At 71.0% G+C, this 910,741-nt stretch carries 811 protein-coding genes, 5 tRNA genes, 6 rRNA genes, 13 pseudogenes and 2 riboswitches (2 of these 837 cut by a window edge); of the genes and pseudogenes, 501 read left to right on the top strand and 334 right to left on the bottom strand.

The annotated features are described in order from the left end of the window. Both DWB77_RS18380 and DWB77_RS18375 read left to right on the top strand, forming a co-directional pair. On the top strand, positions 1-341 hold the 3' portion of the coding sequence (locus tag DWB77_RS18380; protein WP_120722282.1) for an FAD-dependent oxidoreductase. It extends 1,030 nt beyond the left edge of the window; the window shows 341 of its 1,371 coding nt (coding positions 1,031-1,371); the start codon falls outside the window, past its left edge; the stop codon is at positions 339-341. A 136-nt stretch (positions 342-477) separates the two neighbouring features. Then, entirely contained in the window at positions 478-2,121 is a 1,644-nt protein-coding gene (locus DWB77_RS18375) for an ATP-binding SpoIIE family protein phosphatase (protein ID WP_120722281.1), read from the top strand. 11 nt (positions 2,122-2,132) lie between these two features. Here DWB77_RS18375 and DWB77_RS18370 read toward each other — a convergent pair whose 3' ends face one another. Then, positions 2,133-3,413, bottom strand: coding sequence for an MFS transporter (locus DWB77_RS18370; RefSeq protein ID WP_174248709.1), 1,281 nt, complete (start codon positions 3,411-3,413; stop codon positions 2,133-2,135). A gap of 182 nt (positions 3,414-3,595) precedes the next feature. On the opposite strand from DWB77_RS18370, the gene DWB77_RS18365 reads away from it, so the two are divergent. The 5 genes from DWB77_RS18365 to DWB77_RS18340 all read left to right on the top strand — a co-directional run bounded on the left by DWB77_RS18365 (position 3,596) and on the right by DWB77_RS18340 (position 10,647). Beyond that, entirely contained in the window at positions 3,596-4,162 is a 567-nt protein-coding gene (locus DWB77_RS18365) for a MarR family winged helix-turn-helix transcriptional regulator (protein WP_120722279.1), read from the top strand. 713 nt (positions 4,163-4,875) lie between these two features. Continuing rightward, positions 4,876-6,401, top strand: a 16S ribosomal RNA gene (locus DWB77_RS18355). 282 nt (positions 6,402-6,683) lie between these two features. Next, a 23S ribosomal RNA gene (locus DWB77_RS18350) occupies positions 6,684-9,807 on the top strand. Between the two features lie 91 nt (positions 9,808-9,898). Beyond that, positions 9,899-10,015 (top strand): 5S ribosomal RNA (gene rrf, locus DWB77_RS18345). The 16S, 23S and 5S rRNA genes sit together here, the layout of an rRNA operon. Positions 10,016-10,098: 83 nt before the next feature. Continuing rightward, positions 10,099-10,647: a GNAT family N-acetyltransferase gene (locus DWB77_RS18340; RefSeq protein WP_120727946.1), complete on the top strand. Its 549-nt coding sequence runs from the start codon at positions 10,099-10,101 to the stop codon at positions 10,645-10,647. Between the two features lie 49 nt (positions 10,648-10,696). Here the strand turns inward: DWB77_RS18340 and DWB77_RS18335 are convergent, their stop codons facing one another. The 7 genes from DWB77_RS18335 to DWB77_RS18305 form a co-directional block, all read right to left on the bottom strand. Then, the gene (locus DWB77_RS18335; protein WP_120722278.1) at positions 10,697-11,413 is read right to left on the bottom strand and encodes a response regulator; all 717 of its coding nucleotides are present in this window, start codon (positions 11,411-11,413) and stop codon (positions 10,697-10,699) included. 57 nt (positions 11,414-11,470) lie between these two features. Next, a complete protein-coding gene (locus tag DWB77_RS38930; RefSeq protein WP_162952551.1) occupies positions 11,471-13,219 on the bottom strand; it encodes a type IV secretory system conjugative DNA transfer family protein in 1,749 nt (582 codons plus the stop codon). Next, positions 13,220-14,644, bottom strand: a complete 1,425-nt coding sequence (locus DWB77_RS18325; protein ID WP_120722277.1) for an ATP-binding protein — start codon at positions 14,642-14,644, stop codon at positions 13,220-13,222. 19 nt (positions 14,645-14,663) lie between these two features. Then, complete coding sequence (locus DWB77_RS18320; RefSeq protein WP_120722276.1) at positions 14,664-16,211, bottom strand: SCO6880 family protein; 1,548 nt, start codon at positions 16,209-16,211, stop codon at positions 14,664-14,666. Beyond that, a complete protein-coding gene (locus tag DWB77_RS18315) occupies positions 16,208-17,572 on the bottom strand; it encodes a hypothetical protein (protein ID WP_174248572.1) in 1,365 nt (454 codons plus the stop codon). Before DWB77_RS18315 ends, DWB77_RS18320 begins: the two co-directional genes overlap by 4 nt. Beyond that, positions 17,562-18,425 carry a hypothetical protein gene (locus DWB77_RS18310; RefSeq protein WP_120722275.1) on the bottom strand — a complete coding sequence of 288 codons (864 nt, stop codon included), beginning with the start codon at positions 18,423-18,425 and terminating at the stop codon, positions 17,562-17,564. Before DWB77_RS18310 ends, DWB77_RS18315 begins: the two co-directional genes overlap by 11 nt. A 173-nt stretch (positions 18,426-18,598) precedes the next feature. After that, positions 18,599-18,907 carry a hypothetical protein gene (locus DWB77_RS18305; protein ID WP_053729027.1) on the bottom strand — a complete coding sequence of 103 codons (309 nt, stop codon included), beginning with the start codon at positions 18,905-18,907 and terminating at the stop codon, positions 18,599-18,601. A 403-nt stretch (positions 18,908-19,310) separates the two neighbouring features. On the opposite strand from DWB77_RS18305, the gene DWB77_RS18300 reads away from it, so the two are divergent. The 4 genes from DWB77_RS18300 to DWB77_RS18285 all read left to right on the top strand — a co-directional run bounded on the left by DWB77_RS18300 (position 19,311) and on the right by DWB77_RS18285 (position 24,070). Then, complete coding sequence (locus DWB77_RS18300) at positions 19,311-20,240, top strand: trypsin-like serine peptidase (RefSeq protein WP_120722274.1); 930 nt, start codon at positions 19,311-19,313, stop codon at positions 20,238-20,240. A gap of 153 nt (positions 20,241-20,393) precedes the next feature. Continuing rightward, positions 20,394-22,088, top strand: coding sequence for a serine/threonine-protein kinase (locus tag DWB77_RS18295; RefSeq protein ID WP_120722273.1), 1,695 nt, complete (start codon positions 20,394-20,396; stop codon positions 22,086-22,088). Positions 22,089-22,155: 67 nt separating this feature from the next. Further along, entirely contained in the window at positions 22,156-23,163 is a 1,008-nt protein-coding gene (locus tag DWB77_RS18290) for a bifunctional lytic transglycosylase/C40 family peptidase (protein ID WP_174248571.1), read from the top strand. Positions 23,164-23,365: 202 nt separating this feature from the next. After that, the gene (locus DWB77_RS18285; protein ID WP_120722271.1) at positions 23,366-24,070 is read left to right on the top strand and encodes a phosphatase PAP2 family protein; all 705 of its coding nucleotides are present in this window, start codon (positions 23,366-23,368) and stop codon (positions 24,068-24,070) included. Between the two features lie 14 nt (positions 24,071-24,084). Here DWB77_RS18285 and DWB77_RS18280 read toward each other — a convergent pair whose 3' ends face one another. Together DWB77_RS18280 and DWB77_RS37830 are read right to left on the bottom strand one after the other, a co-directional pair. Next, the gene (locus DWB77_RS18280) at positions 24,085-25,641 is read right to left on the bottom strand and encodes an FAD-binding oxidoreductase (protein ID WP_120722270.1); all 1,557 of its coding nucleotides are present in this window, start codon (positions 25,639-25,641) and stop codon (positions 24,085-24,087) included. A 258-nt stretch (positions 25,642-25,899) separates the two neighbouring features. After that, positions 25,900-26,070 (bottom strand): hypothetical protein, encoded by a 171-nt coding sequence (locus DWB77_RS37830; RefSeq protein ID WP_162952550.1) that lies wholly within the window; start codon positions 26,068-26,070, stop codon positions 25,900-25,902. Positions 26,071-26,159: 89 nt separating this feature from the next. Here DWB77_RS37830 and DWB77_RS18270 point away from each other — a divergent pair, with 89 nt between their 5' ends. Further along, positions 26,160-26,951: a hypothetical protein gene (locus tag DWB77_RS18270; protein WP_120722269.1), complete on the top strand. Its 792-nt coding sequence runs from the start codon at positions 26,160-26,162 to the stop codon at positions 26,949-26,951. 190 nt (positions 26,952-27,141) lie between these two features. After that, on the top strand, positions 27,142-27,360 hold the full coding sequence (locus DWB77_RS18265) for a hypothetical protein (protein WP_120722268.1): 219 nt from the start codon (positions 27,142-27,144) through the stop codon (positions 27,358-27,360). Between the two features lie 159 nt (positions 27,361-27,519). Here the strand turns inward: DWB77_RS18265 and DWB77_RS18255 are convergent, their stop codons facing one another. Further along, the gene (locus tag DWB77_RS18255) at positions 27,520-27,864 is read right to left on the bottom strand and encodes a metal-sensitive transcriptional regulator (protein ID WP_120722267.1); all 345 of its coding nucleotides are present in this window, start codon (positions 27,862-27,864) and stop codon (positions 27,520-27,522) included. A 220-nt stretch (positions 27,865-28,084) separates the two neighbouring features. Here DWB77_RS18255 and DWB77_RS18250 point away from each other — a divergent pair, with 220 nt between their 5' ends. Further along, positions 28,085-28,705, top strand: coding sequence for a DUF47 domain-containing protein (locus DWB77_RS18250; RefSeq protein ID WP_053729022.1), 621 nt, complete (start codon positions 28,085-28,087; stop codon positions 28,703-28,705). A gap of 7 nt (positions 28,706-28,712) precedes the next feature. After that, positions 28,713-29,710, top strand: a pseudogene (locus DWB77_RS18245) (anion permease). A gap of 145 nt (positions 29,711-29,855) precedes the next feature. On the opposite strand, the gene pstB reads toward DWB77_RS18245, so the two are convergent. The 8 genes from pstB to mshD all read right to left on the bottom strand — a co-directional run bounded on the left by pstB (position 29,856) and on the right by mshD (position 39,271). Further along, positions 29,856-30,632 carry a phosphate ABC transporter ATP-binding protein PstB gene (gene pstB, locus DWB77_RS18240; RefSeq protein ID WP_120722266.1) on the bottom strand — a complete coding sequence of 259 codons (777 nt, stop codon included), beginning with the start codon at positions 30,630-30,632 and terminating at the stop codon, positions 29,856-29,858. 47 nt (positions 30,633-30,679) lie between these two features. Next, positions 30,680-31,756: a phosphate ABC transporter permease PstA gene (pstA, locus tag DWB77_RS18235; protein ID WP_120722265.1), complete on the bottom strand. Its 1,077-nt coding sequence runs from the start codon at positions 31,754-31,756 to the stop codon at positions 30,680-30,682. 82 nt (positions 31,757-31,838) lie between these two features. Beyond that, on the bottom strand, positions 31,839-32,837 hold the full coding sequence (gene pstC / locus DWB77_RS18230) for a phosphate ABC transporter permease subunit PstC (RefSeq protein WP_120722264.1): 999 nt from the start codon (positions 32,835-32,837) through the stop codon (positions 31,839-31,841). Between the two features lie 137 nt (positions 32,838-32,974). Beyond that, on the bottom strand, positions 32,975-34,117 hold the full coding sequence (gene pstS / locus DWB77_RS18225) for a phosphate ABC transporter substrate-binding protein PstS (RefSeq protein WP_120722263.1): 1,143 nt from the start codon (positions 34,115-34,117) through the stop codon (positions 32,975-32,977). A 303-nt stretch (positions 34,118-34,420) separates the two neighbouring features. Further along, the gene (locus DWB77_RS18220) at positions 34,421-34,849 is read right to left on the bottom strand and encodes an NUDIX hydrolase (RefSeq protein ID WP_120722262.1); all 429 of its coding nucleotides are present in this window, start codon (positions 34,847-34,849) and stop codon (positions 34,421-34,423) included. Beyond that, positions 34,846-35,943: a CHAD domain-containing protein gene (locus DWB77_RS18215; protein WP_120722261.1), complete on the bottom strand. Its 1,098-nt coding sequence runs from the start codon at positions 35,941-35,943 to the stop codon at positions 34,846-34,848. The genes DWB77_RS18220 and DWB77_RS18215 overlap by 4 nt, the downstream gene beginning before the upstream one ends. Then, positions 35,930-38,155 (bottom strand): RNA degradosome polyphosphate kinase, encoded by a 2,226-nt coding sequence (locus DWB77_RS18210; RefSeq protein WP_120722260.1) that lies wholly within the window; start codon positions 38,153-38,155, stop codon positions 35,930-35,932. The genes DWB77_RS18215 and DWB77_RS18210 overlap by 14 nt, the downstream gene beginning before the upstream one ends. A 192-nt stretch (positions 38,156-38,347) precedes the next feature. Beyond that, complete coding sequence (gene mshD, locus DWB77_RS18205; RefSeq protein ID WP_120722259.1) at positions 38,348-39,271, bottom strand: mycothiol synthase; 924 nt, start codon at positions 39,269-39,271, stop codon at positions 38,348-38,350. 346 nt (positions 39,272-39,617) lie between these two features. On the opposite strand from mshD, the gene DWB77_RS18200 reads away from it, so the two are divergent. After that, entirely contained in the window at positions 39,618-41,432 is a 1,815-nt protein-coding gene (locus tag DWB77_RS18200; protein ID WP_120722258.1) for a bifunctional metallophosphatase/5'-nucleotidase, read from the top strand. A 677-nt stretch (positions 41,433-42,109) separates the two neighbouring features. Here DWB77_RS18200 and DWB77_RS18195 read toward each other — a convergent pair. From DWB77_RS18195 to DWB77_RS18175, 5 genes are all read right to left on the bottom strand, one after another. Next, entirely contained in the window at positions 42,110-43,513 is a 1,404-nt protein-coding gene (locus DWB77_RS18195; RefSeq protein WP_428985129.1) for a sensor histidine kinase, read from the bottom strand. Continuing rightward, positions 43,510-44,241, bottom strand: coding sequence for a response regulator transcription factor (locus tag DWB77_RS18190; protein WP_120722257.1), 732 nt, complete (start codon positions 44,239-44,241; stop codon positions 43,510-43,512). The genes DWB77_RS18195 and DWB77_RS18190 overlap by 4 nt, the downstream gene beginning before the upstream one ends. Positions 44,242-44,342: 101 nt before the next feature. Then, on the bottom strand, positions 44,343-45,491 hold the full coding sequence (locus tag DWB77_RS18185; protein ID WP_120722256.1) for a S1C family serine protease: 1,149 nt from the start codon (positions 45,489-45,491) through the stop codon (positions 44,343-44,345). Between the two features lie 122 nt (positions 45,492-45,613). Then, positions 45,614-46,636 (bottom strand): LacI family DNA-binding transcriptional regulator, encoded by a 1,023-nt coding sequence (locus tag DWB77_RS18180; protein WP_120722255.1) that lies wholly within the window; start codon positions 46,634-46,636, stop codon positions 45,614-45,616. Positions 46,637-46,736: 100 nt separating this feature from the next. Then, a complete protein-coding gene (locus DWB77_RS18175; RefSeq protein WP_120722254.1) occupies positions 46,737-47,504 on the bottom strand; it encodes a response regulator transcription factor in 768 nt (255 codons plus the stop codon). Positions 47,505-47,828: 324 nt separating this feature from the next. On the opposite strand from DWB77_RS18175, the gene DWB77_RS18170 reads away from it, so the two are divergent. The 8 genes from DWB77_RS18170 (at position 47,829) to DWB77_RS18140 (ending at position 53,625) form a co-directional block, all read left to right on the top strand. Further along, the gene (locus DWB77_RS18170; protein ID WP_120722253.1) at positions 47,829-48,647 is read left to right on the top strand and encodes an alpha/beta hydrolase; all 819 of its coding nucleotides are present in this window, start codon (positions 47,829-47,831) and stop codon (positions 48,645-48,647) included. A gap of 33 nt (positions 48,648-48,680) precedes the next feature. Then, positions 48,681-48,935 carry a MoaD/ThiS family protein gene (locus tag DWB77_RS18165; protein ID WP_120722252.1) on the top strand — a complete coding sequence of 85 codons (255 nt, stop codon included), beginning with the start codon at positions 48,681-48,683 and terminating at the stop codon, positions 48,933-48,935. Between the two features lie 10 nt (positions 48,936-48,945). After that, entirely contained in the window at positions 48,946-50,343 is a 1,398-nt protein-coding gene (locus DWB77_RS18160; RefSeq protein WP_120722251.1) for a hypothetical protein, read from the top strand. 136 nt (positions 50,344-50,479) lie between these two features. After that, positions 50,480-51,229 (top strand): LmeA family phospholipid-binding protein, encoded by a 750-nt coding sequence (locus DWB77_RS18155; protein ID WP_174248570.1) that lies wholly within the window; start codon positions 50,480-50,482, stop codon positions 51,227-51,229. Positions 51,230-51,785: 556 nt separating this feature from the next. Then, positions 51,786-51,866 (top strand): Ms5788A family Cys-rich leader peptide, encoded by an 81-nt coding sequence (locus tag DWB77_RS39625; protein WP_350751515.1) that lies wholly within the window; start codon positions 51,786-51,788, stop codon positions 51,864-51,866. A gap of 193 nt (positions 51,867-52,059) precedes the next feature. Beyond that, positions 52,060-52,905 carry a sulfurtransferase gene (locus tag DWB77_RS18150; protein WP_120727938.1) on the top strand — a complete coding sequence of 282 codons (846 nt, stop codon included), beginning with the start codon at positions 52,060-52,062 and terminating at the stop codon, positions 52,903-52,905. A gap of 52 nt (positions 52,906-52,957) precedes the next feature. Next, complete coding sequence (locus DWB77_RS18145) at positions 52,958-53,245, top strand: DUF1416 domain-containing protein (RefSeq protein ID WP_030362227.1); 288 nt, start codon at positions 52,958-52,960, stop codon at positions 53,243-53,245. A gap of 119 nt (positions 53,246-53,364) precedes the next feature. Further along, positions 53,365-53,625, top strand: coding sequence for a DUF3099 domain-containing protein (locus DWB77_RS18140; RefSeq protein ID WP_120722250.1), 261 nt, complete (start codon positions 53,365-53,367; stop codon positions 53,623-53,625). A 27-nt stretch (positions 53,626-53,652) separates the two neighbouring features. Here DWB77_RS18140 and DWB77_RS18135 read toward each other — a convergent pair whose 3' ends face one another. Then, positions 53,653-54,018 (bottom strand): DsrE family protein, encoded by a 366-nt coding sequence (locus DWB77_RS18135; RefSeq protein WP_120722249.1) that lies wholly within the window; start codon positions 54,016-54,018, stop codon positions 53,653-53,655. A gap of 127 nt (positions 54,019-54,145) precedes the next feature. Here DWB77_RS18135 and DWB77_RS18130 point away from each other — a divergent pair, with 127 nt between their 5' ends. The 6 genes from DWB77_RS18130 to DWB77_RS18095 all read left to right on the top strand — a co-directional run bounded on the left by DWB77_RS18130 (position 54,146) and on the right by DWB77_RS18095 (position 59,256). Continuing rightward, on the top strand, positions 54,146-55,045 hold the full coding sequence (locus DWB77_RS18130) for a hypothetical protein (protein ID WP_162952549.1): 900 nt from the start codon (positions 54,146-54,148) through the stop codon (positions 55,043-55,045). Further along, positions 55,042-55,848, top strand: a complete 807-nt coding sequence (locus tag DWB77_RS18125; protein WP_246033563.1) for a hypothetical protein — start codon at positions 55,042-55,044, stop codon at positions 55,846-55,848. The genes DWB77_RS18130 and DWB77_RS18125 overlap by 4 nt, the downstream gene beginning before the upstream one ends. Beyond that, positions 55,845-56,753 (top strand): hypothetical protein, encoded by a 909-nt coding sequence (locus DWB77_RS18120; protein ID WP_246033562.1) that lies wholly within the window; start codon positions 55,845-55,847, stop codon positions 56,751-56,753. Before DWB77_RS18125 ends, DWB77_RS18120 begins: the two co-directional genes overlap by 4 nt. A 438-nt stretch (positions 56,754-57,191) precedes the next feature. Beyond that, positions 57,192-57,764, top strand: coding sequence for an FABP family protein (locus tag DWB77_RS18105; protein ID WP_120722247.1), 573 nt, complete (start codon positions 57,192-57,194; stop codon positions 57,762-57,764). Positions 57,765-57,842: 78 nt separating this feature from the next. After that, positions 57,843-58,280 (top strand): Fur family transcriptional regulator, encoded by a 438-nt coding sequence (locus tag DWB77_RS18100; RefSeq protein ID WP_120722246.1) that lies wholly within the window; start codon positions 57,843-57,845, stop codon positions 58,278-58,280. Positions 58,281-58,290: 10 nt separating this feature from the next. Then, positions 58,291-59,256, top strand: a complete 966-nt coding sequence (locus DWB77_RS18095) for a YgfZ/GcvT domain-containing protein (protein ID WP_120722245.1) — start codon at positions 58,291-58,293, stop codon at positions 59,254-59,256. Between the two features lie 90 nt (positions 59,257-59,346). Here DWB77_RS18095 and dtd read toward each other — a convergent pair. Beyond that, positions 59,347-59,771, bottom strand: a pseudogene (gene dtd, locus DWB77_RS18090) (D-aminoacyl-tRNA deacylase). A gap of 168 nt (positions 59,772-59,939) precedes the next feature. On the opposite strand from dtd, the gene DWB77_RS18085 reads away from it, so the two are divergent. From DWB77_RS18085 to DWB77_RS18075, 3 genes are read left to right on the top strand one after another with little or no spacing between them, the layout of a single operon-like run. Further along, positions 59,940-60,539, top strand: a complete 600-nt coding sequence (locus tag DWB77_RS18085) for an ABC transporter substrate-binding protein (RefSeq protein ID WP_120722244.1) — start codon at positions 59,940-59,942, stop codon at positions 60,537-60,539. A gap of 57 nt (positions 60,540-60,596) precedes the next feature. After that, entirely contained in the window at positions 60,597-61,562 is a 966-nt protein-coding gene (locus tag DWB77_RS18080; RefSeq protein WP_120722243.1) for an asparaginase, read from the top strand. A gap of 25 nt (positions 61,563-61,587) precedes the next feature. Next, complete coding sequence (locus DWB77_RS18075) at positions 61,588-62,847, top strand: GNAT family N-acetyltransferase (RefSeq protein WP_120727932.1); 1,260 nt, start codon at positions 61,588-61,590, stop codon at positions 62,845-62,847. 87 nt (positions 62,848-62,934) lie between these two features. Here DWB77_RS18075 and DWB77_RS18070 read toward each other — a convergent pair whose 3' ends face one another. Then, entirely contained in the window at positions 62,935-63,906 is a 972-nt protein-coding gene (locus tag DWB77_RS18070; protein WP_120727930.1) for a zinc-binding dehydrogenase, read from the bottom strand. A 163-nt stretch (positions 63,907-64,069) separates the two neighbouring features. On the opposite strand from DWB77_RS18070, the gene DWB77_RS18065 reads away from it, so the two are divergent. The 4 genes from DWB77_RS18065 to DWB77_RS18050 all read left to right on the top strand — a co-directional run bounded on the left by DWB77_RS18065 (position 64,070) and on the right by DWB77_RS18050 (position 66,075). Further along, positions 64,070-64,456 (top strand): hypothetical protein, encoded by a 387-nt coding sequence (locus tag DWB77_RS18065; protein ID WP_120722242.1) that lies wholly within the window; start codon positions 64,070-64,072, stop codon positions 64,454-64,456. A gap of 90 nt (positions 64,457-64,546) precedes the next feature. Continuing rightward, on the top strand, positions 64,547-64,954 hold the full coding sequence (locus DWB77_RS18060; protein ID WP_120722241.1) for a helix-turn-helix domain-containing protein: 408 nt from the start codon (positions 64,547-64,549) through the stop codon (positions 64,952-64,954). Between the two features lie 22 nt (positions 64,955-64,976). Beyond that, positions 64,977-65,594, top strand: a complete 618-nt coding sequence (locus tag DWB77_RS18055; protein ID WP_120722240.1) for a hypothetical protein — start codon at positions 64,977-64,979, stop codon at positions 65,592-65,594. Between the two features lie 136 nt (positions 65,595-65,730). Beyond that, the gene (locus DWB77_RS18050; protein WP_120727929.1) at positions 65,731-66,075 is read left to right on the top strand and encodes a DUF2516 family protein; all 345 of its coding nucleotides are present in this window, start codon (positions 65,731-65,733) and stop codon (positions 66,073-66,075) included. Between the two features lie 80 nt (positions 66,076-66,155). On the opposite strand, the gene DWB77_RS18045 is transcribed toward DWB77_RS18050, so the two are convergent. The 3 genes from DWB77_RS18045 to DWB77_RS18035 form a co-directional block, all read right to left on the bottom strand. Then, complete coding sequence (locus DWB77_RS18045; RefSeq protein WP_120722239.1) at positions 66,156-67,421, bottom strand: PP2C family protein-serine/threonine phosphatase; 1,266 nt, start codon at positions 67,419-67,421, stop codon at positions 66,156-66,158. Positions 67,422-67,726: 305 nt separating this feature from the next. Next, the gene (locus tag DWB77_RS18040) at positions 67,727-68,785 is read right to left on the bottom strand and encodes a C40 family peptidase (RefSeq protein WP_120722238.1); all 1,059 of its coding nucleotides are present in this window, start codon (positions 68,783-68,785) and stop codon (positions 67,727-67,729) included. Positions 68,786-69,170: 385 nt separating this feature from the next. Next, a complete protein-coding gene (locus DWB77_RS18035; protein WP_120722237.1) occupies positions 69,171-69,983 on the bottom strand; it encodes a class I SAM-dependent methyltransferase in 813 nt (270 codons plus the stop codon). Positions 69,984-70,340: 357 nt separating this feature from the next. On the opposite strand from DWB77_RS18035, the gene mshA reads away from it, so the two are divergent. Together mshA and DWB77_RS18025 are read left to right on the top strand one after the other, a co-directional pair. After that, on the top strand, positions 70,341-71,684 hold the full coding sequence (mshA, locus tag DWB77_RS18030; protein ID WP_120722236.1) for a D-inositol-3-phosphate glycosyltransferase: 1,344 nt from the start codon (positions 70,341-70,343) through the stop codon (positions 71,682-71,684). 113 nt (positions 71,685-71,797) lie between these two features. Beyond that, positions 71,798-72,289 carry a YbjN domain-containing protein gene (locus tag DWB77_RS18025; protein WP_120722235.1) on the top strand — a complete coding sequence of 164 codons (492 nt, stop codon included), beginning with the start codon at positions 71,798-71,800 and terminating at the stop codon, positions 72,287-72,289. A gap of 361 nt (positions 72,290-72,650) precedes the next feature. On the opposite strand, the gene DWB77_RS18020 is transcribed toward DWB77_RS18025, so the two are convergent. Further along, positions 72,651-73,931 carry an MDR family MFS transporter gene (locus DWB77_RS18020; protein ID WP_120722234.1) on the bottom strand — a complete coding sequence of 427 codons (1,281 nt, stop codon included), beginning with the start codon at positions 73,929-73,931 and terminating at the stop codon, positions 72,651-72,653. A 199-nt stretch (positions 73,932-74,130) separates the two neighbouring features. Between DWB77_RS18020 and DWB77_RS18015 the strand changes: the two genes are divergently transcribed. Then, positions 74,131-74,892 (top strand): phosphoglyceromutase, encoded by a 762-nt coding sequence (locus DWB77_RS18015; RefSeq protein WP_120722233.1) that lies wholly within the window; start codon positions 74,131-74,133, stop codon positions 74,890-74,892. A 54-nt stretch (positions 74,893-74,946) separates the two neighbouring features. On the opposite strand, the gene DWB77_RS18010 is transcribed toward DWB77_RS18015, so the two are convergent. From DWB77_RS18010 to DWB77_RS17950, 13 genes are all read right to left on the bottom strand, one after another. Continuing rightward, positions 74,947-76,206 (bottom strand): tyrosine-type recombinase/integrase, encoded by a 1,260-nt coding sequence (locus tag DWB77_RS18010; protein WP_120722232.1) that lies wholly within the window; start codon positions 76,204-76,206, stop codon positions 74,947-74,949. 76 nt (positions 76,207-76,282) lie between these two features. After that, a complete protein-coding gene (locus DWB77_RS18005) occupies positions 76,283-76,516 on the bottom strand; it encodes a helix-turn-helix transcriptional regulator (RefSeq protein ID WP_120722231.1) in 234 nt (77 codons plus the stop codon). A 180-nt stretch (positions 76,517-76,696) separates the two neighbouring features. Continuing rightward, positions 76,697-77,860, bottom strand: a complete 1,164-nt coding sequence (locus tag DWB77_RS18000; protein WP_120722230.1) for a DUF3631 domain-containing protein — start codon at positions 77,858-77,860, stop codon at positions 76,697-76,699. Further along, a complete protein-coding gene (locus DWB77_RS17995) occupies positions 77,857-78,039 on the bottom strand; it encodes a hypothetical protein (RefSeq protein ID WP_120722229.1) in 183 nt (60 codons plus the stop codon). Before DWB77_RS17995 ends, DWB77_RS18000 begins: the two co-directional genes overlap by 4 nt. 170 nt (positions 78,040-78,209) lie before the next feature. After that, complete coding sequence (locus DWB77_RS17990; RefSeq protein ID WP_120722228.1) at positions 78,210-79,127, bottom strand: bifunctional DNA primase/polymerase; 918 nt, start codon at positions 79,125-79,127, stop codon at positions 78,210-78,212. Between the two features lie 85 nt (positions 79,128-79,212). After that, positions 79,213-79,668 carry a hypothetical protein gene (locus DWB77_RS17985; protein WP_120722227.1) on the bottom strand — a complete coding sequence of 152 codons (456 nt, stop codon included), beginning with the start codon at positions 79,666-79,668 and terminating at the stop codon, positions 79,213-79,215. 204 nt (positions 79,669-79,872) lie between these two features. Continuing rightward, positions 79,873-81,990: an FtsK/SpoIIIE domain-containing protein gene (locus DWB77_RS17980; RefSeq protein WP_120722226.1), complete on the bottom strand. Its 2,118-nt coding sequence runs from the start codon at positions 81,988-81,990 to the stop codon at positions 79,873-79,875. A gap of 58 nt (positions 81,991-82,048) precedes the next feature. After that, positions 82,049-82,600 carry a hypothetical protein gene (locus tag DWB77_RS17975; protein ID WP_120722225.1) on the bottom strand — a complete coding sequence of 184 codons (552 nt, stop codon included), beginning with the start codon at positions 82,598-82,600 and terminating at the stop codon, positions 82,049-82,051. A 17-nt stretch (positions 82,601-82,617) separates the two neighbouring features. Continuing rightward, complete coding sequence (locus DWB77_RS17970) at positions 82,618-83,661, bottom strand: DNA cytosine methyltransferase (RefSeq protein ID WP_120722224.1); 1,044 nt, start codon at positions 83,659-83,661, stop codon at positions 82,618-82,620. Next, positions 83,658-84,524: a DUF2637 domain-containing protein gene (locus tag DWB77_RS17965; protein WP_120722223.1), complete on the bottom strand. Its 867-nt coding sequence runs from the start codon at positions 84,522-84,524 to the stop codon at positions 83,658-83,660. The genes DWB77_RS17970 and DWB77_RS17965 overlap by 4 nt, the downstream gene beginning before the upstream one ends. Next, positions 84,521-84,964, bottom strand: coding sequence for a Pycsar system effector family protein (locus tag DWB77_RS17960; RefSeq protein ID WP_120722222.1), 444 nt, complete (start codon positions 84,962-84,964; stop codon positions 84,521-84,523). The genes DWB77_RS17965 and DWB77_RS17960 overlap by 4 nt, the downstream gene beginning before the upstream one ends. Then, a complete protein-coding gene (locus DWB77_RS17955; protein ID WP_120722221.1) occupies positions 84,961-85,230 on the bottom strand; it encodes a DUF6284 family protein in 270 nt (89 codons plus the stop codon). The genes DWB77_RS17960 and DWB77_RS17955 overlap by 4 nt, the downstream gene beginning before the upstream one ends. Before the next feature lie 555 nt (positions 85,231-85,785). Then, positions 85,786-86,565: a GntR family transcriptional regulator gene (locus tag DWB77_RS17950; RefSeq protein WP_120722220.1), complete on the bottom strand. Its 780-nt coding sequence runs from the start codon at positions 86,563-86,565 to the stop codon at positions 85,786-85,788. Between the two features lie 17 nt (positions 86,566-86,582). On the opposite strand from DWB77_RS17950, the gene DWB77_RS17945 reads away from it, so the two are divergent. Beyond that, positions 86,583-87,077, top strand: a complete 495-nt coding sequence (locus DWB77_RS17945) for an NUDIX hydrolase (RefSeq protein ID WP_120722219.1) — start codon at positions 86,583-86,585, stop codon at positions 87,075-87,077. 430 nt (positions 87,078-87,507) lie between these two features. Further along, the gene (locus DWB77_RS17940; protein ID WP_120722218.1) at positions 87,508-87,942 is read left to right on the top strand and encodes a hypothetical protein; all 435 of its coding nucleotides are present in this window, start codon (positions 87,508-87,510) and stop codon (positions 87,940-87,942) included. A gap of 382 nt (positions 87,943-88,324) precedes the next feature. Here the strand turns inward: DWB77_RS17940 and phoU are convergent, their stop codons facing one another. Further along, the gene (phoU, locus tag DWB77_RS17935) at positions 88,325-89,002 is read right to left on the bottom strand and encodes a phosphate signaling complex protein PhoU (protein ID WP_120722217.1); all 678 of its coding nucleotides are present in this window, start codon (positions 89,000-89,002) and stop codon (positions 88,325-88,327) included. Between the two features lie 200 nt (positions 89,003-89,202). Here phoU and DWB77_RS17930 point away from each other — a divergent pair, with 200 nt between their 5' ends. Continuing rightward, positions 89,203-90,513, top strand: a complete 1,311-nt coding sequence (locus DWB77_RS17930; protein WP_120722216.1) for a sensor histidine kinase — start codon at positions 89,203-89,205, stop codon at positions 90,511-90,513. Further along, on the top strand, positions 90,510-91,190 hold the full coding sequence (locus DWB77_RS17925) for a response regulator transcription factor (protein WP_073720438.1): 681 nt from the start codon (positions 90,510-90,512) through the stop codon (positions 91,188-91,190). The genes DWB77_RS17930 and DWB77_RS17925 overlap by 4 nt, the downstream gene beginning before the upstream one ends. A 165-nt stretch (positions 91,191-91,355) precedes the next feature. Here DWB77_RS17925 and DWB77_RS17920 read toward each other — a convergent pair whose 3' ends face one another. Beyond that, positions 91,356-92,024, bottom strand: coding sequence for a DUF461 domain-containing protein (locus DWB77_RS17920; RefSeq protein ID WP_120722215.1), 669 nt, complete (start codon positions 92,022-92,024; stop codon positions 91,356-91,358). Positions 92,025-92,638: 614 nt separating this feature from the next. Between DWB77_RS17920 and DWB77_RS17910 the strand changes: the two genes are divergently transcribed. From DWB77_RS17910 to DWB77_RS17880, 7 genes are all read left to right on the top strand, one after another. After that, entirely contained in the window at positions 92,639-93,121 is a 483-nt protein-coding gene (locus DWB77_RS17910; RefSeq protein ID WP_120722213.1) for a CarD family transcriptional regulator, read from the top strand. 264 nt (positions 93,122-93,385) lie between these two features. Continuing rightward, positions 93,386-94,147: a 2-C-methyl-D-erythritol 4-phosphate cytidylyltransferase gene (gene ispD, locus DWB77_RS17905; protein ID WP_120722212.1), complete on the top strand. Its 762-nt coding sequence runs from the start codon at positions 93,386-93,388 to the stop codon at positions 94,145-94,147. A gap of 73 nt (positions 94,148-94,220) precedes the next feature. Further along, a complete protein-coding gene (gene ispF / locus DWB77_RS17900) occupies positions 94,221-94,712 on the top strand; it encodes a 2-C-methyl-D-erythritol 2,4-cyclodiphosphate synthase (protein WP_120727927.1) in 492 nt (163 codons plus the stop codon). Between the two features lie 64 nt (positions 94,713-94,776). Further along, a complete protein-coding gene (locus DWB77_RS17895) occupies positions 94,777-95,181 on the top strand; it encodes a PPOX class F420-dependent oxidoreductase (protein ID WP_120722211.1) in 405 nt (134 codons plus the stop codon). A gap of 80 nt (positions 95,182-95,261) precedes the next feature. After that, positions 95,262-96,662, top strand: a complete 1,401-nt coding sequence (gene cysS / locus DWB77_RS17890) for a cysteine--tRNA ligase (RefSeq protein WP_120727925.1) — start codon at positions 95,262-95,264, stop codon at positions 96,660-96,662. Between the two features lie 107 nt (positions 96,663-96,769). Further along, positions 96,770-97,726 (top strand): 23S rRNA (guanosine(2251)-2'-O)-methyltransferase RlmB, encoded by a 957-nt coding sequence (gene rlmB / locus DWB77_RS17885; protein ID WP_120722210.1) that lies wholly within the window; start codon positions 96,770-96,772, stop codon positions 97,724-97,726. Between the two features lie 75 nt (positions 97,727-97,801). Next, complete coding sequence (locus DWB77_RS17880; RefSeq protein WP_120722209.1) at positions 97,802-99,286, top strand: DoxX family protein; 1,485 nt, start codon at positions 97,802-97,804, stop codon at positions 99,284-99,286. Between the two features lie 404 nt (positions 99,287-99,690). Here the strand turns inward: DWB77_RS17880 and DWB77_RS17875 are convergent, their stop codons facing one another. From DWB77_RS17875 to DWB77_RS17865, 3 genes are all read right to left on the bottom strand, one after another. Then, positions 99,691-100,422, bottom strand: a complete 732-nt coding sequence (locus DWB77_RS17875) for a nucleotidyltransferase family protein (RefSeq protein WP_120722208.1) — start codon at positions 100,420-100,422, stop codon at positions 99,691-99,693. Between the two features lie 33 nt (positions 100,423-100,455). Next, positions 100,456-100,863, bottom strand: a complete 408-nt coding sequence (locus DWB77_RS17870) for a hypothetical protein (RefSeq protein WP_053728175.1) — start codon at positions 100,861-100,863, stop codon at positions 100,456-100,458. A gap of 211 nt (positions 100,864-101,074) precedes the next feature. Further along, positions 101,075-102,211 (bottom strand): ABC transporter ATP-binding protein, encoded by a 1,137-nt coding sequence (locus DWB77_RS17865; protein ID WP_120722207.1) that lies wholly within the window; start codon positions 102,209-102,211, stop codon positions 101,075-101,077. Positions 102,212-102,439: 228 nt separating this feature from the next. Between DWB77_RS17865 and DWB77_RS17860 the strand changes: the two genes are divergently transcribed. The 3 genes and pseudogenes from DWB77_RS17860 to DWB77_RS17850 all read left to right on the top strand — a co-directional run bounded on the left by DWB77_RS17860 (position 102,440) and on the right by DWB77_RS17850 (position 105,333). Beyond that, positions 102,440-102,513 (top strand) — tRNA-Thr (locus tag DWB77_RS17860). 62 nt (positions 102,514-102,575) lie between these two features. Then, positions 102,576-103,073, top strand: a complete 498-nt coding sequence (locus tag DWB77_RS37825; RefSeq protein WP_246033561.1) for a hypothetical protein — start codon at positions 102,576-102,578, stop codon at positions 103,071-103,073. A 143-nt stretch (positions 103,074-103,216) separates the two neighbouring features. Beyond that, positions 103,217-105,333 (top strand): annotated as a pseudogene (locus DWB77_RS17850) (restriction endonuclease). Between the two features lie 767 nt (positions 105,334-106,100). On the opposite strand, the gene DWB77_RS17845 reads toward DWB77_RS17850, so the two are convergent. Then, the gene (locus DWB77_RS17845; protein WP_120722206.1) at positions 106,101-107,492 is read right to left on the bottom strand and encodes an NAD(P)/FAD-dependent oxidoreductase; all 1,392 of its coding nucleotides are present in this window, start codon (positions 107,490-107,492) and stop codon (positions 106,101-106,103) included. 220 nt (positions 107,493-107,712) lie between these two features. On the opposite strand from DWB77_RS17845, the gene DWB77_RS17840 reads away from it, so the two are divergent. Next, entirely contained in the window at positions 107,713-108,495 is a 783-nt protein-coding gene (locus DWB77_RS17840; protein ID WP_120722205.1) for a DsbA family protein, read from the top strand. Between the two features lie 53 nt (positions 108,496-108,548). Here DWB77_RS17840 and DWB77_RS38925 read toward each other — a convergent pair. After that, positions 108,549-109,190, bottom strand: a pseudogene (locus DWB77_RS38925) (rhomboid-like protein); the annotation flags it as partial. 125 nt (positions 109,191-109,315) lie between these two features. Between DWB77_RS38925 and DWB77_RS17830 the strand changes: the two are divergent. Together DWB77_RS17830 and DWB77_RS17825 are read left to right on the top strand one after the other, a co-directional pair. Beyond that, positions 109,316-109,828, top strand: a complete 513-nt coding sequence (locus DWB77_RS17830) for a GNAT family N-acetyltransferase (RefSeq protein WP_120722204.1) — start codon at positions 109,316-109,318, stop codon at positions 109,826-109,828. A gap of 153 nt (positions 109,829-109,981) precedes the next feature. Beyond that, positions 109,982-110,665 carry a pentapeptide repeat-containing protein gene (locus DWB77_RS17825; RefSeq protein ID WP_120722203.1) on the top strand — a complete coding sequence of 228 codons (684 nt, stop codon included), beginning with the start codon at positions 109,982-109,984 and terminating at the stop codon, positions 110,663-110,665. Between the two features lie 10 nt (positions 110,666-110,675). On the opposite strand, the gene DWB77_RS17820 is transcribed toward DWB77_RS17825, so the two are convergent. Together DWB77_RS17820 and DWB77_RS17815 are read right to left on the bottom strand one after the other, a co-directional pair. Further along, a complete protein-coding gene (locus tag DWB77_RS17820) occupies positions 110,676-111,176 on the bottom strand; it encodes a hypothetical protein (RefSeq protein WP_120722202.1) in 501 nt (166 codons plus the stop codon). Between the two features lie 256 nt (positions 111,177-111,432). After that, positions 111,433-112,935, bottom strand: a complete 1,503-nt coding sequence (locus DWB77_RS17815; RefSeq protein ID WP_120722201.1) for a sensor histidine kinase — start codon at positions 112,933-112,935, stop codon at positions 111,433-111,435. A 188-nt stretch (positions 112,936-113,123) separates the two neighbouring features. Between DWB77_RS17815 and DWB77_RS17810 the strand changes: the two genes are divergently transcribed. Further along, the gene (locus DWB77_RS17810) at positions 113,124-113,729 is read left to right on the top strand and encodes a GlcG/HbpS family heme-binding protein (protein WP_120722200.1); all 606 of its coding nucleotides are present in this window, start codon (positions 113,124-113,126) and stop codon (positions 113,727-113,729) included. A gap of 72 nt (positions 113,730-113,801) precedes the next feature. Further along, positions 113,802-115,229 carry a M1 family metallopeptidase gene (locus DWB77_RS17805; protein WP_428985128.1) on the top strand — a complete coding sequence of 476 codons (1,428 nt, stop codon included), beginning with the start codon at positions 113,802-113,804 and terminating at the stop codon, positions 115,227-115,229. 45 nt (positions 115,230-115,274) lie between these two features. Here the strand turns inward: DWB77_RS17805 and DWB77_RS17800 are convergent, their stop codons facing one another. Both DWB77_RS17800 and DWB77_RS17795 read right to left on the bottom strand, forming a co-directional pair. Next, the gene (locus DWB77_RS17800; RefSeq protein ID WP_120727921.1) at positions 115,275-116,777 is read right to left on the bottom strand and encodes a M4 family metallopeptidase; all 1,503 of its coding nucleotides are present in this window, start codon (positions 116,775-116,777) and stop codon (positions 115,275-115,277) included. A gap of 438 nt (positions 116,778-117,215) precedes the next feature. Beyond that, positions 117,216-117,791, bottom strand: coding sequence for a TerD family protein (locus tag DWB77_RS17795; RefSeq protein ID WP_120722199.1), 576 nt, complete (start codon positions 117,789-117,791; stop codon positions 117,216-117,218). Between the two features lie 168 nt (positions 117,792-117,959). On the opposite strand from DWB77_RS17795, the gene arfB reads away from it, so the two are divergent. Next, on the top strand, positions 117,960-118,394 hold the full coding sequence (gene arfB, locus DWB77_RS17790) for an alternative ribosome rescue aminoacyl-tRNA hydrolase ArfB (protein ID WP_120722198.1): 435 nt from the start codon (positions 117,960-117,962) through the stop codon (positions 118,392-118,394). 74 nt (positions 118,395-118,468) lie between these two features. On the opposite strand, the gene DWB77_RS17785 is transcribed toward arfB, so the two are convergent. Then, complete coding sequence (locus DWB77_RS17785) at positions 118,469-119,035, bottom strand: flavin reductase family protein (protein ID WP_246033560.1); 567 nt, start codon at positions 119,033-119,035, stop codon at positions 118,469-118,471. Between the two features lie 330 nt (positions 119,036-119,365). On the opposite strand from DWB77_RS17785, the gene cdgB reads away from it, so the two are divergent. Then, a complete protein-coding gene (cdgB, locus tag DWB77_RS17780) occupies positions 119,366-121,039 on the top strand; it encodes a diguanylate cyclase CdgB (protein ID WP_120722197.1) in 1,674 nt (557 codons plus the stop codon). A 110-nt stretch (positions 121,040-121,149) separates the two neighbouring features. Further along, complete coding sequence (locus tag DWB77_RS17775; protein ID WP_120722196.1) at positions 121,150-122,154, top strand: CBM35 domain-containing protein; 1,005 nt, start codon at positions 121,150-121,152, stop codon at positions 122,152-122,154. A gap of 27 nt (positions 122,155-122,181) precedes the next feature. Here the strand turns inward: DWB77_RS17775 and DWB77_RS17770 are convergent, their stop codons facing one another. The 3 genes from DWB77_RS17770 to DWB77_RS17760 form a co-directional block, all read right to left on the bottom strand. Next, positions 122,182-123,102 (bottom strand): 1-phosphofructokinase family hexose kinase, encoded by a 921-nt coding sequence (locus DWB77_RS17770; RefSeq protein ID WP_120722195.1) that lies wholly within the window; start codon positions 123,100-123,102, stop codon positions 122,182-122,184. A gap of 77 nt (positions 123,103-123,179) precedes the next feature. Further along, positions 123,180-124,325, bottom strand: a complete 1,146-nt coding sequence (gene nagA / locus DWB77_RS17765; RefSeq protein WP_120722194.1) for an N-acetylglucosamine-6-phosphate deacetylase — start codon at positions 124,323-124,325, stop codon at positions 123,180-123,182. Beyond that, positions 124,325-125,353 (bottom strand): ROK family protein, encoded by a 1,029-nt coding sequence (locus DWB77_RS17760; protein WP_120722193.1) that lies wholly within the window; start codon positions 125,351-125,353, stop codon positions 124,325-124,327. Before DWB77_RS17760 ends, nagA begins: the two co-directional genes overlap by 1 nt. 283 nt (positions 125,354-125,636) lie before the next feature. On the opposite strand from DWB77_RS17760, the gene DWB77_RS17755 reads away from it, so the two are divergent. From DWB77_RS17755 to DWB77_RS17740, 4 genes are all read left to right on the top strand, one after another. After that, positions 125,637-126,854 (top strand): extracellular solute-binding protein, encoded by a 1,218-nt coding sequence (locus tag DWB77_RS17755; RefSeq protein ID WP_120727918.1) that lies wholly within the window; start codon positions 125,637-125,639, stop codon positions 126,852-126,854. Positions 126,855-127,323: 469 nt separating this feature from the next. Next, on the top strand, positions 127,324-127,557 hold the full coding sequence (locus tag DWB77_RS17750) for a DUF3263 domain-containing protein (protein WP_120722192.1): 234 nt from the start codon (positions 127,324-127,326) through the stop codon (positions 127,555-127,557). A 66-nt stretch (positions 127,558-127,623) separates the two neighbouring features. Next, a complete protein-coding gene (otsB, locus tag DWB77_RS17745) occupies positions 127,624-128,463 on the top strand; it encodes a trehalose-phosphatase (RefSeq protein ID WP_120722191.1) in 840 nt (279 codons plus the stop codon). Between the two features lie 546 nt (positions 128,464-129,009). Then, positions 129,010-130,515, top strand: a complete 1,506-nt coding sequence (locus tag DWB77_RS17740) for an alpha/beta fold hydrolase (RefSeq protein ID WP_120727916.1) — start codon at positions 129,010-129,012, stop codon at positions 130,513-130,515. A gap of 177 nt (positions 130,516-130,692) precedes the next feature. On the opposite strand, the gene DWB77_RS17735 is transcribed toward DWB77_RS17740, so the two are convergent. Together DWB77_RS17735 and DWB77_RS17730 are read right to left on the bottom strand one after the other, a co-directional pair. After that, positions 130,693-132,168, bottom strand: a complete 1,476-nt coding sequence (locus DWB77_RS17735; RefSeq protein ID WP_120722190.1) for an alpha,alpha-trehalose-phosphate synthase (UDP-forming) — start codon at positions 132,166-132,168, stop codon at positions 130,693-130,695. A 133-nt stretch (positions 132,169-132,301) separates the two neighbouring features. After that, complete coding sequence (locus DWB77_RS17730) at positions 132,302-133,249, bottom strand: glucosyl-3-phosphoglycerate synthase (protein WP_120722189.1); 948 nt, start codon at positions 133,247-133,249, stop codon at positions 132,302-132,304. 133 nt (positions 133,250-133,382) lie between these two features. Then, a riboswitch (SAM riboswitch) is annotated at positions 133,383-133,545 on the top strand. Positions 133,546-133,562: 17 nt separating this feature from the next. On the opposite strand from DWB77_RS17730, the gene thrC reads away from it, so the two are divergent. From thrC to mycP, 7 genes are all read left to right on the top strand, one after another. Next, entirely contained in the window at positions 133,563-134,882 is a 1,320-nt protein-coding gene (thrC, locus tag DWB77_RS17725; protein WP_120722188.1) for a threonine synthase, read from the top strand. 121 nt (positions 134,883-135,003) lie between these two features. Beyond that, positions 135,004-135,279: a MoaD/ThiS family protein gene (locus tag DWB77_RS17720; RefSeq protein ID WP_120722187.1), complete on the top strand. Its 276-nt coding sequence runs from the start codon at positions 135,004-135,006 to the stop codon at positions 135,277-135,279. 401 nt (positions 135,280-135,680) lie between these two features. Then, positions 135,681-135,884 (top strand): cold-shock protein, encoded by a 204-nt coding sequence (locus tag DWB77_RS17715; protein WP_005315736.1) that lies wholly within the window; start codon positions 135,681-135,683, stop codon positions 135,882-135,884. 818 nt (positions 135,885-136,702) lie between these two features. Further along, the gene (gene groL / locus DWB77_RS17710; RefSeq protein ID WP_120722186.1) at positions 136,703-138,325 is read left to right on the top strand and encodes a chaperonin GroEL; all 1,623 of its coding nucleotides are present in this window, start codon (positions 136,703-136,705) and stop codon (positions 138,323-138,325) included. Positions 138,326-138,569: 244 nt separating this feature from the next. After that, the gene (locus DWB77_RS17705) at positions 138,570-139,343 is read left to right on the top strand and encodes a DUF4097 family beta strand repeat-containing protein (RefSeq protein ID WP_120722185.1); all 774 of its coding nucleotides are present in this window, start codon (positions 138,570-138,572) and stop codon (positions 139,341-139,343) included. A 136-nt stretch (positions 139,344-139,479) separates the two neighbouring features. Next, positions 139,480-139,983, top strand: a complete 504-nt coding sequence (locus tag DWB77_RS17700) for a hypothetical protein (protein WP_246033559.1) — start codon at positions 139,480-139,482, stop codon at positions 139,981-139,983. 1,500 nt (positions 139,984-141,483) lie between these two features. Further along, positions 141,484-142,713, top strand: coding sequence for a type VII secretion-associated serine protease mycosin (mycP, locus tag DWB77_RS17695; protein ID WP_342777973.1), 1,230 nt, complete (start codon positions 141,484-141,486; stop codon positions 142,711-142,713). Here the strand turns inward: mycP and DWB77_RS17690 are convergent. From DWB77_RS17690 to DWB77_RS17670, 4 genes are all read right to left on the bottom strand, one after another. Then, positions 142,663-143,667: a hypothetical protein gene (locus DWB77_RS17690; protein WP_246033558.1), complete on the bottom strand. Its 1,005-nt coding sequence runs from the start codon at positions 143,665-143,667 to the stop codon at positions 142,663-142,665. The genes mycP and DWB77_RS17690 overlap by 51 nt on opposite strands. Positions 143,668-144,156: 489 nt before the next feature. Next, positions 144,157-144,624, bottom strand: coding sequence for a hypothetical protein (locus DWB77_RS17685; protein ID WP_342777972.1), 468 nt, complete (start codon positions 144,622-144,624; stop codon positions 144,157-144,159). Between the two features lie 774 nt (positions 144,625-145,398). Next, positions 145,399-145,734: a DUF397 domain-containing protein gene (locus DWB77_RS17675; RefSeq protein ID WP_120722181.1), complete on the bottom strand. Its 336-nt coding sequence runs from the start codon at positions 145,732-145,734 to the stop codon at positions 145,399-145,401. Continuing rightward, positions 145,718-146,557, bottom strand: coding sequence for a helix-turn-helix domain-containing protein (locus DWB77_RS17670; RefSeq protein ID WP_120722180.1), 840 nt, complete (start codon positions 146,555-146,557; stop codon positions 145,718-145,720). Before DWB77_RS17670 ends, DWB77_RS17675 begins: the two co-directional genes overlap by 17 nt. Positions 146,558-146,672: 115 nt before the next feature. On the opposite strand from DWB77_RS17670, the gene DWB77_RS17665 reads away from it, so the two are divergent. Beyond that, positions 146,673-146,945 carry a hypothetical protein gene (locus DWB77_RS17665; RefSeq protein WP_120722179.1) on the top strand — a complete coding sequence of 91 codons (273 nt, stop codon included), beginning with the start codon at positions 146,673-146,675 and terminating at the stop codon, positions 146,943-146,945. Here DWB77_RS17665 and DWB77_RS39620 read toward each other — a convergent pair. The 7 genes from DWB77_RS39620 to DWB77_RS17625 all read right to left on the bottom strand — a co-directional run bounded on the left by DWB77_RS39620 (position 146,942) and on the right by DWB77_RS17625 (position 153,215). Further along, on the bottom strand, positions 146,942-147,052 hold the full coding sequence (locus DWB77_RS39620; protein ID WP_120727912.1) for an LPXTG cell wall anchor domain-containing protein: 111 nt from the start codon (positions 147,050-147,052) through the stop codon (positions 146,942-146,944). The two genes, DWB77_RS17665 and DWB77_RS39620, sit on opposite strands and share 4 nt — an antisense overlap. Positions 147,053-147,239: 187 nt before the next feature. Continuing rightward, positions 147,240-147,998, bottom strand: a complete 759-nt coding sequence (locus DWB77_RS17650; protein ID WP_120722178.1) for a S1 family peptidase — start codon at positions 147,996-147,998, stop codon at positions 147,240-147,242. Between the two features lie 169 nt (positions 147,999-148,167). Beyond that, on the bottom strand, positions 148,168-148,689 hold the full coding sequence (locus DWB77_RS17645) for a hypothetical protein (RefSeq protein WP_246033557.1): 522 nt from the start codon (positions 148,687-148,689) through the stop codon (positions 148,168-148,170). Between the two features lie 104 nt (positions 148,690-148,793). Then, positions 148,794-150,656, bottom strand: coding sequence for an alpha/beta hydrolase (locus DWB77_RS17640; protein ID WP_120722177.1), 1,863 nt, complete (start codon positions 150,654-150,656; stop codon positions 148,794-148,796). A gap of 4 nt (positions 150,657-150,660) precedes the next feature. Next, entirely contained in the window at positions 150,661-151,089 is a 429-nt protein-coding gene (locus DWB77_RS17635; RefSeq protein ID WP_246033556.1) for a hypothetical protein, read from the bottom strand. Positions 151,090-151,302: 213 nt separating this feature from the next. Then, positions 151,303-152,232 (bottom strand): N-acetylmuramic acid 6-phosphate etherase, encoded by a 930-nt coding sequence (murQ, locus tag DWB77_RS17630; RefSeq protein ID WP_120722176.1) that lies wholly within the window; start codon positions 152,230-152,232, stop codon positions 151,303-151,305. A 65-nt stretch (positions 152,233-152,297) separates the two neighbouring features. Beyond that, the gene (locus DWB77_RS17625) at positions 152,298-153,215 is read right to left on the bottom strand and encodes a MurR/RpiR family transcriptional regulator (protein WP_120722175.1); all 918 of its coding nucleotides are present in this window, start codon (positions 153,213-153,215) and stop codon (positions 152,298-152,300) included. A gap of 153 nt (positions 153,216-153,368) precedes the next feature. Here DWB77_RS17625 and DWB77_RS17620 point away from each other — a divergent pair, with 153 nt between their 5' ends. From DWB77_RS17620 to DWB77_RS17610, 3 genes are all read left to right on the top strand, one after another. Next, positions 153,369-153,746: a hypothetical protein gene (locus tag DWB77_RS17620; RefSeq protein ID WP_120722174.1), complete on the top strand. Its 378-nt coding sequence runs from the start codon at positions 153,369-153,371 to the stop codon at positions 153,744-153,746. Beyond that, on the top strand, positions 153,743-154,009 hold the full coding sequence (locus DWB77_RS17615; protein ID WP_120722173.1) for a DUF4031 domain-containing protein: 267 nt from the start codon (positions 153,743-153,745) through the stop codon (positions 154,007-154,009). The genes DWB77_RS17620 and DWB77_RS17615 overlap by 4 nt, the downstream gene beginning before the upstream one ends. A 357-nt stretch (positions 154,010-154,366) precedes the next feature. After that, positions 154,367-154,570, top strand: a complete 204-nt coding sequence (locus DWB77_RS17610; protein WP_120722172.1) for a cold-shock protein — start codon at positions 154,367-154,369, stop codon at positions 154,568-154,570. A gap of 246 nt (positions 154,571-154,816) precedes the next feature. Here DWB77_RS17610 and DWB77_RS17605 read toward each other — a convergent pair whose 3' ends face one another. From DWB77_RS17605 to DWB77_RS17595, 3 genes are all read right to left on the bottom strand, one after another. Next, positions 154,817-156,022, bottom strand: coding sequence for a Cmx/CmrA family chloramphenicol efflux MFS transporter (locus DWB77_RS17605; RefSeq protein WP_120722171.1), 1,206 nt, complete (start codon positions 156,020-156,022; stop codon positions 154,817-154,819). 660 nt (positions 156,023-156,682) lie between these two features. Then, positions 156,683-157,198, bottom strand: a complete 516-nt coding sequence (locus tag DWB77_RS17600) for a GNAT family N-acetyltransferase (protein WP_246033555.1) — start codon at positions 157,196-157,198, stop codon at positions 156,683-156,685. Positions 157,199-157,244: 46 nt separating this feature from the next. Continuing rightward, positions 157,245-157,892, bottom strand: a complete 648-nt coding sequence (locus DWB77_RS17595) for an HD domain-containing protein (RefSeq protein ID WP_120722169.1) — start codon at positions 157,890-157,892, stop codon at positions 157,245-157,247. A 547-nt stretch (positions 157,893-158,439) separates the two neighbouring features. On the opposite strand from DWB77_RS17595, the gene DWB77_RS17590 reads away from it, so the two are divergent. Beyond that, positions 158,440-159,318 carry a sigma-70 family RNA polymerase sigma factor gene (locus DWB77_RS17590; protein ID WP_120722168.1) on the top strand — a complete coding sequence of 293 codons (879 nt, stop codon included), beginning with the start codon at positions 158,440-158,442 and terminating at the stop codon, positions 159,316-159,318. A 116-nt stretch (positions 159,319-159,434) separates the two neighbouring features. On the opposite strand, the gene DWB77_RS17585 is transcribed toward DWB77_RS17590, so the two are convergent. Continuing rightward, positions 159,435-161,696: a heavy metal translocating P-type ATPase gene (locus DWB77_RS17585; protein WP_120722167.1), complete on the bottom strand. Its 2,262-nt coding sequence runs from the start codon at positions 161,694-161,696 to the stop codon at positions 159,435-159,437. A gap of 221 nt (positions 161,697-161,917) precedes the next feature. Here DWB77_RS17585 and DWB77_RS17580 point away from each other — a divergent pair, with 221 nt between their 5' ends. After that, the gene (locus DWB77_RS17580) at positions 161,918-162,820 is read left to right on the top strand and encodes a hypothetical protein (protein WP_120727906.1); all 903 of its coding nucleotides are present in this window, start codon (positions 161,918-161,920) and stop codon (positions 162,818-162,820) included. A gap of 65 nt (positions 162,821-162,885) precedes the next feature. Continuing rightward, the gene (locus DWB77_RS17575; protein ID WP_120722166.1) at positions 162,886-163,575 is read left to right on the top strand and encodes a copper homeostasis protein CutC; all 690 of its coding nucleotides are present in this window, start codon (positions 162,886-162,888) and stop codon (positions 163,573-163,575) included. A 61-nt stretch (positions 163,576-163,636) separates the two neighbouring features. Here the strand turns inward: DWB77_RS17575 and DWB77_RS17570 are convergent, their stop codons facing one another. Beyond that, positions 163,637-164,116 carry an ATP-binding protein gene (locus DWB77_RS17570; RefSeq protein WP_120722165.1) on the bottom strand — a complete coding sequence of 160 codons (480 nt, stop codon included), beginning with the start codon at positions 164,114-164,116 and terminating at the stop codon, positions 163,637-163,639. 158 nt (positions 164,117-164,274) lie between these two features. Between DWB77_RS17570 and DWB77_RS17565 the strand changes: the two genes are divergently transcribed. Next, complete coding sequence (locus DWB77_RS17565; RefSeq protein WP_120722164.1) at positions 164,275-165,156, top strand: helix-turn-helix domain-containing protein; 882 nt, start codon at positions 164,275-164,277, stop codon at positions 165,154-165,156. Next, positions 165,153-165,524 carry a DUF397 domain-containing protein gene (locus tag DWB77_RS17560; protein WP_120722163.1) on the top strand — a complete coding sequence of 124 codons (372 nt, stop codon included), beginning with the start codon at positions 165,153-165,155 and terminating at the stop codon, positions 165,522-165,524. Before DWB77_RS17565 ends, DWB77_RS17560 begins: the two co-directional genes overlap by 4 nt. Here the strand turns inward: DWB77_RS17560 and DWB77_RS17555 are convergent. Continuing rightward, entirely contained in the window at positions 165,519-167,504 is a 1,986-nt protein-coding gene (locus DWB77_RS17555) for a HelD family protein (protein WP_174248706.1), read from the bottom strand. The genes DWB77_RS17560 and DWB77_RS17555 overlap by 6 nt on opposite strands. A gap of 487 nt (positions 167,505-167,991) precedes the next feature. Beyond that, positions 167,992-168,891, bottom strand: a complete 900-nt coding sequence (locus DWB77_RS17550; RefSeq protein ID WP_120722161.1) for a sigma-70 family RNA polymerase sigma factor — start codon at positions 168,889-168,891, stop codon at positions 167,992-167,994. A 282-nt stretch (positions 168,892-169,173) separates the two neighbouring features. On the opposite strand from DWB77_RS17550, the gene DWB77_RS17545 reads away from it, so the two are divergent. Then, a complete protein-coding gene (locus DWB77_RS17545; RefSeq protein WP_120722160.1) occupies positions 169,174-169,380 on the top strand; it encodes a hypothetical protein in 207 nt (68 codons plus the stop codon). 64 nt (positions 169,381-169,444) lie between these two features. Beyond that, a complete protein-coding gene (locus DWB77_RS17540) occupies positions 169,445-170,635 on the top strand; it encodes a glycosyltransferase 87 family protein (RefSeq protein ID WP_428985127.1) in 1,191 nt (396 codons plus the stop codon). On the opposite strand, the gene DWB77_RS17535 is transcribed toward DWB77_RS17540, so the two are convergent. Next, entirely contained in the window at positions 170,593-172,236 is a 1,644-nt protein-coding gene (locus DWB77_RS17535) for a DNA repair helicase XPB (protein WP_120727902.1), read from the bottom strand. The two genes, DWB77_RS17540 and DWB77_RS17535, sit on opposite strands and share 43 nt — an antisense overlap. Before the next feature lie 210 nt (positions 172,237-172,446). Between DWB77_RS17535 and DWB77_RS17530 the strand changes: the two genes are divergently transcribed. Then, positions 172,447-172,698: a hypothetical protein gene (locus DWB77_RS17530; RefSeq protein ID WP_120722159.1), complete on the top strand. Its 252-nt coding sequence runs from the start codon at positions 172,447-172,449 to the stop codon at positions 172,696-172,698. Between the two features lie 41 nt (positions 172,699-172,739). Continuing rightward, positions 172,740-173,924: an SPFH domain-containing protein gene (locus DWB77_RS17525; RefSeq protein ID WP_246033554.1), complete on the top strand. Its 1,185-nt coding sequence runs from the start codon at positions 172,740-172,742 to the stop codon at positions 173,922-173,924. Between the two features lie 256 nt (positions 173,925-174,180). Here DWB77_RS17525 and DWB77_RS17520 read toward each other — a convergent pair whose 3' ends face one another. Continuing rightward, on the bottom strand, positions 174,181-176,730 hold the full coding sequence (locus tag DWB77_RS17520) for a helicase C-terminal domain-containing protein (RefSeq protein ID WP_120722158.1): 2,550 nt from the start codon (positions 176,728-176,730) through the stop codon (positions 174,181-174,183). Between the two features lie 184 nt (positions 176,731-176,914). On the opposite strand from DWB77_RS17520, the gene DWB77_RS17515 reads away from it, so the two are divergent. After that, complete coding sequence (locus DWB77_RS17515) at positions 176,915-178,018, top strand: hypothetical protein (RefSeq protein ID WP_120722157.1); 1,104 nt, start codon at positions 176,915-176,917, stop codon at positions 178,016-178,018. A gap of 331 nt (positions 178,019-178,349) precedes the next feature. After that, positions 178,350-178,973 (top strand): HAD family hydrolase, encoded by a 624-nt coding sequence (locus DWB77_RS17510; RefSeq protein WP_120722156.1) that lies wholly within the window; start codon positions 178,350-178,352, stop codon positions 178,971-178,973. A gap of 82 nt (positions 178,974-179,055) precedes the next feature. On the opposite strand, the gene DWB77_RS17505 is transcribed toward DWB77_RS17510, so the two are convergent. Beyond that, positions 179,056-179,343 carry a hypothetical protein gene (locus DWB77_RS17505; RefSeq protein ID WP_162952754.1) on the bottom strand — a complete coding sequence of 96 codons (288 nt, stop codon included), beginning with the start codon at positions 179,341-179,343 and terminating at the stop codon, positions 179,056-179,058. Positions 179,344-179,478: 135 nt separating this feature from the next. On the opposite strand from DWB77_RS17505, the gene DWB77_RS39295 reads away from it, so the two are divergent. Then, on the top strand, positions 179,479-179,862 hold the full coding sequence (locus DWB77_RS39295; RefSeq protein WP_120722154.1) for a cold-shock protein: 384 nt from the start codon (positions 179,479-179,481) through the stop codon (positions 179,860-179,862). 30 nt (positions 179,863-179,892) lie between these two features. On the opposite strand, the gene DWB77_RS17495 is transcribed toward DWB77_RS39295, so the two are convergent. The 4 genes from DWB77_RS17495 to DWB77_RS17480 all read right to left on the bottom strand — a co-directional run bounded on the left by DWB77_RS17495 (position 179,893) and on the right by DWB77_RS17480 (position 183,529). Continuing rightward, positions 179,893-180,813, bottom strand: coding sequence for a 1,4-dihydroxy-6-naphthoate synthase (locus DWB77_RS17495; protein ID WP_120722153.1), 921 nt, complete (start codon positions 180,811-180,813; stop codon positions 179,893-179,895). Next, complete coding sequence (locus tag DWB77_RS17490) at positions 180,803-181,534, bottom strand: futalosine hydrolase (RefSeq protein WP_120722152.1); 732 nt, start codon at positions 181,532-181,534, stop codon at positions 180,803-180,805. The genes DWB77_RS17495 and DWB77_RS17490 overlap by 11 nt, the downstream gene beginning before the upstream one ends. Positions 181,535-181,551: 17 nt before the next feature. Further along, positions 181,552-182,046, bottom strand: a complete 495-nt coding sequence (locus tag DWB77_RS17485; RefSeq protein WP_120722151.1) for a DUF2771 domain-containing protein — start codon at positions 182,044-182,046, stop codon at positions 181,552-181,554. Between the two features lie 127 nt (positions 182,047-182,173). After that, positions 182,174-183,529, bottom strand: a complete 1,356-nt coding sequence (locus DWB77_RS17480; RefSeq protein WP_120722150.1) for an MFS transporter — start codon at positions 183,527-183,529, stop codon at positions 182,174-182,176. 337 nt (positions 183,530-183,866) lie between these two features. Between DWB77_RS17480 and DWB77_RS17475 the strand changes: the two genes are divergently transcribed. Both DWB77_RS17475 and DWB77_RS17470 read left to right on the top strand, forming a co-directional pair. Continuing rightward, on the top strand, positions 183,867-184,778 hold the full coding sequence (locus tag DWB77_RS17475) for a DUF3027 domain-containing protein (protein ID WP_120722149.1): 912 nt from the start codon (positions 183,867-183,869) through the stop codon (positions 184,776-184,778). Between the two features lie 426 nt (positions 184,779-185,204). Further along, positions 185,205-188,300 (top strand): sacsin N-terminal ATP-binding-like domain-containing protein, encoded by a 3,096-nt coding sequence (locus tag DWB77_RS17470; RefSeq protein WP_120727900.1) that lies wholly within the window; start codon positions 185,205-185,207, stop codon positions 188,298-188,300. 404 nt (positions 188,301-188,704) lie between these two features. Here the strand turns inward: DWB77_RS17470 and DWB77_RS17465 are convergent, their stop codons facing one another. Both DWB77_RS17465 and DWB77_RS17460 read right to left on the bottom strand, forming a co-directional pair. After that, positions 188,705-191,122, bottom strand: a complete 2,418-nt coding sequence (locus DWB77_RS17465) for a cation-translocating P-type ATPase (RefSeq protein WP_120722148.1) — start codon at positions 191,120-191,122, stop codon at positions 188,705-188,707. Between the two features lie 129 nt (positions 191,123-191,251). Further along, a complete protein-coding gene (locus tag DWB77_RS17460) occupies positions 191,252-191,527 on the bottom strand; it encodes a DUF2530 domain-containing protein (RefSeq protein ID WP_120722147.1) in 276 nt (91 codons plus the stop codon). A gap of 205 nt (positions 191,528-191,732) precedes the next feature. Here DWB77_RS17460 and DWB77_RS17455 point away from each other — a divergent pair, with 205 nt between their 5' ends. Then, complete coding sequence (locus DWB77_RS17455; RefSeq protein ID WP_174248568.1) at positions 191,733-193,124, top strand: NCS2 family permease; 1,392 nt, start codon at positions 191,733-191,735, stop codon at positions 193,122-193,124. Positions 193,125-193,631: 507 nt separating this feature from the next. On the opposite strand, the gene DWB77_RS17450 is transcribed toward DWB77_RS17455, so the two are convergent. Then, a complete protein-coding gene (locus DWB77_RS17450; RefSeq protein ID WP_120722145.1) occupies positions 193,632-193,814 on the bottom strand; it encodes a ribbon-helix-helix protein, CopG family in 183 nt (60 codons plus the stop codon). Positions 193,815-194,052: 238 nt separating this feature from the next. On the opposite strand from DWB77_RS17450, the gene DWB77_RS17445 reads away from it, so the two are divergent. From DWB77_RS17445 to thpR, 3 genes are all read left to right on the top strand, one after another. After that, positions 194,053-194,496 carry a MarR family winged helix-turn-helix transcriptional regulator gene (locus DWB77_RS17445; RefSeq protein ID WP_120722144.1) on the top strand — a complete coding sequence of 148 codons (444 nt, stop codon included), beginning with the start codon at positions 194,053-194,055 and terminating at the stop codon, positions 194,494-194,496. A 27-nt stretch (positions 194,497-194,523) separates the two neighbouring features. Continuing rightward, positions 194,524-195,861, top strand: a complete 1,338-nt coding sequence (locus tag DWB77_RS17440) for an MFS transporter (protein WP_120722143.1) — start codon at positions 194,524-194,526, stop codon at positions 195,859-195,861. Between the two features lie 184 nt (positions 195,862-196,045). Then, positions 196,046-196,546: an RNA 2',3'-cyclic phosphodiesterase gene (gene thpR / locus DWB77_RS17435; RefSeq protein ID WP_342777971.1), complete on the top strand. Its 501-nt coding sequence runs from the start codon at positions 196,046-196,048 to the stop codon at positions 196,544-196,546. A gap of 196 nt (positions 196,547-196,742) precedes the next feature. Here the strand turns inward: thpR and DWB77_RS17430 are convergent, their stop codons facing one another. Beyond that, on the bottom strand, positions 196,743-197,753 hold the full coding sequence (locus DWB77_RS17430) for an aldo/keto reductase (RefSeq protein ID WP_120722141.1): 1,011 nt from the start codon (positions 197,751-197,753) through the stop codon (positions 196,743-196,745). A 63-nt stretch (positions 197,754-197,816) separates the two neighbouring features. After that, positions 197,817-198,506 carry a DUF4232 domain-containing protein gene (locus DWB77_RS17425; RefSeq protein WP_120722140.1) on the bottom strand — a complete coding sequence of 230 codons (690 nt, stop codon included), beginning with the start codon at positions 198,504-198,506 and terminating at the stop codon, positions 197,817-197,819. 382 nt (positions 198,507-198,888) lie between these two features. Between DWB77_RS17425 and DWB77_RS17420 the strand changes: the two genes are divergently transcribed. Both DWB77_RS17420 and DWB77_RS17415 read left to right on the top strand, forming a co-directional pair. After that, complete coding sequence (locus DWB77_RS17420) at positions 198,889-200,028, top strand: DUF2786 domain-containing protein (RefSeq protein ID WP_120722139.1); 1,140 nt, start codon at positions 198,889-198,891, stop codon at positions 200,026-200,028. Positions 200,029-200,515: 487 nt separating this feature from the next. Next, positions 200,516-202,576, top strand: a complete 2,061-nt coding sequence (locus tag DWB77_RS17415; RefSeq protein WP_120722138.1) for an FUSC family protein — start codon at positions 200,516-200,518, stop codon at positions 202,574-202,576. A 32-nt stretch (positions 202,577-202,608) separates the two neighbouring features. Here the strand turns inward: DWB77_RS17415 and DWB77_RS17410 are convergent, their stop codons facing one another. Next, positions 202,609-203,079, bottom strand: coding sequence for a hypothetical protein (locus DWB77_RS17410; protein WP_120722137.1), 471 nt, complete (start codon positions 203,077-203,079; stop codon positions 202,609-202,611). 298 nt (positions 203,080-203,377) lie between these two features. Between DWB77_RS17410 and DWB77_RS17405 the strand changes: the two genes are divergently transcribed. Beyond that, positions 203,378-203,617, top strand: coding sequence for a DUF397 domain-containing protein (locus DWB77_RS17405; protein ID WP_053724624.1), 240 nt, complete (start codon positions 203,378-203,380; stop codon positions 203,615-203,617). Between the two features lie 48 nt (positions 203,618-203,665). Here DWB77_RS17405 and DWB77_RS17400 read toward each other — a convergent pair whose 3' ends face one another. After that, entirely contained in the window at positions 203,666-204,166 is a 501-nt protein-coding gene (locus DWB77_RS17400; protein ID WP_174248567.1) for an ATP-binding protein, read from the bottom strand. A gap of 291 nt (positions 204,167-204,457) precedes the next feature. On the opposite strand from DWB77_RS17400, the gene DWB77_RS17395 reads away from it, so the two are divergent. The 4 genes from DWB77_RS17395 (at position 204,458) to DWB77_RS17380 (ending at position 208,388) form a co-directional block, all read left to right on the top strand. Continuing rightward, entirely contained in the window at positions 204,458-205,357 is a 900-nt protein-coding gene (locus tag DWB77_RS17395; protein WP_120722135.1) for a helix-turn-helix domain-containing protein, read from the top strand. A gap of 81 nt (positions 205,358-205,438) precedes the next feature. Further along, on the top strand, positions 205,439-206,896 hold the full coding sequence (locus DWB77_RS17390; RefSeq protein ID WP_120722134.1) for an aldehyde dehydrogenase family protein: 1,458 nt from the start codon (positions 205,439-205,441) through the stop codon (positions 206,894-206,896). A gap of 314 nt (positions 206,897-207,210) precedes the next feature. Next, a complete protein-coding gene (locus DWB77_RS17385; RefSeq protein ID WP_120727899.1) occupies positions 207,211-207,747 on the top strand; it encodes a DinB family protein in 537 nt (178 codons plus the stop codon). Between the two features lie 38 nt (positions 207,748-207,785). Next, positions 207,786-208,388, top strand: coding sequence for a PadR family transcriptional regulator (locus DWB77_RS17380; RefSeq protein WP_120722133.1), 603 nt, complete (start codon positions 207,786-207,788; stop codon positions 208,386-208,388). Between the two features lie 478 nt (positions 208,389-208,866). Here DWB77_RS17380 and DWB77_RS17375 read toward each other — a convergent pair whose 3' ends face one another. Then, a complete protein-coding gene (locus DWB77_RS17375; RefSeq protein WP_120722132.1) occupies positions 208,867-210,300 on the bottom strand; it encodes a glutamate decarboxylase in 1,434 nt (477 codons plus the stop codon). Positions 210,301-210,356: 56 nt separating this feature from the next. After that, positions 210,357-210,722: a YbjQ family protein gene (locus DWB77_RS17370; RefSeq protein ID WP_120722131.1), complete on the bottom strand. Its 366-nt coding sequence runs from the start codon at positions 210,720-210,722 to the stop codon at positions 210,357-210,359. Positions 210,723-210,859: 137 nt separating this feature from the next. Here DWB77_RS17370 and DWB77_RS17365 point away from each other — a divergent pair, with 137 nt between their 5' ends. Beyond that, on the top strand, positions 210,860-211,552 hold the full coding sequence (locus DWB77_RS17365) for a DedA family protein (RefSeq protein WP_120722130.1): 693 nt from the start codon (positions 210,860-210,862) through the stop codon (positions 211,550-211,552). 11 nt (positions 211,553-211,563) lie between these two features. Here DWB77_RS17365 and DWB77_RS17360 read toward each other — a convergent pair whose 3' ends face one another. Then, positions 211,564-213,213, bottom strand: coding sequence for a threonine/serine ThrE exporter family protein (locus DWB77_RS17360; protein WP_120722129.1), 1,650 nt, complete (start codon positions 213,211-213,213; stop codon positions 211,564-211,566). A gap of 127 nt (positions 213,214-213,340) precedes the next feature. Further along, positions 213,341-213,835: an inorganic diphosphatase gene (locus tag DWB77_RS17355; RefSeq protein WP_100577700.1), complete on the bottom strand. Its 495-nt coding sequence runs from the start codon at positions 213,833-213,835 to the stop codon at positions 213,341-213,343. 133 nt (positions 213,836-213,968) lie between these two features. Here DWB77_RS17355 and dacB point away from each other — a divergent pair, with 133 nt between their 5' ends. From dacB to folE, 6 genes are all read left to right on the top strand, one after another. Then, the gene (gene dacB, locus DWB77_RS17350) at positions 213,969-215,369 is read left to right on the top strand and encodes a D-alanyl-D-alanine carboxypeptidase/D-alanyl-D-alanine endopeptidase (RefSeq protein WP_120727897.1); all 1,401 of its coding nucleotides are present in this window, start codon (positions 213,969-213,971) and stop codon (positions 215,367-215,369) included. 49 nt (positions 215,370-215,418) lie between these two features. Continuing rightward, on the top strand, positions 215,419-216,558 hold the full coding sequence (locus DWB77_RS17345; RefSeq protein WP_120722128.1) for a zinc-dependent metalloprotease: 1,140 nt from the start codon (positions 215,419-215,421) through the stop codon (positions 216,556-216,558). 199 nt (positions 216,559-216,757) lie between these two features. Further along, entirely contained in the window at positions 216,758-217,819 is a 1,062-nt protein-coding gene (gene tilS, locus DWB77_RS17340; RefSeq protein WP_120722127.1) for a tRNA lysidine(34) synthetase TilS, read from the top strand. A 75-nt stretch (positions 217,820-217,894) separates the two neighbouring features. Then, positions 217,895-218,434 carry a hypoxanthine phosphoribosyltransferase gene (gene hpt / locus DWB77_RS17335; RefSeq protein WP_120727895.1) on the top strand — a complete coding sequence of 180 codons (540 nt, stop codon included), beginning with the start codon at positions 217,895-217,897 and terminating at the stop codon, positions 218,432-218,434. A gap of 203 nt (positions 218,435-218,637) precedes the next feature. Further along, entirely contained in the window at positions 218,638-220,665 is a 2,028-nt protein-coding gene (ftsH, locus tag DWB77_RS17330) for an ATP-dependent zinc metalloprotease FtsH (RefSeq protein ID WP_120722126.1), read from the top strand. 115 nt (positions 220,666-220,780) lie between these two features. Continuing rightward, on the top strand, positions 220,781-221,386 hold the full coding sequence (folE, locus tag DWB77_RS17325; protein WP_120722125.1) for a GTP cyclohydrolase I FolE: 606 nt from the start codon (positions 220,781-220,783) through the stop codon (positions 221,384-221,386). A 166-nt stretch (positions 221,387-221,552) separates the two neighbouring features. Here folE and DWB77_RS17320 read toward each other — a convergent pair whose 3' ends face one another. The 6 genes from DWB77_RS17320 to DWB77_RS17295 form a co-directional block, all read right to left on the bottom strand. Continuing rightward, on the bottom strand, positions 221,553-222,032 hold the full coding sequence (locus DWB77_RS17320; protein WP_120722124.1) for a DUF3180 domain-containing protein: 480 nt from the start codon (positions 222,030-222,032) through the stop codon (positions 221,553-221,555). 158 nt (positions 222,033-222,190) lie between these two features. Then, on the bottom strand, positions 222,191-222,805 hold the full coding sequence (gene folK / locus DWB77_RS17315; protein ID WP_120722123.1) for a 2-amino-4-hydroxy-6-hydroxymethyldihydropteridine diphosphokinase: 615 nt from the start codon (positions 222,803-222,805) through the stop codon (positions 222,191-222,193). After that, positions 222,802-223,161 (bottom strand): dihydroneopterin aldolase, encoded by a 360-nt coding sequence (folB, locus tag DWB77_RS17310; RefSeq protein ID WP_120722122.1) that lies wholly within the window; start codon positions 223,159-223,161, stop codon positions 222,802-222,804. Before folB ends, folK begins: the two co-directional genes overlap by 4 nt. Before the next feature lie 219 nt (positions 223,162-223,380). Then, positions 223,381-223,842 carry a nuclear transport factor 2 family protein gene (locus tag DWB77_RS17305; RefSeq protein WP_120722121.1) on the bottom strand — a complete coding sequence of 154 codons (462 nt, stop codon included), beginning with the start codon at positions 223,840-223,842 and terminating at the stop codon, positions 223,381-223,383. After that, positions 223,839-224,702, bottom strand: a complete 864-nt coding sequence (gene folP, locus DWB77_RS17300) for a dihydropteroate synthase (protein WP_120722120.1) — start codon at positions 224,700-224,702, stop codon at positions 223,839-223,841. Before folP ends, DWB77_RS17305 begins: the two co-directional genes overlap by 4 nt. A 16-nt stretch (positions 224,703-224,718) precedes the next feature. Continuing rightward, positions 224,719-225,177: a MarR family winged helix-turn-helix transcriptional regulator gene (locus DWB77_RS17295; RefSeq protein WP_246033553.1), complete on the bottom strand. Its 459-nt coding sequence runs from the start codon at positions 225,175-225,177 to the stop codon at positions 224,719-224,721. A 130-nt stretch (positions 225,178-225,307) separates the two neighbouring features. On the opposite strand from DWB77_RS17295, the gene DWB77_RS17290 reads away from it, so the two are divergent. Beyond that, on the top strand, positions 225,308-226,801 hold the full coding sequence (locus tag DWB77_RS17290; RefSeq protein WP_246033552.1) for an MFS transporter: 1,494 nt from the start codon (positions 225,308-225,310) through the stop codon (positions 226,799-226,801). Positions 226,802-227,468: 667 nt separating this feature from the next. Here the strand turns inward: DWB77_RS17290 and DWB77_RS17285 are convergent. Beyond that, a complete protein-coding gene (locus tag DWB77_RS17285; RefSeq protein ID WP_120722119.1) occupies positions 227,469-229,310 on the bottom strand; it encodes a phosphatidylglycerol lysyltransferase domain-containing protein in 1,842 nt (613 codons plus the stop codon). Positions 229,311-229,460: 150 nt separating this feature from the next. Here DWB77_RS17285 and DWB77_RS17280 point away from each other — a divergent pair, with 150 nt between their 5' ends. Then, positions 229,461-230,573, top strand: coding sequence for an alpha/beta hydrolase (locus tag DWB77_RS17280; RefSeq protein ID WP_120722118.1), 1,113 nt, complete (start codon positions 229,461-229,463; stop codon positions 230,571-230,573). 25 nt (positions 230,574-230,598) lie between these two features. On the opposite strand, the gene DWB77_RS17275 is transcribed toward DWB77_RS17280, so the two are convergent. Next, complete coding sequence (locus DWB77_RS17275) at positions 230,599-231,744, bottom strand: ABC transporter ATP-binding protein (protein ID WP_120722117.1); 1,146 nt, start codon at positions 231,742-231,744, stop codon at positions 230,599-230,601. A gap of 150 nt (positions 231,745-231,894) precedes the next feature. Between DWB77_RS17275 and DWB77_RS17270 the strand changes: the two genes are divergently transcribed. The 6 genes from DWB77_RS17270 (at position 231,895) to DWB77_RS17245 (ending at position 238,066) form a co-directional block, all read left to right on the top strand. After that, positions 231,895-232,575 carry an ABC transporter permease gene (locus tag DWB77_RS17270; RefSeq protein WP_246033551.1) on the top strand — a complete coding sequence of 227 codons (681 nt, stop codon included), beginning with the start codon at positions 231,895-231,897 and terminating at the stop codon, positions 232,573-232,575. A gap of 3 nt (positions 232,576-232,578) precedes the next feature. Next, positions 232,579-233,247, top strand: coding sequence for an ABC transporter permease (locus DWB77_RS17265; RefSeq protein ID WP_120722115.1), 669 nt, complete (start codon positions 232,579-232,581; stop codon positions 233,245-233,247). A 125-nt stretch (positions 233,248-233,372) separates the two neighbouring features. Continuing rightward, the gene (locus DWB77_RS17260; protein ID WP_120722114.1) at positions 233,373-234,368 is read left to right on the top strand and encodes an ABC transporter substrate-binding protein; all 996 of its coding nucleotides are present in this window, start codon (positions 233,373-233,375) and stop codon (positions 234,366-234,368) included. A gap of 86 nt (positions 234,369-234,454) precedes the next feature. Beyond that, positions 234,455-235,576 carry a hypothetical protein gene (locus tag DWB77_RS17255; RefSeq protein WP_120722113.1) on the top strand — a complete coding sequence of 374 codons (1,122 nt, stop codon included), beginning with the start codon at positions 234,455-234,457 and terminating at the stop codon, positions 235,574-235,576. Between the two features lie 491 nt (positions 235,577-236,067). Then, positions 236,068-236,925: a helix-turn-helix domain-containing protein gene (locus DWB77_RS17250; protein WP_246033550.1), complete on the top strand. Its 858-nt coding sequence runs from the start codon at positions 236,068-236,070 to the stop codon at positions 236,923-236,925. A gap of 136 nt (positions 236,926-237,061) precedes the next feature. Next, positions 237,062-238,066: a PhlD gene (locus DWB77_RS17245; protein ID WP_342777969.1), complete on the top strand. Its 1,005-nt coding sequence runs from the start codon at positions 237,062-237,064 to the stop codon at positions 238,064-238,066. Positions 238,067-238,142: 76 nt separating this feature from the next. Here the strand turns inward: DWB77_RS17245 and DWB77_RS17240 are convergent, their stop codons facing one another. After that, complete coding sequence (locus tag DWB77_RS17240) at positions 238,143-239,285, bottom strand: NADH-quinone oxidoreductase subunit D (protein ID WP_120722110.1); 1,143 nt, start codon at positions 239,283-239,285, stop codon at positions 238,143-238,145. Between the two features lie 436 nt (positions 239,286-239,721). Further along, positions 239,722-240,783: an SAM-dependent methyltransferase gene (locus DWB77_RS17235; RefSeq protein WP_174248565.1), complete on the bottom strand. Its 1,062-nt coding sequence runs from the start codon at positions 240,781-240,783 to the stop codon at positions 239,722-239,724. A 150-nt stretch (positions 240,784-240,933) separates the two neighbouring features. Between DWB77_RS17235 and DWB77_RS17230 the strand changes: the two genes are divergently transcribed. The 3 genes from DWB77_RS17230 to DWB77_RS17220 all read left to right on the top strand — a co-directional run bounded on the left by DWB77_RS17230 (position 240,934) and on the right by DWB77_RS17220 (position 244,059). After that, positions 240,934-242,145, top strand: a complete 1,212-nt coding sequence (locus DWB77_RS17230) for a sensor histidine kinase (protein ID WP_120722108.1) — start codon at positions 240,934-240,936, stop codon at positions 242,143-242,145. 135 nt (positions 242,146-242,280) lie between these two features. After that, complete coding sequence (locus DWB77_RS17225) at positions 242,281-242,955, top strand: response regulator (protein ID WP_120722107.1); 675 nt, start codon at positions 242,281-242,283, stop codon at positions 242,953-242,955. Between the two features lie 129 nt (positions 242,956-243,084). Continuing rightward, on the top strand, positions 243,085-244,059 hold the full coding sequence (locus DWB77_RS17220; protein ID WP_120722106.1) for a quinone oxidoreductase family protein: 975 nt from the start codon (positions 243,085-243,087) through the stop codon (positions 244,057-244,059). Between the two features lie 40 nt (positions 244,060-244,099). Here DWB77_RS17220 and DWB77_RS17215 read toward each other — a convergent pair whose 3' ends face one another. Beyond that, complete coding sequence (locus DWB77_RS17215; RefSeq protein WP_120727889.1) at positions 244,100-245,209, bottom strand: DUF5937 family protein; 1,110 nt, start codon at positions 245,207-245,209, stop codon at positions 244,100-244,102. A 161-nt stretch (positions 245,210-245,370) separates the two neighbouring features. Here DWB77_RS17215 and DWB77_RS17210 point away from each other — a divergent pair, with 161 nt between their 5' ends. Continuing rightward, positions 245,371-245,598, top strand: coding sequence for a hypothetical protein (locus DWB77_RS17210; protein ID WP_120722105.1), 228 nt, complete (start codon positions 245,371-245,373; stop codon positions 245,596-245,598). Between the two features lie 65 nt (positions 245,599-245,663). Here DWB77_RS17210 and DWB77_RS17205 read toward each other — a convergent pair whose 3' ends face one another. Beyond that, entirely contained in the window at positions 245,664-246,866 is a 1,203-nt protein-coding gene (locus DWB77_RS17205) for a threonine aldolase family protein (RefSeq protein WP_120722104.1), read from the bottom strand. 130 nt (positions 246,867-246,996) lie between these two features. Here DWB77_RS17205 and DWB77_RS17200 point away from each other — a divergent pair, with 130 nt between their 5' ends. The 10 genes from DWB77_RS17200 to DWB77_RS17160 all read left to right on the top strand — a co-directional run bounded on the left by DWB77_RS17200 (position 246,997) and on the right by DWB77_RS17160 (position 255,008). Further along, positions 246,997-247,920, top strand: a complete 924-nt coding sequence (locus tag DWB77_RS17200; protein WP_120722103.1) for a Rossmann-like and DUF2520 domain-containing protein — start codon at positions 246,997-246,999, stop codon at positions 247,918-247,920. Beyond that, positions 247,917-248,930 (top strand): pantoate--beta-alanine ligase, encoded by a 1,014-nt coding sequence (gene panC / locus DWB77_RS17195; RefSeq protein ID WP_120722102.1) that lies wholly within the window; start codon positions 247,917-247,919, stop codon positions 248,928-248,930. Before DWB77_RS17200 ends, panC begins: the two co-directional genes overlap by 4 nt. Continuing rightward, positions 248,927-250,639 (top strand): L-aspartate oxidase, encoded by a 1,713-nt coding sequence (locus DWB77_RS17190; protein ID WP_120722101.1) that lies wholly within the window; start codon positions 248,927-248,929, stop codon positions 250,637-250,639. Before panC ends, DWB77_RS17190 begins: the two co-directional genes overlap by 4 nt. Positions 250,640-250,641: 2 nt before the next feature. Further along, the gene (nadC, locus tag DWB77_RS17185) at positions 250,642-251,670 is read left to right on the top strand and encodes a carboxylating nicotinate-nucleotide diphosphorylase (RefSeq protein WP_120722100.1); all 1,029 of its coding nucleotides are present in this window, start codon (positions 250,642-250,644) and stop codon (positions 251,668-251,670) included. Further along, positions 251,670-252,476 (top strand): type III pantothenate kinase, encoded by an 807-nt coding sequence (locus DWB77_RS17180; RefSeq protein ID WP_120722099.1) that lies wholly within the window; start codon positions 251,670-251,672, stop codon positions 252,474-252,476. The genes nadC and DWB77_RS17180 overlap by 1 nt, the downstream gene beginning before the upstream one ends. 124 nt (positions 252,477-252,600) lie before the next feature. Then, positions 252,601-253,176: a hypothetical protein gene (locus tag DWB77_RS17175; protein ID WP_120722098.1), complete on the top strand. Its 576-nt coding sequence runs from the start codon at positions 252,601-252,603 to the stop codon at positions 253,174-253,176. Positions 253,177-253,225: 49 nt separating this feature from the next. Further along, entirely contained in the window at positions 253,226-253,399 is a 174-nt protein-coding gene (locus DWB77_RS37820) for a hypothetical protein (RefSeq protein ID WP_162952548.1), read from the top strand. 139 nt (positions 253,400-253,538) lie between these two features. Continuing rightward, complete coding sequence (locus DWB77_RS17170; RefSeq protein ID WP_120722097.1) at positions 253,539-253,973, top strand: BlaI/MecI/CopY family transcriptional regulator; 435 nt, start codon at positions 253,539-253,541, stop codon at positions 253,971-253,973. A gap of 9 nt (positions 253,974-253,982) precedes the next feature. Then, positions 253,983-254,513, top strand: coding sequence for an amino-acid N-acetyltransferase (locus tag DWB77_RS17165; RefSeq protein ID WP_120722096.1), 531 nt, complete (start codon positions 253,983-253,985; stop codon positions 254,511-254,513). A gap of 153 nt (positions 254,514-254,666) precedes the next feature. Next, positions 254,667-255,008 (top strand): histone-like nucleoid-structuring protein Lsr2, encoded by a 342-nt coding sequence (locus tag DWB77_RS17160; protein ID WP_053729112.1) that lies wholly within the window; start codon positions 254,667-254,669, stop codon positions 255,006-255,008. Here the strand turns inward: DWB77_RS17160 and DWB77_RS17155 are convergent. Beyond that, positions 254,987-255,619 (bottom strand): SCO3374 family protein, encoded by a 633-nt coding sequence (locus DWB77_RS17155; protein ID WP_120722095.1) that lies wholly within the window; start codon positions 255,617-255,619, stop codon positions 254,987-254,989. The two genes, DWB77_RS17160 and DWB77_RS17155, sit on opposite strands and share 22 nt — an antisense overlap. A 430-nt stretch (positions 255,620-256,049) precedes the next feature. Here DWB77_RS17155 and DWB77_RS17145 point away from each other — a divergent pair, with 430 nt between their 5' ends. Next, positions 256,050-258,575 carry an ATP-dependent Clp protease ATP-binding subunit gene (locus tag DWB77_RS17145; RefSeq protein ID WP_120722094.1) on the top strand — a complete coding sequence of 842 codons (2,526 nt, stop codon included), beginning with the start codon at positions 256,050-256,052 and terminating at the stop codon, positions 258,573-258,575. A gap of 81 nt (positions 258,576-258,656) precedes the next feature. Here DWB77_RS17145 and DWB77_RS17140 read toward each other — a convergent pair whose 3' ends face one another. Both DWB77_RS17140 and DWB77_RS17135 read right to left on the bottom strand, forming a co-directional pair. Then, the gene (locus DWB77_RS17140) at positions 258,657-261,881 is read right to left on the bottom strand and encodes an NACHT domain-containing protein (protein WP_120722093.1); all 3,225 of its coding nucleotides are present in this window, start codon (positions 261,879-261,881) and stop codon (positions 258,657-258,659) included. After that, a complete protein-coding gene (locus DWB77_RS17135; protein ID WP_120722092.1) occupies positions 261,878-262,219 on the bottom strand; it encodes a trypco2 family protein in 342 nt (113 codons plus the stop codon). The genes DWB77_RS17140 and DWB77_RS17135 overlap by 4 nt, the downstream gene beginning before the upstream one ends. Before the next feature lie 444 nt (positions 262,220-262,663). On the opposite strand from DWB77_RS17135, the gene DWB77_RS17130 reads away from it, so the two are divergent. Further along, positions 262,664-263,329: a M23 family metallopeptidase gene (locus tag DWB77_RS17130; RefSeq protein ID WP_120722091.1), complete on the top strand. Its 666-nt coding sequence runs from the start codon at positions 262,664-262,666 to the stop codon at positions 263,327-263,329. A 31-nt stretch (positions 263,330-263,360) separates the two neighbouring features. Here DWB77_RS17130 and DWB77_RS17125 read toward each other — a convergent pair whose 3' ends face one another. Beyond that, on the bottom strand, positions 263,361-263,924 hold the full coding sequence (locus DWB77_RS17125) for a TetR/AcrR family transcriptional regulator (protein WP_120722090.1): 564 nt from the start codon (positions 263,922-263,924) through the stop codon (positions 263,361-263,363). 172 nt (positions 263,925-264,096) lie between these two features. On the opposite strand from DWB77_RS17125, the gene DWB77_RS17120 reads away from it, so the two are divergent. After that, entirely contained in the window at positions 264,097-265,689 is a 1,593-nt protein-coding gene (locus tag DWB77_RS17120) for an MDR family MFS transporter (protein WP_120722089.1), read from the top strand. A gap of 113 nt (positions 265,690-265,802) precedes the next feature. Here the strand turns inward: DWB77_RS17120 and cseC are convergent, their stop codons facing one another. The 6 genes from cseC to DWB77_RS17090 form a co-directional block, all read right to left on the bottom strand. Next, positions 265,803-267,140, bottom strand: coding sequence for a two-component system sensor histidine kinase CseC (gene cseC / locus DWB77_RS17115; protein ID WP_120722088.1), 1,338 nt, complete (start codon positions 267,138-267,140; stop codon positions 265,803-265,805). 7 nt (positions 267,141-267,147) lie between these two features. Beyond that, positions 267,148-267,852, bottom strand: coding sequence for a two-component system response regulator CseB (gene cseB / locus DWB77_RS17110; protein ID WP_120722087.1), 705 nt, complete (start codon positions 267,850-267,852; stop codon positions 267,148-267,150). Between the two features lie 125 nt (positions 267,853-267,977). Next, entirely contained in the window at positions 267,978-268,607 is a 630-nt protein-coding gene (locus tag DWB77_RS17105) for a hypothetical protein (RefSeq protein ID WP_246033549.1), read from the bottom strand. Positions 268,608-268,627: 20 nt separating this feature from the next. After that, positions 268,628-269,185 carry a SigE family RNA polymerase sigma factor gene (locus DWB77_RS17100; protein ID WP_120722085.1) on the bottom strand — a complete coding sequence of 186 codons (558 nt, stop codon included), beginning with the start codon at positions 269,183-269,185 and terminating at the stop codon, positions 268,628-268,630. A gap of 241 nt (positions 269,186-269,426) precedes the next feature. Next, positions 269,427-270,341 (bottom strand): A/G-specific adenine glycosylase, encoded by a 915-nt coding sequence (locus DWB77_RS17095; protein ID WP_120727887.1) that lies wholly within the window; start codon positions 270,339-270,341, stop codon positions 269,427-269,429. A gap of 70 nt (positions 270,342-270,411) precedes the next feature. Next, the gene (locus DWB77_RS17090) at positions 270,412-271,038 is read right to left on the bottom strand and encodes a phosphatase PAP2 family protein (protein WP_120722084.1); all 627 of its coding nucleotides are present in this window, start codon (positions 271,036-271,038) and stop codon (positions 270,412-270,414) included. A gap of 165 nt (positions 271,039-271,203) precedes the next feature. On the opposite strand from DWB77_RS17090, the gene DWB77_RS37815 reads away from it, so the two are divergent. Further along, the gene (locus DWB77_RS37815; RefSeq protein ID WP_162952547.1) at positions 271,204-272,049 is read left to right on the top strand and encodes a hypothetical protein; all 846 of its coding nucleotides are present in this window, start codon (positions 271,204-271,206) and stop codon (positions 272,047-272,049) included. 538 nt (positions 272,050-272,587) lie between these two features. On the opposite strand, the gene disA is transcribed toward DWB77_RS37815, so the two are convergent. Further along, entirely contained in the window at positions 272,588-273,712 is a 1,125-nt protein-coding gene (gene disA / locus DWB77_RS17075) for a DNA integrity scanning diadenylate cyclase DisA (RefSeq protein WP_120722082.1), read from the bottom strand. A 101-nt stretch (positions 273,713-273,813) separates the two neighbouring features. Then, on the bottom strand, positions 273,814-275,211 hold the full coding sequence (gene radA / locus DWB77_RS17070) for a DNA repair protein RadA (protein ID WP_120722081.1): 1,398 nt from the start codon (positions 275,209-275,211) through the stop codon (positions 273,814-273,816). 325 nt (positions 275,212-275,536) lie between these two features. Between radA and DWB77_RS17065 the strand changes: the two genes are divergently transcribed. Next, on the top strand, positions 275,537-277,195 hold the full coding sequence (locus tag DWB77_RS17065; RefSeq protein ID WP_120722080.1) for a BACON domain-containing protein: 1,659 nt from the start codon (positions 275,537-275,539) through the stop codon (positions 277,193-277,195). A gap of 35 nt (positions 277,196-277,230) precedes the next feature. Here the strand turns inward: DWB77_RS17065 and DWB77_RS17060 are convergent, their stop codons facing one another. Continuing rightward, on the bottom strand, positions 277,231-278,046 hold the full coding sequence (locus DWB77_RS17060; protein WP_174248564.1) for a hypothetical protein: 816 nt from the start codon (positions 278,044-278,046) through the stop codon (positions 277,231-277,233). Positions 278,047-278,098: 52 nt separating this feature from the next. Here DWB77_RS17060 and DWB77_RS17055 point away from each other — a divergent pair, with 52 nt between their 5' ends. The 4 genes from DWB77_RS17055 (at position 278,099) to ilvD (ending at position 283,183) form a co-directional block, all read left to right on the top strand. Further along, positions 278,099-279,031, top strand: coding sequence for a Ppx/GppA phosphatase family protein (locus tag DWB77_RS17055; RefSeq protein WP_120722079.1), 933 nt, complete (start codon positions 278,099-278,101; stop codon positions 279,029-279,031). 165 nt (positions 279,032-279,196) lie between these two features. After that, the gene (locus tag DWB77_RS17050) at positions 279,197-280,018 is read left to right on the top strand and encodes a sugar phosphate isomerase/epimerase family protein (protein WP_120722078.1); all 822 of its coding nucleotides are present in this window, start codon (positions 279,197-279,199) and stop codon (positions 280,016-280,018) included. Next, positions 280,015-280,734 (top strand): TetR family transcriptional regulator, encoded by a 720-nt coding sequence (locus tag DWB77_RS17045; protein ID WP_120722077.1) that lies wholly within the window; start codon positions 280,015-280,017, stop codon positions 280,732-280,734. Before DWB77_RS17050 ends, DWB77_RS17045 begins: the two co-directional genes overlap by 4 nt. Before the next feature lie 598 nt (positions 280,735-281,332). Continuing rightward, positions 281,333-283,183: a dihydroxy-acid dehydratase gene (gene ilvD, locus DWB77_RS17040; protein WP_120722076.1), complete on the top strand. Its 1,851-nt coding sequence runs from the start codon at positions 281,333-281,335 to the stop codon at positions 283,181-283,183. A 31-nt stretch (positions 283,184-283,214) separates the two neighbouring features. On the opposite strand, the gene DWB77_RS17035 is transcribed toward ilvD, so the two are convergent. Then, positions 283,215-285,383: a protein kinase domain-containing protein gene (locus DWB77_RS17035; protein WP_120722075.1), complete on the bottom strand. Its 2,169-nt coding sequence runs from the start codon at positions 285,381-285,383 to the stop codon at positions 283,215-283,217. 268 nt (positions 285,384-285,651) lie between these two features. Between DWB77_RS17035 and DWB77_RS17030 the strand changes: the two genes are divergently transcribed. The 6 genes from DWB77_RS17030 to proC all read left to right on the top strand — a co-directional run bounded on the left by DWB77_RS17030 (position 285,652) and on the right by proC (position 290,939). After that, entirely contained in the window at positions 285,652-285,939 is a 288-nt protein-coding gene (locus tag DWB77_RS17030; protein ID WP_246033547.1) for a peptidase, read from the top strand. A gap of 45 nt (positions 285,940-285,984) precedes the next feature. Beyond that, on the top strand, positions 285,985-286,530 hold the full coding sequence (locus DWB77_RS17025) for a hypothetical protein (protein WP_120722074.1): 546 nt from the start codon (positions 285,985-285,987) through the stop codon (positions 286,528-286,530). A 511-nt stretch (positions 286,531-287,041) separates the two neighbouring features. After that, a complete protein-coding gene (locus tag DWB77_RS17020; protein WP_120722073.1) occupies positions 287,042-287,794 on the top strand; it encodes a class I SAM-dependent methyltransferase in 753 nt (250 codons plus the stop codon). Positions 287,795-288,420: 626 nt separating this feature from the next. Then, entirely contained in the window at positions 288,421-289,146 is a 726-nt protein-coding gene (locus tag DWB77_RS17015) for an ABC transporter ATP-binding protein (protein ID WP_120722072.1), read from the top strand. A 113-nt stretch (positions 289,147-289,259) separates the two neighbouring features. Next, positions 289,260-289,997, top strand: a complete 738-nt coding sequence (locus DWB77_RS17010) for an ABC transporter permease (protein ID WP_246033546.1) — start codon at positions 289,260-289,262, stop codon at positions 289,995-289,997. 132 nt (positions 289,998-290,129) lie between these two features. Next, positions 290,130-290,939, top strand: a complete 810-nt coding sequence (gene proC / locus DWB77_RS17005; protein ID WP_120722070.1) for a pyrroline-5-carboxylate reductase — start codon at positions 290,130-290,132, stop codon at positions 290,937-290,939. 257 nt (positions 290,940-291,196) lie between these two features. Here the strand turns inward: proC and DWB77_RS38440 are convergent, their stop codons facing one another. Continuing rightward, the gene (locus tag DWB77_RS38440; RefSeq protein WP_216826855.1) at positions 291,197-291,784 is read right to left on the bottom strand and encodes a hypothetical protein; all 588 of its coding nucleotides are present in this window, start codon (positions 291,782-291,784) and stop codon (positions 291,197-291,199) included. Positions 291,785-292,573: 789 nt separating this feature from the next. Here DWB77_RS38440 and DWB77_RS16990 point away from each other — a divergent pair. From DWB77_RS16990 to DWB77_RS16940, 11 genes are all read left to right on the top strand, one after another. Next, positions 292,574-294,099 (top strand): 16S ribosomal RNA (locus DWB77_RS16990). 289 nt (positions 294,100-294,388) lie between these two features. Further along, positions 294,389-297,513: ribosomal RNA gene (locus tag DWB77_RS16985) — 23S ribosomal RNA — on the top strand. Between the two features lie 91 nt (positions 297,514-297,604). Beyond that, a 5S ribosomal RNA gene (gene rrf, locus DWB77_RS16980) occupies positions 297,605-297,721 on the top strand. A gap of 74 nt (positions 297,722-297,795) precedes the next feature. Further along, positions 297,796-298,440: an HAD family hydrolase gene (locus tag DWB77_RS16975; RefSeq protein WP_120722069.1), complete on the top strand. Its 645-nt coding sequence runs from the start codon at positions 297,796-297,798 to the stop codon at positions 298,438-298,440. Positions 298,441-298,483: 43 nt separating this feature from the next. Beyond that, positions 298,484-299,689: an MFS transporter gene (locus tag DWB77_RS16970; protein ID WP_120722068.1), complete on the top strand. Its 1,206-nt coding sequence runs from the start codon at positions 298,484-298,486 to the stop codon at positions 299,687-299,689. Next, on the top strand, positions 299,658-300,833 hold the full coding sequence (locus DWB77_RS16965) for an acetoin utilization protein AcuC (RefSeq protein WP_174248563.1): 1,176 nt from the start codon (positions 299,658-299,660) through the stop codon (positions 300,831-300,833). Before DWB77_RS16970 ends, DWB77_RS16965 begins: the two co-directional genes overlap by 32 nt. A gap of 297 nt (positions 300,834-301,130) precedes the next feature. After that, the gene (locus DWB77_RS16960) at positions 301,131-301,946 is read left to right on the top strand and encodes a phosphatase (protein WP_120727879.1); all 816 of its coding nucleotides are present in this window, start codon (positions 301,131-301,133) and stop codon (positions 301,944-301,946) included. Between the two features lie 128 nt (positions 301,947-302,074). Then, on the top strand, positions 302,075-302,287 hold the full coding sequence (locus DWB77_RS16955; RefSeq protein WP_162952545.1) for a helix-turn-helix domain-containing protein: 213 nt from the start codon (positions 302,075-302,077) through the stop codon (positions 302,285-302,287). A gap of 120 nt (positions 302,288-302,407) precedes the next feature. After that, the gene (locus DWB77_RS16950) at positions 302,408-302,506 is read left to right on the top strand and encodes a 30S ribosomal protein bS22 (RefSeq protein ID WP_003948845.1); all 99 of its coding nucleotides are present in this window, start codon (positions 302,408-302,410) and stop codon (positions 302,504-302,506) included. A 200-nt stretch (positions 302,507-302,706) separates the two neighbouring features. Next, positions 302,707-303,801, top strand: a complete 1,095-nt coding sequence (locus DWB77_RS16945) for an NAD-dependent epimerase/dehydratase family protein (RefSeq protein WP_120722065.1) — start codon at positions 302,707-302,709, stop codon at positions 303,799-303,801. 14 nt (positions 303,802-303,815) lie between these two features. Beyond that, positions 303,816-304,871 (top strand): lysophospholipid acyltransferase family protein, encoded by a 1,056-nt coding sequence (locus DWB77_RS16940; protein ID WP_120722064.1) that lies wholly within the window; start codon positions 303,816-303,818, stop codon positions 304,869-304,871. A gap of 69 nt (positions 304,872-304,940) precedes the next feature. Here the strand turns inward: DWB77_RS16940 and DWB77_RS16935 are convergent, their stop codons facing one another. The 3 genes from DWB77_RS16935 to DWB77_RS16925 form a co-directional block, all read right to left on the bottom strand. Continuing rightward, positions 304,941-306,125, bottom strand: a complete 1,185-nt coding sequence (locus DWB77_RS16935; RefSeq protein ID WP_120722063.1) for a DUF5667 domain-containing protein — start codon at positions 306,123-306,125, stop codon at positions 304,941-304,943. 261 nt (positions 306,126-306,386) lie between these two features. Continuing rightward, positions 306,387-307,175, bottom strand: coding sequence for an ECF subfamily RNA polymerase sigma factor, BldN family (locus DWB77_RS16930; protein ID WP_053724590.1), 789 nt, complete (start codon positions 307,173-307,175; stop codon positions 306,387-306,389). Positions 307,176-307,552: 377 nt separating this feature from the next. After that, positions 307,553-308,503, bottom strand: a complete 951-nt coding sequence (locus DWB77_RS16925; protein WP_120722062.1) for an HAD family hydrolase — start codon at positions 308,501-308,503, stop codon at positions 307,553-307,555. Positions 308,504-308,643: 140 nt separating this feature from the next. On the opposite strand from DWB77_RS16925, the gene DWB77_RS16920 reads away from it, so the two are divergent. The 7 genes from DWB77_RS16920 to hemB all read left to right on the top strand — a co-directional run bounded on the left by DWB77_RS16920 (position 308,644) and on the right by hemB (position 316,717). Beyond that, the gene (locus DWB77_RS16920) at positions 308,644-308,928 is read left to right on the top strand and encodes a glutaredoxin family protein (RefSeq protein ID WP_120722061.1); all 285 of its coding nucleotides are present in this window, start codon (positions 308,644-308,646) and stop codon (positions 308,926-308,928) included. A 324-nt stretch (positions 308,929-309,252) separates the two neighbouring features. Next, positions 309,253-310,023, top strand: a complete 771-nt coding sequence (locus tag DWB77_RS16915; RefSeq protein ID WP_120722060.1) for a redox-sensing transcriptional repressor Rex — start codon at positions 309,253-309,255, stop codon at positions 310,021-310,023. Beyond that, complete coding sequence (locus DWB77_RS16910) at positions 310,020-311,621, top strand: glutamyl-tRNA reductase (protein ID WP_120722059.1); 1,602 nt, start codon at positions 310,020-310,022, stop codon at positions 311,619-311,621. Before DWB77_RS16915 ends, DWB77_RS16910 begins: the two co-directional genes overlap by 4 nt. After that, a complete protein-coding gene (hemC, locus tag DWB77_RS16905) occupies positions 311,618-312,577 on the top strand; it encodes a hydroxymethylbilane synthase (protein WP_120722058.1) in 960 nt (319 codons plus the stop codon). The genes DWB77_RS16910 and hemC overlap by 4 nt, the downstream gene beginning before the upstream one ends. Next, complete coding sequence (locus tag DWB77_RS16900; protein ID WP_120722057.1) at positions 312,574-314,220, top strand: uroporphyrinogen-III synthase; 1,647 nt, start codon at positions 312,574-312,576, stop codon at positions 314,218-314,220. The genes hemC and DWB77_RS16900 overlap by 4 nt, the downstream gene beginning before the upstream one ends. A 185-nt stretch (positions 314,221-314,405) precedes the next feature. Beyond that, a complete protein-coding gene (locus DWB77_RS16895; RefSeq protein WP_120722056.1) occupies positions 314,406-315,656 on the top strand; it encodes a serine hydrolase domain-containing protein in 1,251 nt (416 codons plus the stop codon). 71 nt (positions 315,657-315,727) lie between these two features. Beyond that, positions 315,728-316,717: a porphobilinogen synthase gene (gene hemB / locus DWB77_RS16890; RefSeq protein ID WP_120722055.1), complete on the top strand. Its 990-nt coding sequence runs from the start codon at positions 315,728-315,730 to the stop codon at positions 316,715-316,717. A gap of 87 nt (positions 316,718-316,804) precedes the next feature. Here hemB and DWB77_RS16885 read toward each other — a convergent pair whose 3' ends face one another. From DWB77_RS16885 to DWB77_RS16870, 4 genes are all read right to left on the bottom strand, one after another. Then, positions 316,805-317,563: a hypothetical protein gene (locus tag DWB77_RS16885; protein WP_120722054.1), complete on the bottom strand. Its 759-nt coding sequence runs from the start codon at positions 317,561-317,563 to the stop codon at positions 316,805-316,807. A 63-nt stretch (positions 317,564-317,626) separates the two neighbouring features. After that, a complete protein-coding gene (locus DWB77_RS16880) occupies positions 317,627-318,388 on the bottom strand; it encodes a DUF4253 domain-containing protein (protein WP_120722053.1) in 762 nt (253 codons plus the stop codon). Between the two features lie 57 nt (positions 318,389-318,445). Continuing rightward, positions 318,446-318,682, bottom strand: coding sequence for a DUF397 domain-containing protein (locus tag DWB77_RS16875; protein ID WP_120722052.1), 237 nt, complete (start codon positions 318,680-318,682; stop codon positions 318,446-318,448). Then, the gene (locus tag DWB77_RS16870; RefSeq protein WP_120722051.1) at positions 318,679-319,464 is read right to left on the bottom strand and encodes a helix-turn-helix domain-containing protein; all 786 of its coding nucleotides are present in this window, start codon (positions 319,462-319,464) and stop codon (positions 318,679-318,681) included. Before DWB77_RS16870 ends, DWB77_RS16875 begins: the two co-directional genes overlap by 4 nt. 155 nt (positions 319,465-319,619) lie before the next feature. On the opposite strand from DWB77_RS16870, the gene DWB77_RS16865 reads away from it, so the two are divergent. After that, the gene (locus tag DWB77_RS16865) at positions 319,620-320,015 is read left to right on the top strand and encodes an ATP-binding protein (protein WP_120722050.1); all 396 of its coding nucleotides are present in this window, start codon (positions 319,620-319,622) and stop codon (positions 320,013-320,015) included. A 134-nt stretch (positions 320,016-320,149) separates the two neighbouring features. Continuing rightward, a complete protein-coding gene (locus DWB77_RS16860; RefSeq protein ID WP_120722049.1) occupies positions 320,150-321,352 on the top strand; it encodes a PLP-dependent aminotransferase family protein in 1,203 nt (400 codons plus the stop codon). A 65-nt stretch (positions 321,353-321,417) separates the two neighbouring features. Here DWB77_RS16860 and DWB77_RS16855 read toward each other — a convergent pair whose 3' ends face one another. After that, on the bottom strand, positions 321,418-322,059 hold the full coding sequence (locus DWB77_RS16855) for a helix-turn-helix domain-containing protein (RefSeq protein ID WP_120722048.1): 642 nt from the start codon (positions 322,057-322,059) through the stop codon (positions 321,418-321,420). A 117-nt stretch (positions 322,060-322,176) separates the two neighbouring features. Between DWB77_RS16855 and DWB77_RS16850 the strand changes: the two genes are divergently transcribed. After that, positions 322,177-323,625: an MFS transporter gene (locus DWB77_RS16850; RefSeq protein ID WP_120722047.1), complete on the top strand. Its 1,449-nt coding sequence runs from the start codon at positions 322,177-322,179 to the stop codon at positions 323,623-323,625. Positions 323,626-324,713: 1,088 nt separating this feature from the next. Here the strand turns inward: DWB77_RS16850 and DWB77_RS37810 are convergent. Then, a complete protein-coding gene (locus DWB77_RS37810; protein ID WP_162952544.1) occupies positions 324,714-325,442 on the bottom strand; it encodes a DUF4232 domain-containing protein in 729 nt (242 codons plus the stop codon). Between the two features lie 320 nt (positions 325,443-325,762). On the opposite strand from DWB77_RS37810, the gene DWB77_RS16835 reads away from it, so the two are divergent. Next, the gene (locus tag DWB77_RS16835; protein ID WP_120722044.1) at positions 325,763-327,130 is read left to right on the top strand and encodes a helix-turn-helix domain-containing protein; all 1,368 of its coding nucleotides are present in this window, start codon (positions 325,763-325,765) and stop codon (positions 327,128-327,130) included. Positions 327,131-327,162: 32 nt separating this feature from the next. Here DWB77_RS16835 and argS read toward each other — a convergent pair whose 3' ends face one another. Further along, a complete protein-coding gene (gene argS, locus DWB77_RS16830; protein ID WP_120722043.1) occupies positions 327,163-328,926 on the bottom strand; it encodes an arginine--tRNA ligase in 1,764 nt (587 codons plus the stop codon). Between the two features lie 167 nt (positions 328,927-329,093). Here argS and lysS point away from each other — a divergent pair, with 167 nt between their 5' ends. Next, on the top strand, positions 329,094-330,845 hold the full coding sequence (gene lysS, locus DWB77_RS16825; RefSeq protein WP_120722042.1) for a lysine--tRNA ligase: 1,752 nt from the start codon (positions 329,094-329,096) through the stop codon (positions 330,843-330,845). Positions 330,846-330,946: 101 nt separating this feature from the next. Here lysS and DWB77_RS16820 read toward each other — a convergent pair whose 3' ends face one another. The 3 genes from DWB77_RS16820 to DWB77_RS16810 form a co-directional block, all read right to left on the bottom strand. After that, a complete protein-coding gene (locus DWB77_RS16820) occupies positions 330,947-332,260 on the bottom strand; it encodes a DUF2637 domain-containing protein (protein WP_120722041.1) in 1,314 nt (437 codons plus the stop codon). Positions 332,261-332,364: 104 nt separating this feature from the next. Continuing rightward, positions 332,365-333,132, bottom strand: coding sequence for a DUF3558 domain-containing protein (locus DWB77_RS16815; RefSeq protein ID WP_120722040.1), 768 nt, complete (start codon positions 333,130-333,132; stop codon positions 332,365-332,367). Between the two features lie 35 nt (positions 333,133-333,167). Further along, positions 333,168-334,028 (bottom strand): DUF3558 domain-containing protein, encoded by an 861-nt coding sequence (locus DWB77_RS16810; RefSeq protein ID WP_120722039.1) that lies wholly within the window; start codon positions 334,026-334,028, stop codon positions 333,168-333,170. A gap of 200 nt (positions 334,029-334,228) precedes the next feature. On the opposite strand from DWB77_RS16810, the gene DWB77_RS16805 reads away from it, so the two are divergent. After that, positions 334,229-335,422: an RtcB family protein gene (locus tag DWB77_RS16805; protein ID WP_120722038.1), complete on the top strand. Its 1,194-nt coding sequence runs from the start codon at positions 334,229-334,231 to the stop codon at positions 335,420-335,422. A gap of 477 nt (positions 335,423-335,899) precedes the next feature. On the opposite strand, the gene DWB77_RS16800 is transcribed toward DWB77_RS16805, so the two are convergent. Next, on the bottom strand, positions 335,900-336,976 hold the full coding sequence (locus tag DWB77_RS16800; RefSeq protein WP_120722037.1) for a hypothetical protein: 1,077 nt from the start codon (positions 336,974-336,976) through the stop codon (positions 335,900-335,902). 589 nt (positions 336,977-337,565) lie between these two features. On the opposite strand from DWB77_RS16800, the gene DWB77_RS16795 reads away from it, so the two are divergent. Beyond that, on the top strand, positions 337,566-338,393 hold the full coding sequence (locus DWB77_RS16795; protein ID WP_120722036.1) for a helix-turn-helix domain-containing protein: 828 nt from the start codon (positions 337,566-337,568) through the stop codon (positions 338,391-338,393). 108 nt (positions 338,394-338,501) lie between these two features. Here the strand turns inward: DWB77_RS16795 and DWB77_RS16790 are convergent, their stop codons facing one another. Further along, positions 338,502-339,266: an SDR family NAD(P)-dependent oxidoreductase gene (locus DWB77_RS16790; RefSeq protein ID WP_120722035.1), complete on the bottom strand. Its 765-nt coding sequence runs from the start codon at positions 339,264-339,266 to the stop codon at positions 338,502-338,504. 113 nt (positions 339,267-339,379) lie between these two features. After that, complete coding sequence (locus tag DWB77_RS16785; RefSeq protein ID WP_120727877.1) at positions 339,380-339,715, bottom strand: YnfA family protein; 336 nt, start codon at positions 339,713-339,715, stop codon at positions 339,380-339,382. Positions 339,716-339,872: 157 nt separating this feature from the next. Here DWB77_RS16785 and DWB77_RS37805 point away from each other — a divergent pair, with 157 nt between their 5' ends. Continuing rightward, positions 339,873-340,523 (top strand): hypothetical protein, encoded by a 651-nt coding sequence (locus tag DWB77_RS37805; RefSeq protein ID WP_162952543.1) that lies wholly within the window; start codon positions 339,873-339,875, stop codon positions 340,521-340,523. 81 nt (positions 340,524-340,604) lie between these two features. Here DWB77_RS37805 and DWB77_RS16775 read toward each other — a convergent pair whose 3' ends face one another. Next, positions 340,605-342,173, bottom strand: a complete 1,569-nt coding sequence (locus DWB77_RS16775; protein ID WP_120722033.1) for an FAD-dependent monooxygenase — start codon at positions 342,171-342,173, stop codon at positions 340,605-340,607. Between the two features lie 143 nt (positions 342,174-342,316). Between DWB77_RS16775 and DWB77_RS16770 the strand changes: the two genes are divergently transcribed. Together DWB77_RS16770 and DWB77_RS16765 are read left to right on the top strand one after the other, a co-directional pair. Continuing rightward, the gene (locus tag DWB77_RS16770; protein ID WP_120722032.1) at positions 342,317-342,898 is read left to right on the top strand and encodes a TetR family transcriptional regulator; all 582 of its coding nucleotides are present in this window, start codon (positions 342,317-342,319) and stop codon (positions 342,896-342,898) included. Positions 342,899-342,975: 77 nt separating this feature from the next. Then, the gene (locus tag DWB77_RS16765) at positions 342,976-343,485 is read left to right on the top strand and encodes a MarR family winged helix-turn-helix transcriptional regulator (RefSeq protein WP_120722031.1); all 510 of its coding nucleotides are present in this window, start codon (positions 342,976-342,978) and stop codon (positions 343,483-343,485) included. 136 nt (positions 343,486-343,621) lie between these two features. On the opposite strand, the gene DWB77_RS16760 is transcribed toward DWB77_RS16765, so the two are convergent. After that, on the bottom strand, positions 343,622-344,380 hold the full coding sequence (locus DWB77_RS16760) for a Mut7-C RNAse domain-containing protein (RefSeq protein WP_120722030.1): 759 nt from the start codon (positions 344,378-344,380) through the stop codon (positions 343,622-343,624). 129 nt (positions 344,381-344,509) lie between these two features. Continuing rightward, positions 344,510-345,349: an NAD(P)H-binding protein gene (locus DWB77_RS16755; protein WP_120722029.1), complete on the bottom strand. Its 840-nt coding sequence runs from the start codon at positions 345,347-345,349 to the stop codon at positions 344,510-344,512. Positions 345,350-345,816: 467 nt separating this feature from the next. Between DWB77_RS16755 and DWB77_RS16750 the strand changes: the two genes are divergently transcribed. Continuing rightward, positions 345,817-346,248, top strand: coding sequence for a GNAT family N-acetyltransferase (locus tag DWB77_RS16750; protein ID WP_120722028.1), 432 nt, complete (start codon positions 345,817-345,819; stop codon positions 346,246-346,248). Here the strand turns inward: DWB77_RS16750 and DWB77_RS16745 are convergent. From DWB77_RS16745 to DWB77_RS16710, 8 genes and pseudogenes are all read right to left on the bottom strand, one after another. Continuing rightward, on the bottom strand, positions 346,223-346,783 hold the full coding sequence (locus tag DWB77_RS16745; protein ID WP_120722027.1) for a GNAT family N-acetyltransferase: 561 nt from the start codon (positions 346,781-346,783) through the stop codon (positions 346,223-346,225). The two genes, DWB77_RS16750 and DWB77_RS16745, sit on opposite strands and share 26 nt — an antisense overlap. A 104-nt stretch (positions 346,784-346,887) precedes the next feature. Further along, positions 346,888-347,712: a helix-turn-helix domain-containing protein gene (locus DWB77_RS16740; protein ID WP_120722026.1), complete on the bottom strand. Its 825-nt coding sequence runs from the start codon at positions 347,710-347,712 to the stop codon at positions 346,888-346,890. Positions 347,713-347,739: 27 nt separating this feature from the next. Further along, on the bottom strand, positions 347,740-350,427 hold the full coding sequence (mgtA, locus tag DWB77_RS16735) for a magnesium-translocating P-type ATPase (RefSeq protein WP_120722025.1): 2,688 nt from the start codon (positions 350,425-350,427) through the stop codon (positions 347,740-347,742). Beyond that, positions 350,411-350,764, bottom strand: a complete 354-nt coding sequence (locus DWB77_RS16730) for an ArsR/SmtB family transcription factor (protein ID WP_053728831.1) — start codon at positions 350,762-350,764, stop codon at positions 350,411-350,413. The genes mgtA and DWB77_RS16730 overlap by 17 nt, the downstream gene beginning before the upstream one ends. 190 nt (positions 350,765-350,954) lie before the next feature. Next, positions 350,955-353,002 (bottom strand): annotated as a pseudogene (locus DWB77_RS16725) (ABC transporter permease). Positions 353,003-353,106: 104 nt separating this feature from the next. Beyond that, complete coding sequence (modA, locus tag DWB77_RS16720; protein ID WP_120722024.1) at positions 353,107-353,931, bottom strand: molybdate ABC transporter substrate-binding protein; 825 nt, start codon at positions 353,929-353,931, stop codon at positions 353,107-353,109. Positions 353,932-354,077: 146 nt separating this feature from the next. Then, on the bottom strand, positions 354,078-354,473 hold the full coding sequence (locus tag DWB77_RS16715; protein WP_120727875.1) for a TOBE domain-containing protein: 396 nt from the start codon (positions 354,471-354,473) through the stop codon (positions 354,078-354,080). A gap of 292 nt (positions 354,474-354,765) precedes the next feature. Then, the gene (locus tag DWB77_RS16710; RefSeq protein WP_053728827.1) at positions 354,766-355,203 is read right to left on the bottom strand and encodes a hypothetical protein; all 438 of its coding nucleotides are present in this window, start codon (positions 355,201-355,203) and stop codon (positions 354,766-354,768) included. A 334-nt stretch (positions 355,204-355,537) separates the two neighbouring features. Between DWB77_RS16710 and hemL the strand changes: the two genes are divergently transcribed. The 7 genes from hemL to ccsB all read left to right on the top strand — a co-directional run bounded on the left by hemL (position 355,538) and on the right by ccsB (position 363,362). After that, entirely contained in the window at positions 355,538-356,851 is a 1,314-nt protein-coding gene (gene hemL, locus DWB77_RS16705; protein WP_120722023.1) for a glutamate-1-semialdehyde 2,1-aminomutase, read from the top strand. Between the two features lie 89 nt (positions 356,852-356,940). Then, a complete protein-coding gene (locus tag DWB77_RS16700) occupies positions 356,941-357,588 on the top strand; it encodes a histidine phosphatase family protein (RefSeq protein WP_120727873.1) in 648 nt (215 codons plus the stop codon). A 288-nt stretch (positions 357,589-357,876) separates the two neighbouring features. Further along, positions 357,877-359,103 (top strand): hypothetical protein, encoded by a 1,227-nt coding sequence (locus DWB77_RS16695; RefSeq protein WP_428985126.1) that lies wholly within the window; start codon positions 357,877-357,879, stop codon positions 359,101-359,103. A 77-nt stretch (positions 359,104-359,180) separates the two neighbouring features. Beyond that, positions 359,181-359,789: a TlpA family protein disulfide reductase gene (locus DWB77_RS16690; protein WP_120722021.1), complete on the top strand. Its 609-nt coding sequence runs from the start codon at positions 359,181-359,183 to the stop codon at positions 359,787-359,789. 7 nt (positions 359,790-359,796) lie between these two features. Further along, positions 359,797-360,558, top strand: a complete 762-nt coding sequence (locus tag DWB77_RS16685) for a cytochrome c biogenesis CcdA family protein (protein WP_120722020.1) — start codon at positions 359,797-359,799, stop codon at positions 360,556-360,558. A gap of 3 nt (positions 360,559-360,561) precedes the next feature. Then, positions 360,562-362,274, top strand: coding sequence for a cytochrome c biogenesis protein ResB (gene resB, locus DWB77_RS16680; protein WP_120722019.1), 1,713 nt, complete (start codon positions 360,562-360,564; stop codon positions 362,272-362,274). After that, the gene (gene ccsB, locus DWB77_RS16675) at positions 362,271-363,362 is read left to right on the top strand and encodes a c-type cytochrome biogenesis protein CcsB (RefSeq protein ID WP_120722018.1); all 1,092 of its coding nucleotides are present in this window, start codon (positions 362,271-362,273) and stop codon (positions 363,360-363,362) included. The genes resB and ccsB overlap by 4 nt, the downstream gene beginning before the upstream one ends. 481 nt (positions 363,363-363,843) lie before the next feature. Here ccsB and DWB77_RS16670 read toward each other — a convergent pair whose 3' ends face one another. Continuing rightward, on the bottom strand, positions 363,844-364,281 hold the full coding sequence (locus DWB77_RS16670) for a PLD nuclease N-terminal domain-containing protein (RefSeq protein WP_120722017.1): 438 nt from the start codon (positions 364,279-364,281) through the stop codon (positions 363,844-363,846). An 88-nt stretch (positions 364,282-364,369) separates the two neighbouring features. Between DWB77_RS16670 and DWB77_RS16665 the strand changes: the two genes are divergently transcribed. From DWB77_RS16665 to DWB77_RS16655, 3 genes are all read left to right on the top strand, one after another. Further along, entirely contained in the window at positions 364,370-365,827 is a 1,458-nt protein-coding gene (locus tag DWB77_RS16665) for a menaquinone biosynthesis decarboxylase (RefSeq protein WP_120722016.1), read from the top strand. 76 nt (positions 365,828-365,903) lie between these two features. Beyond that, entirely contained in the window at positions 365,904-366,806 is a 903-nt protein-coding gene (gene mqnP / locus DWB77_RS16660) for a menaquinone biosynthesis prenyltransferase MqnP (protein ID WP_120722015.1), read from the top strand. Between the two features lie 47 nt (positions 366,807-366,853). After that, entirely contained in the window at positions 366,854-367,576 is a 723-nt protein-coding gene (locus tag DWB77_RS16655) for a UbiX family flavin prenyltransferase (RefSeq protein WP_246033545.1), read from the top strand. Here DWB77_RS16655 and DWB77_RS39290 read toward each other — a convergent pair. Further along, on the bottom strand, positions 367,573-367,695 hold the full coding sequence (locus tag DWB77_RS39290; protein WP_281280102.1) for a hypothetical protein: 123 nt from the start codon (positions 367,693-367,695) through the stop codon (positions 367,573-367,575). The genes DWB77_RS16655 and DWB77_RS39290 overlap by 4 nt on opposite strands. 142 nt (positions 367,696-367,837) lie before the next feature. On the opposite strand from DWB77_RS39290, the gene DWB77_RS16650 reads away from it, so the two are divergent. The 8 genes from DWB77_RS16650 (at position 367,838) to DWB77_RS16615 (ending at position 375,780) form a co-directional block, all read left to right on the top strand. Further along, a complete protein-coding gene (locus tag DWB77_RS16650; RefSeq protein WP_053728817.1) occupies positions 367,838-368,287 on the top strand; it encodes an Lrp/AsnC family transcriptional regulator in 450 nt (149 codons plus the stop codon). Between the two features lie 55 nt (positions 368,288-368,342). Next, on the top strand, positions 368,343-369,506 hold the full coding sequence (gene mqnE, locus DWB77_RS16645) for an aminofutalosine synthase MqnE (RefSeq protein WP_120722014.1): 1,164 nt from the start codon (positions 368,343-368,345) through the stop codon (positions 369,504-369,506). A gap of 9 nt (positions 369,507-369,515) precedes the next feature. After that, complete coding sequence (locus DWB77_RS16640; RefSeq protein WP_120722013.1) at positions 369,516-370,058, top strand: GNAT family N-acetyltransferase; 543 nt, start codon at positions 369,516-369,518, stop codon at positions 370,056-370,058. A gap of 59 nt (positions 370,059-370,117) precedes the next feature. Then, positions 370,118-370,414, top strand: a complete 297-nt coding sequence (locus tag DWB77_RS16635) for a DUF4229 domain-containing protein (RefSeq protein WP_120722012.1) — start codon at positions 370,118-370,120, stop codon at positions 370,412-370,414. 386 nt (positions 370,415-370,800) lie between these two features. Beyond that, positions 370,801-372,174, top strand: a complete 1,374-nt coding sequence (locus tag DWB77_RS16630) for a dicarboxylate/amino acid:cation symporter (RefSeq protein WP_120722011.1) — start codon at positions 370,801-370,803, stop codon at positions 372,172-372,174. Between the two features lie 370 nt (positions 372,175-372,544). Further along, positions 372,545-373,117, top strand: coding sequence for a dihydrofolate reductase family protein (locus DWB77_RS16625; protein ID WP_120722010.1), 573 nt, complete (start codon positions 372,545-372,547; stop codon positions 373,115-373,117). 458 nt (positions 373,118-373,575) lie between these two features. Next, on the top strand, positions 373,576-374,205 hold the full coding sequence (locus tag DWB77_RS16620; protein ID WP_120727868.1) for a TetR/AcrR family transcriptional regulator: 630 nt from the start codon (positions 373,576-373,578) through the stop codon (positions 374,203-374,205). 384 nt (positions 374,206-374,589) lie between these two features. Then, positions 374,590-375,780, top strand: coding sequence for an acyltransferase family protein (locus DWB77_RS16615; RefSeq protein WP_120722009.1), 1,191 nt, complete (start codon positions 374,590-374,592; stop codon positions 375,778-375,780). A gap of 318 nt (positions 375,781-376,098) precedes the next feature. Here DWB77_RS16615 and DWB77_RS16610 read toward each other — a convergent pair whose 3' ends face one another. Then, a complete protein-coding gene (locus DWB77_RS16610; RefSeq protein ID WP_120722008.1) occupies positions 376,099-376,596 on the bottom strand; it encodes a DUF4188 domain-containing protein in 498 nt (165 codons plus the stop codon). Between the two features lie 139 nt (positions 376,597-376,735). Between DWB77_RS16610 and DWB77_RS16605 the strand changes: the two genes are divergently transcribed. Beyond that, positions 376,736-377,377, top strand: coding sequence for a MerR family transcriptional regulator (locus DWB77_RS16605; RefSeq protein ID WP_120722007.1), 642 nt, complete (start codon positions 376,736-376,738; stop codon positions 377,375-377,377). Positions 377,378-377,399: 22 nt separating this feature from the next. On the opposite strand, the gene DWB77_RS16600 is transcribed toward DWB77_RS16605, so the two are convergent. After that, a complete protein-coding gene (locus tag DWB77_RS16600) occupies positions 377,400-378,551 on the bottom strand; it encodes a lipase family protein (protein WP_120722006.1) in 1,152 nt (383 codons plus the stop codon). A gap of 198 nt (positions 378,552-378,749) precedes the next feature. Beyond that, positions 378,750-379,757, bottom strand: coding sequence for an AraC family transcriptional regulator (locus DWB77_RS16595; protein WP_120722005.1), 1,008 nt, complete (start codon positions 379,755-379,757; stop codon positions 378,750-378,752). 94 nt (positions 379,758-379,851) lie between these two features. On the opposite strand from DWB77_RS16595, the gene DWB77_RS16590 reads away from it, so the two are divergent. After that, complete coding sequence (locus tag DWB77_RS16590) at positions 379,852-381,654, top strand: AMP-dependent synthetase/ligase (RefSeq protein ID WP_120722004.1); 1,803 nt, start codon at positions 379,852-379,854, stop codon at positions 381,652-381,654. A 113-nt stretch (positions 381,655-381,767) separates the two neighbouring features. Here the strand turns inward: DWB77_RS16590 and DWB77_RS16585 are convergent, their stop codons facing one another. Then, positions 381,768-381,971, bottom strand: coding sequence for a cold-shock protein (locus DWB77_RS16585; protein ID WP_003967102.1), 204 nt, complete (start codon positions 381,969-381,971; stop codon positions 381,768-381,770). A gap of 307 nt (positions 381,972-382,278) precedes the next feature. On the opposite strand from DWB77_RS16585, the gene DWB77_RS16580 reads away from it, so the two are divergent. Next, positions 382,279-383,145, top strand: coding sequence for a menaquinone biosynthetic enzyme MqnA/MqnD family protein (locus DWB77_RS16580; RefSeq protein WP_120722003.1), 867 nt, complete (start codon positions 382,279-382,281; stop codon positions 383,143-383,145). A gap of 65 nt (positions 383,146-383,210) precedes the next feature. On the opposite strand, the gene DWB77_RS16575 is transcribed toward DWB77_RS16580, so the two are convergent. Then, positions 383,211-384,323 carry an alpha/beta hydrolase gene (locus DWB77_RS16575; protein ID WP_120722002.1) on the bottom strand — a complete coding sequence of 371 codons (1,113 nt, stop codon included), beginning with the start codon at positions 384,321-384,323 and terminating at the stop codon, positions 383,211-383,213. Positions 384,324-384,553: 230 nt separating this feature from the next. Here DWB77_RS16575 and DWB77_RS16570 point away from each other — a divergent pair, with 230 nt between their 5' ends. From DWB77_RS16570 to DWB77_RS16545, 6 genes are all read left to right on the top strand, one after another. Then, positions 384,554-386,752: a protein kinase domain-containing protein gene (locus DWB77_RS16570; RefSeq protein WP_428985125.1), complete on the top strand. Its 2,199-nt coding sequence runs from the start codon at positions 384,554-384,556 to the stop codon at positions 386,750-386,752. 548 nt (positions 386,753-387,300) lie between these two features. After that, the gene (locus DWB77_RS16565; RefSeq protein WP_246033544.1) at positions 387,301-388,359 is read left to right on the top strand and encodes a hypothetical protein; all 1,059 of its coding nucleotides are present in this window, start codon (positions 387,301-387,303) and stop codon (positions 388,357-388,359) included. Between the two features lie 58 nt (positions 388,360-388,417). Further along, positions 388,418-389,257 (top strand): hypothetical protein, encoded by an 840-nt coding sequence (locus tag DWB77_RS16560; RefSeq protein WP_120722000.1) that lies wholly within the window; start codon positions 388,418-388,420, stop codon positions 389,255-389,257. Positions 389,258-389,282: 25 nt separating this feature from the next. Then, positions 389,283-389,549: a hypothetical protein gene (locus DWB77_RS16555; RefSeq protein ID WP_120721999.1), complete on the top strand. Its 267-nt coding sequence runs from the start codon at positions 389,283-389,285 to the stop codon at positions 389,547-389,549. A 48-nt stretch (positions 389,550-389,597) separates the two neighbouring features. Further along, a complete protein-coding gene (locus DWB77_RS16550) occupies positions 389,598-390,053 on the top strand; it encodes a hypothetical protein (protein WP_120721998.1) in 456 nt (151 codons plus the stop codon). Positions 390,054-390,206: 153 nt separating this feature from the next. Further along, positions 390,207-394,664, top strand: coding sequence for an FtsK/SpoIIIE domain-containing protein (locus DWB77_RS16545; protein ID WP_120721997.1), 4,458 nt, complete (start codon positions 390,207-390,209; stop codon positions 394,662-394,664). 100 nt (positions 394,665-394,764) lie between these two features. On the opposite strand, the gene DWB77_RS16540 is transcribed toward DWB77_RS16545, so the two are convergent. The 6 genes from DWB77_RS16540 to DWB77_RS16515 form a co-directional block, all read right to left on the bottom strand. Next, positions 394,765-395,025: a WXG100 family type VII secretion target gene (locus tag DWB77_RS16540; protein ID WP_120721996.1), complete on the bottom strand. Its 261-nt coding sequence runs from the start codon at positions 395,023-395,025 to the stop codon at positions 394,765-394,767. 140 nt (positions 395,026-395,165) lie between these two features. Further along, positions 395,166-396,200, bottom strand: a complete 1,035-nt coding sequence (locus DWB77_RS16535) for a hypothetical protein (protein WP_120721995.1) — start codon at positions 396,198-396,200, stop codon at positions 395,166-395,168. Beyond that, positions 396,188-396,844 (bottom strand): hypothetical protein, encoded by a 657-nt coding sequence (locus DWB77_RS16530; RefSeq protein WP_120727864.1) that lies wholly within the window; start codon positions 396,842-396,844, stop codon positions 396,188-396,190. Before DWB77_RS16530 ends, DWB77_RS16535 begins: the two co-directional genes overlap by 13 nt. Positions 396,845-397,032: 188 nt before the next feature. Next, the gene (locus DWB77_RS16525) at positions 397,033-397,317 is read right to left on the bottom strand and encodes a hypothetical protein (protein WP_120721994.1); all 285 of its coding nucleotides are present in this window, start codon (positions 397,315-397,317) and stop codon (positions 397,033-397,035) included. A gap of 94 nt (positions 397,318-397,411) precedes the next feature. Next, a complete protein-coding gene (locus DWB77_RS16520) occupies positions 397,412-398,287 on the bottom strand; it encodes a hypothetical protein (RefSeq protein WP_120721993.1) in 876 nt (291 codons plus the stop codon). A gap of 145 nt (positions 398,288-398,432) precedes the next feature. Further along, positions 398,433-400,427, bottom strand: a complete 1,995-nt coding sequence (locus DWB77_RS16515; RefSeq protein WP_216826854.1) for a hypothetical protein — start codon at positions 400,425-400,427, stop codon at positions 398,433-398,435. A gap of 841 nt (positions 400,428-401,268) precedes the next feature. Between DWB77_RS16515 and DWB77_RS16510 the strand changes: the two genes are divergently transcribed. The 17 genes from DWB77_RS16510 to DWB77_RS16430 all read left to right on the top strand — a co-directional run bounded on the left by DWB77_RS16510 (position 401,269) and on the right by DWB77_RS16430 (position 416,813). Further along, positions 401,269-401,544 carry a hypothetical protein gene (locus DWB77_RS16510; RefSeq protein ID WP_120721991.1) on the top strand — a complete coding sequence of 92 codons (276 nt, stop codon included), beginning with the start codon at positions 401,269-401,271 and terminating at the stop codon, positions 401,542-401,544. A 306-nt stretch (positions 401,545-401,850) separates the two neighbouring features. Continuing rightward, the gene (locus DWB77_RS16505; RefSeq protein WP_120721990.1) at positions 401,851-402,573 is read left to right on the top strand and encodes an SAF domain-containing protein; all 723 of its coding nucleotides are present in this window, start codon (positions 401,851-401,853) and stop codon (positions 402,571-402,573) included. Between the two features lie 48 nt (positions 402,574-402,621). Further along, positions 402,622-403,440, top strand: coding sequence for a hypothetical protein (locus DWB77_RS16500; RefSeq protein WP_120721989.1), 819 nt, complete (start codon positions 402,622-402,624; stop codon positions 403,438-403,440). After that, positions 403,437-404,744 (top strand): CpaF family protein, encoded by a 1,308-nt coding sequence (locus DWB77_RS16495; protein WP_120721988.1) that lies wholly within the window; start codon positions 403,437-403,439, stop codon positions 404,742-404,744. Before DWB77_RS16500 ends, DWB77_RS16495 begins: the two co-directional genes overlap by 4 nt. 10 nt (positions 404,745-404,754) lie before the next feature. Then, the gene (locus tag DWB77_RS16490) at positions 404,755-405,735 is read left to right on the top strand and encodes a type II secretion system F family protein (protein ID WP_120721987.1); all 981 of its coding nucleotides are present in this window, start codon (positions 404,755-404,757) and stop codon (positions 405,733-405,735) included. Then, entirely contained in the window at positions 405,732-406,658 is a 927-nt protein-coding gene (locus tag DWB77_RS16485; RefSeq protein ID WP_120721986.1) for a type II secretion system F family protein, read from the top strand. Before DWB77_RS16490 ends, DWB77_RS16485 begins: the two co-directional genes overlap by 4 nt. A gap of 50 nt (positions 406,659-406,708) precedes the next feature. Further along, the gene (locus DWB77_RS16480) at positions 406,709-406,963 is read left to right on the top strand and encodes a hypothetical protein (protein WP_120721985.1); all 255 of its coding nucleotides are present in this window, start codon (positions 406,709-406,711) and stop codon (positions 406,961-406,963) included. A gap of 84 nt (positions 406,964-407,047) precedes the next feature. Beyond that, a complete protein-coding gene (locus DWB77_RS16475; RefSeq protein WP_120727862.1) occupies positions 407,048-407,428 on the top strand; it encodes a TadE family protein in 381 nt (126 codons plus the stop codon). 206 nt (positions 407,429-407,634) lie between these two features. Continuing rightward, on the top strand, positions 407,635-408,051 hold the full coding sequence (locus DWB77_RS16470; RefSeq protein ID WP_246033874.1) for a TadE/TadG family type IV pilus assembly protein: 417 nt from the start codon (positions 407,635-407,637) through the stop codon (positions 408,049-408,051). After that, on the top strand, positions 408,048-408,548 hold the full coding sequence (locus DWB77_RS16465; protein WP_120721984.1) for a Tad domain-containing protein: 501 nt from the start codon (positions 408,048-408,050) through the stop codon (positions 408,546-408,548). The genes DWB77_RS16470 and DWB77_RS16465 overlap by 4 nt, the downstream gene beginning before the upstream one ends. Before the next feature lies 1 nt (position 408,549). Continuing rightward, a complete protein-coding gene (locus DWB77_RS16460) occupies positions 408,550-409,281 on the top strand; it encodes a hypothetical protein (protein WP_120721983.1) in 732 nt (243 codons plus the stop codon). Between the two features lie 90 nt (positions 409,282-409,371). Then, positions 409,372-410,037: a hypothetical protein gene (locus DWB77_RS16455; protein WP_120721982.1), complete on the top strand. Its 666-nt coding sequence runs from the start codon at positions 409,372-409,374 to the stop codon at positions 410,035-410,037. A 17-nt stretch (positions 410,038-410,054) separates the two neighbouring features. After that, positions 410,055-411,068, top strand: a complete 1,014-nt coding sequence (locus tag DWB77_RS16450; RefSeq protein WP_246033543.1) for a hypothetical protein — start codon at positions 410,055-410,057, stop codon at positions 411,066-411,068. Positions 411,069-411,153: 85 nt separating this feature from the next. Then, entirely contained in the window at positions 411,154-414,123 is a 2,970-nt protein-coding gene (locus DWB77_RS16445; protein WP_120721981.1) for a BTAD domain-containing putative transcriptional regulator, read from the top strand. 17 nt (positions 414,124-414,140) lie between these two features. After that, positions 414,141-414,866, top strand: coding sequence for a prepilin peptidase (locus tag DWB77_RS16440; RefSeq protein ID WP_120721980.1), 726 nt, complete (start codon positions 414,141-414,143; stop codon positions 414,864-414,866). Positions 414,867-414,962: 96 nt separating this feature from the next. After that, a complete protein-coding gene (mqnC, locus tag DWB77_RS16435; RefSeq protein WP_120721979.1) occupies positions 414,963-416,162 on the top strand; it encodes a cyclic dehypoxanthinyl futalosine synthase in 1,200 nt (399 codons plus the stop codon). A 15-nt stretch (positions 416,163-416,177) separates the two neighbouring features. After that, positions 416,178-416,813, top strand: a complete 636-nt coding sequence (locus DWB77_RS16430) for an imidazolonepropionase-like domain-containing protein (RefSeq protein WP_120721978.1) — start codon at positions 416,178-416,180, stop codon at positions 416,811-416,813. 548 nt (positions 416,814-417,361) lie between these two features. Here DWB77_RS16430 and DWB77_RS16425 read toward each other — a convergent pair. Continuing rightward, positions 417,362-418,399 (bottom strand): chitinase, encoded by a 1,038-nt coding sequence (locus DWB77_RS16425; protein WP_120721977.1) that lies wholly within the window; start codon positions 418,397-418,399, stop codon positions 417,362-417,364. 123 nt (positions 418,400-418,522) lie between these two features. On the opposite strand from DWB77_RS16425, the gene DWB77_RS16420 reads away from it, so the two are divergent. Further along, entirely contained in the window at positions 418,523-419,215 is a 693-nt protein-coding gene (locus DWB77_RS16420) for a demethylmenaquinone methyltransferase (protein WP_120721976.1), read from the top strand. Positions 419,216-419,256: 41 nt separating this feature from the next. On the opposite strand, the gene DWB77_RS16415 is transcribed toward DWB77_RS16420, so the two are convergent. Then, positions 419,257-419,799: a GNAT family N-acetyltransferase gene (locus DWB77_RS16415; RefSeq protein WP_120721975.1), complete on the bottom strand. Its 543-nt coding sequence runs from the start codon at positions 419,797-419,799 to the stop codon at positions 419,257-419,259. A 101-nt stretch (positions 419,800-419,900) separates the two neighbouring features. Between DWB77_RS16415 and DWB77_RS16410 the strand changes: the two genes are divergently transcribed. Next, the gene (locus DWB77_RS16410; protein WP_120721974.1) at positions 419,901-421,184 is read left to right on the top strand and encodes a geranylgeranyl reductase family protein; all 1,284 of its coding nucleotides are present in this window, start codon (positions 419,901-419,903) and stop codon (positions 421,182-421,184) included. A gap of 24 nt (positions 421,185-421,208) precedes the next feature. On the opposite strand, the gene DWB77_RS16405 is transcribed toward DWB77_RS16410, so the two are convergent. Next, positions 421,209-421,751 (bottom strand): hypothetical protein, encoded by a 543-nt coding sequence (locus DWB77_RS16405; RefSeq protein WP_120721973.1) that lies wholly within the window; start codon positions 421,749-421,751, stop codon positions 421,209-421,211. A gap of 146 nt (positions 421,752-421,897) precedes the next feature. Further along, complete coding sequence (locus DWB77_RS16400) at positions 421,898-422,725, bottom strand: C40 family peptidase (RefSeq protein WP_120721972.1); 828 nt, start codon at positions 422,723-422,725, stop codon at positions 421,898-421,900. Positions 422,726-423,447: 722 nt separating this feature from the next. On the opposite strand from DWB77_RS16400, the gene DWB77_RS16395 reads away from it, so the two are divergent. From DWB77_RS16395 to recQ, 15 genes are all read left to right on the top strand, one after another. Then, positions 423,448-423,807 carry an NADH-quinone oxidoreductase subunit A gene (locus DWB77_RS16395; RefSeq protein WP_030494815.1) on the top strand — a complete coding sequence of 120 codons (360 nt, stop codon included), beginning with the start codon at positions 423,448-423,450 and terminating at the stop codon, positions 423,805-423,807. A 17-nt stretch (positions 423,808-423,824) separates the two neighbouring features. After that, complete coding sequence (locus tag DWB77_RS16390; protein WP_120721971.1) at positions 423,825-424,379, top strand: NuoB/complex I 20 kDa subunit family protein; 555 nt, start codon at positions 423,825-423,827, stop codon at positions 424,377-424,379. After that, entirely contained in the window at positions 424,376-425,101 is a 726-nt protein-coding gene (locus DWB77_RS16385) for an NADH-quinone oxidoreductase subunit C (protein ID WP_120721970.1), read from the top strand. The genes DWB77_RS16390 and DWB77_RS16385 overlap by 4 nt, the downstream gene beginning before the upstream one ends. Then, on the top strand, positions 425,101-426,423 hold the full coding sequence (locus DWB77_RS16380; protein ID WP_120721969.1) for an NADH-quinone oxidoreductase subunit D: 1,323 nt from the start codon (positions 425,101-425,103) through the stop codon (positions 426,421-426,423). The genes DWB77_RS16385 and DWB77_RS16380 overlap by 1 nt, the downstream gene beginning before the upstream one ends. Positions 426,424-426,440: 17 nt before the next feature. After that, complete coding sequence (gene nuoE / locus DWB77_RS16375) at positions 426,441-427,253, top strand: NADH-quinone oxidoreductase subunit NuoE (RefSeq protein WP_120721968.1); 813 nt, start codon at positions 426,441-426,443, stop codon at positions 427,251-427,253. Next, positions 427,253-428,614 carry an NADH-quinone oxidoreductase subunit NuoF gene (gene nuoF, locus DWB77_RS16370; protein WP_120721967.1) on the top strand — a complete coding sequence of 454 codons (1,362 nt, stop codon included), beginning with the start codon at positions 427,253-427,255 and terminating at the stop codon, positions 428,612-428,614. The genes nuoE and nuoF overlap by 1 nt, the downstream gene beginning before the upstream one ends. Further along, the gene (locus tag DWB77_RS16365) at positions 428,611-431,112 is read left to right on the top strand and encodes an NADH-quinone oxidoreductase subunit G (protein WP_120721966.1); all 2,502 of its coding nucleotides are present in this window, start codon (positions 428,611-428,613) and stop codon (positions 431,110-431,112) included. Before nuoF ends, DWB77_RS16365 begins: the two co-directional genes overlap by 4 nt. Continuing rightward, a complete protein-coding gene (gene nuoH / locus DWB77_RS16360) occupies positions 431,109-432,461 on the top strand; it encodes an NADH-quinone oxidoreductase subunit NuoH (RefSeq protein ID WP_428985124.1) in 1,353 nt (450 codons plus the stop codon). The genes DWB77_RS16365 and nuoH overlap by 4 nt, the downstream gene beginning before the upstream one ends. 85 nt (positions 432,462-432,546) lie before the next feature. Continuing rightward, the gene (gene nuoI, locus DWB77_RS16355) at positions 432,547-433,128 is read left to right on the top strand and encodes an NADH-quinone oxidoreductase subunit NuoI (protein ID WP_399035119.1); all 582 of its coding nucleotides are present in this window, start codon (positions 432,547-432,549) and stop codon (positions 433,126-433,128) included. After that, entirely contained in the window at positions 433,125-433,949 is an 825-nt protein-coding gene (locus tag DWB77_RS16350; protein ID WP_120721964.1) for an NADH-quinone oxidoreductase subunit J, read from the top strand. The genes nuoI and DWB77_RS16350 overlap by 4 nt, the downstream gene beginning before the upstream one ends. Next, positions 433,946-434,245, top strand: coding sequence for an NADH-quinone oxidoreductase subunit NuoK (nuoK, locus tag DWB77_RS16345; protein ID WP_053728780.1), 300 nt, complete (start codon positions 433,946-433,948; stop codon positions 434,243-434,245). Before DWB77_RS16350 ends, nuoK (DWB77_RS16345) begins: the two co-directional genes overlap by 4 nt. 14 nt (positions 434,246-434,259) lie before the next feature. After that, positions 434,260-436,206, top strand: coding sequence for an NADH-quinone oxidoreductase subunit L (gene nuoL / locus DWB77_RS16340; RefSeq protein ID WP_120721963.1), 1,947 nt, complete (start codon positions 434,260-434,262; stop codon positions 436,204-436,206). Positions 436,207-436,209: 3 nt separating this feature from the next. Continuing rightward, positions 436,210-437,781, top strand: a complete 1,572-nt coding sequence (locus DWB77_RS16335) for an NADH-quinone oxidoreductase subunit M (RefSeq protein WP_120721962.1) — start codon at positions 436,210-436,212, stop codon at positions 437,779-437,781. Then, a complete protein-coding gene (gene nuoN, locus DWB77_RS16330) occupies positions 437,778-439,430 on the top strand; it encodes an NADH-quinone oxidoreductase subunit NuoN (protein ID WP_120721961.1) in 1,653 nt (550 codons plus the stop codon). Before DWB77_RS16335 ends, nuoN begins: the two co-directional genes overlap by 4 nt. A gap of 695 nt (positions 439,431-440,125) precedes the next feature. After that, a complete protein-coding gene (gene recQ, locus DWB77_RS16325; protein ID WP_120721960.1) occupies positions 440,126-441,988 on the top strand; it encodes a DNA helicase RecQ in 1,863 nt (620 codons plus the stop codon). 360 nt (positions 441,989-442,348) lie between these two features. Here the strand turns inward: recQ and fahA are convergent, their stop codons facing one another. From fahA to DWB77_RS16310, 3 genes are all read right to left on the bottom strand, one after another. Continuing rightward, the gene (fahA, locus tag DWB77_RS16320) at positions 442,349-443,575 is read right to left on the bottom strand and encodes a fumarylacetoacetase (protein WP_120721959.1); all 1,227 of its coding nucleotides are present in this window, start codon (positions 443,573-443,575) and stop codon (positions 442,349-442,351) included. Positions 443,576-444,230: 655 nt separating this feature from the next. Continuing rightward, on the bottom strand, positions 444,231-446,231 hold the full coding sequence (locus DWB77_RS16315; RefSeq protein ID WP_120721958.1) for a CocE/NonD family hydrolase: 2,001 nt from the start codon (positions 446,229-446,231) through the stop codon (positions 444,231-444,233). 10 nt (positions 446,232-446,241) lie between these two features. After that, positions 446,242-447,141 carry a hypothetical protein gene (locus tag DWB77_RS16310; protein ID WP_120721957.1) on the bottom strand — a complete coding sequence of 300 codons (900 nt, stop codon included), beginning with the start codon at positions 447,139-447,141 and terminating at the stop codon, positions 446,242-446,244. Between the two features lie 190 nt (positions 447,142-447,331). On the opposite strand from DWB77_RS16310, the gene DWB77_RS16305 reads away from it, so the two are divergent. The 5 genes from DWB77_RS16305 (at position 447,332) to DWB77_RS16285 (ending at position 452,525) form a co-directional block, all read left to right on the top strand. Beyond that, positions 447,332-448,342, top strand: coding sequence for a polyprenyl synthetase family protein (locus tag DWB77_RS16305; RefSeq protein WP_120721956.1), 1,011 nt, complete (start codon positions 447,332-447,334; stop codon positions 448,340-448,342). Positions 448,343-448,582: 240 nt separating this feature from the next. After that, positions 448,583-449,809, top strand: coding sequence for a LolA family protein (locus DWB77_RS16300; RefSeq protein ID WP_120721955.1), 1,227 nt, complete (start codon positions 448,583-448,585; stop codon positions 449,807-449,809). Between the two features lie 108 nt (positions 449,810-449,917). Continuing rightward, complete coding sequence (locus tag DWB77_RS16295; protein WP_120721954.1) at positions 449,918-450,868, top strand: ABC transporter ATP-binding protein; 951 nt, start codon at positions 449,918-449,920, stop codon at positions 450,866-450,868. After that, positions 450,855-451,760 carry an ABC transporter permease gene (locus tag DWB77_RS16290; RefSeq protein ID WP_120721953.1) on the top strand — a complete coding sequence of 302 codons (906 nt, stop codon included), beginning with the start codon at positions 450,855-450,857 and terminating at the stop codon, positions 451,758-451,760. The genes DWB77_RS16295 and DWB77_RS16290 overlap by 14 nt, the downstream gene beginning before the upstream one ends. Positions 451,761-451,919: 159 nt before the next feature. Continuing rightward, positions 451,920-452,525: a TetR/AcrR family transcriptional regulator gene (locus DWB77_RS16285; protein WP_120721952.1), complete on the top strand. Its 606-nt coding sequence runs from the start codon at positions 451,920-451,922 to the stop codon at positions 452,523-452,525. Here DWB77_RS16285 and DWB77_RS16280 read toward each other — a convergent pair. The 6 genes from DWB77_RS16280 to DWB77_RS16255 all read right to left on the bottom strand — a co-directional run bounded on the left by DWB77_RS16280 (position 452,491) and on the right by DWB77_RS16255 (position 459,501). Further along, positions 452,491-453,066: a flavodoxin family protein gene (locus DWB77_RS16280; protein WP_120721951.1), complete on the bottom strand. Its 576-nt coding sequence runs from the start codon at positions 453,064-453,066 to the stop codon at positions 452,491-452,493. The genes DWB77_RS16285 and DWB77_RS16280 overlap by 35 nt on opposite strands. Before the next feature lie 153 nt (positions 453,067-453,219). Beyond that, positions 453,220-454,572: a M28 family metallopeptidase gene (locus DWB77_RS16275; protein ID WP_120721950.1), complete on the bottom strand. Its 1,353-nt coding sequence runs from the start codon at positions 454,570-454,572 to the stop codon at positions 453,220-453,222. Positions 454,573-454,726: 154 nt separating this feature from the next. Next, positions 454,727-455,176, bottom strand: a complete 450-nt coding sequence (locus DWB77_RS16270; RefSeq protein ID WP_120721949.1) for a VOC family protein — start codon at positions 455,174-455,176, stop codon at positions 454,727-454,729. A 72-nt stretch (positions 455,177-455,248) separates the two neighbouring features. Then, the gene (abc-f, locus tag DWB77_RS16265) at positions 455,249-456,931 is read right to left on the bottom strand and encodes a ribosomal protection-like ABC-F family protein (RefSeq protein ID WP_120721948.1); all 1,683 of its coding nucleotides are present in this window, start codon (positions 456,929-456,931) and stop codon (positions 455,249-455,251) included. A 561-nt stretch (positions 456,932-457,492) separates the two neighbouring features. Then, positions 457,493-458,452 carry an EamA family transporter RarD gene (gene rarD / locus DWB77_RS16260; protein WP_246033873.1) on the bottom strand — a complete coding sequence of 320 codons (960 nt, stop codon included), beginning with the start codon at positions 458,450-458,452 and terminating at the stop codon, positions 457,493-457,495. Between the two features lie 185 nt (positions 458,453-458,637). Continuing rightward, positions 458,638-459,501, bottom strand: a complete 864-nt coding sequence (locus tag DWB77_RS16255; RefSeq protein WP_120721946.1) for an SDR family oxidoreductase — start codon at positions 459,499-459,501, stop codon at positions 458,638-458,640. 142 nt (positions 459,502-459,643) lie between these two features. Between DWB77_RS16255 and DWB77_RS16250 the strand changes: the two genes are divergently transcribed. Then, positions 459,644-460,057: a winged helix-turn-helix transcriptional regulator gene (locus tag DWB77_RS16250; RefSeq protein WP_120721945.1), complete on the top strand. Its 414-nt coding sequence runs from the start codon at positions 459,644-459,646 to the stop codon at positions 460,055-460,057. Between the two features lie 97 nt (positions 460,058-460,154). On the opposite strand, the gene DWB77_RS16245 is transcribed toward DWB77_RS16250, so the two are convergent. The 5 genes from DWB77_RS16245 to DWB77_RS16225 form a co-directional block, all read right to left on the bottom strand. After that, entirely contained in the window at positions 460,155-461,213 is a 1,059-nt protein-coding gene (locus DWB77_RS16245; RefSeq protein WP_120721944.1) for a 2-oxoacid:ferredoxin oxidoreductase subunit beta, read from the bottom strand. Then, positions 461,206-463,143 carry a 2-oxoacid:acceptor oxidoreductase subunit alpha gene (locus tag DWB77_RS16240; protein WP_120721943.1) on the bottom strand — a complete coding sequence of 646 codons (1,938 nt, stop codon included), beginning with the start codon at positions 463,141-463,143 and terminating at the stop codon, positions 461,206-461,208. The genes DWB77_RS16245 and DWB77_RS16240 overlap by 8 nt, the downstream gene beginning before the upstream one ends. A gap of 318 nt (positions 463,144-463,461) precedes the next feature. Further along, positions 463,462-464,121, bottom strand: coding sequence for a response regulator transcription factor (locus tag DWB77_RS16235; RefSeq protein ID WP_162952752.1), 660 nt, complete (start codon positions 464,119-464,121; stop codon positions 463,462-463,464). Positions 464,122-464,404: 283 nt separating this feature from the next. Then, positions 464,405-465,730 (bottom strand): sensor histidine kinase, encoded by a 1,326-nt coding sequence (locus tag DWB77_RS16230; RefSeq protein ID WP_120727854.1) that lies wholly within the window; start codon positions 465,728-465,730, stop codon positions 464,405-464,407. Positions 465,731-465,883: 153 nt separating this feature from the next. Continuing rightward, positions 465,884-467,107: a sensor histidine kinase gene (locus DWB77_RS16225; protein ID WP_120721941.1), complete on the bottom strand. Its 1,224-nt coding sequence runs from the start codon at positions 467,105-467,107 to the stop codon at positions 465,884-465,886. A 210-nt stretch (positions 467,108-467,317) separates the two neighbouring features. On the opposite strand from DWB77_RS16225, the gene DWB77_RS16220 reads away from it, so the two are divergent. From DWB77_RS16220 to DWB77_RS16155, 14 genes are all read left to right on the top strand, one after another. Continuing rightward, complete coding sequence (locus DWB77_RS16220) at positions 467,318-467,701, top strand: NADH-quinone oxidoreductase subunit A (RefSeq protein WP_120727851.1); 384 nt, start codon at positions 467,318-467,320, stop codon at positions 467,699-467,701. Continuing rightward, on the top strand, positions 467,692-468,297 hold the full coding sequence (locus DWB77_RS16215; protein WP_120721940.1) for an NADH-quinone oxidoreductase subunit B: 606 nt from the start codon (positions 467,692-467,694) through the stop codon (positions 468,295-468,297). The genes DWB77_RS16220 and DWB77_RS16215 overlap by 10 nt, the downstream gene beginning before the upstream one ends. Then, positions 468,294-469,640 carry an NADH-quinone oxidoreductase subunit C gene (locus DWB77_RS16210; protein WP_120721939.1) on the top strand — a complete coding sequence of 449 codons (1,347 nt, stop codon included), beginning with the start codon at positions 468,294-468,296 and terminating at the stop codon, positions 469,638-469,640. The genes DWB77_RS16215 and DWB77_RS16210 overlap by 4 nt, the downstream gene beginning before the upstream one ends. Further along, positions 469,633-470,601 carry a complex I subunit 1/NuoH family protein gene (locus tag DWB77_RS16205; RefSeq protein ID WP_120727850.1) on the top strand — a complete coding sequence of 323 codons (969 nt, stop codon included), beginning with the start codon at positions 469,633-469,635 and terminating at the stop codon, positions 470,599-470,601. The genes DWB77_RS16210 and DWB77_RS16205 overlap by 8 nt, the downstream gene beginning before the upstream one ends. Then, complete coding sequence (locus DWB77_RS16200) at positions 470,601-471,251, top strand: NuoI/complex I 23 kDa subunit family protein (RefSeq protein ID WP_120721938.1); 651 nt, start codon at positions 470,601-470,603, stop codon at positions 471,249-471,251. The genes DWB77_RS16205 and DWB77_RS16200 overlap by 1 nt, the downstream gene beginning before the upstream one ends. Continuing rightward, positions 471,248-471,889, top strand: coding sequence for an NADH-quinone oxidoreductase subunit J family protein (locus tag DWB77_RS16195; RefSeq protein ID WP_174248562.1), 642 nt, complete (start codon positions 471,248-471,250; stop codon positions 471,887-471,889). Before DWB77_RS16200 ends, DWB77_RS16195 begins: the two co-directional genes overlap by 4 nt. Further along, complete coding sequence (gene nuoK, locus DWB77_RS16190) at positions 471,889-472,263, top strand: NADH-quinone oxidoreductase subunit NuoK (RefSeq protein ID WP_120721937.1); 375 nt, start codon at positions 471,889-471,891, stop codon at positions 472,261-472,263. Before DWB77_RS16195 ends, nuoK (DWB77_RS16190) begins: the two co-directional genes overlap by 1 nt. Further along, positions 472,260-474,260 carry an NADH-quinone oxidoreductase subunit 5 family protein gene (locus DWB77_RS16185; protein WP_120721936.1) on the top strand — a complete coding sequence of 667 codons (2,001 nt, stop codon included), beginning with the start codon at positions 472,260-472,262 and terminating at the stop codon, positions 474,258-474,260. The genes nuoK (DWB77_RS16190) and DWB77_RS16185 overlap by 4 nt, the downstream gene beginning before the upstream one ends. Before the next feature lie 3 nt (positions 474,261-474,263). Further along, positions 474,264-475,838 (top strand): complex I subunit 4 family protein, encoded by a 1,575-nt coding sequence (locus DWB77_RS16180; protein WP_120721935.1) that lies wholly within the window; start codon positions 474,264-474,266, stop codon positions 475,836-475,838. Further along, positions 475,835-477,376, top strand: a complete 1,542-nt coding sequence (locus tag DWB77_RS16175) for an NADH-quinone oxidoreductase subunit N (protein ID WP_120721934.1) — start codon at positions 475,835-475,837, stop codon at positions 477,374-477,376. Before DWB77_RS16180 ends, DWB77_RS16175 begins: the two co-directional genes overlap by 4 nt. 102 nt (positions 477,377-477,478) lie before the next feature. After that, on the top strand, positions 477,479-477,943 hold the full coding sequence (locus DWB77_RS16170) for an MscL family protein (protein ID WP_120721933.1): 465 nt from the start codon (positions 477,479-477,481) through the stop codon (positions 477,941-477,943). Between the two features lie 148 nt (positions 477,944-478,091). Next, complete coding sequence (gene htpX, locus DWB77_RS16165; RefSeq protein ID WP_120721932.1) at positions 478,092-478,955, top strand: zinc metalloprotease HtpX; 864 nt, start codon at positions 478,092-478,094, stop codon at positions 478,953-478,955. Further along, on the top strand, positions 478,952-479,344 hold the full coding sequence (locus DWB77_RS16160) for a YccF domain-containing protein (RefSeq protein ID WP_120721931.1): 393 nt from the start codon (positions 478,952-478,954) through the stop codon (positions 479,342-479,344). The genes htpX and DWB77_RS16160 overlap by 4 nt, the downstream gene beginning before the upstream one ends. A gap of 147 nt (positions 479,345-479,491) precedes the next feature. Next, positions 479,492-479,761 carry a GlsB/YeaQ/YmgE family stress response membrane protein gene (locus DWB77_RS16155; protein WP_120721930.1) on the top strand — a complete coding sequence of 90 codons (270 nt, stop codon included), beginning with the start codon at positions 479,492-479,494 and terminating at the stop codon, positions 479,759-479,761. A gap of 34 nt (positions 479,762-479,795) precedes the next feature. Here the strand turns inward: DWB77_RS16155 and DWB77_RS16150 are convergent, their stop codons facing one another. The 3 genes from DWB77_RS16150 to DWB77_RS16140 all read right to left on the bottom strand — a co-directional run bounded on the left by DWB77_RS16150 (position 479,796) and on the right by DWB77_RS16140 (position 481,567). Further along, positions 479,796-480,473 carry an alpha-ketoglutarate-dependent dioxygenase AlkB family protein gene (locus DWB77_RS16150; RefSeq protein WP_246033542.1) on the bottom strand — a complete coding sequence of 226 codons (678 nt, stop codon included), beginning with the start codon at positions 480,471-480,473 and terminating at the stop codon, positions 479,796-479,798. Beyond that, on the bottom strand, positions 480,470-480,979 hold the full coding sequence (locus tag DWB77_RS16145) for a methylated-DNA--[protein]-cysteine S-methyltransferase (RefSeq protein WP_120721929.1): 510 nt from the start codon (positions 480,977-480,979) through the stop codon (positions 480,470-480,472). The genes DWB77_RS16150 and DWB77_RS16145 overlap by 4 nt, the downstream gene beginning before the upstream one ends. A 99-nt stretch (positions 480,980-481,078) precedes the next feature. Continuing rightward, on the bottom strand, positions 481,079-481,567 hold the full coding sequence (locus DWB77_RS16140) for a YajQ family cyclic di-GMP-binding protein (RefSeq protein ID WP_120721928.1): 489 nt from the start codon (positions 481,565-481,567) through the stop codon (positions 481,079-481,081). 227 nt (positions 481,568-481,794) lie between these two features. On the opposite strand from DWB77_RS16140, the gene DWB77_RS16135 reads away from it, so the two are divergent. Further along, positions 481,795-481,876, top strand: a tRNA-Tyr gene (locus tag DWB77_RS16135). Between the two features lie 92 nt (positions 481,877-481,968). Here DWB77_RS16135 and DWB77_RS16130 read toward each other — a convergent pair. Both DWB77_RS16130 and DWB77_RS16125 read right to left on the bottom strand, forming a co-directional pair. Then, the gene (locus DWB77_RS16130) at positions 481,969-482,625 is read right to left on the bottom strand and encodes an SDR family oxidoreductase (RefSeq protein ID WP_120727844.1); all 657 of its coding nucleotides are present in this window, start codon (positions 482,623-482,625) and stop codon (positions 481,969-481,971) included. 56 nt (positions 482,626-482,681) lie between these two features. Next, complete coding sequence (locus DWB77_RS16125; protein WP_120721927.1) at positions 482,682-483,953, bottom strand: amidohydrolase family protein; 1,272 nt, start codon at positions 483,951-483,953, stop codon at positions 482,682-482,684. Between the two features lie 231 nt (positions 483,954-484,184). On the opposite strand from DWB77_RS16125, the gene DWB77_RS16120 reads away from it, so the two are divergent. The 8 genes from DWB77_RS16120 to DWB77_RS16085 all read left to right on the top strand — a co-directional run bounded on the left by DWB77_RS16120 (position 484,185) and on the right by DWB77_RS16085 (position 489,366). Then, positions 484,185-484,257 (top strand) — tRNA-Thr (locus DWB77_RS16120). 44 nt (positions 484,258-484,301) lie between these two features. Continuing rightward, positions 484,302-484,374, top strand: a tRNA-Met gene (locus tag DWB77_RS16115). Positions 484,375-484,462: 88 nt separating this feature from the next. After that, on the top strand, positions 484,463-484,627 hold the full coding sequence (rpmG, locus tag DWB77_RS16110) for a 50S ribosomal protein L33 (RefSeq protein ID WP_003956487.1): 165 nt from the start codon (positions 484,463-484,465) through the stop codon (positions 484,625-484,627). 157 nt (positions 484,628-484,784) lie between these two features. Then, positions 484,785-485,237, top strand: a complete 453-nt coding sequence (locus DWB77_RS16105) for a MaoC family dehydratase N-terminal domain-containing protein (protein WP_120721926.1) — start codon at positions 484,785-484,787, stop codon at positions 485,235-485,237. Between the two features lies 1 nt (position 485,238). Beyond that, complete coding sequence (locus DWB77_RS16100; protein ID WP_120721925.1) at positions 485,239-485,673, top strand: MaoC family dehydratase; 435 nt, start codon at positions 485,239-485,241, stop codon at positions 485,671-485,673. An 80-nt stretch (positions 485,674-485,753) separates the two neighbouring features. Further along, the gene (locus tag DWB77_RS16095; protein WP_120721924.1) at positions 485,754-486,305 is read left to right on the top strand and encodes a TetR/AcrR family transcriptional regulator; all 552 of its coding nucleotides are present in this window, start codon (positions 485,754-485,756) and stop codon (positions 486,303-486,305) included. Between the two features lie 66 nt (positions 486,306-486,371). Beyond that, positions 486,372-487,808, top strand: a complete 1,437-nt coding sequence (locus DWB77_RS16090; protein ID WP_120721923.1) for a DHA2 family efflux MFS transporter permease subunit — start codon at positions 486,372-486,374, stop codon at positions 487,806-487,808. 502 nt (positions 487,809-488,310) lie between these two features. Further along, on the top strand, positions 488,311-489,366 hold the full coding sequence (locus DWB77_RS16085; RefSeq protein ID WP_428985123.1) for a UDP-N-acetylmuramate dehydrogenase: 1,056 nt from the start codon (positions 488,311-488,313) through the stop codon (positions 489,364-489,366). Positions 489,367-489,486: 120 nt separating this feature from the next. On the opposite strand, the gene DWB77_RS16080 is transcribed toward DWB77_RS16085, so the two are convergent. Next, positions 489,487-490,119 carry an NAD(P)-dependent oxidoreductase gene (locus DWB77_RS16080; protein WP_120721921.1) on the bottom strand — a complete coding sequence of 211 codons (633 nt, stop codon included), beginning with the start codon at positions 490,117-490,119 and terminating at the stop codon, positions 489,487-489,489. Between the two features lie 88 nt (positions 490,120-490,207). On the opposite strand from DWB77_RS16080, the gene DWB77_RS16075 reads away from it, so the two are divergent. Then, on the top strand, positions 490,208-490,804 hold the full coding sequence (locus tag DWB77_RS16075) for a TetR/AcrR family transcriptional regulator (RefSeq protein ID WP_120721920.1): 597 nt from the start codon (positions 490,208-490,210) through the stop codon (positions 490,802-490,804). Positions 490,805-491,241: 437 nt separating this feature from the next. On the opposite strand, the gene DWB77_RS16070 is transcribed toward DWB77_RS16075, so the two are convergent. Together DWB77_RS16070 and DWB77_RS16065 are read right to left on the bottom strand one after the other, a co-directional pair. Continuing rightward, positions 491,242-492,261, bottom strand: a complete 1,020-nt coding sequence (locus DWB77_RS16070; protein WP_120721919.1) for an adenosine deaminase — start codon at positions 492,259-492,261, stop codon at positions 491,242-491,244. A gap of 144 nt (positions 492,262-492,405) precedes the next feature. Next, the gene (locus DWB77_RS16065) at positions 492,406-493,644 is read right to left on the bottom strand and encodes a pyridoxal phosphate-dependent aminotransferase (protein WP_120727842.1); all 1,239 of its coding nucleotides are present in this window, start codon (positions 493,642-493,644) and stop codon (positions 492,406-492,408) included. A 259-nt stretch (positions 493,645-493,903) separates the two neighbouring features. Between DWB77_RS16065 and DWB77_RS16060 the strand changes: the two genes are divergently transcribed. The 14 genes from DWB77_RS16060 (at position 493,904) to tuf (ending at position 512,243) form a co-directional block, all read left to right on the top strand. After that, positions 493,904-493,976, top strand: a tRNA-Trp gene (locus DWB77_RS16060). Positions 493,977-494,082: 106 nt separating this feature from the next. Beyond that, on the top strand, positions 494,083-494,379 hold the full coding sequence (gene secE / locus DWB77_RS16055) for a preprotein translocase subunit SecE (RefSeq protein WP_120721918.1): 297 nt from the start codon (positions 494,083-494,085) through the stop codon (positions 494,377-494,379). A 74-nt stretch (positions 494,380-494,453) separates the two neighbouring features. Next, positions 494,454-495,401, top strand: a complete 948-nt coding sequence (gene nusG / locus DWB77_RS16050) for a transcription termination/antitermination protein NusG (protein WP_120721917.1) — start codon at positions 494,454-494,456, stop codon at positions 495,399-495,401. A gap of 179 nt (positions 495,402-495,580) precedes the next feature. Further along, the gene (rplK, locus tag DWB77_RS16045) at positions 495,581-496,015 is read left to right on the top strand and encodes a 50S ribosomal protein L11 (protein ID WP_120721916.1); all 435 of its coding nucleotides are present in this window, start codon (positions 495,581-495,583) and stop codon (positions 496,013-496,015) included. Positions 496,016-496,130: 115 nt separating this feature from the next. After that, positions 496,131-496,853, top strand: a complete 723-nt coding sequence (rplA, locus tag DWB77_RS16040) for a 50S ribosomal protein L1 (RefSeq protein WP_162952540.1) — start codon at positions 496,131-496,133, stop codon at positions 496,851-496,853. Between the two features lie 189 nt (positions 496,854-497,042). Then, positions 497,043-497,990, top strand: coding sequence for a hypothetical protein (locus DWB77_RS16035; protein ID WP_120721914.1), 948 nt, complete (start codon positions 497,043-497,045; stop codon positions 497,988-497,990). 333 nt (positions 497,991-498,323) lie between these two features. Beyond that, on the top strand, positions 498,324-498,854 hold the full coding sequence (gene rplJ, locus DWB77_RS16030; RefSeq protein ID WP_120721913.1) for a 50S ribosomal protein L10: 531 nt from the start codon (positions 498,324-498,326) through the stop codon (positions 498,852-498,854). A gap of 113 nt (positions 498,855-498,967) precedes the next feature. Continuing rightward, complete coding sequence (gene rplL / locus DWB77_RS16025) at positions 498,968-499,351, top strand: 50S ribosomal protein L7/L12 (protein WP_120721912.1); 384 nt, start codon at positions 498,968-498,970, stop codon at positions 499,349-499,351. Between the two features lie 614 nt (positions 499,352-499,965). Further along, positions 499,966-503,451: a DNA-directed RNA polymerase subunit beta gene (gene rpoB, locus DWB77_RS16015; RefSeq protein WP_120721911.1), complete on the top strand. Its 3,486-nt coding sequence runs from the start codon at positions 499,966-499,968 to the stop codon at positions 503,449-503,451. A 96-nt stretch (positions 503,452-503,547) separates the two neighbouring features. Beyond that, positions 503,548-507,447, top strand: coding sequence for a DNA-directed RNA polymerase subunit beta' (locus DWB77_RS16010; RefSeq protein ID WP_120721910.1), 3,900 nt, complete (start codon positions 503,548-503,550; stop codon positions 507,445-507,447). Between the two features lie 431 nt (positions 507,448-507,878). Next, positions 507,879-508,250: a 30S ribosomal protein S12 gene (gene rpsL, locus DWB77_RS16005; protein ID WP_003948652.1), complete on the top strand. Its 372-nt coding sequence runs from the start codon at positions 507,879-507,881 to the stop codon at positions 508,248-508,250. Positions 508,251-508,252: 2 nt separating this feature from the next. Beyond that, positions 508,253-508,723 (top strand): 30S ribosomal protein S7, encoded by a 471-nt coding sequence (gene rpsG, locus DWB77_RS16000; RefSeq protein WP_014154599.1) that lies wholly within the window; start codon positions 508,253-508,255, stop codon positions 508,721-508,723. Positions 508,724-508,762: 39 nt separating this feature from the next. After that, positions 508,763-510,889, top strand: coding sequence for an elongation factor G (fusA, locus tag DWB77_RS15995; protein WP_120721909.1), 2,127 nt, complete (start codon positions 508,763-508,765; stop codon positions 510,887-510,889). Positions 510,890-511,049: 160 nt separating this feature from the next. Continuing rightward, positions 511,050-512,243: an elongation factor Tu gene (tuf, locus tag DWB77_RS15990; protein ID WP_120721908.1), complete on the top strand. Its 1,194-nt coding sequence runs from the start codon at positions 511,050-511,052 to the stop codon at positions 512,241-512,243. Between the two features lie 108 nt (positions 512,244-512,351). Here tuf and DWB77_RS15985 read toward each other — a convergent pair whose 3' ends face one another. Next, entirely contained in the window at positions 512,352-514,364 is a 2,013-nt protein-coding gene (locus DWB77_RS15985; protein WP_120721907.1) for a PIG-L family deacetylase, read from the bottom strand. Positions 514,365-514,585: 221 nt separating this feature from the next. Between DWB77_RS15985 and DWB77_RS15980 the strand changes: the two genes are divergently transcribed. The 36 genes from DWB77_RS15980 (at position 514,586) to truA (ending at position 539,632) form a co-directional block, all read left to right on the top strand. Beyond that, positions 514,586-515,020 carry an SseB family protein gene (locus DWB77_RS15980; protein ID WP_246033541.1) on the top strand — a complete coding sequence of 145 codons (435 nt, stop codon included), beginning with the start codon at positions 514,586-514,588 and terminating at the stop codon, positions 515,018-515,020. Further along, positions 515,017-515,676 (top strand): hypothetical protein, encoded by a 660-nt coding sequence (locus tag DWB77_RS15975; protein WP_120721906.1) that lies wholly within the window; start codon positions 515,017-515,019, stop codon positions 515,674-515,676. The genes DWB77_RS15980 and DWB77_RS15975 overlap by 4 nt, the downstream gene beginning before the upstream one ends. Next, positions 515,676-520,424 (top strand): putative T7SS-secreted protein, encoded by a 4,749-nt coding sequence (locus DWB77_RS15970; protein WP_120721905.1) that lies wholly within the window; start codon positions 515,676-515,678, stop codon positions 520,422-520,424. The genes DWB77_RS15975 and DWB77_RS15970 overlap by 1 nt, the downstream gene beginning before the upstream one ends. Positions 520,425-520,430: 6 nt before the next feature. After that, positions 520,431-520,865 (top strand): hypothetical protein, encoded by a 435-nt coding sequence (locus tag DWB77_RS15965; RefSeq protein WP_120721904.1) that lies wholly within the window; start codon positions 520,431-520,433, stop codon positions 520,863-520,865. 90 nt (positions 520,866-520,955) lie between these two features. Next, positions 520,956-521,240 carry a hypothetical protein gene (locus DWB77_RS15960; protein ID WP_120721903.1) on the top strand — a complete coding sequence of 95 codons (285 nt, stop codon included), beginning with the start codon at positions 520,956-520,958 and terminating at the stop codon, positions 521,238-521,240. A 490-nt stretch (positions 521,241-521,730) separates the two neighbouring features. After that, the gene (gene rpsJ / locus DWB77_RS15955; protein WP_003948644.1) at positions 521,731-522,039 is read left to right on the top strand and encodes a 30S ribosomal protein S10; all 309 of its coding nucleotides are present in this window, start codon (positions 521,731-521,733) and stop codon (positions 522,037-522,039) included. A gap of 14 nt (positions 522,040-522,053) precedes the next feature. After that, positions 522,054-522,698, top strand: a complete 645-nt coding sequence (gene rplC, locus DWB77_RS15950) for a 50S ribosomal protein L3 (protein ID WP_120721902.1) — start codon at positions 522,054-522,056, stop codon at positions 522,696-522,698. 4 nt (positions 522,699-522,702) lie between these two features. Then, positions 522,703-523,353, top strand: coding sequence for a 50S ribosomal protein L4 (gene rplD, locus DWB77_RS15945; RefSeq protein ID WP_100578119.1), 651 nt, complete (start codon positions 522,703-522,705; stop codon positions 523,351-523,353). Beyond that, positions 523,353-523,667 (top strand): 50S ribosomal protein L23, encoded by a 315-nt coding sequence (gene rplW / locus DWB77_RS15940; protein WP_053727606.1) that lies wholly within the window; start codon positions 523,353-523,355, stop codon positions 523,665-523,667. Before rplD ends, rplW begins: the two co-directional genes overlap by 1 nt. 39 nt (positions 523,668-523,706) lie before the next feature. Continuing rightward, the gene (gene rplB / locus DWB77_RS15935) at positions 523,707-524,543 is read left to right on the top strand and encodes a 50S ribosomal protein L2 (protein ID WP_120721901.1); all 837 of its coding nucleotides are present in this window, start codon (positions 523,707-523,709) and stop codon (positions 524,541-524,543) included. A gap of 12 nt (positions 524,544-524,555) precedes the next feature. After that, positions 524,556-524,837: a 30S ribosomal protein S19 gene (gene rpsS / locus DWB77_RS15930; protein WP_100578122.1), complete on the top strand. Its 282-nt coding sequence runs from the start codon at positions 524,556-524,558 to the stop codon at positions 524,835-524,837. Between the two features lie 43 nt (positions 524,838-524,880). Further along, positions 524,881-525,228: a 50S ribosomal protein L22 gene (gene rplV / locus DWB77_RS15925; protein ID WP_004571827.1), complete on the top strand. Its 348-nt coding sequence runs from the start codon at positions 524,881-524,883 to the stop codon at positions 525,226-525,228. Continuing rightward, complete coding sequence (gene rpsC / locus DWB77_RS15920) at positions 525,228-526,070, top strand: 30S ribosomal protein S3 (protein ID WP_053727609.1); 843 nt, start codon at positions 525,228-525,230, stop codon at positions 526,068-526,070. The genes rplV and rpsC overlap by 1 nt, the downstream gene beginning before the upstream one ends. 5 nt (positions 526,071-526,075) lie before the next feature. Next, positions 526,076-526,495, top strand: a complete 420-nt coding sequence (gene rplP / locus DWB77_RS15915) for a 50S ribosomal protein L16 (RefSeq protein ID WP_053727610.1) — start codon at positions 526,076-526,078, stop codon at positions 526,493-526,495. Beyond that, on the top strand, positions 526,495-526,719 hold the full coding sequence (rpmC, locus tag DWB77_RS15910; protein WP_003966952.1) for a 50S ribosomal protein L29: 225 nt from the start codon (positions 526,495-526,497) through the stop codon (positions 526,717-526,719). Before rplP ends, rpmC begins: the two co-directional genes overlap by 1 nt. Further along, positions 526,719-527,003, top strand: coding sequence for a 30S ribosomal protein S17 (gene rpsQ / locus DWB77_RS15905; protein WP_100578124.1), 285 nt, complete (start codon positions 526,719-526,721; stop codon positions 527,001-527,003). Before rpmC ends, rpsQ begins: the two co-directional genes overlap by 1 nt. A 113-nt stretch (positions 527,004-527,116) precedes the next feature. Beyond that, on the top strand, positions 527,117-527,485 hold the full coding sequence (gene rplN, locus DWB77_RS15900; RefSeq protein WP_053727611.1) for a 50S ribosomal protein L14: 369 nt from the start codon (positions 527,117-527,119) through the stop codon (positions 527,483-527,485). Between the two features lie 2 nt (positions 527,486-527,487). Then, a complete protein-coding gene (gene rplX / locus DWB77_RS15895; protein ID WP_053727612.1) occupies positions 527,488-527,811 on the top strand; it encodes a 50S ribosomal protein L24 in 324 nt (107 codons plus the stop codon). Beyond that, positions 527,811-528,368: a 50S ribosomal protein L5 gene (gene rplE / locus DWB77_RS15890; RefSeq protein WP_053727613.1), complete on the top strand. Its 558-nt coding sequence runs from the start codon at positions 527,811-527,813 to the stop codon at positions 528,366-528,368. The genes rplX and rplE overlap by 1 nt, the downstream gene beginning before the upstream one ends. A 5-nt stretch (positions 528,369-528,373) precedes the next feature. After that, positions 528,374-528,559, top strand: a complete 186-nt coding sequence (locus DWB77_RS15885) for a type Z 30S ribosomal protein S14 (RefSeq protein ID WP_003948630.1) — start codon at positions 528,374-528,376, stop codon at positions 528,557-528,559. Positions 528,560-528,782: 223 nt separating this feature from the next. Further along, positions 528,783-529,181 (top strand): 30S ribosomal protein S8, encoded by a 399-nt coding sequence (gene rpsH, locus DWB77_RS15875; RefSeq protein ID WP_003966947.1) that lies wholly within the window; start codon positions 528,783-528,785, stop codon positions 529,179-529,181. A gap of 21 nt (positions 529,182-529,202) precedes the next feature. Continuing rightward, complete coding sequence (gene rplF / locus DWB77_RS15870; RefSeq protein ID WP_120721899.1) at positions 529,203-529,742, top strand: 50S ribosomal protein L6; 540 nt, start codon at positions 529,203-529,205, stop codon at positions 529,740-529,742. A gap of 3 nt (positions 529,743-529,745) precedes the next feature. Further along, positions 529,746-530,129 (top strand): 50S ribosomal protein L18, encoded by a 384-nt coding sequence (rplR, locus tag DWB77_RS15865; RefSeq protein WP_120721898.1) that lies wholly within the window; start codon positions 529,746-529,748, stop codon positions 530,127-530,129. A gap of 46 nt (positions 530,130-530,175) precedes the next feature. Continuing rightward, the gene (gene rpsE / locus DWB77_RS15860; protein WP_120721897.1) at positions 530,176-530,778 is read left to right on the top strand and encodes a 30S ribosomal protein S5; all 603 of its coding nucleotides are present in this window, start codon (positions 530,176-530,178) and stop codon (positions 530,776-530,778) included. Beyond that, positions 530,778-530,960: a 50S ribosomal protein L30 gene (gene rpmD / locus DWB77_RS15855; protein ID WP_053682614.1), complete on the top strand. Its 183-nt coding sequence runs from the start codon at positions 530,778-530,780 to the stop codon at positions 530,958-530,960. Before rpsE ends, rpmD begins: the two co-directional genes overlap by 1 nt. Position 530,961: 1 nt before the next feature. Continuing rightward, the gene (gene rplO, locus DWB77_RS15850) at positions 530,962-531,417 is read left to right on the top strand and encodes a 50S ribosomal protein L15 (RefSeq protein WP_120721896.1); all 456 of its coding nucleotides are present in this window, start codon (positions 530,962-530,964) and stop codon (positions 531,415-531,417) included. A 236-nt stretch (positions 531,418-531,653) separates the two neighbouring features. Further along, complete coding sequence (gene secY / locus DWB77_RS15845; RefSeq protein WP_120721895.1) at positions 531,654-532,967, top strand: preprotein translocase subunit SecY; 1,314 nt, start codon at positions 531,654-531,656, stop codon at positions 532,965-532,967. Then, entirely contained in the window at positions 532,967-533,623 is a 657-nt protein-coding gene (locus tag DWB77_RS15840; RefSeq protein ID WP_120721894.1) for an adenylate kinase, read from the top strand. The genes secY and DWB77_RS15840 overlap by 1 nt, the downstream gene beginning before the upstream one ends. A gap of 545 nt (positions 533,624-534,168) precedes the next feature. Next, a complete protein-coding gene (map, locus tag DWB77_RS15835; RefSeq protein WP_120721893.1) occupies positions 534,169-535,014 on the top strand; it encodes a type I methionyl aminopeptidase in 846 nt (281 codons plus the stop codon). Between the two features lie 359 nt (positions 535,015-535,373). Continuing rightward, positions 535,374-535,595 (top strand): translation initiation factor IF-1, encoded by a 222-nt coding sequence (gene infA, locus DWB77_RS15830; RefSeq protein ID WP_003956442.1) that lies wholly within the window; start codon positions 535,374-535,376, stop codon positions 535,593-535,595. A gap of 61 nt (positions 535,596-535,656) precedes the next feature. Next, entirely contained in the window at positions 535,657-535,770 is a 114-nt protein-coding gene (gene rpmJ / locus DWB77_RS15825) for a 50S ribosomal protein L36 (RefSeq protein WP_003956441.1), read from the top strand. 189 nt (positions 535,771-535,959) lie between these two features. Beyond that, on the top strand, positions 535,960-536,340 hold the full coding sequence (gene rpsM / locus DWB77_RS15820) for a 30S ribosomal protein S13 (RefSeq protein ID WP_053727621.1): 381 nt from the start codon (positions 535,960-535,962) through the stop codon (positions 536,338-536,340). Positions 536,341-536,411: 71 nt separating this feature from the next. Beyond that, positions 536,412-536,816: a 30S ribosomal protein S11 gene (gene rpsK, locus DWB77_RS15815; protein ID WP_003956432.1), complete on the top strand. Its 405-nt coding sequence runs from the start codon at positions 536,412-536,414 to the stop codon at positions 536,814-536,816. 165 nt (positions 536,817-536,981) lie between these two features. Beyond that, complete coding sequence (locus DWB77_RS15810) at positions 536,982-538,004, top strand: DNA-directed RNA polymerase subunit alpha (protein ID WP_010473911.1); 1,023 nt, start codon at positions 536,982-536,984, stop codon at positions 538,002-538,004. A gap of 181 nt (positions 538,005-538,185) precedes the next feature. Beyond that, entirely contained in the window at positions 538,186-538,674 is a 489-nt protein-coding gene (rplQ, locus tag DWB77_RS15805) for a 50S ribosomal protein L17 (protein WP_120721892.1), read from the top strand. 85 nt (positions 538,675-538,759) lie between these two features. After that, on the top strand, positions 538,760-539,632 hold the full coding sequence (truA, locus tag DWB77_RS15800; RefSeq protein WP_120721891.1) for a tRNA pseudouridine(38-40) synthase TruA: 873 nt from the start codon (positions 538,760-538,762) through the stop codon (positions 539,630-539,632). Here the strand turns inward: truA and DWB77_RS15795 are convergent. Next, the gene (locus tag DWB77_RS15795) at positions 539,603-540,445 is read right to left on the bottom strand and encodes a hypothetical protein (protein ID WP_120721890.1); all 843 of its coding nucleotides are present in this window, start codon (positions 540,443-540,445) and stop codon (positions 539,603-539,605) included. The genes truA and DWB77_RS15795 overlap by 30 nt on opposite strands. A gap of 56 nt (positions 540,446-540,501) precedes the next feature. Here DWB77_RS15795 and DWB77_RS15790 point away from each other — a divergent pair, with 56 nt between their 5' ends. The 4 genes from DWB77_RS15790 to glmM all read left to right on the top strand — a co-directional run bounded on the left by DWB77_RS15790 (position 540,502) and on the right by glmM (position 544,868). Beyond that, positions 540,502-542,124, top strand: a complete 1,623-nt coding sequence (locus tag DWB77_RS15790; RefSeq protein ID WP_120721889.1) for an ABC-F family ATP-binding cassette domain-containing protein — start codon at positions 540,502-540,504, stop codon at positions 542,122-542,124. A gap of 274 nt (positions 542,125-542,398) precedes the next feature. Then, complete coding sequence (gene rplM, locus DWB77_RS15785) at positions 542,399-542,842, top strand: 50S ribosomal protein L13 (RefSeq protein ID WP_120721888.1); 444 nt, start codon at positions 542,399-542,401, stop codon at positions 542,840-542,842. A gap of 44 nt (positions 542,843-542,886) precedes the next feature. Then, positions 542,887-543,405 (top strand): 30S ribosomal protein S9, encoded by a 519-nt coding sequence (gene rpsI, locus DWB77_RS15780; protein WP_120721887.1) that lies wholly within the window; start codon positions 542,887-542,889, stop codon positions 543,403-543,405. Positions 543,406-543,509: 104 nt separating this feature from the next. Next, the gene (gene glmM / locus DWB77_RS15775; protein ID WP_120721886.1) at positions 543,510-544,868 is read left to right on the top strand and encodes a phosphoglucosamine mutase; all 1,359 of its coding nucleotides are present in this window, start codon (positions 543,510-543,512) and stop codon (positions 544,866-544,868) included. Here the strand turns inward: glmM and DWB77_RS15770 are convergent. Both DWB77_RS15770 and coaA read right to left on the bottom strand, forming a co-directional pair. Beyond that, positions 544,865-545,800, bottom strand: a complete 936-nt coding sequence (locus tag DWB77_RS15770; RefSeq protein WP_120721885.1) for a DUF389 domain-containing protein — start codon at positions 545,798-545,800, stop codon at positions 544,865-544,867. The genes glmM and DWB77_RS15770 overlap by 4 nt on opposite strands. 76 nt (positions 545,801-545,876) lie before the next feature. After that, a complete protein-coding gene (coaA, locus tag DWB77_RS15765) occupies positions 545,877-546,866 on the bottom strand; it encodes a type I pantothenate kinase (RefSeq protein ID WP_120721884.1) in 990 nt (329 codons plus the stop codon). A 136-nt stretch (positions 546,867-547,002) separates the two neighbouring features. On the opposite strand from coaA, the gene glmS reads away from it, so the two are divergent. The 8 genes from glmS (at position 547,003) to DWB77_RS37800 (ending at position 556,559) form a co-directional block, all read left to right on the top strand. Beyond that, a complete protein-coding gene (gene glmS / locus DWB77_RS15760) occupies positions 547,003-548,850 on the top strand; it encodes a glutamine--fructose-6-phosphate transaminase (isomerizing) (RefSeq protein ID WP_120721883.1) in 1,848 nt (615 codons plus the stop codon). Between the two features lie 3 nt (positions 548,851-548,853). Continuing rightward, positions 548,854-549,222: a holo-ACP synthase gene (locus tag DWB77_RS15755; protein ID WP_120721882.1), complete on the top strand. Its 369-nt coding sequence runs from the start codon at positions 548,854-548,856 to the stop codon at positions 549,220-549,222. Between the two features lie 533 nt (positions 549,223-549,755). Continuing rightward, positions 549,756-551,186, top strand: a complete 1,431-nt coding sequence (locus tag DWB77_RS15750) for an NAD(P)H-hydrate dehydratase (protein ID WP_120721881.1) — start codon at positions 549,756-549,758, stop codon at positions 551,184-551,186. A gap of 961 nt (positions 551,187-552,147) precedes the next feature. After that, entirely contained in the window at positions 552,148-553,101 is a 954-nt protein-coding gene (locus tag DWB77_RS15745) for a L,D-transpeptidase family protein (RefSeq protein ID WP_120721880.1), read from the top strand. A 122-nt stretch (positions 553,102-553,223) separates the two neighbouring features. After that, on the top strand, positions 553,224-554,369 hold the full coding sequence (gene alr / locus DWB77_RS15740) for an alanine racemase (RefSeq protein ID WP_120727838.1): 1,146 nt from the start codon (positions 553,224-553,226) through the stop codon (positions 554,367-554,369). Between the two features lie 136 nt (positions 554,370-554,505). Further along, positions 554,506-555,741 (top strand): alpha/beta fold hydrolase, encoded by a 1,236-nt coding sequence (locus DWB77_RS15735; RefSeq protein WP_120721879.1) that lies wholly within the window; start codon positions 554,506-554,508, stop codon positions 555,739-555,741. Beyond that, positions 555,710-556,219, top strand: coding sequence for a tRNA (adenosine(37)-N6)-threonylcarbamoyltransferase complex ATPase subunit type 1 TsaE (tsaE, locus tag DWB77_RS15730; RefSeq protein WP_120721878.1), 510 nt, complete (start codon positions 555,710-555,712; stop codon positions 556,217-556,219). Before DWB77_RS15735 ends, tsaE begins: the two co-directional genes overlap by 32 nt. Before the next feature lie 163 nt (positions 556,220-556,382). Next, positions 556,383-556,559, top strand: coding sequence for a hypothetical protein (locus DWB77_RS37800; protein ID WP_162952539.1), 177 nt, complete (start codon positions 556,383-556,385; stop codon positions 556,557-556,559). A gap of 48 nt (positions 556,560-556,607) precedes the next feature. Here the strand turns inward: DWB77_RS37800 and DWB77_RS15725 are convergent, their stop codons facing one another. Then, positions 556,608-557,156 (bottom strand): hypothetical protein, encoded by a 549-nt coding sequence (locus DWB77_RS15725; RefSeq protein WP_120721877.1) that lies wholly within the window; start codon positions 557,154-557,156, stop codon positions 556,608-556,610. A gap of 145 nt (positions 557,157-557,301) precedes the next feature. On the opposite strand from DWB77_RS15725, the gene tsaB reads away from it, so the two are divergent. The 8 genes from tsaB (at position 557,302) to DWB77_RS15685 (ending at position 565,214) form a co-directional block, all read left to right on the top strand. Continuing rightward, positions 557,302-557,955, top strand: coding sequence for a tRNA (adenosine(37)-N6)-threonylcarbamoyltransferase complex dimerization subunit type 1 TsaB (gene tsaB / locus DWB77_RS15720; RefSeq protein ID WP_120721876.1), 654 nt, complete (start codon positions 557,302-557,304; stop codon positions 557,953-557,955). 140 nt (positions 557,956-558,095) lie between these two features. Further along, positions 558,096-558,578, top strand: coding sequence for a ribosomal protein S18-alanine N-acetyltransferase (gene rimI, locus DWB77_RS15715; protein ID WP_120727836.1), 483 nt, complete (start codon positions 558,096-558,098; stop codon positions 558,576-558,578). Then, positions 558,575-559,717 (top strand): tRNA (adenosine(37)-N6)-threonylcarbamoyltransferase complex transferase subunit TsaD, encoded by a 1,143-nt coding sequence (gene tsaD, locus DWB77_RS15710; RefSeq protein ID WP_120721875.1) that lies wholly within the window; start codon positions 558,575-558,577, stop codon positions 559,715-559,717. Before rimI ends, tsaD begins: the two co-directional genes overlap by 4 nt. Continuing rightward, a complete protein-coding gene (locus tag DWB77_RS15705) occupies positions 559,714-559,977 on the top strand; it encodes a hypothetical protein (protein WP_120721874.1) in 264 nt (87 codons plus the stop codon). The genes tsaD and DWB77_RS15705 overlap by 4 nt, the downstream gene beginning before the upstream one ends. 86 nt (positions 559,978-560,063) lie before the next feature. Next, positions 560,064-560,912 (top strand): polysaccharide deacetylase family protein, encoded by an 849-nt coding sequence (locus DWB77_RS15700; RefSeq protein WP_120721873.1) that lies wholly within the window; start codon positions 560,064-560,066, stop codon positions 560,910-560,912. A gap of 550 nt (positions 560,913-561,462) precedes the next feature. After that, the gene (helR, locus tag DWB77_RS15695) at positions 561,463-563,640 is read left to right on the top strand and encodes an RNA polymerase recycling motor ATPase HelR (protein WP_120727835.1); all 2,178 of its coding nucleotides are present in this window, start codon (positions 561,463-561,465) and stop codon (positions 563,638-563,640) included. A 294-nt stretch (positions 563,641-563,934) separates the two neighbouring features. Then, positions 563,935-564,411, top strand: coding sequence for a VOC family protein (locus DWB77_RS15690; RefSeq protein WP_120721872.1), 477 nt, complete (start codon positions 563,935-563,937; stop codon positions 564,409-564,411). Positions 564,412-564,593: 182 nt separating this feature from the next. Further along, complete coding sequence (locus tag DWB77_RS15685) at positions 564,594-565,214, top strand: hypothetical protein (RefSeq protein WP_120721871.1); 621 nt, start codon at positions 564,594-564,596, stop codon at positions 565,212-565,214. A gap of 347 nt (positions 565,215-565,561) precedes the next feature. Here DWB77_RS15685 and DWB77_RS15680 read toward each other — a convergent pair whose 3' ends face one another. Further along, positions 565,562-566,833: a class I SAM-dependent methyltransferase gene (locus tag DWB77_RS15680; protein WP_120721870.1), complete on the bottom strand. Its 1,272-nt coding sequence runs from the start codon at positions 566,831-566,833 to the stop codon at positions 565,562-565,564. 112 nt (positions 566,834-566,945) lie between these two features. Between DWB77_RS15680 and DWB77_RS15675 the strand changes: the two genes are divergently transcribed. The 5 genes from DWB77_RS15675 (at position 566,946) to groL (DWB77_RS15655) (ending at position 573,432) form a co-directional block, all read left to right on the top strand. Beyond that, positions 566,946-567,851: a polysaccharide deacetylase family protein gene (locus DWB77_RS15675; protein ID WP_120721869.1), complete on the top strand. Its 906-nt coding sequence runs from the start codon at positions 566,946-566,948 to the stop codon at positions 567,849-567,851. A gap of 19 nt (positions 567,852-567,870) precedes the next feature. Further along, on the top strand, positions 567,871-568,743 hold the full coding sequence (locus DWB77_RS15670; protein ID WP_246033540.1) for a polysaccharide deacetylase family protein: 873 nt from the start codon (positions 567,871-567,873) through the stop codon (positions 568,741-568,743). Positions 568,744-569,873: 1,130 nt separating this feature from the next. Beyond that, positions 569,874-571,088 (top strand): IS110 family transposase, encoded by a 1,215-nt coding sequence (locus DWB77_RS15665; protein ID WP_120719316.1) that lies wholly within the window; start codon positions 569,874-569,876, stop codon positions 571,086-571,088. A 269-nt stretch (positions 571,089-571,357) separates the two neighbouring features. Beyond that, positions 571,358-571,666 (top strand): co-chaperone GroES, encoded by a 309-nt coding sequence (gene groES, locus DWB77_RS15660; RefSeq protein ID WP_120721868.1) that lies wholly within the window; start codon positions 571,358-571,360, stop codon positions 571,664-571,666. A gap of 137 nt (positions 571,667-571,803) precedes the next feature. After that, positions 571,804-573,432 (top strand): chaperonin GroEL, encoded by a 1,629-nt coding sequence (gene groL / locus DWB77_RS15655; RefSeq protein ID WP_120721867.1) that lies wholly within the window; start codon positions 571,804-571,806, stop codon positions 573,430-573,432. 175 nt (positions 573,433-573,607) lie between these two features. On the opposite strand, the gene DWB77_RS15650 is transcribed toward groL (DWB77_RS15655), so the two are convergent. The 5 genes from DWB77_RS15650 to DWB77_RS15630 all read right to left on the bottom strand — a co-directional run bounded on the left by DWB77_RS15650 (position 573,608) and on the right by DWB77_RS15630 (position 579,304). Next, positions 573,608-574,636 (bottom strand): hydroxyacid dehydrogenase, encoded by a 1,029-nt coding sequence (locus DWB77_RS15650; RefSeq protein WP_120721866.1) that lies wholly within the window; start codon positions 574,634-574,636, stop codon positions 573,608-573,610. Between the two features lie 58 nt (positions 574,637-574,694). Continuing rightward, a complete protein-coding gene (locus DWB77_RS15645; RefSeq protein WP_120721865.1) occupies positions 574,695-575,567 on the bottom strand; it encodes a carbohydrate ABC transporter permease in 873 nt (290 codons plus the stop codon). Continuing rightward, positions 575,564-576,565: a carbohydrate ABC transporter permease gene (locus DWB77_RS15640; protein WP_162952751.1), complete on the bottom strand. Its 1,002-nt coding sequence runs from the start codon at positions 576,563-576,565 to the stop codon at positions 575,564-575,566. Before DWB77_RS15640 ends, DWB77_RS15645 begins: the two co-directional genes overlap by 4 nt. A 133-nt stretch (positions 576,566-576,698) precedes the next feature. After that, positions 576,699-578,027, bottom strand: coding sequence for an ABC transporter substrate-binding protein (locus DWB77_RS15635; protein ID WP_120721863.1), 1,329 nt, complete (start codon positions 578,025-578,027; stop codon positions 576,699-576,701). 125 nt (positions 578,028-578,152) lie between these two features. Beyond that, on the bottom strand, positions 578,153-579,304 hold the full coding sequence (locus DWB77_RS15630; protein WP_120721862.1) for a substrate-binding domain-containing protein: 1,152 nt from the start codon (positions 579,302-579,304) through the stop codon (positions 578,153-578,155). A gap of 196 nt (positions 579,305-579,500) precedes the next feature. On the opposite strand from DWB77_RS15630, the gene DWB77_RS15625 reads away from it, so the two are divergent. Beyond that, the gene (locus tag DWB77_RS15625; protein WP_120721861.1) at positions 579,501-581,375 is read left to right on the top strand and encodes a DUF2264 domain-containing protein; all 1,875 of its coding nucleotides are present in this window, start codon (positions 579,501-579,503) and stop codon (positions 581,373-581,375) included. Between the two features lie 343 nt (positions 581,376-581,718). Here the strand turns inward: DWB77_RS15625 and DWB77_RS15620 are convergent, their stop codons facing one another. Both DWB77_RS15620 and DWB77_RS15615 read right to left on the bottom strand, forming a co-directional pair. Beyond that, positions 581,719-582,492, bottom strand: coding sequence for an SDR family NAD(P)-dependent oxidoreductase (locus tag DWB77_RS15620; protein ID WP_120721860.1), 774 nt, complete (start codon positions 582,490-582,492; stop codon positions 581,719-581,721). 160 nt (positions 582,493-582,652) lie between these two features. Beyond that, entirely contained in the window at positions 582,653-583,321 is a 669-nt protein-coding gene (locus DWB77_RS15615; protein WP_120721859.1) for an MOSC domain-containing protein, read from the bottom strand. Positions 583,322-583,401: 80 nt separating this feature from the next. Between DWB77_RS15615 and DWB77_RS15610 the strand changes: the two genes are divergently transcribed. Beyond that, positions 583,402-584,295 carry a LysR family transcriptional regulator gene (locus DWB77_RS15610; protein ID WP_120721858.1) on the top strand — a complete coding sequence of 298 codons (894 nt, stop codon included), beginning with the start codon at positions 583,402-583,404 and terminating at the stop codon, positions 584,293-584,295. Positions 584,296-584,407: 112 nt separating this feature from the next. On the opposite strand, the gene DWB77_RS15605 is transcribed toward DWB77_RS15610, so the two are convergent. Then, positions 584,408-584,737 carry a WhiB family transcriptional regulator gene (locus DWB77_RS15605; RefSeq protein ID WP_120721857.1) on the bottom strand — a complete coding sequence of 110 codons (330 nt, stop codon included), beginning with the start codon at positions 584,735-584,737 and terminating at the stop codon, positions 584,408-584,410. Positions 584,738-585,163: 426 nt separating this feature from the next. Between DWB77_RS15605 and DWB77_RS15600 the strand changes: the two genes are divergently transcribed. The 4 genes from DWB77_RS15600 to DWB77_RS15585 all read left to right on the top strand — a co-directional run bounded on the left by DWB77_RS15600 (position 585,164) and on the right by DWB77_RS15585 (position 589,517). After that, entirely contained in the window at positions 585,164-585,775 is a 612-nt protein-coding gene (locus DWB77_RS15600; protein ID WP_003948568.1) for a response regulator transcription factor, read from the top strand. 254 nt (positions 585,776-586,029) lie between these two features. Beyond that, on the top strand, positions 586,030-586,614 hold the full coding sequence (locus tag DWB77_RS15595; RefSeq protein ID WP_120721856.1) for a sigma-70 family RNA polymerase sigma factor: 585 nt from the start codon (positions 586,030-586,032) through the stop codon (positions 586,612-586,614). A gap of 165 nt (positions 586,615-586,779) precedes the next feature. Then, positions 586,780-588,285, top strand: a complete 1,506-nt coding sequence (guaB, locus tag DWB77_RS15590; RefSeq protein ID WP_120721855.1) for an IMP dehydrogenase — start codon at positions 586,780-586,782, stop codon at positions 588,283-588,285. Positions 588,286-588,392: 107 nt separating this feature from the next. Continuing rightward, positions 588,393-589,517, top strand: coding sequence for a GuaB3 family IMP dehydrogenase-related protein (locus DWB77_RS15585; RefSeq protein WP_120721854.1), 1,125 nt, complete (start codon positions 588,393-588,395; stop codon positions 589,515-589,517). Positions 589,518-589,682: 165 nt separating this feature from the next. On the opposite strand, the gene DWB77_RS15580 is transcribed toward DWB77_RS15585, so the two are convergent. Then, complete coding sequence (locus tag DWB77_RS15580; RefSeq protein ID WP_120721853.1) at positions 589,683-590,180, bottom strand: hypothetical protein; 498 nt, start codon at positions 590,178-590,180, stop codon at positions 589,683-589,685. A 90-nt stretch (positions 590,181-590,270) separates the two neighbouring features. Then, complete coding sequence (locus DWB77_RS15575; RefSeq protein WP_120721852.1) at positions 590,271-591,515, bottom strand: nucleotide sugar dehydrogenase; 1,245 nt, start codon at positions 591,513-591,515, stop codon at positions 590,271-590,273. A gap of 233 nt (positions 591,516-591,748) precedes the next feature. Here DWB77_RS15575 and DWB77_RS15570 point away from each other — a divergent pair, with 233 nt between their 5' ends. After that, a complete protein-coding gene (locus DWB77_RS15570) occupies positions 591,749-593,455 on the top strand; it encodes a glycerol-3-phosphate dehydrogenase/oxidase (protein ID WP_120721851.1) in 1,707 nt (568 codons plus the stop codon). Here DWB77_RS15570 and DWB77_RS15565 read toward each other — a convergent pair. Further along, positions 593,452-594,585, bottom strand: coding sequence for a serine hydrolase domain-containing protein (locus tag DWB77_RS15565; protein WP_120727831.1), 1,134 nt, complete (start codon positions 594,583-594,585; stop codon positions 593,452-593,454). The two genes, DWB77_RS15570 and DWB77_RS15565, sit on opposite strands and share 4 nt — an antisense overlap. 269 nt (positions 594,586-594,854) lie before the next feature. On the opposite strand from DWB77_RS15565, the gene DWB77_RS15560 reads away from it, so the two are divergent. The 10 genes and pseudogenes from DWB77_RS15560 (at position 594,855) to DWB77_RS15520 (ending at position 612,605) form a co-directional block, all read left to right on the top strand. Beyond that, on the top strand, positions 594,855-597,620 hold the full coding sequence (locus DWB77_RS15560) for a serine/threonine protein kinase (protein ID WP_216826853.1): 2,766 nt from the start codon (positions 594,855-594,857) through the stop codon (positions 597,618-597,620). A gap of 215 nt (positions 597,621-597,835) precedes the next feature. Continuing rightward, positions 597,836-600,661: a protein kinase gene (locus DWB77_RS15555; protein WP_120721850.1), complete on the top strand. Its 2,826-nt coding sequence runs from the start codon at positions 597,836-597,838 to the stop codon at positions 600,659-600,661. Positions 600,662-600,952: 291 nt separating this feature from the next. After that, positions 600,953-601,714 (top strand): annotated as a pseudogene (locus tag DWB77_RS38910) (serine/threonine-protein kinase); the annotation flags it as partial. 335 nt (positions 601,715-602,049) lie between these two features. Then, positions 602,050-602,670, top strand: a complete 621-nt coding sequence (locus DWB77_RS38905) for a hypothetical protein (protein WP_246033539.1) — start codon at positions 602,050-602,052, stop codon at positions 602,668-602,670. 201 nt (positions 602,671-602,871) lie between these two features. Beyond that, positions 602,872-604,419: a serine/threonine-protein kinase gene (locus DWB77_RS15545; RefSeq protein WP_246033869.1), complete on the top strand. Its 1,548-nt coding sequence runs from the start codon at positions 602,872-602,874 to the stop codon at positions 604,417-604,419. A gap of 78 nt (positions 604,420-604,497) precedes the next feature. Next, positions 604,498-606,141: a serine/threonine-protein kinase gene (locus DWB77_RS15540; protein WP_120721848.1), complete on the top strand. Its 1,644-nt coding sequence runs from the start codon at positions 604,498-604,500 to the stop codon at positions 606,139-606,141. 167 nt (positions 606,142-606,308) lie between these two features. Next, positions 606,309-607,937: a succinic semialdehyde dehydrogenase gene (locus tag DWB77_RS15535; protein ID WP_120721847.1), complete on the top strand. Its 1,629-nt coding sequence runs from the start codon at positions 606,309-606,311 to the stop codon at positions 607,935-607,937. 47 nt (positions 607,938-607,984) lie between these two features. Further along, complete coding sequence (locus DWB77_RS15530; RefSeq protein WP_120721846.1) at positions 607,985-609,790, top strand: GMC family oxidoreductase; 1,806 nt, start codon at positions 607,985-607,987, stop codon at positions 609,788-609,790. Between the two features lie 319 nt (positions 609,791-610,109). Then, positions 610,110-611,300, top strand: coding sequence for a hypothetical protein (locus DWB77_RS15525; protein WP_120721845.1), 1,191 nt, complete (start codon positions 610,110-610,112; stop codon positions 611,298-611,300). Between the two features lie 72 nt (positions 611,301-611,372). Then, positions 611,373-612,605 carry a hypothetical protein gene (locus tag DWB77_RS15520; protein ID WP_120721844.1) on the top strand — a complete coding sequence of 411 codons (1,233 nt, stop codon included), beginning with the start codon at positions 611,373-611,375 and terminating at the stop codon, positions 612,603-612,605. Between the two features lie 357 nt (positions 612,606-612,962). On the opposite strand, the gene DWB77_RS15515 is transcribed toward DWB77_RS15520, so the two are convergent. Continuing rightward, the gene (locus DWB77_RS15515; protein WP_120721843.1) at positions 612,963-613,250 is read right to left on the bottom strand and encodes a chorismate mutase; all 288 of its coding nucleotides are present in this window, start codon (positions 613,248-613,250) and stop codon (positions 612,963-612,965) included. 320 nt (positions 613,251-613,570) lie between these two features. Between DWB77_RS15515 and guaA the strand changes: the two genes are divergently transcribed. The 4 genes from guaA to DWB77_RS15495 all read left to right on the top strand — a co-directional run bounded on the left by guaA (position 613,571) and on the right by DWB77_RS15495 (position 618,049). Further along, entirely contained in the window at positions 613,571-615,160 is a 1,590-nt protein-coding gene (gene guaA / locus DWB77_RS15510; RefSeq protein WP_120721842.1) for a glutamine-hydrolyzing GMP synthase, read from the top strand. Between the two features lie 122 nt (positions 615,161-615,282). After that, positions 615,283-616,071 (top strand): class II aldolase/adducin family protein, encoded by a 789-nt coding sequence (locus tag DWB77_RS15505; RefSeq protein ID WP_120721841.1) that lies wholly within the window; start codon positions 615,283-615,285, stop codon positions 616,069-616,071. A gap of 120 nt (positions 616,072-616,191) precedes the next feature. Next, positions 616,192-617,436, top strand: coding sequence for a hypothetical protein (locus tag DWB77_RS15500; RefSeq protein ID WP_120721840.1), 1,245 nt, complete (start codon positions 616,192-616,194; stop codon positions 617,434-617,436). Between the two features lie 94 nt (positions 617,437-617,530). Then, entirely contained in the window at positions 617,531-618,049 is a 519-nt protein-coding gene (locus tag DWB77_RS15495; RefSeq protein WP_120721839.1) for a DoxX family protein, read from the top strand. Between the two features lie 156 nt (positions 618,050-618,205). On the opposite strand, the gene DWB77_RS15485 is transcribed toward DWB77_RS15495, so the two are convergent. Continuing rightward, complete coding sequence (locus DWB77_RS15485; protein ID WP_120721837.1) at positions 618,206-619,510, bottom strand: PspC domain-containing protein; 1,305 nt, start codon at positions 619,508-619,510, stop codon at positions 618,206-618,208. Positions 619,511-619,788: 278 nt separating this feature from the next. On the opposite strand from DWB77_RS15485, the gene DWB77_RS15480 reads away from it, so the two are divergent. The 3 genes from DWB77_RS15480 to DWB77_RS15470 all read left to right on the top strand — a co-directional run bounded on the left by DWB77_RS15480 (position 619,789) and on the right by DWB77_RS15470 (position 623,004). Next, positions 619,789-621,060, top strand: a complete 1,272-nt coding sequence (locus tag DWB77_RS15480; protein WP_120721836.1) for an ATP-binding protein — start codon at positions 619,789-619,791, stop codon at positions 621,058-621,060. Continuing rightward, a complete protein-coding gene (locus DWB77_RS15475; protein ID WP_120721835.1) occupies positions 621,057-621,737 on the top strand; it encodes a LuxR C-terminal-related transcriptional regulator in 681 nt (226 codons plus the stop codon). Before DWB77_RS15480 ends, DWB77_RS15475 begins: the two co-directional genes overlap by 4 nt. 130 nt (positions 621,738-621,867) lie before the next feature. After that, complete coding sequence (locus DWB77_RS15470) at positions 621,868-623,004, top strand: alpha/beta hydrolase (protein WP_120721834.1); 1,137 nt, start codon at positions 621,868-621,870, stop codon at positions 623,002-623,004. Positions 623,005-623,099: 95 nt separating this feature from the next. On the opposite strand, the gene DWB77_RS15465 is transcribed toward DWB77_RS15470, so the two are convergent. Beyond that, positions 623,100-624,167 (bottom strand): C40 family peptidase, encoded by a 1,068-nt coding sequence (locus DWB77_RS15465; protein WP_120727827.1) that lies wholly within the window; start codon positions 624,165-624,167, stop codon positions 623,100-623,102. A 361-nt stretch (positions 624,168-624,528) separates the two neighbouring features. Here DWB77_RS15465 and DWB77_RS15460 point away from each other — a divergent pair, with 361 nt between their 5' ends. Continuing rightward, positions 624,529-624,882 carry a hypothetical protein gene (locus DWB77_RS15460; protein WP_120721833.1) on the top strand — a complete coding sequence of 118 codons (354 nt, stop codon included), beginning with the start codon at positions 624,529-624,531 and terminating at the stop codon, positions 624,880-624,882. 15 nt (positions 624,883-624,897) lie between these two features. Here DWB77_RS15460 and DWB77_RS15455 read toward each other — a convergent pair whose 3' ends face one another. Further along, entirely contained in the window at positions 624,898-626,055 is a 1,158-nt protein-coding gene (locus tag DWB77_RS15455; protein ID WP_120721832.1) for an NlpC/P60 family protein, read from the bottom strand. Between the two features lie 201 nt (positions 626,056-626,256). Here DWB77_RS15455 and pcrA point away from each other — a divergent pair, with 201 nt between their 5' ends. Continuing rightward, positions 626,257-628,752, top strand: a complete 2,496-nt coding sequence (gene pcrA / locus DWB77_RS15450) for a DNA helicase PcrA (RefSeq protein WP_120721831.1) — start codon at positions 626,257-626,259, stop codon at positions 628,750-628,752. A gap of 76 nt (positions 628,753-628,828) precedes the next feature. On the opposite strand, the gene DWB77_RS15445 is transcribed toward pcrA, so the two are convergent. Beyond that, positions 628,829-630,496 carry a M23 family metallopeptidase gene (locus DWB77_RS15445; protein ID WP_120721830.1) on the bottom strand — a complete coding sequence of 556 codons (1,668 nt, stop codon included), beginning with the start codon at positions 630,494-630,496 and terminating at the stop codon, positions 628,829-628,831. Positions 630,497-630,816: 320 nt separating this feature from the next. Then, positions 630,817-631,638, bottom strand: a complete 822-nt coding sequence (locus DWB77_RS15440; protein ID WP_246033538.1) for an esterase/lipase family protein — start codon at positions 631,636-631,638, stop codon at positions 630,817-630,819. Positions 631,639-632,042: 404 nt separating this feature from the next. On the opposite strand from DWB77_RS15440, the gene DWB77_RS15435 reads away from it, so the two are divergent. Continuing rightward, complete coding sequence (locus DWB77_RS15435) at positions 632,043-632,456, top strand: cobalamin B12-binding domain-containing protein (RefSeq protein WP_120727824.1); 414 nt, start codon at positions 632,043-632,045, stop codon at positions 632,454-632,456. A gap of 259 nt (positions 632,457-632,715) precedes the next feature. Here DWB77_RS15435 and DWB77_RS15430 read toward each other — a convergent pair whose 3' ends face one another. Together DWB77_RS15430 and DWB77_RS15425 are read right to left on the bottom strand one after the other, a co-directional pair. Next, on the bottom strand, positions 632,716-634,317 hold the full coding sequence (locus DWB77_RS15430; protein WP_120721829.1) for a DUF5691 domain-containing protein: 1,602 nt from the start codon (positions 634,315-634,317) through the stop codon (positions 632,716-632,718). A gap of 114 nt (positions 634,318-634,431) precedes the next feature. Further along, on the bottom strand, positions 634,432-635,784 hold the full coding sequence (locus tag DWB77_RS15425) for an SWIM zinc finger family protein (protein ID WP_120727822.1): 1,353 nt from the start codon (positions 635,782-635,784) through the stop codon (positions 634,432-634,434). A gap of 49 nt (positions 635,785-635,833) precedes the next feature. Here DWB77_RS15425 and DWB77_RS15420 point away from each other — a divergent pair, with 49 nt between their 5' ends. The 5 genes from DWB77_RS15420 (at position 635,834) to sucD (ending at position 642,959) form a co-directional block, all read left to right on the top strand. Continuing rightward, positions 635,834-637,060, top strand: a complete 1,227-nt coding sequence (locus DWB77_RS15420; RefSeq protein WP_428985122.1) for an ATP-binding protein — start codon at positions 635,834-635,836, stop codon at positions 637,058-637,060. Beyond that, positions 637,057-639,489 (top strand): DUF5682 family protein, encoded by a 2,433-nt coding sequence (locus DWB77_RS15415; protein ID WP_246033537.1) that lies wholly within the window; start codon positions 637,057-637,059, stop codon positions 639,487-639,489. The genes DWB77_RS15420 and DWB77_RS15415 overlap by 4 nt, the downstream gene beginning before the upstream one ends. Further along, positions 639,489-640,643 carry a VWA domain-containing protein gene (locus DWB77_RS15410; RefSeq protein ID WP_120721828.1) on the top strand — a complete coding sequence of 385 codons (1,155 nt, stop codon included), beginning with the start codon at positions 639,489-639,491 and terminating at the stop codon, positions 640,641-640,643. The genes DWB77_RS15415 and DWB77_RS15410 overlap by 1 nt, the downstream gene beginning before the upstream one ends. A gap of 230 nt (positions 640,644-640,873) precedes the next feature. Beyond that, entirely contained in the window at positions 640,874-642,052 is a 1,179-nt protein-coding gene (gene sucC / locus DWB77_RS15405) for an ADP-forming succinate--CoA ligase subunit beta (protein ID WP_120721827.1), read from the top strand. A 22-nt stretch (positions 642,053-642,074) separates the two neighbouring features. Then, positions 642,075-642,959, top strand: coding sequence for a succinate--CoA ligase subunit alpha (sucD, locus tag DWB77_RS15400; RefSeq protein WP_120721826.1), 885 nt, complete (start codon positions 642,075-642,077; stop codon positions 642,957-642,959). 100 nt (positions 642,960-643,059) lie between these two features. On the opposite strand, the gene DWB77_RS15395 is transcribed toward sucD, so the two are convergent. Continuing rightward, positions 643,060-644,532 (bottom strand): helix-turn-helix domain-containing protein, encoded by a 1,473-nt coding sequence (locus tag DWB77_RS15395; RefSeq protein ID WP_120721825.1) that lies wholly within the window; start codon positions 644,530-644,532, stop codon positions 643,060-643,062. Between the two features lie 173 nt (positions 644,533-644,705). Here DWB77_RS15395 and DWB77_RS39285 point away from each other — a divergent pair, with 173 nt between their 5' ends. Beyond that, positions 644,706-646,589: a cell division protein PerM gene (locus DWB77_RS39285; RefSeq protein WP_281280002.1), complete on the top strand. Its 1,884-nt coding sequence runs from the start codon at positions 644,706-644,708 to the stop codon at positions 646,587-646,589. Positions 646,590-646,607: 18 nt separating this feature from the next. Here DWB77_RS39285 and DWB77_RS15385 read toward each other — a convergent pair whose 3' ends face one another. Beyond that, positions 646,608-647,423 (bottom strand): hypothetical protein, encoded by an 816-nt coding sequence (locus DWB77_RS15385; protein ID WP_120721823.1) that lies wholly within the window; start codon positions 647,421-647,423, stop codon positions 646,608-646,610. A gap of 338 nt (positions 647,424-647,761) precedes the next feature. On the opposite strand from DWB77_RS15385, the gene purN reads away from it, so the two are divergent. Together purN and purH are read left to right on the top strand one after the other, a co-directional pair. Beyond that, the gene (gene purN / locus DWB77_RS15380) at positions 647,762-648,367 is read left to right on the top strand and encodes a phosphoribosylglycinamide formyltransferase (RefSeq protein ID WP_120727818.1); all 606 of its coding nucleotides are present in this window, start codon (positions 647,762-647,764) and stop codon (positions 648,365-648,367) included. Beyond that, the gene (purH, locus tag DWB77_RS15375; RefSeq protein WP_120721822.1) at positions 648,294-649,928 is read left to right on the top strand and encodes a bifunctional phosphoribosylaminoimidazolecarboxamide formyltransferase/IMP cyclohydrolase; all 1,635 of its coding nucleotides are present in this window, start codon (positions 648,294-648,296) and stop codon (positions 649,926-649,928) included. The genes purN and purH overlap by 74 nt, the downstream gene beginning before the upstream one ends. 62 nt (positions 649,929-649,990) lie before the next feature. Here purH and DWB77_RS15370 read toward each other — a convergent pair whose 3' ends face one another. Further along, a complete protein-coding gene (locus DWB77_RS15370) occupies positions 649,991-650,746 on the bottom strand; it encodes an RDD family protein (RefSeq protein WP_120721821.1) in 756 nt (251 codons plus the stop codon). 205 nt (positions 650,747-650,951) lie between these two features. On the opposite strand from DWB77_RS15370, the gene DWB77_RS15365 reads away from it, so the two are divergent. From DWB77_RS15365 to DWB77_RS15355, 3 genes are all read left to right on the top strand, one after another. Beyond that, positions 650,952-651,812: a bifunctional methylenetetrahydrofolate dehydrogenase/methenyltetrahydrofolate cyclohydrolase gene (locus DWB77_RS15365; RefSeq protein WP_120721820.1), complete on the top strand. Its 861-nt coding sequence runs from the start codon at positions 650,952-650,954 to the stop codon at positions 651,810-651,812. A gap of 18 nt (positions 651,813-651,830) precedes the next feature. Next, a complete protein-coding gene (locus DWB77_RS15360) occupies positions 651,831-652,328 on the top strand; it encodes a DUF3017 domain-containing protein (RefSeq protein WP_120721819.1) in 498 nt (165 codons plus the stop codon). A 580-nt stretch (positions 652,329-652,908) separates the two neighbouring features. Next, the gene (locus DWB77_RS15355) at positions 652,909-653,898 is read left to right on the top strand and encodes a malate dehydrogenase (RefSeq protein ID WP_120721818.1); all 990 of its coding nucleotides are present in this window, start codon (positions 652,909-652,911) and stop codon (positions 653,896-653,898) included. 159 nt (positions 653,899-654,057) lie between these two features. Here DWB77_RS15355 and DWB77_RS15350 read toward each other — a convergent pair whose 3' ends face one another. Continuing rightward, on the bottom strand, positions 654,058-654,375 hold the full coding sequence (locus DWB77_RS15350) for a hypothetical protein (RefSeq protein ID WP_120721817.1): 318 nt from the start codon (positions 654,373-654,375) through the stop codon (positions 654,058-654,060). A gap of 51 nt (positions 654,376-654,426) precedes the next feature. Between DWB77_RS15350 and DWB77_RS15345 the strand changes: the two genes are divergently transcribed. Together DWB77_RS15345 and DWB77_RS15340 are read left to right on the top strand one after the other, a co-directional pair. Continuing rightward, entirely contained in the window at positions 654,427-654,672 is a 246-nt protein-coding gene (locus tag DWB77_RS15345; RefSeq protein ID WP_120721816.1) for a helix-turn-helix transcriptional regulator, read from the top strand. 44 nt (positions 654,673-654,716) lie between these two features. Beyond that, positions 654,717-655,151 carry a hypothetical protein gene (locus DWB77_RS15340; RefSeq protein ID WP_428985192.1) on the top strand — a complete coding sequence of 145 codons (435 nt, stop codon included), beginning with the start codon at positions 654,717-654,719 and terminating at the stop codon, positions 655,149-655,151. 66 nt (positions 655,152-655,217) lie between these two features. Here DWB77_RS15340 and DWB77_RS15335 read toward each other — a convergent pair whose 3' ends face one another. Beyond that, the gene (locus tag DWB77_RS15335) at positions 655,218-655,946 is read right to left on the bottom strand and encodes an isocitrate lyase/PEP mutase family protein (RefSeq protein WP_120721814.1); all 729 of its coding nucleotides are present in this window, start codon (positions 655,944-655,946) and stop codon (positions 655,218-655,220) included. 80 nt (positions 655,947-656,026) lie between these two features. After that, a complete protein-coding gene (locus DWB77_RS15330) occupies positions 656,027-656,524 on the bottom strand; it encodes a carboxymuconolactone decarboxylase family protein (RefSeq protein ID WP_120721813.1) in 498 nt (165 codons plus the stop codon). A gap of 46 nt (positions 656,525-656,570) precedes the next feature. Here DWB77_RS15330 and DWB77_RS15325 point away from each other — a divergent pair, with 46 nt between their 5' ends. Next, on the top strand, positions 656,571-657,995 hold the full coding sequence (locus tag DWB77_RS15325) for a PLP-dependent aminotransferase family protein (RefSeq protein WP_120721812.1): 1,425 nt from the start codon (positions 656,571-656,573) through the stop codon (positions 657,993-657,995). A 117-nt stretch (positions 657,996-658,112) separates the two neighbouring features. Here DWB77_RS15325 and DWB77_RS15320 read toward each other — a convergent pair whose 3' ends face one another. From DWB77_RS15320 to DWB77_RS15315, 3 genes are read right to left on the bottom strand one after another with little or no spacing between them, the layout of a single operon-like run. Continuing rightward, entirely contained in the window at positions 658,113-659,291 is a 1,179-nt protein-coding gene (locus tag DWB77_RS15320; protein WP_174248560.1) for a methyltransferase domain-containing protein, read from the bottom strand. 10 nt (positions 659,292-659,301) lie between these two features. Beyond that, on the bottom strand, positions 659,302-659,436 hold the full coding sequence (locus tag DWB77_RS39280) for a hypothetical protein (RefSeq protein WP_281280001.1): 135 nt from the start codon (positions 659,434-659,436) through the stop codon (positions 659,302-659,304). 50 nt (positions 659,437-659,486) lie between these two features. Beyond that, the gene (locus DWB77_RS15315; protein ID WP_120721810.1) at positions 659,487-659,804 is read right to left on the bottom strand and encodes a hypothetical protein; all 318 of its coding nucleotides are present in this window, start codon (positions 659,802-659,804) and stop codon (positions 659,487-659,489) included. 309 nt (positions 659,805-660,113) lie between these two features. Here DWB77_RS15315 and DWB77_RS38890 point away from each other — a divergent pair. Further along, positions 660,114-660,347: pseudogene (locus tag DWB77_RS38890) on the top strand (PLP-dependent aminotransferase family protein); the annotation flags it as partial. A 103-nt stretch (positions 660,348-660,450) separates the two neighbouring features. On the opposite strand, the gene DWB77_RS15305 reads toward DWB77_RS38890, so the two are convergent. Then, entirely contained in the window at positions 660,451-661,230 is a 780-nt protein-coding gene (locus DWB77_RS15305; RefSeq protein ID WP_120727816.1) for a helix-turn-helix domain-containing protein, read from the bottom strand. Positions 661,231-661,624: 394 nt separating this feature from the next. On the opposite strand from DWB77_RS15305, the gene DWB77_RS15300 reads away from it, so the two are divergent. After that, positions 661,625-662,086 (top strand): hypothetical protein, encoded by a 462-nt coding sequence (locus tag DWB77_RS15300; protein WP_120721809.1) that lies wholly within the window; start codon positions 661,625-661,627, stop codon positions 662,084-662,086. Positions 662,087-662,157: 71 nt separating this feature from the next. Then, positions 662,158-662,841 (top strand): class I SAM-dependent methyltransferase, encoded by a 684-nt coding sequence (locus DWB77_RS15295; protein ID WP_120721808.1) that lies wholly within the window; start codon positions 662,158-662,160, stop codon positions 662,839-662,841. A gap of 450 nt (positions 662,842-663,291) precedes the next feature. Here DWB77_RS15295 and DWB77_RS15285 read toward each other — a convergent pair whose 3' ends face one another. Further along, complete coding sequence (locus DWB77_RS15285; protein WP_120721806.1) at positions 663,292-663,540, bottom strand: hypothetical protein; 249 nt, start codon at positions 663,538-663,540, stop codon at positions 663,292-663,294. Between the two features lie 430 nt (positions 663,541-663,970). On the opposite strand from DWB77_RS15285, the gene DWB77_RS15280 reads away from it, so the two are divergent. Beyond that, the gene (locus DWB77_RS15280; RefSeq protein ID WP_120721805.1) at positions 663,971-665,317 is read left to right on the top strand and encodes a tetratricopeptide repeat protein; all 1,347 of its coding nucleotides are present in this window, start codon (positions 663,971-663,973) and stop codon (positions 665,315-665,317) included. Between the two features lie 267 nt (positions 665,318-665,584). Beyond that, positions 665,585-665,944, top strand: coding sequence for a hypothetical protein (locus tag DWB77_RS15275; protein WP_120721804.1), 360 nt, complete (start codon positions 665,585-665,587; stop codon positions 665,942-665,944). Positions 665,945-665,999: 55 nt separating this feature from the next. On the opposite strand, the gene DWB77_RS39275 is transcribed toward DWB77_RS15275, so the two are convergent. Both DWB77_RS39275 and DWB77_RS15270 read right to left on the bottom strand, forming a co-directional pair. Continuing rightward, complete coding sequence (locus tag DWB77_RS39275) at positions 666,000-666,131, bottom strand: hypothetical protein (RefSeq protein WP_281280000.1); 132 nt, start codon at positions 666,129-666,131, stop codon at positions 666,000-666,002. Between the two features lie 71 nt (positions 666,132-666,202). Continuing rightward, on the bottom strand, positions 666,203-667,066 hold the full coding sequence (locus tag DWB77_RS15270; RefSeq protein ID WP_120721803.1) for a hypothetical protein: 864 nt from the start codon (positions 667,064-667,066) through the stop codon (positions 666,203-666,205). Positions 667,067-667,207: 141 nt separating this feature from the next. Here DWB77_RS15270 and DWB77_RS15265 point away from each other — a divergent pair, with 141 nt between their 5' ends. From DWB77_RS15265 to DWB77_RS15245, 5 genes are all read left to right on the top strand, one after another. Beyond that, the gene (locus tag DWB77_RS15265) at positions 667,208-667,474 is read left to right on the top strand and encodes a hypothetical protein (protein ID WP_120721802.1); all 267 of its coding nucleotides are present in this window, start codon (positions 667,208-667,210) and stop codon (positions 667,472-667,474) included. A gap of 54 nt (positions 667,475-667,528) precedes the next feature. Next, on the top strand, positions 667,529-668,713 hold the full coding sequence (locus DWB77_RS15260) for a glutathionylspermidine synthase family protein (RefSeq protein WP_120721801.1): 1,185 nt from the start codon (positions 667,529-667,531) through the stop codon (positions 668,711-668,713). Positions 668,714-668,933: 220 nt separating this feature from the next. Beyond that, positions 668,934-670,709 (top strand): hypothetical protein, encoded by a 1,776-nt coding sequence (locus DWB77_RS15255; RefSeq protein ID WP_120721800.1) that lies wholly within the window; start codon positions 668,934-668,936, stop codon positions 670,707-670,709. Between the two features lies 1 nt (position 670,710). Then, positions 670,711-671,115 carry a hypothetical protein gene (locus DWB77_RS15250; protein ID WP_246033536.1) on the top strand — a complete coding sequence of 135 codons (405 nt, stop codon included), beginning with the start codon at positions 670,711-670,713 and terminating at the stop codon, positions 671,113-671,115. A 7-nt stretch (positions 671,116-671,122) separates the two neighbouring features. Next, a complete protein-coding gene (locus tag DWB77_RS15245) occupies positions 671,123-672,262 on the top strand; it encodes a hypothetical protein (RefSeq protein ID WP_162952537.1) in 1,140 nt (379 codons plus the stop codon). Positions 672,263-672,268: 6 nt separating this feature from the next. Here DWB77_RS15245 and rocD read toward each other — a convergent pair whose 3' ends face one another. After that, a complete protein-coding gene (gene rocD / locus DWB77_RS15240) occupies positions 672,269-673,507 on the bottom strand; it encodes an ornithine--oxo-acid transaminase (protein WP_120721798.1) in 1,239 nt (412 codons plus the stop codon). Between the two features lie 91 nt (positions 673,508-673,598). Beyond that, a riboswitch (ZMP/ZTP riboswitch) is annotated at positions 673,599-673,689 on the top strand. A gap of 28 nt (positions 673,690-673,717) precedes the next feature. Here rocD and glyA point away from each other — a divergent pair. From glyA to DWB77_RS15225, 3 genes are all read left to right on the top strand, one after another. Beyond that, on the top strand, positions 673,718-674,989 hold the full coding sequence (glyA, locus tag DWB77_RS15235; protein ID WP_120721797.1) for a serine hydroxymethyltransferase: 1,272 nt from the start codon (positions 673,718-673,720) through the stop codon (positions 674,987-674,989). Between the two features lie 369 nt (positions 674,990-675,358). Then, complete coding sequence (trpS, locus tag DWB77_RS15230; protein ID WP_342778034.1) at positions 675,359-676,369, top strand: tryptophan--tRNA ligase; 1,011 nt, start codon at positions 675,359-675,361, stop codon at positions 676,367-676,369. 137 nt (positions 676,370-676,506) lie between these two features. Further along, the gene (locus DWB77_RS15225) at positions 676,507-677,085 is read left to right on the top strand and encodes a 2'-5' RNA ligase family protein (protein WP_120721796.1); all 579 of its coding nucleotides are present in this window, start codon (positions 676,507-676,509) and stop codon (positions 677,083-677,085) included. 29 nt (positions 677,086-677,114) lie between these two features. Here the strand turns inward: DWB77_RS15225 and DWB77_RS15220 are convergent, their stop codons facing one another. Both DWB77_RS15220 and DWB77_RS15215 read right to left on the bottom strand, forming a co-directional pair. After that, complete coding sequence (locus DWB77_RS15220) at positions 677,115-677,870, bottom strand: decaprenylphospho-beta-D-erythro-pentofuranosid-2-ulose 2-reductase (protein WP_120721795.1); 756 nt, start codon at positions 677,868-677,870, stop codon at positions 677,115-677,117. Between the two features lie 116 nt (positions 677,871-677,986). Next, on the bottom strand, positions 677,987-679,372 hold the full coding sequence (locus DWB77_RS15215) for an FAD-binding protein (protein WP_120721794.1): 1,386 nt from the start codon (positions 679,370-679,372) through the stop codon (positions 677,987-677,989). Between the two features lie 187 nt (positions 679,373-679,559). On the opposite strand from DWB77_RS15215, the gene DWB77_RS15210 reads away from it, so the two are divergent. The 4 genes from DWB77_RS15210 to DWB77_RS15195 are packed head-to-tail and all read left to right on the top strand — an operon-like array spanning position 679,560 to position 682,385. Next, complete coding sequence (locus DWB77_RS15210) at positions 679,560-680,099, top strand: phosphatase PAP2 family protein (protein WP_120721793.1); 540 nt, start codon at positions 679,560-679,562, stop codon at positions 680,097-680,099. After that, positions 680,096-681,037 carry a decaprenyl-phosphate phosphoribosyltransferase gene (locus DWB77_RS15205; RefSeq protein ID WP_120721792.1) on the top strand — a complete coding sequence of 314 codons (942 nt, stop codon included), beginning with the start codon at positions 680,096-680,098 and terminating at the stop codon, positions 681,035-681,037. The genes DWB77_RS15210 and DWB77_RS15205 overlap by 4 nt, the downstream gene beginning before the upstream one ends. Then, positions 681,034-681,498, top strand: coding sequence for a GtrA family protein (locus tag DWB77_RS15200; RefSeq protein WP_120721791.1), 465 nt, complete (start codon positions 681,034-681,036; stop codon positions 681,496-681,498). Before DWB77_RS15205 ends, DWB77_RS15200 begins: the two co-directional genes overlap by 4 nt. Next, positions 681,486-682,385 carry a YihY/virulence factor BrkB family protein gene (locus tag DWB77_RS15195; protein ID WP_120721790.1) on the top strand — a complete coding sequence of 300 codons (900 nt, stop codon included), beginning with the start codon at positions 681,486-681,488 and terminating at the stop codon, positions 682,383-682,385. The genes DWB77_RS15200 and DWB77_RS15195 overlap by 13 nt, the downstream gene beginning before the upstream one ends. On the opposite strand, the gene DWB77_RS15190 is transcribed toward DWB77_RS15195, so the two are convergent. Then, positions 682,354-683,826, bottom strand: a complete 1,473-nt coding sequence (locus DWB77_RS15190; RefSeq protein ID WP_120721789.1) for a D-alanyl-D-alanine carboxypeptidase — start codon at positions 683,824-683,826, stop codon at positions 682,354-682,356. The genes DWB77_RS15195 and DWB77_RS15190 overlap by 32 nt on opposite strands. On the opposite strand from DWB77_RS15190, the gene DWB77_RS15185 reads away from it, so the two are divergent. The 3 genes from DWB77_RS15185 (at position 683,765) to DWB77_RS15175 (ending at position 688,070) form a co-directional block, all read left to right on the top strand. Continuing rightward, complete coding sequence (locus DWB77_RS15185; protein ID WP_120727810.1) at positions 683,765-684,037, top strand: SCO4848 family membrane protein; 273 nt, start codon at positions 683,765-683,767, stop codon at positions 684,035-684,037. The genes DWB77_RS15190 and DWB77_RS15185 overlap by 62 nt on opposite strands. A 132-nt stretch (positions 684,038-684,169) precedes the next feature. Continuing rightward, on the top strand, positions 684,170-685,738 hold the full coding sequence (locus tag DWB77_RS15180) for an ABC transporter substrate-binding protein (RefSeq protein WP_120721788.1): 1,569 nt from the start codon (positions 684,170-684,172) through the stop codon (positions 685,736-685,738). A 121-nt stretch (positions 685,739-685,859) separates the two neighbouring features. Further along, positions 685,860-688,070 (top strand): alpha-N-acetylglucosaminidase, encoded by a 2,211-nt coding sequence (locus DWB77_RS15175; RefSeq protein WP_120721787.1) that lies wholly within the window; start codon positions 685,860-685,862, stop codon positions 688,068-688,070. Between the two features lies 1 nt (position 688,071). On the opposite strand, the gene DWB77_RS15170 is transcribed toward DWB77_RS15175, so the two are convergent. The 7 genes from DWB77_RS15170 to DWB77_RS15140 form a co-directional block, all read right to left on the bottom strand. Next, the gene (locus DWB77_RS15170) at positions 688,072-688,827 is read right to left on the bottom strand and encodes a TetR/AcrR family transcriptional regulator (RefSeq protein WP_246033535.1); all 756 of its coding nucleotides are present in this window, start codon (positions 688,825-688,827) and stop codon (positions 688,072-688,074) included. Between the two features lie 65 nt (positions 688,828-688,892). Beyond that, complete coding sequence (locus tag DWB77_RS15165) at positions 688,893-689,528, bottom strand: Uma2 family endonuclease (protein WP_120721785.1); 636 nt, start codon at positions 689,526-689,528, stop codon at positions 688,893-688,895. A 153-nt stretch (positions 689,529-689,681) separates the two neighbouring features. Continuing rightward, positions 689,682-690,458 carry a succinate dehydrogenase iron-sulfur subunit gene (locus DWB77_RS15160; protein WP_120721784.1) on the bottom strand — a complete coding sequence of 259 codons (777 nt, stop codon included), beginning with the start codon at positions 690,456-690,458 and terminating at the stop codon, positions 689,682-689,684. After that, complete coding sequence (gene sdhA, locus DWB77_RS15155) at positions 690,458-692,212, bottom strand: succinate dehydrogenase flavoprotein subunit (protein WP_120721783.1); 1,755 nt, start codon at positions 692,210-692,212, stop codon at positions 690,458-690,460. The genes DWB77_RS15160 and sdhA overlap by 1 nt, the downstream gene beginning before the upstream one ends. A 31-nt stretch (positions 692,213-692,243) precedes the next feature. After that, positions 692,244-692,726 carry a succinate dehydrogenase hydrophobic membrane anchor subunit gene (locus DWB77_RS15150; protein WP_120721782.1) on the bottom strand — a complete coding sequence of 161 codons (483 nt, stop codon included), beginning with the start codon at positions 692,724-692,726 and terminating at the stop codon, positions 692,244-692,246. A gap of 8 nt (positions 692,727-692,734) precedes the next feature. Next, complete coding sequence (gene sdhC / locus DWB77_RS15145; protein WP_100574740.1) at positions 692,735-693,115, bottom strand: succinate dehydrogenase, cytochrome b556 subunit; 381 nt, start codon at positions 693,113-693,115, stop codon at positions 692,735-692,737. Positions 693,116-693,281: 166 nt separating this feature from the next. Beyond that, entirely contained in the window at positions 693,282-693,929 is a 648-nt protein-coding gene (locus tag DWB77_RS15140) for a 2-oxo-4-hydroxy-4-carboxy-5-ureidoimidazoline decarboxylase (RefSeq protein WP_246033534.1), read from the bottom strand. A 416-nt stretch (positions 693,930-694,345) separates the two neighbouring features. On the opposite strand from DWB77_RS15140, the gene DWB77_RS15135 reads away from it, so the two are divergent. From DWB77_RS15135 to DWB77_RS15125, 3 genes are all read left to right on the top strand, one after another. Next, positions 694,346-695,941 carry a beta-N-acetylhexosaminidase gene (locus tag DWB77_RS15135; RefSeq protein ID WP_120721780.1) on the top strand — a complete coding sequence of 532 codons (1,596 nt, stop codon included), beginning with the start codon at positions 694,346-694,348 and terminating at the stop codon, positions 695,939-695,941. 331 nt (positions 695,942-696,272) lie between these two features. Beyond that, the gene (locus tag DWB77_RS15130) at positions 696,273-696,935 is read left to right on the top strand and encodes an RNA polymerase sigma factor (RefSeq protein ID WP_120721779.1); all 663 of its coding nucleotides are present in this window, start codon (positions 696,273-696,275) and stop codon (positions 696,933-696,935) included. Further along, entirely contained in the window at positions 696,935-697,927 is a 993-nt protein-coding gene (locus tag DWB77_RS15125) for a hypothetical protein (protein WP_120721778.1), read from the top strand. Before DWB77_RS15130 ends, DWB77_RS15125 begins: the two co-directional genes overlap by 1 nt. A gap of 276 nt (positions 697,928-698,203) precedes the next feature. Here DWB77_RS15125 and DWB77_RS15120 read toward each other — a convergent pair whose 3' ends face one another. After that, the gene (locus tag DWB77_RS15120; protein ID WP_120721777.1) at positions 698,204-699,112 is read right to left on the bottom strand and encodes a L,D-transpeptidase family protein; all 909 of its coding nucleotides are present in this window, start codon (positions 699,110-699,112) and stop codon (positions 698,204-698,206) included. 200 nt (positions 699,113-699,312) lie between these two features. Between DWB77_RS15120 and DWB77_RS15115 the strand changes: the two genes are divergently transcribed. Both DWB77_RS15115 and DWB77_RS15110 read left to right on the top strand, forming a co-directional pair. Beyond that, positions 699,313-700,893: an acyl-CoA mutase large subunit family protein gene (locus tag DWB77_RS15115; protein ID WP_120721776.1), complete on the top strand. Its 1,581-nt coding sequence runs from the start codon at positions 699,313-699,315 to the stop codon at positions 700,891-700,893. 102 nt (positions 700,894-700,995) lie between these two features. Beyond that, positions 700,996-701,580 (top strand): Uma2 family endonuclease, encoded by a 585-nt coding sequence (locus tag DWB77_RS15110; protein WP_246033533.1) that lies wholly within the window; start codon positions 700,996-700,998, stop codon positions 701,578-701,580. Positions 701,581-701,584: 4 nt separating this feature from the next. On the opposite strand, the gene DWB77_RS15105 is transcribed toward DWB77_RS15110, so the two are convergent. Both DWB77_RS15105 and DWB77_RS15100 read right to left on the bottom strand, forming a co-directional pair. Continuing rightward, positions 701,585-702,667 carry an acyltransferase family protein gene (locus DWB77_RS15105; protein ID WP_246033868.1) on the bottom strand — a complete coding sequence of 361 codons (1,083 nt, stop codon included), beginning with the start codon at positions 702,665-702,667 and terminating at the stop codon, positions 701,585-701,587. Positions 702,668-702,960: 293 nt separating this feature from the next. After that, positions 702,961-704,451, bottom strand: a complete 1,491-nt coding sequence (locus DWB77_RS15100) for an FAD-dependent monooxygenase (RefSeq protein WP_120721774.1) — start codon at positions 704,449-704,451, stop codon at positions 702,961-702,963. A gap of 38 nt (positions 704,452-704,489) precedes the next feature. On the opposite strand from DWB77_RS15100, the gene DWB77_RS15095 reads away from it, so the two are divergent. Then, the gene (locus DWB77_RS15095; RefSeq protein WP_120721773.1) at positions 704,490-705,137 is read left to right on the top strand and encodes a TetR/AcrR family transcriptional regulator C-terminal domain-containing protein; all 648 of its coding nucleotides are present in this window, start codon (positions 704,490-704,492) and stop codon (positions 705,135-705,137) included. Positions 705,138-705,204: 67 nt separating this feature from the next. Here the strand turns inward: DWB77_RS15095 and DWB77_RS15090 are convergent, their stop codons facing one another. Then, the gene (locus DWB77_RS15090; protein ID WP_120721772.1) at positions 705,205-706,554 is read right to left on the bottom strand and encodes a polysialyltransferase family glycosyltransferase; all 1,350 of its coding nucleotides are present in this window, start codon (positions 706,552-706,554) and stop codon (positions 705,205-705,207) included. After that, the gene (locus DWB77_RS15085) at positions 706,554-707,537 is read right to left on the bottom strand and encodes a glycosyltransferase family 2 protein (RefSeq protein ID WP_120721771.1); all 984 of its coding nucleotides are present in this window, start codon (positions 707,535-707,537) and stop codon (positions 706,554-706,556) included. The genes DWB77_RS15090 and DWB77_RS15085 overlap by 1 nt, the downstream gene beginning before the upstream one ends. Positions 707,538-707,724: 187 nt before the next feature. On the opposite strand from DWB77_RS15085, the gene DWB77_RS15080 reads away from it, so the two are divergent. The 14 genes and pseudogenes from DWB77_RS15080 to DWB77_RS15015 all read left to right on the top strand — a co-directional run bounded on the left by DWB77_RS15080 (position 707,725) and on the right by DWB77_RS15015 (position 722,550). Beyond that, positions 707,725-709,110 carry a DUF6716 putative glycosyltransferase gene (locus DWB77_RS15080; RefSeq protein ID WP_120721770.1) on the top strand — a complete coding sequence of 462 codons (1,386 nt, stop codon included), beginning with the start codon at positions 707,725-707,727 and terminating at the stop codon, positions 709,108-709,110. Continuing rightward, positions 709,107-710,300: a cytidylyltransferase domain-containing protein gene (locus tag DWB77_RS15075; RefSeq protein WP_428985121.1), complete on the top strand. Its 1,194-nt coding sequence runs from the start codon at positions 709,107-709,109 to the stop codon at positions 710,298-710,300. Before DWB77_RS15080 ends, DWB77_RS15075 begins: the two co-directional genes overlap by 4 nt. Before the next feature lie 50 nt (positions 710,301-710,350). Further along, positions 710,351-711,280, top strand: coding sequence for an N-acetylneuraminate synthase family protein (locus tag DWB77_RS15070; RefSeq protein WP_120721769.1), 930 nt, complete (start codon positions 710,351-710,353; stop codon positions 711,278-711,280). Positions 711,281-711,295: 15 nt separating this feature from the next. Beyond that, positions 711,296-712,552: a hypothetical protein gene (locus tag DWB77_RS15065; protein WP_246033532.1), complete on the top strand. Its 1,257-nt coding sequence runs from the start codon at positions 711,296-711,298 to the stop codon at positions 712,550-712,552. A 91-nt stretch (positions 712,553-712,643) separates the two neighbouring features. Then, positions 712,644-713,905: pseudogene (locus DWB77_RS15060) on the top strand (amidohydrolase). 140 nt (positions 713,906-714,045) lie between these two features. Then, the gene (locus tag DWB77_RS15055; RefSeq protein ID WP_120721768.1) at positions 714,046-715,110 is read left to right on the top strand and encodes a BMP family lipoprotein; all 1,065 of its coding nucleotides are present in this window, start codon (positions 714,046-714,048) and stop codon (positions 715,108-715,110) included. Positions 715,111-715,338: 228 nt separating this feature from the next. Beyond that, positions 715,339-716,904 (top strand): ABC transporter ATP-binding protein, encoded by a 1,566-nt coding sequence (locus DWB77_RS15050; RefSeq protein ID WP_246033867.1) that lies wholly within the window; start codon positions 715,339-715,341, stop codon positions 716,902-716,904. Continuing rightward, the gene (locus DWB77_RS15045; RefSeq protein WP_120721767.1) at positions 716,901-718,025 is read left to right on the top strand and encodes an ABC transporter permease; all 1,125 of its coding nucleotides are present in this window, start codon (positions 716,901-716,903) and stop codon (positions 718,023-718,025) included. Before DWB77_RS15050 ends, DWB77_RS15045 begins: the two co-directional genes overlap by 4 nt. After that, on the top strand, positions 718,022-719,311 hold the full coding sequence (locus tag DWB77_RS15040; protein ID WP_120721766.1) for an ABC transporter permease: 1,290 nt from the start codon (positions 718,022-718,024) through the stop codon (positions 719,309-719,311). The genes DWB77_RS15045 and DWB77_RS15040 overlap by 4 nt, the downstream gene beginning before the upstream one ends. Beyond that, a complete protein-coding gene (locus tag DWB77_RS15035) occupies positions 719,308-719,700 on the top strand; it encodes a cytidine deaminase (protein WP_120721765.1) in 393 nt (130 codons plus the stop codon). Before DWB77_RS15040 ends, DWB77_RS15035 begins: the two co-directional genes overlap by 4 nt. A 104-nt stretch (positions 719,701-719,804) precedes the next feature. After that, complete coding sequence (locus DWB77_RS15030) at positions 719,805-721,082, top strand: thymidine phosphorylase (RefSeq protein WP_120721764.1); 1,278 nt, start codon at positions 719,805-719,807, stop codon at positions 721,080-721,082. Between the two features lie 110 nt (positions 721,083-721,192). Beyond that, a complete protein-coding gene (locus DWB77_RS15025; RefSeq protein WP_120727802.1) occupies positions 721,193-721,780 on the top strand; it encodes a Uma2 family endonuclease in 588 nt (195 codons plus the stop codon). 154 nt (positions 721,781-721,934) lie between these two features. Then, positions 721,935-722,117, top strand: a pseudogene (locus DWB77_RS15020) (Uma2 family endonuclease); the annotation flags it as partial. 106 nt (positions 722,118-722,223) lie between these two features. Beyond that, on the top strand, positions 722,224-722,550 hold the full coding sequence (locus DWB77_RS15015) for an STAS domain-containing protein (RefSeq protein WP_120727798.1): 327 nt from the start codon (positions 722,224-722,226) through the stop codon (positions 722,548-722,550). An 18-nt stretch (positions 722,551-722,568) separates the two neighbouring features. On the opposite strand, the gene DWB77_RS15010 is transcribed toward DWB77_RS15015, so the two are convergent. Further along, the gene (locus DWB77_RS15010; protein WP_120721763.1) at positions 722,569-723,774 is read right to left on the bottom strand and encodes a methyltransferase domain-containing protein; all 1,206 of its coding nucleotides are present in this window, start codon (positions 723,772-723,774) and stop codon (positions 722,569-722,571) included. Between the two features lie 318 nt (positions 723,775-724,092). Here DWB77_RS15010 and DWB77_RS15005 point away from each other — a divergent pair. After that, positions 724,093-725,195: pseudogene (locus DWB77_RS15005) on the top strand (helix-turn-helix domain-containing protein). A gap of 82 nt (positions 725,196-725,277) precedes the next feature. Here the strand turns inward: DWB77_RS15005 and DWB77_RS15000 are convergent. Together DWB77_RS15000 and DWB77_RS14995 are read right to left on the bottom strand one after the other, a co-directional pair. Continuing rightward, positions 725,278-726,279 carry a sigma-70 family RNA polymerase sigma factor gene (locus DWB77_RS15000; RefSeq protein WP_120721762.1) on the bottom strand — a complete coding sequence of 334 codons (1,002 nt, stop codon included), beginning with the start codon at positions 726,277-726,279 and terminating at the stop codon, positions 725,278-725,280. A gap of 119 nt (positions 726,280-726,398) precedes the next feature. Next, positions 726,399-727,676, bottom strand: coding sequence for an MFS transporter (locus DWB77_RS14995; RefSeq protein ID WP_120721761.1), 1,278 nt, complete (start codon positions 727,674-727,676; stop codon positions 726,399-726,401). Positions 727,677-727,796: 120 nt separating this feature from the next. On the opposite strand from DWB77_RS14995, the gene DWB77_RS14990 reads away from it, so the two are divergent. Further along, on the top strand, positions 727,797-728,702 hold the full coding sequence (locus DWB77_RS14990) for a LysR family transcriptional regulator (RefSeq protein WP_120721760.1): 906 nt from the start codon (positions 727,797-727,799) through the stop codon (positions 728,700-728,702). 5 nt (positions 728,703-728,707) lie between these two features. On the opposite strand, the gene DWB77_RS14985 is transcribed toward DWB77_RS14990, so the two are convergent. Further along, positions 728,708-729,472, bottom strand: a complete 765-nt coding sequence (locus DWB77_RS14985; protein ID WP_120721759.1) for an alpha/beta hydrolase — start codon at positions 729,470-729,472, stop codon at positions 728,708-728,710. 114 nt (positions 729,473-729,586) lie between these two features. On the opposite strand from DWB77_RS14985, the gene DWB77_RS14980 reads away from it, so the two are divergent. From DWB77_RS14980 to DWB77_RS14970, 3 genes are all read left to right on the top strand, one after another. Continuing rightward, positions 729,587-730,741 carry an adenosine deaminase gene (locus DWB77_RS14980; protein WP_120721758.1) on the top strand — a complete coding sequence of 385 codons (1,155 nt, stop codon included), beginning with the start codon at positions 729,587-729,589 and terminating at the stop codon, positions 730,739-730,741. Positions 730,742-730,866: 125 nt separating this feature from the next. Beyond that, positions 730,867-731,178, top strand: coding sequence for a hypothetical protein (locus DWB77_RS14975; RefSeq protein WP_120721757.1), 312 nt, complete (start codon positions 730,867-730,869; stop codon positions 731,176-731,178). Positions 731,179-731,255: 77 nt separating this feature from the next. Continuing rightward, entirely contained in the window at positions 731,256-732,062 is an 807-nt protein-coding gene (locus DWB77_RS14970) for a hypothetical protein (protein ID WP_162952536.1), read from the top strand. 53 nt (positions 732,063-732,115) lie between these two features. On the opposite strand, the gene DWB77_RS14965 is transcribed toward DWB77_RS14970, so the two are convergent. From DWB77_RS14965 to afsQ1, 5 genes and pseudogenes are all read right to left on the bottom strand, one after another. Continuing rightward, on the bottom strand, positions 732,116-732,319 hold the full coding sequence (locus tag DWB77_RS14965; protein ID WP_120721755.1) for a PspC domain-containing protein: 204 nt from the start codon (positions 732,317-732,319) through the stop codon (positions 732,116-732,118). Positions 732,320-732,417: 98 nt separating this feature from the next. Continuing rightward, a pseudogene (locus DWB77_RS14960) lies at positions 732,418-732,975 on the bottom strand (VanZ family protein); the annotation flags it as partial. Positions 732,976-733,035: 60 nt separating this feature from the next. After that, complete coding sequence (locus DWB77_RS14955; protein ID WP_120721753.1) at positions 733,036-733,659, bottom strand: hypothetical protein; 624 nt, start codon at positions 733,657-733,659, stop codon at positions 733,036-733,038. Next, positions 733,656-735,161: a sensor histidine kinase gene (locus DWB77_RS14950; RefSeq protein ID WP_120721752.1), complete on the bottom strand. Its 1,506-nt coding sequence runs from the start codon at positions 735,159-735,161 to the stop codon at positions 733,656-733,658. Before DWB77_RS14950 ends, DWB77_RS14955 begins: the two co-directional genes overlap by 4 nt. A 40-nt stretch (positions 735,162-735,201) precedes the next feature. Next, positions 735,202-735,879: a two-component system response regulator AfsQ1 gene (afsQ1, locus tag DWB77_RS14945; protein ID WP_174248559.1), complete on the bottom strand. Its 678-nt coding sequence runs from the start codon at positions 735,877-735,879 to the stop codon at positions 735,202-735,204. 476 nt (positions 735,880-736,355) lie between these two features. Between afsQ1 and DWB77_RS14940 the strand changes: the two genes are divergently transcribed. Continuing rightward, on the top strand, positions 736,356-737,138 hold the full coding sequence (locus DWB77_RS14940; protein WP_120721751.1) for a SigE family RNA polymerase sigma factor: 783 nt from the start codon (positions 736,356-736,358) through the stop codon (positions 737,136-737,138). A gap of 343 nt (positions 737,139-737,481) precedes the next feature. On the opposite strand, the gene DWB77_RS14935 is transcribed toward DWB77_RS14940, so the two are convergent. Further along, positions 737,482-738,111, bottom strand: coding sequence for an ATP-binding protein (locus tag DWB77_RS14935; RefSeq protein ID WP_246033531.1), 630 nt, complete (start codon positions 738,109-738,111; stop codon positions 737,482-737,484). Between the two features lie 157 nt (positions 738,112-738,268). On the opposite strand from DWB77_RS14935, the gene DWB77_RS14930 reads away from it, so the two are divergent. After that, positions 738,269-738,673, top strand: a complete 405-nt coding sequence (locus DWB77_RS14930) for a hypothetical protein (protein WP_120721749.1) — start codon at positions 738,269-738,271, stop codon at positions 738,671-738,673. Positions 738,674-738,761: 88 nt separating this feature from the next. On the opposite strand, the gene DWB77_RS14925 is transcribed toward DWB77_RS14930, so the two are convergent. Genes DWB77_RS14925 through deoC form a run of 3 tightly spaced genes read right to left on the bottom strand, consistent with a single transcriptional unit; the run spans position 738,762 to position 742,099 of the window. Continuing rightward, positions 738,762-739,655: an aldehyde dehydrogenase family protein gene (locus DWB77_RS14925; protein WP_120721748.1), complete on the bottom strand. Its 894-nt coding sequence runs from the start codon at positions 739,653-739,655 to the stop codon at positions 738,762-738,764. Continuing rightward, on the bottom strand, positions 739,648-741,093 hold the full coding sequence (locus tag DWB77_RS14920) for an aldehyde dehydrogenase family protein (protein ID WP_120721747.1): 1,446 nt from the start codon (positions 741,091-741,093) through the stop codon (positions 739,648-739,650). Before DWB77_RS14920 ends, DWB77_RS14925 begins: the two co-directional genes overlap by 8 nt. 10 nt (positions 741,094-741,103) lie before the next feature. Beyond that, the gene (gene deoC / locus DWB77_RS14915) at positions 741,104-742,099 is read right to left on the bottom strand and encodes a deoxyribose-phosphate aldolase (RefSeq protein ID WP_246033866.1); all 996 of its coding nucleotides are present in this window, start codon (positions 742,097-742,099) and stop codon (positions 741,104-741,106) included. A gap of 245 nt (positions 742,100-742,344) precedes the next feature. On the opposite strand from deoC, the gene DWB77_RS14910 reads away from it, so the two are divergent. The 3 genes from DWB77_RS14910 (at position 742,345) to DWB77_RS14900 (ending at position 744,895) form a co-directional block, all read left to right on the top strand. Further along, positions 742,345-743,457, top strand: a complete 1,113-nt coding sequence (locus DWB77_RS14910; RefSeq protein WP_120721746.1) for a hypothetical protein — start codon at positions 742,345-742,347, stop codon at positions 743,455-743,457. Positions 743,458-743,603: 146 nt separating this feature from the next. Further along, the gene (locus tag DWB77_RS14905; protein ID WP_120721745.1) at positions 743,604-744,221 is read left to right on the top strand and encodes a class F sortase; all 618 of its coding nucleotides are present in this window, start codon (positions 743,604-743,606) and stop codon (positions 744,219-744,221) included. Positions 744,222-744,259: 38 nt separating this feature from the next. Beyond that, entirely contained in the window at positions 744,260-744,895 is a 636-nt protein-coding gene (locus DWB77_RS14900; protein ID WP_120721744.1) for a PH domain-containing protein, read from the top strand. 37 nt (positions 744,896-744,932) lie between these two features. Here DWB77_RS14900 and DWB77_RS14895 read toward each other — a convergent pair whose 3' ends face one another. From DWB77_RS14895 to DWB77_RS14880, 4 genes are all read right to left on the bottom strand, one after another. Next, complete coding sequence (locus DWB77_RS14895; protein ID WP_120721743.1) at positions 744,933-746,159, bottom strand: glycosyltransferase family 39 protein; 1,227 nt, start codon at positions 746,157-746,159, stop codon at positions 744,933-744,935. 230 nt (positions 746,160-746,389) lie between these two features. Continuing rightward, positions 746,390-748,036: a phospho-sugar mutase gene (locus DWB77_RS14890; RefSeq protein WP_120721742.1), complete on the bottom strand. Its 1,647-nt coding sequence runs from the start codon at positions 748,034-748,036 to the stop codon at positions 746,390-746,392. A gap of 58 nt (positions 748,037-748,094) precedes the next feature. After that, the gene (locus DWB77_RS14885; protein WP_120721741.1) at positions 748,095-748,919 is read right to left on the bottom strand and encodes a purine-nucleoside phosphorylase; all 825 of its coding nucleotides are present in this window, start codon (positions 748,917-748,919) and stop codon (positions 748,095-748,097) included. A 410-nt stretch (positions 748,920-749,329) separates the two neighbouring features. Then, on the bottom strand, positions 749,330-749,767 hold the full coding sequence (locus DWB77_RS14880) for a gamma-glutamylcyclotransferase (protein WP_053728283.1): 438 nt from the start codon (positions 749,765-749,767) through the stop codon (positions 749,330-749,332). 234 nt (positions 749,768-750,001) lie between these two features. Between DWB77_RS14880 and DWB77_RS14875 the strand changes: the two genes are divergently transcribed. Further along, positions 750,002-751,441: an NAD(P)H-quinone dehydrogenase gene (locus DWB77_RS14875; RefSeq protein WP_120721740.1), complete on the top strand. Its 1,440-nt coding sequence runs from the start codon at positions 750,002-750,004 to the stop codon at positions 751,439-751,441. A gap of 155 nt (positions 751,442-751,596) precedes the next feature. Then, positions 751,597-752,556 carry a DeoR/GlpR family DNA-binding transcription regulator gene (locus DWB77_RS14870; RefSeq protein ID WP_120721739.1) on the top strand — a complete coding sequence of 320 codons (960 nt, stop codon included), beginning with the start codon at positions 751,597-751,599 and terminating at the stop codon, positions 752,554-752,556. Here the strand turns inward: DWB77_RS14870 and DWB77_RS14865 are convergent. Both DWB77_RS14865 and DWB77_RS14860 read right to left on the bottom strand, forming a co-directional pair. After that, complete coding sequence (locus DWB77_RS14865) at positions 752,553-753,155, bottom strand: TetR/AcrR family transcriptional regulator (RefSeq protein WP_120721738.1); 603 nt, start codon at positions 753,153-753,155, stop codon at positions 752,553-752,555. The genes DWB77_RS14870 and DWB77_RS14865 overlap by 4 nt on opposite strands. A 536-nt stretch (positions 753,156-753,691) precedes the next feature. Further along, positions 753,692-755,446 carry an acetyl/propionyl/methylcrotonyl-CoA carboxylase subunit alpha gene (locus DWB77_RS14860; RefSeq protein ID WP_120721737.1) on the bottom strand — a complete coding sequence of 585 codons (1,755 nt, stop codon included), beginning with the start codon at positions 755,444-755,446 and terminating at the stop codon, positions 753,692-753,694. 404 nt (positions 755,447-755,850) lie between these two features. Between DWB77_RS14860 and DWB77_RS14855 the strand changes: the two genes are divergently transcribed. Continuing rightward, positions 755,851-756,315 carry a hypothetical protein gene (locus DWB77_RS14855; protein ID WP_246033863.1) on the top strand — a complete coding sequence of 155 codons (465 nt, stop codon included), beginning with the start codon at positions 755,851-755,853 and terminating at the stop codon, positions 756,313-756,315. Positions 756,316-756,322: 7 nt separating this feature from the next. On the opposite strand, the gene DWB77_RS14850 is transcribed toward DWB77_RS14855, so the two are convergent. The 4 genes from DWB77_RS14850 to DWB77_RS14840 form a co-directional block, all read right to left on the bottom strand. Further along, positions 756,323-756,934 carry a Maf family protein gene (locus DWB77_RS14850; RefSeq protein ID WP_120721735.1) on the bottom strand — a complete coding sequence of 204 codons (612 nt, stop codon included), beginning with the start codon at positions 756,932-756,934 and terminating at the stop codon, positions 756,323-756,325. A 40-nt stretch (positions 756,935-756,974) separates the two neighbouring features. Continuing rightward, entirely contained in the window at positions 756,975-757,103 is a 129-nt protein-coding gene (gene mmpB, locus DWB77_RS39270) for a morphogenic membrane protein MmpB (RefSeq protein ID WP_281279999.1), read from the bottom strand. 542 nt (positions 757,104-757,645) lie between these two features. After that, the gene (locus DWB77_RS14845) at positions 757,646-757,852 is read right to left on the bottom strand and encodes an acyl-CoA carboxylase epsilon subunit (RefSeq protein ID WP_120721734.1); all 207 of its coding nucleotides are present in this window, start codon (positions 757,850-757,852) and stop codon (positions 757,646-757,648) included. 30 nt (positions 757,853-757,882) lie between these two features. Next, the gene (locus tag DWB77_RS14840) at positions 757,883-759,490 is read right to left on the bottom strand and encodes an acyl-CoA carboxylase subunit beta (protein WP_120721733.1); all 1,608 of its coding nucleotides are present in this window, start codon (positions 759,488-759,490) and stop codon (positions 757,883-757,885) included. 151 nt (positions 759,491-759,641) lie between these two features. Between DWB77_RS14840 and DWB77_RS14835 the strand changes: the two genes are divergently transcribed. The 5 genes from DWB77_RS14835 to hutH all read left to right on the top strand — a co-directional run bounded on the left by DWB77_RS14835 (position 759,642) and on the right by hutH (position 765,940). Further along, positions 759,642-760,502 (top strand): biotin--[acetyl-CoA-carboxylase] ligase, encoded by an 861-nt coding sequence (locus tag DWB77_RS14835; protein WP_120721732.1) that lies wholly within the window; start codon positions 759,642-759,644, stop codon positions 760,500-760,502. A gap of 115 nt (positions 760,503-760,617) precedes the next feature. Next, positions 760,618-761,829 (top strand): adenylate/guanylate cyclase domain-containing protein, encoded by a 1,212-nt coding sequence (locus tag DWB77_RS14830; RefSeq protein ID WP_120721731.1) that lies wholly within the window; start codon positions 760,618-760,620, stop codon positions 761,827-761,829. Between the two features lie 65 nt (positions 761,830-761,894). Continuing rightward, a complete protein-coding gene (locus tag DWB77_RS14825; protein ID WP_120721730.1) occupies positions 761,895-762,683 on the top strand; it encodes an enoyl-CoA hydratase/isomerase family protein in 789 nt (262 codons plus the stop codon). A gap of 93 nt (positions 762,684-762,776) precedes the next feature. Continuing rightward, positions 762,777-763,910: a GGDEF domain-containing protein gene (locus DWB77_RS14820; RefSeq protein ID WP_120721729.1), complete on the top strand. Its 1,134-nt coding sequence runs from the start codon at positions 762,777-762,779 to the stop codon at positions 763,908-763,910. Between the two features lie 488 nt (positions 763,911-764,398). Beyond that, on the top strand, positions 764,399-765,940 hold the full coding sequence (hutH, locus tag DWB77_RS14815; protein WP_120721728.1) for a histidine ammonia-lyase: 1,542 nt from the start codon (positions 764,399-764,401) through the stop codon (positions 765,938-765,940). A gap of 106 nt (positions 765,941-766,046) precedes the next feature. On the opposite strand, the gene DWB77_RS14810 is transcribed toward hutH, so the two are convergent. Next, positions 766,047-766,328, bottom strand: coding sequence for a hypothetical protein (locus DWB77_RS14810; RefSeq protein WP_120721727.1), 282 nt, complete (start codon positions 766,326-766,328; stop codon positions 766,047-766,049). Positions 766,329-766,436: 108 nt separating this feature from the next. On the opposite strand from DWB77_RS14810, the gene DWB77_RS14805 reads away from it, so the two are divergent. After that, positions 766,437-766,757, top strand: a complete 321-nt coding sequence (locus tag DWB77_RS14805; RefSeq protein ID WP_120721726.1) for a hypothetical protein — start codon at positions 766,437-766,439, stop codon at positions 766,755-766,757. Between the two features lie 312 nt (positions 766,758-767,069). Next, positions 767,070-768,338, top strand: a complete 1,269-nt coding sequence (locus DWB77_RS14800; RefSeq protein WP_120721725.1) for a L,D-transpeptidase — start codon at positions 767,070-767,072, stop codon at positions 768,336-768,338. A 13-nt stretch (positions 768,339-768,351) separates the two neighbouring features. Here DWB77_RS14800 and DWB77_RS14795 read toward each other — a convergent pair whose 3' ends face one another. Beyond that, positions 768,352-769,206, bottom strand: a complete 855-nt coding sequence (locus DWB77_RS14795) for a helix-turn-helix transcriptional regulator (RefSeq protein ID WP_120721724.1) — start codon at positions 769,204-769,206, stop codon at positions 768,352-768,354. A gap of 159 nt (positions 769,207-769,365) precedes the next feature. On the opposite strand from DWB77_RS14795, the gene DWB77_RS14790 reads away from it, so the two are divergent. Beyond that, positions 769,366-770,403 (top strand): NAD(P)-dependent alcohol dehydrogenase, encoded by a 1,038-nt coding sequence (locus DWB77_RS14790; RefSeq protein ID WP_120721723.1) that lies wholly within the window; start codon positions 769,366-769,368, stop codon positions 770,401-770,403. 187 nt (positions 770,404-770,590) lie between these two features. After that, the gene (locus DWB77_RS14785) at positions 770,591-770,938 is read left to right on the top strand and encodes a DUF1330 domain-containing protein (RefSeq protein WP_120721722.1); all 348 of its coding nucleotides are present in this window, start codon (positions 770,591-770,593) and stop codon (positions 770,936-770,938) included. A 36-nt stretch (positions 770,939-770,974) separates the two neighbouring features. Here DWB77_RS14785 and DWB77_RS14780 read toward each other — a convergent pair whose 3' ends face one another. The 3 genes from DWB77_RS14780 to DWB77_RS14770 all read right to left on the bottom strand — a co-directional run bounded on the left by DWB77_RS14780 (position 770,975) and on the right by DWB77_RS14770 (position 772,682). Further along, positions 770,975-771,562, bottom strand: a complete 588-nt coding sequence (locus DWB77_RS14780; protein ID WP_120721721.1) for a DUF4291 domain-containing protein — start codon at positions 771,560-771,562, stop codon at positions 770,975-770,977. A gap of 119 nt (positions 771,563-771,681) precedes the next feature. Next, positions 771,682-771,888, bottom strand: coding sequence for a hypothetical protein (locus DWB77_RS14775; protein WP_174248558.1), 207 nt, complete (start codon positions 771,886-771,888; stop codon positions 771,682-771,684). Positions 771,889-772,118: 230 nt separating this feature from the next. Then, positions 772,119-772,682: an ATP-binding protein gene (locus DWB77_RS14770; protein ID WP_120721720.1), complete on the bottom strand. Its 564-nt coding sequence runs from the start codon at positions 772,680-772,682 to the stop codon at positions 772,119-772,121. 177 nt (positions 772,683-772,859) lie between these two features. Here DWB77_RS14770 and DWB77_RS14765 point away from each other — a divergent pair, with 177 nt between their 5' ends. After that, complete coding sequence (locus DWB77_RS14765) at positions 772,860-774,212, top strand: tetratricopeptide repeat protein (RefSeq protein ID WP_120721719.1); 1,353 nt, start codon at positions 772,860-772,862, stop codon at positions 774,210-774,212. A 994-nt stretch (positions 774,213-775,206) separates the two neighbouring features. On the opposite strand, the gene msrA is transcribed toward DWB77_RS14765, so the two are convergent. Next, positions 775,207-775,908 (bottom strand): peptide-methionine (S)-S-oxide reductase MsrA, encoded by a 702-nt coding sequence (gene msrA, locus DWB77_RS14760; RefSeq protein ID WP_120721718.1) that lies wholly within the window; start codon positions 775,906-775,908, stop codon positions 775,207-775,209. A 475-nt stretch (positions 775,909-776,383) separates the two neighbouring features. Beyond that, positions 776,384-777,493 carry a hypothetical protein gene (locus DWB77_RS14755; RefSeq protein ID WP_120721717.1) on the bottom strand — a complete coding sequence of 370 codons (1,110 nt, stop codon included), beginning with the start codon at positions 777,491-777,493 and terminating at the stop codon, positions 776,384-776,386. 70 nt (positions 777,494-777,563) lie between these two features. Between DWB77_RS14755 and DWB77_RS14750 the strand changes: the two genes are divergently transcribed. Then, positions 777,564-778,718 carry a cystathionine gamma-synthase gene (locus DWB77_RS14750; protein WP_120721716.1) on the top strand — a complete coding sequence of 385 codons (1,155 nt, stop codon included), beginning with the start codon at positions 777,564-777,566 and terminating at the stop codon, positions 778,716-778,718. A 20-nt stretch (positions 778,719-778,738) separates the two neighbouring features. Here the strand turns inward: DWB77_RS14750 and DWB77_RS14745 are convergent, their stop codons facing one another. The 3 genes from DWB77_RS14745 to DWB77_RS14735 all read right to left on the bottom strand — a co-directional run bounded on the left by DWB77_RS14745 (position 778,739) and on the right by DWB77_RS14735 (position 780,113). Further along, the gene (locus DWB77_RS14745; protein ID WP_120721715.1) at positions 778,739-778,993 is read right to left on the bottom strand and encodes a hypothetical protein; all 255 of its coding nucleotides are present in this window, start codon (positions 778,991-778,993) and stop codon (positions 778,739-778,741) included. 82 nt (positions 778,994-779,075) lie between these two features. Beyond that, positions 779,076-779,576 carry a sigma factor-like helix-turn-helix DNA-binding protein gene (locus DWB77_RS14740; protein ID WP_162952535.1) on the bottom strand — a complete coding sequence of 167 codons (501 nt, stop codon included), beginning with the start codon at positions 779,574-779,576 and terminating at the stop codon, positions 779,076-779,078. Between the two features lie 33 nt (positions 779,577-779,609). After that, positions 779,610-780,113 (bottom strand): MarR family winged helix-turn-helix transcriptional regulator, encoded by a 504-nt coding sequence (locus DWB77_RS14735; RefSeq protein WP_162952534.1) that lies wholly within the window; start codon positions 780,111-780,113, stop codon positions 779,610-779,612. Positions 780,114-780,267: 154 nt separating this feature from the next. Between DWB77_RS14735 and ilvA the strand changes: the two genes are divergently transcribed. The 3 genes from ilvA (at position 780,268) to DWB77_RS14720 (ending at position 783,531) form a co-directional block, all read left to right on the top strand. Beyond that, positions 780,268-781,497, top strand: coding sequence for a threonine ammonia-lyase (ilvA, locus tag DWB77_RS14730; protein WP_120721713.1), 1,230 nt, complete (start codon positions 780,268-780,270; stop codon positions 781,495-781,497). 178 nt (positions 781,498-781,675) lie between these two features. After that, entirely contained in the window at positions 781,676-782,689 is a 1,014-nt protein-coding gene (locus DWB77_RS14725; RefSeq protein ID WP_120721712.1) for an ATP-binding cassette domain-containing protein, read from the top strand. Continuing rightward, a complete protein-coding gene (locus DWB77_RS14720; RefSeq protein WP_120721711.1) occupies positions 782,686-783,531 on the top strand; it encodes an ABC transporter permease in 846 nt (281 codons plus the stop codon). Before DWB77_RS14725 ends, DWB77_RS14720 begins: the two co-directional genes overlap by 4 nt. 66 nt (positions 783,532-783,597) lie before the next feature. On the opposite strand, the gene greA is transcribed toward DWB77_RS14720, so the two are convergent. Both greA and DWB77_RS14710 read right to left on the bottom strand, forming a co-directional pair. Beyond that, on the bottom strand, positions 783,598-784,095 hold the full coding sequence (gene greA, locus DWB77_RS14715) for a transcription elongation factor GreA (protein WP_120721710.1): 498 nt from the start codon (positions 784,093-784,095) through the stop codon (positions 783,598-783,600). 223 nt (positions 784,096-784,318) lie between these two features. Further along, entirely contained in the window at positions 784,319-784,720 is a 402-nt protein-coding gene (locus tag DWB77_RS14710; RefSeq protein ID WP_120721709.1) for a DUF4307 domain-containing protein, read from the bottom strand. Positions 784,721-784,848: 128 nt separating this feature from the next. Between DWB77_RS14710 and mca the strand changes: the two genes are divergently transcribed. Both mca and DWB77_RS14700 read left to right on the top strand, forming a co-directional pair. Next, complete coding sequence (gene mca / locus DWB77_RS14705) at positions 784,849-785,730, top strand: mycothiol conjugate amidase Mca (protein ID WP_120721708.1); 882 nt, start codon at positions 784,849-784,851, stop codon at positions 785,728-785,730. After that, positions 785,723-785,971 carry a hypothetical protein gene (locus DWB77_RS14700; protein WP_174248557.1) on the top strand — a complete coding sequence of 83 codons (249 nt, stop codon included), beginning with the start codon at positions 785,723-785,725 and terminating at the stop codon, positions 785,969-785,971. The genes mca and DWB77_RS14700 overlap by 8 nt, the downstream gene beginning before the upstream one ends. Positions 785,972-786,191: 220 nt before the next feature. Here the strand turns inward: DWB77_RS14700 and DWB77_RS14695 are convergent, their stop codons facing one another. Then, entirely contained in the window at positions 786,192-789,437 is a 3,246-nt protein-coding gene (locus DWB77_RS14695) for a tetratricopeptide repeat protein (RefSeq protein WP_120721706.1), read from the bottom strand. 115 nt (positions 789,438-789,552) lie between these two features. Between DWB77_RS14695 and DWB77_RS14690 the strand changes: the two genes are divergently transcribed. Further along, a complete protein-coding gene (locus DWB77_RS14690) occupies positions 789,553-791,577 on the top strand; it encodes a thioredoxin domain-containing protein (protein WP_120721705.1) in 2,025 nt (674 codons plus the stop codon). A 433-nt stretch (positions 791,578-792,010) separates the two neighbouring features. On the opposite strand, the gene trhA is transcribed toward DWB77_RS14690, so the two are convergent. Then, positions 792,011-792,691: a PAQR family membrane homeostasis protein TrhA gene (gene trhA / locus DWB77_RS14685; protein ID WP_120721704.1), complete on the bottom strand. Its 681-nt coding sequence runs from the start codon at positions 792,689-792,691 to the stop codon at positions 792,011-792,013. Positions 792,692-792,998: 307 nt separating this feature from the next. On the opposite strand from trhA, the gene DWB77_RS14680 reads away from it, so the two are divergent. After that, positions 792,999-794,822, top strand: a complete 1,824-nt coding sequence (locus tag DWB77_RS14680) for a phosphoenolpyruvate carboxykinase (GTP) (protein WP_120721703.1) — start codon at positions 792,999-793,001, stop codon at positions 794,820-794,822. Between the two features lie 284 nt (positions 794,823-795,106). On the opposite strand, the gene DWB77_RS14675 is transcribed toward DWB77_RS14680, so the two are convergent. From DWB77_RS14675 to DWB77_RS14665, 3 genes are all read right to left on the bottom strand, one after another. Next, positions 795,107-795,493 carry a hypothetical protein gene (locus tag DWB77_RS14675; RefSeq protein WP_120727791.1) on the bottom strand — a complete coding sequence of 129 codons (387 nt, stop codon included), beginning with the start codon at positions 795,491-795,493 and terminating at the stop codon, positions 795,107-795,109. 110 nt (positions 795,494-795,603) lie between these two features. Next, positions 795,604-796,815 carry a pyridoxal phosphate-dependent aminotransferase gene (locus tag DWB77_RS14670; RefSeq protein WP_120721702.1) on the bottom strand — a complete coding sequence of 404 codons (1,212 nt, stop codon included), beginning with the start codon at positions 796,813-796,815 and terminating at the stop codon, positions 795,604-795,606. Between the two features lie 67 nt (positions 796,816-796,882). Further along, entirely contained in the window at positions 796,883-797,527 is a 645-nt protein-coding gene (locus DWB77_RS14665; protein WP_162952533.1) for a hypothetical protein, read from the bottom strand. A gap of 108 nt (positions 797,528-797,635) precedes the next feature. Between DWB77_RS14665 and DWB77_RS14660 the strand changes: the two genes are divergently transcribed. Beyond that, positions 797,636-799,072 carry a cellulase family glycosylhydrolase gene (locus DWB77_RS14660; protein WP_120721700.1) on the top strand — a complete coding sequence of 479 codons (1,437 nt, stop codon included), beginning with the start codon at positions 797,636-797,638 and terminating at the stop codon, positions 799,070-799,072. 131 nt (positions 799,073-799,203) lie between these two features. Continuing rightward, positions 799,204-799,542 carry an alkyl sulfatase dimerization domain-containing protein gene (locus DWB77_RS14655; RefSeq protein WP_120721699.1) on the top strand — a complete coding sequence of 113 codons (339 nt, stop codon included), beginning with the start codon at positions 799,204-799,206 and terminating at the stop codon, positions 799,540-799,542. Here DWB77_RS14655 and DWB77_RS14650 read toward each other — a convergent pair. Continuing rightward, a complete protein-coding gene (locus DWB77_RS14650; protein ID WP_120721698.1) occupies positions 799,472-801,217 on the bottom strand; it encodes an N-acyl-D-amino-acid deacylase family protein in 1,746 nt (581 codons plus the stop codon). The two genes, DWB77_RS14655 and DWB77_RS14650, sit on opposite strands and share 71 nt — an antisense overlap. 220 nt (positions 801,218-801,437) lie before the next feature. Further along, positions 801,438-802,727 (bottom strand): alanine racemase, encoded by a 1,290-nt coding sequence (locus DWB77_RS14645; protein WP_120721697.1) that lies wholly within the window; start codon positions 802,725-802,727, stop codon positions 801,438-801,440. Between the two features lie 204 nt (positions 802,728-802,931). Here DWB77_RS14645 and DWB77_RS14640 point away from each other — a divergent pair, with 204 nt between their 5' ends. The 5 genes from DWB77_RS14640 to DWB77_RS14620 all read left to right on the top strand — a co-directional run bounded on the left by DWB77_RS14640 (position 802,932) and on the right by DWB77_RS14620 (position 807,797). Next, positions 802,932-803,978, top strand: a complete 1,047-nt coding sequence (locus DWB77_RS14640) for a sugar kinase (RefSeq protein WP_120727790.1) — start codon at positions 802,932-802,934, stop codon at positions 803,976-803,978. Next, positions 803,975-804,754, top strand: a complete 780-nt coding sequence (locus DWB77_RS14635; RefSeq protein ID WP_120721696.1) for an IclR family transcriptional regulator — start codon at positions 803,975-803,977, stop codon at positions 804,752-804,754. The genes DWB77_RS14640 and DWB77_RS14635 overlap by 4 nt, the downstream gene beginning before the upstream one ends. Beyond that, positions 804,747-805,160 (top strand): RidA family protein, encoded by a 414-nt coding sequence (locus DWB77_RS14630; protein ID WP_120721695.1) that lies wholly within the window; start codon positions 804,747-804,749, stop codon positions 805,158-805,160. Before DWB77_RS14635 ends, DWB77_RS14630 begins: the two co-directional genes overlap by 8 nt. Positions 805,161-805,283: 123 nt before the next feature. Next, positions 805,284-806,762 carry a GntP family permease gene (locus DWB77_RS14625; RefSeq protein WP_120721694.1) on the top strand — a complete coding sequence of 493 codons (1,479 nt, stop codon included), beginning with the start codon at positions 805,284-805,286 and terminating at the stop codon, positions 806,760-806,762. 168 nt (positions 806,763-806,930) lie between these two features. Continuing rightward, positions 806,931-807,797: a S1 family peptidase gene (locus DWB77_RS14620; protein ID WP_120721693.1), complete on the top strand. Its 867-nt coding sequence runs from the start codon at positions 806,931-806,933 to the stop codon at positions 807,795-807,797. Between the two features lie 71 nt (positions 807,798-807,868). On the opposite strand, the gene DWB77_RS14615 is transcribed toward DWB77_RS14620, so the two are convergent. Continuing rightward, the gene (locus tag DWB77_RS14615; protein ID WP_120721692.1) at positions 807,869-809,563 is read right to left on the bottom strand and encodes a chitinase; all 1,695 of its coding nucleotides are present in this window, start codon (positions 809,561-809,563) and stop codon (positions 807,869-807,871) included. Between the two features lie 473 nt (positions 809,564-810,036). Between DWB77_RS14615 and DWB77_RS14610 the strand changes: the two genes are divergently transcribed. From DWB77_RS14610 to DWB77_RS14545, 14 genes are all read left to right on the top strand, one after another. Further along, complete coding sequence (locus tag DWB77_RS14610; RefSeq protein WP_216826852.1) at positions 810,037-810,972, top strand: hypothetical protein; 936 nt, start codon at positions 810,037-810,039, stop codon at positions 810,970-810,972. Positions 810,973-811,129: 157 nt separating this feature from the next. Continuing rightward, positions 811,130-811,837: a Flp pilus assembly protein CpaB gene (gene cpaB, locus DWB77_RS14605; RefSeq protein WP_120721691.1), complete on the top strand. Its 708-nt coding sequence runs from the start codon at positions 811,130-811,132 to the stop codon at positions 811,835-811,837. 7 nt (positions 811,838-811,844) lie between these two features. Beyond that, positions 811,845-813,083, top strand: a complete 1,239-nt coding sequence (locus DWB77_RS14600; RefSeq protein ID WP_120727788.1) for an AAA family ATPase — start codon at positions 811,845-811,847, stop codon at positions 813,081-813,083. After that, positions 813,083-813,493 carry a TadE/TadG family type IV pilus assembly protein gene (locus DWB77_RS14595; RefSeq protein WP_120721690.1) on the top strand — a complete coding sequence of 137 codons (411 nt, stop codon included), beginning with the start codon at positions 813,083-813,085 and terminating at the stop codon, positions 813,491-813,493. The genes DWB77_RS14600 and DWB77_RS14595 overlap by 1 nt, the downstream gene beginning before the upstream one ends. Positions 813,494-813,496: 3 nt before the next feature. Continuing rightward, entirely contained in the window at positions 813,497-813,895 is a 399-nt protein-coding gene (locus DWB77_RS14590; RefSeq protein WP_120721689.1) for a hypothetical protein, read from the top strand. Positions 813,896-813,917: 22 nt separating this feature from the next. Further along, complete coding sequence (locus DWB77_RS14585) at positions 813,918-815,255, top strand: CpaF family protein (RefSeq protein WP_120721688.1); 1,338 nt, start codon at positions 813,918-813,920, stop codon at positions 815,253-815,255. Positions 815,256-815,338: 83 nt separating this feature from the next. Then, on the top strand, positions 815,339-816,274 hold the full coding sequence (locus DWB77_RS14580; protein ID WP_120721687.1) for a type II secretion system F family protein: 936 nt from the start codon (positions 815,339-815,341) through the stop codon (positions 816,272-816,274). 84 nt (positions 816,275-816,358) lie between these two features. After that, positions 816,359-817,252, top strand: coding sequence for a DUF5936 domain-containing protein (locus tag DWB77_RS14575; protein ID WP_120727786.1), 894 nt, complete (start codon positions 816,359-816,361; stop codon positions 817,250-817,252). A gap of 31 nt (positions 817,253-817,283) precedes the next feature. Then, positions 817,284-818,561 carry a sensor histidine kinase gene (locus DWB77_RS14570; RefSeq protein WP_120721686.1) on the top strand — a complete coding sequence of 426 codons (1,278 nt, stop codon included), beginning with the start codon at positions 817,284-817,286 and terminating at the stop codon, positions 818,559-818,561. Between the two features lie 43 nt (positions 818,562-818,604). Continuing rightward, the gene (locus DWB77_RS14565) at positions 818,605-819,492 is read left to right on the top strand and encodes a response regulator transcription factor (protein WP_174248555.1); all 888 of its coding nucleotides are present in this window, start codon (positions 818,605-818,607) and stop codon (positions 819,490-819,492) included. A gap of 110 nt (positions 819,493-819,602) precedes the next feature. Further along, positions 819,603-819,869 (top strand): hypothetical protein, encoded by a 267-nt coding sequence (locus DWB77_RS14560; protein ID WP_120727784.1) that lies wholly within the window; start codon positions 819,603-819,605, stop codon positions 819,867-819,869. Beyond that, on the top strand, positions 819,866-820,519 hold the full coding sequence (locus tag DWB77_RS14555) for a pilus assembly protein TadG-related protein (protein WP_342778032.1): 654 nt from the start codon (positions 819,866-819,868) through the stop codon (positions 820,517-820,519). Before DWB77_RS14560 ends, DWB77_RS14555 begins: the two co-directional genes overlap by 4 nt. A 30-nt stretch (positions 820,520-820,549) precedes the next feature. Next, positions 820,550-821,149, top strand: coding sequence for a hypothetical protein (locus tag DWB77_RS14550; RefSeq protein ID WP_120721684.1), 600 nt, complete (start codon positions 820,550-820,552; stop codon positions 821,147-821,149). Between the two features lie 7 nt (positions 821,150-821,156). Continuing rightward, on the top strand, positions 821,157-821,780 hold the full coding sequence (locus DWB77_RS14545; RefSeq protein ID WP_120721683.1) for an OmpA family protein: 624 nt from the start codon (positions 821,157-821,159) through the stop codon (positions 821,778-821,780). Between the two features lie 184 nt (positions 821,781-821,964). On the opposite strand, the gene DWB77_RS14540 is transcribed toward DWB77_RS14545, so the two are convergent. Together DWB77_RS14540 and DWB77_RS37795 are read right to left on the bottom strand one after the other, a co-directional pair. Further along, entirely contained in the window at positions 821,965-823,497 is a 1,533-nt protein-coding gene (locus DWB77_RS14540; protein ID WP_246033529.1) for a S1 RNA-binding domain-containing protein, read from the bottom strand. A 113-nt stretch (positions 823,498-823,610) separates the two neighbouring features. Then, positions 823,611-823,784: a hypothetical protein gene (locus DWB77_RS37795; RefSeq protein WP_162952281.1), complete on the bottom strand. Its 174-nt coding sequence runs from the start codon at positions 823,782-823,784 to the stop codon at positions 823,611-823,613. Between the two features lie 162 nt (positions 823,785-823,946). On the opposite strand from DWB77_RS37795, the gene DWB77_RS14530 reads away from it, so the two are divergent. After that, the gene (locus tag DWB77_RS14530) at positions 823,947-824,702 is read left to right on the top strand and encodes a hypothetical protein (RefSeq protein WP_162952532.1); all 756 of its coding nucleotides are present in this window, start codon (positions 823,947-823,949) and stop codon (positions 824,700-824,702) included. Here DWB77_RS14530 and DWB77_RS14525 read toward each other — a convergent pair. After that, a complete protein-coding gene (locus DWB77_RS14525; protein WP_120727780.1) occupies positions 824,692-825,066 on the bottom strand; it encodes a DUF192 domain-containing protein in 375 nt (124 codons plus the stop codon). The two genes, DWB77_RS14530 and DWB77_RS14525, sit on opposite strands and share 11 nt — an antisense overlap. Positions 825,067-825,112: 46 nt before the next feature. Between DWB77_RS14525 and DWB77_RS14520 the strand changes: the two genes are divergently transcribed. Together DWB77_RS14520 and DWB77_RS14515 are read left to right on the top strand one after the other, a co-directional pair. Next, on the top strand, positions 825,113-825,916 hold the full coding sequence (locus tag DWB77_RS14520; RefSeq protein ID WP_120721680.1) for a class I SAM-dependent methyltransferase: 804 nt from the start codon (positions 825,113-825,115) through the stop codon (positions 825,914-825,916). 140 nt (positions 825,917-826,056) lie between these two features. Next, positions 826,057-827,586, top strand: a complete 1,530-nt coding sequence (locus DWB77_RS14515) for a DUF2079 domain-containing protein (RefSeq protein WP_120721679.1) — start codon at positions 826,057-826,059, stop codon at positions 827,584-827,586. A gap of 435 nt (positions 827,587-828,021) precedes the next feature. Here DWB77_RS14515 and mgrA read toward each other — a convergent pair whose 3' ends face one another. Then, on the bottom strand, positions 828,022-829,098 hold the full coding sequence (gene mgrA, locus DWB77_RS14510; protein ID WP_120721678.1) for an L-glyceraldehyde 3-phosphate reductase: 1,077 nt from the start codon (positions 829,096-829,098) through the stop codon (positions 828,022-828,024). A 137-nt stretch (positions 829,099-829,235) separates the two neighbouring features. Here mgrA and DWB77_RS14505 point away from each other — a divergent pair, with 137 nt between their 5' ends. From DWB77_RS14505 to DWB77_RS14490, 4 genes are all read left to right on the top strand, one after another. After that, positions 829,236-829,997 carry an isoprenyl transferase gene (locus DWB77_RS14505; RefSeq protein ID WP_053726342.1) on the top strand — a complete coding sequence of 254 codons (762 nt, stop codon included), beginning with the start codon at positions 829,236-829,238 and terminating at the stop codon, positions 829,995-829,997. A 986-nt stretch (positions 829,998-830,983) separates the two neighbouring features. Beyond that, positions 830,984-832,306, top strand: coding sequence for a PhoH family protein (locus DWB77_RS14500; protein WP_120721677.1), 1,323 nt, complete (start codon positions 830,984-830,986; stop codon positions 832,304-832,306). Between the two features lie 384 nt (positions 832,307-832,690). Continuing rightward, positions 832,691-833,392 carry a transglycosylase SLT domain-containing protein gene (locus DWB77_RS14495; RefSeq protein ID WP_120721676.1) on the top strand — a complete coding sequence of 234 codons (702 nt, stop codon included), beginning with the start codon at positions 832,691-832,693 and terminating at the stop codon, positions 833,390-833,392. Positions 833,393-833,563: 171 nt separating this feature from the next. After that, complete coding sequence (locus tag DWB77_RS14490) at positions 833,564-834,961, top strand: AI-2E family transporter (protein ID WP_120721675.1); 1,398 nt, start codon at positions 833,564-833,566, stop codon at positions 834,959-834,961. 73 nt (positions 834,962-835,034) lie between these two features. Here DWB77_RS14490 and DWB77_RS14485 read toward each other — a convergent pair whose 3' ends face one another. Continuing rightward, positions 835,035-835,568, bottom strand: coding sequence for an alkyl hydroperoxide reductase (locus DWB77_RS14485; RefSeq protein ID WP_120721674.1), 534 nt, complete (start codon positions 835,566-835,568; stop codon positions 835,035-835,037). Positions 835,569-835,571: 3 nt separating this feature from the next. After that, complete coding sequence (locus tag DWB77_RS14480) at positions 835,572-836,126, bottom strand: peroxiredoxin (protein ID WP_120721673.1); 555 nt, start codon at positions 836,124-836,126, stop codon at positions 835,572-835,574. Between the two features lie 149 nt (positions 836,127-836,275). Between DWB77_RS14480 and DWB77_RS14475 the strand changes: the two genes are divergently transcribed. Further along, positions 836,276-837,229 (top strand): LysR substrate-binding domain-containing protein, encoded by a 954-nt coding sequence (locus tag DWB77_RS14475; protein ID WP_120727778.1) that lies wholly within the window; start codon positions 836,276-836,278, stop codon positions 837,227-837,229. Positions 837,230-837,758: 529 nt separating this feature from the next. On the opposite strand, the gene DWB77_RS14470 is transcribed toward DWB77_RS14475, so the two are convergent. From DWB77_RS14470 to DWB77_RS14455, 4 genes are read right to left on the bottom strand one after another with little or no spacing between them, the layout of a single operon-like run. Then, positions 837,759-840,089: an ABC transporter permease gene (locus DWB77_RS14470; protein WP_120721672.1), complete on the bottom strand. Its 2,331-nt coding sequence runs from the start codon at positions 840,087-840,089 to the stop codon at positions 837,759-837,761. Next, positions 840,086-840,778 (bottom strand): ABC transporter ATP-binding protein, encoded by a 693-nt coding sequence (locus DWB77_RS14465; protein WP_120721671.1) that lies wholly within the window; start codon positions 840,776-840,778, stop codon positions 840,086-840,088. The genes DWB77_RS14470 and DWB77_RS14465 overlap by 4 nt, the downstream gene beginning before the upstream one ends. Further along, positions 840,775-841,299: a PadR family transcriptional regulator gene (locus DWB77_RS14460; RefSeq protein ID WP_120721670.1), complete on the bottom strand. Its 525-nt coding sequence runs from the start codon at positions 841,297-841,299 to the stop codon at positions 840,775-840,777. The genes DWB77_RS14465 and DWB77_RS14460 overlap by 4 nt, the downstream gene beginning before the upstream one ends. 51 nt (positions 841,300-841,350) lie before the next feature. After that, a complete protein-coding gene (locus tag DWB77_RS14455; RefSeq protein WP_120721669.1) occupies positions 841,351-843,732 on the bottom strand; it encodes an FtsX-like permease family protein in 2,382 nt (793 codons plus the stop codon). A gap of 270 nt (positions 843,733-844,002) precedes the next feature. On the opposite strand from DWB77_RS14455, the gene DWB77_RS14450 reads away from it, so the two are divergent. Then, a complete protein-coding gene (locus DWB77_RS14450; RefSeq protein WP_120721668.1) occupies positions 844,003-846,294 on the top strand; it encodes a transglycosylase domain-containing protein in 2,292 nt (763 codons plus the stop codon). A gap of 104 nt (positions 846,295-846,398) precedes the next feature. Here DWB77_RS14450 and DWB77_RS14445 read toward each other — a convergent pair whose 3' ends face one another. The 3 genes from DWB77_RS14445 to DWB77_RS14435 all read right to left on the bottom strand — a co-directional run bounded on the left by DWB77_RS14445 (position 846,399) and on the right by DWB77_RS14435 (position 850,866). Then, complete coding sequence (locus DWB77_RS14445) at positions 846,399-848,438, bottom strand: ATP-binding SpoIIE family protein phosphatase (protein ID WP_120721667.1); 2,040 nt, start codon at positions 848,436-848,438, stop codon at positions 846,399-846,401. A 289-nt stretch (positions 848,439-848,727) separates the two neighbouring features. Next, positions 848,728-849,417: a cytidylyl-2-hydroxypropylphosphonate hydrolase gene (gene fomD / locus DWB77_RS14440; protein ID WP_120721666.1), complete on the bottom strand. Its 690-nt coding sequence runs from the start codon at positions 849,415-849,417 to the stop codon at positions 848,728-848,730. A 57-nt stretch (positions 849,418-849,474) separates the two neighbouring features. Continuing rightward, entirely contained in the window at positions 849,475-850,866 is a 1,392-nt protein-coding gene (locus DWB77_RS14435; protein ID WP_120721665.1) for a class II fumarate hydratase, read from the bottom strand. A 141-nt stretch (positions 850,867-851,007) separates the two neighbouring features. On the opposite strand from DWB77_RS14435, the gene DWB77_RS14430 reads away from it, so the two are divergent. Further along, entirely contained in the window at positions 851,008-852,531 is a 1,524-nt protein-coding gene (locus DWB77_RS14430; protein WP_120721664.1) for a ricin-type beta-trefoil lectin domain protein, read from the top strand. Between the two features lie 19 nt (positions 852,532-852,550). On the opposite strand, the gene DWB77_RS14425 is transcribed toward DWB77_RS14430, so the two are convergent. Both DWB77_RS14425 and DWB77_RS14420 read right to left on the bottom strand, forming a co-directional pair. Further along, entirely contained in the window at positions 852,551-852,802 is a 252-nt protein-coding gene (locus tag DWB77_RS14425) for a hypothetical protein (protein ID WP_162952531.1), read from the bottom strand. Between the two features lie 226 nt (positions 852,803-853,028). After that, a complete protein-coding gene (locus tag DWB77_RS14420; RefSeq protein ID WP_120721662.1) occupies positions 853,029-854,720 on the bottom strand; it encodes a fumarate hydratase in 1,692 nt (563 codons plus the stop codon). Positions 854,721-854,910: 190 nt separating this feature from the next. On the opposite strand from DWB77_RS14420, the gene DWB77_RS14415 reads away from it, so the two are divergent. Together DWB77_RS14415 and DWB77_RS14410 are read left to right on the top strand one after the other, a co-directional pair. Continuing rightward, positions 854,911-855,609: a DUF1707 SHOCT-like domain-containing protein gene (locus DWB77_RS14415; protein ID WP_120721661.1), complete on the top strand. Its 699-nt coding sequence runs from the start codon at positions 854,911-854,913 to the stop codon at positions 855,607-855,609. A 150-nt stretch (positions 855,610-855,759) separates the two neighbouring features. Beyond that, positions 855,760-856,113, top strand: a complete 354-nt coding sequence (locus tag DWB77_RS14410; RefSeq protein ID WP_120721660.1) for a WhiB family transcriptional regulator — start codon at positions 855,760-855,762, stop codon at positions 856,111-856,113. A gap of 80 nt (positions 856,114-856,193) precedes the next feature. Here the strand turns inward: DWB77_RS14410 and glpX are convergent, their stop codons facing one another. Continuing rightward, positions 856,194-857,225, bottom strand: coding sequence for a class II fructose-bisphosphatase (gene glpX / locus DWB77_RS14405; protein ID WP_120721659.1), 1,032 nt, complete (start codon positions 857,223-857,225; stop codon positions 856,194-856,196). Positions 857,226-857,352: 127 nt separating this feature from the next. Here glpX and DWB77_RS14400 point away from each other — a divergent pair, with 127 nt between their 5' ends. Then, the gene (locus DWB77_RS14400; RefSeq protein WP_120721658.1) at positions 857,353-857,907 is read left to right on the top strand and encodes a DUF4245 domain-containing protein; all 555 of its coding nucleotides are present in this window, start codon (positions 857,353-857,355) and stop codon (positions 857,905-857,907) included. 219 nt (positions 857,908-858,126) lie between these two features. Here the strand turns inward: DWB77_RS14400 and DWB77_RS14395 are convergent, their stop codons facing one another. The 4 genes from DWB77_RS14395 to DWB77_RS14380 form a co-directional block, all read right to left on the bottom strand. Then, positions 858,127-858,717 carry a malonic semialdehyde reductase gene (locus DWB77_RS14395; protein ID WP_120721657.1) on the bottom strand — a complete coding sequence of 197 codons (591 nt, stop codon included), beginning with the start codon at positions 858,715-858,717 and terminating at the stop codon, positions 858,127-858,129. 165 nt (positions 858,718-858,882) lie between these two features. After that, positions 858,883-859,113: an exodeoxyribonuclease VII small subunit gene (locus tag DWB77_RS14390; protein ID WP_120721656.1), complete on the bottom strand. Its 231-nt coding sequence runs from the start codon at positions 859,111-859,113 to the stop codon at positions 858,883-858,885. A 10-nt stretch (positions 859,114-859,123) separates the two neighbouring features. Beyond that, complete coding sequence (gene xseA, locus DWB77_RS14385; protein WP_120721655.1) at positions 859,124-860,338, bottom strand: exodeoxyribonuclease VII large subunit; 1,215 nt, start codon at positions 860,336-860,338, stop codon at positions 859,124-859,126. Between the two features lie 9 nt (positions 860,339-860,347). Continuing rightward, positions 860,348-861,796 (bottom strand): APC family permease, encoded by a 1,449-nt coding sequence (locus tag DWB77_RS14380; RefSeq protein WP_120721654.1) that lies wholly within the window; start codon positions 861,794-861,796, stop codon positions 860,348-860,350. Between the two features lie 176 nt (positions 861,797-861,972). Here DWB77_RS14380 and DWB77_RS14375 point away from each other — a divergent pair, with 176 nt between their 5' ends. Both DWB77_RS14375 and ppgK read left to right on the top strand, forming a co-directional pair. Beyond that, complete coding sequence (locus DWB77_RS14375) at positions 861,973-862,953, top strand: 4-hydroxy-3-methylbut-2-enyl diphosphate reductase (RefSeq protein WP_120721653.1); 981 nt, start codon at positions 861,973-861,975, stop codon at positions 862,951-862,953. Positions 862,954-863,006: 53 nt separating this feature from the next. Then, a pseudogene (ppgK, locus tag DWB77_RS14370) lies at positions 863,007-863,747 on the top strand (polyphosphate--glucose phosphotransferase); the annotation flags it as partial. Positions 863,748-863,910: 163 nt separating this feature from the next. Here ppgK and DWB77_RS14365 read toward each other — a convergent pair. Together DWB77_RS14365 and DWB77_RS14360 are read right to left on the bottom strand one after the other, a co-directional pair. Then, positions 863,911-865,128 (bottom strand): IS110 family transposase, encoded by a 1,218-nt coding sequence (locus DWB77_RS14365; RefSeq protein WP_120721652.1) that lies wholly within the window; start codon positions 865,126-865,128, stop codon positions 863,911-863,913. A 324-nt stretch (positions 865,129-865,452) separates the two neighbouring features. Beyond that, positions 865,453-866,052, bottom strand: coding sequence for a DUF6542 domain-containing protein (locus DWB77_RS14360; protein ID WP_120727776.1), 600 nt, complete (start codon positions 866,050-866,052; stop codon positions 865,453-865,455). Between the two features lie 223 nt (positions 866,053-866,275). Between DWB77_RS14360 and ychF the strand changes: the two genes are divergently transcribed. Continuing rightward, positions 866,276-867,364, top strand: coding sequence for a redox-regulated ATPase YchF (gene ychF / locus DWB77_RS14355; RefSeq protein ID WP_120721651.1), 1,089 nt, complete (start codon positions 866,276-866,278; stop codon positions 867,362-867,364). 133 nt (positions 867,365-867,497) lie between these two features. On the opposite strand, the gene DWB77_RS14350 is transcribed toward ychF, so the two are convergent. Together DWB77_RS14350 and DWB77_RS14345 are read right to left on the bottom strand one after the other, a co-directional pair. Further along, positions 867,498-867,761, bottom strand: a complete 264-nt coding sequence (locus DWB77_RS14350; protein ID WP_120721650.1) for a type II toxin-antitoxin system RelE family toxin — start codon at positions 867,759-867,761, stop codon at positions 867,498-867,500. Then, positions 867,754-868,023, bottom strand: coding sequence for a type II toxin-antitoxin system Phd/YefM family antitoxin (locus tag DWB77_RS14345; protein WP_120721649.1), 270 nt, complete (start codon positions 868,021-868,023; stop codon positions 867,754-867,756). Before DWB77_RS14345 ends, DWB77_RS14350 begins: the two co-directional genes overlap by 8 nt. A 482-nt stretch (positions 868,024-868,505) precedes the next feature. Between DWB77_RS14345 and DWB77_RS14340 the strand changes: the two are divergent. The 3 genes and pseudogenes from DWB77_RS14340 to DWB77_RS14330 all read left to right on the top strand — a co-directional run bounded on the left by DWB77_RS14340 (position 868,506) and on the right by DWB77_RS14330 (position 874,547). Next, positions 868,506-870,250, top strand: a pseudogene (locus DWB77_RS14340) (type I restriction-modification system subunit M). Positions 870,251-870,267: 17 nt separating this feature from the next. Then, complete coding sequence (locus tag DWB77_RS38435) at positions 870,268-871,413, top strand: hypothetical protein (RefSeq protein WP_216826851.1); 1,146 nt, start codon at positions 870,268-870,270, stop codon at positions 871,411-871,413. Beyond that, on the top strand, positions 871,413-874,547 hold the full coding sequence (locus tag DWB77_RS14330) for a type I restriction endonuclease subunit R (protein ID WP_120721648.1): 3,135 nt from the start codon (positions 871,413-871,415) through the stop codon (positions 874,545-874,547). The genes DWB77_RS38435 and DWB77_RS14330 overlap by 1 nt, the downstream gene beginning before the upstream one ends. A 30-nt stretch (positions 874,548-874,577) precedes the next feature. Here DWB77_RS14330 and DWB77_RS14325 read toward each other — a convergent pair whose 3' ends face one another. The 3 genes from DWB77_RS14325 to DWB77_RS14315 form a co-directional block, all read right to left on the bottom strand. Continuing rightward, positions 874,578-874,985, bottom strand: coding sequence for a PIN domain-containing protein (locus tag DWB77_RS14325; RefSeq protein WP_120721647.1), 408 nt, complete (start codon positions 874,983-874,985; stop codon positions 874,578-874,580). Beyond that, complete coding sequence (locus DWB77_RS14320) at positions 874,982-875,257, bottom strand: hypothetical protein (RefSeq protein WP_120721646.1); 276 nt, start codon at positions 875,255-875,257, stop codon at positions 874,982-874,984. The genes DWB77_RS14325 and DWB77_RS14320 overlap by 4 nt, the downstream gene beginning before the upstream one ends. Before the next feature lie 301 nt (positions 875,258-875,558). Continuing rightward, positions 875,559-876,140, bottom strand: coding sequence for a Uma2 family endonuclease (locus DWB77_RS14315; RefSeq protein ID WP_120721645.1), 582 nt, complete (start codon positions 876,138-876,140; stop codon positions 875,559-875,561). Between the two features lie 191 nt (positions 876,141-876,331). Between DWB77_RS14315 and nshR the strand changes: the two genes are divergently transcribed. Further along, positions 876,332-877,138 carry an NshR/TsnR family 23S rRNA methyltransferase gene (nshR, locus tag DWB77_RS14310; protein ID WP_120721644.1) on the top strand — a complete coding sequence of 269 codons (807 nt, stop codon included), beginning with the start codon at positions 876,332-876,334 and terminating at the stop codon, positions 877,136-877,138. Positions 877,139-877,198: 60 nt separating this feature from the next. On the opposite strand, the gene DWB77_RS14305 is transcribed toward nshR, so the two are convergent. The 12 genes from DWB77_RS14305 to DWB77_RS14250 form a co-directional block, all read right to left on the bottom strand. Continuing rightward, complete coding sequence (locus DWB77_RS14305) at positions 877,199-877,873, bottom strand: DUF5825 family protein (protein WP_120721643.1); 675 nt, start codon at positions 877,871-877,873, stop codon at positions 877,199-877,201. Between the two features lie 13 nt (positions 877,874-877,886). Continuing rightward, on the bottom strand, positions 877,887-879,815 hold the full coding sequence (locus DWB77_RS14300) for a RiPP maturation radical SAM C-methyltransferase (RefSeq protein ID WP_120721642.1): 1,929 nt from the start codon (positions 879,813-879,815) through the stop codon (positions 877,887-877,889). A 54-nt stretch (positions 879,816-879,869) separates the two neighbouring features. Beyond that, positions 879,870-880,928 carry a hypothetical protein gene (locus DWB77_RS14295; protein WP_120721641.1) on the bottom strand — a complete coding sequence of 353 codons (1,059 nt, stop codon included), beginning with the start codon at positions 880,926-880,928 and terminating at the stop codon, positions 879,870-879,872. Between the two features lie 122 nt (positions 880,929-881,050). Further along, entirely contained in the window at positions 881,051-881,206 is a 156-nt protein-coding gene (locus tag DWB77_RS14290; protein ID WP_120721640.1) for a thiocillin/thiostrepton family thiazolyl peptide, read from the bottom strand. A 308-nt stretch (positions 881,207-881,514) separates the two neighbouring features. Continuing rightward, entirely contained in the window at positions 881,515-882,450 is a 936-nt protein-coding gene (locus tag DWB77_RS14285; protein ID WP_120721639.1) for a lantibiotic dehydratase C-terminal domain-containing protein, read from the bottom strand. After that, the gene (locus DWB77_RS14280) at positions 882,431-885,109 is read right to left on the bottom strand and encodes a lantibiotic dehydratase (protein WP_216826850.1); all 2,679 of its coding nucleotides are present in this window, start codon (positions 885,107-885,109) and stop codon (positions 882,431-882,433) included. Before DWB77_RS14280 ends, DWB77_RS14285 begins: the two co-directional genes overlap by 20 nt. A gap of 75 nt (positions 885,110-885,184) precedes the next feature. Next, positions 885,185-887,068, bottom strand: coding sequence for a YcaO-like family protein (locus DWB77_RS14275; RefSeq protein ID WP_120721637.1), 1,884 nt, complete (start codon positions 887,066-887,068; stop codon positions 885,185-885,187). Continuing rightward, positions 887,065-888,765 (bottom strand): hypothetical protein, encoded by a 1,701-nt coding sequence (locus DWB77_RS14270; protein WP_120721636.1) that lies wholly within the window; start codon positions 888,763-888,765, stop codon positions 887,065-887,067. The genes DWB77_RS14275 and DWB77_RS14270 overlap by 4 nt, the downstream gene beginning before the upstream one ends. A gap of 1 nt (position 888,766) precedes the next feature. Beyond that, positions 888,767-889,465: a tpaF gene (locus DWB77_RS14265; protein ID WP_120721635.1), complete on the bottom strand. Its 699-nt coding sequence runs from the start codon at positions 889,463-889,465 to the stop codon at positions 888,767-888,769. Positions 889,466-889,467: 2 nt separating this feature from the next. Further along, positions 889,468-891,081 (bottom strand): tpaE, encoded by a 1,614-nt coding sequence (locus DWB77_RS14260; RefSeq protein ID WP_120721634.1) that lies wholly within the window; start codon positions 891,079-891,081, stop codon positions 889,468-889,470. 64 nt (positions 891,082-891,145) lie between these two features. After that, entirely contained in the window at positions 891,146-891,754 is a 609-nt protein-coding gene (locus tag DWB77_RS14255; RefSeq protein WP_120721633.1) for a TOMM precursor leader peptide-binding protein, read from the bottom strand. A 15-nt stretch (positions 891,755-891,769) separates the two neighbouring features. Then, on the bottom strand, positions 891,770-893,077 hold the full coding sequence (locus DWB77_RS14250; RefSeq protein WP_246033526.1) for a YcaO-like family protein: 1,308 nt from the start codon (positions 893,075-893,077) through the stop codon (positions 891,770-891,772). A gap of 397 nt (positions 893,078-893,474) precedes the next feature. Between DWB77_RS14250 and DWB77_RS14245 the strand changes: the two genes are divergently transcribed. Continuing rightward, a complete protein-coding gene (locus DWB77_RS14245; RefSeq protein ID WP_216826849.1) occupies positions 893,475-893,786 on the top strand; it encodes a trypco2 family protein in 312 nt (103 codons plus the stop codon). Beyond that, positions 893,776-896,742, top strand: coding sequence for a trypsin-like peptidase domain-containing protein (locus tag DWB77_RS14240; RefSeq protein ID WP_120721632.1), 2,967 nt, complete (start codon positions 893,776-893,778; stop codon positions 896,740-896,742). Before DWB77_RS14245 ends, DWB77_RS14240 begins: the two co-directional genes overlap by 11 nt. A gap of 3 nt (positions 896,743-896,745) precedes the next feature. On the opposite strand, the gene DWB77_RS14235 is transcribed toward DWB77_RS14240, so the two are convergent. From DWB77_RS14235 to sbnB, 5 genes are all read right to left on the bottom strand, one after another. After that, positions 896,746-897,420: a 4'-phosphopantetheinyl transferase family protein gene (locus DWB77_RS14235; protein WP_120721631.1), complete on the bottom strand. Its 675-nt coding sequence runs from the start codon at positions 897,418-897,420 to the stop codon at positions 896,746-896,748. Further along, complete coding sequence (locus DWB77_RS37790; RefSeq protein ID WP_162952530.1) at positions 897,417-897,788, bottom strand: acyl carrier protein; 372 nt, start codon at positions 897,786-897,788, stop codon at positions 897,417-897,419. Before DWB77_RS37790 ends, DWB77_RS14235 begins: the two co-directional genes overlap by 4 nt. Then, on the bottom strand, positions 897,785-899,599 hold the full coding sequence (locus DWB77_RS14225) for a fatty acyl-AMP ligase (RefSeq protein ID WP_162952529.1): 1,815 nt from the start codon (positions 899,597-899,599) through the stop codon (positions 897,785-897,787). Before DWB77_RS14225 ends, DWB77_RS37790 begins: the two co-directional genes overlap by 4 nt. A 275-nt stretch (positions 899,600-899,874) precedes the next feature. Further along, the gene (gene sbnA, locus DWB77_RS14220) at positions 899,875-900,852 is read right to left on the bottom strand and encodes a 2,3-diaminopropionate biosynthesis protein SbnA (RefSeq protein ID WP_120721629.1); all 978 of its coding nucleotides are present in this window, start codon (positions 900,850-900,852) and stop codon (positions 899,875-899,877) included. A 15-nt stretch (positions 900,853-900,867) separates the two neighbouring features. Beyond that, positions 900,868-901,926, bottom strand: coding sequence for a 2,3-diaminopropionate biosynthesis protein SbnB (gene sbnB / locus DWB77_RS14215; RefSeq protein WP_120721628.1), 1,059 nt, complete (start codon positions 901,924-901,926; stop codon positions 900,868-900,870). Between the two features lie 293 nt (positions 901,927-902,219). Here sbnB and DWB77_RS14210 point away from each other — a divergent pair, with 293 nt between their 5' ends. From DWB77_RS14210 to DWB77_RS14200, 3 genes are read left to right on the top strand one after another with little or no spacing between them, the layout of a single operon-like run. After that, the gene (locus DWB77_RS14210) at positions 902,220-903,770 is read left to right on the top strand and encodes a tryptophan halogenase family protein (RefSeq protein ID WP_120721627.1); all 1,551 of its coding nucleotides are present in this window, start codon (positions 902,220-902,222) and stop codon (positions 903,768-903,770) included. Between the two features lie 22 nt (positions 903,771-903,792). Further along, positions 903,793-905,088 (top strand): cation:proton antiporter, encoded by a 1,296-nt coding sequence (locus DWB77_RS14205; RefSeq protein WP_120721626.1) that lies wholly within the window; start codon positions 903,793-903,795, stop codon positions 905,086-905,088. After that, positions 905,085-905,609, top strand: a complete 525-nt coding sequence (locus DWB77_RS14200) for a flavin reductase family protein (protein WP_120721625.1) — start codon at positions 905,085-905,087, stop codon at positions 905,607-905,609. Before DWB77_RS14205 ends, DWB77_RS14200 begins: the two co-directional genes overlap by 4 nt. A gap of 124 nt (positions 905,610-905,733) precedes the next feature. Here DWB77_RS14200 and DWB77_RS14195 read toward each other — a convergent pair whose 3' ends face one another. After that, a complete protein-coding gene (locus DWB77_RS14195; protein WP_120721624.1) occupies positions 905,734-906,747 on the bottom strand; it encodes an ArsR/SmtB family transcription factor in 1,014 nt (337 codons plus the stop codon). Positions 906,748-906,888: 141 nt separating this feature from the next. After that, on the bottom strand, positions 906,889-907,047 hold the full coding sequence (locus DWB77_RS14190; RefSeq protein WP_120721623.1) for an MbtH family protein: 159 nt from the start codon (positions 907,045-907,047) through the stop codon (positions 906,889-906,891). Positions 907,048-907,640: 593 nt separating this feature from the next. Here DWB77_RS14190 and DWB77_RS14185 point away from each other — a divergent pair. Further along, the gene (locus DWB77_RS14185; protein WP_246033525.1) at positions 907,641-908,435 is read left to right on the top strand and encodes an AfsR/SARP family transcriptional regulator; all 795 of its coding nucleotides are present in this window, start codon (positions 907,641-907,643) and stop codon (positions 908,433-908,435) included. Between the two features lie 154 nt (positions 908,436-908,589). Next, entirely contained in the window at positions 908,590-909,585 is a 996-nt protein-coding gene (locus tag DWB77_RS14180) for a LysR family transcriptional regulator (RefSeq protein WP_120721621.1), read from the top strand. Positions 909,586-909,601: 16 nt separating this feature from the next. Here DWB77_RS14180 and DWB77_RS14175 read toward each other — a convergent pair whose 3' ends face one another. Continuing rightward, positions 909,602-910,741 carry the 3' portion of an FtsX-like permease family protein gene (locus tag DWB77_RS14175; RefSeq protein WP_120721620.1) on the bottom strand. It continues 798 nt past the right edge of the window, so only the last 1,140 of its 1,938 coding nucleotides appear in the window; the start codon falls outside the window, past its right edge; its stop codon occupies positions 909,602-909,604.

Raw genomic sequence — 910,741 nt, 5'->3', positions numbered from 1 at the left:
TCGCCGAGAACGTCGCCGCCGCCGTACGGGGCGGAGAGCCGGTGGAGTACCGGCACAGTTACGCCGGCTCGGTCGCCTCCCTCGGACTGCACAAGGGCGTCGCCCACGTCTACGGTCGCAAACTCAAGGGCTACCCGGCCTGGTTCATGCACCGCGCCTACCATCTGAGCCGCGTCCCGACCTTCAACCGCAAGGCCCGGGTGCTCGCCGAATGGACCCTGGCCGGACTGTTCAAACGCGAGATCGTCTCGCTCGGCTCGCTGGAACATCCGCGCGCCGAGTTCGAGATCGCCGCGGGCGGCGGCCCGCCCGGCAAGGGCCCCGCCCCCCAGGACACCTGACGCTGTCAGTGCGGTCCGTCACACTGGGCGTGTGACCATAGGTGGACCCACACCTGCACAGAGTGATCCAGCGGCCCAGCACCGCACCAGCACCGGCAGCACAGCACCCGCAGCAACACACGAGGCTTGGAACACCGTGAACTTCACGCGTTGGAGCGCCCGGCTCCCCGGTACGCAACGCCGCGCCGCAGCACGGACCGACCGGGGCTCCGTGCCCGCGGCCCGCGGCGAATCCGGGTCGCAGCCGGAGCCCTGGACCGACGACACCGACGAAGCGGCCGAGCCCCCGGTCCTCGACGACCTCTCGGTGCGCGACGTCCTCGGCCAGCTCCCCGCCCTGGTCGCGCTCGTGCACGGCCCCGAACACCGCGTGGCGTACGTGAACGACGCGTACGCCGCGGCCTTCGGTGTCCGCCCGCTCGGCGCTCCGGCCGCCAAGACGCTGCCCGAGCTCGACGAGCTCGGCCTGCTCCCGCTGATGGACCAGGTGCTGCGCAGCGGAACGTCCCGCACGGTGAAGTCCCGCAAGACCCAGAGCGCCGGTTCGTACACGGTGACGTGCACCCCGGTGACCATCCCCAACCACGCCGAAGGCGGTGTGCTGGTCTACGCCGCCGACGTCACCGACCACGCCGAGGCCGCCGAGCGGCTGCGCGCCAGCGAACGCCGGCACCGCGAGACCGCCGTCACCCTCCAGCGCTCCCTGCTCCCGCAGGAGCTGGAACAACCCGACGACCTGCGGGTGGCCGCCACCTACCAGCCCGGCGGCACCGACGCGGCGGTCGGCGGCGACTGGTACGACGTGATCACCCTCGGCGCCGGACGCACCGCGCTGGTCATCGGCGACGTGATGGGCCGGGGCGTCCGCGCGGCCGCCGTCATGGGTCAACTCCGCACCGCGGTAAGGGCGTACGCGCGCCTGGACCTGCCCCCGCACGAGGTGCTCCAGCTCCTGGACGGGCTGGCCGCCGAGATCGACGCCAGCCAGATCGCCACCTGTGTCTACGCCGTGCACGACCCCAACGAGGGCCGCCTGGTGTACGCGTCGGCGGGCCATCTGCCCGTGCTCGTACGCCATGAGGACGGCACCGTCCACCGCGCCGAGGACCCGACGGGCCCCCCGCTCGGCACCGGCGGCTGGCTGCACACCTCCGGCTCGATCGCCCTGCCCCCCGGCGCCACCGCCGTCCTGTACACGGACGGCCTGGTCGAGCGCCGCAGGGAGGACATCGACGAGGGCGTGGCCGCGCTGGAACGCGCCTTGTCCGGCGCGGTCGGCACCCCGCAGGTGGTGTGCGACCGGCTGCTGCGCGCCCTCGGAGTCACCGCCGAACACGACGACGACGTGGCGGTCCTGGTCTGCCAGCACCCCGCCCGCACCGGCCATGCCGCGGAGTTGTTCCACAACGCGGCCCTCGACCTGCTGGGCGGCATCGAGGCCGCGCCCCGCGCCCGGGCGTTCGCCTCGGGGGTCCTGTCCTCCTGGCGCTTCCCGGTGGAGCTGCGTGACCTGGGCGTCCTCGCCGTGAGCGAGCTGGTCGCCAACTCGCTCCAGCACGGCACCCCGCCGATGCGCCTGAGACTGCGCCGCACCGACCGCCGGCTGATCATCGAGGTGACGGACGGCGACGACCATCTGCCGCGCCGCCGCCGCGCCGACCCCGCGGACGAAGCAGGACGAGGCATCTCGATCGTCGCGACGATCGCCTCGTCCTGGGGTTCGCGCCGCACACCGGGCGGCGGCAAAGCGGTGTGGTGCGAGTTCGCGCTGCCCGGTTAGGGGCGTGTGCTTTACGCGTTGGCGGGCGTCGGCTCGGGCTTGTGCACCGAGACCACGCGCGAGGCGGCCGCGAGCACCGGCTGGTCCTGCGCCGGCGTCAGCCCCTTGCCGAGCCGCAGCGCGAGCACGGTGATCCCGAGCGAGAACAGCACGAACGTCACGATGTACGGCCCGTGCAGCGCGGCCCCCATGGGCCCGCCCACAGCCGGACCGACGGCCAGCGCGAGCTGCTTGACCAGCGCGAACGCCGAGTTGTACTGCCCGACCATCGACTCGGGCGCGAGATCGGCGACCAGCGGCGCCACGGTCGGCGACAGCATGGCCTCGCCCAGACCGAACAGCGCGTACGTCGACACGAAGGCGGCGGTCGCCATGGCCTGGCTGCCGTGGCCGAGCCCGGCGTACCCGGCGACGATCCACGCGAACGCCCAGATGAGACCCACGGCCGCGATGACCCGGCTGCGGCGCCGGCGCTCCACGAACTTCAGCACCAGGAACTGCGCGACCACGATGACGGCCGTGTTGGCGGCCAGTGCGATCCCCAGCGTCGAGGGCTGGATCCCGGCGGCCTCGGTGCCGTACGCCGCGAGACCGGACTCGAACTGCCCGTAGCAGGCGAAGAACACCACGAAGCCGAGCACACACAGCTGGACCATCGCCCGGTGCCCGAGGATCGCCCGGATCCCAACGCCCGCGCCCTGCTCACCCGTGGGACGCGCGTCCGAAAGGGGCATCGAGCGCGGCATCTTCGCGGAACCCGCGACGCCCGCGAGCACCAGGAACATCACCGCTTCGATGGAGAAGAGGAGGGTGAAGCTGGCGGGGCGGCTCTGGTCGACGAGCTGCCCGCCGATGAGACCGCCGATGCCGAGGCCCAGGTTCTGAAGGAAGAACTGGAGGGCGAAGGCGCGGGTGCGGGTCGCGGGCCCGGAGCACCAGACGATCATCGTCGCGAGCGCCGGCTGCATCACGGCGGTCCCGGCGCCGAGCAGCGCGGCCGACGCCACGGCGGCAGGCACGCTGGAGGCGAAGCCCATGCTGAGCGCACCGGCGGAGGCGAGCACCGCGGCGCCGACCAGGACCGGCAGCGGCCCACGCCGGTCGATGACCCGACCGGTGAACGGCAGCACCACGAGCGCGGCCATCGCGAAGACGGCGAGCACGACACCGGCCGTGGTCGCACCCAGGTCACGCACCTGGGCCACATAGACATAGAGGTACGGAACGGTGAACCCGAGTCCAAACGCGCTCAGCGCGTTGCCTGCCTGGATCCGGCGCATCGCTGCACCCATCGCCTTGGTCACACTCACCACCTTGGGTATCCGGAAGCTTGGAGAACCCGACGCCCTCGGACGTGAGCGAAGGGCTCGAACGTGTAGGGCTCAGATCTGAAGACTTCAACACTAAAATTAGATCCTTAACAATACACACTCAAGGACTTAGACGCCAACGGCCCCCGTGCCATACTCGCGACATGGCTGAGACCACCGAGCCCACCGAGCCCGACGGCCCCCAGGAGCCGACCCTCGACGAGCAGATCGCCGCGTACCAGCGGGAGTACCGCGACCTCGACCCCCAGGTGGAGAAGGTGGTCTCGGCGCTCGGCCGCCTGAACCGCCGGATGAACGTGGCGTACGGCCGACAGGTCGCCGCCCTCGGCATCAGCAACGCCGAGTGGGAAGTCCTCAAGACCCTGCTGCTCGCGGGCGAGCCCTACCGCCTGGGCCCCGGCGAACTCGCCAAGCGCCTCGGCCTCACCCCCGCCGCCATGACCCACCGCATCGACCGCATGGCCGGCGAGGGCCTGGTGACGCGCGACCGCGACGAGAACAACCGGGTCCGCGTCATCGTCGAGCTCACCGACGAGGGCCGCACGAAGTGGCTGGAGGCCATGCGCATGGCCAGCGACTTCGAGGAGGACCTCCTCCAGGACCTCTCCCCGCAGGAGCGCGGCGTCCTCGGCGAGATGCTGATCCGCCTCCTGCGCAGGGTGGAGCACGCCCAGCCGGACGCGGGCGGCCGCCTCACCGACCTCGACTGAGGCAACCGACCGGCAAAAACCGCTGGACAGAAAAACCACTGGACAGGAGCCCGGGACCCGGGGTTGACACAGCCCGTCCCGATCCGTAAGGTTCTTCGAGTTGTCGCGGAGCCGATACGGTTCTGCAACGACCGTCCGCCGCAGACTCTGCGGCCACCCAACTCAGCACGATCTCCCGACCGGGATTGTTTTCGGCATGCCGAATTCATTTCGATCGGGCCCGACAGCCCCGATTACGGGTTACCGGGAAAAGTCCGCTAGGGTTGGGGAGTCCGAACGGCCCAACAGCCGTGAAGACAAGCCGACTTGGCCCCGGGAGACCGGGAATCAGGCCCGAAAGGATCTGATAGAGTCGGAACCGCCGGAAAGGGAAACCCGAGAGGGAGAACCGGAAAGGCGCCGAGGAAATCGGACACGAAAGCGTCTGATAGAGTCGGGAACACGAAATACCGAAGGGAAGCGCCCGGAGGAAAGCCCGAGAGGGTGAGTACAAAGGAAGCGTCCGTTCCTTGAGAACTCAACAGCGTGCCAAAAGTCAACGCCAGATTGACAACCCCGTATCCACTCCGGTGGATCGAGGTTCCTTTGAAAAGTCCTGTCGACCTTCACGGTCGGCAGGCGATTACACAGCGAGGACGCTGTGGACGGGCCACCTTATTCCGGTGGTTCCGTCCCGCTCTTACGTGATGTGTGCACCCGATTACGGGTAAACATTCATGGAGAGTTTGATCCTGGCTCAGGACGAACGCTGGCGGCGTGCTTAACACATGCAAGTCGAACGATGAAGCCCTTCGGGGTGGATTAGTGGCGAACGGGTGAGTAACACGTGGGCAATCTGCCCTTCACTCTGGGACAAGCCCTGGAAACGGGGTCTAATACCGGATAACACTCCTCAGGGCATCTTGAGGGGTTAAAAGCTCCGGCGGTGAAGGATGAGCCCGCGGCCTATCAGCTTGTTGGTGGGGTAATGGCCTACCAAGGCGACGACGGGTAGCCGGCCTGAGAGGGCGACCGGCCACACTGGGACTGAGACACGGCCCAGACTCCTACGGGAGGCAGCAGTGGGGAATATTGCACAATGGGCGAAAGCCTGATGCAGCGACGCCGCGTGAGGGATGACGGCCTTCGGGTTGTAAACCTCTTTCAGCAGGGAAGAAGCGAAAGTGACGGTACCTGCAGAAGAAGCGCCGGCTAACTACGTGCCAGCAGCCGCGGTAATACGTAGGGCGCAAGCGTTGTCCGGAATTATTGGGCGTAAAGAGCTCGTAGGCGGCTTGTCACGTCGGATGTGAAAGCCCGGGGCTTAACCCCGGGTCTGCATTCGATACGGGCTAGCTAGAGTGTGGTAGGGGAGATCGGAATTCCTGGTGTAGCGGTGAAATGCGCAGATATCAGGAGGAACACCGGTGGCGAAGGCGGATCTCTGGGCCATTACTGACGCTGAGGAGCGAAAGCGTGGGGAGCGAACAGGATTAGATACCCTGGTAGTCCACGCCGTAAACGTTGGGAACTAGGTGTTGGCGACATTCCACGTCGTCGGTGCCGCAGCTAACGCATTAAGTTCCCCGCCTGGGGAGTACGGCCGCAAGGCTAAAACTCAAAGGAATTGACGGGGGCCCGCACAAGCAGCGGAGCATGTGGCTTAATTCGACGCAACGCGAAGAACCTTACCAAGGCTTGACATATACCGGAAACGGCTAGAGATAGTCGCCCCCTTGTGGTCGGTATACAGGTGGTGCATGGCTGTCGTCAGCTCGTGTCGTGAGATGTTGGGTTAAGTCCCGCAACGAGCGCAACCCTTGTTCTGTGTTGCCAGCATGCCCTTCGGGGTGATGGGGACTCACAGGAGACTGCCGGGGTCAACTCGGAGGAAGGTGGGGACGACGTCAAGTCATCATGCCCCTTATGTCTTGGGCTGCACACGTGCTACAATGGCCGGTACAAAGAGCTGCGATGCCGCGAGGCGGAGCGAATCTCAAAAAGCCGGTCTCAGTTCGGATTGGGGTCTGCAACTCGACCCCATGAAGTCGGAGTTGCTAGTAATCGCAGATCAGCATTGCTGCGGTGAATACGTTCCCGGGCCTTGTACACACCGCCCGTCACGTCACGAAAGTCGGTAACACCCGAAGCCGGTGGCCCAACCCCTTGTGGGAGGGAGCTGTCGAAGGTGGGACTGGCGATTGGGACGAAGTCGTAACAAGGTAGCCGTACCGGAAGGTGCGGCTGGATCACCTCCTTTCTAAGGAGCACAGCACCGTCTGTAGACAAATGTTCTACACGGTCAGCTCATGGGTGGAACGTTGACTATTCGGCACCAGTTGGTTCGGTGGGTTTGCGAGTACTGCTTCGGCGTGGAAAGCGAACACATCAACTGGCTGGGCCGGGCACGCTGTTGGGTGTCTGAAGGTACGGCCGATAAGGCTGCCTTCAGTGCCGGCCCCAGTGAACTCGAACCGGTTGGTTCGGGGTGGTGGGTGGCTGGTCGTTGTTTGAGAACTGCACAGTGGACGCGAGCATCTGTGGCCAAGTTTTTAAGGGCGCACGGTGGATGCCTTGGCACCAGGAACCGATGAAGGACGTGGGAGGCCACGATAGTCCCCGGGGAGCCGTCAACCAGGCTTTGATCCGGGGGTTTCCGAATGGGGAAACCCGGCAGTCGTCATGGGCTGTCACCCATACCTGAACACATAGGGTATGTGGAGGGAACGAGGGGAAGTGAAACATCTCAGTACCCTCAGGAAGAGAAAACAACCGTGATTCCGGGAGTAGTGGCGAGCGAAACCGGATGAGGCCAAACCGTATGCGTGTGATACCCGGCAGGGGTTGCGCATGCGGGGTTGTGGGATCTCTCTTTCACAGTCTGCCGGCTGTGAGGCGAGTCAGAAACCGTTGGTGTAGGCGAAGGACATGCGAAAGGTCCGGCGTAGAGGGTAAGACCCCCGTAGCTGAAACATCAACGGCTCGTTTGAGAGACACCCAAGTAGCACGGGGCCCGAGAAATCCCGTGTGAATCTGGCGGGACCACCCGCTAAGCCTAAATATTCCCTGGTGACCGATAGCGGATAGTACCGTGAGGGAATGGTGAAAAGTACCGCGGGAGCGGAGTGAAATAGTACCTGAAACCGTGTGCCTACAAGCCGTGGGAGCGTCGCTGTATGTGCTTGCACATGCAGTCGTGACTGCGTGCCTTTTGAAGAATGAGCCTGCGAGTTAGCGGTGTGTAGCGAGGTTAACCCGTGTGGGGAAGCCGTAGCGAAAGCGAGTCCGAACAGGGCGATTGAGTTGCACGCTCTAGACCCGAAGCGGAGTGATCTAGCCATGGGCAGGTTGAAGCGGCTGTAAGAGGTCGTGGAGGACCGAACCCACCAGGGTTGAAAACCTGGGGGATGACCTGTGGTTAGGGGTGAAAGGCCAATCAAACTCCGTGATAGCTGGTTCTCCCCGAAATGCATTTAGGTGCAGCGTCGTGTGTTTCTTGCCGGAGGTAGAGCACTGGATAGGCGATGGGCCCTACCGGGTTACTGACCTTAGCCAAACTCCGAATGCCGGTAAGTGAGAGCGCGGCAGTGAGACTGTGGGGGATAAGCTCCATGGTCGAGAGGGAAACAGCCCAGAGCATCGACTAAGGCCCCTAAGCGTACGCTAAGTGGGAAAGGATGTGGAGTCGCAGAGACAACCAGGAGGTTGGCTTAGAAGCAGCCACCCTTGAAAGAGTGCGTAATAGCTCACTGGTCAAGTGATTCCGCGCCGACAATGTAGCGGGGCTCAAGCGTACCGCCGAAGTCGTGTCATTCCAGCACATACCCCCAACGGGGGCTGGGATGGGTAGGGGAGCGTCGTGTGCCGGGTGAAGCCGCAGCGGAAGCTAGTGGTGGACGGTTCACGAGTGAGAATGCAGGCATGAGTAGCGATACACACGTGAGAAACGTGTGCGCCGATTGACTAAGGGTTCCTGGGTCAAGCTGATCTGCCCAGGGTAAGTCGGGACCTAAGGCGAGGCCGACAGGCGTAGTCGATGGACAACCGGTTGATATTCCGGTACCCGCTTTGAAACGCCCAGTATCGAATCAGGCGATGCTAAGCCCGTGAAGCCGTTCCGGACCCTTCGGGGAAAGGAAAGTGGTGGAGCCGGTGACCCAGACTTGTAGTAGGTAAGCGATGGGGTGACGCAGGAAGGTAGTCCAGCCCGGGCGGTGGTTGTCCCGGGGTAAGGGTGTAGGACGTTGTCTAGGCAAATCCGGACAACACATAGTCTGAGACCTGATGCCGAGCCGATTGTGGTGAAGTGGATGATCCTATGCTGTCGAGAAAAGCCTCTAGCGAGTTTCATGGCGGCCCGTACCCTAAACCGACTCAGGTGGTCAGGTAGAGAATACCGAGGCGTTCGGGTGAACTATGGTTAAGGAACTCGGCAAAATGCCCCCGTAACTTCGGGAGAAGGGGGGCCATCACCGGTGATAGCACTTGCTGCTTGAGCTGGGGGTGGCCGCAGAGACCAGCGAGAAGCGACTGTTTACTAAAAACACAGGTCCGTGCGAAGCCGTAAGGCGATGTATACGGACTGACGCCTGCCCGGTGCTGGAACGTTAAGGGGACCGGTTAGTCACATTTCGGTGTGGCGAAGCTGAGAACTTAAGCGCCAGTAAACGGCGGTGGTAACTATAACCATCCTAAGGTAGCGAAATTCCTTGTCGGGTAAGTTCCGACCTGCACGAATGGCGTAACGACTTCTCGACTGTCTCAACCATAGGCCCGGTGAAATTGCACTACGAGTAAAGATGCTCGTTTCGCGCAGCAGGACGGAAAGACCCCGGGACCTTTACTACAGTTTGATATTGGTGTTCGGTTCGGCTTGTGTAGGATAGGTGGGAGACTTTGAAGCGGCCACGCCAGTGGTTGTGGAGTCGTCGTTGAAATACCACTCTGGTCGTGCTGGATGTCTAACCTCGGTCCGTGATCCGGATCAGGGACAGTGTCTGATGGGTAGTTTAACTGGGGCGGTTGCCTCCTAAAGAGTAACGGAGGCGCCCAAAGGTTCCCTCAGCCTGGTTGGCAATCAGGTGTTGAGTGTAAGTGCACAAGGGAGCTTGACTGTGAGACCGACGGGTCGAGCAGGGACGAAAGTCGGGACTAGTGATCCGGCGGTGGCTTGTGGAAGCGCCGTCGCTCAACGGATAAAAGGTACCCCGGGGATAACAGGCTGATCTTCCCCAAGAGTCCATATCGACGGGATGGTTTGGCACCTCGATGTCGGCTCGTCGCATCCTGGGGCTGGAGTCGGTCCCAAGGGTTGGGCTGTTCGCCCATTAAAGCGGTACGCGAGCTGGGTTTAGAACGTCGTGAGACAGTTCGGTCCCTATCCGCTGCGCGCGCAGGAACATTGAGAAGGGCTGTCCCTAGTACGAGAGGACCGGGACGGACGAACCTCTGGTGTGCCAGTTGTCCTGCCAAGGGCATGGCTGGTTGGCTACGTTCGGAAAGGATAACCGCTGAAAGCATCTAAGCGGGAAGCCTGCTTCGAGATGAGTGTTCCCACCTCCTTGAGAGGGTAAGGCTCCCAGTAGACGACTGGGTTGATAGGCCAGATGTGGAAGCCCGGTAACGGGTGGAGCTGACTGGTACTAATAGGCCGAGGGCTTGTCCTCAGTTGCTCGCGTCCACTGTGTTTGTTCTGAAGCAATGAACTCCCGCATGCCCTGATGGGGTGTGTGCCGGTCGAGTTCAACTTCATAGTGTTTCGGTGGTCATAGCGTTAGGGAAACGCCCGGTTACATTCCGAACCCGGAAGCTAAGCCTTTCAGCGCCGATGGTACTTCAGGGGGGACCCTGTGGGAGAGTAGGACGCCGCCGAACAAATTTTAGGGGAAAGCCCCGCACCAGACCGTAGAAATACGGTCATGGTGCGGGGCTTTTTCGCGTTGTGGCAGGATCTCCCCATGCAGCACGTCATACGCCCCGTACGCGCCGATGAGTGGCGGAAGCTCAAAGAGCTGAGATTGGCCGCGCTTGCCGATCCCGCGGCTCCCGTGGCCTTCATGGATACCTGGCAGAACGCGTCCGCGCAGCCCGACTCGTTCTGGCAGGAGCGGGCGGAGAGGGCTTCGCAGGGGAACTCCGTACGGCAGTTCGTCGCTGAGGGGCCCGACGGGGAGTGGGCCGGCACCGTTGCCGTGCTCGTCGAGGCCGAGGGTGCGGACGACATTTTCGGGGCCCGGGTCGACACGGCACAGGCGCATCTCGTGGGCGTGTTCGTGCGGCAGGAGTTCCGGGGGACCGGGCTGACCGAGCTGCTGTTCGCGGGCGCGCTGGAGTGGGCCTGGTCGCTGGAGGAGCCGCGTCTGCACCGGGCTCGTCTCTTCGTGCACGAGGACAATCCGCGAGCCCAGGCCTTCTACCGCAAGGCCGGCTTCGTGGCGACCGGCGTCACCGCATTGCTGTCCGAGGACGGCCGGCACGATCTGGAGATGGAGATCGGGCGGCCGTAGCACCGGTCATCGGCTGATGCTTCCTGTCTGTGGCCGCCCGGGGGCGTACTCAGCTGGGCAGGGTGACGAGACCCATCTCGTAGGCGGTGATCACGAGTTGAACGCGGTCGCGGGCGTCCAGTTTGGTGAGCAGGCGGGACACATGGGACTTCGCGGTGGCCACGGAGATGAAGAGGTCCTGCGCGATCTCGGTGTTGGAGCGGCCGCGTCCGATCAGGGCCAAGACCTCGCGTTCCCGCTCGGTGATGCCTTCCACCGGCCGCTGCGGGCGCGCCGGGGGCGCTTCGGGGCGCCCGGCGAACTCGGCGATCAGACGGCGCGTGACACCGGGTGCGATCAGCGCGTCGCCTGCCGCGACCACCCGGACCGCCGCGAGGATGTCGTCGAGTGCCATGTCCTTCACCACGAAGCCGCTCGCACCTGCGCGCAGCGCACCGTAGACGTAGTCGTCCTCGTCGAAGGTGGTCAGGACGAGCACCCGCGTCGCGGTCGGTCCTGCGGTGATGAGGCGCGTGGCTTCGATGCCGTCCATGACGGGCATCCGGATGTCCATCACCACGACGTCGGGGGCGATCTCCGTGGCCAGGCGGACCGCCTCGGCTCCGGTGGAAGCCTCGCCGACGACTTCGAGGTCGGGGTGGTCGGCCATGATCACGCGCAGGCCGGACCGTACCAGCGGCTGGTCGTCGGCGAGCAGGACGCGTACGGAGCCGGGACGTGTGAGCGCGGCGGCCGGGGGATGCGTCTGCCGGGGGTGGCCGGCCATACGGGTGCGGGCCCGGCCCGGTGAGCGCCGCCCCTGCGGCAGGGCAGGCCCAACGGGTCACGTCAGGGCTTCGGTCCAGCGGGCTCGGGCCTGTTCGGGGGAGCGGAGCAGGGCCAGAGGGTGCAGGCCGCGGGGGCGGCCGGTGGACAGGAGCTCCGGCAGCTGGGGCAGCGGGGCCACCGCCGCGACGTCGTCCAGGACGAGCGTCATTGGTGGGTCGAGGCGACCGTCAGATGACCGTTCGGCCATGCGGCGGCCGCGCTCGACCACGTCTGAGGCGAGTGCCGTGAGCAGGGGCATCGCGGCGGGATGGGACCGGGGATCCTCGATCGCTTCGCCCACCACATAAAGAGTGCCCCCCTCGTTCACAAATGATTCCAGAGCGAGCGAATCCGCTCGGTTCGGTGTGCACGCCTCGCGGATGTGGATCGAGGAGAGGCAGTCGAGGGCGCGAGCCGTCAACTGCTGGGCGATTTCCCGGCGTTCGGGATACGCGGTGAGGGCGGACTCCAGGAGCCCCGCGCTGCCGCTCTGCGCCTTGGGGTGGGTGCGCAGGATGCGGACGGCCTCATGGGCGGCCGTCCCCTGGGCCCAGCGGTGCAGTTGCTTGATCGCCTTGCCGTCCCGGCTCTCCAGGGCAGCCGCGTGCAGCCAGCACCGCAGGAGGGTCTCCGCGGTGTCGGCCATCGCCGCGTCCATCCGGGCCTGGGGGCGTACGGGGGCGAGCAGGGCGGCGGCCCGCGCGGCGGCGGTGTCCTGGTCCTCGCAGCCGGCGGCGGGGGACCAGTGGAGGCGGGCGGGGGTGTCACAGCGGTGGGTGGGGTCGTAGACGTGGACGGGGCCGAGCTTGGCCCGGGCGTCCTTGGTCTCGGCCCACAAGGTGGCGTCCGAGGTGACCACCAGGGCCGGCCCCTCGGCGTCCCGGATCGCCTGGAGGGCGGCGGGCCTTCGGGATTCGGGGGCGCCGAAGAGCAGCCGCGGGGTGGGCTGTTCGGCGCGGGGGAGCGGGATGGGCTCCGTCGGCAGCGCGGTGAACTCGGCGGTGGGGGAGGGCAGTTGAGCCGGGCCGGGGGTCATGGAGCTGAGGGCGGGGGCGGGGGTGACGGGGTGGGCGGCGCCGGGGTGGGCGGCGTCGGTGGGCCGCCCGGTGTCCAGGGGCCGCATGCTGTCCAGGGGCTGTGCAGTGTCCAGCGGCCGCCCGGTGTCCAGCGGCCGCCCGGTGTTCAGCGGCTGGGCGGCGTCCATGGGCTGCGCGGGGCCGATGGGCTGCGCGGGGTACGGGAGCGGGGGCTCGGCGGCCGGGGTTGGCGGAGCCTGGTGGGCGGCGGCGTACGGGAGCGGGACTGCGGTGGCGGGGCCCGGGCCGGGGCCGGGGATGGGCGCGGTGGCGGGACCTGGGCCGGTGGCGGTGGCGGGGTCGGTGGCGGGGTCGGAGGTGAGCTTCGCTCTCGCTCGTACCGCGCGCCACCGTGTGAACGTTCCCAGAGCGAAAATCGTCAGAACGATCACGATGAGCAGTTCGCCGATCAACAGGCCCCAGAACAGTCCGTAGCCCGAGAGGGCCGAGGGCGGGGTGTCGGGCCAGGCCGCGGGCAGGTCGTGGGGAGCGGTGACCAGGGCGCGCAGGGCCATCGGGCTGTGCGTGAACGATACGCCTGGGGGCCAGGCCCCCTGGGTGAAGAGGCCGCCGAGGCCGGTGGCCGTCCACACCAGGACCGTCAGGCCGAGCAGAAAGGCCAGCAGTCCGACCAGGAGGGAGTCCGGGATGCCTCGCTGGTCGCCTCTCGGGGTGCCCGCCGCGCTCATTCAGGCCACCGTGGACTCGGGGGAGTCGGATGCCAGCCGTTGCCGTTCCATCAGTGCCGCTCGCCGTTCCGTCTCGGATTCGAGTTGGGAGTCCAGCTCCGAGGCCAGGATGTCGTCGGTGGCCGCGGATTCCGTCATGGCGCGGTCGGTGAAGACCAGGGGGCGTTCCCGCTCGGTGATCAGGTGCTTCACCACCTGGACGTTGCCGTTCACGTCCCACACCGCGATGCCGGGGGTCAGAGTCGGGATGATCTCCACCGCCCAGCGGGGCAGCCCGAGGACGCGGCCGGTGGCGCGCGCCTCGTCGGCCTTCTGGGCGTAGATCGTCCTGGTGGAGGCCATCTTCAGGATCGCGGCGGCCTCCCGCGCCGCCGCGCCGTCCACGACGTCGCTGAGGTGGTGGACCACCGCCACGAAGGACAGGCCGAGGCGGCGGCCGAACTTCAGGAGGCGCTGGAAGAGCTGGGCCACGAAGGGGCTGTTGATGATGTGCCAGGCCTCCTCGACCAGGAAGATGCGCTTCTTCCGGTCGGGGCGGATCCAGGTGTGCTCCAGCCAGACGCCCACGATCGCCATCAGGATCGGCATCGCGATCGAATTTCGATCGATGTGCGAGAGGTCGAAGACGATCAGGGGCGCGTCCAGGTCGATGCCGATCGTCGTCGGGCCGTCGAACATGCCGCGGAGGTCGCCGTCGACCAGACGGTCGAGGACGAGGGCGACGTCCAGGCCCCAGGCGCGTACGTCTTCTATGTCGACGTTCATCGCCTCGGCCGACTCGGCCTCGGGGTGGCGCAGTTGCTCGACGATGTCGGTCAGGACCGGCTGGCGGTCGGTGATCGTGGCGTTGACATACGCGTGCGCCACCTTGAGAGCGAAACCCGATCGTTCGTCCAGACCGTGACCCATCGCAACTTCGATGATCGTTCGAAGCAGGGCGAGCTGGCCGGTCGTGGTGATCGCCGGGTCCAGGGGGTTGAGCCGGATGCCGCCGTCCATCGCGGTCATCGGGTCGAGCCGGATGGGGGTTATCCCCAGCTCGCGCGCGATGAGGTTCCACTCGCCGACGCCGTCCTCACCCTGGGCGTCGAGCACCACGACCTGCCGGTCGCGGAACCTCAACTGCCGCAGCACGTACGTCTTCTCCAGCGCCGACTTGCCGTTGCCGGACTCGCCGAGCACCAGCCAGTGCGGCGCCGGGAGCTGCTGCCCGTACAGCTGGAACGGGTCGTAGATGTACCCCTTGCCGCTGTACACCTCGCGACCGATGATCACGCCGGAGTCGCCGAGGCCGGGGGCGGCGGTCGGCAGATAGACGGCCTGGGCCTGGCCCGTGGAGGTGCGGACGGGCAGCCGGGTGGTCTCCACCTTGCCGAAGAGCAGGGCGGTGAAGGCGTCGGTGATGAGAGACAGCGGATCTCGCATGGCGGGGACAGCCTCTCAACTAGCGGCGGATGCCGGTCGCGAACGGCAAGGTGTTGACGAAGGCCCGGTGGTGCTCGCGGTCGCACCACTCCAGCTTCAGATACGACTTGCCCGCGGAGGCCCTGATGGTCCGCTTGTCGCGGGCCAGCGCCTCCGGCGAACGCGAGGACACCGTGATGTAGCCGACCAGGTTGACGCCGGCCGCGCCGCTCGCGAGGTCCTCGCCGCGCTGGTCGAGACGGCCGTGGGCGGCGATGTCACGGGGGTCGACGGTGCGGTTCATCTTGGCCGCGCGGGACGCCTCGGCCTCGTCGTTGGTCTTCTCCGTGAGCATGCGCTCAATGGCGACCTCGGTCGGTTCGAGGTCCATGCAGACGGCGACCGTACGGATCACATCCGGGGTGTGGACGAGCAGCGGGGCGAGGAAGTTGACGCCGACCGGCGTCATCGGCCACTCCTTCACCCAGGCGGTGGCGTGGCACCAGGGCGCCCGCGTCGAGGACTCCCGGGTCTTGGCCTGGAGGTAGGTCGGCTCGACGGCGTCGAGCTCGGCCGGCCAGGCGTTGCGCTTGGTCATGGCCTGAATGTGGTCGATGGGGTGGTCCGGGTCGTACATGGAGTGCACGAGCGAGGCGAGCCGGCTCTGGCCGAGCGGCTGGCGCACCCGGATGTCGGCCTCGGCCAACCGGGCGCAGATGTCGGTCAGTTCGCGGGCCATGACGACGGCGAGGCCCGCGTCCCGGTCGAGCTTGCGGCCGTGGGGGTTGGCCGCGCGGGCCATCGCGTTGGCCTCGGCGGCGAGTTCGCGGCTGTACTGCATGCAGGCGACGAGGTAGGCGCGGTGCTGCTCGCTGGAGGTGGACACCATCGACTGGAGCTGCTCGTAGGACTCCTGGAGCCACTCGGGGGCCTTGGTGTCGCCGCGCTGGGAGACGTCCTTGGCGTGGGCGTCGGGGTCGGCGGGCAGGGTGCGGGCCAGCATCTGGAGCCGCGTCACGAAGCCGTCGCCGTTGGCGACGTGCTTGAGCAGGGTGCCGAACCGGTCGACGAGGGCCTCCTGGTCCTCGCTGTCGCGCAGGCCGACGCCCGGACCCTCGATCTCGATCGCGGCGGTGACGGTACGGCGGTCCGCGTGCAGCAGGACCGCGATCTCGTCGGGGCCGAAGGGGGCCGCGAGCCAGTTGACGTGGCCGATGCCGGGCGGCGGCCCGACCTCGATCTCGCGCCCGTCGAGCCGTACGCCGGCCTCGGCGACGCCCGAACGGTAGGCGGTGCCGCGGCGCAGCGAGCGCTTGTAACTGCGGTTGATCTCGAACCACTTGTAGAACGTGCGGTGCTTGTACGGGAGGTAGACCGCGGCGAGCGCCAGGAACGGGAAGCCCATCAGGAGCACGATCCGCAGGGACAGGACGGGGACGAGGAGTCCGCACATCATGCCGAGGAACGCGCCGCCGATGATCAGGACGATCTCGCCGGTCTCGCGGTTCTTGCCGACGACGGCCGACGGCCGGGCACGGCCGATCAGATACGTACGGCGGGGCGCGACCGGTTGGGACTGGGTCGTCAACGCCCTCCACCTCCCGTGTTCTTGTTACCTGTGGTGCCGCCGGAGTTGCGGCGGTGGGTGTGCGGGGTGCCGGACGTGGGTCCGGAGCCGCTGCGGGGCGGGGGTGCGGCGGAGGGGACGGTTCCGCCGCCGGCCCCGCCGCCGGAGCCGCGGCTGCTGTGGGCGGCCACGCCACCGGAGAGGGGGTTGGCGGGGCGGGCCTGGGCGGCGCCGCCGCCCCCCTGGTTGCCCCGGCCGCTGTGGGTCTTGATGCCCTGGGAGACCAGGGCGGCGGGCGAGGAGATGAGGGCCGCGGCCTGGGAGCCGTCGGTGGCCTGCTTGCGGTTGGTGCGGGCGGAGGCGATCTCGTCGCCGAAGCCGGGCACGAAGCGGTAGATCATCGCCGAGGCGAAGATCGCGAGCAGGATGATCGCGAGGCCGGAGACGACGGCCGAGAACGAGTCGGGGCCCTTGCCGGAGGAGAGCGCTCCGGCGAGCCCGAGCACGATCACGATGACGGGTTTCACCATGATCACGGCGATCATGATGCCGGCCCAGCGGCGGACGTGACCCCACATGTTCTTGTCGACCAGGCCCGCGTACACCACGGTGCCGAGCAGCGCGCCGACGTACAACAGGGCGGCGCGGACGACCAGTTCGAGGAAGAGGATGCCCGAGGCGAGGATCGAGACGAGGGCGACGACGATCAGCATGATCGGGCCGCCGCCGATGTCGGTGCCCTTCTTGAGCGCGGCCGAGAACGAGCCGAAGAACACGTCCGACTGGTTGCCGGTCGCGTTGGAGATCGCCTCGGTCACGGCGTCCGTCGCCGATACGACGGTGTAGAGGATCAGCGGGGTGAACGCGGAGGCGAGCACGGTCAGCCACAGGAAGCCGACGGCTTCCGAGATCGCCGTCGACAGCGGCACCCCCCGGATGGCCCGCTTGGCGACGGCCAGGAGCCACAGGACGAGGGTGAGGAAGGTGGCGGCGGCGAAGACGACGGCGTACTGGGTGCGGAAGCTGTCGTTGGTGAAGTCCACGGTGGCCGTGGACTTCACGGCGTCGGAGAGCTTGCCGACGATCCAGGCGGCGGCGTCGGCGCAGCCCTTGGCGAGGGAGGTGAGGGGGTCGGCGGTCCCGGCCGGGTCGGGGGCGGTGGTTTTGGAGCCGCCCTTGGCGCTGCCGTTCTCGCAGTACTCCTTGGCGAGGCCGACGATGAGGTCGCAGGGGTTGTTGCTGCCACTCGGACTGGGGCTCGGGCTGCCGCTCGGCGACGGAGTCGGGCTGGGCGCCGCCCACGCGCCGGAGGCGAGCATCACCACCGAGGGCGGAAGGGCCGCGAGCAGGGAGTACGAGAGCGCACGCCGGCTACCGGGCATAGGTGAAGCCTCCGTATCCCTGAACGGCCTTGGCGATCTCGTCGGCGGTCGAGGCGCGGTTGTCGCCGCTGACGGGGGTGGGGCCCTCCGCCTGCGACGAGGACGCGATCTTCCAGTCCCCGTCGATCCACTTGAGCTTCTCGGTGAGGGTGAACCAGGTCTGGGTCACGGGCTTGGTCGACCCCGTACCGGCCAGGCCGACGAGACCGGTGCACCAGACCTCGACCGTCGCGGTCGCGCCGTCCTGCTGGGTCGCCTTCGTGCCCACCGGCACGGTGCGCGACACGAAGGTGAGCCCTGAGGGCGTGGAGCCGTCGTCGTTGAGGCCCACGTTCTTGAAGAAGCTCGGGGTGTACGCCTGGTCCAGCCTGCCGAGCAGCCCGTCCACGATGGAGGGGTCGTGGGTGGCCCGCACGATGTCGCTGCGGGTGCTGGACTTGAACATGCCGTCCGACCCCAACGCCACCGCGTAATTCGCCGCAGCCGACTGCGCCCCCTGCTCGGTCTGGGGGAAGCCCGAGGCGATTCCGGAGTGCTTGCCCGGGACCGGCTTCGTGCCGGTGGCCGCCGTTGACTCGGCGGTGCCGGGCTTCGCGGCGTTGTCGCCGGACGTGCCCGCGTCGTCGCCGCTGCGGTTGGCGAAGGCGATCGCCGCGATCAGGAGGACGACGACGCCGACCACCATGACCAGGGAGCGGGAGGTGCGCGGGGGCCGGCGGGTGGTGCCGTAGCCGTCGGTGGGGTTCTCGGGCATGCGGGTGCGGGTCTGGCGGGTGCCGCCGAGCGTGCTGAAGCGGTCGTCGGCGTGGCCGGAGTCGCCCCCGCCGTGGCCCGGCTCGTCGTCGAAACTCATGCCTGCGCCCCCTCGACCGTGTGCGGTTCCGCGTAGTACGACGGTAGCCGTGCTGGTTGCCGCGCGGGCGCGGTGTGGTGACTCGACATCAGGGGGACGCAACCTCTGCCGGTGGGCGCGACGGACGGATGGTGTGAGGGGGACAGGAGGGGCGAGGTTCGACTGACGATAAGTCAGACAGCCATCCCGTACACGATGGTGAAGAGCGTGCCGAGCGAGCCGATGATGAAGACTCCGGTCAGGCCGGCCACGATCAGGCCCTTGCCCTGTTCGGCGCTGAAGGTGTCGCGCAGCGCCGTCGCTCCGATCCGCTGTTTGGCCGCACCCCATACCGCGATGCCGAGGCAGAGGAGGATGGCGACCGCCATCACCACCTCCACCATGATGCGGGCCTCGTTGCCGAGCGTCCCGAACGGCCCCCAGTTGGGGGCGATTCCGCCGATGATGGTGGTGATGTCGCCTTTTCCGGCTGCCAGGTACATGTAACTCACCGCCCCTGTCGGGTAGTTCGATGCCCCTGCCCCACGGCATGGGTCAGGTTCTATCTTCGCTGATGAAACCGCCGGAGGAGGACGCCTTCGCGCCTCTCTTTACCCGCTTTCGCACACCAGTGCCGGTCCGACCGCCCTGACCTGCGGTGAACCGGCTGTTGACGAAAGCGCGTATGGTCACTCTGTGTATCACGCAGGGTGACTCCGGGCAATGACTGTCGTTGTTACACCCTTGGGCCGCTTGTCGTGTCGGGGGTCGACGGAGCAGGTGGGGACCGGGGACGGTTCATAGAAAGTTCTCAGAAAAGGTTCATGGTCGCTCTCAGTCGGGGCAGCGAGAGTCACAGTGTTCGCAGTCAGCAGCACGCCCGCCGACCCCCAGGAGACGCACCGTATGAAGCGCACTGGCATCTTCGGGAAGAAGTTCGCGACCGGGCGCGGAAGATTCGGCGCGCTGGCGGCCGCCGTCGCGCTCCTCGTCATACCGGCGTACGGGGGCCAGGCCGCGCAGGCGAGCGGCCGGACCGCACCGGCGCCGGCCACGGCCGAGAACGCCCGGGTGGGCGCGCTGTTCAAGGGGGGCCTGGACGACGGGCACTACTGCACGGCGTCGGTGGTGCGCAGCTCGGGCCATGACCTCATCGTCACCGCCGCGCACTGTCTGCCCGCGGACGAGTCGGAGGGCGGCAAGGCGGTGTTCGCGCCGGCCTACCGGGACGGTTCGGCGCCGTACGGGACCTGGCCGGTGGAGTCCGTGTACGAGGACGACCGCTGGAACGAGGACGGGGACCAGGACAGCGACGTCGCCTTCGCCGTGCTCGGGCCCGGCTCGGACGGCGGCAAGAAGGTCGAGGACGTGGTCGGCGGCGCCCCGCTGTTCGCGGGCCGCGCGACCGGGACGGCCGCGACCCTCACCGGCTATCCGTCCGACACCGAAGTGCCCCAGGTCTGCACGAACACCGCCGTCGCGTACGGGGACACCCAGCAGCGGATCGACTGCCCCGACTTCCCCGGCGGCACCAGCGGCAGCCCGTGGGTGGTCGAGGGCGGGGCGGTCGCGGGGGTGATCGGTGGGTACCAGTTCGGCGGGGACGACCCAGACGTCTCGTACAGCGTCGTCTTCGGGCCGCGCACCAAGTCCCTTTTCCGGCTGGCGGAGTCGGCGGGCGATCCGAAGCCGGCGGCGGCGGCGAAGGCGGCCGCGTCCCAACCGGCCGCGGACGGCGGCTCGCTGAGCGCCCCTCAGTCCGCGGCGCCGGGTGGCGATCCTGCCGGGTCGGCTCCGTCGGAGCGGCCGATGGTGTGTGCGTGTCTGATGCCGTGAGGGTGCTCTGAGGTCGTACGGGCTCTCCCGGGCCGGGAGGGGGCCCTCGGGCCGGGAGCGGGCTCTCGGGCCGGGAGCCGGGCTCTGGGCGGGCCTGGATCCCGTCCGCTGCCCCGCAGTTGACCGCACACCGTCACATGGCAGGGTTGAGCGGTGGACACGCTCAGGCCTTCGCAGGATCCGGAACGGATCGGTACGTACGCATTGCTCGCCCGGCTCGGGGCGGGTGGCATGGGGATGGTGTACCTCGGGCGGTCGCCGGGCGGGCGGCTCGTGGCGATCAAGGTGATCAAGGACGAGATCACCGACCACCCCGAGGCCCTGACGCGTTTTCGTCGCGAGGCGGAGACCGTGCGGGCGGTGCGCGGCGCGTACACCGCCAACCTCATCGACGCCTCACTGTCCGCGCCGCCGTACTGGCTGGCCACGGAGTACGTCGCCGGGCCGACGCTGTCGCACGCCGTGCGCGAGCGGGGCGCGTTCCCCGCGGACACCTGTCTGCGCCTGTTCGCGGCGCTCGCGGAGGGGCTGGCGAGCGTGCACGGGTACGGGGTGACCCATCGCGACCTGAAGCCCCAGAACGTCATCCTGTCGCCCCAGGGGCCTCAGCTCATCGACTTCGGCATCGCCAAGGGCGCGGAGGACACGGCCCTCACCCGCACGGGCCTCGCCCCCGGAACGCCGGGGTTCACGGCGCCCGAGGTGCTGATGCGTAATCAGGTGGGGGCGGCGGCGGATGTGTTCGCGCTGGGGGCGACGATCGCGTTCGCGGCGACGGGGCGGGCGCCGTTCGGTTCGGGGCCGATGGACGCCGTGTCGTACCGGGCGGTGCACGAGGAGATCGACCTCGTCGGGGTCGAGCCCCGGCTCGCGGCGCTGATCCGGGCGTGCGCCGCCAAGGACCCGGCCGAACGGCCGAGGCCGGCCGAGATCATCGCCCTGTGCGCGGTGGGCTCCGCGCTGTCGGAGGACCCTCACTACCTGGCACTCGGCAGCCTTGGCGAAGAGGTGCCGGAGACCGCGATGCGGGGGCCGCACGATATGCCCACGGCGGGCCCGGGCTACGTCCCGACCCGGTCGCCCTCGCAGGCCGGCTATGTGCCGACGCTGGCTCCGCAGGGGATGACGGCGCCGCACTCCCGCTCCCGCCGCAGACCGTGGCTCATTGCGCTCGCGGTGACAGCGGTCCTGGGCGTGACGGCAGCTGTCGCGGTGCGGCTGTTGCCGGACGGGAAGGACGGGGCGCAGGCGCAGGGCAGTGGCAAAGGGCCTTCGGCGGGTGATGTGTCGCCGGGGCTCACGGGCAGCCCGCAGCCCGTGGGGGACCAGACCCCGAAGGGTCCGCCGCAGTTCATCGAGCAGACCGCTCCGTCCGGGGATTCCTGGTCGGGCAAGGATCACGCGTGCGTTGTTCCCTCCGAGGAGGCCGCAGACCTGCACTTCCAGTATTCCGTCACGGCTGGGGACGATTCCCTCACGGACGGCGTCCCTTCCGGCAAGGCACGCATCGGCTACCGGCTCAAGTACGAGGACCCCGGTCTGGACCCGTACTACCTGTCCGTGGCGGTCAAACCGCCCCACGAGCTCGATGCCCAGGGGCATGCCACGACCAAGGGCCCCAACCGGCAGCTCGGGATGATGAACAAGGTCACCAACATGTATGCCCCCGTGCAGACGGACTGGAAGTACTTCACCTATCCCGACGACTTCGTCTATCGGTCCGGCGGCAAGGAGTTTCCGGCCATCGCCCTCAGCGCGGACCCCGGAGAGTGGACGGTGACGTTGCGTCATGTCAAATCCGTCAAGGACTACAAGAGCGTCGTGTGCGACGGTTTCATGGCCGAATGAGCGACGGTCCGACACGAGTGCGGACGAAGTGGCGGTGAACCGCGCCTCGATGGGGGAGGGTTGAGGGGTGCGCAGAGTCTGGGTGATCGGTGGGATCGGGTTCGGGGTGTGCCTGAGCTTCATCGCGCTGCTCGTCGTCGGTACGTATTCGGCCGCCGCCGGGCTCGCCTCGGCGGCAGGCAACGCGGTCGGGCTGGCCAAGGGGGCTGTACCGGCTGTCTACCAGCCGCTCGTGCAGAAGTGGGGCAACCTCTGTCCCAGCCTCAACGCGGCGATGCTCGCGGCCCAGCTCTACTCCGAGAGCGGTTGGAAGACCAGTGCGGTCAGCCCGGTCAACGCACAGGGCATCGCCCAGTTCATGCCCGACACCTGGGCGAGCCATGGCATCGACGGCAATGGCGATGGCAAACGTGACATCTGGGACCCCGCGGACGCCATCCCGTCAGCGGCCTCGTACGACTGTGAATTGGCCAAATATGTCAAGGACGTGCCGGGCGACGCGAGCGACAACATGCTGGCCGCCTACAACGCGGGTGCGTACGCGGTCATCAAGTACAGGGGTGTTCCTCCGTACCCGGAAACCCAGGGCTACGTGAAAACCATCCGCTCCCTGGAGAAGAGCTTCGCCGCCCCCGTAGGCCGGGTGCAGCCCTCGCAGCAGGCGGCCGGGGCCATTTACTACGCGCAGCAGAAGCTCGGGACTCCCTACCTCTGGGGTGGGGAGGGGACGCCCGAGCAAGGGGGGCGGTTCGACTGTTCGGGGCTTACGCAGGCCGCTTACCAGAGCGTGGGGATCACGCTGCCCCGGGTCGCCAACGACCAGTACAACGCCGGCCCGCACCCCGCCCGCAACGAACTGCTACCGGGGGACCTCGTGTTCTTCTCGACCGACCTCGGCAACTCGCGCGCCATCCACCACGTGGGGCTCTACGTGGGCGGCGGGTACATGATCAACGCCCCCTTCACCGGCGCCGTCATCCGGTTCGACAAGATCGACGCGCCGGACTACTTCGGCGCGACCCGGGTCACCAAGGACGGTGCCGCCGCGCTGCCCGGCTCCAAAGCGGGGGCCTGAACACGGCCCCCCGATGGCTGGAACTCTCCGTGAAGCCAAGGCCCTGAGCTGGGACGACGAGTCACTCTTCGATAACGTCGGCGTGATCATTCAGTGGAGAGTGGAACGCGGCGGGCGTCGAGGGCGTTCCCTGGACAGTGACTGATGTACGTACTGACCACGGGGGTTGGTAGCAGGACGGAACAAGGCAAGGGGCCGCAGCATGGCTGGACTCGCATTCGACGGAGCGAATCCCGATGTCAGCCTGCTCTACGACATCAACGGGCTCGCCCAGGACGCCCCTTCCTGGCTCGACCGGGCGATGGCCTTCGTCGGGGAGTACGGGATCCTGCTGGGCCTCGTGCTCGTCGTGCTGTGGTGCTGGTGGAGCGTGCGGCGCGCGGAGGACCGGCAGTCGGCGGTCGCCACCGTCGCCGGGATCGTGTGGGCGCCGCTGGCCGCGGGGATCGCCGTCCTGGTCAACATCCCCATCCGCGGCTTCGTTCAGCGGCCCAGGCCCTTCCTTGACCACCGGGGTCTCGACGTCCTGGTCGGCGGCAAGAGCGACTTCTCGTTCGTCAGCGACCACGCCACCCTCGCCATGGCCATCGGCGCCGGACTCTTCGTCGCCCACCGCAAGTTCGGCCTGATCGCGCTGGGCCTCGCCCTCCTCGAAGGGTTCTGCCGGGTCTACCTGGGGGTGCACTACCCGACCGACGTCGTGGGCGGTTTCGCGCTCGGCACCGCCGTCACGCTGCTCCTCGCGCCGCTCGCCCAGCTCCTTTTGACCCCGGTCGTCGCGGCCGTCGCCCGCTCCCCGCGGCTCGGCCTCCTGGTGCATTCGCGCCGGGCCCTGACGGTGGTTCCGGCCGCGCCTGGCGGTGCCGTCGACCGGCCGGGTACCGAGGAGCGCGACCTCGCGGCCTGACCGGAGCCTTCAGGTCACAGGGCCTGCGGGAAGTCGAAGAGCCTGCCCGGGTCGTACTGCCGCTTGAGCCGTGCCAGCCGCCCGGCGCCCGCGCCGTAGTAGGCGGTACGCCAGTCGGTGAGCGCGGGGTCGGGGTAGTTCTGGTAGGCCGCGCCCGAGGCGTAGGGGCGCATCGCGTCATGGGTGCGGGCCAGCCAGGACTGCTGGGTGGCGCCGGCGGTGCCGGGCACCCAGGAGGCGATGTACTGGGCGAGCACCCGTGAGGTGCGGTGCGCGAAGGCGGTCGCGTCCGGGGCGACCCGGTTGATCGCGCCGCCCAGCGCGGTGAGCACGAGGGTGCCGCCGCCCCCGTTGTCACCCGGCGGGATGCGGGTGAACTCCTCGGCGCGGGCGAGGAGTTGGCGTACGCCGGGCTCGGGGAGGGGCTTCGTGTAGAAGTCGGACTTCGCGGCGTACGTCTCGCGCTGGAGGACTCCCTGCGGGGTGCGGCCCGGGGTGGTGCCGGGCAGGTGGCACTGGGCCTGGCTGAAGGTGGAGCACCCCGCGTACAGCAGCATCGCCTCCTGGAAGCCGGTGCGGTGCAGGGCCACCGTGGCGGCGGGGGCGCCCGCCCGGTCGGCCAGGCGGTCGAGGGCGTTCTGGAGATCGCCGTAGGAACCGAGCGAGAACGCGGCGATGGTGACGGTCGGGTCGGCCCCGCCGACCGCGCCCGCCAGATGGGCCGCGGACCAGATCTCGTCGGCCTGGTCCGGGCCCCACTCCTGCCAGGCCTCGATCACCCCGCGGGCCTGCCGCCAGGGCCAGGTGAGGAAGGCGGTCACCCCGCGCGGCGCAGGGTGCGTACGGAAGGTGAAGCCGGTGACCACGCCGAAGTTTCCGTTGCCCGCGCCGCGCAGCGCCCAGAACAGGTCCGGGTTCTGTTTCTGACTGGCCGTCAGTGTCCGGCCGTCGGCGGTGACGAGGTCGATGGAGGTCACGCTGTCGCAAGTGAGGCCGTAGGCGCGGGCGGTGACGCCGTGTCCGCCGCCCAGGGCCAGGCCCGAGACGGCGACGGTGGGGCAGGAGCCGCCCGGGATGGTGCGTCCGCTGCGGGCGAGGCCGGTGTAGACGTCCAGGAGGCGGGCGCCCGCGCCGATCGTGCCGTCGGCCGCGACGGAGTTCAGGCGCGATACGTCGATCACCAGGCGCCCGGTCCCCGAGGACCACCCCGCGTAGTCATGGCCCCCACTGCGGACGGCGACCGGGGTGTGGTGGGCGCGGGCGTACGCCAGGCACTCCTGGACGTCCGCCGCGTGGGCCACATAGGCGACGGCGTCCGGACGCAGGCCGTCGAAGCGGGTGTTGTAGAGCTGGCGGGCGGTGGCGTAGTCGGCGTCGCCGGGGCGGACGAGCCGGCCGTCCAGGGAGCGGGCCAGGGCGTTGTAGTCGGCGGGCGCGGGGGAGCTCGGGGACGGGGAGCGGGTCGCGGTGCGGGTCGGGGCGGGCTCGGGGTGCCCGGAGGCGCCGCAGGCGGTGGCGGTGAGCGCGGCCGCGGCGCCGGTGGCTGCGGTCAGGAGGGTGCGGCGGCGCATGGGGGCTCCCGGGGGCGTGGGACGGGCGCTGTGCCCGCTTCTTCCCCGCCGCGCCCCTTGCCGAACCGGCCCCGCCCCTTGCCGAACCGGCCGCGCCCCTTGCCGAACCGGCCGCGCCCCTTGCCGAACCGGCCGCGCCCCTTGCCGAACCGGCCGCGCCCCTTGCCGAACCGGCCGCGCCCCTTGCCGAACCCGCCGCGCCCGTTCCCGAACCGGCCGCGCCCGTTCCCGGACCCGCCGCCCCCGCGGGGCGCCGTCTCAGGCGTCGACGGGGTCCGGGGGAGGGGAGGGCGAGGGGAGGGTGAGGGCGTGGGTCTCGGCGTCCGCGCGGGCCCGGTCGCGGCTGCGGCGGGCCGGGCCCGCCCAGCCGCAGGAGCAACGGGCCACGGCGAAGCTGCCGCGCTCCGTGAGGGAGGTCTGGTGGGACACCTCACCACCGTACTGCGGGCGTGACGGGGGCCGTACCGCGGTCGTTAGGAGAGGTGGGCTAGGCCAAGGGCGTTGGGGGTTCGGCGGCGATGGTGGTGCAACGGCACGGAGCCGGGCGAGCGGGTGCGATCGTGGCCGCCGCGCTGGTGGGCTGCGTGATCGCGGGAGCCGCCGGGTGCGGCGGGAGCAGTGCGGAGATCGCGAGCGGGTCCGCGCCCGACCCGGCGGCGCTGGTGCGGGCGGCGGCCGATCGTCTGGTGGCGGCGGGGAGTTCGCGGGCCACCACCTCCATGGAGATGGCCACCGGGGGCACCCGGGTCACGATCCGGGGCATGGGCACCTACGACTTCGGGCGCAGGACCGGGGAGTTGACGGTGCTGCTGCCCCAGGACGCCAAGGGCGCGCAGGAGCGGCGGCCGATCACCGAGCTCTTCGCGCCGGGTGCGCTCTACATGAAGAACCGGGGCGCCGGAGTGCCCGCCGACAAATGGGTGCGGGTCGACACCACCACGCTCCTGGACGGCAACCTGGTCACCGGCGGCGCCACCGACCCGTACACGGCCGCCGCTCTGCTGCGCGGCGCCCAGGACGTGGCGTACGTCGGCGAGGAGGACCTCGCGGGGGTGTCGGTGCGGCACTACCGGGGGAGCGCGGCGCTGCCCGCCCCGGTGGCGAAAGGGTTCTCCAGAGCGGTGGTGCCGTTCGACGCGTACTTCGACGCGGCGGGACGGCTGTGCAAGGTGCGCCAGCAGTTCAGCTACGTCAACCGGGGCCGGCCCGTCGCGGTCGCCTCGACGACGCTGCTGTACGGGTTCGGGGCGGACGTGAACGTACGGCTGCCCGACGCGCGGGACATCTTCGACGGGAAGATCCAGCCGTAATCAGCCAGACATGGCCCCCTCAGGGGGGCCGGTGGTGGCGGAAATGGTCCGTCCGTGCCATGCGCGGCCCGTGCCCCTCTCCTTACGCTGGGAAGCCGACGAGGCAGCAGACCGAGCGAACAGATCGAGCGGATCGACCGAGCGAACGGCAGCTAGCGACGACCGGTGGGAAGAGGTCGAGGAAGAGGTGATGTGCGTGGCTTCGCTTCGCGGTGCGACCGTCCAGGACCACGTGGCCCTCGTCGAGATCGAGCTGTGCGGTGAGTTGATGATCGCGGCGTCCGCCGCCGAGGGGGACCGGCTCAGCCCGGACCTCATCGACGAGGTCCTGAACGTGGGGCACCCCGGCGCCGGGCCGTCGGCGGAACGGTCCTGCAAGGTGGCAGGGCGCGGAAGCGCCCGGGCGTAGGCCCGGCGGCCCGCCGGTGGCGCGGTCGGGCCGGGTCCCGCCGGGTCGGGTCCCGCCGGGTCGGGTCCCGCCGGGTCGGGTCCCGCCGGGTCGGGTCCGCCCCCTCCGGGTCCCGCCGCGCCCCGGCGTGGGGCAGCCGTGCCGGGTGGGGCGGGGGAGTCAGGTGCGCATCATCCGGGCGATGGCCTTCGTGGCCTCCTCGACCTTGGCGTCGATCTCGTCGCCGCCCTTGACCGCCGCGTCCGCCACGCAGTGGCGCAGGTGCTCCTCCAGGAGCTGGAGGGCGAAGGACTGGAGGGCCTTGGTGGACGCGGAGACCTGGGTGAGTATGTCGATGCAGTAGACGTCCTCGTCGACCATCCGCTGGAGGCCGCGGATCTGGCCCTCGATCCGGCGCAGGCGCTTGAGGTGCTCGTCCTTCTGCTTGTGGTAGCCGTGCACGCCGTGGTCGTGATCGGTCAGGGGGGTCTCGACCGGGGGGCCGGCTGCCTCGGTGGTCGTCATCGCGTCCTCCCGTTGTCTGCCATGTGCCAAGTGGCTGCCGTCTGCGGCAAGGGGCTTGATACCCCTCGTGGGTATATGGTAACGAACTTCCGGCCCCCGGGCGGGGGTCCGTGCTGATCACTGTGCCCGATGGGCGACACTGAAGAACGCCGGTTAGCCGTGGCCGGATGATGCGCCTAGCATCAGCCTGACCGAATCCCAAGCACTCCGAGGACCCCACGTGCGCTTTCGTCTGACCCCCAGGGAGACGAGCTTCTACGACATGTTCTCCGCATCAGCGGACAACATCGTCACGGGCTCGAAGCTCCTCATGGAACTGCTCGGAGCGGATTCCGCGTCCCGGGCCGAGATCGCGGAGCGTATGCGGGCGGCGGAGCACGCGGGCGACGACGCCACTCACGCGATCTTCCACCAGCTCAACTCCTCCTTCATCACGCCGTTCGACCGCGAGGACATCTACAACCTCGCCTCGTGCCTCGACGACATCATGGACTTCATGGAGGAGGCCGTCGACCTGGTCGTCCTCTACAACGTGGAGGAGCTGCCCAAGGGCGTCGAGCAGCAGATCGAGGTGCTCAACCGGGCGGCCGTGCTGACCGCCGAGGCGATGCCCAACCTGCGGACGATGTCCAACCTGACCGAGTACTGGATCGAGGTCAACCGCCTGGAGAACCAGGCCGACCAGATCCACCGCAAGCTGCTCGCCCACCTCTTCAACGGCAAGTACGACGCCATCGAGGTGCTGAAGCTCAAGCAGATCGTGGACGTACTCGAAGAGGCGGCGGACGCGTTCGAGCACGTGGCGAACACGGTGGAGACCATCGCCGTCAAGGAGTCCTGACCCAGTCATGGACACCTTTGCGTTGATCGTGACCATTGGCGTCGCGCTCGGATTCACGTACACGAACGGCTTTCACGACTCGGCGAACGCCATCGCCACCTCGGTGTCGACCCGGGCGCTCACCCCCGGGCCGCGCTCGCGATGGCCGCCGTCATGAACCTCGCCGGTGCCTTCCTCGGCAGCGGCGTCGCCAAGACGGTGAGCAAGGGCCTGATCTCCACGCCCGAGGGCAACAAGGGCATGGGGATCCTCTTCGCGGCGCTGGTCGGCGCGATCATCTGGAACCTGGTCACCTGGTACTTCGGGCTGCCGTCCTCGTCCTCGCACGCCCTGTTCGGCGGCATGGTCGGCGCGGCCCTCGCGGGCGGGACCACCGTGTACTGGTCCGGTGTGCTCGACAAGGTCGTCATCCCGATGTTCATCTCGCCGGTGATCGGTCTGGTCGTCGGTTACCTGGTGATGTGCGCGATCCTGTGGCTGTTCCGCAAGTCCAACCCGCACAAGGCCAAGCGCGGGTTCCGCATCGCGCAGACCGTCTCGGCGGCCGGCATGGCGCTCGGGCACGGCCTCCAGGACGCGCAGAAGACCATGGGCATCGTGGTGATGGCGCTGACCATCGCCGATGTGCAGTCCGCCGGGGACGAGATCCCGATCTGGGTCAAGTTCGCGTGTGCGGCGATGCTGTCGCTCGGTACGTACGCGGGCGGCTGGCGCATCATGCGCACCCTGGGCCGCAAGATCATCGAGCTGGATCCCCCGCAGGGCTTCGCGGCGGAGGCCACCGGTGCCTCGATCATGTTCGGCTCGTCGTTCCTGTTTCAGGCGCCGATCTCCACCACGCACGTGATCACCTCGGCGATCATGGGTGTGGGCGCCACCAAGCGGGTCAACGCGGTGCGCTGGGGCGTGGCCAAGAACATCATCCTGGGCTGGTTCATCACGATGCCGGCGGCGGCGCTGGTCGCCGCGGTGAGCTACTTCTTGGTGCGGCTCTTCTTCGGCTAGCCGCCGCGCTCGCGGGCCCTGCCCCGGCACCCGTGCAGAGCGGCACCCGTACAAGGCAAGGGGCCCGCCTCCCGTGAGGGGAGGCGGGCCCTTCGTCGTGCGGTGGCACCGCCATGCAGCACCGCAGACGGTCTTGGGGGCGGGCCTAGCCGAAGCGGCCCGAGATGTAGTCCTCGGTGGCCTGCACGGAGGGGTTGGAGAAGATCCGCGCGGTCTCGTCGAGCTCGACCAGCTTGCCGGGCTGCCCGACGGCCGCCAGGTTGAAGAAGGCCGTACGGTCCGAGACGCGGGCCGCCTGCTGCATGTTGTGGGTCACGATGACGATCGTGAAGCGCTCCTTCAGCTCCCCGATCAGATCCTCGATCGCCAGGGTGGAGATCGGGTCGAGGGCCGAGCAGGGCTCGTCCATCAGCAGGACGTCCGGCTCCACCGCGATCGCCCTGGCGATGCACAGGCGCTGCTGCTGGCCGCCGGAGAGGCCCGAACCGGGCTTGTTGAGGCGGTCCTTGACCTCGTTCCAGAGGTTGGCGCCCTTGAGGGACTTCTCCACCACGTCGGCCAGCTCGTTCTTCTTGAACTTGCCGTTGAGACGCAGGCCCGCAGCCACGTTGTCGAAGATCGACATCGTGGGGAACGGGTTGGGGCGCTGGAAGACCATGCCGACCGTGCGGCGCACCGCCACCGGGTCGACCGCCGAGCCGTACAGGTTCTCGTCGTCCAGGAGCACCTTGCCCTCGACGCGGCCGCCGGGGGTCACCTCGTGCATACGGTTCAGGGTGCGCAGGAACGTCGACTTGCCGCAGCCGGACGGGCCGATGAAGGCGGTCACCGAGCGCGGCTCGACGGTCATCGATATGTCGTCGATCGCCTTGTGGGCGCCGTAGTAGGCGGAGAGGCCGGATACGTCGATTCGCTTGGCCATGGCTGACTCACTGTCTTTCGAAAGGACTGGTCGCTGAGGGGGTCGCGTCAGCGACCGGTCTTGGGGGCCTTCCAGCGGGCGATGCCGCGAGCCACCAGATTGAGGATCATGACGAAGGCGATCAGGACCAGGGCGCCGGCCCACGCGCGGTCGTACGCCGCGTCGCTGCCCACCCGGTACTGCTCCCAGATGTAGAAGGGCAGCGAGGACTGGGCGCCTTCGAACGGGTTGGTGTTGATCAGCTGGCTGCCGAAGACGAGCAGCATGATCGGGGCGGTCTCACCGGCGATACGGGCGATCGCGAGCATGACGCCCGTGGTGATGCCGCCGATCGCGGTCGGCAGGACCACCTTCACGATGGTGCGCCACTTGGGCACGCCCAGGGCGAGGGAGGCCTCGCGCAGCTCGTTCGGGACGAGCTTGAGCATCTCCTCGGTGGAGCGCACCACGACCGGCATCATCAGGATCGCGAGCGCCAGCGAGCCCATGAAGCCCGAGGGCTGGAGCTCGAACATCAGCATCAGGGTCAGGATGAACAGGCCGGCCACGATGGACGGGATGCCCGTCATGACGTCGACGAAGAAGGTGACGCTCTTGGCGAGCGCGCCCTTGCCGTACTCCACCAGGTAGACCGCGGTCAGCAGGCCGAGCGGCGCGGAGATCAAGGTGGCGAGGCCGACCTGTTCCAGGGTGCCGATCAGGGCGTGGTAGACACCGCCACCGGTCTCGAAGCCGGGGACGCCGGCCATCGAGTGGGACAGGAAGTACCCGTTGAGGACCTTGGTGCCGCGGCTGATCGTCGTCCACAGCAGGGAGGCCAGCGGGATGACGGCGAGGATGAAGCAGACCCAGACCAGGGAGGTCGCCACCCGGTCCTTGGCCTGCCGCTTGTTCTCGACGGCCGTGGTGACCGCGTACGAGACGGCGATGAACAGCAGCGCCGCGATCAGGCCCCACTGGACCTTGCTGTGGAGGTCGAAGGCGAGGCCGATGCCGACGGCGAGCGCGATCGAGACGGCCGCGAAGCCGACCCCCGCCCAGCGCGGCAGGGCGCGGTGGCTGAGGCTGCCCTTGCGGGGGGCCGGGGTGGCCGGCCGCGCGTCCTGGACGACTGCGTGACTCATGCGGGGCTCCCTTCGGGGCGGAGGTTCGGGCGGGGTCGGCGCCGGTGGGCTGCGGCCGGGATGTCCCGGGTGTGGGCGGCGCTCATGCGGCGGCCCCCGAGTACTCCTTGCGGCGCGCGATGATCATGCGGGCGGCGCCGTTGACCAGCAGGGTGAGGACGAACAGGACCAGACCGGAGGCGATCAGGGCGTCCCGGCCGAGCTGGTTGGACTCGTCGAACTTCGCCGCGATGTTCTGCGCGAAGGTGCCGCCGCCCGGGTCGAGGACGTGCAGCGACAGGACGTAGCTCGGGGAGAGGACCGTGGCGACGGCCATCGTCTCGCCGAGCGCGCGGCCCAGGCCCAGCATCGAGGCGGAGATGACGCCGGAGCGGCCGAAGGGCAGCACGGACAGGCGGATGACTTCCCAGCGGGTCGCGCCGAGGGCCAGGGCGGCCTCCTCGTTCATGCGCGGGACCTGGAGGAAGACCTCGCGGCTGACGCTGGTCACGATCGGCAGGATCATGATCGCGAGCAGGATGCCGACGGTGAACATCGAGCGGGCGACGCCGACTTCGGTCTTCTCGAAGACGAACGTCCAGCCCAGGTAGGTGTCGAGCCACTCGTTGAGGCCGCCGAGGTAGGGCACCAGGAACAGGGCGCCCCAGACGCCGTAGACGATCGAGGGCACGGCGGCGAGCAGGTCGACGACGTAGGCGAGCGGCGCGGCCAGCTTGCGCGGCGCGTAGTGCGAGATGAACAGGGCGATGCCGACGGCGACCGGGACCGCGATGGCCATCGCGATGACCGAGCTGACGACGGTGCCGAAGAGCAGGACCGCGATGCCGAACGCCGGCGGCGAGCCGGCCGGGTTCCAGTCGAAGGTGGTCAGGAAGTTGCCCTGGTCCTGCGAGATCGCGATGCCGGCCCGGACGCTGAGGAAGGCGGCGATCGCCGCCATGACGACGAGCAGCAGGATGCCCGAGCCCCGGGAGAGCCCGAGGAAGATCTTGTCGCCCGCGCGGCCGGTGGACGCCGTGCGGCGGGTCGTCGAGGGGCCGGGAGCGGGTGGTGGTGTGTCGGTAGCTATGGAAGAAGCCATGGTCTTTCCGGTCTGTGGGCGGGAACCGGTTGGGTTCCCTGGCGGCGGTGCACCGGATGGTGTGCGGCGGGGGCCGGATCGGGGCCCCCGCCCCACGCGAACCGCCGGGTCTTCGGCCCGGCGGCCCAACTGTGGCCTTACGAGAGGGAGTTGACCGTCTCGATGACCTTGGCGTTGATCTCGGCCGGGATCGGCGCGTAGCTGGCCTCGGTGAGCAGCTTCTGCCCGTCGGCGCCGGCGGTGTAGGAGAGGAAGGACTTGACCGCGGCGAGCGTCGCCGGCTTGTTGCCCTTGTCGCAGGCGATCTCGTACGTGACGAGGACCAGCGGGTAGGCGCCGTCGGCCTTGGTGGTGTAGTCGAGCTTCAGCGCCAGGTCCTTGCCGGTGCCGGCGATCTTCGCGGCGGCGATGGCCTTGGAGGCGTTCTCGGCGGTCGCCTTGACCGGGGCGGAGGCGCCGGTGTTGATGTCGACGGTCTTGATGGACTGCGACGCGGCGTAGGAGAGCTCGAAGTAGCCGATCGCGCCGTTGACCTGCTTGACCTGGGCGGCGACGTCACCCGAACCGGAGGCGGCCTGGCCACCGGAGGCGGCCCACTTCTTCGCCGGCGGGTAGGGCCAGTCGGCCTTGGCGGCGGCGGAGAGGTACTTGGTGAGGTTGTCCGTGGTGCCGGAGTCCGTGGAGCGGTGGAAGGCCTGGATGGCCAGGTCCGGGAGCTTGGCGTTCGGGTTCAGCTTGGCGATCGCCTCGTCGTTCCACTTGCTGATCTTGCCGTTGAAGATCTTGGCGATCGTGGAGGCGTCCAGGACCAGGCTGTCGACGCCCTCGACGTGGAAGCCGATCGCGATCGGGCCGCCGACCATCGGCAGGTTGATGCCCTGGCCGCCGCCGGTGCAGACCTTCTTGGAGTCCTCGACCTGCTGGGCGTTGAGCGGCGAGTCCGAGCCCGCGAAGCCCACCGTCCCCTGGGTGAACGCGACGATGCCGTCACCGGAGGAGGAGGCCTTGTAGTTGATCTGCGCGTCCTTGCAGCCCGCCATGTAGTTCTTGACCCACAGGTCCATGGCGTTCTTCTGGGCGGAGGAGCCGGAGGCCAGGAGCTGGCCCTTGGCGCCGTCGCACTTCACGCTGGAGGCCGCGCCGGTGGTCGCGCCGCCGCCGCCCGTGCTCCCGCCGCCGCTGTTGTTGTCGCTGCCGCACGCCGTGAGGGCCAGGGCGCTGGACACGGCGATGACGCCGAGGGCGGTGGCGCGGAGCCGGTTCTTGCGCTGAAGCTTCACTGTCGGGTGTTCCTTCCGGGAGCCGCCGGGGTCCGTTCGTTGTACGGCGGCGTGCGCTGGATGGGCGGTGAGGCGGGATGCCGTGCACCGTGTAAGGCCGAAATTAGGCAGAACAGGTGAAGCCGTCGGCGGGGGAGAGTTAACGGAAGGTGAACCGTGGCGGGCAGTGCGGTGCCGACCGTTATCGGTCCGTGTTCCGCGGCCCGGACCCGCCCGGCGCGGCACCGGGCGGGTCCGCTTTCCGGCGCGTCCCGTCTGGCCCGCCGGGCCCCGCGCCCGGCCCGCGCCCCGCGCGGCCCGGCCTCAGGTGCGGTGCAGCGCGTCGAGCAGTGCGAGGACCAGCTGGCGGTCGCGTGGCTGGGTGAGGCGGTGGTGGGCGGCGGCCGGGGGCAGCCAGAGCAGCCGGTCGACCTCCTCGTTGGCGGTGAACCGGCCCTCGCCCGCCTCGGCGGCCCAGTACTCGACGCGCTTGGGGCGGCCCTGGCCGTCCGTGTAGTGGACGGTGGGCAGGGCCGCGCCGGGCACGCAGGTGAAGCCGGTCTCTTCGAGGACCTCGCGCAGCGCGCCCGTGAGCGGCTCCTCGTCCCGCTTCAACTTGCCCTTGGGATGCGACCAGTCGTCGTACTTCGGCCGGTGGACGAGACAGATCTCCAGGGCTTGGTCGCCCCACGGGGCGCGGCGCCACAGGACGCATCCCGCGGCCAGGACGGTTCCGTCGGGTGCGGTGCTCATGATGCGGCCGGGGTCGCCGCCGGTGCTGTGGTCACCGCCCCAGGCTGCCAGACCCGCTGGAAGGTGAAGCGGGCCGCCTCCACCTCGTGCCGCTGGTCGGCGTGGAGCACGCCAAGGGCGTACGCGGTCGCCGGGGCGATCTTGGGGGTGCGGGCGGCGGCGGCCGCGGCGGACGCGGCCCCGGCGGCGTCCCGGTGCCGGTCCAGGGCCACCCCGGCGGCGGCCGTCCGCTCGGGACGCTCCGGCTCGCCGGGCCGGTGGTCCAGGACCTCTCGCGCGTACCGGTGCAGCCGCAGCAGCAGCCGCACCTGATGCCAGGGGCCGTCCTGGCCCTCGCTCTCCTGGCCGAGCGCCTCGGCGTTGTACGGATGGGCCGCGCGGGCCAACGGCAGGGCGGCGACGGCCCGTTGGAGCCGGTCCTCGGCGTCGAGGGCGGCCGGCACCAGCACCTCGGCGGCACGGGCCGAGGCGGCGGCCCCCAGCGGAACCTCACCGGCGAGCAGCGCGACCGCGTCCGCCACCGCGTGGAAGCGGGCGGAGCCGAGCGCCTGGAGGGCCGCCGAGTGGGCCCGGGTGCGGGTCAGGGTGAGCTGCCGGTCGAGCAGGGCTCCGGCGCGGGCGGCTCCCACCGCGAGGGTGCCGGTGTCCCCGCGCGGCGGCGGCACCCGGGTGCCGGAGAGCCGGTGCAGGGCGTCCAGGAGCCGGGTGAGCCGGGCGGCGCAGGAGTGCTCGGCCGCCAACGTGGCGGACAGCCAGCCCAGTTCGCCGCGCACCTGGTCGGCCCAGGCGGCGTCGAGCAGCGGGCGGAAGGTGTAGAGGGTGGCGCTGACGCGGCGGGCGGCGGACCGCAGCGCGCGGGCCGCCTCCTCGGCCGAGCGGCCGTCGGACCCCGCCTCCTGGTGGCGCCGCAGCCCCCGCAGGAAGTCCCCGGCCCGCGCGTGCAGGTAAGGGGCCAGCACCTCGCCGGCCGAGGCGTCGAGCGCAACCGCCGGCGTACGGGGGTCGGGGGCCAGGGCGTGGGCCGCGGGTGCCTGCGGGGCGGGGGTCGGGGCGGCGGGGGTCGGCCGGGCCGCGGTGTTCTCAGGGCGTTGCACGCCGGCGCCTCCGGGCGTCTATCAGCATCTCCTGGACGTTCCGCAGCGGCTGTCCCTCGGCGTCGACCGAGTGCCGGGTCCAGTTCCCGTCGGCGCTCAGGTGCCAGGACGCGGTGGTGTCCGACATCCCGGTCTCCAGGAGCCGGCTCAGGACCGCGCGGTGGGCCGGGTCGGCGACCCGGACCAGGGCCTCGATGCGTCGGTCGAGGTTGCGGTGCATCATGTCGGCGCTGCCGAACCAGACTTCGGGTTCGCCGCCGTTGCCGAAGATGAACACCCGCGAGTGTTCCAGGAAGCGGCCGAGGACCGACCGTACCCGGATGTTCTCCGACAGGCCGGTGACACCGGGACGCAGGGCGCAGATGCCGCGCACCCAGACGTCGACCGGCACGCCGGCCTGGGAGGCCCGGTAGCAGGCGTCGATGACGGCCTCGTCGACCATCGAGTTGACCTTGATGCGGACGTGCGCGGGGCGCCCGGCGTGCTGGTGGGCGATCTCCTTGTTGATCCGGGCGACCAGGCCGTCCCGCAGGGACTTGGGCGCCACGAGCAGCCGCCGGTAGGTCTCCCGGCGGGAGTACCCGGAGAGCCGGTTGAAGAGGTCCGAGAGGTCGGCGCCGACCTGCGGATCGGCGGTCAGCAGCCCCAGGTCCTCGTAGAGCCGGGCCGTCTTGGGGTGGTAGTTGCCGGTGCCGACGTGGCTGTAGCGGCGCAGCGCCTCGCCCTCCTGGCGCACCACGAGGGAGAGCTTGCAGTGCGTCTTGAGGCCGACGAGCCCGTACACGACGTGGCAGCCGGCTTCCTCCAGCTTCCGCGCCCACTTGATGTTGGCCTGCTCGTCGAAGCGGGCCTTGATCTCGACGAGGACGAGCACCTGCTTGCCGGACTCGGCCGCGTCTATCAGCGCGTCCACGATGGGCGAGTCGCCCGACGTCCGGTACAGGGTCTGCTTGATGGCGAGCACGTCCGGGTCGGAGGCGGCCTGTTCGAGGAAGGCCTGCACCGAGGTGGAGAACGAGTCGTAGGGGTGGTGGAGCAGGACGTCGCGCTCGCGGACCGCGGCGAAGATGTCGGGCGCGGACGCCGACTCGACCTCGGCGAGGTCGCGGTGGGTGCCCGCGATGAACTTGGGGAACTTCAGCTCCGGCCGGTCGAGCGCGGCGATCCCGAAGAGTCCGGTCAGGTCGAGGGAGCCGGGCAGCGGATAGACCTCGGCGTCCGAGACCTTCAACTCCCGTACCAGCAGGTCGAGTACGTAGGGGTCGATGGACTCCTCGACCTCCAGGCGCACCGGCGGCCCGAAACGGCGCCGCATGAGTTCCTTCTCCAGCGCCTGGAGCAGGTTCTCGGTGTCGTCCTCCTCGACTTCGAGGTCCTCGTTGCGGGTCACCCGGAACATGTGGTGCGCGAGCACCTCCATGCCGGGGAAGAGCTCCTCCAGGTGGGCCGCGATGACGTCCTCCAGGGGGACGTAGCGCTGCGGCGAGGCCTCCAGGAAGCGGGAGAGCAGCGGCGGGACCTTCACGCGCGCGAAGTGGCGGTGGCCCGAGACGGGGTTGCGCACCACCACGGCGAGGTTGAGCGAGAGTCCCGAGATGTACGGGAAGGGGTGTGCGGGGTCCACGGCCAGCGGGGTCAGGACCGGGAAGATCCGCTGGCGGAACAGCGTGAAGAGGCGGGCCTGCTCCTTCTCGGTCAGCTCCGGCCAGCGGATCAGGTCGATGCCCTCGTCGGCCAGGGCCGGGGCGACGTCCTGCTGGTAGCAGGCGGCGTGGCGGGCCATGAGCTCGCGCGAGCGGGTCCAGATCAGGTCGAGGACCTCGCGGGGCTGGAGGCCGGAGGCGGAGCGGGTGGCGACGCCGGTGGCGATGCGGCGCTTGAGGCCGGCCACCCGGACCATGAAGAACTCGTCCAGGTTCGAGGCAAAGATCGCCAGGAAGTTCGCCCGTTCGAGGAGCGGGGTCGCGGGGTCCTCGGCGAGCTCCAGTACGCGCTCGTTGAACGCGAGCCAGCTGCGTTCCCGGTCCAGGAAGCGGCCCGAGGGCAGCTCGTCGCCCTCGCTCTCGTCCTCGTAGGCGTCCAGGCCCGCGTCGATGTCCGGCTCCAGGTCGGAGACGACGGCCGCCAGGGTGTGCGGCCGGTGCCCGGCTATGGAGCCGACGGACGGCTGGGCCGGCTGGGGCGGGACGTCGGCGCTGGGCTGCTGGCTCATGTCCCCATTGTTCCGCGCGCGGGGCCTGTCCAGCGCGTCGGAGAGGGCGGGAGCGAGAGCCCGGCTGGTGCCAGGTGGGGGAACTGGTCCGTTCCGGGAGGCGAGCGCCGGCGGCTTCATTACGCGAGCGTCGCAAGCGTGTCTGAATAAATGGTTACGGGGACATGGCGTGTGGGCAAGCGAACCCGGGCCTCAGGACTCGGCGCGGTACATCAGGTCCACCTCGTGCGTGGCGAAGCCGAGGCGCTCGTAGACGCTGAGAGCCGCGACGTTGTCGGCGTCGACGTACAGCATGGCCGTGGGCAGCCCCTCGGCCGCCAGGTGGCGCAGGCCCGCCGCGGTCAGGGCCTTGCCGAGGCCGCCGCCCTGGGCGTCCGGCCGGATCCCGAGGACGTACACCTCACCGAGCCGCTCCTCGGCGTGCACCTTGGTCCAGTGGAAGCCGATCAGCTCGCCGTCCTTCTCCGCGAGGAGGAAGCCCTTGGGGTCGAACCACGGCTCGGCCTTGCGGTCGTCGAGGTCGCGCTGGGTGAGCGAGCCCTGCTCGGGGTGGTGCGCGAAGGCGGCCGCGTTCACCGCGAGCCACGCCGCGTCGTCCTCGCCCGGCGCGAAGGTGCGCACGGTGACGCCCTCGGGCCAGACCGGCTCGGCGATGTCCAGCGGGCTCAACGGCCGCCGCAGCTGGCGCAGTTCACGGAAGAGGGTCAGGCCGAGCACCTGGGCGAGGTGACGCGCGGCCGGGTGTCCGCCGTGCGCCCACACCCGAAGCCGCTTGCCGGTCGACCCGAGCAGCGCGCTGCCGAGCGCCCGGCCGTGCCCCTGACCGCGGTGCGCGGGACGCACCACCAGCTCGGCGGCGGGCGCCTCCACGGGATCGGTGTCCTCCAGCTGGGCGTACCCGGCGAGCACATCGCCCAGGGTCAGCAGAAAATGCCGCACGCCCTCGCGCCGGCCGCCGCGCAACTGGAGCCGCCCCTGCTCGGAGACCGCCTGCTGCCCGTCGGCGCGGCCGGCTTCGGCGAGGAGGTCCAGGACGTCCCGCGCCTGGGAGTGACTGAGCTCGTCGAGCGTCTGGATCTCGCGGGAGGACGGGGCGGGGGCGGCTGCGTCTGTCATGGGTACGAGGGTACGGCGCGGGCGGGCGCGAACGGGGGCGGGTGCGAACGGAGGTGGGTGCGAACGGAGGTGGGTGCGGGGCGGGTTCGCGGTGCGGGCTCGCGTGGCGGTTCGCGGTGCGGGCTCGCGTGGCGGTTCGCGGTGCGGGCTCGCGTGGCGGTTTGCGGGGTGGCTCGCGGTGCGGGCTCGTCTTCGCGATGCGGGGCACCTGGGGAGGTCGCCCCACCCCCGGCGCTCACCCAATGGCAATCAGCTCGTGACCCGCCACCCCCTGTTGCGCTACGCGCGTTGACCTTAGGCTGCGCCGGGACTTCACCCGGACACTCACAGGGGACACCCAGAACACATGCCAGCCAAACCCCACATGAAGCGTGCGGCCACACGACTGTGGGCGGGGGCCGCCGGACTCGCCACCGTCGGAGCGCTCGTCGCCGCGATGCCCGCGGACGCGCACGACCGCGGCCACGGGCACCACCCGAAGCCGGACCGCACCGTCGACGTACAGCTGCTGTCCTTCAACGACCTGCACGGCAACCTGGAGCCCCCGGCCGGCTCCGCGGGCGCGGTGACGGAGCGTCAGGCGGACGGCACCACCAAGTCCGTGCCGGCCGGTGGCATGGAGTACCTCGCCACCTCCCTGCGCACCGCCCGCCAGGGCCACCCGTACTCGATCACCGCGGCCGGCGGCGACATGATCGGCGCGAGCCCGCTGCTCTCCGGGATGTTCCACGACGAGCCGACCATCGAGGCGCTCAACAAGCTGAAGCTGGACGTCACGGCCGTGGGCAACCACGAGTTCGACGAGGGCGCCACCGAGCTCGCCCGGATGCAGAACGGCGGCTGCCACCCCACCGACGGCTGCTACGAGAAGGGCAAGACGTTCCCCGGCGCGGACTTCCCCTACCTCGCGGCCAATGTGACGAGCGAGAAGACCGGCAAGCCGATCCTCAAGCCGTACACGGTGTGGAAGAAGAACGGCGTCAAGATCGGCTTCATCGGCGTGACGCTGAAGGGCACCCCGAACGTCGTCACCGCGTCCGGCGTCAAGGGCCTCAACTTCGCCGACGAGATCGAGACGATCAACAAGTACGCCAAGGAACTGGACCGCCAGGGCGTCAAGTCCATCGTCGCGCTGATCCACGAGGGCGGGATGCCCGTCAGCAACGCGTACAACGACAGCTGCGACACCAACGGGCCCGGCAGCGGCATCTCGGGCCCCATCGTCGACATCGCCAAGGGGATATCGCCCAAGGTGGACGCGCTGGTCACCGGCCACACCCACCAGGCGTACGTCTGCACCGTCCCCGACCCGGCGGGCAACCCGCGCATGGTCACCTCGGCGGCCTCCTTCGGCAAGCTGTACACGGACACGACGCTCACCTACGACCGCCGCACCAACGACATCGTGCGCACGGCGGTACGGTCCCCGAAGTCCGCGAACCACATCGTGCGCCGGGACCAGCCCAAGGCCGCCGACATGACTGAACTGATCGCCCGCTGGGGCAAGTTGGCCGCGCCGGTGGCCAACCGGCCGCAGGGCTTCATCTCGGCCGACATCAACGGCCGCGGCTCGGACGCCCCCGAGAAGCCGCTCGGCGACCTCATCGCCGACGCCCAGCTCGCCGGCCTGTCCGCCCCCGACAAGGGTGGCGCGCAGCTCGCCCTGATGAACCCCGGCGGCATCCGCTCGGACCTCGTCTACAAGGCGAGCGGCGCCGAGGGCGACGGGGTCGTGACCTATGGCGAGGCGTTCACGGTCCAGCCGTTCACCAACATGATGAACGTGGTCGACCTGACCGGGGCGCAGCTCATCACCGCGCTCCAGCAGCAGGTCAGCGGCGCCAACGCGGCCGACCCCAAGATCCTCCAGATCTCGAAGGGCCTGACGTACACGCTGGACCTGACGAAGTCCGGCGCGGCCCGGGTCGTCGTCGACACGATCAAGCTGAACGGGGTGGCGATCGACCCCACCAAGACGTACCGGGTCGCGATGAACGAGTTCCTCGCGGGCGGGGGTGACGGGTTCCCCGCGCTGGTCGGCACGAACAAGCTGGTCGGGGCGTCGGACCTGGACGTCTTCGACGCGTACCTGGCGGCGAACTCGTCGGCGTCCACGCCGATGGCTCCGCCGGTTCCGGGTCGCATCACAGTACGCAAGTAACCACCCCCTCCGGGCCCCGGGGCCCGGGGCCACTCCGCCCCGGGCCCCCTTGCCCCTGCGGACCGTGCCCGCTTCTCGCGCAGTTCCCCGCGCCCCTAAAGGCCCTTCGATCTGCGGGCCGTTGTCGCGCCCCTGAAAACCCGCCTTCGTCTGCGGACCGTGCGTGGCTGGTCGCGCAGTTCCCCGCGCCCCTAAAGGCCCTTCGATCTGCGGGCCGTTGTCGCGCCCCTGAAAACCCGCCTTCGTCTGCGGACCGTGCGTGGCTGGTCGCGCAGTTCCCCGCGCCCCTAACTACTTGGTGCTGGCCAGCACCTCAGCCTGTCCGGCGATTGAGGACGAGCGCCGTTCAGGCGCGATTGGGGGTGCAGGGGGCGGAGCCCCCGCGGGGGTCTGGGGCGTAGCCCCAGGGGCCGAACCCTTCAACCCCCGTCACGGGCGGGTGGGCGGGCAAACCCGCGGGGTCTGGGGCGGAGCCCCAGGCAGGGGCCGAACCTTTCAACCTGCTGCACGGGCGGGTGGGTGGGCAGACGCCCGGGGTCTGGGGCGGAGCCCCAGGGGGCGAACCTTTCCACCCGTTGTACGGGTGGGTGGGTGGGCGAACCCGCTGGGGGCTGGGGCGGAGCCCCAGGGGCCGAACCATTCAACCCGCTGCACGGGCGGGTGGGTGGGCAAGGGGGCTAGGGGGTGGGCGGGGGAGGGGAGGGGGCGCCTGGCAGGGTGAGCGTGGCCAGCGTGCCACCCCCGGCCGCAGCGGCCAGAACGACCTCACCCCCCGCCCCCCGAACCGTACGGGCCACGATGGAAAGCCCCAGCCCCGACCCGGGCAACGCCCGAGCCGACGGCGACCGCCAGAACCGCTCGAAGACGTGCGGCAGATCCTCCGCGGGAATCCCCGGCCCGTGGTCGCGTACGGAAAGCACCCCCCGGTCCAGGGTGACCGTGACCGCCCCGTGCGGCGGGCTGAACTTCACCGCGTTGTCCAGCACGTTCACCACCGCCCGCTGCAACGCCGCCGGCTCGGCCCGTACGTACCAGGGCGCCAGCTCCGCCGTGATCGTCAGCTCGGGCCCCCGCAGCCGCGCCCGGTCGAGGGCGACCCGGGTGATGTCGTGCAGCCCGACCACCTCCAGGGGGCCTTCGCGGACCGCGTCGGGGCGGGAGAGTTCCTGCAAGTCCCCGATGAGGGAGGCGAGTTCGGTCATCTGGGCCTTGACGGAGGCCATCAGCGCCTTGCGGTCGGCGGGCGGAATGGCCCGCCCGGTCTCCTCGCTCCGCGCGAGCAGCTCGATGTTGGTGCGCAGCGAGGTGAGCGGCGTACGCAACTCGTGCCCCGCGTCCGCGATGAGCTGTGCCTGCCGGTCACGGGAGGAGGCGAGCGCGGCGGTCATCGCGTTGAACGAGCGGGAGAGCCGCGCGATCTCGTCCTCGCCCTCGACGGGGATGCGCACGGTGAGGTCCTCGGTGCGGGCCACGTGCTCGACGGCCCCGGTCAGCTTGTCCACGGGCCGAAGACCGGTCCGCGCTACCCACAGCCCCGCCGCGCCGGCCGCGATGACGCCGATGCCCGCCAGACCCGCCAGGAGCAGGGCGAGCCGGTTGAGCGCGGAGTCGATCTCGGTGAGCGGGCGGGACAGCGAGACGGTGGCCCAGCGTCCGGCGAACTCCTGGCGCTGGGTGTGCACCCGTACGTCCATCCCGCCGTCGGTGGTGCCGCTGTGCAGGGTCTCGGCCTTGACGTTGCGGGCCACCGCGACGTCCTGGGACGTGACGCGGACCGGCGGCGAGTCCGGGGCCACACAGCGGGTGCCGTCCGGCAGCACCACCTGGATGTAGGCGAACGGCCGCTGCCCCGGCGGCAGGCTGCCGTCCGAGAGGCAGGACTGGAGTGCGGCCTGCACCAGGCTGGTGGGGGCGCTGGTGTTGCGCAGCGTCGTGTCGAGCTCGTCGCGCAGCTGGGCCCGGGTCAGCAGCCAGCAGGTGACCGCGACCGCGGCCACCGCGACCGCGACCGCCGTCGCCACCAGCATGGCGAGCCGGGAGCGCAGCGGCATCGCACGGTAGCGCCGGACCAGAGGGTTCACTCGGCGCCGCCCGGCCGCAGGGCGTACCCCACGCCCCGCACGGTGTGCACCACCCGCGGTTCGCCCCCCGCCTCCGTCTTGCGGCGCAGGTACATGACGTACACGTCGAGGGAGTTGGAGGAGGGCTCGAAGTCGAAGCCCCACACGGCCTTGAGGATCTGCTCGCGGGTCAGGACCTGACGGGGGTGGGCGAGGAACATCTCCAGGAGGGTGAACTCGGTACGGGTCAGCTCCACCACCCGGTCGCCGCGGGTGACCTCACGGGTGGACAGGTCCATCCGCAGGTCCCCGAAGGTCAGCACGTTCCCCGCGTCCTGACCGGCCGCGCCGGCGTCGACCACGTACGAGCTGCGGCGCAGCAACGCCCGGATGCGGGCGAAGAGTTCGTCCAGTTCGAACGGCTTGACCAGGTAGTCGTCGGCGCCCGCGTCGAGTCCGGTGACGCGGTCGCCGACCGTGTCGCGCGCGGTCAGCATCAGGATGGGCGTGGTGGAGCCGCCCGCGCGCAGCCGGCGGGCCGCGGTGAGCCCGTCCATCCTCGGCATCTGGATGTCCAGGACGATCAGTTCGGGCCGGTACGCCTCCGCCTTAGTGAGGGCGTCGAGGCCGTCGACGGCGACCTCGGTGCCGTATCCCTCGAAGGCGAGACTGCGTTGCAGCGCCTCGCGGACGGCGGGTTCGTCGTCGACGATCAGGATGCGCTGCGGGTCGTCCTCGGCGGGGCTCATGAGCGGGTTCCTTCTTCTGTCTCTCTGCCGGCTCGGAGCATCAGCCTCGCACGGGGACGGTGTGGCGCGCGGTTCGTGTCACCGCCCCGCGCCGCCGGGTGTCAGTAGCTGCCGCTGAAGGGGCCGCCGGAGCTGTCGCCGCCCTGATTGGTGGAGCCGCCGGTGTCGCCGCCGCTGCCGCCGCCGCGCAGACTGGCCAGGTCGGACTTGACGGTGTTGATCGGGATGGCGAAGCCGAGCCCGACACTGCCCGCCGACGAACCGCTCTGGCTGCTCGAACTCGGCGAGTACATCGCGGAGTTGATGCCGATGATGTTGCCGTTCATGTCGATGAGGGCGCCCCCGGAGTTGCCCGGGTTCAGCGAGGCGTCGGTCTGGAGCGCCTTGTACGTGGTCTTGGAGGAGCCGGTGTCGCCGTTGAACTGCTGCCCGCCGAACTCGAACGGCCAGCCGCCCTGCCCGCGTCCCTGTCCTTGGCCCTGCCCCTGGTTGCCCTGCTCCTTGGCGACGGTGACGTCGCGGTCGAGGGCGGAGACGATGCCGCTGGTGACGGTGCCGGTGAGACCCTCGGGGGAGCCGATCGCCACGACCTGGTCGCCGACCGCGATCTTCGACGAGTCGCCGAGTGAGGCGGGCTTGAGGCCGCTCGCCCCGTTCAGCTTGATCAGCGCGAGGTCCTTGTCGGGGTCGGTGCCGACGACCTTGGCGGTGTAGCTCTTGCCGTCGCTGAGCTTCACCTTGACGGAGGTCGCGCCCGAGATGACGTGGTTGTTGGTGATGATCTCGCCGCCCGCCGTGATGATCACGCCGGCGCCGGTCGACTCGCCCGAGCCGGACGTCGCGTTGATCTCGACGATGCTCGGCATCACGGCCTTGGCGACGCCGGAGACGGTGCCGTTGGTGCTGTTGGAGGCGTTGGTGCCGCTGACTCCGGAGCTGACGGACGCACGGTCGTTGCCGACGTAGTGCTCGACGAGGCTCGCGGTGCCACCGCCCATGGCCGCCGCGACGATGGCGACGGCGGCGATCAGGCCGACGGAGCGCTTGGCCCGGCGGGGCCGGGGGGCGCCGGGCTCGCCCGCGGTGGCGGGCATCGCGGTGGCCGGCTGGTACGGGGGTGGCGGCGGATAGGCGGCCGCGTAGGCCTCGGCCTCTCGCCGGGCGTCGTCCTTGGCTCGCTGCCAGGACTCGTCAGAGTGGGTCGGCTGCTGCTCGGGGTACTCGCCGCTGTGGCGGGGGCTCTCGGTCATGCCTATGACCTTCGCCACGGATGATGAGAGCAGTCTGAGGACCGGGTAAGAAGCCCGGCAGAACCGCGTTTGCCCGAAATAAAGACGCCTCGCGGCGTCCGGTGAGCGGCTCGTGCGGCTGGCTAGCCGCAGCCGCAGGACCGGCGTACGACGAGCCGCGAGGGGAACTGCTTGAGACGTTCGCGGCGCGAGCCCGCGACCCGCAGCGCGTCGTCCAGGACCAGGTCCACCGCGGCCCGCGCCATCGCGGGCCGGTCGGAGGCGATCGTGGTCAGCGGGGGGTCGGTCAGCGCCGCTTCCTTGACGTCGTCGAAGCCCGCCACGGCCAGCTCGCCCGGCACGTCGATGCGCAGCTCGCGGGCGGCCCGCAGCACGCCGATCGCCTGGTCGTCGGTGGCGCAGAAGATCGCCGGCGGCCGCTGGGGCCCGGCGAGGATCTCCAGGGCCACCTGGTAGGCGTCGTAACGGTTGTACGGGGCCTGGAAGAGGCGGCCCTCCAGGGAGCGGCCGGACTCCAGCATCGCCCGGCGCCAGCCCTCGACGTGGTCGGCCACCGGGTCGCCGACGGCCGGGGTCGACTCGATCCCGCCGAGACAGGCGACGTACTCATGACCGTGTTCGAGCAGGTGGCGGGTGGCGAGCTGGGCGCCGCCGATGTCGTCGGTCACCACCGCCACGTCGTCGATGGCCTCGGGCCGCTCGTGCAACAGCACCACACGGGCGTCCCAGGCGTCGATCTCGGCCGCGGCCCGCTCGCTGGGCCCCTGGCTGACCAGGATCAGACCGGCGACCCGCATCCCGAGGAAGGCCCGCAGATAGTGGACCTCGCGGTCGTCGACGTAGTCGGAGTTGCCGACCAGGACCATTTTTCCGCGCTCGGAGGCGGCCTGTTCGACGGCGTGCGCCATCTCCGCGAAGAACGGCTGGCGCGCGTCCGGGACGATCATTCCTATGAGGTCGGTGCGCCGCGACGCCATCGCCTGGGCGACCCGGTCGGGCCGGTACCCCAGCTCCTTGATCGCGGCGAGGACACGCTCGCGCGTGGCCGGGGCGACCGGCCGGGGTCCGTTGTTGATGACGTAACTGACGACGGCGGTCGAAGTACCCGCAAGTCGTGCCACGTCGTCCCGCGTCACCTTGGCCACGCGCGGCAGTCTACGCGGGGTGACCCCCCGCTGGGCAGGCCGTATCGCAGGTCGTACCCCATGCGTGATCTACCGCCGCGTCACCCGAACGGGGGCCGCGTCACCGGTTGGAGGACCGGGCCGCCGCTTCCTTGGCCTCGGCGGTGGCCGCGTCCACGACCGCCTTCGCCTTGGCACCCTCGGTCGAACGCTCGGGCTTCTCGGGCGTCACGAAGCGGTAGCCGACGTTGCGGACGGTGCCGATCAGCGACTCGTGCTCGGGACCGAGCTTGGCCCGCAGCCGCCGTACGTGGACGTCGACCGTGCGGGTGCCGCCGAAGTAGTCGTAACCCCAGACCTCCTGGAGGAGCTGGGCACGCGTGAACACCCGGCCCGGGTGCTGAGCGAGGTACTTCAGCAGCTCGAACTCCTTGAAGGTCAGGTCCAGGACCCGCCCCTTCAGCTTCGCGCTGTACGTCGCCTCGTCGACCGAGAGGTCGCCGTTGCGGATCTCCATCGGGGAGTCGTCCGACGTGGCCTGCGCGCGCCCGGTCGCGAGCCGCAGCCGGGCCTCGACCTCGGCGGGACCCGCGGTGTCGAGCAGGACGTCGTCGATGCCCCAGTCGGCGGTGACGGCGGCGAGACCGCCCTCGGTCACCACCAGGATCAGCGGACAGCCGGGGCCCGTCGAGCGGAGCAGTTGGCACAGCGAGCGCACATGCGGCAGATCGCGGCGGCCGTCGATCAGGATGACGTCGGCGCCAGGGGTGTCGACGAGGGCCGGCCCCTCGGCGGGCGCCACCCGCACACTGTGCAGAAGCAGGCCGAGGGCGGGGAGCACCTCCGCCGACGGCTGGAGGGCGTTGGTCAGGAGCAACAAGGAGCTCATCGCGCTCCTCCTACCCCGGTTGTCCGCTTCGTATCGTGCACGGTTCGCTTGCCCATAACGTCGTTTCCTCCTCGGTCCCTGCGGAGGGGGGTCCCCTCCGCTCTTTCGGAGCCGGGGGGCGTTGCGGCACTGCTTCGTACTTGTCCTGCTGGTCCTGCTGGTCCTGCCGGTCTGCTGGTCCTGCCGGTTCTGCTGGTCCTGCTCGTCCTGCCGGTCGCAGGCCGTTTGTGAGCCTTTGTTCACCCGGCTGTTACAACGACCGGGAAACACAAAAGGACCCGGGGGCTACGTTGCCCGGATCCTCTGCCAAGGAGAATAGCCCACATGAATGGCGAGGCAGAGGGCCGATTTCACAGTCCAGCTGTTTCCTCGATCACTCCCGGCCCGCTGCGCGCCACCCTGCGTACGTCCGACGGTGTCCGGATCGAGGCGGTTTACGCACCCTGGGTGAAGGGCCCCTGCGACACCGCGATCGTGGTCGCCCACGGCTTCACCGGCTCGGCCGACCGGCCCGCCGTACGAAGGGCCGCGGGCGTCTTCGCCCAGTACGCGGCCGTGATCACCTTCTCCTTCCGCGGGCACGGGAGGTCCGGCGGCCGCTCGACGGTCGGCGACCGCGAGGTGCTCGACCTCGCGGCGGCCGTCGAGTGGGCGAGATCACTCGGGTACGCCCGCGTGGTGACCGTCGGCTTCTCGATGGGGGGCTCCGTGGTGCTGCGGCACGCGGCGACCCACCGGGGGAGCGCCGCGGGGCGCACGGAAGCAGTGGCGGCGGTCAGCGCGCCCGCGCGCTGGTACTACCGGGGGACGGCCCCCATGCGCCGGGTGCACTGGCTGATCACCCGGCGGTCCGGCCGGCTTGTGGGCCGGCTCGGCTTCGCCACCCGGATCCACTCCGAGGACTGGGACCCGGTGCCGCTCTCGCCCGTCGAGGCGGTCCCGCTGATCGCGCCGACCCCGCTGCTGATCGTGCACGGCGACCGCGACCCGTACTTCCCGGTGGACCACCCCCACCTGCTGGCGGCGGCCGGACCTGCGCAGTTGTGGCTGGAGGAGGGCATGGGGCACGCCGAGAACGCGGCCGGCGACGAGCTCCTGGAGCGGATCGCCACCTGGCTGATCGCCGCGCGGCCCGCCGGGTAGCCCATCATGGAGGGCGACGAAAGGAGCCTGACCATGGCAGCGGGAACCATCCGCTTCTGGGCCGCGGCCAAGTCCGCCGCCGGTGTCGCCGACGAGCCGTACACGGCGGAAACGCTGGCCGAAGCCCTCGACGCGGTGCGCGAACGGCACCCCGGAGAGCTCACGCGCGTCCTGCGCCGGTGCTCCTTCCTGGTCGACGGTGACCCCGTCGGCAAGCGGAAGCATGAGACCGTACGCCTTGCCGAGGGCGGCACGGTCGAGGTGCTCCCGCCGTTCGCAGGAGGGTGACCCCCACGTCATGAGCGAGCAGTACCCGTATCAACAGCAGCCCCAGTACGACCAGTACGGCCGCCCCGTGCAGCCGCAGACGCCGTACGGGGAGCCCGTGCCGCACCCGCATCCGCAAGCGCAACCGCCGTTCCCGTACGAGGCGTACCAGGGCCAGCAGGGCCTGGCGGACCACCACCAGGTCCAGCCGGACCAGCACCAGAGTCAGCCGGACCAGCACCAGGGCCAGCAGGACCACCAGCAGTACACGCAGACCTGGGAAGGGCAGACCTGGGACACCCAGTACCAGCCCACCGTCCCGCCGGTCCCGCAGCCGGCCGAGCCCGCGCCGCGCCGGGGCCGCCATGCCCAGCCCGCGCAGCCCTGGCAGGACGACGCGTCGGCGAGCTCGGCGCAGCCCTGGCAGGGAGGAGGCGGCGCGACGGGTGCGGCCGCACAGCCCTGGCAGGAAGGCGGCTCGGCGAGCGCCGGGTATCTGCCGCCGCAGAACGGTGGGGGAACGACGTCCGTGCCGCTGCCGCCCGAGATGCCGATGGCGTCCGGGCCGGCCCCCGAGCCGGTGTACGAGCCCGCCGCGACCCCGACGCCGGCCCCGACCGGTGCCGCCGGTGGGCCTGCCTACGGCTCGCCCACCACGGTCGGCAACGCGCGGGTCACCGACGCCCAGCGGGCCCGCGCGGAGGGCCGTTCGCCGATCATCGCGCCCGGTATGCAGCCGGCCGCGCTGACCGCCGCGCTCGGCCTGCTCCTCGCGGTGGCGGCCCCGATCGGCCCGTACGCCCTCGCGGTGCCGCTCGTCGCCCTCCAGGCCGTGACGGCGGCCGGATGGTTCCGCCTGAACGGGATGTGGCCGGCCCGCCAGGGCATCGCGCTCGCCTTCGCGGGGGGACTCGTCGCCGACGTCGCCCTGCTCGCGCTCGGCCGTGAAAACGCGCCCGGCGCGATCCTGGGCACCCTCGGGGTCTGGGTGCTGCTCACCCTCGTCCTCCAGCTCCGCTCGCACGCGGACCCCGACGAGCGGATGTACGGGCTGATGGCGACGGTCGCCTCGGCGGCGCTCGCGATCCTGGCCGGCGGATACCTCGCGGCGCCGCCGCACGCGGTGTCGGTCGGCGCGGCCGCGGTGGCCGTCGCGGCCCTCGCCCGGGCGCTGCCGCTGCCCTCGGTGGCCCGCGTGGCGGTCGCGCTGCTCGCGGCCGCAGGGGCGGGCGTCGCGGTGGGCGGCCTGACCGGGATCGGCGCGTCCGGCGCGCTGCTGGGTCTCGCGGCCGGCGCCTGCGCGCTGATCGGGCTGCGGGTCGCCTCGTACGACTACCCCTCCCGTTTCGTCCATCTGACGGCGGGCGTGGCGCTGCCGCTCACCGCGGCCGTCCCTGTGCTGTATCTCATCGGGCGCGCCGTGGTGTAGGGAACCGGGGTTAGGCTCGCGATCGTCATCCGGGGTGGATCACGAACAGGATCACGAACACGCGCATCGATCAGCCCCGGGACGGTCAAGGGGTCGAGGGCCGACTGGCGGCCGACTGGTGGGGGACACGTAGGCAATGCGAGCACTGCGAATACTTCTGATCATCGCGATCGTTCTCGGCGGCATCTTCGTCGCCGTGGACCGCGTCGCGGTGAACATCGCCGAGTCGAAGACGGCCGACAAGATCAAGAGCAGTCAGCGGCTGGCTTCGACCCCTGACGTCGACATCAAGGGCTTTCCCTTCCTGACCCAGGTGGTCGGCAAGGAACTCGACGAGGTCGACGTCTCGCTCTCCGGGGTCACCGCGACGGCCGGGGGCCACTCGGTCAACGTCACCGAGGTGACGGCCGAGCTGCACGCCGTGAAGATCGACGGCTCCTTCTCCTCGGCGGTGGCCGGGCGGGCGCAGGGCGCGGCGCGGATCTCGTACGCGGACCTGTCCAAGGCCGCGCCCAAGGGGGCGACGGTGGGTTACGCCGGCCCCGAGCGGGCGGCGAAGGGCCAGGTCAAGGTGACCGGCCCCCTCGCGGACCTCCTGGAGGGCCAGGGCGTGGTGCTGCCGGCGGCCATCAAGGCGCTGCTTCAGGGGCGGACGGTTTCGGCCTACAGCACGGTGAGCCTGAACGGTTCGGGGGCGGTGCAGTTGCGGGCCGAGTCCTTGCCGGCGCTGCCCGTGCCGGGGTTCGACCAGCGGTTGCGCAAGGCGGTCGACTACGACCTGAAGATCGACGGGATGCCGTCGAGCATCAAGCTCAACAAGGTGACGGCGTCGGAGGAGGGGTTGCGGTTCTCGGGGGAGGGCACGGAAGTCCGCCTGGCGGGCTGATCTTTCCCCCACCCCGCCCCTTCCCGAAACCCTCCGGGGGAGCCGTCCCGGCGCCGCGCCGAGGGTGGCAGACCGCGCAGTTCCCCGCGCCCCCAACCCCCCGGTCGTGTGCGGACCGTGCTCGCGTCTTGCGCAGTTCCCCGCGCCCCCAAAACCCTCGGTCGTGTGCGGACCGTGCGTGGCTGGGCGCGCAGTTCCCCGCGCCCCTTAAATGCTCGGTGCTGGCCCGCATCGGCCACCTCAGCCCGTCCGGCGATTGAGGACAAGCGCCGTTCAGGCGCGAACGGGGTCTGGGGCGGAGCCCCAGGGGCTGAACCCTTCAATGCCCGTCACGGGCGGGTGGGTGGGAAAACGCGTTGGGGTCTGGGGCGGAGCCCCCCCGCAACCGGATGGTGAGACGTTCTGGTCCGTAGGGCAGGAGCCCACCCCCGCCACCCGCCCGGGGAAGGGCTTTCGGGGCCCCGGGCGACGGCCACGTATCAGTATGCGGATGATCGAGTCTCAACATGCGACACACCGGTGACACGCCCCGGTATGCGTCCCTACGATCGGACGCATGAAGCGACAGGCGGACCTCACGAAGCGGCGGGCAGTAGACCTGTGCCGCGTCGCCGCCATGCTCTGTCGCCCCTTCTGAGCGGGACGCTCAACTCCCGCATTCCCCGGGCCCGTTGGCCGCGAACGACCGTATTCGAAGGTCGACCGGACCACAGGGCCACCCGTGCCACCCCGTGCCGCCGCAGGCGAACCGCACCCACACCGCACCCCGCGCCGCCGCGTCCCCGCACACCCGCACCGCCCCCCCGCAGACTGCCCCGGAGGAGAAGAACATGAGCCGCAGTGACGTCCTGGTAGACGCCGACTGGGTCGAGGCCCACATCGACGACCCGAAGGTCGCCATCGTCGAGGTCGACGAGGACACCTCGGCCTACGAGAAGAACCACATCAAGAACGCGATCCGGATCGACTGGACGAAGGACCTCCAGGACCCGGTCCGCCGTGACTTCGTCGACCAGGAGGGCTTCGAGAAGCTCCTCTCCGCGAAGGGCATCGCGAACGACACCACCGTCGTCCTGTACGGCGGCAACAACAACTGGTTCGCCAGCTACGCCTTCTGGTACTTCAAGCTCTACGGCCACCAGGACGTGAAGCTCCTCGACGGCGGCCGCAAGAAGTGGGAGCTCGACTCCCGCGACCTCGTGGACGGCGACCAGATCCCCAGCCGCCCGGCCACCCAGTACAAGGCCAAGCCGCAGGACGCCTCGATCCGCGCCTTCCGCGACGACGTCGTGAACGCGATCGGCAACCAGAACCTCGTCGACGTGCGCTCGCCCGACGAGTTCTCCGGCAAGCTGCTCGCCCCGGCCCACCTCCCGCAGGAGCAGTCGCAGCGCCCGGGCCACGTCCCGTCCGCCCGCAACATCCCGTGGTCGAAGAACGCCAACGACGACGGCACGTTCAAGTCGGACGACGAGCTCAAGGCCCTCTACGAGGCCGAGCAGGTCGACCTCGCGAAGGACACCATCGCGTACTGCCGCATCGGTGAGCGCTCGGCCCTGACGTGGTTCGTGCTGCACGAGCTGCTCGGCCAGGAGAACGTCAAGAACTACGACGGCTCGTGGACCGAGTACGGCTCCCTCGTCGGCGTGCCGATCGAGCTCGGCGCCAACAAGTAACTCCGCACAGCCCCGCTCGACCCCCCAGACCGTAGACCGTAAGGAAGAACCCATGTGTGGAGCGAAGGCCGGCGGCCCCGACGCCTCGACGATCAAGCCCGGTGAGACCACGATCCAGGGCCAGGTGACCCGCGACGGCGAGCCCGTCACCGGTTACGTGCGCCTGCTCGACTCGACCGGCGAGTTCACCGCCGAGGTCCCGACCTCGGCCACCGGACAGTTCCGCTTCTACGCGGCCGAGGGCACGTGGACCGTGCGCGCCCTGGTGCCGGGCGGCAGCGCGGACCGTACGGTCGTCGCCCAGACCGGAGGCCTCGCCGAGGTCGCCATCGCCGTCTGACCGACGGCACGGATCGCAGGACCGGCCGGAGGGCCGCACCCCGGGGGTTGGACGCCTTGGAATGGGGTGCGGTCCTTCGCGCCGTATCGGGCCCGGCGTTCCGGTCGTACGCTGGAGTCATGTTGGCCCGGCGCCGGCGAGGCTATTTCTGGATGATGGGCGGCTGCATCCTGCTCTTCGTGTCCGCCTGGGGTTTCGTGCGCCTGTGGTCGATTCCGGTGGCGGTCGGGATGTGCGTCGTCGCCATGGTGATCCCGCCGGTCGCCGCGATGGTCGCCAATCGGCGCGGCCCCGACGACCGCTGGTGGGACGACCCCTCGGGCGACCCCAAGTCGGACGAGTGGTGGGACGAACTGGACGGCAAGCGGCGCCGCCCCTGACCCCGTCCGCCGGGCCCGCGTGACCGCTCAGTACACGAGCGCCTGGACGTCGTCCGCCATGATCTCCTGCACGAAGACCTGCGCCCCCGCGATCCGTACGCCCTCCAGGACGTCCTGCTCCGTGATCTCCCGCCGGGTCGCGCACTGCGTGCACAGCGTGATCCGGCCGCCCGCCTGAACCGACGCGATCAGGTCCGGCAGCGGCGCGGCGTGCGGGAGGGAGAATTCCGCGGCGCGGCCCGGCAGGGCGAACCAGGACGACTCGCCGGTCAGCCAGAGCGAGACCTCCACCCCGCTGGCCACGGCCACCGCCGCGACGGTGAAGGCCTGCGAACACCGCTCGGGCGCGTCGGCGCCGGCGGTCACCTTGATCACGAGCTTCTGCTTGGGCATATGCCGAACTGTAATCCGCCGCGCCACAACCTCCCCCCGTCCCTGTGAGTCTGTTGTGTGCCGCGGGTGGAAGGCAGGCAGCCCTGCCGCCCCGCGCCCCAGTTCGCCAAGTCCTGTGGGGGGACCCATGAGTTCGACGCAAGACCCGTCCGGCATGCCCGGACCCGACCCCGAAACGCCGCCCGATCCCGTAACGCGGCCCGATCCCGAGACGCGGCCCGATCCCGAGACGCCGCCCGACCCCGAAACGCCGCCCGCGCCGGATGCGTCCGGCGCCGAGGCCCCGGACGGGCTGCCCGCGCGTCCGCGCCGCCGCCGGGGCCGCACCACCCTGATCATCGCGGGTGCCGCCGTGCTGGGGGTGCTGGCGGGCACCGTCACCGGGTACGCCGTGCAGTACCAGCGGCAGCCCACGCCCTCGGCGCCCCTCGCGCAGCGGGACCTGGCCGACTCGAAGACCGCGCCGGCCGGCACCGGGACGACGGCCCGCACCGTCTCGGCCAACCGCTGGGACGAGAAGACGGACGGCGATCTGCGCCGTCTCCTCCTGCCGAAGCCGGACGGCGCGAAGACCGAGGAGCAGCCCGGCTGGCGGGACCTGCTGATCACCGCCGCGGACTACGAGCACCCCGACGCGGCGTTCGCGCACCTCCTCGGCAACGGCTTCCGGCGCAGCGCGATGACGTCCTGGTCCCAGGACGGCCGGGTGTACGTCAGCGTCATGCTGACCCAGTTCGGCGACGCCACCGCCGTCAACTCCAAGGAGTTCGCCCGCAAACAGCAGGACCTCATGGCACAGGACGAGCACGCCGGCAACTTCGGCAAGACGATCCCGGGCAGCGTCGACGGACGCACCTATGTGTACGACAAGCCGCACACCAAACCCGGCTACGAGCCCGTCTACGAGGGCCGCGCCCTCGCCTGGCGCGACGGCACCTTCATGGAGTTGCTCTACGAGAACAACTCCGGTCCCGTCTCGGAATCCGCCCTACAGGCGCTGGCCAAGCAGCAGTTGGAGCGATTGTGAACGACCACGACGAGCCCACGACCGGCCGGCCGCCGACCGTGGAGCCCGCTCCCGTAGAACCCGGGTCCGTCGAGCCCGCCCCCCGTCGGCGCCGCCGTCTCGTCCCGCTCGTGGCGGGTGCCGTCGCGCTGCTGCTCGTGGCCGGAGGCACCGTCTGGGCGCTGGCCGAGCTGAGCGACGCGGACCGCACTGCCCCGACCGTGCTCCAGGCGTCGCCGGGCGCAGCGGCGACGCCCCCGCCCCGCGCCGCGGCCCCCGTCCGCACCGGGCTCGGCGGCAGACTGCTTCCGCTGCCCCCGGGCTATGAACTCGGCCCCGACATAGGCGAGTTCGGCAATGACTCGACGTTCGGCGCCCAGCAGGCCATCGCCATGCTGAAGGACGGCGGGCGCCATCTCCCGGCCGATGAGCGGGAGAAGAACGACAAGGCCATCGACGGTCTGAAGGTCCAGGGTGTCGCCCTGCGCAGCTATGCCAAGGACGGCGTCGTCACCGAGATGCGGCTGTCCCAAATGGAGAACACGAAGGCGATCAGGGAGTTGAACTCCTTCCAGGGCGAGTTCGCGCACGCCCTCAAGGCGCTCCGCGCGGGCCCGAAGGTCACGGGCCACGCCAACGCCGTGTGCTTCCTGCTGCCCAAGGACGACGAGCTGAGGCTCGACGCGATGTTCTGCAACGCCTTCGAGGGCAACGTCATGGTCGGTACGTACACCTACGGGCCGGCTCCGCTGGACACCGAGGTCGCGGCCCAGCTGCTGGGCAAGCAGCTCGACCTCATCAAGTCCCCCGGGGAGTCCGTGTGAACGACCTCAATGACGTGAACGAGAAGCCCGAGCCGGCCGAGCTCAACGGTGAGCCCGCCGACAAGGCCGTCCAGAGTCCGGTCCCGCTCCAGCCGTCCGCGCCCCCGCTCCCCGAAGCGCCCCCGCCGGTCGCCCCCAAGGACCGCCGGGTGCTGCGGGCCGTGCTGCGCTGGACCGCCGCCGTGGTCGTCTTCGGGGTGCTCGGCAGCGGGGTCGCGTACGGGATCACCGAGCGCGAGCGCACCGACGTACCGGGGCTCTCCACCCGGAGTGACGGCCGCTGGGACTACCCCGAGCTGGTGAAGCCCGCGCTCCCGGCCGGGGCCGCGCTGCCGTTCGCCGCCGACAACCCCGGGATGATCCACTACGCCGGTCTGGAGCAGCTCCTGCTGCCCGCCCCGGCGGGATCCGTGCCCGACGCCACGCTCAAGGGGGACCGGAGCCGGATCTCCGCCGACCGCTTCCTTGAGGAGTTCGGCGGTGACGACCACGTCGCCTCCATGCGTCAGGACCTCGCCCAGAGCGGGCCGGTCCAGATCGCGGCGCGGGGCTGGACCATGCCGGACGGCACCGCCACCCGGATCTATCTGGTGCGCTTCCACAGCGCCGGCTACCAGAACGCGTTCAGCACGCTGCACTTCTCCAACACGGGCATGGCTCCGCGGCGCCTGAAGGAAGTCGAGGGTGAGTCCGCCCTCGACGAGGACTACAACCTCGGCAACGGCATCCCGCACGTACGCCACGACGTGTACGCCGAGTCCGCGCCGATCGGCCCCGTCCAGGTGTGGCACGCCTACCTCACGGCCGGGGACGTCGTCGCCCTGGTCGTCCAGTCGAGGAAGGGCTCGGCCGCCGCGGTCCCCTTCCACCAGACCACCGTGTTGCAGGAACAGCTCTTGGGCTAGGAGCCGTGCGGCCGCTCGACGGCGGGTCCGGGGGCCGGGCCCGCCACCTCGCCGGCCCCGGAGCGCGACTCACCGCTGAACGACACCGGCACCCTGCGCGGCGACCTCCTCGCCTGGGCCGAAGCCGGCGTTTCGACAGACTGCTCGGCGACACCGGTGGTCCCCGCCCGGATGCGGCAGCCCAACGGCGTGCCACCGGCGGCGTACCTCACAGAGAGGGCCGGCCCCCCACCCATTAGGCTGGGGGCCGGCCCTGACCGCCCCTACACCCGCTCATGCGAGGAGCCCCCCGTGCTTGAGGCTGTTTTCTCCACCCTCCTTGTCCTGGTCTGCGTCGGCGTCCTCGCCTTCGCCGGGCTGACCGTCAAGAAGCTGTACCAGGGTCAGCGCTAACCACCCCGACGCTCACCTCGACCGCAACGAAGAGATCGCAGCCTCATGATCGAGATTCCGTCCGACCTCCACCCCGACCTGGTTCCCCTGGTCTTCCTCCTCGGCACGTGGGAGGGCGCCGGCGTCACCGACTTCCCCGGCGCCGAGAAGGCGAACTTCGGGCAGTCCGTGACCTTCTCCCACGACGGCCGTGACTTCCTGGAGTACGTCTCGCACTCCTGGATCCTGGACGCCGAGGGCAACAAGGTGAAGCCGCTGGAGTCCGAGTCGGGCTTCTGGCGCATCGACAAGGACCGCAAGGTCGAGGTCGTCATGGTCCGCGACCAGGGCATCGTGGAGATCTGGTACGGCGAGCTCGCCCACCAGAAGCCGCAGATCGACCTGGTCACCGACGCCGTCGCCCGCACCGCCGCCTCCGGCCCGTACACCGGCGGCAAGCGTCTGTACGGCTACGTCAAGAGCGACCTGATGTGGGTCGGCGAGAAGGCGACCCCCGAGGTCGAGCTGCGCCCCTACATGTCGGCGCACCTGAAGAAGGTCGTCACGCCCGAGGAGGTCGCCGACATGGCGCGGGGCCTCGGTGACCTTCCCGACGACGGCATCGCCTTCTTCAAGTAGGCCGACTCCCTCCCCGTTCGCGTCGAGCGGGCCGCCTTCTCCCCGGGCGGCCGCCGCGATGGCTCCTACACTGGGGGCGTGGTGACCACCGACTGGCAGAGCGACCTCCGCAGGCGCGGATACCGCCTGACGCCCCAGCGACAGCTCGTCCTCGAGGCCGTGGACGTACTGGAGCACGCGACGCCCGACGACATCCTCACCCAGGTGCGGAAGACGGCGGGCGGCGTGAACATCTCCACCGTGTACCGGACCCTGGAGCTCCTGGAGGAGCTGGGTCTGGTCTCGCACGCCCATCTGGGCCACGGCGCCCCGACGTACCACCTGGCCGACCGCCACCACCACATCCACCTGGTGTGCCGGGACTGCACCGAGGTGATCGAGGCCGACGTCTCCGTGGCCGCCGACTTCACCGCGAAGCTCAGGGACACCTTCGGCTTCGAGACGGACATGAAGCACTTCGCCATCTTCGGGCGGTGCAAGGACTGCGCCAAGAAGGCCGCGGCCGCCGAGTCGTAGGCTTGCGTACATGAAGAGCCCCCTGCTGTCCCTGCCCGGCGCCGTCCCCGCCGAAGGGCGCGACGAAGGAGTCGCGGCGCACTACGGCGACCTGTTCCGCGAGCAGCGCGCGCTGGCCGGCGGCACCGGCCTCGTGGACCTCTCGCACCGCGGGGTCGTCACCGTCACCGGCGACGACCGGCTGAGCTGGCTGCACCTGCTGCTCACCCAGCACGTGAGCGAACTGCCCGCCGGACAGGCGACCGAGGCGCTCGTCCTGTCCGCCCACGGACATGTCGAGCACGCCCTGTACCTCGTCGACGACGGCACCACGGTGTGGATCCACGTCGAGCCCGACACCCAGGCCGAGTTGATCGCGTACCTGGAGTCGATGAAGTTCTTCTACCGGGTCGAAGTGGCCGACCGCACAGGGGAGTTCGCGGTCGTCCACCTGCCGGCCGGCTCCATCGCCGAGGTGCCGGACGGGGTGGCGGTGCGCGAGACGGCGTACGGCCGCGACCTGTTCCTGCCCCGCGCCGACCTGGAGAAGTACGCCGCCGAGGCCGGCCCCCTCGTGGGGATCCTGGCCTACGAGGCGCTGCGGGTGGAGGCCCACCGGCCCCGGCTCGGCTTCGAGACCGACCACCGGACGATCCCGCACGAGGTCGGCTGGATCGGCTCGGCCGTCCACCTCCAGAAGGGCTGCTACCGGGGCCAGGAGACGGTCGCCCGCGTCCACAACCTGGGGAAGCCCCCGCGCCGCCTGGTCTTTCTGCACCTGGACGGCAGCGAGGTGCTGCTGCCCGGCTCGGGCACGCCGGTACGGCTCGCGGCCGACGGCGCCGAGGGCCGTCAGCTCGGCTTCATCACCACCTCGGCCCGCCATCACGAGCTGGGCCCGATCGCGCTGGCCCTGGTCAAGCGGAACGTGCCGGTCGACGCGGAGCTGCTCGCCGGGAACACGGCGGCGGCCCAGGAGGTCGTGGTCGAGCCGTAGGGCCGGATCGAGCTCGTGGTCCGGCCCTGGGCCGGGCCCGGCGCCGAGCCGTGCGGCTCGGACATCCGGCCCGGCGCCGGGCCGTGCGGCTCAGACGTCGACGACGATCGTGAACGGGCCGTGGTTGGTGAGCGACACCCGCATGTCCGCGCCGAACCGGCCCGTCTCCACCTGGGCGCCCAGCGCCCGGAGTTGGGCCACCACCTCGTCGACCAGGGGCTCCGCCACCTCGCCGGGGCGGCCGCGTTCCAGGTGGGGCGGCGGCCCTTGCGGGCGTCCCCGTAGAGGGTGAACTGCGAAATCACCAGCAAGGGCGCATTCACGTCCGAGCAGGACTTCTCGCCCTCAAGGATGCGAACCGACCACAGCTTGCGGGCGAGCTGCGCCGCCTTGTCCGGAGTGTCCTCATGGGTGACGCCGACCAGGACGCACAGACCCTCGCCCGTGATCTCGCCGACCGTCTCGCCCGCCACGACGACCCTCGCGCCGTCCACTCTCTGCACCACCGCTCGCATGCGCCCCAACCTATGCCACGGGCGCGTCCGAATTCCGAGCGGCTGAACGGGTGCAGTGCACCTGCACGTGCCGTACCGGGAGTGGCACGATGCGTACACGCGGTGCTTCCCCCTGGCCCTCAGGGCCCGGGGAGACCCCATGCACCGGTCGAGGGGACGGAACAACGCATGACCACACCAGGCGCCGGGCAGTCGCCCGGTCCCGTATCGCTGACCCGGACCAGCCCGCGTACGACGACCGCCGTGCGACCGCCCGTGCGGCGGGCCGGTGGCACCCTGCCGCCCCAGCGCGACCACGACCTGGCCGCGCTCCGCCTCGCCGAGCTGCGCACCCTGCGCCGTCAGTCGCAGCGCGACGAGGCCGACCTCAGCTATGTGCGGCGGCTGCTGCACGGCCGCATCGACATCCTGCGCGCGGAGCTGGCCCGGCGCACCGGGCCGCAGGCGCCGGTCGTGGAGCGGCTCGCCGAGATCCTCACCGACGCGCCGTCCTCGCACCGGGCCTCGGCCCGCCACGTCACGCTGTCCGCGCCGCGCAGCGAGGAGTACCGCACGCTCGCCGCCGCGATGGACGCCGAGGTCGAGCTGTCCGACCTGGACGCCCGTACGGACGACGAGCTGCACACCGCCACCGGGCGCCTGATCCGCTACGAACAGCACGTGTCGCGGCGCCGCAAGGAGGTCCAGCGCACCGCCGACGATTGCAGTGCGGAGATCGCCCGCAGGTACCGTGATGGGGAAGCACAAGTAGACGATTTGCTCATCTGACCCGCCCGTCCGGAAGAGACCTCCGGGGCAGGTCACCCCGTCCGGAAGGCCGCACCCATGACCGCCGTGTCCTCGACGTCCCCGATACCCCCGGTCCTCGCCGAAGTCGTACGTTCCGGATTCGTCGAGGGCCACCATCGGGGCTCGCTGGTGGTGCTGGCGGCCGACGGCAGCGTCGAGTTCTCGCTCGGCGACCCGGCGGCGCCCGTCTTCCCCCGCTCCTCCAACAAGCCGATGCAGGCCGCCGCCGTGCTGCGGGCGGGCCTCGACCTCTCCGGCGAGCGCCTGGCCATCGCGGCCGCCAGCCACTCGGGCGAGGGCTTCCACCTCGATCTCGTACGCAAGATGCTGGCCGAGCACGGGCTCACCCCGGACGACCTCCAGACGCCGCCCGACCTGCCGCTGGACGCCGTCGAGGCCGAGACGTACCTGGCCGCCGGGCACGTCCGCGAGCGGCTCACCATGAACTGCTCGGGCAAGCACGCGGCGATGCTCGCGGCCTGCAAGCAGAACGGCTGGGACCTCGCCACCTACCTCGACCCCGCCCACCCGCTCCAGCGCCTGGTCCTGGAGTCCGTGGAGTCGGCCGCGGGCGAGCGGGTCGCCTCGGTCGGCACGGACGGCTGCGGGGCGCCGCTGATGGCGATCGGCCTGACCGGTCTCGCCCGGGCCTTCCGCACCTTCGCGACGGCCGGTGCGGGCTCGCCCGAGGGCCGGGTCGCCGAGGCGATGCGCGCCCACCCCGAGTACGTGGCCGGCACCCGGCGCCCCGACACCTGGCTGATGCGCGAGGTGCCGGGCACGCTGTCGAAGATGGGCGCCGAGGCCGTGCAGGCGGTGGCGTTCGCCGACGGCCGCGCGCTCGCCTTCAAGGTCGACGACGGCGCGATCCGCGCGCTCGGCCCGGTCCTGGCCCGCGCGCTGCGCCTGATGGGCGTGGACGCGCCCGTCGTGGACCGGATCGGCCGGGCCCCGCTGCTGGGCGGGGCCGCCGAGGTCGGTGAAATTCGGGCGACATTCTGAGCGAGGCGCGCCTAGCGTGGCCGCCATGAGCAGCCCGGGCACGTCCGACATCGAGGTCCGTACCGTCACCGACGACGAGTTCACCCACTGGATGAAGGCGGTCGCCGTGGGGTTCCTGCGCTCGCCGGTGGTGGGCGAGGAGTACGCGCGTGACCTGCGGGCCAACAGCGATCTGAGCCGGGTGCGGGGCGCCTTCGACGACGGCCGGTGCGTGGCCACGTTCCGGTCCTTCGCGCAGGAGCTGACCGTGCCCGGCGGCGCCGCGCTGCCCGTGAGCGCCGTCAGCGGCGTCACCGTCACGCCCACCCATCGCAGGCGCGGTCTGCTGACGCGGATGATGGCGGTCGATCTCGCGGAGGCCCGCGAGCGCGGTGACGTGGCGTCCACGCTGATCGCCGCCGAGTACCCGATCTACGGCCGGTACGGCTACGGGCCGGCCACCCATCTCGCCGAGTGGGAGATCGACACCGCCCGCACCGGTCTCGACCCGCACTGGTCGCGGCCGGCCGACGGTGGTCGCGTGGACCTGGTGGATCCGGCGGAGGCCGCCAAGATCGGCACCGAGGTGTTCGAACGTTTTCGGCCGTCCCGAGCCGGTGTGATCAGCCGGGACCGCCGCTGGTGGGACCTGACCACGGGCGTGGTCCGCCGCGAGGGCCCCTGGACCGAGCCGTTCTTCGCGGTGTACCGCACGGCCGACGGCGAACCCGCCGGGATCGCCGCCTACACCGCCGACGAGCGGTGGAGCGACGCCAAGCTGCCCGAGAACACGGCGACGGTGAAGAGCCTGATCGGCCTCACCCCCGCAGCCGACCGCGCCCTGTGGCACTTCCTGTGCTCCATCGACTGGATCCGCACGGTACGCACCGGTTACCGGGCCCCCGACGACCTGCTCCCGCTCTTCTTCGCCAACCCGCGCGCGGCGAGGATCGTGACCCACGGCGACTTCCTGTGGCTGCGGCTGCTCGATGTCGTACGGGCCCTGGAGGCGCGTGCGTACGCCGGTGAGGGCGCCCTCGTCCTGGAGGTCGAGGACGCCGCGGGCCCGGCGGCGGGACGCTTCCTGCTGGAGGCGGACGAGACGGGCGCGCGCTGCACGCCCACCACGCGCAGCGCCGAACTGACCCTGGACGCAAGGGAGTTGGCCTCCCTCTACCTCGGCGACGAGTCGGCGTCGAGGCTGCTCGCGCTCGGCCGGGTCGCGGAGGAGCGACCGGGGGCGGCGGCGCGCGCGGACGCGCTGTTCCGCACGGCGCGCCGCCCCTGGTGCCCCGACATGTTCTGACCCCCACCCCCGTGGGGGATCGTCACATGCCGGTTCGTGGGCCCGTCGCGGCTCGATGCCGCAGACGGGCGGGCCAGGGCTTGACGGTCAGGGCGTGAGCAGCACCTTTCCGACCAGGCCGCGCCCCTCGATGGCCCGGTGGGCGTCGGCGGCACGGGCCAGCGGGAAGACCTCGCCGATCACCGGGCGCAGCCGGCCGGCCGCCACCTCGTGCAGCGCCCGGGCGAGGAACGCGGTGCGGCGCTCGTCCGTCACCTGGACGTCGCCGATGCCGAGCAGGGTGATGTCGCGGCGCCGCGCCTCGTCGGGGTCGACGGCGGCGAATCCGGTGCCGGAGGGGGCGCCGTGCGCGGAGAAGCGTCCGCCGTCGGCCGTCAACGCGAAGGCGTCCCGCCCGAGTTGGCCGCCGACGCCGTCCAGGATCAGGTCGGCGCCGCCCTCTCCCAGCGCGGCCCGCGCGCGCAGTCCCCACTCCGGGTCGCCCGCGTCGATGACGAGATCGGCCCCCAACTCCCTTACCAGAGCGGTCTTTTCAGGCCCGCGCGCCACGCCCACCACCCGGGCGCCGAGCCCGTGCGCGAGCTGGACGAGCAGGGTGCCCATGCCGCCGGAGGCGCCGGTGATCAGTACGGTCTCGCCCGGTTTCAGGGCGGTGTTCTCCAGGAGCGCGAGGGCGGTCACCGCGTCGTGGACGAGGGAGGCCGCCTCGCGCAGGCCGACCCCGTCGGGGACCGGGCAGAGCTGCGCGGCGGGCGCCGTCACGAGCTCGGCGTAGGTGTTGTCGATTCCGGACACGGCCACGCGGCGGCCGGCCAGGGCCTCGTCGACGCCGGGTCCGATGGCGGTGACCGTGCCGGAGACGCCGCCGGCGGGCACATAGGGCGGCTCGACGCCGAAGAACTCGCTGAAGCCCCCGGCGCGGATCTGGGTCTGCACGAAGAGGGTGTCGATGTGGTCGACGGCGACGACGACCTCGCCGGGCCCGGCGACCGGGTCCGCCACCTCGACGTGGACCAGCATTTCGGGCCCGCCGAACCCCTGCACCTGTGCGACACGCATGACGACCACCGTTTCCACCCGTTGTCCGCGCCGGTGCGCGGCTCATGGCCAGAGTCTTCAACCCGAAGCGCAGTTGAGGTCAAGGTGCGTAACTCGTGATCGTGCCCGGCGTTGGTTCGCGGGGGCCGACCGGCTTCCGCGGGCCATCTGCGAGGGAACCGCCATGCACGAGATCACCAGGAAACTCGCCTCCGGGGCGGCGGTGGCCGCGGCGGCACTGAGCTGCCTCGTCGTCACGGGTCCGCCCGTGGCGGCGTCGGGCAAGTGGTGCAACAACGCGGTCTGCATCGAGACGTACGACAACGGCGACTACCTGGGCCGGGTGGAGGTCTCCGTCATCAACACCAACCAGCCGCACCGCATCCACGCCCGCGTGTGGACCACCAACGGCTGGAGCGCCCATACGAAGGTGGAGGACGTGTCGAAGTTCCGCACCTACCGCGACCAGGCCTACCCCCAACGCCACTTCCCCCCGGGCACCCGCCTGTGCGCGGAGGGCTTCCGCGGCGGGGAGAGCGTGGGGTTGCCCTGCGTGACGATCACGGCGTAGGGGGCGAGTCGAGGCGCGATTCGGGTGGCGTGGCACACTTTTGCAAGCGGGCGCTTGCAAAAGTTAGCAAGGGGGGTGCACCATCGGGGCATGGCATCGCTCAACGTCGGCAATCTCGGGGAGTACCTGCGCGAGCAGCGGCGCACCGCGCAGCTGTCGCTTCGGCAGCTCGCCGATGCCGCCGGGGTGTCCAATCCGTATCTGAGCCAGATCGAGCGCGGGCTGCGCAAGCCGAGCGCGGACATCCTGCAACAGCTCGCGAAGGCGCTGCGGATCTCCGCCGAGACGCTGTACGTACAGGCCGGGATTCTCGACGAGCGGTCTCCCGAGGCCGCCGGGACGCGCAGCGTGATTCTTGCCGACCCCTCGCTCAGCGAGCGTCAGAAGCAGGTTCTGCTCCAGATCTACGAGTCCTTCCGCAAGGAGAACGGGCTCGACACGGACACCGACAGCGCCGCCGACGGCAGTGATGCCGACCACCCTCAAGCGAGCAACTGAGTACTGATCCGGGAGGACAGACATGGCCATCACCGATGACCTGCGCAAGACCCTCACCGACCCCACCCCCCTCTACTTCCTCGCCGGCACGGCGGACCTCGCAGGGCAGCAGGCCAAGAAGGTTCCGGCGCTGATCGAGAAGATCCAGGCCGAGGCGCCCGAGCGCATCGAGGCCGTGCGCCGTACCGACCCGAAGGTCGTGCAGGAGAAGGCCGCCGCTCGCGTCAAGGAGGTCCAGGCCGCCGTCACGACCCGCGCCAACGATCTTCTGGGCGCCATCGACGGCGACTTCAAGAAGCTGGGTGAGAACGCCCAGGACCTGGCGCTGCGCGGGGTCGGCGTCCTCGCCGAGTACGCCGTCAAGGCGCGCGAGGGCTACGACTCCGTCGCCGAGCACGGCCAGGAGGTCGTCAGGCAGTGGCGCGGTGAGGCCGCCGACGAGATCGTCGAGATCGCCGGCGCCGTCGAGGGCGGCGCCCCGGCCAAGGAGGCTCCGGCCAAGGACGTTCCTGCCCAGGCCGAGCCCGTCGAGCCCGTCGAGCCCGTCGTGGGCGCGGACGCGGCCGACCAGCCCGTCGCCAAGAAGGCCGCCCCGCGCAAGGCCCCGGCGAAGAAGCCGATCGTCAAGTCCGCGGAGTAACGTCCGGGAGTCGTCCCTTCGACGCGCTGCGCCATCTCGCGGTGCGGGCACTTTCGAGGTGCCCGCACCGTTGGACCAGTACCTTGGCGGCGAGCGTTCTCCATCCTCATCAGGACTTATCTAGGCGGTGCACGGCATGTTGCTCACGGGATTCAGCCTCTTCACCTCGCTGCTCAATCTCGCGATGCTCGTCATCGCCGTCGTGGCGTTCGTCTTCGCCGTCATCGCCCGCGAGGACGCGTACCGCGCCGCGGACAAAAAGACCAAGCCGTTCTGGCTGATCATCCTCGGCATCACGGTCGTGGTGAATCTGGTCGTGCCGGTCCTGTTCCTCCAGCTCGCCGGGCTCGTCGCCTCGATCGTGTTCATGGTGGACGTACGGCCCGCGCTGCGTCAGGTCTCCGGCGGGGGCCGGGGCGGCCGCCGCGGGGGCGGCTCCAGCAGTGACGGTCCTTACGGGCCGTACAACGGCGGGCGCTAGCCCTTCGAGGCGGGTCGGCGTCCCCTGGGCGGGTCGGCGGCACCGGACGGGTCGGCGTCCCCTGGGCGGGGCGGGGGGCTTCAGGCGGCTCGGCTCTCCGGGCGCTTGCGCTCCAGGAGGACCACCGCCACGTCGTCCGTCAGCTCGCCCCCGTTGAGTTCGCGGGCCCGGGTCACGGCCGCCTCCAGGAGGGCCTCGCCCCGCAGCCCCGACGCCAGCTGACCATTGATCATGTCCAGCATGCCGTCCTGGCCCAGGCGTTGGCTGCCCTCACCGGTGCGGCCCTCGATCAGGCCGTCGGTGTACATCAACAGGCCCCATTCCCGGCCGAGTTCGACCTGACGGCGCGGCCAGCGGGCCCGGGGCAGCAGGCCGAGGGCCGGGCCGCTGTTCTCGTACGGGAGTAACTGGGCCCGGCCGTTGAGGGCGATCAGCGGTGAGGGGTGGCCCGCCAGGCAGAGGCCGGCCCGGCGGCCGTCGGGCGCGATGTCCACGGTGCACAGGGTCGCGAATATCTCCTCGCTGTCGCGCTCGTGCTCCAGGACCTGCTGAAGGGTGGAGAGCAGCTCGTCCCCGCACAGGCCCGCGAGCGTCAACGCCCGCCAGGCGATGCGGAGTTCGACCCCGAGGGCCGCCTCGTCGGGGCCGTGGCCGCAGACGTCGCCGATCATCGCGTGGACGGTGCCGTCGGGGGTGCGCACCGTGTCGTAGAAGTCGCCGCCGAGCAGCGCGCGCGAGCGGCCGGGCCGGTAGCGGGCCGCGAAACGCAGGTCCGAGCCCTCCAGGAGTGGCGTCGGAAGCAGCCCGCGCTCCAGGCGGGCGTTCTCCTGCGCGCGCAGCCGCGACTCCGCCAGCTTGTACTGGGCGGTGTCCGCGCGTTTGCGCTCCACCGCGTACCGGATGGCGCGGCTCAGCAGCCTGCCGTCGAGCTCGTCGCGGAACAGATAGTCCTGCGCGCCGACCCGGACCGCCTCCGCCGCCCGCTCCGCGTGCGTGGACGGGGTGAGGGCCAGCACGGCGTGGCGCGGGGCCAGGCGGAGCAGGTGGCGCAGCGCCGCGAGCTCGTCGTCGGGGTCCCGGCCGGGCAGCGCCAGGTCCAGGAGGATGCAGTGGATGTCGTCGGTGAGCAGCCGCTCGGCCTCGGTGAGGTTGCGGGCGGTCCGGATGCGGACCCGGGTGCCGGCCTCGTCGAGCAGCTCGTGCACGGTGAAGGTGCCCGCCGGGTCGTCCTCGATGACCAGCAGGTTGAGCGGGCCGTCGACGGCGCTGCCCGTCTGGGCGCTGCCCGTCCGGGCCTCCGGGGCGGCTCGCTGATGCGGTACGGGTGCGTGCTGGGATGCGGGCATCGTCGGTTCCGGAATCCTTCCCTCCCCCCGAGGGCGCGGAGGAGCGCCGGTCGGCGCCCCACCAGCCGGGACCCTAGCGTCATCCACCGGCGCGGCGGAATGGCGATGGGTCGTTCATCACTCAACCCCGGTTGGCATATGCCTCATGCCCGATTTGTCGGGGCCTCAGGAAGTTGCGGAGTGCCCGTACCGGCGGTCCGGGGGTGCCCGTGGCGCCCGTCCGGGGGTGCCCGTACCGCCGGCGCGGGGTGCCCGTACCGGCGGTGCGGGGGTGCCCTGCCGCCCGTCCGGAGTGCCCGTACGGGCTACTTGTCCGGCCGTACGACCCCGAGGATCGGCATGGAACCCGCCCCGGTGATCGTCACGTTCCGGCCGGGCCGGGGGGCGTGCACGATCGCTCCGTCGCCGATGTACATCCCGACATGGGTGGCGTCGGCGAAGTAGATGACCAGGTCACCGGGGCGCATGTCTTTGATCGCCACGTGCGGCAGTTGCGCCCACTGCTCCTGCGAGGTGCGCGGGACGGGGTGCCCGGCGGCGAGCCAGGCCTGGGAGGTGAGCCCCGAGCAGTCGAAGGTGTCGGGGCCCGCGGCGCCCCAGACGTACTTCTTGCCGATCTGGTCGGTGGCGAACTTCACGGCCTTCTTGCCCTGCTCGCTCGCGCTGCCGTTGACCTCCTTCAGGACGCCCGTGCTCAGCCAGGCCGTCTGCGAGTCGAACTCCTTCTTGCGCTCCAGCTCGGCCAGGCGCTCGCGCTCTTCCTCCTTGAGCTGGGACTGGAGCTTCTCGGCCGCCGCGATCTTCTCGGTGATGTCCTTCTTCGCGGCTTCCTTCTTGGCCCGGTTGGCCTCCAGGTTCTGCCACTGGGCGGTGGCGTCCTTGCTGTACGCCGCCAACTCGGCCTGGGTTCTGTCGAGTTCGCCGAGCAGGCCCTGGGCCGCCTGCTGGCCCTGGCGCAGCGCGTCGGCACCGGTCAGGAAGGAGTCGGGGTCGCCGCTGAGCATCATCTGCGCGCCGGGCGGGAGGCCGCCGTTGCGGTACTGCATCCGCGCGGTGGCGCCCGCCTGGTCCTTCAGGCGCTTGATCTTCTCCTGGCCCTTCACGATGTCCTGGGCCAGCCGCACGATCATCGCGGACTGTTCTTTGGTCTGTTCCTCGGCGAGGTTGTACGCGTCGGTCGCCGCGGCCGCCTGGCGGTACAGGTCGTCGATCTGCTTGCTCACCTCGTCCAGCGTCCTCGGCTGGGCCGGCGCCGTGGTCGACGGCGTCGGCGCGGGGTCGGCGAACGCCGTGCCCGGCGCGGCCACCGCGGTCAGGGCGCACACCAAGGCGATGGCGATCGCCAAACGTCGCGTCTTCGGCACTGAGAACTCCCCCTCCAGTCAACTCCGGCCCCACACCGGAACACCGGACCCTCCGCCCGGACCTCCCGGACACCCGCCCGGACCTCCGGACACCCGCCCGGACCTCCGGACACCGCATGTGATTTACCGTCAGTAACATCACACCGATGTCCGCGATGCTGCCACGCCCTTCGCCAAAACGACAGGGGCGCCGGGGCATCGGACGGGGCACGTCCCCTTGCGCGTGCCGCCCTCCGTCCCCTCCCGTCTGACGAATCGCGCACTCCACGCGTTCCAGCGGCCACGGGAGTTCACTCGTTGGACGACGCGCGCAAGCCCGCGCGGGCCGGGTCGGAACCTCTCGTTCCGGCCGGGTGCGGACCCCGATTCCTTTAGGCCCGGGGCCTCAACAGGGCGCGAGCGCCGACCAGTTGACCGTGACCTCGCCCTGCCGCCAGCGTCGTACGCCGTCCACGACGGGCCAGTCCGCCGACAGTTCCCGTACGGACCTGATCCACCGCTGGCGGGCGCCGAGCGAGGCGTACGGCGCGGCCGCCGCCCAGGCCCGGTCGAAGTCGCGCAGGAAGGAGTGCACCGGCTCGCCCGGGACATTGCGGTGGATCAGCGCCTTCGGCAGCCGTTCGGCGAGGTCGGAGGGGCGCTCCAGGGAGCCGAGCCGGGTCGCGAAGGTCACCGTGCGGGGGCCCTCGGAGTCGAGCGCGACCCAGACGTGGCGGCGGCCGATCTCGTCACAGGTGCCCTCGACGAGCAGCCCGCCGGGCGCGAGCCGTGCGCACAGCCGGGCCCAGACGGCGGCCACCTCGTCCTCGTCGTACTGGCGCAGTACGTTCGCCGCGCGGATCAGCAGCGGCGGTTCGGCCAGTGGCACCTCGAAGCCGCCGTGCCGGAAGGTCAGGCCCTCACGTTCGTACGGCTTGGCCGCGGCCACCCGGGCCGGCTCGATCTCGATGCCGACCACCGAGACGGCGGGGGCGGCGGTGCGCAGGCGCTGGAGCAGTTCCACCGCGGTCCAGGGAGAGGCTCCGTACCCGAGGTCGACGGCGACCGGAGCCTCGGCACGGCGCAGCGCGGGCCCGTGCGCGTCCGCGATCCAGCGGTCCATGCGGCGCAGCCGGTTCGGGTTGGTGGTGCCGCGGGTGACGGTGCCGACGGGGCGCCCGGCGGGGGCGCGCTTCGCGGGTGGGGCGGGTGGAGCCATAGGACGAGGGTAGGCGGCGGGGCGGCCGGGGCCGGGGGCCGGGGACACGGCCGGCGGTGTGGTGGCGAGCGGGAGCCCGGGGCCGGGGGCCGGGGACACGGTCGGGATCGTGGTGGCGAGCGGAGCCCGGGGCTGGGGACACGGTCGAAAGCGTGGTGGCAACCGGGAACCCGGGGGCCGGGGGCACGGCGGCGGCGTGGTGGCAACCGGGAACCGGGGGGCCGGGGACGCGGTCGGCAACATTTTGGCAAAGTGGAAATGAAAAGACCGATTCCGGTGTTCGGGGCTTTGGAGAGGCGTGCCCGTATGCCCGCTCCGCGTCCGTAGGCAGTGCCCCGAGCCGAGGAGGGCCCCGACGTGAGCCAGTACGTGTCCCGGTTCGCCGGCACCCTGGCGGGGCCGCCCCGGCTCCGGCTGCCCGGCGGCCACCGCAAGCCGCGCCGGGTCGCCATGCTCAGCGTCCACACCTCCCCGCTGCACCAGCCGGGGACGGGCGACGCAGGCGGCATGAACGTGTACATCGTCGAGCTGGCCAAGCGCCTCGCCGCGATCAACATCGAGGTCGAGATCTTCACGCGGGCCACCACGGGCGGCCTCGCGCCGACCGTCGAGATGTCGCCCGGGGTGCTGGTGCGCCACGTCGACGCGGGACCGTACGAAGGGCTCGCCAAGGAGGAGCTGCCCGCTCAGCTCTGCGCCTTCACCCACGGGGTGATGCAGGCCTGGGCCCACCAGCGGCCCGGCTACTACGACCTGGTCCACTCCCACTACTGGCTCTCCGGGCACGTCGGCTGGCTCGCCGCCCAGCGCTGGGGGGTGCCCCTGGTCCACGCCATGCACACCATGGCCAAGGTCAAGAACGCCGCGCTCGCCGAGGGCGACACCCCCGAGCCGGCCGCGCGGGTCATCGGCGAGACGCAGATCGTGAACGCGGCGGACCGGCTGATCGCCAACACCGCCGAGGAGGCCGACGAACTCGTCCGCTTCTACGACGCGGACCCCGGCAACGTCGCCGTCGTCCACCCCGGCGTGAACCTCGACCGCTTCCGCCCGGCCGACGGCAGGACCGCGGCACGGGACCGGCTCGGGCTGCCCCAGGACGCCTTCATCCCGCTCTTCGCGGGCCGCATACAGCCGCTCAAGGCGCCCGACGTCCTGCTGCGCGCGGCGGCCGAACTCCTCGACCGGGACCCGTCGTTGCGCTCGCGCATGATCGTGCCGGTCGTGGGCGGTCCGTCCGGGAGCGGCCTGGCGAAGCCGGAGGGATTGCAGAAGCTGGCGGCCAAGCTCGGCATCAGTGACGTCGTACGGTTCAGGCCGCCCGTCGGCCAGGACCGGCTCGCGGACTGGTTCCGCGCGGCGTCCGTCCTGGTCATGCCCTCGTACAGCGAATCGTTCGGCCTGGTCGCCGTCGAGGCGCAGGCGGCCGGGACGCCGGTGGTCGCGGCGTCCGTCGGCGGGCTTCCGGTGGCGGTACGGGACGGCTCGACGGGCTTCCTCGTCCAGGGCCACGACCCCAAGGACTACGCGACCGCCCTGCACCGCTTCGTCGCGGACCCCGCGCTGGTACGTCGCATGGGCGACGCGGCCGCCCGGCACGCGCAGTCCTTCGGCTGGGGGACGGCGGCGTCGGCGACGGCGGACGTGTACACGGCGGCGATGTACGAGCACCGGCGGCGGGTGCGGTCGCACCACGGATGAGGCGTCCTGCCGCGGCGGCTCGGGTGAGGCGTCCCATGCCGGCCGGGCCCGGGTGGCTTCGGGTGTGCCCGGCGCCCTCGGCCGGGCGGGGCCGCTTCGCGTAGGCTCGCGGCATGGCTGACGTGCGGCAGGTCATCGAAGCGGCCCTCAAGGACGCGGAGCTCTCGTGGGAGTCCCCGGAGCCCGGCGCGTACGTGGTGACGCTGCCCGGCACGCGCAAACTCTCCACCACCTGCTCGCTGCGGGTCGGGCGGCACTCCCTCTCCGTGAACGCGTTCGTGGTGCGCCACCCCGACGAGAACGAGCCGGCCGTCCACCGCTGGCTCCTGGAGCGCAACCTCCGTCTGTACGGGGTGAGTTACGCGGTCGACCGGCTCGGGGACGTGTACCTGGCGGGCAGGCTTCCGCTCTCCTCGGTGACGGCGGAGGAGGTCGACCGGCTCCTCGGGGTCGTCCTTGAGGAGGCGGACGGGTCGTTCAACACCCTGCTGGAAATGGGGTTCGCGGAGGCGATCCGGCGGGAGTACGCGTGGAGGGTGTCGCGGGGTGAGTCCACGGTGAACCTTGCGGCGTTTGAGCGGGTGACGGGTGGGGGTGGGGGGTAGGGCGCTCTCCCACCCGCCCGCCCGTGCGGGGGGTGCGAGGGTGCGGCCCCCGGGGCTCCGCCCCGGACCCCGGCGGGGCTTTCCCACCCGCCCGCCCGTGCGGGGGTGCGAGGGTGCGGCCCCCGGGGCTCCGCCCCGGACCCCCCGCGGGGACTCCGTCCCCTGCACCCCTGGGGGCGCTTTCCCACCCGCCCGCCCGTGCGGGGGGTGCGAGGGTGCAGCCCCGGGGCTCCGCCCCGGACCCCCCGCGGGGACTTCGTCCCCTGCACCCCTGGGGGCTCCGCCCCCGACCCCGGCGGGGACTTCGTCCCCTGCGCCCCGGACCCCGGCGGGGACTTCGTCCCCACCGCGCCCCCCCGCCTCACACCCCCGAATCCGTTCGAACCTCCACCCGGACCCGAGCCGCATCGGCGGGGTTGGCGGGGTTGGCGGGGGCAGGGGTGGCCGTCAGGCTCCGCATCAGTGCCCAGTACCCCACCGCCGTCCCCGTTCCCAGGACCGCGCACGTGCCCCACAGCCAGCCCGCGCCGAAGTGGTCGATGACGTAGCCGGACAGCAGGGGGGCCAGCAGGGCCGCCACCGACCAGGACATCGTGTAGACGCCCTGGTAGCGGCCGCGGCCGTGGAGGGGGGAGAGGCGGACGACCAGGCCGGTCTGGGTGGGGGCGTTGATGATCTCCGCCAGGGTCCAGACGCAGATCGTCAGGGCGTACATCGCGACCGAACCGGCGAACGCCGTCAGGCCGAAGCCGTAGCCCGCCAGCAGCGCCGAGACGATCAGCAACTGGCGCGGGTCGCGCTGCTGGGTGTAGCGGGTGATGGGGAGTTGGACCGCCACGATGAGGATGCCGTTGACGGCGATGGCCAGGCCGAAGTCCGCGCTGGAGAAGCCGTCCGTGCCCATGGCGATGGGCAGGCCCACGTAACCCTGCTGGAAGATCAGGGAGATGAGGAAGGACAGGCCGACCACGCCCATGAAACGGCCGTCCCGCAGCACCGTACCGATGCCGACGCTCGGTTCCGCCACCTTCTCCTCGGCCGTGCGCACCGGGCGCGACTCCGGGAGCTTGAGGAACACCACGACCGCGCAGATCAGCGTGAGCGTCGCCTCGCCGAGGAAGCCGGCCAGATAGCTGTACTGCGCGATGAAGCCGGCCGCCATCGAGGAGACGGCGAAACCCAGGTTGATCGCCCAGTAGTTGAGGGAGAACGCGCGCACCCGGTCCTCGGGCTTGACGATGTCCGCCATCATCGCCTGGACGGCGGGCCGCGAGGCGTTGCTCGCCATGCCGACGAGGAAGGCGACGCCCACGATCGCCGCCGGATCCGTCATGAAGCCCAGCAGTGCGACCGAAAGGGCCGTCGAGGTCTGGGCGATGACCAGGGTGGGCCGGCGTCCGAGGCGGTCGGTCATGACGCCGCCGGCGATCGCCGAGATGACCCCGCCGAGCCCGTGCACCGACGCCACGAGCCCCGCGTACGAGGCCGAATAGCCCCGGTCGAGGGTCAGGTAGAGCGCCATGAAGGTGGCGACGAAGGCGCCGAGCCGGTTGATCAGGGTGCTGGTCCACAGCCACCAGAACTCCCGGGGCAGACCCGAGACGGTTTCTCGCGCGGCGCGTCTCAACGTGGCGATGGACATGACGATTTCCCCCGGAAGCTCTGACACTGGTGTGAGGCACGGCGATACGTACCTGTAAGTGGTGCAGCCAACACCCGGACGTTACAAGTGGTTCGCTTCCGCAAGCCAGCGAATTGACGGCGTCCGTCAATCGAGACGCCCCCGGCGCCTTGGTCCCCGGGCGCGCGAGGGCTCCGGAACGTCGATTAGGCTCGGTGGCATGGCCGACGCACCGTACAAGCTGATCCTGCTCCGCCACGGCGAGAGCGAGTGGAACGAGAAGAACCTGTTCACCGGGTGGGTGGACGTCAACCTCACGCCGAAGGGCGAGAAGGAGGCGGCGCGCGGCGGTGAGCTGCTCAAGGACGCCGGCCTGCTCCCCGACGTGCTGCACACCTCCCTCCAGAAGCGCGCGATTCGCACCGCCCAGCTCGCGCTGGAGTCCGCGGACCGTCACTGGATCCCCGTGCACCGCAGCTGGCGCCTGAACGAGCGCCACTACGGCGCGCTCCAGGGCAAGGACAAGGCGCAGACCCTGGCCGAGTTCGGCGAGGAGCAGTTCATGCTGTGGCGCCGCTCGTACGACACCCCGCCGCCCGCCCTCGAGGACGGCACGGAGTTCTCGCAGAGCGACGACGCCCGTTACGCCACGATCCCGCCGGAGCTGCGCCCGCGGACCGAGTGCCTCAAGGACGTCGTGACGCGCATGCTGCCGTACTGGTACGACGGCATCGTCCCGGACCTCCTCGACGGCAAGACCGTCCTGGTCGCCGCCCACGGCAACTCGCTGCGCGCGCTGGTCAAGCATCTCGACGGCATCTCCGACGCCGACATCGCGGGCCTCAACATCCCGACCGGCATCCCGCTGGTGTACGAACTCGACACCGACTTCAAGCCGGTCAACCCGGGCGGCACCTACCTGGACCCGGACGCGGCGGCCGCCGCGATCGAGGCCGTGAAGAACCAGGGCAAGAAGAAGTAGCTATCGTGATCATGCCCCTGACCTGCGCTCTAGGCGCAGGTCAGGGGCTTTCACTTATTCGGGGCCGTCTGTGGGCCGTGAGGCCGGGGGATCTTGTGGCCTGAGCGCCCTACCGAGAGCCTTCCGAGCGCGGTCCCGACTGCTCGGCATGAGGTGGGCGTAGACCTTCAGAGTCAGCCCCGGATCGGAGTGCCCCAGGTACTCGCTCACGGCCTTGATGCTCTCTCCGGCGTCCAACAGGACGGACGCGTAGAAGTGCCTGAGCGCGTGCATGCCGTGCTCGCGAGCGGCGGTGTGCTCCCGGCTCTTCGCCTTGGGGATGACGCCGACCTTGGCGAGCGCGGGCTTCCAGTGGTCCTCATTCAGCGACGTACGCCAGACGTGGCTGCCAAGAGGGCCGGTGAAGATCAGGCGCTTGGTGACGGGCTGACCTCCCGCACGCATCCAGGGCAACGTGATCTCAACCGGGGGAAAGAGCTTCATGTGCTCCCGGAGCGCGTCTGCGACGGGCTCCGGAAGTGGCACGTCACGCAGCTTTCCCCCCTTCGGAGGAGCGAATACGGGCTGGCTCAGGCTCAGTTTGAGCTGCTGAACGACGTGCAGCGTGCCGTTGCCGAAGTCCAGCTCTTCGACTGAGAGACCGAGGATTTCCCCCTGCCGCATGCCGCAGCCAGCGCCCACGTCCACCATGGGGCGGAACCGGTCGACCATGGCGCTGCGCACGGCGAAGACCCGTTCCGGCAGCCATGGGACCACACGCCGTGCTCCCATCTCCGGCAGCGTCACTGTGCGGGAGGTGCAGGGATTCCGGGGCATGTATCCGTCTTCGACGGCCGCGCTCAGGATGGCGCGCACGTTGGAGAAGATGACGCGGGCGTACGAGCCGGACATGCCGGACCCTTCGAGCTGCGTCACGAACTCACGGATGTGGCTGGGCTGGAACGCTCCCAGCGATCGGGCCCCGATACGCGGGAACGCGTGCAGCCGAAGCTGCGAAGTCATCGAAGCCTTCGTGTTCGGGTCGCCGCTCTGGCTCGCGAGCCACTTTTCCCCGAACTCCTGAAAGGTCATGCGGGTGGCTTTGGGATCGATGTACTGGCCGCGCGACATGTCGGCCTCGATCCGGGCCAGCCACTCCTCAGCGAGGCGCTTCTTACCGTCGGGGAAGGACTTCGACTTCTCGGTGCCGTCTGGGGCGATGTAGCGAGCCCGGTAGCGCATGCCGGTGCCGTAGCGGTCGGACTTGACTCGGGTGGTCTTGCCGTTGGCGTCGGTTTCGGTTTTGTACCAGCGGTCTTGGATGTGGCCTGCCATGAACGCGGTTCCCTTCGGGGATGGCGAAGGGAGGGCCACGATGTGGCCCTCCCTGGGGTCCTGGCGGTGTGCTGGGTCAGGCTGCGGCGCGGTCCGCGCCTTTGCGCTCGGCTACGTAGGCGAGCACTTCGGCGGGGTCATAGCGGACGTGCTTGCCGATGCGGAATCCGGGCGGGCCGACGCGCTTCTTGCGCCACTGGTAGACGGTTTCCTTGGGCACCTCGAAGATCGCGGCGATGTCATCGGGCGTGAGGTAGCGGTCCGGAATGCCGTTGCGGAGGGTGTCGGCGACGGCCGGTGGCGGGCGCATGCTGGGCGCCTCCTCGTGGGGGCAGGGGAAGGGGGCGGCCCCCTTCTCTGGGGTCCGCTACATCCGCTACGCCGCTACATCGCAGGTCAGCGGCATGATTTTTGTAGCGGAGGGGTGGGATGTAGCGGCTACGGCCGTTTCGGGGGGTGGGGGCCGTAGCCGCTACATTTCGGATTGCCGCTACAGAGTCAGGGGCTCTGAGCTGGGATGTAGCGGCGTAGCGCTTGTAGCGGACGCGGGAGAGGGGCAGTAGCGGGCCCACGCGTCGGTGAGGTCTTCAGCGAAGAATCCCTTGAGGATTCCGCCGCTCGTACGGATGTTGCGGGAGGCGATGGGGCCGCCGTCGGCGGTCACGTAGTCGCTGAGCATCTTGGACAGGCGCCGGTTGTCGAGCGGCCGTCCGTTGAGGTCGGCCCACGGGGCATCGTCCAGGGCGTTGAGCCGGTCGAGGATGGCGACGGTGGGCAGGCGGTCGATGCCGATCAGGACGTGGTCGCGCAGGTCGGTCAGCAGCCGGATGCCGAGACTGCCTTTGTCGTTGGCGCGGGAGGCTTCCACGAGCGTCAGGCAGGCTTGGCGGGCCCGCTTGGGCCAGTCGCCCCCGGCCGCGTCCGCGATGGACAGCAGTCCTTCCCACACGTCGGCGGGCCGGTCGCTGACCCCGTCGGGCATCTCGGGCCACGCGCCCATGACCCAGCCGCGTGCCTGCTCAGCCCACTCGGCAAGGCGGTCCCGCAGGGCATGGCCCTCCTGCTCGTGCAGGCGGGCACGGAAGGGTTCCACCTTCTCGTTGCGGGCCCGGCGTCGCATGCGGATGATGACGGCGCGGGTCAGGATCGTGTCCGGCAACGAGCCCAGTCCTGCGACCGCGACGGCGGCGTAGGACGGGAACGGGGTGACGGTCTGGCTGTCGCCCACGCACCGGTAGGTGACCCCGGTCCGGCGGTGTCCGGCGTTGAGGAACCCGCGCAGTTCCTCGTTGTCCCCGGCCTTGGGGCCAAAGACCGTGTCGATCTCGTCGAACAGGATCGTGGGCCGACCCTCGGCACCGGACACTGCCCGGAAGAGCGCGGCGGCGGACGCGTTCACCGCGACCATGGGGCGCGGTACGAGGGTTTCCACGATTTCCAGCGCACGCGACTTGCCTGATCCCGGCTCCGGGGACAGGAACGCCAGACGCGGGGTGGAGTCGAAGCAGTCGAGCAGGTGCGCGTGCGCGTCCCACAATGCGACGGCGACGTAGGCGGCTTCACTGGGGAAGATGTTGAAGCGGCGGTGGAACGCTTCGACCTCATCGAGCAGGGCCGCGCCGTCGATGGACGGCGCGGGCGGAGTGGTGGTCATGCGGCATTCCTGCCTTCCCGGGAAGCACAGAGCGGGCAGCGGTCAAGGTGGGCGGTGTGGTCGTCGATGAGCGCGAGCACCCGGCGGTAGCCGACGGCGCTGCGGTCCCGGCCGCACAGGCACTTCGAGGTGGCCGTGGGCACGGCGCCGCGCGGGGCGCAGATGTGGAGCCAGGCCACGGGGCGGCGCCCGTCGTCGTAGTTGTGCCGGCTAAAGCGAACCGATGAAGCGGACGCCCTGCGGGCGACGCCTTTCGGGGCGCCCACGACCGGCCGAGCAGGGGCCGGTTCGGCGGCGTGCGGGCCGGTAGCGGCCGGTTGGCCTTCCAAGGGGGGATGCAGGCGTGGGCTCATGCCGCATCCCGGGAACGGGCCTTGCGCAGCGAGCTGTTGAGGGCGCTCTGGACGGTGGAGCGGCACTCCGCAGCGGTGAGTCCCCGCGCCTCCCCAGCCGCTTGGAAGGCTTCCTCCACCACGTGCCGGGGGATGTCGCCCCACGCGACGAACCGCCCCACCTTGAAGGCGCACCGGTTGAGCGTGATGTTGCGCTGCTTGTCCGGCGATGCGGTAACCACGGCGCACTCCGCAGCCAGGGCGGCCCGCGCCGCGCGGCTCCCGCTCACCACGGGCAGCCGCAACGGCTCGGCCGGACGCGCGGGCGCGGGTTGGAGCAACCGCACCAGCCATGCGGGCAGTGGAGCTACCGGAGCGTCGCCCACCGCCTCGTACGGGCCGATCGGCGTGATGCTGTCCGGGCCGACGACGTAGCCGCCCCACGCCCGGGTGTCGACCAATGGGGCCAGCGAACCGGCTGTGTTGGTGAGCCGGACACCTACCGGGGCGGTGAAGTAGAGGTGCTGTCCGCCGCTCGCAGTCCGCACCCGGCAGGTGGCGGGGACGGCGTGGCCGGTGCGCTCGCAGAGCGCCTTAAAGGCCGTCGCGCCGCAAGGCGTGTCCGCACTGCTGTTGTCGTTCTGCTTGGGCACGTCCAGGTCGACGACGACCAGCCCGGACGGGCCGGTGGCGATACCGACGTTGAACGGCGCCCGCTCCCACGTCGCCCGGATACGGCCGACGTCGGTGGTCGCGCGCTGCTCCCACTTGCGGTGCCCACCCGCGCACGGGCCCGTGCCGGGGCAGGAAGCTTCACCGTGCAGGGCCGGGCGCTTGGTGCCGGGACGCAAGGGGAAGACGTGCCAGCCGCTTTCGGTAGCCCGGAGAGCCGCATCGAGTAAGGCTCGCTTCACGTCGGGGTCGTGTTGGGTCATGCTGGGTGTCTCCAGTTCTGTGATGAGTGCTGGCAGGCAAGGGCGGCCCCGGACTTTGGCGAGACGGGGGCCGCCCTTGGCGTAGCTAGCTGCGGAAGTGGTTGCGCTTGAAGATCGCTTTGCGGATGTTGACGACCGTGCCGCCCTCCCCATGCCGGGGCCCGAGGACCTGTACGGCGATGACGCCGCCGAAGATGACGGCCGCCAGGATGATGAGCTGCTGGATCAGGGCGGCGAGTGCGGCGATGAACGTGGTGAGCAGGAGCAGCCCGCCGCACACGGCGGCGAAGCCGATCCCGCCGAGCGCGACGTTCACGGCGGTGCGGGACACGGCCGGTTTGGCGGCGACCCGGTCGGGCTTGGCGGGCTCGATGGCGTAGCCGGTCACGACCCGCCCGTCCGGCAAGACGATGCTCGCCACCGCCGGGACAGTGCCCGGCTGGACCGGTACGAGTGGCGCCGCAACCGGCTGGATCGGGGTGGGGTGGTGGACTTCCACGCCCCGCTCAACAGGCGCGTGCCGGGGGTGTTCGGGGAACATGCGGAATCCCTTCCGGGGATGGGCAGGGAGGCAGGGGGACCCCCTGCCGGGTGCGTGGTGGAGGGGTTTTGGGGGTGCTGACCTGCGGGCCTCCCTGACTCCCTGGCAGATCATTTGTGCAGGTGAGAGAGAGGGAGGCGGGTCAGGGAGGGGGTCAGGGAGTTCTCCCTGCATCCCTGACCCGCCAGGGGTTCGCTCCCTGATCTATGCGGCGGAAGCGGAACCATCCGCGTCGCGGTTGGCGAGCGCCCGGGCGACCCGGTCACGGCCGACGACCATGACCCCGTCGGACTTGTACGGCTCGGCTCCGGTGCCGTCGAGAACGCGCTTGAGGTCGAGGAAGGACCACTTGCCGTAGGCGCCCGCGTTCAGGGTGGCGAGCCGGGCGAGGACGTCCTTGGTCCGCACCCTGTCGGCCGTGCCGACCACGGAAGCGATGTCGGCGAGCGGGTCACGCTCCTCACCCCGCTCGATCACGGTCACCGTGGTGACGCCATCGCGCAGGGCCTTGGCCCGGTCGGTGATGGCCACGGCCGCGTCGTCGTCGATGTAGTGCGTGCGCACCGTGATCGAGGCCTGCCCCGCGGGAATGGCGATGCCGTCGGACGCGACGACCAGCGTTCCCCGGTCCAGGCCCGGACGGAGCAGGTTCGGGGCGGCGCCACCGTCAACCGCCTTGTCCCCGAGGGCCATGCGCGCCTGAGACTCGGTGCCGAGCGCGAGCGATGCCCGGGTGTGGGCGCCCTCGCGGACCAACTTCGGAAGGTTCTGGTCGGTGGGATCCTGGGTGCCCTGCCACATCAGCACGTTGACCGCACGCCCCTGGTTGTGGATCTTGCGGACCGCCATGAAATAGCGGGAGTTCGCCTTGGACCCGCCGTAGGGGCGCTTCTCGTCGTCCTTGACCGGGCACATGAACGCCACCTGCGCCTCATCAACCAGGACGATCAGGGCGGGGAACACGGTGCCGGGCGGGGCCTGAAGGCGGCGGTTCATCTCATCCACCGCACTCTCGACCATCTCCGTGACCTGGATGACGTGGTCGTCGGTCGGGCCCTGGATCAGGACCTTGGCCAGTCCCTCGAACATGGCCCAGTCACCGACGCCCTTGAGGTCGCCCATAAGGAACTGCACCGACCGGTCCAGCGCGACCCACAGGGCGAGCGAGCGCAGCGCGACAGTCTTGCCCTGGTTGGAGAGGCCCGTGATCAGCAGGTGGCGCTGATACAGGCTGATGGCCGCCGCATCCCCGCGCAGGTCCTGTCCCCAGGGGGCGCGGCCCTTGGCGTAGTCGGCGGTCATCGTCTCGTCGGTGACGAGCGGGGACGGGCCGATCGGCTCATCCAGCGCGCCACTGTCGGCGACCCACAGGCGGACGGTGCGGGCGGCTTGGGGGATGGTGATGAACACTTCGTGCTCGTGCCGGGACAGGTTTTCGGCAAGCTTGCGCCGACGGTTCTGCACCTCGTTCGTCGACACCCCGGACGGGAGGGTGACGTCGACTTCGACGCCGCATCCGGCGATGCGGATCGGGCCGAGCATCGACGCCCCTGCGTCGCCCATCTCCTTGATGGCCCGGCCGAGTGCGGGCACGCCGAGGTCGCGCAGGGCCTTGACGACGATGGACGGGGTGATCGGGTCGCCTTCCCCGTTGCGCACGGCCGCCGGGAGTGCCCAGTTCGGGGCGGCCTGTTGGTGGCGGCCGACGGCCCACAGGGCGAGCAGTGCGAGGAACGGGCCGATGGTGATGGCCGGACCCCACACGATGGTGACGATCGTGACCAGGAGCTGAACGAACTCGACCACGGCCATCAGCGGAGTCACGACGTCGGCCGGGTTCTTGTTGGCGATGGCCAGCACGACCCCGAGCGCGACCAGCGAACCGATGCCCATGCTGGTGCCCACGAGCACGCTCTTGGCGGCGTCGACGGGAGCGGTGAGCAGGTCCATGCGGCGGCGGTGTCGGGCCTCGCGGAAGCGCTGTCCGCGTTCCTCCCACTCGGCCGCCACCTCGTAGTTTCCGGCGGCTTCGGCGGCGCGGAGCATGCGTTCGTAGCGGGTGGCGGTGCGGCCCTCCCAGGTGCGGCGGGCCACGATCCGGGACCCGCCGAACACGTACATGCTGTGGCGGACCGTGAGGCGTGCGGCGGTGCGGGTGTGTTCGTGGGTGACGATGCCGCGCACGGCCCGCCCGGAGCGCACCCACAGGGGCACAGGCGGCGTTTCGGTGCCCGGCGCTGCTACAGCAACGCTCGGCGTACCGGACGGCTCCACAGGGGCGCTGGTGACGTCCTTGGTGAGGCGAACGACGTTGGTACTCACGGGAGTTGACTCCTGACTGCCCCGGACCGGGGCGGCAACGGGAGGGATGCTGCCCCGGTCAGGCGGCGGCGGCGATGAGCTGCCGGGCGAGGAATTCGCGGCCGTAGGCCTCGTTCTCTTCCTCGCGCATCAGGCGTTCGTGTTCGCGGGCCTGGCGGCGGGTCTGGCGCTCGACGCCGAAGCAGTGGCGGCGGTCGCGGATGATGCGTCCGCTCACCCCCTTGCGGCTGAACTGCATGGCGTGCACCAGCTCGTGAACGAGGGTTACGGCGAAGTCGTCCGGGGTGCGGTGCTGGTCGACGTTGACCAGCACCAGCACCGAACCGTCCACGAGCGGGACGGCCCGCCCGGCCACGTCACGGGCTTCACGCACGGCATGCCGCATTTCGCGGCTCAGGGCGCGCTTGTCGACCCCGCCGGCCAACTCGGCTTCGGCGGCCGTGGCCAGCTCAGCCAAGCCCCGGGCAGTGGTCAGGACGATCTGCACGTCGGGCATGCGGCCCGACACCGACCGGGCCACCAAACGCCCGGCCTGGTCGGCCAGGTACTGGGCGGTGCGCTGGGTCTGGCGGTAGCCGGACACCTTGTGGGTGGTGACGGTGAGCTTCACAGCGTCTCCGTTCGCGTTCAGGCAGCGGCGGGCTGGGTCGCGGGGGCGGTGCTGGTGGCACGGCGATGCAATGCCCTCAGGGCGAGCGCGGCCTGAGCGGGCAGCACGCCGTTGCCGAGCGCCTTGAGCTGTGCGGTGCGCGACAGGCCGGGGACGTCGGTGACGTGGCCTGCGGGCAGGCCCATGAGCCATTCGACGAACGGCGGGTTCAGTCGTCCCAGAGCGTCAGTTGGCCAGGGAGCGGGGCGTCCGAGGGTGCTTTCCCACCGCGCGACCGCCGGCCCGTACTCGCCCCAGGCAGGCTCGCCGGACTTGGCAGGCTGGCCACTTCGGCGGCCAGGCACCTGCCGTGTGTCCCGGCTTCCTGCGACGGGGTGCGCTTGGTCTGCCGGTTCTCGTTCGCCGACGCACGCGGGGTCGGCAGAAGGGAGACGACGTGTCGTAGGTTCATCCCGCCCTGCGCCGCGTGTCCCGCTCCGGTCGCCTCTGAGGTCGATGGAGTCGGCAGCAGAGAGACCACGGTGGGCAGTTGACCGTTCTGCCCGCCCCCGCGCCAGTCCCTCGCGGCCGGGGTTGGCAGGCCAGGCGAGCAGGAAGAGCCGTTTGCGCTGGTGGGCGGCGCCGATGTCGGATGCGCGTACACAGCACCAGTCCGCATCGAACCCGAGGCGGGCAAGGTCAGCGAGGACGGTGTCGAATCCGAGAGAAAGGTGCCCTGCGACGTTTTCAAAGACCGCGAGGCGGGGTCGTAGAACGCCAAGGGCACGGGCGATGTGGGGCCAGATGTGCCGGGCATCTTTGGTTCCCTTCCGGTGGCCGGCGGAACTGAAGGGCTGGCAGGGGTAGCCGCCCGTGAGGATGTCGACCGCCTCCAGGTCCTCCCAGCGCACGGCGGTGATGTCGCCGATGTTGGGAACGCCGGGGAAGCGGTGGGCGAGGATGCGAGCCGCTCCCGGGTCGCTGTCCGCGACCCATGCCAGAGAGCCGCCGAACACCTGGTGCACGGCCATGTCCAGGCCGCCGTAACCGGTGCAGAGCGACCCGACGCGCAGGCCGCTCACGCCGCCGCTCCGTGCTCGGCCCGCTCGGCACGCAGCGCGTCACGCAGGGTGCGGGCATTCGCCGGGGAAGTGTGGACGGCCTTGCGGATGCCCTCGGCAGTCAGCTTCTCCATAGCCCAGTCGGCCGTGACCGACCGTGCTTCGGTGAGGAGTTCGTCCGGGGTCCGCTTGGGACGACTCGATCGCGCGACGTCCGGCACCCGGCCGGTCGCCCGGCGCGGGCGGGCCGATTCGGCAGGCACGGAACGCCCGATCGGCACGAGCGCGGTCGACGGCACCGGCTTGTCCGGGATGGTCGGCTTGAGGAAGCCGACCTGAACGGCGGCCGGGATCGGCGTCGCGTTCACGATCACGGGCTCAGGGGTCGATTCTGCGAGGTCACCCGTAGACCGATTACTCACGATCTCAGGCGATTCCTCCGTATTCGCGATCGGGTTCGGTTGGTGGTGGAGGACCTTGGCGACCAGATCGGACCCGAAGTAGATCGAGCCGACCGGAAGCGACGTCGCCAGCAGCACGAGCGCCCAGTTCGCCGGGTTCCAGTCGGCCAACCGCCCCCAGTCGACTGACGCGCCGTGCAGCGCCGGAACCAGACCATGCACGTAGTTGAGGACCAGAGAAGCGGCGGTGTAGGTGCCCAGCACCCGCAGCGCGAACCGCCGGGCGTCGGCGGTCAGCACGAGCGTGGCGACCAGCGCCAGCGCCATCAGCCCATCGACCACGAACGGGTACAGCGTCGCGGCGGTGTGGTCCGCACCGATCGCACGGGCCACATCCCTGAGCGCGTTCCACGACACCCGGAACGCCATACCGACCACGGCGACCAGAGCGATCACAAGCAGCGTCTTGGGAGTGCGATTCACGCCGCACCCCCGACATGAAGCAGGAGCGCGACGGCCAGCAGGACGCCGCCGGTCATCGTGAGGTCGACCGCGCGGCGCAGGGCGGTGAACTTGGCGACCGCGATCCGGGACAGGCCCGCGATGTCGGCCGCCCGGTCCGTCGCAACGGCCGTGGTGATCTCCTCAGCGGTCAGGGTCGCCCACAGCGGGAACCCGTGACGACCACGCAGGTTAGGGCGGGCCGACCGCAACAGCAGCCCGGCCGCCACCACCAGCACGGCCATGCCGAGCCCGCCCACGACACAGACGCTCACGCTCGGCTGCATGTCCTTGGCGACGGACCCCGCACCGGCCACCAGCGCGCCGACGAACGCCAGCAGCAGACTGACCTTGGAGTCGGTCCGGGCAATCTCCGCCTTCACCTCAGCGTGCGCGGTGTTGAGCGAGTCGTTGCCATTCACGCGCCCACCCCCGACGTGCCCCCGACGGTGGCCTGGGTGGTGAGCGCCCGGCGCGCCTTGAGGACCTTGCGGTGGGCCCGGCGGATGCGGCGGGCGTCGAGCTCGTTCGGGGTGCGGTCGAGCGTGATGATCTGTGCGTCCAGCAACTCGACTTCCGCCAGGATCAGCGGCATCTCGATGTCGAGCGCGTCGAGTTCGACCGGCGTCGGCTCGGTGTCCGGCAGGGTGCCGGTAACGGCCTTCTGAAGTGCAGCGATGTTCTTCATGAGTCGTGGTCTCCCTAGCAGGTGAAACGGCTCGAACAGCGGCCCCGGTGTTCCCGCACCGGGGCCGCGCGCCGTTGAAGTCGGTCAATCCGGCTCCCCTCAACCCCGCCCGTACGACCGCCCCGCAGGGCGCCCGGACGGGCAGAGGAGGCAACCGGCCGCCGTGTAACCCGGCGATGGTTGAGATCAAGTGCGGCAGGCGCCGCGAAGGTTCTGCGGATGTCAGATCACGCAATGCCGTCACCACCCCGTAAGGCGGATCAGGGCAGGCCACCCGGCCCGACATGGTCGGTCGGGATGGTGACCCGCACCCATCGACCGCACCTGTTCATGCGGCTGGGTCGGCACGCTGTTGAGTTCTCAAGCCAGCGAACGCTCACTTCGTACTCACCCCTGCGGGCTTTCCTCCGGGCGCACAATGCACGGAGTCCGAGGACTCCTGTACTCCTGCACTCATGTGCAGGAGTTACGTTCATTAGAGTGCCCAACTCCTGTACATGAGTCAACCCGCCGCGTGAAGAATCTTCGCGACGGGTTGGGAAGACGTTCGGGCCGTTAGTCCCCGGCGGGGATGCGGTAGTCGAGAACGAACTGGTCAGCGGCCATGATCGTGTCGCAGACCTCGACGATCCGGCCTGCTTCTGTCTCGGCACTTCGAGTCAGGTGGATGACGGGGGACCCTGGGCTGAGGCTGAGCGCCCCGGTCTCCTGCTTCGTGGCGAGTCGAGCCCGTACCGTTTCGACGAACTCCTTCAGGACGTGGCCGTTCTCTTCGAGCCGTGCATAGATGCCGCCACCGCCCGGGTTCTCCTCGAAGAGTTCGGGAATGTCCTTTGCAATGTCCCAGGGCAGGTAGGAAGTCGCTTCCTCCGTGGGAGTTCCGTCGCTGAAGTACAGGCGTCGCCTGGCGAGCACCTTGGTGCCAGCCGGTACGTCCAGCCGCTCGGCGATCTCGTCTGCGGCCTCGACGGGACCGATGTACAAGACGGTGACGCCCGGCTTCTTACCTGCCTGCTCTGTCTCGGCGATGTAAGCCGCCTTGCCTGCTCGGCGGTGAGAGCGCCGGAACCGGTCGGACGACTTGCGTCGCACTGGGGGCTGGCTCTTAACGAACGACCCCTTGCCGTGAAGGGTGTCGATCAGTCCTGTGGGGCGCAGCTCGGCGACTGCCTTGCGCGCCGTGCCCTGGGAGACCGAATACCGGGTCATGAGTTCCGACTCGCTGGGTACCTTCTCCCCCGGCTTGAGGACACCCGCCCTGATCTGCTGGGCAAGGTCGTCCGCGATCTGTAGGTACCGTGGCTGACCCGAGTCCCTAGAGGCTGTAGTGCCCATGTCCTTCAGTTCCTCCTATGCTCCTATACATGAGTAACGCTACCCAGGAAGGTGCGTCAATGTCGCTTCACTCGGTTTCGGTCGCGGGCGTGGTCGTTCGCGAAGACGGCCGCGTGCTGGTCATTCGGCGTGCCGACAACGGCGCCTGGGAGGCGCCGGGCGGTGTCCTGGAACTCGACGAGCAGCCCGAGGCCGGCGCGTGCCGCGAAGTCCTGGAAGAGACAGGTCTCCAGGTTGAAGCTGTGCGGCTGACTGGCGTCTACAAGAACATGGCGCGTGGTGTCGTTGCGCTCGTGTTCCTGTGTCGCCCTGTAGGGGGTGAGGAGAGGACGTCCAGCGAGTCGGTTGAGGTCCGCTGGTTCACCCGGAGTGAGATCGAGAGCCACATGACCGAGGCCTACGCGGTGCGAGTCCTCGACGCGTTGGACTTGGAGGCGCCGCCCGTGCGAACGCATGACGGTCGTCGATTGCTCCGGGAGCCGACCGCCTCCGGGTCCGGTATCGCGTCCTGACCAGGGAAGCGGCTCGATGTGTGGGGCCGTCTGTGGGCCGTCCGGCGACCGCCAGTGACAACCAACAACGACCAATGACGACAGGTCGACCGCAGGTCAGATGAGGTGTGCGGGTTCCTGACCAGGCCCAGAAAACGGGCGGTCCAGACCCAGGGCAAGAAGAAGTAGCTCACCTGGGCGCGGGAAGGGGCCTCGGCTCCGCACTGCCCGTCGAGCAACATCGCCCGTCGAGCCCCCCCGGCGCCGTACTTCCGGCGCCGGGGGGCTCGCGTGTTTCTGGCCATGGACCGGCGTCCTTACGTTCTGTCACGGTCCCGGCACGCTCCGGTCGCCGACTCCCGGCTCCCTGGATAGCCTCGAAAGGCGCATTTCGCCCGGAGTGGTGAGCTGCGCACCCCCGGGGGAATCCGCCACGACGGGAGTCCAGAACGTGAACACCACCCTGCGCAGCCGCTGTATCCGCACCCTTGCCGCCGGCGCGCTGTCCGCCGCCCTGCTGTCCGCCGGGGCCGCCGGCACCTCTGCCTCGGCGGCCGCGGCGTCCAAGCCCAGTCCGTCCGCGTCCAAGCCGAGCCCCTCCGCGTCCAAGACGGCCGGCTCGATCACCGTGAAGGCGTCGTCGACGTCGGTGAAGGCTGGCGACAAGGTGACCTTCACGGGCCGCACCAAGGGCTTGCCCATAGGCACCAAGCTGGTGCTCCAGCACAAGAAGGGCAACAAGTGGACCACGCTCCAGGCCAGCACCCTGGTCAAGCAGGGCAGTAGCTACTCCCTGGACGCCAAGCTCAACGACAAGGGCAAGCAGGACCTGCGGGTCAAGTACGACGAGGTCGTCTCGCCGACGGTCAGCGTCACCGTGAAGTGACCCCGGCCTGCGGTGAGACGACGTGAAAGGCCCCGCCCGACAACCGGGCGGGGCCCTTCACATACCGGTCTCGTGGGTCAGCCGCCGCACTGGCACGGCGCGCCCGACTGGCAGCCGCAGCCGCAGCTCGATCCGCAGCCGCACGCGCCGATCAGCGGCAGTCGGACCACTTCTACAGGTGTCACGGGTGCTTCCTGGCGTGGTTCGGTCGTGGGCGAATCGGCCATGGGTCCCTCCCGGGGGTAGGCAGACGCGTGGAGCCTTCCCCCAGTGCATGCCCACGGGGACGGGCGCGTCAACGGCGCATGCGCGAAAGCTTCAACCCGCCGGGTGCGCACAGCAGTTGGGACCCGCCCCCGAAGGGCTGGTCCGCTGCGAACGCTCAGGCCCCCTCGGGCTGCGTCGGCGGCTGGAGTTCGTCGGCGTGCTCGCCCGTGACCAGGTAGACGACGCGCTTGGCGACCGAGACCGCGTGGTCGGCGAAGCGCTCGTAGTAGCGGCCGAGCAGCGTCACGTCGACGGCCGTCTCGATGCCGTGCTTCCAGCGGTCGTCCATCAGGTGCTGGAACAGCGTGCGGTGCAGCAGGTCCATGTCGTCGTCGTCCTGCTCCAGTTGGAGGGCCAGGTCGACGTCCTTGGTGATGATGACCTCGGCCGCCTTCGCCATCAGGCGCTGGGCGAGCTGGCCCATCTCCAGGATGGTGGCGTGCAGGTCGTGCGGTACGGCGCGCTCCGGGTAACGCAGCCGGGTCAGCTTAGCCACGTGTTGGGCCAGGTCGCCCGAGCGCTCCAGGTCCGCGCTCATGCGCAGCGACGTCACGACGATCCGCAGATCGGTGGCGACCGGCTGCTGGCGGGCCAGCAGTGCTATCGCGCGGGCCTCCAGGTCGTGCTGGAGATCGTCGACCTTCTGGTCGGCCGCGATCACGCTCTCGGCGAGCTTGAGGTCGGCGTCGAGCATGGCCGTGGTGGCGCGCCCGACCGCCGACCCGACGAGCCGGGCCATCTCGACCAGGCCCTCGCCGATCGAGTCGAGTTCCTCGTGGTACGCGTCCCGCATGGGTTGTCCCTCTCTCAACGGTCTCCGGGGGGCCGGGGGTGCCTGCGGCCCCCACGCTGCCACGTTCCGTCCGTTACGCGTCCGGTTCGGCCATAGGAAGTGAACCGTCCCTATCACCTCGGTGAACTCTGAGCGACGAACGTTCGAGCTGCCACCCATTTGGCTGGGAGAGTGTCGGCCACCCCGCATAACCTGGGTGCATGGACGTGAACGCGGCGGTCGCCGCATTGGCAGCGATCGCCGGGGTGTGCACCGGCGTCATCGCCATGCTGGCGTTCCGCTGGAGCGAGCGCGACCAGGCGCGGCCCACCCGGTCGTCCCTGCACACCGACGCGGTCCTGCCCCCGGGCGTGGACACGGTCCTGTCCGTACTGCGCTCCTCCGCGGTCGTGCTCGACGAGAGCGACTCGGTGGTCAAGGCCAGCTCGGCGGCGTACGCACTCGGCCTGGTCAGGGGCGGCAAGCTGGCCGTCGAGCCCATGCTGCACATGGCCCGCGACACCCGGCGCGACGGCGAGATACGCCAGGTCGAGCTCGACCTGCCCCGGCGCGGCACCGGCCGGGGCGAGGCCCTCGCGGTCTCGGCCCGGGTGGCCCCGCTCGGCTCCCGGCTGGTGCTGCTCCTGGTGGAGGACCTCACCGAGGCCCGCCGCATCGAAGCGGTGCGGCGCGACTTCGTGGCCAACGTCAGCCATGAGCTCAAGACCCCGACCGGGGCGCTCTCCCTGCTCTCCGAGGCCGTCATGGACGCCTCGGACGACCCGGAGGCGGTCACCCGCTTCGCGGGCCGGATGCAGATCGAGGCCACCCGGCTCACCAATCTGGTCCAGGAGCTCATCGACCTCTCGCGCGTCCAGAACGACGACCCGCTGGAGGACGCCGAGCCGGTCCGCGTCGACGAACTCGTCGCCGAGGCCATGGACCGCTCCCGCCACCCCGCCTCGACCAAGCAGATCACCATGGCCGCGGGCGGCACCGCGGACCTGTACGTCTGGGGCAACCGCGGCCAGCTCGCCGCCGCCCTCGGCAACCTGGTCGAGAACGCGGTCAACTACTCGCCGGCCAGGACCCGGGTCGGCATCGCCGGGCGGCGCATCGCGGCGCCCGGCGGTGGGGGCACCTCCCAGGCTTTCGGCACTGGGGGACTCATCGAGATCGCGGTGACCGACCAGGGCATCGGCATCTCCGAGAAGGACCGCGAGCGCGTCTTCGAGCGCTTCTACCGGGTGGACCCCGCCCGCTCCCGTGCCACCGGCGGCACGGGCCTCGGCCTCGCCATCGTCAAGCACGTGGCCGCCTCGCACGGCGGGGAGGTCACGGTGTGGAGCTCCGAGGGACAGGGCTCCACCTTCACCCTGCGGCTGCCGGAAGCCGGCGCCGTCCGCGACCGCGCCTCGGCCCGGCGGGGGCCCGCCCCCGTCGACGAGGACGACGACGTCCCGTACGAGACCTTCAGTTCCGCTGTGCCTCACTCACCAGCCATAGTTCCTGCCCCGGAGGTCCTTCCGTGACCCGAGTGCTCGTCGTCGAGGATGAGGAATCCTTCAGCGACGCCCTGTCCTACATGCTCCGCAAGGAAGGCTTCGAGGTCGCGGTGGCGGCCACCGGGCCCGACGGCCTGGACGAGTTCGAGCGCAACGGCGCCGACCTGGTGCTGCTCGACCTGATGCTGCCCGGCCTGCCGGGCACCGAGGTCTGCCGTCAGCTGCGCGGCCGTTCCAATGTGCCGGTCATCATGGTGACCGCCAAGGACAGCGAGATCGACAAGGTCGTGGGCCTGGAGATAGGGGCCGACGACTACGTCACCAAGCCCTTCTCCTCCCGCGAGCTGGTGGCCCGCATCCGCGCGGTGCTGCGCCGCCGCGGCGAGCCGGAGGAGGTCGCCCCGGCCGCCCTGGAGGCGGGCCCGGTCCGCATGGACGTCGACCGGCACGTGGTCACCGTCTCGGGCGGCAAGGTGGACCTTCCGCTCAAGGAGTTCGACCTCCTGGAGATGCTGCTGCGCAACGCGGGCCGCGTCCTGACCCGTATGCAGCTCATCGACCGGGTGTGGGGCGCGGACTACGTCGGCGACACCAAGACCCTCGACGTCCACGTCAAGCGGCTGCGCGCCAAGATCGAGCCGGACCCGGGCGCGCCGCGCTATCTGGTGACGGTCCGGGGCCTGGGCTACAAGTTCGAGCCGTAGGCCGGCCCGGCCGGGGGTCAACGGCGTGACCCGCCGGATGGAGACATGCCATGCCGTGCCATGACGTGACCCGCCGGATGGAGACATGAAAGGAGGGCGGGCCCGGATCCGGGCCCGCCCTCCTTCGTCTGTCTGTCTGTCTGTCCGCCGCTCGCTCGCGCCGGGTCAGTGGCCCGTCGTCGCGGTGTGCGAGGGCGAGCCGGAGCCGGCGGGCTTGCCGCTGACGGTGCCCGTGTTCGGGGTGGCGGAGGTGGAGGCGCCGCCCGAGGGGGAGCCGCTCGCCTTGCCGGTGGGGCCGGCCTCGGGGCTCTCCTTCGGCTTCGGCAGCTTGCTGGGGCCGACGCCCTCGAAGTAGCTGGTGGCCGGGACGACGAAGGCCTGGAGGCTCACGGCGCCGGCCTTGCTGAACTGGAAGGTGACCTTCTGCGCGTCGCCGTTCTTGGCGGCCTCACGGCCGTTGTCGACGACCGCGGAGGCGTTGTCCTTGCCGCCGAGCACCACCGAGCCGTGGGCCGGGACGGTGATCGCGCCGGCGCCCTTGGCGGGGGAGAGCTTGACGGTGGCGCTGCCGACCTGGACGGCGTCCAGGGTCTGCGGGTCCCCGCCGTTGTTGAACAGGGTCGCCGCGACGACGGCCGGGCCTTCGGCGTCGGCCTTCGGCTGGGTGACGACCGTCGCGTTCTGGACCTTGATGTCGCCCACGGTGACGTAGGCGTTGTCCGCCTTGACCTCGAGCGTCTGGGCTCCGTTGCCCGCCGCGCAGGCGGAGAGGGAGGCGAGCGAGAACGCGATGGCAGAAGCGGCGAGGGCGCCGCGTCGAAGGCTGCGGCTCACGGCGGCGGCAACTCCTTGGACGTACGGGACGGACTGGCTTCGGACGGTCTACGAGTCGGCCGGCCGCATGCCTGAGGGCCGGCTAAGGGTGTGTCAGCGGGCCTAGATTACCGAGCCGCCCCTCGCCCCCCGCACCCGACCCGCCCCTACGGACGACGGGCCCGGCCCACTCGGGTGGATCACCCGCCGATCTTGGTCTTTCGCGTGTCGTTCCCATATCGGCGGATGATCAATTCCCGGGGCCGCCACACATTCCTTACGGAAAATCCTCCGGACTGGTCCGACCGGGTCGATCGTTGATCAATTCCGGAAAGAATCCCGCGGGTCCGAACGGGTGAACGGGCGCCGAACGGAGTAGATGAAGTTCACCGTCCGGAAGGCGACAAACCGGGACGTTCGGCCGTCCGGGGCCCCGATCGAGGGGGCGTAACGTAGTGGTTTTGCAGCCCCTTCGCAGCTGCTCCGACCTGCGAATACCGCCTTCCACAAGCCCTCCGCAGCACGTTCCTGGCGCTGTTGTCAAGCCCCGAGATATGCCCTGACCTGCGAAAACGCCATTCAGAAGAAGCCGTATCCGTGTTACCCTGGATAGCCACGGAAGGGGTACCTGTCACATGACGTTCAAGGTTGGCGACACCGTGGTCTATCCCCATCACGGGGCCGCGCTGATCGAGGCTATCGAAACTCGCCAGATCAAAGGCGTGGACAAGACCTACTTGGTGCTCAAGGTCGCCCAGGGCGACTTGACTGTGCGCGTGCCCGCGGACAACGCGGAGTTCGTCGGCGTTCGCGATGTAGTTGGGCAGGATGGGCTGGACCGGGTCTTCGAGGTGCTGCGCGCGCCGTTCGCGGAGGAGCCCACGAACTGGTCCCGTCGCTACAAGGCAAATCTCGAGAAGCTCGCCTCCGGCGATGTCATCAAGGTCGCGGAAGTCGTGCGTGACCTGTGGCGTCGTGAGCGCGAGCGCGGACTGTCCGCAGGTGAGAAGCGCATGCTCGCCAAGGCGCGCCAGATCCTGGTGAGCGAGCTGGCCCTCGCGGAGAACACCAACGAAGACAAGGCCGAGGCCCTCCTCGACGAGGTTCTCGCGTCCTGACGCCGCTGGTTCCGGGGCCCGCCCCGGAACATTCGGCATTGCCGCGGTGCCCGCTGACCAGCAGTGAAAATTGCTGTGTCGCCGGGCGCTGCGGCATGTTCGTATCCCCTGCCCCAACACCCGCACCGTATGCGTGCCGGGCCCGGGCGGCTGCCTGACCGGTCGTCACGGAAGGGCCGGTCAGGGCGGAGCGCCCGGCACTCCCCGGCTCCAGGAGCCAGGGGTACCCCCAGGCCATACCCATGTCGTTTGAGGACACAAACCTTGTCTGACGAATCGCGCACTTTCCGCACCGCCGCGGTGATTCCTGCGGCCGGACGCGGTGTGCGTCTCGGCCCGGGTGCCCCCAAGGCGCTCCGCGCCCTGAACGGCACCCCCATGCTGATCCACGCCGTCCGGGCGATGGCCGCCTCCCGCGCCGTGTCGCTGGTCGTCGTGGTGGCCCCGCCGGACGGGGAGGCCGAGGTGAAGAACCTCCTCGCCGAGCACGCGCTGCCCGGCGGCCCGCCCGGGAGCAGCTGGGGCAGGACCGAGTACCTGGTCGTGCCCGGCGGGGAGAGCCGCCAGGAGTCGGTGCGGCTCGGCCTGGACGCGCTGCCGCCCGGCTTCGACGCCGTACTGGTCCATGACGCGGCCCGCCCGCTGGTCCCCGTCGACACGGTCGACGCGGTCATCGAGGCGGTCCGCGACGGCGCTCCCGCCGTGGTGCCCGCGCTGCCGCTCGCCGACACCGTGAAGCAGGTCGAGCCGCGCGCCGACGGCTCGCCCGAGCCCGTCCTCGCCACCCCGGACCGGGCCACGCTGCGCGCGGTGCAGACCCCGCAGGGCTTCGATCACGACACGCTCGTACGCGCCCACGCGACGGTCACCGGAAGCGTCACGGACGACGCCGGCATGATCGAGCGGCTCGGCCTGCCCGTCGTGGTGGTGCCCGGGCACGAAGAGGCGTTCAAGGTGACCCGCCCCCTCGACCTCGTCCTCGCCGAGGCCGTACTCGCACGACGGAGGGCCAACGATGGCTTCTGAGGCCTTGGACACCGGAGACGCCTTGGACAGCGGAGACGTCTTGGACACCGGAGACGCCTTGGACACCCGGTCGGTGGCGCCTCGCCCGGTGATCCCGCAGGTGGGGATCGGCACCGATGTGCACGCCTTCGAGCGCGGGCGCGAGCTGTGGTGCGCCGGGCTCCTGTGGGAGGGCGAGGAGTACGGGCTCGCCGGTCACTCCGACGGCGATGTCGCCGCCCACGCCGCCTGCGACGCGCTGTTCTCCGCGGCCGGCGTCGGAGACCTCGGCGCCCACTTCGGCACCGACCGCCCCGAGTGGTCCGGCGCCTCGGGCGTGACCCTGCTCGCCGAGGCCGCCAGGATCGTGCGTGCCGAGGGCTTCGAGATCGGCAACGTCGCGGTGCAGGTCATCGGCGTACGGCCGAAGATCGGCAAGCGGCGCGAGGCGGCACAGAAGGCGCTGTCGGCCGCGGCCGGGGCGCCCGTCGCCGTGTCCGGCACCACCACGGACGGGCTCGGTCTGACCGGCCGGGCGGAGGGACTCGCGGCGATCGCCACGGCGATGGTGTACCGGATGCCATGAAAAAGGTCCGGATTGGGGTAGTAGAGGAGGCACCCGTTCTCCTCTCCTCCGGAAGGACCGCCCCGTGTCTGCTGAGCTCAGCGACAAGCTCAAGGAACTGCTCGACAGCCCCGTCTTCGTCAACATCGCCACCATCCAGCCCGACGGAAGCCCCCAGGTCTCCCCGGTCTGGGTGAAGCGGGACGGCAACGACGTACTGATCTCGACGACCGTGGACCGGCGCAAGGAGAAGAACCTGCGCCGCGACCCGCGGGTCAGCGTGCTCCTCCAGCGCTTCGACTCGCCTTATGAGTACGCCGAGATCAGGGGCACCGCCGAGCTCACCACGGAGGGTGGCCAGGAACTGATCGACGAGCTGTCGATGAAGTACTCCGGCAAGACGTACCGGGAGTTCAACCCGGCCTCGGTCGACGACGCCCCCCGAGTGGTGGTCCGGATCACGCCGCGCAAGATCGTCGGAATGCTCTGACACCCAACAGTCGCCAAATTGTGTGCCCCGAGGCCCGGAAGGGTCGCGGGGCACTGGTATTGGGCCACTACCCTGGTGTGGTGACCATTCGCCTGTACGACACCAGCGCCCGGCAGATTCGCGACTTCGTCCCGCTCACGCGGGGTTGTGTCTCGATCTACCTGTGTGGCGCCACCGTCCAGGCGGCCCCGCACATCGGGCACATCCGGTCGGGGCTCAACTTCGACATCATGCGCCGCTGGTTCGAGTACCGCGGCTACGACGTCACGTTCATCCGCAACGTCACCGACATCGACGACAAGATCATCAAGAAGTCGGCCGAGCAGGGCCGCCCCTGGTGGTCGATCGGGTACGCCAACGAGCGGGCCTTCAACGACGGCTACACCGCGCTCGGCTGCCTGCCGCCCACCTACGAGCCGCGGGCGACCGGCCACATCACCGAGATGGTCGAGATGATGCGCGGCCTGATCGAGCGCGGCCACGCCTACGAGGCGGACGGCAGCGTCTACTTCGACGTGCGGTCCTTCCCCGAGTACCTGGCGCTCTCCAACCAGGACATCGACGATCTGCGCCAGCCCGCCGAGGAGGGCATCACCGGCAAGCGCGACCCGCGTGACTTCGCGATGTGGAAGGCATCCAAGCCGGGCGAGCCCGACTGGGAGACGCCGTGGGGGCGCGGCCGTCCCGGCTGGCACCTGGAGTGCTCGGCGATGGCCCACAAGTACCTGGGCAGCGCCTTCGACATCCACGGCGGCGGCCTCGACCTGATCTTCCCCCACCACGAGAACGAGATCGCCCAGGCCAAGGCCTTCGGCGACGACTTCGCCTCGTACTGGGTGCACAACGCCTGGGTGACGATGTCCGGCGAGAAGATGTCGAAGTCGCTCGGCAACAGCGTGCTGGTCTCCGAGATGGTCAAGCAGTGGCGCCCGATCGTGCTGCGCTACTACCTGGGCACCCCGCACTACCGCTCCATGATCGAGTACAGCGAGGACGCCCTGCGCGAGGCCGAGTCGGCGTTCGCGCGCATCGAGGGCTTCATCCAGCGCGTGGTGGAGAAGGCGGGGGGCGTCGTCGAGCCCGCCGCCGAGGTGCCGCCCGCGTTCGCCGAGGCCATGGACGACGACCTGGGCGTGCCGGGGGCCCTCGCGATCGTCCACACCACGGTCCGCCAGGGCAACAGCGCCCTCGCGGCCGACGACAAGGAAGCCGCCATCGGGCGCCTGGCCGAGGTGCGCGCCATGCTGGGCGTGCTGGGCCTGGACCCGCTGGACCCGCAATGGGCCCAGGAGGGCGAACGGGGCGAGGACCTCCACGGCGCCGTCGACACCCTCGTACGGTTGGTCCTGGAGCAGCGCGAGGCCGCCAGGGCCCGCAAGGACTGGGCGACCGCGGACGCGATCCGCGACCAGCTGACCCAGTCCGGCCTGGTCGTCGAGGACAGCCCCAGCGGCCCCCGCTGGACCCTCGGCCCGCGCTGAGCGGCCTGATGTGCCGCCCGGGCGATCGGGCGGCACACTTCATATACGTACGTACACGATCTGCATCCGTAAGTGGATCGCGGATTCACTGAGGAAATAGGTAGGTCATGGCCGGGAACAGCCAGCGCAGGAACCGCCGCACGTCCAACAAGAAGGGCGCGACGGTCGGCAGCGGTGGCCAGCGGCGCCGGGGTCTGGAAGGCAGGGGCCCCACGCCGCCCGCCGAGGCCCGCAAGAAGCACAAGAAGAACCGCATCGCGACCGCCAAGGCCAAGCAGGCCGCGACCCGTCGCCCCGCGCCCCGGCGCGGTGGCGCGAAGGGCGCGTCCGAGATGGTCGTGGGCCGCAACCCCGTCTTCGAGGCGCTGCGCGACGGCGTCCCGGCGACCACGCTCTACGTCCAGCAGTACATCGACAACGACGAGCGGGTCCGCGAGGCCCTCCAGCTCGCCGGCGAGCGCGGCAACATCAACCTGATGGAGGCCCCGCGCGCCGAGCTCGACCGGATGACCAACGGCCTCAACCACCAGGGTCTGGTCCTTCAGGTCCCGCCGTACGAGTACGCGGAGCCGCAGGACCTCACCACGTTCGCGTACGACAACGGCGAGGACCCGCTGATCGTCGCGCTCGACGGTGTGACCGACCCGCGCAACCTCGGCGCGATCGTCCGCTCCACGTCCGCCTTCGGCGGCCACGGCGTGGTCGTGCCCGAGCGGCGCGCGGCCGGCATGACGGCGGGCGCCTGGAAGTCGTCGGCGGGCACCGCGGCCCGTACGCCGGTCTCCCGCGTCACCAACCTGACGCGCGCTCTGGAGGCCTACAAGAAGGAAGGCCTCACGATCGTGGGTCTCGCCGCCGATGGCGAGCACACGGTCGAGGAGCTGGAGCAGATCGGCGGCCCCGTCGTCATCGTGATCGGCAGCGAGGGCAAGGGACTTGGCCGACTCGTCGGCGAGACCTGCGACTACCGGGTGCGGATCTCGATGCCGGGCGGCGCCGAGTCCCTCAACGCCGGTGTGGCGGCGGGCATCGTGCTCTACGAGGCGGCCCGCCGACGCGCCTGAGCTGGGTGATCTTGACGGGTCTCGGACAGATTCGGACCCGTCAAGCAGTGTCCTAAGCACCCATCACTCGGTTAGATGAGTGTGGACACCAGAACGCCCCGGCCCGGGTTCGACGACCAGCCTGCCTTGAGCATGGCCAAGGTGGACTGCGACCCCGCGCAGGTCATCGTCAACCACGCGAGTTTCCGGGTGCAGCTTGCACCCAAGCCGCTGCCGAAGCCCGTCATTTCGGGCACCTCGGTGCGCCGCAGGGCGCCCGTGGTGTGGAGCGGGAAGTCGGCGCCGGGGGCGAGCGGCCTCTTGCAGGCCGTCCGCGCCACCTCGGCCGTCGGCGCCGGCTACGACACCGGTGCGACGCAGACCATCCCGCGCGTCGCCGTCGACGACACGAGGCCGACGCCGCTGATCCCCGGATCCGGATCGGGTCCGGAGACCGCGCTGCTCCCGCAGATGCGCACGCCGTACGGTGAACAGCCGTACGCCCAGGACGAGTTCGAGGAGTTCGACGACCTCGACGGCGACGACGTGGACGACGGCTCGCCCGCCAAGCGGCGCGGGGCCGACCCGGTCCGGCACGCCTACTACCCCGGCCGCCGGATGAACCTCGGCGTCGTGCTGCTCCCGCTGCGCGTCTTCCTCGGCTTCATCTCGGTCTACGCGGGGCTCGGCAAGCTCTGCGACCCCGTCTACTTCGACGGCGGCGAACGCGGCTCGATGGTCAAGTGGCTGAACTCGCTGCACCCTTGGGCGCTCGCCGAGCCCCTGCGCGACTTCGCCCTCCAGCACCCCGTGGGGGCCGGCCTCACCGTCGCCTTCCTCCAGGTCGTCGTCGGCGTCCTGACGATGCTCGGCCTGTGGCAGCGGGTGGCGGCCGTGTTCGGGGCGCTGCTCTCCGGGGCGCTGCTGGTGACCGTGAGCTGGCAGACCGTACGCGCCTATGACGCGCCCGACATCATCTACCTCGCCGCCTGGTCCCCGCTGATCATCGCGGGCGCCCCGGTGTACTCGCTCGACGCCCGGCTCGCGGGCGAGGCCTGGCGCAAGCTCGGCCCGCGCTCCGAACTGTGGGAGCTGCGGCGGCGGGTGCTGCGGCGCGGTCTGGTCATGACGACCGTCGTCGTCGGCCTCACCCTGACGACCGGCGCGCTGCTGGGCGGCGCGGTGCGCTCCACCACGGTGGTGACCGTGCCGGGGCCCGACGACGACCCGACCAACTACCTGCCCGGCACCCCGCTGCCGAGCGAGACCGGTCCGGCGCTCGCGCCGCGCACCACCCCCACGGCCGTCAAGCCGTCGGCCAAGCCGAAGAGTTCGGTGAGCCCGTCCGCGAAGGCGTCCAAGAAGCCGAAGGCGCACCAGAGTGCCACGGCGGGCACCACCGGCCGCCCGAGCCACTCGGCCGGCACCGGTGGCCAGCCCCCCTCCCGCCACCACACGGCCCCGCAGGCGCCCCCGTCCACCAGCGCGGGACCGACGTCCTCGGGCGGCACGGGCTCCAGCGGGGGCTCCGGCGGGGGCGGCGGCGGCAACCGCAACCCCATCGGAGGGCTGCTGGGGTAGCGCGACCGCTTGCGCGGCGCAGCGGATGAAGGGGGCCGGAACATTCCGGCCCCCTTCGCCATGGCGCGGCCCCGCTGTCGCCCGCGGACCGTGCCCGCTTCTCGCGCAGTTCCCCGCGCCCCTAACCCCTCTCGAACCTGCGGACCGTGCCCGCTTCTCGCGCAGTTCCTCGCGCCCCTAAAACCCGTTTTCGGCTGCGGGCCGCGGGTGGCTTCTCGCGCAGTTCCCCGCGCCCCTGAAAACCCGCTTTCGTCTGCGGGTCGTGCGTGGCTGGTCGCGCAGGTCCTCGCGCCCCTTAACTGCTCGGTGCGGGGGCACCTACAGCCTGTCCGGCGATTGAGGACGAGCGCCCTTCAGGCGCGATACGGGGTCCGGGGCGGAGCCCCGGGCATGCCGGGTGAGCCTCAACCCCCGTGCTGCGCAAGCTCCTTGGCCGCCTCCGTGAGGTCCTTCGCCGTGTCGATGGCCCGCCAGTACGCGCCGTGCGGCAGCGGAAACCCGGCCAGCCGGCGCTCGCGGGCGAGGCGGGGGAAGGTGGTGCGTTCGTGGTCGCCGACGTCCGGCAGCATCGCGGTGAAGGCCGCGGAGAAGACGTACACGCCCGCGTTGATGAGGTACGGCGAGGGCGGCGACTCGATGAAGTCGGTGATGTGGCCGAAGGCGTCGGTCTCGACGGCGCCCCACGGGATGCGGGGGCGGGCCAGGGCGAGGGTGGCGGTCGCGTCGCGCTCGCCGTGGAAGGAGGCCATCTCGCGGAGCGAGAAGCGCGTCCAGATGTCGCCGTTGGTGGCGTACCAGGGCCGGTCGGGGTGGGGCAGCGAGGCCGCCGCGTACTTGAGGCCGCCGCCCCGGCCCAGCGGTTCGTCCTCGACGACCGTGGTGACGCGCAGCGGAAGGTCGGCCGTCGCCAGCCAGTCCTTCAGGACGTCGGCGAGGTGGCCGCAGGAGACCACGGCGTCAGTGACGCCCTCGGCGGCCAGCCAGGAGAGCTGATGGCCGATGATCGGGACCCCGGTGCCCGGGATCTCGACCATCGGCTTGGGGCGGTCGTCGGTGTACGGGCGGAGTCGTGAGCCCTGGCCGCCCGCCAGGACCACGGCCTGGGTCGGGAATGTCGCAGTCGTGCTCGCAGTCATGCGGTGAACGATAGGCGTCCCCGCAGCGGGGCGTCACCGCTCCTGGGCCACGCCGGAGGCGAAGGAGGTGTCACAGACGGGGCGGGAGTACGACTGCGCCTTGACGGGGCCGTAGTGCTCCACGGCGGCCCTGCCGAGCGCACGGGCGATGGACATGCAGTGTTGGGCGAGCGAGGGGCGGTGCTCGACCTCGCGCTGGAGATGGGTCAGCGCGGTGCCGGGGTCCTTCTCCTGGAGCTCGGTCAGCAGCGCGTCGCGCAGAACGTCCTGCGGGGCGCGGGACTTGGCGCGTACGGAGACGTTCTCCGAGGAGGCGGTCAGGATCTGCGATTCGTTCCCGGCCCAGTTGACCCGGGTGACCGCGAGTGTCCCGGAGAGGACGAGGACGACGGGCAGGACGAGGGCGAGGGTTCGGCCGATTCGGCGGGCTGTGTGCGTCACGGAGGCGAGCGTAGCGGGGAGTGATGATTTGGCGACATTTCGTCACCCTCCCGGGGGATGGTTCGACGTCGTTTTTCGAATGACGTGTTGACGAACACGATTCGAATTGCCCGGGATGCCGGGGTATTTGTCGACAACGGCCGACGGCCCCGCACGCATGTGCGAGGCCGCCCGAGCCGTAGACCCCCTGGTTGGGGGCCGCGCACCGGTATCAGTCTGTAAGACGCTCGCCCGTTGAGGTGGAGAACACGTGGGTCTCACCCGGACGCGGGACGACGTGGAGCTGTGTGCCCTTGTCCGGCACCGCGCGGCCGTTCACACGCACCACGAGGTCCTTGGTCTCGCCGCCGACCTCGGCGGAGCCGTACACATAGCCGTCGGCGCCGAGCTCCTCGACGACGTTGACCGTGACGGCGAGGCCGGCCGGGGCGTCCGCGGACTCCTTGGTGAGGGTCTGCGCGGCGGCACCGCCCTGCTCGACGATGTCGAAGTGCTCGGGACGGACGCCGACGGTGACCGTACGGTCGCCGCGGTCGGCGGCGGCGGTCAGCGCCTCACGGCTGACCGGCACCACGCTGTTGCCGAACTTCACGCCGCCGTCGGTGATCGGGACCTCGACCAGGTTCATGGCGGGCGAACCGATGAAGCCCGCGACGAAGAGGTTGGCCGGGCGGTCGTACATGTTGCGCGGCGAGTCGATCTGCTGGAGCAGACCGTCCTTGAGGACCGCGACGCGGTCGCCCATCGTCATGGCCTCGACCTGGTCGTGGGTGACGTACACGGTGGTGATGCCGAGCCGGCGCTGGAGCGAGGCGATCTGCGTACGCGTCGAGACGCGGAGCTTGGCGTCGAGGTTGGAGAGCGGCTCGTCCATGAGGAAGACCTGCGGCTCGCGCACGATGGCCCGGCCCATCGCGACGCGCTGGCGCTGACCGCCGGAGAGCGCCTTGGGCTTGCGGTCCAGGTACTCGGAGAGGTCGAGGATCTTGGCCGCCTCCTCCACCTTCTTGCGGATCTCCGTCTTGTTCACGCCCGCGATCTTCAGGGCGAAGCCCATGTTGTCGGCGACCGTCATGTGCGGGTAGAGCGCGTAGTTCTGGAACACCATCGCGATGTCCCGGTCCTTGGGCGGCAGATGCGTGACGTCCCGCTCGCCGATGCGGATCGCTCCGCCGTTGACGTCCTCCAGGCCCGCGAGCATGCGCAGGGAGGTGGACTTTCCGCAGCCCGAGGGGCCGACGAGCACGAGGAACTCGCCGTCCTCGATCTCGATCTCCAGCCCGTCGACCGCGGGCTTGGTGGAGCCCGGGTAGATCCGGGTCGCCTTGTCGAACGTGACAGTGGCCATGACTGATGTGTCCCTTCACCGGCAGGAACGTGCCGGACGATCCGAGTAGAGGGAGAAGTGGTGTAGTCCACCTGGGTGGACTGGGTCAGGACGCTACCCCGGGGATGTCCGGGTTGTCAGCAGTCCGGGAGCGGGAAGTTGGCGGGGGCCCGCTCCGGCCACCCCGCCCGCCCACCCCACCCCATATCCGGCCGCGCCCGCGCGCGGGTTGGTTACACTTCACGGGTTGCCTCCTTAGCTCAGTTGGCCAGAGCACCGCTCTTGTAAAGCGGGGGTCGTCGGTTCGAACCCGACAGGGGGCTCTTGGATGGAGGGCCTCAGCCGATCGTGGCTGGGGCCCTCCGGCTTTCGGGGGTGGACGACTGTGGGGGACCGGGTGGCGGGCGGGTTCGAGTTCCAGTGGGCCCTGACGGGGTCCGGGTGGGCGACGTACCGGATCACCGACGGGGTGTCGGAGCACTCGGACGTTCCGAGTTACTGCACCGACGCCCTCGCCGATCTGCTCGCCGGGGTGGCGGGGCTGTACGGCTCCGAAGCGCCGCAGCGGGTCTCCTTCGACATGGAGCCGGCCGAAGTGAGGTGGGTGCTGCGGGCCGCGGGGAAGACCGTCACGATCGACATCCACCGCTTCCCCGACCTGCACCACAGCTCCCGGCTGCCGGACGGCGACGGCGAATGCGTGTGGAGCTCGGTCCAGCCGCGCCGCGTCGTCGCCCACGCCGTACTGGAAGCGGCGCAGGGCCTCCTCGACCGGCACGGTGCGAAGGGGTACCTGAAGAAGTGGGCGGAGCACCCCTTCCCGGCCGCGGAACTGGGCGAGCTCCGTCGTCTCCACCGCGAGCGGGACGACTGCGCCCACTGAGGGCCGCGCCCACGCGGAGCCGCGCTTGCCCAGGGGGCGCCGGCGAGCCGGGGGGCGCTGGGTAGGTGCGGGGCCGGCCGCCCGTCGGCGCCGGGTCCGGAAGACTTGGGTTTCCGGGGTGTGGGGAGAGAGGCGGACATCGTATGAGCCGGCGTTCCAGTGGGGTGGCTGGGGTTTGGGCCGAGGCGCAGCGGCAGCAGCAGCGGCAGCGGGAGGCGCAGCGGCGGGCGGTGGTGCAGGGGGAGCGGCAGCAGCGGGCCCACGAGCGTGACCTCGCCCGGATGCAGCGCGAACAGCAGGCGGCGTACCGGCAGGGGCGGGAGGCGGACGCCCGGCTGCGTACGGAGGAGCTGGAGGGCCAAGTCGCCGCGCTGGGCGCGCTGTTGGCCCAGGGGTGCCGGGCCGCGCCGTTCCGGGTGGCGGCGTTGACCCGGCCGGAACAGGTCGCGCCGTTCGAGCCCGGACCGCTCGGCCGGCCCGTGGCGATGCCCGACCCCGCGCACTATCAGGCGCAGGGCGGCTGGACGGCCGGGCGGCGGGCGCAGGCGCAGCAGGAGGCGCAGGCCAGGTACCAGCACGACTGGCACGCCGCGCAGGCCGCCGAGGCGCACCGGGTACGCCAACTCGCCGAGTACCGGGCGCAGTACGACGCGTGGGCGGCGCAGCAACTCGCCGAGGTGCGCGCGCACAACGCGGGCCTCGCCCAGCTGGTGGACGCGCTGCGCGGCGGCGACCCGGGTGCGGCGGTCGACTACTTCACGGCTGCGCTGTACGCGTCGGGCGCCTGGCCCGAGGGGTTCCCCCGGCAGGTGACGGCGGCCTTCGACCGGGGCGCGCGTCAGCTCGTACTCGACTGGGAGCTGCCCGGCATCGAGGTGGTGCCGGAGGTCAAGTCCGTTCGGTACGTGGCCAGTTCGGACCAGGAGAAGGAGACCGCGCGGCCCGTCACCCAGCGGCGCGCCCTGTACCGGGACGCGCTCGCGCAGTGCCTGCTGCTCGTGCTCCGCGATCTGTTCGCGGCCGATGAGTACGGGGTGCTCGAATCGGTCGTCCTCAACGGCTTCGTCGATGACGTGGACCCTGCCACCGGGCGGCGCGCGGAGATCTTCCTCGCGACGGTGAGCGTGGCGCGCGCCACCTTCGCGCAGCTCAACCTCGGCCAGGTCAGCGCGGTGGAGTGCCTGGTGGAGGCGCTGCGCGGGCAGCTCTCCGCCCGGCCGGACCAGCGGGCGGCGATACGTCCCGGGCGCCGGCCCGCCGACGTCGGCACCGGGGTCGTGTCGCACGGGGGCGGCGGTGAGCCCGACCTGTTCACGATGGACCCCATCGAGTTCGAGGGGCTGGTCGCCGAGCTGTTCCGGGCCCGGGGGATGCAGGCGCTCACCACGCAGCGCTCCAACGACGGCGGCGTCGACGTCGAGGCGCTCGACCCGGACCCGATCAGCGGCGGCCGGATCATCGTCCAGGTCAAGCGCTACCGCAATACGGTCCCGCCGACGGCAGTGCGCGATCTGTACGGCACGGTGCAGGCGGCCGGGGCCAACAAGGGGGTCCTGGTGACGACTTCGGGCTTCGGGCCCGGGTCGTACGGGTTCGCCGAGGGCAAGCCGCTGACGTTGGTGTCGGGGGGCGAGCTGGTCGAGCTGCTGCATCAGCACGGGTTGCGGGGGCGGCTCGGGGAGGGGGGCGCCCCGGGCCCGGCCCCGGCCTCGGTCCCGTCCTCGGGCCCGGCCCCGACTTCGGCCCCAGGCCCGGGTCCGGCTGCGGGGGGCTCCGAGGACTTCAATCTGCTCGGGATGACCTGGGCCGGGTCGGTGGCGCTCGACGTGTGCGCGTTGGTGTGCCGGGGCGGGCGGGTCCTTGGTGAGGAGCACTTCGTGTTCTTCAACAACCCCGAGAATCCCGGTGGTTCGGTACGGATGGTGCCGGGGGTGGGGGGTGACCGGGCGGCGGTGCGGGTCGTCTTCGACGCGTTGCCCGAGGAGGCGGACCGGCTGGTGCTGGTGGCGGCGGTCGACCCCGAGGTGGACCCCGGGCGGGATCTGGCCGGGTTCACGGATGCGGCGATCTGTCTGCGGGACCGGGCGGGGCGGGAGCTCGATCGGTTGCCCGTTTCCGACGGGCGGGTCGGGGAGACGGCGTTGGTGCTGGGGGCGTTTCGGCGGCGGGGGGTGGGGACTGGGACTTTGTGGCGGGGGGTGCGGGGTATCGGGGCGGCCTGGCTGACCTGCTCGCCCCCTTCGGCCTCACAACCACCTGACCCCCAACCCCCTGGGCCTCCGCCCCAGCCCCCTTCGCCCACCCACCCACCCACCCGCGCAGCGGGTTGGCTGGTCCCGGCCCTTCCTGGGGCTCCGCCCCAGACCCCAAGCGATTGCCCACCCACCCGCCCGTGCAGCGGGTTGAAAGGTTTGGCCCCTGGGGCTCCGCCCCAGACCCCGTTCGCGCCTAAAGGGCGCTCGTCCTCAATCTCCCCCAAGGCCTTAAGGGCCAGGGGGGACCCCCATGACAGGCTGAAGGTGCCCCGCACCGAGTAGTTAGGGGCGCGGGGAACTGCGCGCCCAGCCACGCACGGCGCGAGGACGAAAACGGGTTTTGGGGGCGCGAGGAACTGCGCGACCAGCCACCCGCGGTCCGCGGGATCGAGAGGGGTTCAGGGGCGCGGGGAACTGCGCGAGAAGCGAGCACGGTCCGCACGTGACCGGGGGTTGGGGGCGCGGGGAACTGCGCGACCAGCCACCCACGGTCCGCGGGATTGAGAGGGTTTTGGGGCGCGGGGAACTGCGCGAGAAGCGAGCACGGTCCGCACGTGACCGAGGGTTTTGGGGCGCGAGGAACTGCGCGCCCAGCCACCCACGGTCCGCGGGATCGAGAGGGGTTCAGGGGCGCGGGGAACTGCGCGAGACGCGAGCACGGTCCGCACGTGACCGGGGGTTGGGGGCGCGGGGAACTGCGCGAGACGCGGGCACGGTCCGCGCATGACCAGGGGGTTGGGGGCGCAGGGGGCTGGTGACGTGGTCCCGGGTCCTACCGTCTGCCCGCCACCCGGTCCGCCACCCGCGCCACCCGATCCGTCGCCACCCGCGGACTCCGAAGCTCTCGAAGGTCCGCCGCGCGGTACGCCGCGTACATCCCCCGCACCCCCAGCCACCGCAACGGCTCCGGCTCCCACGCGCGGACCTTGTGGTCGACCCACGGCAGGGCCGTCAGGTCGGTGGGGCCGGACTGGCCGGAGTCGCGCTGGATCAGGTCGCGCAGCGTACGCGCCGCGAGGTTGGCCGTGGCTACGCCGGAGCCGACGTAACCGCCCGCCCAGCCGAGGCCCGTCGTGCGGTCCAGGGTGACCGAGGCGCACCAGTCGCGCGGGACGCCGAGCACGCCCGACCAGGCGTGGCTGATCCCCACCCCGGCGAGCTGGGGGAAGAAGCGGACCAGGATCTCCCGCAGCGCCTCGATCGTCGCGGGCTGGGTGCGGCCGTCGTTGTCGGTGCGCGAACCGAAGCGGTACGGCACGCCCCGCCCGCCGAGCGCGATCCGGTCGTCCGCGGTGCGCTGCGCGTACATGTACGCGTGTGCCATGTCGCCGAGCGTCTCGCGGCCCGCCCAGCCGATCGCGTCCCACACCTCGGGCCCGAGCGGCTCCGTGGCGATCATGGAGGAGTTCATGGGGAGCCAGGCCCTGCGCTGCCCCTTGAGCGAGGCCGTGAACCCCTCGGTGCAGCGCAGGACATAGGGCGCGCGGACCGTTCCGTACGGGGTGACGGCGTGCTGGGGGCGGATCTCGGTGACCGGGGTTGACTCGTACACCGTCACCCCGAGCGCCTCGACCGCGGCGGCCAGCCCCTTGAGGAGCTTCACCGGGTGGATGCGCGCGCCGTGCGGCGTCCAGGTGGAGCCCACCGCGCCGCTGACCCGTATGCGCTCGGCGGTCTCGCGCGCGCCGAGCAGGACCCGGTCCTTCTCGCCGAAGGTGACCTCGGCGTGGTGGAAGGCCTTCAGGCGGGCCAACTGGGCCGGTCCGTAAGCGACTTCGAGGACACCGCCCTGGTGGATGTCGGCGTCGATGGACTCCTCGGCGGCGACCCGCACCACCTCCGCCACCGTGTCGTTCATGGCCCGCTGGAGGCGCACCGCGCTGTCCTGGCCGTGCAGCTTGGCGTACCGGTCGCGGCCCGCGATGCCGTTGTACAGCCAGCCGCCGTTGCGCCCGGAGGCGCCGTAGCCGCAGAAGCGGGACTCCAGGACGGTGATGTCGAGGAAGGGGGCCGCCTTCTTCAGGTAGTACGCCGTCCACAGGCCGGTGTAGCCGCCGCCGACGATCACCACGTCGGCGGTCCTGTCGCCGGGCAGCGGCTCACGGGGTGCGGGGATGCCGTCGGTTGCGTACCAGAAGGAGATTCCGCCGTTGATCGCGCTCATGAGGCTTGTTCGTACACCCGCCTCCCTCGCCTGTCCACCCTTGGAATCCACTGGAATCCGATGGAATCCGCAGGTGGCGGGCGCGGTGCGGAATTCGTGGGACCAAGGGCGGCGTGGGGCGGGACCTTTGCCGGGCGGGGTCGTGGGGGCGGGTGTCTAGGGTCGAAGGGCAGGCGGTTTCGCAAGGTTTGTGGGATTTGTACCGAAGGGTTGGGTCGTCATGGGTGTCCGCAGATTCCGTCGTGCCGTCGTCGCGGCGGTGGCGGCCACCGCCCTCGGCCTGTCGGCGGCCGCCTGCTCGTCCGGCCCCGACGGCCCCGCCAGCAACGGCTCCGGCAGCTCCGGCCCCGACGGCCCCGGCGGCTCCGGTTCGGGCGCGTCCGCGCGGGCGGAGCCGAGCGCCGAGGCCTCCCCGGGCGCCGCCGCGCTCGCGAAGCTGCCCGCGAAGGTGGAGGGTGCGGAAATCGTCGTCGGCGATCCGAGGGCGCCCCACACCGTGTCGGTGTACGAGGACCCGCGCTGCCCCTACTGCAAGCACTTCGAGGAGGGCGGCGCCAGGGCCGTCGCCCGGCTCGCCGCCGAGGGCAAGGTCAAGATCCGCTACACGATCGCCTCGTTCCTCGACGCCGACCCCGACGAGGGTGGCTCGAAGCGGGCCGTGAACGCGATGCGGGCCGCGGTCGAACGCGGCACGTTCCCCGAGTTCCACGCGGCCGTCTTCGCCGGCCAGCCGGAGAAGGAGACGGACGACGCCTTCACCGCCGACGATCTCCTGAAGATCGCCGACAAGGTGCCGGGCCTGCGCGGGCCCACCTTCGACCGGGCGGTCCGCGAGAACACGTACCAGGACTTCGTGAAGGCGGCGCAGGCGGCGTTCGAGGACTCGGGCGTCAACCGCAGCCCCGTGGTCCTGATCGACGGCAAGGAGCCGTCCGGTGACGGCCGGGCCATGTTCGACGCGGACGCGTTCCAGAAGGTGCTCGCGGAGTCGGGCGTCTCCTGACGGCGCCGCCGGCCCCGCCGTCGCCTCCACCCCCGCCCGGCCGCGCGCAGACCGTCCGCCGGATTCCACGGCGCGCCCCGCCCCCGGGTGAGCGGCCAACAGGCCAGCCCGATGAGCACGGACGCGAAGTGCCCGAGGTCGGTGAAGGTGCGGTCACTGAGCAGCGGGGCGCCGTAGAGGACGAGGACGCCGAGCAGATACAGGTGGCGGTACGGCGCGGCGATCCGGTACGTGAGTACGGCCACCACTCCCGCGAGCGCGTAACTCACGCCCACATCAAGGGTGTTGACTGCGGAGTGCGGTGCGTAGTCGTGCCGGATCGCCCACAGCAGGGCGCCTTCGCTGATGAAGGTGGCGGTCACGTGCGTACCGAAGGCGACGATCAGCCAGCGCGGGGTGCCGAGCCACCGTTCGGCCTGGGCGTGGAAGAGGCTGTAGAGCGCCGCGTACGGAAGCCAGCCGCCGCCGTCGATCCAGAACGCGCTCGCGATCAGCACCCGGCGGGGGTTGGTCGACAGCTCGTGGATGTTGGTGGACCGCTGCCGCAGGAAGTCCGCCTCGAACTCCGGTGACATGTGGTGCATGGCGATGGTGGTGACGAACAGCGCCGCCAGCCAGAGGTAGGTGCCGGGTGCGCTACGGACATAACGCACCACGGCGCGAACCGGCCGCGCGCCGGGAGGAAAGGGCCTCATGCCCCGATTCACCCACGGGCGCGGCGCGGGCGCGGGGACCGACATCCGGGACGCGGGGAGTCCCGGACGTTCCGTACGGCGGACCGCGTCCCGGGTGCGGGCCGGGCTCGGCCTACCCTTCGGCCATGATTCGCGACGCGTCACCCACCGACATCCCCGCCCTCCACCGGATGGTTCGCGAGCTCGCCGACTACGAGAAGTGCCTCGCCGAAGCGCGCGCCACCGAGGAGCGGCTCCACGAGGCGCTGTTCGGCGCGCACCCCGCCGCCTTCGCGCACATCGCCGAGGACGCGTCGGGCGAACCCGTGGGCTTCTCGATCTGGTTCCTGAACTTCTCGACGTGGCGCGGGGTGCACGGCATCTACCTGGAGGACCTGTACGTACGCCCCGGCGCCCGGGGAGGCGGCCACGGCAAGGCACTCCTGGGGGAACTGGCCCGGATCTGCGTGGCGCGGGGCTACGAGCGCCTGGAGTGGTCGGTCCTGAACTGGAACACCCCGTCGATCGCGTTCTACGAGTCGCTGGGCGCGCGCCCGCAGGACGAGTGGACGGTGTACCGGTTGACGGATGCGGCGCTGACGGCGCTGGGCCAGTCGCCGGAGCGCGGGGAGCGGAGTGGGCCGGGCGGGGTGGCTTAGCGCCGCCGGGTGGGGGCTCGGGGTCGGCCGGCGCGTCGTGACTTACCGGCGGGCGGCCGGAATGTGGTGGGCCCGTGGCGCGAAAGTACGGAGTGGGGGATTCCCCCGTCGCGAGCAGGGGTGATTGTCAGTGCGATGGTCCAGCATGGGGGCATGGCAGCGGCTCGGAGTGCGAAGAAGACGGCGGCTACGGCGGGTGCCCGCAGGGTGGAGGTGCGACTGCCGCCACTGGCGCCGTTCGGCGCGGGTGAGTTGGAACCGGAGGGTGATTACGACGGCCTGGAGTTCCGGGACCTCGACCTGGCGCGCCAGCAGGCACCCAGCGCCCGCTTCCTCGACTGCGGCCTCTACGGCTGCGTCCTGGACGACACACGCCTGACCGGAGCCCGCTTCATCGACTCGGTGCTGTCCGGGATCCGAGGGGTGGGTACGGATCTGGCGCGGGCGAGCCTGCGCGACGTGGAGGTCCGGGACGTGCGCATGGGCGGGGTCCAGCTGCACGGCGCGGTGCTCGAACGGGTGCTGGTCAAGGGCGGGAAGATCGACTACCTGAACCTGCGCGAGGCCGAGCTGCGCGATGTCGTCTTCGACGGCTGTGTGCTCTCCGAGCCCGACTTCGGCGGCGCCAGGCTGACCCGGGTCGAGTTCCGGGGCTGCGAGCTGCGCGGGGCCGACTTCACGGGCGTGCGCATGGCCGACGTCGACCTGCGCGGGGTGACGCTGCTCGACATCGCACGCGGCGTGGAACGACTGGCGGGCGCCGTCATCAGCCCCTCCCAACTCCTCGACCTGGCACCGGCGTTCGCGGCGCAGGTGGGGGTGCGGGTGGAGGCGTGAGGGGGCCGCTTCAGGGGATTCTGGGGAAGCGGGCCTGGAGGTCCCAGATGATCGGGTTCTCGCCGAGGTCCTCGTGCATGTCGGTCAGATCGGCGATCAGGTCGTGCAGGAAGTCCCTTGTCTCGCGCCGGAGTTCGGTGTGCGAGAAGGTGAGGGGTTCCTCGTCGCCGGGCATCCAGTCCGCCTCCACGTCCACCCAGCCGAAGCGGCGCTCGAAGAGCATGCGGTCGGAGGACTCGGTGAAGTCGATCTCGGCGTACTGGGGTCGCGCGGCGCGGGAGCCCAGCGGGTCCCGGTCGAGCAGCTCGACGGTGTCGCAGAGCGCCCACGCGAAGTCGAGCACCGGCACCCATCCCCAGGCCGTGGACACCTCGCGGTCCGCCTTGGTGTCGGCGAGGTAGACGTCTCCGCAGAACAGGTCGTGGCGGAGGGTGTAGACGTCTGCGCGGCGGTAGTCGATGCGGGTGGGGTCGGGGAAGTGGCGGGATAGGGAGTAGCCGATGTCAAGCACGCCCCGATGGTGCCACGCCCCACCCCCACCCCCATCCCCGGCCCGGCTGCTCACGCAGTTCCCCGCGCCCCTGGATACCCGCTTTCGCCCGCGGGCCGTGGGCGGCTGGTCGCGCAGTTCCCCGCGCCCCCAAGAAAACCCGTTTTCGTCTGCGGGCCGCAGGTGGCTGGTCGCGCAGTTCCCCGCGCCCCTTAAGTGCTCGGTGCTGGACAGTGCAGGCCACCTCAGCCTGTCCGGCGATTGAGGACGAGCGCCCTTAAGGCGCGAACGGGGTCTGGGGCGGAGCCCCAGGGGCCGAACCTTTCCACCCGTTGCACGGGCGGGTGGGTGGGCAAACGCCCGGGGTCTGGGGCGGAGCCCCAGGGGGCCGGGACCAACCAACCCCCGTCACGGGTGGGTGGGCGAAGGGGGCTGGGGCGGAGGCCCAGGGGGTTGGGGCGGACAGGACGGTGCCTTCGCCGGGCGCCGACTCGACGGTCAGGGTGCCGCCGAGCTGCCGTACCCGCGCGTGCATCGCGGGCAGGCCGTGACCCCGTACACCGGAGGCGGAGTCCCGTACGCCGAGGGGGCCCGGGGTGAACCCCCGGCCGTCGTCGGCGATGTCCAGGACCACCTGGTCGCCCAGGTAGGTGAGGGTGAGCGCGGCCGTCGTCGCACCGGCGTGCTCGCGAACGTTGGCCAGCGCGCCCTGGGCGATGCGCAGCAGGGCCGGGCCGACCCGTTCGGGCAGGGGTGCGTTCGGCGCCCCGTCGACATGGCAGCGCACCCGCAACGCCCCCGGGCCGGGGAGACCCACGGCACCCGCATCCCCCGCGGCACCCGCATCCCCCACAGCACCTCCAGGCCCCGCCGACCCCACTGCCCCCGCCGACCCCACCCACTCCACCGACTCCCGCGCCGCAAGCGCCCGCAGTGCCTCGTCCAGGCCGCCGCCCTCCGCGAGGTCGGCGGGACCCAGGTCGTGGACGAAGCGGCGTGCCTCGGCGAGGTTGCGTTCGGCGATCGACTCCGCCGTACGGACATGACGGCGTGCCGCGCCGGGGTCGGCGGCCCACACCCGGTCGGCCGCCTGGAGCAGCATCCGCTGGCTGGACAGGCCCTGCGCGAGGGTGTCGTGGATCTCCATGGAGAGCCGCTGCCGCTCGGCCAGCGTGCCTTCGCGGCGCTCCGTCGCGGCGAGCTCGCGCCGGGTGCGCAACAGATCGTCGATCAACTGCCGCTGCCGGTCGGCCAGTTCGCGCTGCCGCTCGGCCTGCCGCTGCATCTGGACGAACACGGCCGTCGCGATCGCCGCGACGGCGGGCGGTGCGAGGACGAGGTTGGGGTCGAAGCCGGTGGGGGACAGTTCGACCTGGGCGGTGACGACGAACGCCGTCAGCACCCCGACCAGGACCAGCGCGGCCCGGGGCCGCAACGTACGCAGGCCCGTGTAGAACAGCGGCACCGCGCACCACGCGAAGCTCGGCGCGAGCAGCACCAGGACCATCCAGGTGGCCACGACCCCGCCGAGCCAGCCGAGCCGGCGCGGCGTCGGCCGTGAGCCCAGGGCAGGGCCGAGCACGTACAGCAGGGCCAGCGTCGTCGACAGGGCGATGATCCACGGCGTACGCGGCTCGCCGGGGTGCCGGATCAGGAACCGTGCGAGCGAGGCGCCGAGGAGCAGGAAGAACGCCGCGTGCATGACCACGGGCAACCACGGCTCGGCGTCGGCCGGGGGACTCGCCCCCGCCGCTCCCCGCCCACCGTCGTGGTCCCTCATCCGCCCTCTCCCTCGGCCTCGCCTCGCCCGCCTCACCTGCCCGTACGCAGGTGTCGCGTACCCATCGTGACCCGGCCGGGCCACCCCCGCATCAACCGATCGGCTGACGGGCGGGTCCGCCGTACCGCGTCGCGAGGGCAGCCGGTACGCCGAGGGGGGAGGGCCGGTTCCGCCGGGAGGATCGAAGCATGAACCCCACCGCGAAGAACGTCACGCACACCGCCGGCACCCGGAACAAGAAGCTCGCGCTCACCGCCGCCGCCCTCGCCATCGCCGCCGCCGGAACCTTCGGCGTCGTCACCGCCAACGCGGCCACCGGAACCGCGGCCACCGGCGCCCCCGCCGCGAGCACCGCTCCCGCCACCGCGACCGCCGCTTCCACCGGCAACCTCACCACCACCACCCACCTCACCGTGGCCGCCGCCACCCACGCCGCTCAGGCCGCGCTGGACGCCGCCGTGAAGGAGAACCAGAAGGTGTCCGTCGCCGTCGTGGACCGCGACGGCAACACCCTGGTCACCCTGCGCGGCGACGGCGCGGGCCCGCAGTCCCCCGAGTCGGCCGTGCGCAAGGCGTACACCGCGGTCTCCTGGAACGCGCCCACCTCCGAGCTCGCCAAGCGGCTCGCCCAGGCCCCGAACCTCAAGGACATCCCGGGCACGCTGTTCCTGGCGGGCGGCGCCCCCGTCCAGGCGAAGGGCGCGCCGGTCGCGGGCGTCGGCGTCGCCGGGGCCCCGAGCGGCGACCTCGACGAGAAGTTCGCCCGGGCGGGCGTCGCCGTGCTGAACAAGTAGCCCGCCGATAAGGGAAGTCGGGATTCCGGAAGCGGTCCGCCCCGCCGCCCTGCCGCCCGTAGGATCACAGACGTGGACAAACGACCGGCCCTGCGGACGGCACCGAAAGGGCGCGGTGGCCGCCGAACCCGCCTCGCCGCCGCCCTGTTGGCCGCCCTCGCCGCCGCCTCCTGCACCGGCGGTGTGACCGGCGGCCCCGGCTCGGCCGGGGTGCGCGACCCGCTCTTCCCCCGGCTCGGCAACGACGGCTACGACGTCCAGCACTACACGCTGGACCTCGATTACGACCCGTCGTCCGGGCGTCTCAAGGGGGGCGTCACCATCGTGGCGAAGGCCGTCGAAGACCTCAGCGCCTTCGACCTCGACTTCGCCGGCATGGACGTGGAGTCGGCCACCGTGGACGACGAGCCCGCCGCCGTCAACCGGGCCGGTGACGAACTCACTCTGCGCCCCGAGGAAGATCTCACGCGGGGCGAGACGTTCACGGCGTACGTGCGCTACTCGGGGCGCCCGCGGACCATCACCGACGTCGACGGCTCGGAGGAGGGCTGGCTGCGCTCGCCCGGCGGCCGCGTGCTGGCGCTCGGCGAACCGACCGGTTCGATGACCTGGTTCCCGTCCAACAACCACCCGAGCGACAAGGCCACGTACGACATCAGGATCACCGTGCCCGACGGCCTCCAGGCCGTCTCCAACGGTGAGTTGGTGTCGCGGACGGTCAACAAGGGCCGGGCTACGTTCAGTTGGCGGACCCGGGAGCCGATGGCTACCTATCTCGCGACCGTGGCGATCGGCCCCTACGAGATCGACCGGGGCAGGACCGGGTCCGGCGTCCCGATCTACAGCGCCATCGACCCGGAGGTGCGTCGGCAGACCGCCGATGTTGTCGCGCGGCTGCCGGAGATGCTCGCCTGGGAGGAGAAGGAGTTCGGGCCCTACCCGTTCTCGTCCGCCGGGCTGATCGTGGCGCCCGCGAAGGCCTCGGGTTACGCACTGGAGACGCAGAACCGTCCGGTGCTGCCGCTGGACCACTTCGACGCCACCACCGTGGTGCACGAGCTGGCCCACCAGTGGTTCGGCGACTCCGTCACCCCCGCCACCTGGCGCGACATGTGGCTGAACGAGGGCTTCGCGCAGTACGCGGAGTGGCTGTGGAGCGAGGACCACTCAGGTCCCAGCGCTCAGCAGATCTTCGAGGGGGAGTACGCCAAGGGCGGCGGCGACGACATCTGGGCCTTCCCGCCGGCCGAACCGCCGACCGCCGCCGATGTGTCGGGCCGGCCGGTGTACGTGCGCGGCGCCATGGTCGTCCACAAGATCCGCGAGGCCCTGGGTGACGAGGCCTTCCACGCGCTCGTCCGGGACTGGGTACGCGTACACCGCCACGGCAACGCCTCCACCAAGGACTTCGTCCGTTTCGTGGACGATGCGGCGGGGCGCCGGCTCACGGCGGTGTGGGACACCTGGCTCTACGGGGACGGGAAGCCCGAGGCCTCCTGAACTCCCCGTAGAACCAGGTGAGTTGATGCTGCTATCGCACGTCGGTCACTTCACGTTGATGGCGGTCCAGGCGGCCGCCACCGTCTTGTACTCGGTGCTGGTCGTGCCGTACAGGTCGCCCGCCGCCTTCAGGGTCGCGGCGCGCGCGGCCTTGTAGTTGGTGGTCGAGGTCATGTACGTGGAGAGCGCCTTGTACCAGATCTTGTACGCCTTGACCCGGCCGATCCCGGTGACCTTGGAGCCGTCGTACGTCGGCGAGTTGTAGCTCACGCCGTTGATCGTCTTCGCGCCGCTGCCCTCGGACAGCAGGTAGAAGAAGTGGTTGGCAGGGCCGGACGAGTAGTGCACGTCCTTGTTGCCGACGCCGCTCGACCAGTAGTCGGCCGAGCCGCCGTCCTTGCTGGGCTTGTCCATGTAGCGCAGCGGCGTGCCGTCGCCGTTGATGTCGATCTTCTCGCCGATGAGGTAGTCGCCCTTGTCGGAGGCATTGTTGGCGAAGAACTCGACCGACGTGCCGAAGATGTCGCTGGTGGCCTCGTTGAGGCCGCCGGACTCCCCGCTGTAGTTCAGCTTGGCGGTGGCGGCGGTGAGACCGTGGCTCATCTCGTGACCGGCCACGTCGAGCGCGGTGAGCGGCTTCTGATTGCCCTCGCCGTCGCCGTACGTCATGCAGAAGCAGCTGTCGTCCCAGAACGCGTTGACGTACGCGTTGCCGTAGTGGACGCGGCTGTAGGCGGCCTTGCCGTTGCCCGCGATGCCGTTGCGGCCGAGCTCGGTCTTGTAGAAGTCCCAGGTCTCGGCGGCGCCGTAGTGGGCGTCGACGGCGGCCGTCTCGCGGTTGGACGGCGAGCCGTTGCCCCACGTGTCGGTGGACTTGGTGAAGAGCGTGCCCTTGCCGGAGCTGCCGCCCTTCAGGTCGTACGTCGAGTGTCCGCCGCGCGAGGCGTCGGTGAGGCTGTAGGTCGAGCCGCTCTTGGTGGTGCCGAGCGTGACCGTGCCGGAGTACTCGCTGGTTCCGGTGCCGGTCTCGATCTCCTCGTGGGAGAAGAGCTCGGCGCCGGTGGCGGCGTCCGTGACGATGTCGCGGCGGCTCGGCGTGCCGTCCGGCTGGGTGCCGGTGACGGTGCGCTCGTAGGCGACGACCGGCTTGCCGGAAGCGGCCCAGACGACCTTGCGGGAGCCGGTGGGGGCGGCCTTGAGCGACGTCGTGGTGGCGACGGATATCTTCGCGTCCGTCGCCTTGTTGACGCCCTTGAGGGCGCCGTCCTTCGAGGAGTGCACGACGAGGTCGCCACCGAGGACGGGCATGCCGTCGAAGGTGCGCTCGTAGCGGGTGTGGACCGTGCCGTCGGCGTCCTTGATCACGTCGCGGACGACGAGCTTCTCCTTGGCGCCGAGCCCGATCTTCCGGGCGGTGGCGGGCGCCGTGTCCTGCGCCGCGGCCAGGGCGTCGGAGCGCTGGGCGCTGGTGAGGTCGAGCGCGGTGGCGCCGGCGGCGCGGTCGGTTGCGCCGGCCGTCGAGCCGGCCTGTACGCCGACGACGACCATGGCGGCGGATGCTGCAAGAGCGGCGGCACGCAGAGTGGTTCGCACTCGGTGTTCTCCTTCACTCGTTCCGTGGGGGCGAGTTGGAGACTGCCAGGAGATGACCACTGGTTGACAGAGACGCGACAAGTATTTGACCTGATCGTGTCCGAAAGAAGGGCGCGCATGTCCGCTGACCGATCAAATCAGGCCGCGCACAGCGGAGTTGACGGTTCCTGTTCGCTGTCCGATGCATGGGGGCGCCCCGTTGTTCCGGTGGCCCGACGGTTCGGTGAGCCGGTGTTCCGGTGGTCGCGCGGGCCCCTGACCTGGCGGTGGCCGCGCGAGAGGGCGACGGCGCCCCCGGCTGAAACGCGAAGGTGCCCTCGGCGTTCCCGCCGGGGGCACCTTCGCGTCAGTCGTCGACCAAGGTCGCCGAACTTCTCCGAACGTCGCCGAACGTCAGACGCTGACGCCGAAGTCCTGCGCGATGCCGGCCAGGCCCGAGGCGTAACCCTGGCCCACGGCACGGAACTTCCACTCCGCGCCGTTGCGGTACAGCTCGCCGAAGACCATCGCGGTCTCCGTCGCGGCGTCCTCGCTCAGGTCGTAGCGGGCGATCTCGGCGCCGCCGGCCTGGTTCACGATGCGGATGTAGGCGTTGCGCACCTGGCCGAAGTTCTGCGAGCGCGCCTCGGCGTCGTAGATGGAGACCGGGAAGACGATCTTGTCGACATCGGCGGGCAGACCGGCCAGGTTGACGTTGATCGCCTCGTCGTCGCCCTCGCCCTGGCCGGTGGTGTTGTCACCGGTGTGGACGATGGTCTGGTCCGGCGTCGACTTGTTGTTGAAGAAGACGAAGTGCTTGTCGGAGTAGACCTTGCCCGTCGGGTTCACGGCGATGGCCGAGGCGTCGAGGTCGAAGTCGGTTCCGGTGGTGGTGCGGACGTCCCAGCCGAGGCCGACCGTGACGGCGGTCAGGCCCGGGGCCTCCTTGGTGAGCGAGACGTTGCCGCCCTTGGACAGGCTTACAGCCATGGGATGTGTCCCCTTCGTCTTGGTGTGCGGGCTTCGAGCCGTCCCGAAGCTACCGTCATCCCCCATAACGTCGGCAGGGGACCGAGAGGTTCCATCCCGCTTTGCTTTCTTTGCCAAACGGCCGCGGGGGAGTAAAAGCGGGAGACGCGGTGCCGCGCACCCGGCACCATGGATGTCATGTCCGGGCCCTATGTCATCCGTGGCTCCGTCTCCCTCCCGGAGGCCGAGCTGATCTGGCGTTTCTCCAGGTCGTCAGGGCCCGGTGGCCAGCACGTCAACACCAGCGACTCCCAGGTGGAGCTCCGCTTCGACCTCGCGAGGACCGAGGCACTGCCCGAGGTCTGGAAGGCCCGGGCCCTCGAACGGCTCGCCGGCCGCCTGGTGGGCGGTGTCGTCTCCGTACGCGCCTCCGAGCACCGCTCGCAGTGGCGCAACCGCGAGACCGCCGCGGTCCGGCTCGCCTCGCTCCTCGCGGAGGCGACCGCCCCGCCGCCCAAGCCGCGCCGCGCCACGAAGATCCCGCGCGGCATCAACGAGCGGCGGCTGCGCGAGAAGAAGCAGCGCGCCCAGACGAAGAACGGCCGCTCCGGCCGCGACTGGTAGCTCCCGGCCGCGGGCTCGGTCGCCGCATCGCATCCCCCGGGGCCTCGCCCGCATCCCCCAACGCCCCGCCCGTATTACCCCAACTGCCGGTACCGGCCCTGGAAATAGGTGAGCGGGCCGCCCTCGGCGCTCGGCAGGTTCGCCGTCAGGACGCGGCCGATGGCCAGGGTGTGGTCGCCCGCCGTCACGCGCTGCTCGGTGCGGCACTCCAGCGTCGCGAGCGCCCCGGCGACCAGGGGCGCGCCGCTCGCCTCGCCCCTGCTGTACGGGATGTCCTCGAAGAGCAGACGGTCGCTGATCCGGCCCTTCATCGCGAACCGGCCCGCGATGTGCCGCTGGCTCTCGGAGAGGATCGACACCGCCCACAGCGGCTGTTCCGCGAGGAGGTCGTCCATCCGTGAGCCCTCCCGCAGCGAGACCAGGACGAGCGGCGGGTCGAGGGAGACCGAGAGGAAGGCCGTCGCGGTCATGCCGACGTCCTCGCCGCGCGGCCCGTCGTCGGTGTCGTGCGCGGTCACCAGGACCACGCCCGCGGCCAGCCGGGACATCGCGGCGCGGAACTCGTCATTGCTCACCCCCTCAGGATGAGGGGTCGCCGCGGCAAGCGCGGAAAGGGCGTCGGTAAGGGGTGTCTGCAACACAACCGGAACGCTAGTCTCCTGCCACCGCGGACCGCATCGGACGCTGGGACCAGTCGGGACCTAGGTCTTCCGGCCCACGCGTCCCTCTGCGCCCAAGGGATTCCGCGCCTTTCGGCCCGTTCTCAGTTTGCGTTCAGGAAAGGTAGGGGGCAAAGACGGAAAGAACGGCCAACCCCCCACTATCTGTTGTGACTTGAGTCACAGAAGGCACTATTTGTTGACCCTGTGTACCGGCTAGACAGCTCGCTGTGATTCAGTGGCGGGACAGTACGAAAAGGTATGCCGATCTAAAGCCAGGAGTTGCTGTCGAGGTCTCGGGGAGAGCGAGCAATGGAGACCGAGTCGGAGCCCTACGTCCGTCTTGCGACCCTGCGGCAGCTGCACCAGGTGGTCGGAGAGCTCAACACGGCCCGCAGCCTCGCGGACACGTTGCAGACCGTCGCGGACGGCGTCATCGCGGGACTGGGCTACGAGCTGGCCTGCGTCAATCTCGTACGCCCCGACGGTGACCTGGTCGTCGCCGCCTTCGCGGGCAACGCCGCCGCGGAAGCCCTGATCACGGGCCGGGTCGGCTCGCGCACCTCCTGGGAGCGCCGCCTGTCGATGGGCGAGGACTGGGACGGCCTGCGCTTCATCCCGCACACCGAGGGCTGGGTGCTCCTGGAGGACGACGTCCCCCAGTGGTACACCGAGGGCCCCGACCCGCGGTTCGCGGACGAGTGGCACCCGCAGGACCGCCTGTACGCCCCGATGTACTCGGCGGGCGGCACCCAGGAGCTCCTGGGCGTCATCTCCGTCGACAAACCCCGCAACGGCCGCAAGCCCGGCGCCTGGGGGAGGGAAGCCCTCCAGATGTATGCATCGCAGTCCGCCATTGCGATCAGCAACGCCCGGCTCCGCGCAAACATGCAGCGCGCCCTGGTCCGCCTGGAGCGCGAGCAGCAGGCGCTGCGCGCCAGCGAGGAAAGCTTCCGGCAGGCCTTCGAGTACGCGCCCTCGGGCATGGCCATCGCCGAGATGGGCGGCGACCAGCACGGCCGGCTCCTGCGCACCAACGACGCGCTGTGCCGGCTGCTCGGCCGGCCCGCCTCCGTCATGCGGCGCTACTCCTTCGCCGACCTCGTCCACCCCGAGGACATAGGAACCCTGCTGCGCACCTCCGCCGAGGGCGGCCGGGCCGAACTCAGGCTCGGGCGGCGCGACGGCACCTACGTGTGGGTGTCGCTGCGCAACTCCGTGGTCGCCGACACCGCCGACGGCCCCCGTTTCCTGCTCACCCACGTCGAGGACATCGAGGACCGCAAGCGGCACGAGCTCCAGCTCGCCCACCGCGCCTCGCACGACGCCCTCACCGGCCTGCCCAACAGTGCCGAGCTGCGCGCGAGACTCTCGTCCCGGCTCTGTCCCCGGCCGCACTCGGTGGGGCCGGTCGGCGCGGCCGAATCCCTCGACGCGGCCTACGAGCGGGGGCCCGCGCACGCGGAGTCCGAGGCCCACGGGCACGCCTTCCGCGCCGACGGCTTCGACTTCGAGGCGCTGCCGGGCGGCGGACCGTACGACCACCACGTCCACACCGTGGCCCCCGACAGTGAGATCGACGACGGTACGAAGGGGCTCGCGGTGCTCTTCTGCGACCTCGACGGGTTCAAGTCGATCAACGACAGGTTCGGCCACCACACCGGCGACGCCGTGCTGATCGAGGTCGCCCGGCGCCTGACCACCGGCGTCCGCGACGGCGACACGGTGGCCCGGCTCGGCGGTGACGAATTCGTCGTCCTCGCCGACGGGCTCGGCGCCGCCGACGCCGCCGACCTGGCGGTTCGGCTGCGCAACGCGATCATCCCGCCCATCCGGGTGGACGGCCGGGCGGTCCGCGTCGGGGCCAGTTTCGGCATCGGCTGGGCCAGCTGCGGGATGTCCGTGGAAGAGGTCCTGCGCTCCGCCGACCAACGGATGTACATCGAGAAGCGCTCCCGCGCCAAGGTCCACCGCCGGGCGGGGTGAGCGCGGCCGGGCCCGGCGGGTGTGTGGTCGGGGCCAGATCGGGCAGTGGTCCGTTCGGGGTAGGCTCGGCCGGTCGGCGACGGCTGGCGGACAGTGAGGAGTGACCCCGGATGACGACGCCCGGCAACAACGGCGCGAACACCCCCGAGGACGACGATCCGTTCGGCTACCTGTACGCGGACGGGCAGGCCACAGGCAACCCGGCCCGCAGCGGTGGCGGTTACGGCTACCCGGGTCCGGCGGCGGGGCAGCAGCAGCCCGGAGTCCCCAGGACGTCGTACAACCAGGTGCGCACGGTCGGTGAGCGCCAGTACGGCCAGATCCCGCAGCAGCAGTACCAGGGGCCCCCGCAGCAGTACCAGGGGCCTCCCCAGCAGCACCAAGGCCCTCCCCAGCAGCAGTACGGGCAGCCGACCGCCCAGTACGCGGCGCCCGAGACCTACCCCGGCGCCACCCCGCCCCGGCAGGGGCCGCCGCCGCAGCAGACCGGCTCCGGCGGCCGCGGGCCCAACACCAAGGGCCTGCTGATCGGCGCGGTCGCGGTGGTCGCGGCCGTCGTCATCGGCATCGCCGTGGCGCTGGCCAGCAACAGCGACAACAAGGACAAGAAGGACGACGCGGCCAAGCCGAACACGTCCGCCTCCAGCCAGCCCCCGTCGCCCAGCACCGACCCGACGTCCTCGCCGTCCGCCCCGGCGGACCTGCCCAAGGGTGACGCGGCGACGCTGACGCTCGGCGGCCCCGCGCAGGTCGGCACGAACGTGCCGGGCGCCAAGGGCACCGGCGGCGCCTTCGTCACCAACTTCAACAACGTGGGCTCGTCGGTCACCTGGAAGGTGAAGGTGCCCAAGGCCGGCTCGTACAAGCTGAACCTGCGCTTCGGCGTCCCCGGCGCGGACGCGAACGCGACGATAACGCTCAACGGCAAGGCCGAGTCGCGCCCGATGAACATGAAGAACTTCGCTCACTCGCCGGCCGGTGACTGGGCCAAGGGCTGGCAGACCACGTTCGCCAACGTGACGCTGGACAAGGGCGACAACGAGATCAAGCTGTCCTGCGAGCAGGGCAACCAGTGCAACGCCAATCTCGACCAGCTCTGGCTGACCACCGCCTGACGTACCGTCACGGTCGCGATGCTCGGTTCAGTGCGCGTGCTCGCTCACGCGCACCGAGCCGAGCATCTTCGCGTACGCCTCCCGGTCGAACTCGCCCGCCGCGGGCGCCAGTACGGTCGCGGCGGACAGGGCCACCGCCCGCGTCAGGCGACCGGGCCAGTCCAGGCCCTCCACCAGACCCGACAGCAGTCCGGCCACCGCCGAATCGCCCGCGCCCGTCGGATTGCCGCGGACCGCGGCCGGCGGGGCCGCCTGCCACAGGCCGTCGGGGGAGGCCGCGAGCAGCCCCTCCGCGCCGAGCGAAGCCACCACCGTGTGCGCGCCGCGCCTGCGCGCGTCCCGCGCCGCCCGCAGCGGCTCGCGCGAACCCGTCAGCTGGGCCAGCTCGTCGGCGTTGGGCTTGACCAGGTCCGGCCGGGCCGCGATGCCGCGCCGCAGGGCCTCGCCGCTGGTGTCCAGGAGCACCGGCACCTTCGCGGTACGGGCCTGGCGCACCAGTTGCGCGTACGCCCCGACCGGCAGGCCCGGCGGCAGACTCCCGCACAGGGCCACCGCCTCGGCGCCGTCGAGCAGCCGCCCGTACGCGGTGAGAAAGGCGTCCCACTCGGTGGACGACACCACCGGGCCCGGCTCGTTGAGCTGGGTGGTGTCACCGGTCGCCGCGTCCGCCACGGCGATGGTGCGGCGGGTGGCGCCCCGGATGGGGACGAGCTCGTCGACGGGCGCGAGCCCCGCGAGCAGGGCGCGCAGCACCTCACCGCTCGGGCCGCCCACGAACCCGGTGACCACCGTCTCGTGGCCGAGCGCGGCGAGCACCCGGGCGACGTTGAGGCCCTTGCCGCCGGGGCGCTCCGTGACCTCCTCGACGCGATGGCTCGCGTGCGGCACGAGGGCGGGGACGCGGTAGGTGATGTCCAGTGCGGTGTTCAGCGTGACGGTCAGAATCACGGGGTGATCATGCCAAACGGACGGCGGCAGGCCCAGACCCCGGAACCGGCCGCCGTACGGATGTCGCGCGTGAGCGTTCAGCCCAGCTCGGGCTCGACGACCCAACTCCCCTTGCGCAGAACGCCCTTGACGGCGAAGTCGGCGTCCAGGACCACCAGGTCGGCGTCCTTGCCCGGTTCGAGGGAGCCCACCGTGTCGTCGAGGCCGAGCAGCCGGGCCGGATTGGCCGAAAGGGCGCGCACGGTGTCCTCGACCGAGAGGCCGTCGACCGTCACTGAGCGCTTGAACGCGCGGTCCAGGGTCAGCGTGGAGCCCGCGATGGAGCCGCCCTCGACGAGCCGCGCCACGCCCTCCTTCACCTCGACCTCCAACGGGCCCAGGTGGTAGAGCCCGTCACCGAAGCCGGCCGCGTCCATGGCGTCCGTGATGAACGCGACGCGGTCCGCGCCCTTGTGGTGGAAGGCGAGTTCGAGGGCGGCCGGGTGCAGATGCGTACCGTCGTTGATGAGCTCGACGGTGATCCGCTCGTCCTCCAGGAGGGCCGCGATGGGCCCCGGCTCGCGGTGGCCGAGCGCGGGCATCGCGTTGAAGAGATGGGTGGCGACGGTGGCGCCCGCGTCGATCGCCTCGACGGTCTGCTCGTACGAGGCGTCGGTGTGGCCGATCGCCGCGATGACGCCGTGCTCGGCGAGCAGCCGTACGGAGTCGAGGCCGCCGGGCAGTTCGGTGGCGAGCGTGACCATCTTCGCGGTGCCGCGCGCGGCGTCAAGGAGCTTGCGGACCTCGGCCGGGTCCGGGTGGCGCAGCAGGCCCTCGCTGTGCGCGCCCTTGCGGCAGGGCGAGATGAACGGGCCCTCGAAGTGGATGCCGGCCAGATCGCCCTGCTCGACCAGCTCGGACAGCAGCCCGGCGCGCTGCGCGAGCACGTCCATCTCGCCGGTCACCGTGGACGCGACCAGCGTGGTGGTGCCGTGCAGCCGGTGGGTGTGCACGCCCTTGAGAACGTCTTCGACCGTGCCGTTGCTGAAGGAGGCGCCGCCACCGCCGTGGTTGTGCATGTCGACGAAGCCGGGCACGACCCAGTGGCCCGACAGATCGAGGGCGACGGCGTCGGCCGGGGCCGACCCGGCGATAGAGGTGCCGTCGACGATCACGCGTCCGTTCTCGACGACCCCGGTCGGGAGGACGACACGGGCGCCGGAGAGAACTTTCGATGCGGCCATCAGACGGTTACCTCACTGGAGTCGGGGTCGGAGCCGGGGTGCGGGTGGGGGTCGGGGCGGGAGCCGGTCCCGGCGGTCGCGGCGACGAGGTCCCAGGCGAGCAGGCCCGCGCCCAGGCACCCGGCGGTGTCCCCGAGGGCCGCCGGAATGATCTCGGGCAGCTTCTGGAACGTCACCCGCTCCTCGACGGCGGCCCGGAGCGGTACGAACAAGGTTTCCCCGGCTTCGGCGAGTCCGCCACCGATGATCAGTACGCGGGGATCCAGCAGGGTGAGCGCGGTGACCAGACCGTCGGCCAGCGCCTCGATCGCGTTGCGCCACACGGCGAGCGCACGGGGGTCGCCGGACTCGACGGCCTTGGCGCAGTCGGCCGCGTCGGCGTCCGGGTCGCCGCTCGCCTCGGCCCAGGCCAGCGTCACCGCGGAGGCCGAGGCGAGCCGTTCGAGACAGCCCCGCTGACCGCACGGGCAGGCGATGCCGCCGGGGCGTACGACGATGTGGCCGATCTCGCCGGCGAAGCCGTGCGCGCCCGGCTCGACCCGGCCGTCGATGCCGATGGCGCCCGCGATGCCGGTGCCCAGCGGCACGAACAGGAACCGGTCGGTGCCGTTGCCCGCGCCGATACGGCCCTCCGCGAGCCCGCCGGTGCGCACGTCGTGGCCGAGGGCGACCGGTACGCCGTGCAGGCGCTCGCTGAGCAGCCGGCGCATCGGCACGTCGCGCCAGCCGAGGTTGGCCGCGTAGGTGGCGATCCCGTTCTCGGCGTCGACGATGCCCGGCACGGCGACGCCCGCCGCGACGGCGCTCTCGCCGAAGTGTTCCTCCCCGTACGCCCGCAGATCCGCGGCGAACGCGAGGATCGACTCGACGACGGCGTCGGGCCCGCGCTCTCGGCCGGTGGGCCGGCGCGCCTCGTGGAGCAGCTGCGGGGGTCCGGGGGGATTCCCTGCGGACAGCGCGGTTTCCGCCCCGACCAAGGCGGCTTTCATCCCGGTGCCGCCCACATCCAGGGCGATGACGTGTCTCACGGGAGACAGTCTCGCGCCAACACCCACTAAAGGTCTAGTCCACTCGCCGGATGGAATGGAAAGCGCTTTCTTTCCAGAAACTTCCCCAATGTACTCTTGCACCGGGCGTTGCGGAAGCGATATGCGACTGGTGTAGACCTCATACCCCCGAATGAGGGAACATCGCAGCTCAATACAGGACGTCACGGGGGACCGACTGGATCCGCCAGGATCGACGACGAGGGTGGGATAGCGCGTGCGCAGGCGCTTCTTGGGCTTGACCGCGGCGGTTGCCGCATTCGGCATGACGGCAGTGCTCTCGGGATGCGGCGGGGAGAGCGGGTCCGGCGACGTCACGCTCAAGCTGGTCGCCGCCGACTACGACATAGCCGGCGGCAGCAGCACGAAGACCTACTGGCACAACGTTGTCGAGGACTTCGAGAAGAAGAACCCGAACATCAAGGTCGACGTCCAGATCTTCTCCTGGGACGTCGTCGACGCCAAGGTCGCCGAGATGGTGAAGGCGGGCAACGCCCCCGACATCGCACAGATCGGCGCGTACTCCGACTACGCGTCCAGCGGCAAGCTCTACAGCGTCGACCAGCTGCTCTCCATCCCCGTCGAGGCCAACTTCCTGTCGCCGCTCGCCGACGCGGGCAACGTCAAGCGCGTCCAGTACGGCATGCCGTTCGTGGCCTCCACACGGCTGCTGTTCTACAACCAGACGCTGTTCGAGCAGGCCCACATCAAGCCGCCCACCACCTGGGCCGAGATCGCCTCCGACGCCAAGGCGCTCAAGGCCAAGGGGGTGAAGACCCCCTTCGCGCTGCCGCTCGGCAGCGAGGAGGCGCAGGCCGAGACCATGATGTGGATGCTCAGCGACAACGGCGGCTACACCAACACCGTCGACGGCTACGACATCGACTCGCCCGAGAACATCCAGGCCTTCGACTGGCTGAAGGCCAACCTGGTGGAGCCCGAGCTGACCGGCCCGGTCGCGCCCGGCAAGCTCAATCGGCAGGACGCGTTCGACGCGTTCGCGAAGGGGGAGGTCGGCATGTTGAACGGCCACCCCTCGCTGATGGAGGCGGCCAAGAAGAAGGGCATCAAGTTCGGCATGGTGCCGCTGCCCGGCCAGAACGGCCAGGCCAAGGCGGCGATGGGTGTCGCCGACTGGATCATGGGCTTCAAGCAGGGCGGGCACCGGGCGCAGATCGGCAAGTTCCTGGACTTCACCTTCTCCGACGCGAACGTGTTGAAGTTCGCCGACCAGTACGACCTGCTGCCGTCCACGGTGTCGGCGTCCTCGGCGATGGCGGCGGACCCCAAGCACAAGGAACTCAAGCCGTTCCTGGCGGCGCTTCCGACGTCCGAGCTGCCTCCGGTGGGCAAGACGTCGTGGCCGAAGGTGAGTGAGACGGTGAAGAAGAAGATTGGCTCCGCTGTGGCGCCGGGGGGGTCGCCGAAGTCGGTCCTTCAGGACATCGCGAAGGTGGCGATGGACGCGGAGAACGCCGAATAACCCGGGTCCCTGGGGGCTCCGCCCCCAACCCCGGGGGGTTCGCCCACCCACCCGCCCGTGCAGCGGGTTGGTCGGTCCCGGGCCTCCTGGGGCTCTGCCCCGGACCCCGTTCGCGCCTTAAGGGCGCTCGTCCTCAATCTCCCCCAAGGCCTTAAGGGCCAGGGGGGACCCCCATGACAGGCTGAGGTGCTGGCCAGCACCGAGTAGTTAGGGGCGCGGGGAACTGCGCGCCCAGCCACGCACGGTCGGCAGACGAGAACGGGTTTTCAGGGGCGCGAGGAACTGCGCAAGAAGCGACCACGGCCCGCAGGTGCGAGAGGGTTTAGGGGCGCGGGGAACTGCGCGCCCAGCCACCTGCGGCCCGCAGACGAAAGCGGGTTTTTGGGGGCGCGGGGAACTGCGCGATCCGGGGCCGGGGGCGCGGAGAGGGGGCCGGGGGCGAGGGGAGCGGGAGGCTACCGTAAGGCGTATGGCAGACGACGACCTGGACGCCCGCGCCCGCGCCGTGCTCCACCTGGAGACCCGCCCCTGGCCCACCCCCGGCGCCAAGGAACGAGCCATCCGAGAGGAGCTCGGAGTCTCCCCGACCCGCTACTACCAGCTACTGAACGCCCTCCTCGACGACACCCGCGCCCTCGCCCACGACCCCGTCACGGTCAACCGCCTGCGCCGCCTCCGCGAGGAACAGCGAGCCCGACGATGACGTACGCGCCCTTGCGCCATACGTGCACCCACCCCGCCCCGGCCGGGGCCCGATAGGGTCGGTGTCATGGGAAGCCAACCGGAACCCCTGCCGACCCCCGTCACCCAGTACGGCCGTGACGGCCTCGCCGCGATCCTCGCGCGACCGGAGCGAGCCGTGATCGCCGTCGACTTCGACGGCACGCTCGCCGAGATCGTCGCCGATCCCGAACAGGCCCGGGCCCACCCCGACGCCGTCCCCGCGCTGGCCGCGCTCGCCCCGCACGTGGCGTCCGTAGCCGTGGTCACCGGCCGTCCGGCCGGCGTCGCGGTCCGCTACGGAGGCTTCGCGGGCGTACCGGGCCTGGAGCACCTCGTGGTCCTGGGCCACTACGGTGCGGAGCGCTGGGACGCCGTCACCGGCACCGTCCACACCCCCGACCCCCACCCCGGCGTGGCCGCCGCCCGCGCCGAACTCCCCGGATTCCTGGAGGCCCACGGGGCCTGGCGGGGCACCTGGGTGGAGGAGAAGGGGCAGGCCGTCGCGGTCCACACCCGCCGGGCCCAAGACCCCCAAGCCGCCTTCGAGGCCCTGCGCGCACCCCTCACCGACCTGGCGGCCCAGCACGGCCTGGTCATCGAACCCGGCCGGATGGTCCTGGAGTTGCGGCCCCCCGGCATGGACAAGGGGGTGGCGCTCACGGCGTATCTGCGCGAGGTGGGGGCGGAGTCGGTGCTCTACGCGGGCGACGACCTGGGGGACCTGCCCGCGTTCGGCGCGGTGGAGAAGCTGCGTTCGGACGGCATGCCGGGGCTGCTGGTGGCCGCGGACACCGTCATCGACGAACTCGCCGAAAAGGGCGACCTGTTGCTGGACGGCCCCGCGTCCGTGGCCACGTTCCTGAAGGCGCTCGCCACGCACATGTGACCTGCCACGCACATGTGGCCTGCCATGCACATGTGACCTGCGACGCCCGCGGGTCCACGCGCGTCCGCGGGTTCGCCCGTGCCCGCGGGTTCGCCCGTGCTCGCAGGTTCACGCGCGTCCGCGGGTTCACCCGTGCCCGCAGGCGCGCCTGTGCTGCCCGCGGGTGCCGCCCCCGCTCGGGCCCTCCGGGCCTCCGGCCCCTCCGGGACGTCCTCCTCCAGGAGGAGGACGCCCCGGGACACCGGTCCCGGTGGGGCCGCCGAGAGCGGGCCCGTGGCCCTCGTGCCGCCGCCCGATGTGGCACCCGGGGCCGGATCCCTAGCCTCGGACCATGCGATCACACGAAGCGGACAGGGCGACGCCGCACCCGGGCGACACCCGGTGACGCGCCCTCGCCCCCACACCTCCGCCCGCCCGACCTCTCGCCTCCCCCGCCACGTGCGCCCCGTGCTCCACGTGACGGCCCTCGCCCTGGTCACCTCCCTGGTCACCTCCCTGGCCACGATCCCCGCGACGGCCGCGCCCACCGCGCCCACCGCGCCGACCATGCCCACCTCCACCTCCACCATCACCACCTCCACCACCCCCACCACCTCCACCACCTCCACCCTCGATCGCTACTACAACCAGCGTCTGCGCTGGGGGAGTTGTGCCCGCGACGCGGATGACGCGACGGGCCGGGAGCTGGACGGAACGGGCCTCCAGTGCGCCACGGCGACGGTCCCGCTGAACTACTCCGACCCCCGGGGCCGGACGATCACCATCGCGATGTCCCGGCTCAAGGCCACCGACACCCGTCACCGCATCGGCTCGCTCCTGATCAACACGGGCGGTCCCGGGGGCCCCGGGGTGGGCGCGCCGCCGGCGATCCGGAAGGCGATGAAGGACGTCGGAGCGCGCTACGACATCATCGGCTTCGACCCGCGCTTCGTGGGCCGCAGCACCCCGCTGGACTGCGGCTGGCCCGTCGGTATGCCATGGCTCTCGGCCGGCGCCACCAGGGCTTCCTTCGACCGTCAGGTCACCCTGCACAAGAGCCTGGCCGACAAGTGCCGGGCCGCCGACGCCTCCGTGCTGCCGTACGTCACTACCCGCAACACCGCCCGCGACATGGACGTCATGCGGCGTGCCCTCGGCGAGCGGCGGATCTCCTACCTGGGCTACTCCTACGGCACCTACCTCGGCACGGTGTACACCCAGATGTTCCCCGGCCGCACCGACCGGGTGGTGCTCGACGGGGCGTTCGCGCCGGACGACTACCGTGCGCGGCTGCTGAAGGGAACCGAGCGGGAGAACGAGGAGGCGCTCGCGGACTGGGCGGGCTGGGCGGCGGAGCGGCACGGCGTGTACGGGCTGGGGCGCAGCCGTGCCGAGGTGCTGGCGACCGTCGAACACGTCCGGGCGGTGTCCGCCCGCGCGCCGCTGACCATCGGGACCGGCGCCGACGCCTTCCGCATCGACGATACGCAGGTGCCGCTTCTGCTCTACACGGGCACGGCGGACGACACCGCCGCGGCGCGGGCGTCCTTCGCCGATCAGTTGTCGCTCCTCGCGGCGGCGGCCGACGGGCGGCCGCCCAGGCCGTTGTCCCCGGAGTTCGAGGCGGGGCTCAGATACGCGCTGCGCGGCGAGGGGGGTGGTGCGACGGGCATGCAGACCGCGATCATCTGCGGCGATGTGTCGGACTCGCACGACCCCGAGTCGTACTGGCGGGACGTCCGCCGCAGCCGCGCGACGCATCCGCTGTTCGGCCCGCTGGCCAACAACATCACGCCCTGCGCGTTCTGGGACCGTCCGCGTGAGGCGCCCACGCGGGTGAGCCACGACGCGAAGGCCCTGATCGTGGCGGCGACGGGCGATCCCCGCACGACGTACCGGAGCAGCCTGGAACTGCACCGCCTGCTCCCGAGCTCCGGGCTCCTCACGGTTGAGGGTGCGAACAGGCATGGTCTGTACGGGCGTTATGGAAGTGCGTGTGTGGACGACAGGGTGAACACATACCTATCCACCGGAACCCCACCCCCCGACACCCCCACGTGCCCCACCCCCTAGCGGGTCGGTGCTGGCCCGCATGGGAGCATTTTTAGCCCGTCCGGCGATTGAGGACGAGCGCCCTTGAGGCGCGAAGGGGGTCTGGGGCGCAGCCCCAGGGGCCGGGGCTGTCCAACCCCCGTCACGGGCGGGCGGGTGGGCAAAGGCGTCCGGGGTCTGGGGCGGAGCCCCAGGGGGCTAGGGGGCCAGGGCCTCCAGCTGGCCCAGGAACCAGGCTCGCGGCGGCAACGCCGTCCCCGCCGCCGCCAACCGCTTCGTCCGCTCCCCCCGCTCCCCCTCCCCCATACTCAGCGCCGCGTACAACGCGGAAGCCGTCCCCGTCACGTCGTACGGGTTCACGACCAACGCATCCTCCCCGAGCTCCTCGTACGCCCCCGCCTCCCGCGAAAGCACCAGCACGCACCCCGCGTCCGACACGACCGGCACCTCCTTCGCGACGAGGTTCATCCCGTCCCGTACGGGGTTCACGAGGGCGACGTCCGCCAGCCGGTACGCGGCGAGGGAACGGGCGAAGTCGTCCTGGACATGCAGCACGACCGGCGTCCAACTCTCCGTACCGTACGAGGAGTTGATGTCCGCGGCGACCCGCGCCACCTCCTCCGTGTACTCCCGGTACACCGCCAGGTCCTGCCGGGAGGGGTACGCGAAGGCGACGTGCACGACCCGCTCGCGCCACTCGGGGTGCTCCTCCAGGAGGTGCCGGTAGGCGAGCAGACCCCGCACGATGTTCTTGGACAGCTCGGTGCGGTCGACCCGCACGATCGTCTTGCGGCCGGCCCCGATCTGCTCGCGCAGCGCGGCCATCCGCTCCTCGACGTCGGGCTCGTGCGAGCGCCGCCGCAGGAAGTCCCCGTCCGCGCCGAGCGAGTGGACGGCGATGTCCGTGTCCCGCGCGGGAAGCGAGCCGGCCGGCGCGTGCCGGAAGAAGCACCGGCCCGATTCGCCCTCCGCCGCCCCGAACAGCTCGCCCTCGCCCGCCGGCAGCACCCCCGCCACCGACGCCATGAACGCCGACGCCCAGCGCCGCGTCAGGAAGCCGAGCCGGTCGGCGCCCAGCATGCCCCGCAGGAGCTGGCGCGCGATGTCGTCCGGCAGCATCCGGAAGTAGTCCACCGGCGCCCACGGCGTGTGCGAGAAGTGGCCGATGCGCAGGTCGGGGCGGAGCTCGCGGAGCATGCCGGGCACCAGCGCGAGATGGTAGTCCTGCACCAGGACCCGCGCCCCGTCCCCCGCCTCGGCCGCCAGCGCCTGGGCGAAGGCCCGGTTGTACGCCTCGTACGACGCCCACTGCCGCCGGAACTCCGCGTCGAAGACCGGCTCCAGCGGCGTCTGGTACAGCATGTGCTGGACGAACCACAGCACCGAATTGGCGATGCCGTTGTACGCGTCGGAGAACACCTCCGCATCGATGTCCAGCATGCGGACGCCGTGTTCACCGACGCCCCGCCGCACCGCCTCGCGGTCCCCCTCGCCGAGCGCCGCGCACACCCACACCGACTCCACGTCCGAGCCGATCGCGCTGAGCCCGGAGACGAGCCCGCCCCCGCCCCGCTTGGGCTCCAGGGAGCCGTCGTCCTTCAGAGCGTACGAAACGGGGCCTCGATTGGAGGCGAGGAGTACCTGGGCCCGGGGGGCTGCGTGCGTGGTGACCATATTGCGGAACCTAGCCCGCCCCGCGATCCCTCAAACACCCGTGCGCCCGCCCCCGTGGACGGGATCCGGCCACCCGACGGCCCCCGCCGCACCGCCGCCCCCTGGTGCCTGCCCCCCGTCGCCCCCTATGCCGCTATGCCGCCCGGTGGACCGCGTACTCCTCGATGTCCCGCATCGGCGGCCGCTCCTCGGTGTCCACCGCGTAAGTACGCGGTACGAAGCCGTGCTCGCCGCGCACGAACTGGGTCAGCTCGGGCCGTACGAGATGGCCGCGCGAGAGCCGTAGCTGCGCGGTGCGGTAGATCGCGGCGGCCATCCGGCCGAGCGCCTGCCCGTCCTGGTGGCGGTGCTTGCGTACGCCCACGTCGACCTGGGCCAGCGCGTCGAGGCCCACCGTGTGCAGCGCGTCGACGAGCAGCGCCAGCTCCACCCCGTACCCGACGGGGAAGGGCAGCCGTTCCAGGAGGGAGCGCCTGGCCGCGTACTCCCCGCCCAACGGCTGGACCACTCCGGCCAGTCGGGGCCAGTGCAGGTTGAGCAGCGGGCGCGCCACGAGCTCGGTGACCCGGCCGCCCTGCCCGACCGTGGTCCCGAAGGGGCGGTCGTACATCGCCTTGACGAAGGCCACGTCCGGGTCGGTCAGGAGCGGCCCGACGATGCCGGAGACGAACCCCGCGTCGAAGTCCCTCAGGTCGGCGTCGACGAAGCACACGACGTCGCCGCTGGTCACCAGGAGCGAACGCCACAGGACCTCGCCCTTGCCGGGCAGCGCGGGAACGCGGGGCAGGATCGCGTCGCGGTGCACGACCCGGGCCCCGGCCGCGGCCGCGACCTCGGCCGTGCGGTCGCGGGAGCCGGAGTCGACGACCACGAGTTCGTCGACGAGCGGCACCGCGTCGGTCATCAGCTCGCGGCGGATCGTGGCCACGATGGCGCCGACCGTGGCCTCCTCGTCGAGCGCCGGCAACACGACACTGACCGTCGTCCCCGTGCGGTGTTTCGCGGCCAGCATCCGGTCCAGCGGACGCTCGGCCGCGGACCAGGAACGCCTGCTCAGCCAGCGTTCCACCTCTTCCAGCACGGCTCCTGGCCTCCTCGTGTGATCCATCTCGCGGTTCGGACGGCTATCTCAACCGTCCAGGGCTTCGGTTACAGTCTTGAACAACGCGAAGGACCGTCGCATGCCGGGGGTCCTCCCGCCGACAATCAAATACCGCTCATCCAGAGGGGCAGAGGGAAACGGCCCGTTGAAGCCCCGGCAACCCTCCAGTCGGTTCTCGTCGATCACGTACTCACGTTGTTCAGGACACGAGGCCACCGGCTAGGGAAGGTGCCAAATCCGTCTCATGGCGAAGTTCGCCCTGAGGAAGATGAGGAGAAAGGGCCTCCCCTCCATGTCTGCACAGACCGTTGAAAGCCGTACCTCCACCGAGAACCCGTCCGACTCCGCCGGCACTTCCGTGGATCTCGGTCCGGCGTCCGGGCTTTCCTGCCGCGAATGCGGCCAGCGTTTCGAACTTGGCCCGATCTTCGCCTGCGAACTGTGTTTCGGACCGCTCGAAGTGGCTTATGACCTGCCGCTCGGCGACCCCGAGGCGCTGCGCAAGCAGATCGAGGCGGGCCCGGAGAACATCTGGCGTTACGCGCCGCTGCTGCCCGTCCCCGCCGACGTGGCCGACAAGCCGAACCTGAACCCGGGCTTCACCAAGCTGGTCAAGGCCGAGAACCTGGCGCGCGAGCTGGGCGTCGAGTCCGGCAAGCTGTTCGTCAAGGACGACTCCGGCAACCCGACGCACTCCTTCAAGGACCGCGTCGTCGCCCAGGCCCTGGAGGCCGCCCGCGCCTTCGGCTTCACCACGCTCTCCTGCTCCTCCACCGGCAACCTCGCCGGCGCGGTCGGCGCCGCCGCGGCGCGGGCCGGATTCCGCTCCTGCGTGTTCATCCCGCACGACCTGGAGCAGGGCAAGGTCGTCATGGCCGCGGTGTACGGCGGCGAGCTCGTCGGCATCGAGGGCAACTACGACGACGTGAACCGCTTCTGCTCCGAGCTCATCGGCGACCCGCTGGGCGAGGGCTGGGGCTTCGTCAACGTCAACCTGCGGCCGTACTACGGCGAGGGTTCCAAGACGCTGGCGTACGAGATCTGCGAGCAGCTCGGCTGGCGGCTGCCGGACCAGCTGGTCATCCCGATCGCCTCGGGCTCCCAGCTCACCAAGATCGACAAGGGTCTCCAGGAGCTGATCAAGCTCGGCCTCGTCGAGGACAAGCCGTACAAGATCTTCGGCGCCCAGGCCGAGGGCTGCTCCCCGGTGTCGACCGCCTTCAAGGCCGGACACGACGTCGTACGCCCGCAGAAGCCGGACACCATCGCCAAGTCGCTCGCCATCGGCAACCCGGCGGACGGCCCGTACGTCCTGGACATCGCGCGCCGTACGGGCGGGGCGGTGGAGGACGTCAACGACGAGCAGATCGTGGACGCCATCAAGCTGCTGGCCCGCACCGAGGGCATCTTCGCGGAGACCGCGGGCGGTGTGACGGTCGGCGTCACCAAGAAGCTCATCGAGGCCGGTCTCCTCGACCCCACGCTCACCACGGTGGTGCTCAACACCGGTGACGGACTCAAGACCCTGGACGCGGTGGCCGCCACGTCCCAGGCGACCGCCACCATCCGCCCGAGCCTGGACGCCTTCCGCGACGCGGGCCTCGCCCACTGAGCCATGTGCGAGGGGCTCGTTGAGCGCTGAGCCATGTGCGAGGGGCTCGTTGAGCATTGAGCCATTGAAGTGGCGCCTGCTGAGCACTGAGCCACTGCCGAACGACTAGGAGCACCGAACCATGAGCGTGAACGTCCGCATCCCCACGATCCTGCGCACTTACACCGGCGGCAAGGCCGAGGTCGCCGCCGAGGGCGCGACGCTGGCCGAGGTCATCGCCGACCTGGAGAAGAACCACACCGGGATCGCCGCGCGCGTCCTGGACGACCAGGGCAAGCTGCGCCGCTTCGTCAACGTGTACGTCAACGACGACGACGTGCGCTTCGAGCAGGGCCTGGAGACGGCCACGCCCGACGGTGCCGGTGTTTCGATCATTCCGGCGGTCGCGGGCGGCTGAACAACCCCGCGTTTGTTTTCGGAATTGCCCCCTCCGCAAGAGAAGCGGAGGGGGCAATTCAACATGGTTGAGCGGGGTACAGTTGGGGAAGCCCCCTCGCTTCCGGCGCCGAGCGCATATGAGAACGCGACAACGTGGTGCCAAAGTATGCGAGCCCTTTGCGCCTTAAGTGCGCTTTGCCCGGCCCGACTTGCCCCGGAATGTTGAATTGATGGCATTCCGCTCCCCTCGTGCGCCCGGAATTCTCGTCCGATTGACCTGTTGCAGAGGGCAGTTGGGCAGATACATTCAGCCGCGGTCGACGCGTTCCGGCGCACACCCTCTCCTGTCGGAGGGTGCAGGTCTGACCCGGGTCCGCGAAGTGTGGTCCCGTGCAAGGGCCAGTAATAGGGGAGTTAGGCATGGCTCAGGGCACCGTCAAGTGGTTCAACGCGGAGAAGGGGTACGGCTTCATCGCGGTCGACGGTGGTGCGGATGTTTTCGTCCACTACAGCGCGATCCAGATGGACGGTTACCGCACCCTTGAAGAAGGTCAGCGAGTCGAGTTCGAGATCTCGCAAGGCCAGAAGGGTCCGCAGGCGGACATGGTCAAGCTCGCCGTCTGATCTCGGCGCGATCGACCACCGACGCACGCAAGCATGAAGGGGGCCGCCCCAAGGGGCGACCCCCTTCAAGCATCCCCGTTCGCCCACCCACCCACCCGTAGGCGCGGGGTTGGATGGCTCCGGCCCTTCCTGGGGCTCCGCCCCAGACCCCGTATCGCGCCTGAAGGGCGCTCGTCCTCAATCGCCGGACAGGCTGAGGTGGCCGACGCTGGCCAGCACCGAGCAGTTAGGGGCGCGGGGAACTGCGCGACCAGCCACGCACGGTCCGCAGGATCGGGAGGGTTTAGGGGCGCGGGGAACTGCGCGAGACGCGGGCACGGTCCGCGGACGAAGACGGGTTTTGGGGGCGCGAGGAACTGCGCGAGAAGCGACCACGGCCCGCAGGATCGAGGGGGTTCAGGGGCGCGGGGAACTGCGCAAAGAACCCCCGACCGCACGGCCCGCCCCCGGCACCCAGCGGCCAGGACCCCCGGACCCCAAGGGGCGGAGCCCAGGGGCGAGAGCCCGGGGAGCGAAGCCCCGGGACGGCGGCACCCCGCCAAGCAAAGGCGCACCCCGCCAAGCAAAGGCGCACCCCGCCAAACAAGGCGCACCCCCAACCAAAGGCCCCCGGTTCAAGAGACTCGCTTGCACTCGCAGGGGCCGAGTGCTAATCATTGGCGTTAGCACTCTCCGAGTGAGAGTGACAGAACTTGGATCGGGTCAGTGAGGCCCGCAGCCCATGTGGGGCAAGGAACCACAAGGGATGCAGGCCGTCCGTCGCGGGCACCGACGCGGTCCACGAAGAACGCCACCCCTGTCCGGGAGGACCACTTCACATGGCCAAGATCATCGCGTTCGACGAGGAGGCACGGCGCGGTCTCGAGCGCGGGATGAACCAGCTCGCCGACGCCGTCAAGGTCACCCTCGGCCCCAAGGGCCGCAACGTCGTCCTCGAGAAGAAGTGGGGCGCCCCCACGATCACCAACGATGGTGTTTCCATCGCCAAGGAGATCGAGCTCGAGGACCCGTACGAGAAGATCGGCGCCGAGCTGGTCAAGGAAGTCGCCAAGAAGACGGACGACGTCGCCGGTGACGGAACGACCACCGCGACCGTCCTCGCCCAGGCCCTGGTGCGCGAGGGTCTGCGCAACGTGGCCGCCGGCGCCAACCCGATGGCCCTGAAGCGCGGCATCGAGAAGGCCGTCGAGGCCGTCTCCGCCGCCCTCCTGGAGCAGGCGAAGGATGTTGAGACCAAGGAGCAGATCGCTTCGACGGCCTCCATCTCCGCCGCCGACACCCAGATCGGCGAGCTCATCGCCGAGGCCATGGACAAGGTCGGCAAGGAAGGCGTCATCACGGTCGAGGAGTCGCAGACCTTCGGTCTCGAGCTCGAGCTCACCGAGGGCATGCGCTTCGACAAGGGCTACATCTCGGCGTACTTCGCGACCGACATGGAGCGTATGGAGGCGTCGCTCGACGACCCGTACATCCTGATCGTCAACTCGAAGATCAGCTCGGTCAAGGACCTGCTGCCGCTCCTCGAGAAGGTCATGCAGTCCGGCAAGCCGCTGCTGATCATCGCCGAGGACGTCGAGGGCGAGGCCCTGTCGACCCTGGTCGTCAACAAGATCCGTGGCACCTTCAAGTCCGTCGCCGTCAAGGCTCCGGGCTTCGGCGACCGCCGCAAGGCCATGCTCGGTGACATCGCCATCCTCACGGGCGGCACCGTCATCTCCGAGGAGGTCGGCCTCAAGCTGGAGAACGCCGGTCTCGACCTGCTCGGCCGCGCCCGCAAGGTCGTCATCACCAAGGACGAGACGACGATCGTCGACGGCTCCGGTGACAGCGACCAGGTCCAGGGTCGTGTCAACCAGATCCGCGCCGAGATCGAGAACAGCGACTCGGACTACGACCGCGAGAAGCTCCAGGAGCGCCTCGCCAAGCTCGCCGGCGGCGTGGCCGTCATCAAGGCGGGCGCGGCCACCGAGGTCGAGCTCAAGGAGCGCAAGCACCGCATCGAGGACGCCGTTCGCAACGCGAAGGCGGCCGTCGAGGAGGGCATCGTCGCCGGTGGTGGCGTGGCCCTGCTCCAGGCCTCCGCGGTGTTCGACAAGCTCGAGCTCGAGGGCGACGAGGCGACCGGCGCCAAGGCCGTGAAGCTGGCCCTGGAGGCCCCGCTCAAGCAGATCGCCGTCAACGGTGGTCTCGAGGGTGGCGTCATCGTCGAGAAGGTCCGCAACCTGCCCGTCGGCCACGGCCTGAACGCCGCGACCGGTGAGTACGTCGACATGATCGCCGAGGGCATCATCGACCCGGCGAAGGTCACGCGTTCCGCGCTCCAGAACGCCGCCTCCATCGCGGCGCTCTTCCTCACCACCGAGGCCGTCATCGCCGACAAGCCGGAGAAGGCCGCCGCGGCCGCTCCGGGCGGCATGCCGGGCGGTGACATGGACTTCTGATCCCAACGGATCGGTGGTTCACGGCAGTTCGCTGCCACAGCTGTACGCCGAGGGCGGCATCCCCATCGCGGGGGTGCCGCCCTCGGCCGTTCGTCCTGCGTGCCAACCGAACCGGGCGGACTACGGAAAACCGAAGGTCGATACGGGTGCTGGCGCCATGGTGCGAGGGGGCCGGGCCGGGCAAGCTTGAGGCACAGAGAGGGGCGATGGGACGCCCCGACTGGCACCAATCCGGGGGACCTTCATGACCACCACACGACTGCGTACCCGCTCCGTCGCGGCCGTGCCACGCACCGCTCTCACCGCTCTCACCGCCCTCACCGTCCTCGCGGTCGGCGCACTCGGCGGATGCGGCCCGATGGACGACACGACGTTCAAGGACGACACGACGGTGAAGTCCACGATCACGGCGGTACGCATAGACGGGACGTCGGACGGCTTCCGGGTCCGCGGAAAGCAGGGCCTCACCACCTCCTCCGTGCACCGCGAGGTCACCTACCGGGGCAAGAAGAAGCCGACGGGATCGACGTATCGCGTCGAGAACGGCGTCCTGGTCCTCGGCGGCTGCGCGGGCCGCTGCTCGGTGGACTACGTGGTGGACGTCCCGGCCGGGATCCCCGTCACGGGCTCGACCAAGGCGGGCGGCCTGAGCCTGTCCGCCGTCGGTCAGGTGCAGGTGTCGACGGGCGACGGCGCCGTCAAGGTCCGGGGCGCGACGGGCCCGGTCGACATCCGCACGAGCAACGGCTCGATCGACGCGAACGGCCTGAAGGGCACGGCCACCACCGCCCGCACCTCCAACGGCGCGATCACCCTCACCCCCGCCACCGTCCAGGACGTCACGGCCCAGACCAGCAACGGCAGCATCACGGTGACGGCCCCCCGCGCCCCCTACCGGGTCTCGGCCCAGTCCACCCACGGCCACAAGGCCCTCGGCATAACCGACGCCCCCTCCGCCCCCCACCACCTCACCCTGACGACCACCAACGGCGCCATAACCCTGAACCCGGCCAAGTAACCCGAGTAACCCCCGCGAACCTGCCATCCCCCGCCCCACATTGGCCAGTTCCGGTCACCGTTCGCACGGGTACGACTGTGAACTGCAATGACCGCTGACTAGAGTTGTGGGGCAAGGGCTTTACGGGGGAGGGGTTTTGGCAACCAGCGAGGACAAGGCCGCGCCGCAGTCGCCGCCATGGACGTTCGGCATGCTCGGCCTGGGGGCGGCGGCCGCGGGCGACGTGGTCACCGAACTGTCGTCCTTCACCAACTTCCAGCAACGCGTCGACGAACTGATCCGCACCCTCAAGGGCTCACCGGCCGGCCCCGGCGAGGTGGGCCAGGAACGCCTGCCGCGCGAGCACTTCGGAGGAGGCGCCGGCGCCTTCACCGAAGCCTCCGGCCTCTACACCTCGTACGAGACGGTGATCACCGAACTGGAGCGCCTGTCGGCCCTGTTGTCGGACTCCATGGAGGGCATGGGCATCGCGGTCCTCGCCTCGCACAAGGGCTACGAGAACATCGACGCGGACGTACGCAAACGCATGATCGCGATCAGCGCGGAAGCGAAGAAGCACTACGGGGGCGACTACACCCCCGAGCAGACACACCCCGGTCCGAAATCCCCGTCGGGCGGCGACGCCGGAGGAACGATCTGATGGGCGCGAGCACCCCCTTCGAGGGAATGAGCCACGAGGCGATGCTGGCGTGGCTGGACCAGGCGAACAGCGGCACGGTCCAGGGCGCGGCCGACCGGCTGGCGGCCGCGGCCAAGGAGATCCGCAAGATCGCGGAAGACCTGAAGGTCCGCCCCCAGTGGGTGGAGTGGAAGGGCGCGGGCGCGGACGCGTTCCGCACCTGGAGCGCCGACCTGGCCAACGCGACCCTGCGCCTGGGCGACTTCAGCGAAGGCTCCTCAAAATGGCTGGGCCACGCCTCGAACGCCATCGCCTCCGCCCAAGCCTCCATCCCCCGCGACCAGCCAGCCGCCCAGGCAAACCTGACCGCAGCCAAAGCCGCCCACAACGACCCGGACGCGGCGCAGATCGCACGCAAATCAGCATCCGAACTGGCCGCCCTGGAAGCCGACAAGGAGAAGGTCCGGCAGGAGGCCGTAGCCCAGATGCGAAAACTGGGCCAGGCGTACGAGCAGTCTGCGACGCAGATGAACGTCTTGGAACGGCCGAAGTTTCCCCCGCCGCCGACTGCGATCGCGCCGGAGTACGACCGCTCGCGTGATCGTAACGGCATGGACGTTGGCTCAGGTCGTGCAGGCCAGGACACCGCGTCTCCTGCCCACGTCACACCAGCACGCGCAGCGCGCGAACAAATGCCGGATTCTGACGCCTCTAGGCAGGCGCGCCAACCAGGTCTCGGCGTGCCTGAGCCCCAAGCGCTGATTGACGCTCAACGGCCTGTGCGGACGGATATCGACTCGGTCACCTCGTTCCCAGGTGCCGTACAAACACCAGGGCCCGGTGGGAATGCAACCGGGCCGGCGACCAGCGGTGAGAAACCGGCCGTGAGCCTGTATCCGCCAGCTTTCCGCGGAGGGCTAAGCGCGTCTCCAGTACCGGTCGACCCAGAACCCCCTACGGCTGGGCAGCGATCTCCATGGATGTCTGGGGAGAGTCCGTCTGGTCGTACTTCCGTACGCATGCCCGCTAACAGTCCCGGTATCACCGGTGGTCGGCCGATGCCGGCTCCGCAGAGTCGGTCAGGTGGGCAGATTCCCAAGGGAACAGTTGTAGGCGCCGGGGATACACAAACCCACGGTGCGACGAGGCCTATTACAGGAGCCGGCCCTGTCGGGCAGGTAGCGGGACGGCCGGGCGCAATGCCTAAGCAGGGACCGATGCCCTTGCGCAGCGGGGTGAGTGGCGGAAGCGCACAGCAAGCGGGGCGAGCTGCCGGTCCCCGTTCCGTATCGGCAGGCGCGAATGGGGAACGAGGAGGCATCTCTGGCGGGAGGCCAATCGCTGGCAATGCCGTTGGCGGAGCCGCTGGTGTGGGGCGACCGCCCCGAGACTCACAAAAAGGACGGTCGCAGCGTGAGGCGGGCGGCAGTGCCCGTGGCAACCTCGTCGAAGACGATGAGACATGGCTGCGGGATGACCCCCGAGTTGTACCTCCGGTCATCGACTGACATGTCTAGAAAGGTGCGAGAGAAGCTCATGCCAAAGAGCGGTCGTCGGTGTAAACGCGGGTCTGCTGCGGTATCGGCTTTGTGTGGCCTGTTGTTGCTGGACGCCGCAGTCACACCGGCCTGGGCGGATTCGATGCGCGAAAAGCAGTGGTTCCTCGACGCCATGAAGGCCGACGACATGTGGCACACCAGTAGGGGAACAGGCATCACCGTCGCTGTGATTGATTCAGGCGTCGACTCAAGTAATCCCGATTTGGCCGGACGAATTCTGCCAGGAAGGGACTTTGCGCAGGGGCAGCCCGGCGACGAACACACTGACTTGGAAGGTCACGGCACCGGCATGGCCGGGCTGATCGCTGGAACGGGGGCACGAGATGGCGGATTCGGCGCCTTCGGTCTTGCTCCGGGCGCAAAGATCCTGCCAGTCCGCATGCCTAAATCAGGTGACGTTAATCAAGCCGAAGGCGATAAGCGGTTCAATGTCACGGCTTCCCAGGCTATTCGCTACGCAGCCGACCATGACGCGAGAGTCATCAACATTTCTCTGGCGAGCGCCGAAGGTTCGCCCCAGCTAAGTGCAGCAGTGAAATACGCTTTGGATAAAGGTTCGTTGGTATTCGCTGCCGTTGGGAACAGTGGCGACAGCGGCAACGAAGTCGAGTACCCCGCTGCTACGCCGGGTGTTGTGGGCGTGGGCGCCGTCGGCAAGGACCTTCACAGGACCGCATGGTCGCAATACGGCCCCCAGGTGGACATGGCCGCCCCGGGCGCCGAGATGGTCCACGCCTGCGGAGGCAAGACCGGCCTCTGCAAGACCGACGGCACCAGCGACGCATCGGCCCTCGCCTCCGCCTCCGCCGCCCTGATCTGGTCCAAGCACCCGACCTGGACCAACAACCAAGTACTCCGAGTCATGCTGAACACCATCGGCGCCCCCACCGACGGGTCGAAGCGGAACGACTCGATCGGCTACGGGATCGTCCGCCCCCGCGTCGCCCTGGAGAACCCCGGCGACCCGGGCCCGGCGGACGTATACCCTCTGCCCGACCTCACGCCGTCACCGACACCCTCCGCACCGAGCCCGGCCGCCGCCCCGGCCAGGGCGGACGCGCCCCAGGCAAGCAAGCCTGAAGACGGGTCAACTAGCGCGCCCTACTGGGTGGTTGGTGCGACAGGCATCCTGGTCGTAGGTCTAGGACTCTGGGCTCTGCGCAAGCGTCGCCAAGGAGTCGGCGCCCTCTGAGCCGACGGAGGTAGACGGGGAGGCCGACCGCTTGGTCACGCGGGAGGGAGCCCCCTGGGGCCCCCGGCCCGCCGCCGCGCGCGCCTCGGCGGCGTGGGCGCGGACCCGTTCGGAGGGGAGGGCGCCGACGGGCAGCCGGGGATCCGGTTCGCCTCGGCAGGGCCCGCATTCGCCGCCCGGCAGAGCCTCCGGGCGACCCGGGGCGCCGCACTTCGCGCACTCCAGGATGCGCAGTACCGGGGGCGGGGGCGGCGGTGCCGGGGGCAGCTTGGAGATGAGACGGGTCCGGGTCAGGGCGGCCGGGCTGTGGACCGGGGTGGGGAGACCGGCGGTCAGGGCGCGCAGGACGTCCTGTTCGGCCGCGCCCCGCTCGAACCACGCGGCAGCCAGCGGTGCCAGTTCCGCGCAGTCCCTCGCCGAGAGGGAGAGCGCGGGCGCGGTGCGGCCCAGCGCGGCGAGCAGGATCAACGCACGACTGCGCGAGGCCAGTTGGGCAACCGCCGCAGCGCCCTGCGGAGGCGGTGACGGTGCCGGTGCCGGTGCCGGTGAACTGTCGTCGCCACCCCCACGGGTGAATTCCGCCCACCACGCGTCGTCCCGCGCCGCCCTCGAGAACCAAGTACGGGTCACCCAGCGCGGACTGTCCGAGCCGCGCAAATGTTCCCGCCCCCGACGCAGATGGCCCGCGTGAACGAGGCGCTGAAGCGCGGTTCGCAGGGCGCACTGGCCGTACGGGAGCACTGTGGCCAGCGTCTTCGCGGACATGTCCGCGCCTTCCGGAAGCCGGTCGATGTACCCGGCGACCGCAGCCTCACGGGGCGGAAGGTGCAGGAAGTCGTGGTTGGTGCGCGGCTGTTGGCCCGGTACGCACCGTTTCCCGTAACCAGGATTGGCCATCGGGTGCTGGTCCGGATGCGCGGAGAACGGGTCGGCACTAAAGTGGCTGTCAGCCATCGGATCGCTCATTTCGATCGTGGTGGTCGCGCCGCCGGATCGCTCGTTACGATCTTGCGGCCAGCCCCCGCAGGTGTTTGCGCGCCTGTCGGGGGCCGTTTGCTGTCTGGACGCTAGAGGGTTGTCACCCTCCGTGGCAAGTCGAACGCGGAAAGTGCCCAGCGTGACAGCGCGTGCCCAACTGCCGGGGAGGGTGGGCGGGTTGAGGCCCTCCGCCCATTCGATTTACAGCACGGCTCGGCACACAGCGCTTGAGCTTCGGACCCTACGCAAACGAGCCGGCCACCCCCGTGAAGGTGACCGGCTCGCGGCTCGGCTGGGTAAAGGGCGGCGCCGCTCGCGGCCCTGTCCATCGTCACGACGGCGAGCGGCGCGCGTCGCGGAACCCCCATGGTCATGTGCGGGTTCCTGGCGAGGTCACCGTGCTCGGCCTCAGTGACTCCGTTGATCAGGATGGAGGGGGCGTGGCGTTCTCGCCCGCGACAAGCTCTAGTTGGAGGCGGGCGGAGCGCCGGCGGACCAGAAGTCGGAGTGGACGTTGGGGAGGGGGAGCGGCCACGTGTCAACGTTGGAGGTGCCGTTGGGTTGGCTGGTCGGCTCGGCTACGGAGGATTCCTTGACGCAAGGGGTGTCGACCTCGAAGTCGACGTTGCCCTTGGCGCCGACCGACACGGAAATGGCGAAGCCGTCCCGACTCTGCGCGAAGATCGCAGGCATCTGGGGGTCCGGGTTGACGGACTTGATTGCGTAGCCGCTCTGCTTCCAGAACCGCTCGACCAGACCGAGGAAGTTCCCGCGGCGCTGTTCGGAGACGATCGTCATCACCATGCGCCGACGCGTCACGTCGCAGCTTCCCGTGGTGGTCGCGGTAGAGGACCACCGCACTTCCGGCTTGATGGCCGCGAATGTGGCGTCCAGCATGGCGTCGGCCCGATCCGCTGCCTCCTGCATGTTCATGTCCAACCCCTTCTTTCTGGAAGCAGCACCATCAGCACCATCGATTGCGCCGCACCCTGTGAGCAGCAGGCCTGTCAGAGCCAATGTCGCGGTTTGAGTGAATCGCCGATTCATCGGTACGGCTCCGTTGTGATCCTGTCCGAGTGCCCGGAGACGATGCGAGCGATGTTCTTCGCCGACACCGGGTCCCGCTCGGGGCTGAAATAATTGGAGTGCGCGGGCGTGGGACTGCCGTCGGAGAAGGGGAGTGGGCCGTCACTCACAGCGAAGCGCGTGGCTCCGAAGGCCTCGCTGGCAGGGTCCCTGCCGAACCAGTTCTGCGTCGGGTCGGCGAGACTCTCCCCGACGAAAGTACCGACTGGTCCCAACACCGACCCGAGCGCGCCACCGATGACCTGCTTCCCTGACGGGGCCCAGCTGATGAGATCGTGGTTTGCCGCTCCCACGAACACACAGATCGTGAGCGACGCTCGCGGCGTGTGTCCACGGCTTGTCGCCGTTTCCACTCTGGGGCTGTGCGGAGTGCCTTTCCGCGGCCGCGGTCTTCAGCTGCTCCCACTCGTCCCACCCCATACCCGTCCTCACCCGTGCCCTTTCGCCACGCAACCGGATCAGTCATCGCGCCAACCCAGCCGAGACTAGGGGCTGCTGAGGAACCAGTACTGAGTACCCGTACCTATTTGGCTAGGAGCGCAGTGCTTGAGCTTCGAGGCGTACGCGAACGAGCCGGCCACCCTGCGAGGGTGACCGGCTCGGTCTCGGCGAACTTCCTTGTCAGGCCGCCGTGTTGGATGCCTTCACGTCGGCGATGAAGGCCGACCATGCGCCTGCCCGGAACACGAGCGTCGGGCCGTGCGGTGCGGTCTTCGAGTCTCGGACGGGGACGATGTGGGCGTGGTCGTCGCACACCTCGAGGCAGTCGCCGCCATCTCCTGCGCTGTAGGTCGACTTGCGCCAGCGGCCCACCTCAAGGCAGTTGCCGCCGTCTCCGCCGCTGTAGCTGGACTTCTGCCAGCGGGCTATTTCGAGGCAGTTGCCGCCTTCACCCCCGCTGTAGCTGGACTTGTGCCAAGTGGCCTTGTTCAGGTCGTACTCAGGGCTGATCCTCATGGGCGTAATCCTCCGCCACTGACTCGATCAGGGCCAGGGATTCGGACGGTGACAGTGCGCTGGCCCCCACAAGATCGTAGGTAAGTTCGTGGCGCGCGACGGTGGCGGGATCGTCTTCCAGCCGCCCGGTCCCGAGCCCGTCGACGAATGCCAGCGGGGGAGCGTCCGCGAACGCCATCAGCTTGAGCGCGCCGCTCATCGCGGCGTGAGCTCCGGCGTTGAACCGCAGCACTTGGACGATGATGCGGTGGCGGAAGCCGAGGGCGGCGACATGCGCCAAGGCTTCGGCCATCACCGCGTTGCCGCCTACACCGCGACGCAGCACCGACTCGTCAAGTACGGCCCACATCAGCGGGGTTGTTGGATCGTCGAGAAGCTGGGTGCGTTCCAGTCGGGCCGCGACCAGCTCATCGATCGCGGGCTCCGGCGCGGTCGGGCGGTGGGCGCGAAAGACGGCACGCGCGTACGCCTCGGTCTGAAGGAGGCCCGGAATCAGAGAGGGCGCGTACTCGCGGATCGTCGTCGCGACAGCCTCCGCTTCCGCTGCCTCCGCGAAGTGATCCGGGTATTTCGACTTCGCCGCCGCGACGCAGTTGCGGGTGAAGAAGCCGTCCGTGCCCAGGATCTCGTCGATCTGGCGGGCGTATTCGAGGTGCATGCGGCGGGTGCCCGCTTCGAGTTGGCCGATGAAGGAGCCGGAGACGAAGAGGGGCTGGCCGAGTTCGTCCTGGGTGAGGCCGGCTTTTTCGCGGGCGAAGCGGAGTTCGGCGCCGAGGAAGGCGCGGGGGGAGGAGGAGGGGTCGAGGTCCTTGGATCCTGGCATGGGCAACTCCCTGGACATGCGGGGTTGTTGGGTTGCCGTCGGTAGTCAGGCTAGCCGGAGTCGGCCACGCTGGGTGAGGAAAGCAGAACACTCGGTGTGCAGGAGGGCAAGGCAGATGGCGCTGACCGCAATGGAGCGGATTCGGGCGGCGGAGGAGGCGGTGGAGCAGCTCCGTACGGAATTGGACCGGGCCGGGGTGGTGCTCCCGTCGCTGCGGATCGACCCGCTGACGTGCGGGGGTCACGTCCTGTTCCCGCTGGTGGACCTGGGGCGCTGCAACATGGACATGGCGCTGCGTCTGGTGGCCGTACTGGCCGGGACGTACAGCGGGGAAGGGGCGCCGCCGGTGGGCGACACCCCTTCCTCTGCTCCTGCTGAGCGTTCCTAGCCGAGGCCGTTGCGTCGGCGCCGCAGCCAGACCAAGCCGGCGCCCACGCCGACCAGGAGCACCGCCGCGCCCGCAAGCGCAGCGATCTGGGTGCCCGTGTTGGCCAGGCCGCGGTTCGCGTGCGGGGTGTGGGTGGGGGTGGGGGTGGGGGCGGGCTTGTGGCCGCCCTGGCCGGAGGGGGCGGGGGCCGGGGGCGACGGGGCGAGCGAGGCTCGCGCCTGACGAGCCCCGCCCCCGCGCGGCCTGCCGGTGTGAACCGGGCGGCCTTCACCTCAGCCATGTGAACTGGGCCGCCTACAACCCGAGTTCGGGCGCCACCGTGCTCGCCTTGGTGAAGACGGAGACCGGGTACTGGGTGTCGCAGTACTTGTTCCCGGTCGAGACGATGCCGATGAGGACGCCGTTCGCCACGAGCGGGCCGCCGGAGTCGCCGGCGCAGATGCTGTCGGTGGTTCCCTTGGTGGGGACGCCGCAGACGCGCAGGGACGGGTCGGAGCCCGGCTCTGTGAACGGCTCGCAGGTGGAGAGCGGGGCGAGCTTGAGGGTGGCCTGCTTGAGCTTCTGGCCGGGGGTGTTGGTGGCGGTCATGCCCCAGCCGTAGACGGATGCGGTACGCCCGTTCTCGTACAGCGCGGCGTCCTTCTTGGTGGCTATGCGGAGCGGCTTGTACGGGAGCGGCTTGGTCAGGGTGAGGACGGCGGCGTCGTGGTCGAGGGTGCCGATGTCGAACTTCGGGTCCACCGTGATCGCCTTGACGCGGCGGACGCGTCCGGCGTCGGTGGCGAGGTCGGTGCGGCCGCCCGTGACGGTGAGGGCCATCGGGTCCGGCGAGTTCCGCACGCAGTGGCCGGCCGTCAGCACCTTGTCCGGCGCGATGAGCGCCCCGCCGCACCACTGCGAGCCGTCGGGGTTCTCCAGTACGACCATGAACGGGTGCGCGGAGGTGCTGGTGACCGTCCCGCCGTGCACGGCTACGGCGGGTGAGGCGGCGAGGGCGACGAGGCCGGCGGCGGCGAGGAGGGTGGCGGTGAGGCGGGGGGTCGGCTTGGGCATCGGTTGCTCCCGGGGCGTTCGGCGGTTGGTCGGTGACCGAACAGTGCGCCGCCGTCCGTCCCACCCGCCAGGGCCGCCGCCCCATCCGGGACGCTGGAATGGTTGCGGCCCCTTTGAGCTGGGCGGATGTGAGGGGGTGGAACGGGGTTCCGGGATGCGGGGAGGGGTGTCAGGGGGTGGGCGGGGTGGTGGGCGAAGTGGTGGCGGACCAGAAGTCGTCGTGGATGTACGGGCGCGGCAGGGGCTTGCCGCCCTCGTAGGCAGGGGCATTGGTGTCCACGTTGGACGGCGCGGTGGGCTTTGCCACCGGGGACGTTGCGGCGCAGGGGCTGGTGATGCCGAAGCGGAACTGTCCCTCACCGCCCACGGCCACCTCCAGACGGAAGCCGTCGGGGGTTGACGCGAAGATCGCGGGGAACTGGGCGTCCGACCGCACATTGGTCACGGTGAAGCCGCGGGCCTTCCAGTCGCGCTCGACGACCCCGAGGAGCCCGCCTCGACGTTGGGGAGACACGATCGTCATCACCATGAGCCCGCGGTTGACGTAGCCGCCCCCGGTGTCGGTGTTCTTCCAGTCCGTGCAACTGTTCTGGCCCGGTGCCTCGTGGACCCAGCGCAGCCCTGGGTTGATCCTCGTGACGGTCTCCTGGAGAACGGCGTCGGCCCTGTCGGCGGCCTGCTGCATGTTCATGTTCGGTGACTTCCCTGTGCGGTTGCCCGTGGAGGCGTGTGAGGTTGGGCCACACCCGGTCATGGTCAGCAACAGGAGCAGACCGCAGGCGCGGCGGAGGTGTGTCATCGGGGCTCCTGGGAGGTGACCAGTTGGGGCTGTCCCGCGACGATCGCGGCGATGTTGGCCGCGGAGACCGGGTCGTCGTCGAAGTAGTTCGAATGGGCCGGTACGGGCCCCTGCCCGTCGATGAAGGGGCGCGGGCCGTCACCGACCTGGAATCGATGGGCTCCGAAAGCGTGGTTCGCGGGATCGGTACCGAAGTAGATCTGGGAGGGGTCGCTCGCCGCGTCTCCGATTATGTAGCCCTCCAGGGCGCCTTCCGCGGCACCCAGGATCGTCCCCCCGGGCATCGGCACGACGAACCCTCCGAGCGCCCCGACGGCCGCTCCGCCCAGGACACCCGTCGCTTCCTTCTTGTTCGGCAGCATGGTCACGGGATCATTCTCGGCTGCGCCCACATAGACGTGGTCGCGTCCCACCCCGAGGTCGTCGGCGGTTTTCGCCTCCGTGCCCGGGCTCCCGACGAGGATGATGTCGTCGGCGCCGGGAATGCCGCCGGCCTGCTGCGCGGCCAGGCCGACGGTGAGCGAACCGTAGGAGTGGCCGATGGCGGTGATGTGCGGATCGGCGTTCTGGTTCGTCGTGCGGATGCCGTCCATGAAGTGGTTGTACGCCGTCGCGCCCACCTCGGCGTCGTGTGTTCCCATGACGGCCAGGTCATCGACGACTTGCTCGGCCGGTAGCTGTGGAGCGTCGTAGCCGAGCCAGACGATGGATGCACTGGAGTGGTCCAGGAAGGCGGCGGACTTGGCGGTCGCGCGGGCACGCTCGATGTCGTTCGTCGCGAAGTGCTCACTCAACTTGGTGGAGAGCCCCGGGACGTATGCGGAGACATTGCGAGCGGCATCGGGATCACCGAAGGAGACGATCGCACGGCCGTTGTCGTGGTCTCCGATCCCGAGCAGGTACATGGGCGGCACACCAGGTTCCGGAACGGCGTTCAGCTGCTTGTCGATGGACAGCAGTCCGGCCAACTTCGTCTTCGACGCCTCGTCGCCCGCTCCCGCCAACTTACCGATCAGCACCTGCAAGTTGTCCCGGTTCGCCGTGTCCCTGACCGCGCTCGGGATGCCTTCCAGGTTGCCGATGATGTCCGGGTAGGCGGCGAGGTACTCCTCGCGTTCCTTCTCCGTGAGGTAGGTCCACCAGGCCTTGCGTTCGGCGGGGGACTTGGCCGTGGGGATGTCGTTCTTCAGGTACTGGTCGGCGACCGCGCGCACCGCCGCCGCGTCGGCGGCCATGTCCTGCCAGGTCGCCGTGGCCACGCCGAGGCCGGGCTCGGCCTTGAGCTTGGCGAGGGTCGTGCTGAAGCGCTCGTCGACGCGGCGGGCTTCCTGGAGTGCGGCGAGGATCTGGTCCGCTATGGCCTGGGCCTTGGCGTGGTTCGGGTTGGTGTCGGTGAAGCCGGGCGGGGTCTGGGTGAGGGCCGGCGGGCGGGACAGCAAGGGCGATCCGCCCGTCGCGCTGCCGCCGGGGAGGGGCTGTTTCGAGATCAGGTTCTCCCCGCCGGGCGGATAGCTCACGGAGCCGTCCGTGCCGACGGTGAACTTCAACGCCGCCGCTTCGTCCAGGGCGTCCAGCAACTTCCGCTGGGGGCCCGCCAGTTCGTAGGCGAGTGAGTCCAGGGCCGTGCGGATCAGACCGCACTCGATGTGGATGTAGTCGTAGTTGCGGTCCAGGCCGCGCAGACGGCCGGCCGCGCTGTCCGCCGCGTTGCCGGTCTGGGACTTCTCGATCGCGCCGAGCATCTCGTTGCTGAGCCGGTCGCGGGCCGCGTCGGCATGGCGGCTGACGTCGCCCCAGCCGTCGGCCGCGCTCTGAAGACCGGCCGGCCGCAGGTCGCGGAGGTGCTGCCAGGTGAGCACGCCGTCAGCGCCCCTTCTCGTCGGCCGGGACAGGGTCGGCGTAACCGGCTATGGAGGACCGGACCGCGTGGTCGGTGCCGCCCATGGTGCGGGCCACTTCGCGCAACTTCGGTTCCAGGTCGGCGCACTCGTCGCGTACGGCGCCGAGCCGTTGCTCCCAGGACGTCAGGACGGTCTTGAGCGCCGTCACGCTCAGCAGCCCGGCACCGCTCGTGTCGAGACCGGCATGGGCCGTGATCAGTCCGGACCTGGCCGTGTCGGTGTCGGTGCGCAGCGAGTGGGCGGCACCGGCGGCGTCGTTCCAGGGTTTGGGGGTGTGATGGAGGTCGCCCCCGCCCGGTGCGGCCGAGGCCAGGTGCAGGGACGGGGCGGGCGGCGGTCCCGCCTGGTCGAGCAGGCGCTGCCAGCTTTCCGGATATGCCGCGGTACTCATGTCCCCCCGCGCCCTCGTTCCCCGTGCGGCCTCCGCGCCGCCCGTACAAAGTTAGGCATGTAGATCTTGAGCCGGGCAAGCGCCCGCAGCACGTCGGCCGAAAATGGTGGCGCTTCGCGTAGCAGGGGGCGTACGGCCCGCGCAAGAGTGATTCGCCTCAGGGGCGGGCGGTAAAGGGGGCGGGCAGCCGGGGCATGAGGGGGCTTCGGACGGTCAGAGGGCCGCGTGCAGGGCCGCTCGTAGGTGGCCCTGGGAGTCGGACAGGAGGCGGGCGGCGGTGGCGCCCTCCACCCCGCCGAGGATGACCAGGATCGCGTTCTTCACCTCGCCGTCCGTGGCGGCCAGCGCGGCCTCGATCTCGGCGTCGCCCGCCCCCGTGGCCAGTGCCACGATGCGGCGCGAGCGGGCGCGGAGCTTCTCGTTGGAGGCCCGTACGTCGACCATCAGGTTCCCGTAGGTCTTGCCGAGCCGGATCATCGTGATCGTCGAGATCATGTTGAGGACCAGCTTCTGGGCCGTGCCGGACTTCAGCCGCGTCGAGCCCGTCAGGAGCTCCGGGCCCACCACGACCTCGATGCCGTGCTCGGCCGCCGCCGCAAGCGCGCTGTCCGCGTTGCAGGAGAGGCCGATCGTGAGGGCGCCGAGCCGCCGCGCGTGCTCGACCGCGCCGACCGCGTACGGGGTGCGGCCCGAGGCCGAGACGCCGACGACGGTGTCCAGGGAGGTCAGGCCGAGCGCCGTCAGGTCCTCGGCCGCCAACTGCCGGGAGTCCTCCGCGCCTTCGACCGCCCGGACCATCGCGGAGGGACCGCCCGCGATGAGGCCGACGACCTCGGAGGGGTCCGTGTTGAAGGTGGGCGGGCACTCGCTGGCGTCCAGGACGCCGAGCCGCCCGGCCGTGCCGGCGCCCGCGTAGACCAGCCGGCCGCCGCTCGCCATCCGCGCGGCCGTGGCGTCGATGGCCGCCGCGATGTCCGGGAGCCGCTCGGCGACGGCCGCCGGGACCGTGGCGTCCTCGCCGTTCATGATCCGCGCGATCTCGGCGGTCGGCAGCTGGTCGATCTCCGCGAGCTCGGGCCGGAACGCCTCGGTGGTGAGGGTGGCCAGTTGGGCGCGGAGCTCGGCGTAGTCCTGGGTGGTCATGGTGACGCTGCTCTTTCTCTGCGGACGGCTCTGGCGGGTGCGAAGGGGTGGGGCCGGTGGTGGTCTCAGCGGGTGCGGGGGTTGTGGCGGTGGGCCAGCGCCTCGTACGAGGCGGAGAGGGCCGGGGCCGCGGTTTCGTAGGTGCGCTGGGCGATGCCGATGAACAGGCAGTCCACGACGAGGAGTTGGCTCGTACGGGACGACATCGCGGCCGGGCGCAGCTCGCTCTCGCGCGCCGTGGACGTGGTCAGGACGTGATCGGCGTACTGCGAGATCGGGCCGTCCGGGCGGCCGGTGATCGCGATCGTGGTGGCGCCGCGGTCGAAGGCGACCCGCAGGGGCTCGATGACGTCGCCCGTCGAGCCGGAGTGGGTGATGGCGACCGCAGCGTCCCCCGAGCGCAGTTGCACGGCGTTGGTGACGGCCAGGTGCGGGTCGGTGTGGGCGTGGGCGATGAGGCCTATGCGCAGTAGCTTCTGCGCCAGGTCCTGGCCGACCAGGGACGAGGCGCCGACGCCGTAGATGTCGATGCGCCGGGCACCCGCCAACGCGCCCACCGCGGCGCCCAGTTGGACGGTGTCGAGGGCGGCCGCGGTGTCGGCGAGGGTCTGCTGCTCGTCGTAGGCGAGCTTGGCGACGACGTCCGCGATCGGGTCGTCCACCGCTATGTCCGCGGTGACGGCGGGGGCCCGGCCCGACTGCTGCTGGGCGGCGAGGCCCGCGAGCGCGAGGCGCAGGTCGCGGTAGCCGGGGTAACCCAGGAGGCGGGCGGTGCGCACGACGGTGGCCTCGCTGGTGCCGGTGAGCTCGGCGAGGCCGGTGACCGTGAGGGCCGCGCAGCCGGCCGGGTCGCCGGCGACGGCTTCGGCGACCCGCTGCATGGAGCGGGTCATGGACGGGGCGAGCGTGCGCACCTTGGCCGCGAGGGCGGCCGGCGCGGGCGGGGCACCCCCGCTGAAACTTTCCTTCACGTAATGGGTCACCTCTGAAAGATATTTTCGGGACGGGGTGAGGTCAACCCCCTCGGGCCACCCCTCGGGCCCCGCATCGGTCCCACCTCGGTCCCACCTTCGGCCCACCCTCGGTCCACCCCTCGGCCCGGTGGCGCTGGTGCGGCTGGGGTGACAATGGAGGGCATGGACGACGTACAACCTCTGGAACAAGCCCTGCACGCCGCCCGCGCCCTGGTCCTCGCCGACCTCGCGGCGCGCGACGTGGCGCACGCGGACGTCGTCTCGATGGTCGAGGACGCGGTGACCCACCGACGCTGGTGGGTGGAGCAGTGGCCCGAGGGCACGGAGTACGTCGCGGGTCTGGTCGCCCAGGACGTACAGGACGCGCTCCTTGAGCGGTACGGACGCTGGCCGCTGTGCCCGGTGTGCGACGGCGGCGACCCGCACGCCCTCGACGTGGAGCCGGAGCTCGGGCCCGACCCGCACTGGGTGTGCGGCAAGGCGGGCGTCGTGGTGTCCCGCGTCGGCGGTCTCGGTGGGCTCGGTGGTCCCGTCGGATGACGCTCTACATCGACCCGCCGACCTGGCCGGGACACGGCCGCATGTGGTCGCACCTGGTCAGCGACGTCTCGTACGAGGAACTGCATACGTTCGCGGCGTCCATCGGCTGCCCTTCGCGCGCCTTCGACGGCGATCACTACGACGTGCCGTCCCACCGGTACGCGGACGCGGTGCGGGCGGGCGCGGTGGAGATCGGCTCGAAGGAGCTGGTACGCCGGCTGACCGGGGCGGGGCTCAGACGCCCGAAGGGGCGGCCGGCCTGAGGCCGGGCGCGGCCGGTTGCCGGGGGCGGACCCGGGGGTGGCCCGGGGGCAACCCGGGGGCGGACCCGGGCGACGCGGCACCTGGAGCGGCCGGTCCCGGAGCCGCCACGCGCCGCCGCTTCTGCCCCGGACGGAGGACTCCGGGGGCCGGAACTTGTCGCCGGTTCGGCTGCGGCCCGTAGCCAGACGATCGCGGATCGGCTAACTTCCTTGCCAGTAGTCGTGGTTCCGAAGTCTCAGCGCCCGCGGTTTACGCCGTGGGCGTTTGCTGTGCAGCAATGTCCGAGGACCAGGGCGATCACCTCACCCAGGGGTACTGACAAGCCAGTACCCCGCGATCCTCGACAGGGGAAACACATGGCAACCGGCACCGTGAAGTGGTTCAACGCCGAAAAGGGCTTCGGCTTCATCGCGCAGGACGGCGGCGGCCCGGACGTTTTCGTCCACTACTCCGCGATCAACTCCACCGGCTTCCGCGAGCTCCAGGAGAACCAGGCCGTGGTCTTCGACGTCACCCAGGGCCCGAAGGGCCCGCAGGCGGAGAACGTCTCCCCCGCCTAGTCAGTGACTCGCTGAATCAGTGATGCGGTGACCCCGGCTTCGGCCCGGGGGAACGCGGAGGCGCCCCGCACCCGAGGGATGGGTGCGGGGCGCCTTTGTACGTTCGACACCCGAGGGATGGGTGCGGGGCGCTTTTGTGCGTTCGGCACCCGGGGAATGGGTGCGGGGCGCCTTTGCCGGTGCGGCCGGGCGACCGGGCGGCCGGGTCTGGTCGGGCCCGGGGCCCGGAGTCCGGTCGCGTGCGGGTCAGGCCTCCACGCAGGCCGCCGCGGGCGCCCGCTCCGCCGAGCGGGCCACCACGCGGAACTGCGAGCGGTGCAGCCGCAGGGAGGCGGCGACCAGCACGAGCGCGAGCACCGTCATCGCGGCGCCCGCCCAGGCCGTGGCGGCGAAACCCAGGTTCGCGCTGATCACGAGACCGCCGAGCCAGGGCCCCGCGGTGTTGCCCAGGTTGAACGAGGACGTCGTGGTCGCGCCGGCCAGCGTCGGGGCGGCGCCGCCCACGTTGAACATCCGGGCGTTGAGCGCCGGGGCCGTGTAGAACGCCGACAGGCCGATCAGGAACGACAGGGCGACCGCGACTGCGGGCGTCGAGGCGAACAGGGCCAGCGCGACCAGGAACACCGTCGAGGCGGTGATGCCGCTGAGCAGCACGCCGAACAGGTGCGCGTCGGCGACCCGGCCGCCGATCGTCGTACCGATCAGCGCACCCACCCCGAAGAGGCCGAGCACGGCCGGGACCCAGCCCGCGTCGACGTGCGCCACGTCCGTCAGGAGCGGCTTGAGGTAGCTGAACGCGCAGAACACGCCACCCGCGGCGAGCGCCGTGACGGCGACCGAGAACAGCACCTGCGGGTCGCGGTAGATACGCAGCTCCTGCCTGAGCCGGGGCTTCTCGGCGGGCAGCGGGATGCGCGGGATACGGGTCAGGATGCCGACCAGGGCGATCGCGGAGGCCGCGCCGACCGCCCAGAACGCCGAACGCCAGCCCAGGCCGTCACCGAGCAGTGCGCCCAGCGGCACGCCCAGGACGTTCGCGATCGACAGGCCGCCGATCATGACGGCCATCGCGCGGGCCCGCGCGTTCACCGGCACCATCGCGATGGCGACCGCGGCGCCGACCGCCCAGAACCCGGCGCAGGCCAGTGCGGACACGATCCGGGAGGCGAAGAGCAGGGCGTAGTTCGGGGCGAGCGCGCCCGCGACCTGACCCAGGCCGAACACCGTGATCAGCGCGATGAGGGTGGTACGGCGGGGCAGTCGCAGGGTGGCCACGGCGAGCAGGGGGGCGCCCACCACCATGCCGATCGCGAAGGCCGAGATCAGCAGGCCCGCCTGGGGGATCGAGACGTTCATGTCGTCCGCGATGGCCGGGAGCAGGCCGGTCAGCATGAACTCGCTCGTGCCGAGTGCGAAGACGGAGAGGCCGAGGATGTAGACGGCCAGGGGCATGCGGGCCCCTTGGGCGGGGGGCGGTGGGGGGGTGGGGGTGGGTGCGGGCACGGGCGTGGGTATGGGCTCGGCGGGCATACCAAGTGCCAACGCCCCTCCCCGCATCCCCATTCCCTGTGGCTCCGCCCTAGCCCCCAGCGGGTTCGCCCACCCACCCGCCCGTGCAGCGGGTTGGTAGGTCCGGCCCCCTGGGGCTCCGCCCCAGACCCCGGGCGTTTGCCCACCCGCCCACCCGTGCGGCGGGTTGAATCGGCTGAGCCCTGGGGCTGCGCCCCAGACCCCTGCGGGGGCTCCGCCCCCTGCACCCCCGTTCGCGCCTGAACGGCGCTCGTCCTCTAACGCCGGACGGGCTGGGGTGCTGGCCAGCGCAGAGCACTTAAGGGGCGCGGGGAACTGCGCGAGACGCGGGCACGGTCGGCAGGCGAAGGCCCTGGGGCTCCGCCCCAGACCCCGTTCGCGCCTTAAGGGCGCTCGTCCTCAATCTCCCCCAAGGCCTTAAGGGCCAGGGGGGACCCCCATGACGGGCTGGGGTGCTGGCCAGCGGCGAGTGGTTAGGGGCGCGGGGAACTGCGCGAGACGTGGGCATGCTCCGCACGGGATGTGGGGTAGGGGGCCCGGGGCTGGCTCCGGGGGGTGCGGGGTGGCTGCGGAGGGCCCCGGTCAGGCGCCGGTGTGTTCGAAGACGTGTTGACGCCGGCGGCCGCCAATCGTGCGCGGCGTGTCGCCCACCCGCCGGAACCCCGCTCGTTCCAGGACGCGCTGCGAAGCCGTGTTGTCCTCGTCCGTCGTCGCGTACACCGTCTCGACGTCGGGCTGGGCCAGCGCCCAGGCGGTGAGGACGGCGAGGGACTCGGTCGCGTACCCCTGGCCGCGCGCGGACTCCGCGAGGTCGTAGCCGATCTCCACGCGGCCGTCCTCGGGCGGGCCGTGGAAGCCGATGCCGCCGATCGCCCGGCCGTCCTCGGCGCGGACGATGACATACGCGCCCCAGCCCGTGCGGTGCCGCCCGGTCTCGATGCCCGCGAGCATCTTCGCGGCGGCGAAACGGCTGCCCTCGTGGGGGCCGCCGGGCGCCCACCGCCAGCCGCCGGAGCCGCCGTCCTGGAGCGCCGCGGCCGACGCGCGGGTCAGCTCGTGCAGGGCGATGCGATCGGCCTGGACTGTCACCGGGAGCACGCGGGACACCTGCCTTGGGTCGGGGCGAGCGGTGGTCTCGGCCCGATTATGCGGTCAGCAGGGTCAGTTCCGCCTCGAGATTCTCCCGAGCCGGTCCCTCCCACGCGCGTACGCCGTGCGGGGTGCGGAACAGGGCGGGCAGCGCGAGCAGTTGGGCCAGCACCTCGCCGCGGCCGGAGCGGAACGCCTCGTCCGGCACGAAGGCGTACTCCTCGCGCACGGCGGCGGCGTACGCGGCGTAAGCGTCCGGGGCGGCGGCGAGGATCGCGAGGTCCGCGTCGCACAGCACGGCGCCGTTCGCGTCGCCCTCCTCGGGCGCGTGGGTGACGGTGAGGCGCACCAGACGGGCGACCTCGGCGGTGTCCTCGCGGCTCAACCCGGCCTCGGGCAGCGCCCGTTCGGCGAGCCGTGCCGAACGCTCCTCGTTCTCGGAGCGGTCCGGCAGGTACACGGCGTCGTGGAACCACGCGGCGAGGCGTACGAGGTCGGGCTGGTCGGCGTAGCGCTCCAGCACGTCGATGTGGTCCAGGACCGCGGTGAGGTGGGTGGTGTCGTGGTAGTGGCGCTGCGGTTCCGCCCAGCGGGCGAGCAGGTTCTCCCCGTACGGGGTGGGGTCCACGGGGCTGTTCGCGGGGGAGCGGGTCGCGAGGATCGCCTGGTGCCAGCGGAGGAGGAGGTCGTTGGGGTGGGGCATGCGGCCGAGGGTAGCGGGGCGCGCCCCTAACCACTCGGTGCTGGCCCGCACCTTCAGCCTGTCCGGCGATTGAGGGCGAGCGCCCTTAAGGCGCGAACAGGGTCTGGGGCGGAGCCCCAGGAAACCCCGGTTTCGGCTGCGGACCGTGCGTGGCTGGTCGCGCAGTTCCTCGCGCCCCTGAAACCCGACGTCGTGTGCGGACCGTGCCCGCGTCTCGCGCAGTTCCCCGCGCCCCTAGCTACTCGGTGCTGGCCAGCACCTCAGCCTGTCATGGGGGTCCCCCCTGGCCCTTAAGGCCTTGGGGGAGATTGAGGACGAGCGCCCTTAAGGCGCGAACGGGGGTGCAGGGGGCGGAGCCCCCGCAGGGGTCTGGGGCGGAGCCCCAGGGGCCGAACCCTCCAGCCCCCTGCACGGGCGGGTGGGTGGGCAAACCCGTGGGGTCTGGGGCGGAGCCCCAGGGGGCCCCGGAGGGGGCCTGTCACATCCGCGCCCTCCCGGGCGTCAGCCCGGTGAAGGAGCTGGTGCAACCGGTGTGAGGAGACGTGGGATGCACGCGGACGAGTACCTGGCCGAGCGGTTCGAGGGGCATCGCGGACATCTGCGGGCGGTGGCCTACCGGATGCTCGGGTCGCTGCACGAGGCCGACGACGCCGTGCAGGAGGCCTGGCTGAGGCTCAGCCGGTCCGACACCGGCACGGTGGCCAGTCTGGGGGGCTGGCTGACCACGGTCGTCGGGCGGGTCTGCCTCGACATGCTGCGCGCCCGCGCCTCGCGCCGCGAGGACCCGCTCGGGCTGCACGTGCCCGACCCGATCGTCACGGGCGCCGACGGCGCGGGCCCGCAGGACGAGGTGCTGCTCGCCGACTCGGTGGGGCTCGCACTGCTCGTCGTCCTGGAGACGCTGAGCCCCGCCGAGCGGCTCTCCTTCGTACTGCACGACCTGTTCGCCGTACCGTTCGACGAGATCGCCCCCATCGTCGGCCGCACGCCCGCCGCCGCCCGCCAGCTCGCCTCCCGGGCCAGGCGGCGGGTCCGGGGTGGCGCCCCGGCCTCCGACATGGATCCGGCGGGCCGCCGCGAGGTGGTGGAGGCGTTCATGGCGGCGGCCCGCGAAGGCGACTTCGACGCGCTGGTCGCGGTGCTCGACCCGGACGTGGTGGCCCGCTCCGACGGCGGTGAGCTGCGGCCCGGCGGTGTGCTGCGCGGTGCGCGGGCGGTGGCGGGCGGGGCCGTGTTCGGGGCGCGGCTCGCCGAGTTCACCATCCTGGTACTGGTCAACGGCAGCCCCGGGCTCGTCTCACTGACCGAGGGGCGGCCGCTGTCGGTGATGGCGTTCACCATCGCCGCGGGGCGGATCACCACCATCGACATCCTGGCCGACCCGGAGCGGCTCGGCACGCTCGACCTGACCGTCCTGACGACCTGAACCCCCGCCGCGGGCACGCGGGTTCTGACCGTCCTGACGACCTGACCCCCAGAGGACCTCCTGACGACCTGAACCCCCGCATCACGCACGGGGGTTCAGAGGGCGGCCGGGCTCGGTCAGACCGTGGCCTGGAACCCCCGCAGACGCAGCGAGTTGCCGACCACGAAGACCGAGGAGAAGGCCATCGCGGCCCCCGCGATCATCGGGTTGAGGAGGCCGGCCGCCGCCAGGGGCAGCGCGGCGACGTTGTACGCGAAGGCCCAGAACAGGTTGGACTTGATCGTGCCGAGCGTCTTGCGGGAGAGCCGGATCGCGTCGGCCGCCGCCCGCAGGTCGCCGCGGACCAGGGTGAGGTCGCCGGCCTCGATCGCGGCGTCCGTGCCCGTGCCCATGGCGAGGCCCAGGTCGGCCTGGGCGAGGGCGGCCGCGTCGTTGACGCCGTCGCCGACCATGGCGACCGAACGACCTTCCGCCTGAAGGGACTTGACCACATCGACCTTGTCCTGCGGCATGACCTCCGCGTACACCGTGTCGATGCCGACCTCGGCCGCGACCGCCTCGGCGACGGCCCGGTTGTCGCCGGTGAGCAGGATCGGGGTGAGGCCCAGCGCGCGCAGTCGCCGGATCGCCTCGGGGCTGGTCTCCTTGATGGCGTCGGCGACCTCCAGGACCGCGCGGGCCTCGCCGTCCCAGGCGACCGCGATGGCGGTACGCCCCGCCGCCTCGGCCTCCTCCTTCGCGCGCTTCAGCGCCGGGGTGAGCTCCATGGCCCAGTCCCCGAGCAGGTTCTCGCGCCCGACCAGGACCGCGTGACCGTCCACGACGCCCTGGACGCCGAGACCGGCGATGTTGGCGAAGTCCTCGGGGGTGGGCAGCGGGCCGACCTTGGCGGCGGCGCCGTCGGCGACGGCCCGGGCGATGGGGTGTTCCGAGGAGTGCTCCAACGCCCCTGCCAGGCGCAGGACTTCGGCCTCGTCGGTGGTGTCGGTGGTGTGGACGGCGAGCAGGGTCATGCGGCCGGTCGTCACCGTGCCCGTCTTGTCCAGGACGATCGTGTCGACCTTGCGGGTCGTCTCCAGGACCTCGGGGCCCTTGATCAGGATGCCGAGCTGGGCGCCGCGGCCGGTGCCGACCATGAGGGCGGTCGGGGTGGCCAGGCCCAGGGCGCAGGGGCAGGCGATGATTAGTACGGAGACGGCGGCGGTGAACGCGGCGGTGAGGCCGGAGCCGTTGCCGAGCCAGAATCCGAGGGTGGCCAGGGCGAGGCCGATGACGACCGGCACGAAGACGGCGGAGATCTTGTCCGCGAGCCGCTGGGCGGCGGCCTTGCCGTTCTGGGCGTCCTCGACGAGCTTGGCCATGCGGGCGAGCTGGGTGTCCGCGCCGACCCGGGACGCCTCGACGACGAGCCGGCCGCCCGCGTTGAGCGTGGCGCCTGTGACGGCGTCGCCGGGGGCCACCTCCACGGGGACGGACTCGCCGGTGAGCATGGAGGCGTCGACCGCGGAGGAGCCCTCGACGACCGTGCCGTCGGTGGCGATCTTCTCGCCGGGCCGCACCAGGAACCGGTCGCCGACCTTCAACTCATCGGTGGGTACGGTCAGTTCGCGCCCGTCGGCCCGCAGTACGGTGACGTCCTTGGCGCCGAGTTCGAGCAGCGCCCTCAGGGCCGCGCCCGCCTTGCGCTTGGAGCGGGCCTCGAAGTAGCGCCCGGCGAGGATGAAGGCGGTGACCCCGGCCGCGGCCTCCAGATAGATGTTGCCCGCGCCGTCCGAGCGTCCGATGGTCAGCTCGAAGGGGTGGGTCATGCCGGGGGTGCCGGCGGTGCCGAAGAACAGCGCCCACAGCGACCACAGGAACGCGGCCGAGGTGCCGACCGAGATCAGCGTGTCCATGGTGGCCGCGCCGTGCCGGGCATTGGTCCAGGCGGCCCGGTGGAAGGGCCACGCGGCGTAGGTGACGACGGGCGCGGTCAGGGTCAGCGAGAGCCACTGCCAGTACTCGAACTGGAGGGCGGGGACCATCGACATCGCGATGACCGGGATGGCCAGCACCGCCGCGGTCAGCAGCCGCTGGCGCAGGGGCCGCAGCTCGTCGGCGGCCTCCTCCCGTTCACCCTCGGCGGGGCCGGACTCGGTCCGTACCGGCGCGGGCTCCTTGGCGGTGTAGCCGGTGGCCTCGACGGTGGCGATCAGGTCGGCGACCGAGACGTCCTCGCGGAAGGTGACCTTCGCCTTCTCGGTGGCGTAGTTGACGGTCGCCTCGACCCCGTCCATGCGGTTGAGCTTCTTCTCGATCCGCGCCGCGCACGAGGCGCAGGTCATGCCGCCGATGACGAGTTCGACGTCGGCGGCGCCGGGTGTGGTGGTCGTGGTCATGACTGCGGCTCCTCGTACGAATGCTACGTGCGGTGAGGCGGTGGGCGGGACCCACGGGGAAACTTTGATACCCCCTGGGGGTACAGCGACAAGGTCATGTATACCCCCGGGGCGTACGCGGCGCAAGGCGGATCCCCTCTTGACTTAATACCCCCTGGGGGTATGTTGACGTGGTCGTCCCACCGGAGAGCGTTCCTAGGGAGTTCGTCATGAAATTCGTCATGGGCACAGGACTGAAGATCACCGCCTTCGCCGCCGCGCTCGCCGCGACCTTCGGCACCGCCTACGGGGTCGGCAAGGGCGTCGACCCGATCGTGGCGCAGCCCGCCGGGCATGCCGCGCACGGGGAGCCCACCGCGAAGGCCGGGCACGGCGGGCACGAGGAACAGGACGGCGCGGCCGAACTGCCCGGCGGCCTCCAGATCGCCGAAGGCGGGTACGCCCTCGACCTCAGGACGCCCCGCCTCGAAGCGGGCCGGGCCGCCGAGATCAGGTTCGCGGTGACAGGGCATGACGGGCGCCCGGTGACCGCGTTCAAGAGCGAGCACGGCAAGGAGCTGCACCTCGTCGTCGCCTCCGACGACCTCGCCGTGTACCGCCACCTGCATCCGGTACGCGCCGCAGACGGCACCTGGTCGGTCCCGGCCGAGCTGCCCGAGGCCGGGGGCTACCGGGTCTTCGCCGACTTCACGCCCGGCGACACGAAGGACGCCAAGAACCTGGTGCTCGGCGCCGACCTCGCGGTCTCGGGCGCGTACGCGCCCAAGGAGCTGCCCGCGCCGACGGCGACGGCCCCGGTCGAGGACGGCTACACGGTGAGCCTCGCGGGCGACCTGACGCCGGGCAGGACCGCCGAGCTGAAGCTGTCCGTCACCAAGGAGGGCAGGCCGGTGACCGATCTGGAGCCCTACCTCGGAGCGTACGGACACCTCGTGGCGCTGCGCGCCGGTGACCTCGCCTATCTCCATGTACACCCCAATGAGGGCGGCCCCGGGCCGGTCGTCTCCTTCGGCGCGACTGTGCCCAGTGCCGGTACGTACCGTCTCTTCCTGGACTTCCAGCATGGCGGAAAGGTCAGGACCGCCGGTTTTACCGTCGCCGCGGGTGGGCATCTCGCCGCGTAGGCTGGTCAATGGACTAGACCTATTGGGGTCCGAGTGGGGCCCGGGTTACGGAGGAATGGGGTCAGATGAGCAACCGCGCACTGCTTGAGGTGATCGCGCTCGACGCGCAGGACGCCGTCGCGGCCCAGGCCGGCGGGGCGGACCGCCTGGAGCTGGTGACCGACATGGCGGCCGACGGCCTGACCCCGTCCCGGGAGACCTTCGCGGCGATCCGCGCCGCCGTCGACATCCCGCTGCGCGTGATGCTGCGTGCGCACGACGGTTTCGCGGCCGGCGACGTCGACGCGCTCCTGCGGGACGCCGAGGCGCTGCGGGCCGAAGGCGCGGATGAGTTCGTCCTGGGCTTCCTCGACGAGACCGGCGGCCCCGACATGGCGGCCCTGCGCGCCCTGGCGCCGGTGCTCGACGGTTGCCGCTGGACCTTCCACCGGGCCGTCGACCGGGCCGCGTCCCGCGATGCCCTGCGCAAGGAGCTCTCCGGTCTCGCGGGCCTCGACACCTACCTCACGGCCGGCTCCCCGCTCGGCGTCGACGACGGCCTGCCCGTGCTCCTCGCGGAGGCGGCGCGCCACGGCGAACCCGGCTACGAGCCGCGCATCCTGGTGGGCGGCGGCCTCCAGCTCACCCACCTGCCGGTGCTGCGGGACGCCGGGATCGACGCGGTCCACATCGGCGGCGCGTCCCGCCCCGGCGGATGGAGTGAGCCGGTGTCCCCGGCCGCCGTCGCCGAGTGGCGCGCGGCGCTCGACGCGTAGCGGGTCCCTCGGCGCTGGGGGGGGGTGCGCGGCCGCCCCACCCGTCACCCGGCGCGACCCGTCAGGGACGAAGCACCCGGATGAACTCCCCCTCGGGCAAGGCCAGTTGAGCCCATACGGTCTTGAGCGGGGTCGGCCCCTCCACCGTCCCCCAGTGGTCCGCGAACGCCTGCACCAGGAGCAGCCCGCGCCCCGATTCGCAGTCGGCCGCCGGGGCCGAGGCCACCACCGGCAGCGCCTTGTCCGCCCGGGTGTCCGTCACCTCGATGCGCAGGACGCCGTCCTCGCGCAGCGCCACCCCCACCTCGAAGCCCCGCCCGGACACATAGGCGTGCAGCACCGCGTTCGCGGCGAGCTCCGCCACGAGCAGCGCCGCCGTCCGTGACGCCTCGCTCTCCGGCGCGATGCCCCAGGCCGCCAACTGCCCCTGCGCCAGCCTGCGCGCCAGCCCCGCCGCGCGTCGCGTGGACGCGAACCGCTTCCTGAACGCACAGACGGTAGCCGGGAGTTGCTCGGCTCGGGGTTCCATGTCGAGATGCATAACCCCAAGGTGAGGGGCCCGCAGAGGTCGCCACCAGATCTGAGCCGCGTACGCTGCGCGAGCGTACGCGCACAGGGTGTAGACGGTACGGGCCTTCTGCCGTAACTCTGGGTGAGTTGCGAACGCGGGGCGATCCGTTCACCTGGAGGTGGCCGCCGATGCCATGGGACCACGAGGACCACGACGATCACGAGGATCAAGCGGGCCTGGACGATCACGAGGGCCGAGACGGGGAGCCCGAGGCCTCCGACAGCCTGCGGACATTCGGCGCGGTCGTCCAGGCCCTGCGCGAACACGCCGGCCTGAGCCGCGCGCAGCTCGGGGCGCTGGTCGGCTACTCCAAACACACGGTCGCCTCAGTGGAGTTGGGCCGCCGCATGCCCGACCCGGCCTTCATCGAGCGCGCGGAGCGAGCGCTGGGCAACACGGGCGCGCTGACCGCTGCGGCCCGCCACCTCAGCCGCCAGCCGGGCCTGGCGTCCTGGTTCCGCCGGTGGGCCCGCCTGGAGCGCACCGCGATCAGCCTGTACACGTACGAGTCCCGGCTGATCCCGGGGCTGCTCCAGACGGAGGCGTATGCGCTGGCGCTGTTCCGGGCCCAACTGCCGCCGCTGGCCGACGCGCAGATCGACGCGAACATGGTGGCTCGACTGAAGAGGCAGCGGCTGCTCACGGAGCGCCCCAACACGGCGTACAGCTTCATCGTCGACGAGCACGTCTTCGCGCGGCGTACGGGAGGGCCGGACGTGACCCGTGAGCTGATCGATTACGTCCTGGAGCGGACGGCCGCTCGCAACGTCGAGCTTCAAATCCTCCCGGCGGGCTTGGGAGTTCACGCGGGATTGGCCGGTCCCATTCGGCTCGCTGAAACGCCGGCTCATCGGTGGTTCGGGTACTGCGAGGGGCAGGAGAGCGGCATCTTCGTCTCCGACCCCAAACTGATCAGCACGCTTCACATGCGGTATGCGAAACTGCGGTCACAGGCCCTTACGCCTGAGCAATCGGTGGGCCGACTGGAGCTACTGCGAGGAGCGCCATGAGCACAACCGAACTGGGCTGGTTCAAGAGCAGTTACAGCAGCGGCTCCGGCGACGATTGCGTCGAAGTCGCCCTCGACTGGCGGAAGTCGACGTACAGCAGCGGGTCTGGCGACTCCTGCGTCGAAGTCGCCGAATGCTGGAGCAAGTCCAGCTACAGCAGCGCCGAGGGCGACTCCTGCGTCGAGGTTTCCGCGTGCTGGAGCAAGTCCAGCTACAGCAGCGGCGACGGTGACTCCTGCGTCGAGGTCGCCGCCACCCCCGCCGTCATCCACGTCCGGGACTCCAAGGACAAGGCCGGTCCTCAGCTCACGCTTTCGCCCGGCGCCTGGGGCGAGTTCGTGGCGTACGCCGGAGTCGGGCCCCTATAGGGCGAGTTGGGGCGGCAGCGGGCTCGCGTGGACGATCGTCAGGCCTGAGACCGCTCGGGTCAGGGCGACGTACAGGCGGCGCAGGCCCGTGCGTTCGTCGGGCTCGCCGTCGACCACGGCGGTCGGTTCGTCCAGGACCACGTAGTCGTACTCCAGGCCCTTCGCCAGGGACGCCGGGACCAGGGTGAGGCGGGAGGTCGCCGTGGTCTCCTCGCCGGGGTCGAGATGGGCGAGGCCCGCTGCCTCAAGTGCCTTGGCCAGTACGGGAATGCGGGCGTCGGCGGCGATCAGGCCGATCGAGCCCTCGTGGGCGAGGGACTCCTCGCAGGCCGCCACCACGGCCGCGTCCAGCTCGGCCGGTGTGCTCGCCGCGCGTACGTCCAGGGAGCCCGGCGTCTCACGGACCGACTCCACGGGGGCCAGGCCGGGCGAGATGGAGGGCAGCAGTTTCGAGGCGTACGCGATGACCTCGCGCGGCACGCGGAAGCCGGCCGTCAGCTCCTCCACCACCGCGTCCCCCTTGCCGAGATGACGCAGCGCCTCGGCCCAACTCGCCGTCGCCCAGGGCGTGGTGCCCTGTGCCAGGTCGCCGAGGACGGTCGCCGAACCGGTCGTGCAGCGGCGGCCGACCGCGCGGTACTGCATGGGGGAGAGGTCCTGGGCCTCGTCGAGCACCACATGGCCCAGTGAGGGGGTGCGGGCGACCAGGTCGTTCGTCTCGTCGATGAGGACCGCGTCCGCCGCCGACCACTTGGCCGCCTTCACGCTGCGGGCGGGCTTGGGGGCGAGGATCGCCTTCTGCTCGTCGTCGGTGAGGATGCCCTCGGCGTGCGTGGCGAGGAAGGCGGGCTCGTTCAGCAGGCGCAGCACCAGCTTCGCCGGGTCCACCGGCGGCCAGATCGCCTTCACGGCCGCCTTGACCGCCGTGTTGCGGGCCACCGCGTCCTGCACGCGGTCGTCGGGTGCCTCGCCCGCCTGCTCCATCCGGACGAGCACCGTGTGCGCGATCCGCTGCGGCAGGGCCTCGCGCGCGGCACCGTAACGGATGTCGCGGTCCCTCAACTCCTCGACGATCGTGGCGAGTTCGTACGCCGGTACGCGCCAGCGGCGCGAGCCGCGCACCACGACCAGGGGCTCGGAGGGGGTGGTCACGTGCGACCAGACCGCGCGGCGCAGCACCTCGGCCATGCGGGCGTCACCCTTGATCACGGCCGCCTCGGCGGGATCGGTACCCCGCACCTCGACGCCCGTCGAGGCCACCAGGTCGTCCACGGTCGCCTGCTTGACCTCCAACTCGCCCAGCGCGGGCAGGACTTGCTCGATGTAGTGCAGGAAGGACTTGTTCGGGCCGATGACGAGGGTGCCGGTGCGGGCCAGCCGGTCCCGGTGCGCGTACAGCAGATACGCGACCCGGTGCAGGCCCACGGCGGTCTTGCCGGTGCCCGGCCCTCCCTGCACGCACACGCTGCCGCTCAGACCCGACCGTACGATCTCGTCCTGCTCGGGCTGGATGGTGGCCACGATGTCCCGCATCGGGCCCACGCGCGGGCGCTCGATCTCCGCCTGGAGCAGCTTGCTGGTCCGGGCGGTCTCCGTGGCGTCCATCAGGTGCTCGTCCTCGTACGCCGTCAACTCGCCCCCGGTGTAACCGAAACGGCGGCGCAGCGAGACGTCCAGCGGGTCCTTCTTCGACGCGCGGTAGAACGGCTGCGAGACGGGGGCGCGCCAGTCGATGACCATCGGGTCGCCGTCGGCGTCGTGGACGTGGCGGCGCCCGATGTAGAACCTCTCGCCCCCGGCGCCCTCGGCGAGGTCCGCGCCGGGGGCGTGCAGGTAGTCCAGGCGGCCGAAGAAGAGGGGGGTGTGGGAGAGGTCGGCGAGGGCCTTGATGCGGTCGTCGATCTGGCGCTGGAGGACGGCGGCGTTCACCCAGTTCGCGGTGACGTCCTTGATGTCCAGGGCCTGGACGTCCTCGCGCATCGCGCGCAGGGCGGCGCGGGAGTGGGCGAGGTGGGTGCGTTCGTGGTCGAGGGGGTTGGGGGTGGGGGCGTGCGCGGGCACGGGTTGCCTCCGGCGGGGGTGGGTACGGGCCGTGCCGTGTTTGGTGGCGGTACGGCGGCCTCCCGGTTTCCGGACGGGGGGCGGCGCCTCCGGGGAGGGCGGGGGGTGGGGATTTTAGCGAGGGGGGTGGGGGTGGGGCGAATGGTTTTCCCCCACCCCGCCCCTTCCCGAAACCCTCCGGGGGTGAGCTCGTCTGCGGACCGTGGGTGGCTGGGCGCGCAGTTCCCCGCGCCCCTAGCCGTGCCGGTGCTGGGGCACCTACAGCCTGTCCGGCGATTGAGGACGAGCGCCCTTTAGGCGCGAACGGGGTCTGGGGCGGAGCCCCAGGGGACCGGAACCAACCAACCCGCTGCACGGGCGGGTGGGTGGGCAAGCGCGCCGGGGTCTGGGGCGGAGCCCCGGGGGGTTATGGCGTCAGCCCCAGGGGGTTCAGGGGGTGGAGGCGGGTGGGGTCGGCGAGGATGTTCAGCTCGGTGATTCGGGCGTCCTCGCCCAGCGTGAAGGCCAGCACCGAGACCACCCGTCCCCCCACCACCGCCAGAATGCCCGGCGCGCCATTGACCAGGACCAGGCGGTTGAACGCCGCCAACTTGCGGAAGCTGTTGGCCTGTTCGGCCACCGCCCGAGCCCCCCGCACCAGCTTCGTCGTCGGCAACGCCCCCGCATCGGCCCGCAGCACCACGTCCGGGTCGAGCAGCGCGAGCAGCGCCTCGAAGTCGCCGCCGCGCGCCGCCGAGATGAACGCCTCGACCACCTCGCGCTGGCGGGCGCGGTCGGGCGAGGGCGAGGGCACCCGGCCCTGCACCCGCCGTCGCGCCCGGCTGGCGAGCTGACGGGTCGCCGCAGGCGTCTTGTCGACGATCGGCGCGATGTCCTCGAACGGCACCGCGAACATGTCGTGCAGCACGAAGGCCAGCCGCTCGGCGGGGGCCAGCGTCTCCAGGACCACCATCAGGGCCAGGCCCACCGAGTCGGCGAGCAGCACCTCCTGCTCGGGGTCGGCCCCGTCCACCGGGCCGAGCACCGGGTCCGGCACGTGCACGTACTCGTACTCCCCGACGTCGAGGGCCGCCTCCCGCCGGGTGCCGCGCGCCCGCAGCATGTTGAGGCAGATCCGCGCGACGATCGTGGTCAGCCAGCCGCCCAGGTTGTCCACCGCCCCGCTGTCCGCGCGGCTGGCCCGCAGCCAGCCCTCCTGGACGGCGTCCTCGGCCTCACTGAGGGAGCCCAGCATCCGGTACGCCACCGCGCGCAGATGACCGCGGTGCTCCTCGAAGCGCTGCGCGAGGTACTCGTCGTCGACCATGTCTGCTGTTCCTCCGTCGCGTTGCGTGGTGGCGCTGGTGGCAGTGGTGGTGCTGCTCTGACACCGGAAGGGGGCGTGGTGTGACAGGCGCGGGGGCAGGTCTTTCGCCGGACTGGGCCGGGGACGGTGGTCCCGGGCGAGGGGGAGGCCTTGGTCCCGCCCTCAGGGGGTCCCGGCTCATACCCGTAGGGGACGGCGTCGGACCAGAGGACTACGCGGGGGGCGGGGAGGTTCAACCCGGGGGTCGATGTGCCGGGGTTGTCCGAAATCCATCATGGATACATGAGTACAACGACCTGCACCCCAGCCCCCTCCGCCCGTCCCGGCACCCCGCGCGGCGCCACCGCCTCGGGCGCCGCCCCTCACCGTACCCACAAGATCGGCAACGCGGTCCGGGCCGCGAAGGTGCTCGCCGGCGCCGCGTTCAGCGTGGTGGTGATGGGCGAGTTCGCGGAGGAGGCGGGCGTCCGCCGGCGCCACCAGGGCTGACTCGGCGCGGCCCCCTGGCGACCGTCCTCGGCGCTGACCGACCGTACCGCTAGGGTCACTTCGTGTGACTGTGACCGTCCGTACGCCGCGTGCAGCCGCCACCACCCGGGCCATCGTCCTGCTCGGGCTTTCGCTGGCCGCGCTCACCGTGCTCTGTGCCGCCCTGCGGATCCCCATGGCGGACGCCCAGGTCTACCGGGCGGAGGGCGCAGCCGTCGCGCACGGCGGACCGCTCTACGGGTTCACCGTCACGCCATGGCACCTGCCCGCCACCTACCCGCCGTTCGCCGCCCTGCTGTTCCTGCCCACTGCCTTCGTGCCGCTGTCCGCGCTCAAGGCGGCCTTCTGCGGGGCCAATGTCGCGCTGCTCGCGCTCCTCGTGGTGCTGTCCTGCCGCTTCGCGCGCATCGAGGTCCGCGCCGCGCACGTGCTCGCCGCCACCGCGCTCGCGCTGTGGCTCGAACCCGTCTTCCAGACCCTGATCTTCGGGCAGGTCAACCTCGCACTCGTCTGCCTCGTGCTCTGGGACCTGTCCCGGCCGGCGGGTGCCTTCGCGAAGGGGTTCGCGGTCGGGCTCGCCGCCGGGATCAAGATCACGCCGCTCTTCTTCGTGCTCCATCTGCTGGTACGGGGACGCGTCCGCGAGGCCCTCACCGCGCTGGCCGGATTCATCACGACCGTGCTGGTCGCAGCGCTCGTACTCCCTTACGCCAGCGTCGAGTTCTTCACCCGCCGCCTCTTCGAGACCGGCCGCGTCGGCAAGGCGTGGATCGTCGACAATCAGTCCTTGCAAGGGCTGCTCGCGCGGCTGTTGCACACCCCCGCGCCGGGGATGGTGTGGGCGGCGGGCGCGCTCGTCGTCGGCGCCGCAGGGCTGTGGATCGCCCGCCGGGCCGAGGAGCGCCACGCCCTGCTGGTGAGCTCCTTCACCGCCCTGCTGATCTCGCCCATCAGCTGGTCGCACCACTGGGTGTGGTGCGTCCCGCTGATCGCCCTGGCGGCCGGGGAGGGGCGGGCACGTGCGGCCGTCGTGCTCGCGGTCGTCTTCACCGCCCGCACCCTCTGGCTCGTACCGCACGCGGGCGAACTCGACCTCCAACTACCGCTCTGGCAGCAGCCGTTGGCCTCGCCCTACGCGCTGGTCGGGCTCGCGGTGCTGGGGTGGGCGACCCGGCGCTCCGGTCGAAGGGCCGCCCCGGTGGAGCCGGATGCTCAGTTGCCCGCGAGGAGTTCGTCCGCGTCCATGATCCGGTAGGCGTAGCCCTGCTCGGCCAGGAAGCGCTGGCGGTGCGCCGCGAAGTCCTGATCGATGGTGTCGCGGGCCACCACCGAGTAGAAGTGCGCCTGGTGACCGTCGGCCTTCGGGCGCAGCACACGGCCGAGGCGCTGGGCCTCCTCCTGGCGGGAGCCGAACGTACCCGACACCTGGATGGCGACCGTCGCCTCCGGCAGGTCGATCGAGAAGTTCGCCACCTTCGACACCACGAGGACGCTGATCTCGCCCTCGCGGAACGCCCCGAACAGCTTCTCGCGCTGCGCGTTGGTGGTCTCGCCCTTGATGACGGGAGCGTTCAAGTGCTCGCCCAGCTCGTCGAGTTGGTCGATGTACTGGCCGATGACGAGGATCTGCTGACCCGCGAACTTCCGTACCAGCGCCTCGGTGACCTTCCGCTTGGTCGCCGTCGTCGCACAGAAGCGGTACTTCTCCTCGGTCTCGGCGGTCGCGTACGCGAGCCGCTCGCTGTCCGTGAGGTTGACCCGCACCTCGACGCAGTCGGCGGGCGCGATGTAACCCTGCGCCTCGATCTCCTTCCACGGCGCGTCGAACCGCTTGGGACCGATCAGCGAGAACACGTCCGACTCGCGGCCGTCCTCGCGCACAAGCGTCGCCGTCAGACCGAGCCGGCGGCGGGCCTGGAGGTCGGCGGTGAACTTGAAGACCGGCGCGGGCAGCAGATGCACCTCGTCGTAGACGATCAGGCCCCAGTCCCGGGAGTCGAACAGCTCCAGATGCGCGTAGACGCCCTTACGGCGGGTGGTGAGCACCTGGTACGTGGCGATCGTGATGGGACGGATCTCCTTCTTCGTCCCGCTGTACTCGCCGATCTCGTCCTCGGTCAGGCTGGTCCGCTTCACCAGCTCGTGCTTCCACTGGCGGGCCGAGACGGTGTTGGTGACCAGGATGAGCGTGGTCGCCTTCGCCTCGGCCATCGCCCCGGCGCCGACCAGCGTCTTGCCCGCGCCGCAGGGCAGCACCACCACACCGCTGCCGCCGTGCCAGAACCCCTCGACGGCCTGCCGCTGGTACGGGCGCAGCGCCCAGCCGTCCTCGGCGAGCTCGATCGGGTGCGCCTCGCCATCCACGTACCCCGCGAGGTCCTCGGCCGGCCAGCCCAGCTTCAGCAGCGTCTGCTTGATCTGGCCGCGCTCGGAGGGGTGCACGGCGACCGTGTCCGCGTCGATGCGGGCGCCGACCAGCGGGGCGACCTTCTTGGACCGCAGGATCTCTTCGAGTACGGGACGGTCGGTGGAGGTCAGCACCAGGCCGTGGGTGGGGTGCTTGCTCAGGGTGAGCCGGCCGTAGCGGTCCATCGTCTCGGCGATGTCGACGAGCAGGGCGTGCGGGACGGGGTAGCGCGAGTACTCGACGAGGGCGTCGACGACCTGCTCCGCGTCATGCCCGGCGGCCCGCGCGTTCCACAGGCCCAACGGCGTCAGCCGGTAGGTGTGGATGTGCTCGGGGGCCCGCTCCAGCTCCGCGAAGGGCGCGATGGCGCGACGGCAGGCGTCGGCCTGCTCGTGGTCGACCTCCAGGAGCAGGGTCTTGTCGCTCTGGACGATGAGTGGTCCGGTCACCTGGGGCATGTCCTTCCGGCGGATCGCCACCCGGGCAGGGCGGGCAAACTTCCAGTCTGCCGCATCGGGGCCCCGGGTGGGGCGCCCCGGCCGTGAACGGGGGGTGCGGGCCGGGGGTGGCGCAACACAGGGCGGCCCGAGGATAGGCGGCTGATCCCCTCAGGTCTAAGGTCTGGAATCCAGGACCACAACGATGGGGGGCGCCAGGGCGTGGAACAGGACGAAGCCGTCATCGGCTGCCCCGGAGTGCTGCACGTCGCCACCCGCGGAACCGCCGGGCCCGGCGAGGTCGTGGTGAGTGTCAGAGGCGGCACGGAGGCCTTCCTCGCCTGGTCGCAGGAGCCCCTGCCCAAGGGGGCGACCGTGCTCGTGATCGGATCCCGTGGCACCCGCCAGGTGGACGTCATCGAGTGGGCCGATCCGCTGGACGCGTCGGGCGGCCTTTCCGCCGACGCCGGCTAGACGTCGTTTCCAGGGAGACGTCGTTTCAAAGGAGACAAAGGATGTTCGGTTACCGGGTGCCCGCCCCCGACGAGGCGATGCTGATCTCGGGTGGCAGGCGTGGTCTCGGGGGTGCCCCGTTCCGCGTAGTGACCGGCCACGGCAAGTTCGTCCTGCCGGTTTTCCGCAAGACCCGCTTCCTCACGCTCTCGATGTGTGAGGCCGAGGTCACCGAGACGTGTGTGACCAAGCAGGGCATCGCGCTGCACGTCCGCGCGGTGATCGCGTTCAAGGTCGGCAACGACACCGAGTCCATCGTGAACGCGGGCCAGCGCTTCCTGTCCGACCAGGACCAGATGTCCGTCCTGACCGGCCGGATCTTCGCCGGTCACCTGCGGTCCATCATCGGCTCGATGACCGTCGAGGAGATCGTCACCGAGCGGCAGAAGCTCGCCGCGGAGGTCCTTGAGACCTCCAAGACGGAGATGGCGAAGATCGGGCTGATCGTCGACTCGTTGCAGATCCAGTCGATCGACGACGGCGACGTCGGCTACATCGACGCGATGTCCGCGCCGCACAAGGCCGCCATCCACCGGGCCGCCCAGATCGCCCAGGCGCAGGCCACCCAGGCCGCCGTCGAGGCGGAGCAGGTCGCGGCGCGCAACCAGGCCGAATACGCGCGGCAGACCGCGGTCGTCAAGGCCGAGTACTCCGCCGAGGTCGACCGCGCGCAGGCGCAGGCCGCCCAGGCGGGCCCGCTCGCCCAGGCCCACGCCCAGCAGGAGGTGCTCGCGGCCCAGACCGAACTCGCCGAGCGGGCGGCCGAGTTGCGCCAGCAGCAGCTCGTCGCCGAGATCGTCAAGCCGGCCGAGGCCGAAGCCGAACGCATCAAGGTGCTCGCGATCGCCGAGGCCGAACGCATGAAGATCCAGGCCGAGGCGGCGGCGTCGTACGACCGGGTGGCGCTCGACCGGATGCTCATCGACCAGCTTCCGCAGATCGTCAAGGAGGCGGCGGGGGGTCTCGCGGGGGCGAACGTCAATGTGCTCAACGGGGCGGATGGGTTGGGGGAGATTGCGGCGGGGTTGGTCGGGCAGGGGCTGACCATTCTCGACTCGGTCCGTCAGAACCTGGGTGGTTCGGATCGGTCCGAGGGGAAGGGCGGTCAGCTGTCGCTGCCGGGGTTGTCCTCGCGCTCCGGGTCGGGAGGCGCGGCAAAGGGGGACGGGCCGGTGGGCCTCGACTAGCGGGGGCCTTTTATGCGCAGTTCCTCGCGCCCCTGGGACCCCGTTTTCGTCTGCGGGCCGCGGGTGGCTGGTCGCGCAGTTCCCCGCGCCCCTTAAGTGCTCGGTGCTGGCCAGTGCAGGCCACCTCAGCCTGTCCGGCGATTGAGGACGAGCGCCCTTTAGGCGCGATCGGGGTCTGGGGCGGAGCCCCAGGGGGCCGGGGCCATCCAACCCCCTGCACGGGCGGGTGGGTGGGCAAACGCCCCAGGGGTGGGGGTTACGCGGGGTCGGGGAGTTCGGCTACGCCGGTGATGCGGTGGAGGGGGTACGTGCGTACCTCGTCCGCCGTATGGTCGTACCCCGTCACAAACCCCCCTTCCACCCGCACCGGCGCAATGACCCGCTGACTCGCCGCGCCCTCCGCGTTGACGTACCCGATCCACACCGCTGACCCCGTCATCGCCGCCGCCTGCACCGTGGCCAGCGTCTCCGCCGAGGAGGTGCGGGGCAGCGCGCCGGGCGCGCCGGCGGCGGCCGACGGCTGGTCCTTGCGGACGACCGTCGCCGCCGTGTCCCCCGCCCGAATCGCCCGCACCGCCGCGTCCAGCAGCGTCTCGTCGGGCCGCGGCGGCCCGTCCGGTACCGGCGCGGGCGCCGCACGGCGCGGCGTGCGGCGCGCGTCGGCGCGGGTGATCAGGACATCGCCCTCGGCGGACTCGGCGGCCGGGGCGTATCCCATCGACCGCAGCCCGTCGAGGAGGGCGGCCGGTTCGGCCGTGGTGGCGAGGACCGTGGGCGCCAGGCGGCGCAGCCGCAACGGCTGGCTGCGCTTGTCGGCGAGGATCTCGCCCAGCATCGCCTCGTCGTCGCAGCGTACGTACGCCGAGGCCGCGCCCACCCGCAGGTGCCCGTGCCTGCGGGCCACGTCGTCGATCAGATAGCTGAGCGGCTGCGGCACCGGCGTACGGCTGTGCTCGGTCAGGAACGCCTGGAGGTCGGCGGCGGTCTGCCCGGCGTCGAGAGCGCGGCGCACCGAGCCGGCCGTGAAGCGGTAGACGGTGGCGCCGCCCTTGGACTCGATGTCGGCGAGCACCCCGAGCATCGCCGCGAGCGGCCGCCGCAGCGGCCCCGGCGCGACGGCCGTCAGATCCGCCTGGAGCAGTACGTGGTCGACGGGCTCGGGCAGATGCGGGGCGAGCGCCTTCGCGGCGAGCAGACCGAGAGCCTCGCGTTCGGCGGCGCCGGTGGCCGGGGCGAGCAGGGTGCGGCCGTGCGTGGTGAGGGCGCCCCGGCCGGTCACCCCCAGCAACTCGGCCTCGGACAGCGTCCATTGGGCCAGCCGCGGGCGCAGGTCGTCGGGGCCGCTGCGGGCCGGGTGCTCCCAGCGCAGCCGGGCGAGCAGCGAGCCGGGCTCCGCCGAGGTGGCCTCCGGCAAGGTGGTGAGCAGGGTCAGCACCCGGTGGCGGACCTCGGGCGCGGGGGAGCGGTCGAGGTCGGGGCCGAGCGCGGACAGGGTGCGGCCCTTGGCGTCCTGCTCGCCGACGAGACCGGCGGTCCGGGTGGCCGCCAGCCATGCCATGGCGAGCCGCGCCCAGCGTTCGGCGGGCGGCAGCTCCAGCCATGCGTCGTACTCGGGGGTCGGCGCGTACCGCTCGTCCGCCTCGCCGTCGGACGCCAACAGGCCTGCCGCATAAGCGAGTTCGAGCCAGAACGCGGCGGTCTGCTCCGAGGTGTCGAGGGCGGTCGCGGTGCGCTTGAGGTCGCGTACGGACAGACCACCGGCGCGCAGCACGGCGGGGCCGCCCTCGTTCCACTCGGCGAGCAGGTCCTCGACGGTGGTGAGCGCGGTGAACGCCTGGCCCGCGGCGGCCGCGTCCACAACCTGTGGACGGTACTCGCGCAGCGGCGCGACGGCGGGCGGCACCGGCTCGGTGGTGCGGTGCGCGCGCCCGGCGCGCAGATGCAGGGCGACCTCGCGCGGCAACACCACGGTGCGGGCGGACGCCGGGAGCAGCAGACCGTGGTCGCGCAGCCAGCGCACCGGCGGCGGCGGATCGGCCGACACCTCCCCGTACGGCGGGCCCCACACCAGGCGGTCCAGGACCGTCAGCGCCTCGGACGGGGCGCTGTCGAGCAGTTCGGCCATGCGGGCGCGGTCGGTGAAGAGCGAGGTCAGGGCGGTGACCGCGGACACCGGGTCGTGGGTCGCGGGCAGGCCGGCGGCCTGGAGGATCTCCTGGACCCGGCCCGGCGACATCCCCGCCGTCGCCTCGGCGACCGTCGGGCCGAGACCGGTCGGCGAGGGGTGGTGCGGCGAGGGCGCGAGCAGTTCGCGGGCGGTACGCACCAGGCGCAGCCGGTCGTCCCCGCCCCATACCAGCGCCTGCTCGCGCAGCGCCGCGAGCGCGCCGGGCAGCGCGGCCTCGACCGCCGCGTCACCGTCGTCCCCGACCAGCAGAGCGCGTACCGCCTCGTAGGGAGCCGGCTCCGGGGCCACCGCCAGGACCTGCGCGGTCTGCAACGCGAACGTGTCGAGCCGCTCCAGGGCCCGCACCACCGAGGCGCGGGTTCCGGCGCGGGTGGCGAGCTGGGTGAGGTCGCTCGGGACCGGGTTGAGCAGATCGGGCCGGATCCGCAGCAGCGCGGCGAGCGACGCGTCGGAACGGGCACGCAGGGACTCGGCGAGGGTACGGGGTGCCGCGGCCGCGGCACCCCTGCTCGTCGCGCCGGAGGCACCCCTGCTCGTCGCGCCGGCGGCAGCCGTGCTCGTCGCGCCGGTCGATCCTTCGGACACGTGCGCCTCCTGATTGCGCTCGCCGGTCCCCATCCGCCCCACGGTAGCCCGTGCGCGCTACCGTCAGGACCCGGAGCCGGTGTCCGAAACGCGACCGGACCGCCGGACGGCGGCTCCCGGGGAGGCCGACGGTCCTTCCCGGGCCTCGGGAGCCCGTACGGGGGTACCCCTGGCTGGAGGGTTCGGGGCGGGCGGGGCCCGTGGAGGGGAAACACGCGTGGGGATCGAGAGCGACCAGCTGGTCTACGACTATCTGAGCCGGGTCGGCGACCTGGCCCAGCAGCGGCAGGTGCCGTCCGGGGACCGGATGCGCCTGGTGTCGTCGCTGCGCAACGAGATCGACAAACAACGGGCGAAGTACGCGACGGAGACCCCGGCGACGGTACGGCGCGTGCTCGGGCGGTTCGGAACGCCCGAGGAGGTGGTGGACGCGCTGGCCTCCGGCACGGCGCCGGGCTTCGGATCCGGCGCGCCCGCTCCACGGCCCGCGCCGGACCCTGCCGTACCGGTGCAGCGCGACCGGCCGTTCCCCGGGCGGGGCAAGCGTGTTCCGCGCCCCCGCCCGCGCAGGTCGGCCGAGACGCCACCGCCCGCCGCCTCGTCGCTGCCGTCGCCGCCGCATCTGGCGGGCATGGACGAGCTGGGCCGCCAGGGCGACGAACCCGACTGGTGGCGGATCGGCCCCGGCGGCTCCCCCGGCGCGCCCGGACTGCTCGGGGGTGACTCCATCGCGGGGTTCGTGGGCGGGGTCGAGATCCCCGAGATACTGCGGCCGCCGGTGGACGAGGACGAGGACGAGCTCGGGGAGGGCAAGGACGCGGGCGGTCGCCGGAGAGGGGAGGCCGATGCGGAGGGCGGGGACGAGGACGGCGTCGGCGGCGTCGCGGAGGACGAGGACCTGGTCGAGGTCGTCCCCTCGGGGCGTCGGCTGCCGCGTCTGCGCCGACGTCGTCGTGGCTCGGCCGAGGCGGGGGCCCGTCCCGCTGTCGCGAACCCGTTCCTCCTGCTCGCGGCGGCGCTGCTCGCGACGGGCGCGCTGTTCGGCCTGTGGGTGGCGCTGGGGGCCGGCTGGCTCCTCGCGTACGCGTCCCGCCGGCTGACCCGGGCGGAGTCGAAGTGGGCCGTCCTCGGCATGCCCGGCCTGACCCTGCTCGGGGGACTCGTGTGGCTCTGGGGCCGCCAGGACGGGCGGTGGGGCGAGCCGATCGCGCAGGGGGAGATGGGGGCGGCGATGACGGATATGTGGCCGTGGCTGGTGAGGGTGGCGGCGGTGGCGTCGGCGGGGTTTTTGGTGTGGCGAGCGCGGCGGGTAGGGCAGTGAGGGTGCCTTTCCCCCACCCCGCCCCTTCCCGAAACCCTCCGGGGGATCCCGGCCCCCTGCGGACCATGCCCGCTTCTCGCGCAGTTCCCCGCGCCCCTGAAACCCGTTCTCGGCCGCGGGCCGTGCGTGGCTGGTCGCGCAGTTCCTCGCGCCCCTAAACCCTCGGCCGTGTGCGGGTCGTGGTCGCTACTCGCGCAGTTCCCCGCGCCCCTGGCGGGTCGGTGCTGGCCCGCATCGGGGCATTTCAGCCTGTCCGGCGATTGAGGACGAGCGCCGTTCAGGCGCGATCGGGGTCTGGGGCGGAGCCCCAGGGGGTGGGGAGAATGGGGGGATGCCCTACGACGCGCCTACGGTCGGCTTCGACCTGGACATGACCCTGATCGACTCCCGCCCCGGCATCCGCGCCGTCTACCAGGAACTTTCCGCCACCACCGGTACGTACATCGACGCCGACCAGGCCGTCGGCCGGCTCGGCCCGCCGCTCGACTGGGAGCTGCGGCACTGGTTCGCCGAGGAGCACATTCCCGCGATGGTCCTCAAATACCGTGAGATCTACCCCACACGCGCCATCCTGCCCACCCCCGCGCTGCCCGGCGCGGCCGCCGCCGTGCGCGCGGTCCAGGAGCTGGGCGGACGGGCCGTCGTCGTCACCGCCAAGAACGCGCCGCAGGCCCAACTGCACCTGGACCACCTCGGCATCACCCCGGACGCGGTCATCGGCGGGCTGTGGGCCGAAGCCAAGGCGACCGCGCTGCGCGAGCACGGCGCCGCGGTGTACGTCGGCGACCACCTCGGGGACGTGCTCGGTGCCCGCGCCGCCGGCGCCCTCTCGGTCGCGGTCCCGACCGGGCCGATCGGCGCCGTCGAACTGCGCGAGGCCGGCGCCGATGTCGTCCTCGACGATCTGACGTCATTTCCGGCCTGGTTGAAGGGCTACGCCGCGCAACGCGCTTGACGTCGGCCCTGGCTCGTATGCCGGTACGGGGCCCGCCGGTCGGCGCGTCGGCCCGGCCGGCCGGGGCAGGGGTCCGGCCGGTTCAGGCGCGGGCCCCGCGCCGCTCCTCGGCGATGGTCAGCAACACACCCGCCCCCGCGATCAGGAACCCCGCCCCCATCAGCATGCAGACCAGATAGGCGAAGGACGGGAACGGGTCGATGTGCAGGAACAGCGGCGCCACGGTGACCAGTGTGGCGAGCGCGCCGACGAAGAACACGACGACGCCGATACGAACCAGCCGATCACCGGTGGTGGGGGCGGAGCGGTCGGCCTTGGCCTGGGTTTCGGTACTCACCCCGCCAGGGTAGTTCCCTGCTCGTAAGGACAGCCCGGGCCGTCTTGTCAGCAGCCCCAGGACCATTAGCCTTGATGTCGGCGGGTCGGCAGGCGACCCGCTGTAGTGCTATCCAGAGCCGTTTTCGGCGCCCCGCACCCAACGACGAGTACGAGGACGAGGACAGACGTGCCTACCGGCAAGGTCAAGTGGTTCAACAGCGAGAAGGGCTTCGGCTTTCTCTCCCGCGACGACGGCGGCGACGTCTTCGTCCACTCCTCCGTGCTCCCCGCAGGGGTCGACGCACTGAAGCCCGGACAGCGCGTCGAGTTCGGCGTCGTCGCCGGGCAGCGCGGTGACCAGGCCCTCTCCGTCACGGTCCTCGACCCCGCCCCCTCGGTGGCCGCGGCCCAGCGCCGCAAACCCGACGAACTGGCCTCGATCGTGCAGGACTTGACGACGCTCCTGGAGAACATCACGCCGATGCTGGAGAAGGGGCGCTACCCCGACAAGGCCTCCGGAGGGAAGATCGCGGGCCTGCTGCGCGCGGTCGCCGACCAGCTCGACGTCTAGGGGTAGGCAGGTCCAGCCGGTTCAGTCGGCTCAGTGGAGGAATTCCAGGGCGTCGCGGCCCAGGGGCGGGACGAGCCCCTCGGCCGCGGCGCGGGTCAGCAGTCCGCGTACCGCCGCATAGCCGTCCTCGCCGAGGTCGGCGGTGAACTCGTTGACGTAGAGCCCGATGTGCCGGTCGGCCACCGTCGGGTCCATCTCCTGGGCGTGCTCCCTTACGTACGGACGGGACGCCTCGGGGTCCTCCCAGGCGGCCCGCACCGAGGCGCGGGCCGAGTCGGCGAGCAGCCGCAGGGTGTCCTCGCCCAGGGAGCGCTTGGCGATGATCGCGCCGAGCGGGATGGGCAGGCCGGTGGTCTCCTCCCAGTGCCGGCCCATGTCGGCGAGGCAGTGCAGCCCGTAGTTCTGGTAGGTGAACCGGGCTTCGTGGATGACGAGTCCGGCGTCCACCTTGCCGTCGCGCACCGCGGGCATGATCTCGTGGAACGGCATGACGACGATCTCGCCGACCCCGTCCGGCACGACGTCCGCGGCCCACAGCCGGAACAGCAGGTACGCCGTCGACTTCTCGCTCGGCACGGCGACCGTCGCGCCCGTCAGTCCCCCGAGCTCTCGGCTTCGCTCGGGCAGGGAGGCGCCCCCGTCCCCGGGCCGCCGGGTCAGGACCAGCGGGCCGCAGCCCCGGCCGAGCGCGCCGCCGCAGGGCAGCAGCGCGTACTCGTCCAGCACCCACGGCAGCACCGCGTACGACACCTTGAGCACGTCGAACTCCCCGCGCTCCGCCATGCCGTTGGTGATGTCGATGTCCGCGAACGTCACATCGAGGGCGGGCGCGCCCGGCACCCGGCCGTGCGCCCAGGCGTCGAAGACGAAGGTGTCGTTCGGGCAGGGAGAGTAGGCGATCTTCAGCGCCGCTTCGGTGCGCGTGGTCTTCGGAGCCGGTTCAGTGCTCATGGGGCGTCCAACTCTCCAGTACGGGCGGGAGTTTGCCGAATGCGTCGGTGAGGGCGGCGAGCGCGTCGCCGATCCGCCAGGCCGAACGGTCGCGCGGGCCAACCGAGTTGGAGACCGCGCGGATCTCCAGGGCCTCCACGCCGTACTGGGCGGCGGCCTCGGCGACGCCGAAGCCCTCCATCGCCTCGGCCACCGCCGAGGGATGCCGGTCGAGCAGTTCGGCGGTGCGCCGCGCCGTGCCGGTCGCGGTGCTGACGGTGAGGACCGGGCCGCTCCGGGCGCCCAGGGCCTCGGCGACGGCGCGGCACAGCTCGGCCGGCGGGGTCAGGGTGTCGCGCCCGAAGCCGAGCGCGGTGACGGGCAGGAAGCCCTCGGGGGATTCGGCGCCCAGGTCGGCGGCGACGATGTTCGAGGCCACCACCAGCGTGCCGAGCGGCGCGACCGGGGCGAAGCCGCCGCCGATGCCGGCCGAGACGACCAGGTCGTACCGGGCCCGGCCGAGCGCGAGGGCGGTGCCGGCCGCGGCGGCCGCCGGGCCGACCCCGGCGGGCAGTACGTGCATCTCGTGCCCGCCCGCACACAGGCGTACCGGCGGCTCCAGCGGCTGCGCGGTGCCGGGGCGTACCGGAGCGGGGCCCGGCGAGACGTAACCGGCACGGGCCAGGCCGGCGGCGACGGAGTCCGCCTCCGCCGCCACCGCGGTCACCACCAGCACACGCATCAGGCGGGGCCCGCTCGTCAGGAGGTGCGCTTGAGGGTGAAGCTCCAGACCGACACGGGCTTGCTGTCCTTGTTGACCTGGACGATGCTCACCTTCTTCTCCTTCGGCGCGGCACCCTGCCCGCCGGTCGAGAAGACGTCGGCGCCGGGGAAGCTGCGGTAGGTCTGGGCGGAGGCCTCGGTGATCGGGCTGCCGTCGAGGAGCGCGATCCACTTGTGGCCGTCCTCGACGACGTCGGGGTCGACGCCGAGACGCAGCGTCGAGCCGGGCGCGTAGTCGATGGACTTGGCGTCCTTGACGCCGCTGAGGCAGCCGGTCAGCTTGTCGTCGGCGAGCGCCTTGCCGTTCTCGCCGCGACAGGACGCCTCGGCGTTGACGGAGTTCGTGCCGACCGTCACGGTCGCGAGAGGCGTCGGCTTGTCGCAGGCGGAGAGGACGAGGAGTCCTGCGGAGGCGGCGGCGAGTGCGAAGCCGGCCCGGCGGGTCCTACCGGAAATGAACGCAACGGTCATGAAGCGAAGGCTATCGGTCGTCCCGAGCCACGCCGCGCGGGGGTGCGGCGTGCCGGTGTGGCGCGCCCCGCAGGACCCGGGCCCGGGCGACGCCCGTGCCTGTGTGGCGCGCCCCTCCGGCCGCGGCTCAGGCGACGCGCGGCCGGGGGGAACCCCGGCGGGCCGCACCGAGCAGGCCCCGTACCGAGACGGCCGCGCCGAGCGCGAGCAGGGACGCGGCCACCGACATGCCGAGGGCGCCGTTGAGCGGCAGCGCGATGCCGATCGCGCCGCCGAGCACCCACGCCACCTGGAGCAGGGTCTCCGACCGGGCGAACGCGGACGTACGGACCTCCTCCGGTACGTCGCGCTGGATCATCGCGTCCAGGGACAGCTTGGCCAGGGCCTGGGTGAGTCCGGCGGTCGCGCCCAGCACCGCCACCATCACCCCGCTGAAGAACGCGGCGGACAGGGCCGCGACGCCGAGCGCGATCGTCAGCATCGTCACGATCAGCACCTCGGGCCCGCGCGCCCGCAGCAGCGAGCCGACCGCCGTGCCCAGCGCGTTGCCGACGCCCGCCGAGACGCCCACGATGCCGAGCGAGACGGCCGCGCTCTGCCCGGACAGGGGGTGCTCGCGCAGCAGGAACGCCAGGAAGAAGATCAGGAACCCGGAGAGCGCGCGCAGCGCGGCATTGGCGTACAGACCGTTCTGCACGGACACCCCGACCGTACGCAGACTGGGCTTCGGCTCACCCCGGTCGGAGAGCCGCGCCTTGGTCTCGCCCTTCGCCGAGTCGACCTTCGGGTCGAGCGAGAAGGCCAGGAACATGCCCGCAACGAAGACACAGAACGCCCCGTAGAGCGGCCATTCGGGCCCGATGCGGGAGAGCCCCGCGCCGATCGGGGCGGCGGCCCCCGTGGCGAGCAGGCCGGCCAGGGTGACCCGCGAATTCGCCTTCACCAGCGAGAAGCGCGGTGGCAGCAGCCGCGGCACGACGGCGCTTCTGACCACGCCGTACGCCTTCGAGGCCACCAGGACGCCCAGTGCCGCCGGGTACAGCTCAAGGCCGCCGGTGGCGACCGCGCCGGACATGGTCAGCGCGAGCAGCGCGCGGGCCACCATCGCACCGGCCATCGCGGCGCGGCGGCCGTGCGGCATCCGGTCGAGCAGCGGGCCGATCACCGGCGCCAGGAGAGTGAAGGGGGCCATCGTGATCGCCAGATAGAGCGCGACGCGGCCGCGGGCCTGATCGGTCGGCACGGAGAAGAACACGGTCGACGCGAGCGCCACGGTGATCATGACGTCGCCGGCGCCGTTCACAGCGTGCAGCTCGATCAGTTTGCCGAGCCCCGACTCACCCGCGCCGTGCGCATGGGTGGCTTTTCTGATCGAACGCGCCGTCCCCGTGAACGGCAGATGCAGGGCGCGACCGACCGTCCGGCCTGCCCTGCGCAGGCGGCCGGACTCGTCCGAAGAACCTGACGACCTTGCGGTTGCCACCCCGCCATAGTGCCCCAACCCCGTCCGACCCGAACCAGGATTCGGACGCGCAGGTGGGCCGGGGGCCACGAAGGGGGTAGCGTGACAGGCGCGCCGCCCGCGGCTGCCCAAGGCCGCGCGCCTCTCCGCGATCCCGCAGAATGGATCGTAGAAGGTGCGCCTCCACGCTCATACGGAGCAGGGGGGACCCCCTTGGTCAGTGAACTGGACAGTCGCTGGGCAGTTGATCGCCCGGGCGCGGACGTTGACGCGGCCCCCTGGTCCGCTCCGCCCGCCGCCCGTTCGCAGTCGACTCCCCGGCGTACCCGTGAGACGGCGTAGGAGAGAAGCGAGACCTGTGAGTGCTGCGACGACGCGAAGCCGTACCCCTGACCGCCTGTGCGCCGAGGCGGTCGACCTAGCCCGCGAGGCGGCGGAGGAAGCCGCCGCGCCGGGTGTGGTCGGCGAGCATGTGACCCTCGTGCCGGAGGGCGACCGGGTCGTCACGCACTTCTTCGAGTGCAAGGAACCCGGCTACCGGGGCTGGCGCTGGGCGGTGACGGTGGCGCGCGCCTCGCGCGCCAAGCTGGTCACCCTCGACGAGACGGTCCTGCTGCCCGGCCCCGACGCCCTCCAGGCCCCCGAGTGGGTGCCGTGGAGCGAGCGGCTGCGGCCCGGCGACATGGGACCCGGCGACCTGCTGCCCACCGAGGCCGACGACCCGCGCCTGGAACCCGGCTACACCGGCGAGGACGCGCCGCCGCCCAACTCGGTGCTCTCGCAGGAGCTGGCCGAGCGGATCGAGGCGGAGGACGCCGAGCTGTCCGAGCGCGAGGCCCCTGCGGGCAGCGCGCGCGGCTCCGTCGCGTCCGTCGCCGACGAACTCGGCATGCGCCGGGCGCGGGTCCTTTCGCGGTACGGGCTGCACGCGGCGGCCGACCGGTGGGAGGAGTCCTTCGGCGGCAAGACCGCGATGGCTCAGGCGGCGCCGGCCTCCTGCGTCTCCTGTGCCTTCCTCGTGCCGATCGCGGGATCGCTCTCCCAGGCGTTCGGCATCTGCGCCAATGAATTCGGTCCTGCGGACGGGCGTGTCGTGGCGTTCGACTACGGCTGTGGGGGGCACTCGGAGGCGGCCGTCATGCCTACGCCGCCGCGGCCGGCTTCGCCGGTGCTGGACACGGTGGGGGCGGATCCGTTCCGGTTCCGGCCGGATCGGGGTGGGTCCGTGCCGGATGTGGCGGACGCCACGGAAGACCTGGGCCACTCCTAACCCCGCCGCCCCTCTCCTGGGGCTCCGCCCCAGACCCCGTTCGCGCCTTAAGGGCGCTCGTCCTCAATCGCCGGACGGGCTGAGGTGGCCGATGCGGGCCCGCACCGAGCACTTAAGGGGCGCGGGGAACTGCGCGAGACGCGGGCACGGTCCGCACGCCGAGAGCGGGTTTAGGGGCGCGGGGAACTGCGCGACCAGCCACGCACGGTCGGCAGACGAAAGCGGGTTTTCAAGCGGGTTTTCAGGGGCGCGAGGAACTGCGCGAGACGCGGGCTTGGTTCGCGGGGGTGGCGCGTCGCCCGGAGGGTTTCGGGAAGGGGCGGGGTGGGGGGAATTCAAGGCCACCCCCCGACGCGCGGTACCTTCGGGCCGCGGTCCCGGCACGCGGGGCAGGACAGAGCGGAGTACGGCGTGATCGTCAAGGCGATGGCGGCCGAAGGGGCCGACCCCTTCGGGACGGCGCGGCTACGGCGAGGCGTCCTGAACGCCTGGGGCGCGGGCCCCGCCAGATTCCGCGAGGACGCCAACGCCGAGGAGGACCTCGCGCTCGGCGGCTACCGTGACCGCCTCGTCGTGGAACTCGCCCAGAACGCCGCCGACGCCGCCGCCCGCACCGGCACCGAGGGCCGCCTCCGGCTCACCCTGCACCCGGGCGGCCCCGACGGCCCCGCCGTACTGGCCGCCGCCAACACCGGCGCCCCCCTGGACGCCGTGGGCGTCGAGTCGCTCTCGACCCTGCGCGCCAGCGCCAAGCGCGCTGACACCGAAGTCGCCGTCGGCCGGTTCGGCGTCGGGTTCGCCGCGGTGCTCGCCGTCAGCGACGAGCCCGCCGTGGTGGGCCGCACCGGCGGTGTGCGCTGGTCGCTCGCCGAGGCCCGCGAACTGGCCGCGCAGACCGCCCTCGCCAGCCCCGGACTCGGCGACGAGCTGCGCCGCCGCGACGGACACGTACCGCTGCTGAGGCTGCCGCTGCCCGCCGAGGGCGCCGCCCCCGAGGGCTATGACACCGTCGTGGTGCTGCCGCTGCGCGACGCCGCCGCCGAGGACCTCGTACGCCGTCTCCTCGACGGCATCGACGACGCCCTGCTCCTCACGCTGCCCGGCCTCACCGAGATCGTCGTCGAAACCCCGGACGCCACACGGGTGTTGAAACGTTCGGTGCACGACGCGTACGTCCACATCGACGACAGTCGCGACGAGACGATCCACCGCTGGCGGACCGTCAGCCGGCACGGCCCGCTCGGCAAGGAGCTGCTCGCCGACCGCCCCGTGGAGGAGCGGCTGCGCCCGCACTGGACCCTCACCTGGGCCGTCCCGGTGGACGAGGACGGCGCGCCCGAGCGGCCCCGTACCGCCGCCGTGGTGCACGCGCCCACCCCCACCGACGAGCCGCTCGGCGTCCCCGCGCTGCTCATCGCCTCGTTCCCGCTCGACACCGCCCGCCGCCACCCGGCGCCCGGCCCGCTCACCGACTTCCTGGTGGATCGCGCCGCCGACGCCTACGCCGAACTCCTCGCCGCCTGGCGCCCGGTGACGACCGGCACCGTCGACCTGGTGCCCGGCCCGCTGGGGCGGGGCGAGCTGGACGGCGCTCTGCGCGCGGCGATCCTGGAGCGGCTGCCCCGTGTCGCGTTCCTGGCGCCCGCCGCGCCCACCGAGGAACTCCCCGCGCTGCGCCCCTTCGAGGCGGAGGTCGTCGAGGGCGCCGGCGCCGACACGGTGCGCGTGCTCGCCGAAGTGCTGCCCACGCTGCTGCCCGCAGGTCTCGAACGCCGCCCCGAATTGCGGGCGTTGGAGGTGGGACGGCTCTCGCTCGGCGACGCCGTCGAGCGGATCGCGGGCGCCGAGCGGCCCCCCGAGTGGTGGTACCGCCTCTACGACACGCTCGCCGGAGTGGACCCCGACCGGCTCTCCGGGCTCCCCGTGCCGCTGGTCGGCGGCCGCACCGCCACCGGCCCCCGGCAGATCCTGCTGCCGCTCGCCGACACCCCGTCCGACCTGGGACGCCTGGGCCTGAAGGTCGCCCACCCCGACGCCGCGCATCCGCTGCTGGAAAAGCTCGGCGCGCTGCCCGCCACCCCGCGCGCCGTTCTGACGACCCCTCAGGTGCGGGCCGCCGTCGCCGCCTCGCTGGACAGCGGGGAGATCTGGGACGAGGACGCGCTCGACGCCGACGAACTCGCCGACACCGTACTGGCGTTGGTGCGCGAGGCCAATCTCGCGCCCGGTGACGAGCCCTGGCTCGGCGCGCTCGCCCTGCCCGACGAGGACGGCGAACTCGCCCCCGCAGGCGAGCTCCTGCTGCCCGGATCCCCCCTCGCCGCCGTCGTCCGCGAGGGTGAACTCGCCGAAGTGGACCGGGAGTTGGCCGATCGCTGGGGCGAGCAGCCGCTCACCGCATGCGGGGTGCTCGCCACGTTCGCCCTCGTACGGGCCGCCGATGTCGTCCTGGACCCGGACGAACTGGAGCCGCGCGAGGGCGACTTCGCCGAGCCCGACGACGCGGGGCTGCTCGACGCGGTGGACGTGTGGTGCGAGGACGTCCTGGACCGGCTGCCCGAGACGCCGGTCCCGCCGGTGGCCACCGAGATCGTCGCCGTCCGCGACCTCGACCTGGTCGACGACGACGCCTGGCCACAGGCCCTCGCCCTGCTCGCCCGGCCGCCGCTGCGGGACGCCCTGGTCCAGCCGGTGCGGGTCCTGCTGCCCGACGGCACCACCGAGTCCGTACGCCCCTACACCGCCTGGTGGCTGCGCGACCATCCGGTCCTGGACGGCCGGCGCCCCGCCGGGCTGCGCGCGGCCGGCTCCGACCCCCTCCTGTCCGGTCTTTACGAGCCCGTGGACGCGACCGGCTTCGATGACGCGCAGGTCCTGCGGGCGCTGGGGGTGCGCACCTCGGTGGCCGCGCTCCTGGACGAGCCGGGCGGCGCGGCGGAACTCCTCGGCCGCCTCGCCGACCCCGACCGATCGGTCTCGGCGTCCCAACTCCACGCCCTGTACACGGCGTTGGCGGAGCTCGACCCCGAGCAGGTCACCCTGCCCGACGAACTGCGGGCGGTCGTCGACGGCGAGGTCCGGGTGGTCGACGCCTCCGACGCGGTCGTGGCGGACGCCCCCGACCTGCTGCCCCTCGCCTCCGGGCTGGCCCTGCTGCCCGTCGCCCCGGCGCGCGCCGCCGAACTCGCGGAGCTCCTCCAGGTGGGGCGGCTCAGCGAGGCGGCGTCGGGCGAGGTGACGTCCTTCGGGGTCGAGCGGGAGGTGCCCGAGGCGGTACGGGTCCTGCTCGGGCCGCTCGCGCCGGCGAGCTATGTCGAGCACGAGTCGCTGGTGGCGGGCGGGGTGGAGCTCGACTGGCGTCGGGCGGGGGGTGACGGGGTGGTGCATGCGGCGACGCTTGAGGGGGTTGCGGCGGGGTTGGCCTGGGCGGCCGGGCAGTGGCCTCGACGGTTCGAAGTGGCGGCGCTCCTGGAGGACCCGTCCCGCACGGCCGAACTCTCGCGAGACCGCTGGTTCGACTGACCCCGGGGTGTCTTTGCGGGGGCTCCGCCCCACACCCCGGTCGGCCCGGCCTCTCGCTCGGCCGACCGGGGGGAGCCGCCGGGGCTCCGCCCCGACCCGGGTTGGCCCGGCCTCCCGCGTGGCTCGACCGGGGGGTGCGCTGGGGCTCTGCCCCAGACCCCTTTTTGGCCCCTCCCCGCCCCTTCCCTAGACCCTCCGGGGGACATCACAGCCCTGCGGACCGTGCCCGCTTCTCGCGCAGTTCCCCGCGCCCCTAGCTACTTGGTGCTGGCCAGCACCTCAGCCCGTCCGGCGATTGAGGACGAGCGCCCTTAAGGCGCGAACGGGGTCTGGGGCGGAGCCCCAGGAGGCCGGAACCAACCAACCCGCTGTACGGGTGGGTGGGTGGGCGAAGGTGCCCAGGGCTAGTCCGGCCAGCGGTGGGTTACGTGGCGCCAGGTCAGCTCGAGCACCGCCGAGGCCACCACAGCGACCCCCACCGCCGTCCACGGCAACACCACCCCCACCAGCTTCAACGCGAAGAAGTGCTGGAGCCACGGCACCGCAAGGACGAGGAGGAACGCCACGGCCATGGAGACGACCAGGGCGATCCGCCACCACGTGTAGGGGCGGGCGATGATGGCCAGGACCCACATGGAGACCAGGAACAGGGTCAGCGTGGTGGCGCTGGTCTCCGCGTCGAGCGCGCCCGAGCCGGTGTAGTACGCCCGCGCGATCATGTACGTCACGAACGTGGCCACCGCCGCGATGACCCCGCTGGGAATCGCGTACCGCATCACCCGCCGCACGAAGTGCGGTTTGGCGCGCTCCTTGTTGGGGGCGAGGGCGAGGAAGAACGCCGGGATGCCGATGGTGAAGGTGGAAAGCAGCGTCAAGTGCCGTGGCAGGAAGGGGTATTCGACCTGGAAGCAGACCACCAGGACGGCGAGCAGCACCGAGTACACCGTCTTGGTGAGGAAGAGCGTGGCCACCCGCGTGATGTTGCCGATCACGCGGCGCCCCTCCGCCACCACCGACGGCAGCGTCGAGAAGCTGTTGTTCAGGAGCACGATCTGGGCGACCGCACGCGTGGCCTCCGAGCCCGAGCCCATGCTCACGCCGATGTCGGCGTCCTTGAGGGCGAGCACGTCGTTCACACCGTCGCCGGTCATCGCCACCGTGTGGCCGCGTGACTGGAGCGCGGCCACCATGTCGCGCTTCTGCTGGGGGGTGACCCGGCCGAAGACCGAGTTGGAGTCGAGGACGTCGGCCATCTCGCCCTGTTCGGCGGGGAGTTGGCGGGCGTCGACGGTGTCGGCCGCGCCGGGCAGACCGAGCTTTCCGGCGACCGCGCCGACCGAGACCGCGTTGTCGCCGGAGATCACCTTGGCCCGGACGTTCTGCTCGTCGAAGTAGCGCAGGGTGTCGGAGGCGTCGGGCCGCAGCCGCTGTTCGAGGACGACCAGGGCGGTGGGCTCGGCGTCGGAGGCGATGGCGGGGTCGTCGAGTTCGCGCGAGGAGCGGGCGAGCAGCAGCACGCGCAGGCCCTGTTCGTTGAGGGCGTCGATCTCGGAGAGCGCCGGGTCACCGGCCTTGAGCAGCACGTCCGGCGCGCCGAGCAGCCAGGTGCTGTTCTCGCCGTCGCCCTCGCTGAACGCGGCGCCGCTGTACTTGCGGGCCGAGGAGAACGGCAGCGACTCGGTACAGCGCCACGCCTCGCTGTCCGGGTAGGCGTCGATGATCGCCTGGAGGGAGGCGTTGGGCCGGGGGTCGGACTCGCCGAGCGCGCCGAGGACGGTGCGTACGTACGCCTCGTCCGCGCCGTTGAGGGGGCGCAGCTCGGTGACGTCCATGCCGCCCTCGGTGAGCGTGCCCGTCTTGTCGAGGCACACCACGTCGACGCGGGCCAGGCCCTCGATCGCGGGGAGCTCCTGGACCAGGCACTGTTTGCGGCCGAGCCGGATGACGCCGATGGCGAAGGCGACCGACGTCAGCAGGACGAGCCCTTCGGGGATCATCGGGACGATGCCGCCGACGGTGCGGGCGATGGAGTCCTTGACGTCGTTGTCCTTGACCACGAGCTGGCTCAGGACCAGGCCGAGCGCCGTGGGGATCATCATCCACGTGACGTACTTGAGGATGGTGGAGATGCCGCTGCGCAGTTCGGAGTGGACGAGCGTGAACCGGCTCGCCTCCTCGGCCAGTTGAGCCGCGTACGCCTCGCGCCCGACCTTGGTGGCGGTGAACGCGCCGCCGCCCGCGACGACGAAGGCACCCGACATCATCGTGTCGCCGGGCTTCTTCAGGACCGGGTCGGCCTCGCCGGTCAGCAGGGATTCGTCGACCTCCAGGCCGTCCGCCTCGACCGCCTCGCCGTCCACCACGACCTTGTCGCCGGGCCCGAGTTCGATGACGTCGCCGAGCACGATCTCGGAGGTGGAGATCTCCACCGCCCGGCCGTCGCGCCGTACCGTCGGCTTGGCCTCGCCGATGACCGCGAGCCCGTCCAGGGTCTTCTTGGCACGCATCTCCTGGATGATGCCGATGCCGGTGTTGGCGATGATCACGAAGCCGAAGAGGCTGTCCTGGATCGGCGCCACGACGAGCATGATCGCCCAGAGCACGCCGATGATCGCGTTGAACCGGGTGAAGACGTTGCCCCGGACGATCTCGGCGGTGGAGCGACTGCTGCGGACGGGAACGTCGTTGACCTCGCCGCGCGCCACCCGTTCGGCGACCTCGGCCGCCGTCAGACCGCCGGCCCGCCGCGCCGGTTCGGGCGGGCTCATGGGATGGACGGGGTCGAGTTCCGCCCCGGCGTCGATGTTGGCGCGCTGCGTCATGTTTTCGACGGTACGGGGGGAACGGGCGCTTCACCTGCCGGGACGGCCGAACATCCGACCCGGGGAGGAGGCGAATGGTCCTGTGGCGGTACGCGCGTCCCGGGTGTTGGTGACTTTGGGCCCTTGCGCCTATTCGGCGCCGGCCTCCTGTTGCGCGGCGTGCCGCTTGAGGGCGGCGTCACGGCCGCGCACGTACCAGATGCCGATGAGGCCGAGGCCGCCGCCGGCCAGACAGGTCCACACCCACCACAGATGACCGTGCGCGTCGAACCAGCCGTAGAAGGGGAGCTGGACGAGGAAGAGGACGAACCAGAGGATCGTGCCGCCGGTGATGGTGGCGACCACGGGACCCTCAAGGGGCTCCGGCGCCTCGTGCTTCGGTGATCCCGTGGAAAACGCAGCCATGCGGTCAGTGTAGGGCGCGGGTCGGCGGGCCCCGGCGGGGACGGCTGAGCGCTTGGGGCTGCTGGGTCTACGCGCGGAGATGGTGATCTTCGTCTGATGTATTCATACTGAAACGGCTTACGGCTGACTCATTCTGTTCGTTAAAACGTCCAAAGTAGTTCGGGTACGTGCCGTTTCCCCTTCCCCGTCACCACCGAGGTTCCGCATGAACGGCCTGGACCGCTACTTCAAGATCTCCGAGCGGGGTTCCACCCTGGCCCGGGAGGTGCGGGGCGGCTTCGCGACCTTCTTCGCGATGGCGTACATCATCGTGCTGAACCCGATCATCCTCGGCAGCGCCAAGGACATGTACGGGCACCAGCTCGACAGCGGACAGCTGGTGACCGCGACCGTGCTCACCGCCGCCTTCACCACGCTGCTCATGGGCGTCATCGGCAACGTACCGATCGCGCTCGCGGCGGGCCTCGGCGTGAACACCGTGGTCGCGCTCCAGCTCGCGCCCCGGATGAGCTGGCCCGACGCCATGGGCATGGTCGTGCTCGCCGGCTTCGTGGTGATGCTCCTGGTCGCCACCGGGCTGCGCGAGCGCGTCATGAACGCGGTACCGCTCGGCCTGCGCAAGGGCATCGCGATCGGCATCGGCCTGTTCATCATGCTGATCGGCCTGGTCGACTCCGGCTTCGTCTCGCGCATGCCGGACGCCGCGCACACCACCGTCCCCCTCCAGCTCGGCGGCAACGGACATCTGCTCGGCTGGCCGGTCCTCATCTTCGTCCTCGGTGTGCTGCTCACGCTCGCGCTGATGGTCCGCAAGGTCCCGGGCGCGATCCTGATCTCCATCGTGGCCATGACCGTCCTCGCGATGATCATCAACGCGGTGGCCACCGTGCCGTCGTGGGGCCTGACCACCCCGAAGTGGCCCGGCAACCCCGTCGACGCCCCGGACTTCGGGCTCGTCGGCCAGGTCAGCCTGTTCGGCGGGTTCTCGAAGGTCGGTTTCCTGACCGGCGTCCTGTTCGTCTTCACCGTGCTGCTTTCGTGCTTCTTCGACGCCATGGGCACGATCATGGGCATCAGCGACGAGGCCGGCCTGACCGACGAGAAGGGCTACATGCCCGGCATGAACCGGGTCCTGTTCGTCGACGGCATCGCGGTCGCGGCGGGCGGTGCCTCGTCCTCGTCCGCCACCACCTGTTTCGTGGAGTCCACGGCGGGGGTCGGCGAGGGGGCGCGCACGGGTCTCGCGAACGTCGTCACCGGCGGGCTTTTCACCGTCGCCCTCTTCCTCACCCCGCTCGCCACGATGGTGCCCTCCCAGGCGGCCACCCCGGCGCTGCTCGCCGTCGGCTTCCTGATCCTGTCCGGCTCGATCCGCGAGATCGACTGGGCGGACTGGACGATCGCCATCCCGGCGTTCGTGACGATGCTGATGATGCCGTTCACGTACTCCATCACCAATGGCATCGGGATGGGGTTCGTCAGCTTTACGGTGCTGCGGGTGGTGGCGGGGCGGGGGCGTGAGGTTCCCATCGCGATGTACGTCGTTTCGGCGGTGTTCGCGTTCTACTACGTGATGCCGGCGCTGGGCCTGACCTGACGCCGGCCGGGCTTGCCCGGCTGCCCCTGGGGCTCCGCCCCAGCCCCCAGCGGGTCCACCCACCCACCCGCCCGTGCAGCGGGTTGGATGGTTCCGGCCCCTGGGGCTCCGCCCCAGACCCCGCCGCGTTTGCCCACCCACCCGCCCGTGACGGGGGTTGAATGGGCTGAGCCCTGGGGCTCCGCCCCAGACCCCGCGGGTTTGCCCGCCCACCCGCCCGTGACGGGGGTTGGATGGTTCGGCCCCTGGGGCTGCGCCCCAGACCCCTGCGGGGGCTCTGCCCCCTGCACCCCCGTTCGCGCCTGAACGGCGCTCGTCCTCAATCGCCGGACAGGCTGAGGTGCGGGCCAGCACCGAGTAGTTAGGGGCGCGGGGAACTGCGCGACCAGCCCCGCACGGCCCGCAGACGAAAACGGGTTTTGGGGGCGCGAGGAACTGTGCAAGAAGCGTCCACGGCCCGCGGTCGACGTCGGGTTTCAGGGGCGCGGGGAACTGCGCAAGAAGGGGCTACGCCGCGCCGTAGAAGCGTTCCGTCTCGTCCACCGCCGCCTTGAACCTCTCATCGAAGTCGTCCCGCATAAGCGTCCGCACCACATAGTCCTGCACGCTCATGCCGCGCCGCGCCGCATGGTGCTTGAGCCGTTCGAGCAGCTCACCGTCTATTCGTAGGCTGAGCACACTGGTCCCCATGGAGCGAGGGTGACCGCCCGCCCGGCCCTCACGGGTCACTTTTGGGCGGAGTCTCACTCGTTCGGGTGATGTGTCGGGCGAGCCGGCTCCGTGACGGACGCCCCCCCCGCATGAGCCCCGGCACGGCCCCGGTACCGGCCGCCCCCGCCCCCTGTGGCCCGAGCACGCCCGTGTGGCGCTGGACACCTCCCCTGATTCCGGTGGTATTTAGCCAGAGTAATGAGTTATGCTAAAGAACATGTCTGACCTGTCCCACGGCACTGGCGACAACGCCGCCGCCGTGAACTCCCTGCGCTCGGCCGTCATGCGGCTGGGCCGGCGCCTCAAGCACCAGCGCGTCGACGAATCGCTCAGCCCGACGGAGATGTCGGTGCTCGGCACTCTTGCCCGTTGCGGCTCGGCCACCCCCGGTGAGCTGGCCCGCAAGGAGCACGTACAGCCGCCGTCGATGACCCGAATCGTCGCACTGCTGGAGGCGAAGGGCCTGGTCAGGCTGGAGCCGCATCCCGACGACCGTCGGCAGAAGGTGGTCAGCCAGACCGCGGAGGCCGAGGCGATGCTCGAAGAGAGCCGCCGCAAGCGCAACGCCTGGCTCGCCGCCCTCGCGGAAGGTCTGGACGAGGACGAATGGGCGAAGCTGCGCGCGGCCGCCCCGGTCCTGGAGAAGCTCGCACATCTGTAAACGCGCATCGCTAGGAGGCGAGCCCTTTTGAGTACGGGATCCGGAGCACACTCCGCCCCCGCACCGAACCCCACCTACAACAAGCGTGGCGGGGGGACGTTCTCCTCGCTTGCGGTACGCAATTACCGACTCTTCTTCTCCGGCGCCATCGTGTCCAACATCGGCACCTGGATGGCCCGGATCACCCAGGACTGGCTGGTCCTGACGATCACCGGATCCTCGGTGGCGGTGGGCATCACCACGGCCATGCAGTTCCTGCCGATGCTCCTGTTCGGCCTGTACGGCGGCGTCATAGCCGACCGGTTCGCCAAGCGGAACATCCTGTTCGTGACGCAGGCGGCGATGGGTCTGGGCGGTCTGTTCCTCGCCGTGATGACCCTGTCCGGGCACGTCCAGGTGTGGCACGTGTATCTGACGGCGTTCTTCACCGGCCTGGTCACCGTCGTCGACAACCCGACCCGGCAGTCCTTCGTCTCCGAGATGGTGGGGCCGGACCGGGTGCGCAACGCGGTCAGCCTCAACTCGGCGAACTTCCAGTCCGCCCGGCTCGTCGGCCCCGCCGTCGCGGGTGTCGTGATGGCGGCCGTCGGACCCGGCTGGGCGTTCCTCGCCAACGGCCTGTCGTTCACCGCCCCGCTGATCATGCTCTCCCTGATGCGCACCAAGGAACTCCAGCCGACCCGGCTCACCCCGCGCGGCAAGGGTCAGCTGAGGGAGGGCCTCGCGTACGTCTCCGAGCGGCCGGAGCTGATCTGGCCGATCGTGCTCGTCGGCTTCGTCGGCACCTTCGGGTTCAACTTCCCGATCTGGCTGAGCGCGTTCGCCTCCGACGTCTTCCACGGCGACTCGGGCCTGTACGGCCTGTTCAACAGTCTGATGGCGATCGGTTCGCTGGTCGGCGCGCTCCTCGCGGCCCGCCGCGCCACCACGCGCCTGCGGATGCTGGTGCTCGCGGCCGGACTGTTCGCGGTGCTCGAACTCGTGGCGGCCACCTCGCCCGACCTCGGCGTGTTCATGGCGCTGCTCATCCCCGTCGGCATCCTGGGGCTCACGGTCAACGTGACCGCCAACGCCTCCGTGCAGATGGCGACCGACCCCGAGATGCGGGGCCGTGTGATGAGCCTGTTCATGATGGTCTTCACCGGCGGCACCCCGCTCGGCGGCCCGCTCTTCGGCTGGCTCGCCGATGTCTACGGTGTCCGCGTCAGCCTCGCGCTCGGCGGCGTGATCTGCGGTGTGGCGGCGATCGGTGTGGGCCTGATGCTGGCCCGCGCGGCCAACCTGCGCCTCAAGGTCGACGTCCGCCCCGGCCACCGCCACCTCGCCTTCGTCCCGAGGAACCCCGCGCTCGTCGCAGCCGCCTGAGGGCACGTACGCGATACCTCGTCTCATGGCCCGGCCCTCCCCGCACAGGGGGAGGCCGGGCCGTTTCGCGTCTCCACGCGCGCGACACCCGATGCCGATCTTGCTTAACTGTTCCCATGCGCCTCTTCGCCGCCGTCCTTCCCCCGAGCGGGCCGTCGATGAACTGGGGCGCGCGGTAAGGGAGTTGGCGGCTCTGCCCGGGGCGGACGGGCTGCGCTGGACCGGGCGGGAGGGCTGGCACCTCACGCTCGCGTTCCTGGGCGAGGTCGACGAGGCGCTCCTGGACGAGCTGCGCGAACGGCTGCGCAGGGCGGCCCACCGCACCGACCCCTTCACGCTGCGGCTGCACGGCGGCGGGCGGTTCGACGGGCGCGCGCTGTGGGCCGGCGTCGCGGGCGGCCTCGACGAGCTGCGGCTGCTGGCCGAACGCGCGGACGCCGCCGCCCGCCGCTCCGGCGTCCCGATGGACCAGCACCGCCGCTATGTGCCGCACCTCACCCTGGCGCGTTCGCGTACGCCGATGGATCTTCGGCCGTACGTCACGGAGCTCGCCGCGTTCGAGGGCAGCCCCTGGCCGGTCGCGGAGTTGGCGCTGATCCGCAGCAGCCTCCCGCGTGACGGAGTCCCGGGCGAGCGCCCCCGGTACGAGGCGGTCGCCCGCTGGCCGCTCGGCGCGGGCGGTTAGGCTCAAGGGGTGGACCCGAAGACCAGGAACCGGATCATGGCCGGTGTGCTCGTGTTGATGTTCGTCGTGGTGGCGGTGGCGGCCGCCGTCGGCTGACCGCCGCCGCGCCGCGGCCCGCGGCTTATGAGGCGTAGGCCTCCGGTGGCCTGCCCGTCGTGGGTCTCCAGACGCCTACCCGGCGTAGGTCTCCAGACGCCTACCAGGCGAAGGCCTCCGGGGCGGAGCCCGGGCCGGGGAAGATCTCGTCGAGGGCGCCGAGCAGCTCCTCGCTCAGCTCCAACTCCAGGGCGCGCAGCGCCGATTCGAGGTGGGCGGGGGTGCGCGGGCCGACGATCGGGCCCGTCACGCCGGGCCGGGTGAGCAGCCAGGCCAGCGCCACCTCCCCCGGGTCGAGGTCGTGCTTGGCGAGCAGGTCCTCGTACGCCTGGACCTTGGCCCGTACGGCGGGGTCGGCCAGGCCCGCGGCGGAGCGGCCGGACTTGGTGGTGCGCGAGCCCGTGCCCTCGCGTTCCTTGCGCAGTGCGCCGCCGAGCAGGCCCTGGTGCAGCGGGGACCAGGGGATGACGCCGAGCCCGTACTCCTGCGCGGCCGGGATGACCTCCATCTCGGCGCGGCGTTCGGCGAGGTTGTAGAGGCACTGCTCGCTGACCAGACCGAGCCGTCCGGTGCGGTCCGCCACTTCGTTGGCCTGCGCGATCTTGTAGCCGGGGAAGTTGGACGAACCGGCGTAGAGGATCTTGCCCTGGGTGATCAGGACGTCGATCGCCTGCCAGATCTCCTCGAACGGGGTGGCCCGGTCGACGTGGTGGAACTGGTAGACGTCGATGTAGTCGGTGTTCAGCCGCTGGAGGGAGGCCTCGACGGAGCGGCGGATGTTGAGTGCCGACAGCCGGTCGTGGTTGGGCCAGGCCGCGCTGCTCCAGGGCTTGCCCGGGGTCATGTCGCCGTACATCTTGGTGGCGAGGACGACCTTGTCGCGCCGGTCGCCGCCCCGCCCGAACCAGGAGCCGAGGATCTTCTCGGTGAGTCCCTTGTCCTCCGCGACGCCGTAGATGTTCGCGGTGTCGAAGAAGTTGATGCCCGCGTCGAGAGCGGCGTCCATGAGGACGTGGCTGCCGGCCTCGTCGGTCTCGCTGCCGAAGTTCATCGTGCCGAGGACGAGTCGGCTGACCTGGAGTCCGGTGCGTCCGAGCTGTGTGTACTTCATGGCGCCATCAAAGCCGGTTCGTGTGCACTCCAGGCAAGGCTTTCAACCAACCTTGGGCGTCGGCTATTTGGAGCCGACCGGGCCGATGTAGGTGCCCGGGCGGGTCGCGCCGTCCTGGAGCAGGACCGAGGAGAACTCCCAGGGCAGGGTGTGCGGGTGGGTCTCGTTCGGCGGGGTGATCACGAGGCTCCTCGGCTTGAACTCCTTCCCGTCGCCCTGGTGGAAGGGCAGGTAGAAGAGGGTGAAGGTGGTGGTGGCGCCGGGGCGTACGGTCACCGTCTTCGGGGTCTCGGAAGTCCCGCGCGGCAGTGACCACTTGGTGGAGCCGCCGACCAGGTCGACGCCCGGATAGCCCTTCATCGCGCAGGACTTGGCGCCCTTGTTGGTGAGCTCGATGGTGATCACGCCCTGGGAGCCCCGCGTCTGGGCGCCGCTGCCGGGGGCGACGGCGAAGCCGAGCTGGGAGGTCGGGCAGCGCGCGCCGGCGGCGCCGCTGTCGGTTCCGGGTCCGGCGTCCGTGCCGCCCGTACTGCCGCCGGAGGGAGCCATGGTGCGGCCGCCGCTCGTGCCGGGGGTGCCGGGTCCGGGTCCGGTGCCGGTGGTTTCGGGCGGGGTGATGCCGGTGGGGGAGTCGGTGGCGACCCGGCTCGACCCGCCGTCGCCGCCGCAGGCGGTCAGGGTCAGGGCCAGGGTCATGGTGAGGCCGGCGGTGAGTGCGACGGTCGCGGCCAGGGGGGCGGTGCGCAGGCGCAACACGGCGATCCTTTCGGTTCGATGGCCGTCCGGGTGCCCCGCGGGGGCCGTCCCAAGCGGACATCATGGGGGCCGGACGCCGTGTGGACGTCCCGCACCGCCCGACGGTTCCACCGCCCGGCCGCCGCCACCCCGTCGGCGCGCCGGGCCTCCGTCCACAGGCTGTGGGCGGTCTGACGGCACCGCGTTTCGTGGTTCCGTTCGATTGCTGGGACGATCGGGGTACGGCGGTGGCGGTCGGGGTATGGGGTTCGATCAGGTTTGATCGGGTTCGATCGGGTGGGACGGGAAGCGGACGGAAGGGATGGAGACGCCTTATGGCGCAGGTCGGTGAGGGGGCGCGGCGCGGGGACGCCGTCGCGCGCGGACGGGTGGTGCGGTGATGGAAGCCGTCGACCGCGCCTTCGCCGCGGCGCTGTACATCGAGGGCGACGCCGCCCTGGACACCGGCGCCTCGCTGCTCGCCGCCGCACCCCGGGCGGATGCCGAACTCGCCCTGCGGGGGCGGGAGTTCGTACGCCGCGCCTGGGACCGGGGCTGGCAGCCCGCCGATGTCGTACGGATCGTACGGCGTGACCTGGACGAGCCTCAGGTACGCATCCTGAGCGGACTGATCCGCGACGAGCTCGCCCAGTACGAGCGGCTGCCCGCGCGGTGGCAGGGGCAGCTCGACGAGCTGCCGAGCGAGCCGTGGCGGGCCGACCGTTTCTCGTACGCCACCGCCGTGCTGGAGCTCTACCGGGCGTTGCTCGCGCTGCCCTCGATCGAGCCGGCGGGGCCCGCGCCGGGGGCGTCGGGGGCGTCCGGGCTCGGGCCGCCCGTGCACGGCGAACCGAAGACGCTGGCCCGGATCCGGGCGCTGCTCGCCAAGGCCGAGGCGACCGGGTTCCCCGAGGAGGCGGAGGCGCTCACCACCAAGGCGCAGGAGCTGATGGCGCGGCACAGCGTGGACGACGCGCTGCTCGCCGGGCGCGGGCCGGGCGGGGAGGTGCCGGGGGCGTGCCGGATCGGGGTGGACGCGCCGTACGAGACGGCGAAGGCGATCCTCCTCGACGCGGTCGCGTCCGCCAACCACTGCCGGGCGGTGTGGAACTCCGCACTCGGCTTCACGACGGTCGTCGGGTTCGAGGCGGATCTGGAGGCGGTGGAGCTCCTGTACACCTCCCTCCTCGTGCAGGGCACCACCGCGATGGCCAAGGCCGAGGCGGTGCAGCGGGCGGGTGGGCGGCGCCGCACCAAGACGTTCCGCCAGTCCTTCCTGCTGGCGTACGCCGCCCGGCTCGGCGATCTGCTCCCCTCGGCGGCGCGGGGGGTGGAGGAGTCCTTCGGGGGTGAGGTGCTTCCGGTGCTGGCGACGCGGGCGGTGGCTGTCGCGGGGCGGGCGGAGGAGATGTTTCCGCGGACGGTGGCTACGCGGGTGCGGGGGGTTTCTGACGAGTCGGGGTGGCGGGATGGGCGGGCGGCGGCGGACCGAGCCCACCACTCCCGGGCCCGGGGCGTTTGCCCACCCACCCGCCCGTAGGCGCGGGGTTGGATGGCCCGGCCCCCCTGGGGCTCCGCCCCAGACCCCGAGGCACCTTCCCCACCCACCCGCCCGTGGCGCGTTGAAGGGTGCGGCCCCTGGGGCTCCGCCCCAGACCCCGTATCGCGCCTGAACGGCGCTCGTCCTCAATCGCCGGACAGGCTGAGGTGGCCGATGCGGCCCAGCACCGAGCACTTAAGGGGCGCGAGGAACTGCGCGAGAAGCGACCACGGTCCGCAGACCGAAGGGCTTTTAGGGGCGCGGGGAACTGCGCGACCAGCCACGCACGGTCCGCAGTCGAAGACGGGTTTTCAGGGGCGCGAGGAACTGCGCGAGAAGCGGGCACGGTCCGCAGGGTCGAGAGGGTTTAGGGGCGCGGGGAACTGCGCGACCGGCCACGCACGGTCCGCGGGCGAAGACGGGTTTTTAGGGGCGCGGGGAACTGTGACGGGCGGGGTTGGGGGGGAGGGGGCGTTAGGGTCGGGGGATGAGCTGGCTTCGGGCCCTTCGAGAGACCGCCCGCTCGGGGCTGACCGTCGAGCGGCGCCGCCTGGAACCCCTCGTCGCCCTGCGCGGAGCCACCGGCCTAGCCATCGTCGTCGGCGTGAGCCTCACCCTCTTCGGCCCCTCCGTCGCCGCCAGCTCCGCGTTCGGCGCGTTCCAGGGCGCCATCGCCACGTACCAGCGCAGTTGGCGCCCGAGGCCCGTGCTCGCCCTCGCCTCCGGGCTCTCGCTCGCGATCAGCACGTTCCTCGGCTATCTCGTCGGCACCCACTCCCCGTTCTTCCTGCTGCTGCTCGCCGCGTGGACGTTCCTGGCGGGCCTGGCGTGGGCGGTGGGGCCGACCGTCGGCGTCATCGCCTCGTCGAACGTGGCGATCATGCTGGTCACCGTCACCCTGCCCAGTTCCCTCGCCGAGGCCGCGGGCCACGCCGCGATGATCGCGTTCGGCGGGGTCGTCCAGGCCGCTCTCGTCGTCCTGTTCCCGATCCGGCGCTGGGGCGCCCAGCGCGACGCGCTCGCCGACGCGCTCGCCGCCGAGGCCGACTACGCGCGCCGGTTGCGGCACGACCCGGTCGCCCCCTTCGATCCCCAGCCCCTCATGACCGCCCGGCTCGCCGCCGCCGTCACGCCCCGCGAAGCCCGCCGCCGCCCGGCCGAACTGCACGGCGCCCGGGGCGTCGCCGAGCGGATCCGGCCGGTGCTCGCCTCGCTCGCGGACCCGGCCCTTGGCGTACCGGAGGAGGGCGTCGAACGCGACCGCGCCCGGGAGTTGCTCGCCGCGGCGGCCACCGTCCTGGATGCCGCGGCCCGGGCCGTCCGGCACGGCGAGGCACCCGTCATCCCGCCCGCCGCCGAGGCCGCGCTCGCCACCCCCGACACCGGCGCCATCCTCACCGGGCCGGCCCGCCGCGCCGCCGCCCGGCTCATCGCGCTGCTCGCGGACGTCGTCGAGACGGCGCAGGGAAGCGGTACCGGCGGGGGAGCGGAGCCCCTGCTCAGGCCCACCCTGCCGCGTCTGGTGCCGCTCGCCCTGCGCACCATGCGCGACGAGGCGGGCCGGCGGAACTCGCCGGTGTTCCGGCACGCGGTACGCGTCTGCGCGGTGGCCACGGCGGGCTATCTTCTCGGCCACGTCCTGCCGTTCGGCCACGGCTACTGGGCCCCGATGGCCTCCGTGATGGTGATGCGCCCGGACTTCACGCTCACCTACGCCCGCGCGGTCGCCCGCTTCGGAGGCACCCTCGTCGGCGTCGCCCTGGCCACCGGCATCGTCCAGCTCACCCACCCCGACACCGGGCTCTCCGCCGCCATCGCGGTGGCCTGCGCGTTCCTGGCGTACCTGCTGATGCGTACGGGGTACGCGGTGCTCAGCGGCTGCGTCTCCGCTTACGTCGTCTTCCTGCTCGGCATGGGCGGACTCCAGTGGACGCAGACCGTGCCCGACCGGGTGTTCCTGACGCTGATCGGCGGCGCGCTCGCCATGGCCTCGTACGCGCTCTACCCGGCGTGGGAGACCCCGCGGCTGCGCACCCGGCTCGCCGACTGGCTTGCCGCGAACGGCCGTTACGCCTCCGCCGTCGTCGCGCACTACGCCGACCCCGACCGTGGCGCCGGCGCGGTCCGCCAGGCCCTGCTCGACACGCGTGCGGCCCGTATCGCCTGGCAGGAGGCGCTCGACAAGGCCACGCACGAACCGGTGCGCCACCGCGGCCTGTCGCGTTCGGCGGCCGAGGAAGCCGACCACGCGCTCAGCCAGTTGGGGCGTACGGCCATGCTGATGGAGGCGCATCTGCCGGAACGGGACGCGGTGCCGGTACCGGCGGCCGCCAAGCTCGCCGAGGCGTTGAGCGAGGCCACCGAGCAGGGGGCGAAGGCGGTGCGCGAGCGGCGGGTCCCGCACTGGGAGGGGGTGGAGCAGGCTCTGGCCGCCTGGGACGGCGAGGGCGTGCCCGACCGCGTGGTGCGCAGAGGGGCCGGTCTCGTCCTGCACTGCCTGGATGATTTGACCGATGCCCTCACCCCTCCCAACCCGCCCAAGCCATAGGTGAGTTGGGTTCGCGCGGCGGGGGTGTGCTGTTACGGGGTCGGCAGGCCGGCCGTCGGCAGAGCGGTCGGGAGCGAGCCCGTCTTGCCGCGGGTGAAGGAGTCCGTGCCGCCGGACTCCCACCTGACCTCCAGCTTGTCGCCCTTGACCGTGGCCATGCCCTGGGTGCGCTCGGTGTTCCCGTCCGCACACTTGAGGGTGAGCATGGTCATGCCCGCGTTCTCCGCGACCTGTCCGGAGCAGACGTGCGGGGAGAGCAGCGCCGCGCCCTTGCCCGCGACGGCCATGGTGACGGTCTTGCCGCCGGTCGTGGCGGTCCAACTCCCTTGCAGGTCCGCGCTCTTGGCGGGCGTGCCGCCACTGGTCGGCGTCGCGGAGGCCTCGGCGGACGGCGACTTGGCGGCCGGCTTGTCGTCGCTCTTGCTGCTGCCGCAACCGGTCAGGACCAGAGCGGCCGAGAGCCCGGCCGCGGCGAATGCGGCGGTGCGTATGTGCTTGTGCATGGCGTGCGTCTTCCCCCTGTGAACGGCGTTCGGGACCGCGACAAGTTACCAGCCGCACCCCGCCGGACAGGTCTGAACCAGAGTGCCCTCCGCTGCGTCTTCATGGAGGGGGTGCTTGACCATGCCATGGAGGTTACGCATCGGTAGCCCCCGTGCGCGCTCCGGCGCGGAAGCGGCTGTAACCGCCCGGGCACCCCGCGTGCACGTGCATCTTCACATGCAGGCGCACATGAACACAGCTATGATCCGGGGCAGTTGACCATTCACAGTTGCACGTCTGCACATCCCGGGAGCGACCTTGCACCACGCGTACAACGGCATGGCGGCAGCGGAGCTTCAGGGTGCCGCGTGGCAGAAGAGCAGGCACAGCAACTCGCAGGGTTCCTGCGTCGAATTCGCCAAGCTGCCCGGCGGGGGTGTGGCGGTACGCAACTCACGCCACCCGGACGGGCCGGCCCTCGTCTACACCAGGGCGGAGATAGAGGCGATGCTGCTCGGGATCAAGGACGGCGAGTTCGACCACCTGATAGCCGACTGAGCAGGCCGGGCGCCGGGGCCCAGCCTGCTCGGCCGTGGTGGAGGCCGGTCAGTCCGCGTGCTGGAGCCGGAACAGCGCCCAGACGACCTTGCCGTGGATCGCGCCGGACAGCGGGTGCCAGCCCCAGCTGTCGGCGAAGGACTCGACCAGGAACAGACCGCGGCCCGACTCGGCGCCGAAGTCGTCGCCCTCACGGGCCACCGGGCTCTCGTCGCTGGGGTCACGCACCGCGCACACCAGTCGGCCGGTCCACCGCATCAGGTGCAGCCGCACCGGCACCTCGGTCTCGCGCGGGGTGTCGGCGGGCAGGGCGTGCCGCAGCGCGTTGGTGACGAGTTCCGAGACGACCAGCGCGACGTCGTCGAAGCACTCGGCGAGGCCCCACTGGGTGAGGGTGGATCTGGTGAACTTCCGTGCCCCGCCCACGGCTTCATAGCGCGCGGGCAGCGCGCAGGAAGCAGAACCCGCCACGGTCGAGGGGTCGATGGGGGGCAGCGCCTGCCTTAAGGGCTCGTGAGGCTCCAGCATGGTCGATCCATTCGTCCCCATGCGAGGCACTCCCGGGTTCGCGGCCGTGGCGGTACAGGACGCAAGCGACTAGACGCAGTTGAGCACGCAGGTGCGCGAGTGCCATGGTTCCGAATGCTTCGGCCCGATGCAAGGGCAGATGCACGTGCACGCGACCGACCTGTCCCCGACCGTGCCGTTTCTTGCTCATTTCTTCCTGAGAAGTTCCTCAGGCCGATTTCACTCCTTGACCATTTCCGTAATCACGCGGGTACGGGGTGAAGCGTTTTGATGGCAGACTGCCCAGCACCATTGGATGGGGAGGACGGCGAAGTGACCGCAGGGGAGGCATGGGGATCCCCCCGGCCGAGTGCAGTCGAGGCCGGCGGGGGTTCGGTGGTCCGGCGCATTCTGCTGGGCTCTCAACTCAGGCGCCTGCGCGAGTCGCGCGGCATCACGCGGGAAGCAGCCGGCTATTCGATCCGGGCGTCCGAGTCCAAGATCAGTCGTATGGAGTTGGGGCGCGTGAGCTTCAAGGCCAGGGATGTTGAGGACCTGCTCACGCTCTACGGCGTCGGCGACGAGTCGGAGCGCATGTCGCTGCTCGGCCTCGCCAAGGAAGCCAACATCGCGGGCTGGTGGCACAGCTTCGGCGATGTGCTGCCGGGCTGGTTCCAGACGTACATCGGTCTGGAGGGCGCCGCTTCGCTGATCCGCATCTATGAAGTCCAGTTCGTGCACGGCCTGTTGCAGACCGAAGCGTACGCGCACGCCGTCGTCTCGCGCGGAATGCAGGGAGCGCCGCGCGCCGAGGTCGAGAAGCGCGTCGCGCTGCGCCTGGAGCGGCAGAAGGCGTTGGTGTCGGAGCGTGCGCCCCAGTTCCACGCGGTGCTCGACGAAGCGGCGCTGCGTCGTCCCTACGGCGAACGGGACGTCATGCGGGGCCAGTTGAAGCATCTCATCGAGATGTCGGAGCAGCCCAACATCACCCTTCAGGTCATGCCGTTCAGCTTCGGCGGGCACGCGGGCGAGAGCGGTGCCTTCACCATGCTGCGGTTCCCCGAGTCGGACCTGTCGGACATCGTGTATCTCGAACAGCTCACCTCCGCACTGTATTTGGACAAGGCCGAAGAGGTCGCCCAGTACGAGAAGGCGATGGTGCGCCTCCAGCAGGACAGCCCGGGTCCGGAGGAAAGCCGTGATCTTCTGCGCGGACTCCTCCAACTCAGCTGACCCGCCAGTAGAATGACGTCACATCAGGCCAGTGACGCGATTGACCGCGCGAAGCCGGCGGACACAGCAGTAGGGGATGGCATGTCCTTCTTCACCGACCTCGCCCACCAGTTCATAGACGGCCAGTGGCGCACCGGCAGTGGGTCGTGGGACATCATCGACTTCGATCCGTACAACGGGGAGAAGCTCGCCTCCATCACCGTGGCCACCGTCGAGGAGGTCGACGAGGCCTATCGCGCCGCCGAGCGCGCGCAGCGCGAGTGGGCCCGGACCAATCCGTACACCCGCAGACTCGTCTTCGAGCGCGCCCTGCGCATCACCGAGGAGCGCGAGGCCGAGATCATCGAGGCCATCGTCAGCGAGCTGGGCGGCACCCGGCTCAAGGCGGTGTACGAGGTCCACCTCGCCAAGGAGTTCCTGCGCGAGGCGATCCAGCTCGCGCTGCGCCCCGAGGGCCGCATCCTGCCGTCGCCGGTCGACGGCAAGGAGAACCGGGTCTACCGCCTGCCGGTCGGCGTGATCGGGGTGATCAGCCCGTTCAACTTCCCCTTCCTGGTCACCCTCAAGTCCGTCGCCCCCGCGCTGGCGTTGGGCAACGCGGTCGTGATCAAGCCGAACCAGAACGCACCGGTCGTCGGCGGCGGGCTCATCGCCAAGATCTTCAAGGATGCGGGGCTGCCGGCCGGCCTGTTGAACGTCCTGGTCACCGACATCGCCGAGATCGGTGACGCGCTGATAGAGCACCCCGTCCCCAAGGTGATCTCGTTCGCGGGCTCCGACCGCACCGGCCGCCATGTCGCCTCGGTGGCCGGCAGCCACTTCAAGCGCGTCATCCTGGAGCTGAGCGGCAACAGCGCCCTGGTCGTCCTCGACGACGCGGACCTCGACTACGCGGTGGACGCGGCGGTCTTCAGCCGCTTCGTCTACCAGGGCCAGGTCTGCATGGCCGCCAACCGGATCCTGGTCGACCGGTCGGTGGAGGAGGAGTTCACGGGCAAGTTCCTCGCGAAGATCGCCTCGCTCAGGACCGGCGACCCGGCCGACCCCGCCACCGACATCGGCCCCGTCATCAACAACTTCCAGGCGGAGTCGCTGACGTCACTGGTCGAGCAGGCGCTCGCGGAGGGCGCCACCGCGCTGGTACGGGGCCGCACGCGCGGCAACCTGGTGGAGCCCACCGTGCTGACGGGCCTGCCCGCCGATTCGACCGTACTGCGCCAGGAGATCTTCGGTCCGGTCGCCCTGCTCATCTCCTTCGACGGCGAGGAGGAGGCCGTGCGCATGGCGAACGACAGCCCCTACGGGCTCAGCGGGGCCGTGCACACCGCCAACGTGGAGCGCGGGGTGCGGTTCGCCAAGCGGATCGAGACGGGGATGATGCACGTCAACGACTCGACCATCCAGGACGAGCCGCTGGTCGCCTTCGGCGGCGAGAAGTACTCGGGGCTCGGGCGGCTGAACGGCGACTCGACGGTCGAGGCGTTCACGACCCAGAAGTGGATCTCGGTCCAGCACGAACGCAGCCCGTTCCCGTTCTAGGGCCTGTCCGGCGGATCTGGTCGCCGTCAAGGTGCCTTGGCCTTGTCGCGCTGGTGAGCGGGGGGCTGGTGCGTCCAGCTGCAAGGCGGAGGAGGGCGGCGACGCGGAGCGTCGGCAACCGACGACAACGCCGCAGATGGGCGTGCCGGCCCCCCGCGTCCCAGACAAGATCCGCCGGACAGGCCCTAGTTCCGCCGGGGCGTTCTCGTTCGGCCGTCCCAAGCGGACAGGATCTGACCTCTATCCCGCCTACCGTGGTTCTTGTCAGCGGCCAGTACCCGGGCCGGACGGACTTGAACGAAGGCGGTTGGATCATGGTCACGCACGTTCCCTCAGAGGCCCGCGGCGACGAGCGCGGCGCGCTCCTCCTCTTCGTGGAAGCCCAGCGCGGCGGGGTGCGGCGCGCTCTCATCGGCCTCACCGAGGAGCAGGCCGCGAGCCGGCCGAGCGCCGGTGAGCTGTCCCTGTCCGGGCTGCTCAAGCACGTGGCCGAGTGCGAGCTGAACTGGCTGCGGATGGCGCAGCAGATCCCCAACGAGAAGCAGCGCTCCGAGGCGAACTGGCACGAGAGCTTCCTGCTGGTCGGCGACGAGACCGTCGAGGGCATGTTGGCCTTCTGGGCCGAAGTGGCCGCCCAGACCGAGGAGTTCATCCGCACGGTGCCCTCCCTCGACGACACCTTCCCGCTTCCCGACGCGCCCTGGTTCCCCAAGGACGGGCAGGTGTCGATGCGGTGGCTGATGCTCCACCTCATCGAGGAGTTCGCGCGGCACGCCGGGCACGCGGACATCATCCGTGAATCCATCGACGGCAAGACGGCGTTCGAGTTGGTGGCGCTCGCAAACGGTTGAGGCCATGGGCCGGTGGCCGAGGCCATAGGCTTGCGGCCATGTCAACCATCCGTCTCCTCGTCCTCGGTGCGGTACGCGGGCACGGCCGGGCGCACGGCTATCAGGTGCGCAGCGACCTGGAGTACTGGGGAGCCCACGAGTGGTCCAACGCCAAGCCCGGGTCGATCTACCACGCCCTCAAACACATGGCCAAGCAGGGCGTGCTGCTGGCCCACGAGGTGGCGCCCAGTACGGCGGGCGGGCCGCCGCGCACCGAGTACGAGCTGACGGAGGCGGGGCGCGAGGAGTACTTCCGGCTGCTGCGCGAGGCGCTCTCCTCCTACGACCAGAAGCTGGACGCGCTCTCCGCGGCGCTCGGCTTCATGGTGGACCTGCCGCGTGCGGAGGTCCTCTCGCTGCTGCGTGACCGGTTGGAGCGGTTGGCGCGGTGGCGGGGGGCGGTGACGGAGTACTACCTGGCGGGGGCTTCGCCCCAGCGGTACGGGCACATTGGGGAGATCATGAACATGTGGGTTCACTCGGCGGAGGCGGGGGCGGAGTGGACGCGGGGGTTGATCGGGCGGATCGAGGGTGGGGCGTACGTCTTCGCAGGCGAGGGTGACTCCCCCACCCCGCCCCTCCCCGAAACCCTCCGGGGGTAACGTCCCCGGCCGCGGGCCGGGGCGCCGTTTGCGCAGTTCCCCGCGCCCCTAACCCGTCTTCGCCTGCGGGCGGAGTGTGGCTGGTCGCGCAGTTCCTCGCGCCCCTGAAAACCCGCCGTCGGCTGCGGGCCGTGGGTGGCTGGTCGCGCAGTTCCTCGCGCCCCTGAAAACCCGCCGTCGGCTGCGGGCCGTGGGTGGCTGGTCGCGCAGTTCCTCGCGCCCCTTAAGTGCTCGGTGCTGGCCAGTGCAGGCAACCTCAGCCTGTCCGGCGATTGAGGACGAGCGCCGTTCAGGCGCGAATGGGGTCTGGGGCGGAGCCCCAGGGGCTTTTGGCTGCGGACCGTGCCCGCTTCTCGCGCAGTTCCCCGCGCCCCTAGCGGCACTGGTGCGGGCCCGCATCGGCAACCTCAGCCCGTCCGGCGATTGAGGACGAGCGCCCTTTAGGCGCGATCGGGGTCTGGGGCGAGCCCCAGGGGCGTCAGTGGTGGAAGGCCGTGGACTTCGATTCGTCGCGGCCCAGTGGGGCGGCCTGCTGCCGCAGTTCGGGGAGGAGTCGGCCGAGGTCCTCCATGAGCAGACCCGCCAGGTCGGAGGAGAAGCCGTTGCGGCAGACCACCCTCAGCACCGACAGGTCCTCCCGGTTCGCCGGGAAGGTGTACGCGGGCACCAACCACCCCCGCTCCCGCAGCCGGCGCGAGACGTCGAACACGTCGTACCGCCGCACCTCCGGCGTCGTGGTGAAGGCGAACACCGGCAAGTCGTCCCCCCGGGTGAGGAGTTGGAAGTCCCCGAACGCCTCGATCCGCTCCGCGAGCCCCCGCGCGACGTCCCGGGCGGTCTGCTGCACCGCCCGGTAGCCCTCCCGCCCGAGCCGCAGGAACGTGTAGTACTGCGCCACCACCTGCGCCCCCGGCCGCGAGAAGTTGAGCGCGAAGGTCGGCATGTCGCCGCCGAGGTAGTTGACCCGGAAGACCAGCTCCTCGGGGAGGTCGGCCGCCGTGCGCCACAGCGCCCAGCCGACCCCGGGGTAGACGAGCCCGTACTTGTGCCCGGAGGTGTTGATGGAGGACACCCGGGGCAGCCGGAAGTCCCACACCAGGTCCTCGTCGAGGAAGGGCGCGACCATCGCCCCGGAGGCCCCGTCGACATGGACGGGCACGTCCAGCCCCGTACGCTCCTGCAAATCGTCGAGCGCCGAGCAGAGCGCGGCGACCGGCTCGTACGACCCGTCGAAGGTCGAGCCGAGCACCCCGACGACCCCGATCGTGTTCTCGTCGCAGAGCGCGGCCGCGGCCTCGGGGTCGAGGTGGAAGCGGTCGCCCTCCATGGGCACCTGGCGCGCCTCGACCTCCCAGAAGGCGCAGAACTTCTCCCAGCAGACCTGCACATTGACGCCCATGACGAGGTTGGGGCGGGCCTCGCGGGAGGGGTAGCGGTCCGCGTTGCGCTGCATCCAGCGCCGTTTGAGCGCCATCCCGGCGAGCATGCAGGCCTCGCTGGAGCCCGTGGTCGAGCAGCCGACGGCGGCGCTGGGGTCGGGCGCGTGCCACAGGTCGGCGAGCATGGCCACGCAGCGCCGCTCCAGTTCGGCGGTGCGCGGGTACTCGTCCTTGTCGATCATGTTCTTGTCCCGGCACTCCGCCATGAGGACCCCGGCCTGCGGTTCCATCCAGGTGGTGACGAAGGTGGCCAGGTTGAGCCGGGAATTGCCGTCGAGCATCAGCTCGTCGTGGACCAGCTGGTACGCGGTCGCCGGGGCCAGCGGCCGGTCGGGCAGCCGGTGCCGCGGGGGCGCGGAGGTCATGGAGCCGACCGGGTCGGCCTCCCCGAAGAAGGGGTTCAGGGCGAGCCGCGCGTACTCCTTCTCGTCGAGGTGCCGCTCCTTCTCGTTGCCGCCGCGGTGCAGTGCCATGATCGTCAACTCCCTTTCGGGGGAGGGTGGTTGAGGGGGGTGGGGCAGGGGTGCCGTCAGGTGCGGGCGAGGATCACCGCGGTTCCGTACGCGCAGACCTCCGTCCCCACGTCCGCCGCCTCCGTCACGTCGAACCGCATCATCAGGACCGCGTTCGCGCCCCGCGCCTTCGCCTGGGCCACCAGGCGCTCCATCGCCTGGTTGCGGGTCTCGACCAGCGTCTTGGTGAGGCCCTTCAGCTCGCCGCCGATCATCGACTTGAGCCCGGCGCCGATCTGGCTGCCCAGATGGCGCGAGCGTACGGTCAGCCCGAAGACCTCGCCGATGACCTGCTGCACGGTGTAGCCGGGTACGTCGTTGGTGGTGACGACCAGCACGTCCGACTGCGGAGTCTGTCCGCCGCCGTACTCCTCGATGCCCATGGGGTTCGCCTTCCGTCGGGCCTTGTCGGCTGTACCCAGCCTGCCCCTGGAACCACGCCCGCGCCCGTTACGTTGATAACTTTGGCTGCCGACGGCGGACAGCCCGTCCCACACCCACACCCAGGAGCCCGGTACCCGTGACTTCCCTCGCCCTCGGACCGAGCTGGCTGGACCCCGACTATCTGCTGGGCACCTTCGGCCTCGCCGGCCTGTTGATCATCGTCTTCGCCGAGTCGGGGCTGCTCATCGGCTTCTTCCTGCCGGGTGACTCGCTCCTGTTCACCACCGGCCTCCTGGTCACCACCGGCAAGCTGGACACCCCGCTGTGGCTGGTGTGCGTCCTGGTGGTGCTCGCCGCGGTCCTCGGCGACCAGGTGGGCTATCTGTTCGGCAAGAAGGTGGGCCCCTCCCTCTTCACCCGGCCCGACTCCCGCCTCTTCAAGCAGGAGAACGTGGAGAAGGCCCACGAGTTCTTCGAGAAGTACGGGCCGAAGTCGCTGGTGCTGGCGCGCTTCGTGCCGATCGTGCGGACGTTCACGCCGATCATCGCGGGCGTCAGCGGCATGAACTACCGCTCGTTCGTCACCTTCAACGTCATCGGCGGCACCCTGTGGGGCGCGGGCGTCACCCTGCTCGGCGCGGCGCTCGGCAATGTGGAGTTCGTGCACCAGCACATCGAGCTGATGCTGGTGGCGATCGTGCTCATCTCGGTCGTGCCGATCGCCATCGAGTTCCTGCGGGCCCGCTCCAAGGCGAAGAAGAACCCGCCGGTGTCCGAGGGCCCCGGCGGCCAGGCCACCCAGCGCGGCGGCCGCCACGCCAAGCGCTGAGCCCGGCCGGGTCAGAAGCCGCGGGTCCGCTTCGCGGCGGCGCGGCTCGCGCCGGGCGTCCGCAGGAACAGGCGGGCGATCTCGTTGCCGAGGTTCACGCCGATCGCGATGGCCAGGGCGAGGGCCGCCGCCTTGGCCAGCGAGGTGACGCCCTGGTTGAGGTGGTTCTGGGCGATCGCCAGGACACCGAAGTACGTGGCGCTACCGGGCAGCAGCGGGCCGATGGCCGCGGTCACGTAGAGCAGCGCGGAGGTGTGCCAGTACCGCGAGAGCAACTGGCCGAACAGGCCGACCAGGCCGGCCGCGACGGCCGTCGCCATGATCGGGGAGCCTCCCGCGGTGACCGCGATCGAGGCGTACACCACCCAGGCGACACCGCCGTTCGCGGCCACGATCAGGACGGTGGAACGGTCCTGCTGGAGCAGGACCGCGAAGGTCAGGCAGAGCAGGATCGACGCGAGGGTCTGAAGAATCGGCCGGTCGATGGGCTGGAAGGTGCCCTCGGGGTTGAGCTGGGCGTCGATTTGCAGCCCGCCGTACAGGACGGTCAGGACGCCGACGACGATCGCGACGAAGAAGTACCCGACTTCGAGCAGCCGGGCCGCCGCCGTGACGTAGAAGCCGGTCAGGCCGTCCTGGACGGCCGCCACCAGGGCCCGTCCGGGGATCAGGGCGAACAGGCCACCGGTGATGACCGCGGGCGCGCTGAGGTCCCACTGGAGCAGGCTGAGGGCCACGCCCATCGCGGCGGGCGGCATGGCGGCCACGGCGAACTGGTAGAACTCCGGCAGCCCGCGGGACGCGCACAGCCAGGCGAGCCGGTCGCCGAGGACCGCGCCGACCGCCGCCACCAGGAACACCGTGATGCCGCCGCCGAGCAGGACGGAGGCCGCACCGGCGAGGAGTCCGCAGGCGGTGGTGAGGGCCCAGCCCGGGTAGGGGTGGCGGTTGCGTCGGATCTCCGCGAGGCGCCGGTAGGCCTCTTCGAGCGAGACCTCGTGGTCCTCGCTGGTCATGTCCGTGACGAGCCGGTGCACGGCCGCCAGGCGGGTGTAGTCGGTGCCGCGGCGGCGCACGGTGCGGTTGGCCGTCACCGGGTCGTCCACGAGCGAGGGCTGGTGGGTGATGGCCAGCATGGTGAAGGTGACCGTCGGCTCGCAGCGGTCCAGGCCGTAGCTGCGGCAGATCGCGAACATCGCGGCCTCGACGTCCTCGGCGCCCTCGCCGCCCGCCAGCAGCAGCTCGCCGATGCGCAGCACCAGGTCGAGGACGCGGGGCACCGCTGGGCCCGCGTCGTCGTGCTTCTGGATCGGCTCGGCCACCGGCCGGTCACCGACCGGCATGCGCAGCATGGTGCGCATCCGGTCCTGCCAGGGCGCGTCCTTGGACAGCCGCACGAGCGGCATGGACCCGGTGGTGGACATCGGGTTCGGTTCGCGTGCGGTGTAGGCGCTGGGCGGGGTGAACGCGGAGGCCGGCTGTTCGGCGGGGGCCTCGATCACCGGGGTGGCGAGACCCGCGGGGAGGGCGAACTCGGAGGTCGGGGACTCTTCCTCGGCCACCTGCGGCTGTTCCACGCCCTCGGGTGGCGTGAAGGCGCTGCGCGCCTCGTCGGACTGCGGCTTGCGGTCCTCGATCACATCGTGCTGCTCGGCCACCACTGGCCCCTCGCCTCCCTCCGGCCGCTTGCGTGCGTCTGCCCAGTATGTGGGTGGTCATGAGCTGGTACGACTGCGGGCGGCGCACCCCGGAGGTGCACCGCCCGCAGTCGTACCGGAAGGTCGCGCGTCAGTGCGCGCCGCCCTGCGCCTCGAGGCGCTTGTAGGAGGCCTCGACCTCGGCCTCGGCCTCGACGCGGCCGACCCAGTCGGCGCCCTCGACGGACTTGCCGGGCTCCAGGTCCTTGTAGACCTCGAAGAAGTGCTGGATCTCCAGGCGGTCGAACTCGGAGACGTGGTGGATGTCGCGCAGGTGCTCCACGCGCGGGTCGGACGCCGGGACGCACAGCAGCTTGTCGTCGCCGCCGGCCTCGTCGGTCATCCGGAACATGCCGATCGCACGGCACTTGATGACGCAGCCCGGGAAGGTCGGCTCGTCGAGCAGGACCAGGGCGTCCAGCGGGTCGCCGTCCTCGCCGAGGGTGTTCTCGACGAAGCCGTAGTCGGCCGGGTAGCTGGTCGAGGTGAAGAGTCGACGGTCCAGGCGGATCCGGCCGGTCTCGTGGTCGACCTCGTACTTGTTCCGCGATCCCTTCGGGATCTCGATGGTGACGTCGAACTCCACGGGTGGCTCTCCTCCATGATCAGCACATGCATCGGACGGGGCTGCGTCGGCTGCCGTGTTCACGGCAGGAAGCAGTTCTGGTGATTAAGTGTCCCTCACGCAGGTGTGTGATCGCGAAAGGGGCTGGTCCTCGGTGCCGAGGCCCAAGACATGGCAGCTCACAGCGGGTGCGGCCGCGGTCGGCCTGGCACTGTCGGCCGGGAGCGTGGCCCTGGCCGGACCGTGGGACTCAGGCCAGCGTACGGCCGAGCGGGAGCGGGCCGCATCGTGGGGCACCAGGGGTGGCGCACATCACCAGAGCCCCATGGATCCGGAGGCTCCGGCTCCGGCTCCGAGCGCGCCCGGCGTCCTCGCGGCCCTCGGCACTCCCGGCGGCGCCCCCGTCCCGGCGGCCCTCCCCGCGGCCCTCGCCCCGCTGCTCGCCGACCCCGCGCTCGGCCCGCACCCGGCGGCCTCGGTCCTCGACACCGCCACCGGCCAGGAGGTGTACGCGGTCGGCGCGGACGCGCCCATGACACCGGCCTCCACCGTCAAGATCGCCACCGCGGCCGCGGCCCTCACCGCGCTCCCGCCCGACCACCGCTTCACCACCACCGTGGTGGCCCCGGCCGACGGTGGGGCGCTCACGCTCGTCGGCGGCGGCGACCCCACCCTGGACAAGGCGCGGCTGGCCGCCCTCGCCGACGACACCGCCCGCGCCCTGCGCGCGCGCTCGGTCGCCTCCGTACAACTGGCGTACGACGCCTCGCTGTTCAGCGGGTCGGCCGTCCATCCGATCGGGCCGAACGAGAACCTCGCGCCGGTCGTCGCCCTGATGACCGACGAGGGCCGCCTGGACGGCTCCGACAGCGGGCCCGCGAGCCGCACCACCGACCCCGCGGGCGACACCGCGCGTGCCTTCGCCCGCCTCCTGCGCGCCCGGGGGCTGACGGTGGCGGACCCGGCGCCGGGGGGCGGACCCGCGGACGCCAAGGCGCTGGCGAGCACCGTGTCCGCGCCGCTGCCCGCGATCGTGGAGCGGATGCTGACCAACAGCGACAACGACATCGCCGAGGCCCTCGCCCGCCACACCGCGCTCGCCCTCCACAAGGCCGGGAGCTTCGACGGGGTGGCCGAGGCCGTGCCCGCCCAGCTCGCCAAGCTCCAACTCCCTTGGAACGGGAGCGTGTTCGCGGACGGCAGCGGGCTCGACCGGACCGACAGGGTCACCGCGGGTCTGCTCACCCGGCTGCTCGCCAAGGCCGGCGACCCCGGGCGCCCCGAACTGCGCCCGATCCTCACCGGTCTGCCCGTCGCCGGATTCACCGGCACCCTCGGCACCCGCTACGGCGCCGCCTCCGCCGCGACCGGCCTGGTCCGGGCGAAGACCGGGACGCTGGCGGGGGCCGGGGTCAACACCCTGGCCGGCACCGTCGTGGGCGCCGACGGCCGCCTCCTGGCGTTCGCGTTCCTGTCCACCGGCACGCCCGGCGCCGACCCGGCCCCCGCCCAGCGCGCCCTGGACCGGCTCGCCACCCGCCTCCTGGAGCACTGACCGCCGCCGACCGGGTTCCGTTGTGGGGACGACAACGTACGGTTGACGCATGACTGGCATCGGCGGTGCAGGTACCTCTGGGATGGTCGACTGGAACCTCGCGGTCGCGACCGCGACCCGACTGGTGCGGCCGGGCCCCGACGTGAGCCGCGACGAGGCACGCGAGATCGTCGCCGAGCTCCGCCGGCACGCCAAGGCCGCCGAGGAACACGTACGGGCGTTCACCCGGATGATCCCGGAGGGCGTCGAACCCGAGGACACTCCGGTCCTGGTCGTCGACCGGGCCGGCTGGGTGAAGGCCAATGTGGCGGGCTTCCGCGAGGTGCTGCGGCCGCTCCTCGACAAGATGCAGGAGCGGCGCGGCGGCGGGCCCGGCGGCGCGGTGCTGGGCGCGGTCGGCGGCAAGGTGACCGGCGTCGAGCTGGGCATGCTGCTGAGCTTCCTGTCGTCCCGGGTCCTCGGGCAGTACGAGACCTTCGCGCCCGCGACCCGGGAGCTTCCGGCCGCCCCGGGCGGCGGCGGACGGCTGCTCCTGGTGGCGCCCAACATCGTGCACGTGGAGCGCGAACTCGAGGTCGACCCGCACGACTTCAGGCTCTGGGTGTGCCTGCACGAGGAGACCCACCGCACCCAGTTCACGGCCGTGCCCTGGCTGCGCGACCACCTGGAGGGTGAGATCCAGTCGTTCCTCGACGCGACCGAGGTCGACCCGATGACCATCCTGGAGCGGCTGCGCGAGGCGGCGCAGTCCCTGGCCGGGGGCCGGCCCGAGGGCGAGCAGGACGAGGGCGGGCGCTCCCTGGTGGAGCTGGTCCAGACCCCGGAGCAGCGCGAGATCCTCGGCCGGCTCACCGCCGTGATGTCCCTCCTGGAGGGGCACGCGGACTTCGTGATGGACGGGGTCGGCCCGCAGGTCGTGCCGTCGGTGCGCGAGATCCGCGAGAAGTTCAAGGAGCGCAGGGCCAAGGGCGCCTCCCGGCTCGACCAGGCGCTGCGCAAGCTGCTCGGCCTCGACGCCAAGATGCGCCAGTACCGCGACGGCGAGCACTTCGTGCGGGCCGTGGTCGACGAGGTCGGCATGGACGGCTTCAACCGGGTGTGGACCTCGCCGAACACGCTTCCGACCAAGGCCGAGATCGCCAAGCCCGCGGAGTGGGTCGCCCGGGTCCACCACCCCGCGGAGTCCTGACCCGAAGCCGCCGGTGGGCGGGTGTCAACGCGGGAATCACCCATCCGAGGGACCGTGGCGCATGGGTAGGCGTGCAATGCTCGGGTAACGGCTCTGTTCTGTCACCATCTACGCACTCTGTGTGACTGAACGGCCCTCCTGCTCCCCCCGCTTCCTCTCCGCGCCAGAGGCACCCCAACTTCACCGAAGGGCACCGGACATGGGTCCCCATCCTGCGGTCGCAGCGATACGCCTGGCGGTTCGCCGCGTACTCCACGACCTACTGAACGAACACTCCCGCGACCACGAGGCCGTGGCCACCGCCGTGACCGCGGGGGCCCCCGCCGGCACCGGCGCGCGCACCGCGCCCGAGCCCCTCGTGCTGGTGGCCTGCTCCGGCGGCGCCGACTCCATGGCGCTCGCCTCGGCCCTCGCCTTCGAATCCCGCAAGCTCTCGCTGCGCGCCGGCGGCATCACCGTCGACCACGGCCTCCAGCACGGCTCCGACCTGCGGGCCGCCGAGGTCGTCTCCCGGATGACCGGCCTCGGCCTGGAGCCCGCCGAGTCCATCGCCGTGCGGGTGGGCCGCGAGGGAGGCCCCGAGGCCGCCGCCCGGGACGCCCGCTACGCCGCGCTCGACGCCGCGGCCGAGCGCCACGGCGCCGCCGCGATCCTGCTCGGCCACACCCGTGACGACCAGGCCGAGACCGTGCTCCTCGGCCTCGCCCGGGGCTCCGGTACGCGCTCCCTGTCCGGCATGGCCGCTGTCTCGGGGGCGGCGGGCCGCTACCGGCGCCCCTTCCTGGAGCTCGACCGCCAGACCGCACGCAAGGCCTGCATGGTCCAGTCGCTGCCCGTCTGGGACGACCCGCACAACGCCGACCCCGCCTACACCCGCTCCCGGCTCCGCCAGGAGGGGCTGCCCGCCCTGGAGAAGGCGCTCGGCAAGGGCGTCGTCGAAGCCCTCGCCCGCACCGCCCAGCTCTCCCGTGACGACGCCGACGCCCTGGACGCCTGGGCCCTCCAGGCGGACGCGACGGTACGGGACGACGCCGGGCTCCTGGAGTGCGCGAAGCTCTTCGCGCTGCCGCCCGCCGTGCGCCGCCGCATCGTGCGCCGGGAGGTCATCGGGGCGGGCGCGCCCGCCGGTTCGCTCTTCGCCCGCCATGTCGAGGAGGTCGACAAGCTGATCACCAGCTGGCGCGGGCAGCGGGCCATCAATCTCCCCGGCCGCGTCGTCGCGCGTCGGCAGGGTGGCAGACTGGTCATTCGGCAGAGCTGAGCTCACGCACGTACTCGGCTCCCGCACGGACAACAGAAACCCCCCAAGAAAGCGGCCCGGGTGAACGAGAAGGACATGGGCACCGACCTCCAGTCGGTGCTCATCACCAAGGAAGAGATCGACGCGAAGCTGGCGGAGCTGGCCGGGAAGATCGACGCGGAGTACGCGGGCAAGGACCTGCTCCTCGTCGGAGTCCTCAAGGGCGCCGTCATGGTCATGGCGGATCTGGCCCGCGCGCTGTCCACCCCGGTCACCATGGACTGGATGGCCGTCTCCTCGTACGGTGCGGGCACCCAGTCCTCCGGCGTCGTGCGGATCCTCAAGGACCTCGACACCGACATCAAGGGCAAGCACGTCCTGATCGTCGAGGACATCATCGACTCGGGTCTGACCCTGTCGTGGCTCCTCTCCAACCTCGGATCGCGCGAGCCCGCCTCCCTGGAGGTCTGCACGCTGCTCCGTAAGCCGGATGCCGCAAAGGTCGCGATCGACGTCAAGTGGATCGGTTTCGACATTCCCAATGAATTCGTCGTGGGCTACGGCCTCGACTATGCCGAGAAGTACCGGAACCTCCCCTTTGTCGGCACGCTCGCGCCGCACGTCTACGGCGGCTGACGCAAGCCCGGGCCGTTTGGGGAACCACAGCGCCGCTCCCGCCGTTGGAGCAGGGGAAGGTGCCTTTGTCAGCCGTACCGTGCGACCACGGGTGACAATGCTGGGGTACCGTCCGAAGAACAGCCTTTACACACAGCCTTAGTCACACTCACAGCAGCATTTACCTACGGGCAGGAGGGACGGGGCGTTCTCGCTCCGTATGGATGGACGTGAAGCGATACTTCCGTGGGCCGGTCATGTGGATCGTGCTGGCCGTCCTCGCCGTGGTCGTGCTGATGCAGGTCGTCGGCTCGGGTGGCGGCTACAAGACGGTCGACACATCCGAGGTCGTTCAGGCGATCAGCAACAAGCAGGTCGAACAGGCCAAGATCACCACTGGCGACAGTCAGGTCATCAAGATCGACCTGAAGAAGGGCCAGAAGGTCAAGGGCAGCAGCAAGGTTCAGGCCAACTACATCGGTGACGCCCAGGCGACCGACATGGCCAACCAGCTCCAGTCCGGAGTGAAGGCCGGTGACATCCCCAGCGGATACACCGTCTCGCCCGACAAGCAGAACCCGTTCCTGGGGATCCTGCTGTCCCTGCTCCCCTTCGTCCTCATCGTCGTGGTCTTCCTGTTCCTGATGAACCAGATGCAGGGCGGCGGCTCCCGAGTCATGAACTTCGGGAAGTCCAAGGCCAAGCTCATCACCAAGGACACCCCGAAGACGACCTTCGCCGACGTGGCGGGGTCCGACGAGGCCGTCGAGGAACTCCACGAGATCAAGGAGTTCCTCCAGGAGCCGGCGAAGTTCCAGGCCGTCGGCGCCAAGATCCCCAAGGGCGTGCTGCTGTACGGCCCGCCCGGTACGGGCAAGACGCTGCTCGCCCGCGCCGTCGCGGGTGAGGCCGGTGTCCCCTTCTACTCGATCTCCGGCTCCGACTTCGTCGAGATGTTCGTGGGTGTCGGCGCCTCGCGTGTCCGCGACCTCTTCGAGCAGGCCAAGGCGAACGCCCCGGCGATCGTCTTCGTCGACGAGATCGACGCCGTCGGCCGGCACCGCGGTGCGGGCCTCGGCGGCGGTCACGACGAGCGCGAGCAGACCCTCAACCAGCTCCTCGTCGAGATGGACGGCTTCGACGTGAAGGGCGGCGTCATCCTGATCGCCGCCACCAACCGGCCCGACATCCTCGACCCGGCGCTGCTGCGCCCGGGCCGCTTCGACCGCCAGATCGCGGTCGACCGCCCGGACATGCAGGGCCGTCTGGAGATCCTCAAGGTCCACCAGAAGGGCAAGCCGGTCGCCCCGGACGTCGACCTGTCGGCCGTCGCCCGTCGCACCCCCGGCTTCACCGGCGCCGACCTGGCGAACGTGCTGAACGAAGCGGCGCTCCTGACGGCGCGCAGCGACAAGAAGTTGATCGACAACTCGATGCTGGACGAGGCGATCGACCGCGTCGTGGCGGGTCCGCAGAAGCGGACGCGGATCATGTCCGAGAAGGAAAAGAAGATCACCGCGTACCACGAGGGCGGACACGCCCTGGTCGCGGCGGCCTCCCCCAACTCGGACCCGGTCCACAAGATCACCATCCTGTCGCGCGGCCGGGCCCTGGGTTACACCATGGTCCTGCCGGACGAGGACAAGTACTCGACCACCCGCAACGAGATGCTCGACCAGCTGGCGTACATGCTGGGCGGGCGCGCGGCCGAGGAGCTCGTCTTCCACGACCCGACGACGGGCGCGGCCAACGACATCGAGAAGGCCACGGCCACCGCTCGCGCGATGGTCACGCAGTACGGCATGACCGAGCGGCTCGGCGCGATCAAGTTCGGTGGCGACAACACCGAGCCGTTCCTCGGCCGCGAGATGGGCCACCAGCGCGACTACTCGGAAGAGGTCGCGGCGCTCGTCGACGAAGAGGTCAAGAAGCTCATCGAGACGGCGCACAACGAGGCCTGGGAGATCCTGGTCGAGAACCGCGACATCCTCGACAAGCTGGTCCTGGAGCTCCTGGAGAAGGAGACCCTCAACAAGGAGCAGATCGCCGAGGTGTTCTCGGGCATCGTCAAGCGCCCGGCCCGCCCGGCCTGGACCGGTTCCTCGCGGCGTACGCCGTCCACGAGGCCGCCGGTGCTCTCGCCCAAGGAGCTGGCGCTCACCAACGGCGCCACCACCAGTGCCAACGGCTCCATCCCGCTGGACACCGCCACGGAGGCCCTCCCGGCCCCCGAGGACCGTCCCGAGAGCTGAGCCGCGGGGCCTCGAAGGCCCCGGAATGCATGCCGCGCCCCCCGGGTTCTAGCCTGTGGGGGCGCGGGTGTTTTTCGGCCACGCGCATGGATGACGTTCGAGGAACGAGGCACAGATGACCGACCCGGTGACGCTGGACGGCGAGGCCAAGATCGGCGAATTCGACGAGAAGCGGGCCGAGAACGCCGTACGCGAGCTCCTCATAGCCGTCGGCGAGAACCCGGACCGCGAAGGCCTCCAGGAGACGCCGGCGCGAGTCGCCCGGGCCTACCGGGAGATCCTGGCGGGTCTGCGTCAGACGCCCGAGGAGGTGCTGACGACCACCTTCGACCTGGGCCACGACGAGATGGTCCTGGTGAAGGACATCGAGATCGTCTCGCTCTGCGAACACCACCTGCTGCCCTTCCACGGCGTGGCCCATGTCGGCTACATCCCGGCCGAGTCCGGCAAGATCACCGGCCTGTCGAAGCTGGCCCGCCTGGTGGATGTGTTCGCCCGCAGGCCCCAGGTGCAGGAGCGCCTCACCACGCAGGTGGCGGACTCGCTGATGCGCATCCTGGACGCCCGGGGAGCCATCGTGGTGATCGAGGCGGAGCACATGTGCATGTCGGTGCGCGGCATCCGCAAGCCCGGCGCCAAGACCACGACGTCGGCGGTGCGCGGCCAGCTCCGTGACCCGGCGACGCGCAGTGAGGCGATGAGCCTGATCATGGCTCGCTGAGCCGCCACGGCGAAGCCCGGCCCGTGGGTTGCGTGCTCAACTCTCGTACGTGCTCAATTCCCGTACGCCGCAGCATGGTTGGCGGTGGACGGCCGCATCGGAACGGCCCCGGCCCCCGCATGAGCGGGGGAGCCGGGGCCGTTCGGCGTTTCGGCGGCGCGGCGGGTCAGGTGACCGGGGCCGTGGTGTCGTCCTCGTCGTCGGGGAGCTTGCAGACGCGTTCCAGGAACAGGGCGGCGGCCACGACGGCGATGCCGGCCAGGACCGAGAAGCCGGCGTAGATCGCCTGGTCGCGGCGGGGCGGCACATCGAGATAGCTCAGCAGATAGACGCCGGTGCCGCCGTACATCCCGCAGACCAGGGCCGCGACCAGGGCGCTCGCCTGGCCGAAGACCACCGCGCGGGCGGCCATCAGGGGCTCCACGCCCTTGGCGCCCGGCCGGCGCTCGCGCTGGGCGCGCAGCCGGGCCCGGATGGACAGGCCGGTCGCGAGCAGGACGACGGCGATCACCCCGAGCACGATGGGCGCCGCCAGCGGCACGCTCGGCAGGGTGGAGACCGAGTCCCACAGCCGGGCGACCGCCCAGGAGAGCACCCCGGCGACGACGAACAGCCCGGCCAGCACACCCAGGCGCAGTTGCTTCACGAAAGTAGTGCCCTTCGCGTCTTTGCGGTCGTGTGGAGTCCGGTGCGCCACCGGTGCCCCTTTGGGACGCCGGAAGCCGTGACCGGCCACGGACGGCCCACGCCCACGCCCTCCGCGTACGCGAAGCGCCCGGGGGCCGACCCTCAGAAGCGTAACGACTACTCGGGCAGGCGGAGTTCCAGGTCGGCGCGGGGTTCCACACCGCCGCGGCCGACGGCGCTCAGCAGGTCGGCGATCGCGCCGTGTCCGGCGAGCTGCGCCTCGGGGTCCACGTCGAACCACGGGGCGAGCACGAAGGCCCGCTGGTGGGCGCGGGGGTGGGGGAGGGTGAGGACCGGGTCGTCGGAGACGACGTCCGCGTAGGCAACGATGTCGACGTCGATGGTGCGCGGGCCCCAGCGCTCGTCGCGGACCCGGGCGAAGGCCTCTTCGATGGCGTGGCCGCGCTCCAGGAGCGAGGCCGGCGGCAGGGTGGTCTTCACGACGACGACCGCGTTGAAGTACGAGGGCTGGGAGCCGGGGTCGACGCCCCAGGGCTCCGTCTCGTACACCGGGGAGACGGCTTTGACGCGCAGCCCGGGCGTGTCCTCCAGGGCGTCGATGGCGCCCTGGAGCGTCTCCAGACGGTTGCCGAGGTTCGAGCCGAGCGCGATGACGGCGCGGCGCGGGTTGGAGAGCGTGACGTCGGCCGCGTCGACCTGCTCGACCACGGAGGCGGGCACCGGCTGCACGGTCGGGTCGCTCTGGGCGGCCCCTTGCGAATACACGCTCATACTCGGCTCCGGGTGATGGTGATGGTCACGTCGTCGAACGGGACGGTGATCGGCGCGTCCGGCTTGTGGACGACCACTTCCACCTCCTGGACGCCTTCGTGCTTGAGGCACTGCTGGGCGATCCGCTCGGCGAGCGTCTCGATCAGGTCGACGGGCTCGCCCTGGACGACGTCCACGACCTCCTCGGCCACCACGCCGTAGTGCACGGTCTTCGCCAGGTCGTCGTCGACCGCCGCGGGGCGGGTGTCGAGGCCGAGCACCAGGTCCACGATGAAGGTCTGGCCCTCCTCGCGCTCCCGGGGGAAGACGCCATGGTGCCCACGGGCCTTGAGGCCGCGCAGCGCGACACGATCCACGCGAATCACTCCTGCTGTCGTTGGTCAGACGGGCATGCGGCCGCGTGCGGGCGGCACGGTGCCCACGATCGAATCTACCTGCGGGCACTGACAGTGCTCGCCCACGGGGGCTATGGACAGATCCGGACAGGCCTGATAGCCGCCCCTACCCGATGGCTGCGGCTTCAATCCTCCGGGACCCCGGCTTCAACCTTCCGAACTCCCCAAACGTGCCCGGATTCAGTCCTCTTCCTGCTCTTCGTCGCCCGATTCGGCCAGTACCGGCGAGCCGTGGTGGGACCAGAGCCGCCAGCCCTCGGATGTGCGGCGGAACACATTGGTGGCGACCACGAGCTGGCCGACGAGTGGCCCCAGCTCGCCGCTCTCCTCGGCGGGGCCGCCGCTGAGGATGTTCTCGGTGCAGGTCACCAGCGCGGTGTCGCCCAGGATGACGACCTTCACATCGGTCAGGAAGAACTGGATGTACTCCGTGTTCGCCATGATCAGGGCGTACGAGCGGAGCACCTCGCCGCGCCCGGACAGCACCGGCCAGCCCGGGTGGACGCAGGAGATCCCGGTGTCGCCGGCCTCGGTGGCGTCCAGCCAGAGGGCGGACAGCTCGTCGAAGTCCCCCCGCTCCAAGGTCTCGTAGAACGCGGTGTTGGCACGCTCGACCGCCTCGCTCTCGGTGCGCGGGCTCACCGGGCTCCCTCTACGGCGCGCGCCACGCGGACGGCGTCGGCGGTGGCCCGCACCTCGTGGACCCGCACGGCCCAGGCGCCCTCGTGGGCGGCTATGGCGGAGACGGCGGCGGTGGCCGCGTCGCGTTCGCGGGCGGGCGGCGGGGCGGCGCCCTCGGGGCCGGCGAGGACGTGGCCGAGGAAGCGTTTGCGGGAGGCGGCGACCAGGACGGGGCGGCCGAGCGCGCGCAGTTCGGCGAGGTGCGCGACGAGGGCGAGGTCGTGCTGGGCCTGCTTGGCGAAGCCGAGGCCGGGGTCGATGACGAGGCGCTCGGGGGCGATGCCGCCCTCGATGACGGCCTCCATGCGGGCGCGGAGTTCGGCGACGACCTCGCCCACCACGTCGGCGTAGACCGCGCGGCTGTTCATGTCCTGGCTGAAACCGCGCCAGTGCATGACGACGAAGGGGGCGCCGGTGGCGGCGACCGCGGGGATCATCGCGGGGTCGGCGAGACCGCCGCTGACGTCGTTGACCAGGACGGCGCCGGCGGCGACGGCCTGTTCGGCGACGCGGGCGCGCATGGTGTCGACGGAGACGGTGACGCCCTCGGCGGCCAGGCCCCGCACGACGGGGACGACGCGGCGCAGCTCCTCGGCCTCGTCCACGCGGGAGGCGCCGGGGCGGGTGGACTCACCGCCGACGTCGACGAGGTCGGCGCCCTCGGCGACGAGGTCGAGCCCGTGCTTGACGGCGGTGGAGGTGTCGAACCACCGGCCGCCGTCGGAGAAGGAGTCGGGCGTCACATTGACCACGCCCATGACCGCGCAGCGGTCCCATTCGGGCAGGCCTTCGACGGACCCCCGTCCGTGCAACGTACTCATACGTCCAGCGTAGGCGTCAGCCGCTGGTTCCCGGACCACGCTCGGGGGTGGCGAAAAGGCGCTGGAGGAGATCGTGCAGGGCGACCCGGTCGGCGTCGGGGAGGCCGTCGAGGGCGGTGTGGGTGGCGAGCATGCCGGTGCGGACGGTCTCCACCGTGCGCATGCCGTCCTCGGTGAGCACGACGTTCTTGACGCGGCGGTCGGTGGGGCTCGGCTCGCGGCGCACCAGGGAGCGGGCTTCGAGGCGGTCGATGATCCCCGTCACGTTCGAGGCGTCGCAGTGCAGCGTGGTGGCGAGCGAGCGCATGGACGCGGGGCCCCGGCGCAGCACGGTCAGGGTCTTGGCCTGGCTGGAGGTGAGCCCCTCGCCGGCGGCGGCCGACGTGAAGTCACCGTAGAAGCCGGCCAGGGAGTCCCAGATGGCATCCATGAGCGCGGCGTTGCTGACGGCGGGGGGCGGGCTGGTTCCAGACATGCCGTCCACTGTACCCGCGATTCGAGCGAAACTTGACTACCTCAACCTTTGATGTTTACCTTCATTAAGTTGCTTGAGGTAATCAAGCTTCCCTTTGCACCCGTTCCTCCTCAGCCGTACGGAAGAAACAGTGACCACAAACCAACGCCCCCGCGGCGGTACCGGGCTCGTCCTGGTCCTCGGCCTCGCGGCCATGGTCGTCTCGATGATGCAGACCCTGGTCGTGCCGATCCTCGGGATCATCCAGAACGACCTCGGCACCACCACATCGGGCGTCAGCTGGGTCACCACCGCGACCCTGCTCTCGGCGGCCGTCTTCACCCCGCTGCTCGGCCGCTTCGGCGACATGCACGGCAAGAAGCCCACCCTGATCGGGGTGCTCGTGGTCATGGTCGCGGGCTCCGTGCTCGCCGCCACCACCAGCTCGCTCGTCCTGCTCATCGTCGGCCGGGTGCTCCAGGGCGCGGCCACCGCGATCTTCCCGCTGGCGCTGTCCGTCCTGCGCGAGGAGATCCCGCCGCAGAAGCTGCACGGCGCGATGGCGCTGGTCAGCGGCACCCTCGCCTTCGGCAGCGGACTCGCGCTCGTCGGCGCGGGCCTGCTCACGCAGGGCTCGCACCCCGACTACCACCGAGTCTTCTGGCTCGCCGTGATCCTCGCGGTCCTGGCGCTCGTCGCCGTCATCGTGGTCGTGCCCGCCTCCCGTACGAAGACGGGCGGACGCACCGACTGGTTCGGCGCCGCCACCCTGGCCGCCTTCCTCGTCCTGCTCCTGCTGCCCATCTCGCAGGGCCACGAGTGGGGCTGGTCCTCCGGCCGTACGATCGGGCTCTTCGTCGCCGCCGTCCTGATGGCCGGGGTCTGGGTGCTCGTCGAGCGCAAGGTCGCCGCGCCCATGGTCGACATGCGGATGTTCGCGCACCGGCCGGTGCTCTTCACCAACCTCGCCGGGCTGCTCCTCGGCTTCGCGATGTTCTCCCAGTTCATCGGCGTCTCGTACCTGGTGCAGATGCCGGACGAGCTGACCGGCTACGGCTTCTCGGCGTCCGTGCTGCGCGCCTCAGTCGAATACCTGCTGCCGACCACGCTCGTCTCGCTCGTCGCCGCCCCCCTCGGCGGGCTCCTGGTGGGCCGCATCGGAGCGCGCTTCACCCTCGCGGCGGGCGCGGCCTTCGGTGTCCTCGGCTTCGCCTGGCTGACCGGGGCGCACGACTCGACGTCGTCCGTGATCCTCGCGGGCATGTTGATCGGTGCCGCGATCAGTTTCGGGTACGCGGCGATGCCGGCGCTCATCGTGGCGAGCGTCCCGCACCACCAGACGGGGATCGCGAACGGGATCAACTCCATCTCGCGCTCGGTGGGTTCCGCGATCGCCAGTGCCGTGATCACCTCGCTGCTCGCCTCCAAGGTTCTGTCCGGGCTGCCCAAGGGTGTGCCGCCGCTGCCGGCGGAGAGCCAGTTCACGCTGTCGTTCGCGCTGGCGGGGATTGCGTTCGTGCTGGTGGTGGGGGTGGCTCTGGTGGGCCTGTCCTCCGACCGGGTGCGGTCGCGGGTCACGTCTTCCGCCCCGGCGGAGTCGGCGGAGTCGGCGGAGTCGGCGGAGTCGGCCTTGGAGCGGGCCTAGCCGTTTGCCTGCCGGCCTGTCCGTGCGGGGGGTGGTTGGCGCGGGCCCCCTGGGGGGTTCGCCCACCACCCACCCACCCGCGCGGGGGGTTGGTTGGTCCCGGCCCCCTGGGGCTCCGCCCCAGACCCCGGCGCGTTTGCCCACCCACCCGCCCGTGACGGGGGTCGGATGGTTCGGCCCCTGGGGCTGCGCCCCAGACCCCTGCGGGTTCGCCCACCCACCCGCCCGTGCAGCGGGTTGAATGGCTCAGCCCCTGGGGCTCCGCCCCAGACCCCTGCGGGGGCTCCGCCCCCGCACCCCCGTTCGCGCCTGAACGGCGCTCGTCCTCAATCGCCGGACGGGCTGAAGGTGCCCCAGCACCGAGCAGTTAAGGGGCGCGGGGAACTGCGCGACCAGCCACGCACGGCCCGCAGACGTAAACGGGTTTCAGGGGCGCGAGGAACTGCGCGAGAAGCGAGCACGGTCCGCAGGGTCGAGAGGGGTTAGGGGCGCGGGGAACTGCGCAACCCCCCGGCCCCCGGCCCCCGGCTCGGCTCGGCTCGCCGAACTCGCCCCGCCCCCCCACCCCCCGGAGGGTCTCGGGAAGGGGCGGGGTGGGGAGAAAAGAACCCCGGCGCCAAGCCCCCCGCAGGGGACCCGGCACCGGGGTGCGCAAGGGGCGAGCGGCCTACGCCGCTCGCATCTCGCGTTCCTTCGGCGGCACGTGCGCACACGCCCGGTCCCGTCGGGCCGCCCGCGTCAGACGGGCCAGCGGGCCGGGCAGGCCCAGGTTCACGAAGCCCTCCGCCTGCATCACGGCGAAGCCGATGCGGGGGAGGTCGGCGTGGGCCCGGTAGACCATGAAGCGCGGCTCCCAGCGCGGCTGGAACTTCGCGTTGAACTTGTACAGGGATTCGATCTGGAACCAGCGGGAGAGGAAGACGAGCAGGCCTCGCCACAGGCGAAGGACCGGGCCCGCGCCGATTTTCTCGCCGCGTGCCAGCGCCGAGCGGAACATCGCGAAGTTCAGCGAGACCTGGCGTACGCCGATCTTCTCGCAGGCCTGGAGCGAGGCCACGATGAGCAGCTCGTTCATGCCGGGGTCGGCCGAGCGGTCGCGGCGCATCATCTCCAGGGACATTCCGTCCTTGCCCCAGGGCACGAAGTGCAGGATGGCCTTGAGGTCGCCGAAGGGGCCGGGGGCGGCGCCCTCCTCGTCGGCCTTGTGGGCGGTGGCGATCACGCAGTCGCCGTCGTTGGGGTCGCCGATGCGGCCGAGCGCCATCGAGAAGCCGCGCTCGGTGTCGGTGCCGCGCCAGTCCTCGGCGGCCCGGCGGATGCGTTCGAGCTCTCCGTCGGAGAGGTCACGAACGCGCCGTACGCGGGTTTCGTAGCCATTGCGCTCGATGCGCTTGACCATCTGGCGTACGTTCCGCATGGCGCGTCCGGACAGGGAGAAATCCGCGACGTCCACCACCGCCTCGTCACCCAGCTCCAGGGCGTCGAGTCCGGTCTCGCGGGTCCAGACCTCGCCGCCGGTCTCGGAGCAGCCGACCACCGCCGGGGTCCAGGAGTGCGCCTTGGCCTCGTCCATGAAGCGTTCGATGGCGCCGGGCCAGGCCTCGACGTCGCCGATGGGGTCGCCGGAGGCGAGCATGACGCCGGAGACCACGCGGTAGGTGACGGCCGCCTTGCCGCTGGGCGAGAAGACGACGGCCTTGTCGCGGCGGAGCGCGAAGTGGCCGAGCGAGTCGCGGGCGCCGTGCTTGGCGAGGAGGTCGCGGAGCTTGTGCTCGTCGTCCTCGGTGAGGCGGGCGGCCGGGTGCTCGGGGCGGAACGCCAGGTAGATGGTGGTGACGGCGGTGAGCAGGCCGAGCGCGCCGAGCGAGTAGCCGACGGTCCAGCTGGTCTTGCCCTGGTACTCGACCGGCCCCTCGAAGCCGAACAGGCCGTACATCACGTGCTGGATGCGGTCCACGATGCTCGGGTTGCCGACGGTGCGGTGCGGGTGGACGCTCACGATGACGAGGCCCAGGCCCAGCGAGCTCGCCCCCATGAGGAAGAAGTTCGCGACCGCCTTCCAGCGGCTGCGCGGGTCGGGCAGCGCGTTGAACTCGCTCCGGTGGCGGACGAGCAGCGTCAGAAGTACCAATGAGATCAGTACGCCGACGACGGAGTGCCGGTACCAGAACTGGGCCACCGCCCCGATGGGCAGCAGCACCACGGCGGCCCGCCAGGCGCGCCGCTTGCGGCGCTTCAGACCGTGGGCGAGGAGCAGCAGGAGGATGCCGGCGCTGAGCGCCACGGCCGCCGCGAAGGGGCCGAAGGTGCCCGGCAGCACCTCGCTGACCGTGTGGAACCGACTGTGCCGGACGCGATCGAAGACTCCGGCCGCGACGTCCAGGAGGCCCACGATCGTGCAGGCCGTACCGACCAGCTTGGGAACCGACTCCGCGCGCGGTCCGCCTAGGACCTTTCGTACACGAGTCGGAACCGATCCGTTTTTGTCCCCATCTATCCTGACAGACATCGCTTCCCGTGACTCCGCGAGAGATTCAGTTGGCCGGGGGACGGCGTCCGTACCGTCCAGCCGGACAATGTGCGCCCTCTAGGACGGGACTTGTGGGGGGCGGGTTCCCTCGGTCCCAGGAAAATCTCAGCCAGAAAGTTTCATCGACTCATGGGTCTCACGAGCAACAAGGTTCTGGCACTCGCCGCGTTCCTGGCGGTGGTGCTGTTCGCGGTCACCATCTGGTTGTGGCCGCGTCTGGCCCGTCGCAGCTGGAAGGCAGTGACGGGCCGGATCGGGCTGCTGCTCGCGACCCAGCTGGCGATCTTCGCCTCGGTCGGTCTCGCCGCCAACAACTCGTTCCTCTTCTACGGCTCCTGGGCGGATCTGTTCGGACAGGAACAGGATCTGGGCACGGTCGTGGACCACTCGGCGGGCGGCAAGAACATCAAGGTCGTCGGCGTGCAGAAGCCGGACACCCCGGGCGCGGGAAAACCGCAGCTGGGGGGCGAGATCCAGAAGATCGTGCTGGGCGGTGAGAAATCGAAGATAACCAGCCCCGCCTATGTCTATCTGCCGCCCGAGTACTTCCAGAAGGCGTACGAGCACAAGACGTTTCCCGCCTCGATCGTGCTGACCGGATACCCGGGCACGGCCGAGAACCTGCTCAAGGGCCTGCGGTATCCGAAGACGGCCTGGGCGCAGGCCAAGCAGAAGAAGATGCAGCCGATGATCCTGGTGATGATGCGCCCCACGGTGGCGGGCCAGCGGGACACCGAGTGCGTCGACATACCCGGCGGTCCGCAGACCGAGACGTTCTTCGCCAAGGACGTGCCGGACGCGATATCGGCGAACTACCGCGTCGGCACCAAGCCCGCGAACTGGGGCTTCATCGGCAATTCGACCGGCGGCTACTGCGCCCTGAAGATCGGCATGCACCACCCCGAGAGGTTCGCGGCGAGCGCGGGCCTCTCGGCGTACTACGACGCGGCGGACGACCCGACGACCGGTGACCTCTTCCACGGCGACAAGCACGAGCGCAACCGCGCCAACCTGCTGTGGAGCCTGGACCACATCAAGCCCGCCCCGTCGTCCTTCCTGGTCACCAGCTCGCTGTCGGGCGAGGAGAACTACAAGCCGACCCAGTCCTTCATCAAGAAGGTCAAGGCGCCCGGACGCGTCTCCTCGATCACCCTGGACAGCGGCGGCCACAACTTCAACACCTGGCGCCGCGAGATCCCGCCGACCCTGGAGTGGATCAGCGGGCGGCTCAGCGCGAACTGACCGGCCGGGCGCGGGCCCGCGCGCTTCAGCGCGAGCTGACCGATTCGACCGTCACCTCGGTACGGGGCACGGCCTGGGCGTCCGCGTCGATGGACCGGCGCAGCGCCTCGTGCAGCCGGGCCGGGGTGAGGACGCCGAGGAAGCGGCCCCGCTCCTCGCGGTCGATCACCGCGATCCAGCCCGCGTCGTGCTGGAGCATCGTGGCGAAGGCCTGCTTGAGGGAGGCGCCGACCGGCAGCCAGGCCTCCATGCGCCGGGCGTGCTCGCGGACCGTGCCCTTGCCGAGGCGGGCCTGCTCGCCCGAGATCCAGCCGTGCAGATTGTCCTCGCCGTCCAGGACGACCGCCCAGCGCGCGATGTCGGCGGGGAGGGGGTCGTCGAGGTGGACCACCGGCGGCTGGTCCAGGTCGCCCTCCTCGATGGGCGTCACCGAGAGGCGCTTGAGACCCCGGTCGGCGCCGACGAAGTCCGCGACATAGGGCGTGGCGGGGGCGCCGAGCACGGCGGCGGGGGCGTCGAACTGCTCGATGGCGCCCTGCCCGTAGACCGCGATGCGGTCGCCGAGCCGGACCGCCTCCTCGATGTCGTGGGTGACGAAGAGAACCGTCTTGCGCACCTGCGACTGGAGGCGCAGGAACTCGTTCTGGAGCCGCTCGCGCACCACCGGGTCGACCGCGCCGAACGGCTCGTCCATCAACAGCACCGGCGGGTCGGCCGCCAACGCCCTTGCCACGCCCACCCGTTGGCGCTGCCCGCCGGAGAGCTGCTCGGGGTAGCGGGAGCCGTACGTCTTGGGGTCGAGCCCGACCAGGTCGAGCAGCTCGGCCGCGCGCGCGTGGGCCTTGGCCTTCTTGACGCCGAGCAGATGCGGGACGGTCGCGGTGTTCTCCAGGACCGTCTTGTGCGGGAAGAGCCCGACCTGCTGGATCACATAGCCGATGCGGCGCCGCAGTTGGACGGGGTCGACGGTCGATATGTCCTCGCCGTCCACGAATATCCGGCCCTCGGTCGGCTCGATGAGCCGGTTGACCATCTTCATGGTGGTGGTCTTGCCGCACCCCGACGGGCCGACCAGGGTGACCAGTTCACCCCCGGCCACCTCGAAGGAGAGATCGCCCACGGCGATGGTGCCGTCGGCGTACCGCTTGGTGACGTGCTCGAACCGGATCATGGGTCCCCATTGTGAAGGCTGACGTGCGCGCTTGTGTGAAGCCCATGTTGCTGTACCGCAATGGCCCACGGCGATTGTCAGTGGGCGGGGATAGGGTTTGGTACGTACGTTCGGGGCAGAGGTATCGGGAAGTTCGGGGGAGGTGGGGGAGTGGCGCGGAACTGCCTGGCGGCCAACGACTGGATCTGTTGGGAGTACGTCAGCTCCCGCAGTCAGGAGCTCACCGACGCGACGGTCCAGCACATCTGGATCACCGCGGTCTCGGTCCTGATAGGCCTGCTCGTCGCCTTCCCCCTCGCGCTGCTCGCGCGTGGCCGCAAGGGCGTCGCCGCCACCGTCCTCGGCATCACCACCGTGCTCTACACGGTGCCGTCGCTCGCCATGTTCGCCCTGCTGCTCCCGCTGTTCGGCCTCTCGGCCGGCCTGGTGATCACGGGCCTCGTGCTGTACTCCCTGACGATCCTGGTACGGAACATCCTGGCCGGGCTCGAATCGGTGCCGCCCGACGCCCTGGAAGCGGCCCGCGGCATGGGGTACGGGCGGATACGACTGCTTTTCGAGGTCGAGCTGCCGCTCGCGCTGCCCGCGCTGATGGCCGGGCTCCGGATCGCCACGGTGGCCACCGTCGCGCTGACCACGATCGGCTCGCTCGTCGACCACGGCGGCCTCGGCAACCTCATCGAGCAGGGCCTGCCCACCTTCTTCAAGGCGCAGATCCTCACCGCGTCCGTGCTGTGCGTGGTGCTGGCGATCGCCGCCGACCTGCTCCTCCTCGGCCTCCAGCGGCTGCTGACGCCGTGGACGCGGATCCGTACGGCGAAGGCGGGCTGAGCGATGGGAGTCTTCACACAGGCCTGGACCTGGCTGGCCACCGGCTCCCACTGGTCGGGGGAGGACGGCGCCTGGCACCGGCTCGGCGAGCACGTCTACGTCAGCGCGCTGGCCCTGCTGGTGTCCTGTCTGATCGCCCTGCCGCTCGCGCTGTGGCTCGGGCACATCGGCAAGGGCGGCGCGCTCGCCGTGAACCTCTCCAATGTGGGCCGGGCCATCCCCGTCTTCGCGGTGCTGGCCCTGTTCATGGTGACGCCGCTGCGCAACGCCGGCTATCTGCCCACCGTGATCGCTCTGGTGCTCTTCGCGGTGCCGCCGCTGCTGACCAACGCCTATGTCGGTATGCGCGAGGTGGACCCGGCGGCGGTCGAGGCGGCCCGGGGCATGGGGATGTCGGGGCGTCAGCTCTTCCTCCAGGTGGAACTGCCGCTCGCCTACCCGCTGATCATGACCGGGCTGCGCTCGGCGGCGGTCCAGATCATCGCCACGGCGACGATCGCGGCGATGGCGGGTCTCGGCGGGCTCGGCCGCATCGTCACCGAGGGATTCGCGGTGTACGACACCCCGCAGGTGGTGGCCGGCGCGATGCTGGTGGCGGCGCTCGCCCTGCTGGTGGAGGGCGTCCTGGTGGCGGTGGACCGGATCTTCAGCCCCGTGCGGGGGCGCTCGTGACGCGGTGACTCCACCCCACCGCGCACACCCGACACCCTGCGCCACCCGACACCCTGCGCCGCCCCGGCACCCCCGATCCCGCAACACCCGTCATTACGCGATGCCTCCTGGATGGTGAACACCGAATGAGCAAGATCCTGCGCACGACCGGTGCGGTGCTCGGCACGCTGGCCCTGGCCGGCACGCTCGCCGCGTGCGGCGGCGACAGCCTGGAAAAGAGCCAGGACAAGAGCAGTTCGAGCACGTCGGGCGGCTCCAGCAGTACGAGTGGCGGAAAGAAGGGCTCGCTGGTGGTCGGCGCGGCCGGCTTCACCGAGTCCGCGGTCCTGGCGGAGCTGTACTCGCAGGTCCTGGCCGACGCCGGATACGCGACCTCCATCACCACCGTGAAGAACCGCGAACTGTACGAACCCGCCCTGGAGAAGGGCGAGATCGACGTCGTGCCGGAATACGCGGCGACGCTCACCGAATTCCTCAATGCCAAGGTGAACGGCGACAAGGCGAAGGACAAGCCGCTCGCGTCCAGCGATGTCACCGCCACCCTTGCCGAACTGACCAAGCTCGCCGGGCCCCGCGGTCTGAAGGTTCTCCCCGCCGGTGAGGCCGTCGACCAGAACGCGTTCGCGGTGACCAAGGAATTCGCCACCAAGAACAACCTCAAGTCCCTTTCGGATCTGGGCGCTTCCAAGGTGAAGGTGAAGGTCGCCGCCGGTGACGAGTGCAAGATCCGGCCGTTCTGCGCGCCCGGTCTGACGTCCAAGTACGGGATCGACGTCACCGGCATCGACCCCAAGGGCGTCGGCACGCCCGGCGCCAAGCAGGCCGTCAAGGACGGGGTGGACCAGCTGGTCCTCACCACCACGACGGACGCGAGCCTGGACACCTACGGCCTCGTCCTGCTCCAGGACGACAAGAAGCTCCAGAACGCGGACAACGTGCTGCCGGTGGTCAACGCGAAGGACGCGGCCGCCCCGGAGATATCCGATGCGCTCGGCAAGCTCACCAAGGCGCTGACCACGGCCGATCTGGTCGATCTCAACCGCAAGGTCGACGCCGAGCGGGCCAAGCCGGCCGATGTCGCGAAGGCGTATCTCCAGTCGAAGGGGCTGATCAAGAAGTAGCCGAATTCGGCGATCGGAGTAACTACCGGGGAACAGATTGGCGGGCGGGGGTCCATAGGGGCGCTACGCACGGTAAATTTCAGGCCATGCCACGTGGACGCCACCGTCATTCCCCTCCGCTGCACCGGCTCCTCCAGCCGTCGGCCGTCGCCGGCGTCTCCGTCATCTGCGCCGGGGGCGCCTGGCTCGTCGATCAGCCCGCGATGCTGCGGGCGTTGGCCGCTGCGGCCGCGGCCGCCTGCGTCACCGGCTCGGTGCTCATGCGCGCCTGGGACCGGGCGGCGGGCCGCCGGGTCGCGGAGCTGACCCGCTCGCGCGCCGCCGACCAGTGGCGCACCGAGGAGCGCATCGCCGAGCTGGAGACGGAGTTGGAGGAGTCGCGCGAGCTGCGCGGCCGCCTCGACGCCAAGCTCCGCACCAAGCGCATGGAGCTGGCCGGGCTGCGCGGCGAACACGCGGCCCTGCTGCGCCGCTACGCCACCGCCGAGACCGAACGGGCCAGCGCCCTGGAAGGCCGGCGGCAACTCGCCCTGGAGTCCACCGGACCCAAGGCGCTCATGCCGTCCGGCAGCACGCCCACCCCGGCCTCCTATCTCGCGGCGGCCCGCGCCCTGGAGAGCCTCTCGCTCAGCGCCGAACGGCAGGCGAAGGCGCGTGCCGAGGCCGAGGCGTCCCGGACCCGCGAGCCCGGCCGGCCCCAGCCGTCCGGAGAGCCGCGGCCGTCCGGGGAGTCCCGGTCGTCCGGAGAGCGCCCGTCGTCCGGCCGGTCCCGGCCGTCTCCTGAGTCCCGGCCGTCCCGGGAGGATGAGGAGCCGCAGGGGAAGCACGCGGCGGTCCTCGGCAACGGGGAGCACTCCCGTCCGTCGGCCGCCCTCACTACCGGACCCCGCCGGGCCGAACTGCCCGCGCCCCCGGCCCCGGTGGCCGCCGCCGTGGTTCCCCACCCCGCGCGCCGCGCGGTGCGCCCCGAGGGCAGCTTCGACTTCTTCGGTACGGGGGGCGCCCAGCCGGGGGAGTCCGCCGAGCGGAAGGCCGCCGCTATCGAGGCCGTCCAGGACGAGGACCTCGCCGACGTGGTGGGCGCCGAAGTGCTGGCGAACCGGGCCCAGCAGGGCCCCGACAAGGTGGTCGGCGAGGTCATCGACCTGACCGTCCACGACGAGACGGAACAACTGGACGTGGCGGTTCTGAGGACCGCGATCTCGTAGCGTCCGCCCGCTCCCGCGGTGCGGGCGGTGGCCCCGGGCGGCCGTGCCGCGCGGGCGTGAGCGGCCGCGCGCGCCGGGCGGTCGACCGACGGCATCCGGGAGGGCACGTGACGACGACTCACGAGCACAGGCGCCCCGACGGAGAGCGCCCAGGCCGGCCCGTCGCGTACGGAACGATGCGCGGGACCGGGGCCGAGGTCGAGGACGGGACCGGGACCGGCGCCGAGGACGGGGCCGGAACACGGGGCAAAGGTCTGCGGCCGGTACCGAGGCCGCTGCATCGTGGCGAGTGTCGGTACCTGCCGCAGAGCCCGGACGCACGGGACAGACGGCATCCGGTGGGCCGCTCCCCCCGGGCGGCCACGGCACCCATTGTGATCGGGAACCCCGCCGTCTTTCCAGGGGGCACGGATGCAGATAATTGCCCGGCGGTCCGCTTCGCGCGCCACGACCGCCCCCACCGTCCGCCCCCGCCACGGAAGGCGCTCCCCTTGCACCTCGCCGCCGCCGACCGTGCCGCCCTGCGGGCGCTGCTGCGTGAGCGACGCGCCGCCGTCAGCCCCGCTTCCCTGGGCTTCCCGCCGCGGCAGCCCGGCCCCGGCCGTCGCGCCGCCGGGCTCAGCCAGGAGCAGCTCGACCTCCTTCTGGAGCGCACCCCGGGCACGTACAACCGGTTCGAGAACGGTCAACTGGCCTCCCCCTCCGCCGAGTTGTTGTCCGCGGTGGCCACCGTGCTGCGCTTCGACGAGCAGGAGTGGGTGTTCCTGTGGCGGCTCACCCGGCGCGAGAACCCGCCGAGCCCGCTGCACCGCGCATCGGGTCTGTCCGTGCCCGGTGAGTGGCAGCGGGTGGTCGACGGCATCAGCGGGGCGCTCGCGTACATCAATGACGCGGAGTGGAACCTGCTGGCCCACAACAAGGAGTTCGCCGCGCTCTTCCCCGGCGGCGAGCCCCCGGCCAACCCCATGCGCTGGATGCTCCTCGACCCGCAGGCGCGCGAGGTGGTGCTCGCCGACTGGGCGAGGTCCTGGGCGCCGGTGGTGATGCCCCAGCTGCGGCACGCCGTGGAGCTGCGTCCGGAGAACGCGGCGCTGGCCCGCCTTGAGGACGACGTACGCCGGGATCCGGTGGCCGGTCCCCTGTACGAGGCGGCGGCGTCCGCGCCCATCGCCTATCCCGACGGGTCGGAGCGGCCGCTCAACCATGCGCTGTACGGCCCCGGTTGGGTCACGACCTGTGTCGCCCAGCCGGTCACGTCGCCGGGGGCGCGGGTGATGCTGCTGCTCTACACGCCGGGCGATTCGCTCGCGAGCCGTAGCTCGTTCCCTGAAGCGCCACAGATGAGTTGACCAAGTTTTTGGATTCTCAGGATTGTTTCCGGCCACCTGCCGTACGGTGATGTTCCACCCTTTTTCGATTCGTTGAGGGAGATCGTCCGTGCCCGCTCACATAGCACCTCCCTGTGTGGTTCTGCCAGGGAACGTGGTGACGACCGACGAGATCTGCGCAGACATCCGCCGGGCCCACCCCGATCTGCCGCGTCTGGAGGCGATGCTGCGGGTCGCCCGGGCGACCACCGTGCGGACCCGTAACTTCACCCGGCCCCTGAACGCGCCAACAGTGGCCGGAAACGCCATGGTCGAGGAGCGCAACAGGACTGCTTACGAAGACGCGTTGGAGCTGGCCACCGAGGCGGGACGCCGGGCGCTGGCCGCGACGGGGCTGCGGCCCTCGGACATCGACGCGATCGTAACCAGCCACACCACGTCCTGGACCGTGCCCTCCCTCGACGTCCACCTGGTCGGCGCGCTCGGGCTGCCGCCCGCCGTGCGGCGCCATCCGCTGGCCACGCTCGGCTGTGCGGGCGGCGCCCAGGGACTGGTCCGCGCCCACCAGGACATCGCCGCGCACCCCGGCGCGAACGTCCTGGTCGTCACCGCGGAGTGCCTGTCGGCGGCGACGTACAACCACGAGGACACCAGCCTCGAATCGATGGTCTACAAGGTGCTGTTCGGGGACGGCGCCGCCGCCACGGTGGTCTCCGGGCGCCCGGCCTGGGACGGCCCGAGCTTCGTCGTCGAGGACGTCATGGAGTATGTGCTGCCGGACAGCTCCGACCGCTACCGCGGCCGGCTCAGCGGCGCGGGCCTGCACTTCGACTCGACCCGCGCGGCGACCGCCGCCTTCAACGACTGCCTGCCCGAACTCGCCAAGTGGCTCGACGGCCGCCCGCTCGACTTCGCGGTGGTGCACCCCGGCGGCCCGCGCATCCTGGACGACACCGCGGCGGGCCTCGCCCTGGACGCCACCGACCTGCGGCACGCCTGGGAGAGCCTCGCCCACAACGGCAACCTGGGCGGCTCGGCGGTCCTGGACGTCCTGGCCCGCACGGCGGCCACCACACCGCCGGCGGACGGCGCGCCAGGCCTGGTCATCGCGTTCGGCCCCGGCTTCGTCCTCGCGGCGGCCCGCGGCCACTGGGCCAACTGACCGCAGGCGGCGGCCAGTTGGGGGGACCCGTGCCGACGGGGGTGGCGCGCCCCGTGCCCCGGGGTGCTGCGGGCCCCTACTTGTCGATGTCACCCACGACGAAGAACAGCGACCCCAGGATCGCCACCATGTCCGCGACCAGGGTCCCGGGCAGCAGGACCGCGAGCGCCTGAATGTTGTTGTACGAGGCCGAGCGCAGCTTCAGCCGGTACGGGGTCTTCTCGCCCTTGCTGACCAGGTAGTAGCCGTTGACACCGAGGGGGTTCTCGGTCCAGGCGTACGTGTGGCCCTCGGGCGCCTTGAGGACCTTGGGCAGGCGCTGGTTGATCGGCCCCGGGGGGAGCCCCGCCATCCTGTCCAGGCAGGCGTCGGCGAGGTCGAGCGCGTTGTGGGTCTGCTCCAGGAGGCACTCGAACCGGGCCAGACAGTCGCCCTCGGTGCGGGTGACGACCTTCAGGGTGTCTTGCAGCTCGCCGTACGCGAGGTACGGCTCGTCGCGCCGCAGGTCGAAGTCGACGCCGGAGGCGCGGGCGATGGGGCCGCTCACGCCGTACGCGTGCACGGCCTCGGCGGGCAGCACGCCGACGTTCCTGGTCCTGGCCCGGAAGATCTCGTTGCCGAGCACGAGCCCGTCGTACACGTCCATGCGCGAACGCACCGAGGCGACGGCGTGCCGCACCCGGCCGAGCCAGCCCAGCGGGAGGTCCTCCTTGAGGCCGCCGACCCGGTTGAACATGTAGTGCATGCGGCCGCCGGAGATCTCCTCCATGACCGCCTGGAGCTCCTCGCGCTCGCGGAAGGCGTGGAAGACGGGGGTGATGCCGCCGAGCTCCAGCGGATACGAGCCGAGGAACATCAGGTGGTTCAGGACGCGGTTCAGCTCGGCGAGCAGGGTGCGGGTCCACACGGCACGCTCGGGGACCTCCATGCCGAGCATCCGCTCCACGGCCATCACGACGCCGAGCTCGTTGGAGAACGCGGAGAGCCAGTCGTGGCGGTTGGCCAGCATCACGATCTGGCGGTAGTCGCGGGCCTCGAAGAGTTTCTCCGCGCCGCGGTGCATGTAGCCGATGACCGGCTCGGCCTGCTGAATGCGTTCGCCGTCCAGCACGAGCTTCAGGCGTAGCACTCCGTGGGTGGAGGGGTGCTGGGGGCCGATGTTGAGCACCATGTCGGTGCTCTCCGCTCCGCCGCCGATGCCGACCGTCGTCTCCGTCATGGGGCCAGTATCCCCTGCGGGGGGCTGGCGCCTGCGCCGGGTCGGGGCGGGGGCGGCTCCCTCCTCTGCGCAGTTCCCCGCGCCCCTGAACCCCCTTTCGTCCGCGGGCCGTGCGTGGCTGGTCGCGCAGTTCCTCGCGCCCCTTAAGTGCTCGGTGCTGGCCAGTGCAGGCATCTTCAGCCTGTCATGGGGGTCCCCCCTGGCCCTTAAGGCCTTGGGGGAGATTGAGGACGAGCGCCCTTTAGGCGCGAACGGGGTCTGGGGCGGAGCCCCAGGGGCTTTTGGCTGCGGACCGTGCCCGCTTCTCGCGCAGTTCCCCGCGCCCCTAGCGGCACTGGTGCGGGCCCGCATCGGCCGCCTCAGCCCGTCCGGCGATTGAGGACGAGCGCCGTTCAGGCGCGATATGGGGTCTGGGGCGGAGCCCCAGGGGTCCGGGCTATCCAACCCCCGTCACGGGCGGGTGGGTGGGTGAACGCGTCGGGGTCTGGGGCGGAGCCCCAGGGGTGGCGGGCTGGAGTAGCCAGGTGAAGGTGCCCAGGCCGGAGCGGGAGGTCAGCTCTGCTGCTTCGCCCGCCCGGGCGAGAGCCCGTACGTACGCCGCGGGGTCGGAGGACGCCAGCGACAGAGGGGGCCGGCCGCCGGAGACCCCCAGGCGGCCCAGCGCCTCGCGCTGGGACACCAGCTCCGCCCCCGGCAACGCGCACGCGTCGAGCGCGACATGCGCAGTGATGTCGCAGGACCCGTCCGGCACGGGCGCGACCTCCCGCCCGTCGCGAAACCCGCTCAGCGTCCCGAACGGCGGCCGCGCCCCCCGCACGTGCGCGTAGTCGACCGCCACCGCGAGCCCCGCCTCCAGTGAGGACACCGCCGCCGCCCACGCCGCGTCCCGCGGGCGCCCGATCTCCGCCCGGGTGCCCGGCTCGGTCAGCGGCCACCAGCGCGCGAGCCACGCCGCGTCCGCGCCCGACACCGGCTCGCCCAGCGTCTCCGTACCGTCGGGACGTACCCGTACGAGCCTGACCACCCCGTCGGGATCGACCTCGGCCACCTCCACCGGCACGTTGTCGAGCCACTCGTTCGCGAAGAGCAGCCCGCGCACGCCCCGGGGCATCGAGGCGCGCCAGTCGATCCGCTCGTCGAGCCCGGCGGGCCGGGCCGCACGCTCGACGGCGTACGCCCGGACGGGGAAGTCGGCCGGCAGCGCGGCGAGCACCCCGGTGAGCAGCTCCCCGCGCCCGGCCCCCATGTCGACGAAGTCGACCGGCCCGGGTCCGAGCCCGGCCGCGACCTCCGTCAGGAGGCGGGCGACAGCGCCCGCGAAGAGGGGCGAGGCGTGCACCGACGTACGGAAGTGTCCGGCGGGCCCCTCGGGGCGCAGATAGAAGCCGCCGTCGCCGTAGAGCGCTTCCTCCGCCGCCGCGCGCCACCCCCGGGGCTCGTCACCCGAGCCGGGCGCCCCACACCCCGCACGGGACGCCTCCGCTCCCGCTCCTCCCACGCCGCTCCCCGAACCGCTCCCACCAGCGGGCTGCTGACACGTCTCATCCGTCACGTGCCCAAGTCTCCACCTTGGGGAGTACGCCGCCGGGGTCAGGATCGCCCCGGCGGTTGACCCCTGCACCTATCCGGCTTCCCTACGCTGGGTTACGTGCAGCGCCTCTATGACTTCATCCGCAGACACCCGACCGGGGTCGACACCTTCTGGGCGGTCATCCTGGTCGGGTTCTCCTGCCTGCAAATCGTGGAGACGCCGGCGCATCCGAGGCAGGCGGCCTGGGGCATCCAGGCTCTGGTGGCGCTCGGCATGGGCGCGGTCGTGGCGCTGCGGCGCAGGGTGCCCGAGAAGATGCTGCTGCTCGTGATCGGGCTCGGCCTGGTCCAGGTGGCCCTGAACGTCCATCCCCAGACCGCGGACTTCGCGATGCTGGTCATCGTCTACACCGTGGCCTCGGCGGGCGAGCGGTGGGCCTCACGGCTCGCGCTCGTCGGCGGGCTCTTCGCGGCGCCCGTGGCCCAGATGCGATGGATGGAGATGGCCGGCGGCACCACCGGCACACCGGAGAGGATCTTCTTCGTCGTCATCATGACGGTCCCCTTCGTGCTGGCCTGGGTGCTCGGCGACTCGATGCGCACCCGCAAGGCGTACTTCGCGCAGCTGGAGGAGCGCGCCTCGCGTCTGGAGCGGGAGCGCGAGGCGCAGGCCAAGGTGGCGGTCGCCGCCGAGCGGGCCCGCATCGCGCGCGAGCTCCACGACGTGGTCGCGCACAACGTGTCGGTGATGGTCGTGCAGGCCGACGGCGCGGCGTATGTGATGGACACCTCGCCCGACCAGGCCAGGACCGCCCTGGAGACGATCTCGATGACCGGGCGCCAGGCCCTCGCCGAGATGCGCCGGCTGCTCGGCGTGCTGCGCACGGGCGAGCACCAGGAGGCGGGTGAGTACGTGCCGCAGCCCGACGTCCAGCAGATCGAGGACCTGGTCGAGACGGTCCGCGGGGCCGGCCTCACCGTCGACTTCAAGATCGAGGGCACCCCGCGCCCGCTGCCCAGCGGCGTCGAGCTCACGGCGTACCGGATCGTGCAGGAGGCGCTCACCAACACCCGCAAGCACGGCGGCCCGGACGTGGGGGCCAGCGTGCGCCTCGTGTACTTCGACGACGGCCTTGGGCTCCTCGTCGAGGACGACGGCCGGGGCGCCGCCCACGAGATGTACGAGGACGGCGGCGCGGACGGCCAGGGCCACGGCCTGATCGGCATGCGTGAGCGCATCGGCATGGTCGGCGGCACCCTCGACGCGGGCCCGCGCCCCGGCGGCGGCTTCCGCATCAGCGCCCTGCTGCCCCTCAAACCGGCCCATTGAAACCGGGCGCCTGATTTCCTGTACGTGCCCGCACAGGCGCCCGGGCACGTGTTCGTACGCGTACGGGCGCCGCTGTGTGCACCGAGTGCTCGACCCTTGTACGGCTTGCTTGTACGGCTTGATGGAGAGGCAACGATGACGATCCGCGTGATGCTCGTCGACGATCAGGTGCTGCTGCGCACCGGATTCCGGATGGTGCTCGCCGCCCAGCCGGACATGGAGGTCGTCGCGGAGGCGGGCGACGGTGCGGAGGCGATCGAGATCCTGCGGGCGACCGCCGTCGACGTGGTCCTGATGGATGTGCGTATGCCGCGCCTGGACGGCGTGGAGGCCACCCGGCGCATCTGCGAGGCGCCCGAGCCGCCGAAGGTGCTGATCCTGACCACCTTCGACCTCGACGAGTACGCCTTCTCCGGGCTGAAGGCGGGTGCCAGCGGCTTCATGCTGAAGGACGTGCCGCCCGCCGAACTGCTGGCCGCGATCCGCTCGGTGCACAGCGGGGACGCGGTGGTCGCGCCCTCGACGACCCGGCGCCTGCTCGACCGGTTCGCGCCGATGCTGCCGAGCGGCAACAAGGAGCCGGAGCACCGCCAGCTGGAGCGGCTGACCGAGCGCGAGCGCGAGGTCATGCTGCTGGTCGCGCAGGGCCTGTCCAACGGCGAGATCGCCGCCCGACTCGTCCTGTCGGAGGCCACCGTCAAGACCCATGTGGGCCGCATCCTGACCAAGCTCGAACTGCGCGACCGCGTCCAGGTCGTGGTCCTGGCCTACGAGACCGGCCTGGTGCGCGCGGGCGGCGGCGCCAACTGACCTGTCCTCACGGTCACTTGGGGCCATAGCCCCTTGCCTGCGGCGGCGCTGGCCTTAGTTCGATGAGCGTCGTACTATCGAAGGCGTCCGGTGCTTCGGCTGGTGATTCGGCTACGGGGAAGTGGCGTCATGCGTGCGATCAGGTTCGACGAGTTCGGTGGTCCCGAGGTGCTCCGGCTGGTGGAGACGGAGGTTCCGGCGCCGGGGCCGGGCGAGGTGGGCATCGACGTCGCGTACGTCGGCGTCAACTTCGCCGATCTCAAGGCGCGTTCGGTGGGATACCGGGTCGAGGCCCTGCCCTTCGTGCCCGGGCTCGAACTGTCCGGCCGGATCCGCGCGCTCGGTGCCGGGGTCGAGGGGCTCGTGGTCGGCCAGGAGGTCGCCGCGATGACCGAGGGCGGCGCCTACGCGGAGGTGGCCCTCGCCCCGGCCGTCACCGTCTTTCCGCTGCCCGCCGGGGTGAGCCCGCGCACCGCCGCGACCCTGCCCACCGTGCTGCCGACCGCGCACGCCCTGATCCACGAGGTGGGCCGGCTCCGGGCCGGTGAGAGCGTTCTGGTGCAGGGCGCGGCGGGTGGCGTCGGCACCGTCTCCGGGCGGCTCGCCAAGCTGGCAGGGGCGGGTGCGGTGTACGGCGTGGTCTCCAGCGAGGCCAAGGCCGACTACGCCCGCAAGCACGGCTACGACGACGCCTTCCTGACCGACACCTTCGACACGGAGGTGCTGCGCGCCACGGGGGGCCGGGGCGTGGACCTGGTCCTCGACCCGGTCGGCGGCGCGACCCTGCGCCGGGGCCTTGAGTCGCTCGCCCTGTTCGGCCGGCTCGTCTCGTACGGCAACGCGAGCGGCGAGGAGCCCTGGCAGGTGGGGCAGGGCGAGCTGTACGCGCGGGGCCGGAGCGTCTCCGGGTTCTCCATCCTGGGCCTCGCGGCGGGCGACCCCGAGGCGTTGCGCGTGATCGCGGACCGTGCGCTGCGGCTCGTCACCAGCGGGGAGGTGGAGCTTCCGGTCACCGCCGAGTTCAGCCTCGAACAGGCCGTCTCCGCCCACGAGTTGATGGAGAGCCGGAGCTCCACGGGCAAGCTCCTGCTGCGGGTCGACTAGCCCGCCCCACCGCCCCACCGCCCCTCTCCGCGAGCCGCCGCTACCTCAGCACCCCCTCCAGGAAGTCGCTGCCCAGACGGGCCACCACCGTCAGGTCGAGCTGGTGCAGCACATAGCGGCCGCGCCGCCGGGTGGTGAGCAGGCCCGCCCGCTTCAGGACGGCCAGATGGCGCGAGACCTCGGGTGCGCTGATGCCGTGCTGCTCGGCGAGCTCGCCCGTCGTGTTGGGGGAGCGCGCCAGATTGCGGCACAGGCGCATCCGCATCGGGTGGGCGAGTGCCTCCATCCGCCGCTTGAGCAGCTCGACGGAGGCGGGGGAGGGCAGTTCGGGCCCGTGCACCGGGTAGTGGATCACCGGCCGCCAGCCCGGCGCGTGCAGCACCATCAGATGCGGCCAGCCGAACGAGGTCGGCATGAAGGTGAGTCCGGCGCCGGGCTCGGGGTCCAGGGCGGTCGTGTGGCCCTCGCTCAGCTTGTCGACGCCGATCCGGTTCCCACCGTCGTCCACGCTGAGCGCGGCCGACACCGCCTGGACGGCCTCGGTGAGGCCCTTGTGGCGCAACAGCTCCGCCTTGTGCCGTGCGTCCGCGGCCAGTTGGACCCGCATCCGCCGCCAGGTGTCCGCGAAGAACGCCTGGTCGCAGTCTTCCAGGAGGCGCCGCAGCCAGGCCCGTACCGAAGCCGGGTCGTCCAGGAGGCGCCGGGTGAAGTCGACCACTCGGGGCCCCCGGTTCGCGGCCAGCTCCAGGGCGCGCGCCCGCATCGCCGGATCGTGCAGCGGGGAAGGCGTCTTGACCGTGTACAGGTTGCAGGTGAATTCGAGGGCGGCGGAGGCGAACCGCTCGTTGGAGAGCCGGTCGAGCAGGTCGAGGTCCTCCGCGAGCGTGGCGCCGGTGCCGCCGTCCCGCCCGGGTATGCCCGCGAAGGGCATGAACACATCGGAGAAGGTGTGCCGCCACAGGAATTCCGCCTCGTGCAGCCGGTCCGCGAGGTCGGGCTTCAGGGCGGCCGCCGTCGCCGTGACCCAGCCGTGCAGACCCGGGTGGTGCCCGGGCTCGGAGAGCGCGTGCAGGGCCAGGCCCAGCTCGGCCAGCGGCGAGATCGCGAAGCCGATGCGCTCGGGCGGCAGGCCCGTGATGTCGATGGTCACGCTCATGCGCCCATGGTGCACCGGGGCACTGACAACCCGGCCGCCGATTGACGGTCCCGGTCAATCGGCGGACCGCGCGGGAGATCGGCCTGGGACGGGGTCGTTTGACGCCGCTCGTCAATCGGCGCGACGCGCGGCCCGAACGGGACCACTGTGGACCCATGGACGCGATGCAGCAGCACATGATCGACAGCTACCGCGCGGCACGCCTCGGCGCCCCCGCGCCACCGGTGCCGGGCACCCATGACGTGGCGACCCTGCGCGGGATACGGGACCGGCGCCGCTTCGAGGCGGTCCTGGCGGGCCGCCTCGCCACCGGACGGCTACGGGCCGCCCTGGCCCATCTGCTCACCCCGCACCACCACCGCCACCCGCCCGCCTGCCACTGAGCCCGCCGCGCGCAGCCCCGCCGCCACCCGCCCGTCTGCCGCTGGGCGCGGGCACCCGGAGCCGGTCACCGCAGCCGGCGTACGAAGTCGGCCACCGCCGTCCGGACGTCCTCGGCGGTCCAGGCGAGCCCCGGGGCGGTGACCGTGACCTCCGTGAAGGAGAGGCCTTGCGGGCCCGAGGGGCTCGGCAGCCAGCGCCGGAACAGGCAGACACCGCTCTCCTCGGCCTGCCGCAGCGCCGCGGCGCTCAGGACCTCGGCGTCGTACGGCAGCCACACCTGGAACTCGTGGGTGTGCGGCGGCTCGGGGTGCACCCGGAACCAGGCCACGCCCGCCTGCGCGAACCCCTCCCCGATCGCCTGCGCCACGACCTTGGCGTGGGTTACGTACGAAGGGATCTCGGGCAACACCTTGCGCAGGCCGAGCAGCCCGGCGAGGGCGGCGGGAAACTGCTGGAAGAGCTGGCCGCCGTAGCGGTGACGCCAGGTGCGGGCCTCGGCGATCAGTGACTCGGGGCCCGCCAGGACGGCGCCCGAGAGGCCGCCCAGGGTCTTGTAGAAGGACACGTACACGCTGTCGGCGAGGCCCGCGATCTCCCGCAGGGGGCGGCCGAAGTGGGGGGTGGTCTCCCAGAGCCTGGCGCCGTCGAAGTGCACCACCGCGTCCCGTTCGCGGGCCGCCTCGACCACGGCCACCAGCTCCTCCCAGCTCGGCAGGACATGGCCCGCGTCGCGCAGCGGCAGCTCCAGCATCAGCGTGCCGAACGGCTCCTCGAAGTCGAGCACCTCCGCCGCGTTCGGCAGCCGCGGCTCGTCCGTCAGGTGGACCGTACGCAAGCCGCTGACCTGGCTGAACGCCTGACGCTCATGGACTTCGGGGTGGGCCAGCGGATGCAGGGCGACCGTCGGGTTCCCGGTGCGCGCCGCCCAGCAGCGCAGCGCGACCTGCTGGGCCATGGTGCCGCTGGGGAAGAAGGCGGCGGCCGGGAAGCCGAGCTCCTCGGCGGTGCGGCGCTCCAGCTCGGCCACCACCCCGTCGCCGTAGATGTCGGGGGATTCGGCCAGGTCGTAGACCTCACCGGCGTCCGCCACCAGGGCCGCCAGACGCTCCGCCAGGCTGTGGTCGACCGACTGGTCCGCGAGTTTGCGCTCCGCGCCCCCGAACACGGCCATACGGTGTCGGCGGGCCCGCTCCGGGTCCTCCTCCGGAGCCCCGCCGGGAGTGGTGATGGTGGTTTCGGGACGGGAAGCGCGCTCGGTGTCTGCCATGCGGCGATGATCACCCACACCCTGTGGACAACCAAAGGGGTTTCCGTGCCCGGGGCGTAGCATGAGGGGCCGTTTGATTTTGGTTTGGCGTCCGGTACCCACCGCGGACTGGAACGGAAGGCCCCACCGCGTGAACGCACCACCAGAGCACCGCAAAGAACACTCCCCGGCGGACCGCCCCGCCCGCCTCGCCGTGGGCGTCGTCGGCGCGGGCCGGGTCGGCCCCGCGCTCGCCGCGGCGCTCCAGCTCGCCGGGCACCGGCCCGTCGCGGTCTCCGGGGTCTCCGACGCCTCGGTGCGCCGGGCCGCCGCCCTCCTGCCGGACGTGCCGCTGCTGCCGCCCGCCGAGGTCCTCGCGCGCGCCGAGCTGGTCCTGCTGACCGTCCCCGACGACGCCCTGCCGGGCCTGGTCGAGGGCCTCGCCGAGACCGGCGCGATCCGGCCCGGCCAGCTCCTCGTGCACACCTCCGGGCGGTACGGCACGGCCGTCCTCGACCCCGCGCGGCGGGCCGGGGCGCTGCCGCTCGCCCTGCACCCGGCGATGACGTTCACCGGCACCGCCGTCGACGTCCAGCGCCTCGCGGGGTGCTCCTTCGGCGTGACGGCCCCCGACGAGCTGCGCCTGGCCGCCGAGGCCCTGGTCATCGAGATGGGCGGCGAGCCCGAGTGGATCGACGAGGAGGCCCGCCCGCTCTACCACGCGGCCCTCGCGCTCGGCGCGAACCACCTGGTCACCCTGGTCGCCCAGTCCCTCGAACTGCTCTCCCAGGCCGGGGTCGCGCACCCCGACCGGATGCTCGGCCCGCTGCTCGGCGCGGCCCTGGACAACGCCCTGCGCTCCGGGGACGCGGCCCTGACCGGACCGGTCGCGCGCGGTGACGCGGGCACGGTCGCCGCCCATGTGGCCGAGTTGCGCAAGCACGCCCCGGGCACGGTCGCCGGTTACCTCGCGATGGCCCGTACGACCGCGGACCGGGCGCTCGCCCACGGCCTGCTCAAGCCCGAGCTCGCCCAGGACCTGCTCGGTGTGCTCGCCGAAGGAGAGTCCCGATGACGACACAGCCGGCATCGACGGGCCGCACCGCCCTGGTCCGTACGGCCGCGGAGCTCGCGGCCCTGGAGCGGACCGGGCGCCGCGCCGTGGTGATGACCATGGGCGCGCTCCACGAGGGCCACGCCACCTTGATCCGCACCGCCCGCACCCTGGCCGGACCCGCCGGGCAGGTCGTGGTCACCGTGTTCGTCAACCCGCTCCAGTTCGGTGCGGGCGAGGACCTCGACCGCTATCCGCGCACCCTGGACGCGGACCGCGCCATCGCCGAACGGGAGGGCGCCGACGCGGTGTTCGCGCCGTCCGTGGACGAGGTCTACCCCGGCGGCGAGCCCCAGGTGCGGGTCACCGCGGGCCCCATGGGCGAGCTCCTCGAAGGCGCCTCGCGGCCCGGCCACTTCGACGGCATGCTGACCGTCGTCGCCAAGCTGCTCCACCTGACCGCGCCCGACGTCGCCCTGTACGGACAGAAGGACGCCCAGCAGCTCGCCCTGATCCGGCGCATGGTGCGCGATCTGAACTTCCCCGTGGAGATCGTCGGCGTGCCGACCGTGCGCGAGGACGACGGGCTCGCCCTGTCCAGCCGCAACCGCTACCTCTCCCCGGCCGAGCGGTCCGCGGCCCGCGCCCTGTCGCGCGCGCTGTTCGCCGCCCGCGACCGGCTCGCCGCCGAACACGCCCTGCACGCGCGGGCCACCGCCGGCGGCGCCGCCCCGGGCCGGGCCGACGCGCTCACCGCGATCGGCGAGGCCCGCGCCGCAGCCGACGCCCACGCGGTCGCCGTGGCCGCGCCGTCGCCCGCGGCCATCAGGGCCGTCGCCCAGGGCGTCCTCGACGACGCGGCGAAGGCCGAACCCCCGGTCGTGGCCGACTACTTGGCGCTGGTCGACCCCGCCACCTTCCGCGAGGCGCCCGAGGGGTTCGCGGGCGAGGCGATCCTCGCGGTCGCCGCCCGCGTCGGCACCACACGTCTCATCGACAACATCCCGCTCACGTTCGGAGCACCGGAATGACAAGCACCGGAATACGCCTTGACGCCCCCGCCCCCGGCTGGGCCATCGACGCGGACGTCGTGGTCGTGGGCTCCGGCGTCGCGGGGCTGACCGCCGCGCTGCGCTGCACCGCGGCCGGCCTGGCCACGGTCGTCGTCACCAAGGCCCGCCTGGACGACGGTTCCACGCGCTGGGCGCAGGGCGGCATAGCGGCGGCCCTCGGCGAGGGCGACACCCCCGAACAGCACCTGGACGACACCCTGGTCGCGGGCGCCGGCCTGTGCGACGAGAACGCGGTACGCCTCCTGGTCACCGAAGGCCCCGGCGCCGTACGGCGGTTGATCGACACCGGCGCCCACTTCGACACCGACGACTCGGGCACCATCTCGCTCACCCGCGAGGGCGGCCACCACCGCCGCCGCATCGCGCACGCGGGCGGCGACGCCACGGGCGCCGAGATCTCGCGCGCCCTCGTCGAGGCCGTCCGCACCCAGGCGGTGCGCACCATCGAGAACGCCCTCGTCCTGGACCTCCTCAAGGACGCCGAAGGACGCACCGCGGGCATCACCCTGCACGTCATGGGCGAGGGCCAGCACGACGGCGTCGGCGCGGTCCGCGCGCCCGCCGTGGTGCTCGCGACCGGCGGCATGGGCCAGGTGTTCTCGGCGACCACCAACCCGTCGGTGTCCACGGGCGACGGGGTGGCGCTCGCGCTGCGCGCCGGAGCCGAGATCTCCGACCTCGAATTCGTCCAGTTCCACCCCACGGTCCTCTTCCTCGGCGCGGACTCCGAGGGCCAGCAGCCGCTGGTCTCGGAGGCCGTACGGGGCGAGGGCGCCCACCTCGTCGACGCCTACGGCACCCGCTTCATGCTGGGACAGCACCAGCTGGCCGAGCTCGCCCCGCGCGACATCGTCGCCAAGGCCATCACCCGCCAGATGCAGGCGCAGGGCGCCGAGAACATGTACCTGGACGGCCGGCACTTCGGCGCCGACATGTGGGAGCACCGCTTCCCCACCATCCTGGCCGCCTGCCGCTCGCACGGCATCGACCCGGTGACCGAGCCGATTCCGGTCGCCCCCGCCGCCCACTACGCGTCCGGCGGCATCCGCACCGACCTGCGCGGCCGCACCACGGTGCCCGGCCTGTACGCGTGCGGCGAGGTCGCCTGCACCGGCGTCCACGGCGCCAACCGGCTCGCCTCCAACTCCCTGCTCGAAGGCCTGGTCTTCGCGGAGAACATCGCGGCCGACATCGCCGCGAACGGAGCCGACGGCTCCGCGCCGGATGCCCCAACTCCCGTACCGCACACGGCTGTTGACGCCGAACGGGACGGCGGGCCCGTGCCGCTGCTCGACCCGGCGGCCCGCATCCAGATCCAGCGGATCATGACCAACGGCGCCGGGGTGCTGCGCTCCGCCGAGAGCCTCGCCGGGGCCGCCGAGCGCCTGGAGGCGATCCGCGCCGACGAGCGCAAGGCCGCCGTGCCGGGCGTCGAGGCGTGGGAGACCACCAACCTCCTGCTCGTCGCCCGTGTCCTGGTCGCGGCGGCCGCCGCCCGCGAGGAGACCCGCGGCTGCCACTGGCGCGAGGACCGCCCCGACCGCGACGACGCGGCCTGGCGGCGCCACCTCGTCGTCCGTCTCACCCCCGGGCGAACCCTGGACATCCGCCCCACCCCCAGCGCCACCTTCCCCCCGACCGTCACAGCCACCCCCCTGGAGCCGTAACCGTGAGCACGCCCGAGGAACTCCGTCCCCAGCCGGTGGACGTCCCCCTGATCCAGATCGGTGCGCCCGCGCAGGGCGGCGGCTGCGGCGACGACTGCGGCTGCGGCGGCGGCGAGGAGGTGTACGAGTGCGGGCTCGACCCCGCGCTCGCCGCGCTGCTCGCCGAGTCGGGTCTGGACCCCGTCCAGGTCGAGGACATCGCCCACCTCGCCATCGAGGAGGACCTGGACGGCGGCTTCGACGTCACGTCGGCGGCCACCGTGCCCCAGGACGCCGTCGCCACCGGTGACTTCACCGCCCGCGAGGCGGGCACCGTGGCCGGCCTGCGGGTCGCCGAGGCGATCCTCTCCATCGTGTGTACCGAGGAGTTCGAGGTCGAGCGGCACGTCGCCGACGGCGACCGCGTCGAGGCCGGGCAGAAGCTGCTCAGCGTCACCACCCGCACCCGCGACCTGCTGACCGGCGAGCGCAGCGCGCTCAACCTGCTGTGTCGTCTGTCCGGCATCGCGACCGCCACCCGCGCCTGGGCGGACGCCGTGGAAGGCACCGGCGCCAAGGTCCGCGACACCCGCAAGACCACCCCGGGCCTGCGCGCCCTGGAGAAGTACGCGGTGCGCTGCGGCGGCGGCGTCAACCACCGCATGTCCCTGTCGGACGCGGCGCTGGTCAAGGACAACCACGTGGTCGCGGCCGGCGGCGTCGCCGAGGCCTTCAAGGCCGTACGCGACCGCTTCCCGGAGCTGGCCATCGAGGTCGAGGTCGACACCCTGGCCCAGGTCACCGAAGTCCTGGACGCCGGCGCCGACTTGATCCTGCTCGACAACTTCACCCCGGCGCAGACCGCCGAGGCGGTCGCCCTGGTCGCGGGCCGCGCCATGCTGGAGTCCTCGGGCCGCCTCACCCTGGCGAACGCCGCCGCGTACGCCGCGACGGGCGTCGACTACCTGGCCGTGGGCGCCCTCACGCACTCCTCGCCGATCCTGGACATCGGTCTCGACCTGCGCGAGGCCGGCCGGGAGGGCTCGGCCTGATGCTGCTCACCATCGACGTCGGCAACACCCACACCGTCCTCGGTCTCTTCGACGGCGAGGAGGTCGTCGAGCACTGGCGGATCTCCACCGACGCCCGCCGCACCGCGGACGAACTGGCCGTGCTGCTCAACGGCCTGATGGGCACCCACCCCATGCTGGGGGCTGAGCTCGGCGACGGCATCGAGGGCATCGCGATCTGCGCGACCGTCCCCTCGGTCCTGCACGAGCTGCGCGAGGTGACCCGCCGCTACTACGGCGACGTGCCCGCGATCCTGGTGGAGCCCGGCATCAAGACCGGCGTGCCGGTCCTGACCGACAACCCCAAGGAGGTCGGCGCCGACCGCATCGTCAACTCGATCGCCGCCGTCGAGCTCTACGGCGGCCCCGCGATCGTCGTGGACTTCGGCACGGGCACGACGTTCGACGCGGTGAGCGCGCGCGGCGAGTACGTGGGCGGCGTGATCGCCCCCGGCATCGAGATCTCCGTCGACGCGCTGGGCATCAAGGGCGCCCAGCTCCGCAAGATCGAGGTGGCCCGCCCCCGCTCGGTGATCGGCAAGAACACCGTCGAGGCGATGCAGTCCGGCATCGTGTACGGCTTCGCGGGCCAGGTCGACGGCGTGGTGCGGCGCATGAAGCGCGAGCTGGTCGGCCCCGACGGCGACCCGGACGACGTGACGGTCATCGCCACCGGCGGCCTCGCCCCGATGGTGCTCGGCGAGGCCGAGGAGATCGACGAGCACGAGCCGTGGCTGACCCTGATCGGCCTGCGCCTGGTGTACGAGCGCAACGTGGCGCGCTCCTGACACCGACGGCCGGGCGTGCGGGAACCCACCCGGCAACGCGCCCGGCATCGGCGCATTAACCCGATTTTGTCCAAGTAGGACGTATCGTCGCCGCATGCCCACGCCCTACGGATCCCGCGGTGGCATGGCGTTCGGTGCGGACGAGCTGCGTGTGCTCCGACGCGCCCTCGCCATCGCCCTCCACCCCAGCGCCGTCCAGGATCAGGACATCAAGGACTGTCTGCGCCTGGCCGACTCCGTGGACGAGGCCGTGCGCGAGGGGGAGCGGCTGCGCGCCTTCCTCCTCGCCGACCTCGCCCGCTACCGCGACGCGCTCCCCGGCTCCCTGCCCGGCTACACCGAGCTGCTCCAGGACGCCCTGGCCGCCGGCTACGACCCCGGCCCCGACGACCTGTCCGCGCTGCGCGCCCTGCGCTCGGACCCGGTCTGCGCGGCCCTCCTGGAGCGGTGCCGCCGGATCGCCGAACGCTCCGTGCGCGACCGCCTCGCCGGGCGCGCCGCGGCCCCTCCCGCACCGCGCACCCGGCTGCTCACCCTGGTCGGCGGCGGCGACCAGGACAAGAAGCCCGAGCCCAGGCCGGCCCCGGCCCGCCCGGCTCCCGCGCACCCCGCGCCCGAGCGCCCCGTACCGAAGCCCTCCGAGGCCTTCCCGCCGCGTCGACGCCCGGTGCCCCCGCCCGAGGAACGACGCGCGGGCTGAGGGGGTGCCCGGCGGCCCATGGCCGGGTACTCCTGGCTACCCTGTCGGTATGGACTACGTTTCCGCGCTTCTGCCCCCCGTGGTGATGGCCATCTTCTTCATCGCGCTCGTCGTGACGATCGTGAAGAGCCAGGGTGGCTCCAACAAGGGCAAGGAGGACGCGGCCGTCGACGGCGCGCTCGCCCGCGCCGAGGCCGCACGGCAGAAGCCCGCCTCGTCCTGACCTGTCGGGCCGGGGCCGAGCACGTACAACGCACATACACCGGGGGCGCACGGGGGTCATTTCCCGCCGTGCGCCCTTTTTGCTGCGCGCTAACCGCAAATGACCGGCCATTCGCGACATCTCCCACTATGGTGCAGATGTGCCCCGTCAATTGGGAGAGCTGGAAGACGCCGTCATGACCCGGGTCTGGCAGTGGAACCGTCCGGTGACCGTCCGGGAAGTCCTCGAAGACCTTCAGCAGGAACGGTCCATCGCGTACACCACCGTCATGACCGTAATGGACAATCTCCATCAGAAGGGCTGGGTCCGCCGGGAAGTCGACGGCCGGGCCTATCGATATACGGCGGTCTCCACCCGGGCCGCGTACGCCGCCGCCCTGATGAACGAAGCCTGGGCCCAGAGCGACAACCGGGCGGCCGCACTCGTCGCGTTCTTCGGCATGATGTCGCCCGAGGAGCGCGAAGCGCTGCGCGATGCCGTACGCATGGTGCAGGAGCCGGAACCCGAACGGGATCGCGAAGCCGAACAGGGATCCGAAGAGGGCGATGCGCCCGGCGACAGCGGGGGGCGATAGCGTCCAGGCATGTCTTATCCCGCCGCGAATGCGGTCACCGTCCGCCGGGCCAGGACCGGCGATGTGCGAGCCGTACGAAGCCTTCTCGACGCGTACGTCGGTGACGGGATCCTGCTCGACAAAGCGACGGTCACCCTTTACGAGTCCATCCAGGAGTTCTGGGTGGCGGAACGCGAGTCGGACGCCCGTGTGGTGGGCTGCGGGGCTCTGCACGTGATGTGGGAAGACCTCGCCGAAGTGCGCACTCTCGCCGTCGACCCCGAGTTCCACGGCAAGGGCATCGGACATATGGTGCTCGGCAAGCTCCTCGACACCGCCCGCCGGCTCGGAGTGCGCCGGGTTTTCTGCCTCACGTTCGAAGTCGCCTTCTTCGCGAAGCACGGGTTCACCGAGATCGGCGAGACTCCCGTCGATACCGTCGACACAGATGTCTACAGCGAGCTGCTGCGCTCCTATGACGAGGGCGTCGCCGAGTTCCTCGGTCTCGAACGAGTGAAGCCGAACACCTTGGGCAACAGCCGGATGCTTCTGCACCTGTGATCGGGCAAGCGGCAGGAAGCTGTGGGAACCCTATGTCCGAATCGCGTACGTTTCCCGCGGAGCAAGGATCCTGAACCTCTCCAGGGGGTTTGTGTTTTCCAGGCAAAAGCGGTTTCCTTTCCGCGTACTGCATTTTCGATGAAAGGAAATCCGGTGGCACAGAAGGTTCAGGTCCTTCTTGTCGATGACCTCGACGGTGGCGAGGCTGACGAGACCGTGACGTTCGCTCTTGACGGGAAGAGCTTCGAGATCGACCTCACCACCGCCAACGCGGACAAGCTCCGCGGTCTTCTTGAGCCCTACGTCAAGAGCGGCCGGCGTACCGGTGGTCGCGCGGCGGGCGGTCGCGGGAAGGCGCGTGGCGCGCTGCTCGGCACCGGCAACCAGAACACGGCCGAGATCCGCAAGTGGGCCAAGGAGCAGGGTTACAACGTGAACGACCGCGGACGCGTCCCGGCCGAAATCCGTGAAGCCTACGAGAAGCAGAACGGCTGAGTTTCCGCGTTCCCCGCACCACCTGGGGATTGAGCGTGAAACAACCGGGCCCGGTGGCATTCCGTCGCCGCCGCGGCCACCAGCCTCACCAGGCTGAGGCCCGCGGCGCGGCCGTCCCGCGCGGTCCCCGAGGCGCCGGAAGCGCCCTTTTCGCCGTCCCCACCGCACTGGGTGAGCCCGGTGAACGAGGGCAGCCGCGCCTCGACCTCGCAGCCGGGCTCGGGGGGCCGCAGCCATACGGCGGCCCCCGGTGAGCCGGGCCGGCCGGGCGGCACCGGGGCGGTCATCCGCCCTCCGGCGCCGATCGCCCGCAGGTCCAGGGCGACCCCGCCCCACTCCAGCCAGTCGAGCAGCCCCGGCAGCTCGTCCGCGCTTCCCGCCGCCACCAGCCAGCGCATCCGGCGCCCCACCAGGGCGACCGGCCCGCTCTGCTCGTAGCGCCGAAGGAGCGCGAAGCCGGCGGTCGCCGGGAGTTCCAGGACGTCGAAGCGGACTCCGGTGAGCAACTGCACCGGGGGGCCCGCCGAGACGGCCCAGCCGAGCCCGCGTTCGTACCACTGCGCGAGCGAGCCGTTCAGGGGGGTGCGGGGCTGCGGAACGGTGAAGGCCATGCCCGGAGCAACTTCCGAAACGGCCCGGAGTTACGCTGGGTTTCCATGCGACCGCACTCCGCTGTGGATTTCGGTGCGCTCGGGGGTGTGGGCGGACGCAAGGTTGTTCGCCCGTAGCTTACGGAACCGGGGAACGTCGCATGGAGTGTCAGTCCGGGCGGGTAAGACATTCCTAGTGGGGAGGGGCGACACGCTCGTCAGACGGTCTCACGTTCGCCATCGGCGTACTGGAGACAGGGGTATCTGTCTGGCCTGCGGGAACATCGTCTCGCACCATCGGGTTGGAGCAGTTGTCGGCTGTTCGGGCCGGGAGGCAATGAACGGGTGTCGGCAGTTGGAATGAGCTGTCCCGCCCTGCGGGACTAGCATGCGGAAGGACAGGGAGGGGATCGCCCCCTAACTGCCCGACCGCTCTGAGGAGCGATTAACGATGTTCGAGAGGTTCACCGACCGCGCGCGGCGGGTTGTCGTCCTGGCTCAGGAAGAAGCCCGGATGCTCAACCACAACTACATCGGCACCGAGCACATCCTCCTGGGCCTGATCCACGAGGGTGAGGGTGTCGCCGCTAAGGCCCTGGAGAGCCTCGGGATTTCGCTCGAGGCGGTCCGCCAGCAGGTGGAGGAGATCATCGGTCAGGGCCAGCAGGCCCCGTCCGGTCACATTCCCTTCACCCCTCGCGCCAAGAAGGTCCTGGAGCTTTCGCTCCGCGAGGCCCTCCAGCTCGGCCACAACTACATCGGCACCGAGCACATCCTGCTCGGCCTGATCCGCGAGGGCGAGGGCGTCGCCGCCCAGGTCCTGGTGAAGCTGGGCGCCGATCTCAACCGGGTGCGGCAGCAGGTCATCCAGCTGCTCTCCGGATACCAGGGCAAGGAAGCCGCCACCGCCGGCGGCCCTGCGGAGGGCACGCCCTCCACGTCCCTGGTGCTCGACCAGTTCGGCCGCAACCTGACGCAGGCCGCTCGCGAATCCAAGCTCGACCCGGTCATCGGGCGCGAGAAGGAGATCGAGCGCGTCATGCAGGTCCTGTCGCGCCGCACCAAGAACAACCCCGTCCTCATCGGCGAGCCCGGCGTCGGCAAGACCGCCGTCGTCGAGGGTCTGGCCCAGGCGATCGTCAAGGGCGAGGTGCCCGAGACGCTCAAGGACAAGCACCTCTACACGCTGGACCTCGGCGCCCTGGTCGCCGGTTCCCGCTACCGCGGTGACTTCGAGGAGCGCCTGAAGAAGGTCCTCAAGGAGATCCGCACCCGCGGCGACATCATCCTGTTCATCGACGAGCTCCACACCCTGGTGGGTGCGGGTGCCGCCGAGGGCGCGATCGACGCGGCGAGCATCCTCAAGCCGATGCTGGCCCGTGGTGAGCTCCAGACCATCGGTGCCACCACCCTCGACGAGTACCGCAAGCACCTGGAGAAGGACGCGGCCCTTGAGCGCCGCTTCCAGCCCATCCAGGTCGCCGAGCCGTCGCTGCCGCACACCATCGAGATCCTCAAGGGTCTGCGCGACCGCTACGAGGCCCACCACCGCGTCTCCATCACCGACGAGGCGCTGGTCCAGGCCGCGACGCTGGCCGACCGGTACATCTCGGACCGCTTCCTGCCGGACAAGGCGATCGACCTGATCGACGAGGCCGGCTCCCGTATGCGCATCCGCCGGATGACCGCGCCGCCGGACCTCCGCGAGTTCGACGAGAAGATCGCGGGCGTGCGCCGCGACAAGGAGTCGGCCATCGACTCCCAGGACTTCGAGAAGGCGGCCTCTCTCCGCGACAAGGAGAAGCAGCTGCTCGCCGCGAAGGCCAAGCGCGAGAAGGAGTGGAAGGCCGGCGACATGGACGTCGTCGCCGAGGTCGACGGTGAGCTGATCGCCGAGGTGCTTGCCACCGCCACGGGCATCCCGGTCTTCAAGCTGACCGAGGAGGAGTCCTCGCGGCTGCTGCGCATGGAGGACGAGCTCCACAAGCGCGTCATCGGCCAGAAGGACGCCATCAAGGCGCTCTCGCAGGCCATCCGTCGTACGCGTGCCGGTCTGAAGGACCCGAAGCGTCCCGGTGGTTCGTTCATCTTCGCCGGCCCGTCCGGTGTCGGTAAGACCGAGCTGTCCAAGACGCTGGCGGAATTCCTCTTCGGCGACGAGGACGCGCTGATCTCCCTCGACATGTCGGAGTTCAGCGAGAAGCACACGGTTTCCCGCCTCTTCGGTTCGCCCCCCGGTTACGTGGGTTACGAAGAGGGCGGCCAGCTCACCGAGAAGGTGCGCCGCAAGCCGTTCTCCGTCGTCCTGTTCGACGAGGTCGAGAAGGCCCACCCCGATATCTTCAATTCCCTGCTCCAGATTCTGGAAGACGGTCGTCTGACCGACTCCCAGGGCCGGGTCGTGGACTTCAAGAACACGGTCATCATCATGACGACCAACCTCGGGACCCGGGACATCTCCAAGGGCTTCAACCTGGGCTTCGCCGCCCAGGGTGACGTCAAGACCGGGTACGACCGGATGAAGGCCAAGGTCAACGAGGAGCTGAAGCAGCACTTCCGCCCCGAGTTCCTCAACCGTGTCGACGACACGGTGGTCTTCCACCAGCTGACCGAGGAAGACATCATCCAGATCGTCGACCTCATGATCGACAAGGTGGACGAGCGCCTCAAGGACCGCGACATGGGCATCGAGCTCAATGCCGAGGCCAAGTCGCTGCTCGCCAAGAAGGGCTACGACCCGATCATGGGCGCCCGGCCGCTGCGCCGGACGATCCAGCGGGAGATCGAGGACATCCTCTCCGAGAAGATCCTCTTCGGTGAGCTGCGCCCCGGTCACATCGTGGTCATCGGCACCGAGGGCGAGGGTGAGGAGAAGAAGTTCACCTTCCGCGGCGAGGAGAAGTCGGCGCTGCCCGACGTCCCGCCGATCGAGGACGCGGCCGCCGGTGGCGGTCCGAACCTGAGCAAGGAGGCGTAGTCCTCTTCGGAGGCCACGCCTGAAGGGGCTGCCCCGGCCCGTACGTCACGTACGGACCGGGGCAGCCCCTTTTCCGTGCGCTCACGGGGCCAGCGGGCCGCCGTTGACGGTGACCGTCAGGCCGGGGCGGCGCAGCAGGGCGCCCGGGTTCCAGGAGCCGGCCTGGACGGTGCCGACCGCGAGGTCCACCGTCGTCAGCGCGGGGAACGCGGCGAGGACCGCCCCCAGATCGCCGTCGGAGTTGGCGAGCCACAGGTCGAGGTGGCGGACGCCGGGCAGCGGGGCCACCCCGGCGAGCGCCGCCACCGAGCTCAGCGCGACGCCGAGCCGGGTGATGCCGGGCCGCCCCCGCACATACGCCAGCAACCGCCGGGTGGTGGCCGTGGAGGAAGGGGCGAGCTCCAGATGGCGAAGGGCGGGCCAGCGGCTCAGCGCGTCGAACCCGGAGACCTGGTCGGCCTCCAGATGCAGGGTGGTGACGCCGCTCAGCACCGGAAGCTGCGCCAGATGCAGATCGGTGCTGCTGCCGAAGAGCAGGGTGCGCAGCGCCGGGGCCTCGCCGAGCGGGGACAGGTCGACCTCCTGCGCCGCCACGTCGAGCAGCCCGAGCGAGGTCAGCCGGGGCAGCCGGGCGAGCTGGGCGAGGTCGCGCAGGCCCGAGCCGCGCAGCACCTCCAGATCCGTCAGGCGCTCCGCGCTGTCCCGCAGGAAGGCGAGCCCCGTCAGGCGCTCGGTGCCGTTCAGCCGCAGCGCCACCACCTCGCGGCCGCGCAGCGCGGTGTGCAGTTCGTCGGCGGTGAGGTCGGGCGGCACGGTGATCCACAGCCGGCGGGCGCCGGGCACGTGCGGGAGCTGGGCGAGTTGCCAGCGCGTCTCGACATGGAGGCGCGCCTCCCGCAGATCGAGGTGGGCGAGCACTTCGCGGGCGTACCGCTCGGCGGGGTAGCGCGACCACTCGGCGGCGAAGAGGTCGGCGGCGTCCGGGTGGGCGGCGGACCAGGCGCGGGCGTGGTCGATGGCCTCCGCGTTGCCGACCCGGTTGATGAGTCCCACCACGTGCGCCAGCGCTTGGGGGGAGGTGGCGTTCGGGTCGGGGAGGTGGTCGAGGACGGGCGGGCCCAGACGGGCCAGCAGGGTCACGGTCTCCAGGTCCCGGGGTGGAAGCAGCGCCGTGATGTGCTCGCGGACCCGGCGGGCGGTGGTCTCGTCGAGGTAGGCGGCGTGCTGGGCGCAGCGTGCCGCCAGCACATGGATCTTGGCCTTGTCCTGGGGGCCGGGCTGCCGGGAGCCCGCGTCGAGCAGCCCGTTGATGAGCACCGGCCGGTCGCGGCGGCCGCAGTGTCCGGCGGCGAGCAGGATCACGTCCTGCCACTGCTGTTCCTCCGAGGCGTGCCGAAGGAGTTCGCCCAGGTGCCCGTCCTCGACGAACTCCTTGGCGGCGAGGAAGTCCTGGAAGGTGCGGTGGGTGAACTGGAAGACGTCGTCGGCGCGTTCCTGGAGCAGTCCGCTGCGGTTGAGGAGATGGCGCAGCACGTCCTCGGGGGTGCCCTGGCCGCGTACGTTCTCCATGCCCGAAAGCGCCCGCTTGAGCTGGCGCAGCGCCTGATCGCGGGAGAACTCCGACTGGCCCTCGCGCACCAGCCATACCGCGATCCGCTGGAGCAGCTCGGTGCACTCCTCGGCGCTGATCCGGATGCCCTCGGGCGAGTCGACCTTGCGCTGCTGGTCCCGGTTGCCGAGCAGCATCCTCAGGGCCGCCTCGTACAGTTTCCAGCGGGTGTCGGGCAGAAAGCCCTGGCGCAGGCGGTGCAGGGCGCAGATCACGGCGCACAGCAGTGGGGTGCGGGCCAGGCCCCGAAGGGTGCTGTTCTGCTTGAACTGCTCGGACAGATCGCGTTCCAGCTCGTCGAGGTCCTCGTGCGGGCCGCTGTCGAGGCGGGCCGCGCGGTGCCAGGCGGAGACGAAGGCGGTGATGTCCTCGTCGTTCATCGGGAGCAGCCGCAGCTCCTCGAAGCCCGCGTACTTCAGCCAGTCCGGCTCGACCGCCATCGGCCGTACCGTCACCACGCAGCGGGTGCGCGGATAGCGGTCCAGGAGGGCGGCGAGCCAGCGGTGCGCCTCCTCGCGGTCCTCCTGGGGCACCTCGTCGAGGCCGTCCACGAGGAGGAGCGCCTGCCCGGTCTTCAGGACTCGGCCGGCCCAGCCCTCGGGCGCCTCGTCGACCACCAGCCGTGCAGCGGTGGGGAGTTGGGCAGGCAGCGGGAAGGTGGCGCCCTGGGCGCGCAGGGTGCGCAGCGGCACCACGAACGGGACGAGCGCGTTGAGGTCGGCGAGGCCGGGCCCGAGCCGCCCGGCCGCCGCGTGCGCGGCGAGCCACCACACCAGGGTGGTCTTGCCGGCGCCCGCCTCGCCCCGGATGAGGACCCGGGGGCGGGAGGCGAGCAGAGCGTCGATGCGTTGCGGGGCGCTGTCCATCAGCGCCCGGCCGGGCTGGGGCGGCTCGGTCGCCTTGGGTCTCGCCTCCAGGCTGAGGTAGGCGGTGTCCAGGTCCCACTCGGAGTCCCGTTTGTTCAGCTCGTCCAGGCCGAAGATCCTCGTCTTGCGGTACGAGGCGCCGATGGCCTCGGCGTACTCGTGCTCGTAGCGCTGGTCCTGCGGGGGTACGCCGGTGACGAGTTCGAGCCCGGGCAGCGCGGCGAGCGTGGCGAACGCGGCCCGAAAGCCCTCCGAGGCGAAGATGCCGCGCAGCGGCACGCACACCACCCGGCGGTGGCCGCGCCCGCGCGGGATCTCCTTGACCAGGCCGAGCAGGGTGGCCGCCGCGAACAGCGGGGCGCCCGACAGGCCCATGAGCGGCGAGCTGCCGTCCGCGCGCTCGGCGGCCGGCGGCCGGTGCAGTTCGCAGACCAGATCGTCGCGCAGGCTCCCGGCGACCGGCAGGACGGTGCCCACGAACTGGTCGTAGTCCAGGTGGTGGTCGGGGCCGTAGCGCTGGATGTCGGGGAAGCCGATGATCTCGCAGCCGGGCAGTGACTGCGCGGTGTCGACGGTGCCGAGCCGCAGCAGCCCCGGCAGCAGCTCCTCGTCGCTGTAGATCAGTGCCGCGTCCAACGCGTCGTCGCGCCACAGGGCTTGGCCGGTCACCACGCCGATCGCCGGGTGGGCGAGGCGGACCGGCGGGGCGCCCACCAGGTTGTGCGCGCAGGTCAGCACCAGCCACGGCGAGACGATGACGCCGCTGCCCTGACAGCCGTCGGACAGGACGGCCACGACCCGGTCGGCGGTGGTGGGCAGGGCGGTGGTCATCGGGGGCCGGCCGCGAAGCCTCCGCCCGGCCGGGGGTTGTGCACCTTCCAGGCGGCGCCGTCGCCGGCGGCGTGCGGCTTCAAGGTGAAGGACACCTTGTGCGTACGCCCCGTGACGCGCGCCGCGTCGGCGCCCGCGTCCACCACCCAGGCCCGGACCTTGAGGCCGCCCTTGAGCTCCTTGCGGAGTTCGAGCGTGAACTCCATCTGGATGTCGCCGAGTTCGAAGACCAGCGGCTCCCCGCAGGCGCGGGCGGCGGCTTCGATGAGCTGTTCGCGTACGGAGTCGATGGCTTCGGCGAGTTCGATCCCGTCCACGTCGTGCCTGTCGTCGGTCATGGCTTTCCCCCTCGCTCACCTCAAGTGTCCCTCCCTGTAAGGGAGTTGGGACAGAGGTGGGAGGGGGGTGGGGGCGGCGACGCGAACCGTCCGGGCGCCGGGACCGTCCGTACGGGGTCGAGGGCGGGTCGGCCCGATGAGGTTGCGTGCCATTGGTCCCGAAAAGGAAGGACTTAGGTCCCGGTTGCGGTGACAAGGCGCACAGGGAATCGGGGGCCTACTAGGCGCCCTAGGGGCCGATGTCCGGGATTTAGGCGTATATGGCCTATTCCCCTTGTGATCGTTACGGCTTTCCTTCGTAGATGGGCGTTTTGAGCGGAGATGGGGTTGCGCGCTACCAAGGTGAGGCCGACCCGGTGTGCCGCTGCGCGTGCCGGGTCCGCCCATGCCGCCGGATCGCACTCGGCGGCGATCCCTGTCGCCGTACGAAAGAGCCCTCCCCGCATGTTCCAGCGCACCCCGTCCCAGACCGTCCGCCCCTCCGCCGCCCGGCTGCGCGCCCTGGCGGTCGCCGCCGTCGCGGCCGGAACGGGCGCCGCCACGCTGCTCGGCGCGGGCGTCGCGGCCGCCGACGAGGCGCGGGTGGCGCCGCTCGCCGCTACCAGTGCCACCACGACCGCCGTCGCCGGCCAGGCCAAGGCGCAGAGCAAGGCCGCCGCCACGGCCCGGCAGGCCGCCGCGGCCAAGGCCGCCTCCTGGGTGCAGCCGGTCGCGCGCTACACGCTGAGCGCCGGCTTCGGTCTGGGCGGCTCGATGTGGTCGCACAAGCACTCCGGCCAGGACTTCGCCGTGCCCAGCGGCACGCCCGTCTCCGCCGCGCACGGCGGCACCGTCGTGAAGGCCGGCCCGGTCGGCGCCGGCGACGGCCCCGCGTACGGCAACGCCATCGTGATCCGGCACGCCAACAACACGTACTCGCAGTACGCCCACCTGTCGAAGATCAACGTACGGATCGGCCAGAGCGTGGCCACCGGCGAGCGGATCGCGCTCTCGGGCAACACCGGCAACTCCAGCGGCCCGCACCTGCACTTCGAGATCCGTACGACGCCGAACTACGGCTCGGCCGTCAACCCGGTGGCCTTCCTGCGGACGGTGGGCGTCCGGGTCTGACCGGGACCCGGGGGGGCCTCATCGGCGCGTCCTAGCCGCGCGAGTTGTGGTGGGCCTGGGTCACCAGGTCACCGGCGACCTCCAGGACGCTCAGGCGCTTCTCCTCGGGGTCGCCCTCCATGTCCTTGAGGACGAACATCCCGGCGTGCATCGAGAACAGCGCCGTGAAGCAGCGGATCTGGTCGGCCATGGTGGCCTCCGGGTCCTTCAGCAGGTCGACCATGGCGTGCATCCGCTCCTTGAACATCTCGCCGATGCTCAGCTCGCGCATGGTCGCCTGGTTCTCCTGCATGAACCGGAACAGCGGCTCGGCCCCGAAGAGGGCCTTGCTGTAGCGGCGCATGATCTCCAGTTTGACGTCGAGGGTGTGCGGCTGGGTGCGCCCCCACTCGATGACCTCGTCCATGGGCCTGGTGAGGTCCTGGAAGAGGCTGATGATGATGTCTTCCTTGGTCTTGAAGTGGTAGTAGAGCGCGGCCTTGGTGACGTCCAGGCGCTCGGCGATCTCGCGCAGCGAGGTCTTCTCGTACCCCTGCTCGCCGAAGAGCTCCAGGGCGACGTCCTGGATCCGCTGGCGGGTGTTTCCTCTTGCCATGCCTGCTCTCCCGAATGCGTACGGGCGCCGTCCCCCGGCGCCCGTGCCGTTTGTCATTTACTTACTTGACGCCCGGCAAGTTGGGGTCTACCTTCCCCAGTGTAGTGGTAACTAGCCGGGCGACAAGTAAGTAGCTCTCCCGGCGGACAGCAGCTTCAGGGAGTTGGGGACGATGGCTACGGGGATACCGGCCGAGAAGGCAGCAGGGGCGGAGGTGACCGACGCGCCGCAGCCGCGCAGCGTACGGGTCGTCCTGCTCGCGCTCATGATCGCGATGCTGCTCGCCATGCTCGACAACATGATCGTGAACACGGCGATGCCGACGATCGTGGGCGAGCTCGGCGGACTCGAGCACCTGTCATGGGTGGTCACCGCCTACACCCTGGCCACCGCCGCCTCCACCCCGATCTGGGGCAAGCTCGGCGACATGTACGGGCGCAAGGGCGCCTTCCTCACCTCCATCGCGATCTTCCTGCTCGGCTCCGCGCTCAGCGGCATGGCGCAGGACATGAGCCAGCTCATCGGTTTCCGCGCGATCCAGGGCCTGGGCGCGGGCGGCCTCATGGTCGGCGTCATGGCCATCATCGGTGACCTCATTCCGCCCCGCGAGCGCGGCAAGTACCAGGGCATGATGGCCGGTGTCATGGCGCTCGCCATGATCGGCGGACCGCTCGTCGGCGGCGCCATCACCGACCACCTCGGCTGGCGCTGGACGTTCTACATCAACATCCCGCTCGGCGCGGTCGCGCTCGCCATGGTCACCGCCGTACTGCACCTGCCCAAGAAGCGGGCCCGCGGCCGGATCGACTACCTCGGCACCATCCTGCTGACCGTCGGCATCACCTCGATCGTCCTGGTCACCACGTGGGGCGGCTCGCAGTACGCCTGGGGCTCCGCCATCATCATGGAGCTCATCGCGCTCGGCGTGGTCTCGGTCGTCGGCTTCCTCTTCGTCGAGACGAAGGCCGCCGAGCCGATCCTGCCGCTGCACATCTTCCGCAACCGCAACTTCACGCTCATGTCCGGGATCGGCTTCCTCACCGGCTTCGTGATGTTCGGCGCGATGCTGTTCCTGCCGCTGTACCAGCAGTCCGTGCAGGGCGCCTCCGCCACCAACTCGGGTCTGCTGCTCCTGCCGATGCTGCTCTCGATGATGGCCGTCTCGCTCATCGCGGGCCGGGTCACCACCAGCAGCGGCAAGTACAAGATCTTCCCGATCCTGGGCGGCGCGCTCGTCGTGGTCGGCCTGTTCCTCCTCTCCACGATGGACGTCACCACGACGCGGTTCATGTCCGGCGTCTACATGGCGGTGCTCGGCGCCGGCATGGGCTTCCTGATGCAGATCACGATGCTGGTCGCGCAGAACAGCGTCGAGATGAAGGACATGGGCGTCGCCTCGTCCTCCACGACCCTCTTCCGTACGCTCGGCTCGTCGTTCGGCGTCTCGATCATGGGCGCGATCTTCACCAACCGGGTCGGCGACGAGATGGTGCGCCGGCTCGGCGCGGGCGCGGGCAAGCTGGGCTCGGCCCAGCTCGACCACGCGAGCCTGCTGAAGCTGCCCGCGGCCGTGCGGGAGGCGTACCAGTACGCCGTCTCCTCCGGTACGCACGGAACGTTCCTGGTCGGCTCGATCATCGCGGTGGCCATGTTCGTCGCGGCCTTCTTCGTGAAGGAAGTCCCGCTGCGGGGAGCCGCGCCGGCGCCGGAGGGCGAGCGGGACGGCGCGCCGGTGGCCCCGCCGGTGACCGAGTCGGTGTCCTAGGCGGCGCGGCCGGGCTGACGGGGACTTCCCGCCCGCCCGGCCCTGTCAACTGCCGTGCCATTGTTGGCCGTTGGCGCCCCCTCGTATGCGTACGGGGGGGCGTCGGCCATTTCCTACACCCTCCCCGCGCCCGCCCCCGCCCCCGGCGGCTGGGCCGGGAAGCTGCCCGTGTTGGTCGGGGCGTGTTCGGGGAGCCAGAGCACGGCGATCGCCCCGCCGGTGCCCGCCGCGTTGGGCGAGCCCTCGGGGGCCGCGTTGCGGAAGGTGAGGCGGGCGCCCAGCACCCTGGCCTGGCCCGCGGCGATCGTGAGCCCCAGGCCGTGCCCGTTGCCCGACCGGTCGCTCGACCCGGTACGGAACCGGCTCGGCCCGTCGCGCAGCAGCGCCTCCGGGAACCCGGCGCCATGGTCGCGGACCCTGACGACCCGGCCCTCGACGGTGACCTCCACAGGACCCCCGCCGTGCTTGGCGGCGTTGCCCAGCAAATTGCCCAGGATGCGTTCCAGGCGGCGCGGGTCGGTGCTGACCCACGACTCGTGGACGACCCGCACCCGCACCGCCGGGTCGAACGCGGTGACCCGGCGGCTCACGAACTCGCCGAGCGCGATGTCCTGGAGCTCGGCGCGCTCGGACGCGCTGTCGAGCCGGGCGACCTCAAGCACGTCCTCCACCAGCGTGCGCATGGCCTGCGCCCGGTTGCGCACCAGTTCGGTGGGGCGGCCCGGCGGCAGGAGTTCGGCGGCGGTGAGCAGCCCGGTGACCGGGGTGCGCAGCTCGTGCGCGATGTCCGCGGTGACCCGGCGCTCGGCCTCGATGCGCTCCTGGAGGGCGTCGGTGAGCGCGTCCACGGCGCGGGCGAGCTCGTCGGTCTCGTCGCGTACGACACCGCCGATGGCGTCCCGCACCCGTACGTCCGTGTTGCCCTCGGCGACCTTGCCCGCCGCGTCGGCCGCCTTGCGGAGCCTGCGGGAGATCTGGCCGCCGATGAGGATGCCGAGCGCGCAGCCGCCGAAGACGACCGCGACCGAGCCGATGACCAGGGCGCGGTCGAGGTCCGCCATCACATTGGAACTGCGGTCGGTGAAGGTGGAGTGCAGCGACAGGACGTCGCCGTTGCCGACGGGGACCGCGGCCCAGATGTCCGGCGGCCCGCTGCCGCGCTCCTGCACCGAGGAGACCTTGCGCCCTTGCAGCGCCTTGGACTTGAGGGCGGCCGGCAGCGCGGGATCGTTCAGCTTGGTGCCGAAGCGGACCCGCTTGTTGCTGGTCTCGTAGTAGTTCTGCGCGAAGTTGAGCCGCTCCATCTGCACTTCGCGGGCGTTGTCGAGCATCGAAACGCGGGCCGCGTTGTGCACCACGAGGCTCAGCGCCATCACGGTGAGCGCGCCCACCGCCGTGATCGCGATACTGATCTTCCAGCGGACGCCGGTCCGCAGCACGGGGCGCCTCACTGGCCCATCACGCCTTCAGTTTGTAGCCGAAGCCACGGACGGTCTCGATCCGGTCCTGCCCGATCTTGGTGCGCAGCCGCTGCACATGCACGTCCACCACCCGGGTGTCGCCGCCCCAGCCGTAGTCCCAGACCCGCTCAAGCAGTTTGTCGCGGGACAGCACCGTGCCGGGGGCCGAGGAGAACTCCAGGAGCAGCCGCATCTCGGTGGGGGTCAGCGCGACGGTCTCGCCGCCCTTGGTGACCTCCATGCCCTCGGTGTCGATCTCGATGTCGCCGAACGCCAGGACCCCGCTCCCGGAGGCCTCCTCGGGCGCCTTGGCGGCCGCGCCCGGCCCGCCCGCATGTCCGAAGCGCCGCAGCACGGCACGGATCCGGGCGACCAGGACGGCACCGTCGAACGGTTTGGTGACGTAGTCGTCCGCGCCGGCCTCCAGGCCGAGGACGACGTCGATGGAGTCGGCGCGCGCGGACAGCATGATGACCGGCACGGTCGACTCGTCGCGGATGCGGCGGCACAGGCTCACGCCGTCCAGGCCCGGCAGCATCACGTCGAGCAGGGCGATGTCGGGCCGGTCGGCGCGGAACGCTTCCAGGCCGGAAAGCCCGTCGGGCATGGCGGTCACGGTGAAGCCGTCCCGCTCCAGGGCGAGCTGGGTGGCTTCACGGATGACGTCGTCGTCCTCGACGAACAGAACATGGGTCTCGGCCATCGCACTGCTCTCTCAGTTCTCCGGCGGTCTCCGGCGGTCTCCGGCGGTCTCCGGCGGTCTCCGGCGGTTTTCGGTACCAGTCTGCGCCATCCCCACCGCCCGGTTCGCCGACGCCGACGGCGCGGTCAGCCGGTAGTGGGCGCTGGGGCGCTGGTCCCACTGCCGTCGACGGCCTTGCTGTAGTCGTTCTCCACCTGGTCCTGCTGCGCGAACTTGCCGCTCACGCCGCCCGACCAGCGGTATGTCGTCACGACCTCGCTCGACGCGAACGCGGGCTTGTCGCCCGGCGCGTACATCTGCCGCGTCACCACCAGATCGCCCCGGTCGATCTCGGCGTACACGGGCGTCTCCTCGGCGGTGAAGACGTTGTCGTACGCGGCGCCGGAGGCGCGGTACACATAGGCGCCGAGGCCCACGGCATCCGCGCAGTTCATCACGTTCACGACGACGTCCTGGCCGGTCGTGCCGGTCAGGTGCCCGTACGTCACGTCGATGGGGTACTCGTCCTTGGTGCAGGGCTTGAGCTGGGCCTTGACCCGGGCGCTGACCTTCGGGTCGCCCTTGAGCAGCCGCACCGGATCGACCTTCGTGAACGGTGCCTGGGTGGACGTGCTCGGCGACGGCGTGGCGTGGGCGACCTTGTCGGCGGGCGGTGCCACGCCTTCGTCGCGGGTGCCGGTGCCGCCCGTGGAGCAACCGGTCATGAACAGCCCGAGGGCGGAGATCCCGGCCAGTGCCGTGGTCCCCGCCGTCACCGCGCTCCCCCTGTGCCTGTTCAGGCCGCGCACCGCTCCCGCCCCTTTACGTCGCCCGCGTTGCCGTGCTCCAGCGCCCGGAAGTCCAGCTCGCGGCTCTCCAGCTCCTGGCGGAGCCGGGCCAGCGCCCGGTGCAGCGTGCTCTTGACGGTGCCGGCCGACATGCCCAGGGCCGCGGCCGTCTCCTCGGTGCTCATCTGCTCCCAGTGTCGCAGCACCACCACGCTGCGCTGCTTCGGGGCGAGGACCTTGAGGACGTCCATCAGCAGGGCGCGGTCGGCGCGCTGCTCGGAGCCGTCCTCGACGCGGGCGTCGGGGAGCTGCTCGGTCGGCACCTCTTCGAGCTTGCGCGCCCGCCACCACTCGGTCCGCGTGTTGATCATGACGCGGCGCAGATAGGCGTCGGCGAGGGTCTTGTCGGCGATGCCGTCCCAGCGGCCGTAGGTGCGGGCCAGCGCGGTCTGGAGCAGGTCCTGCGCGTCCACCGGGTCCGGAACGAGCCGCCGGGCACTGCGCAGCAGCGCGTCCTGCCGGGTGCGTACGTACTCCTCGAACTCAAGCACCTCGCCCTGCGCCATACCCAACCGCCTCCGTCATCCCCGTGAGCTGGTCCCGCTCGTCCTGCTGGTCGCTTACGTGAGAGAACCTACGGAGCGCTTGTCACGGGGCTGTGCGGAGGAGCCGTCGGGGGGCGCACGGTGAGCCATCGGTTGTGTAACAGCCGAGGTTTACCGCCGTTTTCCAGGGGTAACGGCGGCCTTTCGGGCGTTACGGACACAGTCGGACGCCCCTCGGCTACCGGGGGCCGCCGGGCCGCGGTCAGGACTGGGGGAGTCGGTAACGGCCACCGTCGAGCGGCTCCACGAGACCGTCGGCCACCAGGCCGTCGAGCGCCCTGGCCCGCTGCACCGGCTCGTGCCACGCCGCGTCGAGCGCCGACTGCGGCACGGACCCGGTGGCGTCCCGCAGCACCGCGAGGAGCCGGCCGCGCACCTGCCGGTCGGTGCCCGCATAGGTCTGTCCGCGCCGCGCCGGGCCCTGGTGCGCGGGCTTGCCGGCCAGCCGCCAGGCGCACCGCGCGGCGATCGGGCAGCGCCCGCACGTCTCGTTCTTGGCCGTGCAGACCAGCGCGCCCAGTTCCATCGACGCCGCCGCCCAGCGCGCGGCGGTGACCTCGTCCTCGGGCAGCAGCGCCCGGGCCAGGCGCCGCTCGGCCGCGGTGGTGGCGGTCGGCGGGTACTGGACCCCGGACACGGCCCGCGCGAAGACCCGGCGGACATTGGTGTCGAGGACCGCGTGCCGCTGCCCGTACGCGAACGAGGCGACGGCGGCGGCCGTGTACTCGCCGATGCCGGGCAGCGCGAGGAGCTGTCCGTGGTCGGCCGGCACGTCGCCGCCGTGGCGTTCCGTTATGGCGAGCGCGGCGCCGTGCAGCCGCAGCGCGCGGCGCGGGTAGCCGAGGCGGCCCCAGGCGCGGACCGCCTCGCCGGGCGCGTCGGCGGCCAGGTCGGCCGGGCGCGGCCAGCGCGCCAGCCACTGCTCGTACACCGGGAGCACCCGGCTGACCGGGGTCTGCTGGAGCATGAACTCGCTGACCATCACGCCCCAGGCACCCGCTTCGGGGCGCCGCCAGGGCAGGTCGCGGGCGTGCTCGCCGAACCATCCGATGACGGATTCGTGGAGGACGGCGGCCTCGGTCGGCTCGGTCGTCTCGTTCGTGGACACGGTGGGCATCGTCGGCAGAGTGTTCATCGCAGAGCCGATCCTGGCATGTTCGGGTCCGAAGGGGGGCGCGTGGCGGGTCTCAGCGGCGTGCGTGCTGCCTGGCGTGCACGCGTGCGCCGGGTCCGGTGAACCAGGCGACGGGCGTGATGTCGCTGGTACGCATCGACTCGGCCAGGGCCCGCACCGGGCGCGTGCCCACCTTGACGACGATCAGCGCGATCACGGTGCCGAGCACCAGGCCGGCCGCCACGTCGTGCGGGTAGTGCACGCCGACGAAGACCCGGGAGAAGGCCATCGCCAGGGCCATCGGCACGGTGATCATCCAGATCCGCGACCAGGCGAGCGCGAGCGCGACGGCCGCGGCGCCCGCGATCGTGGCGTGGTTGGAGGGGAACGACCAGTCGCCGTTGACCGGGCAGGCGATCAGCGAGGTCGCCGCGCCCGCCACGGCCCGGCAGGGCCGCTCCTCGTCGATCAGCGACTTCATCACCTCGCTGCACAGGTAGGCGGCCGCGGTCGCGAGGGGCGCGAGCAGGGCGAGGGCGAACGACGTCGTGTCCCGGCGGCGCGCCCGCCACCAGGCGCAGGCGAACAGCACGCCGAACAGCAGGAGTCCGAGCTCCGTCCAGACCTCGACGAAGCTCTGCACCCAGGACGGCATGTCGTGGGCGAAGTCGGTGATGTTGCGGTAGAGCTCACTATCCATGGTGACGGACAGTATGAATGATGACGGGCCGGTGACCACGAGCCGCCCGGAAGGCGGCGCCCAGGTTGCGGAACGACCCGCTCCGGAATGATGATCCGCAAAACTTGGCCGGAGTGGCGGCGGGTGGGGCGGGAGTTGGCGCCGATCTCTCGTAAGGTTCGGTGCGTGGGATCTCTGCGCAATCCGGTCGGGCCGCTTCCCTCCTCCATCTACTGGCGACGGAGGGCGGTCGCGCTGTCCTTGATCGCGTTGCTGGCCATCCTCGTTCTGTGGTTCGCCACTTCGGGCGGCGGCGACAACAAGGGCGGCTCCAGCAAGGGCCCCAACCCCACACAGTCCATCACGCCGGGCCCCACGGGCTCCGGCCCCGCCATCAGCACGGCACCGGGCGGACGGGACACATCGAGCGGCTCCGGCGGTTCCGGCGGCTCGGGCGGCTCCGGCGGCTCGGCCGGCTCCGGCGGACCCGGTGGCTCCGGCGGCGCCAACTCCGCCGACGGCGGTACGAGTACGGGATCGGGCGGCTCCGACGGCGCCAACTCCGGTTCGGGCGGCGGCAGTTCAGGCGGTGGCGGCGAAGGAACCAACCGGGTGCCGGCCGGGTCCCCCCTGCCGATCTGCGCCCCGGGTTCGCTGTCCCTGACCCTGCGCAGCACCAAGACGACGTTCGGGCCGGGGGAGAAGCCGCGCATCGAGGTCGTCGTCAAGAACAACTCGGCGTCGACGTGCAAGGCGGACCTCGGGCCCAAGGGGGCGGTGGTGACGGTCACCTCCGCCGGCAACGACCGCGTGTGGTCCACGGACGACTGCCCGTCCGGTGACCCGGCCCTCTTCTTCCAGGTGCCGGGTGGCGCGACGATCACCCACGCCGTGGAGTGGGACCGGTCGAAGTCGGCGCCGGGGTGTGCGACGCCGCCCGCGGGTTCGGTGGGCCCAGGCACGTATCTCCTGGAGGCCCATTTCCCCGGCCTCCCGGTGGCCCGAGCGTCCTTCGCCCTGTCGAAGGATTAGCCCCCACCCCACCCCTCCCCGAAACCCTCCGGGGGATCCCGCCCACGCCCGGGCCGCGCGTGGCCGGCCGCGCAGTTCCCCGCGCCCCTAAACCCGCTCTCGGCCTGCGGGCCGTGGCCGCTTTTGAAAAACGCGTTTTCGTCTGCGGGCCGCAGGTGGCTGGTCGCGCAGTTCCCCGCGCCCCTTAACTGCTCGGTGCTGGCCCGCATCGGCCACCTCAGCCCGTCATGGGGGTCCCCCCTGGCCCTTAAGGCATTGGGGGAGTTTGAGGACGAGCGCCCTTTAGGCGCGAACGGGGTCTGGGGCAGAGCCCCGGGGGCCGAACCCTTCCACCCGCTGCACGGGCGGGTGGGTGGGCAAACGCACCGGGGTCTGGGGCGGAGCCCCAGGGACCCGGGTTGGCCAACCCCCGTCACGGGCGGGTGGGTGGGCGAGGTGCCTGGGGTCTGGGGCGGAGCCCCAGGGGCCGAACCCTTCAGCCCGCTGCACGGGCGGGTGGGTGGGCGGAGCCCCAGGGGGCGGGAAAACGGGCCGCCGCCTATACGTACCGCTCCAGGATGGACGACTCCGCCAACCGCGAGAGCCCCTCCCGCACGCTCCGCGCCCGCGCCTCCCCCACCCCGTCGACCGTCTGGAGGTCGTCCACCGAAGCGGCCAGCAGCTTCTGCAACCCCCCGAAGTGCTCGACGAGCCGCTCGATGATCGCCCCCGGCAGCCGCGGCACCTTCGCGAGGAGCCGGTAACCCCGCGGGGAGACCGCCGAGTCCAGCGTCTCGGGCGAGCCGCTGTAGCCCAACGCCCTTGCCACTATGGGCAGTTCGAGCAGTTCCGCATGCGTGAGGTCGTTGAGTTCACGCAGCGCCTCGTCCACGGTGCGGGACCGCTTCGCGGTGGGCTCGGGCACGTAGTCCCGTACGACCAGCTCCCGCTCGGGCTCGACCCCGGCGATCAGCTCGTCGAGCTGGAGGGAGAGCAGCCGCCCGTCCGTACCCAACTCCACCACGTACTCGGCGATTTCCGTCGCGATGCGCCGCACCATCTCCAGGCGCTGGGCGACCGCCGTGACGTCCCGTACCGTCACCAGGTCCTCGATCTCCAGGGCGGAGAGCGTGCCCGCGACCTCGTCGAGGCGGAGCTTGTAGCGCTCAAGCGTCGCGAGGGCCTGGTTGGCGCGGGACAGGATCGCCGCCGACTCCTCCAGGACCCGGCGCTCGCCGTTCACGTACAGCGCGATCAGGCGCATGGACTGGCTGACCGACACCACCGGGTAGTTGCACTGCTTGGAGACGCGGTCCGCCGTGCGGTGGCGGGTGCCGGTCTCGTCGGTGGGGATGCCCGCGTCGGGCACCAGCTGCACACCGGCCCGGTGGATCTTGGTGATGTCCTTGTCGAGGACGAGCGCGCCGTCGAGCTTGCACAGCTCGCGCAGGCGCGTCGCCGCGAACTCGACGTCCAGGACGAAGCCGCCCGTGCACATCGAGTCGACGGTCTTGTCGAGGCCCAGCACGATCAGACCGCCGGTGTTGCCGCGCAGGATGCGCTCCAGGCCGTCGCGGAGCGCGGTGCCGGGCGCGACGGCGCTCAGCGCGGCCCGCATCAGTGCTTCGTTACCGGAGCCTGTGCCGGACTTTCCGGGTGCTGATGCCCGGTCGTTGGCTGCCACTGCACTCCTCCGGTGTTGCTCATACGGCGCGTACTGCTCGCACGGTGCTTGCGTACCGCTCGTACGGACGGGCGAGACCAGGGCAAAGTCTACCGGCGCGGCTACTCCTCCCGTGGGGCCTGTGCACGACGGCCGCGCGGCAGCACCCGCAGCGCGTCCCCCATGTCGGCGACTTCCGTGACCTTCATACCGGCCGGGACCTTGCCGGGGTCGGTCGGCACCAGGGCGTGTGTGAAGCCGAGGCGGTGCGCCTCGGCCAGCCGGCGCTGGACTCCGGTGACCCTTCTGACCTCGCCCGCGAGGCCCACCTCGCCGATCGCGACGAGGTTCTTGGGCAGCGGAGTGTCGCTGGCCGCCGAGGCGAGCGCCAGGGCGATCGCGAGGTCGGCCGCGGGCTCGGAGAGCTTCACCCCGCCCACCGTCGCGCTGTAGATGTCGCGCTTGCCGAGCGCGGTGATGCGGCCCCGCTGTTCAAGGACCGCGAGCATCATCGAGACGCGGGAGGTCTCCAGGCCCGAGGTGGTGCGGCGCGGGGAGGGGATCTGTGAGTCGACGGTGAGGGCCTGCACCTCGGCGACGAGGGGGCGGCGGCCCTCCAGGGTGACGGTGAGACAGGTGCCCGGCACCGCCACGTCGCGCCGGGTGAGGAAGAGGCCGCTGGGGTCGGCGAGTCCGGTGATGCCCTCGTCGTGCAGCTCGAAGCAGCCCACCTCGTCGGTGGCCCCGTAACGGTTCTTGACGCCGCGTACGAGACGCAGCCGCGCGTGCCGGTCGCCCTCGAAGGAGAGCACCACGTCGACCAGGTGCTCCAGGAGGCGGGGGCCCGCGATCGCGCCGTCCTTGGTGACGTGGCCGACCAGGAGCGTGGACATTCCGCGCTCCTTGGAGGCCCGGATCAGCGCGCCCGCGACCTCGCGGACCTGGGCCATGCCGCCGGGAGCGCCGTCGATCTCGGGCGAGGCGACGGTCTGCACGGAGTCCAGGACGAGCAGCGAGGGCTTCACCGCGTCGAGGTGGCCGAGCACCGCCGACAGGTCCGTCTCGGCGGCGAGGTAGAGGTGGTCGTTGAGCGCCTTGATGCGGTCGGCGCGCATCCTGACCTGGCTCGCCGACTCCTCACCCGTGATGTAGAGCGTGCGGTGGTCGTCGCTGGCCGCCTTGGCCGCCACGTCCAGGAGCAGCGTGGACTTGCCGACGCCGGGCTCGCCCGCGAGCAGCACGACCGCGCCCGGCACGAGACCGCCGCCGAGGACGCGGTCGAGCTCGCTGACGCCGGTGGTGCGGGCGGTCGCCTGGCGGCCGTCCACCTCGCCGATGGGCAGCGCGGCCGTGGAGACCCGGCCCGCCGCCGTGGTGCGCACCGCGGGCGCGCCGTACTCCTCGACCGTCCCCCAGGCCTGGCACTCGGGGCAGCGGCCGAGCCACTTGGCGGTGGTCCAGCCGCATTCGGTGCAGCGGTAGGACGGCCGGTCCTTCGCGGATTTCGTACGGGCAGCCATGGCGTCACCGTATAGGGGCCCACTGACAATCCCGCCCGGGCGGCCGATCGGGGCCGGGAGTGGCACCGGGTCGGGACCCCGGGCGGGACCCCGGGCGGGCCCGGCGCGGGGCTCGGGTTTCCGCGCCCCGCCGTTCGGGTGGACGTGGTCCACCCCGCGTCGCCCCGATCGTTCGCGTCCGTTTGCACAGTGCGTGATGGGTCTGCCATGGAATGCCATGGAATTCCCGATTCCTGTCCCCTTTTGAGGGATACGTTCACCCGTAAGGATTAAATGTGCTCAACCGGTACGAAGAAGCCCCGATGCTGCCCCTACGGTCGCACGCGTGACAAGCAGCAGACTGGATCAACCAGCGCACAACACCGGCGCACACCGGGCGCAGCGCCGTGCGCCCCGCACGTTGGCCCAGCGCCCGCCCGCCCGGTACGAGGCGTACCTGGACGGCCTGTTCACCTACTGCCTGTCCGTCCTGTGCGACCACGACGAGGCGACCGCGGCCCTCGGCGACATACTCGCCGTCTCCGAGCGCCAGTACGCCCGCTGTCCCGCGGCCGAGGCCGAACGCAGGGCGTGGCTGTACGCGCTCGCCCGCTGGGCCTGTCTGCGCAAGCTGGCCGAGCGCAGACGCGACCGGCAGGGCGCCCACACCGGACGTGCCCCCGAGGCGGCCCCCGCCGTGGAGGTCTCCGAGGACGAGCGCGAGCGGCGCCGCCGCGAACTGGCCCTGCTCGCCTGGCCCGAGGCGGCCGGCACCACCCCCGAACAGCGCGAGGCGCTCGAACTCGCGGTCCGGCACCAACTCGGCGCCCGCGAGGTCGCCTCGGTGCTCGGCATGAACTACCCGGCCGCGCGTGAACTGCTCGCCGCGGGCGCCTGCGAGGTCGAGCGGACCCGCGCCGCGCTCGCCGTCGTCGAGATGGGCGGCTGCCCCACGGTGGCCCAACTGACCGGCGACCACCAGGTGTTGCTCTCCGCGGCGCTCCGCCGCGAACTGGTCCGGCACGTCGACGACTGCCCCCGCTGCCGCCGCGCCGCCGAAAGCGCGGGCGCGGCCGGACCCTGGCCCGGCTCGACGGTCACCCCGGCCGCGCTGCCGCTGGCGAAGGCGCCGCGGGCCGCCGCGCAGGCCGCGATGATGCATGTGCCGCGTACCCGCGGTGGCGCTCCGCGCTTCGACCGCACGGGCTTCCCGATGGACCCCAAGGACCGGGCCGCCCGGCGCGATCGGCTGCGGGCCAGGGCGGTGACCACCACCGTCGTCGCGACCGTCGTCGCGGCCCCCGTCTTCGCGCTGTGGGCCGCCTACCGCAGCGCCCCCGCCACCGGTGAGCCGCAGGCCGGCGCCGCCAAGGTCACCGCGAGCGAGGCCGACGGCCCCGGCGGGCGGCCGTACGACCGCTACGAGAACGCCGGCAACGCCCGCGCCCAGCCCGACACCCGCTTCACCTCCGGCAGCCGCGCCCCCGACGTGTCGGTCGAGGTCATCAGCCCCACCACCGCCCCGGCGGGCCCCGGCCGGCTCGCGGTCGCGGCGAGTTCCGCTGGCGACACGACCGTGCTGACCCTCACCTCGACCGGCGGCGCCCCCGTCGACTGGTCGCTGCGCAGCCGCGCCCGCTGGCTCACCATCAGCCAGAGCGCGGGCCGGCTCGCGCCCGGGCAGAGCGTCACCGTGTACATCCGGGTCGATCACGCCGAGGAGCCGCACCGCGCCTGGTCGGTACGGGTGGATGTGGAGCCGTCGGGCGCGGCGGTACGGATCAGCGGCGACGGCACACCCGTCGCGCCCCCGTCCTCGCCCGACCCCGGCGGCTCGGGCCACCCCGGCCCGCCCGGATCGAGCGCGACGCCGACCACCGGGCCGACGCAGACGCCGGGCAGCCCGACGCCCACGCCCTCGCCCAGCTCGCCGAGCCAGAGCCCGACCCCGACGGACACCCCTTCGCCCACCGGGACGCCGCCCTCGCCGAGCCAGAGCGGCTGACCACCGCCGGTCAACTCACCGGCCCAGTAAGGGAGTTACCGCGCCGGGTCCGCCGGATGCGGGGCGACGAGCGGCAGCAGCGAGGCGAGCCGCGCCTCGCACTGCTCGACCAGGACGGCGTACGCCTCCTCGCCCATCAGCTCGGTCAGCTCCGGCCGGTACGTCACATACACCGGCTCGCCCGCGCCGTGGGCGGAGGTCGCCGAGGTGCACCACCAGTGCAGGTCGTGGCCGCCCGGACCCCAGCCGCGGCGGTCGTACTCGCCGATCGAGATCTGGAGCACCTTGGTGTCGTCGGGCCGCTCGATCCAGTCGTACGTCCGGCGCACCGGCAGCTGCCAGCAGACGTCCGGCTTGGTCTCCAGCGGCTCCTTGCCCTCCTTGAGGGCGAGGATGTGCAGCGAGCAGCCCATGCCGCCGGGGAAGCCCGGCCGGTTCTGGAAGATGCACGAGCCGTTCCAGCGGCGGGTCTGGCGGTCGCCGTCGTCGTCGGTCTGGATCCAGCCCGTCTCCGTGCCGACGTCGTGGAACTGCCACAGCTCCGGGGTGAGCCGCGCCACGTGCCCGGCCACCCGCTTCTCGTCGTCCTCGTCGGAGAAGTGGGCGCCGAGCGTGCAGCAGCCGTCGTCGGCCCGGCCCGCCTCGATGCCCTGGCAGCCGCTGCCGAAGATGCAGGTCCACCGCGAGGTGAGCCAGGTCAGGTCGCAGCGGAAGACCTGCTCGTCGTCGGCGGGGTCGGGGAACTCGACCCAGGCCCGCGGGAAGTCGATCCCCTGCTCGTCCTGGACCACGGGGGCGGCGTTCTTCAGGGCCTTGGCTTTGCCCGGCTTCGCCTTTTTCGTCTTTGGCACACCTCCAGCGTATGTCCGAGGCCGCCTCCGGACGCGCAGTAGCGTTCGGTCCATGAGACTCGGAGTCCTCGATGTGGGGTCGAACACGGTTCATCTGCTGGTGGTGGACGCGCACGCCGGTGCCGCGCCGCTGCCCGCGCACTCGCACAAGGCCGAACTGCGGCTCGCCGAACTCCTCGACGAGGACGGCGCGATCGGCGCGGAGGGCATCGACCGGCTGGTCGCCACCATCAGCGAGGCACTGCTCTCCGCCGAGGACAAGGGCGTCCAGGAACTGCTCCCCTTCGCGACCTCGGCGGTGCGCGAGGCCAGCAACGTCGACCAGGTCACCGCCCGGGTCCGCGACGAGACCGGCGTCGATCTGAGCGTGCTCTCCGGCGAGGAGGAGGCCCGCCTCACCTTCCTCGCGGCCCGCCGCTGGTACGGCTGGTCGGCCGGGAAGCTGCTCCTGCTCGACATCGGCGGGGGCTCCCTCGAAGTGGCGTACGGCATCGACGAGGAGCCGGACGCGGCGGTCTCGCTGCCGCTGGGTGCAGGGCGGCTGACCGCCGGATGGCTGCCGGGCGACCCCCCGGACCCGGCCGACGTACGGGCCCTGCGCCGCCATGTGCGGGCCCAAATCGCGGGCACCGTAGGGGAGTTCGCGCGTTCGGGGCGGCCGGACCACGTGGTCGCCACGTCCAAGACGTTCAAGCAGCTCGCCCGGATAGCGGGGGCCGCGAGGTCGAGCGAGGGCGCCTATGTGCAGCGCACGCTGAGTCGTACGTCACTGGAGGAGTGGGTGCCCAAGCTCGCCGCGATGACGACCGAGCAGCGCACCACCCTGCCCGGCGTCTCACCGGGCCGGGCGCCGCAACTGCTCGCCGGTGCGCTCGTCGCGGAAGGCGCGATGGACCTGTTCGCCGTCGACGAACTGGAGGTCTGCCCCTGGGCCCTGCGCGAGGGCGTGATCCTGCGCCACCTCGACCACCTGCCGGCGGTGTGACACCGAACACGGCGCCGCGTGTGGGGTGCGCGTCGTCGTGCGTGGTCGTGTCGCGCGCGTCCCCGAACGTGGCGGCCCGGGTAACCCGTTGCCGGCGGGTGTGACGTTCGTCGGTCTCCCGGGACCGCCTCCCCGCCCGGCGGTGACGGCCCGTACCCTGTCTGCGTGGCAGAACCAGTGGTGCGCATCCCGGATGCGAAGGTCGCCCTGTCCACGGCCTCGGTCTACCCGGAGTCGACGGCGACGGCCTTCGAGATCGCCGCGCGCCTGGGCTACGACGGCGTCGAGGTCATGGTCTGGACCGACCCCGTCAGCCAGGACATCGAAGCCCTGCGGCGGCTCTCCGACCATCACCAGGTACCGATCCTGGCCGTCCACGCGCCCTGTCTGCTGATCACCCAGCGGGTCTGGTCCACCGATCCCTGGGTGAAGCTCCAGCGGGCACGGGCGGCGGCGGAGAAGCTCGGCGCGTCGGCGGTGGTGGTCCATCCCCCCTTCCGCTGGCAGCGCCAGTACTCCCGCGACTTCGTGAGCGGAATCTGGCGGATGGCGGACGAGACGGATGTCAGATTCGCCGTCGAGAACATGTACCCGTGGCGCTACCGGGACCGCGAGATGCTGGCGTACGCACCCGACTGGGACGTGACGAAGGACGACTACCGTCACTTCACCGTCGACCTGTCGCACGCCGCGACCTCCCGTACGGACGCGATGGCCATGGTCGACCGGATGGGCGACCGGCTGGCCCACGTCCACCTCGCGGACGGGCGCGGCTCGGCCAAGGACGAGCACCTGGTGCCCGGCCGGGGCACGCAGCCGTGCGCGGAGCTCCTGGAGCGCCTCGCCCTGACGGGCTTCGACGGCCATGTCGTCATCGAGGTCAACACCCGCCGGGCCATGTCCGCCGCCGAACGCGAGGCCGACCTCGCGGAGGCGCTCGCCTTCACCCGCCTCCACCTGGCGTCCGCGCCGGCCCGCCGCGCATGACGGAGGCGGCGGGCGGTACGGGTCCGGGCTCGGGTCCGGATTCGGGCTCGGCTCCGGGTCCGGGCCCGGGTCCCGATTCGGCTCCGGGTACGGGTCCCGATTCGGGTGCCGGGCCTGCCGCTCCCCGCCGGCGCGGGCGTCCGCCGCGGGCCGTCGCGGAGGCGGGCCCCGGCACCCGCGAACGCATCCTGTCCGCGGCGCGTACGGAGTTCTCCGGGCGGGGGTACGACAAGACGTCGATGCGGGGCATCGCCAAGACGGCGGGGGTGGACGCGTCGCTGGTCCACCACTACTTCGGCACGAAGGAGGCGGTGTTCGCGGCGGCCATCGAGGTCGACTTCGAGCCCGCGCTCACCGCGGACGCGATCCTCGGCGACTCCCTGGACGGCGTCGGCGAACGCCTCGCCCGCCACTTCCTGGGCATCTGGGAGAACCCGGTGACCCGCACCCCCCTGATCGCGGTGATCCGCTCGGCCCTCACCCACGAGGCGGCGGCGAAGGTACTGCGCGGCGTGGTCCTGCGGCGCCTCCTGGAGCGGGTCGCGGCCGACCTCGCCGTGCCGGACCCCCGCTTTCGGGCGGAGCTGGCGGCGTCGCAGATGATGGGGATCGTGATCATGCGGTACGTGTTGGAGGTCGAGCCACTGGCGTCCGTTCCGGCGGAACGCATCGTGGCGGAGGTGGGGCCGACGCTCCAGCGCTACCTGACGGAATAACCCCCTGGGGGTTTGCCCACCCACCCGCCCGTGCACCCGGGTTGGTAGGTTCCGCCCCCCTGGGGCTCCGCCCCAGACCCCGGGCGTTTTCCCACCCACCCGCCCGTGCAGCGGGTTGGATGGTTCCGGGCCTCCTGGGGCTCCGCCCCAGACCCCGTTCGCGCCTGAACGGCGCTCGTCCTCAATCGCCGGACGGGCTGTAGGTGCCCCCGCACCGAGCACTTAAGGGGCGCGAGGAACTGCGCGACCAGCCACGCACGGTCCGCAGACGTGAGCGGGTTTAGGGGCGCGGGGAACTGCGCGACCAGCCACGCACGGCCCGCAGACGAAAACGGGTTTTGGGGGAGAAGCGAGCACGGTCCGCACATGACCGGGGGTTTTGGGGGCGCGAGGAACTGCGCGAGAAGCGACCGCAGCCCGCAGTCGAGTCACTTCCCCCGGAGGGTTTGGGGAAGGGGCGGGGAGGGGCCAAGGCACCCCCGACCCGGAGGGTCACATGGCGAACCCCGAGTCCCGCCATTCGGACACGCTGTCCAGATCCTGGAGACCCGGCGTAGGCTCACACCAGAGCACCCGCATACCTAGGAGACGAGCGACGATGCCCGAGCTGAGGTCCCGCACAGTCACCCACGGCCGCAACATGGCGGGCGCCCGCGCCCTGATGCGGGCCTCCGGTGTAGCGAGCGAGGACATCGGCAAGCCGATCATCGCCGTGGCGAACAGCTTCACCGAGTTCGTGCCGGGCCACACCCACCTCGCCCCGGTGGGAAGGATCGTCAGCGAGGCGATCCTGGCGGCCGGCGCCGTCCCCCGCGAGTTCAACACCATCGCCGTGGACGACGGCATCGCGATGGGCCACGGCGGCATGTTGTACAGCCTGCCCTCCCGCGACCTCATCGCGGACAGCGTGGAGTACATGGTCGAGGCGCACTGCGCGGACGCCCTGATCTGCATCTCCAACTGCGACAAGATCACCCCCGGCATGCTGATGGCGGCCCTGCGCCTCAACATCCCCACGGTGTTCGTCTCCGGCGGCCCGATGGAGTCCGGCAAGGCGACCCTGGTCGACGGCACGGTCCGTACGCTCGACCTCGTCGACGCGATCTCGGACGCCGTCAACGACAAGATCTCCGACGCGGACATCCTCCGCATCGAGGAGAACGCCTGCCCCACCTGCGGCTCCTGTTCCGGAATGTTCACGGCCAACTCGATGAACTGTCTGACCGAGGCGATCGGCCTGAGCCTCCCCGGCAACGGCTCGGTCCTCGCGACCCACACCGCCCGCCGCGCGCTCTACGAGAACGCGGCCCGCACGGTCGTCGAGATCACCAAGCGGCACTACGAGGACGACGACCACTCCGTCCTGCCGCGCTCCATCGCGACCCGCGCCGCGTTCGAGAACGCCATGGCGCTCGACATCGCGATGGGCGGCTCCACCAACACGATCCTGCACCTGCTGGCCGCCGCCCAGGAGGCCGAACTGGACTACGGCCTCAGCGACATGGACGCCGTCAGCCGCCGCGTGCCGTGCCTGGCCAAGGTCGCCCCGAACGTCGCCAAGGACCGTACGTACTACATGGAGGACGTGCACCGCGCCGGCGGCATCCCCGCGATCCTCGGCGAGCTGTACCGCGCGGGCCTGCTGAACGAGGACGTCCACACCGTCCACTCCCGCTCCATCAAGGAGTGGCTGGACGCCTGGGACGTGCGTGGCGGCTCCCCGTCCCCCGAGGCCGTCGAGCTGTGGCACGCGGCCCCCGGCTGCGTCCGCTCGGCGACCGCGTTCTCGCAGTCCGAGCGCTGGGACACCCTGGACACCGACGCCGCCGAGGGCTGCATCCGGGACGCGGCGCACGCGTACAGCAAGGACGGCGGCCTCGCCGTTCTGCGCGGCAACCTCGCCGAGGACGGCTGTGTCGTGAAGACGGCCGGCGTCGACGAGTCGATCTGGACCTTCGAGGGCCCGGTCGTCGTCTGCGAGTCGCAGGAGGACGCCGTCGACAAGATCCTGCGCAAGGAGATCACGCACGGCGACGTCGTCGTGATCCGCTACGAGGGCCCCAAGGGTGGCCCCGGCATGCAGGAGATGCTGTACCCGACGTCGTTCCTCAAGGGCCGCGGCCTCGGCAAGACGTGCGCGCTGATCACCGACGGCCGCTTCTCCGGTGGCACCTCGGGCCTGTCCATCGGCCACGCCTCGCCCGAGGCGGCGTCCGGCGGCACCATCGCGCTGGTCGAGGACGGCGACCGCATCCGCATCGACATCCCCAACCGCTCGATCGAACTCCTGGTCCCGGAGGCCGAGTTGGCCTCCCGTCGCGAGGCCCTGGGCGGGGTGTACGCCCCGAAGAACCGCGAGCGCAAGGTGTCCGCCGCGCTGCGCGCCTACGCGGCCATGGCCACCAGCGCGGACCGCGGCGCGGTGCGGGACGTGTCGAAGCTGGGCTGAGGGCGCCGGGCCGCCTTCGCCTGACGGAGCGTCACCAACTCGCGATATCGGCCGGGTTGACCGCGAACACCGACCCGTCGGGCGAGGCGGCGTACACCCGCCCCCCGGCCGTGAGCGGCGCTGGAAGGGCGGGTGTGAACGTGTAACGCCCGTCGTGCATACGGGGGTTGGTCTGTCCGGCCAGTACGCCCTTGCCCGCGTCGAAGGCGAGCAGTCTGCCGTCGGCGCCGGTGAGGAACACCTGGCCGCCCGCGGCGACCGGCTGCGAGGCGCGGGCCACCCCCGTGTCGAGCCGCCACTTCTCGGTGCCGTGCGCGGAGTCGACCGCGACCAGTGCGCCGCCCGCCCCGAAGAGGTAGACGGCGTCCCCGTCGATCCCGGCCTGCGCCTGGTCGAGCGGGGCGGAGAGCGTGGTGCGGCGCGTGGTGTGGGTGGCCGTGTCCAGGCGTACGACCGCCGAGGTGAACCCGGCGGCGTCGGTCGCCAGCAGGACCACGGCTCCGGCGTCGGCCGCGACCGGCCGCAGCCGCCCCTCCACCCGGGCTCGCCACCGCACGGAACCGTCGGCAGGATCGACGGCCGACACGGAGGTCGAGCCGCCGTCGGCGGAGGGCGTGACCGCATAGGCCATCGCGCCGCCGCCTCCCTCGGAGGTGACCCACTGGGAGCGCGGCCCGCCCGCCGCCTTGCGCCATCTCTCCTTGCCCGTAAGGGAGTTGAGCGCCGTGACGTGCCCGTCGGCCGTGACGAGCAGCACGGTGGCGCCCACCGGGCGGACCGCCGAGTACGCCGATACGTCGGCGGACCACGTCGGCTGCCCGGTCGCGGGATCGTACGCCCGCAGGGGGCCGCCCGGGGCCCGCGCCAGCACGCGGTCGCCCGCCACGACGGGGGCGTAGTCGTCGGAGAGGAGCTGTCCGCCCGCCCCCGGCACCGACCACATGACCTTCCCGCCGACGGCGTCGAGCCGGGTCAGCGCGATGCCCGGCGCGGAACAGTACAGCGCGCCGCCGCCGGACCCGGCCGAGCAGAAGGCCGTACGGTTTGCGCCGTCCTGCTGGGCCGCAGCCCCCAACCGCGCTTCCCAGGGCCGGAATCTGGGGGAGTCGTGACGTTCCGAGGCCTCGGCCTGGGTCCCGGTGCCGTCGGGCATCGCCCGTACGGCGACCACGGCCGCGCCGACGACGGCGACGAGGGCGAGCGCGGCGATCCCCCAGCGGAGCCGGCGCGGCCGACCGGGGCCGGAGCCCGCGCGCGCGTCGGACCCAGGGGCGGCCCCGGAGCGGGAACCGGACCCGGATGACGACGGCGGGGGCGTCACTGCAACCGGATTGCGGAACCGCTGCGTCGGGATCTGCGCCTCGGAACCGTACGCGGCGGACCGCAGCGCCGACATCAGCTCGTCCGGGGTGGGCCGCTCACCGGGGTCCTTGGCGAGGCAGCCCCGGAGCACCGGCACGAGATCGTCGGGCACCCCGGCCAAGTCCGGCTCGTTGTGGACGACTTGGTAGGCGACGACGTACGGCGACTCGGAGTCGAAGGGCCCGCGCCCGGTCGCGGCGTGCACGAGGACGGCCCCCATGGCGAACACGTCCGCGGCGGGCCCGACCTCGCGGGGCCGCTGGAACTGTTCGGGCGCCATGAAGGGAGGGGTGCCGATCAACTTGCCGGTCTCGGTCCGCAGATCGCTGTCGTACGGACGGGAGATCCCGAAGTCGATGACCTTGGGCCCGTCGGCGGCGAGCAGGACGTTGCTCGGCTTGAGGTCACGGTGCACCACCCCGGCCCGATGGATGTCGCGCAGCGCCTCGGCCAGCCCCGCGCCGAGCCGGCGTACCTCGTCGGCGGGGAGCGGCCCCGTTTGCTTGACGCGTTCGGCGAGGGTGGGCCCGGGGATGTGGAGGGTGGCCATCCAGGGCCGTTCGGCGTCCGGGTCGGCGTCGACGACCGAGGCGGTGAAGGCACCGCTGACCCGTCGGGCCGCCGACACCTCCTGCCGGAACCGCGCCCGGAATTCCGGATCGGCGGCGTGCTGGACGTGCACGACCTTGACGGCGAGCCGCATGCCGGAGGGGGAGGTGGCCAGGTGCACCACCCCCATGCCGCCCGAGCCGATGACGGATTCGAGCCGGTAGCTGCCGACGGATTCCGGATCCTCGGCGCCGGGCGCCCCGAACCCGATCCTGCGCGGCGACGCCATGGCCCACCCCCGTGTGTCCGTTGTACGCGCGCCCTCGACGGAGCCTAGTCGATGGCCCGTACGGGCCCGAGGGGCCTTGCTAGCCTGCGTGTTGCACACAGAGTGAAGCCAATGGGCGAGCGCATGGGCGCGCGCCTGAGCGCGCGTGGGGGATCACATGGGGGAGTACATGGGGGAGATGGGCATGACAGCGGAATCGGCCGAGACGGCCACGGGGGCGTCCGAGACAGCGGCGCCGAAAACGGTAATGGCAGCGCCGGAAACAGCGATGGCGGCGTCCGAAATGGCGATGACGGCGTCGCTCGGGACGCATCGCTATCCGGTGGCCCCGGGCTGCGAACTGAACGTCCGCAGCGGTCCCGGCACCGGATACTCGATCGTGGACGTCCTGCCGCTCGGCGCGAGCGTCCCGGTCAACTGCCAGACGCCGGGCACGACGGTCTCGGGCCCGTACGGCACCTCCAACATCTGGGACAACATCGGCAACGGCCGGTTCGTCGCGGACGCCTACGTCAAGACGGGCAGCGACGGTTACGTCGCACCGCGCTGCGGATAGCGCGGGGAAGCGGCCGGGCCCGGTGATACGGGGATAATCGACCCCATGAGCGAGAACAAGGGCGAGAGCGAGAGCGACGCGGCCGGCCGGGGTGACGGCGGCGGCGCCACGGCGACGCCCGCCGGGCCCCGCCCCGAGCCCATCCGTTTCTTCGGCACGACGTGGGTGGACCACGACCACGGGTACGGCCTGCGCCGGGCCGGCGCCGCGATCGGCTCGCTGGCGGCGGCGGTGGCGGCCTGCTTCGTCCTGCGCTTCGCGTACGAGGGCCTGCGGCTCGCGAACACCGGGACGTTCGTGAACGTGCTGGTGGTCGTGATGTTCGCGATCTGTAGCGCGCTTGCGTTCCGCAAGACGTGGGAGGGCTTCTCGACCCGCCCGTCCGACCCCGACGCGGACCGCTCCCTCCAGGGCCTGAAGGCCATCGGCTTCATCGGCTCCCTGCTGGCGTACTTCTTCCGCACGTTCACGGAGGCCCCCGGGGAGTCCCTGCACCGCACGGAATACGAAACGGCCCGCACCCAGTACGAACGCCGCCGAGGCAACCGCACGGGCAACCCTTCGGGGAAGAAGCGGCCGAAGCGGAGGTAGGCGGGGTCGGGGTCCGGCCCCTGCGGGTGGCGGCCCGGGGTTCGCGCCGCCGGGCATTTGCGCCGCCGCGCCAGGGGCTGCGCCCCAGACCCCTGCGGGGGCTCCGCCCCCTGCACCCCCGTTCGCGCCTGAACGGCGCTCGTCCTCAATTGCCGGACGGGCTGAGGTGCTGGTCAGCACCGAGTGGTTAAGGGGCGCGGGGAACTGCGCGAGACGCGGGCACGGTCCGCAGGCGAAGGCCCTGGGGCTCCGCCCCAGACCCCGTTCGCGCCTTAAGGTGGGCCGCGAGAGCGGGGGGTGGGCGAGCCCCCCATGCAACCCCGCTCCCCATGCACCTGCCCGGCGCTTCGCGCCTCCGCGCCCTCCGCGCCAGGTGGGGCCGCATTGATTGGGAGTGGGCGACACCACCCCCGGCCAATCCGGCCCAGCCCCCATGCATCCCTTGCCGGCCGACGGCGAGAGCAGTGCGAAACCACCCTCCAAGGCGCCGCCCGCACGGCAGACTCGCCCCATGGCCATGGACCAGACCCGAGCCCACTCCTTCAACGCCGCCGCCGCGCAGTACGCGGCCAACCGCCCCTCCTACCCCGAGCTCCTCCTCGACGCCCTGGAGGAGTTGGCCGGGCGCCCCCTGCACGACGCTCGGGTCGCCGACATCGGCGCGGGCACCGGTATCGCCAGCGCCCTGCTGCACGAACGCGGCGCGCGGGTCATCGCGGTGGAGCCCGGTGAGGGCATGGCCGCACAGTTCCGCAGGACCAACCCCGGGATCCCCCTGGTGAGGGGCGACGGCAACCGCCTGCCGCTGGCCACCGCGTCCGCGGATTTCCTCACGTACGCGCAGGCCTGGCACTGGATCGACCCGGCCGTGGCCGGCCCGGAGGCGCGCCGCGTGCTGCGTCCGGGCGGGGCGCTCGCGCTGTGGTGGAACCTGACGGACCACTCGACGCAGTGGCAGTCCGCGCAGGAGGCCCGCCTGCGCGACTTCTTCCGTACGGACCCGACGGAGCGTGCCGCACGGGGCGGCCACTACGGGGCCGAGATCCCCGGTCTCGACTTCACCGAACGCCGCATCCCGCACACCCGCCGAGTCCCCCTCGCCACCCACTTGGCGAACCTGGGCAGCCACTCGGCGTTCCTGGTGCTGGGCGAGGAACGGACGAAGGAGTTCATGGAGAGGGAGCACGACCTACTGAGCGCCGCCTTCCCGGACGGCATGGTGGAGGAGACCTACGTGGTCCACCTGAGCCTGGCCCTCACCTAACAAACACCCCGCTCTGCTCGCGCCCCCTCCAACCACAACCCGGGCCCCTCGCGCGCGACGTCCAACTGCCGTGCAACTTGGGGGCCCGGAGTCCCGGAGTCCCGGAGCCCCGAGGCCCCGAGGCCGGGAGTTCCGGAGTCCCGGAGGCACCCAGTCCCGGAGTCCCGAGGCCCCGAGGCACCCAGTCCCGGAGTCCCGGAGTCCCGGAGTCCCGGACTCCCGAGACCCAAAAAACCCTGAGACGCCGAGCCTCCAACGCCCGAGGCCCGGCGAACCGGCTACTGGCCAGGCTTCCCCCTCGCCCTCCGCCCCATCGCTCATTGCCGGCCAGGGCCAACCTCGCGACCCGGCCGTCGGCCTCGCGACCAGGGCCCCCCGCCAGGGCCTCGCGACCCGGCCGCCCCGTCACGGCCTCGCGAGCGCCCCGCGCACCCCCGCCCGCCCCCAAATCCTTGACGCCCGAACCCCACCAGGAGCACTATTCATCACATGGTGAATTATGACCCCGCCCCGCGCGCGGCACCACCTCCACCCCGCCCGACGGCCCCGCCGACCCCGACGGCCCCGCCGCCCAGGCCGCCACCCCCAGCGGAGGCGCAGCCGCCCCCGGCACCCCACCCCACGCCGTGACGGCGACCGCCCTCGCCGCCGTGCGGGCCGGCCGCACCGTCCTGCGCGACCTGGACTTCACCGTCCCGCGCGGCCGCATCACCGGACTCCTCGGCCCCTCCGGCTGCGGAAAGTCGACCCTGATGCGGGCCATCGTGGGTACGCAGGCGAACGTCACCGGCACCCTCACGGTCCTGGGAGCCCCCGCAGGCACCCCCACCCTGCGCGAACGCATCGGCTACGTGACCCAAGCCCCCTCCATCTACCAGGACTTGACGGTACGTCAGAACCTGAACTACTTCGCCGCCGTACTGCACCCCGGCCGACCCCACCGCGAGGCCCGCGCCGAAGCGGTCACCCGGGCCATCACGGACGTCGACCTCACCAGCCACGCCGACCACCTGGCGGGCAGACTCTCCGGCGGTCAACGAAGCCGCGTCTCGCTCGCCGTCGCCCTGCTCGGCACCCCCGAACTGCTCGTCCTTGACGAACCGACCGTCGGCCTCGACCCCGTACTCCGCCGCGACCTCTGGGACCTCTTCCACACCATCGCCGACACCCGCGGCACCACGATCCTGATCTCGTCACACGTCATGGACGAGGCAGAACGCTGCCGACACCTGCTCCTCCTGCGCGAAGGCACCCTCCTCGCCGAGGACACCCCGGACGCCCTCCGCGCCCGTACCCACACCGAAACGGTGGAAGAGGCCTTCCTCCACCTGGTCGCCAGAGCCACCCCATGACGGCCCCCCACACACACCCAGCCCCAACACCCCCAAACACACCCAGCCCCAACACCCCCACACCCAGCCCCAACACCCCCTCACCCAGCCCCAACCCACCCCAAGGCAGCGCCATGACCGCATCCCGCACCCTCGCGACCGCCGCCCGCGTCCTGCGTCAGCTGCGCCACGACCCGCGCACCATCGCGCTGCTCCTGGTCATCCCGTCGCTCATGATCATCCTGCTGCGGTACGTGTTCGACGCCGACCCCGCCGTCTTCAACAGCATCGGCGCCTCCCTGCTCGGCATCTTCCCGCTGATCACGATGTTCCTGGTCTCCTCCATCGCCACCCTGCGCGAACGCACCTCGGGCACCCTGGAACGCCTCCTCGCCATGCCCCTCGGCAAAGGCGACCTGATCGCCGGCTACGCCCTCGCCTTCGGCGCGCTCGCGGTGCTCCAGTCGCTCATCGCGACCGGCATCTCGCTCTGGCTCCTGGACCTGAACGTCGTCGGCTCCCCCTGGCTGCTGCTCCTGGTCGCCCTGCTCGACGCCCTGCTCGGCACGGCCCTCGGCCTGTTCGTCTCGGCCTTCGCCGCCTCGGAGTTCCAGGCCGTCCAGTTCATGCCGGCGGTGATCTTCCCCCAGCTCCTGCTCTGCGGCCTGTTCACCCCGCGCGACACGATGCAGCCGGTCCTGCGCGCCCTCTCGGACGTCCTGCCCATGTCGTACGCGGTCGACGCGATGACCCAGGTCCTCCACCACCCCGAGGCGACCGCCACCTTTGCGCGGGACACCGGCATCGTGGCGACGGTGGCGCTCGTGGTCCTGGCCCTGGGGGCAGCGACCCTGCGCCGCCGAACCCCGTAACCCGGCCCGCCGCACCCAGCGCCCCCACCGGCCCACGCCCCCGTACCGCCCATCGGACGCCCCCTCCGACCGCCCCCGCCCGGTGCGAGGATGACGTCAGCAAGCGCGCCGCACCACCTGGAGGGTGACCTCATGACCCAGACCGTCGCAGTCCTCGGCACCGGCAAGATCGGCGAGGCCCTCCTCAGCGGAATGATCCGGGCCGGCTGGCACCCGGCCAACCTCCTCGTGACGGCCCGCCGCCCGGAACGCGCCGAAGAACTCCGTACCCGATACGGCGTGGACGCGGTCACCAACGCCGAAGCCGCCAAGCGCGCCGACACCCTGATCCTCGCGGTCAAGCCGCAGGACATGGGTGCCCTCCTGGACGAGCTCGCCCCGCACCTCACCGACGACCGCCTGGTGATCAGCGCCGCGGCGGGCATCCCGAGCACCTTCCTCGAAGCCCGCCTCGCGGCCGGCACCCCGGTCGTCCGCGTCATGCCGAACACGCCCGTCCTGGTCGACGAGGGCATGTCCGTCATCAGTGCCGGCAGCCACGCGACCCCGGACCACCTCGCCCACGCGGAGGAGATCTTCGGCGGCGTCGGCAAGACCCTGCGCGTGCCGGAATCGCAGCAGGACGCGGCGACCGCCCTCTCCGGCTCGGGCCCGGCGTACTTCTACTACCTCGTCGAGGCGATGACGGATGCCGGCATCCTGCTCGGCCTGCCGCGCGCCCAGGCGTACGACCTGATCGTGCAGTCCGCGATCGGCGCCGCCGTGATGCTCCGCGACAGCGGCGAGCACCCGGTGAAGCTCCGCGAGGCGGTGATGTCCCCGGCGGGTACGACCATCAGCGCGATCCGCGAGCTGGAGAACCACGGCGTACGGGCCGCCCTCATCGCAGCCCTGGAAGCGGCCCGCGACCGAAGCCGAGAACTGGCCTCCGGCACCAACTGACCCCGACCCCCTGGCCACCCACCCCTACACGTCCGCCCGCCCTGGGCCACCGCGCCTCTCCCCGCACGGCTGCCCAGGCCCGGGCCCATGGACGTGGAGCAACCCGCCGCCACGTACGGCTGCTCGGCTGCCCGCCCGTTCCAGTACGCCCGCGGATTACGTCCTCCCCCCCATATGGCCGTCACCCGGTCCCGGCCTCCTCCCCCCATACGGCCGTCACCTGGTCCCGGCCTCCTCCTCATACGACAGCCGACGGGCTACCGCCGGGGCAGCCACCCCACGGCGACCGCCGCCATCCCGCCGCCGACCAGCGCCAACGCGCCCCCGCCCACCAGGCTCAACACTCCGACGGGGAGCCGCGGCAGCTCGGCGCGGGCGGCCTGGAAGACGCTGCCTTGAACATCGGCGTCGGCGCCCCCGCCGCCGGACCCACCCGGCCCGCCCCGCGAACCACTCGGCCCGTCGGCCAAAGCTCCCGGGCCACCCGGCGCACCTGGCCCATCACCCGGCGCCCCCGGCCCGTCACCCGACCCACCCCCGACGGCGTGCACCGCCCGACCCCGCCCATGGGCCGCCCGAACGTGCCGCAAGTCCTGCGCGAGCCGACACCCATCTCGCAGCTTCGCCTCCAACCGGTCCACCTCGTCCGCCGAGTGGCTGCCCGGACACGCGTGGGCCCGCTGGATCTCGTCCCGGGTCTTCTCATTGACCGCCTCGACGACCCGCAGCCGTATCCGGGCGATCCGTTCGTCCCCATCCATGGCGTACGCGGTCCCAGGGGCAACGGCCATCCCCAGTACGAGGAGCGTCGCGGGGGCCACGGCAATCCGAAGAAGAGACCTCATGGCCGCCACGCTAGGGCGAACCACGCCCCCGCCAGATCGGCCGTTCCGCCAGCCCCGCCTCGGCCGAAAGCACGAGGCCAGGGGCGTACGGCGCCCCTCGGACCGGCCCGCTCCGGGCCGTCGGCCGAGGGTTGACACGCTCTTCCCCGGTACGTAATGTTCTCCGAGTTGTCCGACGTGAGCGCCGACCCCGGTCGGTCCCCGGACAGCCATTCCGCACCAACCACTTCTCATGAACGACACCTCGTCGTCTCATTTTTCGTGCGCTTTTGCGAAATGAGGAATCCGCGTTCGAGGACGCGCCCCGATTGGCGTCGGGGCCCAGGATTCCGCTAATGTCTCACTTGTCGAAACGGCCCAACAGCCGTGAAGACAAGCCGACTTGGCCCCGGGAGACCGGGAATCGGGCCCGAAAGGATCTGATAGAGTCGGAGCCGCCGGAAAGGGGAACCCGATAGGGAGAACCGGAAAGGCGCCGAGGAAATCGGACACGAAAGCGTCTGATAGAGTCGGGAACACGAAATACCGAAGGGAAGCGCCCGGAGGAAAGCCCGAGAGGGTGAGTACGAAGGAAGCGTCCGTTCCTTGAGAACTCAACAGCGTGCCAAAAGTCAACGCCAGATTGACAACCCCGTATCCACTCCGGTGGATCGAGGTTCCTTTGAAAAGTCCTGTCGGTCTTCGTGGTCGGCAGGCGATTACACAGCGAGGACGCTGTGGACGGGCCGCCTTATTCCGGTGGTTCCGTCCCGCTCTTACGTGATGTGTGCACCCGATTACGGGTAAACATTCATGGAGAGTTTGATCCTGGCTCAGGACGAACGCTGGCGGCGTGCTTAACACATGCAAGTCGAACGATGAAGCCCTTCGGGGTGGATTAGTGGCGAACGGGTGAGTAACACGTGGGCAATCTGCCCTTCACTCTGGGACAAGCCCTGGAAACGGGGTCTAATACCGGATAACACTCCTCAGGGCATCTTGAGGGGTTAAAAGCTCCGGCGGTGAAGGATGAGCCCGCGGCCTATCAGCTTGTTGGTGGGGTAATGGCCTACCAAGGCGACGACGGGTAGCCGGCCTGAGAGGGCGACCGGCCACACTGGGACTGAGACACGGCCCAGACTCCTACGGGAGGCAGCAGTGGGGAATATTGCACAATGGGCGAAAGCCTGATGCAGCGACGCCGCGTGAGGGATGACGGCCTTCGGGTTGTAAACCTCTTTCAGCAGGGAAGAAGCGAAAGTGACGGTACCTGCAGAAGAAGCGCCGGCTAACTACGTGCCAGCAGCCGCGGTAATACGTAGGGCGCAAGCGTTGTCCGGAATTATTGGGCGTAAAGAGCTCGTAGGCGGCTTGTCACGTCGGATGTGAAAGCCCGGGGCTTAACCCCGGGTCTGCATTCGATACGGGCTAGCTAGAGTGTGGTAGGGGAGATCGGAATTCCTGGTGTAGCGGTGAAATGCGCAGATATCAGGAGGAACACCGGTGGCGAAGGCGGATCTCTGGGCCATTACTGACGCTGAGGAGCGAAAGCGTGGGGAGCGAACAGGATTAGATACCCTGGTAGTCCACGCCGTAAACGTTGGGAACTAGGTGTTGGCGACATTCCACGTCGTCGGTGCCGCAGCTAACGCATTAAGTTCCCCGCCTGGGGAGTACGGCCGCAAGGCTAAAACTCAAAGGAATTGACGGGGGCCCGCACAAGCAGCGGAGCATGTGGCTTAATTCGACGCAACGCGAAGAACCTTACCAAGGCTTGACATATACCGGAAACGGCTAGAGATAGTCGCCCCCTTGTGGTCGGTATACAGGTGGTGCATGGCTGTCGTCAGCTCGTGTCGTGAGATGTTGGGTTAAGTCCCGCAACGAGCGCAACCCTTGTTCTGTGTTGCCAGCATGCCCTTCGGGGTGATGGGGACTCACAGGAGACTGCCGGGGTCAACTCGGAGGAAGGTGGGGACGACGTCAAGTCATCATGCCCCTTATGTCTTGGGCTGCACACGTGCTACAATGGCCGGTACAAAGAGCTGCGATGCCGCGAGGCGGAGCGAATCTCAAAAAGCCGGTCTCAGTTCGGATTGGGGTCTGCAACTCGACCCCATGAAGTCGGAGTTGCTAGTAATCGCAGATCAGCATTGCTGCGGTGAATACGTTCCCGGGCCTTGTACACACCGCCCGTCACGTCACGAAAGTCGGTAACACCCGAAGCCGGTGGCCCAACCCCTTGTGGGAGGGAGCTGTCGAAGGTGGGACTGGCGATTGGGACGAAGTCGTAACAAGGTAGCCGTACCGGAAGGTGCGGCTGGATCACCTCCTTTCTAAGGAGCACAGCACCGTCTGTAGACACATGTTCTACACGGTCAGCTCATGGGTGGAACGTTGACTATTCGGCACTCCCGGTCAACTCGGGCCGTAAGTACTGCTCTTCGGAGCGTGGAACACGGAACGAGACGATGGGGAGAGCCGGGCACGCTGTTGGGTATCTGAAGGTACGGCCGAAAGGCTTGAGTCCTTCAGTGCCGGCCCCAGTGAACTCGAACCGGTTGGTTCGGGGTGGTGGGTGGCTGGTCGTTGTTTGAGAACTGCACAGTGGACGCGAGCATCTGTGGCCAAGTTTTTAAGGGCGCACGGTGGATGCCTTGGCACCAGGAACCGATGAAGGACGTGGGAGGCCACGATAGTCCCCGGGGAGCCGTCAACCAGGCTTTGATCCGGGGGTTTCCGAATGGGGAAACCCGGCAGTCGTCATGGGCTGTCACCCATACCTGAACACATAGGGTATGTGGAGGGAACGAGGGGAAGTGAAACATCTCAGTACCCTCAGGAAGAGAAAACAACCGTGATTCCGGGAGTAGTGGCGAGCGAAACCGGATGAGGCCAAACCGTATGCGTGTGATACCCGGCAGGGGTTGCGCATGCGGGGTTGTGGGATCTCTCTTTCACAGTCTGCCGGCTGTGAGGCGAGTCAGAAACCGTTGGTGTAGGCGAAGGACATGCGAAAGGTCCGGCGTAGAGGGTAAGACCCCCGTAGCTGAAACATCAACGGCTCGTTTGAGAGACACCCAAGTAGCACGGGGCCCGAGAAATCCCGTGTGAATCTGGCGGGACCACCCGCTAAGCCTAAATATTCCCTGGTGACCGATAGCGGATAGTACCGTGAGGGAATGGTGAAAAGTACCGCGGGAGCGGAGTGAAATAGTACCTGAAACCGTGTGCCTACAAGCCGTGGGAGCGTCGCTGTATGTGCTTGCACATATAGTCGTGACTGCGTGCCTTTTGAAGAATGAGCCTGCGAGTTAGCGGTGTGTAGCGAGGTTAACCCGTGTGGGGAAGCCGTAGCGAAAGCGAGTCCGAACAGGGCGATTGAGTTGCACGCTCTAGACCCGAAGCGGAGTGATCTAGCCATGGGCAGGTTGAAGCGGCTGTAAGAGGTCGTGGAGGACCGAACCCACCAGGGTTGAAAACCTGGGGGATGACCTGTGGTTAGGGGTGAAAGGCCAATCAAACTCCGTGATAGCTGGTTCTCCCCGAAATGCATTTAGGTGCAGCGTCGTGTGTTTCTTGCCGGAGGTAGAGCACTGGATAGGCGATGGGCCCTACCGGGTTACTGACCTTAGCCAAACTCCGAATGCCGGTAAGTGAGAGCGCGGCAGTGAGACTGTGGGGGATAAGCTCCATGGTCGAGAGGGAAACAGCCCAGAGCATCGACTAAGGCCCCTAAGCGTACGCTAAGTGGGAAAGGATGTGGAGTCGCAGAGACAACCAGGAGGTTGGCTTAGAAGCAGCCACCCTTGAAAGAGTGCGTAATAGCTCACTGGTCAAGTGATTCCGCGCCGACAATGTAGCGGGGCTCAAGCGTACCGCCGAAGTCGTGTCATTCCAGCACATACCCCCAACGGGGGCTGGGATGGGTAGGGGAGCGTCGTGTGCCGGGTGAAGCCGCAGCGGAAGCTAGTGGTGGACGGTTCACGAGTGAGAATGCAGGCATGAGTAGCGATACACACGTGAGAAACGTGTGCGCCGATTGACTAAGGGTTCCTGGGTCAAGCTGATCTGCCCAGGGTAAGTCGGGACCTAAGGCGAGGCCGACAGGCGTAGTCGATGGACAACCGGTTGATATTCCGGTACCCGCTTTGAAACGCCCAATATCGAGCCCATTAATGCTAAGGCCGTGAAGCCGCCCTGATCTCTTCGGAGTTGAGGGGAGTGGTGGAGCCGCTGACCCAAGGTGGTAGTAGGTAAGCGATGGGGTGACGCAGGAAGGTAGTCCAGCCCGGGCGGTGGTTGTCCCGGGGTAAGGGTGTAGGACGTTGTCTAGGCAAATCCGGACAACACATAGTCTGAGACCTGATGCCGAGCCGATTGTGGTGAAGTGGATGATCCTATGCTGTCGAGAAAAGCCTCTAGCGAGTTTCATGGCGGCCCGTACCCTAAACCGACTCAGGTGGTCAGGTAGAGAATACCGAGGCGTTCGGGTGAACTATGGTTAAGGAACTCGGCAAAATGCCCCCGTAACTTCGGGAGAAGGGGGGCCATCACCGGTGATAGCACTTGCTGCTTGAGCTGGGGGTGGCCGCAGAGACCAGCGAGAAGCGACTGTTTACTAAAAACACAGGTCCGTGCGAAGCCGTAAGGCGATGTATACGGACTGACGCCTGCCCGGTGCTGGAACGTTAAGGGGACCGGTTAGTCACATTTCGGTGTGGCGAAGCTGAGAACTTAAGCGCCAGTAAACGGCGGTGGTAACTATAACCATCCTAAGGTAGCGAAATTCCTTGTCGGGTAAGTTCCGACCTGCACGAATGGCGTAACGACTTCTCGACTGTCTCAACCATAGGCCCGGTGAAATTGCACTACGAGTAAAGATGCTCGTTTCGCGCAGCAGGACGGAAAGACCCCGGGACCTTTACTACAGTTTGATATTGGTGTTCGGTTCGGCTTGTGTAGGATAGGTGGGAGACTTTGAAGCGGCCACGCCAGTGGTTGTGGAGTCGTCGTTGAAATACCACTCTGGTCGTGCTGGATGTCTAACCTCGGTCCGTGATCCGGATCAGGGACAGTGTCTGATGGGTAGTTTAACTGGGGCGGTTGCCTCCTAAAGAGTAACGGAGGCGCCCAAAGGTTCCCTCAGCCTGGTTGGCAATCAGGTGTTGAGTGTAAGTGCACAAGGGAGCTTGACTGTGAGACCGACGGGTCGAGCAGGGACGAAAGTCGGGACTAGTGATCCGGCGGTGGCTTGTGGAAGCGCCGTCGCTCAACGGATAAAAGGTACCCCGGGGATAACAGGCTGATCTTCCCCAAGAGTCCATATCGACGGGATGGTTTGGCACCTCGATGTCGGCTCGTCGCATCCTGGGGCTGGAGTCGGTCCCAAGGGTTGGGCTGTTCGCCCATTAAAGCGGTACGCGAGCTGGGTTTAGAACGTCGTGAGACAGTTCGGTCCCTATCCGCTGCGCGCGCAGGAACATTGAGAAGGGCTGTCCCTAGTACGAGAGGACCGGGACGGACGAACCTCTGGTGTGCCAGTTGTCCTGCCAAGGGCATGGCTGGTTGGCTACGTTCGGAAAGGATAACCGCTGAAAGCATCTAAGCGGGAAGCCTGCTTCGAGATGAGTGTTCCCACCTCCTTGAGAGGGTAAGGCTCCCAGTAGACGACTGGGTTGATAGGCCAGATGTGGAAGCCCGGTAACGGGTGGAGCTGACTGGTACTAATAGGCCGAGGGCTTGTCCTCAGTTGCTCGCGTCCACTGTGTTTGTTCTGAAGCAATGAACTCCCGCATGCCCTGATGGGGTGTGTGCCGGTTGAGTTCAACTTCATAGTGTTTCGGTGGTCATAGCGTTAGGGAAACGCCCGGTTACATTCCGAACCCGGAAGCTAAGCCTTTCAGCGCCGATGGTACTTCAGGGGGGACCCTGTGGGAGAGTAGGACGCCGCCGAACAAATTTTGGGGAAAGCCCCGCACCAGACCCTCCAGGGTCCCGGTGCGGGGCTTTTCTGCGTTTAAGGTCGAGTCATGCGCTATGACCTCATCATCTTCGACAACGACGGCGTGCTCGTCGACAGCGAGCCCATCTCGAACACCATCCTGTCCGGGTACCTCACGGAGCTCGGCCACGCCACCTCGTACGAGGATTCCCTGCGTGACTACATGGGGGCCGCCGTCCACCGCGTACACGACCTCATCGAGGAGCGGACCGGGCGGAAGCTGCCGGCGGACTTCGACGAGACGCTGCACGCGCGGATCTTCGCCGCGTTCGAGCGGGAGCTCCAGCCCGTCCCGGGAGTCACCGACGTCCTGGGCAAGCTCGTCGCCGAAGGGGTGCCGTACTGCGTGGCGTCGTCGGGGACGCACGAGCGGATCAGAGTGGGGCACCGGCGCACCGGGCTCGACGAGTGGTTCGAGGAGGAGTGGGTGTTCTCCGCGGAGGACGTCGGGCGGGGCAAGCCGGCGCCGGACCTGTTCCTGCGTGCGGCCGAACGCATGGGGGTCGCGCCCGAACGGTGTGTCGTCATCGAGGACAGCCGGCTCGGGATCGAGGCCGCGCGGGCCGCGGGCATGGACGTGTACGCCTTCACGGCGATGACGCCCGCCGACCGCCTCGAGGGCGCCAACGGGCACTTCGGGGACATGGGACAGCTGCTCGGATTGCTCGCGTGATCTCTCTACCCAGGAGTAAGTAACGGCCCTAGGCTGTGCCGCCATGACAGACCCACGCCTGCGGCACGGCAAGGCGTCCCTGGCGGTGAGCTTCTTCGCGCAGGGCATGGCCTTCGCCCTCCTGGTGACCCGGATCCCCGCGATCCAGGACCGGTACGGGATATCCGACGGTCTGCTCCCCGCCTTCCTCGCGGCCGTGCCGATCCTCGCGGGGGTCGGCAGCGTCTGCACCGAGCACCTGGTCAAGCGGGTCCGGCCCAGCGCGGTGCTGCGGTTCGCGCAGCCCGCCGTGCTGCTCGCGCTGCTCGGAGCCGGGGCCGGTGACCGGATGTGGCAGGCCGCGCTGTCGCTCGGCGCGTTCGGGCTCGCGGTGGGCGCGCTCGACGCCTCCATGAACATGCTGGGGGTCAGCCTCCAGCGGACGTACGGGCGCAGCATCATGCTCGGGTTCCACGCCTCGTACAGTCTCGGCGGGATCGGTGGCGCCTCGCTGGCCTGGGCGGGGGCGCACTGGCAGCTTTCGCTGCTGGTGTCGTATCTGCCGGTCGTGGGCGTGCTGCTGCCGGTGTGTCTGATCGCGAGCCGTTGGTACGCGGACGGGGAGCCGGGCGTCGTCGAGGTCGTGGACGGGGGCGACGCGACGGTCAAGCCGCTCGTCTTCCGGCTGCTGCTGCCGCTCTGTCTCGTGATGAGCTTCGCGTACATCGGGGACTCGACCGTCTCCAACTGGAGTGCCAAGTACCTCCAGGACACGCTGGGCAGTTCCGAGCAGCTGTCGACCGTTCCGTACAACGTCTACATGGTGACGACGCTGCTCGGGCGGGCGGCGGGGGACTTCGGGGTGCGGCGGTTCGGGGCGGTGGCGGTGGTGCGGGTGGGGACGGTGCTGGCGGCGCTCGGGTTCGCCGTGGTCGCGGTCGCGCCGGGGCCCTGGGTGGGGATGGCCGGATTCACGCTGCTCGGGTTCGGGCTGTGTGTGATCGTGCCGCAGACGTTCGCGGCGGCGGGGCGGCTGTTCCCGGGGGCCAGCGACGCGGCGGTGGCCCGGCTCAACATCTTCAATTACGTGGGTTTCCTCGTCGGCTCGCCGCTCGTCGGGGCGCTCGGGGACGCCTGGAGCTACCGGGGCGCGATGCTGGTGCCGATGGTCCTGGTGCTGTTGACGCTGGTGTACGCCCGCTCGTTCGGCTCCGAGGGCGCCCGATACGGTGGCGGGCATGAACGGCCGCGCACTGTTGATGTGGGATGAAGCTGTCACGCGCTACGACTTCGGGTCGAGCCATCCGATGGACCCGGTGCGCCTCGCGCTGACCATGGGTCTGGTGCGGGCGTACGGGCTCGATCGGCAGGTGGACGTCGTCGCCGCGCCGCCGGCCGGGGATTCGACGCTGCGGCTGGTGCACCGGCAGGACTATGTGGACGCGGTACGGGCCGCGTCGGCGGACCCGCGTGCGGCCGACGCCTCGTACGGGCTCGGGACGATGGACGATCCCGCTTTTGCCGGGATGCACGAGGCCTCCGCGCTGATCGCGGGCCAGTCGGTCGCGGCGGCCGAGGCGGTGTGGGCGGGGGAGGCCGCGCACGCGGTGAACTTCGCGGGCGGGCTGCACCACGCGATGCCGGGCGGGGCGGCCGGGTTCTGCGTCTACAACGACGCCGCCCTCGCGATCGCGCGGCTGTTGGAGCTGGGGGTCGAGCGGGTCGCGTACGTGGACGTCGACGTGCACCACGGGGACGGGGTGCAGGCGGCGTTCTGGGAGGATCCCCGGGTCCTGACGATCTCGCTGCACGAGCATCCCCGGACGCTGTTCCCCGGGACGGGGTGGCCCGAGGAGACCGGGGCGGACGGGCCCGGCGAGGGCTGTGCGGTCAATCTCGCGCTGCCGGCGGGGACGGGGGACGAGGGGTGGGTGCGGGCGTTCCACGCGGTGGTGCCGGAGCTCATCGCCGATTTTCGGCCACAGGTGCTGGTCACCCAGCATGGGGCCGATACGCACTTCGAGGATCCGCTGGCCCATCTGGCCGTGTCGCTCGACGCGCAGCGGGCGGTGCAGGAGGCCTGTCACTCGTTGGCGCACGAGTACGTGCCGGGGGCGAAGTGGGTCGCGCTCGGGGGTGGGGGGTATGCGGTGGTGGATGTCGTGCCGCGGTCCTGGACGCATCTGGTGGGGATCGCGGGGCATGCGCCCGTCGCTCCCGAGTCGGTGATTCCTTCGTCCTGGCGGGATGAAGTGTTCGCGCGTACGCGGGAGTTGGGGCCGGGGCGGATGACGGATGGGCGGGGGGTTTCCTGGCGGGCGTGGGATGCGGGGTATGACCCTGCGGATCGGCTTGATCAGGCGGTGTTGGCTACGCGGCGGGCGGTGTTTCCGTTGCGGGGGTTGTTGGCCTAGCGGGTTTTCCCCACCCCGCCGCCCGCCCCCTGGGGCTCCGCCCCAGACCCCGTATCGCGCCTGAAGGGCGCTCGTCCTCAATCGCCGGACGGGCTGAGATGCTGGCCAGCACCGACCCGCTAGGGGCGCGGGGAACTGCGCGACCAGCCACGCACGGTCCGCAGACGAAAACGGGTTTTCAGGGGCGCGGGGAACTGCGCAAAAAAGGGGGGCGGGGGCCGCGCCCCCGTTACGCCAACTGTGGGGTTGGGGGAGGAAATTGGGGTGGGGGCGGGGTGGTTGCGGGAGCATCGTCGGGTGTTGAGCATCGCGGCGCTCCGGGCGCACCTTCTGGCGGCCAGGCTGGCCGGGCCGGTGGCCACGTCGCGGGAGGAGAGTCTGCGCAGCTACCGGCTGTTCGCCGCCCGCGACCCCCGCGTCATGATCGGGCTCGACCCCGAACACGGCTGGGGCGAACGGGACTTGCTGCGCCTGATGGCGGACAAGTGCGGGGTGAGCGACGACCCGGGCCATGTGAGCGGGCCCGATGTCATCGACCCCGAGCGGACGTTGGCGGGGCTCGACGCCTTCGCGGTGCGGCTCGGCGAGGTGGCCGCGCGCCGTGGCGCGGTGCTGCTCGGGACCGGGCATCCGCACCGTCTGCTCGGCTTCTACGCCGCTCTGGCGGACGCTTTGTCGGCAGCGGGATGCCCTGTTATCACCCCCGCGCAGGGCAGCTCTGTCGACATAACGACCCGGTTCGGGGTACGTACGTACAACCTTGACTACGTACGGGGAGTCGCGTTGGTGCGGGAACCCGGCGCGCGGGGTGCCGGGAGCGAGACCGGCGCGCACTCCCATTCCCCGCTGCCGGTTCGGGTCGCCCTGGGGGCCGCGGCGGGGGCCTCTGGGCAGGTTCCCGAGTTGGTGATCGGGGACCACGGATGGGTCTGCGGAGCAGGTCAGCTGGGTATCGAGGCGGTTGGTCTGGCCGATACGGACGACCCCGCGCTGTTCGTCGGTGAGGCCGAGGGGCGGGTGGCCGTGGCCGTTCCGCTTGATGACGCCGTGCGGTCCGATTACTACCGGCCGCTTACTCGCTATGTACTCAATCGGGCGTGTCTGTCACAGTAGGCGGCCGATGGGGGCTCCTCTTCCCCACTCGCACCACCCGCCCCTACTCTGGGGAGTGAGCGCACAGCGACGTTGAGTCACCGGAGGGGAAGCCGGTGCGCGTTGGGTGCGGAAGGTACAGGTGGGTCATGACTGCTGGGAGTGACAGGCCTCTCAATGAGGTCAAGTTCCTGACCGTGGCGGAAGTCGCCTCGGTGATGCGAGTGTCCAAGATGACCGTGTACCGCTTGGTGCACAGCGGCCATCTGCCGGCGATCCGGGTGGGCAGGTCCTTCCGGGTCCCGGAGCAAGCAGTTCACGAGTATCTCCGCGAGTCCTTCGTGGGGGTGGAGACGGCCTGAGGGAGCACCACGCTCCCCTCGGATTACGTCCCTCACTCGGCGGCAGGTAGGCTAGGCCGACGTAGGTCGTGTGGGCCCAGACGCCCCGCACCGAGTGAGAAGAAGTGAGCGAGGGTAGTCGTGGGCTCTGTTATCAAGAAGCGGCGCAAGCGGATGGCCAAGAAGAAGCACCGCAAGCTGCTCAAGCGCACGCGCGTTCAGCGTCGCAACAAGAAGTAAGCGAGCGCTGTTCGTGAGATCGCAGCCCTCCCACCGCATCGTCGGTGGGAGGGCTGTGGCGTACCCGGACGCGGTTTCTCGTACCCGGACACGGTTTCTCGGCCATGCGGGCGCCGGGGGCCGTCACCGCGTGACATCCAGCCGCTACGGTGGCGCAGAGGGCGTAGGGACGTACCGAAGGCCGAAGGAAGGCGCTGATCTTGGGGAAGGTCGTGCTCGTCACCGGAGTGGCCCGGCAGCTCGGAGGCCGTCTCGTACGGCGGATCCAGTGTGATCCCGAGGTCGACCGGGTGATCGGGGTCGATGTCGTCGCTCCGGGCCATCAGCTCGGTGGCGCCGATTTCGTACAGGCGGACATCCGCCAGCCGGCGATCGCGAAGGTGCTCGCGGAACACGGTGTGGACACCGTGGTGCACATGGACGTGACGGGGACACCGCTGGGCTCGGGCGGTGGGCGCACCTCGGTCAAGGAGACCAACGTCATCGGCACGATGCAGCTGCTCGGCGCCTGTCAGAAGTCGCCGACGGTCAAGAGGCTCGTCGTGAAGTCGAGTACGAGCGTGTACGGGTCCGCGCCGCGCGACCCCGCGGTGTTCACCGAGACGACCCCGCCCAAGTCGCTGCCCAGCGGCGGCTTCGCGAAGGACGCCGTCGAGGTCGAGGGGTATGTGCGCGGCTTCGCCCGGCGCCGGCCGGACGTCGCGGTCTGTGTGCTCCGGTTCGCCAACATCCTGGGGCCGAGCGCCGACTCGCCGCTCGCCGAGTACTTCTCGCTGCCGGTCCTCCCGACGGTGCTCGGCTACGACCCGCGGCTCCAGTTCGTCCACGAGGACGATGTGATCGACGTGCTGCGGATCGCCTCGGGCGAGCCCCGGCGCTCCACGCTCAACAGCGGGACCTTCAACGTGGCGGGGGAGGGCGTGCTGCTCCTGTCGCAGTGTTCACGGCGGCTCGGGCGGCCCACGGTGCCGGTGTTGCTGCCGGCCGTGCGCTGGGTGGGCAGCGCGCTCAGGACGGTGGGGGTGACCGACTTCTCGCCCGAGCAGATTCGTTTGCTCACCCACGGCAGGGTGGTCAGCACCGTCCAGATGCGCGAGACACTGGGCTTTGAACCCAAGTACACGACGGCCGAGACGTTCGCGGACTTCGCCCGCAGCCGGGGGCCGGGGCTGCTGCCGCCGGACACGCTGGCCAGGGCCGTGGACCGGGTGGCGGGGCTGCCGTTCGCGTCCTTCCCCGGCGGGGCACCCGCCGGGGCCGCCGCCCCCACGCCCACCCCCTCGAACGCGGAATGAGGAGCGCACCAACGATGGCGGACGCCAAGGTCATCCCGTTCGACGACGACCGCTCGCGCCAGAGCGCGCAGCGCACCGGTCGCAGGCGCTCGGTTCCGGGCCGCCGCAAGGCCGAGCCCGGGCCGCCGCCGCTGCCGGCGCCCTCCTCCCCGGTCAGTGCCCTCCCGGGCGCGCAGGGGGCCGCGGAGCGGGCTTCCGGGGCCGACGCCGCGCCCGGCCAGGAGCAGCGCGGCAGTTGGGACCGCCGGATCGCGGGCGGCCTGTCGTTCCTGCGGCGGCGGATCACCGGCGAGTACGACGTCGACGAGTTCGGCTACGACAAGGAGCTCACCGACCAGGTCCTGATGTCGGTGCTGCGGCCGGTCTTCGACAAGTACTTCCGGGTGGAGGTGAAGGGCGTCGAGAACATTCCCGCCGAGGGCGGGGCGCTGGTCGTCGCCAACCACTCAGGGACGCTGCCGCTGGACGGGCTGATGATGCAGGTCGCCGTCCACGACCACCACCCGGCGGGGCGCCATCTGCGGCTGCTCGCGGCCGACCTGGTGTTCATGCTGCCGGTCGTCAACGAGCTGGCCCGCAAGGCCGGGCACACGCTGGCCTGTTCCGAGGACGCCCAGGCGCTCCTGGAGCGGGGCGAGGTCGTGGGGGTGATGCCCGAGGGGTTCAAGGGCATCGGCAAGCCGTTCGGCGAGCGGTACAAGTTGCAGCGCTTCGGGCGGGGCGGCTTCGTGTCGACCGCGCTGAGGGCGGGCACGCCCATCGTGCCGTGCTCGATCGTGGGGGCCGAGGAGATCTACCCGATGATCGGGAACGCCAAGACGCTGGCCCGGCTGCTCGGCTTTCCGTACTTCCCGATCACGCCGACGTTCCCCTGGCTGGGGCCGGCCGGTCTGGTGCCGCTGCCGACGAAGTGGACGATCCAGTTCGGCGAGCCGATCCCGACGGACGGCTATCCGCCGGAGGCGGCCGAGGACCCGATGCTGATGTTCAACCTCACCGACCAGGTGCGGGAGCAGATCCAGCACACGCTGTACAAGCTGCTGGTGCAGCGGCGGTCCGTGTTCTTCTGAGGTGTCCGCACGCGCACGGGAGGGGCCGGGGATCTTCTTCCCGGCCCCTCCCGCGTTCGCGTATGTCTCCTACTCCGGGTTCTCCGGATGGATGTTCAGGTCCGGCAGCAGACCCGGCAGGAGCGGGGGCAGCGTGACGTCCGGGACGGGCGGTTTGGGGGGCTTGGCGGGCGGGGCCGGGGTGGCGCTGCCCGTGCCCGGCTCGAACAGGCCGCCGGTGTTGCCGCCCAACAGGCCCTCGCCGGAAGGGGAGCCGGAGCCGGACGGCTGTTGCGGCTTTCCGCTCTGGCCGGGGGTGGTGTGGCCGGAGCCGGTGGACGAGGACGGCGCGGACGGGCGGGTCGCGCCCGAGGTGCCGCCGGGGTGCGAGGTGCCTTGACGGGTGTGCGTCTTGGACGACGTCTTGGGCAGCAGCGACTGGAGCGGCTTGACCTCTTGGTCTATGGCGGCGAAGACCGAGCTCACCTGGTTGCCGACGTCGGTCAGCTGGGGAGGCAGCTTGCCGCGGAGTTTGCTCCAGCTCTCGCGGTGGGCCTCGGAGAAGGAGTTCAGGGCCGCGATCGGTTCGAGTGAGCCGTCCCGGGCGTAGGCCTGGTGCAGGAGACGGTGGGCCTCGGAGGCGTCGTGCTCCATGCCGCTGAGGGCGCGGCGGACCTCGCCGAGCTGCTCGTGGTCGAGGTCGCCCGCGCGGCCTCTTTCCATCAGACGTCTCGCCTCCGAGAGCCGGGTCGAGGCCTGATCGAGGTAGAGCACTCCTCGGCTGGCGTCGTCGTCGGCCATGGTGAGCTTGAGGTCCTCCATGCCCCGCTTCAGCCCGTACAGGGAATCACCGGGCAGGGCGTCGGAACTGGCAGCGGCCACGCCGCTGAACGCTCCCGCGGCCACACCGATGCTCAGTCCGCCCGCCGCGATGCCCTTGGACCAGCGGGAGCGGGGTCGCAATTTCCGGAGCGACGTCGCCCGATGGGCGCCGCGGCCGGTCCGCTGCTCGGGCACCTGAGGGTCGGCGGCAGCGCCGCCGGCGAACATCCGCTCCATCTCGGCCATGAGCAGCGTGCGCTGCTCGACCTTGACCTGCGGGTCCATTTCCGGTTTCGGCAGTTCGCCGAGCCCACCCGCCAGGGTCAACAGCCTGCCGGTCTCGGCCTGTTCGGCCGGCCCGGTCTCGGGTGTCTCCTGGTCGGCCGCCGAGGCTTCTTCCAGGGCCTGGGCGAAGGCGTTCGCCCGCCGGTGCGCCGATACGTTCGCGATCACTGGCGGCACCTCCTCTCATCATCACGGTCGACTCCCCAAGGGGCCTGGAAGGTTGCACGCCTTGAGCACATCCACACGATCGAGTGAGCGGCCATGGACATGGCGTGACCACAGGGAGCCTTCATCCCGCACAACGACGGACGCGGCACTTGGGTTACGGACGGAGGATGATCGGACCACAGCGTCATCGAGGGCTCACGGACGGTGAGTTGGACCCGCCGGGCGGGCGGGTCGGCGGGTGGGGTCCAAACGGGCCGTTGATCAGCGGGCGTCGTCCGGCAGGAGCCGGGCCAGCGTGCGTACCGCTCGGTACTGGAGGGTCTTGATGGCGCCCTCGTTCTTGCCCATGACACGGGCGGTCTCGGCGACCGAGAGGCCCTGGAGGAAGCGCAGGGTGACGCACTCCTGCTGCTGTGGATTGAGCTTGCGTACGGCTTCGAGCAGGGCGGCGTTGGAGAGGGACTCCAGGACGGAGTCCTCGGGGGAGCGCTCGACCTCGTTGGCGTCGAGCATTTCGCCGGTGGTCACTTCGAGCCGGAAACGGCTCGACTTGAAGTGGTCGGCGACCAGGTTGCGCGCGATCGTGACCAGCCAGGCGCCGAAGTCACGGCCCTGCCAGGTGAAGGTGGAGATCCGGCGCAGGGCGCGCAGGAACGTCTCGCTGGTGAGGTCCTCGGCCGTCGCCTTGCCGCCGACGCGGTAGTAGATGTAGCGGTAGACCGTGTCGCTGTACTGGTCGTACAGCCGGCCGAAGGCGTCGGCCTCGCCGGCCTGTGCGCGCTCGACGAGATCCATCATGCGGGCGCTGTCGCTGTCGGCGGTGGGCCGGCGGGCGGTGGGCGTCGCGGACGTGCCCGTGCTGCGGCCGCCGCTCCGTCTACCGACTGCGGCACCACCGTCGGCCAGGGCATAACAGGGCCCGACGGGTGTTGCGGTGGCGAAGGCAGGGGCGCCGGCGTACGCGGTGGGGACGAAGACGCGCAGGCGGTCGACGACCGCCCCGCGCAGCGTAGCCAGGCCCGAGGCGTCAACCCCGACGTGTGGGTACACGGGACTCCCAGAGGCAGAGCTTCCATCACGTGCAGTGCGGAACCGTTCACCCATCGTGGCGATGTGCGGGGTTCCGGATTGCGTCTGAGGAGAATAACGCTTCGTGCAGGGAGCGCTACACCCAGTTGCTCAAATCGTCGATTCCGTCGCTTCTGTTACGTCTATGCGGCTATTCAAGTCGCACATAGTGAGCAGAACTTGATCGGATTACTTTCGGATCTGTCCGCGCCGGAGATCTGTTGTGCGCGCGTGCGGGCAACGGGGCAGGCGGGCCAAGGGGGCAGGGGCGAAACCCCCACAATCGAATATTCCGGCGGCCGACGACGGCCGGCGATCGCGAATGGCTGCGGACAGTGGCGAACGGGCGCCCGTCGGCGTCAGCGGCGGCGGCGGTGCAGGGCGATCGCGGCGACCGTGCCGCCCGCCAGTGCGCCGACCCCGGCGGCGGCCGGGATGCCGACCTTCGCGGCCTTGCGGCCGGTGCGGTAGTCCCGCAGCCGCCACTCGCGCTCGCGGGCGTGCTTGCGGAGTTTGGCGTCGGGGTTGACGGCGTAGGGGTGGCCGACGAGCGAGAGCATCGGGATGTCGTTGTGCGAATCGCTGTACGCGGCGCACCGGCTGAGGTCGAGGCCCTCGGCGGCGGCCAGGGCCCGTACGGCCTCGGCCTTGGCGGGCCCGTGCAGGGGCTCGCCCACCAGGCGTCCCGTATAGACGCCGTCCACCGACTCGGCGACCGTGCCGAGCGCGCCGGTCAGGCCGAGGCGGCGGGCGATGATCGTGGCGGTCTCGACCGGGGCGGCCGTCACCAGCCAGACCTTCTGGCCCGCGTCGAGGTGGGCCTGGGCCAGCGCGCGGGTGCCGGGCCAGATGCGGTCGGCCATGTACTCGTCGTAGATCTCCTCGCCGATCGACATGAGCTCGGAGACGCGGTGGCCCTTGACGATGGACAGCGCGCTGTCGCGGGCGTCCTGCATGTGCTCGGGGTCCTCGACGCCGGCCAGCCGGAACCAGGCCTGCTGCCAGGCGAAGCGGGCGAGTTCGCGGCGCTGGAAGAACTGCCTCTTGTAGAGGCCCCGGCCGAAGTGGAAGAGGGCGGCGCCCTGCATGACGGTGTTGTCGAGGTCGAAGAAGGCGGCGGCCAGGGCGTCCCCGACGACGGGGAACGTGGGCTCCGGCGGGAGCTCGTCGGCCCTGTCGCGGGCCGGTTCCACCAGCTCCGCGAGTTCCTGCGAGGACTTGCGGGCTGCCTCGGCTGCGGCCTCGCCGGCCAGCACGCTGCGCGCTGTCGCCGAGGGCCTACGACGGGTGAGCCATCCCAGTGCGGCCATGCCGTGAGCATAGCCAGTCTGTTCGGGCCCGCCCGACGCGCTGGGGATGCGATGGCGTGAACTCTGCCGGGCCATCGCGTTAAACGGACGATTCGGGCGTTATGGGTCCCGGGCCCGGCCGGGGTTGGACAATGGATGGCATGAGTCCCTTGCTGCGACGTACGAAGAAGCCGGGCGGGAACCCTGCCGACCGGGTGGTCACGCTGATCGGGAAGCCCGGTTGTCATCTGTGCGACGACGCCCAGGAGGTGATCGAGGCCGTGTGTGCCGAGACGGGCGCGTCCTGGGAGAAGAAGGACATCACTCAGGACGAGGCGCTGTACGAGGAGTACTGGGAGCAGATCCCGGTCGTGCTGGTCGACGGCGAGCGGCACACCTTCTGGCGCGTGGACCCGGCGCGTCTCAAAGGGGCACTGGCCGGCTGAACCGGGAGTGGTCGCGGGCCGCGGGCTGAACTGGCAAATGGTGGGGATCGCGATGGTTGCGGTTACCATCAAGGGTCGTTTTGCCATGGTTCGGGGGTATCGCTGTGAGGAGAGTGTGCGGCTTTGCCCTCTTCGGGTCCTGAACGGACTGAACCCGTCTGTGGTTCCGCGATCACGGCATCGACTCGCGTGAGCCCGGTCACTTTGCTCGGACAAAGCGGACACCATCTTTGTGCACGCGTTCACAAAGACATAGCCTGCATCCGACGGGGCGGCCCTGCGCCATGTGGCCGCCTACAGCCCCGCTCATCCCGCAGGAGCACCGTGGCAACTGGCCGAACTCACCGACCGGCGACCCGAAGCCGAGGAATCCCCGAGGCCACCGTCGCCAGGCTTCCGCTGTATCTGCGTGCGCTCACCGGACTCTCGGAGCGCTCCGTGCCGACGGTCTCCTCCGAGGAACTCGCGGCTGCCGCGGGGGTCAACTCCGCGAAGCTGCGCAAGGACTTCTCCTACCTCGGCTCGTACGGCACCCGTGGCGTGGGCTACGACGTCGAGTATCTCGTCTACCAGATCTCCCGTGAACTGGGTCTGACCCAGGACTGGCCGGTTGTGATCGTCGGTATCGGTAACCTCGGCGCCGCGCTCGCCAACTACGGCGGCTTCGCCTCGCGTGGTTTCCGGGTCGCGGCCCTGATAGACGCCGATCCGGCGATGGCCGGAAAGCCGGTGGCCGGGATGCCGGTGCAGCACACCGACGACCTGGAGAAGATCATCAGCGAGAACGGTGTCTCGATCGGGGTCATCGCGACCCCCGCGGGCGCCGCCCAGCAGGTCTGCGAGCGTCTGGTCGCGGCCGGGGTGACCTCCATCCTCAACTTCGCGCCGACCGTTCTGTCGGTGCCCGAGGGCGTCGACGTGCGCAAGGTCGACCTCTCCATCGAGCTCCAGATCCTCGCCTTCCACGAGCAGCGCAAGGCCGGCGAGGAAGCCGCCGTGGCCGAGGCCGCCGCCGCCGTGGTGCCGCCGGTGCGCGCCGCGGGCCATGGCCGGAAGGGACCGGACGGGGATCTGCCCGCCGTGATGCCGGCATGAGCCTTCTGGTCGTCGGCCTCAGCCACCGCAGCGCCCCGGTCAGCGTCCTGGAGCGGGCCTCCCTCTCCCCGGACGCGCAGGCCAAGCTGCTCCATGACACCCTCGCCGCCGAGCCCGCGGCCGAGGCGGCCGTGCTCGCCACCTGCAACCGCATCGAGCTGTACGCGGACGTGGACAAGTTCCACGCCGGTGTCGCCGAGCTCTCCACGCTGCTCGCCCAGCACAGCGGCGTCGGCCTGGAGGAGCTCACCCCTTATCTGTACGTGCACTACGAGGACCGGGCCGTCCACCACGTCTTCTCGGTGGCCTGCGGCCTCGACTCGATGGTCGTCGGCGAGGGGCAGATCCTCGGCCAGATCAAGGACACCCTGGCGCTCGGGCAGGAACTGCACACCGCCGGGCGGCTGTTGAACGACCTGTTCCAGCAGGCGCTGCGGGTCGGCAAGCGGGCGCACAGCGAGACCGGCATCGACCGGGCCGGGCAGTCGCTCGTCACCTTCGGTCTTGAGCAGCTCGCCGCGGGCGCGCCCGTCGAGGGCTGGGCCAAGGGCAAGCGGGCGCTGGTCATCGGCGCCGGCTCCATGTCCTCGCTCGCCGCCGCGACGCTGAGCCGGATCGGTGTCGAGGAGGTCGTGGTCGCCAACCGGACGCACGCCCGCGCCGAGCGGCTCGTGGAGATCCTCGGCGAGTCGGGCACGGCCGCGCGCGCCGTGGCGATGGCCGACGTCGCACGCGAACTGACACGAGTCGACATCGCGGTCTCCTGTACGGGGGCCACGGGTCTGGTGCTGACCGGCGAGGCGGTGGCCGAGGCCGTGGGCGAGAGCCTCACCGAGCCGGCGCCGGTCGCCGCGGTTGACGCCGCCGCGCACCTGGGGTGTCCCGTGGGCCTGACCGGAACGGCGGCCGCGGGTGCCGCGGTGGCCGGGTTCGGGGTGGTCGACGAGGCGCTCAGGGCCGATGGCGCGGCCGCCGCGGCGCCGACCACCGACGCCGACTCCCTTGAGCTGCACGGCAGTTGGGCCGAGAACACCCAGCGGCGCATCACGTATCCCCGTCGCGACATCCCCGTACAGGCAGGGCCCGTGAAGCTGGCGCTGCTCGACCTCGCCATGCCGCGGGACATCGACGCCGCCGCCCACCGGGTGCCCGGGGTGCGGCTCGTCGACATCGAGTCGCTCGCCGACGCCTCCGCCGACGCCCCGATGGCCGCCGACGTGGACCAGGTGCGCGCCATCGTCTCCGACGAGGTGGCCGCGTTCGGCGCCGCCCAGCGGGCCGCGCACATCACGCCCACCGTCGTGGCGCTGCGCGCCATGGCCGCCGAGGTGGTGGCCGGCGAGGTCGCGCGCCTGGAGGGCCGGCTGCCGGACCTCGACGCCAAGCAGCGCTCCGAGGTCACCCAGACCGTGCGCCGCGTCGTCGACAAGCTCCTGCACGCGCCGACCGTGCGGATCAAGCAGCTCGCCGCCGAGCCCGGCGGCGCCGGGTACGCGGACGCGCTGCGCACTCTCTTCGACCTCGACCCCGAGACGGTGGCCGCCGTCTCCCGGGCCGATCTGAACGACGCCGATGTCAAGAACCGAGGGCGGTCATGACCGAGAAAGCACTGAGACTCGGGACCAGGCGCAGCAAGCTCGCCATGGCCCAGTCCGGCCATGTGGCCGACGCCGTACGGCAGTTGACCGGCCGCCGGGTCGAGCTCGTGGAGATCACCACGTACGGCGACACCTCGCGTGAGCACTTGGCGCAGATCGGCGGCACCGGTGTGTTCGTCGTGGCGCTGCGCGACGCGCTGCTGCGCGGCGAGGTCGACTTCGCGGTGCACTCGCTCAAGGACCTGCCGACCGCCCACCACCCCGACCTGGTGCTCGCCGCGGTGCCGGTCCGCGAGGACCCGCGCGACGTGCTGGTCGCCCGGGACGGGCTGACCTTCGCCGAACTCCCGGACGGCGCCCGGGTGGGCACCGGTTCGCCGCGGCGGATGGCGCAGCTCAACGCGTACGCCCGCAGCCACGGGATGACGATCGAGACCGTGCCGATCCGCGGCAACATCGACACCCGCGTCGGATACGTCACCAAGGGCGAGCTCGACGCGGTGGTCCTGGCCGCCGCGGGGCTCAACCGCATCGGCCGCTCCGACGTCGTGACCGAGTCCCTGTCGGTCGACACCGTTTTGCCCGCCCCCGGCCAGGGGGCCCTGGCGATCGAGTGCACGGCAGCCAATGCCGACCTCGCCGCCGTGCTCGCCGAGCTCGACGACCCCTTCACCCGGGTCGCCGTGACCGCCGAGCGATCCCTGCTCGCCGCCCTGGAGGCCGGTTGCAGCGCACCTGTGGGCGCGCTGGCCGACGTTCTGGCCGACGGGCAGATTGTTCATGAGATGCGCCTGCGCGGAGTCGTCGGCAACCCCGACGGTTCCTCGCTGGTGCAGCTGTCCACCACCGGTCCCGTACCAACGTCGCACGACGAAGCGATGGCCCTCGGACGCGAACTCGCGGACGAGATGCTCGCCAAGGGTGCGGCCGGTCTTATGGGGGAGCGAGCACTTTGAGCCCCACCAACCACCCCACCGCAGCCGGAAACGTCACCTTCCTCGGTGCCGGTCCCGGTGACCCCGGTCTCCTGACGCTGCGCGCCGTGGAGGCGCTGGCGTCGGCCGATGTCCTGATCGCCGAGCCGGCCGTGCTCGACGTTGTTCGCGCGCACGCGCGGGCAGGTGTGGACACACCTCAGCTGACGATCATTGACGAGGCGTCAACAACCGCCGGGATCCCGGTGTTGCGGGACGCCGCCAATCTTGTCATGGAGGCCGCGCGCTCCGGCAGGCGGGTCGTCCGTGCGGTCGCCGGCGACCCGGGCCTCGACGGCGACGCCGCCGGCGAGATGCTGGCCTGCGCCTCCGAGGGCATCCCCTTCGAGGTGGTGCCGGGCGTCGCCGCCGCGGTCGGTGTGCCGGCGTACGCCGGTGTCCCGCTGCGCGGTTCCGGTGGCGCCGACGTCCGCTTCGTCGACGCCCGTACCGCCTCCGAGCGGTGCTGGGCCGAGGTCGGCGCGAGCGACGGCACGGTGGTGGTCTCCACGACCCTGGAGACCGTCGCGTCCGCCGCGGGCGAGCTGGTCTCGGCGGGCCGCAAGCCCGACACCCCGATGACGGTGACGATCGCGGGCACCACCACCCGCCAGCGGACCTGGTCCGCGACGCTGGGTTCGGTCGCCCAGGTGCTCAAGCAGGCGAAGGTGCTGCCTTCGCCGGACGGGCACCAGGCCGTCATAGCCGTGGTCGGCGAGCGCAGTGCCCCTGCCCAGCGCGACCCGCTCTCGTGGTTCGAGTCCAAGCCGCTCTTCGGCTGGCGGGTGCTCGTACCGCGTACCAAGGAGCAGTCGGCTTCGCTCTCCGACCAGCTGAGGTCGTACGGTGCCGTGCCGCACGAGGTGCCCACGATCGCCGTCGAACCGCCGCGCACGCCCCAGCAGATGGAGCGCGCGGTCAAGGGCCTGGTGACCGGACGGTACGAGTGGATCGCGTTCACCAGCGTCAACGCGGTGAAGGCGGTGCGCGAGAAGTTCGAGGAGTACGGGCTCGACGCGCGCGCGTTCGCGGGGATCAAGGTCGCCGCGGTCGGCGAGCAGACCGCGGCCTCGCTCGTGGAGTTCGGCGTGAAGCCGGACCTGGTGCCCAGCGGTGAGCAGTCGGCCGCCGGTCTCCTGGAGGACTGGCCGCCCTACGACCCGGTCTTCGACCCGATCGACCGCGTCTTCCTGCCCCGCGCCGACATCGCCACCGAGACGCTGGTGGCGGGTCTGATCGAGCTCGGCTGGGAGGTCGACGACGTCACCGCCTACCGGACGGTGCGGGCCTCGCCGCCGCCGGCCGACACCCGTGAGGCGATCAAGGGCGGCGGCTTCGACGCGGTCCTGTTCACCTCGTCCTCCACGGTGCGCAACCTGGTGGGCATCGCGGGCAAGCCGCACAACGTGACCGTCATCGCGTGCATCGGTCCCGCCACGGCGAAGACCGCGGAGGAGCACGGGCTGCGGGTGGACGTCATGGCTCCGGAACCGTCCGTGCACAAGCTGGCCCAGGCGCTCGCCGACTTCGGCGCGGCCCGCCGTGACGCGGCGGTCTCCGCGGGTGAGCACGTGACCCGGCCCAGCGAGCGCCGGCCCGGTGCGAGGCGCCGCCGCACGACGTGATCCCGGATGCCGGGCCCCTGGTCGGGGCCCGGCGCCGGGTTCCCCGTCCCGCCGGGCAGCGACGCCGCGGGGTGGCCGCCGGCTTCGGGCCGGCCGGCCCGTCCAGTGGGCCTGACGGGTGATGTTGGCGCGGATCGACGTACAGGGGCCGGGCGTATCCGGGCCCCCGCTCGATACTCGCGGCCATGACCCCCGCTCACAGAACATCGCGGCCGTGCCGCGCCGCCGTGACCGCGCTCACCGCGGTCACCGCGCTCCTCGCCCTCAGCGCCCCGGCCCCCGCCGCCGCGAGGGCCCGCACCACCGGCGAGGGCGACAACTGGCCCGCCCACTGCGCGAGTTCACACCCGTCCGGCCACGGCCCGGTGCGTGACGTCCTGCGCATCGCCGAGCAGGCCAAGCGGGAACTGAAGCTGAAGTCGGTGATCCTGCGCGTCACCGAAGACGGCCACGACGTGGTCACCTCCGCGCTCGGCGAGTCGATGACGGGGGTGCCGGCCGACCCCGCGATGCACTTCCGCAACGGCAACATCGCCATCAGCTACATGGGCACCGCCCTGATGCGCCTGGTCGACCAGGGCAGGGTGCGGCTCGACGACCCGGTCTCGCGATGGCTGCCGCACATCCCGCACGGCCGGGGCATCACCCTGCGGATGCTCGCCAACTCCACCACCGGCCTGCGCGACTACGTCCCCGACCCGGGCTTCCAGCAGGCCGTCACCGCCAACCCGTTCCGCCAGTGGACGCCCGACGAGCTCGTCTCCATCTCGACGAGCCAGGAGCCGTGGTACGCGCCGGGCACCAACTGGAGCTATTCGCACGCCAACTTCGTGCTCCTCGGCGAGGCCCTGGAAAAGATCACCCACACCCGCCTCGACCGGCTCCTCGAACGGGAGGTCCTGGGACCGCTCGGGCTGCGCGAGACCCGCAACAGCTTCACCCCCGAGATCCCCGAGCCGGCCCTGCACGCCTTCACCGCCGACCGCGGGGCCTACGAGGAATCCACGTACTGGAACCCGTCCTGGACCACCGCCCCCGGCGCGGTGGAGACCACCGACATCTGTGACCTGGCCCGCTCGGCGAGCGGCATCGGCTCGGGCGAACTGCTCTCCCGGCCCGCGTACGAGGAGCTCCTGAACCCGGGCACGGTCGGCCTCGGGCACGCGACCGCCACCTGCCCCGCCACGGTCTGTCTGGCCCAGACCGAGGAGACCCACTACGGCATGGGCGTGGTGGTCCTCAACGACTGGGTCTCCCAGCACCCCCTGTTCTTCGGGTACTCGGCCTCGATGGCGTACCTGCCGTCCGAGCGGCTCGCCATCGCGGTGTCGACCACGCAGGATCCCGGTTCCGTCGACGGCCACACCGCCCACACCATCGTGCAGCGCATCGCCGCCGCCCTGACCCCCGACCATCCGATCCCCGACTTCGGCTGAGGGGCCCGCGGCCGCCGGGGAGGGGCGGGGGGTGGGGAAAGGGGCCCTCCCGGGCGGCGTAGCGTAGAGGCATGACTGAGTACGGATCCTTCCCCGGGGCCCGGCCCCGTCGGCTGCGCACCACCCCCGCCATGCGCCGCATGGTCGCGGAGACCCGGCTGCACCCCGCCGACCTCATCCTCCCCGCCTTCGTACGGGAAGGGATCACCGAGCCCATCCCCATCCAGGCCATGCCGGGCGTGGTGCAGCACAGCCTCGACACGCTGCGGAAGGCCGCCGTCGAGGCGGTGGACGCGGGCGTCGCCGGGATCATGCTCTTCGGGGTGCCCGAGGACGCCAAGAAGGACGGCGCCGGGACGGCCGGGACGGACCCCGACGGGATCCTCCAGGTCGCCATCCGCGCGGTGAAGGAGGAGGTCGGCGACGAGCTCGTCATCATGTCCGACCTGTGTCTCGACGAGTACACCGACCACGGGCACTGCGGGGTCCTCGACGCGGACGGGCGCGTCGACAACGACGCCACCCTGGAGCGCTACGCCGAGATGGCCCAGGTGCAGGCCGACGCGGGCGTCCACGTGGTGGGCCCCTCGGGGATGATGGACGGCCAAGTCGGCGTCATCCGCGACGCGTTGGACCAGACCGGCCACGAGGACGTGTCCATCCTGGCCTACACCGCCAAGTACTCCTCCGCCTTCTACGGCCCCTTCCGCGAGGCCGTCGGCTCCTCCCTGCGCGGCGACCGCAAGACGTACCAGCAGGACCCGGCCAACTCCCGTGAATCGTTGCGGGAGTTGGCGCTCGACCTGGCCGAGGGCGCGGACATGGTCATGGTCAAGCCGGCCGGTCCCTACCTCGACATTCTGGCCAAGGTCGCCGAGTCGGTGGACGTGCCCGTCGCGGCGTACCAGATCAGCGGCGAGTACGCGATGATCGAGGCCGCCGCCGAGAAGGGCTGGATCGAGCGCGACCGGGCGATCCTGGAGACCCTGACCGGCATCAAGCGGGCCGGCGCGCACATGATCCTCACGTACTGGGCGACCGAGGTCGCCAAGGGCCTGTAGGCCCGGCCCCGGGGCGCCGCCTGCCCGTCAACTTCCGCCGCCTGGAGGGCAGTTGACGGGAAGCGGTGTGCCGGTGCCCCGCACCCCTCAGGCGGCAGCGTCCCTGGCCTTGCGTGCCTCCGCCCGCCCGACCAGCAGTGTCGTCAGCGCGTACGCCGCCGCCGCGATCACCGCCGCCACGCCGTACGCGGACAGGGCGGCCCGCCACCCGGGGACGATCCACGCGATCCCGATGCCCAGGCCTGCCAGAGCGACCGTGGTCATCGTGATCGCTCCGGGCTGCCACGGAGGCCGGTCGGGCAGGCACGCAGGACTCCGCACCGACCACAGGCCGACCGCGAGCAGTCCGAGCCCGCCCGATCCGAGGGCCAACCCCCAGGCCAGAAAGGCCCGGTAGTCGCCGCGCGGATCCTCGGTCGTGTACCAGCGCGCGTTCGCCCAGTCGATGTACCGGACCGACCCCTCCCAGTAGGTCAGGCCGATGTGCTTCCCCACCAGTTCCCCGTGCGACTCCTGGCCCTTGCCCGCGAATGAGAGGGCGGGTGTGCTGCCGTCGGCGTCTTTGACGTGGAGCCACAGGGTGTGTCTCTTGGGGCCGCGCACGGTGGTGCGCTCGATCACCGCCGGCACCGGGCGCAGGCAGTCCGGGGCGGACACCCCCGGCGGACAGGCGCGGGCCGCCCGGAAATCCCGCTCGGTCGCCAGCGCCTTCGGCATCGACACGAGCAGCAGCCACGCCGTCACCAGCAGCAGGACCGAGCCGAGCGCTGTCGTCGTGATCAGTATCCGTCTCCTGGACTGCCCGGCCACCGGCCGGACGGCGCCCCCCGCCCCCGCTTCGTTCATGTGTTCATGATGCTCCCCGGATGATCGATCATCGCGTTAGGGATGCGCTAAGGAAACCAGTCCCTAGTCCCACCGGAAGGTCCAACTCCCCTTGCCTAGAAGGGATGCCGCGTGCTCCGGCAGGTCGGTCACTATCGCCTCGGGGCAGAACGCGAAGTGCTCCGCCGCAAGGACCAAGGCCTCTTCTTCGTCGGTGGGTGGCGCCGCCACCGACATCGTGAGGTGGTCCGGTGTCAGCCCCACCACCCGCACCCCGAACCGGTCCTCCCACGAGCGCAGCACCGCGCACAGCGGCGCCACGTCCTGCTCGTGGTGCAGGGAGCCGCCCCAGCCGATCGCCGCCGGTATGTCCGCGCTGCGGCGGGCCGGGACCAGGGCCGCGCGGGCCCCCTTCAACGCGCCCTCGACCACCGCCGCGCGCGCCACCTCGGCCGCCCTGCGGTCCGGGTCCTCCTGAAGCGCGGGGGCCTCCGCGAGGCCCGGCCAGTCCTGGGCCCCGAAGCCCAGCTCGTCCCCCGCGTACGCCGCCCAGGACTCCGCCAGCACGTCCTCCGGGTGGTGGTCGCCCGGATACGACATCTCCTGCGGAGCCAGCTCCCACTCCGTCAACTCCCTTGCACCGCCGAGCAGTACGGGATGCAGGCCCGCCGCCCTGCGCGCCCCGGCGAGCCGCGCCCAGTCCTCCGGCCCGGCCGGTTCGTCCGCGTACCAGAACCAGGGCTCGGCCACCGGCCCCATCAGCCTGCCCGGCGGCAGGGCGAGGCCCAGCGCCCTACCGGTCGGATCGTGCGTCAACTGCGGGAGTGGATTCGCGAGCATCGCCATGCCCTCGAATGTAGATCCCACCACTGACAACGCGGGTCCGCTCGGAGAGCGGGTGGTTCAGAGGGTGGTCAGGAAGCCGTGCCAGGCGGCGGGGTTCAGGGTGAGGGTGGGGCCGTCGGGGTTCTTGGAGTCGCGGATGTGGATGGCGGAGGGGTGGGCCGCCACCTCGACGCACTCGCCGCCTTCGTCACTGCTGTAGCTCGACTTGCGCCAGTCGCAGGCCATTTCGAGGCACTGCCCGCCATCGCTGCCGCTGTAGCTGGACTTGAACCACTTCGGTGCGCCGATGCTCATTGCTCTCCTAGCAAACGGTCCAACAGGCCCCTGGAATCCTCGGTGTTGAGGGCCTGAGTCCGCAGCATCGCATACCTCTGTGCCAGGATGCTCACCTCGTCGGGGTCGGAGATGATTTGGCTGCCTCGCTGGGTCTCGGTGTAGCCGAGGTGCTGATGATCCGGCGTCTCCAGGAGCGTGAACGGGCCGTCGAGAGCGGCATGCCGATTCAGCCCGAACGGCATGATCTGGAGCGAGATTCCCGGTAGCTCCCCGCACCGGCGGAGATGGCGCAAGACCTCCCGACGCACCTGGCCGCCCCCGAGGCGGTCCATCAGCACGGTCTGTGCGATGACGAAGCTGATCGTCGGCGGCTCCTTCCGGTGGAGTATTTCCTGCCGCTCCAGCCGCGCCGCGACCTGCGCGACGATCTCGTCCTCGCTCATCGCGGGCACCTTGCTCAGGAACACCGCCTGCGCGTAGTTCTCCGTCTGGAGCAGGCCCGGCAGTACCTGGTTCTCGAACCAGGACAGCGCGATGGCCTCCCGCTCCAGGTCCATGTACTCCTCCGCCCACGCGGGGATCAGGTCGATCTCCGGCATGTTGGCCACCGCTGTCTCCAGCGCGCCCTTCGTGTCGAGGATGCCGTCCAGGGCGCGGGCGAGGTCGGGTTTCAGGAGGCGGCGGCCCTGCTCGATCGACGCGACCATATCCAGGTGGAGGAGGGCGCGCTGGGCGAGTTCGCGCTGGGTCATGCCGGCGGCTTCGCGGAAGTTCGCCACGAGGGCGCCGACCAGCTTCATCGCTGACGTGTTCTTCCGGGACCGCTTCCTAGGGCGTCGCATGTCCTGCCAACTCCCCATGGGCGCGCGTACGTTACGCATTTCCGACCCGTACAAAAAATGTGTACGGGTCGGCGCACTGCACCCCGCGTCGCCCCCTCCGCAACTCTCCCCCCATGACCCAGAACGAAATCCGCGAACGCTTCTACCTCCGGCGGCGCCAATCCGTACCCGCCGCAAGGGAGTTCGCCGAGGTGGCCCTCTCCGACTGGGGGTTCTTCCACCGGATTGACGACATCCTGCTCTGCGTCAGCGAGCTCGCCACCAATGCACTGCTGCACGGGGTACCGCCGGGCCGGGGGTTTCTGCTGCGGATGGCGCTGTGCGGCGGGGCCGTGCTGCGGGTCGAGGTGCAGGACAGCGGGGGCGGGGTGCCCCGGATCGCGGACGCGGCGGACGAGGGTGGGCGGGGGCTGCTGCTCGTCGAGGCGGTGGCCGACAAGTGGGGGGTGGGGGAGCGGGAGCCCGGCAAGGCGGTGTGGTGCGAGTTCGTGTGTCCGGGGCCGGGTTGAGACGTGCGGCCGTGGGCACAGGGTCAAGCCTTGAGATGGGTGACCGGATGGTGGGATGGCCGGATGGGGGTGGCGGGCCGCTGCGTAGGGTGCCGGGTAGTAGGACGTCCGAGCAACCGACAGGAGCCGCCCCCATGCCTGCCCCCTCATCGGCCGCCGCCGCCGTCCCCGCGCTCGCCGCACGTGCCGCTTCCGTCGGTGCCTCGCCCGTACGGGAGATCCTCGCGCTGACCGCCCGGCCCGAGGTGATCTCGTTCGCGGGAGGGCTCCCCGCGCCCGAGCTGTTCGACGGCGCGGGCATGGCCGCCGCGTTCCGCGCGGTGATGGAGGAGCAGGCGAGCGTGGCGCTCCAGTACTCCACCACCGAGGGCAGCCCGGCGCTGCGGGGCGCGACCGCCGCCCGGGTCGCCCGGCGGGGGCTGCCGACCGGCGCCGACGACCTGCTGATAACCACCGGGTCCCAGCAGGGCCTCACCCTCCTCGCGGCGGCCCTGCTGGAACCGGGCGACGTGGTCCTGGTCGAAGACCCCTGCTACCTCGCCGCGTTGCAGGTCTTCGGCTTCGCGGGGGCCCAGATCATCGCCGTGCCCTGCGACGAGGACGGCCCCGACCCGGCCGCCCTCGACGAGCTCGTCGCCCGCGAACGCCCCAAGCTCTTCTACTGCGTCCCCACCTTCCAGAACCCGACCGGCCGCACCATGACCGCCGAGCGGCGCCGCGCGGTGGCCGACGTGGCGGTGCGGCGCGGGCTGTGGATCGTCGAGGACGACCCGTACGGCGAGCTGCGCTACGAGGGCGAGCACGTGCCCTGGATCTCCTCGTACGAGGACGCCGCCGACCGCACCGTGCTGCTCAGCAGCTACTCGAAGATCATGGCGCCGGGCCTGCGCATCGGCTGGCTGCGGGCGCCCCGCGCGCTGCTGCGGGCCTGTGTGATCGCCAAGCAGGCCTCCGATCTGCACACCCCGACCGTCAACCAGCTCGCCGCCGCCCGCTATCTGGCCGACCGGGACCTGGACGCGCACATCGCCATCGTGCGGGCCGCCTACGGCGAACGCCGCGACGCCATGCTCGCGGGCCTGCCCGACGCGCTGCCCGAGGGCTCGACCTGGAACCGGCCCGAGGGCGGCATGTTCCTGTGGGCCCGCCTGCCGGAGGGGAGTGACGCAACTGCCTTGCTCAGCAAGGTCATTGAGTACGACGTGGCGTACGTTCCCGGCGCGCCCTTCTTCGCCGGAGCGGCGGACCCGGCCGCGCTGCGGCTGTGCTTCGTCACGTCCGCCCCGGACGAGATCGCGGAGGGGCTGGCGCGGTTGGGGCGCGCGCTCAAGGGGTGAGGTGCGCCTAGGGGTGCGGGGCGCTCAAGGGGCGCGGTGCTGCCTCAACCCCCTTGCCTTCGCGGTCAGTTGACGGGGCCACCGTCCCCCTTCGGCTTGGCGCGTACGTGCATGCGCTCGCCCTGGCGGCCGAAGAGGCTCAGCACCTCCACGGGGCGGCCGTCGGCGCTGCTGAACCAGTGCGGGACCTTGGTGTCCCACTCGGCGACCTCGCCGGGGCCCAGCACCAGGTCGTGCTGTCCCAGGACGAGACGCAGCCGGCCGTCCAGGACGTACAACCACTCGTAACCCTCGTGCGAGCGGAGCTCCGGCTCGGCGCCCCGGTCCGGGATGACCAGCTTGTACGCCTGGAGGGGGCCGGGCGAGCGGGTCAGCGGGACGAAAGTGCCGCCGTTCGCGTGGGGGCGCGGGCTCAGCCGTACCCGGGGGTCGCCGACCTCGGGCGCGCCCACCAGATCGTCCAGCGGCACGCCGTACGCGTGGGCCAGCGGAAGCAAAAGCTCCAGGCTGGGGCGGCGCTGGCCCGATTCGAGGCGGGACAGGGTGCTCTTGGAGATGCCGGTCGTCTCGGCGAGCGCGGCCAGGGTCAGTCCGCGCCGGGCACGCAGCCGCTTGAGCCGGGGGCCGACCTCGTCGAGCACGGCCTGGTGGGGGGAGGGGGTCGGCTGTGTGGTCGTGTGCCGCTCGGGCGGCTGCTTGCTGGCCATACGGGCATTTCACCCCACGATCCCGGGATCGGCAACGAATGTTGCCGTTCTCGGCACGCGGGAGCACCTTCTGCGGCATGAGCCCGTACGGCGGGCTCCGGTCGGAGAGCGGGGTTCATGGTGAGATCCATCGACGCGAGGGTGCCCGGGACGGCGACGGGACGCGAGGGGCAGAGGTCGGGTTCGGGGCGGTGGGCGCTCGCCGGGCTTTCGCTGTCGATGCTGCTCTCCTCGCTGGGCACGAGCATCGCCAATGTGGGCCTGCCGACCCTGGCGCACGCCTTCGACGCCTCGTTCCAACAGGTCCAATGGGTCGTGTTGGCCTACCTGTTGGCGGTCACGACGCTGATCGTCGGCGCCGGAAAGCTGGGCGATCTTCTCGGACGCCGACGGCTGCTCCTGTCCGGCATCCTGCTGTTCACCGTGGCCTCGGCGGCGTGCGGGGCCGCGCCCACGCTGTGGCTGCTCGTCGCGGGGCGCGCGGCGCAGGGGCTCGGGGCGGCGGTGATGATGGCCCTGACCATGGCGTTCGTGGGGGAGACGGTCCCCAAGGAGCGGACCGGCCGGGCGATGGGGCTGCTCGGCACGATGTCCGCGGTCGGCACCGCGCTCGGCCCGTCGCTGGGAGGCGTCCTGCTCTCCGGCTTCGGCTGGCGGGCGATCTTCTACGTCACGGTGCCGCTGGGGGTGGCGACGCTGCTGCTGGCGCGCCGCCAACTGCCCCCGGGTCGGCTTGAGTTGGGCTCGTCCCGGCCCGCCTTCGACCACGTGGGTACGGTGCTGCTCGCCGTCGCACTCGGCGCGTACGCGCTGGCCATGACCCTGGGCCACGGGCGCGTCGGCCCGCTCATGGGGGTGCTGCTCGTGGCGGCGGTGCTGGCGGGCGTTCTGTTCGTACGGGTCGAGAAGCGGACGGCTTCCCCGCTGGTGCGGCCGGCCATGTTCCGGGACCGGGCCCTGAGCGCGAGCCTCGTCATGAGCACGCTCGTCTCGACGGTGATGATGGCGACGCTGGTGGTCGGCCCGTTCTACCTCACGCGTGCGCTCGGTCTGCGCGACGCGCTGGTGGGGCTGGTCCTGTCCACGGGGCCGCTCGTCGCGGCGGTGACGGGGGTGCCGGCGGGGCGGGTCGTGGACCGCTGGGGCACGTACCGCACGACGGTGGCGGGGCTCGGGGCGTCGGCGCTCGGCTGCGTGCTGCTGGCCGTGTCGCCTCTGTCCCTTGGCGTAGTGGGTTACGTCGTGCCGCTGGCGGTGGTGACGGCCGGGTACGCGGTGTTCCAGACGGCGAACAACACGGCGGTGATGAGGGGCGTCGGGGTGTCGCGGCGCGGGCTGGTGTCTGGGGTGCTCCAGTTGTCCCGGAACCTGGGGCTGGTTACGGGGTCGTCCGTGATGGGAGCGGTATTTGCTCTCGCGGCGGGGGTTCGGGATGTCGCGGTGGCGGGGGAGGGGGCGGTGGGCTTCGGGATGCGGGTCACGTTCGGGGTGGCGGCGGGGTTGCTGCTGCTCGCCTTGGCGGCGGCGCCGGCGGCCAGGCCTCCGCGCAGTTCCCCGCGCCCCTGAACCCGCTTGCGCCTGCGGGGCGTTGCTTTTTGCGCAGTTCCCCGCGCCCCTGAGCCCGCTGTCGGCGTGCGGGCCGTGGTGGCTTTTGCGCAGTTCCCCGCGCCCCCAAAACCCGTCTTCGCCCGCAGACCGTGGGTGGCTGGTCGCGCAGTTCCCCGCGCCCCCAAGAAAACCCGTTTTCGTCTGCGGGCCGTGGGTGGCTGGTCGCGCAGTTCCCCGCGCCCCCAAGAAAACCCGTTTTCGTCTGCGGGCCGTGGGTGGCTGGTCGCGCAGTTCCCCGCGCCCCCAAGAAAACCCGTTTTCGTCTGCGGGCCGTGGGTGGCTGGTCGCGCAGTTCCCCGCGCCCCCAAGAAAACCCGTTTTCGTCTGCGGGCCGTGGGTGGCTGGTCGCGCAGTTCCCCGCGCCCCCAAGAAAACCCGTTTTCGTCTGCGGGCCGTGGGTGGCTGGTCGCGCAGTTCCCCGCGCCCCCAAGAAAACCCGTTTTCGTCTGCGGGCCGTGGGTGGCTGGTCGCGCAGTTCCCCGCGCCCCCAAGAAAACCCGTTTTCGTCTGCGGGCCGTGGGTGGCTGGTCGCGCAGTTCCCCGCGCCCCCAAGAAAACCCGTTTTCGTCTGCGGGCCGTGGGTGGCTGGTCGCGCAGTTCCCCGCGCCCCCAAGAAAACCCGTTTTCGTCTGCGGGCCGTGAGTGGCTGGTCGCGCAGTTCCCCGCGCCCCCAAGAAAACCCGTTTTCGTCTGCCGGTCGTGCGTGGCTGGTCGCGCAGTTCCCCGCGCCCCTTAGCCACTCGATGCTGGCCGGCACCTCAGCCTGTCCGGCGATTGAGGACGAGCGCCCTTCAGGCGCGAACGGGGTCTGGGGCGGAGCCCCAGGGGCCGAACCTTTCAGTCCGCTGCACGGGCGGGTGGGTGGGCAAAGGTGCTCGGGGTCTGGGGCGGAGCCCCCGGGGCCGGACCCTTCAATCCCCGTCACGGGCGGGTGGGTGGGCAAACGCGTTGGGGGCTGGGGCGGAGCCCCAGGGGGCCGGGACCGACCAGCCCGCTGCACGGGCGGGTGGGTGGGCAAAGGGGCCCGGGGGCGGAGGCCCACGGGGTTACCAGGAGGCGAGGGTGGACAGGTCGGGCTGCCAGTACGTGGAGGTCGCCTGGGCATCCACCACAGCCACCCCCTTCGACAACGCCGCATACGCCGACCGCCCCGTCGACTCCATCCCGACCTTCCCCCGGAAGAACACGACGACCTGCCCCGCCTGGTAGGACGGAGTCCCGTCGGGTTCCCCCATCGTCCGCACCATGGCGTACGCCGACGCCCCCGGCGCCAACGACACCACCGCCTGCGGAATCGTGTCCTTGTCGACCGCGATCGGGGACTGCGCGTTGGAGAAGGCGACCGCAGGCGCGTCGTAGGCGTTGCACGGCGTCTTGCCGGTGTTGGTGGCCGTCAGCAGGATGTGGTTGATCGGGCGCGACACCGGCGTCGCGGTCAGCTTCACATTGGCGCCGGTGCACGGCGCGTCGGTGCCACCCCCACCACCCGTACCCCCGGACGCCGGCTTCTTCGTGGACTTGCCGGTCGCCTTAGCCGGCGTACCGGGGCTGTGCTTCCCGGCGCCCGGGCCCGAGCCCGAGCCCGAGCCCGAGCCGGACGAGCCAGACCCCGCACCCGCAGGGTCACCCGTCGCCGGGGCGGACGCGGACCCGGACGCCGAGGCGGACGGCTTGTCGCCCGCCTCGGAGCCCGACCCGCTGCCGCAGGCCGTCAGGGCGAGGGCGGCGACGAGCGTGGTGGTCGCGGCGGCGGCGATGCGGAAGTTGGTGCGCATGGTGGTGGGTGCTCCCCGTGTGAGTGACGTACGCGTCAGCGGTGGTAGTGGTGGATCAGCGTGACGAGGGTGGCGATGGCGACGGCCAGAACGACCACGGCCAGGGAATCCGCCACGTTGAACCGGATGCGGAATCGCATGGACTGCTCCCGGAGCGGGCTGTTCGGCTGCTTGCTGCACCTACCTTGCGGGCCGGTCCGACGGCCCGGCAACGAGCAAGGGACAATGGGGGAAGCTGGAACGCTGAAACACCCTTTGACCTGGGGAAACGACCTGTCCCTGGAATGCGTTCCTGGGATGGATGGGGAGGGAACCGGGGCATGGCGACAACCGAGTCCGAGCAGTTCGCGGCGCTCTTGCGGGAGTTGAAGGACCGCTCCGGACGCAGTTACGGAGTGCTCGCGGGCCGCCTCCACATGAGTACGTCCACGCTCCACCGGTACTGCAACGGCGACGCGGTCCCGAACGAGTACGCCCCAGTGGAGCGGCTCGCCCGGCTGTGCGGGGCGAGCCCCGAGGAGTCCGTCGAGCTGCACCGGCGCTGGATCCTGGCGGACGAGGCGCGGCGCCGCGCACGCGGGACGACCCCGCCCCAGCCCCCCGCCGCTACCGCTGCCGCTGCCGAAAGCACCCCCGAGAACCCGCCCGGGGCCGCGCCCACCGAACCCACCGAACCCACCCCGCCCGTCGACGCCGAGCTGCCCGCCGTCGGGCCGGCCGTGGCCGGGAAGCGGGTGCGCCGGCCAGGGCTGCCCGGAAGGCGGCTCAGCAAGAGGACGCGGCTCGCGCTCATCGGCGCCGCCGTCGTCGCGGTCGCGGTGCCGGTGACAGCGCTCGCCACCCTGTCGGACCGGCCGAGCGGCAGCGGCAGCAGCAGCGACACCGTCGCCGACGCCGGAACGAGTACGCCGCTCGGCACGCGCAGCGCGGCGCGGCCGTCGGCCAGTGCCAGTCCGAGCCCCGGCGCGAGTGGAAGCCCGAGCCCGTCCGGCTCGTCTGCCGCTCCGTCCGTCCCGGGCACCCCGGTGTCCAAGGGGCAGAAGAAGCAGGCGCCCGTGGAGGGCGTTCCGCTGAGCGTCGGCATCGGCTCGTACGACTGGGACGGGCCGTGCGGGAAGTTCTTCCTGCTGGACCAGAAGCCCGGCGCGGTGCCGCCGCCGCCGACCAACGAGCAGGACCGGCGCGCCTGGGCGCGGGCGCTGGGCGGGGTCGACGGCGGGGAGCTGAAACTGGAGCTGGCCGCGACCGGCAAGACCCAGGACGCGGTGGTGATCACCGGGATCGACGTGCGGGTGGTGGGCCGTCAGGCGCCGCTCGACTGGACGGCGTACTCGATGGGTTCGGGATGCGGCGGCGTTGTCGAACCGCAGAGTTTCGACATCGACCTCGACGCGGCCCAGCCGGTCACCAAGCCGGTCGCGGGCCGGCAGGCCGACGGCAAGGTCCCGGCCCGCGACTTCCCCTTCAAGGTGTCCACCAGCGACCCCGAGGTCTTCGACCTGAACGTGCACACCGAGGCGCACGACGTGAGCTGGTACCTGGAGGTCTCCTGGAGCAGCGGCGACCGCTCGGACAAGATCCGCGTGGACGACCACGGCAAGCCGTTCCACACCAGCGCCATCAAGGGCCGCCCGGCGTACGAGTACCGCCTGGACACCAATGTGTGGGACCACCTGGACATCGGGTGAACCAGGCGGCCCCACACGGGAGTTGAGGCGGACTAGAGGCGCTCGGGGGTCCGGATGCCGAGCAGCGCCATGCCCTGGTGCAGCGTCCGGGCGGTCAGCTCGCACAGGAGCAGACGGTTCTCGACGACGTCCTGCTCCGGGCGCGGCTTGATCACCGGGCACTGGTCGTAGAACGTCGTGAACAGCGAGGCGAGCTGGTACAGGTACGCCGCCAGCTTGTGCGGCGCGTACTCGGCCGTGGCCTCCGTGAGCAGCTCGCCGAACGCGTCGAGGTGCAGGCCCAACGCCCGCTCCGCCGGGGCGAGTTCGAGCTCGGGGTGGGCGGCCGGGGTCGCGTCGTCGGCCTTGCGCAGGATCGACTTGATCCGGGCGTAGGCGTACTGGAGGTAGACGGAGGTGTCGCCGTTGAGCGACACCATCTGGTCCAGGTCGAACTTGTAGTCCCGGTTGGCCGAGGTGGAGAGGTCCGCGTACTTGACTGCGCCGATGCCGACGTACCGGCCGTTCTCGACGATCTCCTCCTCGGTCAGGCCGATCTTCTCGGCCTTCTCGCGCACGACGGCGGTGGCCCGCTCGACGGCCTCGTCGAGGAGGTCCTCCAGCTTGACCGTCTCGCCCTCACGGGTCTTGAACGGCTTGCCGTCCGCGCCGAGCACCGTGCCGTAGCCCATGTTGTGCGCGGTGACGTCGTCGCCGAGCCAGCCCGCCCGGCGGGCCGTCTCGAAGACCATCTTGAAGTGCAGCGACTGGCGTACGTCCACGACGTAGATCAGCGTCGTGGCGTCCAGCTCGGTGACCCGGTTGCGGATCGCCGAGAGGTCGGAGGCCGCGTAGCCGAAGCCGCCGTCGGCCTTCTGCACGATCAGCGGCACCGGCTGGTCGTCCTTGCCCCGGATCTCGTCGAAGAAGACCACGAGCGCGCCGTTGGAGCGCACGGCGACGCCGGACTCCTCAAGGAGCCGCGCCGTCTCCGGCATGAGGTCGTTGTAGGCGGACTCGCCGACGATCTCGTCGTCGCGGATCTCCATGTCCAGCTTCTCGAAGACCGAGTAGAAGTAGACCTTCGACTCGTCCACGAACTGCTGCCACAGTTCCAGGGTCTCCTTGTCGCCGGACTGGAGGGCGACGACCCGCTTGCGGGCCCGCTCCTTGAACTCCTCGTCGGAGTCGAAGACGGCCCGCGAGGCCTTGTAGACCCGGTTCAGGTTGCTCATGGCCTGCTCGCCGTCGACGGCGTCGGCCGGGGCCAGCTCGCCGGGGTTCTCGATCAGGTACTGGATGAGCATGCCGAACTGGGTGCCCCAGTCGCCGATGTGGTGGCGGCCGACGGTCTTCTCGCCGGTGAAGTCGAGCATGCCCCGCAGCGCGTCGCCGATGACCGCCGAGCGCAGGTGGCCGACGTGCATCTCCTTGGCCACGTTGGGCTGGGCGTAGTCGATGACGGTGACGCCCGGGTTCGCCTTCAGCGGCACGCCGAGCCGGTCGTCGGCGGCGCGCGCGGCGAGCGTCTCGATGATCGCCCGGTCGGTGAGCGTGATGTTGAGGAAGCCGGGGCCGGACACCTCGACGTCCTTGAGGAGGTCGGGCGCGGCCAGCGCGTCGGTGACCTTCGTCGCGAGCTCGCGCGGGTTGCCCTTCAGCTTCTTGGCGAGGGCCAGGATGCCGTTGGCCTGGAAGTCGGCCCGGTCGCTTCGGCGCAGCAGCGGGTCGGTGGAGCCGGCCTCCGGCAGGGCAGCCGAAAGGGCGTCCGCCAGGCGCTGCTGGACAGTGGAAGCGAGGGAATGGACCGAGGCCATGAGGTGCCGTTCCTGTCGGGAGTGAGGACGATTGCGCTCCGATTCTCCCACGCTGCCCCCTTGCCTTTCTCCTGAGATACGGGCAACCCCGGAGGAGCTCGTTCCGTCTGGGAGAATGGGCGTGCCGGCCTCCCCGGGCAGACGAGGGCATTACGAGAAAGAAGGACGTGCCGACCGTGGCTCAGAGCAGCACCGAGACCGACTGGGTCTCCCGTTTCGCGGACGATGTCATCGCCGAGTCGGAGCGACGTGCGCCTGGCGCTGCGAAATCTCCCGCCGAGGCCCCGGTGGTCGTCGTCGCGTCCGGCCTGTCCCCCTCCGGCCCGATCCACCTGGGCAATCTGCGCGAGGTCATGACCCCGCACCTGGTCGCCGACGAGATCCGCCGCCGCGGCTACACCGTCCGCCACCTGATCTCCTGGGACGACTACGACCGGTACCGCAAGGTCCCGAACGGCGTCCCCGGCGTGGACGAGTCGTGGAACGAGCACATCGGCCGCCCGCTGACCTCGGTCCCCGCGCCCGTCGGTTCCTCGTACCCGAACTGGGCCGAGCACTTCAAGGCCGCCATGATCGAGGCCCTGGCCGAGCTGGGCGTCGAGTACGACGGCATCAGCCAGACCGAGCAGTACACCTCGGGCGTCTACCGCGAGCAGGTGCTGCACGCGATGAAGCACCGGGGCGACATCGACGCGATCCTGGCGCAGTACCGGACCAAGAAGGCCCCGGGCAAGAAGGCGCAGAAGCCGCTGGACGAGGCCGAGGTGGAGGCCGCCGAGGGCTCCGGCGCCGCGGCCGAGGACGACGGCACCGGCTCGACGGGCTACTTCCCGTACAAGCCGTACTGCGGCGGCTGCGGCAAGGACTTCACGGTGGTGACGGCCTATGACGACGACACCACCGAGCTGACCTACACCTGCTCCGCGTGCGCCTTCTCGGAGACCGTCCGGCTCAGCGAGTTCAACCGCGGCAAGCTGGTCTGGAAGGTCGACTGGCCGATGCGCTGGGCGTACGAGGGCGTGGTCTTCGAGCCGTCCGGCGTCGACCACTCCTCGCCGGGCTCCTCGTTCCAGGTCGGCGGCCAGATCGTGTCGATCTTCGACGGCGTGCAGCCGATCGGCCCGATGTACGCCTTCGTCGGCATCAGCGGCATGGCCAAGATGTCGTCGTCGAAGGGCGGGGTGCCGACCGCGGCCGACGCGTTGCAGATCATGGAGCCGCAGCTCCTGCGCTGGCTGTACGCGCGCCGCCGGCCCAACCAGTCCTTCAAGATCGCCTTCGACCAGGAGATCCAGCGGCTCTACGACGAGTGGGACAAGCTGGAGGCCAAGGTCGCCGACGGCTCGGCGCTGCCCGCCGACGCGGCCGCCCACTCCCGCGCCGCCCGCACCGCCTCCGGTGAACTCCCGCGCACGGCACGCCCGTTGCCGTACCGCACGCTGGCCTCGGTGGTGGACGTCACCGCGGGTCACGAGGACCAGACGCTGCGCATCCTCAGCGAGCTGGACCCGGCCAACCCGGTCACCTCGCTCGACGAGGTGCGCCCGCGCCTGGACCGCGCCGAGAACTGGATCACCACCCAGGTCCCGGCCGACCAGCGCACCCTGGTCCGCGAGGAGCCCGACACCGAGCTGCTCGCCTCGCTGGACGCCGAGGCCCGCGAATCGCTGCGCCTGCTCGTCGAGGGCCTGGACTCGCACTGGTCGCTCGACGGGCTCACCACGCTCGTCTACGGCGTGCCGAAGGTGATGGCGGGCCTGGCGCCGGACGCCAAGCCGACGCCCGAGCTGAAGGTGGCCCAGCGCTCGTTCTTCGCGCTGCTCTACAAGCTCCTGGTGAGCCGTGAGACGGGCCCGCGCCTGCCCACCCTGCTGCTCGCTGTGGGCGCGGAGCGGGTGCGCAAGCTGCTCGCCGCCTGACGCACCGAAGGGCCGAGGGCCGCCACCCGTTCTCCGGGTGGCGGCCCTCGCCGCGTTCCGGGGGCCCAAGAGCGGCCGCCCGCACGGTTCTTGACGTATCGTCAGGCGATGTGGTCCTCGACGGCCTCGGCCTCGAAGCGCCGCTTGAACTGGGGGTGCAGCTTGCGCAGGACGGCGGCGCTGTCGGGGTAGCGCACGCCGTGTCCGTCCGCGAGGTGTATGTCGAGCTCCTCGACGGTGGGGTAGCCGGTCTCCCGGTTCGCGTACTGGCGGAAGACCTCATAGGCGACGCCCGCGAACTCGGCGAACTCGGCGTCCGTGGGGACCGGTTCGGCGGCCTGCGGGGCGGGCTCGGGCGCCGGGCGAGGGGCGGTCGCGCGCGGTCCCGGGACCCCGAGACGGCGCTCACGGCCGGGGCCCGAGGGGACCATCACCGGCTCCTGCTCCGGGCCCGGCTCGGGCTCCTCCTGCCCGAAATCCGGGTCGTAGGTGCCCGCGTACTCCTCGGGCGAGATGTGCTGCGCCGCGAACCAGGGGCTCTCGTGCGTGGTGGGATGCTCAGGCTCGACGAAACCGGGCTCCTGCTCGGGCCACGGCTCCTGCGCCTGCCGCGCCTGCTGCCGAGCCTGGAGCGGGGGCTCCTCGGGTCCGGCGTGCGCGTGGACGGGGGGCAGCTCCGGCTGCGGCTCGGGGCGGGCCGCCACCGGCGGGGGCGGCAGGAGCACCGGCTCGATGCCGGCGGCGGCCAGGCCCGCCGGGGCGGTCTCGGCGAGCGGCACACCGAACTTGGCGAGGCGCAGCGGCATCAGGGACTCGACGGGAGCCTTGCGCCGCCAGGCGCGGCCGTAGACCGCCTGGAGGCGGGCCCGGTAGACGAGCCGGTCCTGCTCCAACTTGATGACCTGCTCGTAGCTGCGCAGCTCCCACAGCTTCATCCGGCGCCACAGCCGGAAGGTGGGGATGGGGGAGAGCAGCCAGCGGGTGAGGCGGACGCCCTCCATGTGCTTGTCGGCGGTGATGTCGGCGATCCGCCCGACCGCGTGCCGGGCCGCCTCGACGGAGACCACGAACAGCACCGGGATCACCGCGTGCATGCCCACGCCCAGCGGGTCCGGCCAGGCCGCGGCGCCGTTGAAGGCGATCGTGGCGGCCGTGAGCAGCCAGGCGGTCTGGCGCAGCAGCGGGAACGGGATGCGCATCCAGGTCAGCAGCAGATCGAGCGCGAGCAGCACACAGATGCCCGCGTCGACGCCGACCGGGAAGACGTAGGAGAAGTTCCCGAAGCCCTTGTGCAGCGCGAGCTCGCGGACCGCGGCGTACGAACCCGCGAACCCGATCCCGGCGATCACCACGGCTCCCGCGACCACCACCCCGATCAGGATGCGGTGCGTCCGTGTCAGCTGAGTCGCGGCCACCCGCGTCCCCTCCCCTCGTCAAGCAACTGGCGGGCACAGCCTGGCACATACGTACGGAGTCCGGCCCACAGGGGAGGGCCGGACTCCGGACGGTGGTGCGAGGGCTACTTGTTGTTCGCGGTGGCCACGGCCGCCACGGCCTCCTTGGCGGTGGTGGTCGCGCCGTCCTGCACATCGCCCGCCGAGGGGGCGTCCGCGCCCTGGTAGCCGGTGCCGTTGTAGTCGACGGCGACCACGGTGTTGGCGGTGCGCACCACGACGACGCCGTACCGGAAGTCCGCGTCGGTCTTCTTCAGGTCGAAGGTGATGGCGGTCGCCTGGTCGCCGAGGCCGGAGACGGGCGAGGTCTTCACGTTCTTGGCGTCGGCCGTGCCCTGGGCCCCCGAGACGGCCCGCTCGAACTGCTTCTGGGCCAGCGCGTCACCGCTGCCGAGGCCCGCGGTGGAGTCGTAGCGCTTGAAGTCGACGTCGAGCCAGCGGTAGTTCGAGCCGTCGACGCCCTTGTCGTCGAGGCCGTTCCAGGTGCAGCTCGCCTGGGACTGCGGGTCGGAGGTCTTGCCGACCTCGCCCGCCTTCGTCTTCGCCTTCGGGACGTACTTGTCGATCGACTTCTCGCCGATCGACTGGCAGGCCTCGGGAAGCTTCTTGAACTTGGCGGGCGCGAGCGACGGCGAGGCCGAGGCCTGCTTGCCGCCGGAGGACGACGCCGAGGCCGAGGCGGAGTCCTTCTTCTTGTCTCCGCCCGAGTCGGAGGAGCAGCCCGCTGCGACGAGCATCACAGGGACGGCGGCACAGGCGAGGACGCGGGCGAGCCGGATGCGCGGGGCCGGGGCGTGGGCCTTTTCGGGGGTGGCCGGGGCTGATCGGTGCATGATTCCTTCGCTCTTCGTTCTTCGCGCTGGGCGCGTTATTCGCTGAACTGCTCGACGAGCTTGCCGGCCAGGGCCTGGGCCTGCTCTTGCAGCTCCTTGCTGTCGGGGACCGCGGCGGATCCCGTGGCCTGGGCGGTGTACTCGATGGACACCAGGACGTTGGACGTACGGAAGACCACTGTGACGGTACGTTGTCCGGCCGCCGAACCGCCGTCGGTGCCGGACGGGGACGATACGTCGTCGAGGAACGCGGCGTCGCCGAGCCCGCTGAGCCGGCGCGGCTGGAGGCCCTCCTTCCCGTCCTTTCCGGCGCTGTTCGAGGGGCTCGCCGAGGACGGGGCGCCGGTGGGCGGCCCGGCCGGGACGGAAGGTGTGGCGCCCGAAGGTGTGGCGCCCGGGGGCGCGCCGGTCGGGCTCGGGGTTCTGGTGGCGGCCGGCGAGGGTGAGGCGCTCTGGGGGGCGGGCAGGTGCGCCGCGCTCTCCTTCTTCGCGTACAGCTCCTTGGTCCGGTCGTCGTCGCTGACCGTGGGGTCGTAGGAGACGACCCGCTCGAAGTCGACCGTGAGCCTGCGCACCGCCTCGGACGCCTCGTCCTTCCAGCGGCAGCCGACCCGGCGGTCGGTGTCGTAGGTGAGGTCGGCGGAGCCGGCGAGCTCCTTCGCGGCGTCGGCGTCGGTCAGGGAGGCGGCCCCCGGCAGCATGTCCTCCAGGACGCCCTTGTTCACGGCCCGGCAGGGCTCGGGCAGGGTGCGGTACTTGCCGGGCGGCGCGACCGCCGTCTTCGGCACGCCCGCTTTGGAGTCGGTGGTCGAGCCGTCGCTCCCGGAGGCGGCTGAGCAGCCGGAAGCGAGCGCCACCAGGAGCGCGAGACCAGGCACGTACGCCTTTCGCTGCACGGTTTCCGGGCTCCTTTCAGCGGGACGACGGAGGGAAAAGCGGTTGCCGCCCGGGGGCGGTGGCCGGACACAATGTCTATCGCACGTGCAGCTGTGAACGCCGGTCCCTTGTCCTGGTTGTGGGTTTCGGCGCCAGTTTTTGCCCTACGTGCTGTTTCTGGCTTTGTTGCCGTTTTCTGCTTTCGGGGGATCGAGGAATTATGTCGTACGTGGAGATGCCGGGCGCACGGGTGCCCATCAGGATGTGGACCGACCCGGGGTCGATCGACGAGGGCGCGATGCAGCAGCTGCGCAACGTCGCGACGCTGCCGTGGATCAAGGGCCTCGCCGTGATGCCGGACGTCCACTACGGCAAGGGCGCCACCGTCGGCTCGGTCATCGCCCTGCACGGCGCGGTGTGTCCGGCCGCGGTCGGCGTCGACATCGGCTGCGGGATGTCCGCGGTGAAGACCTCGCTGACCGCCAACGACCTCCCGGGTGACCTCTCCCGGCTCCGCTCGAAGATCGAACAGGCCATCCCGGTGGGCCGCGGCATGCACCGCGACCCGGTGGACCCGACCCGGCTGCACGGCTTTCCCACCTCGGGGTGGGAGGGGTTCTGGGAGCGGTTCGGGGGCATCGCGGAGTCGGTGAGGTTCCGCGAGGAGCGGGCCGCGAAGCAGATGGGGACGCTCGGTTCGGGCAACCACTTCGTCGAGTTCTGCCTGGACGAGGAGGGCACGGTCTGGCTGATGCTGCACTCCGGTTCGCGCAACATCGGCAAGGAGCTCGCGGACTTCCACATCGGGCAGGCGCAGAAGCTCCCGCACAACCAGAACCTGGTCGACCGCGACCTGGCGGTCTTCGTCGCGGACACCCCGCAGATGGCGGCCTACCGGGGCGATCTGTTCTGGGCGCAGGAGTACGCGAAGTACAACCGGGCCATCATGATGGCGCTCTTCCAGGACGTGGTCCGCAAGGAGTTCAAGAAGGCCAGGGTCACCTTCGAGCCGGTCATCTCCTGCCACCACAACTACGTGGCCGAGGAGCGGTACGACGGCATGGACCTGCTGGTCACCCGCAAGGGCGCGATCCGGGCGGGCGCCGGCGAGTTCGGGATCATCCCGGGCTCGATGGGCACGGGCTCCTACATCGTCAAGGGCCTCGGCAACGCCGCGTCCTTCAACTCGGCCTCGCACGGCGCGGGCCGCAGGATGAGCCGGAGCGCTGCGAAGCGGGCGTTCTCGACGCGGGACCTCGTCGAGCAGACGCGGGGCGTGGAGTGCCGCAAGGACGCGGGCGTGGTGGACGAGATCCCCGGCGCCTACAAGCCGATCGAGAAGGTCATGGACCAGCAGCGCGACCTGGTGGAGGTCGTCGCGAAGCTCAAGCAGGTGGTGTGCGTCAAGGGTTGAGGCCCGGCGGGGGGAGCGCGGCCGGGCCGGGGGCGTGAGCCCCCGGCCGCCGCCTCTTCCCGGCCCGCATGCCGGGAAAGCGCCGCATGTGGCGCACGGCTGTGCCGTCGGCGGGCCGAAGCCGCGCCGGGCACTGCCCGTATCACGAGGATGTACCGGGGAGGGGTCCGGTTTTGTCCGGGCGGCACTGGCAGAAGCCACCCGGTGTCCGCGGGACGCCCGGCAGGGCATCGTCTGCCCATGCCCTGCACTGCCGGTTCTGGCGTACGCGGACAACGTCCTCGTGACAGCGGACGTCAGGCGATCAGGATCCGCCCTTCACAGGGCAGTTGATCGTCCTCATTCAGCATGCAGGAAGCGCCGATAGTTTTCCGCTGAAGATTTATCCGCTGAAAAGCGGGATGGGAAAAGATTCGGCCCCACCCGGGCGGGAAGCGGCGTCCGGATGGCTGGATGAGGGCGTTTGACCGCGGTGCGTCAGGCCGTGGCCTGGCCCGGGTGGGGCGGGCGGTCGTCGATGAGGCGCTCGTCCGACAGGGCCCACTGATAGGTGAGTTCCTGGAGCGTGGACGCCCCGAACAACTGCCGCAGGGTGTGCACCTCCTTCGACAGGCTGCGCAGCCCGATGCCCAGGCGCTGCGCGGTGAGCCGCTGCTCGATGCCCCGCGCCATGTCGCGCAGGATCTCGCGCTGGAGCAGCGTGGTGCGGGTGCCGCCGGGCCCGGCGGACGCGGGCGCGCCGCTGTCCGGGTCGCCGTTCCAGGGGTCGGCGCGCCGCCAGCACTCCTCGAAGACCTCGGCGATGAACGCCACCACCGCCCGGTCCCGCACGTGCCAGGAGGCGTCACCGGGCGCGGAGTTCACGACGTGGTCGGAGATGAACGCCTGGCGCCGGTCGATGACGACACAGCGCTGGAACTGGGTGACCTGGGTACGGAACTGGGCGCCCAGGCCGGTCATGGCACTCACATAGGCCCCGGTCACCGCGGAGTCGCGGCCGGCGTCGAGATACAGGGTGCGGATGTGGACCCCCCGGGCGAGCGCCGCGCCGTCCCGCTCCTCGACCGCCTCGCGCTGGGCCGCGGTGCGCGGGCCGCAGGGCTGGGCGGTGAGCAGCTCGGCGCGGGCCCGGCCGACGGCCTGCTCGATGCGGGCGTTGACCAGTTCGGGCTCGCCGAGGAACTCCGAGCCGCGCCCCGAGCGCCACTTGGCCCGTTCGAAGTGCAGGCTCAGCTCATCGGTGACCTGGGGGATGCGGGCCGCGAGGGCGGCCCTGGCCGCCATCCGCCGCAGCTCGTCGTCGAGGCGGCGCCGGCCGGCCTCCTGGGGGTCGAGCGCGATCGGCAGATGGGGCAGGCGCGGGTCGGTGGTGACCAGGCCCCAGTCGGCGAGCTCGGCGAGGGCTCGGGCGTCGCGGACCGGGTCGATGTGCTCGTGGCGGGTGACCCGGCCGTAGACGTCGACGGCCCGGGCCGACAGCTCCTCGCCGTTCTCGGGGCCGCCGGACGCGGCGGTGTTCTCGGCGTCGGCCGCCCCGCCGTCCGGTTCGCCCATCTCTGCCCCCGTTGTGCCCCTGCGTGTGTGCGCCCTGCGTACGTGCGCATCGCGCTACCGCTTGATCCGTGCATACCCCATCGGTCACCGTACTGGTGGGGTCTCTCCTGGCGGGTGCCTCGGTGGCCACCCCGAAAGGGGCGGCGCCAGAGCTGTGCCCGGAGGGGCCGACCGTACCCGACCCGTCCACGAAAGGGCACACCTCGCCAATCGCCTCCCGGCCCGCGCTCCGGCCGTGATGTCCGGCGCCCTCCCGGCCACCGCACACAGTGACTGTTGTCTCAGCCCCGACGACTCCGTCCGGGGCCGCAGCGCTGTCGGTGACCCGTGTCCCCACTGGCCCGCACCGGCCCGGCGGCGTTCCCCGCTCACCCCGTGGAGAGCGGGGAATCGATTCGCTCGGACAATGGGACGTACGCGGACCATGGACCGTACGCCGACCATGGGATGCGCACCGGCCATCCGGTGCACGCCGAGCGCCCGGCCCGGAGCCGATCGCAGAGTCGGGACCGAGAGTCGGGAGCGGCTGTTCCAACCGCGCGGCCGGCGCCGAAATCGCCGGCCGCCCGTTACCGGGGGAGAACCACAGATGGACAAGCCCGCTCTGCGCTCCCTGCTGCGCGAGCGCCGCGCACTGATCAAGCCCGAGAGCCACGGGCTGAGCAGACCCACCCGGCAGGGACGGCGGGCGCCCGGCCTGTCGCAGGCCCAGATCGACCAGATCCTGCACCGCGCCCCCGACACCTACGGCCGCCTGGAGTCCGGGCGCTATCCCAACCCGCCCGCGGACCTGCTCCAGGACGTGGCCCGGCTGCTCGGCATGAACGAGCAGGAGTGGATCGCGCTGTGGCGGTACTGCCTGGGCCAGGATCCGCCGTTCCCCCTGAACTCGCAGTCCGGAGAGGAGATCCCCGGCGTGTGGCAAGAGGCCGTCGACGGCATCGGGCACATGGCGTACGTGAACGACCGCTCGTGGAACCTGCTGGCCTACAACGACCGCTGGTCCGAGATGTTCCCCGGCGGACAGGTGCCGCAGAACACGATGCGGTGGATGGCGCTCGACCCGGGCGCCCGCGAGACGCTGACCGACTGGGAGCACTCCTGGGCGCCGCTGGTGCTGCCCCAGTTGCGGGCGGCGCTGGCCGCCGACCCCACCGACGAGACGCTGGCGCAGATCGAGAAGGAGGTCCTGGCCGACCCGCTCGCCGCCGGGATCTACAACCGGGCCAGCGCCTACCTCCACCTCGACGGCGACGAGCGGCCGCTCAACCACGGGGCCCTGGGGCCCGGCTGGGTGACGATGTGCGCCGCCCAGCCGATGGCCGCGCCGGGCGCCCGCATGATCATCCTGGTCTTCCACGCGGGCGAGAAGCGCCGGCACACGAGGACGCCGATGCTGCGGGCGAAGGTGCAGTAGTCGCTCTCGGGGCGAGGGCGAGGGCGAGGGCGGGGGCGGGGGCTGGGGCGCGGCTCGTGGGGACGCCGGGCCCGCCGCGCCTGCCCCGCCCCGCCTGCCCCGGCTCGGTTACGGCTCGCGGTGGATCTTGGTGTTGGAGGCCTGGGCGCGGGGACGCACCACGAGCAGGTCGATGTTGACGTGGCTCGGGCGGGTGACGGCCCAGGTGATGGTCTCGGCGACGTCGTCCGCGCTCAGCGGCTCGGCCACCCCCGCGTACACCTTCGCCGCCTTCTCCGCGTCGCCGCGGAAGCGGGTCGTGGCGAACTCCTCCGTCTTCACCATGCCGGGCGCGATCTCGACGACCCGTACCGGACGGCCGACGATCTCCAGACGCAGCGTCTCGGCGAGCACCCGCGCACCGTTCTTCGCGGCGACATAGCCGCCCCCGCCCTCGTAGGTGGCGTGGCCCGCCGTGGAGGAGAGGATCACGACCGTGCCGTCGCCCGAGGCCTCCAGGGCGGGCAGCAGGGCCTGGGTGACGTTCAGCGTGCCGATGACGTTGGTCTCGTACATCTGCCGCCAGTCCTCGGGGTCGCCGGTCGCCACCGGGTCCGCGCCGAGCGCGCCGCCCGCGTTGTTGACGAGCACCCCGATGGTGCGGAAGGCGGTCGCGAACTCGTCGACGGCGGCCCGGTCCGTGACGTCCAGCGGGTACGCCGTCGCCTGGTGGCCCGCCTCGTTGATCTCGGCCGCCAGCGCCTCGATGCGGTCCTTGCGGCGCGCGGTCAGCACCACGCGGTAACCGGCGGCGGCGAGCGCGCGGGCGGTGGCGGCACCGATCCCGCTGCTCGCTCCGGTGACGACGGCGATCGGGGTCCCGGCGGCAGTCATGTCGTGCTCCTCGCGCGTGTGGTGAGTACGCCGCCAGGATAGGCGGGCCCCGGCGCGTCCGGCCGGGGCGGGGCGGCCTCAGCGGCCGCGCGGGGGGCTGATCGGAGGCGTGCTCAGCGGCCGCGCGGGGCGTACATGATCACGGCCATCCCGGCCAGGCAGATCAGCGCGCCGGTGACGTCCCAGCGGTCGGGGCGGTAGCCGTCCGCGACCATCCCCCAGGCGATCGACCCCGCCACGAAGACACCGCCGTACGCGGCGAGGATCCGGCCGAACTCGGCGTCGGGCTGGAGCGTGGCCACGAAGCCGTAGACGCCGAGCGCGAGGACGCCGGCGCCGATCCAGACCCAGCCGCGATGCTCCCTGACGCCCTGCCAGACGAGCCAGGCGCCTCCGATCTCGAACAGGGCGGCCAGGACGAAGAGGAGGGCGGAGCGGGCGACGAGCATGGGGCCAGGGTGGCACGGGCCGGCCGGGTGCCGGGCGCTGTGCGCTGTGCGCTGTGCGGCGTGCGTCGGGCGGCGTGCGTCGGCGGAGGCGGTGTCGTGGGCGCGCTGTTCGGGGTGGCGTCCTGGTGAAAACAGGGGTGAAAGGTACCTTTCGCCCATGGTCGTTCGTGTGATGAACAGATGGAGCAGGTCTGGTCGCTCGGGCAGCGCCGCCGTGGCCGCCACCGCAGCCGCCACCGTGGCCGTCGCCGTACTGGTCGCGGCGATGCTGATCGCCACGGGGGCGTCCAGCGGGGCGGCCGGTACGTCTCCCGGGGTGGACGGGGTGCGCGGGGCGGTCGGAGCGGGCCGAGGTGGGGCGGTAACTCCCTTTGCCCTAGCGCCTGTTGGGCACGTGAGCCAGGGCGCGTCCTACCGTGCCGGGGTCGATGCGGACGTCTCGTACCACGGGCATGTCTCCCTGTGGGACGGCCGGCTCGGCGTCTGGCTCACGACGGCCAACCACGGCCCCGCCCCGGTCACCGGAGCCACCCTGCGGCTGCGCTTCTCCGTGCCGCTCGCCCCGGGGGCGGACCTTCCGGCGAACTGTCTGCGTACCGGCGCCGCGACGGTGCACTGCGGCACCGGGTCGATGCGGGCGGCGGGAAGCGGAGTGCGGATCGCCCTGGACGTGGCGGTCGTCGGCACCCCGAGCGAGGTGGCCCTCGACATCGACACCGTCTGGAACGGTGGCGCGAACGACCGCAACACGGCGAACAACACCCACCGGGTCCTGGCCCTGGCCACGGGGGACGCGTACACCTTCTGAGACGCCCTGGCGGCTACAAAGGGGTTGTGCAGGAAGGGAGTTGGGGACGGTGCGGGCGGTGCGGTGCGGCTCGCCCCGTCGTTACGCGCGTCCCGTCCAGCGGGCGAGCGCCGTCCGCAGCGCGGCCGGGTCCTTGCCCGCCCAGGCCACATACCCGTCGGGCCGTACGAGCAGGCTGTCGCCGCGCCCGCTCCGCCAGTGCGCGCCCACCACGCCCCGCGCCGCCTCGACCTCGCCCGCCGGGGGCGTCACCAGGACGAACTCGCCGCGCCGCAGCAGCTCGTAGAGGCGGCCCCGGGTGAGGTCCAGGTCGGGGGCGCGCTTTCCGGTGAGCGGGTGGGCTCCGCGCTCCGCCCGGTAGGAGATCCCGATGCCGCTGATCGTCCCCAGGGCCTTGTCGGCGGCGGGCCGTACGGCGCCGAGGACCCCGACGGCCAGCGAACGCAGCGCGCGCTGAAGGGGGTTGTGCGCCATGGCGAGCCGCACGAGCGCGCCGCTGCTGCGCAGCACCGTGGCGCCGACCGGGTGGCGCTCCGCCTCGTAACTGTCGAGCAGCGCCTCGGGCTCGGCGGTACGTCCGCGCAGAACGGCGGCGAGCTTCCAGGAGAGGTTCGCCGCGTCCTGGAGGCCGGTGTTCATGCCCTGGCCGCCGGCGGGGGAGTGGACGTGTGCGGCGTCCCCGGCCAGGAAGACCCGGCCGACCCGGTAGGAGGGGGCCTGGCGTTCGTCGCTGTGGAAACGGGAGATCCAACGGGCGTCGTGCAGGCCGTAGTCGGCGCCGAAGGCCTCGCGGGCGATGGCGCGGAGTTCGTCGAGTTCGACGGGTGTGGTGTCGGGGACCTGGCGCTCGCGGTTCCAGCCCATGACGCGGTAGTAGCCGTCGCCGAACGGGGCGATGAAGGCGAACGAGTCGCCGGAGCCGTTGACGGTGAGCATCGCGTCCGGCTCCCGGTCGAGCCGCACGTCCGCGAGGACGATCGAGCGGATCACGGCCGCGCCGGGGAACGGCAGCCCCAGCGCCTCGCGTACGCCGCTGCGTACACCGTCGGTGCCGACGAGATAGCGGGCCCGCAGGGTGACGGCCCCCTCGCGGTCGGCACCACCGGCACCGGCGTCGCCACCGGCACCGGCATCGGCGTCGGAAGCGGAACCGGCTTCGCCACCGGCACCGGCACCCGCGCCGGGTCCGCCACCGGCGCCTTCGCGCAGCTCCGCGGCCACGCCGTCCTTGTCCTGACGGAGCGTCAAAAGCTCGGCGTCGTAACGGAAGTGGACGCCCGCGGCCACGGCGCGCCGCTCAAGCAGGCGCTCCACCTGGTACTGCGGGGTGACCAGCAGGAACGGAAAGCGGGAGCGCAGCCGGGTCAGGTCGAGGGCGACCCGGCCGAACATGTCCATGTGGTCGATCGTCGTTCCGCCCTTCACCAACTCCTCCGCCAGGTCCCGCGCGTCGAGCATTTCCAGGGTGCGGGCGTGGACGGCGAAGGCGCGCGTCATGTTGCTGATCCCGCGCGCCCGGCGCTCGACGACGGTGACGCTCAGCCCCGCGGCGGCCAGATCGCCCGCCAGGAGCAACCCGGTCGGCCCGGCGCCGACGACCAGGACGTCGATGGTCGTGGCGTCGTCGTGCGTGGGGGTGCTGCCGTTCATGGCTGCCTCCTGGGTGCCAACGCGCAGTGGTCAACGCGTGGTGGTCAACGCTCGGTGGTCAACGGTTGTTGGTCAACGCTCGTTGGCAACGGTAGAGCCGCGGCGACTGGCGTGTCAACAGGTGTTGGCCTACAGTCGTTGGCATGACGACCGAAGCACCTGCCGGAGGCCCTCGCCGCACCTCCCTGGCCACCAAGGACGCGATCCTGGTCGCCGCTCGCGAACGCTTCGCCGCCGACGGTTACGAGCGCGCGACCATCCGGGCCATCGCCCGGGACGCGGGGATTGACCCGTCGATGGTGATGCGGTACTTCGGGAACAAGGAGGGCCTCTTCGCCGCCGCCTCCGCGATCGACCTGCGCATTCCGAAGGCGGACGAGCTGCCGGTCGAGGGGCTGGGCGCCGCGCTGGTCGCGCACTTCCTGGACCGCTGGGAGAGCGACGACGTCCTGACCGCCCTGCTGCGGGTCGGCGTCACCAACGCGGTGGGCGCCGAACGGGTCCAGGCGATCTTCGCCGAGCAGTTGGTCGCGGTCGCCACTGGAGTCTGCCCGGATCCCTCGGACGCCCCGCGCCGCGCGGCGCTGGTCGCCTCGCAGATCCTGGGCATGGCGATGGCGCGCTATGTGCTGCGCTTTCCGCCGGCGGTCGCGATGCCCCACAGCGAAGTGATCGCCTGGCTCGCCCCCACCGTGCAGCGGTACCTGACGGCCGAGGGGCCGTAGCGGGGCGGGGGCGGTAGGCATCCCGTCCGCGTCCCGGCGGGGCGCCCCGCGGGTCCTCTGCGTCCTACACTCTCTGCATGGCACAGAAGAAAAGCGCCGACGGCCGACGGCGGCCCGACTGCGGTGACCGGGACGATCTGCTGCGTGACCTGGGCGGCGTCTCCCGCCGCTACATGGCCTCGTACGCCCTGTTCAACCAGGCGCTGGCCGACCAGATGGGGCTGCACCCCACCGATCTCCAGTGCCTCAACCTCCTCGGCCTCGAACCCGGGCCGGTCACCACGGGCCGGATCGCCGCCCTCACCGGCCTCACCACGGGCTCGGCGACCCGGCTCGTCGACCGCCTGGAGAAGGCCGGCTATGTGACGCGGCGCCGGGACACCGAGGACCGCAGGAAGGTGCTCGTCGAGCTGGTGCCCTGCCGGATGGAGGAGCTCGGCTCGGTCTGGAGCAAGCTCAACGGCGCCTGGTGGGAGATGTTCGAGGCGTACGAGGACCACGAGATCGCCCTCATCGCCACGCATATGCGCCGCACTGCCGAACTCAGCGCCGCCCAGATCGAACGCCTCAGGAGCGGACAGCTCTGAGCGGGCGGACCTGAGGAGCTGGATCTGAGCGGGCGGATATGAGGGGCTGGATCTCAGGGGGCCGGATCTGAAGGGGTGGATCTCAGGGGCCGGATCTGAGGGGGCGAGGGGGCCCGCCCGAGGTCGTCAGCGGTCGTCAGTGGTCGGCCCGGTCCGCCGGGCGGTCCCCGGGCGCGCCGAACTCGCGCACGGCCTCGTCGACGATCGCCTCCAGGCTGGCGTGGTGCGCGCCGCGCCAGTAGACCCGCTCACAGGACCCGCACTCCGCGAAGACGTCGTACGTGCTGCGGGTGCCGTGCTCCAGACGGTCGCCCACCGACTCCTTGTCGGCCTCCCGCAACGGCGCGTTGCAGGCGGTGCAGCGCGTCCAGGGTGCGAGGGCGGGGGTGAACCGGCCGAGCACGTCCCGGAGTTGTTCGTCGGTGCGGTGGCTGTAGACGTACGCCCCGGCCCACAGCTCCCTGCGGTGCAGCAGACCGCGGTCCCGGGAGAGCATGACGCGCTGCTCCCGGGCGGAGAGCGCGGCGAGCGCGGGGTCCCCGATGTCCTCGCTCTCGTACGCGGCGTCGACACCGAGCAGCCTCAACCGCCGTGCCAGCGTGCCGAGATGGACATCGAGCAGGAAGCGCAGCGGGGCGCCCGGCACCTTCTGGGGGCGCTCCACGGCGCGTACCTCGACGATCTCGCCCGCCGTCGGGATGTGGGAGACCGGCACCTCGCGGCCGTCGGCGAACAGCCGGCCGGCCTCGGTGAGCGGGACGCCCAGCGATTCGACGACATGGCCGAGCGTGGACACTCCGTCGGTCACGACGGCGCTGCGGCCCTGGCGGCGCTTGGCCGGGACGAAGAGGTGCAGCTCAGGGGCGAAGTCGACGTGGATCTCCGGTCCGTTCACGCGGCCAGGATCGCATCCGGGCCGCGCCCCGGGCCACGCATTTGGTGAGACTGCCCGCTCAGGGCCAGGAGCGGGCTGCGATTGGGGGGTGTGGGTTGTGGTTCTGGGCTGGGGGTTGGGGGTTGGGGGCTACGGGCGGAAGGCATCCGCGTTTTCCCGGGCCCAGCTCTCGAAGGTGCGGGCCGGGTGGCCGGTCAGCTCCTCGACGACGGTGGTGACGGTGTCGGGGTGGCCGTCGTAGGCGGCGAAGTAACCGAGCAGCGCGTCGGCGACCTCGGACGGCAGGAACTCTGCCATCGACTCCTTCCACGCGGCGGCGCTCACCGCGTTGACGGTGAGCGGGCGCCCGGACGCCTCGGCGAGGATCGCGACCTGCTCGGCGATGCTGAGCGAGACGGGCCCGGTGAGGTGGTGGGCGCGTCCGCGCGGTTCGGGCCGGGTCAGGGCGGCGAGCGCGGCATCGGCGATGTCGGCCTCGTGGATGGTGGCCGCCTGGGCCCCGGGGAAGGGGTGGTCGACGGTGCCGGTCGACTTGGCGCCCCAGGACCAGCCCAGCGCGTTGCCCGCGAAGCCGCCGGGCCGCAGGAACGTCGACAGGATCCCGGAACGCTCAAGGGCCTGCTCCACGGCGCGGTGCATGGCGGCGATCGCGTTGGTGTCGGCGTCGGGTTCCAGGACGGAGCTGGAGGAGAGCAGCACTATGTGCTGCACCCCGGCGGCCTTCGCCTCGGCGAGGAACGCGTCGATGTGCTGCGGATTGGCGTACAGGAAGACCGACTCGACTCCGGCCAGCGCGGCCGGGAACGTCGCCGGGTCGTCGAGGTCGCAGACGACGCGGTCCACGCCGTCCGGAAGGCTCAGCTTGTCCGGACTGGCGGACGCGGCCCGAACGCCGAGACCGCGCTCCCGAAGCAGCGCGATGAGTGTGGTGGCGACCTTGCCGCGGCTGCCGGTGATCAGGACCGTCATGGTGGAAATACCTTTCGTACAAAGGTAGTTGAGGAACTACGGCAGTACCGGGCGCGGCGCCGTGCGGCGAGCGAGCGGGCGGGCGTAGGTCGCGCCGGGGGCCACCCCCGGCTATGGAATTGCATGACACAGAATCTGCGCCACGCAGACAAATATCCTCGCCCCGACCGGTTGCGTCAAGCGCGTTGCGGGGGGATGGGGTTGGGGGTGGCGCGGGGCCCGGCCGGTTGCCCGGGGAGGGCCCGGGCCCGAGCTCAGCTCCGGCTCCTACCCCGGGCGCCGGGGGACCCGGTCCCGAAGTCAGCGCCTCACCCGGAGGCCGCCAGGGGGATCCGGGCCCCAGCTCAGCCCCGCCCCCCACCCCGGAGGCGGCCGGGGGCCCGGGGTCAGCCCCACCCCGGAGGCAACCGGGGCGTGCCCACGCTCGACAGTCGCGGGCCGAGCCCGCGACCTCTACGCTTCGGCGCATGAAGATCATCGACCTCGAGCCGGGCGACCCGCGTCTGACGGACGACCTGCTGCCGGTACTCACCGAACTCCGCCCGCACCTCACCGAAGAGCTCTTCGCCGAGATCTACGGGGAGGGGCACGCCCAGGGGCTGCGGTTCACCGCCGCGTACGGCGACGACGGGACCTGTGTGGGCGCCGCCGGGTGGCGGGTCGTCGTCAACACCAGCGCGGTCCGCAAGCTGTACGTCGACGACCTGGTCACCGCCGCCACCGCCCGCTCCACCGGCGTGGGCCACGCCCTCCTCGCGCACCTGGAGGGCCACGCAAGGGCGGCCGGCTGCACCTCCCTCAATCTCGACTCCGGCACCCACCGCACCGACGCGCACCGCTTCTACTTCCGCGAGCGCATGGCCGTGACCGCCTTCAACTTCGACAAGCGGCTGGACTGACCCCGTCGCCCAGGTCGACGCACCAGTCGTGGGAGCGCAGCCACGTGCCCGGCGGGTACTCGAACGCGACCTCGCCGACCCGCGTGAACCCGGCGTTTCGGCAGGTGTTGTTGGAGGCGATGTGGTCCACGGACGGGTAGGCGTGCAGCTCCCGTGGGCCGCCCGCCGCAGCGGCCTCGACCACGACCGCCCGGAGCGCCGCGACGGCCAGACCGCGCCCCCGGAACGCCGGCAGGATGCCGTACCCCGTCTCGTACACCGCCTCGCCCTGCCATATTCGCGGCCAGTACCCGACCGATCCCACGTCCTCGCCCGTCTCGTCGAGGACGACCCGGAACATGCGGCCCTCGTCGGCGGGGCGCGTGCTCATCGCCGTGTACGTGGCGTGCCGGGAGAGCACCTTGGCCTCGGGCTCCGGGCCGCCGAGGTGCTCGGTCATCTCCGGCGCGTTGGTCTTGCGCAGCAGGCCCAGATCGTCGTCCGACCAGGCCACCAGGCGGATACGCGGGGGAACTTCACGGGCTGCGTCGTTCATGTCCAGAACTGTAGGCGCCAGGTCTGACAATCCCCTCTGAGCAGGGAAAACGGGGCCGAGGGGCGGCGCTCGGGGATCGGGCGCCGAGGATCCGGGATCGTGGGTCAGGCGCGGGAGGCTCCGGCGCGCAGGGCCGAGGGCGGGACGCCCAGCGTCGCCGTGAAGTCCCGTACGAGATGGGCCTGATCGGCGTAGCCAAGGTCGGCGGCGAGCAGGGCCCAGTCGACGGATTCGGCGGACTCGGCGTGTTCCAGGGCCTCGTGGATCCGGTAGCGCAGCACGACCCACTTCGGGCCGACGCCCACCCAGGCCGCGAAGAGGCGTTGCAGGGAGCGCGCCGACAGGCCCGCTTCGCGGGCGAGCACGTCGACCCGGCGCAGCGTGCGGTCATGACGTACCCGGTCGACCAACTCCATCGCCAGCTCCGCCTGAGGATCGGGCCGGGGATCGAGGGCGAGCAGGAACGCGTCGAGGGCGGCGACCCGGTCCTCGTCCCGTTCCGGCGAGAGCACCGCCGCCGGGTCGGCGTGCGGGAACACCGGATCCGCCGCGACCACCCGGTCCGTCCACGTCGACACGGCGTAGCCCGGCGCGAAGGGCCGGAACCCGCCCGGCCGGAACTGGATCCCGCACACCCGCCCACGCCCCGACAGCTTCCGGGTGGCGAGAGCCAGGCCCACTCCCGACAGCTCAAGGAAGTCCGGCCGGCTGTCGTCATAGCGCTGGAAGACCAGATTGACGGACGGATGCGGCACCACGTGCGACGCGTACGGCTCGGCCAGATCCCAGTCGATCAGCCAGTAGTGCTCCAAATAGGGCCGCAGCGCGGGCGCCGGTTCGTGCCGGCGGAACCGTACGTGGGCGAAGAGATCGGCGGCGTCGACGATGCCCCGGGTGTCGCGCCGGGGGCCGGGGTTCTGCGCTGACATGGGCCGATCCTAGGGAGCGAGCGCCTCCTACGGAGTGCCCGTTCGGCGCGCGAGTCGGGCGCCCCGGCGCAGCGCTGCCGCGTACAGGGCGAGCACGAGGGCGAGCAGCGGGTAGTACGCCAGGGGCAGTGCGGCCATGCCGATGAGGGGGCCGAGGGGGGTGAGCGGGAGCAGCAGGCCGGTCAGCGCGAGCACGCCGGCGGTGGTGGGAATGCCGCCGCCGCGCCCGGTGCGCAGCAGGACCATCACCAGGGCCTGGGTCAGCAGGTTCTCGGTGAACCAGCCCGCGTGGAACGCCGGTTGGGCCCGGGTGTCGCTCACCGCCCAGACCAGTACCGCGAAGGTCGCGAGGTCGGCGGCGGCGTTGAGCACGCCGAACCCGGTGACGGAGGCGAGCACCTCGCGCGGGCGCAGCGCGAGCGGGAGGCGCAGCGCCGCGGCCCGTGGGCGCTCGTACGCGAACGCCAACTGGGCGGCGTCGAAGCACAGGTTCTGGACCAGGACCTGGGAGGGCAGCATCGGCAGGAACGGCAGAAGCAGTCCCGCGGTCAGCATCGCGATGACGTTGCCGAGGTTTGAGGACAGAGTGATCCGTAGATAGCCCGCGATACCGGCCGCGCTCGCGCGTCCCGCCACGACGGCGTGGTCGAGCGAGGTCAGATCCCGCGCGGCGAGCACGACATCGGCGGTCTCTCGAGCCACGTCGACGGCCTCCGGCGGGCAGATGGCCACGTCCGACGCGCGCAGCGCGGGCAGGTCGTTGACGCCGTCCCCGACGAAGCCGGTGACGTGTCCGCGCTCGCGCAGGACGCGCACGAGCCGGGCCTTGTGGGCGGGGGAGCAGCGGGCGAAGACAGTACTACTGTCGGCGAGTTCGGCCAGTTCGGTGTCGTCGAGGGCGTCGAAGGAGGCGGCGGTGACGACGTGTCCGGGCGCCAGGCCGAGGTCGCGGCAGGCGCGGGCGGCCGTGCCGGGGTGGTCGCCGGTCAGCACCTTCACCTCGATGCCCCGGTCGGCCAGCGCGGCGAGCGCGGCCGCCGCCGTGTCCGCCGTCGCGTCACGCAGCGCGACCAGCCCCTTGAGGGTGAGCCCGCGCTCGTCCTGGGCGGTGAACGGGCGCCCGGTGGCGGGCCGTTCGGCGAGGGCCACCGCGAGGACGCGCAGCCCGTCCGCGGCGAGACGGTCGGCGAGCTCGGTGGTGCGGGCCCGTTCGTCGTCGGTGAGCAGACACCGTTCCAGTACGTCCTCGACGGCGCCCTTGACCACCAGGGTGTGGTGGCCGAGGCGGTGCGGGGTGGCGAGGACGGCCGTGGAGAGGCGCCGCACGGGATCGAAGGGGAGCGCGGCGACGGCGTCGTACTCCAGCGCGTCGAGGCCCTCGGCGAACCGTTCCTCGGCGGCGTCGAGCAGGGCCTCGTCCAGGGCGTCCGCGCTGGGCAGTTCGGCGAGCCGTACCGTCCACAGGCTGTTGACGGCGGCCCAGTGCAGCACGGAGTCGTCGGGTGTGCCGGACGCGTCGAGCGCGCGGTCCAGGACCGGCCGGTCCTGGGTGAGCGTCCCGGTCTTGTCCAGACAGACGACGTCGACGGCGCCCAGGTCGTGCAGTGCGGGCAGCCTCTTGACGATCACCCGGCGCTCGCGTGCGAGGGCGGAAGCGCCCCGCGCGAGGGTGGTCGTCACGATGACCGGCAGCATCTCGGGGGTCAGGCCGACCGCGACGGCCACCGCGAACGGCAGCGTCTCCAGACCGCGGCCGCGCAACGCCGCGTTGGCCATCAGGACCAGCGGCGGGGTGAGCAGCATGAAGCGGATCAGGATCCAGGAGACGCCGTGCACGGACCGGTCGAAGGCGGTCGTGCGCCGGTCGTGCTCCGGCAGCCGGTCGGCCCGCGCGAACCGGGTGTCCGCACCGGTCGCGATCACCACACCGGTACCGCTGCCGGAGGCGACGCTGCTGCCCTGGAAACAGACCTCGGGCCGGTCGAAGTCCTGGTCACAGCCCTCGGGTCGGTCGAGGTCCTGGTCGTCTAGGGCGTACGCCGACTCCACCGGGCACTCCTGTGCGCCGCGGTCGTACGCCCGCGCTTCGGCGGGGGAAGCGCGCGCCACCGGAGGCGCCGACCGGGCCGAAGGCTCGTCCACCGGATACTTGGCGACCGGCGCCGACTCCCCGGTCAGCGCCGCCTGATGCATCGTCAGGCCGGTGGCGCGCAGCAGCCGCAGGTCCGCCGGTACGAGGTCGCCGGGCGCGAGCCGCACCACATCGCCGGGCACCACCTCTCCCACCGGGATCTCGCGTGACGCCGGCGCGGCCTCGGCGGTGGCCCTGCGCAGCACCGTGGCGGTGCTCGCCACCAACTCCCGCAGCCCTGCCGCCGACCGGTCGGCGCGGTGCTCACCGGCCGCCCGCAGCGCACAGCTCACCACCACCAGCACCGCGATGACCGAGGCCGTCGCCCAGGCCGCGACCAGTGTGGAGACCAGCGCGAGCGCGGCGAGCACGGCGGTGAACGGGTCGCGCAGACTGCGCAGGAAAACAATCGGCAGGGAGGGAACTCGACGCGCGGGAAGGACGTTTTCCCCATATCGCACGAGTCGTGTCTCGGCGTCCGACTCGACAAGCCCCCGGGGTCCGGAGCCGAGTGAACGAAGCAGCTGTAGCGGAGTGCTCCTTGACAACTGTAGAGACGAAATCCGCTCAGGCGCCCAGGTCACGAACGAGTCCCGACGGTCCCGGCAGTTTCACGCCCCCGCCGAGCCGGGCCACCAGCCAGCGCACCATCTGAGCCACATCGGGGTCGTCGACGAGATAGACGACCCGCCGTCCCTCCCGCCGGGACCGGACGAGCCCCGCGAGTTTCAGCTTCGCCAGGTGCTGACTGACGGCCGGCAGCGCACCGCCGACCCTCTCGGCAAGCCCCGACACATCGGACTCGCCGTGGCTCAACGTCCACATGATGTGCAGCCGCGCGGGCGAGGCAAGGAGTCCGAAGACGCCCGCTGCCTCGCCGAGCACCTCGGCCGACGGGTCGGTGCTGCTCGTCGTGGTCACCGTCGCCTCCGCCTCCTCGGTGTCGTGGCCCTGTCTGCCGCCCGGGCAGCCAGTCTAGGGGCGCCGCCCCACAGCGAGCCGACGCACGAGGAGCAGGCGCACAATGAGCCGCCCCCCAGCGAGTCCGCTCATAGCGAGCCCTCCCCATAGCGAGTCCGCTCACAGCGAGCCCGCCCCACAGCGAGCCCGCTCACAGGGATACGAGCGTCACCTCGGTCGCCTTCACGCTCGACCACACCGCCGCGCCCTCCGCCAGGCCCAGCTCGGCGGCCGCGTCCGGGGTGATCTCCGCGATCAGGTCGGGCGTCTCGGCCGACCCGATGAGCACCCGCAGTCTGCTTCCGCTCGCCGTGATCTCGCGCACGGTGCCGGGCCAGACGTTACGGGGGCTGCCGTCGGGTCGCCTGCGGTGCACGGACACCGACTCCGGCGCGATGATCGCCAGTGCCCGGCTGCCCTCGCGCAGTCGCTCGGCCGCGACGATCCGCCCGCCGCCGGCCAGCGCGAGCCCGTCGTCCCTCGCCTCCCCGGCCCACGCGTTGCGGCCCAGCATCCGGGCCACCCAGGGGGAGCGCGGATGGCGGGTGACCTCGGCCGGCGGCGCGTCCTGGAGGGTGCGCCCGGCTTCGAGGACGAGGACCCGGTCGGCCAGCGAGACCGCCTCGACCGGATCGTGGGTCACGATCAGACAGACTCCGGCGAACCCGGCCAGGTGGGTGCGCAGGGTGTGGCGGACACGGGCCCGGGTCGTCTGGTCGAGGGCGGCGAGGGGCTCGTCAAGCAGCAACAGCCGGGGTCGGGCCGCCAACGCCCGCGCCAGGGCGACTCGTTGAGCCTGGCCGCCGGAGAGCTGGGCGGGCTTGCGGTGGGCGAGGTGGCCGACGCCGAGACGGTCCAGCCACCGCCCGGCCTCGACACGCGCCTCGCCACGGGCAACACCCTGGGCGCGCAGCCCGTACGCCGTGTTGGCGAGCGCGCTCAGATGCGGGAACAGCGCGCCGTCCTGCGGGACCCACGCGACCCCCCGCTTGTGCGGCGCGAGCGAGGTGACGTCGAGGTCGCCCAGGCGCAGCTCGGCATGGGCGCGGGGGGTGAGGCCGAGCAGGGCCCGCAGCAGAGTGGTCTTGCCCGCGCCGTTCTCGCCGACCACCGCGATCGTGGTGCCGGGCTCGGCGTCCAGGGTCACCTCGTTGAACCCGGACACCTCGGCGTGCAGTGACCAACTCGGCCCGGATTCGGCCGTGTTGGGCTCCTGGTCGGGCCATGGTGCGTCCGGCCGCGCGGAGTCCCGCGGCTCGCCCTTGGGGGCGGCTCCCGTGCGGGGGTCGTGGCGGGGGTCGTAGGTGTGCGGGGCGGCGCGCGTCGGATCGGGATCCAGGGGCGAGGGGTCCGCGAGTGCGGCTTCGGGCGCGGTGGTGGGCGCCCCGCTCCGTACCGACGCGGAACCGGTCCAGCGGCCGCGCAGCGCCACCAGGACCGCCATGGCGATGGCGAGCAGCAGCAGGGACACGGAGGTCGCGGCGCCCGGGGAGTCCTGGAGGAGGAGGTAGACCTGGAGCGGCAGGGTCTGGGTGGTGCCGGGCAGGTTGCCGGCGAAGGTGATGGTGGCGCCGAACTCGCCGAGCGCGCGGGCCCAGGTGAGGGCCGCCCCGCGGCCAGGCCGGGCGCGACCATGGGCAGCGTCACGGTGAAGAGGACGCGTGAGGGAGAGGCGCCGAGCGAGGCGGCGGTCTCCTCGTAGCGGGGCCGCAGCCCGCCGAGCGCTCCCTCCAGGCTGATCACCAGGAACGGCATCGCGACGAAGGTGGCCGCCACCACGGCGCCCGAGGTGTGGAAGGGCAGGGTGATCCCGAATGTGTGCTCCAGCCACGGCCCGAGCAGCCCGCGCCGTCCGAAGCCGAGCAGCAGGGCGACACCGCCCACCGTGGGCGGCAGCACCATCGGCAGCAGCACCAGCGAACGCACGAGGGCCTTGCCCGGGAAGTCGACCCGGGCGAGCAGCCAGGCCAGGGGCACCCCGAGAAGAAGGGAGAGACCGAGTGCCCAGAACGAGACGACCAGCGAGAGCCGCAGGGCCTCGGTGACCTCGGGGCCGGACAGGTGCGTGCCGAGCTCGCCCCAGGAGGTGCGGGCCAGGATGCCGAGCAACGGCATCAGCAGGAACGCGATGGCGAGCGACGCGGGCAGAGCCAGCGCCAGGGGCGGGCGCCGACGGGCGTGGGAGCGGCTGCGGAGCATGGGGGTTCCCCCGGGTGTCCTGAGGGCGCCGGACCCGCCCGGGGTGGGGAACGGGCAGGCCCAGCTGGGGAGTTGATGCGGTCGGTGCGGAGGAGGTCGTCGGGTTACGGCTGCTGGAAGCCCGCGTCCGTAAGGATCTTCTGTGCCTCGGGGGAGGACAGCCACTTCACGAAGGCCGCGGCGGCGTCGGAGTTCTTGGAGGTCTTCAGGGTGGCGGCAGGGTACTTGGCGACGGCGTTCTGCGCGTCGGGGATGTCGATCGTGTCGACCTTGCCCTTGGCGGCGGCGGCATCCGTCTTGTAGATGATGCCCGCGTCGGCCTCGCCGAGCTCGACCTTGGACAGGACGGCCCGGACGTTCGGCTCCTGGGAGACCGGCTTCACCGTGATCTTCTGGGCGTCCAGGACCTGCTTGCTGTAGCGGCCCACCGGCACCTGGGGCGCCGCGAGGACGACCTTCAGGGTGTCGGCGGACAGGCTCTTGAGGCCCTCGATCTTCTTCGGGTTGCCCTTGCCGGCCGCGATGACCAGACGGTTCCTGGCGATGATCGACGAGTCGTTCACATCGGCCTTCAGGCCGTCCATGGTCTTGGTGTCGGCGGTGACCAGGGCGTCGGCGGGTGCGCCCTGCTTCACCTGGGCGGCGAGCTCCTGCGACCCGGCGAAGGAGAACGTCACACGGGTGCCCGGGTTCTCCTTCTCGTAGGCGGCACCGGCCGCCTTGAAGACATCGGTGAGCGAGGACGCGGCCAGGACGGTCAGCTGTGCGGACTTCGGGGCGGTGCCGGAACTGCCGGACGGGGAGGACGCCTTGGAGCCCTGGCTGTCCTTGTCGTTGCCGCAGGCCGCGGCCAGCGGGACGAGCAGGGCGGCAGTGACGACGGCCGCGGCGGCGCGGCGACGCCGGGTGGTGGGAGTCGTGAGGGACATGGGTGGAGCTCCTTCGGATGCGTGTCGAGCCGCGCCGGGAGATGAGGGCCCACCGAGTCCTTCGCGGAGGTCCATGGCCGGACGTCCTGGCAGGAAACGGGGAGGGGCGACGCCGCGGGGACGTTGGTGAGAGGCCGGTTCTCGACCTAGGTGCGGTCGACGTGCACGCTGGTGGACTTCACCCGCGCGGTGGCCTGCATGCCCACCTCGAGGCCCAACTCCTCGACGGCCTCCCGGGTCAGGAGGGAGACCAGGCGGTGCGGTCCGGCCTGGATCTCGACCTGGGCCGCGACATCGCCGAGCTTGACGGCGGTGACGATGCCGGGGAAGGCGTTGCGGGCGGAGGTGTAGGAAGCCTCCTCCTCGCCGTTGGGGGACTGGCCGACCTCGATGGAGAAGGCGGCCAGATCCCGCCCGTCGATGAGCCGGCGGCCGCCTTCGTCACGATGGGTCGTGAGACGACCGCCGTCGGCCCAGCGCCGCAGAGTGTCCGGGCTGACGCCGAGCAGACGCGCTGCCTGACCGATGGTGTAGGACTGCATGTGCGACAAGATAGGCGGCATCACGCCGCACATACAAAGGTTCCGTCGAAACATACGCCGCACCTGCGGGTCCGAATGGATGAAGGTCCAAGACGGTCGCGGCGCGCCTTTCGAAGGCGTCGTCGCCGCGCCGGGTAGGCCGCCGAGCGGGCTCGACGAGAGCTCCACGCGGGCTCTACGGGGTGCCGGCGGAGATGCCGGCGGCTAGGCGGTGTGCCGGGCCTAACACCTGGACCGCCGGCCGTACCGCCGCGGCCTCAAGACCTCGGCCGCCGGCCGTACCGCCGCTGCCTCAGGGCCAGACCAAGCAGTACGGCTGGTGGCCCGCCTCGTGCAGGCGGTGCGAGAAGTCCTGCCATTCGTGCAGGAGTTGGTAGACGTTGAACGCGTCGCGCGGGCCGCCGCGGTCCGGGACCGTGGACCAGATGAAGGCGGCCGCACCCACCGATTCCTCCCCGACGCCGCGCAGCGGGTCGACGACCGTCATGGGGAGCTTGACCACCGCGTAGTCGGGGTGCAGGACGACCAGTTCCAGGGGCGGGACCTTGTGCAGAGGTATGCCCTGGATGCCGGTGAGGACCATCGCGGCCATCGTCTCCGGCTTGATCTTGGTGAACATGCCGCCCATGCCCAGCTCGTCGCCGCCGAGCTCCTCGGGGCGCATGGTGACCGGCACCCGAGCGGCGGTCGCGCCGTCCGGGGCACCGAAATACTTGTAGGTCACCCCCATGCCCATACGGCCACTTCCGTTCCCCGCCCCGACGCCGTCCCCGACCCGATCGATCCGGTCCTGCGCGTCGCGTCGCCGGTGCCGTCCCCGACGGTGGGCGCGCTCGGGACCCCGGTCATCGGTCCCTTCGCCCAGTCCGCCACCGCGATGCATATCCTTCACCCGACTGCTTGTAGCCCGACTGTTTGTAGATGGCGCGACCCCCACCGCGCAACCCGATCATCCGCCGATGCAACTCGATCATCTGCGGATCATCGTGTCATTGACCTCCCCCACGCGGGTGCGGTGAAACACCAGTCCGCAAGAACGTCCGGGCCTCTGCCACCATGGCGGTGTGAGCTATCCGTACGAATACGACGCCCCAGTTTCGCAGAACCTCTTCGACCGTGCGTCCGCCGTGACGCCCGGCGGCGTGAACTCCCCCGTCCGTGCCTTCCGGGCCGTGGGCGGTACGCCCCGGTTCATGGTGTCCGGTACGGGTCCCTACCTGACCGACGCCGACGGCCGCGAGTACGTCGACCTGGTCTGCTCGTGGGGCCCGATGATCCTCGGACACGCGCACCCCGAGGTCATCGCCGCCGTGCAGGAGGCCGTCGCCCGCGGCACCTCCTTCGGCACGCCCGGCGAGGGCGAGGTCGCGCTCGCCGAGGAGATCGTGGCCCGGGTGGAACCGGTCGAGCAGGTCCGCCTGGTGTCCTCCGGCACCGAGGCGACCATGTCGGCGATCCGCCTGGCCCGTGGCTTCACGGGTCGCGCCAAGGTGATCAAGTTCGCCGGCTGCTACCACGGCCATGTGGACGCGCTGCTCGCCGCCGCCGGTTCCGGGGTCGCCACCTTCGGCCTGCCGGACACCCCCGGCGTCACCGGCGCCCAGGCCGGCGACACGATCGTGCTGCCGTACAACGATCTGGACGCGGTGCACGCGGCGTTCCACGCCAACCCGGGCGAGATCGCCTGTGTGATCACCGAGGCCTCGCCCGGCAACATGGGCGTGGTCCCGCCGGCCGACGGCTTCAACGCCGGTCTCAAGGCGGCCTGCGCCAAGAACGGCGCGCTCTACATCTCCGACGAGGTGATGACCGGGTTCCGTACGTCGAAGGCGGGTTGGTTCGGCGTCGACGGCGTCGTGCCGGACCTCATGACGTTCGGCAAGGTCATGGGCGGCGGCTTCCCGGCCGCGGCGTTCGGCGGCCGCGCCGACGTCATGGGCCACCTCGCCCCGGCGGGCCCCGTCTACCAGGCGGGCACCCTGTCCGGGAACCCGATCGCCACCGCCGCCGGTCTCGCCCAGCTCCGGCTGCTCGACGACGCGGCGTACGCGAAGGTCGACGCCGTGTCCCGGGAGATCCAGGGGCTGGTCACCGCGGCGCTCAGCAAGGAGGGCGTGGCCCACCGGCTCCAGACGGCGAGCAACATGTTCTCCGTCTTCTTCACGCCCGACGAGGTCCGCGACTACGAGGACGCGAAGAAGCAGGAAGCCTTCCGCTTCAACGGGTTCTTCCACTCGATGCTGGCCCAGGGCGTCTATCTGCCGCCCTCGGCGTTCGAGTCCTGGTTCGTGTCGACCGCCCACGACGAGCGCGCCATCGAGCGCATCGCGGCCGCGCTGCCCGCCGCCGCCCGCGCCGCAGCGGAGGCCACCGCATGAGCGAGAACAGCAAGAGCCAGAGCAGCGAAAGCCAGAGCAGCAAGAGCCAGTCCGGCAAGAGCGATGGCGACCTCACCGTCGTGCACGTGATGCGGCACGGCGAGGTGCACAACCCCGACGGCGTGCTCTACGGGCGGCGTTCGGGCTTCCACCTCTCCGAGCTCGGCCGGCAGATGGCCGACCGGGTCGCCGAGCACCTGGCGGGCCGTGACATCACCCATGTCGTGGCCTCCCCCCTGGAGCGCGCCCAGGAGACGGCGACCCCGATCGCCAAGGCGCACGGCCTGGACCTGGCGACCGATCCCCGCCTGATCGAGGCGGGCAACGTCTTCGAGGGCAAGACGTTCGGCGTCGGCGACGGCGCCCTGCGCAAGCCGGCCAACTGGAAGCACCTGACGAACCCGTTCCGCCCGTCCTGGGGCGAGCCCTACGTCGAGCAGGTCGTACGGATGATGGGCGCCCTGGACGCGGCGCGCGACGCGGCCCGGGGCCACGAGGCGGTGTGCGTCAGTCACCAGCTGCCGATCTGGATCGTGCGCAGCTTCGTCGAGAAGCGGCGGCTCTGGCACGACCCGCGCAAGCGGCAGTGCACGCTGGCCTCGCTGACCAGCTTCACCTATCAGGGCGACCGGATCGTGTCGGTGGGCTACAGCGAGCCCGCCCGCGATCTCGTACCGGCGCATCTGCTGGCCGGTGCCAAGCCGGTCAAGGGCAAGTCGAAGGCCTTCGGCGCCTGACGCGGTGGGCCGGCCGGTTCACCCCGGCCGGCCCGTGGGACAGTCGAGGGACCCCCCGCACCGTTCACCGGACCTCCACCCCCCGCCCCTTCGCCCCGCACCCGCATCTCGTACGGTTTACGAAGATTTGTGCGAGCTGTGGGGAACCATCCCTGTTTCACCCGGCATCTCACACATCGCCCAACTGCGGTGACGCGCTTGGGTTCGAGGACGACGAGACGACGGTGCGACGCGATGGGAACGGACGGACTTATGCGGGAGAGCAGCCGGAATTTCAGCCGTAGGGGCATGCTGGGCCTGGGTCTGGGAGCCGCCGCGGCGGCCGGCCTGACCGGCTGCGGCACTTCGGGCGGTAGCGGATCAAGTGGCAAGGGCCAGGGCAAGGGCGGCGACGGCGGTGACGCGGCCGGCAAGAAGGCCGACGCGAAGCTGATAGGCGACGGTTCCACCGCCGACACCGGCAAGCAGCCGCACCAGCCCGAGAAGCCCGTCCCCCTCGAACCCGGCCAGACCCCGCCCCAGTTCGTCATCTTCTCCTGGGACGGCGCCGGCGAGGTCGGCAACGGCCTCTTCCCGCGCTTCCTCCAGCTCGCCAAGGACCACGGCGCGGGCATGACGTTCTTCCTCTCCGGTCTGTATCTGCTGCCCGAGGCCAAGAAGCGCCTCTACCGGCCGCCGAACAACGCGGTGGGCGCCTCCGACATCGGCTACCTCTCGGACCCGCACATCAAGGAGACGCTGAAGTACGTCCGCCAGGCCTGGAACGACGGCCATGAGATAGGCACCCACTTCAACGGCCACTTCTGCTCCGGGCACGGCACCGTCGAGCACTGGACCGCCGCCCAGTGGCAGAGCGAGATAGACCAGGCGATCGACTTCGTCACGAAGTGGAAGACCAACACCGGCTGGACGGACGAGGACCCGCTGCCGTTCGACTACAAGCGCGAGCTCGCCGGCGGCCGCACCCCCTGCCTGCTCGGCCAGGACAACCTGCTGCCCACCGCGCAGAAGCTGGGCTGGCGCTACGACGCCTCCTCGCCCGGCGGCACCCAGATGTGGCCGGTCAAGCGGCACGGCCTGTGGGACCTGCCGCTCCAGCAAATACCCTTCCCCGGGCGCTCCTTCGAGGTCCTCTCGATGGACTACAACATCCTCGCCAACCAGTCGAAGAATTCGACCAAGGCGCCGCCGGCCAACTATCCCGGCTGGCGCAAGCAGGCCACCGAGGCGTATCTCGCCGGATTCAAGCGCGCCTACGAAACCAATCGCGCGCCCTTCTACATCGGAAACCACTTCGAGCAGTGGAACGGCGGGATCTATATGGACGCCGTCGAAGAGGCCTTCAAGGGCATCGTGGCCAAGCGGGACGAGAAGAAGGATGTGAGGCTCGTCTCCTTCAAGCAGTACGTCGACTGGCTCGACGTACAGGACCCGAAGGTGCTCGCCAAGCTGCGCGGACTCCAGGTGGGACAGGCCCCCACCGGTGGCTGGAACACGTTCCTCAAGGCCGTTTAGCCGCCCTTGACAAGGGGCTTTACGGGCAGCCAGGGGGGCGCGGAAGATCCCCGGAACCGTCATGCGAAACTTTTCACATGTCCGTGAGTCCTGCCTTTCGACGCCGTCGCACCCTGACGCTGGCCGCGGCTGCCGCGGCCGCCGGTGCGCTGACCCTGACGGCCTGCGGTTCCGGTGGTACGTCCGGCGGTTCCGGTGACACCAAGTTCGTCACCGGCACCGGCGGAGTCGCCACCGTCGCCAAGGGCGACCGTCAGGACGCCCCGGCGCTGTCCGGGGAGACCGTCGACGGCAAGCAGCTCGACGTCGCCTACCTCAAGGGAAAGATCGTCGTGCTGAACGTCTGGGGCTCCTGGTGCGCGCCCTGCCGGGCCGAGGCGCCGTATCTGGCCAAGGTCTCCAAGGAGACGAAGGCCAAGGGCGTCGAGTTCGTCGGGATCAATACCCGCGACACCGACAAGGGCCCGGCCCAGCAGTTCGAAAAGGAATTCGGCGTCGACTATCCGAGCCTGTACGACCCGATCGGCAAGCTCATTCTGCGTTTCCCCAAGGGAAGTCTGAATCCGCAGGCCATTCCGTCGACGATCGTCCTCGACCGGAACGGCAAAATCGCCGCCCGCGCCCTGATGGCGCTCGACGACGCCAAACTGCACCAGATGATCGACCCGCTGATCGCGGAGAAGTGATCGCGTGATGGCACTGGCCGCCGTCGGCTCGATGAACGAGACGGTCTTCAGCGGGGCCCTTCTCGTGGCCCTGCCGGTCGCCGTGCTCGGCGGCCTCGTCTCGTTCTTCTCCCCCTGCGTACTGCCCCTGGTCCCCGGCTATCTCAGTTACGTCACCGGAGTGACCGGCACCGACCTGGCCGAGGCCCGGCGCGGCCGGATGGTCGCGGGCGCCGGTCTGTTCGTCCTCGGCTTCACCGCCGTCTTCGTCTCCGGCGGCGCGCTCTTCGGCTACTTCGGCCAGAACCTCCAGACCCACAGCACCGCGCTCTCCAAGATCCTCGGCGTGCTGATGATCCTCATGGGCGTCTTCTTCCTGGGCCTCATGCCGTGGATGACCCAGCGCGAATTCCGCTTCCACAAGCGGCCGGTGACCGGTCTCGCGGGCGCGCCGCTGCTCGGCGCCCTGTTCGGCATCGGCTGGACGCCGTGCCTGGGACCGACGCTCACCTCGGTGAACGCGCTGGCCATGGACCAGGCGAGCGCCGGGCGCGGGGCGATACTGACGGTCGCGTACTGTCTCGGCCTCGGACTGCCCTTCGTGCTCGCGGCGGTCGCCTTCCGCAAGGCGCTCGGAGCCTTCGGCTGGGTCAAGAAGCACTACGCATGGGTGATGCGGATCGGCGGCGGCATGATGATCGTGACCGGGGTGCTGCTGCTCACCGGCGCTTGGGCGGAGCTCGTCCAGCAGGTACAGGGCTGGTCCCAAGGCTTTCAGGTGGGTGTCTGACGCATGAGCAAGATCGACCGAACCGAACCGACTCCGGAGCCCGACCTCGGCGAGGCCGGGGCACAGCTCTCGACCGCGCCCACCGAGGAACGGTCCAACGGCCCAGTCGGCATCGGGGCCTTCGGCTGGGTCCGCTGGTTCTGGCGGCAGCTCACCTCGATGCGGGTCGCGCTGATCCTGCTCTTCCTGCTGTCGCTCGGCGCCATCCCCGGCTCGCTGATCCCGCAGACCAGCGTGGACGAGATGAAGGTCGCCGACTTCCAGAAGCGGCACGACACCCTCTCGCCGATCTACGACAAGCTCGGCCTGTTCCACGTCTACAGCTCGGTGTGGTTCTCCGCGATCTACATCCTGCTGTTCGTCTCGCTCATCGGCTGCATCGTGCCGCGCACCTGGCAGTTCGTCGGCCAGCTCCGCGGTCTCCCGCCGGCCGCGCCCGGCCGCCTGACCCGGCTGCCCGCGTACACGACGTGGCGTACCGAGGCCGAGCCCGAGCAGGTGCGCGAGGCCGCGCTCGCGATGCTCAAGCAGCGCCGCTTCCGCTCCCGGATCAGCGGGGACGCCGTCGCCGCCGAGAAGGGGTATCTGCGCGAGGCCGGCAACCTGATCTTCCACGTCTCGCTGATCGTGATCCTCGTCGCGTTCGCCACCGGCCAGCTCTTCAAGTCCGAGGGCGGCAAGCTGATCGTCCAGGGCGACGGGTTCTCCAACACCCTCACCCAGTACGACGACTTCAAGTCCGGCTCGATGTTCAGCACCGAGGACCTCACGCCGTTCAGCTTCACCCTGGACCGCTTCGACGCGACGTACGAGCGCAACGGGCCGGAGCTGGGCACCGCCCGCGAGTTCAAGGCCCACCTCACCTACTCCGAGGGCGCCGACGGCAAGCCCCAGCACAAGGCCGTCGAGGTCAACAAGCCGCTCGTCGTCGACGGCTCCAAGGTCTATCTGCTCTCCCACGGCTACGCGCCGTCGGTCACCGTCAAGGACGGCAGGGGCAACGTCGTCTTCCACGGCGCGGTGCCGCTGCTGCCGATGGACAACAACCTCACCTCCAGCGGCGCCATCAAGGTGCTCGACGGCTACCGCGACGCCAAGGGCAACAAGGACCAGCTGGGCTTCGCCGCGTTCTTCGTGCCGACGTTCGGCGGCAAGGGCACCGGCGCGACCCAGATGTTCTCGAAGTTCCCCGCGCCCGACTTCCCGGTCCTCAACATCGGCGCCTACCACGGCGACCTCGGCCTCAACTCGGGCCTGCCCAAGAACGTGTACCAGCTGGACACGAGCAGCCGCTCGATCACGCCCTTCAAGGACGACCAGGGCAAGATCCTCAAGAAGCTGCTGCTGCCCGGCGAAAGCCTTCAACTCCCCGACGGCGCCGGGTCGATCACCTTCGACAAGGGCCCCATCAAGCAGTGGGCGAGCTTCCAGATCACCCACCAGCCGGGCAGCGGCCTCGCCCTCACGGGCGCGATCGGTGCCATCGCCGGACTCGCCGGCTCGCTGTTCATCCAGCGGCGCCGGGTCTGGGTCCGGGCCGTCCGGGGCGACGACGGAGTGACCGTCGTCGAGATGGCCGGGCTCGGCCGCAGCGAGTCCGCGAAGCTTCCCGAGGAGCTGGCCGACCTCGCGGTCACGCTCATCCCCGAGGCGCCCACCGCGCCGGATCCCGAACCCGAATCCGCAGCCGTTCCTGCCGAAGGGGCTGAGAAGTGAATCTCGCCGCCGCCACCAATGAGAGCCTGGCGCACACCAGCAACTACTTGATCTACTCGTCGATGGCCGTCTATCTGCTGGCCTTCTTCGCCAACATGGCCGAGTGGCTGTTCGGCAGCCGCAGCAAGGTCGCCCGTACGGCGGCCGCGCTGACCGGCGCCGGGCAGGAGCCGCAGGACGCCGGGACCGTGAAGGTCGAGGTCGCCACCAAGAACGGCGGCACCGCCGTCCTGGAACGCCCCAAGGTCGTGACCCGCTCCGCCGGCGGCGCCCGGAACGTACCGGACGGGCCCGGCGCGTCGGGCGGGGACGAGAAGGGCGACCTCTACGGCCGCATCGCCGTCTCCCTGACGGTGCTCGCCTTCCTCATCGAGTTCACCGGTGTCCTCACCCGCGCGCTGTCCGTGCAGCGGGCGCCGTGGGGCAACATGTACGAGTTCAACCTGACCTTCTCCACGGTCGCGGTCGGCGTGTACCTGGCGCTGCTCGCCCTGAAGAAGAACGTCGGCTGGCTCGGCCTTCCGCTGGTCACCACGGTCCTGCTCGACCTCGGCCTCGCCGTCACCGTGCTCTACACCGCCAGCGACCAGCTGGTGCCCGCGCTGCACTCGTACTGGCTGTGGATCCACGTCTCCACCGCGATCTTCTGCGGCGCGGTGTTCTACGTGGGCGCGGTCGCCACGATCCTGTACCTCTTCCGCGACCGGTACGAGGCGAAGCTCGCCGAGGGCGGCAAGCCGGGCGGCTTCGCGACCTCCGTCATGGAGCGGCTGCCGGCCGCGGCCTCGCTCGACAAGTTCGCCTACCGGGTCAACGCGGCGGTCTTCCCGCTCTGGACCTTCACGATCATCGCGGGGGCGATCTGGGCGGGGGACGCGTGGGGGCGGTACTGGGGCTGGGACCCCAAGGAGGTCTGGTCCTTCATCACCTGGGTCGCCTACGCGTGCTACCTGCATGCGCGGGCCACGGCGGGGTGGAAGGGGCGGAAGGCGGCGACGCTGGCGTTGATCGCGTTCGGGTGCTGGCTGTTCAACTACTACGGCGTGAACATCTTCGTGACCGGCAAGCACTCATACGCAGGCGTCTGAGCCGGCCCCCGTACGAGGCCGAGCCCTCCTGGGGGCTCGCCCCCAGCCCCCGTCCCTCTTTTGCCCACCCGCCCACCCGTGCCGGGGGTCGGCTGGTCCCGGCCCCCTGGGGCACCTTCCCCACCCGCCCGCCCGTAGGCGCAGGGTTGGATGGCCCGGGCCTTCCTGGGGCTCCGCCCCAGACCCCGTTCGCGCCTTAAGGCCGCTCGTCCTCAATCGCCGGACAGGCTGAGGTGGCCGATGCTGGCCAGCACCGAGTAGTTAAGGGGCGCGGGGAACTGCGCGCCCAGCCACCTGCGGCCCGCAGACGAAGACGGGTTTTCAGGGGCGCGAGGGACTGCGCGACCAGCCACCCACGGTCCGCAGGATCGAGAGGGTTTTAGGGGCGCGGGGAACTGCGCGAAGAGTGGGCACCGTTCGCGGTCGCGGCGCGCACCCCCGGAGGGTTTCGGGAAGGGGTGGGGTGGGGTCCAAAAAGGCCCTACTCCTCCCCCCGCTCCCGCCGCTTCAACTCCTCCTCCCGCCGCCGCAAATCCGCCTCCCACTCCTTCAGCACCGCCTCATCGCCCTTCGGCACCGCCTCGTCCCCCTTAAGCCCCGCCTCATCGCCCTTCGGCACGGCCTCGTCGTCCTTCAGCCCCGCCTCATCCCGCTGGCCGCCCTCCCCGAGGGACGCAAGGAAGGCGGGGTTGTCGTCGGGGGCGGTCCAGCGTGACGGGCCCGCGCCGGGCCCCCGGCGGACCTTGCCCGCCACGAGCCACGCGACCGGTCCGACCAGAACCTCGCCGAAGAGCAGCACGATGATGATCCACACCACCTTGGGGAGGCCCTTGACCTCCTCCTCGGGGGTGTTCAGGCAGTCGATGAACGCATAGATCCACACCGCCAGGACCAGCAGAAACGGCAGATACCTGAGCATGGTTGGACGGTCCCCCCGGGAACGGTTGCGGGCCGTGCCTCGGCCCCGGTGACGGGCCCAGGGTATCGGGTGCCCGATACTTGACCCCATGGCTTACGACGATCTCCGATCGCTGCTCAGGGCGCTGGAGCGCGAGGGCGACCTCAAGCGCATCAAGGCCGAGGTCGACCCGTATCTGGAAGTCGGCGAGATCGTCGACCGGGTCAACAAGGCCGGCGGCCCCGCCCTCCTGTTCGAGAACGTCAAGGGCGCCTCCATGCCCCTGGCCATGAACGTGTACGGCACCGACCGCCGCCTGCTCAAGGCGCTCGGCCTCACGGCGTACGAGGAGATCAGCGAGAAGATCGGCGGGCTGCTCAAGCCGGAGCTGCCGCAGGGCTTCGTCGGCATCCGCGAGGCCTTCGGCAAGCTCGGCTCGATGGTGCACGTACCGCCGAAGAAGGTGAAGCAGGAGGCCGCGCCCGTCCAGGAGGTGGTCCTCACGGGCGACGACGTCGACCTGGACATGCTGCCCGCGCTGTTCACCTGGCCCGAGGACGGCGGCTCGTTCTTCAATCTGGGCCTCACCCACACCAAGCACCCCGAGACAGGCGTACGCAACCTCGGGCTCTACCGCCTCCAGCGCCACGACAAGCGCACCATCGGCATGCACTGGCAGATCCACAAGGACAGCCGCAACCACTACGCGGTCGCCGCCAAGCGCGGTGAGCGGCTCCCCGTCGCGATCGCCTTCGGCTGCCCTCCCGCCGTCACGTACGCCTCGACCGCGCCGCTGCCCGGCGACATCGACGAGTACCTCTTCGCCGGGTTCATCCAGGGCAAGCGGATCGAGATGGTCGACTGCAAGACGGTGCCGCTCCAGGTCCCGGCCAACGCCGAGGTCGTCATCGAGGGCTGGCTGGAGCCGGGCGAGATGCTGCCCGAGGGCCCGTTCGGCGACCACACCGGGTTCTACACCCCGCAGGAACCGTTCCCCGCCCTGACGATCGACTGCGTCACGATGCGCAAGCGTCCGCTGCTCCAGTCGATCGTGGTGGGCCGGCCGCCGACCGAGGACGGGCCGCTCGGTCGCGCCACCGAGCGCTTCTTCCTGCCGCTCCTCAAGATCATCGTGCCGGACATCGTGGACTACCACCTGCCGGAGTCGGGCGGCTTCCACAACTGCGCGATCGTCTCGATCGACAAGAAGTACCCCAAGCACGCCCAGAAGGTGATGCACGCGATCTGGGGCGCGCACATGATGTCGCTGACCAAACTGATCGTGATCGTCGACGCCGACTGCGACGTCCACAATCTGCACGAAGTGTCCTGGCGGGCCTTCGGGAACACCGACTACGCCCGCGACCTGACCGTCGTGGAAGGCCCGGTCGACCATCTCGACCACGCCTCCTACCAGCAGTTCTGGGGCGGCAAGGCGGGCATCGACGCGACCGCGAAGTGGCCCGAGGAGGGCTACACCCGCGACGGCGGCTGGCCCGCCATGGTCGAGTCGGACCCGGATACGGCCGAACGGGTGACGAAGCGTTGGAAGGAATACGGACTGTGAGGTGCTGGCAGATGATGGAGAACGGCAGCGCGGAGAGCGGGTTTCCCCGCCTTCGCGGGGATGGACCGGGGCTCTAGTGAGTGCCTCAGCCGCAGCGATGCCCCAGCCGGGCCGCACCAAGGCGTTTCTGCGCCTGGTCATGATCGAGCACTCGGTCTTCGCGCTGCCCTTCGCCTACACCGCGGCCCTGACCGCGATGTACCAGCTCGACAAGAACATCCACTGGGGCCGGCTGCTCCTGGTCACCGTCGCCATGGTGGGCCTGCGCACCTTCGCGATGGCCTGCAACCGGATCATCGACCGCGAGATCGACGCCCGTAACCCGCGCACCGCGGGCCGCGAGCTCGTCACCGGCGCGGTGTCGGTGCGCTCCGCGTGGACGGGTGCGCTCATCGCCCTGGTCGTCTTCCTCGGCGCGGCCGCCGCCCTCAACCCGCTGTGCCTGGCGCTCGCGCCGGTCGCGGTGATCCCGATGGTGGTCTATCCGTACGGGAAGCGGTTCACCAACTTCCCGCAGGCCATCCTCGGTCTCGCGCAGGCGATGGGCCCGGTCGGCGCGTGGATCGCGATCACCGGCTCCTGGTCGTGGGACGCGGTGATCCTCGGGCTCGCGATCGGCATCTGGATCGGCGGCTTCGACCTGATCTACGCCTGCCAGGACGTGGAGGCGGACCGCGGCCACGGCGTGAAGTCGGTGCCGGCCCGCTTCGGCATCCCGGCCGCGATATACGGGGCGCGCGGCTGCCACAGCGTGACGATGGCGCTGCTCGTCTGGTACGCGCTCGCGACCGGCGCCGGGTTCTTCTTCTGGCTGGGCCTGCTGATCGTGCTCGGGGCCTTCCTCTATGAGCACACCCTGGTCAAGCCGCACGACCTGTCCCGCCTCAACCGGGCGTTCTTCCAGGTCAACGGCTTCATCGGAATCGCCCTCTTCGTCTGTGCGCTGATCGATCTGCTGGTGCGGGGCCTGACCGTCTGAGCACCTGACCCGGCCCCGCGCACGGGCCGCCGGATAGGCTCGGACACGTGGAGCACGTGAACGTACACAGTCAGCAGCGCACGCCCTGGATCGTCGGCGTGTCGGGTGCTTCGGGGACGCCGTACGCGGCGGCGGTGCTGCGCGCGCTGCTGGCCGCGGGGGAGAGCGTCGACCTGGTGGTGTCGCGGGCCTCGCGCCTCACGCTGCTCGACGAGACGGGCATCGCGTTCCGGGACGCGCACTGGCAGGACGATCTGCGGGCGTGGCTGGCGCGCGGGGCGGACGGAAAGCCGGACTCCTTCGGCGCGTGCGACGTCTCGGACGTACGCCACTGGGCGCCGGGGGATCTCGCGGCGGGGCCCTCGTCGGGCTCGTACCCGGTGAAGGGGATGCTGATCGTGCCCGCGTCGACGGCCTGTGTGGCCGGGGTCGCGCTGGGGCTTTCGAAGGACCTGTTGCAGCGGGCCGCGAGCGTGACGCTCAAGGAGCGGCGGAAGCTGGTGGTCGCGGTGCGCGAGACGCCGTTGAACGGACAGACGCTGGGGCACCTGGTGACGCTGGACGAGGCGGGCGCCGTGGTGCTGCCCGCCTCACCGGCGTTCTATGCGGGTGCGACGCACATCCAGGATCTGGTGGACTTCGTCGCGGGGCGCGTTCTGGACGCGGCGGGGGTGCCGCACGGCCTGTACCGCCGTTGGGAGGGAGAGCTCGGATCGGGGCGGCCCCGCCGGGCGGAGCCGGGACCTCGGGGAGGCTCTGGAGGGGATTAGCGCTTCTTGGCGGCGCGCTTGGGAGCGCGGAGCTTCGCCGAGGGCTGCTGGGCACGGGACCGGTTGGCCAGATCCTGAAGCTCGCGCATCCGGGCGTAGGCCATCTCGATCGTGTACACGGTGACAACTCCTGAAAGATCGTCTTTGATCTGCTGGAAATTTATCCATACAGCTGCATGATTCGCAGGGTGTCACCCCTGCATGCCTTAGATTCTACACGTAAACTCGCGGTATCGCTGAACAATGGAAGGCTTCAGGCATATGGACGCCGTCGATAGGCAGCTCATCCAGGCACTGCGCGAGAACGGCAGGGCCTCGTACGCGGAACTGGGCCGGCTCGTCGGGCTCTCCGGCCCCAGCGTCACCGACCGCATCAACCGCCTGGAGGCGGCCGGTGTCATCACCGGATACCGCGCTACCGTCGACGCCGCCTCGCTCGGCCTCGGCGTCACCGCGCTGATCGGCATCTCGCTCTCGGACGCCGCCGACCACGAGGACGTGGCCCGCCGTCTGCGCGACCTCGCCGAGATCGAGGACTGCTGGTTCATCGCGGGCGACGACTCGTACATGCTCAAGATCCGCGCCGGTGACGTGGACGGCCTGGAGAAGACGATCCGCCGGCTCGGCTCGACCAAGGGCGTCTCGCGCACCCGCACCACGATCGTGCTCTCCACGAAGTGGGAGAACCGGGTCGGGGAACTTCCCGAGTAGGCCGGGGCGTACCTTTGGTGGAGCCTGAAAGACACACGTATGGGAGGCGGTCTTGATGGACGCGGGACTCAAGCGCGAGTTGGAGCAGAAGGTCCGGGCCGGTGAGCGGCTCAGCCGCGAGGACGGCGTCGCGCTGTACGCGTCGGACGATCTGGCCTGGCTCGGCGGGCTCGCCCACGAGGTGCGCACGCGCAAGAACGGCGACGTCGTGCACTTCAACGTGAACCGTCACCTCAACATGACCAACGTGTGCACGGCGTCGTGCGCGTACTGCTCGTTCCAGCGCAAGCCGGGCGAGAAGGACGCGTACACGATGCGCATCGAGGAGGCCGTCCGCCTCGCCAAGGCGATGGAGAACGAGAGCCTCACCGAGCTGCACATCGTCAACGGGCTTCACCCGACGCTCCCTTGGCGCTACTACCCGCGCTCCCTCAAGGCCCTCAAGGAGGCGCTGCCGAACGTCGGGCTCAAGGCGTTCACGGCGACCGAGATCCACCACTTCGAGACCATCTCGGGCCTGACCGCCTCCGAGATCCTCGACGAGCTGATCGAGGCCGGCCTGGAGTCGCTGACCGGCGGCGGCGCCGAGATCTTCGACTGGGAGGTCCGCCAGCACATCGTGGACCACCGCACGCACTGGGAAGACTGGTCGCGCATCCACCGCCTCGCCCACGAGAAGGGGCTCAAGACCCCGGCGACGATGCTGTACGGGCACATCGAGGAGCCGCGTCACCGCGTCGACCACGTGCTGCGCCTTCGCGAGCTCCAGGACGAGACCGGCGGCTTCCAGGTCTTCATCCCGCTGCGCTACCAGCACGACTTCGTGGACGTCCAGGACGGCAAGGTCCGCAACAAGCTCCAGGCGCGCACCACGATGGCCACCGGCGCCGAGGCGCTCAAGACCTTCGCGGTCTCCCGTCTGCTCTTCGACAACGTGCCGCACGTGAAGTGCTTCTGGGTCATGCACGGCCTCCAGACCACCCAGCTCGCGCTCCAGCACGGCGCCGACGACATGGACGGCTCGGTCGTCGAGTACAAGATCACGCACGACGCCGACAACTACGGCACGCCCAACAAGCTCACCCGGGACGACCTGCTCGACCTCATCCGCGAGGCCGGCTTCCGCCCCGTGGAGCGCAACACCCGGTACGAGATCATCCGTGAGTACCCCGGCCCGGACGCCTCGCTGCGCGAAGCGCCCCAGCCGATGCGTTTCTGAAGCGGTCCGATGGCATTGACGTTCCGGCTCGACCCGCCGGTCACCCCCGCCCTGCGTGACGGACTCCTCGCCCTGTGGGCCGGGGTGTCCAACGCGGGCGGGGCCGTCGGTTTCGTGCCGCCGGTCTCCGTCGAGGACGTACGGCCCGAACTGGTCAAGCACCTCGCGGCCATGGCCGAGGGCCGGATGCGCCTGCTCGTCGGGTTCGACGAGCGGGGCGCGGTCGCCGCCAGCGCGTTCATCGCGTTCAACACGCACCGCCTCATGACCCACTGGGTGTGGCTGTACACGGTCATGGTGGATCCGGTCCACCAGGGCAAGGGGTACGGCCGCGACCTGATGACGGCGGTGGCGGACGCGGTACGGGGCCTCGACGGGCCCGGCGGCTCCGGCCGCATCGAGGCGATCCGGCTCACCTGCCGGGGCGGCACCGGCGTCGACCGCTTCTACGCCTCGTGCGGCTACAAGGAGGTCGGGCGGGTGCCCGGCGCGATCCGGGTGGCCGAAGGCGACGACCGGGACGACATCATCATGCTGCTCCCCCTGAACTGATCCAATTGTGGGCGTGCTTCACTAGTCGGGCAGGGGCCACCGTAGAGAGAAGGTCAGTCGTGAACGCCGCCAAGCCGAGCGCCACCATCTGGTACACCATGCTGCGCGTGGGGATCTTCATCGGCAGCCTGGTCTTCGTCGGCCTGCTGGTCCAGTTCGGCATCGTGCCCAAGGGCAACGGGAACTCGAACCTCATCTGGGTCGTCCTGCTCGCGCTGGTCATCTCCGCGCCGCTCAGCTACGTCCTGCTGCGCAAGCAGCGCGACGCGATGTCCGCCCAGATCGTCACCAAGGTGGAGCGCGCCAAGGCGAAGCTCGAAGCGAACCGCACCCAGGAGGACGGCGTCACCCAGTAGGCGGGCGCGACGCGTCAGCCAACTCACACCCCGGCCGGCCCGGGTCCCGAGCACATCACTCGGGACCCGGGCCGCTGCTGTTCCCGCCCACCCGGGGTAAAAGAACTGCTTTGAGGTTCTCAAAGTTCAAGTGTTAACGTATTCGACGTGACGACAGCAGCAGTGCACCAGCACCCCACCGGCGGAGCCGTTCCGCTCGTGGCGCGTCTGCATGTCGACCTCTGCCGCTGCATGTCCGCGGTCTGTTGCCGCGACGTCTGACCCCGGCATCATGCGGCGGTGTCCCCAGCGTTACGTGACCGGTCCACGCCGACCAGTCCCCTGTGAACGGGCGCCGCGCTCATCCCCCTGAACGTCCCCGAATCCGCTCACCCGGGAGTGTTTCCGTGTCCTCCGCGTCCTCCGCGACCTCCGCGTCCTCCGCGACCGATCAGGAGAAGCAGCCCAAGTCCGGCTTCTCCATATCCTCGAAGTTCCCGTTCTGGGCCCAGATCATCGCGGGCCTCGTCCTCGGCGGCCTGCTCGGCTGGCTCGCCCGGAGCCAGGACATCGGCTGGCTCAAGGAGACCCTCGGGCAGATCGGCGACATCTTCGTCCAGCTCCTGAAGCTGGCCGTGGCGCCCCTCGTCTTCTTCGCGATCCTGGTGTCGATCACCAACCTGCGCAAGGTCAACAACGCGGCCAGGCTCGCCACCCGCACCCTGCTCTGGTTCATGATCACCTCGCTGATCGCGGTGGCCATCGGCCTCGCCATCGGCCTGCTCACCGACCCGGGTTCGGGCACCGGCCTGACCCCGAAGGACGGCAAGCTGCCCAAGCACACGGGCTCCTGGCTGGACTTCCTCACCGGCATCATCCCGACGGACGTGGTGACGCCGTTCACCGAACTGAACGTCCTCCAGATCGTCTTCATGGCCGCCGTCGCCGGCATCGCGCTGCTCCAGCTCGGCGAGAAGGCCAAGCCGATCCTCACGCTCAGCGAAGCCGTCCTGGAACTCCTCCAGAAGGCCCTGTGGTGGGTCATCCGGCTCGCCCCGCTCGGCACGCTCGGCCTCATCGGGTTCGCCATCGCCGACTACGGCTGGGACCTCATCGGCAAGTACGCCACCTTCACCGCCGACGTCTACATCGGCTGCGCCCTGGTGATGTTCGGGGTCTACCCGGTGCTGCTCGCCACCGTCGCCAAGGTCAACCCGCTCCAGTTCTTCAAGGGTGCCTGGCCCGCGATCCAGCTCGCCTTCGTCTCCCGCTCCTCGGTGGGCACGATGCCGCTGACCCAGAAGGTCACCGAGCGCCTCGGCGTCCCCAAGGAGTACGCCTCCTTCGCGGTGCCGTTCGGCTCGACCACCAAGATGGACGGCTGCGCCGCGATCTACCCCGCGCTGGCGGCGATCTTCATCGCCCAGATCTTCGACGTGCACCTCGGCTTCGACGACTACGTCCTGATCGCCTTCGTGTCGGTCATCGGCTCGGCCGCGACGGCGGGCCTGACGGGCGCCACGGTCATGCTCACCCTGACCCTTTCCACGCTCGGCCTGCCCCTGGAGGGCGTCGGCCTGCTCATGGCGATCGACCCGGTCCTGGACATGATGCGTACGGCCACGAACGTGGCGGGCCAGGCGCTGGTGCCGGTCATCGTGTCGGCCCGCGAGAAGATCCTCGACCGGGACGCGTTCGACTCGGTCCACCTCTCGCCGGTGGACGACACGTACGAGTCCCGCACGCGCGAGGACCAGTCCCCGGTCCCGGCCGCGGCCTGACCCCGCCGCACTCCACGCCCCGACGCCCGCGCCCCGCTCAGCCGGGGGCGCGGGCGTCCGCGCGTCCGGGCGCGCCAACTTGCCGCGCGGGGGCGGGACTTGGCGGCGGCGGCGAAATGAGCCGCCCGCGACCGATGAGTTCTGCCATGATCGCCAGTCGAAATCGTGGTTGGTGCGGACGCGAGGCGCGAGGCGTGACGCGTTGGCGCGAGCACCGACCGTTGCTCGCGCACCGACCGTTGCTCGCGCACCGACCGTTGCTCGCGCACCGACCGTTGCTCGCGCACCGACCGTTGCTCGCGCACCGACCGCTGCGCGACCGAGCCTTGACCGTGCCGAAAACCAACCCCGAGATCCCGAGGAACCCCAGATGCGCACCCTGATCAGCACCGCGTTCATCTCGCTCGACGGCGTCGTGGAGGCGCCCGGCGGCGAGGCCGGTTACCGGAACGCCGGCTGGACCTTCAAGGACATCGAGTTCCTCCCCGAGGCGTTCGCCCTCAAGGGCGCGGAACAGAAGGAAGCCACCGCCATGCTGCTGGGCCGGACCAGCTACGAGGCGTTCAGCCCCGTCTGGCCCGACATGGCGGACTTCGCCGACTACAAGGCCATGCCGAAGTACGTGGTCTCCACCACCCTCACCGAGGACGCGCTGGTGTCGAACTGGGGCGAGACGACGATCCTGCGCTCGGTCGAGGACGTCGCCGCGCTGAAGGAGACCGAGGGCGGCCCGATCATCGTCCACGGCAGCGCCACGCTGAACCACGCCCTGTCGGACGCCGGCCTGATCGACCGGTACCACCTGCTGGTCTTCCCCCTCCTCCTCGGCGCGGGCAAGCGCCTGTTCAGCACGACGGACAAGGACAAGCAGCGCCTGAAGCTCGTGGCCCACGAGACGTACGCGAACGGCCTCCAGAAGAACGTCTTCGACGTGGTCCACTGAGGCCGCACGGGCCGCCCCTTCAGGGGCGCGGGGAACTGCGCGCCCAGCCACGCACGGCCCGCGGACGAAGGCGGGTTTTCAGGGGCGCGGGGACTGCGCGAGAAGCGGCCAGGGACCGCACGGTCGACGGGGTTAAGGGGCGCGGGGAACTGCGCGCCCGGCCCCGCACGGTCCGCGGACGAAGGCGGGTTTCCAGGGGCGCGAGGAACTGCGCGACCAGCCCGCACGGCCCGCAGACGAACGCGAACTCGGGGGCCCCGCACGCCCCGCCCGGGCCCACGCACCCACACCCACACCCCCGGAGGGTTTCGGGAAGGGGCGGGGTGGGGGAGAAACCGCTCGGCCCAGCCCCCGCATACCCTTGCCCACGGCAAGCAACGCACAGCAACCAGGAGGGGGCAGGATCCAACGTGGGCGAGGGCGTGGACGACGGCGTGGGCGATGGCAAGGCCAGGCGGATGCCGCGAGCCGTGCGAGAACGGCAGATGCTCGACGCCGCCGTCGTGACCTTCGGCCGACGCGGCTACCGCGCCGCCTCAATGGACGAGATAGCCGAACTTGCAGGCGTATCGAAGCCGTTGGTGTACCTGTACCTCAACTCCAAGGAAGACCTCTTCACCGCCTGCATCCGCCGAGAGGCCCAGGCCCTCGTGACAGCCGTACGAAGCGGCGTGGACCCCGACCTCACGGCGGACGGCCAACTCTGGTCCGGCCTGCGGGCGTTCTTCACGCACACCGCCGAGCACCCCGACGCCTGGTCCGTCCTGCACCACCAGGCCCGTACGCACGGTGAACCGTTCGCGCGGGAGGTCTCCCAGATGCGCGAGGAGATCGTGGCGTTCGTGACGGCGCTGATCCACGAGGCCGCCCAAGAGGCGCACGGCGCAACGGAGTTGGCCGAGCGCGACGTGGCCGGCCTGGCCCAGGCACTCGTGGGCGCGGCGGAGTCGCTGGCCGGCTGGGCCAATGCATCGGACTCCGTCACCGCGAAGGAGGCCGCCGCCACCCTGATGAACTTCGCCTGGGCGGGCCTGGGCAACTTGATGCGCGGCGAGCGCTGGTCCCCGCGCCATCAGCCCGCGCACTGAGCCCGCCTCTTCGGCCCGCGCACTGAGTCGGCGCCCTCACCCCACGCACCAACCCCCACGCACCAAGCCCCGCGCCCCGCGTGCCGAGGTCGCCGCCCCCGCCGCCCCCGGGATGTCCGGTTCACCCACCTTCGCCGCCTTCGCGCGCAACGCACCGAAGTCTCCCGCCCCCGAGGGGCGGCCCGTTCGGCGTAGAGGGCCAGGGGCAGAAGTGGCGGACCTCGCCGAACTCCCACCGTAGGCGCGTTTCTGACCAGCACTACTGGACTTCATGTGGTAAAGCCATGAGAACATGTCCCGCACACAATCTACCCACAAGTAATTCCCGGCTGCCGGGAACACCCGATCCGTAGCGTCCTCGACCAGGGCGCTGGAGGTTCCGAGATGTCCCAGCGCCGGCCGGCGGCCAGACTCGCAGCGTTGGACGGGCTCCGGCTCGTCGCCGCCCTGATGGTGGTGGGCTACCACTACCTCGCGCTGAGCAGCGCCTGGGGCCACAGCACAGCGACGATCTTCCCGACCCTGCACCCGTTCGCCCAGTTCGGCTGGCTGGGTGTCGAGGTCTTCTTCCTGGTCAGCGGATTCGTCATCTGCATGAGCGTCTGGGGGCGCACGATCGGCGACTTCGCCGTCTCGCGGGTCTCCCGGCTCTTCCCCGCCTACTGGGTCGCCATACCGCTCACGGCGCTGGTCGTGAAGAAGTGGCCGGAGATCAGCTCCATACGCCACTGGGACGACGTCATCGTCAACTTCACGATGCTCCAGGCCGGAAACGGCACCAAGGACGTCGACGGCGCCTACTGGACGCTCTTCGTCGAGATCAAGTTCTACATCCTGATGGCGATCGTCGTCCTGTGCGGCGTCACGTACCGCAACGTGCTCGTCTTCTGCGGGGTGTGGACGGTGGCGGCGGCCCTCGCGCCCGGCCTCGGCACTCCCATGCTCGTGGCCTTCGCGATGCCGCAGTACGCGCCGTTCTTCATCGCCGGCATCGCCTTCTACCTGATGCGCCGTTACGGAGCGAACCCCGTGCTGTGGGGCCTGGTGCTGTTCCAGTTCCTGCTGGCCCAGCGCTACATCCGCTACCGCATGGCCAGCAACCTCGGCCGGGCGGCGGCGGAGAACCTCCCCACCTGGCCGGTGCGGCTGATCATCCTGGCCGGGTTCCTGATGGTCGGCGCGATCGCGCTGGGAGTGTTCAACAAGGTGCAGTGGAAGTGGCTTTCCACGGCCGGAGCGCTCACCTATCCGCTGTACCTGATCCACATGTTCATCGGCCTGACCCTCATCCACCACTTCCGCGGGCGGGTGGCCGCACCCGTGCTCGTGGTCTCGGTCGTCGCCCTGATGATGGCCATCGCCTGGCTCATCCACCGCTTCGTGGAACGTCCCGCCAGCCGGTGGATCCGCGACTCGCTGAAGCGGGGGATCGCGGACGTACGCGACAACACGCCGGTCGCCCGGCGCCGCCGCGTCGTCCCGGGCGCCCAGCCGTCTGCGCCGGCGGTGGCGCCGGCGGAGTTCGAGCCGGGGGTGCCGGTGTATTTGGGGAGTGAGCAGAGGCGAGTGCACTGAGGGTGGCGACGGTCGGCGGCCGTCGGCCACCTTCGCCCGCGCCCCCAACCCCCCGGTCATGTGCGGGCCGTGCCCGCTTCTCGCGCAGTTCCCCGCGCCCCTCAAAACCCGCTTTCGGCTGCGGGCCGTGCGTGGCTGGTCGCGCAGTTCCCCGCGCCCCTTAAATGCTCGGTGCTGGGGCACCTACAGCCCGTCCGGCGATTGAGGACGAGCGCCCTTTAGGCGCGAACGGGGTCTGGGGCGGAGCCCCAGGGGCCGAACCCTTCAGTCCCCGTCACTCACGGGTGGGTGGGTGGGCGAACGCCCCAGGGGGCCGGGCTACGCGGGCCGGTGGGCGAGGCGGTCGGCTGCGGTGCGGCCCCGCCGGGCCAGAGGCAGGACCCCCGTCGCCGCGGCCAGGCCGAACGGCGGCATGTCCGCGTAGATCGACTCGTAGGACCCCTCGGGCACGACATACGTCTCGTGCCACAACCCGACATGCCCCCGCACCTTCCCCTGCCGCTCCTTGCGGTTGAGGATCGCCCACGCCCGGTGGTGGAACATCTGCGGCGAGTGCGCGTAGGCGTACAGCTTCTCCTTGGACTCCCAGTACTGGACCACGTAGTACGTACGCGGCGACGCGGTCAGCAGCACATGGCCGAGCAGCCCCCGGCTCCGGTCCCGCTTCAGCTCGGCCAGCATGCGGAGCATCGCGAACCCCACCGGGACCCACTGGTGCACCGCCCAGAAGTGGTTGACGCGCATCCCGATCAGCAGCACCACCACCTCGCCCTCGGCGGCGGCGGTCGTACGGTTGGGGGCCTGCTTGGCGGACATCGTCCCTCCAGCTGCTCGACGTCGGCGGGCCGGGGATGGGGGCAGGCAGGGCGCGTACCCCCAACTCCCTTGTTGGATAACGGAGTTAGCCCGTGCCGATACATTGGATAATGACGTTATCCGAGGGAAGGCGCAAGGGATGCGGCTGGCCGAGTTGAGCGAGCGGAGCGGGGTCTCCGCGGCAATGATCAAGTACTACCTGCGACAGGGGATGCTCGCGCCGGGGCGCAAGGTCGGCGCGACCACCGCCGACTACGACGAGAGCCATCTGCGCCGGCTCCGCCTGGTGCGCGCCCTCATCGAGGTCGGCGGCCTCACCGTCGCCAGGGCGAAGGAGGTCATCGGGTACGTCGACGACGACTCGCTCGACCGCACCATCCGTCTCGGCGCCGCCCTGTGGGCCCTGCCGCACGGGCCCGACCCCGACGACGGCGACGCGTCCGTGGCCGTCGCCCGCGTCGAGGTGGACCGGCTCCTCGACGCCCTGGGCTGGACGACCGCCCGCGAACTCGGTGAACTCTCCCCGGACCACCGCGCGTTGATCGTCGCCGTGGCCACGCTGCACCGGCTCGGCTACTCCTGGGACGCCGAATTCATGGCCCCGTACGCCGAACTCATGCACCGGGCGGCCGTCCGCGACCTGGACTTCGTCGAGACCCACCCCTCAGAGGAGGAGAAGGTCGAGGTCGCCGTCGCCGCCACCGTTCTCTTCGACCCCGTCCTGCGGGCCCTCCACCGCCTTGCCCAGCAGGAGGAGTCCGCCCGCCGGTATGGGCTGTAGAGGGCCCGAACACGTGCCGGTGCTAGCAGTTGGGGTGTGGCGCGGCGCCCGCGAAGCGTTCGGCCAGCCAGTTCGCGGCCGGGACTCCGCCCGCCGTCACCCCGCCGATGTGGCCGAGCAGCGGCAGCGCGTGCCACTCCACGTTCGCGTCCCGGGCGCACCAGTCCGAGCGGAGCTGCTGGCCCACGGAGTACGGGATCAGCTCGTCGATCGTGCCGTGGTAGAGGTACACCGGCGCGTCGGGACGGTGCGTGCCGAGCTTCGACTCGGCGAGCCTGGCCTGCCAGTCGGGCTGTCGCAGCGGGTCCTTCACCGTCAGGTCGGTGATGTGCTTGAACGAGCCCACCGTCGTGTCGATCGCCACGCAGTTGGTCCGGAAGTAGCCCACCAGCGCCTTGCCCGCCGTGTTCAGGTACGAGTCCAGCTTCAGCTCGGGGAAGGCCGCGTTCTGGCCCGCCGCCGCCATGAAGATGAGGCCCGACCCCAGGCCGCCGTCGTTGGAGGAGGCGACCTTCATCAGGTCGGCCGGGACGCCGCCGGTCGCGGTGCCCTTCACCAACAGGTCGGGGGCGTAGGAGTCGTGCAGCTCCGCCGCCCAACTGGCGGCCTGGCCGCCCTGCGAGTAACCCATGATCCCCACGGGCGAGTTGGCGTCGACGCCGGGGATGCCGAGCCGCTCGGCGGCGCGGGCCGCGTCGAGCACGGCGGTGCCCTCGGCCCGGCCCACCGTGTAGGTGTGCTCGCCCGGTGTGCCGAGCCCCTCGTAGTCGGTGACCGCGACCGCCCAGCCCTTCTGCACGACCTGGTTGATCAGGGTCGCCTCGACGGCCGTCCCGTACGGGAAGTTGGCGCTCGGCGCGCACGAGTCGTCGAGCCCGACCGTGCCGACCGCGTACGTCACGACCGGGCGGGGGCCGGTGCGGCCGTCGTTGGGGACGATGACCGTGCCGGAGACGACGTTCGGGCCGCCCTTGGCGGTGGTGGAGCGGTAGGTGATGTGCCAGGCCTTGGTGTTGGTCCACTGGCCGGGCAGCGGATGGAACTCGGTGGGGGACTGGGTGACGAGGTCACCGGGCGCGGTGGTCGCCGGAGCGTCGGCGAATGCGGTGGGGGTGGCTGCCGACAGGAGGAGTGCGGCGGCGATGGCACCGGCGACTCTGGTACGGACGTGCATGCGGCTCTCCCAACGGTCCTATGGGCGCGGGCAGTTGAGGAGAAGGTAGTGACTCGCCGGTAGGTACGGAGCTGACCGTACCGCTCACCTTCGCTGACCCGGGCCGACAGCGGGGGCGCGGCCGCCCGAGCCCTCGTGCCCACCGGCCGGCGGGCGGCACGTCCGCCCGAGCCACGAGCCCCCCCGGTCAGGGGGCCCTCACCGGCCCAGCCGGTACGCCCCCGGGGTCGTGCCCGTCCAGCGGCGGAACGCCCGGTGGAAGCTGGTGTCCTCCGAGAAGCCCAGGCGGGCCGCGATCTCCGCGATCGGCTCGCGGCCCTCGGCGAGCCCCGCGATCGCCGCGTCCCGCCGTACCGCGTCCTTGAGCTGCTGGAACGAGGTGCCCTCGTGGGCGAGGCGGCGGCGCAACGTGGCCGGGGACATGGCCAGGCGCGCCGCAGTCTCCTCCAGGGAGGGCAGCCGGGGCGAGGCGCGCAGGGCGCCCGCGAGGGCCCGGCCCACCTGCTCGCCGACCGTCGTCCCGTACGCGTGTCGGCTGAGCAGTTCGAAGGGGGAGCGGCGCAGCATCTGCCCGAGCGCGGCCTCGTCGCGTACGAGCGGGGCGGTCAGCCAGCGCGCGTCGAACACCGCCTCCGTGCGGGGGCCCCCGAACCGGACCGGGCAGCCGAACAGCGACTCGTACTCCTCCTGGTGCGGGGGCGGTGGATAGCCGAAGGCGGCGCGGGTCAGCGGGATGCGGCGCCCCACCAGCCAACTGCACAGCCGGTGCCAGATGATGACGAGGCACTCGGTCAGGAACCGGTCCTCGTCGTGGCCCCCGAGGTCACCCCGCACCGCGAACACCGCCTCGGTGCCGGTCACTTCGAGACCGAGGTCGGGGCCGTCGGCGAACAGGCCGTAGAAGGCGGTGCCGCGCCGCATCGCCCCGCCGAGGTCGCGGCAGCCGAGGACGGCGTAACACATCATCGCGAAGGTGCCCGGGCGGCTGGGGGCGCCGCCGAGGCCGAGGAACTCGTCCCCGGTCGCCCGGTACAGGGCGCGGAAGAGGTGGGCGAACTGGGCCGGGGTGACCCGCGCCCGGTCGTCGCCGAGCAGCAGCGGGGGGATGCCGGACGCCTGGAGCAGCGGCACGGTGTCGATGCCGCGCCGCCCGGCGCCGCGCAGCACGGCCCGCACATGGTGCACCGTGATCGTCGGCTTCGCCATGGTCAACGACCGTAGCCGGGTTGAGCGTTGAGGTCAGCCGGGGTGACGTTTCCGGTCATCCCGTGGGACGCACGACCGTACCTACCGTCGGGTCATGACCCCCCAGAGCCCGCACCAGGATCCGTCCCGGAGCCCGCACCAGGATCCGTCCCGGAGCCCGCACCAGGATCCGTCCCGGAGCCCGCACCCGGATCCGTCCCCGCGCCCCCGGACGCTCGCCGTGTTCACCGAATGGGCGGCCGGGCGCCACCCGGACCGGCCCGCGCTGCGGTTCCGGGACGCGCGCGGGGAGTGGGTGTCGGTCACCTACGCCGAACTGCGCGACACCGTACGGCGCACCGCGCGCGGCCTCCTCGCGCTCGGCGTCGAGGCCGGCGACCGGGTGGTGATCCTCGCCGAGACCCGCCCCGAGTGGATGTACGCGCACTTCGCCTGTCTGGCGGTGGGCGCGGTGGTCGTGCCGGTGTATCCGACGGCGGGGGACGAGGAGGCCCTGTGGGTGCTGTCCGACTCCGCCGCCAGGACGGTGATCTGCGAGGGTCCCGAGGAGGCGGCACGAGTGGAGGGGCTGCGCGGGAAGCTGCCCGCCCTCGCTCACGTCCTCGTGATGGTGGGACCCGCGGGACCGACGATGCCGGACGGGTCCGCCGTCCCGCTCGACGACCTGCTCGCCCGGGCCGATGCGGTGCGGCCCGACGACGACGCCGAGCTCGTCTACACCTCCGGGACCACCGGCCCGCCCAAGGGCTGTCGGCTCACCCACGGGAACATGGGCGCCGTCCAGGACGCCACGCTGCACCTCGTCGAGGGCGGCCCGGGCGACCGCACCTATCTCTATCTGCCGCTCGCGCATCTGCTCGCCCAGCTCATCCAGTTCTCGACGCTGCTCTACGGGGGCGAGCTCTGCTACTTCGGCGGGCGGATCGAGGACGTCGTGGGCGAGCTCGCCGAGGCCCGGCCGACCCATCTGCCGTCCGTACCGCGGCTGTTCGAGAAGGTCTACTCCGTGGTGCGCTCGCTCGCCGAGGCCCAGGAGGGCGGGGGCGAGCGCTTCGACGCGGCGGTCGCGGACGGTGTCCTCGCGGCGGACGGCGCCCTCCCGCCGGAGCGCCAGGAGGCGTACGAGGCCGCCGACGCGGCACTGTTCGGCCCGGTCAGGGCGGCCCTCGGCGGTCGGCTGCGATGGGCCCTGACCGGCGGCGCCCCGATCGACCCGGCCGTCCTGGACTTCCTGCGGGCCTGCGGGATCCAGGTCTTCGAGGGGTACGGGATGACCGAGTCCGCGGGGGTGATCTCGCTCAACCACCCGGGCGCGGTGCGGTACGGCACGGTGGGGCGGCCGGTCGCCGGGTGCGAGGTGCGGATCGCGGACGACGGGGAAGTGCTCGCCCGGGGGCCGATGATCTTCCCGGGCTATCACGCCAACGCGCTCGGCACGGCGGAAGCGCTGGACGCGGACGGCTGGCTCCACACCGGCGACCTGGGGTCGCTGGACGCGGACGGCTATCTCACGATCACGGGCCGCAAGAAGGACCTGATCATCACGTCGGCCGGCAAGAATCTGACGCCCTCGCATGTGGAGCTGGCCATCGAGCGCTCCCGCTTCGTCTCGCACGCGGTGATGGTGGGCGACCGGCGCCCGTACCCGGTGGCGCTGATCACCGTCGACGCGGAGGAGACCGCCGGGCGGGACCCGGCGGAGGTCCGCGCGCTGGTCCAGGAGGCGGTCGAGACGGCCAACGCCCAGGTGTCCCGGCCCGCCAGGATCCGGGACTTCGCGATCCTGCCGGGGGACTTCACCGTGGAGGGCGGCGAACTGACCCCCACCCTCAAGGTGCGCCGCACGGCGGTGGTGGAGCGGTACGCGGCCGAGATCGAGGCGCTGTACCACCGCTGAATGACGACGGTGGAAGGCGACGGCAAAAGGCACAAAAGGCAGGAGCCCCGTTCCGGCAGGACGGGGCTCCTTGGGTACTGCTAAGTCAGCGATCGATCGGCCAACCCGGGCACTTAGGCCGGGGTGACGTTCTCCGCCTGCGGGCCCTTCGGGCCCTGAGTGACGTCGAAGTTCACGACCTGGTTCTCCTCCAGGGAGCGGAAACCAGACGCGTTGATCGCGGAGTAGTGGACGAAGACATCCGGGCCGCCGCCGTCCTGGGCGATGAAGCCGAAGCCCTTTTCAGCGTTGAACCACTTAACGGTTCCGGTAGCCATAAGCCCTCCTTGGGCCAAAGGGTTGCCCTGCTCCAGAACCTGCAAACAAGTCTGAAAACTACAAAAGCCTGCGGGTTACATGCTCCGCAGGCTCTGTACTGCAAGGGAAACCAAACTGCAACTTGCGCTGAGCGTAGCACGCAGCTCAGGTGCCGCGGTAGAGGGAAAGATCACTGCGTCCGTACGTTTGACCGGGGGCTGAGCAGGTGATCACGCACCCTCCCCAGGGGTCCCGCGAGGCACTCCCGCGAGGTCCTCGGCCGGGCCCGGCGCGGTCCACGGGGTGGGACGGGTCTAGCCTCGGCATGTGGACAATTCAACCAGCCCCCAGCACCGAGGCGGCCGGCCGCGCGTCGGGCACATCCAGTTCCTCAACTGCCTGCCCCTGTACTGGGGCCTGGCCCGGACGGGGACACTGCTCGACCTGGAGCTGACCAAGGACAGCCCGGAGAAGCTCAGCGAGCAGCTCGTCAACGGCGACCTGGACATCGCGCCGATAACTCTCGTGGAGTTCCTGCGCAACGCGGACGACCTGGTCGCCTTCCCCGACATCGCGGTGGGCTGCGACGGGCCCGTCATGTCCTGCGTGATCGTCTCGCAGCGTCCCCTGGAGGAGCTGGACGGGGCCCGGGTCGCGCTCGGGTCCACCTCGCGGACCTCGGTGCGCCTGGCGCAGCTCCTGCTCGCCGAGCGGTACCGGGTGACCCCCGACTACTACACCTGCCCGCCCGACCTCGGCCTGATGATGCGCGAGGCGGACGCGGCCGTGCTGATCGGCGACGCGGCCCTGCGCGCCTCGCTGCACGACGCGCCCCGGCTCGGGCTCCAGGTCCACGACCTGGGCGCCATGTGGAAGGAGTGGACGGGGCTGCCGTTCGTCTTCGCCGTGTGGGCGGCCCGCAAGGACTATCTGGCCCGCGAGCCCGACCTCGTCCAGCAGGTGCACGAGGCCTTCCTCGCCTCGCGCGACCTCTCCCTCGAAGAGGTCACCAAGGTCGCCGAGCAGGCCGCCCGCTGGGAGGTCTTCGACGCGGAGCTCCTGGAGCGCTACTTCACGACCCTCGACTTCCGCTTCGGGCCCCAACAGCTCGAAGGCGTAAGGGAGTTCGCCCGTAGGACCGGCCCGACGACCGGGTTCGCCACGGATGTGAACGTGGAGCTGCTCGCCCCTTAGTGGATTCCCGTTCAGCAGCAGCGGACCGCTCAGGATGAGGGGACCGAGCAGGATGAGGGGACCGATCAGGACGAGGGGATCGGCGCCAGCATCTGCTTGCTGATCCACTCCATGGTGCCCTCGCCCATGCCCTTCACGTAGGTGTGGGCGTTGTGGGTGCCGCCCTGGATCAGCTGGAGGCGGGTCTTCACCGGGCCCTTGCCGTAGGTGTCGATGAAGCTCCGCACCTTTGGCACGACCGTGCCTTCCTTGGTGCCCACCTGGAAGGCGAGGGCGACCTCGGGGCCCTTGCGGTCGATCAGGTCCTGGGCGAGCTTCTCCGGGTTGTTCGCCTGCTTCTCGGCGTCGTGGCCGGCCCACAGGGGGGAGTCCGGCACGATGTCCGGGCCCGACGCGATCGCGGCCTTGAACAGGTCGGGCCGCTTGAGCACCGACTTCAGGCCGACGAAGCCGCCCGACGAGGAGCCCATGAAGGCCCATCCGTCGCGGGACGAGAAGGTGCGGAAGTTGGCCCGCACCAGATCCGGCACGTCCTCCGTCATCCAGGTGCCCATCTTCGGCCGGCCCGGGATGTCACTGCCGTCGTAGTAGTACTTGGCGTCCGGGTTCAGGACCGGCATGACGACGATGAACGGCAGGCTCTTCCCGGTCCTGGACCACTCGGCGATGCTGCTCTGCAACTTGAGGTCGGTGCCCATCCAGTAGTTCTTGGGGTAACCGTTTCCGCCGGGCAGCGCGATGAGCACCGGGAAGCCGCTGTTCTTGTACTTGTCCTCGAAGTACTGCTTGGGCGCCCACACCCACACCTTGCCGGTGAACCCGGACTTCGCGCCCTTGAGCGTGGTCACGCCGATCTTCGTGCCGTCGCCGAGGGAGCTCTGCGTGGTGAACTCGGCCTTGGGGCCGGTGGGCAGCAACGTCTGGGGTGAGGCGCCGTTCTGCGCTGAGGCGTCGTCGTCCTTACCGTCCTTGGCGTCCTTGCCGTCCTTGCCGTCCTTGGCGTCCTTGCCCGAGGCGCCGCCGTCGCCCGCGCCGCCCTGGGCCGACGCCTGCGCCGACGGGCTGCTCGGCCCGGAGTCGAAGCTGACCGGCTTGCCCTCGTCGGAACAGCCGGTGACCAGCACGACCGAACCGATGACGGCGGCTGCTATCCAGGCGGCGGGGCGACGACGGTTCATATGCGGAAACTCCGGGGATCTGGTGGCGGGAACATGGCGCTCCGAGCGGTGGCCGGGCGGGGTTTTGGGTGATTGCGCACGAACTACGCCATCGAAGAGGGCGGAGGACGGTGTTCGGTTCTCCCACCCAAGCATCGGATCCGTCTCGATCGAGGGTGATCCTGGGCACGTACGGCTCTACGCTGCTGTGCGACCGGCTTGACCAGGTTGGGCGTTGGGGGAGCACCGCGATGCAGTCGTTGCAGCCGCTGGAAGCGGGCGAACCGCGGACGATCGGCGCCTATCGGCTGCTCGGCCGGCTCGGGGCGGGCGGCATGGGCCGGGTGTACCTGGGGCGCAGCGCGGGCGGCCGCACGGTCGCGGTCAAGGTGGTGCACCCGCACTTCGCCCTGGACGAGCAGTTCCGGGCGCGCTTTCGCCACGAGGTCGAGGCGGCCCGGCGGGTGGGCGGCCGATGGACCGCGCCGGTGCTCGACGCGGACCCGGACGCGCCGGTGCCGTGGGTGGCGACCGGCTATGTCGCGGGACCCTCGCTGACCCAGGCGGTCCTGGACCGGGGCCCCCTTCCCGAGCGTTCGGTACGGGTCCTGGGCGCGGGGCTCGCCGAGGCGCTGGCCGCCGTGCACGCCCTCGGCCTCGTCCACCGGGACGTGAAGCCGTCGAACGTGTTGCTCACCCTCGACGGCCCCCGCCTGATCGACTTCGGCATCGCCCGCGCCACCGAAGGCACCGCCTCCCTCACCGCGACCGGCGTCTCCATCGGCTCGCCGGGCTATATGGCGCCCGAGCAGATCCTGAGCAGGCAGGTGACGGGCGCCGCCGACGTCTTCTCGCTCGGCGCGGTCCTCGCGTACGCGGCGACCGGCCGGCCGCCCTTCCCCGGCGACTCCTCGGCCGCGCTCCTCTACAAGGTGGTGCACGAGTCGGCCGAGCTGGGCGCGGGCCTGACCGGCGAGCTGCGCGACGTGGTCGCCGGCTGCCTCGCCAAGGACCCGGCCGCCCGCCCGTCCCCCACCGCCCTCGCGGCCCGACTGGCTCCGGCCGGGGCGGCCGCGCTGGTGGGCGAGGGCTGGCTGCCGGGCCCACTCGTCGAGGAGGTCAGCCGCTCCGCGGTACGGCTGCTCGACCTGGAGCCCGAGGAGCCGGCGACCGGCTCGGGCCCGATCCCGTTCACCAGCCCGGCGATCGGGGGGAGTGCGGAGCGCGCGGGCCCGGGGGGCCCGGCCGTGGGCGGCTCGCCGACCGCCGGGGTCTTCGGCCCGCCGGGCGCCTCGTGCGACCGGGATCCGGACCCGCCCGGGAATCTCCGGGATCCGGACCCGATCCCCCCGTACGGCCGGGAGCCGGGCCCGTCCGAGAACCGCCACGCGTCGGACCCGTTCCCGTACGGCCGCGAGCCGGACCGGCCCGAGAACGGCCGCGAGCCGGGCCCGTCCGGGGTTCTCCGCGAGCCGGGTCCGTTCTCGTACGGCCGGGATCCGGGCTCGCCCGGGGATCTCCGCGAGCCGGGCTCGTTCTCGTACGGCCACGCGTCGGACCCGCCCGGGAATCTCCACGAGCCGGGCCCGATCCCGTACGGCCGGGAGCCGGGCCCGTCCGAGAACCGCCACGCGTCGGACCCGCTCCCGTACGGCCGCGAGCCGGACCGGCCAGAGAACGGCCGCGAGCCGGGCCCGTTCCCCGGCCCGCGTGCACCCACCGGCCCGCGCACACCCCCCGACCCGCGCACACGCCCAGGCGGGGCGGGCCTCCAGGCACCCTCTACGCCCCCGAGGCCCACCGCCCCGCCGAGCAACGCCGAGCGGCACTCGCGCGTGGCCCTGTCGGTGGCGACCGCCGCCGAGCCCGGCGAGCGCGGCCGTGGCCGCCGGGTCAGCTGCACGGTGGTCCTCGCGGTCGCGGGGGCGCTGGCCGGGGTCACGGTCGGCGGCGCGTTCCTCGCCGGCCTGCTGCCGAACGGGGGCGGCGACGCCGACCACACGAGCGCCCGCCCGCCCGCGTCATCGGGCACGGCGTCGACCCCACCCGGCACGCCCGGCTCGGGACAGCCCGGCACGGGACCGCAACTGGGCTCCGTACCAAGCGAGTTGGTCGGCACCTGGAAGGGCGTACTCACCCAGGACAACGGCACCTCGGGGTACGCCTACACCGCGGTGATCACCAAGGGCGCGAAGGGCACGGACGTGGTGCGCACCACGACCACCCTCGGCCCGCTCGTCTGCCACGGCATCGGCACGCTGGACTCGGCGACGGCCCGCGTCCTGCACATCACCGAACGCACGGACCCCGCGAACCCGGGAACCATCGGCTGCACCGGGGGCACCGCGACGATGACGTACACCCTCCAGCCCGACGGCACACTCCGCTTCGAGTCCCAGGAGGCGGAGGCGGGGCGGCCCACGGGGGTGTTGGGGAAGCAGGGCGGCTGATGACAGGCTGGTGTCCCACGGGGCGGGATCGGGTGCTCTCCCGATCGGTTCGCAAAGTTACGGCGCCCCGCACCGCGGCCGTTCATCGTGGGGCGTCGTCGAGTGCCCCTGAGGGAACGACTGCGATACGCGGAACGCTGTCCAGCCCGGGACGGATCTTGTGAAGTACCCGGAATTCGTTGTGCGGGGCGCCCGGGCGAGCGTCAACGAGGCTTGTTGGCAACTGAGGTGGCGAGGGGTGTTCCGGTAGATCTACGGCGGCCACTCGACGTCAAGATCCCGCCTGGCGAAACGGTACGCATCCCGGTTAACGTCAATACCCTTGGCTGCGCCTCTGCCTTGGTGGAGGTGCACGAGTGCCTCTTCGGGGTGTGGAGTTTGCTGTCGCGCCCGCGGAACCGCGATTCCGTGGGGCGGGCGGCAGGATCAGGTCGCGTCAAGACCGGTCGACGCGCTTCGGGGGGCACGCCGACAGCGGGGCGGCGACGCGGCTCCGCGCAGAGGGACCGCAGACATCGTCAACGGGGGTTCGCATGACGTTCAGAGGCATGACCACGGAGAAGGCGCGTCGGCTGGCCGCCGCGCTGGATGTGGCGGACGGTGCACTCTCCATTCAGGGGCCACTGGTTTCCGGGATCCTCGCCAAGTGGGAAGGCGACCAGGGAAACCTGAAGCGCATTACCCAGGATGCCTCGTGGTCCCGGGATCAGGCCAAGGACGTACGCAACCGGCTCGGGATCCTCGAGGCGGATCCGGCCGTCGAGCTGATGTTCATGGGCATGACCGGCGTGTTGCAGACCTGGAAGGAGTTTCAGGAGCACAAGGGTGAAGTCGGTCAATATGTCGATGAGTTCAAGGAAATAAAGAGGAACGTTACGACCCCGTTGCGGCTAACGAAGATAGCCTCCGGCATAGAGGCATCTCTCCAGCTCTACCAACGTTGGGCGCAGGGGCAGAATGTGGCCGGCGCCAAAGCCGTCCTCGAATTGAATAAATACTTCGGCATCACGGGTGACCGGCTGAAGCTGAAGAACATCGACTACATGCGGGAGCTCCTGAAGCTCCAGAAGATCGAGGGGCTCTACCAGGAACCCTGGAAGTGGCAGCAGGGGCTGCGAGCCTTCCTGACTACGAAGCTGAAGATCCCGCTTCCGCCCACGCTCCTGGCCCAGGGGCCCGGCCTCAGCCTCCTCGACCGAGTCGGTCTGCCCCTCGCCATCGTGCACGGCGTCAAGGAGATGGTCGTTCCCGACCACAAAGGCGTCCTGGGTGGATTCGACCGCGGGATGGGCGTCGTGGAAGCAGGAGGAGCGGCGGCCGTACTGGGCGGCAGTGCGGCGGCCGGAGCCCTTGGTGCGAGTGCCGCGGTGGCGGCCGCGGTGCCCGTGGTCGGCTGGGCGGCGCTCGGCGTGGCGGGCGCCTACTTCATCGGGACCTGGGCGTGGGACAACCGTGAGTCGATCAAGAACGGAGCCAAGAAGGCCTGGAACGCCACCTCCAAGTGGGCCGGCAGCGTGGCGGACAAGGGGAGAGAGATCGCAGACGGCGCCAAGAGCGCGGTCACGAACCTGGTGCCCAACGCCGTCAAGAAGTTCAAATTCTGGTAGGCGTGCCCCGAACGCGGCAAGCCCCCTTCACACCGACCGAACAACTCTAGGAATCGGCATGCCAACTCCTGAACTCGACATCGAGCTGGATAAATTTCGCGAGCTCGTCGGTGCCGCTCTCGCAGAGGGCGGCACCCAGTCACTCATTAAATTGACCGACGAAGAACTTGCCGTGCTCGACCCGGACGCGCTCGAAGACGTCGTCGTACCGACACCCCATCTGGCGACTCTTTCGGACGAGCAGCGCCAGTGGGTCCTGGGGACAGCGTTGCGCTCCCTCGTCTCGCGAGGGGCGGTGGAGGTGACGAACATCGCCGAGCTCGACGCCGTCCTGAAGTCCGAGGGCACCGACTCGGGACTCACCGCGGACGTGGACATGAAGGTCACCCCCGAGGTCAGCATGGCCCTGACCCTGCGACGAACGGCTTCCCGCGCCTTGGCGGTGGAACAGCAGACCTCCAACGGCACTGTGACGGCCTTCGTCTTCGTGCACTCGCCGGAACTTCTGCTGATCGAGCAGGTCACCGGAGGTGGCATGCACATCTTCACCCTGGCAAGCAAGGCACAGGACGCCGCGAAGATGGTTCAGGCGCTGGTCGATCCATTCGGCGTGGCCGACCGGGACGGCAAGACGATCCGGCTGGACGCCTCGGCGCTCACGACGGGCGCTGTGGACAAGTCGCTCGCGCGCGTGATCGACAACGCCCTGGTGGTCAGCCAGTTGATGGTGCTCGACGCCCGGCCCGGTCCGCTCCTCACGACCTACGCCAGCGACCGCGAGGTCTGGGCCGTGCATGTCGAGTCTCCGCAGGACCCTACGGGCATAACCGCGCAGGAGGTCAGCGAGCGGACCCTTGAGGAGCGGATCGTCAAACTCATCAAGCAACCGGCCGCCTGACACAGCACTCACGGGGAGGAAACCCATGACTGACCGCGTCGAAGAATGCAGGAAAGACCTCAACAACCTGAAGCGGTTCGCGGACGAGATCGACAAAACGCTGGACGCGGTTGACGCGACGTCGGGAACGGATGCCTGGCAGGGGCCGGCGGGCGACCGGTTCCGCAAGGAGTGGAATGGCCGACGCAAGGCCATTCACGACGCCTTGGACGCGGCCAGGGGCCAGTACAACAAAATACTTCAGCGCGTGCAGGATGAGGAGAGCAAGAAGAAGTCCGGTGCCGCGAAGTAGGTGCGTCGCCCGAGCCGTCCCACCACCCGTGCTGCCCGCGAGGATCTGATGACCGACGTGAACCCGCTCGTGTACGAAGCCCATTTCCGTCGTACGCCCTTCCAACTGCTCGGCGGCATGAAGTGGGAGAAACTGGTCGCCTTCCGGGTCGACGACACAGGCGTCCTGTTGGGGGGAGCACCTGCGCGGTACAGGAGTCAGCTCGCCTTCGTACCGTGGAAGGACATCACCTCCGTGGTGGTGTGGTCCCAGATCACCGCTGCCAACCCGATCCAGTACGTCGGGTTGCAGCGCAAGCCGGGGGCGCCGCGCTTGCCCGGAATGAACGCAGACCTCAGTCGCGCGAAGACCTCCAAACTGGCGCCCCACGTGGATCACGAACTGTTCCTGGCCAGCCGCCCCATCAACTTCTGGCGGCTCGATCCCGAACGTCTCCAGGCCGCGGTGGACGCGTTCGCACCGCACGTTCCCGTCCTCGTGTATTCCCAGCCCCACCTCTCGTAGGGGGCGGGAACGGCGGTTGCCGAACCCGCGAGCGGGAGGCCGACGCCGGTCACCGCATACCCTCGGTCCTGCCGCGACGGCGGTAGCCATTAGCCTCGGGTGGGCCGAAGCAGGGCGAGGGGCCGGGCGGGCCGGCGGGGGAGGAAGACGACCATGCGAGTCCTGGTGACCGTCGTGCAGCAGGGGGCACCCCCGTACGACGTCATGGTCAACGCCGATGACGACGCGACCGCGCGCGATGTCGCGCATGCTCTGGCCGCCGCCGAGGGGGCCGGGCCGGGGCGGCCGTCGCCGGTGGTCGTGGCGCTTCCGGGCACCGTTCTCGCCCCGAGCTACGGTGACCGCGGTGCCGAGCCCGCTCTGTGGGCGGATGGTCACCTGTGCGATCCCGCTACTCCCGTGGGCCAGATCCTTCGGGACGGCATGCGCATATCCATCGACAACTCCCTGGGTCCGCTGCTGCGCAAGGGCGAGCCCATGGGGCGCTACGAGCTGCGGGTCGCCGGAGGGCCCGGTGCGGGGCGGGTCGTTCGACTCGCTGTCGGCACCGCAACCCTCGGATCGGCCGCGACCTGTACCCTCGCGGCGCCCGACCCGCTGCTGGCACCCGTCGCCGCCCAGATCACCGTCGACATGCGAGGCCGGGCCACTCTCACCCCCCAGCCCGGCTCCACGGTGTTGCTCGACGACGATGAAATAGCGGACGCGCAGGACTGGCCGCTCGGCGGCGTCGTCAGGGCGGGGGACTCGCTGTTCGTCCTGGAGGAGGTCAGCGAACCCGACGCCCACCTTTCCGCGACCGGAGAGGGCGGGCTCGCCTACAACCGGCCGCCCCGCCTCTCGCCGGTCCGGCCCCGCCCTCGGCTTTCCGTGCCCGTTCTGCCGTCCAAGTCCGAGCGCGCCCGCTTCCACATGATCGCCGCGATCACGCCGATGGTCTTCGGCCTGGCCATGTACTTCATGACCAAACAGGTCTACATGCTCCTGTTCTGCGCGATGACCCCCGTGATGATGCTGGGCCAGTGGTTCAGCGACAACCGTGACGGCAAGCAGCGGCACAAGAAGTCCCTCAAGCAGTACAAGCTGGAACTCGCCGAGTACGAGGCCGAGTTGGTGCGGCTCGGCAAAGAGGATCAGCGAAACCGCCGGGTCGACAATCCCGACCCGGCGGAAGTGTTGCTCTTCGCCACCGGCCCCCGGCGCCGGCTGTGGGAGCGTCGTCGCACCGACGTCGACGTGATGCGGATCCGGGTCGGCGTCGGCAGTTTGCCCGCCGACATCGCTCTCGTCCACGGTCAGGGCGCGGGCTACGGTGAGGAGCCGCCCGCCCCACCGCTCCTGTCCCACCTGCCCGTGACCTTGTCCTTCCCCGAGCTGGGCGTCGTCGGTGTCTCCGGCGACCGGCCGCGAGCACTCGCCACCGCGCACTGGCTCGCGGTCCAGGCCGCCGTGCTGCACAGCCCCCGCGAACTCTCGATCGTCTTTCTGGCGGCCTCGTCCCAGGCGGGGGCGGACTGGCACTGGGCACACTGGCTCCCGCACACCGCCCCGCAGCAGGGCCAGGACTGTGTCGCCCTGGTCGGTTCCGACAGCGAGACGATCGCCCGACGCGTGAACGAGCTCGTCAACGAGCTGGCCCGGCGCAAGGCCGTCCGGGAGAGCTCGACCATGATGAGTGGCGCCCCGGGGGACGAGCCGCACGTCCTGCTCGTCCTCGACGGCGCGCGACTGCTGCGTCGCATGCCCGGCGTGCCCCAACTCCTCCAGGAAGGGCCCCAGTACGGCCTTTTCGCGCTCTGCCTCGACGAGGACGACCGGCTCCTCCCCGAGGAGTGCAAAGCCGTGGTGAGTTGGACTCCGCAGTCGCCGACTCATGTACTCCTGCGCGGTTCGGGCCTGGAATCGGTCGGCGAGGTGCTCGCCGATCAGGTCGGCCCCGACTGGTGCGATCTCATCGCCCGCTCCCTCGCCCCGGTCCGCGACGTCAGCCGGGACGACGCGGGCGGCGCGTTGCCCACCGCGGCCCGGTTGCTCAGCCTGCTCGGCCTGCCCGACCCGACCGGCGCCGACATCGAGCGGATCTGGCGGGCCGGCGGCTCGACCACGGCGGCCCCCATCGGCGTCGCCGCCGACGGCACCTTCACCCTGGACATCCGCCGGGACGGCCCGCACGCGCTGGTCGCCGGCACCACCGGCGCCGGTAAGTCAGAACTGCTCCAGACGATCATCGCCTCGCTGGCCATAGCCAACCGGCCGGACGCCCTCAACTACGTGCTCATCGACTACAAGGGCGGCAGCGCCTTCATGGACTGCGCCCGCCTCCCGCACACCGTCGGCATGGTCAGCGACCTCGACGCCCACCTCACCGAACGTGCCCTCGCCTCGCTCGCCGCCGAACTGCACCGGCGCGAGACGATCCTCTTCGACACCGGCACCAAGGACATCGAGGACTACAACGACACCCGCAAGCTGCGGCCCGAGCTGGAGCCGATGCCGCGGCTCGTCCTGGTCATCGACGAGTTCGCCTCGCTCGTCGCCGAACTCCCCGACTTCATCGCGGGACTCGTCGACATCGCCCGCCGAGGCCGCTCGCTCGGCGTCCACCTGGTGCTCGCGACCCAGCGCCCGGCCGGTGTGGTCAGCGCCGACATCCGGGCCAACACCAACCTGCGCATCGCCCTGCGGGTGACGGACGGCAGCGAGTCCATGGACGTCATCGACGCCGCGGACGCCGGGGCCATCGCCAAGTCCACGCCCGGCCGCGCCTATGTCCGCTCCGGAGCGCAGTCGCTGGTCGGTGTCCAGTCGGCGCGCATCGGTGGCCGGCGGCCGGCCACGGGCAAGAGCGGCCCCAAGGCGGTCCTCGCCCCGCTGCCCTGGACCTCGTTCAGCCGTCCGCTGCCCAGGACCGCGGAGTCCGAGGACGACGGCACGATGGTCACCGACCTCGCCGTGCTCGTCGACGCGATCCGTGACGGCGCCGACAAGATGGGCTTCCCGCCGCCCCGCAGTCCCTGGCTGCCCCCGCTGCCCGAGCACGTCACGCTCGATTCGCTGACCGCCCTGGCGGGCCCCGCGCCCGCGCACGGTGACGTCCCGCCCATCGGTTACGCCCTCACCGACCTGCCCGCCCAGCAGGCCCGCAAGCCCTTCGCTCTCGACCTCGTCGACGGCGAACACACGATGCTGGCCGGCGGCGCCCGCTCGGGCCGGTCGACGGCGTTGCGCACCCTGGCCGGCTCGCTCGCCAGGACCGCCTCACCGCGTGATGTTCACGTCTACGCGATCGACTGCGGCTCCAACGCACTGTTGCCCCTGGTACGCCTTCCGCATGTCGGCGCGGTGGTCAACCGCGACGAACCCGACCGTGTTCGCCGACTGCTCGACCGGCTGCTCGCCGAGATCAGCCGACGCCAGCAACTGCTCGCCATGGAAGGTGCGTCCAGCGCGGCCGAGCAGCGCGCCTCGGCCGCGCCCGAGGACCGGTTGCCCTGGATGGTGCTGCTCCTCGACAACTGGGAGGGTTACTTCTCCACATTCGAGAACTACAACTACGGCCAGCTCATCGAGCAGGCCCAGCGGATCTTCCGGGAGGGTTCGGCGGTCGGCCTGAAGGTCGTCATGACGGCCGACCGCAGCGGTCTGAGCGGCATGGTGGCATCCGCGTTCCAAGACCGCCTGATCCTGCGGTTCGCCGACCCCAACGACTACTCCATGGCGGGGTTGCAACCGCGCGAGGTGCCCAAGAACATGCCCCCCGGGCGCGCCCTGCGGATCACCGACACCGGTACGGAAGAGACGCAGATCGCCCTCCTCGACGAGGACCCGAACGGCCAGGCGCAGGTGCGGATGCTCCGTGAGATCGCCGAACAGGCGCGCGCGACGCACGGCCGTACACCGGCACGCCTGCGCCCCATGCGTGTGGACGCGCTTCCGGCGCACATTACCGCCGGCGAGGCGATGGCACTGGATCCCGACTTCGTGGTGCCGTCCAAGTTGTGGGCCCTTTTGGCCGTCGGCGGCGACGAACTGGCCCCCGTGGGAATCGACTTGGAGGAGTCCGGACCCGGCTTCGTCATTGGCGGCCCGCCCAAGTCCGGGCGCTCCACGGCTCTGATGTGCGCGGCGGATTCCCTGCTGGCCCAGGGCACACCGCTGGTCCTGGTCGCTCCCCGGCGGTCGCCCCTGCGCGATCTGGAAGGGCGCGAAGGCGTCCTGGGCGTGCTCGACGGTGAGGCCAGGGAGGACGACCTGGAGGAGTTGGTGGAGAAGGCGGAGGGCCGCCCCTACGTGATCCTGGCGGACGACGCCGAGCTGCTCTACGACACCCGGCTCGACGAGGCGCTGGAAGCCGTCCTGCGCAAGGGGGTAGACGGGGGGCTCGGCCTGATCGCGGCCGGCACGACGGACAGTCTGGCCTCCCAGTACCGGGGCTTCGTCACGGCTGCCCGCAAGTCCCGCAACGGCCTGCTCCTCAACCCCCAGAACTCCCAGGAGGGCGAGCTGTTCAGCATCCGCCTGCCGTCCAACACCGGCGGCGGACGGCCGGGCGGCGGACTGCTGGTTTCGGGCGGTGCGTTCCGTCCGGTCCAGGGAGTGATGAGGGGGTGAGGACCTCGCGGTCCTCACGCCCCGCCGGGTAAGCCGCTGGGGCGCCCACCCGTGGTGGACGCCCCAGCGATGTTGCTCGATCCGACTGTGTCGGTGCGGATCAGGTGGCGCGCTCGATGTTGTCGGCGTTGGTGGACGCGGACTTCTGAGCGTCGTGCAGGGTGTCGACCCACTTGGAGAAGGTCCCGCGGGCGTCCTCCCAGTCCTTGCGGAACTGGTCGGCCTTGGGGCCCTTCCAGTAGCCGGTGCTGCCGGACGTCGCCGAGTTCAGGTTGGTGATGAGCGTCTGTAGGTCGCCCGCGCTGCGACCGAACAGCTTCGCCAGGTCCCTGAGTTCCTTGAGACTTGCACCGCGTTCCATCGGGTTCCTCCCCGTGATTTCTTACTGGGTAATCAGTAAATCTATCTGGTACCACTCGACGCTATCGCACCTCCCGCCCCGCCTGTACAGGCCGGGTAGGAGTGTTCACAAGACCCGTCGCCCGAGGGCTCGTTGCGGTCTCAGCGGTTGACCGCCTGGATCTCCTGCACGGTCACCTGCTGGTCATGGCCGAAGGTGCCGTCCGGCAGATCACCGCCTGGCGTGCCGGTCCCGACCCAGTGGATCTTCCAGGTGACGGTGGCCTTCAGGTTGTAGGGGGCACCGCTGGTAGCTCGGCGGTATGTCACGCCGCAGGGCGGGGCCTTGTCGGCGCTGCCCGCCTCGTACGGCGTGCCGATGGAGCCGTCCGCGTTGATGGGGCACTCGCCGGAAGCGGGGTAGAGGCTGGCGTCGGCGGTACCGGGCTCCAGTTTGAGGGAGACCGGGGAGGCGGTCGTGGTCGCCGAGATGCCGAGCGCGGGGACGGACGCGGTGACCGAGACGGGGCGGAAGTCGGTCTTGTCCAGCCACGCCCAGGTCGGCAGGTTCACCTTGCTGGTGCCGTCGGGCTTCAGGGTCACCTGGGTGGCCGGTACGCGAATCTCCGCGTACGCCAGCTTGGCGAGGATCTCGGGAGTGATGGCTTCGGGCACGTCGGCGGGCGGCGGTGCGCCCTTGTCGACCCAGAAGTAGGGCTTGTTGCAGGCGTCCCAGCCCGGTGGATAGCTCGTGTCGACGTACGAGTCCCACCAGTAGCCCTTGCCCGCCTTGTCCAGGTTGAAGTTGGTGTAGGGCTTTCCATTGACGTAGCGATCGCGCTGCGAGGCGTCCCAGGCGGCGCCGGTGGAGTCGACGCTCCAGATCGGCTCGACGTACGCCTTGAACTCCGCAGGGCTGTACTTGGGGGCGTACCAGCAGGGTGGAGGCGTCCAGTTGCCGACGGGGGCGAGGGGGCCCACGGCGCTGCCGGAGCCGTTCCTCGACCGGTCGTAGACCACGCCGCCGGCCGTGGCGCTGAGGGTGCCGTCCGGCTTCGCGTCGCCCTTGGGCGTATCGGTCTCCCGGGTGCCGTCCCCAGGGGTGACCCCGGCCCACGCGGTGGGCGCACCCGCGACGGCGAAGAGCGCGGCAGTCGCTATGGTCGCGCCCAGTCGTCCCCTGCTTATTTCACGCATTTCTCGGCCCCCGCGGTCGAAACGATTCGAGTGGTCTGCCACACCCCGGCGGAGTTCTTTTCGAGCCTGGTGCTGTAGAGGATGAAGTCGTTCTTCGACGGGGTGGTGACCTTGGCCTTGCCGGTCTTGATGTCCTTGCTGTAGCCCTTGCTCTCGTCGGCACAGAAGTTCAGCGAAGCCGACTTGTCCTGGTTCAGGGTGACTTGGCGATCGTAGTAGCGCAGCGACCCGGTCATCGACAGGCCGGCCTTCTTGAACTTCTCCACCCAGGCCGAGGCGGCTTCCAGCGCCTTGCCGGAGTTGTAGTAGTTCAGCGCGGCGTACTTCGGGTCCCCGCCGGTGATGGCGACGTTCACCGCACGCATGCGCTCCGCGCCGTCCGAGAGGACCGCTTCCTTCACCGGGTCGCCGGTGTTCGCGGGCTCGAACGTCATCGTGAGGTCGGCGGGCAGCTCGATCTTCGGGCGCTCGACTCCCGCAGGGGCCGACGCGCTCGGTGAAGCCGACGCCGAGGGCTTGGCACTCTGGTCGGCCCCGGCGATCTTGTCCGAGTCCTTGGGCTTGTCGTTGCTGCCGCAGGCAGTCAGCAGCAGAGCAACCGTTGCGGTGAGTGCGGCGACGGCCGGCAGGGCGCGACGGTTCACTGGAGCTCCCGATGAGGCTGGTGTGGTTGAGAGACCGACGCTAACGAGACGGCGCCCGCTTCGCCAGAGCGAACTCGGGTGTGAAGCAGGGCATTTGGGATGCGCCGGTATGGAATTGTGAGGTGATCCATCCCTCGGGACGCCGATCCGGCCGGTTGAACACATCGCCCGGCCGGCGCCACCGGGACTCAGCCTCCGCCGTGCATCTTCTGGTTCATCTTCGCCTGGTCCTGACGCGCCTTCTCCACCAGCCGGTTCTCCTCGGCCGGGAACGAGTCGAACAGGGTCTTCAGCCGCTTCATGCGCCCGTCATGATCGGTGCGCCAGTTGTCGGCCTTCTTCCCGATCCAGGTCTTCGGCATCATGGACTCGACATTCCTGATGGCCGTGCGGATCTCGTTCGCGGCGGACTCGATAGCGTTCATGTCCTGGCGGCACGCGTAATCCAGACGGTCTTCCTGGGGTATGCCCATCGTCATCTCCTTTGCTGGGTGTCGGCATGGTGGGGGAGGGCCGTAACGGGAGCGCGCTTCGGCTCTGATCTTCCGGTGCCGGGCAGTTGTGTCCTCACCCGCGGGGAGCGTGGATTGCGAGGGCGGGCGACGGCTTGCGCTCCGGGTCATAGATGTCGCCCAGGGCGAGTACCTGGTCGCCGCTCCGTGCGAGGAACCACGGCATGACACAGGGATTGTCCAGCGCGGCGTACTGCTCTCCGGCCGCGCACGACTTTCCTTGTTCGGACGCCCTCGCCATGGCGGTGAGGGTGCCCGAAGGAGCGATGTGCACGATGTAGACGAAGCCACCGCCGCCCTTCTGGGGATCCCACTGCACCTTCGCGTACACACCCCCGTCGGTGGCCGGAGTCATCTGCATGATCGCCATCTCGGAGAGCGGTTTGCCGGCTCCTGGCAGGTCGCCCTGGATCGTCAGGGTCCTGGGTGGGCTGCCGGGAGCCAGCACGCGGAGATTGTCGAGGCGGCTGTTGGAGAGGTAGATGGTTCCGTCCGGTGCGACGGCTCCGCGGACCCGGCCCTGGTTCGCCGGGAACGTCAGGAGCTCGGCCGCCTGGCCGTCCTTCAGGGACCACACGCTCTCGCCGTCGATGACGACGACCGTGCCGTCCGGCCGGATACCGATCGGGTTCGGGAGCTTGAATCGGCGCTGTGACTCCAAAGAAGTGACGGTGCCCTTCGAGCTCACCCGCCACAGACCGTCTCCTCCGCCGGTCACCAAAGAACCGTCCGGAGCGGCGGTGAATCCGGAGTCGGAGTGGCTCTCCTTGATTTTCGTGAACTGGCTGACCTTGCCCTCAGGAGTCATGCGCAGGATGGGCATGAGAGGGCTGTTGGAATCGCTGGCCAGATAAATGTTCCCGGCCTTGTCCGAGGTGATGTGGCCACTCTCGTTCACAGCGGTGTGGTCGAGGTCGTATGTCGTGCTCAACTCGCCCAGCGCGAAGGCGGCGACCTTTCCCGGCTCCGCTACGGGAATCCGCGCGCTGTCTTCGTTCTGGTCATCCGAACATGACCCGAGAGACAGTACGAGTACAGCGGCGGTCGCGGCCAGGACGGCGCTTCGGGCCCGGTTCCTATTTACCATCGGGCGACACCTCTGCATTGTCGAAGCCGTCCTTGAAGGCCTTCTGGTAGTTGTCGCCGTGAGCCATGTTCCACCAGCTCTGGAACGTGGGGTCGTGGCTGGCGTCGGAGGAGATGGTTCCCGTCTGGGGGTCGTACCAGGAGCTGCCCGTGGGCGGCGGGACTGCGCCCGATCTGACCATCCCCTGTGCTATCGACGGGATGAAGGACCTGTACTGCTCTTTTGCCGCGGTCACGCTCAGAGCCTCCTGCTTCGAGGCGTTGTCCGTGGAGAAGGGGTCCGTTTGGGGAGCGACGATCGTCCGGCCGATGACCGCGAGGTTCTGGGGATACTTGAGGCTCTTCTCGGCAATCTTCTCGGCGAGTTTCGACGCGCCTTCGCCCAATTTGGGAGCGGGTATGAAACCGAACAGGGTACCGGCGCTGTCGAGAATGATCTTGTTGGTCTTGTGCTCCTCGTCGATCTGCTGTGCCGCGCTGTAATTTTCCGCAACTTTGGCCTTCGTGAGCATTCCCGCCGTATTGCCCATGTCGGTCAGGCTCTTCGTCGGATCCTTGCTCCCCGCTGCCGTCGAGACCTTCTCGTGCAGTACGACGTCGAACATCGCCGTAGCGCCTGGATTGTCCTTGGCGAACAGCCGCATGACCTTGACCGTGTCCGCATTGTTGCCGACCAGGACGTGGTTCGAGGGGTCGTAGCCCGCCACTCCGTCAGGCGCTGACATCCCGGTACCACCCAGGTCATCGGCCCAGGTTGCCGTGATGCCGGCCAGCGCGACCGCGGTGCCGTTGGGGAACGTCGGGTACTCGTCCTTCTCGTGGCCGTTGCGCCCGTCGAAGTGGTCCTTCTCCTTGGCCGCGGCGGCAAGGATGTTGGCGGCGGCCGTGCCGGACTCGTCGATATGCGCCGGGGTACGGTCGGTGGCCGCCAGGGTGAGCACCTGGCGCGGCCCGTCCGAATCGTCAACCGCTATCGCCCCGGGCGTCTGCCAGTGGAAGTCGACCAGATCCGCGGCGAAGCGCTTGCCGGAGTCGTTGTTCCCCAGCAGGTGTCGCGATGCGTCAGCGTTCTCGCCCAGGCGGTTGATCACGGCCAGCGACGGATCGTTGGCATCGATGGCCATCGCCCGCTTCTGGGCGTCGTCGATGCCCTCGCGGTTATAGCTGTGCGTGAGTCCGAGCGACGCGTACCAAGCGTTGTCGGGATCCACGTACGCGGGTGCCGTGTAGGCCATGCCCACGACCCCACCCTTGGTGTACGAGGGCCGCATCTGCTGGTTCCTGCGCCAGTCCAGCATCGCGCCGCTGACCTGGGTCAGGGCCTGGGTGTCCCACTCGTTGCCCTTCGGCCCGTACTTGAACAACATGCCGACGGACCACATGTCACCGCCCGGCGGGTTGGTGAGGGCCTTCACGTACTCCGGGTTCGGTGGGATCTTGCCCGCCGACTGGAGCGTGAAGACGCGGTTGATGCCCGTGGCGTACTGGGCGACCACGTTCTGCGAGTCCTTGCTCAGCACCTCTGCGCCGTGGGTCCCGTCCTCCACGTGCAGGGCGCGGCTCACGCGGGCCGCGTCGACAACGCCGCCCGCGGCGGCGAAGGCGGCCAGATAAGTGGGGTCGTCCTGGTGGTCGGCGAGGGACCGGCCGATGGCCTCGATGTCCGCACGGGAACTCGCGCCCTTGGGGTCGTCGAGTGCCTTCTTGAGCCTGGCCGCCTCCTGGGTGGCCTCCTTGGCACTCTGTGCGTTGACGTCCGCCATGTCCCAGGGGATGTTGACGATGTCCCCGTCCGGGGTGCACATGCCGGACGCGTCGCCTTCCAGCAGGAGGTTGCGGGCCAGATCGGCGCGCTTCGACATGCTGCGGGCGTCGTCGCCCACCGCCTGCGTCTGCTGTCCCAGCAAGGACAGATCGAGGCCGCTTTCCCAAGACGTGAAATTCTTACGGATCAGAGCCCCGTGTTTGGCCAGGGCGCCCTCCAAGTCCTGGAGACGGTCCGCGAGTTTGCGCACCCGTATCGGGTCGACGCCGACGTAATCCCCCATGGACGCAATGCCTTTCACTTCGCTGTTGTCCACGTCGGCACCATGTTCCGGAGAACGACCTCTGAACGAGTCCAGCGGTGTCGGTCCCCCGGAAGGTCCGTACGCGATCCGCTGTTGCCTCTCGGGCCTCCGACCTGCATCACACCATGCGCTGTGACTCGGCGTCCGGGCCGGACGGGCAACAGCGTGCCATCGTACGGTGTGAGTGGAATTGCTCCGCTTCCTTGGGGAAACACGGGCTCATCCTTGACCGTGCTCCGTCGGGGATGCCCGTGAAATCCATACATTCACTGCCGCGACTAGTTCACGACTCCTGTACCCCTTTGCCCAAAGACGGGTCTCATGTATGGCGGCGCAAGAGGAGGCAATCCCAGGGTGGCCCCTTACATGGCGCTCCGTTCGGCCGGCATCGACAGCGGCGTGAGGTCGTCTCCGCCCCTCGTTCCCCTGCGGCACCCCGGCCTCACTGACGGTCTGCGTGCCCGCGGAGTCAGTGTCCTGTGCGGCGGTGCGTACCGAATGAGTACCCGTACTCACGACGCGCCCCTGGACGCTGGTGAGGATGGAGGCGTTCGATTGGGCCGCGGCGGAGGGGAGTTGCTCGATGAGTCGGATGCATCAGGGGAGTCCGGGGTCGGCGGCCGTGTCCCAAGGGCCGTACCTCACACAGGGACCGGCTGCCCAGGGACCGCTTGCCCAGGGACCGCCTCCCGGCGCCCTGCCCACGTGGGCCCCGCCCCACCCCTCTCCTCGGCTGCGGCCGCATGGGGCTTGGTACGTGCTGCCGGCCATGCTGCTTGTCGGGGCGGCGGTCGTGTCGGGGTGCGGTGTCGCCGCCGGGCTCCTGCGCAAAGGCGGGAAGCACGTCGTCTGCGACGTGACCACCACCTGTGCCAAGACGCCTTACCAGGACGGCTACCACAGCCCCGACTGGCCGTGGGGATTCTTCGTTGCCGGTGGTGTGTTCGCGGGCCTCGCGGTGATCGGGTTCGTCCTGTTGCCCGTGTTGCGCGGGCGCAGCCGAAGCCGGTTCGCACGGGTTGCACAGTGGTAACGAGTGCGCGCGGTGACAGGGAGAAACAAGCCATTTCGGAGCCTTTGTGGCGGCTGCGCCGGGATGGGTAACGTTCGCGATCTTTAACGCGCCTTGAGGGTGCTGAGGGGCGGCTGCTACGGTGCGATCACATGATCTGACAGCGTGCTGGTGGCCTCGCGGAGGTCTTCGGCGGGCCCGAAGTGACCGGTCGAGTCCCAGTTCTCGCGGCGTGAGATGGCTTGATTCAGGTCCAGGCATGCGTCTTGGTGCGTCCTGGTTCGCCCGCGACGCTGTCGCAAAAGAGTTACCACGGGGAGAAGCGACGTGAAGGTCCAGGAGCGCGGTGGGGCGGGGACCCACCGGGGGGCGGCGCCCGGGCAGCCGGTCGGTGAGCGGCTTCCTGCGCCGCCACGGGAACGCAAGCCCGCCCTCGCGGCCCTCGCCGTCCTGCTCATCCTCATCGGCGCCCTCGGGGCGACCGTTCTGGTGCTGCGCGCGGGCGACCGGGTCGAGGTCTACCAGCTCACGCACGATGTCCCGGCCGGGCATGCCGTGTCCAAGGGCGATCTCACCACCGTGATGGTGGCCGCCGACAACCACATCGACTACATCCGCCCCGAGCAGTACGACGCCCTCACCAAGCTGCGGGCGAAGTCCAACCTCTACGAGGGCTCGGTCCTGGTGGGCCAGATGTTCGCCGCGGGCGGCGGCACCGAGGTCGGCAAGGCCGCCGTCGGTGTCTCGCTCAAGGAAGGCCAGTACCCCACCAACCTCAAGGACGGCGAGACGGTCGCCGTCTACCGGGTCGGCACCTCCGCCGGATCGGGCAAGACCGGCACCGGGGGCGCCAACTCCGGCTCCGCGGGCGGGAGTTCGCCGCTCGTCCAGCGCGCCGTCGTCAGCGACGTCGGCACCCAGGACAAGTCCTTCGGCAGCGGCAACCTCGCCGTCACGCTCACCGTGAACACCTCCGAGGCGGCCGCCGTCGCCCAGGCCGCGTCCGCCGGTGAAGTCGCCGTGGTGCGGGTCGCGCCGGACAACGGCTGAGTCGCGCGGCGACGCAGCGACCCAGCAGAGACAGAAGACGCGGAAGACATGGCGCTCATCGCACTCGCATCCGACAAGGGCTCTCCCGGTGTCACCACCGCCGCCCTGGCCCTGGCCGCCGTTTGGCCCCGTCGCGCACTGCTCGCCGAGACGGACCCGGCGGGCGGGGACCTGGTGTACCGCTGCACGGCCACCAACGGCGGCCCCCTCAACCCCAACACCGGACTCCTCTCGCTGGCCGCGGCCGCCCGCCGCGGGCTCGCCGCCGACCAGCTCTGGGACCACGCCCAGCCGATGGCCGGCGGGCTCGAACTGCTCGTGGGGCTCGGCGCCGCCGAACAGGCCGCCGGTCTCGCCGGGAGCTGGCCCACACTCGGCCGGGCCTTCGCCTCGCTCGGCGAGTCACCGCACGCCCCCGCCGACGTCATCGCCGACATCGGCCGCATCAGCGGCGGTTCGCCCGCGCTCGACCTGCTCCCGCACGCCGCCCTTGCGCTGCTCGTCTCGCGCACCGAGCCCGAGCACCTCGCCCGGGTACGCGACCGGGCCGCGGCGCTCTCCACCCATCTCCACGGCAGCCCGCGCGGCAACGCGCTGGCCACGCCGTTCATCGGCGTGATCCTGATCGCCGAGGCCGGGGCGTCCGTCAAGCTCTCCCACCAGGTCAACGACATGCTGGTGGCCGGGCAGACCGGCGCCCGCGTCATCGGCACCCTCGCGCACGACCCCTCCGGCGCCGCCCTGCTGGCCGGCCGCGGCCGTGGCCGGCTCGACAAGTCGCTGCTCATCCGCAGCGCCCGCAAGGTCTCGGCCGACCTGTACCAGCAGTTCGGCGCGGCCTGGGCCGGGGCCGGGGTCGGCCGATGAGTGCGGTCGATCACGCGCTGGTCAAGCGGTTCCGCCAGGAGGCCGGTGACCGGATCGCCGAGCAGCGGCGCCTGGACCAGGTGCGCGGGGTGGCCGCGATGTCGAGCGAGGACGAGCGCCAGTACGCGCGCGCCGTCATCGCCCAGATACTGGAGGAGTACGCCCGCACGGAGATCAACGCCGGGCGCACCCCCCTCGACGCGGAGACCGAGGAGCAGTACGCGGCCGCCGTGCACGCGGCTCTCTTCGGCGTCGGCCGGCTCCAGCCGCTGCTCGACGACCCCGAGGTCGAGAACATCGACATCAACGGGTGCGACCAGGTCTTCGTCGGCTACTCCGACGGCCGCGAGGTCCGGGGCGACCCGGTCGCCGAGACCGACGAGGAGCTCATCGAGCTCATCCAGGTCCTCGGCGCCTACTCCGGCCTCTCCTCGCGCCCCTTCGACTCCGCCAACCCCCAGCTCGACCTGCGGCTGCCGGACGGCTCGCGTCTGTCGGCCGTGATGGAGGTCGCCCGGCGGCCCTCGCTGTCCATCCGTAGGGCCCGCATGGGCAAGGTCTTCATGGCGGACCTGGTCGGAAACGGCACCGTCACACCGGAGTTGGCGCACTTCCTGGCCTGCGCGGTCCGGGCCCGTAAGAACATCATGATCGCGGGCGCGACCAACGCCGGAAAGACCACGCTGCTGCGGGCGCTCGCCAACGAGATCCCGCAGCAGGAACGCCTGATCACGGTCGAGCGCGCCCTTGAGCTCGGTCTCGATCAGTTCCCCGAACTGCATCCGAACGTGGTCGCGTTCGAGGAGCGGCTGCCCAACTCCGAGGGCCTGGGCATGATCCCGATGGCGGAGCTGGTGCGGCGTTCGCTGCGTATGAACCCTTCCCGGGTCATCGTCGGTGAGGTCCTCGGCGACGAGATCGTCACCATGCTGAACGCGATGTCGCAGGGCAACGACGGCTCGCTCTCCACGATCCACGCCAACAGCTCCGCCGAGGTCTTCAACCGCATCTCGACGTACGCTCTCCAGGCGGCCGAGCGGCTGCCCATCGAGGCCAGCCAGATGCTGATCGCGGGCGCGGTCAACTTCGTCGTCTTCGTCGAGCGGCGCAACAACTACGAGAGCGGCGGCCGGTTGCAGCGCGTGGTCACCTCGGTCCGCGAGGTGAACGGCTGCGACGGGCGCGTTCTGTCCAGTGAGGTCTTCGCCGAGACGCCGGACGGACGGGTCGTCCCGCACGCCCCGGTGTCCTGCATCGAGGAACTCGCCGTGCACGGCTACCGGCCCTCCGGGGCCTGGGGGTGAGTGGAGCCGTATGAACAACCTTCCCTCCATGGGCGGTCTCTTCGAGGCCCAGACCCTCTACGCGCTCGCGGCCGGCCTCGCCGTCGGCGGCGGCCTCGCGCTGCTCGTCGTCGCGATCCGGGGCTTCGAGGTCAAACCGGGCGGCGGCGCCCGGAACCAACGCGCGGGCGAGATGCTCCAGTTCATCGGCAAGCGCGGCTCGATCGCGGCCGGCGTCGGCCTGCTCGTGCTGCTGCTCACCCGGTGGACGGTGGCCGGCGTCGCCACCGGTCTGCTCGTCTTCTTCTGGAACAAGCTGTTCGGCGGCGCCGCGCAGGAGAAGGTTGCCATGAAGCGGGTCGAGGCGCTCGCCGCCTGGACCGAGTCGCTGCGCGACACCATCGCCGGCGCGGTCGGCCTGGAACAGGCCATCCCCGCATCGGCCCGCGCGGCCGCCCCCGCGCTGCGGCCCCATCTCGACGCGCTCGTCGACCGGTTGCGGGCCCGTACGCCGCTGCCCGACGCGCTCCAGCTGCTCGCCGACGAGATCGACGACGCCTCCGCCGACATCATCGTCGCCGCGCTCATCCTCAACGCCCGGCTGCGCGGCCCCGGTCTGCGCCAGGTGCTCGGGGCGCTCGCCAAGTCGGCCCGCGAGGAGATCGACATGCGCCACCGCGTGATGGCCCAGCGCTCCTCCACCCGGCGCAGTGTGCAGATCGTGGTCGGCGTCTCGATCGCGTTCGTGCTCGGGCTCTCCGTCTTCAACCGCGACTTCGTGCAGCCGTACAACTCGACGGTCGGCCAGCTCGTACTCGCCTGTGTCTGCGGCCTGTTCGCGCTCGGCTTCTGGTGGCTGCGCAAGCTGTCGGTGATCGAGACCCCGGACCGCTTCCTGGTCCGGCACGAGCCGGAGACCCGCTTCGTACGCCCCGACGCCTCCACGGGCGTACCCGGGAACCGGGACGCGGACGGACAGCGTCCTGTAACCGCTGGGGAGGGAGTGCGGTGAGCGACATCATCACGGGACCGGTGCTGATCGGCGCGGTCCTCGGCCTCGGCATCTACGTCCTGATCAGGGCGCTGACCCGGACGAAGCGTTCGGCGGTCTCGCAGATCGCGCGGATCGACGCGATGCGCTCGTCCGGCAGCGTCTACACCCCGCGGCCCGAGGACCACGGCACCGGCCGGCTCTCGGGACTGCGCTCCGGGGTCGGGGCGCGGGTCGCCGAGCTGTACCTGAGGCAGGGCTGGGAGCAGCGCTCCATCCGCGCCGACCTCGCCGTGCTCGAACGCGGCTGGGAACGCTTCCTGGCGACCAAGGTGCTGCTCGGTGTCGCGGGCCTCGTCTTCGGCCCGCTGCTCTTCGTCATCGTCGCGACGCTCGGCTTCGGCAGCAGCCCGATCATCCCCGTCTGGCTGGCGCTGATGTGCGGGGCGATCTTCTTCTTCCTGCCCGACCTGGAAGTGCGCAGGGACGCCGCCGACAAGCGGCGTGACCTGCGCCGCGTCATCGGGGCCTACCTCGACCTGGTGGCCATGAACCTGGCCGGCGGGCGCGGACTGCCCGAGGCGCTGATGGCCGCCGCCGAGGTCAGCGACGGCTGGGCGCTGCGCCGGCTGCGCAACACCCTCGCGGACGCCCGGATCACCGGCACCAGCCAGTGGCTCGCGCTCGGCCGGCTCGGCGAGGAACTCGGCGTCGAGGAGCTGAAGGACCTGTCCTCCTCGCTCGCCCTGGTCGCGGACGACGGCGCGAAGGTACGCGAGTCCCTGGCGTCCCGCGCCGAAACGATGCGGCACCGGGAGATGGCCGAGATCGAGGGAGCGGCCGGTGAGAAGTCCCAGTCGATGCTCGTCGCCCAACTGCTGCTCTGTGCGGGCTTCCTGGTCTTCCTGATCTTTCCCGCCGCGATGCGCGTCTTCCAGGTCTGAGCCAGGCCGGAACGCGCCCCCCCACTTCTGTCGAGAGGAAACCAACCACCATGAACCGCCCCCAGTTCCCCAAGGTCAGCCACCCGGCCGTCGACTTCCTCGTCACCTTCCTGCGCGGCCGCGTCCAGCGCGCCCGCTCCGGCGAGCTCGACCGGGGCGCGTCCGCGGTCGAGTGGGTCATCATCTCCGCCGTCGTCGTGGCGATCGTCGGCGTGGTCGCCGCGGTCATCAACTCGGCCCTCAAGGGCGGCGCCGACAAGGTCGGCAAGTGCATCGAGGGCGCGAGCGCCGACAAGACCTGCTGAGGCGGGACCACTACCTTGCGCGACGGACTCCGGGCTCTTGTACGCCGCCGGGTGGAGGCAGCCTCCGCCCGCGGCGACTCCGGCATGACCGCGATCGAGTTCGTACTGCTGACCCCGGTGCTGTTCTTCATGATCTTCGCGACCGTGCAGTTCGGTCTGTACTTCTTCGCGGACCACGTCGCGCAGGCCGCGGCCCAGGCCGGGGCCCGCAAGGCGCGGGCCATGGCCGACGAACAGCCCGGCGCCTGGCGCGGCGAGGCCCGCGACCAGGCCTCCAGCTACATCGCGCAGCTCGGCCCGAAGCTCGTGCTCGCCCCCGACGTCCAGACCGTGGAGCCCAAGGCGAACACGGTGGGCGTGGAGATCACGGCCAAGGTGCCGACGGTCTTCCCCGGCCTGCACCTGACGGTGCACGCGCGCTCGCAGGGGCCGGTCGAACGATTCGTACGCGAGGGGGGGAACTGATGCGCGCGCGGGCAGTACGCGCCCTCCGCTCGGGCGGCGCTGTCGCGGGCGGCCTCGCGGAGGCGGTGCGCAGCCGCTCGGCCGCCGCCGTACGCCGACGCTCGGCGGCCGCGGTACGCCTCCGCTCGGGCGGCGCTGTATGCCTCCGCTCGGCCGCCGTGCTGCGCGGCCGGTCGGTCGCTGCGGTTCGCCGCCGGTCGGCCGCCCTGTCGCACCGCCGCTCGGCCGTCGCCGACCGGGGTCTTTCCACCATCGAGGTGGTCATCCTCGCCCCGGTGATGATCCTGTTCATCCTGGTCCTGGTGGCGTTCGGCCAACTCGTCGACGGGCGCGGCGCGGTGGACTCCGCGGCGCGGGACGCGGCACGGGCCGGCTCCATCCAGAAGGACCTCGGCACCGCGCTCTCCGAAGCCAAGACGGCGGCGGAGGCCGACCTCGCGGACGTCTGCTCCGGCCCGGTCAGCGTGCGTCAGACCAGCGCGGGCTGGACCGACGCGGAGTTCTTCACGGTGGAGGTCAGCTGCCGCATCCGGGGCCTGTCGATGCTCGGCCTCGACATCCCCACGACCCTGACCGGCACCTCGACCTCCCCGCTCGACCCGTTCAAGAGGAAGACCGCATGAGCGCGCCGCGGAACACCGCCGGGCCCAGGGCGGCCGGACCTCGGACCCCGTACGCCTGGATCCGGGACCGGCGCGCGCGTCTCGACGACCGGGGGTCGGGGGCGGCCGCGGTCATCGTCTTCGCCTTCCTCTTCCTCGGCCTCGCCGCGTTCGTCATCGACGGCGGCCTCTCCATCTCCAAGCGGGAGCGCGCCGCGGACATCGCCGAACAGGCCGCGCGCTACGCGGCGCAGGACATCGACAAGGAAGCCCTGTACGACGGCTCCGGCGCGGGCGCCCCCATCCGCTACGAGAACTGCGGCACCCGCGTGAAGGCCTTCGCCCGCGCGTCCGGCCTCTCCGGCCCGGACATCGCGGCGTCCCACTGCGTGGGCGGCAGCGCCCAACAGGTGGAAGTCGAGATCCAGTTGACGTACAAGCCCGTGTTCACCGGGTTCTTCTACGGCGGCGAGGTCGTGGTGCACGGCCGGTCCGTGGCGAAGAACGAGGTGGGCTGAGGTGACCTCCTCGCGCCGGGCCCGCGCCCTGCTTCCCGACAACGAAGAGTCGCAGATGCTGCACCCCACCCGCCGCCTCACGAAGGCCACCACCGCTTCGACCGCCCTGGCGCTCGCGGGTGCGCTGCTGCTCACCGGGTGCGGTGGAGGTTCGAAGGGGGACGTCTCCGACAAGAGCGCCGCCTCGCCCAGCGCGTCCCCTTCCCCCGCCGCGCCGTCCGCGACCGCGTCGGCGCCCGCCGTCGCCGAGAACCGGCCGAAGGTGACGCTGCCCGAGGGGGAGACGCTGGCCTTCGACCCGGAGACGACCGGCGACCCCGTTAAGGACGCGGTACTGAGGGACAACGCGGAGTACGTACGCGCTGTCGACGAGGCGATTGCCGGCCAGGACGCCAAGGCGCCGAAGGTTGCGTTCTACGCCAAGGACGATGCCTTGGTGGGAGCCATGCAGTGGATTGCCGCGGTCACCAAACAGGGCGTCTCCATCACCGGGACGATCCGCTACCTCGATCGGCAGGTCTCCATCCGGCAGGACGGCGCGGCGACGCTCATGTACTGCGGGGACGAGACGAAGGGGTTCACCAAGGACCGGAAGACGGGCAAGGTCAACGTCACACCTGCCAACGGCGATTCGTACATCTCGTACGCCCTGGTGCTGCGCAAGAACGACAAGGGCGTATGGCAGGCCACAAAGCTCTCTTCGGTACGGGGGGACAAGAAGTGTCAGCGATGAAGAATCGTGCGGGCACGTGTCCGCTCGGCACGCTCAGACCGGGGTGGCGCGAGACAGATCACCTTTTCTCTCACGGAGGTAGGACCCCCGATGCGTAACCACAAGGCCACGACGGCCGCGGCTGCCCTGGCGGCCGCGGGCGCGCTTCTGCTCACCGGGTGCGGTGGGGGTTCGAAGGGGGGCGACGACTCCAAGAAGATCGCGGGCGCGGACACGGGGGCGTCGGCCTCCGCCTCGCCGTCGGCTTCGGCGTCCAGCACCCCCGACGCGGCGAACCGGCCGAAGGTGGTCCTCCCCGCGGGGGACGTGCTGACCTTTGACCCGGAGAAGACCGGGGACCCGGTCAAGGACGCGATCCTCGCCGACAACGCGGAGTACCAGAAGGCCATCGAGGAAGCGATCGACAAGCAGGACCCGAAGTCCAAGAGCGTGGCGTTCTATTCGGTGGGCAAGGCCCTCATCATCGACACCCAGTGGATCGCCGGTTTCGTGAAGGACGGCACCACGGTGACAGGGACGACACGCCTCTTCAACCGCGAGGTCACCGTCGACAAGGACGGGTCCGCTCAACTTACCTACTGCGGTGACGAAACCAAGGGCTTCACCAAGGACCGGAAGACGGGCAAAGTCAACGTCACTCCGCCCGACAAGAACTCGTACGTCTCGTACGTGTCCCGGTTGCGCAAGAACGCTCAGGGCGTGTGGCAGACCACCATGGTGAGTTCGGTGCGAGGAGACCAGAAGTGCCAGCCGTGATACGTGGAAACAGGGCGGTGGCAGCGACGCTGCTCGCCGCGGCCATCGTCGCTTCTCAGGCCGCACCGGCTTGGGCGAGCAAAGACAACGGGTCTTCACACAGCCGGGGTGACGCCAGCGCCCAGAACTCCGCGGGCAACGTGACCGTCGGTGTCTCCAAGGCCCAGGTGTCCGGGGACACGAAGTCGGGGAGCGCGAAGACGGCGGGTGAGCTGACGTCGAGCGACAGCTCCTGGACCCCGCCCGCCTGCTGGTACGAGCCGACCTACTCGCCGAAGGAGATGGAGGCCATGATCGGAAAGTGGCGCACCATCAAGTTCTTCGGCATCGGTGACTTCATCGGGGACGTCTTCGACTCGCAGTACAAGACGGGCGACCCCGCCAAGGGCGGCTACAAGGACTACAACCTCGACCAAGAAGGCAAGGGGATGTTCTGGGCCGCGGTGGTGAATCCCAACCGCAAGGACGACCCCGAGGCCTCGAAGTGCGACAAGTTCCCGTTCTGGGTGGAGAACGGCAAGACGCCGGACGTTCCGATGGCCGTCAACGCCAGGATCCTCGGTGAGTACGCGTCGGACTCCATCGCGCTGCCGTCGACCCAGGTGTCGATGGCCCCGAGCGGCACGTCCACGGTGAACCTGCCGACGTGGATCTGGGCGCCTGGGAAGCAGTTCACCGAGAAGAAGGTGAGCGCTTCGCTGGCGGGCATCACCTCGACCGCCGTCGCCACGCCGGTCGCGCTGCACATCGAGTCCGGCTCGCCCGACGCCACCGTCTTCCCGGCGTCCGGCAACTGCCCGATCAACGCCGACGGCAGCATCGGCGAGCCCTACGCGGCAGGCAAGGCCGGACAGACCCCGCCCTGCGGTGTGACGTACGGACGTGCCGGGTCGTACTCGTTCAAGGCGAGCATCACGTGGCACGTCAGCTGGTCTGCGACGAACGGTGAGCACGGGCCGCTCCCGGACAGCATCTTCACCACGCCGCCCCAGAACGTAACCGTCCAAGAAATCCAGTCCATCAACCGCTAGCCGGAAAAGGGGAGTTGGGGGCCGCCCGCCCCCACCCCCAGCCCCCGGCCCCGGCCCCGCCGCATCGACCCCAGGAACCCACCCCATGGCACGCACCCCCTCCCGCCCGGCGGGTCCGGCGAATCGGACGCCGCAGCCGTTGCCGCGTCGTCGTACGGCCGGCGACTTCGCCAAGGCGTTCTTCGCGTTCGTCGCGCTGCTCGGGCTCGTCGTGGGGGTGCCCGCGGCGCTCGCGATGAGCGTGGGGTGGCCGCTGCCGCACCGAATGCCCTCGCTCGACATGGTGCAGCAGCAGATATCCGCGCAGGCCTTCGTGCGGATCCTCACGCTGGTGGTGTGGCTGGCGTGGGCGCAGTTCACCGCGTGTGTGCTGGTCGAGGTCAAGGCCGCGGTGTCCGGTGTCGGGCTGCCCTCGCGGGTGCCGGGCGCGGGGCCGAGTCAGTTGCTGGCGCGGCAGCTGATCGCGGCGGTGCTGCTCGTCACCGCCACCGCCGCGAGCTTCACCCCGGGTCTGACCGGCGGGCAGCACGTCGAGAACACCGCGCGGCCGACCGTCGCCGCGGCCCAGCAACTGCCGGGCCAACAGCAGGCCGAGACCGTCGCCGAGGCGATGCAGAAGCAGGCGGCGGCGCAGGCGCACCACGCCCTTGAGGAGCAGGGCGGTACGGAGGCGGGGGCCACCAAGTTCTACCGGATCCAGCCGCCCGAGGGCCGTCACCACGACTCGCTGTGGGAGGTCGCCGAACGCCACCTCGGGGACGGGCGCCGCTACCACGAGATCTACCAGCTCAACAAGGACCGGGTGCAGCCCGACGGCTCCAAGCTGTCCGAGGCCAGCCTGATCCGGCCCGGCTGGATCATGGAGATGCCGGCCGACGCCCACGGCGGGGACCTCGTCGAGATGCCCGCACCGGTGGTCGAGGCCCCGAAGGGGCTCAAGCGGCAGATCGCCGAGTACGCCAAGTCCGGCGACCACGCCCAGCCGGCCCAGCAGGGCGTGGGGGCGCGGCCCGGCGCGGACGCCGCCGGCGGCTCCGGGCCGCAGCAGCAGGCTCCGCCCGTCCAGACGCCGGCCCCGCAGCAGACACCGCGGGGCGCCGCGTCCGGGACCGCCACCTCGTCGTCGTCCGAGAGCGGGTTCGGGCTCTCCGAGGCGCTCATCGGGGCGCCGCTGCTCGCCGCGGGCGTGCTCGGCGCGCTCGGCCGCCGCCGCAGGATGGCGCTGTGGCAGTCCGCGATGACCGCGGTCGCCGGGCGTCGCGGCATGGAGCCGCCGGTGCCCAGCGGCGCCGACGCCGACGTCCACGACGCGCTCCTGGTCGGCGCCGACCCCGAGGCCGTGCGCTTCCTCGACAAGGCGCTGCGCGGTCTGTCCGCCGAGCTCGACGCCGCGAACCGGCCGCTGCCCGTCGTGTACGCGGCCTGGTTCACCGCCACCGACCTGCACCTCCAACTGGCCCAGCCCTCCGGGCAACCGCCCGCCCCCTGGCAGCAGGGCAGCGACCCGACGCTGTGGCGTCTGGAGCGCACGGCCGCGCCCGCACAGGTACGGGACCTCGCCGAGATCGCGGCCCCCTACCCGGGCCTGGTCAGCCTCGGCACCCTGGACGGCGCCCGGCTGCTGCTCAACCTCGAAGCCGCGCCCGGTCTGGTCTCGCTCAGCGGCCCCGGCGAGGCGCGCGCCGCGGTGCTCTCCTCGGTGGCCGCCGAACTCGCCACCAACGGCTGGTCCGACCGCATGACCGTCACCGTCGTCGGCTTCGGCGCCGAACTGGGCGCGCTCGCCCCGACCCGGCTGCGCCACCTCGACTCCGTCGGGGTGCTCCTCGAAGACCTCGGCGCGGAGATCCAGCGGCGCCGGGCCGCACTCGGCGCGGCCGGCCACGACTCGGTCCTCACCGGTCGCACCGGACCCGCGTCGCAGCACACCCGCTGGGCCCCGCACCTGGTGATGATCGCCGACACCCCCACCGAGGCGGAGGCCGCCGCGCTCGCCGAACTGACCGCGGGCGCGGGCAAGTTGGGCATCGGCTGCCTGGTCGGCGTCGACGGCACGGCCCAACAGCTGGGCGCCGCCTGGGACTTGGAGATCAGCGCGGAAGGCCGCCTGGCCGCTCCGCTGCTCGGCCTCGAACTCACCGCCCAGCTGCTGCCCGCCGCCGTGCACCAGGCGGTCGTACGCCTCTTCGCCTCCGCCGACACGATGTCCGGCCCCGACGGCGACGACCCGGCCCCGGCCCCGCACGCCTTCCTGGTGGACATCACCGAGCAGGGCCGTCCCGCGGTCTACGCCCGACTGGTCGGACCGTACGAGATCATCGGTCTCGAAGCACCCGACGACGAGCGCAGCGCGCTGCTCCACGAGGCGCTCGCCCTGCTGCTCCTGCACCGCGAGGGCGTCCACCCGCTGGTCCTCGCCTCCGCGATGTGGCCGCGCGGAGTGACCGACGAAGTCCGCGAGGCACTGATCGGCCGGCTGCGGGAGTGGCTCGGCACCGACGAGGACGGCTCGCCCCGGCTGCGTACCGACGCCAACGGGCGGCTCACCCTCGCCCGGTCCGTCGTCTCCGACCTCGACGTGCTGCGTTCGCTGCACTACGAGGCGACCGAGGGCCGCGGCACCCGCCGCGCCTCGGTGCGCGAGCGGCTGCTCACCGACGCCCTCAACCTGGTGCGCGGCCCGCTCCTCGCCGACCGCGCCGAGGGCCGCTACGGCTGGCTCGGCCACGAGATCATCGACACCCAACTGCCGCTCCTGGTGGCCGATGTGGCGCTCGCGCTCTGCGGCCACCACCGCGAGCAGGGGCGCCCGCGCAAGGCCATCGAGGCGCTCCGCACCGCGCTCGCCAGCTCCCCCGCGGACGAGCGGCTGTGGAACGAGCTGCTGCGCGCGACCCACGACACCGAGGACGAGGACGCCCTGCGCGCGCTGGTCGCGGAGCTCACCGCCCGCAGCGGCCCCCGCGGTCTGCCGCCGCGGACCGTCGCCCTGCTCGACGAGTTGTTCCCGTCCTGGCGCGGTGACGGCGGCCCGGCCGCGGCGTCGGCGGGCTGACGGGGCACCCTGGTCCGGTGAACGCAACGCTGACCCTCGCGGCGGCCGCCTGGGGCGCGGGCGCGGGATACCTGCTGCCGCGCCCCCGTTACCGGCTCTCCGTCGAACCCGGGGAGCCCTGGCGTACCGCCTGCCCGGCCGGGCACGAGCTGACCGGGCGGCCGGGCCCCGCCCGGTGCCGGGCCTGCGGGCCGGGCACGCGCTACGGCCGGGCGCTGCCCGCCGTCCTGGTCACCGCCCTGGTCTGCGCCGCGCTCGCCGCCACCACCGGGCCCCGGCCCGAGCTGGCGGTCTGGCTGCTGCTGACTCCGTTCGCGGTGCTGCTGTGCCTGGTCGACCTGGCCGTCCGCAGGCTGCCCGATCCGCTCACCCTGCCGCTGGTCGGCGCCGCCGCCCTGCTGCTCGGGCTCGCGGCCCTGCTGCCCGGGCACGCCGGATCCTGGCCGACCGCCCTGCTCGGCGGGCTCGCCCTGGGCGCCGGGTACTTCGTCCTGTTCCTGATCAACCCGGCGGGCATGGGCTTCGGCGATGTGAAACTCGCGCTCGGGCTCGGGGTGCTGCTCGGCTGGTACGGCTGGCCCTGTCTGATGGCGGGCGCCCTCCTCGGTCTCGTCCTGGGCGCGCTGTACGGCATGGGGCTCGTCGTGTTCCGCGGCGCGGGCCGCAAGACGGCGTTCCCGCTCGGCCCGTTCCTGGTCGCCGGCGCCCTCGGCGGCCTGCTGCTCGGCGGCCTCACCCGCTGACACCGGCCGTCGGCCCCGGGCCCCGCCGAACCGGCCGCCGCCCCTGGCGTACGCTGGATCAGTCCGTCCGCAACCCCTGAGAAAGGGACACCTCCGGTGACTGAGAAGGCCGATCTCCAGTCCGTTCTCGACCGTGCCGCCGAGGGTGGGCGGATCACCCCGGAGGAGGCGCTCGACCTGTACCGGTCGGCGCCGCTGCACGCGCTCGGCGCCGCCGCCGACGCCGTGCGCCGCCGCCGCTACGCGGGTACCGAGCACATCGCGACGTACATCATCGAGCGGAACATCAACTACACCAACGTCTGTGTGACGGCGTGCAAGTTCTGCGCGTTCTACGCCGCGCCCAAGGACACCGCCAAGGGCTGGACCCGCGACCTCGACGACATCCTGCGCCGCTGCGCGGAGACCGTCGAGCTCGGCGGCACCCAGATCATGTTCCAGGGCGGCCACCACCCGGACTACGGCGTCGAGTACTACGAAGAGCACTTCTCGGCGATCAAGAAGGCCTACCCCCAGCTGGTCATCCACTCCCTCGGCGCCTCCGAGGTCGAGCACATGGCCCGCATCTCCAAGGTGTCGGTGGAAGAGGCTATCTCGCGCATCCACGCCGCCGGGCTCGACTCGTTCGCCGGGGCCGGCGCCGAGATCCTGCCGGAGCGCCCGCGCAAGGCGATCGCCCCGCTCAAGGAGTCCGGCGAGCGCTGGCTGGAGATCATGGAGACCGCGCACGGGCTCGGCGTCGAGTCGACGTCCACCATGCTGATGGGCACCGGCGAGACCAACGCCGAGCGCATCGAGCACCTGCGCATGATCCGTGACGTGCAGGACCGTACGGGCGGCTTCCGCGCCTTCATCCCGTACACCTACCAGCCCGAGAACAACCACCTCAAGGGCCGCACCCAGGCGACGATCTTCGAGTACATCCGCATGATCGCGATCGCCCGGATCTTCCTCGACAACGTCGCCCACATCCAGGGCTCGTGGCTGACCACGGGCAAGGAGGCCGGGCAGCTCACCCTGCACTACGGCGCGGACGACCTCGGCTCGATCATGCTGGAGGAGAACGTCGTCTCCTCCGCCGGCGCCAAGCACCGCTCGAACCTGCGCGAGATGATCGACATGATCCGCACGGCCGACCGGGTGCCCGCCCAGCGCTCCACCACCTACGAGCACCTCGTGGTGCACGACGACCCGGCGAACGACCCGGTCGACGTCCGCGTCCAGTCGCACATCTCCTCGACGGCGATCGCGGGCGGCACCGCCCACCCGGAGCTCAAGCTCCTCGCCTCCAACTGACGCGGTTCACCTGAGGTGTTGACGCTCCACGCCGCCGACCTGGTGCTGCCCGGGGACCGCTCGCCGGTACCGGGCGGCGCGGTCCTGGCCGACGGCGACCGGATCGCCATGATCGGGCCGTACGAGGACGTCGCGGCGGCCCACCCCGGCGCCCGCGTCCGCCGCTGGGCCGGGGTGCTCACGCCCGGCCTGGTCAACCGCCACGGCACGGCGCTCCTTGAGCACACCTACTTCCCCGACGACCCCTTCGAGGCCGACGAACTCGGCACCGAACCGCTCACCGGGGCCGCGCTCGCCGCCCTCGCGCCGAGTGAGTCCCGCCGGGGCAACAGTGCGCGCCGCTGCACGCAGAAGCTGCTCGCGCGGGGGGTGGTGGCGGTGACGGGGTCCCTGACCACCCCGGCCGTACGAACCGCCGTGCGGCGGGCGGGACTTGAGGTGCTGCCGGGCGCCGAGGCGGAGGGCCCTGCGACCCTCGACCCGCTGGCCGGCGCGGAACGCCCCACCGACGCGTTCCGGTCCCCGCTGGAGGTGGGCGCGCCGGCGCGGTTCGCGGTGTTCGCGGTGCGGGATGAGGCGGGGTTGGTGGGGTCGGGGGTGGCTTGTATCGCCACGGTGATTGGGGGGCGGTTGCGGCATCGGCGGGCGTAGCGTGCCGTAGGTGGTGCGGGGTGCGGGGTGCGGGGTGCGTCCGCGGCCCGGGCCACGATTCGCGCCGTTCCTCGCGCCCCTAAACCCGCTTTCACCTGCGGGCCGCCGGTGGCTGGTCGCGCAGTTCCCCGCGCCCCTGGCAGAACCGGGGCGGGGCCGGACGGGGCAGGTTGCGCAGTTCCCCGCGCCCCTGAACCCTCTTGATCCTGCGGACCGTGCTCGCTTCTCGCGCAGTTCCCCGCGCCCCTAACTGCTCGGTGCTGGCCCGTATTGGCCACCTCAGCCGGTCCGGCGATTGAGGACGAGCGTTCTTTAGGTGCGAACGGGGTCTGGGGCGGAGCCCCAGGGGCTTTAGGGCGCGGACCGTGCTCGCTTCTCGCGCAGTTCCTCGCGCCCCTAACTGCTCGGTGCTGGCCCGTATCGGCCACCTCAGCCTGTCCGGCGATTGAGGACGAGCGCCGTTCAGGCGCGAACGGGGTCTGGGGCGGAGCCCCAGGGGCCCGGGCCATCCAACCCTGCGCCTACGGGTGGGTGGGTGGGCAGACGCCTCAGGGGCGGGACAGGGCCTTTGCGAAGGCGCCCGGGGTCTGGGGCACGCCGCTGCAACTGGGCTGAGCCACCCCCGAGTTGACCCCGGAAGCGCAGGCCTGGTCACGGTAGGTGACCCACATCGACACCCGCCCCACCCCCTTGCCCCGGGCAAACGCCCGCACCACCGCCGCATCCTCCAGCGTGAACGTCTCGCCCTTCACATCGTTGACGCCCACCATCGAGGTGACCCCGAGCGCCTGCCAGGCCGCGCGGTCGGAGAGGCCGAGCAGCGCCTGGAGCTGGGCGTGCGCCGCGGTCGCCGCCCGTACCGCGTAGTCGCCCATGTTCCCCCCGAAGGACGTCCCGTAGTTCATCGTCATGATGTTGACGGTGGAGATCTTCACCCCGTGCTCCTCGGCGGACTTGAGCAGAGCCAGAGCCTGCGGCGTCAACCCCGTCGGCATCACCGCGAGCGTGAACGTCACCTTCAGGGCACGCTCCTTCTGGAGCAGCGCGATCGCCTCGGCGCGCCGGGTGAGCGCGGCCGGGTCGGTCAGCGCCGCGCCCTCGATGTCGAAGTCCGCCTCGGCGGAGCCCACCGCGTCGAGCGCCGAGCGGTAGGCGGCGGCCAGTTGCGCCGGGGTGCGGCAGGTGAGCGCGAGCTCCTTGCCGGCCTGCCCGCCGAAGGACACCCGTACCGCCGCGCCCGACTTCTTCAGGGCGGCCGCCCGGTCCTTGACGTCGCGGTCCGCGATGGCCGTCTCGTCGTCCCACACCGCCCGGCAGGTGGAGCCGTGGGCGACGGCGAAGGCCAGGTTGTAGACGGCGGGGGAGCCGACGGCGTCGGTCGGCGCGGCCGTGGTGGCGCTCACGTAAGGGGAGTACGCGCTCGTCAGCGCGGCAGGCGCGGGCTCCTTGGCGGCCCCAGCGGCCCCGGCGGTCCCGTCCGGGTCGCCCGGGGCATCCGGGGTCGAGGAGCACCCCGCGCACAGCAGCGCGGCCAGCACACCAGCCCCGACGACCGGCACCCTCAGAAAACTCAGAAAACCCCGCATGTCCTGCGCACCCGCTCTCCTGGTCCGCGCCCCCGTGGCACCGAAGGGAGAATGTACGCGGCCCGCCCGGACCGGTGAGGGCCGGGCGCCGGGCCGTGGCGCGGCTCCTGCTTGAATGGGAGCGTGACCCGCGCATCCCTGGACAAGCAGCCGCACGAAGTCGCCTCGATGTTCGACGACGTCGCGGCGCACTACGACCTCACCAACGACGTGCTCTCCCTCGGCCAGGCCCGGCTGTGGCGCAAGGAGGTCGCGAAAGCGGTCGACGCGCGTCCCGCGCAGAAGGTCCTCGACCTCGCGGCCGGCACGGCCACCTCCTCGCGGCCCTTCGCCGCGGCCGGCGCGTACACCGTGCCGTGCGACTTCTCGCTCGGCATGCTCAAGGTCGGCAAGGAGCGCCAGCCCCACATGCCGTTCACGGCGGGCGACGCGACGAAGCTGCCCTTCCGCGACGACACCTTCGACGCGGTGACCATCTCCTTCGGGCTGCGCAACGTCCAGGACACGGACGCCGCGCTGCGCGAGATGTACCGGGTCACCAAGCCCGGCGGCCGGGTCGTGATCTGCGAGTTCTCGCAGCCCACATGGAAGCCGTTCCGTACGGTGTACACGGAGTACCTGATGCGGGCGCTGCCCCCCGTCGCGACGGCCGTGTCCTCCAACCCGGAGGCGTACGTCTACCTCGCCGAGTCCATCCGCGCCTGGCCCGCCCAGCCGGAGCTCGCCGAGAAGCTCCAGAAGGCGGGCTGGTCCAAGGTGGCCTGGCGCAACCTGACGGGCGGGATCGTCGCCCTGCACCGCGGTTTCAAGGCCTGAGGACCACCCGGCGCCCCGACCCCAGGCTCAACTCCTCCGCCTCAACTGCCCAGCTCCAGACGGAAACAGAGCGCCTCCACCCCCGACATCGGATTCGGGTACGTTCTGGACAGCGTCATCCCGAGGCGCTCCGCCACCGCCACCGAACGGGTGTTGTGGGGATGGACCATCGCCACCACGTGGTCGAGGCCCGCGGCACGTACGCGGGCCACGGCCGCCCGCGCCGCCGCCGACGCGTAACCGCGGCCCCAGTGGGTGCGGGCCAGGCGCCAGCCGATCTCGATCTCACCCGTGGGGCCCCAGTCGCGGGGCCAGGGCTGGGCGCCGGTGAAGCCGACGACCTCGTCGTCCTCGTCCAGCATCGTCCAGAGGCAGAAGCCGAGTTCGGCGTCGTGCTTGCGCTGGCGGGCGGTCAGCTCCTCGTACACCGAGACCTCGGCCGAGCGGCCCCCGAGGAACTCCATCACCTCCGGGTCGTCGAACGCCCGGTGCCAGGCGTAGGCGTCCTCCTCGGTGGGCACGCGCAGCCGGACGGCCGGCGGGGACTTGCGCGGTACGGAGGACTCGGGGGAGAGAGAGCTCATGGCGTGGGCAACCCTTCGCGATGTCGATCAACAGCCACCCATAGACTGCACATGTCCTGTGCTTCTCGGCACGCAAATTCGAGTCTTCGGGAGATCCCGCTGTGACCGAGCCGCTCTCCGAACACACCGCGGACGTGATCGTCGTCGGGGCCGGCCCGGCCGGTTCGACGACCGCGTACTACCTGGCCAAGGCCGGACTCGACGTGCTGCTCCTGGAGAAGACCGCCTTCCCGCGCGAGAAGGTGTGCGGCGACGGTCTGACCCCGCGCGCCACCAAGCAGCTCGTCTCGATGGGGATCGACATCTCCGAAGAGGCCGGCTGGCTGCGCAACAAGGGCCTGCGGATCATCGGCGGCGGCGTCCGCCTCCAGCTCGACTGGCCGGACCTCGCCTCGTACCCGGACTACGGACTGGTGCGCAAGCGCGACGACTTCGACGAGCAGCTCGCCCGGCAGGCGCAGAAGGCCGGGGCGCGCCTGTACGAGCGCTGCAACGTCGGCGCTCCCATCGTCGACGAGCGCACCGGGCACATCACCGGTGTCAACGCCAAGCTCGGCGAGGAGAAGACCCCGGTCACCTTCCACGCCCCGCTCGTGGTGGCCGCCGACGGCAACTCCACCCGCCTCTCGCTCGCCATGGGCCTGCACCGGCGCGAGGACCGCCCGATGGGCGTCGCCGTGCGCACGTACTTCACCTCGCCGCGGCACGACGACGACTACCTGGAGTCCTGGCTCGAACTGTGGGACCGGCGCGGCCCGCAGGAGCGGCTCCTGCCCGGCTACGGTTGGATCTTCGGCATGGGCGACGGCACGTCCAACGTCGGCCTCGGCATCCTCAACTCGTCGTCCGCCTTCAAGGAGCTCGACTGGCGCGAGATCCTCAAGGCGTGGTGCGCGTCGATGCCCGAGGACTGGGGCTATACCCCCGAGAACATGACGGGCCCGATCCGCGGCGCCGCCCTGCCGATGGCCTTCAACCGCCAGCCGCACTACACCAAGGGCCTGCTGCTCGTCGGTGACGCGGGCGGCCTGGTCAACCCGTTCAACGGCGAGGGCATCGCGTACGCCATGGAGTCGGGGCAGATCGCCGCGGACGTCATCGTCCAGGCGCACGCCCGCGCCACCCCCTCCCAGCGCGAACTCGCCCTGCACGCATACCCGAAGATCCTCAAGGACACCTACGGCGGCTACTACACGCTGGGCCGCGCCTTCGTGAAGCTGATCGGCAACCCGAAGGTCATGAAGATCGCCACCCAGCGCGGCCTGACCCACCCGATGCTGATGAAGTTCACGCTGAAGATGCTGGCCAACCTGACCGACCCGACGGGCGGCGACGCGATGGACCGCATCATCAACGGCCTTTCCAAGGTGGCCCCGAAGGCCTGACCCCGGGCCGCCCGGCCGCCGTTGTCAGCAGCGGCGCTCCACCTCGTCCGTCCAGCGGACGGGGACCTCTCCGGCGAACCGGGACAGACCGGTGCGCACTTCCTCGGCGGACAGGTCCCCGCCCTGGCGGCGGGCTATGTACTCGTGGCGCCTGCCGTCGTGCAGGGTCACCCACACCGCGCGGTGGTGCTCGTAGCCGCCCTCGGCGCTCTGGTCGCCGAGCTCCCAGATCGCCACCGTGCCGACCTCGATCTCGCGCACCTGCGACCAGGGCGCGTCGAAGCGCGTGGCGAGATGTATCCCGGTCTCGTCCGCGCGGATGACCGGGCGCAGCGCCCCGTACACGCACGCCAGGACGAGGAACGCGCCGGCGCCGACGACGAACAGCGCGAAGCCCCAGCCGAAGGCGAGTTTGGACCAGTCGACGGGGCCGTGCCAGGGGCGGATGCCGGTGAGCATCCACAGGCCCAGCGCCATGAACACGATCCCGATGGCGGCGAACATGCCGAGCCCGTCGGCGTAGACCTCGTACGGCTGCGGTTGCGCGTCCCGTGCCTGCTCGTCCATGCGGCCACCCCCTGATAGGTGAACTCTGCCCGGAAGCAGGCAGAGTTCAACACATTCCGGGCATGCCGAAGGGCCGCTGCTCCCGAGCGGGGGAGCAACGGCCCTCACAGGCGGTGCTGGTGCGGCTCAGAAGGCCGCTGGACGCCTCAGAGAATGCGGACGGCGCCCGAGGGGGCGTCGTAGTCCAGGCTGCGCTCGACGACGCCGCTGGAGGGGTTCTGCGCGCCGACGAAGTTGCCGCCGCCCACGTAGATCGCCACGTGGTACGCGGAGCCCTTGCCGCCCCAGTAAAGGACGTCGCCCGGCTGGAGGTTGGACAGCGACACATCGGTGCCGGTGGCCGACTGGTCCTGCGAGACGCGCGGCAGGTCCACACCGATCTGGCGGTAGGCGGCCTGCACGAGACCGGAGCAGTCGTACGCGCTGGAGCCGGTGGCGCCCGAGACGTACGCCTTGCCGACCTGGGCCAGGGCGAAGTTCACGATGGCGGCGGCGGAGCCGGTGGCGTTGGACGCCTTGAAGGAGGTGGCACCGGTGCTCGCGGAGGCGGCCTTGAGCGTGGTGCGCTCGGCGGAGCGGGAGGCGCGCTCGGCGGCGGCGGCCTTCTCCTTCGCCTGAGCCTCGGCCTCGGCCTTCGCCTTGGCCTCGGCGGCCTTCTGCTCGGCGTCGTCCTTGGCCTTCTTGGCGTCCTTGGCGGCGGTGGACGCGGCGGCGTCCTGGGCGGCCTGGAGCTGGAGGTCGGCGGCAACCGCCTTGGTGGCCTGCACGGTGGCGGCCGCGGTGGTCGCGAGGTCGCCCGACAGCGTGGGCATCTCGATGGTCTCGTTGACCGGCTGAGCGGCGATGGCCGGGGCGGCCGCACCTGCCAGCGCGATGGTGCTGAGTACGCCACCGGCAACTCCGGCCCGGAGCGAGACCTTCGAGGCGCTGCGGCGGGGCTTCCGGTGGCTGGGTATGTGAGCGGTGTGGGACATGGGACAACCGCTATCAGGGGTACGGGGTTCCCTTCAAGAAACGTGTGCTGCGCCACAGTTGATGACGGAGGAGCCGAATCCGCTTCTTGCCGACACTTATTGACGCCGTAACGGACAAAACTGGCGGCCCTTATCAGGGCTGTGATCATGTGTTTTCCATGAAACGCCCGAATTGCCCGGCGCTTACCATCCCCTCACGTCGATGGCCAAGCCCCGTTGATTCCACGACTGTTGTGACGTGACGCAGGTCACAGTGTGGAGAGATCGAGTCGCCCCTCGGCGGTGCGGCGGCTCTCGTGAACGGGTGCACGCGTCCACCCCCGGGCTTCGAAGTCCCTCCCGCGGGTGAGGAGCGGGCGCTTATCACCGGATGTGCCCCGGCCGCCAATTTGCCTGTAGCGCACATCTCTTGATAACGCCAGACCGTCGCCGACCAGCGGTAACACCTCGGGATGTCACGTCTCGTGATCACTCGGGCGCTTCACGTATGAAGATCACCGCTCATCCGGCTTCATGATCCTTCGTCAGGTGGTGGAGATCACAAAGGCGTTGTCGCACCCCGTGTCGCAGATCACAGACCGACGGGCATAGGATGCGGGGCAGTCGGGCTTGTGAACTGCCTCACATGTACGCGATCTTCATGCCGAAAGGCGAGGTGGCGAGGTGTTCGCGAGACCCGTGTGCGGTCCAACGGTCAAGGACGACTGGAAGGAGCGAGGAGCGTGAATGCCTACGCGCCCATCCTCGTGCTCGGCGCCCTCGGGGCAGGGTTTGCGATCTTTTCCGTGGTCATGGCCACGCTAATCGGCCCAAAAAGGTACAACCGGGCGAAACTTGAGGCGTACGAGTGCGGTATCGAACCCACTCCCACGCCGGCCGGCGGCGGCCGCTTCCCCATCAAGTACTACCTGACGGCGATGCTCTTCATCGTCTTCGACATCGAGATCGTCTTCCTCTACCCCTGGGCGGTCACCTTCGACGCCCTGGGGCTTTTCGGGCTCGTGGAGATGCTGCTCTTCGTGCTCACCGTCTTCGTCGCCTACGCGTATGTGTGGCGGCGCGGCGGCCTGGAATGGGACTGAGGGGCTGAGGGGCACCTATGGGACTCGAAGAGAAACTGCCTAGCGGCTTCGTGCTGACCACTGTTGAACAGGCCGCGGGCTGGGTGCGCAAGGCGTCCGTCTTCCCCGCCACCTTCGGCCTCGCCTGCTGCGCCATCGAGATGATGACGACCGGCGCGGGCCGCTACGACCTGGCCCGGTTCGGCATGGAGGTCTTCCGCGGCTCCCCGCGCCAGGCCGACCTGATGATCGTGGCCGGCCGGGTCAGCCAGAAGATGGCGCCGGTGCTGCGGCAGGTCTATGACCAGATGCCCAACCCCAAGTGGGTCATTTCCATGGGGGTTTGCGCCTCATCGGGCGGGATGTTCAACAATTACGCGATTGTTCAGGGTGTTGACCACATTGTCCCGGTTGATATCTACCTGCCCGGCTGCCCACCCCGGCCCGAGATGCTGATCGACGCGATTCTCAAGCTCCACCAGAAGATCCAGGGCACCAAGCTCGGGGTCAACCAGGAGGAGGCGGCCCGCGAGGCGGAGGAGGCGGCCCTCAAGGCGCTCCCCACCATCGAGATGAAGGGGCTGCTGCGGTGAGCTCTCCCGATACCCCCGACACCCCCGAACAGAGCGGCGTACCCGCCCCGCGCCAGGACACCGGCGAGGTCATCGGAGTACGCAAGGGCATGTTCGGCGTCAACAACGGCGGTGACACCACCGGTTACGGCGGCCTGGTGCGGACCATCACGCTGCCCGGCGCCACCTCGCGCCCCTACGGCGGCTGGTTCGACGAAGTGGCCGACGAACTCGAAGGCGCCCTGGAGGAGCAGGACCTGCTCCCCGAGAACGCCATCGAGAAGACGGTCGTCGACCGCGGCGAACTCACCTTCCACATCGCGCGCGAGCACCTCCTGCGCGTCGCCCGCACCCTGCGCGACGACCCCGCCCTGCGCTTCGAGCTCTGTACGGGCGTGAGCGGCGTCCACTTCCTCGGCGACAAGGGCCGCGAGCTGCACGCCGTCTACCACCTGCGCTCCCTGACCCACGGCCGGCTCATCCGCCTTGAGGTGAGCGCCCCCGACGCCGACCCGCACATCCCCTCGCTCGTCGAGGTCTATCCGACCAACGACTGGCACGAGCGCGAGGCGTACGACTTCTTCGGCATCGTCTTCGACGGCCACCCCGCCCTCACCCGGATCATGATGCCGGACGACTGGCAGGGCTTCCCGCAGCGCAAGGACTACCCCCTCGGCGGCATCGCGGTCGAGTACAAGGGCGCCCAGATCCCGGCTCCGGACCAGCGGAGGTCGTACAGCTGATGAGCACTTCTCACGCGTCCGCTCGGGAAACCACCGAGGGGACTGTATATACGGTCACCGGCGGCGACTGGGACGAGGTCGTCGAGTCGGCGGCCAAGGCCGACGACGAGCGCATCGTCGTCAACATGGGTCCCCAGCACCCCTCCACCCACGGCGTGCTCCGGCTGATCCTGGAGATCGAGGGCGAGACGGTCACCGAGGCCCGCTGCGGAATCGGTTATCTGCACACCGGCATCGAGAAGAACCTCGAATTCCGCACCTGGACCCAGGGCACCACCTTCGTCACGCGCATGGACTATCTGACGCCGTTCTTCAACGAGACGGCGTACTGCCTCGGCGTCGAGAAGCTCCTCGGCATCACCGAGCAGATCCCCGACCGGGCCTCGGTCATCCGCGTGCTGCTCATGGAGCTCAACCGGCTCTCCTCGCACCTGGTGTGCATCGCCACCGGCGGCATGGAGCTGGGCGCGACCACGATCATGATCTACGGATTCCGGGATCGTGAACTCATTCTCGACCTCTATGAGTTGATCACCGGCCTGCGCATGAACCACGCGTTCATCCGCCCCGGCGGGCTCGCCCAGGACCTGCCGCCGGGCGCGGTGGACCAGCTCCGCGAGTTCGTGAAGACCATGAAGAAGAACCTGCCGGAGTACGACAAGCTCGCCACCGGCAACCCCATCTTCAAGGCCCGCATGCAGGACGTCGGCTACCTCGACCTGACCGGCTGCATGGCGCTCGGCGCCACCGGGCCCATCCTGCGCTCGGCCGGCCTCCCGCACGACCTGCGCAAGACCGACCCGTACTGCGGCTACGAGACGTACGACTTCGACGTCCCGACCGCCGACAGCTGCGACTCCTACGGCCGCTTCCTGGTCCGCCTGGAGGAGATGCGCCAGTCGCTCAGGATCGTCGAGCAGTGCCTGGACCGGCTGGCGCCCGGGCCGGTCATGGTCCAGGACAAGAAGATCGCCTGGCCCGCGCAGCTCGCGCTCGGGCCGGACGGGCTCGGCAACTCCCTCGACCACATCAAGAAGATCATGGGCACCTCCATGGAGTCCCTCATCCACCACTTCAAGCTGGTGACCGAGGGCTTCCGGGTCCCCGCCGGACAGGCCTACGTGGCCGTCGAGTCACCCAAGGGCGAACTCGGCGTACACGTCGTCTCCGACGGCGGCACCCGCCCCTACCGGGTCCACTTCCGCGACCCGTCCTTCACCAACCTTCAGGCCATGGCGGCCATGTGCGAGGGCGGCCAGGTCGCCGACGTCATCGTCGCCGTCGCGTCCATCGACCCCGTGATGGGAGGCGTCGACCGGTGACTGACATCCAATTGGGCATGCCGCAACTGCCCGCGCCCGACTACCCGGCCGATGTGCGCGCCCGTCTGGAGGCGGACGGCCGCGAGATCGTCGCCCGCTACCCCGACAGCCGCTCCGCGCTGCTGCCGCTGCTCCACCTCGTCCAGGCCGAGGAGGGCTACGTCTCGCGCACCGGCATGGCCTTCTGCGCGGACCTCCTGGAGCTGACGACGGCCGAGGTCACGGCCGTCGCCACCTTCTACTCCATGTACCGCCGCAAGCCCTCGGGCGACTACCAGGTCGGCGTCTGCACCAACACGCTGTGCGCGGTGATGGGCGGCGACGCCATCTTCGACGAGCTGAAGCGGCACCTGGGCGTCGGCAACAACGAGACCACCGATGACGGCAAGGTGACGCTCGAACACATCGAGTGCAACGCCGCCTGCGACTTCGCGCCCGTCGTGATGGTCAACTGGGAGTTCTTCGACAACCAGACGCCCGAGAGCGCCAAACGCCTCGTCGACGACCTGCGGGCCGGCCGCGAGGTGGAGCCCACCCGGGGCGCCCCGCTCTGCACCTACCAGGAGACCGCGCGCATCCTGGCCGGCTTCCCCGACCAGCGCCCCGGTGCGGTCGCCGCGACCGGCGGCGCCGGACCCGCCTCGCTCGCCGGACTGCGCCTGGCCAAGGGCGAGACCCCGGGCGCGCGTGTGGTGCACCCCCGAGGCGAGGGCCCCAAGGACCGACCCCAGCCCGGCTCCGAGCACTTGAGCTCGCACGACGCACCACAGCAGACCTCGGCGTCCGACCCGGCCCACCCCGCCGGTCCCGCCGCCGAGGAGGGGGAGTGATGACGTTGGCCACCGAGATCGCCGGAAACGGCAACGGAAGCAGCCCGGAGAAACTGCTCGCACCGGTGCTCTCCGCCTTCTGGGACCAGCCCGAGTCCTGGACCCTGGAGACCTACCGGCGCCACGACGGCTACGAAGGCCTGCGCAAGGCGCTCGCCATGACGCCGGACGACCTCATCGCGTACGTCAAGGACTCCGGTCTGCGCGGCCGCGGCGGCGCCGGCTTCCCCACCGGGATGAAGTGGCAGTTCATCCCGCAGGGCGACGGCAAGCCGCACTACCTGGTCGTCAACGCCGACGAGTCGGAGCCCGGGACCTGCAAGGACATCCCGCTCCTGTTCGCCAACCCGCACTCCCTCATCGAGGGCATCGTGATCGCCTGCTACGCGATCCGCTCCTCGCACGCCTTCATCTATCTGCGCGGCGAGGTCGTCCCCGTCCTGCGGCGGCTGCACGAGGCCGTGCGCGAGGCGTACGAGGCGGGCTTCCTCGGCGAGGACATCCTCGGCAGCGGCCTGAACCTCGAACTCACCGTGCACGCGGGCGCGGGCGCGTACATCTGTGGCGAGGAGACCGCGCTCCTGGACTCCCTCGAAGGCCGCCGCGGCCAGCCCCGGCTGCGACCCCCCTTCCCCGCGGTCGCCGGTCTGTACGCGTGCCCCACTGTGGTGAACAACGTCGAGTCCATCGCCTCGGTTCCCGCGATCCTGAACCGCGGCAAGGACTGGTTCAAGTCCATGGGGAGCGAGAAGTCCCCCGGCTTCACGCTGTATTCGCTCAGCGGGCACGTCACGGGCCCCGGCCAGTACGAGGCCCCGCTGGGCATCACCCTGCGCCAGCTCCTCGACATGAGCGGCGGGATGCGCAAGGGCCACCGGCTCAAGTTCTGGACGCCGGGCGGCTCCTCGACCCCGATGTTCACCGACGAGCACCTCGACGTGCCGCTGGACTACGAGGGCGTCGGCGCCGCCGGATCCATGCTCGGCACCAAGGCGCTCCAGTGCTTCGACGAGACCACCTGCGTGGTGCGGGCGGTCACCCGCTGGACCGAGTTCTACGCCCATGAGTCCTGCGGCAAGTGCACCCCGTGCCGCGAAGGGACGTACTGGCTGGTCCAGTTGCTCCGCGACATCGAGGCAGGCAAGGGCTCGATGGGCGACCTCGACAAGCTCAACGACATCGCCGACAACATCAACGGCAAGTCGTTCTGCGCGCTCGGCGACGGCGCCGCCTCGCCGATCTTCTCCTCGCTCAAGTACTTCCGCGACGAGTACGAGCAGCACATCACGGGCAAGGGCTGCCCCTTCGACCCCGCCAGGTCCACCGCCTGGGCGGACGACAACACGGAGGTGAACGCATGACTGTGACGACGAGTAGCGCTTCCTCCGGGGGCGGCGAGGCGGCCGTGCCGCCGGAAGATCTCGTCTCGCTGACCATCGACGGCATCGACATCAGCGTCCCCAAGGGCACCCTGGTGATCCGCGCCGCCGAACAGCTCGGCATCGAGATCCCGCGCTTTTGCGACCACCCCCTGCTCGACCCGGCCGGCGCCTGCCGCCAGTGCATCGTCGAGGTCGAGGGCCAGCGCAAGCCGATGGCGTCCTGCACCATCACCTGCACCGACGGCATGGTGGTCAAGTCCCAGCTCTCCTCGCCGGTCGCCGAGAAGGCCCAGCGCGGGGTCATGGAACTCCTGCTGATCAACCACCCGTTGGACTGCCCCGTCTGCGACAAGGGCGGTGAGTGCCCGCTCCAGAACCAGGCGATGCAGGTCGGTGACACCGACTCGCGTTTCGAGGGCAAGAAGCGCACCTATGAGAAGCCGGTCCCCATCTCCACCCAGGTGCTCCTGGACCGCGAGCGCTGTGTGCTGTGCGCGCGCTGCACCCGCTTCTCCAACCAGATCGCCGGCGACCCGATGATCGAACTGATCGAGCGGGGCGCGCTCCAGCAGGTCGGCACCGGTGAAGGCGACCCGTTCGAGTCGTACTTCTCCGGCAACACCATCCAGATCTGCCCGGTCGGCGCGCTGACGTCGGCGGCCTACCGCTTCCGCTCCCGGCCCTTCGACCTCGTGTCGTCGCCTTCGGTGTGCGAGCACTGCGCGGGCGGCTGCGCGACCCGCACCGACCACCGGCGCGGCAAGGTCATGCGGCGTCTGGCGGCCGAGGACCCCGAGGTCAACGAGGAGTGGGTCTGCGACAAGGGCAGGTTCGCGTTCCGCTACGCCCAGCAGCGCGACCGCCTGACCACGCCGCTGGTGCGCAACGCCGACGGCGTCCTGGAGACGGCGAGCTGGCCCGAGGCGCTGGAGGCGGCCGCCGCCGGACTCGCCGCCGCGCGCGGGCGGGCCGGGGTGCTCGCCGGTGGCCGCCTCACCGTCGAGGACGCGTACGCCTACGCCAAGTTCGCCCGGATCGCCCTGGACACCAACGACATCGACTTCCGGGCCCGGGTGCACTCCGCCGAGGAGGCCGACTTCCTGGCGGCCCGGGTCGCGGGACACGGCCGGGACCTCGACGGGCAGGGGGCCACCTACACCTCCGTCGAGCGGGCGCCCGCCGTCCTGCTCGTCGGCTTCGAGTCCGAGGAGGAGGCGCCCGGCGTCTTCCTGCGGCTGCGCAAGGCCTGGCGCAAGCACGGCCAGCGCACCTTCTCGCTCGCCACCCACATGACCCGCGGCCTCGCGAAGGCGGGCGGCACCCTGCTGCCCGCCGCGCCCGGCACCGAGACCGAGTGGCTGGACGCGCTCGCGGGCGGCGTCGGCCTGGACGCCGACGGCGCGAAGGCGGCCGAGGCGCTGCGTGCCCCGGGCGCCGTCCTCATCGTCGGCGAGCGGCTCGCGGGCGTGCCCGGCGCGCTGACCGCCGCGGTGCGCGCGGCCTCGGCGACCGGCGCCGAACTGGTGTGGATCCCGCGCCGGGCCGGCGAGCGCGGCGCGGTGGAGGCGGGCGCACTCCCGTCGCTGCTGCCCGGCGGCCGCCCGGCCACCGACCCGCGGGCCCGCGAAGAGGTCGCCTCGGCCTGGGGCGTACGCGAACTCCCGCACCGCTACGGACGCGACACCGGCCAGATCGTCGAGGCCGCCGTCACCGGCGAACTGGGCGCGCTGCTCGTGGCGGGCGTCGACCCGGCGGACCTGCCGGACCCGGCGCGCGCCCGCCAGGCCCTCGCGGGGTCCTTCGTGGTCAGCCTGGAGCTGCGGCCCACCGAGGTCACCGCCCACGCCGACGTGGTCCTTCCGGTCGCCGCCGTCGCCGAGAAGCCCGGCACCTTCCTCAACTGGGAAGGCAGGGCGCGCCTGTTCGAGGCCGCGCTCAAGCCGGAGCAGATGACCCGCAGCCTGGCGCCGACCGACGCGCGGGTGCTGCACATGCTGGCCGACGCCCTGGACGTGCGGCTCGCGCTGCCCGATGTGCGCGCCGTACGCACCGAGATGACGCGCCTCGGCACCTGGGACGGGCCGCGCGCGAGCCAGCCCCTGGAGTCGGCGCAGCCGCTGCCCCGGCCCGCCGCCGGCGAGGCGGTCCTCGCCGGTCACCGGATGCTGCTCGACCAGGGCAGCCTCCAGGACGGCGACGAGGCGCTCGCGGGCACCCGGCACGCGGCCGTGGCCCGGCTCTCCGCGGCCACCGCGGCCGAGTCCGGGGTCAAGGACGGCGACCTCCTCCAGGTCACCGGACCGGCCGGCGCCGTCCAACTCCCGCTCCGGGTCAGCGAGATGCCCGACCGGGTGGTGTGGCTGCCGCTGAATTCCGTCGGCGGCGGCGTCGCCTCGGACACCGGCGCGGTTCCCGGCGGGGTCGTCCGCGTCGGCCCCGCCGTTACGGAAGCTCCCACGGAGGTGGTGGAGGCGTGATCACGCTCGCTGCGGAGGACCTCTCCCTGTTCGGCCGCGACCCCTGGTGGCTCGTCTTCGTCAAGGCCGTCTTCTGCTTCGCGTTCCTGATGGTGACCGTGCTGTTCTCCATCGTGTGGGAGCGCAAGGTCGTCGCCTGGATGCAGTTGCGCATCGGTCCCAACCGGCACGGCCCCTGGGGGATGCTCCAGTCGCTCGCCGACGGCATCAAGCTGATGCTGAAGGAAGACGTCATCGTCAAGCGGGCCGACAAGGTCGTCTACGTCCTGGCCCCGATCATCGCCGCCATCCCGGCGTTCATGGCGATCGCCGTGATCCCCTTCGGGCCGTCCGGCAACGAGGTGTCGATCTTCGGTCACCGCACCACGATGCAGCTCACCGACCTGCCGATCGCCATGCTGTACGTCCTGGCCGTCGCCTCGGTCGGCATCTACGGCATCGTGCTCGCGGGCTGGTCCTCCGGCTCGACGTACCCGCTGCTCGGCGGCTTGCGCTCGTGCGCCCAGATGATCTCGTACGAGATCGCGATGGGCGCGGCCTTCGCCTCGGTCTTCCTCTACTCCGGGTCGATGTCGACCTCGAAGATCGTCGAGGCGCAGGGCGACCGCTGGTACATCGTGCTGCTGCCGGTCTCGTTCATCATCTACATCATCACGATGGTCGGCGAGACCAACCGGGCCCCGTTCGACATGCCGGAGTCCGAGGGCGACCTGGTGGGCGGCTTCAACACCGAGTACTCGTCCATCAAGTTCGCGATGTTCATGCTCGCCGAGTACGTCAACATGGTCACCGTCTCGGCCGTCGCGACCACCCTCTTCCTCGGCGGCTGGCGGGCCCCCTGGCCCATCAGCACCTTCTGGGCGGGCGCGAACCACGGCTGGTGGCCGATGCTCTGGTTCGTCATCAAGGTCCAGTTGCTGCTCTTCTTCTTCATCTGGCTGCGCGGCACGCTGCCCCGGGTCCGCTACGACCAGCTGATGAAGCTGGGGTGGAAGGTCCTCATCCCGGTCTCCGTGGTCTGGCTGATGCTGGTCGCGACCGTACGGGCGCTGCGCAACGAGGGCTACGACTTCTCCAGGATCGTGCTGTACGTCGGCGGCGCGGTCGTCGCCCTGCTGCTGCTCTCCTTCGTCGCGGACATGTTCCGCGGCAAGAAGCAGGACGCGGACGCGAAGGCGCCGCCCGCGGCCTTCGACCCGATGGCCGGTGGATTCCCGGTGCCGCCGCTGCCCGGACAGACCCTTCCGCCCGTACCCCGTCGACGGCCGCGCACGGAGCGCGAGTTGATTGTCAGTGGTGGGGCGGATACTCAGAGTGAGCGAGAGGGAAGGGAGGACGACGGTGTCTGACAAGTCATCGGCCGGGGCATCGGGGAAGCCGGGCAAGCCGGGGGAGTCGGAGGACACGTTCCTCAACCCCGTCGCCGGCTTCGGCGTGACCTTCAAGGCCATGTTCAAGAAGCGGCTGACCGAGCAGTACCCGGAACAGCCGAAGGTCACCGCGCCGCGCTTCCACGGCCGCCACCAGCTCAACCGGCACCCGGACGGCCTGGAGAAGTGCGTCGGCTGCGAGCTGTGCGCCTGGGCCTGCCCCGCCGACGCCATCTATGTGGAGGGCGCCGACAACACGGACGAGGAGCGTTACTCGCCGGGCGAGCGCTACGGCCGCGTCTACCAGATCAACTACGCCCGCTGCATCCTGTGCGGCCTGTGCATCGAGGCCTGCCCCACCCGGGCGCTGACGATGACCAACGAGTTCGAACTGGCCGACTCCTCGCGCGAGAACCTGATCTACACCAAGGAGCAGCTGCTCGCCGGGCTCGACGACACCATGGTCGACAGCCCGCACGCGATCTACCCGGGCATGAACGAGCAGGACTACTACCGCGGCCTGGTCACCGAGGCCGCGCCCGGCACCGTGCGCCAGGTGGCGCTCAGCAAGGGGGAGCAGCCCCAGGAGGCCGCCTCCACCTTCGGTCCGGAGGAGCCCGCGTCCGGCAAGGTGGTGGGGGCATGAGCGCGTCCACCGTCGCGCTGGCCGCCGCGGCCTCGCACACCTCCACCGGGGAGGCCTTCCAGTTCTGGGTGCTCGGCACGGTCGCCGTGATCGGCGCCCTGTGCACCATCCTCATGAAGAAGGCCGTGCACAGCGCGCTCTGCCTGGCCGCCACCATGATCATTCTGGCGGTCTTCTACCTCGCCAACGGGGCGTACTTCCTGGGCGTCGTCCAGATCGTCGTCTACACCGGCGCGATCATGATGCTGTTCCTCTTCGTCGTCATGCTGGTCGGCGTCACGGCGGCGGACTCGCTGAAGGAGACCATCAAGGGGCAGCGCTGGTGGGCCGCGGCCTGCGGGCTCGGCTTCGGGGTGCTCCTGATCGCGGGCATCGCCAACGCCTCCCTGAAGAACTTCAACGGGCTCGGCCAGGCCAACGCCAACGGCAATGTGGAAGGGCTCGCCGCCCTCATCTTCACCAAGTACGTCTTCGCCTTCGAGATCACCGGCGCGCTGCTGATCACCTCGGCGGTCGGCGCGATGGTGCTCACCCACCGGGAGCGCACCGAACGCGCCAAGACCCAGCGCGAGATGTCCGAGGAGCGCGTACGCGGCAAGCACCTGCCCCCGCTGCCTGCCCCCGGCGTCTACGCCCGGCACAACGCGGTGGACATCGCGGGCCTGCTCCCCGACGGCACCCCCTCGGAGCTCACCGTCAACCAGACGCTCCGCGGCCGCGGCCAGATCCGCGACGTGTCCCAGCAGGCGCTCGACGACCTCAAGGCCCTGGAGCAGCGCTCCGAGGAACGGCTCGGCCGGGACGAGGAGGCGGTCAAGTGAATCCGGTCAACTACCTCTATCTGGCAGCCCTGTTGTTCACCATCGGCGCCGCCGGGGTGCTCATCAGGCGGAACGCGATCGTGGTCTTCATGTGCGTCGAGCTGATGCTCAACGCCTGCAACCTCGCCTTCGTGTGCTTCTCCCGGCTGCACGGCAACCTCGACGGTCAGGTCATCGCGTTCTTCACGATGGTCGTCGCCGCCGCGGAGGTCGTGGTCGGGCTCGCGATCATCGTGTCGCTCTTCCGTTCCCGCCACTCGGCCTCGGTCGACGACGCCAGCCTGATGAAGCTGTAAGGGGACGCTGAATCGTGGACAACCTCATTGCGCTGCTCATCGCGGCGCCTCTGCTCGGAGCGGCCGTACTGCTGTGCGGCGGACGGAGACTGGACGGGATCGGCCACTGGCTGGGCACGCTGCTCGCGGGCGCGTCCTTCGTCCTCGGCGCGGTGCTCTTCGTCGACATGCTGGGCCGCTCGGCCGACCACCGGACCGTGGCCAAGCACCTGTTCACCTGGGTCCCGGTCGAGGGCTTCCAGGCGAACGTCGGCTTCCACCTCGACCAGCTGTCGATGACCTTCGTCCTGCTGATCACCGGTGTGGGCACGCTGATCCACATCTACTCGATCGGCTACATGGAGCACGACGAGAACCGCCGGCGCTTCTTCGGCTACCTCAACCTGTTCCTCGCGGCGATGCTGCTCCTGGTCCTCGCCGACAACTACCTTCTGCTGTACGTCGGTTGGGAGGGCGTGGGTCTCGCGTCCTATCTGCTCATCGGCTTCTGGCAGCACAAGCCCAGCGCGGCGACCGCCGCCAAGAAGGCCTTCCTGGTCAACCGGGTCGGTGACATGGGCCTCTCCATCGCGATCATGGTGATGTTCACGACGTTCGGCTCCTTCGCCTTCACCACCGTCCTCGGCGAGGCCGGCGGGGCGAGCTCGGGCCGGGACACCGCGATCGGCCTGATGCTCCTGCTGGCCGCCTGCGGCAAGTCGGCCCAGGTGCCGCTCCAGTCCTGGCTCGGTGACGCGATGGAGGGCCCGACCCCGGTCTCGGCCCTGATCCACGCGGCGACCATGGTCACCGCCGGCGTCTATCTGATCACCCGCTCCGGCGCGATCTTCAACGCGGTGCCCGACGTCCAGACGGCCGTCGTGGTCGTCGGCGCGGTCACGCTCCTGTTCGGTGCGATCGTCGGTTGCGCCAAGGACGACATCAAGAAGGCGCTGGCCGGCTCCACGATGTCGCAGATCGGCTACATGATCCTGGCCACCGGCCTCGGCCCGATCGGCTACGCGTTCGCGATCATGCACCTGGTGACGCACGGCTTCTTCAAGGCCGGTCTCTTCCTCGGCGCCGGCTCGGTCATGCACGGCATGAACGACGAGGTGGACATGCGGAAGTACGGAGGCCTGCGCACGTACATGCCGGTCACCTTCGTCACCTTCGGCCTCGGCTACCTCGCGATCATCGGCTTCCCGGGCCTGTCCGGCTTCTTCTCCAAGGACAAGATCATCGAGGCGGCGTTCGCGAAGGGCGGCACCGAGGGCTGGATCCTCGGCGCGGTCACCCTGCTCGGCGCCGCGATCACCGCGTACTACATGACACGCGTGATGGTCCTGACCTTCTTCGGTGAGGAGCGCTGGCGGAACGCGAAGACCCCCTCGCCGGCCGAGCCGAGCGTGGAGCCCGCCGCCGAGACGCGCGGCGCCCACGACGAGCCGCACCCGCACGAGTCCCCGAAGTCCATGACGATCCCCATGATCGTCCTCGCCTTCGGCTCGGTCTTCGCGGGCGGAGTCTTCGGCATCGGCGACCGGTTCGTGAAGTGGCTGGAGCCGGTCACCTCCTTCGACCACGGCGACTCGCCGCTCGGCGAGTGGACCGTCACCGGCGCCACCGTCGTCTGTCTGCTGATCGGCGTCGGCCTCGCGGTCGCGCAGTACGGGCGAAAGCCCGTCCCGGTCGTCGCCCCGCGCGGCTCGCTGCTCACCCGGGCCGCCCGCCGCGACCTGCTCCAGGACGACTTCAACCACGTGGTCCTGGTCCGCGGCGGCGAACACCTCACCCGCTCGCTCGTCTACCTCGACCACAGCCTGGTCGATGGAGTCGTCAATGGAACCGCCGCCTCGGTCGGCGGGCTCTCCGGCCGGCTGCGCAAGCTACAGAACGGCTTCGCCCGCAGCTACGCGGTCTCGATGTTCGGAGGTGCTGTGGTGATCATCGCCGCGACTCTGCTGATGAGGGCGGTGTAAACCATGTCCTTCCCCCTCCTCACCGCGACGGCGGCCCTCCCGGCCCTCGGCGCGATCGCCACCGCGGCGGTCCCCGCGGCCCGGCGCACCGCCGCCAAGTGGCTGGCCCTGCTGGTCTCGGTGGGCACCCTGGCGCTCGCCGCGATCCAGCTCGGCCGCTTCGAACCGGGCGGCGCCCGCTACCAGTTGACCGAGTCCCATGCCTGGATCAAGGACTTCGGTGTCCGCTACGAACTGGGCGTGGACGGCATCGGGGTGGCCCTCATCGGGCTCACCGCGCTGCTCATCCCGTTCATCATCGCGGCCGGCTGGCACGACGCCGACCCCCTGGAAACCCACAGCAGTCGCTGGCGGCCCACCCAGGGCTTCTTCGCCCTGATCCTCGCCGTCGAGGCAATGGTGGTCCTCTCCTTCGAAGCCACCGACGTCTTCCTCTTCTACATCCTGTTCGAAGCCATGCTCATCCCGATGTACTTCCTCATCGGCGGCTTCGGCGACCGGGCCCACGCCGGGGGCGACGAGGCGGCGGCGACCCAACGCTCGTACGCGGCCGTCAAGTTCCTGCTCTACAACCTGGTCGGCGGGCTCATCATGCTGGCCGCCGTCATCGGCCTGTACGTGGTGGCGGGCTCGTTCTCGCTGAACGAGATCGCCGCGGCCCGCGCGAGCGGCTCGCTCCACATGGCGACCAACACCGAGCGGCTCCTGTTCCTCGGCTTCTTCTTCGCCTTCGCGGTGAAGGCCCCGCTGTGGCCGCTGCACACCTGGCTGCCCAACGCCATGGGCGAGGCGACCGCGCCGGTCGCCGTGCTGATCACCGCGGTCGTCGACAAGGTCGGCACCTTCGCGATGCTCCGCTTCTGCCTCCAGCTCTTCCCGGAGGCCAGCAAGTGGGCGACGCCGGTGATCGTGGTCCTCGCCGTGATCAGCATCATCTACGGAGCGCTGCTCGCGGTCGGCCAGCGGGACATCAAGCGCCTGGTGGCGTACGCGTCGATCTCGCACTTCGGCTTCATCATCATGGGCATCTTCGCGATGACCAGCCAGGGCCAGTCCGGCGCCACGCTCTACATGGTCAACCACGGGATCTCGACGGCCGCGCTGATGCTGGTGGCCGGCTTCCTGATCTCGCGGCGCGGCTCCCGGCTCATCGCGGACTACGGCGGCGTCCAGAAAGTCGCCCCGGTGCTGGCCGGCACGTTCCTGATCGGCGGCCTCGCCACCCTCTCGCTGCCGGGCCTCGCGCCCTTCGTGAGTGAATTCCTGGTCCTGGTCGGCACGTTCAGCCGCTACCCGGTGGCGGGCGTGGTCGCCACCCTCGGCATCGTCCTCGCCGCGCTCTACGTCCTCGTCCTCTACCAGCGGACGATGACGGGCCCGGTCAAGGCCGAGGTCCAGGGCATGCCCGACCTCAAGGTCCGCGAACTGCTCGTGGTGGCCCCGCTGATCGGGCTGCTGATCTTCCTCGGGGTCTACCCGAAGCCGCTGACGGACATCGTCAACCCGGCGGTCCGCCAGACCATGTCGGACGTACAGAAGAAGGACCCCAACCCGGTGGTGGAGGCGGCCAAGTGAGCTCATCAGCTGTCCACAGCCTGTGGACCACGGCGGCCGAGGGGAAGCTGGACAAGATCCCCGCGCCGCACATCGAGTACGCCCAGCTCGCGCCCACGCTGATCGTGGTCGGCGCGGCGATCGTCGGCGTCCTCGTGGAGGCCTTCGTCCCGCGCCGCGCCCGCTACTACACGCAGCTCTTCCTGTCGGTGGTCGCGCTCGCCGCCGCCTTCGCGGCGGTGGTCGGCCTCGCGGCCGGCGGCTACGGCACGACCAAGGCCCACATCGCGGCCATGGGCGCGGTCGCCGTCGACGGCCCGGCGCTCTTCCTCCAGGGCACGATCCTGCTCGCCTCCATCGTGGCGGTCTTCACCTTCGCCGAGCGGCGCCTGGACCCGGTGGCGCACGGCAACAAGGTGGACTCCTTCGCCGCGCAGGCGGCCTCGGTGCCCGGCAGCGACAGCGAGAAGGCCGCCGTCAAAGCCGGGTTCACCACCACCGAGGTCTTCCCGCTGGCCCTGTTCGCGGTCTCCGGGATGCTGGTCTTCCCGGCCGCGAACGACCTGTTGACCCTGTTCGTGGCCCTGGAGGTCTTCTCCCTCCCGCTCTACCTGCTGTGCGCCCTCGCCCGCCGCAAGCGGCTCATGTCGCAGGAGGCGGCGGTCAAGTACTTCCTGCTCGGCGCGTTCTCCTCGGCCTTCCTGCTCTTCGGCATCGCGCTCCTGTACGGCTACGCGGGCTCGGTCACGTACTCCAGGATCGCCGACGTCATCAGCGGCTCCGTCCAGAACGTGGACCCGGCGCTCGCCGGCACCATGGGCAACGACGCGCTGCTGCTCATCGGCGGCGCGATGCTGCTGATGGGCCTGCTGTTCAAGGTCGGCGCGGTCCCGTTCCACATGTGGACGCCGGACGTCTACCAGGGCGCCCCGACCCCGGTCACCGGCTTCATGGCGGCGGCCACCAAGGTCGCGGCCTTCGGCGCGCTGCTCCGCCTGCTGTACGTGGTGCTGCCCGGCATGAGCTGGGACTGGCGGCCGGTCATGTGGGGCGTCGCGATCATCACGATGCTGGGCGGCGCGGTCGTCGCCATCACCCAGACCGACATCAAACGGCTCCTCGCGTACTCCTCGATCGCGCACGCAGGGTTCATCCTGGCCGGTGTCATCGCCACCAACGCGGACGGCATCTCCTCGGTCCTTTTCTACCTGGCGGCGTACTCCTTCGTGACGATCGGCGCGTTCGCCGTGGTCACGCTCGTGCGGGACGCGGGCGGCGAGGCGACGCACCTGTCGAAGTGGGCCGGGCTCGGCCGCCGCTCGCCACTGGTCGCGGCGGTCTTCGCCGTCTTCCTGCTCGCCTTCGCGGGCATCCCGCTGACCTCCGGCTTCTCCGGGAAGTTCGCCGTGTTCAAGGCGGCGGCGGAGGGGGGTGCGGGGGCGCTGGTCGTGATCGGTGTGATCTCCTCCGCCGTGGCGGCGTTCTTCTACATCCGGGTGATCGTGCTGATGTTCTTCAGCGAGCCGAAGGCGGACGGGCCGACGGTGGCGGTGGCTTCGCCGCTCACGATGACGGCGATCGGGGTGGGGGTGGTGGTGACGCTGGTGTTGGGCGTGGCGCCGCAGTACTTCCTTGAGCTTGCGCGGCATGCGGGGGTGTTTGTGCGGTAGGTCTTTTGGGTGGTGCGGGGTCCCGGCGCGGGTGGGTGGCGCCGGGGCCTCCGTGTTTCCCCAGGGCGGCGCGGGCTGCCTTTTCCCTGGGGCTCGGCCCCAGGCCCTTTGCCCACCCACCCGCCCGTGACGGGGGTTGGCTGGGTCCGGCCCCTGGGGCTCCGCCCCAGACCCCGACGCGTTCGCCCACCCACCCGCCCGTGCAGCGGGTAGGAAGGTTCGGCCCCTGGGGCTCCGCCCCAGACCCCCTGAGGGGCTCCGCCCCTCGCACCCCGGCGGGGGCTCCGCCCCCTGCACCCCCGTTCGCGCCTTAAGGGCGCTCGTCCTCAATCGCCGGACGGGCTGAGGTGGCCGGTGCTGGCCAGCACCGATCCTGCTAGGGGCGCGAGGAACTGCGCGAGAAGCGGGCACGGTCCGCAGGGTCGAGAGGGTTAAGGGCGCGGGGAACTGCGCGATCAGCCCCGTACGGTCTGCGGGCGAAGACGGGTTTTTGGGGGCGCGGGGAACTGCGCGAGGGGGCCGGGGGGAAGTGGGTGGAGAGGTGGCGGGGTGGGGGTGGGGGCTCGGGGGGTTTGGGGTGGGGCGGGCCTCGGTAGGGGGGCGGGGTTGTGGATAACTCGGGGGGTGTCCGCGCGGGAGCCTATCGTTGCGAGGGTGAACGGTGAGGCAGACGGACCAGTACGGGGGACAGAGCGATGAGCGCAGTGGGTGGAACGCAGACCAGGACCGCGGAGACCGAAGCCCTGCGGACCCTGCACCGCGTCTTCGGATACGACGCATTCCGAGGCGCCCAGGGCGAGGTCATCGAGCACGTCGTGGCGGGCGGCGACGCCGTCGTCCTCATGCCCACCGGCGGTGGAAAGTCGCTCTGCTACCAGATCCCCGCGCTGGTCAGGCCAGGTACGGGCGTCGTGGTCTCCCCCCTCATCGCCCTGATGCAGGACCAGGTCGACGCGCTGCGCGCCCTCGGCGTACGCGCCGGGTTCATCAACTCCACGCAGGACTTCGACGAGCGCCGCACGGTCGAGGCCGAGCTTCTCGCCGGCGAGCTCGACCTGCTCTATCTGGCCCCCGAGCGGCTCCGCGTGGAAGCCACCCTCGACCTCCTCTCCCGCGCCAAGATCTCCGTCTTCGCCATCGACGAGGCGCACTGCGTCGCCCAGTGGGGCCACGACTTCCGCCCCGACTACCTCGCCCTGTCCCTGCTCGGCGAGCGCTGGGCCGACGTGCCCCGTATCGCGCTCACCGCCACCGCCACGGACGCCACCCACCGCGAGATCACCCAGCGCCTCGGCATGCCGGACGCCCGGCACTTCGTGGCGAGCTTCGACCGGCCGAACATCCAGTACCGGATCGTGCCGAAGAACGACCCGAAGAAGCAGCTCCTCGCCTTCCTCAAGGAGGAGCACGACGGGGACGCGGGCATCGTCTACTGCCTCTCGCGGGCCTCGGTGGACAAGACCGCGCAGTACCTGAGCGACAACGGCGTCCAGGCCGTCCCGTACCACGCCGGGCTCGACGGCGGCACGCGCGCGCTCCACCAGTCCCGCTTCCTGCGGGAGGAGGGCCTGGTGGTGGTGGCGACCATCGCCTTCGGGATGGGCATCGACAAGCCGGACGTGCGGTTCGTGGCCCACCTCGACCTGCCCAAGTCGGTCGAGGGCTACTACCAGGAGACCGGCCGCGCGGGACGTGACGGCATGCCCTCCACGGCCTGGATGGCGTACGGGCTCCAGGACGTCGTGCAGCAGCGGAAGATGATCCAGGGCGGCGAGGGCGACGAGGCGTTCCGGCGCCGGGCCGCCGCCCACCTCGACGCGATGCTGGCACTCTGCGAGACCGCCTCGTGCCGGCGTGCTCAACTGCTCGGCTACTTCGGGCAGGAGGCCCCGGCCGCGAACTGCGGCAACTGCGACACCTGCCTGACCCCGCCGCAGACGTGGGACGGCACGGTGGCCGCGCAGAAGGCGCTCTCCACGGTCGTACGCCTCCAGCGCGAGCGGAACCAGAAGTTCGGCGCGGGCCAGATCATCGACATCCTGCTCGGCCGCAGGACCGCGAAGGTCATCCAGTTCGACCATGACGCGCTGTCCGTCTTCGGCATCGGCGAAGACCTCTCCGAGCCGCAATGGCGGGGCGTGGTACGGCAGTTGCTCGCCCAGGGGCTGCTCGCGGTGGAGGGCGAGTACGGCACGCTGGTGCTGACCGAGGCGAGCGGGGAGGTGCTCGGCGGCCGACGGGAGGTCCGGATGCGGACGGAGCCCGAGAAGGCGGTGCGGGCGGCTTCGCGGAGCGCGTCGAAGAAGTCCGCCGCGGCGGCGGCCGACCTGCCGCCCGAGGTGGTTCCGGTCTTCGAGGCGCTGCGGGCGTGGCGGGGGGCGCAGGCGAAGGAGGCGGGGGTTCCGGCGTATGTCATCTTCCACGATGCGACGTTGCGGGAGATCGCGACGGTTCGGCCGGGGTCGTTGGAGGAGTTGTCCGCGGTGGGTGGGGTGGGGGAGGCGAAGCGGGCGAAGTACGGCGAAGCGGTGCTGACCGTACTGTCCGAAGCCCCCTAGCCCCGACGGCCCCCGCTCGCTGGGGCTCCGCCCCAGACCCCGTATCGCGCCTGAAGGCCGCTCGTCCTCAATCGCCGGACAGGCTGAAGGTGCCCCAGCACCGCGTAGTTAAGGGGCGCGGGGAACGGCGCGAGAAGCGACCACGGTCCGCAGACCGAAGGGTCTTTAGGGGCGCGGGGAACTGCGCGACCAGCCCCGTACGGCCCGCAGACGAAAACGGGTTATTTGGGGGCGCGGGGAACTGCGCGAGGAGTGACCACGGCTCGCAGGCGAACGGGGGTTGGGGGCGCGGGGAACTGTGTCGCCGGGCGTGCTGGGAGGGACCCGGGCGCCCCGCTCGGAGCGCCCGGGGGGGCGGGGTCAGGGGGACGGGGTGATGACGCCCCGGACTTCGCCCAGGCCCACGGGGACCCCGTGCGGACCGGGGGCCCACGCCGTGAGGGTCACCTCGTCGCCGTCCTCCAGGAACGCCCGCTTGCCCGACGGCAGTTCCACCGGCTCCGTACCGTTCCAGGTGAGTTCGAGGAGCGAGCCGCGCTGCCCGCGCTCGGGGCCGCTGACCGTGCCCGAGCCGTACACGTCCCCGGTGCGCAGGGACGCGCCGTTCACCGTCATGTGGGCCAGTTGCTGCGCGGCCGTCCAGTACATGGAGGCGAACGGCGGCTCGGCGACGGGCGTGCCGTTGATCGAGACCGTGATGCGCAGGTCGAACCCGCCGGGGACCTCGTCGGCGGAATCGTCGAGGTAGGGCAGGAGGGGGAAGTCGCGGGCCGGAGGCGCCACGCGGGCCGCCGTGAGGGCCTCCAGCGGGGTGACCCACGCCGAGACCGACGTCGCGAAGGACTTGCCGAGGAACGGGCCGAGCGGCACGTACTCCCAGGCCTGGATGTCCCGCGCGGACCAGTCGTTGAGGAGGAACAGGCCGAAGACGTGGTCGTCGAAGGAGGCCAGGTCGACCGGCGTGCCCAGCTCGGACGGCGTGCCCACCACGAAGCCGACCTCGGCCTCGATGTCCAGTTTGACGGACGGGCCGAACACGGGGGCCGGGTCGGTGGGGGCCTTGCGCTGGCCCTGGGGGCGGCGCACCTCCGTGCCCGAGACGACGATCGTGCCGGAACGGCCGTGGTAACCGATCGGCAGATGCTTCCAGTTGGGGGTGAGCGCGGCGCCGTCGGGGCGGAAGATCTGGCCGACGTTGGTGGCGTGGTGCTCGCTCGCGTAGAAGTCGACGTAGTCGGCGACCTCGTACGGCAGGTGCAGTTCGACGTCGGAGAGCGGGTGGAGCAGGGGCTCTATCACCGGGCGGTGCGCGGGCACCGTCACCCAGGCGGTGAGCGCCCGGCGTACATCGCGCCAGGCCGTGCGCCCGGCCGCGAGCAGCGGGTTGAGGCTCGGCTTGGCGAGCAGCGCGGCGTACGGGGAGCCCAGCGCGTGCGCCGCCGCGCCCGCGTCCAGGACGTGGTCGCCGATGCGGACGCCGACCCTGCGGTCCTCGGGGTGGCCCGGCGTGGAGAAGACGCCGTAGGGGAGATTGTGCGGGCCGAAGGGGTCGCCCTCGGCCAGTTCGAGCGGGCTCTGCTCGGACATCGGTGCCTGCCTCGCTTTCCACGGGTGTGGGTCACACGTTACGTCGGCGCTGCTCCGGGCGGGAGTGTCGGAAAGGGTGGGCGATGTCCGGTTGATCCGGGTGCGGGGTGGGGGGTGGACCTCTGGCGTCTCCGCCGGGCCCGCCGCGCGGGGGCCCCACGCCCTGCGACCCGTGCCCACGTCCCGCGCAGTTCCCCGCGCCCCCAACCCCCGTTCGCCTGCGAGCCGTGGTCACTCCTCGCGCAGTTCCCCGCGCCCCCAAAAAACCCGCTTTCGTCTGCGGGCCGTACGGGGCTGGTCGCGCAGTTCCCCGCGCCCCTAAAGACCCTTCGGTCTGCGGGCCGTGGTCGCTTCTTGCGCAGTTCCCCGCGCCCCCAAGAAACCCGTTTTCGTCTGCGGGCCGTACGGGGCTGGTCGCGCAGTTCCCCGCGCCCCTAACTGCTCGGTGCGGGCCAGCACTTCAGCCTGTCATGGGGGTCCCCCCTGGCCCTTAAGGCCTTGGGGAGATTGAGGACGAGCGCCCTTAAGGCGCGAACGGGGTCTGGGGCGGAGCCCCAGGGGCCGGGACCGACCAACCCGCTGTACGGGCGGGTGGGTGGGCGAGGTGCCCCAGGGGGCCGGGGTCAGCCAACCCGTCACGGGCGGGCAGCCGGCGCTAGCCCGCTTCGCGGGGGATCTGTCGCGTCCACGTGCGGTGGAAGAGCACCTCACCCCCCTCCCGGCACACCACCTCGTCAGAGGTGAAGAAATCCGCCGCGTCGCACGTGATGGACGAGCGCGTGTCCACCGTCACGTCCCACCCCAACTCCGGCCGGTGCAGCCGCAAATGCCACTGCGAGCAGGTGCGGGCCGACAGCGGATCGTCGGACTGGATCGTGTACGTCTCGCGCGCGTCCTCGGTGAATTCGAGGCCGTCGGGATACACCCGCGTACCGCCGTAGCGGGGGTCGACCTCGAGGCGCCACTCGCCCTTCGCCACGTCGCGTACGACCAGCCGCTCGGGCGGGGGCTCGTCCAGCGGGGCCGGGTGGGAGACGCCGAGCGGCTCGGACTGCTCGGGGTCCGCGAAGGCGATGACGTCGTCCGACGTCCGCTCGCGGAGCGGGAGTCGCAGGGAGGAGCCGGCCGGGTCGAGGGTGAAGCCGACCGAGTCGGCCTGCGGCCAGATCCACGGCCAGTACGCGGAGGACACCGCGAGCCGCACGCGGTGCCCCGGCGCGAAGGCGTGACCGATGCCGTTCAGGTCGAAGCTCACGTCCTCGGTCGCGCCCAGCGGCCAGGCGTCGGCCCGGTCCCTGCCGTGCCGGGCCGACAGGTTGAGGACGCCCCGGGTGACCAGCGTGGAGGAGCCGTCCGGGGCCACGTCGCAGAGCCGCGCGATCGCCTGGCCGAACGGCACGTCCATGCGCAGCCGCAGGGTGACCCGGGGGCGGCCCAGGATCTCCAGGGGCCCGGAGCCGGCCGGCACCGGGAAGTCGAAGGAGGCCGAGTGGGCGTCCTCGGCGCGCTGGTCCGGGGGCAGGTCGGCGTCGTTGCCGAAGGGGAAGAAGCGGCCCGCGTCCAGGCCGGTGTGGTGCGGCGAGCGCACCTGGACGGGCGCGCCCTGGAGTGCGTACGAGAGGGGCGTGATGTGGGGCGAGGGCCAGGCGGGCTCGCCCACCCAGCGCCCGGGGAGCTCGGCGTAGACCGTGGCCGGCGGGTGCGATTCGCTGATCCAGGAGCGCAGCAGCGGCTCCTTCATCACACCCGTCTCCTCGCCCTTGAGATGGTGGTCCCACCAGCGCAGGGTCTCCTGGAGGAAGCCGATCGCGGGGCCGGGCGGAAGCCCCCGGTCCGGATACTGGTGGGACCAGGGGCCGATCAGGCCGCGTACCCGGTCGGCCGGCAGATGCTCGACCAGCCTGAGGACCGTGTCCCGGTAGGGGTCGTGCCAGCCGCCGACCGCGAGGACGGCCGCGTCGATCGCCGGGTAGTTTTCGCAGACGCTGCCGTGCTTCCAGTAGGCGTCGCGGGTCTGGTGGGCGAGCCAGGTGTGGATGAACGGCCGCACCGATTCGAGCCGTTCCAGCCACATTTCGCGCCATTTTTCCCCGACGAAGGCGGGGTCCGGCGGGCGGGAGACGAAGGCGAGCATCGTCGCCGCCCAGGCGTGCATGTCCACCGCGAGCACCGAACCGCCCATGTAGTGGACGTCGTTGTCGTAGCGGTCGTCGGTTGAGCAGACCGTCACGATCGCCTTGAGCGGTTCGGGGGCGAGCGCCGCGACCTGGAGGCTGTTGAAGCCGCCCCACGAGATGCCGAACATGCCGACCTTGCCGGTGCACCAGGCCTGCCCGGCCAGCCAGTTGACGACCGCGACCCCGTCGGCCAGCTCCGTGGCGTCGTACTCGTCGCCGGGCAGCCCCTCCGAGCAGCCGTGCCCGCGCACGTCGACGCGTACCGAGGCATAGCCGTGCCCCGCGTACCAGGGATGGCGTTGCCAGTCGCGCGGCGCCGTCCAGTCGGTGAGCCGGTAGGGGAGGTATTCGAGCAGCGCGGGGACGGGCTCCTCGGTGACCGGGCGCCAGACGCGCGCGTACAGCAAGGTGCCGTCCGGCAGCGGGATCCGGACATCCTCGCGCCGGGTCTCGTAGGGAAATGCGGTGCGGATGTGCATGGCGGCAACCTCAGTGGACGGGGTGCATGGTGCGCTTGAGCCAGGGGGCGGCGAGGATCACGGCGACGCCGACGGCCACGGCGAGGGCGCCGTTCACGCCGAAGTACGCGGGGTTGGAGACCTTTCCGTACACCTTCACGGTCTGCGCCTGGATGCCGTTGGCCAGGGCCAGGGAGAGGAACCAGAGCGACATCGTCTGGCTGGCGAAGGCGCGGGGGGCGAGTTTGGTGGTGGCCGACATGCCGGAGGTTTCGAGCAGGACGTCACCGAGGCCGAGCAGCAGATACGAGCCGACGATCCACCAGACCGCCATCCGGTACGTGTCGGTGGGATGGCCCGACGTGGCCGGGACCATCAGCAGGAACGAGAGCCCGCCCAGGACCACGCCGAAGGCGATCTTGTTGGAGGCGTGCGGCTGGCGCGGCCCCGTGCGGGCCCACACGGCGGCCACCACCGGCGCGAGCGCCACCTCGAACGCGCCCAGCGCGGAGGCGTACCAGCCGGCCGGGAAGTGGAAGCCGAGGATGCTCGTCTCGGCGTTGGCGGAGGCGAGCAGCACGGCGAGCGCCGCGATCACCAGGGCGCCCAGCACCATCAGGCGGACCGCGCGGCGCATGCCCTCGGGCGGCAGGGCGAAGCCGGCGTCACGGCGCTCGTCGTCGGTGCGGTAGAGCTTGCCGACCATGGAGGCGACGTTGGGCTTGAGCAGTCCGGTGCCGGCGCTGATCAGACCGAGCCCGGCCCAGGTCGCCGCTGGCGCGGGCAGGATCGCCTGCATGCCGAGGAACGAGAAGCGCTCCCAGACCTCCAGGCCGGAGAGGGTGAGCAGCCCGCGGGGCTGGCCGAAAATGGCGTGATCGTCCTGCGGAGGCGGTTGGTCCGCGGCCGATTCTTCAGGGGCGTCAGCCATTGTTCCGGACAAAGGGTTCACTCCTGACCGTATGAGCTGATCAAGAACATACCGGGGTCCATGGGGCCGCGCGCGAGCGGTGACGGGAAGGCGCCCATGGTGATCGAACAGCGACCCGATACGCTGACTTGAGTGAAGGCAGCGACACATCGACAATCCGTGTGATCGTCAGCAGACAGGAGTACCCCTCGTGACCGTCGTCGGGCCGTTCGGGCTGAGCGTGCGGGACCAGGCACTTGAAGCCGATGTCCAGACCGGATTGGCAGCTGTCGAGGCGGGACTGCTCGATGCCACCAAGAGTGAGGTCCCGTTCATCACGGAGGCCGCACAGCACCTCATCCGTGCAGGTGGCAAACGATTCCGCCCGCTGATCGTGATGCTGGCCGCCCAGTTCGGCGATCCCTACGCGCCGGGCGTGGTGCCCTCCGCCGTGGTCGTCGAGCTCACCCACCTCGCGACGCTGTACCACGACGACGTGATGGACGAGGCCGATGTGCGGCGCGGCGTGGACAGCGCCAACGCCCGCTGGGGCAACTCCGTCGCGGTCCTCACGGGTGATTTCCTCTTCGCACGCGCCTCGCACATACTGGCGGATCTCGGTCCCGAGGCCGTCCGTATTCAGGCCGAGGCGTTCGAACGGCTCGTCACCGGCCAGATCCTGGAGACCGCGGGCCCCCGCGACGGGCGCGACCCGGTCGACCACTACCTCGACGTGCTCTCCGGCAAGACCGGTTCGCTGGTCGCCGTCTCCGGCCGGTTCGGCGCGATGATGTCCGGCGCCGAGGAGTCGGTCGTCGACATCCTCACGCAGTACGGCGAGCGCCTGGGCACCGCCTTCCAGCTCGCCGACGACGTCCTGGACATCGCCAGCGACTCGCACGAGTCCGGCAAGACCCCCGGCACCGACCTGCGCGAGGGCATCCCCACGCTGCCGGTCCTGCATCTGCGGGCGCAGGCCGCCAGGGAGGGCCGCCCGGAGGACCTGGAGCTCGTGGCGCTGCTCGACGGCGACCTCAGCGACGACGCGCGGCACGCGGAGGTGCTGCGCAGGCTGCGCGTCCACCCCGCCCTTGAGCAGGCGCGCCGGGACACCGTCCGGTACGCCGAGGAGGCGCGGGCCACGCTGGCGCCGCTGCCCTCGGGATACGCGAAGTCCGCGCTCGAAGAGCTCTGCGACGCGGTCGTGCACCGCGCCGGCTGAGGCCGGGCCGCCGCCTCGGGACGAGGTGCGCTCCGTCGTCCCCTACTGGTTGGGGGAGCCGGCTCGGGGTTTCGTCATCCCAGAGAGGTACGTGAGGTTGCTCCCGGGGGCTGACGCGCCGAGCCGGTCATTTTGGTCAGATGGGGAGCACCACTCCTGACCAATTCGGGTGAGAATGGCGGCGCGGGGTGGAACTGAGCACGACGGACGGACGCCGCCGACCACGGAGGTAGGGCACACATGGCACCGAACGACAGCGCACAGGCCACCGGCGAGGCCAAGGAGCCCGGCGCGGGCCGACGGAAGGCGACGCGCTATCTGGTCCCGATCGGGGTGGCGGGAGTCGCGGCGGCGACCATCGGGCTCGTCCCGGCGCTCGCCGCGTCCGGTGACCCCAGTCTGCCGAAGATCAGCGCACAGCAGCTCATCGAGAAGATGGCCGCGTCGGACACGCAGCAGCTCTCCGGCACGATGAAGATCAGCACCGACCTGGGCCTGCCCGGGCTCGGCAGCCTCGGCGCGTTCGCCCCCAAGGGCGGCGGCTCGGACAAGTCGGCCGCCCCGGAGGCGAAGCTCACCGAGCTGGCCTCGGGCACCCACACCCTGCGCATCGCGGCCGACGGCCCCGACCGCCAGAAGGTGTCGATCCTGGAGGGCGCGGCCGAGTACAGCCTGATCCATAACGGCGACGACGTCTGGGCGTACGACAGCGCGTCCAACCAGGCGTACCACTCGCAGCGGGGCGCGGCCGGCGCGGGCAAGGAGCACGGTCGCAAGGCGCCGGGCGAGGGGGTGCCGACCACGCCGAAGGCGCTGGCCGACGAGTTCCTTAAGAACGTCGACCCCACCACCGCGGTGTCGGTCGACGGCACGGCGCAGATCGCCGGGCGCGACGCGTACCAGCTCCTGATCAAGCCCAAGCAGTCCGGTTCGACGATCGGCTCGGTCCGCATAGCGGTGGACGCCAAGACGGGTGTGCCGCTCAAGTTCACGCTCTCGCCGAGCGCGGGCGGCAAGGCGGTGGTCGACGCGGGCTTCACCAAGGTCGACTTCTCGAAGCCGTCCGCGAGCACCTTCACGTTCAGCCCGCCCAAGGGCGCCAAGGTCACCGAGGACGACGGCAAGCAGGAGCGGTCGCACAAGGCCGAACAGGGCCTGCCCGGTGGCCTCGGGAGCTTCGGTGACGCCAAGAACGCGAAGAACAGCAAGGTGATCGGCGAGGGCTGGACCGCCATCGCCGCGTTCGACACCGGCGGCAAGGGCATCCCGAAGGCGGATGAGTCCAAGGGCGGCGGCGACGCCCAGAAGTTCCTGGACTCCCTCGGCACCAAGGTCTCCGGGAAGTTCGGCAACGGCACGGTCTTCACGACGCGCCTGGTCAACGCCCTGATCACGGACAACGGCACGGTGTACGTGGGCGCGGTGACCAAGGACGCGCTGGTCGCGGCGGCCAACTCGGGCCGGTAGCAAGGCAGTTGGACCCGGGCGCGCGATAGGCGCCCGGGTCCGTATGCAAGGGGGCGGGGGCGCCGGGAACGGAGCACGGCCTCGGGCAGCACGGCGGGAAGGGGCGGGGTGGGGAACAGTTCAGCGGCCATCGAGACGCGAGGCCTCAGCAAGCGGTACCGCGGCGGGCAGTTGGCCGTGAACGGGCTGGACCTCACGGTCCCCCGCGGCAGCGTCTTCGGCTTCCTCGGCCCCAACGGCTCGGGCAAGACGACCACCATCCGGATGCTGATGGGCCTCATCGAGCCGACCTCCGGCAGCGCACGGCTCCTGGGCAGCCCCATGCCGGCGGCCGCCCGAACCGTCCTGCCCAGGGTGGGCGCCCTGATCGAGGGCCCCGCCCTGTACGGCTTTCTGTCCGGCCGGGACAACCTGCTGCGGTACGACGCGGCCGACCCCACCGCCGACCCGCGCACCCGCGCCGCGCGGGTGACGACCGCCCTGGACCGGGTGGGCCTCACCTCGGCCGCGGGCAAGAAGGCCCGGGCGTACTCGCTGGGCATGAAGCAGCGCCTGGGCCTGGCGGCGGCCCTGCTCCAGCGCCGGGAGCTGCTCGTCCTGGACGAGCCGACGAACGGGCTCGACCCGCAGGGCATGAGGGAAATCCGCTCCCTGATCAGGGAGTTGGCCAAGGACGGGACGACCGTGTTCCTCTCCTCGCACCTCCTCGACGAGATCGAGCAGGTCTGCTCGCACGCCGCCGTGATGAACCAGGGCCGGCTCGTCGTCCAGGGCGAGGTGGCCGAGCTCGCCGCGAACGCGCGCGGCCGGCTCGCGGTGACCACCCCCGACCCGCAGGCCGCGGCCCGCCTCCTCAAGGAGCGGGGGATCGCCGATGTGACGGTCGTCGGCGAGGACCGCGTAACGGCCGAACTGCCGCCCGACGACGTGGAGTTGGCGGACCTCAACGCCGAGCTGGTACGGGCCGGGGTGCGGGTGCGCGGCTTCGTGGCCGAGCGGGCCTCCCTGGAGGACGCCTTCGTCGCACTGACCGGGGAGGGTTTCGATGTCGCGGGCTGAAGCCATGGACGAGACGCGGCGCGGCCCGGAGCCCGCGCCCGCGCGGGAGCCGAGCCTCCTGTGGTCGCTGGGCCTCTTCCGCTCCGAGCTGGTCACGGTGGTGCGCCGCTGGCGCACGCTCGCCCTGCTCGGGGTGCTGGCCGCGGTGCCGGTCCTGATCGGCATCGCGGTGAAGATCGACACGCGTGGCGGCGGGGGAGGCGGCGACGGCGGGGGCGGCGGCCCCGCGTTCATCACGCAGATCACCAACAACGGCCTCTTCCTCGTCTTCGCGGCCCTCGCGGCCACCCTGCCGGTGTTCCTGCCGATGGCGGTCGGGGTGGTGGCCGGTGACGCGATGGCGGGCGAGGCGGCCTCGGGCACCCTGCGCTATCTGCTGGTCGCTCCGGCGGGCCGCACCCGGTTGCTGCTCGCCAAGTACGCCTCGGTGCTCGCCTTCTGTCTGGTGGCCACGCTCGTGGTGGCGGCCTCGGCGCTCGCGGTCGGCGCGCTGCTCTTCCCGCTCGGCGACGTCACCACGATCTCCGGTACGCGGATCTCGTTCGGCGACGGGTTGCTGCGGGCCGTGATGATCGCGGGCGTGGTGGCGGTCTCGCTGTCCGGGATGGCCGCGCTCGGGCTCTTCGTCTCGACCCTGACCAACAGCGGGATCGCGGCGATGGCCTCGACCGTCGGACTGCTGATCACGGTCCAGATCCTGGGCCAGATACCGCAGTTGCACGCGATCGCGCCGTATCTCTTCCCGCACTACTGGCTGTCCTTCGCGGACGTCCTGCGCGAGCCGGTCTACTGGGACCAGCTGGTGAAGAACTTCGAGCTCCAGGCCCTGTATGTGGCGGTCTTCGGCTCCGCGGCCTGGGCCCGCTTCACGACGAAGGACATCACGGCGTGAGGACGAGCGGCGGGGAGCTCGGCGACAATCGGAACGGAGCGGTCGTGCGAGCCCACCCCCGTGACAGCTCGACACGACACGTTCCGTTTCCTGTGCCATTGTTGGAGCCACAGCCCCAGGCTGTCAATCCGGTTCCGGGTGTACTCGTAGAGTGAGGACATGATCACCTCGTCCGAATCCGCGCCGGACCCCAGGCGCCGCAGCGAGAAATCGCGTCGAGCGACGCTCGTGGCCGCGCTCGAACTGTGTGCGGAGAACGGATACAGCAAGGTCACCATCGAGGCCATCGCGGCCCGGGCGGGCGTGAGCAAGAAGACGATCTACCGCTGGTGGCCGACGAAGGGCGCGGTCCTGCTCGACGCGGTGACCGAACAGGTGGTCAGTGACACGACGTTCCCCGACACCGGAGACATCGACGTCGATCTGTGCACCCATATCGGCAGCCTGGTGAAGGTGTTCACCGCGCCGGTGGCGGGGGCCGCGTACACCGGGATCCTCGCCGAGCTGTTGCACGACGAGCAGTTGGCGAAGGCGGTCAACGAAGAACTCGTCATCCCGCGCGTCGCGTTGGTCTACGAGCGGATGCGGCGCGCCCAGGAGCAGGGCCAACTGCCCCTGGACATCGACCTTCCGCTGGCCGTGGAGATGCTCTACGGCCCGCTGTACTACCGTCACGCGCTGGGCCGGCCGCTGCACGAGCCGCAGCGCATCGAAGAGCTGGTGGCCTACGTCATGCGAGGGCTGCGGGCTTCGGCGTCGAGCTGAAGAACGTCTTGGCGCGGGCGGCGGCCTCGGTGTCCTGCGCGATCTCGCCGGGCCGGACGCCGCTGCCGAGCAGCACCCCGCCCCAGTTCATCTTCATGTACCGGGCCGAGTGGCGCAGGGTTCCCACCAGCGGGTCGGCCGCCGAGTGGTCGGGGTCGGCGAGCGCGGTCACGCCCCACAGGGTGCGGCCCGCCATGCGCTGCGCGAAGTCGAGCCCGGGGGTGTAGAGCCAGTTCACCCAGTGGTCGAGGTAGTGCTTGACCGGGGTGCTGACGCTGTACCAGTACAGCGGCGAGGCGATCACCAGATCGGTGGCGGCCAGCGTCGCGTCGAGCAGGGTCGCCGCGTCCCCGGTGGGGGCGGGCCGGTCGCGCTCCTCGGTGTGGCGCCCGTCGCGGAACCCGGGGAGTTCGAGGTCGACGAGGCGCAGCCAGCGCGCGCTGTCACCCTCGGGAAGCTGCTCCGCGGCCTGCCGGGCGAGCGTCTCGGTGTTGCCGCCGCTGCGCGTACTGCCCAGCAGGAAAAGGAAGTTGCGGGCCATGGTCCCCTCCGTACGTAACCCAAAGGCGTATGCGTGTGCAGTATATGCACACGCATACGGATGGCGGCAGGGGTTGTTCGGCGATCCGGGGGGCTTCTCCGGGCGGGTGCCCGCGCCGTGGTGACGCGGGCACCTCGTCTCCTCGGGCCGCCGTCAGAAGGTGAGCTTCCAGCTGTTGAGGTAGCCGGTGTCCTGCGGGCCCTTGTCCTGGATCCGCAGCTTCCAGGTGCCGTTGGCCGTCTCCGACGAGGCGTTCACGGTGTACGTGGTGTCGATGTTGGGCGTGGAGTCGGACGACGAGTTGTGCAGCCGGTAGGCCCGCCCGCTCGGCCCGAGCAGGTCGATCACCAGGTCACCGCTGTAGGTGTGGACGATGTTCACGGCCACCTTGAGCGCGGAGGGCGCGTTGCCGGTGCGGTCCGCGACGGTGATCGAGGACGTCACCGCCGGGGCCGGCGAGTCCGGGATGGCGAGGTCCGTGGTGTTCTCGTACGAGCCGCCCGGGTCGGGCGGGGTGGTGCCCCCGGCGGCCAGTTGCCACAGGGCGTACGCGATGGCGTCGCTGTTGTGGTCGAGCGCGGTGGTGTCGATGTTGGCGCTCGTGTCGCAGGAGGCGTGGTAGCAGGCGTCGAACTCCTGGCCCGCCGAACCGCCCCACTTCTGCGCCTGGGCGGACGTCTTGGTGTAGTCGGCGCCGGAGAAGAGCCCGCCGACGGGGATGCCCGCGTTCTTGAACGGAGCGTGGTCGGACCGGCCGTCACCCTCGGTCTCGATCTCGGTCGGGATGGAGAGGGTGGCGAAGTAGTCCTTGAAGACCTTCTCCAGGGTGGAGTCGTCGTCGTAGACGAAGTAGCCCGGGTTCGGCGAGCCGATCATGTCGAAGTTCAGATACCCGGAGATCTTCGAACGGTCCGCCGACGCAAGGGAGTTGACGTAGTACTTGGACCCGACCATGCCCAGCTCCTCGGCGCCCCACCAGGCGAACCGCAGATGCTTGTCGGGCTTGAGCTGGGCCCGCGACACGGCGAGCGCGGTCTCCAGGATGCCGGCCGACCCGGATCCGTTGTCGTTGATGCCGGGCCCCGCCGTGACCGAGTCGAGGTGCGCGCCCGCCATCACCGTGCGCGAGGTGTCGCCGCCCGGCCAGTCGGCGATCAGGTTGTAGCCGGTGGCGCCGGAGGAGCTGAACTGCTGGACGGAGGTGGTGAATCCGGCGGAGTCCAGCTTGCCCTTGACGTAGTCGAGCGAGGCCTTGTAGCCGGAGCGGCCGTGGGCGCGGTTGCCGCCGTTGGCGTTGGCTATCTGCTGGAGCTGGGCGAGGTGCGCCTTGACGTTGGCGACGGGTATGTCGGGGGCGGCTGCGATGGTGGTGGCGGCCGGGGTTGTGGTCGCGGCTGCCGGTGCGGGCGCCGCGTGGACGGCCGGGGCGAGCAGGCCGAGCGTCAGTGCGGCCGTGGCCAGCGCGGCGCCGGCGGCGAGCGGACGTGGGGGGATCGAGCGGTGCATGGGGGGCTCCGGGTTCCGTTCGGGGATGGGACGGAAACGCGAGCCCGATGGTCAAGGAGAGGTCGAGGGGGCGTCAAGAACGTAAATCGGCCACGGGTGTTCGGATGTCGAACGTGCTGGGCGGATTACGGGGCGGACAACTGCCGCCAAACGCCTAGTGCACGCAGAACTCGTTGCCCTCGGGGTCGGCCATGACGGTGAACTCCCCACCCGCTTCCCTCACATGACGCAGTACGGACGCCCCCAGGCCGGTGAGGCGGGTGACCTCCGCCTCTCGTTCGCCCGGGGCGGCGTGGACGTCGATGTGCAGCCGGTTCTTGACCGTCTTGGCCTCCGGAACCCGCTGGAACAGGATGCGCCGGCCGAGCCCCGTGCCGCTCTCGGGGTCGTAGGAGTCGTCCGGATGCCGGACGGCGACCAGATCTCGAAAGGCGGTCCGGCCGCCGTGTTCGAGGGTGAGTTCCTCCCCGATCGCGCCCGCGGCGCGCAGCCGGCCGATCAGGAGGCTGTTGTCCTCGGTCTCGTAACCGAGGGCGGCGGCCCAGAAGTCGGCCTGGGTGTGCGGGTCGGCGGCGTCGACGACGAGTTTCCAGTGCAGGGTCATGTGTTCGTTTATAGCGGGACGGGGGCGAGGGGGCGCCCTGGACGGCCCCCTCGCCCCCACGGGCGGGTGCGGTCAGCTCACTGGCGTACCGCGGCGCAGCTCCAGCCGGTCACCCGCGAAGGAGGACCGGAAGCGGCGGTCGTGCGAGACCACGACGACCGCGCCCGGAAAGTCGGCCAGCGCCTGCTCGACCTCCTCGACCAGGGCGAGCGACACGTGGTTCGTCGGCTCGTCCAGTACGAGGAGATCGGCGGGGCGGGTCACCAGGCGGGCCAGTTCGAGCCGCCGTCGCTGGCCGACCGAGAGCTCCGCGACCGGCACCGCCAGGTCCTCCTCGCGGAACAGACCGAGCGCGAGCAGCTCGTCGGCGCACTCCTCCGGAAGCCCGGTACGCCCCGACGCGTACGCGTCGAGCAGGGAGAGGCGCGGGGCCGTGTCGGGGCTCAACTCCTGGGCCAGATAGCCGATATGAGGGCTGGTGCGCTGGACCCGGCCCGCGTCCGGGGCGAGGTCGCCGGCGAGGACGCGGAGCAACGTGGTCTTGCCCGCGCCGTTGGGGCCCGACACGAGGAGGCGCCGGCCGGGCTCGATGGCGAGGGCGGGCACGTGGAGACGATCGCCGACCTTCACCCCGGTCAGCTCCACGAGGGGGACGGCGGCGGCCGGGGTGGGGGCGGGCGTCGCCGTGGTCAGACGGGCGCGGAACCTCAGGGGCGGCGCGGGGGCCGCCACCGGCTCGCGCTCCAACTGCTCCACGCGCCTCCTCGCCGCCCGCACGCGGCCGGACAGCTTGGCCTCCGAGGACCGGCGGTGCTTGCCGAAGCCCTGGCCGGGGTCCCCGCCGGTGGCGACGAGGCGCTGCCCGGCGGCCGCGACCAGCTCCCGGGTACGGGCCAGCTCCGCGCGCCACTCCTGGTGCGCGAGCTCCCTACGGCGCCGTGCGGCCGCCCGCGCGGTGCGGTAACCGGCCCAGCCGTCGCCGTACCGGACGACCGTGCGCAGCTCCCGGTCCACCTCCAGGATCGTCGTCGAGACACGTTCGAGGAACGCGCGGTCGTGGGTGACCACCACCAATGTGCCCCGGTGGGCGCGGAGTTGGTCCGCCAGCCAGTCGGTGGCCTGCCGGTCCAGATGGTTCGTCGGCTCGTCGAGCAGCAGCAGCTCGGGGGCGGCGGCCAGGACGCAGGCCAGTGCGAGGCGGGACCGCTCGCCGCCGGAGAGCGAGCCGAGTGTGCGGTCGTGGGTCACGTGGGCGAGGCCGAGGGTGTGCAGGGCGGCGGTGGTGCGGGCTTCCGCGCGGTAGCCGTCGCGGTTCTCGTACGCGGTCAACAGGGCGCCGTAGGTGGCCAGCTCGGAGGGGGTGCCGGTGCTGGTGTCGGTGTCGGCCAGCTGGGACTCGGCGGCGCGGATGGCCGCCTCCAGGGCGCGCAGGTCGGCCAGTGCCAGGTCCACGGCGTCCTGGACCGTACGGTCCGGGGCGAGGCCGAGCGTCTGGGTGAGGTGGCCGATGCCGCCGGGGAAGACGGCGGTGACCTCCCCGGTGTCGGGCCGCTCCACGCCGGCCATCAGACGCAGCAGGGTCGACTTGCCGGAGCCGTTCTCGCCGATGACGGCGGCCTTTTCGCCCGGGCGGACGGTGAGGGTGACCTGGTCCAGTACGGGGTGGCCGCGGTATGCCTTGGCGGCGGCGGTGAGGGTCAGCTGGGACGGGGTCCGGGTGTGGTCTCGGGCGTCGGTTCGGGTGTGCGAGGGCATGGTTGGTCCCTGGGGGTGCTCGGTATGGGGTCCTCCTGGTGGGGGTGCGGGGCGGCCGGGGCCGCGGTGGGGTGGGTCAGCGGAAGAAGTAGTACGAGTACGAGTACGGGGGCATGGGGGCAGGCTAGCGGGGCGTGGGTGCGGGCTGCCTCCCCTTTCCGGGGGCCTTGCCCACCCACCCACCCGTGACGGGGGTTGAACGGTCCCGGCCCCCTGGGGCTCCGCCCCAGCCCCACGGGTTTGCCCACCCACCCACCCGTGCAGGGGGTTGAACGGTCCAGCCCCTGGGGCTCCGCCCCAGACCCCGCCGCGTTTGCCCACCCACCCGCCCGTGACGGGGGTTGGACAGCCCGGGCCCCTGGGGCTCCGCCCCAGACCCCGTATCGCGCCTTAAGGGCGCTCGTCCTCAATCGCCGGACAGGCTGTAGGTGCCCCCGCACCGAGCAGTTAAGGGGCGCGGGGAACTGCGCGACCAGCCACCTGCGGCCCGCAGACGAAAACGGGTTTCCAGGGGCGCGGGGAACTGCGCAAAAGCCACACGGCCCGCACGCCGACAGCGGGTCAGTCCGGGAGGCCCGTTGGTGGGTGGCTGGGTGCCAGCGGGGCCGGCCCCGGCGCGGTGAGGCCCGGGAGGGGCGGCGGCGGGGTCGCACCCTGGACCACCCCCGGCGCGGGCGCCCGTACCGAAGCCGAGGCCCGCCGGCCACCCCGTAGCGCGTCCCACGTCAGGAGCGTCAGGGCCAGCCACACCAGCGCGAAGCCCGCCCACCGCTCCGGCGGCATCGCCTCGTGGAAGTACACGATGCCCAGCAGGAACTGGAAGACCGGGGCCAGGTACTGGAGCAGCCCCAGGGTGGACAGCGGCACCCGGATCGCCGCGCCGCCGAAGCAGATCAGCGGGATCGCGGTCACCACCCCCGTCGCGGCGAGCAGCGCCGCGTGTCCGGCGCCCTCGTTGCCGAAGGTGGCCCGGCCCTGGCCGCCCAGCCACAGCAGATAGCCCAGCGCCGGCAGGAACTGCACGGCGGTCTCGGCGGCCAGGGATTCCAGGCCGCCCAGGTTGACCTTCTTCTTCACCAGGCCGTACGTCGCGAACGAGAACGCCAGCGTCAGCGAGATCCACGGCGGCTGCCCGTACCCCACCGTCAGGACAGTCACGGACGCGGCGCCGATCCCCACCGCGATCCACTGGGCCCGCCGAAGCCGCTCCTTGAGGATCAGCACGCCCATCGCGATGGTGACGAGCGGGTTGATGAAGTAGCCCAGGGACGCCTCCACCACATGGCCGGAGTTGACCGACCAGATGTACACGCCCCAGTTCACCGTGATCACCACGGCCGCCAGGGCTATCAGGCCGAGTTTGCGCGGCTGGCGGACCAGTGCGCCGATCCACGCCCAGCGGCCCATCACAAGGAGCACGATCGCCACCAGGCCGAGCGACCACACCATGCGGTGGGCCAGGATCTCGATCGCGTCGGCCGGCTTGAGCAGGGGCCAGAACAGGGGGACGAGCCCCCACATCCCGTACGCGCCGATCCCGTACAGCAGTCCGGCCCGCTGTTGTCCCGCCGAGTCCTTGGCCACTGGCCCTCCCTGTGCGCGCGCTCCACCAGAAGGTAGCGCCGGAGGGGCCGACGTGTCATGTCCGTATCGGGATACGGTACTGACGCCTCAAGCGCTCAAGCGCTCAACGGCGGGCGCGGCGCTTAGGCCGACGCGGACACCGCCTCCCGCACCGAGAGCGACAGCGGGGTCGTCGGGCGGCCGATCAGGCGGGACAGGTCGCCCGACGTGCCGGCCAGACGGCCCCGCGCTATGGCGAGGTCCACGTCCACCAGGATCTCCGCGAAGGGGGCGGGCACGCCCGCGTCGGTCAGGACCGCGAGGTGCGCCTCCGGGGTGAGCGGGCGGTAGGCGATGGGCTTGCCCGAGGCCGCCGCGACCTCAGCCGCGTACTCCGTGAAGGACCAAGCCACGTCCCCGCTCAGCTCGTATGCGCGGCCCAGGTGGCCCTCGCCGGTCAGCACCTCGGCCGCGGCCGCCGCGTAGTCGGCCCGGGCCGCCGAGGCCACCCGGCCCTCACCCGCGTTGGACAGGACCGCGCCGTGCGCCAGGACCGGCGCGAGGTTGGCGGTGTAGTTCTCCGTGTACCAGCCGTTGCGCAGGAACGTGTACGGCAGCCCCGACTCCAGGACGATCCGCTCGGTCTCCCGGTGTTCGTCCGCCAGCGCGAAGTCGGCGTCCGGGCCGCCCAGAACGCCGGTGTAGGCGAGCTGCGCCACGCCCGCGGCCTTCGCCGCCTCGATCACCGCGGTGTGCTGCGGCACCCGCTGCCCGACCTCGCTCCCCGAGATCAGCAGCACCCGGTCGCCCGCCCGGAAGGCCCCGGCGAGGGTGGCGGGCTCGCTGTAGTCGGCGATGCGGAGCTCCACGCCCCGGGCGGCGAGCCCGGCGGCCTTCTCCTTGTCCCGTACGAGCGCGACGATCTCGCTCGCGGGCACCCGCGCGAGCAGCTCCTCGACGACGAGACGGCCGAGGGATCCGGTGGCTCCGGTGACGACGATGCTCATGGGGAGGCTCCTTCTGGTTGGTGTCTGCCAGGTTGTCCGCTGGTTGTTCTGCCGGTCTTCGGCTGGTTGTCCTGGCTACTCCTGCCACCCTACGGATAGCGCTAACTCGGCGAAAGTACCCACTTTGAAGTAAGGTACTTGCATGGGAGTAAGTGAGCGGGACGGCCGGGGTGCGCGTGAGGAGCGGCGGGAGGCCATGTGCCCGCACCGGCTCGTGCTGGAGCACGTCACCAGCCGCTGGGGCGTCCTGGTTCTGGACGCGCTGCTCGACCGGCCGTACCGGTTCAGCGAGCTGCGGCGCGAGGTCGGCAAGGTCGGCACGGTCAGCGAGAAGATGCTCGCCCAGACCCTGCGGACGCTGGAGCGCGACGGCTTCGTACACCGCGACGCCAAGCCGGTGATCCCGCCGCGCGTCGACTACTCGATCACCGAGCTCGGGCGCGAGGCCGCCGAGCAGGTGCGGGCCCTTGCCCGCTGGACCGGGGCGCGGATGGCCGATGTGCAGCGCGCCCGGGCCGCCTATGACGCGGCGCGCGAGACGTCAACTGCCGTGTAGCGCCGCCGAGTTGGTGTGATGGGTGAAACGCGCAGGCCCGGCCGGGGTCCTTGGAGGACCTCCCGGCCGGGCATGCGGCGCGTGGGGTGGACCGGGGTCAGCCGACGACCGTCCAGGTGTCCTTGCCCGCCAGCAGCGCGGCCAGGTCGCCCTTTCCGTTCTGCTCGATCGCGGTGTCCAGCTGGTCGGCCATCAAGGTGTCGTACACCGGGCGGTCGACGGAGCGGAACACACCGATCGGGGTGTGGTGCAGGGTGTCGGGGTCGGCGAGGCGGGAGAGCGCGAACGCCGTGGTGGGCGAGGCGTTGTGCGCGTCGTGGACCAGGATGTCCGCCTCGTTCTCCGCGGTGACCGGGACGACCACGAGGTCGCCGGTGGCCGGGTCGCGGACCACGCCCTTGGCGGCGTCCGCGCCGAAACGGATCGGCTGCCCGTGCTCCAGGCGGATCACGGCCTCCTCCGCCTGGTCCTTGTCCTTGAGGGCCTCGAAGGCGCCGTCGTTGAAGATGTTGCAGTTCTGGTAGATCTCCACCAGGGCGGTACCGGGGTGCTCGGCCGCCTGGCGCAGCACCTCGGTGAGGTGCTTGCGGTCGGAGTCCACGGTCCGCGCCACGAACGAGGCCTCGGCGCCGATGGCGAGGGAGACCGGGTTGAAGGGCGCGTCCAGGGAGCCCATCGGCGTCGACTTGGTGATCTTGCCGACCTCGGAGGTGGGCGAGTACTGGCCCTTGGTCAGGCCGTAGATACGGTTGTTGAACAGCAGGATCTTCAAGTTGACGTTGCGGCGCAGGGCGTGGATGAGGTGGTTGCCGCCGATCGACAGCGCGTCGCCGTCACCGGTCACCACCCACACGCTCAAGTCCCGCCGCGAGGAGGCGAGCCCGGTCGCGATGGCCGGGGCCCGGCCGTGGATGGAGTGCATCCCGTACGTGTTCATGTAGTACGGGAAGCGGGAGGAGCAGCCGATGCCGGAGACGAAGACGATGTTCTCCTTGGCCAGGCCGAGCTCGGGCATGAAGCCCTGCACGGCGGCCAGGATCGCGTAGTCACCGCACCCCGGGCACCAGCGCACTTCCTGGTCGGACTTGAAGTCCTTCATGGACTGCTTGCCCTCGGCCTTGGGGACCAGCTGCAAGAGCTCGTTCGCATTAGGCATGGATGGCCTCCTTGAGAACCGTGGCGAGCTGCTCGGCCTTGAACGGCATGCCGTTGACCTGGTTGTAGGAGTGGGCGTCGACCAGGTACTTGGCGCGGATCAGGGTGGCGAGCTGGCCGAGGTTCATCTCCGGCACGACGACCTTGTCGTAGCGCGCCAGGATCTCGCCGAGGTTCTTCGGGAAGGGGTTGATGTGGCGCAGATGCGCCTGGGCGATGGGTTCGCCCTGGGCGCGGAGGCGGCGTACCGCGGCGGTGATGGGGCCATACGTCGAGCCCCAGCCGAGCACGAGGGTGCGGGCGCCGTCGGGGTCGTCCACGCTCACATCGGGGACCTCGACGCCGTCGATCTTGGCCTGGCGGATGCGGACCATGAAGTCGTGGTTGGCCGGGTCGTAGGAGATGTTGCCCGTGCCGTCCTGCTTCTCGATGCCGCCGATCCGGTGCTCGAGCCCCGGCGTGCCGGGCACCGCCCAGGGGCGTGCCAGGGTGTGCGGGTCCCGCTTGTAGGGCCAGAACACCTCGGTGCCGTCGGCCAGCGTGTGGTTGGGCCCGGTGGTGAACTGCACGCGCAGATCGGGGAGTTCGTCGATCTCCGGCACCCGCCATGGCTCGGAGCCGTTGGCGAGGTAGCCGTCGGAGAGCAGGAAGACCGGGGTGCGGTAGGCCAGCGCGATCCGGGCCGCGTCCATCGCCGCGTCGAAGCAGTCCGCGGGTGTCCTCGGCGCGACCACCGGGACCGGTGCCTCGCCGTTGCGCCCGTACATCGCCTGGAGCAGGTCGGCCTGCTCGGTCTTGGTCGGCAGGCCCGTCGAGGGGCCGCCGCGCTGGATGTCCACGATCAGGAGCGGCAGCTCCAGGGAGACCGCGAGCCCGATCGCCTCGGACTTCAGCGCCACGCCCGGGCCCGAGGTGGTGGTGACGGCGAGCGAGCCGCCGAACGCCGCGCCCAGGGCCGCGCCGATCCCGGCGATCTCGTCCTCCGCCTGGAAGGTGCGCACCCCGAAGTTCTTGTGCCGCGACAGCTCGTGCAGGATGTCCGAGGCCGGCGTGATCGGGTACGAGCCCAAGTACAGCGGCAGGTCCGCCTGTTGGGCCGCCGCGATCAGTCCGTACGACAGCGCCAGGTTCCCGGAGATGTTGCGGTACGTGCCCGCGGGGAACGCCTTGGTGGCGGGGGCGACCTCGTAGGAGACCGCGAAGTCCTCGGTGGTCTCGCCGAAGTTCCACCCCGCGCGGAACGCCGCGACGTTGGCCTCGGCGATCTCGGGCTTCTTCGCGAACTTGGCCCGCAGGAACTTCTCCGTGCCCTCGGTGGGCCGGTGGTACATCCAGGAGAGCAGGCCAAGGGCGAACATGTTCTTCGAGCGCTCGGCCTCCTTGCGGGAGAGACCGAACTCCTTGAGCGCCTCGATCGTCAGCGTCGTCAACGGCACCGGGTGCACGTTGTACGCCGACAGCGAGCCGTCCTCCAGGGGAGAGGTGTCGTAGCCGACCTTGGCCATCGCGCGCTTGGCGAACTCGTCCGTGTTCACGATGATCTCGGCGCCGCGCGGCACGTCCGCCAGGTTCGCCTTCAGTGCCGCCGGGTTCATCGCCACCAGGACGTTCGGCGCGTCGCCCGGCGTCAGGATGTCGTGATCGGCGAAGTGGAGCTGGAAGCTCGACACGCCCGGCAGTGTTCCGGCAGGCGCCCGGATCTCGGCCGGGAAGTTCGGCAGCGTCGACAAGTCGTTTCCGAACGTCGCCGTCTCCGACGTGAACCGGTCACCGGTGAGCTGCATGCCGTCGCCCGAGTCACCCGCGAAACGGATGATGACCCGGTCGAGGCGCCTGACTTCCTTCTCGCCGGCGGGCCTGCGCTGCTCCCCGACGACGGCCTCATCGGCTCCGTCGGTCTGCTCGGCTGGGCTACTGACCTGGCTGGTCACTGAACTGGACCTCCCTCGGGCGGGCTGCTCGGGCGCGTCCGGCCGACCGGTAGCGCCAAGGCCCACCCTACGTCGGTAAGGGTCGCCTTCCCTGGACCGCTCATATGGTGGACGCTCTTTTGAGACGCCCTACTGCCCTGTAATGCCACGATGCCTTCGCCCCCCGGCCTCATCTGTCAACACGCCCAGCGATCCTTCTCCGGTTCTGGGTCGCACGTGCCGAAAAAGCCCCGTGAGCGGTGGCTCGATCCGGCCCGGCGACCGAGTTTCGGCCCCGTCGGCTGGGTTCCGCTCGATCCTCGACAGGGTCGCAGATCGTCATGAATTGATGTAGGTCAACACCGCGAGTACGCGACGGTGATCCCCGTCACTCGGCGAGAGTCCCAGCTTCAGGAAGATGTTGCTCACGTGCTTCTCGACGGCGCCGTCGCTGACGACGAGCTGCTTGGCGATCGCCGAGTTCGTCCGCCCCTCCGCCATCAGCCCCAGCACCTCCCGCTCACGCGGGGTCAGATTGGCCAGGACGTCCTGCTTGCGGCTGCGTCCCAGGAGCTGGGCCACGACCTCGGGGTCCAGGGCGGTGCCGCCCTGGGCGACCCGCACCACGGCCTCGACGAACTCCCGCACCTCCGCGACCCGGTCCTTGAGCAGATAGCCCACGCCCCGGCTCGACCCGGCCAGCAGCTCGGTCGCGTACTGCTCCTCGACGTACTGGCTGAGCACCAGGACGCCGATCCCCGGATACAGGGCGCGCAAGTGCACCGCCGCGCGCACGCCCTCGTCGGTGTGGGTCGGCGGCATCCGCACGTCCGCCACCACGACATCGGGCAGCGCGCCCTGGTCGGCGAGCTCCCCCACGGTCTTGACGAGCGCCACCCCGTCGCCGACTCCCGCGACGACGTCGTGGCCCCGGTCGGTCAGCAGCCGGGTCAGGCCCTCCCGAAGCAGTACCGAATCCTCGGCGATGACCACCCGCACCCTGTCCTCCACGACTCTGTAGCCCCCTGGGCCTCGTTGCTCCTCAGGCGCGCACCCGTCGGGCGCGTGCCCCACAGCTCTGCGCAAGCCATGGCGTTGTGCCGATCCAGCATCTCAGCATCCGGCCGGGAATCCGCGTCCGCCAGGCAAAATCCCCCCGACCCCGGGGGTACGGGGGCGAGGGGTGAAGGGGTCGGCGCGAGCACCGCGTGGTGGGGGCGCGACGCACCCGGGCGGGGGGGCCGTCAGGAAGGGGAGGGGCTTCGCCGTGCGGCCGTAAGGGCTAGGCGCGCCACGGCAGTTCGGCCGTGATCGTGGTGGGGCCGCCGGGCGGGGAGTCGACGGCGAGGATTCCGTCCACCGCGTCCAGACGCTCGGCGAGCCCCGCGAGACCCGACCCCGCCGCCGCGTCCGCGCCGCCGCGCCCGTTGTCGGCGACCTGGAGCATCAGCCGGTCGCCGGACCGCCACACATCCACGGTGGCCCGGCTCGCGCCGCTGTGCTTGCTGACGTTCTGGAGGAGTTCGGAGACGGTGAAGTACGCGATGCCCTCGATGGCCGGGACCGGGCGGGCCGGCAGGTCCACCTCCACCTGCACCGGGACCGTGCAGCGCGATGCGACGGAGGACAGGGCCGCGTCCAGGCCGCGGTCGGTGAGGACCGCCGGGTGGATGCCGCGGGCCAGATCGCGCAGCTCCTGGAGGGCGACCTTCACCTCGCCGTGCGCCTCGCCCACCATCCGCGCCGCCGCCTGCGGATCCTCGGTCAGCTTCTCCTTCGCCAGACCCAGGTCCATGGCGAGGGCCACCAGACGGGCCTGCGCGCCGTCGTGCAGATCGCGCTCGATGCGCCGCAGGTCGGCCGCCGAGGTGTCCACCACGACCCCCCGGTCCGACTCCAGCTCGGTGACCCGCTCCTCAAGACGCGACGGGCTGAGCAGCCCCACCACCATCAGCCGGTCCACCGCGGCGAAACCGCGGATCAGCCACGGCGTGACCAGCGTGATGAGCAGGCCCGCCGCAGAGGTCAGGGCGATCTCGCCCGGCGCGTCCAGATAGACCCGGTGGTGGTCGTCCCCGTAGAGCTGGAGGCCGGCCTGGCCCGCGTACATGGGGAAGACCCACCGCCACAGCGGATACGTGAAGAGCGCCCAGCCCGTCGTCCAGAGCGTCAGCGTCGTGCAGAAGGCGGCGATCGCCCACGGGAAGTGGATCACCGAGTACAGCAGGTGGCGCCAGGAGACGCCGCTCTTGAGGACCCCGCCGATCCACGGCATCAGACCGCCGCGCGAGCGCACCGGCCGCGGCTCGGCGATGTCGACCCCGAGCAGCGCCCGCGCCCGGGCCCGCTCCATCACGCCGAACGCCCGGCAGCCCATCAGGGTCACCGCCATCAGCGGGATGCCGATGAAGGTGACAAGGAGACCGGCGCTCAGCGACACCGCGGTCACCGCCCAGCAGAACAGCACGATGCTGATCGGCAGGCTGAGCAGCAGATACCCGAACTCGCGGAAGGTGCGGCCCTCCAACGGCGCGCGCAGCACCGGCGGAACCAGGTGTCGCCGCGGCCCCGCCGACCGCGCCACGCCGTACCCGTGATCGGTGTCCATGCTCATCGCCCTGTCCGTCCCTCGCGTCGATGCGCGGCCCTCGTGGTTGCGAGCCGCCCCCTGTGAACACCAGCTTGGCCTGTGCGGCCGCCCCCGACCATGCGGCCGGTCACCCTCTTCGACCGGGGGTTTTCCCTACCCCCCGGCGCCCTGTCACTCCTGGGGACCCCGGTCGCGCCACGGCAGTTCGGCCGTGACGACGGTCGGGCCGCCGACCGGCGAATCGAGCACGAGCAGCCCGTCCACCGCGCCGAGGCGCTCGGCCAGACCCGCCATGCCGGTCCCGCGGTCGAGGCGCGCGCCGCCCGCGCCGTCGTCCTCGACCTGGATCAGCAGCCGGTCCGCACTGCGCCACACCTCGACCGAGGCGGCCCGCGCCCGGCTGTGCTTGCTGACGTTCTGGAGGAGCTCCGAGACGGTGAAGTACGCGATGCCCTCGATGGCCGGGGCGGGCCGCCCCGGCAGGTCGACCGCGACCTTCACCGGGACGGTGCAACGGGAGGCGACCGAGGACAGGGCCGCGTCCAGGCCCCGGTCGGTGAGGACCGCCGGGTGGATGCCGCGGGCCAGGTCGCGCAGCTCCTGGAGGGCCAGCTTCACCTCGCCGTGCGCCTCGTCGACCATCGCGGCCGCCGTGTCCGGGTCCTCCAGGAGCTTCTCCTTGGCGAGGCCGAGGCCCATGGCGAGGGCCACCAGACGGGCCTGCGCACCGTCGTGCAGATCGCGCTCGATGCGCCGCAGATCGGCGGCGGCGGTGTCGACGACCACACCCCGGTCGGACTCCAGCTCCGCGATCCGCCGCTCCAAGCTGTCGGAGGGCGACAGCAGCGCACGGACCATCACGCGGTCGGCGTTGGTGAGACCCCGCGCGATGAAGCCGAGCACCGGCCACGCCAGGAAGAGGGAGAGCAGGGTGACCGTGAAGGTGAGGATCCCCCAGGGCAGCCGTACGAACTCGTACAGCACATTGCGCCAGGCCACCGGGTCCCGCAGGCTCGTCCACAGCCAGGGGAAGAAACCGCCGTGCTTGCTCGGGCTCGCGGGGATCGGGGTGGGCTCCTCGATCCGCACCCCCAACAGGACCCGGGCGCGGGCGCGTTCGGCCTTGCCGAGCTGGCGCGCGCCGAGCAGGCCGGTGGCGAGCAGGGGCAGACCGACCACGGTCACCGACAGGCCGACGCCGAGCACCACCATCACCACGACGTAGATGAAGCCGATCAACCCCATCGGGAAGTTGCCGAGGAGGTGCGCGACCTCCTTCCAGGTGTCCCGCTCATAGGCGAACCGCACGGCGGGCGGGTCGGCCCGCTCGTCACCGGCGGGGCCGCCCGGCTGTTCTGCTGCGTACCGCTGATGTTCGCGGAGAGTCCTGGTCATGGCGCCAAGCCTGCCGGGCCACGATCGGCGGCGCCATGGGGTGCCGCACCCTCTTGTACGGGGGAAAACCCCACCCCCGTGGCCCACACCGTGAGACACCCCCCAGCAGGGCCTAGACTCCCGTCCGTACACAGCGTCGAACAGGGCGCGACGAGATCATCGAGGCCAGGGAGCGAGGGGCGCGACGTGCCGGAACCGACCGGGCGCCAGATGCCGGTGTTGGCTGCCGACTACTTCCACAGCTATGCGGTCGTCGGCCTGCTCGCCGTGGTCGGCGTGGTGTTCGTCGCCGTGGCCTTCGGGGCCGGGCGGCTGCTGCGACCGGTCGTGCCGACGCCGGAGAAGCTCCTGACGTACGAGTGCGGCGTCGACCCGGTCGGCGAGGGCTGGGCCCACACCCAGGTCCGCTACTACGTCTACGCCTTCCTGTACGTCATCTTCGCCGTCGACTCGATCTTCCTCTTCCCCTGGGCGACCGTCTTCGCGGCGCCGGGTTACGGCGCGGCCACCCTCGTCGAGATGTTCATCTTCCTCGGCTTCCTGGCCGTGGGACTGCTCTACGCATGGAAGAAGGGCGTCCTGGAATGGACGTGACGAGCCCCGGATCCGCGTCGCAGCCCGTGCTGCTGCCCGAGCCGAAGAAGCTGGGCGTGCTCTCGCGCCTGGCCCCCGAGCCGATGAAGGTGGTCCTCAACTGGGGCCGCCGCTACAGCCTGTGGGTCTTCAACTTCGGCCTCGCCTGCTGTGCCATCGAGTTCATCGCGGCCTCCATGGCCCGCCACGACTTCATCCGGCTCGGCGTGATCCCCTTCGCGCCGGGACCGCGCCAGGCCGACCTCATGATCGTCTCCGGCACGGTGACGGACAAGATGGCGCCCGCGGTCAAGCGGCTCTACGAGCAGATGCCCGAGCCCAAGTACGTCATCTCCTTCGGCGCCTGCTCCAACTGCGGCGGCCCGTACTGGGATTCGTACTCGGTGACCAAGGGCGTGGACCAGATCATCCCGGTCGACGTGTACGTGCCCGGCTGCCCGCCCCGGCCCGAGGCGCTGCTCCAGGGCATCCTCAAGCTCCAGGAGAAGATCGCCCGCGAGTCGCTCGGCGAGCGGTACGCGAACGCGGCCACCCCGGCCCAGCTCACCAGCGGGCTGGTCGCCGCCCCGCCCACTCCCGGGGAGGGCCGGGCGTGAGTGCGTACGACAGCCTGCCCGACGGCGTCGCCGAAATCTTCGGCCCGGACGCCACGGCGGAGGAGGCCTACGGGCTGCTCACCGTCGACGTGCCCGCCGACTCCTGGATCGCCGCGCTCCTCACCGCCCGCGACTCGGTGGGCTGCACCTACTTCGACTGGCTGAGCGCGGTCGACGAACCCGGCACAGGCTTCCGGGTCTGCGCCCATGTCGTCGCGCTGGGCGAGGGCCGGGTCCGCCGTCTGCTGGTGCGCACGACCGTCCCGCACGCGGCCCCCGTGCTGCCGTCCGCCATCGACGTGTACGCGGGCGCGGCCTGGCACGAGCGCGAGACCCACGAGATGTTCGGCGTCGACTTCACCGACCACCCGCACCTGGTGCCGCTGCTCCTGCCGGAGAACTTCGAGGGCCACCCCCTGCGCAAGGACTTCGTGCTCGCCGCCCGCGTCGCCAAGGCGTGGCCCGGCGCGAAGGAGCCGGGGGAGTCGGAGCACGGCGGCCCCAAGCGCCGCCAGATGCTCCCGCCCGGCGTCCCCGACCCGAACGAATGGGGCCCCCTCAAGGGCCAGCTCCCCCCCGCCCCGGCCCGCCCGACCCGCACCCCGCGCGCGGCGGGTGCGGGTGCCGGGACCGGTGCCGCCGAACGCCCGGCGCGGCCCGCGGGCGACCGCCCGGTCCGGCGCGCCAGGAGCGTCTCGGAGGGCTCGGCTTCCCAGGCGACCCCGGGGGTCGGTACGGAGAGCGCGCCGAGCCTGGCGACCCCGGCTCCGGCGACCCCGGCTCCGGCGACCCCGGCTCCGGTGGCCCCGGTCACCCCGGAATCCCCGGTGACCCCGGCCACCCCGGCGGTCCAGGCCAGCCCAGAGGTCCCGGAAGCCCCGGTGACCCCGGCCGGCCTGGAAGGGGCGACGGCTCCGGCCGGCGCCGCGGCTCCGGAGCCCACGCCTTCGGAAGCCTCTGCCGTACGCCCCCGGCGCACCCGCACGGCAAGCGAGGGCTCGGCTTCCCAGGCGACGACCCCGGAACCCCCCGAGGGCACGGTCGCCCCTGAGGCACCTGAGGTACCCGGGGCCTCCGAGGCGTCGAACGCCCCGGCCCCTCGTCCCCGGCGGAGCCGAAGTGTGAGCGAGGGGTCCGCCTCGCAGCAGGGTGAGGGCGCGAAAGCGCAGCCCGCCGCGCCGCCCCGGACGCGTAGTTCGGACGCCCCCTGGCACAACCCCCAACCTGCCTTCGCCGACGAGGAGTCCGAGGCCGAAGACGCCCCGGATACCGGAACCGGTGCAGCCGAACCAACCGACCCCGCCGAACCAACTGACCCCGCCGGAGGCGAGCCGCGTGAATGACGCACTCGACGTCGCCCTCAGGCTGGTCGTCGTCTTCGTCGTGTTCCTGGTCCTCCCGCTCGTCGTGGGGCAGACCGAGCACAAGGTGATGGCGCACATGCAGGGCCGGCTCGGCCCGATGTACGCCGGTGGCTTTCACGGCTGGGCCCAACTCGTCGCGGACGGCGTGAAGTTCGCCCAGAAGGAGGACGTCGTACCGGCCGCCGCCGACCGCCGCATCTTCCAACTCGCGCCCGCCGTCGCCCTGTTGCCCTACCTCCTCGTCCTGGTGGCCATCCCCATCGGCCCGAGCGAGGGCGCGGTCGGCCAGGTCGTCGACGCCGGCATCTTCTTCGTGCTCGCCGTGATGGGCGTGGGCGTGCTCGGCTCGCTCATGGCGGGCTGGGCGTCGGCCAACAAGTTCTCCCTGCTCGGCGGCTTGCGCACCGCCGCCCAGCTCCTCGCGTACGAGCTGCCGATGCTGCTCGCCGCCGCCTCCGTGGCGATGGCGGCCGGCACGGTCTCGCTGCCCGGCATCCTCAACGCCTTCCACTGGTGGTGGCTGCCGTGGCAGATCGTCGGCGCGCTGGTCTTCTTCGTCGCCGGCCTCGCCGAACTCCAGCGGCCCCCCTTCGACATGCCCGTCGCCGACTCCGAGATCATCTTCGGCGCGTACACCGAGTACACGGGTCTGCGCTTCGCGCTGTTCCTGCTCGCCGAGTACGCCGGAATCGTCGTCCTGTGCGGTCTGACCACCGTCCTGTTCCTGGGCGGCTGGCACGGCCCGTGGGGCGCGGACGGTCTGGGCTGGGTGTGGACCCTGCTCAAGACGGCCGTGCTCGCCTTCGTCGTGATCTGGCTCCGGGTCAGCTACCCCCGGCTCCGCGAGGACCAGTTGCAGAAGCTCGCCTGGACCACGCTCATCCCGCTCGCCCTCGCGCAGATCGCGCTCACCGGCATCGTGAAGGTGGCGATCAGCTAATGCCCATCCCCGGTTCCGGCCTCGCCAAGGGCCTCGCCGTGACGCTCCGCACGATGACGAAGAAGACCGTCACCGCGCAGTACCCCGACGTCCAGCCCGAACTCCCGCCCCGCAGCCGGGGCGTGATCGGCCTGTTCGAGGAGAACTGCACGGTCTGCATGTTGTGCGCCCGCGAGTGCCCCGACTGGTGCATCTACATCGACTCCCACAAGGAGACGGTCCCGGCCGCCGTCGAGGGCGGCCGCGAACGCAGCCGCAACGTCCTCGACCGTTTCGCCATCGACTTCTCGCTCTGCATGTACTGCGGTATCTGCATCGAGGTGTGTCCCTTCGACGCGCTGTTCTGGTCCCCGGAGTTCGAGTACGCGGAGACGGACATCCACGAACTCACCCACGAGCGCGACAAGCTGCGCGACTGGATGTGGACGGTCCCGGCCCCGCCCGCGCTCGACCCCGGCGCCGAGGAGCCGAAGGAGTTCGCCGCCGCCCGCAAGAGCGCCGACAAACTGGCCGCCGCGCAGGCCGCCGAAGCGGCACAGGCCGCCGAAGCCGCGCAGGCCGCGCAGGCCGAGGAGGGCGCCGGGCCCACCCGCCCCGGGCAGGACCCCGGCCCTGTGCAGAACCCCGGCCCCGAGGGAGGGCAGGCGTGAGCGCGATCCTGGCCCAGGCGGCCCTCACCGCGCCCCAGGGCTTCCTGTCGCCGACCGGTGTGGAGATCGCCTTCCTGCTCGTCGGCATCGCCACCCTCGGCGCGGCCGTCATGACCGTCACGACGCAGCAGCTGGTGCACGCCGCCCTGTGGCTGGTCGTGGCGCTCGGTGGCCTCGCCGTGGAATACCTGCTGCTCACCGCCGAGTTCATCGCCTGGGTGCAGGTCCTCATCTACGTCGGTTCGATCGTGGTGCTCCTCCTGTTCGGTCTGATGCTCACCAGGGCCCCCATCGGCCGCTCCCCGGACGCCGACTCCGGCAACCGCTGGGTGGCCCTCGCGGTGGCCGTCGCCGCCGCCGGGACCCTGGTCTGGGTCGTGGTGGACGCCTTCCGCACGAGCTGGATCGAGTTCGACGGGCCCGCCCAGGGCTCCACCAAGGTGTCCGGAGAGATCCTCTTCCGGCACTGGGTGCTGCCCTTCGAGGCGCTGTCCGTGCTTCTGCTGGCCGCCCTGGTGGGTGCGATCGTGCTGTCCCGCAAGAGCGCCCCGGGCGACACCCCGGCCCTGGGCGACACCCCGGCCGCCGGCGCGCCCGGCACCGGCGCCGCCGCCCCTCGTGAGACGGAGTCGCGCTGATGCACCTCGCCTATCCCGCCGTGCTCGCCGTCCTCCTGTTCTGCGTCGGCCTCTACGGTGTGCTCGCGCGGCGCAACGCGATCCTGGTCCTGATGTCCGTCGAGCTGATGCTCAACGCGGTCAACCTCAACCTCGTCGCCTTCGACGTCTGGCTGCGTGACAGCCTCCACGCCGGCCAGGCGCTCACCCTGTTCACCATCGCCATCGCCGCCGCCGAGATCGGCATCGGCCTGGCGATCGTGCTCGCGGTGTACCGCAACCGCGGCACGGCCGACATCGACAAGCTCCGCGACACCGCCGAGGGCTCCGGCCCCGACCCGGCGGACCCCGAAGACCCCGCAGCCCCGGCACAGAAGGCTGAGGCCGCCGCGTGACCACCACGACCCTCGCCGTCCTCGTTCCCCTCCTCCCGTTCCTGGGCGCCGCGGCCGGCCTGCTGCTCGGACGCCGAGCCCCGGGCTTCGTGCGCCCCCTCGCGGTGCTGCCGACCTTCGCCGCGTTCGTGCTCGCCGTGGTCGTCGCCGTCGACCAGGGCGGCGGCAAGGCGATCGACGCGGCCACCCGGCTCACCCCGACCGGCTCCGTACCGATCGAACTCGCCCTCCACCTGGACGGGTTCGCGGCCCTGGTCGCCGTCCTGGTCGGCCTGGTCGCCACCTGCGTACAGCTCTACTCGACCGGCTATCTGCGCGACGACCCGCGCTACACCTCGTACGCCGCGCTCGTCTCCCTGTTCACCTCCGCGATGCTGCTCGTCGTCTACTCCGGCGACCTGATGGTGCTGCTGGTCGGCTGGGAGATCATGGGCATCTGCTCGTACTTCCTGGTCGGCCACTACTGGGAGACGCCCGAGGCGCGCGCCGCCTCGCTCAAGGCCTTCCTGGTCACCAAGCTCGGCGACGTCCCCTTCCTGATCGGTCTGTTCGCGCTCGCCACCGACGCCGGTACGTTCCGGATCACCGGCGTCGTCCAGGCCGCCCTCACCGGCTCCATCGCCCACCCCACCCTCATCGCGCTGCTGCTGCTCGCCGGGGTGGCCGGCAAGTCCGCCCAGTTCCCGCTGCACACCTGGCTGCCCGACGCGATGGCCGGCCCGACCCCGGTCTCCGCGTTGATCCACGCCGCGACGATGGTCGCCGCCGGCATCTACTTCGTGGCCCGGCTGCTGCCCGTCTTCGCCGCCAGCGCCGCCGCGATGACCGTGCTCGCCGTGATGGCCGCGCTGACCATGGTCGGCTCGGGCCTCGCGGCCCTTGCCCAGGACGACATCAAGCGCGTCCTCGCGTACTCCACCATCGGCCAACTCGGTTATCTGTCAGGCGCGTTGGCCGTCGGCGACCGCGGGGCCGCCGTCTTCCACCTCCTGTCGCACGGCGCCTTCAAGGCGCTGCTCTTCCTCGCCGCGGGCGTGGTCATCCACGCCGCCGGCACCAACTCGCTGACCGCCATGTCCCGCATGGGCGGCCTCGCCAAGAGGATCCCCGACGCGTACTGGACGATGACCGTCGCCCTGCTCGCGCTCGCCGCGATCCCTCCCTTCGCCGGCTTCTTCTCCAAGGAGGCCGTGCTGTCCGCCGCCGAGCACACCGCGCTCGGCGAGAGCCGGATCGCGCCGTCCGGCGCCGGCTGGATCGTGCTGATCGCCGGACTGCTCACCGCCCTCCTCACCGCCGCGTACGCGATGCGCCTGTGGCTGCTGACCTTCCGCGGCCGGGGAGCCGACGCCCCCGACCACGGCAAGCAGCCCCTCGTCATGAACGCCGTCCTGTGGGTGCTCGCCATCCCCTCCATCGGTTTCGGACTCACCACCGGCCGCCTGGGCGACTGGTTCGACGGTCAGGACCTCACCCCCTCCGTCACCACCGCCGTGCTGTCCACGGGCGTCGCCCTGGTCGGCGGGCTCGTCACCTACGCGGCCTGGCGCCACACCTCTGCGCTGGCCGCCGCCACCCCGATGGGCGCCGTCGCCGCCCACCCCGAGGGCGACGGCGGGCTCGTCGAAGAAGAGGCCATCGCCAGCCACACCCAGGTCTACGGGAGCATCGCGTCCGCCCCCGACCCGGCCGACCCGGGCCGTCTCCTGCTCGGCCCGCTGCACCGCCACGCGGCCACCGGGTTCCATCTGGACGCCGTCTACCACACCCTGTTCGTCCGCCCGGTGCTCGCGGCGGCCACCCTGGTCCGCTTCCTGGACCGCGAGGTCGTCGAGACGTACGTCAGCGGTGCGAGCGCGGTGCCGCGGCTGCTCGGGCGGGCCGTGCGCCGCGCCCAGACCGGCAATGTGCAGAGCTACCTCGGCGCGCTGCTCGCCGGCTCACTCGTCCTGGCGGCCGCCGTGGTCGTCCTTGCCAACGTCACCGCGGGGTCCTGAGCCGTGATCGATATCAGCGAGTCCGTGATGCAGTTCCTTCTGGCGTTCATCGTCGTCGGGCCTCTCGTCGGCGCGGTGGCGGCGCTGCTGCCCGCCCCGCCCGGGCTCAGGGGCAGGAGCCCCGAACAGGCCGTGCTGCGCCACGGCGTGACCGTGACCGGGGTGATCCTGCTCGCCGCGATCGTCCTCGCGCTCGGCTTCGACCACGGCCACCCGTCCACGATGCAGGCCACCACGGACATCCAGTGGATCCCGGCGCTCAACGTCCACATCCACCTCGGCACCGACGGCATCTCACTCCCCCTCCTCGTCCTGACCGCGCTGCTGACCTTCCTCTGCGCGCTGTACAGCTACTTCAAGATGCCCGCGGGCCCGTCCCCGAAGGCGTTCGTCGCGCTCCTGCTCGTCCTGGAAGCCGGCACCCTCGCCACCTTCGCCGTCCTCGATCTCGTGCTGTTCTTCCTCGCGTTCGAGACGGTGCTCATCCCGATGTACTTCCTGATCGCCCGCTGGGGCGGGGCCCAAAGGCAGGCCGCCGCCTGGAAGTTCATCCTCTACACCCTGCTCGGTTCCGTCGTCATGCTGCTCGGCCTGCTCCTCATCGGCCTGAAGGCGGGCACGTTCGACATGGTGGCACTCGCCACTGACAACGGCCGTGGGCTGACCACATCCGTGCAGGTCGTCGCCGTTCTGGCGATCGGGATCGGGCTCGCGGTCAAGACCCCGATGTTCCCGCTGCACAGCTGGCTCCCGGACGCCCACACCGCAGCCCCGACCGTCGGCTCGGTGCTGCTCGCCGGTGTGCTCCTGAAGATGGGCACCTACGGGTTCGTCCGCATCGCGCTGCCGATCGCGCCGCACGGCATGCACACCTTCGCGCCCTATCTGGCGGCCTTCGCCGTCGCCGGGATCATCTACGGTTCGCTGGCCTGTCTCGCCCTCGCCAAGCAGGGCAACAAGGGCGACCTGAAGCGGCTCATCGCGTACTCCTCCGTCGGCCACATGGGCTTCGTGCTGCTCGGCATCGCGTCGATGACCCCCACCGGCGTGAACGGCGCGCTGTTCGCCAACATCGCCCACGGCCTCATCACCGGCCTGCTGTTCTTCCTGGTCGGCGCCCTCAAGGACCGCTACGGCACCGCCGACCTCGACACCCTGGCCGGCGTGACCGGAGCCGCCCTCTACGGCCGGGCCCCGCGCCTGGGCGGCCTGCTCGCCTTCGCCGCCGTCGCCTCCCTCGGACTGCCCGGACTCGGCGGGTTCTGGGGCGAGATGCTCGCCATGTTCGGCGCCTTCCACCCGGCGGCCGGACTCAGCCGCCCCGCCTTCCTCACCTTCGTGGCGATCGCCGCCCTCGGCACCCTGCTCACCGCGGCCTATCTGCTGGTCGTGGTGCGCAGGGTCTGCATGGGCGACAAGCCGGCCGAGGGCCCCCCGCTCGCCGACGTCCAGGGGTACGAGTTCGCCGCCTGGAGCCCGCTCGTCGCGCTCACCGTCCTCGCCGGGCTCTGGCCCGCGGTCCTCCTCGGCCTCACCGACCCGGCCGTCCAGAAGCTCCTCGCAGGAGGCAAGTCGTGACCCCCGACGTCACCACCGCGGCGGCCGGCACCGCAAGCCTGGTCCAGTCCGTCGACTGGGTCGCGATCGCGCCGCCCCTGATCGCCGCGGCCGTCGCGCTCGTCGTGCTGCTCGCCGATCTGTTCCTGCCGCCCGCCCGCAAGCCGCTGCTCGGCTGGATCACCCTCGCGGGCCTGGTGGCGGCCCTTGCCGCACTCGTGCCGCTGCGCGGCGGCGGCCGCTCGACGTTCTGCCTCACCGCCAACCCCGACGCGTGCAGCTACACCGTCGACCAGTTCGCCTTCGTCATCCAGGCGCTGGTCCTGGGCGGCGCCCTGCTGACCGCACTGCTGTCGATGAGGGACACCGAGGAGAAGCTGCCGGCCGGCGAGTTCTGGTTCCTGCTGTTGTCGTCCGCGGCCGGCGCGGCCCTGCTGCCCGCCGCACGCGATCTGGCCACCCTCGTCGTCGCCCTGGAAGTCGCCTCGCTGCCCGCCTTCGCCCTGGTCGGCCTCAAGCGCGGCGACCGGCTGTCCTCCGAGGCGGCCCTGAAGTTCTTCCTGTCGTCGGTGACCGCTACCGCCGTGATGCTGCTCGGCGTCAGCTTCGTGTACGCGGCGACCGGCACCCTGCACCTCACGGAGATCGCCACCAAGCTCGCCGACGTCCCCGGCCCCCTGGACACCGTCGCCAAGACCGGCGTGGTCCTCACCCTCGTGGGCTTCGCCTTCAAGACGGCCGCGGCGCCCTTCCACTTCTGGGTGCCCGACACCTATGTGGGCGCGCCCCTGCCGGTCGCCGCCTACCTCTCCGTCGTCGGCAAGGCGGTCGGCTTCTCCGGGCTCATCCTGGTGACGGTCGTCGCCTTCCCCGCGTACGCCGACGTGTGGGGCCCGGCCCTGGCCGTGCTCGCCGCGCTCACCATGACCCTCGGCAACGCGGCGGCCCTGCGCCAGTCCCTCACGCGTGCCCACAGCGCGGTCCGGCTGCTGGCCTGGTCGTCGGTGGGACAGGCGGGCTACCTCCTGGTGCCGATCGCCGCCGCCGCGTACTCCAGCGACCACCAGGTCGGCGCGACCGTGGCGTACGCCCTGATGTACGCCGTGGTGAACCTGGGCGCGTTCGCCGTCGCCGCCCTGGTCGCGCGCGGCAAGCCGCTGAACCGCCTCGCCGACTACCGGGGCCTGTACGCCGAGCGCCCCCTGGCCGCCCTGGCGCTCGCCTTCTTCCTGCTGTGTCTGGCCGGTCTTCCGCCGGGCATCATCGGCCTGTTCGCCAAGGTCACCGTCTTCTCGGCGGCCGTCGACGCGGGGCTCGGCTGGCTCGCGGTCGTCATGGCGATCAACGTCGTCGTCGCCCTGTACTACTACCTGCGCTGGACCGCGATCCTGTTCCGGGCGCCCGAGGGGGCGCAGGAGCACTCCGGGGTGGCGCGGCCCGCGGGCGTCAGGGCCCCGGCGCCCCTCACGCTCGCCATCGCGCTCACCGCGCTCGTCGGCGTCGTCCTGTCCGGAGTGCCGCAACTGGCCCTGCACTTCGCCTCGGTGACCCTGTTCTGAGCGGCACGGTTTGATGGGGACGGTCCCGAGAGGGCAGGGTCGTAGGCGCGCGCCCGGCGGGGTGCGCGCTCACGAGGACGACACACATCAGGGAGCAGAGCGGTGCTGAGCGGGTTCAAGGACTTCATCCTGCGCGGGAACATAGTGACGATGGCCGTCGGTCTGGCCGTCGGATCGGCCTTCACCGCGGTCGTCACGGGCTTCAGCACCGCGTTCATCACCCCGCTCATCGGCCTGGCCACCCGCTCGACCGGCGACTTCAGCGCGGCGACCTTCTCTGTCGACGGCGTGACCTTCCCCTACGGAAAGTTCGTCGGCGCGGCCATCGCCTTCGTGATCACCGCGGCGGTGCTCTACTTCGTGGTCGTCGTGCCCATGATGAAGGTCCAGGCCCGCTTCGACCGGCGGGACAAGGACAAGCCGATCGACATCAAGGCCGCGCTGCGCGACTGCCCGCGCTGCTACTCCCAGATCCCCGGCATCGCGACCCGCTGCTCGCACTGCACCAGCGAGCTGGAGCCCGATCCCAAGGCGCTGGAGCTGGCCGGGCTGCCCGCCCCGCGCTGACCTGGACCCGTACGGCCCAACGCGCCCTCCAGCGCGCACAAGGGAACCAGCGTCCCCCGCCTGGCGTTGACCAGTACGGGAGAGTCCACTGGAAAGCGGAAGGACCACCCGCGAAGGGCTCCCCGCCGCACCACTTGGAGGGCGTACCGTGCACCGCCGGCACAACGGGCTGAGGACCGCGGTCCTCCTCGGAGGACTGTCCGCGCTCATCATCGTCATCGGAGGCTTCTTCGGCCGTACCGGGCTGATCGTCGCCGTTCTCGTGGCGCTGGGCACCAATGCCTACGCGTACTGGAACAGCGACAAGCTCGCCCTGCGGGCCATGCGGGCGCGCCCGGTCAGCGAGTTCGAGGCCCCGGAGCTGTACCGGATGGTCCGCGAGCTCTCCACCCAGGCCCGCCAGCCCATGCCCCGGCTCTACATCTCGCCCACGCAGGCGCCCAACGCCTTCGCGACCGGCCGCAACCCGCGCAACGCGGCGGTGTGCTGCACGGACGGGATCCTGCGCATCCTCGACGAGCGGGAGCTGAGGGGCGTGATCGGCCATGAGCTGAGCCACGTCTACAACCGGGACATCCTGATCTCCTCGGTCGCCGGCGCCCTCGCCTCGGTGATCATGTTCCTGGTCCAGTTCGCCTGGCTGATCCCGGTCGGCCGCTCCAGCGACGACGAAGGCCCGGGCCTCGTCGGCATGCTGCTGATCATGATCCTGGGCCCGGTCGCGGCCTCGGTGATCCAGCTCGCGATCAGCCGTTCCCGCGAGTACGAGGCCGACGCGTCCGGCGCCCAGCTCACCGGCGACCCGCTCGCCCTGGCCAGCGCGCTGCGCAAGCTCGACGCGGGCACCCAGCAGCTCCCGCTGCCGCCCGAGCCCCGCATCGAGACGGCCAGCCACATGATGATCGCCAATCCCTTCCGCCCCGGTCAGGGAGTCTCCAAACTGTTCTCGACCCACCCGCCCATGGGTGAACGCATCGCTCGACTCGAACGCATGGCAGGTGGCCGCCCGTGAAGACCGTCCTGAACGTCATCTGGCTGATCCTGTGCGGCTTCTGGATGTTCCTCGGCTATCTGCTCGCGGGCGTGCTGCTGTGCATCACGATCATCGGGATCCCGTTCGGCATAGCCGCGTTCCGGATCGGTGTGTACGCCCTCTGGCCGTTCGGCTACACCGTGGTCGACCGGTCCGGCGCGGGCGCGCCCTCCTGCGTCGGCAACGTCCTCTGGCTGGTCCTGGCCGGCTGGTGGCTGGCGCTCGGCCACATCGTCACGGGCATCGCCCTGTGCGTCACGATCATCGGCATTCCGCTCGGCATCGCCAACTTCAAGCTGATCCCGGTGTCGCTGCTGCCGCTCGGCAAGGAGATCGTCCGCACGGACCAGCCGTTCGCCGCGCGCTGAGCCGCCCGCGTCCCGGAGCCCACCTGACCAGGTGCGCAACCGCCCGCGCCGCCGTGGCGTCTTCCCGTACGAACCGAACGGTTGCGGGGTTACGCAATACGGCAGATGCCCCGCCGAGTGCGCACGTACGAAAGGCGGGTCCCCGGCATGGGCATCCTCAGCTGGATCATCCTCGGCCTGCTCGCCGGAGCCATCGCCAAGATCCTGCTCCCCGGTCGCGACCCGGGCGGCCTGATCGGCACCACTCTCATCGGCGTCGCGGGGGCGTTCGTCGGCGGCTGGATATCGGCCCGCTGGCTGGACCGCCCGATCGCCAACCACTTCTACGACGGGGCCACTTGGGGCGCGGCGATCGGCGGCTCGCTCGTCCTGCTGATCATCTACCGCATCCTGTTCGGCCATTCCCGCAGCCGCTGACCAACAGGCCGTACCGGCAAGGCGGTTGACGGCCCTAGGTGTCGGTACCGAGTCCGGTCTCACGCAGGGTGATGTTCAGCCGGCCACGGGCCAGCCCGGCCTCCGGATCGCCCGTCCCCGGCACCACCTTGGGGACGCCGTGGTAGGCGAACCGGGAGGGCCCGCCGAAGACGAACAGGTCGCCCGAGACCAACTCGACGTCCGTGTAGGGCCGTCCGCGGTGCTCGGCGTTGCCGAAGCGGAACACACAGCTGTCACCGATGCTGAACGAGACCACGGGCGCCGGCGAGCGCTCGTCCTTGTCCTGGTGCAGGCCCATCTTGGCGGCGCCGTCATAGAAGTTGATGAGGGCGGTGTCGGGGGAGTAGCTGGCGGCCGCGTCCGCGTCGCCGTACGCGGCGGCCAGCGCGGCGCGCCCCAACGCGCCGAGCCACTCCGGGAACGGGGCCACGGGAAGCCCGTTCACGTCCGAGGCGACGCGGGTGTAGCGATAGGGCTGCCAGTGCCAACCGACGCACACCGACCGCACGGACATCACGCCGCCGCCCGGCAGCACCGTGTGGCGGATCGGCACGGGCCCGCGCGCCCACTCCCGGCAGGCGGTGACGAGCTCGCGCCGACGCTCCGGCGAGAGCCAGCCCGGCAGGTGCACCGCGCCCGGCGCGACCTCGACCCGCGCGGGCCGGGGCAGCCGGAACAGGCCCTCACTCACGGCGCGAGGGCGCCTTCGAGTCCGAGCAGCACCTGCTTGCGCTCCAGACCGCCGGCATAGCCCTTCAGGGAACCGTCGGAGCCGATCACGCGGTGGCAGGGCCGCACCACGAGCAGCGGATTGCGCCCGATCGCGGTGCCTACGGCCCGCACCTTCACTGAGGTGGCGCCGATCCGCCGGGCGATCTCACCGTACGAGACGGTTGTCCCGTACCCGATGGCGTCGATCTCGGCCCAGACCTGGCGCTGAAAAGCGGTGCCGGGGGTGTCGGGCGCGTACGCGATGTCGAAACGGTTCAGCTCACCGGCGAAGTACGCCCCGAGCTGCGCCGCGATCCCGGCGAACGCCCCGGGCGCCCGCCGCCAGCCGTCCTGGACGACCGCACCGCCCTTCTGCCCCGGCACCGAGAGCGAGACCAACGCGGTCCCGCCCGGCACGCCGGGCGCCTCCTCCCCGACGAGCAGCAACTCACCCAGGGGACTGTCGAGGGTCGCGTAGAGCGTCATCGCACCTTTCCTTCCTTGCGTACGACACCGAGTCTGCGACCCTCGCTCCCACGACGCTGGCGGAAATCGGACAGGACGTCCGGGGGGCTCGCGAGGGGGTCAGCGGTAGTTCACGAACTGGATCGCGAAGTCGAAGTCCTTGCCCTTGAGCAGGGCCTGGACGGCCTGGAGGTCATCGCGGCTCTTGGAGGAGACGCGGAGCTCGTCGCCCTGCACCTGCGCCTTGACGCCCTTGGGGCCCTCGTCGCGGATGACCTTGGCGACCTTCTTGGCGTTCTCCTGGGAGATGCCCTCCTCGATGGAGGCGAAGATCTTGTACTCCTTGCCGGAGAGCTGCGGCTCGCCCGCGTCCAGCGACTTCAGCGAGATGCCCCGCTTGACCAGCTTGGTCTCGAAGGCGTCGAGGATCGCCTTGACCCGCTCCTCGCCGTTCGCCTGCATCAGGATCTTCTCGCCGGACCACGAGATCGAGGCGTCCGTGCCCTTGAAGTCGTAGCGCTGCGAGATCTCCTTCGCGGCCTGGTTGAGGGCGTTGTCGACCTCCTGCCGCTCGACCTTCGAGACGATGTCGAAACTGGAGTCGGCCATGTCCTGTGGCTCCTTGGTTCGGGGTGTGTGTCGGGGTGCGCCGGGCCTGCGGCCGAGCGCGCGGCGACCCGGCCCCACTGCCGAACCACCGCCCCAAAGCCTAGTCACCCGCCGCCCGGCACAGCGCTGATCAATGGGGTGGCGAACCACCCCTGGGCATCGGGTATCGTTTACGTCGTTGCCACGGAGCACCGCCGAAAAGCGGGAATCCACCGGCGACATCCCATGGCGGTGTGCCCGAGTGGCCAATGGGAACGGACTGTAAATCCGTCGGCTCTGCCTACCCAGGTTCGAATCCTGGCGCCGCCACACTGGGTGAAACCCCCGGTGACCTGAGAAGGTCACCGGGGGTTTCTGCGTTGGGCCGAGCCTTTCGGCGGAGCCGCGCGCGCGGCGGCGGCTCAGTTGCCCGCCACGCCCTTGACCGCGACCGTCACCGGCGTCGAGCCGCTGATCAGTTCCAGGGTCAGGCCCGCTGTGGCGGGGGTGTCGACGAGTTCGGCCAGGACCGCGGCCACGTCGTCGCGCGGGATGGTGCCGCGGCCGGTCGAGGCGGCCAGGGTGACCAGGCCCTTGCCCGCGTCGTCGGTCAGCATTCCGGGACGCAGGACCGTCCAGTCCAGGCCCGTGCGGGAGCGTACGGCGTCGTCGGCGGCGCCCTTGGCGCGCAGATAGTCGTCGAAGACCTCGTCGCCCCGGTGGGCGCTGTCCGCGCCCATGGACGACACGATGACGTACCGGCGCACCCCCGCCCGTTCCGCCGCGTCCGCGAGCAGGACGGCCGCCGCCCGGTCCACGGTCTCCTTGCGGGAGGCGTCGCTGCCCGGGCCCGCGCCCGCCGCGAACACCACCGCGTCGGCGGCCCGGAGCACCTCGGCGACGGCGTCCACCGTCGCGGACTCCAGGTCCAGGACCACCGGCTCCGCGCCGGCCCTTCTCAGATCGTCCGCCTGTTCCGGCTTGCGGATGATGCCCGCGACCTCGTCGCCCCGCGCCGCCAGCAGGCGTTCGAGGCGCAGCGCGATCTGACCATGACCTCCAGCGATGACAATGCGCATGGTCACGACGGTACGCGGAGATGGAGCCGCGCGCCGGTGCAGCGGCGGCGCACCGGTCAGCCGGGCTCGCCGCGGCCGTGCTCGGAGCGGCCCTGGCGCGGCAGGTCGAGGGCGACCGCCGCGGCCGAGTCGCAGTACTCGCGCACCGCGCTCGTGCGGGCCACCACCCGGCCCCGGTGGACGACGATGCGGCTGTAGGCGAGCGAGAGGACACCCGCGATGCGCTCGCCGCGCACCGCGAGGAGTTCGGCCGGGAAGCCCGCCTCGACGCGTACCTCGGGAAGGCCCATGGACTGCCGTGCCACCGTGCTGATCGCGGCGTACGCGTCCTCGGGGCGCAGGCCGGCCTGGGAGGCGAGCAGGTAGGCGGCCTCCAGGGGGTCGCCCCGGCCGACCGGATTGGCGACGTCGCGCAACGCGCCGCTCCCGGCGGCCAGTCGCACCCCGGCGGCCCTCAACAGGCGTACCGGGGCGGCCCCTTGACGATCCGTCATGCCGCAGCCACCCTGGGGCAGACAGGTCACCGTGACCCCGGCGGAGGCGAGTTGGTCGGCGGCGCGGGCCGCGGTGTCGCGCGGAAGGCGGGACAGGCCGCCGCACGGGCCGATCGTGACGCCGGGTCGCAGGCCCCCGGACATCGCCGCGAGCCGGGCCACGCGGGCCGGGTCGGCGCCGTCGGTGTGCAGGTCGACCGCGCAGCCGTGCTCGGCGGCGAGTTCCAGGACGGCCTCCGCGTAGCCCGCCGGATCGGCGTCCAGATCGGGGCAGCCGCCCACCACGGAGGCGCCCATCTTGACCGCGTCGCGCAGCATGGCGAGCCCGTCCGCGCCGGCCACCCCGGTCAGCAGCCGCGGCACGGCGACCACGGCGAGCTCGGTGAGGCCGCGCAGGGAGCGCCGGGTCTGGAGCACGGCCTCCAGCGGATCGAGCCCGCCGACCTCATCGATGCGTACGTGCGAACGCAGCGCCGTGGCGCCGTGGCCGAGCTGGAGCAGGGCGGCCTCGGTGGCCCGGCGCTGGACCTCCTCGACGGCGTACGAGACCGGGCCCTCCGCGCTGAAGGCGGTCAGGGCGGTGTCGCTGTGGGCGTGCGGCTCGACCGGGGCAGGCAGCAGCAGGAAGCCGTTCAGGTCGACGCGGGAGGCGCCCTGCGCGGCGAGGCTGCCCACGGTGCCCACCGCCTCGATGCGGCCGCCGCCGAGCCGCACGTCCACGGTGCGCCCGTCGGCGAGCCTGGCTCCACACAGCAACAGTGACGATCCGGAGGTGGGGTCTGGGCCTTCGCCGGTGCCGGGGGAGTGGGCCGGCTGCTGGTGGCTGTCGGACATCGCGCTCCTGATCGGGCTCGGGTGATCGGGCTCGGGCGGGCATGATCACGCAGCGTGAGGCGAGCCTAGGGGCGGCCCCCGCGCGCATCGAGGAGGAGCGAAATAGTCATACCGGTGTGGCCCTGAGTGGCCTACGGGACCGTTGTGACGGCCCCTGGGGAGACCGCTGGTGGGGCGGCACGAAACGGATTTGGGCGATCGGCGAGAGAGCGTGTAATGTCTTCCTCGCTCGCCCCAATAGCTCAGTCGGTAGAGCGTCTCCATGGTAAGGAGAAGGTCTACGGTTCGATTCCGTATTGGGGCTCTGGTGCGGAAGCCCTCACCTTCGGGTGAGGGACTCCGTGTCAAAGCGGTGTAGCTCAGTCGGTAGAGCAAGCGGCTCATAATCGCTGTGTCACCGGTTCAAGTCCGGTCACCGCTACACACGGTAGCCGATTGTGGGGTCGGTCCTTCGATCGGCTACTCTTTTATGCGTTCATCCGTCAACCCGTCCGTCAAGGAGCACTCACGTGGCTGCCACCGACGTCCGCCCGAAGATCACGCTGGCCTGCGTGGAGTGCAAGGAGCGGAACTACATCACCAAGAAGAACCGGCGTAACAACCCGGACCGACTGGAGATGAAGAAGCACTGCCCGCGCTGCAACTCGCACACCGCGCACCGCGAGACCCGCTAATCACGGTTCTGGCATTCAGGCTCGTTCGAGAGGCCGTTCCCCATACCGGGGGGCGGCCTCTCGGCGTTGCCCACCGGTATGGGAACGGTGTGGCGGCCAACGACTAGATTCACGGTGTTCGCACCGATCACCCTCATCCGCAGGAGGTAGCCGGCCGATGGCGCTCGACCAGTCTTTCGTGGGGCGGACCTATCCGCCCACCGCCCCGTACGAGGTCGGCCGCGAGAAGATCCGCGAGTTCGCGGTGGCGGTCGGTGACGACAACCCCGCCTACACCGACCCGGAGGCCGCCAAGGCGCTGGGCCACACCGATGTGATCGCCCCGCCTACCTTCGTGTTCGCCATCACATTCAGCGCGGCCGGCCAGGTCATCCAGGATCCGCAGCTGGGCCTGGACTACAGCCGGGTGGTTCACGGCGACCAGAAGTTCGCGTACAGCCGCCCGGTCCGCGCGGGGGACCGGCTGACCGTCACCTCGACCATCGAGGCGATCAAGTCCCTTGCGGGCAACGACATCCTGGACATCCGGGGCGAGGTCCACGACGAGGCCGGCGAGCACGTCGTGACCGCGTGGACGAAGCTGGTGTCCCGAGCGGCCGAGGGGGCCTGAGATGACCGCGAAGATCCGTTACGAGGACGTCGAGCCCGGCACCGAGTTGCCGGCCGCGTCCTTCCCCGTGACCCGCGCCACGCTGGTCCAGTACGCGGGCGCGTCCGGCGACTTCAACCCGATCCACTGGAACGAGAGGTTCGCGAAGGAGGTCGGGCTGCCCGACGTCATCGCGCACGGCATGTTCACGATGGCCGAGGCGGTCCGGGTGGTCACGGACTGGGTCGGCGACCCGGGCGCGGTGAGCGAGTACGGGGTCCGCTTCACCAAGCCGGTGATCGTGCCCAACGACGACACGGGCGCCCTGATCGAGGTCACGGCCAAGGTGGCGGCGAAGCTGGACGACGAGGCGCGCACGGTGCGCGTCGACATCACGGCGATGAGCGCGGGCCAGAAGGTGCTGGGCATGTCCCGCGCCGTAGTGCGACTGGCCTGATCGCAAGGTGGGGGGCTCCCAGGGAGCCCCCCACACACCCCTCCTTGACGAACTAAGTAATCAACCACTAACTTTCTCTCATGGTCAGGATGAGCGCAGAAGAGCGGCGCGAGAGCGTCATTCGCGCGGCGATGGTCGAATTCGCCCGCAGCGGCTATCACGGCACCTCCACCGAGGCGATCGCCAAGCGCGTGGGCGTCTCGCAGCCGTACCTCTTCCGCCTCTTCGCCAACAAGCAGGCCATCTTCCAGGCGGCGGCCGGCCGGTGCGTCGCGGAGACCGCCGAGGTCTTCCGGGACGCGGCCGAGGGCCTGACGGGCGAGGAGGCCCTGCACGCCATGGGCGCCGCCTACCGCAAGCTCATCGCCGAGGACCGGGACAAGCTGCTGCTCCAGATGCAGACCTATGTGGCGGTGGCCGCCGCGGAGGCGGCCGGCGACCACGAGTTCGGCAGGGCGATGCGGGCCGCCTGGACGGAGCTGTACGACACGGTCCACCTGGCGCTGGGCGCGGACACCGCCGAGACGACGACGTTCCTGGCGTACGGGATGCTCATCAACACCCTGGTGGCGCTCGGCTTCCCGCCCGAGGACCGGGTGTGGAAGGGCTTCCAGGAGTCGCAGCCGAACTGAGCCGCGAGCACCCGTGCACGCGGCTGCCCGCAAAAGTTAGTAATCAATAACTAATAAGGGGGACCCATGTCCGATCAGCAGAATCCGAAAGGCACCAAGGGAAGAGCAGGCTGGGCGCTGCTGGTGACCAGCGTCGCGGGGTTCATGGCGGCGCTCGACAACCTGGTGGTCACCACCGCGCTCCCGTCGATCCGCGAGGACCTCGGCGGGGGTCTCGACGACCTCGAATGGACGGTGAGCGCGTACACCCTCACCTTCGCGGTGCTGCTGATGTTCGGCGCGACCCTCGGCGACCGGTTCGGGCGCCGCCGACTCTTCATCACCGGGCTGACGATCTTCACCGGCGCGTCGGCGGGCGCGGCGCTCGCGCCCGGGATCGACGGGCTGATCGCGGCCCGCGCGATACAGGGAGTGGGCGCCGCGATCATGATGCCGCTCACCCTCACGCTGCTGACCGCGGCCGTACCCGCCGCCAAGCGCGGAATGGTGTACGGGATCTGGAGCGCGGTGAACGGCCTCGCGGTGGCTTCGGGCCCGCTCATCGGCGGCACCCTGACCGAGCACGCCTCCTGGCAGTGGATCTTCTGGCTGAACGTTCCGCTCGGCCTGCTGACGATCCCGCTGGCCCGGCTGCGCCTGAACGAGTCGTACGGCACCGGCGCCCGGCTCGACATCACGGGAACAGTGCTGGCGAGCACCGGCCTCTTCGGCATCGTGTACGCGCTGATCCGCGGCAACCCGGACGGCTGGACCAGCGCGACCGTCCTCACCGGACTGATCGCCGGGGGCGCCCTCGTGGCGGCCTTCGTCGTCCACGGCACCCGCAGCGCGAACCCGATGCTGCCGATGCGGCTGTTCCGCAGCCGGGCGTTCTCCGCGATCAACGCGGCGAGCCTGTTGATGTTCGTCGGGATGTTCGGCTCGATCTTCCTGCTCAGCCAGTTCCTCCAGAACGTCATCGGCTACTCGCCGACCGAGGCGGGCCTGCGGATGCTGCCCTGGACCGGCATGCCCATGATCGCCGCGCCCATCGCGGGCTACCTGTCCGACCGGATCGGCGGCCGACCGGTCGTAGCGACGGGCCTCGCGCTCCAGGCGACCGGCCTCGCCTGGTTCGCCCTGATCATGGCGCCGGACGTCTCGTACACGGCGCAGCTCCCGGCGCTGATCATCAGCGGCATCGGCATGGGCATGTATTTCGCCCCCGCCGCGAACCTGGCCATGTGCAGCGTGCGCCCCTCCGAACAGGGCATCGCCTCCGGCGCGAACAACGCGCTGCGCGAGATCGGCGGCGCGCTCGGCATCGCGGTACTGGCCTCGGTCTTCTCCGCGCAGGGCGGCTACGGCTCGGCGCAGGCCTTCACCGACGGACTCGCCCCGGCGCTGTGGGTGGGCGCGGCCGCGGTCGCCCTGGCGGCAGCCGCCGCGGTACTGATCCCCCGACGACCGACGCGGGCCCCCGTCCAGGAAGCCGCAGAGGTACGCGACCTGGCGGCCCCGTAGGTCCCACGTGCACGTGCCGCATCCGAGTCCCAGGGAGGGACGTGATGCGACCGGGCGGGGAGGTGCCGGGGTCGAAGCACGTGCGGTATCCGAATCCCAAGGACGGACGTGATGCGACCGAGGGGGGACGTGCCGGGGTTGAAATACGTGCCGTATCCGAGTCACAGGGACGGACGTGATGCGACCGGGCGGGGACCTGCCGGGGTCGAAGTACGTGCCGTATCCGAGTCCTAGGGACGGTCGTGATGCGACCGGGCGGGGACGTGCCGGGGTGCCCCCGCAAGGAGGAGCGCCGGCGCTGGGGGCCCTTGCGGGGGGCGGAACCGCGCGACGTATGAGGAGGTACCCCGGCGCGTTCACGCCCCCCACCACCCACGGCGCGCTCCGTACCGCGGAAGCCACGACCCCGGCCCGCCGGGTTTGCCCGCACTGTCGACCGCAGGTCGGCGCCCCACAACGACCCGCACCACACACCACCACCCACCCCCGTACGCTGGTCCCCGTGCAGGAACTTCATGACGCCCCCCTCGCCCCCCTGACCACCCTCCGCCTCGGCGGCCCCGCGGACCGGCTCGTCACCGCCACCACCGACGCCGAGGTCGTCGCCGCCGTACGCGAGGCCGACGACAGCGGCACCCCGCTCCTGATCATCGGCGGCGGCAGCAACCTGCTCATCGGGGACAAGGGCTTCGCCGGCACCGCCCTGCGCATCGCCACCCGCGGCTTCGAGCTCGACGGCACCCGCCTCGAACTCGCCGCCGGCGAGGTGTGGAGCGACGCCGTGGCCCGGAGCGTGGAGGCCGGGCTCGCCGGCATCGAGTGCCTCGCCGGCATCCCCGGCTCCGCGGGCGCGACCCCGATCCAGAACGTCGGCGCGTACGGCCAGGAAGTGTCCAGCACCATCACGCACGTCGTCACCTACGACCGCCGCGAGCGCACCACCGTCACCCTCACCAACGCCGAGTGCGACTTCTCGTACCGGCACAGCCGCTTCAAGCAGCACCCCGACCGCTATGTCGTCCTGCGCGTCGTCTTCGAGCTGGAGGACGCCGGCGGGCTCTCCGCGCCGGTCAAGTACGCCGAGACGGCCCGCACCCTCGGCGTGGCCCCCGGCGAGCGCGTCCCGGCCGCCACCGCCCGCGAGACCGTCCTCAAGCTGCGCGCCGGCAAGGGCATGGTGCTCGACCCGGAGGACCACGACACCTGGTCGGCGGGCTCGTTCTTCACCAACCCGATCCTGCCCAACGAGGCGTACGAGACCTTCCTGGCCCGCGCCCAGGAGCGCCTCGGCGCGGATGTGACGCCCCCCGCGTGGCCCGTCGGCGCCGACCGGACGAAGACCTCGGCCGCCTGGCTGATCGACAAGGCCGGGTTCACCAAGGGGTACGGGACCGGCCCCGCCCGCATCTCCACCAAGCACACCCTCGCGCTGACGAACCGCGGGAGCGCCACGACCGAGGACCTGCTGGCGCTCGCCCGTGAGGTGGTCGCGGGGGTGGAGCTGGCGTTCGGCGTGACACTGGTCAACGAGCCGGTGGCGGTGGGGGTCGAAATCTGAGGGACCCGGGGCCGCGCGATTTTAGGCAACCGAGCACCTCAGCACCCCAGCGCCCCAGCACCTCAGCACCCCAGCACCCCAGCGCCAGCAACCCAGCCCCCCGCGCCCGAGCCCTCCGCCTCAGTACGCCACCCCCACCCCCCGCTTCACCGTCGCCGGATCGTCCACGCAGGCCAGCATCGCGTGGGCCACGTCCGCGCGGGCGATGGTGCGGGCCGCCTTGGGGGTGCCGCCGACGACCCGGCGGTACGTCCCCGTGAGGGGCTTGTCGGTGAGCTTGGGCGGGCGCACGGACGTCCAGTCCGTCGCGCTCGCCGCCAACTCGGCCTCCATCGCGGCGAGATCGACGTACACGTCCTTCAGGACCGCGCTGATCATGGACCGCATCGCCCGGTCGAGGAGCCCGTCGCCCGGCGCCTCGGGACCGACCGGCGCCGCGCTGACCACGACGAGCCGCCGCGTCCCCTCGGCCTCCATCGCGGCCAGTACCGACCGGGTGAGCCGGGTCGTGATCCCCGCGTCCGAGCGCTTGCGGGCGCCGAGCCCGGACAGCACCGCGTGCCGCCCGGCGACCGCCTCGCGGAGCGACTCGGGGTCGGTCAGATCGGCTTGGAAGACCTCAAGTCCCTTGCCCTGTACGGAGAATCGGGCGGGGTCGCGCACCACCGCCGTGACCTCGTGGCCCGACGCCAGTGCCTGTTGGACGACGTGCCGACCGATGCCTCCCGTGGCACCGAAAACCGTGAGCCTCATGGCTCCGCCCTCCTGGGGTGGGTAAGTATTCACTCACCCCTAGAGTGAGTAAGTACTCACCCTCTCGTCAAGCCCCGTTGGAGCCCCTATGCAGTCGCCCCCGGCGCGCGTCCGCATCGTCGACGCCGCGCATGAACTCATGCTCACCATCGGCCTCGCCCGCGCCACGACGAAGGAGATCGCGAAGGCGGCGGGGTGCTCGGAGGCGGCGCTGTACAAGCACTTCGCGAGCAAGGAGGACCTCTTCGTAACGGTCCTCAAGGAGCGGCTTCCCCAGCTCGGCCCGCTGGTGGCGCGGCTGACCGAGGAGCCGGGGGAGCGCTCGGTGGAGGCGAACCTGACCGAGATCGCCCGGCAGGCGGCGCTGTTCTACGCGGAGAGCTTCCCGATCGCGGCCTCCCTGTACGCGGACCCGCAGCTCAAGCGCCGCCACGACGAGGCGCTGCGGGAGCTCGGTACGGGGCCCCATGTGCCGATCGACGGGGTCGACGCGTATCTCCGTGCGGAGCGGAGGGCGGGGCGGATCGGGGCGGACACGGATACGTACGCCGCGGCGTCGCTGCTGCTGGGGGCGTGTGCGCAGCGGGCGTTCGCGTACGACATGACGCCGGGGGGGCGGGGGCCGCGGTCGTTGGAGGAGTTTGCGCGGGGGGTTGCGGGGGTGCTTCTGCGGGGGTTGGCGTAGGGGGTTGACAGTTCGGCTCTGTCGGGGCGGGGGTGCTTCCGCGGGGGTTGACAGCTCGGCTCTGTCGGGGCGGGGGTGCTTCCGCCTGTCGCTCCTCGGGTGCGCGCCGTGTGTGGCTGGTCGCGCAGTTCCCCGCGCCCCTGAAACCCTCTCGATCCTGCGGACCGTGCGTGGCTGGTCGCGCAGTTCCCCGCGCCCCTAGCCGGATCGGTGCTGGCCCGCATGAGGTATTTCAGCCTGTCCGGCGATTGAGGACGAGCGCCCTTTAGGCGCGAACGGGGTCTGGGGCGGAGCCCCAGGAGGGCCGGGCCGTCCAAACCCCGCGCTTACGGGCGGGTGGGTGGGCGAAGGGGCTCGGGGTCTGGGGCGGAGCCCCAGGGGGCCGGAACCCTCCAACCCGCTGCACGGGCGGGTGGGTGGGCAAAGGTGCCTCGGGGTCAGGAGGCCAGCCAGGCGTCGACCCCCGACAAGAGCTTCTCCTGGGTGTCCGGCGGCGCCGTGCACGCGCGAATGGACTGCCGGGCCAACTCCGCGAGTTCGGGATCGTCGAAACCGTGGTGGCGCCGCGCCAGCTCGTACTGGGCGGCCAGGCGGGACCCGAAGAGCAGGGGGTCGTCGGCGCCCAGGGCCATCGGTACCCCGGCGTCGTACAGGACGCGCAGCGGTACGTCCTCGGGCTTCTCGTAGACGCCGAGGGCCACGTTGGACGCGGGGCAGACCTCGCAGGTGACGCCCCTCTCGGCGAGGCGGCGCAGGAGGCGGGGGTCCTCGGCGGCCCGCACCCCGTGACCGATCCGCCGCGCGTGGAGGTCGTCGAGGCAGTCGCGTACGGAGGCCGGCCCGGAGAGCTCGCCGCCGTGCGGGGCCGCGAGCAGCCCGCCCTCACGGGCGATCGCGAAGGCCCGGTCGAAGTCCCTCGCCATGCCCCGGCGTTCGTCGTTGGAGAGGCCGAAGCCGACGACACCGCGATCGGCGTAGCGCACCGCCAGCCGGGCCAGGGTGCGCGCGTCGAGGGGGTGCTTCATCCGGTTCGCGGCGACCACGACGCGCATCCCGAGCCCCGTCTCGCGGGACGCCGAGTCGACCGCGTCCAGGATGATCTCCAGGGCCGGGATGAGCCCGCCGAGCAGCGGGGCGTACGAGGTCGGGTCGACCTGGATCTCCAGCCAGCCGGAACCGTCCTTGACGTCCTCCTCCGCCGCCTCGCGCACCAGGCGCTGGATGTCCTCGGGGGACCGCAGGCACGAGCGGGCCGCGTCGTAGAGGCGCTGGAAGCGGAACCAGCCGCGTTCGTCGGTGGCCCGCAGCTTGGGCGGCTCGGCCCCGGTCAGCGCGTCGGGCAGCCGTACGCCGTACTTGTCGGCGAGCTCCAGCAGGGTCGCGGGCCGCATCGACCCGGTGAAGTGCAGATGCAGATGGGCCTTCGGCAGTGCAGAGACATCACGTACGTGCTCCATCCCAAGATCCTGCCGCACGCCCCCACCGCACCGGTAGGGCTTTCCCTGAACGTGGTCTTGCTCGTACACAGGAACGGAAGAGGGCCACCCACCTACCAGAAAGTGTGGGTGACCCCTGCTGCGAGACCCTGCGAGGGGCGGAACTCAGTCCCGCGCCTCCGCCAGCAACTTCTGGATCCGCGAGACGCCCTCCACGAGGTCCTCGTCGCCCAGCGCGTACGAGAGCCGCAGATAGCCCGGCGTGCCGAAGGCCTCGCCGGGGACGACCGCGACCTCGGTCTCGTCCAGGATCAGCGCGGCGAGCTCCGCCGAGGTCGCCGGACGCTTGCCGCGGATCTCCTTGCCGAGCAGGCCCTTCACCGAGGGATAGGCGTAGAACGCGCCCTCGGGGGTGGGGCAGATCACGCCGTCGATCTCGCTCAGCATCCGCACCATCGTCCGGCGGCGCCGGTCGAAGGCCTCCCGCATCGCGGCGACCGCGTCCAGGTTGCCGGAGACGGCGGCCAGCGCGGCGACCTGCGCCACGTTGGACACGTTGGAGGTGGCGTGCGACTGGAGGTTGGTCGCCGCCTTGACGACGTCCTTCGGGCCGATGATCCACCCGACCCGCCAACCGGTCATCGCGAAGGTCTTGGCGACGCCGTTGACGACGACGCACTTGTCCCGAAGCTCGGGCACGATCGCGGGCAGCGACGTGAAGGTGGCGCTGCCGTACACGAGGTGCTCGTAGATCTCGTCGGTCATGACCCACAGGCCGTGCTCGACGGCCCAGCGCCCGATCGCCTCGGCCTCCGCCTCGCTGTAGACGGCGCCGGTCGGGTTGGACGGGGAGACGAACAGGACGACCTTCGTACGCTCCGTACGGGCCGCTTCCAGCTGCTCCACCGAGACCCGGTAGCCGGTCGTCTCGTCGGCCACGACGTCCACCGGGACACCGCCCGCGAGCCGGATCGACTCGGGGTAGGTGGTCCAGTACGGGGCCGGGACGATGACCTCGTCACCCGGGTCCAGGATCGCCGCGAAGGCCTCGTAGATCGCCTGCTTGCCGCCGTTGGTCACCAGGACCTGCGAGGCGTCGACCTCGTAACCGGAGTCCCGCAGCGTCTTCGCGGCGATGGCGGCCTTGAGCTCGGGCAGGCCCCCCGCCGGCGTGTAGCGGTGGTACTTCGGGTTGCGGCAGGCCTCGACCGCCGCCTCGACGATGTAGTCGGGCGTCGGGAAGTCGGGCTCGCCCGCGCCGAAGCCGATGACCGGACGCCCGGCGGCCTTGAGGGCCTTGGCCTTGGCGTCGACGGCGAGGGTCGCGGACTCGGAGATGGCGCCGATGCGCGCGGAGACCCGGCGCTCGGTGGGGGAGGAAGGCGGGGGAGTTGCAGCGCTCATGCGGGCCATGCTCCCAGACCTCCCACGGCCGCAGCACCCGCGTTCCACGGACCGGTCAGCATGTGGACAGGCGTCCGAGCGGCCCCTCGCACGGGCCCGTGGGACGGCGGTCCGACGGCGCCGGCGGCCACCGCACGGCGACGGACCGGAGGCGTCCGGGAGCAAGCTGTTCGACGCCGGGCCCCTGACCACGTACACTCACTGCCTGTTGGCCCTCACCAACCACACCACCACATGCGGTAGGTTGGGGGAACCACAAAGGGTCGTAGCTCAATTGGTAGAGCACTGGTCTCCAAAACCAGCGGTTGGGGGTTCAAGTCCCTCCGGCCCTGCTACACACACCTTCGCCAGGATGTGTGCGCATGTACGTACTTCAATGCACCGCCGTGCGGCTCCACCGGGCGCGGCACGGCCATGACCCGGAATCAGGTGAGAAGCGTGACGGACGCCGTGGGCTCCATCGACATGCCTGATGCCCAGGACGAGGCAGCGGAGTCCAAGGATTCGAAGAAGAAGGCCCGCAAGGGCGGTAAGCGCGGCAAGAAGGGCCCTCTGGGCCGGCTCGCGCTCTTCTACCGGCAGGTTGTTGCCGAACTCCGTAAAGTTGTCTGGCCGACACGCAGCCAGCTGACGACGTACACCACCGTGGTGATCGTGTTCGTCGTCATCATGATCGGCATCGTGACGTTGATTGACTCCGGCTTCTCGCAGGTCGTCAAGTACGTCTTCGGCTGATCGCGAAGGGCGCCCCTCATCGGCGCCCCTTTCGCATGTTCCACCCCATCTGTAGCCAGGAAGAAGCAGCCACCGTGTCTGACCCGAACCTGAACGACGCCTCCGAGTCGGTCGAGTCCGTCGAGGACGAGCTCGAGATCATCGAGGCGGCCGACGAGGACGAGGCCGAGGCTGCCGACGCCGCTGCGGGCGAAGCGGCCGAAGAGGCCGCCCTGAACGTCGAGTCCGATGACGCCGAGTCCGACGAGGACGAGGCCGCCGAGGCTTCCGACGTGACCGACGAGGTCGCCTCCGACGAGGACGAGACCGAAGGCACCGCGTCGGACGACGAGTCCGCGGAGCCCACCGACTCCGTCGAGACCGACTCCGCCGAGGACGAGGAGCCGGCGGAGCCCGCCGCCCCCGTCGACCCGGTCGAGGCCCTGCGCCAGGAGCTCCGCTTCCTGCCCGGCGAGTGGTACGTCATCCACACGTACGCCGGTTACGAGAAGCGGGTGAAGGCCAACCTCGAACAGCGTGCCGTCTCGCTGAACGTCGAGGAGTTCATCTACCAGGCCGAGGTCCCCGAAGAGGAGATCGTCCAGATCAAGAACGGCGAGCGCAAGAACGTCCGGCAGAACAAGCTGCCCGGTTACGTTCTCGTCCGCATGGATCTGACGAACGAGTCCTGGGGCGTCGTCCGCAACACCCCGGGTGTCACCGGCTTCGTCGGCAACGCCTACGACCCGTACCCGCTGACCCTGGACGAGATCGTCAAGATGCTCGCCCCGGAGGCCGAGGAGAAGGCCGCCCGCGAGGCCGCCGAGGCCGAGGGCAAGCCGGCTCCGCAGCGCAAGGTCGAGGTCCAGGTCCTGGACTTCGAGGTGGGCGACTCGGTCACCGTCACCGACGGCCCGTTCGCGACGCTCCAGGCGACCATCAACGAGATCAACGCCGACTCGAAGAAGGTCAAGGGCCTCGTCGAGATCTTCGGTCGCGAGACCCCGGTCGAGCTCAGCTTCGACCAGATCCAGAAGAACTGACGCCCTCCGGGCACCGCTTCTGGAACCAGCACTTCCGAGCAGGTCAGAGGGGCTCTCACAGCCCCTCTGACCTGCTCGGTTTTTAGCCGCACAGCTATACCCGCTATCGTTGTGCGGTATGCCTCCATCCGGTTGATCGGATGAAGGCGGTTCACTCTCACTAGGACCCGGAGAGAGCAATGCCTCCCAAGAAGAAGAAGGTCACGGGGCTTATCAAGCTCCAGATCAACGCCGGTGCGGCGAACCCGGCTCCGCCGGTCGGTCCCGCACTGGGCCAGCACGGCGTCAACATCATGGAATTCTGCAAGGCCTACAACGCCGCGACCGAGTCGCAGCGTGGCTGGGTGATCCCGGTGGAGATCACGGTCTACGAAGACCGCTCCTTCACCTTCATCACCAAGACGCCGCCGGCCGCGAAGATGATCCTGAAGGCCGCTGGCGTCCAGAAGGGCTCCGGCGAGCCCCACAAGACCAAGGTCGCCAAGATCACGCAGGCCCAGGTTCGCGAGATCGCCACGACGAAGCTCCCCGACCTGAACGCCAACGACCTCGACGCCGCGTCGAAGATCATCGCTGGTACCGCCCGTTCCATGGGCATCACGGTCGAGGGCTGATCTCAGCTCACCCCCGTCTGACCCCCAGTGGTAGGGCCAAGCGCTGGCCCGCACCACGACTCCATGCCTGCCACGCGGCGTGAGCCGCATGGTGTTACTCCCTACAGGAGCTGAAGTGAAGCGCAGCAAGACTCTCCGCGCTGCGGACGCGAAGATCGACGCGGACAAGCTGTACGCGCCGCTCGAGGCCGTCCGTCTCGCCAAGGAGACCTCCACGACCAAGTTCGACGGCACCGTCGAGGTCGCCTTCCGCCTGGGTGTCGACCCGCGCAAGGCCGACCAGATGGTCCGTGGCACCGTGAACCTCCCGCACGGCACCGGTAAGACCGCCCGGGTCCTGGTCTTCGCGACCGGCGACCGTGCCGAGGCCGCGCTTGCCGCGGGCGCCGACATCGTCGGCTCCGACGAGCTCATCGACGAGGTCGCGAAGGGCCGTCTGGACTTCGACGCCGTCGTCGCCACCCCGGACCTCATGGGCAAGGTCGGCCGCCTCGGCCGCGTGCTCGGTCCCCGTGGTCTGATGCCGAACCCGAAGACCGGCACGGTCACCCCCGACGTCGCCAAGGCGGTCGAGGAGATCAAGGGCGGCAAGATCGAGTTCCGCGTCGACAAGCACTCGAACCTGCACTTCATCATCGGCAAGGTGTCCTTCGACGACACCAAGCTGGTGGAGAACTACGGTGCGGCTCTGGAGGAGATCCTCCGTCTGAAGCCGTCCGCCGCCAAGGGCCGGTACATCAAGAAGGCGACCATCACCACCACGATGGGCCCCGGTATCTCCCTCGACTCGAACCGCACCCGCAACCTCCTCGTCGAGGAGGACCCGGCCGCCGTCTGATCCCCCCGGATCACGGCAGTCACGGGCTTCGGGGTCTCAGGAGCACTGAGACAGACCGAGACGTACTGAAGACCGGCCCCCGCACCTCGTCAGAGGCGCGGGGGCCGGTCTTTCTGCCGGGGCCGTCGCCGGTGCGCTGCGTTACCGTGGGGACGGTTCGGCCGGTTTGATCAATGGGGTGGGGACGACATGAGCGGATCTTTCAAGCGCGCCGGAATATCCTTCGCGGCGGTCGCGGTGCTGGTGGCCGGCGCCGCCGCGTGCCAGGGCGGGGACGGGAAGAAGGCCGCGGGCGCGCCGGAGAAGGCCGCCGGGCAGTCGAGCTCCGCCGATGCCCGCACGGCGCTCCAGGCGGCGTACAAGAAGACCGCGGCGGCCAAGTCCGCGAAGGTCACCATGAAGATGTCGGTGCCGTCCATCGTGGGCGCCGGCGTCGGCGACATGGAGATGACCGGCATCCAGGCCTGGAACCCGTCCGCGATGGACTTCACCATGACCACCCCGGCCCTGAAGGGCATGCCGGACGCGCCGGACAAGATCCGTACGGTCATGCTGAACAACGTCATGTACATGGACATGGGTGCCGAGGCGGCCAAGGACAACGGCGGCAAGCGCTGGATGAAGATGGACCTCGGCGCGCTCGCCAAGGACGGCGGCGGCGGTCTTGCCCAGCAGATGACGGGTGGCGCCCAGAACCAGGACCCGGCCCAGCAGCTCGCGCTCCTGACGGACTCGCCGCATGTGCGACACCTCGGCAGCGAGCAGATCGACGGCGCCCCGGCCGAGCACTACAAGGGCACGCTGACGCTGGAGGAGGCGCTCGCCACCAACAAGAGCCTGGACGGCCTGTCGGGCCAGGAGCGCCAGAAGTTCATCGACGCCATGAAGGGCGCCGGGATCAAGGCGTACGACACCGAGCTCTGGATCGCCAAGTCCGGCTACCCGGTGCGGATGGACGTCGGGATCGACAGCCCCCAGGGCAAGCTCACGATGAGCGCGCACTACTCGGACTACGGCACCACGAGCGCGGTACGCGCACCCGCGGCCGCCGAGACCTACGACTTCGCGGACTCGCTGAAGGACCTCGGCAAGGGAGACCTGGGCAAGGGAGACCTCGGCAAGGGCGGCGCCGCCTGAGCCGGATCCCGGCCCGCGGCCCGCGGCCGGCCGGGGCCCCGCGCCCCGGTCGCCACCCCGTATGAGCGGATTTGCTTGACACGGACCCCGTACCGTACGCTTCTCCAGAAGCCAAAGACCGCTGGTCGTTGCCGTGCCTTCATCCGAGGGGGCGGTGGCCGAAGGTTCCGTTGAATACGGACGACCCGCGCAGGTGACCGTGGAAAGTTCCCGGACGTATCTCTTCTCGAGTGCTGCTGGTTGAGCTACGCCCCGTGCGCCTGCGCCGGGGCGTTTCGTTTTGTTCGGCCCCTTTTGAGCGGTCCTCATCACCCGGAAGGAGGCCGACGCTCTATGGCAAGGCCCGACAAGGCTGCCGCGGTAGCCGAGCTCACGGACCAGTTCCGCAGCTCGAACGCCGCTGTGCTGACCGAGTACCGGGGTCTCACCGTGACGCAGCTCGAGAAGCTTCGTCGTTCGCTCGGTGAGAACGCCCAGTACGCCGTGGTGAAGAACACGCTGACCAAGATTGCGGCCAACGAGGCCGGGATCACTTCGCTGGACGACCACTTCGCTGGTCCGACGGCGGTTGCCTTCATCACCGGTGACCCGGTGGAGTCGGCGAAGGGTCTTCGTGACTTCGCCAAGGAGAACCCGAACCTGATCATCAAGGGCGGTGTCCTTGATGGCAAGGCGCTGTCCGCCGATGAGATCAAGCAGCTCGCGGACCTCGAGTCCCGCGAGGTTCTGCTCAGCAAGCTGGCCGGCGCGTTCAAGGGCAAGCAGTCTCAGGCTGCCTCGCTCTTCCAGGCGCTGCCGTCGAAGTTCGTCCGCACCGCGGAAGCGCTTCGCGTCAAGCTCGCCGAGCAGGGCGGTGCCGAGTAACTCGGCTCGCGCAATGATCGCCGCCCGCTAGGGCGACGGTCGCAGCGGGCCGAACGTACGCCCGCCTACATGTACATCCGGCACCCGCCGAATTAGTGGAAGGATCGCCCATCATGGCGAAGCTCAGCCAGGAAGACCTGCTCGCCCAGTTCGAGGAGATGACCCTCATCGAGCTCTCCGAGTTCGTGAAGGCCTTCGAGGAGAAGTTCGACGTCACCGCCGCCGCGGCCGTCGCCGTTGCCGGCCCGGCCGGTCCGGCCGCCCCGGCCGACGCCGTCGAGGAGCAGGACGAGTTCGACGTCATCCTCGAGGGTGCGGGCGACAAGAAGATCCAGGTCATCAAGGTCGTGCGTGAGCTGACCTCGCTGGGTCTGAAGGAGGCCAAGGACCTCGTCGACGGCGCCCCGAAGCCCGTCCTCGAGAAGGTCGCCAAGGAGGCCGCCGACAAGGCTGCCGAGTCCCTCAAGGCCGCCGGCGCCTCCGTCACGGTCAAGTAATTCCCCGCGGGTCCCCACGGGGCCCGCGACCGTCTCGCAGGCGCGCTCGCGCGCCGCTGGACACCTCCAAGGGCGATCACCCATCCGGGTGGTCGCCCTTCGGCGTACCCGCGCCGCCTGCCTTGCACGCGGCCCGTCGGGGAGTATGGTGATCTTCGCCGTCTGCTCGGCGAGGACGCAGGCGTAACCCCGCAACGGCTCCCGCGGCGATTTCCGGGGAGCGGAGGGGTCTTGACGAACCGCACGCAGCGCGCAATTCTCAGGACGCGTCGTCACAACGATCCGGATCCGAGGCATGGATCGACGGCGAAGAGGGCAGTACTAATCTGCGTCTGCGCGGCGCACGGCCGACCGAGGTACCGAGGTACTTGAGAAGAGCAACGCGGGTGTCGCAAAATCCGCCCTGGACATCAGTGTGCCGAGTGGCTACACTGTCCCTTTGCGCTGCCTGTTAGCTGTCCCCTGCCCGTCACCAGGGGCATGCCCTCGCTTGAGCATCTTTGATGGAACGGCCCCGACCTGGTCTCTTCGGCCTCTTCGGGAAACGTCTCTCTCTGTGCCCACGTGGGACCGGTACGCGCGTAGTGAGTCCGAGCCCTCGGAAGGACCCCCTCTTGGCCGCCTCGCGCAACGCCTCGACCTCCAATACGAACAACGGCGCCAGCACCGCCCCGCTGCGCATCTCCTTTGCAAAGATCAAGGAGCCCCTCGAGGTTCCGAACCTTCTTGCGCTGCAAACCGAGAGCTTTGACTGGCTGCTCGGCAATGCCGCTTGGAAGTCTCGGGTCGAGGCCGCTCTCGAGAGCGGACAGGACGTCCCCACCAAGTCCGGTCTGGAGGAGATCTTCGAAGAGATCTCCCCGATCGAGGACTTCTCCGGGTCGATGTCGCTGACCTTCCGCGACCACCGCTTCGAGCCGCCTAAGAACTCGATCGACGAGTGCAAGGAGCGCGACTTCACGTTCGCGGCCCCGCTCTTCGTCACCGCCGAGTTCACCAACAACGAGACCGGCGAGATCAAGTCCCAGACGGTCTTCATGGGCGACTTCCCGCTCATGACCAACAAGGGCACCTTCGTCATCAACGGCACCGAGCGTGTCGTCGTGTCGCAGCTGGTCCGCTCGCCGGGTGTCTACTTCGACTCCAACATCGACAAGACGTCCGACAAGGACATCTTCACGGCCAAGATCATCCCGTCCCGGGGTGCCTGGCTCGAGATGGAGATCGACAAGCGCGACATGGTCGGTGTCCGCATCGACCGCAAGCGCAAGCAGTCCGTCACCGTCCTCCTGAAGGCTCTCGGCTGGACCACCGAGCAGATCCTCGAGGAGTTCGGCGAGTACGAGTCGATGCGCGCCACCCTGGAGAAGGACCACACCCAGGGCCAGGACGACGCGCTGCTCGACATCTACCGCAAGCTGCGTCCGGGCGAGCCGCCGACGCGCGAGGCCGCTCAGACGCTGCTCGAGAACCTCTACTTCAACCCGAAGCGCTACGACCTCGCGAAGGTCGGCCGCTACAAGGTGAACAAGAAGCTCGGCGCCGACGAGCCGCTAGACGCCGGCGTGCTCACCACCGACGACGTCATCGCGACCATCAAGTACCTGGTCAAGCTGCACGCCGGCGAGACCGAGACGGTCGGCGAGTCGGGTCGGAACATCGTCGTCGAGACCGACGACATCGACCACTTCGGCAACCGTCGTCTGCGCAACGTCGGCGAGCTCATCCAGAACCAGGTCCGTACGGGTCTGGCTCGTATGGAGCGCGTCGTGCGTGAGCGCATGACGACCCAGGACGTCGAGGCGATCACGCCGCAGACCCTGATCAACATCCGCCCGGTCGTGGCGTCGATCAAGGAATTCTTCGGCACCTCGCAGCTGTCGCAGTTCATGGACCAGAACAACCCGCTGTCGGGTCTCACCCACAAGCGCCGTCTGTCGGCGCTTGGCCCGGGTGGTCTCTCCCGTGAGCGGGCCGGCTTCGAGGTCCGTGACGTGCACCCGTCGCACTACGGCCGCATGTGCCCGATCGAGACGCCTGAAGGCCCGAACATCGGTCTGATCGGTTCGCTCGCCTCGTACGGCCGCGTCAACGCGTTCGGCTTCATCGAGACGCCGTACCGCAAGGTCGTCGACGGCCAGGTCACCGACGAGGTCGACTACGTCACCGCCGACGAGGAGGACCGCTTCGTCATCGCGCAGGCCAACGCCGCGCTCAGCGACGACATGCGGTTCACCGAGCCGCGCGTGCTGGTCCGCCGCCGTGGTGGCGAGGTCGACTACGTGCCCGGCACCGAGGTCGACTACATGGACGTCTCGCCGCGCCAGATGGTGTCGGTCGCGACCGCCATGATCCCGTTCCTCGAGCACGACGACGCCAACCGTGCCCTCATGGGCGCGAACATGATGCGTCAGGCCGTGCCGCTGATCACGTCCGAGGCGCCGCTCGTCGGCACCGGCATGGAGTACCGCTGCGCGGTCGACGCCGGTGACGTCATCAAGGCGGAGAAGGCGGGTGTCGTCCAGGAGGTCTCCGCGGACTACATCACCGTCGCCAACGACGACGGCACGTACACCACGTACCGGATCGCCAAGTTCGCCCGCTCCAACCAGGGCACCTCGGTCAACCAGAAGGTTGTCGTGGACGAGGGCGCCCGTGTGATCGAGGGCCAGGTCCTGGCCGACGGTCCCGCCACCCGCGAGGGTGAGATGGCGCTGGGCAAGAACCTGCTCGTGGCGTTCATGCCGTGGGAGGGTCACAACTACGAGGACGCGATCATCCTGTCGCAGCGCCTCGTGCAGGACGACGTCCTCTCCTCGATCCACATCGAGGAGCACGAGGTCGACGCCCGTGACACCAAGCTCGGCCCGGAGGAGATCACCCGGGACATCCCGAACGTCTCCGAGGAGGTCCTCGCCGACCTCGACGAGCGCGGCATCATCCGTATCGGTGCCGAGGTCGTCGCCGGCGACATCCTCGTCGGCAAGGTCACGCCCAAGGGTGAGACCGAGCTGACGCCGGAGGAGCGCCTGCTGCGCGCGATCTTCGGTGAGAAGGCCCGCGAGGTGCGTGACACCTCGCTGAAGGTGCCGCACGGCGAGATCGGCAAGGTCATCGGCGTCCGCGTCTTCGACCGTGAAGAGGGCGACGAGCTGCCGCCGGGTGTGAACCAGCTGGTTCGCGTCTACGTGGCGCAGAAGCGCAAGATCACGGACGGTGACAAGCTCGCCGGCCGTCACGGCAACAAGGGTGTCATTTCGAAGATCCTTCCGATCGAGGACATGCCGTTCCTCGAGGACGGAACTCCGGTCGACATCATCCTCAACCCGCTTGGTGTCCCGTCCCGAATGAACCCGGGACAGGTCCTGGAGATCCACCTCGGCTGGCTCGCCAGCCGCGGCTGGGACGTCTCCGGTCTCGCCGACGACTGGGCGCAGCGACTCCAGGCCATCGGCGCCGACCAGGTAGCCGCCGGCACCAACGTCGCCACCCCGGTCTTCGACGGCGCCCGCGAGGACGAGATCACCGGTCTCTTCGAGGCCACGATCCCCAACCGCGACGGTGACCGACTGGTCCAGCCCTCGGGCAAGGCCAACCTGTTCGACGGCCGCTCCGGTGAGCCGTTCCCGGACCCGATCTCGGTCGGGTACATGTACATCCTCAAGCTGCACCACCTGGTCGACGACAAGCTCCACGCCCGTTCGACCGGTCCGTACTCGATGATCACCCAGCAGCCGCTGGGTGGTAAGGCCCAGTTCGGTGGCCAGCGCTTCGGTGAGATGGAGGTGTGGGCGCTGGAGGCATACGGCGCCGCGTACGCACTCCAGGAGCTGCTGACCATCAAGTCCGACGACGTGACCGGCCGTGTGAAGGTCTACGAGGCCATCGTCAAGGGCGAGAACATCCCCGAGCCCGGCATTCCCGAGTCCTTCAAGGTGCTCATCAAGGAAATGCAGTCGCTCTGCCTCAACGTGGAGGTGCTGTCCTCGGACGGCATGTCCATCGAGATGCGCGACACGGACGAGGACGTCTTCCGCGCTGCGGAGGAGCTCGGTATCGACCTGTCCCGGCGCGAGCCGAGCAGCGTCGAAGAGGTCTGACGGGTCTGACGGGGGCTCGCTAAGAGCCCCCGTCTTCCCCGGGACCCCCCTCAGACCATCTTGAAGAATCGACCCCGAAAGAGGGATTGACGACAAGTGCTCGACGTCAACTTCTTCGACGAGCTGCGGATCGGCCTCGCCACCGCTGACGACATTCGTCAGTGGTCCCACGGTGAGGTCAAGAAGCCGGAGACCATCAACTACCGCACCCTCAAGCCCGAAAAGGACGGACTCTTCTGCGAGAAGATCTTCGGTCCGACCCGGGACTGGGAGTGCTACTGCGGCAAGTACAAGCGCGTCCGCTTCAAGGGCATCATCTGTGAGCGCTGTGGCGTGGAAGTCACGCGCGCCAAGGTGCGCCGCGAGCGGATGGGCCACATCGAGCTTGCCGCTCCCGTGACCCACATCTGGTACTTCAAGGGCGTTCCGTCGCGTCTTGGTTACCTGCTCGACCTCGCGCCGAAGGACCTCGAGAAGGTCATCTACTTCGCCGCGTACATGATCACGTTCGTGGACGAGGAGCGCCGTACGCGCGACCTGCCGTCGCTGGAGGCGCACGTCTCCGTCGAGCGTCAGCAGATCGAGAACCGTCGCGACTCGGACCTCGAAGCCCGCGCCAAGAAGCTCGAGACGGACCTCGCCGAGCTTGAGGCCGAGGGTGCCAAGGCCGATGTGCGCCGCAAGGTGCGCGAGGGTGCCGAGCGCGAGATGAAGCAGCTGCGTGACCGTTCGCAGCGCGAGATCGACCGTCTCGACGAGGTGTGGAGCCGCTTCAAGAACCTCAAGGTCCAGGACCTCGAGGGCGACGAGCTGCTCTACCGCGAGCTGCGTGACCGTTTCGGCACGTACTTCGACGGCTCGATGGGCGCCGCTGCTCTTCAGAAGCGCCTGGAGACCTTCGACCTCGACGAGGAGGCCGAGCGCCTCCGCGAGATCATCCGCACCGGCAAGGGCCAGAAGAAGACCCGTGCGCTCAAGCGCCTCAAGGTCGTCTCCGCGTTCTTGCAGACCAGCAACAGCCCCAAGGGCATGGTGCTGGACTGCGTGCCGGTCATCCCGCCGGACCTGCGTCCGATGGTGCAGCTGGACGGTGGCCGCTTCGCGACCTCCGACCTGAACGACCTGTACCGCCGCGTGATCAACCGCAACAACCGCCTGAAGCGACTCCTTGACCTCGGCGCCCCCGAGATCATCGTGAACAACGAGAAGCGCATGCTTCAGGAGGCCGTCGACGCGCTCTTCGACAACGGCCGTCGTGGTCGCCCGGTCACGGGCCCCGGCAACCGTCCGCTGAAGTCGCTCTCCGACATGCTCAAGGGCAAGCAGGGTCGATTCCGTCAGAACCTGCTCGGCAAGCGTGTGGACTACTCCGCGCGTTCCGTCATCGTCGTCGGCCCCCAGCTGAAGCTGCACCAGTGCGGTCTGCCGAAGGCCATGGCGCTCGAGCTCTTCAAGCCGTTCGTGATGAAGCGCCTGGTCGACCTGAACCACGCGCAGAACATCAAGAGCGCCAAGCGGATGGTCGAGCGCGGCCGCACGGTCGTGTACGACGTCCTCGAAGAGGTCATCGCCGAGCACCCGGTTCTGCTGAACCGTGCGCCCACGCTGCACCGCCTCGGCATCCAGGCCTTCGAGCCCCAGCTGGTCGAGGGCAAGGCCATCCAGATCCACCCGCTCGTCTGCACCGCGTTCAACGCGGACTTCGACGGTGACCAGATGGCCGTCCACCTGCCGCTCTCCGCGGAGGCGCAGGCCGAGGCCCGCATCCTGATGCTGTCCTCGAACAACATCCTGAAGCCGGCCGACGGTCGCCCCGTCACCATGCCGACCCAGGACATGGTGCTCGGCCTCTTCTTCCTCACCACGGACGAAGAGGAGCGCGAGGTGAAGGGCGCCGGCCGCGCCTTCAACTCGACCGCCGAGGCGATCATGGCGTTCGACGCCCGGGAGCTCTCGCTCCAGGCGAAGGTCGACATCCGCTTCCCGATCGGCACCGTCCCGCCGCGTGGCTGGACCCCGCCGCTCGACGAGGACGGCGAGACGACCTGGCAGCAGGGCGACTCGTTCCGTCTGCGGACGTCCCTCGGCCGCGCGCTCTTCAACGAGCTGCTGCCCGAGGACTACCCGTTCGTCGACTACTCGGTCGGCAAGAAGCAGCTCTCCGAGATCGTCAACGACCTCGCCGAGCGCTACCCCAAGGTCATCGTGGCGGCGACGCTCGACAACCTGAAGGCGGCGGGCTTCTTCTGGGCGACCCGTTCCGGCGTCACCGTCGCCGTCTCGGACATCGTCGTCCCGGAGGCCAAGAAGGCCATCGTCCAGGGCTACGAGGCCCAGGACGAGAAGGTGCAGAAGCAGTACGAGCGCGGTCTGATCACCAAGGACGAGCGCACGCAGGAGCTCATCGCGATCTGGACCAAGGCGACCAACGAGGTTGCCGAGGCGATGAACGCGAACTTCCCCAAGACGAACCCCATCTTCATGATGGTTGACTCGGGTGCCCGAGGAAACATGATGCAGATGCGTCAGATCGCCGGTATGCGTGGTCTGGTGTCGAACGCGAAGAACGAGACCATCCCGCGTCCGATCAAGGCGTCCTTCCGTGAGGGCCTCACCGTTCTGGAGTACTTCATCTCCACGCACGGTGCCCGTAAGGGTCTGGCGGACACCGCCCTGCGTACCGCCGACTCGGGTTACCTGACCCGTCGTCTGGTGGACGTCTCGCAGGACGTCATCATCCGCGAGGAGGACTGCGGCACCGACCGCGGCCTCAAGCTCAAGATCGCGGAGCGGGGCGCCGACGGCGTGCTGCGCAAGACCGAGGACGTCGAGACCTCCGTCTACGCCCGCATGCTCGCCGAGGACGTCGTCGTCGACGGCAAGGTCATCGCGCCGGCCAACGTGGACCTCGGTGACGTGCTCATCGACGCCCTCGTGGGCGCGGGCGTCGAGGAGGTCAAGACCCGCTCGGTCCTGACCTGTGAGTCCGCGGTCGGCACCTGTGCCTTCTGCTACGGACGCTCCCTCGCCACCGGCAAGCTGGTCGACATCGGTGAGGCGGTCGGCATCATCGCCGCCCAGTCCATCGGTGAGCCCGGTACCCAGCTGACGATGCGTACCTTCCACACCGGTGGTGTGGCCGGTGACGACATCACGCAGGGTCTGCCGCGTGTCGTCGAGCTCTTCGAGGCCCGTACGCCCAAGGGTGTCGCGCCGATCTCGGAGGCCAAGGGCCGGATCCGCATCGAGGAGACCGAGAAGACCAAGAAGATCGTCGTCACCCCGGACGACGGCAGCGAGGAGACGGCGTTCCCGATCTCCAAGCGTGCCCGTCTCCTGGTCGGCGAGGGCGACGCGGTCGAGGTGGGCCAGAAGCTCACCGTCGGTGCCACCAACCCGCACGACGTGCTGCGGATCCTCGGTCAGCGCGCGGTCCAGGTCCACCTGGTCGGCGAAGTCCAGAAGGTCTACAACAGCCAGGGCGTGTCGATCCACGACAAGCACATCGAGATCATCATCCGGCAGATGCTGCGCCGCGTGACGATCATCGAGTCCGGCGACGCGGAGCTGCTGCCGGGCGAGCTCGTCGAGCGCTCGAAGTTCGAGACCGAGAACCGTCGTGTGGTCACGGAAGGCGGCCACCCGGCCTCCGGCCGTCCGCAGCTGATGGGTATCACCAAGGCCTCGCTGGCGACGGAATCCTGGCTGTCGGCCGCCTCCTTCCAGGAGACGACCCGAGTCCTGACGGATGCGGCGATCAACGCCAAGTCCGACAGCCTCATCGGCCTCAAGGAGAACGTCATCATCGGTAAGCTCATCCCGGCCGGTACGGGTCTGTCCCGCTACCGCAACATCCGGGTCGAGCCCACCGAAGAGGCCAAGGCCGCGATGTACTCGGCCGTCGGCTACGACGACATCGACTACTCGCCGTTCGGCACCGGCTCCGGCCAGGCCGTTCCGCTGGAGGACTACGACTACGGTCCGTACAACCAGTAAGGCGTACGTCATCCGAAGGGCGCCCACCCCGCAGCACGCGGGGTGGGCGCCCTTCGGGGTTTTCGGGGGCCGGCCGGGGCGCCGATCCGGGCCCCGGAGCACCGCCCAAGGGCCACCTGTTGAGACGGTTCGTCTCATGGCGGGCGCCGGACGGGTATGGGGTGACATGTCCCACGGGGTGTCGGGGCCCGTGCGTGGGCATTTGTTTTGACCCAAGTCGATGAGGTAGGTACGCTCAGACCTTGTGCCTGGGGTGTGCCTGGGCTCCGCTGCGTGCCTACGTCCGCAGTACGAGCTTCTGGACCGGCCACCGCAATCTGCGCCTTCCTCGCCTTCGGGCGGGGGTGCGCAGTATTCGACACACCCGACCGCGTGGGTCGGAGACGTGTTTCAGGTTAGTTTTACTACGGCACACAGAAACCGGAGAAGTAGTGCCTACGATCCAGCAGCTGGTCCGGAAGGGCCGGCAGGACAAGGTCGAGAAGAACAAGACGCCCGCGCTCGAGGGTTCGCCCCAGCGTCGTGGCGTCTGCACGCGTGTGTTCACGACCACCCCGAAGAAGCCGAACTCGGCGCTCCGTAAGGTCGCGCGTGTGCGTCTGACCTCCGGCATCGAGGTCACGGCCTACATCCCGGGTGAGGGACACAACTTGCAGGAGCACTCGATCGTGCTCGTGCGTGGTGGCCGTGTGAAGGACCTGCCGGGTGTTCGCTACAAGATCATCCGCGGTTCGCTCGACACCCAGGGTGTCAAGAACCGCAAGCAGGCTCGCAGCCGCTACGGCGCCAAGAAGGAGAAGTAAGAATGCCTCGTAAGGGCCCCGCCCCGAAGCGCCCGGTCATCATCGACCCGGTCTACAGCTCTCCTCTTGTCACGTCGCTGATCAACAAGATCCTGCTGGACGGCAAGCGCTCCACCGCCGAGCGCATCGTCTACGGCGCCATGGAGGGCCTGCGCGAGAAGACCGGTGCTGACCCGGTCATCACGCTGAAGCGCGCTCTCGAGAACGTCAAGCCGTCTCTTGAGGTCAAGTCCCGCCGTGTCGGTGGCGCCACCTACCAGGTGCCGATCGAGGTCAAGCCCGGTCGCGCCGCCACCCTCTCGCTTCGCTGGATCGTGGGTTACTCCCGCGCCCGCCGTGAGAAGACCATGACCGAACGCCTCATGAACGAGCTGCTCGACGCCTCCAACGGCCTCGGCGCTGCGGTCAAGAAGCGTGAGGACACCCACAAGATGGCCGAGTCCAACAAGGCCTTCGCGCACTACCGCTGGTAGTCGCTACCCACATCGAGACCGAGAGAAGACTGAGCCGATATGGCTACCACTTCACTTGACCTGGCCAAGGTCCGCAACATCGGGATCATGGCTCACATCGACGCGGGCAAGACGACCACCACCGAGCGGATCCTGTTCTACACCGGCGTCTCGTACAAGATCGGTGAGGTCCACGACGGCGCTGCCACGATGGACTGGATGGAGCAGGAGCAGGAGCGCGGCATCACGATCACGTCCGCCGCGACGACCTGCCACTGGCCGCTCGAGGACGTCGACCACACCATCAACATCATCGACACCCCGGGCCACGTGGACTTCACGGTCGAGGTGGAGCGTTCGCTCCGCGTCCTCGACGGTGCGGTCACCGTGTTCGACGGTGTCGCCGGTGTGGAGCCGCAGTCCGAGACGGTCTGGCGTCAGGCCGACCGTTACGGCGTTCCGCGCATCTGCTTCGTCAACAAGCTCGACCGTACCGGCGCCGAGTTCCACCGCTGCGTGGACATGATCGTGGACCGCCTCGGCGCGACCCCGATCGTCATGCAGCTGCCGATCGGTTCCGAGGCCAACTTCGAGGGCGTTGTGGACCTGGTCCGCATGAAGGCCCTCGTGTGGTCCGCGGAAGCGACCAAGGGCGAGATGTACGACGTCGTCGACATCCCGGCCACGCACACCGAGGCTGCTGAAGAGTGGCGCGGCAAGCTGGTCGAGACCGTCGCCGAGAACGACGAAGAGATGATGGAGCTCTTCCTCGAGGGCGTCGAGCCCACCGAGGAGCAGCTGTACGCCGCCGTGCGTCGCATCACCATCGCGTCCGGCAAGGGCGGCGACACCACCGTCACCCCCGTGTTCTGCGGCACCGCGTTCAAGAACAAGGGCGTCCAGCCCCTGCTCGACGCCGTCGTTCGCTACCTGCCTTCCCCCCTGGACGTCGAGGCCATCGAGGGCCACGACGTCAAGGACCCGGAGGCCGTGGTCAAGCGCAAGCCGTCCGACGAGGAGCCCCTCTCGGCGCTGGCGTTCAAGATCGCGAGCGACCCGCACCTGGGCAAGCTCACCTTCGTCCGGATCTACTCCGGTCGCCTGGAGGCCGGCACCGCGGTGCTGAACTCCGTCAAGGGCAAGAAGGAGCGCATCGGCAAGATCTACCGCATGCACGCGAACAAGCGTGAGGAGATCGACTCGGTGGGCGCCGGCGACATCATCGCCGTGATGGGCCTGAAGCAGACCACCACCGGTGAGACGCTGTGCGACGAGAAGAACCCGGTCATCCTGGAGTCCATGGACTTCCCGGCGCCGGTCATTCAGGTCGCCATCGAGCCCAAGTCCAAGGGTGACCAGGAGAAGCTGGGTGTCGCCATCCAGCGTCTCGCGGAGGAGGACCCCTCCTTCCAGGTGCACTCGGACGAGGAGACCGGCCAGACCATCATCGGTGGTATGGGCGAGCTCCACCTCGACATCCTCGTCGACCGCATGCGTCGCGAGTTCAAGGTCGAGGCGAACGTCGGCAAGCCGCAGGTCGCGTACCGCGAGACGATCCGCAAGACCGTCGAGCGCGTGGACTACACCCACAAGAAGCAGACCGGTGGTACCGGTCAGTTCGCGAAGGTGCAGATCGCGATCGAGCCCATCGAGGGCGGCGAGGCGTCGTACGAGTTCGTGAACAAGGTCACCGGTGGCCGCATCCCCCGGGAGTACATCCCGTCGGTGGACGCGGGTGCGCAGGAGGCCATGCAGTTCGGCATCCTGGCCGGCTACGAGATGACTGGCGTCCGCGTCATCCTTCTCGACGGTGGCTACCACGAGGTCGACTCCTCCGAGCTCGCGTTCAAGATCGCCGGTTCGCAGGCCTTCAAGGAGGCCGCGCGCAAGGCTTCTCCCGTGCTCCTCGAGCCGATGATGGCCGTCGAGGTCGTCACGCCCGAGGACTACATGGGTGAGGTCATCGGCGACATCAACTCCCGCCGTGGCCAGATCGAGGCCATGGAGGAGCGCAGCGGCGCCCGCGTCGTGAGGGGCCTCGTGCCCCTCTCGGAGATGTTCGGCTACGTCGGCGACCTCCGCAGCAAGACCTCGGGTCGCGCAAGCTACTCGATGCAGTTCGACTCCTACGCCGAGGTTCCGAGGAACGTCGCCGAGGAGATCATCGCGAAGGCCAAGGGCGAGTAACTCTTCCGAGTTCACGCTTTAGGCTTGTCACCGGAGCCACTGGGGCATTCGGCGTAAACCATCAGGTTTACGGTGAGTGCCCCGGGCCCCGGCATCCCAGCAAAGATCACCTGGCGCCGATGAGTAAGGCGTACCAGAACCACTCCGCAGGAGGACCCCAGTGGCGAAGGCAAAGTTCGAGCGGACTAAGCCGCACGTCAACATCGGCACCATCGGTCACATTGACCACGGTAAGACGACCCTCACGGCCGCCATTACCAAGGTGCTGCACGACGCGTACCCGGACCTGAACGAGGCCTCGGCCTTCGACCAGATCGACAAGGCTCCTGAGGAGCGCCAGCGCGGTATCACGATCTCGATCGCGCACGTCGAGTACCAGACCGAGTCGCGTCACTACGCCCACGTCGACTGCCCCGGTCACGCGGACTACATCAAGAACATGATCACGGGTGCCGCGCAGATGGACGGCGCGATCCTCGTGGTTGCCGCCACCGACGGCCCGATGCCGCAGACCAAGGAGCACGTGCTCCTGGCCCGCCAGGTCGGCGTTCCGTACATCGTGGTCGCGCTGAACAAGGCCGACATGGTGGACGACGAGGAGATCCTGGAGCTCGTCGAGCTCGAGGTTCGTGAGCTCCTCTCCGAGTACGAGTTCCCGGGCGACGACCTGCCGGTCGTCAAGGTCTCGGCGCTCAAGGCGCTCGAGGGCGACAAGGAGTGGGGCCAGTCGGTCCTGAACCTGATGGCCGCCGTCGACGAGGCGATCCCGCAGCCCGAGCGTGACGTCGACAAGCCGTTCCTGATGCCGATCGAGGACGTCTTCACGATCACCGGTCGTGGCACCGTCGTCACCGGTCGTATCGAGCGTGGTGTCCTGAAGGTCAACGAGACCGTCGACATCGTCGGTATCAAGACCGAGAAGACCACCACCACGGTCACCGGCATCGAGATGTTCCGCAAGCTGCTCGACGAGGGCCAGGCCGGTGAGAACGTCGGTCTGCTGCTTCGTGGCATCAAGCGCGAGGACGTCGAGCGCGGCCAGGTCATCATCAAGCCGGGTTCGGTCACGCCGCACACCGAGTTCGAGGCCCAGTCGTACATCCTGTCCAAGGACGAGGGTGGCCGTCACACGCCGTTCTTCAACAACTACCGTCCCCAGTTCTACTTCCGTACGACTGACGTGACCGGTGTTGTGACCCTCCCCGAGGGCACCGAGATGGTCATGCCGGGTGACAACACCCAGATGACCGTTTCGCTGATCCAGCCCGTCGCCATGGAGGAGGGCCTGAAGTTCGCCATCCGTGAGGGTGGCCGGACCGTGGGCGCCGGCCAGGTCGTCAAGATCCTCAAGTAAGTACTTGAGGTTGACCTGGTAGCTCGCTGAGCTGTCAGAAGAGCCCCGCACCTTTCGAGGTGCGGGGCTCTTCGCGTTGTCCGCCACGGGTGCGGGGCGGTTCGGGTCCTACGGGCGCCAGGTCCAAGGCGTGGCATCGACGCCGAGCCCCAGTGCGAGGGGCCGCCCGTCGCGGACGTACAGCGTGGGCGGGCCGACCGGGACGGCGCCGCCGGTCCGCTTCAACACCCCTGCCGCGCCCGCGAGTTGGACCCGCCCCCGCTCGTCCGTCCCCACCACGTGGCCGCCCGCCGCGCCGACCGGTCCGTACCCGTCGAGCGCGACCGGCCGCGCCGGGGTGCCGTCCAGGCGTACGGAGGTGAGGTGCGAAGACGCGGGGGAGCCGGGGTCCTTGCGGGCCTTCGCCGGGTCGGCGCAGGTGCGGTAGAGGAGCTGTACGCCGTCGCCGATCGGGAGCGGGGTCACCGCGTCGACGGCGAGCGGCAGCCGGGACGGTACGGGGGCGAGGGGCGCGCCCGGGGCGTTCTGCGTCCAGTGGTGGACGGTGTCGGCGCCGGCCGCGAAGACATGGACGCGCCCGCGCCCGTCGACGATCGCGCTCAGCCCCTCCTGCACGGACTCGCCGCCCAGATCGCGCCAGGGCGACCAGGCGCCGTCCGTCTCGCGGACGCGGGTGCTGATGCCGCGGTCCGCGTTGCGCACGAAGAGGTGGACGCGGCCGTCCGGCGCCGCGAGGGCCAGCGGCGACCCGATCCGGCGCCCGCGGTCGTCGCCGCGCTCGGGGTTGCCGAGCCCCCTCCACGCGCCGAACTCCCCGCCCGGCGCGCCCTGTTCGAGCGCGACGATCTCCCGCGTGTTGGCGCCGGCCCGCCCCTGGAGCGAGGAGAACCGGAGCGCGAAGAGGAGCTGGCGGCCGTCGGGCAGGGTGGCGCCGCCGAGGACGGGGGCGAGCGGGCCGCCGCCGAGGTCGCGCGGGGCGCCCCAGCTGTCATCGGGGTTCTGGTCCCAGCGCACGGCCCGGAGCCCGAGCACGCCATACGCGTGGGCGCCGTCGTCGGACAGGAGCAGCCGGGCGCCGGGGTGGCGGTGGTGGGTGGAGCGCACCCACCCCTTCCCGTTGGCCAGCGGCCGGTTCCCGCCGACGTTGTAGTCGCCGCACCCGCCGGGGTTATGGCACTGCCAGTCCTTGTCGCCGCCGTACGGCACGAGGTGCGCCGCCTTCTCGGCGAGGACGCCGGCGGGGAGGTTCTTGGGCCAGTGCCGGTTGTAGTAGCCGCGGTAGGCGGTGGCGAGGAAGGCGTTGCCGCGCTCGGCGTGCCGGATCAGCGCGGCCCAGGCGAACGACGCGGCGGCGGTGTGGTCGGCGTGGTCGGAGTAGCCCGCCTGCTCCGAGTCGTGCTGACGGACGGCGGGGGAGCTGTGCTGGATGTCCGGGTCCGGGTCGAGGGTCTGGACGTGGGTGGGCGCGTAGTCGGCGAGGAGCCCGGCCAGCACCTCCACCAGGTCGTCGTAGGTGTAGCTCTTGGCCTGGCGCAGGGGGGAGCCGGTGGCGATGACGACGGGCAGCTGGAGGTGGTGGTCCGCCCAGAGGGCGGGCAGCCCCATCCGACCCCCCAGCGGGGTGTGCATGGCGGTGTTGAGGAACACCAACTCCACTCTGCGGCCCCGGTGTTGGAGCCGGTTGACCTCGGCGCGGTGACCGCCGCGCAGCTCGGCGACGGACTTCTCCCAGGGCGCGTACTTGTCAAGGCCGAGCAGGGTGGCGTACGCCTGCCGCAGTCCCTGGTGGCGGGCGGAGGAGTAGGCGGCCTTGTCGGGGACGTGCGGCCCGGTGTCACCGACCACCCGGTTGTCCCCGTTGGCCTCCCCGCCGGTGACGTACACGCTGACCAGCGGCACCCCGGAGTCCAGGGTGTGCTGGGTGTCCGGGTTCATGAAGTACAGGTCGTCGTCGGGGTGGGCGAGGATCTGGAGGAGCAGGGGGGCGCGGGGGGTGGTGAGGGGGGCGACGGTGGTGGTCGTCCTGGTCCGCCCCGGCGCGGGCGCCGCGCACCCCGCGACGGTGGCGGCGAGCCCGGTGGCTACGGCGCCCCCGAGAACGGTCCGCCGGCCCGGCCCCATGGCCCTTGCTGTGTCGTTCACGTACGTCCCGTCCGCCGCTCGTCCTCGTTCCCCGTGACCCCGCGGGGCCGCGCGCCCTGTGAGACGGGGGAGTGGGGGGCGGGGTTGCGTGCCGCGGGCGGCGGGGTCGGCCGAGGGGTGGCGGCCCACCGGCCAAGTCCCACCCGGGGCGCCCCGATTCGGATTGCTTTGCGAATCGAGCCTGTGTGATTCTGCCGGGCGTGGAGATACCGGGGGGTCCGCGGGAGCGGCAGAGGCGGCGTGAGTTCGCGGCGGGGCTGGGCGAGTTCCGGCGTACGGCGGTGCTGGTGCCCGAGGTCGGGGGCGGGTGGTGGACCGCCGAGTGGGGTGGGATCCGATGGATCCACGCGTTCTCGGACGAGGCGGCGCTCGCCCGGTTCGCGATCGCACGCGGTGAAGGCGACCGCGAGTGGAGCTTCCAACGGGTGCTCGGCGCACGGCTGTTGGACGTCGCCGTGCCCGCCCTGGGCGTCCCGGCCGGGGTCGCGCTCGACGCCGGGAGCCCCCGGGGCATGATCTTTCCGCCGGTCGCCGGGATCGTGCCGGAGGCCGTGGCGCTGGACGCCGGGATCGTGCCGGAGGCGGCGGCGCTGGACGCCGGGGCGTACGCGACCGAAGGGAGGGCCGGGGCATGAGTGGCGAGGGCAGTGAGGACCTGCGCATACCGCCGGAGGCCCTGACCCTGATCACCCAGGGCATCAACGGCGCCCTGAGCGAGCTGGAGGAGCTCGGGCTCGTCGGGCAGGCCGGAATGGGGCGCGGGTTCGGCTCGCTGGCCATGAGCGGCCTGGAGCTGGGCGACGACGGCCTGACGGAGACGTTCACGTCGTTCTGCGAGCGCTGGGAGTGGGGCGTACGGGCGCTCGTGCAGGAGGGCAACGACTTCGCGCTGAAGGCGGGGCTCTCGGCCGGGATCGTGTACCGGGAGGACCAGTACGTCCAGGGCGGCTTCAAGGTCCTGGCGAACTCGGCGATGGGCAATCCCCACGCGACCGAGGAGCAGGTCACCGGCATGTCCTGGGGAGACCTCGCCGACCACAACATGTACGCCCACGCCGACTTCAGCGCCGAGTCCTTCCGGAAGGCCGACGCGGAGATCGAGCAGAGCGCCAAGGACGCCGGCCGGGACTACAGCGACAGCAAGCTGAACCCGTTCGGCCTCGCCCTGTCGGTCACGGGGTCCGCGACGGGCCAGGACCCGGCCGTCGATCAGTGGCGCGAGAAGGAATTCGGCCCGTCGCCCGAGGAGCGCGCGGCACAGCAGGGCGGGAACGGCGGGGGCAAGGGCTGATGGTGGACTTCGGGGGACTGGTCGACGGCGGGAAGAACCTGCTGAACAAGGGCCTGGACAAGGCCGAGGAGGGGTTCGACGCCGGCAAGAAGGCGGTCGGCGGCGCCGTCGACAAGGGCGCGCACGTCGCGAGCGGCCTTCTGGACCGGGTCGGCGCCCATCAACTGGCCGACCAGGTCGACGACTTCGGCGATGGCGTCGCCTCGGCCCTCGGCGCCCATGTCGACGAGAAACAGCTCGGACAGACCGAGCTGTTCAACGACCTCGTCCACGGCAATCCGAAGACGATCCGGGCCAACGCCCAGCACCTCGCCGACTTCGCGACGGCGTTCGGCAAGGTCGGCCAGGGCATGCGCCGGCTGGACTCCGGGAGCTGGAAGGGGCAGGCCGTCGAGGCGTTCCGCGCCCGGTTCGCCCTGCACCCGGCCAAGTGGGACGAGGCCTCCTCGGCCTGCCACGACGCGTCCGGGGCCCTGGTCCACTACGCCGGGACCGTCGAGTGGGCGCAGAGCAAGGCGCGGGAGGCCATCGCGCTGTACGCGGAGGGCCGGAACGAATCCCGGCAGGCGGTGGAGGCGTACAACAAGCGGGTCGACGCCTACAACGACAAGGTGCGCGCGCAGCAGGACCCCGGGCCGCGGCCCGGTCCGTTCGCCGACCCCGGCGTGGCCATACAGGAGCGGGCCCAAGAGGCGCTGGCCGAGGCGCGCCGCCAGCGCGGGGAGGCCGCGGCCGCGGCGCGCGCAGTGGTCCGGGCGGCCCTCGCCTCGGCCCCGGCGGAGCCGCCGCCCCTGTCCCGGCTCGGCAGCGACTACACGGACTTCATGACCGGCGGCGCGATCGAGCTCGACCACGCAGCGGTGGGCGTGGTCAAGGGCACCGCCGACATCCTGAACTTCGCCCGCTCCCTCAACCCCGAGGACCCGTACAACCTCCTGCACCCGGCCGAGTACGAGAAGAGCGTCGCCACCACCCTCACCGGCCTGATCTCCATGACCTCCCACCCGGAGCGGGCGATCAAGGGCACGGTCGACGACTTCAAGCGGGACCCGTTCGAGTTCGGCGGGCGGCTGCTGCCCAACGCGGTCCAGCCGGAGACGTTCGCCGCCTCGGGGGTGCGGACCGCGGCCGGGCTGGCGCTCAGGGAGGGCGTGGAGGAGGGCGTCGAAGGCGGGCTGCGGGGCGCCGCCCGCACCGCGACCGACGCCGAACCGCATGCGACGGGCCGCGCCGCCGAGGAGAAGGTCTGCCGGGAGGACCCGGTGGACATGGCCACCGGTCGCATGGTCCTGCCGCAGACGGACGTGGTCCTGCCGGGCGCGCTCGCGCTGGTCCTGCGGCGCACCTTCGAATCGGCGTACCGCGCGGGCCGCTGGTTCGGGCCGAGCTGGGCCGGCACCCTCGACATGCGTCTGGAGATCGACGCGACCGGCGTGATCTTCGTCCGCGAGGACGGCAGTCTGCTCTCCTACCCGCACCCCGCGCCCGGCGTGCCCACCTGGCCCACGCACGGCGGCTCGCGCTGGCCGCTGGACCGGGACGGCGACACGTACACCGTCTCGGACCCCGGCACCGGGCGGAGCTGGCACTTCGTGCTCCACACCGACGAGCTCGCCCTGCCGCACCAGCTCGACGACCGCAACGGCAACTGGATCACCTTCGCGTACGACGCCGACGGCACCCCGACCGGGATCGCCCACCACGGCGGCTACCGCCTGAAGCTCACCACGCACGACGGCCGGATCACCGCCCTGCATCTGGCGGGCGCGGCGCCGGACGGCGGTGACCAGCGGATCCTCGGCTACGGCTACACCGACGGCCATCTGACGCAGGTCGTCAACTCCACGGGCCGTCCGCTGCGCTTCGGCTACGACGAACACGGCCGCATCACGTCGTGGACCGACACCAACGGCAGCCACTTCCACTACGTCTACGACGACCGGCACCGCTGTGTCGCCCAGGCGGGCGCGAACGGGCACATGAGTTCGCGGTTCACCTACAGCGAGCCGGACCCGGCGACCGGGCTGAGCACGACCACCGTCACCCACGCCGCCGGTCACGACGAGCACTTCCTGATCAACGACCGTGCGCAGGTCGTCGGGCAGATCGACGCGACCGGCGCCGTCACCCGTTTCGAGCTGGACCGCTTCAACCGTCCCCTGGCCCGGACCGACCCGCTGGGGCACACCGTCCGGACCGCGTACGACGACGCGGGCCGGCCCGTGGAGGTCGTCCGCCCCGACGGCCGCCGGACGACGGTCACCTACGACGACGCGGGCTTCCCGATCCGTGTGACCGGCGCCGACGGCCTGACCGTGCGCCAGACCTTCGACGAGCGCGGCAACCGCACCTCGGTCACCGACATGGCCGGGGTGCGCACCGCGTTCACATACGACGAAGCGGGCCACCTCACCGCCGTGACGGACGGCCTCGGGCACGTCACCCGCGTCCACTGCGACCGGGCCGGGCTACCGCTCTCCCTCACCGACCCGCTGGGCGCGGTCACCCGCTACGAGCGGGACGCCTTCGGCCGCCCGGTCACCCTCACCGATCCCCTGGGCGCGACCACGCGTCTCGCCTGGACGGTCGAGGGCAAGCTCGCGCGCCGCACCGCCCCCGACGGCACCGAGGAGTCCTGGACGTACGACGGCGAGGGCAACTGCACCAGCCACACCGACCCGCTCGGCGCCGTCTCCCGCTTCGAGTACACGGACTTCGACCTCCTTGCGGCCCGCACCGGCCCGGACGGTGTGCGCTACGCCTTCGAACACGACGCGGAGCTGCGCCTCACCAAGGTCGTCAACCCCCAGGGCCTGGAGTGGAGTTACGCCTACGACCCGGCCGGCCGCCTGATCGCGGAGACCGACTTCGACGGCCGCACGCTGGGCTACGCCTATGACGCGGCCGGCCGCCTCGCCTCCCACACCAACGGCCTCGGCGAGACGATCCGGTACGAGCGCAACGAGCTGGGCCAGACGGTCCGCAAGGACGTCGAGGGGACGGTGACGACGTTCGCGTACGACGTCTTCGACCAGCTCGCCCGGGCGGCGGGCCCCGACGCGACGCTGACGCTGCTCCGCGACCGGCACGGCCGGCTCCGGTCGGAGACGGTGAACGACCGCGAACTGCTCTACTCCTACGACGAGTTGGGGCGCCGGAACGGGCGAACGACGCCGGGCGGATCGGTGAGCGCCTGGACGTACGACCCGGCGGGCAACCGCACCGAGCTGACCACCTCCGGGCGGAGGGTGTCGTTCGCCCACGACGCGGCGGGCCGGGAGCTGACCCGCCGGTTCGGCGAGACGATCACCCTGGCCCACGCCTTCGACCCGCTGGGCCGGCTCACGGAGCTGGCGGTGACGGGCGCGGACGGCGCGGCCATCCAGCGCCGCGCCTACCATTACCGCGCCGACGGCGCTCTGACCGGCGTGGACGATCAGCTGTCGGGTCCGCGCCGCTTCGACCTGGACGCGGCGGGCCGGGTGACGGCGGTGCACGCGGCGAACTGGTCCGAGCGGTACGCCTACGACGCGGCGGGCAACCAGACCGAGGCGTCCTGGCCCGCCGCCCACCCGGGGCAGGAGGCGCTGGGTGCCCGCGTGTACGACGGCACCCGAATAACCGGGGCGGGCTCGGTCCGCTACGAACACGACGCCCAGGGCCGCGTCACCCTGCGCCAGAAGCAACGCCTCTCCCGCAAGCCGGACACCTGGCGCTACACCTGGGACCCGGAAGACCGCCTCACCTCGGTCACCACCCCCGACGGCACGGTCTGGCGCTACCGCTACGACCCGCTGGGCCGCCGCATCGCGAAGGAGCGGATGGCGGGGGAGGCGGTGGTGGAGCGGGTGTCGTTCACGTGGGACGGCACGACGCTCTGCGAACAGACCACCACGTCATCGGCGTCCCCCGCGGCGGTCACCCTGACCTGGGACCACGCGGGCCTGCGGCCGATCGCCCAGACGGAACGCGTAGCGATGGCGGACGCGCCCCAGGACCGCATCGACGAACGCTTCTTCGCCATGGTCACCGACCTGATCGGCACGCCGAGCGAGCTGGTGGACGAAGAGGGCGCCATAGCCTGGCGCACCCGCGCCACCCTGTGGGGCACCACCACCTGGCCCACAAACGCCCCCGCCTACACCCCGCTCCGCTTCCCGGGCCAGTACTTCGACCCTGAGACGGGGCTGCACTACAACTACTTCCGGCATTACGACCCGGCAGGCGCCCGCTACGTCTCGGCGGATCCCCTGGGACTGGCGCCGGGGCCCAACCCTGTCGCCTACGTGAACAACCCACTCGGCTGGGCGGACCCGCTGGGTCTGGCGCCGTGTCCGCTGGGGGAGCGGAGCAACCCGTTCGGTTCGCGTGAGGCCGCAGAAAGAGCGGCGTTCGATCTTGCCGGGGTGCCCTATGGTGCGGAACCGGATGCCGCGTGGACTGTAGTCGGCGACAAGAATTTCAAGCACATGCCTGGTTATGCCTATGCCGAGGACCCCACGCATTGGGGGAACTTCAGGCAATTCGAGACAGAGAACGGGTCAAGAGTTATCGTAGAGCACACCGATGACCCTGCGGGCCTGCATTTTCACGCGGGTGGTCCCAAGGGGTTCACCGTCGAAGACCGTATGCGGAACGGCGTGAACTTCGGCTGGGGAAACAACTTGGACGAAATGGGCACGTTCGAACGCTATCGGGCATTTGACAAGCCCGGCGGTGACCATCATTTTTACTACGTCGAAAGGTGAGGGCCAGTGGGCGGCACAGAGACGGAGGACCTCTATCGGAAGGCCGGGCTGGAGGTTCACGGCCGTTACGGCGGCGCCGAGGGACCCACGGTCGAGGAAGCCTTCCGTGTGGTCGTGAACATCGAGACCGAGCCGAGTATGAAGATTTCACGACGGACAGGGGATGCCGCCGAGGCAGTGGGGCGCATGTGGCTGCACCGCGCGCTAGAGCGGGGACTCTTTGGTTCGGAGGGTGAATTCCTCGTGGCCGGTGGCCTCACGGACGGTTGGATTCGAGTCCGGATCACCCCGGCGACCGATATTTCCAGGCTCATCCAGAATGATGGCAACATTCAACTACTCGCGCGTTCGGTCGGAGGGGACAAGATTTCCGCCATCGACGTCGAGGGCGATTATTTTTGGCTCGTGGACGAGCCGTACCCGAATCAGGCCATCGGGTGACCAGTCGGGTTGGCATTCATGAGCTGGAGATGGGGTGGCGCAGTGACGGATCGCCGGATCTCCCCGGTGCCGGAGGGGAGGCGTACAGGTATGGCATCGGACAAGGTGCAGATCTATTCGGTAGAAAAGTTGAGCGGGAATTCCGCCGTCTGTATCGTGCGGTGCGTGGGTGGAGTCGTGCGCGTCGGACAGGCTTTAACCGTCGAGGTGGAATCGCATACTGCTGATTCCGCGCGTGACGTCACGCTCACCGCTCTTGTGCGGTACGGCCGGAATGTGGACTTCTTCGATCCGCCTCACGCCGCAAAGGTCCATCTCTCCGGCCCGGGCGCTCCGATGTTGGAGCCCGGCATGATCATCACGGGGCGTGGCTGAGCTGTCACGGGACGGGGCGAGGAATGCGGCTTCCGCCGACTAGGAGGCCCCCGTACCACCCAGTCGCGCGCCGAATGCGTGGCCCGATGTGACGTGGGGTACGCTTCCCGGCTGCGATTGGCCAGGGCCTGGGCGGGTGTGGCAGACTGTCGGGGTTGCTCGGTTGAGTGCCGATGCTGCGCGCCTCCCGCCGGGAGGACCGGAAGCGAGTCCCACAGTACTCGTCGTCCCACGCTTCTCCAGATGAGAGGGGCAGGGGCGGACGTACGGGAATCTTCCGGGAAGTGTCAGCGGGGCTCCGGCCAGGCGTCCGGTGGGTGTTCTGCCCCCGTCTGCGAGGTCCTGTGGCCCGCATCCCCTTGGTTGGGAAATCCCGTATGGGATTTCTGCGTAGAGGGAGTGCGACACGCCCGACCGCGTGGGTCGGAGACAGAGTCGACAGAACCCCCGGGTACCAGAGCGTTACGAGACAAAGGACTACTAGGTAGCCATGGCGGGACAGAAGATCCGCATCCGGCTCAAGGCCTACGACCACGAGGTCATCGACTCCTCGGCGAAGAAGATCGTCGAGACGGTGACGCGCACTGGTGCGTCGGTCGCGGGCCCGGTGCCGCTGCCCACTGAGAAGAACGTGTACTGCGTCATCAAGTCGCCGCACAAGTACAAGGACTCTCGCGAGCACTTCGAGATGCGCACGCACAAGCGCCTCATCGACATCCTCGACCCCACGCCGAAGACGGTTGACTCGCTGATGCGCCTCGACCTTCCGGCCGGTGTCGACATCGAGATCAAGCTCTGAAGGGACGGGCCGAGATGAGCAAGAACATCAAGGGCGTCCTGGGCGAGAAGCTCGGCATGACCCAGGTCTGGGACGAGAACAACCGGGTTGTCCCGGTCACCGTCATCAAGGCCGGGCCGTGTGTCGTGACGCAGGTCCGCACGAACGACGTGGACGGTTACGAGTCGGTCCAGATCGCCTTCGGCGAGATTGACCCGCGCAAGGTGAACAAGCCCCTCAAGGGTCACTTCGCCAAGGCCGACGTGACTCCGCGCCGCCACCTGGTGGAGCTCCGCACCCCTGACGCCAGCGAGTACACGCTGGGCCAGGAGATCACTGCCGAGGTGTTCGAGTCCGGCGTCAAGGTCGACGTCACGGGCAAGAGCAAGGGCAAGGGCTTCGCCGGTGTCATGAAGCGTCACAACTTCAAGGGCCTCGGCGCCGGACACGGCGTCCAGCGCAAGCACCGCTCGCCCGGTTCCATCGGTGGCTGCGCCACCCCTGGCCGCGTGTTCAAGGGCGTCCGCATGGCGGGCCGCATGGGCAACGAGCGTGTCACCACCCAGAACCTGACCATCCACGCGGTTGACGCGGAGAAGGGTCTGCTGCTCATCAAGGGCGCGGTCCCCGGTCCGAACGGCGGCCTCGTCCTGGTCCGTACCGCGGCCAAGGGGGCTTGAGGTAATGAGCACCATTGACATCCTTTCGCCGGCAGGCGACAAGGCCGGTACCGTCGAGCTCCCCGCGGAGATCTTCGACGCGAAGACCAGCGTTCCGCTGATCCACCAGGTCGTCGTCGCACAGCTGGCAGCTGCCCGTCAGGGCACGCACAAGACCAAGACCCGCGGCGAAGTCCGTGGTGGTGGCCGCAAGCCGTACCGCCAGAAGGGCACCGGCCGCGCGCGCCAGGGTTCGACCCGTGCGCCGCAGTTCGCAGGCGGTGGCGTCGTCCACGGCCCGCAGCCGCGTGACTACTCGCAGCGCACCCCGAAGAAGATGAAGGCCGCCGCCCTGCGCGGTGCCCTCTCCGACCGGGCGCGCCACTCCCGCATCCACGTCGTCACCGGCGTGGTCGAGGGCACGGCTTCCACCAAGGCCGCCAAGACGCTGTTCGGCAAGATCTCGGAGCGCGCCAACCTGCTCCTGGTCGTCGAGCGCGCCGACGAGGCCGCGTGGCTGTCCGCCCGCAACCTGCCCCAGGTCCACATCCTGGAGCCGGGCCAGCTGAACACGTACGACGTGATCGTCTCCGACGACGTGGTCTTCACCCAGGCCGCTTTCGAGTCCTTCGTGTCTGGCCCCAAGGCCGATGACAACGAGGGGAGCGAGGCCTGATGGCCGAGATCACCAGCAAGACCTTCACGGACCCGCGCGACATTCTTGTCAAGCCGGTTGTGTCCGAGAAGAGCTACGCGCTGCTCGACGAGAACAAGTACACGTTCATCGTGAAGCCGGGCTCCAACAAGACCCAGATCAAGCAGGCCGTGGAAGCGGTCTTCTCGGTCAAGGTCACCGGGGTCAACACGATCAACCGCCAGGGCAAGCGCAAGCGCACGAAGACCGGTTTCGGCAAGCGTGCCGACACCAAGCGCGCCATCGTGACCCTTGCTGAGGGCGACCGTATCGACATCTTCGGCCAGGCCTCCTAACGGAGCGCCCTGGTCCGAATATCGGACGAGGACTGAGAAATGGGTATCCGCAAGTACAAGCCGACGACTCCGGGCCGTCGTGGCTCCAGCGTCGCCGACTTCGTCGAGATCACGCGGTCCACGCCGGAGAAGTCGCTGGTCCGCCCCCTGCACAGCAAGGGCGGCCGTAACAACACCGGTCGTGTGACCGTCCGTCACCAGGGCGGTGGCCACAAGCGTGCCTACCGCGTGATCGACTTCCGTCGTCACGACAAGGACGGCGTGCCGGCCAAGGTCGCTCACATCGAGTACGACCCGAACCGCACCGCGCGCATCGCGCTCCTGCACTACGCAGACGGCGAGAAGCGCTACATCATCGCGCCCCGTGGCCTCGGCCAGGGTGACCGCGTTGAGAACGGCCCCGGGGCCGACATCAAGCCGGGCAACAACCTGGCGCTGCGCAACATCCCGGTCGGTACGACCATCCACGCCATCGAGCTGCGTCCCGGCGGCGGTGCGAAGTTCGCCCGCTCCGCGGGTGCTTCGGTGCAGCTGCTGGCGAAGGAGGGCACGATGGCCCACCTTCGTATGCCGTCCGGTGAAATTCGCCTGGTCGACGCCCGCTGCCGCGCCACCATCGGCGAGGTCGGCAACGCCGAACAGTCGAACATCAACTGGGGCAAGGCCGGCCGCATGCGCTGGAAGGGCGTTCGCCCCTCCGTCCGCGGTGTCGCCATGAACCCGGTCGACCACCCGCACGGTGGTGGTGAGGGCAAGACCAGTGGTGGTCGCCACCCGGTCAGCCCGTGGGGTCAGAAGGAGGGTCGTACTCGCTCGCCGAAGAAGGCATCGAGCAAGTACATCGTCCGCCGCCGCAAGACGAACAAGAAGCGCTAGGAGCGGGTTTAGATGCCGCGCAGTCTCAAGAAGGGACCCTTCGTCGACGGACACCTCGTAAAGAAGGTGGACGCTCAGAACGAAGCTGGTACCAAGAACGTCATCAAGACCTGGTCCCGTCGCTCGATGATCATCCCGGCCATGCTCGGCCACACGATCGCGGTGCACAACGGCAAGACCCACGTCCCGGTGTTTGTCTCCGAGTCGATGGTCGGCCACAAGCTCGGCGAGTTCTCGCCGACTCGCACCTTCCGCGGCCACGTCAAGGACGACCGGAAGTCGAAGCGCCGCTAACGCGGGGTGGGTAACGACTATGACTTACACCGAAGGGACAACCATGGAAGCCAGGGCCCAGGCGCGGTACATCCGCGTCACGCCCATGAAGGCCCGCCGCGTGGTGGACCTTATCCGTGGCATGGATGCCACGGAGGCTCAGGCGGTCCTGCGTTTCGCCCCGCAGGCCGCGAGCGTGCCGGTCGGCAAGGTGCTGGACAGCGCCATTGCCAACGCCGCGCACAACTACGACCACACCGACGCCTCTTCGCTGGTCATCAGCGAGGCGTACGTGGACGAGGGCCCGACCCTGAAGCGGTTCCGTCCGCGTGCTCAGGGCCGTGCCTACCGGATCCGTAAGCGGACCAGCCACATCACCGTGGTCGTCAGCAGCAAGGAAGGAACCCGGTAATGGGCCAGAAGGTAAACCCGCACGGGTTCCGACTCGGCATTACCACGGACTTCAAGTCCCGTTGGTACGCCGACAAGCTGTACAAGGACTACGTCAAGGAAGACGTCGCCATCCGTCGGATGATGACGTCCGGCATGGAGCGCGCCGGCATCTCGAAGGTTGAGATCGAGCGCACCCGTGACCGCGTGCGGGTGGACATCCACACCGCGCGTCCCGGCATCGTCATCGGCCGCCGTGGCGCCGAGGCCGACCGCATCCGCGGCGACCTCGAGAAGCTCACGGGCAAGCAGGTCCAGCTGAACATCCTCGAGGTCAAGAACCCCGAGATGGACGCTCAGCTGGTTGCTCAGGCCGTTGCCGAGCAGCTCTCCTCCCGCGTCTCCTTCCGTCGTGCCATGCGCAAGAGCATGCAGGGCACGATGAAGGCCGGCGCCAAGGGCATCAAGATCCAGTGTGGTGGCCGTCTCGGCGGCGCCGAGATGTCCCGCTCGGAGTTCTACCGCGAAGGCCGTGTGCCGCTGCACACCCTGCGCGCGAACATCGACTACGGCTTCTTCGAGGCCAAGACGACCTTCGGCCGCATCGGCGTGAAGGTCTGGATCTACAAGGGCGACGTCAAGAACATCGCCGAGGTTCGCGCCGAGAACGCAGCGGCCCGTGCGGGTAACCGCCCGGCCCGTGGTGGCGCCAACGACCGTCCGGCCGGTGGCCGTGGTGGTCGTGGCGGCGAGCGTGGCGGTCGCGGCCGCAAGCCGCAGCAGGCTGCGCCGGCTGCCGAGGCCCCCAAGGCCGAGGCTCCCGCCGCCGCCGCTCCGGCTGAGAGCACCGGAACGGAGGCCTGACCGAAATGCTGATCCCCCGTAGGGTCAAGCACCGCAAGCAGCACCACCCCAAGCGCCGCGGTATGGCCAAGGGTGGTACGACGGTTGCGTTCGGCGAGTACGGCATTCAGGCCCTCACGCCGGCGTACGTGACCAACCGCCAGATCGAGGCGGCTCGTATCGCGATGACCCGCCACATCAAGCGTGGCGGCAAGGTCTGGATCAACATCTACCCGGACCGCCCGCTCACGAAGAAGCCTGCCGAGACCCGCATGGGTTCCGGTAAGGGTTCTCCGGAGTGGTGGGTCGCGAACGTTCACCCGGGTCGGGTGATGTTCGAGCTGTCCTACCCGAACGAGAAGATTGCTCGTGAGGCGCTCACCCGAGCCGCTCACAAGCTCCCGATGAAGTGCCGCATCGTCCGGCGCGAGGCAGGTGAGGCGTGATGTCGGCCGGAACCAAGGCGTCCGAACTGCGCGAGCTGGGTGACGAGGAGCTTCTCAACAAGCTCCGCGAAGCCAAGGAAGAGCTGTTCAACCTCCGCTTCCAGGCGGCGACGGGCCAGCTCGAGAACCACGGGCGGCTCAAGTCCGTCCGCAAGGACATCGCCCGGATCTACACCCTGATGCGCGAGCGCGAGCTGGGCATCGAGACGGTGGAGAGCGCCTGATGAGCGAGAAGAATGTGACTGAGACGACTGAAGCGCGCGGTTTCCGCAAGACCCGTGAGGGTCTGGTCGTCAGCGACAAGATGGACAAGACCGTCGTCGTCGCTGTCGAGGACCGTGTGAAGCACGCGCTGTACGGCAAGGTCATCCGCCGTACGAACAAGCTCAAGGCGCACGACGAGCAGAACGCTGCCGGCGTCGGCGACCGCGTCCTCATCATGGAGACGCGTCCGCTGTCGGCGAGCAAGCGCTGGCGCATCGTCGAGATCCTCGAGAAGGCCAAGTAAAGAATTCTCTGAGGGGTTTCCCTCAGAGTGGTTCCGCCAGGCTCGGTGGGGGCCGCACCTCGTAAGAGGTCCGTGGCCCCCGCCGGGAACCGGCAGACGATCAGGAGATAGACGTGATCCAGCAGGAGTCGCGACTGCGCGTCGCCGACAACACTGGTGCGAAGGAAATCCTTTGCATCCGTGTGCTCGGTGGCTCCGGTCGCCGCTACGCGGGTATCGGTGACGTCATCGTCGCCACCGTCAAGGACGCGATCCCCGGTGGCAACGTGAAGAAGGGCGACGTCGTCAAGGCTGTCGTCGTGCGCACCGTCAAGGAGCGTCGTCGTCAGGACGGCTCGTACATCCGCTTCGACGAGAACGCGGCCGTCATCCTCAAGAACGATGGCGACCCCCGCGGCACCCGCATCTTCGGCCCGGTGGGCCGGGAGCTGCGCGAGAAGAAGTTCATGAAGATCATCTCGCTCGCGCCGGAGGTGCTGTAAGCATGAAGATCAAGAAGGGCGACCTGGTTCAGGTCATCACCGGTAAGGACAAGGGCAAGCAGGGCAAGGTCATCGCGGCCTTCCCCCGCGAGGACCGCGTCCTGGTCGAGGGTGTCAACCGGGTCAAGAAGCACACCAAGGCCGGCCAGACCGCTCGCGGTTCGCAGACCGGTGGCATTGTGACGACCGAGGCCCCGATCCACGTGAGCAACGTTCAGCTCGTCGTGGAGAAGGACGGCAACAAGGTCGTTACCCGCGTCGGTTTCCGCTTCGACGACGAGGGCAACAAGATCCGCGTTGCCAAGCGGACGGGTGAGGACATCTGATGGCTACCACCACCACTCCGCGTCTCAAGACGAAGTACCGCGAGGAAATCGCGGGCAAGCTGCGTGAGGAGTTCTCGTACGAGAACGTCATGCAGGTTCCCGGCCTCGTCAAGATCGTGGTCAACATGGGTGTGGGCGACGCCGCCCGCGACTCCAAGCTGATGGACGGCGCGGTTCGCGACCTCACCACGATCACGGGCCAGAAGCCGGCCGTCACCAAGGCCCGCAAGTCCATCGCGCAGTTCAAGCTGCGCGAGGGTCAGCCGATCGGCTGCCACGTCACCCTCCGTGGTGACCGCATGTGGGAGTTCCTGGACCGTACGCTGTCGCTCGCGCTGCCGCGTATCCGTGACTTCCGTGGTCTGTCGCCGAAGCAGTTCGACGGCCGTGGCAACTACACCTTCGGTCTCACGGAGCAGGTCATGTTCCACGAGATCGACCAGGACAAGATCGACCGTACCCGGGGTATGGACATCACCGTGGTCACCACGGCGACCAACGACGACGAGGGCCGCGCCCTCCTTCGTCACCTCGGCTTCCCCTTCAAGGAGGCGTAAGCGAGATGGCGAAGAAGGCTCTCATCGCGAAGGCTGCCCGCAAGCCCAAGTTCGGTGTGCGTGGCTACACCCGCTGCCAGCGCTGCGGTCGCCCCCACTCCGTGTACCGCAAGTTCGGCCTGTGCCGCGTGTGCCTTCGTGAGATGGCTCACCGTGGCGAGCTGCCGGGCGTGACCAAGAGCTCCTGGTAATTCCCCTCTGTACTTAGGGACTTGGGAATTTCCGGACGCTCTCGGTAAGTATCTGGTCGGCGGAGGCCCGACTCCCCATGCCGTAGGCTTGTGGGGTTGGGCGTCCGCCGCCCATAACGACTTACTACGCCGTAGGTCCCCGCACCGCACCCGTCCCGCCACTGAGTGGGGAGAGGGATGGCGCATACAGGAAACCGCGGCGAGAGAGGCCGAAGGCCGATTCATGACCATGACTGACCCGATCGCAGACATGCTCACTCGTCTGCGCAACGCTAACTCGGCGTACCACGACTCCGTCGTGATGCCGCACAGCAAGATCAAGTCGCACATCGCGGAGATCCTCCAGCAGGAGGGCTTCATCACTGGCTGGAAGGTCGAGGACGCCGAAGTCGGCAAGAACCTCGTCCTCGAGCTGAAGTTCGGGCCGAACCGTGAGCGCTCCATCGCGGGCATCAAGCGGATCTCGAAGCCCGGTCTGCGTGTGTACGCGAAGTCCACCAACCTGCCGAAGGTGCTCGGCGGCCTGGGCGTGGCGATCATCTCCACGTCGCACGGTCTGCTCACCGGTCAGCAGGCAGGCAAGAAGGGCGTAGGTGGGGAAGTCCTCGCCTACGTCTGGTAGTCGGGAACGGAGGAAAAGCTAATGTCGCGAATCGGCAAGCTCCCCATCCAGGTTCCCGCCGGTGTGGACGTCACCATCGATGGCCGTACGGTTCACGTGAAGGGCCCCAAGGGTTCCCTCTCGCACGCTGTTGCGGCTCCCATCGAGATCGTGAAGGGTGAGGACGGCGTTCTGAACGTCACCCGCCCCAACGACGAGCGTCAGAACAAGGCCCTGCACGGCCTGTCCCGCACGCTGGTGGCCAACATGATCACCGGTGTGACCCAGGGATACATCAAGGCGCTCGAGATCAGCGGTGTCGGTTACCGCGTCCAGGCGAAGGGCTCCAACCTGGAGTTCGCGCTGGGATACAGCCACTCGATCACCGTCGAGGCCCCCGAAGGCATCACCTTCAAGGTCGAGTCGCCCACGAAGTTCTCGGTCGAGGGCATCGACAAGCAGAAGGTCGGCGAGGTCGCCGCGAACATCCGCAAGCTGCGGAAGCCCGACCCGTACAAGGCCAAGGGTGTCAAGTACGCCGGCGAAGTCATCCGCCGCAAGGTCGGAAAGGCTGGTAAGTAAGCCATGGCATACGGTGTGAAGATCGCCAAGGGCGACGCTTACAAGCGTGCCGCCAAGGCACGTCGCCACGTCCGCATCCGCAAGCACGTGTCGGGTACGGCGGAGCGTCCGCGCCTCGTCGTGACGCGTTCCAACCGCGGTATCACCGCTCAGGTCATCGACGACCTCAAGGGTCACACCTTGGCGTCGGCGTCGACTCTGGACGCGTCGATCCGTGGTGGCGAGGGCGACAAGTCCGCGAAGGCCAAGTCGGTCGGGGCCCTGGTCGCCGAGCGCGCCAAGGCCGCGGGCGTCGAGACCGTCGTGTTCGACCGTGGTGGCAACAGGTACGCCGGGCGCATTGCCGCTCTGGCTGACGCCGCCCGCGAAGCCGGGCTGAAGTTCTAAGCCCCGGTTCCGGGACTAACGGACGTAACAGAGAGAGGTAAATCCAATGGCTGGACCCCAGCGCCGCGGAAGCGGTGCCGGTGGCGGCGAGCGGCGGGACCGGAAGGGTCGCGACGGTGGCGCTGCCGCCGAGAAGACCGCTTACGTTGAGCGCGTTGTCGCGATCAACCGCGTTGCCAAGGTTGTCAAGGGTGGTCGCCGCTTCAGCTTCACCGCGCTGGTCGTGGTGGGCGACGGTGACGGCACCGTAGGTGTCGGTTACGGCAAGGCCAAGGAAGTTCCCGCGGCCATCGCCAAGGGTGTCGAGGAAGCCAAGAAGAACTTCTTCAAGGTTCCGCGCATCCAGGGCACCATCCCTCACCCGATCACGGGCGAGCGTGCGGCGGGCGTCGTGCTCCTGAAGCCGGCTTCCCCCGGTACCGGTGTTATCGCCGGTGGTCCGGTGCGCGCCGTTCTGGAGTGCGCCGGCGTTCACGACATCCTGTCGAAGTCGCTCGGCTCCTCGAACGCGATCAACATCGTGCACGCGACCGTGGCGGCCCTCAAGGGCCTTCAGCGTCCCGAGGAGATCGCGGCTCGCCGTGGTCTGCCCCTCGAGGCCGTTGCCCCCGCGGCTCTGCTGCGTGCACGTGCGGGAGCGGGTGTCTAATGGCCCGCCTCAAGATCACGCAGACGAAGTCGTACATCGGCAGCAAGCAGAACCACCGCGACACCCTGCGTTCGCTCGGGCTCAAGCGCCTGAACGACGTGGTTGTCAAGGAGGACCGCCCCGAGTTCCGCGGCATGGTGCAGACCGTCCGCCACCTCGTGACGGTTGAGGAGGTTGACTGACATGGGTGAGAACAGCCCGCTGAAGGCCCATAACCTCCGTCCTGCCCCGGGCGCCAAGACCGCCAAGACCCGTGTGGGTCGTGGTGAGGCGTCCAAGGGTAAGACCGCAGGTCGTGGTACCAAGGGTACGAAGGCCCGTTACCAGGTTCCGCAGCGCTTCGAGGGTGGCCAGATGCCCCTCCACATGCGCCTGCCGAAGCTCAAGGGTTTCCGTAACCCGTTCCGCACCGAGTTCCAGGTCGTGAACCTGGACAAGCTCGGCGCTCTCTACCCCGAGGGTGGAGAGGTCACGGTGGCCGACCTGGTCGCCAAGGGCGCGGTGCGCAAGAACAGCCTCGTCAAGGTCCTGGGCCAGGGCGAGATCTCCGTGGCGCTTCAGGTTTCGGTTGACGCCGTCTCCGGCTCCGCCAAGGAGAAGATTGCCGCCGCGGGCGGCACCGTCACCGAGCTCGTCTGAGACAGCTTGATGGCTTGAACATCCGACCGGGGATGCCTCTCAAATGGGGCATCCCCGGTTGGTCGTTCCTAGGGGGGCACGGTCGCCGGTAAGGTGGCGTGCACTGTCTAAGTTCCGTGCTGTGTGCCTGGACGGCTCCGGCACGGTTTTTTGGCAGATCAAGACCTTCCATCCTTATTCGTCGAACCTCAAGACCGTCACCCTGACGCATGCGCGCGGGGGTCGCAGGAGGCACCGTGCTCACCGCGTTCGCCCAGGCGTTCAAGACGCCTGACCTGCGCAAGAAGCTGCTCTTCACACTCGGCATCATCGTGGTCTACCGGCTCGGTACGCACGTTCCGATGCCCGGGGTGAGCTACAAGAACGTACAGACCTGTGTCGACCAGGCCCAGCAGAACAGCGGCCTGTTCAGTCTGGTGAACATGTTCAGCGGCGGTGCGCTGCTGCAAATCACGATCTTCGCGCTCGGCATCATGCCGTACATCACGGCGAGCATCATCCTTCAGCTGCTGACCGTGGTGATCCCGCGTCTGGAAGCCCTCAAGAAGGAGGGCCAGGCGGGCACGGCCAAGATCACGCAGTACACGCGTTATCTGACCGTCGCGCTGGCGATCCTCCAGGGCACCGGCCTCGTGGCCACCGCTCGCAACGGCGCCCTCTTCAACGGGTGCCAGGTCGCCACCGAGATCATTCCGGACCGGTCGATCTTCACGACCATCACGATGGTCATCACGATGACCGCCGGTACGGCCTGCGTCATGTGGCTCGGTGAGGTCATCACCGACCGCGGCATCGGCAACGGCATGTCCATCCTGATGTTCATCTCGATCGCCGCCAGCTTCCCGAGCTCCCTGTGGGCCATCAAGAAGCAGGGTCATCTGGCCGGTGGCTGGATCGAGTTCGGCACCGTGGTGCTGGTCGGCCTGGTGATGGTCGGGCTCGTGGTCTTCGTCGAGCAGGCCCAGCGGCGCGTTCCGGTCCAGTACGCGAAGCGCATGATCGGCCGGCGGTCGTACGGCGGGACCTCGACCTACATTCCGCTGAAGGTCAACCAGGCCGGTGTGATCCCGGTCATCTTCGCCTCGTCGCTGCTCTACATCCCGGCGCTGGTCGTGCAGTTCTCCAACTCGACGGCCGGCTGGGCGACCTGGATCAAGGACAATCTGACCAAGGGCGACCATCCTTACTACATCGTCAGCTACTTCCTGTTGATCGTGTTCTTCGCCTTCTTCTATGTGGCGATCTCGTTCAACCCCGAGGAAGTCGCCGACAACATGAAGAAGTATGGTGGCTTCATCCCGGGCATCCGGGCTGGCCGACCGACCGCTGAGTACCTGAGCTACGTACTCAACCGGATCACCTGGCCGGGGTCGCTGTATCTGGGGCTGATCGCGCTCGTACCGACAATGGCGTTGATCATCTTCGGCGGTGTCCAGAGCTTCCCGCTCGGCGGGACGAGCATCCTCATCATCGTGGGTGTCGGTCTGGAGACCGTTAAGCAGATCGAGAGCCAGCTTCAGCAGCGCAATTACGAAGGGTTCCTCCGCTGATGCGAATCGTCCTCGTCGGACCGCCCGGTGCAGGCAAGGGAACGCAGGCCGCGTTCCTTGCCCAGAACCTGGCGATCCCGCACATCTCCACGGGCGACCTCTTCCGTGCCAACATCAGCCAGGGCACGGAGCTGGGCAAGGCTGCCAAGGCGTTCATGGACGCGGGCAACCTGGTGCCGGACGAGGTCACCATCGGGATGGCCAAGGACCGCATGGAAGCGCCGGACGCCGAGAACGGCTTCCTGCTCGACGGCTTCCCGCGCAACGTGGTCCAGGCCGAGGCGCTCGACGAGGTGCTGAAGGCGGACGGCGTGAAGCTGGACGCGGTGCTCGACCTCGAAGTACCCGAGGACGAGGTCGTCAAGCGGATCGCCGGCCGGCGCATCTGCCGCAGCGACAGCGCGCACGTCTTCCACGTGTCGTACAACGCCCCGAAGCAGGACGGCGTCTGCGACAAGTGCGGCGGGGAGCTGTACCAGCGCGGCGACGACACCGAGGACACGGTACGCAAGCGGCTCGAGGTCTACCACAGCGAGACCGAGCCGATCATCGACTACTACCGTGCGCAGGGTCTGGTCATCACGATCTCCGCGCTGGGCAAGGTCGACGAGGTCACGAAGAAGGCGATGGACGCGTTGCGCCGCGAAGCGGCGTAGTTTTCGCAGCCAGTACGGCACGACGGCCGCGGCACCCCTCCCGGGGGGCGCCGCGGCCGTCCCGCGTCCAGCCCCCTTCGCGCCCGAATGCCGCTCGTCCTCAATCGCCGGACGGGCTGGGGTGCTGGCCGGCGCCGAGCAGTTAAGGGGCGCGGGGAACTGCGCGACCAGCCGACCACGGTCCGCAGGCGAAGGCCCTGGGGCTCTGCCCCAGACCCCGTTCGCGCCTGAAGGGCGCTCGTCCTCAATCGCCGGACGGGCTGAAGATGCGGGTGCGGGCCAGCGCCGATCCGCTAGGGGCGCGGGGAACTGCGCGAGAAGCGGGCACGGTCCGCACGTGACCGAGGGTTTTGGGGGTGCGGGAAGCGGCACGGTCCGCAGGGTCGAGAGGGGTTAGGGGCGCGGGGAACTGCGCGGCCGGTTGGGTGTCGGCGCGCACGTCAAGGCCGGCCCTGGGTGAGGGGGCTCGGGGGCAGACGGGGGTTGGCGCGGAAGCCTTATCGTTGGGGGTGACCCGTACCTGTCCAGAAAGGCGTGAGCCGCACATGGTGGAGATCAAGACCCCCGAGCAGATCGCGAAGATGCGCGAGGCGGGACTGGTCGTCGCCGCGATCCACGCCGCCACCCGCGAGGCAGCCGTGCCGGGGTCCACGACGAAGGACCTGGACGAGGTGGCCCGCAAGGTCATCGCCGAGCACGGGGCGAAGTCCAACTTCCTGGGCTACGGCGGCTTCCCCGCCACGATCTGCACCTCGGTCAACGAGGTCGTCGTCCACGGCATCCCGGACGACAAGACCGTCCTGAAGGACGGCGACATCATCTCCATCGACGCCGGCGCGATCATCGACGGCTGGCACGGCGACGCCGCGTACACCGCCTTCGTCGGCAGCGGGCACGCGCCCGAGCTGGTCGAGCTCTCCCGGGTGACCGAGGAGTCGATGTGGGCCGGCATCGCCGCGGTGAAGAAGGGCAACAAGCTCATCGACGTCTCGCGCGCGATCGAGTCGTACATCCGCCGCCAGCCCCGCCCCGCGACCGGTAAGTACGGGATCGTCGAGGACTACGGGGGCCACGGCATCGGGTCCGAGATGCACATGGACCCGCACCTCCTGAACTACGTCGACAAGCGCCGGATGCTCGGTCGTCACAACCCCAAGCTCGTCCCCGGCTTCTGCCTGGCGATCGAGCCCATGGTCTCCCTGGGCACGCCCCGCACGGAGGTCCTGGAGGACGACTGGACGGTCATCACCACGGACGGTTCCTGGTCCTCGCACTGGGAGCACTCGGTCGCCCTGACGGAGAACGGCCCGCTGGTCCTGACGATGCCGGACGGCGGCAAGGCCAAGCTCGCGGAGTACGGGGTCACGACGGCCCCGGACCCGCTGGGCTGAGCCACGGGTCGCCGGTCGGAGGCCGGCGCAGCCGCTCGACGCTTGTGAGGCGCCCCGGCGCCGAGCCCGCGAGAGCTGCGTGGGGGATGGGTCGGCGGCAAGGCCAAGCTCGCGGAGTACGGGGTCACGACGGCCCCGGACCCGCTGGGCTGAGGGCCGGGCGGCCGGGAAACAAGCCGGCCGACCCGCTGGTTCAGACACGTATGTCAGGCCGCTTAAGGATCTACGATGGCGGGCAAACTCCCCGGATTCGTCTTTTCGAGTGGCCTGTCGTAGACTGATGCGTCGGCTCTCGTGTACCCGTGTGTCCACACACGGCTGCGGGAGTCGATCAAGGTAGCCGATTCGAAAGGCGAAGCGTGGCCAAGAAGCAAGGTGCCATCGAAATCGAGGGCACCGTGATCGAGTCCCTCCCGAACGCCATGTTCAAGGTGGAACTCCAGAACGGTCACAAAGTCCTCGCGCACATCAGCGGCAAGATGCGGATGCACTACATCCGTATCCTCCCGGATGACCGGGTCGTGGTGGAGCTCTCTCCGTACGACCTGACGCGTGGCCGGATCGTCTACCGGTACAAGTAGATCTTGCCCGCGCCGTCTGTTCCAGGCGGCGGTGGCACTGACCCGGAGAACCTGACATCCCATGAAGGTCAAGCCGAGCGTCAAGAAGATCTGCGACAAGTGCAAGGTGATCCGCCGTCACGGCCGGGTCATGGTCATCTGCGACAACCTGCGCCACAAGCAGCGCCAGGGCTGACGCACGCCGACCGACCTGCACTCCGCAGTTCTTCAAGCGACGCGAGCAAAACGTACATACGCAGCGCCCACCTGGCCGGTTTCCCCGGCTGGTGACACCTCCGGCGGGGGCCGGGGACCCGAAACGTACCTAGTACGGCGGTCGGGAACGGTGCTGTGGAAGACCCCCGAAAACAACTGGAGCCAGTAAATGGCACGCGTTTCCGGTGTTGACATCCCGCGCGAAAAGCGCGTGGAGATCGCACTCACCTACGTCTTCGGTATCGGGCGCACCCGGTCCAAGGAGATCCTCGCCTCGACCGGCGTGAACCCGAACACCCGCGTTCGCGACCTGGCCGAAGAGGACCTGGTCAAGATCCGCGAGTACGTGGACGCCAACCTCCGTACCGAGGGTGACCTTCGCCGTGAGGTTGCCGCCGACATCCGCCGCAAGGTCGAGATCGGCTGCTACCAGGGTCTGCGCCACCGTCGTGGTCTGCCGGTCCACGGTCAGCGCACCAGCACGAACGCTCGTACCCGCAAGGGCCCGCGTCGCGCCATCGCCGGTAAGAAGAAGCCGGGCAAGAAGTAGTCCACAGCGGACGCTTTTCAGCGGTCTTCGCTGTAGGACCGATCACCTCCCCTCTCCAGCTGGAGTAAGACATGCCCCCCAAGGGTCGTCAGGGCGCTGCCAAGAAGGTGCGCCGCAAGGAAAAGAAGAACGTCGCTCACGGCCACGCGCACATCAAGAGCACGTTCAACAACACCATCGTCTCGATCACGGACCCCTCGGGCAACGTGATCTCCTGGGCGTCCGCCGGCCACGTCGGCTTCAAGGGCTCCCGCAAGTCGACTCCGTTCGCCGCGCAGATGGCCGCCGAGTCGGCCGCCCGCCGCGCGCAGGAGCACGGCATGCGCAAGGTTGACGTCTTCGTCAAGGGCCCGGGTTCGGGTCGCGAGACCGCCATCCGTTCGCTTCAGGCGACCGGTCTTGAGGTCGGCTCCATCCAGGACGTCACCCCCACGCCGCACAACGGCTGCCGTCCCCCCAAGCGGAGGCGCGTCTGACCTCAGGTGCGTTACGCATCTGTGGTTGGCGCCGGCTTTTCGGCTTCAAGGCTCGGGCGGTACGGCTCCTTCGGGCTGTGCCGCCCGTACCCTTGCAGTACGCAGTACCCCGCAGTACCCAGCAGGGCATCAAATAGTGGGTGCCCATGACTGAAGGATCTCCCCATGCTTATCGCTCAGCGCCCCTCGCTGACCGAAGAGGTCGTTGACGAGTACCGCTCGCGGTTCGTCATCGAGCCCCTGGAGCCCGGCTTCGGCTACACGCTCGGCAACTCCCTGCGTCGTACGCTCCTCTCCTCGATCCCCGGCGCCGCTGTCACCAGCATCCGGATCGACGGTGTCCTGCACGAGTTCACCACCGTGCCGGGCGTCAAGGAGGACGTCACCGACCTCATCCTCAACATCAAGCAGCTGGTCGTCTCCTCGGAGCACGACGAGCCGGTCGTGATGTACCTGCGCAAGCAGGGTCCCGGCCTGGTCACCGCTGCTGACATCGCCCCGCCGGCCGGTGTCGAGGTGCACAACCCCGACCTGGTGCTCGCCACGCTCAACGGCAAGGGCAAGCTGGAGATGGAGCTGACCGTCGAGCGCGGTCGCGGCTACGTCTCCGCCGTGCAGAACAAGCAGCTGGGCCAGGAGATCGGCCGCATCCCGGTCGACTCCATCTACTCCCCGGTGCTCAAGGTCACGTACAAGGTCGAGGCGACCCGTGTCGAGCAGCGCACCGACTTCGACAAGCTGATCGTCGACGTCGAGACCAAGCAGGCCATGCGTCCCCGTGACGCCATGGCGTCGGCCGGTAAGACCCTGGTCGAGCTGTTCGGTCTGGCGCGCGAGCTCAACATCGACGCCGAGGGCATCGACATGGGCCCGTCCCCGACGGACGCCGCCCTCGCCGCCGATCTCGCCCTGCCGATCGAGGAGCTTGAGCTCACCGTTCGGTCGTACAACTGCCTCAAGCGTGAGGGCATCCACTCCGTGGGTGAGCTCGTGGCGCGCTCCGAGGCGGACCTGCTCGACATCCGCAACTTCGGTGCGAAGTCGATCGACGAGGTCAAGGCGAAGCTGGCCGGTATGGGCCTCGCGCTGAAGGACTCGCCTCCCGGCTTCGACCCGACCGCCGCGGCTGACGCCTTCGGCGCCGATGATGACGCGGACGCCGGGTTCGTGGAGACCGAGCAGTACTAAGAGCTCGGGCCGTCCGGTCCGTTCTTGGGTGCGGGTGCTCTGTGCTTGATCGCGCAGTTCCCCGCGCCCCTTCCGGAAGCGCCCCTTCGGGGCTGCTTCCGGATCTCCGACAGGCGGCCGCCTGCTCGGACACTGACATCGGTACCTCATACGGCCGGTGCAGATCACTAGGAGAATCACCATGCCGCGTCCCGCAAAGGGTGCCCGCCTGGGCGGCAGCGCCGCGCACGAGCGTCTGCTCCTCGCCAACCTGGCGAAGTCGCTCTTCGAGCACGGCCGCATCACGACGACCGAGGCCAAGGCCCGCCGCCTGCGTCCGGTCGCCGAGCGCCTGATCACCAAGGCGAAGAAGGGCGACATCCACAACCGTCGCCTGGTGCTTCAGACGATCACCGACAAGGGCATCGTCCACACCCTCTTCACCGAGATCGCGCCCCGCTACGAGGAGCGTCCGGGTGGCTACACCCGTATCACCAAGATCGGCAACCGCCGTGGTGACAACGCTCCGATGGCCGTGATCGAGCTGGTCGAGGGCGAGATCGCCAAGAAGGCGACCGTCGCCGAGGCCGAGGCCGCCACCGTGCGCGCCGTCAAGGAGTCCGACGCCAAGGCCGCTGACGCCGAGAACGTCGAGGACGCCAAGCCGGCCGACGAGGCGAAGGACGCGTAAGCGTTCTGAAGGCTGGTGAACGGGCCCGTTCCCTTCGGGGGGCGGGCCCGTTCTGCTGTCGAGATGCGTTGAGAGGATCTGTTACGTGAGTGATGAGGTGGAGCCCGGCCTCGTCCGGGTGCGGCTTGATCTGTCCTACGACGGCAAGGACTTCTCCGGCTGGGCCCGGCAGCCGCTGGGGCGCCGGACCGTACAGGGCGAGATTGAGGACGCGCTGCGCACGGTGACGCGCTCCGACGTGAGTTACGACCTGACGGTCGCCGGGCGTACGGACGCGGGAGTGCACGCGCGCGGCCAGGTCGCCCATGTCGACCTGCCGCAAGAGGTGTGGGCCGAGCACCGCGAGAAGCTGCTGCGGCGGATGGCGGGGCGGCTGCCGCACGATGTGCGGATCTGGCGGATCGCCGAGGCCCCGAGCGGGTTCAACGCGCGGTTCTCCGCCATCTGGCGCCGGTACGCCTACCGGGTGACCGACAACGTCGGCGGGGTGGACCCCCTGCTGCGCGGTCATGTCCTGTGGCACGACTGGGAGTTGGACGTCGAGGCGATGAACGCGGCGTCCGCGGCGCTGCTCGGCGAGCACGACTTCGCGGCGTACTGCAAGAAGCGCGAGGGCGCCACCACCATCCGCACCCTCCAGGAGCTGTCCTGGGCGCGCGGCGACGACGGGATCGTCACCGCGACGGTGCGCGCGGACGCCTTCTGCCACAACATGGTGCGCTCACTGGTGGGCGCGCTGCTGTACGTCGGTGACGGGCACCGGGGCGTGGAGTGGCCCGGCAAGGTCCTCGCGGCGGCGGTGCGCGACTCCTCCGTACACGTGGTCAAGCCGCACGGGCTGACCCTGGAGGAAGTCGGTTACCCCGCCGACGAGTTGCTCGCCGCGCGCAGCAAGGAGGCCCGCAACCTCCGTACCCTGCCCGGGAGTTCAGGCGGCGGGCCGGGCGGCTGCTGCTGAGGCCTGGTTGCGGCCGCGGGCGACGATCTGGTCGAAGGTGAACTTCGCGAGGTCGTTGCCCGCGGCGAAGACGGCCGTGTCGCCCTGCGTCACGTTCTTGCCGTTGGTGAAGCCGCTGATCGTGAAGTAGGCATAGCGGCCATAGGAGTTGGTCGTGTTGCGGCAGACCGATCCGCCGCGGCAGAAGGTGTTCACTCCGGAGCCCGAAAGCGAGGCTATGCCGCCGGACGCCTGCTCCTTGGCCTTGGTGGCCTGCACGTCGGTGTCGAAGACCGCGACGCCCACCGTGACCGCGACGCCGTCCTTGGTGAAGGTGGCCCGGATGACCTGCCGGCAGCCGTTGTTGGCGAGGGTCGCGCCCAGGGAGCCCTGGGTGACCGAGGCGCAGTCGGTGACCTTGCCGGTGGGGCCCTTGGCGTAGGCGCCGCTGCCCAGGGTGAGGCTCTGGCCCGGGAAGAGGGTGTCGGCGCCGAGCGGTGCGGTGTCCTTCTTCGCGCTGGCGACGAAGTCGTACGGGTTGGGCGGGGGCGGCGGGGCCACATGGGAGAACGAGGGCCCCGGCTGCGCGCTGTCGCTGGGCAGCGCCGGGGGAGAGGGCAGCGCGCTCGTGGACTTGCCGTCGTCCGAGGAGCCCGCGTTCACGATGACGGCGGCCACGACCGCGACGACCGCCGCGGTGGCGACCGCGCCCGCGCCGATGAAGATCCACTTCTTGCGCCGGTTGCGTGCGGCCGAGGCGTCGGCGAGCGCCGCCCAGTCCGGTGTCTGCTGATCCCCCGGGCCCCACCCGGGTCCCCCTTGCCCAAAGCTCATGCCGCGCATCCTAATTCGATTGTTCAGGGGGCCGGTGCCTGGGCGACAATCCGCCCATGGGACATCTTGAGGCTGCACACCTGGAGTACTACCTGCCGGACGGGCGGGTGCTGCTCGGCGACGCTTCGTTCCGGGTGGCGGAGGGCTCGGTGGTGGCCCTGGTCGGCGCCAACGGGGCCGGTAAGACGACGCTGTTGCGGATGATCTCCGGTGAGCTCCAGCCGCACGGCGGCTCGGTGTCGGTCAGCGGCGGCCTCGGTGTGATGCCGCAGTTCGTCGGCTCGGTGCGGGACGAGCGGACCGTACGCGACCTGCTGGTCTCCGTCGCCCAGCCCCGGATCAGGGAGGCCGCGGCCGAGGTCGACGCGGCCGAGCACCTGATCATGACGGTGGACGACGAGGCCGCGCAGATGAAGTACGCGCAGGCGCTCAGCGACTGGGCGGAGGCGCGCGGCTACGAGGCCGAGACGGTCTGGGACATGTGCACCATGGCCGCGCTCGGGATGCCGTACGACAAGGCCCAGTTCCGCGAGGTGCGCACCCTCAGCGGCGGTGAGCAGAAGCGGCTCGTCCTGGAGGCGCTGCTGCGCGGGCCCGACGAGGTGCTGCTCCTGGACGAACCGGACAACTATCTGGACGTGCCCGGCAAGCGCTGGCTCGAGGAGCGGCTGCGCGAGACCCGCAAGACCGTCCTGTTCGTCTCGCACGACCGGGAGCTGCTCTCCCGAGCCGCCGAGCGGATCGTGAGCCTGGAGCCGAGCCCGGCGGGCACGGACGTGTGGGTGCACGGCGCCGGATTCGCCACCTACCACCAGGCGCGCCGGGAGCGGTTCGCGCGCTTCGAGGAGCTCAAGCGGCGCTGGGACGAGGAGCACGCCCGCCTCAAGGCGCTGGTGCTGCGGCTGCGCAACCAGGCCGCGATCAGCCCCGACATGGCGTCCCGCTACCACGCGATGCAGACGCGCTTCAAGAAGTTCGAGGAGGCCGGGCCGCCGCCGGAGCCGCCGCGCGAGCAGGAGATCACCATGCGGCTGCGCGGCGGCCGCACCGGTGTGCGCGCCCTGACCTGCGAGAACCTTGAGCTGACCGGCCTGATGAAGCCGTTCTCGCTGGAGGTCTTCTACGGCGAGCGGGTCGCGGTCCTCGGCTCCAATGGCTCCGGGAAGTCGCACTTCCTGCGGCTGCTCGCGGGGGACGCGTCGGTGGCGTACACGGGGAACTGGAAGCTGGGCGCGCGGGTCGTGCCCGGGCACTTCGCGCAGACCCACGCCCACCCCGAGCTCCTCGGGCGCACCCTCGTCGACATCCTGTGGAGCGAACACGCCAAGGACCGTGGGGCCGCGATGTCGGTGCTGCGGCGTTACGAGCTGGAGCGCCAGGGCGACCAGCCCTTCGAGAAGCTCTCCGGCGGCCAGCAGGCCCGCTTCCAGATCCTCCTCCTCGAGCTGGCCGGCACCACCGCGCTCCTCCTGGACGAGCCGACGGACAACCTGGACCTGGAGTCCGCGGAAGCGCTCCAGGACGGTCTGGAGTCGTACGACGGGACCGTGCTCGCGGTGACCCACGACCGCTGGTTCTCCAAGTCGTTCGACCGCTATCTGGTCTTCGGCTCGGACGGAGTGGTGCGCGAGACGTCGGAGCCGGTGTGGGACGAGCGCCGGGTGGAGCGGGCCCGCTAAAGCGTTTACGCAGGTCAGGCCCCGGTAGGGCGGGATCGGGCCAGGAGCCCCCGGGGCGGTTTTGACCCGTCCGGGGGCGCCCGGGTATCCTTCTGGTTCGTTATGCGTATTGGCTCGGTCGCTCTCACGCGAAGGGCCCTGCGTAAGTTCTCTGGAGCAGTTACCAGTGGCTCGCATACGGGCAGCGTCCCCGGCACTGTGAGTCCCAGCTGCATATCGCTTCAGGGTGCAATGACTCTGGTACCCCATCCACTGAAGAAGCGAAGGCTACGAAGTGCGTACGTACAGCCCCAAGCCCGGCGACATCACTCGCCAGTGGCACGTCATTGATGCCCGGGACGTCGTCCTGGGGCGTCTGGCGACCACCGCCGCGAACCTCCTCCGGGGCAAGCACAAGCCCGTCTATGCGCCCCACATGGACATGGGTGACTTCGTCATCATCATCAACGCCGACAAGGTTCACCTGTCCGGCAACAAGAAGACCCAGAAGATGGCCTACCGCCACTCCGGCTACCCGGGCGGTCTCCGTTCGGTGCGCTACGACGACCTCCTGGCGAACAACCCGGAGAAGGCCGTCGAGAAGGCCATCAAGGGCATGATCCCCAAGAACACCCTGGGCCGTCAGATGATTTCGAAGCTGAAGGTCTACTCGGGCGACCAGCACCCCCACGCTGCCCAGCAGCCGGTGCCGTTCGAGATCACCCAGGTCGCGCAGTAGTTCCGGCCACACCCCCTAAGACAGAAAAGAATCTGAGGAGCATCGTGGCCGAGACCACTGTCGAGACCCCCGTCGAGGGCGAAGAGACCTACGCGGAGGTCACCACCTTCGAGTCCGAGGTCCCCGTCGAGGGCGAGTACACCACCGAGTCGATGGCGTCCCGCTTCGGCGACCCGCAGCCGGCCGCCGGCCTGGGCCGTCGCAAGAACGCCATCGCCCGTGTCCGGATCGTCCCGGGCACCGGCAAGTGGAAGATCAACGGGCGTACGCTCGAGGACTACTTCCCGAACAAGGTCCACCAGCAGGAAGTCAACGAGCCCTTCAAGGTGCTCGAGCTCGACAACCGCTACGACGTCATCGCCCGCATCTCGGGTGGCGGCGTGTCCGGTCAGGCCGGCGCCCTGCGCCTCGGCGTGGCCCGCGCGCTGAACGAGGCGGACGTGGACAACAACCGCGCCGCCCTCAAGAAGGCCGGCTTCCTCTCCCGCGACGACCGTGCGGTCGAGCGCAAGAAGGCCGGTCTCAAGAAGGCCCGTAAGGCTCCGCAGTACAGCAAGCGCTAAATCCGCGCCTGCCACTACGGCTTTCGTTCGCCCCGGCAGCACTCTGCGTGCTGCCGGGGCGTTCGTCTATCTACCCCGCACTTTGAGGTTTTCGGAGGACAGACGTGGGACGACTCTTCGGCACGGACGGCGTGCGCGGTGTCGCCAACTCGGATCTGACGGCCGAGCTCGCGCTCGGTCTGTCGGTCGCGGCGGCGCATGTGCTCGCCGAGGCGGGGACCTTCGAGGGGCATCGCCCGACCGCCGTGGTCGGGCGCGACCCCCGGGCGTCGGGAGAGTTTCTGGAGGCCGCGGTCGTCGCGGGCCTCGCGAGCGCGGGCGTGGACGTCCTGCGGGTCGGTGTGCTGCCCACCCCCGCGGTGGCGTACCTCACCGGTGTGCTGGGCGCCGACCTCGGCGTCATGCTCTCGGCCAGTCACAACGCCATGCCGGACAACGGTGTCAAGTTCTTCGCGCGCGGCGGCCACAAGCTCGCCGACGAGCTGGAGGACCGCATCGAGTCGATCTACGAGCAGCACCGCACGGGTGCCCCCTGGGAGCGTCCGACCGGTGCCGGCGTGGGCCGCGTCCGCTCGTACAAGGAGGGCTTCGACCGTTACGTGGCCCACCTCATCGGGGTGCTGCCCAACCGCCTCGACGGCCTGAAGGTCGTCCTGGACGAGGCGCACGGCGCGGCCGCCCGGGTCTCGCCGGAGGCGTTCGCGCGGGCCGGCGCCGAGGTCGTCACGATCGGTGCCGAGCCGGACGGGCTCAACATCAACGACGGCTGCGGCTCCACCCACCTCGACCTCCTCAAGGCGGCCGTCGTCGAGCACGGCGCCGACCTCGGCATCGCGCACGACGGCGACGCCGACCGCTGCCTGGCCGTGGACGCCGAGGGCAACGAGGTCGACGGCGACCAGATCCTCGCGGTGCTCGCGCTCGCCATGCGCGAGGCGGGCACGCTGCGCGGCAACACCGTCGTCGGCACCGTGATGTCGAACCTCGGCTTCAAGATCGCCATGGAGGGCGAGGGCATTCAGCTCGTCCAGACCGGCGTCGGCGACCGCTACGTCCTGGAGTCGATGAAGGAGCACGGCTACGCGCTGGGCGGCGAGCAGTCCGGCCACGTGATCATCCTGGACCACGCGACCACCGGTGACGGCACGCTGACCGGTCTGATGCTGGCCGCCCGCGTCGCCGCGACCCGCCGTACGCTCGCCGACCTCGCCGGGGTCATGACGCGCCTCCCGCAGGTCCTGGTCAACGTCCCCGACGTCGACAAGTCCCGGGTCGCCACCTCCGCCGAGCTCGGCACGGCCGTCGCCGAGGCCGAGCGCGAGCTGGGTGCCACCGGCCGGGTGCTGCTGCGGCCCTCGGGCACCGAGCCGCTGGTGCGCGTAATGGTGGAGGCCGCCGACATCGAGCAGGCCCGCTCGGTGGCCGGCCGTCTCGCCGACGTCGTCAAGTCGGCGCTCGGCTAAGGGAGTTGACGCTTGCGCTGACTCGCCCAGAGCGCCTTCTGGGCGAGCAGCGTCAGCGTGCCGGACAGGACGATGCCGGCCAGGTTGGCGAGCAGTTGCCAACTGGAGCCCCAGGTCTGGCCGTAGTCCTGATAGCTGAACGCCATCGCGGCGTTGGCCGCGGCGGGGACGGTGGTCACCGAGATGGCCACCCCGATCAGCGCGCCCGACTTGGCGGAGGTCAGGGACAGCGTTCCGGCGATGCCCGCCAGGAACGCCACGACGAACGACATCCAGTCGGGCCGGAAGATGAACGCCGTGTTCGGCCGGGGCGCCTCGATCATCGACTTGTCGAAGAGCCCGAGCACCTCCATCAGCCAGCCGAAGCCCGCGGTGAGCAGCATCGCCGAGGCGAAGCCCACGACCAGCGCGAGCAGCGAGCGCCCCACCAGGCGCGGGGCGCGGCGCACCAGGGCGGTGGAGATACCGGCAAGCGGCCCGAACTCGGGGCCCACCGCCATCGCGCCCACGATCAGGATCGCGTTGTCGAGCATCACCCCGCACGCCGCCAGCATCGTCGCGACGGCGAGGAACGCCACATAGGTGATCGACAGCGTCGACTCCTCGTGGGTGGCGTCGGTCAGCGACTCCCACAGGACCGCGTCCGCGCCCTCGCCGGGCGCCTCCGCCTCGGCCTTGTCGGCCCGCTTCGAGATCGAAAGATCGATGTGATCGACGGCGATCGAACCGTCCCGGTCGAGACCGATCGCTCGCAGCTCGGCGATCAACTCGTCGCCCGCCTCACGGGCCACGTCACACAGCACGAGGTCGCCGACGGGATTGCGGGCCGCGCCCGAAAGCACCGCCAGGTGTGCGGTGCCCACCGTCGACTCGATGGTGCGCACGACCTCCTCGGTGCGATCGGCGGGCACGATCAGACGCAGGTGCAGCACGGTTCCTCGCCGGGTCGGGGCTTGCGCGGTGTCGGGGCTGTCCGGGGTGTTCGGGCTGCCAGAGCTGCCAGAGGTGTCAGAGCTTGCGGAGCGAGATCTTCTGGATCTTGTGGTCCGGTCCCTTGCGCACGACGAGCGTGGCGCGTCCGCGCGTGGGCGCCACATTCTCCACCAGGTTGGGCCGGTTGATGGTCCGCCAGGTCGTCCGCGCGTAGTCGAGCGCCTCCTCCTCGGAGACCTGGGTGTACTTGCGGAAGTACGAGAACGGGTTCTGGAATGCGGTGTCGCGCAGCTTGCGGAAGCGGTTGAGGTACCAGGTCTCGATGTCCTCGGTGCGCGCGTCCACGTACACACTGAAGTCGAAGTAGTCCGCGAGGCCGACCCGGGTGCGGCCGTCCTGGCCGGGCAGGGCGGGCTGGAGGACGTTGAGGCCCTCCACGATCAGGATGTCGGGGCGGCGCACCACGAGCCGCTCGTCCGGCACGATGTCGTAGATCAGGTGCGAGTAGACGGGCGCGGTGACCTCGTCCTTGCCCGCCTTGATGTCCGCGACGAACCGGGTCAGGGCCCGCCGGTCGTACGACTCGGGGAAGCCCTTGCGCGACATCAGGCCGCGGCGCTCGAGCTCGGCCATCGGGTACAGGAAGCCGTCGGTGGTGACCAGCTCCACCCGCGGGTGCTCGGGCCAGCGGGCCAGCAGCGCCTGGAGCAGACGCGCCACCGTCGACTTGCCGACCGCCACCGAACCCGCGACCCCTATGACGAAGGGGGTGCCGTGCTGGGTGCCGTGCCCGTTGCCCGCGTCACCGAGGAAGGTGTTGAGGGTGCCGCGCAGATTGGCGGTGGCCCCCACGTACAGGTTGAGCAGCCGGGACAGCGGCAGATAGATGTCGCGGACCTCGTCGAGGTCGATGACGTCGCCGAGCCCCCGCAGTCGCTCGACCTCGTCGGCGGTCAGCGGCAGCGGCGTCTTGTCGCGCAGAGCGCTCCACTCCGCGCGTGTCAGGTCCACATAGGGAGTCGCCTCCGGCTTGCGGTGGGCGCTCCGGGGCGGCGAGGTGATCACGACTCCATTGTTGCGGCTGTATGACGTGCGTGGGGGGTGGGGTGGGTCACTTGCCGTAAGGCGGGAAATACGGATGAAGCGTCGCGCACGCCCCGGCTGAGGCAGAAAGAGGGGGTCGCGGTCGTAGGCTGCCGCCATGTGCGGAATCGTGGGTTATGTGGGCGGGCAGTCGGCGCTTGACGTCGTGGTGGCGGGCCTGAAGCGGCTCGAGTACCGCGGATACGACTCGGCCGGTGTCGCGGTCCTCGCGGACGGCGGACTCGCCGCGGCGAAGAAGGCCGGCAAGCTGGTCAACCTGGAGAAGGCGCTCGTGGAGGCGCCCCTGCCCGCCGGGGCGACCGGCATCGGGCACACCCGATGGGCCACGCACGGCGGCCCCACCGACACCAACGCGCACCCGCACCTGGACAACGCCGGGCGGGTCGCGGTCGTGCACAACGGGATCATCGAGAACTTCGCCGCGCTGCGGGCCGAGCTCGCCGAGCGCGGCCACGCGCTCGCCTCCGAGACGGACACCGAGGTCGTGGCCCACCTCCTTGCCGAGTGCTACTCCTCGTCCGAGGACCTGGCGGAGGCGATGCGCCAGGTGTGCCGGCGTCTGGAGGGAGCGTTCACGCTGGTCGCCGTGCACGCCGACGAGCCGGACGTGGTGGTGGGCGCGCGACGCAACTCGCCGCTCGTGGTGGGCGTCGGCGAGGGGGAGGCCTTCCTCGCCTCCGACGTCGCCGCGTTCATCGCGCACACCCGCTCCGCCCTCGAACTCGGCCAGGACCAGGTCGTCGAAGTGCGCCGGGACGCCGTGGTGGTCACCGACTTCGACGGCGCGCCCGCCGAGACCCGGGCCTACCACGTCGACTGGGACGCCTCGGCCGCCGAGAAGGGCGGCTACGACTACTTCATGCTGAAGGAGATCGCCGAGCAGCCCAAGGCGGTCGCCGACACGCTGCTCGGACGGATCGACGCGGCGGGCTCGCTGACCCTGGATGAACTGCGGATCCCGCACGCCGTGCTGCGCGAGATCGACAAGGTCGTCGTCGTGGCGTGCGGGACGGCCTACCACGCGGGCATGATCGCGAAGCTGGCGATCGAGCACTGGACGCGGATCCCGTGCGAGACCGAGCTCGCCAGCGAGTTCCGCTACCGCGACCCGATCCTCGACCAGCGCACCCTGGTCATCGCGATCTCGCAGTCCGGCGAGACCATGGACACCCTGATGGCGCTGCGGCACGCCCGCGAACAGGGCGCGAAGGTCCTCGCGATCTGCAACACCAACGGTTCGACGATCCCGCGCGAGTCGGACGCGGTCCTGTACACGCACGCGGGACCCGAGGTGGCGGTGGCCTCGACCAAGGCCTTCCTCACCCAGCTGGTGGCCTGCTACCTCGTCGCGCTCTACCTCGGCCAGGTGCGCGGCACCAAGTGGGGTGACGAGATCGGGGACGTGGTGCGTGACCTCGCGGAGATCGCCACCGAGGTCGACCGGGTGCTCGAAACCATGGAGCCCGTACGGGAGTTGGCGCGCTCGCTGGCCGCCAAGAACACGGTGCTCTTCCTCGGTCGGCACGTGGGCTACCCGGTCGCGCTCGAAGGCGCGCTCAAGCTCAAGGAGCTGGCGTACATGCACGCGGAGGGGTTCGCGGCGGGCGAGCTCAAGCACGGGCCGATCGCCCTGATCGAGGAGGACCTGCCGGTGGTCGTCGTCGTGCCGTCGCCGCGCGGGCGGTCGGTCCTGCACGACAAGATCGTGTCCAACATCCAGGAGATCCGGGCGCGAGGGGCACGCACGATCGTGATCGCGGAGGAGGGGGACGAGGCGGTGGTCCCGTACGCCGACCACCTCATCCGCATCCCGGCCACCCCCACGCTGCTCCAGCCGCTGGTGGCAGCCGTGCCGCTCCAGGTCTTCGCCTGCGAACTGGCGACGGCCCGGGGCAACGAGGTCGACCAGCCGCGCAATCTGGCCAAGTCTGTGACGGTGGAGTGAGCAGTGATTATTGGGGTCGGCATTGACGTGGCCGAGATCGAGCGGTTCGGGCAGTCCATCGAGCGGACGCCCGCGATGCTCCAACGGCTGTTCGTGGAGAGCGAGTTGATACTCCCCGGCGGCGAACGGCGCGGGGTGGCGTCGCTGGCCGTCCGCTTCGCCGCGAAGGAGGCCCTCGCGAAGGCGCTCGGGGCGCCGGCGGGGCTGCTGTGGACGGACGCGGAAGTGTATGTGGAGGCCAATGGGCAGCCCCGGCTGCGGGTGCGGGGGTCTGTGGCGGCGCGGGCGGCGGAGTTGGGGGTTCGGCATTGGCATGTTTCGTTGAGTCATGACGCGGGGGTGGCGTCGGCGGTGGTGATCGCGGAGGGTTAGGGGGCCGGGGGTTGCTGGTTGCGCAGTTCCTCGCGCCCCTTGAACCCCGGGCGTGTGCGGGCCGGGGTCGCGTCTTGCGCAGTTCCTCGCGCCCCTGGAAACCCGCTTTCGGCTGCGGGCCGTACGGGGCTGGTCGCGCAGTTCCCCGCGCCCCCAAAACCCGTGTTCGTCTGCGGGCCGCGGGTGGCTGGTCGCGCAGTTCCCCGCGCCCCTAACCACTCGGTCGTGTGCGGACCGTGCTCGCTTCTCGCGCAGTTCCCCGCGCCCCTGGCAGGACTGGTGCCGGGCCGGGCGGGACTTGGTCGCTTAGTTCCTCGCGCCCCTTGAGTGCTCGGTGCTGGGCCGCACGGGCATCTTCAGCCTGTCCGGCGATTGAGGACGAGCGCCCTTTAGGCGCGAACGGGGTCTGGGGCGGAGCCCCAGGGGCTCAGCTGGTTCAACCCGCTGCACGGGCGGGTGGGTGGGCAAGGCGCCTCGGGGTCTGGGGCGGAGCCCCAGGGGGCCGGGGGTTGGGGGTGGGGGAGAGTGGCGGTATGCGTACTGCCTATGACGTCGACACCGTTCGGGCCGCCGAGCGCGAGCTCATGACCCACCTCCCCCCCGGCACGCTCATGCAGCGCGCCGCCGCCGCCCTCGCCGCCGCCTGCGCGAACATGCTGGGCCGGGTCTACGGCACCCGCATCGTCCTGCTCGTCGGCAGCGGCGACAACGGCGGCGACGCGCTGTACGCCGGAGCCCGCCTGGCCCGCAGGGGCGCCGGCGTGAGCGCGGTACTGCTCAGCCCCGACCGCGCCCACCCGGAGGGCCTGGCCGCGCTGGAGCGGGCCGGCGGCCGGGTCGCCGACGACCCGTTCGAGGTACTGGCCGCCGCCGACCTCGTACTGGACGGCATCATCGGCATCGGCGGCGGCGGCGGCCTGCGCCCCGACGCCGTACCGCTGGCCCGCGCGGCCCGCGGCTCGAACGCGCTGGTCGTCGCCGTCGACCTGCCCAGCGGCGTGGACGCGGACACCGGCGAAGTACGGGGCGAGGCGCTGCGGGCGGACGCGACCGTCACGTTCGGGGCGTACAAGCCGGGTCTGCTCATCGACCCCGCACGGGAGTACGCGGGCGTGGTCCACATCGTGCCGATCGGCCTCGACCTGCCCTCCGTACCGGCCGTCGAGGCGCTCCAACACGCCGACATGGCGGACCTGTTGCCCACCCCGGCCGCCGAGAGCGACAAGTACCGGCGGGGTGTCGTCGGCGTCGTCGCCGGGTCGGCCCGCTATCCGGGGGCGGCGGTCCTGGCGGTCGCGGGAGCGCTGCGCGGCGGCGCGGGCGCGGTGCGCTATGTGGGGCCCGGCGGCGACGCGGTGATCGCGCGCTTCCCCGAGACCCTGGTGTCGGACGGCTCGCCCGCGCGGGCCGGGCGGGTGCAGGCGTGGGTGGTGGGCCCCGGACTCGGCGACGGCCCGGGCGTCGAGGAGGTGCTCGCATCGGACGTGCCGGTCCTGGTGGACGCGGACGGCCTGCACGGTCTGGACCCCGAGGTCGTACGGGCCCGCTCGGCGGCCACCCTGCTCACCCCGCACGCGGGGGAGGCGGCGGCGCTGCTCGGGGTGGCGCGCGAGGAGGTGGAGGCGGGGCGGCTCGCGGCGGCGCGTGCGCTGGCCTCGCGGTACGCGGCGACCGTCCTGCTGAAGGGCTCGACCACCCTGGTCGCGGACGCGGAGGGCCCGGTGCGGGTCAACCCGACCGGTACGCCCTGGCTGGCCACGGCCGGGAGCGGCGATGTCCTGTCCGGCCTGACGGGCTCGCTGCTCGCGACGGGGTTGCCCGCGCGGGATGCGGGGGCGATGGGGGCCTATCTCCATGGTCTGGCCGGGCGCCATGCGGCGCAGGGGGCTCCTGTGACGGCGTACGGGGTGGCTGAGGCGCTGCCCACCGCCTGGCAGGACGCGGCCCGCCCCAACCCCCAATAGCCCCCTGCCCCCAACCCCCTCGATCCCGTGGACCGTGCCGGCGTCTTGCGCAGTTCCCCGCGCCCCTCAAAACCCGTTTTCGTCTGCGGGCCGCGGGTGGCTGGTCGCGCAGTTCCCCGCGCCCCTAAACCCTCTCGATCCTGCGGACCGTGGTCGCTTCTCGCGCAGTTCCTCGCGCCCCCAGGAAACCCGTTTTCGTCTGCGGGCCGTGCGTGGCTGCTCGCGCAGTTCCCCGCGCCCCTAAACCCTCTCGATCCTGCGGACCGTGCCCGCTTCTCGCGCAGTTCCTCGCGCCCCCAGGAAACCCGTTTTCGTCTGCGGGCCGTGCGTGGCTGGTCGCGCAGTTCCCCGCGCCCCTAAACCCTCTCGACCCTGCGGACCGTGCCCGCTTCTCGCGCAGTTCCTCGCGCCCCCAAAACCCCTTTCACGCTGCGGGCCGCGGGTGGTTGCTCGCGCAGTTCCCCGCGCCCCTAAACCCTCTCGATCCTGCGGACCGTGGTCGCTTCTCGCGCAGTTCCCCGCGCCCCTAGCTACTCGGTGCTGGGCAGCACCTCAGCCCGTCCGGCGTTTGAGGACGAGCGCCGTTCAGGCGCGAACGGGGGTGCAGGGGGCGGAGCCCCCGCGGGGGTCTGGGGCGCAGCCCCAGGGCTCAGCCCGTTCAACCCCTTGCACGGGCGGGTGGGTGGGCAAACCCGCAGGGGTCTGGGGCGCAGCCCCAGGGCTCAGCCCGTTCAACCCGCCGCACGGGCGGGCGGGTGGGCCAACGCGCCGGGGTCTGGGGCGGAGCCCCAGGGGGCCGGAGCCGTCCAACCCCCGTCACGGGTGGGTGGGCAAAGGGGGCCAGGGGGTCGGGGCGACCCGCGCACCCCCCACCCCCGGGGTGACACCCCCCGCGCGGCTTCCGCGACACGCCCAGACGGCCCGGTTCTCTGGGGGCATGGAACCGGTACAAACCCCGCCAATGCCACCAAAGCGCTCCAGGCGCCAGAGCTGGACTACTTACGGCCTCGTACTCGCGGCAGCCCTCGCCCTGGCAGCCGCACCCCCGGCCGCCGCAGAGCTCCCACCCCCACCCCCGGCCCACCCCGCCGCCCCGGCACCCGCACCCGCCCCCGCCGCCCCCGGCGACCCCGCCCCCGCCGACGTCCTCGTACCCGGCCTCGCGCCGGACGCGCACGCGGGGCCGCTGGACACCCCGGACCAGGTGTTGCCGCCCCTCGTGTACGAGCCCGGCGCCGCCGAGGACGCCGTGGAGCCGGCCGACGCCCCCGAGGGCGCGTACCGGCTCGTCGAGTACGTACCGCAGGGCGAGCTCGCCGCGAAGCCGGGCAGTTGCACCACCAGGACCGGGCCCTACCAGCGCCAGATCGAGCGCTGGCTGCGGCGCGCGGTGGACGGCAGGCAGTCCGCCGCCGACTGCGCCGCGATCCGCACGTTCCAGCAGGCGCAGGGCATTTCACCGGCGATCGGCTTCGCGGGCCCGGTGACCTGGTCGCGGATGCAGTTCCTGTCGGCCCGCAAGAACCCCAACGCCGCGCACAAGTGCCCCGTCAAGGCGCAGCGGGTGGCGTGCGTGGATCTGACGCGGCAGTTGATGTGGGTGCAGACCGGCAAGAAGGTGACGTTCGGGCCGGTGCCGATCCGCAGCGGTCGGGCCTCGATGCCCACCCGGGGCGGCTGGCACAAGGTGTACTGGCGGCACAAGAACCACTGGTCGACGATCTACCACCAGTCCATGCCCTACGCCCAGTTCTTCGACGGCGGGCAGGCCTTCCACGCCATCTACCACAGCGTGTACACCTCGGTGGGCAGCCAGGGTTGCGTGAATCTGGGCCTGGCCGACGCCCGAAAGCTCTGGGACGTCCTGCGCAAGGGCGACGGCGTCTATGTGTGGGGGCACCGGGACGGCACCTGAGCCCACCCACGGTCCCGCCCACGTCCCGCCGTCGGACCCGCCCACGGGCCCGCCCCGGCGGTGTGGTCCGCGGCACAATCCGGGTGCCCGTGGGCTCTGAGAGACTGGGCGCGATGACCGCGATGACTCAGAACCCCGCCGTGCGCGCCCGCGCCGAGATCGACCTCGGCGCGCTGCGTGCCAACGTGCGTACGCTGCGCGCCCGTTCGTCCGGCGCGCAGCTCATGGCCGTGGTGAAGGCGGACGCGTACGGGCACGGCGCCGTGCCGTGCGCGCGGGCGGCGCGGCAGGCGGGCGCCGCCTGGATCGGCACCGCCACCCCCGACGAGGCGCTCGCCCTGCGCGCGGCCGGCATCGAGGGCCCCATGATGTGCTGGCTGTGGACGCCCGGCGGCCCCTGGCGCGAGGCGATCGAGGCGGACATCGACGTCTCGGTGAGCGGGATGTGGGCGCTGCGGGAGGTCACCGAGGCGGCCCGCGCCGCGGGACGCACGGCCAGGATCCAGCTCAAGGCCGACACCGGCCTCGGCCGCAACGGCTGCCAGCCCGCCGACTGGCCGGAACTGGTGCACGCCGCGCTCGCCGCCCCCGAGGTGACCGTCACCGGCCTGTGGTCGCACCTGGCCTGCGCCGACGAGCCGGGCCACCCCTCGATCGCCGCCCAGCTCTCGGTGTTCGAGGAGATGCTCGGCTTCGCCGAGAAGGCGGGCGTCACCCCCGAGGTGCGGCACATCGCGAACTCCCCGGCCACCTTGACCCTCCCCGAGTCGCACTACGACCTCGTGCGCACCGGCATCGCGATGTACGGCATCTCCCCGGCGCCCGAGCTGGGCACCGCCCGCGAGCTCGGCCTGCGGCCCGTCATGACGCTCTCCGCCTCGGTCGCGCTGAGCAAGCAGGTCCCGGCGGGCCACGGCGTCAGTTACGGGCATCACTACGTCACCGAGCACGAGACCACCCTCGGCCTGGTGCCGCTCGGTTACGCCGACGGCATCCCGCGGCACGCCTCGGGGCGCGGCCCGGTTCTGGTGGGCGGGAAAGTGCGTACCGCGGCGGGCCGCATTGCCATGGATCAGTTCGTGGTCGACCTTGAGGGGGACACGGTCGAGCCGGGCGCCCGGGCCGTGCTGTTCGGTCCGGGTGACGCGGGGGAGCCGACGGCCGAGGACTGGGCGCGGGCGGCCGACACCATCGCGTACGAGATCGTGACGCGCATCGGTGCGCGGGTACCCCGCGTCCATGTCAACGAGCGTTCCGGCGCAGCGTAGGTGACGTCGCGTAAGTAACGGCGCGTAAGAGACGACGCGTAAGAGACGACCAGCACGAGAAGAAGACGAGCACGAGAAGAAGACCAGCAAGAAGAGACGGACAGCAGACGGCGACGAGCAGGAGCGGAGGGGCACGGTGAGCGAGACCGGCACGGGGGACGCCGTCGTATCCGCGGTCCAGGATGCCCAGGCGGCGGTCGGCACATGGCGCCTGGCCTCGATCGCGGGCGCAGCGATAGGCGTGGTCGCGGCGGGCGCGGCGGCGGGCGTCGCCATAGAGCGGCTGACCGTCGGGCGCGGGATGCGCAGGAAGGCGCGACTGGCCCTGGACGCGTCCGGGCCGTACGGCGCGCTGCGGGGCACGCCCGGCAAGGCGGTCGCCGACGACGGGACCGTCCTGTACTACGAGAGCGACGAGGTCGAGCCGGAGGCGGGCGCCAACGGTCCGCGCAAGCGCAGGCTCTTCGGGCGCAAGGTCCCGGCCCCGGTCACGGTGGTGTTCTCGCACGGCTACTGCCTCAACCAGGACTCCTGGCACTTCCAGCGGGCGGCCCTGCGCGGAGTGCTGCGCACGGTGCACTGGGACCAGCGCAGCCACGGCCGCTCGGACCGCGGCAAGTCCCAGCGCGACGGCGTCCCGGTCGACATCGACCGGCTCGGCCGCGATCTGAAGACGGTCATCGACGCGGCCGCGCCCACGGGCCCGCTCGTCCTCGTCGGCCACTCCATGGGCGGCATGACGATCATGGCGCTGGCCGACCAGTACCCGGAACTCATCCGGGACCGCGTCGTCGGCGTCGCCTTCGTGGGGACGTCGTCGGGCAAGCTCGGCGAGGTCAACTACGGGCTCCCGGTGGCCGGGGTCAACGCGGTGCGCCGGGTGCTGCCGGGCGTGCTGAAGGCGCTGGGCTCCCAGGCAGAGCTGGTGGAGCGGGGGCGGCGGGCGACGGCCGACCTGTTCGCGGGCATGATCAAGCGGTACTCGTTCTCCTCCAAGGACGTCGACCCGGCGATCGCCCGGTTCGCCGAGCGGATGATCGAGAGCACCCCGATCGACGTGGTCGCGGAGTTCTACCCGGCCTTCTCCGACCACGACAAGACGACGGCGCTCGCGATCTTCGCGGAGGTCCCCGTGCTGGTCCTGGCCGGCGACCGCGACCTGGTCACGCCCAGCTCGCACAGCGAGGCCATCGCCGATCTGCTGCCCGACGCCGAACTGGTCATCGTGCCGGACGGCGGACACCTGGTGATGCTGGAGCACCCCGAGACGGTCACCGATCGCCTCGCGGATCTCCTGGCCCGGGTCGGGGCGGTGCCGCAGGCCGCTAACGTTGGGACGTATGGAAGCACCGCACAGCAGCCCGGCCGCTGACGCCGGCACCCGGCTGACCCTCAACTCCCCTTCTGAAATGCAGGAGTTGGGCCGCCGCATCGCCAAACTGCTCCGCCCCGGCGACCTCGTGATGCTCACGGGGGAGCTCGGCGCCGGAAAGACGACCCTCACCCGTGGCCTCGGCGAGGGCCTCGGTGTGCGCGGCGCCGTGACGTCCCCCACCTTCGTCATCGCCCGCGTCCACCCCTCGCTGGTCGGCGGTCCCGCCCTGGTGCACGTGGACGCGTACCGGCTCGGCGGGGGCCTCGACGAGATGGAGGACCTCGACCTCGACGTGTCGCTGCCCGAGTCCGTGGTGGTCGTCGAGTGGGGCGAGGGCAAGGTCGAGGAGCTGTCCGACGACCGGCTCCAGGTACTGATCGACCGGGTCGTGGGCGAGACCGACGACGACCGCAGGACCGTGACGGTCACCGGAATCGGGCCCCGCTGGAGCGGCGCGGGCGTCGAGGGGCTCTGAGCGGACTCCGAGGGCGCGCCCGGGTGCGGCTGGAGCGAGCCGTACGTTCCGACAAGACGTCGGCAAAATGTTGCGCCGGTCGCACCAGGCGTGGTCACATGGAGACAGAGACCTGGTTAGGTCTACCTAACCGCGCCTTCTTCCGCAGCCTCAGGAGGCCGCCATGACCGTGCCGGAACGCGAAGCGAAGCCACAGGCCCCGCGGGGCGTCCCGGTGCCGCTCGGGGTGTCGATACACGATCTGCTCGCCTCGTGCGCCGCGGCCACCGCCGTGTCGACGCCGCCGCGCGAGAGCGCCCCGACCGCCGACGAGGGTGACGCGCGCAAGGACGCCGCGTAGTCCTCTCGGGTGGATGTCGGCCCCCGGCCGGACACCCCCGCGCCACGGCTACGGGACGACGACGACCTTGGAGTTACGGGTCGCGAACGCCCACATCGCGTCGCCGTCCGCGCGCGACATACGGATGCCGCCGGTCTTCTTGGCCGTCTTGGGGCTCGTCATCGAGCCGTCCACCGCCGAGCTGAAACCGATCGCCACGTTCTCGTTGCTGGCGAACCGCACGACGTGGTCGACCGCCACCCCGTCCGAGCCGGTGATCTTGCCGCCGGTCCGCGAGAGCACCGTGTACGTGCCCGGCTTCGGGCTGATCGAGGACGGCACGACGGCGAAGGTCTTCGGCGTCTTGGCCACCCCCACCAGCCACACCCGCTTCGCGCCCAGCGCGTACACGACCCGGACACCGGTGCCCGAGTTGGCCGGCACCGTGAGGTCCGGCTTGTCGGCGGGCGAGCCCGCGGGCGGCAGGTTCGAGGGCTTCGACGACGGGGCGGCGACGGCGCCGGGGGCCGCGAGGTCGGCGGCGGGCGGCGCGCTCGCCGAGGCCTGGTAGGCGAGGAAGCCGACCACCGCGAGAGCGGCCGCGGTGAGCCCGGCCACGAATCCCGTGCTGCTCCTTGCCACCTGGGCTTCCCCTTTCGTACGTACGTGCAGGTCTACGGTCATACCTGCGGCTGACGGTAGCAGCAGGTGACGGTTCGGGCTGGACGCCGTGCCCCCGCCGGCTTGGTCGTAGGCTGTTCGCGTGCTCTTGCTCGCCGTTGATACCGCCACCCCCGCCGTCACCGTCGCCCTGCACGACGGCACCTCCGTCGTCGCCGAGTCCCGTCAGGTCGACGCCCGCCGGCACGGGGAGTTGCTGCTGCCCGCCGTCGACCGGGTGCTCGCCGAGGCGGGCCTGAACCTCTCCGCCGTGACGGACCTCGTCGTCGGCGTCGGCCCCGGCCCCTACACCGGGCTCCGGGTCGGCCTGGTCACCGCCGCCACCTTCGGCTCGGTGCTCGGCGTGCCCGTCCACGGACTGTGCACCCTGGACGGACTCGCCTACGCCTCCGGCATCGAGGGGCCGTTCGTGGTCGCCACGGACGCCCGCCGCAAGGAGGTCTACTGGGCCCGCTACGACGACTTCCGCACCCGCGTCGGCGAGCCGTCGGTCGACCGGCCCGCCGACATCGCCGACGAGCTGAGCGGCCTGCCCGTCGTCGGCCAGGGCGCCGTGCTCTACCCGGACTCCTTCCCGCTCGCGCGCGACCCCGAGCACCAGTCGGCCGGAGCGCTCGCGGCGCTGGCCGCCGAAAAGCTCGCCGCGGGCGCGGAGTTCCTGCCGCCGACGCCGCTGTATCTGCGCCGTCCGGACGCGCAGGTGCCCAAGAACTACAAGGTGGTCACCCCGAAGTGACCGGGGCCGAAGCGACCGGCGCCGGAACGGCCGGGGCCGAAGCGGTCGGGGCCGAGACGACCGGGGCCGAGACGACCGGGGCCGAGACGGCCGGGGCCGAGACGGCCGGGACCCCGGCGACCGGGGTCGTGTTGCGCGAGATGCGCTGGTGGGACATCGCGCCCGTGCTCGACCTCGAACACGAACTGTTCCCCGAGGACGCCTGGTCGGCGGGGATGTTCTGGTCCGAGCTCGCCCACGCGCGCGGGCCCGGCGCCACCCGCCGCTATGTGGTGGCCGAGTCCTTCGAGAACGGCCGGGCGCGGCTCGTCGGCTACGCCGGGCTCGCCGCCGCCGGTGAGCTCGCCGACGTCCAGACCATCGCCGCCGCCCGCGACCAGTGGGGCACCGGCCTCGGCGCCCGCCTGCTGACCGACCTCCTCAAGCACGCCACCGCCTTCGAGTGCGACGAGGTCCTGCTCGAAGTGCGCGTGGACAACACCCGGGCCCAGAAGCTGTACGAGCGCTTCGGCTTCGAGCCCATCGGCTTCCGGCGCGGCTACTACCAGCCGGGCAACGTCGACGCGCTCGTGATGCGACTGACCGTCCAGGAATACGTCCAAGGAACAGAAGAGACTGACTGATGGCTGACGAACCGCTCGTACTGGGCATCGAGACCTCCTGCGACGAAACCGGCGTCGGCATCGTGCGCGGAACGACGCTGCTCGCCGATGCCGTGGCCTCCAGCGTGGACACCCACGCCCGGTTCGGCGGCGTGGTCCCCGAGATCGCCTCCCGGGCCCACCTCGAAGCGATGGTGCCGACCATCGAGCGCGCCCTGAAGACCGCCGGGATCTCCGCGCGCGACCTCGACGGCATCGCGGTCACCGCAGGGCCCGGGCTCGCGGGCGCGCTGCTCGTCGGCGTCTCGGCAGCCAAGGCGTACGCGTACGCCCTGGACAAGCCGCTGTACGGGGTCAACCACCTCGCCTCGCACATCTGCGTCGACCAGCTGGAGCACGGGCCGCTGCCCGAGCCGACGATGGCGCTGCTCGTCTCCGGCGGCCACTCCTCGCTGCTGCTCGCCCCCGACATCACCGCCGACGTCCGCCCCATGGGCGCCACCATCGACGACGCGGCGGGCGAGGCCTTCGACAAGATCGCCCGGGTGCTCCAGCTCGGCTTCCCCGGCGGCCCGGTCATCGACCGCCTCGCCAAGGAGGGCGACCCGAACGCGATCGCCTTCCCGCGCGGCCTGACCGGTTCGCGCGACCCGGCGTACGACTTCTCCTTCTCCGGTCTGAAGACCGCCGTGGCCCGCTGGATCGAGGCCAAGCGCACGGCGGGCGAGGAGGTGCCGGTGCGCGATGTGGCCGCGTCCTTCCAGGAGGCCGTGGTGGACGTCCTGACCCGCAAGGCCGTACGCGCCTGCAAGGACGAGGGCGTCGACCACCTGATGATCGGCGGCGGCGTCGCCGCCAACTCCCGGCTGCGCGCGCTCGCCCAGGAGCGCTGCGAGCGGGCCGGCATCCGGCTGCGGGTGCCCCGGCCCGGCCTGTGCACCGACAACGGCGCGATGGTCGCGGCCCTCGGCGCGGAGATGGTGGCCAGGAACCGGCCCGCCTCCGACCTGGAACTCTCGGCGGACTCCTCGCTGCCGGTGACCGAGCCGCACGTACCGGGCGAGGCGTCCGGACATGCCCAGGGTCACGGCCACGGACATGCCCACGGTCACGACCACGACCATGTGCACGAGGTCAGCAAGAAGAACCTGTACTCATGACCGTCGCGCTGATGTGGGAGGCCCGGGCCGCCGAGGGGCGCGGCGAGGAGCTGCTCGCCTGGGTGTCGGAGCGCCCGGTGGCCGGTTCGCCCCTGGCCCGCGAGATCCTGCGCGCGCCCGGCGACCGGGTCCTCGTCATCACCTGGTGGGACGCGCCCTACGATGCCGAGCTGCCCGAACTCCCCGATCCCGAGGGGGAGTTGGTGGCCCGGCCGGTGCACCGCTGGCGCTTCGAGTCGCTCGGCCGGACGGGCGGCTGATCGTTCAAGTCGTTCCAGGCAACCTCATGACCGTTTTCGTCATCAAACTAGGAAGAGATGTTGACGGAAACGGGCGGTAGTGGGACATGGGTTGGCTCGTGCGCAAGAAAGCGATCGGCGCGGCTCTCTTCGGCCTGCTGATGGTCACGGGCTGTTCGTCCGGCGGTGGCTCGGGCAGCGCCCCGTCCGCGTCCACCCCGTCCGGGGCGTCCGCCGGTACGTCCTCGACGTCCCCGAGCGGTGACACGGCGGACGTCGAGGCCGCGTACCGCAAGTGGGGGCTCAAGCCCTTCGCGGCGCCGCCCGCGCCGCCGGCCGAGAAGCCGGTGCGGGGCAAGCCGGGCGAGGTGCCGGTGGTGAGCGACATCCCCACCAAGGAGAAGATCGTCTTCGTGACGTTCGACGACGGGGCCGAGAAGGACCCCAAGTTCGTCGCCATGATGAAGGACCTGAAGGTCCCCTTCACGATGTTCCTGACCGACGACATCATCCGCGGCGACTACGGCTACTTCAAGCCGCTCCAGGAGCTCGGCAACTCCATAGAGAACCACACGCTCTCGCATCCGAACCTGCGCACTCTCGGCGAGGCCGCGCAGAAGAACGAGATATGCACCCAGCAGAAGAAGCTGGGCGCGCAGTACGGCAAGGTGCCCGGCCTCTTCCGGCCCCCGTACGGCAACTGGAACGAGAACACGCGCGCGGCCGCCAAGTCCTGCGACGTCCGGGCGCTGGTGCTGTGGCGCGAGTCGATGCAGATAACCAACATGCAGTACCAGCGCGGTGACAAGAAGCTGCACCCCGGCGACATCATCCTGGCGCACTTCCGGGGGCCCAAGGAGCTCAAGGGGGCGTCCATGACGGAGATGACGGCGAATATGCTCCGCCACATACAGGAGCAGGGTTTCACCCTGGCCCGCCTGGAGGACTACGTCTAGCCGACCTCCCCGGGGCTCCGCCCCAGCCCCCGGCCCCCTTCGCCCACCCACCCGCCCGCGCAGCGGGTTGGTTGGTTCCGGGCCCCTGGGGCTCCGCCCCAGACCCCGTTCGCGCCTGAACGGCGCTCGTCCTCAATCGCCGGAGAGGCTGAAGGTGCTGGCCCGCGCCGATCCCGCCAGGGGCGCGGGGAACTGCGCGAGAAGCGACCACGGCCCGCAGCCGAAAGGGAGGCCCCTGGTGCTCCGCCCCAGACCCCGTTCGCGCCTCAACGGCGCTCGTCCTCAATCTCCCCCAAGGCCTTAAGGGCCAGGGGGGACCCCCATGACGGGCTGAGGTGCGGGCCGACGCCGAGTAGTTAAGGGGCGCGGGGAACTGCGCAGTCGGCCGCACGCTGCGGAAAAAGAAGAAGGCAAGGAGCACGTACTCTCCTCGCCACTATCAAGATATAGCGCATGGGGGGGCTTGCGGCAAGGCCCCCGTCCTGCCGCAGAATCACTGGCCTCGGGCCAGTACCTGCGGAAATGGGAGATTCACGAAGTGCGTGTGCCGTTGTCGGATTCTGCATCAAGTACCTCCGTCGCGTTCGACCTGCCGAACCGTCTCGCCGCCAAGGCCGCCCCCGCGCTGATCGGAGGCGACGAGCGGCACTTCGCGGTCGTCGCCCGCACCCTCGACGAGACGGTCACCGAGCTCTCCGATCACATCGACGCGCTGCGCCGCGCCCCCGGCGGCATAGGCCGGGCGGCCATGGACCGGGACGTCGAGCTCCACCAGACGACCGCCCGGCTGCGCACCCTGAGCCGCTTCGGTCTCGATCTGTGCCTCGGGCGCATCGTCTCCGCCGACGACCCCGAGCCCCTCTACATCGGCCGGCTCGGCCTCACCGACCGCGAGGGTCGCCGGCTCCTGATCGACTGGCGCTCGCCCGCCGCCGAGCCGTTCTTCGCCGCGACCCACGCCGACCCCATGGGCCTGGCGAGCCGCCGCCGCTACCGCTGGACCCGGGGCCGGATCAGCGACTACTGGGACGAGGTGTTCAGCGCCGACGGGCTCGAAGGGCATGCCGCCCTCGACGACCAGTCCGCGTTCATCGCGAGCCTGGGCACCAACCGCTCGGCCCGGATGCGTGACGTCCTGTCCACCATCCAGGCCGACCAGGACGCCATCATCCGCGCCGGATCGCGCGGCGCCCTCGTCGTCGACGGCGGCCCCGGCACGGGCAAGACCGTCGTCGCGCTGCACCGGTCCGCCTATCTGCTCTACTCCGATCCGCGCCTGGGCCACCGGCGCGGCGGGGTCCTGTTCGTCGGCCCGCACCGCCCCTATCTGGACTACGTCGCCGATGTGCTGCCCAGCCTCGGCGAAGAGGGCGTACAGACCTGTGTGCTGCGGGACCTCGTCGCCGAGGGCGCGTCGGCCACGCGGGAGAGCGATCCGGAGGTGGCCCGCCTCAAGGCGTCCGTCGCCATGGTCGGGGCGATCGAGAAGGCCGTCGCCTTCTACGAGGAACCGCCCACCGGCGCCATGACCGTCTCCACCCCCTGGTCCGACATCCGGCTGACCTCCGAGGACTGGGCCGAGGCCTTCGACGCGCCGGGGCCCGGCACCCCGCACAACGAGGGCCGCGAGCTGGTCTGGGAGGCGCTGGTCACGATCCTCCACGACAAGCACGACGGCGAGGACGTCACACCGGAGGAGTTCCGAGCGGCGCTGCGCCAGGACCGCGACCTGGTCGACGCCGTGCACAGCGCGTGGCCGTTGCTCGAAGCGGCCGATGTCGTCGGCGACCTGTGGTCGGTCCCCGCCTATCTGCGGATGTGCGCGCCCTGGCTCGGCCCCGACGACCTGCGCCGCCTGCGGCGCGCGGACCCGGCGGCCTGGACCGTCTCCGACCTGCCGCTCCTGGACGCCGCCCGCCAGCGGCTCGGCGACCCCGAGGCGGAACGGCGCAGGCGCCGGCACGACGCGGTGGTCGCCGCCGAGCGGGCCCGGATGTCCGGCGTCATCGACGAGATCATCTCGGCCTCCAACTTCAACTCGGCCGGCGACGAGAGCGAGGGCGCCCTGCGGATGCTGCGCGGAAAGGACCTCCAGGACGCCCTGATCGACGACAGCGCCCTGCCCGCCGCCGAACCGGACCTGCTGGCCGGCCCTTTCGCGCACATCGTCGTGGACGAGGCCCAGGAACTCACCGACGCCGAGTGGCAGATGCTGCTGATGCGCTGCCCCTCCCGGAGCTTCACCATCGTGGGCGACCGGGCCCAGGCCCGGCACGGCTTCACCGAGTCGTGGCGCGAACGCCTGGAGCGGATCGGGCTCGACCGGATCGAGGTGGCCTCCCTCGGCATCAACTACCGCACGCCGCAAGAGGTCATGACGGAGGCCGAGCCGGTCATCCGGGCCGCGCTGCCGGACGCCAACGTACCCACGTCCATCCGCAGCGGGGGCGTCCCCGTCGGGTACGGCGCCGTCGCCGAGCTGGACTCGATCCTGGAGACCTGGCTCGCCGGGCACGACGACGGGATCGCCTGCGTCATCGGCGCCCCCGGCTTCCGGGCCACGCCCCGCGTCCGCTCGCTCACCCCGGAACTGTCCAAGGGCCTCGAATTCGACCTCGTCGTCCTGGTGGAGCCGGAGAGGTTCGGCGAGGGCATCGAGGGGGCGGTGGACCGCTATGTCGCGATGACCAGGGCGACCCAGCGGCTCGTCGTCCTGAGCGACGCCTGAACCGGGGCGGGGTCGCGGTAGCGCGGTTCCTGGGCCGGGGCCAGGGCCGGGGCGCGGCCGCCGGAAATGTTGCCGCCCGGCCCCGGCGGTGCTGTGCTGAAACGGCGGTGCTGTTCTGGGACGGCAGGGCTGTTCTGGGACGGCGGTGCTGTTCTGGGACGGCGGGGCTGTGCTGAAAGGCGGGCCGAAGGGAATCGGCGTTCGGGGTCGCGGCGCCGATGAGTTTCGGTCGCGGGCCCGGTCCACCTCATGATGCCGCCCGCACGGGGTCAGGCAACGGCAAGGAGGCCGACCATGTCCGCGCAGATCACGCAGAAGATCACCACCTTCCTCTGGTTCGACGACCAGGCCGAGGAGGCCGCCGAGCACTATGTCTCCATCTTCGGCGGGGACTCGCGCATCGTGGCCGTCACGCACTACGCGGCGTCGGCGCCCGGGGAGACCGGATCGGTGATGACGGTCGAGTTCGAGCTCGCCGGACAGCGCTTCACCGCCCTCAACGGCGGCCCCCAGTTCACCTTCACCGAGGCGATCTCCCTCTCGGTGGGCTGCGCCGACCAGGCGGAGATCGACCGGTTCTGGACGCTGCTCGGCGAGGGCGGCGAAGAGGGCCCGTGCGGCTGGCTGAAGGACAAGTACGGCCTGTCGTGGCAGGTCGTCCCGGCCCAACTGCCCGAGCTGCTCACCGGCGACGCGGACAAGGCGGACCGGGTCATGGCGGCCGTCATGGGCATGAAGAAGCTGGACGTCGACGTTTTGCGGGACGCGTAGCTGGAGGCCGGTGCGGGGTGCCGGCGTGGCTCGGTTGGCGGGCCCTGGTCGGCGCCCGGCCGCCAAGTCGCCTATGTGTCGGCCGAGTTGACGGGCCGGGGTGGGGGGGAATCGGCCACCTGTTGTGAACATGATGCAGGGGGGTCTCCAGGCCGGCGGGCACCCCCGATAATCTCTGGCGCATGTTGTCCCGCTCGCTGCTTCCGCCGTCGCCGCCGCCCGTCGCGATACGTTCCTGGCCCGACCGCAACGCGCTGCTCGCGGACCGGGCGCGGGTTCTCGAAGCCCTGGTCAGGGGGTACTTGGGGGCCGGGCGGCTCGGACTGCTCTGGCTGTGGGCGGCGCTGTTCGCGCTCGGCTGGTCCCTGATCGGCACGGCGCTCACCTCGCTGACCGACGTGCTCACCGCGATCGTCGGCGGGGTGTTCCTGGTGCTCGGCCTCGGCGTGATGATCCCCACCGGCCTCGCGGTCGGGTTCGGGCTGCGCAAGGACCGCCGGATCCGTGAACTCCTGCGCCAGTGGGCCGAGTTGGACCGCGACCCCGTACTCGACCGCAATCTGTGCAGACCCGGCCTGAGCCTGGCGTGGCTGGTCCCCTCGGTCCTGCTGTGCGCGGGCGGGCTCGGCGTCTGCCTGGTGCTGCCGGCCACCGCCGTCCCGGGGCGCGATACGTATGCGCTCGTCGTGTACGGGATGGGGCTCGGTCTGATCTGCTGGCTGACGGGGCTCATCGGGGTCGTGAAGGCGACCGCGTACCGGCGCTGGATCCAACGCTCCCTCACCCCCAACCCGCCCCACTGACCCGGGCCCGCGCCCCTGAAACCCGCCTTCGTCCGCGGACCGTGCCCGCGTCTCGCGCAGTTCCCCGCGCCCCTTAACTACTCGGTGCTGGCCAGCACCTCAGCCTGTCATGGGGGTCCCCCCTGGCCCTTAAGGCCTTGGGGGAGTTTGAGGACGAGCGCCGTTCAGGCGCGATACGGGGTCTGGGGGCGGAGCCCCAGGGGCCTCCCTTTCGGCTGCGGGCCGTGGTCGCTTCTCGCGCAGTTCCCCGCGCCCCTTAGCCACTCGGTGCTGGCCAGCACCTCAGCCCGTCATGGGGGTCCCCCCTGGCCCTTAAGGCCTTGGGGGAGATTGAGGACGAGTGCCGGTCAGGGGCGATGCGGGGTCCGGGGCGGAGCCACGGGTGGGGGGAGGGGGGTGCCGAGCAGCATGGTGGGGGCGCCGGCCACCCGGGTCAGGAAGACCGTCGCCGCCCGAGGCCCCCGCAACTTCACCCGCCGCCGAATCTCCTCCGGCTCCACCGCCGACCCCCGCTTCTTGACCGTCAGGACCCCCACCTCCCGCTCCCGCAACACCGCCTTCAACTTCTTCAGATTGAACGGGAGTTCATCGGTGATCTCGTACGCCGAGGTGTACGGGGACGCGTACGGCTCGTCACTGGTGACGTACGCGATCGTCTCGTCGATAAGGCGCCCCCCGCACCGCTCGACGATCTCGGCCACCAGATGCGCACGGATGACCGCACCGTCCGGCTCGTACAGATAGCGGCCGACCGGCCCCACCGGCGGCGCCGGGAGCGGAGCGGCCGTCCACAGGGCGGCGGAGGAGGGCAGCAGCGTGGCGCGGACCGCGCCCGGGGTCACCCCGGTGCCGAACCAGAGCACCGCTTCCTTCACGTCACCCCCGTCCGAGATCCACTCGGCTTCGGCCTGCGGCGGGATCGCCTCGTGGGGGATGCCGGGGGCGATCTTGAGCGCGGCGAAGGGGGCCGCAAGGGCGGCCGAGACGGCCCACGACAGGGGCGGTGAGTAGGCCTCGGGGTCGAAGATGCGCCCGCCCGTCGCCCGGCCACCGCCCCTCACCGACGCGCTGCGCGCGGCCCCTCCTTGTCTGCCACCGCGCCGCGCGGGGTCCACGAAGACCGCGTCGTAGGGGCTCGTGTCGATGTCCGTGACGTCGGCGCAGCGCACCTCGATCAGGTCGCCGAGGCCGAGCGCGGCCGCGTTGGCGCGGGCCACCGCCGCCGTCAGCGGGTCGCGGTCCACGGCGAGCACGTGGATCCCGGCCCGCGCGAGGGCCAGCGCGTCGCCGCCGATGCCGCAGCACAGATCGGCGACGGAGCGTACGCCGCGAGAGGCGAAGGCGCGGGCGCGGTGGGTGGCGACCGAGGCGCGGGTCGACTGCTCGACGCCGTTGGGCGTGAAGAACATCCGGTGGGCGTCGTCCGCGCCGAACTTCGCCACCGCCCGCTGCCGCAGCCGCGCCTGCCCGATCGCCGCCGACACCAGCTCCGCGTCGTGCTCGCGGCGCAGCCGGGTGGCCACCGCCAGCTCCTGGGACGGGTCGTGGTCCCGCAGTGATGCGAGCAGCGCGCGGCCCTCGTCGGTGAGCAGGAGGGAGAAGGTGTCGAGGTCGTTCACCCCGCCATTGTCGTCCAGGCGCCGCGTCGCTGTGGGCCAGCCGGGCGATGGTGGGCGCCTCGCGGCGGTGTCGTACCGGCCATGAGCCCGGCACCTGACAGGATGCGGCGCCATGCGACTAGTACGACAAAAGGGAAAATGTCGGGCAAAGATCGTCGGTGGCGCCCTCGGTCTCGTGGCCGCCCTCCTCGCCTCCGGCTGCGCGGCCGAGGACGGCGGGGCGGGGAGCCCCGGCGCGCAGGCCGCCAAGAAGGGCCCCGCCGGCGCCCTCGCCGACTACTCCGAGCAGCTCCGGCACACCGAGGCCGCCCGGCTCGCGGCCGTCAAGAAGTGGGGGCTCGCCAAGCCGCCCCTGCTCGCGCCCCCGGTGCCCGCGGTCAAACCGAAGATCACCAATCGCGCCGGATTCGAGACGGACGGCGGTGACTCGCTGCCGCCCGTCTTCACCACCGTCCCCACCAAGGACAAGATCGTCTTCCTGACGATCGACGACGGCGCCGAGAAGGACCCCACCTTCCTGAAGATGATGCAGGAACTCCGCATCCCCTACAGCGCGTTCCTCAGCGACTACCTGGTCAAGAACGACCACGAGTACTTCAGGAAGATGCAGGGCCTCGGGGTCACGCTCAACAACCACACCCTCAACCACCGCTATCTGCCCGGGCTCTCCTACGAGGAGCAGCGGCACGAGATCTGCGACCAGCAGGACAAGATCGGCCAGTGGGCGGGCAAGCGGCCCCGGCTGTTCCGGCCGCCGTACGGGAACTACAACGAGGACACCCTCAAGGCCGCCCAGTCCTGCGGCATCAAGGCCGCGCCGCTGTGGGCGGAGGAGGCCTTCACCGACCACATGGAGTGGCGCGAGTGGGACCGCGACCTGCACCCCGGCGACATCATCCTCAGCCACTTCCGGGGACGCGAGGACTGGAACGGAACCATGCCCGACATGGTCCGCCAGGTGATGAAGGTGATCACCGACAAGGGGTACGCCGTGGCCCGTCTGGAGGACTACGTGTGACCGGGGCCGGGGAGCCGAGGTGAGGCGCGCGCACCGGTTCCGGGCCGCCCTGGCCGGGCTGCTCGCCGTCGGTGCGCTGCTCGGCCCGCTCGCCGGATGTACGGAACAGGCCGCTCCGGTCGGCCCGTTCCAGCGGCTCGGACGCAAGGCCGCCCAGCGGGGCGTGCCCCGCGTGGGGCCGGACGCGCGGGCGGTCGCCGCCGCCCGGCGCTGGGGCCTCGGCGCCCCGCTGGCGCCGGCGCCGCGCCCCGCCGTCGGGCGGGGGCCGGAGCTTTCCTTCGTCGTCGACCACGTACCGATGCGGGCCAAGGTCGTCTTCCTGACCTTCGACGACGGGCCGGGGGTCGACCCCGCTTTCGTGCGGATGGTGCACGACCTTGGGGTGCCGGTCACGCTGTTCCCCAATGATGGGGGTGCCGCCGGTGCCGGTGCCGGTGCCGGTGCCGATGGCGGGGCTCTGCCCGGTCGTGACCGCTCCGACGTGTTGCGCGCGCTCGGTGCCGGGGTGCACAACCACGCCCTGCACCACCGTGACCTGCGCGCCCTTGACTACGAGGGACAGCGGGCGGAGATCTGCGGCCGCCAGGGTCGGCTCGCCGCCCGGGCCGCCGCCATCCGGCCACGGTTCTTCAGACCGCCTTACGGTGCCTACGACGCGAGCACCCTGCGGGCGGCCAAGGAGTGCGGGATCAGTGCGGTGGTGCTGGCGCGGGCCGGCATGACGCCCGAGGGTTTGCGGTATGCCGGGGGCGCCCATGGGTTGCGGGCCGGGGACATCGTGCGGGGTTCTTTGCCTGCGGCGGGTGGGGGTGGGATGCGGGGGGTGGTGCGGCTTCTGGAGGAGGTTCGGGTGCAGGGGTTTGCGGTGGGCCGGCTGGAGGACTACCTCTGACCGGGGCTTGGCCGCCCCCTTCGCCCACCCGCCCACCCGTGCAGCGGGTTGGCTGGTTCCGCCCTCCTGGGGCTCCGCCCCAGACCCCGACGCGTTTGCCCACCCACCCGCCCGTGCAGCGGGTTGAAGGGTTCAGCCCCTGGGGCCCCGCCCCAGACCCCGACGCGTTTTCCCACCCACCCGCCCGTGCAGCGGGTTGAAGGGTTCAGCCCCTGGGGCTCCGCCCCAGACCCCGACGCGTTTTCCCACCCACCTGCCCGTGCGGCGCGTTGAACGGGCTGAGCCCTGGGGCTCCGCCCCAGACCCCGCCGCGTATGCCCACCCACCCGCCCGTGCAGGGAGCTGGAGGGTTCGGCCCCTGGGGCTGCGCCCCAGACCCCTGCGGGGGCTCCGCCCCCTGCACCCCCGTTCGCGCCTGAACGGCGCTCGTCCTCAATCGCCGGACAGGCTCGGGTGCGGGCCAGCACCGGTGCTGCTGAGGGGCGCGGGGAACTGCGCGAGAAGCGACCACGGTCCGCAGGATCAAGGGGGTTCAGGGCCGCGAGGAACTGCGCGACCAAGTCCCGTCCGGGCCGGCACCAGTCCTGCCAGGGGCGCGGGGAACTGCGCGCCCAGCCACCTGCGGCCCGCAGCCGAAAACGGGTTTTCAGGGGCGCGAGGAACTGCGCGAGAAGCGAGCACGGTTCGCAGGATCGAGAGGGTTTAGGGGCGCGAGGAACTGCGCGAACGGCCGGGGGGCAGCCCGGTGTCAGGGGCAGGGTCGGCGCAGGGGGCGTTGGCGGGGATGGGCCGACGTGGTGGCCCGGCGCGCCCCGGTCCGTCCTAGGTGGCCAGAACGCGCACCCCGCACCGGCGCAGACACCCCCCCCGTTATGTTTTTCGCGGTCCTGCAATGGGGCTGCTGGCCTCCGGGTCCGGTATGACTGTGTCCCCTCTGTCGAACGGATGACCTGGGGGGTGGTGTCGCCGGGCCTGGTAGGTGCCGCCGGAGACGCTGATGAGAGACCCGGCCACCGCCCGGTCCGGCGCAATGCCGGGCAGAGACGTGGGCGGCAGGTCTACATAACGTGGATGCGCGAGCACGGTGCCATTGCCGAGGCCGGCACGGTCAATCACCTGGGAAGGTTGCGATGTTAGACACCGAAGGCGTGGGCGTCTTCCTCGGGATGGACGTCGGCAAGACCGCCCACCACGGCCACGGGCTCACCCCGGCCGGGAAGAAGGTCTTCGACAAGCCGATGCCCAACAGCGAACCGAAACTGCGGGCCGTCTTCGACAAGCTCAAGGCCAAGTTCGGCACCGTCCTAGTGATCGTGGACCAGCCCGCCTCTATCGGCGCCCTGCCTCTGACCGTCGCCCGCGACGCGGGCTGCGAGGTCGCCTACCTGCCCGGACTCGCGATGCGGCGGATCGCCGACCTCTATCCAGGCGAGGCGAAGACCGACGCGAAGGACGCGGCGGTGATCGCGGACGCGGCCCGGACGATGCCTCACACTTTGCGTTCGCTGGAGCTGACCGACGAGATCACCGCCGAGCTCACGGTGCTGACCGGCTTCGACCAGGACCTCGCGGCCGAGGCCACCCGCACTTCGAACCGGATACGCGGTCTGCTGACCCAGTTCCACCCCAGCCTCGAGCGGGTCCTGGGCCCGCGGCTGGACCACCCCGCCGTCACCTGGCTCCTCGAGCGATACGGATCCCCGAACGCCCTGCGGAAAGCCGGCCGCCGCAGACTCGTCGAGGTGATCCGTCCCAAGGCCCCCCGCATGGCGGCCCGGCTGGTCGACGACGTCTTCGACGCCCTCGACGAACAGACCGTCGTGGTCCCGGGAACCGGCACCCTCGACGTGGTCATCCCGTCGCTGGCCCGCTCGCTCGCGGCGGTTCACGACCAGCGCCGGGCACTGGAAGCCCAGATCAGCACCCTTCTGGAGGCTCACCCTCTTCACCCGGTCCTGACCTCGATGCCCGGAGTCGGAGTCAGGACCGCCGCCGTCATCCTGGTCACCGTCGGCGACGGCACCGGTTTCCCCAGTGCCGCCCACCTCGCCTCCTACGCCGGCCTCGCTCCCACGACCAAGTCGTCAGGGACCTCGATCCACGGCGAACACGCACCACGAGGCGGAAACCGGCAGCTCAAACGCGCGATGTTCCTCTCCGCCTTCGCCTGCATGAACGCCGACCCGGCCTCCCGCGGCTACTACGACCGGCAAAGAGCCCGCGGCAAAACCCACACCCAAGCGCTCCTCCGCCTCGCCCGCCAACGCATCAGCGTCCTCTTCGCCATGCTCCGCGACGGAACCTTCTACGAATCCCGGACCCCCAGCGTCACTCTCGCCGCATGACCGCCCCAAACAGCCCCAAACCCGGCGCCACATCCTTGACGAAGGACATAGAGACACCCCCCCGCGCCCCCGCGAGGCCCGCCGCGACGGTGGCAGATTGGCACTCCGCTTGACCGAGTGCTAATCGCCGTCCTAGTCTCGCTTCTGGCACTCCCCACCGGAGAGTGCCAAGTAGCGACGGGCAGGTCCGGCACCCGCGACGACGGATCCACCTGGTCGCCACCCCAGACAGTTAACCCCGTGAGATCTCCGAAGGGGGAGACCGGATCGTGACGACCACCAGCTCCAAGGTTGCCATCAAGCCGCTCGAGGACCGCATTGTGGTCCAGCCGCTCGACGCCGAGCAGACCACGGCCTCCGGCCTGGTCATTCCGGACACCGCCAAGGAGAAGCCCCAGGAGGGCGTCGTCCTGGCCGTGGGCCCGGGCCGCTTCGAGAACGGCGAGCGTCTGCCGCTCGACGTCAGCACCGGCGACATCGTGCTGTACAGCAAGTACGGCGGCACCGAGGTGAAGTACAACGGCGAGGAGTACCTCGTCCTCTCGGCCCGCGACGTGCTCGCGGTCATCGAGAAGTAATTCACCGGAGTACACGAGTACTTCGACGTTCGAAGCGAATGCTTTGAAAGCTGCGCCCCTGGTCACCCCGCTGATTGCCGGGCGGCGAGGGGCGCAGTGTCATTAACCCGAGTTTTCGAGAGGGCTGAACCGCTCCCATGGCGAAGATCCTGAAGTTCGACGAGGACGCCCGTCGCGCCCTTGAGCGCGGCGTCAACAAGCTTGCCGACACCGTGAAGGTGACGATCGGCCCCAAGGGCCGCAACGTCGTCATCGACAAGAAGTTCGGCGCCCCCACCATCACCAACGACGGTGTCACCATCGCGCGCGAGGTCGAGCTCGACGACCCGTACGAGAACCTCGGTGCCCAGCTCGTCAAGGAGGTGGCGACCAAGACCAACGACATCGCGGGTGACGGCACCACCACCGCGACCGTCCTGGCCCAGGCGCTGGTCCGCGAGGGTCTGCGCAACGTCGCCGCCGGCGCCTCCCCGGCCGCCCTGAAGAAGGGCATCGACGCCGCGGTCAAGGCCGTCTCCGACGAGCTTCTCGCGACCGCCCGTCCGATCGAGGACAAGACCGACATCGCCGCCGTCGCCGCGCTGTCCGCCCAGGACAAGCAGATCGGCGAGCTCATCGCCGAGGCCATGGACAAGGTCGGCAAGGACGGTGTCATCACCGTCGAGGAGTCCAACACCTTCGGTGTGGAGCTGGAGTTCACCGAGGGCATGGCCTTCGACAAGGGCTACCTCTCGCACTACATGGTCACCGACCAGGAGCGTATGGAGGCCGTCCTCGACGACCCGTACATCCTGATCAACCAGGGCAAGATCTCCTCCATCCAGGACCTGCTGCCGCTCCTGGAGAAGGTCATCCAGGCCGGCGCCTCCAAGCCGCTCCTGATCATCGCCGAGGACGTCGAGGGCGAGGCGCTCTCCACCCTGGTCGTCAACAAGATCCGCGGCACGTTCAACGCCGTGGCCGTCAAGGCCCCGGGCTTCGGCGACCGCCGCAAGGCCATGCTCCAGGACATCGCCACCCTCACCGGTGCGACCGTCATCGCCGAAGAGGTCGGCCTCAAGCTCGACCAGGCCGGTCTCGAGGTGCTCGGCACCGCGCGCCGCGTCACCATCACCAAGGACGACACCACGATCGTCGACGGTGGCGGCAACAAGGCCGACGTCGAGGGCCGCGTCGCCCAGATCAAGGCCGAGATCGAGTCCACGGACTCCGACTGGGACCGCGAGAAGCTCCAGGAGCGCCTCGCGAAGCTGGCCGGCGGCGTGTGCGTGATCAAGGTCGGCGCCGCCACCGAGGTCGAGCTCAAGGAGCGCAAGCACCGTCTGGAGGACGCCATCTCCGCGACCCGCGCCGCGGTCGAGGAGGGCATCGTCTCCGGTGGTGGCTCCGCCCTGGTGCACGCCGCCAAGGTCCTGGACGGCAACCTCGACAAGACCGGCGACGAGGCGACCGGTGTCGCGGTCGTCCGCCGCGCCGTCGTCGAGCCGCTGCGCTGGATCGCCGAGAACGCCGGCCTGGAGGGCTACGTCATCACCGCCAAGGTGAGCGAGCTCGACAAGGGCTTCGGCTTCAACGCCGCCACCGGCGAGTACGGCGACCTGGTCAAGGCCGGCGTCATCGACCCGGTCAAGGTCACCCGCTCCGCCCTGGAGAACGCCGCCTCCATCGCCTCCCTGCTGCTCACGACCGAGACCCTGGTCGTCGAGAAGCCGGCCGAGGAGGAGGCCGAGGCCGGTCACGGCCACGGTCACGGCCACTCCCACTGACGCGTCAAGTCAGCGGTAGCACCCGGTAGTCGAGGCCCGGCATCCCCTTCGGGGGGTGCCGGGCCTTCCGCGTTGGCGCACGGGTACGGGTACGGGTGGTGCGGGTACGGGGCATGGCGCCGGCCGGCCCGCAGACGGCGCCGAGGGTGCGTAACAGCCGTGCGTCACGGCCCGTCTACGCCGACCGGCCCAACGACAGCGGATGCACCGGATCCGCGAACGGCACCCCCGACACGAACCGCTCCACCTCGTCCAGTGCCTGATCCGCCATCCGGTACAGCTCGTTGCCGAGCGAACCCGCGATGTGGGGGGTCAGCAGGACGTTCGGGAGGGCGTACAACGGGCTGTCGGGGGGCGGCAGTTCGGGGTCCGTCACGTCCAGGACCGCGTGCAGGCGGCCCGAGAGGAGCTCGGCGAGGAGCGCGGGCTCGTCCACGAGGGAGCCGCGTGCGGTGTTGACCAGCGTGGCGCCCGTCGGCATCAGGGCCAGTTCGGGCGCGCCGATCATGTGCTGGGTCTCGGGCAGTTGGGGCGCGTGGACGGAGACGATGCTGCTGCGGGCGCACAGCTCGTCGAGGCTCACCGGTTCAACGCCCAGCGCCACCGCTTCGGTTCCGCTGACATACGGGTCGTACAGCAGGACTTCGAAGTCGAAGGGGCGCAGCAGCTCGATCACGCGCCGGCCGATGCGGGACGCGCCGACCAGGCCGACGGTGCGCCGGTAGTTGCCGGTGCGGTCGCTCTCGCCGAGCCACTCGGGCGCGGTACGCAGCTCCGCGTAGCGCTGGGCCGAGCGCAGCACGTCCTTGCCCGCGAACAGGATCGCGGCCAGCGTGTACTCGGCGACGGGCAGCGCGTTGGCCGCGGCCGCCGAGGTCACCGCGATGCCGCGTTGCCAACAGGCGTCGGTGACATGGTGCTTGACGGAGCCCGCCGCGTGGACGACCGCGCGCAGTCGGGGGGCGGCGTCCAGGACGTCCTTGGTGAGCGGGGGAGCGCCCCAGCAGGTGAGCAGGATCTGGGCGTCGGCCAGGGCCTCGGCGACCGGACCGGTGGGCGCCGCGAGGTCATGGGCGACGAGGTGCGGGTCGGTGCGGGTGAGGGCGGTGAGGCGGGTGCGGTGGCGCTCGGTGAGGAGGCGGTCCGCGATGCCGGGACCCATCGCGAGCAGCAGAGCGGGCCGATTGTCAGTGGTGTGGTGCATGGTGGGACTCGGGCTCCTCACGAGGCGCTGGCCAGGGGTAACCGGATGTCAGGGCCGCTCATTTGACGCTGCCGGCGGCGAGCCCGGCCCGCCAGTGCCGCTGGAGGGAGACGAAGGCGACGATCAGGGGGATGACGGCGAGGAGGGAGCCGGTGACGACGAGAGGGTAGTAGCTCGGCTCGGCATGGGTGTTGCTGTTCCAGGCGTACAGACCGAGGCTCAGCGGGAAGAGCTTCTGGTCGCTGAGCATGACCAGGGGGAGGAAGAAGTTGTTCCAGATCGCGGTGAACTGGAAGAGGAACACCGTCACGAAGCCCGGCATCATCAAGCGCAGACCGATCGACCAGAAGGTGCGCAGCTCGCCCGCGCCGTCGATACGGGCGGCCTCCAAGGCCTCGTCGGGGATGTAGCTCGCGCTGAACACCCGGGACAGATACACCCCGAACGGGTTGACCAGAACGGGTATCAGGACCGACCAGTACGTGTTGACCAGGCCCACCTCGCTCGCCAGGAGATACATCGGCAGGGCGAGCGCCGTCGTCGGCACCAGCACGCCGAGCAGCACCACCCCGAACAGCTTCTCCTTGCCGTGGAAGGCGTACTTGTCGAAGGCGTACCCCGCCGCGACGCTGACCAGCGCGCACACGGCCGCGCCACCGCCCGCGTACAGCAGGGAGTTGAGGTACCAGCGGAAGTAGACGCCGTCGCCGTACGAGGCGAGCTGCGTCAGGTTGTGGCGCAGGTCGAAGCCCTTGAAGGAGAAGGCGTCGCCGGAGAGCAGGCCGCCGGTGTCCTTGGTGGCGGCCGTGACCAGCCACACCAGGGGGAAGAGGGTGTACAGGACGGACAGCAGGAGCGCGCCGTTGACCGCGCTCCTGGACAGCCAGCGGCGCGACGGCCGCCGAGGTCCGGCGGCGGTGAAGGAGGTCATGCCGTGGCCCCCTTCCGGTGGGTGAGACGGGTGACGACGAAGGAGAGCAGGGCCGCGGCCAGGGCGAGGAGCACGGCGGAGGCGGCGGCGAGACCGTAGTCGCCCCGGCTGAACGCCGCGGTGTAGGCGTACATGTTGGGCGTCCAGGTGGAGGTGACCGTGGAACTGCCGCCCTGGTTGAGGATCAGTGGCTCGGTGAAGAGCTGGAGCGAGCCGATGACGGTGAACAGCGCCACCATCGTCAACGAGGCGCGGATCAGCGGGAGTTTGATGCCGAACGCGAGCCGCCACTCGCCCGCGCCGTCCATGGTGGCCGCCTCCAGGACCGAGCGGTCGATGGCCTGGAGCGCCGCGTAGAAGATCACCATGTTGTAGCCGAGCCATTCCCACAGTGCGATGTTCACGACGGAAGGGAGCGTGCCGCCGGAGGAGAAGAAGTCGAAGCCGATGCCGCCCGAGTCCATGGCCTTCACGACCGGGCTGAGGCCCGGCGTGTAGAGGTAGACCCAGACCAGCGCGGCGATGATGCCGGGCACCGCGTGCGGCAGGAACAGGGCGAGCTGGAAGAAGCGGCGTGCGCGGGCCAGCGCCGAGTCGAGCAGCAGCGCGAGCGCGAGGGCGCCGCCGACCATCAGCGGGATGTAGACCACGCAGTAGCCGGCGAGCACCCAGAAGCCCTCACGAAAGGCCTGGTCACCCAGGGCCGCCGTGTAGTTGTCGAGCCCGCTGAACACGGACCGGGCGCCCCCGAAGCCAAGACCCGACTGCTTCTCGGTGAACAGGCTCAGCCAGAGCGCGTACCCGATCGGCACCACCGTCACGGCGGTGAACAGGACGAAGAACGGGGCGAGCAGCACCCCCGCGGCGGCGGAGGTGCGCCCCCGCGCCCCGCGGGGCGGCCGGCGACGCCCCGGCCCGGGGAGCGTGCCGAGGGGCGGCGCGGGTGTGGATGCGGGGGTGGGTGTGGGTGCTTCGACGCTCGTACCTGCGGCGCGTATCCCTGCCGTGTCGTCGGACCCCGGCGCGCCGGTGGTGGCCGGGGTGTGGGGGGCCTTCGGGTCCGGGGGTGGTACCGGGGCGGCCCCGCCCTGCGCCGCGGGCCCCTCGGCGCGCCCCTTCGTCCTCATGCGGTCAGCCCTCGACCTTCAGGCCGCGCTTCTTCAGCTCGGTCACGGTGGCGTCATGGGCGGCCCTGATCGCGTCCGTGATCTTCACGGTGCCGCCGGCCACCTTGCCGAGCTGGTCCTTCAGCGCGGTGTTGGTGGTGCCCATGCTCGGGCCCCAGCCCCAGTTGGCGTTGATCGAGCTGCCGGCGGCGTCGAAGAGCTGGTAGATGTCCTGGCCGGTGTAGAAGCTCGCGTCGAAGGCCTTCTTGGCGGCCGGGCGCAACGCGATGTCGGCCGGGAAGGCGCTCGACGTACCGGACTTGATGCGCGCGCCCACGCCGTCCTCGGTGGTCGACATCCACCGGGCGAACTCCAGGGCCGCCGCGGTCTTGGTGCTGCCCTTGGTCACCGCCCAGGTGGAGCCGCCGAGCATGCCGCTGGCGGGCTTGCCGTCCCAGGTGGGGATCGGGGCCACCGCCCACTTGCCGCTCTGGTCGGGCACGGTGCCCTTGAGGACGCCCGCGGCCCAGGAGGCGCCGAGGTAGCCGACGGTGGAGCCGTCCTTGAGGGAGGCCGTCCACTCGGGGCTGAAGGAGACCGCGTTCTGCACCAGCTTGTCGTCGATCAGGCCCTGCCAGTAGTCGGCGACCTTGTTGGTGGCGGCGTCGGCCGTGTTGAGCTTCCAGGTGTCGCCGTCGGCCTTGAACCACTGGGCGCCGGCCTGCCAGGCCATCGCCTCGAAGGTGGTGGGGTCGTCGGGGAAGAACGTGCCGATGCGCGCCTTGGGGTCGGCGGCCTTCGCCTTCTGCGCCGCAGCCTTGAACTCGGCCCAGGTCCTGGGGACTTCGATGTGGTTCTTCTCGAAGAAGTCCTTGCGGTAGTAGTACGCCTGGGGCGCCGCGTCGAAGGGGATCGCCCAGTTCTTGCCGCCGAGCGTGGTCTGCTGGATCGACTGCGGCAGGAACTGCTTCTTCACGTCGTCGGTGACGTACTCGCTGATGTCCTGGAACGAGCCCTGGCTGACGAACTCCGGGAGCATCGGGTACTCGACGGTGACGAGGTCCGGGGCGTTGCCGGCCTTCACCGCGTTGGAGATCTTGGCGTAGCCGCCGGCGTTGCCGGAGGGGATCTCCTCGAACTTCACCTGGATGTTCTTGTGGGAGGCGTTGAAGGCGTCCACCACGTCCTTGGAGCCCTTCTGCCACGCCCAGAAGGTGAGGGTGACGGGCTTGTCGGCGGTGCCCTTGCCCGCGTCGCTCGTCTTGTCGCCCCCGCCGCCGCACGCCGAGAGCACGGCGAGCGCGGTGGATGCGGCGACGAGGGCGGAGGTCGATCTGGTCCAACTGCGGCTCACGGAACGGCTCCTGAACGTGAGGGGACGAGGCGATGGCCGCGATCCTTGGCCCAGTTCTGACCGAAGTCAAGAGCGAAAGTTCGATTGATCGAAAAAAGATCAGAGAGCGAGTGAACGCTCGCACCTCAGGATTGAACGCTCACCGGGTCCTGGAGCGTGTCGGCCGGTGCCCCGCAGGAGGCCCGCACCCGCAGCCTCGGCAGCAGGTCGACATGGCGGCGCGGCGACTCCTCGCCCCCCGCCGGGCCCGACCCGGACGCGCCACGCAACCGCTCGATCAGGAGCTCCGCCGCGTACCGCCCCACCTCGTGCTTGGGCGGGGCCACCGCGGTGAGCGGGATGTCCGCGAGCGCCGCCACCTCGTCGTCGTACGCCACCAGCGCCAGGTCCTCGGGCACCCGCACGCCCAGCTCGGCCAGGCGCTGCACGATCCGGATGGCGTCCACGTCGTTGTGCACCAGCGCCGCGGTGGCCTGCCCCGCCGCGACCGCGCGGCGCAGCGCCCGCACCGCCCGCTCGAACCCCTCGGGGTCCGCCTCCGCCGACACCGAACCGATGGGCGCCACCGGCGCGGTGAGGCCGAGCGCGTCGAGCGCGTGGCGGTATCCGGCGCGCACCGCGATCGCGGTGGGGCTGTCCGCGCGGGCCACGAGCAGGGGGGTGGCGTGGCCGAGCCCGAGCAGGTGGCGCACCGCGATGAGCACGCCGTGGCTGTGGTCGGAGCAGACCCGGTCCAGGTCGTCCAGCTCCCGGCCGGGCACGCCGCGCCGCTCCAGGAGGACGGTGGGCACCGGGAGGCCGGCGATCCAGGCGCCGTGCTCGACCGGGTCGTCCGGCTCCTTCCAGCCCGGCGCGATCAGAAGGCCCTCGGCCCCGGCCGCGAGCAGCCCGGCCGCCCGGCCCGCGTCCTCCTGCGGCCGGTAGTCCGAGATCCGCAGGATCAGCCGGGCCCCGGCCGCCGCGGCCGCCTCGTGCGCACCCCGGATGACCTCGGCGAAGTAGTACGTGGCATGGGGCGCCAGCATGCCGATGACGAGCTCGCGTGCCCCCGCGCCCCGGGCCTGGGCCGTCTGCGCGGCGCCCTCCCCGGCGCCGGGCCAGGACACCGAACCGTGCACCCGGTCCAGACGGCCCTCGTTGGCCAGGAACTCCACGTCCCGCCGCACGGTCACCGGCGAGACCCCCAGCTGGCCCGCGAGTTCGGAGACCCGCGCCGACCCCCGCCCGCGCACCAGCTCCAGCAGTCGGTCATGACGTTCAGCAGCACTTTCCCGCACGGTGGCATCCCTTCGCGATGTGGTGGCCCGGCTGGGCCCCGACCCTAATGCAACGTGATCGAACGGCAGCCGTTTCGATCATTCGGTCAGATCCATTGACGTTCGATCAAAGCGAGTTCTAAGTTCCCAGAGATTCGCGGAGCGCCCCACCGCCGGGTGGCGCCGCCCCGCCGCCCTCCGAGGGAGCGTTCGCGTCATGCCCATCGCGTCCGAGAACCGTGAGCTCAGCCCGTACACCGGCTGGACCCGCGCGCACTGGGAGCGGTCGGCGGACCAACTCCTGCTGGCCGTACGGCCCTACGCCTCGCCCCGGCGCGGGCTCATCAATCTGCCCGGGGAGCGCCCCAGTTGGTCGGGCCCCCGGTCGGACGGCCTCGAAGGTTACGCCCGCACCTGGCTGCTGGCCGCCCTTCGCGTGGCCGGCGCCCGGGGCGAGGATCCCCACGGCCATCTCGACCGCTACGCCGAGGGCCTGACCGCGGGCACCCAACACCCCGTGCGCACCGGCGAGTTGGACCCGACCTCTCCCGATGCCTGGCCCCTCACCACCCACGTACGGCAGGCGGTCGTCGAATCCGCCTCCGTCGCGCTCGGGCTGCGCCTCACCCGCCCCTGGCTGTGGGACAGGCTCGACGACCGCACCCGCCAGCGCACCGTGGACTGGCTGCTGCCCGCCCTCGGCCCGTCCCCGGTCGACAACAACTGGTGGCTGTTCGGCCTCACCGTCGCCGGATTCCTCCAGGACGCCGGCATCGAGACCGACCGCGCCGCGGCCACCATCGAACGCGCCCTGGCGCGCGTCGACCAGTGGTACCTCGGCGACGGCTGGTACAGCGACGGCCCCCACCGCTCCTTCGACCACTACAACGGCTGGGCCCTGCACTTCTATCCCGTACTCCACGCCCATCTGGGTGAAAACAAGGAACTCCTGGACCGCTACGGCCCCCGGCTGCGCGCCCAACTCGACGCCCACACCCGGATGTTCGGCGCCGACGGCGCGCCCCTGCCCTACGGCCGCTCGCTCACCTACCGCTTCGCCGCCGCGGCCGCGCCCTGGCTCGGCGCGCTCACCGGCCACACCCCGCTCACCCCCGGCGCCACCCGCCGCCTGGCCTCGGGCACCCTGAAGTACTTCCTGGACCGCCCGCCCGGCCGGGGCGCGACCGACGCCGCCGGGCTGCTCACCCTGGGCTGGCACGGCCCGTACCCGCCGGTGATCCAGCCCTACTCGGGCCCCGCCTCCCCGTACTGGGCGGCCAAGGGGTACCTCGGGCTGCTCCTGCCGCCCGAGCACCCCGTCTGGACGGCCGTCGAGGAGCCGCTGCCCGCCGAGACCGAGGACGCCACCGTGACCCTCGGCCCGCCGGGCCTGCTGATCCAGTCGACCGCCGACGACGGCCTGGTCCGGCTGCACAACCACGGCACCAACAACCACGTGAACGGCGGCGCCGACGAGGACCCCTGCTACGCGCGCTTCGCCTACTCGACCGCCACCGGGCCGACCTCGCGGGATGTGCCCGACAACCACTTCGGCCTGGTGGCGCGGGGCGAGTCCACCACGCGCGGCCCCGCGGCCCCGCTGGGCGCCGGCCCCGGCTGGGCGGCGTCCGTGTCCGAGCCGCGACCGGGCCCGCCGGGCGTGCGGATCGTGTCAGTCACCCTCGCGCACGGCCGCGCCGAGCTCCGCGCCCATCTGGTCATCGGGGCCGCCCCCGGCACCCCGGTCCGTCAGACCGGCTGGGCCACCACCCCCGGCCGCACCGGCCAGCTGCACCCCGTGCACGGCTATACGGGCGAGGTACGCCAACTGTCCGCAGGATCAACCCTGTTCGGAGCCGACTCCGAGGTGGCGGCGCTCGACGGCACGACCGGCACCACGCCGTCCCTCTTCGTCGCGCTGGTCTCCCTCACCGCACAGCCGGACCCCCACCCGGTCCACGCCCTCGCCGACATCCGGATCAGCGGCCACACCGTACGGGTCACCTGGCGGAACGAAACCGCCTGCCGCCAGGTGCTGGTGCTCGACCTGACCGACCCGACCGCCCCGACCGTCCTCGTGGAGGACGAGTGAGGGCGCGCCGGACCGGCCCACGCGTGGCCACGCCGCCCACGCGCGCCACGCCGCCCACGCGGCGCCACGCCGCCCACGCGGCGCCACGCCGCCCACGCGGCGCCACGCCGCCCACGCGGCGCCACGCCGCCCACGCGCGCCACGCCGCCCACGCGCGCCACGCCGCCCACGCGCGCCACGCCGCCCACGCGGCGCCACGCCGCCCACGCGGCGCCACGCCGCCCACGCGGCGCCACGCCGCCCACGCGGCGCCACGCCGCCCACGCGGCGCCACGCCGCCCACGCGGCGCCACGCCGCCCACGCGGCGCCACGCCGCCTACGCGCGCCCGGCCCCCAACCGGCTTACTGAGGGCCGTACTTGCGGCCCGTCTTGGAGGTCAGGCCGCCGAGCAGACCGCGCGGCGCCAGCTTGACCGCGCCCATCAGCGCCTTGTAGCGCGGGTCGGGGATGGAGAGCGACTTCCCGCGCGCCAGGTCGGTCAGGGCGGCCGCCACCAGCTTGTCGGCGTCCAGCCACATCCAGCCGGGGATGTTGTCGGTGCCCATGCCGGCCCGCTCGTGGAACTCCGTCCGTACGAAGCCGGGGCACAGCGCCATCATCCGCACCCCGGACCCGGCGAGGTCCCGGGCCGCGCCCTGCGTGAACTGCACGACCCACGCCTTGGACGCGCCGTAGGTGCCGCGCGGCACGAAGGCCGCGACCGAGGCCACGTTGACGACGCCCCCGCGCCCGCGCCCGCGCATCGAGGCGGTCGCCGCGGACGTCAGCCGCAGGACCGCCTCGATGTGCACCTTCACCATGGTCAGCTCGTCCGCCATGGGCACTTCGAGGTAGCGGCCCTTGTTGGCGAACCCGGCGTTGTTGACCAGCAGGTCCACCGGGCGCCGGGGCTGGGAGAGCCGGGCCTCGACCGCGGTGATCCCGTCCTCGGTGGACAGGTCGGCGGTCAGCACCTCGGCCTCGATGCCGTGCCGGTCGTGGAGCTCGGTGGCCTGCGCGCTGAGCCGCTCACCGTCCCGGGCCACCAGCACCAGATCGTGTCCATCGGCCGCCAGGCGCCGCGCGAACGCCGCGCCGATGCCCGCCGTCGCTCCCGTAATCAGTGCAGTCGTCATAGGCGCACGGTAGTGCCCCCGCCGACCGCCCGACGACCGCCCCCGCCCCGCCGCCGAATCGGCGCGGAACCGGCGCGGAACCGGCGCGGAACCGGTGGTGACCGCCATGAACTGCCCCAAGAGCGGCCGTTCTTCCCGCACCTCACGGGCGGCGCGGTGCCTATGAGCTCTGCTTCGCCAGATAGGTGTGGGCGGCGTCGCGCGCCCGGGGGTCCAGGGCCTCACCCGCCGCCAGGACCCGCGGCAGCAGCGCCCGTTCCGTCGTGAACGCACGGAACCAGAAGGCGACCGAAACTTCGTGATCCGGTCGTTCGATCAACGTGATCGGGTCACCCACCCGGACCTCGCCCGGTTCGATCACCCGGAAGTACGCGCCGGGAGCGGCCGCCTGTGTGAAGCGCCGGACCCATCCCTTCTGATCGAGCCAGCCCGCGAACGTCCGGCACGGAATGCGCGCGGACGCCACCTCCAGGACCAGCTCCCGGCCTATGCGCCAGCGCTCGCCGATCCGGGCGTCGTTGACGTCGATGCCGTACGTCGTGAGGTTCTCGCCGAACGATCCGTTGGGCAGCGCACGGCCGAGCTCCACCGCCCAGACGTCCAGGTCCTCGCGGGCGAAGGCGTAGACCGCCTGGTGGTCACCGCCGTGATGGCGCAGGTCGCAGACGTCGTCCCCCTCGACCCCGCTGCCGCCCACGCCCGTGGCGCCGGGTGCGAAGACCCTGACCGCGCCGCTCGCGGGGCGTTTGTCGATGCCGGTGACGCCGCCCTTCGCATCGGTGTAGTCGACGGCCTTCGCGCGGCCCACGTTCACAGACAGAATTTCCATGGCGGCACGCTAACCGAGCCAAACCCAAAGCCGCGCCGCAGTTTCTTCCGCCCGCTCCAAGATTCGCTTATGCTTACTTCATGATCGAGGCCCGTCATCTCCGCGTCCTGCGCGCCGTCGCCGCCACCGGCTCCTTCTCGGCCGCGGCCCGCGAGCTGGGCTGCACCCAGCCCGCCGTCAGCCAGCAGATGAAGGCCCTCGAATCGTCGGCCGGCACCCCGCTCCTCATCCGCACCGGCCGCGAGATGCGACTGACCCAGGCCGGTGAGGCCCTGGTGCGGCACGCCTCCGGAATCCTGGCCGGGCTCACCGCCGCCGAGGAGGAGGTCGCCGCCATCGCGGGCCTGCGGGCCGGGCGGGTGCGCCTGGTCTCCTTCCCGAGCGGCTCCTCCACCCTCGTGCCGACCGCGCTGGCCGCCCTGCGCGCGGCCCACCCCGGAACCCGGGTCTCGCTGGTCGAGGCCGAGCCGCCGCGCTCGGTGGAGATGCTGCGCGAGGGCGACTGCGACATCGCGCTGGCGTTCCGGTACGGCTCGAACGCCACGGAGTGGGACGACCTGGTGGTCCGCCCGCTCCTGGTCGACCGCCTGGTCGGCCTGGTGCCCGAGGGGCACGCGCTGGCGGAGGCGGGCACCGTCGCCATCAAGGACCTCGCGGACGAGCCCTGGATCGCGGGCTGCCCGCGCTGTCGGCGTCAGTTGGTGGAGGTCTGCGAGGAGGCCGGGTTCACCCCGCGCATCGACTTCGCGACCGACGACTACCCGGCGGTGGTCGGCCTGGTCGGCGCCGGTCTCGGCGTCGCGGTGATGCCGGAGCTCGCCATCGAGTCCGTACGCCCCAAGGGGGCCCGCACGGTGACCGTCGAGCCGGCCGTCCAGCGGGAGATCGTCGCGCTCACCCTGCCCGACCTGGCCCAGGTCCCGGCCGTCGCGGCCACCCTGGACCAGCTGGCCCGGGCCGCCGAGCGCGACTAGGCGCGGGCGGGGGCGCGGCCGACGAGCGGGGCGACGGGCGGCTGCTGAGGGTTGGAGGCTGGGCCAAACGGCGCAGGAACGTTTCTTCGCATGTGCTGCGATCCGCCGTCCCTCAGGTCGCGCCCATGCCGCCTCCGGCCGGGGCCGCGGCCGTCACCAGACGGTTGCGCGCCCTGCCCATGAGCTCCTCGCGCTCGTCCTCGGTGAGCCCGCCCCACACCCCGTAGGGCTCGCGTACCGCCAGGGCGTGGGCCGCGCACTGCGCACGCACCGGGCAGCGCATGCACACCTCTTTCGCCGAGCTCTCGCGCGCGCTCCGCGCCGCGCCGCGTTCGCCCTCCGGGTGGAAGAAGAGCGAGCTGTCGACCCCGCGGCAGGCCGCGAGGAGCTGCCAGTCCCACAGATCGGCGTTCGGTCCGGGAAGGCGGGAGAAATCTGCCATTGCTCTAGTCCCCTTGAAACCGTGCTGAGGCGGATGGGCGGCCGGTACAGGACGGGTGCGCACGGGGGCTCATCCGAAACGTACGTACCGACGAAGGTACATCTCTTGTGTAAGTAGATGTAAATATGAATCATTGGGAATCTAGCCACAGACACCAGCAAAAGGGAAGAAAAGCCGCTAAATGGGGCATAGCCCAAAAAGTTGGGTCGTCGGCTCGCGAGACTCTCCTCCGTGCACGGTTCCTCACGGAGGGTGCCGAACGTCCCCGCCGGACCCGTAACTCTTTCGAGTGACCGTCGTTGAGAGTGCGGAGGCGATTGAAACCAGAAGCGCTCGGGCAAGTGTCCGAGAGCGTCAATCGCTCAGGTGACCCATGTACCCAGCCTGGAGGCTCAAGGTGACGCGCATCAGCTGCGGAGGGCGGCCATGACATCAGTCCTCGTCTGCGACGACTCCCCTCTTGCCCGCGAGGCGCTCCGCCGCGCGGTTGCGACCGTGCCCGGCGTCGAGCGCGTGACGACGGCGGCCAACGGCGAGGAAGTCCTCCGCCGCTGGGGTGCCGACCGCTCGGACCTGATTCTGATGGACGTACGCATGCCCGGTCTGGGCGGTGTGGAGACGGTCCGTCGGCTGCTGTCCGCCGATCCGGGCGCCCGGATCATCATGCTCACGGTCGCCGAGGACCTCGACGGGGTCGCGCTCGCGGTCGCCGCCGGTGCCCGCGGCTATCTGCACAAGGACGCCTCGCGCGCCGAGCTGCGGGCGACCGTCACCCAGGCGCTCGCCGACCCGACGTGGCGGCTCGCGCCGCGCAGGCTGCGGTCGGCCGAGATGGGTGCGGCGCCGACGCTCACCGCGCGGGAGATCCAGGTGCTGGAGGGCATGAGCCACGGCCGTTCGAACGCCGAGATCGGCCGCGAGCTGTTCCTCTCCGAGGACACGGTCAAGACGCATGCCCGACGGCTCTTCAAGAAGCTCGGCGCCTCGGACCGGGCGCACGCCGTGGCGCTCGGTTTCCGCTGGGGTCTGGTGCGCTGACGGCGGGTGGGACAGCCGGTCGGAGCCCCGTCCGCCGTCGGGCGGACGGGCCCGGTCGTCCCGCGAACGGCAGCAGTAGGTGTTGCTTCCGCCGCGATGCCGCATCCTTGTAGGTGTGGAGTTCCTCGGGGACAGGTCGGTCGAGCGGGAGGGGGGTGCAGGGGATGAGTTCCGGCGCACCCGCTCATAACGCTTCGGTGCACAACTACGGACGCGGTGCCACGGAGGGGACGACGCCGGGGCACCATGGATCGATGCGCGAGGACGAGGCTACGGCCCAGGGGGTCATCGGTGCACTCGTTCACCGTGCTGTCGACGGGGACGAGCAGGCCACGCATGATCTGCTCGCGCACGTCCACCCGCTCGCGCTGCGCTACTGCCGCACCCGGCTCAGCCGGTTGCCGGGTGATGCTCGCCACTTCGTGGAGGACCTCGCCCAGGAGGTCTGCGTCGCCGTCCTGATGGCGCTGCCGCGCTACCGCGACACCGGGCGCCCCTTCGAGGCGTTCGTCTTCGCCATCGCCTCGCACAAGGTCGCCGACCTCCAGCGGGCCGCGATGCGCCACCCCGGTTCGACGGCCGTGCCCTCCGACGAGATGCCGGAGCGGCCCGACGACTCGCTCGGCCCCGAGGAGCGGGCGCTGCTCAGCAGCGACGCCGAGTGGGCCAAGAAGCTGCTGGCCAACCTTCCGGAGAACCAGCGCGAGCTCCTGGTGCTGCGGGTCGCCGTCGGCCTCACCGCCGAGGAGACCGGCCAGATGCTCGGCATGTCGCCCGGCGCGGTCCGGGTCGCCCAGCACCGCGCGCTGAGCCGGCTGCGCGCCCTCGCCGAGCAGTAGGGGCGGCCGTTCGGCGTGCCCCTAGGTGCGCGGCGAGCCCCCGAACCCCGCTCGCTCACGTGTGAACGTACAAAGAAGCACGATGATCTTGCTCGTGGAATGAGACACCCGCACAGCCCGTTAGCATGGACATCCGCACCGATCAAGGCCATTGGGGAAGGTGTCATGACTGCAAACGTCGACGGAGTGCCCGAGAAATTCGCGACGCTCGGGCTGACATACGACGACGTGCTGCTGCTGCCGGGCGCGTCCGACATGGCGCCCGATCAGATCGACACCTCCTCGTACCTGTCGAAGAACGTCAAGGTGAACGTCCCGCTGCTCTCGGCCGCCATGGACAAGGTCACCGAGGCGCGCATGGCCATCGCCATGGCCCGGCAGGGCGGCGCGGGCGTGCTGCACCGCAACCTCTCCATCGAGGACCAGGCCAACCAGGTCGACCTGGTGAAGCGCTCCGAGTCCGGCATGGTCACCGACCCGATCACGGTGCACCCGGACGCGACGCTGCGCGAGGCCGACGAGCTGTGCGCCAAGTTCCGCATCAGCGGCGTCCCGGTCACCGACGCGGCGGGCAAGCTGCTCGGCATCGTCACCAACCGCGACATGGCCTTCGAGTCGGACCGCACCCGTCAGGTCCGCGAAGTCATGACGCCGATGCCGCTGGTCACCGGCAAGGTCGGCATCTCCGGCGTGGACGCCATGGAGCTGCTGCGCCGCCACAAGATCGAGAAGCTGCCGCTCGTCGACGACGCCGGCATCCTCAAGGGCCTCATCACGGTCAAGGACTTCGTCAAGGCCGAGAAGTACCCCAACGCCGCCAAGGACAAGGACGGTCGGCTGCTCGTCGGCGCGGCCGTCGGTGTCGCGGGCGACGCCTACGAGCGCGCCCAGGCGCTGATCGCCGCCGGTGTCGACTTCATCGTCGTGGACACCGCGCACGGCCACTCCCGCCTCGTCGCCGACATGGTCGCCAAGATCAAGTCGAACTCCTCGGGCGTCGACCTCATCGGCGGCAACATCGCCACCCGCGATGGCGCGCAGGCGCTCATCGACGCGGGCGTCGACGGCATCAAGGTCGGCGTGGGCCCCGGCTCCATCTGTACCACCCGCGTCGTCGCCGGCATCGGCGTCCCGCAGGTCACCGCGATCTACGAGGCGTCCCTCGCCGCCAAGGCCGCGGGCGTCCCGGTCATCGGCGACGGCGGCCTCCAGTACTCGGGCGACATCGCCAAGGCCCTGGTCGCGGGCGCCGACACGGTGATGCTGGGCTCGCTGCTCGCCGGCTGCGAGGAGTCCCCGGGCGAGCTGCTGTTCATCAACGGCAAGCAGTTCAAGTCGTACCGCGGCATGGGCTCGCTCGGCGCCATGCAGTCGCGCGGCGAGCAACGCTCGTTCTCCAAGGACCGGTACTTCCAGGAGTCCGTCTCCACCGACGACAAGCTGATCCCCGAGGGCATCGAGGGGCAGGTGCCCTACCGCGGCCCGCTCTCCGCCGTCGTCCACCAGCTCGTCGGGGGCCTGCGCCAGTCGATGTTCTACGTCGGCGGCCGTACGGTGCCCGAGCTCCAACAGAACGGCAAGTTCGTCCGGATCACCTCGGCGGGCCTCAAGGAGAGCCACCCGCACGACATCCAGATGACCGTAGAGGCGCCGAACTACAGCAGGAAGTAGTCCGCACCACCCCGACGAGGGGCGGCCCGGGGGTTCCCTGGGCCGCCCCTCGCTCGTATGTCGGGGATACTGGGGCATGCAGACGTAGAGGGAAAGGCCCACACAACGTGACTGAGATCGAGATCGGGCGCGGCAAGCGCGGCCGCAGGGCGTACGCGTTCGACGACATCGCCATCGTCCCGAGCCGGCGCACCCGGGACCCGAAGGAGGTCTCGATCGCCTGGCAGATCGACGCCTACCGTTTCGAGCTGCCGTTCCTGGCCGCCCCCATGGACTCCGTGGTGTCGCCGCAGACGGCGATCCGCATCGGTGAGCTCGGCGGCCTCGGCGTGCTGAACCTCGAGGGTCTGTGGACCCGGTACGAGGACCCGCAGCCGCTGCTCGACGAGATCGGCGAGCTGGACGAGGCCAACGCGAGCCGCCGCCTCCAGGAGATCTACGCGGCGCCCATCAAGGAAGAGCTGATCGGGCAGCGCATCAAGGAGGTGCGCGACTCCGGTGTGGTCACCGCCGCCGCGCTCTCCCCGCAGCGCACCGCCCAGTTCTCCAAGGCGGTCGTGGACGCGGGTGTGGACATCTTCGTGATCCGCGGCACCACCGTCTCGGCCGAGCACGTCTCGGGCGCGGCCGAGCCGCTGAACCTGAAGCAGTTCATCTACGAGCTGGACGTCCCGGTCATCGTCGGCGGCTGCGCCACGTACACCGCGGCCCTGCACCTGATGCGCACCGGCGCGGCCGGCGTCCTGGTGGGCTTCGGTGGCGGCGCCGCGCACACCACCCGTAACGTGCTGGGCATCCAGGTCCCGATGGCCACCGCCGTCGCCGATGTCGCCGCGGCCCGCCGCGACTACATGGACGAGTCCGGCGGTCGCTATGTCCACGTCATCGCGGACGGCGGCGTGGGCTGGTCCGGCGACATCCCGAAGGCCGTCGCCTGTGGCGCCGACGCGGTGATGATGGGCTCCCCGCTGGCCCGCGCCACCGACGCTCCGGGCCGCGGTCACCACTGGGGCATGGAGGCCGTCCACGAGGACGTGCCGCGCGGCAAGCTCGTGGACCTCGGCATCGTGGGCACCACCGAGGAGATCCTCACCGGTCCCTCGCACACCCCCGACGGTTCGATGAACCTGTTCGGCGCCCTGCGCCGCTCGATGGCGACGACCGGTTACAGCGAGCTCAAGGAGTTCCAGCGGGTCGAGGTCACGGTGGCGGACGCCCAGCACAAGCGCTGAGGTTTGAACCGCGTCCCGCCCGCATAAGGACGAGCCGGACGGGCCGCCCGCATAAGGGCGAGCCGTACGTCCCGTCCGCATAAGGGCGAGCCGTACGCATGAGGAAGGGCCCGCACCGCGACGAGCGGTACGGGCCCTTCCCCATGTGGTCCGGGTGGCTCTCGGCTACTCCGTGGCGCGGCTGGCCCCCGCCCAGGCGCCGACGATGGCGAGCACGAGGAACGCGTACCGCAGGATGCTCTGGTCGTACGCCCACAGGTCGGTCAGCAGGCCGAAGTGGCTCAGGAACAGGTCGGTGACCGACTCGGGGGTCTCCTTGGTCTCGATCATCGCGACCGCGAGGAGCTGGCCGAAGAAGGTGGCGGCCACCGCCAGGGGCGCGGAGATCACGAACAGCCAGAAGCTGCGCCCGCCCACCTTGAAGGTCGCCAGGGCCACCGCGAAACCGATGCCGAAGGCCGCGTAGCCGAACTGTCGCTCGATGGCGCCCGTGATGAGGCCGTAGACCAGCCCGGTGGCGACGGCGACGGCGAAGCCGGCGAGCGCGCCGCCCACCAGGTTGCCGGGCCCCCGCACCGGCGCCGGGGCGACCGGCGCCGCCGGGTATCCGAAGCCCGGCTGCGGGCCGGAGGGCTGGGGCGGTGGCGTGACGGGCTGGCTCATGGATGGTCCCCCCTGGGACGGAAAACGCACGGCTGTGCGAGAAGTGAACGCCGCAGGTTAGCAGCCCCCGGCCCGTGACCCACCCGGATTTCACAGGCGGTGGGCCGCCCCCGCCGGGGTCGCGCCACGGGTGTCCAGGAGCAGCTGCGCCTTGACCGCGAGGCCTTGGAGGTCGTACGTGCGGTGGTGCTGGAGCAGCACCGTCAGATCGGCGTGGGCGGCGGCCTCGTACAGCGAGTCGGCGCGCGGCACCGGCTGGTCGCGGACGCGCCAGGTGGGCACATGGGGGTCGTGGTAGGTGATCTGGGCGCCCAGGTCCATGAGGCGGCCGGCGATCTCCTGGGCGGGGGCGCCCTGTTGGTCGGCCGAGTCCGGCTTGTAGGTCACGCCGAGCAGCAGGACGCGGGCGCCCCGGGCCGACTTGCCGTGCTCGTTCAGGAGCGTGGTGGAGCGCTGGATGACATAGCTCGGCATGTGTGCGTTGATCTCGCGGGCGAGACCGACCATGCGCAGTCCCGCATAGGGCAGCGGGGTCGGGTCGAGGGGCATGCCGTGGCCGCCGACGCCGGGCCCCGGCCGGAAGGCCTGGAAGCCGAACGGTTTGGTTTCCGCGCAGCGGATGACGTCCCAGAAGTCGACGCCCATGTCGTGGCAGAGCACGGCCATCTCGTTGACCAGGGCGATGTTGACGTGCCGGAAGTTGGTTTCGAGGAGCTTGGACATCTCGGCCTCGCGCAGTCCCCGGGCGCGCACCACCTTGTCGGTGAGCCGGCCGTAGAACGCGGCGGCCGACTCCGTGCAGGCCGGGGTGAGACCGCCGATGACCTTGGGGGTCGCCGCGAAGCTGTGGGTGCGGTTGCCGGGGTCGACGCGGCTCGGCGAGTAGGCCAGATGGAAGTCGCGTCCGGCCCGAAGCCCCGAGCCCTCTTCGAGGAGGGGGCGCAGGAACTCCTCGGTGGTGCCGGGGTGGCCGGCCGACTCCAGGATGACGGTGGTGTGCGGCCGCAGGCGCCGGGCCAGCGCGCGGGCCGCGTCGGCGACCGCGCCGAGGTCGAGGGCGCGGTCGGCGCCGAGGGCGGTGGGCGCGCAGATGACGGCGGTACGGACTCGGCCGAGTTCGGCGGGGTCGGTCGTGGTGTGGAAGCCGCCCGCGAGCATCCGGCGCAGGTCGGCCGGGGTGAGCGAGCCGTCGACGGGGGTGCGCCCCGCGTTGAGTTCGGCGACGGCCCGTGGATCGGTGTCGTGTCCGACGGTCTGGATGCCGGCGGCGACGGCGGCTTGGGCGAGGGGCAGGCCCAGGTGGCCGAGTCCGATGACGGCGAGGTCTGCGGGCATGTGACCGTCCTTTCCCTTAGCCGGAGGTGACAGGGGACGCAAGCCCTGTGGACAGAATGGGCGTGCTGAATGTCAGACTAAGAGGAAATATGACTGATATGCGGCATTGTGCCGACCCGGCAAGCCGAGTGTTGTCCACAGGCGGTGGCCGATGTCGGTGGTCCCGTCCAGAATCGAGGGTGTGAGCCGGACCACCCGGCCCGCGGACCACCCCGATCCACGGGAGGCAAGCCGTGAGGACAGCGACACTGGGACCCGAGCAGCGCGCACAGGCGCTCGCCGCCATGGCCGAACGCGAACTGGACGTGCTGGTCGTGGGCGCGGGGGTGGTCGGCGCGGGCACGGCGCTCGACGCGGCGACCAGAGGCCTGGCCACCGGTCTGGTCGAAGCGCGGGACTGGGCGTCGGGCACCTCCAGCCGCTCCAGCAAGCTGATCCACGGCGGGCTCCGCTATCTGGAAATGCTCGACTTCGCCCTCGTACGGGAAGCGCTGAAGGAGCGCGGGCTGCTGCTCGAACGGCTCGCGCCACATCTGGTGAAGCCGGTTCCGTTCCTCTACCCGTTGCAGCACAAGGGCTGGGAGCGGCTGTACGCGGGATCGGGCGTCGCGCTCTACGACGCCATGTCCGTGTCGTCGGGCCATGGCCGGGGCCTGCCGACACACCGTCACCTGAGTCGGCGCCACGCGCTGCGCGTCGCCCCCGCGTTGAAGAAGGACGCGCTGGTGGGGGCCTTGCAGTACTACGACGCGCAGATGGACGACGCCCGTTATGTGACCACCCTGGTGCGCACCGCCGCCGCGTACGGAGCCCAGGTCGCCAACCGGGCCCGGGTGGTGGGCTTCCTGCGCGAGGGCGAGCGCGTCGTCGGTGCCCGGGTGCAGGACGGCGAGGCGGGCGGGGAGTACGAGGTCCGCGCCAAGCAGGTGGTGAACGCGACGGGCGTGTGGACCGACGACACCCAGGCGCTGATCGGGGAGAGGGGACAGTTCCACGTACGGGCCTCGAAGGGCATCCATTTGGTGGTGCCCAAGGACCGCATCCACTCGAACACCGGCCTGATCCTGCGCACCGAGAAGTCCGTGCTCTTCGTCATCCCCTGGGGCCGGCACTGGATCATCGGCACCACCGACACCGACTGGGACCTCGACAAGGCGCACCCGGCCGCCTCCAGCGCCGACATCGACTACCTCCTGGAACACGTCAACTCGGTCCTCGCGGTGCCGCTCACCCGGGACGACGTCCAGGGGGTGTACGCCGGTCTGCGGCCGCTGCTCGCTGGGGAGTCCGACGCCACCAGCAAGCTCTCGCGCGAGCACACCGTCGCGCATCCGGTGCCGGGGCTCGTGGTCGTGGCGGGCGGCAAGTACACGACGTACCGGGTGATGGCGAAGGACGCCGTCGACGAGGCGGTGCACGCGCTCGACCAGCGGGTGGCGGAGTGCGTCACCGAGGACATCCCGCTGCTCGGCGCCGAGGGGTACAAGGCGCTGTGGAACACCCGGGCCAGGATCGCGGCCAGGACCGGGCTCCATGTGGTGCGCGTGGAACACCTGTTGAACCGGTACGGCTCGATGGCCGAGGACCTCTTGGAGCTGATCACCGCCGACCCCTCGCTCGGCGAGCCGCTCGCCGCCGCGGAGGACTATCTGCGCGCCGAGATCGTCTACGCCGCCTCACACGAAGGGGCCCGCCACCTCGACGACGTACTGACGCGGCGTACCCGCATCTCGATCGAAACCTTCGACCGGGGTACGCGATCGGCTCGCGAGTGCGCGGAACTGATGGCGCCGGTGCTCGGCTGGGACACCAAGCAGATCGAGAAGGAGGTGGAGCACTACGAGAAGCGGGTGGAGGCGGAGCGGGAGTCGCAGCGCCAGCCCGACGACCTGACGGCGGACGCGGCCCGGCTCGGGGCGCCCGACATCGCCCCGGTCTAGCGCGCGGGGGAGGACCCGGGCGCGGGCGGGGGCACGGACCTGGACGGAGGTACGGGCGCGGGCGGGGCCGCGGATGCGGATAGGGCGCCCGATTTCGGGCAGAACTCCGCGTCGAGGAGCGCGAGTTCGAGGGAGGGGTCGGTGAGGGCATCGGTATTGACGCGGAAGACGAGGGTGTGGCGGCCGTCGGAGGTGGTGGCGGCGCGTACGAAACTGCCCGCGATGTGGCCGTTGTGCCCCCACACCGTCAGACCGCAGTCGAGGCGCTGGGGGTAGACGCCGAGGCCGTACACGCCCAGGGTGGCGGTGGTGTCGAGCAGTTCGCGACGCTGGGCCGGAGGCAGCAGGGCGCCACCGAGGAGGGCCGCGTAGAAACGGCTGAGATCGGCGAGGGTCGAGATCAGTTCGCCGGAGGCGCCCGCTTGGCGCGGATCGAGGTCGGTGACGTCCCGGCCGTCGGGCGTGTAGGCGCGGCTGTGGGGTTCGGGTAGGTGGGTGCGGGCTCCGGGGAAGGAGGTGCCGGTGAGATGGAGGGGGGTGAGGATGCGACGTTGGGCTTCGACGGCGTAGGGGTGGCCGGTGACGGCCTCGATGATCAGGCCGAGCAGCACGTAGTTGGTGTTGGCGTAGGAGTACCTGCCCGGGCGCCCGGGGGAGTGGGCGAGCGCGGTGCGGATGACTTCATCGGCGGTGACGGGAACCGGAACGGTGGTGTCCGCCGTGTAGTTGAAGAGACCGCTGGTGTGGGAGAGCAGGGAGCGCAGGGTGAGGTGGCGGCCGTCGTTGCCGTGCCCGCGCACGAGCCCGGGCAGATACCGCTCCACGGTGTCATCGAGCCCCAGCCTGCCCTCGGCGGCCAGTTGGAGCACGACGGTGGCCACGAACGACTTGGTGACGCTGCCCGCGCGGAAGTGGTCGTCCCGGCCGAGGGTCGCGCCCGCGGTGCGGTACCGGGTGCCGGACGGGTCCTCGCCGAGCAGTGCGGCACCCGGGGCGCCCCCGGCGGTGACGAGGCGGGCCAGCGCGGTGCGTACGGCGGAGGGGGCCGGTTCGCCGGGCGGCACGGCCGTGCCGAGGACACAGAGCGTCGTGGCCAGCGCTGCGACGAGCGGGGCCCGGAGCGTCGGCATGGCGGGCTTCCCTTCCTTCGGAGCCATCTTGGCGGACGGCGGACCCGGGACCATCATCGGTCCTGGCGTGAGGGACAATGGGGGCTCTGCCAGGGCGGGTTACGGGCCTCGTGCGGACGCCGGGTTCGACAACGGCTCCGGCGCGGTCGGGCACCCGGCAGGACAAACAGGTCGGAGCGGTGAGCCGGGCCGCCTCCACGAGGGCAGGTCGCGGCGGGCCGCGGGCCGAGGCCGGCGCGGGCGAAGATCAGGAATCGCAGAGGGGACGCATGTCGCAGGCGGAGCAGTCGCGGGAACCCCAGCGGGACGAGCGGGAACCGGAGGCGTCGTCGACGCCCGCCGAGTCCGCCTCGGACGAGGCGGGCACGAAGTCCGGGCGACGCCCGGCGGACACGGCGGACGCCGTGGCCCCGGCCGGCCGTTCGGCCCGGGCCACCGAGCCCGGCCCCGACGCCGAGCCCGACGACACGGGTGACGCGGTGGCGAAGCGCGGTGCGGGTGAGCCGTCCGGTGCCGGGCGGGACGCGGCTTCCCCGACGTCCACGTCGGGCTCCTCGGCCGGGGGTGCGAAGGCCGGTGCGGGCGCGTCCGGAGAGAAGGCGGACCCTCGGACGTCCGTGGCCAAGCCCGCCGGTGCGGCATCGCGCGCTCGGCAGGACAACCCGGCCGCCGAGCCCAAGTCGGGCTCCCGGGCCGCCGAAGCCAAGCCGACCTCGAAGGCCGAGGACGCCAAGCCGGCCCCGAAGGTCGAGGACGCCAAGCCGGCCCCGAAGGTCGAGGACGCCAAGCCGTCCCCGAAGGTCGAGGACGCCGGGCCGATCTCGAAGGTCGAGGACGCCAAGCCGGCCCCGAAGTCGGCCCCGAAGGTGGAGGAGGACGCGAAGCCGCGGGCATCGGCCGCCGACGCCAAGCCCGTTACGGACGCCAAGCCCGCCGTCTCCATCGCGAAGCCGAGCGCCAAGCCCGGCGCCAAGGCGGCCTCCAAGTCCGCCGACGCCAAGTCGGCGCCGAACGTCGAGGACGCGAAGCCGGCCCCCACTTCCGCCGACGCCAAGCCCGTTGCCGACGCCAAGCGTTCCACCCCGGCTGGCACGCCGACCCCCGGTCCCGCCCCCGCCCCCGCCAAGTCGGCCACCAGCTCCGCCGACACGAAGGGCGGCCCCGCCGCCGGTGGTGGGGAAGGGCGGTTGCTCGCCGGGCGGTATCGGCTCGGTGGCGTGCTCGGGCGGGGCGGCATGGGGACCGTGTGGCGAGCCGTCGACGAGACGCTCGGACGGACCGTCGCCGTCAAGGAACTCCGCTTCCCCTCCAGCATCGACGACGACGAGAAGCGCCGGCTCATCACCCGCACCCTGCGTGAGGCCAAGGCGATCGCCCGGATCCGCAACACCGCGGCCGTGACCGTCTACGACGTGGTGGACGAGGACGACCGGCCCTGGATCGTCATGGAACTCGTCGAGGGCAAGTCGCTCGCCGAAGCCGTGCGCGAGGACGGCACCCTGACGCCCCGACGGGCCGCCGAGGTGGGGCTCGCCATCCTGGACGTGCTGCGTTCCGCGCACCGGGAAGGCATCCTGCACCGCGACGTCAAGCCGTCCAACGTGCTGATCGCCGAGGACGGCCGGGTCGTGCTGACCGACTTCGGCATCGCCCAGGTGGAGGGCGACCCCTCCATCACCTCCACCGGCATGCTGGTCGGCGCGCCCTCGTACATCTCGCCCGAGCGGGCCCGCGGCCACAAGCCCGGCCCGGCCGCCGACCTCTGGTCGCTCGGCGGGCTCCTGTACGCGTGCGTGGAAGGCGTGCCGCCGTACGACAAGGGCTCGGCGATCGCGACGCTCACCGCGGTGATGACCGAGCCGGTCGATCCGCCCAAGAACGCGGGCCCGCTCCTTGAGCAGGTCATCTACGGGCTGCTCGCCAAGGACCCGGCGCAGCGGCTCGACAACACCGCGGCCCGCAAGATGCTCACCGCGGTGCTCAACGCCCCGGAGCGTCCGGCGGCCGTGCCGGAACCGGTCTCGCCCGAGGCGACCCGGGTCGTTCCGCTGCCGCCGCTGCCCGGTGAGCCCAAGGCCGACGTGGCCGCCGAGCGGATGCGCGGCGCGCTCAAGTCCGTACGGAACGCGGCGGCCGAGGCCAAGGTGAAGGCGCAGGGTGCCCGCGAGGCGCGGGACGGGCGCTCCAAGGTGGTGCCCGCACCGCGGTCCAGGTCCGGCTCGCCGTCGGGATCGCCGTCCGGGCCCGTGCCGCCGCCGCGGGCGCCGCTCACCGATGTCGTGCCGCGCCGCACCCTGGTGATCATCGCGGTGGTCGCGGCGCTCGCCATACTCGGCACGGTGCTCGCCCTCACCCTCGGCGGGGACGACGAGAACGCCAACAAGTCCGGCGGCGACAAGGCGGCCTCCAGCGGCCCCGCCGCCGGCGGTTCGGCGGCGAGCAGCAAGAAGGGCACCGGAAGCCAGCAGCCGTCCGGCGGCGGGAGCACCCCCTCGGGCCAGAACGCGTCGAGCGGACAGGCCGACGGCAAGGGCGACGCCAACGGCACCGGCGACGGCACGGGCACCGGCAACGGCGGCAACGGCAGCGCCACGGGCGCACCCGCCACCACCCCCTACAAGTCCAGCCAGGGTTTCTCCATAGGACTGCCCGCGGGCTGGTCGTACACCTCGACCGGTGACGCGGGAGTCCGCTTCAGCGGGCCCAACGGGCAGCGCCTGCTGATCGGTTGGACCGACAGCCCCAAGAAGAACCCGGTGCAGGACTGGACGAACCAGGAGTCGTCCATGACCAGGCCCGGCTACAAGCGGGTGAAGATAGCCGCGGTGACCTACCGGGGCTGGCTCGCGGCCGACTGGGAGTTCACCTACGACGACAAAGACAGCGGAGCCAGGTACCACTCGGTGGACCGGGGCTTCGTCGTCAGCATGAGCCAGGGCTACGGAATCATGTTCTCGGCCAAGGACGAGGACTGGTCGAAGCCGGAGACCCAGCAGACCCTGGCCGCGCTCTTCGCCACCTTCCAGCCCGCCTGACCCTCCCTCGACGCACACCTGAACCTGCTTCGGCACGGGTTACGGGGGCGCCTCCGGGGAAACGGGTATCCCCGGGGCACGATCCGGCGTGGCCACGTATCGTGAGAGCTCGCGGACCGTACGCAGCCACAATGGGCCGGAAATCGACCGGAATTGACGCGTTGTGCGGGGCCGAGAGCCGGGTCCGGGGGAACAGCGCGCTGTGGGGAGGCGTCGTGGACGACTATGCGGGTCGGGTGCTCGCCGACCGCTATCGGCTGCCGTTTGCCCCCGAGGACAGCTTCGACCTCGTCGAGACCCGTGCCTTTGACACCTACAGCGGACAGGAAGTCCTCGTCCGCCAGGTCCCGTTGCCCGAGGTCGTCGACGCCGAGGTGCTCGACGACGACGACGCCTACGGCACCCCGGACGCCTATATGCGCGGCGGCGGATCCGGCGCGGGCGACGAGGCCCAGTACGGCGGCGACCCCGGTTACGGCCGCGGCTCCGGTTACGGCGGTGCGCCCGGCTATGGGCGCACCACGCGGCGCCCCGCCGACCCCGCCGTGCGCCGGGCCGTGGAGGCGGCCCAGGCGGCGGCCCAGATCCCCGATCACCCCCGCCTCGACCAGGTCTTCGACGTGTTCGCGCAGGACGGCTCGTTGTGGATCGTCAGCGAACTCATCGCCGCCCGGCCGCTGTCGGCGCTGCTCGCCGAACGGCCGATGAACCCGTTCCGCGCGGCGGAGGTCGCCTCCGACGTGCTGACCGCGCTGGCGGTGCTGCACGCGCACGGCTGGACGCACCGCAACATCACCGCCCGCACGGTGTTGATATGCGACGACGGCCGGGTCGTGCTGACCGGCCTAGCGGCGGGGGCCGCCGAGGAGGCGCTGTGCGGGTACGCCCCCGCACCGCTCCCGCCGGACGGTGACGGGTTCGGCGACGCTCCGCCTCCGGCGTCGGACGGCTTCAACGAGGCCGAGCCGGGGGCGACTTCACCGGGCCGACCCGAACCGCGACCCCCCGCCCAGCCCGGGCCCGCCCCTTCGCCCGGATCCGCCCCTTCGCCCGGGTCCGCCCTGCCGCCCGGAGCCGCCGCGCGCGCCGGGGTCGTCGCCGCGTACCGCGCGGGCGCCAGGGCCGCGACCCGCACCGGCACGGACGCCTCCCTCCCGGCCCAGCGACCGGGCCCCGGAACCGCACCGCCCCCCGAGCCGGAGGGCGGGAACGGCCGCGCCGACCAGAGCATGTACGACCCCGTGCTCGGGGTGCGGGTCGCGGGCGGCGCGACCGCCAGCCCCTACGCCGACGACCAGGGCCCCGACTCGGGCCGCACCCGTCGCCAGTACGACCCGGTGACCGGGCGCTGGGTGCCGCGCCCCGCCACCTCGGCCCCCCGACAGGAGGCGCCGGGCCCGGGGGACGAGCGGGCCGAGTGGGACCAGCGAGCCGAGCAGGACGAACGGGACCAGCGGGCCGAGCGGGAGCAGTGGGCCGAGCGGGCCGAGCGGGACCAGCGGGCCGAGCGGGACGAACGGGACCAGCGGGACGAGAGCCGTACGCCCAACACGTCGTCCGGCCCTAACTCGGCTCGTGAGCACGGCAGTTCGGGCCATACGCCCGCGCCCAGGACACCCGCGCTGCCGCCCGGGTTTCGGGCCGACGCCTTCCGGGCGGACTCCCAGCGCCGGCCTCACCCCAGCGCCCCGCCGCCCGTCCCGGCGCGCGAACGGGCGCCCGCGCCGGAGCGCCGCCCGGCCCCCGCCGACCCCTCGGGCCACCCGGGCGCCCCCTACCGGGGCCCGGCCAACCGGCTCGCCGCCGAACGGGCCCGGCACACCCGGATCGCCGTCGTCGGCGCGGTCACCGAGCGCTGGTCGCCCGAACAGGCCGGGCCCATACACGAGAACTGGCGGCTCGCCCCGCCGATCGGCCCCGCCACCGATCTGTGGGCGCTGGGCGCGCTGATGTTCCGCGCGGTGCAGGGCCACGCCCCCTACCCCGAGGAGAGCGCGGCCGAACTCGTCCAGATGGTGTGCGCGGAGCCACCCGCGTTCGCCGAGGAGTGCGGTCCGCTGCGGCCCGTCGTGGAGTCCTTGCTGCGCCAGGACCCCACCGAGCGGCCGGAGTTCGAGGAGCTGCGCGGCTGGCTGCGCTCCCTGGTGCGCTCCGCGCCGGAGCCCGACGCGGGCACCCGCATCACCCCGCTGATGGTCCCCGACGCCAAGCGGCTCCCCATCCTGCGCCGCCGGGGCGAACTCGTGCGCCGCAGACGGCGGCCCGCCGCGGTGGCCGTCACCCCGCCGACCGAGCACGGCCGCCACCGCCACCGCCAGGCGGCGCCGCGGAGCCGGGGCCCGAGGTCGCTCGGCCGGCTGCTGCTCGTGCTGATCCTGTTCCTGCTGGCCGGGGCGGTCGCGTACGCCCTGTTCTTCATGCCCCGTTCCGATCCGGGGCAGAACGCGGGCAGCGCCACCCCGCCCCGCCCCAGCGGACAGTCGAGTCCCGGCGCGGGGCCCGGCGACTCCCCGGCGCCCACGCCCGGCGGCACACCGCCCTCCCAGCAGACGCAGACCACCGGGCCCGGCGGCCCGAGCCCCAGCACGGCCGCCGGGTACGCCGTGCGCAAGGACCCCGAGGGCTTCCAGGTCGGCGTCGACAAGAGCTGGCAGCGGCAGCCGATGAACGATGCCGGGCAAGTCCGGTATGTGGGGGGCGACTTCACCCTGATCGTCGTCCCGGGCCGGGACGCGGTGCGGGACAACGGCTCGGACCCGCTGGCCTACCAGGCCGACAAGGAACGCGAACTTCAGCCGTTCCGCACCTCCAGCTGGTCCACCTCCAGCGGTCTGCGGCGCATCGACGTCGGACAGCAGTCCATGGCCGAGGGCCAGTTCACCTGGCGCGACAGCAGCGGACGGCAGGTATACGTACGCAATCTCGCCATGATCGTCGCCGGCCGGTATCACGTGGTCCAGGTCATCGGCCCCGAGTCCCAACGTGACAAGGTGACAGAGATCTTCGGGCAGGCGACCGGCGGCTACCGGGTCACCCGCTGACGAACGGTCACGCTGCGGAGTCACCGAAATCGCCCTGCCCGTACGGGATTCGGCGGGTATGCACGGTCGGGTGCGGGGGCGCGGGTCCTGATCGACGCGGGACCGACGGTCCATATGGTCACGGTTGGGTGCCCCGAGGTTCCCTGGCCGGATTCCGCTCCGTAATCTGACTTCGAAGGAAAGTCTGGTCGGGCGGGGGACGTGGAAAACACTCACAGCACGAGCGGCTCCGGCGCGGGAGTGCTCCTCGCCGGACGCTATCGGCTCGGTGACGCGATAGGCCGCGGCGGCATGGGCAAGGTCTGGCGTGCCCACGACGAGGTCCTGCACCGCACCGTCGCCGTGAAGGAACTCACCGCCGCCCTGTACGTCGCCGAGGCCGACCGGGCGGTGCTGCACGCGCGCACGCAGAAGGAAGCCCGCGCCGCCGCCCGTATCACCCACCCCGGTGTGGTCACCGTGCACGACGTCCTCGACCACGACAACCGGCCCTGGATCGTCATGCAGTACGTCGACGGGCCCTCGCTCGCCGACGCCGTCAAGGCCGCCGACGGCCACCGCGTCGAGGCCCGCGAGGCCGCCCGCATCGGTCTCCATGTGCTCGGCGCGCTGCGCGCCGCCCACGCCGCCGGGGTGCTGCACCGCGACGTCAAGCCGGGCAACGTGCTGCTCGCGAGCAATGGCCAGGTGCTGCTCACGGACTTCGGGATCGCCGCCATCGAGGGTGACGTCGCCATCACCAAGACCGGCGAACTCGTCGGTTCCATCGACTACCTGGCACCCGAGCGCGTCCAGGGCGCCCACCCGGGCCCCGCCTCCGACCTGTGGTCGCTCGGCGCCACCCTGTACGCGGCGGTGCAGGGCGAGTCGCCGTTCCGCCGGGACTCGCCGATCTCCACCATGCAGGCCGTGGTGGCCGAGGAGCCTCCCGCGCCGGACCGGGCCGGAGCGCTGGCCCCCGTGATCGTCGCGCTGCTGCGCAAGGACCCGCAGCAGCGCCCTTCGGCCGCGGAGGCCGAGCGAATGTTCCTCGACGCCCTGGAGGGGCGGTCCGTGGAGGGGCGCCTCCTGGAGGGACGCACCCCGGAGCGCGGCTCCTTCGAAGAGCGATCTTTCGAAGGGCGGTCTTTCGAAAGGCGATCCTTCGAAGGGCAGTCCTTCGACGGGCGATCCCCCGAGGGGCGGCCCTTCGACGGGCGGGACAGCGAGATCGACCCGCCCCCGGCACCGACGCCGCACCCCGCCGAGCGGGACACCCGCGCCGCCGTCTCGTCGCCGACCGGGCCCACCGAGCGGCACACCACCCCGCATCCGCCCCCGCGCGCCCCGGGCCGGAACCCGCGCACCGGCCGGCCCCGCGCAGCCGCCGCTGGCGGACCGTGGCGCTGGTGGTCGTGCTGGCGGCCGTGGTCGGGGTGGGCACCGGGTTCGCGTTCATGAAGTACCAGGAGCACAAGGGGGGTTCGGGCACCACGGGTGGCGGCGCCTCCCCCCGGCCCACCCCCTCCGGGTCCGGGTCGACCGACGAGGGCGACGGGTCGGTGCCGGCCGGCTGGCAGCGCGTCAACGACAAGGCCGGCTTCAGCCTGCTCGTCCCCAAGGGCTGGAAGCGCCAGCTGGACGGCACCGAGATCGACTACACCCCGGACAACGGCAAGCACCGCATCCGGATCAGCGTTGACAAGGTGCCGGACTTCGAGAACCCGTACATGCACATGCTCAACATGGAGAAGTCGCTCAAGGACCGGCTGCCCCAGTACAAGCGGGTCACCCTGCACAGCAACACCTTCCGGGACCAGGTGAAGTCGTCCCTGTGGGAGTTCACCTACGTGGAGAAGCAGGACTTCCCCGGCAAGCGGCACGCCATCGACCAGATGTATTACGGGGACGGCGGCAAGCCCGAGTACGCGCTCTACATGTCGGGCCCCGACGAGGACTGGGCGACCACCCGCCAGCAGTTCGACACGGTGCTCCAGGGCTGGCAGCCCACCCCCGCCACCGGCGGCTGACCGGCCCCGCCACCGCCTGCGGCGAACGCCGCCGGAGCCCGCCCCGGGTGCGGCATGATGAACCCTGCACGCATGCGGGGGAGATCGAGGGGGAACCCGGTGCCCACAGCAGAGCAGGATCCGAACGGACCTCAGGACCGCGCCAACTCCCGCTTGGTGGCCGGGCGTTACCGGCTCGGCGGACGGCTCGGCCGGGGCGGCATGGGCACGGTCTGGCGCGCACACGACGAACTGCTCGGCCGGCATGTCGCCGTCAAGGAGCTGCACCTCGAAGGCGGTGCGCCCGCCACCGCCGCGCTGCGCGAGGCGCGCGCGGTCGCCCAGATCAAGCACCCCCATGTGATCGTCGTGCACGACGTCGTCGAGGAGACCGAGCCCGACACGGCGTTCGGCGCCAGGCGCTCCTACATCGTGATGGAGCTCGTCGACGGCGGATCGCTCGCCGACCGGCTCGCCTCCGCCGGGCCCGTCGAGGTACGGGAGGCCGCCCGCATCGGGGTCGCGCTCCTCGGCGCGCTCGCCACCGCACACGCCCGGGGCGTACTGCACCGCGACCTCAAGCCCGCCAACGTCCTGATCGAGCAGGACAGCGGGCGGGTGGTGCTCACCGACTTCGGCATCGCCCAGGTGCCGGGCACCTCGACGATCAGCGAAGAGGGCGCCTTCGTCGGCTCACCCGAGTACACCGCGCCCGAGCGGATGCAGGGGGCGGGCGCGGGACCCGAGTCCGACCTGTGGTCGCTCGGCGCGCTCCTGTGTGCCGCCCTCAGCGGCGAATCCCCCTTCCACCGCGACTCGTTGGGCGGTGTTCTGCACGCCGTCGTCCTCGACGAGATCCGCCCGCCCACGGCCGCGGGCCCGCTGCTCCCCGTGGTCCACGGACTGCTGGAGCGCGACCCGGCGCAGCGGCTCGGCGCGGTCGAGGCGGAGACGCTGCTGCGGACGTTCGCCGCGACGGGCAGCACCCCGAGCCCGCGCCATGTGCCGACCGAGCGCGTCGTCTCCGACGCGCCCCGGGGCGGCGGCCCGCCGGCCGGCACGGACCCGGTCGACGCGCCGCCCGCGACCCCGGTCACCTCCCCGAGCCCCCTCGCACGCCCCTGGCGGGCCCGGGGTGTGCTCGTGGGGGCCGCCCTGGTGATCGTGCTGGCCGGGGCGGGCGCGGCGCTCGCGGTCCTGGCGTTCCATGGGACCGGAACGGATCGGTCCGCCGCGGAGCACCCCGCGCCGAGCACGGCGGTGACGGCGGCCTTCCAACCCCCGCCCCAGCCCCCGCCGCCGCCACCGCCCAGGCAGCCGCCGCCGGTGCCGGCCGGCTTCCACTTCGTACGGGACCCGAACGGCTTCGCGCTCGCGCTGCCCGACGGGTACGTCCGCAGTACCGACACCCAGCGCGTCTTCTACGAGTCGCCAGGCGGCGCCGTCAGGGTCGGCGTCCGGCTACAGAACGCGGTCACCGGCGGCCCGCTCGGTGTCATGAAGCTCGCCGCGGCCAACGGGCCGCTCAGCAACCCCGGTTACCGCGAGGGCAAGGTCACCGCGACCACCCACCACGGGCGGGACGCGGCCCTGTGGGAGTTCACCTGGAACGGCTTCACCCGGGCCGAGGGCCCCCGGCACACCTTCGACGTGTGCTGGGACGACTTCGGCCGGATGTACGACGTGTGGGTGTCGGCGCCGGTCAGCCGCCTCGACGAGGCCAAGCGCACCTTCGACACCGCACTCGACTCGTTCCGCCCCGGCCCCTGAGGCGGCGCTTCTGTCACGGCTGTGCACCGCACATGGCCGGAAGTGGCACTTCGCGTGGCCGTTCGTCAGGATGTGGGCATGACGAACGACGGGGGACGGGCCAACGAGCCCACCAGCTACGGCTTGCCGGCCCCGGGGGTTGCTCCCCTCCCGCGGCAGACGCCGTACGAGCCGACGCAGCGGCAGCAGCAACCGCTCCGACCGGGGCAGTCGCCGTCGGGCGACGGCACCGGCCGGCTGCTCGGAGGCCGTTACCGGCTGGTCGCCCGGCTCGGACACGGTGGCATGGGCACGGTGTGGCGGGCTCATGACGAGGTCGTCGATCGAGAGGTCGCGGTCAAGGAACCGCGGGTTCCGGACCACTTGGGCGAGCGCGAGCGCGCCACCGTGTATCTGCGTATGCAGCGCGAGGCACGTGCGGCGGCCCGCATCGACCACCCCTGTGTGGTCACCGTGCACGACGTGGTCATGGAGGACGGCAAGCCCTGGATCGTGATGGAGCTGGTGCGCGGTCAGTCGCTCGCCGACCGGCTCCAGGAGGGCACCCTCGACGTCCGGGAGGCGGCCAGGATCGGCCTCGCGGTGCTCAGCGCGCTCTCGGCGGCCCACGAGGCGGGCGTCCTGCACCGTGACGTCAAGCCGGACAACGTGCTGCTCGGCCGCGGCGACCGGGTCGTGCTCACCGACTTCGGCATCGCCCAGGTCGAGGGGGAGCAGGGCCTGACGGAGACCGGCGGGTTCGTCGGCTCGCCCGAATTCATCGCCCCGGAAAGGGTGTTGGGTCAGCGGCCGGGTCCGGAGTCCGACCTGTGGTCGCTCGGTGTCGTGCTGTACGCGGCGGTCGAGGGCATGTCGCCCTACCGGCGCAGCAACACCCCGGCCACCCTCCAGGCGGTGCTCTCCGCCGAACCCCAGGTGCCCGCCCGTGGTTCCGGCGCGTTCGGCACCCTCGTCATGCAGCTCCTGCGCAAGGACCCCGCCGGCCGGCCGAGCGCCGCCGAGGTCCGGGCGACCCTGGAGCCGGCCGCCAACCCCGCCCCGGTCCCGCTCGCGGCGACCCGGCTGTTCGCGGGCTCCGCACCGGCCGACGGCAACCGCTGGGTGCCGCCCGTCCTCGCGGGCAACCGGAAGGCCCAGTACGGACTCGGCGGCGCAGTGCTCGCGATCGCGGCGGCACTCGTGCTGCTGGTGGCGGACCCGTTCGGCGGGGGCGGCCTGCCGGACGGCTGGCAGGTGCGGCCCGAGAACGAGGTGCTGCACGCGGACGTGACGGTTCCCGACGACTACGCGCGCACCCAGGGCACCAGCGGCGACAACGTCACCTACGACGACCCGAGCGCCGTCTTCCGGATCTACGCCGACCGGCTCGACCCGGCCACCGACAAGGCCAACAACACGATGCCCGCGGATCCCGCGGTGTGGAAGGCGTACTACGAGAAGGGCGGCCAGAACGGCACCGAGTTCGCCGACGGCAAGGTGACCACCACCACCGTCCAGCACCAGGGCAAGAAGGCTTACGACATCGTCACCGAGTACACCCCCAACTCGGCCGTCTCCGCCCCGCATCCGACCCGCTACCGCTACCACGAGCTGCTCGTGCCCGGGAAGGGAACCGCCTACTGGCGGCTGCGCGTCTCGATGCCGGCCGCGGGCAGGGCGGCCGATGACGGCGAGGCGCTCTTCGACCGGGTCGCGGACGGACTGAAGATCCACGACCTGTAGTCCGGGGCCGCCCCGACGGTCCGAGACGGGTAAATCCGGAGGGTGTCGTCAGTCGTAAGGCGCTGATCAGCGGTTATGTAGCCAGTGATCGCTGGCACGGTTGCCGGGGTGCGAAAAGCCGTTACCGACGGGTACCGAAACTGCTCCGCCGGGCATACCCTCGCCCCATGACGGACTCGCAGGCCTCGCCCACGACCACCCTCACGCCCGCCGGAACCAACCCGGTCGCCCCCGCCCCGGCAGGCGCGCGCACCGCCGCCGACGTGGTCACGGGCCAGCTGGTCGCCCAGCTCACCCGGGGTGTGGCCGGCTCCGGGCGGACCGCCAACCACACCCCGTTCACCGGCGAGAAGCTGGCCGACCTGCCCGAGTCCACGCCCGCGGACGTCGCCGAGGCCTTCGCGCGCGCCCGGACCGCGCAGTGCCAGTGGGCCGCGACGCCGGTCCGCGCCCGCGCCGCCGTGCTGCTCCGCTTCCACGACCTGGTCCTCGCCCGCCAGGCCGAGGTGCTCGACCTGATCCAGTTGGAGACGGGCAAGGCCCGGCTGCACGCCCATGAAGAGGTGCAGGCCGTCGCCGTCGCCGCCCGCCACTACGGGCGCAAGGCCCCGGCCTATCTGAAGCCCCGGCGGCACACGGGAGTCGTGCCGACCCTGACCAAGGTCACCGAGCTGCGCCAGCCGCGCGGGGTGGTCGGGCAGATCGCGCCCTGGAACTACCCCCTCGAACTGTCGGTGGGCGACGCGCTGCCCGCGTTCGTCTCCGGCAACGCCGTCGTGATGAAGCCCGACACCGAGACCGCGCTGACCGCCCTGTGGGCGCGCGACCTGCTGATCGAGGCGGGCCTTCCGGCCGAGGTCTTCCAGGTCGTCCTGGGTGAGGGACCGGTCGTCGGCCCCGAGGTCGTCAAGCACGCCGACTACGTCTCCTTCACCGGCTCGACCCGCACCGGCCGCGAGGTCGCGCAAGGAGCGGCGGCCCGACTGGTGGGCGTCTCCCTGGAGTTGGGCGGCAAGAACGCCATGCTGGTCCTGGCCGACGCCGATGTGGAGAAGGCGGCCGCGGGCGCGGTCCGGGCCTGCTTCTCCTCGGCCGGACAGCTCTGCATATCGATCGAGCGACTGTACGTTCACGAATCGATCGCCGACGCCTTCCTCGATCGATTTGCCGCACGTACGAAGGCGATGCGGCTCGGTCGCTCACTGGCGTACGGAGCGGACATGGGCTCCCTGGTCGGCGAGCGCCAGTTGGAGACCGTCACCCGCCATGTCGAGGAGGCCGTCGCCAAGGGCGCCAAACTCCTCGCGGGCGGCGTCGCCCGCCCCGACATCGGCCCGCTCTTCTACGAGCCCACCATCCTCGAAGGCGTCGAGGCACCCATGGCGGTGTGCACCGAGGAGACCTTCGGACCGGTCGTCTCGGTCTACCGCTTCACGGACGAGGACGCGGTGATCGAGCAGGCCAACGCCACGCCCTACGGCCTCAACTCCTCGGTGTGGACCAGGGATTCGCGCCGCGGCCACGAGGTGGCGGCGAAGCTGAACACCGGCACGGTCAACATCAACGAGGGGTACGCCCCCGCCTACGGCAGTGTCCAGTCGCCGATGGGCGGCATGAAGGACTCGGGGCTCGGCCGACGGCACGGCTCGGAGGGCATCCTCAAGTACACCGAGGCCCAGACCATCGCCCAGCAGCGGCTCATCCCGCTGGCCCCCGCCTTCGGCATGGACGACGAGAAGTACGCGGCCTTCATGACCCGGAGCCTGAAGGCGATGAAGGCCCTGCGCCTGCGCTAGCCCCCGAAGCCGGTCCGCCCAGTCCGCCCCTGCGCACGAGGAGAGCCATGTCCCAGGTACCCCCAGCCCACAACCCGGACGAGGACGGCGCGTACGACTACGACGTCGTCGTGGTCGGCTCGGGCTTCGGCGGCTCGGTGACGGCGCTGCGGCTCACCGAGAAGGGCTACCGCGTCGGCGTCCTGGAGGCGGGCCGCCGCTTCTCGCCGGCCACGCTGCCCAAGAACTCCTGGGACCTCAAGAACTACCTGTGGGCGCCGAAGCTCGGCCTCTACGGCATCCAGCGCATCCATCTGCTCGGCAATGTGATGGTGCTGGGCGGCGCCGGGGTCGGCGGCGGCTCCCTCAACTACGCCAACACCCTCTATGTGCCGCCGCGGCCGTTCTTCGAGGACCCGCAGTGGAAGGACATCACCGACTGGCAGGACGAGCTGGCGCCCTACTACGACCAGGCGCGGCGCATGCTCGGGGTGCGGCTCAACCCGACGATGACGCCGTCCGACGTCCACCTCAAGGCGGCGGCCCAGCGCATGGGGGTCGGCGACACCTTCCATCTGGCGCCGGTCGGCGTCTTCTTCGGCGACGGCCAGGACGGTGACGGCACGGCGAAGGCCAAGCGCGGGATGTCCGTCGACGATCCCTACTTCGGCGGCGCCGGTCCCTCGCGCCGGGCGTGCATCGAGTGCGGCGAGTGCATGACGGGCTGCCGGCACGGCGCGAAGAACACCCTGAACGAGAACTACCTCTACCTCGCCGAGAAGGCGGGCGCGGTCGTCCACCCCATGACGACCGTGGTCTCGGTGACCGGCGACTCGCGCGGCGGCCACGCCGTGGCGACCCTGCCCACCGACGACAAGGACGGCCCGGGCCGGCTCTTCACGGCCCGCCGGGTCGTCATCGCGGCCGGCACCTACGGCACCCAGACCCTGCTGCACCGTATGAAGGCGAGCGGTCAACTCCCTTACATCTCCAAGCGGTTGGGCGAGCTGACCCGTACCAACTCCGAGGCTTTGGTGGGTGCGCAGACCACCAGCCGGCGCTACCGCAAGCGGCACGGCACGCCCAGGGTCGACTTCACCCGGGGTGTCGCCATCACCTCCTCGATCCACCCGGACGAGAACACCCACATCGAGCCGGTCCGCTACGGCAAGGGCTCGAACGCCATGGGCAGCATGTCGATCCTCCAGGTGCCCTACGGCGTCAACCGGGTGCGCAACTGGCTGGGCAACGCGGCCAAGCACCCCCTGCTGCTTGCGCGTTCGATCAGCAACCACCGCTGGTCCGAGCGAACGATCATCGGCCTGGTCATGCAGTCACTCGACAATTCGCTCACCACCCATCTCAAGCCGGACGGCGTCGGCAAGGGGCTGCTCACCGCCGAACAGGGCCACGGCGCACCCAACCCCAAACAGATCCGGGCGGCCACCGAAGGGGCGACGGCGATCGCCGCGGAGATCAACGGCTTCGCGGGCTCGAACGTCGGGGAGCTCATGGGCACCCCGCTCACCGCCCACTTCCTGGGCGGCTGCCCGATCGGCGACTCGGCCGAGACCGGTGTGATCGACCCGTACCACCGGCTGTACGGGCACCCGGGGATCTCGGTCGTGGACGGCGCGGCCGTCTCGGCCAACCTCGGGGTGAACCCCTCCCTGACGATCACCGCGCAGGCCGAGCGCGCGATGTCGCTGTGGCCCAACAAGGGGGAGCGGGACCTCCGCCCGGCGCAGGGCGCGCCCTATGTCCGCCTCGCCCCGATCGAACCCAAGTCCCCGGCGGTCCCCGCGGAGGCGTTCGGCGCCTTGAAGCTGCCGTTCCTCGGTATGCCGACCGTCCCGCCGAAGCAGCAGGACTGACGCCGGGAATCGGAAGCACTGACGCGCGGGAGGACGCGGGTCCGTAGACGACAAGAGGCGCTGCACCCCCCTCCGAGCGCAGCGCCTCCCGCGTGTGCGGAGACCTGGTCGGGTCCCGCCGGCGTGGACAGAACGCGGGCGAACCCGTTGGTTCCACATGCATGACCTGTGACTCCTGTGAAGGGTTGCCCCGTCTTCACGGAATCCTTATGTGATCCACGCCACTCCCGCCGTGCGGCAACCATCGACGATCGCCGCAGGTCGAAAAGCACTGGCGCGGCGTATGCCGCACGTGACATGTCAAGAGGGGCCACACGAAGTGAGCGAGAAGCCGCCGACCCCGAGGGAGTCGTCGGGCGACGACGCGCTGCCGGACGAGATCTGGGAGCAGTTCGTCCGCGACAACGAGCGGGACATCCGCTCCTCCGCCCCCAAGGAACCCTCGGCGCGGGCCCGCATGGTGACCGACCGGCTGCGCAAGGAGCAGGAGGCCGCCGAGTCCGCCGCCCGCGCCCGCGGGGGCAGGCGGCGCCCGGCCGAGCCGGAGGGCTGGCGGACCGGACCGGCCTGGCAGGAGCGGAACGGCCGGGCCGGACGCAGGCGCCGCATGTGGGGCGTGCTCGGCATCCTCGTCGCCGCGGCCGTCCTGCTGGTCGCCCTGAACCCGTCCAGGGCGCTGTCCCTGCTGACCGGCGACGACGGTTCCGAGTCCACGGCCACGGCGCCACTGCCCGCGGAGACCGCGACCCCCACCGCCGCCCCGCCCTCCTTCGACCCCGAACGACCCACCCTGAAGGAGCCGTTCCGCGGCTCGCCCGCCATGCGGTACGCGGACGGCGCCGCCGGCATCGAAGCGCCCGATGCCACCGCTCTCGGCGGCCTCTCCAAGGAGCGCGTGGCCACGGCCCTGGCCGCCACCCGCACCTTTTTGATCGAGTCGAACCTGTCCCCGACGACCCTGCGCGGCGAGCGCCCCGAGGCCGGGCTCGGCCTCATCGACCCGTTGGAGCAGGACGTCGTCGACCGCTTCACGACCGCGCTGGCCAAGCCGGACAAGGAGCACGACCCGCTGACGCTGTTCAGCCGGTTCGACCCCCGCAAGGTCGTGCCCGTCGGGAACGTGGTCAAGACCCGCGGCATGATGACCCTCGCCGAGCGGCCCGGGGGCGGGGCCACCGTGCACGCCGACTACACCTTCGTCTACCCGCTGGTGAAGGCGGCGCCCGGCTCCACGGAGGTGGCCCGCACGATCGTGCGCCGGACCCTCGACGTCGCCGTGCTGAACCCGAAGGTCAACCGGGCCACCGACGGCAAGCTCTGGATCGCCGCGTACGACGTCCAGATCGGCAACACCGTCTGCGACGCGCACGACGGCTATCTGCACCCCGAGTTCGCCGACGAGACCCCCACCGGCCCGCGCCCGAGCGGCTCCGCCAGCGACCCCTACGACCGCAGCCGGCCCCTGAGCGCGAACGGCCAGGAGAACTGCGGCCTGTTGAGCCGCACGTGAACCACTCCGGCCCCGAGCCCCTTGGGGCGGACGTACATGCCCGCAACCCGCTTCACAGCAAAGGGAGTTGACATGGGACTCCGTACCGCGTGGACCGCTGTCGTAGCAGTGTCGGGGGCGCTGCTGCTGACCGCCTGCGGTCCGTCCGCCCCGGCCGCGAAACGGGCCCCGGCCGCCGCCTCGCCCACGCACCCCGTCTTCTCCAAGCGTCTGGACGACCGCCCCTATGCGGCGCTCGGCCAGACCGAGGCGGCGAAGAACGTGACGTTCACCCAGACCGTCACCTTCTCGGCGAAGGAGGGCGACGCGGTCCTGAAGACCAGCGGCAAGCTGGACTTCGCGGCCGGGCGCGCGGACGGTTCGCTCGGGTGGAGCGTGGCGGAGGGGTTCCCGGACGGGGCCGCGAAGGCGCTGGGAACGGTGGACGCCCACCGTCGGCAGGACGGCCGAACGGCGCGCCTGGTGATCGATCCCCAGAACCTCGACTACCGCTCCGCGACGGCGGACTACTGGCTGCGCTACAGCGGAACCACCCCGCTCGCCGCGGACCCGCACGGATACGCGCTCCTCGCCGCCAACGCCCTGCGCGGCAACCAGGCGCCGTTCAGCGGCACGCTGCTCGAAGTCCTCGCGGCCACCGCCGACGTCAAGGACGAGGCGCTGCCGGACGGCGGCCACCGCTACCGGGCCTTCCTGGTCGGGCCGTCCATCAGCGGCTTCCTGGCGGGGACCGTTCCCGCCGGAGGGCTCGCCGGCACTGTCAACAACGTGCGGCACCCCCTCACCATGACCGTGGATCGGGACGGCCGCATCACCTCCGCCGAGACCGACGTCTCGCAGGCCATCGCCAAGGGGGACGACAGCGTGCTCGCCCCCGTGCAGAACCTGCGCATCAAGCTGACCCTCGACGGATACGGCACCTCGGCACCGGGCGCCGTACCGGCCTCGGACAAGGTGCTCCCGGCGACCGGGGCCATCGTCCGGCTCCGCGAGACCAAGCCAGGGGCCTGCGTCGACTTCCATACCGGGATGACCGACACGGCCCTCGTGGTCAAGGCCGACTGCGAACGCCCCCACGACGGCCGCATCCTCGCCCGCCCCGTGCTCCCGGACGGCGGCTACCCCGGCCACGCGGCGGCGCAGAGGCAGGCGGCCAGGGAGTGCCGAGCGGCATACCGTGACGCGCCTTCCGCATGGACCGGAGAAAACGTCGACGAGAAGATGTTCTGGTACACCACACCCGGAGAGGACGACTGGAAGGGCGACGCGCCACCCGCGGCGACCTGCTACGTCCTGTCCCGCTGACAGAGTTCCCGCGGGCAGACATCCCGCTGACAGATATCTCGCGGACTGACGAAAGGACCCCGGTCGCCCCGCTCGGTGGGACCGGGACGCCCCGCGGGGGGAAACCGTTCGGCCCGACGCGGCCGGCCCCGGGCGTCCCCGGAACCGACCGCCTTTAAGGGGTGACCGGGCTGCTGTCCCCTGCCGTCCGGTCACGCACACCGGGACGAGGTCCCACGACGCACTTGCGGTGCGTCACACGCCCCAGTGGAGCCACGCGTGGATTCTTCGGGCCCGCCCCTGGCTGGCACGGACACCCCACCAACGAAGCCGGGCCCGGAGCGGTCACGGCGCCGTACGGGTGAGGAGCGCCCGAACTCAGATGCGGCCCCGGCACAGCTCCAGGACCTTCATCGCGAGCCCGGTGCCGGGCTTGCCGAGCGCGTCGCTGAAGTGGGCCAGGACCTCCATCTCGCGGTTCAGGTTCACCCGGCGGCCGCCGGAGGCGATGCGGGACTCCTGGATGACGGCGGAGACGGCCATGCGTTCCTGGATGAGGCCGATGATGCGGTCGTCGAGCGCGTCGATGCGCTCGCGCGCTCCGGTGATCACCGCCGCCGCCTCGTCGGTGCGGGCGCCGGTCTTCTCGGTGACGGTCGTGCTCATGGCGGGCTCCTCGGGAGAGTGGGGCGCCCCGGACCGGCAAGGCCGGAAACGACTGAGCGCCCCGGGCCTTGTCGGCCCGGGGCGCTCAGTGGAAGTCGTCTGCTAGTGGCTCACAGCACAACCGACGTACCCACGGCGCCCGGCGGGCCGGGTGCCATAGGTAAAGACGAAGGTCTGGTGCGTGAGCATGGCGCCAGTATGGACCGACGCCCCAGGGGCGGGCCAATCCGGGTTCGGATGGTGAGACGAACCCCGGACCGCGCGCCCCGGTAGAATCGACAATACCGACCCCCTCCACCACCGCCGGAAGGCCGCCTCCCGTGCCAGCAGCACCCTCCGCAGCCGCGCCCGACAACAACCCGGACGTCGTCCTGGTTGTCGACTTCGGCGCGCAGTACGCCCAGCTCATCGCCCGCCGCGTCCGCGAGGCCCGGGTCTACAGCGAGATCGTCCCGAGCAGCATGCCCGTGGCCGAGATGCTGGCCAAGAACCCCAAGGCGATCATCCTTTCCGGCGGCCCGTCCTCCGTGTACGCCGAGGGCGCCCCGCGCCTGGACCGCGCGATCTTCGAGGCCGGGGTGCCCGTCTTCGGCATGTGCTACGGCTTCCAGCTGATGGCGACGACGCTCGGCGGCACGGTCGACGACAACGGGGCCCGCGAGTACGGCCGCACCCCGCTGACCGTCTCCAAGCTCGGCTCCACCCTCTTCGAGGGCACCCCGGCCGAGCAGTCGGTGTGGATGTCGCACGGCGACGCCTGCTCCGCCGCCCCCGAGGGCTTCACGGTGACGGCCTCCACCGACGTCGTCCCCGTCGCCGCCTTCGAGAACGACGAGAAGAAGCTGTACGGCGTCCAGTACCACCCCGAGGTGCTGCACTCCACGCACGGCCAGCAGATCCTGGAGCACTTCCTGTACCGCGGCGCGGGCATCGAGCCCACGTGGACGACGCACAACGTGGTCGAGGAGCAGGTCGCCCTCATCCGTGAGCAGGTCGGCACCAAGCGCGCGATCTGCGGCCTGTCCGGCGGCGTCGACTCCGCGGTCGCCGCGGCCCTCGTACAGAAGGCCATCGGCTCCCAGCTGACCTGCGTGTACGTCGACCACGGCCTGATGCGCAAGGGCGAGACCGAGCAGGTCGAGAAGGACTTCGTGGCCGCCACCGGCGTCCAGCTGAAGGTCGTCGACGCGCAGGAGCGATTCCTCACCGCCCTCGCCGGCGTCTCCGACCCGGAGACCAAGCGGAAGATCATCGGCCGCGAGTTCATCCGCGTCTTCGAGCAGGCCCAGCTGGAGATCCTCCAGGAGGACGGCCCCGAGGTCGCCTTCCTCGTCCAGGGCACCCTGTACCCGGACGTCGTCGAGTCCGGCGGCGGCACCGGCACCGCCAACATCAAGTCCCACCACAACGTGGGCGGTCTGCCCGACGACATCGAGTTCGAGCTCGTCGAGCCGCTGCGCAAGCTGTTCAAGGACGAGGTCCGCATGGTCGGCCAGGAGCTCGGCCTGCCCGACGAGATCGTCCAGCGCCAGCCCTTCCCCGGCCCCGGCCTCGGCATCCGCATCGTCGGCGAGGTCACCAAGGACCGTCTCGACCTGCTGCGCGAGGCCGACGCGATCGCCCGCGAGGAGCTGACCGCGGCCGGGCTCGACCGCGAGATCTGGCAGTGCCCCGTCGTGCTGCTCGCCGATGTGCGCTCGGTGGGCGTCCAGGGCGACGGCCGCACCTACGGCCACCCGATCGTGCTGCGCCCGGTCTCCTCCGAGGACGCCATGACGGCGGACTGGACGCGGATGCCGTACGACGTGCTCGCGAAGATCTCCACCCGCATCACCAACGAGGTCGCCGACGTCAACCGCGTCGTCCTCGACGTGACGAGCAAGCCGCCGGGCACCATCGAGTGGGAGTAGTCCCCACCCGCCCGCAGCGCTCGACGGCGCCGTCCCCGCACCCGGGGGGCGGCGCCGTCGCCGTTGTCACCGGGGGCCGCACGACTCTGTTCACCTGCGGGAACGCGCGGTAGCTTCCGGCCATGACTGAGATGCCCGAGCCGATACCGGTGGACCAGCTGCGGTTCGATCTGCCGCCCGTGCACGACGACCCCGCCGAGGAGCGGCAGCACCGCAAGGAGCGGCTGGCCGGCGCGCTGCGCCTCTTCGCCCGGTTCGGCTTCGAGGAGGGGGTGTCGGGCCATGTCACCGCGCGCGACCCGGAGTTGCCCGACTGCTACTGGGTGAACCCGTTCGGGGTGCCGTTCGCGCACGTCACCGCGGGCGAGCTGATCCTGGTCAACGGCGAAGGACAGGTCGTGCGGGGCGGCCACCACGTCAACCAGGCCGCGTTCACCGTGCACGCGGCTGTGCACCGGGCCCGCCCCGACGCGGTGGCCGTGGTCCATACCCACTCCACGTACGGGCGGGCGCTCGCGGCCCTCGGCGAGTTCGTCGAGCCGTACACCCAGGAGGCGTGCGCCTTCTTCGAGGACCACGCGGTGTACGACGCCTACACCGGGGTGATCGTCGACGCCGAGGAGGGCCGGCGGATCGCGGCGGCGCTCGGCTCCTGCAAGGCGGTCGTGCTGCGCAACCACGGGCTGCTCACGGTGGGGGACTCGGTGGACGCGGCCGCCTGGTGGTTCCTCTCGATGGAGCGGTGCGCCGAGGTGCAGCTCGCGGCGCGGGCGGCGGGCAAGCCCGTGCTCATCGACCGGCGGGACGCGGTGGCGACCCGGGACCAGCTCGGCAGTGATCTAGTCGCGTGGATCAACTACCAGCCGCTGTGGCGCCGGATCAGCCGCGCGGAGCCCGAACTTCTGTCGTAGTACGTCAATTTGATGGTGCGTCAATCACCCCCGGGGCCGGGCCGCACCGACCGCCGGGCGGTTTCGGTGCGCGACAATTCCCTGACGGTTCAAGGGACATGACGCAAGGACGGAGTTCCCGTGGCGGTGCAGGAGGCTCGGCAATGCGGAGGTGACTGCGCGCACGGTGCGCGCGACGATCACCGGCGCGCGGTGGCGGCGTTCCTCGCCAAGCGGGACGGTCTCGCCGCGGGCGAGGGGCTGCCCGTCGCCCTGGCCCACTCCGCGGGAGCCTCGCGCCAGTGGGTCTCCGACGAGCTGACCGAGTCCGCGCGGATGGTCGCCGAACGCTGTCGCGAGGCGGGCCTCGCCCGTCCCGAACGCGTCTGGCGGGCCACCCTGGTGACGCTCTGGGGCGGGGTGTTCGCGCTCTCGCTCGCCGAGGCCGCCACCGCCATCGGCACCGGGTGGACGCCCGCCCGCACCGCCGGGCTGCTGTCCGCGCTCGTCGTGGCGGCCCTGCTGACGGCGACGGCCCACCGCCACCGCGCGCACGGCGGGGTCCTCGCACCGGTGCTCGGCGAGGACAACCGGCTCTCCACCTCGCGCGCCGTCGCGGCGACCTGGGTCCTGTTCGCGGCCTTCGCCGCCCTGTTCCTGGCCCTGCGGCTCGCCGCCGCCTCCGGCCACACCGAGCGCGAGACGATCCTGCGCGGCCTCGAACTGACGCGGTGCGCGGGCCTGTTGACGGCTGTCTTCCTCACCTCGACGATCGCGGTGACGGTCCGCCGCGTGGTGACGGTACGCATCCACGGCCAGCGGTTGCAGAAGCTGCGGGCCGACCGGCCGCGCGGCGCCGACCTCCTGACCGACGACGCGGGCCGGGGCAGCTTCGCGGACGCCCAGTACGTGGTGGTGACGCTGGTCGCGGTCCTCTTCGCGGCGGTGCGCCTGACCCGCCATCCCGAGCAACTCCCCGATCTGCCCTGGGGGTTGGCGGCCCTGGTCCTCGTCTCCACCGTGACGTACTTCGCGGGCAAACACGCGGAGGGCTGCCGTCCGGTGGTGCTCTCCGTCGTACGGGCGCGGGAGGCGGGGGACCTGGACGCGCCGATCCGTACCGGGGACGACATCGAGATCCGCGGCGCGGGGTTCGTGCCGCCGGGCGCGGGCACCCCCGACTGCCTGGCCCGCGTGGTGGTGCGGATCGGCGCGGTGTACGTCCACGTCCCGCTGGTCCCGGTCCCGGGCGGCTTCGCGAACCCCACGGACGGGGTCCTGACGGTGCCGGTGCCGGTGGACGTGGAGGCCGGGCGGGTGGAGATCCGGGTGGTGACGGCGGCGGGCGTGGAGACCAACGGCGTCCTGGTGGAGGTCGCCGACTGAAGGGGGCGCCCGCCACCCGGGTCGGATTGAGACACGCGTTCCCCTCATCCGTATCGTCTGGTGACAGGCCCATCGGATGGAGGCGGGATCAGCCATGGCACATGGACATGCGACCGGAGTGCGGGGCGGGGTGGACCACCGAGGTGGCCTGCGGGCCACGGCCCGCGCCTACGCGCTGGTGCCGCTGCGGATCTTCCTCGGCGTGACCTTCGTCTACGCGGGCCTGGACAAGCTCACGGACAGCGCGTTCTTCCACGCCTCCGGAGCCGGATCCATCGGCGAGCTGATGCACGGCGTGCGGGACAGCGCCGCGATCCCCGCCCTCGTCGACCTCGCCCTCAAGAGCCCCTCGGGATTCGGGTACGCCATCGCGTTCGGCGAGCTGGCCGTCGGCCTCGCCACGCTGCTCGGCCTGTTCGGACGCCTCGCGGCCCTGGGCGGAGCGCTGATCTCGCTCTCCCTGTGGCTCACGGTGAGCTGGACGACCACCCCGTACTACTACGGCAACGACCTGGCCTATTTGATGGCCTGGCTCCCGCTCGTGCTCGCCGGCACACCGCTGCTCTCCGCGGACGCGCTCCTGGTCCGGCGGCGCCGTCTGCGCACCCCGTAGTCGATCCAGCTCACCAGCGAGGCCACCCCGAGACCGCCGCAGATCAGCGGGATCACCACCAAGGAGGGTGTGTCCCAGCGCCCGGCCGCGTCCCCCGCGAACAGGACGGCCGTCGCCGCGAGGGCGAGCCCGGCGACGAGCCGGCCCGGACGGAACTCATGACGCGGCACGGTCCACCTCCGCCTGGCCGACGCCGACCGTGAGCCGCAGATCGAGCGTGCCGGCCGGTTCGGCGCCCACCGGTGGCGCGAGCGTCGCGGTCCGTTTCTGGTCCGGTGAGACCCGGATGTCGTCCGGTTTCTCGCCCGGCAGCTGGATGTCGCCGAGGCCCATGTCGAAACTCACCCGCACGGTCACGTCCTTCGGTACGACGACCTTGGCGCGGCCCGCGCCGACCTCCGCGCGGGTCGTCAGGGTCTGGCCCGGCGGCACGGCGACCCGGCTCAGGTCGAGGGTGGCGACGCCCGTGCCCAGGTCGTAGCCGGGCCGCACCTCCGCGATCGAGGCGGGCGTCCAACTGGTGCGCTGCCAATGGGAGTCGATGGTCTTGGGCAGCGCGGCCGAGCCCGCAAGGAGCGCCGCGGTGAGCACCGCGAGGAAGAGCGTGCCGAAGCCCGTACGCCCCCGGAGCGAGCTCACCATCAGGCCGAGCCCGAACACCGCGAGCGCCGCCGCGAACCCGATCTCCAGGCCGGTGCCGAGCGGCCGGTGGTCCCAGCCGTCGCCGAGCCCGGCGGCGAAGGCGAGCAGCGCCAGGAGGAAGAGGAGGCCGCCGAGGGAGCGCGGGCCCCGGCTCTCGCGCACCGCGACCTTCGCGGCCTTGCGCGACGCCCTGTCGGTGGGCGGCGCCTCCGCGTCGGCCGGCCCCCACAGATAGCCGGTGGCGACCGGCCCGGTGGTGCCGTCCTTGACGATCGGGTCCCGCCACCACGACGGCGGGGACGGCGCGGGCGGCGCCTTCGTCTCCGGCGGCGCGTCCGCGACGGCCTGGGCCGCGACCGGATCGAGCGGGGCGTCCAGCGGAGTGGTGGAGCGGCGCAGCGACCACACGGCGGCGCCCCCGAGCAGCAGGGCGAGCAGCACCGCGAACGTCATCACCGGCCCGTTCTTCAACATGGTGAGGAAGATCCCGCACCCGGCCAGCGCCATCAGGACGGCCACCAGGGCCGCGCCCTCGACGCGGCCCGTGAGCAGCCGGCGTGCCTCGTTCTCGTCCTCGTCCTCCAGCGGAAGCAGCAGCCAGGCGAACCCGTAGAAGACCAGGCCGAGGCCGCCGGTCACGGAGAGCACGCCGAGGGTGATCCGGAAGATCACCGGGTCGACGTCGCAGTACCGCCCGAGGCCTCCGCAGACCCCGCCGATGACCTTGTTGCGGGCGCTGCGGCGCAGCCGCGGGGCCTCGGGGGCCGGATCGGGCGCGGGGTCGGGCGGTGCGAGGGGCGTATCGGCAGGCGTACTCATACGTCCACCTGTACGTCCACCTGGGTCGGCGTGCTCATACGTCCATGGTGACGGGCCCATGCGGCACACGGCACCCGTCCCGACCCTGGCCTCACCCTGATTTCGTCCCCGAGGGGGCGCGAGCGGCCACTTTTCGGGGGAGGGCGGCGGCCACCCGGACGCGAGCGGGGCGCCTCGCGCGGGGGAGGCCCTCTCCCTCCTGCGAGGGGGGCCGCCTCAGGGAAGCCTGGGGGCCAACCCTGATGCCCGGGGTCGGGCGCACGTGTGACGATCGGTGCATGCCAGTCGTCTCCCCCCGCCTGTCGTCGCCCGAGGCCGACGAAGCGCCGGTCCGCAAGCTGTACCGCTCCGCCGAGGGGCGGCTGCTCGGCGGGGTCGCGCGCGGGCTCGCCGGACACCTCGGGCTGCCGGTGGTGTGGGTGCGGGTGGTCTTCCTGGGGCTGCTCTCGATCAACGGCCTGGGGGCGCTGCTCTACGCGGTGTTCTGGTTCTTCGTGCCGCTGGGGCTCGGCGGCACGACCGGGCAGCGCTCCGCGTTCGAGCTCAGCCCGGACGGCCGGCGCAGGCTGCGCAAGCCCGACAAGGGGCAGGTCGTCGCGTTGATCGCGCTGCTCTTCGGCGCCGCCATCTTCGCCTCCAAGGTGGATGTCGGCGGCTGGGCCAACCCGTACATCTTCCCCAGCGTCCTGATCGGCGTCGGTGTCGTCCTGGTGTGGCGCCAGGCCGACAACACCCGCCGGGCCCGCTGGACCGAGGGGGCCCGCCGCAGCCGGTGGCTCCCGGTGGCCCGGGGTCTGGCCGGGGTCGCCCTGGTCGGCACCGGCCTCACCGGCTTCGTGGTGGTCAACGGCTCCGCCGCCCAGCTCGGCAACGTCCTGACGGCGGCGATCGCGGTGCTGGCCGGCATAGCCCTGCTCGCCGGGCCCTACCTGGTGCGCATGACGCAGGACCTCTCCGAGGAACGCCTGATGCGCATCCGGGCCCAGGAGCGCGCCGAAGTCGCCGCCCACGTACACGACTCGGTGCTGCACACCCTGACCCTGATCCAGCGCAACGCGGAGAGCGCAGGCGAGGTGCGGCGCCTCGCGCGCGCCCAGGAGCGCGAACTGCGCGCCTGGCTCTACAAACCGGAGGGCACGGGAAGAGAAGAGGAACCCGAGACGCTCGCCGAGGCCGTGAAGAAGGCGGCGGCCGAGGTCGAGGACAAGCACGGCGTCCCTCTGGAGGTGGTCGTCGTCGGCGACTGCCCGCTGGACGACGGCCTGTCCGCACAGATGCAGGCCGCACGCGAGGCAATGGTGAACGCGGCCAAGTACGGTGGCGAGGGCGGCGCCGTCCAGGTGTACGCCGAGGTCGAGGGCCGCACGGTCTTCGTCTCCGTACGGGACCGGGGCCCCGGCTTCGATCCGGACGCGGTGCCCGCCGACCGGATGGGCGTACGAGAATCAATCATCGGCCGGATGCAGCGCAACGGCGGTACGGCCAGGCTGCGTTCGGTGCCCGGTGGGGGCACGGAGGTCGAGCTGGAGATGGAGAGGGCACAGGGATGACCGAGGAAACGACCGACCGCCACGTGAGGGTGGTCCTCGTCGACGACCACCGGATGTTCCGCACCGGAGTCCAGGCGGAGATCGGCCGGACCGAGACCACCGGAGTCGAGGTGGTCGGCGAGGCCGCCGACGTGGACCAGGCGATCACGGTCATCACCGCGACCCGCCCCGAGGTGGTGCTGCTCGACGTCCATCTGCCCGGAGGCGGCGGCGTCGAGGTGCTGCGCCGCTCGGCGGCGATGATGGGCGACGCCGAGAACCCGGTGCGTTTCCTCGCGCTCTCCGTCTCGGACGCCGCGGAGGACGTGATCGGGGTGATCCGCGGGGGCGCCCGCGGCTATGTCACCAAGACGATCACCGGCACCGACCTGGTCGACTCGATCTTCCGGGTGCAGGACGGCGACGCGGTGTTCTCGCCGCGCCTCGCGGGCTTCGTCCTGGACGCGTTCGCCTCCACCGACGCGCCGCCGGTCGACGAGGACATGGACCGCCTCACCCAGCGCGAGCGCGAGGTGCTGCGGCTCATCGCCCGGGGCTATGCCTACAAGGAGATCGCCAAGCAACTGTTCATCTCCGTCAAGACGGTCGAGTCCCATGTCTCGGCGGTGCTGCGCAAGCTCCAGCTGTCCAACCGCCATGAGCTGACCCGCTGGGCGACGGCCCGGCGGCTCGTCTGAGGCCCGCGCCGGTTGGGGTCGGCGCCGGGCGCGACAGGGTGAGAAGTAAAGGCCACAGCCCGTCTTCCTTTGGTAAAACGATGGCAAAGCGGGCAACTCGTCCCCGAGGCCGGCCCTCTTCCGTGGCGTGATGAGCCTGACCGGTACCCCCTTGCTCGTGATCGCGATCCTCGCGGCCGCGGCTGCCCTGTTGTTGCCGCTCGTCCTGTGGACCAGGATCGGCGGGCCGGCGTTCGTACGCGGGCTCTCGCGGCTCCTCATGCTCGGCTTCGCCCAGGTCACCGCGATCCTCGTGGTCTTCCTCCTGGTCAACAACGCCAACGGCCTGTACGACACCTGGGGTGACCTGCTGGGCGGCGGCGACCACGTCAACGCTGCCCCCGACCTCGGTCCCGACGGCACCGGCGGCAGGAACGCGGCGTCCGAGCCCAAGGTGAAGCAGCAGTTCGAGCCGTACACCAACAAGGTCGGCAAGGGCGTCGTGAAGACCGTGCTCAAGGGGCAGGTCTCGGGGGTGGAGGGCGATGTCGCCGTCTGGCTGCCGCCGCAGTACGACGACCCGGAGTACCGGGACAAGACCTTCCCCGTGGTCGAGCTGCTGCCCGGCTACCCGGGGTCGATAGGCGCCTGGTTCGGCACGCTGAAGGCGCAGGAGCAGCTCACGCCGATGATGGAGCGGGGCGAGGTCGCGCCGTTCATCCTGGTCTCGCCGCGCACCACCCTGCTGGGCGGCAAGGACACGGGCTGCGCGAACGTGCCCGGTGTCGTCAACGCGGACACCTGGCTGAGCGTGGACGTCCGCAAGATGGTCACCGACAACTTCCGGGCCGCCACCGGCGCCGACGGCTGGGCCGTCGCCGGATACTCCGCGGGTGCCCACTGCGCGGCCAAGCTCGCCATCGAGCACCCCGACCGCTACCGGGCCGGCGTCGACCTGTCGGGCTACAACGACCCGGCCGCCGAGAAGGACTCGATCACCGCGAAGGACCCGAAGCTGCGCCAGGAGTCCAACCCCCTGTGGATCCTCAAGCACGCCAAGACCCCGCCGCACATCTCGCTGTACGTCTCCGGTGAACGCACCGACGGCTACAACGACGGGCTCGCCCTGAAGGCCGCCGCCAAGCCGCCCACCGCGGTGACGGTGGTCAAGCTCAACGGCGGCGGCCACGCGAGCGCGGTGTGGAAGTCCCAGGTCCCGGAGGTCTTCCGCTGGCTGACCAGGGAAATGGGCGCGGGGGCCAAGGCGGCGGACAAGCAAGGAGTCTGACGCTCCGTCACCTACTCGGTGAACCGCGGGCGGCGGGTCGCCGCGGCCCGCGGTGCCGCGAGCCGGGCGGGGCTCGGGCGCGGCTCGGGTGGGGCTCAGGCGGGCCGGGCGGCGCCCGCGAACGGCATCTGGTCGATCGGCGCGATCCGCACCGGCGCTCCCGGGTGCGGCGCGTGGATCATCTGGCCACCGCCGATGTAGAGCCCGACATGGCTGATCCCGGAGTAGAAGAACACCAGGTCGCCGGGGGCGAGTTGGGAACGCGCGACACGGCTTCCCACGTTGATCTGGGTGTACGTGGTGCGCGGCAACTGCACCCCGGCCGAGCGCCAGGCGGCCTGGGTCAGGCCGGAGCAGTCGAAGGACGAGGGGCCCGTCGCGCCCCAGACGTAGGGCTTGCCCAGTGCGCTGTAGGCGAAGGCGACGGCCGCCGCGGCGCGGGATCCGGGGACGGCCACGGGCGGTGTGCGCGGGGCCTCGGCGGAGCGCGTAACCCGTGGGCTGTCGGCGGGGGCCGCCCCGGCCGTCTCCGCCTTCTCGTAGGACACCCGGTCGGCCGCGGTCAGTTGGGCCAGCAGGGCCTCGGCCGCAGTGATCTTCGACTGGATGTCGCTCTTCTGCCGGCGCAGCGTGGACTGCTGGCCGCGCAGCTGGGCGAGCTTCCCCTCGGCCCGGGCGTGCAGCCGGTCGAGCTCGGCGAGCTGTTTGCGTACCCCCGCGACCGTGGTCGCCGTCCGGTCCCCGGCGCGCTCGGCGAACGCGGCGTCGTCCAGATACCGCTTGGGGTCGGACGACAGGATCAACTGGAGTTCGGGGGCGACGCCACCACTGCGGTACTGGGCGGCCGCCAGCGAACCCAGCGCATTGCGCGCGGAGTTGAGCCGCTCGGTCCTGCGGGCGGCCTCGTCGCGCAGCTCGCCCAGCGAGCGCTCGGTCGCGTCCGCCTTCTCCTTGGTCCCGTCGTACGCCTCCGTCGCCACCTCCGCGTCGTGGTAGAGCTGGTCGACCTTGGCCTTGACCTGGGCCGGGGTGAGTTTCGGCTCGGCGTGCCCGGAACCCTCGAAGAGGGTGGCAGTGGCCGCGGACGCCAGCGCGAGCGTCGCGGCGGTGCGGGCGGCGGGGCCGCCCAGCGGATGCTGCTTGGGCTTTCGGTGCGCAGCCACGAGGGCCTTCACGTCCTTCCGTACGGCAGTGCTTCCGCGCTGCGGCTCCTGGTGGAGGAGCCGTTCCGGCGACGGACCGCACGGGGGAGCGGCCCGCCGCCGGACCTTTCGGCGGGGCGACCGACAGCCGTCCGGTGGAGCGGCGGCGGTGGGGAGTCGGTCACCTGGAGGAGGACGCTAAACCTGGGCGACACGGCTGGGCGACGTAATGACGAAAAGTGCCGCTTTCCGGCGTCCTGGTGACCGACTTCGACCGAACCCCGGACGATGGCCCCCGCGGTCCGCGCCTGCTGTGACCGAAGTGCCGGTTGGGCCCCACCCGCCGCACGGCGCCTGCTAAGCGGGAATTAGGCTCCCGCCCATGGACGTACTCATCAATGTCTTCGTCGGCCTGCACATCATCGGCATCGCTTCGCTGCTCGGCGGATTCCTGACGCAGATGAAGGCGATGAGCGCGGGCACCGCCCGCTTCGTCCCCGCGATGCTGCACGGCGCCCTGACCATGCTCGTCACCGGCGTCGCGCTGGTCGGCCTCAACCAGGCCGACGACATGAGCGTCAACACCCTCAAGATCGGCGTGAAGCTCGCGGTCCTGATCGTGATCCTCGGCCTGGTCTATGTGAAGCGCGACGACGAGAAGATCCACAAGGGCGTGTTCGGGGCGGTCGGCGGCCTCACCGTCGTGAACATCTTCATCGCGCTGCTGTGGCACTGAGCCGGCGCCGCGGTTCTAGCCGGGTCTGACCGACCCGTAGATCGGCATGTAGTAGATCGACTCCTCGCGGACGTACGCCCCGGAGTGCGGCGCGTGGATCATCATGCCGTTGCCGATGTACATGCCGACATGGCTGATGTCGTCATAGAAGAAGACCAGGTCACCGGGTTCGAGATCGGCGGTCGCGACCCGGGATCCCGTCTTCACCTGGTCCCAGGTGGTGCGGGGGAGGTCCACTCCGGCGGCCTTCCACGCGGCCTGCGTCAGGCCCGAGCAGTCGTACGAGGCCGGGCCGGTCGCGCCCCACACATACGGCTTGCCCAGCTGGGCCCGCGCGAAGGCGAGCGCCTCCGCCGCCTTGGACGTCGGGGCCGGCGGCGTGGACGGGGCCGGCGGCGTGGACGGCGCCGAGGGTGCGTGGCCGGCCGGCGGGGCGGGCTTCGGGTGTGCGGCGGCCGCCTGCCGTGCGGCGGCCTCCTGGCGCGCGGCCAGCTCGGCCGCCCTGCGCTTCGCGTCGTCCTGCTTCTTCTGCTCCAGCGCCGCGAGCCGCGCCTTCTCCTGCGCGGTCAGCGTGGACAACAGCGTGCGCGCCGCCGTCAGCTTTGCCTGCACCTCCTGCTTGCCCGCGCGCAGCGTCTGCTGCGACGTGGTCAGCGCGGCCAGGCCGCGGCTCGCCTCGGCGCGCTTCTTCGCGCCGGCCGCGCGCTCCGCCTCGAACGTGGTGAGGGTCCGCTGCTGCTCGTCGGAGAGGCGGCCCATGAGCCGGCGCTGGTCGAAGAAGGCCTGCGGGTCGTGGGAGAACAGCAGCGTCATCGTGGGGGAGACCCCGCCGTCGCGGTACTGGGCCGCGGCATAGCCGCCGATGATCCGCCGGGTCTCGTTCAGCTTCGCGGTGCCGGCCGCCACCTGGTCGAGCAGCCCGTCCACCGTGGCCCGCTGCGTCGCCGTGGCCTCCTTGGCCTCGTCGTACTTCTGCGTCGCCAGATCCGCCTGCCGGTAGAGGTCGTCGACCTTCTTCTGCACCTCTTCGATGCTCGGCCGCTGCCCCGGCACGACGGGCGCGGCGTCCGCGCCCTGCGCGAACAGACCCACCGACGCGAGCGCCGCCGTCGTCACGCCCACGGCAGGGCCGGACGAGGTCATTCGGGTGCGCGGCTTGCGGTGTGAGGGCAAGGCCGACACCTCCTTCCGGATCGTTCCGGACGGGGGCGTTCCCCGGCTGCTGCGGCACGCTAGCCAACTCCCGTGCCCCCTGGGAAGGTTGATGTCCGACAGGCCCGATACATTCCCGTGACCTTCACGGTGGGTAGTCGCCGCCGATCTCTCCGAAGGCGGGGGCGGAGTGTCAGAGGGGCGGCCTAGACTCGGGAGACGATGAGCAGCCTCTTTGACGACAGCTTCCTGGCGGACCTCCAGCCCTCAGAGGAGGAGCACCCGCCGCCCCCCGAGGAGCCGCACGCACCCGAAGCGGTGCCGGACGACCTGTTCGGGGGCCGCTTCGACGCGCCCGTGGACCGCGACGCGCACTACCGCGGCGGCGCCCCGCGCCCGGCGATCGACGCGGCCGCCCTCCTGGAGGGGCTGAACGAACAGCAGCGCGCCGCCGTCGTGCACGCGGGTTCGCCGCTGCTCATCGTGGCCGGCGCCGGCTCCGGCAAGACCCGGGTGCTCACCCACCGCATCGCCCACCTGCTGGCGACCCGTGGCGTGCACCCCGGCCAGATCCTCGCGATCACCTTCACCAACAAGGCCGCGGGCGAGATGAAGGAGCGCGTGGAGCAGCTGGTGGGCCCGCGCGCCAACGCGATGTGGGTCATGACCTTCCACAGCGCCTGTGTGCGGATCCTGCGCCGCGAATCGAAGAAGCTCGGCTTCACCTCGTCGTTCTCGATCTACGACGCGGCCGACTCCAAGCGCCTGATGGCGCTGGTCTGCCGCGATCTGGAACTGGACCCGAAGAAGTTCCCGCCGAAGGCCTTCAGCGCCAAGGTCTCCAACCTGAAGAACGAGCTGATCGACGAGGAGACCTTCGCCGGACAGGCGGCTGGGGGCACCTCCCAGGCTTTCGGCTCTGGGGGAGGCTTCGAGAAGACGCTCGCCCAGGCCTACACGATGTACCAGGCGAGGCTGCGCGAGGCCAACGCGCTGGACTTCGACGACATCATCATGACCACGGTCCACCTGCTCCAGGCCTTCCCGGACGTGGCCGAGCACTACCGGCTGCGCTTCCGGCACGTCCTGGTGGACGAGTACCAGGACACCAACCACGCCCAGTACACGCTGGTCCGGGAGCTCGTGGGCCCCTCAGGCGAGGCGCAGGCCCCCGCCGAGCTGTGCGTGGTGGGCGACGCCGACCAGTCGATCTACGCTTTCCGCGGTGCGACGATCCGCAACATCCTCCAGTTCGAGGAGGACTATCCGAACGCGACGACGATCCTCCTGGAGCAGAACTACCGCTCCACCCAGACGATCCTGTCCGCCGCGAACGCGGTGATCGAGCGCAACGCGAGCCGCCGCCCCAAGAACCTGTGGACGGACGCCGGGCCGGGCGCGCAGATCACCGGCTACGTCGCCGACACCGAGCACGACGAGGCGCAGTTCATCGCCGACGAGATCGACCGGCTCACCGACCGGGGCGACGCCAAGGCGGGCGACGTCGCCGTCTTCTACCGCACCAACGCCCAGTCCCGCGTCTTCGAAGAGATCTTCATCCGGGTCGGCCTGCCCTACAAGGTCGTCGGCGGCGTCCGCTTCTACGAGCGCAAGGAGGTCAGGGACGTCCTGGCCTATCTGCGCGTGCTGTCGAACGGCGAGGACACCGTCCCGCTGCGCCGCATCCTCAACGTCCCCAAGCGCGGCATCGGCGAGCGCGCCGAAGCCATGATCGACGCCCTGTCGCTGCGCGAGAAGATCACCTTCCCGCAGGCCCTGCGCCGCGTCGACGAGGCGTACGGCATGGCGGCCCGCTCGGCCAACGCCGTCAAGCGCTTCAACGCGCTGATGGAGGAGCTCCGTACGATCGTCGACTCCGGCGCCGGACCCGCCGTCGTCCTCGAAGCCGTCCTCGAACGGACCGGATATCTGGCCGAGTTGCAGGCCTCCACCGACCCGCAGGACGAGACGCGCATCGAGAACCTCCAGGAACTCGCGGCCGTGGCCCTGGAGTTCGAGCAGGAGCGCAGCGAGGCCGACGGCGTGGAGGGGGCGGGCACGCTCGCCGAGTTCCTGGAGAAGGTCGCCCTGGTCGCCGACTCCGACCAGATCCCCGACGAGGAGGAGGACGGCTCGGGAGTCATCACCCTGATGACGCTCCACACCGCCAAGGGCCTCGAATTCCCCGTGGTGTTCCTCACCGGCATGGAGGACGGCGTCTTCCCGCACATGCGCGCGCTCGGCCAGCCCAAGGAGCTGGAGGAGGAGCGCCGGCTCGCCTATGTCGGCATCACCCGCGCCCGCGAGCGGCTCTATCTGACCCGCTCCTCGATGCGCAGCGCCTGGGGCCAGCCCTCGTACAACCCGGCCTCGCGCTTCCTGGAGGAGATCCCGGTCAAGCACCTGGAGTGGAAGCGGACGGGACCGATGGCCGCCCCGGCGGGCCCGGTCTCCGGCAAGTCGCTCGGCGGCGGGATCGGCAATTCGCTGTCGTCGTCGCGCTCCAAGGCGGGCGCCTCGGGCTTCGCGACGCGGCGCGGCAACGAGAAGCCGGTCGTCTCCCTCGTGGTCGGCGACCGCGTCACCCACGACCAGTTCGGCCTGGGCACCGTGATGTCGGTGACCGGATCGGGCTCGGAGGCCCAGGCCACCATCGACTTCGGCGATGAGCGCCCGAAGAAGCTGCTGCTGCGGTACGCGCCGGTGGAGAAGCTCTGAGCGAGCCGCCGGGCCGGACGGGCCCGGGCCCGTGACCGCACAGCGGCCACGGGCTTCGGGGTCGTCGGCCTTCGGCTTACGTCGGATCCAGGCCGTGGCTGCGCAGCCACGGCAACGGGTCGATCGACGAGCCGCCGCCCGGGCGCACCTCGAAGTGGAGGTGCGGACCGGTGGAGTTGCCGGAGTTCCCGGAGTACGCGATGACGTCGCCGGCCTTCACCGGACCCGAGCGGATCTTGGTGCTGGACAGATGGCAGTACCAGGTCTCGGTGCCGTCGGCGCCGGTCACTATGGCCATGTTTCCGTAGGCGCTGTTCCACTGCGTGCGGACCGTGCCGTCGATCGCCGACATCACGGGGGTGCCGTACGAGACCGGGAAGTCGATGCCGGTGTGCACCGACATCCAGTTGACGCCGGCCTGGCCGTAGTACGCGCTGAGCCCCTTCTGCGTCACCGGCAGAAGGAACTTGGGGCGCGCGGCCTCCTTGGCGGCGGCCGCGTCGGCCTTCTTCTTCCTGTCCGCGTCCTGACGGGCCTTGAGGTCGATGCGTTCCTGCGTCCGGCTGGCCCGGTCGGCGAAGCTGCTCGCGTCGGCGCTGAGATTGGCGAGCTGGGTGTCGAGGTTCTTGTTGGCGGCGACAGGCTTGACCGACGCGGGGTCGGACGCGGCCGCCACGGTGCTGCCCTCGTCCTTGCCGCCGGACAGTCCGCTCACCGACGCGACCGCGACCCCCGCGACGCCCATCACACACACCGACGGCACCGCGACGGTCAACAGCGCCGAACGCTTGGCGGGCGTACGCCGCCGCCGACTCGCCCCGCGCCGAGCCTCGGCGCGCGCACCGGGAACGGCCGCGCCGGGCAGGTCCACGGGGGCGTCGTCGGTAGCGGGGCCGGACGTCGGGCCCGTCTCCTCCGAAAGCTCCACCTGAGCGAACTCGGCCGTCTCGTACGGGAGTTGGGGCTCGGGCTCGGACGGGTGGAGGTCGAGCAGCGGGAGGGCGGCGGTCGCGGTCGCCGTCGTCTCGGGCGCCGCCGAGTTCCACGCGGTCGCGTCATAGGTGCCGGTCTCGGAGTGCGTACCGAGCAGGGACCATTGGCCCGTGGAGTCGGGCGCGGAGGCGAACGCGGTGGTGTCGTACCGGCCGGTGTCCTGCGCCTGATGCCAGGCGGAGGCGTCCCACTGACCGGTGGTGTCGAAGCTGCCCGTGTCGAAGCTGCCCGTGTCGTGGGTGCTCGGCGTCGCGAAGGGAGCCGTGGGGAAGACGCCGGTGTCGCCACCGTGGGCCGCGAAGGCGTGCGTCGCGAACGTGCCGGTGTCGGAAGCCTGGGAGGGGAAGGCGTGCGTGGCGAACTGACCGGCGCTGAACGTGTGGGTGTCGAACTGCCCGGTGCTGAACGGGTTCTCGTCGAGCCGACCGGTGTCGAAGGTGCCGGTGCGGGGCGCGCCGCCGTCCAACGTGCCGGTGGCGCCGTTCGGTTCGTACGCCGTCGCCTGGGCCGGAACCGTCCACTGGCCGGTGCCCTCGTACGGGGCGGCGAACGTGCCGGTGTCGAACTGGCCGGTCCCGCCGGCCGGGTGGGCGTTCTGGTCGGCGTGCGCACCCTGCATCGCGCCGAAGAGCGGATCCACGGCGAAACTGCCGGTGCTCTGGGTGTGGGGGCCGGTGCCGTCATGGCCACTGCTGCCGTTGAGGTAACCGTCGTGTCCGACGTACCCGGCGTGGGCGTGCTGGTCAGTCACCAACTTCTCTCTCGCCTCGGCAACAGAACCTGCGGCCGGGGTCCCCATGGGGGCGGGGTCCCGGGGGCAGCAGTGGCGTGACTGTACCCGGCGGTACGCGGGGCCGACAATCTTCGGCGGAGTTTACGGTTCCGGGAAACGGGCAATCGGCCGTCTTTCGGCGGAGTGCGGACAGAGCTTTGGCCTTGCGTTCGGGGCCCGTTCGACGTCCGCCGCGTGCGGATACGGTGCGGGAGCCGACCCCGGGCATCGACATCGGGCCGGACATCGCCCCGGTTTGTCGTGATGTCGCCCGGCTCGGGAGCCCGGGCGTGTTCCGCTCAGGCCACCGAGAACGCGTCCTGTTCGGTGGCCTCCGCCTCCCCGGCGGTCAGCGCCTGACGCACCCCGGCCGCGACCGCCGGATGGACCGGCATGGCGAGATGGCCGATTCCGGTGACCCGGACGTTCCGCGCGACCAGATCGGGGTGGTCGATCCGAGCGGTCTCCACGGGAATCATCACCGTGTCCAGATCGCTCCAGAAGCTCACGAACCGGGTGCGGATACCGGGCGCCGGGCCACGCAACTCCTCCACGAGATCCGAGCCCGGACACATCTGGCGCACGATCGGGTGAGCGTGCGCGAGCCGCGCCGAGCGCGTCCCCGTATGGGGGGTGGCCAGCGTCACCAGGGTGCGGACCCGGACGTCACCGCCCAGCCGCTGCACGTAGTAGCGGGCTATCAGACCGCCCAGGCTGTGCCCCACGATGTCCACCTCGTGATGGCCGGTGCGGGCGCAGACCTCCTCGACATGGCGCCCCAGCAGTTCGGCGGCGACCCGGACGTCGACGGTCAGCGGCGAGTAGTTCAGCGATTCGAGATGGCGCCAGCCGTGCCGGGCCAGCGAACGGCGCAGCAGCACGAAGACGGACCGGTTGTCGATGAACCCGTGCAGCAGCACCACCGGCGGATGTGCCCGGCCGGCGGTGGGGAGCTGCGGGGCGGCGGCATCGGAGGCGGGGCGCCGCTCGGGGGTCAGGCCGGAGGGGTAGAGCAGAAGGTGCCCGGCCAGCACGGCCAGGTCGAGCGCGGTGGCCCGGACCAGGGCCGCCGACAGCCACGCGCGGCGCAGGCACGGCGGCAGAAGCGTGAAGAGCTGCACGGCGGCGACCTCCCGAATGGCACACGGGAGGCCGCTCCGTCCCCCGTCGTGCCCTCATGGGGTTCCGCCACGGCCGGGCTCCGGCCTCGGCCGGCCCGGGGCGACCCGAGCCGGCGCTGAAAGACAAGGGGCCGGACCACCCTGCTGGACGGCTCGCAGCACGGCAGTACGGCACCTTCGTGGCGGCTCCCCTCGCGTCCATGCCCACACGGTGGCGCAGGGCTCTCCGACCGGGGCCGGGGGCCGACTGATGCGGGTACGGTGCGAAACGAACGTGTCCCACGTGTGATTTCCCCCTCCCTCTCCACCGTGAAACGGCGGGTTGCGGGATGCTGTCGATAACGTTCGTTCACTTCCCCGGCTCTTTGGCGCGGGGTGCGCAGGTGGGACATGTGGAGGCAGTGATGGGTGTAACTGGTCCGATCCGCGTGGTGGTGGCCAAGCCGGGGCTCGACGGTCACGATCGCGGCGCAAAGGTCATCGCGCGGGCGCTGCGCGACGCCGGCATGGAGGTCATCTACACCGGGCTGCACCAGACGCCCGAGCAGATCGTCGACACCGCGATCCAGGAGGACGCCGACGCGATCGGCCTCTCGATCCTCTCCGGTGCGCACAACACGCTGTTCGCGAAGGTGCTGGAGCTGTTGCGGGAGCGGGACGCGGAGGACATCAAGGTCTTCGGCGGGGGGATCATCCCCGAGGCGGACATTCCGCCGCTGAAGGAGCTCGGGGTGGCGGAGATCTTTACGCCGGGGGCGACTACGGCGTCGATTGTTACGTGGGTCAATGCGAATGTCCGGCAGACGGCGGGGGCGTGAGGGGTTCGGCCCCTGGGGCTCCGCCCCAGACCCCGTTCGCGCCTTGAGGGCGCTCGTCCTCAATCTCCCCCAAGGCCTTAAGGGCCAGGGGGGACCCCCATGACAGGCTGAGGTGCTGGCCAGCACCGAGCACTTAAGGGGCGCGGGGAACTGCGCGACCAGCCACGCACGGTCCGCAGATGAGAACGGGTTTTCAGGGGCGCGGGGAACTGCGCGATCCGTTGGGGTGGGATGCGCCCCCGGGGAGGGCGGGTCGGGGCTAGGGGGTTAGTTCTGTGTGCATCGTTTCGCGGAGCCTCAGCGTGGCCACCAGTCTCTGGAACGCCTCCGCCCAGTAACCCCCCGCCCCCGGCGACGCCCCCTCCCCCTCCGGCGGCGTAGCCGTCAGCCCCTCCAGCCGCCCCGCCTCCGCAGGATCGAGGCAGCGCTCGGCCAGCCCCATGACCCCGCTGAAGCTCCACGGGTAGCTGCCCGCGTCCCGCGCGATCTCCAGCGCGTCCACCACCGCCCGCCCCAGCGCCTCCGCCCACGGCACCACACACACCCCGAGCAGTTGGAACGCCTCCGACAGGCCGTGCGCGGAGATGAACCGGGCCACCCAGTCGGCCCGTTCGGGCTCGGCCAGTACGGACAGGAGCTTGGCCCGCTCCGCGAGGGACGCCGTACCCGCCCCCTCGCCGGGCGGAGCCGCAGGGGCGCCGAGCAGCGCCCGCGCCCACTCCGGGTCGCGCTGGCGCACCGCCGCCCGACACCACGCCGCGTGCAGCTCGTCGCCCCAGTCGTCGGCCACGGGCAGCGCCACGATGGCGGCGACCGTCCGTCCGCCCAGCCGTCGCGGCCACGTACCGAGCGGCGCCGACTCCACCAACTGGCCCAGCCACCAAGACCGTTCACCCCGGCCGGTCGGCGGACGCGGCACCACCCCGTCCCGTTGCATCGCCGCATCGCATTCGTGCGGCGCCTCCACCGAGATCACCGCCTCGTCGCCCGTCCGGTCCAGGGACACACAGGATGCCGCGCGCGCGGCCATCCGTCCCGCGAGCGCCGAAGCAGGCAGCGCGGAGAGCAACTCGGCCGCCGTCGCCCGTACGTTGCGGCTCCGGTCGGCCAGGGCCTGTTCCAGGAACGGCTCGTCGGCGGTCGAGAGCCCGGCGCGCAGCGAGTCCAGGAACAGGAGGCGGTCCTCGGCGCGTTCGGTCGCCCAGCTGGTGGCGAGCAGGGCACGCGCCGCATCCGGGTCGTCCGCCCGTACCGCCCCGAGCAGCGCCACCCGTTCCGCGAAAAGACCCTCGTCCCACAGGAGTTGTACGGAGGCTGTGTCCTTCGGATCGGGCAGCAGGGCGCTCCCCGAGCCCCCGCGCAGCGCGAAGCGCCACTCCGGGTTGAGCCCGGCGAGCCACACTCCGCGCGGGCCCGCGAAGGCCAGGGCCTGGGGGCGCACGTCGGTGCGGGCCCGCGCCGCGTCGAGCAGCGTGGGCAACAGGGCGGCCGGCGCGCGCAGACCCCGCTCATTGGCGAGGGCCAGCCACTGCGGGAGCAGCTCGCCCAGATCGGGCGCGCTCCCTCGGCGGCCCCCGGCATGAGCGGGTGCCGACCGGTCGGCGAGCAGCAACGCCAAACGCCGCCGAGCCGCGTCCGGCAGCTCCGGGCGCTCGTCCGGGGGAGCGGCGGACGGACGTTCTGCCGCCACCGCCGGAACCAGCCCGGCCCTGCGGCGCAGGGTCTGCGTCGCTGCGGCATCGAGCAACTCCCCGGGCGGTCCGACCGCGGGCCGCCGATCGGTACCGAGCAACGCGGCGGTCACCAACTCCTCCCAGGAGTGCGGGCCGCCGCCCACGTCCTCGATGGTCGCCCTCGTCATCGAACCCCCTTGCTGTCGTACTGCTCTGCTCCGTGTTGTCGCCTGATTCGCGGGTCGCCGCAGCGGTACGTCCCGATCCGCGTCGATCCCCCGGGGTGGGTCCTGCCCGGCCCCTCACGTCAACGCCACCCCCTCCCTCCCCCCGGCGGGCCACACCGTCAGGGGGGTGAAACCCCGGTGGCCGCATTCGCCGAAGACCGTCACCGGGGCGCCTCCGGACACGGCGGCCAGCTTCCACAGGGCGGCGCGGGATGTGGTGGTCGTTGCTATGGGTAGGGCCAACTCCGCTGCGGGGTCCGCCAGTTGCCAGGTGTCGTCGCCGTCCTTCGGCGGGATCGGGATCACCGCGTCCAACGTCGCCGGGCACGACGCGAGCCAGGGGTCGTCCAGGAGCGCCCTGCCGTACCGTTCGGCGGCCTCGGTCACCGTGCCGCCCGGCGGGGGGCCCTCGGTCGCCGTCGGGGTGCCGTACCGCTCGCCCAGGGCGGCTCGTGACTGGCCGCCACCCGGGTAGGGCGTCACCTCGGCGTCGATCGTCAGGCCGACCGGGAGCGCCAGCTCCGGCGCGCGGCCCGCCGCGCCGTAGTCCAGGATCAGCGCCGAGCGGCCCGAGTCCCTTCCGTACAGCCAGACGCGGCGCGTGGTGAGCTTCGCGTCGGCCGTGTCGTACTGGGCGAGGACCTGCCAGTGGTCGCGGACCGGCGGGCCCTGGGCGGCGGCGGGCACCCCGACGCGCGAGCGGACCGTCGCGGTCAGTGGTTCCGGCAGGGTGTCCCGGCCGAGCCAGGCCCGGTCGAGGAGGTGCATCAGTGCGCACTCCTCCAGGAGCCGGGCCGGCCAGCCGGGGCCGGAGCCGGGTATCGCTCCCAACTCCCTTACGCGCGCGGCCAGTCCGGGGGCCTGCGCGTCCACCATGCGGGCCGCCGTCTCCTCCCACAGGCCGTAGCCGGGGCGCTCGGCCGCCGCCAGGCCGCCGCGCAGCAGGTCCGCGAGGCGTTGCTCCAGCTCCGTGGTCCCGGCGGTGATCCGCTCGGCGCGTTTCTCGGCCCTGCGCCGGGCCGCTTCGGCGTCAACGGGCTTAGCGGTGGCGCCCGTTGGGCCCAATGGCTTCTGGTGGGCGCGGGCCCTTCTGCCCGCCAGCCACTGCTCCGCCCAGTCGGGCGCCGTCCCGTCCGGCACCGACTGTTCGTCGGCGGACCAGAGCAGCATCAGGCCCACCGCGTGCTTGCACGGGAACTTCCGGCTCGGGCAACTGCACTGGTACGCGGGGCCGCTGGTGTCGAGCACCGTTCGGTACGGCCGGCTGCCGCTGCCCTTGCACAGGCTCCACACCGCCCCCGATCCGTCGCACCCGCTCTCCGACCACGGCCCGGCCGTGCCGAGCCTGCTTCCCGCCTTGCGTGACGCATCGTCAGGCGCCAGTGCGAGCACCTGTTCCGCCGTCCAGCGCACCCCCTGCTGAGTCATGTCCCCGAAGGTACGGGCGACCACTGACAATCGCCTCTGACCTGCGGTGATGTCATGCGCGAGGGTGATTGTCAGTGGCGTGGTGCACGGTGGAGACCACAAGCCGGTCGAACGTGTCGAACGACCTGGAGGGGGAGCCGTGACCGTGTCCGAAATCGAGTCCGAGACCACCGGATCGCATGCCGAAGCCGCGGTGGAAGAGGCCCTGCGGCCCCATGCCGAGCAGGCCTTCGCCGGCGAGCTGGCCGCGCTCGCCGCGGCCGACGACCGTCCGCGCCCGGCCCGTTGGCGGCTCTCGCCGTGGGCGGTCGCCACCTATCTGCTCGGCGGCACCCTGCCCGACGGCACCGTGATCACGCCGAAGTACGTCGGACCCCGGCGCATCGTCGAGGTCGCCGTCACCACCTTGGCCACCGACCGCGCGCTGCTCCTGCTCGGCGTCCCCGGCACCGCGAAGACATGGGTGTCGGAGCATCTCGCGGCGGCCGTCAGCGGCGATTCCACGCTGCTCGTGCAGGGCACCGCGGGCACGCCCGAGGAGGCCGTCCGCTACGGCTGGAACTACGCCCAACTGCTGGCGCACGGCCCGAGCCGAGCCGCCCTCGTGCCCAGCCCGATCATGCGGGCCATGGCCGACGGCATGACCGCCCGGGTCGAGGAGCTCACCCGCATCCCCGCCGACGTACAGGACACCCTGATCACGATCCTGTCCGAAAAGACGCTGCCCATCCCGGAGTTGGGGTCCGAGACACAGGCCGTGCGGGGCTTCAACCTCATCGCCACGGCCAATGACCGCGACCGTGGGGTGAACGAGCTGTCCAGCGCGCTGCGGCGCCGCTTCAACACCGTCGTCCTGCCGCTGCCCGCGACGGCGGAGGCCGAGGTCGACATCGTCTCGCGCCGCGTCGACCAGCTCGGCCGCTCCCTCGACCTGCCGGCCGTGCCCGACGGGATGACGGAGATCCACCGGGTCGTCACCGTCTTCCGCGAACTGCGCGACGGGGTGACCGCCGATGGGCGCACCAAGCTCAAATCCCCATCCGGGACGCTCTCCACGGCCGAGGCGATCTCCGTGGTGACCGGCGGCCTCGCGCTCGCCGCACACTTCGGTGACGGCGTGCTCAGGGCGGGTGACGTCGCCGCCGGCATCCTCGGCGCGGTGGTGCGCGACCCGGCGGCCGACCGGGTCATCTGGCAGGAGTACCTGGAGACCGTGGTCCGTGAGCGGGACGGCTGGAAGGACTTCTACCGCGCCTGCCGCGAGGTGTCCGCGTGACGGCGCGTGCCTGCGCGCGAGGGCCCCTGCTGCTGGGGGTGCGTCATCACGGGCCGGGCTCGGCCCGGGCGGTGCTGGCCGCGCTGGAGGCCGCCCGGCCGCGCGCGGTCCTCATCGAGGGGCCGCCCGAGGGCGACGCCCTGCTCGACCTCGCCGCCGACGAGGCGATGCGGCTGCCCGTCGCGCTGCTCGCCCATGTCGTCGACGACCCGGGCCGGGCCGCGTTCTGGCCCATGGCCGAGTTCTCCCCGGAGTGGGTGGCGATCCGCTGGGCCCTGGCGCACGGCGCGCGGGTCCGCTTCATCGACCTGCCCGCCGCCCACTCGCTCGCCGCGGGCGAGGAGGCGGAGCCGGAGGACGGCGGCCCGCGCATCGACCCCGTCAGAGCGCTCGCCGAGACCGCCGGGTACGACGACCCGGAGCGCTGGTGGGAGGACGTCGTCGAGCACCGGGACGCGGCGGCGGACCCGGCGGCGCCGTTCGCCGCGCTCGGCGAGGCCATGGCCGTACTGCGCGAGACGTACGGCGACGGGGGCCACCCGCGCGACCTGGTCCGCGAGGCCCATATGCGGCAACAACTACGCGCCGCCACAAGGGAGTTCGGGGACGAGGTGGCCGTCGTCTGCGGGGCCTGGCATGTGCCCGCGCTGGCCGCGAAGTTCACCGTCGCGGCCGACCGCGCCCTGCTCAAGGGGCTGCCCAAGGTCAAGGCCGAGCTGACCTGGGTGCCCTGGACGCACCGCAGGCTCGCCCGTCGCAGCGGCTACGGCGCGGGCATCGACTCGCCGGGCTGGTACGGGCATCTGTTCAGCGCCCGGGACCGGCCGGTCGAGCGGTGGATGACCAAGGTGGCGGGGCTGCTGCGCGAGGAGGACTACGCGATCTCCCCGGCCCATGTCATCGAGGCCGTCCGGCTCGCCACGACGCTCGCCGCCCTGCGGGGGCGCCCGCTGCCCGGCCTCGCCGAGACCACCGACGCCGTACGGGCCGTGCTGTGCGAGGGCTCCGACGTGCCGCTCGGCCTGATCCAGGAACGGCTGATCGTCGGCGATGTGCTCGGCGAAGTGCCTGATGCGGCGCCGGCCGTCCCGCTCCAGCGCGACCTCGCCCGGGCCCAGCGCGGCCTGCGGCTCAAACCGGAGGCGCCGGAGCGGGAGCTGGAGCTCGACCTGCGCAAGGAGACCGACGCGGGCCGCAGCAGACTCCTGCACCGGTTGCGGCTGCTCGGCATCGACTGGGGCGAGCCGGTCCGGGCGCGTTCCACCGGCACCTTCCGGGAGAGCTGGCGGCTGCGCTGGGAGCCCGAGCTGTCGGTGCGGGTCGCCGAAGCGGGAGTGTGGGGCACCACCGTCCTGGGCGCGGCCACCGCGAAGGCGGAGTCGGTGGCGGCCGAGACGACGGCGCTCGTCGAGATCACCTCGCTCGCCGAGCGGTGCCTCCTCGCCGAACTGCCCGACGCGCTGCCGGTGGTGATGCGCGCGCTCGCCGACCGGGCCGCACTCGACACGGACGTCGCCCACCTCGCCCAGGCGCTGCCCGCGCTCGCCCGCACCCTGCGCTACGGAGACGTCCGGGGCACCACCACCGCGGGCCTCGCCGAGGTCGCGGCGGGCCTCGCCGAGCGGATCTGCGTCGGCCTGCCGCCCGCCTGCGCCGGGCTCGACGCGGACGGCGCCGCCGAGATGCGCACCCACCTCGACGCCGTCCACACCGCGACGGCCCTGCTGGTGGACCCGGCCGGCGCCGGCGCGGGCGGGCTCCGCGAGCGCTGGTCGTCGGTGCTCTCCCGGCTCGCCGCCCGCGACACCGTCCCCGGCGTCCTGCGCGGCCGTGCGGTGCGGCTGCTGCTGGACGACGGCCGTATCGAGAGCGAGGACGCGGCCCGCCACATGGGTCTCGCGCTCTCCCCTGGCACGGCCCCCGCCGACGCGGCCGCCTGGATCGAGGGGTTCGTCGGCGGGGCGTCGGGCGGCGGCATGCTCCTGGTCCACGACGAGCGGCTGCGCGGCCTGGTCGACGGCTGGCTGACGAGCGTGACCCCGGAGGCGTTCACCGACGTACTGCCGCTGCTGCGCAGGACGTTCGCCGCTTACGAGGCGGGTGTGCGGCGCACCCTGGGGGAGCTGGTGCGCCGCGGGCCCGCCGGACGCCCCGGGCCCGGTGACGCCGCCGCCCCCGGATTCGGCGCCGGCCTCGACGCGGCCCGCGCCGACGCCGTACTGCCCCTGGTGGCCCTGCTGCTCGGCCGCGCCGGCCCCGGCGGACTGCACGGCCCCGACGAACTCGACGAACTCGACGAACTCGACAGACCCGACGACCCGAACGGACCCGACGCGCTTGCCCGACGCAACGACCCCGCCCGCCGCGACGTTCCTGCCGGACCCGACGACCTCGATGACACCAACAGCCTTGTGGAGGTGGGGAGTTGATGACCAGCACGCGACCAAGTACTGACGAGCGGCTGCGGCGCTGGCGGCTGGTGCTCGGCGGGGAGCCCGGCGCCGAGGGCACAGGCCGGGCGCTCACCGGGCAGGACGCCGCCATGGACGGCGCGCTCGCCGCGCTCTATGTCCGCGGCAAGGGCACGGCCAAGGACCGCGGCGCGGGGCTCGGCGCGTCCGCGCCCTCCGTCGCCCGCTGGCTGGGGGACATCCGCGGGTACTTCCCGAGCTCCGTGGTGCAGATCATGCAGCGCGACGCCATCGAACGCCTCGGCCTCGCCACGCTGCTCCTGGAGCCGGAGATGCTGGAGGCGGTCGAGGCCGACGTCCATCTCGTGGGCACCCTGCTCTCCCTCAACAAGGCGATGCCCGAGACCACCCGGGAGACCGCCCGCGCCGTGGTCCGCAAGGTCGTCGCGGACTTGGAGAAGCGCCTCGCCACGCGCACCCGGGCCACCCTCACCGGCGCCCTGGACCGCAGCACCCGCATCAGCCGGCCCCGCCACCGCGACATCGACTGGGACCGCACCATCAGGGCCAACCTCAAGAACTATCTGCCCGAGCACGGCACCGTCGTGCCCGAGCGGCTGATCGGCCACGGGCGGGCGGCGCGAGGCGTGAAGAAGGACGTCGTGCTCTGCATCGACCAGTCCGGCTCGATGGCGGCGTCCGTCGTCTACGCCTCCGTGTTCGGCGCGGTGCTCGCCTCGATGCGCTCGATCGCGACCCGCCTGGTGGTCTTCGACACCGCCGTCGTCGACCTCACCGACCAGCTCGACGACCCCGTCGACGTCCTGTTCGGCACCCAGCTCGGCGGCGGCACCGACATCAACCGGGCGCTGGCGTACTGCCAGTCGCAGATCACCCGCCCCGCGGACACCGTGGTCGTTCTGATCAGTGATCTCTACGAGGGCGGGATACGGGACGAGATGCTGAAACGGGTCGCCGCGATGAAGGCGTCCGGGGTGCAGTTCGTGGCCCTGCTCGCGCTCTCCGACGAGGGCGCCCCCGCCTACGACCGCGAGCACGCCGCGGCCCTGGCCGCGCTGGGCGCCCCGGCCTTCGCCTGCACCCCCGACCTGTTCCCCGAGGTGATGGCCGCGGCGATCGAGCGCAGGCCCCTGCCGATACCCCAGGCGTGAGGGAGGTCATACCCCGACCCGCGCCGACCAGGTGATCTGTGACAGGTATCACCGCCCAGGTGTGATCTGCGATTTAGGGAGCCAGGTCCCGCGGAGATAACCTGCGAGACGGACATGCCGCGTACTCGGACCGTGTACGCCTCCCTCAGTGACAGCGCCGTCACGTTGCCCTTCGCGGCACGCCCAGCAGACAACGCAACCGCGATACCACTGAAAAGGGACGGACGCGCGTGGACCTGTTCGAGTACCAGGCGAGGGACCTCTTCGCCAAGCACGGTGTACCGGTGCTGGCCGGTGAAGTGATCGACACGCCTGAGGCGGCGCGCGAGGCCACTGAGCGTCTCGGCGGCAAGTCGGTCGTCAAGGCGCAGGTGAAGGTCGGTGGCCGCGGCAAGGCCGGCGGCGTGAAGCTGGCCGCCAACGCGGACGAGGCCGTCGCCCGCGCCACCGACATCCTCGGCATGGACATCAAGGGCCACACGGTCCACAAGGTGATGATCGCCGAGCTGTCCCCCGAGATCGAGGCCGAGTACTACGTCTCGTACCTCCTCGACCGCACCAACCGCACCTTCCTCGCCATGGCGTCGGTGCAGGGCGGCATGGACATCGAGGAGGTCGCGGAGAAGACCCCCGAGGCCCTCGCGAAGGTCCCGGTCAACGCCGTTGAGGGCGTCGACATCGAGAAGGCCCGCGAGATCGTGGCCCTCGCGAAGTTCCCGGCCGACGTGGCCGAGGGCGTCGCCGAGGCCATGGTGACCCTGTGGAAGACCTTCGTCGCCGAGGACGCGCTCCTCGTCGAGGTCAACCCGCTGGTGAAGACCAAGGACGGCCGCATCCTCGCCCTCGACGGCAAGGTGTCGCTCGACGAGAACGCCGAGTTCCGGCAGCCCGAGCACGAGGCTCTCGAGGACAAGGCCGCGGCCAACCCCCTCGAGGCGGCCGCCAAGGCCAAGAACCTCAACTACGTGAAGCTCGACGGCGAGGTCGGCATCATCGGCAACGGCGCGGGTCTCGTCATGAGCACCCTCGACGTCGTCGCGTACGCCGGTGAGAACCACGGCGGCGTGAAGCCGGCCAACTTCCTCGACATCGGCGGCGGCGCGTCCGCCCAGGTGATGGCGAACGGCCTGGAGATCATCCTCGGCGACGAGGACGTCAAGTCCGTGTTCGTCAACGTCTTCGGCGGCATCACCGCCTGCGACGAGGTCGCCAACGGCATCATCCAGGCGCTGGCCCTCCTCGCCGACAAGGGCGAAGAGGTCACCAAGCCGCTCGTCGTCCGTCTCGACGGCAACAACGCGGAGCTGGGTCGCAAGATCCTCAGCGACGCCAACCACCCGCTGGTGCAGCGCGTGGACACCATGGACGGCGCGGCCGACAAGGCCGCCGAGCTCGCGGCTGCGAAGTAAGGGAAGAGGTTAAGACACCACCATGGCTATCTTCCTCACCAAGGACAGCAAGGTCATCGTCCAGGGCATGACCGGCGCCACGGGCATGAAGCACACCAAGCTCATGCTGGCCGACGGCACCAACATCGTCGGCGGCGTGAACCCGCGCAAGGCCGGCACCTCCGTCGACTTCGACGGCACCGACGTCCCGGTCTTCGGTTCCGTCAAGGAAGCGATGGAGAAGACGGGCGCCGACGTCTCCGTCCTCTTCGTGCCGCCGGCCCACGCCAAGGCCGCCGTCGTCGAGGCGATCGACGCCGAGATCGGTCTCGCCGTCGTCATCACCGAGGGCATCGCGGTGCACGACTCCGCCGCCTTCTGGGCGTACGCGAACTCCAAGGGCAACAAGACCCGCATCATCGGCCCGAACTGCCCCGGTCTGATCACGCCGGGCCAGTCCAACGCCGGCATCATCCCGGGCGACATCACCAAGCCGGGCCGTATCGGCTTGGTGTCGAAGTCCGGCACGCTGACGTACCAGATGATGTACGAGCTGCGCGACATCGGCTTCTCGTCCGCCGTCGGCATCGGTGGCGACCCGGTCATCGGCACCACGCACATCGACGCGCTCGCCGCGTTCGAGGCCGACCCCGAGACCGACCTGATCGTGATGATCGGCGAGATCGGCGGCGACGCCGAGGAGCGTGCGGCCGACTACATCAAGGCCAACGTCACCAAGCCGGTCGTCGGCTACGTCGCGGGCTTCACCGCGCCCGAGGGCAAGACCATGGGCCACGCCGGCGCCATCGTCTCCGGTTCCTCCGGCACCGCCCAGGCGAAGAAGGAGGCCCTGGAGGCCGCCGGAGTCAAGGTCGGCAAGACGCCGACCGAGACCGCCAAGCTCGCGCGCGCCATCCTAGGCAGCTGAGCACCGCCTCGCCGAGCTGAGCTCTCCGCGTACGCGTCAAGGGCCCGCACCCCTCGCAGGGGTGCGGGCCCTCGTGCGTGTCCGGGCGCGGCGCGGCCGGTCAGCGGATGTCGAGGACCAGCCGGTGCGGCCCACGGGCCGGCTCCGTGCGCAGTTTGTCGCGCAGTTCGAGGTCCTCGCTGGTCAGCCGCTGCGGCCCGCTGTTGACGGGGACGCCTCCGACGCGTACGCCGAGCGGCACCGGCCGGACGTGGTGGTGCGGCACGGTCACCACGGTGAAGCTCGTCGCGCTCACGATCAGCGTGGTGAAGGCGATCGCGGACCGCGTCCAGAATCTGCGCCGCCGCTCGCCGCCGGTGCGTACGACCCGTGCGGACGGCAGCCGGGTCAGGGCGGGGGGCCCGGCGAGCGCGAGGTCGGTGATGCGCTCGCGCAGGACCGACGAGAGGGCCTCGGGGGTCTTGGCGCGCCGCGCCGCGGGAACCCGGTCCACCAGCGCGGCCCGCGCGTTCAGCACCCGGCTCGCGGCGGCCGGGGTGCTGGCCTCCATCTCGGCGGCCGCGTCCGGCAGGTCGAGCCCGAGCCCGTCGTAGAGCAGCGCGGTGCGCCGGTAGGCGGGCGGCAGATCGAGCAATGTGTCCAGCAGCGCCCGGCGTTCGGGCTCCACGGGCGGCTGGTCGGGGTGCTTGTGGGTGCGCCGGAAGCGGTGCCAGGGGGAGAGCGCGTACTCGTGCGCCGCGGCCCGCACCCACCCCACCGGATCCCGGTCGGTGGCGACCTGCGGCCAGTGCTCCCAGGCCAGGTGGAACGCGCGCTCCACGGACTCCCGCGCGAGCCGGGTCCGCCCGGTCAGCAGATAGGTCTGCTGGGCGAGGGCGGGCGCGGCGGCCAGATACAGCGCGTCGAAGGCCTGGGCGGGGGTGAGCGCGTCCGGTTCGGCGTCCTCGGCTTCGCCGGCTCGTGGGGTGCGGGGCGGGGGCGCGTGCGGTTCGGTGGCCGCGGCCTCGTCGCCCCGTGGGGTGTCGGTCCGGGGGGCGTGCGGTTCGGTGGGTGCGAGCTCGTCGCCCTGCGGGGTGTCGGGCGGGGTCGTGGCGTCGCCGCCCGGCGCCGGGTCCGCGGCTACCGCGCAGGATGCCTCCGCGCCGGCCCCCACGTGCTCCGACCCGCTGTCGCCCTTGGCAGTCCCGTCGGCGGTTGACGGGGTGGGGGAGGGGCCGGGTGTGGACGGGTCACGGGGGGTGGCCGGGGTGGTCGGGGTGCCTGGGGTGGCCGGAGGTGTCGCCGTGCTTCCAGCGGGGCGGGAGGACGGGGGCGCAGTGCCGTCCGGGTTGGCGGCGGCGGCCAGTTCCGACGCGATGGAGGCGAGGAAGCGGGCGTAGATCTGGCCCTTGCGTCCGCGCGGTGTGGTGCGGCCCGTCTCCCACGAGCGCACGGTCGCGCGGGTGACGCCGACCGTCGCCGCGACCTGCGCCTCGCTCAGATCCTTCGCCTCCCGCAGCCGGCGCCGCTCCTTGGGAGTGGGCAGGGGGGACATGGCGTCGGTGGCCTTGGTGTCGGCCGTGCTCTGTGTCATGAAGGGCTCCCAGGGCTCCCCGCGAAGGCCGTAACGGCTGTTGCACTGCGCACCCGGGGTGGCGCGGCGGAATACGCCGCCTCGGGTAAAAAGTACATAACCGTATATTGAGCGACACTTCGGTCATTCACGTGTTACCGGTAGAAAGCGCGTGTCGTTGGCAGCATGGCCGGGTGACCCAAGTGACCGAGCGCAGCCTGTTGTTGCCGACCGCCAGGGCGCGCTCCTCCGTGCTCGCCACCTGTTTGCTGCGCGGCGCGATCGCGGCGGGGCTCGGGCTCGGCGTCCTGGCCGTGGTGGTGATCGTGCTGTGGATCAGCTCCCCGTACCCCGACAGCGGGCCCGGCGGCGCCCTGCGCACGGCCGCCTCCCTGTGGCTGCTCGCCCATGGAACCCCGCTGGTCAGGCCGGAGACGCTGACCGGCGCACCCGCCCCGGTCGGACTGGTCCCGCTCCTGCTGGTGGCGCTGCCCGCCTGGCTCGCCCACCGCGCGGCCCGCGACGCGCTGATGCCCGACGACGAGGCGTACGACGAGGTCGACGCCGGGCCGCTCCCCTCGGGCCCGGCCGTGTTCGGGGCGGTGACCTGCGGATACCTGGCGGTGGCGGCGGCGGTCGTGCTGTACGCGGATGCCGGGCCGCTGCCCGCCGATCTGCTCGGCGCGGCGCTGCACGTGCCGCTCACCGTGGCCCTGGCGACCGCCGCCGGGGTCTGGACCGCGCACGGCCGCCCGGTCGGACCGCTGCCGGACGTGGTCCCGGCCCGGGTGCGGGCCGCCCTCCTGGGCGCTCCCGCACACGCGGCGGTACGGGCCGCGGGGGCCGCCACCGCGGTGTTGCTCGGCGGCGGCGCGCTGCTCGCGGGGGCCGGGCTGGCCTGGCACATCGGGGTCGCAGAGGACGCCTTCCTGCGGCTCGCGGAGGACTGGTCGGGACGGTTCGCGGTGCTGCTGCTCGCCGTCGCCCTGGTGCCGAACGCCGCCGTGTGGGGCGCCTCGTACGGCCTGGGCCCCGGCTTCGCCGTCGGTACGGGGGCGACGGCCGGCCCCCTCGGCGCGGCGGGCACCGCCACCCTGCCGCACTTCCCGCTGCTCGCCGCGGTGCCGCCCGCGGGCCACGGATCCTGGTGGACCTGGGCGGCCGGCGGGGTGCCCCTGCTGGCCGGCCTCGTCCTGGCCCGCTTCACCGCGCGGGCGGCCGTGAGCGAAGGGTGGGGGCGGCGCGCGACGGCGCGGGCCGCGCTGCTCGGGGCGGCCCTGTGCGGCTGCGCCCTCGCGGTCCTCGCGGCGGTCGCCGGCGGCCCGCTCGGCACCGGGAGCCTCGCCGCGCTCGGCCCGGTGTGGTGGCGTACGGGGGGCGCGGCGCTGGGGTGGGCGGCGGCGGTCGGGATGCCGGGGGCCCTGGTCCTGCGGGCCTGGCGGATGCGGCGGGCGGCGCCCCGGCGCCCGGTGCGGGCCCGGCTGGCGGCGGCGTTGGCGTGGCGGCCCGCACGGCGGAACCGCGGGGTCGCGGCGCCGGTGGTCGAGCGAGGTCCGGCCGACGACGGGGCGTACGACTTCCTGCCGCTCGGCGAGACCGGCCTCTGGCACGAGGAAGGCGCGCGGGAGGCCCGCTGGGCGGCGCTCAAGGAGGCCTCGGGCGGGCTCATGGCGGACATCCCCCCGACCGGGAGCGCACCACTCGCACCGCCGGTGCCGGGGCCCGTGCCGGGGCGGCCGGAGTCGATGCCGGGGGCGGGGGCGGGCCCGGGCGAATCGGCGGACCCGGCCGTCCGGGCGGACCCGGCAACACCGGCGGGCCCGGGCGCACCGGAGGCCGCATCCGGCCCTGGGTGGGAGGTCGCACCCGGTCCAGGACCTCAGGCCCACCTGAGTCAGCCGCAGGGCTCCCCGCCCAGGCCGACCCATGAGCCCGCCTTCGACCCGGCGGCCCAGCCTGACGAAGAGCCCCCGGCGGCTCCGACGACCGAGCCCGGGACCGGCCCTGGCCCGGATGCCCACGCGGCGCGGCCTGGCCCGGACGCCCCCGCCCCCGGGGCGCGGCCGGGCGCCGACTGACACCCACGCGGCCCCGGGCTACTCCTTGACGCCGAACAGCGGGACCAGCTTCTCCGGGATCAGGTCGTTGCAGGCCAGCTGGCCCGTCTTGGTGAGCGCGTCGTCCACGCAGGTGTAGTAGTCGCGGTAGACGAGCTGCATCGTGAAGCTCGACGCCACCACCGTGAGCGCGAGGACCGCCGTGACCAGGCCGGTCACCGCCGCCGTCACCTGCGGCTTGCCCGCGGACGAGGGCTGCGGCGCCTGCTGGGCCGCGGGCGCGGGCGCGGGGGAGGTCGCGGACGGCGCGGAGGGCGGCTTCGGCTTGGCGCGCAGCGAGCTGATCGCCCAGTACAGGCCGAGCGCACCCAGGAGCAGTGCGATCTCCGGCATGTCGAACAGGGCGAAGAAGAAGGCCCACATGCCGGAGAGCAGGGCGTAGCGGGCGCGGCGCTGGGCCGGGTCGGTGGGGTCCCAGCGCAGACCGCCGCCGGGCGGCGGCGGGTTCTGGCCCGGGCGGTCCTCGGGACGCTCGGGGCGTCGGCCGAAGACGCCGGGGGCGCGGCCCGGCTGGCGGTCGCTCCACTGGCTGCCCCAGGGTGAACCCTGGTTCGGGCCGCCCTGGCCGCCCTGGCCGCTCTGCCCCTCGTCCTCGCCCGCCGCCGGACGGCGCGGCTGCCACGGCTGGTCGGGGCGGCCCTCGGGCGGCGGGGCGAAGGGGTTGTCGTCGGCGGAGCCCGCTCCGGTGCCGCTTCCCGTGCCCTCGGGCCCCGCGTTCCCCGGGTCCGTCGAATGAGGGGAGCCAGGGGTGGAGGACTGGCGGGCTGCGAACAGCTGGTGGGGTCGGTCCTGCATCTGGTGAACGTCTTCCCCTCGGAACCCCCGCCGGCCGGTCGGGCCAGGGGGTCACATCTCGCAAACAAGTAAGTGAGACAGGTCTCGTCTCGTGGCGTCCTCCCAGACGCTACCTGGCGGTCCGGCCCCCGTCCCGTGGGGGCCGTCCGGTGTGCCGGTATCGTTGCTGACGGTCGGCGCTTTCGTAGAGTTCCCCGTATCGAGGGGCACGATTCGTTCGTACGACCACACAAAGACGTACGACCGCGAGAAAGAGCCCCGCCGTGGCCTCCCCGCCCACCTCCGCGTCCGCCTCCCCCGATCGCGTCCCGCCCGGAACGACCCGGCCCGCCCGGCTCGTGGTGCTGGTGTCCGGGTCCGGCACGAACCTTCAGGCCCTGCTCGACGCCATCGCCGCCGATCCGGACGGTTACGGCGCCGAGATCGTGGCCGTGGGCGCCGACCGGGACGCCATCGCGGGCCTGGAGCGCGCCGAGCGGGCCGGCCTCCCCACCTTCGTCTGCCGGGTCAAGGACCACGGCTCGCGCGAGGAGTGGGACGCGGCGCTCGCCGCGGCCACCGAGGCGTACGCGCCGGACCTGGTGGTCTCCGCCGGGTTCATGAAGATCGTGGGCAAGGAGTTCCTCGCCCGGTTCGGCGGCCGGGTGGTCAACACCCACCCCGCGCTGCTGCCCAGTTTCCCCGGAGCCCACGGCGTACGCGACGCGCTCGCGTACGGCGCGCGGGTCACCGGGTGCACCGTCCACTTCGTCGACGACGGCGTCGACACCGGCCCGATCATCGCCCAGGGCGTGGTCGAGATCCGGGACGAGGACGATGAAGCCGCTCTCCATGAGCGGATCAAGGAAGTCGAGCGAGCGCTGCTCGTCGATGTCGTGGGGCGCCTGGCCCGTAACGGCTACCGCATTGAGGGACGAAAGGTTCAGATCGGTGAACTCGGTTAGTACGGACACCGTCAAGCCCATCCGGCGGGCGCTGGTCAGCGTCTATGACAAGACGGGCCTTGAGGAGCTGGCGCAAGGGCTCCACGCGGCCGGGGTCGAGCTGGTGTCCACCGGGTCGACCGCCGCGAAGATCGCCGCCGCCGGGGTGCCGGTGACCAAGGTCGAGGAGCTCACCGGGTTCCCCGAGTGTCTCGACGGCCGGGTCAAGACGCTGCACCCCAAGGTGCACGCGGGCATCCTCGCCGACCTGCGCCTCGACGCGCACCGCGCGCAGCTCGACGAGCTCGGCGTACGCCCCTTCGAGCTCGTCGTGGTCAACCTGTACCCGTTCAAGGAGACCGTCGCCTCCGGCGCGAGCCCCGACGAGTGCGTGGAGCAGATCGACATCGGCGGCCCCTCGATGGTCCGCGCCGCCGCCAAGAACCACCCGTCGGTCGCCGTGGTCACCAGCCCGCAGCGGTACGCGGCCGTGCTCGACGCGGTCAAGAACGGCGGCTTCGACCTGACCGCCCGCAAGCGCCTGGCGGCAGAAGCGTTCCAGCACACCGCCGCGTACGACGTGGCCGTGGCGTCCTGGATGACCAATGTGTACGCGCCCGAGGAGGGCGGCGCCCAGCTCCCCGAGTTCCTCGGCGGCACCTGGGAGCGCAAGTCGACGCTGCGCTACGGCGAGAACCCGCACCAGGCCGCGGCCCTCTACACCGACGGACAGCCGGGCGGCATCGCCAACGCCGAGCAACTGCACGGCAAGGAGATGTCCTTCAACAACTACGTGGACACCGAGGCCGCGCGCCGCGCCGCCTACGACCACGACGAGCCCTGCGTCGCGATCATCAAGCACGCCAACCCGTGCGGCATCGCGATCGCCGACGACCTCGCCACCGCGCACCGCAAGGCGCACGAGTGCGACCCGCTCTCCGCGTTCGGCGGGGTCATCGCCGTCAACCGGCCGGTGACGGTGGCGATGGCCGAGCAGGTCGCCGAGATCTTCACCGAGGTCATCGCCGCCCCGGACTACGAGGACGGCGCGGTCGAGGTGCTGGCCCGCAAGAAGAACATCCGGGTGCTCAAGGTCGACGGCACCCCGCACCAGCCCGGCGACCTCAAGCCCGTCTCCGGCGGCGCCGTGCTCCAGCACACCGACGTCTTCCAGGCCGAGGGCGACGACCCCGCCAACTGGACGCTGGCGAGCGGAGAGGCCCTGTCCGAGGCCGAGTTGAAGGAACTCGCCTTCGCCTGGATCGCCTGTCGCGCCGTCAAGTCCAACGCGATCCTGCTCGCCAAGGACGGCGCCTCGGTCGGCGTCGGCATGGGCCAGGTCAACCGGGTCGACTCCGCGAAGCTCGCGGTGGAGCGGGCCGGCGAGGACCGGGCGCGTGGCTCCTACGCCGCGTCGGACGCGTTCTTCCCGTTCCCCGACGGCTTCGAAATCCTGGCGAACGCCGGGGTCAAGGCCGTGGTCCAGCCCGGCGGTTCGGTCCGTGACGAGCTGGTGGTTGAGGCCGCGAAGAAGGCGGGCGTGACGATGTACTTCACCGGCACCCGGCACTTCTTCCACTGACCCCCGACGCGCGAAGGGCCGCGCCCCCAGGGGAGCGCGGCCCGGCGACCGTACGGTGACGGTTACGGCTTCTTGATCACCAGCGTGCCGGCGGCACGGTCGTGCCAGCCCTGGAGCTTGCCGGAGTTGTCGAAGAACGGCGACAGGTAGACCAGGATGGCGCCGATGTAGCACAGGAACGCGCCGACGATCGGGATGATGTAGCGGATGAAGCCCGCGCCCAGACCCGGGTTCTGGCCCGTGTTCTCCTTCACCACGCGCAGGCCGAGGGCCATCTTGCCCAGGGTCGCGCCGACGAGGGAGACCATCAGCCACTCGTAGAGCAGCGTGAACGCGCCGATGACGGCGATCCAGGTGAACATCACGGAGATGAAGCCGGCGCTGGCGTCGTTCATGCAGGACGTGTAGTCGACCGAGTTGGGGTCGCAGTCCTTGGCGATGCCGACGGCGCCGGCCAGGCCGACCGCCATGAGGATGCCGAGGATGATGCCGATCGCGGCGCCGTCGATCAGGCGGGCGCCGAGCCGGCGGCCCATCGAGGCGACCTCGACGGTGCCGAGCACCGGCACGTTGATCATGCCGTTGTTGGCCTGGAGGGTGCCCGGAGCCTGCGGGTAGGCGCCGTACTGCGGCTGGCCGGGGGCCTGGCCGGGCTGCTGCGGGTAGCCGTAGCCCTGCTGCGGGGGGACGCCCTGGGGGGCCTGCTGGCCCTGCGGGTAGCCGTAACCGGGCTGGCCCTGCTGCTGACCGTAGGGGCCACCCTGCGGCGGCTGTTGGGGCTGCTGCCCGTAGGGGTTGTTCGGGTCGCCGAAGCTCATGACGGGTGTTCCTCCGTTGGTGTTGCGGGGACGACGCGGCCCGAGCGGAGGAATAGCTGTTATGAGCGGATCGCCCCCCGGCACTGCCCGCGGCACTGCGCGGATCATCGTTCTAAACGAGACATAAGTTTGTCCAGCCGGTTGCTGGATGTGTTGTGCAAGTGCAACTTGGGCGATCATGCGTCGCCCTGAAAGAATGGGAAACATGACCGCCCAGATTCTCGATGGCAAGGCCACCGCCGCAGCGATCAAGTCCGAACTGGCCGTCCGCGTGGCGGCCCTGAAGGAACGGGGCATCACACCCGGCCTGGGAACCGTCCTCGTCGGGGAGGACCCCGGCAGCCAGAAGTACGTCGCGGGCAAGCACCGCGACTGTGCCCAGGTCGGCATCGCCTCCATCCAGCGCGAGCTGCCCGCCACCGCCACGCAGGAGGAGATCGAGGCGGTGGTGCGGGAGTTGAACGACAACCCCGAGTGCACCGGCTACATCGTCCAGCTGCCGCTGCCCAAGGGCATCGACGAGAACCGCGTCCTGGAGCTGATGGACCCGGCGAAGGACGCCGACGGGCTGCACCCGATGAGCCTGGGCCGGCTCGTCCTCAACGAGCCCGGCCCGCTGCCCTGCACCCCGTACGGCATCATCCAGTTGCTCCGCAAGCACGGCGTGGAGATCAACGGGGCCGAGGTCGTCGTGGTCGGACGCGGTGTCACCATCGGGCGTTCCATGCCGCTGCTGCTCACCCGGCGCTCCGAGAACGCGACGGTCACCCAGTGCCACACCGGCACGCGTGATCTGTCGGCGCACCTGCGGCAGGCGGACATCATCATCGCCGCGGCCGGTGTCCCGCACCTGATCAAGCCGGAGGACGTGAAGCCGGGAGCGGCCGTCCTCGACGTCGGCGTCAGCCGCGACGAGAGCGGCAAGATCCTCGGCGATGTGCACCCCGGTGTCGCCGAGGTGGCCGGCTGGCTGTCGCCCAACCCCGGCGGGGTGGGCCCGATGACCCGCGCCCAGTTGCTCGTCAACGTCGTCGAGGCGGCCGAGCTCGCCGCCCAAGCGGGCTGACCGGAAAGGCCTGACGCCATGGGTGCTGGTAGGAGTCATGAGCCGGCCACGGAGGCGGAGCCGTCGGCCGCCGGGGGCGAGCCCGCCGGTGACGCGTCGTCGGCGCGGGCCCGCGCGGGCGGCTCACGCCGGTTCCCCTCCGTCACACGGGACACCGCGCGCCCCGAGGGCGGCGGTCGTGCCGCGCCCGGTGACGCGCCCGCACCCGCCCGTCAGTGGCCGCTGCTCACCGTGCTGATCGCGGTGGGCTTCGGCCTGTTGACGGTGGCGACCGAGCCGTTCGGGCAGGCCTTCCGGGTCGGGCTCGTCATCATCGGCGCCGCCCTGATGGCGGGCGCGGCCCTGCGCTGGACCCTGCCGTCGGTCGGCATGCTCGCCGTCAGGTCCCGCTTCACCGACATCACCACGTACGGGGTGCTCGGCGTGGTCATCGTGCTGCTCGCCCTCATGGCTCAGCCCCGGCCCTGGCTGAACATCCCGTTCCTGGAGGACGCGGTCCACTTCACGGTCCGCTGACGACCCCCAGCCGCCCCCCTGGGGCTTCGCCCCAGACCCCGTTCGCGCCTGAACGGCGCTCGTCCTCAATCGCCGGACAGGCTGGGTATGCCTGTGCTGGCCAGCACCGACCCCGCTGGGGGCGCGGGGAACTGCGCGCCCAGCCACGCACGGTCCGCAGCCGAAACCGGGGTTTCCTGGGGCTCCACCCCAGACCCCGTTCGCGCCTTAAGGGCGCTCGTCCTCAATCGCCGGACGGGCTGAGGTGGCCGATGCGGGCCGGCACCGATCCCGCTAGGGGCGCGGGGAACTGCGCGACCAGCCCACCAGGTGGGAGGGGGCCGCCGAACCGCCCCCCTCGGCGGCCGCCCAGGGGCCATTGAGGTGAACCGGGAGCCGCCACTACCGGTCAATGATCGATCAGCGTGAGACGTCCCACAGGGCTTGGGGGGTGTGGGACGCCCCGGGTCGGATAGCCTGACCGCTGGACATCTCTTCACGTCAAGATTCAGACGGTCGCACGTCAGGTTGCCGGCGTTTACGGGGTGCCCGGAAGCCAGGGGCAACCCCCCACCACCTGCTGTTTCTTACGGAGATCGCCATGACCCGCACTCCCGTGAATGTCACCGTCACCGGCGCGGCCGGCCAGATCGGCTACGCGCTGCTCTTCCGCATCGCCTCCGGTCACCTGCTCGGCCCGGACGTGCCGGTCAACCTGCGCCTCCTGGAGATCACCCCGGCCCTGAAGGCCGCCGAGGGCACCGCCATGGAGCTCGACGACTGCGCGTTCCCGCTGCTGCGCTCCATCGAGATCACCGACGACGCCAACGTCGCCTTCGACGGCGCCAACGTGGCCCTGCTCGTCGGCGCCCGCCCGCGCACCAAGGGCATGGAGCGCGGCGACCTGCTCGCCGCCAACGGCGGCATCTTCAAGCCGCAGGGCAAGGCGATCAACGACAACGCCGCGGACGACATCAAGGTCCTCGTCGTCGGCAACCCGGCCAACACCAACGCGCTCATCGCGCAGGCCTCCGCCCCGGACGTACCGGCCGAGCGCTTCACCGCGATGACCCGTCTCGACCACAACCGGGCGCTCACGCAGCTGGCGAAGAAGACCGGCACCACCGTCTCCGACATCAAGCGCCTGACCATCTGGGGCAACCACTCGGCCACCCAGTACCCCGACATCTTCCACGCGGAGATCGCCGGCAAGAACGCCGCCGAGGTCGTGAACGACCAGCAGTGGCTGGCCGACGAGTTCATCCCGACCGTCGCCAAGCGCGGCGCCGCGATCATCGAGGCCCGTGGCGCGTCCTCGGCCGCCTCGGCCGCCAACGCCGCCATCGACCACGTGCACACCTGGGTCAACGGCACCGCCGAGGGCGACTGGACCTCGATGGGCATCCCCTCGGACGGCTCCTACGGCGTCCCCGAGGGCCTCATCTCGTCCTTCCCGGTCACCGTCAAGGACGGCCAGTACTCGATCGTCCAGGGCCTGGACATCAACGAGTTCTCCCGCGCGCGCATCGACGCCTCCGTCAAGGAGCTCGCCGAGGAGCGCGACGCGGTCCGCGAGCTCGGCCTCATCTGAGCCCGGCCGCAACCGGGCCCGGCGCCCGGCCGCAACCGGGCCCGGCGCCCGGCCGCAACCGGGCCCGGCGCCCAGCCCCAACCGGGCCCGGCGGTACGCCCGTTGAAGCACCCGTGACGAAGCCCCGGCAGCCACTGCCGGGGCTTCGCCCGTTCCCGCCTACTCCCGCGCCGCGTCCCGGGTCAGCTGGACGGCGGCGAGCAGGCTGAGCTCCGGCCGCGCCTGGCGCAGCGCCTTGACGGCCCGTACCGACTCGTCGTCGGGGCCCGCGTAGCCGACCGAGGCCCGCTGCTCGCGCACCCAGCGCCCGCGCAGCTCGCGCTCCGGCCGCTCGGCCGCCCGCTCGACGATGGCCAGGGCCGCCTCCAAGCCGGGCCGCTCGGCCTCACCCGCGTCCGTCAGCGCCTCGCGCAGCGCCCCCGCGATCTCGTCCGCGTCCCGCAGCACCAGGACCGACATCTCCTTGCGACCCCACATGGGACTCCCCGTTCGTTGTGTTCCTGCTCCTCGATGTAGTACTTCTTATACATGAGCGAGCAGGTGCACAACAGGTTGGCGATGGTGCGTGCCGAACGGAAGGTGTCGCGCCAGAGCCTGGCCGAGGCGGTGGGTGCCCACTACCAGACCATCGGCTACATCGAGCGCGGGCAGTACAACCCGAGCCTCGACCTGGCGTTGAAGATCGCGCGGTACTTCGGCCTGCCGGTCGAGGCGCTGTTCTCCCTCGAACCGTTCCGCCCGCTCACCGACGAGGCCTACGGGAGGAACCAGTGAGCAACGCCCAACTGACGCGCTACGACCGCCGGATGCAGGCGATCATGAACCGGCGGGAGGCGGCGCCGCTGTACGCGACCGCGGCGCGGCGCCGGACCGTGGTCGCGGTCCACGTCCTGCTGACCGCCGCGTCCGTGGCGAGCTGGGGGCGCCACCCGTTCGTTCTGCTCGCCCTGCTGCTGCCGTGGTGCGTGGCCACCGGCGCCATCAACGCCGCCACCCGGGGCCTGCTCGAACTGCGCCGCCGGGCCCTGGACGAGCGTCAGCGCGCCGAGCGCAGCGAGGTGCTGGCCCGCGCCCACCGCCTCACCACGGGGCTGCTGCTCGTCACCGTGCTCGGTGTCGGGGGATACGCGATGGCGGGCGGGGACCTGACGGGCGTGGTCCTTCCGGTGCTGCTCGGCGCCCTGGTCGCGCACTGGCTGATGCCGATGTGGGTGGCGGGCCTGCGCGCCCAGGACGAGCCGGACGACGAGTAGCGGATACGCGAACGCGCGCGTGCCCCGGCCGCTTCGGCCGGGGCACCCTCGTTCACGTATGCATCGCTACAGCTCGCGCACCTGGCGGGCGATGTCCCGCACCGCCTGCGTCGCGCGGATCTGGAGGCCGGGCCCGAAGGTGATGCGGCCCGCGCCCAACTCGCCAAGCCGGCGCGGCCCGGGGGCGTCCGGCAGGACCGCCATGTTGACCGGCACCGGGACGGCCGCCGCGATCTTCGGCAGGTGCTCCGGGGGCGCGCCGAACGGGTACACGCCGTCCGCGCCCGCCGCCACATAGGCCCGGGCCCGCGCGATCGCCGCGTCGAGCTCGGGCACGCCGCGCAGATAGGTGTCGACCCGGGCGTTGATGAACAGCGCGTCGCCCGCCTCCGCCCGCACCTCGGCCAGCCAGTCGGCGTGCCGGGCCGGGTCCTTGAGGACGCCCTCGGCGGAGTCCTCCAGGTTGCAGCCGACCGCGCCCGTCTCCAGGAGGCGGGCCACCAACTCCTTGGGAGCGAGGCCGTAGCCGCCCTCGACGTCCGCGGAGACCGGGATCGAGACGGACCGTACGATCCGGGCGACGGCGGCGAACATCTCCTCCGCCGGGGTCGAGCCGTCCTCGTACCCCAACGACGCCGAGACCCCCGCGCTCGGCGTCGCCAGGGCGGGGAACCCCGCATCCTCGAAGACCCGGGCGCTGGCCGCGTCCCAGGGTCCCGGCAGGACCAGCGGGTCGCCCGATGCGCGCCCCTGGTGCAGGGCGCGGAAGGCGGCGGCGGGACTCGGCTGTGCCATGGTGTCTCTCCTGGTGCTGTGCGGTGCCGCAGGACTCGCGTGAGGCGGCCCTGCGAACGGTAACTCCCCTGACGGCAGGGTCACTTGTACATGCCGGGGGTGTAGTGGCCCGGCACCCCACGGGTGGTCACGCCGAAGCGGTTCCAGGCGTTGATGACGGTGATGGCCGCGATGAGGTGGGCCAGCTCGGCCTCGTCGAAGTGCTTGGCGGCGCGCTCGTACACCTCGTCCGGGACGAAGCCGTCGGTCAACACCGTGACCGCCTCGGTCAGTTCGAGCGCCGCGAGCTCCTTCTCGGTGTAGAAGTGCGCCGACTCCTCCCAGGCACTGAGCTGGATGATTCGCTCCACCGACTCGCCGGCCGCGAGCGCGTCCTTGGTGTGCATGTCGAGGCAGAGGGCGCAGTGGTTGAGCTGGGAGGCGCGGATCTTGACCAGCTCGGCGATCACCGGATCGATGCCCTGCTCGGCGGCGGCGTTCAGCTTGATCATGGCCTTGTAGACCTCGGGCGCGGCCTTGGCCCAGGGGAGGCGGGGGGCGTGCTCGGGTGCGTAGGTCTTGCTCTCGTTGGTGGTCATGGGACGACCGTACGGTTCGTGTGGCACCCGGGTATGGTCCATTCCCATGGTGAAATCCTGGGCCACTTCGGCGGAAACGCTCGGTGTCGATCTCCATCTCGACCTGAAGGGCGCGGGCCTGCGCTCCGGGCTCATGGACGCGCTGCGCGAGGCCGTGCGCGGGGGACGGCTCACCCCCGGCACCCGGCTGCCCTCCTCGCGCACCCTCGCCGCGGACCTCGGCATCGCCCGCAACACCGTCGCCGACGCCTACGCCGAGCTGGTCGCGGAAGGCTGGCTCACCGCCCGCCAGGGGTCGGGGACGCGGGTGGCCCAGCGCGCCGCGGCCCGCCCCGACCGGGGCCGCGTCCACCGGCTGCCGACCCGCCGCAAGCCCACCTACAGCCTGATGGCGGGCTCGCCCGACCTCGCCCGCTTCCCGCGCGCCGAGTGGCTCAAGGCGGCCCGCCGGGCGCTCGCGGCGGCCCCGCATGAGGCGTTCGGCTTCGGCGATCCGCGCGGCCGCGTCGAACTGCGCACGGTCCTCGCGGACTATCTGGCCCGCTCACGCGGCGTGTACGCCTCACCGGAGCGCATCGTCGTCTGCTCCGGCTTCGTGCACGGCCTGATGCTGATGGGCCAGGTGCTGCGGGCGCGCCGGGCCCGGCAGGTGGCGGTCGAGGCGTACGGACTCGACTTCCACTGGAAGCTGCTCAGCGACGCGGGGCTGCGCACCACGCCGCTCTCGATCGACGAACAGGGCACCCGCGCCGACGAGTTGGGGAACGACAGAGGGGTGGGGGCGGTGCTCATGACACCGGCGCACCAGTTCCCGATCGGGCTCCCGCTGCTGCCCGACCGGCGCGCGGCGGCCGTCGACTGGGCGCGCGCCACCGGCGGACTGATCCTGGAGGACGACTACGACGGCGAGTTCCGCTACGACCGCCAGCCGGTCGGCGCGCTGCAAGGACTCGACCCCGATCGGGTCGTCTACATGGGTACGGCCAGCAAGTCGCTGGCGCCCGGTCTACGGCTGGGCTGGATGGTGTTGCCCGAATCGCTCGTCGGAAGCGTGGCGGAGGCGAAGGGCCACGGCGACTCGTGCGGGGTGCTGGACCAGCTCACGCTCGCCGAGTTCATCGACTCCGGCGCCTACGACCGCCATGTTCGCGGCATGCGGCTGCACTACCGGCGCCGGCGGGACGAACTGGTCGCGGCGCTGGCCGAGCACGCGCCCGACATCGGAGTGACCGGGCTCGCGGCGGGACTTCACGTCGTGCTGAGTCTGCCGCCGGGTGTCGATGAACGCAGAGTGGTCCAAGCAGCCGCGTGGCAGGGCCTCGCCATCCAGGGCCTCGGGGCGTTCCGCCACCCCGACGCGAACGCCGCGGAGTGGAACGGCCTCGTCGTCGGCTACGGCACACCCTCCGACTCGGCGTGGCCGGGCACGCTGGACGCGTTGCTGCGGGTGCTGGCGGCGGTGGGGGCGTGAGGAAGCCCGGACCGGGGGCTCGCGAAGGGGGCTTCCCTGTAGGGGAGCTATGAGCAGGCCCGGGCAGGCGTAGAGGGTCGTCGTTCCGGGCCCGCCCTTGGGGCCGGCGAGAGGCTGTCAGGGTTCCGCGACGACCGGGACGGGGTTGTCCGGACGGTCGAGCCACGCCCGCTCGCCGTCGCCGTCCACGGTCAGGCCGAACCGCTCGAACCCGGGCCGTCCCTGCTCGTCCCACCAGAGGTACGCCGCGACCACCTCGTCCCAGAGATCACGAGGCCCCGACTGGTAGACCTCGAATTCCTTGCGGCGGGGCACGAAGTCGACTGTTGCCCACGACGTAACAGCCGTGTCCCGCAGCCACAGCGTGTAAGAGCCGTCGTCGTACGTCTCGGCCCACGGGAATGCGTCGGGCACCTGCACCCCGATGGCGAACATGACCGGCCAGTCCCCCACCGAATCCGGGGAGACGCTGGTCATGCTCTGCCGTCCGTCCGCCGGCCACTTCCGGCCCTTGAGGTATGCGCGGACGTGCTTCCGTTCGGTGCGCTGTGCGCGTAGCCGCATGAACGCAGACGACCCGAGGAACCACCCGGTAGCCGTCCCGTCCTCGGCCACAGCGAGACGCGCCACCGCTTCCCCGCCGTAGGTCGGCCCCCAGGGTGCAACGATGAGCCCGCCCGGTTTCGTCTGCGCGACCCATTGCCGGGGCACGCTGCCGATGGAGCAGGTGGCGATCACGCGGTCGTACGGGGCACCCTCGGCGTATCCATCGGCCCCGTCGCCGACGACGGTGAGCGGCTCGAATCCGGCCGCTTTCAGACGACCCCGCGCATCTCTCGCGCTGGCTTCGTCCACTTCCACCGTGACGACGTTCTCAGCGCCGACCCGATGGGAGAGCAGCGCGGCATTCCAGCCGGTGCCGGTGCCGATCTCCAACACCTTGTGTCCTGTCCCGACGTTCAGTGCATCGAGCATCGAGAAGACCATGGTCGGCATCGAGTTGGAGGAAGACGGAACCTTGCCCTTTCCGGGGCCGGTGTGCGCGCCGTCATCCCATTGCGTCGTGATCGGCGCATCGCGGTAAACCGCCGACCACCAAACCTCGGGTTCCTCGCTGCGGAGCACGCGGTCGGTCTGGCGATTCATGCCGGCGCGGCCGGGCCAGATCGCATCCGGGAGGAACAGATGCCGGGGCACCGCATGGAATGCGGGCAACCAATCGCTTGTGAGTGCTCCCTTTTTCATGAGCGCAGAGGCGAGCCCCGAAGGGCCCGCCTCCTCTACGCGGTCAATCATCGGCGCGGACTCACTTACCGTCAGCCGGACGCTGGCCGTCGTTCGTGTTGCCGCCCTCCTCGGAGCCGCCCCCGCCGTGCTTGTTACCGCTGTCGCTGTCGTCCTGGGGGTTGCCGTCCATCATCGTGAGCCACCATGCGCGCATTTCCGTACCTCCACTTATCAGCGAACCGACACGCGATTACATGTCGGCGGTTATGCCCACCCCTGTCGAGTCCGAGCCGCCGCGCGGGACGATGGGTCGCGGGGGTGGTGCTCTCTCGACCAGGTGCGCCCCAGGGTCTGAGAGAGGAAGTTCTTTCGCTCCGGTCGGTGGTCCCCGGGGTGGCCCAACAGCGCGTGCAGCGCCCCGAGTTCCACGGCGAAGTCGACGAGGTGCGGGTCGTGCTCGTCCACCGCCGCGTACAGCACCTCGACGACCATGGCGCAGGCGGGACACGTCCCCGGGTCCACGTTGTCGGACCGTCGAGTACTGAAGTCCATGGCTTGGAGATCAGCGAGACACAGCGTCATACGTCGGCGCTCCTTGCGCCTTGTCCACGTCCCTGCCCGTGCCCGCGTCCCTGCCCGTGCCCGTGCCCCTGCCCATGTCTTGACAGGTGTTCAGGGATGATCTCTGTTGCCTGTTGCACCCCCACGGGATCGCCCGTCCCATGAGCCCGAGCTCGTGCACTCCTCGCGGCTGCACAGATGGCACAGTCCGGGCCCAACACCGCGCCCTGGAGCGGCGGTTGTGCGCTAGTCATTCTTCCCCGCCTATGCCGTCGTGGGCCCTCGGCGGTCCTATTCTCACCGGGCACGACCACTCCTCTCCCGGGGTTCGCGGGGCTGCGCACCACGCCGCTCTCCTTCGACGAACAGGGCACCCGCGCCGACGAGTTGGGGAGCGACAAGGGGGTGGGGGCGGTGCTCATGACGCCCGCGCCCCAGTTCCCGATCGGGCTCCCGCTGCTGCCCGGCCGGCGCGCGGCGGCCGTCGACTGGGCGCGCGCCACGGGCGGGCTGATCCTGGAGGACGACTACGACGGCGAGTTCCACTACGACCGCCAGCCGGTGGACCCTACACCCTGGCACCTTGGAAAGTGCCCAGTTCAGAGCAGTAGGAAGCCCCGCCCATGCGCCGCGGAAACGCACGGACGGGGCAGGGGCAGGCGGCGCCTCACTCAGGCGGGCTGCTGTACCGCTCCAACGTCGCCTTGCTCGTGGACCGGTCGACAAGCCGCAGTTCCCACGGCCCGGTGTTCACGTCGAAATCCTTCCCGAACCCGACCCACTTCCCGGCCATCCGTCGGCCGGTCGGCTCGACCAGGAGCTGAATGGCTCCGTGGTACCGGGCGCCGTTGTAGTAGCCATCCGACGCGGTCTGCTCGACCCACGACCCCGTGACCACGTTGCGGTCAACGGTCAGATCCAGCGTGAGCGGGCTGTCCGGGTTGCTGCTCGCCCCGGGCAGGCTCTGAGCGGTCAGCCGGTTCCCGTGCTGGACGATCACGATGTAGTGCCTGCCCTCGTACGTCTCGCCCCGGCTGGACGAGTAGAACTCGTACCGGCTGAACCACACCCCCGAGAACGTCTCGTCAGCCGCCTGTACGGCCGTCTGCGCGGCTACAGCGGCGGAGGTGACCCCGCCCGTTCCTGCGTCCATGTCATGCCCTCCTTTGCCGTCTGTGTGGACTCTGGCCATCGGTACCGGCAGCGTGAAACCCAGGGCCTCCACCGGACGGCCCGTGACCCGCTCTAACGCCCTGGAGTACACACCCCGGGGCGTCTTACTCGTCCCCGACTCCCAGCGCTGTACCAGACGCTTCGAAGCCTCGTTGGGCTCTCCCAGTTCTTGCCCTGCCCGGCGGATGGCCTTGGCAAAGTCGTCTTGGCTCATACGCAGGCCGATACGCACGGCCCGCAGCACATCATTCGGCACCACGGCGGTCGTCGTCATGACGTCAAAGCTAGACCGAAGTGCCACCCAATGACACCCAATTGACGCCCTTGGAGGCGTCATTGACGCCCCTCCGAGTGACGCCCGGGTGACGCCCGTTCCGTCGTCGCTCCGACGCGCCCCAGGGAGGGAACATCGGCGCACAACAGGGAGCACGGCGAGGGGACGGCGAGCAAGCATGACAAGTCCGACCGACTACCAGGCGGCGCGGGTAGAGCTGCCGATGCGGGTGACTCTCGAACCGGTGCCCGTAGGAGGACGTGGCCCTTGTCGAACACGTCGGTCCCTGACCCACAGACCCCACCCCTTAACCGTTAAGGGGTGGCCCTCGAAACGATCACGCACCATCCGCAGGGACCGGCCACGGTCGTCCCTTGACCAGGAAGGCACAGACGTGACGATCACCCACGAACGCCCGGCCGAAGTTCAGAACCTCATCAGCCCTCAGCTCCGGGCGCTGCTCATCAAGGACGTCCGGAAGGACTGGCCCGACCTCACCGACGACATGGGCGAGCGCGGCGTGAACCAGATGGTGGCCTTCCTCGCCACCAGCACGGTCACCGGCCAGCCGATGACGCCCTCGCTGCGCGTGGATCGGTTCTGGCACCGCTTTCTCAAGCGGAGCGTTCCGTACCTCGCGTTCTCCCGGGCGCTCGGCGTCGACTACATCCACCACGTCCCGGACGACACCGAGGGAGGCGCCGACCCCGAGGCGGGCAGGGCCGCGATGGAGGCGACGACGGCCGCGATCACAGCCGCCGGCTTCGAGGTCGACGCGGAGTTCTGGCCCGGCATGGGCGCGGCGGACTGCTCGCAGTGCCACGCTGGGTGCACCGACAGCCCCGTGAACAAGTAACACCCTGAGCCAGCCGCCCGGCGAACGTGTCGGGCGGCTGTCGCCGTGAACGAGACCGGAGAGAGCACAAAGTGTCAGACACCCGTAGTGCTGCGTGGGACACCTACTCGCAGAGCAAGCCCCAACGGCGCACGACGAACGCCAGGGGCGAGACCACGTGGTTCAACTGGACTCAGCATGCCGACCACGGGCCGGGCGCCGAGGTGCTTGACGTGGAGCCTGGTAGCCGCGTGCTCGACCTGGGGTGCGGATCGGGCGGAAACCTGGCCCACGTGGCAACTCTGGGGATGCACGCGGTAGGGGTGGACTTGTCGCCCGCGCAGCTCGGCAAAGCGCGGGAGCGCTGGCACGACGTGGGCGGGATGGAGCTGTACCAGGGCGAGGCCCTGGCCTTCCTCGCAGACTCACCCGTGACCTTCGATGCCATCTACTCCGTTTTTGGGGCCGCCTACTTCACCGATCCCGGGCTGATGCTCCCCGCCGTTCACGGTCGGCTCGCCCCTGGCGGGGTGTTCGCCATGTCGCAGCATCCGGCCGTTGAAGGCTGCTACGGCTGTCAGGCGTCGTACATCCCCCGAGGAGCCGAGGAAGACCCTGCTGTCGTGAAGCGGTGGGACTACCCCCCAGAGACTTGGGCCGCAATGCTCAAGGAGTACGGATTCGAGGACGTGACCGCAGAAGTGGTGGACGCTCCGGCGGTAGGTAGGCGCCGCATCGGAACCCTGCTTGTTCGTGGGGTGCGCTCTGCTGTGTAACCGGTAGCAGCAAACGCAAGCGCCTGGTCCGTCTGCTGCTCGGCCCTCTCCCGGTCCTGACCGAAGTGCGTCACGGTGAAGTGCACGATGCTGTCGAACAGCTCGTCTGAGACGAGCGTGCGGCCCGTCTTCAGGTCGGGCAGTACTGCTGTCATGGTGCGGTACCTCCTCGTTGGGGTGGCCACTACGCTTGCGGCCGACTTCAGCTCCATCACTGAAGCGGGGTGGCGTCCGCCCCTGCCGAGTTCGAGCCACTACGGGGGGAGTGCGTGGTGAGTGGGTTCCTCGGCAAGGGCGGAGTCTGGGTCACAGCAGGTACCCGGGAGCGATCCCGACCCGGGCCGGTCCCGGGTACCTGCCGCTGGTACCGCCTACCGGGGGCGCCCCGGATCATGAGCGGCCATGCCGCGCGCCATCGTGACGCCGCGCGGGGGTGTTGTTCACTCTCGGCTAGGTATGCCCCAGAGTCTGAGAGAGGAAGTTCTTTCGCTCCGGTCGGTGGTCCCCGGGGTGGCCCAACAGCGCGTGCAGCGCCCCGAGTTCCACGGCGAAGTCGACGAGGTGCGGGTCGTGCTCGTCCACCGCCGCGTACAGCACCTCGACGACCATGGCGCAGGCGGGACACGTCCCCGGGTCCACGTTGCCGGGCCGGCGAGCACGGAAGTCCATGGCTTGGAGATCAGCGAGACACAGCGTCATACGTCGGCGCTCCTTGCGTCTTGCCCGTGCCCGTGCCCGTGCCCGTGTCCCGACAGGTGTTCGCGGATGATCTCTGTTGCCTGTCGGACCCCCATGGGATCGCCCGTCCCATGGGCCCGCGCCCGTGCTTTCCTCGCGGCTGCACAGATGACACAGCCCGGGCCCAACGCGGCGCCCTGGAGCGGTTGTTGTGCGTCAGTCATTTCCCATCCCAGCGCTATGCGAACGGTCTGGCCGTTCGCCGGCCCCTCGGCGGACACCTCGGCCCGGTAGGCCCCGGCAAGCGACGCCGTTGCAGTCCACGGCTCGGCTCCCTCCCTTGGTGACCTCTCCTGCCTCTACGCAACCGCACGACCACGCACGGCGGTACCGTTGAGAAGCACGCCAGGATTAAGAGCGTTAAGCGCCGCGCATGGGGAGTTGAACGACCGTGGGCACCAGCGAGCCGAACACAGCGTTGACACGACTGCTCCGAGAGGCCGGATGGACGCTGCGGCAGTGTGCTCAGGCCATCAATAGGTTGGGGACCGAGCGCGGTACTCCAAAGAGGTACCGCCCACCTTCCGTTCACCAATGGTTGAGCGGGAGCCTGCCGCGCACAGACGTACAACCGCTGATCTTGGAGGCATTCGCGCGGCGACTTGGGCGACCCATCACGTGGGCGGATGCCGGGTTCCCACGCCCTGAGAACCGAACTGAGGGGACGCCGTGCACCACAGTTGACGGGATCATTGATCTTGGAAGGACGGACATGGACCCTTCCCGCCGTGGCGTACTGAGCGCCGCCTTGTTCTCTGTCGCCCTGACCGTCCCCGACTGGCCCGACGTGGTGGGCCGCATAGAAGCCGCCCAGACCGGGACACGGACCCGCCTCGGCATGTCCGACGTGCACACGGTGTCGGCCATGACGGAACAGCTTTCGTCCATGGACGATCAGTTCGGCGGGCGCACTGCTCGGCCCCTCGCCGCAGCTTTCCTGGTCAATACGGTGTCCCCATTTCTTCGGACAGACGGCCCCGACGACGTGCGTAAAGCGATGATGTCTGCCGCGTCTGACCTCTGTTACCTCACCGGGTACATGGCCGTGGACGAGGGTCTGCACGGCCTCGCCCAGCGCTACTACCTCAAGGCACTGGAGCTTGCGGGTGCTTCTGAGGACCACCTGACGTACTGCACCACGCTCCGCGGTATGAGCGTCCAAGCGGTAGACCTCAACCAAGGTCAGATGGCCAAGCGTCTCGCCGATGCTGCGGCGGCATCCTCCCCGCAGGCCGGACCACGAATGCGCGCTTTTCTCGCCGGCCAGCAGGCCCATGCAGCCGCGCAAGTCGGAGACCGTCGATCCGCACTCACGTACTTGCACGAAGCCGAAGTGGCCATGGACAAGGCAGAGTCCCGGGGAAGGGTGTTCGGATCGTACGATCCGGCAGCGCTGAACTACCACGCAAGTCAGGTGCGGTTCGAGATGGGCGACGTACATGGAGCCGTAGCCGCTATGCAGGAATCGGACCGTCTCCGGTCCAGCGTCTACCGGCGTACGCGAGTCAAAGAACGGATGATCCTCGCCGAGCGGCAATTGGCCGTGGGGCATCTGGAAGCGGCTTGTCAGACGTGGGGTCTCGCGTTGGACGACTACCCATTGGTCAACTCGGGGCGCATCGAAAAGAGGATGGCCGAGATGTTCCACCTCGTTCGCCCTCATACGCGAAACCATGCGGCGCAGAACCTCTACGAACGTGCCAGAGAAGTCGTACGCCCCGAGCTGGTTCCGGCGTAACGGAAGCCCTGCCTGTGCCATTGCGCGAGGGCTCCCCTGCGTCACGCCGTGACGAGTTCAGACGTGAACACTGCGGGCCCACGCATCCGGCTTGCCCAGCCCGGGCGTGCGCATGTAAGCGCGCCCTGGATCGGGCCGAGGAAGTGCGCGAACTCAGCGGGCCAATCCAGAACGGCGGATGGCCTTGCTGTCCGATGGGCGCGTGACAGCACTTGATGACCAAATTGCCGCACTCTCCGTGACCGCCTAACAAGTTTGGGAGTTGTCTTGCAGCACGAGAACGGACGAATCTTCCGTGAAGCGTGGATCTCTGGCGTAAAGAAGCATTACCCCGGAGAGCCCAAGCCCGGGTACATTACACCCTGGGAAGAAACCCCCGAGTGGGAACGGGAGGCAGCCGCTGCGGTGTCCGCCCAGGTATCGAACTTCGTCGGAGTGAGCCACCGAAACACATCCAAGCTGTCCCGTGAGCAGAAGGGGAGGTTCGTCGCTCTCTGTTGGATTGCTCAAATCCATAAGCACTTTGAAGACCCGAAACCAAGCTACGTCGCAGACTGGCCGGAACTCCCGGAATGGCAGCAGCAGACAGACGCAGATATTTTTGAAGCGATTGAGCGAACTCAGTAACCACCCACGAAGCCCCGCCCCTTCACTCCCTCCGAAGCGGCGGGGCTTCCTGCTGTCAGGCAGCGAGCCCGCAGGGCACGAGCACGGCGCGGGCCCAGGTGTTCGAGGGGCCCAACTCGTGTGCGCGATCGGTGACGTAGACCCCCAGCCACGGCACCCCGGGCACCGTGTGAACGCTGACCGGCATGGGACGCCCCGCCACCCCAACCACCTTCGGAGCGGCGGGATTTAGGGCGTCCCGGGCCACCCGGCGGCCGGTCAGTGCTCCTCGGCGTCCTGGCGCGGGGGTTCGGCCCCGGCCGCCGCCGGGGCCTCGCCGAAGCGGGCCAGGGCCAGCGCCCCCGCCACCGCGACCGCGAAGCCCGTCACCGTCAGCCAGCCGAGGCCGTCCCGGGTGCGGTCGCCGAGCCAGGCCACCCCGACCAGGGCCGGGCCGATGGTCTCGCCGATGACCATGCCCGCCGTGGCCGTGGTGACCGAGCCGCGCGACAGGGCGGAGGTCAGCAGCAGGAACGCGGCGCCGCCGCCGAGCAGCAGGGCGTACAGGGCGGGGTTCGTCAGGTCGAAGGGGTCGTCGATGAGGCGGACCGCGACCTCCACCACGCCGAAGCCGCACCCCGCGCCGAGGCCCAGGACCAGCGCCCGCGCGCGGTCCGGCAGGCGTCCGCCGGCCGCGCCCGCGGCCAGCACCGCGCCGGCCACCCCGAGCAGCCACCAGGGCAGCGAGGCCGGGCCCCGGTCGTCGCCCTCGGCGCCGGAGGACAGGGCGAGCAGGGCCAGGCCCGCGCAGACCACGGCGACCGCCGCCCACTCCGTACCGGAGAGCCTGACCTTCAGGACGCGGGCCGCGACGACCGCCGTCACCGCGAGCGAGGCGGCGAGCGCCGCGCCCACCGCGTAGATCGGCACCGAGCGCAGGGCGAGGACCTGGAAGACGAAGCCGAGCCCGTCGAGCGCTAGGCCCACGACATAGCGCCACTGGCGCACGGCCCGCAGCAGCAGTGCCGCGTCGACACCCGATCCGGCGCCCGCCCCCGAACCCGGCTCGGCGGCGCGCGTCGCGGCGGCCTGGAGGACGGTGGCCGTACCGAAGCAGACCGCGGAGGCGAGCGCGCAGATCATCCCGAAGAACACAGGGGGACTGTAGTCGCAGGCCGAGCGGCCGGGGGAAAGCCCGGGAGCGGGCCGCCGCGAGGTGGGAACTAGGGTGTGGCCGAAACGCGTCCCACAGCGAAGCCAGTAGGGGAACGGGGGAGGTCCACGATGCGCAGGTTCAGGTCCACGACGGTGGTGCTCGGCGGCATGGGAGTGCTGGCCGCGACGCTCACCGCGTGCAGCGACGAACCGGACCGGCGGTGCGTCAACCCGGTCACCTACAAGGAACTGCCGAAGTACGAGTGCAAGAGCGGCGGCAGCGGTCAGTACTACTACGGCGGGTCCAGCCGGGGCGGCAAGGTCTCCGGCGGCTCCTTCGACAAGTCGGGCGTCTCGCGCGGCGGATTCGGCCACGAGGGGAGCGGCGGCGGCTGAGCCGCACCGCTCGGGCCGGCAGGAAACGCGAGGAAGACGACGTAGGGCACGACCATGGAACGCCATCACATACAGCCGCGCCCCGACTGGCAGCGGACCGTCGAGGAACAGGGCGTGATCTATCCGCTCACGCGCTACCCCGACGACTCGCTGCGCCCCTACTGGGAGGAGAGCGCGTACTACTCCTTCACGCTGCCCGAGGTCGAGGCGCTGGAGGAGACCGTCGAGGAGCTGCACGCCATGTGTCTGGCCGCGGCGGCCCACATCGTCGAACGCGGGCGCTTCGCGGACCTCGGCATCATGGACGGCCGCCTCGCCGACCTGGTCGCGGAGTCCTGGCGCCGACGGGCCGAACTCCCGTCCCTGTACGGCCGGTTCGACCTGCGGTACGACGGTACGGGCCCCGCCAAGCTGCTGGAGTACAACGCCGACACCCCGACCTCGCTCGTCGAGGCGGCGAGCGCCCAGTGGTTCTGGATGGAGGAGCGCTTCCCCGGCGCCGACCAGTGGAACTCCCTGCACGAGCGGCTCGTCGCGGCCTGGCGGCGCCAGGCCCGGATGCTGCCGCCCGGCCCCGTGCACTTCGCGCACTCCGACGGCGACGAGCTGGGCGAGGACCTCATGACGGTGGCCTATCTGCGCGAGACCGCCGAGCAGGCGGGGCTCGACACCGAGGCCCTGTCGGTCGAGTCCATCGGCTGGGACAGCATCACCGGCCGCTTCGTCGACGAGAAGCTCCGCTTCATACGGTCCTGCTTCAAGCTGTACCCGTGGGAGTGGCTGGCCTCCGACGCGTTCGGGCCGCAGGTCCTCGACACCCTCGACAACGGGGGCGGCACCGGCACGACGTGCTGGATCGAGCCCGCCTGGAAGATGCTGCTCTCCAACAAGGCGCTGCTCGCGGTCCTGTGGGAGCTGTATCCGGGCCACCCCAACCTGCTCCCCGCCTACCTGGACGGGCCGCGCGACCTGGTGGACGGGCCGGGCTACGTGGCCAAGCCCCTGCTCGGCCGCGAAGGCGCCGGCGTCACCCTGCACCCGCCGGGCTCCGCGCCCGCCCAGCGGCCCGAAGAGGCGTGCTGCTACCAGGAGTTGGCCCCGCTGCCCGACTTCGAGGGGAACCGGGTGGTGCTGGGTGCGTGGGTGGTGGAGGACGAGGCGGCGGGCCTCGGCATCCGGGAGTCGGCGGGGCTCGTCACGGACGGGTACGCGCGGTTCCTGCCGCATGTGATCCGGTGACGGGGCCCGGCCGCCCCCGGACGGTGCGCCATGCGCCCCCTCACGCCCCCGTGCCCCTCCCCGGCGCCACGGACGTACCCGTGGGGAGGGTGTGAACAGGGCGGTCATCCGGGCGGCGCGCCGCTAGCATGGGCCACCCTGGCGACGCCCTCGAACTTCCCTTCCCCTCGGCCGAGTTGAGGGGCCCGGCGTACGCCCCACCGTCGCGGGGGAGCTGGTCATGACACAGGCGCAGGTGCCGCAGCAGGCCCAGCCGCCGGGCCCGGAGCCGGGCGGGCTCCCGCCCGTGCACCCCTCGCGCAGCGAGGCGACCCGTCTGATGGCGGCGGGCACCTATCTCGACGCCGAGTACCGCGACGCCGTCATCGACGAGCTCTACGTCCACGAGGAGCGCGTCGTGGCGCCCTCGCTCGGCTTCGACGCCGCCCGCGTACTCGCGCACGCCCTGCGCGCCCGCACCCTCGAACTCGCCTGGTCGCTCGGCATCCTGTTCCTCTGGGTGCTGGGCGCCGTCGTCACCCGCTCCGCCTTCCTGCTGGTCCTGGGGCCGTGCCTGCAACTCGGCATCGCCCGCTTCGTCCGGGGCGGCGCCGCGACCGCCCCCTGGTACCGCACCATCCCCGCGTTCCTGCTGCGTTGGTGGGCCCGCGTGCTGCTGGCGATGTTCGCCGTCGTGGTGCTGCTCTCGCTCCTCCAGGGCTCGGACCCGAGCGTCACCAACTCACCGTCCAGACACGGGAGTTACGGTGACGGCGTGGATGCCTTCGGGGGTTTCTCCGAGGGCGGGAACACCGTGCCCGGTTTCGTCGCCGGTCCCGCCCGACTGCTCGGCGGCGCCGCCTTCGACGCGGCCGACCGGGGCTTCGGTCCTGGCCTCGCCTGGGGCATCGTCGCGTGCTTCGCCGTGATCGCCCTCTGCGTCTGCCTCCAGCGGGTGCAGTTCGCCCGGATCATGGCCAACGAACTGTCTCCGCAGGGCTTCCAGGACGTCGCCGCCGACCCCGCGCAACGGGTCGACAACGGCAGGCTCCACCGGCTCGCGGCCCTGATCCGCGCCGAGCAGCACGCCCCGCTCGCCGTCTACCGCTCGGACGCCCCCTTCCGCGGCGCGGGCGAGGCCTTCGAGCCCTGGTCGGTCTCCATCCAGCTGCGGCCGCGCGCCTCGCTGGGCGAGAAGAGTCCGGCGCGGGTCAGCAACGCCGAGATCCTGCGCATCGTCGAACCCCTCGTCACCCGGCTCCGCGTCCCCGCGCCGGCCGCGCCCGCCGAGGCGCACGCCGTGCGCGACCGGCTGCGCCAGCTCGAAGTGACCGAGTACCTCTTCCTGCCGGTCGACGGGCTTCCCTCGCGCACGCACGCGCCCTACGGCGGGGGCGACGTGGAGCAGCACCGCGCGGCCGCCCTGGAGGAGGGCGGCGAGGCCCGCAGGCACTTCCTGCGGATCCGGGTGGGCGGCTGGGAGGAACACCTCGTCACCACCGTGTTCGTACGGGTCCACACCCAGGGCGGCATGCTGGTCCTGGAGATCGCCCCGCACGTCCTGTCCCCGCTGCGCGAGGACTTCCTGCGCGCCGACCGGACCGCCCAGAACTTCGCCTGCCGCACTCCGCTCGGCAAGGCCGCCTGGGCGCTGGCGCGGACGCCGCGATCGCCGGTCGGCGCCCTGGTCGTCGTGGGCCGGGCGCTCGTCTCCCTCTGGCACCGCCTCACCGGCGGATACGCCCGGGCGCTGCCGGACGGCCCGGCCCGCTCGATACGCGAACTGGCCGCCGCGCCCGACGCCTCCCTCTTCCAGGCCATGGACTACCGGCGCTATGTGAAGTCCATCGAGGACCGGGTGACCAGCGGCGTGCGCAGCGCGCTGTACGAAGCCGGGTACGACACCGGGCAGTTCGAGCAGAAGATCATCAATGTCACCCAGGGCGGCGTCATGATCGAGAACGCCCGAGGAGCGATCAGCGTCGGCGACCACAACACCGTCAGGAACGAGGGCTGAGATGACCATGCCGGGCGACGACAGCGCACCGCCGCGCCCCCCGCGGGACACCGGGGAGCGCTCCGTGCACATCAGCGGGGTCACCGGCTCCGTCTCGGTCGGCGACCACAACACCGTGCACAGCGTCTACCGCGCGGGCGCCGCCGGCGACGAGGCCCACCGTCAACTCCTGCAATCCATCGTGGAGTTCAGGGCCGGCCTGGCCCAGCTCGTACGCAACGACCAGACCCGCGCCCTGGACGCCGAACTCGCCGACACCGAGGAGGAGATCCGTGACCAGGGCCGGGCCACCCCGGGCCGGCTTGCCCGCCTCGGCGAGCTGCTCGCGGGCGCGACCGCCCTCACCGGGCTGCTCGCCTCCGGCCAGGGCCTGGTCGAGCGGGTCACCGAACTGGTCGGGATGTGAGGCCGCGGTGACCGGCGGTGCGGACGAGGTCCGCTGGAACGCGGCGACCCAGAAGTGGGAGACGGTACGGGGTGGCTCCACGCGGCCCCCCACACCCCCGGGACCTCCGGCCCCCGAGACGCCCGACGCGGGCCCCGTACCCCCGGCGCCGACCACGCCCCCGCCACCCGCGCCACCCGCGCCGGGCCCGCGAGTGCCGCCCCTCGCGCCGGGGTTCGACGCCCTCGACCCGTACGACCCGTACGACACCGGCGGGGAGGATCCGTACCGGACCGGCGGGCCCGAGGATCCGTACCGGACCGGCGGGCCCGAGGATCCGTACCGGACCGGCGGGCCCGAGGATCCGTACCGGACCGGCGGGCCCGAGGATCCGTACCGGACCGGTGGCCCCTTCCCGCGCTTCCCGCAGGCCCCCGAACTCGCCGAGCCGCCGGCGTCGCCGTCCCGGCGGGTGCCGGTGGCCGTCGTGGTGGGCCTGGTCTTCGTCGTCGCCGCGGCCGGTGCGGGCGGCGGCTGGCTGCTGGCCCGCGGCGGGCCGGACCGTCCGGCGGCCACGGTGTCCTCGCCCGCCGCCACCCCGCGCTCCGGTGCCCCGGAGCGGACGGGCGACGGCAGGGGCGGCGCGAGCGCCTCGCCGTCCTCCGCCTCCCCCTCGCCGAGTGCCACCGTGCCCGCCGGGTTCCAACTCGCCCAGGATCCAAGGGGGTTCAGGCTCTATGTGCCCCAGGGCTGGACCCGTCAGGACCAGGGCGACAAGGGCGTCTTCTACAACTCCCCGGACGGCGCCCGGCTCATCCAGGTGTACCTGGTCTCCGAGGCGGGCCTGAGCCCCTATGACGCGCTGAAGGGAACCTCGGGCACGCTGGCCACCACGCACACCGGGTACCGGGAGATCAGCCTGGGCCGCGACGCCACCGTGCCCGCCGGGGCCACCCAGGGCGCACGGCTGGTGTACGCCTACGACCACACGACGCTCGGCCACCGGCGCCAGGTGGTGGACTACGCGTTCCTGACGCCCGGCGGCCGGCACTACGCCGTTCTGTCCGCGGCCCCCGCGACGGCGTGGCCCGAGCAGGAGCAGACCCTGAGGGCCGCGCTCAGCGGGTTCTGCGAGGGCTCCGACTGCCCCTCGCCGTCGGCCGGTTGACGAGGATTACGCGCCCTGGGCGAGGACCGCGCGGAGCTGGTCGAGGCCCCAGTCCAGGTCCTCCTTGCTGATCACCAGGGGCGGGGCGATCCGGATCGTCGAGCCGTGGGTGTCCTTGACCAGGACCCCGCGCTCCATCAGCCGTTCGGAGATCTGCCGGCCCGTGCCGTGCGACGGGTCGATGTCGACGCCCGCCCACAGGCCGCGCCCGCGGACCGCCTCGACCGCGCCCGTACCGGTCAGCAGGCCGAGCTCGCGGTGCAGATGGTCGCCGAGCTCGGTGGCGCGCTGCTGGTACTCGCCGGTGCGCAGCATCGCGATCACTTCGAGGGCGACCGCGCAGGCCAGCGGATTCCCGCCGAACGTCGAGCCGTGCTCGCCCGGCCGGAACACGCCGAGCACCTCGGAGGAGGCGGCGACCGCCGACACCGGGACCACGCCGCCGCCCAGCGCCTTGCCCAGGATGTAGACGTCCGGCACCACGCCCTCGTGCTCGCACGCGAAGGTCTTCCCGGTCCGGCCGAGCCCCGACTGGATCTCGTCCGCCATGAACAGCACGTTCCGCTCGCGCGTCAACTCCCGTACGCCCGCGAGGTATCCGGGCGGTGGGACCAGGACACCCGCCTCGCCCTGGATGGGTTCGAGCAGCACCGCCACCGTGTTGTCGGTGACCGCGGCGCGCATCGCTTCGAGGTCGCCGTACGGCACGATCTCGAAGCCCGGGGTGTACGGGCCGTAGTCCGCGCGGGCCTCCGGGTCGGTGGAGAAGCTGACGATCGTGGTCGTACGGCCGTGGAAGTTGTCCCGGGCGACGACGATCTTCGCCGTGCCGTCCGGGACGCCCTTGACGCGGTACCCCCACTTGCGGGCGGTCTTCACGGCGGTCTCCACCGCCTCCGCCCCGGTGTTCATGGGCAACACCATGTCCTTGCCGCACAACTCGGCGAGCCGCGTACAGAATTCGGCGAAGCGGTCGTGGTGGAACGCCCGCGACGTCAGCGTCACCCGCTCCAACTGGGCCTTGGCGGCGTCGATGAGACGGCGGTTGCCGTGGCCGAAGTTCAACGCCGAGTAGCCGGCCAGCATGTCGAGATAGCGTCGGCCCTCGACGTCCGTCATCCAGGCACCCTCGGCGGAGGCGACCACGACGGGCAGAGGATGGTAGTTGTGCGCACTGTGGGCCTCGGCGGAACGGATGGCGTCTTCGGTCGCTGCGTGTGTCGACACGGGTTCTCCGATCGTCATGCGGCATGGGGCGTCGGTGGTGCCCTTTTCTATCGTCGCTCGTATGCCGGACGCGGAAACCTTGCCGTACGGGGTCACCGGTAGGGTGTTCGGTACGCGCGGCGACTGGCGAGCGGGGAAACGACCCCGGGGGAGCCGTGCGCGGCCTGCCGCACGAGGTGCCGCCCGCCTGGGCACCCCGGGAACCCGTCAACGGACCCGGAGGACGCCATGAGCCTTCCCCTTTCCCACCCCGCCCTGCTGGCCGCCGACCCCGAGCTGGCCGCGCTCGTCGCCGCCGAAGAGCGGCTCCAGTCGGACACCCTGCGCCTGATCCCCAGCGAGAACTACGTCTCGACGGCCGTACTGGAGGCCTCGGGGACGGTGCTCCAGAACAAGTACAGCGAGGGCTACCCGGGCCGGCGCTACTACGAGGGCCAGCAGAACATCGACAAGGTCGAGGCGCTCGCCGTCGACCGCGCCAAGGCCCTGTTCGGCGTCGAGCACGCCAACGTCCAGCCCTACTCGGGCTCGCCCGCCAACCTCGCCGTCTACCTCGCCTTCGCCGAGCCCGGCGACACCGTGATGGGCATGGCGCTGCCGATGGGCGGGCACCTCACGCACGGCTGGGGCGTCTCGGCCACCGGCAAGTGGTTCCGGGGCGTGCAGTACGGCGTACGCGCCGACACGGGCCGGGTCGACCTCGACGAGGTGCGCGACCTCGCCCTCAAGGAGCGCCCCAAGCTGATCTTCTGCGGCGGCACGGCGCTGCCCCGCACGATCGACTTCGCGGCGTTCGCGGAGATCGCGCGGGAGGTGGACGCGGTGCTCGTCGCGGACGTCGCGCACATCGCGGGGCTCATCGCGGGCGGTGCGCACCCGTCCCCCGCCCCGTACGCGGACGTCATCTCCACCACCACGCACAAGACCCTGCGGGGTCCGCGCGGGGCCATGCTGATGTCCCGCGCGTCGCATGCGAAGGCCATCGACAAGGCGGTCTTCCCCGGGCTCCAGGGCGGCCCGCACAACCAGACCACCGCGGCGATCGCGGTCGCGCTGCACGAGGCGGCGCAGCCGGCGTTCTGCGCGTACGCGCACCAGGTGGTGGCCAACGCGAAGGCGCTGGCGGAGGCGCTGCTCGCGCGGGGCTTCGATCTGGTGTCCGGCGGCACGGACAACCACCTGATCCTGATGGACCTCACCTCGCGGGGCGTCTCCGGCAAGGTCGCGGCGAAGGGGCTCGACCGGGCGGGGGTCGTCGTCAACTACAACACCGTGCCGTACGACCCCCGCAAGCCTTTCGATCCCTCCGGGATTCGGATCGGTACGCCGGCGCTGACGTCTCGGGGGCTGGGGGTCGAGCACGTGGCGATGGTCGCGGAGTGGATCGATCGGGGAGTTGCGGCTGCGGGGGCCGGGGACGAGGGTGCCCTCTCCGCGATCCGCCAGGAGGTCATGGCCCTCCTCACCACCCACCCCGCCCCGGGCCTCCCCCAGAGCTGACCCCCTGGGGCTCCGCCCCAGACCCCGTGTCGCGCCTTAAGGGCGCTCGTCCTCAATCGCCGGACGGGCTGAGGTGGCCGATGTGGGCCAGCACCGAGCACTTAAGGGGCGCGGGGAACTGCGCGACCAGCCACCTGCGGCCCGCAGACGAAAACGGGTTTTCAGGGGCGCGGGGAACTGCGCGAGCAAGCGGGCACGGTCCGCAGGATCGAGAGGGCTAGGGGCCCCGGGCCCCGGCCCAGAGGGGGGCTGTGGGGGCGGTCACCATCGGGGGGTTTCCGGGACGGCTCGCGTACCTGAGAGAATGCGAGCATGGCCTCGACTCGCCCGCCCGTCGCCCACCACCACCCCCAGGGGAATGGCTTCGCCATGCAGCAGCGTCCGCGTGTGCTCTCCGGAATCCAGCCCACCGCAGGCTCGTTCCACCTCGGCAACTACCTCGGCGCGGTCCGCCAGTGGGTGGCCCTCCAGGAGTCCCACGACGCCTTCTACATGGTGGTGGACCTCCACGCGATCACCGTCCCGCAGGACCCGGCGGAGCTGCGTGCCAACACCCGGCTCGCCGCCGCCCAGCTGCTCGCGGCCGGTCTCGACCCGGAGCACTGCACGCTGTTCGTCCAGAGCCACGTCCCCGAGCACGCCCAGCTCGCCTGGATCATGAACTGCCTGGCCGGTTTCGGCGAGGCCAGCCGGATGACCCAGTTCAAGGACAAGTCGGCCAAGCAGGGGGCGGGCAACGCGACCGTCGGCCTGTTCACGTATCCGATCCTCCAGGTCGCCGACATCCTGCTCTACCAGGCCCACCAGGTCCCGGTCGGTGAGGACCAGCGTCAGCACATCGAGCTCACCCGGGACCTCGCCGAGCGCTTCAACGGCCGGTTCGGCGAGACGTTCACCGTCCCGGCGCCGTACATCCTCAAGGAGACGGCCAAGATCTACGACCTTCAGGACCCGTCGATCAAGATGAGCAAGTCGGCGTCGACGCCGAAGGGCCTCATCAACCTCCTCGACGAGCCGAAGACGACGGCCAAGAAGGTCAAGAGCGCGGTCACCGACACCGACACGGTGATCAAGTACGACACCGAGAACAAGCCGGGCGTCTCCAACCTGCTGACCATCTACTCGACCCTGACCGGCAGGACGATCGCCGCGCTGGAGGCCGAGTACGAGGGCAAGATGTACGGCGCGCTCAAGACCGACCTCGCCGAGGTGATGGTGGAGTTCGTCACCCCGTTCCGGGCCCGTACGCAGCAGTACCTGGACGATCCCGAGACGCTGGACTCGCTGCTCGCCAAGGGCGCCGAGAAGGCCCGCGCGGTCGCCGCCGAGACGCTGGCCACGGCTTACGACAAGGTCGGGCTGCTGCCCGCCAAGCACTGACCGGGTTTCCGGCCGCCCCCGCGCGGCCGGAGCACGACCTCGGCCTCTGGTCAGCCGCCGGTAAGCCCGTCACACTGCACACCAGCGACGCACACCAACGACGCACACCATCGACACCACAGCACGGAGGAGAAGACGTGGGGACCGTAACGCTCGGCGTTTCGATCGCGGTCCCGGAGCCCTACGGCAGCCTGCTCCAGGAGCGGCGCGCGGGCTTCGGTGACCCCGCCGCGCACGGCATCCCCACGCACATCACCCTGCTGCCGCCGCACGAGGTCCAGCGCGAGTGCCTGCCCGAGATCGAGGCGCACCTGGCCTCGGTCGCGGCGGCGGGCCGCGCGTTCGAGCTGCGCCTGGAGGGCACGGGCACCTTCCGTCCGCTGTCCCCGGTCGTCTTCGTCAAGGTGCGCCGGGGCGCGGGCGACTGCGCCTGGCTCCAGCAGCGGGTGCGGGACGAGGCGGGCCCGCTGGTGCGCGAGCTCCAGTTCCCCTACCACCCGCACGTCACCGTGGCGCACGGCATCTCCGAGGAGGCGATGGACCTGGCCCACGAGTCACTCGCCCAGTTCTCGGCGTCCTGGACGTGCGGCGGGTTCGCCCTCTACGAGCAGGGCGCCGACGGGGTGTGGCGCAAGCTGCGCGAGTACCCCTTCGGCGTGGGCGCGCTCGGCGTGCCCGCCCAGGGCGCGTCCCTGGACCACCCCTCCCTGCGCTAGCCACACCGGGAGTCGCCGGGCCGCGCCGGCTACACCGGGAGTCGCCGGAAGACGGCGCGCGGCACGTGCCGCAGCGCCGACATCACCATCCGCAGCGCCCCCGGCACCCACACCAGCTCCGCCCGCCGCCGCAGCCCCGCCTCGATGGCGAGGGCCACCGCCTCGGGGGTGGTGGCGAGCGGTGCCTCGGGGAGTCCGGCCGTCATCCTCGTCCGGACGAAGCCGGGGCGTACGACCATGACGTGCACCCCAGTGCCGTGCAGCGCGTCCCCGAGGCCCTGCGCGAAGGCGTCGAGGCCGGCCTTGCTGGACCCGTAGATGAAGTTGCCCCGGCGGGCGCGTTCGCCGGCCACCGAGGACAGCACGACGAGCGAGCCGTGGCCCTGGGTCTGGAGGGCCTTCGCGCAGATCAGGCCCGCCGAGACCGCGCCGGTGTAGTTGGTGCCCGCGACCCGTACCGCCGCGAGCGGCTCCTTCTCGTCGTGGACCTGGTCGCCGAGCACCCCGAACGCGAGCAGCACCAGGTCGATGTCGCCCTCCGCGAACACCTTGCCGAGCGCGACCTCGTGCGCGGCGGGGTCGAGCGCGTCGAAGGCGACGGTGTGGACGTCGGGGCCCAGCGCCCTCAGTTCGGCCGCCGCCGCGTCCAGGGCGGCCGATGGCCGGCCCGCGAGCCACACCGTGCGGGTGCGGCGGGCCACCAGACGGCGGGCGGTGGCGAGGCCGATCTCGGAGGTGCCGCCGAGCACGAGCAGCGACTGCGGCATGCCGAATGCGTCCTTCATCAGGGCTCCTTGAAGAGGGGGCGTGAGGAGGTGGGGGAGGCGGGCAGCCCCGGGGGAGGCAGCCTCGGGGGAGGCAGCCTCGGGGGGAGGCGGGCGGCTGTGCGGGGTCGGCCGGCTCACAGGCCCAGGCGTCTGCTCATGTCCGACCGGAAGACGCCCCGCGGGTCCAACTCCCGGCGCAGCGCCCGGAATCGAGGCAGCCACGGGTACATGTGCTCCACCAGTTCCGGCCGCATCCGCGCGTCCTTGGCGAGGTAGACGCGGCCGCCCGCGCCCGCCACCCGCTCGTCGAGTTCGTCGAGGAGCGCGGCGAGGCCGGGCAGCCGGGCGGGGATGTCCAGGGCGAGGGTCCAGCCGGGGAGCGGGAAGGAGAGCCAGCCCGCGTCCGCGTCGCCGAAACGCTTCAGGACGGCGAGGAAGGAGGGGCAGCGGTGCCGGGAGAGGCGGTGCACGATGGCGCGCAGGGTGTCCTCCTGCCCGTACCCGACGACGAACTGGTACTGCACGAAGCCGCCCCTGCCGTAGACGCGGTTCCAGTGCGGCACCCCGTCGAGGGGGTGGAAGAACGTCGAGATGCGCTGGAGCTCGCCCGTGCGGTGGTGCGGCGCCCTGCGGTACCAGAGCGCGTTGAACGCCGAGACGGAGCCGCGCCCCAGCAGCCCCTCGGGCAGGAACGCGGGGGCGGCCGGCAGGCTGCGGGGCCGGAAGTCGAGCGGGGCGCGGCGGGCGCGCGGCGGCAGCATGTCCAGCGGCGCGTGCTCTCCGCGGGTCAGCACCGACCGGCCGGTCTTCGCGCCCCGCGCGAGGAGGTCGACCCACGCCACCGAGTACCGGTAGCGGTGGTCGCCGGATTCGAGCCGGGTCATCAAGTCGTCCAGATCCAGGGCCCGTTCGGTGTCGACCGTCATCAACGAGGTGCGTACGGGCAGGAGTTGGAGGGTGGCGCTCAGGATCACGCCGGTCAGGCCCATGCCGCCGGTCGTGGCGTCGAAGAGTTCGCTGTCCGGGGTGAGGGTGCGGACCGTGCCGTCGGCGGTCAGCAGGTCGAGCTCGCGCACATGGCGGGCGAAGGAGCCGGACACGTGGTGGTTCTTGCCGTGGATGTCGGCGCCGATCGCCCCGCCGACGGTGACCTGGCGGGTGCCGGGCGTGACCGGTACGAACCAGCCGAGCGGCAGCAGGACTTCCATCAGGCGGTGCAGGCTGACGCCCGCGTCGCAGACGACGACGCCCGCGTCGGCGTCGACGCTGCGGATGCGGTCGAGGCCGGTCATGTCGAGGACCGCGCCGCCCGCGTTCTGCGCGGCGTCCCCGTAGGCCCGGCCAAGACCCCGGGCGATCGTGCCGCGCGCCCCGCACGCCAGGACGGCGGCCGCCGCCTCCTCGTAGCTTCGCGGGCGCAGCAGGCGGGCGGCGCTGGGGGCGGTGCGGCCCCAGCCGCTCACGGACGTCGGCGGGCCCAGGGGCGCTAGCGCGGCGTCGGGTGTCGTCTCGGCAGACATGAATGCGACGGTATCGCCTATCTCGTCCCCTTCCCCTTAGCCACCCGCCCTGATAAACCACTCACCGAAATGGGTGATTACATGGGTGTCAGTCTCATTTGTCCCGTATTCGTCTTCCCGCGCGCAGGAGAGTCGCCCGTGGCCTACGGCCAGTTGGCGGGCCGACGTCACGGAAGAGGGGTGGCAGATGCAGAAGCCGTCATGCACCGACGCCGACCAGCGGCTCCTGGCCGCACTGCGCGACTGCGCGAACGAGCCACGGGTGGCCGCCGCCGCCCGGGCGCTGTCCTTCGCCGGTGAGCACGGCGCGCTGTGGCTCGCGGCCGGTCTTGCCGGGGCCGTCGCCGACCGGGACCGGCGCGGGGCCTGGCTGCGCGCCACCGCCCTGGTCGCCGCCGCCCACCTGGCCAGCATGGGCGTCAAGCGGGTGGTGCGCCGACCCCGGCCGCACCTCCCGGCGGCCGAGCCGCTGGTGCGGACCGCCGGGCGGCACTCCTTCCCCAGCTCGCACGCCAGCTCCGCGGCGGCCGCCGCCGTGGCGTACGGCGCGCTGCGGCCGGCCGGGGCGCACCTGGTGGGGCCGCTGGCCGCCGCGGTGTGCGTGTCCCGCGTGGTGGCGGGGGTGCACTATCCGAGCGACATCGCGGCGGGCGCGCTGCTCGGCGGTGTCACCGCGCGGGCGGGGGCGGCCTGGATGCGCAAACCGCTGGAAGCGGGGCGCCGATGACCGAGCCCGGCACGGTACTCCTCGACGAAGCCAGAACCCCGGCGCTCCACCGTCTGCTCGCCCTGCCCGGCGGCCTGCTGCGCACCGCACGCCCCCGCCAGTGGATCAAGAACGTGCTCGTGCTGGCCGCGCCCGCCGCCGCCGGCCGGCTGCTGAGCCCGCACGACATCGGCCAACTCGCCCTGGTCTTCTGCCTGTTCACGGCCTCGGCCGCGGCCGTGTACCTCATCAACGACGCCCAGGACGCCGAGGCCGACCGCGCCCACCCCGACAAGCGGCACCGGCCGGTCGCCGCCGGGCGGGTCCCGGTGGGCGCCGCGTACGCGACCGGCGCCGCCCTCGCCGTCCTCACCCCGCCCCTTGCCGCGCTGACCTGCAACGCGATGACGGCCACGCTGCTGACCGCGTACGTCCTGATGCAACTGGCCTACTGCGTCAAGCTCAAGCACGTCCTCGTCGTCGACCTGGTGGTGGTCACCACCGGATTCCTCATGCGGGCGATGATCGGCGGGGTCGCGCTCGGGATCCCGCTGTCGCGCTGGTTCCTGATCACCGCCGGGTTCGGCGCGCTGTTCATGGTCGCCGCCAAGCGCTACTCGGAGGCCCTGCGCATGGAGGGGAGCGGGGCCGCCACCCGCTCGCTCCTGGACGCGTACACCACCGGCTATCTGCGCTTCGTGTGGCAACTCGCCGCCGGTGTCGCGGTCCTCGCCTACTGCCTGTGGGCGCTGGAGGCCGGCGGGGTGGCGCGGGGATCGCTGCTGCCCTGGCGGCAGCTGTCGATGGTCCCGTTCATCGGGGCGATCCTGCGGTACGCCGTCTTCGCCGACCGGGGGAGCGCGGGGGCGCCCGAGGACGTCGTCCTGCACGACCGCGCGCTCGCTGTCATCGGAGCCGTCTGGGTCGCGCTGTACGCGCTCGCGGTGGCCGACCTGTGAGCGTCGCCAAAGCCGAGCTCATCGGGTTCGCGCTGGCCGGGAGCTGCGCGTACGCCGCCGATCTGGTCCTGTTCGTGGGGCTGCGCTCGGGCCTTCACTGGGATCCGATCGCCGCCAAGTCCCTCTCCTTCGTGGCCGGTTGTACGGTCGCCTACCTCGGCAACGCCTTCGGCACCTACCGCGGACGCCGGGCCGGGCGGCGCGAGTACGCCGTCTTCTTCGCCGTCAACATCGCGGGCGCGCTCGTCCAGTTGCTGTGCATCGCCCTCTCGCACTACGGCCTCGGCTTCACCTCGCCGCGCGCCGACACCCTGTCCGGAGCCGTCTTCGGCATGGCGCTCGCCACCTGCCTGCGATTCTGGGGCACGAGAACACTGGTCTTCGGCCCCGCGCCGCGAGGCCCGCACCAGGACCGACACAGCCAAGCTGGAGAGGGTAGTCGTACGTCATGGACTGGCTGAAGAAACTTCCCGTCGTCGGGCCCTGGATCACCCGGCTCATGCGGACCCACGCCTGGCGTTCGTACGAGCGGCTCGACCGCGTCTACTGGTCCAGGCTGGCCGCGGCCATCACCTTCGTCAGCTTCCTCGCGCTCTTCCCGCTGCTCACCGTCGGCGCCGCCGTCGCGGCCGCGCTGCTCTCCACCGACCAGGTGCACAAGCTCCAGAACACCCTGGCCGAGCAGGTCCCCGGCATCTCCGACCAGCTCGACCTCCAGGCGCTGATCGACAACGCGGGTACCGTCGGCGTCGTCGCCGGAGCGCTGCTGCTGTTCACCGGCATCGGCTGGGTCGGCCAGATGCGGGGCTGTCTGCGGGTGGTGTGGGACATGGAGGAGGCCGACGAGGGCGAGAACCCGATCCTGCGCAAGCTCAAGGACGGCGGGGTGCTCCTCGGCCTCGGCGGCGCCGGGCTCGCCTCGTGGGCCGCGTCCTCCATCGGCTCCACCGCGGTCGGCTGGACCGCCGAGCGGCTCGGCATCGACGAGGGCGGCGCGGGCGGGGTGCTCCTTCGCGTCGCCGCGATCGCCGTCGCCGTCCTCGCCGACTTCCTGCTCCTGCTGTACGTCCTGACGCTGCTGCCCGGCGTGAGCCCGCAGCGCCGCCGCCTGATGGTGGCCGCCCTGCTCGGCGCGGTCGGCTTCGAACTCCTGAAGATGCTGCTCGGCGGCTATATGAAGGGCGTAGCCGCCAAGAGCATGTACGGCGCGTTCGGGGTGCCCATCGCGCTGCTGTTGTGGATCAACTTCACCGCGAAGCTGCTCCTGTTCTGCGCCGCTTGGACGGCCACCCCGTCCAAGGAGGACGACCCCGACCTCATCGCCTCCGAAGAGGCCAGCGCCGATTGATCAGGAAGACCGCGCCCGCCACGACGATCAACGCCCCACCCGCGACGCCCAGTGCGATCCCGACGCCGCCGCTCTCGCCCTGGGCGGCGGCCGCGCTGTCGAGACGCTTCTTCACCACCTCCTGCGCGCCGCCCGTGGCGGTTCCTTTGCCGGTCGTCGCGGACTTCGGCGGTACCAGCTCGCCGACCGGGGTGACCTTGCCGCTGGCGGCGAACCCCCAGTCCAGCAGCCGGGCCGCCTCCTTGTAGACGGCCTGGCTCTCCGTCGACTCCGGGTTCATCACCGTGACAAGGAGCACCTTGCCGCCCCGCTCGGCGACGCCCGTGAAGGTGGCGCCCGCGTTGGTGGTGTTGCCGTTCTTGACGCCCGCGATGCCCTTGTACGGATTGAGCCCGACATCGCCGGTGAGCAGCCGGTTGGTGTTCTGGATCTCGGACATCTCCCGCTTCTTGTCCTTGCCCTCGGCGCCGGGGAACTTCGCGGTCGCCGTCGCGCAGTACTCGCGGAAGTCCTTGTTCTGGAGCCCCGAGCGGGCGAACAGCGTCAGGTCGTAGGCGCTGGAGACCTGGCCCGGCATGTCGTAGCCGTCCGGCGAGACCACCCGGGTGTCGAGGGCCTGGAGCTCATCGGCCCGGGCCTGCATGTCCTGGACCGTCTTCGCCACGCCGCCGTTCATCGAGGACAGCACGTGCACGGCGTCGTTGCCCGAGCGCAGGAAGACCCCGAGCCACAGGTCGTGCACCGAGTACGCCAGGTTCTCCTTGACCCCGACCATGCTGCTGCCCGCGCCGAGCCCGGCCAGGTCCTGGGCGAGGACCGTGTGCTGCTGGTCCCGGGGGAACTTGGGCAGCACGGTGTCGGCGAAGAGCATCTTGAGGGTGGAGGCGGGCGGCAGCCGCCAGTGCGCGTTGTGCGCGGCCAGCACCTGGCCGCTCTCGGCGTCCGCGACGATCCACGACCGGCCCGTCACCTGCTGGGGCAGCACGGGCGCGCCGGCGCCGAGCCGCACCTGGGTGCCGGCCTCGCCCAGCGGGGCGCCGCCGACCGTCGACATGCCGGGGGGAGGCGCGTCATTGCGCTTGCCCGGCGCGCCGGGCGTGGCGGAGGCGGCCGGCTTGTCGTCCCGGGGCAGCGCCACGGCGGCGGCCGGGGCGAGTGCGGGCAGCACGGCCGCGGCGGCCAAGGCGACGGACAGGGCGAGCCGGGCGGGGCGGCGCGGACGCGGGGCGCGCCGGGGGGCGGCGCTCTTCTTCACGTTCAGGGCAGACACGTTCGAGAACGTACAGGCTGCGACCATCGAACCGATCATCGTATGGATGACCCGCCGGGAGCTCCCACCCGGGCGGAGGTGTCGGCCGGCCGCGTCCGATACTGGACGCATGAAACTCAGCCGCCCCCTCTCCTGGTTCCTGCTCGCCTTCGGCGCGTGGAGCTGGGTCATCTGGACCACTTTCGTGAAGAACCTGTGGAAGGACGGCAGCGGGCTCGCCTTCGACGCCGCCGGGGACCCGACCGCCTACTTCTGGGTCCATCTGCTGCTCGCCGTCACCTCGTTTCTTCTGGGGACGGGCGTGGGGGCCATCGGGTTCCGTTCGCTGCGCCATCTGCGGCGTGAACAAGCGGCTACGGAGAGCTCCGTCACGCTCGGCTAACGAGTAGCTGTGAGTGGAAGGTTGACCCTTCCACAATGTGAAGGTCGTGTGATTGGGTGAGCGTCATCACAGGCGCAGCGTGGGGACTCCGCGCGCCGGGGCTGGGTGGGGCGTTCCGAGGAGAGCACGGCAATGCGGTCGATCCGTATGCGCATGGTGGGGATAGGCACGGCAGTGGTGGTCGCCGGAGTCGCCGGTTGGCAGCTGCTGCCGTCGGACCAGGCGAAGAAGGACCCGATCGTCGTCGGCACCACCGACGTGATCACCGCGCTCGACCCGGCGGGCGCCTACGACGCCGGTTCCTGGGCGATCTACAACAACGTCTACCAGTCGCTGCTGACCTTCCGTCAGGGCAGCACCACTCCGGTCCCGGACGCCGCCAAGAGCTGCACCTTCGTCGGGCAGAAGCTCCAGACGTACCAGTGTGTGATGCGCGAGGGCATCACGTTCTCCAGCGGACGCAAGATGACCGCCGAGGACGTGAAGTACTCCTTCGACCGGATGCTGAAGATCTCCGACAAGCTGGGCCCCGCCCCGCTGTTCTCCATGCTCGGCTCGGTCCAGGCCGAGGGCGACACGGTCACCTTCAACCTGAAGAGCAAGGACGCCACCTTCCCCTCCAAGCTCGCCACCGGCGCGGGCGCGATCGTCGACCGCGACCAGTACCCGGCGGGCGCGCTGCGCACCGAGAACTCGGTGGTCGGCTCGGGCCCGTATCTGCTCAAGGAGTACAAGAAGGACTCCTCGGGGCGGCCGGTCAGCGCCAGCCTGGAGCCCAACCCCGACTACAAGGGCGCGGTGACCAAGCGGGGCCTGCCCATCACGGTCCGGTACTTCGCCGAGGCCGACCAGCTCAGCGCCGCCTGGCAGGCCAAGCAGGTCGACGTGGCCCACCGCGAGATGCCGCCGGAGGTGCTCGCCAAGCTCTCGCCCAGCCCGGACCTGCGGATCTCCACCTCGCCCGGCTACGACACCCGCCAGCTCAACTTCAACCTGAAGTCGTCGAGCCCGGTCTCCAAGACCAAGGTCCGCGAGGCCGCGGCCGCCCTCGTCGACCGCGCGGCGCTCGCCTCCGCCGTCTACAGCGGCACCGTCGACCCGCTCTTCTCGGTGATCCCGCAGGGCTTCACCGGCCACAGCACCGCGTTCTTCGACGCCTACCCCAAGCCCGACCCGGTCAAGGCGAAGGGGCTTTTGAAGGCCGCGGGCGAGCAGCTCCCGGTCCGCTTCGACCTGGCCTACCGCAAGCTCGGCGCGAACGGCGCGGAGGCCGATCAGCTCAAGCAGCAGCTGGAGCGCGACGGCCTCTTCAAGGTGACCCTGATCGCCGAGCCGGACTGGCCGAAGATGCAGCAGAACTACGCCGAGGGCAAGTACGACGCGTACACCGCCGGCTGGCTCGCCGACTTCCCCGACCCGGACAACTTCGCCCAGCCGCTCGTCGGCACCGGCAACAGTCTCCACAACGGCTACTCCGACAAGGAGACCGACGACATCATCCGGCGCACCCAGGAGTTCACCGACCGCGGCCGGGCCGCCGACGACTTCAAGTCGCTCCAGGAGAAGGTCGCCCAGGACGTCCCGCTGATCCCGCTGTGGCAGGGCAAGAACTACGTCCTCGGCAACAAGGACGTCAGCGGCTCGCAGTACCTGTCGGACGGCACGGGCGTGTGGCGCCTCTGGGAGCTGGGCTGGATCTGAGCCCCGGCCGGGCCCGGGACGGCCGCCGGGGCGGGATGACGTTGACCCAAAGGGCTTCTGTCCGGGGGGCCACCGGTTCTGCTCCATTGACCGCGCCCGGGCACGCTGCTTCCGTCGAGGGATGCGCCTCTCCCGTCGTACGCTCCTGAGCTCGCTCGCCGGATCGGCCCTCGCCGTCGGCGCGGGCCCCGAGGCCGGACACGCCGCCGGACCCGCCGCCGGGGCGGCGGCCCTGACCGCCCGGGGGCCCGCCGCGCGGGCACTGGCCCGGCTGCTGCCCGACCATCGCGATCAGGTCACCTTCCGCACGGTGGCGCGCGACGGTGGCCACGACCGCTTCCGCGTCTCGGGCGACCCCGGCGAGATCCTCGTCGAGGGCACCAGCCCGGCCGTCCAACTCACCGGATTCCACCAGTACTTGAGGCAGGTCGCGCACGCCCACATCTCTTGGGCCGGCGAACAGACCCGGCTGCCACGCCTGCTCCCCGGGGTGCCCTCGCCCATCGGGCGGACCGCCAACGTCACCCACCGGTTCGCCTTCAACGACACCAACGACGGCTACACCGGGCCCTACCACGACTGGTCCTACTGGGAGCGCGAGCTCGACGTCCTGGCGCTGCACGGCTACAACGAGGTCCTCGTCTACCTCGGCGCCGACACCGTCTACCACCGCACCTTCCTCCACCACGGCTACCGCGACGCCGAGTTGCGCACCTGGATCCCGGGCCCGGCGCACCAGCCCTGGTGGCTGCTCCAGAACATGTCCGGCTTCGGCGGCCCGGTCTCCACCCAACTCCTCGACCAGCGCGCCGAGTTGGCGGTCCGCGTCGTCGACCGTTTGCGGGAGCTCGGCATGACACCGGTGCTCCCCGGCTACTTCGGTACGCTGCCGCCCGGCTTCGCCGCCCGCAACCCGGGAGCGCGCGTGGTGCCGCAGGGGGTGTGGGGAGGCTTTCCCCGCCCCGATTGGCTGGACCCGCGCTCCGACCACTTCGCCCGGGTCGCGGCCACCTTCTACCGCGTACAGGCCGAACTGCTCGGCGCCACCTCCCTGTACAAGATGGATCTGCTGCACGAGGGCGGCACCCCGGGCGACGTGCCGATCGGGGAGGCCGCACGCGCCGTCGAGAAGGCGCTGCGCACCGCGCACCCGGAGGCGATCTGGACCCTGCTCGGCTGGCAGCACAACCCCCACCGGGAGATCATCGAAGCGGTCGACAAGAGCAGGCTGTTCGTCGTCGACGGCCTCTCCGACCACTACCCCTCGGTCACCGACCGCGAGGAGTCCTGGCAGGGCACGCCGTACGCCTTCGGTTCCATCTGGAACTTCGGCGGCCACACCGCGATGGGCGCCAACGCCCCCGACTGGGCGTCCCTGTACGACAGTTGGCGCACCAAGCCGGACAGCGCGCTCGACGGCATCGCGCTCATGCCGGAGGGCGCGGACAACAACCCGGCCGCCTTCGCCCTCTTCTCGGACCTTGCCTGGACCGACGAAGCCGTCGACCTGGAGGAGTGGTTCGAGCAGTGGCCGGTCCACCGCTACGGCGCCCCGGACGAAGGGGCCGCCGAGGCGTGGGACATCCTGCGCCGCACCGCCTACGGCACCACCCGGGACGACTCCTGGAGCGAGGCCGCGGACGGTCTCTTCGGTGCCCGCCCCGATCTGTCGACGACCCATGCGGCCTTCTGGTCACCGCCCCAACTGCGGTACGACGCCGCTGAGTTCGCCCGGGCGCTGCCCGCCCTCCTGGCCGTCTCCCCGGCCCTGCGCAGGAGCAGCGCGTACCGCTACGACCTGCTGGACGTCACCCGCCAGACCCTCTCCAACGAGTCCCGGCGGCTGCTCCCGGGCATCCGGGCCGCCTTCGAGGCGCGGGACGAGGAGGGGTTCGCGCGGCTCACGGGGGAGTGGATGCGCGATCTGGCCCTCCTTGAGCGGGTGGTCGCCACCGACCGGCGCCACCTCCTGGGCCGCTGGATCGCGGACGCGCGCTCCTGGGGCGCGACCGCCTCCGAGCGGGACCGCCTCGCCCAGGACGCGCTCTCGCTGCTCACGGTGTGGGGCCCGCGTGCGGCGGCCGACGGCGGCACCCTGCACGACTACGCCAACCGCGAGTGGTCGGGCCTGGTGGGCGGCCTCTACACGCTGCGCTGGCGCACCTGCTTCGCCACCCTGACGACCGCCCTGACCACGGGCCGGCCCCCGGCCCCGGTCGACTGGTACGCCCTGGAGGACACCTGGGTGCGTACGCATCCGGTGTACCGGACGGAACCCAAGGGCGACATCGTGAAGGTGGCACGGGAAGTGCGGGCGGCCCTCGGCCTGTGAACTAGCCCTTCCCGGACGGCTTCCTGCGCGAGGACGCGGCCTGCGCCATCCCCGGCAGGAAGTCGGTGAACAGCTCGTGCACCTCGTGGACGAGCGGTCGCAGCACCCGGAACCGGGCCAGCGCCACCCCCCGCGTGGTGAGCTTGGCCCCCCGGCCCGCGAGACGGTAGCTGCGCTCGCGGTCGGGCGAACGGTCGAACACCCAGTACAGGACGAGCCCCATCTGGGAGAGCCACATCAACTCGGGCAGTACGTCGACGAGTTCGGCCGGCACCTTGGTCTTCGTGCCGGCCAGCACCTCACGGTGCACCGAGATCGCGGCTTGGCGGGCGTGCTCCGACTCCTTGGAGAACGGGCTGAGCGGACTGTCCGGATCGGCCGCGTTCTTGAAGAACTGCGCGGCGAACTCGTGGTAGGGCGAGGCGATGTCGAGCCAGACCCGCAGCACCCCGGCGAGCCGCGCCTCCAGATCGGTCTCGGTGTCCAGCACCTCCCGCACCGCCGCCTGGTGCTCGGCCGCGATCCGGTCGTAGAAGCCCTGGATCAGGTGCTCCTTGCCGGCGAAGTAGTAGTACGCGTTCCCGACCGAGACCCCGGCCTCCTGCGCGATGGCCCGCATCGTGGTCTTGTCGTACCCCCGCTCCTGGAAGAGCCGCATCGCGGTCTCCAGGATGAGCGAACGGGTCTGCTCCCCTTTGGCGGGGCGGGCCCCGGCCGTACCGGGGTCTGTCTCTTCAGGCGCGTTCTCTGCTGGCACGGCAAGAGCCTAATCGGCCAGGCCGCAGCGGCCTGCGCGAGGGTTCCGGCCGCCGACGGAGCGGATCAGCTCTTCTTGCGGGGCTTCGCCCGGGCGGCCGTCAGGATGGCCGTCACGTCGAGGGTGACCTTGGCGCCGAGCGAGTCGGGCAGGGTGATGAGCTCGCCCGGTGCGTGGACGCGGTGGGTGGCGTACTCGTTCTCGGCCGGTTCGGTGAGGACGTGGACGCGGTTGTGCTTGCGGTCCACGATCACGTACACCGGCACGCCGGCCCGGGCGTAGGCGCCGACCTTGGTGCGCAGATCACTCTGGTAGTTGCTGGACGTCACTTCCAGGACCAGACGGAAGGCGACGGGGTCGTAGCAGTTGTTCTCGACGTAGTGGTCCTCGAAGTCGGCGTCCACGAGGGCGAGGTCAGGGATCGCGTAGTCCTCGGGGCCCGTCGGGAGCCAGATGCCGATGGCCTGGACCACGTTGGCCTGCTCGCCGTGGAGACCCGCGAGGATGAAGGGCAGCATGAGGTCGGTTAGCCCGCGCCCATGGGCACCGTCTGCTGGTGGCGTCACTCGGATCTGCCCCTCGATGATCTCGATGCGATAGCCAGGGTTGCGCTCCATGAGCAGGTTGGCCTCGTCGAGCAGAGACTCCTCGCGGTCGGAGTCCTCGGCGCTGTGGGGACGCTCGGCGGGTGCTGCGGACATCACGTGCCTCCCGTGGCTGCTGGTCGAGGCCATCATCGTAGGACGGCCGGTGCCCCCGGTGGGGATCACCGCGCGTTCACCCGTACGTGCGAGAGGGCCCCGCCCCCGGAAACGAAGTTCCAGGTGCGGGGCCCTCGTCGGACTCGTACAGGATCAGAAGCGGCGGGTGATCAGGGCGCGCTTCACTTCCTGGATGGCCTTGGTGACCTCGATGCCACGGGGGCACGCGTCGGTGCAGTTGAACGTGGTGCGGCAACGCCACACGCCGTCCTTGTCGTTGAGGATCTCCAGGCGCTGCTCGCCCGCCTCGTCACGGCTGTCGAAGATGAAGCGGTGCGCGTTCACGATCGCGGCCGGGCCGAAGTACTGGCCGTCGTTCCAGAAGACCGGGCACGAGGACGTGCACGCCGCGCACAGGATGCACTTGGTCGTGTCGTCGAAGCGCTCGCGGTCCTCGGGCGACTGGAGACGCTCGCGCGTCGGCTCGTTGCCCTTGGTGATGAGGAAGGGCATCACGTCGCGGTACGCCTGGAAGAACGGCTCCATGTCCACGACCAGGTCCTTCTGGACCGTGAGGCCCTTGATGGCCTCGATGGTGATGGGCTTGGAGGGGTTGATGTCCTTGATCAGCGTCTTGCAGGCGAGACGGTTCTTGCCGTTGATGCGCATGGCGTCGGAGCCGCAGATGCCGTGGGCGCACGAACGACGGAAGGTCAGCGACCCGTCGATGTCCCACTTGATCTTGTGGAGACCGTCGAGCACGCGCTCCTTCGGGTCGATCTCGAACTGGAAGTCCTCCCACGTCGCCTCGTCCGAGATCTCCGGGTTGAAGCGGCGGACGCGGAAGGTGACCGTGATGTAGGGCGAGTCGGCGAAGCCGGGCTCCGGCGCGGCGGCCTTGTCGTCCTTGCTGAGGGTCGGGGTTGCCATCAGTACTTACGCTCCATCGGCTGGTAGCGGGTCTGGACGACGGGCTTGTAGTCGAGTCGGATCGAGTCCTTGCCGCCGTCCGCGACCTCGCGGTACGCCATGGTGTGGCGCATGAAGTTGACGTCGTCGCGGTTGGGGTAGTCCTCGCGGTAGTGACCGCCGCGGGACTCCTTGCGCGCCAGGGCGGAGACGGCCATGACCTCGGCCAGGTCGAGCAGGTTGCCCAGCTCGATGGCCTCCAGGAGGTCGGTGTTGAACCGCTTGCCCTTGTCCTGGACGGACACGTTCTTGTACCGCTCGCGCAGCTCGGCGATCTTCTCGACCGCCGTCTTGATCGTCTGCTCGGTGCGGAAGACCATGACGTTGGCGTCCATGGTCTCCTGGAGCTCCTTGCGGATGACCGAGACGCGCTCGGTGCCGGTCGCCGACAGCAGGTTCGCGACCTGGGCCTCGACCATCGCCGCCGGGTTCTCGGGCAGCTCGGTGAAGTCCGTGGTGTGCGCGTACTCGGCGGCGGCGATGCCCGCGCGCTTGCCGAACACGTTGATGTCCAGGAGCGAGTTGGTGCCCAGGCGGTTGGCGCCGTGCACCGACACACAGGCCACCTCGCCGGCCGCGTACAGACCCGGGACGACCGTGGTGTTGTCGCTGAGGACCTCACCCTGGACGTTGGTGGGGATGCCGCCCATGGCGTAGTGCGCGGTGGGCTGGATCGGGATCGGGTCCGTGTACGGCTCGATGCCCAGGTAGGTGCGGGCGAACTCCGTGATGTCCGGGAGCTTGGCGTCGAGCTGCTCCGGCGGGAGGTGCGTCAGGTCCAGGTAGACGTGGTCGCCCTCGGGACCGCAGCCGCGGCCCTCGCGGATCTCCGTGTAGATGGAGCGCGAGACGACGTCACGGGAGGCGAGGTCCTTCATGACCGGCGCGTACTTCTCCATGAAGCGCTCGCCGTCCTTGTTGCGCAGGATGCCGCCCTCACCGCGGGCGCCCTCCGTGAGCAGGATGCCCATGCGCCAGATGCCCGTCGGGTGGAACTGGAAGAACTCCATGTCCTCCAGGGGCAGCCCGCGGCGGTAGCACGCGGCCTGGCCGTCACCGGTCAGGGTGTGCGCGTTGGACGTCACCTTGAAGAACTTGCCGGTGCCGCCGGAGGCGTAGATGACCGACTTCGACTGGAAGACGTGGATCTCGCCGGTCGCCAGCTCGTACGCGACGACGCCGGCGGACTTCTTGACGCCGTCCTCCTCCACCAGGAGCTGATCGAGGACGTAGAACTCGTTGAAGAACTCCACGCCCTCCTTGATGCAGTTCTGGTAGAGCGTCTGGAGGATCATGTGGCCGGTGCGGTCGCCCGAGTAGCAGGCACGGCGGACCGGAGCCTCGCCGTGGTTGCGGGAGTGACCGCCGAAGCGGCGCTGGTCGATCTCACCGGCGGGCGTGCGGCCGAACGGCAGGCCCATCTTCTCCAGGTCGAGGACGGCGTCGATGGCCTCCTTCGCCAGGATCTCGGCGGCGTCCTGGTCGACCAGGTAGTCGCCGCCCTTGATCGTGTCGAAGGTGTGCCACTCCCAGTTGTCCTCCTCCACGTTGGCGAGCGCGGCGGCCATGCCGCCCTGCGCCGCACCGGTGTGGGAGCGGGTGGGGTACAGCTTGGTCAGCACGGCGGTGCGGCTGCGCTTGGTCGACTCGATGGCCGCGCGCATACCGGCGCCGCCGGCGCCGACGATGACGGTGTCGTACTTGTGGATCTTCATCGTTGAATTCCTCAGTCCCTCAGCCCGTGGCCTAGCGCATGTTCGGGTCGAAGGTGAAGATCACCAGCGTGCCCAGCAGGACGGTGAACACCGTGGCGGTGTAGAGAAGCATCTTCAGCCAGAAGCGGGTGTTGTCCCGCTGCGCGTAGTCGTTGATGACGGTGCGCAGGCCGTTGGCGCCGTGCAGCATAGCCAGCCACAGCATGGTCAGGTCCCAGACCTGCCAGAACGGGGACGCCCAGCGGCCCGCCACGAAGGCGAAGCCGATCTTGGAGACGCCGCCGTCCAGGACGAGCTGGATCAGCAGGTGGCCGAGGACCAGGACGACCAGCACGATGCCGGACAGCCGCATGAACATCCAGCCGTACAGCTCGAAGTTCGTACGGGTCGACTTGGGGGTCTTCCTGGTGCGCTTGCGCGGGGCCTCGATGAGCGGGGCCGGGTGGTCGGTGTCGTACAGGCTCGCGCCCTCGACTTCCCCGATCCCGGCGGCGGAAGAGGTTTCGGCAGACATCTCAGTCCTCAGCTCCCGAACAGTTCACGGACGGCGTGGCCGAGCACCGGGTAGAGCGCGCCCACCATCAGCACGACCCAGACGCCCACGACGGTCCAGAGCATCTGCTTCTGGTAGCGCGGGCCCTTGGCCCAGAAGTCGACCGCGATGATGCGCAGGCCGTTGAGCGCGTGGAACAGGATGGCGGCCACCAGGCCGTACTCCAGACACGCGACGATGGGCGTCTTGTAGGTCGCCACGACTTTGTCGTACGCCTCGGGGGAGACACGCACGAGAGCGGTGTCGAGGACGTGGACGAACAGGAAGAAGAAGATGAGGACGCCGGTGACTCGATGAGCCACCCAGGACCACATTCCTTCCCGGCCGCGGTACAGCGTTCCAGCCGGCACGGAAGAACCCTCCGGGAGCGGTGTGTAGGGCCGGCCGGCTTCAGTGTCGGTCTGACCCGGCCGGGTACGGTCCACCGGCCCCGGTCATCGTAGCGACGTGATGTCGGTTCCCTCGCGCGGGGTCCATAGGTGTGATCAAACAGGCAATCAAACAGCCTCGTACGGCCTAGAGAACGCGGTGCCCGGCGCTGGAAATGTCTGGTTCGGGGTGGTTCGCCACGAGTTGGGCGAGTCGGCCGCGGGCGATCCGGCGCAGTTCGTCGGCGGCGATCGACCGCTCCTCGTCCCAGTCGTTGTTCATCCGCAGCCGGATCCCGCTCAGCACCTGGTCGAGCCGCTCGCCCGGGCTGAAGCCGTCGAGACAGATCACGAAGGCGTGCCCGAAACTGCTCTCGTACAGCGCGTGCGCGGCGCCCAGCGCCATGTGGGCCGCCTGCGGCGCGCTCTCGTGCAGACCCGGCGACGGCTCCTGGGCCAGCGCCTCGGTGAGGTCGGCGGCGCTCAGGTCGTAGCTGGCCTCGTCGGCGGCGGCGAGCAGCGCCTCCAGATCCGGATAGGGGCGGTGGGCCGCGATCCGCAGCGCCCAGCGGTGGCTGGCGCAGCAGGCGCGCAGGGCGGCTTCCGCCGCGTCCTTCGAGGCGCGGTTGAAGAGGTCGAGACCGTCGGGCGTCGGCGGGCCCTGCGGAACGGATGTGCCCCGGACCTGATTCGGTATGGCCGCCCGCCCCTGGGCACGAGGAGTGTGATGGAGTGTCGGCGGTCGCTTCCGGGGGCCGGCGTGGGATTCGCTGGACAGCGTGGGCTCCTCGAACACCGCGCGGGACGCGGTCGTACGGAACGGGACGGGCTGCGGAGCACGGAGACTGGAGTGGCAAGGGAGGTGGGAGTGCCGCCACGCTATCCACGTGGAGGGGGAGGCGCCCGACTGTTGCGCGAATTTCACCCGGATGTGCGCATCGGGTCGCGCGCGGTGGACGGCCCCCCGGGCGCCTCGGCGTACCTTCGCCCCAGCTGTCGTCCGGTATCCGGGGTCACCGGATCCGCCCATACTGTTGTTGGACGGGAGGTTTCTGAGTGATGTCGCGTTTCAGGATGTCACGGGCCCGGACGCCGCGATCCGGGGACCCGAAGCGGTCGCCCTCGCCGTCGTCCCGGGCGGGCGCCGCCCAGGCCCGCGCGCCGAGGCCCCGCCCCGCCTGGCTGCACCGGCCCCGCGGCCGGCGTGCGCTGATGCTGAAGGTGGCCCTCGCGGGCGCCGCGGTGCTGGCGCTGATCATCGCGGTGTGGCCCGACGACGACACCCACGGCGGGCACGGCGGACCCGCCGACAACAAGGCCGCCTCCTCCGCGCTGCCCTCCCCGTCGCCGATCTACCCGATCTCCTCGCCGCCCCGCACCATCCCCTCCGTACGGGAACACCGGCCCGCCCGCGGACCCGGCTACCGGCCGGTCGACTCGACCCGGGTGATCGTGGACGCCGGCAGCGGCAGCCTCGCCGACGAGGGCAAGCTGCTCGCGCAGGAGCTCGGCGCCGACTACGCGCTCGGCGGGCAGCCGCGCGAGGGCGACATCCAGCTGGCGCTGACCCCGCCGCCCACGGGCGAGAAGGCCGTGCCCGAGTCGTACACGCTGACCACCCGCGATCGCCGGGTGCGGATCTCCGGGTCCGACGACGCCGGGGTGTTCTACGGCACCCGCACCCTCAAGCAGGCCCTCAAGGGCGGCGGGGTGATGCCCGAGGGCGTGGTCGAGGACCGCCCCGACAAGCCGCAGCGCGGCCTCAACCTCGACATCGCGCGCAAGCCGTACACCGAGGCGTGGATCGAGGACCAGCTCCGGCAGATGGCCGACCTCAAGCTCAACCAGCTCGGGCTGCACTTCTCCGACGACCAGGGCTTTCGCGTCGAGTCGGCCAGCCACCCCGAGATCGTCTCGCGCGACCACCTGAGCAAGCGCGACGTGCAGCGCATCGTGGCGCTCGCCACCAAGCTGCACATCACGGTCGTCCCCGAGATCGACTCCCCGGGCCACCTCGGCGCGGTCATCGCCGCCCACCCCGACCTCCAGCTGCGCGACAAGGACGGCAAGGCGGTCCAGGGCACCATCGACATCGCCAACCCCGAGTCCGGGCGCATCGTCGACGACCTGCTGCGCGAGTACGCCGACCTGTTCCCGGGGGCCTACTGGCACCTGGGCGGCGACGAGTACCAGGCCCTGGTGGTGAAGGCCCCGGCCACCCCCGAAACCGCCTATCCGGCGCTCGCGACGGCTGCCCGCGCCGCGTACGGCCCCAAGGCGGACATCGAGGACCTGGCGACGGGATGGCTCAACGACCGTGCCGCGGTGGTCCGTTCGGTCAACGCCGGGCGCACCGTGAAGGCCTGGAACGACGGCTTCTTCGCCGGCGGCAAGGTGGCCGCCGACCAGGGGCGCGAGGTCGAGTACTGGACCGGCAAGGAGAACGGTCAGCGGGCGCCCGAGGAGCTCCTGGCCGAGGGGCGCGATCTGGTCAACCTCAACGACGAGTACCTGTACTACGTCCTGGGCGAGCCGAACGACTTCAAGTACCCGACGGGCAAGCGGATCTACGAGGAGTGGACGCCGCTGGTGCTGCGCGGGACCAAGCCCGTGGACGCCAAGTACGCCGGGCAGATCCTGGGCGGCCGGTTCGCCCTCTGGTCGGACGTCCCGGGCGCGGCGACCGAGGAGCAGGTGGCGCGCGGCATCAGGCTGCCGCTGCGCGCGACGGCCCAGAAGCTGTGGGACGCGCGGAACCCGGCGATGGACTGGGAGGAGTTCAAGTCCCTTGCGGACCGCCTGGGTTGAGCCCGTCCGCCGCGAGGCCCGGGGCGCCGACCGGCTCGGCCGGCCCGAGCCGCGGGGACGCGGTGGGTGCGGAGGACGACCGGGGCCGCCACCCCCCACAGGAGAGGCCCCGGCCGTCTTCCGGCGGGGTCGTTGTGGCGACCCCGTATCTTCTTCAGCGCCGCGCGTGCGTTTTGTGTCACACCCCGCTGTGTCGCCAAGTTGTTGCAGGTTGTACAAGCCGTGGACTTATGGGGCACCGAGGCCGTAGCGTGCAGATTCGCGTTCGGGGACGCGAACAGGGATGACCAGCGGTGACATCGAGACAGTCAGTCAAGACAGGGTGCAGGGATTGCTGGGGGACGACGCGGAGCTGACCGCCGCGGTGCTCAGGGCGCAGGACGGGGACGAAGAGGCCTTCCGTGCTGTCTATCGCGCTGTCCACCCGCGCCTGCTGGGCTATGTCCGCACCCTGGTCGGCGAGCCGGACGCCGAGGACGTGGCCTCCGAGTCCTGGCTCCAGATCGCCCGTGACCTCGAACGCTTCGAGGGCGACGCCGACCGCTTCCGCGGCTGGGCCGCGCGCATCGCCCGCAACCGGGCCCTGGACCACATCCGGATGCGTGGCCGCCGCCCCGCCGTCGGCGGCGACGAGAGCGAGCTGACGGCGCGGGCCGGGGCCTCGGACACCGCGGACGAGGCTATGGAGGCGCTCGGTACCGGACGTACGATGGCGCTCATTGCCCAGCTCCCGCAGGACCAGGCCGAGGCCGTGGTGTTGCGCGTGGTGGTCGGTCTGGACGCGAAGAGTGCGGCGCAGACCCTGGGCAAACGGCCCGGTGCGGTGCGGACCGCCGCACACCGGGGTCTGAAGCGGCTGGCTGAACTGCTCGGCGCGGACGGCTCCGCGGGGGACGTGGCCCAGGATGTGGAGGAGCTGGGTGCCGTGCCGTCGCAGCGTGCGCCGGAACGCGGTGTGACGCAATCGCGCGCCCGGACGCAGAAGGACATGTGATGGCTGACGAGCGGCACGAGTGGCTTGACCGGGATGCCGCCGAGCGACTGCTGCGCGGAGAAGGGATCAAGCCCGGCGACGAGCGGGCCCGGGCCGAGGCCGCCCGACTGTCCGCCCTGCTCTCCTCCCTCGCCCCCGCCGAGCCGGCCACCACCGAACTTCCCGGCGAGGAGGCCGCCCTGGCCGCCTTCCGCAAGGCCCGCCCCGACCACGCCCCCGGCGACCGCGAAGCCCTCGGTGTCGTACGGGTCGGACGCGTGGCCCCCTCACCCCGGGCGCCTCGGCGCAGGCGCTTCGCGCCGGTGCGCCTCGGTCTCGCGGCGGCGCTGGCCTGCTGCGCGCTCGGCGGGGTCGCGGTCGCCGCGGGCACCGGCGTGCTGCCGGGGCCCTTCGCCTCCGACGAGCGGGACCCCACGCCCGCCTCCTCCGTCTCGGCCGCGGCGAGTCCGGGTCCCACCGCCGACTCCCCCTCACCGTCGCTGCCCTCCGCCTCCCCGACGCCCGAGCGGCGGGGGACGTCCTCGGGCGCGCCCACGCCCGGCGATCCCTCGCACTCCGCGAGCCCGGGGGCCGCGTCCTCGGGCCCCGGCGCCGACCCCGGCGACAAGGACGGCACCGGGCCCGGAAGCGATGACGGCGAGGACGGCCAGTGGCTCGCCAGGACCGCCGACGACTGCCGGGCCTACCGCTCGGGCAAGCTCGACACGGACAAGCGCCGCAACCTGGAGTCCGCGGCCCACGGCGCGGGCGCGGTCAAGGCCTTCTGCGACCTGCTCCTCGACGGCAAGTCCGACGCCACCGGCGGCACCGGCGACTCCGGGGGCGGCGGCGGTCAGGGCTCCGGCGGGGACAAGGGCCGGGGCAAGGGCGACGGTTCCGGGAACAAGAACGGCGGCGGGGGCGGCGGCAAGCACAGCTCCGTCGCACCCCACCCCGGCAAGCTCCTCGACCTGCTCACCGGCCAGACGCTCGGCCCGGCCGCCGCGCACTGAGGCCCGTCCGCCGCGCATTGAGGGCCGCCCGGGGTGCACTGGGACCTCGGCGCAGGCCCGCCCGGCGCGCCCGAAAACGCGGGCGGGAACCCGCAGTAACGTTTTTCGAACCGGCGGCGCAGTAGAGAGTGAGCCGACTGGTCATCGGCTGCGCAGATGAGCCGGGGTTCCCCCCGTACCCATGGCTCCGCGCGAATGGCGCGGGCGGGACACGTTCCCCCGGTCCCGCCCGCGCCCTCCCTCTTTCCCTCCTCGGGGCCTTGCCCCCGCAGGCGACTACCAGTACACGACGACCTTGTCGCCGGTGTGGACCTGGTCGAAGAGCGCCGCGATCTTGGCCTTGTCCCGGACGTTGACGCAGCCGTGCGAGGCGCCGTTGTAGCCGCGCGCCGCGAAGTCCGACGAGTAGTGCACCGCCTGGCCGCCGCTGAAGAACATCGCGTACGGCATGGCCGTGTGGTAGATCGTCGAGACGTGGTTGCGGCTCTTCTCGAAGACCTTGAAGACGCCCTCGCGGGTCGGCGTGTACTGCGAGCCGAAGCGCACGTCCATCGTCGACTGCACCTTGCCGTCGATCACCCACGACAGGGTGCGGCTGGTCTTGCTGATGCACAGCGCGCGGCCCGTCATACAGCGCGCGTCGAGTTTGGCGACCGGCTTGTTCACCGCCCGGCCCGCCAGCTCCTGGGCCGTCGGCGCCGTGGTCATGCCGAGCAGCTTGTCCCAGGTCGCGCTGTCCGTGGCCCCCGTCTCGGGAAGACCGCGCTTGCCCTGGAAACCCTTGACGGCCGCGGTGGTGGCGGCGCCGTACGTGCCCGTCGGAGTGTCGTCGAACCAGCCGATCTGGGCGAGCCTGGCCTGGAGCTCCTTGACCTGGGAGCCCTTGGAGCCGTTCGACATCAGCACCTTGGGGGCCGGCTTGGCGGCGGTGGTGGCCGACGCCCTGGGAGCGGCGGGCGTACCGGCCGGCTTGTCGTCGGCGGAGGAGGTCGGCGAGGCGGCGGGGGACGCCGGCGCGGAGGGCGAGCTCGGCGACGACGCCGACGCCGAGGGCGAACCGGGGGACGAGGGCGCGCCCGCGCCGCCCTTGGCCGCCTGCGGGCCGCATCCGACGGCCGCCGCCGCGATGACGGCGGTCGACGTGAGGGTTGTGGCTATGAGAGTGGTGCGGTGGTTCCGGCGCATCGGTCGCCCCCCTTGATTCCTCTTGTGTCCCCAGAGACAACTTCCCGCGCCGAACGGTTGCAAAAGCAGCGGGCCGTATCGCGGAAGCTGTGAGCAAGCTCCCAGCGTGCGCCTCTCCACCCGCCGCACGCCCGCCGCTACAGTCCGTCGCGAGGGTTGGGTACCAGTGAGTAGTAGAGCTCTAGCGGGAGGCACAGCACATGGCGCGCGAGTCGGAATCCGGGTTGCCCATCGAGCCGGTCTACGGACCGGACACCCTCGCCGGATGGGATCCCGCCGAGAAGCTGGGCGAGCCCGGCGCGTACCCGTTCACCCGCGGGGTGTACCCGTCGATGTACACGGGCCGGCCCTGGACCATGCGGCAGTACGCCGGCTTCGGCACCGCCGTCGAGTCCAACGCCCGCTACAAGCAGCTCATCGCCAACGGCACCATGGGTCTGTCGGTCGCCTTCGACCTGCCGACCCAGATGGGCCACGACTCGGACGCGGCGATCGCCTCGGGTGAGGTCGGCAAGGTGGGCGTCGCCATCGACTCGATCGACGACATGCGCATCCTGTTCGGCGGCATCCCGCTCGACAAGGTGTCGACGTCGATGACCATCAACGCGCCCGCCGCGCTGCTGCTCCTGATGTACCAACTGGTGGGCGAGGAGCAGGGCGTCGCCGCCGACCAGCTCACCGGCACCATCCAGAACGACGTGCTCAAGGAGTACATCGCGCGCGGCACGTACATCTTCCCGCCGAAGCCCTCGCTGCGTCTGATCGCGGACATCTTCAAGTACTGCAAGGCCGAGATCCCCAAGTGGAACACCATCTCGATCTCCGGCTACCACATGGCCGAGGCCGGCGCCTCGCCCGCGCAGGAGATCGCGTTCACGCTGGCCGACGGCATCGAGTACGTACGCACCGCGGTCGCGGCCGGCATGGACGTCGACGACTTCGCCCCGCGGCTCTCGTTCTTCTTCGTCTCGCGCACCACGATCCTCGAAGAGGTCGCCAAGTTCCGTGCCGCGCGCCGCATTTGGGCCAAGGTGATGCGTGAGGAGTTCGGCGCGAAGAACCCCAAGTCGCTGATGCTGCGCTTCCACACGCAGACCGCGGGCGTGCAGCTCACCGCCCAGCAGCCCGAGGTCAACCTGGTACGCGTCGCCGTCCAGGGCCTGGCCGCGGTGCTCGGCGGCACCCAGTCGCTGCACACCAACTCCTTCGACGAGGCGATCGCCCTGCCGACGGACAAGAGCGCGCGGCTGGCCCTGCGCACCCAGCAGGTCCTCGCCTACGAGACCGACGTGACCGCCACCGTCGACCCCTTCGCCGGGTCGTACGTCATCGAGCGGATGACCGACGAGGTGGAGGCGGCGGCGGTCGAACTCATGGCGAAGGTCGAGGAGTTGGGCGGCGCGGTCAACGCGATCGAGCACGGCTTCCAGAAGGGCGAGATCGAGCGCTCCGCCTACCGCATCGCCCAGGAGACCGACTCCGGTGAGCGCGTCGTGGTCGGCGTCAACCGCTTCCAGGTCGAGACCGAGGACCCGTACGAGCCGCTGCGCGTCGACCCGGCGATCGAGGCCCAGCAGGCGGCCCGCCTCGCCACGCTGCGCGCCGAGCGCGACCAGGCGGCGGTGGACGCGGCGCTGGCGGAGCTGAAGAAGGCGGCGGAGGGGGAGGACAACGTCCTGTACCCGATGAAGGACGCCCTGCGGGCCCGTGCCACGGTCGGCGAGGTCTGCAACGCGCTGCGCGAGGTGTGGGGCACGTACGTGCCGACGGACGCGTTCTAGGCCGGGGCCCGAGGGCGCGTCCCTCCTACGAGTGACCGGAGGCGGAAGCGGGACGCCTCCGGTTACTCTCGGTGGAGAGTGGTCTCCCGAATGGAGGATGCCGTGGCCGTAATACTGAGCGAGATGACGATCGGCGAAGCCGCCGACCGCCTCTCGGAGGCGCTGCCCGGACATCGCGTGGAGGTCCTCAAGGGGAGCATCGTCGTGACACCACCGCCTGACGGCCCGCACCAGGAGACCGTGGCTGAGCTGGTCTATCAGTTCCGGCAAGCCGGAGGCAGGGAGTCCGGGCTCAAGTCGCTCCCCGGCATCGGCGTCTGGCTCGGTACCGGCCCCGACGACTACGCCGAGCCGGACTGGGCCATCGTCGACGCCGACTACAAGGACGCCCTGGTCACGAAGAACTGCTACGCGGCGAACGTCTTCCGGCTCGTCCTGGAGGTGACGTCGTCCAACTGGGGCAACGACCTGGTCACCAAGGCCGAGACATACGCGGAGGCGCGGATCCCGGTGTACGTCGTCGCCGACCGCAAGCACGGCGAGGTCCTGGTGCTCACGGATCCGGTGGGGGACACCTACCGCACCCGCTCCCGCTACGAACGGGGTGCGACCGTGGTCCTGCCCTCGTCCGTGGGCGTCACCCTGGAGCTTCCCGTCGACGTTCTGCTCGACGGGGACGGCGACTGACCGTTCAGGTCCGACCGGACGGCGCCGGGGGCCTGATCAGCGCCGCGCGCAGCATCGGTGTCGCCCAGCGCTCCACGGAGCGGTTCATCAGCCAGGCGAGCCCCAGCATCGCCGCGAGGGTCAGGGCGAAGGTGGCGGGGGCGGGCACGCAGAGGCCGCGGTGCAGGACGCCGACCACGACCCAGCCCAGGTGCTCGTGCACCAGATAGAACGGGTAGGTCAGGGCCCCCGCCACCGTGAGCCAACGCCAGTCCGCCCACCGCAGGCGTCCGAGCGCGATCGCACCGACCAGCGCGAACCCCAGCGTGATGATGGCGATGATCACCCAGGCGTGCCGGTTGGAGAAGGCCGCCGGATTCGGCCTGTGCCACAGCCCGGCCACCGCCTCGTGCTGGCCGATGGCCCAGCTGACGGCGACGATGCCCCAGGCGGTGATGTCACGCCGGTCGCGGTGCAGCAGGTACAGGCCCATGCCGCCGATGAAGAAGGGCGCGTACTCGGGCATGAACACAGCGTCCAGGAACGGCTGGTGGGCCGTCGTGGCGAGGGCCGCGGCCAGGGTCCAGCCCGCGCAGAACAGCACCACCCGGCGCCGTGTCGCCCCGGGCAGGACGACGCAGAGGGCGAACAGCGCGTAGAAGCGGAGCTCGGCCCAGAGCGTCCAGCACACCCCCAGCACCCGGGGCACCCCGAGCGGCATCTGGAGCATGGTCAGGTTCACCAGGAACGCGCTGGGCGTGACCGCCTGGTAGATCACCCAGGGCAGCGCGAACACCGCGGTGACGAGCAGGACCGCCGTCCAGTACGCCGGGTAGAGCCGGGAGACGCGGGAGGCGAAGAACGAGCGCAGCGGGCGGCCCCAGCCGCTCATGCAGATGACGAACCCGCTGATCACGAAGAAGATCTGCACCCCGAGGCAGCCGTAGGAGAACCACGTGTGGGCGTCGGGGAAGAGCTTCTTGGGAGAGGTGCCCCAGCCCTTGCTGATGTCGCCCGAGCGGCCGCCGTAGTGGTAGAGCGCCACCATCAGGGCGGCGATCAGGCGCAGCCCGTCGAGCGCGCGGAGCCGGGAGACCGGGGCCACCACCGGGGTGTGTTCGGTCGCCGGCCGGCCGCCGCCGTCGGCGCGTACCCGCGGCAGGGTGTTGGTCACGGCTCTCCTCTTACCCGGTGTTCCCCGCGGCCCGGGCGGGCCTCGGCGTCGACAGCGTAGGACCGCCGCGCCCCGGAAAGCGGGCCCCGGCACCGGAGTTCCCCTGCCCGACGCGGGGCGTTCATCTCGCGCCGAAACGGGTTTGCCCGGACGTCGATTTCGCCGGGGCGCGGGAGCCGTGGGGGTGCGCGGTCCGGTCGTCGGCGCGCCGTGAACGGCCTTGTAGATCAGTCGAGTTGGAGGGAGCCGAGTGAGGCCAGGTACGCGTGGAGGCCGGCGGTGTCCTCGCCGGCCCACCCCACGTAGCCGTCGGGGCGGATCAGGAAGAGGCCGCGCCCGTACGCCTCGTACGCGCCCAGCTCGTGGACGTGGACCTGCGCGGAGGCGAGCGGCGGGGCGGGGGTGTCGACGGCGAGCAGGGTGAAGTGCGGGCCTCGCAGCAGGTCGAAGATCCTGCCCTCGGGCAGCGGGCCGTCCGGGGCGCGGTCGCCGGCCTCCAGGGCGCCCGCCCGGCCGGTGGCGAGCGGGCCGCCCCGGTAGCCGAGGGCGAGCTGGCGGGTCTCGCTGCCGCGCTGGCTGTTCCTGGCGAGGATGGCGTGGCGGTGCAGCCGGGTGCTCAGGCCGAGCACCGCGGCAGCGACCGGGCGCCGCTCCTGTTCGTAGCTGTCGAGGAGCGTGGCGGGGGCGCCGTGGCGGAGCACCTGAGCCAGCTTCCAGCCGAGGTTGTAGGCGTCCTGCACGCCCGTGTTGAGCCCCTGGCCGCCGGCCGGGGAGTGGATGTGCGCGGCGTCGCCCGCGAGGAGGACCCGGCCGTCGCGGTAGCGGGTGGCCAGGGCGGCGCGGGGCCGGAAGTCGGAGGCCCAGACGACCTTGGTGACCTGGTGCGCGGTGATCGGGGTGAGCGCGGTGAGGTGGGCCACGACCCCCTCCTCGCTGATGTCGGGGACCGCGTGCTCGTCGGCGAACTGGATGATGAGCTGGAAGAGGCCGGGCTCTCCGGGCAGCGGGCAGAGCACCGCGCCGCCTTCCGAACTGCCGCGCCACACATGCCAGTTGCGGTCGTCGACGATCGCGTCCGGTGTGAGCAGGAGGTCCGCGACGAGCATCGGCTTGGGGTCGACGTCCTCACCCTCCATCGCGATGCCGAGCGCGCGCCGGATGCCGGAGCGGCCACCGTCCGCGGCGACCACGTGGCGGGCCCGGACGGCGCTGCCGTCGGCGAAGGAGGCCGTGACGCCCTCGTCGTCCTGGACGAGCCCGGTCACCTCGCGCCCGAAGGCGACCTCGCCGCCGAGCGCGCGCAGATGGGTGTGGAGCACCTCCTGGAGGCGGGACTGGCCGATGAGCAGTGCGTTGGCGTAGGGCTCCTGCTCGGTGGGCTCGGAGCGCTCGATCATGTCCCACTCCTGGCCGCGCTCCGTGCCGCCGGGCCCCTCCCAGCTCAGCATCCGCGGGTAGTCGCGGCCCGCCCCTCGCACGGCGTCGATGAGGCCGAGGTCGTCGAAGACCTCCAGGGTGCGGGGCTGGACGCCCTTGCCGCGCGAGCCAGGGAAGAGGCGGTCGGACTTCTCCACGAGCAGGGTGGGGACGCCGCGCCGCGCCAGGTCGATGGCGAGTGCGAGGCCGGTGGGGCCGGCGCCGACGACGAGGACGTCGGTGGTGTCCGGAAGGACCGGGAGGACCGGAGGGGCAGCTTCCTTAACGTCGTTAAGTTCCATGTTCGCAAGGGTGCGCTTAACAGTGTTAAATTGTCAAGGTGGCTACGACGAAGATCGACCGGAGGCAGGTCGCCGACACCGCGCTGCGGCTCCTGAACGACACGGGCCTCGAAGGGCTCACGCTGCGCGCCATCGCCAAGGACCTCGGCGTCCAGGCGCCCGCGCTCTACTGGCACTTCAAGAACAAGGAAGCCCTGCTCGACGAGATGGCGACGGTCATGTACCGGCGGATGATCGCGGACGGCCTGCCCGGGGCGGACGCGGACAGCTGGCAGGGCCTGCTCCGCGCGGTCAACCGCGCTCTGCGCTCGATGCTGCTCAGCCATCGCGACGGCGCCAAGGTGTACGGGGGCGCGCGCTTCACCGGCAACGACCACGCGGAGTCCCTGGAGTTCTACCTCGGGGTCCTGATCGAGGCCGGGTTCGACCTGCGGGACGCGACCCGCGCCGCGACGGCGTCGTACGCCTACACCATGGGCTTCGTCGCGGAGGAGCAGGGCACGGACGCCCGCCCGGGGGAGACGGGCCCGGGGGTGGACACGGCGGAGCGCGCCCAACGGCTCGCCGCGTTCCCGCTGGCCGCGGCGGCGGGGCCGGAGATGTTCGGGAGCTACGACGAGCGGTTCGAGGAGGGCCTCGACGTGCTGATCGCCGGCATCGAGGCGACGTACGCGCTGCGGAAGTGACCGCCGCGCCCCCGGCGCCCTCGCCGCGCCCCCGGCGCCGTAGCCCCGCCCTCTCGCCCCGCCCCCGCTATCGGGTGCGGCGGGTCAGGGACCGGGCCCGGCGGGCCATGCGCCGTACCGTCGCGTTGCGCGGGATGAAGCCCAACTGCGCGGGAAGCGCCCCCGGCAGCGCCAGCGCCGTCAGGCGCCGCCGCTTGAAGTAGCGCCAGGTGCGGGCGTCCAGGGAGGTGGAGAGGTACCGCTCGGCCGCGCCCCGCAGCTCCGGTCGCAGCTCCGGCTGCATCGCGTAGCCCACGGCGTCGAGGAGCTCCGCCAGGTCGCCCGCCGGGGACGGGTCGGCCTCCAAGGGCGGCTCCAGGGGCGGCAGCAGGGCGTCCGCGATCGTCACCGGAACCCGGTTGCTGTTCTGGTAGGGGGCGAGCCGGTCGAGGAGCAGCTCGGTGCCGACCCGGGCGACCGGGATCTTGTAGAACGCCGACGCGGTCAGCAGCGCCGTCGAGAAGCAGCCGACGACCAGCGCCGGGGCGAGCCGCTCGTACAGGACCTCGGCCAGCAACGGCCGCTCCAGGACGGTCAGTTGGACGCCCAGGTCGGCCGCCGCCTCGGCCAGCGCGTGCGCCGAGGCGGGGGGCGCCGAGGGGTGCGGCTTGAAGACGATCCTGCGGTGACCCCGCGCCGCCGCCCCCCGCACCATGCGCAGATGCAGCTCCTCCTCCTCGGCGGCGGTCAGGATGGCCAGCGCCGAGAGGTACTGGCCCAGGAGCAGCGCCACCGGCTCGTCGTGCGCCGACGGATTCGGCGGGACGAGGTCGTTCAACTCCTCTTCCACTTCCGCGAGTTCGCTCACCGATCGTACGAACGCCGCCGTCGGTACCGTCTCGCTCGGCACCCCGAACTCGCCGAGGAGCAGCGGACGCAGGCCCGGGACCAGATCCAGATGGAGCACGCGCCGGACCCGTGAGCCGATCAGCGGGTCCAGTTTGTTGCGGGTGGGCCCGTACGTCATCAGACCGTCCGCGTACACGGTCAGCGGCGCGTCGGGGAACAGCTGGGCCACCGCCTGGGCCGGGTTCACCTGGATGGACTCCAGGGCGAGCTCGATCCGGTCGTCCCCGAGGCCCCACACCGCCCTCAACTGCCGTTCCCACAAGGGGACGTCGTCGGGGCGGGGGCTCCAGCCGCCCGGATGGAAGGGGGCGATCGTGTCGTTCCAGGACAGCACCCCGTCGAAGCGGCCCCGCAGCGCCGCGAAGCCTGGCAGGGTGTCCAGCGGAGCCGACGTCTCGGGAACGGGTGCGTTGTTGCTGAGCAGCAGCAACCTCCGGTCCGCCGGGGCGAAGCAGTCGCTGTCCAGCGCGGCGACCAGGGTGGCCACCCCGTATAGTGTGGACGCCGCGAAGATCTGAGTCGTACGCATCAGACGGCAGCCCCCGCCGGGGACGCGGCCGGACGGTGGCGCAGGCGGCGCAGCCGGGCGGCGCGGCGGGAGTCCATCGAGTTGAGGGCGTCCTTGAGGTGGTCCTGCGGCATGCGGCGCAATGCTCCCGCGCTCAGCGCCCGCAGTTTTCTCGCCACGGCGGGTTCGAACCTTTCGATGCCGCTCATATGGTGGGAAATGATCGCGCAGTACGTCCGCACGGCTTTCGGGAGCAATTCGGCCGCATCTCGGTCCTTTGCCGTTTCTTCTATTACCTGGTCGAAAGCGCGAATGAAATCGAGCTGACGGGCATCGCCGATCTGGGTCAGCGAGGAGGCGATGCCGCGCCGGTAGAAGACGCCGAGGTGCCCGGTCACCGCGAACGACTCGGCCTCGCGGTGCAGCCGCCAGATCCACGGCCGGTCCTCGGCCGTGCGCAGCCCGTCGGTGAAGTACAGAAGGCCGCGGTCGGCGAGCCTGCGGTGGTAGATCCCGGCCCAGGCGAACGCGTAGTCCACCGAGGTGGAGCGGGTGGCGGGCAGGATCGCGTCCCGGGGCGACAGCACCTCGCCGCGCCGGCCGTGCGGCACCCGGTGCACCGTACGCTCCTGGCCGGTCACCTGGACGTGGTCGGTGCGTATGAAGTCACACCCCAACTCCTCTATGGAGGACAGGAGTTGACTGAAGTGGCCGGGGGCGAGCCAGTCGTCGCCGTCCAGGTAGGCCAGATACTCGCCGCGTGCCGCGTCCAGGCCCGTGTTGCGCGCCGTGGCGAGGCCCCCGTTGCGGGCGTGTCTCAGCAGCACCGCCCCCGGCAGCTCGCGCTCCGCGCGTTCGAGCAGCTCGATCGTGCCGTCCGACGAGCAGTCGTCGACGAGCAGGAACTCGAAGTCGTCGCGGGCGTTGGCGCGCAGACTTCGCAGGGTGTCGGGTGCGTAGGCGCGCACGTTGTAGAACGGCACGATGACGGAGAGCTTGACCACGGCGGTGACGCTAGGGCGCCGCCCGTCATGCGTGCTGTCCGGCAGACAGATGCCGGATGAACGACGCATGGCAAGGACGCCAACCGGCCCGTTCCGGTGCCGCGCACGCCGCGAATAGTCACGCTGTTAACCCGTTGTTGCAGTCGAGTTGGGCCGCGAATCCGCGCGGCTTCCTAGTTTCTACGGCGTGCCATCACGTACCGATTCAAGGCTGCGGATCGCGGTTCTCGCGGATTCGGACACCCGGTGGAAATGGGGCGCCCTCACCGCGCGCCGCCTCGCCGAACGGGCCTCCGGAGCCGAATGCGCCGTGCCCGATCCCTCCGCCCCCGAACTCGACGGCTTCCTGCTCCGGGGCCGCGCCACCCCCACACCTCGCCAGCTCGACGAGGTGGGGGTCGCCGACGCCGCCCCGCGGGAAGTGACGATGGCTCAATTCCTGCACCTGATGGGCGCGTTGGGGGCCCCGGGCGGCTCCGACCGTGACGGCAGGCCCCGCTATGACGTCATCGTGCTCGCGCTCGTCGGCGGGGCCGTCCAGGCCGCGCTGCACGGGCTCGCCGCCCGATGGCGAGGGCAAGCCCGGCGGCCCGTGGTCGCCACCGGCTACGTGGGCGTCGTCTACGAGAAGCTCGCCGACGGCCTGCTCCTGCGCCACGGCGCGGACGTCGTGCTCGCCAACTCCCGGCACGACGCGGACCGCTTCCGCGCGGTGTACCGGGGCGTGGGCGCGGACCCCGCAGCGGTCACCGAAGCCGCCCTGCCCTTCCTCGGCGGCGCCCCGTACCGGGCCAGGGACGGCCGCGACACGGTCGTCTTCGCCGCCCAGCCCTCCGTCCCCGAGAGCCGCGCCGACCGCCGCTATCTGCTGGAGCGGCTGGTCGGGCACGCCCGCCGTCACCCCGGGCGCGAGGTCGTTCTCAAGCTCCGCTCCAAGCCCGGCGAGCACACCACGCACCTGGAGGAACACCCCTTCCAGAAGCTCGCCCGGGGCATGGACCCGCCGCCCAACTTCTCGCTCGCGTACGGGAACATGGGCGAGGTCCTGGACCGCGCCGACCTCCTGGTGACCGTCTCCTCGACCGCCGCCCTTGAGGCCCTGCACCGATCGGTCCCGACGGCCGTGCTCACCGACCTCGGCGTGCGCGAGGTCCTCGGCAACCACCACTTCCTCGGCTCGGGCTGTCTGACCTCCTGGGACCGGCTCGACGCCGGACACCGGCCCACGCCCGACCCCGGGTGGCTCGCCGCCCAGGGGGTCGCCCCGGGAGACGCGTGCCACCACGCCTTCGATCACGTACGCGAGCGAATGAGCGAGTTGCTTTCGAAGGAAAGCCTGCCGCCGATCGCTCCCTACTACACCGCCACCACCGCGCCCGGCTATCTGCCCGGCATCCTCGCCCGCCACCACCTCGCCCCCGACGGCACCCCCCTGCCGGGCGCGGCTCCGGCGGCCGAGCCGACCGGGGTGCGCCGGGTCATCAGGGACGCCGTGCGCGACGCGGCGCGCGGCGCCTACCGCCACGGTGTGCAGCGGGTCGCGCCCGTCATCCGCCGGATGGGAGAACTGTGATACCCCCGAACGCCTCCGGGAGCACCCACCCCAAAGTCCTCGCCGTCATCCCCGCACGGGGCGGCTCCAAGGGGGTGCCCGGCAAGAACCTCGCTCCCGTCGGCGGGGTCCCGCTGGTCGTGCGGGCCGTGCTCGCCTGCCGCGCCGCCCGCCATGTCACCGATGTGGTCGTCTCCACCGACGACCCGGGGATCGCGGCCGCCGCCCGCTCGGCCGGCGCCGACGTGGTGGACCGCCCGGCCGGCATCTCGGGCGACACCGCGGGGAGCGAGGCGGCCGTGCTGCACGCCCTGGAGGCGCACCCGGACGCCGACGTGGTGCTGCTCGTGCAGTGCACCAGCCCCTTCCTGACCCGCGAGGACGTCGAGGGCGTGGCGGCCGCGGTCGTCGAGGACGGCGCCGAGACCGCCGTCACCGTCGCCCCCTTCCACGGCTTCCTGTGGCGCGAGGACGAACTCGGCGGCGGCCAGGGCATGGGCCACGACAAGGCGTTCCGGCCGCGCCGCCAGGACCGCCCCCAGGACTTCCTGGAGACCGGCGCCGCCTACGCCATGGACGCCGCGGGTTTCCGCAGGCACCAGCACCGCTTCTTCGGCCGCACCGCGCTCGTCCGCACCGACCCCGCCCGGGTCCTGGAGATCGACGAGCCGCACGACCTGGACCGGGCCCGCGCGCTCGCCCCCCTCCTCGACCGGCTGCCCGGCCCCACCCTCGACGACGTCGACGCGGTCGTCCTCGACTTCGACGGCACCCAGACCGACGACAAGGTGCTCGTCGACTCCGACGGCCGCGAACTCGTCGCCGTGCACCGGGGCGACGGGCTCGGCATCGCCGCCCTGCGCCGGGCCGGACTGAAGCTGCTGATCCTGTCCACCGAGCAGAACCCCGTCGTCGCCGCCCGCGCCCACAAGCTCAAGGTCCCGGTCCTGCACGGCATCGACCGCAAGGACCTCGCCCTCAAGCAGTGGTGCGAGGAGCAGGGCGTCGATCCGGAGCGGGTGCTCTACGCCGGCAACGACGTCAACGACCTGCCCTGCTTCGCGCTCGCCGGCTGGCCCGTGGCCGTTGCCGACGCCCATGACGCGGTGCGCGCCGCCGCGCGCACCGTCACCCGCACCCCCGGCGGCGAAGGAGCGATCCGCGAGATCGCCGCCTGGCTCCTCGGACCCGAGCTCGACCACACCCCCTGACCAGCCCGACTCCCCCACCACGCCCCCGTACAGATAAAGGAAGCGCCCTCATGAGCAACCGTCTGCGCACCCTCGGCAGCCGCACCGCAGGCCCGGGCCGTCCCGTGTACATCACCGGCGAGATCGGCATCAACCACAACGGCGACCTCGACAACGCGCTCGCCCTGATCGACGCGGCCGCCGACGCCGGCTGCGACGCGGTCAAGTTCCAAAAGCGCACCCCCGAGATCTGCACCCCGCGCGACCAGTGGGACATCGAGCGGGACACCCCCTGGGGCCGGATGACGTACATCGACTACCGCCACCGGGTGGAGTTCGGCGAGGACGAGTACCGCGCCATCGACGCGCACTGCGCGCGGCGCGGCATCGACTGGTTCGCCTCCCCGTGGGACACCGAGGCCGTCGCCTTCCTGGAGAAGTTCGACGTGCCCGCCCACAAGGTGGCCTCCGCCTCCCTCACCGACGACGAGCTGCTGCGCGCCCTGCGGGCCACCGGCCGCACCGTCATCCTCTCCACCGGCATGTCCACCCCGAAGCAGATCCGGCACGCGGTGGAGGTGCTCGGCAGCGACAACATCCTTCTCTGCCACGCCACTTCGACCTACCCGGCCAAGGCCGAGGAGCTCAACCTGCGCGTGATCAACAGCCTGATGGCCGAGTACCCCAACGTGCCGATCGGCTACAGCGGCCACGAGACGGGCCTTCAGACCACGCTCGCCGCGGTCGCGCTCGGCGCCGCCTTCGTCGAGCGCCACATCACCCTCGACCGCGCCATGTGGGGCTCCGACCAGGCGGCCTCCGTCGAGCCCGGCGGCCTCACCCGTCTCGTCCGCGACATCCGCACCATCGAGGCGGCCCTCGGCGACGGCGTCAAGAAGGTGTACGACTCCGAGCTCGCCCCGATGAAGAAGCTGCGCCGCGTCGCCGGCGCGGTCGCCCAGGCCGAGAGCGCCGGGGGCCGCGCTCCGGCCGCGGTCTGAGGGGGCGGGCCCGCCGTGCCCCGGTCCACCGTGGCCACCCTCGCCTTCGTGGAGAGCCCGGTCCAGTTGCTCAACGTCCTGGAGTGGGCGCACTCGCCCGGCCCGCTGCTCGGCGGCGTACCCGCCCAGCCGGGCCCGGGCGCGCCCGACCTGTCGGGCCTCACCGTGGTGGTGCTCTCGCCGACCGACCCCATGTCGCGCGGCCAGCTGCGCCGGATGGCCGAACTCGCCCGCGACGCGGGCACCACGGTGCGCTGGGAGGAGGCCAGGGGCGGGCTCACGGCCCCGCTGCACACCATCGGCGGGCTCGCCCCGATGCTGCGGCGGGCCGAACGGATCGTCCTGGGCGACCCGTTCTCCCGCTACGTACACCTGCTGCTCACCGTCGCCCGCGCCCGTGACGTGGTGGTCGTCGACGACGGGACGGCCACCATGGAGTTCGTCTCCCAACTCGCCTGCGGGGAACGCCTGGTGCGCTGGCACCGGCGGGGCAGCCGGGCCGGCGTGCGCGACCTGTTGTTCGCGCCGGTCGCCGCGGTCGCCCGCCGCCGGCTCACCCCGGCGCACGGCCGGAGCGTCGAGGTGTTCAGCGCGCTGCCCGTGGAGGCGCCCGACGGGGTCACGGTCACCCCGCACACCTTCGGCTGGACCCGCGCCCACTTCGGACCCCCGCGCCTGACCAAGGGCGCCGACCTGGTGGGGACGTCGCTGGTGGAGACCGGCATCGTGGACCCCGCGAGCTATCTGGACGCCGTCGCGCTCCTCGCCCGCACCCACGGCGTGACCCGCTACTTCGCGCACCGCCGCGAGTCCCCGGACAAGCTGCGCGCGCTGCACGCCAGGACCGGTCTGGAGATCGTCCGCCCCGATCTGCCGCTCGAACTCATAGCGCGCCGGGGGCCGGTGGGCCGCACCATCCTGAGCTTCCCCTCCACCGTGATCCACACCCTGCCGCTCGCGCTCGCGGGCACCGGGGTGCGGGTCGTGGTCTGCGACATCGACCCGCGCTGGCTCACCGACCGGGCCTCGCCCCGCGCCCGGGGCTTCCTGGACGGGGTGACGGGGACGGCGCGCGAGGTCCACGGGCTCGCGACGGTGGCGCCTAGGGGCGGGCAGGGGCCCGAAGGCCGCGGAAGCCGCGCGAACGGAAAAGCCCCGGAAACCGCCCGAAGTACGGCCCTCTCCTCTCGTGGGGGGAACGCCAGTGCCAGGACATCGGTCAGAAGGACGAAATACTTTACCCAGTTCACACGATCGACATGCGCCTTGTGACCAGCTTTCTTTCCCCTATGCGGCTGAACTTTTGTTGATCGCGGGTGAGTTGACGCCGCCGGAGGCCTACCCTCAACGAGTGAACCAGTTGATGTCCCGTGAGTCGTCCGAAGCCGACCAGCCCGGCGAAGCACCGCTGCCCGGCGAGCTGAGCGAGGCCCTGTGTGCCGAACTCATCTCGTTCCGCCGGGACTTGCACATGCACCCCGAGCTGGGCAACCAGGAGTTCAGGACCACCGCCGCGATCAGAGACCGCCTCAGGGCGGCCGGCCTGGAACCGCGCGTCCTGCCCTCCGGCACCGGGCTCATCTGTGACATCGGCGTCTCCCGAAGGCGAGGGGCAAGGGCTCCGGCGGGCGCGGCGCCGACGCGCCCCTGATGCTCGCCCTGCGCGCGGACATCGACGCCCTGCCCATCCCCGACGCCAAGACGGGCGTCCCCTACCGCTCCACCGTGCCGGACCGCGCCCACGCCTGCGGCCACGACGTGCACACCACCACCGTCCTCGGCGCCGGCCTGGTCCTCGCCGAGCTGCACCGCCAGGGCCTGCTGCCCGCTCCCGTACGGCTGCTGTTCCAGCCGGCCGAGGAGGTGCTGCCCGGCGGCGCCGCCGACGCCATCGTGGCGGGCGCCCTGGACGGCGTGGGCCGCATCATCGCGGTGCACTGCGACCCCCGGGTGGACGCCGGCCGGATCGGGCTGCGCCACGGAGCCATCACCTCCGCCTGCGACCGCCTGGAGGTCGCCCTCGACGGCCCCGGCGGCCACACCGCGCGCCCGCATCTGACCACCGACCTGGTGACCGCCGCGGCCCGGGTCGCCGCCGATGTGCCCGCGCTGCTCGCCCGCCGGGTCGACGCGCGGGCCGGTCTCGCGCTGACCTGGGGCCGCATCGAGGCCGGCCACGCCTGCAACGTGATCCCGATGCACGCCGAGCTGGCCGGCACGGTGCGCTGTCTGGACCTCGCGGCGTGGCGCGACGCGCCCGACCTCGTACACGCCGCGATCGACGAAGTGGCCACCCTGCACGGCGCCAAATCGGAGATCAACTACGTCCGGGGCGTGCCGCCCGTCGTCAACGATCCGGTCGTCACGGAGCTGCTCCACGACGCCATGGCGGCGCGCCGGGGACCGTATGCGATCGAGGACACGGAGCAGTCACTGGGTGGCGAGGACTTTTCGTGGTACCTGGAGCACGTACCTGGGGCGATGGCCCGGCTCGGCGTGCGCACACCCGGCTCGAACGCCCGGCTTGACCTCCATCGGGGTGATTTCGACGCGGATGAGGCCGCCATCAAGGTGGGGGTGGAACTCTTCACCGCCGCGGCGCTGCTCGACGGCAACCGCTCGTAACCGGACACTTCATCCCCTGTTCGCGACGATCCGATAACGGCTTCCGAACAGGGCTTTACGCGACATCTACGCGCGTTACGATCCGACGCGAAACCAGCGCCGGTAGGGGCGCCTCGGTTCAGGTTTGAAGGGACCTCCTCTTGCGCCGGGTATCCAAGATCGCTGCGGCCGGTATCGCCACCGCCGCGCTCGCGCTTTCCGCCACCGCCTGTGGCTCCACGTCCTCCCAGAAGGACTCGGGCACCTCGTCCTCGTCCTCCGCGGGCGGCAAGGGCGTCAAGATCGGTGTCGCGTACGACGTCGGCGGCCGTGGCGACCACTCGTTCAACGACTCCGCCGCGCGCGGCATCGACAAGGCCAAGGCCGAGTTCGGTGGCGACGTCAAGGAGCTGACCGCCAAGACCACCGACACCGAGGCGGACCGCGAACAGCGTCTGACCGACCTCGCGGGCGCGGGCTTCAACCCGGTCATCGGCATCGGGTACGCCTACGCGAACTCGATGAAGAAGGTCGCGGTCAAGTACCCGAACGTCACCTTCGGCATCGTCGACTCCGTCGTCGAGGGTCCGAAGAACATCGACAACATCGTCTTCACCGAGGAGCAGGGCTCCTACCTCGCGGGTGTCGCCGCGGCGCTGAAGACCAAGACGAACCACGTCGGCTTCATCGGCGGCGTCGACGTCCCCCTCATCAAGAAGTTCGAGGCGGGCTTCAACCAGGGCGTCAAGGACACCAAGCCGGACGTCAAGGTCGACAACCAGTACCTGTCGCACGGCTCGGACACCTCCGGCTTCGCCAGCCCCGACAAGGGCAAGCAGGCCGCGCAGGGCATGCTCGACAACGGCGCCGACGTCATCTACACCGCGGCCGGCTCCTCCGGCACCGGTGCGATCGAGGCCGTCTCGGGCAAGAAGGGCGCCTGGGCGATCGGTGTCGACTCCGACCAGTACCAGCAGGCCTCGCTCTCCAAGTACAAGAACGCGATCCTGACCTCGGTGGTCAAGAACGTCGACATCGGCGTCTACGACCTGATCAAGTCCATCAAGGACGGCAAGCCGCTGGTCGGCACCAACAGCTACCCGCTGGCCAAGGGCGGCGTCTCGCTCGCCACGAGCGGTGGCTTCATCGACGACCTGAAGTCGCAGCTCGACGCGGCCCAGAAGAAGATCGTCGACGGCACCATCAAGGTCAAGACCACCCCGTGACCCGTGGCGGTCGCTGACCGCCCCCGTCACACATCGGCCCGGTGAGCAGGGACCACCCTGCTCACCGGGCCGTAACGAAGTGTCAACTCTACGCGCGTAGGCCGGAGTTGGCGCGCCGTGAGTGTGCTGAACTACTACGCCGGGAGCCCGGCGTGGCACATCAGTGCGCTTTCCGGCTTCCCCGGAAGCTCCCCGCCCCCCTGCTCCTGCCCACGAGGAGAGTGCGCCATCAACGCGTCCAGCCCTCCCGCCGTCGAACTGCGCGGCATCACCAAACGATTCCCCGGTGTCGTCGCCAACAAGGACATCGACATCACCGTCCGCAAGGGCACCGTGCACGCGCTGTGCGGTGAGAACGGCGCCGGCAAGTCGACCCTGATGAAGATCCTCTACGGCATGCAGAAGCCGGACGAGGGCACCATCACCATCGACGGCGCCCAGGCCTCCTTCTCCAGCCCGGCCGACGCCATCGCGCTCGGCATCGGCATGGTCCACCAGCACTTCATGCTGGCGGACAACCTGACCGTCCTGGAGAACGTCGTCCTCGGCGGCGAGAAGCTGTACGGCATCGGTTCCAGGGCGCGCAACAAGATCAAGGAGATCTCGGACGCGTACGGCCTCGGGGTCCGCCCGGACGCCCTGGTCGAGGACCTCGGCGTCGCCGACCGCCAGCGCGTGGAGATCCTCAAGGTCCTCTACCGCGGCGCGCGCACCCTCATCCTCGACGAGCCGACCGCCGTCCTGGTCCCGCAGGAGGTCGAGGCGCTCTTCGACAACCTGCGCGAGCTCAAGGCCGAGGGCCTGACCGTCATCTTCATCTCGCACAAGCTGGGCGAGGTGCTCTCGGTCGCCGACGAGATCACGGTGATCCGGCGCGGCACCACGGTGGGCACCGCCGACCCCCGTACGACCACCACCAAGCAGCTCGCCGAGCTGATGGTGGGCAGCGAGCTGCCGTCTCCCGAGACCCGCGAGTCGACCGTCACCACCGTGGAGATGCTCAAGGTCGAGGACCTGCGCCTTGCCGCCACCGACCCCGACGGGGTGGTGCGCGAGGTGCTGTCGTCGGTCTCCTTCACCATCCACAAGGGTGAGGTGCTCGGCATCGCCGGTGTCGAGGGCAACGGCCAGGCCGAGCTCGTCGAGGCCATCATGGGCATGCGCATCCCCGACGGCGGTGTCATCACGCTCGACTCCACCGACATCTCGACGGCCCCGACCCGCGTGCGGCGCGAGAGCGGCGTCGGTTACATCCCCGAGGACCGCCACCGCCACGGCCTGCTCCTGGAAGCGCCGCTGTGGGAGAACCGCATCCTCGGCCACGTCACCGAGAAGCCCAACTCCAAGGGCCCCCTCCTCGACAACAAGGCCGCCCGCAGCGACACCGAGCGGATCGTGCGCGAGTACGACGTGCGCACCCCCGGCATCGAGGTGACCGCGGCCTCGCTGTCCGGCGGCAACCAGCAGAAGCTGATCGTCGGCCGCGAGATGAGCCACAACCCCAAGCTGCTGATCGCCGCGCACCCCACCCGGGGCGTGGACGTCGGCGCCCAGGCGCAGATCTGGGACCAGATCCGCGAGGCCCGCCGTGAGGGCCTCGCCGTGCTGCTGATCTCCGCCGACCTGGACGAGCTGATCGGCCTGTCCGACACCCTGCGGGTGATGTACCGCGGCCGCCTGGTCGCCGACGCCGACCCCGCCACGATCACCCCCGAGGAACTGGGCTCCGCCATGACCGGTGCCGCCACCGGCCACCTGGAGCACCAGCACAACACTGGGGGAGAGGACCGATGAAGAAGCTCACCTCCCGCATCGACAAGGAGAAGCTGCTCCTCGCGGTCGCGGCCCCCCTGCTCGCGCTCGTCGCGGCCCTTGTCGTCACCGCCCTGGTCATCCTCGCCACCGGCAAGAACCCGTTCCCGGCCTTCAACGACATGCTGTCGTACGGCTCCGCGAGCGACAGCCAGGTCTACATCCTCAACAAGGCGACGACGTACTACCTGGCGGGCATCGCGGTGGCCATCGGCTTCCGGATGAACCTGTTCAACATCGGCGTCGACGGCCAGTACCGTCTGGCGGCCTTCCTGGCCGCCGTGGTCGGCGGCGCGCTGAGCCTGCCCGGCATCGTGCAGATCCCGGTCATCATCCTCGTCGCCATGCTGGTCGGCGCGGTGTGGTCGGCGATCGCGGGCATCCTGAAGGTGACCCGGGGCGTCAGCGAGGTCATCTCGACCATCATGCTGAACGCCATCGCGACCGCGATCATCGCCTATCTGCTCCAGCCCGAACGCCTCGGCCAGCTCGACGAGGCGGGCACGCTCGTCTCGACCAAGCCGCTGCCCGAGTCGTCCTGGTTCTTCACCCTCGACATGGGCCCGGCCGGACAGCTGTGGGGCTTCATCGTCGTCGCCGTCGTGGTCGGCGTGGCGTACTGGTTCACGCTCGGCCGCACCCGCTTCGGCTTCGATCTGCGGGCGGTCGGCCAGTCCGAGTCCGCGGCCGCGGCCAGCGGCGCCAACGTCAAGAAGATGATCGTCACCAGCATGATCATCTCGGGTGCGGTGGCCGGCCTCGTCGGCATGCCGACGCTGCTCAACGACAGCCACCAGTTCGACAACAGCTTCCCGCTCGGACTGGGCTTCACGGGCATCGCCATCGCCCTGCTCGGCCGCAACCACCCGGTGGGCGTCGCGCTCGCCGCCCTGCTCTGGGGCTATCTGGAGCGCACCACCGGCCACTTCGAAGTGATCGGTTACGACAAGGAGATCCTCGGCGTGATCCAGGGCGTCATCGTCCTGTGCGTCGTGATCGCCTACGAACTCGTCCGCCGTTACGGCCTCAAGCGCCAGCAGCAGCGCGTCGGCGCCGAGCTCGCGGCCCAGGCCGCCAAGACCGATACGGAGGTGACGGCATGAGCGTCACGACCGGAACGACCACGACTCCACCGCCTCCGGCCGGGGTCAAGCGGGGCAACGCCAAGCGCAAGTTCTCCCTCGCGCAGGTCCTGATGATCATCGCGGGTGCGCTGATCCTCATCTCCGCCGTCCGCATCATCACCGGCGCCGACCAGCTCACCAGCGAGGGCCAGATCAGCGCCGCGCTCGGCCTCGCCGTGCCGATCGGGCTCGCGGGCCTGGCCGGCCTGTGGTCCGAGCGGGCCGGCGTGGTCAACATCGGCCTCGAAGGCATGATGATCCTCGGCACCTTCGGCGCGGGCTGGGTCGGCTGGCAGTCCAGCCCCTGGCTCGGCCTGATCGCGGGCATCGGCTTCGGCGTGCTCGGCGGTCTGATCCACGCGGTCGCCACCATCACCTTCGGCGTCGACCACATCGTCTCCGGTGTCGCGGTCAACCTGCTCGCCCTCGGTGTGACGCAGTACCTGGCCAAGCTGTTCTTCAACGACGGCGACGCCCAGGTCAAGGGCGGCAACCCCAAGCAGTCGCCGCCCGCCGACGCCCTGCCCAGCTTCACCATCCCGGGGCTCTCCTCCGGCCTCGAATCGGTCCAGAAGCACCACTGGTTCCTCGTCTCCGACGTCTGCGGCATCCTCGGCGGCCTGGTCACCGAGGTCTCCTGGGTCACCGTCATCGCCGTGGCGCTCTTCGTCGGCACCTGGTGGCTGCTGTGGAAGACGGCCTTCGGCCTGCGCCTTCGCTCCTGTGGTGAGAACCCGATCGCGGCCGAGTCGCTCGGTGTCAACGTGTACTCCTACAAGTACGCGGCGGTCGCCGTCTCGGGCGGCCTCGCCGGTCTCGGCGGCGCCTTCCTCGCCCTGGTCACCTCGCACATCTACCTGGAGGGCCAGACCGGCGGCCGCGGCTACATCGGTCTCGCCGCGATGATCTTCGGCAACTGGCGGCCCGGCGGACTCGCCATGGGCGCGGGCCTGTTCGGCTTCTCCGACGCGCTCCAGCTGCGCAACGGCGGCACCACCGTGCACGCCCTGCTGCTTCTGCTCGTCGTGCTGCTCGCGGTGCTCGCGGGCTGGAAGGCGTACAAGAAGGCGATGCTCCAGGCCGCGATCTGCGCCGTCACCGGCGTCCTGATCCTCGTCTGGTACCTGCTGACCGACGACGTGCCGAGCGACTTCGTCGGCGCGACCCCGTACGTCGTGACGCTGCTGGTCCTCTCGCTCTCCGCCCAGCGTCTGCGGATGCCCAAGGCGGACGGCATGCGCTACCGGAAGGGCCAGGGCAAGTGACGCCGGCGCCCGACTGGGAGGCGCTGCGCACGGCCGCGCGCGAGGCCATGTCCCACGCGTACGCGCCGTACTCGGGCTACCCGGTCGGCGCGGCCGCCCTGGTCGACGACGGGCGCACCGTCACCGGCTGCAACGTCGAGAACGCCTCGTACGGCATCGGGCTCTGCGCCGAGTGTGGGCTCGTCTCGGCGCTCCAGCTCTCCGGCGGCGGCCGGTTGACGCACTTCACCTGCGTCGACGGGCACGGCGAGGTGCTGGTCCCGTGCGGCCGCTGCCGTCAGCTCCTCTTCGAATTCGGCGGCCCCGAGCTCCTGTTGGAGACCCCGGACGGCATCCTCACGCTGGCCGAGATGCTCCCCCAGGCCTTCGGCCCGGACCACCTGAAGTAACGTCGCGGCCCCCGCACTGCCCGTGCGGGGGCCGCACTTTCCACTCTCCTCTATGCGCGTAGAGTCGCGCAGGTACCAACGTGCACCAAGCCGGAAGGAATGCCATGGACGTCATCTCCGTCATCCGCACCAAGCGAGACCGGGGCGAGCTGTCTCCCGAGCAGATCGACTGGGTCATCGACGCCTACACGCGCGGCGTCGTCGCCGACGAGCAGATGTCCGCCCTCGCCATGGCGATCCTCCTCAACGGCATGAACCGCACCGAGATCGCCCGCTGGACGGCGGCGATGATCGCCTCCGGCGAGCGCATGAACTTCGACTCGCTCTCGCGCCCCACCGCCGACAAGCACTCCACCGGCGGCGTCGGCGACAAGATCACCCTGCCGCTCGCCCCGCTGGTCGCCGCGTGCGGCGCGGCCGTGCCGCAGCTCTCCGGCCGGGGCCTCGGCCACACCGGCGGCACCCTGGACAAGCTGGAGTCGATCCCCGGCTGGCGCGCCCTGCTCTCCAACGAGGAGATGCTGAACGTCCTGGACACCACGGGCGCGGTCATCTGCGCGGCCGGCGACGGCCTGGCCCCCGCCGACAAGAAGCTGTACGCGCTGCGTGACGTGACGGGCACGGTCGAGGCGATCCCCCTGATCGCCTCCTCCATCATGTCGAAGAAGATCGCGGAGGGCACCGGCTCGCTGGTCCTGGACGTGAAGGTCGGCACCGGCGCGTTCATGAAGACCATCGAGGACGCGCGTGAACTGGCCTCCACGATGGTCGCGTTGGGCACCGACAGCGGCGTCAAGACGGTCGCGCTGCTCACCGACATGTCCACTCCGCTCGGCCTGACCGCGGGCAACGCCCTCGAAGTCCGCGAATCCGTCGAGGTGTTGGCGGGCGGCGGCCCCTCCGACGTCGTCGAGCTCACCATCGCGCTCGCCCGCGAAATGCTGGACGCGGCGGGCATCAAGGACGCCGACCCGGCGAAGGCCCTCGCCGACGGCTCCGCGATGGACGTGTGGCGCCGGATGATCGCGGCCCAGGGCGGCGACCCGGACGCGGCGCTCCCGGTCGCCCGCGAGCAGCACGTCGTCACCGCCCCCTCCTCGGGCGTCCTGACCCGCCTCGACGCGTACGACATCGGCGTGGCGGCCTGGCGCCTGGGCGCGGGCCGCGCCCGCAAGGAGGACCCGGTCCAGGCCGGCGCGGGCGTCGAACTCCACGCCAAGCCCGGCGACACGGTCACCGCGGGCCAGCCCCTGCTGACCCTGCACACGGACACCCCGGAGAAGTTCGCGTACGCGCTGGAGTCCCTGGCGTCCTCGTACGACGTGGCCCCGGCCGGCACGGCCTTCTCGGCGACCCCGATCGTCCGGGAACGCATCGCCTGACCAGGGCTTCCTGGGTTTGTGCCCTCGTATGGGTGAACGGGACCGGTGGACCATCGCCGGTCCCGTTCGGCATGCTGGAGTCGGTGGCGTACCAACGCGAGGAGACCGCCGTGAGCGCACTCACCGTCGACTACGACCCCGGTCAGGGCTGGGACGACCTGGTCCGTCTCTGGGAGGAGTCGAACTGGCCCGAGGGCTGCAAGGTGGAGATCATCGAGGGGATCGTCACCGTGTCACCAGCTCCAGCCAACCGGCACAACAGCATCGCGGCCAAGGTTCATCGAGCTCTCCTCGGTGTCATCCCCGAGGACTGGAACCCGCACCAGACCCTGGGTTTGGCGGCCCCCTCCCGGCTCGGCCTGTACATCCCCGACCTCGTCGTCGTGCCGGACGCGGTGGTCGAAGGCGAGCCGGGCAACTTCGTCCCGGCCTCCGCGGCGGAACTCGTCGTGGAGATCACTTCCAAGGCCAACGCGGTCCACGACCGCGTGACGAAGGCCGCGGGGTATGCCGCGGCAGGCATTCCGCTCTACCTCCTCATCGACCGCTGGGCCCCGGCCGGCCCTGCGGCCACGCTTTACGGCGAGCCGAAGGGCGATGTCTACCGGGTCCTCCAGACGGTCAAGTTCGGTGAGGTCATCCGGCTCCCGGAACCGTTCGGCCTGGCGCTGGACACGGGGTTTTTTCCGTTTGACTAGCAGCAAGCCCCGCTTGTGGACGGAGAGTTGACGGCTGCTCAGTTCCTGGTGGAACGGACAGCGCGACCACGAGTGAGTGAACGCAACCGGCGGACCCTCCCTCGCCCCGCTCGGCGTGCTGGACTACGTGACGAACCGGCGTAGGGAGACCGCCGTGAGCGCACTCACCGTCGACCACTCCGGCACCGGCCGCGAGTGGGACGACCTCGTCCGGATCTGGGAGGAGACGGACGCACCCGAGGGATGCAAGGTGGAGATCGTCGAGGGGATCATCACCGTGGCGCCAAGGCTGTCCAATGACCACAACGTCGTGGCTGAGCTGTTGCAGCGTCTTCTCCTCGGCACAGTCGAATACGGAGGGAAGCTAAGGTTGCCCGCCCCCTTCGGCCTGGAGATCGACACGGGGAGCTTCCCGGTTCGCTGACCGGGTGCGGGTCCTACCGATGAATTCCGCGCCTCGGCGGGGTCTCATCGGTGTGGAAGCCACCGATCCCGCCCAGCAGCCCCCTGTCCTCGTCGTCCCCGACCCCCTCACGTTCGCCGACGTCCCGCTCCTGTGCGAGCGGCTGCGCGGACTGTACGGGGCGGGGGCGGATGTCGTGGTGTGCGACCTCACCGCGCTGAGCCGGGCCGACCTGGCCGCGGTCGAGGCGGTCGCCCGCCTCCGCCTCACCGCCCGGCGGGCGGGGCGCCGGGTGCGGATGCGGGGGGCGGGGGCGGGGCTTGTGGCGCTGCTCGACCTGGCGGGGCTGGGGTCGGACCTCGCGTAAGGCCGCCGTCTCCGCTGCTTACGCGGCCGCACCCCCCGGTACGGGGTTGCCCGGCTCGCCCAGCCAGACATGGTCGCCGGCCGTGTCCACGGTCAAGCCGAAGCGCTCGACGGCGGGGCGCCCCTGTGCGGTCCACCATGCGAGCCCGGCGTGCACCTCGTCCCACAGTCGGCGCGGTCCCGACTGCCACACGCGAGTAGCGGCATGGTCCCGGAATTGCGCGCAGGCCCAGGAGCGGTCCGTCAGTCCGTAGAGCCAGACGGCGTGCGTTCCCTCATCCCGCTCGGCCATGACGCGTACGCAGTCCGGGACGCACAGCCCCAGCACGAAGTCTTGGGAGCTGAAGCGGCCACCGAGGAAGTGCTCCTCCGTGACAGTGCTCGACGATGCGTCGCCGTCGGCAACGCTGCCCGTCACGTACTCGGCATGCGGCACGAGCGGGCGACGTTGGGTCCGCGCCTTCATGAACTCCACGGGCCCGGTGAAAAGCCCCGACGCGCTCTCGCCGTCGTCGGCGACGACCAACCGGGCTACGGCGTCGCCATTGCTGTAGTGGGTTCCCCACGGAGCCACGACGACTCCGCCGGGTCGGGACTGCTCAACCCACGCGCGGGGGATGGACCGCAGGCCACAGGTCGCGATGATCCGGTCGAACGGGGCCCGCTCGCGGCAGCCCTGGAGTCCATCGCCCGTCACCACGTGAACCGGAAGCCCGAACCGGTCGAGTGCCGTCCGAGCCTGTGCCGCGACGGTGGGATCGAGTTCGACGCTGACGACGTTCTCGGCCCCCAGTCGGTGGGCGAGCAGCGCGGCGTTCCAGCCGGTCCCGGTCCCGACTTCCAGGACGCGGTGGCCCGGCTTCACGTCCAGGTCGGCGAGCATCCCGAAGACGACGGAGGGCATCGACGCCGACGAGGCGGACACGTTTCCGGGGTCGGTGCCGGTGTGCCTGCCGTCGTCCCATTGCGTCACCACGGGAACGTCCGCGTCCGCGTATCCGTACCACGCTTCCGGGGCGTCCGTCTGTGACACGGGAACGCTCTGTCCCGTCTCCATGTCCCACGGCCAGATGAGGTCGGGGAGGAAGCCGGAACGCGGAACAGCGGCGAATGCCGATGCCCAGTCCGGGGTGAGCACGCCCGCGGACAGGAGAGCGCGCCCCAGCGCTGTGCGGCTGGGGCGTTCCTGGCGGGCGTTGTGCGCGTCGTGTGCGGGGGCGGTCATCGGCTACGCGGCCTTCGGCGGGTTGGGCACCCCGGGGCCGCCGTCGGGAGTGGGCGGCTGATGGGGCCCGGGGTAGGGCTCGCCCGGCAGTTTGTCGCCGCCGCGGGTCAGTGTGGTGCTCATGGGTGTCTCCTCGATCGCGCGGTAGTCCCTGATGCCTCCACCCGCGCATCCTCGGCGGCGCAGTCAAGGTGCCTGTACTCCTAGCACTGTCGCGGTTGTGGGGAGGGGGCCACTAGGGGCACATCCAGGGGCAAGTGCGTTTGTTCCGGCGGAAGTTGTGCGACGGGGAGGCGCGTCGAGGGCCAAGATGACCCCATGGCTATCGGTGACTTGATCAGGGAGCTGTGCCAGGCACGAGGCTGGAGTCAGGCGCGCTTGGCGGACGAGATCAACGAGCGGTATGGCACGAACCTGACCCGTGAGTACGTCAGCAAATGGTGGCGCGGCAAGGTCACGCCCCGGGGCTTTTACCTTGCCAAACTGTCGGCTGTTCTCGACGTGCCCCTAGCCGTTCTCGAGGGTGAAGTGAATCGACGCACGTTCCTGACGGACGCGGCCGGAGCCGCCATAGCCCCTGTGATCGCCTCCGACCTGCTCACCGCGGGGTTCGCCGCGCGGCTGAACGGGGGTCCCTCGGCAGACGCTTGGGAAAGCAAGTTGGCCACGTATGGCACCGAGTACATGTCACTCGGTGCCGCGGACATCCAGCGCCGGATCTCCGGCGAGCTGGTCGTGGTGCAGCAGCAACTCGACACCCCGCACCTGTGGTCGGTGGCCTCACGTCTCATGACGCTCTACGCCAAGACCTTCCCCGGGGCGGACGGGTCCAAAGCCGTTCACTGGTATCGCATGGCCGCGAGAGCCGCCGACCAGTCGGGGGACGACGCGGCCCGCGTATGGGTGAGAGGTCGCGCGGCCATCGCCCTGGGATACGAAGGCGCTTCGTTGGGCGTCGCGGACGTGGTCGCGCAACAGGCGCTGAACATCAGCGACAAACCCTCGCTGGGACTCCTGAACGCGGTCTACGGCAAGGCGCACGCGGCGGCGCTTCGCGGCGACCGTGAAACGGCGCTCCGGCTGGACGCGCAGGGGCGGCGCATCTTCGACGAGGCGGGCTCGCACGCGCAGACCTCGGACTACGCGGTCCCTTACTGGAGGTTGAACGTGTTCCGCTCGTTGCTCCTGGCCCGGCTCGGGGACGAACGCGGAGCGGTTACTGCGCAGGATGCGGCACGCGCGGAACTCCCCCGGAACTACCGCGGTTCGCCACACACCTGGAACTCCACCGAGGCTTGATGCTGACGCGTGCCGGTGATCGGGAGGGCGGCGCCGCCTACGCGCAGGCGGCCATGGACGCACTGCCTCCCGAGAAGCACAGCCTCACTCTGCGCATGCTCATGCGCGAGATTCAGCGGTGAGGGGGAGAGCCCTCGCCCCAGCCCCCTTCGCAGCGGAGGGGCTCCTCGATGTCGGCGCGCCCCGTGTCGAGCGGCCCGCGTTTCACCGCGCCCCAACCGCGACCCCCTCCTCGTCCAGGCGCTCCGGGAGGTTGAAGAGGGGGAACCAGCGGGGGGTGTCCAGGAAGGAGGTGATGCCTGAGATCTTGCCCCCGGTCGTTTCGATGACCATCAGGGCCCAGGGGGTGAAGCCGCCCGCGGGGTCCGGGTGGTAGTGGGCGAAGGCGGGTGTGCCGTTGGCCACCGTCGGCAGGAGGCGGGAGCCGCGGCAGACCTCGCCCACGCCCAGCATCCAGCCCACGATGTCGTCGTGGCCCCGCAGCCACAGGTCGTACGGCGGCATCGACAGCGTCGCGTCCTCGTGGAGCAGGGCGGTCAGGGCCGTCATGTCGTACCCCTCGAAGGCCGCCACATAGCGGTCCAGGAGCTTGCGCTGCTCCTCGTCGAGCGGGTTCGCCGCGTCCGTCTGCTTCGGCTCGGACTCCGCGAGCGTCGAACGGGCGCGCTGGAGCGCGGAGTTGACCGACGCGACCGTCGTGCCGAGCAGCTCGGCGACCTCGCTCGCCTTCCACGCCAGGACCTCGCGCAGGATCAGCACCGCGCGCTGCTTGGGCGGCAGGTGCTGGAGCGCGGCGACGAAGGCGAGCCGCACCGACTCGCGGGCCAGCGCCGCCTCGGCCGGGTCCTCGATGGTGGGCAGCACCCGCCCGTCCGGCACCGGCTCCAACCAGGTCACCTCCGGGCGGGAGTTGAGCTGGGCGTTGGCCACCGGGGTGGCCGCCGTCAGATCCATCGGGCGGGCCCGCTTGTTGCCCGCGTTCAGCATGTCCAGACAGACGTTGGTGGCGATCCGGTACAGCCAGGAGCGCAGCGAGGAGCGGCCCTCGAACTTGTCGATGCTGCGCCACGCCCGCACCAGCGTGTCCTGCACCGCGTCCTCCGCCTCGAAGGCCGAGCCGAGCATCCGGTAGCAGTACCCCGTCAGCTCTCTGCGGTGCTCTTCGAGGCGTACGTCCAGGTCCGCCGCCGCTGCCAGATCACTCATCGGTCCACCCCGTGTCGTGCCGTGTAATGCCAGCACTTCGGAAGCTACCGGACCCCACTGACAATCGCGCGGCTATGGAGAAAGGCGCAGGTCAGCGACGCGTAGGGGACAGGCGCGAGTCAGGCGTGCGTCAGGTGCAGACGGTGGGTGCGGCGCTCGGCGCGGGCCGCGTGCGAGCCGTACAGGGTGACCGAGACGACGCCGAGCACCGCCACGATGCCGAGCAGCACCGTGGCCGGCCAGCCCCCCGCGTGGAAGGCGACCGCGCCGAGCGTGCCGCCCGCGCTGGAGCCCAGGTAGTACGCGGACTGGTACAGCGCCGACGCCTGGGCGCGGCCCCGCTTCGCGGTGTGGCTCACCGAGGAGGAGGCCACCGCGTGGCCCGCGAAGAAGCCCGCCGTGATGAGGACGAGCCCCGCCAGGATCGCGGGGAGCGAGGAGGCGAGTGAAAGGAGCAGGCCCGCCGCGGTCGTCGAGACCGCCAGGTACAGGGCGCCCCGGCGGCCCACCCGCGCCACCAGCCGCCCGGCGGCCGCCGAGGAGACCGTGCCGACCAGATAGACCAGGAAGATCGAGCCGATCAGGCCCTGCGGCAGGTTGAAGGGCGCCGCCGTGAGGCGGTAGCCGATCACCGTGTAGACCGCGCCGAACACCGTCATGAACAGCGCGCCGATCATGTACAGGCGGACCAGGAGCGGGTCGGCGAGGTGGCCGCGCACGGTGCGGGCCAGGGCGCGCGGGTTCAGCGAACCCGGGGTGAAATGGCGGGCCTTGGGAAGCAGGACGCGGAAGACCACCGCGCACACCGCGGCCAGCGCGCCCACCGCGAGCAGCGCCGCGCGCCAGCCCCAGGCCTGGGCGACCCAGCCGGTCAGGATGCGCCCGCTCATGCCGCCGATCGAATTGCCCGCGACGAACAGGCCGATCGCCCCGACCAGCGCCTTGGGCTTCACTTCCTCCGCCAGATACGCCATCGCCGAGGCGGGCAGCCCCGCGATCGCCGCGCCCTGCACCGCGCGCAGCGCCACCAGCCAGCCGACGTTCGGGGCGAAGGGGACGAGCAGGCCGACCGCCACCGCGACGGCCAGGGACACCGTCATCGTCCGGGTCCGCCCGAACCGCTCGGACAGCGCGCTCAGGGGCAGCACGCACAGGGCGAGCGCGCCCGTCGCCGCCGACACCGTCCAGCTCGCCGCGCTCGCCGTGGCGCCGAGGTCCGCGGAGATCAGCGGCAGCAGGGCCTGGGTGGAGTAGAGCAGGGCGAAGGTGGCGACACCGGCGGCGAAGAGCGCGAAGCTCATCCGGCGGTAGCCGGCGGCGCCGGGAGTGAGCTGGAGCGGGGACGACGAGGTGGAGGCGCCCACGGTGGTGGACGCCCCGGTACTGGCGGGAGGCATGTCGAAACCGTAGGCCTGCCTGCGTTTATGCGTCCAATGCACAGATGGGCGACAATCGATCCACTGCTGCATCAGTCGAGGTCAGAGGCGCGCGTGTCATCGAACAGTTACGAAGAATCCATGGAGGACGCCGCGATGGCGCTCGCGCCGCGCCTCGCCTACTTCGCCGGGGTGGCCCGCCACGAGCATGTGACCCGCGCCGCCCATGAACTGGGCGTGCCTCAGTCGACCCTGTCGCGCGCCATGGTCCGCCTCGAAGAGGACCTGGGCGTCGCCCTGTTCGCACGCAAGGGCCGCACCGTCGCGCTGACCGCCGCGGGCCGCACCTTCCTCGGCTCCGCCGAGCGGGCCCTCGCCGAGGTGGGCCGGGCCGCGGAATCGGTGCGCGCGGACGCCGACCCGGGCACCGGCAAGGTCGCCTTCGGGTTTCTGCACACCATGGGTTCGGAGACCGTGCCGGGCCTCATCCGCGCCTTCCGCGTCGACCACCCCCGCGTCCGCTTCACCCTCGTACAGAACTACGGCGAGGCGATGATCGAGCGGCTGCGCGCGGGGGAGCTCGATCTCTGTCTGACCTCGCCCGTGCCCGACGCGCCGGACCTCGCGGCCCGGCGCCTGGACGAACAGCGGCTGCGTCTGGTGGTCCCCGACGACCACCGGCTCGCGAGCCGCAAGCGGGTGCGGCTGGCGGAGGCCGCCGACGAGACCTTCGTGACCCTGGAGCCGGGCTACGGACTGCGCCGCATCACCGACGACCTGTGCGCCGAAGCCGGGTTCGCGCCGCGCATCGCCTTCGAGGGCGAGGAGGCCGAGACGTTGCGCGGCCTGGTCGCGGCCGGGCTCGGCGTGGCGCTGCTCCCGCCGCCCGCGGTGGCCCGGCCGGGCGTGGTCGAGCTGACCGTCACCGCCCCGCGCGCGGTGCGCGAGATCGGGGTGGCCTGGCTGGACGGCCACCCGGACACCCCGCCGGTGGCCGCCTTCAAGGCCTTTCTGCTGTCCCGCCGGGGAAAGCTGATCCCCGAGTAACTCGCCTATCGCTGAAGGGACTTGCCGAAACCGGAAGCCAGCGGCATGCGGAGCCCCAGGGGCGGCGGCGCGGCGAACGCGTCCGTGACCGGGCGGGCGTACGGGCGCGAGAACAGGGTGCCGAAGACGAAGTCGACGGCGAGCGCGTGGACTTCGAGCCGGTGCTGGCGCATCGAGTGGCCGTCGGAGTGGACCTCGAAGCGGCAGGTGTCCCGGTTGGCCTTCTTGGCGCGCTCGGCGAGCCGGTAGGACAGCTCGGGGTCGGTGCGCGCGTCATTGGTCCCGTGCACGATCATCACCCGCCGGCCCACCAGCTGTTTCACCGGCTCGGGGTCGGCGGCCACGTCGTCGTCGGGGATCCAAGGGGCGAGCGCCAGAACGGAGTTGACCGCCGGATGGCCCGCCGCCCGCAGCGCGGCCCGGCCGCCCATGCCGTGCCCGGCCAGACACACCGGCACGTCCCCGTAGCGCCGTACGACCTCGTCCGCGGCCCATTCGGCGTCCGTGGCGAGCCGGGCGTCGCCGCCGTTCCAGCCCCGGCCGCGGTAGTGCACCGCGTGCGCCACGAGACCCTCCGGGCCGCCGTCCCGCGCCAACCGGCGGGCCAGCGGCAGCGCGGCCGCGTACGCGAGGGGGGAGGGCCGGCGTGCCGAGACGGGGTCGCCGTCGGGGAGCACGAGGACCACGCCGCTGACCGTCGCGCCGGCGCCGGTCGCGCCGACGGCCCGTCCCAGCCGGGCAGCAGGCAGGGGAATCGCATGCTGTGCCATGGCAGAACAGTCTCAGAAGTGGAGGTGTACGCCACCCGTCCGCGCGGTCACTGTTACGTATCGACGGCGTCCGTACGCCGGGCGATCTACGCGCGTAGGGATTAGAGTGCGCAGATGACGAGCCAGACCGCATCCGTACCCAGCCCGGATCAGATCAGCCGTGCCCCGAAGGTGCTGCTCCACGACCACCTCGACGGGGGTCTGCGTCCCGGGACCATCATCGACATCGCCCGAGCGACCGGATACACCTCACTGCCCGAGACCGAGGCCGACAAGCTCGGCATCTGGTTCCGTGAAGCCGCCGACTCGGGCTCCCTGGAACGGTACTTGGAGACCTTCGCGCACACCTGCGCCGTCATGCAGACCCGCGACGCGCTCTTCCGGGTCGCCGCCGAGTGCGCCGAGGACCTCGCCGAGGACGGCGTCGTCTACGCCGAGGTGCGCTACGCGCCCGAGCAGCACCTGGAACAGGGCCTCACCCTCGAAGAGGTCGTCGAGGCCGTCAACGAGGGCTTCCGAGAAGGCGAACGGCGGGCCCGCGCCAATGGCCACCGCATCCGGGTCGGCGCGCTGCTCACCGCGATGCGGCACGCGGCCCGCGCCCTGGAGATCGCCGAACTGGCCAACTCCTACCGGGACTCGGGCGTCGTCGGCTTCGACATCGCGGGCGCCGAGGCCGGCTTCCCGCCCACCCGCCACCTCGACGCCTTCGAGTACCTCAAGCGCGAGAACAACCACTTCACCATCCACGCGGGCGAGGCCTTCGGTCTGCCGTCGATCTGGCAGGCGCTCCAGTGGTGCGGCGCCGACCGGCTCGGCCACGGGGTGCGCATCATCGACGACATCGAGGTCGCCGAGGACGGTACGGTGAAGCTGGGCCGGCTCGCCTCGTACGTACGGGACAAGCGGATCCCGCTGGAGATGTGCCCCACGTCCAACCTCCAGACGGGGGCCGCGACCTCCTACGCCGAGCACCCCATCGGGCTGCTGCGCAAGCTGCACTTCCGGGCGACCGTGAACACGGACAACCGGCTGATGTCGGGCACCAGCATGAGCCAGGAATTCGAGCACCTGACGAATGCGTTCGGCTACACGCTCGAAGACATGCAGTGGTTCACAGTCAATGCGATGAAATCAGCATTCATTCCTTTCGATGAACGACTGGCCATGATCAATGACGTGATCAAGCCCGGATACGCCGAGTTGAAGTCCGAATGGCTGTTCCAGCAGACCGCCACGACCAGCGGTTCTGCGGCCGCGGGCGGCTGATCTTAGGTATAGGAAAACGGCCGGGCGTGTGAACGCCCGGCCGTTTTCGCATGTTTGCGGCCCGGGTGGTCCGCTGACTACCTTGGCGAGCCGCTCACCTTTCCCACCCCAAGGACGAATTTCTGATGAAGCAGTCCCCCAAGACGCTCGGTGTCGTTGCCCTCGGTGCCGCCTTCGCCGCCGCTGCCGCCGGAACGGCGTCCGCCGCACCCGCGCTCCCGGCCCTGGGTGCGCTGTCGACCGTGGCCGCCGGCACCCCGCTCGGCACCGTCTCCAAGGTGGTGCCCGCGGCCTCCCCCGAGGCGCTGACCGGCCAGCAGCAGAAGAAGGCGCCCACGGACCCGGTGGGCAGCCTGCTCGGCGGACTGCCGACCGGCCCCGTGGCGAGCAACCTCACGAGCGGCGCGGGCCTGCCCGGCGGCGGCCTCACCGGCTGACCGCCGCGCACCCCCGTCGGGGCGCACACCCGTGAGCCGGGTGTGCGCCCCGACGGTGTCTGAGTAGGGTCCTGATCATGCGTCCGAAGGCGTGCGCCCGAGCGACGGTGTCCGCCCGGGCGACCGTGCCCAACCGGACGACGGTGTTCATCCGGGCGTCGGTGTTCAACCGGGCGTCGATGTTCATCCGGACGACCGTGCTCACCCTCGCCGCGCTGCTCGCGGCCGTGGCCTGCGTTCCCGCGCCGGACGGCCCCGCCGGTCCGGACACCGCCCGGGCGCCGGGCGTTCGGGCCTCGTCCGCCCCGGCGCCGACCGGCCTGGAACGGGCCGTCCTCGCGGCGGGTGACGTGCCGGGTTACGAGCTCTCCGGCGCACCCGCGCCCGACGCCGAGGGCGTGCCGCGGGCCGACCGCGCCGCCTGCGCGCCGCTCGCCGAGGTGATGGGCGGGGCTCCCGACGACCGGGCCCGCGCGACCGTGAGCCGGGGCCTCGGCGCGCGCCGGCACCCCGGTCTCGCGGTGTCGGCCTCCCTGTCCGCCTACGCCCCGCCGGACGCCCGGCGCCTGATCGCGCGGCTGAAAACGGCACTGGCCCGCTGCGGCACGGCCTTCGGCACACTCCTCGACGGCCACCGGGCCGCCTACCAGGACGTGCGCGCGGCGCCCTACGCGGTGCGCGGCGAGGAGTCGGTGAGCTGGACGGCGACCGCGACCGGCCAGGGCGCGCCCGCCCCCGTGCACCTCGTCGTGGTGCGCCGGGGCGCCACCATCGTGCGGTTCATGGCGATCGACCTGTCCGGGCGGGCGCCGACGACGGTCGCCGTGCCACACGACATCGCAGACCGCCAGCTCGACAAGCTCGCCCGAACCCTCGGGGAGTGAACTACCGGCGGCCCTCGGGGAATTGAACTACGAGGCGGCCCTCGGGGAGTGAACTACCAGGCGGCGCGCGGCGACTTCTCACCCGGGATCAGCGCCCACATCGCCAGATAGACCAGGAACTGCGGTCCCGGCAGCAGGCACGAGACGAGGAAGATGATCCGCATCGTGGTGGCGGAGGTGCCGAAGCGCCGGGCCAGCGCTGCGCACACCCCGCCGATCCGGCGGCCTTCGGTCGGGCGGACAAGAGGGGCGCTCATGGCAGGCTCCTTCGGAGCTGGAGGGGGGAGCCGCTTCGGTCGGGCTCCCTCGCGATGCCTCCATACTCCCGCCGGGCCGTCGCCCCGGCGTCGGCCCAGGGGGCTGTGGCGACCCTGGGATTTGTCGGGGTACGTCCCTGAGGAGGCTCCTCCGCAAGGAGGGGCGCGCGGTGCTCGCCCTCGTTCCTGCGGCGCAGGCCCCGCCGACCCGCCGGCACCACCGCGAGATGGGCCAGCGCCACGCCCGCGGTGTTCAGGAGCAGCGCGTCCACATCGGGGACCTGGCCGGGCACGGCCGTCTGCATCAGGGTGATGCCGAGCGAGATCAGCGCGCCGGACAGGACGGTGCGTACCAGGGAAGCCAGCGGGGAGACGTGCAGCCGGCCGCCCGCCATCGGGAGCAGCACCCCCAGCGGGGCGAGCAGCAGTAGGCCCTCGCCGATCCGGTGGGCGGCCTGGAGCGGGCCGAGCGCGAGGTCGGCCCTGATGCCGGCGAACGGCGTCAGATTGGTGGCCGTCACCCACATCACGTCCCGGGGTCTCAGCGAGATCCACGCCACGAGCAGCAGATGCGCGAGGAGGAGGACCCACCCCACCGCGCGGAACCGGATGACGGCGCTGCCGTCCTGACCATGACGCTGCTGCACGCCCCCCAAGACGCGGCGTGCGGTGGGAACGGTTCCGCCCGGGCCGGGTGATTCGGTCCGGGCCGTGCGCTAGGTGCGGCTGGGGCGGGGAATCTCGCCGAGGGTGGCCGCGCTGTCCGGGCGGGACTTCATCTCCGCGGTGCAGGTGTAGCCGCGGGCCGGATCCTCGCCGGGGCCGCCGAGCACCACCTGCTGGGTGCCGGGCGCCGACGGCATGTTCTCCGCGTAGGTGCACACCAGCTGCGACAGCGCGAGCGCGGACAGGGACTCCGGGGCGCGGCTGAGGCGCAGCGTGCCCGCCGGGTCGTTCGACCGGGCCGCGGTGACGGTGAGCGGGCCCTTGACCTCGGTGGTGAACCCGGCGTCCTTCTCGTCGCCCGACGGCTGGGCGATGAGTTCGTCGAGCAGCGTCTGCGCGAAGCGGAGCCGGTCCTGGGCGCCCCTGTTCTCCGCGATGCGTACCGACCGCTGGGCCGTGACGAGCTGCGCCCCGCACACCAGTTGGACCTGGATGGTGACGCCCTCGAACTGCGGGGCGATCGCGTTGTCCGGCACCTCGCACGGCACCCGGGAGGGCGCCGGGCCCGCGTCGACGGGGACCGAGGTGGGCCGGATGCCGCAGCCGGTGGCGGCGGTGGCCAGCGTCAGCAGACCGGCCAGCGCGACGGCTGCCCGGCGACGGAGTCCTCTCACTGCGCCGCGTCTCCTTCCGGCGTCTCGGGGGTGGCCGGCTCGGTGGCGTCCAGCGGCAGCCGCAGCACGAACACGGCGCCGCCTTCGGGGGAGTTGGTGGCGGTGATGTCACCGCCGTGGATGTGCGCGTTCTCCATCGCGATGGACAGGCCGAGCCCGCTGCCCTCCGAACGCGGCCGCGAGGCGCTGGCCTTGTAGAACCGGTCGAAGACGTGCGGCAGTACGTCCTCGGGGATGCCGGGCCCGTGGTCGCGTACCGCGATCACCAGCTCCTCGCCCTCGACGCGGACCGAGACCCGCACCGGGGAGCCGCCGTGCTTGAGGGCGTTGCCGATCAGGTTGGCGAGGATCACGTCCAGGCGGCGCGGGTCGAGCCGGGCCATGATGCCGCGCTCGGCGTCGAGTTCGACGGCGTCCAGCCAGGCCCGGGTGTCGATGCAGGCGGTGATCTGGTCTGCGATGTCCACGTCGTCCAGGACCAGCCGGGCGGTGCCCGCGTCGAAGCGGGTGACCTCCATGAGGTTCTCGACCAGGATGTTCAGCCGCCTCGTCTCGGAGACCACGAGCCGCACCGCGGGCGCGATCATCGGGTCGAGGCTGTCCTCCTCCTCGTCGAGGACCTCCGCCACGGCGGTCAGTGCGGTCAGTGGTGTGCGCAGCTCGTGCGACATGTCGGCGACGAAGCGGCGGCTCGCCTCCTCGCGCGCGCTCATGTCGGTGACCTTCTTCTCCAGCGCCTCGGCCGTCCGGTTGAACGTCCTTGAGAGATCGGCGAGTTCATCGGTGCCGGACACCCTCAGCCGGGTGTCGAGCTTGCCCTCGCCGAGCCTGCGCGCCGCGTCCCCGAGGCGCTGCACCGGCCGCAGCACGGTGGTGGCGGCCGCCTGCGCCAGCAGCGCGGAGGCGAGCAGCGCGAGGAAGGTGGCGATGCCGAGCGACCAGGCAAGGGAGTTGAGGTCACGCCGCTCCTGGTCGAGCGGGGCCAGCATGTAGCCGGTCGGACCGGCCCCGATGATCTTCGTGCCGCCGACCAGATACGGGCGCCCGTGCAGCGTGATCCGCTGCCAGAACAGGTGGTACGGGTAGGCGTTGCTCCCCGTGACCTTCTGCTTCTTGGTGACGGCCTCCTGGAGGGAGGCGGGCACGTCCTCCAGCGTGAAGCCGTCCACGTCGGAGGCGCCCACGATCGGCTTGCCGGGCGCGCGTTCCGCCACGAGCAGCACGTTGTAACGGGAGTTGCTGCTGTCCGCCATCTGCTTGGCGGACACCTGGAGGTCGTGCTCGGTCGGCTGGAGCGGCAGCGAGGCGGCGCGGTTCTGCATGCCCTGACGGAAGTCGTTGAGCGCCGAGTCCTGCGTACGGACCAGGACGGCCTCGCGGTTGAGCCAGTACGCGATGCCGGACGCGGAGACCGCCGCGGTCAGCGCGACGAGCGCGAACACGACGACCAGACGCAGCCGCAGACTGGTCCAGCGCAGCCCGGCGAGTACGGCCCGCTTCACCGGCCGGGCTCGTGGGGGGTGCGGGGGCGGTGCGTCAGCTTCACGAGGGGGTGTCCAGGCGGTAGCCCACACCACGGACCGTACGGATCAGCGTCGGCGAGGACGGCACGTCCTCGACCTTGGCGCGCAGCCGCTGCACACAGGCGTCGACGAGCCGTGAGTCGCCGAGGTAGTCGTGCTCCCAGACGAGCCGCAGCAACTGCTGGCGGGAGAGCGCCTGACCGGGGCGGCGGCTCAGTTCGAGCAGCAACCGCAGCTCGGTGGGGGTGAGTTGGAGGTCCTCGCCGTTCTTGGTGACGGTCATCGCGGCCCGGTCGATCACCACGTTGCCGAACGCCGCCGAGTCGGTGGCCTCCCGCTCGCCACGGCGCAGCACGGCCCGGATCCGGGCGTCGAGGACCCGCCCCTGGACCGGCTTGACCACATAGTCGTCGGCGCCGGACTCCAGGCCCACCACCACGTCGATGTCGTCATTGCGCGCGGTCAGCAGGATGATCGGCAGTTGGTCGGTGCGCCGGATGCGGCGGCACACCTCGAAACCGTCGATCCCGGGCAGCATCACGTCCAGCACGATCAGGTCCGGCCGCTGCTCGCGCAGCAGTTTCAGACCGTCCTCGCCCGTCGCCGCGGTGGCCACACGGTGGCCCTGGCGGGACAGGGAGAGTTCGAGGGCCGTGCGGATGGCGTCATCGTCCTCGATCAGCAACAGGAAAGGCACGGAGGTCATTCTGGCCCATGGGCGGAAGGAGTACGACCCCCGTCCGGTCCTGGACCCCGCGACTCCACGCGCAGGGGCCGCCGCGACCGGGCAACACCAGGACGCCCGGCAGGGCGCAACGGGCGCTGCGGCGCCCGCTGTGGCGCGCGCTGTGACGCGCGCTGTGACGCCCCTGTGACAGTCGACGGACAACCCCATGCTGTGTCTTCCCGGGGGGCGACCCCCGGACCCCCGGCAGGGGACAACGCCCGCTGCGGCGCGCGCTGTGACGCCCCTGTGACAGTCGACGGACAACCCCATGCTGTGTCTTCCCGGGGGGCGACCCCCGGACCCCCGGCAGGGGACAACGCCCGCTGTGGCGCGCGCTGTGACGCCCCTGTGACAGTCGACGGACAACCCCATGAAACTGCCCGGGCAGGCTCTTCCTCGTAAGCCAGCACGGCCACGAAACAGACTCCACCGACGGGGGGCGCGAGATGAACGCACTGCACAGCACCAACTCCAGCGCAGTTGTGACGCGTCTCCACGACGTCGTGCGGAGTGCCGAGAAGTCCGGTGTCCCGAGCATGCGGGGGTGCGCTCGGGGCGCCGGACGCCAGCACACGTCATCGGTACAGCAGGGGCCTTCGCCCTACATGACGGTGCTGGACAACCCCGCGGTTCCGGCCGCGGGGAAGAAGTCGCAGGGGGGCGGGGAAGCGGCGTACCGGGAGGGCTCGGGGGAGCGGAGCAGCCTGTCGGAGACGGAGTTCACCGCTTACGTCCAGGCACGCCGCGCCTCCCTGTACGCCACCGCCTACCACCTGACCGGCGACCGCTTCGAGGCGGAGGACCTGCTCCAGAGCGCGCTGTTCTCCACCTACCGCGCCTGGGACCGCATCAGCGACAAGGCGGCGGTCGGCGGTTATCTGCGCCGCACGATGACCAATCTGCACATCAGCGCCTGGCGGCGGCGCAAGCTCAACGAGTACCCGACCGAGGAGCTGCCGGAGACGGCCGGCGACACGGACGCGATGCGCGGCACCGAACTGCGCGCCGTGCTCTGGCAGGCGCTGGCCCGGCTGCCCGAACTACAGCGCACGATGCTGGTCCTGCGCTACTACGAGGGCCGTACGGACCCGGAGATCGCGGACATACTCGACATCAGTGTCGGCACGGTGAAGTCCAGCATCTGGCGCTCGCTGCGCCGGCTGCGCGAGGACGACGTCCTCAGCTTCGGCCGTGACGAGGAGGAGTCCTTCGGCGAGCTGGTGGCCTGAAGGTCCGGGGGAGGGGCGCGGGTGGTCCACGGGGGACACGGGGACCATCCACGGGGGGAACGGGGGAAGCGGCGGGGCCTTCGGGCCCCGCCGCTTCATTGTGCGCGCGCCCTCGCACGCGCCGCCGGCGCTCGGCTCCGCTCGGAGCGGCTAGGGCCTGTCCGGCGGATCTTGTCTGGGACGCGGGGGGCCGCCACGCCCATCTGCGGCGTTGTCGTCGGTTGCCGACGCTCCGCGTCGCCGCCCTCCTCCGCCTTGCGGCTGGACGCACCAGCCCCCCGCTCACCAGCACCACAAGGCCAAGGCACCCCGACGGCGACCAGATCCGCCGGACAGGCCCTAGCTAGGCGGCGACTCCCGTACGGCTGCGGCCCGCCGCGGCGCTCGCGATGCGTCCCAGGGCCTCGTCCTTCGCGCAGGGGTGGGCGCCGAGCGCCGACTGCCGGGCCACGATCGCGCGTTCGGCGCGCATCAGGCGCCAGCCGCGGCGCAGCAGGAACGGCACCGACTTGCGGCCCTCCTTCAGGTCGCGCAGCAGCCTGCGGCGGAAGGTCGTCGAGGGCCGGCCGCGCAGACAGATCGCGTCCGCGAGCACCCCGAGCTCCTGGCAGCGGTCCACGATGTCGGCGGCGAAGATGCCCTCCGCGATGAACAGCGGGGTGCGGCCGATGCCGAGCGAGGTGGTGCCGGTGATGGAACTCGTGGCGATCGAGTAGACCGGCACGGAGGTACGCCCCGTGCGGCACAGCTTGGTGATGGCGACGATGGCGGCGTCCGCGTCCCAGGACTGCGGGGAGTCCCAGTCGATGTCCGTGCTGCCCGCCACCAACGGCAGGGTCGGGTCGTCACCTTCTTTGTAGAAGTCGTCCAGGCGCAGCACGGGCAGATCCGTACGGGCGGCCAGGGACGACTTGCCGGAGCCGGAGGGCCCCGAGAGCAGGACGACGCGCGTCGCGATGGCAGATGAACTCACGGGACACCAGTGTGGGCCATGCGCGCGCAAGTAGGACCCCCCGGGGAGGCCGTTGGTATCCCAAGTCACATCTCAACTGGTAACCGGCGTCACGTCTCAACTACGCTTCGTGATCGCGTGATGACACACGACTACTTCCGAGAGTGAGTGGGATCCCATGGGACGACACGAGGCCCCCAGGCCCGCCAGCGGCCTGCGTTACCGGACGCTGCTCAGTGCCGGGCTCACCGTCACCGCGGCCGGCGCGGCCCTGGCCGCGGGGGGCGCCACCGCCCAGGCCGCGCCCGCCCCCACGGCCGGCCAGAACGCGACCGTCACCGACCTCACGGCGGCCGCGCACGGAGTGACCGGCTCGTTCGGCCATGCCGTGGGGCCCGTGCTCGGGCTGCGGCTCGACCCGCTCGCCAACACCGGGGTCGATCCGCTGACCAACGGGGTCCGTACCCAGGTCGCCGACTTCAAGCCGGTGTCCACGACGGCCGCGACCGGTGTGCTGACGAGCGGCTCCGCCCTCAAGGACCTGCCGCTCATGGACCAAGCCCCTGGTCTGCTGCCCGGCTGACGGGCAGGCGAAGGGCCCCGCCGTCCGTGGACGGCGGGGCCCTTCGCGCGGCTCAGTACGCGCGGCGCACGGCTCGGTAGGCGGAAGCTCAGTACGCGGAGCCGGAGGCGCCCAGGGACCCCGTGGGGTGCCAGACCGTCTTGGTCTCCAGGAACGCGGTGAGACGCTCGGTGCCCGGGTCCGCGGTGAAGTCCACGGCCTTGGCGCGCAGCACCCGCTTGAGGTTGTCCGCCGCCGCGATCTCCAGCTCGCGCGCCAACTCGGCGTCGGCGCCCGTCAGATCGATCGCGTTGACGTCCTGGTGCGCGGCGAGCGGCGCCGCGATCTCGGCGGTCTTCCCGGACAGGATGTTGACGACACCGCCCGGCAGATCGGAGGTGGCGAGCACCTCGCCGAGCGAGAGCGCCGGGAGCGGCGCCTTCTCGGAGGCGATGACGACCGCCGTGTTGCCGGTGGCGATGACGGGTGCGACGACCGAGACCAGGCCGAGGAAGGACGAGTCCTGGGGGGCCAGGACCGTCACGACGCCGGTCGGCTCGGGGGTGGAGAGGTTGAAGAACGGGCCCGCGACCGGGTTGGCCCCGCCCACGACCTGGCCGATCTTGTCGGTCCAGCCCGCGTACCAGACCCAGCGGTCGATGGCCGCGTCCACGACCGCCGCGGCCTTGGACTTGGACAGCCCCTCGGCCTCGGCGACCTCGCGCACGAACTGGTCCTTGCGCCCCTCCAGCATCTCCGCGACGCGGTAGAGGACCTGGCCGCGGTTGTACGCGGTCGCGCCCGACCAGCCGCCGAAGGCCTTGCGGGCCGCGACGACCGCGTCCCGCGCGTCCTTGCGGGAGGAGAGCGGCGCGTTGGCCAGCCACTTGCCCTTGCTGTCGACCACTTCGTACACCCGGCCGCTCTCGGAACGCGGGAACTTCCCGCCCACGTACAGCTTGTAGGTCTTGAAGACACTCAGACGCGTCGAAGTCTCAGACATCGAGGTAGCCCTCCAGGCCGTGCCGGCCGCCCTCGCGGCCGAAGCCCGACTCCTTGTAGCCGCCGAACGGCGAGGTCGGGTCGAACTTGTTGAACGTGTTGGCCCAGACGACACCGGCGCGCAGCTTGCCCGCGACGGCGAGGATCCGCGAACCCTTCTCCGTCCAGATGCCGGCGGACAGGCCGTACTGGCTGTTGTTGGCCTTGGCGACGGCCTCGTCGGGGGTGCGGAAGCTCAGCACCGACAGGACCGGGCCGAAGATCTCGTCGCGGGCGATGGTGTGGGCCTGGGTGACGCCCGTGAACAGCGTGGGCGCGAACCAGTAACCCGCCGACGGCAGTTCGCACGGGGCGGACCAGCGCTCGGCGCCCTCCGCCTCGCCGGTCTCGGTGAGCGCGGTGATCCGGGCCAGCTGCTCGGCCGAGTTGATGGCGCCGATGTCGGTGTTCTTGTCCAGCGGGTCGCCGAGGCGCAGCGTGGACAGGCGGCGCTTGAGCGAGTCGAGCAGCTCGTCCTGGATCGACTCCTGGACCAGCAGGCGCGAGCCCGCGCAGCAGACCTGGCCCTGGTTGAAGAAGATGCCGGTGACGATGCCCTCGACGGCCTGGTCGATGGGGGCGTCGTCGAAGACGATGTTGGCGCCCTTGCCGCCCAGCTCCAGGGTGACCTTCTTGTCGGTGCCCGCGACGGAACGCGCGATGGCCTTGCCGACGTTGGTCGAGCCGGTGAAGGCGACCTTGTTGACGTCCTCGTGCTCGACCAGGGCCGCGCCCGCGTCACCGTACCCGGGAAGGATGTTGACGACGCCCCTGGGCAGGCCCGCCTGGCGGCAGATGTCCGCGAAGAACAGCGCCGAGAGCGGCGTGGTCTCGGCGGGCTTCAGGACGACCGTGTTGCCGGTGGCGAGCGCCGGGGCGATCTTCCACGCCAGCATCAGGAGCGGGAAGTTCCACGGGATGACCTGACCGGCCACGCCCAGCGGACGCGGGTTGTTGCCGAACCCGGCGTGGTCGAGCTTGTCGGCCCAGCCCGCGTAGTAGAAGAAGTGCGCGGCGACCAGGGGGAGGTCCGCGTCGCGGGTCTCCTTGATCGGCTTGCCGTTGTCCAGGGTCTCCAGGACGGCCAGCTCGCGGCTGCGCTCCTGGATGATCCGGGCGATCCGGAACAGGTACTTGGCGCGCTCGGAGCCGGGCAGCGCCGACCACTTCTCGAACGCCCTGCGCGCGGCCTTCACGGCGCGGTCGACGTCCTCGGCGCCCGCGCGGGCCACCTCGGACAGGACCTCCTCGGTGGACGGCGAGACGGTCTTGAAGACCTTGCCGTCGGCGGCCTCGGTGAACTCACCGTCGATGAACAGGCCGTAGGAGGGGGCGATGTCGACGACCGAGCGCGACTCGGGAGCCGGTGCGTACGCGAATGCGGATGTCTGCTTGTTCATGTCCATGATCTCAGTCCACCGTCACGTAGTCGGGGCCGGAGTAGCGGCCGGTCGCCAGCTTCTGACGCTGCATCAGCAGGTCGTTGAGCAGCGAGGAGGCACCGAAGCGGAACCAGTGGTTGTCCAGCCAGTCCTCGCCCACGGTCTCGTTGACCAGGACCAGGAACTTCACCGCGTCCTTGGTGGAGCGGATGCCGCCGGCCGGCTTCACGCCGACCTGGATCCCGGTCTGGGCACGGAAGTCCCGTACGGCTTCCAGCAGGACGAGGGTGTTGGCGGGGGTGGCGTTGACCGCGACCTTGCCCGTCGACGTCTTGATGAAGTCGGCGCCGCCCATCATGCCGAGCCAGCTGGCGCGGCGGATGTTGTCGTACGTCGACAGCTCACCGGTCTCGAAGATGACCTTGAGACGGGCCTTGTCGCCGCACTCGGCGCGGACGGCCGCGATCTCCTCGTACACCTTCAGGTAGTGGCCGGCGAGGAACGCGCCCCGGTCGATCACCATGTCGATCTCGTCGGCACCGTCCGCCACCGCGTCCCGCACGTCCGCGAGCTTCACCGGCAGCGCCGCGCGGCCCGCCGGGAAGGCGGTGGCGACGGACGCGACCTTGACGTCCGAGCCCTTCAGCACCTCCTTGGCGCTCGCCACCATGTCCGGATAGACACAGACAGCGGCGGTGTGGGGGGTGGTGCGGTCGGTCGGATCGGGGTGGACGGCCTTGGCGGCGAGCGCCCGGACCTTGCCCGGGGTGTCCGCGCCTTCCAGCGTCGTCAGGTCGATCATCGAAATGGCCAGGTCGATGGCGTAGGCCTTGGCCGAGGTCTTGATCGAACGGGTGCCGAGGGACGCGGCGCGCGCTTCCAGGCCCACCGGGTCGATGCCGGGGAGCCCGTGGAGGAAGCGGCGCAGCGAGCCGTCGGACGCGGTCGCGTCGGCGAAGGCGATGGGGGTACCTCCCTGGTCGAGCGAAGTCGAGAGCTCGGGGGATGGTGCATTGGTGGGCATGGTCACCAGATGAGCATATCTACGCGCGTAGCTGCCTGTACAGCCCCCGAGGCTCAGGTGAGCGGGGGTGAGCTCTGTCACGCGCCTGTGACACGGAGCGGACCCTTCTCGTACAGGTGATCCATAGATTTCTCTTCAGCAGCCCCGCCCAGCCTCAACGGCCCCACCCGGCAGAGGAGGCGGCATGCGACCTCCACTTCTTTCCTTCTCCGGCCACTCGGCCGCCCTGCTCCATGGAGTCGTTCATGTCGACCTACGCCCGCACCCCGCTCCGCGCCGCGATCGCCACCGCCGCCCTCGCCGGAGCCCTCCTCGCCCCGGCGGCGGCCTTCGCGGCCACCCCCGGGCAGGCGCCGGCCACTACTTCCTGCCACGTCACCAAGAGCGTCGCCTCGGAGCGGCTCGGCATGACCGTCACGCTCACCAACGACCTGGCGGACGGCCCGAAGGCCGAGCTCAAGGACGGCAACGGCAAGGTCGTCGCCACCGTGGACCGGGCCCACCCCACCGACCTGAGCGCCGGCATCAAGCTGGAGGCGGCGACCGGCGGCAAGGCCGTGTTCTTCCAGCGCTCGCAGGGCGGCGACACCGCCTGGAAGTCCCAGCCCTTCCCGGCGCTGCCGAAGGAGTGCGCCGCCACCCCCGGCGTGGTCACGTACAAGCTGGTCAACGGCGAGACGGTCGCCGTCGGCAAGCTGGGGACGGGCCACTACCGCGCCGAGTTCGTGACCAACGGGAAGGTCGTCCTGATCCTGACGACCGGGGGTGAGGACGTGGACGGGTACGTCCACGGCATGCACGTGGTGCTGAACGCCACCACCGGCAAGGTGACCTCGGAGTTCACCGACGGCCGCGCCGGCTGCACCGTGACCAAGGTCGTGCCCAGCGTCTTCGGCGCGGGGATGTCGGTGAAGCTCACCAACAGCGTCCAGGGCCCGAAGGCGGTGCTGCGTGACGCCTCCTTGAAGGCGCTCGCCACGGCCGACCGCGCCCACCCCGTGGACGGTCGCTACGGGGTCCGGATCGATGGCGCCAACACCGCCACCCCCAAGCTCGGCCAGCGCACCCAGGGCGGCACCATGCCGTACCGGTACACCGCCTTCCCGAAGCTCCCGGCGGGCTGCGCCAACACCGCGCCCGCCAAGAACCCCGCCACGACCCCGGCCACCGTGGTCAACACGCCGGTCCAGAACGGCGGTCAGACCACCGTCGTGCCCAAGGGCGCGGTCGCGGCCGGCGCCGAGTTCAAGCAGGGCGGCGAGGGCAAGGGCCTGATGATCGCGGGCGCGGCCGGTGCCGTGGTGGCCGCCGGTGCCGGTGTCTTCGTCCTGCGCCGCCGCGCCGGCTCCACCAACTGACGCCACCGGGCGGGGACTTGAGAAGGTCCTCGCCCGGACGATCAACCGGCGGGCCGGGCCGCACGAGCCCCCGCCGTCGGTCACAGCCCACCCGGGCGGATCTCCTCAGGAGGTCCGCCCTCCCTTCCCCCGGCCCGGAGCGCCCCATGTCCCGCACCCGCGCGGCCCGTTCGGCCGCCACCGCCCTGGTCCTGCTCGCCCTCGGCGCCTCTGCCGCCGGCTGCGGCTCCGGCGCGGCGAAGCCCGCCACCCCGCCGCCGAACATCAGCCCCGCCAGCGCTGCCCCGGCCACCCCGAAGGCGGCGACCGCGCTGCCCGCCTCCAAGCCGGTGCGGGTGCGGATCCCGGCGGCCGGGGTGGACACCGGGCCGATCCTCGACCTCGGGCTCGCTGCCGACGGGACCGTCGAGGTGCCCTCCGTCGCCGACGCCGACCGGATCGGCTGGTACGACAAGGGGGTCACCCCGGGCCAGACCGGGCCCGCCGTGCTCATCGGGCACTTCGACACGGTCAAGGGCCCCGCGGTCCTCAAAAACGTCTCCAAGGTCAAGGTCGGCGACCTCGTCACCGTCGACCGCGCCGACGGGAAGCCCGCGCGCTTCGCGGTCCGCGCCCTGGAGCAGGTCGACAAGAAGACCTTCCCGACGCAGAAGGTGTACGGCAACACCGACCGCCCCGAGCTGCGGATCATCACCTGCGGCGGCGAGCTCACCGGCGGCCACCGGCCCGACAACATCATCGTGTACGCGGATCTGGTGGCCTGAGGGAAACCCGCCCGGGGGGCGTGAGGCAGAATCGGGCCATGACGAGCCCCACGCCGCCCGCCGAGCCGGCCTACGCCGACCGGACCTACCGCTCAGCCGCCGGTATCGCCGGCGGCGCGCTGCTGCTCGCGATCGGCCTCTGGCTCGGCGTCGACGCCGTGATCCAGGGCCACGGCAACGCGCCCTGGCTGTCGCTCGCCGTGCTGCTGTGCGCGGTGCCCCTGATCGTCGCGTTCAGCTTCCGCCCGGCGGTCTTCGCGGGCGCCGACCGGTTGATCGTGCGCAACCCGTTCCGCACGATCACCCTGCCCTGGGCGTCCGTCGCGGACGTACGGGCCGGCTACTCCAGCGAGGTCTTCGACCAGTCGGGCGGCAAGTACCAGCTGTGGGCGATCCCGGTCTCGCTGCGCCAGCGCAAGCGGGCCGCGCGCCGCCAGGTGCGGGACGCCACGGTCGACGGGCAGATCGGAACCTCGGTGACCGCCGACGTCACCGACACCAAGGCGCGGATGGCGCCCACCGACCAGTCCGTCCTGACCCTGCGCGAACTCGCCGAGCAGGGCGCCTCGCGCGAGGGCGCGCAGGGACCGGTCAGCATCCGCTGGGCGTACGAGGTCATCGCGCCCGCGGTCGCCGGGGCGGTCCTGTTCGTGGTCCTGCTCGCCATCGGCTGAGGCACCCCCGGCGCGCCCCGGCCGCGTCAAGCCCCCGTCACGGCGGCCCCGGCCACACCATGAGCATGTACGCGCCCAGCCACGCCGACGAGACGGCGGCCGCCCCCAGCACGAGGGCCGTCACCGTGCGGCGGGCCCGTGACAGGGCGAGCGCGACGGGGAGCAGCAGCGGGAATCCGGGGAGCAGGAAGCGGGCCCGCGGGAAGTAGACGCCGCCGCTGCCGAGGACGACCAGCAGCAGCGCGCCGGTGAAGACCAGCAGGACCAGCGGCTGGCGGTCGGCGAGCGAGAGCACGTACAGCGCCCCGGACACGAGCAGGACCAGCGTGACCACGACCAGGAACAGCGGAGGCCGGTTCGCGTACACCAGCAGGTCCCGCATCTCGCGCAGGGTGCCGGCGCCGCCGTCCCACTCGTTGGCCCACAGCTTCTGCACGGCGAAGTAGCCGTCCCAGCGGCCGACCCGCAGCCCCACCCAGGCCACATAGGAGCACCAGCCGAGCGGGGCGAGCAGGCCGCCGAGCACCGGCCGCCACGCGAGGCGGCGGGCGCGTACGAGGGCGGCCAGGGCGGTCAGTGAGACGGCGGCCGCGATCGCGACGCCGGTCGGGCGGGTCAGCCCCGCGAGCGCCGCGAGCGAGCCGGCCCAGACCCAGCGTCCGGTCAGCGCGCAGTACAGCGCCCAGGCCGTCAGCGCCGTGAACAGGGACTCGGTGTAACCCATCCACTGGACCACGCCGACCGGCAGCGCGGCCCACAACACCGTCAGGACGGTGGCGGTGCGCCGGCCGTGGAGGCGGTCGCCGACCGCGAACACCCCGCCCGCGGCGACCAGCGAGAACACGACCGCGAGCACCAGCGCGACACTGGCCCGCGAGCCGGGCGTGACGGCGGCGACCGCCTTCACCAGGACCGGGTACAGCGGAAAGAAGGCCAGGTTGCTGGGTTCCTCGGTGCCGGGCGGGGTGAGCTCGTAGCCGTGCGCCGCGATGCCGAGGTACCAGTTGGAGTCCCAGGACTTGGCGAGCACCGGCCACAGGCCGTGGTGGCGCAGATGCGTCCAGCGGGCGAGGACGATCACCCCCAGCAGGCGCACCGCGAGATGGCCGAGCAGCGCGGGCCCCGCGTACCGCAGGGCGGTGCGCGCCCGCTCCCCAACGGGTGGGCGGCCGCCCGGGACGCGCTCGGCCGGGTACCGGCGGGCGCCGGGAACGGGTCCGCGACGGACCGTGGTCGTCGCTGGGGGAGGCGCGGTCGGGGACACTGCGACGGCTCCTTGGCTCGGGCACGGCGAGGGGTACGGCCACGGGTACGCCACCGGGTACGGCGAGAAGTGCCGCACCGGGAACGGCCCGAGGTACGGGCCACCCTGTCGCGCGCGGGCCCGCCCGATGCGGCACCGCTGCGTCAACTGCCGTACGAAATCACCCGAAAGCAGGACCGGGGCGGTGGTCTCTTGACCACCGCCCCGGTGCGTTCCTTCTGCCCCGCCGCTCAGATGCCGGCGGCCGCCGCGAGGTCCTTCTTGATGCCGGCGAGCAGCTCGGCGCCCCGGGCGCGGGCCGCGTCCAGCTCGTCGGCCGAGCCGACCGGGACGACGACCTCCAGGTAGCACTTGAGCTTCGGCTCGGTGCCGCTCGGGCGCACGATCACCCGGGCGCCCTCCAGGTAGTAGCGCAGACCGTCGGTGGGCGGCAGCTCCTCGGTGCCCTCCGTCAGGTCCTCCGCCTTCGTGACGGCGAGCCCCGCGAGCGCGGTCGGCGGCTGCTCGCGCAGCCGCGCCATCGCGTTCGAGATCACCGTCAGGTCCTCCACCCGGACCGAGAGCTGGTCGGTGGCGTGCAGACCGTGCGCCAGGGCCAGTTCGTCGAGCAGGTCCAGAACCGTGCGGCCCTGCTCCTTGAGGACGGAGACCAGCTCGGCGAGGACCAGGGCGGCCGTGATGCCGTCCTTGTCGCGCACGCCCTCGGGGTCGACGCAGTAGCCCAGCGCCTCCTCGTAGCCGTAGCGCAGGTCCTCGACGCGGGCGATCCACTTGAACCCGGTCAGCGTCTCCTCGTACCCGAGCCCCGCCGCCTCGGCGATGCGGCCGAGCAGCGAGGACGACACGATCGACTCGGCGAACACGCCGGTGACGCCCTTGGCGACCAGGTGGGCGGCGAGCAGCGCGCCGACCTCGTCACCGCGCAGCATCCGCCACTGGCCGTCGCGGTCCTTGACCGCGGCCGCGCAGCGGTCGGCGTCCGGGTCGTTGGCGAGCACGACGTCGGGATCGACGCGACGGGCCGTGGCGAACGCCAGGTCCATCGCGCCCGGCTCCTCCGGGTTGGGGAAGGCGACCGTGGGGAACGCCGGGTCGGGCTCGGCCTGTTCGGCCACGAGCACCGGCTCGGGGAACCCGGCCCGCGCGAACGCGGCGAGCAGCACGTCCTTGCCGACGCCGTGCATCGCCGTGTAGACGACGTTCGCGGTGCGCGGCGAGCCGGCGGTCAACACCGCGTCCGTACGCGCCAGATAGGCGTCCAGGACCTCGTCCCCGAGCACCTCCCAGCCGGACTCGGGGCGCGGCACGTCGTGCAGCGAGGCGACGGCCGCGATCTCGGCGGCGATCTCCGCGTCGGCCGGCGGCACGATCTGCGAGCCGTCGCCCAGATACACCTTGTAGCCGTTGTCCCGCGGCGGGTTGTGGCTCGCGGTCACCTCGACGCCGGCGACGGCGCCCAAGTGCCTTATGGCGTACGCCAGTACGGGCGTGGGCAGCGGCCGGGGGAGCACCGTCGCGCGCAGTCCGGCGCCGACCATGACGGCCGCGGTGTCCCGCGCGAAGTCGGCGGACTTGTAGCGCGCGTCGTAGCCGATGACGACGAGCCCGTCGCCCTGCCCCTTCGCCTTGAGGTACGCGGCGAGCCCGGCGGCGGCCCGGATGACGACCGAGCGGTTCATCCGCATCGGCCCGGCGCCCAGCTCGCCGCGCAGCCCGGCGGTGCCGAACTGGAGCGTGCCGCTGAACCGCGCGGCCAACTCCGCCGCGTGCTCGGCGTCCGCCGAACTCTCGATGAGCTTGGCCAGCTCGTCGCGCGTCTCGCTGTCGGGGTCCTCGGCGAGCCAGGCCCGGGCCCGCGCGATCAGGTCCTGCGTCACGTTGTCAGCCTTTCGGGAGGAGCTTTCGGAAGGGCTTGGAAGTGCTGGTGGGCAAGGCTCAGATGCGGTCGAGTACCCGCGTGAGCAGCTCGCCCATGCGCGCCGCCGAGTCGCGGCCGGCCTGGAGCACCTCTTCGTGGTTGAGCGGCTCACCGGTCAGACCGGCGGCGAGGTTGGTGACGAGCGAGATCCCGAGGACCTCCGCGCCGGCCTCGCGGGCCGCGATGGCCTCCAGCACGGTCGACATGCCGACCAGGTCGCCGCCGAGCACGCGGACCATGTTGATCTCGGCCGGGGTCTCGTAGTGCGGGCCGGGGAACTGGACGTAGACGCCCTCTTCCAGCGTCTCGTCGACCTCCTTGCACAGCGCGCGCAGGCGCGGCGAGTACAGGTCGGTGAGGTCCACGAAGTTGGCGCCGATGATCGGCGAGGTGGCCGTCAGGTTGATGTGGTCGCTGATGAGGACCGGCTGGCCCGGGCGCATGCCGTCGCGCAGGCCGCCGCAGCCGTTGGTCAGGACGACGGTCTTGCAGCCGGCGGCGACGGCGGTGCGCACGCCGTGCGAGACGGAGGCGACGCCGCGGCCCTCGTAGAAGTGCGTACGGCCGAGGAAGACCAGGACGCGCTTGGTGCCGATCTTGTACGAGCGGATCTTGCCGCCGTGGCCCTCGACGGCCGGCGCCGGGAAGCCCGGCAGCTCGGTCACGGGGAACTCGGCCTCGGGGGCGCCGAGCGCGTCGACGGCCGGCGCCCAGCCGGAGCCCATCACCAGGGCGACGTCGTGGGTCTCGGCGCCGGTGAGCTCGCGCAGGCGCGCGGCGGCGGCGTCGGCGGCGGCGTGGGGGTCGTCCTGGAGCAGGTCCGGGATGGCAGATGCGTTCACTGGGTCTCTCGCCTCGCGAAGGAACGTCGTCCCGCCCGGTGACTGTCCGGCCGGGTCCGGGGGGTTTTCCCCCGGTAAAGAAGAAGTACGCGCACGAGCGTAACCGCTGAAGTCCTACGCGCGTAGATGTCCAGGATAACGGACCTGCCGAATCCGTTTGTGGCTTCACACGAAGGCCCGCCCTCAGCGAGGGTCGCCGGGCCCGCCACCAGCCCTGTCAGGGGCGCGGGGAACTGCGCGAACGGCCCCCACCGGGCCGCAGGTGAAAGTCGTCTTGAGCGTCCGGTGCCCCGGGGAGGGGGCGACTTTTCGGCTGCGGACCGTGCGTGGCTGGTCGCGCAGTTCCCCGCGCCCCCAGGGGGCTGGTGGTGCGCCCCGGGCCGAGCGTTCGGCCCGAGCTGGGCGGGGGCTCAGCAGGGGCGTTTGCGGAGTTCCATTACGTAGTCGTGGGGCGCGCCCGCGGACTCCGCCGCGTCGGCCAGCTCGCCCAGGTAACGGGCCGAGGGCAGGCCGCCCTCATACCCGTTCAGGACGTACAGCCACGCCGCGTCCTCCCCGTCCAGCGTGTGCACCCGCACCCGCATCCGGCGGTAGATGTCGAGGCCGACGCCCTCCCACCGGTCCATCGACTCCTCGTCGAGCGGCGCGATGTCGTACAGGGCGACGAAGACCTGGGAGCGGGGGGCCTCGACGATCGTCGCGAGGGCGCCCTCCCAGCCCATCTGCTCTCCGCCGAACGTCAGGCGCCAGCCGTTGAGCCAGCCGGTGCCGCGCAGCGGAGAGTGCGGGGCGCGGCGGGTCATCAGCCGCGGATCCAGGTTGCCGGCGTACGCGGCGTAGAGCGACATGGTGTCGAGGGTACGACAGTGACCCGCGGGGGCCGTTCGCGCCGCCCGCCACCACCGGGGCCCCGCGGGATCCCGCCGGATCCCGCCATGGCGGCCGAATGGCGCCCCCGGGGCGAGGACACGGGAAGCGTGCGGGACAATGAAGTACGTACTGCGTTCCCCCGGGGCCCCGCCCCGGACCCCCGGCCGGGCGGGCAGGCAGGCCGGGATCGACACTACGAGGCGGACTTTTTCGTGACGCGGATCGTGATCATCGGTGGCGGACCGGGCGGATACGAGGCGGCCCTGGTGGGCGCCCAGCTCGGTGCGGAGGTGACCGTCGTGGACTGCGACGGTCTGGGCGGGGCGTCGGTGCTCACCGACTGCGTGCCGTCGAAGACCCTGATCGCGACGGCCGAGGTGATGACCACCTTCGACTCTTCGTACGAGGAGTTGGGCATCCTCGTCGCCGACGACACCCCGCCCGAGGAGCAGTCCGCGCGGGTCGTCGGCGTGGACCTCGGCAAGGTCAACCGCCGTGTGAAGCGCCTCGCGCTCGCCCAGTCCCACGACATCACCGCCTCCGTGACCCGGGCCGGCGCCCGCGTCATGCGCGGCCGCGGCCGGCTCGCCGGGCCGCAGGGCATCGACGGCACCCGGGACGTGATCGTCACGGCCGCCGACGGCACCGAGGAGATGCTCACCTGCGAGGCCGTGCTCATCGCCACCGGCGGAAGCCCGCGCGAGCTGCCCGACGCGCAGCCCGACGGCGAGCGCATCCTCAACTGGACGCAGGTGTACGACCTGGACGAGCTGCCCGAGGAGCTCATCGTGGTCGGCTCCGGCGTCACCGGCGCCGAGTTCGCGGGCGCCTACCAGGCGCTCGGCTCCAAGGTCACCCTCGTCTCGTCCCGCGACCGGGTGCTGCCCGGTGAGGACCCGGACGCGGCCGCGGTCCTGGAGGACGTGTTCCGCCGCCGCGGCATGAACGTCATGGCCCGCTCGCGCGCCGAGTCCGCCAAGCGCGTCGGCGACCGCGTCGAGGTCACCCTCTCCGACGGCCGCGTCATCAGCGGCAGCCACTGCCTGATGGCCGTCGGCGCGATCCCCAACACCGCGAACATGGGCCTGGAGGAGTCGGGCGTACGCCTCAAGGAGTCCGGCCACATCTGGACCGACAAGGTCTCGCGCACCTCCGCCCCCGGCGTGTACGCGGCCGGCGACGTGACCGGCATCTTCGCCCTGGCGTCGGTCGCCGCCATGCAGGGCCGCATCGCGATGTACCACTTCCTGGGCGACGCGGTGGCCCCCCTGAACCTGAAGACGGTCTCCTCCAACGTCTTCACCGACCCCGAGATCGCCACCGTCGGCTACACCCAGGCCGACGTGGACGCCGGCAAGATCGACGCTCGGGTCGTGAAGCTGCCGCTCCTGCGCAACCCGCGCGCCAAGATGCAGGGCATCCGGGACGGCTTCGTCAAGATCTTCTGCCGTCCTGGCACCGGCATCATCGTCGGCGGCTGTGTGGTCGCCCCGCGCGCGAGTGAACTGATCCACCCCATCTCGATCGCGGTCGACAACAACCTGACGGTGGAGCAGATCGCCAACGCCTTCACCGTGTACCCGTCGCTGTCCGGCTCGATCGCCGAGGTGGCCCGCCAGCTGCACACCCGCAAGAAGGCCGGAGAGGCGTAACTCCCCTGCTGGGACGGGGGGGTTGGCGAGTGCGGCCCGGGGCCCGAGAGGCCACAACGGGACGTATACCACTCGACAACCCCCTTTGGGTGCACCTTCTGTTATTCGGCGCAAACTGCTGAGAATATTCGGCCGCCCAGGTTACTGTCAGTTTCGTGTTCGCAGCAGAACGTCGCCAATTGATCCTCGAAATGGTGCGTGCCAACGGGGCGGTATCGCTCCGGGAGCTCGCCCGTGTCGTCCAGACCTCCGAAGTGACCGTACGGCGGGACGTGCGGGCGCTGGAGGCCGAAGGACTCCTCGACCGCCGCCACGGCGGTGCGGTACTGCCGGGCGGATTCACCCGTGAGTCCGGCTTCCCGCAGAAATCCCATCTAGCCACCGCGGAGAAGACGGCCATCGCCGACCTCGCCGCGGGTCTCGTCGAAGAGGGCGAGGCCATCGTGGTCGGCGCGGGGACGACCACGCAGGAGCTGGCCCGCCGGCTCGCGCGGGTCCCCGGCCTGACCGTCGTCACCAACTCCCTGCTGGTGGCCCAGGCGTTGGCCCATGCCAACCGGGTGGAGGTCGTCATGACCGGGGGCACCCTGCGCGGCTCCAACTACGCCCTGGTGGGCAGTGGTGCCGAGCAGTCCCTCCAGGGGCTGCGGGTCTCCCGCGCCTTCCTGTCCGGGAGCGGTCTCACCGCCGAGCGCGGTCTGTCCACCTCCAACATGCTCTCGGCGAGCGTGGACCGCGCGCTGGTGCAGGCCGCGGCCGAGGTCGTGGTCCTCGCCGACCACACCAAGCTGGGCACCGACACCATGTTCCAGACGGTGCCGACCGACGTGATCACCCGCCTGGTCACCGACGAGCCGCCGGGCCACGACGACCGGGCCGCCACCGAGTTGCAGGCCCTCGCCGACCAGGGGGTGCAGATCGCCGTGGCGGGCCCCTCGGGTGCCCCGTCCGGCGAGACCGCCCCGGGCCGGCCGCCCCGCCGCGACGTGCCGCTCCCGGGTCAGCGCCGCACCCACGGCCCCGGCGCGGGCCCGCAGTTGCGCAGTGCTTCGGGGATGGGGGAGCCGCAGGGGCCGGGCGAGCGGGCCCGGGTCGCGGATCTGCGGCGCCGCTAGGCGCGGCCGGTCGGGCGTGGCTGGCCCTTCAGGCCCCGATAGGTCAGGGCCAGCAGCCGGTCGGCCAACTCCAGGTCGTCCGGGGACTGTTCGGCCGCCAGCGCGATGGCGTTGGTGAGCTGCATGAGGTCGGCGATGGTGACGTCGGCGCGTACGGAACCGGCTTCCCGGGCCCGTACGAGCAGGGCGTCGCCCGCCTCCCGCATCGGTTCGCTGCACCGGGCCAGGGCCGAACTGGCGTCCCCCGAGGCCGACATGAGGGCACGGGCCAGGCCCCGGTACAGGCCCGCGTGCGTGATGATGGCGCGCAGCCACTCGATCAGCGCGGTGCAGGGCTGCTCGGCGTCCAGCAACTCCCGTGACCGGGCGAGCAGTATCTCCACCTCGCTCTGGAACACCGCGCTCAGCAGGGCGTGGCGGGTGGGGAAGTGGCGGTAGAGGGTGCCGATGCCCACGCCTGCCCTGCGGGCCACGTCCTCCAGGGAGGTGTCCGTGCCGTGTTCCGCGAAGGCGGTGCGGGCGGTTGCCAGCAGACGGTCGTGGTTGCGCCGCGCGTCCGCCCGCCGGGGGCGGGGTGGCGACCCCGTGTTCCCATCCATCCCCCAGCATGCCAGCCCCCTCGGCCCCCGGCCCCGCCCCGGCCCGTGCGCGGCCGCTTGCGCAGTTCCCCGCGCCCCCAACCCCCTGGTCATATGCGGACCGTGCCCGCTTCCCGCGCAGTTCCCCGCGCCCCTAACCCCCTGATCGTGTGCGGGCCGTGCTCGCTTCTCGCGCAGTTCCCCGCGCCCCTAAAAGCCCTTCGGTCTGCGGGCCGTGCTCGCTTCTCGCGCAGTTCCTCGCGCCCCTTAAAACCCGCTTTCGTCTGCGGACCGTGCTGGGCTGGTTGCGCAGTTCCCCGCGCCCCTTAAGTGCTCGGGGCGGGCCAGCATCGGCCACCTCAGCCTGTCCGGCGTTTGAGGACGAGCGCCCTTTAGGCGCGATCGGGGTCTGGGGCGGAGCCCCAGGGCCGGACCCTTCGATCCCCGTCACGGGCGGGTGGGTGGGCGAACACGTTGGGGTCTGGGGCGGAGCCCCAGGGGGTACGGGTGAGCCCCGGCCGGTGCAGGGGGGCCGGGGCTCGGGGGGCTGCGGGAAGTCAGTCCTTGATCTCGCAGATCATCGCGCCGGACGACACCGACGCCCCCACCTCCGCCGCAAGCCCCTTAACCGTCCCCGCGCGATGCGCGTTGAGCGGCTGCTCCATCTTCATGGCCTCCAGGACCACGACGAGGTCGCCCTCCTTGACCTCCTGGCCCTCCTCGACCGCCACCTTCACGATCGTGCCCTGCATGGGCGAGGCAAGGGTGTCGCCGGAAGCGGCGGAGCCGGTCTTCTTGGCGGCACGCCGCTTGGGCTTGGCGCCGCCCGCCGCGGCCGTACGCGCCAGCGTCATGCCGAGCGAGGACGGCAGGGAGACCTCAAGGCGCTTGCCACCCACCTCGACCACGACCGTCTCGCGGCCGGGCTCCTCGTCCGACTCCGCGTCGGCCGGGGCCGTGAACGCCGGGATCTCGTTGACGAACTCGGTCTCGATCCAGCGGGTGTGGATGCGGAACGGGTCGGCGGTGAAGGCGGGGTCGGCGACGACCGCGCGGTGGAAGGGGATGGCCGTCGCCATGCCCTCGACGGTGAACTCGGCCAGCGCACGCGCCGCCCGCTGGAGCGCCTGCTCACGGGTGGCACCGGTAACGATGAGCTTGGCGAGCAGGGAGTCCCAGGCGGGGCCGATGACCGAGCCGGACTCGACGCCGGCGTCCAGGCGGACGCCCGGGCCGGTCGGCGGCGAGAACAGGGTGACCGTGCCGGGGGCGGGCAGGAAGCCGCGGCCCGGGTCCTCGCCGTTGATGCGGAACTCGATGGAGTGGCCGCGCATGACCGGGTCGCCGTACCCCAGTTCCTCGCCGTCGGCGATGCGGAACATCTCGCGGACCAGGTCGATGCCGGTGACCTCTTCGGTGACCGGGTGCTCGACCTGGAGGCGGGTGTTGACCTCCAGGAAGGAGATGGTGCCGTCGGCGCCGACGAGGAACTCGACGGTGCCCGCGCCGACGTAGCCGGCCTCCTTGAGGATGGCCTTGGACGCGGCGTACAGCTCCGCGTTCTGAGCCTCCGTCAGGAACGGCGCCGGGGCCTCCTCGACCAGCTTCTGATGGCGGCGCTGGAGCGAGCAGTCACGGGTCGAGACCACGACGACGTTGCCGTGGGTGTCGGCGAGGCACTGGGTCTCGACGTGACGCGGCTTGTCGAGGTAGCGCTCGACGAAGCACTCGCCCCGGCCGAACGCCGCGACGGCCTCGCGCACCGCCGAGTCGTAGAGCTCGGGGACCTCTTCGAGGGTGCGGGCGACCTTGAGGCCGCGGCCGCCGCCGCCGAAGGCCGCCTTGATGGCGATGGGCAGGCCGTGTTCGCGGGCGAACGCGACGACCTCGTCGGCGCCCGAGACCGGGTCCGGGGTGCCGGCGACGAGCGGGGCGCCCGCGCGCTGGGCGATGTGACGGGCCGCCACCTTGTCGCCGAGGTCGCGGATGGCCTGCGGGGGCGGACCGATCCAGGTCAGGCCCGCGTCCAGTACGGCCTGGGCGAACTCGGCGTTCTCGGAGAGGAATCCGTAGCCCGGGTGGACCGCGTCCGCTCCGGAGTCGGCCGCTGCCGCGAGCACCTTGGCGATGTCCAGATAGCTGGCCGCCGGGGTGTCACCGCCCAGGGCGAATGCCTCGTCCGCTGTCCGGACATGCAGTGCATCCCGGTCCGGATCGGCGTAGACGGCTACGCTCGCGATTCCGGCATCCCGGCAGGCCCGGGCAACGCGGACAGCGATTTCGCCTCGGTTGGCGATGAGCACCTTGCGCACGATGGCTCCCTCCTTGAAACAAGCTGAGTTTAGGGAAGCCGCACACTGGCTTACGACCCATCCCCAATGGTGAGCTTGCCCACACGGAGTGTGATTCGAGCCACGCTCAAGTCGCGAAATCCCTTGTCGCACCACGGTACGCCGGGCTCCCGTACCGCACAGTAGCGGCCGGGTGTGGGCAAGGTCTCTGTCCCGGGGGCCAGCACGTCCGGGGATTTCTTTGTGGAGTACCTACGAATGGCCGAGTGATTCTTTGCGGTGCGGCCCCCGCGCGCCGAAGCGGGCCGCCCACGGGATGCCCACGGGAGGCCCACCGGTGTTGTCCGGACCCTTGTACGAACCATTACCGGTTAGTAGCGTGCGCGGCACAGCCGTACTAGGGGTAACAGGGGGTGTCGCGCGTGCTGCGCCGACCGATCGCCATCGTGGCCGCGCTCATTCTCTTCGCCGAGGCCTGCGGGATCGTGCTGGTCAACTGGGTGCTCGGCCTGGTCGCCCACAACCAGAACATGTCGCTCGCCGGGATCGATCCCCACGCCATCTCGGTGGGAGCCTGGGTCGCGGGCGGCCTCTTCGGACTCTTCCTCGCCGTCTGCGGGGTGCTTCTGCTGATCGTCGGCATCCGTGACCGCGCGCCGGGCCGCATCGCCCGCATCACGCTGATCGCCTGCGCGGTGGTGCACGCGGTCCTTGCCGCGTTCACCGTCGGCCTGGTCGGCTGGGGCGCCTTCGCGTATCTGATGGTCGTGCTCGCGCTGCTCGTCCTCGTACTCCTGGCGTACGCGAGGGAGCGTCCCGTCGCCAAGGCCGGGCCCGCCCCCGAGGACGGCACCCCTCCTGCCCCCAACGGGGCGCCGGCGGCCGCCTGATGGCCGCCTAGACCCACAGCTCGGTGATCGGGACGCCCAGCTCGGCGAGGAGGGTGCGCAGCAGGGGCAGGCTGAGCCCGATGACGTTGCCGGGGTCGCCCTCGATGGAGTCGATGAAGGGTGCCGAGCGGCCGTCGAGGGTGAACGCCCCTGCCACGTACAGGGGTTCACCGCTCGCCACGTACGCCGCGAGCTCCGCGTCCGTGGGCTCGCCGAAATGGACGACCGTCGACGCGGTCGCCGAGGTACGCCCGCCGGTCGCCGTGTCGATCACGCAGTGCCCGGTCCGCAGTACGCCCGAGCGGCCGCGCATCGACTTCCAGCGGGCCGTCGCGTCCTCGGCGTCGGCGGGCTTGCCGAGCGCCAGGCCGTCCAGCTCCAGCACGGAGTCGCAGCCGATGACGAGCGCGCCCGACGCCTCGGGGCGGGCGGCCACCGCGTCCGCCTTCGCCTCGGCGAGGACCAGGGCGAGCTCGGACGGGGTCGGCGCGCTCAGGGCGTCCTCGTCGACGCCGCTGACGATCACCTCGGGCGCGAGCCCCGCCTGGCGGAGCAGCCCGAGCCGGGCGGGGGATTGGGAGGCGAGGACGAGGCGGCGCGGAGCAGTCATGTGCGCCATCGTAGGCGCCGGGTGGTGGACCGGGCCCGCCCCGGCCCGCTCAGCGGATGTTGACCACGATCATCGCCACCACCATGGCGAGGGCGAGGAACAGGCCCGCGCGGCGCATCATCGCCTGGGCGTCGCGGAGTTCCTTCGGGGGCTTGTCATCGGGGTCTGACCACAGCATGCAACCGATAGTGCGACGCGGCCGCTTCACGCGCCTGAGTACGAATACTCAGCCTCCGGGCGCCGGACAGGCTGAAGGCGCCCCAGCCCCGCACGGCCCGCAGCCAAAGAACCTGGGGCTCCGCCCCAGACCCCGTTCGCGCCTAAAGGGCGCTCGTCCTCAATCGCCGGACGGGCTGAGGTGGCCGATGCGGGCCGGGACCGAGTAGTTAAGGGCGCGGGGAACTGCGCGCCCAGCCCCGCACGGCCCGCAGCCAAAGAACCTGGGGCTCCGCCCCAGACCCCGATCGCGCCTGAACGGCGCTCGTCCTCAATCGCCGGACAGGCTGAAGGTGCCCCCGCACCGAGTAGCTAGGGGCGCGGGGAACTGCGCGACCAGCCACCTGCGGTCCGCAGACGAAAACGGGGTTTCTTGGGGGCGCGGGGAACTGCGCGACCAGCCACCTGCGGTCCGCAGCCGAAAGCGGGTTTTCAGGGGCGCGGGGAACTGCGCGAGGGGGGGGGCACCCGCGGCCCGCCCCCCAGGGAGGGGGCGGGGTTGGGCTACGCGGGCCAGTACGTGCGGGACCAGGCGTGGGCGCCCGGCCGCGGCAGGGCGTGACGGGCGATGCGGGACGGGTCGGACCAGCCCTCCGGCGGCTCCGGCGCACCGGACGCGGCCGAAGCCGTCGCCGCGGCGCGCGCCTGAACCACCGCCAGTGCGGCGGCCAGCTCCTCCGGAGTCGGATTGCCCCGTACGACCTTGATCACAGCGGCTCCTTGCAGAGTGCGGGGTGCGGGCTAGAGAGGGATGTTGCCGTGCTTCTTCGGAGGGAGGGATTCCCGCTTCGTGCGCAGCTGACGCAGGCCCCGCACGATGTGGGCCCGGGTCTCCGACGGCATGATCACCGCGTCCACGTACCCCCGCTCCGCCGCGATGTACGGGTTGAGGAGCGTGTCCTCGTAGTCCGCGATCAGCTCGGCCCGGGTCGCCTCCTGGTCCTCGGGGGCGGCCGCCGCGATCGTGCGCCGGTGCAGGATGTTGACCGCGCCCTGCGCGCCCATGACAGCGATCTGCGCCGTCGGCCACGCCAGGTTGAGGTCGGCGCCCAGGTGCTTGGAGCCCATGACGTCGTACGCGCCGCCGAACGCCTTGCGGGTGATGACGGTGATGAGCGGGACCGTCGCCTCCGCGTAGGCGTAGATCAGCTTGGCGCCGCGGCGGATGATGCCGCCGTACTCCTGGTCGACCCCGGGAAGGAAGCCGGGGACGTCGACGAAGGTCAGCACCGGCACGTTGAAGGCGTCGCAGGTGCGCACGAAGCGCGCGGCCTTCTCGGAGGCGTTGATGTCCAGGCAACCGGCGAACTGCATGGGCTGGTTGGCGACGATGCCCACCGGGTAGCCCTCCACGCGGCCGAAGCCGGTGATGATGTTCGGCGCGAACAGGGCCTGCGTCTCCAGGAACTCGCCCTCGTCCAGGACGTGTTCGATGGCGGTGTGCATGTCGTACGGCTGGTTCGCGGAGTCCGGGATGAGGGCGTCCAGCTCGCGGTCCTCGTCCGAGGTCTCCAGATCGGCCTCCTCGGGGAAGGCCGGCGGCTCGCTCAGGTTGTTCGAAGGGAGGTACGAGAGAAGGGACTTGACGTATTCGATCGCGTCCTTCTCGTCGCCCGCCATGTGGTGCGCCACACCCGACGTGGTGTTGTGCGTGCGCGCGCCGCCGAGCTCCTCGAAGCCCACGTCCTCACCGGTGACGGTCTTGATGACGTCGGGCCCGGTGATGAACATGTGCGAGGTCTGGTCGACCATCACCGTGAAGTCGGTGATCGCGGGGGAGTACACCGCGCCGCCCGCGCACGGGCCGACGATCAGGGAGATCTGCGGAACGACGCCCGAGGCGTGCACATTGCGGCGGAAGATCTCGGCGAACAGGCCGAGTGCGACGACGCCCTCCTGGATGCGGGCGCCACCGCCGTCGTTGATGCCGATGACCGGACAGCCCGTCTTGAGGGCGAAGTCCATGACCTTCACGATCTTCTCGCCGTACACCTCGCCGAGCGAGCCGCCGAAGATGGTGAAGTCCTGCGAGTACACGCACACCGGACGGCCGTCGACCGTTCCGTATCCGGTGACCACGCCGTCGCCGTAGGGGCGGTTCTTCTCGATCCCGAAGTTGGTCGAGCGGTGCCGGGCGAACTCGTCCAGTTCGACGAACGAGCCCTCGTCAAGGAGCAGCTCGACCCGCTCACGGGCCGTCAACTTGCCCTTGGCGTGCTGCTTTTCGATCGCTCGCGCGGAGCCGGCGTGGGTCGCCTCGTCGATGCGGCGCTGAAGATCCGCCAGCTTTCCGGCGGTGGTGTGGAGGTCGACGGTGGCGTCGCTCTGGGCGTTTTCCGGCTCGGACATCGGGATGCGGCTCCCTGCCTGGTCACGGGGGTGGCTGGCTGCTGACTCGTAGGCTGGCTACTGACTCGTAGGGTAGTGGCGCCGATACGGTTCGGCAGTGCGGCGTTTGCCACACCCGGGGCGCCTTGCAATTGCGGCCTAACCTGGCTGCATGACACCCCCGGACGCTTCCGACAGCCGCTGGTCCGACCTGGACCGGCCGCCCCTGAACGCCACCGCGCTGCGCCGCGCCCTGCTGCGCCCGGACGCGCTGTGGACCTCCCTGGACGTGGTCACGGCGACCGGCTCCACCAACTCCGACCTCGCGGCGAAGGCGGACGGGCTCGCCGAGGGCGCGGTCCTGGTCGCCGAGGAGCAGACCGCGGGGCGCGGGCGCCTGGACCGCCGCTGGTCCGCGCCGGCCCGCTCCGGGCTCTTCTTCTCCGTCCTGCTGAAGCCCGGCGCCTCGGTGCCGGTGGAGCGGTGGGGCTGGCTGCCGCTGCTCACCGGGGTCGCGGTCGCGGGCGGTCTCGCGCGGGCCGCGGGCGTCGAGACGGCACTGAAATGGCCCAACGACCTCCTGGTCACGGTGGACGGGGCGGAGCGCAAGGCGGGCGGGATCCTCGCCGAGCGGGCCGGCGCGGACGGCGTCGTCGTCGGCATCGGCCTCAATGTGACGCTGCGCGCCGACGAACTGCCCGTGCCCGGCGCGGGCTCCCTCGCCCTCGCGGGAGCGGTCTCCACCGACCGCGACACCCTGCTGCGGGCGGTGCTGCGCTCGATCGAGGAGTGGTACGCCTCGTGGCGTACGGCGTCGGGAGACCCGGCCGCCTGCGGGCTGCACGAGGCGTACGCGGCGGCCTGCGCGACGCTGGGCCGCACCGTACGGGCCGAGCTGCCCGGAGGCCAGTCGGTGGAGGGCGAGGCGGTCGCGGTGGACGGGGACGGGCGTTTGGTCCTGGCCACCGGGGAAGGTGTCCAGCGGCCGGTGGCCGCGGGGGACATCGTGCACCTGCGCCCGGCCGCGTCCTGAAGCGGCCGGACGGGCGCTCCCGGGACGTGAGCTACGGCACACCTGCCGTATCGTTGAGCCCGATCCAGCGACAGATCGGCAGGGCAGTGCGCAGGCAACGGGCAGGAGGCGGCCGGTGACCGTCGACGAGACACGGTCCGGTGCGGACGCCGGAAGCGGCCCCGGCGACACCCCGGGCGGCTCCGGCACCCCGGCACAGGCCGCGCCCTCCGCGTACCCGACGCCGCACCACGCCGTCGACCACACCGCCGAGCCCACCGACGACCCGCTCGCCATCCGCCTGGAGCAGCTCATCCTCGGCGCCGACCGGCGCTACACGCCCTTCCAGGCGGCCCGTACCGCGGGCGTCTCCATGGAGCTGGCGTCCCGGTTCTGGCGGGCCATGGGGTTCGCCGACATCGGGCAGGCCAAGGCGCTCACCGAGGCCGACGTGCTGGCCCTGCGCCGGCTCGCCGGACTCGTCGAGGCGGGGCTGCTCAGCGAGCCGATGGCGGTGCAGGTCGCGCGCTCCACCGGGCAGACCACCGCCCGGCTGGCCGAATGGCAGATCGATTCTTTTCTGGAGGGCCTGACCGAGCCCCCCGAGCCGGGCATGACCCGCACCGAGGTCACCTACCCCCTGGTCGAGCTGCTCCTGCCCGAGCTGGAGGAGTTCCTCGTCTACGTGTGGCGGCGCCAGCTGGCCGCCGCCACCGGGCGCGTGGTGCAGGCCGCCGACGACGAGGAGATGGTGGACCGCCGTCTCGCGGTGGGCTTCGCCGACCTCGTCGGCTTCACCCGGCTCACCCGGCGCCTGGAGGAGGAGGAGCTCGGCGAGCTCGTCGAGGCTTTCGAGACGACCGCCGCCGACCTGGTCGCGGCGCACGGCGGGCGGCTGATCAAGACGCTGGGCGACGAGGTCCTGTTCGCCGCGGACGACGCGGGCACGGCCGCCGAGATCTCGCTGCGGCTGATCGAGACCATGGCCGGCGACGAGACGATGCCCGCCCTGCGGGTGGGCATCGCGTTCGGCACCGTCACGACCCGCATGGGCGACGTGTTCGGCACCACCGTCAACCTGGCCAGCCGCCTCACCTCCATAGCCCCGAAGGACGCCGTCCTGGTCGACGGGGCGTTCGCGGAGGAGCTGGCCCGCACCGGGGACGCACCCGTCTCCGAGGCGCAGGCCGCGCAGGACGCGCTGGCCGCCGAGAAGGAGGGCGAGGACTTCCCGCCCCCAGCGAAGTACCGCTTCGCGCTCCAGCCCATGTGGCAGCGCCCGGTGCGCGGCCTCGGGGTGGTGGAGCCCTGGCTCCTGCGCCGGCGCGAGGTCCCGAACCTCTCCTAGAGGACTCCGCGGGCCGCGGCCTAGGATCACCCCCGACGTAACGTTCGTTAACGGAGGGGTTGGCCATGGCCGAGCAGCGGTTCGGGGAGTTCGTCGTCGTACGGCGCGAGGGGTATGTCGCCGAGCTGGTGCTCGACCGGCCCAAGGCCATGAACGCCGTGTCCACGGAGATGGCCCGCTCCATCGCCGCCGCCTGCGAGGCGCTCGGCGCCGACCGCGACGCCCGGGTGACCGTGGTGAGCTCGACGAACGAGCGGGCCTTCTGTGTCGGCGCGGACCTGAAGGAGCGCAACTCCTTCAGCGACGCCGAGCTCGTACGCCAGCGCCCGACCGCCCGCGCCGCCTACACCGGCGTGCTCGAACTGCCCATGCCGACGGTGGCCGCCGTGCACGGCTTCGCGCTCGGCGGCGGCTTCGAGCTCGCGCTCGCCTGCGATGTGATCGTGGCGGACGCCACCGCCGTGGTCGGCCTGCCCGAGGTGTCGGTCGGCGTCATCCCCGGCGGCGGCGGTACGCAGCTCCTGCCGCGCCGGGTCGGCGCCGCCCGCGCCGCCGAGCTGGTCTTCACCGCGCGGCGCGTCGAGGCCGTCGAGGCAAGGGAGTTGGGGCTCGTCGACGTCCTGGCCGAGGACGCCCGCACCGAGGCGCTCGCGCTGGCCGGGCGCATGGCGGCCAACTCGCCCGTCGGGCTGCGCGCGGCCAAGCGGGCGATGCGGCTCGGCCACGGCCTCGACCTGCGGGCCGGCCTGGAGGTCGAGGACGCGGCGTGGCGGTCGGTGGCGTTCTCCGGGGACCGGGCGGAGGGTGTGGCGGCGTTCAACGAGAAGCGGAAGCCGGCCTGGCCCGGGGAGTGACCCCGGGCGCCCCGGGGTCCCGCGCGGCATCCCCGGGAGGCCTCCGTGGCGGCCCCCGGGTCAAAACACCCAAAACCTCCCTAAGCTGGAGGAATGGGTGGAGAGGATGCCCGGCTGCGGGCCGTGGTTTCGCTGGCGCAGGCCATGGCCGCGGCGCATACGCCGCGCGAGTCCTGGCGCGCCGCCGCCCTCGGGGCGCGCTGCGCGCTCGGCGGGAACTTCGCCGCGCTGTCGGTGTGGGAGCGCGAGCTGGGGCGCCTGAGGGTGCTGGTCAACGCGGGCGAACGGGCCCACGGGGAGGAGGAGTTCCCCGAGGACGAGACGTATCCGGTGCACCAGTTCCCCGAGATCACCGAGTTCCTGCACGAGCGCTGGGCGGGCGGCGGCGAACCCAACGCCTGGGTCGAGACGGCCGCCGCGCCGCCCGAGGGTGACGTCGGGTACTGCCACGAACGGGTCACCGCGCTGCGCCGTCGCGGCCGGGGCTGCTGCGTGGTCGCCCCGATCGTGCTCCACGGGCGGGCCTGGGGCGAGCTCTATGTGGCCCGGCCCGTCGGGGTGCCCGTCTTCGACGCGGCCGACGCGGACTTCGCGACCGTCCTCGCCTCGGTCGCGGCGGCAGGGATCGCCCAGACCGAGCGCCTCGAAGAGGTACGCCGCCTCGCCTTCACCGATCCGCTGACCGGGCTCGCCAACCGCCGCGCGGTCGACATGCGCCTCGACGAGGCGGTCGAACGCCACCGCGCCGACGACTCGGTGGTCAGCCTCGTCGTGTGCGACCTGAACGGACTCAAGCGGGTCAACGACACCCTGGGCCACGCGGTGGGCGACCGCCTCCTCGAACGCTTCGGATCGGTCCTCTCCCTCTGCGGGGCCAAGCTGCCGGGCGCGCTGTCCGCGCGGCTCGGCGGCGACGAGTTCTGCCTCCTGTCGGTCGGGCCCGGGGCGGACGAGGTCGTCGCCGTGGGCGAGGAACTCTGCCTGCGCGCGGGGGAGTTGGAGCTCGGGGAGGGGGTCGCGTGCGGGGTGGCCTCGACGGGTGACCCCATCGGCCCGGTCGTCTCGGCGCGCCGCCTGTTCCGCCTCGCGGACGCGGCGCAGTACCGAGCGAAGGCGGCGCGCTCGGCGAGGCCGGTGGTGGCGGGGCGGGACGGGGCGGTCCTGCGCCTCGCGGAAAACCCCCCACGCCCGCCCCACGACCGCCGACGGTTCCGGGGACGCGGCTAGGGCCCCCGGCGGGCCGCAGGTGCCTGGTCGCGCAGTTCCCCGCGCCCCTGAACCCGCCTTCGTGTGCGGACCGTGCCCGCGTCTCGCGCAGTTCCCCGCGCCCCTAACCCCCTTTCGGCCTCACACCGTGCGTGGCTGGTCGCGCAGTTCCCCGCGCCCCTTAAGTGCTCGGTGCTGGACAGTGCAGGCCACCTCAGCCCGTCCGGCGATTGAGGACGAGCGCCCTTCAGGCGCGAACGGGGTCTGGGGCGGAGCCCCAGGGGCCTCGTCTGCGGGCCGTGCGTGGCTGGTCGCGCAGTTCCTCGCGCCCCTAGCTACTCGGTGCTGGCCGGCATCTCAGCCCGTCCGGCGATTGAGGACGAGCGCCCTTTAGGCGCGATACGGGGTCTGGGGCGGAGCCCCAGGGGGTCGCCGGTTCAACCCGCTGCACGGGTGAGCCATCGCTAGTGACACCCGGCGATTCAATCCGTAGGGTGCTGAATATGGATATGCACACTGTCGTGGTGGGGACCTCCGGGACCACCCCCGAGGACGTCATCGCCGTGGCCCGCCACAACGCGAAGGTAGAGCTCTCCGCAGAGGCCCTCGCCGCCCTGGCCCGCGCCCGCGAGATCGTCGACGCCCTGGCCGCCAAGCCGGAGCCGGTGTACGGCGTCTCCACCGGCTTCGGCGCGCTCGCCTCCCGGCACATCAGCCCCGAACTCCGCGCCCAGCTCCAGCGCAACATCGTGCGCTCGCACGCCGCCGGCATGGGCCCGCGCGTGGAGCGCGAGGTCGTGCGCGCCCTGATGTTCCTGCGCCTGAAGACCGTCGCCTCCGGACACACCGGCGTCCGCCCCTCCGTCGCCCAGACCATGGCCGACGTGCTCAACGCGGGCATCACCCCCGTCGTCCACGAGTACGGCTCGCTCGGCTGCTCCGGCGACCTCGCGCCGCTCTCGCACTGCGCCCTGACCCTGATGGGCGAGGGCGACGCCGAGGGCCCCGACGGCGTGGTGAAGCCCGCCGGCGAGCTGCTCGCCGCGGCCGGCATCACCCCCGTCGAGCTGCGCGAGAAGGAGGGCCTCGCCCTCCTCAACGGCACCGACGGTATGCTCGGCATGCTGTGCATGGCCATCGCCGACCTGAAGAAGCTCTACACCTCCGCCGACATCACCGCCGCGCTCACCCTCGAAGCGCTGCTCGGCACCGAGAAGGTGCTCGCCCCCGAGCTGCACGCCATCCGCCCCCACCCCGGCCAGGGCGCCTCCGCCGCCAACATGCTGGCCGTCCTGAAGGACTCGGGTCTGACCGGCCACTTCCAGGAGGAAGAGGCGCCCCGCGTCCAGGACGCGTACTCGGTGCGCTGCGCACCGCAGGTCAACGGCGCGGGCCGCGACACGATCGCGTACGCCCTGACCGTCGCCGAGCGCGAGCTGGCCTCCGCCGTCGACAACCCGGTCGTGCTGCCCGACGGCCGCGTCGAGTCCAACGGCAACTTCCACGGCGCCCCGGTCGCGTACGTCCTGGACTTCCTCGCCATCGTCGCCGCCGACCTCGCCTCGATCGCCGAGCGCCGCACCGACCGCCTCCTCGACAAGAACCGCAGCCACGGCCTGCCGCCGTTCCTCGCCGACGACGCCGGTGTGGACTCGGGCCTGATGATCGCCCAGTACACCCAGGCCGCCCTGGTCAGCGAGATGAAGCGGCTCGCGGTGCCCGCCTCCGCCGACTCCATTCCGTCCTCCGCCATGCAGGAGGACCACGTCTCCATGGGCTGGTCGGCCGCGCGCAAGCTGCGTACCGCCGTCGATAACCTGACCCGCGTCATCGCCGTCGAGCTGTACGCGGCGACCCGTGGCATCGAGCTGCGCAAGGGCCTCACCCCCGCGCCCGCCTCGCAGGCCGTCATCGCCGCGGCCCGCGCCGCCGGCGTCCAGGGCCCCGGGCCGGACCGCTTCCTCGCCCCGGACCTGGCCGCCGCCGACGCCTTCGTACGCGAAGGAAAGCTGGTCGCCGCGGTGGAGCCGGTGACGGGTCCGCTCGCCTGACCCGCCCCGCCATGCGAAAGGGCCGCCCGGGACATCGCGTCCCGGGCGGCCCTCGGCGTTGGGGCAACTGCCGTGCGCGCCACGGTGGTCGAGGCGCGCGAGCCGGTCAGCAGGTGCGCGATCTGCGGACCGAGTACGTCACGAACCCCGCCCCGAGCCCCAGGAACAGCGTGCCGCCGACCAGGTAGGGGGAGGTGTCCGGGCCGCCGGTGTCGGCGAGTGCGAGGGGGCCTTCGGCCGGGGTGGGGGCGGCCCGGTACGCGGAGTGCGCGGGGGCCGCCGAAGGATGCTGTTCGTCCGTGGCGTTGGCGGACGGCACGAACCACAGGGCGCAGAGCAGAGTCCCCGCCGCGGTGGCGGTGAGCAGGGGACGACGAGCGACGGACAAGTGAGCGATCCCTTTGCGAGTACGGCGAATTGGCGGGATGCGCTGATGCTAGTGAAAGCAGCGGGTCGCGGGAAAGTCGCGGCCGACTCGAGCCCTACGCTCCCTCGCATGAGCGAAGAAGAGACATCACGATATGTGCGCCTGCGCATCGATTTGGTCCTGGAGATCGCCGACGCCGACCGGCTCGCCGGCGCCGCCGTCGACCGCATCGCCCAGGACTCCGCGATGCGTACCGAGGAACGTACGCATGCCGAGGCCGCGGTGCGGGAAGACGGAGCGGAGGCCCTCGCCTACCTCGTGGACCCGGTCGACCTGGTGGCGGCGCTGCCCGGCGCGGAGCTGGTCCAGGCCTCCTGGAGCAGCGAGCGGGTCGGTTACGACCCCGACGACGAGGAGTGGGACCTCGACGAGGACGGCGACGACGACTGACGCACGGCAGCGACTGACGCACGGCGGCGACGAGGACCGGGAGCGGTCTCGTCGAGAGCCGGTAGCGGCAGCCGCGACGAGGACTGATCAGTACTGACAGGGACTGACGAGGACTGACGAGGGCGACGACCGAACAGGCGCGCCGGGCGAACGGAGGTCGAGGTGGGACGGCGGGACAGCCTTTCGGCGATCTTGTACCGTCCCGCCCCGACCCGTCCTCGGACGCGTGGTGTGCCCCACATTCACCCCCGCTGCGGAACCGTATCGAGCAGTCTGATGTTCTAGACGTGATGACGTGGGGGGACGGCGACGATGGAGAAGCGTGTGAAGACGGAGAGTAAGCGGCGCAAGCAGGGTCTCGCGGCGGCGTGCGCGGTGCTCGGCGGCGTACTGGTCCTTTCTGCCTGCAACGGCGACGGCGACAAGGGCGCCAAGGCCGACAGCTCGTCGTCGTCGCAGGCGGCGGCGGACAAGGCCGCCGAGAAGGACACCTCGGACGCCAAGATCACCATCACGCCGAAGAACGGCGCCGACAACGTCGGCATCAACAGCGACACCAAGGTCACCGTCGCCGACGGCAAGCTGACCGATGTGACGCTGACCTCCGCCGACGGCGTCAAGGTGGCCGGGAAGATATCCGCCGACGGCCTCAGCTGGGCGCCCGACAAGGCCCTCAAGCGCTCCGTGAAGTACCAGATCACCGCGACCGCGGCGGACGCCAAGGGGCGCCAGGCGCACGAGAACGCCTCCTTCACCACCGTCTCCCCGAAGAACAGCTTCATAGGCAGCTTCACGCCCGAGGACGGTTCCACCGTCGGCGTCGGCATGCCGGTGTCGATCAACTTCGACAAGGCGATCACCAACAAGAAGGGCGTCCAGGCCAAGATCTCCGTCTCCTCCAGCAGCGGCCAGGAGGTCGTCGGGCACTGGTTCGGCGCGCAGCGCCTCGACTTCCGCCCGCAGGAGTACTGGAAGGAGAACTCGACCGTCACCATGAAGATGGACCTGGACGGCGTCGAGGCCTCCAACGGGATCACCGGCGTCCAGGAGAAGACGGTCACCTTCAAGATCGGCCGCAACCAGGTCTCCACCGTGGACGCGAACACCCACACCATGACCGTCACCCAGGACGGCAAGGTCGTGAAGACCATCCCGATCTCCGCGGGATCCCCCGAACACCCCACGTACAACGGTCAGATGGTGATCTCCGAGAAGTACAAGGAGACCCGGATGAACGGTGCGACGGTCGGGTTCACGGACGACGACGGCAAGGGCGAGTACGACATCAAGGACGTGCCGCACGCCATGCGCCTGTCCGCGTCCGGCACCTTCATCCACGGCAACTACTGGGGCGCCAAGTCCATCTTCGGCAGCGCCAACACCAGCCACGGCTGCGTCGGCCTGTCCGACACCAAGGGCGCGGGCGACGACGGCACCATGGCCGCCTGGTTCTACAACAACTCGATCACCGGTGACGTGGTCGTCATCAAGAACTCCCACGACAAGACGGTCCAGCCCGACAACGGCCTCAACGGCTGGAACATGAGCTGGGACCAGTGGAAGGCCGGCTCCGCCGTCTGACCTCCGCGGTCCTTCAGGTACGCACCGGCTGCTCGGCACTCCAACTGCCGAGCAGCCGCAGCGACTCCTCGGACGTCGAGCCCGGCTCCGCGTGGAAGGTGACCAGCGACAGGTCGTGCGCGTCGGGAAGCTTCAGGGTCTCGTACGCGAGCGTCAGCTCGCCCACCACCGGATGGTGCAGCCGCTTGACGCCATGACCCTTGTCGGCGACGGTGTGTGCCGCCCACAGGGCCCGGAACTCCTCGCTCTTGACCGACAACTCACCCACCAGCGCGGTCAGTTGGGGATCGTCGGGGTAGCAGCCCGCGCACAGCCGCAGCACGCTCACCACGTCGACGGCCTTGCTGTGCCAGTCCGCGTACAGCGAGCGCGCCGCCGGGTCGAGGAAGACATGGCGCGCCATGTTCCGCTCCCGGGACGGCAGTTGACCCATGTCGCCGAAGAGGGCCGCAGCCATCCGGTTCCAGCCGAGGATGTCGAGGCGCCGCCCGATGATGTACGCGGGCACGCCCTCCATCGCGTCGATCAGCTGCTGAAGCGCCGGACGCACCTGCTGGGGCCGACAGGCCGAGGCGCGCTTCTTCTTCGTCTTGCCCTTGGCGAGATGGCTGAGGTGGTCGTGCTCGATGTCGTTCAGACGCAGCGCCCGCCCGATCGCCTCCAGGACCTCCACGGACACGTTCTGCGCGTTGCCCTGCTCAAGCCGTGTGTAGTACGCCACCGAGACCCCGGCCAGCTGCGCCAGCTCCTCCCGGCGCAGGCCCGGCACCCTGCGGCGCCGCCCGTGGTCGGGCAGCCCCACGTCTTCCGGCTTCAGCCGGGCCCGGCGGGAGCGGAGGAATTCGCTGAGTTCGGCGCGCTGGTCCATGACACCCCAGTATCCGCGCTCGCGCTCCTGGACGTACGCCCAGGAGCCTGACCCTGTCAGTAGTACGCACGCTGGACGTAGGCAGAACAGGGGCCTGGGTGACGTCCGGGAACTGGGGCAGGGTGGACGGCGTACCCCAAAGATCTGAGGAGAACGGCAATGACCACCGTCGCCGCCTACGCCGCCCCCGCCGCCAAGGCTCCGCTGGAGCGCACCACCATCGAGCGCCGTCCGGTCGGGCCGAACGACGTGGCTATCGAGATCAAGTACGCCGGTATCTGCCACTCCGACATCCATCAGGTGAACGAGGGCTGGGGCGAGGCCATCTTCCCGATGGTGCCGGGCCACGAGATCGCCGGCGTGATCACCGAGGTCGGCTCGGCCGTCACCGCCTTCCAGGTCGGCGACCGCGCGGGCGTCGGCTGCTTCGTCGACTCCTGCGGGAAGTGTGAGGCCTGCCGGTCGGGCCAGAACCAGTTCTGCTCGGACGGCGTCTCGACGTACAACGCGATCGGCCGGGACGGCAAGCCCGCCTACGGCGGCTACTCCACGCACATCGTCGTGGACGCCGACCACACCCTGCGCATCCCCGAGGGCATCGCGCTGGACGTCGCCGCCCCGCTGCTGTGCGCCGGCATCACCCTGTACTCGCCGCTCAAGCGCTGGCAGGCGGGCCCCGGCAAGAAGGTCGCCATCCTCGGGCTCGGCGGCCTCGGCCACATGGGCGTGAAGATCGCGCACGCGCTCGGCGCCGAGGTGACGGTGCTCAGCCAGTCGCTGCGCAAGAAGGACGACGGCCTCAAGCTGGGCGCAGACCACTACTACGCGACCAGCGACGAGACCACCTTCGAGCGGCTCGCGGGCTCCTTCGACCTCATCGTCTCCACCGTGTCCGCCCCGCTCGACCTGGGCGCCTACCTCGCCCTCCTCAAGACGGGCGGCGCCTTCGTGAACGTGGGCGCCCCCGAGGAGCCGAACTCGCTCAACATGTTCGGCCTCATAGGCGGCAACAAGATCCTCGCCGGTTCGATGATCGGCGGCATCGCGGAGACCCAGGAGATGCTGGACTTCTGCGCCGAGCACTCCCTGGGCGCCGAGATCGAGTTGATCCGCGCCGACCAGATCAACGAGGCGTACGCGCGGGTGCTGGACAGCGACGTCCGCTACCGCTTCGTGATCGACACGGCGACGATCTGACGCACCGGCCGGCCCACCTGCTGTACGGCCCGCCCCGACCGAACGGCCCCGGAGGAACCCCCGCCTCCGGGGCCGTTCCCTTGCCGGGGCCGCCCCGCCTACCTCCGAGGTAATCGACCGGGCCGGGCGCGGTCGGCAGGATCGAACCGTTCGCAAGGGAGCACGGCACCCCACTCTGGAGGACCCCATGACCGCCTACGCCATCGCCAACCTCCGCCCGGCCGGCGGCCGTCCGCCGCACGAGGACGTCTTCGTGTACATGGAGCGCATCCAGGCCACGCTGGACCCGTTCGGGGGCCGTTTCCTGGTCCACAACGCGCCGCTGGAGGTCCGCGAGGGCGAGTGGCCCCACGCGCTGGTGATCATCGAGTTCCCGGCGATCGAGGAGGCCCGCGCCTGGTACGACTCACCGGCCTACCAGGCCCTGATCCCCCTGCGCGCCGACCACATCCCCGGCGACCTGATCCTGGTGGACGGGGTCGCCCCGGGGTACGACCCGGCACGGACGGCCGCGGCGCTGCGGGCGTCGGCGTAGGCGCCCGAAGGGTGCCGCGGGGCGCGGGCCGGGGAGTCACGCATTGACCGGCGGCCCGGCATAGACCCGCTCGGCGGGTAGCAGGGCGCGGGCGGCGTCGAGCCGGCCGTCCCCCACGAGCGCGTGGACGCGGTGGGCGAGCGGGGTCACATCGCGGATGTCGACGACCCACTCGTCCGCGTACCGCCGCACCGCCTCGCCGGCGAGGCCGAGCTGCAACGAGCGGTACGGCAGTGCCTGGAGCCGCAGATCCCGCTCGGGGTCCCACTGCACCCGGGCGGGCGCCCGCCTCAACTCCCGCTTCCAGGCGGCCTGTTCACCGTGGGTGGCCCGCTCGTAGTGCGACAGACAGGCGTGCGCCAACGCCCAGTCGAACCCGTCCCGCCGTATCTCGACGGCGAGCACGGTCCGCTGGCCCTCCTTGGTCCCCCACCCCGAGCGGTACATCATCCACAGGAACGACGGCTTGACCCACGTCATCCGCTCCCGTTTCCACCCCGCCGGAAACCGCCCGTCGCGTGCGGCCGGAAGTCCGAGCGCCGGGTCGTACGCCTGATAGACGGTGACGGTGGACTGCGTGTGCAGGGCGCGGATCTGACGCTGGGGCGTGGCACGGTCTTCCATGGGGGCAAGCGTGACGCGGCGGGGCGGGGGCGGCCAGCGAATATCGCGGAGCGGACGCCGGGATCCGCCCCGACCTGCCCCGGCCCGACCCGTTCCGCACCGGGACGGGTCGGGCCGGGTCAGCGGTGGCGGGGCCGGCCCCGGTGGGGGTGGTGGCGGATTTCCACGTCGGCGTCCGTGGCCGCCGAAAGGTCGCCCCTGCGCTGCGCGGCCCGCCGCCGCGCCACCATCTCGGCGCACACCGCACATCCCCGCGCGGGCTTCGGCGGTGCGTGCGGCAGCGCCAGGTGTACGGGGTCACCCATCGTCGTTCTCGGGTCGGTCATGGCCACGCCACCGCCTGTCGGGTCGATCGCTGATGTCCTCAGCAATGGACCCGAACCCGGGCTCCGGTACTCCCGGAACGGCCCGGACTACCCCGAACGGCGCCCCCGAGCTCAGCCCTCGGCCCTGGCCACCCTGATCGGGCAGGACTGGTGTCTGACTCCGGCGAGCGTCCGGGTCGCCTTCCACAGCCGATCGCGTGTACCAGGCAGGGGAAACGCCGGGCAGACCGCTAGGCCGTGCCATCGAGGTCGAAGCGGCACCAGATCGTCTTGCCACTCGGACCGTTCGGCGACCACCACACCGCGTCGGCCAGCCGCTGAACGAGCAGCAACCCGCGCCCACGGTCCGGCAACAACGCTTCTGCGAAGTCGCCCGCCAACTCCGACGAAACGAGTTCACCCGCAGGTAGGTCAGGCGGGGACGAGTCCTCATCGGTGACACCGATGAACAGCCATCCGGGCCAGGCCTTCACGAGCACGTCGATCTTCCGTGCGCCACCGGGCCGCGTCGGGCAGTCGTCCGGTACCGCGTGGTGCACGACATTGCCGACCAGTTCCGACACAACGAGTTGCGCGTCATCGACCGCGCGCGGCAGTCCCCAGGCCCGGAGGTAGGAACCGACCATGTCCCGCGCGGCTCTGGCACAGTCCGGCGATTCTGCGTAGACCGTCAGAGAACGGAAGTGCCCATTCGCCGGGTCGTAGATCGAGCGACGGGGTCCCCACACCGCCGGTGCGCTCGCTGCGCGTTTGCTCATCACGCGCTTGTGCCGCTCCGCGTTTCTCGCATCCATGCCACAAAGCCACCGTCTCTGGTCACGTCTGCCAGGGCGATCCCGGCAGGATGGACAGAGGGTGCACCTGCTGTACCGGCTGTCGCTCCCCCCTCTTGGGGACCCCCCTCGTGGGTACACTCGCGACGCAGGTACAGAGGAAACATCAGGTCAGGTCAGTCACGATGGGGAAGTGAGATGACCGAAGCTCCTCCGACACCGGCCGCGCTGCCGCCGAACGTGCTGGAACGCGCGGACGTGCGCTCAGCGATCGCCAGTCATGACTTCGGCGAAGTCTTCAGACTCGCCCGGCTCCATGGAAAAGTCAGCTACGCCAAGATCGCCGAGGCCATCGGCTACAAGCGAGAGCACATCGGCAAGATGGCTCGGCCGGAGCTCGACGGCAAGGGCGATCGTCCCCGGATCACGCAGCACCGCAAGATTCTGGAAGTGGTGGATGGGCTACGCATCCCGGGCCATCTCGCGGGATTGGCACCACGCCCATGGGAGCTGGAGCGATCAGCGACGGTCTACGTGCCGGAGGACCCGAGCGCCCTTCTCGCCCAGGGTGGTGCGGGACTCTGGGACGTCGCAGAGTTGCTGCGGCGGACGGAGATGTCCAGCATCAACAGCGCGGCTCTCGAGTCGATCGAGCAGGGCATCGACCAATTGGCTCGGGCCTATCCATACGCCGACGCCGACCACCTCCACCAGCGCACCCGGAACGGCTTGCAATACGTCACCAAGCAGCTCGAAGGCCGCATGACGCTGCGCCAGCACCGAGAGCTTCTCGTCGACACCGGATGGTTGTTCCTGCTCAACGCGTGCGTCCAGTACGACCGGGGGCAGCGCGAAGCCGCCAATCTCAGTAAGGCCGCTGCTCTCCGGATCGGCGAGGAGGCCGGGCACGGGGAGATAAAGGCGTGGGCGTGGGAGATCGAGGCGTGGTTCGCTCTCACCCAGTGCCGATGGCAGGACATGCTCGACGCCGTGGATGCCGGGCACGTCGCCGACCAGACGCACTCCGTCGGCGTGCAGTTGTACGCGCACAAGGCCCGAGCCGCCGCCCGGATGGGAGATGCCCGCTTGGTTCGCGACTCCCTGGATGCCGGGCGCGCACGACTGGACCGTCTGCCGCGCCCGGATCACCCCGAACACCACTTCATCATCGACCCGGACAAGTGGGACTTCTACGAGATGGACGCCTACCGTCTGCTCGGAGACGACGAGCGCGCCGCCGCCCACGCCCGGTCCGTGATCCGCATCAGCGCCGGCCCGGACGCGACCGAGACCTCTCCCATGCGCGCGGCAGAGGCTCGCCTCACGCTGGGAGTCGCCGCCGCCCGCACGGGAGACATAGAAGAAGCCGTAGGCCTGGGAACCACGGCCCTTGCCGCCGATCGCAAGTCGCTCCCCTCGCTGCTTTTAGTCGCCAACGAGCTGGATAAGGAACTTCGCTCCCGCTACCCGCGCGAGGCCGCCTCGCGTGATTTCCACGAACGGATCCTGAGCATCACGCGAGGTACGGCCACGCCCGAGCGTCCGTTCTGACCAATTGGCCTTGGTGACGATGTTTTTGGCAGTCAGGTAGTCAACGTTGATGGCCCCCACATCGCCCGTTGGGTCATTGTCGATCAGAAACGTCAGTCGACGAGCGTTGCCCAGCCTGGTGCTGCCCACTCCTCCGACGATCCCAGAGCCAAGGTGATCGGTCCCAGGAGTTTGTGGGCCATGCCTCGGTCAAGATCTGCTACGGCGAGTGCAGTCGCGGCGAAACCAGCGCTTTTCCAGGCGTTTTCATAGGGCTCGACCGTGAGACCGACGCTGGCGGCACGGGCTACGAGAAGGTTCTGCGCCGTGTCAGAAAGGTTGCTGCGCAGCAGTGTTCGGCGCCTTGTCGTACAGAGAGTCCGGGCGTCGTACCAACCTGGGTCATTTTCCTTGTGAGGCGCCCAGGCTTGGTGAAGGACGAGCCAAGTTGCTTGATCTCGTCAGCCGTGAGGTGGCGCAGACGCTCGAAGAGGGCGAGAGCCCGGATACCTTGAGGTCCGAAGCACCACCAGGCGGGGACGCGAAGATGGATGTCCTGTTGCCAATGCGACTGAGCTCGCTTGCCTGAAGGGTGTTCAACGTGTCTCAGGGTCACTGACCACAGAGCGAACGGCATGTCCGGCGGAGGCTCCATCCATCCGCGGGCGGGAGAAGCGTGCGCCCACTGGTGGGCGCCGTTGCTGGTTGAGTAAGTGGGCTTGCCTTTACTGGTCAGGACGGTTGGCTTCTCTCCGCGCTTCCATGCGCGGTAGTAGTCGTGTTTATCACCTCCGAAGCCGTGGCCGGACGGGCGCGTGTACTTCCAGCTGCGGTGCTCCCAGTCGGCAGGGTTCTCACCCAGCTCGCGGAGCGGTGGGTCCCAGCCTGGTAAGAGGTGCCACTGTGAGTTCTCGGCCATATGCACACCGTAGGACCAGCCAGGCCGTGTTGTACGGCTCGCCTCCAGATTGGTGCAGCGACGAGCCGATAACGGCTTGGCGGCCCCTTGGCCAGGTCAGTCGTCAGTCGGTGCGATCCCCGTAGGGCAAGACGCCCCCCAGTTCGTCTCGAACGGGTCGCCAAGCTTGACGCCCGTGCCGCCGATCCCGCAGTACCCCGCCGGGTTCTTGTCCAGGTACTGCTGGTGGTACGGCTCGGCCGGGTAGAACGGGCGGCCCTCGGCCGGGAGCAGTTCCGTGGTGATGGTGCCGTGGCCCGAGGCCGTCAGGACCTTCTGGTAAGCCTCGCGGGAGGCCCGGGCGGTGGCTTCCTGGGCGGGGGTGTGGGTGTAGATCGCCGAGCGGTACTGGGTGCCCACGTCGTTGCCCTGGCGGAAGCCCTGCGTCGGGTCGTGGTTCTCCCAGAACACCTTCAGGAGCTGCTCGTAGGAGACGACGGCCGGGTCGTACACCACCCGGACCGCCTCGGTGTGGCCGGTCAGGCCCGAGCACACCTCCTCGTACGCGGGGTTCACCGTGCTGCCGCCCTGGTAGCCGGCGAGCGTCGTCCAGACGCCCGGGGTCTGCCAGAACTTGCGCTCGGCGCCCCAGAAGCAGCCCATCCCGAAGTCCGCGACGTCGAGACCCTCGGGGTACGGCCCGGCCAGCGGGTTGCCCAGGACCGTGTGCCGGGAGGGCAGGGTGAATTCGGGTTCCGGGCGTCCCTTGAGGGCCTGCTCGGGGGTGGGCAGCTCGGGGGTGCGGCGGCCGAAGATCATCGGGGCTCCTCGGAAAGGAAGGGTGGGTGCGTAGGAGGAACGCGGGGGCGGGGCCGGAGATTCCGGGCGCGGCCCGGGGGCCGGGGGAGATCCGGCGCGCGGTTCGGCGCCAGGGGGCCCGGAAGGATCCGGCGCCGGTCAGGCACCCGGGGCCCGAGGAGATTTGGCGCCGGTTAGGCACCCGGGGCCCGGGAAGACCCGGCGCTGATTCGGCACCCGGGGCCCGGGAAGACCCGGCACCGTTCAGGCACCCGGGGCCCGGGGAGATCCGGCACCGATTCGGCACCCGAGGCCCGGGAAGACCCGTCGCCGATTAGGCACCCGGGGCCCGGGAAGGCCCGGCGCTAATTCGGCACCCGGGGCCCGGGGGAGGTCCGGCGCCCGATTCGGCACCCGAGGCCCGAACAGACCCGGCACCGGTTCACCCCCAGCGCGCCCCCGGCGAGCGCGCCCACCCCGTACCCCGAGCGCCCCCTCAGGGCCTGCGCAGGGTCGCCGGGCTGCCCCCGTTCGCCTCGTAGCCTGCCACCGCGAGGGCCCGGCATACGGCGTAGGTGGCCGCCGGGTCCTCGGAGAGTGTCCAGGGGACGGCGCCCACGAAGCCGTCCAGGGCCGCGAACTGGTCCATCGCCTCCGACCAGCGTTCGGCGCCCACCAGGAAGAAGGCGAGCAGGTGGCGGACCTGGGGCAGCGCCGGGTCGTCGTGGCGGGCCTGGTGCACCGCGTGCAGCGCGCCCTCCATGGCGCGGCTCACCACCGCCGTGCGGTAGAAGTCGCTGACCAGGACGACGTCCGGAACGTGCTCGTGGACGGCGAAGAGGGGGAGCGCGGAGAGCAGGGAGCCGCGCGGGGCGCGAGCCGCGGCCGCCGTCGCGAACTCGTCGGCCTGGGCGCGCGAGCCGTGCCACTTCTCGCAGTGGTAGTGCAGGGCCGCGAGGTGCGCGCCCATGTGGTGCGGGGCGCGGTCCATCACCTTGGCCCAGAGGTGGTCCAACTCCGGGCGCGGGTAGGCAAGTCCGCGGGCCACCGCGAGTTCGACGATGTACGGGACCGGGTCGCCGGGGGCGAGCAGCGCCGCCTCGCCGCAGATCGTGCGGGCCTCCTCCAGGATGATGCGGAAGTCGTCACGGCCGGCCGACGAGGACCGCCAGGCCTGCTGGACCAGGAACTCCGCGTGCACCTGCGCACCCCCCGCGTCCTTGGGCGCCTCGGAACGCCAGGCGCGCAGCCAGGCCCCGCCGACGCCCGGGCGCTCGGCGAGTTCGAGGGAGGCCGCGCCCGCGAAGGCCTGGACGCGCTGCCAGCGCCGCTCGCCCTCCTTCGGCGTCCCGGCCAGGAGGCGCTGGGCCGGCTTGAAGTCCTGGGTCCCCTGCACCACCGCGAGGACGTCGAGGAGGTCCTGGTCGGGCCCCGGCAGGCGGACGTCGAGCTCCTCCTGGAACGCGAAGCCGTACGCCGCCGGGTCCGCGGCGTCGGGCGCTCCGGGCCGCGACAGCTGGATGCCGCTTCCGCCGCGGCGGAACACCAACCGGCCGATGATCGCGAAGAGGATGCACAGCGCGAGCAGGGTCCACAGAATCTCCATGTCCACCAGCGAACCAGACCGCGCCCGGATATGACGAACCCGGCGAGTGGACGAACTAGGCTCTGGACCCATGAGCCACGAGCACCTCGACAAGAGCTTCGAGACGATCGCGATCCACGCCGGAAACACCGCGGATCCGCTGACCGGTGCGGTCGTACCCCCGATCTACCAGGTCTCCACGTACAAGCAGGACGGCGTCGGCGGCCTGCGCGGCGGCTATGAGTACAGCCGCAGCGCGAACCCGACACGGACCGCCCTCGAAGAGAACCTGGCGGCCCTCGAAGGCGGCCGGCGCGGTCTCGCCTTCGCCTCCGGCCTCGCCGCCGAGGACTGCCTGCTGCGCGCGCTGCTCGCGCCCGGCGACCACGTCGTGATCCCGAACGACGCCTACGGCGGCACGTTCCGCCTGTTCGCGAAGGTCGTCTCGCGCTGGGGCGTCGAATGGTCGGTCGCCGACACCTCCGACCCGGCCTCGGTACGGGACGCGATCACCGACCGCACCAAGGTCGTCTGGGTCGAGACGCCCTCCAACCCGCTCCTCGGCATCACCGACATCGCGGCCGTCGCCGAGGTCGCCTCGGCCGCCGGCGCCAAGCTCGTCGTCGACAACACCTTCGCCAGCCCCTACCTCCAGCAGCCCCTGTCGCTGGGCGCGGACATCGTGGTGCACTCCCTGACGAAGTACATGGGCGGCCACTCCGACGTCGTGGGCGGCGCGCTGATCACCAACTCGGCCGAGATCGGCGAGGAGTTGGCGTACCACCAGAACGCGATGGGCGCCGTCGCCGGGCCCTTCGACTCGTGGCTGGTGCTGCGCGGCATCAAGACGCTCCCGGTGCGCATGGACCGGCACAGCGAGAACGCGGGCAAGGTCGCCGAGATGCTGACGCGGCACGCCAAGGTCACCCAGGTCCTGTACCCGGGGCTGCCCGAGCACCCGGGCCACGACGTGGCGGCCAAGCAGATGCGGGCGTTCGGCGGCATGGTCTCCTTCCGTGTCGAGGGCGGCGAGCAGGCGGCGGTCGAGGTCTGCAACCGTACGAAGCTGTTCACGCTCGGCGAGTCCCTCGGCGGCGTCGAGTCGCTGATCGAGCACCCGGGCCGCATGACGCACGCCAGCGTCGCGGGCTCCGCCCTGGAGGTCCCGGCGGACCTGGTCAGGGTCTCGGTGGGCATCGAGAACGCGGACGACCTGCTCGCCGACCTCCGGCAGGCGCTCGGCTAGGTCCCGCGCACCGGCGGGCCCTAGAGCCCGTCGACGGGTGGCGTCACCGTGGACGGCGGCGCCACCCAGGGCTGCGCCACCGAGGCCCATACGAGGAACGCGATCACCGCCGCGGTGAGCAGCAGCCACAGCAGGCGGCGCGCGATGCGTCGGCGGTGCAGCATACGAAGGCCCAACTCGGCTGCCCGGTCGGCCAGTTCGGCCGGGACGGTCGGGTGGGTGGCGCCCTCCAGCATGCGGCGCACCTCGGCGGTCTTGCGGTCGGGCGCGCTCACCGGACGGCCTCCGCCGCTGTGCTCCCCGGCCCATGCTTGAGCTGACGCGGAGGCCGTCCCGCGAGCGGATCCCTCGGCCCGTTCATGTGGCGGCGCCCGGGGTTGGGGCGGGCGAGGGTGGGGCGCTGCGCATCGTGGTGACCGCCCGGGTGCAGATCGCGCGGACCCGGTCCGTCGGCAGCCCCATGAGCGCCGCCGTCTGCTCCTCGGCGACGCCCTCGTACAGACGCAGCACGAGGATGAGCCGTTCCTGCGCACTCAGCCGCGCCAGGAGCCCCTCGTCGGCGGGGGGCCGGGGCAGCCCGGGGACGGCGGGCCGGTGGTGGCGCCAGGCGGCGCGGGCGAAGCGGCCGGCGAGCTCCTGGCGTGTGCGGTCGTAGGGGTCCTCACCGCGCAGCCGGTGCCAGCGGGCGTACGTCTCGGCGAGGGCGGCGGTCAACAGGCGCCGGGCGCGTGGGTTGTCGTCGAAGGGCTCGGCGGTCAGCAGGGTGGCGGCATGCAGCAACCGGCCTCCCGCGCCCGCCACGAATGCCTCGAACTCCCGGGTGCGGCGGCGGTGTCGGGTGGAGTACCGCTCGCGCATGAGCCTCATATGAGGGCAGGCGCGAGCCCCGGGTCAAGAGGTCGGCGCCGACGGCTCGTGAGCGGCCGACTGGCGGGCGGAGAGCGCCGAGTTGAAGCGGGTGAGCAGGGTGCAGAACGACTCCCGCTCGTCCTCCGTCCACCCGTCGGTGACCTGCGCCATCAGCTCGCGGCGCGAGGAACGCACCTCTTCGAGGCGGGACTGGCCGCGCGGGGAGAGCTGGAGCACGACCGCCCGGCCGTCCTCGGGGTGCGAAGTCCGCTTCACCAGGCCGGTGTCGACGAGCGGCGCGACCTGACGGGTCACGGTCGAGGAGTCGATCCCCATCCCCGCGGCGAGCGCCTTGACGCCCATCGGGCCCTCCCGGTCGAGCCGGTTGAGCAGCAGATACGCGGCCCGGTCCATCGAGTTGCGGACCTGTCCGACGCCGCCGAGCCGGGTCTGCTCGGCGCGGCGGGCGAACACGGCCACCTGGTGCTGGAGGGCATCGAGGAGGCCGGGGTCGAGCGGGGGAGTCATGTCCTGAACTGGGGGCATGGCCGGGGCTCTCTCGTGCGGGTGTCGGTGTGGTGGGGGACAGAGTACGCGGCCCGGCCCCCCTGCGTACCGGCGGTGCGCAAACCTGTGGACAAGTGCCCACCCCTCGGTATCCCCACGACCTCGACGGGCGTGAGCTGCGAGACTTGAGGTCATGAGCTTCAGTACGTCAGGCCCCTTGCACCACCTCATCCTCGACGACGTCCGAGGCGCGCAGAAGATGCTGTCGGGAGTGGCAAGGGCCACCGCGATGGAGGGGTCCCGTCACCTTTCGTCGCTGGTGGGAGCCCCCGTCCACCTCAAGTGCGAGAACCTTCAGCGCACCGGCTCCTTCAAGTTGCGCGGCGCGTACGTGCGGATCGCGGGCCTGCGTCCCGAGGAGCGGGCGGCCGGGGTGGTCGCGGCGAGCGCCGGCAACCACGCGCAGGGCGTGGCGCTCGCCTCCTCGCTGCTCGGGGTGCGTTCCACGGTGTTCATGCCGATCGGCGCCCCGCTGCCCAAGGTCGCGGCGACCCGCAGTTACGGCGCGGAGGTGATCCTGCGCGGCACGGTCGTCGACGAGACGCTGGCCGCCGCCGAGGCGTACGCGGCCGAGACCGGGGCGGTGCTCATCCACCCCTTCGACCACCAGGACATCATCGCCGGGCAGGGCACGGTCGGCCTGGAGATCCTGGAGCAGTGCCCCGAGGTGCGCACCATCGTGGTGGGCATCGGGGGCGGCGGCCTCGCGGCGGGGATCGCGGTCGCGGTGAAGGCGCTGCGGCCGGACGTCCGCATCGTCGGGGTGCAGGCGGCGGCCGCCGCGGCCTATCCGCCCTCGCTGGCCGTCGGGCATCCCGTCGCCATCGAGACGGCGCCGACGATGGCCGACGGCATCAAGGTGGGCAGGCCCGGCGACATCCCGTTCTCGCTGGTCAGCGAGTTGGTGGATGAGGTGCGTACGGTCACGGAGGACGAGCTGTCCAGCGCGCTGCTGCTCTGTCTGGAGCGCGCGAAGCTGGTCGTGGAACCGGCAGGGGCGAGCCCGGTGGCCGCGCTCCTCAGCGACCCGCACGGCTTTCGGGGCCCGGTCGTCGCGGTGCTCTCGGGCGGCAATGTGGACCCGCTCCTGATGCAGCGCATCCTGCGGCACGGCATGTCGGCGGCGGGCCGCTATCTGTCGCTGCGGCTGCGCCTCACCGACCGGCCGGGGGCGCTGGCCTCGCTGCTGGCGGAATTGTCAGTGCTGGATGCCAATGTGTTGGACGTGAGCCACGTACGGACCGATCCCCGGCTCGGACTCACGGAGGTGGAGGTCGAGGTGCATCTGGAGACCAAGGGGCCGGAGCACTGCGCCGAGGTCGCCTCCGCGCTCCGGGAGGCGGGTTACACCGTGCTGGACTGACGCCCCGCCGGGGAGGATCGGGCACGGAAGGGAGAGCGGGGAAGACCGCGCGCAAACCGCTGACAGAACGCGATGTATCGCGTTATGGTGTGGTCCGAACACAGCTCCACCGGGCGCCCGCCGCCCGGGAAATCTACGATTTGTCCAGGAAGTCACACCCACCACTGGGGGTACTCACATGCCAGGCGCCATCTACGCCGAAGGCCTGGTGAAGACATTCGGCAACGTAACGGCTCTGGACGGCGTGGACCTCGATGTCCCTGAGGGCACGGTCCTCGGCCTGCTCGGCCCCAACGGCGCCGGCAAGACCACCACCGTGCGCGTCCTGACCACCCTGCTCCAGCCCGACCGGGGCAAGGCGGTCGTCGCGGGCATCGACGTCCTGAAGCATCCCAACGAAGTCCGCCGCTCCATAGGGCTCTCCGGCCAGTTCGCGGCCGTCGACGAATACCTGACCGGCCGCGAGAACCTCCACATGGTCGGCCGGCTCTACCAGATGAACGCCAAGGCCGCGAAGGTGCGCGCGGGCGAACTGCTCGACCGCTTCCACCTCGCGGACGCGGCCGACCGCCCCGCCAAGACGTACTCGGGCGGCATGCGCCGCCGCCTGGACCTCGCGGCCGCCCTCGTCGTCTCGCCGCCCGTCATGTTCATGGACGAGCCGACCACCGGCCTCGACCCGCGCAACAGGCAGCAACTGTGGGAAGTCATCCAGGAGTTGGTCGCCGGTGGCACCACCCTGCTGCTCACCACCCAGTACCTCGAAGAGGCCGACCGCCTCGCGCACGACATCGCCGTCGTCGACCACGGCAAGGTCATCGCGCGCGGCAGCTCCGACCAGCTGAAGGCCCGCACCGGCGGCGAGCGCGTCGAGGTCGTCGTCCACCAGGCCGACCAGATCACCCCGGCCCGCGACGTCCTCGCCGGGTTCGGCAAGGGAGAGGTCAAGATCGAGACGCACACCCGCCAGCTCACCGTCCCGGTCACCGGCGGCGCCAAGCTGCTCGCCGAGGTCATCCGTGAACTCGACGCCCAGGGCGTCGAGATCGACGACATCGGGCTGCGCCGCCCCACCCTCGACGACGTCTTCATCTCGCTGACCGGCCACGCCGCCGAGACCGCGAAGGACGAGGACACCGAGGCCGCCGAGGGCCGGACCCCCTCCAAGGGACGCAAGGAGGACACCAAGTGAGCACCCTCACCGACGCCGCGCCCGCACCCCGGGCCGGCGGTGGCATCGGCGGATCCGTACGGGACTCGCTGGTGGTCGCCAAGCGGAATCTGATCCGTATGACCCGAATTCCCGAGATGGTCATTTTCGGGCTCATTCAGCCGATCATGTTCGTGGTGCTGTTCAGCTACGTCTTCGGCGGCTCGGTCAACATCGGCGGCACCACCGACGCGGGCGCCTACCGCGAATTCCTGATGGCCGGCATCTTCGCGCAGACCGTCACCTTCGCCACGGCGGGGGCCGGCGCGGGCATCGCCGACGACATGCACAAGGGACTCATCGACCGCTTCCGGTCGCTGCCCATGGCGCGCGGCGCGGTCCTGACCGGCCGCACCCTCGCCGACCTCGTGCAGACCACCCTGACCGTGGTCGTCCTCGCGATCGTGGCCCTCCTGGTGGGCTGGCGCATCCACAACGGCCTGCCCAAGATGCTGGGCGCGTTCGCCCTGCTGCTCCTGCTCGGGTACGCGTTCTCCTGGATCGGCGCGCTGATCGGCCTGACCGTACGCACCCCCGAGGCGGCCACCTCCGGCGGGCTGATCTGGCTCTTCCCGGTGACGTTCATCTCCAATGCGTTCGTGAACACCTCGGGGATGACGCCGTGGCTGCGGCACATCGCCGAGTGGAACCCGTTCAGCGCCACCGTCCAGGCCTGCCGCAAGCTGTTCGGCAACCCCGGCGTGGTCGACTCCGGCGCCTGGCCCATGCAGCACCCGGTCTGGGCCTCGCTCGCCTGGTCGCTGCTGATCATCGTGGTCTTCCGCACCCTGGCGGTCCGCAAGTACCGCTCGGCCACGGCCTGAACCCGGGCGACACGAAGCCCCCGGCCGCTCGCGGCGGTCGGGGGCTCTTCTGTGCGGGGGGCGGGGTCAGCCGGTGAACGGGACGGCGGCCAGGATCTTCACCGAGGCCTTCTTGCCGTTGGGCAGTTCGTACTCGGCGTCCTCGCCGACCTTCTTGCCGTTCACGCCGGAGCCGAGCGGCGACTGCGGCGAGTACGTCTCGATCTCCGTGGAGGCGTACTCGCGGGAGGCCATCAAGAACTCCAGGGTGTCGTCCGGGTCGCCGTCGAAGGCGATCGTGACGAGCATGCCGGGAGCGACCACGCCGTCCGCGGCGGGGGCCTCGCCCACCTTGGCGTGCTCCAGGAGCTGGGTGAGCTGGCGCACCCGGAGCTCCATCTTGCCCTGCTCCTCCTTGGCCGCGTGGTACCCGCCGTTCTCCCGGAGGTCACCCTCCTCACGGGCCGCCGCGATCTTTACGGCGATCTCCGTGCGCGCGGGACCAGACAGGTACTCCAGCTCGGCCTTGAGCTGGTTGTACGCCTCCTGGGTCAGCCAGGTGACGTTGTCGCTGGTCTGGGTCACAGGTGCTCCTCGTCGGTACTGGGAATAACAAGCATCGCCCTACCCAGAAGCATGTGCCTTGTTGGGTGGGCGAAACCACGAGCCTAACAATTCAGGCGCCGTAGGGGGAGGACATAAACCGCTAGAACTTCATCGGCGCAGGTCACAACCGTGCGTTGTCAACGTTGATCAGCGGCGTGAGCAGTACGTGGCCGCGCGGGGGGCCGCGACGGCCCGGCGGGGCTCAGTCGGACTGGCAGCTGACCAGGTCGGCGGCGGTGGCCCGCGAGGTCGTGGTGATCGTGACGACCCGGTCGATCTGCTTGACCGGCTCGTCGAAGCGGAAGTCCGCCCGGCCCACGTCGTCGCCGCTGGTCTGCTGGGCGCGCAGGGTGCAGGTGCCCTTGGCGTTCTTGTCCTTGACGACTTCGAGGTGGACCTCGACCGAGGTGTCCGAGACCACCTTGAACTTGATCACCTGCGCGGAGAGCGACTGCCCGCCCACGTAGTCGAAGCCGATCCAGGCGACCACCGCGATCAGCACGGCCGCGAGGGCCGCGCCGACGATCTTCAGCTTGCGGTCCGCGCGCTGGTCCGCCGAACGCCCGTAGCGCCCCTGGGGAAGCTGCTCGCGCACAGCGGCCATGAGTCGTCCTCCTGCTGGTGGGGGTCACCGGAATTTTCCGTCCCCCGATTCGGTCACTATAGAAGCCGCCCATTGCGCCGATCACAGAGGGCGCCGAATTCACTTACTGAGTCACCGAGGATCGAGTCTTGACTGAGCAGCTGCGACTGATGGCCGTCCACGCCCACCCCGACGACGAGTCGAGCAAGGGCGCGGCGACCATGGCGAAGTATGTGTCCGAGGGGGTGGACGTGCTGGTCGTGACCTGCACGGGAGGCGAGCGCGGCTCCATCCTCAACCCGAAGCTCCAGGGCGACAAGTACATCGAGGAGCACATCCACGAGGTCCGCAAGAGAGAGATGGACGAGGCGCGCGAGATCCTCGGCGTCCGCCAGGAGTGGCTCGGCTTCGTCGACTCGGGGCTGCCCGAGGGCGACCCGCTGCCGCCGCTGCCCGAGGGCTGCTTCGCCCTGGAGGACGTGGGCCTCGCGGCCGGCCCCCTGGTGCGCTCCATCCGCCACTTCCGTCCGCAGGTCATCACGACGTACGACGAGAACGGCGGCTATCCGCACCCCGACCACATCATGACCCACAAGATCACGATGGTGGCCTTCGAGGGCGCGGCCGATACCGAGAAGTACCCCGAGGCCGAGTTCGGCCCGGCCTTCCAGCCGCAGAAGCTCTACTACAACCAGGGCTTCAACAAGCCGCGCACGCTCGCCCTGCACGAGGCGCTGCTCGCGCGCGGCATGGAGTCCCCCTACGGCGAGTGGCTGGAGCGCTGGAAGGAGTTCGAGCGCGCCGAACGCACGCTGACCACGCACGTTCCGTGCGCTGAGTTCTTCGAGATCCGGGACAAGGCGCTGATCGCGCACGCCACGCAGATCGACCCCGACGGCGGTTGGTTCCGGGTGCCGCTCGACCTCCAGAAGGAGGTCTGGCCGACCGAGGAGTACGAGCTGGCGAAGTCGCTCGTGGACACTTCCCTCCCCGAGGACGACCTCTTCGCGGGCGTGCGCGACAATGCCTGATATGAGCGCAAGCCTCGCAATGACGCACTTGGCCGCCCCGCTGGCCGAGGAGATCAACAACGACAAGGTGACGCCGGGTGTTCTCGGCTTCATCGTCTTCGCGGCCCTCGCCCTGGGCGTGTGGATGCTGATGAAGTCGATGAACCGGCACATGGGGAAGGTCGACTTCGAGGAGAGCCCGGACCCGTCCGAGGCGACCCCGGCGACCACCGGGGCCAAGGGCGCGCCGAACAAGGTCTGACGCGGCCCGGCCGCCCCCGCGGGTCGGGAGCGGCCGCCCCTGCCCGTCGGGACCGGCCGTCTCCGCCTGTCGGGACCGGCCGTCTCCGCCCGTCGGAGCGGCCGGCCTGCCGCGTGTCATCGTGCGCAGGACGGCCCTTGTCCGCGTGGGGGCGGCAGGGCGGCCGCCAGGCGGACCCGGGCGGATGCCGCCTGCACCGGCCGGTTCGCGACGGCGGCCCTCAGCGTCCCGCCTCCACCGGCACTCCCATGACCTCCCGGGCGTGCCGGTCCGGGACCATGCCGAGCTGCCAGGCCTGCCACCCCGCCTCCAGGGAGATGCCGCGCTCCAGCATGAGCGCGTACGCCTGCGCGCAGTCCTCCAGCTTGGCGTCGCGGGCGCCGTGCCCGGCGCGCAGCAGCTGGGCCACCTCCTCCTGGGCCACCGCCGTGCCCACCTCCACCCCGCCCGCGCCCGCGTACGGCAGCAGCGTGCAGCGCAGGAAGCGGGACCAGTCGCCACCGCGCCGGTCGTCGTACGAGGCGAACAGCGCGGTCGCCTCGTCGCACAGGGCGAGGGCCGGGCCCGGACGGCTGTTGCCCGCGTCGATCAACGCGAGCTCCAGACACGTCCAGGCCTCGCCGTGCGCCACCCCGATGCGGTGGAAGTCGGCGCGCGCGTCGACCAGGAGCTGTCGGGCGAAGCCGGAGTTGCGCAGGTTGCCGGTCTGGGCGGCGCGCTGGTCGCGGGTGACCCGGCCCGAGTGGTGGCGGGCGCAGGCGAGCCCGTACACGTCCCTCATGCGCGAGAACATCGTGCGGGCCCGCTCCAGTTCGCGCACCGCCCGGTCGCGGTCGCCGCGCTCCTCCAGGGCCTGGCCCAGGTAGTACAGCGTCCACGCCTCGCCGCGCGCGTCCTCCTGCTCGCGGTGGCGCGACAGGGCCTGGTTCAGACCGTCGACGGCCGTCTGCGCGTCGCCGTCGACGAGCCGGGCCCGGGCCCGCTGGGTCAGCGCCCAGGCCTCGCCGCGGCCGTCGCGAGTACGCCCGTACAGTTCGAGCGCGGTGTCCAACTCGCCCTCCGCGCGCGCCACTTCACCGGTCCGCAGATACAGCTGGCCGAGCTGGAAGTGGGTCCAGGCCTCGCCGTGCAGCGATTCGTTCTCGCGGTGCAGGGCGAGGGCGGCGTCCAGGAGGGCCAGCGCGCCCGACAGGTTCGCGCGGTCGCGCTCCACGGCGGCGAGCGCGTGCAGCGACCAGGCCCGGTCCCCGGACAGCTCCTCGCCCGACTGGAGGTCGATCGCCTCGCGCAGCCGGGCCGCCGCCTCGGCGAGGTTGCCCTGGTGGTGCAGGGTGATGCCGAGGGAGCACAGCGCCAGGGCCTGGCCCGCGTCGTGGTGGGCCTCGCGGTAGAGGCTGACCACCGAGGACAGCGTCGTACGGGCCGTGTCGAGCTCGCCGAGCTGGCGGGCGGCGATGCCGGTGCGCCACTGCACCGACCGCACGAGCAGGCCCTGGTCCACGGCCTGGGTCAGCTCGCTGATCTCGCCCAGGCGGTAGAGGTCGCCGCGCAGCAGGCAGTAGTCGCACAGCGCGCCGAGCAGACTGAGCACGGCCTCCTGGTCGACGCCCTCCGCCTGGCGCAGCGCGGCGGTGATGAAGCTGGACTCGTCGTCCAGCCAGCGCAGCGCCGCGTCCAGGGACGGGAAGCCGTGCCCGCCGAACTGACCCGCCCGTGTCGACATCTTGCCGTCGACCATGCGGCCCACCGCGTCCGCGAGCTCCGCGTAGTTACGGATCAGCCGCTCCTGCGCGGCGGCCCGCTCGGCCGGTTCCTCCTCGTCGGCGAGGCGCGCCTGGGCGAAGGACCGTACGACGTCGTGCAGCCGGTAGCGGCTGCCGCGCACGTGGTCGATGAGCCCGGCCGTGGCGAGCGCGGTGAGCTGGCGCTCGGCCTCCTGCTCATCGGCCGCGAGCAGGGCCGCGGCAGCCGCGGCGCCGAGCGAGGCCCGCCCGGCGAGCGCCAGCCGGCGCAGGAGCCGGCGGGCCGGTTCGGACTGGTCGGTGTAGCGCAGCCACAGGGCGCGTTCGGTGGGCGCCACCGGGCCGTACGCCCCTAGGTCCGTAGCCAGCGCACGCGCCGAGCGGGGCCCGAGCGAGGACCCGGCGATGCGCAGCGCCAACGGCAGTCCGCCGCACAACTGGCGTACCAGCTCGGTGGATTCGGCGTCGTAGGGGCCCGTCTCCTTCTCCTCGGCGGACTCCCGCAGGAGCTCTTCCGCGCCCGCCGCGTCCAGCGGCTCGACCGCCAACTGGTGCACCCAGGCGGGGAAGTCGGCGGGCAGGTCGAGCGGCCGGGAGGAGGTGACCAGGACCAGGCCCTCGGAGCGCTGCGGCACCAGGGTGCGCACCTGCTCGACGTCGTCGGTGTCGTCCAGGACGACGGTGACCGGCAGGCCCGTCAGATGCTGGTGGTAGAGCTCGGCGAGGCGGCGCACCTGCTGCTCGGAGGAGGACCTTCCCCGGGGACCGGACTCCGCCCGGTCGGGGGAGACCCCGCCCCGGAACAGGAGCTGCTCGCGCGGCGCGCCGAGGCGGTTGAGCAGGTGCAGCAGTGCGTCGCGGGTGGGCAGCGGGCCCTCGCCCGCCAGGGTGCCGCCGCGCATGTCGACCAGGCAGGCGCCGCGGAACTGGTCGCGCAGGGCGTGCGCGGCGCGGACCGCGAGGGTGCTGCGGCCCGAACCGGGCGGTCCGTGCAGGACCACGACCACGGGGCGGGTCTCGGTGGACGCGCGGGCCGCCTGCACCCACTGCCCGATCCGCGCCAGCTCGACCCGCCGTCCCGCGAACGGGCCCCGGGGGTCGGGCAGATGGCCGAAGGACTGCTCCAGGACGGAGCGCCGCCGGGCCGCCGCGCTCTTGTCCGTGCCGCGCAACTGCGTGGGCACCTTCTTCTGCGGCGCCTTGGGGCTCACCGCCCGCTGCTGGTCAAGGAACGGCCGGATGCCCCGCACCTCCAGGGCGGTCAGCCACGCCAGGCGCAGCTGCTCCGGGCCGCCCGGCTGGCCCAGCGCCCCGGCCCTGCGGTGGGCGGCCGGCACGTGCGAGGCCGTCACCTTGGCGACGGTCGCCGCGGCCCCCGCCACCAGCACGGCCGCCCCCGCGCCCACCGCGCCGCCCGCGCCGAGCCCCAGCCCCAGGTCGGCGACCAGCGCCGCCAAGGCCCCAACTCCCGTCGCCAGCAGGGCAGTTGGCCCTCCATCCCGCGTGAAGCGCTCCCCGAAGGAGAGCTGTCCGGCCGCCGCCTCGTCCAGCGCCCGCGTATAGGCGTCGTACTCCTCCGCGGCGCTCCGGGCCAGCGCGTCGAGCGCGCCCCGGCCCCGGGAGAGCAGCGTGTTCGCGTCGGATCGTCCGCCGGAGCGCCGTACCTCTTCCTCCACGGCGCGTACCAACAGCCGCTCGGCCTCGGCCCGATGGCTGTCCCGCATGTGCGTCCCCCTCCGAGAGCCCCGTCGTCCGTCCTGCGCCCCCAAGTGTCGTGGGTGACGCGCGTCGGCGCGAGGGAGTCGGCGGATCATCTCCCCGGTGGGGGAGTATGGGGTCATGCCGAACCGCCTGGCCCATGAGACGTCCCCCTATCTCCTCCAGCACGCCGACAACCCCGTCGACTGGTGGCCCTGGTCGCCCGAGGCCTTCGAGGAGGCCCGCGAACGCGGGGTTCCGGTGCTGCTCAGCGTCGGTTACAGCAGCTGCCACTGGTGCCATGTCCTAGCGCACGAGTCGTTCGAGGACGAGGTCACGGCGGCGTTCATGAACGAGCACTTCGTGAACATCAAGGTGGACCGCGAGGAGCGGCCCGACGTGGACGCCGTCTACATGGAGGCCGTGCAGGCCGCGACCGGGCAGGGCGGCTGGCCCATGTCCGTGTTCATGACCCCGGACGGCGAGCCCTTCTACTTCGGTACGTACTTCCCGCCCGAGCCCCGGCACGGCATGCCGTCCTTCCGGCAGGTCCTCGAAGGCGTCCGGGGTGCGTGGGCCGACCGGCGCGAGGAGGTGACCGAGGTCGCCGAGAAGATCACCCGCGATCTGGCGGCCCGCGAACTCGACCACGGCGCGGGCGGGCTGCCCGGCGAGGAGGAGCTGGCCCAGGCGCGGCTCGGGATCACCCGGGAGTACGACCCGGCCAGCGGCTGGCTGGGCGGCGGCGACACCAAGTTCCCGCCGGGCATGGTCATCGAGTTCCTGCTGCGCCACCACGCGCGGACCGGGTCCGAGGCGGCCCTGGAGATGGCCGAGGGCATGTGCGAGACCATGGCCCGCTCCAGCCTCTACGACCAGCTCGGCGGCGGCTTCCACCGCTACGTGCTGCGCCCTCGGCCGGGGGCGACCCTCGTCCCGCACTTCGAGAAGATGCTGTACGACAACGCCCTGCTGTGCCGGGTGTACGCGCACCTGTGGCGGGTCACCGGCTCGGAACTGGCGCGCCGGGTCGCCCTGGAGACCGCCGACTTCATGGTGCGCGAGCTGCGCACCAACGAGGGCGGCTACGCTTCCGCGCTCGACGCCGACAGCGACGACGGTACGGGACGCCATGTCGAGGGCGCCTTCTATGTGTGGACGCCCGCGCAGCTCACCGAGGTCCTGGGTGAGCAGGACGGCCTCGCGGCGGCCCGGCACTTCGGGGTGACGGCGGAGGGCACCTTCGAGGAGGGCGCCTCCGTCCTCCAACTCCCGGTCGAAGGAGGGGAGTTGTCGGCCGACGCCCAGAGCCGGCTGCTCGCGGCGCGCGAGCTGCGGGAGCGTCCCGGGCGCGACGACAAGCTGGTCGCGGCCTGGAACGGACTGGCGATCGCCGCGATCTGCGAGGTCGGCGCGCTCTTCGACCGCCCGGACCTCGTCGAGCGCGCGACCGAGGCGGCGGACGTGCTGGTACGGGTCCACATGGACGCCCACGCCCGGCTCGCCAGGACCTCCAAGGACGGTCAAGTCGGCGCCAACCGGGGTGTGTTGGAGGACTACGCCGACGTCGCCGAAGGCTTCCTCGCGCTCGCGGGGGTCACCGGGGAGGGGGTCTGGCTGGAGTTCGCGGGCTTCCTGCTCGACATCGTCCTGGACCAGTTCGTGGGCGAAGGGGGCGTGCTGTACGACACCGCGCACGACGCGGAGCGGCTCATCCGCCGGCCCCAGGACCCCACGGACAACGCGACGCCCTCGGGGTGGACGGCCGCGGCGTCGGCCCTGCTGTCCTACGCGGCGCACACCGGGTCCTCGGCGCACCGGGAGGCGGCGGAGTCGGCGCTCGGGGTGGTCCGGGCGCTCGGGCCGCGGGCGCCGCGGTTCATCGGGTGGGGGCTCGCGGCGGCCGAGGCGCTGCTCGACGGGCCCCGGGAGATCGCCGTCGTGGGCGCGCCCACGGACCCTCGCACGGGGGCGTTGCACCGTACGGCGCTGCTGTCTGCCGCGCCGGGGGCGGTGGTGGCGGTGGGGGTGCCGGGGGGTGAGGAGTTTCCGCTGCTCGTGGATCGGCCGTTGGTGGGTGGGGGGCCGGCGGCGTATGTGTGTCGGCGGTTTGTTTGTGCGGCGCCGGTGACAACGCCGGAGTCCTTGGCGGACACCCTCTCCTGACGCCCTCGCCCCGTTTGCCCACCCGCCCGCCCGTGCGGCGGGTTGGTTGGCTCCGGCCCCTGGGGCTCCGCCCCAGACCCCGCGGGTTTGCCCACCCACCCGCCCGTGCGGCGGGTTGAACGGGCTGAGCCCTGGGGCTGCGCCCCAGACCCCTGCGGGGGCTCCGCCCCCTGCACCCCCGTTCGCGCCTGAACGGCGCTCGTCCTCAATCGCCGGACAGGCTGTAGCTGCCCCCGCACCGAGCAGTTAGGGGCGCGGGGAACTGCGCGACCAGTCACGCACGGCCCGCAGCCGAAAACGGGTTTCCGGGGGCGCGAGGAACTGCGCGAGAAGCGACCACGGCCCGCAGGCCGAGAGCGGGTTCAGGGGCGCGAGGAACTGCGCGAGGCGTGCGCGCCGGCCGGAGGGGGCTGGGTGGGAGCGGGGCGCAGGGTTAGCCGTGTTGGTGGACTGCTAGGGAGATCCCCACGTAGTGGGCGACGTACGCCGCCAGCGTCAGGGAGTGGAAGACCTCGTGGAAGCCGAAGAACGCCGGTGAGGGGTTGGGGCGCTTGAGGCCGTAGATCACGCCGCCCGCGCTGTACAGCAGGCCCCCGACGATGATCAGGACCAGGACGGCTATGCCGCCGGTGCGCGCGAAGTCGGGCAGGAAGAAGACCGCGGCCCAGCCCATCGCCAGGTAGCAGGGGGTGTAGAGCCAGCGGGGGGCGTTGATCCAGAAGACGCGGAAGGCGATGCCGGCCAGGGCGGCCCCCCAGATCGCCCACAGCAGGACCTGGCCGGTGGAGCCGGGCAGCAGGAGCAGGGTGAGCGGGGTGTAGGTGCCCGCGATGATGAGGAAGATGTTGGCGTGGTCCAGGCGGCGCAGGATCGCCTCGCCGCGCGGGCCCCAGGTGCCCCGGTGGTAGATGCCGCTGGTCCCGAAGAGGAGACAGGCGGTCAGGACGAAGATCCCGCAGGAGATCCGGGCCGTGGGGGAGTCCGCGAACGCGATCAGCGCCAGGCCCGAGATCAGTACGGCCGGGAACATCCCGGCGTGCAGCCAGCCGCGCATCTTGGGCTTCACCATCTGTGTCACCGGGTCGATCGCGCGGGCCGTCACCTGATCAGTCATGGTCCGAATGCTACCTACGGCTCCGTAAGTTACGCATAGGTACGGGGTGTTACCGAGCGTCCGGCGACCGGCGGGTAAGTGAACGGCAAATGGCAGTTAAGAAGGCGGTAAGTGGTGATGCTCACGTGAGAGGCCCCCTGGACATATGGGCGAACGACGCGGAAGATCAGATGAGTGCGGTCGGCACCGGATGAGCGCCAGAGGGATCCACGGGGTCAAGCATCCGGGTCGCAGCCCCCACGGGGCGGCAATGAAGTAGTACGTCAACCCGACGTCAAACCCTCCAGACCCTCATCAAGGAGCGATCGTGGCGCGCGATATCGCGGCTCCCCTCTCTGTCCCCACCAAGCACCAGGAACTGATCTCGTGGGTCAACGAGATCGCGGAACTGACCCAGCCCGACAGTGTGGTCTGGTGCGACGGATCCGAGGCCGAGTACGAGCGCCTGTGCGGGGAGCTCGTCGCCAAGGGCACGTTCAAGAAGCTGGACGAGGCCAAGCGCCCCAACTCGTACTACGCCGCCTCCGACCCCCGTGACGTCGCCCGGGTCGAGGACCGTACCTTCATCTGCTCCGAGAAGGAGGAGGACGCGGGCCCGACCAACCACTGGAAGGCCCCGGCCGAGATGAAGGACCTCTTCGCGGGGGAGAAGGGCATCTTCCGCGGCTCGATGCGCGGGCGCACGATGTACGTCGTGCCGTTCTGCATGGGCCCCGTCGGCTCGCCGCTCTCCGCGATCGGCGTCGAGATCACCGACTCCGCGTACGTCGCCGTCTCGATGCGCACCATGACCCGGATGGGACAGCGCGTCCTGGACGAGCTCGGCACCGACGGCTTCTTCGTGAAGGCCGTCCACACCCTGGGGGCGCCGCTCGCCGAGGGCGAGGCCGACGTGCCGTGGCCGTGCAACACCACCAAGTACATCTCGCACTTCCCCGAGTCGCGCGAGATCTGGTCCTACGGCTCGGGCTACGGCGGCAACGCCCTGCTCGGCAAGAAGTGCTACGCGCTGCGCATCGCCTCCGTCATGGCGCGGGACGAGGGCTGGCTCGCCGAGCACATGCTCGTCCTGAAGCTGACCCCGCCGAACGGCGAGGCCAAGTACGTCACCGCGGCCTTCCCGAGCGCCTGCGGCAAGACCAACCTGGCCATGCTGGAGCCGACGATCCCCGGCTGGAAGGTCGAGACGATCGGCGACGACATCGCCTGGATGCGCTTCGGCGAGGACGGTCAGCTGTACGCGATCAACCCCGAGGCCGGGTTCTTCGGCGTCGCGCCCGGCACCGGCGAGCACACCAACGCCAACGCCATGAAGACGCTGTGGGGCAACTCGGTCTTCACCAACGTCGCGCTCACCGACGACGGCGACGTGTGGTGGGAGGGCATGACCGAGACGGCGCCCGCGCACCTCACGGACTGGAAGGGCGAGGAGTGGACGCCCGCGTCCGACACCCCGGCCGCCCACCCCAACGCCCGCTTCACCGTGCCGGCCGGGCAGTGCCCGACCATCGCGCCGGAGTGGGAGGACCCCAAGGGCGTGCCGATCTCGGCGATCCTCTTCGGCGGCCGCCGCGCCTCCGCGGTGCCGCTGGTGACCGAGTCCTTCGACTGGAACCACGGCGTCTTCCTCGGCGCGAACGTCGCCTCCGAGAAGACCGCCGCCGCCGAGGGCAAGGTCGGCGAGCTGCGCCGCGACCCGTTCGCCATGCTCCCGTTCTGCGGCTACAACATGGGCGACTACATGGCCCACTGGGTCAAGGTCGGCGCGCAGGCGGACGCCGCCAAGCTGCCGAAGATCTACTACGTCAACTGGTTCCGCAAGAACGACGCGGGCAAGTTCGTGTGGCCCGGCTTCGGTGAGAACAGCCGCGTCCTGAAGTGGATCGTGGAGCGTCTCGAAGGCAAGGCCGAGGGCGTCGAGACCCCGATCGGCATCCTGCCGACCAAGGAGTCCCTGGACACCGACGGCCTTGACCTGCCGGAGGCCGACCTCGACTTCCTGCTCAAGGTCGACACCGAGGTCTGGCGCGAGGAGGCGGCGCTGGTCCCCGAGCACCTCAACACCTTCGGCGACCACGCGCCCAAGGAGCTGTGGGACGAGTACCGCGCGCTGGTCTCCCGCCTGGGCTGACCGCCCCGAAAACCCCCTCCGGTCACGGCCGCCTGTCCTGGCCCGGCCGGAGGTGCTCGCGGCGGGTCGGTTCGACATCCGCCCTGACCTGTGGGGTCACTCGTGACCCGCCGCGCGAAGGCCGGCCCCCGGAGTCCCCTCACGGCTCCGGGGGCCGGCCCTTTTTTCGCGTACGCCGACGAGCGCGTACGCCAACTCCGGCTCCGCGCCCGGTACTTGGGGATGTGTGGCACCCGGTCCGCAGACCTCCGCGGCTCGCGGACCGGGGCCGAACAGGGGCCGCCTCAGGCGGCGGTGGGCAGCGCGTCGGCCGCCGCGTGGGCGTCCATGCGCTCGGCCGCGAGGATCGCCGCGGCGGTGTCGGCGCGGGAGGCGGCGACGAGGAGGGCGCGGCCCGCGAGCGCGTGGGCACGGGTGTGCAGGGCCTTGGGGTCGGCGCCGCTGAGCCCGGCGTGGCGCACCGGCGGCAGTCCGCCGCGCAGCCGGGCGATCTGCCGTGCGATGGCGTCCCCGGCCTCGGTGAGCCCGAGTTCGTCGGTGACGGCGAGCAGCGCGGAGAGGTGTCCGGCGAGCTGGATGTCCAGCTCCTCCTCGCGGGAGCGGTGCGGGATGCGGGTGTCGTCGGCGGCCACCGTGCTGTGGACCGACTTGGTGCGGATCGGCTCGTACATGCGCATGGCCTCCTGAGTGTTTCAGGAGGCCATCCTAGCTTAGATTCTGTCTAAAGTTGAGCCGGGGCCAGCCGTGGATCGGCGAGCGGCCGCCGCCCCTCCGGCGGCCATTACATCTGGCTGTAGCCGTCCAGGAAGGTCCCGATCCGCGTCACCGCGTCCGCCAGGTCCTTGGTGGACGGCAGCGTCACGATCCGGAAGTGGTCGGGCTCCGGCCAATTGAACCCGGTCCCGTGCACCACCATGATCTTCTCGGCGCGCAGCAGGTCGAGGACCATCTGCCGGTCGTCCTTCACCTTGTAGACGTTCGGGTCCAGACGCGGGAACAGATAGAGCGCGCCCTTCGGCTTCACACAGGTGACGCCGGGGATCCGCGTCAGCAGCTCGTACGCCGTGTCGCGCTGCTCCAGGAGCCGGCCGCCCGGAAGCACGAGCTGTTCGATCGACTGCCGGCCGCCGAGCGCGGTGGCCACCGCGTGCTGGGACGGCATGTTCGCGCACAGGCGCATGTTGGCGAGGATGGTCAGGCCCTCGATGTACGAGGAGGCGTGGGCCTTCGGCCCGCACACCGCGAGCCAGCCGGAGCGGTAGCCCGCCACCCGGTAGTTCTTCGAGAGGCCGTTGAAGGTGAGGACCATCAGGTCGGGGGCGATCACGGCGGTCGGGGTGTGGGTGGCGCCGTCGTACAGGATGCGGTCGTAGATCTCGTCCGAGCAGACGACCAGGTTGTGGCGGCGGGCGATCTCGGTGAGGCCGCGCAGCATCTCGTCGTCGTACACCGCACCCGTCGGGTTGTTCGGGTTGATGATGACGATGGCCTTGGTGCGGTCGGTGACCTTGCGCTCGATGTCGGCGAGGTCCGGCATCCAGTCGGACTGCTCGTCGCAGCGGTAGTGCACGGCGGTGCCGCCCGCGAGTGAGACGGAGGCCGTCCACAGCGGGTAGTCGGGCGCGGGGACCAGCACCTCGTCGCCGTCGTCGAGCAGCGCCTGCATCGACATCTGGATGAGCTCCGAGACGCCGTTGCCGAGGTAGACGTCCTCGACGTCGAGCTCGATGCCCTTGGTCTGGTAGTGCTGCATCACCGCGCGCCGCGCGGACAGCAGGCCCTTCGCGTCGCCGTAGCCGTGCGCGCCCGACAGATTGCGGAGGATGTCCTCCAGGATCTCGGGCGGGCACTCGAAGCCGAAGGCCGCCGGGTTGCCCGTGTTCAGCTTGAGGATGCGGTGGCCCGCCGCCTCCAGGCGCATGGCCTCCTCGAGCACCGGGCCCCGGATCTCGTAACAGACATTGGCGAGCTTGGTCGACTGGATCACCTGCATGACGGCCACCTTACGGCCGTGTTTCGCGGGGTGCCCTGTGATTACGGTCCGCTCGGGCGTGCGCCCGTCAAGGCCGGCTTCCATCGCAATGCGGCGGGGTGGGGCGGCCCGGGGGAATGCGGGGCGCCGGCCGGGGACCGGCTTGGAATCCGGCTTGGAACGGGCTGTGGTCCGGGGGCGGTGAGATCTTCCCCACCCCGGTCCTTCCGGGGCCCCGCGGGCGCGCCAGGGCGGCCACGGCCGTGAGCCAGCCGAGCCCCGCGCCCCACACCGCCCCGAACAGCGCTCCCGCCGCCGCGTACAGGAGCCAGCCGAGCGGGCCCGCGTCGACCAGGCGCGCGGTGACCAGGCCCCGCCACACCCCGGCGGCCGCCGCGCCGGCGATCAGGGCGCTCCAGCCCGCGAGCAGCCGGCGCGGGCGGGACGCGGCCGGGCGCAGCCGCAGATGACGGCGCATGCGCAGCCCGGCCACCGCCGTCAGGACCACCACCGCGAAGTCCTCGCAGAGCAGGAGCGTCCACCCCGTGTCGCCGAGCGGCACCGCGCGCAGCGGGGGCAGGGCGAGCGGCACCCCGAGGGCGCTCGGCACGAGGACCGCCCCGCCGTGCGCGGTGAACGCGGTCAGTACCGGGGTGAGGCCCAGGAGCAGCGCGAGCAGGAGGCAGAGCCCGGTGACGGCCACCACCGCCGGTTCGATTCTGGGCAGACGCATGGCCGGACCCTAGGGCACCCGGCGACCGATGAGAAGATGCTGAACAAATCTCAACTATGGCTGTGAGCAGGGGTGTTGAACGCCGTGCGGAGCCCCTAAAGTCCGGCCATGGGGATACGGGGGATCCGGTGGGCGGCGGCGGGCGCGACGGCGGCGGTGGCCGCCGCCCTCCTGGTGGCGGTGGGCCCGGCCCAGGCGGGCCCACCGCGCACGGCCACCGGTCATCGCTGGATCACCGACGACCAGGGGCGTGCGCTCGTCCTGACCGGCCTGAACACCGCGAGCAGCGCCAAGTCCCCACCGGACGGCCTCCCTTGGATCAAGGAGGCCGATGTGCAACGCGAATCGGACGCGCTCGGCTCCAATTTCGTCCGCTTCCTCATCCAGTGGCGCACCGTGGAGCCGTCGCCGGGCACCTATGACGACGGCTACCTCGACCGGGTCGCCGAGCGGGTGCGCTGGTACGGGGCGCGCGGCTACCGCGTCATGCTCGATCTGCACCAGGATGTCTACGGCCCCGCCGTCAAGGGAAACGGCGCACCCGTGTGGGCGACCGAGGCGGAGGGGCTGCCGGTCGCCGAACAGGACCAGTGGGAGCTCAAGTACATCGAGCCGGGAACCGTGCGGGCCTTCGACAACTTCTGGGGCACGCGCGAGGCGAGCCGCGATCTGCGCGCGCACTACGCGGCCGCCTGGGCGCACATCGCCGCGCGGTTCGCCCACGAGACCGCGGTCGTCGGCTACGACCTGATGAACGAGCCCTTCGGCGGCAGCGTCCAGGGCCCCGCCTTCGAGGCGGGCCCGCTCGCCGCCCTCTACCGCCGTACCATCACCGCGATCCGGGCGGTCGACCACGACTCCTGGATCTTCGTCGAACCCGAAGCGGTCAGCGCCAACTGGGGCCTGCCCAGCGGACTTCCCCACCTGGCCGACCCGCGCGGTGACGCAGACGCGGCCCGCATCGCGTACGCGCCGCACCTCTACCCCCTGCCCATGGACCTCGGCGGCGGCTACACCGCCAACACCGGACGGTGGGTGGACCGCACGCTCGCCTCCTGGCGCGAGCAGACCGAGAAGACCGCCCGCCGGCTCGGCGCCCCCGTGCTCATCGGCGAGTACGGACTCGACGTGACGCTGCCCGGCGCCCTGGAGTACGTCGCCAAGGTGCGGGCCCTCGCCGACGCCATGGGCGCGGGCACCGCCTACTGGTCCAACGACCCCGGATCCTGGGCGCCTTGGGACCAGAACCTCAAAGCCACCCCGCTCCTGCCGGTCCTGGACCGGCCCGCCCCGAGAGCCGTCGCCGGCGACCCGATCGCCTACGCCTGGGACGAGCCGCTGCGCACCCTGGCGGTGAGCTGGCGGCCGAAGGAGGGCGTGCGCGGCGACACCGAGGTGTATCTGCCCGCCCGCTTTTTCCCGCACGGAGGCGAGGTCACGGGCGCCACCGCCGGGGCCTGGGACCCCAGGACCCGCATCCTGCACATCGCTGCGGGGACGCCGGACACGGGGGAGGTCTCCGCTCGGATCCGTCCACGGGAGTGAGGCGCCGAGCTCCGCGCGGGGAGGGATTGAGCCATGTACGGGCGGGCGCGGTTGTGCCGGGTGCGGGGTGTTCCTAGCGTCCCGTACGCGTCGATACGACCCTCGCTCCGGCGCGACAGGAGGCAGTGGCCATGACCGTGACCGACCGGTCCCGTGCGCGGCTGGGCTGGCGGGGGCTGCTGGCCGCCGCCCAGCGGGAGTACGACGCCCCGGCCCCCCGCTACGACGTGGTCATCGAGCTGCTCGACCAGGTGGTGGGGGCCGCCGTGCCGGTCGCGGCGCTGCGCAGCGCCAAGGCCCTTCAGGCCCTCGCCCTGACCCAGCTCGCCTACTCGGCCGAGTACGGCCCGCTGCGCACCGTCTACCTCACGGCGGCGCGCGGACTGACCACGGGCCCGCTCAGCGCGCCCCGCGCGTCCGCCGCACGGAACGGCCCGCCAGCACGCCGGTCCGTCTGCCGTCCTCGATGACGAACTTCCCGTCGATCAGGACATGGGGAATGCCGACGGGCAGCGTGCGCGGGGCGTCGAAGGTGGCGCCCGCCGCGACGGTGTCCGGGTCGAACAGGACGAGGTCCGCCCGGTAGCCCTCGCGGATCAGGCCCCGGTCGGGCAGCCGGAGGCGGGCCGCGGGCCGTGAGGTGAGGTGGGCGACGGCCTCCTCCAGCGACAGCACGCCCAACTCCCGTGCGTAGCGCCCGAGATAGTGCGGAAAGGTGCCGTACGCGCGCGGGTGCGGCTTGTGGCCCTGGAGGATTCCGTCGCTGCCGCCCGTGTGCGCCGGGTGCCGCATGATGGCCCGTACGTTCTCCTCGTGGCCGACGTGCTGAAGGATCGTCGACCCGAGCCCGTCCTCGATGAGGAGCCGGCGCGCGGTGACCCAGGGCGCCTCGCCGCGCTGGGCGGCGGCCCCCGCGACGGTCTTGCCGACGCACCCGGCGAGCCCCGGGTCGCTCACCCCCGAGATCTCGATGGTGGCCCAGTCGACGGGCACGCCGTGACAGCCGTCCGCGCCGACGACCTCCAGGTGGTGGCGGATGCGCTCGGCGGTGTCGTCGTCGCGCAGCCGCGCCAGGATCGCCTCCGGGCCGCCCTCACTGGCCCAACTGGGCAGCAGGGCGACGAGAGTCGTGCACCCCGGGGTGTAGGGATACGTGTCGAGGGTGATGTCCGCGCCGCCGGCGAGGGCGCGGTCGAGCAGGGCGAGCAGCTCGGGCGCGCGGCCCTTGTTCACGCCGAAGTTCATGGTGGCGTGGGCAAGGTGCAGGGCGCACCCCGCGTCCCCGGTGAGCCGCACCATCTCCTCGTACGCCTCCAGGGCGCCGGCGCCGTACGAGCGGTGGTGCGGGCAGTAGTAGCCGTCGTAGCGGGCGACGACCCGGCAGAGCTCGGTGAGCTCGGAGTCGGGGGCGTACATGCCGGGGGTGTAGGTGAGCCCCGACGACATCCCGACGGCGCCGTCTTCCATGCCCTCGGCCACCAACTGCCGCATGTGGTCCATCTGTTGGGGCGTCGCGGGCCGGTCGTCCCACCCTACGGCGTACATCCGCACGGTGCCCTGCGGGATCAGATAGGCCGCGTTGACGGCGATGCCCCGGTCCAGGCGGTCGAGGTACTCCCCGACGGTGCGCCAGTCGAAGTCGATGTCCGCGCCGTCGCCGTTCCAGCCGGTGATGGCGCGGCGGACCTCGTCCAGCGTGCGGTCGTCGACGGGCGCGTACGACAGCCCGTCCTGCCCCAGCACCTCCAGGGTGACGCCCTGCGCGGCCTTCGCGCTGTGGTCCGGGTCGCGCAGCAGGGCGAGGTCGGAGTGGGCGTGCATGTCGATGAACCCCGGGGCGACGGCGAGGCCGTGGGCGTCGAGGGTGCGGTTTGCGGTGAGCCTGGGCTCACCGGGGTGGGCGATCGCGCTGATCCGGCCGTCCGTGAGGCCGAGGTCGGCGGGGTAGGAGGGGGTGGCTGTGCCGTCGATGACGTGGGCGTTCCGGATGACGAGGTCCATACGGCTCTCCTGTCGGTACGGGCCCACTTCCGCGCGGGCCGCGCTCACTTCTCGCGCAGTTCCCCGCGCCCCTGAACCCGTCTTCGTCCGCAGACCGTGCGGGCTGGTCGCGCAGTTCCCCGCGCCCCTAAAACCCCCGGTCATGTGCGGACCGTGGTCGCTTCTCGCGCAGTTCCTCGCGCCCCCGAGAAACCCGTTGTCGTCTGCGGACCGTGCGGGGCTGGTCGCGCAGTTCCCCGCGCCCCTAACTACTCGGTGCTGGCCCGCATCGGGCACCTCAGCCTGTCCGGCGATTGAGGACGAGCGCCCTTAAGGCGCGAACGGGGTCTGGGGCGGAGCCCCAGGGGGTTGGGGCCGGGCCGGGTTAGAAGTATGTGCGGATGTAGTCCGCCACCGTTCCGTCCCGCTCGGTCAGCGGAAGCAGGACCCACTTGTCGAACACCGTGCACGGATGCGAAAGCCCGAACCCCACCCAGTCCCCGACGGCCAACGACACATCCCCCTCCGTCCGCAACCACCCGTGCTGATCGGAAAGCCCCGTCACCGTGATCCCGGAGGCCTCCCGTACCACCCCCGTCACCGCGTCCCGCACCACCTGCGCGACCGGCAGGTCGAGGTCGTACGCCGCGTCCCGCTTGCCCGCGTTGACGAACGCCTGCTCCGGCGAGGGACGGGAGACGACCTGCGCCCAGAGCTGGAAGGCGGGCCGCAGGGCCCCCTCGGAGGGGACCCGGTTGAACGGCGTGAGCCTTCGGTAGTGCCCGTCGTCGTGCGAGACGTACGCCCCGGAACGGAGCAACTTCAGTACGGGGAGCGAGAGTTGGGGCACATCGGCGAAGGCCGACGCCACCGTGTCGAACCACGCGGAGCCCCCCGCGCTGAGCACGATCTCCTCGACCCCGAGCCCCGCGAACCGCCCCGCCCGGTCGAAGGCGACCGCGAGCGCGACCAGGCGGTCGAGATAGGCGCGTACCCGCTCGGGATCGGCCCGCGGCACCTCGCCCTCGTACCCCGCGACGCCGACGAGCCGCAGCGTGCCGGTGGCCGCCACCGCGTCGGCGACCCGCGCGCACTCGGCCTCCGTGCGCACCCCGGTCCGCGCGTCCTCGCCCGCGGCGAGCTCGACCACGACGTCCAGCCGTCGCGCGGAGCCCCGCAGCGCCTGGTCCATCAGCTCGACGCCGCGCACCGAGTCGACGTAGCAGATGAACTCGAACGCCTCGTCCCGCTCCAGCTCCCCGGCGATCCAGCGCAGCGCCGCCGCGTCGACGAGTTCGTTGGCGAGGAAGATCCGCTCGGTCCCGAACGCCCGCGCCACCCGCACCTGGTGGGGCACGGCGAGGGTGATCCCCCAGGCGCCGCGCTCGATCTGGCGGGCGAAGAGCTGGGGCGCCATCGAGGTCTTGCCGTGCGGCGCGAAGGCCAGCCCGTGGCGTTGCGCGTACGTCTCCAGGAGAGCGAGGTTGTGCTCGACGGCCTCGGCGGACAGCGCGAGGACCGGCGTGGTGAAGCCGCCCGTGAACAGGTTGCGGCGCTCGGCGGCGAGCTCGGCGACGGTCAGCCCCTCCGCGTCCGGCGGCAGCCCCTTGAAACGGTGGTCGACGCGTTCGGCGCCCAGTGCCGCGAGATTGGCTGTGCGATCGGTGCCTGCCACGGAAACCTCACCCTCCTCAAGGGTGTTGCATCATGTGCAACACCCATTGCGCGTATCGCTTGATGCTGTCTAACATCCGGCCCAACGCCGGGTCAATGACCGGCCCCGACCGCCAGCAGCGAGGAGCCAGCAGTGACCACCGGATCCCCAGCCGCCGCGCACGACGCCGACGCCCCGGTCGACGTCGTGTGCCTCGGCGAGTCCATGGTCACCTTTGTGCCCACCCGGCCGGGCCGCCTCGCCGATGTTCCCGCCTTCGCCCGGACGATCGGCGGCGCCGAGTCCAATGTGGCCTGCGCGCTCGCCGCCGCCGGGCACCGTACGCGCTGGGTCAGCCGGGTCGGCGCGGACGGCTTCGGCGACCATCTCATCGAGGCGATCGGCTCGTACGGCGTGGACGTCCGCGCGGTGCGCCGCGACCCGGAGCGGCCCACCGGGGTCTACTTCCGCACCGCCGACGACCGTGCGGCCGACGGGCACGAGGTCCTCTACTACCGCGCCGGTTCGGCCGCCTCCGCGATGGCGCCGGCGAACGTGCCCCGGCGCGATCTGTGGGCGGGGCGCATCCTGCACCTCTCCGGTATCACCGCCGCGCTCTCCGAGGACTGCCTCGCCCTGATGAGCGACCTCATGGCCCGCCCGTCGCCCGACCACCGCCCCTCACCGAGCCGTTCCGCGGCGCCCCTTCTTGGTGGCCCCGGCCGCCCCCTCGTCTCCTTCGACGTCAACCACCGTCCCGGGCTGTGGCGGGACGCGGTCGGTCCGCGGGTCCTGCTGGAGCTGGCGCGCGGGGCGGACCTCGTCTTCGTGGGCGAGGACGAGGCGGAGGCCGCCTGGGGGCTGCGCGGAGCCGACGCGATCCGCGCGGCCCTGCCCGAGCCGGAGGTGCTCGTGGTCAAGCGCGGCGCAGCCGGTGCGACGGTCTTCGCCCGCGAGGACGGGGCCGCCGGCGCCATGGGTGCCGGGTGCCACGCGCCGTCCCCGCGGGTCGACGTCGTCGCCCCCGTCGGCGCGGGCGACGCGTTCGCCGCCGGGTTCCTCTCCGCCACCCTGCGGGGCCTGGCCGTACGCGACCGCATCCGGCACGGCCACCTCATGGCCGCCGCCGTGCTCACCGTCCCCGGCGACCTCACCCAGCCACCGGCACGCGCACACGCCGACCGGCTCGTGGCCCTGGACGACACCGCCTGGGGGAGACTTCGTCTCGGCCCCGGCTGGACGGGGGACGACCAGGAGGTACGTACGAGATGAGCCAGACCGTCGACCGGGCGCTGAGCATCCTGCCGCTGCTCGCGCAGGGCCCCGCCGACCTCGGGCAGGTCGCCGACCGGCTCGGGGTGCACAAGTCCACCGCGCTGCGGCTGCTTCGCACCCTGCACGAGCACGGGCTCGTCTACCGCCAGGAGGACCAGCGCTACCGGCTCGGCGCCCGCCTCTTCGCCCTCGCGCAGGAGGCCGTCGAGAACCTCGACGTGCGCGAGATCGCCCACCCGCACCTGGTCGCGCTCAACGAGCGGATCGGGCACACCGTGCACCTCGCCGTGCACGAGGAGGGCGAGGTCCTCTACATCGACAAGGTCGAGAGCCGCTACCCGGTGCGGATGTACTCCCGGATCGGCAAGCCCGTCGCCATCACGGTGGCCGCCGTGGCCAAGCTGCTGCTCGCCGATCTGCCGGAGGCCGAGCGCCGCGCCGTCGCGGAGAAGCTCGACTACCCCACCTATACGTCCCGTTCGACACCCAACGCGGCCGCCTTCCTCAAGGAGTTGGCGACCGTGCGCGAACAGGGCTGGGCCACCGACCTCGGTGGCCACGAGGAGTCCATCAACTGTGTCGGGGCGCCCATCCACGGCGCGGACGGCCGGGTCGTCGCCGCCATGTCGGTCTCCGCACCGAACGTCGTCGTCACCGCCGAGGAACTCCTCAGCCTGCTTCCCCAGGTGCGCCGCACCGCGGAGGCCATCAGCCGCGAATACTCCGGCACCACCCCCAACACCCCATCCGCACAAGGACGTTCCGATGACTGAGAAGACCGCCCTCACCCCCGCCACGCACACCACCCCGCCCGCCAAGTTCTCGCACGGGGTGAAGAAGGGGAACATCCTCCAGGTCGCGGGCCAGGTCGGCTTCCTGCCGGCGGTCGAGGGCCAGGCGCCCACCCCGGCCGGCCCCACCCTGCGCGAGCAGACCCTCCAGACCTTCGCCAACGTCAAGGCGATCCTGGAGGAGGGCGGCGCGAGCTGGGACGACGTGATGATGATGCGCGTCTACCTCACGGACGTGGACCACTTCGCGGAGATGAACGAGATCTACAACGCCTACTTCGAGGAGCAGGGCCTCAAGGCCCCCGCCTCCGCCCGCACCACCGTGTACGTCGGACTCCCCGCGGGCCTGCTCATCGAGATCGACGCCCTCGCCGTCCTGGACGCGTAAGCCCTTGCCCGCCTTAGTCACACCGCTCGACCCGCCGCACGGTGCGGCGCCCCGGACCGCCGGGGTGCCGTGCCGCGGTCCCCCCTGCCCTGGAACCCCCCTGCTGTACAACGGAGTTGGCACATGTTGTTCCACGCTGTCGCGGCCGCCACCCCACCACCCCCCGTGCACACGGGCGGCATCCTCCCGCTCATCGGCGGCACAGCCGGTCTGCTGACCGTCGCCGTCCTCGGCATCGCCCTGCTGCTCTTCCTGATCATCAAGGTCAGACTCCAGCCGTTCGTGGCCCTGCTCGCGGTCTCCATAGCCGTCGGCCTCGGCGCCGGGCTCTCGGTCACCGAGCTCTTCGGCACCGTGCAGAAGTCGGCCGCCGTCTCGGTCGTCGAGTCCGGCATGGGCGGCATCCTCGGCCATGTCGCGATCATCATCGGGCTCGGCACGATGCTCGGCGCCATCCTCGAAGTCAGCGGCGGCGCCCAGGTGTTGAGCACCCGGCTGCTCACCCTCTTCGGCGAGGAGCGCGCCCCCCTCGCGATGGGCCTGACCGGTCTGATCTTCGGCATCCCGGTCTTCTTCGACGTCGGCATCTTCGTCCTCGCACCGATCGTCTACGCCGCCGCCAAGCGGTCCGGCAAGTCGATCCTGCTGTACTGCATGCCGCTGCTGGCGGGTCTCTCCATGACCCACGCCTTCCTGCCGCCGCACCCCGGCCCGGTCGCCGCGGCCGGTCTCTTCCACGTCTCGCTCGGCTGGGTCATCCTGATGGGCGCCGTCGTCGGGATTCCCTCCGTCCTCGCCGCCTGGGGGTACGCGGCCTGGATCGGCAAGCGCCTCTTCGTCGAGGTGCCGCAGGACATGGTCGAGGCCGCCGAGGAGGCGAAGGCCGCGGTCGCCGCCGAGCAGGCGGCCGCCGGGGTGACCCCGCGCGAGGAGCCGGTCTCGCTGGGCGCGGTGCTCGCCATCATCGGCACCCCGCTGATCCTGATCCTCGCCGCCACGTTCTCCTCGATCGCGCTCGACCCCTCCGCCGTACGCTCGGTCCTGGAGTTCTTCGGCAACCCGTTCGTCGCCCTCACCCTCGCCCTCGTGCTCGCCTACTACCTGCTCGGCATCCGGCGCGGCTGGTCCCGCACGTCCCTGGAGCGGGTGTCCACCGCCTCCCTGAAGCCGGTCGGCAACATCCTGCTGGTGGTGGGCGCGGGCGGCATCTTCGGCGCCGTCCTGAAGGCCTCCGGCATCGCGAACGCGCTGGCCACCACCTTCAACGACGTGGGCCTGCCGGTGATCGTGCTCGCCTGGCTGATCTCGGTCGTGCTGCGCGTCGCCCAGGGTTCGGCGACGGTGGCGATCGTCACCACGGCCGGCATCGTGGTGCCCCTGGTGGAGGGCGCCGGTTACTCGCAGGCCCATCTGGCCCTGATCATCATGGCGATCTCGGCGGGCTCGATCTTCGCCTCGCACGTCAACGACGGCGGCTTCTGGATGGTCGCCAAGTACTTCGGCATTTCCGAACGCGACACCCTGAAGTCCTGGACGGTCCTGGAATCGGTCCTTTCGGTGACGGGCTTCGCGGTGGCGGCGCTGCTCAGCCTGGTGATCTAGGGCGGGCCCGGGGGTGTCCGACGGGGGTTCGCCTTCCACCGGCTGCTTCGGTCACCCCCGGACAACTCGGTTTGTCCACTTGCCCGTTGAGCGCCGCTGCATCAACAATGCGCATGACAAAACCGCACCTCTTCATCATCCCAGCACCCTCAAAAAGGGAACCCCCACATGAAGAAGTCCTTCGTCGGCGCACTCGGCGCCGTCAGTGCCCTGCTGCTCGCGGCCGCGGGCGCGGCGCCCGCCGTCGCCGCGCAGACCTCCGACGCCCCGGCCACCACCCCGGCCAAGGCGGCCCCCGTCAAGGCGGTCAACTTCGCCGGCACGGTGGCGCTCAGCAACTGCTCGGGCTCCGTGATCCGCACGCCCAACTCGCAGCCGAACGACCCCGCCCTCGTGCTCTCCAACGGCCACTGCCTCGAAAGCGGCTTCCCCGGCCCCGGCGAGGTCATCGTCGACCAGCCCTCGACCCGCTCCTTCTCGCTGCTCAACGCCTCGGGCACGAAGGTCACGACGCTGCGCGCCAGCAAGGTCGCGTACGCCACGATGACCGACACGGACATCTCGATCTACCAGCTCACCAAGACCTACGCCCAGATCCAGAGCGGCTACGGGATCAGCGCGCTCACCCTCAACGACGCGCACCCGACGCAGGGTTCGGCGATCAAGGTCGTCTCCGGGTACTGGAAGCGCACCTACAGCTGCAACGTGGACGGCTTCGTCTACCGGCTGAAGGAGGGCGACTGGACCTGGAAGGACTCGGTCCGCTACACCTCGTCCTGCAACACCATCGGCGGCACCTCCGGCTCCCCGGTGATCGACACGACGACCGGCAAGGTCGTCGCCGTCAACAACACCGGCAACGAGGACGGCGAGCGCTGCACGGAGAACAACCCGTGCGAGGTCGACCAGAACGGCAACGTCACCGTGCGCCAGGGCATCAACTACGCCCAGGAGACGTACATCATCGTCCCCTGCGTGGGCGCCGGCAACAAGATCGACCTCAGCCGCGCGGGCTGCACCCTGCCCAAGCCGTGACCACCTAGGACCACGCGGCAGCAGCGCCACCCGAAGGACGGGGGCGCTGCTGTCGTCGTACGTCGTCGGGGTTACGGCAGGGCGTGGACGTGCGGGCCGACCGCGTTCGACCAGGCGTTGCCCGACTTGGCGTCCCAGTTGGTGGACCAGGTCATCGCGCCGCGCAGGGTCGGATAGGTCTTCGAGGGCTTGAAGGTGCCGCAGCCCGTGCCCTTGGTCAGACAGTCGAGCGCCGCGTTGACCACGGACGGCGACACATAGCCGCTGCCCGCGCCGGACGTCGAGGCCGGCACGCCGAGCCCGACCTGCGAGGGGTCGAGGCCGCCCTGGAGCTGGATGCAGGCGAGCGCGGTCAGGAAGTCGACCGTGCCCTGGGAGTAGACGTTGCCGTCGCAGCCGTTCATCGAACCGCTGTTGTAGTACTGCATGTTGACGACGGTCAGGATGTCCTTGATGTTGAGCGCCGTGCGGAAGTATTCGTTCGACGGGGACTGCATGTCGATGGTCTGCGGAGCCATCGTGATGACGAGCTTGCTGCCCGCCTTGGATGACAGCGACTTCAACGCCTGGGTCATATAGGTGGAGTTGAGGCCGTTCTCCAGGTCGATGTCGACGCCGTCGAAGCCGTAGGTCTGCATCAGCGAGTAGACCGAGGTGGCGAAGTTGTTCGCCGAGGTGGAGTCGCTGACCGAGATCGTGCCGTTCTGGCCGCCGATCGAGATGATCACCGACTTGCCCGCCGCGTGCTTGGCCGCGATGTCCGCCTTGAACTGGTCGACGGTGTACCCGCCGAGCCCGTTGGTGTCGAGCGTGAAGCTCACCGCGCCGGGCGTCGTCGTGGCGTCCGCGAAGGCGACCGCGATGATGTCGTAGTTGGCCGGCACATCACTGATCTTCTGGACGGTCGCGCCGTTGTTGAAGTTCTGCCAGTAGCCCGTCACCGCGTGCTTGGGGACGGCGCCGCCGCCCGGGTTGCCACCGCTCGCCGAGGTCGTCGCGGTCACCGCCTGCGACTTCGGGGACTCGCCCGCGCTGTTGGTGGCGGTCACCTGGAACTGGTACGAGGTCGAGGCGCTCAGCCCGGTCACGGTCGCCGAACTGCCCGTCACCGACTGCACCTTGGCGCCGCCCTGGTAGACGTTGTACCCGGTCGCGCCCGACACCGCGCCCCAGGACAGGTTCACCGAGGAGGAGCTCACCGAGCCGGCCGCGAGGCCGCCGGGCGCCGCCGGAACCGTCGGGGCCGGGTCGCCGCCCCCGCCGCCGTCGGGGCCGTACACCGAGATGTCGTCGGCGTAGTACGCCGCCTGGCCGTACCAGCCGTGCGTGTAGATCTGCACCGAGGTGGTGGAGGCGCCGGTCTTGAAGGTGGTGGAGAGCTGGCCGTAGCCACTACCGGTGCCGGGCGTCCAGGTCGACACGTCGCTGGTGCCGGTGCCGCTCGCGCCGAGGTAGACGTAGCTGCCCTGCACCCAAGCGCTCAGCGTGTACGTGGAGTTGGGCTTCACGGCGACGGTCTGCGCGCACTGGGCGGTGTCGGAGCCCGACGGGGTGGCCTTGAGCGCGGCGGTTCCGCCGTGCACGGGGGAGGAGACCGTGGCACCGCTGCCGGCCGTGCAGGTCCAGTTGCCGAGGCCCGACTCGAACCCGGCGTTCTTGGCGTTGTTGACGTCGGCCGCCTGGGCGGTGCCGGAGAGGCCGGCTATCGACAGGGCGCCGGCCGCGGCCACGGCCAGGGCGAGCCTTGCATGTCTCGCGCGGTTCACTTGCTGCCTCCGGGAGGGGAGTGGGGAGGGCGGGCGGAGAGAAACAGGGGGAAGGGAGGAGGACGGGGAAGTGGGGGTGGGCGTCCTGGTCGGACAACATGGTCCAGACCAATGGGGTTGTCAAGACCTCCGGCACCGACCCGCCCCGCTCGCGGTGGGCGGCCGCCGGCGCCTCGCGGGCCGCGTCGCGCGCGCCCGGGTCCCGCCCTCGGTCACGGAAAGCGGAGAGTCGATTCCGGCCGTGAAGTGGCCGACTTTCGGCGCCTCATTCGTCCCACGCGTACCAAAACCAGCCGCGGAAGCACACAGGAAAGGAGAAGACGGTTCTCCGCTCGGTAAGTCGTGGATAAAGTGCTGAGGCAGGTGGGAATCGCAGCAATCAGTCGCGGTCGCGGGGGCTCGCACAGGCTCCGGGACCGAAGCGAACGGGGGCCCTGGGTGGCGACCGCGATCAGCGAACGGGGGCCCGAGACGTGCCGACCGCGATAGCCGTCACCAGCCCCGACCTGGTGCTGCCGCCGACCGATCCGCAGACGCCGCTCGCGGCGCTGCTCCAGTCCCCCGACGCCCAGCCGCTCGACGCGGCGCTCGTCGACATGCACCGCCTCCTGGAACAGCACGGCTATGTGATCGCCTTCTGTCCCGCCTCCCTTTCCGCCGCCCATGAACAGCGACTGCATACCGTACGGTCGCTTCTGGAAACCGACCGGATCACCCTGATCAAATCCGATCTTCCGCCGCTCGGACTCGCCATCCTGGTACGGCAGTTGAGGCAGCTCTCGGTCTGTGACTTCAGCCCCGGCGTGATCGCATCGGCGGCCCGGTTGCTCTCGCACTACATCCACGCGGGCGCCGTCCTCAACTCCGTGACCCGGCTGGAACGCGTCCCGGTCGGCCTCACCGCGCACGCCAGGTCGTGGATGCCGGGCAGTCAGTTCGCCGTCCTCGCCAACCCGCGGCCCCAGCTCGTCAAGATCGGCGCCGCGGCCACGCCCGCCGGACCGGACTTCGCCTGCGACATGCTGCTGGCCCAAGGCGGTGCGGGAGCCGACTGGGTCACCGGCTCACTGGCCCCCGCGTGGGGGGTCAGAGCCGTGCAGGAGGCCGCGCTGCCATCCGAATCGGCCGCCTGGTGGGGCACCGGCAAGGTGACCGAATTCGCGGCCTACCTGCCCGACATCGCGGTGCTCTACCAACTCGTCGCCTCCGTGCGGCGCGAACAGTGCCGCTGGTGTGCCATGGAGCTGATCGGCGACCGCTGCGGGTTCTGCGCCTCACGGCAGCCCGGTGAGGAGGAGCCGGACGTCCCGCACGGCGCCGCCGCCCTCGGGCCCGTGCCCGCCTCCGCCTACCGCGCCCGCCCCCTCACCCGGGCCGAACGCCGCCGCGCCATCGCACCGGGCCCGTAAGCGCCGGTGACCGGGCCCGCCCGGACCCCGGTCCGGACGACGCCGCCCGGACCCCGGTGTGGACGGCGCCGCCCCGACCGGTCGCCACCCCAACCCGCGCCAGCAGCACGCCACTTGCCCGCTCTGCCCCACGTCAGCGAACGAGGTCGTACGGTCAATGAACTCCCGCCAGCGCCGCGGCATCATCCTTCTCCTCCTCTCGGTCCTGTGCGCCCTGGGCGCGTTCGCCGGGGTGCTCACGGTGATCAGCGACGTGGACTCCAAGGTGGGCCCGGAGGTGACGGCGTACAGACTCAAGGACGACATCGACGCCTACGCCCCGCTCAAGGCCGACCAGTTCGCCAAGACGAGCATGCCCAAACGCTGGCTCTCGCAGGGCGCGGTCACCGACCTCACGGACGTCGTCGGCAAGATGGCCGCCACCCACCTCACCAAGGGGTCCCTGCTCCAGGACGGCATGTTCACCGACCGGCCCCAACTCAAGCCGGGCGAACAGGAGATCGCCATCATGATCGACGCCTCCACCGGAGTCGCGGGGAAGATCAACGGCAACGACAGCGTCAACATCTTCGCCACCTTCGCCGCCACCAAACAGGGCGAGACCCCCGTCTCCAAACTCATCGTCGCCAACGCCCGGGTCATTCAGGTGGGCGCGGTCCAAGCACTCAACCCCTCGGCCGCCGACAAGAACCAGACCACCCAGGCCGTCCCGATCACCTTCGCCCTCAGCACCCTCGACGCCCAACGGGTCGCCTACGCCGAGTCGTTCGCCACCCACGTCCGGCTCGCGCTGGTCGGCCGCGGCAACGGCGACGGCGCGATCCCGCCCGGTGACCGTACGTACCGCCTCGAAAAGGACCAGTGAGGTGCGGATGACCACCCGAATCCTGCCCGCCGTCGCCGACGCGGACGCCGCCCGGTCCGTCACCACCCTGCTCAGCCAACTCCCCGACGCCGAACCCGCGGTGCCGGTCGGCGACTCCACCCACCTGCTCGACACCCTGGCCCGGCTCGCCGGGGAGTCCCTCGACGAGCTCCCCGAAGTCGTCCTCGTCCACGAACGCATCGGCCCCACCCCCGCCCTGGAACTGATCCGCGAGGTCGCCCTGCGCTTCCCCGCGATCGGCGTCGTGCTGATCTCCTCCGACGCGGGGCCCGCCGTCTTCTCCGCCGCGATGGACTCCGGCGCCCGCGGCCTGGTCGCGCTGCCGCTGTCCTACGAGGAGCTCGCGGTCCGGGTCCAGGCGGCGGCCCAGTGGTCCGCGGGCGTACGCCGCCACCTGGGCGCGAGCCTCGACGTCTTCGCCGGGCCCGGCGGCACCGTCACCACCGTCACCGGCGCCAAGGGGGGTGTCGGCACCACCCTCGTCGCCGTCCAACTCGCCCTCGCCGCACGGGCGTCGGGGCACACCACGGTCCTGCTCGACATGGACCTCCAGGCCGGCGACGTCGCCTCCTACCTCGACGTCCAGTTCCGGCGCTCCATCGCCGACCTCGCCGCCATCACCGACATCTCGCCCCGGGTTCTCGCCGACGCCGTCTTCACCCACGAGAGCGGGCTCGCCCTGCTGCTCGCCCCCGGCGAGGGCGAACGCGGCGAGGAGGTCACCGACCGGGCCGCCCGCCAGATCATCGGCGCCCTGCGCACCCGCTACGAGACCGTCGTCGTGGACTGCGGAAGCCAGCTCACCGCCGCCAACGCCGCCGTCGTCGAGATGGCCGACACGGCGCTCCTCGTCACCACCCCCGACGTCGTGTCCGTACGGGGTGCCAAGCGGACCGTACGGATGTGGGACCGGCTCCAGATCCGCAAGGCCGAGGAGACCACCACCGTGGTGAACCGGCACACCCGCGCCACCGAGATCCAGCCCCCGCTCGTCCAGAAGATCACCGGGACCCGGGTCGCCCAGGCCGCGGTGCCGGCCCACTTCAAGGAGCTCCAGTCCGTCGTGGACGCGGGCCGCCTCCACGACCTCGACGGCCGCAGCACGATCCGTCAGGCCGTGTGGGCGCTGGCCGGAGAGCTCGGCCTGCTCAAGGCGCCGGAGGGCAGGGCGAAGGCGCGGGCTTCCCGGGGCAGCGGCCTGGTGCTCAGGCGCAGGGGCGGCTGATGCGCCGGGTGAGGATCGGCGCCCGGGTGGGGGTGCGGGTCCGGGGGCGGGAGCGGGAGCGGGACCGGGGGCAGACCGCCATCGAGTTCATCGGCGTGGTCCCGCTGATCCTGCTGCTGCTCGTCGCGCTGTGGCAGTGCGCCCTGGTCGGCTACACCTTCGTGCTCGCGGGCAACGCGGCGGACGAGGGGGCGCGGGCGGGGGCCGCGGCCGAGGGCGGTGCCGCGGGAGCGTGCCGCACGGCGGCCCTCGGTCAGGTGCCGTCCTCCTTCCAGGGCGACACGGCCTGCGGCGAGGACGGAAGCGGCATGTACCGCGCCACCGTCACGCTCAAGATCCCCGTCCTGATCCCGGGCGTCCTCAACGGCTTCCCGGTCGACGGCACCGCCGCCCATGTGAAGGAGCGCTGAGCCGTGCGCATCCCCACCCGCCATCGGGGCGACGAAGGTCAAGTCGCCCTGGAATACATCGGATTCGTGGCGCTGCTGCTGCTCGTCGGGCTCGCCGCGATCCAGCTCGGCGTCGCCGCGTACGCCGCGAACCAGGCGGGCACCGGGGCGCGGGCCGCGGCCCGGGCGGCCAGCCTGGACGCGCCGAGGAACGGCGAGCCGAGCCCGGACCCGGTGGCCGCCGGCACGGCCGCGGTCAGCGGCTGGCTCACGCCCCGGGTCACGGCGGCCGGGGGCGGCGGGGACGGGGCGGCGTACACGGTGACCATCAAGATCCCCAGCGTCATCCCGGGCCTCGGCGACGGCTTCTTCGGCTCCGCCACCCGCACCTCCACCATGCCGAAGCTTCAGCACCGAAGCTGACCCGAGACGACTGGAGAGACACATGAGTCTGCGGGCACGGATCGCCGCACCCGAGGAGAGCGGCGCGGGGCGGGAGGACGGCCATCTGGTCGCTTCCTACCGGGCCAAGCTCCTGGAGGAGATCGACCTCGCGGAGATGTCGTCGCTGGCCGCCGCCGAACGCCGGGCCCGCCTGGAACGGGTGCTCGGGCACATCATCAGCCGCGAGGGGCCGGTCCTCTCCACCGCCGAACGGGCCCAGCTCATCCGCCGGGTGGTCGACGAGGCGCTCGGCCTCGGCATCCTCGAACCGCTCCTCGAAGACGCCTCCATCACCGAGATCATGGTCAACGGGCCCGACCAGATCTTCGTGGAGCGCGGCGGCCGGGTGGAGCAACTGCCGCTCCGGTTCGCCTCGCACGAGCAGCTGATGCAGACGATCGAGCGGATCGTGTCGACCGTGAACCGCCGGGTGGACGAGTCGAACCCGATGGTGGACGCCCGGCTGCCGTCCGGCGAGCGCGTCAACGTGATCATCCCGCCGCTGTCGCTGACCGGCGCGACGCTCACCATCCGCCGCTTCCCGAGGTCGTTCACGCTCCAGGAGATGATCACCTTCGGCTCGCTCGACGAGCCCATGCTGCTGCTGCTCGCCGGGCTCGTCCAGGCCCGCTTCAACATCATCGTGTCCGGCGCCACCGGCACCGGGAAGACCACCCTGCTCAACGCCCTGTCCGGCCTCATCCCGCCGCACGAGCGCATCATCACCATCGAGGACTCCGCGGAACTCCAGCTCCAGCAGGCCCACGTCATCCGTCTGGAGGCGCGGCCCCCCAACGTCGAGGGCAAGGGGCACATCTCCATCCGCGACCTCGTCCGCAACTCGCTGCGCATGCGCCCCGACCGGATCGTCGTCGGCGAGGTCCGCGGCGGGGAGTCCCTCGACATGCTCCAGGCGATGTCCACCGGTCACGACGGCTCGCTCGCCACCGTCCACGCCAACAGCGCCGAGGACGCGCTGATGCGCCTCCAGACGCTCGCCTCGATGTCCGAGGTGGAGGTGCCCTTCGAGGCGCTGCACGACCAGATCAACTCGGCCGTCGACGTCCTGGTCCAGCTCACCCGGCACGCCGACGGCGCCCGCAAGATCACCGAGATCGCCCTGCTGGAGTCGCACGGCCGCGACCCGTACCGCATCACCACCGTCTGCCGCTTCGACGCCCGGCCGATGTCCGCCGACGGCCGCATCCACGGCCACTTCCAGTACTTCCCGCTGCCGCGCAGGGTCGCCGACCGCCTCTACCTCGCCAATCAGCCCGTGCCCCAGGCCTACGGCGTCTCCACGGACACCGAACAGCTCGCCGTCCGCCACGCCAACTGAGCCCGCCCACCCACCGGTTCGGCCCCATTCCGTCCACCGCCCGCCCCGCTCATCGAGCCCGCCAACTGACAGGGAACGCGCAGATGAACCTCTCCTTCCTCACGCTCGGCGTCACCCTGCTCGCCGGGGTGCTGGCCGTCCTGGGGCTGCGCTCCTACGGGGCGGGCCGCGCCCAGCGCGCAGCGCTCATCGACCGGCTCAGCAACCCCGGCGCCTCCGTCCCGACGGGCCGTCAGCGCCCGTTCCGCGGCGTGGACCGCCGACTGCGCGGCACGTCACTGGGCCGGCGCATCGAACACAAACTGGCCGCCACCGGCCTCGACCTCACCCCCGGCGAGTTCTTCGTGTACATGGTGGCCGGGGTGGCCGCCCTGTGGCTGATCGCCGCGTCCGTCCTCGCGTCGTTCTTCGGACCGCTCGCGGGCCTCGCCGGACTGTGGAGCGCCAACTCCTTCCTCGACTGGCAGCGCCAGAAACGCATCGAACGCTTCATCAACCAACTGCCCGAACTGTCCCGCATCCTCGCCAACGCCACCCAGGCCGGCCTCGCGCTGCGCACCGCCATCGCCATGGCGGCCGAGGAGATGGAGGCGCCGGCGAGCGAGGAACTGAGCCGGGTCACCGACCGGCTCGCCGTGGGGGAGTCCCTCGACGACGCCCTGGGCGAGATCGCCGAGCGGCTGCCCTCGCGCGAACTGGGCGTCCTGGTCACGACGTTGGTGCTCGCCAACCGGGCGGGCGGCACCGTCGTCAGCTCGCTGCGCAACCTCACCACCACCCTGGAGGAACGCAAGGAGACCCGGCGCGAGGTGCGCACCACCCTGGCCCAGGTGACGGTCACCGCGTACGCCGTGCCCGGCTTCGGCGTGGCCGCGCTGCTCATGCTCAACGCGGTGATGCCCGGCGCGCTCGACCGCATGACGGGCGCCTTCCTCGGCCAGGCGGCCGTGCTGATCTCGATCGCCCTGTACGCCCTGGGCTTCATCGTGGTCCGCCGGCTCTCCCGCATCGACGTATGACCCGGCGGCACCGGCGCGCACGTCGACGTACGGGCCCGAGCGGCCGATCGAAGAGAGGGGAGTGAGCGACTTATGGGACTGGGACTGGGACTGCTCTACGCGGCCCTGATGGGCCTGAGCGTGTACGGGATGTTCCACGGCATCCGCATGTACCGGGCCGAGGTGAAGCTCCCGAGCGACCTCTCGGTGGCCCTGGAGATCGGCGCGACGCGCACCACGGCCGTCGGCTCCGCCGTGGACCGGCTCGGCATGCGCTGGGCGCCCGCGGTGCTGCGGATGATGGGCCCCGCGCGGGTCGGCAGGAAGCGCCGCCAGATCGACCTCGCGGGCAACCCGGGCGGGCTCACCGTCGACCGCTACGCGGCCCGGCGCGCGGTGTACGGGCTGCTCGGCGCGGCGGCCGCACTGATCATGCTGCTGGAAGGGCACTGGATCATCGCCCTGGCGATGGTGGGCTTCGCCCTGTTCTGGGTCGAGGTCGGCATCTGGTCGGCCGTCCGGGTGCGCCGCGACCACATCGAACGCACCCTGCCCGACTTCCTCGACGTACTCGCCGTCGTGGTCAGCGCGGGACTCGGCTTCCGCCAGGCCCTGGAACGCGTCGCCGACAAGTACCAGGGGCCCTGGGCGGACGAACTGCGCATCACGCTGCGCCAGATGGACCTGGGCGTCAGCCGTCGGCAGGCCTTCGAGGAGCTGCGCAAGCGCAACGACTCCGAGCAGGTCGCGATGTTCGTCACCGCGCTCCAGCAGGGCGAGGAACTCGGCGCGCCCATCGTGGAGACGCTGATAGCGATCGCCGCCGACATGCGCCGCACCGACGCGCAGAACGCCCGCCGCAAGGCGGCCCGCGCGGTCCCCAAGGCCACCTTCGCCGTGACGACCTTCCTGCTGCCGGGCACGCTGATCCTGCTCACCGTGGGCTTCGTGTACGGCGCCGACCTCGACTTCGGCGGCTTCCTCGGAGGCCCGAAGTGAGCCTTCAACTGACCATAGGGGTGCGGGGTTGATGCCCATGCCGATGCGCCGCCGAGCGAGGGAAGCGGCGGCGCCCCCCACCCTCGCCCTCCAGATCAACGCGCTCCAGGCGATGTGCCGCCAGGTGTTCGGCTTCCGTCTGGCGATGATCGCGATAGGCGCCCCCTTCTCGCTCGCGGGCGCCGCCCCGGGGGCGCCGGGCCTGCTGGTGGGGGCCGCGGTCCTGGTCACCTTCATGGGCTCCTACGTCCTGTTCCGCGACTGGGAGCGCTTCGGCCCGCTGCTCCTGCGCCACCCCTGGCTGCTCGCCGTCGACGCCGTGTTCGGCGCGCTGCTCCTGATCACGGCGACCCCGGAGTCCCCCCTCGGCTATGTCACCATCTGCACCCCGCTCCTGGCCGGTCTGGTCTACGGCTGGCGCGGCGCGGGCCTCTTCGCGGGCCTCCAGGTCGCGATCCTCACCCTGGTGTACGCGACCGGCTCCCACCCCGGACCGGCCGACGCCTCCGCCCTGTTGCTGCCCGGCTTCTGTGTGATCGCGGGGGCGGTCGGGGTGACGATCCGCAACCTCCTGTTCCGGTTCGGCGCCGCGAGCCAGGCCCTCACCGAGACCCGGGCCCGGCTCGCCGTGCACGACGCGGTGGAGGAGGAGCGGGCGCGGCTCGCCCGTGACCTGCACGACTCGGTGGCCAAGACCCTGTACGGCCTGGCCCTTGCCGCCGACGGCCTGGCCGCGTCCGCCGACCGCATGGACCCGCTCACCCTCCGCGCCCAGGCCGACCTGGTGGCGCGGGCCGCGCGACGAGCGGCCGCGGAATCCCGCGAACTCCTCGGGGACCTGCGACGGGCCCGGGGCGAGGTGGACGTCCTGGCCGAACTGTCGGCCGCGGTACGCGACTTCACCCGCCGAACCGGCGTCCGGGCGCGGTGGACGCCGCTCGGTGACGGTCCGGCCCCGATGCTCCCGGCCGGGGTGGCACGCCAGCTCCTGACGATCGCGAGCGAGGCGCTGGACAACGCCCACCGGCACGCTGGCCCGGCCCGGGTCGAGGTGACGGCCGGCGTCGAGGGCGCCCTGCTCCGCCTCACCGTCCGGGACGACGGCCGCGGCCTGCCGCCGGGCACCACCCTGGACGACCTCCGGCGTACGGGCCACTTCGGCCTGGTGGGCATGGTGGAACGGGCCGCCTCGATGGGCGCGCGCATCAGGGTGGGCCGGGGCGACGCGGCCTCGGGGACGGAGGTCCGCGTCGAACTCCCGTTACCCAACGATCAGTTGAAAGACCCCCACGTTCCGCGACGCCCGTGACGCGTCCGTGCGACCCTCGTGAAACGGCTGGAAGGGAGGCGTCATGCAGGACGACTTCGCGTACGGGCCGGACCGGCAGTGGAGCGGTTCGGTCCGCGACCGGGACGGGGGCCGGGACGGCGGCCGGGAGGGTGGCCCGGAGGCGGGCTGGATCGGGGACGGCGGCCGGGATCCGGACGCCGGGGCGTGCGGTGGCCCGGTGCGCCCGCACCGTCCGCTGCGGATCGTCGTCGCGGACGACAACCCGGTCGTCCGGGCCGGCCTCGTCGCGCTGCTGCACGGCCGGCACGACATCGAGGTGGCCGCACAGGCGGCCGACGGCCGCGCGGCGTACGAGGCCGCGGTGCGCCACCGCCCGGACGTGATCCTGCTGGACGTGCGGATGCCGGACGTCGACGGCCTCACCGCACTGCCGCACCTGGCGCGCCTTGCATCCGTAATGATGCTGACGTACAGCCGCGAGAGCGAGATCGTACGGGAGGCGTTGCGGCTCGGTGCGGGCGGCTATCTGGTCCACGGCGAGTTCACGGCGGACGAACTGGCCGCGGCCGTAAGGGGAATGAGAGAGGGCCGGGCCGCCTTCACCACCACGGCGACGAACGCCCTGCTGGCCCACGTACGCGGCCAACCGGACCCGGAGCCGGCCATTTCCGCGGAATCCCTTTCGCAACTGCAACCGGTTGTGGCACAGTCTTCAACTGGGCAACGGGGGCTGTCCATGCGCAACAGGGAAGAGTTCAGGCTGAGTTCGCGGGAGGTCGAGGTGATGGAGTTGATCGCGGCGGGCATGAACAACCAGCACATCGCGGCCACGTGCTTCATCAGCGAGAAGACCGTCAAGAACCACATCAACCGCATCTTCGCCAAGCTGGGCACCACCACCCGGAGCGAAGCGATCGCCCGCTGGCTGGGGGTGACCCGCCATGCGTAACTCCCCCCTTTGGGCCCGCCTTTGGGCCCCTGGACCCTCCCCGGCCACCGCGCCCCCGGCCTATGTTCCCGGTGACGTACGCGATGCCGCAACCGGAGGAGACCCGCGAGATGCCGCAGGACACGCTGCTGAGGACCGCCGTCGCCGCACAACTGCGAGCCAACGCCTGGCGGGACACGACCGTCGCCCGGGCCCGCGCCCGGTACGCGCCGCGGGGGCGGGCCGGGGGGAGCGACCGGGGGCAGACGTCGTTCGAGTACCTGGGGATCATTCTGGTGGTGGTGGCGATCATCGGCGGGATCATGGCGACGGGGATCGGCACGTCCATCACGAACAAGATCAAAGAACAGATCGACAAGATCAAGGCCGGTGGCTGATCGCGAACCTGCGCCAGGACCGAGGGCAGGCCTTCCCCATCTATGTCGTGATGGTGGCGGGCCTGCTCTTTCTCGCTTTCGCCTTCTTCGCGGTCGGCCAGGCGTCCGCGACGCGCAACGGCGCCCAGGGGGCGGCCGACGCGGCGGCCCTCGCGGCGGCGCAGCGCGCCCGTGAGGAGCTGGGCCCGAAGGTGCTGGCGGCGCTCACCGCACCCGGCGGTGTCGACGACATCTTCAAGGACGGCGCCTTCGTCGCCGAGGCCCACGCCGAGGCGGTCGACTTCGCGGCGGCGAACCACGCCGACCTTTCGGCGTTCGAGCCCCACCCCGGGCGGGTGGGCCAGTACAAGTTCACCGTGGGCGTCAAAACCCAATACACCGTGGGCAAGTCGGTGATCCCGGGGACCGAGGAGGAGCACGGCACCGCCGATGCGACGGCGCTCATCGAGCTGCGGTGCGCCCTTCCGCCGAGCACGGGGGGCGGCGGCAGTCCGACGCCGACGCCCACGCCGTCCGCGACGGCCGCACCGACTCCGGCCCCGACGGCCACGACGCCTCCTCCCGTCACGATCACGTGCGACGGCAAGGACATGCCCGTGGAGCCCATGCCGGATCTGGAGAAGATCTTCAGCGTGAAACTGGTCGACTGACATCAAGTGACGAACAGAGGAAAGGCACCGATGAGCGTTCCGCGCACGTTGAGGGCCCGTAGGGGCGCGGTGGCGGCAGCTGTGACAGTCGCCCTGGCGTTGGCTGTCGGCGGATGCGGCGGCGACAGCAAGGATGACAAGTCGAACACGGCCGGCGGTGACTCGCAGTCGAAAACGACCTCGTCGGGCGGCGGGCAGCCGGGTTCCTCGACACCGAAGCCGGGCCCGACGACGAAACTCGCCGAAGCCACGGGCCAGGGGGGAATCGTCCTCACCATCAACAGCGTGGGCCGTGACGCGGGCGGGTTCGTCACGGTGGCCGGCCAGTTGAAGAACCCCGGCACCGAGAACTTCGTGGACACCTCCGGCTGGGTCGGCACCGAGAAGGACGTCCTGGCCAGCGGGGACTCGGTGGCCGGGGCGACCCTCGTCGACAAGGTCGGGAAGAAGCGCTATTACGTGCTGCGCGACACGGGCGGGAAGTGCCTGTGCACGATGGGCATCGTGGGGGTGAAGGCGGGCCAGACCGTCCCCTTCTTCGCCCAGTTCCCCGCCCCTCCCGCCACCAGCAAGGAGGTCGACTTCCAGCTCCCGACCTTCCCCACCATGACCGTCCCCGTCTCCGGGTGATCACGCCATGAACAGAACCCGGCACGCAGCCGTGACGATCGTCGCCGCCCTCGTCCTGACGGCCGGCGCCACCACCTCGTACGCCGACGGGACGCCGAGCAGCCCCCCACTGCCCGGCACCGAGGCGACGACGGATCCGTCGGTGAAGGTCGACGGGACCTCGCCGAACCTGAAGCTCGCCGAGGGCGGCACGCTGGCCGCGCCCAAGGTGCTCGACATCAAGGCGATCGTGGAGGACCAGGGCGGCGAGGAGCGGCGCTCGGACACCAACACCAACGTGACGTTCGCGCTCCAGGCGGAGGTCCTGTTCGCCATGGACAGCGCGGCCCTGTCGTCCGACGCAAACGACCGCATCCAGGGCATCGCCGCCGAGATCAAGAAGCAGAGGGAGACCAGCGTCCGCGTCTTCGGCTTCACCGACAACCTGGGCACCCACGAGCACGGCGTGATCCTGTCCAAGGAGCGCGCCGACGCCGTCCAGAAGGCGCTCTCGCTGTCCCTGGGACCCGAGGTGACCTTCGAGATCCGCGGATATGCCGAGGACTATCCGATCTCGGACAACGCGACGGAGGACGGCCGCAAGAAGAACCGCCGAGTGGAAGTCAGCTTCACCCGCGGCAGCGGCGGCTAACCGGAGGCACGGGCGCGGTTCTGTAGGGCCCGGGACATGAGCGTCAGCGGGCCCACTCTCGTCACTCTCGGAGTGGGGTCTTCCGTCCCCTCTGGTTCTGTGTCGGGTGCGCGGTGTGGGGGCCGGGAACGCGGGAAACAGCGGATGACGACGCTCCGTGCCGTCCCGGTGCCGGGCTCGCGGATCAGGCGCCGGGTTCGTCCTGGCCGGGGGAGATCGCTTGCCGGTGCGAGAGGGTGATGCGGCGCCGGGCCGGGTCGATGTCCAGGATCTTCACGGGGAGTGCGTCGCCGACCTGGACGCCCAGCCGCGGATGGTCTGGGTGTCCGTCGCCCAGTTCGGTGTTGTGCACCAGCCCCTCGAAGCCGTTCTCCTTCTCCTCGATGCGTACGAAGACGCCGAACGGCACGAGCTTGGTGACGCGGCCGAGGACGGTCTGGCCGATCAGCCCAGTCAGCAGTGGCATCGGGTCTTCGTGCAGGGTTTTGAGCGACAGTGACACGCGTTCGCGGATCGGGTCGACGTCGAGGATTTCGGCGCTGATCTCCTGGCCGACGGCAACGACCTCGGAGGGATGGTTGAAGGGGCGCCATGACAGCTCGGGGATGTTGATCATCGCTTCGACGCCGCCGATGTGCACGAACGTGACCCAGAAATCGGCGATCCGGGTCACCCGGCCGGTGATGATCCCACCTCGCTGAAGGGTCTTGAGGAGGGCCCACTTCCGGGTGCTCGGGGTGGAGTCGATCTCCCAGCGGGCGCGTACCACTCCATCGCTGTCGGGCATGACCGCGGCGAGCAGCGGGACGCGGTCGTCGGCGTACATGGGCAGGATCATCGCGGCGGAAGCGTCGCAGAGACGGGCGGACAGCTCCGGGAACTCGTCCTCGTCGGCGCCGACGCTGTGCATCCGCCCCTCCCTGTCCTGCCAGACACACTCGACGTGGCCCTCGGCCGGGAGAGTGGCGAGGACCGCGTCGATGTCGCAGGACAGGTCCGGCCAGACACCCAGCCGGGCTCGGGGAGCGAGCCCGGCGCGGACCGTGTCGATGGTGTCGGGGGTTAGGCGGTGCCATCGCGCGGAGTTGTGGGCGTACTGCTCTTCCAGGACTCTGGAGTTGCCCCACTGCATCGACCAGCGCAGATGGTCCCAGAACTCGTCGTCGGCCGGCCGCTGGGGGCCCTCGTCCTCGGGTTCGAAGTCGTACGGAGAGGCCTCGATCCGCTCCGGGAACAACCCGAGCGCGCGGGCTTTGACCACGGCGGTTTCACAGGGCCGACTGCTGCCTATGTACATGTACTGGTCCCAGCCCACGTGCACGGCGAAGGTGTCCTCCACTTCCAGCCGACACCAGGCGCCACCGTCGCGCAGCATGACCCGTACGAGATCCAGCGCGGTGTCGACCGAGACCTCGGCACCGTCGTGGAAACCGTCCGGCCCGGTTGGGAAGACACCGTCCAGCCCGAAGCCGTCCATCGGTGGCTCCAGCCCGAAGTTCAGGCAGGGCGCCGGGAGTTGGGGCTCGCGCACCGCCAGGCGCTCGATGCCGGTGTCCGCGGCGAACGCCGCGATGGCTCGAAGGTAGGCACCCTCGACCTGGCCGTGGTCGCTGACCGTGTCCTCGGCGCCGGTGTAGTGGCCGTGTTCATCACGGTCGGCGGGGTCGTACTTGGTGACGCGATAGACGTAGGGCAGCACGCCCCCATCGTCCAGCATGGTTCGGACGCGCCCCCGCTCAGTGCCACTACCCATCGAGGGCCAAGCACTCATGCCCACGCATTCCGAGCCGCCGCCATGCGCTGCTACTGGGACGAGGAAGACACCTGGTTCTACTTCGAGGTCGATGCCACGGGCTGGGTGATCCGGCAGATCGAGCTCGAAGGGCCCGGGCTGACCCCCGTCGCAGCGGCCTCCCTCTGCCGGCGGGCGGCCTTCCAGACCTCTTCGAATTCCTCAAGGGTGAGGGGCAGCGGGTCGTGGCCTTCCCACTCGGAGACGGGCATCGCCGCCCGTCCGTGCACCGCCGTCCGTCCGTCATGAGCCCCCGTTAGTCCCGCTCGTCGCTGGGTAGCCGAGGGAGCGTGGCCGGGGTGGGTCGCTGTCGGTCGGTAACGGGTGGGTCGGGACCCAGTCAATCCACAGGAGTGGTTGTTACGGTGCTGGGTATGAAGCCAAGGCTGGTACGGAGTCGTACGGCGACGGCTGGGGTGTGTCTCGTCGCCCTCGCCGCGGCGGCGGCGTGCGGGCCGAGCGGTACGGAGGGTGCGGGGGCGCAGGGGTCGGTGCGGGACACCGCGGCCGCGCCCGGCGCCAGTGGTACCGCGCCGGTGAAGGCGGCCGCCGGGGCGCTCACCGGGGACCAGCTCGCGGCGGCCGCGCTGGTGACCGGCGACGTGAAGGACTTCGCGGCCGAACCGCTGGAAGGCGGCACCCCCACCGGCAGCTCCCGGACCAACAAGGCCGCGTGCATGCCCTTCGTGTCCGTCATCAACGGCACCCCCGACCCGGCCCCCTCGGCGACCGTCTTCAGACGCCTGGTGAACGCGACCGAGGAGGGGCAGGCCGACCAGATGGTCGTCACCGAGGTGCTCGGCGCCCATCCCTCCGGCGCGACCGAGGTGCTGCCCCGGCTCCGCAGCGCCATCGAGGCGTGCGCCGACGGGTTCTCCACCAAGGGCGGCGACCTGGAGCCGTCGTCGTTCACCGAGGTCAAGGAGGTGCCCGCGCCGAAAGCGGGCGACGAGGCCCTCGCGTACGAGCTGATGGGCCAGGCCCAGGGCGACCCCGTGCCGATGGTCTTCCAGGTGGTGCGGACCGGGACGACGGTGGTGACGTTCTACGCCGTCGACGTCGCCGGCGACGACACGCCCCACATTCCCGACGAGCTCTCCGTTGCACAGGCGGCCAAGCTCAAGTCCTGAGATCCTGTCCCGCCGCGATGACGACCTGGCAGCCCGGCCGCAGGCCCCACGCGGCCATCGCGCCCGCCTCCGCCTCCAGGACGTGCCGCGCGCGCGGCCGGATCGCGCCGAGGCGGCCCGGGCGCATCGTGCGGACCGCGATCACCCTTAGCCGGCGGTCCAGATGGGCCACGTCGATCGCGAAGCGCATCCGGAAGGTGTGCACGCTGCTCGCCGGGGTCAGCAGGAGCGCCCCCTCGATTCCGTCACGGCCCAGCAGGCCCCGCGTACGGGCCCGGTAGGACGCGGCGATCTCCAGCGGTACCGGTGCGTGGGCGCCGTCGAGCACGCTCAACTCGCCCGTTCCGTCCCTCCATCGGCCCATGGATAAACGGTAGTGGCTCACGGGGCCGCCGCGTAGGGTCCGCAACATGGGCCGAAACATCAGGAACCACAACAACCGCCCCTTCGAAGAACTGATCGACGAGGCCGCGTCCGTCTCCGTCGACGGCTGGGACTTCTCCTGGCTCGACGGCCGGGCCACCGAAGAGCGGCCGTCCTGGGGATACGCCCGTTCGATGGCCGGGCGGATGGCGAAGGCCACCGCCGCCCTCGACATCCAGACCGGCGGCGGCGAAGTTCTGGCCGCCGTGCCCCAGCTGCCGCCGCTCGCCGTCGCGACGGAGGGCTGGCCCCCGAACGTCGCCCGGGCCACGGGCCTGCTGCACCCGCGCGGAGTGGCCGTCGTCGCCGACGAGGACAAGCCTCCGCTGCCGTTCGCCGACGGCGCCTTCGACCTGGTCGTCAGCCGGCACCCGGTCACCACCTGGTGGTCGGAGATCGCCCGCGTCCTGTCGCCCGGCGGCACCTACTTCTCCCAACAGGTGGGCCCGGCCAGCGTGTTCGAGCTCGTCGAGTACTTCCTGGGGCCGCAGCCCCCGGAGGTGCGCGGCGGCCGCGACCCCGGCAAGGCGCGCAAGGAGGCGGAGAGCGCGGGGCTCGAAGTGGTCGATCTGCGGCTTGAGAAGCTGCGTACGGAGTTCCTGGACATCGGCGCCGTCGTCTACTTCCTGCGCAAGGTGATCTGGATGGTGCCCGGCTTCACGGTCGAGGAGTACCGCGACCGGTTGAAGGCGCTCGACGAGCAGATCCGCACCGAGGGCCCCTTCGTCGCGCACACGACACGCTTCCTGATCGAGGCCCGGAAGCCGCTGCGTCCCGGCCGCACCAGCTAAGCCCGCACCGGCCGCCCGGGCCCCACCGCCCGGCCGCACCACCTGGGCCCGCACCGGGCCCGGGCCCCCACCGCACCGCCCGGGACCCCACCGCACCGCCTGGGCCGGACAGCGGCCACCGGGGCCTAACATCGGGACACATGCGGACAATTGCAGACCAAAGGGCAGGGCGGCGCCCGCAGTCGCCGAGCCTGCCCGTGCCCGCCCTCGCCCGTCTCCCGCGCGTACGCATCGGCCGGCCCGCCCTCCTGTGGTGGGGGTGGGCCGCCGCGCTCTTCCTCCTGTACGCGACCGTCTCGACCCGCCGCCAGGCGCTGGTCCGCACCACCGGCTACGACCTCGGCATCTTCGAGCAGGCCGTCCGCGCCTACGCCCACCTGCGGGCGCCCGTCGCACCGCTGCGCGGCGACGGCTTCAACCTCCTCGGCGACCACTTCCACCCGGTGCTCGCCGCCCTCGCCCCGCTCTACCGCCTCTTCCCCTCCCCGGGCACCCTGCTCGTCGCGCAGGCCGCACTGCTCGCGCTCGCCGTGGTGCCGCTCGCCCGGCAGGCCGCCCGGGTCCTCGGCCGCCGCCCCGCCCACGTCATCGCCTGCGGATACGGGCTGAGCTGGGGCATCGCCTCCGCGGTCGGCTTCGACTTCCACGAGGTGTGCTTCGCCGTCCCGCTGGTGTCCTACGCCCTCGAAGCGCTCGCCCGAGGACGCTGGCGGCGCGCGGTCGCCCTCGCCGTGCCGCTGCTCCTGGTCAAGGAGGACCTCGGTCTCACGCTGGCCGCGATCGGGGCGTACACCGCCTGGCGGGGGCCGCGCCGGCTGGGCGTCGCGACCGCCCTGCTCGGCCTGGTGGGCAGCGCGCTCGAATTCAAGGTCCTCATGCCGTACTTCAACCCGGCGGGCACCTACGCGCACGCCGCGAACCTCGCGCCCGCCCACCACTCGTGGCTCACCACCCTCGCCCTGGCGCCGCTGGACGCGGTACGCCCCGAGGTGAAGGCGACCACCCTCGTCCTCGTCTTCGCGCCGGCCGCGCTCATCGCCCTGCGCTCCCCGCTCGCCCTGATCGCGCTGCCCACCCTCGGCTGGCGGATGCTGTCCACCAACGCCTTCCACTGGGGGACCGCGTTCCACTACACGGCGGTCCTGATGCCCGTGGTGTTCGCCGCCCTCACCGACGCGCTGCGGCCGTACGCCGCCGCCGGCGACCCGCTCGCCCGGCGCCACGTACGGGCCTCACTGGCGACGGTCGCGGCGGTCACCCTGGTCCTCCTGCCGTCCTTCCCGCTCGCCCAGATCGCCCACCGCTCCACCTGGCGCACCACCCCGCACATCGCGGCCGTCCACGCCCTGCTGCGCCGCATCCCCGACGGCGCGAGCGTGGCGGCCTCCAACCGCCTTGTCCCCCAGCTGACTTCACGCACCACGGTCGCCCTGTTCCCGACCTTCCCGGTGCACTGGAAGCTGTACGCGACGGACGGCCCGATCCCGCGCCCCACCGCCCAGTGGATCGTCTACGACCGCGTCCCGCCGGAGTCCTGGCCCTACCCGCCGGGCCCCTGGCCCTATCCGGCCCCCCGGCAGGAGCGGGAGTACGCCCTCGCGCTCGCGCGGTACGGCTATGTGCGGGTGGCCGAGGCGGACGGCGTCTCGCTGCTGCACCGCCGGGGCTGAGGCGCCGGCGTCCTCGGGCGCGTATCGGGGCGGGGTCGCCCGGACGGGCGCTCGCGTGTACGCGCTGGTGTCACACGGTCACACCGCGCCGCCGCCCTTGCGCCAGAGGGGTGAAGCACGGCCGGAGCGGATTTTCGCGTCCCGGCCCCGGCCGCCGACCGTGTGTCGACCCTGCCGCACCCCATCTGACCTGCGCAGTCAAGCACGCGCCCCGAGTCGGCATCACCCCTGCGAGGGACCGCGAACCCGTACTCGCCCGGTTCCGGAGCGTAGTTCTGGAGCGCCGTGGCGCCCAGCATCACTTACGAAGGGTTATGGTGGAAACCCCCCCTCGGGCCGGTCCGTATCCCCCCACGGACCGGCCCGTTTTTTCTTTCCCGGAGCCCGGCCGGGTCCCGCGTCACGCGGGACCGCCGACCCGGACCCCTTTCCCCATCAGCCGCGCCCGGCCCAGATGTTGGTGCCCTCGGTGTCCACGGCGAAGGCGTCGATCTCCTTCAACTCCCCATCCGTGAGCGGCGGTCCGGCCAGCGCCGCCACGTTCTGCTCAAGCTGTCGCACGCTGGACGCCCCGATGAGCGCCGACGTCATGCGCGGGTCACGCAGCACCCAGGCCAGCGCCAACTGCGCGAGCGACTGACCGCGCCGCGAGGCGATGTCGTTCAGGCCCCGCAGCCGGCGCACCACCTCGTCCGACAGCAGACCCGGGTCGAGGGACTTGCCCTGGGTCGCGCGCGAGCCCTCCGGGATGCCCTGGAGGTACTTGTCGGTGAGCAGGCCCTGGGCGAGCGGCGCGAAGGAGATGCAGCCCATGCCGGCCGCCTCCAGGGTGTCCAGCAGCCCTCCCCCAGACTCCGTCCGGGGGGACCCCCACCTCGCTTCGCTCCTCTCGGTCCAGCGGTTGATCATCGAGTACGAGGGCTGGTGGATCAGGGCCGGGACGCCCATCTCCTTGAGGATCCGGGCGGCCTCGGCGGTCTGCTCGCTGGTGTAGGAGGAGACGCCCACGTACAGCGCCTTGCCCTGCTGGACGGCGGACGCGAGCGCACCCATCGTCTCCTCCAGGGGGGTCTCCGGGTCGAAGCGGTGCGAGTAGAAGATGTCGACGTAGTCGAGGCCCATCCGGCTCAGCGAGGCATCGAGCGAGGACAGCAGGTACTTGCGCGAGCCCCACTCGCCGTACGGGCCGGGGTGCATCAGATAGCCGGCCTTGGTGGAGATGACGAGCTCGTCACGGTACGCGGCGAAGTCCTGGCCGAAAATCTTCCCAAAGTTCAGCTCGGCGGAGCCGGCCGGCGGGCCGTAGTTGTTGGCCAGGTCGAAGTGGGTGACCCCCAGGTCGAAGGCGCGGCGCAGGATCGCACGCTGGGTGTCGAGGGCGCGGTCGTCGCCGAAGTTGTGCCACAGGCCGAGGGAGACGGCGGGGAGTTTGAGGCCGCTGCGGCCGGTACGGCGGTACTCCATGGAGTCGTAGCGGTCCGGGGCGGCGAGGAAGCGGAGGGATTCAGTCACGTTTCTCTGCTTATCACGGACTTGTGACAGACCGAGTTGGGCCGCCAAGACCCGTCCGCAGTACTGTGCTTTCCCTGGGGCGGCCGGTGTGCGGGGCGGCGGCGGGCCCCCGGGAAGGCAACGAGAGGGTGAAATCGGTGAGTTTGCGCGACCTGGTGTACAGGCTCTATGCGCGCCGGGTGGAAGGCCGCCTCGACCATGACCAGGTGCCCAAGCACATCGGCGTCATCCTGGACGGCAACCGGCGCTGGGCCAAGGCATCGGCCCGCAGCCCCGAGCAGGGTCACCAGGCCGGCGCCAGCAAGATCCAGGAGCTGCTCGGCTGGTGCGCCGAGACGGACGTCGAGGTCGTCACCCTCTGGCTGCTCTCCACCGACAACCTGGACCGCCCCGAAGACCAGTTGATCCCGCTGCTCGGCATCATCGAGGACGCGGTGCGGGACTTGGCGGCGGACGGGCGCTGGCGGGTCCACCACGTCGGCAACGCGGATCTGCTGCCGGGGCACACCCAGTCCGTGCTCAAGGAGGCCGAGCAGGCCACGCACGACATCGACGGGATACTCGTCAACGTCGCCGTCGGCTACGGCGGGCGCCAGGAGATCGCGGACGCGGTCCGCTCCCTGCTGCTGGAGCACGCGGCGAAGGGCACGTCCTTCGAGGAGCTCGCGGAGATCGTCGACGTCGAGCACATCTCGGAGCACCTGTACACGCGGGGGCAGCCCGACCCCGACCTGGTGATCCGCACCAGTGGTGAGCAGCGGCTGTCCGGGTTCATGCTCTGGCAGTCCGCGCACTCCGAGTACTACTTCTGCGAAGTGTTCTGGCCGGCCTTCCGCAAGGTCGACTTCCTGCGGGCGTTGCGGGATTACGCGGCGCGGCATCGGAGGTACGGCACGTGAGCTCTGGGTCCTCTTTCTAACCCCCCTTTCTGCCCTAGCCGGACGGGCTCAACCCACCCCCCGTCCGGCCCGCCACCACTCGCCCGCCCCGGCCGTCCCTGCGAACCATGCCCGCGCGGTTCCCCGCGCCCCTGAAACCCCGCTCGTGTGCGGACCGTGCCCGCTTGCTCGCGCAGTTCCCCGCGCCCCCAAGACCCTCGGTCGTGTGCGGGCCGTGCTCGCTTCTCGCGCAGTTCCTCGCGCCCCTAGCTACTCGGTGCTGGGCAGCGCAGGCCACCTCAGCCCGTCCGGCGTTTGAGGACGAGCGCCGTTCAGGCGCGATCGGGGTCTGGGGCGGAGCCCCAGGGGCTTTTGGCCGCGGGTCGTGGGTTGCTGGGCGCGCAGTTCCCCGCGCCCCTGAAACCCCCGGTCACGTGCGGACCGTGCCCGCTTGCTCGCGCAGTTCCCCGCGCCCCTAGCTACTCGGTGCTGGGCAGCGCAGGCCACCTCAGCCTGTCCGGCGTTTGAGGACGAGCGCCGTTCAGGCGCGATCGGGGTCTGGGGCGGAGCCCCAGGGAGGTGCCGATGGTGCGGGTCGTGGGTGGCTGGGCGCGCAGTTCCTCGCGCCTCTGGCGGCGCTGGTGCCGGCCCGCATGGGGTGCGTAAGGGCGTCCGACGATTGGCGACGGGTGCCTCGAAGGCATGGGCGGGGTCTGGGGCGGAGGCCCCAGGGGGGAAGTCGGGGCATATGACGGGGCATGGCTTCGCTTGTTCGAGGGCATAACCCCCCCAGGTCGACGACCGGTCCACGGACGTCGTATCTCAGTGGGCGGCACCAACGCCACCCGCCCGGGAGGCCCTTTGCACCAGGACGACCGCGCACCGCGCGCGGGCGACGTGGAGGGCCGGAGCTCGGCCCGCGCAGCGCGGTCGAAGCCCGGTCCCCGTTTCCGCGACGCCGTCGCACCCCGATCTCATGCGCCTCTTACGAGGGGGTACGTCCTTCCGTGGTGACCAGCACAAAGCGCCGCATGCCCGACCGGCGCACCTACGTTCTCGACACCAGCGTCCTGCTGGCCGACCCCAACGCGATGACCCGGTTCGAGGAGCACGAAGTGGTGCTCCCCATCGTCGTGGTCACGGAGCTGGAGGCCAAGAGGCACCATCCGGAGCTCGGTTACTTCGCCCGGCAGGCGCTGCGCCTGCTCGACGACTTCCGGGTCCGCTACGGACGTCTCGACGCCCCCATCCCGATGGGGGAGCTCGGCGGCACCCTCCGTGTCGAGCTGAACCATTCCGATCCCGGCGTCCTGCCCGCCGGCTACAGGTTGGGGGACAACGACTCCCGGATCCTCGCCGTCGCCCGCAATCTCCAAGCGGAGGGATACGACGTCACCGTCGTGTCGAAGGACCTGCCGCTGCGGATCAAGGCGTCGTCGGTGGGTCTGCTCGCCGAGGAGTACCGCGCCGAGCTGGCCATCACCGACTCCGGCTGGACCGGCATGGCCGAACTGCCGCTCAGCGGCGAGCAGGTGGACCTGCTCTTCGAGGAGGAGACGCTCCACGTTCCGGAGGCCGCCGAGCTTCCCGTCCACACCGGGCTCGTGCTGCTCTCCGAGCGCGGCAAGGCGCTCGGGCGGGTCTCGCCGGACGGGAACGTGAAGCTGGTGCGGGGCGACCGCGAGGTGTTCGGCATCCACGGCCGCAGCGCCGAGCAGCGCATCGCGCTCGACCTGCTGCTCGACCCCGACATCGGGATCATCTCGATGGGCGGCCGGGCCGGCACGGGCAAGTCGGCGCTCGCCCTCTGCGCGGGCCTGGAAGCCGTCCTGGAGCGCAGGCAGCACAAGAAGGTGATGGTCTTCCGGCCGCTGTACGCGGTGGGCGGGCAGGAACTGGGCTATCTGCCGGGCTCCGAGGCCGAGAAGATGGGCCCCTGGGCCCAGGCCGTCTTCGACACGCTGTCGGCGGTGACGAGCCGTGAGGTCATCGAGGAGGTCACCTCGCGCGGCATGCTCGAAGTCCTGCCGCTGACGCACATCCGGGGCCGCTCGCTGCACGACGCGTATGTGATCGTGGACGAGGCGCAGTCACTGGAACGGAACGTCCTGCTGACCGTTCTGTCCCGGATCGGGGCCAATTCGAGGGTGGTGCTCACCCATGACGTGGCCCAGCGCGACAACTTGAGGGTCGGTCGGTACGACGGCGTCGTGGCCGTCGTCGAAAAGCTGAAGGGGCACCCGCTGTTCGCGCACGTCACCCTGACCCGCTCCGAGCGTTCGCAGATCGCCGCCCTGGTGACCGAAATGCTGGAGGACGTCTCGATCTGAGGCGGTAAGCACGAGTTGGCGCCGTCCGGCGAGCGCAGCAGCTTAGCCGGGCGGCTCCTTCATGTGGGCGTGATTGCCAGAAACCATTGGGGTGAACGAGGTGTGAGGTTTCACACGCAACGGGGAATTGCTTCGCGGCGTCCGCTTCCGGCAGAGTCTTGGATCCGTCAGGCCCCGCATACGGCACCCCTGTACCCGGGTACCCCCGTACCCACGCAACTCCATAGCTGAGCCGTATGCCGCCCGCGCTTCACGCGGCGCTTCCCGCAGGGGAGTTGCCCATCGGGTCAGTTCCTCCCGTGACCCAGTAGTTGGGAGGAGAGAGCCAGGGGCACGATTGCGTCCGCGAGGTCACCCGTGCGGATGCTGCTGGAAGGAAACCGTGTGAGCCGGATCTCGGTCCGGGGGTTCGCGGTGGCATCTGCCACTGCGGTCACCACCGTTGGCGCCGTTGTCGGCGTTGCCGCAGGAAGCCCCGCTGCCGCTTCGAACGACAACTTCGAGGCCACCGCAGCCGACACCACGCTTCTCGCGGACATCCCCGCAGGCCAGCAGGCCCAGGTGCAGACCGCGTCCCTTACGCAGCAGGCGGACGCCCAGGCCGCGCAGGCCAGCGCCGCGGCGAAGAAGTCAGCCGAGGAGGCCGCGCGCGTCCAGGCCGCGCAGGCCGCCAAGGACAAGAAGGACGCCGCCGACAAGGAGAAGGCCGACAAGGACGCCAAGGCCCGCGACCTGGAGACCCAGGCCGCCAGCCGTTCGGCGAGCCGTGCCGACTTCGCGGTCAAGAGCTCCTACACGATCGACGAGATCCAGTCGATCGCCCGGCAGATCGTCCCCGCGGGCCAGTTCCAGTGCTTCAGCCACATCGTGAACAACGAGTCGAGCTGGAACTACCAGGCCACCAACGCCGGTTCCGGTGCCTACGGCCTCGTGCAGGCGCTGCCGGCCTCCAAGATGAGCTCGGCAGGATCCGACTGGCAGACCAACCCGGCCACGCAGATCAAGTGGGGCCTCAACTACATGAACGAGCGCTACGGCAGCCCCTGCGGCGCCTGGTCGTACTGGCAGGCCCACAGCTGGTACTAGACCGGCCGGCAGGTCGGCGCGGCGGGAGGAAAACGCCCGGCGTCGCTCAACCTTTCGGAGCCCCGCACCGTCCTTCGGTGCGGGGCTTCGCCCGTGTACGGTCAGGTCCGGACGGTTCGGGGGTAGACGGTGGGGAGACTCAGCGGCGGGGACAAGGGAAACGGCGGGATCATGGCGAAAGTGCCCAATTTGCTCGAACGGCTCGGTGCCGGGCTGACCCGGATGGGAGAGCGTCTGGACGAGCGCCGGGCCGCGGCGGAAGCCGACGCCGAGCTCGATCCGGTGAGCGCCGTTCCCGTGCCCTCCGCCGCGGCGCACACCGCCGCCGCCAGGACCTCCCCCGCGGCCGACTCCTCGGACGAGACCGAGCCCGTCGACGACCACCTCCCCGAACACGTACCCCCGCCGCCCGCGTACGCGCCCGCGGTCTCCGCGCGGCCCGATCCGGTCGACGCCGTGCCCTGGAGCATGCGGGTGGCGGCCGCGGTGGGCTGGCGCCTGCTCGTGCTGGCCGGGTCCATCTACGTCCTGACCCAGATCATCAGCGCGGTCAGCCTGGTGGTCCTCGCGTTCGTGGCGGCGCTGCTGATCACCGCGCTGCTCCAGCCGACCGTCGCCCGGCTGAAGCGGATGGGGCTGCCGCGCGGTCTCGCCACCGCGGTCACCGCGATCTCCGGGTTCGTCATCATGGGGCTCGTCGGCTGGTTCGTGGTCTGGCAGGTCATGGACAACCTCGACGACCTCTCCAGCAAGGTGCGGGCCGGTATCGAGGAGCTCAAGCACTGGGCGCTGAACAGCCCCTTCCACGTCACCGAGGACCAGATCAACCAGATCGCCAAGAACCTCAGCGACACCATCGGGGCCAACACCAACGAGATCACCTCGGCGGGGCTCCAGGGCGTGACGGTCCTGGTGGAGGTGCTCACCGGGATACTGCTCGCGATGTTCTCGACGCTGTTCCTGCTGTACGACGGCCCGAAGATCTGGCAGTGGGTCCTCAACCTGGTGCCGGAGGCCGCCCGGCCGGGAGTGGCGGGCGCGGGGCCCAAGGCCTGGCGCACCCTCACCGCCTATGTGCGCGGCACGGTGCTCGTCGCCCTGATCGACGCGGTCTGCATCGGCATCGGCATCTACTTCCTGGGCGTGCCCATGGCGGTGCCACTCGCCGTGTTCATCTTCCTGTTCGCGTTCATCCCGCTGGTCGGCGCGGTCGTGTCGGGCGCGCTCGCCGTGGTCGTCGCGCTGGTCACCGACGGCGTCTTCAACGCGCTGATGGTGCTGCTCGTGGTGCTCGCCGTCCAGCAGATCGAGGGCCATGTCCTCCAGCCCTTCATCCTGGGCCGCGCGGTGCGGGTGCACCCGCTCGCGGTGGTCCTCTCGGTGGCCGCGGGCGGTCTGGTGGGCGGCATCGGCGGTGCGGTGGTCGCGGTGCCGCTGGTCGCCGTCACCAACACCGTGGTCGGCTATCTGCGCAAGTACTCCCGCGAGAACGCCCTGCGCAGCGCCCGGGCCGTCGAACACGCCCCGCCCCCGGCCGCGGCGCCGGTCTCCGCGGGCGACCGGGAGTAGCCCGCCCCGTACCCATGCCGAAGGGCCCCACCGGTGTGCTACCGGTGGGGCCCTTCGGTGGTGCGTACGCGACCTACTGGGCGAGCGCGGCCTCGGAGTCGAGGGTGACGCCCACGGCCGTGATCACGGCGGCGATCTTGAAGGCTTCCTGGATCGTCTCGCGGTCGACGCCGGCCTTGCGCAGCACCTGCTCGTGCGAGTCGAGGCACTGGCCGCAGCCGTTGACCGCGGAGACGGCGAGCGACCACAGCTCGAAGTCGACCTTCTCCACGCCCGGGTTGCCGATGACATTCATCCGCAGACCGGCCCGCAGCGTGCCGTACTCCGGGTCGGAGAGCAGGTGGCGGGTGCGGTAGAAGACGTTGTTCATCGCCATGACCGCGGCGGCCGACTTGGCGGCCGAGTACGCCTCGGGCGACAGGTTGGCCTTGGCCTCCGGCTCCAGCTCACGCAGCACGATCGGGCTGCGCGAGGCGATGGCGGTGGCGAGCACCGTGCCCCACAGCTGCTGGGCCGGCAGCTCGGAGTTACCGATGACCGAACCGAGGTTCAGCTTCAGGTCCTTGGCGTAGTCCGGTACGGCGGACTTCAGCGCGTCGAGGGACATGGGTTACTCACCGGCCAGCAGCGCGACCGGGTCAAGGGTGGTCTCGCCCTTGGTCCAGTTGCACGGGCACAGCTCGTCGGTCTGGAGGGCGTCGAGGACCCGCAGGACCTCCTTGGGGTTACGGCCCACGGAACCGGCGGTCACCATCGTGAACTGGATCTCGTTGTTCGGGTCGACGATGAAGACGGCACGCTGCGCGAAGCCGTCCTCGCCCTCGATGCCGAGGTCGCGCATGAGCTCGTGCTTGGAGTCGGCCAGCATCGGGAACGGCAGGTCGGTCAGGTCCGGGTGGTCCTTGCGCCAGGCGTGGTGCACGAACTCGGAGTCACCGGAGAAGCCGAGGACCTGGGCGTCACGGTCGGCGAACTCGTCGTTCAGCTTGCCGAAGGCGGCGATCTCGGTGGGGCAGACGAAGGTGAAGTCCTTGGGCCACGCGAAGACCACGCGCCACTTGCCCTCGTAGGTCTTGTGGTCGATCTGCTGGAACTCCTGGCCGCTCTCCAGCGACACACAGGCAGTCAGGTCGTACGTGGGGAACTGGTCACCAACAGTGAGCACGCGCTCTCCTTGCAGAACGAGGAAGCCCGAATCGAGCGGATTCGAGTGCTTCCCAGGGGGTTGGACGGATTACGATCCTGACACAGGAGCCATTGATCAGGGAAATAGCTAGACTGGGTCAGCGCGATCGGAGGTGCCTATCAGTGGCCATGGGTAATAGGGGTACGGGCAACAAGGGCAAGCAGCCCAGCCTGGCGCAGCTGCGCGCGTTCGCGGCGGTCGCGGAGCATCTGCACTTCCGGGACGCCGCAGCGGCCATCGGCATGAGCCAGCCCGCGCTGTCCGGTGCGGTCTCGGCGCTGGAGGAGGCGCTCGGCGTCCAGCTCCTGGAGCGCACCACCCGCAAGGTGCTGCTCTCGCCGGCGGGCGAGCGGCTCGCGGTGCGGGCCAAGACCGTCCTGGACGCGGTCGGTGCGCTGATGGAGGAGGCCGAGGCGGTGCGGGCGCCGTTCACCGGGGTGCTCCGGCTCGGCGTGATCCCGACGGTGGCGCCCTATCTGCTGCCCGCCGTGCTGCGGCTCGTCCATGAGCGCTACCCGGAGCTCGACCTCCAGGTCCACGAGGAACAGACCTCCTCGCTGATAGAAGGGCTGACCGCAGGCCGGCTCGACCTGCTGCTGCTCGCGGTGCCGCTCGGGGTGCCGGGAGTCACCGAACTCCCCCTGTTCGACGAGGACTTCGTGCTCGTCACCCCTCAGGACCACTGGCTCGGCGGGCGCAGCGAAATCCCCCGCGAGGCGCTGCGCGAGCTGCATCTGCTGCTCCTCGACGAAGGCCACTGCCTGCGCGACCAGGCGCTCGACATCTGCCGGGAGGCCGGGCGCACCGAGGGTGCGCCGGTGACGACGACGGCGGCCGGCCTCTCCACGCTCGTGCAGTTGGTGGCCGGCGGGCTCGGGGTGACGCTGCTGCCGCGTACCGCCGTCGAGATCGAGACCGGGCGCAACGACCGCCTGGTCACGGGGTACTTCGCGGAGCCGGCGCCCTCGCGCACGATTGCCCTGGCGATGCGGGCGGGGGCTGCGCGCCAGGGCGAGTTCGAGCAGTTCGCGGGGGCGCTGCGGGGGGCGCTGCGCGACCTTCCGGTACGGGTCCCCAAGTGACCCGTCACCCTCCGACCGCGCAGTTCCCCGCGCCCCCAACCCCCTTTCGACCTCGCACCGTGCGTGGCTGGTCGCGCAGTTCCCCGCGCCCCCAAACCCGCTCTCGGCTTGCGGGCCGTGGTCGCTTCTCGCGCAGTTCCTCGCGCCCCTAAACCCGCTCTCGGCCTGCGGGCCGTGGTCGCTTCTCGCGCAGTTCCTCGCGCCCCCAAGAAACCCGTTTTCGTCTGCGGACCGTGCGGGGCTGGTCGCGCAGTTCCCCGCGCCCCTAGCTACTCGGTGCTGGCCGGCACCTCAGCCTGTCCGGCGATTGAGGACGAGCGCCCTTTAGGCGCGAACGGGGTCTGGGGCGGAGCCCCAGGAGGCCCGGGGCTATCCAAACCCCGTTACGGGCGGGCGGGTGGGCGAGGTGCCTCGGGGTCTGGGGCGGAGCCCCAGGGGCCGAACCTTTCAACCCGCTGCACGGGTGGGTGGGTGGGCGAGATGCCCGGGGTCTGGGGCGGAGCCCCAGGGGGCTGGGGTAAACCCGGGGTTACTCCGTGCGGAGGCCGTCCGGGCGCATCAGGCGCCATAGGGGCGGCAGGGACAGCGCCGTGACCAGCAGAACAACGCCCGCGCCGATGCCGACCATCGACGCCACCGGGATCCAGTCGACCGTAACCGGCCGCCCCACCATCCGCAGCAGCACGGACCCGAGCCCCAGACCCACCCCCGCCGCGAGGGCGAGACCGAGCGCCACCGGTACGGCGGTCTGCCACAGGACCGACCAGCTCAGGGTGGAGCGCCGGGTGCCGAAGGCGACCAGCGCGGACAGCAGCTTCCTGCGCTCGCGCAACTGCTCCAGCATCGACACGAGCAGACTCGCGCCGATCAGCATCAGCACCGCCGCGGCCCCGATGTAGAGGCCCTTGCGGACGCCCGCGAACCGGGCGGACGTGTGCTGCTCGCTCAGCGTGCGGGCCGGGGTGAGCGGGTCGACCTTCGCGGCCACGTTCAGGACCCGCTCCTTGGCCAGCTCGTCACCGGGGTTGGTGGAGACGAACACGGTGGAGTGCAGCGGGAGCCGCGCGTCGTGGGGGAGGGCGCCCGGGGTGACCAGGAGACCCGGGCGGCGCTGGCCGGACGGGTCGGGCCGGGCCGCGGCCTTGCGGGTATGGGCCGGAACCGTCCAGCGGACCTCCGCGCCCTTGGCCCCGGAGCCGCCGTTGGTCGGGTCGAGGTAGAGCGTGTCGCCCGGGGCGAGGGCGCGTTCGGGCTCCCAGGCGCCGCCGGTCGCGACGAAGGCGTCGCCGTCCTTGCAGGACGGCAGGGTGGCGGCCTCGCTCAGGTCCGCGCAGGTGCCGATCGTGACCGGCGTGAAGTGCTGCGGCTCCTTGGCCTTCTCGCCGCCGTCCAGCGAGCCCAGCACCACCGCGCCGGTCACCCCGGTGGTGGCCTTCAGGGCACTGATCGCGCGGGCCTGCGTGTCAGGCGAGGGGTCGACGAGCGGAACCATCAACTGGGCGCGGCTGGTGTCCTCGCCGCTCGACTTCACGTAGTCGACCGCGACGGCCCCGAAGAGCATTTGCAGCGCGATCGCGCCGGCCACCGCGACGGCGATGCCGTTCACCATGCGGGCCGCCGAACCGGAGGTCAACTGGAGCCTGCGCACGGCGAGTTGCCAGCCGAGCGTGCCGCCGCCGAGGCGTCGTACGACCGCCTCCACCAGCCAGGGCAGCAACGCGGTCACACCGATGAGCAGCAGGACGGTGCCGCCGATGACCTGGGCCTGGTTGAACATCCCGCTGTCGCGGCCCCGGCCCATCATCGGCGCCAGCAGGCCGACCCCGGCGAGCGGCGGCAGCACCCGCCACCACATGCGCCGTCGGCGCGGCATGGAGGTGCGGACGACGCCGAGGGGTTCGACCACCACCGAGCGCATCGCGAACAGGGTCACCGCGACCGCCGAAGCGGGCACCGCCACGGCCACGCCCGCCGCGAGCAGCGGGCTCGGGTCGACGTCCGCCGGGAAGACGTTGAGCCCGGCGATCGTGATGTCACCCACGTACTGACGGCCGATCACGAAGAACAGCGCGCCGATCACGACGCCGACCACGGCCCCGGCCAGCGCTTCGCCGGCCGCCATCCAGCGGGTCATCCGCCGGTCGGCGCCCGCTAGGCGCAGCGCCGCGAGCCGCCGGTCGCGCCGGTCGCCGCCGAAGCGTACGGCGGCCGCGATGAACACGCCGACCGGCATGAGCAGCACCACGAAGATGATGACGATGAGCAGCGCCAGGATCGGGTCGAGCTTCTCCTGGGGCGTGTTGTTCACGAAGGCCTTGACCCGGATCACCTCGACCGCGTCGTTGACCTCCTTGCGCGGCTTGAGGGCGTCGCTGCCCGCGTAGTAGGCGAGCTCGTGCGGCCCCAACAGGCCCTGGTCGGCGATGGTCGAGGTGATCGTATACGGGAGACGTTCGCGCAGCAGGCTGCCCTGCGAGGAGGCGAGCAGCTCGCGCAGGGCGGGCGAGGCGGCCATGGTGCCGGGCGCCGGGAGCGCCGAGACGCCCGGTGGCAGCGGCGCCTCGGGGCCCTCCGGCTGGAGCAGCCGGCCCCGCACGTCCTTGCCCTGGTACTGGGTGTCCGCCCGGCCGAGCAGAAGGGTGTCCCGCGCGGGGCCGCTGTCGACCGAAGCCCCGTAGTCGCTACGGGCGTTGTCGCGTGCCTGGCGGGCGTTGAGCGCACCCGGCAGTGCGGTGGTGCCGAGCAGGAGGGCGACGCCCAGGCCCACCCCGACGGCGGTCAGCAGCGTACGCGTCCAGCCTTCTCGGCCTCCGGAAAGGGCGAACCGGGCACCCAGCGCGAGGTCGCGCAGCAGGCTCATACGGAGTGCTCCAGCATCATGTCGCGGGACTTTCCGTCACGTACGACGATCTCGCGGTCCGAGTAGGCGGCGACCCGCGCCTCATGGGTGACCAGGACGACGGCCGCGTTGGTGGAGCGGGCCGCCTCGGTGAGGAGCTGCATGACGCGCTCGCCGTTGAGGGAGTCGAGGGCGCCGGTGGGCTCGTCGGCGAAGACGACGCGGGGCTGGGTCACCAGCGAGCGGGCCACCGCGACGCGCTGGCCCTGACCGCCGGAGACCTCGCCGGGACGCTTGGCGCCGAGGTCGGCGACCTCCAGGCGCTCCATCCACTCCAGCGACCTGCGCTCGGCCTCCTTGCGCTTGACGCCGGCCAGGCGCAGCGGCAGCGCCACGTTCTCCACACACGTCAACTCGGGTACCAGCTGGCCGAATTGGAAGACGAAGCCGAACTCGGTGCGGCGCAGGGCGCTGCGCTCGGCGTCCGACATCGCGGACAGCTCGCGGCCGTCGTAGGTGATCGTGCCGGAGTCCGGGGTGACGATCCCGGCGAGGCAGTGCAGAAGCGTCGACTTGCCGGAGCCGGAGGGGCCCATCACGGCGACGACCTCGCCGGGGTGGATGGAGAACCCGGCGCCGTCGAGGGCGGGTGTGGGGCCATAGGCCTTGTGCAGGTCGTGGGCGACGAGAAGGGAGCCGGCGGGCGTCATGCGCGTACCTCCGAGGCGAGCTGGACGAGACGTGCGGCGGTCAGTTCCAGCCACCGCAGGTCGGCTTCCAGGTGGAACAGGGCGTGGTCGCAGATCAGTTGGTCGGTGAGGTCGCCGTGGCGTTTGCGGTCGGTGAGCACCCGCATCAGGCGCAGGTGTTCGGCGCGCTGGGTGTCCAGGACGTCCCCGGCGTCACGGCCGGTGAGCAGGGCGAGGACGACCTTGGTGTAGAGGGTCGACTGGAGGTAGGGCTCGGGCTTCTCGGGCTGCCTGATCCACGTCTCGACGTCGGTGACGCCGGCTTCGGTGATGGCGTACCGCTTGCGCTCGGGTCCCCCGCCCGCTTCCACGCCGTCGACCTCGACGAGGCCGTTCTTCAGGAGCCGGGACATCGTCGAGTAGACCTGTCCGTAGTGCAGCGGACGGTCGTGCCCGAACTTCTCGTCGAAGGCGCGCTTCAGGTCGTACCCGTGGCGCGGGCCCGACTCGAGGAGCCCGAGGAGGGTGTGGCCGATGGACATGGGGCGTTCCTTTCTCTCAACTGCCGTGACTGGTAGGGGTGTTCCGGGGGGTCATTCGGTACGGAGGCCGTCCGGGCGCATCAGGCGCCACAGGGCCGGCAGGCTCAGCAGGGTCACCGCGAGGATCACGGCGGCGCCCGCCCCGGCCAGCGGCAGGAACAGCCACCACTGGGTGACCGTCTTGCCGATGATCCGCAGCATCAGGGCGCCGAGCGCGGTGCCGCCCACCACCGCGAGGGCCATCCCGAGGGCCACCGGCACCGCGGTCTGCCACAGGACCGAACGGGCGAGCGTCGTGCGCCGGGTGCCGAAGGCCACCAGGGCCGCCAACAGGCGCCGCCGCTCGCGCAATTGCTCCACCTGCGAGATCAGCATGCCGACCGCGATCAGGCCGAGCGTCGCGAGGGCGGCGGCCCCAAGACCGGTCCGGATCCCGGCGTACTGCTGGTCGCGCTCGATGGTCCGTACGGTGTGGACGCGCAAGGTGGGGGAGAGCCGGGCCGCGGTGTTGCGGATGTACTCGGCGGCGTCCGGCACGCTCTGGTCGACGGTGAGCATGGCGGAGGTGCGGGCCAGCGACGTCAGGAGCGAGGTGTCGATCGCCGAGGGCGTGACGAAGATGCCGTACCGCACCTCGCCCGTGGGGTCCGGGCGGCCGATGACGGTCCGGGCGGAGGCGGGCAGCGTCCACAGCCGCTGCGCTTCGCCGGACTCGCTCGACGCGGTGTTGACCGGCTTGCCCAGCCGGGCCGTGCGGTCCACCCAGGCGGCCTGCTCCCGGTCGTCCGAGGGGTGCACCACAAAGGTGTCGCCGTCCTGGCAGGAGTCGATGTGGGCCAGCTCGCGCAGGGTCGCGCAGTCGCCGAGGGTCAGCGTGGTGGTGGGCCGGATGTCGTCGTCCGGGACCGGGCCCGGCCAGGTCACATAGCTGGTGACCGAGCCGATGACCTGGTGCACGCCGGGCGTCGCGCGGAACGCCTCGATCATGCGCTCGGCGAGCCGGGTGTCCGGGTATTCGGCGAGCACGGTGTACTGGGCGCGGCTCGCGTCGGCCCCCGTCACCTTGTTGAAGTCGTCGTGGATGCCGACGGAGAACATCTGGAGCGCCACCGAACCGGCGACCGCCACCGTGATCCCGCTGACCGCCCGCGAGGCGGCGCCGCTGCTCAACTGGAGCCTGCGGACGGCCAGTTGCCAGGAGAGCGAGCCGCCGCGCAGCCGGCCCACCACCGCCTCGACCAGCCAGGGCAGCAGGGAGACGAGCCCGGCCAGGACCAGGGTGGCGCCGGTGGCGATGGAGAGCGGGGCCACGGCGTCCATGAGCTGGACCCCGATGGCCGGGGGCGCCACCGACAGCGACGCCGTGCGAAGGCCCGGGTTCTGGGACACGAGGAGCAGCGCCACGCCGACGCCGGGCATCGCGAGCCGCCACCACAGCCTGCGCGTGCGGGTGCGGCCGCCCCGGACGACGCCGAGGGGTTCGATGACCACCGAGCGCAGCGCGGCCAGGGTCACCACCACCGCCAGGGCCGGCACGGTGACGGCGACGATCAGTGCGAGCCAGGGCAGGGGCCGCAGGTCGCCGGGGAAGAAGCCGAAGCTCCACAGGCCGAGGGGGCCGACGAGTTGGGCGCCGCCGAGGAAGAGCAGGGTGCCGGTGGCGAGCCCGAGCGCCGATCCGGCAAGTGCCTCGCCGCCGGCGATCCAGCGGGTGGTGCGGGTGTCCGCGCCGACCAGGCGCAGCGCCGCGAGCCGACGGTCGCGCCGCTCGCCGCCGAACCGTACGGCGGTGGCGATGAAGATGGCGACGGGCATCAGCAGCACGACGCAGATCAGGATGACGAGGACGACCAGCATCGGATCGAGCGGCCGGTCCTCGACGATGTTGCCGAAGCCGGCCGCCATGGAGGCGCCGCTGTCGGTGGAGAGGGCGGCGCTGCCCGCGTAGTAGTACAGCTCCGAGGGCTGGACGAGCCCCGCGTCACCGAGGGTCGCGGTGATCTCGTACGGGAGCCGGGTGCGCAGCAGGGCGCCTTCGGGGGAGTCGAGCAGTTCGCGCAGCGCGGGGGACACGGCCATGGTGCCGGGGGCGGGCAGGGTGGTCAGACCCGGCGGAAGGACGGGGTCCGCGTTCGCCGCCCGCAGCAGTTTCCCGCCGATGGTCGCATCCCGGTACTCGGTGTCGGCGCCCGCGTACAGAAGCGAGGCCTTGAGGCCCTTGGTGTTCTTGTCCGAGCCGGCCGAGAACGGCTGGCGGTCGTGGATGCGGTCCGCCCGGTGGTCCACGAGGCCGGGCACCGACGCCGCGCTCAGGAGCAGGGCGACCCCGAGGCCGACACCGAGCGCGGTGAGCAGGGTGCGGGCCCAGCCCTCCCGGCCGCCACCGAGGGCGAACCGTATGCCGAGGCCGAGATCGTGGAGGCGTCGCTTCATGGAAGAGCACTATACGCACTAGGTATACCCACTGTGTATACCCGGGGTGTATAGCTCTCTCCAGTGTGCCCATTGCGGGGCATACCCGGGCAGCATCCGGGAGTCTCGCAACCCTTGACACGATTCGATCGTCGGTTCCCATGGGGCAGGTGCTGATTCTCACGTACGGAAAAGACGTGATCGAATCCGCTTTGTCCATAGGTGCGGTGTTAGTTTTCTGAGCTGATCTGGCGAGTCTGGTGAGTCATATGAAGGCGAGCGACTGAGGTTATGGGCCGAGCGGAAGAGCGGCGCGCCCGACAGGGCGGGACGCGCCGGGGCAAGCAGAAGGTGAAGAAGAAGGGCATACGCCGGTTCTTCACCTGGAAGAAGGTGCTCGGCACGTTCTTCGGGCTCTGCCTTCTCGCGATGGGCGCGTTCTACGTCATTTACCTGATGGTGCCGATCCCCAGCGACAACGCCGAGGCCAAGCTGGAGAGCAACGTCTACAAGCTCTCCAACGGGCAGGTGCTCGCCCGCACCGGCGTCCTCAACCGCGAGACCGTCGCACTCGAGAAGGTCCCCGTACCGATCCGGGAGAGCTTCGTCGCGCTGGAGAACAAGACCTTCTACGACGACAAGGGCGTCGACTTCAAGGGCACCACCCGAGGCATCCTCAAGACCCTCATGGGCAAGGGCGCCCAGGGCGGCTCGACCATCACCCAGCAGTACGTCAAGAACAACTACCTGACGCAGGAGCAGACGGTCACCCGCAAGCTGAAGGAGATCGTCATCTCCCTCAAGGTGGACCAGCGCTACACCAAGGACGAGATCCTCGCCGGGTACATGAACACCAGCTACTACGGCCGGGGCGCCTACGGCATCCAGGCCGCCGCGCAGGCGTACTACGGCAAGGACGTCTCCAAGCTGACGCTGTCGGAGGGCACCTACCTCGCGGCGCTGCTCCAGGCCCCCAGTCAGTACGACTGGCAGACGGCGGGACCGGTCGGCAGGGACCTGGTGCAGGGGCGCTGGAACAAGGCCCTCGACAACATGGTCGAGATGAAGAAGCTGACGCCGGACGAGCGCAAGAAGGTGACCTTCGAGCCCCCGCACGACGCCAAGGTCGCCCCCGGCATGGAGGGCCAGACCGGCTATCTGGTCGCCGCCGCCAAGGCCGAGCTGATCCACAACGGGGTCGACTCGGCGCTCCTGGACCGCGGTGGCTGGACGATCACGCTCAACATCGACCCCGCCAAGCAGAAGCTCCTGGAGTCGGCGGTCAAGAAGGACCTGACCGACAAGCTCGACCCCAAGAAGCGCAAGGTCGACGCCGACCTCCAGGCGGGCGCCGCCTCGGTGGACCCGAAGACCGGCTCGGTGGTCGCCCTCTACGGCGGCCAGGACTTCATCAAGCACCAGCTCAGCAACGCCACCAACACCACCTACCAGCCCGCCTCGACGTTCAAGCCGGTGATCCTGGCGGCCGCCTTCAACCAGGGCGCCGAGACGCAGGACGGCAAGCCGATCAAGGCGAACACCGTCTACGACGGCGACAGCAAACGGCCGGTCAAGGGCAGCGACATCGCCTTCGCCCCGCCGAACGAGGACGACCGCGACTACGGCCCCATCAGCGTCCAGGACGCGATGAACAAGTCGGTCAACTCCGTCTTCGCGCAGATGGGCGTCGACGCCCACCTCGACAAAGTGCGCGACACCGCCGTGGCCATGGGCATGGCGTCGCTCAAGGGCAAGGCCCCGGTGCCTGCCATGACCCTCGGTTCCTATGGCGCGAGCCCGCTCCAGATGGCCGCCGTGTACGCCACGCTCGACAACCACGGCAAGGAAGTCACGCCGTCGATCGTGAAGACCGCCGAGCACAAGGACCACAAGTACGACAAGCCCGACCCCATCGGCAGCCAGGTCATCAGCAGGGACGCGGCGGACTCCGTCACCTCCGTGCTCACCGGCGTCGTCGACGACGGTACGGCCCAGGGCTCGGTGGCCTCCGCCGACAACCGTGACGGCAAGCAGGTCGCGGGCAAGACCGGCACCTCCGACGACAACAAGTCGGCCTGGTTCACCGGCTACACCCCGGACCTGGTCACCTCGGTCGGGCTGTGGGGCGAGGCCGCCGAGCCGCGCACCGTGAAGGGCGACGACGGCAAGACCGTGACCGTCCCCAAGGGCGGCCAGGTCTCGATGACGGACGGCGCCGGTGAGCCCGGCCGCATCAACGGTGGCTCCATACCGGCCCGCATCTGGGCCGCGTACACCTTCGACGCGGTCAAGGGCGGCGCCGACAAGTTCGACCTGGAAACCGACCAGGGCGCGGCCAAGGAGCCGGCGTACACGCCGTCCAAGAAGCCGTCGGGCACCCCGTCGAAGACGCCGTCGGGCACGCCCTCCAAGACGCCGTCCGGCACGCCGTCAAAGACGCCGTCGAGTACGCCGTCCAAGACCCCGGTCGACCCGTCGAAGACGCCGTCGGGCACCGCCTCGCACAAGCCGAAGCCGCCCACGACGCCGCCTACGCACCCCACGGGCACGGGCCTTCCCGACGACCCGCTCCTGCCGAACTGACCCGGCGGAACCGACCCGGTACATCCGACCCGGCGAAACGGCCCCCACCCCCGAGCGGGGAGTGGGGGCCGTTTCGCGTCAAGTCCCGTGTCCGGTACGGGAGTTCACGGTCGGGTCGGCAGCTCGAACCAGACGACCTTGCCGCCGGAGAGCCGGGTCGCGCCCCAGCGTCTGGCGAGCCGGTTCACCAGGAACAGGCCGCGCCCGCCCTCGTCGGTGTCGCGGGCCCGGCGCTGGCGGGGGAGTTGCGGGGAGTCGTCGCCGACCTCGCAGCGCAGTACGTCGGTCTTGAGCAGCCGCAGCGTGACCGGCCGCTCGGCGTAGCGCACCGCGTTGGTGACGACCTCGCTGACGAGCAGCTCCACCGAGTCGGTCAGCTCCTCCAGGCCCCAGCGCTCCAGGGCCCTGCGGGCCAGTCTGCGGGCCCGGCCGGGTGCGGTCTCCTCCGGGTCGAGGAACCAGTACGCCACATCGCTCGGCGCGATCCCGTCGAAGCGGGCGGCGAGCAGCGCGATGTCGTCGTCCCGGTCGCCGGGGCCGAGCATGTCGAGCACGTCGTCGCAGAGCGCCTCAAGGGGCGGCGAGTGGTCGGGACCGGTCAACTGGGCGGTGGCGGCGAGCCGTTCACGCAGCTGCTCGATGCCGGTCCACACGTCGCGAAGGCGGGACTCGACCAGGCCGTCGGTGTACAGGAGCAGCGTGGCGCCCGCCGGGGCGTCCAGCTCGACCGCCTCGAAGTCGACCCCGCCGACCCCGATCGGGGCGCCCGGCGGCACCCGCAGCACCTCGGCGCGGCCACCCAGGTGCAGCAGGACCGGTGGCGGATGGCCGGCGTTGGCGATGGTGATGCGGTGCGCGACCGGGTCGTACACCGCGTACAGGCAGGTCGCCATGCGGTCGGTGCCGAGCCGCTGGGCCTGCTCGTCGAGGTGGTGCAGCACCTCGGCGGGCGGCAGGTCCAGACCCGCCAACGTCTGCGCGGTGGTGCGGAGTTGACCCATGATGGCGGCGGAGGTCATGGAGTGGCCCATGACGTCGCCGACGACCAGGGCGACCCGGCTGCCGGGCAGCGGGATCGCGTCGTACCAATCGCCGCCGACCCGGGCGGTCTCGGCCGCCGGAAGGTAGCGCGAGGCGAGCCGTACCCCGGTGGGCTGGGGGAGGCTGTCGGGCAGCATGGTGCGCTGGAGCTCGTCGGCGATGTACGCCTCGCGCCCGTACAGGACGGCCTTGTCGATGCCGAGGGCGGTGTGGGTGGCCAACTGGGCCGCCACCAGGAGGTCGTTGGCCTCGAAGGCGGGCCGCTCGGGGCCGCGCACGAAGACGGCGGCGCCGATCACCCGGCGCCGGCCGCGCAGCGGCGCCAGTATCGCCCGCCGGCCGCCGGGCACCGTACGGTCGGGGCCGAGGAGTTCGGCGAGGGCCGCGCGGGCCGCAGGGGACTCCGCGAAGACCGGGCGCACCCCGCGCAGCACCTCGTTCAGCTCGCCGCCGGTGCGCACCTCGCACAGCTCGGACGCGGGCGTCAGGTCGGGGCCCGCCCCGCCCAGCACCGTGAGGCCTTCCGCCTCCGCGCTCTCGCTCAGCGCCTCGTCCACTAAACGAAGCCGGTCGGTGCGGCGCAGGCGCAGCACGAACGGGGTGGCCGGGCGCTCGTCGCCGACCGGCAGCGGGTCGCGCAGATGGACCAGGATCGCGTCGGAGAACGTGGGCACGGTGGCCCGGCACAGGCCGAGCACGATCTCGTCGAGGTCTATGCCCCGGGCGATCCGGCGGGTCGCGGCGCCCACGAAACGCAGCCGGTCGCCCTCGCGCCGGGCCACCGCCGCGGCGCCCTCGCCGGGGTCGGGGGTGCCGGCGCCGCCGTCGTCCGGCGCGCCCACCCGGGGCACGGCGGAGGCGGCCGCGACGTCCCGGCCCGCCCGCTCGGGCTGGCCGGGCACGGAGGCGGTCACGCCGCCGCTCCGGTCGCTTGAGCGGGCGCCCAGCGGGCTACGGCGGGCCGTGCCGCCCGGTTCCGGTGCGGCCGGTGTGTCGGCATGGGGCCTCCCCTGCTCCTCAACGGCGTGGGCAAGGGTCTGCTCGGTGGGCCGGGCGAGTTCCTTGCGCCGGCTCTCGTGCGAGGTGGGCTGGGGCTCCGTCACGCGTCGGGTTCCGTCCGTCCGGGGTGAGACATCCGCCCTGCCGCGTGCGGCGGCAGTGACAGCGACAGGGTAAGGATGCGTGAGGCCGGCGCGTCACGCGGTACACCCTCCCCCACGTTCTCTGGGCGCGGGGGAGGCACCGTCCGGGCGGCGACACCGGGCATGTTCCACCCCCCTGTGGTGACATACGGTCAATTCTCGCACCGGGACCGCCGATCGGTGCTGGTGGCCCCGCGCGGCCCCGCGGAGGACGATCCTACGTTTGAACCCCCGGGGCGCATCAAGGGTCTCACGACGTCATGTGCGCCGGGGTGCGATCCCAGTCCGCCGGGAGCGCGGGAACGGGCCAGCGCGGATCGGGCCGCCACGCCTCCCACCCGTCCGAGAACGGCCGTCCCCACGCCGTGATGACCTCGACCGCGGCGTGCCCGGCCGCCCGGACCCGGCCCGCGAGGTCGTCGTCCATCAGGCCGACCCGCTGGGCCTGGGCGAACTCGTCCTCGTCCAGCCAGCGCCAACTGCGTTCCGTGGACACGGAGATGTCCAGGAAGTGGTCCGTGGAGTCGATGCCGCCCGACCAGCGGGCGCGCGGCTCCTCCAGGTTCACGTACCAGTTCTTGAAGCGCCAGCCCCGTTCCCAGAAAAGCCACACCGACCAGGGCTCGCCGGGGCGCGCCAGCTTGAGCACGCCGCTGCCGAACCACTGGGAGCGCTCCGTGGTGCGCGGGGTGGTGTACCGGGTGGCCAGGGGCTCCTGGTACAGCGGGCGGCCGTCGGTGAGCACCGGGCGTACGCACTCGGTGCCGGGGGCCATCCACACAGCCAGCAGATCATCGGTGTCCTGGACGACCGTCACCGGGCGGCAGATGTGGAACGGCCCTTTGCGGCCGCCCTCCAGGCCCAGGGCGTGGTCGCGGTAGCGCCAGAGGATCTGGTCCCCCGGCGCCCAGTGGGGGGTGCCGCCTCCTGTACCTGTCATGTGCAGATATTACGGAATCCGGTCAAGACCACGCAGCGATACGGATCACCCCGTCCCTCAGGGCCTGGTCATCCGCAACACGTCGAGGGCCTCGTCGAGTTGCTCGACCGTCAGGTCGCCGCGCTCCACATACCCCCCTTCGAGCACCACCTCGCGGATGGTTTTGCGTTCGGCCAGGGACTTCTTGGCGACCTTGGCCGCCTCCTCGTACCCGATGTACTTGTTGAGCGGGGTGACGACGGACGGCGAGGACTCGGCGTACTCGCGGGCCCGCTCCACATGCGCGGTGATGCCGTCGACGGTGCGGTCGGCGAGCAGCCGGGAGACACGGGTGAGCAGCCGGATCGACTCCAGGAGGTTCTTGGCGATCACCGGGAGCATCACATTGAGCTCGAAGTTGCCGGCCGCGCCCGCCGTCGCCACGGTCGCGTCGTTGCCGACGACCTGCGCCGCGACCATGAGGACGGCCTCCGGAATGACCGGATTGACCTTTCCGGGCATGATCGAGGAGCCCGGCTGGAGGTCGGGAAGGCTGATCTCGGCCAATCCCGTGCGCGGACCCGAGGCCATCCAGCGCAGGTCGTTGGAGATCTTCGTGAGGGAGACGGCGATGGTGCGCAGCTGCCCGCTCGTCTCCACCAGGCCGTCGCGCGCGCCCTGCGCCTCGAAGTGGTCCCGGGCCTCGGTCAGCGGCAGGCCGGTGACGCGGGCGACCTCGGCGATCACGGCCGCCGAGAAGCCGTGCGGGGTGTTGATCCCGGTGCCGACCGCCGTGCCGCCCAGGGGGAGTTCGGCCAGGCGGGGCAGGGCGGAGCGCAGCCGCTCGATGCCGTAGCGCACCTGGGCCGCATACCCGCCGAACTCCTGGCCCAGCGTCACCGGGGTGGCGTCCATCAGGTGCGTACGCCCCGACTTGACCACGTCCGCGAACTCGGCGGACTTGCGTTCGAGGGCGCTCGCCAGATGGTCGAGGGCGGGGATCAGATCGGCGGTGACGGCGGCCGTCGCGGCGATGTGGATGGAGGAGGGGAAGACGTCGTTGGAGGACTGCGAGGCGTTCACGTGGTCGTTGGGGTGGACGTCCCGTCCCAGCCGTTCGGTGGCCAGCGTCGCCACCACCTCGTTCATGTTCATGTTCGAGGAGGTGCCGGATCCGGTCTGGAAGACATCGACCGGAAAGTGCTCGTCCCAACGGCCCTCGGCGACCTCATCGGCCGCCTCCTCGACGGCGGCCGCGATGTCCTTGTCGACCACCCCGAGCTCGGCGTTGACCTTGGCGGCGGCCGCCTTGACCCGGGCCAGCGCCTCGATGTGGGCGCGCTCCAGGCGCTGGCCGGAGATGGGGAAGTTCTCCACCGCCCGCTGCGTCTGCGCCCGCCACTTGGCGTGCGCGGGGACCCGTACCTCGCCCATCGAGTCGTGCTCGGTCCGGAACTCGCTGTCGTTCATGGGGTTGAACCTCCCGCAAAAGTTGAGCAGTTGTCTTGTTCTACCTATTCCCAACATGCCTTACCGGCCAGTAAATACCGGGGGGCTGCATTTTCCCGGGGGACGACCCCGTACTCCCGGGGAGCCCACCAGGGAGGCGTAATGACGCGCAAGAGGCACAGACTTCGCTGTACGTTCGCGGCCACCGTCGCCGCGGCGGCCGCGTTCGCGGGCATGGCGGCCGGCGCGAGCGGCGCGCACGCCGCGTCCGCCCCGTCCGTCCGGTCCACTCCGCTCCCGCCCGAACTGGAGAAGATCCGCGCGGCCGAGGCCACCCGGCTCTACGGCGACCCCGCCGAGCGCGCCATGGCCGACCGCAGGACCGGCCTGATCTCGCTGGGCGACAGCGAGATCTCCGGCGAGGGCGTCGGCAGCTACGAGGCCGGCACCAACGGCCCCGACAACTGGTGCCACCGCTCGCCCGACTCCGCCATCCACCGCACCGGCATCCCGGCCGACGAGACGTACAACGTGGCCTGTTCGGGCGCGTACACCGGAAACATCAGGATCGGCGGGTCCAAGCAGTACGCCGACGAACTCGTGCAGAGCGACAGCCTCGCCATCAAGGCGCGCAACACCCGCATCAAGATGGTGCTCCTGGTCGCCGGAGCCAACGACGACCTCCAGTTCGGCCCGGTCATGACCGACTGCGTCGAGCGCTATCTGCTGCTCCAGGGCGCGTGCCAGTCGAAGTACGAGCCCGGCTGGCAGGGCCGCGTCGACGCGCTGGTGCCCAAGGTCGAGGGGACCGTGAACGACCTCAAGACCGTGATGCGCGACGCGGGTTACGCCGACGGCTCGTACAAGCTCGTCGTGATGGGCTACCCGAGCCCGATCGGCCCCGACTTCCACGACGACCCGAACTTCCCCGGCAAGCTGGTGTGCGGCGGCCTCGGCTACGACTCCGACACCGTGTGGGGGCGCAACACCGCGGTGCCCGCCTTCGAGGTCGGCATGCGCAAGGTGGCCAAGGACACCGGAGTGACCTACCTCGACAACTCGCGCCTCTTCAACGGCCACGAGGTGTGCATGGAGGACGCCTGGGCCCGGGGCCTCTACATCGACCTCTCCAAGCCCGGACTGCCGGACGAGAACTCGGTCCGCCAGTCCTTCCACCCCAACTACCGGGGCCACGGCGCCTTCGCCTCCTGCCTCACTCAGCTCTACGACTCCGGTGCCACGGAAGGCAGTTGTGCCGACCCCGCCTCCACCGGCACCCCGACGCTCCAGACCCTGGCCTGGGACGACGCCTACCGGCCGCTGAAGAACGAGGCGACCGGCAGCTGTCTCGACGTCACCGCCTCGACCAGCGCCAACGGCACGGCCGTCATCGGCTGGGACTGCCACGGCGGGCGCAACCAGGGCTGGTGGTACGACGCCGACCGCAAGTCCGTGCACACCCAGCTCACCCAGGACCGCTGTCTGGACGTGCCGGGGGCGAACTACACCGCCGGCGCCAAGCTGATCATCTGGAACTGCTCGGGCGCCGCCAACCAGGAGTGGGTGCGCCAGTCGGGCGGTCTGCGCCCGGCCGCGGCGACCGGTCTGTGCGCCACGCTCGGCGCCGCCAAGGACCCGCTCACCCTGCGGCCCTGCGACGGCACCGCGAGCCAGCGCTTCGCCTGAGACCCGCCGCCCGGCCCCGTCACGGACAGCCGTCCGCGGCGGGGCCGAGGCGGGCCACCTCGATGGCCGAGGGCGACAGCGCCGACGACACCCGGACGCGGGCGCCCAGGGCGAGCGGAGTGTGCGCCCGCGCCGCGTACTTGAGCGGCCGGCCGCCCACGGAGAACAGCACTTCGCCGTAGCCGCCCCTGGGAATCGGCGTCACCACGTGCCCCGCCGCACCGACCATCGCGTCGGCCGTCGGCGACGCCTTCGCGCGACGTCTGAGCAACGACCGGCCGAACCCCGTCAGTAAACCGCCGGGCCCCCTGAACCACCCCAACTGCGCCACCCCTCCCGGTGGTTGAACCTCCCCGGCCGATGCGGCGGCCGGGGTGATTGCGGACACATGCCAGGATAGGCGGCCAATTCACCGGATTCTTAGGGACTTTGGGCCCTATTCGCGCTCCGGTTGTCCGGCGGGGGTGGTGGTGCCGTGCGCGGGCGCCCGTAGCGGATCAGGCCTGTCCGGCGCCCCGCACGGGGATGTTCAGGAACGTCGGCGGCTCGGCGGGAGCCTGGAAGAAGTCATTGCCCTTGTCGTCGACGACGACGAACGCCGGGAAGTCCTCGACCTCGATCTTCCACACCGCCTCCATGCCGAGCTCCTCGTACTCGACGACCTCGACCTTCTTGATGCAGTCCTGCGCGAGCCGCGCGGCCGGACCACCGATCGAGCCGAGGTAGAACCCGCCGTGCGCGTCACAGGCGTCGGTGACCTGCTTGCTGCGGTTGCCCTTGGCCAGCATCACCTTGGAGCCGCCGGCCGCCTGGAACTGCTCGACGTAGGAGTCCATCCGGCCGGCCGTGGTCGGGCCGAACGAACCGGACGCGTACCCCTCGGGGGTCTTGGCCGGGCCCGCGTAGTACACCGGGTGGTCCTTCAAGTACTGCGGCATCTCCTCGCCCGCGTCGAGCCGCTCCTTGATCTTGGCGTGCGCGATGTCGCGGGCCACGACCAGCGGGCCGGTCAGCGAGAGCCGGGTCTTGACCGGGTGCTTGGTGAGCTCGGCGAGGATCGCGTCCATCGGCTGGTTGAGGTCGATGCGCACGACATCGCCTTCGGTGGAGAGGTGCTCGTCCGTCGTCTCCGGCAGGAAGCGAGCCGGGTCGGTCTCCAGCTGCTCCAGGAAGACGCCCTCGGCGGTGATCTTCGCGACGGCCTGACGGTCGGCCGAGCAGGACACGGCGATCGCGACGGGCAGCGAGGCGCCGTGCCGCGGCAGACGGACCACGCGCACGTCGTGGCAGAAGTACTTGCCGCCGAACTGGGCGCCGATGCCGATCTTCTGGGTGAGCTCGAAGACCTTCTTCTCCAGCTCCTCGTCGCGGAAGCCGTGGCCCAACTCCGAGCCCTCGGAGGGGAGTTCGTCCAGGTAGTGCGCGGAGGCGTACTTCGCGGTCTTGAGCGCGAACTCGGCGCTGGTGCCGCCCACCACGATCGCGAGGTGGTACGGCGGGCACGCGGCGGTGCCGAGCGAGCGGATCTTCTCCTCCAGGAACTTCATCATGGAGGCCTCGTTGAGGACCGCCTTGGTCTCCTGGTAGAGGAACGACTTGTTGGCCGAGCCGCCGCCCTTGGCCATGAAGAGGAACTTATAGGCGCCGCCGTCGGTCGCGTACAGCTCGATCTGCGCGGGCAGGTTCGAGCCGGTGTTCTTCTCGTCCCACATGGTCAGGGGCGCCATCTGCGAGTACCGCAGGTTCAGCTTGGTGTACGCGTCGTAGATGCCGCGCGAGAGCGCTTCCTCGTCGCCGCCCTCGGTGAGCACGTTCTGCCCGCGCTTGCCCATGACGATCGCGGTGCCGGTGTCCTGGCACATCGGCAGGACGCCCGCCGCGGCGATGTTCGCGTTCTTCAGGAGGTCGAGCGCGACGAACTTGTCGTTGCCCGAGGCCTCCGGGTCGTCGATGATCTTCCGGAGCTGGGCCAGGTGGGCCGGGCGGAGGTAGTGCTGGATGTCGTGGATCGCCTCGGCGGCCAGCGTGCGCAGCGCCTGCGGGTCGACCTTGAGGAACGTACGACCGTCGGCCTCGAAGGTGGAGACGCCCTCGGCGGTCACCAGGCGGTACGGCGTGGTGTCCTTTCCTAGGGGGAGAAGGTCGGAGTACTGAAACGCCGGGCTGGGCGGGCGGGGGACAAGGGACATTGCGGCCATTCCTCACTCGGCAGACGCTGCTGTACCTCCATTGGCACAGCGCCCACCAGCGTATGCCGCCGCCCGGACGGCGAAGCTGTGAGGTAGGGCTCAGTCGCCCCTCTCCGGTCCGTCCCCGTCCGGTCGGCTCGTACCGTCCCGCGGCTAGTCGCGATCTATCGCGTTTGGGTACGCTGCCTCCGTGGACCTCGAAAAGCACGCTCAGCCGGCCCCCGCGGAGCCCGCCAAGGCCGCTCCCGCCCCGCCCGCCGAGCTCCCCGCGCTGCGGGCCTCCGACGCCGACCGGGACCGGATCGCCGACATCCTGCGCGACGCGCTGGCCGAGGGCCGGCTCGACGCCACGGAGCACTCCGAGCGCATCGACGCGGTCTACCGGGCCAAGACCGTCGCCGAACTGGAGCCCCTGGTCAAGGACTTGCCCGTGCACGGGGACCGGCCCCGCCCGGCGGCCGCCGCCGGGCCGCGCGAGACGCTGGAGACGGACACGCCCGTCGACGCCGAGAACATGATCGCGGTGTTCTCCAGCTCCACCCGCAAGGGCCGCTGGCGGGTCGGCCGGCGCACCAATGCCTTCGCCCTGTTCGGGAATGTGGAGATCGACCTCACCGAAGCGCTCTTCGAACAGCGTCTGACGGTCATCAACGCCACCGCGATTTTCGGAAATGTGGAGGTGCGGGTCCCGGAGAATCTGAGCCTGCGCGGCAGCGGCACCGGAATCTTCGGCAACTTCGAGGTGCACACCCTGGAGGCCGGCGATCCCGAGGCCCCGGTCGTCGTCGTCAATGGTTATTCCGTCTTCGGCAACATCGAGGCGAAGCCGAAGCGGGGCAAGCTCATCGCCGATCTCCACGGCCGGCTCCGCAAGCACCTGGGCTCCTGACCCCGAATCGGCGCGCGGCGGCGCCGAGTTCAGGCCATCGCGCAACCGAGCGCAGTTCCGGCCTCCGGAACTCAGTGCATAGGCCCGCGTACAGCGGGTAGGGACTTTTCCATCGTCGCTCGCTCGCGAAGCCGTCGTCAGGAGTAGGCCGTGCTGCATCCGCCGCATCATTCCTTGCAGGTCGCCGCCGTTCCGCCGCAGCGTGGTCCAGCCCGGGAGGACCAGGCGGGCCCGTGGCACGCGGAGGCGGTCTGCCGCCGGGACGAGGCGGGCCTGTTCTTCGCCCCCTCCAAGGAACCGACGGCCGCCCGGCTCTCCCGCGAGGAGGCCGCCAAGCGGGTCTGCGCCCGGTGTCCGGTGATGGTGGAGTGCCGCGAGCACGCCCTGCTGATGCCCGAGCCGTACGGGGTGTGGGGCGGCCTGACCGCCGCCGAACGCCGGGTGGTGATCGCCCGCCGCCGTCGTCGCGAGATCGAGCTGAAGAAGTCCGCGTCCGCCGCATAGCTCTGCGTGCGTGAAGGGGTGCCCCCGCCGCACAACGGGGACGCCCCTTCACCTACGTACGAACTGCCGTACTTCCAGGGCTACTTGGCCCGGTCGAAGTCGATCTGGCTGTACGCGCGCAGCTTGGACAGGCGGTGCGTCGAGTCGATCTGGCGGATCGTGCCCGACTTCGAGCGCATCACGAGCGACTGGGTCGTCGCGGTCTCCGCGCGGTAGCGGACCCCGCGCAGCAGCTCGCCGTCGGTGATGCCGGTGGCGACGAAGAACACGTTGTCGCCGCTGACCAGGTCGTTCGTGGAGAGCGTACGGTCCAGGTCGTGCCCGGCGTCGATCGCGCGCTGACGCTCGGCCTCGTCCTTGGGCCACAGCTTGCCCTGGATCACACCGCCCAGGCACTTGATCGCGCAGGCCGAGATGATGCCTTCGGGGGTGCCGCCGATGCCCATGAGCAGGTCGACGCCGGTGCCCTCGCGCACGGCCATGATCGAACCGGCGACGTCGCCGTCCGAGATGAACTTGATGCGTGCGCCGGTCTCCCGGATCTCCTTGACGATGCCCTCGTGGCGGGGGCGGTCGAGGATGACCACGGTGACGTCCTCGGGCGAGGACTTCTTGGCCTTGGCCACCCGGCGGATGTTCACCGACACCGGGGCGTTGATGTCGACGAAGTCGGCCGCCTCGGGGCCCGTGACCAGCTTGTCCATGTAGAAGACGGCGGACGGGTCGAACATGGCGCCCCGGTCCGCGGCCGCCAGCACGGCGATCGCGTTGGGCATGCCCTTGGCGTTCAGGGTGGTGCCGTCGATCGGGTCGACCGCGATGTCGACCTCGGGTCCGGTGCCGTCGCCGATGCGCTCCCCGTTGTAGAGCATGGGGGCTTCGTCCTTCTCGCCCTCACCGATGACGACGATGCCGTTCATCGACACGGTGGAGACGAGGGTCCGCATGGCGTTGACCGCGGCGCCGTCCGCGCCGATCTTGTCCCCGCGGCCGACCCAGCGGCCGGCGGCCATGGCGGCCGCCTCGGTGACCCGGACGAGCTCAAGGGCCAGGTTGCGGTCCGGAGCCTCGGGGGAGACCTCGAGTTCGGACGGCAGATGATGCTCGGTCATCGGAGCGCACCTTTCTGTACGGCGACGGCCGCAGGATAAAGAGGGTGCTAGGACTCTATCCGTACGTCGACAAATTGAGCAGAGGGGCCCACGTATGAGCGGCGACATGACCTGAGACCATGGGTTCGTGGCAGGAACGCGCAGCAGCAAGCAGACAGTCCGGAACATGCTTCAGTCGCTGGCGGTGATCGGCATCGCGGCGGCTGTGGCCTATGTGTTCATCCCGCACGACGAATCGGATGCCCCTCCGCTCAAGCCGGTCGACTACAAGGTCGAGCTGTCGACCGTGCGCAGGGCCGCGCCCTACCCGGTGGCGGCCCCGGTCGGCCTGCCCGACCAGGAGAAGTGGCGGGCGACCTCGGTGTCGTACGACGGCGCCAAGAACAACGCCTGGCACCTGGGCTTCCTCGACCCGCAGAACCAGTACGTGGCCGTCGAGCAGTCGACCGCGCCCTTCGAGAAGTACGTCGCCGAGGTCAGCAAGAAGGCGACCAGGACCGAGAAGTCCCAGAAGATCGGGGGCGCGACCTGGACCTTCTGGGACGGCCCCAAGTACGACGCCCTCGTCCGCCAGGACCAGGGCTCCACGACCGTGGTGACCGGCACGGCACCGTATGAGCAGCTGGTGACGATGGCCGGATCCCTGGAGTCGAAGAAGGAGCCGAAGACCGCGACGGGCTGACCGCGACGACACCCCGCCTGCCACCGCGCACGCCGAGGGCCCCGCACCGGGAAGGTGCGGGGCCCTTGGTGTTGGCAGGCGGCTCGGGCGGCGGTGCCGCCGAGCTTCCGTACACAGGCTCAGACGGTGGTGACGACGTCCTCGTACGCCAGGCGCGGGCTGCGCGGACTGTGTCTTCCCGGGGGCAACCCCCGGACCCCCGGCCGAGGGGGGTTGTCGTCAGACGGTGGTGACGACGTCCTCGTACGCCAGGCGCGGGCTGCGCGGGAACCACGCGTCGTCGCCCGGCTTGCCGATGTTGACGATCATCAGCGGGGTGTGGTCGTCGTCCAGGAACTCCTTCTGCACACCGGCGAAGTCGAACCCGGTCATCGGGCCCGCGGCCAGGCCGGCGGCGCGGACGCCGACGATGAAGTACGCGGCCTGGAGCGCGCTGTTGAGCAGGGCGGCACCCTCGCGGACCGAGCGCTCCGAGAAGAAGGCGTCCTTGGCGGCGGGGAAGTGCGGGAAGAGGGCCGGGAGCTCCTCGTGGAACTCGTTGTCCGCGGAGAGGATCGCCACGAGCGGCGCGGTGGCGGTCTTCGGGCGGTTGCCCTCGGCCATGTGCTGCACCAGGCGCTCGCGGGCCTCGGGGGAGCGGACCAGGGTGACGCGCAGCGGCGACTGGTTGAAGGCGGTCGGGCCGTACTTGACCAGGTCGTAGATGGCCTGGACCTGCTCGTCGGTCACCGGCTCGTCCGTGAACGTGTTGGCGGTGCGGGCCTCGCGGAAGAGGAGGTCCTGGGCGGCGGGGTCAAGAACGAGGGACATCTGAGAAACACCTTCCGGGCGGCTGATCAAGCGATGACTCGACCGTACGCCGATTTGTATTAGCTTTCAACTAAGCTATCTTCAGGGTGACCAGCCTCACAGCGAGAACTGTGAGTCGGTGCCCCCATGCTCCCCCATGGGCCCGGGGCCGCCGGGCCCGGGGTGTCACTCCTGCTCGGCCGGCTCCGCCAGCGCCGCGTCGAGGCGGGCCCGGGCGCCCTCCAGCCAGCGGTGGCACACCTTCGCCAGCTCCTCGCCCCGCTCCCACAGCGCGAGGGACTCCTCCAGGGTGGTGCCCCCGGCTTCGAGCCGCCGTACGACGTCGATCAGCTCGTCCCGCGCCTGCTCGTACCCCAGTGCCGCGTCACCCGACGCGGCCTCGTCCGTCTTGGCCATGCGATCCACCCTATGTCCGCGGTACGACAGTGACGTGCAGTTCGCCCTCGGCCACCCGGGCGCGCAACTCCTCGCCGGGGGCCACCTCGCCGGGGGAGCGGACCACCTCGCCGCCGGCCCGCTGGAGCACCGCGTACCCCCGCTCCAGGGTGGCCGCGGGGGACAGCGCCACCACCCGGGCGTGGGTGTGCGAGAGCTCCGAGTCGGCCCGGTCGAGGAGATGGCCGAGCACCCGGCGCGAGCGGTGCAGCAGCGCGTCCACCTCGTCGGCCCGGTCGTCCACCATGCGGTGCGGACGCTCCATCCAGGGCCGGGCCAGCATCCCCGCCAGGCCCCGCTCCTCGCGGTCGACCAGGCCCCGGACATGACGGCGCGCCCGGTCCCGCAGCATCCGGACCCGGTCGAGCTCCTCGCCGACGTCCGGCACGACCTTCTTGGCCGCGTCGGTGGGGGTGGAGGCGCGCACGTCCGCGACCAGGTCGAGCAGCGGCGCGTCCGGCTCGTGGCCGATCGCGGACACCACGGGCGTACGGCACTGGGCGACCGCCCGTACGAGCTCCTCGTCGGAGAAGGGCAGCAGGTCCTCCACGCTGCCGCCGCCGCGCGCCACGATGATCACGTCCACGTCCGGCAGCTCGTCGAGCTCGCGCACGGCCCGCACCACCTGGGGCACCGCGTGCACCCCCTGCACCGCCACGTTGCGCACCTCGAAGCGCACCGCGGGCCAGCGCCGCCGGGCGTTCTCCAGGACGTCCCGCTCGGCCGCCGAGGCCCGGCCCACCACAAGACCCACGAGCTGCGGCAGGAACGGCAGTTGGCGCTTGCGGTCCAGGGCGAACAGGCCCTCGGAGGCCAGCGTGCGCTTCAACTGCTCCAGTCTGGCGAGCAGTTCACCGATGCCGACCGGCCGTATCTCCACCGCCCGCAGCGAGAGCTGACCGCGCGGCGCGTACCACTCGGGCTTGGCGTGCACGACGACGCGCGCGCCCTCGGACACGACGTCCGCGACGGCGTCGAAGACCTGGCGGTAGCAGGTGACGCCCACCGAGATGTCGTGCGAGGGATCGCGCAGGGTCAGGAACACCACGCCCGCGCCGGGCCGCCGCGAGAGCTGGGTGATCTGCCCCTCCACCCAGACCGCCCCGAGGCGGTTGATCCACCCCCCGATGAGGCGGGACACCTCGCCGACGGGGAGCGGCGCGTCCGCACTCGTATTCAGAGCCATGTACGCAGGCTAGCCCGCGCCACCGACACTCCCGCCCCGCGCCGGCGGCCGCGGGTCCGGGCCGGAGCGGCGGCCCCACTGCATGGCGAGGACCACGAGCCCCACCGCCAGCCAGCCGAGCCCGACGAGCTGGGCGGTGGCCGTCGCCTCCCAGACCACCGCGACGATGACGGCCGCGCCGAGCACCGGAACCACCACATGGCTCAGCCAGTCGGGGGCGCCCTCCATGCGGCGCACCGCGTACCAGGCGACGACGGAGACGTGCAGCAGGAAGAACGCGGTCAGCGCCCCCATGTCGACCACGGAGACGAGATGGTCCATGCCGTCGTCGCGCCGGGCCGCCCACACCGCGGCGATCAGCGTGACCGCCGCGGCGAGCAGCAGCGCCGCGCGCGGCACCCCCGAATCGGTCCGCGCCAGCACGCGCGGAAGGCGTCGGTCGCGGGCCATGGCGAAGACGAGCCGGCCCGCCGCGGCCTGTCCGGCGAGCGCCGCGAACGCCGCCCCGATCGCCTTGCTCACCGCGACCAGGGTGTGCAGCCAGCCGCCGACCGAGGTCTCGACCGTGTCGTAGAACGCCGAGCCCTGCTTGACCGGATCGGCCGCGAGCTGCGCCGACGACATCGGTTCGAGCAGCGCCGCCAGATACGACTGCACGACGAACAGGGACCCGGCGAGCACCAGGCAGAACAGCACCGCCCGCGCCACCTTCGCCGAGCCCCCGGTCACCTCCTCGGCGAACGTGGCGATCGCGTCGAAGCCCAGATAGGAAAGGACCGCGACGGACACCGCGCCGAGCACCGCGCCGAGCGTGAACCCGGCGTCCCCGGTCAGCGGCGTCAGCCAGCCGCGCTGCGCGCCGTCGCGTACGAGCACCACCACCGCCGACACCACGAAGACGAGCAGCACCACGATCTCCATGGCGAGCACCGCGAAGCCGACCCGGGCCGCGGCCCGTACGCCCCACAGGTTGAGCAGGGTCGTGATCACCACCGCGATCGCCGTCCACACCCAGCGCGACACGGACGGCACGAGGGAGTTCATCGCGATGCCGGAGAAGAGATAGGCGACGGCCGGGATGAGCAGATAGTCGAGCATCGCCATCCACCCGGCGATGAAGCCCGGCCCCTCGCCGAGCGCCGTGCGCGCGTACGCGAACACCGACCCGGCCAGCGGGACGACCCGCACCATCTGGGCGTAGCTGAACGCGGTGAACCCCATCGCGACCGTGGCCACCAGGTAGACCAGCGCCACGGCGCCGTGCGACTTGGCGTCCAGGGTGCCGAAGATGCCGACCGGGGCCATGGGGGCGATGAACAGCAGCCCGTACACCACCAGATCACGGAAGCCGAGGCTCCGCCGTAGCTGCCCGGTCCCCGCGACCCCGTCGTCCGGGCCGGCGCCGTCCGTGCGGCGGGGGCGGCCCGGGTCCTCGTGCTCCTCGCGTACGCCACTCATGCGGCCAGTCTCACCGGCCGGGCGATCTTTGGCCCGCGGGGCACGCCGGTCGGGCGGGGCGCTGCCGTGGGTCGCCGGTCGGGCGCGGGGCGTCCCCGTGGGCACGCCGGTCGGGCGCGGGGCGTCCGGCGTGCGGGTCGGCGGGGCTGTCGGCGCCAGCCCCTACCATGGACGACATGACTACTGCTGCTTCCCGCCGCGTCCTGCTCGCCGCTCCCCGTGGCTACTGCGCGGGCGTGGACCGAGCCGTGATCGCCGTGGAGAAGGCCCTGGAGCAGTACGGGGCGCCGATCTACGTCCGGCACGAGATCGTCCACAACAAGTACGTCGTGCAGACCCTGGAGAAGAAGGGCGCGATCTTCGTCGAGCGGACCGCGGAGGTGCCCGAGGGCTCCATCGTGATGTTCTCCGCCCACGGCGTGGCCCCGACCGTCCACGCGGAGGCCGCCGAGCGCAAGCTGGCCACCATCGACGCGACGTGCCCGCTGGTCACCAAGGTCCACAAGGAGGCCGTGCGGTACGCGAAGGAGGACTACGACATCCTCCTGATCGGCCACGAGGGCCACGAGGAGGTCATCGGCACCTCCGGCGAGGCCCCGGACCACATCACCCTGGTCGACGGCCCGGACGACGTGGCGAACGTCGAGGTCCGTGACGAGTCGAAGGTCGTCTGGCTCTCCCAGACCACGCTCTCCGTCGACGAGACGATGGAGACGGTCGGCGCCCTCAAGAACAAGTTCCCCAACCTGCTCTCGCCGCCCAGCGACGACATCTGCTACGCCACGCAGAACCGCCAGGTCGCCGTGAAGAAGCTCGCCGAGGACGCCGAGCTGGTCATCGTCGTCGGCTCCAAGAACTCCTCCAACTCGATCCGCATGGTCGAGGTCGCCCTGGACGCGGGCGCCCCCGCCGCCCACCTGGTGGACTTCGCGGACGAGATCGACGAGGCCTGGCTGGAGGGCGTCACCACGGTCGGCCTCACCTCCGGCGCCTCCGTGCCGGACGTCCTGGTCGACGGCGTACTGGAGTGGCTGGCCCAGCGCGGCTACGGCGACGTCGAGACGGTGAAGACGGCGGACGAGTCGATCACCTTCTCGCTGCCCAAGGAGCTCCGCCGCGACCTGCGCGCCGAGGCCGCCCAGCTCGCGGGCGAGTAGCGCCCAGTACGTCCCGCCGCGCGACCGCCCGTACGGTGGATCTCATGAACGCCATGAGGAACGTGTTCGGAGTGGACATCGGCGGAACCGGCATCAAGGGTGCCCCGGTCGACCTGGAGCGGGGCACGCTCGCGCAGGAGCGCCACAAAGTACTGACCCCCCACCCCGCGACCCCGGAAGCGGTCGCGGACGGCGTCGCGGAGGTCGTGGCGCACTTCGGCTGGTCCGGCCCGGTGGGCGTCACCTTCCCCGGGGTGGTCACCGCGAACACCGTGCGTACGGCCGCGAACGTCTCCAAGGAGTGGGTGGGCGTGGACGCGGCCCGGCTGCTCGGCGAACGCCTGGCGGGTGTGCCAGTCACCGTCCTGAACGACGCGGACGCGGCCGGCGTCGCCGAGATGCGCGTCGGCGCGGGCCGGGGCCGCACGGGCACGGTGATCCTGCTGACCTTCGGTACGGGCATCGGCAGCGCGGTCTTCACCGACGGCCACCTCGTCCCCAACACCGAGCTCGGCCATCTGGAGCTGCACGGCCACGACGCGGAGAAGCACGCCTCGACGAAGGTCAAGGAGGACGAGGACCTGAGCTGGCCGCACTGGGCACGCCGGGTCCAGAAGTACCTGGCCCATGTGGAGATGCTCTTCTCGCCCGACCTGTTCATCATCGGCGGCGGGGTCAGCCGCAAGGCCGCCAAGTTCCTCCCCCTGATCGAGGGCATCGAGGCGGAGATCGTCCCGGCGCAGCTCCAGAACGACGCGGGGATCGTGGGGGCGGGGATGGCGGCGGGGGCCGCTGAGCGGGGGTGGGCCGTGGCAGGGTCAGCGCCGGGCCGGGCCTTCGGGCAGGGTGCGCGCTGGGGTCAGCGCCGGGCCGGGCCCGCGGTGTGGCTAGGGGGGGGTGCCTCTATGTCGTTCGTCAAGGCATTCCTGTCGGGTTTGGGGTGGTTCGGGTGGTGGGTTATGCGGCGAGTTCGACGTGATTCGTTGTCCGGGACTCGTAGAAGGTGCCGTCGCGGAGCATGGCGAACAGGACGCTGATGCGTTGGCGGGCGAGGCGGAGGAGGGCTTGTGTGTGGGTCTTGCCGCGGGCGCGTTGCTTGTCGTAGTAGGTCCGGGAGGCGGGGTCGGCGTTCATGCAGGCGAAGGCGGACAGGAACATTGCGCGTTTGAGCTGCCGGTTGCCGCCTCGGGGTGCGTGTTCGCCGTGGATTGAGGTTCCGGATTGCCGGGTGGCCGGAGCGAGGCCGGCGTAGGAGGCGAGGTGGGCGGCGGTGGGGAAGTTGGTGCCGTCGCCGACGGTGGTCAGCAGGACTGCGGCGGTCCTGACGCCGACGCCGGGCATCGAGGTCAGGACCTGGGAAAGAGGGTGGGCCTCCAGCAGGGTGTTGATCTGGGCTTCCAGGGCCCGGCGCTGTTCGTGGACGGCGGCGAGCGAGCGGGCCAGGGACGGGACCACGATGTCGAGGGTGCCGGTGCCGGGAACGATCACGGTCTGCTCGTCCAGGGCGTCGAAGACGTCGTCGATCAGCCGTGCGGCCATGCGCGGGGCCTTGGGCCGGATCAGCTCGACGAGGCGGCGTCGGCCGGCTTTGCGCAGAGCGGCCGGGGATCCGTGACGTTCCAGGAGCCAGGTCACGGCCTGGTGGTCCAGGCGGGGTCCCAGGACCCGTTCCAGCGACGGGTGGAACTGGGTGAGCAGGCCGCGTATCCGGTTGCTGGTGCGGGTGGCCTCGGCGGCCAGATCCTGGTCGAAGCCGGTCAGGACGGTCAGCTCGGCGGTGATCTCGTCGGTCAGTTCGAGCGAGCGCAGGGTGTGGGGCATGGTTCGTGCGGCGTCGGCAATGACGGCCGCGTCCTTGGCGTCGGTCTTGGCCTCGCCGGGGTAAAGGTCGGCGATCCGTCGCATTGCCAGGCCGGGCAGGTAGGCGACGCGGCAGCCGGCGTCGCGGGCGACGGCCAGGGGCAGCGCGCCGATGGAGGCGGGCTGGTCCACGATGACCAGGACGGTGCCGAACTTCGCGGTCAGCTTGTCGAACACGGTCCGCAGCTTCGGCTCGCTGTTGGGCAGCGGCTTATCGCAGATCTTCTTCCCGGTCGGGGTGAGCCCGTGTCCGTGATGGGTGGACTTGCCGACGTCCAGGCCGAGGAACACGCCCACGTCTTCGATCTCGAACATCGCGCCCTTCCGGGGGAGTTGACGGTGCCGGCCTCGGCTCGGGTGTCGTGCTCGCGCATCCACGTTATGCAGACCTGCCGCCCGCGAACTGTCCGGCATTGCGCCGGACCGGACGGTGGCCGGACCTCTCATCAGCGTCTCCGACGAACACCCCCGGACCCGGTGACACCACCCCCCAGGTCATGCCTTCGACAGGGGGACACAGTCATACCGGGCCCGGAGGCCAGCGGCCCTCTTGCAGGACCGCGAAAAACATAACGGGGACCGTGGCAGGGTCAGCGCCGGGCTGGGCTCGCGGTGTGGCCGGGGTGGACCGTGGCAGGGTCAGCGCCGGGCCGGGCCCGCGGGCTTGGCCAGGGCGCGTCGGCGACCCATGAGCCGCAGCTTCCGCACACTGGCGATCACTCCGGCGACCAGGGTTCCCGCGTAGAGCCAGCCCGCGTGCAGGGCGAGGGCGGTGACCACGGCCATCGCCTGCCCGCCGAAGCCGCCGGTGCCGCCCGCGACCGGGACGATCCCCACCGCGAAGGCGATGGGGACGCAGATCGGGGCCGTCACCAGGTCGGCGGCCCGCACCCAGAGCGCGGTCACCGCGCAGACCGGCAGGAACAGCACCCCGTACACCGCCGGCGAACCGTCGAAGAGCAGCCAGTCCAGGGTGCCGAGCGCGAACATCAGGGCGGCGGCGAACAGCCCGCCGCCGAGCCCGGTGAGCCGGGGGGAGGGCAGTCTGCGCAGCGCGAGGACGAGGGGCGGCACCGGGCGGGTGCGGCCGGCCGCGCGGTAGACGGCGGCACTCTCACCGGTCGCCGCCGCGCCGCTCGCCGCCGCCCCGGGCACGCCGAGTGGCGCCCGGGAGGCTCCCGGTGCCGATGTCCGTGCTCGCTGTCCGGGCTGGGGGGTGCGCGTCCTGTATTGCTCCACCGGACCAACGTAGGTCGCGACGGGGTAGTAACCATCCATTGGACACGCCCATTGCCCGTGCCCTTTGGTCGAGCTTGCCCGTGCGTTCGAGGGTCCGGGGCCGTCCTGGGCGCCCTCGCGCGTCCGGGAACCCGGGCCGTCACGGCCGGGATCGCGCGCCCGTAAACTGGTGGACGGTCCACTCTCAGGACCGTCCACCGCCCTCGTACCGGGAAGTCGCCACGTGTCGCTCACGATCGGAATCGTCGGTCTGCCGAATGTCGGCAAGTCGACCCTGTTCAACGCCCTGACCAAGAACGACGTACTGGCGGCCAACTACCCGTTCGCCACCATCGAGCCGAACGTCGGCGTCGTCGGCGTCCCCGACCCCCGCCTGGCCCAGCTCGCCGAGGTCTTCAACTCCCAGCGGATCCTGCCCGCCACGGTCGACTTCGTCGACATCGCCGGCATCGTGCGCGGCGCGAGCGAGGGCGAGGGCCTGGGCAACAAGTTCCTCGCCAACATCCGCGAGTCGGACGCGATCTGCCAGGTCATCCGCGCCTTCAAGGACGAGAACGTCGTCCACGTCGACGGCAAGGTGTCCCCGAAGGACGACATCGAGACGATCAACACCGAGCTGATCCTCGCCGACCTCCAGTCCGTCGAGAAGGCGGTGCCGCGCCTGACGAAGGAGTCCCGCCTCCAGAAGGAGAAGGTCGCGGTCCTGGCGGCGGTCGAGAAGGCGCAGAAGATCCTCGAGGCGGGCGACACCCTCTTCTCGCACGGCATCACCAAGGGCACCGAGCAGGGCGACCTGCTGCACGAGCTGCACCTGCTGACCACCAAGCCCTTCCTGTACGTCTTCAACGTGGACGAGGACGAGCTGGTCGACGAGGACTTCAAGAACGAGCAGCGCGCGCTGGTCGCCCCCGCGGAGGCGATCTTCCTGAACGCGAAGATCGAGTCCGAGCTGATCGAGCTGGACGACGACGAGGCGCTCGAACTCCTCCAGTCCATGGGCCAGGAGGAGCCCGGCCTCGCCACCCTGGGCCGCGTCGGCTTCGCCACCCTGGGCCTCCAGACCTACCTGACGGCCGGCCCCAAGGAAACCAGGGCCTGGACCATCCCCCAGGGCGCCACGGCCCCCGAGGCGGCCGGTGTCATCCACACCGACTTCCAGAAGGGCTTCATCAAGGCGGAGGTCGTCTCCTTCGCCGACCTGATCGAAGCGGGCTCCGTGGCGGAAGCGCGTGCGCGCGGCAAGGCGCGCATGGAGGGCAAGGACTATGTGATGCAGGACGGGGACGTGGTGGAGTTTCGGTTCAACGTGTAGTCGCGTCGTTGCCGCATGTTAGGTAGTTCGTCAAGCATGCAGGTCAGGAGGGGTCGGGCTTCGGTGAGCCCGACCCCTTCGTCGTCCCCGTGCTGGATAGGTGCTGGATATTCTGACGTGGAGTCAGTGGCAATCAGGTCTCGTAAACAGTGGACCGGTGTCCGACGTGCACAACCCAAATCACCAGTTTCCCGTTGTCGATCGTGTAGACGACGCGGTAGTCGCCGACGCGGAGGCGGCGACGTTCGGGCTGGGAGACGAGTGCGGTGGTGTTGAAGCCGAGAGGATCGGCTTCCAACTCGGTCAGCTTGGCCAGGATGCGCAGCGCCATGTCGCGAGGGATCTTCCGGAGCTCGGCCTGGGCCTCGGGTCGGAAGACGGTCCGGTACTCACTCACTGCGCGCCAGCGTCTCCCTCATGATGTCCTCGATCGGGATGCCGGGCGCCGAGTTGGCCATGCGCTCGTCGATGATCCGGTTGATCTCGTGCTCTTCCCATTCCTGGTACTTGCGCAGCACCTCAATGGACACCACGGCGGCGACTTCCTTGCCCCGGCGCGTGATCACCGTGGGTACGTCGTCGCGGTCGGCGCGCTCCACGACCTCCGCCAAATGTGCGCGCACGTCGCGGATGGACTCTATGGGCAGCGGCTGCGTCATGCGCCCAAGCGTACCGAGTGTCTCGTGTGTACACAATAGATGCCGTGGCGGTGGCCAGGCTCCCCTCGTCGCGGTTGGGCGTGCTGGATGTGCTGGATGGACTCGCGCCGTGCTGGATCGGTGCTGGTGACCACTTTCAGAATCGCGTTTTCGCAGGTCGGAGCGCTGCGCTGAACGTTCCGCTTCCACATGTAGTGGGTGACATCGCACCACGTCGCTGATCTGGCAAACATGCAGGTCAGAGAGGGCCCGCCCCTTCGGGGTCGGGCCCTTAGTTCTTCCCGTGCTGGGATGGTGCTGGGTTGGCTGACCCATCGTCACCTGTTGCCATCCCTGGTCATCAGTACCGTGCTGGGCTCGTGCTGGGACGTGGATGCGGTGCCGGTGCTGGGTTCTGCTCGGTGGGTGGCTGAACCGTGGGACGGCGGCTGCTGGCTCTGGCAAAGTGATCGACACTGCTAGACGATTCTCGTGAGGAACTTGTGAGCACGCTCGGTAGCTTCATCTGGTCGATCGCTGACCAGCTTCGGGGGCCCTATCGCCCCAACCAGTACGGGACAGTTGTCCTCCCGTTCACGATCCTGCGGCGACTCGACTGCATCCTTGAGCCCGATCGTCCGACGGTGCGAGAGCTGGCAACGAAGTTCGAGAACCCGAACCGGCTCAAGGTCGAGGTCAAGAAGGCCACAGGGCGGACCTTCTTCAACACCTCCAACTACTCGTTCGCGAACTTGCTGGCCGACGCGGACGGGCTGGCGGACAACCTGGCCGACTACATCGACCGGTTCTCCGCCGACGTGGACGTGTTCGAGTACTTCGACTTTAAGAAGGAGATCCTGGCCCTGGAGAAGGCCGGGCTCCTGCGCGAGATCGTCAAGTCCTTCAGCAAGGTCGACCTTCACCCAGATGTGGTGTCGAACTCCGACATGGGCGACGCCTTCGAATACATCATCCGCAAGTTCAACGAGGCAGCGAACGAGACCTCCGGCGACCACTACACGCCGCGCGATGCGATCCGGCTGCTGGTCGACCTGCTCTTCGCGGAGAAGGACGTCGACCTCACCGAGGGCGGCATCATCCGATCGCTGTACGACCCCACCGCGGGCACCGGTGGCATGCTCTCCCTGGCAGAGGAGCACCTGCTCGCCGGGAACCCCGACGCGAAGCTGGGCCTGTACGGCCAGGAGTACAACCCGCAGTCGTACGCCATCTGCAAGTCCGACCTGCTCGCCAAGGGCCACGACGCAACCAACATCGCCTTCGGTAACACGCTCACCGACGACGCCTTCAAGGGCCGGCAGTTCGACTACTGCATGTCCAACCCGCCCTACGGCGTGGACTGGAAGCAGTACGCCAAAGCGGTCAAGGAGGAGCGAGACTCCGCTGGCCCTTACGGCCGCTTCGCACCGGGCCTCCCCGCGACCTCCGACGGGCAGATGCTCTTCCTGCTTCACCTGGCCCACAAGATGCGAGCACCCGAGGACGGCGGCGGCCGTGTCGGCATCGTCATGAACGGCTCTCCGCTCTTCAACGGCGCCGCCGAATCCGGCCCCTCCAACATCCGCCGGTGGCTGCTGGAGAACGACCTAGTCGAAGCGATCGTCGCCCTGCCGACCAACATGTTCTTCAACACCGGCATCGCCACCTACATCTGGATCCTGGACAACACCAAGCACCCCGACCGCCAGGGCAAGGTGCAACTGATCGACGGTACGTCGTTCTGGTCCAAGATGCGCAAGACCTCGGAGCTAAGGGACGCGAGATCAGCGACGCCGACCGCGCCGACGTCGTGCGGCTTTACGTCGACTTCGAGGATGCCGATCCCGAGCTCTCCAAGGTGCTACGCAACGACGAGTTTGGCTATTGGACGGTCGCTGTCGAGCGCCCCCTGCTGGACGAAATCGGGAACCCTGTCGTCAACCGCAAGGGTGAGCCGAAGCCCGATTCGAAGAAGCGTGACACCGAGAACGTGCCCTTCACCTACGGCGGCTCGACAGCCGGCGCGGCAGCGGAGCGCGAAGTTATCCAGGCGTACTTCGACGCGGAAGTGAAGCCGCACGTTCCCGACGCATGGATCGACTGGGCCAAGACCAAGACGGGGTACGAAATCCCCTTCACGCGGCACTTCTACAAGTACGTTCCGCCCCGTTCGCTCGCCGATATTGATGCAGACCTGGAGAAGCAGGTCTCCAAGATCCTTGAGCTGTTGCGAGAGGTGGAACAGTGACGCGCTTCGGCCACGCAATGGAGAAGATCGACGAGCGGATCCCGGGTGTCGACCTTCCACTAATGTCGGTGTCCCAGTCACGAGGGGTCATCCGGCGGAGCGAGTTGACGGACGCTCCTCAGCGGGCTGAGTCTCTCGACAACTACAAGGTGTGTCGAGCCGACGACATTGTCTTCAACAAGATGAGCATCCGTTCTGGCGCTATGGGCGTCGCGGCAGAGGACGGGCTGGTCACCTACCACTACGAGGTCATGCGACCACGTGAAGGGACGGATCCACACTTCATCGCGTACCTGATGAAGTCTTCGTGGTTCACCAAAGAACTCATCAAGCGCGAGCGGGGAATCGGCGCCGGCGACCAGGCCAACGTTCGGACCACGGAGGTGCCGTTCTCGGTCTTGAAGACGATCGATGCCTACATTCCCGACCGCGCCGAGCAGCGGGCCATCGCCGGATACCTGGACCGTGAGACGTCCCGCATCGACACGCTCGTCGAAGAGCAGCAACGGCTAATCGCGATGCTCCGCGAGCGGCGCGATGCAGAAGCTGATGCCCTCTTGGGCTCGCCAGTACAGGCTCGGCACACCACGGTCAAGCGGGCGCTCCGACCTCTCTCGCGTCCCTCGGTCGCGGGCCTCGGCGTCGTTACTGCCTTTCGCGATGGCGTCGTGACCCTTCGAAGCAATCGCCGGGAGGGCGGCTACACCTTCTCCAACACCGAGCATGGATACCAAGAAATTCGTCCGGGGGACCTGGTGTTCCACGCTCTCGACGGATTTGCGGGGGCGGTGGGAGTGTCCGATAGCCACGGGAATGCAACGCCGGTCTATCACGTGTGCGAAGCAACCGCTGGAGACGATCTGGCATACGTCGCGCGCTTGCTCCGATATCTAGGACTCAACGGCTTCCTTGCCACCCAAGCTCCGAACGTACGCGAACGAAGTGTCGACTTCCGCAACTGGGCGATGTTCGGTCGGTTGCCTCTTGCGCTGCCGCCAGTCGAAGAGCAGCGCCGCATCGTGGCGCATCTCGACGAGCAGAACGCGAAAACCGACACGCTCATCGCCGAGTCGGAGCGGTTCATCGAGCTCGCTCGTGAGCGTCGATCGGCGCTGATCACAGCGGCTGTGACGGGGCAGATCGACGTACGAGGGGTGGCGTGATGGCTGCCCACAATGAGGTGGTCTTCGAGACGGAGATCTGTGAGTACCTGCGGGATCACGGCTGGCTGTACTCAAAGAATGACCGTGATGGTGGTGAGTACGACCGCGAGCGGGCGCTGTTCCCGGCGGATCTGTTCGCGTGGCTGGAGTCAACGCAGAAGCTGGCGTACGAGAAGGCGCTGAAGGCGGCGGGGTCGCAGGCGAAATTCCTCGACGTGCTGACCGCGGCGCTGGACAAACCGTTGGAGCACGGCGGCGGGACGCTGAACATCCTGCGTAACGGGGTGCAATACATCGGCGGCGGCCGGTTAAAGATGGCACAGTTCCGCCCCGATACCTCGCTCAATGCGACCACTGTGTCGCACTACGAGGCGATGCGGGTCCGGGTGGTGCGGCAGGTGCACTTCTCGACGGCCGACCAGCGCACCATCGATCTGGTGTTCTTCATCAACGGGCTCCCGGTGGCGACGGTGGAGCTGAAAACCGACTTCACCCAGTCGCTGGACGAGGCGATCAATCAGTACAAGCACGACCGCAACCCGCTGACGAATGGGCGCTCGGAGCCGCTGCTGTCATTCGGGCACCGGGCACTGGTGCACTTCGCGGTCTCCAACGGTCTAGCGGCCATGACCACGAAGCTGGAGGGGGACAAGACCCACTTCCTTCCGTTCAACATCGGCTTCGACAGCGGTGCCGGCAACCCGCCTGGCGCGGACGATGGGTCGGCGACGGCGTACCTATGGAAACGCGTCTGGGAGAAGCACGCTTGGTTGAACGTCATCGGGCGGCTGATGATCGTGCAGACCAAGGAGGAGTGGGACGTCACCACCGGCACCTCGGTGCGGCGTACGAGCATGCTCTTCCCGCGCTTCCACCAGTGGGAGGCCGTCACGAACATCGTCGCCGCAGTGAAGGAGGAGGGTGTCGGGCACCGGTACTTGATCGAGCACTCGGCCGGGTCAGGAAAGACGAACACCATCGCCTGGACCGCCCATGGGTTGGCCCGACTGCATGATGCCCACGACAGGAAGGTCTTCGACTCCGTCATCGTGGTCGTGGACCGTACCGTGCTCGATTCCCAGTTGCAGGATGCGATCCGGCAGATCGACGGGAACAAGAAGATTGTCGCGACGATCAGTCCCGAGGACGTCCGCAAGGCCGGCGCGAAGTCGAAGTCAGGTCTGCTGGCGCAGGCGTTGAAGAGCGGCGAGCTCATCATCGCGGTGACGGTGCAGACCTTCCCGTATGCGCTGGAAGAGATCCGGACCGACGCCAGCCTGAAGGGCAAGCGATTCGCCGTGATCGCTGATGAGGCGCACTCCTCCCAGTCGGGGCAGATCTCCTCGAAGCTGAAGCAGGCACTGACGGCCGAGGAGCTCAAGGAGATCGAGGAGGGCGGGGATGTCGATGTGGAGTCGGTGCTGGCTTCGGAGATGACCGAGCGGGCCGAATCGGAGAATATCTCTTACTTCGCCTTCACCGCGACGCCGAAGAACAAGACCCTCGAGCTGTTCGGCCGCAAGGGGCTCGACGGGAAGCCGCGCGAGTTCCACCTGTACTCGATGAAGCAGGCAATCGAGGAGGGCTACATCCTCGACGTGCTCAAGGGCTATCAGTCCTACGACACCGCGCTGAAGATCGCCGGCAGGGCCGAGAGCGGTGACGGGGGAGAGGTCGAGGAGGTCGCCGCCCGCAAGGGGCTGATGAGGTGGGTTCAGCTCCACCCGACGAACGTCAGCCAGAAGGTGCAGATCATCGTCGAGCACTTCCACGCCAATGTCGCCCACCTCCTCGAAGGCAAGGCGAAGGCCATGGTGGTGACCGACTCCCGCAAGTCCGCGGTGAAGTACAAGCTGGCGATAGACGCCTACATCGGTAAGCGCCGCACCGAGGACGCCTCCTATAACTTCCGCACCCTGGTGGCCTTTTCGGGCGGGGTGACGATGCTCGAGGACGAGACGTGGCACAGCGACTGGGGTCCGCAGCCGTCGAAGGACGACGAGTTCACCGAGGCCAATATGAACCCCGGCGCCGGGGCTGATCTGGCGGAGTCGTTCAAAGGCGACACGTACAAGATCATGCTGGTCGCCAACAAGTTCCAGACCGGGTTCGACCAGCCCTTACTCACGGCTATGTACGTCGACAAGAAGCTGTCGGGCGTCACCGCCGTGCAGACGCTCTCGCGCCTCAACCGCACCCACCGCACCGCTGGTGGAGAGCAGAAGCGCAAGACGTTCGTCATCGACTTCGCCAACAAGCCCGAGGACATCAAGACGGCCTTCGAGCCCTACTTCAAGAACGCGACTCTGGAGACCGAGACCGACCCGTATGTCGTCGTCCACCTGGCCAACAAGCTCGCCCAGGCCGGAATCTACACCGAGGACGATGTCCGCAAGGTCGCCGAACTGTGGGTGACGCGGAAGGGCAACAACGCTCTCTCGGCGGCGATCAGCCCGGCGCAGTACGACTTCCGCCGCCGCTATGCGCGGGCGATCGAGGAGGAAGACAAAGTAAAGCTCCAGGAGCTCGACCTGTTCCGCAAGGACGTCTCCACCTACGTACGGCTCTACGACTTCATGTCCCAGATCGTCAACTACGGCGATACCTACATGGAGTCGCTCTCGATCTTCCTGCGCCTGCTGGAGAAGGTGATTGCCGAGTCCGCTTGGGCGGCCGACGTGGACCTCTCCGACGTGGTGCTGGTCGGGGTCAAGCACAACAAGGCGATCTCGGTCGACATCTCGCTCGTGGGCGACGGGCAGCTGAAGGGCATCAGCGCCGCCGGCACGGGCGCGAAGAAGGATCCGAAGTACGTCGCGCTTCAGATCGTCATAGACAAGATGAACGACCTCTTCGGCGCCGAAACGTTCGCTGTTTCCCAGATCAGGGAGTTCGTACAGTGCCTCGTGCAGCGGCTGCTGGCTGACCCAAACCTGGTCCAGCAGACCAAGGTGAACTCCAAGAAGCAGTTCCTGGAGTCACAGGACTTCCAAGCTGCCGTCACGGAGGCGGTCGCAGACAACCAGGACGCCCACAACACGATGGCTGACTACTTCTTCACCGATGGGCCGGCCATCAACGCGATCATCGTCGCTCTCGCGGATGCCTTCTACGAAGCGGCAGTCGATCAGTAGGTGGATTCAACCTGAGTAAGCGCCGAGAGGTCAGACGTCCTTGATCTGTACGTGGTCGCCGCACAGCTTCGACCAGTCGTCGCGGTCCGAGGTCAGCACGAGGACGGGTGCCGGGGAGCGGAGCGCCATCGCGGCGACGAGGGCGTCGATGGCGTACTTGTGACCGTGCAGGCCGCCCGCGTCGCTCAGTAGCTGCACTGCGGTGAGGCTGTCCGCCTGGGTGACGTCCTGGACCTGAAGGCGGGAGAGCAGCCAGCGCAGCTGGGCGATGTCCGTCTTGCCGTAGACGGCCTCCACCACGGTCAGGGCCGACACAAGGACGGGCACGCCTACGCGACGAGCAGCCTCGATTCGAGTGATCATCTGGCGGTCGTTGCGCAGCAGCAGCGACAGTGCCTGGGAGTCGAGCACCAGGGACCTGGCCGCAGGCTCCTTCATGCGGCGCTGTCGTTCGACGCGTAGGGCGCCGGTGCGTCACCGAACAGTTCGCTCTGCGCGGCCTGGACTTCGGCGTCGCTCAGCGGCTCGTGATCGGCTTCGTAGGCGGCCACGATCTCGGCGAGGCCGTCCATGGCGAGCTGATGCCGCACCGCTGCCGTCACATATGCGGACACGCCGCGCTTGCCGGTGCGTGTGCGCAGAGCACCGAGGAGTTCCGAGGGCATCGAGACGGAGATGTTCTCCGTGCCGCCGGGGCGGGGTGACTTCATGGGCGCAAGTCTAGTACAGAAACTATTACAGCGTCTGGAGTGCTGCGCGGTCTGTCTGGCGGGCGGTGATGCGTAGTCTTAGCGCTTCCGTTTTTTTGTACTTTGCAGTGAATCCCGTGCTGGATGGTGCTGGGATGCGCCCATATAACCGCAGGTCAGAGGGAGTTGTGGTGGAGTCCGCTTCAACGTGCAGTCGTCGCGTCCCCCCCGGGGACACAGCGGGACGGGGTGTCCCGGAAGGGACGAGGCTCTGCGGTGAGCCCGTCCCCTCCGGCTTCCTGTCTCTGCTCGGTGCCGCCTCTCAACCCCGTCGGGGCGGTGTGAGGCTGTTGAGGTTCAGGGTGATCTCGAAGGGCACGGGGCGTTGCAGGGTGCCTCGGAAGATGCCGGCGGGCGCGTAGGTGCTGGTTGGTCCGTCTAGTTCGTAGACGTGGACGACTGGTGCGCCGTTCTCGTCCTCGACGCACCAATAGTGCGGGATGCCCGCCTCCGCGTACTTGCGGAGTTTCACCGTCCGGTCGCGGTGGGCCGACTCGGGGGATACGGCCTCGACGACGAGCTTCACATGCTCCGGCGAGTACCAGGTGCGGTCCGGGTCGTAGGGCAGATCCGTCAGCAGGAGGTCCGGCTCGGGGCGGTTGCGGGCGTCGAGGCGGATCGTCATCTCCCGCTCGACCTCGAAGCCGGCCGGCGCCTGTGCCGTGAGCGTGGTGGTCAAGGCAGTGACGAGGCGGCCGTGCCAGGACCGCTGTGGCGACATCATGAAGACGAGCGCTCCGTCGATGAGTTCGGTGTGGCGAGGCGCCTCGGGGAGGCGGTCCAGGTCCTCCGCGAACCAGCCTTCCTCGCGCGGCGGGCGCATCCAGTCGGGCAGAGCGGTCATAGAGACCACCCTAGCGACGGAGGTCGTGACGTACGCCGATTCCCGGAGCCAGAGATCCTGCCCTGCCAGCTCCTAGAACCCCCGGCCTTCGCCCCAGGCCCCGACCCCGAAGTCGGCCAAGGCCCAGGCCCGCCCCCGAGCCCGCCCCCAGGCCCAGCCCCATGATCAACCCCCTGCGATAGGATCCCCCGGTGAACAGTCTGGCCGTCATCACTGAGAAGTCCGATCCCGCTGTACAACGCATCATCGACGTGACGAAGCCGTCGAGATCCGTGGTCAAGACGGCGCTCATCGAGGACATCGAGCCCCTGATGCAGTGCATCGGCGCGGGGCTGGACTTCATCGAGGTCTACGGGCTCGAGACCAGCCCGCTCCCCGCCGAGCTGCTCGCGGCGTGTGAGCAGCGGAAGATTCCGGTGCGGCTGATCGAGTCCTCGATCGCCAACCACGTGTTCAAGACCGAGAAGCGGCCCAAGGCCTTCGGCATCGTCCGCGTACCGAAGCCGTGCCGCTTCGCCGATCTGGCCGCCACCAGCGGGGACCTCGTCGTCCTCGACGGCGTGAAGATCGTCGGCAACATCGGCGCGATCCTGCGGACGTCCTTCGCGCTCGGGGCCGCCGGCATCGTGCTCGTGGACAGTGACCTCGTCAGCATCGCGGACCGGCGTCTGGTCCGGGCGAGCCGGGGCTATGTCTTCTCGCTCCCGATCGTGCTCGCCACCCGCGAGGAGGCCACCGGCTACTTCCGGGAGAGCGGCATCCGGCTGGTCGCCTTCGACGCGGAGGGGGAGCTCAGCACCCGGGATCTGCGCGGCATCGACGAGCGGCTCGCGCTCGTCTTCGGCAGCGAGAAGATCGGTACGTCCAACGACTTCGAGGGGCTCTCGGTCGGCAAGGTGTCGATCCCGATGAACCCCGCGGCCGAGTCCCTCAACGTCTCCGTCACCGCCGGGATCGCGCTCCACGAGCGGGCCGAGCACAACCTCCCCAAGGGATAGCGGGCCGAGCCCGCTTCGGTGCGGGCCGGCAGCACGGCCCGCCCGCACTCCCCACCCCCCTCAGACCTCCCACGACGGCAGCGGCCACCGCTGCAAGCGGTACGGGGCCCACCAGATCTCGCTTCCGAAGCGCACCGCCAGGTGCTGCTTCTCGAAGGCGGCCACGATCGGGGCCGGGACGGCGTCCGCGCCGCGGCCCGCCAGGAGGGCGTCGATCGCGGTGAGGTAGGCGGCGTCGGAGATGGTGAGGCGGCGGAAGCCGCCGTGGCGGCGGTCGCGGATCTGGACGAAGCCGGGGCCGCGGCGCAGGAAGCACCGGCCGACGTGGTACCGCGAACGCCAGGACGCCAGCGCCTCGTCACCGCCCGGGCCTTCGAGGACCGCGGGCGGGAACAGGTGGCCGAAGACCCACCACTCGGGGCCGCCGGGAACGAGCCGGGCCCGCCAGTCGACCTCCACGCCGCGGCTGCTGAGTTCGCGGACGAGGGACAGCACCTGGGTGGTGCGCTCCGCGTCGCCGTCCGGGCCGAGGACCGCGAGCGGCTCGATCGACACGAACCGTGCGCCGAGTTCGTAGGCCCGTCGCGCCTCTTCCACCGCGTCGCCCCCGAGCGGGCGGTGGCCGAGGTACACGTCCGGCAGGGCCCGTACCGCCGCGTCGCGGTGGCGCCACAGGCCGAAGCGGGAGCCGGACGAAACCTCGGGGATGGTCGCCACGTCGACGTCCAGTGTCATTGCGCGCTCCTGTTCAGACGGCGACCGGCGCCACGGACTGGTGCTGGGTCGTCGCCAGCTCCCGGCCGACGAGGATCCGCATCAGATGCTGGTTGTGGTCCTTGGTGACGATGTGGATCATCCGGCCGGCGTCGCTGAAGACCAGGCCCAGCTCCGACCAGCGCGCGAGCACGGCGCGGACCTCTTCGACCTCGGCCTCCGCGCGCCGCGCGGCCTCCCGCTCCAGGTACTCCGTCGACCTCGGGTCGTCGAGCAGCTGGAACAGGGTGCGCTCCAGGGGCGTGGTGAGGCGCACGACGTCCCAGTCGAAGTGCGGCCGGCTGTTGGTGATGGTGATGCCGTCGTCGGTCTCGAAGTAGGACAGCCGGCTGTGGGAGTGCTCGCCGCGCCACTCGTTGAGCCCGGCCGTCAGCCGCGCGGCCAGCTCGTCGCCGATGCCGCGTGCCGGCGCCTCGAACAGGTAGGCCAGGTCGAAGAGTTCGGGCTCCGGCAGGTCGAAGCAGAGCTCGTACTGGCGGGCCGGGCGCCGTTCGGTGAAGCCGAGTTCGGGCTTTTCGAAGTACGGGCTGAAGCGCTGGATGCCGAGCCGGTCGTCCGCGCCCGCCGGGCACAGGTGGTGCAGCTTGGGGAACTGCTCGATGACCGAGGTGTAGTCCTCGTCCCGCTCGCCCGGGAACCCGTAGAGGTAGTTCCAGATGACGGTCAGGCCCAGCGATTCGGCGTCGCGCAGCATGCGGACGTTCTGGCAGCCGGTGACGCCCTTGTCCATGAGCTTGAGGACGTTGGCGTTCAGGCTCTCCACACCGGGCTGTACGCAGACCACGCCGGCCTTCGCGAGCACCTGGAGCTGTTCGTAGCGCAGGTTGGCCTTGATCTCGTACATCATGCGCAGGTCGACGCCGGCCTCGGTTAGCTGCGGCAGGAGCGAGTCCAGGTAGGCCATGTCCAGGATGTTGTCGACCACGAGCATGTCCAGGACGCGGTGGCGCTCGGCCAGCGTCACGATGTCGTCGAAGAACTGCGACGGGCGCTTGCTGCGGAACATCATGCTGGCGCCGTTGAGACCGCAGAAGGTGCAGTGGTGCTTCTCGCCCCACCAGCAGCCGCGCGCTCCCTCGATGACCAGCCGGGGCTCCACCCAGCGCCGGGCCTCGGACTTCGCGAACCGGGTGAAGTACTCGTCGTAGTGCGGCAGGACCATCGCGTCCGGCGGAAGCGGCTTCATGGCCGGCCGGTTGAAGACGGACGTGCCGTTCTCGTCGCGCCAGCACACGCCGTTGATGGTGGAGACGGCCGGCCCGTCCTCGCGCAGCGACCGCAGCAGACCGGGGAAGGCGAGCTCGCCCTCGCCGCGCACCACGTAGTCGACGAAGTCGAAGTTGCGGTGCAGCGCCTCGCCCTGCGAGCCCTCGCAGTTGGCGCCGCCGAACACCGTGACGGTGTCGGGTGACAGCTCCTTGAGCTTGCGCGCGACCGCGAGGGAGGCGGTGACGGTCTGGAAGGTGGTGGTGAAGCCGACGACGTCGGGCCGGCCGGCGGCGATGCGCTCGGCCAGCTGGTCGGTGAATTCCTGGGCGTGCTCGTGCAGCCACAGCGTGGCCTCCAGCCACGGGGCGGGCGCGCTCGCGCCGTCGGATCCCGCGGGCCGGGGGCCGAAGGCCTCCAGGAACTCGTCCATCTTCCAGGACGGGTCCTGGTACAGGGCGGAGGAGAAGACCCAGTCGCCGTGGCCGAGGTAGCAGCTCTCCCGGTCGTAGTACTTGTAGTCCTCGTACCGGAACGCGCGCCGGGAGGTGACCCAGTCCACGAACTCCAGGTTGCCGTAGACCACTTCGACCTCGGCTTCCGGGAACTCCTTCAACGTCAGACTCTTGAGCAGGCCGAGCGCCAAGGACGGCATCTCGATCGGACTCCACGGAACACTAGCGAGCACGACACGCATGACGCCCCTCAGGGTAGATCGGTTTCGGCTGGACGACCGTGGCACCGCGTGCGGTCATCGGTGCGCGAGCTTCCGCGCGAGGGCGCCAAGCCCGCTCTGCAACTCCGCGGTCGCCCGCCCCGAGACGTCCTCGTTGGCGCGGGCCAGTACGTAGCAGAAGAGGTACCGCTCCACGAGGTTGAACCCGAGCGTGTGCAGGCAGCTGTACAGCAGGCTGGTCAGGACGCGGAAGGACAGGAAGTCCGGGTTGTGGTGCAGCAGTTGGGCCATCTCGTCCGACATGAACGAGTGGAAGCGGGTCGGCGGCAGGGGCACCTCGCGGCCCCGGTTGAGGTCGTCGAGGGTGAGGCCCTCGTCGACGATCAGGCCGGCCGCGACGGCTACCCGCAGCGCGTCGAAGTGCTGGTGGACCAGGTCCGCCCAGTCGCCGACCCGGGCGTCGGCGACGGCCGACTCGGGTGACTCGGCGCAGGCGCGGACCAAGTCCCGTGCGCGGGCGCCGAGTTGGTCGTAGTACGCGGCGTAGCGCCGCTCGAAGGACTCCGGGTCGCTCGCCCGCGCGAAGACGCCTTCGTAGTGCGAGCGGAAGCTGAGGAGTCGCAGGCTGAGCAGTTCCTCGAAGGAGTGCGAGGGCAGCTGCCGCTGTTCGGATTCGAGCAGGGTGGCGCCGGCGTGCGCGACCATCAGGCGCAGCGCGAGCAGATAGGACCCGGTCGTGTCGCCGTCGAGCGACGGCGCGATCCGGGCGAGCACCGGCGACGCGGCACGGTAGAGACGCTTGGCGACGGCGTCGAAGTCGGGGCCGCCGAACCCGCAGTTCCACAGCGGCGAGGGGATCTCCTCGAACGGGATCTCCGCGACGGTGGCGCGCAGGCCCTGGGCGCTCGCGGCCCGCTCGACCCGCTCCCGCGCCTCGTCGGCGTCGAACTCGGTTGATTCGAGGCTGAGTTGGAAGTAGTCGAGGCCGGTCTCACGGTCCCAGGTGCGGACGAAGAAGTAGGCGCCGGGCCAGGCGCTGGGGCCGGACGCGAACAGGTCCGTGACGAGACCCCGAGTGCGCTGCGGCACCGACACGTCCTGCTTGTTGAGGGGGATCGTCACGAAGACGTGCACGCGTACCTCCAGATGTCACCCCCGCCCTGCGCGGGCGTGGGCGGTTCGCTCATGGCAAGCCCCGCCGGGGGCGCGCCCTCAGGAAGAGGCGCCTCCGGCGGGGGCCCGTCTCGTCACTACGGTCAGGACGAGGACGACGAGGACGAGCTGCACGCGCAGCCGCTCGTGGTGCACGACGCCGCCATGATCTGCGACAGCGACTCGTCGTTGTTGCCCGAATCCTCGATCAGGTCCGAGATCTCCAGGGCGTTCAGGTCGAGCTCTTCGATGTTGTTCATTGTCATTCACCTCCCCGTGGTTGGTGCAATAAAGCTAGCACTCGGAAGCCGGGTTTTCACCCCTTGAATTTAAAAAATCTGCGCGCTACAGTGCGCGAATTTTGCCGTCGACCTGTGCATTCTATTTCCGGGCATGCCAAAGGGAGCGGTTGCGTCGACCGGAATTGACATCAGCCGGTCGCACCCGCTCTGACCTGGGAGAACGTGCTTACCTAAGGGTCTGTTCCGCTCATTCTCGTCCCTTTTTGGGCATGCCGGAAATCCGCTTCGCTTGCGAATTCTTTGTATGTGCCTGGCGGAGGGTTTGCCTAAATCGCGGTACGGGTCCCAATTTCGGAGAGGGCCCGGTTCATCACATGCGCTACAAAAGCCTCGCCCGCGGGAATGATCCCCAAGCGGTTGTTGGTGGTGTGGAGATAGTTCGAGAGACAGCGGGTGTACGGGGTCCCGCCCAGAACGAGATCACCGAGGTCCTCGCCCGAGGTGGTGCCCGCCTCGCGCGCGGCGGTCAGCGCGTTCGCGTAGACGTCGTGGAACACGTCGGTGCTGCCGTCCCGCCAGACGGCCTCGCACAGCTCAAGGACCTTCGGCCGTGTTCTCTCGTACAGGCCGGCCCAGGCCCGGTCGTAGCCGTCCGGTACGTAACGGCGCCAGAACTCCTCGTAGCCGCCGAGGAATCGACGGCTCTGGTCGAGGTCCAGGCCCGAACCCCTGAGGGACATCGCCATGATCCGGATCGCCTCGCCCACCGGCGCCTTCGGCTCCGGGGTCGGCCGGGCGGCGGCCAGGTCGAGCACGGCGACCGAGGTGCGGCTGAAGAGTTCCTCGGCGATGCGGACGCCTTCGGCGCCGCCGTACTTGGCGTACTCGGGCGCGTACGCCATCGGCTCCACGGTGCCCGGGGGCCTGATGGCCAGCGTGGACTCGCTTTCCAGGCGGGCCAGATCGGACTGGAGGGAGACCTCGTAGTCGTACTCGGCGCTCAGCTCGTCCGTCATCGCGGGCATCCCCGCGAGCAGCGCGGTGCGGACCGCGTCGATCCTGTCCTGGTCGGCCCCGCCGATCCGTAGCCGGATGTGCGGGCCGCCCTGCCAGTACCGCAGGAAGAAGAAGCGCTCGCCCTGCGCGCCGGCGCGTACCACGGGACGGATCACGTCGCGCAGGTACGCGGTCTGGAGGGAGTGCGGCAGATGGACGTGGAGCGCACGCCATCCGTCGGCTCGGCTAGTTCCTGTAGAGCTCAACGAAAAACTCCTCTGCCGCTGTCGGTCCCCGGTCGCCGTCGTACTCCTCGGTGGCCGGCATGCACTCTCGAATCGACACGAAGACGTCGTCGCGCGACAACGCGGACTTCGCGAAGCTGCGCACCAGATAGGGGTTGCGGAAGTCGACGTACATGGGCTTGTGGACGCTCGCCCGGTGCAGATGCTCGAAGTCCGACCAGTTGCGGGGCAGCCCCCGGGTGCGTCCGGAGAGCACGTTGTACTCCGCCGAGGTCTGGCACAGCACGAACGCGTGCCGGGGCAGGCCCTGGGCCTGGCGCCACTGGTCGAACGCGAGGAGCGCCGGATAGGAGTCCTTGCTCACCTCCGAAAGCCCGGGGACGTCCTTGGCCGGCACGGTCCACGTCCGCCTGTTGACCACGACGTCGTCGACCATCAGGCGGCGCGACGAGCCGGGGAAGGCGCCCGGATCCATGGCGTGGGAGATGTCCTCCAGCGGCTGCCAGGGGTAGCGGGTGGTCGGGCTGAGCGCTTCGAGCAACTGGTAGAGGACCGGCACGCCCACCGGGATCAGGAAGTTCATCGGCATCAGGTCGATCGCCTCGCCGGCCGCCGGATCCCACAGGACGAGCGAGCGGTTGGCGTGGTCGACGCGGACCGCCAACGCGCCCACCCCGTACGCCTTCATGTCCGGCGTGGTGGGCCAGGAGCCGGGGTAGTCGAGGACCCGGTCGGTCAGCGGGGGATGCAGGTTGAAGTTGAAGCCGAGCACGGCGTTGAGGTCCGTCTGACCGGGGAACGCCTGGCGCAGGTGGTCGCGGAGCGCGGAGCGCAGCGTCCAGTTCTCGGCGGCGGATCCCTCGATGAACGCGCCGAAGCGGGAGAAGTAGACGCCGTATCCGGTCAGGACGCCGTTGACCACGATGCCGGGCGACGGGGCGCCGCCGGTGAACTGGAGGCGGAAGGTGATCGAGTCCGGGTCGACGCAGTCCTTCACGCCCGCGCACGCGTCGGTGATCGCCTCCGGGCTCAGCCGCAGGACGTCGCCGTCCCAGGCGATCTTGGCGCCGATCTCGCGCAGCGCCGCCGTGCGCTGCGCCGCGAAGGTCTCCGCCTCCTTGGAGGCGCGGCCCCCGAACACCGCGTCCTGCTCGGCATCGGAGAGACGGATCAGCCGGTCGAAGAAGGTCAGGAACGGCACCGTGTCGCGGTCGCCGAACTCGGCCACCGCGAACGAGTACAGGCCCAGCCGCTTCACCTGGCCGTAGTCCAGCATCGAGGAGAACCGCCACAGGCTCTCCAGGGCGGGCAGCCCCGCGTCGAGCGACGGCTTGCTCCAGGTCGTCGGCCGGGCGCGCGTCCACGCGTCCTCGTACACCGGCGACCGTACGATCGCGTCGGGCGGCGACCCGACCGCGCAGACCTGTGCCACCTCGGTGATGGCCCGGCCCGCCGAGTGCAGCAGGTGCCGGCGTTCCTCCGCCGAGGCGTCGGGGAAGGTCGTCTCCAGTTCCCGCAGGGTGGCGAGGTCACGGGTCAGGACCTTCAGCGGCTCGCTCGTACCGGAGCCCAGCAGCTCGCCGAGCTTCGCCGAGTAGCCGGGGTCCTGTTCGTCGATGCCGGGCCGGAACGACAGGAGGCCGGTCCGCATCAGGGCGTTGACCACCTTGCGGCTGACGGCGTCGTCGCCGGTCACCGCGGTGAGGGCGGCCAGCACGGCCGGAACGCGGGCCGAGCCTTCCGCCGTCGCGGCCAGCACCGTGTCGACGACCTTGTCGCGCTTGAGCCGGACCACCCCCTCCGAGCCGCCGTATTCGGTGGCCCGCCCGTCGGCCTTGATCCCGATGAACTCGATCACGCCGTCGCCCGCGTGCAGCGAGGAGTTCAGCAGCAGCGTGCCCAACTCGAAGCCGCCGGGCACCCGTTGGACCCCGCCGACCATCCAGTTCAGGAGCACCCGGTTCAAGGTGGTGGCCGAGTGCGTCTCGGCCTCCGGTTCGGGGCCCTCGGCGTCGGGCAGGTCCGGCGGGAAGGCGCCGACCTCGGTGAACCGGCCGAACGGCGACGGCTTCAGGGCCGCGCGATAGGCGAAGTTCACCAGCGAGGACTCGATGACCCGCAGCCGGCTCGGCTTCACCGGGCCGCCCTCGCCCGAGGCGTACCGCAGCAGGCTCTGGTAGAGCTGGTCGCCGGAGAGCTGGATGCTCTTCACCATCGCGTCGTGGTGGAAGAGCCGGCGCAGGGTGTCCCGGGCCGCGTCCATCTCCTCGTCGAACAGCGCCCGGGAGGCGCTCTCGCAGTCGCGCAGCCGCCCGACGAGCGCATGCCACTCCCGTACCTGACGGAGCGTCACCTCGTCCAGGTGCGACTCCAGGACGTCGAGGCGGGCGCGGGCCGGGTCGGCGCGCTGGTTGAACACATCGCGGCGCAGCTTCACCACGTCGGCCCGCAACGACTCCTCGACCCGCGGCACGAGCGCCGCCAGGACGTCGGACACCTCGCTCGCCCGCTGATCGCACGCCTCGCGGAGTCGGCGGAACTCGTCGACCCGCGCCCAAGTGCCCTCGAAGCGAAGGCCCTCCAACTCGGCGACGGGCAGTCGGCCGCGCCGGAAGACGACATAGGGGCTCACCTTCGCGGTGGGCACGGTGGGGCGCTTCGGGCGTTCATCCGATCGCACGAGCACGATCTCCTCTCGTTAACCGGCGGACTAACTGAACTGGGGGACTGACGGACTGGCTGGCTGACTGGCGGCCTATGGGAACGGGTGCGGCGGGACATCGGCCGCGCTGTGGCCGGGTGGCAGGAGCGAGGCGTACGGCAGGGGCGCCCGGTCGAGTCTCGGCAGGCCCACCAGGCGCCGGGTGTCGTGCCCGAAGGTCATCGGCAGGAAGCCGGGAACGAAGGTGCGGGTGCACTCCAGGCCGCGCCAGCGCAGCTCGGGGGTGGTCACGTCGGCGACGTAGATGTGCGCGCCGACCGCCTCGATCCTCGTCCGTACGTGATCGAGGTCCTCGCCGAGCGTGGCGAAGACCGGGACCGTCGCCGCGGCGTCCGCGAAGCTCAGCGTGGGCCGGTCCGGGGTGGACAGGAAGTCGAACCACGGCCGGGAGCCGGGCAGCGCGCCCAGCAGGCTGTGGTCGGACATGGTGCGCACCAGGTGGAAGTCGTCGGCCAGGCGCGCGGCGTGAGGGAGGTTCTCCTCGAAGGAGTGGGTGACGGCGGACAGGATCGCGGCCACTTCGAAGATCGCCGACTCCGCGGCCTTGCGCGGGTGGAGACCGGCCCCGGTCGACACGAAGGTGCAGGGCCCCGACGCCGACTCGCGCTGGGCGAGGGCGAGCACGACGGGGATTCCGGTGTCCAGCGCCGCCCAGAACAGCCGGACGCGGAAGCCCGTGACCATGTCGACGCGTTCCACCAGATCGCGCAGCGCACGGTCGGCCGGGCCGATCACGAGCTCGGGCAGGACGAGCCTGCGGTACCAGGTGAGCAGGAACGCGTCCCGCTCGACCACCTCCAGGATGCCGTGCAGGGTCGCCTCCTCGGTGCTCTGCCCGAGGGCGAAGCCGTTCGAGGTGTCGTAGAAGAACGGCGCGCGCGCACCGGGCGGCCGCACCCATGTCAGGGCCGGCTCGGGCAGATAGCGGGCCGGCCCTTCGCCGAGCGGGGTGACCGGGACCCACCGCACCGTCTCGTCCGTGGCGAGCGGCGAGAAGGGGAAGTCGTCGCGGGCATAGCTCTCGTCGGCGTGGTAGCCGAGCGTGCGGGGGTCGATGGCCCGCGCGCCGAGTTCGCCGAGGGTGGCCTCGACGATCCCCCGGGAGGGCCGGTAGTGGAAGCCGGTGTAGCGCTCCAGGCCTTCGAGGACCGCGGTCCGCCTGCTCGCGGCGAAGGTGAGGGAGCGGCCGATGCCGGGCTCCAAGTCGCCGTTGCCGAGCGGCAGATGGACCTGCGCGGCCGGTACGGGCCCGTCGAGGTCCACCAGCGGTGACTGGAACAGCGCATGTGGACCCACGAAGTCGGATGCCAGCGTCGCGGGCAGCGGGGTGCGGGTGCGCAGCGTGCCCTCGGCCTTCACCAGGGACGCGGGATCGGTGTCGAAGGCGACCGCGGTGGTGGCCGTCGACGGCGGGCAGCCCGGGCACCCGGCCCTCGGCGGGATCCTGCCGGGCTTGACCGTGCCGCTCGCCCGGTCGACCGTGACGAGGGAGCCGCCCGGTCGGTCCTCGCTCAGGAGCAGGGCCGCGAGCTGGACGACGACGGCCCGCAGCGCGGGGGTGAGCCCGAGCCACAGCGTTTCGGCGCCGGCCCTGGCCCGCGCACTGTCGGACGGCTCGCCGTACGGGGCGGCGGGGCGCGGCACGACCTGGCGGGTGAGGAACCAGCACAGACATCGGGGGCATCCGCCGTCCCGGCGGCCGTCCCGGCGGTCGTAGCCGAGGACATGGACGCTTCCGCGCCAGAACAGCACGGCCACCCCGCGTCCCGACCCGTGCGGGGCGTCGTCGGGGACGGCCAGCCGCGCCGGGTCGGTCAGCGCCCCCAGCAGCACCTCGGCGGGCGCCGGCGCACCCGCGTCGGCGAGCAGGGCGAGCAGCGGGTCCGCGACCGGCGGCTCCTGCGCCACGGTGCTCATGCCACCTCCACCAGTCGGACCTGGTCGCCCAGGAAGGGAACCGTGTGCCGCGCCGGGACGCCGTGCGGCTTGGTGATGTGCCGCCACACCTCCGGCCAGGTGCGGAAGTGCGGGTTGAGGGGCACCAGGACGTCGTCGTCGTTGACCAGCCGCAGCAGGGCCGCGCAGACCGCTTCGGCGCGACAGGCGCCCAGGCCCTCGGTGGCCACCGCGTCGGCGCCGTGCGCGCGGGCCAGGTGCAGGCCGTTCGGCAGGCGGGTCGCGGTCCATCGCACGGGGTCCCGGCCCGTGGCCCGGGCGACCGCCGGTTGGAGGTAGCGGGCGGCGCGGGCGCACGCGTCGTCGCCGAGCCCGTCGAGGGTGAACTCCGTCAACTTGCCCTTCACGTAAGGGAGTTGCGAGGTGCGGCGCAGCAAGGCGCGGTAGAGGGCCTCGTCCTCGGTCCAGCCGGCGCCGAGGCCGGGACCGCCGCTCTCGCCGGGCCGGGTCGCGCAGCGTTCGATCGCGTTGAGTGCGGCCTGGTACACGGCTTCCCGGGTCGAGAGCGTGGCGGTGGAGACGCGATGGATCCGGGAGGCGCCGTCGGTGTCGACGAGGACGGTGGCCAGGGCGCGCCCGAAGGGGACCTGCGGGGCGTCCTCGCCGTCCAGGCCGAGGAAGGGGCCGATCAGCTCGTCCGTCCAGCGGCCCAGGGTGGCGACGATGCGGTCGTCCTCGTCCTGTCGGCGCGGGTCGTCGTGCGGGCTCGCGATGTTCCGGCGCACCAGCGGCTCCGCCCGCTCGTCTCGGGTGTCCACCGCGGCCGGTGACTGCTTCACCCGGCCGCACCGGCACCCCGCGAACGGCCACACCGGATGCTGTTTGACGGCGAGCGTCCCGGGGTCGAGGGAGAGGGCGGCGCCGGTGGGCAGGCCGGCGAGGCGCGACTGGGCCGCGTGCGCGAGCGTGGCCGCGGCCCACCCGCCCGGCACCGGTGGAGTGGCCCCGTTGTGCGGCCAGGTGCGGGCGTACCGGTGCAGACAGTCCCAGCAGCCGGTCGTGTCGTCGTCGGACCACAGGATCCAGTACCGTCCGCCCACCGTGCCCGCGACGCCGTGCGGCACTCCTCCTGCGAGCAGCTCGTCCTGGATCCGCACCGTCTCCTCGTGCGGCCGGCCGTCCGCGTCCACGACGACCAGTTCGGCGTCCTGTCGCCCGGCGGGACGTTTCTGCCAGGTCGAGCGGTACACGATCCGCGCTCCTCGCGGCGGCGCGGCGTCGAGGACCGTACGCAGCCCGTCGAGCCAGGCGGGGCGGCCGTACAGGACCAGAGTGGTGCGCACCAGACGGTCAAGGGCCGCCGCCGGGTCCTTCGTGAGCTGGGAGAAGTGCGGGACCAGTTGGTGCGCCGCCGCCCCCCGCTCGTCCTCGTGCCGGCTCATCGGATCGTCCAGCAGGACGACGCAGCCGTGGGCGACCAGCGCCCCGAGCAGGCGCTCGGCCGCCGGACGCGCCGCCTGCGGCAGCCCGTCCAGCAACGCGGCGTCCGTGAGGCTGCCGTCCGCGCGGTCCACCAGCGTCGAGACCAGCTCGAACGCGGCGCCGCCCTTCACCGTCAAGGACGCGGCGCCGACCCCGACCCACACGCCCTCCACGGTCCGCACCACGCTGACGTCGGGGCGGGCGAGGACGACACCGGTGTTCCGCTCGGCGGCCATCTCACTGGCCCGCTTCCGGCAGCGCGTACGTCGCGGAGAGCAGAGGGTGGCGGGTCACACCGTCGCTCTGGACGAGGGTGCGGACCGCCGTGCCGATGAACCCGCCGAACAACGTGCCGACGAGACCGTGGGACTGGCACTCCAGGTGGAAGTCGTACAGCGCCATCGACGCCCGCGTCACACCGATGCGGTAGCCGTGCGCACCCGCCCAGGAATCGGCCCGGTCGAGTGCCGCGTACATGCTGACGATCCCGCCCGCCCCGGCGAACTCGCGCTGTACGCCCAGGTTTTCGGGGTCGCCGAGCGCCGAGGCGGGCGCGATGAGGGACGCCTCGCGGGCGGTGACCCGGTACACCCCGGCGGGCATCCCCTCGCTGCGCAGCGCGAACACGAACGCCTCCAGCGGGCCGGCCTGTTCGTCGAGGCCCCAGTCGCGGCTGTCGCGCTCGAGGGCGCCGGTCAGCAGCCGCAGCACCAGCTCGGTGCGGACCGGCGCGTCCGCGTACCGCAGCGACGAGCGCCGTTCGAGCAGCGTTCGGTGGAAGTCGCGGCCGGTACCGGCGTCCTCGTCCGGCAGCTCGACCGGGGTGGCGTCGGGGAAGGGGGCGGGCGAGCGGCGCGCCGCGAGGCCGTCGCTCGTGACGGCGCGGGAGGCAAAGCCGTCGAGAAGGGGACGCATCGTGGACAGGTCGGAGCGCACGGTTACCCCAGTTCCATGACGGCCGCTATGGGCTCTTCGTTCGGTGAGATCCCCAGGTAGTCGCCGAGGGCTTCGTCGTCCCAGTCGGTGGCGAGCGAGAAGCCGAGCGCGAGGTGGCCGGCGACCCTGCGGGCCGCGGTCAGCGCGCAGCCCGCGTCGAGCAGGGCGAGCCGCAGGCCGAACGTGCCGTACTTGCGCACCACCTTCTTGAGGTTGGCGGTGACGACGAGCAGCAGGGGCCGCTCTCCCGGCGGCGGGGCGCCGCCCGTGGTGAGGTGGGCGAGCGCGTGGTCCGGTTCGACGTAGGCGTACCCGCCGACCGGCAGCACGGACGCGTCCCGGCTCACCAGATACGCGCCGGCCGAGCCGATGTTCCCGGCCGCCGCGGTCCACCGCTTCACCCAGCCGTCGGCGGACTGCTCGCGGATGCCGAAGGCCACCGCGAGCAGCAGCGACACATCGGTGTCGCCGAGCTTCGCCCGGTCCCCGGCCGGGGCGCCGGCGAGGCGCGACACCTCGGCCGGGGGCAGCGGCAGCCGTGGGCAGGTGGGCCAGGACCGGAACTCCGACTGGAGCTTGATGTTCGAGGACTGGTAGTGCGCCAAGTGGCCCTTGGGGTCGAGGAATTGGCGCGGCGGGATCGCCACCGCCGCCTCGTACAGGGCGCCGGCCGGCGGCACGGCGGCGGTCGGACCCTGACTGAACGAGCAGTCGGGGCAGCCGGGACGGCTCGCGCTCGCGCGGTACTTCGTGGTCAGGGTCGTCAGGTCGACGACGGCCGCGTCGAGCGGCAGATGGGTCATCGTCGACCGTGCGACCAGCGCCAGGACATGGTGGGTGACCAGACCGGCGATCAGGTCGTACGCGTGCTCATCGGGGGCGCCGTCCAGGTCGTCCTCGCCCGAGGTGGCGCACCCCAGACACGGTGTGAACCCGGGGTCCACATAGGGTCCGACGACCATCGAGTCCGTGCCCGCCCGGACCCGCAGCAGGGGGCGGCCCTCGCGCCGGCACCGGTCGTGCAGCGCGGCGAGTTCCGGCCGGGACCGCGGCGTCTCGAAGAACACGACGAGGGTGTCCGTCGCCGCCGGTGGCCCGTCGCCGTCGGCCACCACCGTGCACACGCCGGTCAGACAGCGCGTCGCCGCCTCGACGAGGGCGCGGTCCCCGGCCAGCCGGACCGTGGCACGGCCCAGCCGCTCGGCGCCCCGCGTCCAGGACGGGTTCACACCGGTGGAGTTGCCCAGGCGCGACAGGAAGCACGCCAACTCCGGTGCCACCGGCGGCAGTTCACCGTCCGGGGCGCCCTCCTCCACCACGCCCGACGCCCACAGCAGGGCCAGGGACTTGTAGACGACCGGCTCCTGGAGGCCGGTCACCTCGGCGAGCTGGGCGTGGGTGGCGGTGCCGTCGCACGCGGCGACCAGCCGGCTCAGGCTGTCCCGGGCGAAGCGACCGGTGAAGACCTGCCGTTTGTCCGCGCCGTCGAGCATCACCGCGTCGCCGGACTGACGCAGCCGGACGCCCCGGCGCACCGCGGGACGCACGGGCACCGCGATCTGCCGGTCGCGGTGCGCGGCCCGGCCGATCGTCTCCGCCTTGACCTCAGCGGCCATGAGTTGCACTCCTCACTACGAAGCTCGAAAGCTGGGGCAGCCCGATCACTACGAAGCGCGACGGCTAGGGCAGCCCGACCACACGATCGGCGTCCGGCGCGGGCTCGCGCAGCCGCTCGCCGCACCGGGCACAGCGGTCCACCGCCACCGTCGACGCGCTGGACAACGTCCCGGCGACGAGGTCGAAGGTGCGGACCGTGCCGCCGAGTCCGGCGGGGCCGGTGCGCAGCTCGGCCAGGGCGAGGGTCAGCAGACCGTGGGCGATCGCGAGGTGCGGGCGGCCGAAACCTTCCGGCAGGCCCCGCGTCGCCGGGCCCACGTCATAGGGCTGTGCGGGATCGCGGTGCTGCTCGATGCGCCGCGAATAGCAGGAGTAGCAGGCGGTGGCGCCGGGGATCACGGCGGGACCGCACACGATCCGGGTGGGAAGCAGTTCGAGGCCCACCGTCGGAACGCCTCGTTCGAACCCGAACCGGTCGACTGCGTCCCGCAGTTCCTCCAGGCGCCCGGAGTGCACCACCACGATCGCTCGGGCGCGGGTGAGCCGGGTGTCGTCGGGGAGTTCTTCGCCGGTGACCCGGACCACGGGGGAGATCGCGTACGCCTCGGCGTACTGCTCCCCGAACGCGTCCCGCACCAGATACAGACAGTTCGTCGGTTCCTCGGGTGACACGTCGTGTGTTCCTCTCTACGCGAAGGGCTGGGGCTCCGGGTTCACCGACTCTCCCGCGCGTCTCTCATGGCCCATCGCGGTGGGCGCGGCGTACAGCCTCGGCGTGGCGAGGTAGCGCTCGCTGTGGATGAAGGAGAGCGGCACGGCCTCCGGGACCAGCACCTTCACCGCGTGCATCCCGACCTGGCGCGCCTCGTCGGTGGTGATGTCGACCGCCAGGACCTCGGCGCCCCGCTCGGCCAGCCGGGACACCGCGGTGCCCAGCGGGTCGGCGCCGGCCGGCAGGCCGGGCAGCGCGTCGATGCTCCGCAGCGGGCGCTCGCCCTCCAGCAGATGGGCGAAGACGTGCCGGCGGTCCCGGGAGGCGTTGTAGGCGGCCGAGCCGATCACGCTGACCGTGCCGTCGTCGGGCCGGTCCACCGGGCCGCGCCGCACATGGTCGCGCAGTGCGATGCGCAGCGCGGCCAGTTCCCGGTAGAGCTTGCCGAGCGCACGCCGCGGGTCGAGGTCGCAGGTGGCGCACACGATCTGCGCCAACGACGGTTCGTGGTCGGCCAGTTGGATCGCGTAGAGGACGGGGATGCCGAAGTCGGTCGTCGCGTCGAAGACCCGGATCGAGAGGTGGCCGGAGCTCCCGGTCTCGTAGTGGGCGCGGGTGTCCGCGTCGAGGGCTTCGGGGTCGATCGACAGCTCCGGCAGCGGCAGGCGCTGGAGCCAGGACAGCGAGAGCGCGTCCCGCTCGACGACTTCCAGGAGGCCGCCGAGGACGGCGCTGCGGAGGTCGGAGTGGACGGCCGCGCCGGTGGTGACCCCGCGGGTGAACAGCTCCGACGGCGACTGGGGCGTCATGTGCAGATGGACGGCGACGGCCGGCACCAGGACGCTGCGTCTGCGCGTCAGTGACCAGGCCCGGGCCCACCGGATGGGGACGGACGGGTCGTAGGGCACGAGGCCGCAGTCGTCGCGGGCGAACTCGCTCTCGGAGCACCGCGGCCACCGCTGGGGCGACACGCACTCCTCGGTGAGCTCCGCCTCGGCGGCCACCACGAGGTCGTCGTCGTGCCAGGAGCAGACCGAGTACCGTTCAAGGGCCTCGGCGATGGAGACCAAGCGGGCGCGTTCACCGTCGAGCGCGCTGCCGACGCCGTTGACGTTGCCCATGTCGCCGCTGTTGCGCCAGCCGCGCAGGCTGGTCAGTACCTGTGACGGGTCGCCGATGCTGGAGACGTGGACGGCGAACGCGGGGTCGCCCTCGGTGGCCGGAACCGCGGTCGTGCGGGACACCAGGCCGTAGGGCGAGACCAGCGAGGCGATGCGCCGCAATTCAGGCGCGCTGACATCTTCCGACTTCCCCCGTCGCACCACGAACCCCCCGTCGCGATCTTCCGGCTTTCGACCTTGCACGGTCTCCCGCGGAGTTGTCAAGCAACATAATTGCAATACACCGGCAACACAGGAAGGCGCCCCAACCGCCCCTCAAACGGGAGGAGTTGCGGCCGCACACCCCGTCGACCTGCGGATTTTCCCGGGTCGGGACGTGCTCGCCCGGTACCGACCTCGGCCGGGGGCCCCGGGCCATCGACGGTCGGCGTACCGATGTGATAGGCCTGAGGGTGCCCTGGCTCGAAGTCGATCGGACACAGGTCCAGTTGGCGAGCCCTCGGTATGCTCGACGGGCGAGGCGGACCGGGCGGTGTCGGGCGAGGCGCGGGGGTTCAGGGTGGACGACGCGGTGGAACTGGCCGACATGATCGCCCAGTTGAGGTCCGAGCTGAGCCGGGCCATGGCCGACGGCGAAGGCCAGGGGCTGCGGTTCCAGGCCGAGAAGCTCGACCTCGAACTGACCGTGGGCGTGGAGCGGAGCCGGGAGCCGGGCGCCAAGGTGCGGTTCTGGGTCTTCGACGTGCACCACTCGGCGCGCACCGCCCAGTCGGTCACCCAGCGCATCATGCTCACGCTCAGACCCGTCGGGGCGGACGACGCCGACCGGCCCGCGCTGATCTCCGGGGACGAACTGCTCGATGAGAGATGAGCCCGTGGCCGACGGGCCAGGGCTCGACCCGCACCGGATCGCCGAGATCATCGTCGAGACCGGCAGCGGCCGCAGACGCGGTTCCGGCTACCGCGTCTGTGCCCGCGCCGTCCTGACCGCAGCCCATGTGGTCGCCGACGCGACCGCCGTGGTCGTACGGTGCGACGCCGACCGGGACGGCGAATGGTCGGCTCCCGCGACCGTGACCTGGGCGGACCGGCACAGCGACCTCGCCGTCCTGAGCGTCGTGCCGCCGCCGGACGCCCCGGCGGTGGTCGAGCCGGCCCGCTTCGGACGGATCGCCGACGACCGGCACGGGGTGATCGACGTGTATGCCGCCGGGTTCCCGCTGTGGAAGCGCCGCACCCGCCGCGAGGGCACCTTCCGCGAACTGCACCAGGCGGACGGGACCGTGGCCGCCCTGTCCAACCTGCGCACCGGCACCCTGGAGATGACGGTCGCCCCGGCCGGCGCGGACCCCGACCCCGGGGCCTCGCCCTGGGCGGGGATGTCCGGTGCGGCGGTGTGGGCCGGTCACCTCATCATCGGTGTCGTCGCCGAGCACCACCGCTCGGAGGGCCCGGGCCGGCTCACCGCGGTACGCCTGGACCACGCGCTGCGCGGGCTCGGCGCCGACGAGCGCGGGGAACTGGCCCGGCTCCTCCGCCTCCCCGGCCCCGGGCCGCTGCCGCTCGAGGGGCCGGGGGAGCCGCCCGGTGCACGCGTCCCCGGTGCACGCGCCCCCGACCTGCGGGTGGTGGGCGTGCCGGTCGCGTACGGGATCGAGCTGTTCAAGAACCGCACCAGTGAACGCGACGCCGTCGCACGCCACTTGAGCGACCCCGCGATCCGGATGGTCACCATCACCGGCCCGCGCGGCATAGGCAAGAGCGCCCTGGCGGCGAAGGTCATGGACCTCCTCGACCGGGGCTCATGGCCGGGCACCGTCCAGGGCCCGGTGCCGTCCGGCCTGGTCAACCTCTCCACCCGGACCTCCGGGATCTCCCTGGAACGGCTCTACTTCGACTGTGCCCGGCTGCTCGGCCCCGAGTGCCTGGCGCGGCTGCGGGACGTCTGGACGGCGGGCGGGACGGCGCAGGACCGGCTCGCCGAACTGCATGCGGCCCTCGGCGAGCGTCTGGTCGTCGTCCTCATGGACAACCTGGAGGACCTGCTCGACGACGACGGCAGCATCGCCGACGAGGAACTGGCCGTCATCCTCGACTGGCTCTTCCGGGTCCGCTCCACCCCGCGGCTCCTGGTCACCAGCCAGGTGCCCGTGCGCCTCGCGCCCGAACTGCGGCGCTTCGCCGCCCACGTCGAACTCTCCGAGGGACTCGGCCCCGCCGAGGCGGCGGCCCTGCTGCGCGAACTCGACCGGGACGGCAGCCTCGGCATGGCGCAACTGTCCGACGACGAACTGCTGCACGCCGCCGTCCATGTGCACGGCGTTCCCCGCGCCCTGGAACTGCTCATCGGCGCGCTCGCCGACGACACGGTGCTGCTGCCCAGCCTCCAAGACGTGCTCAAGGACTTCACACGGCGCCACGACGTCGTCGCCGACCTCGCACAGGATCGCTACAAACGGCTCGACGCGCGGGCGCACGCCGTCCTCGGCGTGCTCGCCGCACTGCGCACACCGGTCGGCCAGCACGACGTCGAGGAGATCCTGGCCGGGCTCGACCCGGAGCTGCCCGCGGCCCCCGTCCTCATCTCCCTCGTCCGCAGACACCTGGTCTCCGTGGACCGCGCGCACCGCACCTTCGCGCTGCACCCGCTGGACGCGGAGATCGCCTACGGACGCATGCCCCGCAACGGACCCCACAGGAGGCAGGCAGTGGAACGGCAGATCGCGTCCTGGTACGAGCGCCGGACCCGGCCGCGCGGCGAGTGGCGCACCCTGGAGGACATCGAGCCGAACCGGCGCCGCTTCCACCACCTCCTGCGCGCCGGCGACCACGACGACGCCGCGCGGGCCCTGTGCGAGATCAGCGAATGGCTGGTCTGGCACGGCTCGGTGCTTGCCGCGGTCACGATGCACCTGGCCGTCGAGGAACACATCCAGGACGAGCGGGTGCGCCTCGCCCACACGGTGGCCTACGGACACGCCCGGCTCAGCGCGGGCCCCATCGAGCAGGCGGTCCACCTGTTCGCCGAGGCGGTGTCCCTGGCCGAACGCCTCGGTGACCGGCCCGCGTTGCAGAACGCGCTGTTCGGCCTCGGCGACGCCCACCGTCAGCTCGGCGACCAGGGGGCCACGGTCGCCCCGCTCACCCGCGCCGCCGAACTGGCCCGCGAACTCGGCGACCCCGAGCGGGAGGTGCACGCGCTGCTCTCCCTCAGTCTCGCCCACAGCTATCTCGGCGACGGCGAGAGCGCCCTGACCGTGGCCGACCGCCTCACCCAACTCGCCGACACGGAAGGTGACTTGCTCACCATCGCGCGGGCCGGCAATGCCCGCACCATCGCCCTGCTCACCCTCGGCCGCTGGCAGGAGACCGCCGAAGCGGGCGCCGCGACGGCCCGCGCCTACCGCGCCGCCGCAAGCCAGGAGGCGATCGCCTACGCCCTCAACGCCCAGGGCCTCGCCCTGCTGGCCCTCGACGCCCCGGCCCGCGCCGCCACCGTCCTGGAGGAGGCCCGCCACGAGGCCTCCCTGATGGAGAACCCCCGGGCCGAGGGCGTCTGTCTGCTCAACCTGGCCTGGGCGTACTGGTGCGACGGCCGTACCGAGGAATCGGCCGCCACCGCCGACCGCGCCTCCGCCGCCCTCGACATCGCCGGAGCCGCCCAGGCCGACGCCGCCCGCGCGCTCTCCCGGGCCGCCCGTGACCTTTCTTCGTCCCCGCGCGCCGCCGCCGAAGCCCTGACCCGGGCGGCCGCCGCGCTGGACGGCAACGCCGAGGTGATCAGGCCGAGTTGGGTACGGAAGCGGGCCGAGCGCGTGGGGGAGTGAGGGTCACCCGACGGGCCGGCCGGGCCGCACCGCCGCCGCCAGGAGGAGCTCGGGCGAGGCCAGCCAGCGGCCTTCGAGGCTGGTTGCCTCGGGCAGGCCGGGCAGCACCACCGCCCGGAACGTCCCGCCGGACCCGCCGAAGGTGACCTTGATGTCATGGAAGCCGTTCGGTCTGGCCCCGCCGCGCCGTACCCCTTGGGGGAACCACGCCTTGAACGCCGCCTCCTTCGCGCAGAACAGCAGACGGTCCCAGCGGACGGCGGGGGCGCGGTGGAGGAGGGCGGCCACCTCGTCCTGTTCGTCCGAGAGGGCCACGGCCGTGAGGACGCCGTCGCGCAGTGGGCGGTGCGGCTCCGCGTCGATGCCCAGGGCCCGTACGTCCCCGTGCCGCGCGACCACCGCCGCCCGATAACCGCGGCAGTGCGTCATGCTGCCCACGATCCCGGGCGGCCAGCGCGGGGCGCCCCACTCGTCCGGGAGCAGCGGGCCCGGAGCCGCGCCCAGTGACTTGAGGGCCGCGCGGGCGCAGTGCCGCACCGTGGTGAACTCGCGCCGCCGCCCGGCGCCGACCCCCGCCACCAGCGCCCGCTCCTCGGGGTGGAGACCGCTCCCTTCGGGAACGTCCCCGAAGAGTTCCGAGGCGGCGGTGACGGGAAGGGGGAACAGCGTCTCGATCACGGGGTGCCCTGCGGGCCGGGGGTGCCCGTCCCATCCGCGAGGTCGCGAGCGCCCCGCGCGGCCAGGGCGGCGACCACGTCCTGCGCCACCTCCGCCACGCTCGGCCGGTCGACCAGGAGCGCCCGGTCGATGCTCACCCCGCAGCGCTCGCCGAGGCGCCGGGTCAGCCAGGTGCTGGTCATCGAGTCGATGCCGTACGCGCTGAGCGGTACGTCCTGGTCGATGAGGTCGAGCTCCAACTCCAGGTGTTCGGCGAGCAGTTGGGTGAGGTGGTCGGCCACCTGGCGTTCGGTGACGGCGGTGGTGGCGGCGGGGGCGGTGGCCGTGGCGGTCGACGCGGTCTCCGGGCCGCTCGTGGGGATGCTCATGCGGACGGGCTCCTCTCTGATGGGCCGGCCGATCGGGCCGGCCGGCTGGACCACTGGGCGAGCAGGGGCAGCCGCCCCGCCCGCACGTCGTCCGCGCAGTCCCGGCGGCGGGTCTTGCCGCTGGTCGTGCGCGGCACCTGATGGCGGGCGACCGCGAAGACGCTCACCGGGGCGGGCAGCGCCCGGGCGACGGCGAGGCCCGCGGCGCGTACGGCGCGGGCGAGCACCTCGGGGTCCCGCTCGGCCGTCTCGACGACCACCGCGACCCCCGGCCCCTCCTCCTCCAGCGGCCATGCGGCGGCCCGCTGGTGTGCGAAGGCCTCGTGCGCGGCGCCGGCCACCGCTTCGACGTCCTGCGGGAAGTAGTTCTCGCCGTGCACGACCAGAACGTCCTTGAGGCGGCCCGTGACGAACAGCTCGCCGCCGTCGAGACAGCCCAGGTCCCCGGTGCGTACATACGGCCCGCCCCCGGAGGGTCCGGTCGGCCGCGCCCCGAACGTCCTCGCCGATTCGGCGTCCCGGCCCCAGTAGCCCCGGCCGTTCCCCGGGGCGTCCACCCAGATCTCGCCCACGGCGCCGTCCGGAAGGGCGCGCCGGGTCGCCGGGTCCACGACCTCGATCCGTACGCCGGGCAGGGGTGGCCCGCAGCCGACTAGTTCGACGGCGGTGTCGGGGGAGACGGCCGGTACGGCGGCGCCGCGCGCCAGGGCGTCCCGGTCGTAGCGGCGGACCGGCGCCTCGTACAGGGGGCGGCCGAGCGTGACGCCCAGGGTGCATTCGGCGAGGCCGTAACCGGGCGAGAACACCTCCGGGCGGAAGAAGGAGGGCCGGAAGGCGTCCGCGAAGGCGCGGAGCGTTCCCGCCCGCACCGGCTCGGACCCGTTGACGGCCACCCGCCAGGTGGACAGGTCGACACGCCGTCGCACCGCGGAGCCGATCCGCCGCACGCACAGCTCGTACGCGAAGTCGGGCGCCGCGGCGAAGACGTCCTCCTCCGCCTCGATCGCGCGCAGCCACACCAGGGGGTCGCGGACGAAGGTGGCGGGTTCCATCGTGACCGCCGCCGCCCCCGAGACCAGGGGCAGGACCACACCGGTGCAGAGCCCCATGTCGTGGAAGAACGGCAGCCAACTCACCACCGTGGTACCGGAGTCGACGTCGCAGCGGTCGCGCACCGCGAGCTGATTGGCCATCAGGTTGTCCTGGCCGACGACCACCCCCCGGGGCCGGCTGGTGGACCCCGAGGTGTACTGGAGGAGCGCCACCGCCCGGGGGTCGAGGGCCGCCGGGTCGGGGAGCAGATCCGGATGACCCGGCGCCCGCGCCACCGGGATCCACGCGAGCCCGGCCCCCTCCTCGCCGCCTACGGCGTCCGCCGCCGAAGCCACCAGCGACGCGACCGGCGCGCAGTTCCGCCGGATCGCCCCGAGCCGGTCCGCGCCGTCCGTCGTGCGCCGCCGGGTGGCGGGCCTCGGCGGCGGTACGGGTACGGCGATCCGCCCCGCGTACAGACAGGCCAGGAAGGCGACCGCGAAGTCGGTGCCGGGCAGCGCCGGGACGACGACCCGGTCTCCCGCCGACCCCACCGCGCCCAGCGCGGCGGCCGTGGCGCGGACCCGGCCGAGGAGTTCGACGGCGTTGAGCCGTTCGAGCCGCCGGCCTTCGGCGTCGAGCGCGGTGAACACGGGGCGGGCCGCGTCAGGGCCCGAGGAGCGCAAAAGGAGCGCCTCCACCAGGGTTGTCGGGTAAGGGAGTTGGGGGCGTGGCAGTCGAGTGGGCGAGAGCGCGCTCGGCGCGAGGGTCCGGTCCATGGGTGGGCTCCTCTCGGCTGTCGCCGCTCGGGAATGCGCCGGGGTCGAGCCGCCTTCCGCTGCCCGCGGCGACCCTGTGCCGATGGTGCCGCCGGGCCCTGACGGGGAGCTGACGGCCCGGCGGGGTTCCGGTCCGGCGTCCAGCATCCAGCGCTCGGGGCGTGACGGCAATGACACGGCCCCCACCACCGGGGGGAGGGGTGGTGGGAGCCGTGTCAACCGGCTTCGCCCACACAGGACCTGACGCTCCGTCACGTGTGAGTCGCCGGGTCCTTTCAGCCCGTACGGAGGGGGCCGAGTTCCAGTGCGTGGGCTCCGTAGATGTCGCTCACCCAGTTGCTCTGGTAGATCGAATCGAGATAGCGCTCGCCCAGGTCCGGGGAGATCGCCACCGCCGTACAACGGCCGCCGCCCCGGTGCTCGGCCAGCCAGCCGAGCGCCCCGGACACCACCGTCCCGGTGGAGCCGCCGAACAGGAAGCCGCCCGCGGCCAGCCGGTGCGCGACCCGGATCGTGTCGATCTCCGGCACGAGCACCACCTCGTCCACGAACGACCGGTCGAGCAGCGGCGGTCGTACGCCGGAGCCGAGGCCCGGAATCATCCGGGGCGCCGGGGGGCCGCCGAAGGTCACCGAGCCGACGGAGTCGACGGCGACCACGGTGACCGGGCGCCCCGAATCCTTGAAGTACCGGGCGCACCCCATCAGCGTCCCCGTGGTGCCCGCCCCGACGAACAGGACGTCGAGGTCCGGGAAGCGCTCGGCGATGGACGGCGCCGTACTGCGGTAGTGGGCCTGCCAGTTGCATGGGTTGGCGTACTGGTTGAGCCACAGATGGCGGTTGTCGGAGGCGCACAACTGCCGTACGTGGTCGAGTCTGGCCCCGAGGAAACCCGCCTCGGGGTCGGGCTCGGTGATGGTGTGCACCCGGGCGCCCATCGCTTCCATCAACCGTCGGGTGTTCAGGTTGCAGCGGGTGTCCGTGACGCACAGGAACTGATAGCCCCGACTCGCCGCGATCATGCTCAGGGCGACACCGAGGTTCCCCGACGACGACTCGACGATGACCGAGTCCGCAGTCAGCAGCCCGTTGCGTTCGGCGTCGGCGATCATCGACCGCGCCGCCTTGAGTTTGATCGACCCGGCGAAGTTGAAGCCTTCGCACTTCAGATACAGCGGAGCGTCCAGGACGGACCGCAGGTCCACATAGAGGTCGTCCGTGTGGAAGTCCTCGGGTACGGAGATCACCGGCACTTGGGCCCCCTCACCTCAGGAACGGCTGTCCGTCGCGGTCCGCCCATACCTGTCCACCTCGTGGAAGAAGCCGTCCACGACGCGGAGTTCGCCCCGGGCGGCCACCTCGTCGTACACGAACTTGCCGACCGCCAGATCCAGTACGCCGAGCCCGAACGGCGAGAACACCACCGGGCGGTCACCGGGTATCACCACCTTCCGCGCCATCACCTCGGCCAGCGTCCCGGCAATGAACTTCCGTGACCCGGTGAGCTGTTCGGTCAGATGGGGCGAGGTGTCCGCCTTCAGGCAGTGCTCGACGTCGTCGACCACATTGGTCGAGGCGAGCAGGATCTCGGGCGCCAGATCGCGCAGTGAGATGTTCAGGACCACCGGATTGTGCGCGAACCAGGCGGGCTCGTGGACGTGCGGAGCCGCCGCGACCGTCGCGAAGACCACCAGGTCCGAAGAGCGGATCAACTCCTCGGCGCTGTCGTGCACGGTGATCCGGCCCCGCTCGCCCGAACCCTCCAGATACGAGCGGAAGCCGCCCGCGTACGCCGCCGCCAGGTCGTGCACCCCCACCTCGTCGAAGGTCCAGCCGGTGCCGGCGAGGTAGGTGTGGATGTGCCGGGCGATGAACCCCGTGCCGATGAAGCCGATCCTGCGCGGGCGCGGCCGGCCGCGCGAGAGCAGCTCGGCGCCGAGCGCGGCGGACGCCGCCGTGCGCGCGGCGCTGATGATCGAGCTCTCCAGGCACGCCAGGGGATACCCCGTGGCATGGTCGTTGAGCACCAGTACCGCGGAGGCGCGGGGGATGCCCGAGGCCACGTTCTCCGGGAAACTGGAGATCCACTTCAGCCCGTCGACCCGGTTCTCGCCGCCGATGGAGGCGGGCAGCGCGATGATCCGGGCGGAGGGGCGGTCCGGAAAGCGCAGGAAATACGACGGTGGGTTGACCGTGTCGCCCTCGCCGTGCAGCCGGTAGGCGGCCTCCACCAGCTCCATGGTGCGCTGCTCGTGGCCGGTCAGAACGGCGTGGACCTGGGAGCCGGGGATCACGGCGAACGGCGGGACGGATTCTTCCTTTGTCATCCAAATCTCCATTGCAGCGGGCGGGCGGAGCGATTCCCACCCGGTAACCCCGCCTTTCATGTTCCCGAACGCCGCTGACAGTGGGCTGACGCCGCAAAGAGGGCCCGTAGCCGACCGGGGGCCATCTGTCCATCCGGCCAGCCCCACCTGCGCCTTTCGGCCATCACTTAAGGATCTGGGCGCCGAGTTCAGCCACCCCTAGTCTCCTTTATCGGTGGCGCCACCCAGGAAAATCGGACACAGGGGGCCGGAGCCACTGGCGAATCTCGTGGACTACCGAACAGGAGTCACCAGTGCTCAACAAAGTCGTGATCGTGGGTGGCGGAACAGCCGGATGGATGACGGCCTCGTACCTCAAGGCCGCTTTCGGGGAGCGAATAAACGTGACCCTCGTGGAATCCGGGAACATCGGCGCGGTGGGCGTCGGCGAGGCCACCTTCAGCGACATCCGGCACTTCTTCGAGTTCCTCGGACTCAAGGAGAAGGACTGGATGCCGGCCTGCAACGCCACGTACAAACTGGCCGTCCGGTTCGAGAACTGGCGGGAAAGGGGCCACTACTTCTACCACCCCTTCGAGCAGATGCGTTCGGTCAACGGCTTCCCGCTGACCGACTGGTGGCTCCAGCAGGGGCCGACCGACCGGTTCGACAAGGACTGCTTCGTCATGGCCTCGGTCATCGACGCCGGACTGAGCCCGCGCCGCCTGGACGGCGCCCTCATCGACCAGCCCTTCGACGAGGGCGCGGACGAGATGCACGGCCTCACGATGTCCGAGCACCAGGGCAAGACCCAATTCCCCTACGCCTACCAGTTCGAGGCCGCACTGCTCGCCAAATACCTCACCACCTACGCGGTGGAACGCGGTGTGCGGCACATCGTCGACGACGTCAAGCAGGTCAACCTGGACGAGCGCGGCTGGATCAGCGGGGTCACCACCGCCGAGCACGGCGACCTCACCGGCGACCTCTACATCGACTGCACCGGCTTCCGCGCGCTGCTCATCAACAAGGCGCTCAACGAACCGTTCATCTCCTACCAGGACACGCTGCCCAACGACAGCGCGGTGGCCCTCCAGGTCCCGATGGACATGGAGAAGCGCGGCATCCTGCCGTGCACCACCGCCACCGCCCAGGACGCCGGCTGGATCTGGACGATCCCGCTGATGGGCCGGGTCGGTACCGGATACGTCTACGCGAAGGACTACCTCTCGCCCGAGGACGCCGAGCGCACCCTGCGCGAGTTCGTCGGCCCCGCGGCCGCCGACGTCAACGCCAACCACATCAAGATGCGCATCGGGCGCAGCAGGAATTCCTGGGTCAACAACTGCGTGGCCGTCGGCCTTTCCAGCGGGTTCGTCGAGCCGCTCGAATCCACCGGCATCTTCTTCATCCACCACGCCATCGAGCAGATCGCCAAGAACTTCCCCAACGAGGACTGGAACCCGAACCAGCGCATGCTCTACAACCGTTCCGTCTCCCATGTCATGGACGGAATACGGGAATTCCTGGTCCTGCACTATGTCGCCGCCAAACGACAGGACACCCAGTACTGGCGCGACACCAAGACCCGCGCGATTCCCGACTCGCTCGCCGAGCGCCTGGAGATGTGGAAGACCCAGGTCCCCGACTCCGAGAGCATTTTCCCGTACTACCACGGTCTGCCCGCCTACTCGTACATGTGCGTCCTGCTCGGCATGGGCGGAATCGAGCTGAAGCCTTCACCCGCACTCGCCCTGTCCGACCCTTCCGCCGCCGAGCGGGAATTCGAGGCGATCCGCGACAAGACGCGGCGCCTGACGCAGACGCTTCCCAAGGCGTACGAATACTTCGCCCAGCATCGCTGAGCGGCCGACGGGGGACCGCGTCATGGAATCGCTCAGGCTCCTCGGCGACGCTCCACGCGTCGCCCATGTCCTGGCGGCGCTCGCCGCCATCCTGCTCATCGCGTTCGCGGGGCGGTCCCTCGCCCGGGTGCTGCGCCAGCCCGTGGTCATCGGGGAGATCGTGGTGGGCCTCCTCTCCGGGCCCGCCGTGATCGCCCTGTTCGGCCGCGACACCCTGGACGCGGCCCTGCCGGGGCCCGTGTTCGACGTGGTCAAACTGATCGCCCAGGCCGGCCTCGTCCTGTTCCTGGTGGGCCTCGCCCACACCCTGGGGGCGGCCGACTCCGGCGGCCCCCGGCGCGGCGGCACCCTGTGGGTGGCGACCGGAGCGCTGGTCCCGCCGCTCCTGACGGGGCTGCTCCTCGCCGGCCTGGTGCTGGCGAGCGACGACACCGCGGCACGCGGCGACGCCCCGCTGCCCGCCTTCGTCCTGATGGTCGCGGTGTCGATGTCCATCACCGCCGTCCCCGTCATGGCCCGGATCCTCGCCGACCGGGGCATGACGCGCTCGGCGGCCGGGCAGACGGCGCTCGCCGCGGCCCTGGTCATCGACGCCGTCGGCTGGCTGCTGCTCACCCTCGCCATCAGCCTCGGCGCGGGAAGCCTGGACGGGGTGCTCCACTCGGTCGGGGCGCTCGCGTTCGGCGCGGTGTGCGCGCTCGCCGTCCGCCACGGACTGCGCACCCGGGCCGCCCGGAGCCTCTGCGCCCGGCTGCCGCGCACCGCGGCGGTGCTGCTTGGCGCGGTGGCCCTCGCCGTCGCGCTCGCCATGGAACACCTCGGCATGACGGCCGTCCTCGGCGCCGCCCTGGTCGGCCTGGCGATCCCGCGGGGCACCAACGCCCCCTGGGAACGCGCGGTCACCGCCGTCTCGCGGGCGGGCGGCGCGCTGGCGCCCGCCTTCTTCGTGGTCACCGGGGTCACCGTGCTCACCGGCTCGTTCACCGACACCTCCTGGCGGCTGATCGCCGCGGCCGTGGTCCTCGGCTGCCTCGGCAAGGGGCTCGGCGGATATCTCGGGGCCCGCCGGGGCGGCCGGCCCCCCAGGACGGCACGCAGGGTCGCCGTCCTGATGAACACCCGTGGGCTCACCGAACTCATCGTCCTCCAGGCCGGGTTGAGCTCTGGGATCCTCACCGGCCCGATCGTCCTCGCCCTGATCGTCATGGCGCTGACGACGACGGCCATGACGGGACCGCTCCTCACCCTCCTCGACCGGGCCGAGCGCCGCCCCACGACCGCGGCGTACGCCGTAGCCACAGAAAGCAGGGTCCGATGACCGAACACACCGTCCATGTCGAAGCGGTGGCCGACCGGACCACGCCCGACCGCTTCCGCGCCATGATGAGCGGCTTCCCCACCGGCGTGGGCGTGGTCACCACCACCGGTCACGACGGGGCGCCGCGCGGCATGACCTGCTCCTCGGTGTGCAGCGTCACGCTGAAGCCGCCGACGCTGCTCGTCTGCCTGCGGCACGGCAGCCCCACCCTGGAGGCCATCCTGGAGCGGGGCACCTTCGCGGTGAACCTGCTGCACGAAGGGGCCCAGGGGACGGCCGAGTTGTTCGCCTCCGGCAACCCCGAGCGCTTCCACCTGGTGCCGTGGGAACAGGGGGCGGACTCGGGCGGCCCCCATCTGGTCCAGGACGCGCACACCGTCGCCGACTGCGATGTGAGCGCCCTGCACCGCACCGGCGACCACGTCACCGTCTTCGGCGAAGCCCGCCTGATCACCCAACGGCACGCCCTGCCCCCGCTGTTGTACGGCCTGCGGCAGTTCCGCACCTGGTCCCGGCTCTGAACCCGGGCCGCCACCGATCGCGCCACGCCCAGAGGTCCGACCCCGCCGGGGCCGGACCTTCGCGTGTGGGGGATTGGGCTTCGGCCTCGACGGACGTGGGCCGGGTGAAAGAGGACGGGTCCCGTCAGGAGGCGTGCTGGACGGCCGGGCGCGGAATGCCGTCCAGGGTGTGGCGCCACGTCTCGGGTACGGAGGCCGCCGGGGAGCGCCGGTCCGGCGCGGAGCGCGTGGGCAGACCGTCGAGCAGGGCGAGTCCCAGCGGGGTCACCGTGTGCAGGACGGTGTTGCGGATGCGGCGGGTGGTGATCAGACCGGTCTGGCGCAGCACCGTGGTGTGCTGGCTGGCGCCCGCCGCCGAGATGCCGAGCCGGTGCGCGAGCTGGCTGGTCGTGCAGGTGGCCCGCAGCACCCGCAGCGCGGCGGCGCGGGTCTGGCCGACCAGCGCGCCCAGCGACTGCGCGTCGTCGTCGGGCGCGTCCCACAGGCTCGCCGCCCGCTGGGCGTCCGGCGGCGCGGCGAAGGCCAGCACCAGCTCACCGCCCTCGCTGCGGCCGCCTGTGAGCTGGGCCGGGCGGTGGTTGAGGAAGACCGACGGGGTGAGCGCGAGGCCGCGACGGTCGAGGTAGATGTCCTCGTCGGGCCCGCCGGGGATCTCCAGGATCTGCGAGCGCCACGTGATCCTCGGATGCAGCGTGGCGAGCAGCGAACCCACCCCGCCCGCCATCACCACCCGGCCGCGCGCCTCGCACTCGACCTCCAGATACGCCTCGATGTGGTCCCAGTACGGCGCGATCGCCGCCTGCCACACCTCCGGGAGGCCGGCGGCTTCCCGGTAGGCGGACAACTGGGCGGTCAGGGCGTCCTGTTGGGCCACGTCGTGCGAGGCGCGGTCCTCGGATCCGCTCTGCTCGATCAGCCGCAACAGCACCTCGGGGTCACTGACGACGCCGACCCCGCCGGAACGTAACCGCGGCCAGGCAGGCAGCCGGGTGGCGACCTGTTTGCGCCAGCGGGCGTAGGCGGGTGTGACGCCCCGGCCGAGCAGCCCGTAGGCGAAGGCCGTCTCGATCAGCGGCCCGGCGGTCGTCCTCAGCCGGGTCTTGGCTATATCGGCGGCCGTGAAGTGGATTCTCTGCATAACTGCCCCCGTTTATGGGCTCGTTCGCGAAAGGAGCGGTCGGGCCGACTGGCCGGTGAGCGTCACCAGGACGTCGTCGTGCGTCACCGGGCGTGGTGGCGACCGGGCGCATCGTGCGGGTGCGGGCGAACCGGGGAGTGCTCAGGAAGCCGCTGGGGCGACGGCCTCGCGCGGAGCCGCGCCGAGCACGGCCTTCCAGCCGTCGGGACACGGCGCGAACGCGGGCCACAGCGAGTGCCGGCCGGCGTCGTTCACCACTACGAGAAGGGTTCCGTCCTGGTCGTCAAAGGGGTTCGACACGTCGCCAACTCCGGTATCCGAGTCGTGGGAAGACGCGGGCCGTACGGCCCGAGCCCTCATGCTCGCGGGGATCGCTGACGCGAAGCTGACAGCCCGGCGGGGGCTGGCCGACACCGCGCGGCAGGATCCCGAACCGACAGGACGCGGTCGCCGAGCGACGTACAACACCCCACACCACCGCGCCGTCGCCAGGAGTTTAAGCGCTTTCTGTGAACTCGGCCGCCGCGCACGGCAATTCAAGACCCTTTGGTATGGCCGGGCCCCGGTGAACCCGACGTCGGGGGCGCCGCTCCCGGGGCCGCCGGGCCGCTGAAGAGGGGGCCGGGCCCGGCCTGGCCCCGGTCCGGTGCTCGCGGGGTGGCGGCCGCCGGGTGCACCGCACGAGCGAAAGGGGATCGAAAGGGGGCAGGACGGATATCTGGGGGAAAGAACGGCCGTCACCGTGGCACGTGTCAGAAGCATGAGCCCCTTGATGAGCGACGACGCGAAGCCATACTGATGGCGCTCGCATTCACGGCGAGATGGTATTTCCCCCGACCGAATGCGCCTGGGCATCATGTGCGAAGTCCGCGAGTTGACATGGGGGTCCTGCTATGGAAATCAACGTTCTTGGTCCGCTTTACCTCGCGCACGGAAGCAAGCGGTACACGATGTCCTCGAAGCGGGCGAGCGTGGTGCTCACGATGCTGGCTCTCTCTCCCGGGGTGCCGGTGAGCTCCGACCGGATGGTCGACGAGCTGTGGGCCGAGCAGCCGATGGCGAACGCCCGCAACGCACTTCAAGCCAATGTGCGAAGACTGCGCAAACTATTGCAGTCGGTCACCGGCACGACCGAGCCGCTGCACACCGTCAGCAGCGGGTATCTCCTCGACGTGCCGGTCGCCAGCGTGGACGCACACCGCTTCCTGGAGCTGGCGGACACCGGCGCCGAACTGGTCGACCGGGACCCGCACCGGGCCATCGTCACCCTGGAGTCCGCACTGGCGCTGTGGCGCGGGCCCGCGCTGATGGACGCCCGTGACGGGATGCGCTGCCGGATCCAGGCCGACCATCTCGAAGAGCGCCGCATCACCGCCTACGAGGACCTCACGGCGGCCAAGCTGTCCGTGGACGCGGCCCGGGTGCCCGTCTCCGAACTGCGGCAACTGGCCGTCGAGCACAGCGGCAGGGAGCGGCTGAGCGAGCTCTTGATGCTCGCCCTGTACCGGGACGGCCGGCAGGCCGAGGCGCTGGAGATCTTCCACGGCGCCCGCCGCCGGCTCGCCGTCGATCTCGGGCTCGAACCCGGCCGGGCGCTGCACCGCGCCTATGAGGCGATTCTCCGCCAGGACGAAACGCTCGGCGAACCCCGCTGCGTGCTGGCCCACGCCGTTACGGCCGTCGGCTGACCGATTCCCGCTGCATTTCCCCGAAGCCGTCCGGCGGCCCGCGCCTTCGCCTGGCGACGATATGGACTGAACCTGTGCGTCCTGTTAGCGTGCGGTCGGTCCGGGCCTGTCCCCGGATGGACGTCCGCGGGTGTCGGTCGCGAACGGGGGATAAGTGAACGTCGAGTTGCGTCATGCCAGAATCGTGATGGCCATCGACTGCGCCGGAAGCATATCCAAGGCCGCTGTGGAACTGAATCTTCCGCAGTCCAGCCTTACCGCGCAATTACATCGGATTGAAAAGGCGATAGGCGGCGAACTCTTCGTGCGCAGCCGATCGGGCGTGCTCCCCACCTCCCGCGGGGAACGGCTGCTGCCGCTCCTCGCCGACCTCGTCCACCAGGCCGATCTGGTGATCGCCGAAGCCAGCGCGTACTCCTCCGAGGTGTTCCGGTTCGGGAACGCCGAGTGGACCCCGCCGTCGTTGCGCACGGTGCTCCAGGAGGCGCTGCCCGTCGGCGAGGTGCGCAGCGAGACCCTCGCGCCCGCGGCGGCCGTGGCGGCGGTGCGGGGCGGCGCCCTCAACGCGGCCCTGGTGCCCAGCATGGCGCTGGTGGCGCCGGCCGATGTGCTGGAGCCCGCCCTGGCCAAGACCGTCATCGTGCGCGAGCCGGTGTGGCTCGCCGTTCCGCGCGGCCATCCGCTGGCCGAACGGACCGGGGTGGGCGTGGCCGACCTCGCCGGTCTCACCTGGGTCCGCTACGCGCGCGACCACTGGTTCCACCCCATCGAGAAGCACCTGTTCGCCAAGTTCGACCACGCCGACCCCGAGGTCCTGCACTACGTGGACGGCCACCACGAGGCGATGAACTGGGTACGGGACGCCGGCGCGGCCGCCCTGACCACGCCGACCGGAGCGACCAAGGAGGTCGCGCTCGTGCCGTTGAGCGGCACCGCGAGCACCGAGATGCTGCTGGTGTGGCGCACCGACTCGCTCGCCCGCGGCACCCTGCGCAGCCTGGTGGGCACGGTCCGCCGCTACTACTGCGAGTACGCCCGTACGATCCCGCGCTACTGGTCGTGGATCGCCCAACACCCCGAATCCTTCGCGGAGTTGAGGCCCTACCTCGCCGAGGCGGCCGGGACCGCCGAGACGGCCGAGACCGCCTGAGCCCCGCCCGGCGCGGTCACGGCATCGCCAGTACCTCGGCGGGCCGGGTGCGCAGGGCGAGGCGGGCCGGGAGCAGGGTGGCCAGCAGCGTCAGCGCGGCGACACACCCCACGATCGCGCCGTAGACCGTCAGGCCGCCGCCCGGCAGCCACGAGCCGTCGAGGGCGAGGCTGAACGGCACGAGCGTGGCGAGGGCGACGAACGAGCCGAGCGCGATGCCCATCACCGCGACGAGGAGCGCCTCGACGGTCACCATGCGCAGGATCTGCCCCGGCGTCGCGCCGACGAGGCGTTGCAGCGCGAACTCGGCCCGCCGTTCGGCGGCGGCCACCACCAAGGTGTTGACCAGGGAGATCACCGCGTAGCCGATGATGGTCCCGGCGAGCAGATAGTTGATCCACGCGCTGGTCGCCTCGCCCCCGCCGCCCGCGTCCGCGCTGAGCTGGAGGTAGATCAGCGCGGTGGCGAGTCCGGTGGCAAGGACGACAGGGGTGACCGCGCCGGCCGTACGGATCCTGCGGGCGCGGGCGTTGTCCGAGGCCAGCCGGCCGGCGAGGCCCGGAAGCAGCCGCAGCGGCGGGCGCACCACGGCGAGCAGCACCCGGGTCACGCCGGGGGCGATCAGCGCGACACCGCCGGTCCACAGCATGGCCGCGGGCCCCGCGGTGCTGGAGGCGACCGAGCCGTCCATGACGGTGGCGGTGACGAACGCGAGGGCCGCGGCCCCGCCGAAGCAGAGCAGCGCACACACCAGCCGGGGCGCGCTCAGCCAGCGGCTCGCCAGGGTGGACTCGGTGAGGGCGGCGGTGGGCGGGGCGAGTGCGGCCCGGCGCGAGGCGATGAAGGCGGCGGCCACCGCCGCAAGGAGCGCCGTACCGGCGGCGGTCGCCAGCGGAATCCATCCGGCCCGGTAGACGATGTGGTCGTCCACCACACCGGCCTCGGCGAGTTGACGCATCATCAATTCGCCCGCCGCGCGCCCCGGGACGAGGGCGAGCAGCGTCGCCCCCAGCCCTACGACCAGCGTCTCGCCCACCACCATGCGGCGGATCTGCCCGGGCAGCGCTCCGATCGCCCGCAGCAGGGCCATTTCCCGCATCCGCTGCTGGATGAGGACGGCCAGGGTGGAGCCCACGACGAACACGGCGACCATGGC

Origin of the sequence: Streptomyces hundungensis, from assembly GCF_003627815.1 — a bacterium.
Taxonomy (GTDB): domain Bacteria; phylum Actinomycetota; class Actinomycetes; order Streptomycetales; family Streptomycetaceae; genus Streptomyces; species Streptomyces hundungensis_A.
This window is presented reverse-complemented; position numbering and strand designations above follow the sequence as displayed.

What these genes read in the sequence shown, in the direction of transcription:
- DWB77_RS18370 (WP_174248709.1), bottom strand. Translation starts at nt 3,413, where the DNA reads ATGGGTGCAGCGATGCGCCGGATCCAGGCAGGCAACGCGCTGAGCGCG.
- DWB77_RS18365 (WP_120722279.1), top strand. Translation starts at nt 3,596, where the DNA reads ATGGCTGAGACCACCGAGCCCACCGAGCCCGACGGCCCCCAGGAGCCG.
- DWB77_RS18340 (WP_120727946.1), top strand. Translation starts at nt 10,099, where the DNA reads ATGCAGCACGTCATACGCCCCGTACGCGCCGATGAGTGGCGGAAGCTC.
- DWB77_RS18335 (WP_120722278.1), bottom strand. Translation starts at nt 11,413, where the DNA reads ATGGCCGGCCACCCCCGGCAGACGCATCCCCCGGCCGCCGCGCTCACA.
- DWB77_RS38930 (WP_162952551.1), bottom strand. Translation starts at nt 13,219, where the DNA reads ATGAGCGCGGCGGGCACCCCGAGAGGCGACCAGCGAGGCATCCCGGAC.
- DWB77_RS18325 (WP_120722277.1), bottom strand. Translation starts at nt 14,644, where the DNA reads ATGCGAGATCCGCTGTCTCTCATCACCGACGCCTTCACCGCCCTGCTC.
- DWB77_RS18315 (WP_174248572.1), bottom strand. Translation starts at nt 17,572, where the DNA reads ATGCCCGGTAGCCGGCGTGCGCTCTCGTACTCCCTGCTCGCGGCCCTT.
- DWB77_RS18310 (WP_120722275.1), bottom strand. Translation starts at nt 18,425, where the DNA reads ATGAGTTTCGACGACGAGCCGGGCCACGGCGGGGGCGACTCCGGCCAC.
- DWB77_RS18305 (WP_053729027.1), bottom strand. Translation starts at nt 18,907, where the DNA reads ATGTACCTGGCAGCCGGAAAAGGCGACATCACCACCATCATCGGCGGA.
- DWB77_RS18300 (WP_120722274.1), top strand. Translation starts at nt 19,311, where the DNA reads ATGAAGCGCACTGGCATCTTCGGGAAGAAGTTCGCGACCGGGCGCGGA.
- DWB77_RS18285 (WP_120722271.1), top strand. Translation starts at nt 23,366, where the DNA reads ATGGCTGGACTCGCATTCGACGGAGCGAATCCCGATGTCAGCCTGCTC.
- DWB77_RS18280 (WP_120722270.1), bottom strand. Translation starts at nt 25,641, where the DNA reads ATGCGCCGCCGCACCCTCCTGACCGCAGCCACCGGCGCCGCGGCCGCG.
- DWB77_RS18270 (WP_120722269.1), top strand. Translation starts at nt 26,160, where the DNA reads ATGGTGGTGCAACGGCACGGAGCCGGGCGAGCGGGTGCGATCGTGGCC.
- DWB77_RS18265 (WP_120722268.1), top strand. Translation starts at nt 27,142, where the DNA reads ATGTGCGTGGCTTCGCTTCGCGGTGCGACCGTCCAGGACCACGTGGCC.
- DWB77_RS18255 (WP_120722267.1), bottom strand. Translation starts at nt 27,864, where the DNA reads ATGACGACCACCGAGGCAGCCGGCCCCCCGGTCGAGACCCCCCTGACC.
- pstB (WP_120722266.1), bottom strand. Translation starts at nt 30,632, where the DNA reads ATGGCCAAGCGAATCGACGTATCCGGCCTCTCCGCCTACTACGGCGCC.
- pstA (WP_120722265.1), bottom strand. Translation starts at nt 31,756, where the DNA reads ATGAGTCACGCAGTCGTCCAGGACGCGCGGCCGGCCACCCCGGCCCCC.
- pstC (WP_120722264.1), bottom strand. Translation starts at nt 32,837, where the DNA reads ATGGCTTCTTCCATAGCTACCGACACACCACCACCCGCTCCCGGCCCC.
- DWB77_RS18220 (WP_120722262.1), bottom strand. Translation starts at nt 34,849, where the DNA reads ATGAGCACCGCACCCGACGGAACCGTCCTGGCCGCGGGATGCGTCCTG.
- DWB77_RS18210 (WP_120722260.1), bottom strand. Translation starts at nt 38,155, where the DNA reads ATGAGCCAGCAGCCCAGCGCCGACGTCCCGCCCCAGCCGGCCCAGCCG.
- mshD (WP_120722259.1), bottom strand. Translation starts at nt 39,271, where the DNA reads ATGACAGACGCAGCCGCCCCCGCCCCGTCCTCCCGCGAGATCCAGACG.
- DWB77_RS18200 (WP_120722258.1), top strand. Translation starts at nt 39,618, where the DNA reads ATGCCAGCCAAACCCCACATGAAGCGTGCGGCCACACGACTGTGGGCG.
- DWB77_RS18190 (WP_120722257.1), bottom strand. Translation starts at nt 44,241, where the DNA reads ATGAGCCCCGCCGAGGACGACCCGCAGCGCATCCTGATCGTCGACGAC.
- DWB77_RS18185 (WP_120722256.1), bottom strand. Translation starts at nt 45,491, where the DNA reads ATGACCGAGAGCCCCCGCCACAGCGGCGAGTACCCCGAGCAGCAGCCG.
- DWB77_RS18175 (WP_120722254.1), bottom strand. Translation starts at nt 47,504, where the DNA reads ATGAGCTCCTTGTTGCTCCTGACCAACGCCCTCCAGCCGTCGGCGGAG.
- DWB77_RS18170 (WP_120722253.1), top strand. Translation starts at nt 47,829, where the DNA reads ATGAATGGCGAGGCAGAGGGCCGATTTCACAGTCCAGCTGTTTCCTCG.
- DWB77_RS18165 (WP_120722252.1), top strand. Translation starts at nt 48,681, where the DNA reads ATGGCAGCGGGAACCATCCGCTTCTGGGCCGCGGCCAAGTCCGCCGCC.
- DWB77_RS18160 (WP_120722251.1), top strand. Translation starts at nt 48,946, where the DNA reads ATGAGCGAGCAGTACCCGTATCAACAGCAGCCCCAGTACGACCAGTAC.
- DWB77_RS18155 (WP_174248570.1), top strand. Translation starts at nt 50,480, where the DNA reads ATGCGAGCACTGCGAATACTTCTGATCATCGCGATCGTTCTCGGCGGC.
- DWB77_RS39625 (WP_350751515.1), top strand. Translation starts at nt 51,786, where the DNA reads ATGAAGCGACAGGCGGACCTCACGAAGCGGCGGGCAGTAGACCTGTGC.
- DWB77_RS18150 (WP_120727938.1), top strand. Translation starts at nt 52,060, where the DNA reads ATGAGCCGCAGTGACGTCCTGGTAGACGCCGACTGGGTCGAGGCCCAC.
- DWB77_RS18145 (WP_030362227.1), top strand. Translation starts at nt 52,958, where the DNA reads ATGTGTGGAGCGAAGGCCGGCGGCCCCGACGCCTCGACGATCAAGCCC.
- DWB77_RS18140 (WP_120722250.1), top strand. Translation starts at nt 53,365, where the DNA reads ATGTTGGCCCGGCGCCGGCGAGGCTATTTCTGGATGATGGGCGGCTGC.
- DWB77_RS18135 (WP_120722249.1), bottom strand. Translation starts at nt 54,018, where the DNA reads ATGCCCAAGCAGAAGCTCGTGATCAAGGTGACCGCCGGCGCCGACGCG.
- DWB77_RS18130 (WP_162952549.1), top strand. Translation starts at nt 54,146, where the DNA reads ATGAGTTCGACGCAAGACCCGTCCGGCATGCCCGGACCCGACCCCGAA.
- DWB77_RS18105 (WP_120722247.1), top strand. Translation starts at nt 57,192, where the DNA reads ATGATCGAGATTCCGTCCGACCTCCACCCCGACCTGGTTCCCCTGGTC.
- DWB77_RS18095 (WP_120722245.1), top strand. Translation starts at nt 58,291, where the DNA reads ATGAAGAGCCCCCTGCTGTCCCTGCCCGGCGCCGTCCCCGCCGAAGGG.
- DWB77_RS18085 (WP_120722244.1), top strand. Translation starts at nt 59,940, where the DNA reads ATGACCACACCAGGCGCCGGGCAGTCGCCCGGTCCCGTATCGCTGACC.
- DWB77_RS18080 (WP_120722243.1), top strand. Translation starts at nt 60,597, where the DNA reads ATGACCGCCGTGTCCTCGACGTCCCCGATACCCCCGGTCCTCGCCGAA.
- DWB77_RS18075 (WP_120727932.1), top strand. Translation starts at nt 61,588, where the DNA reads ATGAGCAGCCCGGGCACGTCCGACATCGAGGTCCGTACCGTCACCGAC.
- DWB77_RS18070 (WP_120727930.1), bottom strand. Translation starts at nt 63,906, where the DNA reads ATGCGTGTCGCACAGGTGCAGGGGTTCGGCGGGCCCGAAATGCTGGTC.
- DWB77_RS18065 (WP_120722242.1), top strand. Translation starts at nt 64,070, where the DNA reads ATGCACGAGATCACCAGGAAACTCGCCTCCGGGGCGGCGGTGGCCGCG.
- DWB77_RS18060 (WP_120722241.1), top strand. Translation starts at nt 64,547, where the DNA reads ATGGCATCGCTCAACGTCGGCAATCTCGGGGAGTACCTGCGCGAGCAG.
- DWB77_RS18055 (WP_120722240.1), top strand. Translation starts at nt 64,977, where the DNA reads ATGGCCATCACCGATGACCTGCGCAAGACCCTCACCGACCCCACCCCC.
- DWB77_RS18050 (WP_120727929.1), top strand. Translation starts at nt 65,731, where the DNA reads ATGTTGCTCACGGGATTCAGCCTCTTCACCTCGCTGCTCAATCTCGCG.
- DWB77_RS18045 (WP_120722239.1), bottom strand. Translation starts at nt 67,421, where the DNA reads ATGCCCGCATCCCAGCACGCACCCGTACCGCATCAGCGAGCCGCCCCG.
- DWB77_RS18035 (WP_120722237.1), bottom strand. Translation starts at nt 69,983, where the DNA reads ATGGCTCCACCCGCCCCACCCGCGAAGCGCGCCCCCGCCGGGCGCCCC.
- DWB77_RS18025 (WP_120722235.1), top strand. Translation starts at nt 71,798, where the DNA reads ATGGCTGACGTGCGGCAGGTCATCGAAGCGGCCCTCAAGGACGCGGAG.
- DWB77_RS18020 (WP_120722234.1), bottom strand. Translation starts at nt 73,931, where the DNA reads ATGTCCATCGCCACGTTGAGACGCGCCGCGCGAGAAACCGTCTCGGGT.
- DWB77_RS18015 (WP_120722233.1), top strand. Translation starts at nt 74,131, where the DNA reads ATGGCCGACGCACCGTACAAGCTGATCCTGCTCCGCCACGGCGAGAGC.
- DWB77_RS18010 (WP_120722232.1), bottom strand. Translation starts at nt 76,206, where the DNA reads ATGGCAGGCCACATCCAAGACCGCTGGTACAAAACCGAAACCGACGCC.
- DWB77_RS18005 (WP_120722231.1), bottom strand. Translation starts at nt 76,516, where the DNA reads ATGCGCCCGCCACCGGCCGTCGCCGACACCCTCCGCAACGGCATTCCG.
- DWB77_RS18000 (WP_120722230.1), bottom strand. Translation starts at nt 77,860, where the DNA reads ATGACCACCACTCCGCCCGCGCCGTCCATCGACGGCGCGGCCCTGCTC.
- DWB77_RS17990 (WP_120722228.1), bottom strand. Translation starts at nt 79,127, where the DNA reads ATGACCCAACACGACCCCGACGTGAAGCGAGCCTTACTCGATGCGGCT.
- DWB77_RS17985 (WP_120722227.1), bottom strand. Translation starts at nt 79,668, where the DNA reads ATGTTCCCCGAACACCCCCGGCACGCGCCTGTTGAGCGGGGCGTGGAA.
- DWB77_RS17955 (WP_120722221.1), bottom strand. Translation starts at nt 85,230, where the DNA reads ATGAAGAACATCGCTGCACTTCAGAAGGCCGTTACCGGCACCCTGCCG.
- DWB77_RS17950 (WP_120722220.1), bottom strand. Translation starts at nt 86,565, where the DNA reads ATGGGCACTACAGCCTCTAGGGACTCGGGTCAGCCACGGTACCTACAG.
- DWB77_RS17945 (WP_120722219.1), top strand. Translation starts at nt 86,583, where the DNA reads ATGCTCCTATACATGAGTAACGCTACCCAGGAAGGTGCGTCAATGTCG.
- phoU (WP_120722217.1), bottom strand. Translation starts at nt 89,002, where the DNA reads ATGCGGGACGCGTACCACGAGGAACTCGACTCGATCGGCGAGGGCCTG.
- DWB77_RS17930 (WP_120722216.1), top strand. Translation starts at nt 89,203, where the DNA reads ATGGACGTGAACGCGGCGGTCGCCGCATTGGCAGCGATCGCCGGGGTG.
- DWB77_RS17910 (WP_120722213.1), top strand. Translation starts at nt 92,639, where the DNA reads ATGACGTTCAAGGTTGGCGACACCGTGGTCTATCCCCATCACGGGGCC.
- rlmB (WP_120722210.1), top strand. Translation starts at nt 96,770, where the DNA reads ATGGCCGGGAACAGCCAGCGCAGGAACCGCCGCACGTCCAACAAGAAG.
- DWB77_RS17880 (WP_120722209.1), top strand. Translation starts at nt 97,802, where the DNA reads ATGAGTGTGGACACCAGAACGCCCCGGCCCGGGTTCGACGACCAGCCT.
- DWB77_RS17875 (WP_120722208.1), bottom strand. Translation starts at nt 100,422, where the DNA reads ATGACTGCGAGCACGACTGCGACATTCCCGACCCAGGCCGTGGTCCTG.
- DWB77_RS17865 (WP_120722207.1), bottom strand. Translation starts at nt 102,211, where the DNA reads ATGGCCACTGTCACGTTCGACAAGGCGACCCGGATCTACCCGGGCTCC.
- DWB77_RS17845 (WP_120722206.1), bottom strand. Translation starts at nt 107,492, where the DNA reads ATGAGCGCGATCAACGGCGGAATCTCCTTCTGGTACGCAACCGACGGC.
- DWB77_RS17840 (WP_120722205.1), top strand. Translation starts at nt 107,713, where the DNA reads ATGGGTGTCCGCAGATTCCGTCGTGCCGTCGTCGCGGCGGTGGCGGCC.
- DWB77_RS17830 (WP_120722204.1), top strand. Translation starts at nt 109,316, where the DNA reads ATGATTCGCGACGCGTCACCCACCGACATCCCCGCCCTCCACCGGATG.
- DWB77_RS17825 (WP_120722203.1), top strand. Translation starts at nt 109,982, where the DNA reads ATGGCAGCGGCTCGGAGTGCGAAGAAGACGGCGGCTACGGCGGGTGCC.
- DWB77_RS17815 (WP_120722201.1), bottom strand. Translation starts at nt 112,935, where the DNA reads ATGAGGGACCACGACGGTGGGCGGGGAGCGGCGGGGGCGAGTCCCCCG.
- DWB77_RS17810 (WP_120722200.1), top strand. Translation starts at nt 113,124, where the DNA reads ATGAACCCCACCGCGAAGAACGTCACGCACACCGCCGGCACCCGGAAC.
- DWB77_RS17800 (WP_120727921.1), bottom strand. Translation starts at nt 116,777, where the DNA reads ATGGTCGTCGTCGGCGTACAGGCCGGCTCGACGGCCGGCGCAACCGAC.
- DWB77_RS17795 (WP_120722199.1), bottom strand. Translation starts at nt 117,791, where the DNA reads ATGGCTGTAAGCCTGTCCAAGGGCGGCAACGTCTCGCTCACCAAGGAG.
- arfB (WP_120722198.1), top strand. Translation starts at nt 117,960, where the DNA reads ATGGATGTCATGTCCGGGCCCTATGTCATCCGTGGCTCCGTCTCCCTC.
- cdgB (WP_120722197.1), top strand. Translation starts at nt 119,366, where the DNA reads ATGGAGACCGAGTCGGAGCCCTACGTCCGTCTTGCGACCCTGCGGCAG.
- DWB77_RS17775 (WP_120722196.1), top strand. Translation starts at nt 121,150, where the DNA reads ATGACGACGCCCGGCAACAACGGCGCGAACACCCCCGAGGACGACGAT.
- nagA (WP_120722194.1), bottom strand. Translation starts at nt 124,325, where the DNA reads ATGGCCGCATCGAAAGTTCTCTCCGGCGCCCGTGTCGTCCTCCCGACC.
- DWB77_RS17755 (WP_120727918.1), top strand. Translation starts at nt 125,637, where the DNA reads ATGACGGCAGTGCTCTCGGGATGCGGCGGGGAGAGCGGGTCCGGCGAC.
- DWB77_RS17750 (WP_120722192.1), top strand. Translation starts at nt 127,324, where the DNA reads ATGGCAGACGACGACCTGGACGCCCGCGCCCGCGCCGTGCTCCACCTG.
- otsB (WP_120722191.1), top strand. Translation starts at nt 127,624, where the DNA reads ATGGGAAGCCAACCGGAACCCCTGCCGACCCCCGTCACCCAGTACGGC.
- DWB77_RS17740 (WP_120727916.1), top strand. Translation starts at nt 129,010, where the DNA reads ATGCCCACCTCCACCTCCACCATCACCACCTCCACCACCCCCACCACC.
- DWB77_RS17735 (WP_120722190.1), bottom strand. Translation starts at nt 132,168, where the DNA reads ATGGTCACCACGCACGCAGCCCCCCGGGCCCAGGTACTCCTCGCCTCC.
- thrC (WP_120722188.1), top strand. Translation starts at nt 133,563, where the DNA reads ATGTCTGCACAGACCGTTGAAAGCCGTACCTCCACCGAGAACCCGTCC.
- DWB77_RS17720 (WP_120722187.1), top strand. Translation starts at nt 135,004, where the DNA reads ATGAGCGTGAACGTCCGCATCCCCACGATCCTGCGCACTTACACCGGC.
- DWB77_RS17715 (WP_005315736.1), top strand. Translation starts at nt 135,681, where the DNA reads ATGGCTCAGGGCACCGTCAAGTGGTTCAACGCGGAGAAGGGGTACGGC.
- groL (WP_120722186.1), top strand. Translation starts at nt 136,703, where the DNA reads ATGGCCAAGATCATCGCGTTCGACGAGGAGGCACGGCGCGGTCTCGAG.
- DWB77_RS17705 (WP_120722185.1), top strand. Translation starts at nt 138,570, where the DNA reads ATGACCACCACACGACTGCGTACCCGCTCCGTCGCGGCCGTGCCACGC.
- DWB77_RS17690 (WP_246033558.1), bottom strand. Translation starts at nt 143,667, where the DNA reads ATGGCTGACAGCCACTTTAGTGCCGACCCGTTCTCCGCGCATCCGGAC.
- DWB77_RS17685 (WP_342777972.1), bottom strand. Translation starts at nt 144,624, where the DNA reads ATGAACATGCAGGAGGCAGCGGATCGGGCCGACGCCATGCTGGACGCC.
- DWB77_RS17675 (WP_120722181.1), bottom strand. Translation starts at nt 145,734, where the DNA reads ATGAGGATCAGCCCTGAGTACGACCTGAACAAGGCCACTTGGCACAAG.
- DWB77_RS17670 (WP_120722180.1), bottom strand. Translation starts at nt 146,557, where the DNA reads ATGCCAGGATCCAAGGACCTCGACCCCTCCTCCTCCCCCCGCGCCTTC.
- DWB77_RS17665 (WP_120722179.1), top strand. Translation starts at nt 146,673, where the DNA reads ATGGCGCTGACCGCAATGGAGCGGATTCGGGCGGCGGAGGAGGCGGTG.
- DWB77_RS17650 (WP_120722178.1), bottom strand. Translation starts at nt 147,998, where the DNA reads ATGCCCAAGCCGACCCCCCGCCTCACCGCCACCCTCCTCGCCGCCGCC.
- DWB77_RS17645 (WP_246033557.1), bottom strand. Translation starts at nt 148,689, where the DNA reads ATGAACATGCAGCAGGCCGCCGACAGGGCCGACGCCGTTCTCCAGGAG.
- DWB77_RS17635 (WP_246033556.1), bottom strand. Translation starts at nt 151,089, where the DNA reads ATGAGTACCGCGGCATATCCGGAAAGCTGGCAGCGCCTGCTCGACCAG.
- murQ (WP_120722176.1), bottom strand. Translation starts at nt 152,232, where the DNA reads ATGACCACCCAGGACTACGCCGAGCTCCGCGCCCAACTGGCCACCCTC.
- DWB77_RS17620 (WP_120722174.1), top strand. Translation starts at nt 153,369, where the DNA reads ATGGACGACGTACAACCTCTGGAACAAGCCCTGCACGCCGCCCGCGCC.
- DWB77_RS17615 (WP_120722173.1), top strand. Translation starts at nt 153,743, where the DNA reads ATGACGCTCTACATCGACCCGCCGACCTGGCCGGGACACGGCCGCATG.
- DWB77_RS17610 (WP_120722172.1), top strand. Translation starts at nt 154,367, where the DNA reads ATGGCAACCGGCACCGTGAAGTGGTTCAACGCCGAAAAGGGCTTCGGC.
- DWB77_RS17605 (WP_120722171.1), bottom strand. Translation starts at nt 156,022, where the DNA reads ATGCCCCTGGCCGTCTACATCCTCGGCCTCTCCGTCTTCGCACTCGGC.
- DWB77_RS17595 (WP_120722169.1), bottom strand. Translation starts at nt 157,892, where the DNA reads ATGCCCCACCCCAACGACCTCCTCCTCCGCTGGCACCAGGCGATCCTC.
- DWB77_RS17590 (WP_120722168.1), top strand. Translation starts at nt 158,440, where the DNA reads ATGCACGCGGACGAGTACCTGGCCGAGCGGTTCGAGGGGCATCGCGGA.
- DWB77_RS17585 (WP_120722167.1), bottom strand. Translation starts at nt 161,696, where the DNA reads ATGACCACGACCACCACACCCGGCGCCGCCGACGTCGAACTCGTCATC.
- DWB77_RS17580 (WP_120727906.1), top strand. Translation starts at nt 161,918, where the DNA reads ATGGGCACAGGACTGAAGATCACCGCCTTCGCCGCCGCGCTCGCCGCG.
- DWB77_RS17575 (WP_120722166.1), top strand. Translation starts at nt 162,886, where the DNA reads ATGAGCAACCGCGCACTGCTTGAGGTGATCGCGCTCGACGCGCAGGAC.
- DWB77_RS17570 (WP_120722165.1), bottom strand. Translation starts at nt 164,116, where the DNA reads ATGCATCTCGACATGGAACCCCGAGCCGAGCAACTCCCGGCTACCGTC.
- DWB77_RS17565 (WP_120722164.1), top strand. Translation starts at nt 164,275, where the DNA reads ATGCCATGGGACCACGAGGACCACGACGATCACGAGGATCAAGCGGGC.
- DWB77_RS17560 (WP_120722163.1), top strand. Translation starts at nt 165,153, where the DNA reads ATGAGCACAACCGAACTGGGCTGGTTCAAGAGCAGTTACAGCAGCGGC.
- DWB77_RS17555 (WP_174248706.1), bottom strand. Translation starts at nt 167,504, where the DNA reads ATGCGCGAGGACGTCCAGGCCCTGGACATCAAGGACGTCACCGCGAAC.
- DWB77_RS17550 (WP_120722161.1), bottom strand. Translation starts at nt 168,891, where the DNA reads ATGGTCGACGACGAGTACCTCGCGCAGCGCTTCGAGGAGCACCGCGGT.
- DWB77_RS17545 (WP_120722160.1), top strand. Translation starts at nt 169,174, where the DNA reads ATGAGTACAACGACCTGCACCCCAGCCCCCTCCGCCCGTCCCGGCACC.
- DWB77_RS17525 (WP_246033554.1), top strand. Translation starts at nt 172,740, where the DNA reads ATGTTCGGTTACCGGGTGCCCGCCCCCGACGAGGCGATGCTGATCTCG.
- DWB77_RS17520 (WP_120722158.1), bottom strand. Translation starts at nt 176,730, where the DNA reads ATGGGGACCGGCGAGCGCAATCAGGAGGCGCACGTGTCCGAAGGATCG.
- DWB77_RS17510 (WP_120722156.1), top strand. Translation starts at nt 178,350, where the DNA reads ATGCCCTACGACGCGCCTACGGTCGGCTTCGACCTGGACATGACCCTG.
- DWB77_RS17495 (WP_120722153.1), bottom strand. Translation starts at nt 180,813, where the DNA reads ATGAGCACTGAACCGGCTCCGAAGACCACGCGCACCGAAGCGGCGCTG.
- DWB77_RS17490 (WP_120722152.1), bottom strand. Translation starts at nt 181,534, where the DNA reads ATGCGTGTGCTGGTGGTGACCGCGGTGGCGGCGGAGGCGGACTCCGTC.
- DWB77_RS17485 (WP_120722151.1), bottom strand. Translation starts at nt 182,046, where the DNA reads ATGACCGTTGCGTTCATTTCCGGTAGGACCCGCCGGGCCGGCTTCGCA.
- DWB77_RS17470 (WP_120727900.1), top strand. Translation starts at nt 185,205, where the DNA reads ATGGCGGCCGAAGGGGCCGACCCCTTCGGGACGGCGCGGCTACGGCGA.
- DWB77_RS17465 (WP_120722148.1), bottom strand. Translation starts at nt 191,122, where the DNA reads ATGACGCAGCGCGCCAACATCGACGCCGGGGCGGAACTCGACCCCGTC.
- DWB77_RS17460 (WP_120722147.1), bottom strand. Translation starts at nt 191,527, where the DNA reads ATGGCTGCGTTTTCCACGGGATCACCGAAGCACGAGGCGCCGGAGCCC.
- DWB77_RS17455 (WP_174248568.1), top strand. Translation starts at nt 191,733, where the DNA reads ATGAACGGCCTGGACCGCTACTTCAAGATCTCCGAGCGGGGTTCCACC.
- DWB77_RS17450 (WP_120722145.1), bottom strand. Translation starts at nt 193,814, where the DNA reads ATGGGGACCAGTGTGCTCAGCCTACGAATAGACGGTGAGCTGCTCGAA.
- DWB77_RS17445 (WP_120722144.1), top strand. Translation starts at nt 194,053, where the DNA reads ATGTCTGACCTGTCCCACGGCACTGGCGACAACGCCGCCGCCGTGAAC.
- DWB77_RS17430 (WP_120722141.1), bottom strand. Translation starts at nt 197,753, where the DNA reads ATGAAGTACACACAGCTCGGACGCACCGGACTCCAGGTCAGCCGACTC.
- DWB77_RS17420 (WP_120722139.1), top strand. Translation starts at nt 198,889, where the DNA reads ATGGAAGCCGTCGACCGCGCCTTCGCCGCGGCGCTGTACATCGAGGGC.
- DWB77_RS17415 (WP_120722138.1), top strand. Translation starts at nt 200,516, where the DNA reads ATGAGCTGGCTTCGGGCCCTTCGAGAGACCGCCCGCTCGGGGCTGACC.
- DWB77_RS17410 (WP_120722137.1), bottom strand. Translation starts at nt 203,079, where the DNA reads ATGCACAAGCACATACGCACCGCCGCATTCGCCGCGGCCGGGCTCTCG.
- DWB77_RS17400 (WP_174248567.1), bottom strand. Translation starts at nt 204,166, where the DNA reads ATGGGGACGAATGGATCGACCATGCTGGAGCCTCACGAGCCCTTAAGG.
- DWB77_RS17390 (WP_120722134.1), top strand. Translation starts at nt 205,439, where the DNA reads ATGTCCTTCTTCACCGACCTCGCCCACCAGTTCATAGACGGCCAGTGG.
- DWB77_RS17385 (WP_120727899.1), top strand. Translation starts at nt 207,211, where the DNA reads ATGGTCACGCACGTTCCCTCAGAGGCCCGCGGCGACGAGCGCGGCGCG.
- DWB77_RS17380 (WP_120722133.1), top strand. Translation starts at nt 207,786, where the DNA reads ATGTCAACCATCCGTCTCCTCGTCCTCGGTGCGGTACGCGGGCACGGC.
- DWB77_RS17375 (WP_120722132.1), bottom strand. Translation starts at nt 210,300, where the DNA reads ATGGCACTGCACCGCGGCGGCAACGAGAAGGAGCGGCACCTCGACGAG.
- DWB77_RS17370 (WP_120722131.1), bottom strand. Translation starts at nt 210,722, where the DNA reads ATGGGCATCGAGGAGTACGGCGGCGGACAGACTCCGCAGTCGGACGTG.
- DWB77_RS17345 (WP_120722128.1), top strand. Translation starts at nt 215,419, where the DNA reads ATGACTGGCATCGGCGGTGCAGGTACCTCTGGGATGGTCGACTGGAAC.
- tilS (WP_120722127.1), top strand. Translation starts at nt 216,758, where the DNA reads ATGGGTCCCCATCCTGCGGTCGCAGCGATACGCCTGGCGGTTCGCCGC.
- hpt (WP_120727895.1), top strand. Translation starts at nt 217,895, where the DNA reads ATGGGCACCGACCTCCAGTCGGTGCTCATCACCAAGGAAGAGATCGAC.
- ftsH (WP_120722126.1), top strand. Translation starts at nt 218,638, where the DNA reads ATGGACGTGAAGCGATACTTCCGTGGGCCGGTCATGTGGATCGTGCTG.
- folE (WP_120722125.1), top strand. Translation starts at nt 220,781, where the DNA reads ATGACCGACCCGGTGACGCTGGACGGCGAGGCCAAGATCGGCGAATTC.
- folK (WP_120722123.1), bottom strand. Translation starts at nt 222,805, where the DNA reads ATGAGCGTGTATTCGCAAGGGGCCGCCCAGAGCGACCCGACCGTGCAG.
- folP (WP_120722120.1), bottom strand. Translation starts at nt 224,702, where the DNA reads ATGAGTACGTTGCACGGACGGGGGTCCGTCGAAGGCCTGCCCGAATGG.
- DWB77_RS17295 (WP_246033553.1), bottom strand. Translation starts at nt 225,177, where the DNA reads ATGTCTGGAACCAGCCCGCCCCCCGCCGTCAGCAACGCCGCGCTCATG.
- DWB77_RS17285 (WP_120722119.1), bottom strand. Translation starts at nt 229,310, where the DNA reads ATGTCTGTCAGGATAGATGGGGACAAAAACGGATCGGTTCCGACTCGT.
- DWB77_RS17280 (WP_120722118.1), top strand. Translation starts at nt 229,461, where the DNA reads ATGGGTCTCACGAGCAACAAGGTTCTGGCACTCGCCGCGTTCCTGGCG.
- DWB77_RS17275 (WP_120722117.1), bottom strand. Translation starts at nt 231,744, where the DNA reads ATGATCCGGTTCGAGCACGTCACCAAGCGGTACGCCGACGGCACCATC.
- DWB77_RS17265 (WP_120722115.1), top strand. Translation starts at nt 232,579, where the DNA reads ATGGGAGTCTTCACACAGGCCTGGACCTGGCTGGCCACCGGCTCCCAC.
- DWB77_RS17260 (WP_120722114.1), top strand. Translation starts at nt 233,373, where the DNA reads ATGAGCAAGATCCTGCGCACGACCGGTGCGGTGCTCGGCACGCTGGCC.
- DWB77_RS17255 (WP_120722113.1), top strand. Translation starts at nt 234,455, where the DNA reads ATGCCACGTGGACGCCACCGTCATTCCCCTCCGCTGCACCGGCTCCTC.
- DWB77_RS17240 (WP_120722110.1), bottom strand. Translation starts at nt 239,285, where the DNA reads ATGACGGAGACGACGGTCGGCATCGGCGGCGGAGCGGAGAGCACCGAC.
- DWB77_RS17225 (WP_120722107.1), top strand. Translation starts at nt 242,281, where the DNA reads ATGACGATCCGCGTGATGCTCGTCGACGATCAGGTGCTGCTGCGCACC.
- DWB77_RS17220 (WP_120722106.1), top strand. Translation starts at nt 243,085, where the DNA reads ATGCGTGCGATCAGGTTCGACGAGTTCGGTGGTCCCGAGGTGCTCCGG.
- DWB77_RS17210 (WP_120722105.1), top strand. Translation starts at nt 245,371, where the DNA reads ATGGACGCGATGCAGCAGCACATGATCGACAGCTACCGCGCGGCACGC.
- DWB77_RS17205 (WP_120722104.1), bottom strand. Translation starts at nt 246,866, where the DNA reads ATGGCAGACACCGAGCGCGCTTCCCGTCCCGAAACCACCATCACCACT.
- panC (WP_120722102.1), top strand. Translation starts at nt 247,917, where the DNA reads ATGACGACACAGCCGGCATCGACGGGCCGCACCGCCCTGGTCCGTACG.
- DWB77_RS17190 (WP_120722101.1), top strand. Translation starts at nt 248,927, where the DNA reads ATGACAAGCACCGGAATACGCCTTGACGCCCCCGCCCCCGGCTGGGCC.
- DWB77_RS17180 (WP_120722099.1), top strand. Translation starts at nt 251,670, where the DNA reads ATGCTGCTCACCATCGACGTCGGCAACACCCACACCGTCCTCGGTCTC.
- DWB77_RS17175 (WP_120722098.1), top strand. Translation starts at nt 252,601, where the DNA reads ATGGCGTTCGGTGCGGACGAGCTGCGTGTGCTCCGACGCGCCCTCGCC.
- DWB77_RS37820 (WP_162952548.1), top strand. Translation starts at nt 253,226, where the DNA reads ATGGACTACGTTTCCGCGCTTCTGCCCCCCGTGGTGATGGCCATCTTC.
- DWB77_RS17165 (WP_120722096.1), top strand. Translation starts at nt 253,983, where the DNA reads ATGTCTTATCCCGCCGCGAATGCGGTCACCGTCCGCCGGGCCAGGACC.
- DWB77_RS17155 (WP_120722095.1), bottom strand. Translation starts at nt 255,619, where the DNA reads ATGGCCTTCACCGTTCCGCAGCCCCGCACCCCCCTGAACGGCTCGCTC.
- DWB77_RS17145 (WP_120722094.1), top strand. Translation starts at nt 256,050, where the DNA reads ATGTTCGAGAGGTTCACCGACCGCGCGCGGCGGGTTGTCGTCCTGGCT.
- DWB77_RS17140 (WP_120722093.1), bottom strand. Translation starts at nt 261,881, where the DNA reads ATGACCACCGCCCTGCCCACCACCGCCGACCGGGTCGTGGCCGTCCTG.
- DWB77_RS17135 (WP_120722092.1), bottom strand. Translation starts at nt 262,219, where the DNA reads ATGACCGACGACAGGCACGACGTGGACGGGATCGAACTCGCCGAAGCC.
- DWB77_RS17130 (WP_120722091.1), top strand. Translation starts at nt 262,664, where the DNA reads ATGTTCCAGCGCACCCCGTCCCAGACCGTCCGCCCCTCCGCCGCCCGG.
- DWB77_RS17125 (WP_120722090.1), bottom strand. Translation starts at nt 263,924, where the DNA reads ATGGCAAGAGGAAACACCCGCCAGCGGATCCAGGACGTCGCCCTGGAG.
- DWB77_RS17120 (WP_120722089.1), top strand. Translation starts at nt 264,097, where the DNA reads ATGGCTACGGGGATACCGGCCGAGAAGGCAGCAGGGGCGGAGGTGACC.
- cseB (WP_120722087.1), bottom strand. Translation starts at nt 267,852, where the DNA reads ATGGCCGAGACCCATGTTCTGTTCGTCGAGGACGACGACGTCATCCGT.
- DWB77_RS17100 (WP_120722085.1), bottom strand. Translation starts at nt 269,185, where the DNA reads ATGGCGCAGGGCGAGGTGCTTGAGTTCGAGGAGTACGTACGCACCCGG.
- DWB77_RS17095 (WP_120727887.1), bottom strand. Translation starts at nt 270,341, where the DNA reads ATGCCCACCGTGTCCACGAACGAGACGACCGAGCCGACCGAGGCCGCC.
- DWB77_RS17090 (WP_120722084.1), bottom strand. Translation starts at nt 271,038, where the DNA reads ATGGATAGTGAGCTCTACCGCAACATCACCGACTTCGCCCACGACATG.
- radA (WP_120722081.1), bottom strand. Translation starts at nt 275,211, where the DNA reads ATGGCTGCCCGTACGAAATCCGCGAAGGACCGGCCGTCCTACCGCTGC.
- DWB77_RS17055 (WP_120722079.1), top strand. Translation starts at nt 278,099, where the DNA reads ATGAGACTCGGAGTCCTCGATGTGGGGTCGAACACGGTTCATCTGCTG.
- DWB77_RS17045 (WP_120722077.1), top strand. Translation starts at nt 280,015, where the DNA reads ATGACGGAGGCGGCGGGCGGTACGGGTCCGGGCTCGGGTCCGGATTCG.
- ilvD (WP_120722076.1), top strand. Translation starts at nt 281,333, where the DNA reads ATGCCCGAGCTGAGGTCCCGCACAGTCACCCACGGCCGCAACATGGCG.
- DWB77_RS17035 (WP_120722075.1), bottom strand. Translation starts at nt 285,383, where the DNA reads ATGGCGTCGCCGCGCAGGATCGGGTTCGGGGCGCCCGGCGCCGAGGAT.
- DWB77_RS17030 (WP_246033547.1), top strand. Translation starts at nt 285,652, where the DNA reads ATGGCGGCGTCCGAAATGGCGATGACGGCGTCGCTCGGGACGCATCGC.
- DWB77_RS17025 (WP_120722074.1), top strand. Translation starts at nt 285,985, where the DNA reads ATGAGCGAGAACAAGGGCGAGAGCGAGAGCGACGCGGCCGGCCGGGGT.
- DWB77_RS17020 (WP_120722073.1), top strand. Translation starts at nt 287,042, where the DNA reads ATGGCCATGGACCAGACCCGAGCCCACTCCTTCAACGCCGCCGCCGCG.
- DWB77_RS17010 (WP_246033546.1), top strand. Translation starts at nt 289,260, where the DNA reads ATGACCGCATCCCGCACCCTCGCGACCGCCGCCCGCGTCCTGCGTCAG.
- proC (WP_120722070.1), top strand. Translation starts at nt 290,130, where the DNA reads ATGACCCAGACCGTCGCAGTCCTCGGCACCGGCAAGATCGGCGAGGCC.
- DWB77_RS38440 (WP_216826855.1), bottom strand. Translation starts at nt 291,784, where the DNA reads ATGAGGTCTCTTCTTCGGATTGCCGTGGCCCCCGCGACGCTCCTCGTA.
- DWB77_RS16975 (WP_120722069.1), top strand. Translation starts at nt 297,796, where the DNA reads ATGCGCTATGACCTCATCATCTTCGACAACGACGGCGTGCTCGTCGAC.
- DWB77_RS16970 (WP_120722068.1), top strand. Translation starts at nt 298,484, where the DNA reads ATGACAGACCCACGCCTGCGGCACGGCAAGGCGTCCCTGGCGGTGAGC.
- DWB77_RS16965 (WP_174248563.1), top strand. Translation starts at nt 299,658, where the DNA reads ATGAACGGCCGCGCACTGTTGATGTGGGATGAAGCTGTCACGCGCTAC.
- DWB77_RS16955 (WP_162952545.1), top strand. Translation starts at nt 302,075, where the DNA reads ATGACTGCTGGGAGTGACAGGCCTCTCAATGAGGTCAAGTTCCTGACC.
- DWB77_RS16940 (WP_120722064.1), top strand. Translation starts at nt 303,816, where the DNA reads ATGGCGGACGCCAAGGTCATCCCGTTCGACGACGACCGCTCGCGCCAG.
- DWB77_RS16925 (WP_120722062.1), bottom strand. Translation starts at nt 308,503, where the DNA reads ATGGCCGCACTGGGATGGCTCACCCGTCGTAGGCCCTCGGCGACAGCG.
- DWB77_RS16920 (WP_120722061.1), top strand. Translation starts at nt 308,644, where the DNA reads ATGAGTCCCTTGCTGCGACGTACGAAGAAGCCGGGCGGGAACCCTGCC.
- DWB77_RS16910 (WP_120722059.1), top strand. Translation starts at nt 310,020, where the DNA reads ATGAGCCTTCTGGTCGTCGGCCTCAGCCACCGCAGCGCCCCGGTCAGC.
- hemC (WP_120722058.1), top strand. Translation starts at nt 311,618, where the DNA reads ATGACCGAGAAAGCACTGAGACTCGGGACCAGGCGCAGCAAGCTCGCC.
- DWB77_RS16895 (WP_120722056.1), top strand. Translation starts at nt 314,406, where the DNA reads ATGACCCCCGCTCACAGAACATCGCGGCCGTGCCGCGCCGCCGTGACC.
- hemB (WP_120722055.1), top strand. Translation starts at nt 315,728, where the DNA reads ATGACTGAGTACGGATCCTTCCCCGGGGCCCGGCCCCGTCGGCTGCGC.
- DWB77_RS16885 (WP_120722054.1), bottom strand. Translation starts at nt 317,563, where the DNA reads ATGAACGAAGCGGGGGCGGGGGGCGCCGTCCGGCCGGTGGCCGGGCAG.
- DWB77_RS16880 (WP_120722053.1), bottom strand. Translation starts at nt 318,388, where the DNA reads ATGGCGATGCTCGCGAATCCACTCCCGCAGTTGACGCACGATCCGACC.
- DWB77_RS16875 (WP_120722052.1), bottom strand. Translation starts at nt 318,682, where the DNA reads ATGAGCATCGGCGCACCGAAGTGGTTCAAGTCCAGCTACAGCGGCAGC.
- DWB77_RS16870 (WP_120722051.1), bottom strand. Translation starts at nt 319,464, where the DNA reads ATGAAGCTGGTCGGCGCCCTCGTGGCGAACTTCCGCGAAGCCGCCGGC.
- DWB77_RS16865 (WP_120722050.1), top strand. Translation starts at nt 319,620, where the DNA reads ATGACCCAGAACGAAATCCGCGAACGCTTCTACCTCCGGCGGCGCCAA.
- DWB77_RS16860 (WP_120722049.1), top strand. Translation starts at nt 320,150, where the DNA reads ATGCCTGCCCCCTCATCGGCCGCCGCCGCCGTCCCCGCGCTCGCCGCA.
- DWB77_RS16855 (WP_120722048.1), bottom strand. Translation starts at nt 322,059, where the DNA reads ATGGCCAGCAAGCAGCCGCCCGAGCGGCACACGACCACACAGCCGACC.
- DWB77_RS16850 (WP_120722047.1), top strand. Translation starts at nt 322,177, where the DNA reads ATGGTGAGATCCATCGACGCGAGGGTGCCCGGGACGGCGACGGGACGC.
- DWB77_RS37810 (WP_162952544.1), bottom strand. Translation starts at nt 325,442, where the DNA reads ATGCGCACCAACTTCCGCATCGCCGCCGCCGCGACCACCACGCTCGTC.
- DWB77_RS16835 (WP_120722044.1), top strand. Translation starts at nt 325,763, where the DNA reads ATGGCGACAACCGAGTCCGAGCAGTTCGCGGCGCTCTTGCGGGAGTTG.
- argS (WP_120722043.1), bottom strand. Translation starts at nt 328,926, where the DNA reads ATGGCCTCGGTCCATTCCCTCGCTTCCACTGTCCAGCAGCGCCTGGCG.
- DWB77_RS16815 (WP_120722040.1), bottom strand. Translation starts at nt 333,132, where the DNA reads ATGCACCGATCAGCCCCGGCCACCCCCGAAAAGGCCCACGCCCCGGCC.
- DWB77_RS16805 (WP_120722038.1), top strand. Translation starts at nt 334,229, where the DNA reads ATGTCGTACGTGGAGATGCCGGGCGCACGGGTGCCCATCAGGATGTGG.
- DWB77_RS16800 (WP_120722037.1), bottom strand. Translation starts at nt 336,976, where the DNA reads ATGGGCGAACCGGACGGCGGGGCGGCCGACGCCGAGAACACCGCCGCG.
- DWB77_RS16795 (WP_120722036.1), top strand. Translation starts at nt 337,566, where the DNA reads ATGGACAAGCCCGCTCTGCGCTCCCTGCTGCGCGAGCGCCGCGCACTG.
- DWB77_RS16790 (WP_120722035.1), bottom strand. Translation starts at nt 339,266, where the DNA reads ATGACTGCCGCCGGGACCCCGATCGCCGTCGTCACCGGAGCGAGCAGC.
- DWB77_RS16785 (WP_120727877.1), bottom strand. Translation starts at nt 339,715, where the DNA reads ATGCTCGTCGCCCGCTCCGCCCTCCTCTTCGTCCTGGCCGCCCTGTTC.
- DWB77_RS37805 (WP_162952543.1), top strand. Translation starts at nt 339,873, where the DNA reads ATGGTCGTTCGTGTGATGAACAGATGGAGCAGGTCTGGTCGCTCGGGC.
- DWB77_RS16775 (WP_120722033.1), bottom strand. Translation starts at nt 342,173, where the DNA reads ATGAACGGCAGCACCCCCACGCACGACGACGCCACGACCATCGACGTC.
- DWB77_RS16770 (WP_120722032.1), top strand. Translation starts at nt 342,317, where the DNA reads ATGACGACCGAAGCACCTGCCGGAGGCCCTCGCCGCACCTCCCTGGCC.
- DWB77_RS16765 (WP_120722031.1), top strand. Translation starts at nt 342,976, where the DNA reads ATGGCACAGAAGAAAAGCGCCGACGGCCGACGGCGGCCCGACTGCGGT.
- DWB77_RS16755 (WP_120722029.1), bottom strand. Translation starts at nt 345,349, where the DNA reads ATGACGGTCCTGATCACCGGCAGCCGCGGCAAGGTCGCCACCACACTC.
- DWB77_RS16750 (WP_120722028.1), top strand. Translation starts at nt 345,817, where the DNA reads ATGAAGATCATCGACCTCGAGCCGGGCGACCCGCGTCTGACGGACGAC.
- DWB77_RS16745 (WP_120722027.1), bottom strand. Translation starts at nt 346,783, where the DNA reads ATGAACGACGCAGCCCGTGAAGTTCCCCCGCGTATCCGCCTGGTGGCC.
- DWB77_RS16740 (WP_120722026.1), bottom strand. Translation starts at nt 347,712, where the DNA reads ATGTCAGCGCAGAACCCCGGCCCCCGGCGCGACACCCGGGGCATCGTC.
- modA (WP_120722024.1), bottom strand. Translation starts at nt 353,931, where the DNA reads ATGTCCCTCACGACTCCCACCACCCGGCGTCGCCGCGCCGCCGCGGCC.
- DWB77_RS16715 (WP_120727875.1), bottom strand. Translation starts at nt 354,473, where the DNA reads ATGCAGTCCTACACCATCGGTCAGGCAGCGCGTCTGCTCGGCGTCAGC.
- DWB77_RS16710 (WP_053728827.1), bottom strand. Translation starts at nt 355,203, where the DNA reads ATGGGGGTGACCTACAAGTATTTCGGTGCCCCGGACGGCGCGACCGCC.
- DWB77_RS16700 (WP_120727873.1), top strand. Translation starts at nt 356,941, where the DNA reads ATGCGGCACGGCGAGGTGCACAACCCCGACGGCGTGCTCTACGGGCGG.
- DWB77_RS16695 (WP_428985126.1), top strand. Translation starts at nt 357,877, where the DNA reads ATGCTGGGCCTGGGTCTGGGAGCCGCCGCGGCGGCCGGCCTGACCGGC.
- DWB77_RS16690 (WP_120722021.1), top strand. Translation starts at nt 359,181, where the DNA reads ATGTCCGTGAGTCCTGCCTTTCGACGCCGTCGCACCCTGACGCTGGCC.
- DWB77_RS16685 (WP_120722020.1), top strand. Translation starts at nt 359,797, where the DNA reads ATGGCACTGGCCGCCGTCGGCTCGATGAACGAGACGGTCTTCAGCGGG.
- resB (WP_120722019.1), top strand. Translation starts at nt 360,562, where the DNA reads ATGAGCAAGATCGACCGAACCGAACCGACTCCGGAGCCCGACCTCGGC.
- DWB77_RS16670 (WP_120722017.1), bottom strand. Translation starts at nt 364,281, where the DNA reads ATGCTCAGGTATCTGCCGTTTCTGCTGGTCCTGGCGGTGTGGATCTAT.
- DWB77_RS16665 (WP_120722016.1), top strand. Translation starts at nt 364,370, where the DNA reads ATGGCTTACGACGATCTCCGATCGCTGCTCAGGGCGCTGGAGCGCGAG.
- DWB77_RS16650 (WP_053728817.1), top strand. Translation starts at nt 367,838, where the DNA reads ATGGACGCCGTCGATAGGCAGCTCATCCAGGCACTGCGCGAGAACGGC.
- mqnE (WP_120722014.1), top strand. Translation starts at nt 368,343, where the DNA reads ATGGACGCGGGACTCAAGCGCGAGTTGGAGCAGAAGGTCCGGGCCGGT.
- DWB77_RS16640 (WP_120722013.1), top strand. Translation starts at nt 369,516, where the DNA reads ATGGCATTGACGTTCCGGCTCGACCCGCCGGTCACCCCCGCCCTGCGT.
- DWB77_RS16625 (WP_120722010.1), top strand. Translation starts at nt 372,545, where the DNA reads ATGCGCACCCTGATCAGCACCGCGTTCATCTCGCTCGACGGCGTCGTG.
- DWB77_RS16620 (WP_120727868.1), top strand. Translation starts at nt 373,576, where the DNA reads ATGCCGCGAGCCGTGCGAGAACGGCAGATGCTCGACGCCGCCGTCGTG.
- DWB77_RS16615 (WP_120722009.1), top strand. Translation starts at nt 374,590, where the DNA reads ATGTCCCAGCGCCGGCCGGCGGCCAGACTCGCAGCGTTGGACGGGCTC.
- DWB77_RS16610 (WP_120722008.1), bottom strand. Translation starts at nt 376,596, where the DNA reads ATGTCCGCCAAGCAGGCCCCCAACCGTACGACCGCCGCCGCCGAGGGC.
- DWB77_RS16605 (WP_120722007.1), top strand. Translation starts at nt 376,736, where the DNA reads ATGCGGCTGGCCGAGTTGAGCGAGCGGAGCGGGGTCTCCGCGGCAATG.
- DWB77_RS16600 (WP_120722006.1), bottom strand. Translation starts at nt 378,551, where the DNA reads ATGCACGTCCGTACCAGAGTCGCCGGTGCCATCGCCGCCGCACTCCTC.
- DWB77_RS16595 (WP_120722005.1), bottom strand. Translation starts at nt 379,757, where the DNA reads ATGGCGAAGCCGACGATCACGGTGCACCATGTGCGGGCCGTGCTGCGC.
- DWB77_RS16590 (WP_120722004.1), top strand. Translation starts at nt 379,852, where the DNA reads ATGACCCCCCAGAGCCCGCACCAGGATCCGTCCCGGAGCCCGCACCAG.
- DWB77_RS16585 (WP_003967102.1), bottom strand. Translation starts at nt 381,971, where the DNA reads ATGGCTACCGGAACCGTTAAGTGGTTCAACGCTGAAAAGGGCTTCGGC.
- DWB77_RS16575 (WP_120722002.1), bottom strand. Translation starts at nt 384,323, where the DNA reads ATGAACCGTCGTCGCCCCGCCGCCTGGATAGCAGCCGCCGTCATCGGT.
- DWB77_RS16570 (WP_428985125.1), top strand. Translation starts at nt 384,554, where the DNA reads ATGCAGTCGTTGCAGCCGCTGGAAGCGGGCGAACCGCGGACGATCGGC.
- DWB77_RS16565 (WP_246033544.1), top strand. Translation starts at nt 387,301, where the DNA reads ATGACCACGGAGAAGGCGCGTCGGCTGGCCGCCGCGCTGGATGTGGCG.
- DWB77_RS16560 (WP_120722000.1), top strand. Translation starts at nt 388,418, where the DNA reads ATGCCAACTCCTGAACTCGACATCGAGCTGGATAAATTTCGCGAGCTC.
- DWB77_RS16555 (WP_120721999.1), top strand. Translation starts at nt 389,283, where the DNA reads ATGACTGACCGCGTCGAAGAATGCAGGAAAGACCTCAACAACCTGAAG.
- DWB77_RS16550 (WP_120721998.1), top strand. Translation starts at nt 389,598, where the DNA reads ATGACCGACGTGAACCCGCTCGTGTACGAAGCCCATTTCCGTCGTACG.
- DWB77_RS16545 (WP_120721997.1), top strand. Translation starts at nt 390,207, where the DNA reads ATGCGAGTCCTGGTGACCGTCGTGCAGCAGGGGGCACCCCCGTACGAC.
- DWB77_RS16540 (WP_120721996.1), bottom strand. Translation starts at nt 395,025, where the DNA reads ATGGAACGCGGTGCAAGTCTCAAGGAACTCAGGGACCTGGCGAAGCTG.
- DWB77_RS16535 (WP_120721995.1), bottom strand. Translation starts at nt 396,200, where the DNA reads ATGCGTGAAATAAGCAGGGGACGACTGGGCGCGACCATAGCGACTGCC.
- DWB77_RS16525 (WP_120721994.1), bottom strand. Translation starts at nt 397,317, where the DNA reads ATGGGCATACCCCAGGAAGACCGTCTGGATTACGCGTGCCGCCAGGAC.
- DWB77_RS16500 (WP_120721989.1), top strand. Translation starts at nt 402,622, where the DNA reads ATGGCGCTCATCGCACTCGCATCCGACAAGGGCTCTCCCGGTGTCACC.
- DWB77_RS16495 (WP_120721988.1), top strand. Translation starts at nt 403,437, where the DNA reads ATGAGTGCGGTCGATCACGCGCTGGTCAAGCGGTTCCGCCAGGAGGCC.
- DWB77_RS16490 (WP_120721987.1), top strand. Translation starts at nt 404,755, where the DNA reads ATGAACAACCTTCCCTCCATGGGCGGTCTCTTCGAGGCCCAGACCCTC.
- DWB77_RS16480 (WP_120721985.1), top strand. Translation starts at nt 406,709, where the DNA reads ATGAACCGCCCCCAGTTCCCCAAGGTCAGCCACCCGGCCGTCGACTTC.
- DWB77_RS16475 (WP_120727862.1), top strand. Translation starts at nt 407,048, where the DNA reads ATGACCGCGATCGAGTTCGTACTGCTGACCCCGGTGCTGTTCTTCATG.
- DWB77_RS16465 (WP_120721984.1), top strand. Translation starts at nt 408,048, where the DNA reads ATGAGCGCGCCGCGGAACACCGCCGGGCCCAGGGCGGCCGGACCTCGG.
- DWB77_RS16455 (WP_120721982.1), top strand. Translation starts at nt 409,372, where the DNA reads ATGCGTAACCACAAGGCCACGACGGCCGCGGCTGCCCTGGCGGCCGCG.
- DWB77_RS16445 (WP_120721981.1), top strand. Translation starts at nt 411,154, where the DNA reads ATGGCACGCACCCCCTCCCGCCCGGCGGGTCCGGCGAATCGGACGCCG.
- DWB77_RS16425 (WP_120721977.1), bottom strand. Translation starts at nt 418,399, where the DNA reads ATGCGGGGTTTTCTGAGTTTTCTGAGGGTGCCGGTCGTCGGGGCTGGT.
- DWB77_RS16415 (WP_120721975.1), bottom strand. Translation starts at nt 419,799, where the DNA reads ATGAGCTCTCTCTCCCCCGAGTCCTCCGTACCGCGCAAGTCCCCGCCG.
- DWB77_RS16405 (WP_120721973.1), bottom strand. Translation starts at nt 421,751, where the DNA reads ATGGACGAGCAGGCACGGGACGCGCAACCGCAGCCGTACGAGGTCTAC.
- DWB77_RS16400 (WP_120721972.1), bottom strand. Translation starts at nt 422,725, where the DNA reads ATGTCCCACACCGCTCACATACCCAGCCACCGGAAGCCCCGCCGCAGC.
- DWB77_RS16390 (WP_120721971.1), top strand. Translation starts at nt 423,825, where the DNA reads ATGGGACTCGAAGAGAAACTGCCTAGCGGCTTCGTGCTGACCACTGTT.
- DWB77_RS16380 (WP_120721969.1), top strand. Translation starts at nt 425,101, where the DNA reads ATGAGCACTTCTCACGCGTCCGCTCGGGAAACCACCGAGGGGACTGTA.
- nuoE (WP_120721968.1), top strand. Translation starts at nt 426,441, where the DNA reads ATGCCGCAACTGCCCGCGCCCGACTACCCGGCCGATGTGCGCGCCCGT.
- nuoF (WP_120721967.1), top strand. Translation starts at nt 427,253, where the DNA reads ATGACGTTGGCCACCGAGATCGCCGGAAACGGCAACGGAAGCAGCCCG.
- DWB77_RS16365 (WP_120721966.1), top strand. Translation starts at nt 428,611, where the DNA reads ATGACTGTGACGACGAGTAGCGCTTCCTCCGGGGGCGGCGAGGCGGCC.
- DWB77_RS16350 (WP_120721964.1), top strand. Translation starts at nt 433,125, where the DNA reads ATGAGCGCGTCCACCGTCGCGCTGGCCGCCGCGGCCTCGCACACCTCC.
- DWB77_RS16335 (WP_120721962.1), top strand. Translation starts at nt 436,210, where the DNA reads ATGTCCTTCCCCCTCCTCACCGCGACGGCGGCCCTCCCGGCCCTCGGC.
- recQ (WP_120721960.1), top strand. Translation starts at nt 440,126, where the DNA reads ATGAGCGCAGTGGGTGGAACGCAGACCAGGACCGCGGAGACCGAAGCC.
- fahA (WP_120721959.1), bottom strand. Translation starts at nt 443,575, where the DNA reads ATGTCCGAGCAGAGCCCGCTCGAACTGGCCGAGGGCGACCCCTTCGGC.
- DWB77_RS16315 (WP_120721958.1), bottom strand. Translation starts at nt 446,231, where the DNA reads ATGCACATCCGCACCGCATTTCCCTACGAGACCCGGCGCGAGGATGTC.
- DWB77_RS16310 (WP_120721957.1), bottom strand. Translation starts at nt 447,141, where the DNA reads ATGGCTGACGCCCCTGAAGAATCGGCCGCGGACCAACCGCCTCCGCAG.
- DWB77_RS16300 (WP_120721955.1), top strand. Translation starts at nt 448,583, where the DNA reads ATGGCACCGAACGACAGCGCACAGGCCACCGGCGAGGCCAAGGAGCCC.
- DWB77_RS16290 (WP_120721953.1), top strand. Translation starts at nt 450,855, where the DNA reads ATGTCGCGGGCTGAAGCCATGGACGAGACGCGGCGCGGCCCGGAGCCC.
- DWB77_RS16285 (WP_120721952.1), top strand. Translation starts at nt 451,920, where the DNA reads ATGATCACCTCGTCCGAATCCGCGCCGGACCCCAGGCGCCGCAGCGAG.
- DWB77_RS16280 (WP_120721951.1), bottom strand. Translation starts at nt 453,066, where the DNA reads ATGGCCCGCAACTTCCTTTTCCTGCTGGGCAGTACGCGCAGCGGCGGC.
- DWB77_RS16275 (WP_120721950.1), bottom strand. Translation starts at nt 454,572, where the DNA reads ATGCACCGCTCGATCCCCCCACGTCCGCTCGCCGCCGGCGCCGCGCTG.
- DWB77_RS16270 (WP_120721949.1), bottom strand. Translation starts at nt 455,176, where the DNA reads ATGACCCTGCACTGGAAACTCGTCGTCGACGCCGCCGACCCGCACACC.
- abc-f (WP_120721948.1), bottom strand. Translation starts at nt 456,931, where the DNA reads ATGCCCTCGCACACCCGAACCGACGCCCGAGACCACACCCGGACCCCG.
- rarD (WP_246033873.1), bottom strand. Translation starts at nt 458,452, where the DNA reads ATGTGGGGGCTCGTCCCCCTGTTCTGGCCCCTGCTCAAGCCGGCCGAC.
- DWB77_RS16255 (WP_120721946.1), bottom strand. Translation starts at nt 459,501, where the DNA reads ATGAGCATCGTCGTCACCGGAGCCACCGGATCCCTCGGCCGTCTCGTC.
- DWB77_RS16250 (WP_120721945.1), top strand. Translation starts at nt 459,644, where the DNA reads ATGGGAGTAAGTGAGCGGGACGGCCGGGGTGCGCGTGAGGAGCGGCGG.
- DWB77_RS16245 (WP_120721944.1), bottom strand. Translation starts at nt 461,213, where the DNA reads ATGCCTAATGCGAACGAGCTCTTGCAGCTGGTCCCCAAGGCCGAGGGC.
- DWB77_RS16230 (WP_120727854.1), bottom strand. Translation starts at nt 465,730, where the DNA reads ATGGACACCGATCACGGGTACGGCGTGGCGCGGTCGGCGGGGCCGCGG.
- DWB77_RS16225 (WP_120721941.1), bottom strand. Translation starts at nt 467,107, where the DNA reads ATGACCAGGACTCTCCGCGAACATCAGCGGTACGCAGCAGAACAGCCG.
- DWB77_RS16220 (WP_120727851.1), top strand. Translation starts at nt 467,318, where the DNA reads ATGCCGGTGTTGGCTGCCGACTACTTCCACAGCTATGCGGTCGTCGGC.
- DWB77_RS16215 (WP_120721940.1), top strand. Translation starts at nt 467,692, where the DNA reads ATGGACGTGACGAGCCCCGGATCCGCGTCGCAGCCCGTGCTGCTGCCC.
- DWB77_RS16200 (WP_120721938.1), top strand. Translation starts at nt 470,601, where the DNA reads ATGCCCATCCCCGGTTCCGGCCTCGCCAAGGGCCTCGCCGTGACGCTC.
- nuoK (WP_120721937.1), top strand. Translation starts at nt 471,889, where the DNA reads ATGCACCTCGCCTATCCCGCCGTGCTCGCCGTCCTCCTGTTCTGCGTC.
- DWB77_RS16155 (WP_120721930.1), top strand. Translation starts at nt 479,492, where the DNA reads ATGGGCATCCTCAGCTGGATCATCCTCGGCCTGCTCGCCGGAGCCATC.
- DWB77_RS16145 (WP_120721929.1), bottom strand. Translation starts at nt 480,979, where the DNA reads ATGACGCTCTACGCGACCCTCGACAGTCCCCTGGGTGAGTTGCTGCTC.
- DWB77_RS16140 (WP_120721928.1), bottom strand. Translation starts at nt 481,567, where the DNA reads ATGGCCGACTCCAGTTTCGACATCGTCTCGAAGGTCGAGCGGCAGGAG.
- DWB77_RS16130 (WP_120727844.1), bottom strand. Translation starts at nt 482,625, where the DNA reads ATGCGCATTGTCATCGCTGGAGGTCATGGTCAGATCGCGCTGCGCCTC.
- DWB77_RS16125 (WP_120721927.1), bottom strand. Translation starts at nt 483,953, where the DNA reads ATGTCCGACAGCCACCAGCAGCCGGCCCACTCCCCCGGCACCGGCGAA.
- DWB77_RS16105 (WP_120721926.1), top strand. Translation starts at nt 484,785, where the DNA reads ATGGCGCTCGACCAGTCTTTCGTGGGGCGGACCTATCCGCCCACCGCC.
- DWB77_RS16100 (WP_120721925.1), top strand. Translation starts at nt 485,239, where the DNA reads ATGACCGCGAAGATCCGTTACGAGGACGTCGAGCCCGGCACCGAGTTG.
- DWB77_RS16095 (WP_120721924.1), top strand. Translation starts at nt 485,754, where the DNA reads ATGGTCAGGATGAGCGCAGAAGAGCGGCGCGAGAGCGTCATTCGCGCG.
- DWB77_RS16090 (WP_120721923.1), top strand. Translation starts at nt 486,372, where the DNA reads ATGTCCGATCAGCAGAATCCGAAAGGCACCAAGGGAAGAGCAGGCTGG.
- DWB77_RS16080 (WP_120721921.1), bottom strand. Translation starts at nt 490,119, where the DNA reads ATGAGGCTCACGGTTTTCGGTGCCACGGGAGGCATCGGTCGGCACGTC.
- DWB77_RS16075 (WP_120721920.1), top strand. Translation starts at nt 490,208, where the DNA reads ATGCAGTCGCCCCCGGCGCGCGTCCGCATCGTCGACGCCGCGCATGAA.
- DWB77_RS16070 (WP_120721919.1), bottom strand. Translation starts at nt 492,261, where the DNA reads ATGGAGCACGTACGTGATGTCTCTGCACTGCCGAAGGCCCATCTGCAT.
- DWB77_RS16065 (WP_120727842.1), bottom strand. Translation starts at nt 493,644, where the DNA reads ATGAGCGCTGCAACTCCCCCGCCTTCCTCCCCCACCGAGCGCCGGGTC.
- rplK (WP_120721916.1), top strand. Translation starts at nt 495,581, where the DNA reads ATGCCTCCCAAGAAGAAGAAGGTCACGGGGCTTATCAAGCTCCAGATC.
- DWB77_RS16035 (WP_120721914.1), top strand. Translation starts at nt 497,043, where the DNA reads ATGAGCGGATCTTTCAAGCGCGCCGGAATATCCTTCGCGGCGGTCGCG.
- rplJ (WP_120721913.1), top strand. Translation starts at nt 498,324, where the DNA reads ATGGCAAGGCCCGACAAGGCTGCCGCGGTAGCCGAGCTCACGGACCAG.
- rplL (WP_120721912.1), top strand. Translation starts at nt 498,968, where the DNA reads ATGGCGAAGCTCAGCCAGGAAGACCTGCTCGCCCAGTTCGAGGAGATG.
- rpsG (WP_014154599.1), top strand. Translation starts at nt 508,253, where the DNA reads ATGCCTCGTAAGGGCCCCGCCCCGAAGCGCCCGGTCATCATCGACCCG.
- fusA (WP_120721909.1), top strand. Translation starts at nt 508,763, where the DNA reads ATGGCTACCACTTCACTTGACCTGGCCAAGGTCCGCAACATCGGGATC.
- DWB77_RS15985 (WP_120721907.1), bottom strand. Translation starts at nt 514,364, where the DNA reads ATGGGGCCGGGCCGGCGGACCGTTCTCGGGGGCGCCGTAGCCACCGGG.
- DWB77_RS15975 (WP_120721906.1), top strand. Translation starts at nt 515,017, where the DNA reads ATGAGTGGCGAGGGCAGTGAGGACCTGCGCATACCGCCGGAGGCCCTG.
- DWB77_RS15970 (WP_120721905.1), top strand. Translation starts at nt 515,676, where the DNA reads ATGGTGGACTTCGGGGGACTGGTCGACGGCGGGAAGAACCTGCTGAAC.
- DWB77_RS15960 (WP_120721903.1), top strand. Translation starts at nt 520,956, where the DNA reads ATGGCATCGGACAAGGTGCAGATCTATTCGGTAGAAAAGTTGAGCGGG.
- rpsJ (WP_003948644.1), top strand. Translation starts at nt 521,731, where the DNA reads ATGGCGGGACAGAAGATCCGCATCCGGCTCAAGGCCTACGACCACGAG.
- rplC (WP_120721902.1), top strand. Translation starts at nt 522,054, where the DNA reads ATGAGCAAGAACATCAAGGGCGTCCTGGGCGAGAAGCTCGGCATGACC.
- rplD (WP_100578119.1), top strand. Translation starts at nt 522,703, where the DNA reads ATGAGCACCATTGACATCCTTTCGCCGGCAGGCGACAAGGCCGGTACC.
- rplW (WP_053727606.1), top strand. Translation starts at nt 523,353, where the DNA reads ATGGCCGAGATCACCAGCAAGACCTTCACGGACCCGCGCGACATTCTT.
- rplB (WP_120721901.1), top strand. Translation starts at nt 523,707, where the DNA reads ATGGGTATCCGCAAGTACAAGCCGACGACTCCGGGCCGTCGTGGCTCC.
- rpsS (WP_100578122.1), top strand. Translation starts at nt 524,556, where the DNA reads ATGCCGCGCAGTCTCAAGAAGGGACCCTTCGTCGACGGACACCTCGTA.
- rplV (WP_004571827.1), top strand. Translation starts at nt 524,881, where the DNA reads ATGGAAGCCAGGGCCCAGGCGCGGTACATCCGCGTCACGCCCATGAAG.
- rpsC (WP_053727609.1), top strand. Translation starts at nt 525,228, where the DNA reads ATGGGCCAGAAGGTAAACCCGCACGGGTTCCGACTCGGCATTACCACG.
- rplP (WP_053727610.1), top strand. Translation starts at nt 526,076, where the DNA reads ATGCTGATCCCCCGTAGGGTCAAGCACCGCAAGCAGCACCACCCCAAG.
- rpmC (WP_003966952.1), top strand. Translation starts at nt 526,495, where the DNA reads ATGTCGGCCGGAACCAAGGCGTCCGAACTGCGCGAGCTGGGTGACGAG.
- rpsQ (WP_100578124.1), top strand. Translation starts at nt 526,719, where the DNA reads ATGAGCGAGAAGAATGTGACTGAGACGACTGAAGCGCGCGGTTTCCGC.
- rplX (WP_053727612.1), top strand. Translation starts at nt 527,488, where the DNA reads ATGAAGATCAAGAAGGGCGACCTGGTTCAGGTCATCACCGGTAAGGAC.
- rplE (WP_053727613.1), top strand. Translation starts at nt 527,811, where the DNA reads ATGGCTACCACCACCACTCCGCGTCTCAAGACGAAGTACCGCGAGGAA.
- DWB77_RS15885 (WP_003948630.1), top strand. Translation starts at nt 528,374, where the DNA reads ATGGCGAAGAAGGCTCTCATCGCGAAGGCTGCCCGCAAGCCCAAGTTC.
- rpsH (WP_003966947.1), top strand. Translation starts at nt 528,783, where the DNA reads ATGACCATGACTGACCCGATCGCAGACATGCTCACTCGTCTGCGCAAC.
- rplF (WP_120721899.1), top strand. Translation starts at nt 529,203, where the DNA reads ATGTCGCGAATCGGCAAGCTCCCCATCCAGGTTCCCGCCGGTGTGGAC.
- rplR (WP_120721898.1), top strand. Translation starts at nt 529,746, where the DNA reads ATGGCATACGGTGTGAAGATCGCCAAGGGCGACGCTTACAAGCGTGCC.
- rpsE (WP_120721897.1), top strand. Translation starts at nt 530,176, where the DNA reads ATGGCTGGACCCCAGCGCCGCGGAAGCGGTGCCGGTGGCGGCGAGCGG.
- rpmD (WP_053682614.1), top strand. Translation starts at nt 530,778, where the DNA reads ATGGCCCGCCTCAAGATCACGCAGACGAAGTCGTACATCGGCAGCAAG.
- rplO (WP_120721896.1), top strand. Translation starts at nt 530,962, where the DNA reads ATGGGTGAGAACAGCCCGCTGAAGGCCCATAACCTCCGTCCTGCCCCG.
- DWB77_RS15840 (WP_120721894.1), top strand. Translation starts at nt 532,967, where the DNA reads ATGCGAATCGTCCTCGTCGGACCGCCCGGTGCAGGCAAGGGAACGCAG.
- map (WP_120721893.1), top strand. Translation starts at nt 534,169, where the DNA reads ATGGTGGAGATCAAGACCCCCGAGCAGATCGCGAAGATGCGCGAGGCG.
- rpmJ (WP_003956441.1), top strand. Translation starts at nt 535,657, where the DNA reads ATGAAGGTCAAGCCGAGCGTCAAGAAGATCTGCGACAAGTGCAAGGTG.
- rpsM (WP_053727621.1), top strand. Translation starts at nt 535,960, where the DNA reads ATGGCACGCGTTTCCGGTGTTGACATCCCGCGCGAAAAGCGCGTGGAG.
- rpsK (WP_003956432.1), top strand. Translation starts at nt 536,412, where the DNA reads ATGCCCCCCAAGGGTCGTCAGGGCGCTGCCAAGAAGGTGCGCCGCAAG.
- DWB77_RS15810 (WP_010473911.1), top strand. Translation starts at nt 536,982, where the DNA reads ATGCTTATCGCTCAGCGCCCCTCGCTGACCGAAGAGGTCGTTGACGAG.
- rplQ (WP_120721892.1), top strand. Translation starts at nt 538,186, where the DNA reads ATGCCGCGTCCCGCAAAGGGTGCCCGCCTGGGCGGCAGCGCCGCGCAC.
- DWB77_RS15795 (WP_120721890.1), bottom strand. Translation starts at nt 540,445, where the DNA reads ATGAGCTTTGGGCAAGGGGGACCCGGGTGGGGCCCGGGGGATCAGCAG.
- DWB77_RS15790 (WP_120721889.1), top strand. Translation starts at nt 540,502, where the DNA reads ATGGGACATCTTGAGGCTGCACACCTGGAGTACTACCTGCCGGACGGG.
- glmS (WP_120721883.1), top strand. Translation starts at nt 547,003, where the DNA reads ATGTGCGGAATCGTGGGTTATGTGGGCGGGCAGTCGGCGCTTGACGTC.
- DWB77_RS15750 (WP_120721881.1), top strand. Translation starts at nt 549,756, where the DNA reads ATGCGTACTGCCTATGACGTCGACACCGTTCGGGCCGCCGAGCGCGAG.
- DWB77_RS15745 (WP_120721880.1), top strand. Translation starts at nt 552,148, where the DNA reads ATGCCACCAAAGCGCTCCAGGCGCCAGAGCTGGACTACTTACGGCCTC.
- alr (WP_120727838.1), top strand. Translation starts at nt 553,224, where the DNA reads ATGACTCAGAACCCCGCCGTGCGCGCCCGCGCCGAGATCGACCTCGGC.
- tsaE (WP_120721878.1), top strand. Translation starts at nt 555,710, where the DNA reads ATGGAAGCACCGCACAGCAGCCCGGCCGCTGACGCCGGCACCCGGCTG.
- DWB77_RS37800 (WP_162952539.1), top strand. Translation starts at nt 556,383, where the DNA reads ATGACCGTGCCGGAACGCGAAGCGAAGCCACAGGCCCCGCGGGGCGTC.
- rimI (WP_120727836.1), top strand. Translation starts at nt 558,096, where the DNA reads ATGCGCTGGTGGGACATCGCGCCCGTGCTCGACCTCGAACACGAACTG.
- DWB77_RS15705 (WP_120721874.1), top strand. Translation starts at nt 559,714, where the DNA reads ATGACCGTCGCGCTGATGTGGGAGGCCCGGGCCGCCGAGGGGCGCGGC.
- DWB77_RS15700 (WP_120721873.1), top strand. Translation starts at nt 560,064, where the DNA reads ATGGGTTGGCTCGTGCGCAAGAAAGCGATCGGCGCGGCTCTCTTCGGC.
- DWB77_RS15690 (WP_120721872.1), top strand. Translation starts at nt 563,935, where the DNA reads ATGTCCGCGCAGATCACGCAGAAGATCACCACCTTCCTCTGGTTCGAC.
- DWB77_RS15685 (WP_120721871.1), top strand. Translation starts at nt 564,594, where the DNA reads ATGTTGTCCCGCTCGCTGCTTCCGCCGTCGCCGCCGCCCGTCGCGATA.
- DWB77_RS15675 (WP_120721869.1), top strand. Translation starts at nt 566,946, where the DNA reads ATGCGACTAGTACGACAAAAGGGAAAATGTCGGGCAAAGATCGTCGGT.
- DWB77_RS15665 (WP_120719316.1), top strand. Translation starts at nt 569,874, where the DNA reads ATGTTAGACACCGAAGGCGTGGGCGTCTTCCTCGGGATGGACGTCGGC.
- groL (WP_120721867.1), top strand. Translation starts at nt 571,804, where the DNA reads ATGGCGAAGATCCTGAAGTTCGACGAGGACGCCCGTCGCGCCCTTGAG.
- DWB77_RS15650 (WP_120721866.1), bottom strand. Translation starts at nt 574,636, where the DNA reads ATGCACCACACCACTGACAATCGGCCCGCTCTGCTGCTCGCGATGGGT.
- DWB77_RS15645 (WP_120721865.1), bottom strand. Translation starts at nt 575,567, where the DNA reads ATGACCTCCTTCACCGCCGCCGGACCTCGGCGGCCGTCGCGCCGCTGG.
- DWB77_RS15625 (WP_120721861.1), top strand. Translation starts at nt 579,501, where the DNA reads ATGCCCATCGCGTCCGAGAACCGTGAGCTCAGCCCGTACACCGGCTGG.
- DWB77_RS15620 (WP_120721860.1), bottom strand. Translation starts at nt 582,492, where the DNA reads ATGACGACTGCACTGATTACGGGAGCGACGGCGGGCATCGGCGCGGCG.
- DWB77_RS15615 (WP_120721859.1), bottom strand. Translation starts at nt 583,321, where the DNA reads ATGGAAATTCTGTCTGTGAACGTGGGCCGCGCGAAGGCCGTCGACTAC.
- DWB77_RS15610 (WP_120721858.1), top strand. Translation starts at nt 583,402, where the DNA reads ATGATCGAGGCCCGTCATCTCCGCGTCCTGCGCGCCGTCGCCGCCACC.
- DWB77_RS15605 (WP_120721857.1), bottom strand. Translation starts at nt 584,737, where the DNA reads ATGGCAGATTTCTCCCGCCTTCCCGGACCGAACGCCGATCTGTGGGAC.
- DWB77_RS15600 (WP_003948568.1), top strand. Translation starts at nt 585,164, where the DNA reads ATGACATCAGTCCTCGTCTGCGACGACTCCCCTCTTGCCCGCGAGGCG.
- DWB77_RS15595 (WP_120721856.1), top strand. Translation starts at nt 586,030, where the DNA reads ATGCGCGAGGACGAGGCTACGGCCCAGGGGGTCATCGGTGCACTCGTT.
- guaB (WP_120721855.1), top strand. Translation starts at nt 586,780, where the DNA reads ATGACTGCAAACGTCGACGGAGTGCCCGAGAAATTCGCGACGCTCGGG.
- DWB77_RS15580 (WP_120721853.1), bottom strand. Translation starts at nt 590,180, where the DNA reads ATGAGCCAGCCCGTCACGCCACCGCCCCAGCCCTCCGGCCCGCAGCCG.
- DWB77_RS15575 (WP_120721852.1), bottom strand. Translation starts at nt 591,515, where the DNA reads ATGCCCGCAGACCTCGCCGTCATCGGACTCGGCCACCTGGGCCTGCCC.
- DWB77_RS15565 (WP_120727831.1), bottom strand. Translation starts at nt 594,585, where the DNA reads ATGCCGACGCTCCGGGCCCCGCTCGTCGCAGCGCTGGCCACGACGCTC.
- DWB77_RS15560 (WP_216826853.1), top strand. Translation starts at nt 594,855, where the DNA reads ATGTCGCAGGCGGAGCAGTCGCGGGAACCCCAGCGGGACGAGCGGGAA.
- DWB77_RS15545 (WP_246033869.1), top strand. Translation starts at nt 602,872, where the DNA reads ATGGGCACGGTCTGGCGCGCACACGACGAACTGCTCGGCCGGCATGTC.
- DWB77_RS15540 (WP_120721848.1), top strand. Translation starts at nt 604,498, where the DNA reads ATGACGAACGACGGGGGACGGGCCAACGAGCCCACCAGCTACGGCTTG.
- DWB77_RS15535 (WP_120721847.1), top strand. Translation starts at nt 606,309, where the DNA reads ATGACGGACTCGCAGGCCTCGCCCACGACCACCCTCACGCCCGCCGGA.
- DWB77_RS15530 (WP_120721846.1), top strand. Translation starts at nt 607,985, where the DNA reads ATGTCCCAGGTACCCCCAGCCCACAACCCGGACGAGGACGGCGCGTAC.
- DWB77_RS15520 (WP_120721844.1), top strand. Translation starts at nt 611,373, where the DNA reads ATGGGACTCCGTACCGCGTGGACCGCTGTCGTAGCAGTGTCGGGGGCG.
- DWB77_RS15515 (WP_120721843.1), bottom strand. Translation starts at nt 613,250, where the DNA reads ATGAGCACGACCGTCACCGAGAAGACCGGCGCCCGCACCGACGAGGCG.
- DWB77_RS15505 (WP_120721841.1), top strand. Translation starts at nt 615,283, where the DNA reads ATGACTGAGATGCCCGAGCCGATACCGGTGGACCAGCTGCGGTTCGAT.
- DWB77_RS15495 (WP_120721839.1), top strand. Translation starts at nt 617,531, where the DNA reads ATGGCACATGGACATGCGACCGGAGTGCGGGGCGGGGTGGACCACCGA.
- DWB77_RS15485 (WP_120721837.1), bottom strand. Translation starts at nt 619,510, where the DNA reads ATGAGTACGCCTGCCGATACGCCCCTCGCACCGCCCGACCCCGCGCCC.
- DWB77_RS15480 (WP_120721836.1), top strand. Translation starts at nt 619,789, where the DNA reads ATGCCAGTCGTCTCCCCCCGCCTGTCGTCGCCCGAGGCCGACGAAGCG.
- DWB77_RS15475 (WP_120721835.1), top strand. Translation starts at nt 621,057, where the DNA reads ATGACCGAGGAAACGACCGACCGCCACGTGAGGGTGGTCCTCGTCGAC.
- DWB77_RS15470 (WP_120721834.1), top strand. Translation starts at nt 621,868, where the DNA reads ATGAGCCTGACCGGTACCCCCTTGCTCGTGATCGCGATCCTCGCGGCC.
- DWB77_RS15460 (WP_120721833.1), top strand. Translation starts at nt 624,529, where the DNA reads ATGGACGTACTCATCAATGTCTTCGTCGGCCTGCACATCATCGGCATC.
- pcrA (WP_120721831.1), top strand. Translation starts at nt 626,257, where the DNA reads ATGAGCAGCCTCTTTGACGACAGCTTCCTGGCGGACCTCCAGCCCTCA.
- DWB77_RS15435 (WP_120727824.1), top strand. Translation starts at nt 632,043, where the DNA reads ATGGGTGTAACTGGTCCGATCCGCGTGGTGGTGGCCAAGCCGGGGCTC.
- DWB77_RS15430 (WP_120721829.1), bottom strand. Translation starts at nt 634,317, where the DNA reads ATGACGAGGGCGACCATCGAGGACGTGGGCGGCGGCCCGCACTCCTGG.
- DWB77_RS15425 (WP_120727822.1), bottom strand. Translation starts at nt 635,784, where the DNA reads ATGACTCAGCAGGGGGTGCGCTGGACGGCGGAACAGGTGCTCGCACTG.
- DWB77_RS15420 (WP_428985122.1), top strand. Translation starts at nt 635,834, where the DNA reads ATGTCATGCGCGAGGGTGATTGTCAGTGGCGTGGTGCACGGTGGAGAC.
- DWB77_RS15410 (WP_120721828.1), top strand. Translation starts at nt 639,489, where the DNA reads ATGACCAGCACGCGACCAAGTACTGACGAGCGGCTGCGGCGCTGGCGG.
- sucD (WP_120721826.1), top strand. Translation starts at nt 642,075, where the DNA reads ATGGCTATCTTCCTCACCAAGGACAGCAAGGTCATCGTCCAGGGCATG.
- DWB77_RS15395 (WP_120721825.1), bottom strand. Translation starts at nt 644,532, where the DNA reads ATGACACAGAGCACGGCCGACACCAAGGCCACCGACGCCATGTCCCCC.
- DWB77_RS15385 (WP_120721823.1), bottom strand. Translation starts at nt 647,423, where the DNA reads ATGCAGGACCGACCCCACCAGCTGTTCGCAGCCCGCCAGTCCTCCACC.
- purH (WP_120721822.1), top strand. Translation starts at nt 648,294, where the DNA reads ATGTCGTGGGGCGCCTGGCCCGTAACGGCTACCGCATTGAGGGACGAA.
- DWB77_RS15370 (WP_120721821.1), bottom strand. Translation starts at nt 650,746, where the DNA reads ATGAGCTTCGGCGACCCGAACAACCCCTACGGGCAGCAGCCCCAACAG.
- DWB77_RS15365 (WP_120721820.1), top strand. Translation starts at nt 650,952, where the DNA reads ATGACCGCCCAGATTCTCGATGGCAAGGCCACCGCCGCAGCGATCAAG.
- DWB77_RS15360 (WP_120721819.1), top strand. Translation starts at nt 651,831, where the DNA reads ATGGGTGCTGGTAGGAGTCATGAGCCGGCCACGGAGGCGGAGCCGTCG.
- DWB77_RS15355 (WP_120721818.1), top strand. Translation starts at nt 652,909, where the DNA reads ATGACCCGCACTCCCGTGAATGTCACCGTCACCGGCGCGGCCGGCCAG.
- DWB77_RS15350 (WP_120721817.1), bottom strand. Translation starts at nt 654,375, where the DNA reads ATGTGGGGTCGCAAGGAGATGTCGGTCCTGGTGCTGCGGGACGCGGAC.
- DWB77_RS15345 (WP_120721816.1), top strand. Translation starts at nt 654,427, where the DNA reads ATGAGCGAGCAGGTGCACAACAGGTTGGCGATGGTGCGTGCCGAACGG.
- DWB77_RS15340 (WP_428985192.1), top strand. Translation starts at nt 654,717, where the DNA reads ATGAACCGGCGGGAGGCGGCGCCGCTGTACGCGACCGCGGCGCGGCGC.
- DWB77_RS15335 (WP_120721814.1), bottom strand. Translation starts at nt 655,946, where the DNA reads ATGGCACAGCCGAGTCCCGCCGCCGCCTTCCGCGCCCTGCACCAGGGG.
- DWB77_RS15330 (WP_120721813.1), bottom strand. Translation starts at nt 656,524, where the DNA reads ATGACCACCAACGAGAGCAAGACCTACGCACCCGAGCACGCCCCCCGC.
- DWB77_RS15325 (WP_120721812.1), top strand. Translation starts at nt 656,571, where the DNA reads ATGGTGAAATCCTGGGCCACTTCGGCGGAAACGCTCGGTGTCGATCTC.
- DWB77_RS15320 (WP_174248560.1), bottom strand. Translation starts at nt 659,291, where the DNA reads ATGATTGACCGCGTAGAGGAGGCGGGCCCTTCGGGGCTCGCCTCTGCG.
- DWB77_RS39280 (WP_281280001.1), bottom strand. Translation starts at nt 659,436, where the DNA reads ATGCGCGCATGGTGGCTCACGATGATGGACGGCAACCCCCAGGACGAC.
- DWB77_RS15315 (WP_120721810.1), bottom strand. Translation starts at nt 659,804, where the DNA reads ATGACGCTGTGTCTCGCTGATCTCCAAGCCATGGACTTCAGTACTCGA.
- DWB77_RS15305 (WP_120727816.1), bottom strand. Translation starts at nt 661,230, where the DNA reads ATGACGACGACCGCCGTGGTGCCGAATGATGTGCTGCGGGCCGTGCGT.
- DWB77_RS15285 (WP_120721806.1), bottom strand. Translation starts at nt 663,540, where the DNA reads ATGACGCTGTGTCTCGCTGATCTCCAAGCCATGGACTTCCGTGCTCGC.
- DWB77_RS39275 (WP_281280000.1), bottom strand. Translation starts at nt 666,131, where the DNA reads ATGCCGGTCAGCGTTCACACGGTGCCCGGGGTGCCGTGGCTGGGGGTC.
- DWB77_RS15270 (WP_120721803.1), bottom strand. Translation starts at nt 667,066, where the DNA reads ATGATCTGCGCGCTCGCCTCCGCGGTCTGCTTCGGTACGGCCACCGTC.
- DWB77_RS15265 (WP_120721802.1), top strand. Translation starts at nt 667,208, where the DNA reads ATGCGCAGGTTCAGGTCCACGACGGTGGTGCTCGGCGGCATGGGAGTG.
- DWB77_RS15260 (WP_120721801.1), top strand. Translation starts at nt 667,529, where the DNA reads ATGGAACGCCATCACATACAGCCGCGCCCCGACTGGCAGCGGACCGTC.
- DWB77_RS15255 (WP_120721800.1), top strand. Translation starts at nt 668,934, where the DNA reads ATGACACAGGCGCAGGTGCCGCAGCAGGCCCAGCCGCCGGGCCCGGAG.
- DWB77_RS15250 (WP_246033536.1), top strand. Translation starts at nt 670,711, where the DNA reads ATGACCATGCCGGGCGACGACAGCGCACCGCCGCGCCCCCCGCGGGAC.
- rocD (WP_120721798.1), bottom strand. Translation starts at nt 673,507, where the DNA reads ATGACGATCGGAGAACCCGTGTCGACACACGCAGCGACCGAAGACGCC.
- glyA (WP_120721797.1), top strand. Translation starts at nt 673,718, where the DNA reads ATGAGCCTTCCCCTTTCCCACCCCGCCCTGCTGGCCGCCGACCCCGAG.
- trpS (WP_342778034.1), top strand. Translation starts at nt 675,359, where the DNA reads ATGCAGCAGCGTCCGCGTGTGCTCTCCGGAATCCAGCCCACCGCAGGC.
- DWB77_RS15220 (WP_120721795.1), bottom strand. Translation starts at nt 677,870, where the DNA reads ATGAAGGACGCATTCGGCATGCCGCAGTCGCTGCTCGTGCTCGGCGGC.
- DWB77_RS15215 (WP_120721794.1), bottom strand. Translation starts at nt 679,372, where the DNA reads ATGTCTGCCGAGACGACACCCGACGCCGCGCTAGCGCCCCTGGGCCCG.
- DWB77_RS15210 (WP_120721793.1), top strand. Translation starts at nt 679,560, where the DNA reads ATGCAGAAGCCGTCATGCACCGACGCCGACCAGCGGCTCCTGGCCGCA.
- DWB77_RS15205 (WP_120721792.1), top strand. Translation starts at nt 680,096, where the DNA reads ATGACCGAGCCCGGCACGGTACTCCTCGACGAAGCCAGAACCCCGGCG.
- DWB77_RS15195 (WP_120721790.1), top strand. Translation starts at nt 681,486, where the DNA reads ATGGACTGGCTGAAGAAACTTCCCGTCGTCGGGCCCTGGATCACCCGG.
- DWB77_RS15185 (WP_120727810.1), top strand. Translation starts at nt 683,765, where the DNA reads ATGAAACTCAGCCGCCCCCTCTCCTGGTTCCTGCTCGCCTTCGGCGCG.
- DWB77_RS15190 (WP_120721789.1), bottom strand. Translation starts at nt 683,826, where the DNA reads ATGACCCAGCTCCACGCGCCGAAGGCGAGCAGGAACCAGGAGAGGGGG.
- DWB77_RS15180 (WP_120721788.1), top strand. Translation starts at nt 684,170, where the DNA reads ATGCGGTCGATCCGTATGCGCATGGTGGGGATAGGCACGGCAGTGGTG.
- DWB77_RS15175 (WP_120721787.1), top strand. Translation starts at nt 685,860, where the DNA reads ATGCGCCTCTCCCGTCGTACGCTCCTGAGCTCGCTCGCCGGATCGGCC.
- DWB77_RS15165 (WP_120721785.1), bottom strand. Translation starts at nt 689,528, where the DNA reads ATGTCCGCAGCACCCGCCGAGCGTCCCCACAGCGCCGAGGACTCCGAC.
- DWB77_RS15160 (WP_120721784.1), bottom strand. Translation starts at nt 690,458, where the DNA reads ATGGCAACCCCGACCCTCAGCAAGGACGACAAGGCCGCCGCGCCGGAG.
- sdhA (WP_120721783.1), bottom strand. Translation starts at nt 692,212, where the DNA reads ATGAAGATCCACAAGTACGACACCGTCATCGTCGGCGCCGGCGGCGCC.
- DWB77_RS15150 (WP_120721782.1), bottom strand. Translation starts at nt 692,726, where the DNA reads ATGTCTGCCGAAACCTCTTCCGCCGCCGGGATCGGGGAAGTCGAGGGC.
- DWB77_RS15135 (WP_120721780.1), top strand. Translation starts at nt 694,346, where the DNA reads ATGCTGAAGGTGGCCCTCGCGGGCGCCGCGGTGCTGGCGCTGATCATC.
- DWB77_RS15125 (WP_120721778.1), top strand. Translation starts at nt 696,935, where the DNA reads ATGGCTGACGAGCGGCACGAGTGGCTTGACCGGGATGCCGCCGAGCGA.
- DWB77_RS15120 (WP_120721777.1), bottom strand. Translation starts at nt 699,112, where the DNA reads ATGCGCCGGAACCACCGCACCACTCTCATAGCCACAACCCTCACGTCG.
- DWB77_RS15115 (WP_120721776.1), top strand. Translation starts at nt 699,313, where the DNA reads ATGGCGCGCGAGTCGGAATCCGGGTTGCCCATCGAGCCGGTCTACGGA.
- DWB77_RS15100 (WP_120721774.1), bottom strand. Translation starts at nt 704,451, where the DNA reads ATGGAACTTAACGACGTTAAGGAAGCTGCCCCTCCGGTCCTCCCGGTC.
- DWB77_RS15090 (WP_120721772.1), bottom strand. Translation starts at nt 706,554, where the DNA reads ATGCGTACGACTCAGATCTTCGCGGCGTCCACACTATACGGGGTGGCC.
- DWB77_RS15070 (WP_120721769.1), top strand. Translation starts at nt 710,351, where the DNA reads ATGAGCAACCGTCTGCGCACCCTCGGCAGCCGCACCGCAGGCCCGGGC.
- DWB77_RS15045 (WP_120721767.1), top strand. Translation starts at nt 716,901, where the DNA reads ATGAAGAAGCTCACCTCCCGCATCGACAAGGAGAAGCTGCTCCTCGCG.
- DWB77_RS15040 (WP_120721766.1), top strand. Translation starts at nt 718,022, where the DNA reads ATGAGCGTCACGACCGGAACGACCACGACTCCACCGCCTCCGGCCGGG.
- DWB77_RS15030 (WP_120721764.1), top strand. Translation starts at nt 719,805, where the DNA reads ATGGACGTCATCTCCGTCATCCGCACCAAGCGAGACCGGGGCGAGCTG.
- DWB77_RS15015 (WP_120727798.1), top strand. Translation starts at nt 722,224, where the DNA reads ATGAATTCCGCGCCTCGGCGGGGTCTCATCGGTGTGGAAGCCACCGAT.
- DWB77_RS15010 (WP_120721763.1), bottom strand. Translation starts at nt 723,774, where the DNA reads ATGACCGCCCCCGCACACGACGCGCACAACGCCCGCCAGGAACGCCCC.
- DWB77_RS15000 (WP_120721762.1), bottom strand. Translation starts at nt 726,279, where the DNA reads ATGAGTGATCTGGCAGCGGCGGCGGACCTGGACGTACGCCTCGAAGAG.
- DWB77_RS14995 (WP_120721761.1), bottom strand. Translation starts at nt 727,676, where the DNA reads ATGCCTCCCGCCAGTACCGGGGCGTCCACCACCGTGGGCGCCTCCACC.
- DWB77_RS14990 (WP_120721760.1), top strand. Translation starts at nt 727,797, where the DNA reads ATGGAGGACGCCGCGATGGCGCTCGCGCCGCGCCTCGCCTACTTCGCC.
- DWB77_RS14985 (WP_120721759.1), bottom strand. Translation starts at nt 729,472, where the DNA reads ATGGCACAGCATGCGATTCCCCTGCCTGCTGCCCGGCTGGGACGGGCC.
- DWB77_RS14980 (WP_120721758.1), top strand. Translation starts at nt 729,587, where the DNA reads ATGACGAGCCAGACCGCATCCGTACCCAGCCCGGATCAGATCAGCCGT.
- DWB77_RS14975 (WP_120721757.1), top strand. Translation starts at nt 730,867, where the DNA reads ATGAAGCAGTCCCCCAAGACGCTCGGTGTCGTTGCCCTCGGTGCCGCC.
- DWB77_RS14970 (WP_162952536.1), top strand. Translation starts at nt 731,256, where the DNA reads ATGCGTCCGAAGGCGTGCGCCCGAGCGACGGTGTCCGCCCGGGCGACC.
- DWB77_RS14965 (WP_120721755.1), bottom strand. Translation starts at nt 732,319, where the DNA reads ATGAGCGCCCCTCTTGTCCGCCCGACCGAAGGCCGCCGGATCGGCGGG.
- DWB77_RS14940 (WP_120721751.1), top strand. Translation starts at nt 736,356, where the DNA reads ATGAACGCACTGCACAGCACCAACTCCAGCGCAGTTGTGACGCGTCTC.
- DWB77_RS14930 (WP_120721749.1), top strand. Translation starts at nt 738,269, where the DNA reads ATGGGACGACACGAGGCCCCCAGGCCCGCCAGCGGCCTGCGTTACCGG.
- DWB77_RS14925 (WP_120721748.1), bottom strand. Translation starts at nt 739,655, where the DNA reads ATGTCTGAGACTTCGACGCGTCTGAGTGTCTTCAAGACCTACAAGCTG.
- DWB77_RS14920 (WP_120721747.1), bottom strand. Translation starts at nt 741,093, where the DNA reads ATGAACAAGCAGACATCCGCATTCGCGTACGCACCGGCTCCCGAGTCG.
- deoC (WP_246033866.1), bottom strand. Translation starts at nt 742,099, where the DNA reads ATGCCCACCAATGCACCATCCCCCGAGCTCTCGACTTCGCTCGACCAG.
- DWB77_RS14910 (WP_120721746.1), top strand. Translation starts at nt 742,345, where the DNA reads ATGTCGACCTACGCCCGCACCCCGCTCCGCGCCGCGATCGCCACCGCC.
- DWB77_RS14905 (WP_120721745.1), top strand. Translation starts at nt 743,604, where the DNA reads ATGTCCCGCACCCGCGCGGCCCGTTCGGCCGCCACCGCCCTGGTCCTG.
- DWB77_RS14900 (WP_120721744.1), top strand. Translation starts at nt 744,260, where the DNA reads ATGACGAGCCCCACGCCGCCCGCCGAGCCGGCCTACGCCGACCGGACC.
- DWB77_RS14880 (WP_053728283.1), bottom strand. Translation starts at nt 749,767, where the DNA reads ATGTCGCTCTACGCCGCGTACGCCGGCAACCTGGATCCGCGGCTGATG.
- DWB77_RS14865 (WP_120721738.1), bottom strand. Translation starts at nt 753,155, where the DNA reads ATGGATGGGAACACGGGGTCGCCACCCCGCCCCCGGCGGGCGGACGCG.
- DWB77_RS14850 (WP_120721735.1), bottom strand. Translation starts at nt 756,934, where the DNA reads ATGGCGCACATGACTGCTCCGCGCCGCCTCGTCCTCGCCTCCCAATCC.
- mmpB (WP_281279999.1), bottom strand. Translation starts at nt 757,103, where the DNA reads ATGCTGTGGTCAGACCCCGATGACAAGCCCCCGAAGGAACTCCGCGAC.
- DWB77_RS14840 (WP_120721733.1), bottom strand. Translation starts at nt 759,490, where the DNA reads ATGTCCGAGCCGGAAAACGCCCAGAGCGACGCCACCGTCGACCTCCAC.
- DWB77_RS14835 (WP_120721732.1), top strand. Translation starts at nt 759,642, where the DNA reads ATGACACCCCCGGACGCTTCCGACAGCCGCTGGTCCGACCTGGACCGG.
- DWB77_RS14825 (WP_120721730.1), top strand. Translation starts at nt 761,895, where the DNA reads ATGGCCGAGCAGCGGTTCGGGGAGTTCGTCGTCGTACGGCGCGAGGGG.
- DWB77_RS14820 (WP_120721729.1), top strand. Translation starts at nt 762,777, where the DNA reads ATGGGTGGAGAGGATGCCCGGCTGCGGGCCGTGGTTTCGCTGGCGCAG.
- hutH (WP_120721728.1), top strand. Translation starts at nt 764,399, where the DNA reads ATGCACACTGTCGTGGTGGGGACCTCCGGGACCACCCCCGAGGACGTC.
- DWB77_RS14805 (WP_120721726.1), top strand. Translation starts at nt 766,437, where the DNA reads ATGAGCGAAGAAGAGACATCACGATATGTGCGCCTGCGCATCGATTTG.
- DWB77_RS14800 (WP_120721725.1), top strand. Translation starts at nt 767,070, where the DNA reads ATGGAGAAGCGTGTGAAGACGGAGAGTAAGCGGCGCAAGCAGGGTCTC.
- DWB77_RS14795 (WP_120721724.1), bottom strand. Translation starts at nt 769,206, where the DNA reads ATGGACCAGCGCGCCGAACTCAGCGAATTCCTCCGCTCCCGCCGGGCC.
- DWB77_RS14790 (WP_120721723.1), top strand. Translation starts at nt 769,366, where the DNA reads ATGACCACCGTCGCCGCCTACGCCGCCCCCGCCGCCAAGGCTCCGCTG.
- DWB77_RS14785 (WP_120721722.1), top strand. Translation starts at nt 770,591, where the DNA reads ATGACCGCCTACGCCATCGCCAACCTCCGCCCGGCCGGCGGCCGTCCG.
- DWB77_RS14780 (WP_120721721.1), bottom strand. Translation starts at nt 771,562, where the DNA reads ATGGAAGACCGTGCCACGCCCCAGCGTCAGATCCGCGCCCTGCACACG.
- DWB77_RS14775 (WP_174248558.1), bottom strand. Translation starts at nt 771,888, where the DNA reads ATGACCGACCCGAGAACGACGATGGGTGACCCCGTACACCTGGCGCTG.
- DWB77_RS14770 (WP_120721720.1), bottom strand. Translation starts at nt 772,682, where the DNA reads ATGGATGCGAGAAACGCGGAGCGGCACAAGCGCGTGATGAGCAAACGC.
- DWB77_RS14765 (WP_120721719.1), top strand. Translation starts at nt 772,860, where the DNA reads ATGACCGAAGCTCCTCCGACACCGGCCGCGCTGCCGCCGAACGTGCTG.
- msrA (WP_120721718.1), bottom strand. Translation starts at nt 775,908, where the DNA reads ATGATCTTCGGCCGCCGCACCCCCGAGCTGCCCACCCCCGAGCAGGCC.
- DWB77_RS14755 (WP_120721717.1), bottom strand. Translation starts at nt 777,493, where the DNA reads ATGGAGATTCTGTGGACCCTGCTCGCGCTGTGCATCCTCTTCGCGATC.
- DWB77_RS14750 (WP_120721716.1), top strand. Translation starts at nt 777,564, where the DNA reads ATGAGCCACGAGCACCTCGACAAGAGCTTCGAGACGATCGCGATCCAC.
- DWB77_RS14740 (WP_162952535.1), bottom strand. Translation starts at nt 779,576, where the DNA reads ATGCGCGAGCGGTACTCCACCCGACACCGCCGCCGCACCCGGGAGTTC.
- DWB77_RS14735 (WP_162952534.1), bottom strand. Translation starts at nt 780,113, where the DNA reads ATGCCCCCAGTTCAGGACATGACTCCCCCGCTCGACCCCGGCCTCCTC.
- ilvA (WP_120721713.1), top strand. Translation starts at nt 780,268, where the DNA reads ATGAGCTTCAGTACGTCAGGCCCCTTGCACCACCTCATCCTCGACGAC.
- DWB77_RS14725 (WP_120721712.1), top strand. Translation starts at nt 781,676, where the DNA reads ATGCCAGGCGCCATCTACGCCGAAGGCCTGGTGAAGACATTCGGCAAC.
- DWB77_RS14710 (WP_120721709.1), bottom strand. Translation starts at nt 784,720, where the DNA reads ATGGCCGCTGTGCGCGAGCAGCTTCCCCAGGGGCGCTACGGGCGTTCG.
- DWB77_RS14700 (WP_174248557.1), top strand. Translation starts at nt 785,723, where the DNA reads ATGCCTGATATGAGCGCAAGCCTCGCAATGACGCACTTGGCCGCCCCG.
- DWB77_RS14695 (WP_120721706.1), bottom strand. Translation starts at nt 789,437, where the DNA reads ATGCGGGACAGCCATCGGGCCGAGGCCGAGCGGCTGTTGGTACGCGCC.
- DWB77_RS14690 (WP_120721705.1), top strand. Translation starts at nt 789,553, where the DNA reads ATGCCGAACCGCCTGGCCCATGAGACGTCCCCCTATCTCCTCCAGCAC.
- trhA (WP_120721704.1), bottom strand. Translation starts at nt 792,691, where the DNA reads ATGACTGATCAGGTGACGGCCCGCGCGATCGACCCGGTGACACAGATG.
- DWB77_RS14675 (WP_120727791.1), bottom strand. Translation starts at nt 795,493, where the DNA reads ATGTACGAGCCGATCCGCACCAAGTCGGTCCACAGCACGGTGGCCGCC.
- DWB77_RS14670 (WP_120721702.1), bottom strand. Translation starts at nt 796,815, where the DNA reads ATGCAGGTGATCCAGTCGACCAAGCTCGCCAATGTCTGTTACGAGATC.
- DWB77_RS14665 (WP_162952533.1), bottom strand. Translation starts at nt 797,527, where the DNA reads ATGCGTCTGCCCAGAATCGAACCGGCGGTGGTGGCCGTCACCGGGCTC.
- DWB77_RS14660 (WP_120721700.1), top strand. Translation starts at nt 797,636, where the DNA reads ATGGGGATACGGGGGATCCGGTGGGCGGCGGCGGGCGCGACGGCGGCG.
- DWB77_RS14655 (WP_120721699.1), top strand. Translation starts at nt 799,204, where the DNA reads ATGACCGTGACCGACCGGTCCCGTGCGCGGCTGGGCTGGCGGGGGCTG.
- DWB77_RS14650 (WP_120721698.1), bottom strand. Translation starts at nt 801,217, where the DNA reads ATGACCGGGGGTTTTAGGGGCGCGGGGAACTGCGCGACCAGCCCGCAC.
- DWB77_RS14640 (WP_120727790.1), top strand. Translation starts at nt 802,932, where the DNA reads ATGGTCACCTTTGTGCCCACCCGGCCGGGCCGCCTCGCCGATGTTCCC.
- DWB77_RS14635 (WP_120721696.1), top strand. Translation starts at nt 803,975, where the DNA reads ATGAGCCAGACCGTCGACCGGGCGCTGAGCATCCTGCCGCTGCTCGCG.
- DWB77_RS14630 (WP_120721695.1), top strand. Translation starts at nt 804,747, where the DNA reads ATGACTGAGAAGACCGCCCTCACCCCCGCCACGCACACCACCCCGCCC.
- DWB77_RS14625 (WP_120721694.1), top strand. Translation starts at nt 805,284, where the DNA reads ATGTTGTTCCACGCTGTCGCGGCCGCCACCCCACCACCCCCCGTGCAC.
- DWB77_RS14620 (WP_120721693.1), top strand. Translation starts at nt 806,931, where the DNA reads ATGAAGAAGTCCTTCGTCGGCGCACTCGGCGCCGTCAGTGCCCTGCTG.
- cpaB (WP_120721691.1), top strand. Translation starts at nt 811,130, where the DNA reads ATGAACTCCCGCCAGCGCCGCGGCATCATCCTTCTCCTCCTCTCGGTC.
- DWB77_RS14600 (WP_120727788.1), top strand. Translation starts at nt 811,845, where the DNA reads ATGACCACCCGAATCCTGCCCGCCGTCGCCGACGCGGACGCCGCCCGG.
- DWB77_RS14595 (WP_120721690.1), top strand. Translation starts at nt 813,083, where the DNA reads ATGCGCCGGGTGAGGATCGGCGCCCGGGTGGGGGTGCGGGTCCGGGGG.
- DWB77_RS14585 (WP_120721688.1), top strand. Translation starts at nt 813,918, where the DNA reads ATGAGTCTGCGGGCACGGATCGCCGCACCCGAGGAGAGCGGCGCGGGG.
- DWB77_RS14580 (WP_120721687.1), top strand. Translation starts at nt 815,339, where the DNA reads ATGAACCTCTCCTTCCTCACGCTCGGCGTCACCCTGCTCGCCGGGGTG.
- DWB77_RS14570 (WP_120721686.1), top strand. Translation starts at nt 817,284, where the DNA reads ATGCCCATGCCGATGCGCCGCCGAGCGAGGGAAGCGGCGGCGCCCCCC.
- DWB77_RS14565 (WP_174248555.1), top strand. Translation starts at nt 818,605, where the DNA reads ATGCAGGACGACTTCGCGTACGGGCCGGACCGGCAGTGGAGCGGTTCG.
- DWB77_RS14560 (WP_120727784.1), top strand. Translation starts at nt 819,603, where the DNA reads ATGCCGCAGGACACGCTGCTGAGGACCGCCGTCGCCGCACAACTGCGA.
- DWB77_RS14550 (WP_120721684.1), top strand. Translation starts at nt 820,550, where the DNA reads ATGAGCGTTCCGCGCACGTTGAGGGCCCGTAGGGGCGCGGTGGCGGCA.
- DWB77_RS14545 (WP_120721683.1), top strand. Translation starts at nt 821,157, where the DNA reads ATGAACAGAACCCGGCACGCAGCCGTGACGATCGTCGCCGCCCTCGTC.
- DWB77_RS14540 (WP_246033529.1), bottom strand. Translation starts at nt 823,497, where the DNA reads ATGCTGGACGATGGGGGCGTGCTGCCCTACGTCTATCGCGTCACCAAG.
- DWB77_RS37795 (WP_162952281.1), bottom strand. Translation starts at nt 823,784, where the DNA reads ATGCCCGTCTCCGAGTGGGAAGGCCACGACCCGCTGCCCCTCACCCTT.
- DWB77_RS14530 (WP_162952532.1), top strand. Translation starts at nt 823,947, where the DNA reads ATGAAGCCAAGGCTGGTACGGAGTCGTACGGCGACGGCTGGGGTGTGT.
- DWB77_RS14525 (WP_120727780.1), bottom strand. Translation starts at nt 825,066, where the DNA reads ATGGGCCGATGGAGGGACGGAACGGGCGAGTTGAGCGTGCTCGACGGC.
- DWB77_RS14520 (WP_120721680.1), top strand. Translation starts at nt 825,113, where the DNA reads ATGGGCCGAAACATCAGGAACCACAACAACCGCCCCTTCGAAGAACTG.
- DWB77_RS14515 (WP_120721679.1), top strand. Translation starts at nt 826,057, where the DNA reads ATGCGGACAATTGCAGACCAAAGGGCAGGGCGGCGCCCGCAGTCGCCG.
- DWB77_RS14490 (WP_120721675.1), top strand. Translation starts at nt 833,564, where the DNA reads ATGGCGAAAGTGCCCAATTTGCTCGAACGGCTCGGTGCCGGGCTGACC.
- DWB77_RS14485 (WP_120721674.1), bottom strand. Translation starts at nt 835,568, where the DNA reads ATGTCCCTCGACGCGCTGAAGTCCGCCGTACCGGACTACGCCAAGGAC.
- DWB77_RS14475 (WP_120727778.1), top strand. Translation starts at nt 836,276, where the DNA reads ATGGGTAATAGGGGTACGGGCAACAAGGGCAAGCAGCCCAGCCTGGCG.
- DWB77_RS14470 (WP_120721672.1), bottom strand. Translation starts at nt 840,089, where the DNA reads ATGAGCCTGCTGCGCGACCTCGCGCTGGGTGCCCGGTTCGCCCTTTCC.
- DWB77_RS14465 (WP_120721671.1), bottom strand. Translation starts at nt 840,778, where the DNA reads ATGACGCCCGCCGGCTCCCTTCTCGTCGCCCACGACCTGCACAAGGCC.
- DWB77_RS14460 (WP_120721670.1), bottom strand. Translation starts at nt 841,299, where the DNA reads ATGTCCATCGGCCACACCCTCCTCGGGCTCCTCGAGTCGGGCCCGCGC.
- DWB77_RS14455 (WP_120721669.1), bottom strand. Translation starts at nt 843,732, where the DNA reads ATGAAGCGACGCCTCCACGATCTCGGCCTCGGCATACGGTTCGCCCTC.
- DWB77_RS14450 (WP_120721668.1), top strand. Translation starts at nt 844,003, where the DNA reads ATGGGCCGAGCGGAAGAGCGGCGCGCCCGACAGGGCGGGACGCGCCGG.
- fomD (WP_120721666.1), bottom strand. Translation starts at nt 849,417, where the DNA reads ATGACAGGTACAGGAGGCGGCACCCCCCACTGGGCGCCGGGGGACCAG.
- DWB77_RS14435 (WP_120721665.1), bottom strand. Translation starts at nt 850,866, where the DNA reads ATGAACGACAGCGAGTTCCGGACCGAGCACGACTCGATGGGCGAGGTA.
- DWB77_RS14430 (WP_120721664.1), top strand. Translation starts at nt 851,008, where the DNA reads ATGACGCGCAAGAGGCACAGACTTCGCTGTACGTTCGCGGCCACCGTC.
- DWB77_RS14420 (WP_120721662.1), bottom strand. Translation starts at nt 854,720, where the DNA reads ATGTCCCTTGTCCCCCGCCCGCCCAGCCCGGCGTTTCAGTACTCCGAC.
- glpX (WP_120721659.1), bottom strand. Translation starts at nt 857,225, where the DNA reads ATGACCGAGCATCATCTGCCGTCCGAACTCGAGGTCTCCCCCGAGGCT.
- DWB77_RS14395 (WP_120721657.1), bottom strand. Translation starts at nt 858,717, where the DNA reads ATGTCCCTCGTTCTTGACCCCGCCGCCCAGGACCTCCTCTTCCGCGAG.
- DWB77_RS14390 (WP_120721656.1), bottom strand. Translation starts at nt 859,113, where the DNA reads ATGGCCAAGACGGACGAGGCCGCGTCGGGTGACGCGGCACTGGGGTAC.
- xseA (WP_120721655.1), bottom strand. Translation starts at nt 860,338, where the DNA reads ATGGCTCTGAATACGAGTGCGGACGCGCCGCTCCCCGTCGGCGAGGTG.
- DWB77_RS14380 (WP_120721654.1), bottom strand. Translation starts at nt 861,796, where the DNA reads ATGAGTGGCGTACGCGAGGAGCACGAGGACCCGGGCCGCCCCCGCCGC.
- DWB77_RS14375 (WP_120721653.1), top strand. Translation starts at nt 861,973, where the DNA reads ATGACTACTGCTGCTTCCCGCCGCGTCCTGCTCGCCGCTCCCCGTGGC.
- DWB77_RS14365 (WP_120721652.1), bottom strand. Translation starts at nt 865,128, where the DNA reads ATGTTCGAGATCGAAGACGTGGGCGTGTTCCTCGGCCTGGACGTCGGC.
- DWB77_RS14345 (WP_120721649.1), bottom strand. Translation starts at nt 868,023, where the DNA reads ATGACGCAGCCGCTGCCCATAGAGTCCATCCGCGACGTGCGCGCACAT.
- DWB77_RS38435 (WP_216826851.1), top strand. Translation starts at nt 870,268, where the DNA reads ATGGAGAAGATCGACGAGCGGATCCCGGGTGTCGACCTTCCACTAATG.
- DWB77_RS14330 (WP_120721648.1), top strand. Translation starts at nt 871,413, where the DNA reads ATGGCTGCCCACAATGAGGTGGTCTTCGAGACGGAGATCTGTGAGTAC.
- DWB77_RS14325 (WP_120721647.1), bottom strand. Translation starts at nt 874,985, where the DNA reads ATGAAGGAGCCTGCGGCCAGGTCCCTGGTGCTCGACTCCCAGGCACTG.
- DWB77_RS14320 (WP_120721646.1), bottom strand. Translation starts at nt 875,257, where the DNA reads ATGAAGTCACCCCGCCCCGGCGGCACGGAGAACATCTCCGTCTCGATG.
- DWB77_RS14315 (WP_120721645.1), bottom strand. Translation starts at nt 876,140, where the DNA reads ATGACCGCTCTGCCCGACTGGATGCGCCCGCCGCGCGAGGAAGGCTGG.
- DWB77_RS14305 (WP_120721643.1), bottom strand. Translation starts at nt 877,873, where the DNA reads ATGACACTGGACGTCGACGTGGCGACCATCCCCGAGGTTTCGTCCGGC.
- DWB77_RS14300 (WP_120721642.1), bottom strand. Translation starts at nt 879,815, where the DNA reads ATGCGTGTCGTGCTCGCTAGTGTTCCGTGGAGTCCGATCGAGATGCCG.
- DWB77_RS14290 (WP_120721640.1), bottom strand. Translation starts at nt 881,206, where the DNA reads ATGAACAACATCGAAGAGCTCGACCTGAACGCCCTGGAGATCTCGGAC.
- DWB77_RS14275 (WP_120721637.1), bottom strand. Translation starts at nt 887,068, where the DNA reads ATGAGCACCGTGGCGCAGGAGCCGCCGGTCGCGGACCCGCTGCTCGCC.
- DWB77_RS14270 (WP_120721636.1), bottom strand. Translation starts at nt 888,765, where the DNA reads ATGGCCGCCGAGCGGAACACCGGTGTCGTCCTCGCCCGCCCCGACGTC.
- DWB77_RS14260 (WP_120721634.1), bottom strand. Translation starts at nt 891,081, where the DNA reads ATGGCCGCTGAGGTCAAGGCGGAGACGATCGGCCGGGCCGCGCACCGC.
- DWB77_RS14240 (WP_120721632.1), top strand. Translation starts at nt 893,776, where the DNA reads ATGAGAGATGAGCCCGTGGCCGACGGGCCAGGGCTCGACCCGCACCGG.
- DWB77_RS37790 (WP_162952530.1), bottom strand. Translation starts at nt 897,788, where the DNA reads ATGAGCATCCCCACGAGCGGCCCGGAGACCGCGTCGACCGCCACGGCC.
- DWB77_RS14225 (WP_162952529.1), bottom strand. Translation starts at nt 899,599, where the DNA reads ATGGACCGGACCCTCGCGCCGAGCGCGCTCTCGCCCACTCGACTGCCA.
- sbnB (WP_120721628.1), bottom strand. Translation starts at nt 901,926, where the DNA reads ATGACAAAGGAAGAATCCGTCCCGCCGTTCGCCGTGATCCCCGGCTCC.
- DWB77_RS14205 (WP_120721626.1), top strand. Translation starts at nt 903,793, where the DNA reads ATGGAATCGCTCAGGCTCCTCGGCGACGCTCCACGCGTCGCCCATGTC.
- DWB77_RS14200 (WP_120721625.1), top strand. Translation starts at nt 905,085, where the DNA reads ATGACCGAACACACCGTCCATGTCGAAGCGGTGGCCGACCGGACCACG.
- DWB77_RS14195 (WP_120721624.1), bottom strand. Translation starts at nt 906,747, where the DNA reads ATGCAGAGAATCCACTTCACGGCCGCCGATATAGCCAAGACCCGGCTG.
- DWB77_RS14185 (WP_246033525.1), top strand. Translation starts at nt 907,641, where the DNA reads ATGGAAATCAACGTTCTTGGTCCGCTTTACCTCGCGCACGGAAGCAAG.